This window comes from Tolypothrix sp. PCC 7601, assembly GCF_025677855.1.
Lineage (GTDB): Bacteria > Cyanobacteriota > Cyanobacteriia > Cyanobacteriales > Nostocaceae > Aulosira > Aulosira diplosiphon.
In genome coordinates this window covers 519,044-1,441,789 of record NZ_CP064879.1, presented here as the reverse complement: position 1 = coordinate 1,441,789, position 922,746 = coordinate 519,044, and the positions used below count along the sequence as shown (strand labels likewise).

Below are 922,746 nucleotides of genomic sequence, written 5' to 3'. Positions count from 1 at the left end.
ATACGTAGATTGGGATGAGTACGCCGCAATACTACAAGGGATAGCTTTTTAAACTCAAAATTAGTTGAGGGGAAAGGGTTAAAGGTTAAGAGTACTCCAAGTAAAAAAATGCTCAATTGTCATTGCGAATGAAGCAAAGCGGAATGAAGCAATCGCATAGACTCGCTCGTAGTTGCAAGATTTTGCGATTGCTTCTCTGCGAGACGCTACACTCCGTTTCGCTCGCAATGACAGGTTTTGGATCGTTTATTTTTTGGAACACTCTAAGGGTTAAAGGTTTTTTCTTTCCCTTGAACCATTCCCCTTTTTCCCCTTAACCGACAAGTATTGGAGTACGCCGTACTTTTCTAGTAGGAAATAGCAATTCCGCTCAGGAAATACTTAGAGCAATTTACTCATCATTCAAAGTTTCAATTAACAAATCGACTTGCTGCTGACGCTGCTGCAAAAAATTCTCGCATTGGCGCAAATTTTCTACAGCATTTGTAAATTGTGCAAATACTTCTTCTAATTCCAACTCGCCTGTCTCAATACGAGTAATAATTTGTTCGATTTCAGCCACTTTATCCTCATAATTCCAACCTGTGAGGGCATCAGAATTAGCAGGGTTCTTACGTTTAATCATCCTAATCTTTTACTTCTTTCACTTTCACTTTAACTTCTCCCTGTCCCAATTGAATCAATAACTCATCACCCACAGCTAAATCTGCAGCAGTTCGAGCGATCGCACCATTTTCTTGTCTGACTACGGCGTAACCACGCTGTAATACGGCTTTCGGGTCGAGAGTAGCTAATTTTTGCCTTAACATTTCTAGATGTTGGCTGGCTTGTTGCGATCGCCTTTTTGTGACTTGCACTAATTGCTGATGCTTCCAAGCTAGTCTTTGCTTTTCTTGTTGTAATTGCCGATCTAAGCGTAAATGTTGCAGCCGATTTTGCAATACTCGCAGCTTGTGTTCAGCAGCTTGTGTAGAGTAAAGTACCGCCTCTTGTAAAGCTTCCACTCGTTGCCGATGTTGAGTATACAATTCCGCCAGGGCTGGCACAACCAGTTCTGCCGCAGCAGTGGGAGTATGGACGCATACATCTGCAACTAAATCTGCCAAAGATTCATCTCGTTGATGACCAATGCCAGTAATTACTGGTATAGAACAATTAGCTAGCGATCGCACGACTCGTTCATCGTTAAAGCAAGCTAATTCCTCAACTGCGCCGCCTCCCCGTGACAAAATTAGCACCTCGGCTCGCCCATCCCGTTCTACGCGTTCAATAGCTTTCACTATCGATTCTGGTGCTTGCTCCCCCTGTACTGTCGCCGGAGAAAATAAAACCTGTAACCCTGGATACCGTTGTTTTAGGGTTCTTTGAATATCACCCCAAGCCGCAGCCGTTGGTGAAGTGATCACAGCGATGGTTTGGGGATGAGAAGGAAGCGATCGCTTTCTTTCGGGATCAAACAACCCCTCAGATAGCAAGCGGTTTTTTAACTGTTGGTAACGCAAAGCCTGTAAACCTTCACCAGCAGGTAAAGCTTGCCAAACAGATAGCTGATATTCTCCCCTTTGAGGATAAACTCTGAGACTACCTAAAATAATTAACTGCTCACCAGGAATAGGGATTTGCGCCAGTTTTGCCAATTGGCTATTCCACGCTACACATTTAATTCCAGCTGTACCATCGGGATCTTGCAAGGTGAAAAATAAACCACTGCGATGGTGATTAGCGCTGGAAACTTCTCCTGTTACCCAAACTTGTCGCAGTTGATGATCTTGTTCCAACAGCAAGCGGATGTAGTCAGTTAACCCAGCTACCGAAAGTGCAGTATCAGGAATTAAAGAGTTGACAAAATCGGAAGTCATACCATTTTGGATTTTAGATTTTAGATTTTGGATTGGAAATCGCCTTATAATTATGATTTTTGTAAATCAATTTTTTGCAATTACTTTTCAAATTTGTATCGTTAAAGACGCAACTCAAAATCTATCCAAATACTAGTAAATCGGTGTTTGCATACTTAACTTGCAATACTTCTAGATTAACCCTCTTCTAAGAAACAGAAATATTTCTTTACATCCATTGGGAATGCGATCACTTTCCTCGGACGCTTTTATCACTTTCGGGAGATAATAATCTGGAAAGCTTACAGCATAAGACTTTTACCAAAAAACCATGATTTTAGCCATTGTGTTAGAAAATAAACGCTCAAATGCCCGTTGTATCTAAAGTTCAAAATTTGGCTTTGATTTTTATTTTCCCAGAGTGACAAAACAAGGTTAAGCATTATCCACCCAGAAAGAGGATTTGGAGAAAAGGATACTTTTCCCCTTTCCCTTTTTCCCCTTCACCTTTCCCCCATATATTAACTGCGGTTGTCTATTTGGGCGCGTTGCAAATTCCCAGAAAAGTCAACATAAACACTTTTCCATTCAGTAAAAACATCTAAGGCTGTAGTACCAGCCTCTCTATGTCCATTGCCTGTTTGTTTGACACCACCAAAAGGTAAGTGTACTTCAGCACCAATAGTCGGGCCATTTATATAAGTGATACCTGCCTCAATGTCGCGCATAGCAGTAAAAGCGCGGTTAATGTCGCGGGTGTAGACTGAGGAAGATAGACCGTAATTGGTATCGTTGAGGACTGCGATCGCTTCTTCAAACGAGCTAACCTCAATTAATGCGACTACTGGCCCAAATATCTCTTCGCGAGCAACGCGCATTTCCGGGGTCACATTATCCAAAATTGTCGGTTTAAAGAAGTTACCGTTTTTTAATTGCCCCTCGCTGGCAATTTCTCCACCAATTAACACTTTTGCTCCTTCTTCACGGGCAATATCTAAATATTTATTGACTCTTTGCAACTGCGATGCATTAATTAACGGCCCGATATCTATATCTGGATCGGTTCCAGCCCCTAAGCGTAATTTGCTGGTACGCTCGTAAAGCATGGCAGTAAATTTTTCTTTGATGTCACGATGCAATATTAAACGACTAGTAGCTGTACATCGTTGTCCCGCAGTCCCAAAGGCTCCCCAAACTGCACCATCTAACGCCAGTTCCAAATCTGCGTCTTCCATGACAACTTGGGCGTTTTTACCACCCATTTCTAAACAAACGCGCTTGTGAGTGCGTCCGCAAGTTGCACCGACAAATGCACCTGTTTCGGAAGAACCAGTAAAAGATACTAAATCAACATCAGGATGCTCGACTAAGGCTTTTCCAGCTTCTTCTCCGACACCATGAACTAGGTTAATTACTCCTGGTGGTAAACCTGCGGCGGCAAAAATCTCCACTAATTTTGTTGCACAAGCTGGGGTATCTTCAGCAGGTTTGAGGATAACGGTATTACCACATACTAAGGCTGGCATAGCTTTCCAGCAGGGAATCGCCACGGGAAAATTCCAAGGAGTAATTAAAGCACATACCCCTATTGGCATTCTCACCGTCATAGCAAATTTATTGGGCATTTCTGAGGGTGTAGTTTGCCCGAATAATCGCCGCCCTTCACCAGCACTATAAAAGGCGCAGTCAATACCTTCTTGCACATCGCCTCTGGCTTCAGTCAAGGGTTTACCCATTTCGCGACTGATTAACTGAGCGAGTTCTTCTTTGTGCTGAAGCAATATTTCCCCGACACGAAAAATATATTCGGCTCTAGCTGGGGCGGGAACTTGTCGCCAACTGCGGTAAGCTTGGCGGGCGGCGGCTACTGCTTGATTAACATCATCTGCTAAGGAACGGGGGAAGGTAGCAACAACTTCATTCTTATCAGCAGGGTTGCGACTTTCTAAAGTGGCTCCCCCTAAAGCACTCAACCATTCACCGTTGATGTAATTGCGGCAACTTAAGGCAGTAGTCATTTTTAAGACCTCCAGCTCTACATCCACTGGAACTTTTGTACTAAGTGTGCCGTGCTTTAGAGGTTGTCGTCAAGTGTTGGGCATTGGGCATGGGGCATTGGGCATTGGGCATGGTAATTGATAATGGTAAGTACTTGGACAAAAATATTTACAGTCATTGCGAGCGAAGCGAAGCAATCCCAGCCCTTGCGATTGCTTCATTCCGCTTCGCTCCATTCGCAATGACTTTGTGTAATTAATTCTGTCAGACTACTTATTTATCTCCTTTTACCCTTCCCCTTTTCCCTCATCCCCCTCTGCTTTACTTCATAGCTGCTAAAGTCCGCCGTCCAATGATGCCGTCTGCTCTTAAGCCTTTGGATTTTTGGAATTTGATGACTGCGGAGCGTGTTTGTTTATCAAATACACCATTAACATTTCCGGTGTACAACCCTTGTTGCTTTAAAAAGTTTTGAGCAGTTTTAACTCCTTCTCCCTTGCTACCTAACTGGAGTGTAGTGGTTGGCTTTGCTGCAGTGTTGGTAGTTGTTATAGCGCTAGGCTTTTTAGTTGTATTGGTTGTTGGCTGGCTAGTTTGAGTAACTGGGGTAGTGCTAGCAGGATTTTGAGTTTTATTCGCAGTTTTGGAGAAGGCTGGAAAAGCAGTGGCTAAAGTTAGTACAGGAATTAAAGTAAGTACTTTCCAATTCATAGTTCTAGTTCCTATTAAACAGAGATTGTGATGTGCAGTGTCATCGTGTCAGGCCTATGACGCGATCGCAAATCTCCTGAGTAAATCCTGGTGCTTTTTATAGCCAAATATTATTTACTCAATTAGATATGGAATAAGCATCACATATCTAATTGACAAGGCTATTGCAGAACTATGACGAAGCTATGACCAATTTTTTTCAGTATTTCTATTAGTAAAGAAAAATACTTTTATTTTTGGATATTAATTAATACTACTTAATTTTTAAATTAAGAAAGTAACGTTTAATCTGAGTTCTTACACTTTAAATCTGTTACTAGATTGTAGAGAATTAGTAACAATCATCAACTGTGTCTGCTAAGGCAGACGAAATGGGAATAAAGACTAGGTACTACAGACAAGAATGTTTTCTGAGAACTTATAACTAAGAATTTTTCCAGCTTGGTGGGGGAGTACAGGATTTTAGAGCCATATATAAGGAAATGAGTGGAGGATTTTTCTCCTCCATGACCCATTTCCTAATCTCTAGTTTCCATTAAATATGAATTCCACATTCAGTTTTGCCGGTTCCCCGCCAGCGTCCAGCGCGTTCGTCTTCACCTTCGCCTACTTTGGTGGTGATTGGTTCGTCACCAATGCTGGGATAGCCTTGGTCATGTAGAGGGTTGTAAATTACGCCATGTTCTGCCACGTAAACCCAGCTTTGTTGGCGTGTCCAGGCAGCTAAAGGATTTACTTTCAAGCGTCCTTGACCATCTAATTCAAATACAGGCATATTAGCACGGGTAACAGCTTGGTCACGGCGACGACCAGTAATCCAAGCAACTGTATTGAGTTCGTCTAAACCTCTTTGCAAAGGTTCGATTTTTGTAATGTGGTGGAATTTAGTAATATCTCTGTCCCAAAGTGCATCGCCGTATTTTGCGTTAAAAGCTTCACGGCTATCTACATCTGGGGTTTTGTAAGTTTGTAGATCTAGGTTATAAATTTCTTTACTTTTAGCAACTAGTTCTAAGCTTTGGGGGAAGTGGAATAGGGTATCGAGAAAGATAACGGGGACTGGATGCTTCAGTTCACTATAAAGAATGTGGGTAATTATCATGTCATCCACGTTAAAGGCGCTGGTTTGCACCAATCCCGTGGCGATATTTTCTACAGACCACGCCAGTATGTCTTTTGGGGTAGCAGTTTCAAATTGTTGGTTTAACTGTTCTAAATCAAACTCTTTGGTTTGGTTTGGCGATACCGTGGAAACTGTCATGATAATTTTTAGGTAAATGGGTCTTTTACTTCAATAAAATTTATTTTACCCCAAATGGGTAATACAAAGGCACATAAATCGCTAGGGTATCAGTTATTTGTAAAACTTATAGTTTATAGAATTTATACCTATATTGGTAAATATATGGGGATTGGGGATTGGGGATTGGGGATTGGGGATAAGGGAGATGAGGAGGATGAGGGAGATGAGGAGGATGAGGGAGAAAGAACAATTACCCATTACCCATTACCCATTACCCATTACCCATTACCCATTACCCATTACCCATTACCCATTACCCATTGCCCATTGCCCAATCAATGCCCCATGCCCCACGTAAGTGAATACCACAGGTTTTACTAAGATAAATTGCGTTAGATAAAGTTTTACCGCACTTATATAGATATTAAATTATGAGACTGGTATTGTTAATGAATCCTTAACTTTGATGTGGATTCTAAGAAAATGAATAAGTCAAAAACTCCTGGATCTTTTGGTGAATCTATAGTTATGGGCGCTCTCATCATGTTGACCAGTGTGAGCATTATCACCATCATGAGTGCATTTTAAGATAATAAAAATAAATTTTAGCAACGAAACTTTACAAAGCTCCTCTGAAACTGAGAGGGGCTTTTACATTTTGTAGTCTAGGCAGTTAGCGATCGCTTAAATTAGCGTTAAGTAATTTTGTGAGTTTGGTCAGTATTCACACTGAGGTGATTATTGGTGCAAGATATCAAGGAACAAGAAGATAATTTTTATCTCTCTGGTGAACTAATGAGGTAATTTTTGCCAGTCACTATATGTTGGACTTGCTGATTCAAAACGGGTTGATTTTCGATGGTTTAGGATCTGCACCTATACGTGGGGATATTGGAATTCAAAATGGCCGGATTGTAGGTATTGCTCCTAGCTTATCTACCCCAGCGCGTGAAGTAGTTGATGCTGCTGGATTGTGGGTTACACCGGGATTTATCGATATTCATACACATTACGATTTAGAGTTAGAGATTGCACCAGGATTGAGCGAATCGGTGCGTCATGGTGTTACCAGCGTGGTGATTGGCAATTGCAGTTTATCTGTTGCCATTGGTGAAGCTCAAATGCTGGCAGATATTTTTCAGCGAGTCGAAACATTATCTCATCGGTTAATTGCCAAATGGTTGAACAAGTCAATATCTTGGCAAACACCAGCAGAATATTTACAGCATTTACAACAGTTACCACTAGGGCCAAATGTTGCGCCTTTATTTGGACATAGTGCTTTACGCGCTCACGTTATGGGGTTGGAACGCAGCTTAACCGTTCAGCCGAGCAGATTTGAGCTAAAACTGATGCAGCGCATAGCAGCAGATGCTTTAGACGCGGGATTTGTCGGGATTTCTATTGATATGTTTCCTTGGCATAGGATGAGTGGCGAATGGCAAGGTTATACAATTCCCTCACAACACGCGAAATTTAAAGAATATGCGATGCTGGCAAAGCTTTGTAAGCAGCGCGATCGCGTTTTTCAAGTCACTCCTAATTTACAAAAGCTGGCTTCTTTTGTAGAGATTCTGCGTATGGGTTCGGGGTTTGGCAAGCGACTGCGGCTAACTGTCCTCTCTGCTTTGGATGCTGTACATAATCGCCAACTCTGGCGCACATTTTCCCCTCTTCTATTCATTTGGAATCGGCTTCTTAATGGTAATGTGCGCTTTCAAACGCTAACAGAACCATTCACAATTTATTCTGATGGCCCTGTTACTCCCTTATTTGAAGAATTTGCAACAGGCGCACAACTAAATGGTTGTGAGTCACGCCAAGAAAGACAAAAATTATGGCAATCTGAAAGTTTTTGTCGTCAATTTCGTCAAGAATGGCTCAGTAAATGGCGAAATTCTTTTCATCGCCAGTTAGATTTGATAGAAGTTGTTGACTGTCCCGAAGCAAGTTGGCAAGGGTTGAGTTTTGCAGAAATTGCCCGCCAAAAGCAACAGGAACCTGTAGATTTGTTTATGCAGGCGTTGCAAGAATACGATACAGATTTGCGTTGGGTAGCAACAGGAGCCAACGATCGCTTAAAACCCCGTTTAGCGATGATGCAGCACCCGCATATTTTCCCTGGATTTACTGATGCTGGCGCTCATGTGCGTAACTTGGGATACTATGATGGCGCGTTGTCTTTGCTGAAGCAGGCTGTAACAACGAATTTTCTGACACCGGAAGCGGCGATTTTTCGAGTTACAGGAGAACCTGCAACTTGGTTTCGGCTGGATACGGGAGTGCTGAGAGTTGGTGCGAAAGCAGATATAGTTTTACTCAACCCCAATGCGCTCAATCAAGCAATCAGTCCTCAGGTGGAAATATTAGATCCTGTGTTGGATGGTGAACCTCGGATGGTGAAGCGCGGTTCAGATGAGATTGTGCAAGCGGTTTATATTAATGGAGTTCGGGTTATTTCTAAGGGAGAGGTGAGCGATCGCTTAGGGAGTGAAAGATTGGGAAGTATTTTGTCTCCGTTGTCATGAGAGTATGTCACGCAGACACAGAGAGTGCTATCAAAGAACTTGTTTGGATCGCATATTAAAGCAATATTTTCCGACAACTGCTTATCTTACAATAGACACTAAACCTTAAATTTGCTCTAGCAGGCGATGGACACTACAGATAATTCCCCTATTGAGGATAAAGAGTCAGAGGTTTTGGTATCTGTGACAGAACTACAGCGTCAGCTTAATGACTTACTCAAGCAACTATCGCCAGAACGATTACAGGTACTTGCTGATTTTGCGGCTTACTTAGCAAATGCTGAAAGCGAAGCAGCAACCCAAGAACTTTTGGCAATTTCTGGATTGTTAGAGCGAGTTAAGCAAAATCAAGCTACCTCTAAAAGCGAGTACAAAAATTGGAGAACCCTTCGTTCTGATGTATGAAGTTCTTCTCCATCCCGATGCCCAAAAGGTTTATATTAATGCTGACAAAGCCCTAGGAAAGAAAATTGCTCGATGTTTACAACAGCTAGAGCAAACTCCCCTGTTGCACCCCAACATTAAAGCCCTAAAAGGAGATTATGCAGGGTAATACCGCTACAGAATTGGGGATTACAGGGTGATCTATTCGATAGATGATGAACTCGCGCAGGTGTTTGTTGTGGCGATCGCCCATCGCAGTGAAGTTTATGAGTCATGAAGGTGATGAGCGATCGCTTAGGGCGTGAAAAATTGGGAAGCGTTTTGTCTCCGTTGTCATGAGAGTATTTCACGCAAAGGGAAGTTTGATTAAATTCTATGCAACCACTGTTTTGGATCGCGTTTTGCATGGAAGCAAGCAAGTACAAAAACAGTATCTTGCTCAAAAACGTAAAGAATGATGTATGGGAATCGACGGATTAATGCTCTTCTTACTTGTTTGTGGATGACTTGGTAAGCCTAGGGTTTTCGTGTAATTCCTGACAGACAAACATCAACTGCACGAACAAACTCAGAACCTAAACCGGAATTCTGGGATTCGTACCACTCAAAAGTATCCTGAATATCGTATTCTGCTTCTGGCTGAATAATCAGGTTATAGTTCATCGGGAAAAGCCTAACCGTTTTTTAACCTCTTCCCAACTAGAACCATTTGCGGGGTTTTTCTTGTAAATTTCTAAGCGCCGATCTAGTTCCTGTTGTTGCGCTTCACTCAAGGGAAGCTCCTCTTGCTGTTCTAAAATGCTATCCCATAAATCTTCAGCAAGTTGGATACGTTCTGCAACGCTGAGTTCAGAAATTTCAACTTTCAACAATGGATGGGAACTCATGAGTTCAGAGTGAGGGTTTAGCCTTTACCTAATATTACAGTATTGCGGCTTGAGGTGTGGGAAAGTTGCTAGCGATCGCATCCCAAAAGCTTATATAAAAAGTAGTATAATTATTTAGTATACAGTAATCAGCAATACTTCCTTTCTTTAATCCCTAACTGATAATTTTATTAATTAAAAATTGATTGTGACTGATAGAATTAAATTTTTGTTATCTGAATAATCCCAATTCAAATAGTGTTGGCGATAGATAAATCATGCGGAGGATATAGCACCGTTTCCTACATATCTGTAATATCTTTTTTTTAATTAGTATGATGTAATGACTAAACTAGAAATCATGTTGAGAAATAATCTATCTACGGCATGATGAAGATAACTTCTTAATCGCTTTATAGTATTTTAACGATGCCCACGTTAAGATTGATGCGGCAAGTATGATAACTCGCTAAAGTAATACTAAAAATTGCGATCGCTTGTGTTAAATCTATTAAAAATTTGCATCAGAATCATGTTTCCTGCTGTGAATTCCATTACGACAGCAGAATTTGCTAAATGGCGATCGGATTCTGCCAAGCTACAACCTTTAGTGCTAGATGCACGCAGTCCAGCAGAGTATGGAGTCAGTCATCTCAAATCAGCAATACGTATCGATCCGATTATTTTACACTCAAAAAAGGCTTTGAGGATTTCAAAAGATAGCCCTATTGTTGTGTACTGTTCAATTGGTTATCGTAGTGCCAAAATTGCTCAACAGCTTCAAAAGCAAGGTTTTACCTCTATTTATAACTTAAGCGGAGGTATTTTTGAGTGGGCAAATGAAGGACGACCTATTTTTAAAGATGACAACCATCAAACAGAGTTTGTGCATCCTTATGATGCAAAATGGGGAAAAATGCTGAAAGCTAATTACCATCCTCAAAATTGCTCTTATCTCGCTTCTCGATGACAACAAAGCGGCAAAGGAGAGAAAGATAATTAGCAAAAAATGATAGCTTTGCTCCTCGACTTGTTTTTTGAGTTGGATGGATGATGAAACCCCAATACGGTTCGGATAAGTATTTTGCATCTCTCTCGTGATTTGGGAAAAGGGTAATGGGAAAAGGGTAAGGGTGAATTCAATCCTTTTCCCCTTTTCCCTTTCCCCCTTAACCGAACTGTATTGGGCACTGCCTTGTCTTTACAATTATCTGTACCTCACCAACTTGCAATCTGCTGTAAGATTTACTTTATAAATAAATACAGTTCAGTTCAGTTAAGAAAATTAATTGATAACAAAACCAAAAAACTAGTTATTCAACAACAAAACAGAACAATCATTTTGGAGGGGGTTTGGGGGACGCAACCGTCACCCAATCGGGGGTTTGGGGGAGAATCCCCCAATTCTTCTAGCTTCTTTAATAAGTGACCGAAGCGATTTTAGATTTTAGATTTTAGATTTTGGATTAAATGAAAATTTGAAATCTAAAATATTTGGTCTCAAGCCTCTGGGTTAACCCAGAAGAAAAACAAAAATTTTTCAATATTTAAGCCTCTTCTTTATAAGGAGAGGTTAATCCAAAAGACGCTCGCGGACTCGCTAACGCTGCGCTATCGTAAATCCACGCATCCAAAATTGAATGACAAATCAATGGCTAATAAGCTTAACTGAACTGTATTACTTTATAAATGGTCTCTAATTATTTTTATCTCCAAACTCCATAAAAAAAGAAAGAAGATGTAAAAATATCTTCTTTCTTGACCTTTTATTTAATGAATTAATCTTCGCTCAGGACTGAGTACTCCGAGTTAACCTTCTTCTTGATTCTCAACTTTACGGCCAGGAGAAGATTCATACAAAGCATCTAGCTGTTGGCGCGCATCTTCGACGTTGATTGACCGCATCACTAATAATGGTTCTTTAATTAAGTTACCTGCATTATCTAATAATTCTGGATGTGGCGGAAAATGCTTGTTAACTGAGGGATAGCCATATCTCCCCTGGTTTCTAGTTGCTGGATAATTGCGCTCTCGATCAAAACTAAACATGATCAGATTGCGAATTAAATTAGCAACAGCGATAACGGCAAGAATTGTAAAAGCAAGAATGTAAAGCAGGTGTAACATCGGGTTATCCTCCAGAGGAAGCAAGTTCTAAAAGTTTTTACTGTAACTTTTCGCTTTACTAGTAATTAAAATTACATATAGAGCGAATGGCTGAAGCACATTGATATGTCTAGGTTTCGCAGGGGGGAATGTATTGACCGTTATCCAAACCACGGTAGCATGTTATACATTTTTTTCTGTTTTATTCAAAATTTATTAAGGATTGATTACTAAATATCGAACTGAAATATTGCGTTGCTTTTTTAATTAAGTCTACCGAACTTAATGAAAAAAAACTTCACTCTCACACATCTCTTTCTTTATGGAAGCGTATTGCCACTTTCCAGCATTCTGTCACTAATTCGTGCCAAGGCTTAATTGTTGCCATTTCAATACCAACTTGCCCATCAGTTGCACTGAACATCATCTTTGCTGTATTGAGTTCATCCTGGGCTTGCTGGATTCTGAGAAGCAAGTCTGATTTGTCTTGCTCACTCATAAATGAAATTTGCTCGGTTTCGAGAAATTTACGCGATCGCGTAAACCAATACTGAAAATCCTCTAACAGAGGTTCCAATAAAGCTTTGAGCACTTCAGCCCCTGGTAAATTTGAGTCTCGCATAAATGAGAAGCATACGTCTATCTTTCTTTATAATATTAACCTTATTTACAATTCTTAATATTATATTTTAACCCCTCCCCAGATAGATGTAAAGGAGATTGTAGCTTATGATACTTTTTTCTATTTTATCCTTATTCCCAAAGATTTGCATAGATCCTCCAATGAGAATGTTGCAAGTGAAATAATTATAGAAGCAAGAAAAAGTCAACTGCGATCGTTGTAAGGTAAATTCACTCGCAGGATAGATTCTAATATTAAAGATATATTGAGAATTTTTGATTTTATGTAATTAGCAAGTAAGTTTATGTTGATCCCCTATGGAAAGTTCCTACAATTCCTGGCGCGTAGTGTCTTTTAGCCTGTAGGTTGTGTTGAGTATAAGTGAAGTCAACCTACTTCTGCAAAATGCCAAAAAGTCTCACTCAATACTTTTAATTAAAAATCAAAAATCTAAAATTAAAATATTAAAGGCAAAATAATACGAATACAAAATTAAAATAAGTAAAATTGCTGGGAATTGCTAGAACTGTTTGCAGTACACAAGCTTAACCTAAAATCTAAAATTCCAACTTGGTATAACTCCCCTGGCTTAGAGAACCAGGAGTGTTAAACAAAATGCCTACCTGCATGATTACAAACGCTGGAGTATGTTTAAACCGTGGGTATCAGTACCGCAGGTATTGTAAAGACTATATTCGTTAGCCAAATGTTGTATTTGTTCTGATTCTAAAGAACTTGGTCTCCAAGGGTTCGGGTTATTGTAAGCGTAGAAAGTTTCTACACCATCGATTCCCCTTTCCGCAGCAGCAGGAATTAAATCTAAGTGCGATCGCCTAAAGCGTGCTGGGTGAGCTAATACTGCTAATCCCCCCGCCTCATGAATCGCAGCAATGACGTTATTTGCTTGGTATTCTGCGCCTGTTGTGGCTTTTCTTTGCAAATAAGGTTTCATGCTATGGTGTTCTGGCTGGAAAGAGTAAGCCAGAATATGAACTTCTACATCTAAAAGGTTGGCATTAATTTCTACACCAGTCCACAGATGGGGAGCGCTTGCACCCGGATTATTCCACTTCCAGTCTTCTAACCAAGCTTTGGCAACTTGGTATCCACCAATACTATGATGATCGGTGATTGCTAGTCCTTGTAAACCAATAGCGATCGCCTGTTCCATCAATGTATTTGGCTGCAATCTGCCATCAGAGTGAACAGTATGTATATGAAAATTAAATGACCTCGGACAACTTTGAGCATTAATATTTTGGAATACTTGCTTTAAAATTTCCGTGGAAGCTGAAGTCCGAGCAAAATTTACAACCATAACCCCTCAAAGACAAAATACATTGTTCTCAACACAGGAACACGCCGCATATTTCTAGATGAAAAACCACTAACACCATAAGCTAGTGTCAGTATTTTCTCGAATTCGACCGCAAATTTTTCAATATGTTAAGACTACGTTAGCAAATCTCAACGCTGACGGGCATGAGTATTTTCGATTGCATTTATCAGCATAGGTAACAAATAAGTCGAAACACTTATTCATTCCATAGAGATTAGTTGACAGGTGACTGCAACAGTTAACAGTCAACCGTCAACTATCAACACAATTCAATATGCTTTGTTCGATGTGCAACAGCCGATCAATGTTCAATATTTTTCGGTTAAGGGTAAAAAAGCGAAGGGGAAAGGGAAAAGAAGATATCTTTAACCTTTTCCCCAAACCCAATGGTGATGTAAAAATGCTTAACTGCGTAGTATTGGATGAATATTGTGATTTAATCAAGCAATCCGACTAATGAATTATCACCAGTAATTACTTCACCAATGGCAAAAGTAGGAATATCTTGTGATTGAAAGAAGGTTATTACTTGGTCAGCGCTATTTGGTGGGACTAATAGCACATAGCCAATACCCATATTGAAGGTATTATACATTGCTTCATCGTTCACTCCTCCAGCTTCGGCTATCCACTGAAATAGTGGAGGAGTTATCAAATTATGGCGATTGATTTTAATTGCTTGACCTTTGCTTAAACATCTGGGTAAATTTTCTGGCAAACCACCACCTGTAATGTGTGCCATACCGTGAATTTCTAAACTAGCTTGACGTGCAGCTAGGATAGGTTTGACATAAATGCGCGTCGGTTTGAGGAAAGCTTCTCCAATGGTTTCGCCACCTAATGATTCTGGGCGTTCATTCCAATCGAATTTGTGATCGCTCACAATCTTTCGTACTAAACTTAAGCCATTACTATGCACACCAGAACTAGCAAGAGCGATCGCAACATCTCCTACTTGTACCTGGGAACCATCAAGCATTTGGCTTTTTTCTACAATCCCTACACAAAATCCCGCCAAATCATACTCACCGACTTGGTAAAAACCTGGCATTTCTGCGGTTTCTCCCCCCAGCAAAGCACAACCAGCTTGCTGACACCCAGCCGCAATTCCTGCAACTACCTCAGTTAATTGCTCTTTATCCAGCTTACCTGTTGCCAGATAATCTAAAAAAAACAGCGGTTCGGCTCCAGATGTCAGTACATCATTAACGCACATCGCCACCAAATCAATACCTACAGTATCGTGGCGGTTAAGAACTTGAGCAATTTTGAGCTTTGTCCCAACACCATCTGTTCCAGAGACTAATACTGGTTCCTGATAACCCCCTGGAAGCTGAAAACAACCACCAAAACCACCTAGTCCCCCAAGTACTTCTTTTCTAAAAGTACTGTGAACCAAATTGCGAATTTTATCTACAAAGGCTCGCCCAGCCTCAACATCTACCCCAGCGTCCCGATAATCCATTCCTGACTGCTTCCTGACGGCACTGTTTTCAATTCACTCTAGTTAAGTAGAGTAAAGCTTTAACAACCTTGAGGTGAGCCATTAAGACTCACCCAAGTTAAACTATACCAACAAAGCCTGCTGTTCTATAGAAATCACGCGCCCTTCATCCTCAAAACCCGCAATTTGATCGAAGTTCAAATACCGATATAAATTGTCGGCAAAAGGATGAATTTTATTCGCCACAATATCCAAGTATTCTTGTACTGTGGGAATGCGTCCTAACAATGCACAAACTGCGGCTAATTCGGCAGAACCTAAATACACTCTTGCACCTTTACCCATGCGATTATTAAAGTTGCGGGTAGAGGTGGAAAATACAGTTGTGCCATCAGCAACTCGTGCTTGATTACCCATGCATAAACTACATCCTGGCATTTCTGTCCTAGCACCCGCAGCACCAAAAATGCTATATACACCTTCTTCTTTTAATTGGTGTTCGTCCATGCGGGTTGGGGGTGCTATCCACAGGCGTGTTTTGACTTCACCTGCGCCTTCCAATACTTTCGCTGTTGCGCGATAATGACCGATATTTGTCATACAAGAACCAAGGAATACTTCTTGTACTGGATCATTAGCAACTTCCGATAATAATTTTACATTATCGGGGTCATTGGGAGCAGCAACAATTGGTTCTTTGATTTCGTTCAAATCAATTTCAATTATTTCGGCATACTCGGCATCTGCATCAGCTTCAAGTAATACGGGATTGGCTAACCATTCTTCCATTTTGGCGATGCGGCGGAGAATAGTACGCTCATCGTGGTAGCCTCTGGCTATCATATTCTTTAACAGCGAGATGTTAGAACGCAGATATTCAGCAATTGTTTCTGTACTCAGTTTAATTGTGCAACCGGCACAGGAACGTTCTGCTGATGCATCTGTTAATTCAAAGGCTTGTTCAACTTTTAAATCGGGTAAGCCTTCCAGTTCTAAAATCCGTCCTGAGAAGATATTTTTCTTGTTTTCTTTCTCTACTGTTAGCAATCCTTTTTGAATGGCGACGTAGGGAATAGCGTTAACAATATCTCTGAGGGTAATACCTGGTTGTAATTCTCCTTTGAATCTTACCAAAACTGATTCTGGCATATCCAAAGGCATGACACCTAAAGCGGCGGCAAAGGCTACTAACCCGGAACCTGCGGGGAAGGAAATACCTAGGGGAAAGCGGGTGTGAGAGTCGCCACCTGTACCGACGGTGTCGGGTAGCAGCATCCGGTTTAGCCAAGAGTGAATGATACCATCACCGGGGCGTAGGGCTACGCCACCACGTTGGGCAAAAAAGTCTGGTAAGTCGTGGTGAGTTTTGATATCTACTGGTTTGGGATAAGCTGCGGTGTGACAGAAACTCTGCATTACCAAATCAGCGCTGAAACCAAGACAGGCGAGTTCCTTTAACTCGTCGCGGGTCATGGGGCCTGTGGTATCTTGGGAACCAACAGTTGTCATGATGGGTTCGCAAGATGTACCAGGGCGCACACCGGCTAATCCGCAAGCTTTCCCTACCATTTTTTGGGCGAGGGTGTAGCCTTTACCTGTATCTTCCGGTGCTTGGGGACGAATAAATAAGATGCTGGGTTCTAAACCGAGTGCTTGGCGGGTTTTGTCGGTGAGGGTACGCCCAATTAATAAAGGAATACGTCCACCTGCACGGACTTCATCAAGGATGGTATCGGGTTTGAGGTTGAAGGTGGAAATCACATCACCTGCTTCGTTGGTGATTTCGCCTTTGTAGGGATGGATGGTAATCACGTCACCTGTTTCTAACTTGGTGACATCACACTGAATTGGCAAAGCACCAGCATCTTCAGCTGTATTAAAGAAGATTGGCGCGATCGCACCACCTAAAATATATCCCCCAGCGCGTTTGTTGGGAACAAAGGGAATATCATTACCCATGTGCCACAATACGGAATTGATGGCAGATTTCCGGGAGGAACCCGTACCCACTACATCCCCGACGTAAGCCACAGGATGTCCTTTTTTCTTTAAATCGGCAATGGTTTTTAAGCTTCCCGGTTGCCGTGACTCTAGCATCACTAAGGCGTGTAAGGGAATATCCGGGCGAGTGGTAGCACTTTGGGCGGGGGATAAGTCGTCGGTGTTGGTTTCCCCAGGAACTTTGAAGACTGTAACGGTAATTGTCTCTGGGAGTTGGGGACGAACAGTAAACCACTCAGCTTCCGCCCATGAATCTATGACGCGTTTGGCATAGGGATTGGTTTTGGATAGTTCCAAAACATCATGGAAAGCATCATACACCAACAAAATTTTGCTGAGAGCGTTGGCGGCATAAGCAGCGATGGGTTCCTTTCCTTGTCCCTGCATGACTAAAGGAGTTTCAGCAGAGTCTGATACAGAGACAGTGGGAGTTTGCAGCAATTCAATTAAAGATTGCACATTGTAGCCACCTACCATCGTTCCCAGTAATTCTACTGCTTGGATGGGTGAAATTAAGGGGCTTTTGGTTTCACCTTTGGCAATGGCTGTGAGAAACCCTGCTTTGACATAAGCTGCGGCATCAACTCCAGGGGGTATGCGATCGCGCAATAAATGCAATAATGTATCTTCTTCACCCTTGGGCGGATTCTTCAGTAATTCGCACAACTGGGAAGTTTGCTTGGCATCTAGCGGTAAGGGGGGAATTCCTAATTCAGCTCTTTCTACAACGTGTTGACGATATGATTCCAACATTCTACACTCCAAGATATTAGCCAAAAATGGTTTTAGTGTTTATAATCACTGCCTATATTTCAGGAGAACTCAAGCTTACAAGTCTTCTTTCACGGTATCAACTGGTAATGAGTCTCCCTACTTGAAGTTTTTGGTCTGGCCAGGACTTATAATTATCACTGTATAGCTACTTCTGCCAATAAATCTATTTGAAAATAATTTTTGGGTTGGCATTTCTCGACTTGGTTGTGTGTCTATTCATCAGATAAAATATTTCCTTTGTTAGTTAAATTACATTCTTTTTGTATATGTCCAAAACATACACCGTTGAAATCATCCATCAAGGTGAGAGCCACACTTTACAAGTCCCTGAAAATGAAACTATCTTAGCAGTTGCCGATCAAGCTGGTTTAGAATTACCTAGTTCTTGTCATGCAGGTGTTTGTACAACTTGCGCGGGTAAAATTATCTCCGGTTCTGTGGATCAAACTGATGGTATGGGCGTTAGTCCAAATTTACAAAAACAAGGTTACGTGTTGCTTTGTGTAGCTAAACCTCTGTCTGATATCAAATTGGAAACAGAACAAGAAGATACACTTTATCAGTTGCAATTTGGCAAAGACTAATTAAAGAATGAAGTATAAAGGCTAAAGGATGAAAATTTGACAGAAATTTCTCTTTTAATACTTCATCCTTTATGCTGATATCAGTTATTCTAGAAAGCAATAATAACAAGGATAGGCGAGAATGACTACTCATTTTATTACCGCAGAAATTGACCTCCAAGAAACTCCTACAGAGTTAGAGCAAGCAATCGCCGCAGAATTAGAAAAACAGGGTGAACCTTTACGTTGGGCAATTACCTCTGTGGATACAGAACAGGAAAAGGTTACTGTAGAAGCTGTAGTGACTACAGCAACTGCAGAATAATTACTAATTCGTAATTCGTAAGTCGTAATTTAGAGAACAGTATCAGACCCTTGATTTAGCAATCGAGAAGTTAAACACATGGTGATGAATGTTTTAAAAACCGCGTGTCTGAAAGCATAGGAAAATAATTACGAATTACGAATTATTAATTACGAACTATTTTATGCAACGTCCATATACTGCTATTTTAATTGTACCTACTGGTGTGGGTGCAGCCATCGGGGGTTATGCAGGGGATGCTTTACCTGTAGCCAGAGTTATATCACAGGTGTGCGATCGCCTAATTACTCACCCTAATGTCCTCAATGGTGCAAGTTTGTACTGGAATTTACCCAATACTTTTTATGTGGAAGGTTACGGGTTGGACAAATTTGCTGCGGGAGAATGGGGTTTGCGCCCTGTACATAGAAATAAAATAGGTTTACTTTTAGACCAGGGAATAGAGCCAGAATTAAGGCTGCGACACTTGCAAGCAGCAGATGCAGCCAGAGCTACATTAGGCTTAACCCTGACAGATTATGTTGTAACAGATACGCCACTAAATATAGAATTACGCACATCGCCATCTGGTATTAGTTGGGGGACAATTGGTAACCCCGATAGTTTATTAAGAGCAGCAGAAGTATTAATTAAACAAGCGGGTGCAGATGCGATCGCAGTAGTAGCCCGTTTCCCTGATGATATGGAAGCAGAAGCCGTGGAAAACTACCGCCAAGGTAAAGGCGTAGATACCTTAGCTGGCGCAGAAGCCGTCATCAGTCATTTAATTGTACGTACTTTTCAAATACCCTGCGCCCATGCTCCAGCTTTAGCCTCATTCCCCCCAGATGCGAATTTATCTCCCCGTTCTGCCGCCGAAGAATTAGGCTATACTTTTTTACCGTGTGTACTTGTCGGTTTAAGTCGCGCACCACAATTTATCATAGAGAAAGGAACAATCAAATATCTACCAGAAGATATTTGGTCAGAGCAAGTTGATGCTGCAATAATACCAGCAACCGCTTGTGGTAGTAGTGCAATTTTGCGCTTAAATCAGAAGCAATGCCAAATTATTACTGTTGCAGAAAACCAAACTCAAATCCAAGTTCCTCCAGAACCTTTAGGGATCAAGTCCATACAGGTAAACTCATATTTAGAAGCAGTAGGTGTTTTAGCAGCACACAAAGCAGGTGTCGATCCCTCTGCTCTCCGTCCGCAAATAAATTCTCTACAGCAACTTGTTATTAGTTAAGAGTCAAGAGTCAAAAGTCAAAATTAATAAATTATTTCTTCCATAATCCCCAATCTCCATTACCCCTTATCCCCAGAGGGGGCCCCGAGTTCCCCAATCCCCAATCCCCAATTCCCCTAAACACCCGTGGTTGAACAACAAAAACAAGAACCAGAAATTCCTTACCTAACACGCATCCAAGTATTGGGAGCGATGGGAGCGACTGCAATTATTTTGTGGATAGTTGCTAAATTGTGGTTGCGCTTTGGTGGCTTTTCCCTATTTCCTTGGCGTTGGAATGAAACTGATTTGCTTTTGGGGGTGGGATTAGGATTAATTATCACTATTGTGAGTGGCTTAACTTATCGCTTTGTGCCAGCCTACCGTAAAAGCGCAGATTATTATCTAGATTTGGTACTCAAGCCTTTAATTTTACCAGATATTATTTGGCTGGGATTGCTACCGGGATTAAGTGAAGAATTATTATTTCGAGGTGTAATGATTCCCGCCTTAGGAGCGGATCATGTCGCTGTGATTGTATCAAGCCTTTGCTTTGGGGTATTGCATCTGAGTGGCTCTCAACAATGGCCTTATGTGATTTGGGCAACTATTGTTGGTTTAATGCTAGGCTATGGTGCGCTATTGAGTGGCAATTTGCTAGTGCCAATTATTGCCCATGTGATGACGAATTTGATTTCTAGTTATTTGTGGAAGTTGCGAAAAGTATGAAAAACTCCATCCCCTTGTGGGTGGAGTTTTTGGGCATGGGGAATCGGGCATGGGGCATGGCGAAGAAATTACCAATGCCCAATGCCCCAAGCGGCGGGGCGGCTGTCCCTCTCCGTTTAAGCATGATTGAGGATGAGCGATCGCCTGTGTGCGGCTAGTGCGATCGCCTGTGGTAAAATTCGGTGTTCCTCAACTTGAATCCTGGCGTGAAGCGTTGCTGCGGTATCATCTGCTAACACTGGTACTGCTGCTTGGATGATAATAGGGCCGCTGTCTACTTCTAAACATACTAAATGCACCGTACAACCAGTAATTTTTACCCCAGCCGCCAAAGCTTGTTCTACCGCATGAATACCTTTGAAACTTGGTAGCAAGCTGGGATGAATATTAATAATTCTGTCAGGAAAAGCATCAATTAATACTGGTGTTAATAGCCGCATCCAGCCAGCTAAAATTACCCAATCTACATCGTACTGCTGCAAAGTCTGTACAATTTGCCCATCAAACTTTTGTCGATTTTTGCAATCGCGGTGATTCAACAATACCGCCTCTACACCCCAATTCGCTGCCCGCACAGCAGCCTTAGCATCAGGGTTGTTGTAAATCAAAACTTGAATTTGGGCGTTTAGCTGTCCGCCTGCAATAGCTTGGGCTACCGCCTCAAAATTGCTGCCATTTCCTGAGGCGAGAATGCCTAATTTTAAAGGAGTGCTGGTTTTTAAGACCTCATGAGAAATGTTGGGCGAAATCAAACTAGTTGTAGCAGTATCGATTGTAGAATTATTACTCATATTTGCGGGTTAATAAACTTGGTATTCTCCGGTAGCTTCGTGGTATCGGAAACTTTGGTGAATAGGGTGGCTGTCCCAGAGAAAGCTGTTGGTCGTGGTTTACCAGGGTCGGTATTATCTAATTGCAACCGCAGTTGACCATCAGCTGTAAATTCAAAAATTGTCAGAACTGGTTGTTTTTCTTTAGCGACTATGACATTTAAATGCATTGGTTGGGCTGTCGGGTTGATTTGATATTGAAATTCCACAGCTACAGAAGTTTTTGTATCAGGCGACAGAACATATAATTTACCATCTGGCGAGAACATAAAAGTTAGCGTCACAGGTGATGAAGGGTCTTTAGTTTGCCATTCACCGATTAATTTTTGAGCAATGGGGTTTGTAGACTGTTCTGTAGGCGCTGGATTAGGAATTGGTGTAGGTATCGCCTGATTTGTAGGTGCTGGATTAGGAATTGGTACTTTTGCAGGTTCAGCCAGCACAGCTGTATTGAGTGTCATCGATAATGCTATAAGTACGCTAGAGGTCAGCTTTGTGCTGGCGATCGCAATTTTGCCAAAGTAGGGGAAAATGTGAGGCATTCGTTTGAGCCAAATAGAATTCACAGGATCTTAGCAGTACCTCTGCGTCGAATCACACCCTACCGCATTCAACAGCCAAAACCGCTATGAAAACATCCCGTTCCTCTCAGATGCAACTGCTAGATAATGATACAGTTGCCGCCTGGGTTTTTCTCACACCCGCACTGATTTTACTAGGTCTGTTTATCATTTGGCCGATCGCCTATTTGTTTTATCTCAGTTTTACAGCTGGTAGTTTTACCTCAAAAGGTACTTATCTCGTCGGCTTCAAAAATTATTGGCGCTTGCTGTTAAATTCCGATTTTTGGCAAGTTTTGGCTAATACCGCTTATTTTACGATTGCCACAGTAATTCCCAGTTTAGTGATTCCCCTAGGGCTAGCAGTACTATTAAATCGTTCTTTGGCTTTACGAGGCATCATCCGCAGCGCCTATTTTCTACCTTCAATTATTTCCTTAGTAGCTGCTGGCTTAGGATTTCGCTGGCTATTTCAAACCACTGGCCCCGTTAACGGATTTTTAAATATATTTGGCATTCCATCGATTCCTTGGTTAGGGGATACGTTTTGGGCTATGCCAGTACTTATTTTACTGAGTATTTGGAAACAACTCGGCTTTAATATGGTGGTGTTTTTAGCAGGGTTACAAGCTATTCCCCCCAGCCGTTACGAAGCTGCGGAATTGGATGGCGCAGATGGCTGGCAACAATTTTGGCATATCACCCTCCCCGGATTGCGACCAACTTTAATATTTGCGATTATTACCACTGCTATTTTTACCTTGCGGAGTTTTGAGCAAGTTTACGTAATTACAGGCGGCGGGCCGTTAAATTCAACGAATTTGCTAGTTTATTACATCTATCAAGAAGCTTTTGGTCAATTTGATTTTGGTTATGCAGCCGCAGCCGCAACGGTGTTATTAGCAGTAACTCTAGTTTTGGTGTATTTGCAATTGCGAACTTGGGGAGAAGAGTAGGTAATGGGGAATGGGGAATGGGGAATGGGGAATGGGTAATTGGTAATTGGTAATTGGTGTTTGGTTTTTCCCCTGTCTCCCAATGCCCAATGCCCAATGCCCTATGCCCAATGCCCTATGCCCAATGCCCAATGCCCAATGCCCTATGCCCCATGCCCCATGCCCCACATAAAACACAAGTTGATACAGCTGACAATCTGTCCCAGGATGTGTATCCTAGTTGAGGATTATTAACTTACTGCAATATTTAACGCATCTTGATATGGATAGAAAAACTAAACGCCTTTTAATGCTAGTTGTTTTCTGTAGTTTGAGTGGTGTTATTTTAGGCGGTACTACCAGCTGGGCAGAAAGTACTATGTGTTTGGAAGCCAAGACAGTTACTAGTGACTGCTTGACTCAAGACCCTATACAAAAAACTATACAAGGAATGAGTACTGGTTTAGTAGCCGGTGCCGGAGCAGCTTTTGGTGTAGCTTGGCAGTTACGCCAACAAGACTAAACAATTCGTAATTCGTAATTTGTAATTCGTAGTTAAAGCGGCTATTTTGGGATAATCAATCGCAAAATAGCCGCTTTGCATATACAGAGTAGGGTGGAATGTCACTTACTTTAGCGGGATTTAGATCCCCGACTTTTTCAAAAAGTCGGGGATCTGGGCAGCAATGTTTACTTAAGTCAGTGCTATTCCAGAGTAGAGTGTGTTCTGCCTTATAGCAACGCACCTTAAATATGCTTTAAAGTGTCATTGATGTTTTTTTTAGTTTTGCTGCGCGATAACACAGGCTACTATTAAGTAATTACGAACTACGAATTACGAATTACAAATTAGTAATTATTCAAAGCGATAGTTGCGATCGCGCACCCATAAACTAATAGGTACAGCATTACCTTGAGGATCGACTTTGACTTTGACTACTATTGGTTGTCGTCTTCCTTCACGAGAGTCTAAAGCACGGGAAATATCTCTACTAATCCGTTGCCTTTGTTCCTCTGGGATGTAATATGTCTCTACGCCATAATTGACAACGCCATCCCGATATACGCCTTTTAAGGCGACCTGATCATTTGCTAGGTTTGTGGGTCGTCTTCCGCTAACTCTTATTGGCCTCCAAGCAGACGGAACACCACGACCAGAAAATTCTCTCTCTTCCAGAGTTACATACAAATTGGTTCCTTCTGCCAATTGTCTAGTTCTACCCCTATTTTGCCTTAGCAACTCCTGCCAGCCAGGTAGTCTTCTCAAAGTTGCAATTCGGGAAATGTTATAGTCTAAATTGATGGCGTAATTTTGCCGCACATCATCAGGATCTACAGACGCACTTTGCAAAATCACAGTTTTGCCTGCAACATCTGTGTAAACAGCTTGGGTCGGTACTGCCATAATCAACCCTGTTTGAATTAACAGGGGAACCAGTAACCGCCAAAAAGGTAAAGGTTGGTTTGCTTTTTGTTCAGTAGCAATTAAATAATCCCGAAAAGTCAGCTTTCCAGAAAATTCAGCTTCGGGAGACCAACCTTGATTAGATTTATTTGATGATTTATTCGATTCAGAAGCGCTGGATTTATTTGATTCGGAGGCATTACTTTTCATGGGCGTAGTCCTGAAAGGAGAGGAAAATAACCGGGATTAGGACTTACGCAGAGACAGGCTAAGGGACTTTCAACTAAAAAAATATTCCATCCCTGCGGGACGCTACGCGAACGCTATGTCAGCAGAGGAAGCGGACTAAGCAGAGGAGAAAGAATTTATTCCTCTGAAGGTGGGATCATTTATTTTCTGAAAACCCCTAACTACTCAAATATTAGGAATACACAGAGATAACATTCTATCGAATTCTTCGTAATTATGAATTACGAATTATGAATTACGAATTACGAATTGCTTTTTTTACTTTTTCCTTCAGATTGGCGACGTTCAAACCACAGTCCGGCGCTAATTAGTACAGAACCACACATTACAAAAACCAGCGACTTGACTAGCAAGTCTGTATTGTACTCCCACACCCGACTGAGGACTTGTAAAGTTAACAATAGCATACCGCCCCAGAAGGCGGGTCTATCGTTAAGTTTCAATCCTTCTTGAATTAGTTTCCAAGCTAAGATGACTAACAGAACGTTGAAGGCAAAAATTCCCAGTTCGCTAATGCGAGTAATACCTTGATGCCAAAAAGGTACTAAAGCCGTAATGCCAATAAATATCCCAATTAGGATCAGGTTGAAAACCATTTCTCGACGGGCAGGATTATTGCGTTGACGCAGCAGAAATAACCATTGTAAGACTGCCAAGCCACTAAGAATCCCGATATCGATGATGGGAAGACTTCTGAAGATGTTGCTGTTAGTAGTTGGCGGGATATAGCCATTTTCGGGAAATTGCCATTGCCAACGAAAGGACAAGATATAAAATGCAAAACCAAAACAGAATAAAGCCAGGCTACGCGCTAGGGGTTGAAACAAGCGATAATTAACCGTGGGAAATAGTAAGTCATCGTAACTCCACAATAAAGCTGGTGGAAGTGCAAAGGCGAAGGATGCCACCCACGGCGCAATATCAGTGTAAGTTAGTACTTGTAAGGGATTGAGGTTGAATTGCAAGGAACTGACAAAAGCAAAAACTGCTAATCCAAAAATCCAGCGCGATCGGCAAAAATAGGCTAAGGGTACAAAAAATAGCCAGGATATCAAGGGCATATGTCGCACAATTAATCTTGCCCAAGTCCATTCGCCTTGAGTGTACCACCAGTCTCCGAGTCCACTCCAATAACCAATGAGGACGAGGACAATGCCCAGAATACCCAAGGAATTTAAGGATAGGCTGTAAGCCATGATCACAACCCCAAATCCCCAAGCAATAAACAGTTCCGCAGTGGAACCAGCAATATTGAAGACTTGAGCCATCAAGAGGATATTTGCGCCTAAAATAAAAGCGCCTAATATCAGTAAAGCCTCTCCTAATGAGCGTTTGCTGCGGTCAAGTTTTTTGCCTTCCGCTTTCCGCTGTGCAGGTTCTCGCCAAGTGTAAAAACCAGTGATAGTAACAGATAGAAACAAACTGATCATCAAGATAAACTTGACATCTCGCGACCATTCTTGCCAGTTGGCGGCGATAAAAATAATCACACCTAACACTAACAAGATACCGCCAACTGCGATCGCAATCATCCGCGAGCGATCGCGCGTAGCTGCTTCTATGTTGTTAAATTGATAACGGTCTGCTAACTGTTGGTATTGCGAAGCACTAATTATGCCTTCGTCTCGCCACAGCTGTGCTTCTTTGCGTATTTTTTGCTGAAAATTATCGAATATCATGACCCTCGGTGGTGTAGTTTGGGGGCTGGGGATTGGGAATTGGGGACTGGGGATTGGGGATTGGGGACTGGGGATTGGGGATTGGGGACTAGGAAGATAAGAGAATATGGGGAAAGGGGAAATAATCAATTACAAACACCTAAAACCAAACACCAAACACCAAATGCTTAATGTCCAATGCCCTATGCCCTATGCCCTATGCCCCATGCCCCATGCCCCCATTTCAAATGACATGATGTTTTTCAGTATGCAGCTAAACCTTAGCTTGGCATTGTTCTTTCATAACAGTTTGATTTATCGATGGAAAAACCTTCAAATCTATTAATTAAACTTGCAAAGCGTTTGTTTGCAAACGTTGATATTCAAGAGAAATTTATTGCAGCGCTGATTAATCCTCAACCTTTTCATCCTTGCATTTTATGGTGTCAATCAAGACCAAAAATTTCACCTTTTTCTGTAGAAACACCAGCTAGTTGGCAACCGGAATTTGTAGATAGGTTACCTTTAGGAGAAAAGCCAGGTAAACATCCTCTGCATGACCAAGGAGATTTTTATTGTCTGGATTTTTCTTCTGTATTTGCAGCAGCGCCTTTATTAACAATTTCACCATCGGTAAAGCTGATATTTGATATGTGTGCTGCACCGGGAGGCAAGAGTATCTTTGCGTGGAAGGCTTTGCAACCTGAATTACTAATTAGTAATGAGGTAATTGGTAAACGGTTAGGAATGTTAATTTCTAATTTGAAACGTTGCCAGATTAAACCCAGCTTTGTAGTTAATCGAGATTCTAGTATTTTGGCGGAAACTATACCATTATCTAGTAATTTGGTTTTAGTGGATGCTCCTTGTTCTGGGCAATCTTTACTCGCTAAAGGTGAAAAAGCACCAGGATGTTTTCACCCAACTAATATTAATAAATGTGCTAATCGGCAAAAACGGATTATAGCTAATTCTGCTAGATTGGTAGCGCCTCAAGGCTATTTAGCTTATATGACTTGTACCTATTCTCCAGAAGAAAATGAGGAAGTGTGTGAATGGTTTTTACAGAGATTTCCTCAATTTGAGGCAATTAAAGTGAGTAATTTCCAAAATTACCAATCGCATTTAACCGATATACCTTGTTATCGTCTGTTTCCCCAAGATAGGTTAGGAGCAGGAGCATTTACGGTACTGTTCAAAAATACAGAGGTTGGTGAGACAAAGGAGGTAGATGAAGAGATTTTTAATCAACTTGGTTGCAGAGAAATTTTATCTGAATGAACATTAAGGAGCAGGAAACAGGAGGAATAGCCAGAAATTTTATGTGATTGGATTTGACAAGGACACCGTATTTTTTGTGATACGTTTATCAAAATATATTTTTGATTTTGTTAATCAATAGATTTAGTAGCGGACTGACACAGCTAATTTGATGCAATAGCAAAAATTCATCGGCGTTTATCGGCACGGCAGTTGCTTCTCCCAAGGGGAGACGCTACGCGTAGCTTGCTTCCCCGTAGGGGTACAAGTCGGGGAACCGCAAGGGCGCACTGCCTTGTTTATCTGCGGTTAATTTAATCAAATCTAATGCCTCATTTTAGGCGTGTCAGTCTAGTAGAGTGCGTTAAGCTAAAGCTAACGCACCGATGGAAAAGCTTTTCATGCGTTGCTAAAATGTTGCAATAATTTTTCTTGTGGGGTGGACATCTTGTCCGCCCCGGACGGGTGAGACACCCATCCCACAAGAGTTTTTTTATGCACTATTTTAGTCTTGTCAGTCCACTAGGGGGAAGCAAACTTACCATAGAGAAGATTGTAATTTTTTTTGACATTTGGGGTAGTTTCATATTTCAAAAATCAGGCTAGATTAAGACCAAAATCAGCAGATTAAGGTAAATATCATGAGTAATCAAAGGCCTGTTCTTGTAATTCCTGAATCGCAGCTATTGCAAATAATAAATTGGGGTGCGTTAGCAGGAATAGTGGCATTATTTGGCATCGCACTTCACGGTTGGTTAACATTACCCGATACGATACCAGTCCATTTTGGCGTTGATGGACGCGCTAACGGCTGGGGTAGCAAAACAGTTATCTGGTTGTTACCAATAGTGGGTTTATTTATGTATGGAATGCTGACATTGATCAACCGCTATCCCCATACTTTTAATTATGTAGTGACAATTACGGAAGAAAATGCATTTAGACAATATCAAATTGCTTGCTCAATGATCGTTTGGTTAAAGTTTGAATTAGTTTGGCTCTTTGCTTACATTGAATGGCAAATGTACAATCTCGCCACTACCGAAAATCCTACTTTAGGAATTTGGTTTGGCCCTGTGTCTGTAATATTGATATTTGCTACGGTTGCATATTGGTTAAGCCAATCTTTGATGGCTCGTTAATGACGAGGACTAGCTAGACTTCTGCTAAAATTTCTAATTGCAACTCAATATGAGCTTGAGAATAGCGATCGCCATATTCCACAAAAATATCTAAAGCTCTTTGATAATTTTGGCGCGCCTGTGCTGTATCCTGGATAGTCTGGGCAATCATCCCCAGGTTTTGATAAGTACGGGCTTGTTTATAGCGATCGCCATATTCAATATAAATATCCAAAGCTTGTTGATAATAGCGTTGCGTCTTTGCTAAATTCTGCATCTGTTGAGCAACTAGCCCCAAGTGTTGGTAGATATTGGCTTGCTCATAGCGATCGCTTTGTTCGATGTAGATATCCAAAGCTTGTTGATAATAGCGTTGCGCTTCGACAAATTCCTGTGTTTTTTGGGCTACACTTGCCAAATCTTGATATATCTTGGCTTGCTCATCGCGATCGCCATATTCAATGTAGATGATCAAAGCTTGTTGATAATGTTGTTGCGCTGCTGCAAATTCCTGTGTTTTTTGGGCTATACTTGCCAAATTTTGATATGTCAGTGCTTGGTGCTGGCGATCGCCATGTTCAATATAAATATCCAAAGCCTGTTGATAATTACGCTGTGCTGGTGATAGCTCTTGTAACGCTTCGGCAACTACACCCAAATTGTAATAGGTGCTGGCGCAAGAATAGCGATCGCTATGTTCGATGTAGATTTGTAACGCTTGCTGATAATTGCGCTGGGCTTCGGTAAATTCCCGCAATTCTTGGGCAATTATCCCTAAATTGTAGTAGGTGCGGGCACATGAATAGCGATCGCCATGTTCAACGTAGATTTGTAACGCTTGTTGATAATAATTCTGCGCCTGTGACAATTCCCATATTTGTTGAGTAATATTGCCTAATTGGTCATAAGTACGGGCTTGATGATAGCGATCGCCATATTTAATATAAATATGCAAAGCTTGTTGATAATTACTTTCTGCTTGTGCAAATTCTTGCATTTGCTGGGCAATTATCCCTAAATTGTAGTAGGTGCTAGCTTGCCAAATTTGTTTCTGTATCTGCTTTTGGCTGTCTAAAGTCTTGTATATTTGTAATGCTTTTATGTAAGATTCTCTGGCTTGTGAATATTGTTTTTTTAACAGTTGCCAGCGACCTAGTTTTTGAATTGCTAAGGGTATTTGATAGCCTAATTCACTTTTAATAAATACAGATGGATATTTTTCTAAATTTTGACAGACTATTTCTGCTAACTTCTGATTTGTTTGATTGTCATTAATCAAATCTAAGTATCTATCTAGACAAAAATAAATACTCATACTTTCTTGCTTATGCAAGCATAATTCTAAGGCTTTGTAGAGGTTTTCATATTGCCATTGACAAAATAATCTGCCCTTTTCCCGCTCTTGGTAATCATGGGAATTTAGCAATTGGTGATATTTTTCTGCATACTTTAAATAGTGATTTTTAAATGCCTCATCTAAGGCTTGATGCATTTGCTCATTGAGGCTTTCTAACTTCTGCTGCAAAAAGTAAGGAAATACAGGCTGGATAATCAGCAAATTAGCGAAAATATTATGATATTGTAACAATCCCCAGTCAATAGCTTCTTGAATAGCTGCATCAATTTTTTTGAGGGAATATTTCTTAAGTAATTCTAAGTTTTGTAGTTCTTGAATGTAATTTACCAGTTCATTCCGGTCAATCAAACCCTTCAAGGGAGATAAGTACAATAGTAACGTCTGTGTATCAGCAGATAAATCCTTGTGAGGATATTCTACACATTTAAAGATTGTTTTACTTTTATAATCGCTAAATTTATTTAAATTTATATTAACAGCCTGCCAATCTAGCCGCATCTCCTGTGGCGATTGCTTGTGTAAATTTGCTAGCACTATTTGCTTTGCTAAAGGATACGCCGCCAACAAATTCATCAACTTCTGAACATCTACATCTTTGCGAATCGCATCAAATCTATTAATAGCTTGGTTTTGACGAATCATACTGGCTGACACGGCTAGAGACTCCCAAAATTTACAATTACATCCTGTAATTACTGTTTAATATATTCTCTATGTAATCGCTGATAATTTAAAAAAATTTTCATATATTTTAGGCTATTATTATACAATTCTTATGCGGTTTACGTATGTTGGCTGTTATCCAAATTACAAATTTATAATTTGTAATCCAAGATTAAGAAAACCTAAACTGTATAATTTTAATTGAGGGCTATATTATTTAAATTAATATTAACTACAGCAATTTCCAGAAATTATGTGATATGCGGAAAGTCCGCTTCCTCTAACTGAGGATAAATTGGTTAGAGAAAGCAGACCTAAATATTTACTTAATTTTTTCACATTTAATTCATACCAAATCAAATAATGTTTGCGACACATCAATATATGCTAGAGGGCACGGCACTGTTCCCTACAATCTGTCGCATTCTTTTTTCAAATTGGTATTACATAACTCAGGTGTTATTTCAGGCAAAAGACACAAATATTTAATTGAAATGAGATATGCAAATTAGCAGATGCTTGTTCAAAAATTGTGCAAAAAACCAGCGCTACTTTTACCAGGAACGTAAAGCGCGCAATTGGTGTGTTTTCTTCATTTGATGTGCCTGCATTCTGGTGAGTACATCATCTAAAATTGTTACAGCCTGGACAATATAGGGGCCTTTGTTCAACATCACACACTCAGCCCTTTCTGCCATTGCTGCATCAGTCATTTCTGCCCGTGAAGGCATTCCGTGTTTCACGAGATTTTCTAAAACTTGAGTAGCCCAAATTACAGGCACATGGGCAGCTTCACATAACCACAGAATTTCTTCTTGAATTTCTGCTAGACGCTGGTAACCAATTTCCACAGCTAAATCCCCTCTAGCAATCATAATGCCAAAGGGTTGTTGACCTGCTGCTTGCACAATTAATTCTGGCAGGTTGCTAACAGCCAATGGGGTTTCGATTTTAGCGACGATCGCAGGGATGGGAGAACCTGCTGGTAACCTAGCTTGTAATTCCTGTTGTAAAAGCGCGATATCTTCAGCTTTTTGCACAAAGGAGTAGCCAATAATATCCACTAGTTCGGCGTGGCTAGCGATAAAGTCTAGATCTTGTTTGTCTTGATTTGTGAGTGGACTTAAGTGCAAATCTGTATCAGGAAAGTTTAAGCCTTTATCAAGTTGGAGTTTATTACCTTTGAGGCGAGTCTGAGTAATCCTTATCCAAATACCTTCATCGGTGATAGATTCTACAAGTCCACCTATATGACCATCATCAATCCATACTCTCGCGCCTAACTGTATTTGATCTAGTACTTCCGGTAAAGTACAACTTGCTTGGAAACAACTAGATCCAACAGTGGTGGATACATCACGAGTCAGCAGCAGCAAATCTCCACGACAGATGTGACGTTTACCATTAGGCGCGAGAGTAAATTCAATTCGCGGTTTCGGCCCGCCTAAATCCATTAAAATTTTGCAGGGATGTTTCATCTCTGCTTCTGCCAACCGCACATTCGCAATCATGGCAGACCATTCAGTCGGAGTATCATGAGAGCAGTTAATCCGCACACAATCAGTTCCCTGGTGAATGAGATTCCGGACTAACTCATAATTGCTAGCTGCTTCTGTAGGCAATGTCACCATAATTCTGACTCGACGGTGACGAAGGGTCTTACCAAACAGCGCCTCAGTTTGTTCTTGCAGCAAGCGATCGCCTTCAAAAAATTCCTCTAATGGTGGGTGACTAATGGGAGAATTTAACTTAACATCACAAGCAGCTGCTAAAGTAGCAATTACTGCATCTAAATGAGCTAAAACCTTAGTTTCAATATGTCCTAATGAACATAAACCCCAAGGTAACAAAGCCATTTGCAATTCCCGCAAGTCATAACGCCGCAGTGCTAAATAATAAGCTAAGTTGAGACTACTATTAATAAAAGCTGGTCTATGAATGCGCGATCGCCATTCGTGAAAAATCTCCTGTCCTTCTTGATAAACACATTTGCGAAGCTGTTGTAAGGCGGTGAGTAAGGCTTGGGGATTGGATAGATCCACACCAAAATCGGGAGTTTTTAAGCTTGAAGACAGCATATAAGTTAAGGGTTGGAAGTCCGATTGTTAGGGAATAAAGATGATACTCATGGATTAAACTGCTTGTAAAAATCAAGCTGAACCTGCTACCGTGGCTGGGGAATTTTCTTTAACAGCATCAACTACCCCTTGTACTGCTAAAACTGAACAGGGAGCATGATGCAGCACATAATTGCTAACGCTACCTAAGAAAAACTCGCTAATTCCCGTTAGTCCACGCCGACCGAGAATAATTAAATCAGCTTGCCAACTACGGGCTAAATCGCAAATAATTCGACTAGGATCGCCAAATTCCTGAGTGTATTCTGCATTGACACCTTGAGCGATCGCTTTATTGTTTAACAACGTCAAAAATTCTACCCCTTCACGCTTTAAAGATTCCCACTGTCCCAGATAATAGTTGACATCATCAGGAGTGAAAGGAGCGTAAATTCCATCTGTAGCTATACCTGGAGGATTGGGATACCGCTCATCAAAAGGTGAAAGCACATAGAGCAACATTAATTCCGCATTAGTTGCTTTCGCTAAAGCTAAAGCCTGATCAAAAACTTGTTGACCAATTTCTGAATTATTAACCGCAACCAAAATTTTGTGAAACATAATGATTACTCCTTATTTAGTATTTGGGCATGGGGAATGGGGAATGGGGAATGGGTAATGGGTAATGGGTAATGGGTAATGGGTAATGGGTAATGGGTAATGGGTAATGGGTAATGGGTAATGGGTAATGGTTATTTCTCTTCATCTCCCTCATCCCCCTCATCCCCCTCATCCCCCTCATCTCCCTCATCCCCCTCATCCCCTAGCTTCTGCATTAGCAATTTCTAGGAGTGTTTTCAGTACTGAATCAGGATTGAGGCTGATGGAATCAATTCCTTGTTCGACAAGGAAGCGGGCGAATTCTGGGTAATCACTCGGTGCTTGGCCGCAAATACCAATTTTGCGTCCATGCTGTTTAACTGTTTGGATAGCTGTGGCGATTGTTCGCTTCACAGCTTGATTGCGTTCATCAAATAGATGGGCAACTAATTCTGAATCTCGATCCAATCCCAGGGTTAATTGCGTTAAGTCATTGGAACCGATGGAGAAGCCATCAAATACTTGAGCAAATTCGTCTGCGAGAATCACGTTACTGGGCAATTCGCACATTACGTAAACTTGTAAGCCGTTTTCGCCTCTGACTAAACCATTGTTTGCCATCTCAGCTAATACTCGCCGCCCTTCTTCGGGAGTCCGGCAGAACGGTATCATTAAAATAATGTTGGTTAAGCCCATGCGATCGCGTACTTGCTTCATCGCCTGACATTCCAAAGCAAAGCCTTCACGATAGCGTTGATCGTAGTAGCGCGAAGCACCACGCCAGCCAATCATCGGGTTTTCTTCTTTGGGTTCAAATTGTTTACCACCTAAGAGATTGGCGTATTCGTTACTCTTGAAATCAGACAGCCGCACAATTACAGGTTTGGGATAAAAAGCAGCTGCGATCGTACCAATACCTTCAGCTACTTTATCTACAAAGAATTGCGCTTTATTTTCATATTGAGTAGTTAACTCAGCTATTTTGTATTTAGCTAGTTCGTCTTCTAATTCATCAAAATGAATCAAGGCTAAAGGATGGGCTTTGATGTGGTTAGCAATAATAAATTCCATTCGCGCTAATCCTACACCATCATTAGGAATAGCTGCAAAACCAAATGCTTCTTCTGGATTGCCCACATTCATCATAATTTGAGTGTGGGTGTGTGGCAGTTTTTCTAATGGTAATTCTTGAATTTCAAAAGGTAATAAACCTGGGTAAACTTTTCCGGTTTCACCTTCTGCACAACTAACAGTAATTTCTTGCCCAGTTTTTAAGATAGTAGTCGCATTACCACAACCAACAATCGCCGGAATTCCTAACTCCCTGGCAATAATTGCTGCATGACAAGTACGTCCGCCAGCATTAGTTACAATCGCACTAGCCCGTTTCATAATCGGTTCCCAGTCTGGATCGGTGCGGTTAGTTACGAGTATTTCTCCAGCTTGAAACTGATTAATTTGATGCACATCTAAAATTACTCTGGCTTTCCCTTGCCCAATCATCTCACCGACGCTACGGCCTGTAACTAAAGGAACTAGGGATTGAATATCGTCTTTCCCAGTCCCCAGTCCCCAATCCCCAGTCCCCAATCTATAAGTCCGCAATATATTCCCCGTCTTTTGGGACTGCACTGTTTCTGGACGCGCTTGGACAATAAACAGTTCATTGCTAATCCCATCTTTTGCCCATTCAATATCCATTGGCGTATATGTACCACGGACTTGGGAGTAATGTTCTTCAATGATGCAAGCCCAATTAGCAAGTTGTAAAATCTCCTCATCATTGAGAGCAAATATATTCCGTTCCGATGCAGCGACGGAGATATTTTTAGTTAATTTTGAGCCGCCCAGATCATAAACCATCTTAATTTCTTTACTGCCAAGGCTTTTCCTGATAATTGGGCGGTATCCTTGTTTTAATGTGGGCTTAAATACTAAATATTCGTCGGGGTTAACTGCGCCTTGAACAACGTTTTCACCTAAACCGTAAGCAGCAGTAATTAAAGCTGCGTCTTTAAAGCCAGTTTCCGTATCAATAGAGAACATGACACCAGAACTAGCCAAGTCAGAACGTACCATTTTTTGCACGCCTACCGACAGGGCAACATTGAAGTGGTCAAAACCCTTAATTTGGCGATAGGAAATGGCGCGATCGGTAAAAATAGAAGCAAAGCATTTGTGACAAGCTTCTAATACAGCTTCTAAGCCATGAACATTTAAATAAGTTTCTTGCTGTCCCGCAAAGCTAGCATCGGGTAAATCTTCCGCAGTCGCACTAGAACGAACAGCTACATCAGTATCTATTTCAGCATCATATTGCTGACAAAGACTGCGATAAGCTTGGGCGATCGCTTCCTGTAATTCTACAGGAAAGGGAGTTTGCAGCATTAATAACCTTGCTTTCTTCCCACATTGCCGGAGATTTTGCACATCTTCTACATCTAAATCAGCAAAAATTTCTCTAAGTTTTGTTTCCAAACCAGCCGCAGAAATAAAGTATTTATATGCGTAAGCAGTGGTAGCAAACCCTGTAGGAACTTTTACACCTCTGCGCCGGAGTCGCTGAATCATTTCCCCTAAAGAAGCATTTTTGCCTCCAACTAAAGGAATGTCTGCAATACCTACGTCACTTAAAGGTAATACAAATGCTTGTTCTTTGGAAACTGAGCGAGATATTTCTTGATTATCCAAGATTTCTAGCATAATTTTAAGTTCCTTAAAGAAATAGAGATACTGAAGAGCAATGTATTATTTGTTTTGATCCCAAGCCCTACACTCATTTATATATAAGGATAATTTGAGGATCTTGTGAAGATATAGCTATTAGTAATTTGTTTTTACATCAGCCTCAAAACTAAAATCCAAAAGAGTTTTCTTTTTTTTAGTTTATGGAAGCAATTATTAACAATCCAACTCATATATTGCAAAATGTATACAAAAATTACAAAAACAAGAATAACTTAACTTTCTTCACAAGTTCCTCACATTTCACAATTATCTTAAAAGTGTTGATAGTGAATTTTTCTAGTTCAGCTGATTGCAGAACTTGCAAATATGAATTACTGTCCTTGCTGCTCTAACTTGCTGCTGCTACATATCAATGGTTCTGATCTATACTGGTTCTGCCGACATTGTTGGCAAAGAATGCCAGTATTTCTAGGACATCAATCCTGCTTATTATCAGAACATTTTGTAGAAGAGCTACCGACCATTGTGGATGGTCGTCACGAATCTGAAGGCCTTGTTTGCACAAACAAACGTGAAACCATCAACGGATGGATAGGCTTAGACAGAATATCAATTTGAAAGATAGATATTACTGATTAATAATTGGGTTGAGGAATTGCTGACTGATAAATAGGAAATAAAAAATGTCTGCATGTTTGTATGAGTAAGGTGCATAGGTAATCTACCTAATGCACCATCAAAAAAATTAATTAATACCAAGTTAAATATTATTGGTAAAAAAATAAATTATTCATACCATTTTAATGTGAAACTGCACATATCTTGATACTCCTAATAGCCCCATCTAACAATATTAGATGGGGCTATTATTTGTTGGTTGAAATTTCTTTGACAGAATTACCTTTTTATATAAAAATCATTAATTTGTAGCTGTCTCAATGTTTGAAAACTTTGTGTAACAAATCCTTGTAACAATTTTCTACGTGCGCTATGTAGGGCTTTTCAACAGGTAATTAAGGTATAGCTTGACAGCAAATAACTAGTACAACAAGGCAAAAGTCAAAAGAAAGAATGTTTATAGCACAAGCATTTTAGCAATTACAGATGGTCTGTTGATTTACGCCGACTTGTACTAGAGATGAATGTGATAGCTGGTAAAATAGCTGTAATGCCATAAATCTATTTTTTAATCAGTAAGTTAAAATTAAAGGCTGAAGTATTGAAAAATCAATATATATTACTGTCTTTATTTGCAGCAGGTTTATTATTCTGGTCTAGCTTGGCTGCTTTGTTACCAACGCTACCACTTTATATGGAAGATGTGGGCGCAACTAAGCAACAAATAGGTATTGTGCTTGGTTGTTTTGCTATTGGAATGTTACTATTTCGCTCCGTGTTTGGGCATTTAGCAGACCAAAGGGGACGGAAAATAGTCTTAATAATTGGGATGTTAGTGAATGCGATCTCACCTCTGGGTTACATATTAGTACAATCAATTCCGGGGTTAATGGCAGTGCGGGCGTTTCATGGGCTAAGTGTTGCAGCTTTTACAACTGGTTACTTAGCATTGGTAGCAGATTTAGCACCAGAAAAAAATCGTGGTGAAATCATGGGCTACATGAGTTTGGTAACTCCCATTGGTGCAGCTATTGGCCCCGCTTTGGGAGGTTATTTACAAGCAACCAGTGGTTACACGCTGTTATTTTTACTATCTACAGGATTGGCGGGGATGGGTTTATTGTGTATTGTTCCGATTGTTAATCCTCCAATCCACAAGCAAAACAAAACTGATAGTAATCAGGGCAAATTTTGGCAATTATTATTCAGTCCCAGAGTTAGAGTTTTAGCCAGCATTATGCTGATGATTGGCTTGGCGTTTGGGGCTTTGCATACCTTTGTACCTTTATTTATTAAAGCCGCGCGAGTAGATTTAAACCCAGGCTTATTCTATACAGCTGGCGCACTTGCTAGTTTTAGCGTCCGCTTTTTCACTGGTAAAGCGAGCGATCGCTATGGTAGAGGTTTATTTATTACTCTCAGCCTCTTTATTTATGCAATTTCGATGCTCATACTAGCTTTTGCTACCACCGCCAATATTTTCTTAATCGCGGGAACTTTAGAGGGTGCGGGTTCTGGTATCCTCATGCCTATGATTTCTACAGTAATTGCCGATCGCTCTCTGCCGCAAGAAAGGGGAAGGGTATTTTCACTTTGTATTATGGGGTTAGATTTTGGTATTGCGATCGCTGGCCCAATTTTTGGTTCACTTGCTGAACAAGTTGGGTACCGCAATATGTTTAGTTTTTGCGGTGGCTTAACTGTGCTGGCGCTGTTAATTTTCCTAACTCAAGGCAATAAAAACTTTGCTGATTCCCTGCGCTTTGCCTTGGGTCGTAGCAAAGATGCTTATTCCCTGAATCAATCTTGATAAAAAGAAGAAGACCCAATCTTTGATTGGGTCTTCTTCTTTTAACGGGCGAGGAGGGATTCGAACCCCCGACACCGTGGTCCGTAGCCACGTGCTCTAGTCCACTGAGCTACACGCCCCTGTCAGAAAATTATATTAACACGTTCTTTAAAAATCATGCAAGACAATTTTGCTGCTAATTTTCCTAACCTCACTCATCTCGACCAACAAGGACAGGCACAAATGGTAGATGTGTCGGCGAAAGTGGCTACTGTACGCCAAGCTGTAGCTGCTGCTCAGGTGCGAATGCTACCGGAAACTTTTACCGCCATTCAAGCTGGGAATGCTCCCAAAGGCGATGTCCTAGGTACTGCAAGGATAGCGGGAATTATGGCTGCAAAACAAACAGCTAATTTAATTCCGTTATGCCATCCTTTGCCGTTGCAGAAAGTTGAAGTCGAAGTGATACCAGATTCCCAACTCCCCGGCTATCAAATTCAGGCTACCGTCAAAACCAAAGCCGAAACTGGCGTAGAGATGGAAGCTTTAACTGCTGTCTCTGTGGCAGCTTTAACTTTATACGATATGGCAAAAGCCTTAGAAAAATCCATTCAAATTGAATCAATTCGCTTAATTAGCAAAAGTGGCGGAAAATCCGGAGATTATTCCGCAAGAATTAGTGGCTAAGTGCCAAAAATTTCTGTGGTGGTTGGGGTAAAGGGTAAAGGGGAAGGGGTAAGGGAACTCAAAAAAATAAATTATTCCGTTCAAGTCGTTGACTGTTGACTGTTAACTGTGAACCGTCAACAGTCAACAATGAACAATAGCAAAGGAAGGAAATAATACAGTTAAAATCAAAAAAATAACCGCTATACATGAAATTCCTGATGAGATTTTTACTCATAAAATTCAAGTTCAAAGGAATTTATTTGTCTCATGATTTTTCCAATTGGTATTAGAGAGTAATAAAATTTGATTTATTTAATTTGTTTTTGTAAAAGGTGAAATTCTGTTAAAAACTCCTAAATGATAGTTGATAATTCGTAACCTAAAGCATAAATCTTAAATCAATATGTGATTTAATAGACATTGACAAATTCAAACTGAACATCAATAGTATTATTCATGCTATTTTCTGAAGTGTTGGCTGTACAAAAAGAGAGAATCTCTGCTGTATAAAGCTGGCATCATCAGAGTTAGCCAAATCGAAATCCAGGATATTAAATCAAAAATTGCAAATTAAAAGCAGCAGAGTTGATTATTAGTAGCTGAAAATTTTCGCTCAATATCAGCAAATAAAATTACAAATTTAAATTGCAAAATTAAAAGACAAAAGCAACATTACACATCACTAAATCCTAATTTATGCCACATCTAGAGAGTGATGCCGTCGAAGCAGGACGTTTATACAGAACTACTGGTGCAATAGCCTCTCATAAGTTGCGATCGCCAGTTTATCGCGCTTGGGAAAGATCCCACCTGCAAGGAGCTAACCCTCTGGCGTTACAAGCAGAACAATTATCTAGGCGAGACACAGAGCATCTGCTCCAAAGAAATAATTATTTAATTGATGTAGTGCGTCCCTATTTCCGAATGCTATCACAGGCGGCAGGGCAAGAACGCCATGCGATCATGTTAGGCGATCGCCAAGCTATTCTATTAGATGTAATTGGTGATGAGCAGACTGTCAACGGGCCAGAACCCTTTCCGCAACCAGGTTCTTTACTGTCAGAAGCTGTGGCTGGCGCTAATGGGATTGGCACACCTTTAGCAGAAGAAAATTACGTAGAAATTATTTCCGCAGAGCATTTTATCGAAGGATTTCAGCCTTTTATTTGCCAAGGTATACCACTGCGAAACGATAAACAAGAAATTGTTGGAGTGTTGAGTATTTCTTTGCGGCGTGCAGATGCGAGAAAACGCCTGAAAGAAATATTGCGATGTGCTTCCCATGCTATTGAAGCCGAATTTGCGATCGCAAATTTAGAAACAGATGTTCATCGTGTACTAGCTTCACAACCAGACGAATATGAGCCATTAGAAGAATTACGCCAGGATTTGATTCAAGTACATCAAGCCGCACGCTTAAAACTTGAGGTGATCTCGCGGATGGTGGCTGTTAATCGCTGGGAGTATGCAGCGCAGCTACTCAAACAAGCAGAACAATCCATTGAAATCTTTCGCCGTCGCGCTCATATTTGGCGCAATTTGGCATCATTAGAGACTGGTAGCGTTCAATCTCTGCCACTCATTGAGAGTATCAATGATGTGATAGAGATTTTATCTACAGAAGTTGCTATTCGTAAAATTGAAATTGTGGCTAATTGGAAAGAGGAAATTACAGTGCTTGCCGATCCTCAAACTCTGTTACGTAATATATTGCGTTGTTTTTTCCAAGCTTTTGAACTTGCAGGTCAAAATGGGACAATAGAACTATCAATAAACAAGGTGCAAAATGCTCAATTCGCACAAGTAAATTTTATGGCAAGTTCAGCAATAAATATTGACCATTCGCAATTAACTCCGTATAGTCTTTGCTTATCCATAGCCAAAACCAAGTTATGAGCCTTCAAAGTTTAGCAAAGCGCAAATTGGTAATTGCAGACGATGACAGCGACAGTCGCACCATGCTGGCTTTTTTACTTGAGCAAGAAGGGTGGGAGGTAAGAGAAGCAAAAGATGGTAAAGAAGCCTTAGAACAAGTTCTGGCACAACAACCAGACTTATTAATTTTAGATAATAGAATGCCAGAACTGACTGGCGCTGAAGTTTATCAAAATCTCCAGGCTAGAGGAATTAAGTTAGCAGTTGTATTAGTGACTGCTTATAACCAAGTGGATGAATTAGCTTCATCTCTGGGTATTTCTTATTTTGTCAATAAACCCTATGACATTAAAAAACTGCTCACAACCATAGAATCTGCTTACGAAAATTCGCCATCTTCTTAAAAGTAGGGCTAACGCGCTCAACCTCCACGCCTCAAATTAAGATATGAAAATATATATTTCTGTGTTCTCTATTTCCTATTTTCAAGAAAGTCATTCATAAAAGGTTTTGCCACTATCAAGCAAGATAATCTTTCCTATCTATGCCCAATGCCCCATGCCCAATGCCCCATGCCCCATGCCCATTTTCTCACTCTAATAGCAACTGCACCCCGAACACCCTTAGAATAAGTAGGTGTGTCACAATCTGTAACAAATATTTATGCCTCCTCGTTGGCCTACCAAACCCGATCGCAAAGACCCAGCCTACCGCAAAATTGATGACAGAATGAATTTCGCTGTTCACGTAGCGATCGCAGCTACGATTAACTCTGGGTTGTGGTTTGTCCACAATCTCAAAGCAACTAACTGGGAATGGCTGCCTTGGTTAACAGTCAGTTGGATTGTGGTATTGTCGGTGCATCTGCTTTATATTAGTGCGATCGCTAACTATTCCGATACGCCACCAAAATCCACCTGAAGACGGACTGTTAATGCTGGGGCGATTGTAACCTGTGACTGTAGAGATAGCCTAACCAATTGAGCGATAATGAGAAAGAGCCTGAGAGTTAACGCTCTTTGTTGATATGGGGTGATTTTTATGGCTAAGACTAACACCACAGAACTGCTAGAAGCCCTAGCAGCCGAAATTGGTGACAATGTTTACATTGATATTGCTAAGTGGCATCTTTATTTATCCAATGCCAAACTGCATACCGTTGTTGCCGAACAGCTCTATCCTCTAATTACTTCTAATAGTGTTACCGAAAACCGTGTGACAGCAGTATTAGAATCAATTCCTGTCAAAATTGGCGGTGGTAGAAAGGAAATCCCTTTAATAGATTTACTCCCACTGCAATGCCAGGTTAACTTAGTAGATATTTTAGAAAAATATCAACGAGAAATTTAACTTTCTTCTCGATCAGGAGCTATGTTACTTGTTCCTTTGTCAGCAGTGCTGAGTCAAGAGTCCTGATTACTGAGGCTTGAGTAGGGCCACTCACCCAGCATTCAGAACTTTTAACTCAGCACTTTTTGTTTAATACCTACTAGAACAAGTTATAGGTAATATCAGTACATACTGTTTGATGGCAATAAATCCTCAGTTTGAACTTGGCAATGAATAGTAATTAATCAGAAGTGTAAAGGCCATCTTTTGATGCTGAAAATACCTAAGTTTTGTTAAATAAGCAGTTAATAAATAAAAAATCCTGAGAAAATAAGATTGGGCAACAATCCCATAGTCATCTCATTAGACAATCAACGCAGTAAAAGTGAGCAATTCTGAAGTTATAAGATTACATACTTTGATTGTCAGTGACAGATATTAATTTGCCCAACTGCTTGATTAACTGGTGCGTAGTAGACTTAGAAGATTTAATTCAAAGTGTGTCTAACTTTTCTCTATATGGCGAGAAAAGCAACGCCCAATCCAATACCTTATATCCTTATCTATCAGATAAAAGTAATAGAATTACCAGCATCTTTTCTGCCAAGAGAGAGTTTTCTCGAACCCATGATTAGTGATAAAAATGGGTGAGGCAATTTGTCGCATACGAAAAATTTACTGAGCAATTAATTGAGGATTAACAAATATGTTTTTACAACTCAAAGATACTGGAGATTTAGTCAAAATAGTTGATGTACAAGAATTACTTGACCCTAATAATGATACTATTCACGGACAAGATCAAGAAGGTCAAGAAGAACAAGAAACAGATATCTTCAAAAAAGATGAGTTAGTTTTTCCTTCAGGTGAAAGCTTACCGCGCTGTTGGTTAGATGCTAACTATAGAAAAGCCTAATCACAATTTATTTGTAGGATGCGTTACTTAGTCCTTAACGCATCCTACTGCGCCGATGTAGTTTATTTTTCCTTAACACATCAAACGTAATAGGCAGTGCGTTACGCTATCAGTAACGCACTGCCTATTGGCGTGGCAATTTTTAACAAAAATTATTGAAATGGTGTAAAAATTAAGCTATTATACCAAAAATATTAAGTAATAACCGAAGTAAAAATTAGAGAAAAAATATATGACCCAAAGCTTAGAAGTTCAAGAATTTGTCATAGCGATCGCAGTTAGGCAGCATAACCCTGCGGTTTTGACACCAGACTTTCTCAAATATAGTGGTATTGTTCCTAGTGATTGGGAATTAGGCAGACAGCCCATTGTGACAAACTCTGCAGCTCAAGTTGTCTATCAAAATGGTATCAGTATAACTGCGGAAGTTAATAGAATTGTTTTCTCGGAGCCAATTCCTACTAAAGAATTGCAAGATGTATCTATTCCTGCAATAGCTCGCAAGTATGTTGAGACACTAACTCAAGTTAATTATCAAGCAGTTAGTATTAGTTTTAGAGGCTACGTGATTTTCGAGCAGAACAACATAGCCCATAACTATATCTTTGGTAAACTGCTACAATCAGGCCCTTGGAAAGAGTTTGGTACGGCACCTGTGCAAGCTGCATTGCGGTTTATTTATACCCTTCAGGATACGCAACTATTCTTAGATATTAATGAAGTTGGGCTACAATTACCTGACAAAACCCAACTGCCAGCAATTTTATTTTCCGCTAATTTTAGCCATGCGATCGCTCAAGACGATCCGAAAACGCGTTTAGCTAACCTAGTACAAGTTATAGGTAAATGGCAGACTGACTTAGCTACTTACCAAGAAGTAGTGAATACCAAGTTTTTAGGCTCACAGAACTATCAAATCAACATAGCGCCAGATGAACCTTTGATATTTCCCAAAGAAGTAAGTTAATCACGGAATCTGAGAAAATCTAAAAATTGAATTTTTGAGAAATAGGATAACAGTAAACGTAAAATAAATAAATAGGACTTACGCAAAAGTCACGTAATTACGTCATTACGAGCGCAGCGACGTAATCGCCTGAGATTCTGGGATTGCTTCCCTACACTTTGTTCCGGTCGCAATGACAAATTTTGCTTGCGTAAGTCCTGATAAATTTACTGTTATCCTGTCTTTTATTTCTTCTCAGCACAACCCTCAAAAACTTGATTACCCAGAATGAAAATTGCTGAGTAAGGATAGTTTTTATCTGACATTCCATCACTACAAGTATCGACTTGCTTGATGATTAATATACTGTTTATCCTATTTTTTAAGCGGTAAACACGTACTAAATCTGCTGGACGGCCTTGTGCTGTTAAAGGTTTAATGTACGGAAAGGTTTGTTTCGGCTTGTCAGGGGAAGAGTAAATAATTGCGCTTTTACCTACAGTTACGCTCCAAAATGGTTCTGTACCCCTAGCAATGAACTCTTCGCTCTTGCTATTTTGTGCAACAACTAGATGATTGCTATACATCGATAACAAAGTGATTCCCAACCCAAAAAACGTAATGGATGAGAGGCAGGTTTTCATCATAAATTGAGGTTTACAATATTAAGAAAAACTTGATCGCAAGGTGACTCAATCAGCCGTGAATCAACATGGGGCAATGCCACAAAGCAGCGAACCCACATATTACTCCCTGCTAGGACTGCATCCCTCGGCATCGGTAATCGACATCCGTCGAGCGTACCGAGAACTGAGTAAACGCTATCATCCTGATACTACCGATTTACCTGCTACTCTTGCTACAGCTAAATTTCAGCGACTCAATGAAGCATACGCTACTTTGAGTAACCCAGAACGTAGGTTAAATTACGACTTAAAAATCGGCTATTCCCGCTTTGGAGTGATTCAAGCACCTGCCGATTTGAACCATCCCGTGCAGAAGACCTATGACTGGTCAAAATCTGCTTACTTAGATGCTAGCGATCGCCCACTCTCATCGGGGGAAATCTTTGCATTATTTATGCTAGTGTTAACGTTTTTGGGTTGTCTGTTACTCGCGATCGCTATTGGTTTAACCCGTGGTGAGGCGGCTTTTCAAACACAACAGCTTCCACAACCTGTTACAAGTCAGCAGCAAATTCACCAAACGGCACCATCAGCCAGCTTTTTGGGAATTGAAAATCACTTTTGTTAATGTGTAATTTTAAACTTAATCATGTCTTTTCTTCCTCCAGATGCACCCTTATATAACCACACCCTGCCACAAATTGAGCAGTGGTTAAAAGACCAAGGCTGTCAACAAAATGAAGCAGAGTTACATTGTTGGCACGTAAAACGCCCTACTTGGCAAGCTGATCTCTCCCTTGATGTTGAGCAACTAACAGTGCGCTATATCGAAGCCGGAGAAAATCACCAAGACATCCTCCGTTCATTTAAATATTCCCTCAGCCGGGAAGATATTGAGCAAGCGGTTTTTGCTGGGCCATAAGGGATCGGGTAATTGGTAATTGGTAATGGGTAATGAGTAATGAGTAATGAGTAATGAGTAATGAGTAATGAGTAATGAGTAATGAGTAATGAGTAATGGGTAATGAGTAATGGGTAATGAGTAATGAGTAATGAGTAATGAGTAATGGGTAATGAGTAATGAGTAATGGGTAATGAGTAATGAGTAATGGGTAATGAGTAATGAGTAATGAGTAATGGGTAATGAGTAATGAGTAATGGGTAATGAGTAATGAGTAATGAGTAATGAGTAATGAGTAATGGGTAATGAGTAATGAGTAATGAGTAATGGGTAATGGGTGTTTATTATTTCTCCCTAATCTCCCTTATCCACCTCATCTCCCACCCTGCGGGAAGCCGCAAAGCGTCTACATCTCCCCAATCCCCAGTCCCCAATCCCCAGTCCCCAGTCCCCAGTCCCCAATCCCCAATCCCCAACCCCTAAACCGCACCAAACCGCCGTTCCCGTTGCTGATAAGCACACAAAGCGCGGTGGAATTCTACGCGGTCAAAATCTGGCCAGAGTGTTTCAGTAATATAAAATTCACCATAAGCCATTTGCCATAAAAGGAAATTTGAGAGGCGCATTTCGCCACTAGTACGTATTAATAAATCTGGATCGGCAATACCTGCTGTATATAAGTGGCGTTCAAATACCGCCTCATCAATTTCATCGGGTTGAATTAGACCTTGTTGAACTTTTTGGGCGATCGCCCGACAAGCCTGTAAAATTTCTTGCCGTCCACCATAATTGGTGGCTACTGTAAACCGGATACTGCGATTATCCTTAGTTTCTGCCATTGAACGGGAAATTTCTTCTTGGAGCGATCGCGGTAGTGCATTCAAATTCCCCACGAACTGAATTTGCACGTTCTCTTCCACCATTTCCCGCAGTTCTTGGCGTAAAACTCTTTGAAATAGAGTCATCAAAAAATCAACTTCTTCTTGGGGTCTTTTCCAGTTTTCTGTGGAAAAAGCGTAAGCTGTTAACGCCTGAATTCCCCAATCTTTACAACAACGCAGCAAATCTTTGAGTGCATCTACTCCCCGTTTATGACCCATAATCCGGGGTAGACCTTGACGTTTAGCCCATCGACCATTGCCATCCATAATCACCGCAACGTGTTTGGGCAGTAATTCTCGTTTTAAGCCAGGGGGCAAATCTTGTAATTCAGTTTGTTGTGCTTTCATTTTTTATCTCGAGAGGCGGTCGTTCGCGTAGCGCGTCGAAGACGTGGTAATCCTAGTAACCTTGAAACCAGTACTAGTGCCTTAGTATTAAGCTGACGACCCAAGCTTAACAAACCAGGAGCCACAGCTTCCCGATCTACCGTTGGGGATAAAAGAGCTTCTAATGACTCTTTTAGTTTCCTAATCGTCAGAGGTCTATTGAGAATTCCCCGCTCAGCTAAGGAAATAGAACCAGTTTCTTCTGATACAACAACACAGATGCAATTTTCGACCCGCTCAGTAATTCCCATCGCAGCCCGGTGGCGTGTACCCAACTGGCGCGAGGCTGTGCGTCCCGAAAGTGGTAAAATTATACCCGATGCAATAATCCGTGAGCCACGTATCAAGGTTGCCCCATCGTGTAATAAAGTTTTCGGTTGAAATATAGTTTGTATTAATTCTTTAGTAACCTCAGCATTCAGTTTCACTCCTGGTACAGAAAAATCTCGCTCGTCAATCGGGCCTGTTGTTTCCACAATCAATAAAGCGCCAATTCGGTTTTTTGACAGTTCTTTGACAGCATCAACAATCTCATCAATTACACTGTCAGATTTAGGTACTGCCAAACTGGAGGGATGAAACAACTGGCGGAATTCGCCGCGCCCTAATTGTTCTAAAAAACGCCGAAACTCTGACTGGAGTGCCACTGCCATTGCTACAGCACAGCCAATAACCAACTTTTCTAGTACGAAATTTAAGAGTGGTAGCCCCAACCTATTACTTAGTGCTGAAGCCAACATTAATATAATAAATCCCCGTACCATCCACAGCGTTCGGCGCTCACTAATAATAACTAGTATCATGTAGGTCAGCGCCAATACTAATACGATATCCAGAGTCCCAAGCAGCAAGGACTGCGACCATCCCAGGTTTGTCAGCCATTGCTTCCACCAATCTCTCATGACATCTGGATTAATATTTTGCCTCTAAAATACAGTGAATTAATAGTCCAGAGTCAAGAGTAAAAAGTCAAGAGTGAACATTTATTAACTCCGGACTTTGAACATTTGACCTTGGACGTTGAACTATTTCTTGAGCCTTTCTGGTAGGCAATCTTGCCTAATTAAGTCCTGATAAGTTTCGCGTTGCAAAATTAAATTTGCTTCGCCGTTTGAGACTACAACAGCTGCCGGTCGGGGTAAGCGATTGTAGTTAGATGCCATACTGTAATTGTAAGCACCAGTTCCCATAACTACGAGAATATCCCCAGGTTCAGTTTGTGGGAGTTGGGCATTTTTAATCAAAATATCCCCAGATTCACAGTGCTTACCAGCAATTGTGACAGTTTCTGTCAAGGGAGCAGAAATTTTGTTAGCGACCACAGCCCGGTACTCTGATTGGTAGGTAATGGGTCGTGGATTGTCTGACATACCTCCATCTACTGCTATGTAAGTACGGATTTCCGGAATTACCTTTGATGAACCTATTGTATAAGCAGTTACACAAGCTGTGGCAATCAGCGATCGCCCTGGTTCCGATAATAACTTGGGTAAAGGTAGATTTTCTGCTGCACAAGCTGTTTGCACTACATCACAAATCGCTTTGACCCATTCATCAATACTTGGTGGATCGTCTGATTCTACATAGCGAATGCCTAAACCACCGCCAACATTTAGCTCTGTCACATTTAAACCGTACTTGGCTGCATCCCGCAACCACTGCACCATGACCGCCGCTAAATCCTGATGGGGCTGGCGTTCAAAAATTTGAGAACCAATGTGAGCGTGTAAACCAGCACAATTCAAGGCTGATTGCTTACTAACAAAGGTAAACACCTCATCCAAATCATTTGGATCGAAGCCAAATTTACTATCTAAGTGTCCCGTGCGGATGTACTCATGAGTGTGACACTCAATACCTGGTGTCAAGCGCAACATAATCCGAATGGGTAGCGGGAAGGAATTTTCTCCTTGCTCCTCTGCTATTTCCACTAAGGTTTTTAACTCATACCAGTTATCCACCACAATGGTGACACCAGACTCAATCGCTAAAATTAACTCTGAGCGAGATTTATTATTGCCGTGGAGGTAAATTTTTTCTGGGCTAACCCCAGCGCTGAGGGCGGTGTAGAGTTCTCCCCCAGACACGACATCGATTCCCAAGCCTTCATCAGCGACAATCGCACAAACTGCTAAACAATTCCAAGCTTTAGAAGCATAAAGTACTTGAGATTCTCCCTGATAATATTGCTGGAAAGCATCTCGATATTGCTGACAAGCCGAACGCAGGGTTTCTTCATCTAAAATATATAAAGGCGAGCCAAACTGCTTTATTAGGGTTGTGATATCACACCCACCAATTTCTAGGCAGCCATGACTATTTACTTGAGCCGTCAAGGGTAAAAGTTCTTGATTAGGCGAAGTGCTACGCCTTGCAGGTAAATATTGACTACCAGCCTGTTGAACCCCAGTGGGGTGAGTCGATACCATAACTATAAGAGTTGTCCTTGTTCAAATTATGGGCGTGAGTGAGTCTCCCGATTCCCAGTTTACAAAGGGTTTGTAATCTTATCCAATAACTGTGATCTCATTAGAGTTAAAACTGCAATTACTGACATCAGACGATCTCAGCGCAATCCTAGAACTGGATAAAGCTTGTTTTGGCGGTCTTTGGACAATGGAAGGCTACCAACGAGAGTTAGATAGTCCCAACAGTGTTTTACTAGGCTTATTTTCCCCGGCTTCTAGCTTAAGTTTGCTAGGAATGGGTTGTTTTTGGTCAATTTTAGAAGAAGCCCACATTACGATTTTGGCAGTACATCCCCAATATCACTGTCAAGGTTTAGGACAAGCTTTACTTTATTCCCTTCTCAAGACAGCTAGCGATCGCGGTTTGGAGCGAGCTACCCTCGAAGTTCGAGCTTCCAACCTAGCGGCTATATCTTTATATCAAAAATTTGGCTTCAAAACAGCTGGGCGACGACGGCGCTACTATCAGGACAATGGCGAAGACGCTTTAATTCTTTGGCTTCCCGACCTGCAATATCCCCAATTTCAAACAACTTTGCTCCAATGGGAGACAATGGTACGCGATCGCCTCAACAAATCCTCTTGGCAATTTCGGTTTTTGTAAAATTGGTCATTTGTCATTGGGTAATGGGTAATTGGTAATTGGGGTTTGTCATTTGTCTTCCTCATCTCCCTCATCCCCAATCCCCAATCCCCCTGATTCCCATGTAACTTTTGATGACTTTGCGGTTGACTTTTGGTCATCTTCATGAAAAAAATACACTTTCTTCAAGAAAATTTGATGAGTATTATTTATTTTTTAAAACTATTTAATTGAAAAAATAAATATATTTTTAATAATTCTTGACTTCACAAAATAGATATGTTAAGAATAAATGTTTGGAAGTGGCTATAAAACTAGACTTCCAGCGCTTTTTTGCGGGCAATTAGAGCTAAAAACGCTGTTTCTCTTGTTCTCCTCAGTACAACAGCCACACAAAAGTAATAAATATTCAGGAATTACGCCATCAACTTGGGTGATACCACTTAGATATCTTGATTTTTTTATACAGATATCCAAAAGCTTGGCCTGTGCTAAAATCAGCGTACCGGCACGACGCAGGTGATGGGAAAAATGCCATGTTTGAACGCTTCACAGAAAAAGCTATTAAGGTAATCATGCTGGCCCAAGAAGAGGCCCGCCGTTTAGGCCACAATTTCGTCGGCACTGAACAGATCCTCCTGGGTCTGATTGGTGAAGGGACAGGAGTTGCGGCCAAGGTGCTGAAATCAATGGGTGTCAATCTCAAAGATGCCCGAATTGAAGTAGAAAAAATCATAGGACGGGGTTCGGGCTTTGTTGCTGTGGAAATTCCCTTTACGCCACGGGCAAAGCGGGTTCTGGAACTATCTTTAGAAGAAGCGCGCCAATTAGGCCATAACTACATTGGCACCGAACATCTGCTGTTGGGCCTGATCCGAGAAGGGGAAGGTGTGGCAGCCAGGGTGTTGGAAAACCTCGGCGTGGATCTATCGAAGGTACGAACCCAAGTCATTCGGATGTTGGGCGAAACAGCTGAAGTCACCCAAGGAGGCCCCTCTGGGCGCACCAAAACTCCAACCTTGGATGAATTTGGTTCCAACCTCACCCAAATGGCAACCGACAACAAACTCGATCCTGTGGTGGGACGCGCCAAAGAAATCGAGCGAGTTATCCAAATATTGGGTCGCCGGACAAAAAATAACCCAGTGCTAATTGGTGAACCAGGGGTTGGTAAAACAGCGATCGCTGAAGGTTTAGCGAGCCGCATTGCCAACAAAGATGTCCCCGACATCCTGGAAGACAAGCGCGTAGTCACACTGGATATTGGTTTACTTGTAGCCGGAACCAAGTACCGGGGTGAATTTGAAGAACGCCTGAAGAAAATCATGGACGAAATTCGTCAGGCGGGTAACGTAATTCTCGTCATTGACGAGGTACACACCCTGATTGGTGCAGGTGCAGCCGAAGGCGCAATCGACGCTGCGAACATCCTCAAGCCAGCTTTGGCTAGAGGTGAGTTGCAATGTATTGGTGCAACCACCCTAGATGAATATCGCAAACACATCGAACGGGATGCAGCATTAGAGCGCCGCTTCCAACCAGTAATGGTAGGTGAACCCTCAGTTGATGAAACAATTGAGATTCTCTACGGTCTGCGCGATCGCTACGAGCAACACCACAAACTAAAAATTTCCGATGAAGCCTTGGTGGCGGCAGCGAAATTGTCTGATCGTTATATTAGCGATCGCTATCTGCCAGATAAAGCCATCGACTTAATCGACGAAGCAGGTTCCCGAGTCCGGTTGATTAACTCCCAATTGCCCCCCGCAGCTAAAGAGTTAGACAAAGAACTGCGCCAAATCTTAAAAGAAAAAGATGATGCAGTTCGCTCCCAAGACTTCGACCGCGCTGGAGAACTGCGCGATCGCGAAATGGAAATCAAAGCCGAAATTCGCGCGATCGCTCAAAGCAAAACCAATGCTTCTGGTAACGAAGGTCTAGAACCCGTAGTTACAGAAGAAGACATTGCCCACATCGTCGCATCCTGGACGGGAGTTCCGGTGAACAAGCTCACCGAATCCGAATCCGAGAAGCTGTTGCACATGGAAGACACCCTACATCAGCGCCTAATTGGACAAGAAGACGCTGTGAAGGCAGTTTCCCGAGCAATTCGCCGCGCTCGTGTCGGTTTGAAAAATCCCAATCGACCCATCGCCAGCTTTGTCTTCTCAGGGCCCACAGGCGTTGGTAAAACCGAATTAGCGAAATCCTTGGCTTCTTACTTCTTCGGTTCCGAGGAAGCAATGATTCGCCTAGATATGTCGGAATATATGGAGCGTCACACTGTCAGCAAACTGATCGGTTCACCTCCAGGTTACGTTGGCTATAACGAAGGCGGTCAGCTAACCGAAGCAGTAAGACGCAGACCTTACACCGTGGTGCTATTCGACGAAATCGAAAAAGCTCACCCCGATGTCTTCAACATGCTGCTGCAAATCTTAGAAGACGGTCGCTTAACCGATGCTAAAGGTCGCACCGTAGACTTTAAGAACACTCTGTTGATTTTGACATCTAACATCGGTTCCAAGGTAATTGAAAAAGGTGGTGGCGGTATCGGCTTCGAGTTTGCAGACGATGCTAGCGAATCGCAATACAACCGCATTCGCTCCTTGGTGAACGAAGAACTGAAGCAATACTTCCGTCCAGAGTTCCTCAACCGTTTAGATGAAATTATCGTCTTCCGTCAGTTGAGCAAGGCCGAAGTTACAGAAATCGCCGACATCATGCTCAAAGAAGTATTTGGTCGCCTGACCGAAAAAGGTATCACCTTAGAAGTCACCGACCGCTTCAAAGACCGCCTCATCCAAGAAGGCTACAGCCCCAGCTACGGCGCACGACCATTACGTCGAGCAATTATGCGCTTGTTAGAAGATAGCTTGGCTGAAGAGATTCTCTCTGGTCGCATTAAAGATGGCGATACAGCCCTGGTTGATGTTGATGAAAACGGTAACGTTCAAGTCAGTTCTCAACAGCGTCGGGAGTTATTATCCCAAGGTGCTGAGTAAAATTTAAAATTTAAAATTTGGGATTAAATCTCAAATTAAAAAATGCAAACGGTAGAGTATTAATTGCTCTACCGTTTTTTGTAGGAAACAGGCGATCGTATTAAATTAGCTCTGAGATAGAATCAAGATAAATTCAAAATTCAGGAGTGAAAGCTTGCAAACTATTCTTTTAAGTCGCGAAGAAGTCGCCAAACGTGCTACCGAACTTTATGAAAATATCATTCGGCAACAAGTAGAAACAGAAGAAAACATTGGTAAGATGGTGATTATTGATATAGAAACAGGTGAATATGGTGTTGATAAAATAGGGATAGAATCAGCTAAATATTTACGTAATAAAAACCCACTTGCTCGACTTTTTGGTATTCGCATAGGTTATAAAGTTGCTGCTTCTTTTAGTGGGGAAATGGAGCGTGATTATCGGTGATTTCTGGGATTATTAAAAATGGACGTGCGACTGTCAACATAATATTTAGACTCCCAAATCAACCAGATTTTAGTATTGAATTTGTTATTGATACAGGATTTACAAATTTTCTTTCCCTACCTCCAGCAGCAGTAGCAGTGTTGGGTCTTCCGTTTGTTTATGATATGTATGTAAATTTAGCTAATAATAGTAATGTCATTTTGCCAGTACATCAAGCTACGATTATTTGGAATGGAGAAGAACGGGAAGTAGATGTACTCGCTACTGGAAGATTGCCTCTATTGGGTACTGCTTTACTTGATGAATATGAACTGGTAATTCAGTTTACTGAAGGTGGTTTAGTAACAATTGAAGAGTTGTAGTTGCAGTTTCATCTATATATTTCCTATCAACATCATTGCGATTTTTATCCCAAGATTGCATATAAGGGAAAATGTCACATTTGGGATTTGAAATTCAAATTTAAAGCTTTTCCTTTTGTGGATTAATTACTGCAATCTCTTATGCAAAAATTTGGTGTATAGCGACCAATAAGTAAATAAGAAAAACCGACTGGCTGTATCGCTCTACCAGTCGGCAACTAGCTTACCTTACTTTTCAGAAGGAGACAATAAGACAATAAAACGGATAATGCTCTAAAACCTTGCCTTAGAATTGCAACAATTATAATTAGGTATTTGAATTACCTATTTACCACACCTAAAATTGCGCTTGTATCGACTTAGACAGGCTTTAGTTCATTTTCAGCGCTTTTGCCTATAATTGGTAGATGCGATAGCCCAATTAATAATGCTTGTATGGGTTTAATGCAGAACCCAACTTGATTACAAGTATACCTTGAGTGCCAAAATAATCAAGGTATTTGTACCACTTTTTTTACTGGCTGAAAAATTTTATGACTCCTCACGAAAGTGAAGCAAAAGATAGCCCAGCGTCATCTAAAATATGGCGTAGTTGGCAGGAAAATCTAACTCTAGTTGCGATCGCGTTATGTTTGGCATTTCTTATCCGAACTTTTATTGCCGAACCGCGTTTTATCCCTTCGGATTCTATGTTACCCACCTTACACACAGGCGATCGCCTGGTTGTGGAAAAAATATCTTATAAATTTCATCCGCCTAAAACTGGTGATATTATTGTTTTTCAGCCACCAGAAGAACTGCAACGCCGGGGATATCCTCAAGACCAAGCTTTTATCAAGCGGGTGATTGGTGAACCGGGAGAGGTTGTGAGTGTTGCTCATGGTAAAGTTTATCTCAACGGTCAAGCTTTGCAAGAAGACTATATTGCTGAACCACCAAATAATCCTTACCCGCCACAAGTAGTTCCAGAAGGCGAATTTTTTGTCATGGGTGATAATCGTAACGATAGTAATGACTCTCGTTACTGGGGTTTTTTACCCAGAAAAAATATTATTGGTCGAGCCACATTCCGTTTTTGGCCCCTCGACCGCTTTGGGTTTATTTAAAATTAAAGGCTAGGGACTAGTGGTCTGTCAAATTCATTTTGACTGTTAGAGAGACGCGATAAATCGCCGTCTCTACAGGAAATCTATCCGTCAATTATTTCTTGACAGACTACTAGAAATTAGAAATTAAAAGTAGCTTTTTTAGTTAATTATGATTGTTCCTAGTCCCCAATCCCTAATCCCCAATCCCCAACTTAAAACCTGAGATAATACATTAATTGGGCGATCGCATCTGCTGGTAGTGCCAAACGCTGCTGGAAATCCACTAAGCTACGATAAGGGCCAGCAGCTAAACGATTTTGCACAACAGCTTGCGCTAAAGATATATCAATAAAAGGTATTTTTGCTAAATGTTCAACTGTTGCTAAATTGGGATTAATTAAAGGTGCTGGACATTCTAAAGATTCTTCGTCATAGTAAGCAAAATTAAGCAGTGGCTTGATTGGCTGTAATCGCTGCACAGGAATCGCCAAAGCTGCTGCAATATCTTCTATACAATAAAATTTAACACCGGAACGTGAAAGTTCTACGAGCGATCGCGCCTGATGAATGGAAAACCCAGGTAAGCGTAACCAATCATCTACAGTTGCTTGATTAGCATCAATGTGAATCCCCAATTGGATCGCCAGCTGAATTTCTTCCCCAGATTGCAGTCTATAGTAAGGGTCGTTGAGGAGCTGGGTACGGAGTTTTTGTAACCTGGGGTTGAAAGATAGCCAGTTTTTCATACTTTTTCTGGTGTCAAGAAATTTGGTCTAGCATCTGGCGGCGCTTTTGCTCAAATTCGTACTCCGAAATTAATCCATCTTGGCGCAGCTTATCTAATTCTCGCAAAGCATCTGCGATCGCTCCTACTTGATTGCTTACCTGCTGTGAATTTTTGATTGCTGACTTACCAAAATTAAAATTGCGATCAAAAGCTTCTTCATCTTGAGCCAAATACCAAACCCCTTCAATAGCACTGGCTACTTTGGGGATAGGAGTCCAGGAAAGCAGAACATACAATATTCCCCACACAGGTTGGCCTAGATAAAACTTATGTAATCCTGAAATGGTCAGCGTGCCAGAAAAAGCTAAAATAGCGGCAACGCTGCGGCTTTTTCGCTTGGTTAACATATTCCCCAATTTACCACTAGTACATTACCTACAATTAGATAGTCATCCTAGCAAAGCACTTGCATAAATGCAGCTTATTGTTTGGTGTTGGGCATTGAGTGTTTGATGTTTTTGTTGCTCACCCACTACCAATTACCGATGGTTACGGCTATAAGTTGCAAACAAACTTAACTATGACATTGGCTGTGCTGCCTTCGGCTTGTTCTCTACAGCAAATATTTATACTTCTCCTAATGTATATGAATCTATTTTATTGATTTTTGCTATGGCTGATCAGTTCTCAATAAGTAGGCTATATTCAAATAACCTAGATACAGAGGAATTGCCCAAATTCATTGTATTTCCTAGTAGTTATTTATATCTATTATGTAATATAATATATTACATAAACTTGGGCTGAGGAAATTTCTTAAATAGCAAAAATTTGAGCTAGATTTTAGTTCAACCTAGTCTTAGCCACAAAAAATAAAATTCTCGGTTTTTAGTGTACCGAATAGTTGCAAAATATCCACCTGTTGTTACTAAAAGCAGCGATGTCCCTAATTCCGAAACTCAGAGAAAAATCAGTGGAACAGAAAGTAGACCAAAAAAATCATGTTCAGCCCGTCGAACAAAACTATGCGGATCGTCACTACCAGCGAGCTGTTCAGTATGCTAACCAAAGCAACTGGGCAAGTTGTGTGCAAGAATTACGTGAGGCCATCAAACTAGAACCAAAAATTAGTGACTATCATGCGTTATTAGGCGTTGCATATTTTAAGCAGAACTTCCAGGGAATGGCAACAGTTTATATTCGCCAAGCATTAAAGCTGAATCCCCAACATCCTGTAGCGTTAAAATATGCTGCCAAGCTGAACATTAAAGAAGCCCAACCACCTAATCCTAAATCAGCAGCAATTTCTGTAGGTCTTGCCTCAGTATTAAGCTTGTTTACTTCACGCTCGGAATCTTGAGTCAAGTGTTGAAATTTCCCTAAAAAACCGTAAAGGAACCGGAGCTTATTCCCTAGAGTATTGCCCTAGACTAGAATAAAAATATAAGCAAAACCATAATTTGCTGAGTGTGGGCGCTCAGTTGAATATTAAACAAAATGGGATTCTTTGACTCTGAGATAGTTCAGCAAGAAGCGAAACAGCTGTTTGACGATTATCAAGCACTTATCAAGCTTGGTAATAGCTACGGCAAATTTGACCGTGAAGGTAAAAAGCTGTTTATTGAGCAAATGGAAGCCATGATGGATCGGTATCGCATCTTTATGAAGCGCTTTGAGCTATCAGAAGATTTCATGGCACAAATGACTATGGAGCAGATGAAAACTCAGCTAGGTCAGTTTGGAGTGACACCACAACAAATGTTTGACCAAATGCATCTTACTCTACAACGGATGAAAGCCGAGCTGGAAAAACAAGTATAGGGTCTAGGGGCTAGAAGTTTGGTAATAGTGCTGCTATTAAGTCAGTCAAAATCTCAAATCCAAAAAGTCAATATTAATCAGCTTCTAGTCCTTAGTCCCCAGTAACCATTCTCTAGTTCCTATTCTCGCTCATTCGATTTCGGACGAGGAAACTGAGAGGGCGATTTAAAGCTTTCTACTGGTACATCCTTTAAAGCCTTTTGCATAAAGTCACGCCAGATGGGGGCTACCATCACCCCACCTGTAGCACCGTGGGCTAATTGTCTATTGTCGTCTCTACCAACCCAGACAGCAGTTGTTAACTGGGGTACCGTACCTACAAACCAAATATCCTTTTCTGAGGATGTTGTACCCGTTTTACCTGCAGCAGGGCGACCTATAGCAGCATTTTTACCAGTACCATCAGTAATTACCGATTGCATAACATTGATAATTGCTGCCGATGCCCAAGGATCTAAAACTAGCTGGGGCTTGGGTGTATTATCTAATAAAACGTTTCCGCTACTATCTGTAACACGGGCAATGACTGTGGGTGGTGACTGCCAACCATAATTAGCAAAGGTGGCATAGGCACTAGCCATTTCTAATGGTGTCACGCCAATCGCACCTAGAGGTAAAGAAGTTACTGGCTCCATTGGACTCATAATTCCTAAGGTACGGCAAGTTTCGATGACTTTATTCATCCCCACTGACTTACCAACCTTAATGACAGGGATATTACGCGATTGGGCTAGGGCTGTGCGAATTGACATGGCCCCAGAAAACCCACCATCATAGTTTCTGGGATAGTACCAACCATTACCATCTCGATAGCTAACTGGAGCGTCTACCACCGTTGTGTCTGGTGCAAATTTTCCAGAAGCAAAAGCTGTGTAGTATACAAATGGCTTAAAAGAAGATCCAGGCTGACGTTGCGCTTGGGTAGCACGGTTAAATTCGCTGGTTTTAGCGTCTACACCACCTACCAAAGCTTTGACAAAATGCGTGCGGGGGTCGATTGCTACCAAAGCCATTTGATTTTTAGATAAGCCTTCGCCTTGGAGCCTTTCATGCCAGGTAGCGACAGTTTGCTCTGCCATTTTTTGGAATTCGGCATCAACTGTAGTTTGGACACGCATACCGCCTTTCAACAATGCTTCTCGCCCAAACTTCTTCGCTAACTCCTGAGATACAGTATTAGTGACATAAGGTAATGCACTACCTTGAAATGACCTAATTTTACCTAATTTAATTTCTTGCTTGAGAGCATCATCGTACTCTTGCTGGCTAATCCAATTCAAGTCCAGCATCCGCCCTAAAACTTCTTTTTGTTTTTGTTTTGCCAACTTCATGCTGACAAAAGGGCTAAACTCCTCTGGTGCTTGAATTAAACCAGCCATCATCGCCGATTCGCCCAAAGTTAAATATTCTGAGGATTTGTTAAAGTAACTGCGTGCTGCAGTTTGTACTCCATAGTTGTTATGACCCCAATACACTTGATTGAGGTACATTTCTAATATTTGGTCTTTAGAAAGAATTTGCTCTAAGCGGATTGCCAGAACTGCTTCTGCGATTTTGCGGGTAAAGGCACGCTTTTGAGACAAAAATATATTTTTCACCAACTGCATGGTGATGGTAGAGCCACCTTCTTTAACTCCACCAGCAATTGAGTTAACCACGATCGCACGCCCTACACCTGTAGGGTTAATACCGTGGTGGTTGTAAAAATGACCATCTTCACTGGCTAATACAGCCCGTTTTAAATTGGGAGAAATTTTATCTAAGGGCATCACTTCGCGGTTAGCTTCGCCATGAACACTAGCTAACAGCTTGCCTTTAAGATCATAAATATAAGTAGTTTCTGAAGGAAAAAAGTTACGTAGTTGCCTCACATCTGGCAAGTTACGGAAACTAATAGCCAAGCCCACCAATCCCCCCGCCACAATTGAACTTGTCAGCATCGTGATTGATAATAGAGTTGCGCCAGCTACCTGACCTACTCCTTTCAAAAACTCAAAACCTGATGAAGCCTTAGTGTGTGGCTCCTTGTCTTCAAAAGTCCTAGACGACACGGCGATTTCACTTCCTCACTTGTAAATTTAACTGTAATTGATTTGGCGAAGCAAGGCGGTTGATTTTTTGCAATTATAGTAGTTTGGCAGATAAGAGAACGGACAAATTGCCAGTGAATACAACCAACTTAATTTCTTCAGCCCAAAGTTTAATTAATAGCGAATCTCCTAGCATGGCGCAAGATTTTGCTTGGTTGCGTCGTGGTGTTGTGGAAATCTTCCCACAACCAACAGATGTTGACAGCGAAAGTGAAACTTTAGAAAAGCGCTTGGCAACTACAAGCAGACCTTTAAGGGTCAAATTAGGCATTGATCCAACCGGTGCTGATATTCATCTTGGTCATAGCATACCGGTACGAAAACTGCGAGCTTTTCAAGATGCTGGTCATACAGCAGTGCTAATTATTGGTGATTTTACAGCTCGCATTGGCGATCCAACTGGTAAATCTGAGGTACGTCGCCAACTGACAGAAGCAGAGGTAGCGCAGAACGCTCAGACTTATCTTGACCAAGTACGCCCCATATTGGATTTTGACACACCTGGCAAATTAGAGGTACGTTATAACTCCGAATGGCTCTCCCGGCTAGATTTAGGAAAAATTTTAGAATTACTTTCCACAATGACAGTAGGGCAGATGCTAGCCAAGGAAGGATTTGCAGAACGTTATAAAAAAGAGAATCCAATTTTCATTCATGAGTTCCTTTATCCGTTGATGCAGGGATATGATTCTGTGGCGGTTGAGGCTGATGTGGAGTTAGGCGGAACTGATCAAAAATTTAATATTGCTGTGGGGCGAGATTTACAACGCCATTTTGGGCAAAAGCCTCAGTTTGGGCTATTACTACCAATTTTGATTGGTACAGATGGCGTACAGAAAATGTCTAAGTCTTTAGGTAATTATGTAGGGTTATCGGAACACCCATCAGATAAATATCAAAAGTTGCAGGGAGTTCCCGATCAATTACTAACCCAGTATTTTGAGCTACTGACAGATTTAGCTTTAGAGAAATTGCCCGCAAACCCACGCGATCGCCAATTACTTTTAGCATGGGAAGTTGTGAAACAATATCATGGTGAAGCTGCGGCGAATCAGGCGAAAGCAGCTGCCGATAGCGGTGGTAAAAAAGGTGCTATCCCGGAATTCTCTTTGGCTGAAATTCCCCAGTTTCCCGTAAAATTGGCTTATTTGCTCAATGTTAGCGGCCTGTGCAAAAGTAGCGGCGAAGGTAAACGCAAAATTCAAGAAGGTGGGGTTTACCTAGATGGCGATCGCATTACTAATGTTGATACCACTTTTGCCCAACCTGATGAGTTAGCTCAGAAAGTTTTGCAGGTAGGGAAAAACAAGTTTGTGCGCTTAGTACCTTAATCTATGAAATGAACCGCCGATCAACGCCGATGAAAGCCGAGCAGCGAATTATTGTACCTTTGGATGTACCAGATGTAGCGAGTGCGATCGCTCTTGTGGATCAGCTTCCGCAAGTGAATTTCTGGAAAGTTGGCTTAGAGTTATTTACTAGCACTGGGCCAGCTATTCTCGCAGAGCTAAAATCTCGAGAAAAGCAGATTTTTCTGGATTTAAAGTTTCATGATATCCCCAATACTGTTGCTGGCGCTTGTCAGGCGGCGGCTCGTTATGGGGTGGATTTGTTAACTATTCATGCTACTGCTGGTAAGGATGCACTGAAAGCCGCAACCGCAGCAGTACAAACAGGGGCAGCCCAAGCGGGTGTAAAACCGCCGAAATTGATTGCGATTACGCTGTTGACGAGCATTTCTGCTAGGCAATTGGCGTTTGATTTAAAAATTCCCCTAGAATTGCCAGAATATGCTTTGTCAATGGCGCTACTAGCTCAAGAAACAGGGTTAGATGGTGCAGTTTGTTCCCCCCAAGAGGTAGCACAATTGCGGCAAACCTGCGGGGATGATTTTCTCTTTGTTTGTCCTGGCGTGCGTCCAAGTTGGGCAGACAAAGCAGATCAACAGCGATCGCTCACCCCAGCACAAGCCATTAAAGCTGGGGCAGATTATTTGGTAATTGGCCGTCCAATTACTGCGGCTACCGAGCCTGAGTTAGCCTGGAACAGAATTATTGAGGAGATAACCAAAGAGACTAACAAATAAAAAATATCCTGTCGCTGTGTAGGCTGGGGGAGCAGAGGAAGCAGAGGAGGAATATAATTTCGCCTTTGCTCTCAAAACTCGATAATCTAATTTTTTGCAGTTCCCAAGAGGCATAAAACAGAAATATTCTCTCTTCCAGAAGTGATAGGCGATCGCTCCCAAAACCAAGCATGAAAACCAATCTCCATTACCCATTACCCATTACCCCTAATCCCCAGTCCCCAGTCCCCATTACCCCTTATCCCCAGAGGGGGCCCCGAGTTCCCCAGCCCCCATTACCCCTTATCCCCAGAGGGGGCCCCGAGTTCCCCAATCCCCAAAAAAGCCGCTTCTGGCTGATAGTTTGTTGCTTCTGGCTAGTATTTAACAGCTTTGATAACTTAGCATTTTCGCAAAACTCATCTGTATCTAAGGATAAGGTGAAGTCTGCTTGCACTGAGCAAGATGTGCAATCTTTAACTACTTGGATGCTACGCGATTTACCGAGTTATACTAATCGCGTCAGTCAACGCGCCCGCCGTCTTAGCCGGAGTAGTGAAGTTTACAGTTATATACTTTTAGCAGGTAGGCCAGAGTTTACACCTTTACCTTTGAATCCGGGAATTGACACCCCAGAGACAGCAAAAAGTTCATCATCAGGAGTCGATCAAGTTTTCTTTACTACTTTAGAACGGCAGTATGTTGGGGGGAAAGCTGTGGAATTAGAAGAGTTCCACTGGCTATTGTTGACTAAAACTCAAAATGGCTGGCGTTTGGTAATGATGTTTACTCAAACTGATGCATCTGTTCCTGGACAACCAGTATCTCCCCCAAGAGATAGTAGTAATAGCGCTATTGCTCAAGCAATTAAAATTTGGCTACGGGATTGTCAGGCGGGAACTGTGCGGATGGGTGCGATTCAAGGAAATAAGTAATAGCATTGAGAAATTGATTTAGGGGAAAGGTTAAAGGGGAAAGGGTAAGGGTTTTAATTTTACCCTTTTACTTTTGTGGTGAATTTAGTCATTATCGCCATAGATAGGAATCTGAATTTCAAATTCTGTACCCTTACCTAGAGCAGAGTTGACATTAATGATGCCTTCATGTTTTTCTACAATAATTTGACGTGCGATCGCTAATCCTAAACCTGTTCCTTTACCTACACCTTTAGTAGTAAATAAATGGTCAAAAATCTTGGCTTTGACTTCTTCTGACATCCCCAGTCCATTGTCAGCAATAGAAATTTTTACGTTTTTATTTTGCACAGATGTAGTAATTGTAATCAGGTTAGGATTGGTTTGAATTTCTGTAAAACTCCGTCCAGTATTTGATTCATCTAAGGCATCAATGGCATTTGCTAAAATATTCATGAATACCTGATTTAATTGCCCTGGAAAACATTCTATTTTTGGTAGATTGCCATAATTTGTCATTACTTCAATTGCTGGGCGGTGTTCGTTAGCTTTGAGGCGATGTTTAAGAATCAGAATTGTGCTATCGATACCTTCATGGATATTAAATTTTACTTTGTAATCTTTATCGGCACGGGAAAAAGTTCTTAAGCTGGTGCTAATATTACTCAGGCGATTACAAGCAATTTCCATTGAATCAATTACCTTGGGCACATCATCTAATAGGTAATCTAAATCAATTTCTTCTGCGTGATTGATAATTTCGTCGTTAGGGTTTGGTAAGCTTTGTTGGTAAAGTCTCAAATGTTCTATAATATCTGCGAAGCTAGGTTTAGTTTGAGTTAAGCTAGCAGAAATAAAGCCGAGAGGATTATTCATTTCATGGGCTACCCCTGCAACTAAATTTCCCAGTGCTGACATTTTTTCACTTTGGACTATTTGTAATTGCGCTTGTTGTAAATCTTGTAATGCTTGTTGCGCTTGTTGGTACATCCGCGCATTTTCTAATGCTATAGCTGCTTGGGAAGCAAGTAATTTTAGCACTTGCAAACGGTCATTAGTAAATACTCCTTGAGTGAGTTTATTTTCTAAATAGATAATGCCTACTAAATAACCTTGATTAATAATTGGTGTACAAATAACGCTCTTGGGTTGATGCTTCAACATATATTCCCCAATTACGCCAGGAATATTAGTTTCTAAATTATTGATGATGACTGTTTGTTGAGTATTTTTGACATAATAGATAATTTTTATGGGAATATCTTGACATTGCTCTAATGGCTGTGATTCAAGAATAGTTTTAACTTGAGTTTGGGAATTTTCTTGATAAGTAATAAAGGTAATTGCTCTGACTTGCCAAGTATCTTCTACAGGAAGAATTAGTGCAGATTTTTTGGCACCAGAGTTTTCTAGAATAATGCGGGTAAGGTTGGTGATGAGTTCATCTAATTGGATGGAACTAGAGATAGCTTGAGCAGCTTTGAGGACAGAGGTAAAATCTAGAGCATCAGAAACATTGGTACTAGAAGAGTTAGTACATGCAGAAGTCCCTGAAAAGGCAATAGTAGGAATAGTTTCTAGTAGCGGATTGAAACGGTGTTCTTGTTGTTGGACAATTGGTTGGAGCAGTTGCGTGTAGCGTTTTTCTAAGTCATCAGTTTTTGCTTTAGCTCCCCAATGAGCATAACAGTAATAAGCTTCTTGCATATAAGCTTCGGCAACTTTTTCTTTACCCCAGTTGAGATAAAATTTTGCTGCAAGTTCGTTAGCAAGGGCTAATTCTTGAATATAGCCATTTTCTTTTGCTTGCTTAATAGCATCATCGTAGAGATTAAAAGCAGCAAATTCTCTGTTTAAAACCCGATTTATTTCGGCTTCAATCAAATTATATTTATGCTGATAATTACTTGGGGCGAACTCTGCCCATTTCTGCATTTGCTGCTGATTTTCTGAGACTTTTTTGAGATATTCTTGCTTTTGTGATTCTCCAGCAGTGGAGCATAAACCAAGTAAACTGAGAGATTGGTAAAAATTTCTCAGAGGAATAATTGCTAAACCAGTTGCACCAGCTTCGTATTCTTCAAATTTTTGAGCAAATTCAGATGCATCTTGGTAGTCTTCAAAGAAATAGGATAATAAAGTTTTCGCTAGATAAACATAACAAATACCGTTAATATTTTGATATTCAATTAATCCCGGTAAATCTGTTTTTTCGTTAAAAGCAGAACCAAGAAGCAACGTAGGTTTATTAACTTTACCTTGTAAGTTTAAGACAGTTTGTCTCCAAATTTTACCCCAAATTAACGATACCTCTTGCTTAATTTCTGCCATGAGGTTGCAGTATTTAAATGATTCAGACTCAGCAATATCTAGATGTTCTCCCGCCCAAAAGAGAAACTGACAATAGCAATTGGCGCAATAACCTACATATTCTAAATTCCCAGTTTCTAAGCCACTTACTAAACCTTCTTGGAATAATGGTAATGTAGATTTTATTGGGTCTTTCCAGTGTTTAATAAATAAACTGAAGGTGAGATAAACTCTACTTTTTAGCTCTTTTGCTGGGAAACGCTCTAACATTAATACTGCTAAAGTACCAAATTGATAACCTGCATCAATTTCTCCCATACCGCACAACAGTAATCCATACAAACTATAGGCGATCGCAGCTTGGGGAGAGTTACCATGTTGAATACAAATTTTCACCATTGTGAAAATCTTTAACGGTAGCAATGCGGGTTGAGCAATATAAACTGGTGCAAATAAGCCAGAGAGAATCCGCAAGGCGAACAGTTGATTGGGGTCAAGGAGTTCTGGTAAATTAGCCAAGTCGCTGATTAAGCGATCGCTTAACAGCAGTTTGACTTGTTCGGCTTCTTGGAAAGTCGTTTCGCGATCGCAGTCTGTTGGTAAAGTGACACCCAGTAAGCTTAAGGCTTCCCTTCCTGTCGCGATGGCTTCAATAAATTTATTTTGCGCGGTGTACGATTGAATCTGAATTTCGTAGACTTTAACTTTCTCTAAGGCTGTTTTTGCGTGCTGAAGGGTGATATCGATTAATTTTTTAGAAGCATCAAAGTTGGTATTTAAATATTCTGATTCAGCCGCAGATTCGTAAAGTCCTAGAGTCAAATCATATTCACTATCCCAACTATCAGCTGCTAGCAGTTTCATAGCAATACTGAAATAACTCACAGCCGCAGCATAAGCCGTAGATGATTTAGCTCTATTACCAGCAATTAAATTAAGTTGAGCTAGTTGATTTTTTTGATTTTGTTCAACAATTAAATCAATCCCTAAGTTTAATTGATTAACAATATTAAATATGCGGTTTTCTAAGTCTGCATCATCTGTATTTTTCAGTAACAACTGCCCAATACTTAAGTGAGTTGTTTGTTTTTGATTTTCAGGAATTAAAGAGTAAGATGCTTGCTGTACTCGGTCGTGTAGAAATCTATAGGTAGGAACTTGGAAACTGGCATTAGCAAAAGGTTGTGAGTCAGAATCTTTCCCAGTTTCCTGATAAAATTTATAAACTTCACTATTAGGTAAAATCACTCCTTCTTGTAAAGCTTTCCATAAATCAGCAGCCGTTTCAATTTGAGAATGCTGATAAATAATTGCTAGGGTATTGAGGTCAAAGCGGTTACCAATACAAGCAGCTAATTTTAAAATATCTTGAGTGGCTTGTGGCAACTTTTGTAACTGAATTGCCATAAATTCAACCACATCATCAGTTAGAGCTAAGGCTGTAACTTCAGCAATGTCGCATTGCCAATAGCCTAACTCAAAATTAAAAGTAATCAACCCATCCTCATATAATTTTTTCAGAAATTGATTATTGAAAAAAGGATTACCTTTAGTTTTTTTATAGACTAATTCTGTTAAAGGGAGGGCAATCTCTTCAGTACAACTAAGAGTATCAGCTATCAGGAGATTAATATCAGATTTATTCAGTGGGCTTAAAGTAATGGTGTTGACTGTTGCTTTGGTTTTGATAATTTCAAATAGAGTTAAGCTTAAAGGGTGAATAGGAGAAACTTCGTTATCTCGATAAGCACCAATAATTAGTAAATAGCCGCGATTGGCTTCACTCATTAAGAGTTGCATGAGTTTTAGCGAAGCCAAATCTGCCCATTGTAAATCATCCAGAAAAATTACTAAAGGATGTTCGGGAATAGTGAAAGTAGAAATAAATTTTTGAAACAATAAATTAAAGCGATTTTGGGCTGCATTCCCAGAAAGTTCTGGTACAGGTGGTTGTGTACCAATAATCTCTTCTAACTCGGGAATTACTTCAATAATTACCTGTCCGTTATCACCTAATGCTGATAGAATTTGAGTTTTCCATTGTTGCAATTGGCTATCACTTTCAGTCAGTAATTGTCCCATCAAATCCCGCAAGGCTTGGACAAAGGCAGAGAAAGGAACGTTACGATTAAACTGGTCAAACTTACCTTTAATAAAATACCCATGTTGTTTGACAATTGGTTTATGAATTTCATTGACAACAGCAGTTTTTCCCGTACCAGAAAAACCAGCAACCAACATCAATTCTGAGTTATTATTGGCAACGCGATCAAACGCGCTGAGTAAAGTTTGAACTTCTGTTTCTCGCCCATAGAGTTTTTCGGGGATAATGAAGCGATCGCATATATCTCGTTTGCCAATATCGAAGTAGGCAATTTTCCCGGTAGCGTTTAATTGAGCGAGACATTTTTGCAAATCATATTTCAAACCTAAGCCACTTTGATAGCGGTCTTCGGCATTTTTTGCCATTAATTTACTCACAATCTCACCCAGTACTAGAGGAATTGCAGGGTTAATTTCATTCACTAAAGGCGGTTGTTTGGCAATATGACAATGTACCAACTCCATCGGTTCATGAGAATTAAACGGTAATTTTCCTGTCAGTAGTTCAAAAAATGTTACACCCAAGGAATAAAAATCACTGCGGTAATCTATACCCCGATTCATCCGTCCTGTTTGTTCGGGGGATAAATAAGCTAAAGTCCCTTCTAAAACGTTAGGACTGATCATGGTTTGGGTTTCTCTAGGTAATAAAGAAGCAATACTAAAGTCGATGAGTTTAACTTCTTGAGTTTTTGGATGAATGAGAATATTCGCAGGTTTAATATCTTTGTGGATGACGCGATTTTGGTATAAATAGTCAATAATCTCAGTTAATTGCAGTGCTATTTGCAAAAATTCGATCAATGCTAGTGGTTGATTGCTGGTGTATTCTTTTAAAGAAATTCCTCCAGAATCTTCCATTACCAATGCATAGCTATTACGGTAAGCTTCTAAACTTAAAGGACAGACGATACCGGGAGTATCAAGATGTTTAGCAATAGTATATTGGTTGCGAAATTGCAACAGTTCGTTGAAACTAGGAAATTCCAACCGTAATATTTTGATGACAACAGCCTGTTGATCCGCAACTCTAATAGCGCGATAAACTTCGCTTTTATAACCTTGGTAGAGTTTGGCGACGAATTCATAGCCATTAATGTGGGAAAATTTATCACTTTCTCTTGTCATGGTTATACTCCACAAATCAATTTTATTTGCTAAAAATCAAAATTTATATAGCCGTTTGGCACTTATTATTCCCAAAAAACTATGAGACCAACCACACTTAAGAGAAAGGAAGTGTTAGGTTGAAAAATGCTAGTTTGATAAATTAATTTTGTTTAGGTAATTACAAGCAAAGCCAGCAATTATGAAATATCTCCAAGGAAAAGTCACATTAGTCACAGGAGCCACTAGGGGTATTGGTAAGGGAATTGCCATTGGACTAGGTGAAGCAGGCGCAACTGTATACATTACAGGGCGCAGCCTGAATAACTCTAATGCTCAGGATGATATTGGAGGTAATTTAAATGACACCAAATTAGCAGTAGAAGCAGCTGGCGGTGTCTGCATTCCGATTGCAGTCGATCACAGTGATGATGAGCAAGTGCGATCGCTTTTTCAACGCATTGAACAAGAACAAGATGGAAAGCTGGATTTGTTGGTAAATAATGTATTTTCAGGAGTCCCAGCTTTAAGAAAGATTGGTGATCAACCTTTTTGGGATTTTGACGCGAGTCTGTGGGATGCTTGCAACAATGTCGGTTTACGTAGTCACTATGTAGCAAGTATTTTTGCAGCCAGAATGATGGCTAAACGTCAACAAGGATTAATTTGTAATATTTCCTCTTGGGGTGGGCTGTCGTATATTTTTGGTGCAGCCTATGGTGCGGGTAAAGCCGCGTGCGATCGCCTCGCTACGGATATGGCTGTTGAACTAAAACCCTATAATGTGGCTTCAATCTCCCTTTGGCCGGGGATTGTGGGCACAGAACATATTAGCAGCATCGCCGCAGAAATGGCTGACAGCAAATCAACTGACCCGAAAAAATCCATGTTTAGCGATCGCTACAACTGGGAAACACCGCTATTAACAGGACGAGTAATTGCTAAACTAGCCAACGATTCCACAGTAATATCCCGTACAGGGCATGTACATATTGTTGCCGAATTAGCACAGCGATATGGAGTGGTAGATCAAGAAGGAAACCTACCTGTATCACTACGTTCTTTGCGGTTTCTGCTACCTATGGCAATACCACAACTGAGAAAAAATTCCTGGCTGATACCAGATATCAAAGTTCCTTGGTCACTGCTAATCGTGAGTAGCCTCAGTTCCCCGAAAATTTGACCAAAAATATTTAAGTAGGGCGATTTACTTCATCCAAAATCCAAAATCCAAAATCCAAAATCTAAAATCGTATTAGCTTCCTGGGAATGGGAAAAAGATTACAGGATACCAGCTTTGACGCAAGATTTCAGCCGCAAAACTAGAAACCAACCATTCCTGGAGCTTACCTATAGTTTCGGAAGACACAGCAATTGCACTAATATCAGCCATGAAAGCTGTTTCTAAAATCTGATTTACAGGGTTTCCTTCCCGAACTTCTGTTTTGACTTGTAAATTTACTCCTTCCAAATCAGCTTTAATTTGAGATAGAGTTGCTTGCGCCTGCTGTGGCAAAATTTTTGGTGGTCTTTCTTGACGACCACAGTCATCTATTACCCAACAAAGCTGACAATTTTGCAGAGATTGGCCACGCTGTTTCTCTGCTAAATTTTTCACCTGTTTTACCAGATAATTCGCTGATTGAGTATTGTTATAGGGAAGTAGTAAAGAACGGAAAAGGTGCTGACAACGCAGTGTTAATTCTTCGTCAGTATAGGCAGATATTAACTGAGGACGTAAGACTAATAGAGGAATTTTGGTTTGGTGGGATAAGTCAGACATCGTACTTCCCACTAATTTTTCTGTGAATAAGCTGCGACTTTGAGAACCTAAAATAATTAGTTCAGATTGATAAGTTTGCGCTACTTTCAGAATGTTTTCGACTGGTTTTCCTGATTGAACTTCTATTTTTACTTCTACATCTGAATTATGTTCACCAACTGCTGCTGCTAATTGCGTTTGTGCTTCTGCAATTTTCTCAGTATCCACTTTTGGAATAGCGCCTTTTTCCCAAACTGGTACAACGTGCAAAAACACAATTTGCTTGATTCCTGCTAGCCCGAGGCTAGAAACAAAATGTGCCAGACGGTGCAAACCATCAGCAAAATCTGTGGAAATTAAAACTCTTTCAAACATAATAATTTAATACAACGAAGTTTTCTGTATTTTAGTTTTTTAAGACCCTTGCTGGGTTGCTAGATCCCCGACTTCTTTAAGAAGTCGGGGATCTGACCACCACCAACTTCTCACAACTAATGCGGCAGACCACTGGTTATGTAGCAGTTGCACCCAACTGAAGAGCATACAAGTTTGCATAGACACCTTGTTTAGCAATTAGTTCTGCATGAGTTCCCCGTTCGACAATTTGTCCTTGCTGAATGACTAACACCTGGGAAGCCTGAGTTACAGTACTGAGGCGGTGAGCAATGACAAAGCTGGTACGTCCTTGCAGCAAGCGTGCGATCGCACTTTGTACGAGTGCTTCGGTGCGGGTGTCTATACTGCTGGTAGCTTCATCAAGTATCAAAATTCGTGGGTTAATCAACACTGCACGGGCAATACTAATTAGTTGGCGTTGTCCTTGGCTGAGAGGTGCGCCTCGTTCACCTAATTGAGTGGTGTAACCTTGGGGTAATGAGGTGATGAACTCATGCACATTTGCCAGTTGTGCTGCAGCTTCGATATCTGCTTGGGTAGCGTTAGGAACACCAAAGGCAATATTTTCCGCTACAGTACCGCTAAATAAAATATTATCTTGCAGGACAATGCCAATTTGACGGCGCAAACTAGCTTGCGTCACACTCCGCACATCGATTTCATCAATTTTGACTGCGCCATCAGAGACATCATAAAAGCGCAATATCAGGTTAATAATGGTGGTTTTGCCTGAGCCAGTAGGGCCGACTAAGGCGATCATCTGTCCTGGATAAGCGTGTAAATTTACACCTTTTAGTACTAGTTGCTCTGGGTTATAACCAAATTTGACATCCTCAAAAGTTACCTCTCCTTGAATTGGTGGCATTTCAATGGCATCAGGAACATCATTGAGTTGGGATGGTTCATCTAAAAGTAGGAAAATTCGCTCTAATCCGGCAAATGCAGACTGAGCTTGAGTGTAAAACTGACTAAGAATTTGAATAGGACGGAAAAACTGCTGTACATACAGTAAAAAGGATGTCACTACACCCACTGTTGCGCCACCAGTAACAGCTAGATAGCCGCCATAGGCGAGAACACCTGCGGTTGCTAGGGTGTTAAGAAAATCAATCGATGGTAAAAATGCCGCAGTAATTGCCACAGCTTCCACATTGGCATCCCGATTAGCAGCGTTGAGAATGTCAAACTCGGCGATATTAATATGTACGCGGTTAAATGCTTGTGCTTCCCGCACACTACCAATATCTTCTTCCAATTTGGCGGAAAGTTCGCCGATGGTTTGCCTAGTGACACGAAATCTGGCTCTTGCCCAACGAGCAAACAAGCTGGTAGTTAAAATCATTAGTGGTACAACTAGGTTACTCAACAAACCAAGTTGCAGATTGATTGTCAGCATGGCAATCACAATGCCCACCAAACTGAAAATATTACCTAACATTTGGGCGATTGTTTGCCCAAATGCTTGATTGACAGTGTTGACATCATTTAGCAGACGGCTCATCAAATCGCCAGCTTCACTGCGGTCAAAAAAGCTCAGTGGTAAACTCTGAATTTTAATGAAAATATCTTGTCGTAGTTGCGCCAGCAAGCGCTGCATAATCCAGCCAACTCGCATAATTTGACCGCGAATTGCCCAGACACCAAGGCTATAAATTACCCCTAGTAAGGCTAATAGCAAGAGCAATCCCTGCAAATTACCCTGTGCAATTAGGTGATCCACTGACCAGCCAAGTAGAAATGGCCCGATCGCCTGGGTTGATGCACCAATCATGACTAATGTCAAGGCAATGGGAATTTCTTTGCGGTAAGGTCGCAAGTATTGTAAAAAGCGCCGCAAGGTTGAGAGTTGATTAGTTGCTTGTTGTTCAGGCGCAACAACTGGGCCGATACCTCTCATAGCAATTTTAGATTTTAGATTTTGGATTTTAGATTAAAAGTCTTGGCCGTTAGGCTATACAGGAATCTCAAATACTGTCTTCAAAATGGGCATAAGGAAGAGAGATTTTCTGTATACAGTTCATGACTACTGTTGGTATTAATTAGTTAGATATCATTCTTTCTCCTTAGCCTTGACTTGAGATTCCAAAATTGCACCGTAAAGCGGGCTGGTTTGCATTAATTGTTCGTGGGTTCCTTGGGCTACCAACTTTCCTTTATCAATTAACAAAATGCGATCGGCATTCTTGACTGTACTAATGCGTTGAGCCACAACAAAGGTGACACATGCTTTGCGACGCATTAAGTTATCGAGTTCGGCTTGGATTTGCGCTGCTGTTTTGGCATCTACAGCCGAGGTACTGTCATCCAAAATCAGAATACTGTAATCGGTGAGTAGGGTACGAGCGATCGCAATCCGTTGCTTTTGTCCACCCGATAAACCGATACCCCTCTCCCCGACTATTGTCTCGTAGCCATCGGGTAAACCGTCGATGAAATCATGAATTTGGGCAGTTTTTGCGGCTTCAATGACTTCTGCTAATGTGGCGTTGGGTTTAGCGTAAGCGATATTCTCGCGGAGAGTGCCAGAAAATAGCGTGGTTTCTTGAAAAACAATACCAATATGCGCTCTTAAGCTTTTAAGGGTAAAATCTCGCACATCCCGCCCATCAATGCGAATTGCGCCTTTAGTAACATCATAAAAGCGGGGAATCAAGTTCATCACAGTACTTTTACCGGAACCTGTCATTCCCAAAACAGCGATCAGTTCTTTCGGCTTGGTTTCAAAAGAAACATCCTTCAGGGCTTCGGTTGTAGCGCCGGGATAACGGAAAGAGACGTTTTCAAAGGTGATTCTACCACCACAAGTTTTAAACTCAATTGCATCAGAGCGATCGCGAATTTCCACGGCTGCGTCTACCACTTCATAAACTCGCTGTGCTGAAGCCGCAGCTTGTGCGATCGCAGGTGCAGCAAACCCAATTAATAAAATTGGTTGCAATACTAAAACTAAATAGGAGTTAAAAGCTACCAGTTCGCCAATCGAGAACCTTTGACCAATTACTTGCGCTCCCCCATAGCCAAAAACAGCCAGAGTCACTAAATTACTCAGCAAAAAGATAAAGGGGAAGGTATTGTGGATAGCATCAATAGTCCTCATGTTAGCCGTGACGAGGGCATTATTTAGTCCCGTATAACGTGACCTTTCCGCCGACTCGCGCACGAAAGCTTTAACTACCCTAATTCCTACCAGATTTTCTTGTAATACTGCATTCAGATCACCCAGTTGTTGTTGTATCTGACCAAATAATCGGTCATTGCGGCTAATAAATCTGGCCATTAACCATCCTGAGATTGGCACAACTGTTAAGGTAATTAATGCCAATCGCCAGTTCATGATTAGCAGAACTACCGAAATCGTTACCAATGTCACCACTGCACCAATTACCTGAATTAAGCTAGTACCAATAAAGGTGCGGATTTGTTCAATGTCGCTGGTAACCCGAGTTAATAGTTGCGAAGTTTGCGCCTTGTCGTGATAGCTAAAACTGAGATTTTGAATTTTGCTGAAAATCTTATTGCGTAAATCATAGGCTACACCTTGAGAAGCCGCTTCTGCCCAATAGCTTTGTCCAAAATTAAACAAACCCCGCGCGATCGCTGCAACTACCATCCATGCAGCACTATAAAGCACTATTTGTAAATTTTGCTGGATAATACCTCCATCAATTCCCCAGCGAAATAATTGGGGGGTAATTGCATTCGCAACTGTCAAAAGTAAGAGACTTAATAAAGCTCCTAAGGAAATCCATCGATAATTTCTTAAGCTCACCAAAACACGCTGGATGGCTTGCATTGACGAATTTTCTGTGAGTTCTGATTGTGGTAGCAATGGAATTCACCCTTGTATCTTTTAAAGATTATCTCGCATATTGAATACTCATGCTGAGTTTGATTATCTATCAAGGGTGAATCTGACATTGGCTATGAAATTATGTAATTAAATATGTTTGATTATTGATTTTTTTGTAAAATTGCTTAATAGATAAATATTATGTAGCTGGAAATAGTAAATATACAAATTAGAAAAAAGAATGCGACAGATTGTAGGGGCAAGGCATTGCCCATACGTGTCAACTTAAGTTAAAAGCGATATAGGGCGGGCGTTGTACAAATACCTCGCGCCCTCATCCCCTAACCCCTTCTCCCGCAGGAGAAGGGGAACTAAATCTCTTGCTCCCTTCTCCCTGTGGGAGAGGGGCTGGGGGTGAGGGCGAAATCTTGCACAAGAGCGGGTTTCACGTTAAGTTGACACCAATGGGCAGTGCCTTGCCCTTACAATTTATGGCATTCTTTTTTCAATTGGTATAAACTGAATAAAAGCAAGATTTCTATTTTTTTGAGAAACAAATATGAAATTTAAAAGGATAAATGTGAAAAACTTTTATCCTTAATTAATGAAGAAAATTTTCAATTTTATCTAATTTAAGATTTTGTGTTTCCGTCTTTGACGCAGCCAAGTTTTACGTAATTCTTCTGCACCTAATAAAAGTGGCGGACAGATTAACAAAAATAACCATTGCCAAAGTGTCAATGGAGAAGTAGAAAAGATATGCCGCAGAGGAGGAATTTCAATGATGGCGAGAATCAAAGTCCATTCTGTGGCAATTCCCAGCCAGATAAAAGGATTAGAAAAGAATCCTAATCGCAATATAGAAGTACGCTCAGAACGACAAGCAAAAACGTTACCGTCTTGACAAGCAACAATAATTGCTAAAGTCATAGTAGTAGCTTGAGCATAAATCAAGGCGATCGCAGGATCGGCGGTGCGAGAAAGAATTGCTGGTGCGATCGCTTGCAATGATGCCAAGTTGTAACCGTAGCTTTGCCAAACCATGAAGAAGCCAGCCATTCCTAAAGCTGCTTCGATTAATCCTAAGAAACAGTAGGCGCGTAAGAGTAAAGAACGATCCAGCAGTGGTTTCGATTTGGCACGAGGCGGCATCTGCATTGTACCTGCTTCGGCACGTTCAGCACCTAGTGCCAGGGCTGGGATGATATCGGTTCCCAAATCCACAATCAGAATTTGCATAATGATTAACGCTGGCGGGATTTTGAGGGTAACCATCAACAGAAATGGCACCAGTTCGGCAACATTGGATGCCAAAATATAGGTCATGAACTTGCGAATATTCTGATAGACTGAGCGTCCTTGCTCAACTGCGGCGACGATAGTGGCAAAGTTGTCGTCTGTCAGTACAATATCGGCGGCTTCTCTGGCGACATCTGTGCCGTTCAATCCCATCGCAATGCCAATATTCGCCGCACGTAGCGCAGGTGCATCGTTCACGCCATCGCCTGTAACTGCTACTACTTCCCCGATATCTTTATAAGCTTGGACGAGGCGCAGTTTATGTTCTGGTGACATCCGCGCAAACACTAAGCCTGTACGATATTTAACAATTTGCCGCAGTTGGGCATCGGAGATATGTCCCATGCCTTCACCAGTAACGACGCGCACCTTATCAGCTAGCAAACCAATATTGCGGGCGATCGCTTCCGCAGTCAAGCCATAATCGCCAGTTACCATTGTGACTTTAATCCCAGCTTGATGACATTTAGCGATCGCATCGGCTACCTCTTCTCGAGGCGGATCGAACATAGCCACCAAGCCAATAAAAATCAAGTTTTGCTCTAGATCCTGGGCTTTGAGATCCAGCAACTCTTGGCTACCCCGGCGCGCCGCCAATCCCAAAACGCGAAATCCTTGCCTTGCTAAATCATCATTAGCTTGGACAACATCATCCCAAGCCTCGTGGGTTAATTCCTGTACGGTGCCATCATGCAGAATTGTATGGCAATGCTTCAAAACTTCTAGAGGCGCACCTTTAGTAAATGCTAAATAGGGCAATTCATCTTGCCATAACTCCGCAGCTTGCCAATTTAGCACCACCGTCATCATCCGACGGCGAGAATCGAAGGGAATCTCGCGCAACCGTGGTAACTGCTGTTGTAAATTTTCTAAATTCAGTCCCGCTTTAGCAGCTACTACTAGCAAGGCTGCTTCCGTTGGATCGCCAATTTCTTGCCAACGGCTAGGGGCTGTCAGGTGAATTAGGCGGGCGTTAGAACAAAGGGCAGAACCGATGAGTAAAAGATTGGCTTTCCAGGCGACGGCGGTATCTGATGGTAATCTCACTTTACCAACTGTGGGATCGTAACCTGCACCTGTGACCTCAATTAAAGCCTGGGAACTAGAAGGATGAGACTCTTCGGGTAACCAGAGATAGCGCACCGTCATTTCATTTTTTGTTAGCGTCCCTGTCTTATCGGTGCAAATCACAGTGGTAGCGCTGAGGGTTTCCACAGATGACAGCCGCCTGACTAGGGCATTGCGCCTGGCCATGCGTCGGACACCAATCGCCAAGGATAAAGTGACAGTTGGTAATAATCCTTCTGGCACGAGTGCCACAATAATCCCGATCGCAAAAATAAAACTTTCTTTAACCTCTATCCCCACCAAAAAATACGCCAGCAAGAAAACAATAATTCCCATGCTGACAGCGATCGCAGTGATCATCCGCACAATATAAGCCACCTGGACTTCTAAGGTGCTGGGTTCCCGCTTGACGACTGTTGTTAAATGGGCAACCTGTCCAAATTCTGTTTGGGCACCCGTAGCATAAACCACCGCCACAGCACGCCCGGCGGCGACAGTGGAACCCGCTAACACTAAATTGGCGATTTCCGAGGGATTCACCTTTTCTTGCATCGGTTGCTCGCCTGGACGTAGCAAAGTTTTACCACCGCGAATCGGTACAGCTTCCCGCAACCTGACTGGGTAAGCATTCCGCGCTACGGGTAAAGACTCCCCTGTCATCACCGACACATCCAAATACAAGTTATCAGCAGATATCAGACGTGCATCAGCAGAAATGCGATCGCCTTCTTCTAACTGCATCACATCACCACGCACCAACTCTCGCGCTGGGATTTGCTTCAGTTCCCCATCTCGATACACTTTCACCTGCATCGGCAATACTTTTTTTAAAGCCGATAGCGCTTGTTCTGCTTGAAACTCTTGCCAAAAACTAAAGATAGCGTTAATCCAGATTACCGCCCAAATTGCCCAGCCGAGTTCCGGTGTCCGCGAAATAAACGCTAAAATACCCGCCACCCAGAGCAGTAAAGCCATGAAATGAGTTAGTTGATCAGTAAAACGCAGCCACAGGGGACGATGAGCTGGTTCTGGTAACTCATTTGCGCCGAATTGTACAAATCTTGCTTGAGCTTCATCTGCCGATAAGCCATTGGTAGCGCTCCCTAGTGACTCATAGACCTCTTCAACCGATAATGCCCAGATAGGCTGATGAGACGATGCCATGATCTTGTTCGGTGTTGGGTTATTAAGAAAGGCAGAACTTAAGTGCCAACTGTCAATATAATTCGTAATTCGTAATTAATTATCCCATGACTTCATTTGAGGAATAATTAATTATTGAAAAAGGTTGTACAGATAAAGTAAATTTCACGCCCATGCATGAAAAATCAAACTTTAACTGTAGATTGTTGCTCACAATTTTACCTTGATGGCATCATCTAATAAACCCAAGTTTTCGGCTTGTTTAAAGGCTTGTTCTAAAGACATACCTTGTCTGGTAGCCAAATACATTAATACCATTGCGATCGCCCGCACAGAGCTATCACAATGTATTACAGTAGGTTTGGGTAGTTCAACAATTTTTTGAAATACCTGTACTGTATTTGCAGAATTAATTTCTGTCAGTTTTATTGGCAGATTAGTATAATGTAATCCTAGCAACTGAGCGTAAAGCTGCTCGCTGCTTTGAAAACCCATTTCGTCAGGCGATCGCAAATTCAGTACAGACTTATAGCCCTCATCAGCAAGTCTTTTTAATTCTGCGGAGTCAATTTGTCCGGCAATAGTTAATTCGTTATTAATTTTTCTGATTGTTTCCATCCCTCCCTCCTCCCAAGCGGTGAATAATGAATTAAAGAAGTGTAATGTAAGTCTGGTAAATCACCCTAAATTGCTAAATAAAATTACCACACCAAAACGTTGCTTTCTTAACCCTAAGCTTGAGCTTTGTAAAGTAGAATGCAAGTTGTTTTTGTGTGGTAAATTTCAGCAACATAAAATTTATCCTTTAATTCATTTCACCAAGAAATTAAAAATGTTTTTCTTCAGGAGGATCGCCTTCGTATGGTTGTACTCCTGTGGCTGGGTAATTATCGTTACTTGGTGTAAAAGCTCTAGCTGCTCCAGTATAGATATAGCGAATCACTTGTTGTGGAACTTCGATAATCGCCTGTAAGATTTGCCCAATTTTAGTTGTAGTAGACATAATTTTTTATCCAGAGTACAAAAAAGTTATTTAACTCAGAGAATGAAATTGAAAGTATCTATATCAAAGATAGTAATTGTTTAAGATACTTTTATCCTTCATTCTTCATCTTTCAATAGAAAACTCTTCAGTGAATTCTTTACGAGTTAGAGGTGCTTTTAGAGTGATACCTTCACCACCAAGGGGATAATTTTCATTCAGTAGCTTGCCATCTACGGAAATAAAAACTTGAGCATTAGGTTCTAGACTGCTGGCTGTATACAAAACTTGAGCAACTCGATAAACCATTGAACTAGTACCACCTCCAGAGGCAAATTCACCTGACAGGTTGACATAAATTCCTGTGGGGGTGATTTGCAACCCTAATAACTTTGTATTAGCAGGAATTGTTGTACTCAAGTTATTAGTTTGAGGATTGGTAAACATATTATTTAGTGCTGCTTTTAAAGCCACTTCTTTAGAAGCTTTATATTGAACAGTAACCAATTGCGGCACTAAATATATTTTTGTACCTTCAACTTTTACCCAATAAGTTTGAGGTTGTAATTGTATTACGGCTGGTTGGAATTTTGGCGCTGATTTTACTGCTGGTTTAGTAACTGTTGCTTGCTTTTGTGGTGGCGAAACTACACCGGGCGGAACCTGTGAAACCGGAGAATTATCTAATTGGGAAGAATTAGTTGGTGAATTGGCAGGTTTTGTTGTTTGCCAAGCCCACAAACCACTTCCTCCAACTACCATGAGCAGAAGTAGCATAAAACCAATTAGGTATTCATGTTGAACAGAATCATGATGTTGGTTTCTCATAGCTAGCTCCTGCAAACTGATTGATTTAAAGAATTTTTGCAATAGCAATCCTCTAGCTACCCAAGAATCCAAAATTTATATGTTTAGCATTTTGAATTTTGAATTCCCATCTCTGGCGTAGCTCAAGGAGTTATACAATCTCGGCTTTACTTTCAAGGTAAGGAAAGAATTTGAGGAACTTGTGAGGATTGGGGATCGGGGATTGGGGATTGGGGATTGGGGACTGGGGATCGGGGATTGGGGATGAGGGAGATGAGGGAGATGAGGGAGATGAGGAGGATGAGGGGAAATAACAAACACCAAATCCCAAACACCAATTAACAATTATTGACACTTCCCATTACCCATTAAGTGGTTACGCAAAATGATTCATGTCATTGCGTTCGCGCAGCGTCTCTTAAAGAAGGCTTTACGCTTCATTCTCAATGACAAATGTATATTGTTGCGTTAGTACTTACCCAGTCCCTAGTCCCTAGTCCCCAATCCCCAATCCCCAGTCCCCAATCCCCAGTCCCCAGTCCCCAGTCCCCCATCCTCACAAGTTCCTCAAATTATTCCCATATAACTTCACTGTCAGGCTAAGAGCAGCTTGACACGGTAGCGGAAGCTATATAGAACTTCTAAAAAAAGGCTCAAATTTATGAATTCAGCATCTGCTGCTCAACCGAAAAACAGTAAAACAGCATCTTCAGCAACACACGCTAGTGGTGATAAACGCTTTAAGATGCTGGATGCAACTATTAAACGCTATCAGTATCAACAAGATGCACTCATTGAGATTCTGCATAAAGCGCAGGAACTTTTTGGCTATTTAGAAACCGATGTATTAATTTACGTTGCCCAAAGTTTAAAATTGCCACCTAGCCGAGTGTATGGTGTTGCGACTTTTTATCATTTATTTTCATTAGCACCAAGTGGCGCACATAGTTGTGTGATTTGTACGGGTACGGCTTGTTACGTCAAAGGCGCGCAAGCAATTTTGACAGAGTTAGAAAAATCTGACAACATTCGCGCAGGTGAAACCACACCTGATGGACAAGTTTCATTGTTAACTGCAAGGTGTCTAGGTGCTTGTGGAATTGCACCCGCTGTAGTTTTTGATGGCGCTGTCTTAGGAAATCAAACTGCTGAATCAGTACATGAATGGATACACCACTGCACCGCAGAAAGCACAAAGGAAGGCTAAAAGATGGATCTAGCTGAATTAGTTGAAATTGCCCAGAAAGAACGTGCTTCTGAGAAACCAGTGCAAGTTCGCTGTTGTATGGCGGCGGGTTGTCTGTCTGCTAATTCCGAAGCTGTCAAGAAAAGTTTGGATGCAGCTGTGACAGCTGCAGGTTTAGAAGAACAAGTGCAAGTAACTGGCGTTGGTTGTATGCGCTTGTGCTGTCAAGGGCCATTAGTGGAAGTTAAGGGAGAAATTAAACAATCTTCTGTTGAGAAACCAGTTGCAGAAGAAACCCTCGGTACGCTTTACGAAAAAGTTGCGCCAGCAGATGCACCTTCGATTATTGGCACTTTAACTGGTGGCGAAACCACAGTACAAAAAGGTGACTTAGCGCAGCCATTTTTTACCTATCAAATGCCAATTGTTTTAGAAAACAGTGGCAAAGTCGATCCCGAACGCATTCAATCTTATATTGCGGCTAAGGGTTATCAAGCGCTTTATCACGTACTGCGGGAGAAAACTCCAGCAGATGTCATCGATACCATTACTCACAGTGGTTTGCGGGGTAGAGGTGGTGCTGGTTATCCCACAGGGGTGAAATGGGCAACAGTCGCCAAAGCTAAGGGCGATCGCAAATTTGTAATTTGCAACGCCGATGAGGGAGATCCTGGTGCATTCATGGATCGCAGCATTTTAGAAAGCGATCCCCATCGTGTTTTAGAAGGAATGGCGATCGCAGCTTATGCTGTTGGTGCAGAGCAAGGATACATCTACGTGCGCGCTGAATATCCTACTGCCATTAACCGCTTGCAAATTGCTATTCGCCAAGCCCAACGTTTGGGTATTTTAGGCACTCAAATTTTTGACTCCCGCTTTGATTTTAAAGTTGATATCCGCATTGGTGCAGGTGCTTATGTTTGCGGTGAAGAAACCGCATTAATGGCATCTATTGAAGGTAAACGCGGTATGCCAGAACCTCGTCCTCCCTATCCGGCTGAGTCTGGGTTGTGGGGATATCCCACTTTAATTAACAACGTCGAAACCTACGCCAATATTTCACCAATTATTCGCAAAGGTGCTGAGTGGTTCGCCAGCATCGGTACAGAAAAGAGCAAAGGAACAAAAGTTTTTGCCCTTGCTGGTCAAATTACTAACACTGGTTTAATCGAAGTACCGATGGGAACGCCATTAGAACTAATTGTAGAAACAATGGGCGGTGGCGTACCCAATGGCGGTATAGTCAAAGCCGTACAAACAGGCGGCCCTTCCGGCGGATGTATCCCCGCATCAGCTTTTAATAGTCCGGTAGATTATGAATCACTTGCTCAACTAGGTTCAATGATGGGTTCTGGTGGCATGATCGTCATGGATCAAACCACTAACATGGTTGATGTTGCCCGTTTCTTCATGGAATTCTGCATGGATGAATCCTGCGGTAAATGCATTCCTTGTCGGGTGGGAACTGTGCAACTACACCACTTATTAACCAAGATTAGCGAAGGCAAAGCCTCCATGACTGACTTAGCCTTGCTAGAAGAACTCTGTGAAACAGTGAAATTTACCAGCCTATGTGGTTTGGGACAGTCAGCACCCAATCCAGTATTCAGTACATTACGTTATTTCAAAGAAGAGTATTTAGCATTAATTAAACAAGGGACAAAAGTTTAATTGTAGAGACGCGATGAATCGCGTCTCTACAAGAGTCAAGAGCGACAGATGGGTAGGGCACGGCATACACAATCTTTGGCATATCAAATATCTTATTGGTGCCGTGCCCCTACAAAGAATTTATCTATCTTAATTTCATAATTACGAATTACGAATTACGAATTGATATTACTTTAGAGGTAAACAATATGATTTTCCTCAAAAGCATTATTGTTTGGCTAGTGTTTATCCTTGCCGAAAGCGTGAATGGTACTATTCGTACTTTCTGGCTTGTACCATCCTTAGGTGACTTTTGGGCACATCAAATATCATTTTTCACTGGGTCGATTTTAGTTGTGGCGATCGCAACTCTTTTCGTGAAATGGCTTCATGCAACCCGCACCTCTCAATTGCTCAACATTGGGATACTGTGGATGTTACTAACTCTGAGCTTTGAGATTGGCTTAGGACGCTTTGTTTTAGGCTATTCTTGGCAGCAAATCGCCGCTGACTACAACTTATTAAATGGTGGATTAATGCCCATTGGTTTAGTTCTCTTAATATTAGCCCCATTAATCGCTGCAAAAATTCGCGGTGTTGCACTCAACAATAATCAAACTGCTTAGGGTGGATTGTAGGGGCACGGCATTGCCCATACGTGTCAACTTAAGCTTAAAGCTATATAGGGCGGGCGTTGTACAAAAACTTTCGCCCTCATCCCCTAACCCCTTCTCCTGGGGGAGAAGGGGAATTAAATCTCTTGCTCCCCTCTCCCGCCGGGAGAGGGGTTGGGGGTGAGGGCGAAACCTTGCACAAGAGCGGGTTTCACGTTAAGTTGACACCACTGGGCATTGCCTTGCCCTCTAGAATATTGGTGTTTCGCTAACATTAATTCTCATCGTTCGCGTAATCGATTCTGAAAATAAAGAATTCATCAAAATGGTTAAAAGGCTTACAACAAAAGGATTAATCGCATCAAACTTTTATCCATATACCCTTTAGAGGCGTGGTTAGTTCACAGTGCGATGACGGTGCGATCGCACCGATACATTCAGATTCCTACTGAAATCTTTGAGGGAAATCGGGTAAGTGTAAGCTTTCTATTCTGATTACCAAAACCAAAGCTATATATAGTAGGAATTTCATGGTTTTTTGGGAATTAATTATTTCCGATTTGGATTACGCGAATGGTGAGTTAATTTGATTTAGTATTAGTTTCACACTGTACTGCTAAGAGAATAATTTGATGCTCACTGTCCACCATTTAAACAATTCGCGCTCTCAGCGTATACTCTGGCTGCTGGAGGAACTCGGCATAGAGTACGAAATCAAGCGCTATGAACGCGATCCAAAAACTATGCTGGCTCCAGCATCGCTACGCCAGGTGCATCCACTCGGCAAGTCGCCAGTGATTACCGACGGTGCGCTCACTCTAGCGGAATCTGGTGCCATCATTGAGTATTTGGTGGAACGGTACGGTAATGGTAGGCTGATTCCTCCGACGGATACGCCAGAACGACTACGCTATACCTACTGGCTGCATTATGCAGAAGGTTCAGCGATGCCATTGCTGGTGTTTCAGCTGATTTTTGATCGCATCGAGCATGAGCCAATGCCATTTTTTGCTAGGCCCATAGCCAGAGCGATCGCAGGACGTGTCAAAAGTTCTTTTCTAGGGCCACAGATAGCGCAGCACCTAGATTACCTAGAAGCGGAACTGCAAAAAAGCACGTGGTTTGCTGGCAATGAATTCACTGCTGCAGATATCCAAGTCAGCTTTCCCCTAGAAGCGGCTAATGCACTAGGACGGCTAAATGCTAGCCGCCCTCATCTTATGGAATTTTTGGAGCGGATTCACGCACGACCAGCTTATCAGCGCGCCCTTGAACGTGGCGGTACTTACGAGCTTCTGAGGTCAGCGTAATTCTGGGATGAGTTGTGATTTGGTTAAACTTGCTCAACCAGAATTTTTAATCATCTAACAAACTCATCAAAGCATGAATTTCAGGATCTCGCGATTCTGATAAATTTTGTTGTAATTTTAATATTTGCTTTTCTAATGCTTGAGCTGTGTAGACCATATTAGATTCTTGTGCGATTTTTAATTGACTTTCTTTAATTCTGATTTGTCTCAGCAATTCATCTACATGATGAATGGAATCATAATCTAGAGAAATCATACCCTGGTACCTATGAACCATCTCAGCAGTAAAGTTAACTAGTCGTCTTTTCTGTCGCAGCGATTTATTAAATCTAACTAAGAATTGTACAGGGTATTGTTTCAATTTTTTATTGACCTGAATTAACTTAAATTTTATCAATACAGCCTTTTTTGGGTAAATAAAGTACATCCGTAGAGAACAATTTTCCCTACGAACAAAGCTCATCTGTATGCCATTTGAAGTACTGATACCAGTACAATACCATCCAATACTTGTCGGTTAAGGGTAAAAGGGGAAGGGGAAAAAGGGCAAGAAAAAACCTTTAACCCTTACCCTTTAACCTTTTCCCCAAACCCAATTCCGAGTTGAAAATCCTTAACCGAGCAGTATTGCAATACCATCTGTCTGGAGAACGAAGCACGTCTTGATGAATGCAACTTTTACCCGCGAATGGGGCCTGTGAGGTAGTGGTTTTTACGCAAAACCCTAATACTTCCCTCAGTGCTTTGGAATTGTCGCATCTAGAGTTATTGTTGCAAGTTTGGGGCGATCGCACTCGTGAAATCGGCGCAAATCCGCAAATTCAGTACGTGCTACCTTTTGAAAATAAAGGTGTAGAGGTAGGGGTAACTTTACACCATCCCCACGGACAAATTTATGCCTATCCTTTTGTTCCGCCAGTTCCCGCGAGAATGTTGGAGATGCAGCAGCAATTTTATCAAGAACATCAACGGGGTTTGCTAGCAGATTTAATTGAAAAAGAGATAGCGGACAACCAGCGCATTATTTATCAGGATGAAGAAGCGATCGCTTTTGTCCCTGTATGTGCGCGTTATCCCTACGAAGTTTGGCTTGCGCCTAAACAACCAGTACCCACCTTGGATGGTTTGAGTGCAAAGCAACGTCAGGGACTAGCTAGGGCATTAAAAACCGTTACTCTGAAATATGATGGTTTGTGGAATCGTCCATTTCCTAGGAACTGAGGTAGTAGAGAATATCAGAAGAGTTTATTTAACTTGTCATTACTTCGCTAGTATGTTTGATAAACCCAATGATTTTAAAAAAGCTTACAAGGCAATATCAAACATGACTAATTACGCCAATCATCATGCTGTAACTATACAGATAGTAGTGGCAATGGGGCTGAGAAATTTAAACAGAGAATGGGAAGGATTAAAAACTATAGGCTATCAATTTCCACAAATTATTCTTGATAATTTAGATAAATTCATAATTTGTTTGCAGTACTATACTGAGACACAAAATTAGAAGAAAGATTGCCAGAATGTGCAAAGCAAGCTGCCTATGAAACAGCATTAAAAATTTATGTGAAAAAACTAGAATCCTTATTCAAGATAAATAGAAACAAGTCAACACTTTAGGCGATAGCTTTTAATTAAGGCAAAAAGCAGTGATATGGTCTAAAATTTTGTACTGGATCTACAAAATTAATTTCTATGCTAGAACAACAACCAGATCATTTACGGCTTCGCGTTCAAAAATTAGCGACAGAAGCTTTAGACAAATCAGCACCATCAGCATGGTTTGAAGTTTTATATGCCGAAGCTAAAGGTGATACAACACAAGTACCTTGGGCAAAGTTAGCACCTCATCCTTATTTGCAAGATTGGCTAACAAATCATCAGTTTTCTGCTCAAGGAAAAAAGGCATTAGTAATTGGTTGTGGCTTAGGAGATGATGCGGAAGCCTTAGCCAAGTTGGGATTTGAGGTAACAGCCTTTGACATTTCACCAACTGCGATCGCCTGGTGTCAACAGCGATTTCCTGATTCGACTGTAAAATATGTAACTGCAGATTTATTAGCAATTCCCTCAGAATGGCATCTTAGCTTTGATTTTGTCTTTGAATGTCGCAATATCCAAGCTTTGCCCTTAAATTTACGTTCTTCTATTATTCAGTCTATCACTGGTGTAGTTGCACCTAGTGGCACACTCTTAGTAATTACTCGCGTACGAGATACAGAAATGGAACCCTCCGGCCCACCTTGGCCATTATCTAATTCTGAACTAGCAGAGTTAGAAAATTTAGGCTTACATAAAGTAGAACAAATTGAATTTTTAGAGTCCCAAGAAACTGATGTTAGGCAAGTAAGAATTCAATATTATAAACCTGGAAAACTGGCTCATTAACAAGACTTTTACAAGTTTATGATTGTTCACGAACAAGCTGTTCAGCATCAAACAATTTTGGATTTTAGATTAACCAAAAGTTATCCAAAATTTTCAATCTGGTCTAATATCAAATGTTTAAGATATCTCAATACTGCTTGGTTAAGGATTTTCAACTCGGAATTGGGTTTGGGGAAAAGGTTAAAGGGTAAGGGTTAAAGGTTTTTTCTTGCCCTTTTTCCCCTTCCCCTTTTACCCTTAACCGACAAGTATTGTAAGATATCTTGACCTTGGCTCTTTTCTTATCTGCCGTATCTGTCATTTCTATCGTATCTATCGTATCTGTTGTATCTGTCATTTCTATCGTATCTATCGTATCTTCGATTTCTGTTGTTTCTGCGATTACCAATTGCGAACTCAGCACGACAACCATTCCTTACCCAAATCCGATTTCTGCTATAGCCCCAATTATTTCTACAACTGTTGTTAGATAATTGCCTAACAAGTCTTACTCTACCTGTTCCAGGGATTGAACAGCTGTTCGTGCGATTATTCTGGCTTTCACAAGTAATAACCTGTTGAGCTGAAGCTGGAGAAGCCATACTCAAAAACGCACCCAGGCTAAGGCTAGTTGCCATGAAGGTCGCAGCAATTAGTGGAAAGCGCATAGTCATATTAAAGCTCAGATGTATTCTAAAATTTTCTAGATACATCTTATGGTAGCCCCTATTTTTTCCCAAAAACTCTACCTTAGGATGATAATTTTGGTAGCTATAAATGCATACAATAGGAATAAAATGCCAGCTATTTTTGTTAATATATTACTCCCATATATATTAACTCCAACCCTAATCATAGGATTCATATTTGATTTTTGAAGTTCACGTAGTATGCGTTAGCAGCGAGAGTACGGCATCAGCGTGTTAGCTTTATCTAGAACAACCTCAGCAACAACTTAAATAAGGTGATTCTTCTACAGATTGAATTGTCGGATTACCGATATAAATACCAAGCGATCGCGCCGTTTGCACCAGATAATTATTTGGGTCTACAAGTGCAGGACTTTGACTCAAAACTGTTTCTAAAGGAAACGCTACAACTTCATTGTTTTGCCAAGCCACCATTTTTCCCGATTGTCCGTTAGCAACTAAATCTACTGCGGCTTTACCAAAAGCTGTAGCAATTAATCTGTCTAAAGCTGAGGGAATTCCGCCTCTTTGGATATGTCCTAAAACAGAAACACGAATATCGATGTGCTGATTGCTGTAGCTGCGAATTTCTTCCGCAATTTGCTGACCGATACCACAAGTAGGTTGTCCACAGGATGCATAAGAAAAGTCTATTGCTGTTTTCGCACCTTCTGCCACCACAATAATTGCAAATCTGCGTCCCCAGCGATTGCGTAATAACCTGAGATGGTCGCAGACATCTTTAATTGTGTAAGGAATTTCTGGAATGAGGATGACATCTGCACCACCTGCAATCCCAGAATGTAGCGCCAAATGACCGGCTGTGCGTCCCATTACTTCCACAATCATCACGCGATCGTGACTGGCTGCGGTATAGGTAAGACGATTTAACGCATCCACAACTGTATTAACTGCAGTATCAAACCCTACTACTCGTTCTGTTAAAGCAACATCATTATCTATAGTTTTGGGAATACCAATGAATTGCCAATTTCCCTTCTTACTCAGCTCGTTGAGAATGCCTAAACTACCATCACCACCAATCCCAATTAAAGCATCCAATTCTAATGCTTGGTAGCCAGCTAAAATATCATCAATTTGAGTCATAGTATCGCCTTGGTTGATACTACCAAGAATCGTACCACCCATGCTCAGTAAAGGATCTATACCCCGCAAATCTAAACAGTGCAGAGACAGAGGAATCGCCTTCGTTTCTAGCAAACCCTTTGTTGCATAAGGAATCCCCAATACCTGCCAGTCATAGGTAAGGGTCGCATTGCTGACAACTGCACGAATGACTGTATTCAGTCCCGGACAGTCGCCACCACTAGTAAGAATACCTAAACGCTTTTGTGTTTTCATACAATTTAAATTTAAACACTCCCTTTCAGGAAATAAATCTAACCAATCAAAAATACGGTTTAACTGGCTTCATCTCACCAGTTCATACAGCAGCAGAATTATGGCTCATCAACTGGGAAGGAGTTTGCTCACGATGTCAAAATGCCAGGTGCTAACCATCTGCCATAATTGCTAAGTGTTTCAGCAAAAAGCTGAGTAATAGTGCCTTTGTCCTGGTTTCGAGAGTGTAACCCCTATTTTTAGTTCTATAGAAAGGGTATGTAACAAATTTGAGGAACTTGTGAGGATAGAGTAATTCTATATACTGTTCCACATTTAACTTGCATATATTGGGCGGTCAAGATGCCCACCCCACAAGAAATATACAATTTCAGATTATGCAAACTAGTACAGTACGGCGTTAGGGTGTGCTATTGACTTTTGACTCTGGACAATCCTGATGAGTAACAATGCAACTTAAATGCAAAATAGCTTACTTTCTATCCAAACGAGCTTTTAAATCATTAGCAAAGTCCTCATATTTCCGAAGAGGAGTTACGTGAACTTGTACCGAGTGACCAAGTTTCTGCATGATTGGTAAATCTAAGAGAATTTGATCTACCAAATCGGGAGTAGGAACATCAATAATTGCAATCACACGGCGCACGCCAACACATTTCCATAAATCAATAACTACCCCTGCTTGTTTAGCTTTTAAAGCTGCATCTGCTTCCTCAGCCCAAATTTTAAAAAGTTCTGCCTGAGACATTTCATCAGGGTACTCTACATGAAAATCTAAGTGATATAGCATAAGTATTTTTCCTCAATTAGCACTAAATATACTAATACCTCAGCCAGGATATGGGGTTTTATGCATTGATAAATACAATTTAGTTTTTCAAAAACCCTTGCTTCATATAGCATCATGTGCGATAATCCTTAAACAAATATAAGTACTTTAAATCTATCGACTTACTGGAGTTAGCCTAAATCGCTAATGCAAGCATGATGGTTAATTTCCAGCTACAACAACGCATACTACTTGGACATAGCTAGCTTCAAACAACTTCTGAGTGTTAAGTAAACAAGTTTCGTACATTATTCCTAGTCTCTAACATCTATTGCCTAGATATTCCCTACTTCGTTCGTTTTGGTGTAACTATTTAATCAAATCTGTTTATGAATATTATGTAATCAAGTTTATACCTCCGTTTCTACCTAGCAGATGAATATCCTTATTCATCTGCTACCTTTCTTAAAATTTAGAAGTCATTATTATCAAGTTATTAATTATTAACTCAAATAATAAAACTTTGACTTCCATGAAAATATGCTGATAAAAAAATGGCTCAACCTATTATAAAATTGGAAGCTTTCTCCTAACCTCTGCCAGTAGTAGATGGGTAATTTTTACTTATCTACTACTTTTCTTCTATACCTAAAATGATTGCAATAGCCAATTAATAAGCAAGGTAAACTAATATGCAACAAGAATCTGATTTCCTCTCTGAACTATGCGATTTCTTATATCCGCGTAATTCTTATTACGGTCAGTTTCAACCGGAATATCTAGCTTTTAATGCTACTCTCCAAGAATTTTCTCAACGTGTGAGTTATATTTGTGACCTCCAAACAGGTGGCAAACTTTCTCCAGAAGAAGCTTATCATCAAATTCATCTATTGTGGAAACAATTAAAACGTTCTAAAAAAGAACTAAAAATTAAATAATTAGGTTGTTCATAGCAAAGCTAAACCAGTAGAATTACGAAGAAACATTCCGCTACACTGTTATATAGTTTCAATAAAAAGCAACAAGTACAAATACGATGTAATTGTCTTGTATAAGGAGTATTTATGGCAATTTTAAGATTAGAAAACGGTACACAATATCAGAATATTGTAGATATTACGCGCGAATTGGCATCACTAAATATTCAACTCAATTACTGGAATGTAGGCACAAAACCTGAATTACAACGCTTATTAGCACAAGATAGCCTCAACGAAGATGAGAAAGAACAAGTACTTCAAGCTTTAGATCACTATTTTGAGGAGTTACGAAAAACAGCAGGTTATCAATCTCGGGATTTGGTTGTTTTACATCCTGGAATTCCTAACCTTGATGATTCGATGGCAAAGTTTGCCAGTATCCATACCCATGCAGATGATGAAGTTCGCTACATCATTGATGGCGAAGCGATTTTTGGCTTTGTACGTCCTGATGGTAGCCAAGTAGAACTGACAGTGCAACCAGAAGAATACATCAACGTACCAGCTAGAACCGAACACTGGTTTTATTTGACTCCCAAAAGGCGAGTTAAAGCAGTACGCTATTTTATTAGTACTGAAGGTTGGGTTCCTGAGTACACAGCTAGAGCAATTCGTATTTTTCAGGCTATAGCCTGAGGAATATGGAGAGATTTGGATTTAAGAGGAGAGAATGTGAGGCGAATTGTCTTTTGCGACTTTGATGGCACAATTACAGTCGAAGAAACCTTTGTTGCAGTTCTCAAGAAGTTTGCACCACAACTATCTGCCAAATTGCTTCCAGAAATGTATGCAAGACGGGTGACGCTGCGCCAAGGAGTGAGAACCATCCTAGAATCAATTCCTTCTTCACGCTACAGCGAAATTTTAGAATTTACTCAAATACAGCCCATCCGCAAGGGATTTGTAGAACTTTTAGATTTCCTAGAGTTTCAAGGAGTTCCCTTAGTTGTAGTTTCGGGGGGATTGCGGGGAATGGTGGAAACTGTATTAGATAAGCTTGTGCAGCGAGTTCATGCAATCCACGCTGTGGATGTGGAAACTAGTGGTAATTTTTTGAAAGTCAATTCTCAATATGAAAGAGGTACAGAACTGATTGCCAAAGTAGAAGTCATGGCAAAATATCCGGCATATCAGAAGATTGCGATTGGTGACTCCCTGACTGATTTAAATATGGCGCTGGAAGTTAATCTAGTTTTTGCGCGCGATCGCCTGGCAGAATATCTAGATGAACATCAAAAATCATACATTCCTTGGAATGATTTCTCGCAAATTAGAGATTATCTAGTGAAATTATGGAAGTAAGTAGCTCAGTGTTCAAAATTATCGCTATGACAAGGCAGGAGGCAGGAGGCAGAAGGCAGGAGGCAGGAGGGAAGAGGGTTATAGCCTTGTTTATCTTTCTTAACTTAGTTTTGTTTTTTCCCACCGACTTACTTAATCCTATTCTATGACTAGCCAAATCATAGACGATGCCTGTATTCAACTCATTGATACTGCCCGTAGCTTTTACCAACAAGGTTGGATGGTGGGCACAGCTGGTAATCTTTCGATTCGCCTCCCCGATGATAGCTTCTTGATTACAGCTAGCGGTAAGTCTAAAGGAGAATTATTAGCCAGCGATTTTGTGCGTGTTTATTCAGATGGTAGTTTAGAAAAAGCCTCAGCAGATTTACAGCCTTCAGCGGAAACTGCTATTCACCAAATCATCTATACTCTCTTCCCAGAAGCACAAGCCTGTTACCATATCCATTCTGTTGAGTCTAATTTAGTTTCCCGTTTTGTCTTAGAAGATCATCTCCCCTTACCGCCATTAGAAATGCTGAAAGGGTTGGGAGTTTACCAAGAAAATCCCTGTTGCTTCTTACCCATATTTGCCAATCATTTACAAGTTGCACGTATTGCTTCAGATATTCAACAGCGCTTTACAGCTAATTCTGTGCAAATACCAGCCCTCCTAATTCGAGATCATGGTGTGACAACTTGGGCATCTTCGCCCACAGCAGCCCGTAATTATATTGAGATACTAGAATACATCTTTCGCTACATAGTTACTGAGCATATGATAAGTGGGGGAAGAAGAGGGGATAAACAAAAAATCACAAACCCTAAACCCCAAACAGCAAACACCACACACCCAATACCCAACATCAAATGACTACCCAAACTATTCGCGTTGTTGCCCATGTAACTGCTTTACCTGACAAAGTAGAAGAAATTAAAGCGGTTCTGCTGGAATTAATTGAACCAACCAGACAAGAAGCAGGTGCTATTAAGTATGAACTCTTGCAAAACCAGAACGATCCAACAGATTTCACTTTTGTAGAAGAATGGGCTTCTAATGATGCTTTGGATACTCATTTAAATTCAGCCCATTTGCAAGCAGCAGCCGCAAAACTGCAAAGTTTGGTGGCTGCACCAGCAGATATTCGTCGTTATTATTTGGTGGCATAGCGTCAAACCCGCTCTTGTGCAAGGTTTCGCCCTCACCCCCAGCCCCTCTCCCACAGGGTGAGGGGAGCAAGAGATTTAGTTCCCCAACTCCAGGGGGAGAAGGGGTTAGGGGATGAGGGCGCGAGGTATTTGTACAACGCCCGCCCTATATAGCTTTTAGCTTCAGTTGACACCAATGGGCATTGCCCGTGCCCCTACAATCTGTCGCATTCTTTTTTCAAATTGGTATAATATGTCATTGCGAGCAGAACGAAGTGTTCGCAATGATATTATCGGCGTTTCGTAAGTCCTAGTAATGTCAACGACTCTACGAATTACGAATTATTTTAATTATTGCGATCGCGCTCTAAATCAGCAATCACTTTTTGTAAATACCACTCTTCTGGCATTTGCGGATAATAATCTTTTTTCTGCTCAATTAAGCGTTGAGCAATCTCCCACTGTCCCCCAACCATGCGTAACAAACGCTGACGTAACAAGTTATATTTCTGGTTGTGGTTTTCTGGTAGAGATTTTTGAATTTTGTTGAGACTATTTAAAACTTGGTGATAGTTATCCCAATCTTCTTTTTCTAAAAAAATACTGATGGCTTTTTGATAATCATCCCTAGCTGCTAACATCTCTTCTAATAAAGTATGAGTAATGCCGCGATTATAATAAGCTTGGGCATCATCGGGATTAATTGATATCGCTTGGCTGTAGTCTTGAATTGCACCTAAATAATTGCTCATGGCACGATATGCATTACCCCTAGCCACAAAAACTAAAGCATCTTGCGGTTGAATTTTTAGCGCTTGGTTAAAATCCGCGATCGCACCTTGATAATCAGCTAGTAAATAACGTGCTTTCCCCCGATTGCGGTAGACAATTGCATCGTGAAAATCCAGCCGCAATGCTTGGTTAAAATCCGCGATCGCTTCTTGATAGTTACCCATTTTGCACCGCACTACACCACGACAGCAGTAAGCCTGTGCATCTTGCGGATCGGCTTGCAACACCCAGTTTAAATCTTCAATGGCTTCGCGGGTGTCTCCCTTTTCTGCCTTATCTAATAATTGTTTAAAATAATCTTTTTCTGATTTAATGGTGATATTCGGTGGTTTTTGCGATAAAGTAGGGGCTTTTTCTGGTGGTTGTAGTTCTTTGATTCTTTCCAAACACAGACGACAATTTTCTGTGTCTTTCTGCGCTAGATATAATTCTGCCGCTTTTTTAAAATTAGCGATCGCATCTTGAATATATCCCTGTTTCCGCCGCACCATCCCCCGCAAGCTATGAGCAGCCGCATAATTATAATTGAGACGAATAGCAGATTCTACATCTTCTAACGCACCCGGCAAATTTTTCAACGCCACCCTAGCCAAGGCGCGAGAATAGTATGCTGCTAAACTTTGGGGATTTTGCTTCAAAGCCTCAGTGTAATCGGAAACGGCTTGTAGAATTACCCCGGAGTCATAATATGCTAGCCCCCTTTGCAAGTAAGCTTCAGGAAAGAAAGGCGTAGCTTGCAAAGCACGATTAAATTCCTCAATGGCTCCAGCGTAGTCTTTTTGTCTAGCTTTTTCCAACCCTCGGTAATAAAATTCGTCACTCATGGCGTTGATGAACTGAACTCAGTTAGTTGATGAATACATAAGTATTCACCGTGACTCTAACTTATTTCTCACGCTATTTTATTCCTAGCCTTGGTGATCTCTTCCCCATGATGGCAGTTCCTCCACTTGGGGCATTGGTGTCAACTTAAGCTAAAAGCTATATAGGGCGGGCGTTGTACAAATACCTCGCGCCCTCATCCCCTAACCCCTTCTCCCGCAGGGAGAAGGGGAACTAAATCTCTTGCTCCCTTCTCCCTGCGGGAGAGGGGCTGGGGGTGAGGGCGAAACCTTGCACAAGAGCGGGTTTCACGTTAAGTTGACACCACTGCACTTGGGGAAACCCCAAAACTGCACTGTCTCCCCCATCCCCAATTCCCAATGCCCAAAAACTCCATCCACAAGGGGATGGAGTTTTTCATCATTTACACATATTGAGTATTCATTTTTATATTTTTAGTAAACAAAAATAGCGATCGCTTGCTCATTTATCGAAATCAAGTACTCATTTTTATGTTTTAAGTAAGCAAAAAGCCATTTTACCTTCTGATTATGCCTTTTTGCTTTCTCGTTATTGTGTTTTCCGCAAGCAAAATACCATTTCACCTACTCAAAAAGCCATATCGCTTACTCATTTTGGTGTTTTCCGCAAGTAAAAAGCTATATTGCTTACTCATTTGGGTAAATCGCGGACTTATTTTAGTATTTTCCGCAAGTATTCTTCAAAAGTTAGCTTGAACAGCAATTCATCCCACGTCTGACACGAAGTGCAGCGTGGGATGAATTGCGCGTGAGTTGACGACAGTCTTTTGACCAAATTTCCCCGCAGGGGAAACAGGGAGAAAGACATGGAGGAAACGAGCAAATCTTATGCTATGCTGTTTTATAGTAAATTGATTTCAATCTAAAATGCTTAAGGTTGTCAAAGTCAGGTTATATCCAGATGCTCATCAACAGCAGTCTCTAGAGCAAGCTTTTGGCTGTTGTCGTTGGCTTTGGAATTACTGCCTGAATTTGATGAACCAAACATACAAGGAAACTGGTAAGGGTTTATCTGGCTACGCAGTAAAAAAGATAATTCCCCAGTTAAAGAAAGAGTATGAATGGCTAACTTCGACATATTCACAATGTTTGCAGCAAGTCTGCTTAAATTTGGGTGTAGCCTTCAATAATTTCTTTGAAAAAAGAGCTAAATACCCAAGATTCAAATCAAAGCATGGTAAGCAGTCAATACAGTATCCTCAAAACGTCAAAGTCGCTGATAGTTATGTAAGTCTCCCAAAAATAGGGGATGTATCAGCAATGATTCACAGACCTATTGAGGGAAAAGTTAAAACTGTAACTATATCCAAGAACTGTTCTAATCAATACTTTGCAGCTATTCTATTTGATGATGGTAAAGACAAACCAGAATCAATCACAGATGGTAAAGCAATAGGTATTGATCTGGGGCTAACTCACTTTGCTATTACCAGTGATGGGTCAAAATTTGACAATCCTAGAATACTCAGCAAGCATGAGAAGAATCTAAAACTTAAGCAGCAGCAATTATCTAGGAAGCAGAAAGGTTCTCAGAATCGAATTAAATCTAGAAAAAAAGTTGCTAGAGTCTATAGAAAAATCACTAACTGCCGTGAGGATTTTCTGCACAAGCTATCTCGTAGGATAGTTAACGAAAACCAAGTTATTGTTGTGGAAAATCTTAATGTTAAAGGCATGATGCAAAACCATAAACTAGCAAAATCCATCCATCAAGTAGGGTGGGGTATGTTTTGCACCATGCTGAAATACAAGGCAGAAATGGAGGGGAAGATATATCAAGAGGTTGATAGATTCTTTCCCAGTTCAAAAACCTGCCATGTGTGTCTTAATCAGGTTGGCAGTTTGCCGCTAGATGTAAGATTCTGGACTTGTGAAAACTGCCAAACTAGACATGACAGGGATGTGAACGCAGCTATTAACCTCAGAGATGAGGGACTACGAATTTTGACCTCTGGAACGGGGGATAAAGCCTGTTGCCCAGATGTAAGTCGGAGTAATAGAGGACGCAAGAAATCTACTACTGCGCTTTCTGCTGGACAGGAAGCCTACACTGTATGCGAAGCATCAGTGTAGGTAGTTCACCTCTCCCACTTATTTAAAAAGTGAGAGAGCTAACTCTAACTTATTTCCTTGTAATTACGCCTACATTGACAATCTACAAACCCAAGTTTATTAACAATTACCTTTTTAGCTACTCAATCAGCAAACTAGGAGAAGTCAGCACAAACACATCTCTTGTGCCTGGGGCTGGCATCTCCGGTTTAATAGGAGTAGTAAAGTGGTAAAACTCATGATCGTTGACTAATAAAAGTTCTCCAGGATGCAAAATTTTGTTAAAAATAGGTTTTTCTTTCTTGGCAGTATATAAATGTGTTTCTCCGCCAACAATATTATCTCTAGCCACAGAGAAAATACCGATAAAGTCAGTTCCATCCTGATGAATTCCTTCCGGTGCTGGATTACCCAAATTATCTGGTGAACAGGTAGTTCTAATTTGGTGTACTCCTATTTCTGCTTCTGGGTGAAGCTTACAAGAATCAGTAAATGCTAAAACCAGGTTTTTAAATATATCAAGTTCTGTGAGTGCATCATCTAATTCTGCAAACTCTCTTTTAATGTCTCCTAATAAAGGATTGTAGTTCTTACTCTGGAAGAGATGACCATGAGGTAATTTAATTAATTTATCCTCAGCAACAGTAAACCGAGATAATCTTCTAGAGCGATAGTTGCCTTTGATATAAGGATCAATAGGCATATCGTTAAAAAATGGTTTAAACCCTTCTAAATTAATAGAATTTACTTTTCTAACGGTAAACAGAAAAGCATATTCTAATTCCGTAATTCCCCAAACTTTTTGCATAGGATTTACCTACTTGCACTTTACAATCCTCCTGCTTCTTTCTCTAAGGAGGCTGATAATATCTATGTTATGCTACTTTTTATTAAATTGTCGTAAAAATAACTACATAAATTGTCAATTAATGATATAGAAGCATGACTTTGAATAAAATCTACCCCTAGCAGTACTAGAGCAGAATTCAAGTATATTTATTATTCCTTAGGCGTGTCAGTACCAAAAATTACATAGTTGTTTTCAGCGATTGACTGACTAACTAACCCTAAACATTGAAATATTTATTACAGGTGGCTTTGGTCATAGCAGTATAACTGACTAACTTCAGGCAGTAAGTTGAGGCACGTCAAGAATTGCTGTCTTGAAAATGGGCATGGGGCATGGGAAAGACAGATTTTAATGTTGGGTTGTGCCAAAACCTGGCGTGAATAGCTGACTCTAATTTCTATAAAACAAGTGCAATCACCAGCCTCAGAGAGTTCAAATATAGCCAAATCAAAGTATATTGATGAGAGGCAAATTATAAAGAAAAAATTAAAATTTAGAGCTTGCTAAAAGCAAACTCAGACAAATTTTTTCGCCTGTGCATTTTTCATATATTGATGACGCATCACTTAAATGATTGATTGGCTTTATAACTACCCACCTCTTTATCCAGGTATTTTACTCAAGCGCTACAAGCGCTTTTTTGCTGATGTTGAACTTGCTTCTGGGGAGGTGGTAACCGCACATTGTCCCAATACAGGGCCAATGACTGGAGTATCAACTATTGGCAGTTTAGTACAACTTTCCCTCAGTGATAATCCTAAGCGCAAACTAGCCTACACTCTAGAATTAATTCAGGTGCATGACAATGAACCGACTTGGGTAGGCGTGAATACGGCGTTGCCAAATCGGGTAGTTAAGTTAGCTTTAGCAAAACATCTTTTTCCTGAATTAGGTGACTATAACCACATCAAAGGCGAGGTGGTTTATGGTCAAGATAAAAAAAGCCGTGTAGATTTCTTCTTGACAGGAAGCGACCAAGAACGCCCAATTTATTTAGAGGTGAAAAATACCACATTCGCTGAGGGGAGATTAGCACTATTTCCGGACACCGAGACCACAAGGGGACAAAAGCACTTACGAGAACTAATGGCGCTATTACCTCTAACTCGTGCAGTAATGTTGTATTTTATTAATCGCAGCGATTGTACAGAGTTTGCCCCAGGAGATATGACAGATCCTACTTATGGTAAGTTGTTGCGGGATGCGATCGCACTCGGTTTAGAAGTTTTACCCTGCCGTTTTGATGTCTCCCCAGAAGGGATTCGTTATTTAGGTTTAGCAAAACTAAAAATTTAGTTAAGAGTCCAAAGTCAAGAGTCAAGAGTCAAGAGTCAAGACTAAATGTAAGATATCTCTCTGAAAATTGGTGTTTAGTGTTTGCGGGGCAAGGGGGACAAAAGGCATAAAAGAGAAATAACCCATTACCCAATGCCCCATGCCCCATGCCCAACTTATATTTGATGAGACCCAATAAAAGCTTCGACTTCAGCCGCAGTTGGTTGGGATGCGATCGCGCCTGGTTTAATGGTGGTTAATGCTCCTACAGCGCTGGCATAGGTAACAATCCGTTTTGCTGTTTCTGCATTTCCCATACCTTGGATACCGTGCTGAAGTAGTTGGTGAATAAATCCTGCTAAAAAGCTATCCCCTGCACCTGTGGTATCTACTACAGGGATAGAAAATGATGGTAATCGGCCTTCGTTCTCTGCCAAACAATAGGCACAACCATTTTCGCCATCTGTGATTAATACTCCTTCTACAGAATCTAGGCGATAAGTGATTGCGCCGGCATCATGTGTACCAAATAACCAATCTGCTTCTTCTTTGGAAAGTTTGAGAAAGTCAACTTGCTTAAATAATTCCGCTATTTTTTGGCGAGCAATATTCTCATCGTGCCAAAATACAGGTCGCCAATTCACATCCAGCACAATTTTCAGGTCGTAGTACACTGCCAATTCTAGGGCGCGGTGAATTGCTTTTTCACTTTCAGGATAAGCTAATTCCAAAGTACCTAACACCAGAAAATCTGCTTCTTGAAATAAAGAACGCGGCAATTGTTCTGCTTGCAGACGAGTATCGGCAAATTCAGTGGTATCATATTTACCGAATCCTGCAAAAGAGCGATCGCCTGCTAAATCCCTAACCACATATACTTGTCTAGTTGGCGCTGTGGGATGGCGTTGCACTCCCGTTGTATCGACACCTACATCTTTTAAGAGTGTTACCAGTGTATTTCCTGGTTCATCTTCACCAACAGCTCCAATAAAACCAGTTGGTGTCCCCAGCTTTACTAAAGCACAGGCTACGTTAGCTGGTGCCCCTCCGGGGTAAGGAGTCCAAGACTGAACTTCTTCTAGCTTTAGCCCCAATTGATCGGCTAAACAATCAAACAAAACTTCACCGAGGCACAAAACACGGGGATTACTCATCTCATTTTAGGGTTGCGATTTTTGGAGTCAGATTTTCCAGTATAAAATCTACAATAATCTCCACTCCCTGTCGCCAGTCCTTCATACAATGAAATAGCAATTTTTGCTACTCAGATTAAGATGTATATGCTTTTGTTACCCACATTTCTTAGTATCAGTAGGGAGGAGAGATAATTAATTATTTGGTATTAATTAATACTTTTGTATTTTCAATTACATGGCCAAGATTCATAACTAAAAAGAAATTATGGAAATTATCATGCTAATGACCCTGAAAAGGCCTGCCTACAAAAGAATCTTCTAGAATTAGAAAGAGCGATTAAGTACATATACCAAGGGAGGATAGAATAAGTCATGGCTGCTGGCGAGTCTCAGACCCCTGTTAGTCTGTCAGACAGAGAACTGCAAATTATCGACTTAGTGGCCGCTGGCTTAACTAACCAAGAGATTGCAGGGAAACTGGAAATTAGCAAACGCACAGTTGATAACCATATCAGCAATATTCTCACTAAAACCCAGACTGAAAATCGAGTGGCTCTTGTACGCTGGGCACTACAGTGGGGAAAAGTTTGTTTGAATGATGTCAATTGCTGTCCTCTGCCTAACCATAACGATTAGACAAGTTGCTAGTCAGAACGCGATTGATGCTGTTTGTTCCAGACAACATTTGTTGCGTGATCATGTTCGAGTTCTTTTGGTTGACAGCCTAGGCAAATTAGACGCTTGAGTGAGAGTTCTCCTCTTCACGCCGTTATTCCAGTGTGAACCTCTACCAAAATCAGCGTCGAAATTCAGCAGATTCTCAAGATGGGCTATTGATGCTCCTCAAAAGGGATACTTTCCCATATCGGTAGAGTTTTTAGTGACTTTACCGACGGGAAAGTTCCCTTTTGCCCATCGCAAGAATAATTTGATATTAGGTGTTTGGTGTTGGGTATTAGTGATTTATTTCCCAATACAGTTCAGTTAAGAAAATTAATTGACAACAAAACCCAAAAACTAGTTACTCAACAAAAAACTCAACAATAATTTTGGAGGGGGTTTGGGGGACGCAACCGTCCCCCAATCGGGGGTTTGGGGGAGAATCCCCCAATTGAGCTAGCTTTTTACACAACTGACAAATCAATCACTAATGAACTTATCTGAACTGTATTGATTTATTTCCCCCATTCCCCATTCCCCATTCCCCATTCCCCAGTCCCCAATCCCCAGTCCCCAATTCAATAAAAATTAGCAATAATCGCTGAGTTCAAGCGCTACATTTGAAAGAAATCTATGTTGCTCCATCACTTTGGGGAGCAGTGTTGCTATGAATACTTCTACTTCTGTTCAAAGTGGCTCCTCTCCCTTTGACTTTTTCAACTTTGATTTGACTCTACCTTTTACTGGCAACGTTTCGCAGGTTACAGAAAACACATTTGTAGGCAAAAATTCCGCATCCGCGTCTACTAACTTTCCTAAACCTACACAAGATGCTGAACTAATCAAGCAGTTATCATTTATACCGGGATTGAAAGAAATTTTGATGCTGCGACAAGTTCACGCCTTAGAACATGCTACTGTTTGGGTTTTGAGTGAATCAAAAAGTGTTTATACTCATGGCACAGAAGCCAACACTGTGCAAGTTGATAACGAATTGTTAGGCGGCTTGTCTACAGAACAAGGATTTTACCTGTATGGAGAAGTAAATATTAGTGATTTACGCCGCGCAGTCACCCTGGCTTTACATCGCCTTACCAATGGCGAATGGGATTTAGCTGTACATCCCCGATGCGGGACAAATTTATCTGTAGCCATGCTCTTAACTGCTGGATTGGCTGTAGGTGTAAATCTGCTGCTACCGTTTCGACCAATTGAGCAACTCATAGGTTTAGGGCTAGCAGCTACAACAGCAGCGGAACTCTCACCAGACTTAGGTTTTATGGCACAGCGCTATTTAACAACTGCGATCCCCTTTAACCTCAAAATTGAAAATATTATTCGTAAACGCGATGTTTGGGGACGCGAAGCCCACTTTATTAAAGTGACTTGGCAAGAATAAACTAACTTGAGCAAATATCCGTCTATTTAGAAAAGAGGCGTTAGGGAATAGGGGCTAGAGCAGAAAGATTTCATGCCTCCGTTGTGTAATTTAGGACGTGAATATTTAATTAAAAACTCAGCATTACAAATGCCGTAACATACTTAGGACTTACGCAAAAGTCACGTAATTACGTCATTACGAGCGCAGCGACGTAATCGCCTGAGATTCTGGGATTGCTTCCCTACACTTCGTTCCGGTCGCAATGACAAATTTTGCTTGCGTAAGTCCTGATACTTTCAAAATTTAATTTTTACTTTATCAATGAAATTGAAAATGGCGGATTTACCTCTAAGATAGTGAATTATTGTTATCAGTTCATGCATTCAAGAGAACTATATAATGAGAAAGCTTTACTTCTTACTACCAGGAACAGATGGTAAATTTGCCTGCGGGGGTCTTTGGGCAGAATTAAAAACAGTGAATCTGGTGCAGCAGATTTGTAGTGCTGAAGTTGTCACCTACCGTCAACGAGAAACAGGCAAACTGTTTATAGATGATTTGCTAAAGGAGAAAAATTTAGATGATGTAATTTTTGTAATTAGTTGGGGATTTGATATAGCTAAACTTGTGACCAAGCTTAAGCAATATAACGTTGTTTATCATGCCCACAGTGCAGGTTACAACTTCCAACTGCCTCCGAGTATTCCTATTATCACCGTGAGTCGTAATACAATGGGATATTGGGGACAAAAGTGTCCCAATTCTTTAATTTATTATTTACCCAATCAAATTTCTGATGAATTTAAAAATTTAAATATACAGCGCGATATAGATGTTTTAGTTCAGGCGCGTAAATCTTCAGACTATTTAATCAAAGACTTAATTCCTGAATTACAGAAAAAGTGTAATGTTTTTCTAGTTAATTCTTATGTAGAAGATTTGCCGGGTGTATTTAACCGGGCTAAGATTTACCTTTATGACTCTGCTGAATATTGGGCACAACAGCGTGTCAGTGAAGGATTTGGCTTACAACCAATGGAGGCTTTAGCTTGTGGTTGTCAAGTATTTTCTAGTGTTAATGGTGGGTTATCAGATTATTTAGATCCTGGGTTTAATTGTTATAAAATTGCTGCATATTCTCGAGAATTTGATGTTCAACGGATATTGAATTTACTTGCATCATCTGTAAAACCTACTTTAAACGAACAGTTTTTTACAGAGTATCGGTACGAAAATATTATTAAGCGGTTGCAAGTTATTTTAGATGAATTAAATGAGTTTTTTGATCATAAAATTCAGCAGCCATCTAATATTCCAAGTTTAACTAAGATGCGTTTAGCTAAATTACTCGCACAGACTACCTATGTTAAGATACGCAAAAAATATTTTCGGGGCTTGTAAAAATATCAGCAGATCATGCGGATACGTTACGCTATCGCTAACGCATCCTACTGCACTGACACAGCTAATTTGGTGCAATAATTTTTCTTGTGGGATGGGTGTCTCACCCGTCCCACAAGAGTTTTTTTATGCCCTATTTTAGTCTTGCCACGCCACTACATGAATTTCCCAATTAATTATGAACGTAATGCTGTTTGCAGATACAAAGATGGGAACAGTATTTTTAAATCAGGAATCAGGAATTTTTATGTACTACTAGAAGATGTGGCTGTTTCGGTAGCGGAATTAGGCGAAAATGCTTTTGTTATCCAAGCAGTGAAAATATGAGAAAGCACACCTAAAGGGCCAGCAAATAAACAAAGTGCTAGAGAATGAATTGTCCAAATTCCGGTTTTTTGCCCTTCCCAATATATCCAGCGTCCCACAAATAAATCCATTACCAAAAAGTGAATCCAACCTGTAGCAGCAGCTTTTTCATCAGCAAAAAATTTAGCAATATCAGCTAATTGCGGATTGGCTAAAGCTTGAGCATTTTCTGGCGTAATGCTAGTGATAAATAAATATAAATATGCTCCTGCTAAAAGTACAAAGGGTAAATATGATTCCATAATTCGCCTTGTAACTTTCCAATTAGGCAACATAATCATCAACGCCCAAAAAGGTAAAACGAAAAGATTGGCAACGTTAAATAATTGCGTGATATTCATTTGCAGAATGAAATGTAAATTATGTAGTCAGGTAAGAATCAACCTCACTATATAACAAAATGTAAATTGTCTAAAGTCCTGCTGCTATTAGTTGCGTCTACAATTATTTGCGAGCGATCGCTATAATATGGGCACTCATACCCAATGTAGAAGGTTCAGCTTCTAACCAACGAATAGCTTGTAAAAGCCTGTGACGACGGCTTAAATCCTGCCAATGTTCATCAAAGTTTTGTAATAGCCAGCCTGGCCCTTCAATGGCTAAAGTGATTTCATAATCTAAACCAGCGGCTTCTATCTCAGCTTGCAGTTCATCGGGATGATGTAAGAAAGCTGTTGTAAAGTAAGCTGGATGGTTATTTGGATTGCGATGTTGACCATCAATCAAATCCTGTTGGACAATTTTGACAAATTCTGAATCCGACAAATATCCTTGAAATAATCCATCTAAAAAGTAAGTTCCCCGTTAATTTATTACCTTTCACCTTTCGCCTTTCCCCTTTTCCCCTATTTCTCCCAAGAATTATCGCTGATGATGAAACCAATACCATCCAGAACCGGGACGAGTTAGCCAGGAGTTGTCTAAATCGGAATTATTTACAGGAAAATCGAAAAATTTTGCATTTTCAGGAACGCTAATTCTCACATTGCGACAACTCCCTTCAATTTCAATTGTTACTGTTTGCTCGCTCTGAGTTGGTCGCAAGAGAGTATCTCTAATAATACGTCGATTCCTCTCACCTTCCTGCCCATAAATAGGAACACAGCGCACCCTCACCAAAGAGTTTTCATTGGGGTTATCCAAAATATAAGGCAGAATTTGCGAGTTCTGAATTGTTCGAGTTTGAGCGCTGGCTAAAGATGATATAGACAACAACAAAGTTGTACTTAAAGTAATAATTTTTGCTCCAGGTGGACTTTTCATAATTTCTCCTGAGAAATTAATAAAGAAATTGCCAGGGTACTAACTCCGGTGTAAGGGATTTCCAAGAAATAAATTATTCCATCTTGTGGGGCGGGCATCTTGCCCGCCAAATAAACTGGGCGGACAAGATGTCCACCCCACAATAAATACTGGGATATTTTTTTATTTGGAAGTCCCTTAAAATCAATTCAAAATTACGAATTACAAACTACGAATTACGAATTGGTATTATTTGTTGTCTAACAGTTGATTTACCTGCTGTCCTCTACGACCTGTTTTAATTTCATAACGGCGAGTCAGGTTGTCTTGGTAATTCATATCTCTAGCTGCAGCAGAATTAACAAAAGCATCGCAATTCTTACCTTGCACTACTGTCGAAGAACTGCTGCTATTTTCTTCATTACGGTTATTGCGAATATCTTTAGAATCGCTGTTATTCTGACTACCTTGGCTAGCACCGCTACCACTCACGCCAATACCTAAGAAGCTAACACCACCGCCACCGCCATCATTATGACTGCGAGAAGAACTAGAGCGAGTGCTGCTAGAGTTTGCAATTGCTACTTTGCTAGCACTGCTGCGAGTGTTGTTTCCTAAACCCACATCACTACACAAAGCGCGTGGGTCATTTGCTAAAGTTTTCGGGTCAACCCAAGATTGGTGGTCGCCCAATCCTTGAATTTCACTATTCCCAACTGGATTGCTAGGTGTGCTAGGTGCAGAATTGTTGGGAGTACCATTACCAACATTGACCCCAGGAGTGAGAACACCGGGTTTGAAAATACCAGCAGGCTGTGCATCAAAAGGCCCGGCGAAAGCTGGTAGTGTAGCGGTCAAAAGTGCGGTAGCAGTTAGCAAAGAACCAGTTAAGTTACGGAATTTCATAGTCATTCTCCTAAAGTTTTCAGTGTTTGTTTGTATTGGGCTTTAACCCCTTCACTTACTCAATAGGTTGACCTCGATTAGTTTATGCACCCTGTGGGGAAATTTTTTTGGGATTGGGGGTTGGGGATGAGGGGGGATGAGGGAGATGAGGGAGATGAGGGGGATGAGGGAGATGAGGGGGATGAGGGAGATGAGGGGGATGAGGGAGATGAGGGAGATGAGGGGGATTAAGGGGATGAGGTAGAGAAACACCAATTACCCATTACTCATTACTCATTACTCATTACTCATTACTCATTACCCCTTACCCCTTACCCCTTACTCATTACTCATTACTCATTACTCATTACCAATTCCCAAACCCAATTGATTAACTGCAAAAACTGGGATAAATAAGGTGAGTAATCTTGATGTTTTTACTGAACTATGCAGTACCCTTTAGAACTTACCTTCAAATTCTGGGCTTTAGCGCCGCAAATATCGATTGTTGATAATCAGGGAAATTTGATTTTCTACGTCAAACAGAAACTCTTCAAGCTAAAAGAAGCAATTACCATCTTTGCTGATGTAGAACGTACACGACCGCTTTACTACATTAAAGCTGACCGAATTATTGATTTTTCGGCACGTTATAACTTTACAGATAGCAACGGTAGAGATATTGGGGGAGTAAAACGGCGGGGATTGCGATCGCTTTGGCGGGCACGTTATGACATATTTGATGGTGAGACTAGCAATCTCAACATTCAGGAGAAAAATCCCTGGGTAAAGGTTGCAGATGCGCTATTCGCAGAAATTCCCATTGTGGGGATGTTTACAGGTTATGTATTTAACCCAGTCTATTTAGTCAGTCGGGCTGATGGTACGGTTGTGATGCGTTTAGAGAAAATCCCGTCTTTCCTTTCGCGCCAATTTACGATTAAAGCTGTGGATCAAATGAGCGATCGCGAAGAGGAACAAGTTTTGCTAAGTTTAATGATGATGCTGCTACTAGAACGTAACCGAGGTTAGAAATTTTTATTCAATAAAGATGGTGCGTTACGGCTAATTCTCACTCTCTTAACAGTTCCGAAATTCTTGCACAGCCGTAACACACCCTACTGGACTGAATTCAAAGTGCTGAGTAATGAGTTGCAACAGACGCGATTAATCGCGTCTGTACAAGAGTAAAAATCCCATTCCAATTTTCACAGTTGCCAGTAAAATCTTTTAATTGAGACTGCTTCCTCATCTCCCTCATCCCCCTCATCCCCCTCATCTCCCTCATCTCCCTCATCCCCCTCATCCCCCTCATCTCCCTCACTACCAAATTAATACCCATCCACTGACCAATGCGGAGGGTCATTACTCAATTTATACACCCCGTAGCTACTCCCTACTGTCCATAAATTTCTGTTGAGGGCAGCATTTGCTGGGTCGCTGATAGTGACAGTTTTTCCATTAGCATCTTTAATATTAATCTTGCCATTCCAGGTAACATTCCAATCAATGGCCAATCTTTGAATATGGCGAGAATTTAAAGAAACAGGATTACCGCCTACTCCATAAGCTTCTACCATCTCTTTTGCTGCTTGTACCGAACCAGCATTGGTGTAATGTTCCCATTCAATGTTTACTCCAGCCATTTGAGGAACAAATTTAGCTGCTATCTCTTGTCTGTTAATTCTGGCTGCATAATGCATCAAGTAAGCACGTTCTTTCGGACGATGGGTAGCGGTAACAATTACTTGACATCCCGCATCAATCAGCGCTTTTTGAAACGCTTCTACTCGTTGGCGAAATGGGGAAGCTAAATCAGCAATCAATCTGCTAGTAGGGAAACTATCAATCCAATGCGCGCCACTCAAGCAAAATCTCTGAATTTTGGCATAGCCATTCAAAATGTCTAAAGCTGGTGTTAAATCTTGTCCTAATTTTTGCTTAGTTGCATCACTTAAGGCTGCTTCTAATTCGCTACGCCAGCGCACGTCTCTTTTTTTATATGCTTCAGCTAATCCTTTATTACTAGTAATACCAAAGTCTCCATCTGCTTTTAACAGTGGATTTAATTGCCCAGTTTTATTTAAAGATGCTTGTAAATCTTTAACTTCGGCTTCACCAAAATTTAGGTAACTGAGTAATGTATTAGCTGGTAAGTTAAGTTTGAAAATTAAACCTTGATTTAGTGCTTTAGCATAGGTCATATTCCCGACAACACCATCAGCAGTTAAACCATTGCGCTGTTGATAGCTACGAGTTGCTTGGTCAGTTTGTTTGCCAAAGTCACCATCCACAACACCAATAGGAAATTCAGCATCTTTGAGAAAGCTTTGCCAAGCAGTCACAACAGCACTGTTTGAGCCAACTTTGATCACGGGTAATTTCAGAACATTGACATTAAAAGCCATGATTTTCCCCTCATTAAAAAATCATAGACTTCTTGTAGAAGTTAGGGAAAGTAAGAAGGGATATAATTTCTCTTTTTACTTGTTCTGATTTGTGTCAGATACTTTTACAAGAAGTCTATTTTTTAAGACGATATGAGCATAAAATATTAAAATTGCCAATCATTATAATTTAAGTATTTTTAAATGATTGACAATCTCCTTGTGCTTAGGCTCGCTGAGTAATGAATTACTGATAATTAACCAATTAATTTTTGCCAGCTAGCAGGGCCAATAATTCCATCAGCAACTAAACTATTTTGCTTTTGGAAGTTTTTAACTATTGACTCTGTTTGTGGCCCATAAACACCATCAACATCTACTCCCAAACGGTATTGTAAATACCTAATCACTGGGCCACCAGCATGATTTGGACGAATGATCCGTTTTGCTAATATGAGGTTTATGGCATCCCATGTAGCTTTATCAGCTGTTCCTGTTTCTGGAACTCCTGCAACTCTTTGAAATTTAGCGACTGCAGACCTTGTAGAATTACCTGATATACCATCTTCTTTTAAAGGCTTACCATTTGTATCAGTTATTTTTAGCTGATTTAAAGTTTTTTGCAGCCTTAAAACTGTGGTATCTACATTCATTTCCTCATCTGGTACTGGATTTACAGGAGTAGTTGGTAATTTACCTGTTAACCCTTTAACAATGGCATTAGCCATCGCTTCTGGTTCAAAAAGATTCATATCTTTTTGGGAATCAATAAAACAACCTTCAACTAGAATTGCAGGCATATTTGTATTTCTGAGGACATATAAGTGGGAACCACTTTTAACCCCTCGATTAAAAAATCCTAATTTGACAATTTCGTCTAATACTGGTTTGGCGATTTTTCTGCTTGTATCGCTACCAGCAAATACTTCTGTCCCATTCGCTTGTCCGTTAAAGGAATTAAAGTGAATAGAGACATATATATCTACTCTTGAAGAATTTGCTGTAGCACATCTTCTTGACAGTGAATCAGTTACTGAACTGGCTCTATCTGGTCTACAAACCACAACTTCATGCCCTAAAGCTTTTAGCTTGTTGATAACTCTATTGCCGACATCTAATGTTAAATTATCTTCAACCTTTATACCTCTAGCTCCGGTATCTGGAGGGCAATTATGTCCGCTATCAATACCAAATTTCATGTTTTTCTCCTCTACTTATTTTTATCCTACTTTAAATCATTTATCCTAGCTTAAAATAGAGTTTCTAATTTTAAAAAAGCTGAAAAAGTTTTGTATTAGCTAACTTTAACTGGCAGATGAAACCCTATTTAATGCTGACTGAATCTTAAATTTTTAACATCATTCAATCATCCTTTTTTATTCTTTCATATAGAGAAAAATAGATTTGACATCCTAAAAAACGTCATAGCTAGAAAAATTCTATAACATAAATGTTCCTAAAACGGCTCTAACGAGAGTCATAAAATAAATAGCAATAGCGCAAAGGAAACTCAATGCTTTCCACTACAACAACTTGAGAATAATAGATTCCAGGAATTTAACAAAACTTTTTTTCACGTAACATCTCCCTCAAGCAGAGGTGACTACGATTTCATTTAAGATTGGTTACTATGCATGAGAAGGGGCCAGGGGAAATCGAGAAATTACTCATTACCCATTCCCTATACAAATATCTACTGGTTTAATTTGCTTGTCTTGTGTATTCTGTCTTCAGTTTAGTAGTTATGACAACAGACAGTTATGACAAATATACCAAGTCCGATGTTAGACCCAAAAACCCCGCCGGATGTGGTCGTTCGGTTACAACCAAGGAAACCCGTCACAGACCCAACGCTGGGTATTCCTGTTACAGTTACAAAAGTTGGGACTCCCAAAAATCGGTTAGTAACATTGGGTGACTCAATTACGCAGGGTTTTCAGAGTGGAGCAATATTTAACACGCAGTTATCATATCCAGTAATTATTGCTAAAGAATTGGGTTGGGGGGAATTTCGTTTCCCTACCTACGGGGGGCCAGAAGATGGATTACCGTTGAACTTGGAACGCCTAGCCAATGACTTAGAGAAGCAATTTGGTTCTAATATTAACCCGCTAGAGTTTGTGGGGGCTGCTCTATTTTTACGTAAACAGTTAGATATTAACGAAAATTATTGGGAGCGTGGTACAGGTTCGCTGTTCCCGATTCAACAAGGTATTAACCATAACCTAGCAGTTTATGGCTGGGATTTACGTAATACGATTGCGCGGAATGCAGATATCTGTATCAATGTGATTAAAGAAAACCCTCCCAAGGATGATTTTTTGCGGTTGATTGTGGAGAATCACAACGAACGGGCGGCGATTCGCACTCTTAACTCAGCACGGGATAACAATGGTGTTGCACTTTCACCAGTACAAGCAGCCGCAGCCTTGGGTGATGAAGGTACACCAGATACAGAAGGAATTGAAACCCTGATTGTGTTGATTGGGGCTAATAACGCTTTAGGCAGTATTCTCACGTTTAATGTCGCATGGAGTGATACTGGCTATGAGGATATGGATATTAATGACAAATATACTGTTTGGCGACCGATTCATTTTCAAGCCGAACTTGATAAGTTAGTGGCTGAAGTCAAAAAAATCCGCGCTCGTCATGTGATTTTTGGTACAGTACCCCACATTACGATTGTACCTTTTGCCCGTGGGGTAAACCACAAAGTTAGGCAAGGTTCTCGCTATTTTCCTTACTACACTTTGCCCTGGATTCAGGATCAAGATTTTGACCCTAACAAACACCCAAACCTTACCGAAGCAGAAGCTAGGGCAATTGACAGTGCAATTGACCAATATAACGACTATATAACTGATGCTGTGCGTCAAGCTCGCCTGGAAGGTAGAGATTGGTATTTATTTGAAGCGGCGGGATTATTAGATAGGTTAGCATCCCGGCGTTTTTTAGAAGACCCCGCAGCTAAACCCGTGTGGTGGGATGAACTTGGCGGTGCTTATCCTTTACCTGCTGAGTTACAAGCTTTAAACCCTGTACCAGATTCTCGCTTTTTTCTGGCTGGGCCAAAAGGTCGAACCCAAGGCGGTTTGTTTTCTTTAGATGGGATTCATCCCACTACCATTGGCTATGGCATTATTGCTCAAGAAGTGATTAAGATTATGCAGTTAGCAGGGGTGAAATTTTATCAACAGGATGGGACAACGGAACGTCCCGGTGAGGTTCGGGTGAATTTCTCCAACTTGATTGCTGTGGATTCCCTGATTTCTCAACCACCGCGAAACCTAATTGAGATTATGGATATTATTGGCGAACTAGACAAGAAGTTTAATATCTTAAGCAGATTGCTGAAACGGAATTATTAGGGACTTCCAGAAAATCAATTACCAAGTCTACCACAGAGAATTATTCTCTTTTCCCCCTGCTCCCTGCCCCCATGCTCAGAAAGCGATAGTATATTTTTTAGGTGGAAGTCCCTCAACTCTCGCCTCGAGGTAGATATTCTGCCATCACCCTACAACCCCGTTTAAGATCCAAGTAAGTAAAGAAAGATTTCGTAGCTTACTGCATGAAACGCATCGTCTTGATTGCTGGGTTTGAATCCTTTAACGCTGACTTGTACAGAAAAGCAGCTTTTTTAGCTAACTCTCGCTGTTCTGAGTTGGACATTCGAGTATTTAGCGATCGCGATATTACCACCAAGCGCCAGGAAGTAGAAGCAGCACTCCAAGACGCTGAGGTATTTTTTGGCAGCTTGCTATTTGATTATGACCAGGTTTTGTGGTTGCGCGATCGCATCTCCCAAATTCCCATCCGCTTGGTGTTTGAGTCGGCTTTGGAATTGATGAGTTTAACCAAGCTGGGCGATTTTGCCATTGGCGATAAACCTAAAGGTATGCCTAAGCCTGTAAAATTCATTCTAGATAAATTTAGTAACGGCAGAGAAGAAGATAAACTCGCTGGTTATATTAGCTTTTTAAAAGTCGGGCCGAAATTACTTAAATATGTGCCAGTGCAGAAAGTGCAAGATTTACGCAACTGGTTAATTATCTATGGTTATTGGAATGCTGGCGGCCCTGAAAATGTTGCTTCTCTATTTTGGACAATAGCGGAAAAATATTTAGGCTTAAAAGTTGGCGATATTCCTGCGCCTGTAGAAACTCCCAATATGGGGTTATTGCACCCAGATTATCAAGGATTTTTTGAATCACCAAAGGCGTATTTGGAATGGTATCAGCAGAAATTCCAGGTTAACAATCCAGTTGTAGGAATTCTGCTTTATCGCAAACATGTTATTACCAAACAACAATATATTCCCCAACTAATTCGCCGTTTTGAAGCTGCTGGGTTAATTCCTTTACCAATTTTTATCAATGGTGTAGAAGGACATGTGGCTGTCAGAGATTGGATGACAACCGATTATGAAATTCAGCAAAGACAAATAGGTAATATTGAAACTCCGTCGCTTTCTAAAGAAGCGGTAAAGGTTGATGCGATAGTCTCTACAATTGGGTTTCCTTTAGTTGGTGGCCCGGCTGGTTCAATGGAAGCAGGGCGACAAGTAGAAGTTGCTAAACGTATTTTGACTGCGAAAAATGTCCCTTATTTTGTCGCAGCACCACTATTAATTCAAGATATTTATTCTTGGACGCGTCAAGGTATTGGTGGTTTACAAAGTGTGGTGTTATACGCTTTACCTGAACTTGATGGGGCGATTGATACGGTTCCCCTTGGTGGTTTGGTAGGTGAAGATATTTATTTAGTTCCTGAACGAGTACAGCGATTAATTGGTAGAGTCAAAAGCTGGATTAATTTACGGCAAAAACCTGCATCGGCAAGAAAAATTGCGATTATTTTATATGGGTTTCCTCCTGGTTATGGTGCTGTGGGAACGGCTGCTTTATTAAATGTACCGCGTAGTTTGTTGAAGTTTTTAGATGCATTGAAGAAACAAGGCTATGCAGTTGGAGATTTACCGGATGATGGGGAAGAATTAATTCGCTGGGTGAAGGAAGCAGATGAAAACCCCACCCCAACCCTCCCCCGAAGTTTGCTCAACGGGGGGAACCCCCGCACGCAACTTCTCTCCGCAAGCAGGGAGGGAGTTATATCCCCCTCCGTTTACGGGGGGGTTAGGGGGGGTTCTACTGTAAATGTACAGACTCTGGAAAAATGGTTAGGATATCTCCGCACTTCCCGTATTGAAAAACAATGGAAATCTCTGACTGGGACGGGAATTAAAACTTATGGTGATGAGTTTCAAATTGGGGGCATACAGTTAGGAAATATCTGGATTGGTGTACAGCCACCTTTGGGTTTACAAGGCGACCCGATGCGGTTAATGTTTGAGAGAGATTTAACTCCCCATCCTCAATACGCGGCTTTTTATAAATGGTTACAAAATGAGTTTCAAGCTGATGCTGTGGTTCATTTTGGAATGCATGGAACTGTAGAATGGTTACCTGGTTCTCCTTTAGGTAATACGGGTTATTCTTGGTCGGATATTTTGTTGGGAGATATTCCTAATTTATATATATATGCGGCGAATAATCCTTCCGAATCAATTTTGGCAAAGCGTCGCGGTTATGGGGTATTAATTTCCCATAATGTCCCGCCTTATGGTCGTGCTGGTTTGTATAAGGAATTGTTGACGCTGAGAGATTTAATTTCTGAGTATCGAGAAGATCCGCAAAAGAATTACGCCTTGAAGGAAGCTATTTGTACAAAAATTGTGGACACTGGTTTAGAAGCAGATTGTCCTTTGGAAGATGCGAAAAAGTTGGGAATTGCTTTTAGTTATGAAAATGTGAGAATGTTTAGTGCCCATGTTTTTGATGACTATTTGGTGAAGCTGTATGAGTATTTACAGATTTTAGAAAGTCGGTTGTTTTCTTCAGGTTTACATACTCTGGGTGAGGAACCAGATGAGGAAAAATTGGCGGCGTATTTAGAAGCTTATTTTGGGGAAGAACCGCAAAGAAGAGAAGGACATGAAGGAAAAGAAATCAGAGATTTGTTGAGCCAATCTACGGATGAGTTGACGAATTTATTAAGGGGTTTGAATGGGGAATATATTCCGCCTGCACCTGGTGGTGATTTATTAAGAGATGGGCCTGGTGTGTTACCTACAGGGAGAAATATTCATGCTTTAGATCCTTATAGAATGCCTTCACCTGCGGCTTATGAAAGAGGTAGGGAAATTGCTCAAAAAATTATTGCCCAGCATTTACAAGAACATGGCAAATATCCGGAAACTGTGGCGGTAATGTTATGGGGTTTAGATGCGATTAAAACTAAGGGTGAATCCTTGGGGATTTTATTAGAATTAGTTGGTGCTGAACCTGTAAAGGAGGGAACGGGGAGAATTGTTCGTTATGAGTTAAAACCTTTAGCTGAGGTGGGACATCCCCGGATTGATGTGTTAGGAAATCTCTCAGGAATTTTCCGCGATAGTTTTGTGAATATCATCGAATTATTAGATGATTTATTTCAACGGGCTGCGGAAGCTGAGGAATCGGAAGCAGAGAATTTTATTAGAAAACACGCTTTAGCTTTAAAGGCGCAAGGTGTAGAAAATGTCTCTGCAAGATTATTTTCTAACCCAGCCGGAGATTTCGGTTCTTTGGTAAATGACCAAGTTGTTGATGGAAATTGGGAATCCGGTGAAGAGTTAGGTAATACTTGGCAAAGCCGCAATGTTTTCAGCTATGGGAGACAAGATAAAGGACAGGCTAGGCCGGAAGTGTTAAATACTTTATTGAAAACAAGCGATCGCATTGTCCAAGAAATTGATTCGGTAGAATATGGCATTACCGATATTCAAGAATATTATGCCAATACTGGTGGGTTAAAGAAAGCCGCAGAAAAACAGCGCGGTAAGAAGATTACAACCAGTTTTGTGGAAAGTTTCTCGAAAGACACCACACCCCGCAATTTAGATGATTTACTGCGAATGGAGTACCGCACGAAATTAGTCAATCCCAAATGGGCGCAAGCAATGGCTAATCAAGGTTCCGGTGGTGCGTTTGAAATCTCCCAACGCATGACAGCGTTAATCGGTTGGGGCGGTACTGCGGATTTTACTGATGATTGGGTATATGACCAAGCTGCGGATACTTACGCCCTAGATGCAGAGATGGCGGAGAAGTTACGCAAAGCAAATCCGGAAGCATTCCGCAATATTGTGGGCAGAATGTTAGAAGCGCACGGACGGGGTTTCTGGCAAGCTGATGAAGATAAGTTAGATAAGTTACGGCAATTGTATGAGTTAACAGATGAAGAGTTAGAAGGTGTAACAAATTAAATCCTCGTGACACAGGTAAATGAAAAAATTAATACCCACTTAACTTACGCAACAAGTTGCGTAAGTTAAGTGGGGGCTACGCATTTATTGTAGTTGGGGAAGTGCTTTAGCCCAGCTTAACGAAGTTATCACCTTTCGGTAATTTTGAGGAATGCGATCGCAAAGTTAAACTTTTCTCCTATTCTGCAAGAGATAATTACAAGGCGGAAATGAGTTAAAAAACAGTCATGACACGCCTAATTTTCATTACAGAAAGATTTGCGCCTGATTTGGGTGGTTTGGCTAGGAGTGCAACGCGGTTGGTGGGGACGCTGTTGCAACTGGGTGTAGATATTGATGTTGTGACTTGGAGTCGTTATTTACAACCAGGTGAGGTTTTACCACCGGAAACTAAAGAAGCAAATATTCGTGTTTATCGTATCGGGTTATACCGTCATTGGGATATGACGATGCCTCATACATTAAATGTTCTGGAATGGTTACATTCTGCGTCTGGTTATGATGCTGTATGGGGACATTATTTGTTTCCCAGTGGTTTTTTGGCTACTTGGTTTGCTGCACTTGTAGGATTACCTAGTACAGTTAGCGCCCGTGGTAATGATATTGACCGCGAAATGTTTCCGCCGGGAGATTTTGCCCGTTTACAATGGACGCTACAACACGCCAAGGTGGTTACGGCGGTAAGTGCTGATATGTCGCGCAAAATTCAGCTACTTAGTGGGCGGGATGATGTGTTGGTGTTGAAAAATGCGGTTGATACAGAAATATTTTCTTTGCAGAACAACCCCACCCCCAGCCCTTCCCCGCAAGCGAGGAGGGGGGAAGGAATTACTAGGGAGTCTTTGGGAATTGCAGCAGATGAGGTTATTTTGGGATTTTGTGGGGAATTGCGGGAGAAAAAAGGGCAGCAGTTTTTATTGAATGCTTTAACGACAGTTCGACAAGTGCATTCTGCTTGTTTGCTAATTATTGGTGAGGTAAGGGCTTCTCAAGAATCTGTGCTGCAATTGTATAAGACTAATCAGCCAGAAAATGCCCAGCGAATAATTATCACAGGACATTTACCAAATCTGGAGGCGGTGGCTGAGTATCTACGCTTGTGTGATGTTTATCTCCAGCCTTCACTGTGGGAGGGTATGCCAAATGCGTTGTTAGAAGCAATGGCTTGTGGTTGTGGTTGTATCGCCAGTGATGCGGGTGGGATACCGGAGGTGATTACACATGGTAAAAACGGCTTTTTACTACCGCGATCGCATTTGCATAAGCTGGGTGAGGCGGTGTTAGAATTCTTGGCGATGACAACTGAAGAAAAAAATCCCATTCGCCAAGCTGCACGCGATCGCATTTTAACTGAATATTCCCTCGCTCAAGAAAAGTTGCAACTTCAAACTTTGATGGTGCGGTTGATTCCCAATTCTGTATAAGCATTAATCAAAGCTTCACCAGCAATTTGCCAAGTATAATACTCCTCAATTCGCTGACGAGCATTTATCGCTAGTTTGGTGGCGAGTTCTGGCTGATTTTTTAAGCTGAACACAGCATCTTTAATCGACTTTGCTGAACCTGGCTTGACTAATAAAAAATGTACTCCGTCTTCGCCTAATTCCCTAACTACTGGTAAATCGCTAGCAATTACAGGTATTCCTGTCGCCATCCCCTCTAAAATCTTCAGGGGACAACAACCTTGGATTAAATTGCGATCGCTGGGCATCAAGGGTGCCAAAATTACATCACAGTTATGAATATTTGCCACTAATTGAGTTTGTGGCATTGGTTCTAAAATGGTGAGTTTATCGGCTACTCCTAACTTTAGCGCTAGTTGCTTTAAGGCTTTGAGTTGATAGTTCCTAGCTTGTCCAATAACTTTTAAATTAGCAGGAAAATCTCGGTTAATTAATGATAATGCTTCTACTGCTTGGTTGACACCTTGCCAAGGCGAAAGTGTACCAAAATATATAATTTGTCGTTTGTCATTAGTCCTTTGTCCTTGGTCATTTGTAAATATTTTTAAATCTACGCCGTTGGGAATGACGCGGATTTTATCTCTAGAAATGCCGCGATTTTGTAAATATGCGCTGGTGATGCTGCTGGGGGTAACAATTAAATCGGCTGCTTCTAGACAAATTTGCTCTTGAGAGTGCAATTTATGTAGCAGTTCTCTATCTTCAGCTACGGCAGGATAGCGATATTTTAACTCGATGGAAGGTAAACCATTAACCTCAAAAATTAGGCGATCGCAATATTTTTGTTTGTTCCGGGCGATGGGAAAGCCTTCGTAAATTGAACGTATTTGGATAACTTCAAATCGCTTTCCTTTCAACCATGCTTTGAGTAATTGCCGAAAATACAAAACTCTATGAATTAAAGTCTCGCCGATTGCTGGTAATGTTGTTTGTCTAACTTGCGGATAAATTTCCTGGTAATCTATACCTGTGGCTGTGGGAGAAACTGTTATTAACTGTACTTGCTCAAAAGCTGTTGCTAAAGCAATAGAAAAAGCTGCTATATGAATGGCTGCGCCCTTAGGTGCAGGAACAGTATCAAAGGTAATATAAGCGATTTTTGATTCAGTCATTAATGTATATAAATTTCGTTGACAGCTAATTTTGTGTTTGTTATACTGACAGCCACATTGTATATTTTGTTAATGATTTACTGCTGAGTTTCAAGACATATATATTTAGTAAATTTAATAAAAATTGATAAAATCATTTTTGAATTGCATTGATGGAGTTTTAATAAAATGCCGATAGAATTTCTCAATTTTAGAAAAAATTTGATTTATTCTACAACAGTAAATCTTAGTACTATCATTGCTGATTTGCAGGAAATAGAAGGTATAGATCATCTGGCAGAGTTGCAGCAAAGTAAATATGCTAAACGGGCACTCTATTATTTTTACGGCATAATTGGCTGTTTTGTACTAGGGTTTATTCTGTTATTTGTAATTGCTAAAATACCAGTTTTTGTTTTTGCCTTATTTGCATTATTTTTAGTCATAATTGTATTGACAATCTTGATTATTTATGAACTGGTTAGAAGATTTAAACTAGGCAAATTAAATATTCTTAATTATCGCTATGAAGTAACTCAGCGAATTGTGCAAATGCTAGCGCGAGATATGGATGCAGGTAGCGAGATGGAGATTAAACTATCTTTTAAACGGACAAAAAATAAGGAAAATTTAGCAGAAACTATACCTCATCCAACTAAGCGCGACTGGAAAATTGATAAATATCAAAATGAATGGTTGAAATTAAATGGACAATTGTTAGATAAAACCCAGTTTTTATTAACTGCTACTGAGATTTCCAAAACTCAATATGGCTGGAAACGTGGTAGCAGTGGCAAAAGTAAATATAAAACCAAAACTAATGATGTTGGCTTAGATATAGTTTTAACTTTACACTATCCGCAACGCCGTTATGGTGCGATTAAAATTTTACAAAGTGAAGTTAGCAAGGCGGTGAAGTTGCCTAATTTATCTCATCCCAGAAATGTCAAGCTCACAGATAAAGCTGTGCATTTAAGTGTGAGAATGGCTCCTCAAGTAGCAGATAATGAAAATGAAATATATCAAACCATTACCATGATGTTTCTCAGTCTTTATCAAGTATTAAATTTAGCAAAAGTACTTTCTAAGTAATCAAAATTATGAAAATAGGATTCTTAAGAATTTTCCTGTCCTTATTTTTAATTACTACTATTGTTAGCTGTGGTAGTAGTAAATCTGGAAGCGATGTAGCTAGTAATAGTAGTTTGCAAAATACACCAGTCGCTACTAATGTAGCTGCTACTCAGGGAAAAATTCAATTTAAAACTGAAGGTGGCTCGGAATTATTTGCACTGAAGCCGGAAGCAGATGGTGCTAAATTAGTAGATGGGAAAAATCAGGAATTAGCAAGAATCAAAGCAGATAAATCGGGAAAAATTAAAATTAAAGATAGTAGCGAAAAAGTTTTAGGTTATGTAGTGGCAGAAAAAGGTTATTGGAAGCTCAAAGATGCTAATCAAAGCCAAGATTTATATATTCTCAGACAGCAGAATGATGAGGATTATAAATTAGAAGATGCTGCCAAAAAAGAAATTTATCGCATTAAAGCACGCAATGATGGCTTTGCAATAGAAACGCCAGATAAAAATTTAGTTTATCAAGTAAAAGTTAAAGAAGGAAAAACTTCTTTAAGAAAAGGCTCATCCAAAACGATTTTCTCTACCAAATCTCAGTTATCACCGATTGCATTTACCTGCTTTGGCTTAGATGTACTTACCCGCGAACAGCAAGCTGGACTAGCTTATGCTGTAAACTTAACAGGAGGGAAATAAACCTTGCAGATACAGCTAAGTTGGATAGATCCTAATAGCGAAGAACGGCGAGAACCACTATTAGAAACTCCTGTAGCTATTGGGCGAACATTTGCAGAAATGCCACAACAAATTGATCAACAAAGAGTTTCTAGAATCACCATTCAGGATGACTTAATTGCAGATTACCATGCTTTAATTGATTGGCAAAATCAAGAATTAACTATTACTGACCAAAATACCAGCAATGGTATCAAAATTAATGGTGTCCAAGTAACAAGTGGGATTTTAACATCTGGCGATCGCATCACCATTGGCGCTTGTGAAATTGTCGTCACCTTTACAGCTACAGCCTGGGAGTGCGATCGCATGGTAGGCTTTTTGTTTAAACGTCGCTGTGGACGTACTGATAGAACAGGCTGTCCTGACTGTGAGCAATCTTACGAAGATGATTACGCCTATTATTCAGAATACGGTAACTATCGCTCCGGCTGGGGTAGAGATTATTATGACGATCGCGATCGCTATTCCTACGATCCGGAGACTGGCGATGTAGACTTTACAGAAGCGGATGCTGTGAGTGTAGAAACGGAAACAGATACTGAGTTTGAAACTGATATGGGAGCAAGTTGAGAGTAGCTTCACCTAGTACAGCAACCTAGTAAAGCTACCAAATCAGTCAAAAGCCATATTGAAATGATGACGCTGTCTTCATTTTGGATTCTGCGTAGCGTTACTAGTGTTCAAGATTTTTACCTATCTGCTTTTATCTGCTTTTATCTGCTTTTATCCGTTGTTACATAATTTTATCTATTTAATCTAGACATTACATAGAAAAGTACATATTATTCTAGGTATCCATCTGGTATTAAATTGCCCATCTTAGTAATGATTTTCGCAAGAAAGAACTAAGCTATACAATTTAAAATACCTTAGAATTTACCCTTGGGTATTTTTAAGAGATGAGCTGTTACTCTTGTGAAGAATTACTAAAGTTCGACAAAATAAAGGTTTTAGCTTTGTACCTGTCTCCTAATTGAGAATTTGTTTTCTCTCAAAAATTGGGTAAAGGACGAAACAAGACAATAAACCTGAGTAAATTATTTTTGGCTGACTGTGAAGCAACAGTTTTGTTGTTGCTAAATCAGGGGATGATTTCGCTATATTTTGAACGAATTATTAATACTTTGAGGCGCTAATTGATCCCGCATTCATGCAACGCTGTGTTTTGAAGTGGTATGAGAATATTGCGTTGCTGATTGATGATATAAATTTTGTTGTGTGCATAAAAACTGAGCAGTTTCTTAGGGAGTGGCAGCAAAATGCAACTTTGCTGTTCTGCGTTTGTCCTAGCTCTATCTTACTACAAAACATCAATTAGATAGAGTAGGCTAACTGTTCTTGCGTATCTTTAACAGTGAGCAAATTAAGCGATCGCGTTGGGTAACGCAGGATCATATTCCATCTTATAAGGTGAATACTGCCTAGTAAAATCAATATTGTATTTTGCGGAAAACTACAGTTTTTCTTGTAATTATGCAACATCAATAACTTGATATTTTTATTCCTAGTTGGGGTAAGGTAACTAAATCGTGTCTGAGACTTGGCTTATTTACGCCTTGGGCGGCGGTTGGGGACATGTGACTCGTGCTTTATCTTTGGGGAGAATAGCCTCTCGCCAAAGAAAAGTTAAAATTATCACTAACAGTCCTTACGCATACAAAATAGACCATGATGATTGTTTTGTATACTTAATTCCTGAAAATGTCAATTTTTCGGAAACTTGTTTGCAAGTCAGAAAAATATTATGCAACTGTCACTACGATTGTTTGATTGTCGATACTTTTCCTAGAGGTTTGGGTGCAGAGTTAGCAGATATATTACCCAAACTAGATTATGTCCCTCGGGTTTTAATTCATCGGGATATTAACTCTCGCTATGTATCTGCTAAAAAATTAAAGTCGTTTGTCAAAGAAAATTTTAATCGAGTGATTGTCCCTGGTGAAGGCAAAGATTTACCATTTTGTGATTTACCGATGGTAGACCATACAGCACCGTGGTTAATTCGCAACCATTGGGAGTTACCAGATAAAGCTACCACGCGATCGCATATTCTCAGAGTTAGTCCCTATAAAAAAACTATCCTGGTTTGTGCATCTGGTAAAGCATCAGAATTGACTTTATTTGGCGAATTAACACTATGGCTAAAGCGCAATTTTCCTGATTGTGCAGTCAGAATTTTAGCTGCTACTTGTCCCCAAGAATGCCCAAAAGATTTGTGGGTGTCTCACCATCCCGGAATTGAATGTATCGCCGCCGCAGATATTGTCATTGGAGGCGCAGGTTACAACACGGTTTACGAATGTGCTGCTGTAAGAGTACCTTTAGTAGCAATACCATTAGAGCGATTATACGATCGCCAAGAAAAAAGAGCTTACAAGAGCTATTGGGTGCAAAATAATCAAGATGCGACATTTGACGAACAGCTGCTAAACATCTATGCGATGGTTAGAAGAATACTAGATGAAGCAATACCAGCAAACAACTTCCCAATACCGTCTTATATCAACGGTGCAATGGAAGCAGTACGTCAAATTGAGCAAATTTAATTTATTGGGAATGGGGATTGGGGAAAGGGGAAGGGGTAATGGGTAATGGGTAATGGGGAAGGGGTAATGGGTAATGGGTAATGGGTAATGGGTAATGGGTAATGGGTAATGGGTAATGGGTAATGGGTAATAGTAATTTCTCTCTCATCTCCCTCATCTTCCTCATCTTCCTCATCTCCCTCATCTCCCTCATCTCCCTCATCTCCCTCATCTCCCTTATCTCCCTATCCCCATTCCCCAGTCCCCATTCCCCAAATCCCCCCTAAGACAGTAGTAATTAAAAATAGAGTGCGTATTATACACACTGATAATCACTTCCCTCTTCCCAATTTCAAATCTCGAATCTAAAATCTAAAAATTCTTAATACCTGTATCCATTGTGAATTTACGCCGCTTAATACCAATTTTTGATGATACCGTCTCCAGTTGGGCCTTAGAAGCACGACTGTTGCGGTGGTTAACACTGATTTGGCTGTGTGTCGGCTTGATAATGCTATTTTCTGCATCTTATACTGTAGCCGCCGCCCGCCAGAATGATGGACTGTATTACTTTAAGCGTCAACTTCTGTGGGTGCTAGTTTCTTTAATTTTATTCAACTTTATTGTCCATCTCCCCTTAAAGAAATTTGTAGGGGTAGCCCATTGGTTTTTGATATTATTTTTAGGCTTAATTTTTGTTACCCTTGTACCTGGACTTGGTAAAAAGGCTTTTGATGCAGCGCGCTGGATAGCAATAGGCCCAATTCCCATTCAACCATCAGAACTTATTAAACCCTTTTTAGTACTACAAAGCGCCCGATTATTTGGACAGTGGGAAAAAATCAGTTGGCGAATTCGGTTCACTTGGTTAGGAATTTTCGGTTTGGTACTTTTGGGGATTCTCGCCCAGCCTAACCTCAGTACAACCGCACTCTGCGGAATCACCATCTGGTTAATTGCCTTAGCAGCTGGTTTACCTTACAAATATCTAGGGGGAACAGCAGTTGGTGGGGTTTTGTTAGCATTACTCAGTATTAGTATCAAAGAATATCAGCGTAAACGGGTGATGTCATTTATGAATCCTTGGGCTGATGCTACAGGCGACGGCTATCAGCTTGTGCAAAGCTTACTTGCAGTGGGTTCTGGAAAGACTTGGGGCGCTGGATTTGGGCTTTCTCAACAAAAATTGTTTTATCTGCCAATTCAGGACACTGATTTTATTTTCGCAGTGTATGCTGAAGAATTTGGTTTTATTGGCAGCATGGTGTTGTTGGTGTTGTTAGCTTTATTTGCTACCTTGGGATTAAGAGTAGCCCTAAAGGCAAAAAATCCCATATCTCGACTGGTGGCGATGGGTGTAACCATTGTGATGGTAGGACAATCTCTGCTGCATATAGGCGTAACTACAGGTGCGTTACCTACTACGGGTTTACCTTTACCTATGTTTAGTTATGGCGGTAATTCGATGATTGCAAGTATGATTGCAGCTGCGTTACTAATTCGTGTAGCTAGAGAAAGTAGCGAAGCCGAAGTAGTACCATTACACACAACTCAGTCCCAACCTACACGTCAGCGTCGGCTTTTTAAGAAAACCAAAGTTTAAGTAATTAGGCGCGCACTTTTCACCACCCAAATTGTAGGGGCACGGCACCGATAATCTATCGATTTTACTGAAATTCTGTGGATGCCGTGCCCCTACCGATAATATATTGATGTAATTTCCCCATCAAACCCAAAAATGCGATCGCACTTTCACCATCAACAACACCCAAAAACGCGATCGCACTTCTCACCAACCAAATTGTACGGGCACGGCACCGATAATCTATCGATTTCAGCGAAAGTCTGTGGATGCCGTGCCCCTACGGATAATATATTGATGTAATTTCCCCATCAAACCCAAAAATGCGATCGTACTTTTACCACCCACAACACCCAAAAATGCGATCGCACCTTTCAGCACCCACAACACCCAAAACGCGATCGCACCTTTCAGCACCCACAACACCCAAAACGCGATCGCACTTCTCACCACCCACAACACCCAAAAACGCGATCGCACTTCTCACCAACCAAATTGTACGGGCACGGCACCGATAATCTATCGATTTCAGCGAAAGTCTGTGGATGCCGTGCCCCTACGGATAATATATTGATGTAATTTCCCCATCAAACCCAAAAATGTGATCGCATTTCTCACCACCACAACACCCAAAAACGCGATCGCACTTTCACCACTCACAACACCCAAAACGAGATCGCACTTTCCATAATTTCAAATTGGTATCGTGTTGGAGTACTTCAAAGTCGTTTTCAGGTACTGCAAAGTCGTTTTCAGGTACTTCAGAGTCGTGTTGGAGTACTTCAAAGTCGTTTTCAGGTACTTCAAAATCGTTTTCAGGTACTTCAGAGTCGTTTTCAGGTACTTCAGAGTCGTTTTCAGGTACTTCAGAGTCGTTTTCAGGTACTTCAAAGTCGTTTTCAGGTACTTCAGAATCGTTTTCAGGTACTTCAGAATCGTTTTCAGGTACTTCAGAGTCGTTTTCAGGTACTTCAGAGTCGTTTTCAGGTACTTCAGAGTCGTTTTCAGGTACTTCAGAATCGTTTTCAGGTATTATGAAGCTGAGTTTCTCAGGCTTAACCCGAATTACAGTGAATGCGATCGCACTCATACCAATTTTTAATTTCCCCCCAACCCTGCCTAATAATGGCATAACTGGAAAAAACCTCTCAAAGTCCCCCTTTTTAAGGGGGATTTAGGGGGATCTAGTTGCCATCACAAAAAAACACCAAAAGCGATCGCACTCCCTGAAAAATACCACAAGCGATCGCCCTTTATCCCAAACCCCCAACTTTTCTATTTACTCTCTACTCTCTTAATTACGAATTACGAATTACGAATTACGAATTACGAATTACAAATTATCACACAGATGCCTATCACCCTCACTCAAATTCACATTCGGATTCTTTAAATAAAGTTGCAACCACCCGCAACCCCGCACCAACAACTCATCTAAATTCTCCACAGGCCACAACCGCGCTGTTTTGTCTAATGATGCGGTGGCGATGGTTTTGCCGTCCGGGCTGAAACTCACACTATTGACACTTTCCTGATGCCCTTTGAATTCTTGCAGGAGTTGCCCTTGCAGGTTCCACAACCGCGCTGTTTTGTCCGAAGATGCGGTGGCGATGGTTTTGCCGTCCGGGCTGAAACTCACACTATTGACACTTTCCTGATGCCCTTTGAATTCTTGCAGGAGTTGCCCTTGCAGGTTCCACAACCGCGCTGTTTTGTCCGAAGATGCGGTGGCGATGGTTTTGCCGTCCGGGCTGAAACTCACACCCCAGACATAGCCCTGATGCCCTGTGAATTCTTGCAACAGTTGCCCTTGCAGGTTCCACAACCGCGCTGTTTTGTCTAATGATGCGGTGGCGATGGTTTTGCCATCCGGGCTGAAACTCACACCCCAGACACTGTCCTGATGCCCTGTGAATTCTTGCAACAGTTGCCCTTGCAGGTTCCACAACCGCGCTGTATTGTCCGAAGATGCGGTGGCGATGGTTTTGCTGTCCGGGCTGAAACTCACACCCCAGACACTGTCCTGATGCCCTGTGAATTCTTGCAGGAGTTGCCCTTGCAGGTTCCACAACCGCGCTGTATTGTCCGAAGATGCGGTGGCGATGGTTTTGCTGTCCGGGCTGAAACTCACACCCCAGACACTGGACTTATGCCCTGTGAATTCTTGCAGGAGTTGCCCTTGCAGGTTCCACAACCGCGCTGTATTGTCCGAAGATGCGGTGGCGATGGTTTTGCTGTCCGGGCTGAAACTCACACCCCAGACACTGGACTTATGCCCTGTGAATTCTTGCAGGAGTTGCCCTTGCAGGTTCCACAACCGCGCTGTTTTGTCATCTGATGTGGTGGCGATGGTTTTGCCGTCCGGGCTGAAACTCACACCCCTGACACCGTCCTGATGCCCTTTGAATTCTTGTAGGTTCCACAACCGCGCTGTATTGTCCGAAGATGCGGTGGCGATGGTTTTGCCGTCCGGGCTAAAACTCACACTAATGACACTGTCCTGATGCCCTTTGAATTCTTGCAGGAGTTGCCCTTGCAGGTTCCACAACCGCGCTGTTTTGTCCGAAGATGCGGTGGCGATGGTTTTGCCGTCCGGGCTGAAACTCACACCCCTGACACTGGACTGATGCCCTGTGAATTCTTGCAGGAGTTGCCCTTGCAGGTTCCACAACCGCGCTGTTTTGTCATCTGATGTGGTGGCGATGGTTTTGCCGTCCGGGCTGAAACTCACACCCCAGACACTGGACTGATGCCCTTTGAATTCTTGCAACAGTTGCCCTTGCAGGTTCCACAACCGCGCTGTTTTGTCATCTGATGCGGTGGCGATGGTTTTGCCGTCCGGGCTGAAACTCACACCCCTGACACCGTCCTGATGCCCTGTGAATTCTTGCAACAGTTGCCCTTGCAGGTTCCACAACCGCGCTGTATTGTCCGAAGATGCGGTGGCGATGGTTTTGCCGTCCGGGCTGAAACTCACACTTCTGACCCAGTACTGATGCCCTTTGAATTCTTGTAACAGTTGCCCTTGCAGGTTCCACAACCGCGCTGTATTGTCCGAAGATGCGGAGGCGATGGTTTTGCCGTCCGGGCTGAAACTCACACTTCTGACCCAGTACTGATGCCCTTTGAATTCTTGTAACAGTTGCCCTTGCAGGTTCCACAACCGCGCTGTATTGTCCGAAGATGCGGTGGCGATGGTTTTGCCGTCCGGGCTGAAACTCACACTTAAGACACTGGACTGATGCCCTTGAAACTGGTTGCGTTCTTTAATATTGCTCAGAATGCTATGCAAAGCATAAATCGGGCTAAAAGCTGGGTATTTTTCTAGCTGGCGACCATCTTTAACAATATTTTTCAAATCCTTACCACTGTGCATTGCCGACACCAGCGATTCTAACTCGGTATATTCAAATTGCCTTAAGGCATTAGCCCCCGCCCGTTCTAAGTTTGTTCCTTGCAATGCTTCTTTTTGTGCGACTTCTGCGGCAATTTTGGCGCTTTGTGCTTGTCTCAGGCTTGCTTGTGCTTTGCTTAAATTCTCATCAGCCTGTCTAGCTTTTAATTCTGCTTTTTTTTGTCGTATGTCTGCCAGTTTTACTTTTTCTTCCGCAGCTTTTACATTTACATTAGCCGTTTTAATTCTCTCTTCTGCTTGTGCGTTTCTCTGTTGTAATGTGGCTGCTTCTTGGTTTACCTTATCTAACTCTGCTTTAGCGGTTAATAAGTTTTTATTTGCTTGTTGCGTCGCCTTTTTTGCTGCTGCTGATTCGGCTTCTGCCACTTTTTTATTATTTAGCTCTTTTTGATAATTTTTTTCTAAATCTTGCTTTTTATCTTCTAAGCCTTTAGCGATTTTCTGAATCTCTCCCAGTCGCTTTTCTGTCTCCAGCTTTTGTAAATTTACATTTTCTAGATTAGTATTCGCTTCTGCCATTTTTGCAAGTGAATCTTGCTTTTCTTTGTTAGCAATATTTGCCTCGCTAATTTTATTAATTGCATACAAAGCAGCTAAACCCGCCGCTAATAATAAAACTATTGCCAAACCAGAACTCAAAGCTAATCTATTCCGCCCTTGCTTAATTTTCTGTTTCGCTTCTCTGTTAGCATCGGCTAATATTTTCTTTGCTGCTTGTTCCCGTTCTAAATTTTCTTCTGCTTGCAAACGCTGCTCACGTTCCCTCGCCAATTCTTCTAATAACTCATTTCCCTGTTGCTGGCGAATCAAATCAACTAAATAATCATGCACCAATTGATAACGTTCCGCCGGAGACTCTTTTAATATCAACACCAAACCAGATTTAACAAAAATCTCCAACACCAAATCTAATTCCTCGGCTGATGTTGCTAAATCTGCCGCTAACTCAGCCTTAGTTTTTAACGGGCGTGTGCCATTTTCATCAGTCAATAAATATAAAATCAATCTCGCAGTGCTTTCATTAACAGCACCACAATCTTTAATTACTTCATCTAAAAATCGCTCAACTAATTTCTCTTTCGTCCCCGCCTGACGATACCTTTCTAAACTTGTAATTTTCTCAGTTTGCAATTGCGCCCCCACAATTTGCAACTCAATCGGGCGAACTTCCCCAATATCCCCCGCCAAATCTTTCACCAATTCATCAATCAAATTAGGCTCTAAATAAAAATGTGTCCTCTCCGTCAAACTCTGAATGACAGTCTTCGCATCATCCCTTGAAAAATTACCCAAGTGATAACGAATATTTTTATCAAGAATATTATTATTAATAACGGTTAAATCAAATATCCGGTCTAACTCTAATAAATAATGTAAATAATCTTCCCGCAATGACAAAATCACCTTAACAAAAGGTATATCTAAGCAAACGCGCAGAAATTCATAAAAAGGTCGCCTTTGAGCTTGGTCTTTATAAACAAAGAAAAACTCTTCAAATTGGTCAAATATTAAAACCGTTAATAAATTCCGTTCTGCATTATTCCGCAACTGCGCTAATATCTCAGCCGCCGAATTAAGAGATATTCCCCCCAACCTCTCAACACTTTCTACTAAAATCCGTCCCAACATCCCCACCCAATCTGTATAACTTCGCAACAAAATTGGTAAAGCATCTCGCTCACCAATAGGTTTTTCTTGCAAAGCTGGGATTAATCCCCCTTGTAAAATTGAACTTTTCCCTACTCCCGACTGTCCATGAATTACAGTTAATTTATGTTCAGTTCCGCTAACTCTTTCCCGTAACCGCCGCACATCTTGAACTCGGCTAGAAACTGCAATTTCTTGAGCAATTGTTTCTGTATTTTCTGCTTGTATCAGTGCTGGGTTAATTGCCTGTCGCTGCGGGTTAAGATAAGATGCACCCACAAAAGCCCGAAACCCATATTGCTGTTCAATTTGTAATCGCTCTTGCTTAAGATGAAAAGCATCTAAATATCTAGCTTGCTCAAAATAGAGTAAGCGCAATTTCTCTAAAATAGATATATATAATTGCGGGTTGTACTGCGGTTTACTTTCTAATTTCGCTAACTCCAAGCTACTAATTGCAGCTGCAATATCACCTAACCCCTGCTGCGAACTAGCTAATATAAACCGATATAACCCCCCCTCATGAGATTGCAAATTTGCTTCATTCGCCAACAATCTTACACTTGTCATTGCGAACGTAACGAAGTGGAGTGAAGCAATCTCCTCCAATTGATTAGCTTCGTTTACGTTGGGTTGGGGTTGCTTCGCTTCGTTTGCATTGGGTTGAGATTGCTGCGCTGCGCTCGCAATGACAGCAGAGGATTGATTAGCTTCGTTTACAGTGGGTTGAGATTGCTGCGCTGCGATCGCAATGACAGGCGGGGATTGCTCCGCATTACTCGCCATGACATTTAAGATTTCCCTCCAGCTAGCTAATACTTCCAGCGCTTGTTCTGCAAATTGCTGCGCCTCATCCCAATGCGAATTTTGTAACGCCACCTCAGCCAAAAAGCCATAATCTTGAGCTAATTGTCGCGCCGTACCATAATTTTCATGCAGAATTAAAGCTTGTTCCGCCAGCCCTTGTAAATCACGCCAGGCTTGTAAACTTCGCAGCACCTCACCCAATTTACTAATATATTCAGCAATTAAATCCGGCTTTTGTGCTGACTCAAAAATCACAATCGCCTGCTGAAAATAATTTCTCGCTTCTTGCCAATAGCCTTGATTTTCTACCTGCTCAATATTCGCTTTCCGTTGATATGCTAAAGCAACATGAGCTAATAATATCCCATAGCGTTCTAAATTCTGACTACCTCGCCAAAAACCCAAGCTTTCTTGATAATGTCCTAAAGCCCCATCTATCCGATCATATAAATAATCATCAAAACCCAAAACAAATTCTATACTAGCTATAATTTCCGGAGCTAAAAGTTGCTCACGGCTTTGCAAATCTTGACGCGCCGTTGTTAATTCCCAACAAATTTGCAGATTCGGTTTAACATCACCTGCAAATATCTCATCAGTCTTTTCTCGCATAAATTCAATTAAATTATGCGTACTATTATTAAAAGCAATAGTCGTCGCCCAATTATCCAAATCCGCCGCCAAGCGAATCATCTTTTGCAGCACTTGGTCATTAATCCACAATAAAATCGGAAAGGGAAAATTCTTTCTAAACTCCTCCCGCACCTGATTAGCCGCAGTCAGTACCGTATCAATATCCTTAACCGACTCCAAACCAAAAATCATCAAAGCTGGTGGCTGTTCATCTCCCAACTCTGTCTTAATAGCACTGTAAAGCGTTTTCACCGATGCAGGTAAAGTGATTTCCCTAATTTTCACCGTTGATAATTCATGGATACGTTGCACCATCTGCTGACGCAAAGCCCCATAATTACAGCGCAATAATATCAGCGAAAATTCACCTTGAGAAAGCGTAATTGCTCTTACCAGAGTTTGCAATGAACTTTCATTATCAGCACCTAAATTTTCTGCTTCTTCATGAGTCACTTTGCCGTGCCCCAAATTCAAAATTTCAACAATGAAAATAAAATAATTGTAGGGTGTATTAGGCGCACATCGCCAGATAATTTGTCATCAAAACGATAATTCCACCGCCTAACGCACCGCCAATATATCCGTTTAGCTTTATACAATTTATTTGTAGGGTGTGTTAGGCGCACATCGCCAGATAATTTGTTATCAAAACGATAACTTCAGCGCCTAACGCACCGCCTATATATCGGGTTAGCGGTACATAATCCTGCGGTATAAAACAACAATTCACATTCTTGAATGGGGTTGGCGGTGCGTTAGCCTGCGGCGTAACACACCCTACCAAATTTATCTATCGGGTTAGCGATGCATCATCCTGCAGTATAAAACAACAATTCACATTCTTGAATGGGGTTGACGGTGCGTGAGCCTGCGGCGTAATGTACCCTACCAAATTTATCTATCGGGTTAGCGATGCATAATCCTGGTTATAAAACAACAATTAACATCTTTCCCATGCCCAATGCCCCATGCCCCATGCCCAAATTTTATTCCTTCGCCTCCGTCAAAATCGGATTAATATCAAACCAAGAACCATCCTCATCTCGATATTCAAATACAAACATACTGCGGAGTAAAAGGTCATATTTTTCATGACCTCTAAAAATTTTATCTTGCGCCACCTCCCGCAACAATTCCCATTCATCTGCGGTAATCGCTAAACTTAGTTCATTCCGCCGTTGTTTAATTACGCCTTCCACACATTCAGCCGAAATCGGCGGATCTTCTCTTTGCAAACAGCGAAATAATAACATCAACAAATTCCGCAGATGTCCACCACTAACTCGGCAAATTCTAGCTAAACTATCAGGATTTGCAAAAACCAAATTAATTAAATTTTGGCTTTGTTCCCAACTCACCCCAGGAAAAGCCCTCACCATAATCATCTGTTTTAATAATGTCATTCCTCGTTCAGAATCTGCCGCATCCCGTAGCTGTACAGGAACCATCGGTAACACCTTGGGATCGACACCAAAGCGATTAGTTAACCTACCCAAAGCATTAGAAAACACTAACACCAAGGGAATGGTATAAATAACATGACAATTTAATTGATTTAACTGGTCGCCACGTTCCACAAATAGATATTCTGGCTGATAATAACCCGATGGCTTCACAGAATTATCAACTCTATCAAGATTATCAACAATTACCACCAAACCTTTTTTACCTTGCGCCTTCAGTTTTTCTCGCGCTGGCTTGAGTAATTCTTGATTAATTGATTCTAAAATTCCATTGGTGCGTGGTTCTAAATATTGCCGCAATTGTCCACGCAGTTTCGGACTATCTTTAGTTTTAGTAGTAATTTCCGCAATTCCTGCCGATAGTTTCACCTCCGAAAGTTCTATCGGCGTGAGTAATAAATCCTTAACTTCTTGAAATAATTTTTGAAAATATCCCGGTTTAATATTAATTTTGATAGCTTCCAAACTCTGGCTAACTTCCCGCGCTATAGCCAACAAAATATCTGTAACATCCACATCAGCCATATCCAGGCTTTGGCTAGACTCGAAATAAACCACATGAAAATCTTGCTGTTCTAACTCCGCCTTTAACCGCAGTAACTCTGTAGACTTACCACAACCAATATGTCCGGTAAATAATTGACAGGTAGGTGTTTCCGGTGACAAGCGTGTGATAGTCCGCCCCAATTCTTCAATAATCTTCGCACCCCGGACTTGAGAAAAATCAATATAATATTGCCGATCCTCTGGTTTGCTAATCGCCAGCGTCTTGCTAGGGTTACAAGCCTGAAAAAACCTTGTTAAATCTAATTTCATGACGAATTCCCCAATATCAGCCCGATACAACGGTCTATTTCAGTGATTATGACAGAAGTTGTTTGGGGAAGGGGAAAGGGAAAGAGGGAAGGGGGAAGGGGGAAAGGGATTGAACTTTTTTCCCTTTTATTTGAGTAAAGCAATGCACATTTAATTGCATAATTACTCATGGTGACTGTTGATTGTTGACTGTCTTTAATAAGCAATATTTAGCTATTCAAGGGAATTTTTGCCATTTCAAATACTTGCTCAACAGTAAATTCCCAGCCTTCAAATAAGGAATCTGTGAGTAATTCATCTCCCATAAAAGTTTTTGGTGGCGCATCTGGGTAAAAAACAGTGATGCTTCTAGCTTTACTATCTACCACCCACACTCGCAATACATTAGCATCTAAATAATCTTGAGCTTTAGCTATCATTTGTCCAAAGGTTTGCCCTGGAGAGATAATCTCAATTACTAAATCTGGAGGAACAGGACAAGCTTCATCTTCGTTCCAGCCTGCAGGTAAACGTTCATTAGAAATATACAAAAGATCCGGTGTCGGTAACCAATCTCGGCCATGTCGCTTTAGCAAAACAGCCCATTCTGGACAAACTAATCCCTTTCCCTCAGTCCATTGTGCAATTAAATTTAGAAAGGCATGGGTAAGTTTGGCATGAAAAAATTTTGGTGACATCTTAGGAATTGCTTGACCATTAACAAGTTCGTAGGTGACATCTCCCTCACCAGGGGGAAGATTGAGAAACTCTTGCAAGGTCAATTGATTGTGGGCTTGGAGTATCATGGCGCAAATCAGCGACTATACAATCAATTTTAAATTTAGAATTTTGGATTCTGAATGAACAATTTGCTTATTTGTGCGTGAGGAAACCTGTAAAAGGCTTTCTGGCTGACTCCACAGGAGTACAGAAATCGTAAGGTCAAGGCACTGCCCACCTGTGTCAACTTAACGCGAAACCCTTATCAGGAATTGATTTTGCATCAAATCGTCTACCATCAAGATCCGCGTTACCCCACCCCAGTTTTGTCTAAAGCCAAAACTTCCCCTCCCCGCGCGCGGAGAGAAGTTGCGTGCGGTGAACCACTTGCGGTGGACGGGTTTCCCGGCATAAGCAAAGTGGTGAATCCAAAGGAGGGTTCCCCCCGTTGAGCAAACTTCGGGGGAGGGGATTGAGGGGAGGGGTAAAACGCTTGTGGGGCAAGCTTTTTAGCTTAAGTTGACACCAATGGGCACTGCCTTGCCCCTACAATCTGTCGCATTCTTTTTTCAAATTGGTATAATTTCACAACTCATTGTAGGATTGCTATATATTACAAAGGTTTTTTGAATTGGAATTAATTACAGCTTGTGTTATGCGATCGCTCAAAGGTTTTTTCGCTGAAAACTAGTCATTAACCCTTTTTCATATCACGAGCCATGTTCATGTAGTAATCCATTTTGGCATTAGAACGGCGGCGGTTGGTGGGAGTTTCAACTGCAGTATTTTGCTTAGTTTCTATTGGTTGTGGAGGTTCAACTCGCTTGGTACCTTGTGCCGCATCAGATTCTAAAAAGTAACCAGACTCAGTTAATCCCAAGAGTTTGGCAAAAAAACCAAAGAAACTTTTGACAACATTTGCAAATTTATTCCAAATGACAGAAAGAAAACCTTCAACACGAAGGTACAAGTTTTGGAGAATTTGTGTTAAACGAGACATAGTAGCCCCCTAAATTGATGATTTAAGAAATTTTGATCTAATTTTATGATGATTGCATGATATAGCTAAACGTCTCTGTCAGTAGATGTGTTTTGCTGTGCGGCAAGGCTAAAAGAAGATAAAGAAGACAACGGGGTAATATTTTTACAACGGAACGCCATTTGACAGACGCGGTTAATCGCCAGTAAAGACGCGATGAATCGCGTCTCTACAAATTCTTGAAATGGAATACTGATGAATAAAATACCAAAAATAGACCGTCAACGAGAGCATCAAGCCAACGAACGCACTTTTTTAGCTTGGCTGCGTACTTCTATTGCACTAATTGGGTTTGGATTTGCGATCGCTAGATTTGGTTTATTTTTAAATCAGCTAGATATAGTCATCACCCACAGAGAACCTGATGTACATCACTTATTCAATTCGGAAAATTTAGGGATTGTCTTAGTAATTTTTGGGATTGTGATGATCGCTTTAGCTGCATGGCAATACAACCGGGTTTTCTGGCAAATTGAACGAGGCAACTATCAACCTCATCGTCTGACAGTATGGATGATGACAGGGGCTGTGATGATTTTCGGGCTACTGAGTATTCCTATTCTGTTGTTGCGTAATCCAGTTTCACCTCGCCCATCTCCTGTGATTAATCAACCCCAATCTGGTTTGGGTAAGGAACAAGGAAGATGAGAAAAAATTTAAAATTAGTCTGGGAAACACAAGGGCGAGTATTAAACTGAGTCTTTCCTTTCCCACCGGAGAATGAATTTTCAGGCTAATAGCTTATTCAATCGGCCTGTTCTGCTTTCTCCACTGTGTCGTCGTTCACCCCCAAAGTAAAAGATAAAGGGATGCGCGATGGATACGCTTTTACTACCTCTCGGTAAACATCGTAGTTTGTGGGGAATATCTTCTGTTCGGAACCCACTTTATAGCTCACCTTATACTCTACGGTTTTTAATAATTCTGGCTGACTTACCTCTTGTTGAGGTTTTTTACGCTGTTCCACCTCGCTGACAGTAGGACGGGGTGGTAGCGCAGGCCACCATAAACCCCGATCATCAGGGCCAGTCACCGCACCTTCTGGCTTGATACCATTGCGATTGAGTAAAGATGTAGTGGCAAAGTTTTCAAATTCCGGCGATGGCTCATTAATATACTTCACGCGCCAGGTATAAGTCGTCAGCGCTGTGGCTTCATAGTCGCTACTACTAACTGTACTGCAACTGCTGAGAGTTAGCGCCGTGAGCATCACCGCAGTTAAAGGCGAAAATCTGGTTATTTTCATTTGCTTTGGGAATAGCTGTCTCAAGAATGAAGCAAAAAGCCTCGTTCACGGAGTTCAACTATTTATAGAAGTCCTCTTTTCATCTTAATCCCATCACATAAGCCAGGCTTATTAATACTATCTGTAATTATTTGTCAAGTTGAGTTGACTTTTTGTAACAATCTTGTTAAATTTATTTACATAAAGTAACAAACAAAAGAAAAACAACAAAGAGAAATAACTATGTATACCACCATTAACGAAGACGGCGTTCTCAATAACTATGCAACCGAACCCCAAATGTATTACGCTGAGTACCCTGCAATTTGGGAACAACGCAAATATGTAATACAGGCTGTTTTCGCTACTTTAATAGTCACAACTTTAGTTTTAGTAGGTTTCAGCGTTAGCTAAAATTTTTGCAATTCGCTATCTGTATCTCTCATCGTCATTTGGACTTCTCCCATCAACCTCGGTTAGTTTCGCCGGGGTTTTTTTATTGCTGAGAGGTAGCTTAGAGAAGTCAGTACTTGAAAATATGACCTTTGCTTATATATCAAATTTTCCTGACTTATGTCAGAATTTTTTAGCCAAAAAGTACCTGAAAAGCTTACTTTTTCGCATATGAATGAATTTTTCTGAAATTATTATTAATTTACGGCGCTGCTTATTCACTTTTGGGGTGTACGCTCGATATACAGTAACTTTCACAATTGATTGTTGCCATAATTTACACCCTGAGGTAATACCATGAGAAATTATGCTGACAAACAGGACTTCATTTTAAGTCAAAGTAGAGATTTCAGCGGATGTGACTTGAGCGGAATAGACCTGAGAGCAGTTGATTTGAGTGGTGTTAATTTTGCGGGAGCAGATTTGCGTGGTGCAAATTTGTGCGGTTCTATTCTTACGGGTGCTAACCTGCGTGAGGCCAATCTGACGCAGGCTTCTTTATGTGATGCTGATTTAAGTGAGGCGGATTTGACTGAAGCCAAATTAATTGAAGCATCGTTAATTGAAGCAAACTTAGTGCGAGCTAATCTCGCAGGAGCGAAACTCTGTGGTGCAAAATTATTAGAAGCTAATTTAACTGAAGCTAATTTAATTGGTGCAGATTTAAGATGGGCAAATCTCACTGAGGCTAACTTAATTGAAGCTAAACTTTGGGGAAGTATTTTAACTCATACAAAGCTGGTGGATGCGATTATGCCTGATGGCACAATTCAGGAGCCGCAAATCATATTTGTTGCTTAAATATTATGGCGTGTAGGATGCGTTAATAACGCATCCTACAATGATTAAAATTCGCGGCGTGAGAAGACTAAGATTGCGATCGCTAACAGCAAGGCGCTGTAGATTAAGCCATAGCCAGCATTCGCAATCAGTGCCGTTGGTTCTGGTAATGCTTGCAAACCATAAACAGCATAGTTCTTTAAATCTAAACGCGATAAATCTGGCAATATCAAATACAAGGCTTGAGTAAGTTGTTGAATGCCTGGGCTATTGCTCAGTTTCCCAAATTTCAATAAATCTTGAGTGATGTTACCCAATAAATATACAGCCAAAGTCAAAACTATTGCTAATAGGGAACTAGTAAATACGCCCAAACTAATAGCCACAGCAGCAATTAAAGATGTTTGCAAAAATAAAAAAATTGCGGCAATTAAAATACTATTTGCGGAATGATGGATATGTCCAAATTGTAAAAATATCAAATAAATGCCAGTCATAATGGCAATCAGTAAGGCGAGGACAGCCGATAAACCCAAGTATTTACCAGTAATAAATTCACTGCGACTAATGGGTTTGGCAATTAACATCAAAACAGTACGCTTTTCTATTTCTTTGTTAACTAGTCCAGTGCCGACAAATACAGCCACAATTAAGGCAATCACACTCATCGCCGCAATACCGAAGTCCAAAAACATTTTGCCATCGGTATTAGCAGCAACTTCAGGTAGTAAACGAATAGCGGCGGCAAGTATGAGGATGTACACACCGATAATATAAAGGATGCGATCGCGAATTACTTCCTGAAATACATTTTTGGCGATCACAAAAATTCTACTGAAATTCAGCATATCTAATGAATGTTGCATTTTAGCAATTTTGAATTAATTTATCTTTCTGCTGGCGGTAATCCCAGAATTGGTTTACTAACCTTGCCACACTCAACTTCGGCGATGATGGGTTTTTCATCGGGTTTTGAATTAGTGGCTCTGCTCGTAGTATCTGCAATTGGTCGAATTTGACAGGACTGCTTGAGATAATAACCGCGTCTGTCAGAACTAGGGCCAGTCCAAATACTGAGAATATCTAGTATATATTCATCTTTTTTGCGAGGATTAGGGTTGGAAATTCGTGGTTCAATCCGCCATAAAATCTTCTCGTCTTTTTGTCTGAGGCGTTTATCTTGAATTACTTGCTCTGCTATATTACTAAGATTTGCATTAGCATTTTGTAGCCATTTCTCGACTTGTGACCAAGGCTGTTTATCGATTTGATTCTCTAATTTTGGTCTAATTTCTCTCAGAATTAAAGCACCGTTAGGTGGAATATTTGTTGGCAATTCTGTTTTAACTACAAAGGCACTGTTTTTGAAATTATCAGACAATAAACTAGGATATTTTTCTACCCAGTTATTGACAACAAAATAGAATTGCAGCCAGCAACTTAACACCATACAGCTAGCTACCAATACAATTATTCTTTGGCGGTCTTCTGGTTTAGGAATCTGAGCTTTAGCATCCGTACCACTTCCTTCAAAAAATTCGGGTACGGCGGTAATTAGTGCCGAGATTGTCGGCCACAAAACTATAGTATTTGGGGTAATACCAGTATTATTTTGTTGCCCAAATGCAAACACACTTACTAAAAATCCAGTGATGACTGCACCAACAGGCATAAAAGTACCCGGAACCCTTAAAGGGTCATCGGTAGTATACCAAGATGTACCAGCTATTAAAAATAACCAACCAAAAAATGCAATTACATCCTTAATAGGAGGCGTAGCAAAGTAAGATATTGCCCAAGAAAAGACACTTAAATATATCAATGTCTGCCAGGAATAAGCTTTAGGAGGGACAAATATCTTTTTAAGCCTAGCGTATATATCTGAAATAAAATTGGTTACACCCAATAAATCCTTAAATATTGTGTTCATTGATTTACCTCTAACTCATTTAATACACACCATCTTAATACCGCAGACTAAGTTATTAAATTAGAAAACTTTATTCCGAATCAGTAGAACAAAAGTTATAGCCGTATAACTCAATGAATTAGCTATTAATAAAGTAGAAACTAAATTATTACTAATTAATTTAGAGCGTTTGAGCTTACGCCAGTTTGGTGGTTCGTTGCTTGTCGTTTCTTCTCTCTTTTTCCAAAATTCTTCATTGAGTAAGAGTGAGAAACCTCTGAGCAGAAATAACTTGACAATAAACGTAGCAAAGAAAATTATAAAAGCAGATAAAATAATGACAGTTTGCGTATTAGAATATTTAACCGTGTTGAAGAATATATAGTTAATTAATTCTGTCCGCAACTGCAGGGGCAACATAGGCTCTATGACGAAAAACGCTACCCAACCAATCACGCTGGAAAAGAGATTAATAGATATTGCATAAAAAATGCTAGTTTTTTTGTCAAATTTTAATCTTCTGTTGAAACAGTAGCCTTCTATAGAGATGGCCATCAGTATAAATAAGAGATCAAACAAAATTGCGCCTATCGGCAATACTCTGGGAAGAGTCCAATCGTCAAACATAAACCTTCCTCTGTAAGGGTTAACTTTAGAGAGTATAACTGGCATACCCACTGTGATGGGGGCAATTATCTCATTGTTCTTGCCTTTTACCATCGGGATGTGCCAGTATTTTTCGGGGACTGGGGACTGGGGACTGGGGAATGGGGAATGGGGAATGGGTGAAAAATTAAGACTTCAAATTTAATACATATATTTAATGTTCTATGCCCAATGCCCAATGCCCAATGCCCAATGCCCAATGCCCAATGCCCAAATATCATAGCCGCTCTACCTGAGAGTGCAAGACGTTCGTTAAGATTAAAAATTGCTACATTAGAGCTTTTCGAGAAATGACAAGGAACGGTATCGGTATTCGCACGGCGCAAGTGCGTCCTGAACGGCTCACTGGTCAAATTCACGTCTACGATGGTGCTGGGAAAGGGAAGTCCCAAGCAGCTTTAGGCGTGGTTTTGCGCTCGATTGGCTTGGGAATTAATACACCGAGCAATGCAAATCGTGTCTTATTACTAAGATTCTTAAAGGGGCCAGAACGAGATTATGATGAGGACGGCGCAATTGCTGCATTGCAGCGCGGCTTTCCTCATTTAATTGACCAAGTACGAACTGGGAGAGCAGAATATTTTGGCCCTGACGAAATTACTGCCTTTGACTGTGCTGAAGCAGCTAGAGGTTGGGATGTCGCTAAAGGTGCGATCGCCTCTGGTTTATATTCTGTTGTAGTTCTCGATGAAATTAACCCAGTTCTAGATTTAGGTTTGCTGGAAGTTGATGAAGTTGTACGGACACTTAAGTCTAAACCCCAGGATTTAGAAATTATTGCTACTGGACGTGCTGCACCGCAAAAGCTGCTAGATATTGCCGATTTACATTCGGAAATGAAGCCTCAACATCACCCCACAGCAGAAGCATTGCTAATTGAGGGGATTGAGATTTATACGGGTGCTGGCAAAGGTAAGTCTACCAGCGCTTTAGGTAAGGCATTACAAGCTATAGGTAGAGGAATCAATCATCCTGGCTCTACCCGCGTAATGATTATGCAATGGCTCAAAGGTGGTAGTGGCTACACAGAAGACGCTGCGATCGCAGCCTTACAGCAATCATATCCAGAGGTAGTGGATCATCAACGTTGTGGAAGAGATGCGATCGTCTGGCGCAATTCTCGCCAAGAATTAGACTACGTAGAAGCCGAAAGAGGTTGGGAAATTGCCAAAACTGCGATCGCTTCTGGATTGTATAAAACCATTATTTTGGATGAACTCAATCCCACCGTTGACTTAGAATTACTCCCCGTAGAACCGATTGTGCAAGCATTACTTCGCAAACCCCGTGATACGGAAGTAATTATCACCGGTCGCTGTCAAAATCAACCTTCATACTTTGATTTAGCCAGCGTTCACTCCGAAGTTTATTGCCACAAACACTATGCCAATCACGGCGTAGAACTAAAACGTGGCGTAGATTTTTAAATTGGGTGTTTGGTGTTTGGTATTCGGTATTTATAATTAGTTGTTCCCATTCCCCATTACCCCTTTTCCCTTCCCCCATTCCCCAATCTAACTGTGTCCTTTTATTACTAATTAATAAGTAATTCCTCTCAGGCTTTTTAACCATTTTTTCAAGTAGTTTTTATTATCCACTTATAAAAAATGGTTACAATATGCTGTTTCGTAAATTACTTACTTTACCAGCTGTTCTAGCTGTTTTAGGCAGTACATTTCCGGCTTTTGCTATTCCATCAGAAGTATTTATTTCTGAATTGCCAGAAATTCAGCAAAGCTTACCACCAGGTTATGCAATGCGTTTACCCGAACAAATTCGCTTAGGAGATGGTAGTAATCGCGATTTGCTCAGTAAACTAACTGTCAAAGTTTTTTCTAGCAATTCGCCTCGCAGTATGATTGTGGGTTTATTCAGTTGTGAAACTACTGATACGTCTTGTTTAGTAGGCAGTTTTAGCGTTGATAGCCCCAATTCTGTCACTGCAATCAAAGAATTTTATAAACACAGACACACAGGTAAGCCAGTTTCTTTAGGAAAAAATATTCAAGGGTATTTATTAGAAGGAAATCAGCAAAATCCACCACAACCTTTTTCTTCATTGATGTGGCAGCAAGATGCATTAGTCCACACAGTTTCGTTCCCCGTTAAAGAACGGCAAAATATTCTCTGGATGGGTTATTCGATGGTGCATCAGCCACCTGTTCGCCGCACCTATGCGAAGTTGAAAAGACCAAGTCCGGTATTGTCGGCTGAGAAGTAAAACAGAGTAATTTGTAATTCGTAATTCGTAATTCGTAATTACAAAATTGTTGCTAGGGATAACCCAGAACCCTGACTTTTTGAAAAATTCGGGGTTTTAAATCTTACTAAAGTACGAGATTTTCTACAGTTTGCTTGAATCGAGGCGTGAAAATAGTTTAGGCTGAAATTGTCTACCTATTTTTTTTAAGGTGAACAATGCCAGAGCCTGATAAGAACATTTTAAAAATACAGCCAATCACGCTAGTGTTGATTATCTCGGCTTTAATTCTTTTACCTCTTTTATTCGCTGGTTTTCTATCCCAGTAAATTCTAGAGCAATTGAAATTCCTCAACCCAACTGATTACCAAGCATTTGAGGAATTTGAGGAGAGCGATCGCGCTTTGCAATATGTACCAATTCTTCATCATTCGCTAAATATCCATAAATTTTAGGGTAGGGAAATCCTACCCTCTATAGATTTTGGTACGTATTAACAATTCTCAGCTACTAATTCACTAGTTGGTCATTTTTGGAAAAAATCAGATTTTCTCTATTAAGCAAGCTCTGCAAAAAGAGAATTTATCAAGTTTGCTGGAGCCTAGAATTTAAAGCTTTTTTAAAAATTTTTCTGCGATTTTTTAGTTCAGGTAGATTATCGCTAATTCTAGGTTTCAGTATATATCTTTGTATATATATATAGTCATGCTCTAACCGTAAATCTTTCTCCCTAAGGAGACATGAATACAACTCAATTTGGTAGCTAACTTTAGAAAGTAATTATTTGACATAAGAAACCGAACAAGGTTTCCACTGGCTACAAAAGTCAAAAGCTTTAGTTAGTTAAAAGGAGTTTTCAAATGTCAGACACCAGTAAGCGCGGTTTTGCTTCTATGGATGAAGATAAACAACGCGAAATTGCTAGTAAAGGCGGACACGCTGCTCATGAAAAAGGTACAGCACACGAGTTTACCTCTGAGGAAGCCCGTGAAGCTGGACGCAAGGGCGGTGAAGCTGTAAGCCAAGACAGAGAACACATGGCTGAAATTGGCAGCAAAGGCGGCAAGAGTTCCCACAGAGGCAGCAGCAAATCAAATAATAATAATGATGAGGACAATAACGAAGAAGGCAAAGGCACTCAGGGTGGTACCCGAGGGCAACATTCTCAAGCTGGAAAGCAAAGCCACAAGAATCAATAGAGGTTAATAGGGATTGGGGACTAGGTACTGGGTACTGGGTACTGGGAACAGTTTATTTTTATGCCTTTGTTGTGTCATTTATCACATCAGAGGCTAACTTGAAAATGGGCATAGGGCATAGGGCATGGGGCATGGGGCATTGGAAATACAGGTTTTCATTTTTGGTTGTGGGTTTTTCCCATGAGGGGCTAACTTGAAAAACTTATGATAGCTGGGTAAAAAGACTACTTTGTAGTTCCTAATCCCCAGTCCCTAATCCCTAGTTCCTAATCCCTAGTTCCTAATCCCTATTTAGGTAATACCTGGCGCAGTGCTTCTAAAAGTCTATCAACACTTTCTTTACGGCTGTTAAAGCCCATTAGTCCAACCCGCCAAACTTTACCGGCTAGTTCGCCAAGACCACCGCCAATTTCAATGTTATGTTCATCAAGTAGCTTACGGGCAATGGCTTTGCCATCAACTCCTTCAGGGATGCGAACAGTGGTTAGTGTTGGGAGACGATATTCTCGCTCTACGTGCATACTTAATCCAATATCTTCCAAACTATCCCAGAGATACTCTACATTTTTTTGATGACGTTGCCAGCTGTTTGCTAGTCCTTCTTCCGCCACTAAACGTAGTGCTTCCCGTAATGCATAGTACAGATTAATGGGTGCTGTATGGTGATAGATGCGTTCAGTACCCCAATATTTACTCAGCAAGTTCATATCTAAATACCAGTTAGCAACCTTGCTACGTCTGTTTTGCAATTTCTCTACAGCACGGGGACTCATGGTAAAGGGTGAAGCACCCGGAGGACAACCCAAGCCTTTTTGACTACAGCTGTAAGCAAGGTCTACTCCCCAATTATCTAAAAATATGGGTACTCCACCCAAGCTGGTAACGGTATCTACTAGTAATAGTGTGTCAAATTCACGACATAAATCAGCTACCCCTTCCAACGGCTGACGTGCGCCAGTGGAGGTTTCCGCATGAACTAAGGCGAGAATTGCTGGGCGATGAGTTTCTAGTGCTGTGCGGATTTCATCTAAATTGAAGACTTGTCCCCAAGGTTTAGTAATAGTGCGGACATCTGCGCCATATCTTCCCGCCATATCTACAAGGCGATTGCCAAAATATCCCGCTACACCAATTAATACGACATCGCCAGGTTCTGTGATATTGGCGATGGTTGCTTCCATTGCGGCTGTTCCTGTACCGCTAACTGCAATTGTCAGGGGGTTTTCTGTCTGCCATACGTAGCGTAGCAATGACTGAATTTCATCCATCAAAGCCAGAAAAGCAGGATCAAGATGCCCAACTGGTGAGGTATTCATTGCCTGAAGAACGGCTGGATGAGCATTGGAAGGCCCCGGCCCCAATAGTAGACGATTTGGCGTTGCTAAAGGTGCAAGTTGTAACCTTTGACTATCGTTGATTGATACGGTATGCGTCATGATTTTTTGTAAGCTATGCGGTACTTACCGCATCATAGAGCGATCGCATCACCGTTTTTTGAGTGATTCTCAGGATTCTTAATTTTGCTTATCAATGAGTGCTGAAGTAAGATGCAGCATACTTTTACAAGCATCCAAAGCAAGATATTTCAGCGAAAATTACTAATTTAGATAACGTTGCTCTCGGTATTATGGTCTTGATGGCAGTTATCCCAATACGGTTCGGATAAGTCTTTTGCATCTCCCTCGTGATTTGGGAAAAGGGTAATGGGAAAAGGGTAAGGGTGAATTCAATCCTTTTCCCCTTTTCCCTTTCCCCCTTAACCGAACTGTATTGGCAGTTATCCCACTTTCTTTCTCCAACTACAGGAATGACACCACAAGACGCAAGGCAAGAAGCACCCGCAACCCAGCGCAACCGCGAACCGATTTTAGAAGTACTTTTACAAGTATTACCTGCGAGTGGCACGATACTGGAAATAGCTGCTGGAACTGGCGAACATTCAGTGTTTTTTGCCCCCAAATTCAAACCGCGCCAGTGGCTACCTACAGATGTAAACCCACAGTCACTCGCCAGCATTAGTGCCTGGATTGAACACTGCGGCTGTGAGAATATTTATCCACCGCAAACGCTGGATGTGAGAGAAGCAGTTTGGACAGTGGAAACAGGAGTAGTCAGCGAGTGGCTTCAGACTTCACCAATTACTGCGATCGTTAATATTAATATGATTCATATTTCATCTTGGTCAGCTTGTCTGGGGCTAATGGCAGGGGCAAATCGTATCCTTCAACCGGGAGATATTCTGTATTTATACGGCCCATTTAAACGCGGTGGAGAACATACAGCACCGAGTAATGCTGCTTTTGATGAATATTTACGCGCCCAAAATCCAGAGTGGGGTGTGCGTAACTTAGAGGATGTCATTGCAGTAGCTAATGCAGAAAATTTTGTCTTCAAACAGATTTACCAAATGCCCGCAAATAATCTTTCCGTAGTGTTTGAACGTTCTGCTAATGAATGAATTTAATTCGTATTCCTATATATTCCATCTCAGGTGGCTTGCTTGTGAGCAATTAATTCTTCTAGAGTGAATACGACTTTAAATTACAAAATTTCACAAGATAATTATGGTTTTTGCAGGTAAAAGACCTAATAACTTAGGGGTTAACAACGGGAAACTAGCATCTTGTCCCAATAGCCCTAACTGTGTATCTAGCCAAAGTACAGATGCAGTCCATCAAATTGCCCCACTGACTTTTACATCAACGCCAGAAGAAGCGATCGCCAATCTTAAAAGTATCATTGAGTCTTTACCCAGAACTCAAATCATTACTGAAAGTACTGATTATCTGTATGCAGAATTTAAAAGTGCCTTATTAGGCTTCGTGGATGATGTCGAATTTTATCTTGACCGCAACGCAAATGTCATTCAAGTGCGTTCAGCTTCTCGCTTGGGTCAAAGCGATTTAGGTGTAAATCGTCAACGCATAGAAACTATTCGCGCCAAGTTCAACGAAGCTTAAATGAGGACAAGGGGGCGGGGTAGAGACGCGATGAATCGCGTCTTTACAAGCACGGGGAGAAATTCTCATTACCCATTACCCATCGCCAATGCTTTTTGTAATAACATTTGGTCTTCTAACTTAGCTTCAAAACGCCCATTTTCAATATCACGAATCCAACTTTGGCTTTTACCTGTTAGCTTTGCTAAGTCTCTTTGGCTTAACCCTAGTCTTTTTCTCGCCTCAAGAATATATTCAACAGAAAGCGCTATTTGTGGTTTTAATTTTGTTTTGCGGCTAGTAGTTCGCTGCTTTTTCTTAGATTTGGCAAGTTGTTTTTTCCACTCTGGTGGAACTTCAAAATATAAGATGCGGGCATTCATGAGTCGATTCCACTTACCACGAGGGGCTGCATCGGTTAATCGCGTACCGTTACTACCATCATCAATCCAGAAGTCCAATGCGGCTTCTGCATCTTCAGGAATATCAACTAATTTTGCCCATAAAGGTTGAATTTCTAATGGGTAGGTAACAGGATCGAATATAGGTTTGAGTCCATGATAATTAAGTACTTCTAAATCGCTTTCAAATATTCTTAAGAGGCGTTGGCGATGCTCTGGGTGTCCAGAGACTTGGCTCAGTTTTCGCTCGCCATAAGCAACTCTCATGAGGGTGGGGATAGTAATGCGTTGTTCTCTACCTATTTTGGTTTTAAATAATAACCACAGCATCATCCGCGCTGCACCTTCATGCTGTTGCCAAATGCTCATGACTACATTTAGTAAAGCTTTAGGTAAGGTACCGTATTGATAGAAAGCAGTACGCTCTTTGCAGCCTTGGCGATTGAGAAAATACTCTGCCCACTGACCGACTTTAATTGTAAAGGTCAACCCAACTAGATGTTTGCATCCTAAATCGTCTTCTTGAAAGTGGTGTTGAATATCTAATAAATGCCACAAGCGGCTTTTTTCTAGGTATACCCCTGGAATCTTCCCTTTTGCGGGTAAATCAATAGAAGCGATCAGTTGACAGGGTTGTTGAGCAAGTTCTTTAATCAAAGCTAGCTTGGTAGTTTTGCTCAAGTCTTTACGTTTCTCTAGCCCTAGATAGTCCTCAATCTGTCGGTCGTTGATGGTAAACTTTTCTTCCCAAGGTTGATCTAGGTTAGTGGCGTGAGCGGCATATATTAAGTGCATACAAGCAGATCTAATATCAAATGCCTCGATCGCAGATAAAGCCTTGGCACCTTTAAGTACGCTTTCTGGCTCGGAATTTACGCTATCCGTCACTCGGAATGCGATCGCACCTTTACCACCATTAATTTGTCGTTGATAATATAACTCTCCATCCGCATCAACTTGCCAAGGAAGCGATTGACGCTGGGCTAAAACATTGCATAATTCCCAAATAACAATAGCTGAGGCAAAAGGATGTCCTTTCCCATCGGTAAATAGCTTCTGACTGGTAATGACATTAGCATCAACCTTGCATCTACCCTTTTTTGCTTGATAAGGCACTGGAGAATTGACAGGGCAACAAAGGACACACTGCGGTGTCATATAACCTTCGCAATCATTACACAAACTCGGATCTATCCAGTAGTCACCATCGATAACTTGGATCGCACCTTCAGGACACTGAGGAAGGCAATGGTCACACTGAATACAGCGCTTAGTAATGGCATAGGGCATAGTATTGTAAGAGTGATTTTTAAATTGAAATGCTAAATCAAGCCGTAGATAGCTACGGAATTCAGCTTTTATCTATTCCTCTCGGTGGCAAAGATGCCGAATTTTCTAGATGTTGCTAATACGCGATCGCCGCAAAATTTTAATTAGTTAAAAATTAATTGCTGTTGATTCCAAAATTATTCTGCTATCCGCATTGATCTATCTTAACCTTAGTAAATTTTTTAACCAAAAGCATCTGATTTTTTTGTTCATTTTGAACTATTAAATGAATCTTCACATTTGCCAAACAATTATTATACAGAATAGCTTTCACTAACATTTAGTTACCGATTTTAACATAAATGTAACAAACCTATTTCTAGTTTAATAAATGATGTTAGGAAAGGCATAAAATGGGATTTCTTGCCATAAAATTATTATTGTTTTAAGCATCTGTTGGAAAAATGTAGGGATTTGCGTCACAGCGATTTGAATATATCAAAATCAGGAAAATTTGACATTATTAAATTTAATTGATATTTAATATTCAAAAAAGTCTCTTTTTTTAGCAATATTTGGATAATTTTAATTTTGTGATCTGTATATAGCAATCCACTTTGATTTCTGAAATTATTTGCGTAGGAAGGAATATTTGAGGAATTTAGTTGTAATTGATGAATTGTGTATGTTGAAACACAGAATATGGAGAGTACAAGCGCGCTTCACTTAATTAATAACTCATTAACATTTCTTGACTGGAGAAGAATAACTTAACAAATAGCTTCTGATGTTGCCTCAGTAGAGCTTTGTCTTGAGTACAGAAACGCTAGTACCCCTACCTGTAAGTAAATATTCCTCCCCTCAAAAAAATACTAGTACCCCACCATAAAAAAACTTTGAAATCTTTACTAGGCAGGGGTTTCAACAGTTGAGTACATCCCTAATTAAATGCTGTTACTAGATGAGGTAGCTGATATAACACTTTTGATAGATAGAACTCAGGCAAGTGTCATCAATTTCTATCGCAGTTGTATTTGATATATGAACAGGACAAGGAAACAAAGGTAACAAGGAGGATAAATTAAAGAGATATTTGTAACTTCTACACAGATTGCTATAGTTGAGACTTTCAATAATAGATAGTTAAGAACTATAAATTCTAAAGAAAGTCTAAAAAATATAGTCTTACCTGAGTAGATTGAAGCCAAATATCTTTTTTTGTGATATGTATCACGAAAAACCTACTTAACATTCCTAACTTATATTTAGCTGGCTATTTGTTTCAGTCTTAATATAAACGCGATAAACATAAGTTAAAGTAATACCTGCATATATCAAATATCAACGAGGTTATCTGTGAATTGTAAAGATTATTGACATTTAAAACTGGAATTAACCAGATTTAAAATGCAGAACTTATACCTCCGCATCTATAGGAATATGCGGTTTTGCAGTCATGCTTATGAAATCTAAACTCTTAAGAATGCTCACAGTATTTTTATTAAGCTTAGTAGTGCTTTCTCCAGCTTTAGTGGCAATAATTATAGTTTGGCAGGAGCATCTAAATTTTCAGGCAACACAAAACCTAGTGTATGCTGTTTCCGATGTTCAGCAATTCACTAATCACGGTGTCACTATGGCTATTTCTATATTATTATGGCTGATAATTTTGGCTCCTATTGGCCTTTGTTTAGGAATTACTTTGCATAAGGGCTATGTTGCTTATCGTGCTGCTGTGCTACAAAGAAAAATCCAAATGTTGGAAAAAATGTGGCAGCAAAATACTTATCCAGAGGAAATTATTTTATGAAACAAATTCCCCTTGGGATTATAACTTTAATTGCAGGTATCTTAATTACGCTAATTAGCTTGTGGGTAGGACAAAATAATCATCTTTTGCCTGTTCAAGCTTCCGCACAAGCGCCTTTAGTAGATGATTTCTTTAATGTGATGGTAGCCATTGGGACTGCTTTATTTTTAGTAGTACAAGGGGCCATCCTGTTTTCTGTAATTAAGTTTCGTCGGCGGCCTGGAGATAATGGCGATGGCCTGCCAATTGAAGGTAGCTTTCCCCTAGAAATTTTGTGGACTATTATCCCCGGAATCATTGTAATTGGATTGGGGGTTTACAGCGTAGATGTTTACACCGAGATGGGCGGGATGGATGAGATTGGTCATCACGGTATGACCCACGAGTCAATGATGGCACAACCCGAATCAAACCCCATTGGTATTGGTTCGACACCTGCAACCGAAGGTAAACCACCATCTTTAGTAGTTAACGTCACCGGAATGCAATATGCTTGGCTGTTCAACTATCCCGATAGCGATGTGAATACAGGCGAACTGCACGTTCCCATCGGTCAAGATGTATTACTGAATATCTCTGCAAATGATGTAATTCACTCATTTTGGGTGCCTCAGTTTCGGTTGAAGCAAGATGCAATTCCTGGTCAACCTACACAGTTGCGGTTCACCGCCACCAAAACAGGAACCTATCCCATAGTTTGCGCCGAACTGTGTGGTGGCTATCACGGTAGTATGCGTACTTCTGTAGTTGTCCACACCCCAGAAGATTACGATCGCTGGTTGGCAGAAAATCGCGTAGCCCAACAGCCAGAAATGGATCAAACCGTTGCCGTCAATCCATAAGCGTTTTTCCAGATAATACCAACTTCGGATAGCTAGTCTTGTTTTATTCAAGATTTTCAATCCAAAATCTCAAATCCAAAATCCAAAATTGGTATGACACAATTAGAAACTCCCAAATCTACAACAGTCGTTACCCACCACGAAGTACCCGAAAAGTGGAAATGGTACGACTATTTCACCTTTAATATCGATCACAAAGTCATTGGCATTCAATATCTGGTAACCGCCTTTGTGTTTTACCTGATTGGTGGATTAATGGCGATGGCGATCCGCATCGAATTAAATACACCAGATGCAGATTTTCTCGATCCCAACCTTTACAACGCCTTCATGACCAACCACGGCACATTAATGATTTTTATGTGGATTGTGCCGGCGGCGATTGGGGGATTTGGTAACTTCCTGATTCCCTTGATGGTGGGGGCGCGAGATATGGCGTTTCCCAAATTGAATGCGATCGCATTTTGGTTAAATCCGCCGGCTGGGGCCTTACTTTTGGGTAGCTTCTTCTTTGGTGGTTCTCAAAGTGGCTGGACTGCTTACCCACCATTGAGTTTAATCACAGCTAACACTGCCCAATCAATGTGGATTTTAGCGATCGTGTTGGTGGGGACTTCCTCAATTTTGGGGGCGTTAAACTTTGTCGTCACCATCTTGAAGATGAAAGTCCCCAGTATGCAATGGACGCAAATGCCCTTATTCTGCTGGGCAATTTTAGCCACTTCAGTTTTAGCCCTGCTGTCTACCCCAGTTTTAGCAGCCGGATTAGTGCTGTTATTATTTGATATCAACTTTGGCACTTCTTTCTTTAAGCCGGATGCTGGCGGAAATGTGGTGCTTTATCAGCATTTATTTTGGTTTTATTCCCACCCTGCCGTATATTTAATGATTTTGCCCATCTTCGGCATTATGTCGGAGGTGATTCCCGTTCACGCCCGTAAACCGATATTTGGCTATAAAGCGATCGCTTATTCTAGCTTGGCAATCTGCATTATTGGTTTATTTGTTTGGGTACACCATATGTTTACCAGTGGTACACCCCCTTGGATGCGGATGTTCTTTACCATTTCTACCCTGATTGTTGCTGTTCCCACTGGCGTGAAGATTTTTGGTTGGGTAGCAACTCTGTGGGGCGGTAAAATCCGCTTTACCAGTGCCATGTTATTTGCCATTGGCTTGCTATCAATGTTTGTCGTTGGCGGATTAGGCGGCGTAACCTTGGGTACAGCGCCTTTTGATATCCATGTTCACGATACATATTATGTAGTTGGTCACTTCCACTACGTATTATTTGGCGGTTCTGTATTTGGTATCTATGCGGGAATTTACCATTGGTTCCCCAAGATGACTGGCAGAATGATGAATGAAACCTGGGGAAGAGTACATTTTGCCCTGACTTTTGTTGGTACTCACCTCACTTTCCTACCCATGCACCAACTAGGGTTGCAAGGAATGCCGCGCCGTGTCGCCATGTATGACCCTCAATTTGCAGGAATTAATCATATTTGTACTATTGGCGCAATAATTCTCGGCATATCTGTAATCCCGTTCTTCTTCAACGCCATTTGGAGTTGGATGAATGGCCCCAAAGCGTCAGATAACCCTTGGGAAGCGCTGACTTTAGAATGGACAACCACTTCACCCCCAGCGATTGAAAACTGGGAAGTACTACCAGTTGTGACTCACGGCCCCTACGATTATGGGCGCAGTGATGAAGGAAAACCCACAGCGCAAACGGCTGCCTCGGTTTAACGTTAGTGGATGCGTTACGCGATCGCTAACCCATCCTACGTGAACTCTGCGTTCTCTGTGCCTCTGTGGTTTTATATGATTTTTAACCGCAGAAGACACAGAGAGAAGAAGAAGGCTGAAATTCAAGCCAATTATTTCTCCTTAAATTTAGAAATTGGAATTTATGCAGGATTCAACTTTGAACGCCCCAGAAATAGCGTTGGGTTCAGCCGCTTCCCATGAAGAACATCAAGACTTGCGGGTGTTCGGGCTGCTGACGTTTCTGGTTTCTGAGTCTTTGATGTTTGGTGGTTTTTTTGCCACTTACCTAATTTTGCGTGGTGGTGCCGCAGTTTGGCCGCCGGAAGGGACAGAGGTAGAATTACTCATACCCACAATTAACACCATCATCCTAGTTTCTAGTAGCTTTGTGATCCACTTAGGTGATACAGCGATTAAGAAAAATCATATCGCGGGGATGCGCTTATGGTATGGCATCACAGCGTTGATGGGCGCGATTTTCCTGGGAGGTCAGGTATATGAGTATCTGACTTTGGGATATGGGTTAACTACCAACGTATTTTCTAATTGCTTTTACTTGATGACAGGTTTTCACGGTTTACACGTATTTATAGGGTTGCTGTTAATACTTGGTGTACTGTGGCGATCGCGCCGTGTCGGTCATTACTCTGCTACGAAACATACTGGCATTGAAATGGCAGAAATCTACTGGCACTTTGTAGATATCATTTGGATCATTCTATTTACGCTGTTGTATATTCTGAGCGTATTTTAGAAGTTACAAGAAATGCAAAGCTGAAAGCACAAGTAGCCACAATTAAACTCAACAGCAAGCAGCAATCAGAGTTTATTTATAAATATTTTTGTAGCGTATGTTAGGCGCTTATTTTTAAGATGATTTGTCACGAAATAACTATCCTAGCGCCTAACGCACCATCCGTAAGGCGGTGCATTACTTAACTTTAGTGAGATTTAAATCCCCGACTTTTTCAAAAAGTCGGGGATCTGGGTAAAAATGCAGTAGTACTAAATTTCAGGCTTTTTCTGCTCTTTCAGTATCTTCGCTTTTTGGAAATCTAACTGGCTTAATATTTGGTAAACTCTACCTCGCTCATAATATATCTCTGCAGATTGTGGATTAATCATTAAAGCTTGATTGTAATCCTCTATCGCAGAAAGATATTGTTTGAGTTTTATCTTAGCCCTTCCTCGGCGCACATAAGCTTCAGTATATTGAGAATTTAACTGTAAGACTTGTGTGTAATCAGCTAATGCTTCTTGAAAATTTTGTTGTTCAAAGTTTTGTTTTCCAGATGCCATTAAACTTTCAATAGCTTTTTGACAAGTTTCCGTGGCTTTATCAACTATTCCTGCTAATTGATATTGTTCATATGCTTGTAACCATTGTTTTTGTTTTTCAAAATCCTTAGCTTGATATTCAGCTTTTTTAGCTATATTATTACTGTTCATCCAGCAACGTTTTTCATCATCAAATCGTCTCAATTGATGCCATTGCTGGGCCGCATCTTCCCAATGTTCTTTTACTTCCAGTAGTCGAATTTCACAGATTTGCTTATTTTCTAAATTACCTGCTTGTTGCCAACAGTTTGCTGCTGCTTCCCACTGTGCATCTTTCTCAAATAATTCAGCGGCTTGCTTGTATCTTCCAATAACTTCCCATTCTCGAGCCGCTTGTGTAAATTGACCTTTTTCTTCTAATAAATGAATATCACAGATTTGTTTTTGTGCAAAATTACCTGCTTTTCCCCAATAATGTGCTGCTGCTTCCCATTTTTGAACACGCTGGAAAAGTTTGGCAGCAGTCTCCCAATTCTCTAATTCGGCAAAAATTACCGCAGCTTCTTGATATTTACCTTCTTTTTGTAGTTGTTTAGCTCTGGCTTGCAAATATTTTAATCTATCACCTGATTTATCAAAACATTCAACAGCTTGTAGATAAAACTCAGCTTTTAAGTAATATTCTCCACGTTGCTGCCAATCTTGAACTTGTTCGGCAGAACGATTTTCTGCTATTGTTTGCATATCCTGAATTTTGTAGTAATTGATCAGTTCTGGTTGCTGCCAAAATTCAGAAATTTTTTCTTCCCAAACATTTAAAATTCGACGGGCACGAGTTACAGCTACATAAAGTAAATTCAACTCTAATAATAATCCTGGTATTTCATTCTCAGGCAATCGAGAAGGTTTTTGTAAAACTCTGTACCATAAATTCTGGTGACATTCAAAAAAATTTACTAAAAATACAGTATCAAACTCTAAACCTTTAGCTTCCTCAATTGTAAACACTAAAGAAGACTTAAAAACTGCGCGCAGATGTTCTCTTTCTGGATTGGTTCTAACTAAAATAGCATCACCTGGATGAAGAGTTTGCAGTATAGATTCCAAATGTTGATTAGAAGCAGCAACTATCCGAGTTAGTTCACCATAATTGCTAATAGCCTGAGTGTTTTTATAGGGATAAGATGTATTTAATAATCGATAACGTATTTGCAATATTTGGTTAGCTAAATTAACTAATGTGCCAACACTGCGAAAGTTGAATGTGAATGTTTCTTGCAGAGGTTGTTTTCGTCCATTTTGAAAAAATCTTGTTGTCAAGTCTTCCCAGCGAAAACCACTAGGACTAATCATTTGGTGTAAATCACCAGCAAAAAATAAATTCCCTGTCGGTGCAACGAGTCGCATGAGAAATTCTAACTGTAATTCAGTAAAATCTTGCACTTCATCACAGACAATTAAGCGATAATCTTTCAAATTGTTTTCAATGACAACTTCTAAGGCTTTCCGAGTCAAATCTATATCATCAAATCGACCATTTTCTTTAATCTTTCTTTGATACCAATAAGTAAATGCCGAGTAAAAAGTAGCACGTTTACTCAGTTGGACAATACTTGAACGTTTAGCACCTAAATGTTCATACTCAGATTGGCTTAAATAATCTGCATCCAAAGCCAGTTGACTACCTTTGATAATACTACGAATTTCATTCCAAACTAAAGCAGTAGGATATTTTTGACGTTCTTTATGTAAATAAATTTTTTCAAAAATATGAAAATTTACTTCATCTTCAGGTGAATAACTCTGTCCAGTTAGCTCAAGAATTTCTAAACATAAGTCTCTTAGGGTTTTAAACTGAAACAGAGATGTAACTTCAGGATTATTAGTACCTAATAATTGGTAAAACTGTTCTTTTGCATTATTGACTAATAAAGGATTGTAAGCAACATAAAGCCTTTTAGAAGATTGTGGGTACAGTCGGTAATCATTCAAAAGACGATATATAGCTACTGTAGTTTTGCCAGTCCCCGCACTACCTTTGAGAAGTATATCCTCGTTTATTGTAGATAATGCGTATTCTTCAGGTGTAAGTTTGAATTGTAAATCTACATCCTGGTTAATAATGGCTCGTTGCCAATCTTCGGGTGAGTCTATAATTAACCACTGTATATTACCTAAGAGTTCATCTTTATTATCTGATAACTTTGTTAAATCTAAATCTTCATCTTCTAATTGGTCAAACTCTAGTTGAGTGCGTTCAGTTTGCGGCAGTTCATTAAAATCTGATTCTATATTACCTAGAGTATTAATTATCTCTCCATCTAACCAAGTTGCATCTGGGGTTCTTTCTCTAGCTGCTTTTCTAGGAACATCATCATGATCCAAACAAATATCCTGAATGGCGATGTAAACTTCCGCCTCTCCTGTTTCAGGCTGTCTTGATTTGTCGTAAGTAAAAATTAGACGACTAGCACGATCAATCCTTGCTTCCCAAACTCTTTTATTAATACCTTTCAGCCGTTTAACTCTCAATCCACCATTAAACTGTCGCCGTCTTAGCTGATTAATGCAGTCCCAAGTTTTTTGCCGAACATTACTGCTAATATTTTTACGCAAAAACTTAACAACATCTGGATGTAGGACGATTGAGAGCATAATTTTAATTTTGTCAGCTTCGATAAATTAGTCAAAAAAATACATAGATAAATAATTAATATTTGTCTAACAGTGATTAATTCTAAATTGCCAAGTAAAATTTGCGATCGCCCATACCCAAACAGAGCAAATATAGTTGACTTTCTAGAAATAATAAAATTGTTCATCCATTGCTTTTAACATTCTCTCAATCTTCTCTATCGCCAAAGGTGATGGTTGAGAGCGTTTATTTTCCCAACGGTTAATTGTTGAATATGTAACACCTAGAGAGGCTGCAAACTGTTCTTGCGTTAGCCCAGCCACAAGCCGCAGCCTCCGGATAAGCTGTCCTACCTCTGGCTGATTTCTCACCAAGGGTTTTTTGATATTCATTTACCTTTTCAATCCGCTATCTCAAGTAGCTAATGCTATATTATTTGCTACATCCTAACTATGGTTAAATGCCGCAATCATCAGTAATCACTCGTAATTAAAAATTGTTTCCCTGAACCCCGAATTTTTTAAAAATTCGGGAATCTAAGTTGTACTAGTCTTTTAGCGAAAATTATCAGGGAGATTTATTTCATCCTTGCTTGATTTTGGTAAACAAAGTTTCGTATTGCTTTGTGGCTGAATCAGATAAGGGAAGCAAAAATTCACTTTTATCGAAAACTGCAGGATTATTCACTAAAAGATTGAGCAATGGTTCCTGAATATCTGCAGCTGCAATATTTGTAGCAGTTGGCGAGTTAGTTTTGGTGAGAATTGCAATTTGTTTAGCGATCGCGGGTTGTAAACAAAAATCTATCCATCTATTTAATAAATCATCTTTAACAGCGCCTTTGGGACGTACCCATAAATCTGCCCATAATGATGTTCCCGATTGCGGGATAACTGCTGCTAGTTGGGGATAACGCAATAATACTGGTGTTGCATCCTCAGACCAAGCAAGTGCTAGCCAAGTGTCACCAACAATTAAGGGTTCTAGGTAGGTTCGAGAGTCGTAGAATTTAACTTGTTGATTTAATGTCCGCAGTTCTGTTTCCAAGTTTGGTACTTGGTCAAGATTCTCGGTATTGTAGGATTTTCCTAATTTCTTTAAAACTAGACCAATTACTTCCCGTGGGTGATTGAGTAGAGAAATGTGCGATCGCAATTCCTCTCGCCACAAATCACTCCAATCTTGGGGTTTCCATCCCAATTCTTGAAACTTCTGGCGATTATAAATTAATACTGTATTACCCCAGCGGTAAGGAGCTGCCCAAACTTTCCCTTGTGGATCGGGATTACCTTGGTCGTTGCGCGTTACCAGTTGCTTCCACTTTTCATCCACAGCCGACCATTGTTTGATTTGTCCTTGATTCAATGGTTCAACTAGGTTTTGTTGAATCGCCGCTTTCAGCCAATAATCTCCTAATGTTACCAAGTCAGCTACGGGTGTTTTTTGGTTTTGCTGAAATGGGATAAACCGACTCCATCCTTGCTCATCGCTAGTTTTTGGCTTTTCTTGCCAACTTTGCAATTGTTTGAATAAATCTTGTATTTGATCGACAGGGGTAAACTTAGACTCTACCTGTCGCTGTAAGTTTTTCTGAAATTCATTAACTACCTGGCCAGGTATGGAACCTTTTAATAGCTGTACTTTCAGCTGCGTCCGGTTGCTTCCACCACAGCCAATAAGTAGTTGTGAAATTGCCACTGTACCTGTGGCTAATAAAAACGACCGTCGATCCATCGATTATGGGATATGAGATGTTGCATTATACCTATGTTAAGCATTCAAACACCAGAATTTTTACAACCTGCGCTTTTGAGGGAACACCAAAAATTAAATGTTAACTGTTAACCGTTGACTGTTCACAGTTAATAGTTAACAGTTAACCAAAGCTTCCTGAGTTTTTCTCCTACTTTTGATAGATGTGGAAACTTGGTTGTGCTTGCTGTAATTGATACAGGCTATTGCTTTTGGACTTTTTCCTAATTGGCTGAATTACGCAACTGTGCTTGCTTTCTCTGCTTTATGGTCGAATGCCATGATTTGTAGAGAATTTATCCCCCGCATATTTGATTGATATTGTCCTACAAACTCCTGACCTGAGAGAGGCGCGATCGCGTCGGGAATGGCTGACTCGGCTTTTATGATGCTCACCCCAGCAATAGCATTACATAAACTTTAGACTGTAACTCTTCTGGGAATTACACACCTGTCTAACTAAGATTTTGCGTCTACATTCAACTAGATTTTGCTGCTAAAACCACGAAAATAACCATATCTGTTGGTTATTAGACAGAAAAATCTGCAATTATCTCTATTTTAAGAGATTTATCGCAAAATAAATACCAAAAACTTTAATTTACTCAACAAAATTCTGAGAGCTACTAAGGAAAATATTGAGATATATAGATAAGTAATGACTTTAGTTTCACAATCCAACAGAAGTTGGCAAAAGTTAAATAATTCATAAGTATATTTAAGGTCGGCAGTAAATTGAATAACATAGAGAAAATATGCGGATTAGGGTATTAAATGGAGCCATTACAAAAGCAGATCACGACTTTGAGCCATAAGCTGGATAACCTCTGCCAAGTGATTGAGGAGCTTGATGGTAAAGTGACTCAAACTCTATCAGAATGCTCTTTAGCTAAAACCCAGGCAAGAGATAATTATCCAGAAAATACCGAAGCTGTACATTATCAGTTCCGGGGGAATCTTAATTACAATCCTGAAATGGAACACAAGGATGTATTGGCTGATGGCATTTACAGCGATATGAATCGTCAAGGAGGAGAAAAAACCATCTCCCCAGAAATTCAAATACAACGACTAACAGCACAATTAACTGCAGCATACAATCGCATTGCAGCCTTAGAAGAACAATTACTCCGAGAAAGAATTCACTAATTTGTCCAACAATTTTAGATTTTAGATTGGCCCCATGCCTTCTACGGGGTTTTAAATTTTGGATGTTTATTTTTTTCCCAAATCAATCAGTAGCTTGTAGCTTAAATATTAACGATTTCAGTCCAAAGTTTTCGATTTAAAATCTAAAATTTGGTTATTTTTGTAACCTGATAACCAGTTACTTGCTGAGTCTTGAGATCCGCTATTGTTGATTGAATCTGCTCAATCTCTCAAGTTGTTTTTCGATGGCTTCCAAAAGTTGGTTTTGCTGCCAATCTAAACTCAGATGAGCAGCGATCGCAGCTCCTCCAGCGCCCATACCTTCTTTAACAAAGCCCTGTTCGTAAGCCTGGAGTTGGGGATAACAAGAATCAGTAAAATTCAGTTGTGTAGCTAGTAAGGGTGGGGTTTCTCCACCCTTCATTATGTCTTGTTGACCTAAACTGAGGGCTAATTCCACCGTTCCCCCAGTGGGATCTTCTGCTACCCAACGCGTTGTACCTACTACTACTTCTTTTGGTTGCCAAGATAAATTGTAAGCTTGGGCGATCGCATTCATCAGCGCGTAAACAGCTAGCATTTGCGTCCCACCAGCCAGCAACACACCACAACTGCGACTAGCTGCAATCGCCATTCCCGCCACCACCACTTGCATCGGATCGCCTACAGCAGCAATAAGTTTGAGAGGATCTACTTTGGATTGGGGATTGGTAATTGGTAATTGGTAATTGGTTCCTCTTTGTCTCATTTTCTCCAAACCTGCTAGTACCAAAGCCGATTTTTGGTCATGGTTACAAATAGGATGGCTGCTGTTGACCTTGCCCTCGGCTGGTATACCCAAGCCAGTTAAAATGGCTAAGGCGGTAGTTGTGCCACCAACCACACATTCCCCTAAAACTAAATACCCATCTTGATTAGCAGCCAGTTTAGTACCCCAAAGCAACCCTTGTTCTAGCAAGTGCTTGACTGTTGCTAATTCCATCGCGTTACCTTGACTTAAACACCTAGCAGGAAAGCCACCCAAATCGATGCTTGGTACTGCTGGGGTGTAGGGTAATCCTGCATTAAACAAATAAACAGGTGTTTTCAGCGCTTCCACCACAGCACGAGAAATTAGCACAGGTGACGCACCCGCCGCTAGTGGTGGTAAGGGATATTTGGCTTGGTGTTCAGCACCATAGTAGAGAAATTCTGCATCAGCACAAGCTGTATACTTCCTATCTTCGGGAGTCTTTCCCGCCGCAGAAATCCCCGGAATCAAACCAGTTTCTGTAAATCCTAAAATACAAGCAAACACAGGTAAGCGATCGCGATACTTAGCAATCCAAGCTTCTCCCTGTGCTATTTGAGTATAAATACTAATCATGTATAAGAGTCAAAGGTCAAAGAATTTTGGATTTGAGATTTGAAATTTTAGATTGACCCCATACAAATGACCAATGACAAATGACAAATAACAATTATTCATAATCCATCAAAACTTGTACCCAGCGAGGCGGACGGGGGATTGGATTTCCCAGACGATCCAACAACAGCCATGCTCCTATGTGGACTACAAACAAGTAGATAAAATTGTTGAACATAATCAAAGCGATCGCTCCGATTTGTATCCAGAATGTACTGGGGTTGATTAATAATCCCAGCTTCAGAAATATCCACTCTAGTAGTTCTGTGACTTGGTTAATCGCATAAATCCATAAGTCTTCACCGGATAGCACCGACAGAAACCATACCCGAAAAAAAGCCCCTAAAGTCCCGAGTAACATACCCAAGGTCATAGAAACTATCCAAGGAACACGGCGATTCCATGCACTACCTAACAGCACGCCCATAAAACCATAGGGCATTACATACAGTAAACTGCGAACAGGGCCCATTAACACCCCTAGCAGCAAGCCAGATGTAACTGCTGCCATCCAAGCAGCGCGTCGCCCCCAACGCAGGTAGACTAGAGCGATCGGTACTGGAAAAAATATCTTTAATACCGGGCCCAAAGGAAAATAAAAATTAATAAACCAAATCAAACTCGCAGTACTAGCCAAAAACGCTGTTTCCACCATCCTTAAAGGTGCATCTACCTTTAATTGGGGAGGTTGCAGCGTGTTTTGATTGTCAAACTTGAGCGAATTGCCTTGTTTGTCTGACCGATTTTGCGGGGTTTGAGATTCAGGCGATGAACCAGGCTGTGGCTCATCTGGCGAAGAATCTAAAATGCTCATATTTGACAAGTATTTAAACGATCATTCTTTCCAAGGCAGTCAAATCAGGAATACAAATAATATCTTGATCCCGTTTAATCAAGCCTTTCTTTTCTAGCCTTGTCAAGACTCGTGTCACTGTTTCTCTTGCCAACCCACTTAAACTGCTGAGTTCTCGGTGCGGTAAATTAGGAATTTCTGTGCCTGTTTGTGCTTTTTTTCCCTGTCCTTCCGCCAAAAACAGCAAAGTATCAGCCACCCGTGATTGGCTATCAGATTCCCGCAAGCGCAGTCTGCGATTGACTTGTCGCAAACGCCGCGCCATGAGTTGAGCTAATCGCATTCCTGCCATAGGCTCTGTTTGAAGTAACTTGACAAAGTCCTGCGATGGCATACTCCCAATGACAGTAGGTGTGAGGGTAATGACATCGGTAGAGCGAGGTACTTCATCTAGTGCCGCCATTTCCCCAAACAGTTCACCTTTGCCAATAATATTTAATGTTACTTCTTTGCCTTCTAAATTGTAGGTACGAATTTTGACCCAACCATCAACAATAAAGTATACTGAACCACCCCAATCATTTTCCAGTAGAATCACTTGATTGGGTGGATGAGTACGGGTCACAAAATGAGTGAGGGCTGTTTCCACAACCAATTCTGGTAGCCCTTGAAAAAAGGGAGTCGAGAGCATCCAGGGATTGGCAGGTGTTTGCAGGCTAAATCGGTCTTCCATTACAAAATCTGAATTACATATTTATTAAATAAAGCTGTTGGATACACAACAAACGACAGTGCTATCTTTAAGCCTAAGCTATCAGAACCCAGCACTTGACAAAAATAAAACTAAACTATGTTACACAAGAAAACGACTCAAGAGTTGTTTTTTTAGTATCTAAAAACCTCAGGGAGTGTAGAAACGCCTCCTAAAGTTATTCTTTATGGGTAAACGCGATCGCTAACTCTTGACTTCCTAACCTCAGTAGACACATTAATCATACTCAAGGTAGTTAATTTTTGCTAACCTTATACTCTTAACTTAACTGTTTGGGGATTGGGGATTGGGGATTGGGGAACTCGGGGCCCCCTCTGGGGATAAGGGGTAATGGGGATTGGGGACTAGGGATTGGGGAACTCGGGGCCCCCTCTGGGGATAAGGGGTAATGGGGATTGGGAAAAGCAGAGGGCAAGGAGAAAAGAACAAATTACCAATTACCATGCCCAATGCCCAATGCCCCATGCCCAATTCCCAATTTATGCCCAAGGTCTATTGACGATAGCTTAAATTCCCATAATCTATAACATAAACATAATTGCACTTAGAAGTGCGATCGGGATATTGGCAAAACGCCAACCCGCGTAGCTTCAATAATTGTAAATTAATTTGCTTAAAAATTGACAGAAAGTTCTACCTAAGGTATATACAGTGACTTCTCGCGCAGATGAAATTCAAAGACTAATTGCAGATATTGACAATTTACTTGCCAGTAATGGTAAGCGCCTGTCTAAACTCCTGTCTAGTCAGGCGCAGGAGCCAAAAGAGGTCTTAGACCGAATTCGGGATTTTCTTGTGAGACTGGGAGAAAGTGATGTTTTGACGAGTGATAGTCAAAACCAGCCCACAGAACAAAAACCGCGATCGCCTTTGTTAGCAAAATTTGTCGATCAAAATCTTCAGCAAGCTTCAAGCCAAAATCAGCTAGCTAGTGAAGAACAGAGTACAACTCTGGGACAAAACTTAAATAGTGAAATCAAAGCTTTACTTCAGCCGCTACAAGCAGAATTAGCAACTTTGTTGCAAGAGCGAGCAACGCTAGTACAAGAAATTAGGCAATTAGAGCAAAGGCGGCTACATAGCTATTCCCTGACTCAGCAGTTAGCAACCCAAGAACAGATCATTAAAGAATTTTTAAAGGTGCTTGTTAGTCGCCTCATGCCTGCTTTAACCTCACAGTTAACACAGAGTTTAGCGAATTCTTCTGGTTCTACTGTAGCTAATAATACTAACTCTGAATCCGCCGCAGCGACACCTCAACCTTTCTTACAATCCTCTGAGCAGATAGAGCAGCTAACTAGACTAGGTCAAGAATTCGACCAACGGTTATTATCACTTGATGGCACTTTAAATATCGTTTTTGAGGCATTACAGCGCAATATTCGCACATACCATGAATCCCTATCGCAAGCCCTGACAAGAATGCACGCCCAAGGGTTGCAAGGGGAACAAGTCATAGTGAGCTTTGTGAATAATTTGACGCAGTATTTACAAGAATTTCCCCAACAGCCAGCATCTTTATCCACACCTAGGGAACAAGTAATTCCAGCAACCCTAGAGCCAGATGAAACTCAGGTTGAATTAGTCAATCAACCATTAGTAAATTTACCAGCCCCAGCAGCAAATACTGCACCTGCAGATGACTTGGATGCAATGCTGTTGGAACTGATTGCAGATGCGTCGTCATCTTTCGAGGCTCCTGATGCTGCAACCCCTACTACATTACCGTCAGATAGTTCTCCAGCAGATGAAGTAGATAAACTTTATGCCAGTTTGTTTGGTAAGAGAAATGAGACTCAGCCTGTTGCAGAAATAGCTCCGAACCAAGCTGTTACTAATGAACTGTCGCCACCCGAAACTGTTTTACCATCAGAATTATCTACTGAGCCAGTGGAATCTGTAGATGTTGCTGTAGAAACGCCAAACAATCTAGAGTTAGAACAAACAGAAATTACTGTTGCAGAACTAAGCCAAGAGACTTTACCTGCAGTAGAAAATTTACCTCCACCACCCACAGATTTATTTTCCCAAGAATGGGAAACGTTATTTTTTGACGAAACTCCAGTAACAACGCCACCAGCAGCTGCAGTGACAACCACAACCGAGGTTGCAACTAATCAAGCTAACACTGATACAATTACATCCCTCACAGAGTTGTTAGTGGAATTAGGAGATCGCCAAGAAGCGATCGCAGTTTCTTCTCCGCCAGCAGATGTCTCAACTTCAACAACAGTAATAACTTCTACCTCCAGAACAGAAGTTGAAACTCACGATGAGCCGCCAGAAAACTCTTCAGATAGCTACATTCCAGCTTCTCCACGAGAAAACTTGCTCTCCCTAGAAACAGCAGCTACCATGCCTGATATTTCCTTGGATGATGAGCAGTTGCAGCTATTGGATCAAGATTTGGCAAACTTTGATGGGTTGCTAAATTCTCAGTCACCACTAATCACCAGTTGGGTAAATCGCAGCAATCAAGCCCAACAGCAGCAAACGCAGGAAACTGCACCCCAGGAACCAGCAGAGAATCTGTCCCCCAATGCTTTGAATCAACAAGAAGCGCCCCAAATTACTCCCACTTCCTTCCCACAGCCAGAAGCTGAGTTAGACTTTAGCCCGATTATCGAAAAAAAAAAGGAAGAGACTTCAACTACAGCCAGTTCTTCCTTGTCTGGTGCGCCCAGCCTCAATCAGCCAGAACCTGCACCGCAAAATCCTCCAGACTCGAACTGGTATCTAGGAATTGATTTTGGTACAACAGGTATTTCTGCCGCACTTTTGGATCGCTCTACCTATGTTGTGTATCCTATTTACTGGTCAGCAGAAAATCCAGCAGGCGGTAGTGCCTTTCAACAATCGTTTCGGTTACCAGCAGAAGTTTATTTACCTACGGCTTCTGAGCAAACAGCAACCGCATCACCACAGCCAGATGCCAAATTAAAAAGCACACTTTATTCCGCACAGTTAAAACCCTATCTACAAGTAGCCATTCCCTACAAGAGTGCTAGACAAAAATGGGAACCTGTGCTGCAATTTAACGAATTTTCTGCGGGGCCTTTAGTTTGGGTAGTGCGATCGCTCGCTAAACTACTATTAACGCTGAAGTCGGATCGCCAAAGTACTACTCAAGGTTTAACTGCAACAGCTATAGGTTTAAAAGAGCCAGCTTTCCACAACATTATTAATAATATTGCAGGTGTCATCTGTACTTGCCCATCTAGTTGGTCAGAACAATATCGCTTTAATCTGCGAGAAGCATTACTCAATAGCAAATTAGTCAAACATCCACAGCAAGTCTTTTTTGTTGAAGAAGCGATCGCTAGTCTTTTGAGTGTACTCGATGCTGGTAATGGTGAAGCAGTACAGTTAAGCCACAGTCAAGGTTTACGTTCTGTACACACCAACGAACAACCCCTAGTAGGCGATACCCTAGCCATCAATATTGGGGCTACCGCCACAGAAATGGCATTAGTTGATTTACCAGAAAACTTATCGCAATTTGCCCATAATGACTTTATGCTCCATAGCTTTGCTTATGCAGGCAAGGGTATTGAGCAGGATATTATTTGTCAACTACTTTTACCACCCAAATCTCGGCAATTACGCTCAGAAATTACCGGGGAGCAAGTTAGCAGTCAGCCTGGACTTTGGCAATCAAATATTCCTGGTTTAGATCAGATGCATTGGCAAAGTTTGGGGTTAGAAGATTTAGAACTTCCGCGAGTCGGCGAACCAGATATTGTGGCGCGAATTTATCTCCAGCAGCGTTTAGAAAGTTCGCTGTTAGGGCAAGCTGTACTAGATGCGGCATTAGCTCTGAAGTTAATCTTACAACACCAAGAATCTTTCACTCTCGACTTAGCCGATCAGCGATGGGTTTTACAAAGGCGAGATTTGGAAAGCCAAGTTTTAGTTCCCTTTGTGCGCCGCCTCAATCGCGAACTGAATAAATTATTAGTAGCGCGTGGTATCCCCACAGAAGCAATTAACCAAGCTATCTTAACAGGTGGTGTGGCTTCCATCGCTACAGTCAATCGGTGGCTAAAGCAAAAACTCCCCAACGCCAAAATTATTCAAGATTCCTACCTTGGTGAAAATGGCGCGCCTAATTGTAGTCGAGTTGCCTATGGTTTAGCGATGTTACCGCTACATCCCCAGGCTTTAGAAATTCCCAGGCAACAATATACCGATTATTTCCTATTTACAGAATTGCTGCGACTGTTACCCGATAGACCCCTATCCTTTAGCGAAATCATCCAGTTATTTGAGGGTCGTGGCATTAATACCCGCATCTGTCAGCAACGCCTGTTAGCCTTCTTAGAAGGAGAATTACCTCCAGGGTTAATACCTAACACGCCAGATTCCGCATGGCTCACTCAAAGTTCTCAAAATAACCCCGACTATCATGCGATCGCATCTGCGCCATTATTTGAAAAACAAGGTAGTCTCACCTATCGACCGAATTCGCAACAACTTTCATATTTACGTCGTTATCTAGATGCCATCAAAGCCAGTACACAGCAATCTTTAGATGAACCATATACCGTTAATTTTGCCTTAGAGGTTTAGGGGATTGGGGATTGGGGACTGGGGATGAGGAAGATAAGGGGGATGAGGGGGATGAGGGAGAAATACCAATTACCCATTACCCATTACCCATTACCCATTACTCATTACTCATTACTCATTACCCATTACTCATTACTCATTCCCCATCCCCCTACTTACGAAAATCTACGTACCATATCACGTATTTTTTTCTTTTACAAAAGTATACTGAAACTTTATAATTTTTTGTTCAATTGAAAGATTGTGTAAAGCTACCTTAAATCTTCCGATAGTAGATAAAAAAATTGTCTATATTAGCACTCAGTACAAACTCAGTAGCAACTGAACATAAGTGAAACGGTACAGTCCAGTCACAACCGCAGGTAAACTATGTCCATGACTACTTTTACTACTGATGCAAAAGGTTGTACTGTGGAAAATTTAGCATTATGGAATCACATCGATTCCGTAAATTTATCACCACAGTCTTTACACCCCTCTATCAGCAGCACAGCAAAAAGATTGATTGATATTTTCGGTGCGATTGTCGGGCTAATCATTACAGCAGTGGTAGCAATTCCAGTAGCAATTCTTACCTTTGTTGATGATCCAGGCCCGATATTTTATTCGCAAATTCGTTGTGGCCTTCAAGGTAAACCCTTCCGTATCTGGAAGTTTCGCTCGATGGTTGTCAATGCTGACAAACTCAAGCATTTGGTAAAAAACCAAGCTCAAGGTCACATTTTTAAAGCTGTAGACGATCCCCGCATTACTCGTGTGGGTAAGTTCTTACGTCGTACCAGCTTAGATGAATTACCTCAGTTTTGGAACGTCCTGCTGGGGGATATGAGTTTAGTTGGTACTCGCCCACCTACTCCTGATGAAGTGATTCATTATGAACCTCATCATTGGGAAAGATTGCAAGTTAAGCCAGGTATTACTGGAGAATGGCAAGCTAATGGTCGTTCTAGTATTACCGACTTTGAAAAAGTAGTCAGTATGGATATCGACTATCAGCGTAAGTGGTCGGTTACTTACGACCTCAGCCTCATTTTTAAAACAATCAGGGTTGTCTTTTTAAAGACAGGTGCTTATTAATTTACTGCCACTCTTGCTAGTCAGGGTGTGCCTATCTCACCATGAGACAGAATTCAACATTATGAGTGTATACTCCAAAATTTTTGGTAATTTATAATATTGAATTTTGAATTGTTTAACCTTTTACTCCACTACCAGTTTCTGTAGGTACGATATAGCGTTGCAAGAAGAGAAATAGTACCAATACAGGGGCAATAGAAATTACCGAACCAGCAGCTACCAACCGCCAATCAAGAGAAAACGTACCTGCAAGCTTTGCAACGCCCAGGGGAAGAGTGTATAAATTTTCGTCTTGGATAACAATTAACGGCCACAAAAAATCACTCCAAGAACCGATAAAGACGAAAATAGCCAGGGTTGCAAGTGCTGGGCGAACTGCCGGCAACATTACATACCACCATAAACCTAACTCGGAGCTGCCATCCATACGGGCAGCTTCTTCTATTTCTTTAGGAACGCTCATAAAAGCTTGGCGCAATAGAAAAATCCCAAAAGCAGAAGCTAAACTGGGAAAAATCATTCCTAAATAAGTATTTCTCAAACCTATTTGGACAGTCAAAATATATAAGGGAATCATCACGATTTGAAAGGGAATCATAATCGTGGAAACAATGGCGATAAAAATCCAATCTCGTCCTGGGAATGACAGCCTGGCTAAGGGATAGGCTGCTAAGGAGCAAAACAGCAGATTTAAACCCACAGTTAACAATGCCACCAGCGTACTGTTGTAGAGATACTGGGCAAAAGGTAGAGAATGCCAGACGTTAGCAAAATTATCTAATGTAGGTTGGCTGGGTAATAGCTGCGGTGGCGATTGCAAAATGTTTTCTGAGGGTGATTTCAAGGCTGTACTAATTAGCCACAGCAATGGAAACAGAGTTAAGAGTGCGATCGCGCCTAAAATACTATATGTTCCTAAAATTTTAAATTGGGAATTATGCCAAAAAATTTTCATAGCTAAACTAAATTGACCAATTTCAAACATTATAATTATTTTTTACTATATTCCTGGTTTATATCTATTAATTTGCATACGAAATTATCAATTATCAAGTAAAAATTACTAATATTGAATTTCTCTGCCTATATTTCAATGGCAAAAAGCCCAAAAAATCAGTAATTTTTCGGAAGTCAATTATAGTAATTACTGCAAATATTAAACTTTAATCTGGTAATTTTATCTATTTATATGAGGCTTTAATATCAGCATAGTGAAGTTTTTTAGAGAATGCTTGTCCATCTTAATTTTATTGCTAATATTTAGATAAATATTCATATTCAACAAAGCTTGCCATATTTTCTAATATGACTAAACGTAATTAATGTATTAAATAATAAATTTAATCTTTAGCAAGTTAAGTTAGTTTCATGAATTAATAGATTATTGCAAGTAATAATTTTGTTGTATTTTAATGATTTGTTAGTAATCAGATGCCTTTTTTTAATATGCAACAAAATCATATTTATAAAAAAATATTTGAGGTTTTTATTCAAATAGATAACAGTTGGATATTAAAAATAATTCATAATTTTACTATTGGGCAAAAAATTCGTTATGGGTATATTCTGAGTCTTAGTATTGCTGTTGTAGGTACAGTTGGCGGGTTGATAGTTGGAGATTTTTACCAAAGACCAGCTAGACAGCAGAAAGATTCTGCTCAGTACGAACTACAGCTACTCCATCGCTTGCAGACTGCTATTTTACAAACAAGGAACAGTCAACAACAAGTTATTGCTGTAATTACTCATCAAGCAGAATTATTGCAGCATCAATACGCTGATTTTGCTAAGTATGCACTTGAATTGAAAAATCTGTGGTCTGAAGTAAAGGCTCATGTGAATAGCGAAAAATATAAACATGAGAACAACAGTGAAGGCATACCAGATTTTCTAAAAGCTCATTCAAGAATAAAAGAAGAATATATCAGCCAAGTAGAAAAGCTGATGGCAGAGATTCCTGCTAACTCTAATTTTAAACTAGAAGATATTGAACCATTACAAGAATTGTTAGTGAAATTTTCTAGCAGTTCTATAGCCCTAGAATATGATTTAATTGATGATGACTTAAATCACGTAATTAATGCCTCTTATCAGGATGAGAAACAAGCGGAAGTAGCACTAAGTGATGCAGAAACAATCCGCTTTAAAATTGTTGCCACCAGCATTTTACTATCAATAATACTAGCTGGTATTGTTGCTCACTACACAAGCTACCTATTAACGGCTCCTATTTTAGCTGTGACTAAAGTTGCAAAGCGCACAACTGAAGAATTGAACTTTAATATATTAGCGCCTGTAACTACACAAGATGAAATAGGAATCTTAGCTAGCTCGCTCAATAGTTTAATTCAACGTCTAGCGCAATACACTGATGAATTAGAATTAGCACGTGAGACTTTAGAAACTAGGGTGAATGAAAGAACTCATGAACTGACACAAGCTTTAAATTCATTAAAGCAGACACAAACTCACCTCATTCAAACAGAAAAAATGTCTGCTCTTGGTCAAATGGTAGCTGGTGTTGCTCATGAAATTAATAATCCTGTGAACTTTATTTATGCAAATTTATCTTATATTACCAACTATACAAATGATTTAATTGCATTAATTGAACTTTACCAGCAACGCTACCCTCAAACAGAACCAGCAATACTTAAATTTACCGAAGATATTGACTTAAATTATATTTGTGAGGATTTACCAAAAATTACAAATTCTATGGAAGTAGGTGCCCAGCGTATTCGTGAGATTGTACTAAGTTTAAGGAACTTCTCAAGACTGGATGAAGCTGAAATGAAATCAGTCAATATTCATGAAGGAATTGAAAGTACTTTGCTAATTTTGCAACATCGCCTGAAAAGCAAGCCTGGTTATCCAGAAATTGAAATCATCAAAGAATATGGTAATTTGCCAGCCATCGAATGCTATGTTGGGAAACTGAACCAAGTATTTATGAATATTTTAATGAATTCTCTTGATGCGTTTGAAAGCCAAGGTCAGAAATGTTCAATTAATCGAAATAAAACTGCTACGAATACTATTATTATTCGCACTCAAATTCATGAAAAAGATTGGGTGAGAATTAGTATCAAAGATAATGGAATTGGAATTAGTGAGCAAGTAAAATCTAAAATATTTGACCCGTTTTTTACGACAAAACCAGTGGGAGAAGGTACCGGTTTAGGGTTAGCAGTTAGCTATCAAATTATCGTCGAAAAACATAAGGGATATCTGAGATGCATATCAGAATTGGGAGAAGGAACTGAGTTTCAAATGGAAATACCTATTAGTCAAAGGTGATTTGTCATTTGTCATTTGGTAATTGGTAATTGGTAATTGGTAATGGGTAATTGGTAATAGAGATTAAGAATTTATTTTCATCTTCCTCATCTCCCTTATCTCCCTTATCTCCCTCATCTTCACCCATTCCCCATTACCCCTTATCCCCAGAGGGGGCCCGAGTCCCCAGTCCCCAATCCCCAATCCCCAATCCCCAATCCCTATAAAGTAAGCAAAACTAACACCTCGTCGCCTGGAGGAATTAAGGTTGTAGCGACTGGGATAACGGCTAGGGCATTGGTTTGAGCTAAATTAATTAAATTGCCGGAACTGTGGCTACCACCAGCTTTGCGAAATTCGTAAACTCCATCAATTAACTGTAATTGACCCCAAATATAAGTTTCGCGCTTACCATCCGATCGCAGTTCTTGATGCGATCGCACGTTCACAAATTTTACTTGCCAACCTGCACTTAGCCCTGAAAGTTTCTTAATTGCTGGCTGGACAAACCGCAAAAAGGTTACCAACACCGCCGCCGGGTTTCCTGGTAAACCAAAGTACAGCGCTGAATTTTGTGTGGAGAAGCTAGCTACAGTCAACGGTTTACCCGGCCTCATAGCTACAGCACGAATGTGAATTTCTGCTCCTAGTGACTCCAGAATTTTGTCAACATAATCATAATCTCCTACCGAAACCCCACCGGAAGAGATGACTATATCAGCATTAGCGATGGCGTAGGCTATGGTTTTCTCAAGTGCTACAGGATCGTCCTTAACAATACCTAACATTAACGCTTCTGCTCCCGCTTGCTTAACTAAAGCTGCGAGTGCATAGCCGTTAGAATCGACAATTTGTCCTGCTTTTAGAGATTGTTCAAGAGTTACTAGTTCATCTCCTGTGGAAAAAATTGCCACACGCGGACGACGGTAAACACTGACTTGAGCGCACTGGGCCGCTGCTAACACAGCAATTTCTGCTGGGGTTAGGAGAATTCCGGATGGTAGTAACTGAGTTCCAGCTTGGTAAAACTCACCTTTGTGTCTGACAAATTCTTGGGGTTTGGGTGCAGAGAGAATCTCAACTTGCTTGTCTTGGCGGTTTGTTACTTCTTGAATCACTACAGTATCTGCACCTTGGGGGATAATTGCACCTGTAAAAATCCGGGCCGCCTGACCCTGTAAAATTGTATATTGGGGCTGATAACCTGCGGGAATTTCCTCAACAATCTCCAAAACTACTGGCTGTTCAGGGTTTGAGTGCTGTACATCTTCATAACGCACTGCATAGCCATCCATAGCCGAGTTATCCCAATGGGGAAAGTCCAGCTGACTAGTGACAGGTGTAGCGAGAATGCGTCCTGCGGCTGCTAATAAATCAACATTTTCTGTATTACCCTGAGCATCCAGAGGTTGGACTAAATTTAAAATAACTGCTTCTGTATCGCTGACTGATAGCATAAGCGATCGCCTGGTGAGAGAAATTGTTAAAGTTCAAAACAGATGAGGGAGATAAGGAAGCAAGAGAAACTAACGCTAAACACCAAATGTCAAATCACTCTCAATACTTGTCGGTTAAGGGCAAAAGGGGAAGGGGAAAAGGGGGAAGAAAAAACCTTTAACCCTTACCCTTTAACCTTTTCCCCAAACCAAATTCCAACTTGAAAATCCTTAACCGAGCAGTATTGAAATCACTCTTGTCCAAAATCTTTCCTAACCCTTCAATCTACTATTAAACATAGTGGCAATAATTAATTCTTGAACTCCTAAATAAAAATCCTATCCGTATAAATAGCCAGTCCCCAGTCCCCAGTCCCCAGTCCCCAAACCATTTATGACTATCGAACGATTACCCCAAAAACATTATCCCAAGGCTGAACTTGGGCGGCGCGGTATGGCGTTGGGATTAGATTTCTTTGTTGTCTGGTTAATTAGTGCCTTTTTGGGAAACAGCAATTTAGGCATTCAGGTGATGCAAATTTTTGTGTTTGCGATCGCTTGGATAGTTTTACGGGTACTAGTTGTATATAACAACCAGGGACAAAGTTTAGGGCGTTGGGCTTTTGACCTCAAAATTTTGGAAGTCGAAGAGGGAGAGGTTGTAGGCAGAATTCCGACTCTGCTAGCATTGCTAAAGCGCGAAGCGATAACTGCTTTGGGTGCTATTTGCGTGGCAATTGCCTTAGGCAATATTCGCGCCAACCCCACTGCTATACTGCTAGTAATTCCTCTGGCGATTGACTGTGGTATAGCCTTTAATGATACCCAGTTGCGTCAAGCTTTGCATGACCGCTATTCAGGAACTATCATCGTTTCGTCGCGTCGTGGCTATTCGCTAGATATAAAAGTCAAGCGATTAGTTGAAAATTTACGGCGGAATGTGAGAAGATAGTCATTTGTGTTAATTCTCTCCAGGCTTTACGGTTTGAAAGATTATGGCTAAGAGTAAAGGTGTCCGCATCATCGTGACACTAGAATGTACCGAATGTCGCACTAACGCTAACAAGCGCACCCCTGGTGTTTCCCGGTATACCACCACGAAAAATCGGCGTAACACCACCAACCGATTAGAACTGAAAAAGTTCTGTTCTCATTGCAACACACACACAGTCCACAAGGAAATTAAGTAAAAATGAGTTACTACCGTCGTCGTCTGTCTCCGATCAAGCCGGGAGAACCAATAGATTATAAAGATGTTGATTTGTTGCGGAAGTTTGTCACAGAGCGCGGTAAAATCCTGCCACGGCGGATTACTGGGCTGACATCTCAGCAACAGAGAGATTTAACATTGGCGATTAAACGTGCCCGGATTGTGGCATTGTTGCCGTTTATCAATGCGGAAGGCTAATTCCCGTTGGAAACGAGAATTTTAGGTTCTGGATGATCTCAAGCAGCTGCGTTGATAATATATGTAGCTGCAAATTTTTATATTCCAAAATCTAAAATTTCAGAAAGTTCAGTGTAGAATCGTGTTCTACAATCTAAAAAATCAGCAGATTTTGGATTTAGTAGTTATTATTTAATCCAAAATCTAAAATTTATTCGTACACCAAATTAATTGCGAGAGTTGTGGAGAAGGGGACGCTAGTTGAATTTAGGGTTCAAGGCGATCGCCGTCTGGGAGTCGTAGATCGCCCAGATGGAAAGACCCGCTGGTTTGTGGTAGATGAACGCAGTCAATCCCACAGCCTCGCGCCTAGACAAATTACTTATACTGTTAACGGACAAACCTTCAAGCCGTCTGAGATTAGCAGCTTTTTAGAGCAGGTAAAGCCGTATCTCGACCCATCTAGCTTAGAAGTTGCCTGGGAATTATTGGTTGAGGATGGAGAAACAGTCACTCCAGTGGCAATGGCGAATCTGCTGTTTTCTCAAACAGATGCACCGCTTTGTTACGCCGCCCATTGCTTGTTATCAGACGACAAACTTTATTTCAAGCAAAAAGGCGATGCGTATGAACCACGGACAACCACTCAGGTAGCAGAACGCAAACACCAGCTAGAAGTAGAAGCCCTCAAAGCTAGGGGACAGCAGGAATTTTTAGCGCGTGTAGAACAAGCCTTGGCAGGCGAAACTGTGGAATGGCAACGTCACGATCGCCAGCGTTTAGAAGCAATTGAAAAATATGCAGCTCTACTAGCTGATGTGGTACGGATGGGAGTAAATTATGATTCTCTGTCTCGGGCTTATCCACCACCAGCACAAGTATTAGAAACCATGACTATGCTGGGACGTGCCGCAACTCCCCAGGGCGCATTACAACTTTTGGTAGATTTGGGTTGGTGGAGTCCCAATGAAAACTTATTCTTGCGTCGTTCGTCCATTCCCGTTCAGTTTCCTAGCAAGGTATTAGAAGTGGCGCAGCAGCGTATGGATTCCCCGCCGTCCGATCTAGATACAAATCGCCTAGATTTGACTCACCTGAAGGTGTACACAATTGATGATGAAAGTACTACAGAAATCGACGATGGTCTAAGTTGGGAATCGCTAGCTGATAGGCGAGAACGTCTGTGGGTACATATTGCCGATCCCACCCGCTTATTAATGCCAGAAGATGAATTAGACCTAGAAGCCAGGAAACGGGGAAGTACAGTTTATTTGCCTACTGGGATGATTCCCATGTTCCCTGAAGTTTTGGCAACTGGCCCCATGAGTCTGGTACAGGGAAGGGTGTGTTGTGCCCTGAGTTTTGGCATTATTTTAGATGAGACTGGGCAAGTAGAAGATTTTAGTATTCATCCCAGCTTAATTAAGCCGACATACCGCCTCACCTACGAAGATGTCGATGAGATGCTGGAATTAGGTGTACAAGCAGAACCAGAAATTGCTGCGATCGCCATGTGGGCACAACGACGCAAAAATTGGCGTTACGCCCAAGGTGCGATTAGCATCAATATGCCAGAGGCGATGATCAAAGTCAAAGGCGACGAGATCAGCATTGATATTTTAGATGATTCCTCATCACGGCAACTCGTAGCGGAAATGATGATTTTAGCTGGTGAAGTCGCCGCACGCTACGGTAAAGTTCACCAAATACCCTTACCTTTTCGCGGTCAGCCACAGCCAGAATTGCCCCCAGAACAGGAATTACTCCAGTTACCAGCTGGATTTGTTCGCGCCTGTGCCATGCGTCGCTGTATGCCCAAAAGCGAAATGAGCATTACCCCAGTGCGTCATGCTGGCTTAGGTTTGGATACCTATACTCAAGCGACTTCTCCAATCCGTCGCTACAGCGATTTGCTAACTCACTTTCAACTCAAAGCCCATTTGCGCGGTGAAGTTCTACCCTTCTCCGCCGAACAGCTTAAAGAAGTGATGATGACCGTCACCAGTATCACCCAAGAAGTGACAATGGTAGAACGGCAAACTAATAGATATTACGCTTTAGAATATTTACGTCGTTACCCAGATCAAGTTTGGCAGGTAACAGTTTTGATGTGGCTGCGAGAAGATAGCAATTTAGCCCTAATTCTCTTAGAGGATTTAGGTTTACAACTACCAATGTCTTTCCGTCGTTCGGTAAATTTAGGCGAACAGTTATTAGTAAAAGTTAGCCTTGCCGACCCGCAAAAAGATATGATTCACTTTCAAGAAATCATTTATCAAGAAGCACTTAATTAAAGCGTCAGCGTCCTTGTAAAACCTTCTCCAGTCGCAGAAGCCAGCTTCTCTACGAGAGGCTGCGCCAACGCTTAACGCGTATGCTATCTCTGCTACTTCTGCTTTTGTTCAGGTTGAGCAGCTTGTGGCAATATAGATTGGTCTTGATCGTTAGTGTTCAGAGGTACGTTTAAATGTTTCCTTGCCATCTGTTCAGCGATTGAGCGGTCTTGTTCGTTTGCAAACTGACTCTCATCTAACAAATGCTCGCTCGTCGCTGCTTGATCTCGGTTGGGCTTGCTGCCATTTTTCCACCTGTATTTAAAATCCATAAGTGTCAAAGCAAGTAAACTGCAATTTGTTGCTACGGTCTTAATATTAGGTAGGAATAAAATATTGTGCTTCTACCATAAGTTCCAACTAGATTAGTACCTCAAAGCAGAAGTCAAAACCGCATCTGGAAATTCCATCTCTTTAGAAACAGTCTTTAAAGCCTCAGCCTAATGCTTCTAGTAGAAGAGACAGTTAATCATAAATGCATATACTGCAATTACCAAGCAATAGTTTGACGGGCTTCTAGTACCAGACCTACTAGAAGCTTTTCCTAATTATCCATTACTCGGATTGAAACATCTATCAAAAGATATAAAACATTTGTCATTCTTAACTAAATTAAGACTAAAGAAAGCCAGAAATAACAAGGATTTATGAGTTGAGATTTGTTACTGAATTTTGGAGAATGATACCAATTCAAATAATATTTGCCACACATCAATATATGCTAGAGGACAAGGCAATGCCTTGCCCCTACAATCTGTCGCGTTCTTTTTTTAAATTGGTGTGAGTATTATTAGATTATTGTTTAACGTGCCACAAAAGTAGTTGTAAATACACATAGGGGCGTAAAGCTTTGCGCCCCTACTAATGGAATCATAAGCCAATAAAGATATTAACTTGATAAGTAAACTACTTTGCTTGAATAGGCGTAAGGGCTACACCTTGATAATAATGTCCTAAAATTTGGAGGTGGTTTGCTCCACGTCGAGCTAAATTGTAAGCTCCCCACTGGCTCATCCCTAAAGCGTGGCCGTAGCCTAAACCTTGGAGAATAAAACTGCCATCTGCACCTCTTGTTACACGAAAACGGGTACTTTTCAGCCTGAGTGCAGTACGCACTTCTTCTCCCTGTAAAACTTTCGTACCTTTATCGCCAACAATTTTTAGGACTTTCACACTTTGGAAGGGTGAGAAGGCTTCGGGAACTACATCCTTAACATTGCCTACACCAGAAATACGGGAACTAATTTCAGTAGGCGAGAATGTTTTTACCCAACTACATTCGCTAATATTTTGATCGTAGTCTTGAACAGCCCGCAGGTAAGGTTCCTTACTTTGCCAAACATCTTCGACATTCTCAGTATGTCCACCAGAACAAGCATGGAAGACAGAGAGAATAATTTGGTTTTGGTAGGTTAGTACCTGTCCAGCTGTACCATCTACGGCGGCGTAGGTAGTAGGAGTTTCGCTACTAACACCTTTGTAAATTTGCCAGCGATCAGGAGTATCGCCTAGATCATAAATGGGATTGCGATTACGTTGTCTTTCACGTTCGTAGAGAGCGTAGGTACGAGCTGCGATCGCCTGTGCTTTGAGTGCTTCTTGGGGCCATTGGGCATCCATTTCGCCACCAATCACACTGTAGAGATATTCTTCCATATCTACCCAGTTGACAGCACTTAAGCCTTTTTCTGTAGCAACAACTAAAGTTCTACCACGATACCAGCGATCGCCAATATAAACGAATCCTTTACCTGTTGGCTCAATCCAAAATAAACCAGATTGCCATTTATCCAAAGCTACTCCCCCAGGAACAGCTTGGGCATAGAATGAATTCATCGCTGGTAATTGACCCAAAGTCCTACCAGTACTATCTTTGACGCTTGCTGGTGTCGAACTACCAACTTTTACCTGATTAACATCTCTTTCAATGGCGACGCGTAGAATTACAGATGCTTGTGCTGGTGCAACCAAAGCTATCCACAACAGGAAAGTTACCCACCAATGTCGTCCTTTAATCGGGGAAAGTAAAGAGCCAAGTAAAACTTTAAATTTCATGCCTATGGTTTAATCACATTAGTATCTTTTTGACGCTTTGGAGTTATCGCATCCACAAGATGAGACGCTTTACCATCGCTGGAGGTTGCTACCTTTTACTAATTATGCATATTTAATTTAAATTAATACCTCTTAATGAAATTACTGCTGGCAATATTAAATTGATTTAGCAAGAGAAAATTTATTTGAGTCAAAAGTCAAGAGTTGTAGAGACGTGATTCATCGCGTCTTTACTCAGGTAATCTACAGATAATCGTAAGGGCACAATATATTATTGTGCCCTTAGCTGTGTACTTCATTTACCTACAATTGCTGTAACTACTAAAACTTGAGCGAACAGTGCTGTTTATGGAAGACCTTACCAATTACCTTGGTTTGTATCATCCCAGACTTGTAAAGACAATTCATCAAGATAAGACAGGGCACTTTGAATTTGTGTATCTGTTCCTTGTAGTTCTAGGTCAAACCAACCATCCCCAACAGCATTAGCTCCCAAAATTGCCGCAGTAATATTCACAGTTACACCATATTCAGAAACAAGGCGAGAAATCACAGGTTCTTGGTGATAGTCCTTAGGAATTCTCAGTCTTATACGTTTGGTAAGTGAATTGTTATTTGTCATTTGTCATTTGTCATTTGTCATTTGGTAATGGGTAATGGGTAATTGGTAATTGGAATTAAGAATTTTTCCCCTGCCCCCTGCCTCTCCAGTCCCCAGTCCCCAGTCCCAACCAACTCATTCCACATCCTTAATGCGGGTCTTGCGTTCTAAAATTTCTTTCAATACCAGGGTGACAACTGCTAGCAGTGCCAAAAGTACAGCAGCAGAGAAGGCAGCTTCAGTTTCATACTGTTTGTAAGCATCTTCTACAAATAGCGGTAAACTCTGGGTTTTATCAGCGATATTGCCAGATACAACCGAAACTGCGCCAAATTCGCCCATTGCTCTGGCATTGGTGAGAATTAGTCCGTAAAGTAAACCCCAACGAATACTAGGTAAGGTAACACGCCAAAATGTCTGCCAATCATTTGCACCTAATGTTCTGGCGGCTTCTTCTTGATCGCTGCCAAATTCTTCTAAAACGGGAATTACTTCCCTGGCAACAAAGGGCATACTTACAAATGATGTAGCTAGTACCATGCCCGGAAAAGCAAAGATAATTTGAATATCATGTGCTTGTAGCCAAGGGCCAAACCAGCCATTGCGCCCATAAAGCAGTACAATCATTAACCCTGCAACTACTGGCGAGATTGAAAAAGGCAGGTCAATAATACTCAAAACTATCGCCTTACCAGGAAATTTGTGACGCGCGATCGCCCAAGCTGCACAAAGCCCAAATACTGTATTTAGTGGTACAGATATCAGCGCTAGTAACAGTGTTAGCCAAGCTGCGTGGAGAAAGGCGGGTTTAGATAAATTGGCAAAGAACGGGCCTATACCTTTGCCAAAGGCTTGAATAAAAACATTGAGTGCTGGGATATATTGCACCAAAGCTAAATAGGCGATCGCAATCCCAATTAACAGTGCTGGTACCCAACTCTTGGTTTGTTTGGGCTTGATTGTAGGTTGATCAGCTGGAGAGGAGTGAAAACTTGGCTCATTTACCGTCATATCTTCTTGACCAGGCTTGTAAGAGATTAATTGCTAAAAGCAGCACCAAGGAAATTGTCAGCAAAACCATGCCGATGACAGTTGCACCGGAATAGTCATACTGTTCTAAGCGTTGAAAAATTAACACTGGTGCAATTAAATCTTGGTACGGTGTATTAGAAGAAATAATTACAGTAGAGCCATATTCCCCGACTGCACGGGAGAAACCCAAAGCAATACCAGTCAGAATTGTGGGAAATAAAGGCGGTAAAATTACTTTCCAAAAAGTCTGCCATTGAGAAGCACCTAATGACCAAGCGGCTTCTTCAATTTCATGTTCCATTTCCTGAAGCACAGGCTGCACCGTCCGCACAACAAATGGTAGCGAGATAAAAATCATTGCTACCGCAACCCCTGTACGAGTGAATGATACCTTCAATCCCAATGGTGCTAACAGTGAACCAATCCAGCCATTATCACTATATACTGTCGCTAATGTTAAACCTGCTACCGATGTCGGCAGGGCAAACGGTAAATCTACGGTAGCATCAATGATCCGTTTTAAGGGGAAGTCATAGCGCACCAAAACCCATGCTATCAGAGTTCCAAAAACCCCATTGAGCAGAGCCGCAAACAATGAGGTAACAAAGGTGACATTATAAGTAGCTAGTGCTAGAGGACTAGTAGCTATTTCCCAAAATCTAGCTGGCGGCTCCGTACTCGCTTTCAGAAACATCGCCGCGATCGGGAGAAATAACATGACTGTGAGGTAGCCGAAAGTGATTCGCCAAGTCCAGGGAATCTGACGTAACTTATTAAGAAACTTTTTCCAGCCCGGAGTTTCGCGATCAACTTCAAAAGAAGGAGATATAGCCATAGTGAAAAGCGTCAAGGGTCAACAGTCAAAGTTCAAGGGTCAAGGGTCAAGGGTTAATGGTTAAGGGTCATTTTCCCATTACCCATTACCCAATCCCCATTACCCTACCGTTTATTTTTGGCTTGAATTTGGTCAAAAACTGCACCATCAGCAAAGAACTTCTTGTTGATTGCATCCCAACCACCGAAGTCTTTAACTGTACCTAAAGTTTTGACTTTAGGAAACTTGTCTGCAACTTCTTTAGTATTTGCTACTGTCTCATCTACAGGTCTAAATCCAAGTTTGGCAAACTCTTGTTGTGCTTCTGGAGTGTACAAGTATTTTGCAAAAGCTTCAGCAACTTCACGGTTACCATGTTTGTCAACGTTTTTATCGACTACAGCAACCGGATTATCAATAGATATGTTCACATCCGGGATAATAGAAGTGACTTTTTCACCTTTTTGTTCTGCTAGGACAATTTCGTTTTCGTAATTGATCAGAACGTCACCTTGACCCTGTTTAAAAAACGCATCTGTAGCTTCACGAGCATCTTTAGTTAAGATAGGCACATTGTTATACACCTTGGTCACAAAGTCTAAAGCTTTAGCGTCATCTCCACCAGTTTTAATTACTGAATTCCACAATGCCAGGAAATTCCAACGAGCAACGCCTGAGGTTTTGGGATCGGCGGTAATTAATTTGACACCATCTTGTGCTAGGTCGGCCCAGGTTTGAATACCTTTAGGATTGTCTGGACGAGTTACTAATGCTGCTACAGATTTAGAGACAATACCATCATTAGGAACCTCTTTTTCCCACCCTGCTTGGATTAATCCTGCCTTTTCAATCTTTTGAGTATCTGCAGCCAGTGCTAGGTGAACAACATCTGCTTCCAAACCATCAATTACAGCACGAGTTTGTGAACCAGAGCCACCGTAACTTTGTTTGAAGGTGACGGTTTGGTTATGTTCTTGCTTCCATTTTTCTACAAACTTAGGAATAATAGCTTCGTGTGCTGCTTTGGTAACTGCGAAAGAAACAAGAGTTACTTCCACATTTTGTTTGTTGGCAGCAACGTTACTAGCCGCAGGGGTTTCCGTGGCAGAATTATTATTACTACCACCAGAGCAGGCGGCGAGGGCCACACTCAATAATGTCCCTAGCAAAAACATCGATACAAAGCCTTTGAGCGAATTTAGCTTAAACCGAGTGATGATTCGCTCAATACTCAGTTGCGATCGCTTCCGGGGGCGCGGCCACAGACTCATTCCAGATCCTCCTCTAAAATATCTACGGTGATTCTATGGAAATACCGTATATGCACGTGGTATATAAGATAATTGCAGGTATTGCTACTAAAAAGCAATAGGTAAACGGCGAATTCTCTATCGAGAATATGGTGTTTTTAATATTTGGTTTAGAAAATTCAAGCTATTTTTACTGAAAAATTGTATTTTCACGCCAACATAACTTCAGATGATTTGATTGGGCGATCGCTACTCATTCATAGATTGCTAACTTTTAGATGCACTAAAGTAGGATTTCGTCCAGTGAACTCTACTGTGGCTAAAGAAGTACAGAGTAAATTCCCCAAGATTTCCCGACTCTATACAGTTGGCGATTTGGGTGGTTGGAATGCTGCTCAGAATAAGTTTTTCAACGATGGCGCAATCTTTGATCAAATCCAAAGTGGGCGCTAATTCGATATTTTGTTAAAGGAAAGAGAAAAAATAGTAAAGGTTAAAATTACTATTTCCTTTTCTTCTGGATTTTAAACCAGGACTTACGCAAGCAAAATTTGTCATTGCGACCGGAGCGTAGTTTAGGGAAGCAATATCACAATTTTAGGTGATTACGTCGCTACGCTCGTAATGACGTGATTACGTGACTTTTGCGTAAGTCCTATAAATAATTATCCTGATTTGTTAAGCACACACAAATAATATGATTAAATATCCTTCAATGTGGCATGATTATCGAACTGTAAGTAATGCTTGATAATCTGTTCAACGCTATTACCGCAGCTATTAGCTAGCAACTTGAGGTCGGCACCATTATTAACTTGAATGCTAATAAAAGTATGACGGGTAGAATATGGTTTTAAATATTCAATTTGCTTATTTTCTGCTAACTTTTTAACTATCCCCGGATAGTGGTAAACTTTACCTTTAACCTCAACAGTATTACCTGCCCAGATATCTGTTAAGGTATTACTTGAATATTGTTTTCCTGAAATAGTTTTAAACACTAATTCATTATCTTTCTTACCATTTCCATACAATTTAATTAATAAATTAATTAATCTGCTCATACCTTGTAGGTTGAAAAATCTATTTTTATTGCTTTTAGTCATGCCAGTATTGCTGTCAAAAGCCTCTTTAAAAACTATCCAACCATCATTAAATTTAATATTTCTCCACTTCAAAGCGAATACTTCACTATGTCTACAACCAGTGAGAAACAAAAATTCAATTAAATCAGCACCATGTTTGATAGATGGTTGTTCAGAATTTCTGAAAGTTTGAATGATTAAATCTCTCTCTTGTAGACTGTATGCCCTATAATCTTCAATATTTGAAGTTTTTTGAGGCTTCTTCGATATATTGTAAGTTTTTTTTATTTCTAAAAAATAATCTTGTACCAATTGCTGATTGCTGATTGCTCGTTGGCACATACTACTCAATAAGCTAAACAGCTTTTTAATTTGTTGCTTGTTCTTTTGCTTGAGTAAAAGCTGCTTAATTAATTTATTAGCTGTATCCAAATTTAGCTCTAAATCTAAAAATTCTTTAATGAGGTTAGTATAAACAACAAAATTTTTTTTGTAGGTAGTTTTTTGAATCTGCTTAGTTTGTAATTTCCAATCCACAAATTCATGCCATAATTCACCAAGCAGAGGTGGCTCTATCAGATTGTGTAACTGACTAATCGTGGTTAATTGCTTAATCGTTAAATATTTAGCAAGTGTTGGGTCAAAATAACCGCCATCGGGATGATCGATGTCAGCTTGTATCCTTGCTGCTATTTGATTAGCCCATTTTTGGTTTTCTGGAGTGTCACTTCTCCCTAGACCTTTATATGCTTGTCGCTTGCGATAAAACTGCTGGCTAATACGAGTGCTGAATTGTAGCCTTAAATTACCTTTATCCGAACCGACACGTATATCTGCTAATTTGATAGAATCCTTGCTACTCTTACGATTTGAGTACATAGTAAATTTCTAGTAAAAATAGCAATTTAATCAATGACAATTACTAGAATAGTTGATTTTCCGTCTTTTGATGAAAGCAGGAATGGGGTTGTTGTAATGGTCGAGCCACACAGCCAAACAGAGCAAATGCAGCAAGTTGTTTACCGCATTTTAGATGCCAATTTAGATCGCGCTCGTGAAGGCTTGCGAATTGTTGAGGAGTGGTGTCGCTTTGGACTGAATAATGCTCAGTTCACTGGAGAGTGTAAACGCTTGCGGCAAGACATAGCTCATTGGCATACAGCTGAATTGCGAGCAGCGCGAGATACACCGGGTGATGCGGGTACAGACTTAACACATCCTCATGAGGAAAAACGTACTAGCATCAAATCTGTGTTGCAAGCTAATTTTTGCCGCGTGCAAGAAGCAATGCGGGTGCTAGAAGAATACGGCAAGCTGCATGACCCTAATATGGGAAAAGCTTTTAAGCAGATGCGGTATCAGGTTTATACATTAGAAAGCAATTTATTGGGTTATCAACGCCATCAACTATTATGGCGATCGCGTCTGTATTTGGTAACTTCACCGGCCGAAAATTTGCTCTCAACGGTAGAAGCTGCTCTCAAAGGCGGATTGACTTTGGTTCAGTACCGTGACAAAACTGCTGATGATGGTGTTCGTCTCGAACAAGCTAAAAAGCTGCGACAACTATGCCACCTCTATGGCGCGCTGTTCGTTATTAATGACCGGATAGATTTGGCTTTAGCAGTAGATGCTGACGGCGTACATCTGGGACAGCAAGATATGCCGATTGAGATTGCCAGACAATTACTCGGTTCTCATCGGATAGTTGGTCGTTCCACTACAAATGCTGAAGAAATGCAAGCAGCACTGACAGAAGGCGCTGATTATATTGGCGTAGGGCCAGTGTATGAAACACCCACCAAAGAAGGTAAGCCAGCAGCAGGGTTGCAATATGTCAGCTATGCTGCCAAAAATTGTGCTATTCCCTGGTTTGCTATTGGTGGTATAGATGCCAATAATATCAATGACGTGATTGATGCTGGCGCGCAACGTGTAGCGGTAGTGCGATCGCTCATGCAAGCAGAACAACCCACCCTTGTAACTCAATATCTGCTCTCCCAACTCAATCGCATTAAACCAGAATCTTAAATAATTTCAAAATCAAAAAATTTTTCAAAAATTTGTGACATTTTATGTCTAGCGAAATCACACTTCAGGTTAATGGGGAGAACCATAACTGTTCATCCCAAACACCTTTACCCGAATTACTCCAAAAACTAGGTTTCAACCCCCGCTTAGTCGCAGTAGAATACAACGGCGAAATTTTACATCGCCAATTTTGGGAGCAAACAAAAGTGCAACCAGGCGATCGCCTAGAAGTTGTCACTATTGTGGGTGGTGGATAAGGTTGTCATTTGGTAATGGGTAATGGGTAATGAGTAATGAGTAATGGGTAATGGGTAATGAGTAATGAGTAATGAGTAATGAGTAATGGGTAATGAGTAATGAGTAATGGGGTGTTTGGTTTTGGTAATTTCCCCTCATCTCCCTCATCTCCCCAATCCCCAGTCCCCAATCCCCAGTCCCCAATCCCTACTCCAATTTATACAGCGAACGGTGAAGGGTTTTGCGCTTGGCTAACTCTTTGCCTTTGCGACCAAGTTGTTCCCGTAGCTGTTGGTCTTTACATAAGCGATTGAAGGCTTGAAATACTTCATAGCCAGAATAAGGATTAACTAAGATGCCGTTTTCTTCATGATGAATGGCATCGATAACTCCGCCTAAACGAGAAGCAATTACTGGTTTACCAAAGTAACTCGCTTCTAAATAAACGATACCAAAACCCTCCATAGTGCTAGCTTTGTTCTCGACTAAATTCAGCATGGCAAAGATATCGCAGGCTGCATAATACCCACCTAATTCGCGATCGCTGATTTCTCCGGCAAAATGTACCCTTTGGTCAACTCGTAGGCGATTAGCCAGGGATTTCAGTTCTGCTTCACAAGGGCCTTGCCCACAAATTATATAGTGAACATCTACGCCAACAGTCAGTAGTAGCGGTAGGTTGTCAATGATGCGGTTAAAGCTTTTATGCTTGACAAGCTTTCCTACAGAGAGAATAACTACTGCTGTTTCAGGAATATTGTACATTTGGCGGACATTTGCACGTAATTCGCCCAAATTACCTGGATTGATTACATGGCTAAATTTATCCGCCCTCACCATTGGGTTGATGACGTGGGTAGGAGTATCTAATCTTAACCTTGTTCGGAGATAATCCTGGGTGAAGGAACTGTTGCAGACAATTCCTTCAGCCCGCTTGAGTGTTAATTTAAATAGCGATCGCCATAAAGGATTACGTAAGCCACAAACAATATCATTTCCGTGGAGGTAGATAAAAAAGCGAATCGGTAAAAAATAACTTAGTAATAATAGTGAGGGAAATTCGTAGCCATGCCCCCATTCAATATAGCGATAACGATAGCGAAAATAAAGTTTGATTGCTAATGCAAATGAATAGATGAGGTTGATTAAAGGATTGAAAAAACTCCAATCTCTGAGAATCGGCCAGCGATATATAGGAAACTTTTGCACTCGATCAAATGCTTGATCGCCTGAACAACTAGCTGCCAAAACAATTACCCGCTCTGGATCTTGCAGACAGCGATTATAAATATATTCACCAATAATTGCTTCTTTGGGTAAGAAACTACGGGATATTACGAGAATGTCTGGTAATGCAGTTTGTTCTCTAACATTTCCCGCCAGTTGTGAAATATGTTCCATAATAAATGTGATAAGTATAGTTAAAAAAATTAATTTTTCATACTATCAACAAAGCGCAGAAATGAGTGATAATTAACCGCTATCCTTGAGCAGAGATTGTCTAAATTGAAAAGAAATTTCATTGATGTATGAACTCAAGGATAAAGCAGAAAGTATAATTCTTTGACGCTATTCACATCTTAACTCGCCTCAATTCTGCAAGAACAAAGCAGTGACTTTTACATTTGGGCGCATCACCTGTACGGTCACCCTCCTCCGTAGTAACAAGTAGTGTAGGAGACTTGCCTAATGTGCAGCCTCCACTAGCTATCGAGCAAAAACTCCTTTGGGTAATACCAATAGGAAATTTTCCTCCTCTGTATCTAATTTTCCACTCTTTTCTCATTCTCGCCAACAGCTATCCCGTAACAACCTCTAATCTCTATATTTTTTTTAACATTAGTTTTGAGCATCAGTAACTAATTTCGGCATAGCAAGAGTATTTACACTAAGGCTGATGAACTTTTAATACATTGATTTACAAAAGCATATTCCTTCATCCTTTTTTGAGTGCTTGCAGTATACTAATACCAGCATTTTTTTGAAAGAGGATTTTGAGATATTCAATTATTTGATTTGTTAATTTTCTTTTCAATTGTTCACCACTTAAAATCTGTCTACCTAATTAACAAGCATTGAAATTTGGGACTACCAGCGAAATCAATTGCTCATAGACTTTTGTTGGTGGTAATTACTAAATCGAGTTGATATCAATAGAATATCTTGTAACTAATTGAGATTCTGCCAAAATGCCAAAAAATTGCAGTCGTTTTTAGGAAAAATTAAGTTGATTATTGGCATCAACAATCATGCACCTTCAGGTTCAGCAATATCCCAAAGGCTAGATGCAGTCAACAAGATAATCCCTCAGTAATTATGGTAATTAAGGAAAATTCAAAAGTAAATACCAAAATTACTTGCCAATTAAATCTATTTTGATAATTATCAAGTCAAATTACTGTAATTCAGATAACTAAATTGTCAGGACATGGGGTAATGGGTAATGGGTAATGGGTAATGGGTAATAATAATTTCCCTTTTTTTCCTTTTCCCCTTTCTCCCTTTCCCCTTTCGCCTTTTCCCCCTCATCCTCGTCCCCAATCCCCAAATGATTAATTGATCCCAAAATTCCCGCGATCGCAAAAGAATCCGAGGTACGGTAATCTACTCAAGAAATCCCCCCTAAGCTTGCTGTCTAGGCAAGATATGACGCGGTACATTGAATATGTAGCCAAGAAAAATGAATATTACAGAGAGCTACTGCCAATCAAAAACTCGCTTGCTTGCTACGGGCTGGCGTTACTGACCAAGCAAATCTCTCCTAGCAGCGTTGGAAGAAATCATCACCAATACCGTTTTTCAAGCAACTGTATTATGCGTAAAAAACTACAACTAGCCATCAAACCGCTGTTAAAAACTGTCTTTGTCCTCAGCCTGGTGTTAACTTTAGCACTAGGTCATGCTGATGGAGCGTTAGCCGCCCGTAGTGGTGGACGAATCGGTGGTGGTTCCTTTAGAGTACCTTCTAGCCGGACTTACACACCTCGCACCTATGCACCTCCTGGCGGGGGTGGATATTACGCCCCTTACCCTGGTGGTGGTTTTGGATTTCCTTTCCTGTTACCTTTGTGGGGTATTGGCGGTGGCTTTGGCGGATTGTTTAGCATCTTAATCTTTATTGCGATCGCTAATTTTATACTGCAAGCCTTCCGCCGGGCTAGCAGTGGAGACACCACCACCGACGATGTAGGCTATAGCAGCAATCCTGCTGTATCTGTAACTCGCTTGCAGGTTGGTTTATTAGCTCAAGCACGTGGTTTACAAGGCGAACTTGACCGCATTGCTGAAACTGCTGATACTAACTCCCCACAAGGAAGAGCAGAAGTTCTGCAAGAAACTAGCCTAGCTTTACTCCGCCATCCAGAATATTGGGTATATGTTGGTGGTGGTACACAACAAGCGAAATTGAATTCAGCTGAAGCTCAATTCAACCGTCTCTCACTAGCAGAACGCAGCAAATTTAGCGAAGAAACCCTCTCTAACGTTAACAACCAACTCAGAGCAGCACTCGCTAAAGAAGCTTTACCTGGTACTGAAACTCCTGAGAATCCCACTGATTTAATTACCTCTGGCCCTGGAGAATATATTATCGTCACCTTACTAGTGGCCACTCTGGGCAAGTCTGCAATTCCTGCAATTAACAGTGCTGATGATTTGCGTCAATCTTTGCGCCAAATTGGTGGTATTCCTAGCGAGCAAATCCTAGCTATTGAGGTGCTTTGGACTCCTCAAGCTGCAGGCGATACTCTAACCTCTGATGATTTGTTAGCTGAGTATCCCGATTTAAAACTTGTTTAATTCCATCAAATTACTAAAACACCATAAAACCGCTTGCTGACAGCAAGCGGTTTATTGTTTCGGTATAAACATATTTAGTATATTTCTTCCTTATCGATTTTATAATAGCAAATTTCTCAACAACAGTCAATCTGTCTACGAGAACAGTTTTTATGAGGTTAATATATGGTTATAAATTGCGATCGCAGCATGGCGTAAATAAACTACCATTCTCAACGAACGCAATGCTGAGACTCTATTCATTTTGAATTTTGAATTTTGAATTTTGAATTCCGCTTTGCGGTTTTCCCCTCACTCTTCTCGGCTTGCGGATAGGACGCATTGTTTCTCGACCCAAGACAAACAATCCCGCTACACCTAAGCAAACAAACCAAACATATTGATACCAATATTGTCGCATCTGCTCAATTGTGCGTAATTCTAAATGTAGAGTGCTGAAATGAAGCAACAGTATAAGCGTCATTAACGCGGCAAAACCAACGAAGCTTAAACCAACACGAATCCTTGCAGGGCGTAAATCAAAGTCACCAATTTCGTCTAAATCAATTTCTGCTAGTTCTTTTAAAGATTTATCCGCGAGGGATGAGGCTGTTTGTAATTTGCTACTCAACTTGGGAGGTAAAATCGGCGTGAGAGATTCTACAGCTGGGCGACGTAGCAAAGCCTCAGTGTCTCGCAGCAATTCCAAAGGCTTAGGAGTAGTCTCTGGCTGTGGCAATTCTTTGTTTTCTGTAGCAGATGTAGTAGTAGCTTCGCCTTCAAAATCCATACACAGCAAGTTTCTGAGTAACTAGAATTATCAATAGCCTAGCGAATCATTTAGGGACTAGGCAAATAGTTAAAGCAAAAGCCTGTTTTGTTGAAGGGGGGGACTGGGGAACTCGGGGCCCCCTCTGGGGATAAGGGGTAATGGGGACTGGGGATAAGGGGTAATGGGGATTGGGGATTGGGTACAAGGGGGAACTGTTGACAATTGACTTTTGACTCTAGACTCGTCAAAAATCAAATCAGATTGGTATATCTCTGCATTAAAGCAGCACTCTCTATTATTTAGTCTTAATGTAGAAATAACTTCTGATACATTCTACGTTAATCTTTCCTGCAAGGTAAGCGCAAAGGCGCAAATAAAAGCTTTGTGTCTGTACGTAATATTTGATAATAATCATTGAGTATTAACATTTTGAGTAGTTTTAATATCAGTGTTTATACTCAATTTATCTTATCATTTCACAATTAAAATTGTGATAGTTTGAAATCCTCAATAGAGAATATAGGCTCTAAATCTCCTCTTATCATTAATATGATTAATATGTTCCAAGTGTTAGATAATGATACTGATGTTGTATTATTTGAAAAGGATACATACACTGTTGGAAGACTCAAGGAGTTGATACATAATAATTTTGGAGAAAAATTGCATACTCAATTGAGTAATGGTCATCAAAAAGTTGCAAGTATTATTCAGTCTGTATCGGTTAGTGAAGCAGTTTTTAAAGTTGAAGATATAACATGGAAGTCTTCTTCTGAAGGTATAAGATGCCAAATTTTACGAGTTGGTTCTAGAGGATGGGAAATAGGAAGAATAAGAATAATCACATCTACAGGAATTACTACAGACAATCATATCGGTGCTCATAAAATTAGCAGTTATACTACAGTCAAAATTCAAGTAACTATAGAATTTTGTCCTGATGAACCTCTTGAACCAGAATCTCCTTTAGACGATATTCGCAAAATGATGCAAGCAACATGAAAACTATTCTCCATATTACACAAAGTGGACAATGGGAAGAGGCGAAAACACTCGGAAGTTACCGTGCTGATTCTCTGGAAACTGAGGGTTTTATCCACTGTTCAGAAGCTAACCAAATCCTCAAAGTTGCAAATAGATTTTTCAAGCATCAAAAGGGATTGGTAATACTGTTTATTGATGCTGATCAAGTGAAAGCTGAGGTGCGTTATGAGGAGGCGGAAATAGGTGAGTTATTTCCTCATATTTATGGAAAGTTAAATATCGATGCAGTGTTTCAAGTAATTAATTTTGAATCTGGGGAAGATGGGTTGTTTAATTTACCGCGAGAGGTTTTAAATTTAAGTTAGCGAATCCCATAGTAAAATTACGAAAAGTCTGTGAAATGAAGAACTTAACGCTAATAAACGCTGAAAAATGTTAAGTAATAATACCTGACTAATCAGGTAGATTGTTGCTCGCGTAAATGTATGTAAATTATTATATTCTGCCTTTCCAGTTGGGAAATATAGGAAGTGAGCGCCCAACTCTAGGGAAAGGAGAAACGATAGTGTTAACCTCGATAATACCAGGTTATGACATACTAGAAATTATATCTGAAGGAATTAACACAACTGTTTACCGAGCTAGGTCGCAAAAAAACCAGCAGCGTGTAGTTCTGAAAGTTCTCAAGGCTGAATATCCCTCTTTTGAGCAAATTACTCGCTTCAAGCACGAATATAAAACTACAGAAAATCTTAACTGTGAGGGTATTGTTAAAGTTTATAGCCTAGAGAGCTATCAAAATCGCCTGGTGTTAGTAGCAGAAGACTTTGGTGGTATCAGTCTCAAACAGTTTCTCTCTTTGCAGCAGCTTAGTGAAGCTAATTTTTTAAAGATTGCTGTGCAATTAGCTAAAGCGTTGTTATCGCTACATCAGAACCGCATTATTCATAAAGATATTAAACCTGCAAATATTATTGTTAATCCCCAGACTGGGATTGTGAAAATTACAGACTTTAGTATTGCGTCACATTTAGATAAAGAAACACCGCAACTGACAAATTCTCATCAATTGGAAGGGACAGTTGCTTATATGTCTCCTGAACAAACGGGGAGAATGAATCGCGCTGTCGATTATCGCAGTGATTTTTATTCTTTGGGGATTACATTCTATGAAATCTTGACTGGTCAATTGCCTTTTGTAACTGACGATTTACTGGAGATGTTTCACTCTCATATTGCCAAGCCAGTTACACCAATTACCCAGTTAAAACCAGAAGTTTCGAGAACAATAGCCGCGATTGTCATGAAATTGATCGCGAAAAATGCTGAAGACCGCTATCAAAGTGCATTGGGACTATTAGCTGATTTAGAATTATGCCTTGAGCAATTAGAAACTACAGGTAATATTTCTAATTTTACCCCCGGACAACGCGATCGCACTTCTCAATTACTCATCCCCCAACAATTATATGGCAGAGAATCAGAAGCGATCGCCTTGCTGCAAGCCTTTGAGCGTATTAGCCAAGGTACAAGCGAAATCATGTTGGTTTCTGGCTACTCTGGGATCGGGAAATCATCGCTGGTGAATGAGGTACATAAACCGATTGTCAGACAGAGGGGTTATTTTATTGATGGGAAATTTGATCAATTTAAACGCAATGTTCCCTATACTTCTGTGATTCAGGCTTTTCAATCTTTAATACAGCAATTATTAACTGAAAGTAGCGACAGGTTAACAGCCTGGAAAGAGAAACTCCTGCAAGCGCTGGGTAGCAATAGTCAAGTAATTATTGATGTGATTCCAGAAGTGGAATTAATTATTGGTAAACAGCCGGAAGTTCCACAGTTAGGCGCAGCTGAAAGCCTCAACCGCTTTCATCGCCTATTTCAGTCTTTTATTCAAGTTTTTGCTCAACAATCCCACCCTTTAGTATTATTTCTTGATGATTTACAATGGGCTGATTCTGCTTCTTTAAAATTAATTCAAGTGTTAATGACTAATCCAGATAGTCATTATTTGCTGTTAATTGGGGCATATAGAGATAATGAAGTCGGCCCCAGCCATCCATTAATCAAAACCTTAGAGGAAATAGCCCAAGCTGATACGGTTATTAATAGTATTGTGTTACGCCCCTTAGAATTACCTTATGTCTATCAACTGCTGATAGATACTTTAGGCGATTCGGAAAAAATCTTTGAATTAGCGAAAGTCTTATTTAATAAAACCCAAGGTAATCCTTTATTTTTAACCCAATTAATCAAAGCAATATATCAAGAGAATCTCCTACAATTCGATTTTAATCAAGGAATTTGGGGTTGGGATATACAGCAAATTCAAACAAAGAATCTGGTAGATAAAGATGTTGTCGAATTAGTTGCGAGAAACATTCAAAAGCTACCCGAAGCTACGCAAACAGCCCTACAATTAGCATCTTGTATTGGTAATCGTTTCAGTTTAGATGTATTGGCAACTGTCAGTAGTGATAATCTGCAAAGATTAGCAGAAGCTTTGCAACCTGCTTTACAATTGGGCCTCATTTTACCTTTGAACAATGAATATCGTATACCTTTACTATTTGCCACCGAAGAGTTAGCGGTTTTAGATTTTGATGACTCTCATATTAGCTATAAATTTTTGCACGATCGCGTCCAGCAAGCTGCCTATTCTCTCATTCCTAACCATCAAAGAAAAGTTACGCATTTAAAAATTGGGCAGCAGTTGTTGCAAAATACCCCTCCTGAACAATTAGAGGAAAATATTTTTGATATTATTAATCAACTAAATGTGGGTGCTAGCTTAATCAGTAAGCCATCCCAAAAGCAACATTTGGCAGAATTAAATTTGCTAGCGGGGAGAAAAGCGAAAGCCGCTACAGCTTATTTAGTGGCGATCGCTTATTTAAATACTGGTATCAAAGTTTTAGCTGCAGATAGCTGGTTCAGTGAATATGACTTGACTTTAGCCTTGATGGTGGAAGCTGCAGAAGCAGCATATCTCGGTGGCGATTATCAGTTGATGGAGAATTTAGCCAGTCAAGTATTGCAAAATGCCCGCACCCTACTTGATAAAGTAAAAATTTATGAGGTGAAGATTCAAGCTTATGTTGCCCAAAGTAAACAACCAGAAGCTATCAAAACAGCTTTAACTGTCTTAGAACTGTTGGGTGTGAGGTTCCCTGATGCACCTAGCGAAGGAGATATCAGCGAAAGTTTACAAGCAACGCAACTGATATTAGCAGGCAGAAGTTCTGAAGATTTAATCGATCTACCAGCAATGACAGATCCGCAAATTTTAGCAGTGATGCGGATTATCGCCACTGTGACGGCGGCTGTATCTCAAGCCGTACCAATGCTGCTACCCTTAATTGTTTTTAAGCAGGTAAGACTATCAGTACAATATGGCAACGCACCAGTCTCCACTCTCGCCTACGCTTGGTATGGCGTGATTCTCTGTGGAGTCATCGCGGATATTGATGCAGGCGATCGCGCTGGTAAATTAGCATTAGGTTTGCTATCAAATATCCAGGGTAAAGCGCTGCAAACTAGTACTTTCAATATGATTTATCCGTTCGTGAAGCCGTGGAAGCATCATATTCGCAAGTCGTTACTACCTTTACTAGATGCACATCATAATGGTTTAGAAACAGGGGATTTAGAATACTCCGCTTACTGTGCCTACAATTATTGCAGCCTTTCTTACTTCCTGGGCAAGGATTTGAAAACCCTAGAACCAGAGATGGCAATTTACAGTCAAGTTTTAGATAAAATCAAGCAGGAAGTAGCCCATAATTATCTCAAAGTCTTTCGCCAATCTGTATTAAATCTGATCAGTGATGTCTCCTTCTCTGAGAAGTTAGCAGGTGTAGCATATAACGAAGAAACTATGCTACCGCTACATTTGCAAGCTAACGATCGCTATGCCATTGGTACTTTATACGTCAACAAATTAATTCTCTGTTATCTATTCGCTGAATATCAACAAGCCGCAGAAGTTGCTGATTTAGCAAAGGAATATTTAGATGGGATAACTGGTTCGTTTATGGTGCCAGTTTTCCACTTTTATGATTCTCTCACCCAGCTTGCTATGTTAGCCCATACCCCCATCTCACAAAAAGAAATTTTGTGGTTGCGGGTAATTGCTAACCAAGAAAAGCTGAAAACATGGGCAAATCATGCACCCATGAACCACAAGCATAAGTATTGCTTAGTTAAAGCCGAGTACCATCGCGCATTGGGTGAATATTTAGAAGCGATGGAATATTATGATCGCGCCATTGCTGGTGCTGCTGAACATGGTTACATTCAAGAAGAAGCACTAGCAAATGAACGCGCCACCGAAATGTACATGTCAATGGGTAAGAAAAAAATTGCCCAAGTTTACATCACAGAAGCTTATTATGGTTACCACCGTTGGGGTAGTACAGCCAAAGTCAAACACCTAGAAAAACAATACCCCGATTTAATTCTTCGCAGCAATCATGCGATGTCTACGACGGGCTACGCCTACGCTTCTACTGGTAGCATCTCTAGAACATTCAAATTAGATGCATCTCTCAGTTCGCATTCGACAACTAGTAGTGGTATCAGCTTGGATATCGTCACAGTAGTCAAAGCGAGTGAGGCGATTAATAATGAAATCTCCTTAGAAAGTTTACCGCGCACGCTACTACATATCATTTTAGAAAATGCTGGCGCTCAAAAAGGTTGCTTAATTTTAGTCAAAGATGAGCAATTAATTATTGAAGCTATTGATAGCAGTATGATTGATTCCCAAATTACTTTGCTATCAACTCCTGTAGAAGAAAGCGAACTAGTACCCAAAAAGCTGATCAATTATGTAGCGAGAACTCAGCAACCTTTAGTAATTAGAGATGCCAAACTCGATCCAGTTTCTAATAAAGATATTTACATTCAAAATCATGAATGTAAATCCATATTATGTGTACCTATTTTTTATCAATCCAAGTTTATCGGTATATTTTACCTAGAGAATAATTTAATTACTGGTGCATTTACACCCGAACGGCTAGAACTGTTGAAAATACTCTCTTCTCAAGCTGCGATCGCGCTGAAAAATGCCCGTCTATATGCCAAAGAACAAGAAAAATCTCAGGATTTAGCAGCAGCATTATTACAACTCCAACAAACTCAAACTCAACTTGTACATACAGAAAAAATTTCCTCTTTAGGGCAGTTAGTAGCGGGAGTTGCCCATGAAGTAAATAATCCGGTTAGCTTTATTTTTACTAACCTTACCCATGCCAGGCGCTATATCGAAGACTTAATTAATTTACTACATCTTTATCAACAGCATCTACCTCATCCCCCAGCAGAAATTAAAGATGAAATTGAAGCGATAGATTTGGATTTTCTCTTAGAAGACTTACCGAATATGATTTCTTCCATGAAAGAGGGAACCCATCGGATTCGAGATATTATGCAATCTCTACGCAATTTCTCACGCAAAGATGGCTTAGATAAAAAGGCGGTAAATATTCATGAGGGTATTGAAACCACGCTGATGATTTTATCCCATCGCTTAAAGGCTTATCCTCATCGTCCAGCAATTCAGGTAGTTAAGAATTATGGCGATTTACCCTTGATTGCTTGTTATCCTGGGCAATTAAATCAGGTATTTATGAATTTACTAGCTAATGCTATTGATGCTTTAGAAGAATCTAATGAAGGTAAGAATTATGCTTTTATAGAACAGCATCCCAATGTCATCATAATTTCTACCACAGTCAGCGATCAACAAGTAAAAATTTCGATTGCTGATAATGGGATGGGAATTCCAGAGTCAGTTAAGGAAAAAATATTTCAAGCCTTTTTTAGCACTAAGCCAGAAGGTAAAGGTACAGGTTTAGGGTTATCTATTAGTCATCAAATAGTTACCAAAGTCCACAATGGTACTTTTGAGTGTGTTTCTTCCCCTGGTAAAGGTGCAGAGTTTATTATTCAGATTCCCATTGATAGGAATTAAAAATTAGGTAATCTTATAATACAATGCAATACAGTTCAGTTAAGAAAATTAATTGACAACGAAACCAAAAAACTAGTTACTCAACAAAAAACTGAACAATAATTTTGGAGGGGGTTTGGGGGACGCAACCGTCACCCAATCGGGGGTTTGGGGGAGAATCCCCCAAGTGACAAATCAATTACTAAATATGAACTGTATCGTCTCATAACATACTTTGGTATAGGCTGGTAATGGGTAATTAGAAAAATTAAATACCCAATATTAGAATACCGTTGAGAATTAAATGGTGCGTTGCGCTGCGCGACAACACACCCTACTTTTATTCGGTTAATCCCCATTCCCACTTGAGTGTTTCTAGTTTGGGATTTTTGACACTCAATCTTTTACATTCATCCAAAAACTCTTTTACCTGTTCTTCGTTGAGAGTTAAACCACCTTCTTGCAAATTATGAATGTAAGTGATGATATCCGCAGTTGTTAGTGATGCACTGATTTCTTCTAGCCAAACTGCATTTCTCACTTCTCTACACACCAATTCGATATCAGATGAGGTAAACCTAGTACTTTTTTCGGCTAGCATTTCAAAGTTAATTATCTGATTGAAATCAATTTTTGCTAGATAATGTTGGAATAATTCTATCCTTTCTGATTGATCAGGGGGAAAGATAGGAATTTTCCAATCTAATCTACCAGAACGCTTTAAGGCGCTATCTATACCACTTAAATAATTAGTTGCACCTATCACAATTACATTGCTATTTCGCAGATTATTTAATTCTATTAATAATTGGTTAATTGTCGCCTTTTGGTCTGTATGGGCGCTGTCTTCATGACGGTTAAAGCCAATACTATCTAACTCATCAATAAATAAAACTGAGGGAGATTTCTTTTTCGCTTGAGCAAAGATATCTCGAATATTTTTCTGACTTTGCCCTATCCATACACTGATAATATCAGCAGGGGAGAATTTAAAGAAATATCTGCCAGATTCATTAGCGAATGCATTTGCTAACAGAGTTTTACCACATCCAGGTAAGCCGTAGAAAAGAATCCCACTAATTGCATCTTGATAGCCTTTAGATTGTAGCCTCAAAAGTTTGCTTAATTTTTCCTTTTCTTCCTTCAAACCTTTAACTTGGCTAAAATCAAGCTTGGTTTCTGGGAGGCGTTGAGTTAAGGGATAAGTCGGGGTTAAACTGCGTTTTTTAGCTGCATATTCAAAAGCTGGATATTCAAGTGCATCAAAAGATACTGGAACTAATTGATGATTTTCATAATCCGGTGCCATAACCACAATTTTAAAAGTATTATCATAATAACCAGCTAGTTTATATTCGAGAACTTCTTTAATCTTTTTAATCTGGTAAGAGTTACGTGCAATCTCAAAACCAGGAAATACTAACCACACAGTATTTAATTTATTCGGCCAGACTTTGGATTTTTGTAAAATTCTTCTGAGTGAATCCAAGAACAGATTATTATCCTGAAATTCTTGATACTTCAGAGTTTCGATTTCCACAATTACCTGATTATCTACATATACAGGAATGATTTCGCTTTGATATTCTTCATATTCATAGCTATCTTCATCATCATTTGTGTCCTGATCTCTGGAACTTAATTCTACTTCACATTGAATTTTAGACAAATCATAGCCTAAAGCTTCTAAGGTTTTAATCGCAAAATATTTGAGATAAATATATTCTGTACTTTCTTCTCGCCACTTCAAACTATAAAAATGTTCGGCTTTCATGCCAATTAATAGCTGAGAATCAGCTAAGATTTGCGCTTTTTGTAATTCTAGAAAGTAATTTAATAAAGATACCTCATCTTCTTCCATCTCATAACGCGGAAGTTCTAACAAGAGACGGAAATGAGCATAAATTTCTTCTTTATGCTGAATAGCAGCTTCGTTGGGATATTTGCATCGTAGAGTAAAGGTAAAAGGAATTTTACTAGCTACTCTATCTACCAAATAGCCTAAAGCATCTTCTTGTTGCTGTGCTTGAATTTCTGATACAGGTGGGCAATGAAATACTATAAATAATTGTTCAGAATTATATTTGTTGGCGTAGACTGATATCTGTTCAAACTGCTCATCAAATTTTTCGCAATCTAGTAAATCTAAGCCAGTAGTGCCGAGAATCACACTAGTCATTGTAGAAAAATAAAAGTGATAAATATTAGCACCAGATAGGGAATAATCATCATCGTCATCATCGTCATCAGTAGTAATATTTGTATTGAATTTTTGATTCGATGCTGTCGGGATATTATTATTACCTCTATATTGATATTTTCTAATTAATTCATAATTTAAGATTTTAGTCACAACATCAGAAAAGAAATCTTCTACTTGGGGAATGAGAAAAATTCCTACTGGTTGATTTGAGTCTAAACAAGCTTGAAACCTTTCATATTCTTGCTCAGAACCGAAATCAAATAAGTAATAGAAAAAATCATGCTTAACTGGAAATGCTGCACTTAATTTACTAAAAATTGGTTGCACATCAGCAATTTGCACATCAGGAGTAACATCTTGAAGAGAAATAGCCAGTTTAGTATCTAAAGGAATATACAAATCAAATAGGGGATCTGTGCAAAGTCCCAATTCAGCTAGCGCATTATTAAAATTATCGACAAAAGCTTGACTACGACGCTGGTAGCCCAACTGTTCCATAATGGTTTTGACGCGGAGGCTTTTTTGAGTTCTACCAGTTCGCTGAAGTTCATTTTTAATTGAGCGTAAGTAGCCTGTATATGACATTTTGTATTTTCTAGTCGTAATTGTTAAGCAAGCATCCCTAAGGGTAGCAAGTATATAATTCCCCACGCGAGATGTCTAGTTAACTTACACAGGCGATCGCACCTTACAAGTATCGCGACAGCATCAACCTATTTGTCAAGCAGACATACTTACTCCATATCTTTGACATACGCCTCAGTTATTCTTCTGAATAACAAGTTTAGCTCGATAGATTTATTAAGTGTTTTTCAAGAGGTTAATAATATGAAACAGTTAGTTTCTCAAAGCTGGCTGGGAATGGCAAGTGCAACATTTTTGGTTTGCTTATCTCAACCTCTAATGGCACTTGTACCCAATAATGTGGGAGTAATTCTCAACAGTGGTTCCACAAATACCATTGGTTACCGGATTTATGTTTCTCCCAATGGAGAAGCCAATTATGTCGATGGAAATGGTTCTGGTAAAGGTAAACTTCCGGAAAAATTAACGAACCGATTCTTCCGTGATTTAAAAGCTGCTGAACCATTATCCGACTTACCAGTGAAGCCCAACTGCGTCAAGTCCACTTCTTTTGGCACAACGACTACTGTCAATTTAGGTAGTCAGCAATCCACAGATATTAGCTGTCCTGGTAATGCTAAAGCTAGGCGTTTAGATAATGATGCGATCGCAATTGCTAAAGCTTTAAAAGTTACCAATGTTCCTAATAGTAAAGGCAAACCTTTACCACCTCAGAATTTTTAATTCAATTTACATTTTGAAGTTGCTTGTGTAGACAATTTTATTGCCAACATAAAAGCTGATTCCTCTAATAGCTATTGATAAAAAAGAGAGACGAATTTGCTTCGCCTCTCTTTCTCTATAGTATCTTTAGCCAAGACAAGCGGCTAAATCTTGTTCTGGAGTAGTGATGAGTTTGAGATTGTATGTCTCGGAAAGCAACTTCGCAACATTAGGTGTGAGGAAAGCAGGAAGGGTGGGGCCAATGCGAATATTTTGAATACCCAGGTAAAGTAGGGTTAACAAAACTGCGATCGCTTTTTGTTCGTACCAAGATAGTACCAATGACAGTGGTAGTTGATTGACATTAACTTGGAATGCTTGGGCTAAAGCAACAGCAATTTGAATAGCTGAGTATGCATCGTTACATTGTCCCAAATCTAGCAGTCGGGGAATACCGCCAATATCACCGAGTTGCTTGTCAAAGAAGCGGAACTTACCACAGCCAAGAGTCATGACTACGCAATCGCTAGGAATCGTTTCTACTAAATCTGTGTAGTAATTGCGTCCTGGTTTGGCACCATCACAACCACCAACTAAGAAGAAGTGGCGAATATTACCTGATTTCACCGCATTAACCACAGTATCAGCTACACCTAAGACAGCATTCCGAGCAAAACCTGTAGTTACTGTACCGCGATCGCTCTCTTCTGCAAAGCCGGGTAATGCTAAAGCTTTTTGGATAATCGGTGTAATGTCGCGAATACTAACGTGCTGCAAACCAGGATAACCTACAGGCCCCAAGGTAAATACTTTATCTTTGTAAGTTTCATGAGGAGGCATGAGGCAGTTAGTTGTCATCACAATTGCACCAGGGAAGTGTTCAAACTCATGGGTTTGATTTTGCCAGGCGGTGCCATAATGCCCATATAGGTGAGGATAAGTTTGTTTCAGCTTGGGATAGCCATGTGCAGGCAGCAATTCACCGTGTGTATAAACTTTAATCCCGGTTCCGGCTGTTTGCTCTAGAATAGCGCGCAAGTGTAATAAATCATGCCCTGATACAAGGATGGCTTTACCAACTGTCACACCTAGAGTTACGGCTGTAGGTGTAGGATGCCCAAAGGTATTGGTGTTCCCAGCATCCAGCAATTCCATTGCTTTCAGGTTCATCTTGCCTACTTGCAATGTAATATCTAGCCATTCTTGCAAACTCTTGTCTTGAGCATCAAGATTAGCTAGAACTTCATGGAAAAATACATATAAATCTTCGTCATGCTGCCCCAGTTCTAAAGCATGGAAAGCATAAGCAGCTACGCCCTTCAAACCATATAATATTGTGAGCTTGAGTGAGAAAATATCTACATTTTTAGCAGATTGACCAATAAACTCAAATTCTAAGTCTTTTCCTTGTTTAATTAGCTGTTGTTGATCGCCAGCAGGTTGGAAATTCGCGATCGCAGAATTTACCGCAGCGTTACCTAATGCTTGAATTTGTAACTTCAGACTCTCACGTAAAGCGATCGCGCGATTTACAAACGTGACAAAATCATCAGCTGAGAAATTCACATTCGTCAGCGTCGAAAACAGCATCTCACAGGTGAACTCATCTTGATCGTGAGTACTAATACCAAAAGCTTTGGCTTGCAGCGCTACTTGCGACAACCCCCGCAGACAATGCACCAGTAAATCTTGTAATGCATCTACCTCTGGACTTTTACCGCAGGCTCCCCACTGATAACATACATCACCACGGGTTGTTTGTTCACACTGATTACAGAACATAAGTCTTTCACTCCAATCTTTATGCCTTTAGAGTATTGACAATCTGCAAGTAAAACCTTGATCTAAGTCAAGAGAATCTGCAAAGTTTGGTAAAGATATCAGTAGGAATATGGGGGAAGGGAAAAAGGGGGAAAGGGGAAAGGGGGGAATCAAGAAGCTATAAGCCTTAATATGTAAGCTTTTCAGCTAGACAAATTTACGGTTAAAAATACTTAACTAAGTAAATTGAACATTAAGCTAATGCGCGCCTAAATTGCATAACTACTCAATAAGGCTGTTAACTGTTAACGGTTGACAGTCAACAGTCAACCAATCTCTAGATATTTCGCTGTAAATGATACAACTTCATCATTTGTTATCTTCACAAGTTCCTCAAACTCTTTGCCTATAACTCAAGGCGCAGGGTATTTAAGATGCTTAAGGCTAAAGGCTAATTCTGATAGAGACTAGAAGCAATGTCAGTTAAAACTTTAACAATCAATGACCAATTAATTAGCGCCCGAGAGGAGGAAACTATCCTCGAGGCGGCGCGAGAGGCGGGAATTAATATCCCGACTTTGTGTCACTTAGAAGGAGTCTCAGATATAGGTGCTTGTCGGCTGTGTTTGGTAGAAATTGCCGGTAGCAATCGCCTTTTACCAGCTTGCGTTACCAAGGTGGGAGAAGGCATGGAGGTAAAAACCGATTCGGAACGGTTGCAAAAATACCGCCGCACAATTATTGAAATGCTGTTTGCGGAAGGCAATCACGTTTGTTCTGTATGCGTAGCCAACGGCAATTGTGAATTGCAAGATTTGGCGATTGAGACAGGTATGGATCATGTGCGTCTCAATTACCATTTCCCCGATCGCAAAGTTGATGTTTCTCACGATCGCTTCGGTGTCGATCATAACCGTTGTGTTCTTTGTACTCGCTGCGTCCGTGTTTGTGACGAAGTTGAAGGCGCACACACTTGGGACTTGGCAGGTAGAGGTTCTAATTCCCATGTAATTACTGATTTAAATCAACCTTGGGGAACTTCAAATACTTGTACTTCCTGCGGTAAATGTGTGAATGCCTGCCCCACAGGTGCAATTTTTTACCAAGGTTCCAGCGTCGGTGAAATGAAACACGATCGCGCAAAACTAGAGTTCCTTGTCACAGCACGGGAGAAAAAACAATGGTTCGTGTGAAATTTGCAACGGTATGGCTAGGTGGTTGTTCTGGCTGTCATATGTCATTTCTCGATTTAGATGAATGGCTGATTGACTTAGCAGAACAGGTAGATGTAGTTTATAGCCCCTTCGCTGATATTAAACAATACCCCGAATGGGTGGATGTAGTCTTAGTAGAAGGTGCGATCGCCAACGAAGAACATTTAGAAATTTTGCACACAGTCAGAGAGCGATCGCAAATTCTCATTTCCTTTGGAGACTGTGCTGTTACTGGCAATGTTACCGCTTTACGCAATCCTTTAAGCACCGAATCCGTGCTGCAAAGTTGTTATATAGAAGCCGCCGATCTTCACGGTTCCATACCCAACGCACCAGGAATTGTCCCCCCATTATTAGATAGAGTGCAACCAGTACACACCCTCGTTCCAGTAGATATTTACTTACCAGGTTGTCCCCCTTCCGCCGATAGAATTCGAGCCGTACTAGAACCTTTATTGAAGGGCGAAAAACCACACCTAGAAGGACGCGACTTATTGAAGTTTGGTTAGTTCAAAGGGCATGGGGCATAGGGCATAGGGCATAGGTTATTTTTTCCCTGCTTCCGCACCTCCCTTATCTCCCTTATCTCCCTCATCTCCCTCATCTCCCTCATCTCCCAATCCCCACTCCCCAACCCCAACAACATTTATGTCTCAAAAAATCATCATCGATCCAGTCACCCGTATTGAAGGACACGCCAAAATATCGATTTATTTGGATGATACGGGACAAGTTAGCGATGCAAGGTTCCATGTTACCGAGTTTCGCGGATTTGAAAAATTTTGTGAAGGTCGTCCTTTCTGGGAAATGCCAGGAATTACGGCGCGCATTTGTGGTATTTGTCCAGTAAGTCACCTATTAGCTTCTGCGAAAGCAGGCGATCGCCTCCTCTCGGTGACAATTCCGAAAACCGCAGAAAAACTGCGTCGCCTCATGAATTTGGGGCAAATTGTCCAATCTCATGCTTTGAGCTTCTTCCACCTCAGCGGCCCGGATTTACTCTTAGGGATGGATAGCGATCCCCAAAAACGCAACGTTTTTGGTTTAATTGCTGCTGAACCAGAAATTGCCCGTGGCGGTATCCGCTTGCGCCAATTTGGACAGGAAATTATTGAAATTTTAGGCGGGCGGAAAATTCACCCATCCTGGGCGGTTCCCGGTGGTGTGCGCGAACCCTTATCCGCAGAAGGACGCGCCCATATTCAAAGCCGCATTCCCGAAGCGCGAGAAACAGTCATCAATGCATTAGGAATGTTCAAGAAGTTACTTGAACCTTATGAGAAAGAAGCCCAAACTTTTGGTAATTTCCCCAGCTTATTTATGGGGTTAGTCACACCTGAAGGTTTATGGGAAAATTACGACGGCAATCTGCGGTTTGTAGACAGCGACGGCAATATTATTGCTGATAAACTCGATCCTAGTCGCTATTACGAATTTATTGGCGAAATCGTCCAGCCTGATTCTTATTTAAAATCTCCTTACTATCGTCCTTTAGGTTTTCCTAACGGCAATGGTAATCAGTCAGAAAGTGGTATGTATCGAGTCGGGCCGTTAGCGAGGTTAAATGTTTGTAGCCATATCGGTACGCCTTTAGCTGATGCAGAGTTAAAAGAATTTCGAGATAAAGGTAAAGGCACAGTTACCTCATCATTCTTCTATCATTACGCTAGATTGATTGAAATTTTGGCATCAATTGAGCGCATTGAAATTCTCCTTGATGACCCAGATATTTTATCAACTCGACTCCGTGCTGATGCGGGAATAAACCAATTAGAAACCGTCGGTGTTAGTGAAGCACCACGCGGCACATTATTCCATTTTTATCAAATAGATGAAGATGGCTTAATTCAAAAAGCTAACTTAATTATTGCCACAGGTCAGAATAATTTAGCGATGAATCGCACCGTCGCCCAAATTGCTAAACATTTTATTCATGGCCCAGAAATTCCCGAAGGAATGTTAAACCGTGTGGAAGCAGGTATTCGTGCTTTTGACCCTTGTTTAAGCTGTTCAACTCATGCAGTGGGACAAATGCCATTGCATATTGAATTAGTTGGTGTTGATGGTACAGTTGTCAAAGAAGTTTGGCGGGATTAATCCTTTTTTAATTCGTAATTAATGCGAATTGTAGGGTGCGTTGTCGCGCAGCGCACCATTAACCAATACTAAGCTAAACCAAATCTAGTTTGCATAATCTGAAATTGTTTGTATATTTCATGTGGGGTGGGCATCTTGCCCGCCCAATATATGCAAATTAAATGTGGAACAGTTTACCCAGATTCCCGAATTTAAATAACAATTCTAGCACCTAACGCACCGCCTCATGGATGGTGCATTACGGCTAAATTACATTGTTGCTAAGATCCAAATCCTTTCATAGCCGTAACACACCCTACTCAAGATTTACTAATATTTAATATTCTTAAATCAAGTTATATCTCTTCCCTCTGCAACCAGTAATTTCAGCTATCAATTAAGAAAATATTATAAAAATAATTAATGTGATAAAACTCATATATGTAGTTTCCGAAAATATAACTGTAGTTACAGTTTTTTGATTTTTTAAGATGCTGAGATTAAGTTTTTCTATAAAACTATCTAAACAGCTACTTCTCACGCAATTTGCTATTGACAGATAATGTCTCAAACGAGTTAACTTTATTTGTACCGACCTACATCCTCACAAGTTCCTCAAGTTTTTTACTTAACTTAACAATAGATGAGGCAGAGTGAAAAACAATGAGTAATGTAGTAGCAATCGGTTATGGTAATGACTTACGTAGTGATGATGGTATTGGACAACGTGTAGCTCATGCCTTGGATTTTAACAACGTCAAATCTCTGGCTGTTCATCAACTCACTCCAGAACTTGCAGATACTTTAGCAAGTGCTGATTTAGCAATTTTTATTGATGCTTGTGTAGCTTCCGAAAGTACTGAAGTGCAAGTAAAACCCCTCTCTCCAGAATTTTCCAACGTTATCGCCGGACACACAGCAGATCCGCGATCGCTTTTAGCATTAACACAAGCACTTTATGGTTATTGTCCCCCAGCTTGGTGGGTAATCGTCCCAGGAGAAAATTTTGCCATAGGCGATCGCCTTTCAGAATTTGCAGAAACAGGCGTGGCGATCGCTTTAGAAAAAATTACGCAAATTATTAATCAAGATTACAGGTAGTCGCAACTCATGCAAAATACACTAAATTCAATTATCGAACCTGCCTACGATATTCTCCGCACTGAGAAAGCTAATCCCCTCGATTTCATCTTTGCACCGCGCAATGTCGCTGTAATTGGTGCTACCGAAAAACAAGGTAGTGTCGGACGGACTTTGTTATGGAATTTAATTAGCAGCCCTTTTGGTGGTACTGTTTTTCCCGTCAATCCTAAACGTAATAGCATCCTGGGAATCAAAGCTTACCCAACAATTTTTGATGTCCCAGAAAAAGTAGATTTGGCAGTAATTGCTACCCCAGCAGCCACAGTTCCCAGGATTATTGCTGATTGCGTCAAAGTAGGCGTAAAAAGCGCCATTATCCTCAGCGCAGGTTTTAAAGAAGCAGGGCCAGAAGGCATCGCCTTGGAACAGCAAATTCTGCAACAAGCCCGTCTCGGTAATATGCGGATCGTTGGCCCCAACTGCTTGGGTGTGATGAGTCCCCAATCTGGGCTGAATGCTACCTTTGCTAGTGCGATGGCGCGTCCTGGTAACGTCGGTTTTATTAGTCAAAGTGGTGCGCTTTGCACAGCCATTCTCGATTGGAGTTTCCGGGAAAATGTTGGTTTTAGTGCCTTCGTTTCCCTTGGTTCGATGCTAGATGTGGGCTGGGGCGATTTAATTTATTATCTTGGTGACGATCCCCATACAAAAAGTATTGTAATTTACATGGAATCCGTGGGTGATGCCCGGTCATTCCTCTCAGCAGCTAGAGAAGTAGCTTTAACTAAACCAATTATTGTTATTAAAGCCGGTCGTACCGAAGCCGCCGCTAAAGCCGCCGCGTCCCACACGGGAGCATTAGCAGGTAGTGATAAAGTTTTAGATGCCGCTTTCCGTCGTTGTGGAGTGCTACGCGTCAACAGTATCTCTGACTTGTTTGATATGGCAGAGGTGCTAGCCAAACAACCCCGTCCCAAAGGCCCCCGCCTCACAATTCTCACCAACGCCGGCGGCCCTGGTGTACTGGCTACCGATGCGTTAATTTCATCAGGTGGCGAAGTTGCACCCATTTCCGAACAAACTCGCACGTCCCTCAACGAATTTTTACCCGCCCATTGGAGTCACGACAACCCTGTTGATATTCTGGGTGATGCCGATCCTCAAAGATATACCAAAGCTTTAGAAATTGCGGCTCAAGATCCCAATAGTGATGGCTTATTGGTGATTCTCACACCACAATCGATGACAGATCCCACCGCCACAGCCGAACAACTGAAGCACTATGTAGAAACTTCACAGCAAAAATCTCAACCAGCTAAACCCATCCTGGCAAGTTGGATGGGAGGCGCAGATGTGTCAGATGGAGAGATGATTTTAAATCGTCAAAGTATCCCTACTTACGCTTATCCAGATACGGCGGCGCGTGTATTTAGCTATATGTGGCAGTCTAGTTATAACTTGCGCGGTATCTACGAAACCCCTGTATTACCTACCGTAAATTCTGCTTCCGGTATCCCCAATCGCCAATATGTGAATAAAATCATCCAAACTGCCAGACTCGCAGGACGGACGATTCTCACCGAGTTTGAATCTAAGGAAATCTTAGCAGCTTACGGCATTCCTGTAGTTGGTACTTGTATTGCCCGTAATGAAGAACAAGCGGTTGAATGTGCGGAAAAATTAGGCTATCCTGTCGTGCTGAAGCTGTTTTCCCACATTATTACCCATAAAACCGATGTCGGCGGCGTGCAATTAAATATCACCGATGCAGAATCCGTCAGACGCGCTTACCGTGCCATTGAATCTGCCTTACAAGAGAAGGTACAAACCGATCCGCATTACGCAAAACTCGGCAGCGAAAATCCAGATATCTTCCTGGGTGTTACCGTGCAGCCAATGGTAAAAACCCACGGTTACGAACTGATTATCGGTAGTAGCCTCGATCCGCAATTTGGGCCAGTATTACTATTTGGTACAGGCGGACAACTAGTAGAAGTTTTCCAAGATAGAGCGATCGCACTCCCACCTCTCAACTCTACCCTAGCGCGGCGGATGATGGAACAAACACAGATTTACAAAGCACTCACAGGCGTTAGAGGGCGTAAGAGCGTAGATATGGAAGCTTTAGAACAATTAATGGTGGCATTTAGCCAATTAGTTGTCGAACAACGCTGGATTAAGGAAATTGATATTAACCCCTTACTAGCTTCCGAAGAACAATTAATTGCTTTAGATGGGCGGATTATCCTTCACGATGCCGATATTACAGAGGAGCAACTACCAAAATTAGCGATTCGCCCCTATCCTACACAATATATCGGACGATGGACGCTGAAAAATCAAACTCCAGTTACTATCCGTCCCATCCGTCCCGAAGATGAACCGTTAATGGTGCAATTCCACCACACCCTCTCTGAGGAAAGCGTTTATTTCCGATATTTTCATCTAATTAAATTAAGTCAACGAGTCGCCCACGATCGCCTCACACGTATCTGCTTTATCGACTACGATCGCGAAATTGCCTTAGTCGTAGAATCGCAAAACTCTACCAAAGAAGCCAAAGAAATCTTAGCAGTAGGGCGGTTAAGTAAAGTACATGGCACCAACACCGCCGAATTTGCCATTGTCGTTAGCGATCGCGTGCAATGTCAAGGTGTAGGTACAGAATTACTCAGACGACTCATCGAAATTGGGCGAGATGAGCAACTCAGTAAAATTACTGCTGACATCTTAGCGGAAAATCATGGAATGCAAAAAGTCTGCGAAAAACTTGGTTTCCGCATTCAACGCACCGCAGATCCCACAGTAGTTAAAGCCGAATTTGATTTGTAGTCAATTGTCCTCTCTTACAAAGTTCTGAGCGGAGGTTTCCTCCGCTCAACGCCAGTTCGTTCAAGTCGGAAAACCCCTTCGGATTCGGCAGTCCACTCGGCGGTATAGCCTCACGTGTGGCTGCACTCACCGCCCACACGACTCAATACTTGTCGGTTAAGGGGAAAAGGGGAAGGGTAAAAGGGGCAAGAAAAAACCTTTAACCCTTACCCTTTCACCTTTTCCCCAAACCAAATTCCGAGTTGAAAATCCTTAACCGAGCAGTATTGCCACACGACTGGCTCGACTTTGCGCTTTGTCATTCGTTATTTGTAATTAGCCAAATTTCCCTACTAGATTGAATTTAATGATCAACAAAAAAATTAACACTAATTTTGGAGGGGGTTTGAGGGATTGTCCCCCAATTGAGCTGGCTTTTTTAATAACTGACAAATCAATCGCTAATAATCTTAACCCAAGCGTATTGCGCTACTAAGCAACTTGAAAATTAAAGCTGAGGGTTGCCCAATGATTCACATCTAATACATAAGAGTCAGCAGCAGTACCGTTAATTTCTGCTTTTACAGAACTAGCATTATGTAAATCTTGTAGTAAGGCTTGGGCGACTTCTAAGGGATTTAATAATGGGCCGATGGGTTGTTGATCTGTCGTCTGATTTTTAGCAGTTTCCAATGTAGTTAGGGTTTCATTGAAGGGACTGGTGCTAAAAATTAGTTGATGTTCGCATTCATAAGCTGGGCCAGGAATTACCCATTCAGCCGCCGCAGCGCTTTGTGGTAAGGTAAATGTTTCACCTGGGGCAATAACTAATTGTTTCACCAAGGGTTTGCTTGGGGAAATGTTCGGTTCTGAAGAAGTTTGCCAGGGATAAAATGCGATCGCACTTCTGTTATTCTTTAATCCCAGCAAAATTAAATATACGGCGCGATCGCCTAAATTTTGTAAGCGATATTGCAATTTACTACCAATGGGTACAATCCCTGTGCTGGGTGATTTGTTGGTTGCAGTTTCATTACCTAAAGTCCGCATGGTTTCTCGTTGCATCACCACACGCGGCGCTAAAGTATTAATAATCTCCAGACTGGCTTTAATAGCTAACCGTGAAGAGCCTTCATTTTCTGTAAGTCGCCATAACTTAGCTGCTAACAAGGTGGGTAATTTCGGCCCCAACCTTTGCACTGCGATTTTTACCGCTTCTCCGGGTTCGCCAGCAATGTTGGGTATAGCTTCGCCACTGAGAGAAAATAAACTGTAGCATGTAGGTGTTGGCGAAAGTTTGCCAAATAGATAATCTGCTGGTTGTTCTCCCGCCACGACAGCAGAAACATGGGCTATTGAAGCAAAGGCGCTAGTAGCATCTACTCGTTCAATTCTCTCTAGTGCCGTATCTAAAGCCACAATTAAACTAATATTGCGGGGTAAAACACGCACAGTTTCTTGTACCAATTGCCCTACTTGTAAAGGATTCGTAGGATTAACATTGGAAAGTTGTGCTTTAGCTGTTAACCCAGCACGCGATCGCAATATTAGCGGTTCTCCAGTAACTAAGCTAAATCGGGAGTTAATACTGTAGTTTTCCAATACTTGGGGTGGTAATCCCGCTAACCATAAACTCACGGTTTTGCCATCTTCTTCTATGGCTGTAATTGCACCTTCACCCCCAACTGAGGTATCAGGAGCAAAATTATCGCCAATGAAAACAGCTTGGGGATTTTTCTTGCTACTGACTAAAGCTGGCTGCTGCTTGCTACCCAGCTTACGCATCGCCGTTTCTACTTGAGAAAGGCTGACTTGAATTGTCTTAGTCGGTGTAACTTCCCATAGATATTGCGTTAAAGCGTAGGTAAATAACCCCGCGCTAAAACCTGATAGCAAAACTTCCCGCGCGGCTTGCTGGGAATCGCCTGTGGCGGACAATAGCAAGGGTGGGGTAACTTCTCCCTTAATGAGAGAATTTTGCGTTTTTAGCTGTTTAAGAAATTCCAGTTCTGCTGTTGCTAGCTGACTATCTACTTCGGGACGGGAACGTACTCTTAAGCCTGGTAACCCAGCACTATTTGGTGCATAGTAGCTAGTATCTAATACCGCAGTGACCCGATCTGTAGAGAGCGATCGCAACAATAATAATAAAGTTTCTTCTAATAAATAATTGCTATTTTGACTATTTTGTGTATTAACTGCGATGAGAGCATTTTGCACTTGATCGGCTTCTATATTGATGCGAGTACCGTAGCCGCTAAAGTGAAATACTACAACATCACCTGTTCTCGCTTGCTTACCCAGATGTTCTAAAAAAGCAGCTTCAATAAATTCTCGGTTAGCTTGTTCCTCTGTTAACGTGAGGATATTGGCTGCGGGGAAGCCAAAGCGATGCATCAGCAATTCTTTTTGCAGTTCAACATCAGTCAAACACCCACTCAGGGCAGGATTTTGGGAGTATTGATTAATGCCAATCAACAATGCCAACTTACGCACACTAGGTTGCGCCAACGCTTGGTAATAGCGATTTCCCCAGTTCAACCACTCAGCTTCAGTTATACCCAAAACTGTGAGAGTTGAACCAATCCGTTGTAAAAAAGTCCGACGCTTCATAAATTCGCTATCAGCCCTCAGCCCATCAGCATAACAGCTTAAAGGGCTAAAGCCTGTAGTGTAAAGTTAAACTCGATACTGTTTTGCAATAGCAAGGGGCATGGGGCATGGGGCATTGGGCATGGGGCATTGGGCATTGGTAATGGGTAATGGGTAATTGGGATATCTCCCTCATCTTCCTCATCTCCCCCAACCCCCAGTCCCCAGTCCCCAGTCCCCAATCCCGAGTCCCTAAGCCAAAACTTGCACTTTCATTGCTCTTGCTAACTCCGCTGCTACCTCTGGACGAGAAAATTCTGGGGGAGGTAGTTCACCCCGGCGCAGCATTTCTCTGACTTTGGTTCCTGATAGGTGGACGCGTTCTTCTGGTTTACTGGGACTAGTTTTGGTTGTCGCCATTTGTTTGGTACGCGTACAGTAAAACGCGTGTTCAAACATCATGGGGACAATCCCTAATTCACCAGGCTCAAATTCATCAAAGATGTATTGAGCATCGTAGGTGCCATAGTAATCACCAACGCCTGCATGATCGCGTCCCACAATAAAGTGAGTACAACCGTAGTTCTTGCGGACTAAAGCATGGAAAATGGCTTCTCTGGGGCCAGCGTAACGCATAGCGGCTGGGTTAATTGCCAAAATCACCCGATCCACAGGATAGTAATGTTCCAGCAAAATTTCATAGCAGCGCATCCGCACATCAGCCGGGATGTCATCTTCTTTTGTTGCCCCTACTAATGGGTGCAAAAATAGACCATCTACGGTTTCCAAAGCGCACTTTTGAATATATTCATGGGCGCGGTGGATGGGATTACGAGTTTGAAAGCCAACAATAGTTTTCCAGCCTTTGGTTTGGAACATTTGCCGAGATGCGGCAGGATCGATTTGGTAGGCGGGAAAATGAGGATGGGAATCGCGTTGTAATAGCCAGACATCACCAGCCAGATTTACAGACCCTTGGTTATAGAGTACTTGCACGCCTGGATGTTTAGCATCATCAGTGCGATAGACATTAATAGCTTCGCGGGTTTTGTCGTAGGTATACTTTTGGGATAGCTGTAAAACCCCGATATACTCGCCATTGGGGTTATCCAGACGAATTAAGCCACCTTCCTGGAGTGGAGAAGCTACTTCTTCGGTTACCGACAGTGTAATAGGAATTGACCACACAAGACCGTTAGCTAGGCGCATTTCTGTAACCACGCGATCGTAGTCTTCCTGGTTCATAAAACCTGTGAGTGGACTAAAACCGCCGATCGCAATCATCTCTAAATCAGAAACGGCTCGCTCGTCAAGTTGCACTCTTGGCAAAAACTCAGCCTTTGAGAGAAACTCTTCTCTTTGTTCTGGTGTGGCAATGCGATTAACCAACTGTCCACCGTGCGGGGCTATGGCTTCTGGATGGTGACTCAACGTAATCCCCTCTTTGAGTTAAGGTAATTGTTTCAAACTATGTACTAACTTATCAAAATGCTGACACACAGATAAAAAGAGTTTCGGAAATTACTACAACATGGTTAAAATTAATGGGACAGATAGTAGCGTGTTACGGCTATGAAGGTATTTGGGACTGAGAAACAATAGGAATTAGCAGTAACGCACCATATTACACGGCGGTGCATTAGGCGCAAGATTAGTGATTTTGTGACCAACCATATCGAGAATATGCGCCTAACACACCCTACATTAATTACTTTAATTACTCGATAAATAACCTTTCAAAGCTTACATCGATTAGGAAAACTATTAGCCTATTAACAGGTTAGTAATCTAATAGTTATGAAAACACTGGCAATATTCCCCCTTTGGATGGAGGAAAAACTCCCTACTCGCGGTAGAGCCAACTAAATGATTACAAAGGTTATTCTGAATCATATCAAAGGCTAAGTAACAAATAAAACACAATTTCAAAAATCAAATTTTTCATTTATCTGAAAAGTTTTGGTTAATGCAAAGTCTTGTTTGTCAATATTTCCTAGTCGAGGAGTGGAATAAAAGGTTATGAATAATCCAAGCGATCGCGAAAGCTATCACAGTGAAAATAGGCAAGAATCTTATACAGATGCTAACGGTGAGACTCGTACTCACGTGCAGAGAACTACGGAAACAGTTAACAACACGGGTAATTATAATTCCTATGGAAGTGGTTATGTAACCGGTCGCAACGCTGAACGCAGATATCAACAAGCGAATTTAGTAGAGCGTGATAATAGTAATACTGCTAATGGTTTATTGTTAGGTGTCATCCTAGCTTCTTTAGTTACCTTGGGTGCAGCCGCATTCTGGTATTTCAACCAGCGTAACAATGAACCTGTGAACAATGCTGCGCCAGTATTCGTTCCTGTACCATCTAGTGCTAGTCCTTCCCCTGCTGCTAGTCAATCTCCTCAAACAAAAACCACAATCATTGAAAGAACCAGAGAAGTACCTGTTGTAATTCCTCAACAGTCTCCTCCTTCACAATCTGCGCCTTCACAACCAAATATTAATATTACTGTTCCATCTCAACGACCTGCTGCTGAAAGAGTTCCATCTGCATCGCCATCAACATCGACTCCCAGCCAGCAAAGTCCAACCGATAACTCTTCTACTCAAGATAAGAGCAGCGATACACTGACAAATTCTCCACTTAAGGGAGCAGGTCAGTCAAACACCGACTCTAACAGTGGTACTTCGTCTTCTGGAGATAGTAAGACTGGTCAGTAGGTGTTTGTCGTTGGGGAAGGGGGAAGGGGGAAGGGTTAATGGGTAATGGGTAATGGGTAATGGGTAATTGGTTTTTGTTCTCCTCATCCCCCTCATCTCCATCATCTTCCTCATCTCTATCTCTCAAACACCAAACCCCGCTTATTAAGAAAAATTGCCAAAATGTTGCGGTAAATTAACAGCGATCAAGTTTAGTAAATATGTGGTTCAGTAGAGTAAAGTAGGTGCTACATTAAGAACAAGGTACAAAAAGGTTAAAAGTTCACCAACAAACCTTTAAATTAGAGCCTGTGCCTCCTGCTCTAATGTTCTCGCAATCACTGCTCAGTTGTAGCATCCATTGAAAGTGTTTTCGCCTTAATCTCATCGATTATCCTTTTGGAGGTGATTGAACGCACAGCCAGAAATGCCTGCCTAGTTGGATCAAGGATGCACAAATGGTTTCTGGAGAGAGCGATTGCGAAGATTGTTTACAGTCCACATTAGTTGTAGCTATTTTCCTCTGAATTTTAGAATTTTCTCGAAACAATTGCATTTTTCATCAACCGCCTGAAGCTGCTGATATTCTTCCATCGTAGCTTGAGGCGGTTAAATGTGTTTAAAGGTTGACTATGGAATGTTGGCTGTTGATAGCCAGAAAGAGAAAATGTGCAGAGTTCCAGCAAGAGTATCCGAATAAATGAAATGTTTCTGGACTATTCACGAATTAAGGTAATTACAGTTACTTCTGGCGGACAAAATAAGCGTCCTGGTCGATAAGTTCCTAAGCCACGATTGATATATAACTGATTACTGCCAACTTTGTGAAATCCTTGGGCCCATTCCCAATATCGCACTACTGTAGAGAAATCCCCAAGGAAAAAAGATACCCAACTCCGCAATTTTTTGGGTAGTTTCTTCAGCAGCTTTTTATAATGAAACACCAAAGGGCCAATACCTGGTATGACTATATGACCTCCGTGGGTATGACCAGATAGCTGTAAATCTACTCGCCATTGTTGCAATATCTTAGCAGTATCGGGGTTATGGGATAAAACAATGCGGGGTGTGGCGGAGTCTAGTTGATTCATTACTGGTGCTGGGTGAAATTCTCTTGACCAATAATCAGCTAATCCGATAAATGGTAATTCTGCGCCTACAGGATAAGCGATTTCATTCCACAAGACATTAACTCCAATCTTAGTAAATGCATTTGTTACTTCTGCTTTGGAGTGGCTGTAATGGATGTCATGGTTACCAAGTATGGCATAGACTCCATAACGGCTTTCTAGATATTTGAGACGTTGGGTTAATTTATGAATCGGAGTCGGATCGTCCGTTACATAGTCACCAGTTAAGACTACTACATCAGGTTCGGCTTCATTAGTCAGTGCGATCGCTTCTTCTAACATCTCATCCGATAATCGCAAACCATCGTAATGAAAATCTGATAACTGAACTAACTTTAAGCCTTCTAAAGATACAGGTAAGTCTGTAATCTTAACCGTTAGTTTATCTACTCTTAAATGTCCTGTAAATAACCAGTGCATAACTTAATAGACACTCCTCATAGCAGCGCTTACAGCTTACCAAAAAATAAAATATATCTTAAATTAAGAATTCTTTAGAATGGGTATCAATACTTGATAGTTAAAATGTAGACAGTTGACTGCTGACTGTTGACTGGTAATGAGTATCTGTTTTAGCTTGAATAAACATTGGTGTTTGCTTGAGCAAGATTCAATCTATTTAATTAAATTAATTTTTTGGTTGGCTATTCATTTAAAAATTACTGACTTTGTAGGGTGATGATAGTCACTTCTGGGCGACAAAATAAACGTCCTGGTAAATAAGTACCTAACCCACGATTGACATATAATTGATTTTTGCCTATTTGATGTAAACCCTGTGCCCATTCCCAATGTCTTACTGTATAGTTACTCACTTGCAAAAATGGCATAAATTGACGCACTTTTTTAGGAATTTTTTGCACAATTTTTCTGTAATATGCTAATGCTGGGCCAAATCTGGGAATTACGATTTGACCACCATGAGTATGACCAGATAATTGCAAATCTATACGCCATGCTTGCAATAATTCTGCAGTATCAGGGTTGTGAGACAGCACAATCCGCGGAATATCAGGATCTAGCTGATTCATGACTGGTACAGGGTTAAATTCTTGCGAGTAACGATCTGCTAACCCTACTAATGGCAATTCTTTTCCTAGGGGATAAGCGATGTCATTCCAAAGAACAGGAACACCAATTTTATTGAAAGCATCTGTAATTTCTGCTCTTGAGTGTTGATAACATATATCGTGGTTGCCCAGTATGGCATAAATACCTGTACGACTTTGGAGATTTTTCAGCCTTAGCACTAGCTTGTGAATTGGTTGTGGGCTTCTGTTAACATAGTCTCCAGTCAATAATACTAAATCTGGTTGGGCTTGGTTGCTAACTGCGATCGCCTGTTCTAACATCGCTTCCGATAGCCCAAAACCATCGTAATGAAAATCTGACATCTGCACCAGCTTTTTACCTTTTAAAGATGCAGGTAAGTCTGCAATCTTAACCGTCAATTTTTCTGTACTCAACGGCCCTGATAGTAACCAGTGCATAGCGCGCTTAATCATCCTAACTATTAGCGCTTATAGCTTAACTAAAAATTCTGCGATCGCCTGTTCAACTAAAACAACTTCTTGAAAACTTCATGAATTATATAATTTGTTTACGTATTTGTACTTAAAAATTTTAATGAGTATTTACTTGAGGCTGTGGTTTGCTGAGGTAGATTCCCGCTAGACTTCTTTTTATAAGCGGAATAAAATAATACTAAATTGAAATTTTAATAGAAAGTAATTAATATTACATTTTCAATGTCTACTATTCAAATATTGCTTATTTATACACCATTAAATTAACAATTCCAAAAGCTTTAGTTTATGACATCATCTTTAGAGAAAGCATACATTCAAGACTATATACATTTTGAGCAGCATGTAGCAAAACTAATGCATAAGGCTGGCTGGAAAGTTGAAACTGCTAAACCTAACCAGCGTGGTTATGATTTAGTGATCAAAAAAGACAATTTAGTATGTGCTGTTCAGGTGAAATGGCTAAAAAATAATGTGACTGCACCCCAGCTTTTAGGCTTTGCTAATTTTTTAGATTCTAATGAAGGTCAGGAATTTAATTTTGGTTGCTTTATTACTACAAAAGGTTTTGGTGGGCCAGCACAGGCATTAATCAGATCTTGGAATAAAAATACTAAAATACGCTGTGGTATTGCTTTGGAAAATAAGCTGGAGATGGTTGATGGTATTCCTTCTGATATTTATGTAGGTGATATAAACCCTAATGGCAAAGATTCCACAAGAAAAGTTTATTTTGGAGTTTTTACTTGCAAAGGAGGGGTAGGGAAAACGACCGTAGCAGCACACTTAGCTGGAGCATTAGCTCTACAAGGATTTAATATTGCTCTGGTGGATTTAGATCCAGAAGAAAATCTGCAAAAGTTAGTAGGCGATGGCGTTTTTGTTCCTAATCCACAAGGTGTCGGTACAACTATTCAAGTATTTGATGGCAATGATTGGCATGAAGATTCTGCTCGTGATTGTCAAATAGTGATTTGCGATTGCTCGCCTGCACTAGAACGTAATCCCCAAGAGATAGTTAAGCGATTAGATTATTGCATTATTCCCACAACATTAAATCCTTTGGGAATTAACAAGCATGGCAAAGTAATTCAAGCAACTGTTGAAGAAATACGCGATATTAATAAAACCGCTCATTTATTTGTCCTGGTCAATAACTTTAAAGACCCTGGTATCAGACGTTTCAAGCTTCTAAAAGATGTCTATTTTGATGCTTATAAGGAAATTAGTAAGACAGATGATAAGTTTCATTGTATAAATCCAGAAGAAGTTTGTATTCGGGCTAGCGACCTACTTTATTACTGGGGTATTCATATTATTGAAAATCCAGCAAATCCTGCCAGTAGATTAGCATTTGATCTTATAGGTGGAAGATGCTATCCGCGGGAAGATTTTATAAAATTAGCTGATTACATTGAAACGAAAGCTGGTATAGGAGTTTTGCGGGCTAACTGAGTTGAATTCTCTTGATGATGACGACACAACCAGCTGCTATAAAAAAAGCTAATTCAGAGAGCAAAAAAGCGAGTAATGATGTAAAAAATTCATATTTAATTAAAATTGCGACGATAGCAGTAGCGCCAGCACCACCACCAAAATATAAACCAGTGGCTAAACCTGCTTGCTGTGGAGAAACTTTTCCTAAGCAAAATGGAATCATGCTGACAAAAAGTAGCCCATAGCTAACACCAAAACCAAGTATATAAGCTACGACTAAATTATCAATATCGTTTAATAATGCCAGTCCCATTAAGCCTGTCATTGAGCCTAAGCCTAGTAACAAGACTTTATTAGTACCTATTTGGGCTGTCAATTCTCCCAAAATTACTGAAGACATTGCAGATACTAAAAGTATGCCAGAGGTAATAAATTCTAGCCTGAGTCCGGGTAGTTGAGCTTGTAAAACTTGCGGGAACATTGACATGAGCAGATTGACTTCTAATCCTGCTCCAAAACCAATCACAAAAATTAAAAATAATAATAAAGCAGGAGCCTTAGGAGATAAATCTTCATTGAGCGGATACTCTATTAAAAAATATGGGGAAGTAAGCGATCGCAAAATATATGCACCCATCACTAAAGCGATCGCACCTAATAGGAAAGTAATTGATGCGCCGATACTATTAATAAATTTATGGAAAAATGGCCCAATCGCTCCAACCGAGCCAAAGACAAATACTAAAGCAGCATTAGCTTGTGGTAATTCCGTCACTGGTGCTAACTGTGTGAGTAGTGCGATCGCAGGGCCACGAAAAATAATCATTGCAATTACCCAAACTGTCATCAGTACAGGAATTAACCAACGTACACCCCCTTGTAAATTTTGTTCCATTAACAGCGAGATAATTACGAAAATCAAACCCGCTAGAATTACCCCTACACTAATCATGGGTAAGCGATTACCCCAACGCTGCTGAATGCGATCGGAAAATCTTCCTACAAAGGGTTCAATAAATGTGGCGAGTAACCCTTGGATTATCCCCAGCCAAGCGGCTAATTCTCCAAATTTGAGTTTCTGTAAAATTTTTGGTTGATAAAAACTATAAGCCATCCAACTGAGCATAATTGCGGCTAGTAAAGCCGCTAATCCCCAAACTTGTCGCCATAAAATTTCAGTCGGACGGGAATCGAAAGATTTAACCATGCTTTTGTTTTACTCTTTTATATCAGCGGTGCGATTTTAGGACAAGTCTGATAGGAAAAAAGGCATGATAAATTGCATAATTCTGGGGTAAGCCAGGTATTAAGGAAAAGGAGACAAGGGTAAATAACCAATGAAAAATAATTATTGTTTGTCAGTCATGAACAAACAACTTATCCTATCAGCAAAGATATTTTGCCGGAATTAAAGTAATATTTTTAACTTTAGCTTGTGATTATAACCGTGACTCTACAGAAGAGCCAAGGGTAAAATCTCCTCAATTACTTGCTGTGCGATCAATAATTTTTATTCTATAACCGTTGTACTAAAACCACACGGGGGTTAGACCTAACATTGTCAAGTAATTTTATGTATAAATTTATGTTTTTGTTTTATATTAGCTACTATTAATTGCGCCTTATATAATTTCATTTTTATCAGCATACATATAATTTAATTAGGTATTTATCATTGCTAAACACTAAGAATCAAAACGTTTATAACTGTTCCATCAAGAAAAATATTTATGCGTAAGACGACGCAATCTAATACTACTTGATTAAGCGTTTGGAACTCAAAATTGGTTTTGGTAAAAGGTTAAAGGCTAAGGGTTAAAGGTTTTGACTTTCCTTTTCCCATTTCCCTTTTTCCCCTTAACCAAAAAGTATTTCATCCAGGTTATTAGCTGTTAATTAGTGAATCAAAAATTACTGTTATTTGCTCAATTTATCTATCAAATTTTCTGTCTGCTGTAGATTGACTAAAGTATTCGCGCATAAAATGCCAGATGCAGCAACAGCCGGGACACCAATTCCGGGGATAGTGCTATCACCAACGCGATATAAACCCTGGATTGGCGTGTGTGTGCTGGGAAACATTCCTTGAGTCGCAGCAATAGCTGGGCCATAGGTTCCTCGATATCTGCGGAGATAATGAGCATGGGTAAGGGGTGTACCGATGAGTTCCACGACTACGCGCTCTCGGATATCGGGGATAATGCGCTCTAAAGCGCGGTATAAAGATTGTGCTTTCTGGCGTTTCTTGTCTGCATAATCTTGATTTCGTTCCCAGCCAGTGTAAGGTTCCAAGGTGTAAGCATGAACTACATGATGTTCCTCTGGCGCGAGTGTAGTATCCCACACTGTCGGCATCGAAATCATGCAAGTATTCCCTGGAATTGTAATATCTTGATGGGAATCTTGGACTACTACATGATGTCCGGTTAACTTCTCTAAACCATCTGCCTTGATACCTAAATGCAAATGCATAAAACTATCAACGGCTGGGGTATCTAAAGCTGCTTGGCGGAAAGTAGCAGGTAAATCTTCGGGACGTAGCAAATGATTGTAAGTATCCCAAATACTCGCATTGGAAATGACAATTGGCGATCGCAAAATTTCACCTGTCGCTAACCTTACACCCACAACTTTGCCTGATTCCACTAAGATTTGCTCGACGTGACACCCTAAACGCAGTTCTCCCCCCCAGCGTTCTAATCCTTTAACTAAAGCTTGAACAATTGCTGCACTTCCCCCAAGGGGATATTCCACCCCCGCACGGGAACGTTCGCCTAACATAAAAGCTACTTCTGGGGCGATTGTGCCATGAGCCTTCAACCCTGAAAGTAAAAAGCATTCTAAATCAATTAACCGCCTTACCCAAGGGTCTTTTACTGTTGCATCCATGACATTCCCGGCTGAACTTTGCACCAGTGGCAAGTAAGGCAACATTTTCAGCAATGATGGTAAGTAACTTTTTATTAATGTGAGTACGACTTGCCAATCTGAGCGCAACGCTAAAGTAGGAATACCCCGCATCGCCTCATACAAGCCTAACAAGCGTGATGTAAACCGTTGCAGTTCTTTTGCGCCTTGGGGTGTAACTCGCTCCACCTCCTGCCAATAACGTTCAGCATCGCTGTAAACTGCAATAGTTCCTTCAGGAAAATGGTAGTGTCCCAAAGGATCATAAGGTATAACTTGAATGGATTCACCAAGCACATCCAAAACTTGTTTGAGCGGATTTAAGCTTTGGGTATCACTCAGACCACAATAGAAAGAAGGGCCAGAATCAAATTCAAATCCCCGTCGTCTAAAACTATGAGCAGCACCACCCGCAATTGTATGACTTTCGCAAACAATTACGCGCTTGCCATAACGAGCCAGTAAACCCGCAGTACACAAACCACCGATACCGCTACCAATTACAATGACATCACTATCTTGCATTTTTGCCGCTTCGCGCAGTCCAAAGTCAAAAGTCCAGATTAACTTATTATGACTCTTGACCCTTGACCTTTGACCTTTGACTTTTGACCCTTGACTAATGACCAATGACAGAACCATTAATTGAATTAAGAGGCGTGTCTAAGTCCTTTGGTAGTAACAAGGTTTTAGATCGTGTGGATTTGACAATTCATCAGGGAGAAGCACTAGGAATTATTGGCCCTTCTGGGACTGGTAAATCTACAATTTTGCGGGTGATTGCAGGATTGCTAGCTGTGGATGAAGGTGAGATATATGTCCGGGGAGTGCGGCGTACAGGTTTGATTGAGGATGCTGCTGATAGTGTGGGGATTGGGATGGTATTTCAGCAAGCAGCCTTATTTGATTCGCTGACAGTAGAAGAGAATGTGGGGTTTTTACTGTATCAGAATTCCAAAATAGCGCGATCGCGCATTCGCCAACTGGTGAATACAAAATTGGAAATGGTAGGTTTACCGGGAATTGGTGAACTTTATCCATCGGAACTTTCTGGGGGGATGCGAAAACGCGTGAGTTTTGCACGTGCAATTATGTCTAACCCCGAAAGCGATCAACAGGGGCCAGAACTGTTACTCTACGATGAACCAACAGCCGGACTCGACCCCATTGCTTCCACAGTTATCGAAGATTTAATTCGTCATTTGCAATGCTCACAAGGAGTTTGTAGCACTTATGCTATTGTGACCCATCAAGACAGCACAATTCGTCGTACCGCCGATAGAGTGATTTTTCTCTATCAAGGTAGAGTGCAGTGGCAAGGTACAGTTGATGAAATAGATAGCACAGACCATCCATTGATTAGACAATTTATGAGTGGAAGTGTGCAAGGCCCAATTCAGGTCGTCGGCTAGATGGATGGAGGAAAAATATGCGATCGCGAACATTTAGAGAAGGTTCTGTGGGGCTGTTGATCCTAATGGGAGTGGGAGCATTTGGATTAATAGTCATCTGGTTGAATCGCGTTAGCACTAGTCGCGGTTCATACAAGGCAATTGTGGAATTTGCTAATGCGGGCGGGATGCAAAAAGGCGCAACAGTCCGCTACCGTGGCGTGAAAGTGGGCAATATATCCGCAATTCGACCGGGGCCAAATAACATTGAAGTAGAAATTGAAATTCCCCAAGCTGATTTAATCATTCCCAGTAATGTAGTAGTTGAAGCCAATCAGAGTGGATTAATTAGCGAAAGTATCATTGATATCACTCCTAAATCTGCTTTACCTGCTGGGGTTGTTGTTGCTAAACCACGAGATAAAAATTGTGATCCTCAACTAATTATTTGCAATGGTTCACGGCTAAAAGGTCAAGTTGGTATCAGTGTTGATGAACTGATTCGCAGCTCAACTGAGTTAGCAACTGTATATAATAACCCCAAATTTTATAGTAATGTTAACAGGCTATTAGAAAGCTCCACCGCCGCCGCCACTAGCTTGACTGCTCTAACCCGCGACCTCCGGGGTTTGTCAAAAAGCGCTCAAGGTCAATTAGGCACATTTTCCGCTACAGCTACTTCTGTACAACGGGCGACTAATCAATTAACTGCATCTAGTACGAAAACAGTCAATCAACTAGGTTCAGCCGCAACCCAATTTAGTTTGACAGCAAGTCAAGCCAGTCGGCTTTTAACTAACTTAGATAACCTAGTCACAAACAATCGTTCTTCACTGGTTGCGGCTTTAAATAATATTACCGAAACCAGCAACGCTTTACGCACTACAGTTAGCGGCTTATCACCTGCAGTTAATCGCTTAACTCAAGGCGAAGTCATCAGCAATTTAGAAACTCTGTCTGCAAATGCAGCACAAGCATCAGCTAATTTACGCGATGCAACTAGGAGTTTAAACGACCCCAAAAACACTGTGTTGCTGCAACAAACTCTCGATTCTGCAAGAGCCACTTTTGAGAATACTCAAAAAATTACTGCTGATTTAGACGAGTTGACAGGCGATCCCACGTTTAGAAGTAATCTAAGACAATTGGTGAATGGTTTGAGTAACTTAGTATCTTCCACCCAAGATATGCAACAGCAAGTAGAGGTGGCTGCGACCCTAGATTCACTCAAAGCATCAATTAATAAACCAGGTGATAAACCCGATCATCAACCTAATGTTATACTGGCGACTCCAACCATCAAACCAGAGGCGATCACTATTAATCCTTCACCTACCTCTGTTAAAACTGCTGACAAACACTTCCCATCAGCTTTCACTATAACTACACCAGAATCATCTTCAGAAAAGTTATTACAACAACTAAGGCAGTATCAAAAGCAGCGGGAACAGGAGAAGATAGAAGCGAGCAATTAGGGACTGGGGATTAAGGAGATGTAGGGAGATGAGGGAGAACAGGGGGATGAGGGAGAAAAACTTTTGATTCTAGACTATTGACCTTTGACTCTTGACTATTGACCCTTGACCCTTAACTTATGAAAGATAATCAAAATTTTTTCCTGCGTAATATTTGGTATTATGCCTTGCCTAGCGATCGCCTGAAGCCTGGTAAGATGATCGCCCGTACTTTTTTGGGAGAACCAGTATTACTATGTCGTACCCGTGAGGGTAAAGTGTTTGCGGTGCGGGATATTTGTCCCCATCGCGGTATACCTTTAAGCTGCGGTCGCTTTGATGGGCAAGAAGTAGAATGCTGTTATCATGGTTGGCGTTTTGATCATGGGGGAAATTGTACTGTCATTCCTTCTTTAGTTGAAGGGCAAGATGTAGACTTAAATCGCTACAATGTGGAATCTTACGAAGTGAGGGAAACCCAGGGTAATATCTGGATATATATGCCAGAAGCAGGAAAATCTCAAGGCTCGCCTTCAGATATGGAAATTCCGGTGATTCCGGGTTTCGGTGATCAGCCGCCGCAGTTAGTTGAAGTGATGCGGTTTCCCTGTTTTGTCGATCATGCAATCTTAGGTTTGATGGACCCCGCCCATTCGCCCTATGTGCATCGGGTATGGTGGTGGCGTTCTGGACAACTTCACGACGAAATTAAGCAATTTGACCCTTCACCTTATGGGTTTACCATGCGTAAACACCAATTACCCGCTAATACAGGTGCAGCTTATAAGTTCATTGGCGGCGGAATCCCTGAAACCGAAATTTCTTTCAGCATCCCCGGAGTGAGAATCGAAAACACCACAACAGCCAAGCATCAAGTTTGCAACCTGACAGCAATTACACCAATTTCCGAAACAGAATGCGAGGTGAATTTTGCCTTTTATTGGACAGTTCCTTGGGCTGGATTTGCCAAGCCGTTAATTCGTTTATTTACACGCGCCTTTCTTGACCAAGACCGCAGAGTCGTAGAAAAGCAGCAAATTGGTTTAAAGTACGACCCAGTACTGCGATTAATTAAAGATTCCGATGTCCAGGCGCAATGGTATTACCAATTAAAGCGCGAGTATGCCCGTTCTTTGTCTGAAAATCGTCCCTTTGTCAACCCGGTGAAGAGTCAGCTGTTACACTGGCGGGCTTAATTTGGTGTTGAGTTTAAGGATAGCGCATTAAGCGCGCAGGGGGACAGGGGGCAGGGAGCAAGGGGGAGAAAGATTATCCTTGATTGTATTGGGATGCATTAGACTTCTTGCACGAATACAAAACTTACCCTCATCCCCCAGCCCCTTCTCCCGAAATTGGGAGCAGGAGAGCCGATAAGTAGTTAAACAAAATTAATTACAAAATGTCATTGCGAATGGAGCGGAGCGGAATGAAGCAATCGCAAGGGTTGAGATTGCTTCGCTGCGCTCGCAATGACTGTAATTAATTTTGCGTGGTTACTTAGGGCTTGCTGAAAAAGTCATTCCAAGGCAAGAGAAAAATTGACTCAGTAGTCAGGGAAGAGCAAATATAAGTTTTTGTTGTCTGCAATCAAACGGAACATCACTTTTGCTAATAAAAGAAGTGAAAAAAGATGTAATGTTGAAAAATTGGCATAAAAATTCCCAAAAAAGCCGTGAAACAAGGGTAGAAAGATTCATGACTAAAAAAGTAATAGCAATAGCAGTGACAGAGGTATGAGGAAGTTTAGCCATGACTCTACCCAAGCTAAATCTTCGTTTACCTTGTCCGAATTTACCCTCAATAGAGTTACGAATTAGCTCATCTTCTCGTGCTTGTTTCTTTTTTTCAGGACTGACATTTTTAGGTGGTCTCCCTAAAGGTGGCCCACTAATTCTAATTCCTCTTTCTTGACACCAAGAGCGGTTGTCTCTAGTGCGATAAATTTTATCAACATGAACTGATTGAGGATAATACCCGGTGTAGTTTTTGTAGGCTTCTACTTGTGATTTTAAGTCGCCTGATTCGTTAAAATTATCCCAACTAATATGGTCTAAAAATACATAGCCATCATAGCAACTAGCTGAAAGCTTTGCCCCAAACTCTACTTTTTTTCCAGCTTTACCACGGACTATCGGACGAATGTGTGGTTGATTTAAACTGACAATACGGTCTTCTATACTAATTTTTTTATTTTCATATAACCAAAGTTGTTGACGATAAATTTCTGCTACTACCAGTAATTTCTTATATTGCCTATTACTCAGGTTGAAGAGTGACGCACCTAACTCCATTAGCTGCTGAATGTGAACTAAATTTCTTTTGATATATTGTAGTTGCCGTTTAATGGCTTTCCTTCTTTCTTTAATGGTCGGTTTTCTTTTTTTTGGCTACCAATAAGTAATTCTTTCTAGCTATATTTCTATAGGTTCTCGGTTTTTTGATACTCTTTAACAAGAGGGAGTTATATAAAATATCTATAATTGTTTCTGTATGCTTTCTGGCTTGATTTAATAATCCTAAGTCTGTGGGATAACTGATATCCGCTGGCGCACAACTCGCATCTAATATTAATTTTCCCCGATTGGTCGGCTCATTTTTTAAATCCTCGGTTTCTGACTTTTTTTGATTTTACTTCTACCTCCTCTTTACTTTCTAACACTTGCTTGACTATTTCTCGATTCAGTTTGTTAACTAATTTTATATCTATTCTTTCTCTAAAGTGAACTAACATTGACGCATCAAATGGGGCATTATTGCTATAGCAAGACATTCCTATAAAGTATTGCAGATAGGGATTCTCCCTAATTTGCTCTACTGTCTCCCTATCACTTATGCCTAGTTTTTCTTTAATTATTAATGCCCCTAATGCCATCCTAAATGTTTTGGCTGGCGCGCCCATTTCTGCTGAAAATATTGCTGCGTACTCTGCTTCAAATTCTGACCAAGGTATCATCTCCGCCATGATTACCCAACGGTTATCTGAGGCTAGTTTTCCCCCAAAGGGTAGTTCAAAGTCTTCTGCTGCTGTTTCTTGCTTTTGCGCTTTTCGATACATATCAACGCAACTTGCTACAAGGGTTTTTACTTACTTTATCCTTTTTCCTTGCACTTTATTCTCTTTTGTCCCCCCAAATCTCTTGATTTATCTAGGTTTTTTGTTTATTCTGCAAGCCCTACTTATTAAAGTCCCTCTCCCAAGCATGGGAGAGGGATTTAGGGTGAGGGCAAAGATTCATGCAAGAGGTCTATTGTTAATGTATGGGTCTACACTGGCAATGTATCGGGATGCATTGTTAATGTATGGGCTGACATTGGCAATGTATCGGGTCACATTGTTAATGTATCGGGATGCATTGTTAATGTATGGGGTTACATTGCCTATGTATCGGTTGGCAAAGATAATTCATGAGTGCGATCGCCTAAAATTTTGTTATGGGAAAATCCTATGGCGAGTTGTAAGTTATTTGTGAGAAACTACAAATGAAAAATCGCAGTAGACTAAATTAGTATCAATAACTATGAGTATATCTAATAATCAACTGGCTAATACTCTCAAAAAAGCTTTTCAAGTTTGTACTTTAGAACCCTTGGAAGGTGAAGAAATTGAAAAATATTATGTTGATTTATCAGCAGTACGCAAAACTTCAGCCGTTGATAGCGTTAGTACTATTTTAGATTTTCAAGAACCTGCAGATTTTAGCACTATTTTATTTACTGGTCATCGTGGATGTGGCAAAAGTACCGAGTTAAAGCGCATTCAAAAGCTTTGGGAAAAAACTTATCATGTGATTTATTTAGAAGTCAATGAAGAAACAGATATTAACGATGCCAGCTATACAGATTTATATTTAATTGTGATTAAACAAGTAGAATTTGAATTGAGAAAATTAGGTTTAAATTTTGACGAAAAGCTATTACATAACTTTGAAGAATGGTTTAAAGATATTACAAAAGAAACAGAAGAAACTGTAGAGAAATCGGTCAGCATTGAAGGAGAAGCCACACTGAAGCCAGAAGCGCCATTTATTGCGAAATTAATGGTTAAATTGCTGGCACAAATTAAAGGTTCTGATAAACAAAAAACTACGATTCGCCAAACTTTAGAAAAAGACTTGTCTCGCTTGAAAGCAGATATTAATTTATTGCTAGGTGATGCTTACGTTAAACTGAGAAAAAAATACCCAGATTATAAAGGTCTACTAATTATATTTGATAATCTAGACCGGGTGCCACCTGCAGTTGCTAACCATTTATTTTTTGATTACGCGGCTCAGTTGCAAGAATTGCACTGTACCATTATTTATACAGTACCAATTTCTATTTTGTGTTCCCCTAAAAACCCCTTGGCTTTGTTTGATGGTAATCCCCATATTGTGCCAATGGTGAATATATATGAATTGGATAGGAATACTTGCCATTTAAATTGCAATCAAGCTGGACTAGACGCAACAGCAAGTTTAATAGAAAAGCGCGTAGATATTGCTGCTGTATTTGAATCTCGCCAAGAATTGCTAGAATTAGCCAAAGCTAGTGGTGGTCATGTTCGCCAATTAATGCAAATGATGCGGACTGCTTGTCAAACTGCTAGTACACGCAAGCATCCTAAAATTACGGCTGAAGATGTCACCTATGCTATCAAGCAGCAGCAATTTAGCTTTGAAAGATTTATCCCTGAAGAACATTATTTATATTTAGCTCAGGTATGTATCACGAAAGATGTCAGTAAAGATGATATTGGTCAGTTGATGTTATTTAATACCTCTGTTTTAGAATATAACGGCAATCAAAGGTGGAACTACCCCAATCCAGTGGTGAAGCAAAATGAATTCTTCAAAAAAGCACTTGAATCAGCAATTGCAGGACAACCATAATGCCGAGCTTGGGAAATTTATTACACTGAATCAAGATATATTTGCTGAATTACTCACTTTTATCGACTTTGCCGAAAAATTCACGCTGGGTTTTGTAGAAGTTAATTTCCCGCCAGATATAGATTTATTGATTGCAGCTTTGCAAACTCATCCAGAATGTGAACAGATTCAGCTTTATATTCTCAATTTCCCTGATGAAAACTTGCGGTTTCTGCGAGATGAGATTGTGAAAGAATTAGCGAATCTTCAAGTAGAGGTAAACAAAAAATTAGTGTTGCTGGTACGGGGACTAGAAAAATCTATCGGCGTTTATGGTGAATATCCCCCAGTATTACAAGACCTGAATTTTGTTCGCGATGCTTATAAAAGAACAGTTCCCCATCCGATTTTATTTATTCTGCCAGACTATGCCATTACTCGCCTAGCTAAATTCGCCCCAGATTTTTGGGCTTGGAGTTCTGGAGTATTTCGCTTTAAAACGCCAGAAAAAACTAAAGAAAATGCATTAAACCAAGCTCAAAATACAGAGAAAATAGTTGATAGATTACCACCACCAGAAAAGCAAGAACGCATTGATGTATTAAACCGTCTGTTGATGGAATATAAACCCACAGGGTATTCTGTACCAGAGGGAGATATCCGCAGATATAGTAATGTTTTACATCAATTAGGAGTGGCTTATATCAGCCATCAAAAACCGGAGAAAGCGAGGGAATATTTAGCAGAAGCCGAAAAAATTGCTGAGAGTCTTCAAGATAGTAGCTTGCAAATAAAAGTTCTCAATTCTTTGGGAAGGACTTATTCTCAGCAAAGAAAATTTGAAACAGCAATGACTTATTATCAACAATCATTAAAGATTGCCCAAAAGCTAGAAAATAGGCATGAGGAAGCTACAGCAATATTTTACTTGGGTAATGCTTACTTAAACTTAAGACAATTTGCACAGGCTAAGAAATTTTACCAGCAGTGTTTAGAGATAGATCAACAGCTAGGCGATCGCTATTCTCAAGCTAGCACCTACCACCAGTTGGGAAGAGTTGCCCAAGATTTGCGGGAATTTGAGGAAGCGCGGTGCAATTATCAACAAGCTTTGGCTATCTATATCGAATATGGCGATTGCTATTCTCAAGCTAGCACCTACCACCAGTTGGGAAGAGTTGCCCAAGATTTGCGGGAATTTGAGGAAGCACGGCGCAATTATCAACTAGTTTTGGCTATCGATATCGAATATGATGATCGCTATTCCCAAGCTAGCACCTACCACGAGTTAGGAAGTATTGCCCAAGAATTACGGGAATTTGAGGAAGCACGGCGCAATTATCAACTAGCTTTGGCTATCAAAATCGAATATGGCGATCGCTTTTCTCAAGCTAGTACCTACCACCAGTTGGGAAGTGTTGCGTATTTATTGCGGGAATATGAGGAAGCGCGGCGCAATTATCAACAAGCTTTGGCTATCAAAATCGAATATGGTGATCGCTTTTCTCAAGCTAGCACCTACCACCAGTTGGGAAGTGTTGCCCAAGATTTGCGGGAATTTGAAGAAGCACGGCGCAATTATCAACAAGCTTTAGCTATCTATATCGAATATAGCGATCGCTATTCCCAAGCTAGCATTTACCACCAGTTGGGAAGTGTTGCCCATGATTTGCAGGAAATTGAAGAGGCACGGCGCAATTATCAACAAGCTTTGGCTATCAAAATCGAATATGGTGATCGCTATTCTCAAGCTAGCACCTACCACAACTTGGGAATAGTTACCCAAGATTTGCAGGAAGGTGAGGAAGCGCGGCGCAATTATCAACAAGCTTTGGCTATCTATATCGAATATGGAGATCGCTTTTCTCAAGCACTCACTTACCACCAGTTGGGAATTGTTGCGTATTTATTGCGGGAATATGAAGAGGCGCGGTGCAATTATCAACAAGCTTTAGCTATCAAAATTGAATATGGCGCTCGCTATGAGCAAGCACTCACCTACCACGCTTTAGGATTGCTTACAGAAGCAGAGGAAAACTACCCAGAGGCGAGGGCGAATTTGCAGACAGCGTTGGCGATATATATTGAGTATAAAGATGAATATCGAGCGGTAGCAGCGCGGGATATTTTAGAGAGATTACCGCAGTAATGAGGAATTGGATAATTTATTTTCTGGCAGTCCCCAACAATTCAAGGACAAATTATAGTTTTTGAATTTCCTTAACTGGCCGGATAATAAATATTTTGGTCTTCTAAATGTTCTAAATTATGAACAATGCAGGTAAAACACCTGTCTCATTAGGGCTGTTGGGTGCAGCTGCTTTTATGGTAATTGCTGATGTGCGGGTAATTGACCCACTTTTGCACATCATTGCTGACGAGTTTAAAGTTGGTGTTGGTAGTGCGGCAATTATTGTCAGTGCCTACACCATACCTTATGGATTATTTCAATTAGTCTACGGCCCTTTAGGCGATCGCATCGGCAAACTGAAAGTCATTACAGCTGCACTGACAGCCTTTGCTGTGGGAACTGCAGCTTGTGCTTTTGTGCCCAATATCATGCTTCTGACTTTACTGCGCTTCCTCACTGGTGTGGTAGCAGCAGGAATTATCCCCGTTACCTTAGCTTATATCGGTGACAATTTCCCCTACGAACAACGCCAAACTGCTATTGGTAAATATTTAAGCGCGCTGGTATTAGGACAAATTCTCGGTGGTAGTTTGGGCGGAATCTTTGGACAATATGTGAGTTGGCGAGAGCTGTTTTTAGTATTTGGCGTTGTTTCGCTAGTTATATCTATAGAATTGTGGCGAAAGATTGGCAAACTCCGTCATGAAACACATTCTCATGTTCCCTTTGGTTGGGAAACCTTCCGCCCTTATTTGCAACTGATGACGCAACCAGCTGCCCAAACTGTCATTATCGGCGTATTTATTGAAGGCTTTTGCTTATTCGGTGGATTTGCTTATATTGGTGCATTCCTCAGAGATAGATATAACTTACCCTATGTCGCAATTGGCTTTATGATCAGTGGTTTTGGCATAGGTGGACTAATTTATAGCCGTTCAGTCAAGTATTTGGTGCGGAGATTGGGGGAAAGGGGGTTAATGGGGTTTGGTGGAGTGTTAATGTGTATCTCTTTTTTAGCGATCGCATTATGGCAAAATTGGGTGCTGTTTGTTCCCTTCAATATTCTCATGGGATTAGGCTTTTACATGATGCACAGCACATTGCAAACCCAAGCCACAGAACTTGCACCCGAGGCGCGAGGAACTGCGGTGTCGCTATTTGCATTTAACTTATTTATTGGACAGGGAATTGGTGCAGCCGCCTTTGGCAGAATTGTCGATAGTTATGGCTATATTCCTTGTTTTATCATTACAGGAATTGCGATCGCCTTGCTTGCCCTTTGGCTAGTCAAGCAAAAGCAGCAGTCTTGATGAAAAAATTTTCATCGTCATACATGAAAGAAAGATGAGGGGGATGAGGGTGATGAGGAAGATAAGGGAGAAATCACAACAAGACTTACGCAACTGTTACGCCCATCTTCTGCTTTGTTAATTTTGAATTGGTATTACTCGGGTTTTTTGTGCCATTCATCATCTGCACCTTTTTCATAGTCGCGCTTAACCGCCGCCCAAGCAACTTTAAATGCTGTCTCTTCTTCTCCATATTCAGAGAGTGCATTGTTAAACGCAGCCAAAAATATTTCCTTTGCGTGTTTGGGTAGATGGTTTTTCACGGAGTCTGGTAAATCCGTTATATCTTGATAAGGCATAAATTTTCACTCTCACTGCTAGTTCTTACTCACTAGCTTTCATTGCGATTAACGCACTTTCATCTGCCCCTAGCGATAAATACTACTCATACTGCAGTCAACGAATTTTGGATTTTGGATTTGTTCCGCTGAGAAATTATCAAATTATCAGTTTCCCCCTCATCCCCCTCATCTCCCTCATCCCCCTCATCTTCCTCATCCCCCTCATCTTCCTCATCTTCCTCATCTCCCTTAACTATGCCCAAAGTCCACGTTAACGGCATCGATTTATTCTATGACATCCAAGGCAAAGGAGAGCCATTACTATTAATTTCCGGCTTCTTGTGCGATCATGCTTATTGGTCATTGCTGATGCCTTCACTGAAACAGTATCAAGTAATTCGTTTCGATAACCGAGGCTTTGGGCGAACTTCTGCACCTGATAGCCCCTACACTATTCAGCAGATGGCAATTGATGCAGCCGCACTACTAGAAACTATCGGCATTAATAAGATACATTTAGCAGGGCATTCAATGGGAGGCTTAATTGCTCAAGAACTTGCATTAGCACACCCAGAAAAAGTAAAAAGCCTAATACTAATCTCATCCTTAGCCAAGGGTGATGCTCTATTCAATAGTATTGTCTCCACCTGGGGAGAACTCCCCCGCATTCTTGACTGGAAAACTTACCAGCAAGTCATCTTACCGTGGATATTTACTGATGAATTCTACTCTCTTCCTGGGATAATCGATGCGATAATTAAGATGGCGATTAACTACCCATTTCCGCCAACTCTTCATGGAATCTATCATCAAAGCCGCGCTATCCTGAACTGCGATACTACACAACGCCTCAAAGATATTCCATGCCCTACCTTAGTTATGGTAGGTAAACAAGATATTCTCACCCCTGTAAAATTTTCTCAACAACTTGCCCAAGGTATTCCCCAGGCGGAACTTGTAGTGCTTAATTCTGGTGGACATGGCTTTTTGATTGAATCACTGGAAGATGTAGCCGCCGCAATGCTAAAGTTTCTCTCAACTCAACAGTTTTGAGTAATTACTTAGCACTCTTAGGATTTTCCGAAATAACAGATGTCTCGGATGTAGCTATAGAACAGCAAGATACATTAGAGCTAACTGGAATATTTATGAAATCCTCTTCCCTAGCCTTAGCCGTTATCATTGGTGCGCTTACCATCACCCAGAGTGCTTACGCTAACCAAAAGAATGTTCCATCCACAAACAGCCAGAATCATCAAGCTGCAGTTTTAGCAACAAAACCATTGTCATTGATTGGTAAATGGGGTTATAGTCTCAACCAAAATAATTCTCCAGCAACAAGCAACACTATTTTGCGAGAGCAAGATAGTGTATGCAAAAATCTGAACCCATTTGATATTATTAAAAACCCTAATATTTTATTTACGCCCTGTCAGCAACCAACAACTAAAACAACTGCTCAACTCTCTGAACCAATTGAATATTTCAAAGTTCCACCACTCGAATCGGGAATTAAGGTAACAGTATCCAAATTTTAATATTCATCAGAGAAAATAGTTTTGAGGTAGCAAGTTATTACTATAAAACTTTCTTTCTATTCAAGATATTACAGCAATATTGGATTGTTTGCTGTACTGATAATCGTAGGGGCACAATATATTGTGCCCCTACAGGTGTAATTCATGTACCTGAAATATAGTGCTTCTCAAAAGCTTCGTAATTAATAATTCGTAATCAGAGGCAGGTTCAAAAATTGAGATAAATTAAAGAAAATTTCAACCACCTTTGGATAAATGCCAGTAAAAAATTACGAATTACGAATTACGAATTAGTAATTAAACTACCGTTGCTGTGGCTTTCAAATCAAAAATCTTTTCGATGATATCTTCTACAACCTTATCGGGTGTAGAAGCACCAGAAGTAATACCTACAGCAATCTTGCCATTTGGTAACCAGTTATCTGTAGTGACTATCTCCCCAGATAATTGTCGATGTTCAATAGATTTAGCTGATTTAATCCGCTCTACACAATCAATGTGGTAAGAAGGAATTCCGCGCTCAAAAGCTATCTGTTGTAATTGCGTAGTATTAGAAGAATTAAAGCCACCAATTACTATGATTAAATCAAGATTTTGTTGCACTAAATCCAACATTGCATCTTGGCGTTCTTGGGTAGCGTCACAGATTGTATTAAAGCTTTGGAAATGTTGATTGATTTCTGTGGGGCCGTATTTGTGCATCATGGTACGCTCAAACAGCTTACCAATTTGCTCAGTTTCACCTTTGAGCATTGTTGTTTGGTTAGCAATCCCCACCCGTTCTAAATCTTGATCGGGATCAAATCCGGCTGAACAGGCTTTGGCAAATTTTTGTAGAAATTCTTCGCGATCGCCTCCGTGGAGAATATAGTTGGTAACATATTCTGCTTCCCGCATATTCAGCACAATCAGATATTTCCCAGCAAAGGAACTGGTAGCCACAGTTTCTTCGTGCTTGTATTTACCGTGAATAATCGAGGTATAGTCTACTTTTTTGTGCTTTTCGACGGTATTCCAAACTTTAGATACCCAAGGACAAGTTGTATCGACGATTTTGCAGCCTTTCTCATGGAGAATCTGCATTTCCTGAACACTAGCCCCAAATGCAGGTAGAATGACTACATCTTCATTCTCAACTACAGTAAAGTCTTTTTTCCCAGCATTCACAGGAATAAATTTGACTTCCATCTCCTGCATCCGCTGATTCACAGAAGGATTGTGAATAATCTCATTAGTAATCCAAATGCGCTCAGTGGGGAAGTGCTGGCGGGTTTCATAAGCCATTGCTACCGCACGTTCTACACCCCAGCAGAAACCAAAAGCTTGCGCCAACAGAATTGTCACCTCACCTTGTTCTAAAGTGTAATTGCGATCGCGAATCTGTTGAATTAAGTTACTCTGATACTCAGACTGTAACTGAGTAGCCACTTCTGCCTGATGACCAAATCCTTTACGATTATAGTTTTCCGAATGTTGGAGGCTACGTTTAAAAGCTTTTGTATCCATTGAATTGTTCTAGTTAGTTCACCATCTCTCATTTTCTCTCGTCAAGACACTAATGAGGCGTGTAACATAACTTAAACTAAGCATGGGGCATGGGGCATGGGGCATTGGCGATGAGGTAGAATTTTTGAATCTTGTACAGACGCGATGAATCGCGTCTAATCGACTACCTTGATTAATCCGCCTTGTACAGCTTGAAAAACTTTGTTGATTTGCAACATTTCCTGTTCGTTCAAATCTTCTTTAGATAGCAAGGCTGACATTAAAAGCTTTTGGTCTTGGCGTGTAATTCTACGGATATTTAAGATACGCTCAAAGACAGCCTCTAACTGTACTTGGTTTGTGGGCGCAGTAATTAACATACTTTCTTAACAAAAATTAGTTGATTCATATAATATCTATAGTTAAACTAACAATTTTTGATAAAGCTTGACATTAGTACCTATACGGAAACCTAAAAGAGGATTAACTATAGCGGTTTTTATGTAAATGGAATAAACTACTCTATCCCTAATCCCCAGTCCCTAATCCCCAACCCCCAATCCCCAATCCCCAGTCCCTAATCCCCAATCCCTAATCCCCAACCCCTAATCCCCAATCCCCAGTCCCCAATCCCTAATCCCCAATCCCCAATCCCTAATCCCCAGTCCCCAATCCCCAGTCCCCAACCCATTTGTGCTAGAATTTCCTGGCAAGTTTGAACTCTACAACTGGAACGCAACATAAGATCAGCTCAACATTGATGTAACTAATCAAATGAATTCTGGACAACCATTAGGTTCAGTCACCCAAGGCTCTCTGACTGGAGGGTTAGAAGTAAGATTACACCCAGATATCTCTGTTGAAGATATGCGCGTGGGTAAGTTTTTAGTCGTGCAAGGGATGCGATCGCGCTTTTTCTGTATGCTGACAGATGTGGCGCTAGGAACTGCTAATGCCCGTATTATTGCTGATCCACCAAATTGGGAAGATACTTTTTTACGGGAAGTATTAGCTGGTAGTGGCACATACGGTACGATAAATCTTGCGCCGATGTTGATGTTTACCCCAGAAGAAGTTGAGGAATCTTTCTCACCTACAAATGGGAAATCAGCTAATCCTTTTACGCCATCAATGACTGGTTTGGCTTCGTTTCAGCCTCAAACTAGCACTACAATGGAATTGTTACCAGTAAAAACGATTCCCAGCCACTTTAGCCAAGTTTACGAAGCAAGCGTTGATGATTTTCGTCGTGTTTTTGGTTGGGAAGATGATACCCAAAGAAAAAACTTTTCCATTGGTAAACCGCTAGATATGGACGTACCAGTCTGTATCGATTTAGACAGGTTTGTGGAACGCAGTAACGGAGTATTTGGGAAATCTGGAACTGGTAAATCTTTTCTGACACGCCTAGTTTTAGCGGGGATAGTTCGGAAAAACGCGGCGGTAAATTTAATTTTTGATATGCATTCTGAGTACGGCTGGCAAGCCGTCTGTGAAGGTAAGCAATATAGTACAGTTAAAGGATTAAAACAGCTATTTCCCGGTAAAGTTGAAGTTTATACCCTCGATCCCGAATCGACAAAACGCCGGGGTGTACGTGACGCACAAGAACTTTATCTCAGTTACGAACAAATAGAAGTTGAAGATGTCAAGTTATGTTCTCGTGATTTAGGACTATCGGAAGCAGCCCTAGATAATGCGAATATTCTTTACGCCGAGTATGGCAAGTCTTGGATTCTTCAGTTGTTGAACATGACTAACGAAGAAATCAAGATGTTTTGCGAAGAAAAGCGGGGACACCAAGGTTCAATTATGTCCTTGCAGCGCAAACTGCTGCGCTTGGATAACTTGAAGTATATGCGCGCTGCTTGTCCGCAGAACTATATTAATCAAATTTTGCGATCGCTCGAAGCCGGCAAGCATGTGGTAGTCGAATTTGGCTCCCAGTCGGATATGCTCTCATATATGTTGGTGACGAATATGATCACCAGAAGAATTCATAGCCATTATGTCAGCAAAGCCGAAAGATTTTTGCATAGTGGTAATGTGAGCGATCGCCCCACGCAACTTGTGATTACCATTGAAGAAGCCCACCGATTCTTAGATCCTGCGATCGTTCAAAGTACCATCTTTGGAACCATTGCCCGCGAAATGCGAAAATATTTCGTAACGTTACTAGTAGTTGATCAACGCCCATCGGGGATAGATAATGAAGTTATGTCCCAAATTGGGACTCGCATCACAGCCTTGCTCAATGATGAAAAAGACATTGACGCAATTTTTACAGGAGTCTCTGGTGCTGGCAGTTTGCGATCGGTATTAGCAAAATTAGATTCCAAGCAACAAGCCTTAATTTTAGGTCACGCGGTACCGATGCCAGTGGTAGTCCGTACCCGTCCCTACGATGCTACCTTCTACGCAGAAATTGGCGATCCAGCTTGGGAAGAAAAACCCGACGAAGAACTCTTCGCCGCAGCTGAACTAGCAAGAGCCGATCTAGGCTTTTAGGCATAAATTGGGCTATCCCCAATGCCCAATGCCCCATACCCATTTCGTAACATCCCACCCTACGACTAGGCAATCAGTTCGGTTATCTCCCTACATCTCGGCAACAGAAGCCGGGGTTTTCGCGTCACTATAGATATAGTAAGCAGTTAAAGGAATTTCAAATTTTTTTGCCAAACAAACCGTTGTGCCCTATAATTGGAAGATTTATCTGGGCTACTTTACTATCCACCAGATTTGTCGTATTATAATAAAAGTAAAACTCATATCGACTTCGTATTTTATAGTTACCGCCCGTAACTAACGATCAGAAGAATTGTTGAAAAAAAGCCAGCGTATATCTAAATAGACTGCAAAATTTAGGGAGGGTAGGGGAACCTATCTCAGTGATACACCGTCATGTAAACGGCTGTATAAATTAATTACTTATAGTACCCCCCTATGTTCTGTGATATATGTACTCCCTTTCCTAATCCCCCATAGTTTAGTGATTAAATATTCATTGTGTTTACGGAGTAGAGGACAACGCACCAATGCCTACTGTTAACACCGCAACCGAAAACCTAAACACCAAATTCACGGCTGATATGGTGCGAACCTATCTGCGAGAAATTGGTCGTGTGCCACTGCTAACCCGTGAGCAAGAGATTGTTTTTGGGAAGCAGGTGCAACAAATGATGACGCTACTGGACGCTAAAGAGGCGTTGGCGAAGAAGCTGCACCGCGAACCAAGTTTACCAGAGTGGGCGGAGCAAGTTCGCCAATCTGAAACTGAAGTGAAACAGACAGTAGCTCAAGGTAAACGCGCCAAGCAAAAGATGATTGAAGCGAACCTCCGCTTAGTCGTTGCTATTGCGAAAAAATATCAAAAGCGCAACATGGAGTTTCTGGATTTAATCCAAGAAGGAACTCTAGGATTAGAGCGGGGTGTAGAAAAATTCGATCCGATGCGTGGCTATAAGTTTTCCACTTATGCTTACTGGTGGATTCGCCAAGCAATTACGAGAGCGATCGCTCAACAAGGGCGTACTATTCGTTTACCGATCCACATTACCGAGAAGCTGAACAAAATTAAAAAAGTACAGCGCGAACTAGCTCAAAAGTTAGGGCGATCGCCCAATCCGGCGGAAATTGCTCACGAACTTGAGCTAGAGCCTATGCAAATCCGCGAGTATTTAAATATGGCTCGTCAGCCAGTTTCTTTAGATGTGCGCGTGGGTGATAACCAAGATACCGAACTACAAGAAATGCTCGAAGATGATGGCCCATCTCCAGAGTATTACACCACCCAAGAGTTTTTGCGCCAAGACTTGAACACGCTGTTAGCAGAACTAACTCCCCAACAGCGAGAAGTTCTAGCTCTACGTTTTGGCTTGGAAGATGGTAATGAAATGTCTTTGGCGAAAGTTGGTGAAAGATTAAATCTCAGCCGCGAACGCGTTCGCCAGTTAGAGCATCAAGCTCTTGCTCATTTACGCCGCCGTCGAGCCAATGTCAAAGAATACGTTGCAAGTTAAAAGCCAAATAACTTTTAACTATGAGCCTCCTGAAATCAGGGGGCTATTTTTTTGGTCATTTGTCATTTGTCATTTGTCTTTTGTCATTTGTCATTTGTCTTTTGTCATTTGTCTTTTGTCATTTGTCTTTTGGTAATGGGTAATGGGTAATTGGGTGTTTAGTGTTTGTTATTTCTCCCTCATCCTCCTCATCTCCCTCATCTCCCTAATCCCCAGTCCCCAATCCCTTTTTCCAAAAAATCTTCCGACATATTCCGTAATGAATGAATTCGTTGTTGTAGTTATATTTAGTGCTACTAAAGGGCTATATCGAAAGTGGATTTTTTGAGAAAAATATGAATATTGATTGAAATTTATTCTAAAAAAGAGATTTTTTGTAATTTTTCTTCTTACATCACCCAATCAGGTGAATCTGTAGGGTGAAGCAGAAAGTGGCTCTAGGACGATATTCTAGGTTTGCAAGTAAAAACTAAACAAAAATTTCCGTTTTAGGTATTTTTATTCCCTTGACAATATAAATCAAACCATTGAGGGAGCCTTCATTACAAATACTTAGTTAAGTTCTAATAAGTTGCTGAGAGAGTAGTTAGTTTTTTAGAGGAGTAGTCGGGTGCTTAATAACATTTATCAGTTCTGTGCCTCTCGTCAGTTGAAAATGCCTGCTGTTGCTTTAGTTATGGCTCTTAGTATTTTCGGTGAGCAAACTCAACCAGTATTCAGTCAGCAAATAGAAGTAAATACTCACAATAGTTCTGCTAGTTTGTTATCACAGCTAAGAGAAGTAAAAGGTCAGAGAAATCAAGCTTGGGCAACTGCTGAAAGTAGCAATAATATTGCTGAGTTTGTTACAAACCCCAGCGAAAAAGCGAATTTTCAAACTTCAGCTAAAGGTGTAAAAATAACACCTCAAACCACAGCTTTAGCAAGCAGTAACCAAAAATCTGCTAAAGAAGCCGCAAATGTGCCAATGAGTAATGTACCCAACCGAGACGGCGTTTATTTATACGGTCAATCACCAGCCGCAAACCAAATTGGACAAGGCTATATTGTCTTTGAGAAGCGCCAAGGTAAAGTGAATGGTGCCTTATATATGCCCAATTCAGAATTTAGCTGTTTTCAAGGCACAATTGATCGCTCCGGGGAATTGGCGATGACAGTTAATGGTTCTGCAGATGAAAGTACTTCAAATGCAGTAGCTACAAGCAACACAATACCTACCATTAGTGAGGAGGAGCTAAGTAGCTATCCTTACTCTGTGGCGCTGCAAGATTATCATCAACTCAAGTCTATTAGTGCCAATGACCGCCGCATTTTGCAAATGTGTAATCAATCTTCCAACTAGTACCACAGTGCGGAACCCAAAAATTGTAGAGACGCGATTCATCGCGTCTGTAGCTGTAGCCAATAGTCAAAAGTTCGTATTATTGCACATTTGACCTGGAATCTTTGGTAGAAAAAATATCACCTGCTAAATTAAAGGGTCTATCTGTTGGAGCAATCCCAAATCTCAAATCCAAAATTATCTGATATGCAGCTTTATTTATAAATGATGAATGATGAGTTATGTTAAATCGTCATTCATCATTTATCATTTAATACTCAATTCCTGGTTGAGCTTTCACGCCTTGATCGCGGAAAGGATGCTTCACCAGAGTCATTTCTGTAACTAAATCAGCTCGTTCAATTAATGCGGCTGGTGCGCCTCTACCTGTGAGAATCACATGAGTAGCTTCAGGTTTTTGTGCTAAACCTGCTAATACTTGCTCAACTTGTAGGTAACCCATTTTGAGCGCAATATTAATTTCATCCAATAAGACTAAGCGGAAGTCTGGATTACGGATATATTCTAAAGATTTTTCCCAGGCGGCTTGCGCTTTATCTAAATCGCGATCGCGGTCTTGAGTTTCCCAAGTAAAGCCTTCGCCCATAGCATGAAATTCTAGCTGGTCTTGCCAATTACTGAACACCCTTTTTTCGGAAGGTTCCCAGGCTCCTTTGATGAATTGGACGATCGCAACTTTATAACCATGACCAAGCGATCGCAACACCATCCCCAAAGCTGCAGTTGTTTTCCCTTTACCGTTACCAGTATTAACAACGATTAATCCTTTTGTCGGTACAGCTTGTGCTATGCGCTGATCCTGTACTTCTTTGCGCCGCTGCATCTTTTTGCGATACTGTTCATCACTTAAGGATGAAGACATTACCTCGTCAATTACACGTGCAATTTCTTTATCTGAATCGAATGCTTCTGGGGTGTCGTTTTTCATCAATTTGGTTTGAAGATACTGGCAATAACTTTAACAACGTAGAGAGTGAAGTAAAATTTTGTTATTTAGTAAATTTTACTTACCTTATATTTGGAAGATGTTCCGGAAAATCACACTGAAAAATATTGAAAATTTATTAGCTTTTTTAACATTATTTACGGACACAGAAGCACAGCTATATAACATAGAAACCGAACCCTTGACTTTAGATCCTTATTGTTATTCTAAAGAATTTAATAAGTTCATTACATCTGTTTATCAAGAAAATTTTGTCATTGATTTTGATTGGCCAGCTTGGCAAAATGAAGCCGAGCGTTTGGTAGCAAATCCAGAATTATTAATTGTAGCTGACATTCTGACATTGCAGAAATTGTTAACAACTCACATTCGTAAAGAACGCTTTTGTAGCGGTCATTTAGCTGCAATGATTAAAAATGGTCATTTTCTGGCAATTTTCCACAGGCTACAAGCAATCCATGCAGCTTTAATGTTAGAAAAGTCTGACAATCACGGTAAACGAAATATGATGAAGCAAATGTCAGTTTTTCAAGGCGATATTACTCAGCTACCAGTAGATGCGATTGTTAATGCTGCCAAAAATTCCCTACTGGGTGGTGGTGGCGTTGATGGCGCAATTCATCGTGCAGCTGGGCCAGAACTTTTGGACGAATGTCGTCAGTTGCATGGTTGCGCGACAGGAGAAGCGAAAATTACCCAAGGTTACAAACTCAAAGCAAAATGGGTAATTCACACTGTCGGCCCAGTTTGGCGCGGAGGTAATCAAGGTGAAGATGAGATGTTAGCTCGATGTTATCGCAACAGCTTAACTTTGGCAGAACAGTACCAAATTAAAACTATTGCTTTCCCAGCCATTAGCACAGGGGTTTATGGGTTCCCCTTGGAACGCGCTAGCAAAATTGCGATCGCAGAAGTCAACAAATTCCTTAACAGCCATCACTCTATAGAACAAGTGATTTTCGTTTGTTTTAGCCAAAGTGCCTATGATTGCTACATCAAAGGTGTGCAAGAAGTTGTAGAAAGCTAAATCACCTGAGATACAACGCCTTCCTTTTTTGGTGGCATACTCATAATTTCTTAGGGGACAGATAACTCTGCATCCCCGGTTCTGTTTTGTAAGTCTGCAATCGCTTTTCAGCACAGATGAGAGAGTATATTCTTTCTGCAAAAAATTTTACCTCTGCTTTGTCAAAATGCGATTCTAACCAGACCTCTAGCCTCAGCTTTAATCATGATTTCATAAACTGCGCTCGGCAAGGCCGTGATATTACTTAATTTTATTTTTAGTTCTGACAATCCATAAAATACAATAATTTAAGCTACAGTGTATATACTTAAGCTAATTCGCAAAAAGTAGATTTTGATCCTCTCTCAACCGTCATTATGCTTAAAAGTCAGTATATATGTTTATTAGTAGCATTTTTGGCAAATGCATCAGTACTAAATTTATCAAAGAGCAATTAGCACAATGTACAGAATGTGAGTTTCCTAACGATACCCGCTCTACAAACAAATACTAGAAACGTCTAACGCTTCTGTGTGACAGGTATTCAAACATTCATCAAACCTAATATAGGCTCAGTAGTCCCAATGCCAAACAATCCCTTCACGATTGGTCAGCCAGTTTCGCCAGAAAATTTCGTTGGGCGAACAACTGAAATATCAGCAGCACTCGATCAAATATATAATCACGGCAGCTTGGCAATTTGGGGTGGCCCAAAAATGGGGAAATCTTCCTTCTTAGAAAAACTGGCTGCACCTCAATACTGGGAAGAAAATCAAGGAGAATCTTCAAAAGCTGTAATAGTTCTTTTGAGCTGCGAGAATATTAAGCCCTTTAGTGGGCCTCTGTTCTGGAGAGAAGTCTTAAGCATACTGAAGGATCAGTTAGACGATGAACCTACATTACAGGCTGATATTGAGAAATTATTGGCAGCAGGACAAACAACTAAAGATAGTTTACGTCAAGTATTACGAAAGCTAGGTAAACAAAAAAAATTCTTGGTGTTGCTAGTAGATGACTATGACACTGCACTATACCCAAAAGAGGATTATACCGAAACTGCTATGGAAGTTTTCTTGAGCGAGTGCCGAAATTTGGCTTATCATGCTCCAGAAAGAAAACATCTTTCGATGGTTGTTACCTCACTCAAGCGCCTCAATGAACTTGGGCCTAAGCTAAATCCCAATGCTTCCCCGTGGTACAACCACTATCTCTTCCAATCCCTAAAGCCGTTTACTAACAATGATTTTGAGCAACTACTGAAGATAGCCAATATATCAATAGAACCAAAGTTACAGGAAGCAATTAGAGAGATTACTGGTGGATATCCTACTTTATTACAAATTGCCTGTTCTCTTCTGTACAGAGAACTAGAAAAGGGAGAGGGGAAAACACTAGACATAGCAGCATTTGCTAGGGGCTTTGAAAGCGATACCAAACATATTTTTCAAAATATTTGGCAAAGATGTTCGGAAGTAGAACAAACTCTATTAATGCTAATGGCTTTATCTGGGTTGAAAGGTCGACTGCATAAGAAGATTAAATTTGATTTGAGTGATATTGACCTTATCTTTACCCAAAGAGTGCGAGAGTTAACTAACTTAGAAGAACAAGGCATAATTCTTCGCACAAAAAATGCTAATGAACAAGCAGAAATCAGAGAATACGCATTCACATCATCAATCATGGAACGATGGGTAATTCAGGAGATTTGGAATACTGATGAAGCTGAACTGCAAAAACGAAAAATAGTGTTCCTCAATCTGATGAGCCATCAGCAACTAGAAAAATTTACCACAGCAATTCACTGGGTATGGAAGCATAAAGATGAGATACCTTCGACTCTGGAATGGTTTGGTAAAATATCCTCTGCTTTACCAAAGGGAGCCATAAAAGGCTTGATTAACTGGAATCTAGGAGCATAGTAATGGTTAATCCCGAAGACCGGATAAATAATCCCTATATTATAGGTAGTCCCATAGATGAACCTCATAAATTTTTTGGCAGGAGAAGTCTGTTTGAAATTATTCAAGATAACCTAAATCAAGATACAAAAATTATTTTGTTGCACGGTCAAAGACGTATCGGAAAGTCATCTATACTTCAACTTATTCCTCAGTTTTTGATAGCAGATGAATTAAAATTTTTTATATTTGATCTTCACGAAAAAAGTCAGTCAAGCTTGGGTGAAATTCTCAATAGCCTCGCTACAGAAATTATCTTGCACCTAGAATTTAACAACCTGCGTCCGCCGACTATTGAGCAGATAGATAATGATCCAAAAATCTTCGCCAGACGTTTTTTACCCTTGGTTTATAGAAGATTGAGAAATAAAAAGCTGGTGTTGTTATTAGATGAATTTGATGTTGTTCTTGAGAAAGAAAATTCGGAGCGTTTACCGCTTTTAAAAGAGCTTCTGGATAAACAAGAAAGATTATTTATTATTCCAGTAGTCGGACGGCATCCATCTACCTTACAACAGTTAAGGAGCTTTTTAAAAAGTGCGCCTTACCAAGAAATTGGGTTGCTTGATACTGAGAGTGCTAGACGGCTAATTACTCAACCAGCTAAAAATTTACTAAAGTATGAAGAAGAGGCTATAAACAAAATTATTCGCTTAAGTGCAGGGCATCCCTATTTTATCCAAGTCATTTGTTTTACTATTTTTACACAAGCTAGAGAGCAAAATATTTGGAGTGTTACTAGTGAACACGTAGACAAAATTATAGATAAAGCACTAGAAAATGCAGAAGCTGGTTTGGCATGGTTCTGGGATGGGCTACCAATGGCAGAGCAAATAGTTTTCTCTGCCATAGCTGAAGCTCATAAAATTGCTCTATTGAAAAATCAACAGATTCCTGATGATCCATTCATGCTTTTAGAAGAGTATGATCTTTCTAAGACAGAAGAACTAGCTCAAGCATCTGAGCATTTATTTGAAAAAGCTTTAGTAGATGATATCAGAAGGCGGGTGAAAGTGGAATTTGTTCGCCTTTGGTTATTGAAAAGACACTCGCTAGAGCAAGAATTTGAAAAATTGCAAAAACTGCGAACTAAATTTAAATTTGCAGTAGCTACTCAACTTTATCAAGAAGGTAAACAACAGGAAGCAGTAGCTCTTTATGAGCAAATTATACAAATAGATTCTAATCACGTTAGCAGTCTACTAGCTTTAGCTGAAATATATTTGAGAACTGACAATTTAGTTAAAGCAGTAGAATTTTACACAAGAGCTTACCAAGTTGATCAAACAAGCAACAAAGAAAAGCTGCTGGATGTCTTGGAAAGATACGGCGATAAACTAAAAGGGCAAAAAAAGTACGATTTGGCGCGGGAGCAGTACAACCAAGCTTTAGAAATTGAGCCTAATAGAATATCAACACAGGAAAAACTGCAATTACTAGACAAGGAAATATCAAAAAAACTGCCACTCAGATCAGATTTTCTACCACAGCTAAACTGGCAAGGCAAAAAATCTTTAATAGGAGGAATTTTTGCCGTGGCTTGTATCGCTATTAGCTTGTATCTGTGGTCAAATCCAAATCGTTGCTCATTTGTGCCAAAGCAATTATCCGGCATACTTTGTATAGATGAAAATCCTAAAAATAATATAAGTCGTGGTGAACGTGCCTTCTTTTTTAGCAATCCTAACAGTGCTCGCGATCAGGGTATTACAGCATTTAAGGCACGCGATTATTCTAAAGCTGCGGAACGGTTTAAAGTTGCTGTAACAAATGATCACAATGATCCAGAGGTACTAATCTACTACAATAATGCCCTCGCCCTTCAGCAGGTTTCTCCCATCACTTTAGCAGCAGTTGTGCCGATAGAAAACGCAAAAGAAAAAGCTCAAGAAATATTGCGAGGTGTAGCACAAGCACAAAATGAGTTCAATGCTAATGGTGGATTAAATGGTCGATTACTGCAAATTGTAATTGCCAATGATGCTAACGGTAGAATATCTAAACCAGTGGCTAAGGAACTAGCTCAAGATGAATCCATATTAGGAGTTATTGGACATTATACGAGTGACTCTACAGAAAAGGCACTACCTGAATACGAGAATGCTAAAACACGCTTACCTGTCATCTCTCCTAGTAGCTCCAGTACAAAATTGAAGGCAGATGTTTTTTTTCGGGCTACTGCTTCTGATAAAGCACATGGTAAAAAACTAGCTGAATATGCCTGGAACAACGCCTTAAAAAAAGTTGTAATTTTTTGGAATCCTAAGAGCCTCTTTAGCCGTAGTATCACAGAGCAATTTATCACAAATTTTGAAAAACTAGGGGGTGTAATAGTTAGTAATCCGATTGATCTGACGGCTGACAACCGGAATGTAGAACAAGAAGTTAATGAGAGTATTTCTCAAAATGCACAGGCGGCTCTATTAATCCCAGACGCAACATACGTTGCAGCAGCAGAGGAAATTGCTAGAGTCAACGCAAATTTAAAGACTAGCGCTCAAAACCAAAACAAGCAAGGGCTAAAGTTGTTAAGTACGAATATTCTATATATTGATAGACTCAGTAAAGTCAAAGCTTTTGATGGATTGATTCTAAGTGTGTTTTGGTTTAGGGATGCACCACAATCACAAAAATTTGCACAAGCAGCAAAGCAACAATGGAGAGGAGGTGTTAGCACTAATACCGCAACTAGCTATGATGCGACTCAAGCTTTTATTCATGCTTTATCCTCAAATCCCTCACGTTCCACAATTCTGCAAAAACTTCCGCAGCTAAATCTTTCATCTGATGAAACCTCCGGAGAGGGACTTAAATTTCAAGATCATGAGCGCCAGGGTAACCCAATACTTATTCAAGTTCAAAACGATCAATTTAAGATATTACCAAACACTCCCTAACTAGAAGGCAACTACTAGCTCAGTAGATTGGGAATAAATATGACACATTCAACTGCTCGAAGAAATCCTTACGTCATCGGTCGTCCAATTGATGAATCTGAACTATTATTCGGTCGAGAAAGTCTGTTTAACTTTATCGAAGACAACCTGAAGCAAGATATAAAAGTTATTTTATTACATGGTCAAAGACGTATTGGTAAGTCTTCAGTACTTCGTAATATTCCTAATTTTGTTGCACCAGAGCAATTTGCTTTTATTACTTTCGATCTAGAGTATCACAGCCGAGAAACTCTTAGTCGTATTTTAGCTGCAATAGCAACAGAAATTATTGAACAACTAGAACTGGATTTAGATAGGATATCGTTACCTGATATAACAGAGTTAGAAACAGATCCCTATATATTTTATAGGCAATTTTTACCTAAAGTCTATCAAGAAATAGGAAATCAAAAACTAGTATTATTACTTGATGAGTTTGATGCTTTAAATAACGATAGCTCAGATACCGCAGTTGAACATCTTTTTCCATATCTCCGCTCTATTATAGAATTACCAGATAATCAACTATTCATAATTCTTTGTGTTGGTAGGCAATCAGCAGATATGCCAAATTTACTTAGTATATTTAATAATGTACCATATCAAGAAATTGGTTTATTAGATGCTGAAGATGCTGCTCAATTAATTACCCAACCCGCTAAAAATAGCCTAAATTATGAACAAAATGCTATTGATGAAATTTATAGACTGACAGCAGGTCATCCTTATTTTATCCAAGTAATTTGCTTTCATATTTTTGTGCAAGCAAGATCTGAAGAAAAATGGCAAGTTACTCGCACAGATGTAGATGCGATTGTAGAGCAAGCAATTGAAAGTGCAGAAGCTGGATTAGCTTGGTTTTGGGATGGTTTAACAATTCTAGAGCAAATAGTATTTTCATCTGTAGCTGAAGCACAAAAGCAAGCATTCCCAGAAAATCCATTAACATTGTTGAAAAAATACGGCATTATCGAGACAGAAGAATTAGTTCAAGCAGCTAGACAATTAGTTGAAAAAGGGCTTTTGAATGCTAGTGGAAACCAGATAAAAGTTGAAATAGTCCGTCTCTGGCTCTTAAAAAGACATCCAATAGATACAGATATACAAGCATTAATACAACAACAAGAACAAAAAATTAATGTTATATCGCAAAGAAACATTACACAACATCAAGAGCGAAAACTGAAATTATTGAATGATAAAATATTAAAAGAAGCGAGAGAAAAAGACACAGATTATTCTCCAAATAAAAATTTGCGATTTAGAATCGTAGTTGTAGGATTAATTGTGTCTATCAGTAGTGTTGCGTTAGGCATTTACCAATTTTTTAATAGTTGTGAAAAGAGACAATATTTCATATTGGATCAAAGTTGTGTAGTTCAGCACAATAATATAAATTATCTCAATGTTATAACTAATATTAGCCGGGGCGATCGCACAGTTTTTTATAACAAGGAAAACAAGGATTTTAATCGAGCACTTGAAGAATTCAAAAAAACTGATTATACAAAAGCAACCGAATTATTTAAAAAAGCTGTAGCGCTTAATCCTCAAGATCCAGAAGTACTAATTTACTATAATAATGCCCTTGCTCGCCAAAAAGGTACTCCCATGACTGTAGCTGTATCTGTACCTGTAGAGAATCCAAAAGGGATGGCGGAAGATATTTTACGTGGTGTAGCGCAAGCGCAAAATAAGTTTAATCAACAAGGTGGGTTCAACGGTAAATTGCTAGAAATAGTTATTGCTAACGATGCTAACAAAACTGAAAATGCAAAACAAATAGCTCAGGTTTTAATAAAAGACTCATCGATACTAGGAGTAATTGGACATAGTTCTAGTAATCTTACTCAAGTAGCATTAGCCGAATATAAAAAAGCTAACTTACCAATCATTTCTTCTACCAGTATCAGCGATTCCTTATCTGGCAATGTTTTCTTTAGAACAGTTCCTTCTAATGCAGCTATTGGTAAAAGACTCGCTGAATACACCAAAAGTTCTCGTGGTTTGAACAAAGTTGTTATTTTTAAGAATCCAGACAGCAAAGATAGTAAATCTCTGAGTCAAGCATTTATTGAGAAGTTTGAACCACTAGGGGGTCAGGTGGTTCGGGAGATTGATTTGACAAAACCGGAGCTAAATGTAAACAAAGAAATTAAAACCATTGTATTTAGCGATCGCGCCGAAGCTGCTGTATTGTTTCCAGCTACACAAAAGCAGGCTTCAGTAACATTAGAAATTGCTAAAGCTAACGCTGACTTAATTAGCACTAAAAATCCAAATAACCCAGGTCTAAGTTTGTTAGGTGGAAGTCTTCTCTATGGGAACACAACCTTGCAAAAAGGTAAGAAAGCTGTTGAAGGTTTAATTGTCGCTATACCTTGGTTTAGAGATTCACCAAACTCAAAAAACTTCGCACAAGCAGCACTTAAGCAATGGGGAGGGCCTGTTAGTTGGCGCACAGCTACTAGCTATGATGCTACTCAGGCTTTTATTAAAACTTTGACTAATATCTCTCCCAATTTTTCTAGGGAAAATGTTTTACAAGGATTGAAACAGGTTAATCTTTCTCCTAATGAAACTTCAGGAGAACCTTTAAAGTTTACAGACAATGGGGAACGCCAAAGTCAACCTGTTCTTGTTCAGGTGAAAGGAGGAAAATTTACCCTCGTTCCTTCTGTTGCGTCTGGTGTAACTCCTAGCAAATCCCGTTAATATTGAGCTTACTTAGCGTTATTGACAATCAAGTCGATCATCGTATTAATCACGCGATCGCTCTCCATAGGTAAAATCTCTTTACCATGCAACACATCCTGAACAATATGAAAATGCACTAATGACCCTAATAAAATCCTGGCCACTGCTTCTGGATCGTTAATTTTCAGTTCAGGATGACTAGCAACGTATTGAGTCAGGGTTTCGACCACTGGTTTAATCATAGCGCGCACACAAATCTGCGCTAACTCTGGAAAACGTCCAGATTCGCCAATTAACACCCGCATCAATGCTCGATGTTCTTGGTCTGCTACCATGTGCTCTAAGGCTTTGGTTCCTAACTGGCGTAATACAATTGTTGGTTCACCCTGGAGAGGTTCTGTACCAAATATAGAGTTAAACTTTTGCCGTGATAAATGCTCAAGTAATACTTTAAATAGTTCTTCTTTATCCTGAAAGTGGCTATAGACTGTGGCTTTAGACACCCCCGCAGCAACAGCCACTTTATCCATACTTGTACCAGCATAGCCATGCTTAAGGAACTCCTGCATTGCCCCTTGCAGAATTTGTTCCACTTTCTCAACTGAACTCTCGCGTTCTACTTCGTCAACTTTTGTGCGTGCCATTTGTGAATCAACTTTGCTTATAAATTATTTTACTGGGGATTGGGGACTGGGGAACTCGGGGCCCCCTCTGGGGATAAGGGGTAATGGGGACTGGGGACTGGGGATTGGGGATTGGGTAATGGGTAATGGGTAATGGGGATTGGGTAATGGGTAATGGGAGAGGAGGAAGATAAGGGGATGAAGAGAAAATAACCAACACCAATGACCAATGACCAATGACCAATGACAAATACCACTTGACTAAACTACTCGGTTTAGTTTAGCATAATTTTGAACTGGACGGTTTAGTTTAATTGCCGCCAGCAAGAGGGGAATACTATGGCGCAAAACTGGAATTTAACGGGTTTTCGAGCTTCCCAAACTTTTTTGAAGTCACCTGCAACCATAGCGATAATTACAGCTTTAGTTACAGCAGGAGCTAGCGTTTATACGGTAACTAAGTTCCAAGCTGATTCTGCGAAAAAGCCAGAAGTAGCAGCAGCTATGCAGCCAGTAGTAAAAACTGTAACTGCCTTGGGACGGCTGGAACCGAATGGTGAGGTGATTAAACTATCTGCACCGACGGCTAATGAAGGAAATCGCGTAGAGCAGTTGTTGGTGAAAGAAGGCGATCGCATCAAAGCTGGACAAGTAATTGCAATTATGGATAGTCGCGATCGCTTACAGGCGAGTTTGGATGAAGCGCAAAGACAAGTAGAAGTCGCTAAATCCCGTCTGGCGCAGGTAAAAGCTGGAGCAAAACAGGGAGAAATAGCAGCGCGTCAAGCTACTATCAACCGTCTGCAAGTTGAACTAGCCGGAAGTATAAAAACGCAACAAGCCACAATTAATCGTTTAGAAGCAGAACTGCAAGGACAACAGCAAAGTTTGCAAGCAACAGTTGCACGTGTCGCGGCTGAGAAAAGCAACGCGCAAGCTGATGTGCAACGCTATGAGAGTTTATATAAAGAAGGTGCAATTTCTAGTCAAGAAGTAGATCGCCGCAGATTAAGTGCTGAAACTTCCACCCAGCAATTTATCGAAAGCCAAGCTACCAAAGCCAGAACTGTCGCCACCCTAGAACAACAAATCAACGAAGCTAAAGCCAACCGCGATAAAACTATCGCCACCTTAGAACAGCAAATTAGTGAAGCCAAAGCTACCCTCAACCAAACTGCAGAAGTTCGTCCCACAGATGTAGCTAACGCGCAAGCCGAGGTAAACAGCGCCCAAGCTGCTGTCGAGAAAATTAGAGCGCAACTCAATCAAGCATATATTCGCGCTCCCAAAGCTGGACAAATTCTCAAAATTAATAGCCGTGCTGGTGAAACTGTTGGTAATGATGGCATTGTGGAACTAGGCCAAACCGATCAGATGTATGCAGTTGCAGAAGTATACCAAAGTGATATTCATAAAGTCCGGCCTGGTCAAAAAGTCAAAGTCAGCAGCGATTCTCTTCCTGGCGAATTACAAGGAACCGTTGATTGGCTCGGAATGCAGATACAACGGCAAAATGTGATTAATGCCGATCCTTCCAGTAATATTGACGCAAGAATAGTAGAAGTTCATGTGCGCCTAGATCAAGCATCCAGCGTTAAAGCAGCTCAGTTTACCAATTTGCAAGTTAAGGCGGTGATTGAGCAATGATTGGATTTATCTCTCAACTCCAACGACGCACACCTTTAGGATGGTTGCAATTAAGTCATCAAAGAAGCCGTTTATTAGTTGCACTCTCAGGTATTGCCTTTGCAGATGTTCTCATGTTTATGCAACTGGGATTTCAGACTGCATTGTATGAGAGTAACACCAGATTGCACCGCAGTATGCAAGCTGACATTGTGCTTGTCAGTCCCCAAGCACGGAACTTGGCGAATATGTCCAGCTTTACCAGACGGCGACTGTATCAAGCAATGGACTTCCCAGGGGTAAAGTCAGCTGAAGGTATGTATATTAATTTTGGCGATTGGAAGAATCCCCAAACCAAGAAAAAGACAGCGGTGCTAGTGATGGGATTTAACCCTGACAAGCAAGTATTAGACTTACCAGAAGTCAACCGCCAAAAAGATATTGTCAAGCTACCAGATACCATGCTTTTCGATCGCGCCTCTAGAGGAGATTATCAAAAGGCGATCGCTCAAATTAATAGCGGAAAACCTGTCACCACAGAAATCGACCGCCGCACAATTAGCATTAACGGCTTATTTTCCGTCGGTGCATCCTTTATTGCCGATGGTACATTAATTACTAGCGACCAGAACTTTCTACGAGTATTTCCTAGACGGGATGCTAGCAGCCTCAGCATTGGTTTAATTCAACTGCAACCAGGTTATGACCCCAAGCAAACTGCTACAGCCTTAAAATCTCATCTGGGTGAAGATGTCAAAGTTTTAACTAAAGCAGAATTTATCGAATTTGAAAAAGAATACTGGAAAACCAACACTGCGATCGGCTTTATCTTCAGCCTCGGCGTATCGATGGGATTCATGGTTGGCGTGATCATCGTTTATCAAGTTCTCTCCACAGATGTCAACGCCCACATGAAAGAATACGCCACCTTCAAAGCGATGGGTTACAACAACCTCTACTTATTAGGTATCGTCTTTGAAGAAGCGATAATTATGGCAATATTAGGCTTTCTACCTGGTTTCGGCGTTTCTATAGGACTATATGCACTCACACGCAACGCCACAAATTTACCTTTATATATGACCTTAGCCAGAGCCATCCAAGTACAAGTACTTACCATCATTATGTGCATGATTTCCGGTGCGATCGCCACACGCAAAGTTCAATCTGCTGACCCCGCAGATATGTTTTAATCATTAGTCATTAGTCATTTGTCATTTGTCATTTGGTAATGGGTAATTGGTAATTGGTAATGAGACATTTATTATTTCTCCCTCATCCCCCTCATCTCCCCCTACTTCCTCATCTCCTTCATCCCCTGCTATGAATCCAGTAATCTCTATCCAAAATCTCGACCACTACTTTGGTCAAGGTCAACTGAAAAAGCAAGTTTTGTTTGATATCAATTTAGAAATCAATGCTGGCGAAATTATCATCATGACTGGGCCTTCGGGTTCTGGTAAAACCACCTTACTAACCTTAGTAGGAGGCTTGCGTTCTGCTCAGTCTGGTAGTTTGCAAATATTGGGAAGGGAACTCTGCGGTGCAAATGCAGCACAACTTACCGAAGCTAGACGCAGCCACGGCTATATTTTCCAAGCACATAACTTGCATGGAAGTTTGACAGCGCTTCAGAATGTGAGAATGGGATTAGAACTGCATCAAGATATTTCACCCCAGGAAATGAAACAGCGCTCGGCTGAAATGCTAGAGCAGGTAGGATTAGAACAGCGCCTCAATTACTATCCTGATGATTTATCAGGGGGACAAAAACAACGGGTAGCGATCGCACGTGCTTTGGTCAGTCGTCCTAAAATTGTGCTAGCGGATGAACCAACGGCGGCGCTTGATAGTAAATCTGGGCGAGATGTGGTTAACCTCATGCAACAATTAGCCAAGGAACAAGGCTGTACAATCTTGATGGTGACTCATGACAACCGGATTTTAGACATAGCCGATCGCATCGTTCACATGGAAGATGGTAAGCTAGCACAGGATCGGGTTGTAACCGTAGCAGTATAAGATTTACATAAATAAATCGGTGGAAATCAACCCAAATATGTTACGAAACGTAAATAGGCTTGAAACTATTACAAATGACCAATGACTAATTTTCTGAAGCTGCTATCTTTTCTCTTCATCAGAGCGATCGCACAATTCTTTTAAAGCTAGCAGTTAAGTCATACAGCATACTACAAAGTAGTGATATCCTGATTTAGGACACAAAATTGTTGTGTCCTAGCATTTTGTAATTAATGCATCTAAAAATTGTTGTATTACCATTTGTAATCAAATTCAACTTTTATTTATAGATAAAAGCCCAAAAAATTTGCATTTATCAATAGAAATTAATCTGGTCAATTACATAGCTTAAAAATCCCTAACACTCAATTAACCTGCTAATTATTGCCATTTAATTATTTATATATCTAGTATAATTATTTTTACAAATATCATTGATTAATTAATAATTAATCAATAAAAAAATCAATAAAAATCCAATTTTTTGCGTATTTTCCTCAGCTTTGCGTACTTATACTGATGGCAAGTGAAAATACTGTAAATAAACTATTATTATTTAATTTTATGCCATATTAGTAATTGTAGTTATTGTTTATCAAGCAGTTATAAGAAATAGCTGCTCAAAATATAAGTTAGTTTATGTCAGCAAAAAAACAACCTTTTTTTAAATCACCACTGTTAGGAATAGCATTGATAATTTCATCATCTATTATTCCTATATCCATAACACCAGTGATGGCAGGAGTAACCTTTAAACCTCCAGGAGCGCAAGCACCTCAACGCTCATCTGGGGGAGGCTCAAGGAATGATAATATTTGTGGATTTGGAACGAAAGTCTCTAATAGTGCATCGGTAACACCGTTAATGCCCAATTCTAATATTGGCTTTACTGTTGCAGATCGTCCCACAATATTTGTCTACCTTCCAGCTAGTAAAGCGCAAAAAGCATTGTTTACGCTCCAAGATGATGGCTCGAAAACTTATTATCAGACAGCCTTAACTTTGCCCGAAAAACCGGGAGTGATGGAAGTAAAACTGCCAACTTCTGTACCAGCGCTGAAGACAGGCAAAAATTATAAATGGTCTTTAGTCATGATTTGCACTGAAGAGCTAGACACAGATAGTCCTTGGGTAGGTGGATGGATTCGCCGTGTAGAAGCTGATCGCAGTTTAACTAGTAAAAATCAAAAACCCATATCATTAGAGCTAATTTCTAAATTAGCTGAAACTGGTATTTGGTATGATTCTCTGTCTATTCTGGCAGAACTCAGGCGATCGCAACCAAATAATCAAGCTTTAACTAATGCTTGGCAAGACCTTTTAAAATCAGTTAATTTAAATGTGATTGCCAACGAACCACTCGTTAATTAATTAACTAATAGTAACTAAAGCTAAGGTGGGGAGTAAACAGTAATTAAATTATTCCCCACTTTCTAATTTTATAAAATTATTAATTATTAATTTAAAATGGGCTTATTGTTGAAAGCATTATTCGCAAATTTATTGAGGATAGGTTCAATTAGAACCATTTTTAAGCATTGGCGCTTTGTATTGATAACTGCTCCTAGCGTCAGCATATTGGTGATTGCTGGGGGTATGACAGGTTTATTTCAACTACTGGAATGGAGTACTATGGAGCAGTTTTTTGCTCTACGACCTCTAGAAGCACGAGATAAGCGTATCCTCATTGTCACCATTGATGAAAAAGACATTACTCAAGTTGGTAAATGGCCGATTCCTGATGCTGTCTTAGCTCAACTCCTCACAAAACTCAAGGCTCAACAACCAGCAGCTATTGGTATGGATATTTATCGAGATTTGCCAGTAGAACCAGGGTATCAAGAATTAGTCGCAGTGATGAAATCTACACCTACCTTAATTGGTGTCAAAAAACTCGCAGGGGATAGTGTAGCACCATCACCAACTTTATCTGCACAAGGGCAAATTGCGCTTTCTGATTTTGTGTTGGATACAGATGGTAAAGTCAGACGGGGTTTGCTTTCGGCTGGCGATCGCAACGGGGAAATTTTTTTAGGTTTAGCAGCGCGCTTAAGCTTAATTTATCTAGAACCTCAACATATTTCTCTAGAAGCAATAGATCAAACAGAGACTAGCTTGCAATTAGGTAAAGCCATATTCACACCCTTAAAAGGTAAAGAGTTTATTTATCGCGGTGCAGATGTTGGCGGATACCAAATTTTATTGAACTACCGAGGACGTAAAAATCATTTTGATACAGTCAAAATGCGGGATATACTAAATAATTCTGTCTCACAGGAGTTAGTACGCGATCGCATTGTTTTGATTGGTACTACAGCTAAGAGTATCAATGACTTTTTTAACGTTTCTTATAATCCTAAGTTTCAGAATAATGGAGAACCTATGGCAGGGGTTGTAGTTCATGCCAATTTAACTAGCCAAATTTTAAGTGCAGCATTAGATAGTAGACCTCTTATACAAATATGGTCTTCCCATGCAGAATGGCTATGGATTTTATGCTGGTCATTTATCAGTAGTAGTCTGACTTGGCGCTTGTTGCACGTAAAATCTCTTGGTAAGTGGAAATTGCCAGGATTACCTATAGTAGGAATTATATTTGCAATTGCGACTCTTTTAGGTAGCAGCTATTTAGCTTTTTTAGCAGGTTGGTGGATTCCTAGCATTTCACCGTTACTAGCTGTCCTTATCTGTGGAATTGTCATCACTAATTTTTATAAACAATCACAACTAGAAAAAGCGAATGAGGAATTACAGGAGTACTCTTATACGTTAGAGCAAAAAGTCAGCGATCGCACTAAAGAATTAGAAATTGCTAAAATTGCTGCTGATGTTGCCAACCAAGCTAAAAGCGAATTTTTAGCTAATATGAGCCATGAACTGCGGACACCTTTAAATGGAATTTTAGGGTACGCACAAATCCTCGAACGTTCTGAAAAAATAGCGCCATCAGAACTAGATGGTATCAAAATTATTCATCAATGCGGTTCTCACCTACTCACTCTCATCAATGATATTTTAGACCTGTCGAAAATTGAAGCTCGAAAACTAGAACTACACAAAACAAACTTTGATTTCTCTTTCTTTTTGATTGGAGTAGTAGAAATCTGCCGCATACGTGCTCAACAAAAAGGTATCTCATTTATTGATCAATTAGATCCTCAACTTCCTTTAGGAATCAATGCTGATGAAAAACGGTTACGGCAAGTTTTAATTAATTTACTTGGTAATGCCATTAAATTTACTGATATTGGTAGTGTAACTTTTAAGGTAGAAGTATTACAAATAGAAAATAATCCTGAAAATATATTAAGTAAAATTCGCTTTAAAATTGAAGATACAGGTGTAGGGATGACACCCGAACAGCTAGAAAAGATTTTTTTACCTTTTGAGCAAGTAGGAGATAAACATAAACAAGTAGAAGGTACAGGATTAGGATTAGCCATTAGCTGCAAACTAGCTGAATTAATGGGTAGCCAAATTAATGTCACTAGCACTTTATCAGTTGGTAGTAAATTTTGGTTCGATGTGAATCTAGAAGTGATTGAAGTAGCCACCAATACTGCTACTATATCTCCCAAGAAAAAAATTGTCGGTATTCAAAATAAACAACCAAAAATCTTAATTGTAGATGACCAACTTGAAAATCGTTCTGTTATTATCAATCTCCTGCAACCAATAGGATTCACTTGCTGGGAAGCTACTAATGGAAAAGAAGGTTTAGAAACAGCCATAGAGAGTCAGCCAGACTTAATTATCACTGATTTAAAAATGCCAATTACGGACGGTTTTGAAATGATGCATAATTTAAGAAATTTGCATCAGTTTAAAAATCTGCCAATTATAGTTTCTTCAGCCAGTGTATTTGAAAATGACCAAATAAAAAGTTTAGCTGTGGGAGGTAATGAGTTTTTAGCCAAACCCTTTGAGATAGATGAAATTTTTAAAATTTTAGAAAAATATTTACAACTGACTTGGATTTATCAAGAAGATAGCGCCTTAGAACTAGATTCTGAAAATCAAACAGAGCAAGTAATCATTGCACCTCCTGCAACTGAACTAGATCAGCTGTTTGATTTAGCAATGAGAGGGAATATTCCTAGTATACAAATATTATTGAATGAGCTTGAAGCTGCAGATCAAAAATTTGCACCTTTTTGTCACAAAATTAGACAACTTGCTGATAACTTTCAAACCAAACCTATTCGGGCAATTATTAAATCTTATCAGGATATAAGTTTATGAAAAATATTAATGTTGAACAAGCAACTATTATGATTGTTGATGACAATCAAACCAATCTCAAAGTATTATGTAATGCTATCTCTAATTATGGCTGGGAAATTTTGACTGCCATTGATGGTCAAAGTGCTATTGAACAAGCTGAATATGCCCAACCAGATTTGATTTTATTAGATGTAATGATGCCAGGTCTTGATGGATTTAACACCTGCCAAATCCTCAAAAAAAATCCTGCAACTCATGATATACCAATAATTTTTTTGACCGCTCTATCAGACAAATTTGATAAGGTGCAAGGGCTTTTAATTGGAGGTGTAGATTATATTACTAAACCTTTTCAAAAAGAAGAGGTTTTAGCCAGAATTCACGTCCATTTAAAGATTCGATTTTTAACAAAACAACTAGAATTACAGAATCAACAGTTAGAGCAGCGGATAGAAGAACGTACCACCAAGCTTTTGCAAGCACTGGATGAATTAAAGCAATCTCAACTCCAATTAGTGCAGAACGAAAAATTGTCTACTCTTGGTCAATTAGTTGCTGGTGTAGCTCATGAAATTAACAATCCCCTCACCTCTTTAACAGGTAACTTGCATTTTATTGGCAATTATATCGATGACTTAGTTAACCACTTGCAACTTTATCGTCAACACTATTCAGATCCACCTACGAATATTGTTAAAGATGCCAAGATGATAGATTTAGAGCAAATTATCAAAGATTTGCCTGCACTGCTTTCATATATGAATATCGGTGTAGAACGCATCAGCGACATTAGCACTAGTTTACGTACTTTTTCCCGTACAGATACATCTCATCAAGTAGATTTTGATATTCACGAAGGTATTGATAGTACTTTGCTAATTTTGCAGCATCGTCTGAAGGCAAGTAATAAGCGATCGCAAATATTAGTGATAAAAAATTATGGAAATATCCCTTTGTTTAAATGCTATCCTGGGCAAATTAGCCAAGTGTTTATGAATATAATTTCTAACTCTATTGACGCTTTTGATGAAAAAAATGAAAAATTACCTATTCCAGAAAATGTTGGATATGAAATTGTGATTGAAACCCGACTTAATCGGGATGAAAATTTGCTCACTATCACCTTTGCGGATAATGCTTCTGGGATTGCTCCGGAACTTATAGAGCAAGTATTTAACCAATTTTTTACTACTAAATCAATTGGTAAAGGTACTGGACTAGGTTTATCTATTAGTAAACAGATTATTGAAGAAAAACACCAAGGAAAAATCCAATGTTTTTCAGTATTAGGAGAAGGCACAAGATTTGTCATTGAAATCCCTGTATAAGCATGAAATCCTGGGATCTGAGGAGTAAAATTGAGCCTTTGAACAAACCTATAGTGAAATAAAACAAGGATTTTAGGGAACAGTAGAAAATAGGTTTCTATTGCTTGTCACTATGGGAATGTAAATTTATGCACAAAAATCAACAGATCATTGGCTCTTTTGCTTATACAATGAATTTAGGATTGCTGACATTATTTGTCGTCACAGCTAGCATTCCAGCCCTAGCAAATATCAATTTGCACTCAGAAATTCAGGATGGGAAAATCACTACAAGCTCAGTCTTAAATCCCAATTCCCTACTGGAACAAGGTAGAATTCAGTTTGCCGCAGGACGCTTTACCGAAGCAGCGAAACTTTGGGAAGCTGCATCTGTTGCTTTTGCAGAACAAGGTGACACTATCAACCAAGCTTGGAGTTTGAGTTATCTATCTTTAGCTTTACAAAACTTGGGAGATTGGCAAAAGGCGGAAGTTTCAATTACTAACAGTCTCAATCTGCTGCAACGCCTGAACACCAAAAATCAAAATAATGCTGCAATTTGGGCAGTAGCTTTTAATACTCTAGGAAATCTCCAACTTACCAAAGGACAAGGAGAAGCAGCTTTACAAGCTTGGCAAGATGCAGAAAAAAATTATGCTCAAGCTGGTGATGATGCAGGTAAATTAGGTAGTCAAATTAACCAAGCGCAGGCACTACAGGCTTTAGGATTTTATCGCAGAGCGCAGAAGTTGTTAATAGCTATCAATCAAAAGCTGCAAAATCAGCCAGATTCCATCATCAAAGCTAAAGCATTGCAAAGCTTGGGAGTTGTTTTGCAACAGGTGGGAAATTTACAGCAATCCCAGGAAATTTTAAAGCAAAGTTTAGCAATTAGCACTCGCCTGAACTCTACAGACAATATCGGCGATGTTCTTTTTAGCTTGGGAAATACAGCTAGAGATTTACAACAAACTGCAGAGGCTTTAGATTATTATCAACAAGTGCTAGCTAAGGCAACTAATCCCCAACTACACCTAGAAGCACAACTCAATCAACTCAGCCTGTATTTAGATAATGCACAAGTACAAGCGGCTAATGCTTTATTACCTGAAATTAAATCACAATTAGAGAATCTGCCGCCTAGCCGGATGTCTATCTATGCCACAGTTAACTTTGCGCGTAGTTTGGCTAAGTTGACAAAATCGGCTGGAGACAATCAAGATTTAGCTAAAGAAGCTGCAGTAACTTTAGCACGTGCCATACAACAAGCCGACAGTTTGAAAGACTTACGTGCTCAAGCTTATGCCTTAAATGAATTAGGAAAATTATACTTTGAGCAGCAGCAGTTATCTGAGGCTTTACAACTGACCCAAAAAGCATTGACAATCGCTCAAGAAATTAATGCGGCGGACATTGCTTATCAAGCTTCCTGGCAAGTTGGGCGCATTCTCAAAATTAAAGGTAACACTGAAGGTGCGATCGCAGCTTATAATTTCTCCGTCAAAACCCTCAAGTCTCTGCGTAGCGACTTAGTGGCGATTAATCGTGATGTCCAGTTCTCCTTTCAAGAGAGTGTGGAACCAGTGTATCGGGAGTTCGTTGATTTATTACTCCAATTTCACCCCAGCCAGAAAAACTTAAAGCAAGCGCGAGAAACTATCGAAGGGCTACAACTCGCTGAATTAGACAATTTCTTCCATGAAGCTTGTTTAAATGGTAAACCAGAGCAAATCGACAAAATTGATAAAAATGCAGCTGTTATCTATCCGATTATTTTAGGCGATCGCTTAGAAGTTATTGTCTCGATTTCCGGGCAACCCTTAATTAATTACAAAACAGACATCTCAAAAGCGGAAATAGAAAAGACTATCAAACAGATGCGTCAATCTCTCAACCCGGCTTTTTCGCAAGAGAATGCTTTATCTGTTTCCCAAAAATTCTACGACTTACTTATCCGTCCCGCCGAATCGCAGTTAGCCAATAGTAAAATCAAAACTTTGACCTTTGTTTTAGATGGTTCCTTGCGAAATTTACCAATGGCGGCTTTGTATGATGGCAAAAATTATTTAGTAGAGAAATATAGCTTGGCTTTATCGCCAGGAATGCAATTATTACAAGCCCACTCACTCAAGCGAGATAATATTAAAGTGATTACAGCCGCACTCAGCGAAGCACGCCAAGGGTTTAAAGCTTTACCAGCTGTTAAATCAGAAGTCACAGAAATTAGCGCTGAAATTTCTTCACAGCTACTTTTAAATGAAAAATTTACCGACGCTAACCTGCAAACAGCTATCAAATCAATTCCTTTTTCTGTATTGCATCTCGCTACTCATGGTCAGTTTAGCAGTAAGTCAGATGATACTTTTATACTTAGCTGGGATGGCAAGATTAACGTTAAGGAATTAAGTGAGTTTCTCAAATCCAGAAACGAGGTTAATTCTACACCGGTAGAATTAATGGTTCTCAGTGCTTGTCAAACAGCAAAAGGAGACAATCGCGCAATATTAGGTTTAGCTGGAGTAGCAGTACGTTCTGGCGCGCGTAGTACTATAGCTACCTTGTGGGCAGTACAAGACGAGTCTACAGCTAAATTTATGGTTGAGTTTTATAAACATCTCAAAAAACCTGGAATTGGTAAAGCAGAAGCTTTGCGACAAACTCAATTGATTTTTTTACAAGATGCTAATTTTCAGCACCCCTATTATTGGTCAGCGTTTGTGTTGGTAGGAAATTGGCTATAACTGGCTTACAGTCCTTTGGGTAATTTCAATCAAGTTAATAGCTAACTGATACCATTTTTTGAAAATGGTATTAAATGGCATGAGCAGATGAATTTTATTGTTTGATGACCGAGACAATTTTGGATTTTAGATTTTAGATTTTAGATTAAATCTAAAAATAAAATCCAAAAAACGGTTTCAAGCCTACGCCAGTTGCCTTATGTCGGGAAACCCGCCCACCGCACTGGCTCACGCCACTTCTCTCAAGTCGGGAAACCCGCCCACGAGAGTGGCTCCTCCGTTGACGGAGAAAGAGCAAAAAAATCATTCAATACTTAAGCCTCTTCTTTATAAGGAGAGGTCAATCCAAAAGACGCTCGCGGACTCGCTAACGCTGCGCTATCGTAAATCCAAAATCTAAAATTGGGTGACTTACGCAAATGTCATATTTTTTTCGTTGAGGTTTGTCTAGGGGAGCCAGTCACGTGCGGAGGTTCCCTCCGTTGAGTGAACTGGCGTTCAAATGTCAAGAGTCCAAAAAACCTAAATTTTTGACCCTGGACATTTGTACAGACGCGATTAATCGCGTCTGTTGCAAATCTTATGCCAGACAATCACTGTGTCAGTTGCGTAAGTCCTGTGTTTATCCAAATAGCTGTTTTTAATTATCAGTATTTTCACTAAAATAAAATTATAAATTCTGATTTCACAGGAAAAAAATCAGAAAACTTAAGTATTTATAGCGTAGCTAATGACTGTAAAAGATATATTTAGAAAAGCAATTAACAATTATAGATAAGTAAGATATGGTATTTTTATAAAATTAGCTAATAAATTACAATTTTTAAAGATATTACGACTGGATAGCCAATAAAAATTTATCCATAATTAATATGACTTTATAGCAAATAAATTAATCATGTATGTTTTTGGAGTTATCTTGTAAATTAATTATTACTTTTGATTTACAGAGAATTACGATTATGTCATCCCAAAAGCAGAAAAATCACAAATGTATTAAAACTAATAATTTTCCTCAATTAATAACGCTAGCGCTAGCATCAACTACTATCATCACTTATACCTTACCAGCCCAAGCATTGACATTTAACTTTACATACGATGCAGGTGTGACTTATCAGCAAAAAACTGCTTTTGAATTTGCAGGAAGATACTGGGCTGATTACCTAAGTGATGATGCTACTGTGAACATTCACGTTGATTTTGCTTCTTCGAGTAAATTGCCAAAAGGGATGCTTGGTGGCTCTATTCCAGCGTTTGTAAATAATGTGAGCTATAATTCTTTTTGGAATGCATTGAATAATGACCGCCAATCTCAATTTGATTACACTGCTGTCAGCAATTTATCTTCCAGTACACAATGGCAGTCTATTTTTCAAAATCTACAGCAAGAAACACTCACGCTTTCTAATAACACAATTAATTTAACTCAAGCCAACGCCAAAGCATTAAATTTAATTGATAAAAATAGCACTGCCTTAGATGGGGTGATCGTTTTAAATGAGCTAGATAATACTGGTTATGGATGGGCAAACAGCGGTTACACCAGCACTAGTGTCAATAGCTGGTACACTAAAGCATTTGACCTCTACAGTGTTGCTGTTCACGAAATCGCACATATCTTAGGATTTGTTAGTAGTCTCGATGGCATTAATGCTAAGAACTACAATGATTTAGATTTACGTAAAAAACTGTTTACTCCCTTTGATTTATTCCGTTATTCTGACTCTAGCAAAACTCAAGGTTTATCAGATTTGAGTAACGGTAATGCTAGTTACTTCTCTATTGATGGTGGTATGAGCAGCATAGGTTATTTATCTACTGGTCAGGATACTAGTATTAAGGGCGATGGCTTTCAAGGCAGCCATTGGAAAAATTACACTAATAGTATTGGTGTGATGGCACCAGCTTTGCGTGTCGGTGCTGTGCGTGAAGCCGATGAACGAGACCTCAATGTTTTAGATGTGATTGGTTGGAACAGAAAATCTAGGATTTATTCTAGTAACTATTACACATTAGATTCACAAATCCAATATGCTAATATTTTGGCTAATCAAACATTAAATTCACAAGCTCAATCTGCTGCATATTGGATTCAAGAAATTAACCGTAATTTCGATATTACGAATATGTTAAATCTAAATCGTTGGGGTGGTGCTAGCACCACTAGTACTTTAAATCAAACACAAGACCTAGTCGATATTCTCGCTCAAGAAGGTGTTTTTGAAATGGGTGGTTTTTGGGACACTGTCGATGAGCAAGAGAATGTTACTTCTGTTCCGGAACCAGCCAATAATGCTGGATTAATCGGTATTGGCTTATTAGGCTTAATTGGTTTGAAATTGAAAAAGTTTTCTCGCCATTATCTCAATTCTATATAGAGCCTGTTCCCATCCCTCTGCAATCCTTAGCAGCGCTAGGATACCAGCAGGGGTGTTTTATGTGACTTGGGATTACTAGCGATTAGTTAGCTAATTTTTTTGTAAATAATTTCTGGTTAGTTAAGCAAAATTTTTGGGAACCCTAAAAATGTCACCTCTAAGAATAGTAGCCCTACACTAACCAGATGTTTAAAATTTCAGAAAGTACAAGTTTATTATTGATACTCAATAAAACTAAACAGCCACTTTTAATTTTATTTTACATTTTATATTTATTAATTATTAATCAATTAAAGGGATTTGCACAAATTATCCCAGATAATAACCTGTCATCAAATTCAATAACTGTTACTTCAGGAAATGTAATTGAAATTCAAGGTGGAACTCAAGTCGGTAATAACCTTTTTCATAGCTTTGAGCAATTTTCTGTCAACACAGGCAATACGGCTTTTTTTAATAATCCTTTAGAAGTTAATAATATTATTACTCGAGTCACAGGCAGTTCGATTTCTCAAATTGATGGCTTAATTCGTACTAATGGCCTAGCAAATTTATTTTTAATTAACCCTAATGGTATTATTTTTGGTACGAATGCTAGCTTAAACATTGGTGGTTCTTTTTTTGCAAGTACAGCGAATAGCATTAAATTTTCTGATGGCAGTATTTATAGTGCAGTTAATCCGCAACAACAAACTTTATTAACTATCAATACTCCTCTTGGCTTGCAGTATGGAGTAAATCCGGGAAATATCACTGTACAAGGGCCAGGTAATCAATTATTTGTGAATGAGTTTTTTGCCACTTCTCGAGAAAATCGACCTGTAGGATTAGAGGTAAAAGCTGGTAATACTCTGGCATTAGTTGGCGGTAATGTTGATTTAAAAGGTGGGAATTTAACAGCAGGGCAAGGTAGAGTGGAAGTTGGCGCTGTTAAAGATAGTTTCGTTACCATTAATTACAATAATCCTGGCTTAACTTTAAACTATGAGGGAGTGAATAATTTTGCAGATATTAATCTCAATGCGGCTGCTTCAATAGATGTGAGTGGTGATGGTAGCGGTCATGTTCAAGTTATCGGTAGAAATATTAATTTAACTGATGGTTCGGCAATTTTAGCCAATACTGAACATGATTTAAATGGAGGGAGTATCAAGATTAAAGCTGCAGAATTACTCAATGTCAGTGGGTTTAATAGTCGTCCTGATTTTTCAACAATTATCTCTACCGATGTGTCTCCAGAAGCTAGCGGTAATGGTGGTAGCATTGATATTGCTGCTCAGAAATTAACTGCAACTGATAGTGGACAAATTAGTAGTACAACCTTTGGGTTGGGAACTGGGGGAACAGTTAATATTCAAGCAGAAGATATAGAACTAGCTTTCGGTGGATTGGGGCCTAGTGGGATATTCGCTAGTACTGATTCTGGTGGTGGTAATGCGGGAAAAATTGCGATCGCAACTAATAATCTACTAGTTACTGATGGCGCGCAAATATCAACTACTAGTTGGTCTGGCAAAGGTAATGCTGGGGAAATCCAGATTACTGCGAAAAAAGCACAATTTATCGGTACTGCTTTGGGAAAATATCCTAGTGGGTTATTAGCTAGTACTTATTCTGATGGTAATGGCGGTAATATTTTCCTTAATGCTGATAGCTTAGAAGTTAAAAATGGGGCACAAATTCAAAATAGTGCATTTGCTGCTGGTAATGCAGGGCAATTAGAAATTACATCTAAAAATATAGAATTAAGTGGTACAGATTCCGGCACACTTGCTAGTGGTTTACTTGCCAATGTTGAAAAAGGTGCAACAGGTAATGGAGGTTTGTTAAAAGTTACAACTGGGAATTTGAATTTATTTGATGGTGCGACGATAGTTGCTAAAACTGCTGGCTCAGGAAATGCTGGGAAGATAGAAATTGTAGCTAAAAATATAGAAATTAAAGGAACATCTAATAATCCACTGCCGACAATAATTGCCGCAAATGTTCAAAGTCAGGCGACAGGTGCAGGGGGTGAATTAAATATTAATACTGAAACTCTATATTTAAGTAATGGTGGACAAATTGCAACTAGCACATTTGGTACAGGTAATGCCGGCGTTTTAACCATTCAAGCTCATGATATAAATTTAAGTGGTTTTATTTCTGGTGGTAGTAGTGGTTTATTTAGTAATGCTGTTACCAATAGTGGTAATGGTGGTCAGTTAAATATCTCAACAGATAAACTGACTATTCAAGATGGTGCAACCATTGCTGCTAGTAACTTTTCTAGTCGTAACCCTAATCTTGCACCAGGAACAGGTTTAGCAGGTGATATTAAAATTGATGCTCGATTAATTGAGCTTTTTGATAACACTACTTCCAATATTAAAAGTAGTATTAATGCTACTACCTTTAATGGTGGTGGTGGCAATATTCAAATAAATACTAAAGAATCTCTAGTTGCTAGAAATAATAGTTTAATTACTGCGGATACCAAAGGTAATGCTAATGGTGGCACCATTAGAGTTAATACTAATTTGCTGTCCTTGAACAGTGGAGCTACCTTGAGTACAAATAGTACAGGATTAGGTCAAGCTGGTGATATTTTTATTAACGCTAATCAAGTCAGAGCAAACCAAGGGTTAATTACTGCTACTGCTACTCAATCAGGTGGTGGCAATATTACTTTAAATAATAATTTTCTCTTTTTGCAGAACAATAGCCTCATTAGTAGCAGCGTTACTGATAGTACGGGAGGCGGAGGTAATCTTTTTATTAATAGTGATTTTATCGTCAGTTACAATAATAGCGATATGAGAGCTAACGCTGTTTTTGGCAATGGGGGTAATATCCAAATTTACACCCAAGGACTTTTTCAAAGTCAAGATAGCGAAATTGATGCAAGTTCTAAATTTGGGATTGATGGTGTAGTCAAAATAACTAACCCAGAAGACGTTCAAAAGATTGCCATTGCAGAATTACCAAAGGATATAGTGGATGTTACTCAGTTAGTAGCTAAAGCTTGTAGTGCTAGTACAACTAATGAGTTTGTCATCATCGGAAAGGGAGGATTACCAGAAAATCCTACTGATATGCTGAGAGGACAAACAGTTTGGACAGATTGGCGGCAATTATCTACAAGCAGTAATAGAAAAAATCAATTAGGAGCAGCAAGCCAAGAAAAGCTGGTTGCAACTTCTCCAAAATCAACACATATTATTGAAGCTCAAGGATGGGTAATTAATCGCGATGGCACTATAGAATTAGTGGCTCATGCGCCAGAGATACCTACTGTAGTACCTGTGAGTTATGTAGCTAAATGTACTGGCTCTTAAATCTTGATCAGCCATTTTTCATACATAAATTGGGCGGGCTATTTGGCCCACCCGACAAGTATTTTTTGGTAACGAACTTCCAGAAATTACATTATCTAATTATGAAAGCGAAGACCATAATTTGATTCTTCCTCCTCTGCATCCTCTGCTCCCTCTGCGAACGTCTATTATCGATTAGCTGAATACGCGATGTTGCAAAGAAGGCATTTGACGGCGGACTTGTTCTAGGCGAGTGGGTCGAATTTCGGCGATCGCAATTCCGGGTTTCTCTCCGGCATCAGCTAAAATCGTACCCCAGGGGTCGATAATCATGGCGTGTCCGTGGGTTTGTCTTCTGGCGTAATGGGTACCTGTTTGGGCAGGAGCAATGACATAACAGGTGTTTTCAATTGCTCTGGCTTGGAGTAATGTTTGCCAATGATCTTTACCAGTAAAGGCTGTAAAGGCAGCCGGGACAAAGATGACATCGGCTCCTTTGTCTGCCAGGTGTCTGTACAATTCTGGGAAGCGGACATCATAGCAAATCGAAAGTCCCAAATTACCCAAGTTTTCGGAAACATACACAGGTGGTAGCTGTGTTCCAGCCATGACTGTGCTTGATTCTTGATAGGTGTTACCATCTGGGACATTCACATCAAATAGATGTACTTTGTAATAGCGAGAAAGTTCTTGACCGTTGGAGTCTACAAGTATGGTTGTGTTATAAAATTTGCCTGTGTGCTCTACGGGAACTGGAAAACTACCGCCCAGAATAGTGACTTGAAAGCGCTGGGCCATTTTTTTCAAGAATATTTCGCTTTCCCGTGCGATCGCTTCTGCTTGTGCAAGTTTGTCTTTTTCTTCCCCCATAAAAGAAAAGTTTTCTGGCAAACTCACCAATTCAGCACCCCGACGCACGGCAAGTTCAATTAATTCTTCTGCCTGTGCTAAGTTTTTGTATAAATCAGGCACACTGGTTAATTGGATAGCAGCTGCTAAATAAGGCTTCATAGATTCCACAAACAGTAAATATGTGCGAGGTAGATTCTCAAATATATCGTTACCAGAGGCAGCGGAAAAGCCCACAAGTTCTAGGGATAAGATGACAGTTGTTTTAGCAACTGTAGGGCTGAGGAAATACCAATAAATTCATTATCTAGCAATTAGGGTAAGGGCGCTTCGTTAGCAGTATGCGTGACTCAAAGTCTTGCTAGTCATTGGGTTTGAGATTTTTATTTTTTTTAATTACAAGTCATTTAGTGAAATATGCATCTTTATTACTTTTGTTTAAGTAATTGATAATACCCTGTCTACATTTCAATCTTTCTCTGGATGATAGAAAATAGGACACATTTCAAGGTAGGTTGTTATCAAACCTTGATAAATGCGGTCTACTGTGGATACCTCAGCTCTTGTTCAAACATTTATTGCTGTATTTGTGCTAGCAGATGCGGTAGGTAATATACCCATAGTGCTGATTTTGACCAAAGGTATGACCCCAGAAGAAAGAAACAGAGTCATAGATAAAGCGATTGTCGTTGCGATCGCAGTTCTGTTGCTGTTTGTGTTCACTGGGCAATTAATTTTGACCTATTTGGAAATCAGCATGGCATCTTTGCGAGTAGCTGGGGGACTATTGTTGCTATTAGTTGCTTTGCAAATGTTGCGGGGAGAATTAGATACGCCCATTTTAGAAGAAGGTCGTGATGTTGCAATTACGCCTTTAGCTTTACCATTACTAGCCGGGCCGGGAACTTTAACAACAGTCATGTTATTAACCTCACAATCGCAACTGCCCTATCTCGGTGTAGTTTTAGGTATTGTAGCGGCAATGTTTATTAGTTGGTTAATTCTGCGTTTGGGAACCTATATTGACAAGTGGATTGGTGCTGAAGGTGGAGTGATTATAACTCAGTTGTTTGGGTTTCTATTAGCGGCGCTAGCAGTAGAAATTGGTAGTACAGGAATTCGGGAATTATTTTTGAAATAAATAGTTGTAACTTCTAGGTTGTTGATTACTGAGTACCGCACTATTTTTATCTATTTATAAACAGTGCTATCAGTGAGTAGTGCGTAGGATGCGTTACGCTATCGCTAACGCATCCGCGCTAAAGCTTTGCGTGCGCTACTACAAAATACTGAGTCTTTTTCAGCAATCAAATCACATTTTTATATAACTCATCAGCTATATAAAGATGAATAAAAATAACTTACTCTTCTGTCTTGTTGGGGTGACACGAATTTTGAATTTTGAATTCTCGATAAGCTTGAAAATGGCAGAATATAGCTTTAATACTAATAGTTATGGATAGAATAAAGGTCTTTAGGCATTAATTTAAGTATAGCTACCGAAAAATTTAAATAAGTCGTTTTTTTTACTTATAGATTGTATTGTTACCACTGAATATGGTATATTTTTCTTATCTTTGGGAAAAAATTAAATTTATATAAACCAAATAAAAAATTAATAAAAATCGTGTACTTTGATACTATATTTTAAGAGAAATAAGTTTTAGCATCATCTTATGAATTCTGTAGGTACAGCATGGTCTTACGGCGCTGCTTAGTTGCCTCTAGCTTTATCACTTTCTCTACATTTGGCTGTGGTAATTGGGCACATTCAACAGCAAATAACACCACACAAGTTGTACAAGAAAGTAATATTTCCCAACAGCTAATTGGTACACAATCACCACAAAAGGCGGCAGAATTTTTAAAGCAAGCTAATAGCTTACTAGATGCACGTCGTTATCAAGATGCGATCGCAGCATTCGATCAAGCGATCGCAATTGAACAGAACATTCCCGAAGCTTGGATTAATCGAGGTAATGCGCTAACGTCTCTACAGCTTTACAAAGAAGCGATCGCATCCTACGATCGGGCGCTGGCTTTAAGACCTGACAAAGATGTCGCTTGGTATAATCGGGGCAATGCTTTAACCTCATTGCGACTCTACAAAGATGCGATAGTAGCCTATGATAGAGCGATCGCCCTCCAGCCGAAAAAATCCGAAGCTTGGATTAACCGAGGAATAGTCCTAACAAAACTGCAAAGTTACGCCGAAGGTTTGAAATCCTACGACACTGCGATCGCGATTCAGCCCAATATGCACCAGGCATATTACAATAAGGCTTGTTCTTATGGTTTACAAGGCAATGTAGACCAAGCAATTCAAAACCTAGAAAAAGCAATTAAGCTGGCTCCGAATAAATATAAAAAATTGGCGAAAACAGACACAGATTTTAATAAAGTACGTAACGATAAAAAATTTCAACAGCTAATTAATTAGTCAATATAAATATAAATGTAGGGGAGCCAGTTGCGTGGGCAGGTTTCCCGACTTGAGCAAACTGGCGTTGTGTTGTCGCGCAACGCACCAGCAACCATTTCCGCTAATTTTCTCATAGAGAACTCCACAGAATGATTGATCCAAAAGCTGTCATTGCGAGCGAAACGGAGTGTAGTGAAGCAATCCCAATATTTTGCGGTTGCTTCATTTCGCTTCCCTTCTCCTGACGGAGACGCTACGCGAACGGGACGCTACGCGAACGCTACATTCGCAATGACAATTGGGCATTTCTTTTTGTGGAGGTCTCATACCAGTGTTTTTTCGCCCTGATTAACTATTTATCTACCGCCAAAATTATGGGAATTGGTATAAATTAATATTGGCTGTATATTTAAATTTTTATATAAATATGAAAAAATTGCTAGTAACTGGAGCCAGTGGCTTTTTAGGATGGCATATTTGCCAGCTAGCAAAGCCAGAATGGGAAGTTTATGGTAATTATTTTGCTAATTCATTAACAATACCTGGCATCAAAACCTTAAAAGTTAATTTAACAGATTTTCAAGAATTAAAGCAGATATTTAATGATATAAAACCAGCCGCAGTAATTCATACTGCTGCTCTTTCTCAACCTAATTTTTGTCAAAACAATCCTCAAGAATCATACGCAATTAATGTCACCGCATCTTGCAATATAGCTGGACTTTGTGCTGATTATGCAATTCCTTGTGCTTTTACCTCAACTGATTTAGTATTTGATGGCTTAAATGCTCCCTATCAAGAAACAGATTCCGTAAATCCTTTAAGCATTTATGGTGAGCAAAAAGTTCAAGCAGAAATAGGGATGTTAGAACTATATCCTCATACAGCAGTATGCCGTATGCCTTTAATGTTCGGCATGGCAACACCTACAGCTAAAAGCTTTATACAGCCATTCATAGAAACATTACAAGCAGGTAAAGAACTAAGTTTATTTATCGATGAATTTCGCACCCCAGTAAGTGGTAAAACTGCGGCTCAAGGGCTGTTATTAGCATTAGAAAAAGTCCAAGGTTTGATTCACTTGGGTGGTAAAGAAAGAATTTCGCGTTACGATTTTATGCGTCAATTAGTAGAGGTATTTGAAATTCCCAATGCTCAACTTAAAGGCTGTCGCCAAGAAGATATCAAAATGGCAGCACCTAGACCAAAAGATGTATCTTTAAATAGTTCTAAAGCATTTACATTAGGTTATCAACCATTATCTATCAAAGAAGAATTAGCAGCCTTATAACCAGTCAAATAATGTTTGCGACACATCAATAATATTATAGAAGACACGGCACTGCTGTGCTTCTATAATCTGTCGCAATACTTGTCGGTTAAGGGGAAAAGGGACAAGAAAAAACCTTTAACCATTACCCTTTTCCCCTTTCCCTCACAATTATTGAGATTGTTGTCACTTTTAAATCACATTTGCTTGTCAAACTGAAATAAACGCAGATTTCAAAAGTAAGTAGGTCGGCGAAATTGAAAATAACTGGCTGAGACTGTCATTCTGAGACAGTTCTGATGCCTTTGGCAAGGCGCTTTACGCTTTGTCATTGGTAAATCTTTCTAGCATATTGACGTTTATCAACATAGTTTATTTGATTTCCACCGTCTTACTTAATTATCAATGAAGAAACTTAAATTTTCAGCTTGATGTTGGCAATAGCGCTTTTTGAAGCGTACTGCTAAGTGTTGCATAAGCTCAAATTACTATTCGTGGGAACTGATGTGAAGAGACAACAAAACTACAGCAATTTACAAGAACGTACCCCTATAGCTTCAGCTGCAGCACCAAAGCAATCATTAGCTTTATTAGATGCTGTTGCGCTGATTGTGGGGATTGTTATTGGTGCAGGAATTTTTCAAACTCCGGCATTTGTCGCAGCGAATGCTGGTAGCGATATCAATGTCTTACTGCTGTGGTTACTTGGTGGTGCGATTTCTTTGGTTGGGGCATTGTGCTACGCAGAATTAGCAACTACTTACCCTGATGTTGGGGGAACTTACTATTATTTGAAACGTGCTTTTGGACGTTCAGTTGCTTTTCTGTTTGCCTGGGCAAGAATGACAGTAATTCAAACTGGTTCTATTGTCTTATTGGCGTTTGTTTTTGGGGATTATTTCTCTGGGTTATGGCTGCTAGGGCCTTATTCTTCTTCCATTTATGCGGCGATCGCAATTATCCTGCTGACAGGTTTGAATATTCTCGGTTTATACCCTGGTAAATGGACGCAAAACTGGCTGACTGCGGCGAAAATACTCGGTTTACTCCTAGTGGTGATGATTGGAGTTACCGCTAATAACCCTACAACTCTGCCAACTCCCACCACTTCCACAACTTCAACAAACTGGGGATTGGCAATGGTATTTGTCTTGCTGTCCTTTGGTGGCTGGAATGAAGCAGCTTATATCTCAGCCGAAATTAAAGATAGAAGGCGCAATATGGTGCGATCGCTAGTTTGGAGTATTGGTATCATCACCACTATTTATCTGCTCATTAATTTGGCATATTTACGAGGCTTAGGATTAGCAGGAATGGCTAAATCTGAGGCTGTCGCCGCCTCTTTAATGGATCGGACTGTGGGGACATCTGGAGCTGTATTTCTCAGTATTTTGGTAGCAATTTGTACTTTAGGAGCCATTAACGCCACCATTTTGACAGGCGCACGCAGTAATTATGCCCTAGGGCAAGATTTCTCGATGTTTTCCTTTATGGGAAGTTGGCAACAACAAAAGGAAACGCCTACTCAAGCCTTAATCATCCAAGGTGCGATCGCTTTATCATTGGTGTTTTTAGGCACAATTGCCCGCAATGGTTTTGAAACAATGGTGGAATACACCGCACCAGTATTTTGGTTTTTCTTCCTACTGTCTGCGATTTCATTATTTGTTTTACGCAAACGAGATGCTCAAATAAATCGACCTTTCCAAGTGCCATTTTATCCTTGGATTCCCTTGCTGTTTTGCATTATTTGTGGGTACTTGCTTTACTCCAGCTTGGCGTATACAGGCATCGGGGCAATAGTTGGGGTTTTAGTTGTAGGCGCAGGTATTCCCTTGTTGTTGTGGAATAATTACCGACAACGTTCGTTAAGAGACTTGCGATAAATAGGCAGGGGGAAAATTACAAATTTCATCTGCATAAATTGGTGATTTTTTGTGAGTATTTCGCTGATAACTCAAAATTAATGCTCAATCAATCTTCAATATTTCATCAACAAATTTAATTTTTCAATTCTCTGCACTTTTGCATAAACTTTCCAACGCTTATTTGTTTTTTGCGGGAATAACTAACAATTACAAAGGAGAAAATCATGAAATTACAAAGAATTGCGCTTTTATTAATTACCAGCGTTAGTATTGCTAGTTTAGGTGTTTCTGGATGCACTACAGTACGTAATTTTGAAACAGATGCCCAAACTTCTACTCCTACTACTACCCCAGTACAACAAGTAGAAACCGATGTTCCCTATGTCCCAACTCCCCAACCTGTAGTAGATGCGATGTTAAAACTAGCAAAAGTGAATAGTAATGATGTCATTTACGACTTAGGTAGTGGCGATGGCAGAATTCCCATCACAGCAGCACAGAAATATGGGGCGCGTGGTGTTGGGATAGATATAGATCCACAACGCGTGCAAGAAGCAAAACAAAATCTCCAAAGCGCTAAAGTAGGCGATCGCGTTGAGTTCCGCCAACAAGATTTATTCCAAACAGATTTAAGCCCAGCTTCGGTAGTTACTCTCTATTTACTACCAGATATCAATTTAAAACTCAGACCCAAGTTATTACAAGAACTTAAACCAGGTACCCGCATTGTTTCCCACGCTTTTGATATGGGCGATTGGAAACCTCAACAAGTGCAACAAGTAGACGGTAAAACTATTTACCTCTGGGTAGTTCCTGACAATGTTCCTGCGAACCTGCGGTAAGTAGTCAAAATTATTTACTTTTGCAGCAGTTTTTGTAGGGTGGATACGAAATTTAAGTAGTGTCCATCCCAATACTTGTCGGTTAAGGGGAAAAGGGGAAGGGGAAAAGGGGCAAGAAATAAACCTTTAACCCTTACCCTTTCACCTTTTCCCCAAACCAAATTAAGAGTTTAAAATCCTTAACCGAGCAGTATTGGTGTCCATCCTATGATAACGGCGTTTTTTTAGTTAATAGGAATCTCTGTGAAAGGAAAAATTACTATGAAAGGATTAAAAGGTAAAAATGTTTTAATTACCGGAGCAAGTTCTGGTATTGGTCAAGCGATCGCTATTCGCCTAGCCCAAGAAGGATGTAACATCGCCATTAATTACCGCAAAAGCTTAGAAGAAGCGGAAGATACAGAAGAAATGGCGATACAAAAAGCTTGCGGAGATATTAACAATTGCAGTGTTCAATCATTACCAATTCAAGGGGATGTTTCTCAAGAAGCAGACATTATTGAGATGGTAAATACCGTTATCGAAAAATTTGGTAGTTTGGATATTTTAATTAATAATGCGGGAATTCAAAAAGAATGCCCTTCCCATGAGTTAACAACAGCAGATTTTGATCAAGTACTTGGGGTAAATTTGCGGGGTGCTTACCTTTGCGCTCGTGAGGCGATTAAACATTATCTTTCACAAAACCGTTCTGGTGTAATCATCAATATTTCTAGCGTTCATGAAGTTATTCCCAGACCAATGTATCTCAGTTATTCTATTAGCAAAGGTGGGATGGAAAATCTCACTAAAACTTTAGCTTTAGAATATGCGAACCGAAGTATTCGTGTTAATGCTATTGCACCAGGAGCCACAATTACACCTATTAATGAAGCCTGGACTGACGACCCTGAAAAAAAAGCGGTTGTAGAAAGTCATATTCCGATGAATCGTGCAGGGACTGCTGAAGAAATGGCAGCTGCGGTGGCTTTTTTAGCTTCTGATGAAGCAGCATACATCACAGGTCAAACGCTATTTATTGATGGGGGATTAACTCTGTATGCCGATTTTCGGGAAGCTTGGTCTGCGTAGGGACTTGCAACTAAAAAATATAATACCGCTCCTTATTCTCTCTGCATGAGATCATAATTAGCCTGAACCAAAAATTAACTCGCACTACACCTTTAAGAAGTTAGTATGGGCTAATTTCTGATTCAAGCGAAAATTCAGGACTGAAATCCTGATGAGAAAATTATTCATCCGAATGTTGAGCGATCGCTACTGCCAGTTGTTCATAACGGCGTGGATCGCCTTCAGCAAACACTAACCGCTCTTGCCCTTTGCGTCCATAAAGATCTTCCATAATCTTCTGCCAGTCCATAGAGGACAAGGGTGAAGGGCGATTTTCTATATCTTGGGTGGGAATAGTCGCTGTTATTTGCTGGAGTTCTTGCTGTGCCAATAAGACACGGGCACGTACTGGCCAACTCTCTTCTTTAGCAGCAATTTGCTCAAAATTTGACAGAATTTGCGATCGCCAATCTGGATGACTCACAGCAATTGCGTTGGCAAGGAACTGTAAGCCAACGATGGCTGAATAGCGTACCACCCACTCTTCATCTTCCTGAGCTACAAATAGCAAGGCTTCCATTGCTTCTGCTTGGGCAATTTCTAGCAGTTCCTCTGGGAACCAATGCCATTTCATCATTCCTAATCCCTTTGCTGCTGCCCGCCGAACACTCAGGGCAAAGTCAGCGGTAGCTGCGCCTAACAAGGTGACTAATCCTCTAGGATCGCCAATTCCTGCTAGGGTGCGGATTGCCCAAGATCTGGCTGTGTAGTTATGCATATCCAGCAGTTCCAACAAAGATGGAACTGCTGGTTCGCCAATTTGGATTAACCCATCGACAGCTGCAACAGCTGCACCTGGATTGTTATAGCTCAAGGCAGCAATTAGGGTGGGAATAGCTCCTTCTAAACGGGCGGCTGCCAGATTTTTGACAGCTTCTTGTAAAAGGATAGAAGAATTTGCGTCTTCTACTGCACGAATTAGACTATTGAGGGAATCAGGCATGAGGAAGAAGAGAAGCGATAAGTTCTACCTTTTCCATTTTCGCTCTTTCTGCTACAGTAACGCATCCATTAGTTGCATCACTTTAATTGCACCAGGGGATAAATCTTCTGGTTTTGTCGGTTGGAATTGCTTTTCGAGTAAACCTTTGAGAGATATTAACTTCAAGCTGTTTTCTGCTAGGGTATCAGCGATCGCTTCTGCTGCCGGTAAATAGCCAATCGCCCCTAAATCTGAAAGTACTGCTCGACGTAGTTGCAAATCATCCTGAGCAAGTGCCTGTACTAGGCGATCGCCATACTGATTGTAACCTGCAGTTGATTCTGAGGTTAGCTGATACATTGCTCTGGCTGCGGCATACTGAATCCGAGGCACAGTATGCTCTAAAAATTCTTGAATAATGGGAATTGCATCGCTTGCCCCCAATGTTCCCAATGCCTCTATGATGGCATCGAAGGGTTGGGTGAGTTGGGGTGGCTCTGGTGCTGGTAATGTTCCCGGAACTTGATCGTTGAGTAATTCGATTAGCCTGGGAATGCTGGATGAGTCGCCTAACATTTCCAGAGATTGGGCTGCAGCTTCACGCACATAGAAATCCGAACATTCCAGCGCTTTAATTAATGCAGGAACGGCTCGCTTTTCTCCTAATTTTCCTAATGCTCTGGCTGCATTGCGCCGCAGGGGATAGCCACCAACATTAGTGCGATCGTCTTCGTCTTCTAATGCTTGAATCAACACATCAATGGCTTCTGGAGCATCCACTCGAAACCGCCCTAACCACCAAGCCGCATAAACGCGCAATCCTAAATCTTCACCTTGGAGATTCGCGATCGCTTGTTCTACAGTTAATTGGTTATCGTCCTGGATATTAGCTGCGTTTTCCACTTTCTGTTCCTGTTCTCTATGCCCTCTGACAAATGCCTATACATGACAATGCCCGGAGAGGTAAACAATCACTAACTTCTGTCAGTCATTGTATACCCCTCCGGGCAACAACATCTTAACTAGCTTAATGCGTTGATAGCGTAGTCGATGTAGGAGTTTGCTTCAACAGCAGGATCTCCACTTAAACCGTGGTTAGCTTTGATGTATTTCAAAGCTTCAACATACCAGCTGGGAGATAGATCAAATGTGCGGTTGATTTCAGCAATACCACCAATTAGGTAATCATCCAATGGGCCTGTACCACCAACAACTAGGCAGTAGGTAACCATCCGCAAGTAGTAGCCGATGTCACGAACGCACTTGTCTTTGCCGGTTTGAGTAGAAGCAAAGTTGGGGCCGTTTTGGCTGGTGGTGTAGGGGAATTTGCTGTAAACAGCATTAGCAGCACCAGAAGCTAAACTAGAAGCCTTTTCGGTTAATGCTTTTGCAGCAGCTAAACTAGCAGAAGCTTGACGGAAACGACCAAATGCGGTTTGGATTTCGGTGGAGCTCAGGAAGCGTCCTTGGGAATCAGCAGCAGCTACTGCTTCGGTCAAAGGGGTTTTCATGATCAGATTTTCTCCCAATAATCTTTTTTGATGAAATAGCTTTTAGCAATCGTTTCAGTTATCTAAATATCTGAAACCGCTCAAAAAATCGATTCCAAAAAATCGATGATATAGCTGACTAAGCAACAGCAGAAGCAGCCTTATCGAAGTAGCTTGCAACTTCAGCCATTAAGCTGGCACAATCGCCTCTGGTAATACCATTGGTGTCGCCTGCGATCGCTAGAGCAGCATCTTTCATCTTTTGAACGCCAACTGCTACGGAAGAACCGGGAGTTCCTAGAGCCAAATAGGTTTCTTTTAAACCGTTGAGGCAGCGATCGTCTAGAACGCTGGCATCACCTGCGAAGATTGCATAGGTAACGTAGCGTAAGATGATTTCCATGTCACGCAAGCAAGCAGCCATACGACGGCTGGTGTAAGCGTTACCACCAGGAGCAATCAACTGAGGCTGTTCTGCAAATAGAGAACGAGCTGCATTTGCCACAATTGTGGAGGAGTTGCCGGTAATACGGTTAACAACGTCCATGCGCTTGTTGCCATCAGCAACCAAAGCACTGAGAGCATCTATTTGAGAACCACTCAGGTATTCACCTCGAGCGTCAGCTTGGGAGACTACTTTTGCAAATGCGTCTAACATACACTCAATTTCCTAATTAGTTTAGTCGAGTATGGCTTGGATTAGGTTAAAACCCAGTTTGATAGAGCTAGGCAATACAGCTGCCCCAGTAGCCCGATCAACTAAAAGCAGTAGCTTTAATCACTGCTGAAACCTTCCGCTTATTCCCTTAAGGAAATTTGAAAGATTTTTTAATTCTTAAACAATTGAAAAACTTCACTCATTTAAGATGGATGGAAAACCTGCTTCTTTTCTGTGAAGCTTTCCATTACTTGTTTATACTATATCGTTGGATCGTTTGTTTATTACGAATTGTCAAGTTAGTCATACTAAGAGGCTGAATTGCTTAACCAGTAAGGCTTTTGCCTTTATTAACAAAATTTTTAATGCTTAACACTTATTAATTAATACTCGATCGCTTTAACTTTCCAGTTATGGCAGCGTAGCCAGATACCTTGATTTTCAGCCTAATTCAAAATGATAGCTTAAATTAAGAAGTATTAAGGAACTGAGTTTTTAATTTACATTCCCTGGGCTATTTTGTTTGGTTAATGAGTTTCACAATCATGAAACTATGCAGAATGACTACAAACCGCTTACCTTTGCATCAGCAGGCGTGATCTGAGTGAAAGAATGCGATCGCTCCCCCTGAGTTCGCCTGTACAAGCATCAATACAGAATTCATTATTTTTCTGTTCCCCGTTCCCTATTCCCTATCTCCAAAAATCAATTGAATAATGCAACATTAATTAATGATTAAGATTTAGTAGCAGTCCAACCTTTCTTGATCAATGCCAAAAAGGTAGTAATGCCTTTAGAAAATCCGTGAGGATCAGGCAGAACATACTCTGGGAAGTCTTCATAAGGTCGCCACTCTTCAGATGAATTATGCCGCAAGTACAATACTCGCTCGTCTCCTTCTAATTTCCAGAGCATTTCACCGCCAGTTGGTATTTCAGACATGGCTTTATCCTATTTTGCAAACAAATATACTCATAAGGATTGTCCAGAGTCAAAAGTCTAAGCTTATCCTTGACTCTTAACGACCCAAACAAGATGTAGGTGCAATTTATGGGAATTTAGTTTGGGGAATAAGGTGAAAGGGTAAAGGTTAAAGGTCTTTTCTTACCCCTTTCCCCTTAACCTTTTCCCCATAACCGACAAGTATTGCGCTTTTAGTCACTATGCCAACATCAATAAACGGGCGTGGGAAATTAATATTTTCCACGCCCGCAGATATCATTGATGATTGCTGTTAACTTTCCGATGCATTTTCAGTTTTCTGATGCATCTTCAGTTGGATTTTCACCTGCAGGACGGATGTTAACAATTCTGCCGCCTAAGCGGGTGATGCGACGCATCTCTTCATTCATCCGGCTGTAAGGGACTTGAATCTCAATCGTGCTGCTATTGCGAATCTGATAACGATTGTTATCAGTTTGCTCGTTCTGGCGCAATCCTTCTACTTCGTAAACAAAGACGCGATTGTCTGAACCGGAACTAGATCTTCTGGTCAATACAGAACCTAACATATATAGTTCTATCTCCTATTGTGCAAAAGTAATGCTAGCGACCTTACCACCCAGCTTATTGATTTGCTGCAGGGTACTAGATAGCTGTTCGTAGGGGACAATGAACTCTTTGTTGCTACGACGAACTTTTGGATATCTTGGCAGACTGATACCTGTAACTTCGATTCTGTAAAGGCGTGGGGTAGAACCTTGAGAGGATCTACCAAAGGTACGGCTGGGTGCAGTTCCTTGTTTGGAAGGTAGGTAAGACCAACCTTGAGTACCACCAGAAGGTGCGATAATCGCAGTTGCGCTATTTGTAGCTAAGTCAGATGCAAGACGAGAACTGCTACCTGCTAGCTGAGAGCGATCGCTATTCGCATAACCACGGTAAAGGCGGAACATGCGAGTAAAACCAACTGTTCTTTGACCAACACCTGTGGTTACTAAGTCCCGATAGTAGGGAACTATCGAATCTCCAAAATAGGTATCATATTCAGCAGAATCTATATAGGAATCGATGTCTGCGTCGAACCCTTGATTTTGGTAGCGATCGAGATGCTCAATCACTTCCGATTCATCGTAAGGAGCTCTTCCTAACAAATGCTTAAAGTTCAATTCAATTACCCGAGTTTGAAAATGTGGGTAAAGAAACTTTGTTTTGTATAATTCTGATTTAGCTACTGCGCGGACAAAATCTCTGACGCTCAGTTTACCATTGGTCAACAACGACTCTAAGCTGGTGAGACGTTCTGACTGCATCAAGTAGTCATTGCCTAATACCTGACGATAGACTGCCTGGATAACAATCTTGGCATCTTCTGCTGTCCAGTTTGGACGCAGTTCAATAGGATTTGTTTGGTAAGCTGTAGTTCCCAAACGAGATGCTGCGGATGTAATTGGCACGAATAGCTCTCCTTGTAGACTTTTTGATGTGGCAAATTTGATTCAGTTTAGGCAGGAGAAATATTAACTACGCGACTACCTCGCTGATTCAGTCTTTGCAGAGTTGGTGAAAGTTGGTCGTAACTGACCAAATACTCTTGAATACTACGTCTGATTTGAGTAGTACGCCCTCTATCTGCTTGGATGACTCGTACTCGGTAAAGCTGTCCGCGATCGCCTGCGACTACACCAGTCAGTCCCTTGCCAAAGTTAGGAGTCTGAATGTTGCTAGCCAAATTCAGTGCTAGATCTTGGGTTAACCAAGCAGACTTGTTTTTACCTTGGGAGCGATCGCTGTTAGCATATCCCCGATAAATCTGAAACATCCGGTTGAAGCCTACTGTCTTTTGTCCCGGTTGAGTTTCAAATCCCCGATAATGAGGTACAATTGCTTCGCCAAAGCTTTCTTGATATTCGGCTGAATCAATATATGAATTGATTTCTGCCTCGTATCCTTTCTCTGTATAAAGGTTGACGTGGTAAGAAATCTCTGATTCATCGTAGGGCGCACGACCAAGCAAATGCTTGTAGTTCAGTTCGATGAAGCGGACTTGAGGTGTAGAGTAAAAGAACTTTTGGCGATATAGTTCAGATTGTGCTAATAACCGCACAAAATCTCTGACGCTAATGTTACCCTGTTGCAATAGCGATTCTGCACTGGTGAGACGTTCGCTTTGCATCACGTGGTCATTGCCAAACACTTGACGATAAGCAGCATGAATTACTGCTGGTACGTCACTACTAGCTCTCAATTCTGTGGGAGCTGTGCTAGCAAACGGTTCAAATCCTAGCTGACGGGCCGCTGTGGAACTAGTCATGACTGAATCTCCTGAATTTCAATCAGAAAAAACATGCCCAGAACCCCATAAAACTGCCCATGCTAGAAATTAGCATCCACAGCCTTTAGTTGTTCTGGGCGAAAGGAAAACCCTAGCTTAGGGCGTTGATTGCGTAGTCAATGTAGGAGTTTGCTTCAACAGCAGGATCGCCACTCAAACCATGATTAGCTTTGATGTATTTGAGAGCTTCAACGTACCAGCTGGGAGACAGATCAAAGGTGCGGTTGATTTCTGCCAAACCACCAATTAGGTAGTCATCTAGAGGGCCTGTACCACCAGCAACTAGACAGTAGGTAACGATGCGAATGTAGTAACCGATGTCGCGTGCACACTTGTCTTTACCGCGTTGGTCAGAAGCGAAGTTCTTACCTTGCATTTGGGTGGTGTAGGGGAACTTTTGGTAAACTGCGTTAGCAGCACCTTGAGCCAAGCTGTTAGCTTTGCTGCTTAATGCTTTAGCTGCATCCAAGCTAGCAGATGCTTGACGGAAACGACCAAAAGCAACTTGAAGTTCTGTGGAGCTCAAAAACCGACCTTGGGAATCTGCGGTAGCTACGGCTTCGGTTAAAGGTGTTTTCATGCTGATTATTCTCTCAACAAATATCTAAAGTTATGCGTCAGAAAGTAGAAATAATTAACTAGCGATTTACTAGCCAACTGCAGCAGCAGCGCGATCGAAGTAGCTACCCAATTCAGACATTAAGGAGCTACAGTCACCACGGGTAACACCGCTGGGGTCGTTAGCAATAGCGATCGCAGCTTCTTTCATCTTTTGAACGCCAGTAGATACGGAAGCGCCAGGAACGCCTAATGCTTGATATGTTTCACGAAGACCGTTCAAGCAGCGATCGTCTAAAACGCTAGCATCACCTGCAAATACTGCGTAGGTTACATAGCGTAAGATAATTTCCATGTCGCGTAAGCAAGCAGCCATACGACGGTTGGTGTAAGCATTACCACCAGGTGCAATCAACTGGGGTTGTTCTTCAAATAAAGCGCGAGCTGCATTAGCAACGATTGTGGAGGCATTGCCGGTAATGCGGTTAACAACATCCATGCGCTTAGAACCAGCAGCAACCATGTCTTTCAATGCATCGATTTCTGCATCGCTAATGTATGCGCCTCTAGTATCAGCCTGGGAAACTACTTTAGTAAAAGCGTCAAGCATTCCAGCATCTCCTAAAAATATTACTATGCTGTGGATTCAAACTTGGTTCAAAATCCGATCCTTGATGGGAATAAGCATAGTGACTGACTTTTTAGATGTTGCCGTTATGAGCAACCAGCACAATAGTCGCCAGGAAGTTGCATTCCCTTGGCAATCAGGGTAAATTTACCCCTAATTCTGTTAGCTAGTTTTCAGTGACTAACGGTACAGCTATACATCAATACTGCTATTATCCACAAACAACCTATTTCTTAAAGGCCCACAAGCCTAGATTAAGAAAATAGCTGTTCATCAATTTTTCAGATACCGAACTTTCTCTATCGAGGGCAGAGCGTTCAGCTGTTTTTTGAACCTGAAATTGATTAAAGCAATCCGTTTGTGCAAATTTTGTGCAAATTTAAATGTGTTTTCAGATAATTAGTTAAAAAATATTAAGCAAATGCTGAAACCCTTTGATAGCAAGGATTGTTTATATTTTCGTTTTGTCTTTAGACTTAAATTAGAGTTACAAACAGTTACATTTAGATACATTGTTTGGAAAGCAAAACTTTATTACTCGTAAACTTAAGTTTCGGAACTTAATTCTTACAATTCGTTACATTCATGCATAAGCGGACTAATAGCAGATTTTGTAATGTATTTATGCGTTAATGCGATCGCTTGTATGTCAGCTTAATTTATTAAATAAATCTTAAGCAAGTCCAACATCGAACAAATCTTTGATAGTCAATTCCAGACAGCAAAAATTACCAGGATTGCTATTGCCTTCCTGGTTTGAAAAATTTCATTGAATTTAGTTTTAAGCTACATAGTCAAAAAGCATAGTTGTCATGTAGCGATCTGCCCATTCTTTACCGAAAGATTTTTCCAAAACGCGCCGGGTTTTGTCATTTTGCTGCTGTTTTGTACAGTAATTGCGCTGTCCTGCCAAAACTCTAGAGATATCAAGATTGGATGTTAAAGGTGTCTCTGATGCAGCAATCTGACAATGAATCGTTAAATATTCGCGAACACGGTTGTGAAATTTTTCTTCTTCTTCAGCATTTTCTGGGCGCACAAACAGGCAAAAGTGCGAGAAAATATCGCCCCAAGGCGGTAAAGCCCGTGGTTCGGAAAACTCAATTTCCGGTAAAGCAGATAACTGCTGATAATAGCGTGACGGTAGACTGCGATCGCTACTGATCGGAGACAAATCCGCGATCGCAGCACTAATTAAACCACCTTTCCCGCCTACCAAATCTGTACCAAACATGGGAATCGGGTATTCAGGATTGGGGAACATCACACAGTGCAGAATATCTAAACCATTGCCAACCTGCGCCAATTCTAGATGCAGTTTGCGAAATTGCGGAGCTTGGTAACAATGATTTTCAATGATCAGCCGTTCGCCTTCCAAATGCCCCTCGACATAGCCTAAACCTTCTGGGACAGAGTAAGGGGAGATATCCAGGTATTTTTGCCAAATTTCTTCAATCGAATCCGCCAGCTTGCGGATTAGGGGATGCTGGCGATTTCTCAACGACGCTTCCATAGACTTCAACATACGCTTCTCTTTGAGTATAGGATTAACCTACCTTGGCGTATAGCCTGTGCAATATCTGTGCAATTTGCAGATTGGGGTATCGGGTTAAATAATTTGGGATTTGAGATTCAGCCCATACTGTAGATTTAGCTACTCCCATCGAGAACTATATATTTGGCAGAAATTTTACTCGTTGTCCAGATTTCTTTGTTTCCAATAATTCGGTTTGCGCTTACTATGTGCGATCGCAATTACCCAAATCACTTTTTCTAACTCTGTATAAAAAATTATATAAATAACTCATAAATAATTCGTAATTCGTAGTTACTAATTCGTAATTAAGTTATGAATTTCACGAATACTTTTCTCGTAATTCAGAAAACACTTGAGATGATGGTTCTCCAATAGCTGTTTTGCAATTAATATCTTGCAACCTTTGGTTTAATTCTGTATCCCAAGCAGTTTCCAGATTATCATCTATCTCTTCATCTAGAGAATGAATTAAAAAATAGGCAATTTCAGCACGTTCTTTTGCAGAAAGTTGAGAAAGTTCAAGTTTCAGTTTTTCTGCAGTTTCACTCATACTTTGGAATCTCCCCAATAATTACAAAATCGGCTCAACTATCTGATCGTAGCTGCTTTACATGTAAAATGCGATCGCGGTTATTCTAGAATATTTGTAAAATCAAGCAAGAGTCATGGCTTCGTCAAAGCTTTCTTTGCGACACACGCCGCGAATGGCTAAAATACAGCAGTATAAAATTAATGATACGAATTCCATTACAAGAAGCTCAACTTCGTTTACCCGAACTGATTGCTAGTTTACAACCTGGGGAAGAAGTAGAAATTTTTTCTGGCAATCGTACTGTCGCCAGATTGATTGGCGAACTTCAACCACTCCGCAAGCCTCGTCAGCCTGGTAGTGCAATTGGAACCTTAACTATTCTTTCAGAAGACGAAACCCATTTGGAAGACTTTCACGAGTATATGTCATGAAGTTTTTGCTTGATACTCAGGCATTTCTGTGGTTTGTACTTAATGATCGCGCCCTTAGCCAAATTGCCTGTGATTTAATTGTCGATCCCTTCAATGATATCTTGCTTAGTCCTGCTTCCTATTGGGAAATTGCCATTAAAGTTAGTATTGGTAAGTATGAAATTCCTGGAGATTTTGCAACTTGGATGGAGCATCAAATCTAAGTTAATGAATTAGAAATATTACCAATAAAAGTTTCTCATGTCGCTGCGCTTATAACTCTCCCATTTCATCATAAAGACCCTTTTGATCGGCTTTTGGTTGCCCAAGCACTCACAGAAGAAATTCCCATCATTAGTGTTGATGCAATATTAGATAATTATGCAGTTACTCGTTACTGGTAAGTACGATAATCTGCTGTTAGTCGTGGTGCGATCGCAAAAGCCATTTCTGACACTACAAAAACTATTTCCGACACTACATTTGCTGTTTTTTATACTACATTTGCTATTTTGGCGATCCTAAAAGCTGTTTTTTATACTACATTTGCTATTCTTGAGACTACAATTGCCGTTTTTATACTACATTTGCTGTTTCAGGAGTCGCCAAAATAGCTTTTAAGACAAGATTTACTATTTTAGCGATGCTGGGTAAAGGGGATAGTATGTCAGGTGTAGGTTGGGTTGAGAAATGTAGACGCGCAGCGGCTTCCCGTTCGCTAAAAGCATTCCCGAAGGGTAGGGTAAACCAACACCCGAAAAATTTAGTATTGTTGGGTTTCGATCTGTTCAACCCAACCTTGCATCTTAAGAGAAGTAGTAAGCTAAGTTACAAACAATCAGCAAATTCAACAGATTACTTCTCGCTGCTTCAATTTCACTATCAGCATTAACATTCAATAGTCCCAAAGTAGATGCAATCATCAGCCAAAACCTCAATCTAACCGAATTATCCACATCAACTGGCATCTACACACAGACTAGCACTGAAGATATTGCAACCGCATCAGAATGGAAAGAATTCTCTCCCGATGCAGGTAAATCCTCTATTCTCATGCCAAATGGTGACATCTCGGACATGACACCAGATAAAAGCGAAATGCATAAGAACATTGAGTCTACAAAAATGTATCTGAGTCTTCATGGCACAGATGTGTATATGGTTAGCTATGCTGACTTTAAAAATGATGTGACTCAGATTTCCTCAAGTGAATTATTGGATTCTGCTCTACAAGGAATGTTAGGGGATGAGAAACAATTACTCAGCGAGCAAAATATTAATCTAGGTGCATATCCTGGTAAAGAAATTAAGCTGTGGGATGAAAAAGAAGGAATGACTTGGACGGGGAGAATTTTTATTGTTAACCAACGGATGTATATGCTCTTAGTTGTCAGCGATCAAAATCCGCAAGTCAGTGATATCAGAAAGTTTTTTGACTCTTTCCAGTTGATCCAATAGTCATCAAATTACGGAAAATTGGCACAGTAAAGGACATAGCACTGCTGTGTCCTTTCAACTGTTAACTGTTGACTGTTGACTGTTGACTGTTCACAGACTTAAAAGCCTTTTATTGTGAGGGTTTTTTCTTAGCTTGATGTCTTAATCTATCTGGCTATAACTATAACGGTTCTAGATTTGGGAGTGCGATCGCTCTTTGAGCAATTTCTGTAGGTAAAGCTATTATCACCTAACTCGTTTGAATCACAAAGGACTAATGACAAATGACCAATGACAAATGACAAACAACAAAAAAGAGGCCTCACTCGACCTCTTCGCAACTCCCTACAATAATCTTCGTTATATAGATGGTAATTACAGCAACCCAGTGTTAGTACCTTGCTTACCAGTTGCCAATTCAACTTTAACGATTTTGCCACCCATTTTCATGATGCGTTGCTGTTCGCGGAACCAGTTCTCGAAGGGTACTAATTTGGTGAAGTAGGTATTTTGTAGTTCGCGCTGGGTGCGAATCCGGGTTTGACTGGGTACACAAGCAGTAACTTTAAACAACCGGGCCATCTTAGATTCTCCTGTAGTAATTGTGAAAACTTTTTTATTTCAAAAAAGGGGAGTGTTTTTTAAGACAAATTCTTTAAATTAATCACTGCAAAGGCTGGAAATCAAGCATCAATACTAGACCACTAACACTCATCATAATTGATTATTTCAACCAAGGTAAGCGATAAACGCTCTAGCACTCACGATTGATTTCCAGACCTCAATTAAGCTGCACCTAAATTATTAAGTGCCAACTAACTCTTAGCTTAAGCCAGAGGAGATGTAGTCTAGGTAAACACCCATTTCTTTACCAGCGTCAGAACCTACCAAGCTAGCGGTTACTTCTTTGATAGCTTGGATAGCTTGTACGGTGGAGCTAACGGGAACACCCAAGGAGTTGTAGGTTTCTTTCAAACCGTTGAGTACGCGCTCGTCGAGGATGGAAGGATCGCCAGCTAACATAGCGTAGGTAGCGTAGCGCAAGTAGTAGTCTAAGTCGCGGATACAAGCAGCGTAGCGACGGGTGGTGTACATGTTACCACCGGGGCGGGTAACGTCAGAGTACAACAAAGATTTTGCTACAGCTTCTTTAACAATTGCAGCAGCGTTTGCACTGATGGTGCTAGCAGCACGTACACGCAGTTCGCCAGTTCCAAAGTAGCCTTTTAGCTTATCTAAAGCAGCAGAGTCCAAATATTTACCTTGAACGTCTGCAGAGTTGATGACAGAGGTAATTGCGTCTTGAGCCATATTGTTAATTCCTTTTTTCCAACCGTATTGCAATACTTCGGTTTTAGCGACGAAACAGCTTTAACCTAGGAGAGGGCACCAACTACGTAGTCGAAGTAAGAACCAGCTTCAGCAGCGTCTTCACCAGACAGTAAGGAGGAAGCACCACTCTTCAGGGCACGGATACCTTCGGTAATACCTTCAATAGGAGTACCCAAGGATTTGTACATTTCACGAGCACCGATTACACCGATTTCTTCGATGGGGGTAACATCGCCAGATACGATTCCGTAGGTAACTAGACGCAAGTAGTAGTCTAAGTCGCGTAAGCAGGTAGCAGTCAATTCTTGACCGTAAGCGTTACCACCAGGAGATACAACGTCAGGACGCTTTTGGAAAACTTGTTCGCCAGCTTGCTTAACCAAACGCTCGCGGTTTTCGGTCAAAATTTGAGCAATCCGCAGACGGCGCTCACCACCGCTCACAAAGCTCTTGATTCGATCTAGTTCGCCAGGGCTGAGGTAGCGGGCTTCTGCATCAGCATTCACGATGGACTTCGTGACGATACTCATTAATGGATTCCTCCAACTACGATTTAAACCAGAATTTAATTAAAACTGGTGCGACTTTCAATTTGGACAATGGTAGCTGCGTTTTTTCGTTTTTATTAAACATGGCTCTTGACAAAATGTCTCAGCTATGGATTTACGAGTTACTTGAGTCAATACAACCACACAAGTATTTCAAACATCAGTTACCTTCCGCAAAACATTCTCCGGCATTCTGTTGAGCATTTATGACTGCTCTTAATATTTTGTAATATTACTTTTCAGATTTACGTTATTTTTTCCAATCTGAAAGTAATGTTACGAAAAATTGCCAAGCTCTTGTCAAAAGTCAACAGTGCTGGTTCACGCCCAGAAATCAGCACTCAGTACTCAAAACAGAATTTGGTCAAGAGTCCAAGGCATGAACTCCTGACCTGTGAGTGTTAATTAGTGACAAACGAGAGTATTAGTTACCTAAGGAAGAGGAACGTGGGTAAGGTACCACATCTTCACCAAAGTAGCGGGCATACTCTTGACTATCAACAATTGCCTCTACAACGGCTCTCAGACCCCGGCTAGCCATCAGCTTGTTGTATTCGCTAATTTCCTCTTGAGTAGCTGGTGCGCGTCCCAATAGGTGACGGTAGAGGAACTCAATTACTTTAGCGCTGGGGTAAGGTGTGTAGAAGCGATCGCAATAGATATCGGAACTAGCTAGTTCACGGACAAACTCGCGTACTGAGATTTCTCCAGTTTGCAGTTTGCCTTCTAGTGCGTTTAAGCGGTAGTTAGCAGGTATGTCACTGCTAAATAAATCTAATACCTGAGAGTAAATGGCATTGATGACCAATTGGGTTTCCGCTTGGTTTGTACCACTCAGGCGATAAATGCGTGCAGGTTTGCAACGATTTGCTGTTTCGCCTAATTGTCCCTGAGCGCTAGTAGAAGAACGACCCAGGTCAGTAAAACCATTACGTCCCGATGATGATGTTCCTGCCAAAGTCAGGCGTGGTTGTACTGTTTTAAAGCTAGGTACTACCAAATCATCATTTTGCTTAGTCAGCTGGTTGTACAGCTTTTCAGTATTAGGGAAGTTAGCCGCAGGTAGGGTGGGGTAGCGACGATAAGGTACTGTATCTTCCCCAAATACCTCAGCATACTCAGCACTACTCACTAAAGCACCAATAAAGGCACGAATCCCTTGAGTAGCCAAAATCTGGTTATACTTGCGGATTTCTACCTGATCTAAAGGTGCGCGTCCTAGGAAATGTTTGGTTCCTAGTTCAATTACTTTGGTGTTGGGGTAAGGAGTATAGAACTCTTTGATGTAGAGGTTAGAGTAACCCAAACCTTCAATGAATTCCTTAACAGTGATTTCCCCGTTACTCAGTTTGCTTTCTAAAGCAGAGAACTCGTTTTTCGCGATATAAGGCGCAACATCGCGTTCAAAAATCTGGCGATAGGCGGCGCTGATCAAAGTCTGCACAGCAGCTTTGTCGCTGATGTTTGCCACCTGCTTGAAGACTTTGGTTTGTTCGCGTTGCTTGCTAACACCTTGGTTGATGCGGAATTGAATATCCGGTTCTGTCCGGGTGTCGGTAACTGTACCTAAAGTTACAAACAACGGTGTTTCTTGCTTCTGGACTTTTCCACCTACATCTTCGCGGATACTGCCAACTCGCAGTTGTCGCAACGCCACACCAGATGGAGTCAGATAGCGTTCGTAAGGAACTGTATCCTCACCAAATGCTTCACTGTATTCCACGCTGTTGATAATTGCATCTACTACGGCATAAAAGCCTTGTTTAGCGGCGATGTCAAAGTATTTGTTAATTTCTTGACGACCGTAGGTAGGACGACCTAGTAAGCGGCGGTGAATGTATTCAATCGCTTTACAAACATACAGCGAAGTCCAGTAGGTTTTGCGGAATACATCCGACTTAGCCAAAGCACGAATAAATTCTCTGACGGAGAGTTGTCCGTTTTCCAGCTTAATTTCTTGGACTTTTAAGCGCTGACCTTCGTAAACGTCACGACCGAAAACTTGCAGGTATGCAGCTTTAATTACTGCTTGGGTAGAGCTTTCGGAGAACTTAATGCTTGCGCCTTTAGCAGCTTTTTTGCCAATTGTGCCTGGAAGTTGATCCAACCGGAAGACTTTAGGCCCTAAGCTACCAGGGAATTCACCTCTAGCACCAGGATTGCTAACTTGGCTATTAATACCAGGCCCTTGGTTAATTAAGATCCGCCGTGTATCCTTGCTAAAAGGTGCAGGGCTAGTGTTGGGATTGCGGGTTTCTTTCGGGAAAATCGCCCCAAACTGAATTTCTAGCGGGTCGTTACCAGAACCATAGGGATGCTGATCGGGGAGTGGGCGATCGTAAGCAGCGAATGTGGTAATAAACTGAGGTACTTTGCGGAAAGGCGCACTGTAGTTAAACAGGTCTTGCTGTGGCCCCCAGTTACGACATTCTTGTGCCTCTTGACCCAAACCACGCAGGTAAGGTACTGTCTCTTCACCAAAGTAGTCACTGTATTCTGGCGAATCCACTAAAGCATCTACTAAAGCTGGCAGACCACCGTTAGAAATAATCGAGAAGTATTTTTGTACTTCTTCCCGGCTACTTGGCCCCCGTCCCAAAATATGGCGGAAAGCTAGTTCAATTACTCGGCTATTAATAAAAGGCTGGTAAAACTGTTTTTGGTAAAGAGGAGATTTGGCTAGACGACGAACAAACTCTTTCATGGAGATGTCGCCGTTCTTCACCTTAGATTCTAGGTCAGATACGGACAAGCTGTAAGCACGAGTAATATCGCGCTCAAAGATTTGCCGATATGCAGCTCTGATGACTTCATTTTTTTCTGATGCGGATAACCCAGGCTTCATCACAAACTTGGGCCGCCGTTCTGCTGCTTCAAAGTAAATTTGAGGCAGTTGTAAACCTTGTTGGTCTCCAGAAGGACGTTGACGCAGTTTATTAGAAGGTGTTGCTGCTTTAAATTCTGTCAACAATACATCCATGTATTGAGACACAATCTCTGTAGCCTTAGCATCCTGACGGAAGAAAGACAGTGATGCTGCTTTGATTTCTTGTAAAGCCACAATTGTGGCTTCACCAGAACAAGCATTTTCAATAATTTCCCGTAAACCGCGTGTATTCACAGCGATGATATTGGGGTCACCTGCCACGATCGCATAGGTAGCATAGCGCAAGAACCAGGACAAGTCCCGCAGACTCTTGGCCATGTTGCTAGGGCCATAACGAGCAACGTTGATCGGTCTAAAACCTGGAGGTGTTGGGCCACTGGGAGAACTGTTAAAGATAGAGCGTAAATTTTCTAGGAATCCACCCCGACTTTCAACGTAGGTGACTGTTCCTAGTTTCATGCCTTCTTGAACATTCCCAGGAGCAACAGTAGCCATTGCCAATTCTGCTTCTCTTGGCTTTTCTAAGAAAGACATTGGCGAACCACCAACAAAAATTCGATTGGCAGCCCGAGATACAATAATCTCGGAATTTTCCGTGAGCGTCTGGGCAATTTCTAGACGCTTTGCACCAGATGCAAAATAGGTTGCCAGTTCGTTCAGTTCGCCAGTTCCCAAAAAGCGGTCTTGTTGTTCCGCTTGGGTAATTGTTGCTACTGCTAGGGTTTGATATAGTTGCGGACGCGCAACTGAGCTTCCACCACTTGCCTTAACACTCATCGGATTTGTAAAACTCCCATCATAAGCATTTATGTGTTAAGTCTGGGTCGCTTTGAGGCTTGACACATCGGTGGTCATGCCTTAAGAGTACCGCCTTCAAAACTGCCAGTAAATTAACCCAGTCAGCTTTTAGATTAGAACGTTTTGCGGCTTACCTGTTGATTTATTAAGAAGTATGTAGAATCTGACGCATCAAAGTTATAAATTCTATAGCCAGCACTCTTAGTTATCTGAGATTAAGATTAAGTTTTGTAACTAATGGTTTACAAAAACCTACGGCACAGATTTGCCTATTTAAAAAGATTTGCGATTAGAAACAAAGAATTTTGGATTTTAGATTTTGGATTTTGGATTGACCTTGTCTTGAAAATGGGGATTGGGTAATTGGTAATTGGGTGTTTGTTATTTCTGCTCATCTCCCTCATCCACCTCATCCCCCTCATCTCCCCTGCCTCTTTTATCACCAGCTATACCCTAAATGTCCAGTATTCGATAAACTCAGAATTGCTGCATTGTCGCTTCAAAAATGTCAGATCCTCAAACCGTTAGCACTGCTGTTGCCAAACTCTACGATACCTATCCATTTCCGCCAGAACCACTGCTTGATGAAGCCCCACCTGGGTACAATTGGCGTTGGAATTGGCTAGCAGCTTATAATTTTTGCACTGGACAGAAGCCACAAAAGCAGAATATTCGGATTTTAGATGCAGGATGTGGCTCTGGGGTGGGAACAGAATACTTGGTGCATCTTAACCCTCACGCACAAGTCGTCGGTATTGACCTGAGTGCTGGTACATTGGCAGTCGCAAAAGAACGTTGTCAACGTTCTGGCGCTAACCGTGTGGAGTTTCATCACCTGAGTTTGTTCGATGTCGAACAGCTACCAGGTGAATTTGACTTAATTAATTGCGTTGGCGTTTTGCATCATACCTCTGACCCCATTCGTGGAATTCAAGCCTTAGCCAAAAAGTTAGCCCCAGGCGGTTTGATGCACATTTTTGTATATGGTGAGTTGGGACGCTGGGAAATTCAACTGATGCAAAAAGCGATCGCTCTCCTTCAAGGTGAAAAACGTGGCGATTACCGTGATGGGGTACAAGTTGGGCGGCAAATATTCGCTTCTTTACCAGAAAATAATAGGATTGCCAAACGGGAAAAAGAGCGCTGGTCATTAGAAAATCATCGGGATGAAAACTTCGCTGATATGTATGTTCATCCCCAAGAGATTGATTACAACATTGAGACGCTATTTGAATTAATTGACGCTTCTGGCTTAGAGTTTATCGGTTTCTCCAATCCTGGTTTCTGGCAATTAGACAGACTTTTAGCGAAAGCACCCGATTTGATGGAGCGAACTAAAAACTTGAGCGATGCCTCCGGCAGGCTACGCCAACGCCAAATCTACCGTTTAATTGAATTACTCGATCCAGAAGTTACCCATTACGAATTTTTCCTAGGTCGTCCTCCGATTACGAAAGCTGATTGGTCAGATGATAACGCTCTATTGCAGGCAATTCCTGAACTTAATCCTTGTATAGATGGCTTTCCCAGCCAATGTATATTTAACTACGATTACCAAATAGTTAATTTGTCAGCAGAAGAGTTGGAATTTCTACAACGCTGTGATGGTAATTCTACAGTGGCGCAAATAATATCTGCTGTACAGCTAGAGTTAGATAAAGTGAAACAGCTGCTCAAGCAACAAATAGTGATGTTGACTCCAACCTCAATAGATTTGGACTCAGTTAGCTCACGCGGTTAAACCAAGCTATGTAATTACCTATTCAGGATTTCCACTATCTCACTCAAGTGCTTACATAACAATAAAAGTTCGGATTTTGAACTATCCGGATTTTTTTTATTCAAAAAATATACATTTACCCGAAATTTACAAAACCCTGCAAAAATATAAAGTTTTATTCAAAAATACTTTTTTTGCTTCCGTATAAAAGTAAATGCTAATACATTGTACTTGTTATCTCTTACGAGCTTGTACTTACGTAGTTCTACATTAATTAAAGGAGAATTTGCGGATGAAATTAGCGAAAAAGCTGAGTATTGCCGCTACTAGTGTTATCTTGTCTGTTGCTGCTGTTAGTGCTAAACCCTCTGAAGCTGCAAGTGTCAAGTTCGCTAGCCAAGCTGGTGGCACATTTAATTACAATGTAGTTACCGATACAAACAATGAAACGTTGGCTAAAAGTAGTACCATTACAGTTTCTGGTTTGGCTGGCGTAACTAATGTTAATGTTGCAGATTCATCATTTCTGAAGATTTTTGGATTTGATGAAAATCAGGTTGTTTTGACACTGAAGAAAGCAGCAACAGGTACTGCAATAGGGAACCCCTTTGCAGGATTAGATTTTTCTATAATCAGTAAATTTACAACACCAGCTACAGTCAGTTTCTCAGTTCTCAATGGTACTCAGTTCAATGCTGGGAATACCACTGGGCCTATAGAAGATGTCCCTGAACCTATGACAGTTGGTGGCACATTAGTAGCTATTGGCTTTGGTACTTGGCTGAAGCGCAAGAAAGCTGAGTCTGTGCAGAAAGCTTAGTTAATAAACCCTTCTCACTCAAACCTCCTCTTAGTTAACGGGGTGCAACAACCACTTTGATAAGACATAAATTTATGCCCCTAGAGATTGCCTGTAATTCTCTCTGAGGGGCATTCATAATTTAGGGCATTGGGTATGGGAAAGACAGATTTTCATGGCAAGACTTGTGTCAGAACCTGGTATGAATGGCTGACTTGAAAATTATACTAACTAGCTACAATTTAGATTCGTAATCAAGAGCGATCGCTCTTGTAAATCTTGGCAGAATATTTGATCAATTGTTGTAACATCTAGGCATTACAACTCGAGTATTAGTACTTTTACTGAATAGACCTTAAGAAAATTATTAAGCAGCAAGCGATCGCCAGATCAAGAGCTATTGTAAAGGTGTCTGTGACTAGGTCTAACCCTGTCTCTAATTCTCCTCATCGCCCCTTATTTGGTTGGTTCCTGGCTGCTGAACAACAAGTTAATTGTTTTTTTCTAAAGTATTGTTACCAGATCGTGATATGATTCAGCTGACTGGATGTGCAGTCATCATCCTTATCTGTACTGGTTTCGAGTCTCGTGAGCTTGTCAGACGAATCAACTGCATCGACTCCAACAACAACACCAAATGCTCAATCTGGTTCTGATGACGAAGAACGAGTAAACTCTATGGGAGAGTTCTATCAACTCTACCAGAAGTTGTTGGTAATCACACTTGTGTTGACAGGGATAATATTTATCTCTGTGTGGATTTTTTATTCCCTAAACATTGCTCTGAATTATTTGATTGGAGCGTGTACAGGTGTGGTTTACTTAAAAATGCTGGCCAAAGACGTTGAGCGACTCGGTGGTGAGAAAAAGCGTCTGAGTAAAAGTCGTTTTGCTCTATTTATTGGGTTGATTGTATTAGCAACTCAATGGCATGAGTTACAGATTTTGCCCATTTTTTTGGGATTTCTAACTTACAAAGCCACGCTCCTCGTCTACACCGTGCAAACTGCGTTTCTTCCTGATTCTTAACAAGTCAGGCTCACAAAGACAATACTCCCATCCTCGCTCGTTGGGGAAAATGCTTGAAGAATGCAAATGCTTAGTGTCTTAAACGCCTTTAATTCATTTCCCCTAGCCGAATTAGAAGTAGGTCATCATTTCTACTGGCAATTGGGCAATCTGAAAATTCATGGGCAGGTTTTTCTCACCTCATGGTTTGTGATTGGCATTCTAGTAATAGCCTCACTAGCTGCTACTCGCAATGCACAAAGAATTCCTCGCGGCATCCAAAATTTGATGGAATATGCCCTAGAATTTATTCGGGATCTGGCAAAAAACCAACTTGGTGAGAAAGAGTACCGCCCTTGGGTGCCATTCATTGGCACATTGTTCTTGTTTATATTCGTATCGAACTGGTCAGGCGCGCTCATCCCTTGGAAACTAATCAAGTTACCTTCTGGTGAATTAGCAGCTCCCACCAATGACATCAATACGACCGTAGCATTGGCATTGCTGACCTCTTTGGCGTATTTTTACGCGGGTTTTAGCAAGCGGGGTTTGGGCTACTTTAAAAAGTATATTGAGCCAACGCCTGTTCTGTTGCCGATCGCGATCCTAGAAGATTTCACCAAGCCCCTCTCCCTAAGCTTCCGTCTATTCGGAAATATATTGGCGGATGAATTGGTTGTAGCGGTGCTGGTTCTGCTTGTTCCTCTATTTATACCTCTGCCTGTGATGGCTTTGGGTTTATTTACCAGTGCCATCCAAGCCCTGGTATTTGCTACCCTGGCTGGGGCTTATATTCATGAGGCGATGGAGGGACATGGTGGAGATGAGCATGAGGAGCATCATTAACGCTTCTCAGGAGATAGCACAGTTCCGACGAGCATAGATGCTCAAAACATCGCCCAGTGCGATTTGTGAGAACTCGGTGCAGCGTGGAAACCACGTCTTTACTAGTTAACCTACTTTTGTTAGTTCTGTACTTCAAGCAAGGAAAATCATCATGGATCCATTAGTTTCTGCTGCTTCAGTTCTGGCTGCTGCTCTAGCAATTGGTTTAGCTGCAATTGGCCCTGGTATCGGTCAAGGTAATGCTGCAGGTCAAGCAGTAGAAGGTATCGCCCGTCAACCCGAAGCAGAAGGCAAAATTCGGGGTACTCTACTGTTAACCTTGGCGTTCATGGAATCCCTCACCATTTACGGTCTGGTAATCGCTTTGGTGTTGCTATTTGCTAACCCCTTTGCCTAAGACCTAAAAGTTTTATGATTGTAGAGACGTGAATCTTCACATCTCTACAATTAAAATCTTTTGGGTATTTAGTCGTTCTGATGTAAGTTACCCTTGTTGGCTAAGGGTTCCTAAAATTTAAACGGTTGGATGATTTTGCTAGCCATGAACACTGCTACTCCAGCCAAAGAGGAGAGAAATGTTTGATTTCGATGCTACTTTGCCCTTTATGGCATTGCAGTTCCTGTTGTTAGCAGCTTTATTGAATGTAATTTTCTATAAGCCACTGACCAAGGTGCTGGACGATCGCGATAATTACATCCGAACGAATACCCTTGATGCCAAAGAACGCTTGGCTAAAGCCGAACGCTTAACCCAGGAATATGAGCAACAACTAGCAGACGCTCGCAGGCAATCGCAAGCGGCTATAGAAGCAGCTCAGTTGGAAGCTAAGAAAATTACTGCCCAAAAAATCGCTGAAGCGCAACAGGAAGCTCAACAAGAAAGAGAACGAGCTGCTATTGAAATAGAGCAACAAACAACAAGCTTTTTGGCGAGTTAGAACAACAAGTTGATGCTCTAAGCAGACAGATTCTAGAAAAACTAGTTAGGGCCGGCTCGCCAGATAAGCGACAGTATTAGGTTCTGTGGCAAGTAATAAGAATGTCCCATGTTGCCCATCTACAAGTGGGCTGCTCGCTTGCTAATACGCTGTATTTTTCTTTAGGGAAATAAAGGTTCTTAACTTCTCAAGATCTATTAAGTTGCTGAACTCCGGAAAAAGTTCTTTGACACTTAATTAAGTCTTCGTGGCGGGTTGCCCATCTGCGCGTATGCTTTCACAGAACCTAATACTGTCGCTTATCTAGCGAGACCCGTCCTTAATAGTTTTTCTAGAATCTGTCTGCTTAGAGCATCTAACCTTGTTTTTCTCTACTTCAATATAGCTCGTTCTCTCTTGTTGAGCTTTTGCCAAATTTCAGCGATGAGTATAGAAAGTAATTTTCTTAGCTTCCAACTGAGCTGCTTATATATTCGCTTGCGATACGTGGGAGCGTCTGCTAGGTTGTTACTCATATTCCAGGGTTATCGTTCGGCTTTAGCCAAGCGTTGGGTGGCATCAAGGGTATTCGTTCGGACAGACCCTTCGCGAGTGACAAAACCAGTTAATCTTGGTCAGTATTTATAGAAAATTACATTCAATAAAAGCTGCTAACAACAGGAACCGCAATGCCATGCGGCAAGTAGCATCAAATCTACTATTTGTCATAAATCATTCCAGAACGTTTAAATTTTTTAGGAATTCCTTAGCCAACAAGGGTAACTTACATCAGAACGATTGTCAGACTTAAAAGATTTCCATGATTGTTGAATCTTCACATCTCTACAATTAAAATCTTTTGGGTATTTAGTCGTTCTGATGTAAGTTACCCTTGTTGGCTAAGGGTTCCTAAAATTTAAACGGTTGGATGATTTTGCTAGCCATGAACACTGCTACTCCAGCCAAAGAGGAGAGAAATGTTTGATTTCGATGCTACTTTGCCCTTTATGGCATTGCAGTTCCTGTTGTTAGCAGCTTTATTGAATGTAATTTTCTATAAGCCACTGACCAAGGTGCTGGACGATCGCGATAATTACATCCGAACGAATACCCTTGATGCCAAAGAACGCTTGGCTAAAGCCGAACGCTTAACCCAGGAATATGAGCAACAACTAGCAGACGCTCGCAGGCAATCGCAAGCGGCTATAGAAGCAGCTCAGTTGGAAGCTAAGAAAATTACTGCCCAAAAAATCGCTGAAGCGCAACAGGAAGCTCAACAAGAAAGAGAACGAGCTGCTATTGAAATAGAGCAACAAAAACAACAAGCTTTTAGCGAGTTAGAACAACAAGTTGATGCTCTAAGCAGACAGATTCTAGAAAAACTATTAGGGCCGGCTCTCGCTAGATAAGCGACAGTATTAGGTTCTGTGAAAGCATACGCGCAGATGGGCAATTGCCACGAAGCGCTTAATTAAGTGTCCAAAAAAGGCACTTTTTTCCTTCGGGAAGTTCAGCAACTTAATAGATCTTAGAGAAGTTAAGAACCTTTATTTCCCTAAAGGAAAATACAACGTATTAGCAAGCGAGCAGCGCACTTGTAGATGGGTAACATGGGCACATTCTTATTACTTGCCACAGAACACTCTGAATTAGCAGAAGGCGCAGCAGAAGGTGGTTTCGGTCTAAACCTAGACCTGTTTGAAACCAATCTCATTAACCTAGCGATTCTGGTTGGCATATTATTCTACTTCGGACGTAAAGTTTTAAGCAATATCCTCACCGAGCGACGGTCAAATATTGAAACCGCAGTTCGGGAAGCAGAAAAGCGCCAAAAAGAGGCACAAATTGCTTTATCTCAGGCGCAAGAGCAGTTAACTCAAGCTCAGGCAGAAGCGCAACGCATCCGCAAAGCTGCCGAAGAAAGCGCCCAAGCGGCTAAAGAAGCTCTGTTGGCAAAAGCAGCGCAAGACGTAGAACGCTTGCAACAAACAGCAGCAGCAGATTTGAACACAGAAAGAGAGCGAGCGCTGGCCGAACTGCGCCAGAGGGTAGCTGCATTAGCATTGCAAAAAGTCGAGTCAGAACTGCGGACTGGTATTGCTGACGATGTTCAACAAACAATAATTGACCGCAGTATCGCGCAGGTGGGAGGAAGCTGATGAAAAGTAATGTAGAAACAGCCGAAGTCGCCCAACCTTACGCACAGGCTCTGATGTCAATTGCTCAATCCCAAAATCTGACGGAAGAATTTGGTGAAGATGCGCGCGCATTGCTGAATTTGTTGAAAAATTCAGCGCCACTGCAAAACTTAATTGACAACCCTTTTATTCAGCCTGAAAAGAAAAAAGCAGTAATCACTCAAATATTGGGTGATGGCGCAAATCAGTACTTACGCAGATTTTTGCAGCTGCTGGTAGACAAGCGCCGGATTTTCTTCTTGGAAGCGATTTTGCAGCAGTATTTAGCGTTGTTGCGCCAGCTGAATCAAACCGTGTTAGCGGAAGTTACTTCAGCTGTTCCCCTCACAGAAGCTCAACAACAAGCTGTAAAAGACAAGGTTTTGTCCATCACTAATGCTCGCCAAGTAGAACTGGAAATCAAAACCGACCGTGATTTAATTGGTGGTTTGATCATTAAAGTAGGATCGCAGGTAATTGACGCTAGTTTACGGGGTCAGTTGCGCCGCCTTTCTTTGCGCTTAAGCAGTTCATAGAAATTCAGAAGTTTCGGTGAACCGATTACTCTGTTCCGTCTCCCAAGAAAAAAAGTTAGACACATGAGCATTTCAATCAGACCTGACGAAATTAGTAGCATTATTCAACAGCAAATCGAGCAATACGACCAAGATGTCAAAGTTGCTAACGTCGGTACCGTATTACAAGTAGGTGACGGTATTGCCCGGATCTATGGTCTGGAAAAGGCTATGGCTGGGGAGCTATTGGAATTTGAAGACGGCACAGTTGGCATCGCCCAAAACTTAGAAGAAGACAACGTGGGCGCGGTGTTAATGGGTGAAGGTCGGGAAATTCAAGAAGGTAGCTCTGTAACCGCTACTGGAAGAATTGCCCAAGTACCCGTAGGGGAAGCTTTGATTGGACGAGTTGTTGATGCATTAGGTCGTCCCATCGATGGCAAGGGAGATATCAAGTCTTCAGAAAGCCGTTTGATTGAATCTCCAGCTCCTGGTATTATCGCTCGTCGTTCTGTACACGAACCGATGCAAACCGGGATTACAGCTATCGACTCCATGATTCCCATCGGTCGCGGTCAGCGCGAGTTAATCATTGGTGACCGTCAAACTGGGAAAACCGCGATCGCAATTGACACCATCATCAACCAAAAAGGTGAAGATGTCGTTTGTGTCTACGTTGCCGTTGGTCAAAAAGCTTCCACCGTTGCTAACGTTGTCCAAACACTGCAAGACAAAGGCGCAATGGACTACACCGTAGTCGTCGCCGCTAACGCCAGTGACCCTGCAACTCTACAATTCCTCGCTCCTTACACCGGAGCCACCATTGCTGAGTACTTCATGTACAGAGGCAAAGCTACTCTCGTCATTTACGATGACCTTTCCAAGCAAGCCCAAGCTTATCGGCAAATGTCCTTGCTGCTACGTCGTCCACCCGGACGGGAAGCTTACCCCGGAGACGTATTCTACATTCACTCTCGCTTATTAGAAAGAGCAGCGAAGCTGAGTGATGAATTGGGTAAAGGTAGCATGACCGCCCTGCCAATCATCGAAACCCAAGCAGGTGACGTATCTGCATACATCCCCACCAACGTAATTTCGATTACCGACGGTCAGATCTTCTTGTCTTCTGACTTGTTTAACGCTGGTATCCGTCCGGCGGTAAACCCTGGTATCTCCGTATCCCGTGTAGGTTCTGCGGCGCAAACCAAGGCAATGAAGAAAGTTGCCGGTAAGATTAAATTGGAACTAGCACAATTTGACGACCTGCAAGCCTTCGCACAATTTGCTTCTGACTTAGATAAAGCTACCCAAGATCAGTTGGCCAGAGGTCAACGCTTACGGGAACTCTTGAAGCAGCCCCAAAATGACCCTCTGTCCGTATACGAGCAAGTAGCAATTCTCTACGCAGGTATCAACGGTTATTTAGATGATATCGCTGTAGACAAAGTTACTAGCTTCACCAAAGGTCTCCGCGATTACTTGAAGACCGGCAAACCTCAGTACGCTGAAGCAGTGAAATCTTCCAAAGCACTGGGTGACGCAGAAGAAGCTGCTTTAAAGGAAGCGCTAACCGAATTCAAAAAGACCTTCAAAGCAACAGCGTAACAATTTTGGATTTTGGAATTTGGATTTTGGATTAAATCTAAAATCCGAAACTCCAAATCTAAAATCTAAAATCTAAAATCTAAAATCGGAATATGCCCAATCTTAAAGCAATACGCGATCGCATTCAGTCGGTCAAAAACACCAAAAAAATCACAGAAGCCATGCGGCTGGTAGCGGCGGCGAGAGTACGCCGGGCGCAAGAACAAGTATTAGCTACCCGTCCATTTGCTGATAAATTAGCGCAAGTTTTATATGGTTTGCAAACCCGTCTGCGGTTTGAAGAAGCCAACTTGCCCCTGCTGAAAAAACGGGAAGTTAAAACAGTCGGGCTGTTAGTCATTGCAGGCGATCGCGGTCTGTGTGGCGGTTACAATAGTAACGTCATTCGCCGTGCCGAAAATCGTGCCAAGGAACTCCAAGCCGAAGGTATTAATTACAAATTTGTGTTGGTAGGACGTAAGTCTATCCAATACTTTCAACGCCGTGACCAACCCATTGATGCTACCTACAGCGGTTTAGAACAAATTCCTACCGCCGCAGAAGCCACAAAGATTGCTGACGAATTGCTGTCTTTGTTCCTGTCGGAAAGTGTAGACCGCATCGAATTAATCTACACCCGATTTGTTTCCTTAGTGAGCTCACGTCCAGTTGTGCAAACCCTACTTCCTTTAGATCCTCAAGGTTTAGAAGCCGCAGATGACGAAATCTTCCGCTTAACAACCCGTGGTGGTCAATTTGAAGTAGAACGCCAAAAAGTGACTACCGAAGCCCGTCCTTTCCCCCGTGACATGATTTTTGAACAAGATCCAGTACAAATTCTGGATTCATTATTGCCTTTATATTTGGGTAACCAGCTATTACGGGCATTACAAGAATCAGCCGCTAGTGAACTAGCCGCACGGATGACGGCGATGAACAACGCCAGTGACAACGCCGGTGAATTGATTAGAACCCTATCGTTGTCTTACAACAAAGCTCGACAAGCTGCAATTACTCAAGAACTTCTAGAAGTTGTTGGTGGTGCTGAAGCATTAACTTAGGGATTTGTCAATTGTTAGTTACAAAAAATAGCCAATTGCTAGTTGTTAGAACATTAGCGATTGGCTATTTTTAGTGTTTGCTACCAAAGATTATTTGCTAGATTCCACAATCATCGCGATGGCAAATAAGCAGAACAACAATATATAGCAATCCTATTTCAGTTGTGAAAAATATCGGTTTTGGCTGTTGACTGTTGACTGTCAACGGTTAACAGTCAACAACCATGCATGTAATATTTCACAAATCATTTAGGATTGCTATAGCTATTTTTAACAACCATTCTCCAACTTGTGCGTGTAATAATACCAATTTGAAGATTAGAAGGCACAACAGTCAGAGTTTAGTGTTGTTGGCAAAACGTTCAACACCAATCTCAAAGCATAGCTTCTCACCCTAAAGAAGGCATTGCCTTTGTTGCCAGATGAAGCTGCGATAGTTAGCTTTTTTTATTTAGGGAAAGTTAAATTTATAAAAATTGTAACCACCAAGATTTATTCTTTACCTTGTACTTAGCATACCAATTACATATTAGATAAAGAATAAAAACTATGAAAATCCATACAAGATAAACATACTGTAAATCATATCCATAATCTTTTGGCATAGCGCTAGATAATAGATAGGGCAGAGTTATTGCCTTCAATCCATATTTGGGTAAGGCTAGCAAAATGGCAGAAAAATGTATCAACCAAAGATGAATAATGTAAAAGAATAATGGTACCCTCCCAAAAATAATCAGAGGTTTGAGAACTGATAAGTTTTGATTTTCAAATATATAAAGTAGCAAAAAAGCTATCCCAAGTGTAATTAATAAATAAGCTAATGATGGGGGATATTTATTGCAATTGAGGAATGATAATATAGTTTTCAAAAATGTAGATTGAATTAACCAAGGTTTCGGATCACCATAAATGTTTATCCCTCTGATAACTACAAAGCTAAAAATTAAACCCCAACCCAAATTTTGTAACCAACGGAGGCGTTGAGTCTTGGTTTTAGTCATCACATATCCAAAGGCATAGCCACATACCATTACTCCAACCCAAGGGATAAGTGGATACACCAAGAAAAAGCGAATTCCTGATGTCGATACAAACATTGCCCGCTCGTGAAGAAATGACCAAAGAAAGCCAAAATTTCCTAGTTGTTTAGCTTGCACACTATCAAGCAAATTATGTCCAATAATCAGTAGGACTCCAAATATAGCTAGATTTCTCATGGGGAACTGGATTAGTAGTGCTAAAACAACCATAGACCAACCAATTGCCCATAGTACTCCTGCCATAAAAGTACCAGGAGAAAATGTCCATGCCAAACTAACTACAGTTAATTCCAAAAATATTAGCCAAAATCCCCTTATCAATAGAAAACGAGCTAGCTCTTGCTTTGTTTTTCCTCTTTTTAAGGAAAGATAAGCAGCCACACCTGCAAGGAAAATGAATGAAGGGGCACATAAATGGGTCATCCATCTCGTCAAAAATAGAAAAATATTTGATTGTTCTATATCCAACGCATTAAAACGAACATTAGAAAAAAAATCTCTGGTATGGTCTAATGTCATCAAAACCATCACCAAACCACGTAGTAAATCTATCGATACGAGGCGTTTAGTTCTGATTTGATCATCATTTTTAGGGTCGTTACTAGAAGCATTTGAATATATATCCATAATTACAACTTACGCCTAATGTGTAAGAAGCAAATTGCTGTTTATGCCTTCTATAGAATCAACGCAACTACCGACGGTATTTATGCAAATTTGTAAATAAGTTATATTTCTTTACTTAATGCTAGGGATGACTATGCCAAAAAAGATTTTTTAAGCTTAGAAATCTGTGGCTGCCGCAACCGCGCAAGAAAGCTGCGCTATAGTGGCTCCGAAAAGTATTGATCTACCTTGATTGTTACAACTCAAGTAAGAAATTAGAGACAGAAATTTCTGACTTTGAGGTTTTTATGTTTGTCTTTTTCCCCCTCATCCCCCTCATCCCCAACACATCTGTAATCCAGGATACCCACCAATAATTATCAAAAAGTAAAGTTTCTTGCGAAACTCCTGACAAGCGCTGATAATTGCCTCAAAGCTCAAGCATTAAGGAGAAGCTCAACATGACTTTAACCCGTGGGCGTAGGATTTTAGCGGCTTTGTTACTATCAGTATTATTGCTGACATCAGCCTGTAGCGCTAAAACCCCTGGACGTTTTGATCAGGCACAGCAAGAAAGCAGTCGCCAAAAAAGTGGTCAAGCAGTTGCTAAAAATGCAACTCAGGGTAGCAAATTGAACAAATTTTTCCCCAGTGGAGGGGATGGCTACCAGCGCGTTTATACTCAAGAGAAAAAAGGCTTTTCGGAAGCAAATTTGAAAAAAGGTGGCAAGGTTGTAGCGCAATTAGCCATTTCCGACACAACTAGTACTCCCACTGCAGCAGCAAAATTCTCTAATAGTAGCAAAAAAGTTGCTGGTTATCCTGCAGTCACACTTGGTAATACTCAAACTTCTATTTTGGTTGGTAAATACCAAGTAAAAGCAATTTCTAAAGACCCAACATTTACAGCCACAGACAGAGAAGCTTGGTTAGAAAAATTCGATCTGAATGGTTTGGCGAGACTCAAATAATACCAAATTGGCATAGTTAGTATTGTTTGAGAATCTGGAAGCAGCGTTGTGTTCTATGTTTTCAATTCTCAAATCCAAAATTGGTATAAGCTGCACAAGAGAAATAAAAATTACATCACAGCAATCAGGAGATTATTTTGAGTAAACCGATTTTTCAGTTGGTTGATGAACTACCAACCAGTGGTTTGACTATTTCTATGTTGAACGCCCTAGATTTTGTTGCTCCTGGTGAGTGGCAAAATACTGTAGGCTTTGTCAACACGATTAAAACCGTAACTGGTGAAAGTGACGAAGCCCTAATTCAACAAATTGGCGAACGGGCAATTTATCTATTCAACGATAAATCTCAAGGTTATCAAACAGCTTTATGGCTATATCAAACTGTTGATGGTACAGATAAAGCCTTAGGTGCAGCAGCTTTGGCTAATAAGGTGGGCGAAAAAATTCCCCTGTTAGGTTTTTTAAATAGTGTCACTCCCAAACCAGATAAAGCTCAAACTATTGACCTGACATTAAAAGTTGTGGCTGAATTGGTAGCTTTCTGTCAAATTAATGGCATTCCCGGAGATAGCATTGGTGATTTTGTGGCTTCTTTAGGTGAGTATGCTGGCGAATCTTTGATTCGCATGGTTGCATTAGTCTGCGTTGATGGTTTGATACCTTTAGGGCCTGACTTTATCAGCAAAGCTTTATCTAGTATCAGTCAAACAAATCCCCAGGAATTAGCACAAAACTCAACTTTTCAAAGTATCAAAGATGCTATCCCAGGTAACAATGATAGTGGGAAGCTGAACTTTATTGGTCAAAGCTTTGACTCAGTTAAAGGTTGGATGGGTGATCTAGTTAATTCCAATAATTTAACGCCACAAAACGTTGTTGGTCATTTACAAAATTTTGTCGAAATTTCTAATGATAAATTAGACTACCTGGGGGCGTTTTTGGATGTGGCAACTAACTACTATGAACACACAGGAACGCAAACTTTGGCGCGTCGTTTGATTGAACGAGCTGTAGCTGAGATTTAATCTGAGAGGTAATTGGTATTGAGTAATGGGTAATGTTTATATTTATCTATTACTCAAACCAATTATCAATAATCGAATTATGTAAAGGTTGCTGGGAAAAAGTAAAAGAGGCTTGCCTCTTCTGCCTCTCTCAATATAGTTATATTTATTTTTAACAAATAGTGGCGATCGCTATTTATTATGCATGAAAATTTTTATCAAAAATTACTATACATAAATTAAATGAAAAATAACCTCTTGCTCTCCAGGTTAATAACATTATGCCCTACTTTAATTGCCCTATACTGTACGATTTTGGCTCCGAAAGCGATCGCAGATACTTTTGACAAAGACTTGTCTAATTTTGTCTCCAGTGGCGGAACTGCGCTGTACTTAGGTGCTGGTGTGACCCTACCTCTATTGCAAGATGGGAAACAAGGCGGACAACACTCTTTACGAGCTTTAGACTCCCTGACTACCAGTACTCTGCTTTGTATTTCTTTAAAAGAAATCACCGATGTGAAGCGCCCCGATTCTGACTCCCGTGATAGTTTTCCCAGTTGTCATGCGACAGCAGCATTTGCGATCGCTACTGTACAAAGCCATTATCATCCGGGTTCGGCAATAATTTGGTATTCTGGCGCATCTTTGATTGCCTATTCCCGAATTAACCTCAATCGTCATCGTCTGACAGAAGTGCTAGCTGGGGCTGCACTAGGATACCTGACAGCACAATTGGAACTTAGCCAAAAGCATGGGTTAATTTTATTCCCCATTATTAGCAGTGATGACGCGGGTGAATCGCTTGTGGGACTACAGGTAGTCGGCTCGTTTTGAGAGCATAACAAATAATTTATTTTTGGGGCAAATTTATATCAGCTGCGATCGCATATAAATATGGTTGGAAAATTGCCCAGTCTTCTAACTTATCAAACTTGCCTGTGGCTAAAGCTGGGTCATAGCCACTAGTAATCACGTAAAGTGAAGTTCCATCAAAGGTTACATGACCAATATGTTGTTCTTGTACTCCTCCTTGGCGCTTTAGTCCCACAAATCCATAACGGAGTCCTGGAAGTTTTCCAATCGTTACCGTTTGGGGGGGATGGCTAGAGAAGATAATATCGTTTTTGTAAGTAGCCTGGCGGTCTTTGGAGATAGCACTATAGTAGTCTGTGACCCAAGCTTTTAGTGCTGTCAATATCTGAGTTTGGTACTGAGGATTTTGGGAATCGACTTTGCTACCTGCGGGAATCCCAACTGCTTCTAGTTTCTTTTGAAAATCGGGATTGTTTGCTAATGGGTAAACCCCAATCTCAACTGTACCTAAAAGTTTGCCTTGGCTGGAGACGCATAAAAGCGGTGCATTTCCTTTACAAGGAACAACTTGCCAATTATTTGGCGCACTCTTATTAACCAAAATCTCCTGCCAAATATTCCCTTCTCCCTCATTAGGACTAGGTTTATTTAACGGCTGTACTGCTGGGTTTTTCTGCTGGGGATTGTTTGCAGAAAACAGAGGTGGAACAAATTTAATTCCCACTGGGATTAGTGCTAACAAGATCACACCAATTAAAAGATGATAAAGGCGCAACATTTTATCTGAAAACCTAGAATCAGAGATGGCATTATGAAAGTATCTGCGACACTTTGTCAGTATACAAAGAAGATAGCTCTACATAGCTGTAAGTTCCGCAAAATAAACGTAACCCATCGCCGCATGGATGGTGCGTTAGGCGCTAGGATAGTGCTTCTGTGACAAATCATCTGGGAAATCAGCGCCTAAAACAACCTACTGAAGATTTACTTAATAAATATCCTCAAAGCACGCTACATGAATTACAACAATCAAATAAGAGTCCTATACAATACTTGTCGGTTAAGGGCAAAAGGGTAAGGAGAAAAGGGGCAAGAAAAAACCTTTAACCCTTACCCTTTCACCTTTTCCCCAAACCAAATTAAGAGTTGAACATCCTTAACCGAGCAGTATTGGAGTCCTATATACATTTGTAGTAGCACTGCAAGCTAAAACAGTGCTACTACTAAAGGTTATTATTGATGTCTAGCTGTCTTTAGCCCCTATTCCCTTCTCTTCTTTGGGCTTGCTGATAGTAAAGCTACCAATATGGTAGTTAAACACAGTAATTTAGTCGAAGAGCAAATTTCTAAAAAATGTTATTTGTAGCGAGAACGTTGTCTACGACTTTGCTTGTGTCTTGCAACTGCTTTGCGTTTTTCTTTCTCTAAAGGCGTTTCAAAGTGACGCTTTTTACGCATATCTTGGAAAATTCCGGCTTTGGAAACTTCCCGCTTAAATCTTCGTAAAGCTGATTCAATACCTTCGTTCTCTCCTAAGACTACTTGGGTCATTCTCATTCCTCCTGAATGTGGATGAATAGACGAAATAAAATATTCCAGCAGAATTGAGCCTTGGGCTTTATCTGCTGGAGACTCTAGATTTTAAGTTTTCAGCGCCAGGCTTAGTAGCGACGATTATTACGGTTGTTGTTATTCCAGCCACCACGAGAAGCAGGGCTTCTTTCTTCACGAGGTTTAGCTTTGTTGACTTTCAAATCGCGTCCCATCCATTCTGCACCATCTAGTGCTTCAATTGCAGCTACTTCTTGAGCATCTGTGTCCATTTCCACAAATGCAAAGCCACGTGGACGACCAGTTTCGCGGTCTGTAGGTAGTTGAACGCGATTAACTGTTCCATATTCAGCAAAAGCCCGCTTCAGGTCATCTTCTGTAACCTGATAGGACAAATTCCCAACATAAATCGACATGGTTTGTCTCCGAATCCAGTTAGCGTAGAGACTTAAATTCGGAGAGACGCTTTAGTGAAATCAAAACGAATAGCTCAACCGAAAATAATCTTTATATGCACGATTATAGCACAGTATTTAAAAATTATAATCCTGCATAGTTTGATTTTCAATATACAAATTTTTCAGCTCAGGCAAAAAAATTTGTATTTACAACTAGATTTTTGCAAGCATTATATTATTACATTTTTAAGGGATATTTCAACGGAATTATTGTTTAAATTTTTAAAACTTCTCTTCTTTTCATAGTTTCTCTGCTGTAATTGACCATTGAATGGCAATTGTCTGTAATTGCCAAGTTGTGATTATAGGATAAATTTTAGGTTCTGTTAAACGCCTTAAAACCTAACATTTCCGGGGCTGGTTGGGGTGAGGAAATAAACCCAATCTCCGCATTTTCAGGTTTTTGGCGCTAAATAAACGGTATTGGATGATAAATTATCAAAGTGTAGTTTGCTTAAAGATTAGCCAAAATCTTAGTTTAGTCTCATCTCGCCATCGAGTAAATTGCCAGCTAGATTTTTGATGATTAGCATTAATTATTTTTATAAAAAATTAAGGTGGATACATGACCCACCTCATACCAATTCAAAATTTAAAATGGGGAAAGTCAGATACATAAGGGTTGATGAATTTAGCCCTGTTGCTGAATTTTAAAGAATTGGTATTACTGTTTTATTTGCTATGTTTTCTGCATTAAGCTATGGTCACATCTGATGATAGGTAAACATCTTGAATGGAGTGAAATAATTTCACTCCTTCTTCAAAGGGACGTTGAAACGCTTTCCGTCCAGAAATTAAGCCAGTACCACCGGCACGTTTGTTAATCACAGCAGTGCGAACTGCTTCTGCAAAGTCATTTTTACCAGACGCACCACCAGAGTTAATTAATCCTGCACGTCCGCAGTAGCAATTCAGTACTTGGTAGCGAGTCAAGTCAATGGGATGGTCGGTTACTAAGTCTGTGTAAATCCGCTCGTTAGTTTTACCGTAAGACTCGCCTGTTGCTTTGGCTACAGCAGTGTAACCATGATTATTTTCTGGTAACTTCTGCTTAATAATGTCTGCTTCAATCGTGACACCCAAATGATTTGCTTGTCCGGTGAGGTCAGCCGCAAGATGATAGTCTTTATCTTGCTTAAAAGCGTTATTCCGCAGATAGCACCAGAGAATAGTTGCTAACCCCAATTCATGGGCGTATTTAAAAGCTTGGCTAATTTCCTGAATTTGTCGAGTTGACTGTTCAGAACCAAAATAAATTGTCGCGCCAACAGCTGCTGCACCCAAATTCCAAGCTTGTTCGACATCAGCAAATAATACTTGATCGAATTGATTGGGGAAAGTCAAAAGTTCGTTATGATTTATTTTGACTATGAAGGGGATTTTGTGCGCGTATTTCCGTGAAACACTGCCCAAGACACCTAAAGTTGTAGCAACAGCATTACAACCTCCAGCTATTGCTAACCGCACAATATTTTCTGGATCAAAATAAATCGGATTAGGTGCAAAGGATGCTCCGGCTGAATGTTCAATACCTTGGTCTACTGGCAGAATTGAGAGATAGCCAGTATATGCTAAACGACCAGTAGAATAGAGTTGCTGAAGATTACGCAATACTTGCGGATTGCGATCGCTATTTAGCCAAACTCGATCCACAAAGTCTGGCCCCGGTAAATGTAATAAATCTTGAGAAACTTTTGCTTTGTAGGTGAGCAGGTCTTCTGCTTCTTGACCTAAAAACGACTCGATAGAACTACCTGCTAAAAGCGTTGCAGTCATGATTTATTCCTCAAAATTTGAGTAAATGACCTTGCTTTTAAGATAACACTCTTATTATTTAGAACTTATTACGCAAGTGTGAATTAAATATGCTTTTAATTCTAGAATTTTTCTATTTCTTCAGAGCGATCGCATCTATTTATGATATAAAGAAATTGACTTTTGGCAATATGCCTTTAGGTATATATTCTCCGCAATAATTATTAATCGTAACTATCGTCATCATCTCTGATGTACATCAATAAGGATAAGAATTTTCTATAATTTCTCCCCAGCTTTTCCCCCCTTCCCCCTTCCCCCTTCCCCCTTCCCCTTTCCCCATTTCCCCATTTCCCCAGCCCCCAATCCCCAGTCCCCAGTCCCATATATGAATAATAACCACCCACCAGAAAATAACGATCGCACTTTGCAACAACTAGCTTGGGCGTTAGAAGCTTCTGTGGGGCAGTTTAAGCTAATTTTGGCAAAGTGCAACTATACTAACTTGCGCGATCTCCTCCTGGTGCAATTACCAAAAATCTGTCGGGTGGAAATCAGCATTTTAACTATCCGACAAACTAACAGGACGCTGTACAGCGCTATCCGCGAGGAGTTTGCAGAAAAATTACCAGCTTGTTTAATGGTGGTGGGTTTAGAGGATGTGCAAGATTTACCGCAGATGCTGAGTTCTGCAAATCAGGTGCGGGAAGAATTTCGCAAGCATTGTCCTTTTCCTTTGGTGTTGTGGATTAACGATGAAGTTCACAAGCAACTGATGCAAGTTGCGCCTGATTTGGAAAGTTGGGCGATTACCAGAAACTTTGCTATTTCCAAACAAGATTTAGTTGCTTTTTTACAAAAAACTGCCGATAGGTGGTTTAGTAATAACTTGACATTGAGTTTAGCTGGATATCGCAGATTAGAAACAGAACTTCAAGCCGCCCAGAGAGATTTACTTGGTGATGGCGAATTTAACAGCTTAGAAATTCAGGCTGATATCGAATCATTGCTGGGGTTAATCAAACAAGTTAACCATCAACTAGATGCGGCTTTAGAACATTATCAAACTGCGCTGACACTTTGGCAGAAAAGTAATAACTTAGAACGGCAAGTTAAGATTATTGGCAATATAGCTTTGTGTTATTATCTCAAAGCTGCCAAATATTTAGATATTAATAATTATAATTGGCAAAAAACTCAAAATTATTTACAACAATATATAGAATTACTGGCTGAAATCCAAAATCCGCAGTTAATTGCTGATGCCATTGAACAACTAGGTGATATTCTCCGTGATGTGAGGATTTGGCAGCAGTTTCAAAACTTGGCAGACCAGCTAAAAAGTTTTGCCCAGCAAGCTTTAGTCATACATCAAGCTAACAATCAACCAAGAGAACTAGCAAAAGATTATGGCTTTTTAGCCGAAGTCGCTCTTGTGCAAAAATCTTGGCAAGAAGCAAATAATTTTATTCAGCAAGCATTGCAAATTTGGTCAGCTATTCCTCATGTAGAATCGGGTTTATTATCGGAATTACCAGAAAAATTGATTGCTGCTCATGATTTCAGCTTATATCAATTTATCCTGGCGCTTTCTCAATATCATTTAGGGCAAACTCAAGACGCAATTACTAGCTTAGAAACTGCGAAGAATCATACTAATCCGCTCAAAGACCTGAAACTTTATATCCAAATTCTCGATTATCTCCAACGACTTTATTTTGAACAGCAAGAATATGCCAAAGCTTATGAAATTAAACAACAGCAGCGTTCCGTTGAGCAACAATTTGGCTTGCGGGCGTTTATTGGTGCTGGACGTTTAGGCTCAACCAAGCAAGTATTTGCAGGAACAGTAGCATCAGCCACTTTAAAAGAAAATATATCCCCAGAAATCGCCGCCTCTGGTCGTTTACTTGATGTAGAACGCTTAATTGAGCGCATCGGTCGCCCCGATTATAAGTTGATAGTCATTCATGGGCAATCGGGTGTGGGTAAAAGTTCCTTAATTAACGCGGGATTGGTTCCAGCTTTAAAACAAAAAGCCATCGGTATTCAAGATAACTTACCTGTTGTCATGCGCTTTTATAGCCACTGGGAAGAAGAGTTGGGGCGAGTGATGATTGAGGCGATGGGGGAGAGGAGGGATGGAGGGGATGGGGGAGATGAGGGGGATGAGGGGGATAGGGATGAGGAAGGTGGGGGAGATGAGGGGGATGAGGGGGATGAGGGAGAGGAAAGTTTGAGTTTGGAAGTTCAAGCTTTAGCTTCAGAACGAGAAACTTCTCGTTTGGAACATGAAAGGCCGAGTTCAGAACGAGAAACTTCTCGTTTGGAACATGAACCTTCTAGTTCTGAACATGAACCTTCTAGTTTGGAACATGAACCTTCTAGTTTGGAACATGAAAGACTGAGTTCTGAACACGACACTCCGAGTTCTGAACTCAAAACGCCGAGTTCAAAAGACAATACTCCAAGTTTATATCTTCAAACTTCCCCTTCCTCATCCCCCTCATCTCCCTCATCTCCCCCACTTCCCTCATCCCAATCCCCCCTCATCTCCCTCATCTCCCCCACCTCCCTCATCCCAATCCCCCTCATCTCCCTCATCTCCCCCACCTCCCTCATCCTCATCCCCCTCATCTCCCTCATCTCCCTCATCCCCTCCCGACTTACTCGCTCAATTACGGGAAAATGAAGCAAAAAACCTCCGCACTGTGTTAATTTTTGACCAATTTGAGGAATTTTTCTTCACTTATCCTGAACCAGCGCAGAGGCGGCAATTTTTTGAGTTCTTGGGCGAATGTTTTAATGTTCTCTCTGTGAAAGTAATCCTGTCGTTGCGGTTAGATTACTTGCATTACTTGCTGGAATGCAATGATTTGCCCAATATGCAGATTATTAATAATGATATTCTCAGCAAAAATGTGCTTTATAAGTTGGGCAATTTCTCGCCTAGTGATGCGAAATCAATTATTCAGCGCTTAACTGAGAATACTAGCTTTCGCCTAGAGCCTACGTTAATTGAGCAACTAGTGCAAGATTTAGCTAGTGAACTAGGGGAAGTGCGCCCAATTGAATTACAAGTGATAGGCGCACAATTGCAGACTGAGAATATTACAACTTTGGCAGAATATCGGCAACGCGGTACCAAAGAACAACTAGTGAAGCATTATTTAAATGAAGTTGTTCATGATTGCGGTGCTGACAATCAGCAACTAGCAGATTTATTACTATATTTACTCACCGATGAGAAAGGAACTCGACCTCTGAGGACTTTGGTGGAATTAGAACGGGACTTACAAGCCTTTGTGAAGGAAGAGAATGAGACACGGAAGCAAAGGAATAGAAGGCGAAAGCTGAGAAGAAGTCAAAAATATCTCAATGAAACTCCTAATTTACCCAGGGAATCACCTCTGAGCCAAAAATTAGAGTTAGTTTTAGAAATTTTTGTCAAATCAGGCTTAGTAGTTTTGTTAAAAGAAAACCCCGCCGGGCGTTATCAACTGGTACATGACTATTTAGCTGCCTTTATCCGCCAGCAACAAGAACCGAAGCTGAAAGAGTTAATGGCGGAACTCGAAAATGAACGCAAGCAAAGAAAATTGGGTGAAGCCAAGCTGAATCGCTTACTCAAATTTGCTTTGATTGTTTCCGTCGCTGCAGGATTGGTCTTCGGTAGTTTGGCAATTATCTCATGGCGATGGGCATTAGAGGCGGAAGCCCAAAAAAAACAAGCGGAAATCAACGAAATTAACTCCCTGGTTAACTCCTCAGCTACTTTTTCCGCCTCTGGTCAAACCAGAGATGCGATTATTGAAGCCTTGAAAGCTGTGAAAAAACTGCAGAAATTAAATCCACCACCAGCCATTACCCAAATGCACGTTGTGGGAAGATTGCGGGAGGCGGTGTATTTACAACCGCAGAATAAATTTCAAGAACTACAAACCCTCAGCGATCATAATAGTGCGGTCAATAGTGTCGCTTTTAGCCCAGATGGTCAAAAATTAGCTTCGGGAAGTAATGACAATACCATTAAACTCTGGGATGTCTCCACTGGTAAAGTTATACAAACTCTTCCCCATCTACAAGAGGCTACGCCAACAGCAAGCTATATAGATAGCGGTCATCAAGACTCTGTTACTAGCATCGCTTTTAGCAGTGATGGTCAAAAATTAGCTTCTGGGAGTGAGGACAAGACCATCAAACTCTGGGATATGACCACCGGGAAACTACTGCAAACTTTTAATGGTCATAGCGGTTTAATCAAAACCATTGCTTTGAGTAATGATGGTGAAAAATTAGCTTCTGGGAATGATGACAAGACCATCAAACTTTGGGATGTCTCCACTGGAAAACTGCTGCAAACCTTTAGCGGTCATAGCGATGTGGTCAATAGCGTCGCCTTTAGCAGTGATGGTGAAAAATTAGCTTCTGGGAGTAAGGACAAGACTATCAAACTCTGGGATGTCTCCACTGGAAAACTACTGCAAACCTTTAATGGTCATAGCCAGTCAGTCAATAGCGTCGCCTTGAGCAATGATGGTAAACAGTTAGCTTCTGGAAGTAGTGATAATACCATCAAACTCTGGAATTTCAGCAACAGCAAAGTACCGCAAACTTTGAGCGGTCATAGCAATCCGGTGAATAGCGTTGCTTTTAGCAGGGATGGTAAGCAATTGCTTTCTGGGAGTAATGATAAGACCATTAAACTTTGGGATGTCACCACAGCTAAACTGCTGCAAACTCTTAGTGGACATCGGGAGGCGGTCAATAGTGTCGCCTTTAGGGGTGATGGTCAACAGTTAGTTTCTGGAAGTAACGATCACACCATCAAACTTTGGGATGTGACGATTGGTAAGGTGCAGCAAACTCTTCCTTCCGACAGTAACGCCAATAGCGGACATGAGGCTTGGGTCAATAGTTTCGCGTTTAGCAGTGATGGGAAACAGTTGGTTTCTGGAAGTAATGATGACACTATCAAACTCTGGGATGTGACCACTGGTCAACTGCTGCAAACTCTTAATGGACATCGGGGGGCGGTAAATAGCGTCGCCTTAAGTAGCGATCGCCAAAAGTTAGCTTCTGGAAGTGACGACAAGACGATCAAACTCTGGGATATCACCACTGGTCAACTCCTGCAAACCTTTCCTTCTGAAACCAACGCTAACAATGGTCATCGCGATTGGGTCAAAAGCGTCGCCTTTAGCCCTGATGGTAAACAATTAGCTTCTGGTAGTAAAGATAAAACCATCAAAATCTGGGATGTCCACACTGGTAAACTTCTGCACAATTTCCGTGGGTTTTTTGTATTTTTGACTAGTGGTCATCGCGACTCAGTTAATAGCGTTACCTTTAGCCCGGATGGAAAACAGTTGGCTTCTGGGAGTAATGACAACACCATTAAAATTTGGGATGTCACCATTGGGAAACTACTACAAACTCTACCAGGGGAACGCTACGCCAACAGTGGTCATCTTGATTGGGTGAATACTGTGGCTTTTAGTCCAGATGGAAAAAGGTTGGCTTCTGGGAGTAATGACAACACCATTAAAATTTGGGAACTCTCCACAGGTAGAGTTTTGCAAACCCTTAACGGTCATAGTGATTTAGTTAATAGTATTGCCTTTAGCCCAGATGGAAAACAGTTGGTTTCTGGGAGTGATGACAGCACTATCAAACTCTGGGATGTCTCCACTGGGAAAGTGCTCAAAACCATAACTAGCAATTATGGTAATTGGGTGAGAAGCGTCGCCTTTAGTCCAGATGGAAAACGGTTAGCTTCTGCAAGTACTGACAACAAAATCACTCTGTGGAACTTCAACTTAGATGAGTTGGTAAAAGATGGTTGTGGCTTGATCAATAATTACTTAATTGTGCACCCAGAAACCTTAGCCGAACTCAACTCCTGTCAAAATCCTTCTCTGTTATTACAAGCAGCCACAGTTTTAATCATGCAAGGTGAGAAGTTAGCGCCAGTAGGCGATACTGATGGTGCGATCGCTAAATTCCGCCAAGCCCAGAAGTGGAATACTAATTTACAATTTGACCCAGAGGCGAAAGCCCAAGATTTAGCCGGGAGAGGAAAGTAATGCGGTTCGGTGACTGTTGACTGTTGACTGTCCTAGTGAATGCTAGGATGTTGAAGTAGGTGCTTGACCAAAGAAGAAAAAGATACAAGCCCATAAATATTTATGGGAATTGTGATTGTGAATTGTGAATTTTGAATTCCCTGTAGGGGTTGACTTCTTTTTATCGATGAATAAACCATTGGATGAAGCGCTTTCGGTTGAAATTTCTCAACGGATTAAAAGCAAGGCTAAAAAAACCTTTGATAATGCTTATAAAGCAGCGCTGGCGACTGATCAAGCCCAGTATGTTCAGGGATTTTTAGTGTTCCCTGGTAAGCCATATCAACCTATTGAACACGCTTGGATTGAATTAGCAGAGTCTATTGTCGATCCCAATCTACCGTTTCTGAAAAAAGACCCGCAGCAGCTTTACTATTTTCCAGCCGCAAGTTTTAATGTCACTGAACTCAAGGAAATTATCGAAGAGTCAAAAGAAGATTATCCCGAAGATGACCCGCTACCCATCTATGGCGATGCGCCTTATGAGTATTATGGTGATGTGATGTTGGGTGGTAAAAATTATTTGGATGCATATCAAGCCGCAGAAGCTAAATCCAAAGAAATTAATCAACCAAATTTTGAAAATAATTGAACGAACCAGTCAAAAGTAAGAATACAGGTCAGTTAAGCTCATTAGGGATTGATTTGTCACTTATTAAAAAAGCCAGAAGAATTGGGGGATTCTCCCCCAAACCCCCGATTGGGTGACGGTTGCGTCCCCCAAACCCCCTCCAAAATTATTACTCTGTCTTAATTTTGAATTTTGAATTTTGAATTTTGAATTTTGAATTCCGCCTTGTTGTACTAGTTTTTTGGTTTTATGATCAATTAATTTTCTTAACTGAACTGTATTTTCTTTAATAGGATTTACCATCGCTACCAAAATATTCTCGGTAGGCGCAAATTTTGTCGCCACGCACATCAAAGGAAACTGCTATGCGATTTTTATAAGGTTCTCCGAATAATAGCCCTTCATCTCGAAATTCAAATACCACAGTTGTTTCATTACTGGTAACTCGGTCTAGTGAAGTTAGCTTGATACCAGGATGAAAGGATGTACTCACATATTCAAAAAACTCTTTAGCGCGTTCTTTTCCCTCATTCAAACCGTGGAATTTACCAACTGGAAACCAAAAGTTAAAATCTTCTGTCAGCATATCTAGAAATCCTTGCCATTCACCTGTAGCTAAGGCGTGGGTAAATTTCTCAAATGCTTGTTGAGCTATTTTTAAAGTATTTTCCGGATTTTGTGTCATTTTTTCTGCAACTAGATATAAACTAAATTTAATTATCTAAACCTGTAATTTGTCTACGTTCCAGAATTATCCTGATATTTTAAGATAAAACACGATAATCAGCTTTTAAAGTCATACCAGCAGACGAATAAGGATTTTTTATCTTATCTTCCCAGCTACAAACCGAGGAAAAGTATATGACAATCACTCCTAATCAACAAGAGACGGAACATGGAATTGTTAGCTTACCAATATCGGAAACTAGCCAAGAATTTAACTGGAGAAACTGTTGGTATCCCGTAACTTTCATACAAGATTTACCAATAAACCGTCCTTATAGCTTTTCACTTTATGATGAATCGTTGGTATTATTCAAAAACCAAGATGGGAAATTGGGTTGTTTAACAGATATTTGTCCTCACCGAGCGGCTAGACTTTCTGATGGGCAAATTATTGATGGCAAAATTGAGTGCCTATACCACGGTTGGCAATTTGGTACTGATGGTCAATGTCTGCATATTCCTCAATTACCAAATGATGCCAAAATTCCTAATAATGCCTGTGTTAAATCTTTTCCTGTTGTAGAACGCCAAGGTATTGTTTGGATGTGGGCTGGTGAAGCAGAAACTGCCAATGAGGAAATAATTCCTCTAGTTCCAGAGTTAAATAATCCGGATGTAGTCTGTAAAGATTATATACGTGATTTACCTTATGACCAGACATATTTTATTGAAAATGTGATTGATCCAGCACATGTTTACATCAGCCATGATGGTCTTCTTGGCAAAAGAGCAGATGCTCAACCATTAGACATAGAAGTTGTTGAAAGTTCCTTAGCGGGAATTCGTGGCAGATGGAGGGTAACAAGAAAGCCTAATTTACCTTGGATGGTATTAGATTTTATAGCTCCCAATTTAATTATTTATAAGTTTAGCAATGTTAGCAATGAAGCTCAGAAAAGATTGGGAGGAACAGTTTTGTATTCTCTACCTCTAAGCAGAAATAAATGCCGTATTCTACTGAGAAATTATAGTAATAGCTTTCCTTGGCAAGTAAAGCTGATGCCTGATTGGCTAGATCACATTACAGTACGAAATAAAATTTTGGAAGGAGATTTACAGCTTGTTGTTCAACAAAAAAGACAAATTGAGCGCTTGCAAAAGAATCTCAAAGATGTATATTTACCACTTAAAACATCAGACACATTAGTAATTGAATACCGAAAGTGGTTAGACAAATTTGCTAAAGATTTACCTTTCTATCAAGGTTATGCCTCTGCAAAGAATTTATCTGAAAGTGAGATTACGCAAAATTCACTACTACTAGATAGGTATTCACAACACACACTAATTTGTCATGATTGTAATCGAGCTTATCAAACTACAAGCTTAGTGAAACAAATTTTAGTGGGAATTGCGATCGCTCTTGCAGCCTTAGCTATACTTACAGATGACTCATGGATTTCTCCTGTAGCTGTTGCAGCTGCTTTATCAGCATTAGCTTTAGCTTTTGCAGCCGATAAACTGAAAACCAAATTTGAGCGTTTTTACACTCGCCATGAGTAATTAAAACTTGACAACTACTTTGCCACAATTCTGACCACTGAGCAGATATTCCACAGCATCAGGAATAGACTCTATACCTTGGAATTGGGTAGGGTCAACGTTAACTCTGATTTTATTAGTGTAGAAGAGATTTAAAAGGCGATCGCGCGCCTCTGGCATATACTCACGGTAATGTGGCATTAAAAAGCCGCGCACAGAAGCAGCTTTCCAAAATAGCTGATGATAAATGCGGGGTTGGGTAATTTGTTCTATATTCTTGGCGTATTCCGAGATAAAACCTACTACCACTAAGCGTCCCCGCACAGCTAAGTTGTCAACGCAAGTATCAAACACTTGTTTACCCACACAGTCAAAAATTAAATTAATGCCATTGGGATATTCTTGCTTGAGGACTTGGTCGAGGTTTTCTGTACGATAGTTGATAATGCGATCGCATCCTAATTCTTGGAGTAACTTTGCTTTCGCCTCAGAACTACAAGTACCAATGACATGATTACCTGCTAGTTTTGCTAATTGCACCGCAATATGGCCTGTACCACCAGCCGCCGCATTTACCAAAACCACCTCATTACTTTTCATCTCTCCCACTTGTTCCAACGCCACCAAAGCTGATACACCTGTAGGTATGAGCGTTAAAACCTCTGGAGTGGCTTCTCGCACTTTCACCGCTAAGTTCGTATCAATAACCTGATATTCTCGATAACCACCACCCCGCGCTGTACTTATCGCCGCATCACCAATTTGAAAATCTTGCACATTTTCACCTACAGCCACAACTGTTCCTACTGCTTCCACACCCAAATCAAAGGGCGGAGTTAAGTGAACATAGGGAACCTCTCCCCGACATAGTAAAGTGTCAAAACCACCGTTAACACCAGCAAATTTATTCTGAATTAATATTTGATTTTCAGTAGGAATAGAAATCGGTATTTCAACAATCTTAACAGCCGATTTAAAGTCTTGATTCAGTTGTTTTGCAATTAATTTTCTGTAGGTTTTTATATTCATTTATTCTTAGTATTGGGCATTGGGCATTGGTAATGGGGCATTGGGCATTGGTAATGGGTAATTGGTAATTGGTAATTGTTATTTCTCCCTCATCTCCCTCATCTCCCTCATCTCCCTCATCCCCCTCATCCCCCTCATCTCCCCTACAAGGCTTTATCCCACTCTAATTGATGAGCTAAACCGTATTTGATAAAATCTTCTTCTTTTGCTTTATCGCTTTTACCAAAAACACCTAAGCTGTAAGGATTATCTTGCATTCTTTGGGAAACTTGCTCTTGTTCAAACTGGATAACTTCTGCTCTTGATTTATCTGGTTTAAAAAAGTCTACAACTAAAACAGTCCGGTCATAATTAGTATAATTATGGGGGCAATGTGGATAACTATGATCTAAAATCAAAAACTCACCTTCATGCCAATAAAGCTGCTCATGGCAGATTTTCATTGCTACATCTCCCTCGGGAACTATCAAACCTAAATAGCCCCGATTCATGTGTGGGTTGTAGTTAACGTGCAGCTTAATATCTAAGCCTGGATGAAATGTACCAAAATAGGCATTTCTAATAATATCATCATTGCTAAAGTTAACTTTTTCTATTACATTAGCCAAGTTAGGAAAGTATTTTTCTCTTATTTCTAGCGCTTTAGCTGATGCATCATTTGTCCCATAATCAGAATATTCTATGTGATGCAGTTTAATATATTCTTCTATAAAAAGACCTTGGAACAATATACCAAAAGCGCTATATTTGGAATTGCCCTTTGTTTTAATAGTTTTACTTTTTGGGCCTAGCACCTCATAAGTGAATTTTATTTCTTCAGAAGATGCGTTGTTAGTAAAATGTTTAAACTCATCTCTAATTACTAGCCAATTATCTTGCAAAGTTTCTAGGAAAGAAAATTCTGCTGGGTTTAAATGATACTCATTAAAATTTTCCATTATTTTTACCCCTGATAATGATTGAATAAAATCTTTTACAGTAATTTTGAATTTTGAATGGGTATAAGCTCTGGGTTATTTAATTTACATATTAGCTAAAAACCACAGTCTTGTGAGCTTGACAAGTTTCTACACTCATCATGTAACTTCAATACTGATGAGCTGACTAAAGCTGCAGTGCTGCCAAAATACAAGAATTTGCGATCGCAACTGCTGAACCTGTTGAATATGTTGTATAAAATCTTAAACTGCGTAGACCAGATAGGCTTAAGGGAAAGATTGAGACATTTATAATCATGTCCCCCGAATCTACAACAACATTTGACTCTAAAATAAGCAAAAAACGCCCAGGAGTGTTGCCGTGTTTCCACCCTAAGCGTTTTTTGTTTTAACTTGCTCCTCACACACAACTAAAGAATATCACCTGTCTTTATCAGAGTCGGTATTCTAGATCACAATTGCAAAATCTTTTAATTATGTTTTTAAAATTGGTGTTGGGCGGTTGGTGTTGGTAATTTCTCTTTATCCCCCATCCTAAAGGAAGTTAGAAATAATTGAGTAGTCTGCCCAGCGAAAATTCTTGGTTTAACCCCCACCCTGAAAACCTTATTTTATAGCGCTGCTTTCCCGCCCTGCAATAAATTGCGAGATCATAGCTCAATCCTAAATAAACCTGATTGAAATATAGGTCAATTACTTGCATAGACTGAACCTGAAGCAACGATCGCATCAGTCTGAAGTTATGCAGTCGAGAAATTTGTCTTGCCATTTTCATCGTTACTGTGACATACTCAGGAACATAAATACACTATTCCGACCGATTTAATGGAGTTTATGGTAGCCCAATCAATTGCAGGGTTACCAGCGTTTCAACATGACTGCCGATCGCCATCCCAGGAAAGAACTATGCTAGAAGACGCTCAAGGACTTGAAGTTACAACAGACTCAAAAGCCGCGATCGCAGCTATTAACAGCTTCATCGATCAAGCCCTCAGTTATGGCAAAGAGGCGGAAGCAGTAATTCACCAAGGGATTGCCGCCGATCCCAACTGTGCAATTATTCGTGCTTATGCAGCAGCTTATTATCTTTCTCAGGAAAATGCTCAAGCGTGGAAGCAAGCCAAGCCACATCTACAAATAGCGCAACAGCAACTTACAAAAATCACCGATAGAGAACAGTTGTATGTGCAGGCGATCGCAGCTTGGGCGGAGGCGAAAATTGAACGGGCGATCGCTATCCACGAAGCCCTTACCGAAAAATATCCCCGTGACTTAATCTCTGTACAGCAGGGACAGTATCACTACTTTTACTTGGGCGATCAGCAGAGATTGCTGGCGATCGCGCAAAAGGTATTACCAGCGAATCGCGACAATCATTATCTATACGGTATGGTGGCATTTGGTTTAGAACAATGCCATCGTTTGCAGGAAGCAGAAGCAATGGGGCGAATCGCCACCTCAATGAATCGTTACGATCCTTGGGCGCATCATGCTGTGGCTCATGTGATGGAAACTCAAGGACGAATTGAGGAGGGAATTGCTTGGATGGAAAGCCTGGCTGATACCTGGGAAAACTGCAACTCCATGCTTTATACCCATAATTGGTGGCATATAGCGCTTTATTATTTAGAGCAAGGTAACGCAGCCAAAGTCTTAGCGCTTTACGATAGTCATGTTTGGGGACGCGCACAGAAATCCTCGCCTAAAGATCAGGTAGGTGCGATCGCTTTATTGTTAAGACTAGAGCTGCAAGGGTTTGATGTAGAACAGCGTTGGCAGCAGTTAAGTGCTTATTTACTCCCTCGACTGCATGAACATGCTTTACCGTTTCAAGACTTACACTATATCTATGCATTAGCGAGAGCAGAACGTCATGACTGGTTAAAGCAGATGTGGGAGAGTATGCAGCAACATACCCTGAAGATTAACCCATTTCTGCGGCGACAATGGTCGGATATTGCCATTCCTTGCGCTAAAGGCATGATTTCCCACGCTAAAGGTAATTGCTCAGAAGCAGTCAATCAACTCCAACCTGTACTATCAAAATTATCTCAAATAGGGGGTAGCCATGCCCAAAGAGAATTATTTGAGCAGGTGTATCGAGATGCTTTGTCGCGAACTCAAAAGTCAGCGAGTAACCTCTTGTCAGCCTGATTAGTTAAGTAGCAATAAGTTTCAGTTCAGAAGATTTAGCTGTTGAGGCTGGTAGAGGAAGCAGTCCAATGAAAAAAATTTCATCTCTAGGGATTGTTACTCAGAACTCAGCACTTTAATATTATCAAAAACTCAGCAGACTCTAATTTTTCAGTCAGCTTGTTCTCAGATTAATAACTCAATCTATTAATTACAGGCTCTTGATTGACATGAAGCTCTTGGTCATTGAAGAAAGAGGTTATTATGATGAAAAAATTAATTGGTAGTACTTTATCTGCTCTCATACTCACTACATCTGCTGCCGCTATAGCTACACCTGTTAAATATGAACAGTTAAATACACAGGCACAATCTCAAATAGCATATCAAATTAATGTTCCCCATATTACTGGTTCTGGTGTTCGTAATAATGCTCACTTTATCCAAGTTGCAGTAGTTGGGATGTCGCTGCAAGATTTAATGATATCTCTGCCAGACCAAATGGAACGTTTTAATAGTGTAGAAATTACAGACCAATCAGGTAAACAAATTGCTGCCAAAACAGAGATTAGTAAAGAACGTATAGCAATCACCTTTGAGCAACCTGTAACTTCTGGTGGTGTGGTAGAAGTAAATCTCACAGGTATACGAACCAGGAGTTCAGGCGTAAGAACACTGCTTTATGGTGTAACTGGCCAAAGAGTTGGCTTAAAAGGAGACATTCCAATTGGAACAGCCAGAATTGATCTCCTCGATCAAAGCTAAATTAGATACTCTCTTTGCATGGTTGTGAGTGTCTGGAACTGCAAAACAAAATAGGTTAAAAAGTAGAGATTACCGAGACAATTTTGGATTTTAGATTTTGGATTTTGGATTAAATCTAATCTAGAATCCAAAAAACGGTTTCAAGCCTCTGGGTTTACGGAGAAGAAAACAAAAAAAAATCAGTATTTAAGCCTCTTCTTTACAAGGAGAGGTTAATCATCAATATTGAAGACTACTTTAAAAAAAGAATGCGAGACATAAGTTAAAGAGACAACATTTTTGTGCCTTCCCAATAATTTTTATCTCGCAAGCATTCTGGGAATTAGTATAAGTTGAAAAATTAAGGCGGGATTATTCTCTTTCTTAAAGTGAAACAGAATAATTGCTAGCAGATGAGTGCTTTGCAAGCAGATAGCGCACTTCTTCATCGGTAGTTTGCAAAAAGTTTTCGTACCATAGACCAACTGCACACATTTGCTCTGGCATTTTCAAACAAACTACTTCATCGACTATCCTCTGCAATTGTTCACAAGTTTCAGGTGGTGCAACTGGAACTGCTACAATCATGCGCTTTGGTTGTTGGCGTTGCAATATAGTAATAGCAGCACGCATGGTTGAGCCAGTAGCAATACCATCATCCACAACAATGACAGTGCAATTTTTGACATTAACTGGAGGGCGATCGCCTCGATAAGCGCGATCGCGACGCTGTAATTCTTGAAATTCATCAGCCGTTACTTGCTCAATCGTCTCAGTGGAGATAGCTAAAGAGTTGACAACATCATAATTCAATACCCGAATACTTCCCGATGTGATTGCACCCATTGCCAATTCTTTGTGCCCAGGTACACCCAGTTTTCTTACTAAGCAGATGTCTAATGGAGCACTAAGTGCCTTTGCTACTTCATATGCTACTGGTACACCACCACGAGGTAAGCCTAAAACCAGCAAATTTGGGCAACCAGTATAGGCTGTTAGTTGTTTACCTAACATCTGACCAGCTTCTAAGCGGTTACGGAATTTTGTAGACATAATTATCACCTCCATAGGGTGAAAGCGATGCATCGTTAAATTCTGTGCAATATACCGAAGATGACCCGATCTACTATTTGCGATATTGCTGACTGCAAAGGCTACCCAATAGAGCTGGTACCAAATTTTTCTAATAATTACTCACAGTACTTATAGACTTTCTATAAACGTCTTTGACTATATTTACTGCTATGGGCTGTTAAATAAGACTGAAACTCCCAGCGCGCTATTAATTTTGGTTACAAACCGCAAAATAATAACTAATATCCTTTGCACATAACTCTATTGTCTCATCCTTCCCAATATATATAGCAGTCCTCAATCATTTGTAAGAATCTATAGAGAACTCCACAGAATGATTGATCCAAAAGCTGTCATTGCGAGCGAAACGGAGTGTAGTGAAGCAATCCCAATATTTTGCGGTTGCTTCATTTCGCTTCCCTTCTCCTGACAGAGACGCTACGCGAACGGGACGCTACGCGAACGCTACATTCGCAATGACAATTGGGCATTTCTTTTTGTGGAGGTCTCATAGATATTTGAAATTTGCTCTCCTTTTCCCGATTACTAATTATTCATGACCCAGTCACCACAAGTGTGCCAGGTTCAAAAGTGGCATAGGTTAATCGGATGGTATAAAAACAGATGGTATTCTAGGTCAAGTTTACAACAGCGGTTTCACCCAGATAATCGCATCCTAAGTAAACGCGAATTTAGTTGCAAAATTGGCTAACTTAACAACCATCATCAGTGGGAGATGTGGCGAGGCTCAGAATTTAGGACGAGAGCCTTTTAATGACTTAAATAGGCATCTATGCGATCGCAAATATTTGTGAAACGGTAATTTGCAGATTTCCGTTTATTCATTGCCAGGAGTGTGCTACTCAATTCATCGAACACCTTAGGAGTCGCATTATTATGTTTTTGGATCAACCGGTTGCAATCACTCAACCTGTTAACCTTGGCAATGCTGCTAAGTTACAAGCTGAATATGCTGATAACGCAGATTTATCTACCGCAAAACTGACAAATACTCAAAATAACTCAACTACAAAACTCGCTCTCAGTAATACTGGTAAAACCTACTTTGTTTCTGGAACTGGGAACGATAACAATAATGGACTAAAGGAAAGTAGTGCATTTCGGACGCTGCAAAAGGCAGCAGACTTGGTAAAAGCAGGCGATACAGTTTACATCATGAATGGGACTTATACGCAAGCTAACCCTAACCAAGAAATTATGGTACTTAATAAAAAACAAGGTACGCCGAATGCACGCATTACCTTCAAAGCCTATCCTGGACACAGCCCTTTCATCAAATCGCGCAATTGGACTGCTATTAAATTGCTTGGGTCTTCTTACATCACCATTGAGGGTCTGACCTTAGAGGGCAACAACGACAATATTACATTGCAGTATGCACAACAGCAAAAATACAATTACAACAATCCCCAGACAGCAGGTAATGGAATTGAAATCCGTGACTTTTCCCACCATGTGATCATTCGGAACAACAGAGTCTCTAAGTTTGGTGGGACAGGAATTAGTTCTATCAAAGCAGACTATCTCACATACGAGAATAATGTGGTTTTTCAGAATTGTTGGTATAGTCCTTGGGGCGCAAATCCTATGGGGATGATGTACAACTGGAATTCTGACAACAATACCAGCCAATATAAAATGATTATCCAAGGTAATACGCTTTACGACAATAAAAGCTTAATTCCTTGGAAAGATGCAGGAAAAGTCACTGAAGGGCATGGAATTATCATAGATGATTCACTAAACACTCAACAGAATTCACTGCATCAACGTTATCAAGGCAAAACTCTGGTTGCAAATAACGTTGTTTATAAAAACGGTGCTGCTGGTATCCATGTATATAGTAGTGCCTATGTTGATGTGGTCAACAATACAACCTATCAAAATGGGCAATATCCTGATACTCAACAGTATGGAGAAATTTCTGTAATTGAGTCTGATCAAGTGAAAGTTTTCAACAACATTATGTATGCTCGCAAGGACGGAGAAGTAAACAACGTCGCGAAATCTAAGAATTTCCAATACGCCTATAACCTTGTTTACAATTCCTCCAAATTTAACGGTTCACTAACACAAAATATTATGGGAAAAGACCCATTATTTAGCGATCCGTCCAAGGCTAATTTCACCCTCAGATCTGGTAGTTCGGCGATTGATACTGGAACCAAGACTTTCAGTGGAGTCAATGCACCGACTATTGATAAGCAAGGCTTCAGCCGTCCGCAAGATGGAGATGGTAGAGGTGGTGCGATTATAGATATAGGTGCATTAGAAGTCTCTGCCAAAGCTGCTTTCGCCAGGTAAATCATACCATTTTGAAAAAATCAAGGGACAGATGATCAGGAGCATGGCAGCATTAAGATAATTCGATATTCCCAAAGATTTTGGTTGCTGTGCCCTAACAGAGAATTCAATACTTGTCGGTTAAGGGGAAAAGGGGAAGGGAAAATGGTAAGACAAAACATTGAACTCTTACCCTTTCTCCTGCGGAGACGCTACGCGTAGCTTGCTTAAGCGCAGGGGTACACCTTTTACCTAAACCAAATTAAGACAGATAAATTCTTTGTAAGGGCACGGCATCCACAATTCTTTGGCATATCAAATATCTTACTGGTGCCGTGCCCCTACTCATCTGTCGCGTTTTTTTTCAAAATGGTATAACGCACCCTACAATTCTAAATAAATAAAATAGGATTGCTATATTTGCTATTTATGATGTAGAGGTAAGGCAATTTGAACTGTTGTTTCCTGTTGATAAATACTGGTAATTGAGAAATTACCACCACAAATTGCGACGATTTTTTTTACTAATTTTAAGCCCATGCCTATGCCTTGCTGTTCATAGGTTTTGCGTTCAAATTGCATGAAAGCACCGATTTTGGAAATCTGTTCTGCTGTCATCCCTCTGCCTAAATCATGGATGTAGAGATTCAGCATTTCTTTATCTACCTGAGTGCTAATTTTGATGGCTGTAGCAGTTTGAGAGAATTTGAGGGCATTATCGACTAATTCATGGAGGATAATTTCTAAATATTGCTTTGAGATAGATACCTCGGCTTCCTCAATTGCAAATATTAAATCGTCACTGCGATGAAAACTTTGGGCATGAGATTGCAAAGCGGTAGCGATCGCATTTTGGGAAAAGTAGCTTGATTGCGGTTCGATGTTTTGCGGCTGCTGTGCTAATAACTCTAGTTCTAAATAAATTAGGAATTGTTTGGTTAATTTTTCTAAGTTTCGGGCGGATTTATCTGCCAAGCTTAAAAATTCGCGGATTTCGGCAAGATTCATATTCTCAATATCATCCATCAGCAAGCTGACGATGCCAACAATGCCATTAAGTGGTGTATTCAGTTCGTGGGGTAAAGCTGTGGCTAAGTTACCGCGCAGTTCATCAAGAGTACTTTCTAAGACTTTGATGGTATTGGCTTGAATATGAGATAAACTCTGGATTTTATCGTACTGTTGCTTAATTCTCAGCATTGCATGAACGCGGGCGCGCAGTTCCACCGCGTTGACAGGTTTGCTAATAAAGTCTTCGGCACCAGCTTGTAAGCAACGCGCTAAGTCTTCTTTACCTGTGAGAGCAGTCACCATAATAATGGGGACTGGTTGCCACTGAGGCATGGCTTTAATTTGTTTACAGACTGTTATACCATCTGTTCCCGGCATCATGACATCAAGCAAAATTAGATCTGGCTGAAATAGGTTGAGAGATGCGATCGCTTCTTGCCCACTAGGTGCATAATGCAGTATGTAATCTTGCTGACTTAAGAATGCTTCAATCACATCAAAGTTATCGGGTTCATCGTCAATGACTAAAATCGATGCCATAAAGGGAACAGGGTAAAAAATGTTTAATTATTTAGGTACTTAATAGCTGTTGAATAGTAGTAGCCAATTGCTTGAGTTTAACAGGTTTACTTAAGTAGTCATTGGCTCCGGCAGCAATGCAGCGATCGCGATCGCCATTCATCGCTAATGCGGTGAGTGCCACAATGGGAGTATTAACTAAGTTGGGATCGAGACGAATGAGTTTGATGGCTTCTAAACCATCCATCAAGGGCATTTGAATATCCATCAAAATTAAATTAGGGTACTGAGTTGTAGCTAACTCAATCGCTTCTTTACCATTATTTGCTAACAAAATGCGATAGCCTTTAGCTTTGAGGTAGCTAGAAACTGTACTGATATTGGCTTCGTTATCTTCCGCTAGCAAAATTAGCGGCCCAGCATGGTCAAGGTTTGAAGAAACAAATTCTGGAGTAACATCAGGTTGAGTATCTTCTACAACGGGAAAAACTGGGGTATAGGGTAACTCGATGGTAAAACAACTACCTACGCCTAATTCGCTACTTAGCCCCACTCTACCACCGTGTAGTTCTACAATGCGTTTCACTAATGCTAGTCCCAAGCCTGTACCCGCGTATTGACGATTTAAAGCGCTATCAATTTGGATAAAAGGCTTAAATAGTTTGTTGATATTTTCTGGGGCGATGCCGATACCTGTATCTTTCACGGCAATTTGTAAAAAATGTTGCCGAAGAGAATTGTTAGTGGTGTCGGGAGACAGTTGATTAACTTCTAAGGTAATTCGTCCCCCTTCTGGGGTGAATTTGACTGCATTATTGAGTAAGTTAATTAATACTTGACGAATGCGTCGTTCATCTACTAGTAGGTGTGGGAGATTTTGGGGAATTTTGGTCTCTAGCTGGATGCGTTTTTGTAATGCTTGTTGTTTGATAAATGCCAAACTAGATTGGCACAGATTGGCTACAGAAATTGAGGTGTAATCGAGCTTAATCTGTCCAGCTTCAATTTTTGCCACATCCAAAATATCATTGATCAACTCCAGCAAATGAGAGCCGCTACGCTCAATTGTGTCTAAAGCTTTGAGCTGTTGCTGATTGATGCTGCCAAAAACTTCATCTTGTAGCCCTTCAGTCATCCCCAGAATGGCATTGAGAGGGGTACGAAGTTCGTGACTCATGTTAGCTAAAAACTCATCTTTGAGGCGGGTAGCACGGGCGAGTTCTTCGTTAGAAAATGCTAGCTGTTGATTGATTTCCGTGAGCTTGGCTTCTGCTTGTTGACGTTCAGCGAGTTCTTGCTGTAATTGTTCAAATAGACTCGCTTGCTGAATTGCGATCGCTAATTGGTTGGCAATTTGTTGCAGAATTTGGGCTTCTGAGTTTTTCCAGACTCTTCTTTCCTGGCAAGCATGAACAACTAAAATTCCCCACAGCTTATTTGTTGCCCAAGGCGAAACCCAGCGATGATTTTGGTCACGCACTTCTTGTAAGATAGGTGCCACAATTTTGGATTGGATTTGTCCTTCCTGGGAATATTCCACCAAGCAATGTGTCCAGAGATCATTCATCACATCGGGGACAATACGAGGCTTACCTTGCCAGTAAAAATCAAGGATTTCTTGAGACCAAATTTCGTTCCCCCAGTGGCGGTTTTTGAGGCTGACAAATTCACTAGATACAGCTTCTTCCGCAATTTTACTTCTGCCATCCGCAAACAGCCGAAACACGATGACGCGATCGCAATGCATTAAATCTTTCACCTGTTGAGTTACCGTTGCTAAAATCTCGTTGAGATCTAAAGACTTGCGAATTTGTTCAATAATTGCCCCTAGAGTTTGCTGTCGCCGCAGTTGCAGGGCAATTCTGGCTTCAGCTTGCTGGCGCACCAATAGTTCCGACTGATTTTTTTCGTAGAGACTCGCTTGTTGAATTGCGATCGCCAACTGGTTCGCAATTTGCCGCAATAATTCGATTTCCCATGTTGTCCATGAATGAGGTCGATGATTGTGGTACATCGCAAACAAACCCCAAAGTGATTCATTCACGAAGATGGGGGTAATTACATAAGCTTTGGCTTGAAACTGTTGCAAAAGTTCAATATGGCAAGGCTGTAAGCCAGCTTGATCAATATCAGCAACCACTAGGGTTTCATAATTTTGAAATCGACCACCTTGAGTTTCTTGGAGATAGGTATCTTCCCAAACTTTTTTCACCTGAGATCCCACAAGTTTTACCCAATTAGCAGCTACAGATTCCGCAACAAACTCACCACTCCAATCTGCTCGAAAGCGGTAAAGCGCTACCCGATCTACTCCTAATACTTGTCTAATCTCAGTCACTGCTGCATTAATAATGACCTCAATATCTAGGGATTGGCGAATAGTTTGGGTAATATTCCAGAGCAACTGTTTATGTCTGGCCTGCTGTTGCAGTTGCATTTCTGCTTGTTGACGTTCCTGCAATGCAGCTTTTTGTTCGCTAATATCTACCACTACACAAATAGTTTGATAATCTGAGCCTGGGAGCATAGCCACCCCCAGCAACACAGGAATCTTGCTACCATCCTTGCGGTAATATTCTTTTTCCCAAGGATTCATCGCGCCATATTGACTCAGATGCTTCAGCGCTCCAACATCGGCAAAGACGTATTCGGACGGGGTTATGGCTTTCCAACTCAACGCCCCAGCATTGAGTTCTTCTCTGGTATAACCTACCATCTGTAAGAAGCGATCGTTGGCATCGGTAATGTCTCCTTTAAAATCGGCAAAGAGCATACCGACTACATTAGAATCAAAAATTCGCCGGAAGCGGAGTTCGCTACTTTGCAGGGCTATTTCCGCACGCTTGCGATCGCTAATATCAAAGTGAACTCCAATCATTTTCTGGGGGCTGCCCTGTTCATCTCTTACCACCACCCCATAAGCTTTGATGAAGTAGATGCTGCCATCTGGATGTACAACCCGAAACTCAGTATTGTATTCTGCTTGTCCTAGAACCGCTTGTTGAAGCAAGGTTTCCGTCTGTGTACGGTCATCCGGATGTAACTTTTTTGTCCAGGTATCGTAGACTATGCAGGAATCAGATTGTGGAGTGACTCCATACAGTTCGGACATCCGTTCATCCCAAAGAATGGTGTTCTGTAAAATATCCCACTCCCAACAACCAATTCCCCCAGATTTCAGCGACAAGGCAAGGCGTTCCGATGTTTTGTGAAGTTCTACTTCTCTGGCTTGTAATTCTTCAGTCCGCTGTTCTACCCTTGCTTCTAAGTCCTGATTTAAACGATGTAGTGCATCGTTTGCTGCTATACGCTGTAATTCTGCGGCGGCTCGTGCTGCAAATACTTGGAGAATCGCGATCGCTTCAGTATATTTAGTCTGTGATAAGGGCTGCCTATCGAGAATGCAAAGATTGCCAATTGTATTACCAAGATTGTCTTTTAAAGCAATGCCCAGATAGCTATCGGCCTGCATTGTCTGTAAGGCTAAATTATCAGGAAAGATTGTTTGCAGTTGGCTTTGGCAGTAAAATTCCCCGTCTCTAAGACTATGTTCGCAGGGAGTTTGAGCTATATGGTAGGAAATTGCTGGCTGTAAGGCTCCATTTTCCCAGAATCCTAGACTATAGAGTTTGTCACCCACCAATTCGTTGACAAGGGCGCAGCAGACATTTAATGCTTCAGCAATGTGGCTCACTAGGGCGGGAAAAAAGTCATCTCCCGTAACAGCTGCAGTTCCGGTTACCAATTTTTGCAGCGTCATTTCCGCCCGTTGGCGATCGCGCAGTTGCTCTTGTAATTGTTGGTGGATAGTAGCTTGCTGAAGAGCAATCTCTAAATGTACTGATAAAGCTTGCAGCAGTTCAACTTCTGATTGTTGCCACTCACGGGCTTTGTCGCTTTCGGAGACATTTAGTAAGCCCCAGAGTTCACCGTTACACAACAAAGGTATCAAAATTTTGGCGCGAATCTGGAGACTGATCAGCATCTGGCGATGACAATTAGTCATTTGGGTTGTGTATATATCTTTGACAACGCGAATCTGCCCCTGGCAGTAATTCTCTCGATAATTTTTCTGAAAACAGCCATCTTTGATCCATCTGCCCATCAAAGATAGAGAAGAATTAGTCGATTCTGCCACAACTGCGGCGGGCCCATCCTCTTCAAATCGCAAAATGATGACGCGATCGCAACCTAAAAATTGCCGCACCTGCTGCACAGTAGTTTCGAGAATGGTTTGCAAACTCAAGGACGAGCGAATTTGCATGGCAATATCAGATACCAGTTGCGCCTGTTCTGCTTTAGTCTTGAGGGCGGTTGTGCGGGCTTCTACTTGCTGTTCTAATTCCGCAGTCCTAGCTTCTAGGAGTTGTACTTTTTCTGTCTCTAGTTGTACTACTTTCTTTTCCAAAACCTCCGCTAGCTTGTATAACTCCAAGGGGTTAAGGGCTTGCAGCAAACTGCTTTGAGTCAAAATCCCTAATAACTCCCCCTGCTCACCTGTCACCGCCAAGCGCCGAATTAAGCGCTGTTCCATGATCTGTTGCACCACCAACAGCGAATCTTCAGGTTTTACAGCAAAAATTGGGGTACTCATCACCATGTGAGCGCAACAGGTTTCCAGGTTCAAGCCCAAGGCGTGAAATTGCACAATATCCCGCTCAGTCAAAATTCCCACGGGGATTTTGACTGGTGCAGCTTCGCTACCACCTGGTTGGACAATCATGACAGAACTGACACGATGGGCTGTCATCAGTTGCGCGATCGCCAATATCGAACTATCTGGCGCAGCACAAATCACTTCACGACTCATTACCTCAAATGCCAAACGCAAGCGCAAAAGATTGATAGCGCGAGAAGATTGTCTCAGAGTTTCATTGGTGAGCAAGCCCACAACGAGATCCTGCTCATCGAGGATAGGTAAGTGGCGAATGTGGTATTGCTGGAGCAAATTCACCGCAAAAAATACATCAGTCAAGTCAGACTCATGCAGAGCAATGACTGGATGAATCATCACTTCCCGAATCGCTAAATTCTCCAAAGGACGCTGCTGGGCACACAAGCGTACCACATCTTTTTCTGTAAAAATACCTAATAAGCTGTGATTATCTACTACTAAAACACAACTGCTTCTTGCGTCGATATCGAGTTCGTCAAGTTTATTGGCATCACAAACAGCCCGCACACCGCTCATGAGAGCGATCGCGTCTATCACCAAAGTATCTAGTCCAACTATTAAGGGATTGCGGACAATTGCGGATTTTAATTCTGAGGAAGTGAGAGCTGTTGTGTGCTTAAACATTTGAGCCTTACGCTTGCACCCTTTTCAATTGAGCAAATTTATTTACGCTTCGTGGTACCAGTATATTTTTAGATATAAAAATATACTAGGAAATTTACTAAGAAATTATAGTTGGTTTAGTGAAAATGGAGATTGGGCATAGGGCATAGGGCATGGGGCATTAGAGTTGTTGGGAAATAACTCAGAGTTGCATTGAAATTCTGACCCCTGTGGTTTTTGATGTAATTTTCATGCTGCCATCAAGTAAAAGTTCCATAATCCAGCAGCAGTCAACATTAAATGATCGTCAAAATCTTGAATGTGATTACGATAAACCGCGCTGACTGCACGATAACGTTTCACCCCAGCAAAGGCATTCTCACACACCACACGCTCTTGGCTCAATTCCCTATTAGCTGCTTTTTGCTCCTGTGATAATTCTCCACCTTTGGGTTTCTTATGTGGAATGCGGATATTGACATACTGCTTTTGAAGCCCAAGAAACCCTAAATCCACTTCAATTGGAATCTCGTCAGGAATGCTAAGAGCAATGTCTTCTTCGTCATGAAATCTTTTATCGTGTAGTTTCCCTTCACGCGCCTTACTCAACACCAACACACGTTGACACTGATCTACTGCCGCTAAATGCTTGCGAGTATGTCGCCGCTTTTTACCGGAGTAATTTAGTTTTTGTTGGTCTGGATCTTGAGGACGTTGAATTGGGCGTTCTGTACCATCAATCATGATCCGCTCAACTCCTGAGAACCGTTCCATAAAATCCTCAATGCTGTTGAGTTTGCGCTCCGGCAGTACCTTCTTCTCACCCAAAGCCTCTTCTAATATTGGTTGTAAACGATGCATCCAGTAGTGAGCTTGGGCGCGGTCAATATCGAATAACAATCCTGCTAAATCAAACGTCGGGTAACACTTGAAGTAAAACAGGATGTAGAATAATTTGTCTTGAGGACTGCATAACCTAGCTTTGCGCCCTCCTCCAAATGCTCTCTTACGGGGTGAATCGCGCACTTGTTTGTCATATATTGTGCTAAACGTTGGCAAAAGTGTTTCAAAAGCTTTCCGGTTCAATCCAGTCATTGCCCGTAACAGCCTATCTTGTTTTAATGCCCGTTCGATGTTCAGCATTTCCCCGCTTAAGTACTAACTTTCTATTCTCCCTTATTTCCCAACAACTCTATTGGTTAACAGTCAACAGTCAACAGTCAACAGTCAACCGATAGAGTATCTCGCCGGCTTTGGGTACAAGTAAAATGCCTTCATCTTCGTGGTTTGCCCATTCTGCTGGTTCAATGGTAGTTGGATCGCGATAGCTCAAGTTATGAGCAGCGCAGCGTTCTGGGGAAATACCAGTGGCTAGAGTTACCTGAATCCGGGCTTGTTCTCCCTTAATTGGATCGAAAGTACCCATACCTTTTAAGTGAGTGCTATGGGCTAACACTCCACCAGGATAGTGTTGAAATTTATCCCATTGTTTTAGGAAATAATCTCGCACATGATAGCCAATTTGGGCGAGAATTTCTCCATGTGTATAGCTAAATTCTGTAATATGAGGTGCATAGATAATTACCTCACCACCATCAGCCACAACTGGCTCTAATTTGTACATTCCTTTAGCGGCTGTCCAAATGTCATCATACATTTGGGGCATTACAGAAAGCACTTGTTTAAAAGGCTGATCTACATATTTAATATGCAATTTCGCTGATAATTTCGCCGCCCCTTCCCAAGCTGGTTCTGGTTGATCTATATAAAGTCCCGCTAACTGATTTGTTCCTGGTGCAACCACCATTGCTAAACATAGTTTCGGGGTAGGAATCAGACTAGCAGCGCGGTTAATTAAACGTCTGACAGGTGTAATTCCTGGCGTACCAATAATTTCATAACAAGTAATTAAAGCCCCCAACCAGTGTGATAAATCAATTACTTCTTGCCCACCAATCCCAGGGAAAAAATATTTATTCCCTCCTGAAAACCCAACAACTTCGTGGGGAAATACTGGCCCACAAATCATAATCAAATCATACTCAGTTACCAGCTTATTAACGCGCACTTCTACTGCTTGATTTAGCATTCCATTGCTAATTTCTGCGATTTCTGCAGATGGAATTACCCCATAAGAAATAAAAGTCTCTGGTAAATGCCAAAGATGGTTAAAAATCTGTACTTTTTTAAAAGTTGTCTCGCGTTCCTGCGGCGTAACACCCACCAAACGATTGATTTGTAACTCACTCATGGGATTATGTGTACCCAGAGCAATTAAATAATCTAAAGCCGCCACCCGCTTACCCAACTCCTGATGCAGCAAGCGAAACATTTGGGGAATTGGTGCAGTACGAGTTCCATCAGGAATTAATACCAAGATGCGCTTTCCATCTAATTGAGGATCTGTTAAAGCCGCATGAACTAATTCAGCAACTTGCTCATCTGCAAGCGTCCCGTCAATTATGTCTAATGAATACATCATTTCAATTCACAATTAAGAAAGCCTAATATAGTAATCCGATTTGATTTCTGAAAAAATCTCGGTAAGCTTAACGCACGAAAATCTTTGGTACTGATGCCGTACTCTCGCCGCTAACGCATCCTACTGGACTGGCAAGCCTTAAATGTTGCATTAAAAATCAATTTTATCCGCGTTTATCTGCGTTCATCTGCGGTTAATTTTTTCCAATCTAATGCACTATTTTAGCCTTGCCACGCTACTACGTGAATTAAAAGACACGATGAATAGCAATACTTGTTGGTTAAAGACAAAAGGGCAAGAAAAAACCTTTAACCCTTACCCTTTAACCTTTTCCCCAAACCAAATTCCGAGTTAAAAATCCTTAACCGAACGGTATTGCAATGAATCGCGTCTCTACTTAGGGATTTCCAAATAAAAAAATATCTCAGTATTTATTGTGGGGTGGACATCTTGTCCGCCCGGTTTATTTGGCGGGCAAGATGCCCGCCCCACAAGATGGAATAATTTATTTCTTGGAAATCCCTTAAACGCCGCTGTAGATGCTAAAACCACCGTCTACAGGTACAACTACGCCATTGATAAAACTAGAACCAGCGCTGCATAACCAAATCACTGTACTGAGTAATTCTTCTGGTTCGCCAAAACGTCCGGCTGGGGTATGTTCAATAATTTTTTGTCCGCGATCGCTTAAACTACCATCAGGATTTAACAGTAAATCTCGATTTTGTTCGCCTATAAAAAAACCAGGTGCGATCGCATTCACCCGCAATCCGGCTCCATATTTTTGTGCCAATTCTACAGCTAGCCAGCGCGTAAAGTTATCTATCCCGGCTTTCGCTGCTGAGTAACCAACCACCTGACTGATTACACGAATAGCAGACATCGAAGAAATATTCACAATACAACCCCGAGGCTGATGTTTTTCTACCATTGCTTCACCAAAAACTTGGCTAGGTAATAAAGTCCCCACCAAATTCAGACTTACCACCTGCTCAAAAGCTGCGTGTGGCATATCAAAGAAAGTAGCATCAGGGGTAATTGTGGCAGCCGGGACATTACCACCAGCGGCGTTAATTAAAATATCTATTTGCCCCCAATCCTTTAAAACCGCATCTCTGGCGATTTCTAATTGCGTGCGATCGCTCACATCTGCCAGCACTGCCAAACTTTCCCCACCATTAGCGATAATATCCTTAACTACCGCCTCCGCCCTTGTCTGATTGCGCCCCAGAACCACCACCCGCGCCCCAGCCAAACCCAACCCGCGTGCGATCGCACCACCCAACACACCCGATCCACCTGTAATTACTGCTACCTGACCTTGCAGGCTAAAAAGTTTATCCAATATTAAATTCGGCATTAATAATTCCCCTGAGACTTACACAAAAACTCTCTCAAAACTCTTACCTTTGCGAACGTCGCATCTACCCTCTGGGAACGACTACGTCGAATGCGGTTCGTTATCTTACCCCTTAAAATTCATGGAACAGACCACTAGCTGTATTCTCTTGACTCAGCACTCACCACTCAGCACTCACCACTCCAATTTATAAGCATTCTTCGCGAGGTCATAAGCTACAGCCACAGCCATGTCATAGCCTTCCTCTTCCTCAATTAACCCCCGTACTACCAACCCTGCTAACCAATTACAAGCTACACGCCGCCAAACAGCGTGACGGGCAGGAATAGAAACGAAAGCGCGTGTATCATCGTTAAACCCAGCCGTATTGTAAAGTCCCGCAGTTTCCATCACCTGATTGAAGTAGCGTTCCATACCATTAACGCTATCGTGAAACCACCAGGGCGGCCCAAGCAATACAGCCGGATAATGCCCAGCTAGTGGCGCTAACTCCCGGCTATATGTGCTTTCATCCAAGCCAAACAGAATTAAATGGAAGTCTTGATTATTACCATAAGCATTCAACAACGGACGCAGATTTTGCGTCCACTCAATTTGTAAAGGTATATCTGCACCTTTATCAGACCCAAATCGCTCAAAGATAGCTGGGTTATGGTTACGCATAATACCGCAATGCATCTGCGTAACTAAACCATCTTCCACACTCATCCGCGCCATTTCCATGAACATATGACCAGTAAACTGCTCTGCATCACCGGGATTGAGCTTGTTATTTAAGGCTCTGGCAAAGATAGCTTCGGCTTCTTGGTCAGATAGGCGTGCGGTATAAGGTGTAGCAGCACTGTGGTCAGTAGCTGTGGCACCCATTTTTTTAAAGAAAGCCCGACGTTCTTCTAAAGCTTGGATAAAAGCAGCGTAAGTACTAATTTCTCTACCTACAGCCCTTTCTAACTGAGCAAGATTTTCCCGCCATCCAGGAACGTCTAGGTTGACAACTGCATCTGGTCGAAAAGTCGGTCTAATTTGGGTAAAATCCTCTTGGTGTAAGGATTGATGGTGTTCTAAATTATCGCTAGCTGCATCGGTGGTACAAAGCACTTCTATATTGAAGCGTTTAAATAAAGCCCGGGGTGAAAACTCCGGTAAAGCTAACTGCTTTTCGAGATAATCGTAGATATTGCCAGCATTGTGCGAATTTAAAGGCTCATCTACACCAAAGACGTTAATTAGTTCATCTTTCAGCCATAACCCAGAGGGTGTACCGCGAAATAGATAAAAATGGTCTGCAAATATCTGCCAAATTTGGCGATGGTCAGTTTCTATGGGTGTACCATCTTTGGTAGGTATGCCGAGGGCTTCTAAAGCTACGCCCCGACTATAAAGCATTCGGAAAATATAGTGGTCAGGAATGATCAATAATTCCGTTGGCGAACCAAATCGGGCGGCGGGATTCGCTAATAAAGCTGGCTCTACATGACCATGCGGACAGACTAGGGGTAGAGTAGAGATGCTGTCAAAAAATTGACGCGCGATTTGTCTTTGTACTGATTCTGGAGAAAAACAGCGATCGCTTGATAAATTGCGTTTTTTAGTTAACATATTTTTTAGTAAAGTTTATTTTGGTGATTGGTAATTGGTAATTGGTAATTTAGTTCATGTAGTGGCGTGGTAAAGCTAAAATAGTGCATTAATAAACCGCAGAAGCGCAGAGGAAGCAGAGAAAAAAGAAGACAACATTTTAGGCTTGTCAGTCCAGTAGGATGCGTTAGCGATAGCGTAACGCATCATTAGATATCTAGTATTTCCCAATCACTCATTCCTCATTCCCCATTCCCCATTCCCCATTACCCCTTATCCCCAAAGGGGGCCCCGAGTTCCCCATTCCCCTAACCTCGCCTCGCCGTACTTCCTCGTTCAATTAAATAAGGCGATAAAATCCGATTTTCTACAGTTTTATCCTGCAATAAATCAAGTAACATTTGCATGGCAACACGACCAATTTCTAACATTGGCTGGCGAATTGTTGTTAGTGGTGGAGTAATATAACCCCCTAAAGCAATACCGTCAAATCCTACTAAACTTAAATCTAGAGGTACGGAAATACCTAATTTTTTACAAGCTAAAAGCGCGCCTACTGCTACCATATCGTTGTAACAAAAGATGCTTGTTACACCAGCTTTGACTAACTGAGGTAACATCTGTTGTCCGGTGACAACATCACTGGTTCTGGTATGATCTTCTTCTCTAATTGCTATCCAATCATCTATCTGTGGTAGATTAGCTTCACTTAGAACCGTTTGATAACCTTCTTGGCGTAACTGATTTGATAAACTGCGATCGCCTACACCCAAGTACCCTATAGAAGTATGTCCTAAACTGACTAAATGCTGTACAGCTAACCTAGCACCTAAGTAATCATCTATTCTGACTGAGTGAAAGGATTGGGGTTGGTTAGCAGTTTGGCTATTAATAAAAACTGTGGGTGCAGCTATTGTCCCTATTTGCTGGCTATGGTTGGTAGTAATTCGGGAATCCGCTACTAAAATACCGTCTACTCGGCGACGATAAAAGTTATCAATCGCTGCTATTTCTTGCTCAACATTTCGGTGGGAAGTACTTAACAATACACTTAAACCTGAAGATTTAGCTATTTGTTCTATTCCTTCTATAACCTCCGCAAAAAAAGGATCTGCAATGGAAGTGACTACTACCCCAATGGTATTAGTTCTTTGAGTTTGTAAGCTTTGAGCAATCCCATTGGGAACATAGCCCATTTCTCGCGCTAGTTGTTTAATTTCTTCTCGTACTTTGGCGCTAATTAAAGAACTATCTCGCAAAGCACGTGACACCGTGGTATGCGAAACACCTGCTTTCCGAGCAATATCTTCTATGGAGATTTTTCTTTTGCTCATTTATAATTTTAATATAATTTATGCACACGTGTGCATCATAATGTTAATTATTAGGAATATCGAGATATTTGTCAAATGATCATTCTGGTAATGGGTGTTTCTGGTTCTGGTAAGACTACCATCGGAAAGCTGCTAGCAGAAGTTTTAAGCTGGACATTTAGCGATGCTGACAGTTTTCATTCCCCAGAGAATGTAGCAAAAATGCGGAGTGGTATCCCCTTAACGGAAGCTGACAGAAAACCTTGGTTGCAAGATTTGCAAACAGCTATTAAAACCTGGCTACAAAACAATCAAAATGTGGTCTTAGCTTGTTCAGCGTTAAAAGATAGCTATCGTCAAGTTTTGTTGGTAGATAGCAACCTCGTAAAAATAGTTTACCTCAAAGGGTCTTATGAGTTAATCCAAAAGCGCTTGCAAGAGCGCCAAAATCATTATATGAGTGCAACTCTATTGGATAGCCAATTTCATACTCTCGAAGAACCATTAGATGCCTTATGTATGGATGTTGCAGAGTCACCGCAAGTAATTGTGCACAATATTAGAACAGCTTTGGGGGTTTAGGGAACAGGGAATGGGGAGATTGGTAGTGACTGTCTTACCAAGGGATGTCTAACGATTATCCCTATGTGTCTACGTTAACAAAAACTCGGCTAGCTGTTGATAGAAAACTTTTTCTAGGCTCGAAAATTTGTTGTAAATAAACTTAATATATATTTTATGCACACGTGTGCAATTATAAAAGCATCAGGTTATGCACACGTGTGCATAACTTACCTAAACTACCGTTGTAAGAAACTGGCGTAACTCCTCAAATAATATGTCTCAGACACTCAATATTATGAATCAAGTGGAAAATAATCCCTTGGATTCTCTAGAAGAATGGGAAGAAGATGTACTGAATCGCTATCCCAATCCGGAAAGCATAGTTAAAGCGGGTAAAACAACTGCAGAATACAGAAATTATCAAACAACTAATAGAGATTCAGTTAAAGAGTTTTATCGCTTAAATCATGTTAACCAAACATACAACTTTGTGCTTGAGAAAAAGGCAGAGTTTTTGCAGTTTAATCAGCGAGAAATGACGGTTTGGGATGCGGTGGAATTTTTAAATCAATTGGTTGATGATTCCGATCCAGATACAGATTTAGATCAGTTACAGCACTTATTGCAAACATCAGAAGCTATTCGTGCTGATGGACATCCTGATTGGATGGTATTAACTGGCTTCTTTCACGATATGGGGAAGGTGCTGTGTTTATTTGGCGAACCCCAATGGGCGACTGTAGGCGATACTTATCCTGTGGGTTGTGCATTCTCCGAGAAAATTGTCTTCGCGGAATTCTTTCAAGAAAATCCTGATTACAATAACCCGAAATATAACACCAAGTATGGTATTTATGAGCCGAATTGTGGATTAAGTAATGTCCAGATGTCATGGGGTCATGATGAATATTTTTATCAGATGATGAAACCCTATTTACCTGAACCCGCTTTGTATATTCTGCGTTATCACTCCTTTTATCCACAACATCGAGAAAATGCCTACGAACATTTAATGAATCAGCGCGATCGCGAAATGTTCAAGTGGGTAAAATTATTCAATCCTTATGATTTGTATTCCAAAAACCCCAATCCGCCAAATTGGCAAGAACTCAGACCATATTATGAAGATTTAGTGACTAAGTATTTACCTGCTACTTTAAAATTCTAAGCATAGGTTGATTGCCAAGCTCAGGATTTGGGAAACCTGCTGCTATCCCCGTAAAGCCATCATCTAAAAATCGCAGTTTTTACTCCCTGATTCTGACGTTAGATAGATGAAAAACATACCGTTTTGTATTATGTAACGTCCAGAATAATCTCAAAAAAAGTTCCTGAGAATAGCATACTTGAGACAGATTGAAAAATAATTTCCTAGAATTTTTATGTATGGTGCTGTTATAGGTTTCATGGGTAACAGGTGGTTTGCTAGATTGCCATAAAAATTCACAATAGCCTACTCTGAAAAACCTGAAATTTGACATTAAATATTAGTTCCTAGAGAGTGTTAAATTTTATGTATTGATTTTCAGAAATAGCAGTGAATTTGGTTAAATTTGGATATGAGCTAAAAGCGGCTAATTTCTCAGAAATACTTCTCTAGAGATAGGAAAACGCTAGAGTTTTACGACTTTAGAAAAAGTAGTTTTAGATAAAAAGTGTCTGCCGCTACAAGCAAGATTAACCAAAGAAAAAGTAATTTATACCAGTACATTCAAACAGCTTTTACAAAACCATAATGTAAAAATTTGATGTATTGCAGCCAGCAACTTTTAACATTCAAAAAATCATTAATGCTAGTTCAGAATTGAGTCATTCAGATTTATTCCCAGCTTCTAGCTGAAAATCTAGTGACAAATTTTCCAGAATTGGTATGAGTAGCGCTAATAGTAGTAGCTCAGAGATTTGATAGCAATTGAGCAGCTAAAAGCTAGCAGCGTCACTTAATTAGGTCTGAAGTTTTCAGTCCTAGTTCAAATTGCAATGACATTGCAGATATAGGTTGAAATCCATATTTGGATAGATGAATTATGAGGAGAATTGCGACCGCAGCTAGTATCATCAGCCTAATCAGCAGTACTTTGGCAGCTTGTACCAACGTCTCGCGCTACAGCACAAACGCGATCGCCCAAAATCAGGGCCAGCAAAATTCCCCATTGCGATCGCTTGGTGTCAGTCTGGGCGATTTGGGAAATCCCTTCTTTGTGGCTATGGCTAAGGGTTCTGAGTCCCAAGCTAGGAAAATAGCTGGTAACAATCTGAAATTGAGTATAGTTTCCAGCGGCTTTGATTTAAATCAGCAATTTAACCAAATTGAAAATTTCGTGGCTGCTGATGCTGACTTAATTATTCTCAGTGCGGTAGATAATAAAGGGATTAAACCTGCTATTGATAATGCTAGACGAGCCGGAAAGACAGTCATAGCTGTAGATGCGGCTGTTGATGCTAAGGTAGATGCCACAATTAGTTCTAATAATCTGCAAGCTGGAGAAATTGCTTGTCAATATATTGGCGATCGCTTGCAAGGTAAAGGCAACGTCGTCATCCTCAACAGTATACCGATGGATTCAGTCATTCAGCGCGTGAATGGTTGCCAAAAGGCATTAGCTAAATATCCTAATATCAAAATCCTTTCCAAAGACCAAAACGCTGAAGGAAGCCGGGACGGAGGATTACGAGTCATGAGCGATTTACTAACAACCTTCCCCAAAATAGATGCAGTTTTCGCTACCAACGATCAAAGTGGCGTTGGCGCAGACTTAGCAGCGAGACAAGCTAGGCGCAAAGAATTTTTTATCGTTGGGGTTGACGGTGGCCCGGATGCAGTCAAAGCCATGACCACCAAAGATAGCTTATTTGCAGCAACTGCAGCTCAAGATCCAGTCGGGATGGCTGCAAAAGCTGTGGATGTTGGTAACGACATCCTACAGGGCAAAAGACCGAGTAATCCCAATATTTTGATTCCAGTCAAGCTGGTAACGCAAGAGAACATTAGCAGTTACCAAGGGTGGTGATGAGGGGGATGAGGGAGATGAGGGAGATGAGGGGGATGAGGGGGATAAGGGAGATAAGGGAGATAAGACAACATCGATTGACATTTAAATCTTGTAGAGACGCGATTGATCGCGTCTTCCCCCCGCAACACCAAAATTATCGCGTCTCCCCAACACCAAAAATTATCGCGTCTTTCCCACACCCAAATTATGACGAAAAATTTTTAACCAACCTGGGGGACAAGGGAAAGAGTTTAGGAGCTAAGTTGAATTTTATGAGGAGTCTAAATGAACGTAAATAGGATTGCAATAGTAGCCAGTCTATTAGGTATCGTTAGCACAACCCTTAGTGGCTGTATTAGTCCTAATATTTCTCGGAATAGCACAAATGCTATAGGTGCTAACGGCAATCATCAGGGAAAATTAAAAGCTGTTGGTGTTACCGTTGGCGATTTAAGTAACCCGTTCTTTGTGCTGATGGGTAAAGGTGCTGAAAGCGAAGCCAAGAAAATTGGCGGTAATGATGTCAGAGTGACTGTAGTTTCTAGCGGTTATGACCTCAACCAGCAATTTAACCAAATTGAAAATTTCGTGGCTGCAAATACTGACTTAATCGTCTTGAATGCGGCTGATAGTAAAGGTATTAGACCTGCAGTTGATAAAGCAAGACAAGCAGGTACAGTTGTAATTGCGGTAGATACAGCAGTTGACGCTCAAGTTGATGCCACTGTTACCACCAATAATTTGCAAGCTGGAGAAGTTGCTTGCCAGTATATTGCCGATCGCCTAAAAGGTAAAGGTAATGTCGTCATCGTCAACGGCCCGCCAGTTACTTCAGTAATTCAGCGAGTCAATGGTTGCGAAAATACCTTAGCTAAATATCCCAATATTAAAATCCTTTCAAAAAACCAGAACGCCGAAGGTAGCAGAGATGGGGGATTGAGAGTCATGAGTGATTTACTAGTTACCTTCCCCAAAATAGATGCAGTCTTTGCCATTAACGACCCCAGTGGCGTAGGTGTAGACTTAGCAGCTAACCAAGCTAAACGCAAAGAATTTTTCATCGTCGGGGTTGATGGTGCGCCAGAAGCAATTAATGCGATCGCATCCAAAAAAAGTCTTTATGCAGCCACAGCCACCCAAAACCCCAGAGGAATGACGCAAAAAGCTGTTCAAGTGGGCAATGACATTTTACAGGGTAAAAAACCGAGCAATCCTAACATTCTTATTCCTGTGAAGTTAATTACTCAAGACAACGTCAGCACCTTCCCAGGGTGGTGAGTCTGATGAGTGCTGAGTGCTGAGTCAAGAGTCAAAAGTCAAAAGTCAAAAGTCAAAAGTCAAAAGTTATTTATCCCCATTCCCCATTCCCCATTCCCCATTCCCCCTTTCCCAGTCCCCAATCCCCAAAATAATTTATGACAACCGATTTCCAAAGAATACCCAATGCACCAACCACCACCCCGGTGTTGGAAATGCAAGGAATAACAAAACGATTTCATGGTGTACCTGCTCTCCAAAATGTTAATCTCACAATTTATCCGGGAGAAGTTCACGCCCTGATGGGGGAGAACGGTGCAGGGAAAAGTACATTGATGAAAATTCTGGCTGGGGCTTACATAGCCGATGAAGGGGAGATTCACATCAATGGTAAACCGATAAAAATTACCGATCCAGGGACAGCGCGACAGGCGGGTATTAATCTCATCTATCAAGAACTGAACGTTGCACCCAATTTAACCGTTACCGAAAATATGTTTATGGGTAGCGAGTTGCAAAAAGGTCAGTTTTTAGACCGCCCAGGTATGGAACGGGAAGCAACGCAAGTACTGCAAAGTTTGGGCGCTAGTTTTTCACCCAATACTATAGTCGGTACGCTCTCAATTGCGGAACAACAACAGGTAGAAATTGCCAGGGCGCTAAAAGATAATAGCCGCGTTTTGGTAATGGATGAACCCACAGCCGCCTTATCAGACCGGGAAACGGAACGTTTATTTGAGGTAATTCGCAAACTCCGCAATGATGGCATTGCCATTATCTATATCAGTCACCGCATGGAAGAAATCTATGCTTTAGCTGACCGTATTAGTGTACTGCGTGATGGGCAATATATTGGCAGTTTGACAAGGGAAGAAATTTCGCCGCAACGCTTGGTGCAGATGATGGTTGGTCGTCCTATGCAGGATTTTTACGAACACCAACGCCAAACCCAAGTCGGCCCGGTAGTGCTGGAAGTCAGAAATATCAGCGATGGACGCAAGGTTAAACCCGCTAGTTTACAAATTCATGCTGGCGAAATTGTTGGTTTAGCTGGGCTAGTTGGTGCTGGACGCACAGAAGTATCCCGGCTAATTTTTGGCGCTGATCGCAAAGCCACTGGAGAAGTCTTCCTTGATGGCAAAAAACTCGAAATTAATAGCCCTAGTGATGCTATTACTGCAGGAATTGGTTACGTTCCCGAAGACCGCAAAGACCAGGGTTTATTTTTAGAAATGAGTTCCCGCAAAAATATTGCCCTGAATCGCCTCAAGCAAGATGCTAACGCTGGCATAGTTAACTGGGGTTCAGTGAATAAAATTGCCACAGATGCAGTCGAAAACTTTCAAATCCGGCTAGCGAATTTAGAAATTCGCGCCGTGGATCTTTCCGGTGGGAACCAGCAGAAACTTTTACTAGCGCGTTGGCTAGCGATTAAGCCCAAAGTATTGATGTTGGATGAACCGACACGCGGTGTAGATATTGGTGCCAAAAGCGAAATCTACCGGATTATGAGCGAACTTGCAGCCCAAGGTATCGCTATTTTAATGGTTTCCAGCGAATTACCCGAGGTTGTGGGCATGAGCGATCGCGTTTTAGTTATGCGAGAAGGGCAGTTAGTTGGTGAACTTGACGGTAGCCCAGGTAAAGAAATCTCCCAAGAAAACATTATGCACTATGCCACAGGAGCAGCAGAGGTATTAGCATCATGAGTCAAACTTTAAGACCTACCCAAAATCGTTCCGGAAGTCAAAACAAATCCCGCCAGCGTCAATCACTCAACAACTTTCTGCAGGTAGCAGGGATTCTCCCCATCCTGATCCTGATTTGTATCTTATTTGCCCTGCTCACTCCCAACTTTGCCACAGCTGGTAACGCCGTTAATATCCTGCGCCAAGCATCAATTAACATTGTGCTGGCAACTGGCATGACCTTTGTCATTCTTACAGGTGGTATTGACCTTTCCGTCGGTTCCATCTTGGCTGTTTCTGCGGTCGTTGCGGTGTTAGTTTCCCTACTCCCGGCGTTAGGTTGGGCGGCTGTACCTGCGGCATTATTAACAGGATTGCTTTTAGGCTTAGTCAACGGTGCGCTAATCACCTTTTTGGATGTACCTCCATTTATTGTCACCTTGGGTTCACTCACAGCCTTACGTGGTGCTGCTTACTTGGTAGCTAATGGTACAACTGTTATTAACCCTGACCTAAATTTTGCTTGGGTAGGTAATAGCTATTTAGGCCCTATTCCCTGGCTAGTCATCATTGCCTTGCTAACTGTAGCAGCTAGTTGGTTTATTCTGCGGCAAACAGTATTAGGTGTGCAAATTTACGCAGTAGGTGGTAACGAAAGAGCAGCAAGACTAACCGGAATTAAAGTCAATCGCGTCTTACTATTTGTTTATGGCGTGAGTGGACTATTAGCAGGTTTAGCCGGAATCATGAGTGCCAGCCGTCTTTACAGTGCTACAGGCTTATTAGGTCAAGGTTACGAACTAGATGCGATCGCGGCTGTAATTTTAGGTGGTACTAGCTTTACAGGTGGTATCGGTACTATTGGCGGAACTCTTCTCGGTGCATTAATTATTGCTGTACTCAACAATGGTTTAACATTGTTGAATATGTCTTACTTTTGGCAACTTGTTGTTAAAGGTTTAGTGATTATTGTCGCAGTAATGATTGACCGACTCCGCAGAAGATCCAAACGGTAATAATTACTAATTCGTAATTCGTAATTCGTAATTCGTAATTGGTTTATTTCATTCTCGGTAGTAAGCTGTTCCACATTTAACTTGCATATATTGGGCGGGCAAGATGCCCACCCCACAAGATTAGTAGGTTGGGTTGACGTAAGGAAACCCAACACCAAAATATCGGATAAGCTTTCAATATTCATGTTGGGTTGCGCTGCGCTTAACCCAACCTACATCTCTTCTTTTCTTTCTTCCTTTGTGTACTTCGTGCCTTTGCGGTTCGTTTTTTACTCCTCAAAATTAACGCGATTTAACCATAAAATAAGGGCACAACAATGTTGTGCCACTAATAATAATTGCTGAGTTAGCTTGAATTACGAACTACGAATTACGAATTACCAACTATTGCAGATATCCTTTTTAAAACCATGCTAAAAAACTTATTATGTACTTTCCCCCTATTATTCTTAATCTGCCCCGCAGCCTGGGCGATACCTGCAAACGATAATTTTCCCAACGCAGATGTTAACTCTGTTACTTTGCAAGACCAAGTAACCTCTGTTTCCCAGCTTTCAGATATCAACCCTACCGATTGGGCATTTCAAGCATTACAATCATTAGTTGAACGCTACGGCTGTATTGCAGGTTATCCTGATTCAACTTATCGTGGTAACCGCGCCCTTACTCGTTATGAATTTGCAGCTGGTTTAAATGCTTGCTTAACCCGAATTAATGAATTAATTGCGACTGCGACCACTGATTTAGTCAGAAAAGAAGACTTAGCAGTGTTGCAAAATTTACAACAAGAGTTTTCCGCAGAATTAGTAACTCTGCGTGGGCGAGTTGATGTATTAGAAGCGCGGGAAGCAACCCTAGAAGCACAACAGTTTTCCACCACTACTAAATTAAATGCTCAAATTATTACTGCTGTTAGCGATACCTTTGGTAACAGTGTCGGAGGCGATCGCGATCGCTCCAATACCTACTTTGCCGATAGAGGTCGTCTGAATTTAGAAAGCAGCTTTACAGGGAAAGACTTGTTGCGAGTCCGGCTGGAGTTTGGCAACTTCTTAAATTCTAATAATACTAGTCAGATAGCTTCCCTGACAGGTACAGGCATGACGCGGTTGAACTTTGACACCAATAGTAACAATACCCTATCTATTCCTCATATCCGTTACTACTTCCCCGTCAGCGATGCTCTTGCTTTTGTGGTGGGGCCTGTAGGTATTGGCTACACTGATATTACATCAACCGTGACCCCTGCTGTAATTGCAGATGACGGTAACGGCGTTCCCTCACTGTTTGGACAATATAGTCCGTTATTTAGGCGAGGTGGTGGCGGTGCAGCGGTTAACTGGTTTATCACCCCAGATGTAATTTTGACTTTAGGCTATCTTGCAGGTTCCCCCGAAAATCCATCATCAGGTAATGGCATATTTAATGGCGGTTATAATGCTTTAGCACACCTGGTTTTCAACGGCAAACAAGGGTCAATTGGGATTGCCTATTCTCATGGTTATAGTCCCGGCGGACAAGTTAATCTTACAGGTGGAGCAGGTAGTAACCTAGCAATTTCGCCTTTTGGAGACACCATCGCAACATCCAATAATATAGTAGGCGCACAAGGATTCTATCGCTTTTCGCAAAACTTCCAAGTTCATGCTTGGGGTGGGTATATCTGGGCTAGTGCGGAAAATTCTGGTTTAAGTAATATCCCTGATGGTAGGGGTGGCAGAGATACATTATTAGTTAACAATGGTGCTAATGCTAATGCTTGGTTTGGCGCAATTGGCTTATCCTTCCCTGATTTCGGCGGTAGAGGTAATCTCCCAGGAATATTATTTGGTATCCCACCTCACGTTACCAGCAGCGATGTTCGTCAAGAAGGTGACCATGCTTACCACATCGAAGCCTTTTATCGTATGCGGCTCAACGATAATATCTCCGTTACCCCCGGCTTTTGGGTAATTCTCAACCCAGAAAACAATAGCAGCAATAATACCCAATATGTTGGAGTATTACGGACAACCTTTGATTTTTAGTTTGTATAGTGGCGTATACACAAGACAAGCACTTTGTTTAACAACGCAAGTATTTTGTCAAAAACATCTGCTATGGAGTCAGCCGAGTAGGGGTCACCTGTGTCAACTTAACGTGAAACCCGCTCTTGTGCAAGGTTTCGCCCTCACCCCCAGCCCCTCTCCCACAGGGTGAGGGGAGCAAGAGATTTAGTTCCCCTTCTCCTGCGGGAGAAGGGGTTAGGGGATGAGGGCGCGAGGTATTTGTACAACGCCCGCCCTATATCGCTTTTAGCTTAAGTTGACACCAATGCACTGCGTTGCGCGGGTTTCCCGCGTTATAGCAAGTGGCGTTGTGTTACGGCTATGAAAGGATTTGGGACACAGAGATAATGAAATTTACCCGTAACGCACCGCCGCGTGAATGGTGCGTTAGGCGCTAGGATAGTTATTCCGTGACAAATCATCTTGCAAATCAGCACCTAATAGACCCTACAATTATTTGATTTTTACTTTGCTCGATACACTCTTAATTCCTAATAGGGATTAAGTGAAATTTCAACTTGCTATGTGTGCAAAGGGATTCGGGCAATCTCATGTTTCAATCCCTAATAGGGATTAAGTGAAATTGCAATTTATTGGAGGGGTCTATCGAAGGATGTGTCAGATACGTTTCAATCCCTAATAGGGATTAAGTGAAATTGCAATTCAGTTACTTAAGTCAAGCTCACAGGGGATGTCATCGTTTCAATCCCTAATAGGGATTAAGTGAAATTGCAATCCCAGTACTACCTTGGTGAATATCAGTCTGAACTGTTTCAATCCCTAATAGGGATTAAGTGAAATTGCAATAGAAGATTTAATAGCAGCCGGATGGGAAAAATTTGTTTCAATCCCTAATAGGGATTAAGTGAAATTGCAATAAAGCACCCATGAAAAAGCCGCCCTACCAATAGGTGGGTTTCAATCCCTAATAGGGATTAAGTGAAATTGCAATTGAGTGTTCCCTGCGCCTAGCAAAAATTACCGAAGTTTCAATCCCTAATAGGGATTAAGTGAAATTGCAATAATCGTCAAGCACCGCGATATCTCCTCTTGAGTTATTGTTTCAATCCCTAATAGGGATTAAGTGAAATTGCAATCCCTACTGGATTGAAGGGTATGAGTACCAATACGTTTCAATCCCTAATAGGGATTAAGTGAAATTGCAATCGTCTGATACAGGAGGCTGAGTACCATTACCTAGAGGTTTCAATCCCTAATAGGGATTAAGTGAAATTGCAATTCGCCAGGTTCACATTTGGATAAATGTAGATAGTCAGTTTCAATCCCTAATAGGGATTAAGTGAAATTGCAATCCACCCGCACCAGACTTAGTGAATTTCCCATCACAGGCGTTTCAATCCCTAATAGGGATTAAGTGAAATTGCAATGTGCCAGCATTAGCTAAGTAGCTGCTCCATTCTCCAGCGTTTCAATCCCTAATAGGGATTAAGTGAAATTGCAATAATCGCAATTAATTCATCGACTGCTTGTGAATTAGTTTCAATCCCTAATAGGGATTAAGTGAAATTGCAATATTTTACTGGGGGGAAGCAGGAAATAATTTTGATAGTTTCAATCCCTAATAGGGATTAAGTGAAATTGCAATATATTTCTCCTTGGATTTGCTGATTTTGGCTAGGTTTCAATCCCTAATAGGGATTAAGTGAAATTGCAATTACCACCCCCGATAATATCTACAAAATCACTGGTTTCAATCCCTAATAGGGATTAAGTGAAATTGCAATAGTAATATGGAGAATCGAAACAACCAAATATCAGGTTTCAATCCCTAATAGGGATTAAGTGAAATTGCAATAGCCTTCCGCGTGTCGTTCTGTGGATATCTCCTAAATATCTGTTTCAATCCCTAATAGGGATTAAGTGAAATTGCAATCAGCGACATCTATAGACCAGCTCCCCGATTGTTTGTTTCAATCCCTAATAGGGATTAAGTGAAATTGCAATCTCTAATAAATGGTTCAGTTATACCAGCGACGATGGTACGGTTTCAATCCCTAATAGGGATTAAGTGAAATTGCAATTCGGTTGGGTAGAAACGAGTGGAGCCTACCCGATGTTTCAATCCCTAATAGGGATTAAGTGAAATTGCAATAACCAAAGTGCCAGTAAGAGTACCAGAATCCATTGGGTTTCAATCCCTAATAGGGATTAAGTGAAATTGCAATGGGTAAGCGCGTAATATACAGCAACTACGCCAAAAAGTTTCAATCCCTAATAGGGATTAAGTGAAATTGCAATGTGAAGGTAACGAGTTTTTCCCCAGTCCCCCGTACGTTTCAATCCCTAATAGGGATTAAGTGAAATTGCAATCTGAAGTTAAGGATTGGATTCAAGAGGGTGAGCTTGTTTCAATCCCTAATAGGGATTAAGTGAAATTGCAATCCACGTCCACTGCATCCACACGAAGCTATTAAAAGATGGTTTCAATCCCTAATAGGGATTAAGTGAAATTGCAATATTACTTACTACTTAGAAAATTTTGAATCAGAGTCGTTTCAATCCCTAATAGGGATTAAGTGAAATTGCAATGGCAGAAGCTCCAAAGCCAGTGTGTATGAAGTTTTCAAGGTTCTGTTGCGCGGACAGTGCCATAATAACATGAGCAATAATGAAAACGCAAAACCAAAATCGCTGAAAGTCTTCTTCTGTAAAGTGCGCGGGTGATTTTACAGGAATTGAGCTTGAAAAGCCTGATACAGAAATCGTTTCAGCGATTTTTGTGGAAAACACTTTTTCAACACCTACCCATCCGCGCATCCGGCGAAGAAAATCGTATCATTCCGGACTCGTTCTTCGCCAATACATTCAAACTAATCAAAGCAGCAACCACATTACAAACAATATAGGTAAAGCTTTCAATATCCATGTTAGGTTAAGTCAGCGCTTAACCCAACATAGATATGCTATATCGCTGCTTGTAAGAAATCCAGCAAGAGTACTACCAATACTTGTCGGTTAAGGGCAAAAGGGGAAGGGGAAAAGGGGCAAGAAAAAACCTTTAACCCTTCCCCTTTCACCTTTTCCCCAAGCTAAATTCCAAGTTGAAAATCCTTAACCGAGCAGTATTGAGAGTACTACGAATTACGAATTACGAATTACGAATTAGTAATTTCAGTTACAGGTTGCACCAGACTTAAGTCAAAAGGGCGCTCAGTATCATCCTCCCCTAAATACTCGCCGTTTTGAATTTCTAAAATTACCAGAGGAATAGAGCCAGGATTTTCTACTTTATGCAGAGTTGCAGCCGGAACATAAGTAGACTCGTTACGATTCACTAATACTTCTTGTTCACCACAAGTCACCTTGGCAATACCAGACACTACCACCCAATGTTCATTGCGATGATAATGGATTTGTGGTTTAATCCCGTGCCTAGGCTTGATTTCCACACGACTAATTCTATAGTTTTCGCCTTCTTCCACAACCTCGACATTGCCCCAATATCTAGCGCCAGAATGGGAAGAAGGTGGAATATTGGACTGAGTATTACTGTCATTCTGAGTCATAACTAATTTTGAAACCTAATAGCGATCGCAGTTAATTTTTCAATAATGTAGCGCAAACAGGTTAAGCCTAAACAAAACCCTCAAAGTTATACCATTTTAGATTTTGGATTTTAGATTTTGGATTTAGAATTCCTGTCTGGTTGAGACTTCTGTGAATCTATGTAGCCCATTAATTTTTTAAATTAGTATGAGTTACCAAAATTTCCCCTTGTCTCCCTCATCTCCCTCATCTCCCTCATCTCCCCAATCCCCAGTCCCCAGTCCCCAGTCCCCAGTCCCCAATCCCCAATCCCCAGTCCCCAATCCCCAGTCCCCAATCCCCAATCCCCATTACCCCTTATCCCCAGAGGGGGCCCCGAGTTCCCCAATCAATCCCTAACCCCCCTGATACTGAATCCGATAAATCCGATTATTAGCTTCTTCTGTTACTAATAAACTGCCATCAGGTAAAACTAGTAAACCTACAGGTCGCCCCCAAGTGGTTGGTGTAGAAGGATTGAGCAAAAATCCTGTGAGAAAATCTTCATAGTAACCTTGCGGACGGCCTTGATTATTGAAGGGTACAAATACTACTTTATAACCAGTCCCGCGATCGCGATTCCAAGAACCACGAAAAGCCACAAAAGCACCGTTACGATATTTTTGTGGGAATGTCTGACCATCATAAAACTGTACACCCAAGGCTGCTGAATGTGCTTGGAATAACACATCTGGGGTACTTGTACGGGCTGCTAAGTCTGGACGTTTACTTTGATTATTGGCTTTCTGACGTGGGTCAAGATTATTGGGTGTGAGATAAGCATAGGGCCAGCCGTAGAATTCTCCCTGCTGGAGACGCGTAAAGTAGTCTGGTACTAAGTCATCACCAATACCATCCCGTTCGTTCACAGCAGTATAAAGTGCTTTGGTGACTGGGTGAAAATCTAAACCGACTGGGTTACGCAAGCCAGAAGCAAAAGTCTGCTTTTGCGAACCATCTAAATTCATTTGTTGAACTGAAGCGCGTGGTAGCGGTTCTTCATCTACATTACTTTCGGAACCAACAGAAACATATAGCTTATTACCGTCAGGCGAAACTACCACGTTTCGAGTCCAGTGCTGATTATAGCCACCACCAGGCAGGTCAGCAATTTTTTTACCCGTACCACTCAGTTGTTGTTGACCTTTGCTGTAGGGGAACTGTAGCACAGCATCGGTATTACCCAAAAAGAAGGAATTACCCCCAAAAGCCATACCAAATGGGATATTTAGACCATTCTGAGAACTGGCGAAAGTTTTACGGACATCAGCCACCCCATCGCCATTGCGATCGCGCAACAGCCGAATCCGGTTTTGCCGAGTTTCAGTGACTAACACATCACCATCGGGAGTTAAAGCCAGCCAGCGTGGTGCATCTAAGCCATCAGCATAAACATTAACTGTAAATCCTGATGGCACACGCAGCACAGGATTTTGCGGAATTGCTACTACTTGAGGTCTTTTGGAAGCACTCTCTGTAGCGAAGGGTGCTGGTAAATTATTCAAGCCAATTCTAATTGGTGTAGGTGAAAGCAGTTCAGTCCGAACTACATTTTTCGGCTGTTGTGGAGAACTATCTGCCTGTTGTACAACAGATGCAGATGGTTGCGGTGTGGCATTATCTAAAGACGCACTGGTTTGGTTACAAGCTGTTACTGCGGTGAATAACAATAAAAGCGGCAAGAAACGCTCAAGAATTTGCATAAATAATTCAACTCTTCCAAAAATCTCAACCGGAAGATAGCAAAGTACTCAGTCTTGAGTGTAACTAAAGCGCTGTCATTGCTCATCCGTCTGGGGGCTGGGGATGAGGGACTGGGGATTGGGGACTGGTGATTGGGGACTGGGGATTGGGGAGATGAGGAAGATGAGGGAGACAAATCAATTCAAAATTCAAAATTCAAAATTCAAAATTCAAAATTCAAAAGAATACACTGTTCTCTGTTTCCTTTCAAAAATACCCATTACCCATTACCCATTACCAAATGACAAATGACCAATGACAAATGACAGCCTCAGCCAGTTATCTCTAATTTCGCCGACCTACTTACCAATTACCCACCAACTAACAGCAAAGTATTTTCTATTGATTGTCGTACATTAGGAGTCATATTAGTTGCACTATTGAGGCAATCTAATAGTAATTGATTGGCATACCAATATTGTTGTAAGTTCTGCCATTCTTCTGGGCTGAACTGCCAAGCATGACCAATTTGGCGGGAACCGATGATTAAAGTTCGCAATTTTCTAATCCAACCTTCACCATGAGTTTGCCACCACATTTTTAATGCTTCTCTACCCTGTTTTGGTGATGGTAGTTGGTTTTTCAATAATTTTAGTGATGTTTGTAAAGATGGTTCATCTGTGAGTAAATGTTCTAGGTCGAGGGCTAAACTTAACGCAAATAAGCGTTGGCTAAATATATCAGCTGTAATCGTCACACTTACTGATAGGGCATGAGTCAGGGCTAAATCCAAGGCTAAATCCAGAGAAAGATTACCAGCCATTTGCGGATCTAAAGATATCGCAAAATTCTGCGTCCGGGCTAAAGGATGTTCGGGAGGCAACGCAATGGTAAAGTAAAAAGCACGTACACTAGCAGGATGATACGCTCCCTTGATTGTCGAGGATTTCTCTATTAACCAGTTAAGAAAATCTTCTAGTTTTTCGTTGGTAGTTGCTAGTCGGTCGATTTGTTGCTTCATCAGCTGCAATAATTCATCAGCTGGTTGCAACATCTCTACAGTTAGTAAAAAGATTTCTCGCCAACGTTCTTCAGTAATTTGCCCCACAACTTCTTGTAGTGTTTGAGTATTGGCATTAGCAAAAATTTCTCTGGCTGTGAAGTATTCTTGAAAAGTCAAATGGGAAAAAGAATAAATGCCTCTAGCTCTTTCTACTAATAAACCATGTTGCGCTTCAATTGCCTTTAACACGGCTGCACTCTCTAATTCTAAAGCATCGGCATCATGTATCCCTTGGGGAAGATGAGATAGATAGTCGGCAATTAGCTGATGCATTTTATTTTCAGGGAGAAAATATTCTCCTTGAGCAAAGGTAATGGCTGCAATCCGACTCAGCAGTTTAATTTTTTGGAGTAGCGACAAATTCCGGTAAATTTGATCGCGTTTTATCCCTCTGGCTTCATCCCAGCGTACCAGCAGTAAATCTAATCCTTGTTTATATAGTTCAGCACGCTTAGAAGGAAAATCTTCGACAAACTGAAATAATAAACAAGTGAGATTTAACAAAATGGGAGTAGATGCTAACTCCAAAATTTGCACATTCTCTGCAAGTTCTAATTTTTGGATAAACTTACGTGCCAATGACTGTGCTTTAGCTGGACTTTTTTTAGCCACCGCTAAAAACCATTTGTTAGCGAAAGTAGCAATTTGTGATTTAGTAAAATCAGCAATTTCTACCTCTGTAAATCCTTGAAACCTGTAATATTGCGCTGCAACGCGGCAAGTAATAACTATAATATTTTTATGATAGATTTCAATAAACTGTCGCAGATTTTTGAGAAGTATTTCGCTATCTTGTTCTGCTACTTCATCTAAAGCATCTAATAAAAGTAGTACTTTTCCCTGAGATAATACTGTGATAATTTGCTGTTCGGTAATATCAAAAACTGCAAAATATTTATGAATGTATTTTACTAGGCTAGGTTGCAGGAGGTCTCTTGTATCTTCCGCAAAGTTTTTCAAATTGATAAATATTGGCAAACAATCAGGACGGAAGTTGCCTTGGTTACAATTGATCGCTAGTGATTGCAAAAATGTAGTTTTACCCGCGCCGGGTTTTCCTAACAACATCAATTTGGAATATTGTAATACTACATCTTGTCCGCTAACCCGTTTTTGACGGACTTTTCCTAAACCAAATCGCTCAAATTGCTCTCTATCAGGCGTTTGTAAATCATTAATATCTACCCATCTTTTACTATTAATTTCTTCTAGGATATTGACATCAACATATAACTCATTTATCCCAATAGGCCGTGCAATATCCAAAATATGCACCGTACCACACTGGGCTTGCATCCTTTCATATTGAGCAGACCTGAGCTTTTTTACTAAACTCTCAATATCTAAATGGAAATTCATATAGGTATTGAGTGGCTGTTCTTGATGTGTTATTTCATCCTCAGTACAATTTTGTGAGATTTCTAAAGGGTTTAAGTCCAAAACTAAGCAAATCTCGTTAAAAGCTTGGCGGTCTATTGGTTTACCAGTAAAAAACTTCCAAATTGGCTGACGAGTTTCTAAACCTACCGTCGCAGCTAGATATTCTTGCGTCCAACCTTTACGTTTAAAAGCCTGTTTAGCTTTTCTGATACCTTCTTCTGATGCTTGAAGAGATCTTTTTGCCATGCTCTCACCAAAAAAATATATAGAAATTGGCTGTTCGTATACAAAATATACAAGTTATACTAAATCTTATACTTGAACCCCAACACAATCACTAATATAAGCTATTTATAATAGTTTTCAAGTCAGCCAATTCTACATACCCAACTAGCTTATGGCATTGCTAAACAAAATATTTCCTTGTTATGCAATGCCGAAGCTTTTATTTAATTTCCAGGTATGAGAGTTAAAATTTTTCAGCAGTTTCTATTTAAAAAAAGTTTTCTAATTCAGCTGCTGGTAATGGACGGCTTAAAAGAAATCCTTGCATCGCATCACAATTAGATTGACGTAAAAAATCTAATTCGGCTTCTGTATCTACACTTTCAGCTATTACCCGGATATTTAGCTTATGAGCCATTTCAATTACGGCTTTGGTGAGAGCTGATTTTTGTGGATTTGAATCAATATTGTGAATAAAATATCGACCGATTTTTAAGGTATTAATAGGTAAATCTTTAAGGTTAACTAAAGAAGAAGAGCCAATACCAAAATCATCAAGACCGATTTTGACACCTAAAGAAAATAATTTACCCAGAATAGCGATCGCATTCGTGATGTCTTGCATCAGAGTGCTTTCACTCAGTTCTATTTCTAAGTGCTGCGGTGAGACCTTTTTACTTGCTAAAAGTTCAGATAGCTTTGAGATAAAATCTGGATCATAAAATTGACTTCCAGATACATTAACATTGATACTCAACGGTAAAAAGTCAAGATTATATTGCCAGCTTTTGATTTGCGAACAGACATTGGTCACTATCCATTGTTCAATTGGCAGAATTAAACCTGTAGATTCGGCTAATTGCATAAATTCTACCGGGGGAACCAAACCTAATTCTGGACTTTCCCAATACAATAGACTTTCGGCGGCGATAATCTTCCCAGAAGCGATATCTACTATGGGTTGATAATATAACTCGAATTCAGAAAATTTTCCCTCTTTAACTACTTGTTGTAAATAAGTTTCTAGTAACTGCATCTTGGGTGATAATGCCACATTTGCAGTTTGAGTTGATAATAAATGCTTTTTTAAAGCTGCTTGCTTTTCTAGGCGGTTGACTATTGCACTTAATAATTCGGCGCGGGTGAAAGGCTTGGTCAGATAGTCATCTGCGCCCATATCCATACCTTGGCGAAAATCGGCTTTTGCAGATTTAGCCGTTAAGAAAATAAAGGGAATTGTGGCCGTTAATGGGTCTTGGCGTAATGTAGTTAATACACCATAACCATCTACTTCCGGCATCATCATATCGCACAAAATTAAATCAGGTATTTCCGAGAAAGCTAAGTTAATGCCGACTCTGCCATTAGCAGCTGCAATAGTATCAAAATCTTCTGCATCTAGTAAATCTAATAGATTCTCCCGTACTAGTTCTTCATCTTCAATTACTAAAATTTTAGTCATAATTTAATTCTGTTTGTATTTGATTCTGTAAAGAGATTTTGTGAAAGTCAATTGGGTATTTAACTTGGTAATAAATGCCCATTCATCCTGATGTTAATCATTCATGACGCTGATTCATTGGGAGAGTGACTGTGAAAGTTGTCCCAACTCCTAGTTGAGTAGTGACAAAGATTTCACCCTGATGGATATCAACACATTTTTTCACAATTGCTAGCCCTAATCCAGTACCGATGATATTACCTACATTACTAGCTCGATGAAAAGATGCAAAGAGATACGGTAGATCTGCTTCAGGAATGCCTATTCCTTGGTCTTGAATTTCAAAAATTGCTCGTCCATTTTGACAAGTCAGAGTGAAATTGACATAGCGAGTATCCGGAGAATAGATGATGGCATTTGTGAGTAAATTACTGAGAATATATTTCAGCAATTTCTCATCCATGTAACATTCTATAAATTCATGTGGGCTGTGAAAATCAATACGGTGTTGCTGATGATCTAGTTGAACTTCTGCAACTAAATTATGACAGTATGCTACTAAATCAAAAGATGTCGGGTGATATTCTAGTATTCCCGCTTCGGCTTTACCAATAAACAAAATATCATTCAACATTTCTGTCATCCGATGGACAGAAGTTTGGATACGGTGAATGTGAATCAGTTGTTTTTCGTCTGTCCATTTGTGGCGGTAGTGTTCTAGTAACTCTGAAGAAGAGAGAATGGTACTCAACGGTGTGCGGAACTCATGAGAAGTCATGGTGATAAAACGAGATTTGAGTTCGTTGAGTTCTATTTCTTTCTCCAGTGCTGTTATTAACTCCTGTTCTAATTGTTTACGCTCTGTAATATCTGCCCAGTAACCAACAAGTTCCACAAAGTTACCAGCTTCATCTTTGATTGCATGGACTTGATCGTAAACCCAACGATAATTACCATCTTTGTGTAAAAAACGGTACTCATAGGAGTGATATCCTTGAGAAAAAATCTCAGATATTTTGGCAAAAACATCTGATACATCGTCTGGATGGATACGATTAGCCCAAAAACTAGAATCTTCGCGGAATTCTCTGGCTTCATAGCCCATCATGGCTTTGACATTTTCGCTAATAAAAGTTGCGCCAAAATCTCCGGAGACTTTGCAGCTATAAATTACAGCTGGGCTGGAAGCCAGTAAATATTGCAGTCGTTGTTGGCTAAGAAGTAGTGCTGTTTCTGCTTGTTTGCGTTCAGTAATATCTGTTTGGATGCCAATATAGTGAGTGAGTGTACCTGCAACATCATACACAGGAGAAATGTTGAGCTTAGTCCACAAAAGTTCGCCATCTTGACGATAGTTACGCAAAATAACGGTGCAGTCTTCTCCCGCTTGCATAGCTGCAATCAGTTGTTGTAATTGCGCTTGATTTTCATTGTTGTGGAATAAATTAAAGTTTTGCCCAATAACTTCTGTGGCACTATATCCAGTCATCCGCTCAAAGGCAGAATTAACATAGATAATCGGCCCATTAGGTATACTGGCATCAGCAATAATAATCCCGTTGCTACTAGCTGCGATCGCGCGATCGCGGAGTCGTAAACCTGCTTCTACTAACTGGCGGTGGGTAATATCAGTATGGTTACAAACTATTCCCAGCACTTTGCCAGTCGCATCTTTAATTGCATCAGCGCGCAGATATACTTGTAAGGTGCGACCACTGCGCGATCGCATGGTCACTTCTTGATGCCAGGAATTGCCTTGCACAAGTGTCTGATATAATTCCTCACGGTCTTGAGGCTGTTGGAAAATCGCTGCTAACCCGCCTGGTGCTTGTAATTCCCCTTGAGTATATTCATATAAATTGAGAAATGCTGGATTAAAGTAAATACCTTTACCTGTAATATCAACAATAACAACGCCATCACTCGTGCTTTCTATGGCTTGGCGTAGGCTGAGTAGTGATTCTTCAACTATTTTGCGTTCGGTAATATCTGTAGAAATGCCACAAATAGCATAGATATTACCATCGGTATCTTTTAAAGGAAAAATGTTCGACAGGTAAGTATGTAATCCATCGCCTTGGGGAACAACTTCCTCTACTTCTATGGGGTTACCATTAGTAATGACTGGGCGATTGTTGACTACAAACTGATCGGCAATCTCAACATCCCAAATGTCATAAACACTTTTACCTACTATCTCTGCTTGTTTAAGATTAAATAGTTTTTCATACTGGCTGTTGATCAGTAAGTATCTATTGTGAATATCTAATACAAAAATAGCTGCTGAAGAATTATCTAATATCGCTTGTAGCTGCTTTTGCGTTTCCCTTAATGATGCTGCTGCTTGATGGCGCTGGGTAACATCACGGCTCATACCGCGATAACCTGTGAATTGACCTTGAGAGTCAAACACAGGAATACCACTAGTTTCCAGTACAACTAAATGGCCATCTTGATGCATCTGGATGTTCTCCAGACATTGAAATATTTGTGGTGTGAGGAAAAATGCTGCAAAACTCTCAGCCAGAATTGTTCTCGTAGATAAGGGCATAAATTCCAAAGGAGTTTTACCCAGTAATTGCTCTGGTTCATATCCCAAAATTTCGCGAATTTGCGGGCTAACGTAGGTATAACGTGCTTTTTCATCAACTTCCCAGACTAAATCGCTGCTAGCTTCTACTAAGTTGCGGAAGCGTTCTTCACTATCTCGTAATTGGTCTTCAACAATTTGGCGCTCAGAAATCTCTGATAATAGCTGTTGATTAATTTGTTCTAACGCAATTGTCCGCTCTAATACTCGCCTTTCTAACTCTGCATTGGCTTGACTTAAATCTGCTTGTGTTTGTTTGAGTATGGTAATATCTTCGGCAATGCCGACAATGCGATAAATCTCTCCGAATTCATTTTTAATGGGGAAAGTTTTGCTGGCAATCCAGCGTAATTCACCATCAGGACGAATGATGCGATATTCTCCGTTGAAAGACTCACCTAATAAAAGATTTTCTCTGGCTGCAAGGATGCGATCGCGGTCTTGGGGATGGATCGAATCAAGATATTCTTGAAGATTTTCATCCAAGCGATCGCTGTTTCTGCCCCAAATTTGGGCGTAAGCGGGACTGACGTAATAAATTTTTTCTTCTTTTGCATCCCGCACAAAGAATACTTGCGGAATATTTTCTGTGAGTTGTTGAAATAATTCTGCTGTCTGTTTTATAGACGCTTCATCAGCTTTACGTTTGGTAATGTCTCGCTGGATGGCAGCAAAATAAATTATTGTCCCAGCTTCGTCTTTAATGGGATAGATGCTCATCTCTACCCAGTAGGGAGTACCATCCTTTTTATAGTTGAGTAATTCTGTCTTAATTGTCGATCCCGTTTGCAGTGCTGTGCGGATTTTTGCCAGTTCCGTCTGCGAAGTTTGCTTACCCTGTAACATCCGGGGTGTTTTGCCTACAATTTCACCCAAGTTGTAGCCGCACATCCGGGTAAAGGCTGTGTTCGCATAAACTATCCGTGGGTCTAGTTCATTTAGTGAACCTACTTCTGTAATCACAATGGCATCGTTAGCACTAGCTATTACCGACTCTAGCAACCATAACTGTTTGTCTATGGTATCGCATTGATCTATAGATGACTGGGGCTGTTGTTCTAGCACTTGACAAACGTTATCTAATGTGATAACACCGAACAGACAATCATTTTCATCGACGATTGGCAGCAAATCAACTTGAGATTGGCGTAATTGAGAAAGCAGCGTTGTTAAATCGTTAACCTCAGATAACTTGAGCTTGAGAATTGGAGTCTGCATTACCTCAGAGATTTTAGTAGTTTTCAAGTCAATCCCCCCAGCTACCAACTTGACCAGATTTTTCTGACTAAACCCGCCAAGAATCTCTGTAGATGAACCGACTAAAGCACTTTTGCCTTGACTTGCCATGAGAGCGATCGCATCTGACACCAATGTTTCCGGCCCAACAATCAACGGCTGAAAGTCAATCATTGACTTTAAGTCTTTTCGCCACAGCAGTTGAGGTATGCTTTGCATAGATGTTGGGGATGACTCCGATCTAAAAATAGTTATTGCCAGTTTTTATCTTGAAAGCCGAAGTTTACCACTTAAATAAAGTGGTAGTCTGAATAGAGCCTTGAAAGTAATAGTTCAAATTGAGATAACTAATTTTTGACCTCCTTAAGATTATTCCCAGCTATTGTAATATTTTCTTTCTAATAGTTAATTACCACTCGCGTATTAACACGGGAAAATTTATGTTATGTAGATACAACATTCTTAAGAATTATTAGGGATTGGGGGTTAGGGAAGGGGATTGGGGAACTCGGGGCCCCCTCTGGGGATAAGGGGTAATGGGGATTGGGATTTTTACAGAAAAATGATGGTGTGAACTTTAAGAAATACTAAAATATCAATTATCCAACTTTCTTTCTCAATCCTGCGCCTTGTTTCTCTGCAGCGTTAAAGATTAGCCTTTTTTTAAACACAACATGAAGGGCATAAGCGGATATAAATAATATTGCCTTCCCCCCCGCGCATCCACAGCATGAGGATATTTATTTAGAGAATTCCAAAAAATCAATTATCCCAATTTCTAGATTTCACAAGAATTTTAGGGATTTCCAAGAAATAAATTATTCCATCTTGTGGGGCGGGCAAGATGCCCGCCACATAAACTGGGCGGACAAGATGTCCACCCCACAATACATACTGGGATATTTTTTTATTTGGAAGTCCCTTACTCCCCTCTGCTCCCTACCCCTGTGCCTTTAAGGACGAGACTGCAACCGTCGTTCGCCGTAACGTAATAAACGTTCAATTGCTGCTAGACGATTCTCCCAGACTTTGACTTGATAGGGATTTTCTATTGCTTCTTGGCGCATCCAGGTTCGATATTGAGATTGGAATTGGCTGAGTGCAGCTTTAGCAGTAATGAACTTACTAGCAGAAGGTGAGGCTGCTAGCTGAGATAAAGCTGTTTGTAGAACTTGTGCTTGATTATTAAAATCAGCAATTGTAGCTGCTGGCATCCGCATTTGATCGCTTTGCAAAATAAATTTCCATTCTCTTTGTAAGCCGTTATAACGCACAGCAGCGGCTTGAAAAGGTTGACGATGGGGAATCGGTTCGGTGCTGGTAGGTTGGGCTTTACCTTGAGTATGACTAAAGATTTTGTGGAACTCGTTGTTCAAATTATCAACCGCAAAAAGTGCGTAACCGCTAACAGGTAAATCTCTTACCAATTGCAGTTGATCGAATGCGCCTACAGTTGGCAAAGAAAGCAGCCGAATTCCCGGTACTAATAAAGTTGCGCCTAATTGTGTAGAAGCAATCCAAGGTTGTGCTAGGCGTTGAAAGCGAGAAGTATCCAAAGCATAAGTCATGGGCACAATTAAATCGATATCTCCGCGCCTAGCCCAAACTTCCCAGTGCTGTTGCAGCTTGTGAATGCGTTCTATTTCTGGTAGGGGAAATACAGCCACGGAGACAATTAAATTAGAGCGTTTTTGTCGCAGTTGTTGGGAAACTTGGGCGACAAAACTATCAATTTGCTCGGTACGGAATGCTGTCCACTTTTGCCATAAATCGCGATCGCTAGGAGAAATTTTCGTGGGATCTACCCCTGTAAGTTGCTGAAATTGTTCTCTAGCGGCTTTACCATAGCCGTAAGTTCTCCCGGCGGCGGGGTCTTGGAAGGGATAACGGATATAATCTAATTGAATCCCGTCAACTTGATAACGAGTGACAATTTCTTCATACAGCCTGAGTAAATATTGCCGCAATTGGGGATTTGCTGGGTCAAAAAATGGTTTGGTTTGACCGATAGGAATCATGTTGCCACGATTATCGTAGTTTGCCCAATCGGGATTAGCTGCTAGCACTGGCCCAGGATAATCTGGCTTGGCGTTAATAATTTCATTGTGACGCTGATTACCCGCCGCAAAAGCCCAAACCCAAGCGTGTAGTTCCATATTTCTCGCATGGGCTAATTTGACGGCTGAGGCTAATGGATCCCAACCGCGAACTAAGGGGTTTTGTTGGGGTGCAACTTGGCTAGGATAAATTGTGTAACTGGCGTTGACGGTTTCAAAAAATACCGTGTTAATTCCTGATTGTGCCAGGCGATCAAAAATTTGTGCTAGTCCTTGCTCACTACCAGCACGGACAATTGTCCCCCTATCTAACCAAACTGAGCGAATTTCTGGTTGAGCTAATCTGCGATTTAAGGGAAACTGCTTCCACAAACTCGCCTTGGCTGTGAGCCACTGCTGACGAGCTAAAGCATAATTTTTTTGCGCCACCAACACAGGTATATTTTTGGCTATTTCTCTGGCTTGGGTAATTGCTACGGCTGTTTCTGGTATTTGCACGCCAGACCGACTAGCAATCAAGTTGGGGCGGTCTACCTTCAGCCCTTCGGTATTGCTGCTGGCAATATCTTCATTAGCACCATTGGTAGCAGCTGCTAAATTTGAACTCTCGACACGCCCAATCAGATTTTCTAGCTCCTGCTGCAGGGCGATCGCATCGCCGCTACTAATTGGTACATTCGAGTTGGGTACTACATCCAACCGCACTGTGTCTTCTAGTTGATCAATCGGCTCCTGGGAACTTTGACGTGTTACATTCGCTAACGGTCTAGGTTGGGGAGCCGTGGCGATCGCTTTTGGTGGCGTTTTAGTTTGTGGTTTTGGTGTATTGGTAATTGGCGGTTGCACAACTGGTTGAATCGCAGTTGTAATCACTGGTGGTAATGGTGAGGGTGTTGTGGATTTCGCCACTGTGGAAGTAGAACAAGTCGGTGAACCACCTTCGACCTTCCTACTAGCACTGGGTGGTAGCTTCATATAACGCGCGATCGCGGCTTTTAACCAAGCGTTATCTAACTCTGCACCTGCAACTGCATCTACACCCCAGCGCCAGCCTAACAAAGTGGAACGGTCAGTAGTGACTACAGCTGCCTGATTATCTGTACTATTCCATACTGCCGCAGGTGTACTGACGCTATCGGGTAAGATTACGCCACCATGTACTTTGCCAAACATCGCCCCTTGGTTGACCCAGTCTTCTGGTAGCTTGGTTTTTGCTGGTTGTAGCTCTTGCTTTTCACTCAAGCTAAATCCCCAAAAACCGCCTACAATACTTCGCAACAACTGGCGCACGCCTGGGGCTGACAAACTACCCACAGGGCCGCTAGCAATTAAACGCCCGCCTTTGCTCATCCATTCTTCTAAAGCGATGGTTTGTGCTGGTGTTAATGTTTCAACGTTAGGCAAAAATAATACCTTGCGATCGCCCAAATCTGTCGCACTTCGCACATCAGCTAGGGGGATCACACAATATTTCACCCCAGCCGCTTGCAAGCGATTAGTAATTGTTGACCATTGATTACTATTATCTTGACTATAAACTATGCTCAATACTGGTTCTTCATCTGCCGCAATTGCTGGTATAATTCCCAAACTATTTAATAGTAAAAATTGCAGATTAAAAATGAAGAATCCGGCTTTTTTTAGTTGTAATTGTTTGGTAACACGCTTTTCCTGATTCTTCACTCCTCACTCCTCATTTAGATTAATTAATTCTTCGTTTAATCATTAACTGAAGTAGGAAGTATAAAGTATAAAAATATCCTATACTCAAAGGATTTTACATCAATTGTCAGCATATAAATATTTGCTTGCCCAAAACTAGCAAGATATCTACTGATTTCTTACTGTATCCTTTACACTTTCCTACGGAAAAGGCAAAGCCCTAGACAGTTTATATTTCATCCAATACAGGTATTGATTAATTGCTCAATTCCTGATATTGGAAAGATTTTGGTTCCCAGTTTGCTAGCAACTTCTTTAATACTCATATCATCTAAAAATATCAATTCACCATGTTTAAGCATGACATTTGGCAGCAAAATACCATCACCTAAATCTTCACCTTTTAAGTTTAGAATTAAATCATGCCCAGTTAATAAACCAGTCACACTAATATTTTGTCCCCAATAATCGCTAGCCAAAGCACGCATATTTACCTGCAAACCCGCCACAGAGTTTAATTGTTTGAGGATGGGTTGAAATGCTTGCTCAACTGCATTACCAACTACCCAAGTTAATTTTTTCTCGGGAGAAATTTTAGCTGGGAGTGATTCCGCCGCAGCTGCAAATTGTTTAAGAAATAACCGAATCGAACCAACACCATTATCAATTTGGGGATACTCTTCATATTCAGCTTCACTAGGTAACTCTTCACCTGCAATTAAAAACCATTCATCAGCCAACCAAACCACGCTAGAACCGAACTTTTGGCGAAATTCTAAAGCAAGTGATCGCACTTGAGAAATCACTTCTTGCGCTTTTTCTGGTGTTACAGGGGTAAGTTCGTCTTGTTCGGGGCGAAACCTTGTTAAACCCACAGGGACTACTGCCACTGATGCCACTGTCGGCACTTCGCCAGTATAAAATGACGCTAAGTCCTCTAATGTTTGTTCCAAGTGTAAGCCATCATTTATACCAGGGCAAACTACGACTTGGGCATGAATTTGCAGTCGTCTTTCTTGGAACCATTTGAGTTGTTGTAAAATTTGCCCGGCGCGAGGATTTTTCAGGAGTTTAATTCTCACCTCTGGTTCTGTAGCATGAACAGAAACATATAAAGGAGATAGACGCATCTGTTCAATTCGCTGCCATTCCCGCTCTGGTAAATTGGTGAGAGTTAAATAAGACCCATATAAAAAGCTCAGACGATAATCGTCATCTTTAAAATACAAGCTAGAACGCTTTCCTGGTGGCTGTTGATCGATAAAGCAAAACGGACAGCGATTATTGCACTGAATTAAAGCATCAAACAGCGCCGTTTCAAATTCCAGCCCTAAGTCTTCGTCATAGTCTTTTTCAATTTCCACATTATGAGTTTTACCAGATGCATCCAAAACCTCTAGTTCTAAAACCTCATCAGCACATAAAAATTGATAATCAATCAAATCGCGGGGATTTGTACCGTTAATTGCAACGATCGCATCCCCCACCTCAAAGCCGATTTCAGCCGCGATGGAATCTGGTAAGACTTTACTAATTTTGGCAGGGTGAATTGTACTCATTTGTCATCTGTCATTTGTTATTTGTCATTTGTCACTAAGAACTATGACTAGTAGTCTGCCAAAGTTTTTTTCACAGGCGAGGGGAAAGGGTAAGGGGAAAAGGGTAAAGGTTTAGAACCCTTCCCCTTTCCCCTTTTGCCTTTCCCCAATCTACACCTGTGAATATTTGTGTGTTGAACTACTAGGGACAAATGACCAAGGACTATTAACTATTCTTCAACAAACCAGCACTAATTGCCCCTAAAATAGCTACACCAAATGCCAATCGATACCAAATAAATACCCAGGTGCTTTGGGTTTTGAGGAAGCGCAGCAAGCCAGCGATCGCAATATAGGAGAAGATAGCGGCAGAAATCACGCCGACAACTAGGGGAATCATCGCATCGCTACTTAAGCCTGCGCCGACAACATCTTTTAATTCCACTAACCCCGCTAAGGTAATGGCGGGAATCCCTAGCAAAAATGAAAACCTCGCTGCGGTTTCCCGTTCTAATCCCATAAATAACCCCCCTGTGAGGGTAGAACCAGAACGAGATACCCCTGGGATTAATGCTAAACATTGCGCCAAACCCATTAATAAGCCATCATTCATTGTCAGCTTTTCAAAGTTACGTTGACGCTTACCTAGTTGTTCAGCCAATCCTAGTAACAGCGACATAAAGATAGAAGCGATCGCGATCGCACTTAAGCTTCTAATGGGAGAATTATCAAAATCGGGGATAAACTTTTTAATCAACAGCCCAAAAAAGACAATTGGCAAAGTTCCCAAAATTATCCCCAAGGCTAACCGCAAGTCATAGTCATTGTAATCTTTATGGGCGATCGCTCTAGCTGAACCCTTAATAATTCGCGCTAAGTCCGGCCAGAAGTACCACAGCACCGCCGCAATGCTACCTAATTGAATAATTGCTGTAAACGCTACCCCCGGATCACCCCAACCTAGAACCACAGGTACAACTTTTAAGTGGGCTGTACTACTAATGGGTAAGAATTCTGTCAGTCCTTGTACGAAACCTAAAATAATTGCTTGCAAAATATTCATTTGTTGCACCCCCTCACCCCCGGGCTGAGGCTGGGTGCTGAGAACTTGCAGCGGAAATGCAGCTACTGACAAAGCAGCAGATACCGCACTCAACATTAAAAATTGTTGTCGTTTTAATAGAGCCATTAGTCTACCTGCGATCGCTAATCATACAACCTATTACAAAAACAACTACCTGGAGAACTTGCCAGGATAATCACAAAACAAAGCTGTGGATTACCATGAATTTCCCCAAAGACGCGCCATTAATTTAGCACTCTCCCACTCAGAAGGTAGCTGTTAATAGCTAGAGTTTCTCAAAAATAGATGAAGCCTTAACGACAATTTTTTAAAGTTCGTGTGAATAGGTTGGGGATTGGGGACTGGGGACTGGGGACTGGGAGATGAGGGAGATGAGGGAGATGAGGGAGATGAGGTAAAAAGTAATTACTCATTACTCATTACTCATTACTCATTACTCATTACTCATTACCCAATGCCCAATGCCCAATGCCCAATCCCCAAAATTAATGTAAAATAAATATGCCCCTGGGGGGGATTTTTAAGTGTGGTATTTTAAGTAAGATAAAGTTTAGTAACAATTATTAAAAACATTGATTAATAATACATTGTCCTCATACGGTGCTCCTACCGGCTCTATAGATACTGAATTACAATCCATTAATCAAGGACGCAAAGGCATAGGTGAATTAGAGACGACACTCTCAAATTCTCCCAATTTGCCCATATCTCCAGCTTCTACAAAAGTTTGGTTAGTGTTTGCGGCGGCGGTATTTTTGGTATCTGTACCAGTATTTATCGAAGCGCCATTAGTGCGATCGCTCCCTAGTTTAAGTTTAGCGATCGCAGGCTTGTGGGTGTGGCTGAGTTTTAATTTAATGTCACGTCCCGCAACATATCTTTGGGGCGATTTGCTTTTAGGTTTTAGCTGGAGTTGGCTAGCAGGTGCAATTTACTGGGGATGGTTTCGCTGGGAACCGTTATGGCATTTACCAGTAGAATCTATTGGGCTACCCTTTGCTTGTTGGTGTCTGTTCAGAAATTGGGGCAAAGTTGGTAACTGGTTTTACTTAGGTTCCTTATTTGGTACAGTCTTAACGGATGTGTACTTTTATTTAGTAGATTTAATTCCCTATTGGCGACAAATCATGCAAGTTGAACCTGAGGGAGTTTCAGCAATTTTACAAAATGCTGTCATTCAAGTTAGAACACCTTGGGGACAAGCATGGGCGATCGCCTTAGCTTTAGTATTATTAACAACAGGTATTATCCCTCTACTTACTAAGCAAAGACATTGGTACGCCTTCAGTGGCGCAGTTTTAAGCACAATCTTAGTAGACAGCCTATTTTTATTAGCGGCAATTTTAGTATAAAAAAATAAGTAGTAGGGAAAATTAGGAGAAGCCTCTTAATTTAAAAAACAACAAAAATAGCTTTAATTAAACCGTTGGAAGTGGAAATTCAGCAGGTAATGAAGAAATTGGAGACATTGTTAAAATAATCAATAAAAGCTGACTATTTGGAGAAAAAGCAATGAAAGTTGCAGCCGCTAAAAAGATGAGCTTTGAAGAATTCATTAATTATGACGATGGCACTGATTTTTTATATGAATTAGAAAATGGAGAATTAATTCAGATGCCATTAGAAAGCGAGCTAAATCGCCGGATAGTGATGTTTTTAGTTGCTTATTTCTTACAATTGGGAATTCCATTTTATCGCTTGAGTACGAAAACAGAAGTTTCTGTGAATAGTCGGCAGGTGGGGGTAAGAGTGCCTGATTTGACTCTGTTTTCGGAAGAGTTAGCGACAGTAATGCAAGGCGCAAAGCGATCGCTGATTTTGATGGATATGCCGCCGCCGTTATTGGTGGTTGAGGTAGTCAGTCCAAATCAGGAAAGTCGGGATTATCGTTATAAGCGTTCTGAGTATGCGGCACGAGGAATTGCGGAGTATTGGATTGTTGATCCTATCGCCCAAAAGGTGACAGTTTTGGAATGGGTAGAGGGATTTTATGATGAGCGAGTTTATCAGGGAGAAAGTGCGATCGCCTCTTCAATTTTTGCTAATCTTCAGTTAACTGCGGCGGAAGTTTTGCAAGGATGAGATGTGATGAAAACGTTTGATGAACTTGTTTTAAAATATGTTACTTGTCCCCCTTCCCTTGTCTCTCTTCGCTGTGCTGTGTTTCTTTGTTTGCTCAAAGATTCAAATCCAACAATTGCGAGATAGCAGGTAATAACTTATGCCCAGTTTTTACTAATTTGGCAGAATTGGGTAAACTAGCCAGCGTACCAATCAAAATCTTAAACGCAGTTCTGGCTAACCTGTGTATATGTCCTTCCTCCGGATTTTTTCCCGCTTCAGCTAAAGCCATTACCTGCTCTAATGCTTCCGCTTTATCTTCAGGTTGTAATTCTCTATTCGCTTCAATTTCTGATTGCAACTGTTTCAGCAGGTTAGCTAATTTTGCTGCTTCTGGAGAATCTAAATTTTCAAGTTGGTTAATACTACTATTAACAAGGTCATTTGCTTCATTAATAGTAACTTCATTGACCATTGATTCGCTTAATTTTTCAATGTAGCTACCGCTAGTAATCACCACCATTTCATCAGTTTTAACAATTCTTCTTCTCTGTTGAGCAGCAACTAAAACAGCCTGAATTACAGAGTTTTGCGGTTGCAGTACTAACGCTTGTTTAAATTGTTCTTTTGCTGCTTCAAATCTTCCTTGCTCCATTAGTTCTTGTCCGTAACTCAGTAAAGCTTGAATAAATCCTTCCTGAGTTCTAATCGAATCGACTTTATAAGCTCTAGCATAAAGTTCTACAGCTTGGTCAAAATCTCTAATATCTATGCAAATTTCAGCTAATCTAAATAGTGCATCAAAATGGTTAGGATTAGCCTGTAATACTTGCTCGTAGAGATTGGCTGCATTTTGTAAATCGCTATTTTGAGATAACTTTACTGCTTGTTGATAAAGGCGATTAGCTTGCGAATCTAGTTTTTCTAATTCCCAAATTTCTCGCCTTAAAGGATATCTTTTGACTAACCATTTACGGACTAACTCAACTGTTACCTTATAGTTATTCCAACGTAATGGTAAAGAGATTTTTGGTGCTATATTTTGTAAGAAATCCCATTGCAATAATCGTTCTTCTGCTATGTGAAAAGGCTCAGTTAAAACTACACCACATTGCACCAGCAGTTTTAATGGTTCTCCCTTAGCTACAGAGGTTGTTTGTTGTTGAACTTCTGCTACCGCCGAGAAAATTACTCGCTCAGTAATCGGTAAACCATCTCGGAACCAAGCTAAACCAGCCTCACCAATTTCAATTGCTTCCTCAACAATATTTTGTACATCACTGCGAGTAACTTGCCAGCGTTGTTCTTCCCTCGCTTGCGAAAAAAGCGCAAAGCAAATTACTTGGGTAAAATAAGGATGTCCTGCTGACAATTCTAAAATTGCATCTATAGCATCAGGCTCATATTTGAGAATATTCTTAGCAGGTTTGGTAATTAATTGTTCTGCACTTTGTCTATCTAATAGACCAATTTCTCGATTTGGTGCTTGCCTAAATAAACTCAGTAAATTGGGTAAATCATCCAATTGTCTACCGATAACTGGAATGATAAAAAGTTCTTTTTGGGAATAAACAACCGATTGGAGACAAGGAAAAAATTCAGCAACAGAAGAATTTTGACCAGAATCACCTAATACATCAAACTCATCTAGCAAAAGTACCAAGTTTTTACCATTAATGACTTGATAAATTTGAGGTAAAAATTCATTGAAGAATATACCTGCATCTTTTTGCAGTTGTTTTTTTGTTGGTAAAGCAAGTTGGCGGCGATGTGGATGGCGATAATCATCTAAATAATCAATAATCTCTCTTGCTAGCTCATATAAAACCTCACTTAGGCACTTCTGACTTTTACCCTCTAGCGATAAAGGTATAAAGAAAAAGTTTTCTAAATCGATAAAGTGAGGAATTTGGGACAGCACAGATGACTTACCAATCCGGCGCTGACCGTGGAGTAAAATTACCTGTGCGCCTTGATTGAGATTGTCATAAATAAAATTGAATAGGTCTTCACGCCCAAAAAATAACTCTGGTTCATAAATTGGACGACCAATAACATACGGATTATCTTCCCAATTGGTTGAAGACACCATTCTCGCCAACTCCTCCCCAGAGGAAGTAGATCTAGCTTGTACTTTAAGCATACGGCACGTGATAATTACTTCTCAAGTAGGATCGCCCGCTAGTTTGCGAACAATCCAAACTAAAGACTGGACGATATCTCGATGCTGCCATACCCAACGAATCGCTTTTTTAACTGTACCTGCTTGTTCCCGGCTCATCAAATTCAGAAAAACTTTCTCGCGTCCGTCTAGTTGCGCTTCATTAGTGTTGTAGATTTCTTGGATTACCCACCACTCCATCATTGATGAATTAAAACTATAGACAGTTTTCCCTTCATCTAATGTGCGTTGAATTACGCCTCGTTCCTCTAAATCAACTAGTTCCCGGCTGCGTTGGCTAAAAACTAAATCAATATCACCTAAAGCATAGCGAGTGTTTCTGTTTAAGCGACCTTGCAACCGCACTAGGGCAATTAGCATTAAAAGAATCTGCTCTTCTTCAGTGGAAAACCTCCAGGTATCGCGGAAATATTGCTCGGTAGCGCTTTCAAAATCCTGAGCAAAAGACTGAATATCAGGAGTGTTTCCTGCTAGCAGGGTGTCATACAATAAATAACCCGCATTTTGCAGTAGTGCTGGGTGTCCATCGATAATTTCCAAAACTCCGGCGCGCAAACTTCCAGGAATGGGTATGGCCAGCTGATTATTAACTTCCGTAGCAGGTAATGGTCTTAATAACCGGAAGAGATAATGATTATACCACGGCGAACCCCCTGGTTTGATGGTCGGCCCCAATTCATTGAGGCGGCGAAAAGTAGTAACAATAGTTGAAAGGTATTTGCCTTCATTGCTGTGAACTGCCAAATCCCGAAACTCACTTAAGAAAGTGAGCATTTGGGTTTCGGTGTATTGCTCATTGGGTTGCAGCGCAGCATCATAATCATCTAACAGTAGCAACAAGAACTTGTCACGCTGCCCAATTTTACGCAGCATTCGCCGCAAGTCTCCCTTTTCTACCTTTTCTTCCTGTAATAACTGTTTAATATCAGCTTGTAGAGATTCATCATCTTCCGTTGCATCTTGTAGCAAGCTGAGAATTTCTCGCCAAAAACCAGAGGCGGTAAAAGGACTTATACCTGCACAGTTAATAGAAACAATCAACGCTTTCGATATATCTCTTCCCCGCGCTTCCCAAATTTTTGGTGAAGCAATATACCGCAATAACGAAGACTTGCCCATCCCAGGACTACCATAGATAGCCAAGTGCGCGCGGCGAGAAATTTGGTCAAAAGCAGTTCTAACTTCCGCACTGCGTCCGAAAAAGTATTCTGGTGGTACTGGGCCACCAACAAAGAAGGGATTTTGTGACATCAATGTAATTAAGCGAATACGCGTCTAAATTGCATAACTACTAATAAGGGCTGTTAACTGTTGACTGTTGACTGTTGACCGTTGACAGTCAACAGGCCTCACAATGGATTGTGCAACTTAACAGCCGAATAGCTTAGGTGAAGAGTCCAGGGTTGCAGAGACGCGATTAATCGCGTCTCTACTTAAAGGCTAAAATCGAGCTAGCTTTGGGTGGAATTTGACTCCATAGCCTTACAGCTAATTACATTATTAACTTGATGATGCGATCGCATCTTCCTGACGCGACAATTGGCGATCAATTCTGTAAAAGTATTGGCATTGAAAAAATGAGTAAAAATAAAACCATTACTCTATAACGAGGTGGATTATGGGTAAAGAAGAACAATTACTTGACGGCTGGCGAGAACTTACACCCGAAAAGCAGCAAAAGGTTTTAGAGTTTGTGGAAGCACTGAAATCTGAACCAGATGCAACAGCAATTATTACCGAATATATTCCACAAACGCCCTTAGCTAAAAAACTATGGGAAATTCGTAATAGAGCGATCGCCTCTGGAATACAATTACTCAACGAAGCAGAAATTGAACAAGAGCTGACTGAACGTCGGGGTGGATACCGTGAGTCGTAAGAAAACCTACATCGACTCTGGGGTTCTCATCACGGCTTTTCAAGGTATTCAGTACCAAGTAATCGCACTAACCAGATTATACTTCTGGATCAACACCCAAAGCACGCAATTGAGCAGTTAGGCGATCGGCTCTTTCCTCCCCAGTCAACAACAAATTCCCTTGCTCATCCCACCAGCGCAGCCAAGGTAATTCTAGATTCTGATATTCTCCCTGCCATATACCTAACTCTAATCCCACCTCACCACTTTGCGTCTATGCACTCCTTTGAAGAAACTAACTCAAGTTTTCAAGAGTCTGGTGTGTGAAAATTAATCTATGTATTTTGGGAGTTGCAACGATGGCTTGGGTAGCTGGCGAGCAATTGCAAGGTGGTAAATACACTGTTGAAAGGGAATTGGGAAGGGGACGCTTTGGCATCACTTATTTGGTAAAAAATAAAAATGGCGATCGCTTAGTCATTAAAACTTTAAACGATAGCTTGCTCAATTCCCTAAGTCCAGAGGATCGCGCACGACTGGAAACAATGTTTTGGCAGGAAGCTGTAAAACTAAGTCGTTGTCGCCATGAGCATATTGTGCAGGTTGCGGAACCTTTTAAGGAAAAAGAGCATTGGTGTCTGGTAATGGAATATGTAGATGGCGTAAGTTTAGCTGACCGTCGCCAACCTATACTTGCAGAAACAGAGGCACTACGCTACATCCAACAAATTGGCGAAGCTTTGATAGTAGTACATGAAAATCGGTTGATTCACCGAGATGTACACCCAGGAAATATATTTTTGCGGGTGCGAAATGGACAAGCAGAAGCGGTACTTATCGATTTTGGTTTAGCTCTCGATTTTGACCATATCTTAACCACAAACCGAACTAAAGAAACTTCTGAAGGATTTACACCACCTGAACTTTACGCCCAATATACTAAACCAACTGGGGCTTATAGTGATATTTATTCATTGGCAGCAACTCTGTATGTACTGATTACTGGAAAAACACCAGTTAGTGCGTTGAAACGCAAGATAGATAATGCTCGTTTAGTTGCTCCTAAAGACCTTAATCCTGAGATTAGCGATCGCACCAATCGAGCAATTTTAACAGGGATGAAGCTAGATCCCAAACAGCGATCGCAATCAATGCGCGAATGGCTCGATTCTTTGGGGTTGACTGGGGAAACTTCTCAGCCTAAGCCAACTGTACCGCCTAAGACAAAACCATCTTGGGAGCGAAACATCCAGTTGTGGGGAGTTGTGATAGCTGCGATCGCAGCTATTGGTACTTTACTTGCAGGAATGGGGGCTGTGATGGATAAATTAAAACCTTCTCCGCCTTCTAGCCCAGCTTCAGTGTATCCCAGCCCTTCATCTAGCAAAACACCGTAGAATTAGCTAGACTTTCATTGTGTATGGTAAAAAATTCTCCAAAAATGTATTTTTTGTGAAATACTGTTAAGTCATATAAAACACCCATTTACAGCTTTTTTAAACTGTTTTAACTACGAATTACAAATTACGAATTACGAATTATTTAGAGGTATTCATGCCCTGGATAGCAGGACAACAATTGCAAAGTGGCAAATATGTAATTGAGCAAGTTTTGGGACAGGGTGGATTCGGAATTACCTATAAGGCTTTGCATGTTGAACTAAAACAGACAGTTGTAATTAAAACACCTAATGAATACCTCAGCCACGATCCAGAGTATGACAAGTATATAGAGAGATTTATTCAAGAAGGGCGGATACTTGCACGTTTATCTCAAGACCCCCATCCTCATATTGTGGGAGTAATTGATTTGTTTCAGGAAGGTGCTACCCACTGTTTGGTAATGGACTTTGTTGAGGGAGAAAATTTATTTGAGGCGGTGAGGCGTAAGGGGGCTTTACCAGAAGCGGAGATTCTACCCTGCATCCGCCAGATTGGGGAAGCTTTGAGGGTAGTGCATCAAGCAGGTTTAGTACATAGAGATGCCCACCCTGGAAACATCATGGTGCGGAGAAATGGTAAAGCGGTTTTAATTGACTTTGGGATTGCTAAATCAGTAATTCCCTCAACTATCAGTTCAATTAACAAGGATGGTAATCAAGCCTTTGCGCCCTATGAACAGATGAGCAGCGGCAGTCGAGAGCCAACAGTAGATGTTTATTGTTTGGCTGCTACACTTTATTATGCAGTGACAGGTCAACGCCCCACACCTTCTCTAGCTCGCAAGCTTGATGATGTTTCTCTGACCCCACCTCAACAAATTGTTTCAAACATTAGTGACCGATTAAATCAGGTAATTCTCAAAGGCATGGCGCTAGAGGCAAAAGACCGTCCTCAGTCGATGCAGGCATGGTTGGCAATGCTAAAAGCATCAAAAGCTATACCTACACCGCGAGTTGAACCAGTTTATAGAACAGAAGTTCCTCATTTCAAAACTCCGCTAAAGTCAAAGGCTACTCCAGATAAACGAGCTACGAAACTAACTAGAATTATTCCTTGGGGCTGGTTAATAGGTGTATTATTAAGCTACCTACCGATAGGCTACTTGTTAGCAGCGTCTAACGCTCCGTACATAATTTGGGCTGTGGCTGTGGCTGTGGCTGTGGCTGTGGCTTGGGCTGGGGCTGGGACTTGGGATGTGACTGTGGCTATGGCTGTGGCTTTGGCTGGGGCTGTGGCTGTGGCTGTGGCTGTGGGTGTGGCTAGGGCTGGGGCTGGGGCTTGGGCTGTGGCTTTGGCTGTGGCTTTGGCTGTGGTTGTGGTTGTGGCTGTGGCTGTAATAAAATTACTAGAATCTTTTAGCAGATTTCATACTATTCTAATTTTAGCTAGCACTTCTACTCTAGGCTTGGGTTTGGGCTGGTTAGAACATAGGATTTTTAATATAGGTACATAGCTTACTCAAGCTTTAAAAGCTAAATGACAAAAGATTTTGTAGCTGTTGTATCCAGTGGAGAAACGATGTCTAAGGACAAGCCACTGCACGTCTACGCACCTTTCATCGGTTGATTATAGTGTTGAGTATGCGTTAAAAGTCATGATAGTTTTAAAACGTCCCTATTAATCATCTAGGAAAATTGGTGATATTCCTAGATGATTTTTGGTTACGAGGCTAGTCTTTTTCTAAGCTCTGCCTCTATTTGTTCACCACCGCTTACTACTACTCCCGGCTTCGCTCTCATCAATGTTAGAAAGTGTTGGAAAGCTTCTTCATCTTGTGGATGGGTTTTGATATATTCTTTTAGTTCTTTATAGGACAAATTTAGATAATCACTCATCTTATTAATACTTCTCCACTACTCAGAATCTCTACTTCAATTGTTTCGCCTACTAAAACAGCTATTCTATTGTTTCTTCTATCGTACCGAACTAACTCTATGTTCTGTAACAGATTGCTAGTGCGAATGCAGAAATCAAAGAATGCTTTGAGTTGTTCTATGGTCGGTTCCATTAGTTAGTGTTTACTTTTTCCTTTTTTACTAATATTAAAAATTTTTTACTTTTTGGCTAACTTCCTTGTATACCCCCGTTTTTCAAGACTGGTTTTTGAACGTTTTTGGCAATTGTAGTGTCCGAAGCAGCAATTGTAGTGTCCGAAGCAGCAATTGTAGTGTCCGAAGCAGCAATTGTAGTGTCCGAAGCAGCAATTGTAGTATCCGAAGCAGCAATTGTAGTATCCGAAGCAGCAATTGTAGTGTCCGAAATAGCAATTGTAGTATCCGAAGCAGCAATTGTAGTGTCCGAAATGGCAATTGTAGTGTGCGAAACAGCAAATGTAGTGTCCGAAATGGCAATTGTAGTGTCGGAAATAGCAATTGCGAAGCTGAAAACCCTATTTTGTGGTCAGAATACTACCTTTGCAGGGGTAAGGGTTGTTCTTTAGTTTAGCAATTCAATAAGAAGAGAGGCGATCGCACTTTCTCTGCTTTGTCATCAGGTAAAAAATGCGATCGCCTTTGCTGTTTACTTAGTTAATACCAAATTCATTGGCTTAACTCCTGCTAAATCTAAAATCTGCGGAATTAAGTCTTCTCGCTTCACAGCCATCATGTGGACACCTTGGCATAATTGCTGTGCTATCTGCACTTGCTCGGCGGCAATTTTTACACCTTCCTCTAGTGGGTGTTTAGCTTTAGCTAACCGATCAATTATGTGCTGCGGTATATTTACACCAGGAACGCACCTATTAATAAATTGGGCATTTTTTGCAGATTTCAACAGAAAAATACCTGCCAAAATTGGTTTATTACAACCTGCAGCAATTTTGTCCATAAATTTCTCTAGCCGCTCAAAGTCGGTAATTAATTGACTTTGGAAAAATTGCGCTCCTGCTTGTAATTTTCGTTCAAAGCGACTTTGCAAGCCTGACCAACTCGCACATTGTGGATCGACTGCTGCACCAACAAATAAATCGAGTGCGCCATCACTCAAGGGTTGCTCGTTACTGTCCACACCTTGATTGAGGTTGCGAATTAATTGCAGCAGGCGGACAGCTTCTAAATCAAATACACCCTTAGCATCGGGGTGATCGCCTGCTTTGACTGGGTCACCCGTGAGAGCTAAGATGTTACGGATACCCAAGGCATGAGTGCCCATCAGATCAGCTTGTAAACCAATCCGGTTGCGATCGCGGCAAGCAATCTGACAAATTGGTTCAATGCCATGTTGTAACAAAATTGCTGATGCCACTAACGAAGACATCCGTAATACTGCGCGGCTACCATCGGTAACATTGACGGCATGAACCCTCCCCTTAAGGGTCGCCGCCATATCAAGCATATGTTTTGGATCTCCACCTTTAGGAGGTGCTACTTCAGCAGTTATTAAAAATTCGCCTGCTTGCGCGGCGCTGCGGAAGGCATTCAAGACTGTCGGAATCTGGGTATCAGGCATAACATTCAGATTTCAATTTTCTTACAGGGTAAAGCAAATTACACCTAAAAGTGAAATCTTTAGAGAGGAACAGAATAGCCTAAAGCTGCTTTGACTTCTGCTAAGGTTTGGTTGGCAACTGCTTGGGCTTTTTGGCGGCCATCTCGCAACACAGACTCTAAATAGCCTTTGTCTGCCATTACTGCTTGATATTTCTCTTGAATCGGTTTGAGAGCTGCGATCGCTGTTTCCGTTAATAAGGGCTTAAATTGTCCCCAACCCATATTTTCGCATTCTGCTGCTACCTCTGCTTTATTTTTACCAGCCAACAGCATATATAGAGTTAACAAGTTATTACACTCTGGACGCTCTGGATCGTCAAAAGTTAAGCCCCGAACTGGATCGGTTTTACAACGCTTAATTTTATTGGCGATTTGCTCTGGTGTATCTAACAAGTTAATTCGGCTTAATTCCGATGGGTCGGACTTGGACATTTTACGGGTACCGTCGGTCAAACTCATCACCCTTGCACCTTCTTTGCGAATCAAAGGTGCTGGTAGCTTTAACACGGGCTGATCCGGTGTGGCAAATAAGTGATTAAAGCGATTCACAATATCCCGCGTCAATTCTAAATGTTGCTTTTGGTCTTCACCCACAGGTACAAAATCTGCTTGGTACAGTAAAATATCAGCAGACATCAGCACTGGGTAATCCAACAAGCCGACACCAACGTTTTCTCCTTGTTTTACAGCCTTTTCCTTAAACTGGATCATATCTTGCAGCCAGTTGAGGGGTGTAATGCAGTTGAGCAACCAGGTAAGTTCGCTGTGTGCCGAGACGTGAGACTGTACAAAGATAGTGGAATGATTTAAATCTAGACCACAAGCTAAATAGAGAGCCACGAGAGTATAGGTATTAGATGCCAACTCCTTGGGTTCGTGTGGCACAGTGATTGCGTGCAAATCAGCGACGAAAAGGTAATTGTCGTAATCACTCTGGGCTTCTACCCAATTACGAATTGCTCCCAAATAGTTGCCTAAATGCAAATTTCCGGTTGGTTGAACTCCCGACAGAACGCGCTGCTTGCCCATAAGTTTCCAGTTTAGTTATCTCAAATCCGCCCTATGTCCAGCGACGGTTACAAAACACATTCAATTTTGACATTTTCTAGATGCAATGGGCATGGGGCATTGGGTAATGGGTAATGGGTAATGGGTAATGAGTAATGGGGAATGAGTAATGGGTAATGGGTAATTACTTTTTCCCTCATATTCCCCTGCTCCCTGCTCCCTGCCCCCTGCCTCTTTAACTACACAGCAAATATCTAGCGACTTAATCAATAAAATTATTAATGCTTAGTTCAGCGAAGGTTAAAATTCTGCTTAAAGGTTCTAATTTTAGAGAATCTAATTTATTTGACTAGAAATTATAAGGCAAGAGTTGTCTTTTTGGTTCTTTCTTTCTGCCAACTAAATATATTGACTTTATTAGCATTTTGCTCTCAGCTATTGAAAGGCGATCGCTTACCAGCAAGCATGAATATTCCTGCTTTATATCTTCATGTATATTTAGACTTCTATCAATGAAGAGAAAATTTGACAGCCAATTATAAAAATTGGTCTTTTTTAGGCGATCGCTACAGGGTAAATACATCTATTTTTTAGCTAGCTTACCTATGAAATATTTTTTTCTGAAAAATTTTATACTGATGTTTATTTTGATTACTTATTTGATATAAGCTATAGCTTGTAACCTATTGTGTCTATCATTAAACTATCTTACAGATGTATATCCTTGGAATTGACGTGTTTTACAATACATGGTATTGTCTCGACATAATTTCATAGAAACTTCATAATACTCTCAGAAAATCCAGCTAATATAATTTGGCCGGGATCAGAGTATACAGGGTGAAATTACCAACTTATTGATTATTAACGGGGTGACTTGGAAATAATTTCTAAGTTAATGAGGAATTTCCTCACAATATTTTTACTGGCATCTATATTCTGTAAATCGTTCTCGATAATTTTCTTTTTTAAGAAAAAATATTTGTTGTTCTCTAGTCATTAATGACTCTCTTGGAGGTGCTTTTCAGTAAATGGAAAATATAGATAATAATGCTTCGTCAACTACGAAAGATGATGTCGTCAGCAACCAGATAGAGACTGAAGCAAAGGAAGAGGGAATTAACCCAGATGCGATAAGGCCAAATGATCCTTCTTATAACCGTCAGTGGGGTTTAGAGAAGATAAATGCATCCGCAGCTTGGAATTATACTCAAGGTAGTAAAAGTGTAGTTGTAGCTGTTGTTGATACTGGTGTTGATTACAACCACCCTGACTTAGCTGCGAATATTTGGACAAATACCAAAGAAATCTCTGGTAATGGCATTGATGATGATGGCAACGGCTATATTGATGACATTCATGGTTGGGACTTTGGCGATAACGACAGCGATCCAAACGAAAATTCCACCACCAAAAGTAGTCGCGGTCATGGCACTCACGTAGCAGGTATTCTAGGTGCTGTAGGAAACAACAACCTAGGCACTATTGGAGTCAGCCCCAATGTTTCCATTATGGTCACAAAGCATTTCCGCACCAGTGATTCAGTGGGGTATTTGTGGGATGTTCCCGCCGGCATTGAATATGCTGTAAAGAATGGCGCTAAAATTATTAACCTCAGTTTAGGCTCCACTTCTTTTGACCAAGCACAATATAACGCTCTGAAGTTTGCAAATGATAACGGTGTTTTAGTTATAGCTTCAGCTGGTAATAATGGTCTCAATAATGATGTGAATCCGTACTATCCAGCCAACTACGATTTGCCTAATATCATTACTGTTGCAGCTATTGATGAAACTGAAAATCTGGCTGTTTTCTCCAGCACTAGTTCCTCCAGTTATGGTGCTACAACCGTAGATATAGCTGCACCTGGGAAAAATATTTATAGTACCTTCGCTGATAGTAGATATGCTACATGGGGTGGCACCTCAATGGCTGTCCCCTATGTGACTGGTGCTGCGGCTTTACTTTTGGCGGCTAACCCCAAGCTCACAGTATCAGAACTCAAACGTGACATACTTGCCAGCGTTAAGCAAGTCTCGACTTTGCAAGGCAAGGTGGCTACTGGTGGATACTTAGATTTGTCTAAATTAACGCAATTTTTGTCAACAACAGCTCCTCAAGCAGCTAGTGTAACCAATAGCGAAATTGATACACCTGCTGCAGAGCCAGTTGCGACTCCAGCCGAAAATTCTGATGATGCTAGCGGTAGTAGTGATAGTGACAATATCTCTAACAATGCTGAGAATCAGACTATCTATGGCACTGTCGATAATGATAGCCTCACTGGTGGTTTAGGCAACGATACTATTTCTGGTAATGATGGTAATGACTCCATTGATGGCGGCGATGGTAACGACGTTCTGAATGGCGAAAATGGTAATGACACCATCACAGGTGGTGCTGGTGATGATACAGCCAATGGCGGCGCTGGTGGTGACAGACTCTATGGTGCGGATGGTAATGACAACCTCAATGGTGATGCTGGCAATGACAAACTTTATGGTGATGCTGGCGATGACATCCTCAATGGTGGTTCCAATAACGATACCCTCTATGGTGGTGCTGGCAATGACACTCTCATCGGCGGTAATGGCAAAGATGTCTTAATAGGCGGTGATGATAGAGATGTCTTAATAGGTGGACTGGGTAATGACACCCTTACAGGTGGTTTGGGAGCAGATATCTTTGTCTTTGATTCTCTGGCAGATAAGAAAGATGCGATCGCAGACTTTTCTAGTTCAGAAGGAGATAAAATTCAAATTGGTGCTAGCTTTGGCACTGACCTAAGCCTGTTCAGCTATAACAATATTACAGGTGCTTTGAGCTTTAATAATGTTCAATTTGCTACTCTAAATACTGATTCTATGTTTAATATTGAGCAGGATATTACTTTCTAAGCCAGCGTTTCCTTAAGAAACTGGTTTCTATCGTGTTTCTTAAGGAAACAGTACAAGAGAATTTCTTCCCCATTACCAATTACCAAGCAACTACCTGATTTCAGACATCCACATGTCAATAGTAGGGAAATTGCTAATTTTGGTCTTCATGCCATCTTCTATAATTTATAAAACCTGCACAAATAAATCTTAGGCATGAGACTGTGACAGAAACTGGAAGCTACAAAGATACTGTAAACCTACCCAAGACTAGTTTTGATATGCGAGCGAACGCGCTCAAGCGTGAGCCGGAAATTCAAAAATTTTGGGAAGAAAATAACATTTACGATCGCCTGTCGCAAAACAACCCTGGCGAATTATTTATACTACATGATGGGCCTCCCTACGCAAATGGCTCGCTTCATATTGGTCATGCCTTAAATAAAATTCTCAAAGATATTATTAATCGCTACCAACTGCTACGGGGGCGTAAGGTTCGTTATGTGCCGGGTTGGGACTGCCACGGCTTGCCCATTGAACTGAAAGTTTTGCAGAATATGAAGTCAGCAGAACGGCAAAACCTCACGCCTTTACAACTGCGGCAGAAAGCAAAACAATTTGCTTTAGAAACAGTCAATGACCAACGCCAAAGTTTTAAACGCTATGGTGTTTGGGGCGATTGGGAAGATCCTTATTTGACTTTAAAGCCAGAGTATGAAGCTGCTCAAATTGGTGTATTCGGGCAGATGTTCTTAAAAGGATATATCTATCGCGGTTTAAAGCCTGTTCACTGGAGTCCCAGTTCTAAGACTGCTTTGGCTGAAGCTGAGTTGGAATACCCAGAAGGTCACACTTCCCGGAGTATCTATGCAGCTTTTCCTGTTACAAGTCTTTCGGAAGCTGCAAAATCGCTATTAGGTGAATATCTGCCAGATTTGGGTGTCGCTGTTTGGACAACCACACCTTGGACAATTCCAGGTAACTTGGCTGTGGCTGTGAATGCAGACCTCAACTATGCTGTGGTGGAAGTTTCCCGCAAAGATGCAGAAACCCAAACTGGATTTAAGTATCTGATAGTTGCGGCTGATTTGGCGGAACGTTTAGCTGCCACTTTGGGACTTGAGTTAACCGTAAAAGCCACATTCAAAGGGAAAGATTTAGAACATATCACTTACCGTCATCCCTTATTTGACCGTGAAAGTCCAGTTGTAGTTGGTGGCGATTATATTACCACTGAGTCTGGTACAGGTTTAGTTCACACTGCCCCTGGTCATGGTCAAGAAGACTACATAGTTGGTCAACGCTATGGTTTACCTATCCTCGCGCCAGTGGATGATAACGGTAACTTTAGCCCAGAAGCCGGACAATTTGCTGGGTTGAATGTATTGGGTGATGGCAATCAGGCGGTAATTGATGCATTAACGGCGGCGGGTTCCTTATTGAAGGAAGAAGCTTACGCACACAAATATCCCTACGACTGGCGGACAAAGAAACCGACAATTTTCCGCGCTACCGAACAATGGTTTGCTTCCGTAGAAGGATTTAGAGAAGCAGCATTAAAAGCGATCGCTTCGGTACAATGGATTCCAGCCCAAGGGGAAAATCGCATTACGCCAATGGTAGCGGAACGTTCTGATTGGTGTATCTCCCGTCAGCGTTCTTGGGGTGTGCCCATTCCCGTATTCTACGATGAAGAAACTGGCGAACCCCTGCTAAATGAAGAAACCATCAACCACATCCAAGCCATCATCGCCGAAAAAGGTTCCGATGCTTGGTGGGAACTTCCCATAGAGGAATTATTACCCGAACCATACCGGAGTAATGGCCGTTCCTACCGCAGAGGTACAGACACAATGGATGTCTGGTTTGATTCTGGTTCATCTTGGGCTGCTGTTGCAAAACAGCGTCCAGAGTTGCGTTACCCCGCAGATATGTATTTGGAAGGTTCCGACCAACATCGCGGCTGGTTCCAGTCAAGTTTGCTCACCAGTGTAGCGGTGAATGGCATTGCACCTTACAAAACTGTGCTAACTCACGGCTTTGTACTAGATGAACAAGGTCGGAAGATGAGTAAATCTGTGGGGAATGTAGTTGATCCGCAGGTGATGATTGCAGGTGGTAAAGACCAGAAAAAAGAACCCCCTTACGGTGCTGACGTGTTGCGGTTGTGGGTGTCGTCGGTAGATTACACCTCCGATGTGCGTCTGGGTGGCAACATCATCAAGCAGCTCAACGATGTCCGAGGTAAAATTCGCAATACAGCGCGATTCTTACTGGGTAGCTTGCATGATTTCGACCCCGAAAAAGATGCAATTCCTTTAGCGGAGTTACCCGAACTCGACCGCTATATGCTGCATCGCATCACCGAAGTATTTCAGGAAGTCACAGAAGCCTTCGACAGTTTCCAATTCTTCCGCTTCTTCCAAACAGTGCAGAATTTCTGCGTTGTGGATTTATCCAACTTTTATTTGGATGTAGCCAAAGATAGACTGTACATCAGCGCCCCTAACGCTTTCCGCCGTCGCAGTTGTCAAACAGTACTAAAGATAGCTTTAGAGAATTTAGCACGTGCGATCGCCCCCGTGTTATGTCACACTGCGGAAGATATTTGGCAACATCTCCCCTACAAAACACCTTACAAATCAGTATTTGAAGCTGGTTGGGTGCAAGTAGAAGAAGCATGGCTAAATCCCCAATTAGGCGATTTGTGGCAAACATTACGACAACTCCGCACCGATGTTAACAAGGTGTTAGAACTAGCGAGAATAGAAAAACTCATCGGTTCTTCCCTAGAAGCGAAAGCTTTAATTCACATCCCTGACAAACAGTTAGGCGATGCAATCAAAGCTTTCAACCCTGCTAGCGGTAACGGTATCGACGAACTGCGGTACTTGTTGCTGACTTCGCAAGTGGAATTATTAGATTCCGCCGAGAAACTGCAAGGATTGAAATATACCGCGCAAACTGAAGACTGGACAATTGCAGTAGTAAATGCAGACGGCGAAAAATGCGATCGCTGCTGGAACTACTCAATCCACGTGGGAGAATCAAAAGAACATCCCCTACTCTGCGAACGTTGCGTTTCCGCTTTAGCCGGAGAGTTTTAGGGATTGGGGATAGGGTAATGGGTAATTGGTAATAGGTAATGGGAATTAATCTCCTATCCCCTCATCTCCCTCATCCCCATCCCCCAATCCCCTAAAATGAATAATGTAGGGGTTTCCACGGCGCGAGGAATTTGATGACTAATCTCTTACAAGAAGCATTTGCTGTGGTCTCACAGCTACCTGAAGCTGAACAGAATGCGATCAGCTCAACTCATTTTGCAGCAACTAGCCCAGCGCGATCAATCACTGCATAAAATACCTATAGATTTTATGCAATTCGCTGGTATTTCCATTAAATTGTTTGAATGTTGCGCCACAAGTCAGCCGCCACAAACCTCGATAAGTGACCAACATTAGTAGTGGCAATAACTATATTTGGAATGGCAAGGGTGACAGCTTGAGCTACTAAAATTATGTCACCGTCAATAGTTTTATCACCAGCTGTTGGTTGCCCTTGTTGACGAGCCTGCGCCCAAAAGATTGCAGCTTGCCTCATGGCGACTGTTGTGATGGGTAAATATTCTAATAACTGAGCTAATTCATCTAAACGAGTAATACCTTTAACTTTATTTGCTCTTAATAACTCTCGCCGCACTTCATAATCAGCAATTTCAGGAATGATCACTCGATTACTAGAAGAAACGAGTATTTGCAACCATTGGGCACAAGCAAGGCTTTCATGTGAGCGATTTGGGTTTGTAACTAAACCTATAGGGCCAGCATCCAACAGGATAACGCGACTCACCAAGTTACACCTTTTAACTCAACGGGGAATAATTTACGCTCAGATAATCTATCTTCATCTAAGGCCTGAATTAAATATTCTCCGGTTTCTTGCTGCTCATCGGTATCATCTTCATCCATCCAAGATTGAAGCAGATTTACCAACTTAGACTGGTTTTCTTTTGGCAGAATATGTTCTTTTAAAATCTGCAATGTATATGTCTCAATAGAAAGCCCTTGCTGTTGAGCTTGCAGTGTAATATACTGCTCTAATTCTGGTGGTAAGTTTAAATTTAATGTCATAAGTCTGTTGTAGGTGACACTTTATATATTAAACCTACCAAACCAGAAAAATGCAGATAACCTACGCAATACACAACCTCAGTTTAGCCGCATGAGGGCAGGCGATCGCTGCTGGAACTACTCAATCCACGTAGGAGAATCAACAGCACATCCCCTACTCTGCGAACGTTGCGTTTCAGCACTAGCAGGTACATTTTAAGTATTGGGGATGGGGTAATTGGTAATTGGTCACATTGGTAATGGGGATTTATCTTCTTTCCTCCTCATCTACCTCATCCCCCTCATCCCCCTCATCCCCCTCATCTCCCAATCCCCAATCCCCTATAACTTCTGCAACAACTCCTGAGTTAACTGTAAAAATGCCTTAGAACCAGGAGATTGCGGACTCATTAAAACAGCCGGCATAAAGCTATCAACAGCCTTAGCCACATTCACATCTACTGGAATTTGATTTTTACAAATTTTTTCTACACCAAAATCTTCAACAACGCGATGCATTACTTGTTTGTAGTATCTGCTAGTTAGAAGATTTGAACTCGACATACTAAATACTATACCCAGCATTTTTATATCGATTTTCGCTTCATGTTCATGACTATCTTTTAATTGTCCAATCCGTCTTTCTAACAATTGAATACCTACTACAGATAATGGTTCTGGTTTAGCAGGTAAAATATAGAAATCACTACAAGCCAAAGCACTACGAGTTAAAAGATTATAGCCAGGGGCGCAGTCCAAGATAATAAAATCATACTCTTGGCGAACTGCCTTTAAGATGTTATTAATTAACACCCTTTCAAACCGATTCCAAACCATTTCAAAATCTTGCTCACCCAACGCCACCGATTGTTGATGCAGCATTTCGGAAACGACAAATTCATCGTATAAATCGATATCTCCTGGTAATAAATCTAATCCAGGTAACTTACAAACATTGGCATGAACGATATCTTGAATCGTTAATTTAGCATCCGGTTCTGGTGCTATAACTTGGTCTATTAGATATCGAAAAGTCTTTCTATTTTTCCGCCGCTTGGCAAATTCCAAAGGCGACATCAAACTGAGTGTGGCGCTAATTTGGCTATCTAAATCTAGAACCAACACCCGCTTACCATGATACTTAGCCAAACAAGTAGCTAAATTGACTGTAATGGTGGTTTTACCGACACCACCTTTCATATTTGCAGTTGCAATTACATATCCCATCGGTTAAGTCCTTTGGTGACGCATCCCCATTTAGGTAGCGCACACCCCTCCTAATATATGGAAATTGTCGTTAAATTTAATATTTCTGGAATACACAAAGTACTCCAGTGATATTGCCGTGATTGAGGCAGTCAGAATTATAGCAGTGAGTAGCACATTACTAACAATTAAGAAAAAATTAGTTTTAGGCTAACGGTAGTTGAATTTTAGTTGCTAATAAACTTTGTAACCGTTGTAGGTGCGGCCCAACTTGGTAAAGTAAATCACCTTTTCCTAATAAGTAAGCTGCTAAGGCTGATGTACCACCTAAAATAATTTTGGAATCTGCTTCACTTCTAGTGCTGAGGGCAATTCTTCCTGGTAAATTAGCGCGAATTAGAGGGGTAACAATCCCAGCTTCCGGACGTTGAGTCGCAATAATTAGATGGATTCCCGCAGCCCTGGCTTTTGCGCCCAATCTTTTAATACTTTGTTCTAATGCGGTGCGAATTTCTTTTTCTGCCATAAAGTCTGCATATTCATCAAAAATACAGACAATACGAGGTAAAGATTGCGAGGAACGTTGATTATAACTACTCAAATCAGCACAAGCAGCTTTCTCAAACCTTTGGTAACGAGACTCCATCTCTGCAACTAACTCATCCATTAGTTCAATAGCGCGATCGCTATCCTTAACAATAGATGAATAAGACCAAGACATTTGCTCAAACTCTGGAAACGTCACCCGTTTAGGATCTACCAGGACAATTTTCAGGTGTTGCGGTGAATGACGATATAGTAAGCTGAGGAGGAGCGATCGCAAAAATTCACTTTTACCACTCCCAGTTGTACCCCCAACCAAAAAGTGACAGGTATTCGGATCGGATAAATCAGCTTCTATGAGTTCTCCTTCTAAATTCACCCCAATTGCAATTTTTACAGGTGCATTTGCGGGTAAAGGTTGCGGCTGAATATAAGTTTCAAAGTGAGCAATTTGCCGATCTGAACGCGGTAAATCTATGCTGACATACCCAGCTTGTGGCGCAATCAAAGGCGGATTTGCTAAACCTAACTGCACTTGTAAATCATTAGACAACCGCAGAATAGAATTGACACTCACGCCTAGATGGGGTTTCAGCTTTACTCGAATAAAAGCAGGCCCCACAGCAGCACCTTGATAATCAACTTTAATTTTAAAAGATTGCAAGGTAACAACTAATTGTTCACCAATTTCATCGCCTAACGTTGATGTATCCTCCTCTTCAATCGGCGGTTTTGGAGTATCAACTTCTGCATCTACAAAAAAAGTCTGACATTTTTGTTGCTGGGGACAAATTTCACACAAATAAGGCTGAGTCGTTCTTGGTGGTGAATTGGGGTGAGACTGTTCCCAAGTTAACCATTCTTGCATTTGTTGCAATTTATAGGGAATCAACTGATGCACAGTATTTTCTAGCTGTTCCCAAGAATATTGATACTCTTTAAATTCTGGTAAAACACAGTAAACTGCTGAGTCAACAGGTACTTTTTTCTGATGATGCAGCATATAACTATAAAGAGAAACCTGCGCTAATTGTGCTGATGGATCTACTGGTTGATAGGTTTTAAACTCCACTACACAAAGGCGATTGATCTCAAAATTAAAAACTAAGCAATCAAATTCACCCCTTATCAGTTGCTGCGTTCCATTAGGTAGCTGAAAGTAATGCTCAACGCTATGTTCTCCAGAGAGAAACGTATTACTAATAACTGTTTCTGCATTACAATAGCGCCGATTAATTACTAACAATTCTGCAAAGCGTTTAATCAATCCTTGTAATCCCTGCCAAACTTGTAAAAGTGCTGGAGCCTGACTAGCATCTTTCTCAACTGCCTCTTGTAGGTAGGGAAAAAATTCTAATTGATAAAATATTTGTTGCATTTGTGAGGCAACTTCCTCTACCTTTATCTGTGCTGCTTCAGATTTAAACAAAGCTTTAAATTGTGGTTCAATAACAGCTAATTTCACAAATCTATCGGCTAACTTATGAAATGGATTCCCAATGCCAATAACTGTATCTGGTGGGAAAAATATTGCCTTATCGCCAAATGTATGATTTAGATAGAATAAGCGGGGACACTCAAAAGCTAAACGGACTTTAGTTACCGTTAAAGATGAATTATCTGATGTTTTTTTTGGCTGTTTTGAGGTATTATTTCCCATATCAAAAATATTAATTACGGCATTGGAATTAGATATTTCTAGTAAGCGACGATGCACAGCCGCCAAATAAACCGTATCCATCGCCGCATATTTTAGCTGCTTATTGCTCAGAGGACGCTTTCCCCAATCACTTCCCTGTTCTTCTACATCTACATTCGAGAAATTGCAAAGTTCTGCTGCTAAAGTCTTCAGTTTTAAATTGGAAACTTCCAGCCGTTGACGAGTAATTTTTCTGGCTAATTGTAAAGTACAGGTAACATTCTGCGCTAGCTTACCTCCTAAATACTTTACGTCATAGCTAGCATTGTGAAAAATCTTCTCAATATTGGCATTACTCATGATTTGGTTAACAAAATATGCAGCCAAATCACGTTTATTTAAGACATCGAGAATATAAGCAGATACACCTGTTGAGTCTGTCGGGTCAGTTAATACCTGAATCAGCGATAATTTTGGATAGTAAGTATTCCAGTCAGCAGTTTCTGTATCTAACCAAAGAATTTTAGTAGATGCTAACTTAGCTATTAATTTCCGGATTTCCGCAGCTTCTGTCAGGTAGTGCATTGACTGAAATTTTTTTCAAAAACTTATAATGCAATTAAACAAATTAATCGGTCTTGTATCTTAGCTTTGGGGTTAATAATTTTCACTTTCTTTTCCTGGCATAATAGGTCAATCAAATGTTGAATTTCAGATTCTTTTATATCAGAAAAATGACTAACTGCTTGTGAAATTAAAGTAGGTACTCCCATATAGCCTTGGGTTGTGACTAGATTTAATAAAAAATCTTTAACTTTTCTTAAATCTTTTACAGGCTTAACGGGTTGTTTAGAAACAATTCCTAAGTCCTGCAATAAAATACATTGATCTAAGATTTTTGCTTCACGAATTAAATTTTGTAATTCTTGTAAAATGATAGTTTTCCCTGCAATGACTAATTCCTGTGCTAGTGCAGAATTAACCAAGCTTTGGTATGTTGCCAAATAGTGAACAGAAGACAAATTAGGTTTAATATGATGATGGTTGGTATGTATAAAAATCTGTTGATATATTTGATTACCAGCTAGTTTCGGTGTTCCTACTCCTCCAATGCGAATTAGGTAAAGGGTATGGCACAAATTTTGCTGAATAACTCTTTGACAAGCATTCATAATATTGAAAAAGCTTGTCATATGTGACTCTTCAGTCCAAACTATACCAATCCTTTCAAGCTTACCAGGCTTTTGATAGCTCAACGAAAAACTAGCAAACCTACCACTTAAGAGTTTAGTTTTAATTTCCTGTATTTGTAACGCTGCTAGTGATACTTGCATCATCTGGATTAAGTCAGGTGATGATAGTAAGGAAATTTTAGTAATTTTTTCCTGATTTTTTTTATATTCCTTCTCCCACAACAATTCAAACTCTGCTTGAGTCCTATCTACCGGAGGCTTGGGCGGAGTAATAATTATTGTGCCATTACCATTTGTTTTTTTTATTATATCTATACTAATTTCATCTGGTTTATTTAATAGAGAAACTTTGTGTTTTTGATACTCATTCCGACCTAGAATTAATGTATTTCTCGGTAGAGTTTTACCACCAGGAAAATTGTCCTCTAACAATTGCTTATTTAGGGGAAATATAGGTGAATCAGTTTTTGAATCTGCTTGTTGATGTAATGGTTGTAGCCTATAAGCCCAAAGAGATTCTGCTTGGTTGAGATTAATAGGCTTGAGTGCTACTAGCCGTTCAATTCTAGCTTTATCCGACTGTAAAATACGGCTAGCACACTGTTTCCAAGCATCCTTAACTATACTGATAATAATGAGAAAATTTTTAAGATTATCATTGTGAATAGTAGTATTAATATTAAATATTGGCTGAGGATTAGAATTCCAGTTTGATTGAGTTTCGACTTGATCAAAACATAAGACTATTGGTTGAGTATCAGTTGAGATTTTGCCAAAATTTGCTAAAATATTCTTCGCTGTATCTTCAGTATCAATACAATATTTAACTTTTAATAACTCCATAGATTCTTCACTTAAACTATCTCCTCTTAACCATTCGCAGGCTAAAGTATATAGTTCAGGGTCAGTTAAATCATAGAGAATCCCAAAAAATATATCAGGATTATAAATACTTGCCTGTTTATATGTATCTTTAAGATGTTTAATAAATTTTTGGCGATTATTGAGTAACAATTGCCATATACTGGCATTAAAAATACGCTGTTTGACACTGAGTTTAGTAAAGGCAGATAAACTTTTAAGCCACAGGATTAATTGAGATTCTTGTTGGCCTTCTGGTATTTTAATTAAGCTATCAACTGTATAACGTAAAATATGTCGCCAGATATAATCGTTGTCAGGCCAAGGACTAATATAAGCGAAAAAAGCTCTATCATTAAACGTCAGTTTTAGCCTACCTAGTAAATAACTTTTGCCAGAACCTGCATCACCTATAAGTAATACAGTACGGCTACGATGATCTCTTGCTACTAGATCTAATAATTCTTCAATATCACTGATAACTTCTTGATGAATGGACTCAACTACAGACTTTGCATCTTGATTTTCTGTCCAAAAATTACCTGTTCTCAAATTTACTAGGTCAAACGGATTAACTTCGCGTTTAATAATTTCGTTGATTGATGGCATACTTAAATTATTGTGAAGGAGCAAATTTGAATTGTGGGTAAAATTAATTATTGTCTGCTAGTTAATGCTGATAAAAAATAGTGAACCTCCAACATTTTGTGGAATACCTGCATCAACTTGTTCTTGGGTATAAAGTTTCGGGTCTAACAAAGTACTTAACTCAATTTGGTCATTCCTTTGCAGACGATATAGGACTTGATCTAATTCATCCCTTGAAAGCGGAGGTTGTAACTTTTGTCGCAGATGGAAAATAGGTAAATAATTATCTGTACCCAATTCCTTATCTAATTTTTCAATAATTTGTAAAATTTCCTCATCACTGAGATTACTAATTGTTTCAAAAGCTGACTCTGTCGCAATTGTTAGTGAAGTAGAAACTTCTTCTGGCTTCTCCCGCAGAGTTTTTCGTAAAAATCGTAGGTAATTACCAAGTAATTCCAAACTGATAACGGGGTTAGTGCCTTTGTTAGGATTGTAATCATCTCGTAAAGACTCAATTCCTCTTTCAGTCAGCCAAACTTCGGCTTTAGTTTTTTTAATTCCCCATTCAGCGTCAATCAATCCCCGTTCACTCAGGGTTTTCAATATCACATCTCGTTCAGCTGCTTTTGGCGAGGTGATTTTGCTGGGGGTGATTTTCCCGGACGCTTTACTTATCTTGTCCAGTACCTTAAGTTCTTTGTCTGTGATGGGTACTTCTTGGGCTGGATCAAGCTTCAGCAGAGCTTGACCTGGCGGTAAAATTTTAACTGTGGCAATCTCACGGGTATAGTCTACCAGTTCGCGATCGCCCAAACTTTTACAAATTTTGTTTTTATCACCTTTAAAAACATCAAAGGTGCTAGCGCTAAGATTAGAGCGATAATTGGGAGATCCCAACAACTTGAGTAGAAACTTTAACTCGTTCGTTTCCATACTAGTAATCTTGCCTGTATCTAATTAAGCATTAAGCACTACTCTAGCTCGAACAGCAAAAATTGACACACTTTTCTGATCGTAGCACTATATTCTGTGACTACGGAAAAGTGTGCGATCGCATATACACCATTTCTAATTAATTGAGTAAATCTAACTTCTCACTACTCATAGCTTGATGTAAAAAGCCTAAAATTTTACCAATAAAATAAAGATGGTGCGTTAACTAAGCAACGCACCATAAACTATGGGATAGAAGACAATTTATTTTTTAGTATTCTTTGAATTTCTAATTCCTATCTACCCGCTTTTGCACTAAATATTTTCGCTTAAACTCTTCTCAAAGCATTAAAAGCTTTATTACGCAACCCACCTGGTAACAACGACAAACCTAAACCCGTCCAGGCTTTAGTATTAGAAAAAGACTTACCAGCCAAAACAAACTCTCTACCAGATTGGATTTCGCCTTTTTCAATTAAACGCAAACCCAATATTAACTTTGCTTCCGCAAGGCGATTTTTTCTAATTGACTCTAATTTTTCGGAATCAAACTGATAATTTTGCAGGTATTTAATCTTATCAAATAAATAAGGAATCGCTCGATTAATGCCTTGCTGTTCTGCATGGCAACGATATTCCATTAATAATTCCGGTAAATAATAGCCTTTTTTACCAGCCAAAGCTAGCCGCACAAACAAATCATTATCTTCGCAATTTTGAATATTGGGAAGCATAAAACCCAATTCTTGCAATGTTTGGCGACGGAATAATGTTGCGCCTACTTGAAAGCTTTGGTAAATAAAAACTACCTCTAGTAAATTATCAACAATACCAGCCGCTAATTTCTTTCTACCCCAGCGACGAGAATTTTCCTGAGTCATCTCATCATCCCGGACATTATTAATATCGATAATCCAGTGGTCAGTACCAACAAAATCAATCTCAGGATTTTGTTCAAAAATGGCAACAGTACGCGCTAAAAAATCAGGTGTTAGTCGGTCGTCGTCATCAAATTTGATAAAATACTCGCCACTAGCCGCATTAAAGCCAGAGCGCATATTATTACTTTTACCAATGTTTTGTTGATGACGAATATATTTAATGCGGTTATCTGTATACTGTGATATCAACTCAGGTGTACCATCGCGCGAACCATCATCACAAACAATTAATTCAAAGTCTTGGTAACTCTGGTTGATAACGCTCTCAATAGCGTAATGTAAGAGATGAACTCTATTAAAAGTAGGAATAGTAACAGAAATTTTTGGCATATCACAATAATTTTAGAAATAATCTTATATATATGATATAAATATTTATTTATAAGTATTAAACGATATTTCTAAATTTATTTAGTACTTTTTGACCAAATCTATTCATCTTTTTTTGTAGGCTAGGAGGTTTAAGATGTTTAGGTTTTAGTTCTGGATTTTTGAGGAATCTGTAATATAGAAATTCATGTGCATAACGTATATTAACATCTTCTCCTTGACACAATCTTTGAAATTCCGAGGATGAATAATTCATATAATGTAGGCGGCGAATTGGTTTTAAACCTTCTTGATTGTAGAGGATATTATTAATATTAGTAAATGGATCAGCATCTGCACAATTACCAGTTCTATCTTGAGGATCGGGACTTAGAGTAAAGTTAAATATTGGTCTATCGCTGCGCCAACTCATATAAGTAAACAAGTCTGCATCACACCACCAAGAATGCTCATTAATATAGGTATACTCTTGCTGATTAGCTAGCAAGTCTCTAAGACTGTTTATTTCTTCATCTCCAAAAATCCCACGTTTTGAACCGAAAAAACTAGAGCAATGTAATTGAGGACGGATGTGAGATTCTGGTAAAGAAGTTTTGTTTTCAATTACTGAAAAATTTAATGCTGCTACAGAAGGTGATTTGCGGTGTTCCCAGTCATCAAATATAAAATCATAGTCGTCTAATTTATTTACAACTTTATCCAGTGAACTCATTGCTAAACTATCAGCATCATAAAATACAAATCTTTCAAACTCACCATCAAAAGCAGACATTTTTCTAAATAGATTGCTTTTTCTATACCATTTATAATGCCCTTGAATTTTGTTATGGGCTTGAGGATGAAGATTCCATATTTGATTATAAAATTCTTCCCAGCGTTGCATCGAAACTTTGTCTTCAAATAAAAAAACATTTTTTCTAGACGCTATTTCCGACCTCACCTTCTCTAATTGCTCATCATAGGGAATAATACAAATAGGAATATCTGCATTTACATTGACTTCTAGACTGTTGAGCAGGGCAACTAATTGATCATAAACGACATCATTAGCAAGAGTATAAATACCGAATGGAGCCATAATTATTAAACCAGAATAATTAAATAATTAAATTTTCTTATATTGAGATTCTCTGTTATTATTTTCACTATAAACAACGGTTTATAATAAAGTACATAGTAAATTTACTGTTATTGTGATTCATCAGTAATCTCCTTTATATTGACTTTAATATATAGGAATTTTATCAGCCATATTAAGGAATACTTGTGATGACATATAACCTGGAATTAGGTCATTGTATATATATCAATTATTAATCTAATTCTGAGACTACCACTTAAATGAATATCTTAATGCTATCTGCTACCTTTCCCTATCCACCAACACGGGGGGGAACACAGGTGAGGACGTTTAATTTACTTAAGTATTTAAGTCAACGCCATAGGATTACGCTGTTAACTCAACGTGATGCTACTGTTACAGAAGCGGAAATCATAGCATTACAAGATTGTGTGGATCGTCTAGTGGTATTTGAACGTCCCCCAGAATCAGGAACCTCTGCAGGAATATTCCAGAAAATTCAACGCTTCAGTTCATTTTTGCAACAGGGAACACCACCAAGTGTGATCAACCGTTACTCTACTGAAATGCAAGAGTGGATTGATAACTTTGTAGAGGCGGGAAAATGCGATGTCATTACCTGCGAACATAGCGTAAATGAGATTTATGTGCGATCGCACTTCCAAAAACAGTTAAGAACTGTAGTTAATATTCATAGTTCGGTATACGGTAGCTGCTATAACCAACTCGCCACTGGGATTTCCGAAAATAAGTTGAGGGATAAAATTAATCTGCCACTTTTACGCCGTTACGAACAAAGCTACTGCTCGAAGTTTTCTGAAATTGTGGTGACAACGGCAGAAGATAAAATCCAATTACAAGAATTTAACCCTCATAGTGAAATTACAGTGATTCCTAATGGCGTTGATTTAGTGTCATTTCCCTACAGAATTCACGATCCAGCAGGAAATCGCTTAATTTTTATCGGTGCAATGGATAATTTGGCAAATATTGATGCGGTATGCTTCTTTAGCCAAGAAGTATTGCCAGAAATCCAAAAAATTTATCCTGATACAACTTTGGATATTGTTGGTAGTCATCCAACCCCAGAGGTTTTAGCACTAAAAAAACAACCGGGAGTTACTGTAACAGGGCGTGTACCTTCAATGGCCGAATATTTACATAAATCAACCGTCTGCATTGTACCAATGCGGACGGGTTTTGGCATTAAAAATAAAACTCTAGAAGCAATGGCTGCTGGTGTACCGATAGTTGCAAGCGATCGCGGTTTAGAAGGGTTAGCCGTAGATGGTTATAGTACACCTGTACGAGCATTGAGAGCAAATACACCAGCAGAGTATGTCAGCGCCATTACTCAACTATTTGATCGTCCACAACTGAGAGCCGAGTTATCTATTAATGGCAGAGAACTGATAGAAACAGAATTTACCTGGGATATAGCCGGTGAAAGCTATGAAAAAGCTTGTTGTGGAAGTGATGGGAATTATGAAATTTGAACTATTGCTGATTCATAATTGGATTATTGCTCCATTGTCGGTACAGTAAAAATTCTGCTACCAATAGGAATCCTTGTACTAGGTTTAGCTAGTTCTGTTGTCGTGTTGGTAGGATTAGTAGAAGGATCACTCAGGTTTTCAGATAAGATATTGAGTTGCTTATTTGTAGAAGAACTTGAATTATTATCTAGAGATGGCTCAATTGGATTGATACTGATAGATGGTTCTGTAGATATAGGGCTAATCTTATTAGTATCGTTATTATTTGATTCTGCTGCAGTTTGCGCTTGGCATGGCATTACAGTCAAAGCAGAAATTGAGGCTATAGCCAGTGCAATGATGTTTTGACAGTTGTGGTGCATATTCTTATTGATGTGATGAGGGATGAGAATTTGAACAAGGGAGATGCACTGAACTCTTAAATCAGAATTTTTGCAAATTATTAATCTTGCTGGATTGGAGTTTTTATCTGGCAATTTACTGTGAACACAAACTATGTTGATGATAAATATTGCAACTTCACAACAACCTTCTATTAATTAAAGTTTTAAGTTGTTAATTGAAGAATTAGTGTGTTGAAAACGCACTATTTTTTTATCTATCTTGTTTGAAAAATCAGTTTGTGCAACTAACAATAAATATACTTGTATAGTTGTTCTTTATATAAGAGAAAAATTACGGAATTTTGCACATAATCCGGAATAATCACTTCAAATCCTGGTTCGTATATTTATCAAAATCAACAATAAATATATAAAGTATTAAATAATGAATTATAAAAAATTGTTTTATATCAATTTAGGATAAAGATGGATCACGACAAAAAAATGCTGAAAGTCTTTACCTCAATAGAATACTGGCAGCAAAATCTGATTGCTCTATCACAGTGATTGATAAATCAAACACAAGCAATTCTTCTAGGAAAGCCAGTTAGTTGCTGTATCCCCTAGGAAACCCTGAAGGCGAATATATTGATATCTACATACTTGCAGCCAGACTGTGAGGGTTCATTAATCTGCAACTGGATCGCAACGAATTTCAATCATAAAACCATCAGGGTCATAGAAGTATACACCTCTACCTGTGGGACGGCTAACTGGGCCATGAGCGATCGCAATTTGATTGTCTCTAATTACTGCTACTGCTTGATCGAATAATTGCGGATCGATATCAAATGCTAAGTGGTATGCTCTGGTAAAAGACTTTTCCGGATTGGGATCTGGTGGTGATAAATCTGGTTCCCCAAATAAATCTAGAATTGTGCCATCAGGAGTAATGAAGTTAGCTACTTTCCCCGCAGCGACAAGTTCAACCAGGGTTGCGGGTACTTCATCACCTGTAAGTTCATGTAAACCTAAAATATTGCCATAAAAATGTCGGGATGCTTGCATATCTTGAACGTTGAGAGCAATGTGATGTACCTTACGTAGAACACCGGGAGCTAAGACATTGTTCGCAGCACAAGAGCTAGATAGCATGGCAGAATCAACTTCCCTACAAAGATAGAAGATAAACTTTTTGCTCAAAGTTTATGCTTTATCCTAAAAACTTACCATGCCTTTCGATTATTCTTTAGACTTTGCCAAGATTAATTTTCGCCAACATCCTGAACTCTATCGTGTTGGTAAAGGTGAGCAGGGTGTACTTTTGGTAGAGCCATATAAATCGGAAATTCTTCCTTTCTGGCGATTTAAGACCCCAGAGATTGCTAAAGAGTCGAGTGAGAAGATTTATGAGATTTTTTTAGTTTATTTAGAAAATAATGATTTTATTGGTGCAGATATGGCACGCAAGTTTTTACAAATGGGTTATACGCGATCGCGCCGTTATGCAAATCATAAAAGCGGTAGGAAATATAAATCTAGTTCGACAGAAGGAAGCCAGAAAAAAGAAATTTTACCTTATGATGTAGACCCAGTTAAAGCAGAATCAGCAGCAATATTTAAAGCCAAGTGGATACAAGCCAAGACCAATGAAAAGTATCTCCAGCTTTTAGCTAAACATAAACAAATGTATGAAATATAGGACTTATATTTTATTTTGGAAATCCACGTATTGGAGAGGCACAGCTAAAGTCTTGCATTAGGTGTAGGTTGGGGAGCCACTGTGTTGGACGGGTTTCCCGGCTTAAAGCAAGTGGCGTTTGAGCAACGCGAAACCCAACATTAATTCGCATGTTGGGTGTCATGCTTCACTACGTGACGCTAACGCACCTCTTCAAACAATTTTCGTGAATTTAATGTTCAAATATATCTTTAAATTGTAATAAATCTAAAGTCACGATTGTGGGCAGAACTTGAAAACATTCTTGAGCAAGCTGCCAACGCTCTTCTCTTTGGAGCATGGCAATTAGTTTATCTCTAACACTAAGTAAATAGCGCACATCATTAGCAGCATAATTGAGCTGTTCTCCAGATAAATTAGCAGCATTACCCCAATCAGAACTTTGAGCGCTTTTATCCAGTTCTACTTTTTCTAATTCCTGAACTACATCTTTTAGTCCGTGGCGATTAGTATAAGTACGCGCTAGTTTACTAGCTATTTTGGTACAAAAAACAGGCTGAACAGTAATACCTAAGTTGTAACGTAAAGTAGCAATATCGAAACGCGCAAAGTGAAATACTTTCTCGATATTGGCTGCTTCTAACAGTTTTTGTAAGTTTGGTGCTTCAGTTTGTCCTTTAGCGATGCGAATTGCAGTTACTTGCCCCCCTGGGTTACATAATTGGACAAGACAAAGGCGATCGCGCTGTGGTAGTAATCCCATTGTTTCCGTATCCACGGCGATCGCCTCTGATTTTAAATACTGGGACAGCGCAGCGTCACTCAGGTCGCGATCGCTCACTTGAAAATCTTGTAATGTCATGAATCACTCAAGAATAATTGCAGTGCCCAACAGAAGCAATTTCTATGAGACACTACATTATTATTGTGCAAAAAAAGCAGAATTTCTAGCCATTTCTCAGGTGACCGGAAGAGGTAGGGGGAAAAGGAGCAGGGAGCAGAGGGGGAAACAGAAAAATATTATCTCTTGTAAATTGGATAATTTATTTTCTGGAAGTCTCTAATGCAGTAACTTCAGCCTATAGGTTCGTTGTTAAGTGGTTTCAAAGAGTAGCTGCAAAAGCTTGTACGCAACTCAGAACTCAGCACTACCATGACGACTGTGAGAAACTTCTGGCAAGCTGCACTAATTAGTTTGCAAGAAAATCTGTGTGAGATAGACTTCACCTTTTTGATTAGCAGCAACGCCAATCCCGGTAAGATTATATTTTCCTTTGATGTTCTTAAGATGCCCTGGACTATTGAGCCAACCAATCACAGCTTGTCCTGCAGGATCGCTATATCCTTGATTAAAAGCAACATTTTCGCCTGCACTTTTGTAAATAATCGGTAGAATAGTAACTCGTTTCTCAAAACCTTGATGGCTAAAAGGAACTTTACCATTAGCCATATTTTGGCTATGAATTCTTGCCTGCCGAGTGATATTTGCATTCAGGGTCAACTTTGATAAACCCTTAGAAACACGATATCGATTAATTTGGTCAAAAACTGATTTTTCCAGTGCTGTAGTTTTAAAAACAGTATTTGATGCAACAACCTGATTTGAAGCGATCGATAACGGTTTATTATTAGGGTTTTTTTGTGGAGAACTGTGTCCTGAAATCGGAGTAGTTGTTAATCCACTGGCAAGGACAAGCGTACTTAAAGCTATGCCAAAAGCAGTTTGTCGTAACATGGAAATTACTTAATGTATAGAGTTATAAGACCTCTAATCTACCTTATTCTTCCTAGCAGAAATACGAGGATACTATTAAGGCTTGATGAACTTAGAGAAATTTTGCAACTGCTTTACAGTAAATACAAGTAATCACCTCCAAGTTTATACACTAGGATAGATGTAGATGTTTCAGATGCATTAAGTAGCTTAACGAAGTGATAGCTGTCCCTGAAAAGATAAAAATTATCTGAATCTTTAAAAAAGATAATGTAGTATCTTCTAGACAAATGTCATAAGCACTACATTTTTCATTAAATAAATTGGCATAAATAAATATTTACGATTGATATCAGAGGCTGTTGCGAAGTGCTGAAGAATCAGCCAGCAGATATGACCAAGATTTGCAATACTAACCCCAAGGTATTGACAGCCAGAAATCACTTGCAACTTTGAATTTTATAGCCTGCATCGTAGCCCACTGACTGAAAAGTTCTGAGTCCTAGAGTTGAGGCAGTGCGGGGAGGTTCTTTTCGTTGTAGCAACTGGCATTGCTGAGTAAAAATCCCATTGAAACTTTCATGTATTGCATGAAATTTTTTCATGGAGACTACTTCATAAACTTTGTTTATGTTGCTCTCTTGGTGCTGTTGACTATCTATTCACACTACATACTGAGAGACATTTTTTACAGCCTGAACAAAGTTTCAAACACCCTTTTATAAAACAATCAAGGGGCACAATTATATGTGCTATTTGCTAGATACTTAATTTAGCGAAAATACTTTATATAAAACTAATATTTGAAATTTAAAAAAAGTAATTATACTTTTATTTCTTCTTCCCTGTTCCATACCTGAGCAAGTAATTTCAAGAATCAAAACGATTTTGATATATAACAATCATAAATTTGTTTATTAGCAACACTTCTTAAAGCTAATCAAGGTTTTTATCGGTGAATAATAGATAAATTTTAACGATAAAACTATTATATGTAACATTAATATAAATTTATTGCTGTTTTTAATACAATCTGTGAGTGTCAGTAATTTCTTGGGAAATCTAAGGATAACCTAGAATTTCTGCTGACTTAACTTTGTAATTAAGGAGCAAACCCTTGATACAAGAACACTCCAGGCTATCGGTATCTGACGGAGAAAATCACCGCTCACGTAATTTACTGATTCGATTTATTGTTGGTGGCACTACCCTTGTAGTTAGTATTTCTGCATATTTTAGCTATCAAGCAGCTAGAAATATGACGCTCAGTGATTTGAGACAGAGTGCTTTTTTAGAAGTACAGAGAGGAGGCGATGAAATTCAGGAGTGGTTACACGTCCGCCAAGTAGAAGTAGAAACCTTGGCTAATACTCCTACTGTACGCTCCTTAACTTGGTCTATCGCAGAACCTTATTTAACCGCAGAAGTTAACAGGATTAAAGAATTTTTCTTTTTCCAAATGGTTAACCTAGATGGCTCATTTGCTAATACCAAAGTTGGGCCTTCAAATAAAAATATAAAGGATAGAGACTTCTTTCAAAAAGCGATCGCAGGTAAAAGCAATATTTCCGATCCCTTTATTAGCCGTTCTACAGGAATTCCGTTAATTGCGATCGCGACTCCAATTTGGGCAACTAGTCCGCAAGCTGGTTCGCCAATAGGAGTTTTCCACGGGAATGTGAAAGTCGATCATATCCAAGAGGTTGTCAACTCGCTATACTACGGCCCCAACAGCTATGCTTTTGCGCTGAATTCCCAAGGACAAGCGATTGTCCACCCCAATTCCGCGTTAATGTCAACCATCGAAAAACCCGCACCTAGTTTGCTGAAAATTGGCGATCGCAATTTAAATGCGATCGCGCAACGGATGGTAAACAAAAAGCAGGGAATTGAGTTGATGGAAATTGATGGTACTCAAAAATATGTAGCTTATTTGCCGTTAAAATCTGCTAATTGGTCAGTGGCTTTGGTAATTCCCCGCCAAAATATCGAATCTCGGCTGCAATTCCTCGATGCGATCGCCTTAATTGTCGGTGGGCTGACAGTCACCATGATTACAGTATTGTGGAGAGTACAAGCATTTGAACAAGCTGAACTTAAAAAATCTAAAGCAGCAGCCGATACAGCTAATCTGGCGAAAAGTGAATTTTTAGCTAACATGAGTCATGAACTGCGAACACCCTTAAATGGGATTCTCGGTTGTGCCCAAATTTTACTGCGTTCTCCAGCTTTACCTGAGTCAGAGCAATATCACGTCAATATTATTGAGCAATGTGGTTCTCATCTGCTGACTTTAATTAATGACATTTTGGATTTATCTAAAATTGAAGCTAAAAAGTTAGAACTGCACCCCCAAGATGTGCATTTACCTTCTTTTCTGCAAGGAATTGGGGAAATCTGCCAGATTCGGGCGAAACAAAAAGGTATTTTGTTTATTTATGAACCTGCAAGTAACTTGCCAACAGGGATTCATGTCGATGTCAAAAGATTACGTCAAGTATTATTGAATTTGCTGGGAAATGCCATCAAATTTACAGATGCGGGTAAGGTGAATTTCAAAGTTGAAGTCATCGATCAACCTCCCAGTGATGAGCAGATAGTTAAACATCAGATTCGTTTTACTGTAAAAGATACGGGAATTGGTATAACTCCCGCAGAATTAAGCAAAATTTTTCTGCCCTTTGAGCAAGTAGGCGAGAAAAAGCGCCAAGCTGAAGGTACTGGGCTGGGTTTAGCCATTACTCGCCAATTGGTACAGATGATGGATAGCGATATCCATGTGCAAAGTCAAATTGGTCAGGGGAGTAGCTTCTACTTTGAGTTAGAGATTCCCACGGCTCATGATTGGGTACAGTCTGCAATGACTGTATCAGACAAACAAATCATTGGCTTTGAAGGAGAAGCCTACACCATCCTGATGGTTGACGATCGCTGGGAGAATCGCACAGTAATTACCAACCTATTGCAACCACTGGGTTTTAATGTAGTAGAAGCCAACAACGGTAAAGAAGGTTTAGAAAAAGCGATCGCACTCCAGCCAAACTTAATCATCACAGATTTGCTGATGCCAGAAATGGATGGCTTTGAATTGATTCAAAATCTGCGTCAGACCCCAGAAATTCAGGATGTCAAAATTATCGTCTCTTCCGCTAGTGTCTTTGAAGCTGACCAATATCGCAGTCTGCAAGCTGGCGGTGATGACTTCCTCAGCAAACCCGTACAGGCTGATGAATTATTGCAGCAATTAGCTAACCACCTTAATTTAGTGTGGATTTATAAGCAATCTCAAGCTGAAGTAACAGCCAAAGAATCTACCACAACCGATAGCCAATCTCCCCAATTAACGCCTCCCAGCACAGAAGTTTTGCAGGAACTAATTACCTTAGCTAGTAAAGGTAACTTCAATGCCATTCTCAAGCGGGCCGATCAACTAGAAGACACAGACATCAAATTTGCGCCATTTGCTAACGAACTCCGGCAATTAGCTAGGCAATTTGATGAAGATTTAATCCTCAATTTCTTGCATCAATACGCAGTGGAAAAAGTATGAATAATACTATAGGAGAGCCTTCTGCTCAAGGAATTATTTTAATAGTTGATGATAACCCCGCTAACTTACAGGTTTTATCCAGTTTTCTCGATCAATCTAACTTTGAAGTTTGGGCAGCGCGCAGTGGTGAGAAAGCTCTTCAGCGATTAGAAAATGGTGATTTACCTGACTTAATTTTGCTAGATATTATGATGCCGGGTATGGATGGGTTTGAAACTTGTAAATATCTCAAAAGCAATCCTCGTGTCCAAGATATTCCGGTAATTTTTATGACGGCTCTGTCCGAAACAGCGGATAAAGTCAAAGGCTTGCGATTGGGAGCGGTAGATTATATTACTAAACCTTTTCAGCATGAAGAAGTCTTAGTCAGAATTGAAAATCATCTGCAACTGAGAAACCTCACCAAGGCTTTAATCTCCAAAAATGCCGAATTACAAAAAACTCAAACTCAACTGATTCAAGCTGAAAAAGTAGCAGCTTTAGGTCAACTAACAGCAGGAATTGCTCATGAAGTCAATAATCCTATCAATTTTATAGCTGGTAACTTAAATTTTGTGGAACAGTATGTACAGGAAGTGGTTAGTTTACTTCATCTCTATCAAAAACATCTACCTGATCCACCGGATGAAATAAAAACCGCAATTGACAAAAATGATCTCAACTTTTTATTAAATGATTTATCGAAAATTATTCAGTCTATGCAAGTGGGTACGAGTCGAGTTACAGAAATTGTTTCATCTTTAAATAAATTCTCACGACACAGAGAAGCAGGTAAGAAGCTAGCTAATTTGTACGAAGGTCTAGAAAGTACAATAATGATTCTGGGACATCGCTTCAAAAGCAATGGTCATCATCCACCTATTCAATTAGTTAAAGAATATGCTAATTTGCCACTGATTGAGTGTTATCCTGGCGAAATTAATCAGGTTTTTATGAATTTAATTTCTAATGCAATTGATGCTATTGAAGAAACATATAAAAATAAAGACTTTAATGAAATTGCTCAAAATCCTGGTGTCATTAAAATCACAACTGAAGTAATAAAAGAAAAAGTTATTATCAGAATCGCAGATAATGGAGCAGGTATCAACAAAGCAGATGAGTGTAAAATATTTGATGCATTTTACACCACAAAGCCTATTGGCAAAGGCACAGGACTTGGTTTATCTATTGCTTATCAAATTGTAGTTAATAACCATAATGGTAAGCTTACATATAATTCCATAGCAGGTGAGGGGATAGAGTTTGTTATTGAACTACCAATCCGATAGTATCAATTCTATAATTTTGGGTTGTAGCTAAAAAATTATTACCATTTTCAACTATCAAAACCTGACAATAAAAAAGCTCCCCATTAGTGGGGAGCTTTTTTATTGAGCTAAAGCTTTAGTATTAGCCGTTGATTGCAGGAGCAGTCAACGCAACAGGAGCAACTTCACCAGCAGCTAAGTCTAAGGGGAAGTTGTGAGCGTTACGCTCGTGCATTACTTCCATACCCAAGTTAGCGCGGTTGATTACATCTGCCCAAGTAGCGATGACGCGACCTTGAGAATCAATTACTGATTGGTTGAAGTTGAAACCGTTCAAGTTGAACGCCATTGTGCTGACACCTAAAGCGGTAAACCAGATACCGACTACAGGCCATGCAGCCAAGAAGAAGTGCAGAGAACGGCTGTTGTTGAAGGATGCGTATTGGAAGATCAAACGACCAAAGTAACCGTGTGCAGCTACGATGTTGTAGGTTTCTTCCTCTTGACCAAACTTGTAACCGTAGTTTTGAGATTCGGTTTCGGTGGTTTCACGCACTAAGGAGGAGGTTACCAAAGAACCGTGCATTGCAGAGAACAAGCTACCACCGAATACACCAGCCACACCTAACATGTGGAAGGGGTGCAACAGAATGTTGTGTTCTGCTTGGAACACGATCATGAAGTTGAAGGTACCGGAGATACCCAAAGGCATACCATCGGAGAAGGAACCTTGACCAATGGGGTAGATCAAGAATACTGCGGTAGCAGATGCTAAAGGTGCAGAGTAAGCTACGCAGATCCAAGGACGCATACCCAAGCGGTAAGACAATTCCCACTGACGACCTAGGTAGCAAGCGCAACCTAGCAAGAAGTGGAAAATTACCAATTGGTAAGGGCCGCCGTTGTACAACCACTCATCTAAGGAAGCTGCTTCCCAAATGGGGTAGAAGTGCAAACCGATAGCGTTGGAAGAAGGAACAACTGCACCAGAGATGATGTTGTTTCCGTAAATTAAAGAACCTGCAACAGGTTCACGGATACCATCAATGTCTACTGGAGGAGCAGCGATGAAAGCGATTACAAAGCAAGCGGTAGCAGCTAGCAGGGTGGGGATCATCAATACGCCGAACCAACCGATGTAAATCCGGTTCTCGGTGCTGGTGATCCATTCGCAAAACCGATCCCATACACTGGCGCGAGAGCGCTGTTGTAAGGTTGTTGTCATTGTTTTATGAGTGCTGATTTTTTATGTATTACGGTAAGCAACTTTACTTACCTGTGTAATCACCATAATGGTACTATTGAGATTTGTAAAGAGTAATTAATTCAAAATTATTTATCAAATGTATAAGTTTTTATTATTTTTATTTTGAACAAGCAAGGTTAAAAATTTTTTTCGTAGAGTTTGCCAAGAGTCAAAAGTCGAAACATTTGGCTTTTGATTCTTGACATTGAACCTTGGACTTTTTTCTCAAAAGGGATTGTAGATCAAAGAAAAGTATAGCCCATTTTCTTGCCATGTGTTCTCCCTAGATTCTACAGATACTAAAGGAACACCCCAGTCAAGACGTGCGGTGAAGCGATCGCCTTGTGTCCACCTTAAGCCCAAACCAACAGAAGCCAGGGTGTTAGGATCTGGGTTTGCTCGATTAGAATTATTCCAAGCCACACCAAAGTCAACAAATGGTGCCAGATGCAACGTACTACCGATTTTGGGTAAACGAAGAATTGGTACTTGAACTTCTGCTGAAGCAAAAGCCCCATTATCCGTTAATAAATAATCTTGGCGATAGCCTCGAACCGTATCAATACCACCTAAACCTAATTGTTCCAAAGGCAGCAAGCTTTTTGATGCCAACTGTGTATTTACACGTAATAGTAGCAATGTTTCTGGAGCCAATAATCTTGCCCATTGTGCTTGTCCTTGCCAAGCAAAAAAGCGGCTATCAGGCCCATCTTGATTAATCGTCGCATCAAACGCACCTATACCTAAATTAAATTGCGATCGCAAAGCAATTACTTCCCGACTGTTGCGGGTTGTCCATTCTTGGAAAAATCTGATTGCAGATATGCGTGTCCTTCCTTGCTCGTCAGCTCCCAATGAAGGAAAAGGTAAACGTTCACCTTCAATATATGTAGCTTCACTCTCGCGCCGTGAAGCTGTCAAACCCAAAGCCAATTCTTGTGTAGGAGTTTGAATAATCGGCTGGCGGAAGGTAATCTCGTAGTAACGGGAAGATGATTCAATATCGAGAATATTGAAAGGTTCTTCAATAACATTGCTCGATGTAGTGCCAAAATTGAAAGAGAGTGTACCGTTACGGGCATTGAGCGGTAATGTATAACCAACATCAAAGGCATTACTACCATCGGTATTAGTGTATGCAAAATTAAAGCCATCTCCAAATCCTAGTAAGTTGGCTTGATTGATTTGTAAGCGGCGGCGAAAACTACCAACACTAGGCGATCGCCCATTATCTAGAACCACTTGAGCGCTGAAGGATTGTGCTTCCCGCACCTCAACTTGTAATACACTCACACCAGGACGAGATCCGGCGGAGAGTTCAGCAGATAAGTTTTGGATCAAAGGATTCAACTGTAATAGTTGCAATGCTTCTAGCAACTGCTCCCGATTTAGCGGTGCTTTGGTGGCGATCGCGAGACGGCTACGTACATAATTAGAGTTCAGTCTGCGAGTACCAGTTACCTGAATTTCTTCTAATTTACCTTCAACAACCTGAATTTTAATTACACCAGATTTGATCGTTTGTGGTGGAATATAAGCACCAGAGGTAATATAGCCATTTCTTACATATAAATCAGTAATTTTAGAACGAGCCTGAAATATCTCAGCCAAAGATATTGGTCTTTTGATAAATTCTTTGGTTTCTGCTGCTAATTGTTCAGGAGTAAATACAGTACTACCAACAACCTCAAATCTTTCTACAACAATATTTTCTGGAAGATTTTCTGGTAAGGTTTGCTCGGGTACTGGAGTGGGGTTAGGAGCAGGAAGAAGTTGTTCTGGTGGTGGTAATGGTTGTGGTGGTTTAGGTAAAGGCGTTGGAGAAGGTACAGGTGGTTGTACATCTTGTGGTGGTGGGAGCTGTTGCGCCTGGATGGAATTAATATTTGAGATTTGTGAACTATTAATAGTTTGAGCTTTTGCTGATTTAGCGTTGATGTTGGCAAGCAACACAAATATACTCAGTTGTAATAACAAGACTCCATACTTATGAAGTAATTTATCGCTCATCATGGTTTAGGGCTATTTCAACTTACATTAAGATTTAGTAAAAAGCAGCTGACATTACAAGATAGCAGCTAGCTGGATATTTACTGACAGTAAATTCATCTAAGTTAAAAAATTAAAGCTTAGACTCAGTTTACAATTAGATTTTCACTATTATCCGCTATAATTACGAATTAGCAAAGAGAGTTGCTTATAATATTTAAAACAAAAGATTAACTAAAAAATACCAAAATTTAGTTTTATTCATCAACTTATAATTAATTGCCAAAATTGCTTTATTTTAGAATTTGATATTTTTCATTATAGGGAAAACTGGCAATTAATTATATTCTTATTAATGGATGTCTTATGGCAAAATATTACTAATTAACCAATAATATTTTTTCGCAGATTCAATTTACAAAATAAAATTTTTATAACTGCTACTAAATATCTAGCATTTTATAAAATATCTAATTTGTATTTCAAATTATATTAATCTCTTGTAACACGGGAATTTTGTACGCTAGAGTTAAACCTGTTAAATGCCATATATTCACTATTAATCATGGCTGGTATTAAGATTAAACCAGTAATAGTAAATATTTACAAAGCTGAGGATAAGTGGCTTTACATTTTTATTTCAAAGTTTTATGAAAACTAATCTCCAACCAAGAAAATGTTCATTTTGATGAATTAATAACTGTTTGATTACATCATGCCATCAATAAAGTGCTAATTAAAAACAATCCCAAGGCTGCCTATATAAGTCTTTCTATTTCATTATTCACACTTGATACTTCAGTCTTCTTTTACTATTTGATAATTTTCATAAATATCCCTCGCTCTCAGCAAATTTCCGCAAGCGTGGTAAACATTGACGTTGATAAAAACTGCTTAAAGTGGGAATAGATAAACCGAATTCTTCAGACAATTCCTTCCAACTAGCTTCTGGGGGTAGACGTTTCAAAATTAATACCTGACAATTGACATCAGAACGTCCTTTAATATAAGCACTGCGGAGTTCTCCTTGAGAGTCAGCTTCCGCCCATATTCTGACATTATCTAACATTGGGGGAGCTTCAGGGGTAGCAGCTAGATTATCCACAGGATCAATAGTATCGCTGTTGTCACCCGAACCCGATTGTCGAATTTTCAAAGGTACTTTGATTGCTTGTTCTCTCTGCTGGCTTAAGTAAAAGTCTTGGAGTCTACGTTTTAGGTAAGCATTCAACCAAGTTACAACACTACCATAATTAGGGTCATAGGCTTGACCTGTCCTAGCTTCACAAATATTGCGACAGAAATATAACCAAGTTTGTTGGAGTGCGTCATGATAATAAGGAGTACTTTCACGCCAGAGCCTACTTGCAGTCAAACGAATGATTTGCGTGAGCAGCTTCTGACGCTCTTTACTTCCGGGTGGGTATTCACAAGCTTGGGCAACTAAACAGCGCAGCTGTTCATCCAATTCAACCATAGCAATCTAGATAAAGAAAGCAAGAATATTTTAATGCAAATATTTCCCCAAAAATCTATTATTTCCAGCTTGGGCAACTTTTTTTCTTTTATGCGCTTAAATGAATAAAAAATTGCCATTTATATGATTAGGCAATAATTGAATTTCTGAAAAAGAATATAATTTTCTATATCTCTGCTTCTACTTTGATTATGCTCTAAATTAACTGTTTAACCTAGATAAATGTGAGAAATATATTGTTTCAAGGTATATATTATTTTTACTTTCTATAAATAGCTATATTTGTTATTGCAACTTTAGCAATGCATAAAACAATATTTATTGACTAAAACCATCAATTTATTCATTGGTTACTATAGAGGCATAGCTATTAATAGCGACAGTCTCCAGACTGGAGGTAATAGTACAGACCAATTCTGGATTATAGCTGCTGAAATACTTAACCTGAATTCGATATCAGATTAAATTTTCATTATACTATTTTTTTACTTCTGGGATTTGTCAACTTGCTTGCGCGGTTTCAGACGTTTAATTTTGAATAAATCTCCTTAACCCAAACTGATGTTACCTACTTGAAGAAAAATGAAAGGGAAAGGTAAAGCTTTGTAATTCCTTTTCCCTTTGTATCCTGAATTAACAAGTTGAACTATAACCCTAACCAGGAAAAGAAACTCTCCCACCAGGAAGTTGTCAAATCGCTGACATTGAAATTCATTTTGCGGCGGATATCTTGAATATTCCAGTTCGTTAGCTTGGCTAAAGTTTGCGCTTCTTGTTCAAAACGCTTAGTTAATGACTGCTTATATTCTCGCCCAGCCGGACAATTTAGGTCGCCTGTAAACGGATGTTGTAAGATGTAACGACCTTGAAAAGATTCCCGGTTAGAAGTTTCTTGGAACATTGGATCTTCGGGGAATTTGTTGCGGGTGTAACGAATATGCAATCGACTGATAAACACATTACTACTAGGAACAGGTGGACGAAAACCACGAGGTAATGTCCGGTTATTGCGAGAATCATCATCCAGCCAAAATACACCTGCTTGCTTGAGTTCCTCTAAAGATAATGGTTCGGCAGAACAAGGATCGCAACTACTCATATCCCAGGCATATTCTAAGAAAGCGACTTTCCTGTCTTCTTTAACATAGGAAGTTTGGAACATGGACTTATAAAAGTCACCAAATTCACTTTTGATGAACACCGGAATATTAGCGTCAGAAGGAACTTTTACTGTGCGATAGTTAGTAGTTTCTGCTTGCCCTTTGGGAGATAAAATGTAAACAATCACATCTTGTTCAGCTGCGGCGTTAATCATACCTAAACGAATTGGCAGCATGAACCTAGGTGATTTGTAGAATATTTGCAGAGGACGGAGTAACTGATAGCCAGATTGCTCAAATTTATCTAAATTGACTTTCGCTACAAAGAATTTCATGGAAGAGCGAATGTATGGCTGAAGTAAGTCTTTAGCTCCCTTAGGAATTTTGTAGCCATTTTGATTAAGCCAGGTTTCCAAACCTCCAGACTCTTTAGCGCTTAAAATCACAATATCGTATTCGCCAACATTGAACCGCGCCTCAACAGTAACACCTAAATTACTACCGCCCCTTTTACTTGAAATCTCATCTCTGGCTGCGGCTCGAGGTGCTGCTTGTGGCATATTTTCACCTTCGTAAACAGGAGCGCAGGGATCTGAATCGAAATATTCTACTAGTCGTGGCGCGCTAAAAGCATCAAGCCGTTCAATAATTTTGGGTTCAGCAACACGAACTTGGTCTTTTTGCAAGACAGTCGGTACAGGTACAACGATCGCAAAATCTTTGACTGCACCCTGAAAATCATTAGCCATTGTCAAGACAGTGCGATCGCCATCTCGCGCAATTACTACCTGAGAAGCTTGATTATAAAGTTTGCTATCAGCTTTAGAAACATAAAATCCACAAAATGCCCATGCTGTAGGCGTAAAACACAGCACAGCTATCAATGCAATGACTATGGAAATTAAGAATCTTAAGGGTTTCATATTATTTTTCAATTGTGTTTAAGAGGCTAGAGATTAGTACCGCCGTGACAAAAAGAATACAGCGTCAGCATTTCCTTGAGTTGTAATGGTTTGTTTATTTGGGCATTGGCTGATTAGGAGCTAGGATTTAAGGAATTAGAGATTTGAGTGTTATCGGGAACACTAGCGTTATCGTCTTTTTTCCACCAAGAATATTCTGGGGCTGACCAGAAGGCATCAAACAAAATAGTTAATGGTGCTAAGATAAACAGGGCCCAAAAAACTGCGCTGGAAATAAAGAAATAGTTCCGCAGTATAAAAGTGAATATGGCGATGCATACTGCCCAAACTAGACGACCAACTCGAGCATTGGGAATTGAGCGCGGATCTGTCACCATAAACAGGGCAAATAACAACAAAGACCCACTCATCAAACGATGCCAATAAACATCCCAAGTCCAGCCTAGCCAAAGATTGCGAATAGCTTCTAGCAGAGAGTAGGAACCCAAAAAAGCAGCTGTCGTATCCCAGCGACCAACTCGCTGCAAAATCATGCCACCAGTCCCAAAAAACAATAGTCCATACCACCAGTCTTCTCCCCACTGTCCTGGCGAAACCCAGGCATCAGAGGTGAGCAGCAAGGCAGTAATAATACCAAAGTTGCCAGGATTGAAGAAATGTTTATTACCAACTTGGAAAAAAAATTTACTAGCGATCGCACTTGCTGCGGCTAAAGCCATTGTCGTCCAATGATCGGCCCGCAACAGCAAACTGAGTCCCAAGGATGTAATTAAAGCACTGCGAAGATTGATGTTTTGTTCTTTACTCAAAATCGAGGACAACATCCATTGGGTTAATAGACAAGTCGCGATCGCTACTCCTATCAACTCCGGCCGCAATGTCCAGTCCCTTGTCCCAATTCCCAAAGCTAGGAACAAGGACAGAAATAGAATTTGATAATCTCGGATATCATTAAGTAACATTACCCGCATATTCAGGGATTACGCGCAGATTTTTCCCCAATCTAGACGGATCAATGCTGAGATCATAAGGTTGTTACAGTTTTTGTTACAAACTGAAGGACTAACAATAGAAAGTTCCGTATTGTTAACCAGTAGTGAAATTGCGATCGCCTTGATGTGAACTAATGTTGCATATCGATTCGCTACAATGCAAAAACAGATTGCTTCCATAGCCTTTAACTTATGCTGATCCGTCCTGCTACGCCAGCTGACGTGCCCAAAGTTTTACCAATGGTTGCAAAGATTTGTGCTTTGCATGATGCTTGGGACTCTGCCAAATACGGGTTTTTACCCCATCCAGAACAACGATATCAAAACTGGTTGGGAAAGTTGACAAATAGCGATAGCAGTGCATTTCTGGTAGCTGAAGATGAAGAGAATTTAGTGGGGTTCCTAGTAGCGACAGTTGAGCGAGAAATTCCTATTTATCGCTTAAAGGAATTTGCCTTTATCCATGATATTTGGGTTGAGCCAGATTATCGTCAAAGAGGTGTAGCACGGCAAATGGTAATACTGGCTGTTGAAATCTTTCAAAAAATGGACATTCATCAAATCAGGCTAGATACCGCAGCAATTAACGAAGCAGCTCGGCGGTTATTTGCATCTTGTGGTTTTCGCATCAGCACTATAGAAATGCTGATGGAATTAAGTCAATAACTGTAGAGACGCGATTAATCGCGTCTCTACTTAAAAGTCAAATGACTAATGACTAACTAGCTAAAAGCGTTTTTTCTAGAGGAGTCCAACGGAAAGCGCGATCGCCACCTCTTTCAATCACTACTTTTACTTTTGGTTCCAAGCGTGGTAAAGCTGTCAAAAAGTCAAGTTCCTGATTGGAAAGGATATGCCCTTCAATGATCCACAAAACCAGTCCTTTAGACTTTGGCGGTAACTGTTCTAGATGAGAACTGATAATAGGTGGCAAATAGTATACATAACCTACTGCTGCACCAGTACCAGTACTTTTTTTACCTAGATGAGGTGGTCGGACTCCATGAACTCCTGTGAGATAGGCCGCCAAATCTCCTAGTCCCTTAGCCGTAATGTGGAGGGTTTCATACCCAGTTGCGCGCAGTCGGCGACGGTACCGACCTTCATAACCCCCTTCTGGAGGAACATAAACACCAAGAGAACCAACTTTTTCTAGTTCGCGAATGAAAGCGTTGCCAGTGGTAAGTAGTGCCATAGATATTCGTTCTATCTCACTTAGATATCTCTATTATTTACTGTGAACTGCTAAATCCGTTTCATCAATTAATTTATGATCTAGATTAGGTTTCCTTGCTGTCAATTCATCCCTTGATATCGCTTCTCTGTAAATTTGATACCTCTGGCTAGGGTAAGGGGATAAGCAAGTAGGGAAGTAAGAACAAATTCTGATTACCAATTACCGATTACCAATTACCCAGTGCCAAAAAAATTTATAGACAAATATAAATAAATCATTTATATTGTTAGATTGTGACCAAATACGCAAATTAGACTGCCCTCTTATTGGCATTCTGAGCTAGTGTGAGCATCAAGGGCTGATGACTTGACTCCAACAAGGATGAATCTAGCTGAGATATGCCGAAGACTGGTACACTAAAAAAGCTTTCGGGTCAAATACAGAACTTATGGCTGGAAAATTCAACCCCAACCCTAAGTTAGAGACTACATTCACTCCTGTAGTCCTGAAAAAGTAGGCAAAACCTTGAACAATAGTTTAAGGTATTTTAGTCGGAGTAGAAACTGAGCAGTAATGTTGGTTTAATCGCATTACATCAGTCTTAGTTAAAGGATACTGGGTGGCAAAAGCTGCTTAAGTCCCACTACGACACGGCTGTCGTCTAAAGTTGGGAAATCCACTCAGGACGCTGCCTCCAGAAAGTGCCTAAGCAATTGCTCGGATGAAAGCATTGCTGCACAAAGTGCAAAGCTCTAAAGCCTTGCCTTGATTCCAGAAGTTACCCTTCCCGTAAGGAAGGTGCTTATGGCTGTTCTGGTGAACTAGTGAGTGAAAGTAAACGGATTCACCAAACAGTAAGGACATAATTTTTTGTGTCCCAGAGAAGTTGGAGTAGCCAAAGCAGCTATAAATTTCGGAGGCTGATCCAACCTTGCTCTGTGTGCAAAATTTATGTCTTTTAGAGTCCGATGCCAAGGTTAGCAACGTAGATAAGGAGAACCAGTTACTGTGTCTGTAGGTATTCTCGGCACCAAGCTGGGCATGACCCAAATCTTTGACGATGCAGGAGTAGCAATTCCTGTCACCGTTGTGCAAGCGGGCCCATGCACCGTTACCCAAGTTAAAACGAAACAAACTGATGGTTACGCTGCCATTCAAGTTGGTTTTAGCGAAGTTAAACCTAAGGCGCTAAACAAACCGCTTTTAGGTCACTTAGCAAAATCATCTGCCCCAGCGTTACGTCATTTGAATGAGTATCGTCTAGATACTGCTAGCGATTATGCTTTAGGTCAAGAAATTAAAGCAGATATTTTTAGTGCAGGTCAAATTGTAGATGTAATCGGTACAAGTATCGGTCGTGGCTTTGCAGGCAACCAAAAGCGTAACAACTTTGGTCGCGGGCCAATGTCACATGGTTCTAAAAACCATAGAGCGCCCGGTTCCATTGGTGCTGGTACAACCCCAGGTCGTGTCTATCCAGGAAAACGGATGGCAGGACGCTTAGGTGGTAGCCGCGTCACAATCCGCAAATTGACAGTAGTACGCGTAGATGCAGAGCGCAATTTACTGCTAATCAAAGGGGCTATTCCTGGAAAACCAGGCGCTCTCGTAAATATCGTGCCTGCCAAGCAAGTTGGGAAGTAGTCAAGAGTCATTATGTTGTTGTCATTAGTCATTAGTCATTGGCTAAGGACAAGTGACAAAGGACAAATGACAAAGGACAAATGACAAGGGACAAGTGACAAAGATGGTTCAGAGTATAGTTAAAAATTGGCAAGGAGAACAAGTCGGAGAGACTTCGTTTGATTTGCGCGTTGCCAAAGAAGAAACAGCGGCTCATATTGTACATAGAGCCTTAGTTAGACAACAGACTAATGCTCGTCAAGGAACTGCTAGTACAAAAACCCGTTCTGAAGTAAGAGGCGGTGGTCGCAAACCTTGGCGGCAAAAAGGTACAGGTCGCGCTCGTGCAGGGTCAATCCGTTCACCCCTATGGCGTGGTGGTGGCGTAATCTTCGGGCCAAAACCCAGAGATTTTGATTTAAAAATGAACCGCAAAGAGCGGCGCTTGGCACTGCGAACAGCTTTTGTCAGCCGCCTTGACGATTTAATAGTAGTAGAAGAATTTAGCGAACAGCTATCTCGCCCCAAAACCAAAGAATTAGTTGCAGCACTGGCCCGTTGGGGAGCTGCACCAGAAGCTAAGACACTTTTGATTTTGTCGGAAATTGCGGAAAACATTAACTTGTCAGCCCGCAACGTAGAAAATTTAAAGGTAATTGCAGCAAATCAATTAAATGTTTTCGATTTACTGCACGCTGACAAAATTGTAGTTACAGCCTCAGCAATAGAAAAAATTCAGGAGGTCTACAGTGCCTAACTTCGACCCCCGAGACCTCGCCGACTTAGTACGTCGCCCAATTGTGACAGAAAAAGCGACCATCCTGATGGAGTTAAACAAATACACTTTTGAAGTAACTCCTAAAGCGACTAAACCAGAAATTAAAGCTGCGATTGAAGACTTATTTCAGGTCAAGGTTGTCAAAGTCAATACTTTGAACCCACCACGGAAAAAAAAGCGTGTGGGCAAATTTATTGGTTACAAGCCCCAATATAAGAAAGCGATTGTCACTATCGCATCTGGGGATGTAGAAAAGGTTAGACAAGTTCTATTCCCAGAGGTCTAAAACAAAGATGGGTACTCGTTCTTATCGCCCCTATACCCCTAGTACTCGCCAAGTTACAATCTCTGACTTTGCGGAAATTACTAAAACTGAGCCAGAAAAATCGCTCACTAAGTACGTACATCGTCCAAAAGGACGAAATAATCAAGGGCGGATTACAAGCCGTCGTCGGGGTGGCGGTCACAAACAGCTTTACCGCATCATCGATTTTAAAAGAGATAAGCGTAACATTACAGGTACAGTCACAGCCATTGAGTACGATCCAAATCGCAATGCGCGGATTGCCTTGGTGTTGTATGAAGATGGTGAAAAACGGTATATTCTTCAACCCAATGGGTTAAAAGTTGGCACCAAAATTACTGCTGGGCCAGAATCTCCTATTGAAGATGGCAATGCTTTACCTTTAGCGAATATTCCTTTGGGTACCAGTGTTCACAACGTAGAAATGACACCTGGAAAAGGCGGTCAAATTGTGCGTTCTGCTGGTGCTACCGCGCAAGTTGTAGCTAAAGAAGGCAATTACGTCACTTTGAAGCTACCTTCCGGTGAAGTTCGTTTAATTCGCCGCGAATGTTACGCCACCATTGGACAAGTAGGTAACACCGACGCGAGAAACTTGAGTGCTGGTAAAGCCGGAAGAAATCGCTGGAAGGGTCGCCGTCCTAAAGTTAGAGGTAGCGTCATGAACCCCGTTGACCACCCCCACGGTGGTGGTGAAGGTAGAGCGCCAATTGGTAGATCTGGGCCTGTTACTCCTTGGGGTAAACCTACTTTAGGTGCTAAAACCCGCAAACCCAAGAAAGCTAGCAGTAAATTCATTGTACGCCGTCGCCGTAAATCTTCTAAACGCGGTCGTGGTGGTCGTGAATCTTAAATTTAGTTGTGGGTAGTGAGTCAAGAGTGCTGAGTAGAATTGTCCAACTCAACACTTACAACTCAAAACTCAAAGCTTAAAACTCAGAACTCAGAACTCAGCACTTAAAAATATGGGTCGTTCTCTTAAAAAAGGTCCTTTCGTAGCCGATCACTTGCTCAGCAAAATTGAAAAGCTAAACGCTAAAAACGAAAAACAAGTTATTAAAACTTGGTCGAGAGCATCGACAATTTTACCCTTGATGGTAGGTCACACCATCGCAGTCCATAACGGACGGCAACATGTCCCCGTTTTTGTCAACGAGCAAATGGTAGGGCACAAGTTGGGAGAATTTGCCCCCACACGTACCTACAGGGGTCATGGTAAAAGTGACAAAAAATCAGGGAGATAGTTAAGAGTCTATTAACTATTGACTCTTGACAACAGGAGAAAATTATGGCTACTGATACAACTGAAGTCAAAGCGATCGCTCGTTTTATCCGCATTTCTCCCTATAAAGTACGTCGTGTACTCGATCAGATTCGGGGCAGATCGTACCGAGAAGCGCTAATTATCCTAGAATTCATGCCTTATAGAGCCTGTGACCCAGTTTTAAAGGTTCTCAGAAGCGCTGCTGCTAATGCCGAGCATAATGCTGGTTTAGACCGTGCTCAACTCGTAATTACTCAGGCATACGCAGACCAAGGCCCAGTACTCAAAAGATTCCAACCCAGAGCGCAGGGTAGAGCTTACCAAATTCGCAAGCCAACGTGTCATATCACTGTAGCTGTAGCCGCAGGCGCTGCTGAATAATGACTAGACACGAACCCAATTGCGTAAAGTAAGAAATTTTAGAGGAACCATTCGTGGGACAAAAGATTCATCCAGTTGGTTTTCGGCTGGGTATTACACAAGAACACCAATCTCGCTGGTTTGCCGTTCCTGATAAATATCCAGAACTGCTCCAAGAAGACTACAAACTCCGTCAATATATCGAACAAAAGCTAGGCAGACTTGCTCAAAACAACGCTGGCATTTCAGAGGTAAGGATTGAGCGGAAAGCCGACCAAATCGACTTAGAAGTTCGTACAGCTAGACCTGGCGTAGTAGTAGGTCGTGGTGGTCAAGGTATCGAATCCTTACGTACCGGACTGCAAGAACTTTTGGGTAGCAATCGCCAAATTCGCATCAACGTAGTAGAAGTACAACGAGTTGATGCTGATGCTTATTTGATTGCGGAATATATCGCTCAACAACTAGAACGACGTGTATCTTTCCGTCGGGTAGTACGCCAAGCGATTCAACGTGCCCAACGCGCTGGTGTTCAAGGCATTAAAGTTCAAGTGAGCGGACGGCTCAACGGTGCAGAAATTGCCCGTACAGAATGGACTCGTGAAGGTAGAGTACCTCTACATACCTTAAGAGCTGACATCGATTACTCTTACTGCACAGCTAAAACCGTTTATGGAATTCTGGGCATCAAAGTATGGGTATTTAAAGGCGAAATCATCCCCGGACAAGAAGAAGCCGCACCCGCACCCACATCTCGTGAACGCGAACGCGAACCTCGTCGCCGTCAACAACAACGCCGTCGCCAACAATTTGAAGACCGCTCAAATGAAGGGTAAATCGTCATTAGTCATTAGTCCTTAGTCCTTGGAAATGACAAATGACAAATGACAAATGACCCTTACGGGTTCAGCAGTTGCTTCAAGTCGGTAAAACCGCCCAACGCACTGCCTCACAAATGACAAGTGACAAACCATGTTAAGTCCAAGAAGAACTAAATTCCGCAAACAACAGCGCGGACGGATGGAGGGTCTAGCCCACCGTGGTAGCACCCTGAACTTTGGCGATTTCGCACTCCAAGCACAAGAACCAGCTTGGATTACCTCCAGACAAATCGAGGCTTCTCGTCGAGCCATGACCCGCTACATTCGCCGGGGTGGACAAATTTGGATTCGGATTTTCCCTGATAAACCCGTAACCATGCGTCCCGCTGAAACCCGGATGGGTTCCGGTAAAGGTAACCCCGAGTTTTGGGTAGCTGTAGTGAAGCCAGGGCGGATTTTGTTTGAAATCGCTGGTGTTTCCGAAGAAGTTGCCCGCGAAGCCATGCGCTTGGCTGCATACAAGCTGCCAATCAAAACTAAATTTATCGTGCGCCCTCAAGTACAGGAGCAGGAGTAGGTTATGCCTCTTCCCAAGATTTCAGAAGCTAGAGAATTAACTGACGAAAAACTGGCTGAGGAAATTGTTGCTGTTAAAAGACAACTATTTCAGTTGCGTTTGCAAAAAGCGACCAGACAATTAGACAAGCCCCATCAGTTTAAACATGCCCGACATCGCCTAGCACAATTGCTAACGGTAGAAGGAGAAAGAAAACGGGCAGCAAGTCAACAGTCTCAAGAACAAAAGTAGGAGATTATGGCAGTCAAAGAACGAGTTGGCTTGGTAGTGAGCGATAAAATGCAAAAAACGGTAGTAGTAGCCGTAGAAAACCGCGCTCCTCACCCCAAGTACGGCAAAATTGTAGTTCAAACCCGGCGCTATAAAGCTCATGATGAGGACAATCAGTGCAAAGTGGGCGATCGCGTTCGCATTCAGGAAACTAGACCCCTGAGCAAAACCAAGCGCTGGCAAGTCACAGAAATTCTCAACGCTAAAGCTACAACTTAATAGTTGTTATCGAACTAACAACTTAACAAGGGAGACAAATTGTGATTCAACCCCAGACTTACCTGAATGTCGCAGATAATAGTGGTGCCCGGAAGCTAATGTGCATCCGCGTGTTAGGCGCAGGCAACCGCCGTTATGGTGGCGTGGGTGATAAAATTATTGCCGTTGTCAAAGATGCTCAACCAAATATGGCTGTGAAAAAGTCAGATGTGGTAGAGGCAGTAATTGTCCGCACTCGTAAAAGTATTAATCGAGACAGCGGTATGAGCATTCGATTTGACGATAACGCTGCAGTAATCATCAACAAAGATGGTAATCCTAGAGGCACACGGGTATTTGGCCCAGTCGCACGGGAACTGCGTGATAAGAACTTCACCAAAATAGTTTCGTTGGCTCCGGAGGTGCTGTAATGGCAAAACAGCCACAACCCAAGGTGTTTCATAAAATGCACGTCAAAACTGGCGACACTGTACAAGTAATCGCTGGTAAGGACAAAGGCAAAGTTGGTGAAGTGATCAAAGCACTGCCACAACTTAGTAAAGTTATTGTCAAAGGCGTAAATATTAAAACTAAGCACGTCAAGCCTCAACAAGAGGGAGAATCTGGAAGAATTGTGACTCAAGAATTCCCGATTCATAGCTCCAACGTGATGCTTTACTCCACTAAGCAAAATGTCGCCAGCCGCGTATGCTACACCTTCACCGATGAAGGCAAGAAAGTACGGAAGCTCAAGAAAACCGGCGAGATCCTGGATAAATAGTCATCTCCCAAGGGACGATTTTAGATGAGATTTTAAATTCAATCTAAAATCCCAAATCTAAAATCTAAAATTCGCGCTTCCCTGACCAAGACCAGGGATAAACAGGACAAAAAACTATGGCGACAACAAGACTCAAAACCTTATACAACGAGACAATCGTCCCTAAACTGACCAATCAGTTTCAATATACCAACGTTCATCAAGTACCGAAGTTGGTCAAGATTACTGTGAACAGAGGTTTGGGAGAAGCAGCATCCAACGCCAAAGCACTGGATGCGTCTCTAAATGAAATTGCCTTGATCACTGGTCAAAAACCAGTAGTAACACGGGCGAAAAAGGCGATCGCGGGCTTCAAAATCCGTCAAGGTATGCCTGTTGGGATCATGGTGACCTTAAGAGGCGAAAGGATGTATGCCTTCCTCGATAGACTTGTTAGCTTATCCCTACCTAGAATTAGAGATTTTCGCGGCGTTAGCCCTAAGAGCTTTGACGGACGCGGTAACTACACTCTAGGTGTACGAGAGCAGCTGATTTTTCCAGAAGTCGAGTACGACAGCATCGATCAAATCCGTGGTTTAGATATTTCCATCATTACCACAGCGAAAAACGACGAAGAAGGTCGCGCCCTACTGAAAGAATTGGGTATGCCTTTTCGCGATCAATAAGTTCATCTAAAGAGGGAACGATGGCGGCTAACGACACAATTGCAGATATGCTGACGCGCATCCGCAATGCCAACTTGGCGAGGCATCAAACTACACTAGTGCCCGCAACAAAACTTACCCGTAGTATTGCTAAAGTGCTACGTGATGAAGGCTTTATTGCTGAATTTGAAGAATCAGGTGAAGGGGTAAAACGCAATCTGGTGATTGCCTTGAAATACAAGGGTAAAAATCGTCAGCCACTGATTACTGCCCTCAAGCGGGTTAGTAAGCCAGGTTTGCGGGTTTACTCCAATAGAAAAGATTTACCCAGAGTACTGGGCGGTATCGGCATTGCCATTATTTCAACATCCAGTGGGATTATGACAGACCGCGAAGCGCGTCGTCAGAACTTGGGTGGAGAAGTACTGTGCTATGTCTGGTAGTCATTAGTCATTTGTCATTAACGTAACGGCAAAAGACAAAAGACAGATAACAAAGGACAAAATAGTCATGTCTCGTATTGGTAAACGTCCAATTACTATTCCTGCCAAAGTGCAAGTGGCGATTGATGGCACAAAAGTTGTCGTCAAAGGGCCGAAAGGAGAACTTTCTCGAGAGTTACCTGCCCATGTGTCAGTCTCTCAAGAAGGCGAAACATTATTAGTAACCCGTAGGGATGAAACTCGTACCTCCAGGCAAATGCACGGTTTGAGCCGTACTTTAGTAGCCAACATGGTCGAAGGTGTATCCCAAGGTTTTCAGCGCCGCTTAGAAATCCAAGGTGTTGGTTACCGGGCACAAGTTCAGGGGCGTAACCTCGTTTTAAACATGGGTTACAGCCATCAGGTACAAATTGAGCCTCCCGATGGTATTCAGTTTGCTGTCGAAGGTACAACCAACGTCATAGTTAGTGGCTACGACAAGGAAATAGTTGGCAACACAGCAGCGAAAATTCGTGCCGTTCGTCCACCAGAACCATATAAAGGCAAGGGTATTCGCTACGCCGGTGAAGTGGTCAGACGTAAAGCTGGTAAGACTGGTAAGAGTGGTAAGAAGTAAACATGAAACTTACTCGTAGAGAATCAAAAACACGTCGCCATAGACGTATTCGTGGTAAAGTCCAGGGCTCTCCAGAACGCCCACGTTTAGCTATATTTCGCTCTAATGAGCATATCTATGCTCAAGTGATTGATGATACTCAGCATCACACCTTGGTCTCAGCCTCAACTGTAGAACCAGAGTTGAAATCGAGTTTAGCATCAGGAGCTAACCGCGATGCATCAGCGCAAGTTGGCAAACTGATCGCAGCGCGATCGCTAGAAAAAGGCATCACCAAAGTAGTATTTGATCGCGGTGGCAACCTCTACCACGGTCGTATCCAAGCATTGGCTGATGCAGCACGTGAAGCTGGTTTAGATTTCTAAAGTCATTTGTCATCAGTCATTAGTCATTAGTCATTGGACAAAAGACAAATGACAAAAGACAAATGACAAAGGACAAAAGACAACTGAGCTAATAGAGAGCATTTAATTATGGCAACTGGTCGTCGTAAAGCGAACCGCGCAAAAAAAGAAGAAACCAACTGGCAAGAGCGGGTCATTCAAATCAGACGGGTGAGTAAGGTCGTTAAAGGTGGTAAAAAACTCAGCTTCCGCGCGATCGTCGTCGTCGGTAATGAACGCGGTCAAGTTGGTGTAGGGGTAGGCAAAGCTTCAGATGTAATTGGTGCTGTGAAAAAAGGTGTAGCCGACGGCAAAAAACATCTTATTGACATCCCCATTACCAAATCTAACTCCATCCCTCATCCCATTGATGGTGTGGGTGGCGGTGCTAAAGTCATTATGCGCCCAGCAGCACCCGGTACTGGGGTAATTGCTGGTGGTGCTGTGCGGACTGTACTGGAATTGGCAGGAGTTCGTAACGTTTTGGCCAAGCAACTCGGTTCCAACAATCCGTTAAACAATGCGAGAGCCGCAGTCAACGCCTTATCCACGCTGCGTACTTTATCTGAAGTCGCTGAAGACCGAGGTGTTCCTATTGAAAATCTCTACATTATTTAGTAGAGCCAATTTTGCCTCCTCCTTTGTGTAAAAAAATACTATTTACATCATGAGACTCAACGATGCGAAGCCTCAAAAAGGCTCAAAAAAACGCCGTAAGCGCGTAGGTAGAGGTATTTCAGCCGGACAAGGTGCAAGCGCCGGTTTAGGGATGCGGGGTCAAAAATCCCGTTCTGGTAGTGGTACCAGACCAGGGTTTGAAGGTGGTCAGCAGCCATTGTACCGCCGCTTACCTAAGTTGAAGGGTTTCCCGATAGTTAATCGGAAAATTTACACTACGATTAATGTAGAGAAGTTAGCTTCTCTCCCTGCTAATACAGAAGTAACTTTGGAATCCTTAAAAGCAGCAGGTATTCTGACTGCTGTTAAAGGCCCATTGAAAATTTTGGGTAACGGGGAATTGAACGTTCCGCTCACAGTTAAAGCGGCAGCTTTTACGGGTCAAGCTCGTAGCAAAATTGAGGCGGCTGGAGGAAGTTGTCAAGTTCCAGAGTGAGCCAGAATAGCGCACTTACAATGCTAGCCAACTCGCTTCCAGCGCCTGGTTCACGATAAAGGTAGCACTCTATGATCAGTCGAGACAAAGCCCCAACGGCTCAAGAAACTTTTATGCAGATGGCTCAAGCAGCTGGACTGAGAGGTAGGCTGCTTGTAACTGTCGGTATTTTAATTTTGGTTCGCCTGGGCATCTTTCTGCCTGTACCTGGTATTGATAGAACTAGGTTTCATGACGCTATATCGGGCAATAATTCCATCTTTGGCTTATTGGATATATTTTCCGGGCGAGGACTTTCGACTTTGGGAGTTTTTGCTTTAGGTATTTTGCCCTTTATTAATGCGTCCATTATTATCCAATTACTCACAGCTGCCATCCCATCTTTAGAAAAGTTACAGAAAGACGAGGGTGAAGCTGGTCGGCGGAAAATTTCGCAGATTACCCGCTATGTTTCTTTGGGTTGGGCAATTATTCAAAGTACAACTTTTTCCGCTCTGTTCCTGCAGCAGTTTGCTTTACAGCCAGGCCCATTATTTGTAGCCGAAACTGCGATCGCCCTTACAGCAGGTTCAATGTTCGTGATGTGGGCATCAGAACTGATTACCGAGCGTGGTATTGGTAATGGAGCATCATTGTTGATTTTTGTCAACATTGTGGCATCTCTACCGAAATCATTGGGCGATACTATCGACTTGGTACAAGTTGGCGGTCGAGAAATAGTTGGTCGGGTGATTGTACTATTATTAGTCTTCCTAGCCACAATTGTTGGTATTGTATTTGTGCAGGAAGGAATTCGCCGCATCCCCATTATTTCGGCACGTCGCCAAGTAGGACGGCGAGTTTTGGCAGAGCAGCGTAGTTATCTACCTCTAAGACTCAATTCTGGCGGTGTAATGCCAATTATCTTTGCCGCAGCGATTTTGAGTTTGCCACTACTAATTGCTAATTTCACCAAAAATCCGGACTTGGCAAATATCGTTAATACTTATCTCAGTCCTGGTGGCTCTCAAGCTTGGGCTTATGCCTTGGTCTACTTAATTTCTATTGTTTTCTTCAGCTATTTCTATTCTTCGTTGATTGTCAACCCCGTAGATGTAGCACAGAACTTGAAGAAGATGGGTTCGAGTATTCCGGGAATTCGTCCTGGTAAAGCAACTAGTGAGTACATTGAGCGGGTGATTAATCGGCTGACTTTTTTGGGTGCAATCTTTTTGGGCTTTGTTGCAATTATCCCCACAGCTGTAGAAAGTGCTTTAGGAGTACCAACTTTTAAAGGCTTAGGTGCTACATCTTTGCTGATTCTAGTTGGTGTTGCGATTGATACAGCAAAACAAGTCCAGACCTATGTCATATCTCAGCGCTATGAAGGAATGGTGAAACAATAGTGACGCAGTTAATCTTCTTGGGGCCTCCTGGAGCTGGTAAAGGAACTCAATCGCAAAAATTGGCGCAAAGCTTGCAGATACCCCATATTTCTACTGGTGATATTTTACGGCAAGCGATGAAAGACCAAACTCCTTTGGGTGTAAAAGCTCAAAGCTATGTAGATAGCGGTGAGTTAGTTCCCGATGAACTAGTACAGGACTTGGTACAGGAACGCTTAGGTCAAGCGGATGCTCAATCTGGTTGGATTCTAGATGGATTCCCCCGTAAAGTCTCACAAGCTGAGTTTTTAGCAAAATTGCTGGAAACAATACATCAAGCTGGCGAAAGGGTAGTAAACCTAGATGTTCCAGATGATGTTGTGGTAGCAAGGTTACTAGCACGGGGAAGAAAAGATGACAGCGAAGAAGTTATTCGTCGTCGTCTGGAAATTTACCGTTCAGAAACAGCACCCTTGATTAATTATTACCGCGATCGCCAAAAGCTCCTGACAGTAAATGGTAATCAGTCCCCGGAAGAAGTCACTGATGCACTCCACAAAGTAATAGCGTTTTAACAAAAGCACCATAAAAGGGGTAAGAGAGCAATAGATAATTTCTCAATTTACCCCTCACCCCAATTTCAGATACATATAAACTGCACTACTAGTTGTTAATGTAGGGCAGAGGGTATTTTTAGCTAAGATATATTAAGAAACTGTTGATATATTACGTAAAATATGTTCTCTTGCAGGTGAAGCTACCGCAACAGAACAGGAGATTGTTGAGTTGAGGAAAAAACAAATTGTCTAAGCAAGATTTGATTGAAATGGAAGGCACAGTCACCGAGTCATTGCCTAATGCGATGTTTCGTGTTGACTTGGATAATGGCTTTAATGTCTTGGCACACATTTCGGGCAAAATCCGCCGCAATTACATCAAGATTTTACCTGGCGATCGCGTCAAAGTGGAGTTAACGCCATACGACTTGACAAAGGGCAGAATCACTTATCGACTACGCAAGAAGTAAGGCTATGTAGAGAATATTACCATACAAACACTTTTTTGGATATTCCTTGGTCATTTAACTGACTAATTTTCTGAAAAATGCTATAATTCACTATTTGGAGTTAATTACAAAAGGCATGAAAGTCAGAGCCTCAGTCAAGAAGATTTGTGAAAAGTGCAACGTGATCAAACGCCGTGGTCGCGTCATGGTGATTTGTGTTAACCCCAAGCATAAGCAACGTCAAGGATAGTGCTCTGATTATAACCAGAGACACGAGTGTGACACACACCAAAAACAGCCCAAAATGCGAGTAATCGCGTTTTTATAACAGCAATTGCGAGAACAAGAGGGAGAAATTCATTGTGGCACGTATTGCCGGAGTAGACCTGCCACGCGATAAGCGTGTAGAAATTGGTCTCACCTATATCTACGGAATTGGTTTATCTAGATCGCAAGAAATTTTAGCGACAACAGGTGTCAACCCAGATACACGTGTAAAAGATCTTAGTGATGCTGATGTTGCAGCCCTGCGAGGCGAAATAGAAAGCAACTATCAAGTTGAAGGGGATTTGCGGCGCTGGGAAGCAATGAACATCAAGCGCCTCATTGACATTGGTACTTACAGAGGCCGTCGTCATCGCATGGGCTTACCTGTCAGAGGACAAAGAACCCGCACAAATGCTAGAACCCGCCGTGGTAGAAGGCAAACTGTAGCCGGTAAGAAGAAGGCACCAGGCAAATAAAATTTCACTGCTTGCTCATCAAAGCAAAATTTACTTTAATTTCACTACACAACTATGGCGCGACAACCAACCAAAAAATCTGGGAGCAAAAAGCAGAAGCGTAACGTACCCAACGGTATGGCTTACATCCAGTCTACTTTCAACAATAGCATTGTCACTATTACCGACCAAAACGGAGATGTGATTTCTTGGGCAAGTGCTGGTTCTAGCGGTTTTAAAGGCGCAAAAAAGGGAACTCCGTTTGCTGCACAAACTGCTGCTGAAAGTGCTGCTCGAAGAGCCATCGATCAAGGAATGCGCCAAATCGAAGTCATGGTCAGTGGGCCAGGCGCAGGTAGAGAAACTGCCATTCGAGCGCTGCAAGGAGCGGGACTGGAAATTACGCTCATTCGGGATATTACTCCAATTCCTCACAATGGTTGCCGTCCACCTAAGCGCCGCCGAGTTTAGTCCCTACTTAGTAGGAGGTAACAGCAAGAAATTCGAGGATGGGAAAGTCACCTGTAATGCCTGCTAGAAGTTCGAGCTTGTAGCCTGCTGTGGACAGACTCAGCTTTTGAACTTCAGGCAGATGAGGCGACTAGAAGTAAAGTTAGCGCCTCCATGAAGGAGGTTTGCTCAACTTTGGAAAACCCAAAATTAATTATTAACACCCATGAGCTAAAGAAGGAAATTAAATACCAGTATCATTAGCTGGATAATTGATATACCTAAAATTAAGCTTCAGGGAAAAAACTAAATTCAGGAGGCAAGCGATTTGCCTACTAGTAGCACCTTAAAAAAAGGGAGGCAACTCCGTGGCGCAGTTTCAAATTGAATGTGTAGATTCTAATACTGAGGAAAGTCGAAACCATTACAGTAAATTTGTCCTCGAACCTCTAGAACGCGGTCAAGGTACCACAGTTGGTAACGCCTTACGTCGCGTTTTACTGTCAAATCTAGAGGGAACCGCAGTTACAGCAGTGCGGATAGCAGGCGTTTCACACGAGTTTGCCACAGTTCCTGGTGTGCGGGAAGATGTCTTAGAAATCTTGATGAGAATGAAAGAAGTCATTCTCAAAAGCTATTCATCTCAACCTCAAATTGGGCGGTTACTCGTAAACGGCCCTACAACAGTTACGGCAGCACATTTTGATTTGCCAAGTGAAGTAGAAATTATCGATCCAACTCAGTATGTAGCTACCTTAGCAGAAGGTGGCAAGTTGGAAATGGAATTTCGGATCGAGAAAGGTAAGGGTTATCGCACTGTAGAGCGAGGACGCGAAGAAGCCACATCTTTGGACTTCTTGCAAATCGACTCCGTGTTTATGCCAGTGCGAAAAGTCAACTATAGTGTTGAAGAAGCCCGTGGGGATGGCTCTATCACTAAAGACCGATTACTGTTAGAAGTCTGGACAAATGGTAGTATTTCTCCACAAGAAGCACTATCATCTGCTGCCGGAATTCTGGTAGATCTATTTAATCCCCTCAAAGATATCTCACTCGAACCTACCGATACAGGTTCAGATATCCCAGACGACCCAACCGCTCAAATTCCGATCGAAGAATTGCAACTTTCTGTACGGGCATATAACTGTCTCAAGCGAGCACAAGTTAACTCTGTAGCCGACTTGTTGGATTATACCCAAGAAGACTTGTTAGAAATTAAAAACTTCGGTCAGAAGTCAGCGGAAGAGGTAGTTGAAGCTTTACAGCGACGCTTAGGCATCACCTTGCCCCAAGAAAGAAGCTCTAAACACAGCTAAATCAAAACCGTTAGTAATTGATAGTGCATTATTATGCGTCACCGTTGTCGGGTCAAAAAACTTGGTAAACCAGCAGACCAGCGTCGCGCTTTATTGCGTGCGCTCACCACTGAACTAGTTCGTCATGGAAGGATTACTACTACTTTAGTGAGAGCTAAGGTTGTGAGAGCTGAAGTAGATAAAATGATTACCTTAGCTAAAGACGGTTCCTTGGCATCCCGCCGAGCCGCTCTAGGCTATATCTACGACAAACAACTAGTTCATGCTCTATTTGAGCAAGCTCCCACTCGCTATAGCAACCGCAACGGGGGTTATACTCGCATCCTGCATACAGTCCCTCGTCGAGGCGACCATGCTGAGATGGCCATTCTTGAACTAGTTTAAGAAGGATGAAGGATGAAGGATGAAGAATCAGAAAAGTAAAATTCAGACTTCAAACTTCAGCCTTAAGTAATTCTATGTTAGAAAGCCACCAGCCAACAGGAACTCATAGAGTAGCCCTGGTAATTCAATACCTGGGCACTCATTTTCATGGCTGGCAACGGCAAAAGCAACAGCGTACAGTCCAAGAAGAAATAGAAACTGCGATCGCTAAAATTCTTGGGTATCATGTGACACTACATGGCGCAGGCAGAACTGATGCTGGAGTTCACGCCGCCGCCCAAGTAGCCCATTTTGAAGCCACAGGTTTAATTCCACCTCACAAATGGGCAGCCGTCCTTAATAGCTATTTGCCCAATGATATTTTAATCAGGGCTTCAGCCGGTGTAGGTAACCGTTGGCACGCTCGTTTTAGTGCAGCCTATCGACGGTATCGCTACACAATATACACTGAAGATCAACCTAACTTGTTTGTTAGGCCCTTCAGTTGGCATTATTATTATGCGCCCCTAGATGAATCATTAATTAAGGCTGCCCTCAAACCCCTACTGGGAAAGCATCATCTTGCTGCTTTTCATCGTGCAGGTTCAAAGCGATCGCATTCTTGGGTAGAAGTACAAGCAGCAGAGTGTCATCGCAGTGGGCCATTAATCCATATTGAAATTCAGGCAGATGGATTTTTATATGGCATGGTTCGGCTGTTGGTAGGGATGTTGGTACAAGTAGGTACTGGACAGCGCACCCTAGCCAACTTTACTGAATTGTGGAAAGCTGAACGACGAGAAGAAGTGAAATATGCTGCACCCGCCCAAGGCTTGTGCTTGTTGCGAGTCGGCTATCCAGATTTCCCTTTTTCCCCAGATGTTTGGTATGACAATCTGCCAAAATTCGTTTTTAGTCAAGAGTCAATGGTCAAAAGTCAATAGTCAACCAGCACTAGCCTAATGACAAACGACAAATGACGAAGGACAAATGACATAGAAAAATGACAAAGGACAAATTACAAATGACTAAAACATACCTTCCTCCTCAAGATGCTCTTGAGCGTGAGTGGTACATAGTAGATGCCACAGATCAACGCCTCGGCCGCCTCGCTAGTGAAATCGCTATGGTTTTGCGAGGCAAAAAGAAAGCTGAATATACTCCTCACCTAGATACAGGTGATTTTGTCATTGTTATCAATGCTGAGAAAATAGCAGTTACAGGTAAAAAACGTACTCAAAAGCTCTATCGTCGCCATTCTGGCCGTCCTGGTGGAATGAAAACCGAAACATTCGCGAAACTGCAACAGCGTATACCAGAAAGAATTGTAGAACACGCTGTTAAGGGGATGTTACCTAAAAATAGCCTGGGTAAGCAGTTGTTTACTAAGCTGAAAGTCTATGCTGGGCCAACTCACCCCCATGCAGCGCAAAAACCCAAAGAACTTAAAGTTAATACAATTCCTGGAGCAGAAAGTTAATGATAGCAGTAGCAGAAACTACTAGTGGTCGTGCCGTATACTGGGGTACTGGCCGCCGTAAGTCAGCAGTAGCAAGAGTACGTTTGATTCCAGGTAGCGGTCAACTGACCGTGAATGGTAAAGATGGCAACTTGTACTTCCAATTCAACGCCAACTACCTGGGCGTGATCAAAGGCCCTCTAGAAACATTGGGTCTAGAAAACGAATATGACATTTTGGTAAAGGCTGAAGGTGGTGGCTTAACCGGACAAGCTGATTCTATCCGTTTGGGTGTGGCTCGTGCTTTATGTCAGTTAGACCCAGATAACCGTTCCCCCTTAAAAACAGAAGGTTACCTAACTCGTGACCCACGGGCTAAAGAGCGGAAGAAATACGGTTTACATAAAGCTCGCAAAGCACCTCAGTACTCAAAGCGTTAGGTTATTGGGCATTGGGCATTGGGCATTGGGTATTAATTGTTTCGCCTTGTCCTCTTGGTCTGCCTTGCCTACGCTTTGAAATTATCTGAAAGTTATAATTGATATAGATTCACCACAAAAGGAACAATGGCTAAACCTGAAATTCATCCAAAGTGGTATCCAGATGCGAAAGTTTACTGCAACGGTCAAGTTGTAATGACTGTTGGCTCTACCAAGCCAGAACTGCACGTAGATGTTTGGTCTGGAAACCATCCTTTCTACACCGGCACCCAGAAGATTATCGATACTGAGGGTCGAGTAGAGCGCTTCCTTCGCAAGTACGGTATGAGCAGCACTCAAACCTCAGGCGACACAGACAAAAAGTAGCGGGTTGGCTCTGCTGTTAACGACGACCCTGCAATCAGCTGGGTCGATTGTCATTTAATGCTTGAGCCAACTTGTTATTTTAAGGAGCGTCGCACTCATCATGGCTGAATCATACCTGCTGGACAAACTAAAATCTGTTGAACAAACCTTTAATGAATTAACTCGTCGTCTTGGTGACCCCGATACCGCGAGAAATCCTGACGAGTTTCAACAAATTGCTAAATCTCGTTCTTCTTTGGAAGAGGTAGTTAATACCTATGAAACTTGGAAAGTAGCTCAAGAAGATTTGATCGGAGCGCGTCAGGTTTACAAAGAATCGGCGAGCGATCCGGAGTTGCAAGAAATGGCAGCCCTGGAAGTAGATGAACTAGAGCAAAAGCTGGAATTTTTAGAAAACCGCTTAAAAATATTGTTGCTACCCCGCGATCCCAACGATGATAAAAACATTATGTTGGAAATTCGCGCTGGTACTGGCGGCGACGAAGCGAGTATTTGGGCAGGTGATTTACTGCGGATGTACTCTCGCTACGCTGATGGACAGAACTGGAGAGTGAAACTAGTGAGCGAGTCACTAGGTGAAATGGGCGGCTTTAAAGAAGTAATCCTGGAAATTCAGGGTGAGAGTGTTTACAGTAAGCTGAAGTTTGAAGCCGGAGTACATCGCGTACAGCGTGTACCTGCAACCGAAGCTGGGGGAAGGGTTCACACCTCTACAGCTACAGTGGCTATCATGCCAGAGGTCGATGATGTAGAAATCCACATTGACCCTAAGGATATTGAAATGACCACAGCTCGTTCTGGTGGTGCTGGTGGACAAAACGTCAACAAGGTGGAAACTGCTGTTGACTTGATGCACAAACCCACAGGAATTCGGATTTTCTGTACAGAAGAACGCAGCCAGTTGCAAAACAAAGAACGGGCAATGCAAATTCTGCGAGCGAAACTTTACGAAATGAAGTTACGCGAACAACAAGAAGCTGTAACTTCTATGCGGCGATCGCAAGTTGGTACAGGGTCGCGATCGGAAAAAATTCGCACCTATAATTATAAAGATAACCGGGTTACCGATCACCGTTTGGGACAAAACTATTCTCTTAACCCTGTATTGGAAGGTGATTTAGAGTCAGTTATACAATCTTGTATCTCTCAAGACCAGCAGGAACGTTTAGCAGAGTTAGCGGCCTCTGGTGCTACTAGCTAATTGTTTTGTAATAAATCTTCTCAAACCACTTGTTGTGATGTTATTTTTAACGCGCACAAGCGGTTCTCTAATGCAGTATAGATAGCATCCTCCATTTCTTGAAAATAATGGTAGTTGGCAAATTCGTATTGCATTATGTAATTTAATTTCTTCAATTCATTGAAGTTTAAGCAGCTATCAACTAACTGTTCGACTGCTTTTTGCCAACGGCTAAAAATTCGGTAGCTGAAAAAGCTGCTGCAAATGTTACCCCGCTCATCCCAATAAGAAATACAAACCTGATGCTTCAGGCAATGGATTTTCTTGATTTGCTGAACCTTATAGCCTTTGCCTGTTAAGGCTGCTTTAGCCTCAGCATGAGAAATATGCCACTGTTCTGGTTTAATTTTATTAGCGCTGATCAGGTTTTGACCCTTGCGGCGATAAGAGTTGCTTTTGCGCGGCTGATACAACATGATGCACCTTTTTCCCATGATTTTCCTGCAAGCGGTCTGTCACGAATTTCCGCGATAAAATGAATTAGTGTCTTCAATCTAAATTGATTGACATTTAAACTTGTAATTTCCAATCTTAGATTTAATTTACCATTGGCAAGCAAACTTGTAAATGGCAAAATCAATATTTATTGGCGAGCAAGTAAACCCGTGAATCTCGTTGAAAAAATAAACAGCAGTGGATTTAGAGGCTAGAAAGAAACTTATTGAAGTCGTGAAAATGGCTCGTGGCTCTATGAGTCAACGAGCTTTTGGTAAGCTTCTGGGTGTTTCGGCTACTGCTGTGCAATTGTGGGAAAAAGGCGAATCGATTCCTGATACACAGAATTTAGCTAACATCGCAGCCAGAGCAGGCTACACAATGGAGGAGTTGCTTAACTACTTAGGTGTTAAGCCAATATCAGAATCCTCCGATGTTAATCAGATTGTGAAGTACATCAAATCTATGCCATTGAATGAAGTAGCAATCATTGGTAGAGCTGTAATGGATAGATTGGCTGCGGCGGCTGAAGCGTCTGTAGATGAAGCAAAAGCAAGTTGAATATTTGTGAGCGATCGCTCGTTTGTTTACAAGTAAACTTGTAAAGTTATCTGTATAGGCAACCAAAATTTTGTTAATTTTTATTACAAATATCTAATAATAAATACAAATTTTATCAGGATATTACTTTCTGCTTTTTGTGCATGAGATAGCACTAGTGACGATCAAAAGTAAAGCAATAAAGATGAAATTGCTTTGGCTTATTGGATGTGGAAGCCTCGTGTATTAATTGAGATAATGTTACAATCTTGAATTTTCCGAGGTGTGTTTATGTCACTACCCAATGAACCTTCAGCTTGGCAAGTAGAATCAAGCGATGTTTTTATGCCAATCTACTATAAAGGCGATTTAGCTGGTTTTTTTAAGCGAGAATATGCAGATGAAATTATTAAGTTTTTAAACCAGGATGAAGTTTTAAAAAAAGCACTTAAATTGGCTTGCACTGATTTAGTTAAAGCTGCTGGTGGTGACAGCAAGCAAGTCGAAGATAAGATAAGAAAATATATAAAAATTAGCGAACGTCCCAAATATGGAACTAGGGCGATCGCACTTTTATTAAGTGAAAGACAAAAAGCTTTAGATTTGAGTAGTCAGGAGTTTGCTAAATTTTGCGATACATTTAAAGTTTCTCCTTCTGAACTCAATAATATTTATGCTGGAGAAGTTATTGATGATAGCTTGTTAGCGCCACTTTCACGAATATTAGGTATATCAAAAGAACAGTTGAAAGAAGTGCGCGATGGTGCTGAAGAATAAATTAATAGATGCATCTATAATACGAAAATTGTAGACTTTTGTGAAAACTGACATTTTATTTTATCGGCTATTTCAAGAAATACCTAGTATTTTCTTTGAAATCATTGGCAATCCTCCTGACGAAGCAAACAATTATCTGTTTTCATCAGTTGAAATTAAACAAACTTCATTCCGAATAGATGGGTTATTTTTGCCTATAGAAATTACTGATAGACCAATTTACTTCGTTGAAGTTCAATTTCAACAAGATGACGAAATTTACTCACGACTGATTGCAGAAATAAGTTTATACCTGCGTCAGAATAAACCTAAAAATGATTGGAGTGCTGTAGTTTTATACCCAAACAGGAGTGTAGATACAGGAGATATTAAACATTATCGTGAATTCTTTGCCAGTCACAGGATAAAACGGATTTATCTAAATGAATTGGGTGATACAGCTACTTTACCAGTTAGCATAGCAACCGTTAAATTAGTAGTTGAAGATGCAGAGATAGCGATTCACCAAGCGCGAGAGTTAATCAAGAAAACTAAGCAAGAGATAAACTCACAATTACAGCAGCAATTATTACAATTAATAGAAACTATCTTAGTTTACAAATTTCCTAACATGAGTCGGGAGGAAATCGAAGCCATGTTTAGTTTGAGCGAGTTAAAACAGACAAGATTTTATCAGGAAGCTTTTCAGGAAGGCAAAGAAGAAGGCATAGAGCAAGGTGTAAGAAGAGGTAAGTTAAAAGCAGTACTACCAATGTTGACAGCTGGGTTGACTGTAGAGCAAATAGCTCAAGCTTTAGAATTGAGTGCGGAGGAAGTTAGCCAAATAGTACAACAGCAGGCTTCTAATTCCAGTAGCAACGAAGAATAACAGCATAATTTGAATACTAGGGTAGACAAATGTCGAAATGGGTGGTTGTGATTAGGTATATATAACTTAATTAGCTATGAGCGTAACAATCTCAAACTCTTTTTTTATCATTCAGCAATTTTTCCCGACGAAATATTAATTAAATTTTGTTAAGATTGACACGGCATTAGCACTTCATTCCCCAACTACCCATCCCCTACCTGAGAAAAACTTGATGCTGCGACTAGAACATATTAGTAAAATTTATCCCACAGGTGAAGTTCTCAAAGATATCAACTGGGAAGTTAAACCTGGCGATCGCATCGGCTTAGTCGGTGTGAACGGCGCAGGTAAATCTACCCAACTGAAAATTATCTCTGGAGAAATGGAACCGACGGCGGGGGAAATTATTCGTCCTGCGAGTTTACATATAGCCTACCTCAACCAAGAGTTTGAAGTAGACCCCGGCCGCACTGTGAGAGAAGAATTTTGGACTGTTTTTAAAGAAGCGAATCAAGTGCAGCTTTCCATCGCCCAAGTGACTAGGGATATGGAAACTGCGACTCCAGAGGAACTCGATCACTTAATTAACAAATTGGATCGCTTACAGCGCCAGTTTGAAGGCTTGGATGGCTATGGTTTAGAAGCACGCATCGGCAAAATCTTGCCAGAGATGGGATTTGAACAAGAAGATGGCGATCGCCTCGTTAGCGCCTTCTCTGGTGGTTGGCAAATGCGGATGAGTTTGGGTAAAATCCTGTTGCAAAAACCAGATTTATTGCTACTGGACGAACCAACAAACCACTTAGATTTAGAAACTATTGAGTGGTTGGAAAATTACTTAAAAAGTCTAGTGACTCCAATGGTGATAGTCTCCCATGACCGGGAGTTTCTTGACCGCCTCTGCACTCAAATTGTAGAAACAGAACGTGGTGTTTCGACTACTTACCTGGGTAATTATTCATCATACCTGCAACAAAAAGCTGAAAATCAATCAGCACAGTTGAGTGCTTACGAACGACAGCAGAAAGAACTAGAGAAACAACAAGCTTTCGTTGATAGATTTCGCGCTAGTGCTACCCGTAGTACTCAAGCTAAAAGCCGCGAAAAACAACTAGAAAAAATCGAGAGAATTGAAGCACCTACAGGTGGTGTCAGAACTCTACATTTTCGCTTTCCCGATGCACCCCGTAGCGGACGAGAAGTGGTCACCATTAAAGATTTAACTCATATCTATGATGATAAAATCTTATTTTTAGGAGCCAATCTCTTCATTGAAAGAGGCGATCGCATTGCTTTCTTAGGCCCCAACGGTGCGGGTAAATCTACCCTACTGCGGGTGATTATGGGTATGGAACCACCCACTGAAGGTAGCGTTAAATTAGGCGATCACAATGTGATTCCTGGTTACTTTGAACAAAATCAAGCAGAAGCTTTAGATTTGAAAAAGACAGTCATGGAAACTATTCATGATGAAGTTCCCGACTGGAAAAATGAAGAAGTGCGTACATTATTAGGACGCTTCTTATTTACTGGAGACACAGTATTTAAACAAGTTGGCGCATTAAGTGGAGGCGAAAAAGCACGTCTAGCTTTAGCAAAAATGCTCTTACGTCCAGCAAATTTACTCATCTTGGATGAGCCGACAAACCACCTAGATATTCCAGCTAAAGAAATGTTGGAAGAAGCCCTGCAGAATTACGATGGTACAGCGATTGTTGTCTCTCACGACCGTTATTTTATCTCCCAGGTAGCTAATAAAATCGTAGAAATTCGCGATGGTGAATTCCGCGTTTATTTAGGTAATTATCATTACTATCTAGATAAAATTGCTGAAGAAAAAGAAGCTGAAAAACTAGCTGCGATCGCGGCGGAAAAAGCTGCCAAGAAAGCTGCTAAAGCCGCTAAAGCTTCGGCAAAACGCAAATAATAAGTTAGTAATAACACTGAATTTTACGTAGTGTGCATGATGCTGCAATAGCTTAGTTGAAAAGTGTTCATTCTCAGCTTTCAACATCATGCACTACTGCTATACAATGATGAATTAGACAGTAAATAGTATATTCTACAGAAATAGCAAGAAATCTATAAAAGTTGCAGCAAAACGCAAATTAGAGTCTGACTGCTAGCACTATACAAAAACTTTTTTGATAATTAGCCCCACACAAGTATCACAAAAAATAAGCAAAAGTTACTAAAGTTAAAAAAACTCTAAAAAATACTGAATTTTTTGATAAAAGAAGTTAATAAGCAGAAATCCTCTTGCAGTGGTGATTAGCAGTGGTATCATTCGGGTATTACAAAAAGTAAAGGGCAATTTTACTATGACCAAAGCACCTGTTGCTCCTGTGGTGCTAGTCATTTTAGACGGATGGGGCTACTGCGAGGAGAAGCGTGGAAACGCTATAGTTAATGCGAAAACTCCAGTCATGGATAGCTTATGGGCAGCTTATCCACACACCCTCATTCGCACATCAGGAAAAGCCGTAGGGTTGCCAGATGGTCAAATGGGCAACTCGGAAGTTGGTCATTTGAACATTGGCGCTGGGCGAGTAGTACCGCAAGAATTAGTACGCATCTCCGATGCGGTGGAAGACGGTTCTATTAAGCTCAATCCAGCACTTGTCAAAATTTGCCAGGAAGTGCGCGATCGCAATGGCAAGCTTCACATAGTAGGTCTGTGTTCAGAGGGTGGAGTACATTCCCATCTCACCCATTTATTCGGACTACTGGACTTAGCTAAGGATCAGCAAATTTCCCAAGTTTGTATCCACGCCATTACCGATGGTCGTGACACAGCACCCTCAGAAGGTGTCAAAGCAATTGGGCAGCTGCAAGAATATATAGACCGCTTAGGTGTAGGGCAGATAGTCACCCTTAGCGGTCGCTATTATGCGATGGATCGCGATCATCGTTGGGATCGGGTTAAACGTGCCTATGACGTAATGACCCAAGATGAAGTAACCGATAATCGCCAAGCCGTAGAAGTTTTAGCAGCATCCTACGCCGCCGGAGTCACAGACGAATTCATCAACCCCACACGTATTGCTCCTGGCGCAATTGCAGCCGGGGATGGAGTGATATTCTTCAACTTCCGCCCCGATCGCGCTAGACAACTCACTCAAGCTTTTGTCAGCCCAGAATTTAAGGGCTTTGAAAGGCAGTTAATTCAACCACTTTCTTTTGCTACTTTTACTCAGTACGATCCAGATTTAAAAGTAGCTGTTGCCTTTGAGCCACAGAATCTCACAAATATTTTGGGAGAAGTCGTCGCCAATCACGGATTAAAGCAATTCCGCACTGCTGAAACCGAAAAATACGCCCATGTTACCTACTTCTTTAATGGCGGTCTAGAAGATCCTTTCGAGGGTGAAGACCGGGAACTCGTAAGTAGTCCTATGGTAGCAACTTACGACAAAGCTCCGGCGATGTCAGCCGCAGCCGTTACAGAAGTAGCGATCGCCGCGATTGAAAAATGTATCTACTCGTTGGTTGTAATTAACTATGCCAACCCAGACATGGTAGGACATACGGGTCAGATAGAAGCTACGATAGAAGCAATTGAAAAAGTTGATCTCTGTTTGGGTCGCCTACTTGCTAGCATTACTAAAGTTGGTGGCACAACAATTATTACTGCTGACCACGGTAATGCTGAGTATATGCTAGATGATGCGGGTAATCCTTGGACAGCCCACACCACTAACCCAGTCCCCTTAATTCTTTTGGAAGGAGAAAAAGTCAAAATCCCTGGACATGGTACAAATGTCGAACTACGAAGCGATGGCAAGCTAGCCGACATTGCGCCGACAATTCTAGAGATTTTACAACTTCCTCAGCCATCAGAAATGACAGGGCGATCGCTCGTTGTCCCAGCTGGATATGATGTGCAACGCAGTCGTACTCCCGCGCAAGTAGGTTTGTAAAATAGATAACAGTTAACTGTTACCTTCACCCTGGCACTTCTGTTTTGAAATTGACTATCTATTTAGATTCCTACCATGACAGTTTCTAATATTGTTCAAGGCATTTGGGCGCTTTCCGCCGTTGGTTTAATCGTCTTAGTACTGCTGCATAGTCCTAAAGGAGATGGTATTGGAGCCATTGGTGGACAAGCTCAACTGTTTAGCAGCACTAAAAGCGCAGAAAACACCTTAAACCGAATTACTTGGGCATTAACAGTAGTTTTTCTAGGTTTAACAGTAGTTTTAAGTGCTGGCTGGCTACCTAAGTAAGCATAGGGAATAGGGATATGGGACAAAAAATCCAATACCCAACACCCAACCCCCTAAAAAATTTACTTACACGACATTTACTAGCAGTTCTCACCTTAGCAATAAGTACAGGGCTGCTAGTTATTTTTATGCATCTCCCTACAAATGCTAATTTTGCCCAAGTAACCGAATATTCTAGGGACTTAATAACTTCTCTCCCAGCCTCCTCATACCCCTCTCCAAAACCTTATCCTTTACCGCCAACGCTAGCTAAATGGCAAGATAATACCAACAGTGGTGATTACTTTGCTCAAATTACACCCACCCAAGTTGGTTATCTAGTTTGGTCACAATTTCCTATTAAAGTTTACATAGAAACGCCAACGGCAGTTAACAGCCAGCAAGCTCAAGCTTGGGTTAACAGCGTCTTACAAGCTGTGCAGGAGTGGAATGCTTACTTACCTTTATTGATAGTGGAAAAACCAGAGGTTGCAGATATTAAAATTTTGCGAAAAGCGCCTCCTCTGCAAATTTCTCCCGTCGATAAAATACCCCGTGCGCGTTCTGCTTTAACTACCTACGAGTTATATACCAACAACAAAGTTTTATTACACCGCTTCACAATATTATTAAGTCCTAGCCAGACAGGTAATTATGTCCTAGCCGCAGCGCGTCATGAACTCGGCCATGCTTTGGGAATTTGGGGGCATAGTCCGTTACAAACCGATGCTTTATACTTTTCTCAAGTTCGCCAACCGCCGCCGATTTCTATTAGAGATGTGAATACCTTGAAGCGGGTTTATCAACAGCCTACTAGTTTGGGGTGGTCTTCATAGTCGCTTGAGTTTTAACTGGATAGGAGCTTTTGTAACGCTATCCTCATCTTTGTCATAGTGAATTTTCTCTGTCAACAATATAAAATTTGTCCCGATAGGATAAGTAAAAATGCGTAATAATAGTCATAAATTCACCTAAAATTGCCTAAAACTTCAGTATGATTAACGAATCAATGATTAAACTCACCATTTCCTGGATAAATCCAGATGATGAAAAATTAGAAGATGAAACTGTATACCTACTGGATGAGATGAAACAGGTAGATGAGTTTGAAACAGTAGGACGTGTACAAGTACCTCTAGAAGACATACCAGATAAGGCAAAACCTCTTGGAAATTTTCTGCCAGGATTTTTGATGGCTGAGGTAAGTCCGAAAAATATCAAAGGTGCATTGGGTTATTTGCACAGTCGTCTGTCTGGTAAAGAAATTGAATTTGAAGTTGAGGCAAACGGTAAGAAGTTAAAAGTCAAAGCTAAAAATTATAGTCAGCAAGAGTTACTAGATGTTGTGAAAGCAGCAGAAGAAGTTATCAAATCTAATTAAAGGTTTAGATATTCTATGGCAAAAAAAGTAGCACTACTCATTGGGGTTAGTGAGTATCAATCTGGTTTTACCCCATTACCTGCATCTATAGGAGATATAGACGCAATGCAACGGGTTTTAAAGAACCCGGAAATTGGAGGTTTTGATGAAATCAAAATACTTAAAAACCCTAGTTCTCAGTTAATGAGTGAAGCAATTGAGGATTTATTTGCGAGTCGTCGAACAGATGATTTAGTGCTGCTATTTTTTTCTGGTCACGGAGGTAAATTAGCTAACAATAAACTTTATTTTGCCACTTCTAATACTCGGAAAAATAGTAATAACAATACAGAAGTAGTTATATCAACGGCAGTAACAGCTAGTTTCGTGAATCAAATCATGAGCAATAGCGCGTCCCGTTATCAGGTGTTGATCCTCGATTGCTGCTATAGTGGTGCTTTTACTAATGATTTGTATGTAAAAAATGATGGTTCTGAGTCAATAAAAAACCAACTTGGTGGAGAGGGACGGGTTATTATTACGTCTTCAGCTTTCACTGAATATTCTTATGAACAGGAAGGAGGAGATATTTCGCTTTTTACTCGTTACATTGTAGAAGGTTTAGAAGATGGTGTAGCAGATAGAGATGATGATGGTTGGATATCAGTTTATGAATTATATGATTATGCTAAAGATCAAGTTAGAAAAGCTGCTCCAAAAATGAGTCCACGGATTTATGCAGTCAGAGAAGGATTTAATATTAAGCTAGCTAAGTCATCGACTGACGATCCCAAAAAAATATATCATCAAGAAGTTGAGTTTTTGGTACGTAATGGTGATGGTCAAATTTCTGATACTGGTCGTGATTTATTGAATGAACTAAAAAATGAATATCTAATAAATACTGAGGAAGCTTCTGCAATTGAGGAGAAGGTTTTAAAGCCTTATAAAGACTTGAAGGAGAAGTCAAAGCGCTATCAATCTAGGTTTAGAAGAGAGATTCAACAAAGATATCCAATCAGTAATCAAACTCGCGAAGAATTAATACGTTTGGGAAAAATTTTACAACTTACGGATGAGAAAATAGCTCTGATTGAAAATCAAGTAATTGAAGAAAGACAGCAAAACTTGCTAGAATACGAGCAAGCTTTTCGTTTTGCAATTGAGCAATCCTACCCAGTTAAACATCTAGATTCTGGGTTGATAGAACTTCAGCAGCGCTTACAACTGAAGGATGAAAATATTAGGGCTATCGAAGCTCCTATAATCGCATTTAAGGAGAGTAGGTTACAGGAGTATGAAAATAAGTTTACTCAGGTAGTAAAGCAAACATCTTCTATCAATAGGCAAGCAAAACGTAATTTACAAGAGTTAAAAAACTCATTGGAACTCAAGGATGATGAAGCAAGCCGAATAGAACAGCGCGTTATTGCAAAAATAAAACAGGAGAAAAATTTTAACAGAAAGTTAAAAATTGGACAATTTATAATTGGAATATTATTAATTATATTAATTATAATAGGCTATTTTTTTACACCTACAGCTATAATTCTAGTTTCTGATTATAGAAAAGAACAAAGTCTTCCTGATGCAAAAATGAAAATGAGTTGGGGAGAAAAAAATCTGTTAGATACAGATAGAAATGATAACAAAAAGCAAGCACAACAGGCATTTGAAAAGGGTAATTATCCAACAGCTTTGAATTATTTTAAGGAAGCAATAAAAAATAATCCAATTGATGATCCGGAGGCATTAATTGGCTATAACAATGCCAATGCTCACATTCAAGCAAACAGTGATAACAAACTGATTCTCAGCATTGCTGTTAGCGTACCTATAGGAAATAACCCCGATATAGCCAAACAAATATTACGTGGCGTATCTTTGGCTCAAAAAGACGTAAATGATAATGGTGGTATTAGATTTTCAAAAAACGCAAACGAAAGCCCACGATTTTTAAATGTTTTGATTGCTGATGATAGCAATGAACCAAAAATGGCTGTAAAAATTGCTAAAGAATTAGTCAAGAATAAATCAAATTTTAGTAATGTGTTAGCAATTGTGGGGCACAACTCTAGCAATACATCACTTAAGGCGGCTCCCATATATCAAGACGGAGGTTTAGTAATGATCACCCCCACAAGTGATGCAAGGGAAATAACAGCATTCGGCCCTCCTGTATTTCATATAATGCCTTTTTTAGAAAGAATTGCTGAAAAACTAGCAAATCATGTTTCAAGAGATAGTAATATAGAAAAAATTGCTATTTGTGCTGATTTATCTTCTCGAGCTAGTGAATCTCATGAAAGAGTTTTTAGTATAGCTATTCGTGATGAAAGAAACAGGTTACTTTCAGGAAAACCGTGTATTATTTCAGATAATTTTGATACAGATAAAATTATAGAAGAATTAGAAAAAGATAAGGTTAATACAATACTTTTGTTACCTGCGGTCGAAAAAATAAATAAAGCTATAGAACTTGCAAAAAAAGCACATGATAAGGGTTGGAAATTATTAGGCTCTCCTACAATGAATACCAATCAAACATTAGCTGAAGGAAAATATTTTAAAGATATGTTAATTCCAGTACCTTGGAATCATAAAGAAGGGAATGATAAAAGTAACTCTTTTAATGTCACAAAGCAAGACCTGAAAGTAGCTAATGTTACTTGGCGTACTGCGATGGCTTATGATACAACCCAAGCCATTGTTAAAGCTTTTGAGGAAATTATAAATAATCGTAAAGAAATAAACCGTACCAATCTTAGAGACAGGCTTTCTAGAAAGGGATTCCGCTTAGGCTTAGATAATAATAAAGATTTTTCTCAACAGAAATTTTCATTAAAACCTGTTACAGGAGAAGTCAATTTTAGAGGTGAGCGTGAAGCAGAAGTATCAATATTACAAGTAAAGGAAGATAGTGAAAATCCAGGCAAGTATATTTTCGATTCTATTCCAACAGAAAAAGTACAATTTCAAGCTGAATTTTAATTTATTTGGCATTACGTAAAACGATTTTCTCTACGTAAAATTAGGTAAGTTGGGTTTAGATTAAGCAACTTAAAAATTAGTATAGCTGCACTCTTTTATGCTCTCAGATGCAGTGCAGCCAACCAAAATTTATATCAGTACCCTTACTTACAATCTATGAGTTAGGGGTAAAGGTCGCTGTAGTAAAACTTCGCGGTACAATTGTTCCAACTGAGTAATATTATCAGTGAGGGTATAGCGTTCCAATACACGCTTTCTGGCTTTCTGTCCCAACACAGTTGTTAACTCTGGATGATCTTGAAATAGTGGCAACAGGGTTTTTAATTGCGATCGCACTGTTTTAGTATTTAAAACTACCCCTGCACCTTTTTCTAATACTTCACCATCAGCACCCACATCTGTGGCTAAACACGCCAACCCGCAGGCCATTGCTTCTAAAAGAGATAAAGATAACCCTTCTACCAACGAAGGCAAAATAAATACATCTGCCCCCCGTAGAATTTCGATGCGTCGGGTTTCATCGGCAATGAATCCTAGCCAGATAATGCCTTCCTCTGCACCATAAAACGGCTGTAAAGACGGCTTCAAAGGCCCATCGCCTACAATCAGTAGCTTGCTATCAGCTTCCAACCCTGACTGCTTCCAAGCGCGTAGCAGCGGTTCCACATTCTTTTCTGGTGCTATCCGGCCTTGATAGACAAATAGGCGTTTGGCTTGAAATTCAGCTTTGATTTGAGAAGGGCCTGGAGAATATTTAGCAGTATCAACTCCATTAGGGATGACTGCAACATTTTCTTCCCGCACACCCATCCGCCCTAATAACTCGCGTTGAATTTGGGAAAATACAATCACGCGATCGTAGTTCACTAAGAAAGGTGCGTATAGCTGATAAGCCAAAAGTTGCGTTCCGGAAATGAGTTTTGCCCCTTTCCCTGCAAATGGGGTATGGAAAGTCGCAATTAGAGGCAAATTCAGTTGCTCGCAAATTTCTGGAAGAATAAAGTCCAAGGGAGATAAAGTCAAAGAAGCGTGGACTATATCTGGTTTAATTTTTCGCAACGACTCAGTTAATACTTTGGTTGCTTTAAAAGTGGGAATTGTGTAAACCTGGGACTTGTAAATGAAGGGTAAGGAAACTTCTTGAAATTTTGGCCAGTTATCAGGTTCAGATTCTTCTTGAGCAAAGTGGAGAAAGCTAACTTCATGACCTCGGTCTAACAAGGCATTTGTAATTTCTCGACTGTAGGTAACATTGCCGCAAAAGGGTGATTTTTTTCCAATCCAGGCTATACGCATTCTTTATTTAGTTATAAGAACAGCGGGTTTAATATTTAGTTATTGTTTGTGGTTTTGCTTTTAGCTGTTTGTTATCGCTGGCTTTTAGTTACTATTACACCCCATTTTTTCTACCCATAAAATAGCCAAATTCTCAGATTAATTTAGCTAGTTTAGTTATAGCTGTAGTTATCCTACTAAGAATTTGTGAATACATATGAGTCAATCAAAAGCAATCGAGCCAGGATTCACAATGATCCCGAGTTAAGCCTATAGTGATTTATGGCTGAGTTCAGTCTATCACGAAAATTTCAGCTTTCAGTAAATGATTAATTATGTCAAGCTAATGTTTAATTACTCACGATGCGAGGTATACCAAGTAAAGATACCTCCGAAAAAGACAATTACAGCTAATGCTAAAAAGACAGCTTGTAATCCAATAAAGGTCTCTGCTACACCCGCTAATGCTAAGGGTAAAGAAAGAGCAATATTAATGACATTATTTTGCAAACCGAAGACTTTACCCCGCATTTCTGGTGGGGTTTCTGTTTGAATTGCAGTTTGCATCGGGATACCCACAAGTGCGCCAAAAACACCCAATAGTGCTACTAACAAAAGCACTATCCAAAGCTGTGTTGTAAAGATGGATAACCCTATTAAGGAAGCTGCCATCCCCAGACAACCACAAAGACTAAGGGCAGTATAGGAGAAACGTTGACCAAACTGACCAAGAATTGTTGCCCCTGCAGCAATTCCCACACCACCAGCTGCTAGTAAAAAGCCAAATTGTGAGGCTTTCATGTTGGGAATGATTTCTGCCATTCTTACAGCTAAAACTGTTAAGGCGGCAAATATGGAAAACAAGATGATCAGTTGTACTAAAGCGCTACGAACACGATGATTATCTTTGAGATAACGTAAGCCATCCCGTAAATCTGAGAAAACATGAGGAAATTCGGTGGCTGAGTCGTGAGGTTTTTCGTTAGTTACCAAGAAACTCAAAATTATTCCTGCGATCGCATAACTTCCACCTACGACCATTTCTTTTCCAAATCCGCCACTTGCACCCAGATTTAGCCAAAGTTGATCCGCGATCGCTAATAGTGGTTCGCCAACAGCAAAACCAACAATTACCGAGGCCATCATTGTTGTGGTGTACAGTGAGTTAGCTGAGAGTAAATGTTGCTCTTCCACCACCAAAGGAATTGCTGTTTGTTCGGCTGGGGCGAAAAACTGTGTGAGGGTGGAAACTAAAAAAGTCACGCTTAAGATGATCAAAAAACCTACAGGCAATACTCCCACTGGTTGCCAATCATGAGTCAACCATAACAGCAAGGGAATCACCAACACCAAAATTCCCCGCCAAATATTGGTAGCTACTAATACAGTCTTTTTCGACCAGCGATCCACAAACACACCAGCCACAGAACCAAATAGCACGGCGGGTATGGTAAAAGCCATCATTAAGGCAGATACCCAACCACTAATACTTTGATGACTAGCTTGAAACTGCGTATTAATCAAGGCAATCATCAACACCAGATAAACTTTATCTGCTAGCTGGCAAAAAACTTGTCCACCCCAAAGGGCTAAGAAATTTGGGTTTTTTAATACAGGTAAAAACCCCTTTTGAGGTACATCATTTGATGGTTCATCTTTACCTGAATCAGGCCCCTTGATATCGGGTGGTTCTTTTGCTGAGGTAATAGCGGCTTGGCCATTAGCCTCAGCCTGAGTAGATTTGGCTTCTGAATTAATAAAATCAGGTTTTGATTTTTCCGATAGCCAATTTTTATTATTTGGCGAAATCTCCCGGGGGGAAATTTCGTGGTTATTGATTTGACTGGGCCGAGACTTCGGAACAGCACTCAAGTGGCTGGGTGCTGTAGAATCTGATGCTCTATTCTGTTTTTTGGCGTAGCTCGGTGACAAAGGCAGGATTTTTGTATCCAAATCAGACGGTTGCATCATGGTTGGCAGCAAAATAAGAATCAATTAAAGTGGCGGAGCGGATTGGATGACCCAAATGATACTGAGCATAATGGCGCAGAATTTGCTCAACAGCTAACCAGTCATTATCTCTGGTGGTACTAATTTGCATTATCTCTGGTTGTGACAGCTGCTGCAGAATATCAAGTTCTTTTGCATTTAATCGCCCAGAAATCACTGGTAGTTCTTGGCGATGCATCACTGTTTGGTAACCCGAGATGGTTGTTGCTGGGGTTGCGGGGAGATGAGGCGATCGCGTCTTGGAAGAGTTGATTTGTCTCTCCCTCTCTTTTTGTTTTCGCAAGTCTTCCCAAGTCTCTAAGCAAACTGTGCCACCAGCAGAAATACTAAATCCTACTTGCCACTGCGGGTTTGTAAAATTTGGTATCAGGGGGCGTTGCGTGAGACAACAAACTTGCACTTGAGGTGTTAGTCCCGCCAACGCTAAAAGGTGAAACACTCCCTGAGACAGATGAGCTAAGATGCTCGCTTCGTTATTAGACACTGCCTCTAACCGATTGAGATGTTCGTTAAGCAGCTCATACAGTTCTTCTTGGGGTTGTTCGCTTAAAGCTTGACTGAGGACTATTTCTGCTAGATATTGGCTAGCTGCCAATTTCCCTAAATCTTTAGTCAAACCTGGATAGGTTTTTACTGTTTGTGCTTGTGTAATTTTATCGAGCGATCGCCCTTTAGCAATCAGTAGTTCGTTGACAACAAACATCCCACTCCTACCACCCAGGCTTGAATTGTGCTTACGTGCCCCTGGGGCCACTGCTCGGATTAAACCGAACTCTTTTGTCAAAATTGTTACTATTCTATCTGATTCTCCCAGCGCCTGGGCTTTCAGATTAATTCCTGTTACTTGATAGGTTTTACTCATTAGCCAAGAGTCCGTAGGGGCGGGTTAAACCCGCATATTTAGGGGCAGACGCAATATTTCATTTAAACCGCCCGTAAATTAGTCATCAGTCCTGCGTCATTAATTCTGAGTACAAAATACCAATGACTATTCCACTTTTTCTGGGTTATTGCGCTGACGGATTAAATCGATACCGCGAGACGTGCCTAATCTAGTAGCACCCGCCAAGATTAATTCTAAGGCTTGATTAATGGTACGAATACCGCCAGAGGCCTTAATTCCTAACCTTTCTCGGGCAATCTCTTTCAAAAGTCGCACATCTTCCACAGTGACACCCCCATTCCAACCCGTACTGGTCTTTAAGAATGCGGCCCCTGCTTCCATAGCCAATTCTGCCGCTACCTTCTTTTCTGGATCTGTCAACAGGTTAGTTTCTAAAATGACCTTCACAGTTTGCCCGGTTGCTTCACAAATTTCCGCAATTTCCCGGTGGACTGCTTCAGTTTTACCAGCTTTTAACCAACCCAAGTTGAGCACTACATCAAGTTCAGTGGCTCCATTTTCCACTGCTTCTTGAGCCTCATACAACTTAACTGCGGAAGTAGTCGCTCCAGTAGGAAAGCCAATTACTGCACAGACTTTGGGATTTTTACCGTGGAGGAGTTCTGCGGCTCGCTTTACATAGGTAGGGTGCAAGCAAACCGCCGCAAAATGAAATCTATCTGCTTCTTCACACCATTGCTCAACCTGCTCTGGAGTAGCCGTTGGCGTTAACAGGGCGTGATCGATAAATGGCGCAATATCAATGTCGGGATAGTCTGCTGCCATCGTGCCTTTTGCCAATTATTGATTATTAAACTTTATAAAAAATTAAAACATTTCTTATATATATATTAAACCACATTTATTACGAGTTTATCCTGAAAACCGAACTGCTGAATAGGTCTGAGATATCGGCTTTCTAGATGGACTGAAAACACTTAAGTATTCAAGTTAACATTAGACACTTTTAACTTGAGTACGCTTAATAGGATTTTAGCTACTAATTAATAAGAAGTTAAGAATAGTTTCAGCTAATGCTTTTGATGCCAAATATGGTACTCCATTACCAATAGTTTTAAACATATTGGTGAGTGACATATCCTCTGGAAGCGCAAAATTGGCAGGTAAAGATTGAATTGCTAAGGCTTCAGCAGCAGAAATTCTTCTCACTTTGTAAGGATGCAAATGTACTTCATTATTGCCATAACAAGCAGTTGGCGAGTAGCGCCATCTGTGTAAACGTTTGAAGGACTTTCGAGAATCATCTCCCTCGTCAATTGAAGCGAATTTTGTGATTCCTGCTCTAGGTTGAAAATAATGTTGAGCATTGGGATGTTGAGCCACATTATTTTTTCTAAACCAGTATTCAACTGTGAGTTCTTGAGGAATATTTTCCGGGCAAGTAATTATAGAATCTTCTTGGAATGATGTACATTGACTCCAAGGGTAAGCAAAGACTTCTTCTTGAGGATATAAAATATAATTTTTCCACGGAAAGAAATTAGAAATTTTTAAATTATCGCGTTCTCTTAAGCTATTTCGGAAGCCAATAAGAATAATTCTTTCTCTATCCTGTGGCACACCATATTCAATAGCATTAATTAAGCGTTCTGTTAATATATAGCCAGCTTTTTGTAATTTCTGCTTTAACGATTCAAAAAATAAACGATGTTTTTTTGTCCGCCACAAACCTTTGACATTTTCAAATAAAAAGAAATCTGGTAAATGATTACAAATCAATTCAATATAAGATGCAGAAAGTTTACCATTATCTCCCAAATGACCTTTATTTTTTCCGCCTATGGAAAAATCTGGACAAGGAGGCCCGCCAATAAAGCCAACAATATTATGAGATTTTCGGCAGTCCTGGACTAATTCACCTAAAAGTTGAGCGGGTAATCCTTCTAAAAGTTTAGTTACGTCTGCGGCTTCACCTTGATGATACCCATATTCAGGCAATGGTAGGTTAAGAATTTCCCGTGAATAACGGTATGCGGCAAGGAATGGCGGAAATATTTCATTGACATAAACAATATAAAAACCGCTAGTTTCAAATCCTAAATCGAGGAACCCGGAGCCAGCAAAGAAGGAAAATATACAAGTACGATAATTAGCCATCTATTAACTACGAGATTTTCTTTAATTTCTCAGAAAAAAGTCTCGTCTAATACTAATTAGCCTGCGATTTAAATCGCAGGCTGATTATCTACTGACATTAAGATTTAAGTTAATTTAAGGGAATTATCCCACAGCCTTCTCAACAGCAACTTCTGGTAACAAGCGCTTAACACCTTGCTTAACAAAACCTTGCAGAAAAGCCATCTGCTGATTTTGCTGGAAGACATTTTGTAAAGTTTGCCGCAATTTTTCCAAATTCAGGTTATTGCCAGAATCTAGAGCTATTTCTTGTTGTTGGAAATACTCTATTAAACTTAAGCCAGCAACTCTGGTGAGATAAGCTGCACTAACTCCCTGTACCACGCCACCAGCGACAAAGGTGACGACGTTACTTTTGAGAACAGTACTCACAGCTTTTGTAGAAAGTTCGACTAAACCCAGCTTCAGCATTAAACTTCCCATCGTTCCAGCGACAGTTTGCGCCTGTTCTAAAGAAAATTTCTGCTGATAGATATTACCCAAATCCATGACCATTTGAGCATTAATCGCCGCAGTTGCTAAAACATCAAGTGCAGGGACTGGATTAGCAAAAGCAGCAGCCGCAGCTATCCATTGATATTGTTCGATAGCTGGGGTAGCGCGATCGCGTCTAATGTTATTTAACCAGGTTTTTGCTTCAGCTTTCAGCAAGTTAGCTTTTCTAATAGTTGTTGTCCAGGCTAACTTCTGTGCTTGCTGGGCTAAAATCTCTCCTAGTTGCTGTGTCAAAGACTGGATATCTGCTGCTGGTTGTTCTAACCATTCTTGTACAGCACCATCAGCTTCATGTTTCCGGACTTTAATGGGAATGGGAGAGGCGGCTGTTGCAACTAAATTTCCTTGTGTCCGTTGTTTCAGTGACAGCAAGATGCTAGCACGTTCATCAGGTAAATACTGGTCTTGCTTGTTGAAAACCAACAAAACAGGTTGATTTGCAGCTTTTAGCTGCTGTAAAGTTTGAAATTCTGAATCGGTTAAATCACCGTTAGTCAGGAAGAGGATAAAATCAGATGTTTCCACTTCTGCCAAAACATCTGTATCTGATTTGTTACCAGCTTGAATATATAAAGGTGCTGTCTCTTGGAAGCTGACTTTTTGCTTGATTTGGGATTGCCAGCTAGATTTTAAAACCTCAATTAAGGTAGTTTTACCGACAGATTTCCCACCAGTAACAGCTAGTTTAAGTTCTTGCCTATCTAAATCTAAGAGTAATTGGTTAACTTGTGTTCGTAAGTTCCCTATGGCTGGATGTTGTTCTGATTCTTGTGCCAGTTGGTTAATTACGACTTCTGCTTTAGCGATCGCATTTTCTACATCTGCTCGTTCTACAAGCATGATATCAAGCTGCTCTACACTAGCTTTCGGGCGATTTTGCTGCAATAACCACAAACCACCGCCGACTGCCAAAGCACTCAGTAAACCAAATTCTCCTACCTGCACTATGGAATCTTGCCAACTGTCTAACATCCACAGAGAAAACGACAGTCCCAATCCTCCTACTAAAATTGGTCGTTGCAACTTCACAACTATGACTCTCCGCGCTTTTTGGATGGCTTACTCCAGAATAGATCAAAACCCTGCTTCCCCGAATGAGACAGGCGAACAAACACAATTTTCTTTACTTACCGCTTGTAAGATTAATTCCCAAGCTTCACGATATTGTGCAGAACGAGGTTTACGCTGTCGTTTTTCAGTTTCCACAAGGTGGATTTCGCTACCATAACCGATGAACACATCGACTGGGAAGATATAGAATATATCAAGTTTTTCTATATATACTATGGCAAAATCAAAGTCTGCTGGCTGATATGCCTCTCTTCGCATGAATCGGCGATTTGTTTTAGTGCGACGATTATCTACAACATAATTTCCAGAAGGCTGATCAAACCAAGCATATTTGACTTGAATTTTGAGTACAGTTCCTTCAATATCAAAAGCTAAATCGTAAGGGAGCCTGTCGCCTACAGGTTTTAAAACTCCCCAACCCCGCTTTAAGGCGTGAAGAATAGTTGCTTGTTCTGCAATATCTCCTTTAAGCTTGGTGTCCATAAGCTGTTACGCATTTAAGTTGCATAGTTACTTATCAGGATTGTCCAGAGTCAAAGGTCAAAAGTCCAAGTTTATCCTTGACTCTTAAACGCCAGTTCACTCTACGGAGGGAACCTCCGCACGTGACTGGCTCCTCTTGAGCCTTGACAACCCAAACAACAAAATGTGCAATTTAGATATATAAAATAAATCCCTGAAACCATTTAGAGTCTCAGGGATTTATCGTTCTTTTAATTTGGTGGCGGGAAGTGGATTTGAACCACTGACCTTCGGGTTATGCTTACCATCTACAGCTTTCGCTGCCCAGACTTGCTGGTTTGTGGTCTGGACTGTCCCTTCACCCTCGTCTTTAACGTTAGGGTGCCTGCCTTCCAGTCTCTACACCTTCTCCATTTCTGGAGCTTGGTTCGGGATTACCACGCTAATGGCTTCCCCGAGTTTGACAGGTAAACGCACGTAAGTTTCTCTACGTACCGCCCATAACAAAGTTAACTGATAAGCGTTTAGTTAACTTTGCTTGTTGAGCCCGACGAGCTACCAGGCTGCTCTATCCCGCGTCGTTTGCTTACTTTTTTAGTATAACCCCAAGTTATAAATTTGGCAACTATAAAAGCGATAATTCTCCCACAACTTCTAAACGCTTGTATTTTCCCAAAATCATAAACTTTTCAGCTAGGCTTTCGGCAACGCTGGGGGTAATCCAGCCCATTTGTTGAAGTAAATGAATAGCAACTGCGTATTTTGCTCGCTTTGCTCCATCCATAACTTTAATTGCCAATCCCATGCCTTCCCCTAACCTACCGATGCACTGTACTCCTTCGGCACCAGCTTTGCTTACCAATTCTCCAGGGGTTAAGCGCATGAGTTCCGTATCAAATTCACCATCACCAGCTACCATTGTGGGATGATGAGTCATGGCCCGGACAATGCGCTCCATATCCAAAGTTTTACCAGAAGCGAGCAAGGCATACAGCGAACCCATCTGACCAAGTTGCATCAAATAAGTTGGTGCGCCACAGTCATCATGAACACCGATAAATTCTTCTGATGGCATTCGCAGTAATTCTGCTACCTTGCTAAGAATTAACTGTTGGACTGGGTGTTTGCGTTCTAAGTAGTTATTTAAAGGCCAATGTCGTTGTTGACAAACCGCTAGCATTCCCGCGTGTTTACCAGAGCAATTGTATTCTAGAGGACTCCGCTTACCTTCAGGAATCGGGCATTGGAGTGCGCTGGGGTCTAGATCGGCCCGCCAAAGAATGTTAAATACCTGTCTTACCTGCTCTATGCTACCTTTGTGGGAGCTAGTGATAATCGCTAAATCGCGATCGCTGAGGTCGTATCGTTCTAGCGTACCAGTAGATGTAATAGCGAGTGCCTGAAATGGTTTCAGTGCGGAACGGACAAATGCAGCCGTTTCCGAATTCCCAGCTACGGATAAAACCCGCCCTCGTTCGTCGCATACAACAGCCTGGACTATATGCCGCGATTCAATGATTCCTTCCCGTAGCAACCTCACTTCTAAGGCTGCGGCTTGAGTTCGTTTTCCCATTGTCATGGGTTAAAATCTATCACTTTTTGTTATTTTTTTATTATTTGTTTGTTATTTGTCATTTGTCCTATGTCATTTGTTAAAACTCATGACTAGTGACTAATGACTATTTACAACAAATGCCAAACTATACTACCAACAACGAACATTCCTGCCAAGCTAGCAAAGGTCAGTTGCAAGCGGCGAAGAATCGGTTTGATTTCGTAAGTAGCAATTAAGCGATCGCGGTTTAAGACTTCCTCTGGTTTGATCCAAGTTTGACCGTCATACCACCCAGATTCTTCGTAAAATACTGTGGCGCTGGTTAGGCGATCGCTGACGTAATACCAGCCTAAGTACAATCGTACTAACAAGAGAATTACGCCGATACTTGCTCCCGCTGCACCACAAAGAATAAATTGGGCGAAATGCTTATGTGGGGGAAAACTGGCGGCTGCGACTGGCCCAGCTACCACCCACGATAAACTCCAAATCCACAGCATTTTTTTGATATGCTCGCGCCAATTTAAGGCACAATCACGAAATAGCCAAGATGTTTTTAATTCTTCGTACTCGTTGAGTGGTTGTTGTTCAGTCGGAACTGGGCAATTAGAAACCGAGGATTTGATCATTTTGGCTTAACCCCACCGTCATCGGCTGTTGGCAGTTCTAAACGTTCAGCATGAGACCAGAATGCTTCTAAATTATAAAACTCTCGCTCCTTGGGCATCATGATGTGAACGATCACTTCGCCATAATCTTGCAAAACCCAGCTTCCTTCTGCTTTACCTGCTGTCCGCAAGGGATTGCGTTGCAGTTCGGTTGATACTTGGTCTTCAATGGCTTCTGCGATCGCTCTGACTTGAACTCTTGAATAGCCAGTCATCACTACAAAATAATCTGCTAGGTAAGAGACATCTGCTACCCTAAGCAGTAGAATATCGCCAGCTTTGCGGTCTGATGCTGCTTCGGCAACGGTTATTGCTAATTTTCTGCTCGCTTCTTCGCTGGGGTCTTGTAGACTAGCGATCGCAGTTTTTCTTAAAGATACAGATGGCGTTGGGAATTCTCCTTGGAAAGAATCAGACATTAAACCTCAGGTGCTTTAGCCCTTTTGTTACATTTTTTGACAATTACACACAACTCATCAATCATGAGATGTAACTATGTAAATTGTTTTTTTTGCATACTAACAAAAAAAAAGACTTTTTGGATTTGGTAAACAGCAATCAAGCGTACCATGCTATATGGAGCTAGTGTAGCTACTTAGTACTTTGTATTAGTTGCTTTATGGCAATTTTTGTAGTATCATTTGCTACTTTCAGAGATTAATTTAAATCCTGATTTTTATATTCTGAGGTATTGCCTACTTGAGGCCTGTTGATAATTTTGCAACCTACCAGCCTAGTACCACAAAGCAGAATTTAAAATTCAAAATCCAAATTAATGATGATTTTTGGTTGATAAATATAGTGTCGATATGGTCAGTGCAGCCACATATCACATACAGGAATAATTACAGAGAATAAGATACCTTACAAGTAACCTCAGATATATTTTAGAATCTTACCTGAGTCAGAAATTATTAGTTAAGCTTCATATTGATGCTCGTTACATTTTGGCTGCAAGTACTATGCAGACAAAAATTAAAGCATATTTAACAAGCAAAAAATAAAAAGTAAAAGACCCCTGTCTGAGCATTTGCAGGCAGGGGTCTTTTGTGTTTTTATTTGAAGTATTAAACTTCTTGGTTTGAGATATTGGTGCTGGAAATTATTGCCTCTTCTGCTTTTAGCGCATAGCATAAAGCCTCATAGTTATTTAAAGCTTGCTCAAAGCTATATTGTTCAACAGCATATTGGCGACTTTTATAACCGAGATTTTTAACTTTATCTGGGTTTTGGTACAAGTCTAGAATTGCATTGGCTAAAGCTTGAGCATCTTCTGGTGGCACCACACATCCTCCACCACTTTGTCTAATAGCTCTTGCTGCTGTACCATTTTCTGGTACAGATGCAATCAATGCTCGCCCACTAGCAAGTAGTACTTGTATTTTGGAAGGCATATTGAATGATATGACATTCTTCTTTTGCACAACCAAGCCAACATCCGCAGCTGCTAACATTTCCGGCAGACGTTCGCGAGGTTGAAAAGGTAGTAACAAGACATTATCTGCACCATAATCGAGACAGTCTTGTTGAAGTCTCTGCAATCCTTTCGCTTCCCCAGCAATTGTAAACACAATGTCTGGGATATGACGTAACAGAGCCGCAGCTTTCACAACTGTTTCTAAGCCTTGAGTTAGAGCAATATTACCAGAATATAAAACTACAAATTTGTCTTTGAGGTTGTGTGTTTCCCGAAACGCGTTATTGTCTCTAGGTAAGGGGCGAATAAAATTCACATCGACCCAATTGGGAATTTGCACAATTTTGTGAGATGGTACACCCTTCTTGAGCAAATTTTCCACGAAACCATCAGCGATGACGCTGATTTTAGTAGCGCTATGATATGCAAACTTCTCTAATTGTGTAAATACTTTGATTAGAAATTTGTTCTTCAGTAGCCCTACATGAATAGCTGCTTCTGGTAAAATATCTTGCAGGTTTAAAACCACAGGACAAGCACGCAACCATCCGACAAGGGCAGCTGGTAAACATACAGGCAATGAAGGTGAAGTAGAAATAATTACATCTGGTCGCCAGCCTATCATTGCAGGTAAAAAACTGGTGACTACAAAGCTAGCATCTAACAATATTCGATCTAGCAAGTTTGGTTGTGGACGAATCCAAACATAACTGCGTTGAATTTGGACTCCATTTTTAGATTCTGTTGAATACAATTTACCGCGATAGCCAGGGTAAATTTGACGTTCAGGATAGTTGGGCATAGCTGTGACTACACGCACTTCATGTCCCCGCTTCACAAGTCCCTCGGCTAATTCAGTCATTAAGGGAGCAATACCAATTGGTTCTGGGTAATAGTTGTAGGAGTAAATCAAAATCCGCATAACAAATTAGTCAGAATTATCTGGCTTTGTATTGAAAAAGAATACTTGTCCCAAGAATTTTTGATTTTACGTTTTACGTTGCACCCATAACTAAATTGTCCTTGCACAGCCTTGCTATGTCAGTGACTTTTGGTTGAAGATTAAGTAAATTTTGATATCTCATGCGTAGGCAATACTTAATTTATATAGAGGCTGCTTGCTTGTTATGTGATTGTTTTGTAGGGTAAACCTACCTAAGTATAATCTCTATTTTCATTAATTAATTAAGCTTTAAACAAGCATCAAAATTACTTTAATAAAAGTTCTGGCAAGTAAATTATTTCTGATAAATGCTAAAAAATAATCCTAAATCAATCCAGAGTAAATATAAGTGAATACATAGTATTTCCACCAGTAGTAATCATGAAAACTACGGGTTCAAAAAAATAATTATTTTAGGTAGATATATTGTGAAAAATCAGATAGCTTATAAAGTTATCATCACAATAATTAGTGAGATATTGTACTTAATTGCACAACACCCCAAATGTTGAGTTGCTAATGGGAAGTGTAACGAATACCTAAGATAGATAATAGATAGAGAATTTAGACTTTATTATTTAAAGCTGCATAGTAAAGCAGCTTTTTATCTAGAAAATAGATTGAGTTCTCAGTATAGCGTCTGGAAAGTTAATATAATATAAATTTATTGTGGTGAATTATTGAATTTTAATCTTGACCAATCTGTGTTATGAGTTGCAATACCATTTCACTGGAAAAATATACAGATGGTCAAGTGGAAGGAGTAGAGGCGCAGAGGAACGCAGAGTATTTTCTCAGCTAATTCACTAAGAATTTATGAAATGCTGTAGTTAGAGAATTTGCGATAAAAATTTGCGAGTTCGTTCTTCTTGAGGTTTGTTAAAAAAGGAGTCTGGTGTAGCTGACTCAACCAGTAAACCGCTATCCATCAAAATTACTCTGTCAGCCACTTCACGAGCAAATCCTACCTCATGGGTAACTACTACCATTGTCATACCGTCACGGGCAAGACTTCGCATCACATCTAACACTTCCCTCACCATTTCTGGATCTAAAGCTGAGGTGGGTTCATCAAATAGCATAATCTTAGGCTGCATTGCTAACGCACGCGCGATCGCTACTCGTTGTTGCTGTCCCCCAGATAATTGTCCTGGATATTTATGTGCTTGCTCTAGAATTCCCACCCTTTCTAAAAGTTGCATTGCTAATTCTTCAGCTTTCGCCTTCGCCCACCGACGCACCCAAATTGGTGCCAAGGTGATATTTTGCAGTACTGTGAGATGGGGAAATAAATTAAACTGTTGAAATACCATTCCCACTTCTTTGCGAATCGCATCAATATTTCGCAAATCATTGCTGAGGGTAATACCATCTATAACAATTTTGCCTTGTTGATATTCTTCTAAAGCATTAAATGTACGGATAAAAGTAGATTTACCTGAACCTGACGGCCCCATTAATACCACTACTTCACCACGATTTACGGTCAAGCTAACACCTTGGAGGACATGAAATTGTCCATACCACTTGTGAACATTCTCAGCAATAATTATTGGTTGTTGGTCTAACATAAAATTTTACCTTTTAACTCTTATTCTCTGTCTTTGGTAGGAATTATTTTCTCTTTTAACTACTTAACTGCTTTTCTAATTTCCGAGAAGCCAGAGACATTGAGTAACAAAATACCCAATAAATCAATCCTATAAACAAATAAACTTCTGCATAACGTCCGATAAATTGCGGCTGCGCTAAAATTGAACGAGCTATTCCAGTAAGTTCCACTAATCCTACCAAAGATAACAGTGAAGTATCTTTAAATAAACCAATAAATTGACCAACGATTGCCGGAATTACCGCACGTAAAGCCTGTGGTAAGACAATTAATATCACGACAAATAAAGAGTTTAAACCTAGTGCTTTAGCAGCTTCAATTTGTCCCCGTGAGATAGCCTGGAGTCCGCCTCGCACATTTTCTGCCATGTAAGCTGCGCTGAATAATACTAATCCTGTAATTGCTCTGACTACCCTATCTAAACGTAAATCTACTGGCAGAAATAATGGCAGCATTACCTGTGCAAGAAACAAAATTCCTATCAGGGGTAATCCTCTAATAATTTCAATGTACAGGATAGAAAACCACCGGACTACAGGTAAATTGCTAGTGCGTCCTAAAGCTAGTAAAACTCCAATGGGAAAAGAAAGTACAATACTAACTGCTGCCATCAACAGAGTTAGTAACAAACCATTCCATAAATTTGTAGGCACAGATTGTAAGCCAAAGCCACCACCGATTAACCACAAAATTATAGGAAAAGATAAAATCCAGATGAAAGACAGCCAAGGTGCTATTAATTTAGTAAATCTCTTGCCTAGCAAAAAACTTATCAATAATAAAACAGCAATTAGCAGTAGATAAATGCGGGATGTTAAATCTAAAGGAAAAACAGTTAATAAAACACCGATAATTAAACTAAAAATAGCAAGCCCAGACTTGGTTAAATTTCGTTTACTAGAAAATACTCCCCAAGTTATTGCACCTAAAGCAGAAGCGATCGCCAGCACAATCCAAACTCGCCAGTACAGAGATTGAGGGAATCTTCCGACTAAAAATAAACGTAAATTTACTGAAACTACTGCCCATTGTGCTTGGGTAGTTGCCCAAGTTAATATTCCTTTGGCTACCCAAGACAGTAATATTAAGCAGAAAACAGTTAATAGGCTGTTGTACCAAGTACTAAAGAGATTTTTACGCAACCACAATATTTGAGGGTTTGTCATTTGTCATTTATCATTTTTTATTCTTGTTATCCCTTTATCTTTCCTTAATTTGCACTGTGCGGTTAAATAGATTCATGACTACGGAAATTGTCAAACTAAGGGTGAGATAGGTAAGCATAATCAGTAATATTACTTCTACGGCTCTCCCGGTTTGGTTAAAAGTTGTAGAAGCAACAAAATAAATATCGGGGTAGCCAATTGCGATCGCCAAACTGGAATTTTTGGTCAAATTGAGATATTGGCTCGTTAAAGGTGGAATAATTACTCGCAAAGCTTGGGGGAATACAACTAAACGCATGACTAACCCAGGTTTTAAACCAAGCGATCGCGCTGCTTCCCATTGTCCCCTTGCTACTGATTGAATTCCACCTCGGACAATTTCGGCAATAAATGCACCTGTATAAAAAGTTAAGCCTAATAATAAGGCTGAAAACTCTGGAGAAAAGGTAAACCAAGGCAATTCGATGCCATTTTGACTCAAATAAACCAAACCCCAGAGCGAAATTTTACTTTCTACCTTGGGAAAACCCAGAAAAACAGCAAAGTACCAAAACAGCAATTGCAGCAGTAAGGGAGTATTGCGGAAGATTTCCACGTAAACTAGGGCAATATTTCTGACTAGCCAGTTATCCGAAAGCCTAGCAATTCCCGCACTCACACCCACAATTGTGGTGAGAAAAATTCCTGTAACTGCTATCCGTAAAGAGTTAACTAGTCCTACCCACAAAGCGCGACTGTAGGTATCAGTTGGCTTGTAAGTAATTACAGTTTCACCAATATCAAAAGATGCTTGCTGTTTGAGAAAGTCAAAACCGAACTGAATACCTAATTGCTGTAAATTACGGTTGAGGTTGCCCCATAATATTGTGACGATTGCTACTGCTAATAATACAGCCAGTAATTGTCCCGCAATCTGCCAAAATCGGCGATCGCGCCACAAAGATTTCATATTGATCATTTGTCATTGGTCATTTGTCATTTGGTAATTGGTAATGGGTAATTGGGAATAAATATTTCTCCCCCTGCTCCCTCATCTTCCTCATCCCCCTCATCTTCCTCATCCCCCTCATCCCTAATTACCGGAACGGTGGTGAATACAGCAATCCGCCTTTTGACCAAAGTTGATTTTGTCCGCGAGGGAGATTGAGTTTTGTTTTGGGGCCGAGATTGCGATCGTAAACCTCGCTATAGTTACCGACGTGCTTGATGATTCTAGCTGCGAAGTCGTTTGTTAAACCCAATCCTTCGCCCAAGTTGCCTTCTGTTCCTAAAAATCGCTTAATATCTGGATCGCTACTCGTAGCGAATTGTGCAATATTCTGGGAATTAATGCCTAACTCTTCAGCTTTGACTAAAGCATAAACTACCCATTTGACAGTATCAGCCCACTTGCTATCCCCTTTGGCAACAGCAGGTGCAAGGGGTTCTGAAGAAATCACTTCATCAAGAATCAAGTTATCTTCTGGTTTGGGTAAAAGCGATCGCCGCGCTACTAAAGCTGAACGATCGGCTGTGATTCCATCACAACGTCCCTCTGCATAAGTCGCAAAGGTAACGTTAACATCCTCAAACACAACGGGTTTGTAGGTGATGTTTCGCTTCCGCATTTGGTCGGCTAAGTTTTGTTCGGTAGTCGTACCCGTTTGCACACAAATGGCTTTGTCTTTGAGGTCTGCTAGGGATTTAATTCCGCTATTTTTACGAATCATCACTGCTTGACCATCGTAAAAAACCACAGGCGCAAAATCCAAGCCAACGGACGTTGTGCGACTTAGTGTCCATGTAGTGTTGCGGCTGAGAATATCTACTTCCCCAGTTTGTAAAGCTGTAAAGCGTTCTTTAGAATTTAGATTGCGAAATTCTACTGCGTCTGGGTTATCAAATAAAGCCGCTGCTACAGCGCGACAAATATCAACATCAATTCCGCTGTATTTACCATCAGTGCCAACAAAACTAAAACCTGGAACTTCGCCACTCACACCGCAAATCAGCTGACCACGATTTTTGACAGTCTCCCAGCGATTGCGATTTACTGGAGATGTTGAATTACTACCAGGCGTGGTGGGTGTCTTTGGATCTTTTGACGGCTCATTACAAGCATTGAGGGCAAAGATTAGGGGTGCGATCGCTAAAATTAATGCTGATTTACGCATAAATCTATAAACATTTACAAAGTAAAAATGTGTTTAGTACTACAATTTCTCTGTGAAAATAGGTAGATGTCTGTAATATAAAACTTTTTGTGACTCTTTGATTAACTTGTTTTCAGTTGATTCTGATTTAAATTTTTAACTGATTTTTAGCCAGTCAAAAATAATATATAAAAATAGTTAATTTAGCTTTATTTTGAAAATACCATTTTGTACAAAATAAACTTTTGAACATAATTTTTAATAGATATAAGCTAAAATTATTGCAAAAATTAATATTTTTTGGGGCTGTGAAAAAAATGACTAATTGTTTTAATTCATTGAAATTAGGAAAAAATTAGATTGTCTAATTCTCCAAAATAATCCAAAATATCTATACAATAATTATTAGCAAATAACGCCAAAATTACTTATATATAAAGCCTAGCCAAGGTACGGCTATTATCAAAAACCTATTTAAATATGAGAATACAATTATTTTGGTTGTTACGAAAAGCTGCAAAGTGGGTTTTCATGCGGTAAAATTTTCAAGATGACTTTTTACTTTGATGGAGCAGTCCGACACTTATTAATCATCAAGAGATGGATTGCATACTCTGATGAAAAGAGAAGTAACTATACCAACCTAAGCATAGGCCACTAGCAGGTTAAACTAGATTTGGTAACAGCTGCTCCACCGTTCCTTGTGAGGCTTTTATGGGAGCTAATCTGACACAGATTGCCAAATACTTAGATAATCTTGGTTGGGAATATCGCTTTGATGACGAGGAAGAACGTATTATCACAGGTGTAGAAGCTGATCACCTAGAAGACTTCCTAATTGTTGTGCAATTAGATGAGGAGGGCAAATTTTTTCGGGTATTTGCACCTCAAGTACTAGCAGGAGTTCAAGAGCATCCTTATAAAGGAGCTATCCTCCAGACAATGTTGGCCATTTCCTGGGAAACCAAAATGCTGCAATGGGAGTATGACCCATCTGACGGTGAAATCCGGGCGATTATTGAGTTTCCCCTAGAAGATTCAATTCTGACAGAAAAACAATTTAACCGTTGCTTGAGCGGATTAATCCAAATTGTTGATAGCATAGCCATGCCACGCCTCAAAGAGGTAATGGCAACAGGACATGATCCTGGAAATGTCGAACTTGGGGAAAGACTTTTACTGAGTATTCAAGAAGAAGCCCCTGGATTACTAGAAATCCTCGAAAAAGCAATGGAAGCTAGGAAAAAACGAGGAAGTTTTCCTCACGAGTGAGGCGAATTATCACTTAAATAGCTATACTCCAAAGTGATACCCTCACTATATACTGAATTTTTCTAGGGCTGGATTTTATGACATCCTATGCAACCTCCTCTGCCAAGGCGGAAATGAGTGAACTTCGGCGGTTGAAAAGCTTACTACCACCAGAATTGCAGAGCTGGGTCACGGTAGAAGGCACAACTGAGGTCAATCCACCCCTGATCCGTAGCGAAGAAATTGGTAAAGACCAGGTAGAAATCCAAATTGACCTGGTGAAATGGGATAACCTCGCGATGGATCAGCGTAATCTGCTGTTTTGGCACGAAGTCGCTCGCATTCAAAATGACACAATTCCCAAAGATGGTTGGGAAATGGCAGCACTGGCTATCGGTTTAGGTGGTGCTGTAGGTGAGTTGTGGGTACAGGATGGATTGTTACTAGTTTTAGCCTTAGCACTTTGTGGCGTATCTGGCTGGCGACTATACCAAAAAAATAACGGTGAAAAGCAACTAAAAGAATTATTAGATGCTGACGAAAAAGCGATCGCACTTGCAACTCGCTTTGGTTATAGCCTCCCCAACGCCTATAAAAGTCTAGGTAGCGCTTTAAAAACTTTAATAGACAATACTCCTAGCAAACGCCAACGCTCTAGATATGAAGCACGCCTTTCTGCCCTCAAACGCAGTGCCAATAAAGCAAAAGCTAAATCTAGACCAGTAGATGAGAGTGTTGATTACTAAGTGCTAAGTGCTGAGTCAAGAAATCAACTCAGCACTCAGCATAGTTTACAGTTGATTCAACATTTTATGGGTTTGAGGCACGACACGAACGTGCTTTAACCACTGCTTCATTAAAGCTTGCCACTGCAAAACCTGGTCGGGAGTAGGCGCAAGTATAGTTTTTGCTGTAGATTTTTCGGACACTGGCAAAGGTGTCACAGGTTGTAAGAACACTGGGATATCAGGACTAACATCTGCTACCAACAAAGCTGAACGTTCTAACTCAGTTGGGTCTGTCTGTTGGGAAATAATTATCTTGACAAAAATGTTTAAATGTGAATCATAAGATAATTTCAGACATTGCCCATGTTCTTGCCAATAGCTTTCACCGCTGACGCTAGGTAATTTTAAATCCATACCTACAGAGTCGAGGTAGGGCAAAATCATTGCCAACTGTTCTGGACGATGACCTCCAGTTTCTAAATATATAGGCAGATTGGTAAGCGATCGCACTTGCGGTAGAAATAGCTCTAAAAATGGTGCATGAAGCAAGGGTTCGCCACCCGTTAAGCTAATGCTATCGTGTATAGACGGTTGATTTTGCCGTTCGATCCATTCTAATAAAATGGGCACTGGGATAGGGTTAGAGTGCTCTTCAAAGTCTCGTAATCCAGGGGTTCGCTCTATCCTACAAGTAGAAGGTGCATTCCAAGTATGGGCGCTATCGCAAAAGTGACAGCGTAAGTCACACAAAGCAAAGCGAATAAAAATCTGACGTGTCCCGACATTCAGTCCTTCCCCTTGAATAGCAGAAAAGACCTCAATCAGGCGTGCAGTAGGTTTAACCGTAGTTTTAGCAGTCATGGGATGATTAAAAAAAGCGATCGCGCTGCGTCGTCACAAAAGCAAGTAAGTTTTTTGGCTCTTGTTCTATTGTGAATCGTCGCTAGCCATCTCTAATCTCACCCTAAAGAACTTGCAATTAGTCCTGATTCCTACTAATTCAAGATGAGGTTAGAGAATATCTACGTCAAAATTAATGATTGATAGCTTACATTTAGACGGCAACGACAGTGCAAAGCTTCATAACTAGCCAACCCAAAGCGGTCGATTTCCTGGTGACTTCCCTAAATGACATGGCTGTAGTCCAGGTACCCAACCGATTGAGTGTGCTTGAGGCCGTAGGCTTTAAGCAAATCTGCCAAGAGTTAACCCTGGAACATTCTCATATAAAACAAATCATTATTGACTTTCACCAAACTACTTTTATGGATAGCAGTGGTTTAGGTGCTCTAGTCAGTAATTTTAAAACTGCTCAGGAAAAGAGCATCGCCATTATATTGCGAAATGTGACACCTCAGGTAATGGCAGTTCTTAACCTTACAGGTTTGGATCAAGTTTTTTCCATTGAATCTCTCAGCAGTTTATCACCGCATGGACAAAGCCACATTGCGGAAAACCAAAAGTTTTCTGCTCGTAAGGTTGAGCCGCTACCTACTACTCATCCTTCTGTGGCATCTTGGATGAAACGGTTGATCGACATTGTTGGAGCACTGGTAGGCTTGGTAATTACAGGAGTCTTGTTAATTCCCATTACAATTGCTATTCAAATTGACGATCCCGGCCCCCTTTTCTTTAAACAAACTCGCTGTGGGTGGATGGGTAAACGTTTTGGAATTTGGAAATTCCGTTCCATGTGTGTGGATGCAGAAGCCAAAAAATCTCAAGTCCAAAACCAAGCGCAAGGAGCTTTCTTTAAGAATGATAGCGATCCTAGAGTCACGCGGGTAGGGCGCTTTTTACGGCGAACTAGTCTAGATGAATTACCGCAATTCTGGAATGTTCTTAAAGGAGACATGAGTTTAGTTGGTACTAGACCTCCAACTCCTGACGAAGTAGAACGTTATGAAGTACCTGAGTGGCAGCGCTTAGATGTAAAACCAGGCATGACTGGTGAATGGCAAGTAAACGGACGGTCTAAAGTACGTAGTTTTGAAGATGTAATCCGCCTGGATTTGCAGTATCAAAAAAATTGGAGTTTACTGTATGATTTCAAGCTAATTTTCAAAACTTTAGCCATTCTATTTCATAGAAATAGTGGTGCAGTTTAGTCAATTACCTTGATTTTTAGTCTGTTGGTAATTTATAACTTCCAAAATTAATTATTGCTAATGCCCAAGCCAATACTTGTCGGTTAAGGGGAAAAGGAGAAGGGTAAAAGGGGCAAGAAAAAACCTTTAACCCTTACCCTTTCACCTTTTCCCCAAACCAAATTCCGAGTTGAAAATCCTTAACCGAGCAGTATTGATGCCCAAGCTACTTGTGAGCTTGGGTATCACTTTATCAAATAACTATCGACCAAAGTATCGTTGATATAAATCGCAACTAATCATCACCTGATTATTTCGCATATTTACCAACCCCATACTATGTAGCTTAAAAGCCTGTACTGGCTCTAACTCTATTGGTGCTTTTGCCTTTAGTACTTGCTCAAAAGCTGCTGCAAGGTCGGGATGCTGTTGTAAATACCATAAGAGTTGGTGAAGATATTCGCTATAAATTCCTGTATCGGAAGCTGCAGTTTGCATCAATTCTTCCCAAGTTAAATCTTGGTGTGCTAGATGGTAAAAAGCCACACGTAGCAAATAAGGATGACCAGCTACCAGCCACATAAGTTCAGCTAAATGACCTATTGAAATATTAAGTTGATGACGCTGTGCTAAATCTTGTACTTGCTCCCAGTTAAATGAGCGTATCTGCACTGAAAAACCAACCTGAAAGGGAAATTTAGCAATACTTAATGGAATATATAATTCTGTAGATTTACTTACTATTAGTCGGAGTTTTTGCCATATTTCACTATCTTTAGCTTCCTCATGCCAAGAACGCAATAAACATAAAAAGTCCTGAGCAATTTCAGGATATTCAAAAATCTCATTGACTTCATCTAAAGCCAATACTAGAGGATTGTCTATTTGTGGCAGCAGGTATTCTTGTAAATAAAATGTACAGTTTGCTTTACTACCCAAATCTTTATCCCAATAATCATCTAGCTTATTTTTGAGCTTGAGTTTATGGGTAATATTGGCACACAGCCAACGCAATACTTTATTTAAATCAGTCAAAATTTTATTATCTGCTTGTAAAAGATTCAAGCTGACAGTTTGATAACCTACGGTAGCAGCATGAGCCAGAATCCTAACCATAAAAGAGGTTTTACCCATTTGTCTTGGAGCTTTAATTTGAATTAAAGACCCTGGATTAGTAATCTCCTGATAGCATCTAAGTTCATTAGGTATTCGCTCAATATAAAAAGCAGAAGTTAAAGGTACATAGCCTTTTGGTAATTCTAACTCTACTGTATTTTGATAATTTTCGTTGATTAATTTTGTAGGCGCAGACAGTGGATTAGTATGGTTTTTAAATGCAGTATTGGCAATTGTTTGTGGATTAACATACTGTACTTGTCCAGTATAATAAGGCTCTAGTCGCTTTCTCAAGCTTTCAATTAAATTTTGGCTTCTAGTAGAAGTTTGATTTGCTCGTCGCCTTTCAATTACAGCATGAATATTAGTTTTATTAACTTTTTCCCCTAGTACTTCCGATAGCAGTTTCCATAATTGCGGGGCTACAGTTTGCTTAATATAACTAGCAGAATATTGAAATTCTTCGGCAATCTGGTTATAAGTTTTTCTTTGACCATCCCAAGATTCTTGCAAGACTGCTTTTTGAATATCCGTTAGAGATTTTCCTGTCTTGGCATAAATTAGTTGTTCGACGAATTGTAATCCTCCCTGGATATCTTTCATAGTGACTTAAGGTGAAGGGCAATTAGAATAATTTATGCTAATGTATCCGCAGATTTACTGGATAAAAATCGCTATTATATTATTCCCAGTTTTTAGCTAACTTAGCCAAGAAGCCTCAAATAAAAAATTGCTGTCTCTTACTCGTAAGAAACAGCAGTGACAATAACAGGTTGGCAATAACTAAAAGTTATGAAATTATACTTTGGCTGTTGCTTTAACTCGTTGTTTTTGATTCAGCATAGAACTAGCAGCTAAAGCACCAAAGGCAACTACACCTAAAGCAGAACTAGACTCAGGAACTCTTTTTGGTGGAACAGCAGCAATCTTAGCGTAAAGGAAAGCTGAGTTACTACCACCTTCTTGTGAAATGAAATTAGTTACAGGAGTGCTATTAGCAGTTGCACTGAATCCTACCAGCTGTAAAGTATAGTCTACGCCAGCAATACTAAAGGTGTTGAAGTTCTTTGGAGTAGAGAAGGTAATTTTATCAGCGCAGCCCTGACTGTTGCTCCCATAAGCGCATACGCCAGAGTTTAGCGTTTCGTCGATATTAAAGCTAAAGTTAAAAGCCTGTGATGCTATAGGCAAATCACTAAAGTTTAAGTTGAGGCCAAGGTCTACTTTTGAGGCGGCTGTTCCATTATTGATCGCATTGTTATAGTGTGTCAGAGTACCAATTTGAAATACTTGATTGAGATTGAAGGTTAAGTCACTAGTGCCTTGAAATCCTAATCCACTTTGACCATTTTTTCCCTCTCCCCAACGGACTTGATTTTCTATAGTAGTTGTAGATGTTACACCTATTGGATTGCTGGAATTAGATATAGAACTTATATCTGGGGTGGTAATGTCTGTAGTGATTCTACCTGTTGTAGCATCTGTTGTAACTGTTGTAACTGTTGTACTTGTTGTTGTTGTTTTACTTCTTCTACCTTGTGTAGTTGTATTTGTTGTATTTGTGGTAACTTTTTGATATTTGATGTTAGTTCCGCCAACAGGTTTACTCCAGGTACCAGAAGAACTTGTTAGGGATAAGGCGTTAGCTGAAGAAGCAAACAATCCTAGCGCTGTAGTAGCAGTAATCGCAACGGAGAATTTTGTCAGGAAATTTAAGGTTGCCATAGAACTAAATTATTTACAGAAAGTGAAGGTGAATAGTGGAGATGCTTGCTTACAAGATTTGCTGGTTGTTATAGCTTTGTGTAATAGACCTTGTAGCAACCCAAAAATAGCTGACCCTGACTGGTAAAAATTAACTGAAAATTTGTGAACCCCAATTAAGGTTAAGAGAGCCGTATTGTTAACAGATAGGTTTCAATAGCCAGCCTGTAATTTTTAGAGGATGTTTTTAGAAACCCGCCTATAGGTTTAGATGAATTGTATTTGCGGTGGAAACATCATAGATAATCTTTGGTTGAGTATTTATCAGACAAACTTTGCTAAACAATATTTTTGTGAACCAAGAATTTGAATACTTGCTCTCAGTATCTCAACGGATAAACAAAGGGTAAATATATAAATGTTCGTAACTTGGTATAGAGCAATAAATAAGAGTTGTATTTACCAAGTCTTTAATCGAGCTATTACTAACTTTTTATAGCTCTTAAAAAAATAATTGACAATTTTTATTGTATGTGCATTAAATCCATGTATTCATACAAGAGCAAAAATGTCAATATATATAAGTTATTATCTTTGTCCTTAGATAACATCCCTGATAACGATAACAGCAAGCTAGCTTGCGATCAGGCTCCGGGAATGTGTTTACGCACTGATACATGAAGGGTGCGATCGCCTGAATAGTTCTTTAGGAAACCTACTGCGAACAGAAGTAGGAAGTCAGTTAAACGCTGTTTGAGTCTAGAATTTCCGCAATTAAAGAATGGGGAGTATGTTAAAGACATAAACCATGATCACATATCTTAACGACTGTAGCTATTTGGTATTTGGGGTTTGGTGTTTTCCCTATTACCAATTACCCAATCCCCTATTCACATTTTAGTTACTACTTTTTGATACTTCCCCGGATACTTCCGGTGGAAATATTCTTCCATAATTTCTACAATCATTGGGGCAGCAACGCTACCGCCACCGCCACCGGAATGTTCAGCAAAGGCTACTATTAATAACTCTGGCTTATCGGCTGGGGCATAAGCACCAAACCAAGCGTGATTTTGTTTGACACCACGTTTCCAGGCTTCGGCTGTACCACTCTTACCAGCTACAGGGGGAAGTGTTGGTTTATTTAAAGCTTTACCCGTACCGTCAGATATCACTTTCCGCAAACTTTCGCGGAGTATTTTAATAGTTTCTGACTTCATATTTAACGATGAACGCCAGGTTTTTGCTTCCTCATTGTCCTTGAGTAAATGAGGTTGGACGCGATCGCCACCATTAGCAGGTACAGCAAACATCACTGCCACTTGCAGAGGTGTCGTTTGTAAAGCACCTTGACCAATGGACATATTGATGCTGTCACCTACAGTCCAAGGCATTTTCCAGACTTTCTGCTTCCATGTCTCATCGGGAACTAAACCTTTAGTTTCTTCGGAAGCAAACTCAAACCCAGTTTTTTCGCCAAATCCATATTTACGAGTCCACTCAATCAAAGTCGGGCCGCCAACTGCTTTACCAATTTGATAAAAGAAGGTATCACTACTCCACTGCATTGCACCGACAAAACCCAAAGGCCCGAATCCGGCGTGATTCCATTCACCAAAGGTAGTGCCGCCAATAGTCAAGGAACCATAGGTTTGAAGCACGGTATTTGCAGAAAATTTACCAGATTCCAAACCCGCAGTTGTCGTGACAATTTTGAAGGTACTGGCAGGGGGAAAGGCGCTGAGGGCGCGATTGACTAGGGGATGTTCTGCACCCTGCAAAGTTTCCCAGTCTTTTTGGGAGACTTTTTGTTTAGAAAAAATATTGGGATCGAAAGTAGGGTGAGACACCATTGCTAAAACAGCACCATTTTTAGGATCGAGGGCTACGATCGCACCATTGCGATTACCTAAAGCTTTTTCTGCTGTTTTTTGCATTGCCAAATCGATAGTTAAGTGCAAATCTTTACCAGCTTTTGCCTGTTTTTCTCCCAAAACCCGTAGTGGACGACCAGCACCATCTACTTCTATCTGCTGACCACCCCATTCGCCTCTAAGTATCTTCTCATAAGCTTTTTCGACTCCCATTTGCCCAATTACGTCGCCTAATTGATAGCCTTCTTTTTTCTTGTCTTTTAACTGTTCGGCTGTCAATTCGCGAGTATAGCCCAGCACATGAGCCACATCCTTACCCTCTGGGTAATAACGTACCGCATCCAGATGTATTTCTACCTCTGATAGTTCATTCTGATATTCCTTCAATGCGGTAATTTCTGCTTCGCTTAAATCACGGGCAATTCTGATCAGCGAGGAAGAGTTTCTACCCGCATCTTGTAGTTGTTTTTCTAGATCTGCTACAGGAATTTCCAAAATTTGAGATAGACGTGCACCCACAACTGGCCAGGAAGGTTTAGTGTGAGCCATTGGCCACAAATATACAGAACGAGAATAGCGAGTACTAGCTAAGAGTTTGCCGTTACGGTCGAAGATATTACCCCGTTCTGGCTGTTTAGGAATCATCCGAATCCGGTTTGATTCAGCTCGTTTGCGGTGATTTGCTCCCTCAACAATTTGCAAGTACGCCAAACGCACACCTATGAAACTTGTCATCAAGAGCGTAAAAATAATTAGAAATGTGGGTTGAAAGTTTTGACCGACTGTACGTGTATTTTTGCCATTTCCCAGTGGACTTGGTTGCAATAATGCCATAGGACGAATGAGTACTGCAAAATTAATATTTATTATCTATACAATTATGCTGCTTTAAAGTTCAGTATTTTATAAGATTTTAGGGATAGGGGGGAATGGGTAATTGGTAATTGGTAATTGATATTGTTGATTTCTCCCTCATCTCTCCAATGCCACATGCCCAAATAATTTAGTCGCCAGTGCTACCGCCATTGTGATTGCCTTCAGACACTGGTTTTTGATATTTGCCAGGATACTTATGCTGAAAATAGGCTTCTAGCACTTGTAAAGCCATAGGGCCGCAAACAGTACCACCATGATCGCCAGAGTTTTCACCAAAGCCTACTACCACAATTTCTGGCTTATCGCTGGGTGCATAGGCTCCAAACCAAGTGTGATTTGGGCGACCAACACCTGCTTCGGCTGTACCACTTTTTCCTGATGCAGGGGCAATTGTCGGCACGTCTAAGCGTTTCCCTGTACCTTCACTTACTACCTTCCGCAAGCCGTCACGTAGTACTTTGATGGTGCTGGGTTTCATATTTAATGACACCCGCCAGCTTTTTGCTTCCTCGTGGTCTTTGAGCAAATGCGGCTTCACGCGATATCCGCCATTAGCTGGGACAGAAAACATAATTGCTGATTGTAGTGGTGTCACCTGCAAAGCACCTTGACCAATTGACATATTGATGGTGTCACCTACAGTCCAAGGCATTTTCCACGCTTTCTGCTTCCATTTTTCATCAGGTACTAAACCTTTAGATTCTTCATCAGGAAATTCAATTCCAGTTTTTTGACCAAAGCCATATTTGCGACTCCATGCAATCAAATCCGGGCCGCCAACTCTTCTGCCAACTTGATAAAAGAAGGTATCACTACTCATAGCCAGAGCGCGAGGAAATCCCAAGGGGCCAAATCCGGCGTGATTCCATTCTCCGAAGGTTACTCCTCCTACAGTTAAGGAACCAAAGGTTTGTAATACGGTATCTGGTGAAAACTTACCTGTTTCTAAACCAGCTGAGGCGGTAATAATTTTGAAGGTACTGGCTGGCGGAAAAGCACTCAAGGCACGATTCACTAAGGGATGATCTTTACCTTGGACACTTTCCCAATCTTTTTGAGACAGTTTTTGTTTGGAGAAAATATTGGGGTCAAAGGTGGGATGAGAAGCCATTGCTAAGACCGCACCATTATTAGGGTCTATGGCAACAACAGCACCTTGATATTTGCCTAAAGCTTGGTCTGCGGCTTTTTGCAAATTGATATCTATGGTCAAATGTAAATCGTTACCCGCCTTCGCTTGTTTTTCTCCTAAAACCCGAATCGGACGACCAGCACCATCTACTTCTACCTGCTGACCACCCCATTCACCCCGGAGAATTTTTTCGTAGGCTTTTTCGACCCCCATTTGCCCAATCACATCTCCCAAACGATAGCCTTCCTGCTTCCTCTTTTCTAGCTGTTCGGGAGTTAATTCTCTGGTATAACCCAGCACATGGGCTAATGCTAGTCCCTCTGGGTAATAACGCACCGCTTCTGTATTAATTTCTACCCCGGGTAGTTCATTAGCATACTCTTTCAAAGCCGTAATTTCTGCTTCGCTAATATCACGAGCAATACGGACGAGCGAAGAAGAATTAGCACCTGCCAGTTTGAGCTTCTTTTCCATCTCATCCTGGCTAGTGTTGAGAATTTTTTCCAATCTGGGCGCGACAATCGGCCATGAAGGCTTGGTATGAGCCATTGGCCACAAATACACAGAATGGGGATAGCGCGTACTAGCCAACAATTTACCATTACGGTCGAAAATATTCCCCCGTTCCGGTTGTTTAGGAATCATACGAATGCGGTTAGATTCTGCTCGCTGTCGCAGTTTTGGCCCTTCGACAATTTGCAAATATGCTAACCGAGCATCAATCCCAGCAGTCATAATCAGCGTAAATATAATTAAAAATACTGATTGAAAACCACGGCCAACTGTCCGTGTATCTTTTTTGCTACCTGGTAGAGCCGATGGGATAAAATCCATAAGAAAAAATTAAGATTAAGAAATTAGTATTACTTGTATACACAACCCTAAAGGCTGGGACTCAGTATAAAACGCCAAATAGTTAGGAAATTATCTTCCAGAACAATTGTTTTTCACGGATACAATTAAACCAAAGTGCCAGGGGTAGTTTGGTTAAAAGACTACATTATTGGGCACAATTGCGTAAGATCATGGCATTTTACTAAGGATTATGGCTCAAACTGTGACGCAGAATCAGAGGGAAATGATGGCTTTGCAGCCGCTTGATGTTGAGCTGCGTAATGTATTCAAGTTTTTTCACCAGGAACCAGCAGTCAATGGCGTAGATTTGGAAGTCAGACAAGGGGAATTTTTTAGTATCCTTGGGCCTTCTGGTTGTGGAAAAACAACTATATTACGTTTGATTGCTGGGTTTGAAACAGCGGATGCCGGTAAGGTACTGATTCAGGGTCAGCCTATGACTAATGTCCCGCCTTACCGCCGACCTGTCAATACGGTATTTCAAAGTTACGCATTGTTCAATCACCTGAATGTGTGGGATAACATTGCCTTTGGACTGCGATTGAAAAAACTCCGCAAGTCAGACATCGATCATCGAGTCAAAGAAGCTTTAAAACTAGTGAAAATGGAAAGTTTGCGATCGCGCTTTCCTAATCAACTTTCGGGTGGTCAACAGCAAAGAGTAGCTTTAGCCAGGGCTTTAGTCAACCGTCCATCCGTGGTGTTGCTAGATGAACCCCTAGGCGCATTAGATTTAAAGCTGCGTAAGGAAATGCAGGTTGAGTTATTAAATTTACACCAAGAACTGCAGTTGACCTTTATCATGGTCACCCACGACCAAGAGGAAGCGCTTTCGTTGAGCGATCGCATTGCGGTGATCAATCAAGGGAAAATAGAGCAAGTTGGTACTCCCAGCCAAATTTATGAATTTCCTCGCACAACTTTTGTGGCTGATTTCATTGGGGATACTAATTTATTCAGTGGTGAAATTGCGGCTTTTGATGCTACTAATCTCCAAATTGAAACTAAAACTGGGCTAACAATTGTTGTCGCTCGCCGTGAAGAAACGCTGACTGAAATATCGCAAACAGTAGTCGTTTGTGTGCGTCCCGAAAAAATTCAGTTATCACTTTATCCACCAAATTTACCCCATAACTGCTTTGAAGGGCGACTAATCAACGTCATGTATTTAGGTACTCACGTTAATTATGTTGTGGAATTAATTAACGGTATTACTATCAATGTTTTACAACCCAATACCTTTGGTAGCTTACCCGATCCCAATACACCTATATATGCTTGGTGGGAAGAAAGTGATTGTTTAGCTATTAGAGAATAGTTATTGGTCATTTGTCATTTATTCTTGGCTGATGACATAGCAATTAATCTCAATAAATTGAAATTTGAGAAATGACAGCAAAGCGTTTCCAAGATTTACAGGTTTATCAATTATCAGAAAAATTAGCAGATGACATCTGGAAAATAGTTGGTGAATGGGATTTATTCGACAAAGAGACAATTGGTAAACAAATTGTCCGTTCAGCAGATAGTATTGGAGCAAATATAGCAGAAGGTTCAGGGAGAGGCAGTTTTCAAGACAATAAACGTTTTATCAAGATAGCTAGAGGCTCTTTAAATGAAACCCAACATTGGTTAAGAAGAGCTTATATGCGAAATCTCTTAAGTAGCGAACAGATAAATTCCATTCAAATAATTCTGAATGAATTAGCCCCAAAACTAAACTCCTATCTCAACTCAATTGGCAATATCCCAAAAACAAATGACCAATGACAAATGACAAATGACAAACCCCCAATGATAAACAGACGCAAATTTCTCCAATCAATAGCAGCATTTTCTAGCTTATCTTTAACTGGATGTGGCTGGCGGTTAGCTGATGTCCGCGCTAATGCGAAAACTTCTGCTCAACGTGACCAATTATATCTTTATACTTGGACGCAATATACTGATAGCCAATTACTCAAAACTTTTAGCTCCCAAACTGGCATGAAAGTATTAGCTGACTTTTATGATTCTAATGATGTTATGTTAGCTAAATTGCAAGCGGGAGGAGGTGGTGCTTACAGTATTATCTATCCATCTGATTACATGGTACAAAAGATGGTAAAAAAAGGCTTATTAATAGAAATAGATCATCAACGCTTAATTGGCTTAGAAAATTTATTCCCGCGTTTTCAAAATCCTAGCTATGACCAAAATAATCGCTACAGTATTCCTTTTAATTGGGGGACAACTGGCTTAGTTTATAATTCCGAAATTATTAAAGATGAACCACAAGATTGGGATTATCTTTGGCAAAATCAAGATAAATTGCAAAAACGCATGACCTTGCTGAATGATGTGCGTGAGGTGATGGGTGCGGTTTTGCGGATGCTAGGCTATTCCTACAATTCTAAAGATGAAAATCAAATTAAACAAGCTTATGAAAAATTGAAAGTCCTAAAACCTGCAATTACTGCCTTTGACACTGAAGCTTGGCAAAATCAAATTCTCGCAGGAGATTTGGTATTAGCAATGTGTTACTCAGCAGATGCACTGCGAGTCACTAAAGAAAACCCCAAGTTGAAATATGTAATTCCTCGCAGTGGTTCTTCCTTATGGACTGATACAATTGTAATTCCTCAAGTCGCTCCTAATCAAGATGGTGCCTATGCTTGGATTAATTTTATTTTACAGCCAGAGGTAGCTGCCCAAATGAGCCAACATTTGAATATTTCTACTCCTAATAGTGCCGGATTTGAGCAGTTACCTGCAAAACAACAACAAAATAATACTTTATTCCCACCAGAGTCAATTTTAGAAAAATGTGAACGCATTACGCCTTTAGGAGACTTTGAAGAAGTTTATGAGCGTTACTGGACTCAGTTAACTAGTAGTTAAAAGTTTGGAATTTTTACTTCGATATCTATTGTGTCTAATCAAATGCTGTCTGAGCAAAAAAAACTAAAAGTGCGTCATCTAAATTTTAGTTGGCTCCAACCGTTTATATTGTTGGCACCATCTGGTATTTGGTTAATCCTGTTATTAGTATTACCAACATTAATAATTTTGGAGTTGAGTTTAGTACCGAATATCCGACCAGGAGATTTAGTCAATCCTAGTGGTTTGCAAAACTATCTGAGAATACTCGACCCTCTTTATTTGCATGTAATTATCCGTTCAGTAATTTTGGCGGCTAGTACAACAATTATTTGTTTAATATTTAGCTTGCCAGTAGCTTATTGGATTGCTCAACTTGCCCCAAAACGCTGGCGCAATCTCTTATTATTAACCTTTATTTTACCTTTGTGGACTTCTTCTTTACTCCGTTCCTACGCTTGGATTACAATTCTGCGTCCTACGGGTTTATTAAATAGTTTATTAAAAATATTTCATTTACCAGCTTTAGACGTACTTAACCAAATTCCTGCTGTATTGGTAGGAATGAGTTATAGTTTATTGCCTTATATGGTGTTAATTTTATATGCTTCTTTGGAAAAATTAGATATCCGCTTACTAGAAGCAGCCGCAGATTTAGGAGCAAATCCTAGGCAGGTATTTTGGAAAGTTACAGTACCACAAATTTTGCCGGGAATTACTGCAGGTTCAATGTTAGTTTTCATCACCGGATTAGGAGATTTTATTAACCCAGAATTACTAGGTGGTGCTTCTAGTATGACAGCAGCAAGATTAGTTTATAACCAGTTTCTCGGCGCTACCCAAAATTGGGGCTTTGGTTCCGCTTTGAGTATGACATTAATTTTGCTGGTGAGTATTGCGATCGCACTTTTAATTAAGTTTGGTGAAGCGACACCCCAGAGGTAATCTCAATTAAAAATTAATTTCTCTCTCGCAATAACTCCAGTACGATCGCAATTACACTCTTGGAATCGATTGGCTTGGCAATATGGCGCTGAAATCCAGCTTTTATCGCCTCCTCTTTATCGCTTTCGCTGGCATAGGCTGTTAAAGCAATGGCTGGAATTGGTGGCTTTTGTTGTTTGGCTTGCAAATTGCGAATATGGCGGATAAGCGTATAACCGTCTATCTCAGGCATTCCAATATCGCTGAGAAGAATATCTGGTTGAAATTGCTCTAATTCTTGCCAAGCATCGGTTGCTGAAGCTATTGCTCTGACAATGGCACCGTTTTCTTGTAGGAGAAACGCTAGCAACTCTCGCGTATCTGCATTATCATCCACAACTAAGGTACGAATGCCAGCGAGGGGTAGCTGGGGGAGGGGTAAACCATGAGATGGTTGTATTTGCTCATTGCTGTTTTCCTCTTGGAGCAATGGTAGCTGAATGATAAAGCAAGCACCTTTGCCTTCACCGGAGCTATCTGCCCAAATTGTACCGCCATGCAGTTCTACAATTTGTCGGGCGATCGCTAATCCTAACCCCAATCCGCCAAACTGACGGGTGGTGGAACCATCTTCTTGGCGAAAATACTCGAATACATGGGGCAAAAACTCTGGATTAATACCTTTACCTGTGTCAATCACTTGAATTTGCGCTTGGAAATTTACTTGTGTGAGTTTAACTTCCACTCGTCCGCCAATGGGTGTAAATTTGACGGCGTTAGAAAGCAGATTCCACACTGCTTGCTGTAATCGCGCTGCATCACCAGAAACTTTGCTCACCTCTGGATCTAAACTGACTACCATGTGAATGGATTTGGCCTCAGCCGCTAGGCGCACAGTTTCTAAGGCGGCGGTAATCACAAAAACTAAACTTACAGGAGCCGCCTTGAGCGTCAGCTTACCCCGCATAATTCGGGAAATATCGAGTAAATCTTCAATCAGTTGGGCTTGCAATTTCGCATTGCGCTCGATTGTCGCTAAAGCTTGCGCTGTCCTCGCTTCATCCATTTTGCGTCCTTGCAGCAATTGTACCCAGCCCAAAATCGGATTCAGGGGCGATCGCAATTCATGGGACAATACCGCTAAAAATTCATCTTTAATGCGGTTGGCGCGTTCGGCTTCTTCCCTGGCTAATTTCTCGTGAGCAAGTGCTTTGGCGCGTTCTTGTTCCAGTTGTTTTTGATCGTCAATATCTGTCGCTGTTCCAAACCATTTAATTACTTGGTCGCTTTCATTTTTCAGAGGTACAGCTTGGTGTAAATGCCAGCAATATACGCCATCAAAGCGCCGAATCCTACCTTCTGCTTGATAATGACTGCCATATTGTTGCGCCAGCGCCCATTGTTCACCCAAAATCGCTATATCGTCAGGATGAACGATACCTTCCCAGCCGTAAATTTTTGCTTGTGCCAGTGTCAAACCTGTGAAATTTGACCAGCGTTGATTAACATCAAGTAACGTTCCCTCGCCATTAGCTGTCCATACCAATTGCGGGATTAATTCTGCCAAATAGCGATAGCGTTCTTCGCTTTGCCGCAATGCTAATTCTGCCTTTCTGCGGTCAGCGAGTTCTGTTTGTGCTTGTTGATACAAAACTGCTTGCTGAATCGCGATCGCCACTTGCCTGGCTAATTGCTGGAGTAATTCTATCTCGGATGTTTGCCAAGGGTGAGGTGCAGCGCAGTGATGGGCAATTAGCAATCCCCATAAATGATCTCCTTGCAAAATCGGCACCACCAAATTGGCTCTTACTTGAAACTGAGCTAGTAGTTCGATATGGCATTCTTGAAAACCTGCGGTATAAATATCTGCGATCGCCAGCACTCGCCCTTGCTGGTAGAGATTGGTATAGCTGCTATCAAAGCAGGGATCGGTAATTGTTGATGCCAGAATTGCCGTCCACTCAGCACCAACTGATTCTGATACCACTGTTCCTGATGAGTCTGCATTGATGCGGAAAATCAGCACGCGATCGCAGTCGAGTACTTGTCTAGTGAGATGTGCTGTGGTGTGCAGAATCTCATCCAAATTGAGGGATTGATGAATTTGCTGGGTAATTTGGGCAACTAAGCGTTCTCGCTCAAACTGCTGCTGACGTTCCACCTCTACCTGTTTGCGATCGCTAATATCTTGCGCCGTTCCCGCTATTTGTACAGGTTGACCATTTTCTTGATAAAAAACTCGGCCCCAACAACCCAACCACCGCACACGACCATCGGGCATTAGTATCCGGTATTCTACTTGATAGTCACTACCCGTAGCCAATGCACGATTGAGGATTTCAACTACTGGATGGCGATCGTCAGGATGGATGCGTTTTTCCCAAGCATTATATGTTCCCTCAAAACTACCGGGAGACATACTATACAAACGCTCTAAATGCTCAGACCAAACAACTTTACCCGTCTGAATATTCCACTCCCAAATTCCCTGGCGAGATGCTTCCAACGCTAAATGCAGGCGGACTTCGCTTTGTTGTAGCCTCATGCGTAACTGCGCTTTGTTAATCGCGCAGCCCACGGTAAATTGTAAATCATCCGCCGTCATCCGGCCTTTAATCAGGTAATCCTCAGCTCCTGCTTTGAGAATTTGGACTGCGATCGCTTCGTTACCTTGTCCAGTCACCACAATTACTGGTGGTGAGTTACCGTTGCTTTGATGTTTGAGAGTTTCTAAAAATTCCACGCCTTCAAAATCTGGCAGTCGGTAGTCCAACAACACTACATCAGGCTGGTAACGTTGGCAAATTTCTAAAGCTTCTTCTCCAGTTTCTGCTTCTAAAATTTTGTAATTTTGTTCCGAGTCTCGCCGCAGATAACGTTGATAAATTACTCTGTCTTCCGCACAATCTTCCACTATCAAAATAGTATGCTGTGCCTGTTCTGCTGGTATTGCTAATACAGCAGTTGGTTGATTATCTGAGCGCTTCTGTGAGGTAATGTCAGAAAAGGTAGTAACTACAGCCCAAGGACTTGGATTATTTACCTGAAACAACGGCTGGGCATCAATTTTAATCCAAATTAGCTCACCATTAGGATGATAAATACCCATCACCACTCCAACAACTGGTTGAGCCGTTTGCAATACTACTTTGACTGGATGGTTGACGCTGTCAAAGGGCGATCCGCCTTCGTGAATAGCTGAACAGAGACTTTCAACAGAAGATTTACCCTGCATCTGCTCCAAAGTCAATCCTAAAATTCTTTCAGCCGCAGCATTACAAGCTTGAATCTTACCATCAGCCAAATAAAATACCATTCCTGCTTCTGAACTGGCAGAAATTACAGGCTGAGGTAGAAAATCTCCATTAACTCTCTCTGGCACCTGGGACACCACTTGTCTTCCTCCTGAAAAATACTAGTACAGTGCAGCGCCAATAACTAACCAGATTTTCCTGACTTACCCAAGGTTGCCGCCATAAATCAATACTATCCTCACGGAGAAATTAATAAGTTATATGATTAATCATCTATCAAAATGCTCGATAGGTTTTTATTACTTAACAGTTATTGACCGAAAATAATGGGATACAAGCCTTGTCCTTTTATGACAACTTTTCTTGATTTTTAATATACTCTTTTAAGACTTCTAGCGGCGCACCTCCTACAGAAATAGCAAAATAGCTATGACTCCATAAAGCTTTGCGCTTTTATTTTTGATAGTAGGATGGGTTAAGACTCTGTCCTAACCCATCCAATCCTTTAATTGAGTTTTACTATTGCTGGAGCGAGATTAAGATCCCCGACTTTTTCAAAAAGTCAGGGATCTGAGCAACAACTTGAGTGCTAAAGCTAAAATATTACAATAACTTTTCTGGTGGGGTGAACATCTTGCCCGCCTGGAAGGGTGAGACACCCTTCCCACAAGAGTTTTTTCCATGCATTATTTTAGCCTTGCCACGCCACTACATAGTACTAAGATTTTTTCAGAAATTACAGCAGATTCGATGTTTATGAGGTACAGCAACTAATTGAAAAAAGTCATGAGTAATAAGTAGTGAGTAATAAGTAAATGTCCCAATACTTGTCGGTTAAGGGGAAAAGGGGCAAGAAAAAACCTTTACCCCTTAACCTTTCACCTTTTCCCCAAACCAAATTCCGAGTTGAAAATTTTTAACCGAGCAGTATTGGTAAATGTCCTACTCATTACTCATTACTCATTACTCATTACTCATTACTCATTACTCATTACTCATTACTCATTACTCATTACTCATGATGTACCTCACTTACTTCAAAAGTGCTGTAAATCGGATTGCTATATATTACTTACCTCATCATTAACTTATTAGATTTATCCTGGCTTTTGTTACTTACATCTTCCACAATCGAAATCAAAGTTTCTTCTAAATATGGCTTAGTTAAGTAAGCTGTTGCCCCTAAAGCTTGAGCAAGTTGGCGATGTTTCTCTGCACTACGCGAAGTTAGAATTACTATAGGTAAATCTGAGAAATTTGGGCTTTGACGGATATTCGATAAAAGCTCAAAACCATTCATGCGAGGCATTTCTAAATCAGAAATTACTACTTTTATTTCTGGATGTCTTTGTAATTGTTCTAGCGCTTCCACACCATTTTGTGCTTGTAATATTTGATAACCAGATTTTTGTAATGTTAAAGAAATAGTTTGTCGCAAACTAATAGCATCATCAACTACTAAAAGCACAGCCGATGACTTGGGATTAACTAATGTAAGTTGGTTGACTTGGGTTGGTGTTGTATTGCTGACAGGAGAAGCGGCTAATAAAGGTGTAGAGTTAGTATTAACGCTTGATAGACTTAAAGCTGCTTTATTTGCCAAATAAGTAGGTGATGGAGTACTACTTTCTAGGGTTGCTTGCATTTCATCAGACTCTAAAAGCAGCGTTGGATCGATGACTAAGATGAGAGTACCATTAGCTAAACTACTACAACCATAAATATATTTTGGGGGAGCGATCGCATTTCCTAAAGGTCTAATTACTAGCTCTTGTTCGCCGATAATTTGGTCAACTTCTAAGCCAAACATTTCTTGATTGTGCCGCAGTAATAACACAGGTTCTTGAGTAATCCCTGTATCATAAGCAGTTTGGGTATTGTTCAGATTAACATTATTCAGTAATGGCCCGTGATAATACATCAACTCAGAAATGCGGCTGATGCTAACCATACGCTGCTCTTGGTCTGTGTTGTAATACAGTACTTTTCTGCCATCAAATTCTTTAATTTGTTGCTCTGAAGGAATTAAGATTTTTTCGAGGTTATCTAACAGTAAGGCATAGAAAATACCATCTGCTTGCACCAGCATTAATTTATCTGTAGTCATAGAAAAAGGAACTTTAAGTATAAATTTTGTGCCTTGGTTAGGAAATGATTTCACCGAGATTGAGCCATTAAGTGCGTGTAATTGCAATCGCACAATATCTAAACCCATACCTCTGCCAGAAATTTCATTTACCTGTTCGGCGGTAGAAAATCCTGGTGCAAACATCAAATCGAGAATTTCTGATTCAGTCGGGTTATAAACATCAGCTAATAGATTTACTTCAATAGCTTTTTGGCGAATTTTTTCTAAATTTATACCTTGACCATCATCCCTAACTTCAATTACAGTTTGGCTACCTTGATGATATGCAGAAATTTCGATGACAGCTTGTTCTGGTTTACCAAGAGATTGGCGAACTTGTGGCGTTTCAATACCGTGATCGAATGCATTACGTACTAAATGTAATAGTGGATCGTAGAGTTTTTCTGCGATCGCCTTATCTACTAGTACATCAGTACCGCTTAGTTTAAAGTCTACCAGTTTGGCATAAACATTCCCCATTTTTTTTACCATTTGCGGGAATCGATTCATGATATTGCCTAACGGTGACATCCTGGCTTCCACTAAGTTATCGATAATATTCAGCGTTAATCTCTGCTTTTTCTCGCTCAGTTGATTAGCTTGTGTCAGTAATAAATCTAAAGATTCAGTAATTTCTTGTAATTGCAGAGCTTCTTCCATAGCCTCATGCAATGTCATCTGAAATTCTGTATAGACATCCATTTCTAAAGCATCAAATTTCACAGGTGCAAAATTTTGTTGATGCTGTAATACAGCAGTTTGCATCTGTAATGGTAAATCACCTAGTTGACCTAAGATGCTTTGCTGTTTATTTAGTCTCTGTACTAACTGGTCAATAATTTCTCTAACTTGTTCATCTTGTAACATCCGCTGTTTTTGCTTAATTAATAGTTCTCCAGCTAAGTAATTAAGGCGTTGTAATCCATCTGTATCTACTCGCACAAAAGAATGTTGACGTGAATTCTTTTGGACATTAGCAGAAATTTTATCTTCTATTTCTTGATGAATATCAACAGTGGCAGTTGTCATATCTGAAACTATTGGTTCCTGTACAGCTAAGGAAGTAATTATGACTGTTTCAGGTACAGTTTGGGTAATTTCTGGGCTTTCTGAAGTCTCTACAATTTCATAAGTTGAATTTAAACTAACTTCTCCTCCCCAAATTTTTTCAAGTAAATTATCAGCCTCTGTCGTCGGAGAAGCTATTTCTTTAAAGACTAATAGTTGTTGTAGCTTAGGACTATCCAGCCAATTTTTTTCTTGATTGGTGACCGGAGGATATTTTTTATATACTTGAGCTAATTTACCAATTTGCTGTTGTAATGTGGAAACTATAGATTTATCACCATTCACTTGCTGTTCTGAATCATAAAATCTGACGACAGCGAGAATAATTGTGAATATCACACCTTGGCGATAAAGTTGAAGACTTTGGCTATCTTCTGCCTCTTGGATAAAATCTAAAAATTGACTTAACCAATGTTCAATATAAGTAAGTAATTCTTCATCTGCAGGTGCTACTAGCAAAGACAAACTCAAGTCTTCTTGAGGAATTTGTCGATAATGATTAAACCAGCCAAAAATATAGCGAATAACTTGAATATAAAACTTAGCTTGTGCTGGAGTTAGCGGTTGATTTTTGAGATTACCAGATGTAATTAAAAATTTATATAACTGCTTAATTTGAGTTTGTAAATCTTTAGTTGAAATAGGTATATTTGTAACTGTATTTGACTCATTTGTGGCTATATTAGCTAAACTTTGTAAAGCTAAACTAGGTTCTCCCCCAGAAGTGCGATCGCCAGCTAATACAGCTGCTTGTGCCTGCTGTAAATTAGCAAGAGCAGCTTCAGCAATGTGATATGCTTGCTCCGGTTTAGCTGTCAGTGCTGCCAGAATCGTTTGAGCGATCGCGCCAAAACCAGGTAAGTTTAAAGATTCTGCTAAACCAATAAATATCTCTGCTTGCTCTCGCAGCAAATTAGCAATTTCTGTAATATCAATATTGCTATTTAAAGCTTCTGTAATACTTTCTATGCGTTGTTGTACTCCTACTTCAAAGATAGATTGCACAATATCAAATCCTAGTTCTGCTGAAGTGGGAATATGTGCTTCACCACCGAAAGCATCGCCTAATTTTTCTTGTAGATGTACAAATACAGAAGCTGCTCGCTGTAGCAGTTCCTCAGTATTGATATCACAACCTGTTAGTTCTGCGGTAAGTGCTAAATTTAAACATTCATAGGCTTGCAATATCAGTGTTTGTAATTGAGAATCAAGAATAACATTTGGGTTATATAAAGCATTAAATACATCTTCTAAAGAGTGGGCAATAGTTTGAATTCCTTCTAGCCCTACATTAGCAGCACCCCCTTTAATTGTATGAGTTGCCCGCATTAATTCATGGACTTTAGCTGTACTAAAATTCTCAGATAATGTATATATTTCTTGTTCAATAATTTGTAATAACTCTGGAGCTTCAGCTAAAAAATAGATGTATCCTTGTTCGCGAATATCATTATCTGTAGTCATATATTTAAATTATTTACTGTTTGGTATTTGGGGTTTAGGGGTTGGTGTTTGGGTTTTGGTGTTTGTCCCTATTCCCCATTTCCCATTACCCCTTACCCAGTCCCCAATCCCTAGTCCCCAGTCCCTAATCCCCCATTCCCATTAATTAACCTTGAACTTACTTGCAGTTGCTAATAGTTCTTTTGCCATTCCCGATAATTGTTGGAAGACAGCTGCAATTTCATGAGATTCTGCAACAGTTTTGTGGGAAATTTCTGCGACATCTTTCATACTTGAAGTTACTGTCACAGACTGAGACATTTGTTTTTGAGTGGCTTCGCTAATTCGTTGAAGTAACTGGCTAATTTCAGCTGTTGCACTCACAATAGCGTTTAAATTGTGTCGCGCATCATTGACAAGATTTGTTCCTTCGACAACTTGTTGAATACCTGTTTCCATCGCCACTGCAACTTCCCCAGTTTCTGCTTGAATTTCTTGCACTAGTTTTTCAATTTCGATAGTTGCTGCGGCTGACTGGCGAGATAAAGAACGAACTTCATCAGCTACCACTGCAAAACCTTTACCATATTCACCTGCACGGGTAGCTTCAATGGCGGCGTTCAAAGCTAGAACGTTTGTTTGGGTGGCAAAATTACTAATTAAGTTCACCACTTTCGAGATTTTTTGCGAAGATTCGCTGAGGCGTTTAATCTTTTTACTAGTTTGGGCAACAGTTTCACGAATACCTTGGATAGCTTGTACAGTCAAGTTCATCGCCGCATCACCAGACTCGACAGTTTGGTTAGCTTGTTTGACTGCAACTTGTACCAATTCAGCGTTGGATACCACAGCTTTTGTTGAATCAACCATTTGTTGAATATCATTCAAGGCTGCGGCCATTTCTTGGGATTGTTGGTTGGCTAATTGGGTAAGTCCAACTAATGATGCTTCACTAGTATCGGAAGTTTGAGCAACTTGTTGCGCTGCAGACTGTACTTGGATGACAATTTGCCGGAGTGCTTGCAAGGTATTATTGTAAGCATCAGCAATTGTACCCAGCTCATCCTCTGTAATCGGCGCACGTACTGTCAAGTTACCATTGAGAGCAGGTCTGAGTGCTGTGAGCAGTTGAATAGAACGCTGTTGTAATAATTCTTTAGCGGCTTTTTCTCTGGCGGCGGCTTCAGCTAATTGTGCCGACTGTGCTTTGACTTGTTGCAAATACTCGGTTTGTTGTAATGCTAACCCTAACTGATCGGAAGTCCGTGCTAGCAAGTTCATTTCCGATTCTTCCCAGTCACGAGGCCCAGAGTTTTGATAAACTGCTAGTAATCCCCACAGTTTTTCACCAAAGAATATTGGTACAGTTACATAAGCTCTGACTTCAAATTTCTCTAATGCTTCAATGTGGCAAACAGAATGTCCGGCAGTGTAGATATCATTTGTAGCAAAACAGTCACCTTTTTGATATTTACCAATTTGGGCGCATTCTTGTACTTGGGTATCTTTCCAGACAGTTTTTTTATCAGGCCCTACCAATTTTACCCAACCATGACTGACTGATTCAGCGACAAATTCGCCACTCCAGTCGGGGTTAAACTTATAGATACAGGCGCGATCGCATTTGAGTAATTGCCGTAAATCTTGTGTGGATGTTTTGAATATTTCTTCCACGTCTAAAGATTGGCGAACACGATCCACTAGTTTTGTTAAAGCTTTTTCTTGTTCGGCAATCTGAGCTAATTTTTCCGATTTAATTCGTACTTGATCGAAATATTCGATTTGTGATTTAGCTAAACTAAATTGCAAGCCAATTTGCTCTAAAAAGTTAATTTCCCAGTTTTTCCATTCACGAGTTTCTGAGTTTTGATAAGCTCCTAATAAGCCCCATAATTTTTCTCCTAAGAAAATAGGAACTATCATGCAGGACTTAACTTCAAACTGCTCTAGAATTTCTATATGACAAGCCGAAAATCCAGCTTGGTGAATGTCTTTGACAACTAAGTTTTCGCCTTTAGCATATCTACCGCCTTGGGTTTCTTGCAAATAGCTATCTTCCCAAACAGTATTGAGATCTGGCCCTACTAGCTTCACCCAAGGGTGACCCACTGATTCTGCAATAAACTCGCCACCCCAGTTAGCATTAAAACGATAAACTGCAACGCGATCGCAGCGCAGAGATTGGCGAACTTCTTGGGTAGTAATTTTAAAGATACTTTCTGTATCAAATGTTTGGCGAATGCGGTTGGCAATTTTAGTTAAGGTTTTTTCTTGTTCAACTATTTGTGTCAGTTGCTCATTTTTAGCTTGTACTTGTTCAAGATATTCAGCTTGGGAAATAGCAACACCAAATTGTAAGCCCATTTCTGTGAGGAAATTAACTTCCCAAGGGTGCCAATTACGCGGCCCAGAATTTTGATAAGCTGCTAATAAGCCCCATAATTTCTGTCCCGATAAAACTGGAACTATGATATAGGCTTTCATTTCAAACTGCTCTAAAATCTCAACATGACATTGAGAGTGATCGGCTTGATAAATATCGCTAACAGCTATACTTTCACCTTTGGCGTAACGTCCACCTTGGGTTTCTTGCAGGAAAGTATCTTCCCAAATAGTGTTCTTATTTGGAGAAACTAGTTTTACCCAAGCATTCCCTACAGATTCAGATACAAACTCACCACTCCAGTCGGGACGGAAGCGATATACGGCGACGCGATCGCAACGGAGGAATTGCCGGATTTCGTGAGTAGTTGTCTGAAATATTTTATCTATAGATGATAAATTGAGAATTCTATCAATAACTTTAACGATAGATTTCTGTGCTAATATTTCCTGCTGAGTTTGTTTTTCAGAAGTAAAGCTTTGGATTCTGTAGGCAATTTCTGTAGTAACTTGAGATAGTAAAGTAATTTCTACTTCTTGCCATTCTCTAGCAGCAGCACAATGATTGACTACCAGCAACCCCCAAACTCTATCGTTAACTACAATTGGTAAGCTTAAACAAGCTTGGATTTGAAATTTTTCTAAAAGTTGTTGTTGATAAGGTGTAACTTGAAGCTGCGTAATATCATTAATAACTACAGGTTCTAAATACTCTTGACTCTCATATAAACCAAAGGTAATACCTGGCAAATTTTCCCCGAGAGTTGGTGTCCAACCTCTGTTGATAGATTCTTGTAAAACAGTACCAGTCTCAGAAGTAGTAAACTGATAAATTAAGGCGCGATCGCTAATAATTTTTTCTCTAACTTGTGTAACAGTAACCTTCAATAGATTATCTAAATCTGGCGCTTGACGTAATTGGCTAGATATACCTTGTAGTTGCTGCCGCCAACTCTTAAATTCCTGAGATACTGCATTTAATAAAGCCAACTCATCCCCAGGAATACTGGCTATTTCTGGACTACCATTTTGATTTTCTAATGCTTCTTTTTTATTAGCAGCATTACTATTGGTTTGAGCACTGCCATAATATTTCATTTTACACCCCTCACTAACTTTAATTAGTAATATTTAACTACATTCAAATTGCAAGTAAAACTCTGGTAATCGCAAACATAGTACTTCGATAAACTACCAGATTCTAATTATGATTACCCCATATAGGAGCTTGAATAATTGCTAAAGCATCTAAGGTAAACATCATCTCCTCATTATGGCTAATAAAGTAACCCTGTAAAAAAGGTGACATTAATGGCGAAAACAGTTCCGTAGAATGTGTTTTCATTTCTTGAGTATTTAGCCACTCAATATCCGTCAATTGACGTACTAGTAAACCTAAAGATTTACCCTCGTTTTCTATGACAATTGTCATCATTTTGGCAACTAAATTGGAGCCTTGTAACAGCGAAGAATACCCTAGCATTTCCTCTAAATCGACTAGCCACAGCATTTCGCCACGCCAGTTATAAATCCCCAAAACACAATTGGGCATTTGCGGAACACCGCAGATTTCTGCTAATGATATTTGTAAAACTTCAGTGATGTGTTGTAACTGAATTACGCCTGTATCCTTGGCTCCCAAATTAAAACTTAAAAATTTTTGTTTGGTTTCCAAAATAATTTTTCCTTTTTCTGCTAAAACTTTGACTCTATTTGCTGATTCCGCAATTCTCTATTTAATGATTAATCGCTGTAAAGTCTCTACTAGTTCTTTGCGATCGACGGGTTTGGATAAATAAGCTTCCGCTCCAAGCATATTCCCCCAAACTTTATCCACATCACCATTTTTGGTGGAACAAAAAACTACAGGTATATTACTAGTTTGAGGATTAGTTTTTAGCTCTCGGCAAATTTCATAGCCACTTTTACCAGGCAAAATAACGTCAAGAAATATGACATCAGGCTTATTTGTATCAATTTGGTATTGAGCTTCTTCGCTAGTTTTAGCACTCAATACATAGTATCCTGCTTGTTGCAAGTATGTACTGATGATTTCCATGTCTGTCAAACCATCTTCAACAACTAAAACAGTATTCATATTTATTTCCTATTAAATTTATATTGGGATTCTCAACAATAAAATTGGCTTTTACAAAGCTAATACATTTTTCATACATTAGCCTCAGAAAAAGCACTTAAAAACCAAAATCAGTCGTTAATTTTGAGAAATAATATGTATTTAATTGTTATATTCAAGTAGACTTTGGCAAAAATTGTTACAGTAATGCTTTACGTTTAGATTCAATTTCTACTTGATGTTACAGGCTGTTGTTGAATCGGGACAATATCAGCTGCATCAATCCTTAAAATATTAGTAATTCTTGGATAATCTTGGAAATGAGTTCACCGCGTGATTAAATACTAAAAAATCAGCTTCTTGGTGAATTTTTAGAATGTAGTGCAAATTTAAAAAAGCTGGAAATTATCTTACTTAAACAGTTAGCTAATTTTCGTGGGATAGAAATTTGGGTTTAATAATTTTGTGTGATTATATAAAGTCTCAAGAGCCAGTATGAACAGGAATTACTGAAAGTAATACTTGTATTACAGGCTATTAGCCTGAGGGGTGTTTTTCTGGGTTGAGGAAGCTTGGATAGGTAAATACTTACGTACAATACTCATTACCTTATCACTGGCCACAGGTTTAGTGATAAAATCCGTAGAGCCAACAACTTTAGCACGAACTCTATCTAAAAGACCATCATTACCTGTGAGGATAATTATTGGTGTGTGAGCAAAGGCAGAAATTCGCCGCAACTGAGTGCAGATTTCGTAACCACTGGCAACAGGCATCATTAAATCTAAGAAAATTAAATCTGGCTTATTTTGAATGAGAATTGGTAAAGCTTGCACAGCATCGTGAATTTTGATAAATCTTAGCCCGTGAGAAGTGATAATTTCTTCTAAAAGTTTCCCCACTTGGGGGCTATCATCTACACAGGCTACCAATGGTACATTGGGCTTTTGAGGTGTTGCTGGCGCAGAATTCTTCTGCACAGTCACAACTGATAAGGGTAAGTCAGGTATTTCTATAAGTTCAATAATACCTTTAAGTATATAAGGTAGTAATGAACGAGCAACGGGTAATGGATTCTGCTTCATTTTTACCGCTAAATCTCGCAGTGTATATTTCCCATTAATCAAATTTACAAAATTATTGTAAACAGCTGGACTAACTAATTGCTGGAGTTGTTCTGGCTTACGAATTATCGGTGCTAAATCAGGATATAAATTTGCTAAACCTGCTTCTGACCAAATCTTCCACGAATCATGCATCTGTTTTAAAGAGACATCTGCACTGGTAAAGCTCATGGGCATTTCTACAATCAATTCTTGGCTACGATTGCAAGTTACATCTGAAAAATCAGACTCCTGAGCTAAATCAAAAAATAATTCTGCTATTGTATGTTCTACAATATTATGAAATTGCTCTCTTTGAATTTTTTGTTTTTTATATAAAATTTCTAAAAGCCGATAATCCCAGTATTCAATTGCTACGTCTTGAGAACTTAAACGTATCTTATCTACATCAATTTCCGGGCAGTTTTGCGCCATTTGTCTTCGCCAACGGCGAAATGGATGAATCCCTCCTGATGCCCAAATTATTCGCCCTAGACGATAATAAAAGCTCCATTTGTGATTTTTTGCGCTTTTAAGATTTAACGTGCCATTGTACTGTAATTGTGTACAAGTTTTAAATTCATTCAGCACATTACCTAATATGACCATTTTTTTTGACCAAATATATTTTGGTATTTGACTAAAAAATCAGCCCTGCTCACATTACATTACCCATATATTAGTCAAAATAAACAAGCTTGAATAAATACCAATATATTGGGAAAAATCTCCGGGTTATTGCTATTTATGTTGTAGAAAATAATATAACTACAAAGTCAAAAATGAGCATTATCGACCCAAAGAATAGCAAAAATAGGGCTAATAGATGAGTTATCTGCTAATGAATAACCCGTGATTAGCGCCTCTATTTTTCGCCATAATTAAATAATTATGATCTATGCAGGTATAGAATATGATTCTATGCTTTTTGAAGTTGAATAACGATCAGGATTTCTACTGATTTATATTGATGAGCTAGTTGGTTTTCCTATAAAATTTTGATTAATTTTGTAATTTTTGGTTGAATTGTGTGAATTAGATTGATTATTTGATTTTTTTGGCTAAAATTCGTTGCAATCAGAACTTAATAAGTCTTGATATCATTTATTAAACGAGTAACTTTACTCAGATTCTACTACACCTATAAAAACTCAATAATCAAACGCTAAAAACCGCTAAAAATGCCAATAATAGTTATTAAACATCAAAAAACTTGCGCTTAATGCGATACCCAAGTACTGCCATCAATTCAAAAGTCAAAAAATTGATCGGATGGTACTAGAAGGGTACGGCTATACAAACAAAGTTTGATTCTCTAAGCTGTATTAAGCGCATTTTGATCAACAATTAATATCAGGTTTTGTTGACATTGTGATAACTGGCAATCGCTAACCTCACATTACCTTGATGTTCTGCTAAAAGCCGATCGCCTTCTTCTTTATCTAAACCAGTCCAATGCATCAATAGGGCTAACTTCACCCAATTGCCGCTACGATCTAGTAACACACCCGCATCTTCTCGCCTTAAATCGGTGAGGTCTTGCAAAATTCGCAAAGCGCGATCGCGTAATTTTTGATTAGTAACCGCCACATCCACCATGCGATTGCCGTACACTTTACCCAGCTTTACCATCACCCCAGTAGACAGGATATTTAACGCTAGCTTGGTGACTGTACCAGCTTTCAGGCGAGTAGAACCAGCCAGTACTTCTGGCCCAGTTAACAGGCGAATATCAACGTCGGCATCGAATTTAACTTGCTCTGCAGGTACGCAAGCCATAAAAATCGTGATTGCCCCCCTTTGGCGAGCAGCATTCAGCGCCCCATGCACGTAGGGAGTTGTGCCACCAGCAGTAATCCCTACTACTACATCTAATTGCGTAATTTGCCGTTGAGCGATCGCAGTTTCTCCATCCTCAGATCTGTCTTCTAAATCTTCGGAACTACGTACCAATGCACCAGCACCACCAGCAATAATCCCTTGTACCAGTTCTGGGGGTGTACAAAAAGTTGGTGGACATTCCGCAGCATCTAATACCCCTAATCTGCCGCTTGTCCCCGCACCAATATAAAATAACCGTCCTCCCTGGCGCAGACGTTCGGCAGTATAATCAATTGCCTGTGCTAACTGTTCTTTAGCTGCGGCTACTGCTGCAACTGCCTTTTGGTCTTCGCTGTTAAATAATTCCACCAGTTCTAGAGAACTTATTTGGTCTAAATTTAGACTGTTAGCATTTACTTGCTCGGTCAAAAGATAGCCACGTTCTTGCAAATTTGTCATTTATGATTTGTCCTTTGTCATTTGTCATTTGTCATTGGGTAATGGGTAATTGGTAATGGGTAATTGGTGTTTGTTATTTTTCCCCCTGCTCCCTGCTCCCCTGCTTTTCCCCAGTCCCTAATCCCCAATCCCCAATTACAATAAACCTTCAAGTCTACGACGAATACTGTCTAGTTCAGAATTAGATATATCTGGTGCTGCTTCCTCTGTTTGAGTAGAACGGACAGTTGGCTCATCAGCATCAGGTTTCCAATCGGTTTCTTCTAAATTGATTTCTGGCGGAGTTATGACTGCATTACTGTTTTCGGGGACAAGTTCCCAATCGTAACCAGCGCTTTCACAAAATTCTTTGATTTCTTCAGCATCAATCGTTTCTACGCTTGGTGTAGGAAAATCTTGAGCTTCTAGCATTAAAGCAAAGCGAGTCGCATCGTCTTCTGACTCAAACATCAGAATTTTATTGCGATCGCCTACCTTCACCGTATGAATTCCTTCGTTTTCCGTTCCAGCATTGAAAATCAATACAAAAACGCGCATTGGTGTGATCATCTATCTTTAATAGTTTTCTCGTCTATATCTTAATTAAAGTTCTAGGTTGTGCTTTCGGGAAAGTAGAGAGGCAGAATTTTCATTGATTGGGGATTGGGGAAAAGCAGGGGAGCAGGGAGCAGGGAGCAGGGAGCAGGGGGAAAAACACCAATTACCAATTACCCAATGACAAATGACTAGAACTATTTCTTTAGATAGAGAATATTTCTGGAACCCCACCAAGGTATTGTCGTCTAGGAATTATGTGTTTTCATCAGTTACCGACTTTACTGAATGACAATGGTATCCAAATTAGGGTAGAAGGGCGTTGCTGTTTTGCCTATCTCAACCAGTCAAGCTTGCCATTGATATTTGCATACTTAAACTACGCGCTGAGAAACACTGCCAGTATAGAAATTTTAGACTACAAAGTTTGCGTAGTTTACTTGATTACGGTATTCCTGACAATGCCAATATTATGGAATAGAACGATTTCCTCAATTGCAGCATCAGTCCTGAGGTTGAGTTGACGTATTCTAAGAATGGCAGAGCAATCTAGTACTAGTTAATGCCAGTAGTAAGCCAGCTACATTCGCCTAAAAAGAGTGACAGCAAATGACTAAGCTTCCTAAACAAGTTAATCACTCCCCTTCCCCAAATCGTAAGCGTTTTTGGTTGCTGGTGTTGAGTCGCGGTGGTATTGCGTTGGGGGGAGTTTTACTTTTGTCAGTGTTAGGCGGAATGTGGCGGTTATGGAATTTTGTGCAAAAAGAGTTAACGCCCCTAGCCGAAAAAAATCTAACTACTACACTCAACCGTCCAGTACAACTAGGCAAAGTTACAGACTTCTCTTTAATGGGAGTGCGGTTTGGTGCTTCAGCGATTCCAGCCACCGCCACAGACCCAGATAAGGTGACAGTTGATGCGGTAGAGGTGGGTTTTGATCCATTGCAGTTAATTGTGAACCGCACCCTCAAGCTAAATGTTACCTTAGTCAACCCAGATGTTTATATTGAAAAAGATGAGCAAGGGCGCTGGTTGACTACTAGCATTGCTTTGGGGCCTAAAGGCGGGCCAATTAAAACCGATTTAGAGAATATTCGCTTACGCAATGGCAAGCTGGTTTTAGTAAACTTGCTCTCAGCTACACCAACACAAGCGTCAGCAAATATCTCTCAACAACTACAAACTATTCCCCAAGTTGCGAAAGTTCCAGTAGCATTTTCTCAACTCAATGGCACTGGTCAACTTTTAAATGAAAACCAGCTGTTACGTTTTGATATAGCGGCACAAGCAGACAGCGGTGGTAATATCGCAATTCAGGGTGAAACAGGGCTGAAGACCCAAGCGGCTAAGTTACAGCTACGAGGACAAGATTTACTAGCTGCAGATATTACCAGGATTATCCAGTTACCATTAACTTTACAAGCCGGTCGAGTCAATGGGGATTTGCAAATTCAACTGCAGCCACAGCAACAGACTTTGTTGTATGGTAGTGCGGCTTTGCAAGGGGTAGCGATTCAAATACCCCGGTTACCGCAACTTTTGAATAATACCGACGGTAATCTCAGTTTTCAAGGATTAGGAATTAAGTTAGAGAAAGTAGCTACTAATTACGGCAAAATTCCCCTGATAGCTGCAGGAATCATTGATCGAGAAACTGGCTATAAAGTAGTTGGGCAAGTCAATCAGGTAAATGTGAATAATGCCTTAGAAACTCTCAAGGTAAATCTACCGATACCAGTAATCGGAGAAGTGAAGGCAGATGTACAACTGGGAGGAGCCATCAATAAACCGATTCTCTCAGGCACAGTCGCCACAATTAAGCCTGCCCAAATTGATAAAGTAGATTTTAAAAATGTTACTAGTAAATTTGAGTTTTCTACGAGTAATTCCTTAATTAGTTTTAGAGATATTCAAGGTACAGCCACCGTTGGGGGTAAGGTTACGGGTGGCGGGACAGTCAAACTGGGGAAAACACCACAACTAGATTTTGATTTTACTGCTAACAATGTTCCAGGGGATGCGATCGCCCAAGTTTACAATACAGCCCCATCTTTTCAAATCGGTACTGTCTCTGGCACAGGTAAGCTCTATGGTATTCCTGGTGACGTTAATACTGTAGTGCAATGGCAAGCGCCACAGGCAACTTACCCGGCCACTGGTACAGTTACAGTTGCCCCAGACAGAACTGTAGCTTTTAGCAATGTGGCTTTAAATGTCGCTGGTGGTAAGGTATTAGGTTCTGGTACTTATGCCAATCAACGTTGGCAAGCTGTGGCTGACGCTAAGGGTGTGCAGTTAGAACCCTTTGTAGACAAGACTAAACTGCAAAATGTCTCGTTGACGGGGGCAGAATTTTACGGTCGGCTGCGGCTGTCTGGGACAACAGCACCATTTACAATTGCTACTATCCGCCCTGAAGGTGCAGGGGTACAAATTGGTGGCGGAACTGTAGCAATTTCTCAACTGCAATTGCAAGACCAAAACTTTGCAGCTGAATTAGTCGCCAATAATGTCCGGTTGGGACGGGTATTAAAAAATATTCCCTCAGCTTTAGCTGGGCCATTAGCTGGTACATTCCAAATTGCAGGTAGCAGAGATAATTTCAGCCTCCAAACTCTGCGTGGTACTGGTGAGGGTAATTTGTTAGTGGCTGATGGTACAGTCACAGCGAAAAATATTCAACTTAATAACGGTGTGTATCAGGCACAACTACGGGCAAGTAATTTATTAGTGCCGCAATTAGCACCGACATTTAAGCAATTTGGCGGTAGATTAACGGGAGATTTCCAAGTTGCTGGTACGGTTGATTCATTTAAACCAGAAGCGATTCAAGCTACTGGTGAAGCAAAGGTGAATGTAGCCGATGGTACAGTTACCGCTAAAAATATCCAACTCAACAACGGTCGCTATCAAGCTGTAGTTGCCGCTTCTGGTGTGGAATTAAAGCAGTTAAATCAGCAATTACGCGGTCAATTTGGCGGTCAATTGCAAGTATCCGGTACAGTACAATCGCCAAAATTAGCTGATGTGCGGGCTGCTGGTCAGGTGCAATTTTCTCAAGGAATTGCAGCAATTCAGCAACCAATCGATGCTGCGATCGCTTGGGATGGTGAAAGGTTAAATATAGAACGCGCTACTGGGCCGAATCTCAATGCTAGCGGTTACATATTAGCCAATGCCCAAGGTGCTGGCGTACCAGAAATTACGGACTTAAAACTCAATGTACAAGCTTTAGATTACAGCTTGCAACAGTTGCCCTTGAAGCTACCCAATGGCATTAATTTGGTAGGAAAAGCCGATTTTGCTGGACAGGTGAGCGGTACGCTACCTGTACCGAACCTGCAAGGACAACTGCGGTTACGAAATTTGGCAGTGAAAAACTTTGCCTTTGAGCCTGTCCTCAGTGGAAATATTCAGACTATTCAAGGTAAAGGTACTAGTTTAGACGTAGCTGGTCAGAGCGATCGCATTACCGTTAACCTCGATGGCAAAAATCGCCCCCAATCCTTCCTAGTCAATTGGCGACAAGCATCAGCCAGCGGTCAAGCCCAAGGGGATAGTTTGGCGATGAGTTTAAATAACTTCCCCTTACAGGTATTAAATTTATCTTTACCGGAGAACACTCGCCTAGGCAAAAGTCCCTTAGCTGGGGCTTTAACCGGGAATTTACAGATTAATCAACAAACATTAGCCACAGCCGGAAATATTGCGATCGCAAATCCAGCCGTTGGACGCATTAAGGGCGACAGTTTAACGGCACAATTCCGCTATGGGAACGGTACCGCAAATATTACAGATAGCGCCTTTGTTAAGGGTAAAAGTCGCTACGCCTTTACAGGTAATGTCAGTAATTCTGGGAAAACTCCCCAAATTCAAGGGAAACTCAACGTCAGCGAAGGTAATGTTCAAGATGTCCTGACAGCGCTTCAGGTATTTGAACTGCAAGATATTCGCAGTGGGATGACATCGCCAAACTATGGTAAAGCTGCGGATTTAGTGACTGTCCCTCAAGGATTGCCCAATCAGCCATTATCAACCCAAATCGAGCGTTTTTACCAAGTTGAGGCACTACTAGCAGCGCAAGAACAACAGCGCTTAGAAACAAATCCTATCCCAGATTTAGCTAACTTGCACGGCACTTTCGGTGGTGAAATTGCCTTAAATACTGCTACAGATAAGGGTTTAGCGGTGGAGTTTAATTTAAATGGGCAAAATTGGACTTGGGGTAAAGAAGAAGAAAAGAACCAAGTAGGACGGTTTTATCGGGCGGAACAAGTGATTGCGAATGGTAGATTTAGCGATGGCGTTCTGACGCTGCTACCTTTACGCATCACCTCTAATGAAAGACTGATTGCCTTTAACGGTAATATTGGCGGTAACGATCAATCGGGGAATTTGCAGGTGAGAAATTTCCCCATCCAGGTACTCAGTAATTTTGTCAAGTTACCCGTTGGGGTTGGCGGTAATCTTAGCACCTCCGTCGCTTTAGCAGGTAGCGTTAGCAATCCCAAAGCTAGGGGAGAAATTACCATTACTGACGGTACAATCAATCAGAAAAAAGTAGAATCTGCGATCGCTAGTTTTAGTTATGACAATAGTCGCTTAAATTTTGGCAGTAATATCCTAGTTACTGGTTCAGAACCTGTGAAAATTAACGGTAATATACCTTATAAATTGCCTTTCGCTTCAGTAGAACCTGATAACAATGAAATCAGCTTGGATGTCAAAGTCAAAAATGAGGGACTTGCACTATTAAATCTATTAAATAACCAGATTGTATTTGAAAAGGGTGAAGGAGAGGTAGATTTAACAGTTAACGGTACCAGACAACAACCAGAAATGACAGGTATTGCTAGCGTGAATAATGCCACTTTTTCTGCCCAAGCTTTACCTGGAAAGCTGAGAGATGTGACAGGCAAAATCACATTTGATTTTGACCGCATTATTGTAGAAGGTCTGCAAGGTAGATTTAGCAGAGGTAAGGTAGAAGCCGCCGGAGAAATTCCCATATTTAACAATCAAGAACAAGTAATTACCACGCCTCTTGCTGTTAATTTGGATCAACTGACTTTAAGGTTGAAAGGATTATACCAAGGCGGTGCTAGTGGTAATTTACAAATTACTGGTTCTGTCCTTAACCCAGAAATTGGCGGCAAAGTAGAGTTATCTGACGGGCAAGTCTTGCTAGCAGAATCTGCTAACACGGCTAACTCCAAAAATCAGGAACCGACACTGACTAAAGCTGATAAACCAGACCCGAATAATACCAAAAATACAACAGCCAGGTTAAATAATCTCGAACTAGTATTAGGTAAAAATGTTCTGATTACCCGTCCCCCAATTATCAACTTCCAAGCAACAGGAAATCTGGCAGTTAATGGTTCTTTAAATCAGCCTATACCTGATGGAACTATTAAATTAACAGGGGGAGGAGTGAATTTATTTACTACTCAATTTAACTTAGCTCGTGGTTATGAACACACTGCAACTTTTAAAAAGGAACAACCCCGCGATCCCAATTTAGATATTCGCCTTTTTGCCAAAGTACTTGATGGTAATCAAACTACTGATATTAGCCGACTCAATACCGGAGGATTATCAACCTTAGAAACTATCAGAGTTGAAGCTAATATTAAAGGACTTGCTAGCAAACTTGACGAAAATCTCCAACTCACAAGTACACCATCTCGCGGCGAAACAGAACTTGTGGCGCTGTTAGGTGGTGGATTTATTGACACTCAAGGACGTGGCGACAGTACTTTAGGTCTAATTAATATTGCAGGTTCTGCTGTATTTAATAACTTTCAAGGAGCATTTAACCAGATTGGTAATGCTTTTGGTTTAAGTGAACTACGCCTATTTCCTACCGTCCTTTCTCAAAATCCGGAAGCTGGTAGGAGCAATTCAACTTTAGAATTGGCCCTAGAAGCTGGTGTAGATATTTCTTCTAAGTTTTCCCTTTCTAGTATCAAAATCCTCACAGCCAATGACCCACTGCAATGGGGTATAAATTACCGTATTAATGATGAAATTCGTTTGCGTGCTTCCACCAATTTATTTGATGATAGCCGTGCAGTCGTTGAGTACGATCGCCGATTTTAGACTAAGTCATTCAATGGTAAATTTTGGATTAACCTCTCCTGGTAAAGAAGAGGCTTAAATATTGAATTTTTTTATTTTATTCTCCATAAACCCAGAGGCTGGAAACCGCTTTTTAGATTCTAGATTTAGATTTAATACCATTCGCCTTTTAAGAGCATAAATCCTTGTTACAAAAGTGGTCTACTACCTTCGTTAATCAGCAGAAAAAACTACACGAAAGCCGCAACTCCTTAAGCCACCATCTGACTCATCCCAACTACGGCTAGCGCTGCGACAAAGTTCTGCACCAAAACTCCAGGAACCACCGCGCAATACCCGGCGATGCTGATCGCCGCCATCTTCCCAAACACTTGCATCTGAGGGTGCGCCTTGATAATTGTTGTGCCAGGGATCGGCACACCATTCCCAAACTAAACCGTGCATATCATATAATCCAAAGGCGTTGGCGACTTCAAAGCTACCAACATTTGTGCTTTCTTTACGGTATCTCGTATCGCCACTACTACAGCTGACAAACTCAGGCGTGACAGTTTCGCCAAAGTGATAGGATGTCTTAGTTCCAGCACGACAAGCATATTCCCATTCGGCTTCGCTGGGTAAACGATAATCACGTCCGGTTTTTTCGGCTAGCCTAAGAGAAAATTCTACGGCTTCATACCAGGTGACATTTTCTACTGGTAGATTTGGGCCTTTGTTTTTTGATGGGTTGGGATTTAAAGGTTGGTTGACTTTTGGTAAAGCGGCGACTGCTTTCCATTGTGCTTGAGTTACAGGATATTTCCCCATAAAAAAGGGTGCTACTGTAACTAGGCGTTGAGGACGTTCATCTGCATCGCCTTCAAAATCTGGCGAACCCATCATAAATGTACCACCAGGAATTGAGACCATTTCTAGTGCGATCGCTTTACTCAATTCTTCAGTAAAGTATTCACTGTGGAAGCGATCGCGGTTGACTTCTCTACCTGCAGTATCTACTGTGATTACATCAAATTCAAAACTTTGTAAAGGTGGGAGTGGCACTACAACTTTTTGTGATTTGGTAATTGATGCAAAAGGTAAGAACAACTTTTGAGAAATGGCAATAATTTCTGCTTCTAAGTCAGATGTAGTTGTAGACTTCAAATCGTGAATAACTTCTGCAGCTGTTTGATATCTATCCTTGGGTAAATGTTGCAGCAATTTATCCAAAATTTTGCTTAAACTATCGCTGATGGTAATACCATTTTTTTGCAGCTTTTGTGCCCATAACCACTGAGCATTCATGGCATCATAAAGGTTATCTTGAACTTGTCCATCATCAGTTTGTAAGGGCAAACATTGAGTTAAAAGCCGCACACAAGTTACGCCCAAAGCATATAAATCGCTAGCATGACAAGCAAATCCAGCCATTTGTTCGGCGGGAGCATAACCAAGTGTATAAATTACTGTCGCTTGTCTGGCTAAACTAGTTTGTGTTACCTGTTTTGCGCCACCAAAATCAATTAATACTGGTTTGCCATCACTATAACGGCGAATAATATTTTCTGGTTTAATATCACGATGAATAACATTATGGGCGTGAACAAAGTCCAGCACTGGTAATATATCAGTTAAAAGTTGCCGAATTTTACTTTCGCTAAAAGGTTCTTGTTGGACTTCTTCTAACAGAGTTCTGCCTTGAATAAATTCTTGTACGAGATATAAGCTAGAGCCTTGTTCAAAGTAAGCTAGCAATCTCGGAATTTGTGTATGATTTTCACCTAATTCATAGAGGCGGAATGCTTCTTCTTTAAAAAATTCCGCCGCTTTTAAGCGTTGTCCCGTGCCTTGAACTTGCGGGAAAAATTGTTTAATTACGCATGGTGCATCTAGTCTATCTGCATCCTCTGCGGCGTAAGTTCTACTGAAACCACCTTCACCTAATAGACGTAGTACACGATAGCGGTTTCTCAGGATTTGACCAAAATTACTTTGTCCGCAGCTCAAACAAAATCTATTGCCGTAGGCATTGAACGGATTTGAGCAATTGGGATTTTGGCAGATTTGCATAATGTAGGGTAGGTAGCATCTTGTCCAAAGTTAGCCCCAATATTATCGAAAGCGAAACAGATTTTTAGACAAATAAATAATACCTAAAAAGATAGCCATTATATTTATTTGTGAGTCTCTGTTTGTAACTTTTTAAATATGAGTATAAGTAAGAGCAATTATTTATTATTACCGAAAGAATAATAATCTAATTTTCTTAAATATGTCAAGAGCAGCTTAATAGTATGGAAAAATACCTGACAATTATATTGAGTTGTTCTTAACTCTATCTCTCTTATGGTTGCCATGATTGGCATGATTAGCAGTTCGTTTATTAATATCAAATGCCGCATTTATCCGGATGAGTATAAGATATTGCACTATGAACTTAATTCCTCATGCAGGATGTTCGCTTTGAACAAAAAGGATTCTGATAAATTCTAGAAAATGTAGGGGGTGGACAGTACAGACTCTACAGGAGTTTATGCTTTGAATTGAGCTTTATTGTATTATTAATAACTAATTACGAAAGTAACATCATACTTGCTTGCCGCCCAGACACACAGCGCCACCCTTACATAGTTCGGAAGCTGCAGCTTTAATGGCAGCTACTCCTCAATGGTGTTAGGCGGTAGGGTAATACCTGTCGGTTAAGGGGAAAAAGAGGAAGGGGAAAAGGGAAAGAAAAAACCTTTAACCCTTAACCTTTAACCTTTTCCCCAAAACCAATTTTGAGTTCAAAATGCTTAACCTAGTAGTATTGGGAGGCAGAGGAAGCAGGGAAGAAATTTCCATTACCAATTACCAATTACCAATTACCAATTAATATTAATTTTCCTCACCATAAGAGCGAATTAATTCCGCTATAAAAGCAACAAGTGCTGAGACTACAATTAAAATCACGCTGAGAGCATTAATATCAGGTTTTACCCCAGTTCTAATGCGACTAAAAATTTCCATTGGTAAAGTATTAGAACCACTACCAGCTGTAAAACTAGCAATCAGAAAATCATCCAAACTGAGGACGAAAGCCAACAGACAGCCGGCGATGATTCCCGGCATTAACTGTGGTAATAATACTTGCATAAAAGCTTGAAATGGTGTTGCACCCAAATCTAAAGCTGCTTCTTCTAAATGGGGATTTAAATGCGTTAATCGCGAAGACACCACCAACCCCACATAAGCTAGACAAAAAACCACGTGAGCCGCGATAATTGTCCACAAACTCAAGGGAACAGCAAACGCTGCTAAAAACACTAGAGTAGCCACTGCGATCGCAATATCAGGAATAATCAACGGTAAATAAGCTATACCGCGATAGACATTCTGCAGGGGAAACCGATAACGCGCTAAACCTACCGCCATCAAAGTTCCCAAAACGGCGGAAATCGCCACTGCACAGAAAGCAACTATCAAACTGTTCTGCAAAGCCGAAACAATCCGTTCATCACTGAATAGCTGGCGATACCAATCAATGGTAAATCCTTGCCAAGTAGCACTATAAGGCGACCTATTAAAACTATAGAATGCTAGTACCAGTATAGGTAGGTACATAAAAATAAACATAATTACTGATAAAACCGCCTGCCATGAGACACGCGGTTTTTTTGATGAGGGAGAAATATTCACGTTAAGCTAGTTTTTTGGATAATTTAGTAGCCGATAATTATATATTGTGTAACTTTGATAGTCAATATAATGAATCATGCCCTAGTTTGATGACATCTGAAGTTATAAAGAGTGATACATACAATCCATTTAAATATTCGATTTATTTACCTTGAAAAAGCTAACAAGGGCAAAGAGTTGAAAATCTTGTACAGGAATCATTTTCTGAGGCTTAATTAATCTATTTAAGCAATATTTTCTAGGAAAAACCAATATAAAGATTGGGATGCAATATGCTCCGGTGAAGTGGTTAATAATAAAGATAAAAGGCGGAGATTCACCCTTGCCCCATTTTCCCTTTACCTTTTCCTACACCACAAAAGTTATAAAAACCGTTATTCTCAACACTATTCGCTATGGATATAGCATATTTCAAAAGCATGATTTTTACCACTTCAGGATAAGATAATTTCCCTACTTAGGTAGACGAAAAGCGATAAATTCACTTCTAAGATTCTAAAGTAGTTAATCATTTGCTTGGCTTGAAAGCAGAGATTCTATAAGAGTTTGCAATGCTTGGTAGCACTCTTTAAACCCAAAGGATACAAAGCTAAAATCTCTCAGCCAAGACTAATTTTTTAGGAGGTTTGTGATGCGAATTGCTCAGATAGCCCCGCTATGGGAGAGAGTACCACCTCCAGCTTATGGGGGTATTGAGTTGGTAGTGGGGTTGCTGACTGATGAACTGGTGCGACGCGGACATGAAGTTACGCTATTTGCCTCCGGAGATTCTATCAGTTTGGCAAAACTAGTGTCAGTTCACCCCCGTGCCTTGAGACTTGACCCTGATGTGAAAGAATATGGCATCTATGAGATGTTGCAATTGGGTACAGTTTATGAAATGGCAGAAGAGTTTGATATCATTCATTCCCACATGGGTTGTGCCGCATTGCCCTACGCAAATCTTGTAAAGACCCCCACAGTTCACACCTTGCATGGTGTCTTTACCTGCGACAATGAAAAAATGTTCCAATATGCCAAAAAGCAACCTTATATCAGTATTTCTAATTCTCAAAGGGAACAGAGATTAGGGTTGAATTATGTCGCCACAGCCTACAACGGCATTGATGTTAGCAGTTATCAATTCCATCCCCAACCAAGCGATCCCCCTTATTTAGCATTTTTAGGACGCATATCTCCAGAGAAAGGTACCCATATTGCGATCGCAGTTGCTAAACAAGCAGGTTGGCATTTAAAAATCGCCGGGAAAGTAGATGTCGTTGATGTGGAATATTACGAAAAAGAAATTAAACCCCTCATTGACGGCAAACAAATTGAGTATTTAGGTGAAGCTAACCACGAGCAAAAAAATGCTCTCATGGGAGGTGCAGTAGCCACTTTATTCCCCATTACCTGGCGGGAACCATTTGGATTAGTCATGGTAGAATCTATGGCAGCTGGTACACCAGTGATTGCCATGAAACTAGGGTCTACAGTTGAAGTCATTGACCACGGCAAAACTGGCTTCCTATGCGAAAATACCGAAGAATTCGTCAAAGCCATTAATAAAGTCGCAGACTTAGACCGTTACGCCTGCCGTCAGCACGTAGAAAACCGCTTTAGCCTCCAAAAAATGACTGATAGTTATGAAGAAGTTTATCGGCAAATTCTGCAAAAGCGATTTGCTCAGAACGGTCATTTACGTAGCACAGTTAGTTTAGGCAGCAGCCGCTAGGTGAATCATTAAGGTTCACCTTTTTTAGGTAATTTTGATAAAAATCTGCGAAAAATCCTGATTCATTAACTCTAATCACCCATAAACACCGATGGACACCGTTCCGTCGGTGTTTATTTTTTTGGTATTGGTATTTCCCCATGCCCAATGCCCAATGCCCCATTCCCAATACCCAATTGTTGAATATACTGATATCTAACAGTCTTTCATCAAAAATTAGCGTTGCGATCGCATCAGCAATATCTGCCATATAGGCACTCTTTTTAGGATCTTTGATGATTTACTAGGGTTTATGAATACTTTATATGCCTGTTGGGAAAAACCAGTCTTTTAACTGATTTACTGTGTATTCCCAATAGGCAATTGGTCAATATGTTGAGTAACATTATCGGCATACCAGCAAATCACAGTATAAAAATTTCTTCTCAACTCACAGGAGTGCGCTAAAGTTAATGTCTTCTATATTATTTTCTAAATATCGTAAGTCACATATTCTACCAGCAGCACAGGTTGCAAAGGTTGATCGACCATCTTCTTTAGTAGAACTGGGACTGTTGAAAGTTTTTCGTTCATCTATATTATGTTTTAGCGTTGGGATCGGAGTAGCTTGTATCACTTTTTTAGGAACAAGCCTGAGCAGTGTGATTGCTCAAGTCCCACCTGTGGCTGATACAGCAACTTCGCAGGCGAATGTACTCTATGTCAATCCTAGTAGTGGAAATGACCAAGAGGGCAATGGTACTGAAAGCGCTCCTTGGAAAACCATTACCCAAGCATTGCAAAAAGCTTCTGCTAATACCGTGATTATGCTCTCTGCAGGTACTTACAGTGCAGAAACAGGAGAAGCATTTCCCTTGATTTTACGTCCAGGTATTTCCATTCAAGGGGATACGAACAATCAAGGTAGAGGCGTAATTATTCAGGGAGGTGGTGAATACCTCAGCAAGAGTTTAGGCAGTCAAAATATCAGTATAATTGCGAGTAGCCAAGTAAATTTAAGTGGCGTAACAATAACAAACCCCAACCGTCGTGGTTATGGATTGTGGATTGAATCTAGTAACCCTGTAGTTTCACAAAATACATTTACAGGTAATACCCAAGATGGGGTATTTGTGACTGGCAATGCTGCACCAACTATTAGCCAGAATAACTTTGAGGGTAATGGTGCCAATGGGATCACCATTGCAGGTAGTTCCCAAGCTCAAGTTAAGGAAAATACTTTTCAACAAACAGGCTTTGGGATTAATATCGCCCAAAACGCCGCGCCGACAATTGTAAATAATCAAATTCAAAATAATAGAGCCGGAATCATCATCCAAGCTAACGCCCACCCCATTTTGCGGAATAACATTATTGAGGGCAATAAAGAGGATGGTATAGTGGCGATCGCCCAAGCAATGCCAGATTTAGGCACTGATGCCGAAGCTGGTGGCAATCAATTCCGCAACAATGCTCGCTACGACATTAACGCCAGTGCTGCAAAACAAGTAATAGCTGCTTTTGGTAATACTCTTACCAACAGTCGCGTTGCAGGTAAGGTAGATTTACAAGCTCCCAGAACATTAGTAGCTCGAAATGTGCCAACTGCTGAAGGCGGGCCGGAAATTGCACCTACCAATGGCGAAATCACCTTCTCTGCTCCTGGTGCGGCAGATACTCCCAACGAGGTAACCGTACCAACTGCTCCCAACAGCAATTCTGCCAATAACATGAGGGTTGGTAAATTGAATCCTCAACTATTGCCCCTGTTACCAGCTAATACATCTCGCCTGCTTCCCAAGCCGAATCCACAACCAGCAACAACAGCAACAACTCCCTCACCTGTTCCCGGCTTTCCTGTTCCTAGCAGCTTGGCAGGTACAGCCGCTACCCAAAGGGCAAGTGTACCCCCTGCACCAGCAACTTCTGCTGATACACCACAGTTAAATTACGTGCAGATTAATCCCAGTGCGATCGAGTTTACAGCACCCCAATCCCCATTCGATCCCCAAGCACAGCCAGCCACACCCAGAAATACCAGAGCCAAAAAGCCCCCAGCACCATCAAATCTTTTGCCTGTACCTAATTCCAATATTCCCATAGGCAATACGCGCAATATGCGGAGAGTGCCAGTACCACAAGGTAATCCAGCCGTAAACTATAACAATAACTCGCCTAATACTGTGGCTCCAATGGGTAATCCATTGCCCAATCCTGTGGCTCCCATGAATACCCCATTGCCTAACGCTGTTCCGCAAATGGATAACAGTCCACTACCAAATACTGTTGCTCCCACAAATAACAGCCCATTACCTGCGGGTATCAGTCCCATGAGTAACACCCCATTACCGAATAATGGTATCCCAATGGGCGCACGTTACCGCGTACTAGTGGAAGTAGCAACTCAAAAGGACATGGAATTCGTACAGTCCCTTGTTCCGACTGCCTTTTTCACAGTCTCCCAAGGACGCAACCTCATGCAAGCTGGAGTATTTAGCAATCGCTATAACGCCGACACCATGCTAAAAACACTCAATAGCAATGGGTTGAGGGCAGTTATTGAAGTGTTAAATTGATGGGCATGGGGTAATTGGTAATCGGTAATTGGTAATTGGTAATTGGTAAAAGTAATTTCTCCTTGTCCCCAGTCCCCAGTCCCCATTACCCCTTATCCCCAGAGGGGGCCCCGAGTTCCCCAATCCCCAGTACCCAGTCCCCAGTCCCCAGTACCCAGTCCCCAGTCCCCAATACCCAATCCCTATTCCCTCCCCAAATTACCTTGCAACCCACCAGTGTGGATTAACAATAAACGCCTACCTGGGGGGAAAAATCCTTGCTTGAGTAAATCCATTACGCCATAAAACATTTTGGCGGTGTAGACATAATCAAGGGGTATGCTGTGTTCTTGGGTGAACTGCTGGGCAAATAGTAATAGTTCATCGTTCACCTTGGCATAGCCACCCATGTGGTAATTACATATTAGTTCCCAGGATGCGATCGCGTTTTTGGTTTCAGGTAAACCAGAGGCGCGATAATTTTTGAGGAAACTATCTATTTCCTCAGCCAGAAATTCCCCATTTTTCAGCACAGGAAACCCAATAACACGCTGTCCTGGTTGCAGTGACAGTACAATTCCTGCCAAAGTACTGCCCGTACCACAAGCCACGCATACAGTATCAAATTGTCGCTTCCAAGATTCCCCTTGTCCCCTTGTCCCCTTCTTTCCGTCATCCCCCGATAATATTTCCATACACCCCCGCACACCGTTCAAATTCCCGCCACCTTCGGGAATAATGAACACTTCACCAAAGCGTTCTTTTAATTCTGCTTGCAGTTCTGCTGTATATCGCTGTCGGTATTTCTGACGGTCAATGTAGAGAATTTGCATACCTTGCTGAACCGCAAAACTCAGTGTAGGGTTCAAGGGTAAATGCTCTTCCCCCCGAATCACACCAATAGTGCGAAACCCAAAAAGATTTCCCGCCGCCGCAGTAGCATAGATGTGATTAGAATAAGCTCCACCAAAGGTCAGCAACGTCGTAAAATTTTTCTGTCTAGCCTCCAACAGGTTGTACTTCAACTTAAACCACTTATTACCATTCACCGATGGATGCATAACATCGAGGCGTAGCACAGACAAATCAACACCAGCTTGTCGAGCAATTGCACTGTCAATCGTTTGTATGGTAGGAGGTTGTGCGAATGAAAAGATTTCTTCCACGATGAATGAAGGGGATGAGGTAGACAAATATAAAACCAATTACCAATTACCAATTACCAATTACCAATTACCAAATAAAATTTTATGGCTAAACTATTTGACTGCATCACTGACGAATTACAAGAATTTATTGCTACCCAACATCTGTTTTTTGTAGGTAGTGCGCCTTTGAGTCCTACAGGACACGTTAACTTGTCCCCCAAAGGGCTAGAGAGTTTCCGCATTCTTTCGCCTAACCGTGTAGGGTATTTAGATTTGACTGGTAGTGGTAACGAAACCTCAGCCCATCTACAAGAAAATGGGCGAATTACTTTTCTGTTTTGCGCTTTTCAAGAACCTCCAAAAATTTTGCGCTTGTATGGGCAAGGGTATGTAATTTTACCAGGTTCTCCAGAGTGGGATGCTTTTGCCCCTCTATTTCCTGCCTTACCTGGAGTTCGTCAAATTATCATCGCTGATATTGAACGGGTGCAAACTTCTTGTGGCTTAGGCGTACCACTTTATGAATATCAAGACCAGCGCCAGAGTTTAGTTAATTGGGCAATTAAAAAAGGCGAACAAGGAGTTCAAGAATATCAACAGCAGAAAAATCTGATGAGTATTGATGGTTTACCTACTCCACTGAGCAATTTACCTTAAGTTTGCTACAGGGGGTAATAGATAAATTGTGCGTTCACAGGATTTGAAGATGGATTATGTAATTAGCCCAATTACTCCAGAAGATGAGCCTTTTTTGTGGCGGATGCTGTATGAAGCAGCGCATTTATCAGAAGAAGGCAATTTAACAATGGAAGATTTGATGAATAATCCAGAGTTAGCAAAATATGTGAAAAATTGGGATTATGAAAAAGATACGGGTTATGTTGCTAGCTTGTTACCCAGCTATCAACAAGTAGGGGCTGCATGGTTGCGGTTATTGACAGAGGAAAATAAGGGATATGGATATGTTAATAACGAAACTCCCGAACTTGCGATCGCAGTTCTCCCCGAATATAGAAATCATGGCATAGGTACGCAGTTACTCCATCATTTATTAGCGATCGCACCAGCCTATTACCCATCAATATCACTCAGCATTAGAAGCTCAAATCCCGCTTTACATTTATATCAAAGATTGGGCTGGCAAGTAGTTGAGGGAACTGAAATCATCAACCGCGTAGGTGGTACTTCTTTCATTATGAAAATTGATTTTGCAAAATCAAATCTCACCTAGAATTAATTCACAACATAAGTACTTTATTTTTTACATTAATCATGAGTGAGCTCCTAAATCAAAAAATTCAACGAGATTTTGATAGGCTAGCTTTACTTCCGCCTTTGGCATGGAATCATAACAATCACTATCACAGTTTCTTAGTTCAGCAATTACCGCCAAACTGTAAAAATATTCTAGATATCGGCTGTGGTACAGGTGTGTTTTCTCGCTTATTAGCGCAACGTGCCGAGGAAGTAATTGCTGTAGACTTTTCTGCAAAAATGATTGAAGTCGCTCAACAACAGTCTCAATGTTACACAAATATAAAGTATCAAGTTGCTGATATATTGCAATGGCAATTTCCAGTGGAATATTTTGATGCGATCGCTTCAATTGCGACAGTGCATCATTTACCATTAGATGTCTTATTGCCTAAAATTAAGTCTGCGCTCAAACCTGGTGGTAAGCTGTTAATTTTAGACCTAGTAGAAGCAAAAGGGATAGAAGACATATTGCCCAATCTAATTGCTTTACCATTAAATTGGACATTGCATCTGTGGAAGAACAAACGCCTCAGACCTACACCAGAAGCAATAGCAGCATGGCGAGAACATGGTAGCACAGATAAATATCTCACGCGATCGCAAGCTCAACAAATTTACTCACAATACCTTACAGGATCGAAAGTCAGAAAGCATTTATTTTGGCGTTATTCAGTGGTGTGGGAAAAATTGTAATAGGGGTTTGGTAATGGGTAATTGGTAATTAATAATGAGAATTTTTCTTCTGTTTCCTCTGCTGTTACCTAATCCCCAGTCCCCAACCTTACACTTTATCCTTCGCTGGCGGTACAATGCCAAATTTATGTAAACTCTCGTCAATTTCTTGAAGAGTTTTAAAATCATCTGGTGGTAAGGGATAACTGTTAGTGTTCAATAAACCTGCACTTATTGGCTGCTTTTCTAGAAATGAGAATGCTTGGCGAAATTGATGCGGTTGCGCTTTAATTGGCGCATCAAAATGGCAAGGAATAATCCATTCAAAATTCCAACTTGCTACTTTATCAGCCCAGTCAATAGTTTCTTGGGGTGCGCGGTTGAGAATGAGAGTTTGTAAAATTGGCGCGACAAATAAACGTCCATCGCCTCTGAGGGCATCAAATGAACGTTGCCAATTAGCTTGCCATTGGAATGGATATAAGCCGAAATAAGCTTTTTTAGAACGTTCTGGGGCTTTGGTAGCATCACGCAATACTTCACCTAATCCAGGGATATCCAACACGCTGGGGCGAAAATACAATGCAAATAGCGCAATCCGTTGCCATCCTTTACGGCGGTTTGCTTGATTATCTGCAACGATGTCACCTGCATGATCTTTAGCATGGAATAACAAGGGATATGAGTCTAATTGCACGATCGCAGGTGGTTCTTCTGGAACAGATATTACCGCATCTGTGACTAATAAACTGCGCGATCGCTTGTGGAAAAATGCTACTTCTGCAAACCTACCAGGGCCTAATTCTATGGGGCCAAGGATCGCATAGTCAAACTCTTCAGCAAAAGGTGTATTTTTGCTGTCTGCGGGAAGGATTTGAGTGCGTTTGCGGGGTAACCCCAGCCAACTCAGTGGCAAATTCAACGGAAAACTCCACTGGCTAGGAGCAACAAAAACCTGTGCTTGCGGAAAGAATCTCGCGAAGGGGCCGACGAAAACCTTGTGTTCTAATCCTGAGATAGTTGGCAAAATAATATACTTAACATCACCATGTTCTGACACCAACTCATTGAGTAATCGGATACACTCTGAAGTTGGTGCTACGGGAGCATATACCAACAGACCGCCAGCTTTTAGCTTCACAACAGTCATGCGAATGGGCACAACAACATAGAAAATGCCCTGCATTTGGTCAAAAGTCCAGATTGTATCTTTGATTACTTCTTTACGAATGGTTCGCCGTTCCCCGTATGGGTAGAGTGGCAAAGTAAACCAGAAAAACCACGAAAAGTCCTGCGGATGAATTAGTTCTGCGCTTCCAGCACGTTCATCATGAGCCACTTTGCGACCCTCCCCTGAATTGCCAATGCTTTATTTGCCTTCCAGATGATGGAGTTTAGCAAATTGTTGTCCCCATTACATAGTTTTCATCAAAATTCTTGTTTTAAGGGTCACGTCGCTGCGCTCCGAATTCAAAATTCAAAATTCAAAATTCAAAATTCAAAATTAAAGACCCCACGGATAAATCCGGGGGCTTGTATCCTTTTTTATTCGATCAAGGGTTGCAACAAAGCGATTTATCGCGTCTCTACTTAAAAGTCAAAAGAATTTTTTTCTTCTTATCCTATAAGAACAGCCAACAGATCATCGGATAAATTCCAATTACCCATGACCTAAGTCTTAGGCATTTTTAACCACAGCCTTGTTTAAGAATTGAGAAGAGTAATTATCGGATTTTTATTTAAAAATATCTTTGCTTAAAGTTAACAATACTTTAGAAATAGTAAAGCTTAACTCTTAAAGTAGAGGAGCTATGTACCTATAAATACATATACTACGATTACCAAGCAATAATTTTGTAAGCCCCTAGTCTTAGACCTGCTAGGAGCTTTTTCTTAAAATTTTTAACTACTCAATTAAAGATATAGCACTTTTGCAGTAAGTGAGGTACATCATGAGTAATGAGTAGGAAATTTACTATTACTCACTACTTATTACTCATTACTCATTACTTATCGAATCTGCTGTATATATCAAAAGTAGTAGGAGCTTTGTAATTAATCTTCAGGTAGATGAATAGTTGATTCCCAAGGCAGATTCAAGATGAGGGGAGAAATTGATATTGTTTAATTGTCAAAGAAAAACGTTACTTAATCAACGTCGGAACAATGAACATAATTGCTTGGATTGTTTTAGGTCTAATTGCTGGTGCGATCGCGAAGGCTATCTATCCAGGTCATCAGGGTGGTGGAATCCTCGGAACCATACTGCTAGGAATCATCGGTGCTTTTATTGGCGGTAGTTTAGGTGTATTCTTTACTACGGGGACGCTTGCCTTAACGGCTCCGACTCTTAGCATTACTGGTATCATCGTCGCTGTGATTGGCGCACTTATCGCTGTTTTCCTGTGGAACTTATTGAACCGTAGTGCTGTCTAGAATCGTAGGGTATTAATTGATAATTCTTTATTAGTAAAGTTCAGGGAGCTTTTGTAGATATTATTTATCCCTGAAATTAAATGGAAATATATAGCACCTGCCTGAAGTGAGGTAGGTGCTATTATAATACTGCTCGGTTAAGAATTTTCAACTCGGAATTTGGTTTGGGGAAAAGGTGAAAGGGGAAGGGTTAAATGTTTTTTCTTGCCCCTTTTACCCTTCCCCTTTTCCCCTTAACCGATAAGTATTGGGTGCTATTATTATTTGATATTTACCGATATTCTAAACCCCAAGATATCGAGTAGCACCAACAGATTATAAATCTCAGCGCCACCAGTTTCTAACAACATCTTGTTTAGTTGTTCCCAGGTTATTTGTGCTTGTTCTGAAAGATTGTTCATTCTTAGCCTGGCATCAATGATATCTTTCAGTGCTGATGATAGCAGTTCTTTTTCAGGATTTTCAGCCTCTAATATTGCTTCAATATATGCAGCAGCCTCCTCAGGTTCTTGAAGAGATTCGATCAGGTATTCTTGATAGCTATCACTTGTCCGCATTTTCACTCTCTTCATATTCTGACCAATACTCCTGCGCCTTTTGAATATCTTGTTCTTGAGTACTTTTATCTCCACCCAGAAGAAGAAGCACAATCGTTGAGCCTATTTGACCAAAGTACACTCGATAGCCAGGCCCATAATCAATCCTGAGTTCAAAAACACCGCTTCCAACTGATTTATAATCTCCTAAATTTCCCAGACCGACTCGTTTTAGCCTCTCTTTGATTTTAGCCTTAGCTCTCCTATCTCGCAGAGATTCAAGCCAGTCTGTAAAGGGAATTTTGCCATCTGGTGCTATGTAGCGTCTAATCTCTCTTGGTTGTACTTCCATGATTTCATTTTCATTAGTCAGCGCTTGAGAAATTAATCTATCTTTTCAGCCTGGATTCTCATTAGTCTTTGCACGCTTACCAAGGCTCGATTTAACTCGTAATTCCGTATATCGGGATTCTGTAAATAAGCTTGCTGTTCCTCTTCAATCATCTTCACGTCTTGAATTACCAAACCATCAAGTAACTTTTGCGCTGCACCAAATAAGCTATCTTTGACAAACCGCCGAAACCATACAGGTAATTTGTGCAATCGCCAAAAGGCATTTAATGATGTGAAATGTATTAAATAAGCTTTGGTTTGCGTTGCGCTGATTGGACAAAGTAAACAGTAAATTTTAAAATCTTTTCCTAATGTAGAAACCCAATGAGGATAAACGTAACTTACATCTAAAGGTTCGGGATGTAATCGCCGCAATGCGGGGAAAAATAGCTGAGATATTGACCAAATTTTGTCTATTTTATAGTAACTTTGGGCTGTATAATGAGCATCTACACGATTAGTATCTTCGTCAATATCTTGTAAAGCTGCTGATGCCCAAGCTTGCAAATCCTGATGTAAATGTCCGTGATACATATCCATCAGGTTTTCAATTAAATAAGAATAATGAGCATTACAGTTAATAATTGAAACTGTGGCAATGTAATTAAGATGTTCCCATTCCGGTAAACCAAGAGGTTCTACAGATGGTTCTGCGTTTCCAGGGAACAGCCAAATGAAACCGTCTTGTTCTTTGACTTGGTAACGGCGAATTTTACAACTTGGGAGTTTTTGATTTTCTGCTAGGTAGGGAACGGCTGAACATTCACCCGATGCATCGAAACGCCAACCGTGATAAGCACATTCCAAGTCATTACCAACGACTTGCCCATGACTGAGTTTAACTTGGCGATGAGGACAACGGTCTTCTAAAGCGTGAACTTTGCCGCTACTATCTCGATAAAGCGCGATCGCCTGTTGCCAAATTACCACACCTACAGGCTGATTTGTGACTTCACTACTACGAGCAACTACATACCAGTGATTCGGGTTAATTCCCAACTGACGAACATCACGACTTTGCAGAGTTTCAAACACAGAAGACATAGGCGCGTAATCTTAGTAGGCGTTTTCAGTCAAAGTGAAATAGGTTTGGTAAAAGGGTAAGGGTTAAGGGTGAATGGTTGTTGTTTTCCCCTTTCCCTTTTCTCATTTTCCCTTTTTCCCCTTCATCCTGACTTGGCTGAAGACCAGACTATCACCTTAGGAGCTAAAACTAGTTGCGTTGACAAGCTATAAAGTATGTGTAGATAAATCAGTAACGATATTCAACTAAAAATCTGTATGACAAGTTACCAAGAAACCCTACCCAACAACGAACTCGTCGAGAATCTCATTGCGGAAACTGCGAGTATTAACCATGTAGAAGTTATTGAAAATGTCATCGATAGCTTGGAACAAGATGACAGTGCAATGGTTAGCCAAACCCCAGACGGTAATTATCAGTGGAAGTTTAAATACGGGAGTGTGGAAGTCTTTGTCCAACTGAGTGGTACAAGTGATGAGGATACAATCACGGTATGGTCTACGGTATTGAAGTTACCTGCGAAAAATGAACCGGAATTGATGCGATATTTACTAGAGTTAAACTGTAGCAGCACCTTTGAAGCACGTTTCGGCATTATCGAAAACCAAGTTGTCGTCATCTCCACAAGAACACTAGCAGAATTATCTCCCGGCGAAGTCTCCCGCCTCATTACAATTGTGGCAACTATCGCAGATAACAACGACGAAGCCTTACAATCTAAGTTCGGCGCAGCATAAATCATCGCTAAAGCTTTATTTATCTGGCAAGTAGGGGCACGGCATCCAAAGACTTTCGGTAAAATCAACATTGAATCGGTGCCGTGCCCTTACAATTTTGATATTTTGGGAATTGGCTGTGTTTGAGGAGTGATAAATTTAGAAAAAATTGTGAACTTTCACCTTCGGAACTCGAAAGTTCGCCTTCCAACCTGCAACGTTCACCTTCTGAACTCGAAAGTTCGCCTTCCAAGCTTCAACGTTCACCTTCTGAACTCGAAGGTTCGCCTTCCAATCTCCAACGTTCACCTTCGGAACTCGAAAGTTCTACTTCCAAGCTTCAACGTTCACCTTCGGAACTCGAAAGTTCTACTTCCAAGCTTCAACGTTCACCTTCGGAACTCGAAAGTTTCACTTCCAAGCTTCAACGTTCACCTTCTGAACTCGAAAGTTTCACTTCCAATCACCAACTTCCGACTCTTGAACTCTAAAACTTGGCGACTAATTCCCTTACTAGCAGCTGCTGGTAAAGTACAAATGGCAATTGACAGCTGGTTACTAGAACAGCACCAGACTGGAAACCATCCCCCAACACTGCGATTTTATACTTGGTCGCCAGCCGCGATTTCTTTAGGTTATCATCAACGCCAATATCCACAATTCTGGGAAAATTTAAGTTGGCAAGGTGAAAAATTAGATATTGTCCGCCGTCCCAGTGGTGGCAGAGCAGTATTGCACCAAGGCGATTTAACTTATACTGTCGTTACATCTGGATTACCAGGCGATCGCTTGCAAGCATACCAAAAAATTTGCGAGTTTTTAATTCAAGGTTGGCGATCGCTCGGCGTAGAATTGCACTATGGTACTGCGGGGCGAGGCTATATTCATAACCCTAACTGTTTTGGGACTGCTACTGGTGCAGATTTAGTCCTCAGCGATGGCGGTAAACTCATTGGTAGCGCCCAACTGCGACGCGCTGGGGCAATTTTACAACATGGTTCCATCCGCTTAAACCAAGATGCGGAATTATTTGCTCAGGTATTTGGTGCAGAATCTTGGACGCAGGTACAATTACCCCAGCATTTGAGTGTAGAATCAATTATTACAGCTTTGATGGCTGCCGCAAGCGATCGCTTTGAGATGGAGTTGGTTGTGGAACCTCTCTCGCCAGCAGAATGGGAGGAGATTTTGGGAATGGGGAAGGGGTAATGGGGAAGGGGTAATGGGTAATTGGTAATTAAATGTTTTCTTGGTTCTATCAAGTTAGCCATTAACGCCAGGTTTTGGCATAACTAATACCATTTTGAAAAAAGAACGCGACAGATGGGTTGGTAAGGGCACGGCACCAGTAAGATAATTTGATATACCAAAAGATTGTGGATGCCGTGCCCCTACAAAGAATTGATCTGCCGCAAACATTATTTAAATTGGTATAAGCATAAAAATCTGTCTTCCCCATGCCCTATGCCCTATGCCCATTTTCAAGAAATTAAATATCCAGCTAACACAGAATCTTCTATTAATTGCAGCACAAAAGGCCAGAGTTCTGGCGCGCCTGTTTCTATGGGTGCGACTCGTTTCATAACTTGGTCACGTCTGATACCATGAATGCGCCAAGTACCACCTTTTGTTTGTTGATTGTGTAGTAAAGGTTGTATCCGGTCTAAAGCTGCGGCAAACTTAGCAGTGGGTGTTTCCCCGGCTTCAAATTCATCCCACAGTGAACGTAATTCACTACCGATATCTGTGGGTAAAATTCCAAATAGCCGCGATGCTGCTTGTAATTCTTTCTCTGCCTTACTGGAATTAGCTTGCACATCGTAGCAGAAGGTATCGCCAGCATCAATTTCTACTAAATCATGAATCAAGAGCATTTTGATCGCCTGGACAATATCAACACCATCCGGTGCATATTCTGCTAACGTCATCGCCATTATTGCTAAATGCCAAGAATGTTCTGCGCTGTTTTCTTGGCGCGAACCATCTATCAGCAGGGTTTGGCGGAGTATTTGCTTTAAGCGATCGATTTCGATGATGAATTGAATTTGTTGCGTCAGTCTGTCGGTTTGCACGAGAGTTTCTCAAAAACACCCTAATAATACCAATTCAAATCATGTTTGCGACACATCAATATATTCTAGAGGGCATGGCAGTGCCATGCCCCTACAATCTTTCGCCTTCTTTTTTCAAATTGCTATTATCTGAGTAAAAAACACCCAAACGGGTGATTCAAAACTGTCAGAAACGGTTAAAGTTATATGACAGAATGTCTCAGGATAGTTAATTTATTCACTAACTAAACAACTGACTTATGGATACAGCTAAACGCCAACGACTAGAAGCAGCAGGTTGGCGTGTAGGAAATGCATCTGACTTTCTAGAACTTTCCCCTGAGGAAGAAGCTTTTATTGAGATGAAATTATCTTTAAGTAGATATTTGAAAGAATTACGTCTCAAACATAATCTTTCTCAGGCGAATTTAGCCAAAAAAATTAATTCTAGTCAGTCAAGAGTCGCAAAAATGGAAGCAGGCGATCCGTCTGTTTCTCTAGATTTGATGGTTCGGACAATTTTAACTGTAGGTGGAACTCGTGAGGATGTGGCGATCGCGATCGCTTCTTCTCGTACACCCTCATCAACTTGACTTTTTTGTATGCGGGATTAAATTACTTTTCCCGCATACATATATTTCATCTCTAAATTTGCGCGTACCCACAATTCTGTCATTGACCAAATCACCACTTTATTCGGTGCGTCTGCAAAATTATCTGGCTTGTGAGTAACAATGGCATGAAGAAGGCGATCGCTCACACAAACTAATTCTACAGCAGAGTCAAAATCTTGCAGGGGTGAGACTCTAGCTTGTTGTAAGATGCTGTTGTCTACTGGGCAAATTTGGATTTTTTCTTGTAACCAATTAATTACTATCTCAGCTATCTGAGAATTTTGCAGGCGACTAATATAATTGGAGATCCTTTGCCAACCGATATCAGTTATATATATTTGCACCAAAGGATGGGCTACATCTAAGAGATTGCTAACATCTTCTACGCAGTTGTAGCGATTCATTAAAGCTTCTAAGATTAAATCGGCATCAACTAAAATTCTTAGCACGTTAACCCCTATTGTAAACTGATAAATTTAGTGCCATTGCCTGAAATTTGACCGTTGAATAGATGCTAAAGGCAAGAATAAGCGCAACAATCAAAACTTCCTCGTACAGATTGGCGTACATATTTAGACCGATTCCCAGAAACCAAAATTATCAAATCACAGCCTTAAGATTTTTGACTTTTGATTTTTAACTTTGGAATTTATGTGGCGGTAATCGAACAATAGGTGTTATTACAAATAACATTCATGCTCATAATCAAAGCAAGAACAAGTTTGTAATAATACCTAAATTCAATGACGAAGAATGCTTTTAAAAGTTCCGAAATAAAATTGCAATTTTAGCAACATTTAGCTGCTGAAAATTCACAAGAAATTTATTTTTAAGGCTTAAGTAATAGATAAAATAATTGTCCATTGCTGACTGTGACTCCAGCGCGATCGCCTGCTATTTTGCCAGTCCCCAAAAAGTAATCTACCCTACCAGGGCCTTTAATTGCCCCACCTGTATCTTGATCGAGTACGTAACGGCTGACAACTCGATGCTCTAATTTACCAGTACTATCGGCAAAGGGAAACTCAGAGCGAATTAGTGCTAAAGCACCTGGAGGCATGAGAGATTTATCTGTAGCAATGGAACGTTCTGCCGTCAGTGGTTGCCCAATGGAACCTTGTGCAGGTGCGCCTTTGGTTTCTTGAAAAAACACAAAGCTGGGATCGCGAGGAATATATACGTTCAATTCTTGAGGATACTTTTGGAAATAGTCGAGAATTATGGGCATAGTCATTCCTTGTAACGGTAATTTGCCATCATTCGCCAATTCTCGCCCAATACTTTTGTAATTATACGCAATGTTGCCTGCATAACCAATACTTGTAAGCGTACCATCAGTTAGTTGCAATTTCGCAGAACCTTGAATTTGCACCATGTATGGTTCCAGGCGATCGCGAAACCAAAATAATTCTAAGCCGCGCAGTTTCCCCTTTGAAGCTTGCAAACCGTCAGCTCCTTCTAATTCCAGGCGTGTAGGATGCGGTAAGCTCCAGGAATCTAAATCGGGAGGTAATTTATAAACAGGATAGCGGTATTCTGCCGTCGGTACACGACTAGCTGTATACATTGGCTCATAATAGGCAGTGAACAAAACTGAACCTTTGCTATCCTTACCAATTGACTGATAAAGTACAAACTCTTTAGATATGGCTGTATGCAATGCAGCTGCGGAATTTGTCGTTAGTAGCAGCTGACGGAATCGCATCAAACTTTTGTAAATGCGATCGCGTGTAATTCCTGGTACCTGATAATTTTGATAAGCCGCTTCCGCCCTGGGTGTTTGTAAATAGCGCAGACTACGATCTATCGACTGTAACAGCGCTTTTTTGTGCGCTGGTTGTCCATTTTCAACTTGATAAATCGCCTGATCCACACAGGAACTATCATCTTCACAGCAAGTAACTGGGACTCTGGGAATTAATACTGGTAATTTCTGCTGAGAATTGGCGGCAGATGATTCAGGAAGATACCATTTTTTCAGTTGACATTCTGCGGGACTGAGTTTTAATTGTCCCAAAGATGGCATCCCCACTAGGAACGTTAACAGCACAACAGGTAGGCTCAGAGAAATAGTTGTAAGTTTATTTAGCATTAAAAAATAAGTTATTTGTCAAGAGTCAACAGCCCAGGCGTAGCCTGTCGTAGACATCGTAGTTCAATTTGTGGCGATCGCACTTTCTCAAACGAATACAAAACTTACCCTCATCCCCCAGCCCCTTCTCCCGAAATTGGGAGAAGGGGAGCCGATATCAAAGTCCCTCTCCCTCTGGGAGAGGGATTTAGGGTGAGGGCAATGCTCATTGGTGTCAACTTAAGCTAAAAGCGATATGGGGCGGGCGTTGCACAAATACCTCGCGCCCTCATCCCCTAACCCCTTCTCCCGCAGGAGAAGGGGAACTAAATCTCTTGCTCCCCTCTCCCACAGGGCGAGGGGCTGGGGGTGAGGGCGAAACCTTTCAACCAGACGGGTTTCAAGTTAAGTTGACACCACTGAGCCTTAGCACGCTACCACTCATCTTCCTAATCCCCAGTCCCCAATCCCACTTTATTATTTCTATAAATTAGGTGCTAATTTTGATACGGTGAGTAAACAAAAAGGCTTGTAACTTTCTCGTTTGGCTGTTTCCAGTAAGCAAAATGCCATTTTACCTACTTAAAAAGCCATTTTATCTACCCAAAAAGCCTTATTGCCCTCTCATTTTAGTGTTTTCCGCAAGCAAAAAGCCTTATCGCCTACTCAAAAAGCCTTAACGCTTACTCATTTTGGTAAATCACGCACTCATTGCGGTATTTTATGCAGGTAAAAAGCTTTTACGCCTACTCATTTCGGTAAATCGCGTACTCATTTTGGTGTTTTCCGCAAAAATTTAGGCTATTTACTTGCTCAAAAATAGCCATTGCTTTCTCCTGTCAACAGATTCAGCCAGTGTTGTGGCTAATGGCTGACAAAAAAATTGCGATCGCATTTTCGTTTTTGCGATCGCACTTTTTCTCAACTCCAATTGCATGGTTATCAGACTCATATTTATTTTTGAAATTTATGTAGGATGCGTTAGCGATAGCGTAACGCATCTTTAACAAGCCTTTCGTGCGTTAGGCGTAGCCGTAACACACGCTACAAAACACTATTCCCTTACTCATTCATATTATGATAAGTCGCCACCGCAGAAGGCGATATCCGGTTTAAGTAACGGAAAATCCAATATTTGAAAATCGTATCTAAAATCACCGGGAACGTAGCAATAAATAAGAAGATAAAATCTCTATTTGCAGGTAAACCCCAATGGCGGGACACCCCTTCTAAAATTACTTCCCAACCATGCGGGGAGTGAAACCCTACAAATATATCAGTGAACAAAATGATAATAAATGCCTTAGCGCTATCACTCAAACCATAGACGATATTATCGAAAAATTCTTTGATAGTCACGATAGAAGATTTACTAACAAGCAACAGCCAAATAAACGCCCCTACAGAAAAAATATCTGCAAACACATTTTTAATCGCATTCGCGCTTTCTTCGCGGAATTCCTCAGCAATCTCACCTGCTTTCTCTTTCATGTGAGTTTCCAATTCTTCGGTAGATATTGGCGGTGCTTTGGTAATCAAATTCTCAAATTTTAGCCTTTCTTCAAATCTTTCTAGGGTAGCTAACGCTTCCTCTTCCATTTCCGCATTTATGAAAATTTGCACAGCTTCTGAACCGCGAAAATGTTCAATTAAAGGGCCAACTATTAATGTTTTTGCTAGTTGATGTGTTAAAAGTGGTACAATAATTAACAGTAAAATAAACCTAATAGATATGATGGTTCTTTTTTGCGTCTGGCGAAAATTTTGAACTACATCTTGTTCCGAATTGGGGTCTAATTCTACTTGCAGACGAGTAATCGTACTTAAAATTGAACGGGGCAAAATTCCCGTTGTATTTGCTTTTCCTTGAGGCTTTTTTCTCTCGGGTATTGGAACTTTTTGTTTAGTGATTATTGGGGGATTAATCGTTGCATCAGTAGGAACTTTCGGAGTTCTATCGACTACAGTCAGCGAACTCGGTTCTTCATCCAAAATAGTATATTTAGAAATAATTTGGTCGATAAAACTGAGCTTTTCTAATATTATGTAAGGTTCAGGATATTCTACACCTGCTTTATTCGCAGCCTTTTGATTTCCCTCATTTAAAAACCACCGACTACCTTTAAACTCTGTTAGTCGCATCCGCGCAATTTTTAATTGCTTTCTCAAGTCTGCCTCAAAATAATCCATGACATTATTACTGTACATGGCTAAATCGGGGTCTATTTTATTACCATTAAAATGTTGATCTTCTAGCTCTTTAATTTTTAATGCCGCGTTATAAGCCTCATCCAGAGAACGTTCTGGTGTGCGTAAATACCATCGGTAAAGACCCAGCAAGAAAGAGTAAATTTTTTCGCCAAAAACAGAGTTCTTCATCGTCGGCAATCATCCAGCATGATTTGGTGATTCTTAACCTTAAATTAACGCACGAATTATACTAACAAATCTACAAAGAGAGGGCTTGTGGTTTTTGATTCTGTATGGATTGTTGGCGGTAGCCGCAGTGGTAAAACAACAGGTTTAGTTAAACAGTTTTGTGATTGGGTACAAGGCGAAAACCAAGATAGCGGATCATTTTATACTACCCAAAAAAGACAAAAAAAAGGCAAACAACTATCCAAAGGATTAGATTTACGGCAAACAGAACCAGGCGTTTTGCTGTTGGCTGCCAATGATGATAATCGCAGAGAACTAGGAGATAGAATTGTTACAGCAACCCTGGGTAAATATCCAGTTAGAGCCAAGACCCCTTTAGGCTTCTTTCAAGATGAAGTCATTTTATTTTGGCCCTTACTGATTCAATCACTCAAGCTAAAAGCACAATTCCCCGTGAGATTGCGCCCCGAAACCGAACAGGAATTAGCCACCAAACTTTGGCGATCGCATTTAGACGAAGAAACTCTCCGCCGTGCGGGAATGAATGAGTATCGTTTAGTACGTCGCATCCTCGATTTACTGCAACTAGCAGCATACAGTGGCAAATCCTGTGAAGAGATTTCCTCAATTTTAGCAAGCGGTTTCGCAGACAATCCCATCTATTTAGAGCCAGAATTTCTCGCCTCTTTATTGCTAGAGTGGCGCGATTGGTGTTTAGACAAGGGATTGCTTACCTACGGAATTATCACCGAACTGTACAAACAGCATTTATTGCCTAATCCCCAATATCAACAGCAACTCAGGAAACGTTACCAAGCTGTACTCGCAGATGATGTAGATGATTATCCTGGTATAGCCCGTAATTTGTTTGATGTTTTGTTAGACCAAGGCGCTGTCGGGGCTTTTAGCTACAATCCAGAGGGTGCAGTGCGTTTAGGATTAGGTGCAGATCCCAACTATTTAGCCGCCTTAGCAGCACGCTGTCATGTCGAAAACTTAGTAGGCCCTTCCCGTGAGTCCTTGGCAATGCAATTAGCTACCCAAATGATGGAATTAGCCACACAACCAACGGTGATGTTGAGCTTACCAGAAACAGTACAATCAATTCAAACTACCTCCCGCGCCCAACTCTTGCGGCAAACAGCAGAAGTAATTGTAGATGCCATCAAGTCAGGAGAAGTAGAAGCCCAAGAAGTCGCAGTCATCGCCCCTGGTTTAGATGCGATCGCCCGTTATACCCTAATAGAAATCCTCAACAAGCAAAATATTCTGGTAGAACCCCTCAACGACCAACGCCCCTTAATTAGTTCACCTGCAATTCGGGCATTACTCACCATACTTGCCCTAGTTTATCCCGGCTTGGGTCGCTTAGTAGATAGAGATGCCGTAGCTGAGATGTTGGTGGTTTTGAGTCGCAGACAAAAAACCGCCGATAATTCCTCCGAAATCAGCAGCGATATCGACCCGGTACGCGCTGGGTTAATAGCAGACTATTGCTTTGAACCCCACCCCGAACGCCCCAACTTGCTACCAGTAACAGCATTCGAGCGCTGGGATAGAATCGGCTATGCTGCCACCACAGCTTATAATGAGATATTACAGTGGTTAGAAAAACAGCGATCGCAACAAGAACAGCGTTTAATTCCTAGCCCTATTTCCCTGTTATACCTAGCAGTCCAAGATTTTCTTTGTAAAGATAGCAATCCCCCCTACGATCAACTAGCAGCCTTAAGGGAACTGCTAGAAACCGCCCAACACTACTGGGAAATTAACACCAGACTGCAACCAAATAATTCACCCACACGCGCAGCTGCAGAAGCCACTATCAGCGAATTTATTCAACTGCTGCGACGCGGTACCATTACCGCCAACCCCTATCCTTTACGCCCCATCGGCCCCGCTAAAAAAGCTGTTACCCTAGCTACCATCTTCCAATACCGTTCTAGTAGAAGATTTCACCGTTGGCATTTTTGGCTAGATGCGAGTTCACCCCTGTGGGCTAAAGGTGGCGCAGCTACATTATTTGGCGCACCTTTATTTCTGCAAGACAGATTAGGCGTACCTTGGACAGCAGCAGATGAACAAACAGCCGAACAAGAACGACTACAAAGAATTTTGGCTGATTTACTTTCCCGCGTCTCCGAGAAAGTTTACCTCTGTCATAGCGACTTAGCCGTCAATGGACAAGAACAAATAGGGCCGCTTTTACCCTTAGTTCAGGCTTGTGTACCAGTGACATCTGAGGCTGCTGTGTAAAAGATTGGGGATTGGGAGATGAGGGGGATGAGGAGGATGAGGGGGATGAGGGGGATGAGGAAGAAATAATTTATTTACCGTTGACCCTTAACCCTTAACCCTTAACCCTTGACTCTTGTACAGACGGGATTCATCGCGTCTTTGCGTCTTTGCGCCTCTACAAGTGTTGACTTTACAAAAAATTCATCTAGCTTGTCTAATTACTTTATAAATAATTTATTTAATTTCCGTTTATTTACTTAAAGATTTATTACATTAGTCCTGGGGATAACACTTAGGTTAAGTAAAAAACTTATGGTGACTGATGTTTTACCTAGAAACTATCAATAGAAAGGAGAGCGATCGCAAATCTTGGCACATGATTGAGAACAGTATCAAATATTCAGCAATAAAATTACTTTTCCTTAGCAATCTCAATCTTCTTTAAACACCTGATTGTTAACTATAGGACTCATATTTGATTTTTGAAAAAAACTAAGTACACTTTTATTTCTTCTTCCCTGTTCCCCATTCCCTGTTCCCTCTTCCCTCCCTACGCAAATAATTTCTCCGAATCAAAGCGGATTCCTATATTAGCTCTTGGTAAACGCAATTTATATTTTCAAGCATCAACCTCATATAAAATAATCTATTTAGACAATAATTTATTATCAAATATTCTCGATTATACTAATAACTAAACTGGATTATATTTAATAAATATCTTATTTAAAATCTATGATTTTGCAATTACCAAACCCAATCTTGCCATGAATTTGACTAGTATCATCTCACCTAAAATTCTCAGACAAGAACCATTTTGGCTGTTAAGTATTACAGCTGCTCTAGAGGCGATATGTCTCACCTTAGTGTGGAAAGCTCATGATATTGGCCATTTAGGAATGAGTATTTTGTTTTTATTCGCTACAGGCTCTTTATTATGGGACAAACGTCATACATTACGCTTTGAAAGTGATGTTTTTTCTACCATTATTGGCTTGCTATTAATTACTTGGGTGTTATGGCAAAGTGCCACACAAAATTTAGAACATACCCTACGGCTTTTATCATTTACTTCCGCTTTTGCCGTTAGCTTACTAGCTTCAGGGTTTAAGGGATTAAAGCAATATTGGGAAGAACTAATAATTTTATTTTTCCTAGGAGTTCCGGCTGTAGTTTCCGATTTATTATTTGATATTTCTCCTTTGAGTGCCAAATTTGGCAGCCTGCTTTTGTGGTATGCAGGCTTTGATGTCAGGATTAATGGAGTGAATATCTATTTACCAACTGGGAGCATCAAAGTTGTTCATAGTTGTTCTGGCATAGACACCATCAACTATATATTAGGGATATCTATTATTGCGCTGGTCATGTTCCCCATCGCAAAAAAGAAGCGCTTCTTTGTACCCATTTTTGCCATTCTCTTAGGATTTGTCATTAATGGAGTCAGAATTGCTATGTTAGCTGTCATGCAAGGAACTAACAAAGCTGCCTTTGAAAGTTGGCATGGAGGACAAGCTTCCTATTCCTATGGCGTTTTGGGTATCGTGATTTTTGGTTTAGTTTATATGTTTCTGCTCAAGCAAGAAGAGCAACAAGCTGAGAATTTAGAGAAGTCTTTAAGTGGGGACTAGGGACTGGGGACTGGGGAATGAGGGATTTGACTCTTGTAGAGACGCAATTCATCGCGTCTCTCACCCGAAGCCTAAGTAATTGTCCTCAAGCTGATTTTGCAGGCATACTATATACTCTTGTGCTTAGGTAATAACCCTGGGGGAAGAGAACAACAAAATATGGCTAGCAAAAACTTCTTGTTCAGCAAATTTGCACTATTTATTACCACTTTAATTAGTTGCAATTTTAGTTCTGCTACAGTAAAAGCAACTTGTCCTACTCTCCTATTAGATGGTGACTTTGAACAACAGGCTAGCCCAACACTCAACAGTCCTTGGGAAGCAGAAGGTCAAGTAGGAGTTGATAGAGAAATAGGTAATAGCAATTCTGGTAAAAATAACGTCTGGATGCGAAATTTTTCGGGCTGGAATGGTATTAGCCAAAGAGTTAAGCTACAACCTAATGCCGAGTATGAATTAAAAGCCTACGTGCGGACATCCGGTAATGTCACAGATGGTGAATTTGGAGTGCGAGATAGTAATAAAAATTCGCTAGTAGAATTAAAGTTTGGTAGCTTATCTCAATACATCCCTTTAACAATAAAATTCGTCACAGGCAATGAATCTGAATACAACATTTTTACCGGATACTGGGCGGTTAGTCAGGATAGCTGGGTTCAGGTAGACAATTATAGTTTGACAGCCACTATGTGCAAGGATGAGGAAAATAATTAACGTTGCACAAACATGGGATGAAATAATTTTCAAATAATGTTCGCGAAAGATAAATTTTTGGTAGGGGCAAGGTACTGCCTTGCCCTCTATAATCTATTATAAAAATTAAAATTAGTCTCTACGCTCCTCACATTAATGAGATTTGCAGATTTTCTACTTTCAGCAAAATTTTGAGCAAAGCAGCTACACCAATTTGCTCGGAAACCGCATCATCATCCCAGTCTCCATCGCTTGTATATTTACCTCGGCTATAAAGATTAGTAGCTGACCACAAATAAGGACTTAGAACCTCTGGATGGTAAAGCCTATAGCCAAAACCATTGTATTTCTCAATTTGCCAAAGCTGTGCTGCCAAGCTCCAATCTTTTACTTGATCGAATTCATGAAGTACCAAGGCATCAATTGCACTTTCTTCCCAAGTATATCCAACTCCCCAACCGTTGATTGGTGAAGCAATTGGCCTACCCGGAGGTTGATTATATGTACGCTTTTTCAGCGAGTCACCATTGTGCAGATGTCTGGTGAACTTCAGGGATGATTCCATATTGTGGATAACAGCAATGAAGTACCAAGGTACATTCAGCTTGCGCTGCAAAGCTTCATAGCGTCCGCGATTTGTGCGGATAATTGCAACCGTATCTTGAGTAGGGGTCAATTTCTCTGGTTTAATTTCGCAGCGATTCCACAGCTTCTGATATTCTGCTTTTAAATCGCGAAGACGAAGTGATGTATTGGTTGTCATTTCTCTAAACACTCAGCGATCGCACTGGATTTTTTTGTGCCACAAAGGTAACTTATTTTCCCCTTGTTTACATTTATTGATACAAAAAATTAAGTTTTTTTTATCAAAATCAGGTATTGAATAATACTAAAATGCTTTTAAATACGTAATTGTAAATTTATTTATACAAAAATGATATCCCTTGACACTGAGGATATAAGGGTAAATAACTATATAGAGACCTCCACAAAAAGAAATGCCCAATTGTCATTGCGAATGTAGCGTTCGCGTAGCGTCCCGTTCGCGTAGCGTCTCCGTCAGGAGAAGGGAAGCGAAATGAAGCAACCGCAAAATATTGGGATTGCTTCACTACACTCCGTTTCGCTCGCAATGACAGCTTTTGGATCAATCATTCTGTGGAGTTCTCATATAGGACTCATCTTTGATTTTTGACGTTTACGCAGGATGCGTTAGCAGCGAGAGTACGGCATCAGCGCCAAAGCTGAGATTTTTTCAGAAATCAAATCGGATTCCTGTAGAAGTGGTATGTGATTTTTAAACAAGGCTGACTAAAAATTTCTCGCTTCTTTTCTGTTCCCTATCGCTTCCTCTTCCACGCAAGTAAATTCAGGAACCAAACCAGATTCCTTTTGCACCAGCAGTCAATGCAACTTTAAGAACTGAAAACACACTTAGATGGCAGTAGTTGAAAATGGCTATAGCTTTGTAGCGATAATTTAATTTACATTACGTGTCTACGGAAATATTTTACTAAATAACTTCCTTCACTTACACTATATAAGTGCTTTTTAAGCAGCAGATATATACTCGTATCGTATATGAATAAGTAGCAATTTTGACAAAAGTTGTATCTTAGGTTAGCTTCTCAAACAGAATCAACACACACAAGCATTTTTGGACTTAGCTAGCAAGTAGATAATAGAGGCAATTACCAGATGAAACTACAAGATTTCTTAGGAAAACAAGAGAAATGGAACTTTGAGGCCATTGGTGAAGATCTAGAATTAAGCCGTCAGATTCAAGTTTTACTAATTGGTTTAGGTTTGTTAGATCCGCCAGCAGATGGTAAGTTTGGGCCTGTTTCCGCAACCGCACTAAAAACATTCCAAGAATTAACTAAGTCTGGAGAAAATGATTATTTAGGTGCAGTTACCGCCAAGAATTTAATTGAAACGAAACCGGAAGAATTACCACAACCACCGTTAAAACTTAGCAGTAGCATTGCCAGCCGAATTGTCAAATACTTGCAATTAAAAAATTATCAGATATTCACAGGAGCCAGACAATATAACATTGTTTACATAGAGGGAATGAATGAAGATTGGAGTCTCAATAGTGATGCACCCAATGAATTTAATGACCGACGCATCGTCATTGAAATAGTAGAGGGTGTGCCCAAAATTGTAAACCACTGGCAAGCAACCACCGAACCAGGCCGCTATTATACTTACAATCCCATGAATCCGGGCGGCGCTGCTAGAATTAAATTTGGGCAATACAAAGCTTGGGCTGTTGGATACCACGGTAATGCAGACCGCCACGAAGCTTTAATTCAAGTAGCACCGATTACTGTACACCGAGATTTTAACAAAGATTTTCAACGCACTGGTGACAAACTGGATACTGGTCTTTTCCAAGTCAATCAACACTGGGGTTATGATGCGCCAGTTAATGATATCAAGAATGCCAGCGCAGGTTGTTTAGTAGGACGTAGACGCGAAGGACATCGCGAATTTATGGCGATTATTAAACAAGACCGCCGCTTTTTAGCTAATGATGACTACGTGTTCTACACTACAGTCATTCCTGGAGATGATTTACTAAAAACAGTCCCTGGATGAGGTTTTAGATCTCTATTTTGCTGTAATATAACCACTTCACAATCTCAAAGCCATGCCCACTCGTACCCAGTTAATCTAGTGACAGTGGGCATAGTTTATTAGGGTTAGGACTCACGCAAGTGTCATATTTTTTTCGTTTAGGCTGTCAAGGGGAGCCAGTCACGTGCGGAGGTTCCCTCCGTTGAGTGAACTGGCGTTCAAATGTCAAAAGTCCAAAAAACCTGAATTTTTGACCCTTGACCCTTGACTCTTATGCCAGAGGATCACTGTGCCAATTGCGTAAGTCTTGAAGTAGTATTAGCAATCGAGTCATAACCGAAAATAAAAAGGATACAAGCCCTTAAACTTATTTATGGGTGTATTTAATTTTGAATTTTGAATTCGGAGCGTTCGCCCAGCGTCTCCGTAGGAGAAGTGACGTGACTGCTGCTGTTTCCTTAGAAAACGTCTACAAATTTTACGATAAACGCCCTGTAGTCAATGACCTATCTTTCACCATTGAGACTGGCGAAATATTTGCACTCCTTGGCCCCAACGGTGCAGGTAAATCTACTACAATTCGGATGCTAACTACACTCACAAAACCATCCGAAGGACGGCTGGAGGTAGGTGGTTATGATGTAGTCAATCAATCAATACTGGCTAAAAAGTCTATTGGTGTAGTTTTACAGCAAGTTAGCGTTGATGGCGATTTAACAGTATGGGAAAACATGGAACTGCATGGGAGACTACATCACATTCCCAACCCGCAGCGACAGCTAAAAATTAATCAATGGTTAGAGTATGTCGAACTAGCAGACAGGCGTAATGATTTGGTAAAAACCCTGTCTGGCGGGATGAAGCGACGCTTACAAATAGCGAGAGCCTTATTACATCAACCACAAATTTTATTTTTGGACGAACCGACAGTAGGACTAGACCCCCAAACAAGGCGCAGACTGTGGGAAATTATTCGCGATTTGAATAAGCAAGGAATGACAATACTACTGACGACCCATTATATGGATGAGGTGGAATATTTATGTGATGCTTTTGGTTCAGCCAAGCCAGGACGCATTGGCATTATGGATAGTGGTAAGTTAATTTCTTTAGGAACTCTGCAAGAATTGCGCTCTACTTATGGTGAAGGTTTGGTAATGAAGCAGGTAGGTGCGTCTCAGGTAGAGGGTGATACTGCACATAGTTGGGAATATCTGTTTTTCCCTACCCTTGAAGCTGCTAATAATTATCTGGAACAACAGCAAAATAAAACTGGAATGATGGTGCGTCCTTCTAATTTAGAAGACATTTTTGTAGAACTAACGGGACGGAGGTTAGATTAACGGCTTTTGGGGGAAGGAGTAAGGGGAAAAGGGGAAGGGGAATATACAAAAGATACCGTTGGCGAATTATTCCGTCATGAACTGCGTACACCAGCAAGCATGAAAATCTCTCTTTCCAGTCAACAGTCATCTGTCAACCGTCAACACTATTTACAAGTCAGCTAATCACGAGAAAATCTCACAACCAAACATGAAAGCGATCGCACTCCTATTTCAGAAATGCGATCGCCCTTCAATACTAATATTCAGTTTGATTCATGGTTAAGTTAATCCCATTCTAACCAATCGCTGTACCTGTGGTATTGAAGATGAAATCACTTGCATCTAGTGCAGTTGCGCTAATTCCCACCAGTTCAGCTAAAGCGCGACGTTGATCACCAGTACCAATACCAATAAAGCCACTTGTTCCACTATCCCAACGCTCAAGGCTACCTAATCCCATTACTTGGGGTACATTGGCGAATCCAATCTTGTCTAGTCCATCGCTAAAACCTGTAATTTTGACAGGTGCTGTACCTGCTAAGGGAAGTTGACCTGTAGCAACCCACAAGCGTTCCTTACCTGGTTGAGCTTGGTAATTTTGTCCACCACTGAGTAAAATATCGTATGTAGTATCAGTAACTACTTGAGTACCATAGATTGATTGAGATTCTATAGTTCCTTTGACATTAAATTTCAGGTTAGGATTATAAACAATTTGGTCTCCATTTAGTAGAGTGTAGGTTTGGTAATTGGTATCTTGAGAATAGAAAATCTCAGGATTATACTGTTCTAAAATTAGAGCAACAGGGATTACTACATCCTGCAGATTTATTAGATTTGAGGTATTAGGATCCTTATCACCTAGGCGAAATTTAACATCACCTCCAATAGCAATATCCATCTCGTAATTGTCACGGTATGTTGTTTTATTGCTAATAGCTTTAAATTCTGTTACTGAAAACGCAGGAGCAGTATAACTATAGGTAGTCTCTACTGAGTTTTCCTCTACTTTTATATTACTGTAAGTCTTACTACCTCCATCTGTAAAACTACCACTATATGAGTAATTTCCAAAACCTTCCCCTGAGACTTTAACACTCTTGGATACCTCTGTCTCTGGTCCCAAGCCTAAAACTTTTCCTGACATTTTAGCTTTAACAGTGTAATCATAACCAACACTGATTTTCCAACCATGCTGTATTGCACTTGTTGTAGTCTTTGAATAAGATGTGCCTTCTGTGACATTGCTAGTAGCAGATGCTCTTTGGGTATATTTCAAGGTGGGGCTTGTTTGCTGTACATTACTCTTATTGATGTAAGTCCCCATCACCTGAATGTCCCCATTGGGTAAGTTGATGGATGTCAATGGACTGTATTTAACTACTCCTTGAGTTAAGGACACTCCAGTAAGGCTAACATCAGATCCCAACTCCTTTCCCAAGTATTTCGCATAGTTTTGCGCCCAGTTTCTAATAACTTGATCTAAATTCCCAACTTCATTTGCGGGGAGAGGCTGGTATATAGTTCTAAATTTTGACAAGTCTGTGCTGTCTATTCGAGTCGTTCCCAGAACTTTCGCTCTATCTACACCATTTTCCTTAATTAAGGTGTAATTCTCAACAGTGTTTCTTTCAAATGTTATATGACGAAGTTCTGCACCTGCTATATCAATGCTGTCAACGGTTCGCTCAAAATCTTGGATAATCTGAATATCCCCACTATAAAGACTGGTAGAACTGCGATCTATGACAAAGGTATCGCGGCCTTTACCTCCCCACAAATTGTTGCTTCCTTGTCCTCCGACAAGAGTATCATCTCCTGAACCTCCTGTAAGAGTATCATTACCTCCCAAACCTTTAAGCTCAACCTTAATAGTCGCAAGACTAGCATCTAAGGTGTTATTACTTGCACCTCCTCGTAGTTCAACTGTCTCAATATTCCTTAAAGTGTCAGTTCCTAAACCTGTAAGCTGATGTGTGTTGTTGATGTCATTAGGAATAACAACTCTGAGGCTAAAATTCACATCGCCTGTTTCGATAACGCGATCGCTATCCGCCCCACCATCGAGAGTATCATTTCTATCATTTCCTAAACCACCACTGAGAATATCGTTGCCACTACGTCCTTCTATTAAATCATTACCTCCATTACCTTCTAGACGGTTAGCTTGCCCGTCCCCATATAGACTGTCATTAAAATTACTCCCGATGACATTTTCGATGGAAAACAACTGGTGATTGATATTCCCGGACACAGCAGAGCCTTGATTTGAGCCATCAAGGCGAATTACATAACCACTTCCCGACTTGCTAACATCCAACGTATCAATACCATTACCACCTTTATAGATGTGATTAACTGAACGCACCTCAAAAACGTCATTATAATCTGATGTGGCAAAAGCGACTTCAACACCCGCCGAGGCAAAAGCGACAATATCCGCTCTGCCATCTCCATTTACATCTCCTAGTTGGCGTGGATATTGGTTAAAAGAACGCCATGTATCGTTTACACTTAACCCTAAATTTTGGCTGAAGGGCTGAGAAAAAGTTCCATCAGCCTTACTAAACGATATAAAAGTAGCATTGTTTCCAAATCCAATAATATCAACCCGACCATCTCCATTTACATCTCTTAGTTGGCGTGGATATGTATCTTGATTCACCCACCCTTGTTGTACACCAAAATTGTTTAATACAAATCTTTTAGGCTCAAATTCCCTTCCTTTAGATAGAGCGACTTCAACACCCGCCGAAGCAAAAGCGACAATATCAGCTTTGCCATCTCCATTTACATCTCCTAGTAGGCGTGGATATTGGTTAAAAGAACGCCATGTATCGTTTACACTTAACCCTAAATGTTGGCTCGAGGGCTGAGAAAATTTTCCATCAGCCTGACCAAACGATATAAAAGTAGTATTGTCTCCAAATCCGACAATATCAGCTTTGCCATCTCCATCTACATCTCCTAGTAGGCGTGGATAGGCATCAAAAGAAGTCCAGTAATTTAAGTGTGTAAAAGCTCCGTGTATACCTACAAAGGGATTACCAAATGTGCCATTGCCTTGTCCCCGAGATACCCAGATATCCCTATCACCAAATCCGACAATATCAGCTTTGCCATCTCCATCTACATCTCCTAGTAGGCGTGGATAGGCATCAAAAGAAGTCCAGTAATTTAAGTGTGTAAAAGCTCCGTGTATACCTACAAAAGAATTACCAAATGTGCCATTGCTTTGTCCCCGAGATACCCAGATATCCCTATCACCAAATCCGACAATATCTGCATGACCATCACCGTCAACATCTCCAAGTTGGCGTGGATATGTATTTTGAGCCGACCATCCTTGTTGTACACCAAAATTGTTTGATACGAATGTTTTAGGATTAAATATTGTTGTCCCAGAATTCATCTCAATATCAACAACCTGACCATTTAAAGTCACAGTTGCACTATCATCCTCAGCCTGCAAAACCGCTAACGCTGACTCACTTAAACTCTTCCCTTGCACCAACCATGCAAAAATGTCACCCTCATCTCCTGTTGCATCTTTTGTATTAATCTGCGAATCAACATAATGACCGTACTCTTCCAACAATACAGCCACAATAGCATCAAGATTTTGAGCATTTTGACTAATAAATTCAGCAGCTATATAAATCTTGCCTGTAGATATAGCAAAAGCCCCATTAGCACCATTAATATCATTACGATTCACAATTTCGATGCTAGGAACATCACTAAAATCTCCTTGGGCTAACTTGTCAAATATTTGATTAGCTACTGACCAATTCAAATTATTACCAAAAGCAGTTTCCAACTTTTGAGTGTACCCTGCATCAAATCGGAACTTACTCAAATATTCAAATGTATTCTGTAACCCTTGCTCTAGGATGCTATCTACAGTAGCAACTTGCCCATCCTGACTACTAGTAGAACTAACAATCACTGATGTCGGTATTAGCGAATCTTTGTGAATTAGGCTAAATCCAGAAAAATCTACTAATCTGCTATTGTCCCAGAAATTAGTAAAATACTCAGCATTAGCAACTTCCCAAGAAAAACGGACTTTATAGGAATTGTTGGGTATATTTTTGAAGTTTTTCATGTTTGATTCTAATTGCAGATATGGTTTTTCTATAACCATCCGAAAGCTATCTGTGAGAAGGGAAAATTTACCGCTATAAAAAAGTTTGTAAATCAAACATTACAGCTTTTTTCTTCTCACTATCACTTAAAAAAGGTATAGGCAATTATTTATTAACAATTAAAAATGTAGCAGTTTTAAAAAAAAACTAGTATTGAATATTTCTATTATTTATATTTAAAAAACATGGGAAAAAATGTTTTTTCGTTAAAATTATAAGTTTTTATAAATTACATATTGACATAGATAACCAATATAAATCTTATTTTTTTGCATCTTATTGGTATTTTTTATCCATATTACTTTCTTGCCTAAAATGACATAATTAACTTCACACATAATATGATGAATTTGTAAAAGTTTCAATCTTCTTTTTTTTTAATTGTAGTAAATATAATCTTGATATTTGCTTAATATAATCTTCATATTAAGCAAATATAATCTTTATTTTCTAAGCTCGACTTTATCTAATTAAGCCGCATAAACAGCTATGTCTCTCAAACGTTCAAATAAAGCGCGAGGGATTTTTACCGTATCAGGCGTAGATATAGCGAAGACACTGTTGGCGAATTCGGGAAATGCTTATGTAGAGTGGATGGACTGAGGAGTAAAGCGATGAATTTGTATGACCTCAAGCCATGTATTACATATCCAAAAATGCCCCTGATAACTTGCTGCCAAATTTTTGAATGTCAACCGAACTGAAATATTTTGTTTTCTAAAAACTAACCATGTAATACACGGAAAAAGAAAATGATTGACTAATCAACCGTGTATTACTGGGAAGCCGATTCTCTTCAACCGTGTAATACACCTCTTAATGAGAATACTCAAACTTCAACCGCCTTACTGCCCCAACTAGACGCACTTGAAGCTTTACGCGATCGCATTTTGTTGGAACTGAAGTTAGGAAGCAAGCCACTGGATACAAAGCTGCACTGAGAGCTCTCAATCGTTTCATTGCTGAATTAACTACAAACCCATAGGCGTTTCCGAATTCGCCAACAGTGTCACAAAACCTTTCCCCCCTTTCCCCTTAACCTTTTCCCGCCTCTTCTTGATGAATATCTGAAACCCTCAAGGATATTCGTGAGAGACAAAGGGAACTGCGACTATTTCACCAGTTGTTTCTCCTACTTGCACTTGTAAGCCAACGCCGCCAGCTTTAGTGCGAATATAACCTAGTCCAAAATAACCGTCGGCTGTTTCTGTGTAACTGGTAAGTTTGCCAATTTTTTCATCCCCCACGGTAATTGTTGCACCTATTTCCGCAGGAGCATTCAGTTTAATTCCCCAAAGGTTTTGCTTGACACCTTTATATGTATTTAAGCGGGCGATGGTTTCTTGGCCTATATAGCAGCCTTTATTAAAAGAAATAGTCTGCCATAAACCGACTTCTAACGGGTTGTAATCATCTGTCAATTCTGCATCTGGGGTTGGTCGCCCTTCTAATATTCGCAACGCATCCCAAGCGCGATCGCTCAACTCTACTGCACCTAATGCTAAAATTTCATTCCACAGCTTTTGTTTTTCTGCAACTGGCAAAATTAAAGTGTATCCAGGGGAAGCCAAACCGCTACCAACGGCAACAATTACGCCCTCGTTAATCACAATATGATTGCCGTAGGGTTGACCGATAATTGCCCCAGCACCCAACTTTGCAATAATGCCATCACTACCAGGGCCTATTAAACTTAAGGTAGCTGTTTCATCGGTCACATCGGTTAATTGCACTTTATCAGCAAAAAAGATATAGCGGTCTAACCACTGCATGATGAATTCGCGGCGGTTAGGCGAAACCAACAATAACACCGCATCTTCTAGAACGTAGGCACTGACTAAATCTATTGTCCGAGCAGTGGATGTCACCATCACCGTATCACACCCTTGCCCAGGCTTAAGACTTTGGAAATCGTTAGTACTTTGATTGTGTAAAAACCTAATGCGGTGCTCATCAGAAACACGGATAAGTCCCCAGTGAGAGCGATCGCAAACAACAACCCCTTCCTTTACCGCTTGGATAGCTGCTGCGTCTTGAGCGTCAATTGCAGATGTTGGCATGGTAATGCAGAGTTGCTTTGTGTCAGTGTTTTCGCATTGGAAATATTAGCAAATTAAGGGGCAAAGGGGAATAGGGCATTGGGAATAGGGCATGGGGCATGGGGCAAGTAGTAAGCAGAGGGAGAAGAGAGGCAGAGGGGCAGAGGAAGAACCTTTATATAGTTTTCCTCCTCTGCACCCCTGCTTCCTCATCTCCCTCATCCCCAATCCCCAATCCCCAATTTATGGTTTGATTTGAAACATATCAAAAATTACGTTCCCTAACTTTTATGATGTCGAAGGTTGCACCTGCTGTTGTGGTGTTGGGTCAAAATAGTGTGGCAGTAGGAAGGAAAATCATCAGTGTTTTGCCAGGGGCGACGCTATATGGTTTGGCGGGGCGCACTAGTGAGGTGGATGTGAGTTTTAGTAATTTTGGTGAGACGGTACGGGAGTTATTCGCCCAAGGAAGCCCGGTAATTGGGATTTGTGCTGCGGGAATTTTGATTAGAACTCTAGCGCCCATGATTTCCGATAAGCGCCAGGAACCGCCAGTAATAGCTGTGGCTGAGGATGGTAGCGCTGTGGTGCCGCTTTTGGGTGGATTGAGTGGGGTAAATGATTTGGCACGTCGCATTGCTGAGATTTTTGATATCAAAGCTGCAATTACAACCACAGGCGACATCCGTTTTCGCACAGCGCTGTTGTCTCCTCCGGCTGGATATCATTTAGCTAACCCTGATGATGCGAAGAAATTTATTTCAGATTTACTAGCTGGGGCGAAAGTGAAGTTAGAAGGAACAGCGCCTTGGTTGACTGAGAGTCAATTACCCATTGATCCCAACGGAGAATTGACAATTAAAATTAGCGATCGCTTACTCAAGCCTACACCCAATTGTCTTGTCTACCATCCACCCACAATTGCGATCGCTATCTGTGAAACTTCTCAAACTCACGATCAGGTAATAGCTTCAGTATGGCAACTACTTGGTGATGCAGAACTTGCACCTGCATCAATAGCTGGTGTATTTGCACCCATCGCCAGCGCCGCTTATCCTGCAATTCATGCTGTAGCTGAAGCTTTGGGTGTACCTGCAAGATTTTTTACCCCAAATCAATTAGAAAACCTGTTATCACATGGTTATAGCCCTGTACAAGCCGCAGCTATAGCCGCTACAAGTACGTCAGCACAACTAATTGAGGCCACAGCAGCAGAAATTGCGATCGCAATTTCCCCTCAACCCATGGACCCCAGTACTATCGGTCAACCACGTGGGCGATTAGCTGTGATTGGTACGGGGCCAGGGAGTTCGCAATGGATGTCGCCAGAAGTGAAAGAAATCCTCAAATCGGCTACTGATTTGGTAGGTTACACAACTTATTTAAATTTGGTCGGTTCTCTCGCTGAAGGGAAGCGAAGACATGATTCTGATAATCGCGAAGAAATCTCACGGGCGGAACTGGCGCTAGATTTAGCAGCAGAAGGGCGATATGTGGCTGTGGTATCCTCTGGTGATCCAGGGATATATGCAATGGCGACAGCAATTTTTGAGGTACTCGATTACCACCCTAAACCAGAATGGGACAGCATTGATATTCATGTAGCACCGGGAATATCCGCCATGCAAGCCGCAGCCGCGAGTATTGGCGCACCTTTGGGTCATGATTTTTGCGCGATTTCCCTTTCCGATATTTTGAAGCCTTGGTCAATTATTGCAGAACGCATTACCGCAGCAGCTCAAGCTGATTTTGCGATCGCCTTTTATAATCCTGTATCGAAAGAGCGTACTTGGCAATTGTCCACAGCGAGAAATATTCTACTGCGTTACCGAACAGCTGATACCCCAGTAGTATTAGCACGTAATCTCGGCAGATCTGGGCAAGCTGTGCGGGTAATTACTTTGGAAGAGTTAACCCCAGAATTAGCAGATATGCGAACTATAATTTTGATTGGTTCTAGCAAAACAAGGAAGATTCAGCGCCTTGATGGTAGTGTCTCCGTTTACACCCCCCGCAGATACAGTTAAAATCGCGTTGCCAGAATATCTAGTTCGGTAATGGGTAATGGGTAATAGGTAATGGGAAAGAGAAATACCGTTTTAGGACTACTCTGATAAGCGTTTTGAACTCAAAATTGGTTTTGGGGAAAAGGTTAAAGGTTAAGGGTTAAAGGTTTTTTCTTTCCTTTTTCCCATTCCCCTTTTTCCCCTTAACCGAAAAGTATTAAATATCGTTTAACAATTACCGATTACCAATTACCGATTACCAATTACCAATTACCAATTACTAACCCTCTTTTGTCACTCTAGGCAGAGGAAAAGTAGAAATCAGGGTGAATCAGGGATATAAAAATTGAACTGGTGAGGCTATAAATAATAGATTGAAGTTTAAAAAAACCCAAAGCTAATTGAGGAATAGGAAAAACCGTTAACCAGGGATATATCAGATTAAATAAAGTAAAAGGTTGAATAATCAAACGAAGATTGTTAAGAATGTTCTTCCAGCCATTTCCATTATCCCACCAAGGATGTGAAACAAATTTTGACTCTCGTTGTGATGGAGACTGAAACAGTTGCTCCGAATGCAGACTAACCATTAAATAAGCACTGCAAATAATTTCCCACCATCGCTCAATATCTGGGTAGTGAGTCAGGCGAAAATCTGACCAACCTAATTCATTCTTACTTTGTTTTAACCCGTACTCGACCCAAGTTCTTAAACCGTAAAAATTTCCAACTTCTCTTGGCGTAATGTCTGGATATTTACTCATCACATACCAAGTAGTGTTATCAGGCAAATTTTCTGGATCTGTAGTAATTTGCCAATATCTAAGTTCTCCACGTTTTCCCGGAATAATTTCTCTAATAAATCGATTTTCCCGACTCAAGTCAGAGAATACCCTTTGAAACTTCTGCCACTTTAAATATTGAATATGTTGTCGTGGAAGTATTTCTACATAATGATTTGACCGAATCGCTACTATATAGTTCAAGTTTAGTTCATCTAATACAGATATGAAATTCTTACCACTCTCTCCATATAAGCTATCTGCAAGTACTAAGTTGAATTTAAAACCCATTGATTGTAGCTTTTTTATCAGTATTGCTGCTATTTCTGGTTTAGTGCGGTACTTATCTCCTGCCTGTAATCTTTCCCTGGGTTTATACACTTCAAACAGTAATGGAAATGTCATCCCACAGAAAACACCATATACTGTCACTGCCACAATTCCATTATCTGTTTTTCCCAAATTTCCTATATACTGCCGTTTCACATAATCTGTCTTGCTCCCTTTCTTTTTATCCCCTGTCTCATCAATAATTAAAATGATTGGTCTACCTTTTAGCACTTGTAAAATTAACTCTAACCTTAAGGTTCTTAACTTTTCTATATCCCAAGGTGATGTAGTTAGAAAATGATGCAACCCTTGCTGGTTATCTAATCCTACGATTTTTGCTATTTCTGGCAATGTTTTACGTTTTAGATCAGAAATGCAGCCTACATGGAGATATTTAAAAGCCTCGAAACTCCTAACATCTGGAAACAGACTTTTATACCACTGGCAATATTCGTCCACAAATTTGACTGTTGGTGCGGCTGGACGGGGCTGTACCATGCTCTGTGTCTTGGTTCTAGCATTTTTACCTTATTATACTACTGCCAGAGTGACAAAACAGGGCTAATTACTAATGATGCCTTACGATATTGTGATGTGTCCTGGGGAAAATTGCCCCATTAAGCAAGAGTGTTACCGTTTTACTGCTGAAATTTTAGGTCGTCAGGATTTTTTCGGAACAGCACCGTATAGTTTGACGACTAATTTCTGTGACTACTTTATTAGTAACCGCCCAGATGAAAATCAAATCCGGTTAAAAGCCTATCAAATTTGGCAACAAGCTGGTTACCCTGATGGCAAATCTGTAGAACATTGGCTGCAAGCTGAAAAGGAATTGATGTAAAAAGTATTACATATTTCCCTTCTGAGCCATTCTGAATTTAATTTGGCTGGGTATACCAAATTCCTGATGCCTATTAGCTTACCCTGTAAGATGAAATCGGCTCATGTGAGCAGTCGAAATTCTTCACCTGGAAACTCATGAACAAATTTTTACTTCACTTGCTTTCGACTCCTGTACTGATTAGCTCTATCTTGTCTATGGGAGTGACAATCAATCAAGCTCAAGCAGCAGATCCAGTACCAGCAAATACTGACCGTCTATCTTGTATCCGCAATAAGCACAAAGTTGGTTTAGTCTGTATGAGAGCTTCTGTATTGGCTCAAATACCAGAGTATCAGCAAGAAGCACAGCCCTCTACAGAGGGTGTGCCGATGTTAGAGTTTAACGATGAAGAAAGCGATGCAGCCATTACCTTATTTGGTTGTGATTGTCCAGCTTGCATCAATTCCTTACGTCAAATGCGCGGCGTAACGCCCTTAGTGTATTAGACACGTCCGAAAATTAATTTTGCCATGCCAGACGAAGTAAGGGTGAACGAATATTCACTCTTACTACTTTACTAATGGTCTAGTACTGTTTGTAAAATACAAGCGATCGCTTGACTTTTGGGTATAATTTATCTTGCAGTTCCTTGCCCCTCATTATCCTCTACAGAATTCAACTCCAATTTGAGAAGTTATCACCAAACTGAGAAAGAGATAATAGTTGAATCCGTTGGTCATTGTCGGCTGTTTCTCTTTCCGGTTGAGTATTGTAGCCCCAGTCTGCCAAGAAAAGTTTGACATCTGCAAGGTCTGCTTGCTGTTGTACTAATTGCAAAGTCTTGAGCCTATCTTCTACAAACCAGAGACTAACAGGCTTTTGAGTTGCTGTCTGGATTAATTCGCGGAGGATTTCGTATTTTGGACGTTTTTCTTCTTTACCAAAAATATCTTGGGAAGATAACTCTACTCCTTCTTGTTGCAATAATTGCTGAACGAAACGCCCTTCTTTAGTGGTAACAATATATAAGCTAACCGCACTAGCAATAGTTGCTTTGATTTTGTCGATTACACCAGGATAAAATCTATGCAGACTTAACCAACCATTCAAATCAGTAGCAATCCATTCATCCCGGATATTATCTAGTGCGGTAGCAATTTCTCTTGCTTGTAGCTTGTGGTTTAACAATATTTGTGGAGCAATCTTTACCCAATCTTGCAGAATATTGTCATCCGCAATCCCGTCTACTAATGCTTTGATTAAAACAGGCATTTCCCAGCCTGTTTCAATTACAGGTCGTAGCCGATAAAATCTCGAAGCTAAATTCTCGGCTGGTGTCTTGTTAGCAGGCGACCAAATTTTACAATAGGTGCGCCATGCTACCTCAAAATATTCAATTAGTCCATCGCAAATCACTCCATCAAAGTCTAGGGCTAAAATTGTGGGACTACTTGCGGTCATGGTTTTGAGGATGAAAACTGCTTTGGTTAGCTTATCCGATCCTGCAACGATTTTTCTGTATCAATGCTAGTGCATCGTGGCAACAGTTTCTAACCAGTCGTGATGGTAGTGCAGAGTCCTGAGGAGCCACTGCGTTGGACGGGTTTCCCGGAAATCGCGCAAGTGGCGTTGCTAAGTTGAATTTTGTACTGATTAGTTATTTCTGCCAGTCTGCACTAATTGTCATTTTTTTCTGACCAGTCCACAGGTTCTTGTGTAACTTCCTTTGATTGCAGAATGTCTAGTGCATCTTGGTCTGCCATTTCGATAATTGCTGCCACATATTGCCGTACCTGTTCAGCAACATCGGGTTTCCATTGACGCAATTTTGTATCTAGAGTTTCCGCTAAAGCTTCCATAGATACCTCTACCATGAATGAGTGTGGTGCCTATTACCATGTTAGAGTATCTAAGCCAGAGGTTGCTCAACAGTTACCTTGATAGCCAGTAAATTTAGTTAACTAAAATAGCCAAAATGCATATTATACAAGCGTTTGAGTAAATTTTAAGTTTGGCAGTTGAGCAGTATCTAAGATTCGTTGCTAGGCTATTTAAGGTTCAGCGTTTGGTATAATTGCAAATTCAAATAAGGTTTGTAGCATATCAATCATCTGTAGGGGCGCGCTCTTTCTCAGCCTACTCATATATTGGTAGCATTTTTTCAAAGTATAATTCCACGAAGAAAATATATTGATAATTGTAGTGATTACATTTAGAAGATAAGATTCATACTTTTAATATTGAAAAATTCTGTTTAAATGCTCAATCGCTATGATATGCGATCGCATATTTCAAAGTATCGGCTGCTGTCGTTAAAAATTAAGAGATGAAAGTTTCACAATTTCTGTTCCTCCTTCTTGAGTTAAGAATTATTTCTAAAACCGAGATATTTGCCAAATTTCATCTGTTGATATTTGTGTATTAAGCAAAAATTCAATTTACTAATCGACTTTATTAATGGTGAGAACACTATTTTTTTGTAAAAATCAATATTTGTTTACGAATAAAGACATTAATTTGCGAACTGCGACATATAATTTGCGAATGTACAAAATGAAAGAGACTTGGCAGAACCAAGTCTCTATATATACCAAGCATTTACTACACCATGCTTAATTTAGACTTTCTACGACACTAGTTCATCATCCTAGAGGATGTGTGCAAACAGCCTGAAGACAGATTAAAAATTTACTTGTGAGTTCTGAAAAAAAAGGTTTGGTCGCGAGCCAAACCTCGATCATTGCTGTGCTTAACAACGTACTAAATTAATTTAGACCTACTCTCATCACAGATCATCTTCCTTGGGGATGTATCCAAATATGCCAAAAACTGCTAATAAAGTACTTGCTTGATCAACTTACATTTGTAGAAAATTATACTTTTATAGTTATTTACTTATATGAATAAATAAAAACCTATGAAAAAGGCTCGGTTTTAACCAAGCCTCCAGATATACCAGGTGTTTACCATATATAGCTAATTTAGACATACTGGGCTGATATATCATCTTTCTATTTGGAGTTGACAAATATTACAATATTTGATATATGGCGCTTCAATATATATAACAATGTCGTAAATTTAATCATCTTATAATTACTTTGGCAAATTTAATTACATATTTTCTATTGATTTTTGGCATACCTTCTTCATTATTGCTGTGTTGTACTAGTTGGTGCTAAATCAGTAAATATGAGGCTAAATGTCGTTCTGCCGTCGCCACTTTCTACTTTAATGCTTCCTTGTAGCTGTGTGACTAACTTCTGCACTATGGCGAGTCCTAAGCCTGTACCGCCTTGATTCCAGATATCGGCATCAGGGATGCGATAGAATTTTTCAAACATGCGCGGTAAATCTGAAGCGGAAATTTCTGTTGTATTGCTGACAGTAATAATGGTTTCTAGTGGTATCACAGAAGCGTTGTAAGACACGGTTATGATAATTTCGCCACCAGATGGAGTGTATTTACAAGCATTATTCAGCAATTCTATTAAAATACGTTCCAAGCTGGTACGGTCTGAGATAACTGTTACTGGATTTGCGGGTAGATTTAGCTGTAGAGTTTGCTGGTGTTCTTGAACACGGGCTTGGAATGGTTCGATCAATAAAGGTAACCACTGCTCTAACACTAAAGCATCAGGCGCTAGAGGCAAATAAGATGAATTTTCTAGCCTTTGTAAATCTAACAAATCATTGATCAATTCCATCTCGCGATCGCACTCTGCTTTTATAATATCGAGATAGCGCTGAAATTCCTCAGATAGTGGAGAAACTTCTAGTAATTGAATCATCCCCTTCATATTACTTAGAGGTGAGCGTAATTCATGTGTGACTAAATTTAAAAAATCATTTTTAAGTTGATTAAGTTCTTGCAATTTTGCTACTATTTGTGCTTGTTCTACTTGCTTTTTACGAGCCTCTATAGCAGTTTTTAGCTCAGTGATATCTCGAAATATTAAGACTGCACCTATAATATTATTTTTATCATCCCTAATTAGGGCAGCACTATGATCTATAGGAATTCCGTTACCATTTCTCCCTATCAAAATGGTATTTTCCGGTAATTGATTAACTACACCGTCTTGCAGCACTTTTTTGATAGGATTTTCAATAGGGTGATGGGTTTCTGCATGAGCAATATTCAATATTTCTGATGAATTTCTACCCATAGCTTCTGACTCTTGCCAACCTGTCAAGGTTTCTGCTACAGGATTCATAAAATTTACTACTTCTTGCACATCGCTAGCAATTACACCATCGTTAATACTTTTTAGCAAAGTAGATAGCCATTTTTGATTATTTCTTAATTGCTTTTCTAGCTGATGTTTAGTCAGGGCTATTTCAATATTAGTTTGTAATTCTCTTTCTTTAAAAGGTTTGAGTAAATAGCCAAATGGATCTGTTATTTTTGCTCTATTTAGAGTATTATCATCTGCATAAGCAGTTAGATAAATAATTGGTATATCTAAATATTTATGAATTTCCTGAGCTGCTTCTACACCATCCATTTGCCCTTTTAATTTGATATCCATTAGCACTAAATCTGGAGATAATTCTAGTGCTTTATTAATAGCTTCTTGTCCTGATGAAGCAACAGCCGGAACGGTATAACCAAATCTTGTGAGGCGATTGCGTAAATCTTTAGCAACAATAGCTTCATCTTCTACAACTAAAATATTGGCGTTATTCATTTAATTAACCTATATATTTAACCTAGAGAAAATGTTATCAAAAACTCTACACCGACATCGTTATTAATCACGATTTCTCCTGTTATCTGACTAGCTAAAGCTTCTACTAACTGCCAACCTAATGACGCTGTTTCAGTAAAGTTGAAATTTTCAGGTAACCCAACACCATTATCACTAACAGTCAGGGCAATTTTATGATTTGCTATTTCTTTAATGGCAACAGTTATTTCACCACTTCTCCCTGCAGGAAAAGCATATTTTAAAGAATTAGAAACAAGTTCATGAATAATTAAACCACAAGGAACGGCTGTGTCTAAGCCAAGTAAAATCTCATCATCAATATTAATATTTAAAGTAATTTCTCCGTCATATACTTCATAAGAAGTACATAAACTAACTACTAATTCCTGAACATATTCACGGAAGTTAATTCTGGATAAATCTCCTGATTGATACATCTTTTCGTGCACTAAAGCCATTGATGCTATGCGCTGCTGGCTTTGTTGAAATATTTGCAAATCCTGTTGATCTGTAATGTATTCTGATTGCAAACTCAGTAGGCTAGAAATTACCTGAAAATTGTTTTTAACTCGATGATAGACTTCTTTTAATAAAACTTCTTTTTCCCGCAATGAAGCTCGAACTTGCTCTTGAGAACGCTGGCGATCGCTAATATCTTCAATCACGGAAATAAAATACTTAGGATTACCAAAACTATCGCGGACTAAAGACACAGTCAAATTAATCCAGACGAGAGAATGGTTTTTGCAAAAAAAGCGCTTTTCTAAAGTGTAGGTTTGAATATCACCAGCTAATATCTGCTCAACATAGTTGAGGTCATCTGCCAAATCATCTGGGTAAGTAATATCTTGAAAAGTTAGTAATTGTAATTCTTCAAAGGTATAACCAACAATATCACAAAATCTCTGATTCACTAATAACCATCGTCCATCTATTCCTACATGAGCAATACCAACAGCCGCCTGTTGAAATGTTGCCCGAAATTGCTGTTCGCTTTCTCTTAAAGCTACCTCTATGCGCTGACGTTCGTTAATTTCCGCTTGTAGTGAGGCGTTAGTTATTGTTAACTCTGCTGTGCGTTCTGCAACTATATTTTCTAGTCTGTCGAGTAGTTGATTAAGATTTTCTTGTGCTTGCTTCCGTTCAGCGATTTCTTTTGCTAATTGAGCATTTGCAGCTTCTAGTATGGCAGGGCTAGGTAAAGCCAACGCCTGCGGAACTAATGGTACCAATTCTATGGCTGTGTATACAGACACAAGAGCAGTTATAGCTTTAATCAAACCAGATATCCAATAGATAGGATGCCAAAGTGTCCACACTTCTATGATGTGGGTTGTGCCGCAAGCAATGATGAATGTACTAAACAATAGAAACATCCAATTAAAAGGTAAATCTTTTCGCTTATGGACAAAATAAACCAAAATTATGGGAATTGAATAATAAGCCAGTGCAATCAGCAAATCAGAGACTATATGCAATCCAACTAATTGTGCTTGCCAAAGATAGCAATGCCCATGAGGTATATATTGCTGAGGAAAAAAAAATTATTTAGCAATTCCATAACTAAAATTGATGTAAAAGAGAAGTGACCACTTCAATATTCAATGTTTAAAGTGGACATTGCCAGCCTTTTTTCGGGCAAGCCTTGTGTATAGGGATCTGTAATTCTCTAGCCTTTCTACTTATTTAACTGATGAATCAGTTTATTAGTATGACATTGTAATATTTATTGTTATTTTCAGCTTAAATTTCACTTACATTAGCCTTACTTTTGGAAATGGTAGCTTAAATTAGCAAGTTCATAGTACTTGTACTTGCAAACGCTTTATCCGTTTATATTCCATATATACACGCTGTAAAGCTAATTATTTTTATAATCTTATATTTAAGCTTTTTCAACGCTCTTATACCCATCTACTTCTTCAAAGTTAAATATTCTTGTTGAGAAATAAAGCAGTTATGATTGCCGGATTTATGAGTAGACAGTGTATAAAGTAGCCCAACACTGGCTATTTTAAAGTTTCCATTCATTGTAAAGTATTTATTTAACAATTAAAGGGTGTTCTTTATGCCTAATGACAATGAGGCGTTAATTAGGGCTATTAAAGATTTAAACTCTACTGTAAGGTCAGGATTTGTGCTCGTAGCTAATATTATATTTCTAACAGCTTCATGTATTGCTGTAGCAACTTCAAATATATCTCCTTTTAATTTCTTCTCTATAGGATTGATTTTTTTAATTATCAAGTTGATTGGTTGGTTTGCTTCTGAAAGATAGTGTCCTTGCATCAGCGCTACCATTGGCCCTAAAGCGCGATCGCTATGAACGCCAAGCACTAACCAGCGCTGTAAAATGAGGGTGATACCAATTAGAAAAAAGAAGGCGACAGATTGTAGGGGCACGCGAACATTTTTTGATTTGGTATCACTGATTAAAGAAGCCAGAAGAATTGGGGGATTCTCCCCCAAACCCCCGATTGGGTGACGGTTGCGTCCCCCAAACCCCCTCCAAAATTATTGTTCGGTTTTTTGTTGAGTAATACCAATTAGAAAAAAGAACGGAACAGATTGTAGGGGCACGGCACGCCGCATACGTGTCAACTTAAGCTAAAAGCTATATAGGGCGGGCATTGTACAAATACCTCGTGCCCTCATCCCCTAACCCCTTCTCCCCCAGGAGAAGGAGAACTAAATCTCTTGCTCCCTTCTCCCTGCGGGAGAGGGGCTGGGGGTGAGGGCGAAACCTTGCACAAGAGCGAGTTTCACGTTAAGTTGACACCAATGGGCACGCCGTGGCCTCTAGAATATATTGATATGTCGCAAACATGATTTGAATTGGTATGAGTGTTAAAATTCGGATTTAGTATTAAGTACAGAAATATAAAAAGAAGCTACTTAATGGTAGCTTCTTTGTGATCATCAATGAGAAATGATTGTTGATTCTGCAAATATAGTTGGGAGTATGCCAACTATATTTGCATTGAGGAGTAAACTAGCTTTTACCAGGGAATTTACAGCTAATACTCTTTAATGACCTGACACATTATCAAGTAGTCACTGTTTCCTGCCCCTATTGATTATTAAAGCGATTTTGCTCTCAAAATCATACAGACTAAAGTCATGAATACACCATGACTTTAGTCATAAAAGCCAACACCCTGATTGAGCGAGCGCACTGCCGCTAGATTTGAGTTAAGCTGCTGGGGTAGCGCTCATTGTAGTTGCTTCTTTACCTTTTGTGGCTGCTAGGTTAGCAATTTCTCGGTCGATGAAGAATATGCCCTGTCCTTCAGTGCCAATCAGGTGAATTTTGTCGAGAATCCCTTTAAACAAAAACTCTTCTTGATGTTGTTCTGCTACATACCATTGGAGAAACTGTAGCGTAGAATAATCTGGTTCTGTATTTGCTAAATGTACCAACTCGTTAATTTTACGAGTAATGCTCTGTTCGTGTGCGTAGATTTGTTCAAACAGTTCTGTAAGGGAAGCGAAATGAATTGGTGGAGCCTGCATTCCACCTAGTACTACTAACGCCCCCGTTTCATGTAAGTAATTAACTAAACGGCGCATATGCATCATTTCTTCATCGGCGTGTTGACTGAGAAATGTTGCACATCCATCTAAAGCTTTGTAAGCACACCAAGAACCCATTTGCAAATAAAGATGGGAAGAATACATTTCTAGGTTGATTTGTTCGTTCAACCGATCAGTCATAGCTTGCGACAGCATAATTTCTGCTCCTTCTGAATTTCAGGGGATTGGGGACTGGGGACTGGGGATTGGGGACTGGGGACTGGGGATAAGGGGTAATGGGGATTGGGGATTGAGGAGATGAGGGGGATGAGGGGGATGAGGGAGAAATTTCTATTACCTATTACCTATTACCTATTACCCAACACAACTAACAAGATTCCACAAAAATAGTTTGTGCTGTTTCCTTATCCAGGGCGGTGCGGGTTCTGCCGACTGCGATGATGTAGGAAGGGAAGCGTTGCTCTAGCACTAATTTGCTTCCTGGCAGAATGCCGAACGCCATCAGCTTGTGTAATACGGCATCATCTTGAGTTTGCAAACATACTACCCTTTGCGGTTGACCAATTTTGACTGTTGGTAAGGCGTTCATTTTAAAAGTTAACTCCGAAGAACGTTAAGCCCAAATTGACGAGATATCCCATCAGAAAAGCGAAGGGGAAAATAAACAGTACTATTAACCAAGTAGTTTTAGCTCCCCGTTCTTTAATCAGCATTTGCAATTGGGCAATACAGGGTAAGAACAATGTCAAGACAATGGCAGCTACTACAAGCTGATTACCTGTGAGGCTCCCTTGTTGCTGTAAATCAAACAGCCCTGCGGCACCATAATCACGCCGAAAGAAGCCATAAAGGAATATCGGTGCTGCTTGTTTGGGCATTCCTAAGGCAAAAGTTAGCGGTTCAATTGCCCGAATAATGAGGTCAAATAATCCAGTTAATCGCCCTACCCAAATCAAGACTGATGCCCAGATAAACAAGGGTAAGATTTCTAGGAAATACCACTTCATCCGCACCCAAGTTTTAACTACCACGTTCCGCAAGTTGGGCAATCTTAAAGGAGGAAGTTCCATGTAAAATCTACCGGAACTGCCAGGTAAAAACCTAGCGGTGAGATACCCAACTACCAAGAAAATGGCACTAATAAAGCCTCCCCAAAACATCAAAGCGGCGGGTTTTTGTGCTAATAGCCCCAAAATCACACCCCACTGTGCAGCACAGGGAATAGCCAGGGATAGTAAAAATGTGGCAATTAACCGTTCGCGTTTGGTTTCTAAGGTGCGGGTAACAATCGTTGCCATTGTGTCGCATCCAAAGCCTAACACGATGGGAATCACTGCCCGGCCTGATAAGCCAACGGATTTAAATAAGCGATCGAGCATCAAAGATAGACGTGGGAGATAGCCGCTATCTTCCAGTAACGAGAACATCAAGAAGTAAGTAGCGACTACAGGTAAGACAATGGCTGTAGCATAGCGAATCCCCAAGGTAATAATGCCATAGTCATTACCAATCAAGTCTTGGATTGGTTGCCAGGGAACTACTTGAGCAGTGATGTGGTTCACCACCGGGTTGATTTGTTCCTCAAAAACCGTTTCGATGCGATCTACGAGTTCCCCTGCTCCAAATTCTCCCACAAATTTGTACACTCCGTAGTAAAGGATGACCACAAGGATGGGAAATCCAGTGATGGGGTTGACTGTCAGCCGATGAAGTTTCTCTGCAAGTGACGATCGCGCTTGTTTGGTTTCATGCAGAACTGCTTGTTCTATTGCCTGCGCTTGGCTTTGGCGAGTGTGGGCGATCGCTAATCCAATCGACTGTTTGAGTTGATTTTGGGTAACAGTAATCAACACTTCCAAATGGCGACACTGTTCTGGATCTTGTTCCAAGATTTGCCACAGTCCTGGATCTTTCTGCAACAGTAATAGCGCCAAACTGCGGGGTGAAAGTGAATAATTACTAAATAAATACCGCTCGCCTAAACTTTGCCACCAAGATTCTAATTGTGCGATCGCGGCTTCTATTGGTTCGGGATAGCTAACTTGACCGATCATGCCATTCTTTCCTTATCTCAAAATATTTACGCGGGAATCATGGCAGGCTGAATCGGCAGAAATGGCACAATCCTTTGTTTTAATTCATCTATACCCTGCTTTAAAGCCGCTGCCATACAAACTACTGGAATTCCTAACTCTTTCTCCAGCGCATCTTGTTGCACATCCAACCCCCAACGATGCGCTTCATCCATCATGTTGACGGCAAGTACAACAGGTAGCCCAGCTTCGATGAGTTGAAATGTTAAGGGGAGCATTCGTCCCAAATTCTTAGCATCTACTACATGAATTACGGCTGTCACAGGTTCTATGAGTAGTAAATCTCGTGCAACTTTTTCCTCTTCAGTGATCGGCATCAGTGAATACATCCCTGGTGTATCAACCACTGTCATGGTTTGGCTCGCAATCTGCATCAAACCACGACTCACTTCTACAGTTGTCCCAGGGTAATTGGAAACAGTTACATAAATGCCAGTCAGTGCATGGAACAGCACACTCTTACCAACATTAGGCATTCCTACCAAGGCAATTGGTGGACTTGCAGGAACTTCCTTAGAAAAGGATGGTTGATTGTTGCGAAAAAATGGCAATTTCCACGATTGTGTTCCACACGATTGGCTTTTAGATTTACATTGGTGACAGTCCATAGTATCTTCTTGTTGAGCTTGTTGAACTTGCTGAAAATTATTCTCAAGATAAGTTGTGAGGAACTTGTGAGGATGTATTAATAGTGAAGAAATTTAAAATTGCGATCGCATCAGTCAAATAGTTAATAAGCTGTTAGATTGCTTAATTTTGCTAATTTTGTAGAAATTTTGCAAGAAATAGATTTAATCCAGTTTGATCGCAGGTAGCTAAAAAATGTTTTGGTTTGATTAATTTTTTTACCGGTATTTAAATCAATATAAATGTAATTAAAAACCTATTATTCTCTGTAGTCACTCTAAATCGATAAAACATAGTGATGTAACATTATCAATGAAGAGACCGTTTAAAAGAGTAGCAAAGCTTGCAATCAAATTTTTATAGCATTTAAACGCTATTTGCTAAAATACTCTTAAGCTCTATCAAGCAATAGCTGATTTTAAAGAGAAAAATTTAAGTATTAGTATTTATTCCTAAAGATAGAGAAATTAAAACTGAGGGAACAGTGGCTTAATCTTCCTTAGGTATTATATAAGTCATACTTAAAGCATGAAGTTATTACAAACTAATCTATAAGACAATATAGAGACATCATCAATGAAAAAGTGGTAGTTACGGCTATGTTTAACATTGGGGACTATGTGCTAAATCAAAAAACAGGACATCTAGGCAAAGTTATTGGTTATGGGCATCAAATCATGAATAATGTCTATACCACAACTCTCAAAGTCCTGGTAGACGAAGCTAAAAACTCACAGACGAAAGAATTGGTTGTAGAAGATATAATTTCTGAATGGACTGGTTATTCACCAGCCTAAAGTTTCAGTTTCTACATCAGCCAGATTTCTCAAACAAAACTATGGCTTGCTTGTAGATAGAATATAGCAATTATTGCCACAAAGTAGAAGGCGAAGGTAACGCAAATATCCGATTAAGTTCATGCATAAATGAGGGGTGCGAGTTCCTATAACATAATTACCTTCTGCCTCTAATACTTGTCGGTTAAGGGCAAAAGGGGAAGGGGAAAAGGGGCAATAAAAAACCTTTAACCCTTACCCTTTCTCCTGCGGAGACGCTACGCGTAGCTTGCTTAAGCGCAGGGGTACACCTTTTCCCCAAACCAAATTCCAACTTGAAAATCCTTAACCGAGCAGTATTGCTTCTGCCTCTACTTTGATTAAATGTGTACAGTTCAGTCAGCAACAAAAGAAACAAGGTAACTATTTATGGTGCGAGATTTAATGCTTTGTTTGCAAGAGGTTGCTTTAGAGTTTGTACGAAAAAAATATCGCGTTACGCAACAGGTTGCTGAATGTTTTGAGAATCCCCCCTGCGGATGTATTAACCCAGGTAAAGAACTTCAGTGTGAAGACTGTTCGCATCTTGAATCTTGTTTGTCTAATTTAAAAGCTCAAGGATTATATAATTGAAATTTTTATAGCGCAGACTAATATTGAAAAATTATACATTTAACGTAGTAGCTTGGCAAGGCTTAAATGTTGCAATAAAAATCAATTTTATCCGCATTTCTCTGCTTTCATCTGCGGTTAATTTTTTACAATCTAATGCACTATTTTAGCCTTGCCACGCCAGTAGGATGCGTTACGCTATCGCTAACGCATCATTGCTAAAGCCTTTCTTGCGTTACTTAATTTAGCAAATTAGAGCATTAATAATTGCTAATATCAGCCAATAAACTTGCTGAATTTGTATCTAAAAATAATGTAGCTTGGGTTTGTTGGCGCAAAATAGAAGCAGGACATTTTGTATTAATTGGCCCGTGCAAGATATCCTTAACAATATTTGCTTTACGCTTATCTGGCGCAAGGCAGATAATTTTTTTAGCGGCACAAATCACTGGTAAGGTCACAGTAAATGCATATTGTGGTACATTTTCTAGACTGGCAAACTGACCAGTATTGACTTGTTGTTGCCGATTAATAGCATCTAATTTTACTAGTTTGACTTTGTAAGGGTCTTGAAAATCTGCTACAGAGGGATCGTTAAAAGCCAAATGTCCATTTTCGCCAACACCAAGACAGCATAAGTCAATTGGCTGTGCTTGCAGCAGTTTACTATAGCGATCGCACTCTGCTAATGGTTGCAATGTATCACCTTCAATATAGTGAAATTGCTTAGGGTGAACTCGCTGTTCCACACGTTCTTGCAGATAGCGACGGAAACTAGCAGCATGATCGCTAGAAATTCCTAAATATTCATCTAAATGAAATAGAATAATTCGCGACCAATCTACACCACCTAAAGCAATTAATGCATCGAGAAATTTCAGTTGAGAATTTCCGGTTGCTAACAATACAGCAGCAGTATCTTTTTGCTGAAGCACATGTTGTAGATGTTGTTGGAAAATTGCTGCAACATCTTGTGCCATTTCAGCTTCATTGTTGTAAATTTGCACCGTCAACTCATCAACACGAAAACTTTTTGTAGCGGCTAGCATTTGGTTATGTAGATAGCGATGAATATAGATATAACCTATTCACTTTAGTAAGTATCTGAGGTTTTAACAACCCCCAAATAATTGAGGCAACTAGTATAGTTATTAACTAGCCAAAAGAACTCACATTTTTTAATAAACAAGCAGCAATTTCTTCCCATTCCTGGTTTAATCCACCAGAAAATTCTGGCTGATTACTACGTCGATACCAGTAGCGTGCATTGCTCAAATCGCCTTGTTTACGATGTAAATAAGCATGAACCCAAGCGCTATCATCATCGCTGGCATTTTGAACTATTTCATGAGCTTTGTCCCAGTCATCTTTGTTGTCATAAAACAGTGCTTGTAACGCTTTTGGCAAGGTATTTGGACATAAGCACTGTTGTGCAATTAACTGTTGAAATTCAGGTAGATTTACCATCGTTAGTCAAACAAGATTAACTCTCTATTTTAAGAATAGAGGTAAATCAGTTTATAGCTAGTCAAACTCAAGGTGGGCAGTTGTAAAATTTCGTATTGCCCACCCTAAAATAATTACTAAATTTTTCGCTGCTAAATGCGGCTATTTGGCTTTGGCTTCTTCAAGGGGACGATTTCAAACTCAAAAGATGCAATTAAACGATCCTCAATATAGACCTGTATCTTATATTTACCATCTGGATCTCCAGGTGCGATCGTCCAGAAGTTTTGAATAATACCATCGGTAGTAGTTTGCGTGCGCTTTGTCACGGCTTCTTTGCCATCTGGAGAGATTGCTAGGTCTTGTCCAGTATCGACACCCCAGGTTTCTGGACGTTTTGGCAATCGCAGGATTTCTCGCCATGTCACTGCACCCTTGTAGTCTTTGAGTTGAATTTGCCAGCCGTATTTGCTTCCCTCTTGCAGTGGCACTCTAAAGGTAGGGATAAAGGTAACTTTACCCTGGGAGCCAACGCGTTGTACCCCAAAATCAGCCTTATTTACAATGATTGGTTGACTATCTTTTTTTTGAGCTTCCCTTTGTGAAGCAGCCGCTACAGGTTTAATTGGTTCAGCAGCTATAACCCCAGTTGTTAACCAAGAAGAAGTTAGTACAACAGTAACAGCCCAAATTCTCATCAACATAATTTTTCGGTCGGATCTTTTGGTACTTATTCAAGTCTTCTAGTCTATCTTCCGGTTGGGGCTGCTAATAATTAAACTGATTTATTTTTATTTTAAAATCTCTAAAAATTAAGTTAAAAGTTAAATTTTAAACACTAAGTAGATCAGGTAAAAATAAGTTTCTCGTATCAGAAATTGCATCTGACTAGAAAAACTGCGGTAGCGAGTTGTAGGTGTAGGTGATGGATCAGCATTCATGCCTAAATTACGTGCCATAATTACTGCACGCTTCATGTGCAATGGATCGCTGACAATCAGAAACTTATTTAATTGATGATTAGCTGCTACTAACTGAGCATTTTTGAGATTTTGGTAAGTTGTTCTAGATTCGGTTTCTGTCAGGATATCATTGATTTTTACTTGCCTGGCTAAAGCATAGTTTTTGCCCACTATAGCTTCAGCTAGTTCATTATTTTCACCAACTCCACCAGTAAAAATTAACTTGCTAACATCCTGATTTTTATACAAATTAATTGCATGATTAATGCGTTCTCGAAAAACTGGTGAGGGTTCTTTTCCCCAAACTGCTGCACCTAAAACAATGGCTGCTTCTGCTTTTGTATCAGTAATTTTATTACCGTACAAATAAATACTTATGGCTGTAGATGTTATTACTATTAATACGGCAGATAATAGACTGAGTAAAATTAGCTTCACCCATCGAGTTTTGACTTTTGGCATTTTATATTTGGTGTTTGTGATTTGGTATTCGGTGTGAGGAATTTTCCCAATTACCAATTACCCATTACCAATTACCAATTCCCGATCAAATTTCTACCAAAGTCCAAAAGTACCCATCGGGTGCAGTGAACGAGAAACTCATCTCGCCAAATTCGTTGGTAACGATGTTAGTGACATTTTGGGCTGAACTTTCACGGATGCGATCGCAATATGCCTGTATTCCCCGCACTCGATAGGTATATAATGACATTCCTAAACTACCTGGTTTTGCTGCTTCAAACCGCGATTCTAACTTGATGGACTCCGGAAACCTTGTAATGAACAGCCTACCACTGCGTGCAGTCAGGAAGTCAGACGCAGAGGAACGCGGATCGTCAAAGGCGGTAATAATAAATTTCTCACCAGGGTTGAGATCAAAAAAATCTTGACCTGCGGGTGAAAGTTCGTACCTAGTCTCGACATCATCACGTACTCGCAGCAAACCCAACACGTCTTCGTAAAACTTGAGGATTTCTTTGCTATCATCCTGAACAATTAATCCCATGTGGGTAAATTGACTAGTCTTAAATGGGGCATTTGGATTAATTTGCCCGTAATTTGGTAGTGTATAGCCAAATCTTTGAAATAAAACTTGTCTAGTTAAGGGTTGCAATAACAACATTTCTCGCACCCCAACAGCCGGATCGATAAAAGGACGGCTTATTTTATCTTTGTTGTAGATAATATCCCAGTAAAGATTGCTGAATCTAATATCCCAACCTGCAGCTTTTACTTGCTCTGCATGATTTAAGATACTTAAGCCATCAGCAGTTAAGGTAGTAGCCCAACGATTTCCCTTAACTTTCATTGAACTTATTCCCAAACCCTGATTAGTCGGATTTTGCCAAACCATCAACCGGATTAATCCATGATCCGCTTCTTGATGATGAAGACGAATTGATTTTAACGCTGAATTTACACTATATAGTTGTTGAGCAATATCTGCAGATAATTCACCAACTTGACCTATACGATAACCAAACTGTTCCCAATATTGAATCGCAGCAATTGCTTCGGGAACTCCAATGCATACTTCATAAATGCCTTCAATTGTATGCTGTTCAGCCTGATTCATAATGATTTTGAATCTTATATTTTGATTGGTTTGTTGACTTATTTAGGAAGATACTAATTTGGCAATGATTAACTTTACAAAGATTTCCAGGAAATCCAAATTATCAAATTTTAGCCTCGGGTGTGTTGTCGCGCAGTGCAACGCACCAGCGCATAATCAACAGGGTGCGTTAGCCTACGGCATAACACACCCTACCTCAAATGTATATTTTTAATATACATTGAACTATTATTTCTGTGTGATAAAATTCTTCTCCCCCTTTTCCCTTGCTTATACAGCAACACAATACCTTTGTAATTGATTTTATTAACAACTAAGCTTTTCGGTGCTTTGTGCGGCAGGTAGCGGTTGATTACGAAAATTGGGATATTTGCTATCAACTTGATGAGCTTTTTTAACTATCCAATTAAATAACCAACTAACGAACTTTACTTGCCTAAAAATGTGCTGTGGATCTGCCAGGTGAGTAGTTGGTAATTTTTGACCCATTTCTTTGAGAACCAAACCAATAGGCACATTTATTTCATCTTGAAGTTTGAGAAAACCCATGAATAAGGAATTGCTAGCCGAAATCAGCGAACCTACTCCACCTCTTGCTTGTCCCCAACCAATTACATACAGCCCTTTATAATCTGAGAAAAACGAGCCGCCATAACATTGCACTGTTGCACCTTTCACACGCTGAAGTTCTAAGGGTAGAAAGGGATAAGCAACATAATACCCAGTGGCACAAATTATTAAGTCAAATGCTTCGCGGCTACCATCAACAAATTCCACTTCCCAACCATCTAAACGCCGCACCGCAGGTTTGGGGGTAATTCTGCCATGTTTGATGTAATATGGTACTTCGTTATTCAAAGTTGGGTGTTTGGCAAAAATTTGATAATTGGGTTGAGGTAAACCATAACTTTGATGCTTACCAAAGGTTAGGCGGATAATTGCATAAGCTAAAAGCCGTTGTAACCATTCTGGCATCCACCATTTCATCAGTTCGGCGGTTGGTACTCCCGCAAAAGACTTGGGAATAAACCACACCGATTCACGCATACTTAAAACAGATTTAGCACCAACCCGCGCTGCTTCTGCGGCGACATCGCAAGCTGAATTTCCGCCACCAATTACCAGAACCCGTTTACCTGTCAGTTGTTTTGGGTGTTTGTAATCTTTGGAGTGAATAATTTCTCCGTTAAATTCGCCTTGAAATTGCGGAAAACGCTTGCACCAGTGATGACCATTACAAATCAACACTCCTTTGTAAATTCGCTGTTCTCCATTAGCGAAGGAAACTTCCCAGAGATTGTTTTCAATTGGTCGCACATAACTAACTGTGCAATTCAGTTCAATATGCTCCCGTAAATTAAAATGATCAGCAAAGGTGTTTAAATAATCCCGCATATTTTGAGCGCTAGGAAAATCGGGATAATGATCTGGCATAGGGAAGTGTGTAAATTCGGTAATCTTGCGTGACGAAATGATATGTGCAGTTTCGTAAACGCCGTGATACCAATTACCACCAATATCATCGCTAGCATCAACTTGATCGTAAGGAATATGAGCCGATTTGAGCATTTCCGCCATACCCAATCCGACAAAACCAGCCCCAATAATTAGATGTTTTTCTTTAGTCTCAACTAGGTTTTGAGTTGGACTGAAATTACTGACGTTGAGCAACTTTCAACCTCCTGGTAAATACATGACTAATCCAGTCCAGTAGTAGCGGTGAATATCTTTTGAGCAGATGGACGCTTTTAGCTGTGGGATCGGGAAATACGTGCAGTTTATCGTTAACAATTCCTTGAATAGTGGCACGCATTACGTCTACTGGATCAGTGGCCAAGCTTTCTGGAAAGCCTTGTTCTATCAGCTTACTTAAAGTACCAAAGCTTTGCGATCGCAAAATCGGAGTACGACTAAAGAAGGGATAAACAGCTGTAACTTTGACTTGATGTTCTTTGACTTCATTGAATAGCCCTTCGCTAAACCCTCGTAAGCCGAATTTACTAGCTGCATAATGAGCCATTCCTGCGGTAGCTGACCAGCCTGCTAGGGAAGAAATATTCACGATATGACCTTTTTTACGAGCAATCATATCAGCAGCAAATAGGGAACTTAAACGCATGGGTGCTAATAAGTTTACCTGCATTAGTTGCTCCCATATTTCGCTAGGAACTTCATCCATGCGACCGAAAAGTCCTATCCCTGCGTTATTGATTAATATATCCACTGGGATATCAAGTTTTTTAACTTGCTGATAAAGGTTTTCGCTTCCCTCGCGAGTAGCTAAATCTACAGCTAGACAAGCAATCACCTCTCCAGTAGAAATTTCACTTTGAATTGCTTCGACTTTTTGATGCAAAATTGCTGCATCCAAATCCGTTAAAATCAGTCGGCTACCAGCCTTTAATAATTGTCTGGTTAATTCCTGTCCAAATCCGCCAGATGCACCAGTAATTAGTACAACAGCTTTATATAACTGCGTCACGTCGCTTTGCTCCGAATTCAAAATTCAAAATTAAAGACCCCACGAATAAATCTGGTGGCTTGAATAAGATGCGTTACGCTGCGCTAACGCATCCTACATTAAAAATCAAATAAATAGTTTTATATAATTTGTTCACCAACAAAAGAGGGTTGTAACATTAACCTATTGGTTATTTGTCTTCGCTACGATACCAGCCAGCAGGAATGACTTCAAAATCCCAGATATCTTGAAAGACATATATTCTGTCTAACATTTCTGATGGCGCAATTGCATTTTGATTTCCTTCTTTCCAATCTTTTCGATCCACAGTTCCCATCACCATATAATCATTGCCTATAATTTTCGGGTTGGATTGGATAAAACCCGCAGTCATTAATGATTCGAGTTCCTGCTTTTTGGCAATAATCAGGTCACATCTTTCACAATATTTGCATTGCTTATTTAAGATAAAAAGCTGTTGCGGTTGAATGTGAATAACTAAAGGAAATTTACGAACTTTGGTTTTAGTATCACATTTTGGGCATTTAGTAAATGCACAATCAGAATAGGTATTCAGGAAAAACTTATGGCGTTCTTTCCACTTGCGATTTGCTATTGTTGGGGAACTTTTTTTAGGCATGGTTGTTGCTTAACTTGTTGTTTAAAAAATTTAAGTTAATTAACATTTGGGCTGAAAATTTACTTTCCCAGCGACTTTAAATCTTGAATTACGTCAATTGCCGATTGATAGCGATCGCTAAAATGATAACGCACCATCCTATCTAAAATTTCTGCTAATTCCTCGCTAACTTGAGCGTAAGAACGCCAGATAATATTTCCTGTGTCGGGATCGGGATGCAGTTCCTGTGGTTGTATCCCCGTCAAAGCTTGAATTCCAATCATCCCCAAAGCGTAAATATCACTGCATAATCGTGGATGACCTGCAAATTGTTCGGGCGGTGCGTAACCCCGGGTGCCAATGGCTACTGTAGCTAATTCTGTTTGTTCGCTATTGGGGGGTTGCATTAATTTAACTGCACCAAAGTCAATCAATACTAATCGGCGATCGTCAGCAGATCTAATAATATTATGGGGTTTAATATCTCGATGAATTACCCGATGCTCGTGGACAAATTCTAAAACTTCTAAAACACCTTTGAGCATATCGATAACTCCAGATTCATGCTTTACACCCTGTATAGGTGGTAATTCTTCATGTAAAGTATGCCCAGGAATGTATTGTTCAACTAAATAGAATTCTTGATTTTCTTCAAAATAAGCTAGTAATTCTGGTATCTGCTGATGCTTACCTAAAGCAGCTAAAATTTCTGCTTCACTATTAAATAATCTGCGAGCAACTTCTAAAAATTTAGTATCCCGACGCGCTGGCATTAACTGTTTCACTACACAAGTAGGATGACCAGGACGTTGAGTATCATGTGCTAAATAAGAACAACCGAAGCCCCCAGAACCGAGAATTTTGGCGATTTGATAACGCCCACCCAAAAGAAAATCACCCGTTATTTTTGGTTTTAAAATTTCGGGGGCTTGGTGATAGTGTTTGTCTTGAATTAACTTGTCTGCTTTAGTTTCTTGTAAGAGGATATCTAACTGTTCAATTACCTCTTTTTGCTTTTCAACTTGCAGAATAATTAAGCGAGTTTGCTGTTGAGTCTGGTATGTAGTGTAAGTCATAACACTCATACCAGTAATGATCAAAGTTAGGGCAGGTGGGACGAGCGGAACCCATCCAGAAAAGAGAAACAAACCAAAGCAGATGCCCACCAACCCAATTAATGTTATACCACCAATGGTCACCAATAATAAAGGATGTCGCAGTCGCCATGCTACTGTTCCTCCTACTAATGACCAAGCCCATATCCACAGGATTTCCGCCCAGTTCGGCCAGTCCCAAATCAAGGATTTCCCATCCAGTACAGTGCTGATGATTTGACTGGCTATTTGTGCTTGAATGAATACCGCAGCCATTCTCGCAGGTTCTTCTGGGGCTGCGCTATAGGGTGTGTAATAACCAGGATGAACAGTTGCAGCATCAGTACCAATGATGACTAAACGGTCTTTAATTTGTTCTGGTTTAATTTGATTTTTCAGAACTGCTGTTAAACTAACTTCCTCAGCAAAATTATCTGGCTGACGGTAATTTAACAGTATTTGGTAGCCTTGGGCATCCAAGTTTTCATAGCCACCAAAATTACTAGTCAATATGGGAATCATCGTTTTCCCAATCGAGAGATGTTGCTGATCGGGAAAATCTAATTCCAGTCCTGCTTTCTCTAGGTAACTAATTGCAGCTAAAGCCGCAAAGGAAAAATCTGTTTTACATTTTTTATCTGCAGAGTGAGAAAATAACAATGCTCGCCGGACAATTTGATCGTTTTCATTGTCAGGAATTAAATCGTTAAAGCCGAGATTATCTATAGATAAATTAGCTGGTGGTGGAATTTCTGGTCTACCTATAGTACTTTTAGCGCAAGTAGCAATGATATTTTGGGGATTTGCAAGTCCCGCAGTTAAATTTTTTTGCTCTGGTCGATATACATTTAAAGCAATGACACGAGGTTGATAAGACTCTAATTTTTGTAACAGTTGATTGACAGTCTTATCTGATAATGGCCACTGATAACGCGCTAGATCCTGTTGCGTAATGGTGACTAATAAAATGCGATTGTCACGCGGTTTTGTAGGGCGCGATCGCAACATCTGATCGTAAGCTTTTAACTCCCAAGACTGCAACCATTTGAGTTCTCTTACTCCCCAGACTAAAGCAGTGACTCCAAAACTACTAGACAGGACAATTTTCAGCCACTTCTTGCTGGAGTAAGTGTCACGGGTAATTTTATCTTTGGTCAACGCCGTTTGGAGTTTTTGTAAGATACCGCTAATCACAGAGTTGAGGCAATAGCCCGAATGTGGTAGATGTTACAGTCCTGAGACTTCAGATTATAGGCTTTTGCTGAATCAGCTTTCACCAATACTCTATTTTATTTAGCAATTGGTGTTAAGTGTTAGGTGTTTTTAATTAGGTATTAGTTATTTCTCTTTGTCTCCTCCTGATCCACCTTGTCCCCAGTCCCCAGTACCCAGTCCCCAGTCCCCAATACAGGCACAGATGTAGAATCTAACTGTGATACTTCAGGCGATCGCTCAATGGTTGCATCATTAAAATAAGAACCCACAATCTTGTCGTAGTTAGAAGCAACGGCTAAAAACGCGCCACCTAAAATATAAATCGGTAATGGCAGGCTAAATTCCTGCACCCAGTCAAATAGTTCCGCCAAAGCAAACAATACAAAAAAGCAAGCAAGCCAAATCCTCATTTTTTTCTCTCCCGCGTGCTGGCAACTCTAATCATAGAGTAGACAGCTTGCATGATACTTGGGGTTAATCTGAAGATATCTGTTGCTGTCTTCTATTCAATAGCCTTTATTACCACTAATGTATTTTATGTTGCAAGGGTTAGTACTTCATCATCAGTTGAAGTGGCACTAGTGAAGTATCAATCTTTGCTGTATTGAAATTTAAATTTTGATCAGCTACTTGAGAACGGATACTTGAGTGCAAATAACCCACTCACTCACATAAGTGTTCTTTCTTTGACATGAAGCTCATTCATATTGTTAACCAGCAAAGCCAAGGCGTAAATTAGAATTCATCAGATGATCCCGCATTTGCACAACGATCAAGACCAGTAAATACAGTTAATAGCTAGCGAACTGAGCAATATTATCAGGTTTTCTATACAATAACTATAAACCGATCAAAACTGTCATTAGTCGTGTTTTCTCTGCTATCTCGACTAACAGCACTGTAGTGCTTGTTTCATATACGTACGTATGACACTTTTACAAGTGGTTTATTGTGATCGGAATCAATGGCAACTTCTGGATTTTGGCATAGCAGTATATTATTGTTGTCATAGTGTTGCAGCTAAAAAGGCAGCCCTTGTGTTTAACTTGGGTACGAATTTGTGAATATGCTTTTCTCGTCAAAATCAAAGCTGAAGACAAAGGAGTAGTAAAGTAATGTAAAGGGCGTAAGGAGCCATAAACCTTAGCTGAACAACAAAATATCTCTCGTCTTTAAGGAGAAATTATGCTCATATTTCTCTGTTTAAAGATTAGAGAATTGAGTGGTGCATGACCGACACTTTATAGCATCAACCTACTTAAGGATGATGAAATAGAGTCTAATATATATAAATATTTTCTATCATTTGTAGATGATGTATGCAATTTAAGAGAAAAATTTGCGTACAAAATTTTGTTGTGTAATTATGTCATCAACATTGGTGCAAAAATACTCAATAGTATTATCTAAGCTTATACATATAGTTCAAGGTTTATATTTGGAATTACTTAATCATGGTTAAATGATGAAGTAGTCAGAAAGTTCTGCTTTGGCCATACATTCTGATAATATGTCTGAACAACCAAGTAATTAAAGATTCTGTAAAGACACTAGTATTGAGTGCAATTTTGTGAAAGGCTAGAAAGCCTTGACTGTTTTATCAAATAAAAAATCAAACAAATGCGAGTTTTTAATTAAAAACTCTCAAATTTAAAAAAACTGCTGTTATCGATTGATGCCTTACAATGACATCTACCTTCTTATGGTTGAGGTCTAAGAGCCTCTTTTTTGCATTTTTTTCTTTAGGTTTACTTGCTGATGCAAGTATGCCTGTTAATGCTCAAGTATCTATCATTAGAAATACTGCTGGCGCGGGTGCAAATAATCTGCCAAGACGCAGTTCAAACGAAGTGAGATTAACAGCTTCGCAAGCTGCTTTAGAAATTATTAAAACAGGCGATCGCGCCGCCGCTGAACCAGGCGACACAGTCCTTTATCGACTTGCTATTAGAAATACTGGTAGATCTGCTGCAAGAAATCTCACAATTACAGACAGGCTACCTTTAGGATTGCGATTTATTTCTAGATCGCTGCAAGGTTCAATTGCTGGAACATCGGTATCTGTAACCGCTAACACAGGTGCAAATCGTGCGGTAACTCTTACAGTCAACCCAGCCACAGAACTCCAACCCAACCAAACTTTGAATGTAGTTTATGCCGTTGAAGTCACCCCAGATGCAATTCGGGGGACTGGGAGAAACTTAGCTCAAGCGCAAGCTGGAACTTTAACAAGTAATCAAGCCAGCCATGTGTTGCGAATTCGTCCAGGAATTATCTCTGATTGTGGCACCATCATTGGGCGTGTTTTTGTGGATAAAAACTTTGATGGCGAACAGCAACCCAATGAACCTGGAGTTCCCAACGCCATAATTTATATGGATGATGGCAATCGCATTGTTACAGATGCCAATGGATTATTCTCCTTGGCAAATGTGATATCGGGTTATCGGTCAGCAACGTTGGACTTGACTAGCTTACCAGGCTATGCACTGGCACCTAACAACTACTTCATCGAAAGAAATAGCCAGTCGCGAATGGTGAAATTAGCACCGAGTAGCTTGGTACGAGTCAATTTTGGCGTAACGCCTGCGTTTTCGGGGGGTAAGCGATGAAGACTAGAAAACAAAGAGTGATTTATACCGTAGATCGGAGTGTGATTTCTAAAATCAAATGTACCTTGCCGCTAAGGGATAGCGTCCAAACACAAAAATTATCAATTTGGCGCTGGGCTTTGCAAAGTAAGGGTAAAAAAGTCATATTACTGGCATTTTTGGCATGGATTGCCCCTTCTTTATTCGAGATCAACACCCCTAATAACCAAGCCTTCGCCGCCGAGGCAGAAAACAGCGAATCACCAACTGTTGCTCAACCCGAAGAAGCAGTATTACCAGAGGCGCAAACAGAGGCTAATGAGGTAATTGCTCAAGCCTTCCCCACTACAACACCTTCCTCTAGCGATCCAGGCTCGATATTTCCGCCAGATCCAGCTACCCAATTTCAGCAAAATCCCAACTCTCCGGTTACTCAACCACAAACAATCCCGGTACCCACTCCCACACAGTCACCGCCAGCCGCTACACCCACGACTGAAACGCCGAGTACCAAAAATAAATTCAAAATCGATATTTTACCTGTTGGCGATCCCCGAGTCCAAGCAGATGGACGCTCTACAATCAGGCTGCAAGGACAAATTACCGATGACCAAGGTCAACTAATTACTGAAGATTTAGTAGTAACTTTGACCACTAGTGCGGGGAAATTTGTTGGCACAGATCAAGATAAAGACCAAGCTGGGTTTCAAGTACGTGCCATAGATGGGGAATTTACCGCAACTCTGCAATCAGATATTAAACCCCAACAAGTCAGAATTCGTGCTGCTGTAGAGAAAATCACTACGAGAAGGCCTCAAATTGAGCCTGGAGATTTATCATTTCCCCAACAAACAGATACTTCTCTCCTCGACAAAATTGGGGAAGCACCCATTGAGGCTTATACCCAAGTTGAATTCACTACCTATCTGCGTCCTTCCCTCACCACAGGGATAGTTAACCTACGGATTGGGCCGAGGGGAACCGACTACTGGGGCAGTTTTCAAGACTTCCTCAACCCCGACAGAACAGGGGGAACCCAAGTTGATTTAACGGCGGCGGTGTTCGCCACAGGCAAAGTTGGAGATTGGTTATTTACGGGAGCATTTAACAGCGAACGCCCGATTAACCAAGATTGTGAGGGGAGAAACCGATTATTTGGCGGCGTGCAGTTCTGCGAACAGCAATATCCCGTCTACGGCGACAGTTCTACAGTTACACCCACTACCCCCTCTATTGATAGTTTTTATGCGCGTTTAGAGCGCAGTTCCTCCGTTCCCGGAGCAGAACCAGACTATTTGATGTGGGGGGACTATAACACCCAAGAATTTGCGAGAACTTCCCAACTATTTACAGCCACTTCCCGTCAATTACATGGTTTCAAAGCCAACTACAACTTTGGCCCCTTGCAAATTACCGGGTTATACGCCAACAACATCGAGGGGTTCCAACGCGATACGATAGTCCCCAACGGCGTGAGTGGTAACTATTTCCTCTCCAAACGGTTGTTGGTTCCAGGGAGTGAAACCGTTTATTTGGAAGCCGAAGAAATTAATCGCCCCGGTACAGTAATTCAACGTCAACAGCTATTTCGCGGCCCTGATTACGAAATAGACTACGATCGCGGCACACTTTTGTTCCGTCGTCCCATCTTAGCTACAGAACTTAACCCCTTTGGAGCCACCTTAGTTAGACGTATTGTTGTTACCTACCAAAACGAAGGCGGAGAAGACACCAAACTTTACGGTGGACGACTGCAATACAACCTATCCCAGGATTTAGACAACAAATCCTACATAGCTGGTAGTTACCTGCAAGAAGACCAAGGTAGCCAAGATTTTCAACTCTATGGCGCAGACTTTTTATTGTCTTTTGGTAGCGCTGGTAGGGTAATTGGGGAGTATGCCCGTTCTAATAGCACCCTCGTAAACGGTCAAGATGCCAACGGTTCTGCTTACCGCTTAGAAGCATTTGGTAACCTAGGCGATCGCTTATTAGGGCAAGCCTACTACCGCGCCGTAGAACCTAACTTTGCCAATAATTCTACCTTTAGCTTTACTCCCGGACAAACACGCTATGGGGCTTCTTTAATAGGGAAAGTCACCGACACCACTAGCTTGACAGTTGGTTACGACTTTGAAGAAAACTACGGTACTACAGCCACAGGGTTAAATAGTGTCCTCGGCTTTTTTGACCTCTTCGATCCCCAACCCCAAGCCCGTCCTGGAGAGACAGTTAACAACACCCTCAAAACATTCCGCGCAGGCATACTGCAAAGAGTAGGCCCGGCAGATGTGAGTTTAGAGTATGTTAATCGTTCCCGCGAAGACCGGATTAGCACTCGATTTAGTGGCGATGCCGATCAATTAGTTTCGCGTTTAAAATTGCCCCTAACAGAATCTTTGACCTTCCAAGGGCAAAATGAACTGAATTTAGGCGATAGCGACCCCCTCTATCCCAACCGCACCACCTTGGGTCTAGATTGGAAAGCTTATCCCGGCGTGACATTCCGCCTAGCCCATCAATTCTATGACGACAGCAGCTTAATTCCTGGTAACTCCATCACCACCCTAGACACAATCCTTGATCGCAAACTCTCCGAAGATACCAGTTTGATCGGTCGCTATTCCGTTTTATCAGCATTTAACGGCCTCCAAGGTCAAGGTGCTGTAGGGTTAAATCATCGTTGGGCCGTGGCTCCAGGATTACGCGTAAACCTTGGCTACGAATACATATTTAAGAACATCTTTAACGGTACTGCTGCTGGTTCCCAATTTGGGCAATATTATGCAGTTGGGCAAACAGCCTCCACCCTGGGACTATTTTCTGGTTCCGTTTATAGTATCGGGTTGGAGTACACAGATAACCCCGAATTCCAAGCCAGCACTAGATTTGAATATCGTGATGGCGATGAAAGCAACAACTTAGTAATTTCCGCCGCCGCCGCCGGGAAAATCTCACCAGCTTTAACCGCCTTAGTGCGCTACCAACAAGCCGGAGAAGCCAACGTCTTTTTACCTTCCACCGTTGGTGTGGTGGCTGAAGGCGTGAGATTCCAAGAACTAGGCGATACCTCCAACTTAAAAATCGGTTTAGCCTACCGCGATCCCAGAAGCGATAAATTCAACGCCTTACTCAAATATGAGTGGCGGCAAAACTTCGACTCCATCCCCGAAGCCCAATTAACCGGAAGTACCGCTACAGGCCAAATCTTTTCCGCAGAAGCCATCTACGCCCCAAGTTGGCGCTGGGAATTTTACGGCAAATACGCCTTACGTAATGGTGTGACATTTTTAAATGGCGATCGCTACGATGCTAATGTCAACTTAGCCCAGCTACGGGCAACTTACAGACTTGGTTACCGTACCGATTTAGCAGTAGAAGGACGCTGGATTGGGCAAACCTCCAATAGTGGCACCAACTACACCGAATTTGGCGTAGCTGTCGAAACTGGGTATTATTTAACCCCCGATTTACGCATAGGCTTAGGCTACAGCTTTGGTAGTGTCGATGACCGGGATTTTACTGGCTACCGTTCCGAAGGTGGCGTTTATCTCAATATCAGCTTGAAGTTGAATGAACTTTTGGGTGGCTTTGGCTTGCAAAAACCTGTACCCAAGCAAGAACAAGAATCGGAAGTACAACCCCTTGCTCAAGTACAGCCGACATCCCAACGTCAACTGATTAATACTCTCAAACAAGCACAAGCACTTCCCAAACCCCCTGAATCGGACACATCCCAAAGTAAACTCTTTGAGCTGATTAAGCGTTGGAAACAGCCACAAGCATCGAACTAATAACAAAGTCCAGATTCAAGGTGTATAGGAGTGAGTGATGTCCAGTTTTAAAGTCCGTTGGTTACTAGATTTTCCACTGAGGAAAGCAAAAGATTCTCCGTCAAAACAATCAAAATTTCATAGTCCAAACTTAGGCGATCGCAATTTTCAAAAGGTAGCACAACCAAATTTCTCTCAAACTCTTCTTTCTTTGTGTTCTTCTCTGCGAGACGCTACGCGAACGCGCACTACCCTGCGGGAAGCCGCTAAAGCGTCTACGCGGTTCGTTTTCCCCCTAACCCTCTGCCTTTTAACATCCGAAGTCGCACTTAGCCAAACCCCCAGTTTACCCTTACCAATTTCTCTGCGGGTAATAGTCAACAGCAACCAAGATGGTAATATTCAGCCAGATGCCCAGCTCACCTTACGCGAAGCCATCGAACTAGTAAATGGTACCCTAACCGTTGCCCAACTCAGCGATGTCGAAAAAGCCCTAGTACAACCTACTACAGGCAGTTCGCGCATTGAATTTAATTTACCTCCAACTGCCACTACAATTCTTTTACAGCAACAACTCCCAGATTTAGCCAGTCCGGGATTAGTGATCGATGGCGCTAGCCAGCCAGGATATGACGCTGCTGGTTCCGCTACAGCCGAAATTGCCATTCCCATTCCCGTAGTCGCGATCGCACCTGCACCAGGTAAAGAAATATTTCGCGGTTTAACTGTGGTGGCTGATGGTGTAACCATTCGTGGTTTAAGCATTTATGGCTTCAACGCCAGCCCCATTAAGCAGCAATTGGGAAATCTGTTAATTTACGATGGCGTACCCAAGCCTGTAACTTTAACAACACCCCCAGGAGATATTGTCATTTCCCATCGTCTCCCACCTCCCAATACCAAGAAACAGCAGCCACCTAATAGTAATTTCCCCTTTTACAACCAGGATGTGCCACCCAAAAACGTGGTGATTGAGAATAACTGGCTAGGGTTACCCATAGATGAAAAGGTGCCATCAGAAACTTCTGCTTTCGGAGTTTACGTATTCAACTCCCAAGGGACAACCATTCGCCGCAACCGCATCTATTACCATGATGGCAGCGCCATTATTACCTCAGTCCGGGGGGAAAATACCTTAGTCCAAGAAAATATCATTGTCAGCAATGGTTTGGCAGGAATGCCCGATGCTTTACGCATTGAAGGTGTAGTGAATAATTCCCAAATCACCAGCAACTTAATTTGCGCTAATGATGGTGCTGGGGTGTATTTATTTAAACCAGAAGGTAACTTGCAAATCCGTGATAACCGCATCACGTACAACGGCAGACGTTTGCGGCGGGCAGCAGTTTTCTTAACGGGTAGTAACCATCAAGTAACCAATAATGAAATTTCTTATCAAACTGGGCCTGGGGTAGTGGTAACAGCCTTTCCCCAAAGTCAACGCAACATTATTCAAAATAATACCTTTGCTGCCTTAGAAGGCTTGAGTATTGACCTGAATGGCCAAAGAAATTTAGATGTGAATGAGTGGCAAAGGGGAGATGGCCCCAATCCTAAACGTAATTCTGGGAATCGCCGTTTAGATACAGGTAACGCGGCAATTAATGCCCCAGAATTCACCACGCGGGAATTTCTGCCTACAGGTAATAGCGTCACCTTGCAAGGTAAAGCCGATCCCGGTTCTGAGGTGACAATTTATCGCCTGGGTGACTATCAACAAGGTAAGCAAGCAATTTATCAAACAGGTTATGGGGCGCTCAGTCAACCATTAACCAGCGTAGCTGTGGATGAGAAGGGGAATTTTAGCGTTACCGTCCCCAATGTCAAAGTAGGAGATATTGTGAGTGCGATCGCCACCGATCCCAAATACGGTACATCCGAACCTGCGATCGCGGCCTTTATTGGCCCGAGAACTACTACACCCAGTCTGCCACCTGCCAGCAGACAAAACCCCGTACCGCAATGTACTTCTCGCCCAGTACCACCCGAACCAGTCCCACCCACAACCCCCCCAACTTTAATTCCGCCCGCCCCCATCAAGATACGCGTACCCCGGAACGTTCACTTTGCCTTAGATAAATCCTTCATTAGTCCAGAAAGCGCGAAAGTCCTGGATCGGGTAGTAGAAGTCTTAAAGCAATATCCCTCAATTATTATCGAAATCCAAGGACACACCGACCCCCGCGCCAGCAACGACTATAACCTAGCCTTGGGTAGAAGAAGGGCCTTATCTACGAGAAATTACTTATTACGACAAGGTGTACCCCCAGAACGGATGACCATCCGCAGCTTAGGCGAAACTCAACGTGTCAGTGAAGGTAGTAACCGCGTAGATTACGCACGCGATCGCCGCGCCGAAATCATCTTCAAAGACGTAAGAGGCGTGGAAATCATCATTGAAGGCCAAGAACAAGACCTGCAATTAGAACCAGAACGAAGGTAGATGCGATCGGGCATTGGGGATGGGGCACAGGGCATTGGGCATTGCTTACTTCTCCCTCATCCCCCTCATCCCCCTCATCTCCCTGCCTCCTGCCTCATCCCCCCGGCTTTTTGAGTAAAAAATTTTACAACTTGTTTAGGAAGCCAATAATGAAACCTTTATTAAAAAATGTAGTAAAACCCTTAAGGGGTACATTTCTGACATTACTGTTTACTGTGCCGCAGATTTCCTTAGGAGGTGCCTTTTCCGATAAAAAAGTTTTGGCGCAAGCACAACCAAGTTGTCCAGATGGTACACAACCCGCCACTTATGAGTGGAATCCTACTAACAACGTGGCAGATTTTTTAGCTCAAACCCTTGTTGCTAAAGGAGTTCGGGCTACCTTTCAGTTCAGTGATAATCCTGGGCCTTTGGGAACAGTTACAGACACCGCGACTTTCGATCCCAACTCAGATAACCAAGTTACCAGAATTGACTCAGGCTTACCTCAAGATATTTACGGTGGGATTCTAGGAACCCATCTGCGTTGGAATATTGGTTTGGGTAAAAACCCAGCACAAGGTACTTCTACACTCACCATTAACTTTTCTCAACCGGTCACTCTAGCCACTCCCCTCACCTTTCTAGATGTTGACCGAGATGGGGCACGAGATTTTGGGAGAATTTTCCAAGATGTAATTACGGTGACAGGATTTAATGGCACTGCACCCGTACCGTTAACAGGCACTGCTCTCGGCCCCAATACTAGAGTTACTAATAATGGTAATAGTGTGGTGGCCGCAGGGGTGAATGAAAATGCTTTTCCTGATTCAACTAATGGCAACGCTGAAATTACATTCTCTGGTGCTGTCAGCCAAATCCGAGTTGTTTACCAAGCAGGTAGAGAATTTGGTGAACCCGGACAGGATGAGACTGTCGGTCTGAATAGGATCAGTATTTGTCTGGCACCAGCTTCCATTGGTGATACTGTATTTAATGACACCAATGCCAACAACATCCAAGACCCTGGCGAACCTGGCATTAGCGGTGTGCAAGTCAATGTCAGAAACAGTAGTGGTACTGTAGTTGGTACCGCAACTACCGATACTAATGGTAGATATACTGTCCCTAATTTAAATCCAGGACAATACACAGTTAGCGTTGCACAAACACCTAGTGGTTTTTCACCTACTCTGACCCAACCCAATCCCATCACCTTGACTTCTGGGCAAAATTTCGACCAAGCTGATTTTGGTTTTACTCAACAGGCACAAGGTACAGGCTCTATAGGAGATTTTGTATTTAGCGATACTAATGGTAATAACATTCCTGATGCAGGAGAACCGGGAATTCCTAACATTAATCTCGTACTCAGGAATAGTAACGGTAACGTAGTTGCTACAACCAAAACAGATGCGAATGGGGTTTATCGCTTTCAGAATGTCCCGGCTGGTAATTACACAGTTGCAGTTACCAATCCTCCGATTAACTTTACCCCAACCCTTACCCAACCCAATGCCATTAGTCTTGCTAATGGACAAAACATTGATACTGTTGACTTTGGTTTCCTTCCGCCTACTAATGCCTCTATTGGTGATACAGTTTTCACCGACACCAATGGTAATGGGACACAAGATAATAACGAGCCAGGCATTCCTAACGTTACAGTCACATTAAGATTACCAAATGGAACTACACAAACTGCTACTACTGATGCTAATGGAAGATACAGCTTCCCAGGATTAGCACCCGGTAATTATCAAGTAACTGCCAATCCGCCTCAAGGTAATACTCTCACAACTGGTATCAACCCCTTTAATATCAATCTGCTACCAAGTCAACAACTTGATAGTGCTGACTTTGGTTTCCGCGCAGGTGGGTTTAATGGCACTAGTGGTTCTATCGGCGATACCGTATTCAACGATACCAACGGTAATGGTAGACAAGACGCAGGTGAAGCAGGAGTTCCGAATGTTCCTGTAACGCTGACTAGTCCTGGGGCAGATGGCTTATTGGGTACTGGTGATGATACTACTCAAACAACAACTACTAACGCCAACGGTAACTACACTTTCTCTAATTTACCAGCAGGTAACTATCGAGTTGCGATCGCACCTCCTTTCAACTTGCCACAAGTTACCACTGGTAGTTCTCAAATAGAAGTGAATCTGCAATCAGGTCAAGCGCTGACTACTGTTGACTTTGGCTTACGGCGACCACCAGGTAATGCCATTGGTGATTTGGTATTTAACGACCAAAATAATAATGGTAGACCAGACCCAGGCGAAAGCGGAATTCCCAATGTCAACATTACTGTCAGAAATCCTAACGGTCAAATAGTTGATACTACTACTACCAACAATAACGGTAACTTCATTGTTACAGGCTTACCACCCGGTAACTATACCTTAGAAGCCACCCCACCCCAGAATTTCACACCTACAACACCAACCAGCGTGTCGGTAAATTTGCCAAATGCTAATGCTGAGATTGATAATCTAGACTTTGGTTTTGCGTCTGGGACAGCCAGTAATACAGGTGTACAACTAGTCAAACGAATCACTGCGATCGCCAGAACAAATGGTCAACGCATCCAATACAATACTTTTATTGATGACCCCAATGATCAAAATGATAATGTCATCAGACCAGCGCCTCTGGGTCAATATGAAGTGCAAACACCCATAGCCAGCGGTGATGAAGTAGAGTACACCGTTTATTTCCGCGCTGGTCAGTTATTAGAAAATCTCAATTTCTGTGACTTAATTCCCACTGGAACAACTTATGTAGCTAATAGCATTACTGTAACTGGCGCTGGTACTGGTGCAGATCAAGGCAGATTTTTCTCGCCTCTAACACCCTTAGCATCAATTCCTGAAAGTAGTGCTTGCGAAAATACCAATAATCCCAACGGTACAGTAATTGTTAGGTTGGGCAATGTTCCTAATGGTCAATCTGGCGCTGTAAGTTTCCGTGTCAGAATCGACTAATAAATAATTACTAATTCGTAATTCTTAATTCGTAGTTAAACAAGATTTGAGCAGTCAAAATCTACAGTAATTATGAGTTATGAATTATCGAATAGTAATTTCAAAAAATGTAACAGATAGTCAGGGCACAAGATTGTTGTGCCCTGACTATAATTTATCTGTGAAAAAGATTATTGGCATTGATATCACTTAATCACACCTGTATTAGCAACTCCCGCAATTTGAGAATGTTTAGATGGTAATAAATTCCAATTTAAGCGATAGAGTTGTAACGGCTGGTCTTGACCTTTAACTTGCACAAGTGGCATTTTTTCTACAGGTAAATTTCGAGCTTGAATCCGCTCAAATGTGGTTTGGGAGATAACTATTTCTCCGGCTTGAGCAACGTTGCAGATTCTACTAGTGACATTTGTAGTATCACCAATAGTAGCGTACTGAATCAGTTTCTCTGAGCCGATATTTCCTGCCGCTACTTTTCCGGTATTCAATCCAATGTGAATTTGAATCGGTTGTTTACCTTGCTGTAACCACTTTTGATTTAACCGCATGACTGCCCACTGCATATCAATTGCTGCTTGTATGGCTCGTTCTGTATCATCTGCTTTGCGATAAGGCGCGCCCCAAATCGCAAATAAAGCATCACCAATATATTTCTCTAAAGTACCTTCATATTGAAAGACAATCTCTTCTACCATCACCTCGAAATATTCATTTAGCATCGCAATTACTTGGCGCGGATGCATAGTAGAAGACATTTGTGTGAAATTACTAATATCAGCAAATAAAGCTGTAACTTCAGTATCAACAATACCCAAAGTTGTTTCTTCCTTCAGCTTTTTTCTCACAGGTTCGGGAAAGAAACGCTCTAGTTTATTCCGCATTACGGCTTCTGCTTGAATTTTCTTGTAGAGATTGGCATTATCAATTGCGATCGCAGCTTGATTAGCCAAAGCAGTCAAGAACTCTACATCTTCGTCAGAATAAACATCTGACATCGATAAATTATCAACATATAATACCCCAATTACTTCTTCTCTGGGTTTGAGAGGAATGCACATTGAGGCCCGAATAGCTTGGACAAAAATAGATTCGGAAGTATGGAAGCGCTGATCTAAGCACGCATCTGTGGTGACAACAGCATTGCCATTTTGATATACATGATTAGTAATATTTTTGCTATAAAATAGATTTTCTATAGAAGTTCCTGAACGCAATTTTGCTACTCTTTGTTCCAACTGTTTTGTTGTTTCACTGACCAACAAGATAACTGCTCGGTCTACATTGATAATCTCGAATAGTAAATCTAGAATTTTTTCTAACAGGCGATCAGGTTCTTCGGGTGAGGAAAGTTGTTTGCTGACTTCAAGTAAAATTTTTAATTTATCTACAGTGCGTTGATTACTACCGCGCTGTGATAGCCTTAACAGAGAATCTCTTCTGCCTGGAGTATCTAGTAAATCTTGGATGTTGAAGCGACCTTGTTCAGTGGAAAACTGTTTAATAATTGTTTCCGGAATAGGCTCTTCTTCACAACCATCATTTGTAGGTGTGCTGTTAAGTTTTTCTACGAATTTGAACTCTACGTTCCCACAATAAATCGAATCTCCATCCTTGAGTTCATATTGGTCAATTTTGACCTCATTTACAAAAGTATGGTTCAGGCTTTGCAAATCTTTAATAGTAATGCGATCGTCTGCAATTGTAATCTCTGCATGGTAACGGGATAAACTCTCATCTCCGATGACAATTGTATTGTCTCCGCTACGGCCAATAGTGTTCATCCCCACAATTAATTGATGAACTCTTTCTTGAGGAGTTTTAGGAGCGTAGATTAAATATGGCATATTCCGCCCTCACTTTTCCACATTTTTGAAAATTTCTGTCCTAAATTCAAGGATGAACTCTACAATATTAATAGTATTAAATTCACTCTTTTACCTCATCATTTCGGATTTTTTAGATGACTAACTAGAAAATTTGTCATCAATTTATAGGTAAATTACGCAATTATAAGTTATCTAATGCTGAGAACAGGAAATTATGACAAACTGACAAGATTCCATAAATTCGGAATAACTAATAACATGACAGATATCACATAACAAAAAATTGTTATCCCTACTATGGTTGAGAGTAATCGATAACTAGTTATGTAGTTTAATAATTAATCAATGCTTGGCCTAAATATAAATTATCAAAACATACTTTAGCAGCTTCACTGCCAAGCAATTTTGTACTTTCTGAGCATGATATATTAACACCCTCTGAGACAACTTGTGTAAATTGTTGCAATCTGATACTACTTTAGGTGATAAGTAGCCTGGTGTAAATATTTATCTGAAGAGTTGACTAAAACAGAGTATTTCAGCCTCATTCATTAATAATTACAAATTGTTGCGGTTATTTTCACCAGCAGGTGAGTTATTTATCTTATTTGTTGTTTCTTTTTTGGGCAGATTCTGATTATCCTTTTGCTCAAATTGGCTTAATCCTTGCTTAGTAATATTTTCAGCCGCTTGTTTAAATATTGGTTCTAATTTATCTTGCCAGTATTTGATATTTGGCAACTTCTCTGGATGTTTTTTATAATCTAAAACCTTATCCCATTGACCTTGCGCTAATGCCGTATTGATATCATTAAATAAAGCATCTGCTTTCGCCCAATCTTGTTGCCACTGAGCAATTATCGCCGCAGTTTCTTTAAAACCCGAAGAAGCTGTTTGCGGGACAGATTTTAGCAGTGCGATCGCTCCTGTCAAATCCCCTGAATCATATTTCTTTTTAGCTTGCTCCAACACCTTAGCTGTATCAGCATCATTCTCTGATGACTCTGATGTTCCAGAGTCAGTAGTAAATGGTTTGGAACTAAAGGGGTCTGATTCACTAGGTGATGTCGTTTTCACCCCGCTAGATTGAGGCTTTGGCTTCGGTAGCGGTCGAGCAGCAATCAGTTTATTATCATCAACTGTATTAATTGCAATACCTCTATCTCGTAAGCAAGAAACCCACTGTTCATTATTGGCGATCACATCCGAATGTGCCCAAGCTGTACGTCCGGAGTTAGCTTTAACTTCTACCCAACCCTGTTTTGTGCGTTTACCAGTAACCTCAAACTTAGTGTCACGCTTCACTGTCTGCACAATACTTTCAGAAGTAATTGCTCTTGGTTCCGAACGAATATTAGAATTACCAACCACAATAGCTAAACACTTGTTTTCGGCAATTGTATCGTTACCAGTTAGATGAGCAGCGAAATTTTTCACGCTGGGATAAACATTTGTTACCAAAGCAGCTGCACCACCTGCCAACAACAGACCAATAATCAATGGTAAGGGGTCAGGTTTGTTCCCATCTTGACGCGCAGGTTTCCCAACTGCTTTATTGGCTGGCGCAACTGCAACAGTTTGCTGTGGAGAGACTTGAGACGTAGTTTTACTCTGTGGGTAGCTAGAATTTTGACGGGGTTGTACTTGGGAAGCTACAGCTACAGCAGGTGTCAATGCTCTACAAGCTTGCAATGCTTCAGCTGCACTTTGGTAGCGGTCTTTAAAGTGGTAACGTACCATCTTATTTAAGACTGCTGCTAACTGAGGATTCGCAGAAACTGAATGCTGCCAGATAATTTCGCCTGTATTGGGGTCTTCTTGCAAGGCATTTGCTGCTAATCCTGTTAAAGCTTGAATAGCAATGATACCTAATGAATAAATATCACTATTAGGACGAGGTTTACCTTGTCCTTGTTCTGTAGGCATATAGCCAGGAGTACCAATAACTACCGTAGCTGTTGGTTGTCCTCCAGACGTAACCAAATTTGTCCGCAGTTGTTTAACTGCGCCAAAGTCTACTAAAACTAATTTATTATCACTCGCCCGACGAATAATATTATCTGGCTTGATATCTCTATGAATCACGCCTTGGCTATGTACAAAATCTAAAATACCCAACACTTCCTGCAATAACTGCATCACCCGATCTTCACTCCAGCGCTGATCTGGTAAAAGTTCCTCACCGAGGGTATTTCCTTCAATAAATTCTTGTACTAAATAGAATTCTTGATTTTCGTCAAAGTAAGCTAAAAGTCTGGGTATTTGGTCGTGCTTACCTAAAATTTCTAAAGTTTCCGCTTCACTATTAAACAAGCGTTTGGCTGTTTCAAAAACTTTAGGATCTGAACTAGCAGGTTTAAGATGCTTAACAACGCAAATGGGATTACCTGGCCGTCTAGTATCTTGAGCAATATAAGTTTGCCCAAATCCTCCCGTAGCTAGGACTTCAATTACTTGGTAACGATGATCTAGAAGCTTGCCAATCATAATCCCTCCCCAGTGTTAACACCTAATTTTCCAGATGCTAATCAATATCTCCAAATTTTCCTGCATGAAATCCGCTATCTTGAGAAAAGATTTGAATTAAAAATGCAGTTTTTTAATAAATGCAGATTGTTAATTTTTGTTTAAGCATCCTTTTTTGATTAGCAATGCCACCCAAAATAAACAGATCTGTCGTATGGCAGCAGGCTGAAATTCTCATGCAGCCTGCCTTTATCCGCGTGGTCGATAATATTCGCAAGCAACTAGATGTTTCTTCCTGGAAAGGAACTTATCATGATGTCTTGATTTGGCCTGCTAGCACCACCGATCAGACAAAAGCAATTGTGACTCAGCTGTTGCAAGAAATGGAAACTGCAACACCAGAACAAGCAGATGAGATTAAAGAGAGTCTTTCTCGTCTGCCAATGCCCCATCCAGGATATCATCTACGTTTACAGCGTCAAGAGCAGCAAGTAAATATCGATTTGTGGGAACTATGCTATCAAGTGTGTTTTCTTAACTACAGTCCCGCAAACCCTAATTCCGCAGGTGTTGATATTGATACTAGTTTAATTGATGAAACCGGAGAAGTAGATTGGTTAATTTTGGAAGCGAAAACTAAAGAGTTAGTTGAGCAATTGTTTACCAATTTGCCTGAGTAGGATGGGGGGAATAGGGAATAGGGATTGGGGACTTGGGACTGGGGACAGGGATTACCAATTACCCATTACCCAATGACAAACACCAAACGCCAAACACCAATTACCTAATTTATGCTACCAGTCATTTATTCTGATGAGTTTCTAGAACACAAAACTGGAAATTACCATCCAGAATCACCACAACGTTTAACAGCTATTGTCAACGCCTTAAAGCAAGCGCATTTTGCCGAAAACCTGATCTGGCGATCGCCTACACCAGCATCAGAAAATCCAGCACTAATGCCGATGTTATCTAAAGCTCATACTCCAGATTACATCGACAAAGTCCATCGGATCGCCTTTGCTGGAGGCGGTTATTTAGATGGCGATACGCCAATTTCCCCCCGCAGTTATGACGTAGCATTACTAGCAGTTAGCGCTTGGCTGGATGGAGTCGATGTAGTTTTATCCACAGAAAATCCAGCTTTTGTGCTATCTCGTCCCCCAGGACACCATGCAGAAAGTGATATGGGTATGGGATTTTGTCTATTTTCTAATGCGGCGATCGCAGCTTTCCATGCCCTACAAAAACCAGGGATTAACCGTGTAGCTATCTTAGATTGGGATGTGCATCACGGCAATGGCACTCAGGCGATCGTGGAATCTGAAGCACAAATTGCCTATTGTTCGCTACATCAATATCCTTGCTATCCCGGAACTGGTAGAGCATCCGAACGCGGCTTTCATAATAATGTCTTAAATTTACCCGTACCACCTGGTAGCACAATGGCAGTATATCAGCCACTCTTTGAAAACAAAGTTCTCCCTTTTTTAGCCAATTTTCAAGCAGATATATTAATTATCAGTGCTGGTTATGATGCTAATGCTGAAGATCCCTTAGCCAGCGTTAATTTACAACCAGAAGATTACGGTTACTTGATCAATTATTGTTTAGGCTGCACTCGCAAAATTCTTGTTGGTTTAGAAGGTGGCTATGATTTGCCAACCCTTTCTCAATCTGTGGTAGCAACAATCGAACGCTGTTTAGTATAAAGAGTGATCGATAGATGAACCGATCGGAGTGGCATGATAAATTGCGTAGACGCAAAGCGGTGAGGTAGTGCGTTGGGCGGGTTCCCCGACTTGAAGCAACTACCGAACCCGGAGGGCTTTTCGTCAGACATCGCTCATCGAAATGTAAAGAAATATGTATCTCTGCTACAAACAGCAAAGCAAGATAGTCGATGTTGGGATTGATTTCTGTAGCAAATGCCACTAAATTCAGCAAAAAAGCAATCTTTACAAGTCAGAGACGAGGAATTAATCTGTATAGGATTTTTATTTGAGTTATGATTCCCTGAAGTTTTGTACTTTCTGCGATCGAGAAGCGCTATATTGCTTTTTCAGAAATTTCAAGCTGAATAACTCACCATTCGCGTAATCCAAATCGGAAATAATTAATTCCCAAAAAACCATGAAATTCCTACTATATATAGCTTTGGTTTTGGTAATCAGAATAGAAAGCTTACACTTACCCGATTTCCCTCAAAGATTTCAGTAGGAATCTGAATGTATCGGTGCGATCGCACCGTCATCGCACTGTGAACTAACCACGCCTCTAAAGGGTATATGGATAAAAGTTTGATGCGATTAATCCTTTTGTTGTAAGCCTTTTAACCATTTTGATGAATTCTTTATTTTCAGAATCGATTACGCGAACGATGAGGAATAAATTTTATAAATAAATTTTTAGGTAAGACTAATAACACAATTACCTAGTAATTTTTTCGTAAACAATCCAAGTAAGCTTTAAAAGAATTTCGTCTCTATAGGCAGGTTTAACAGCAAAATATTGCTAATTACTTCTATAGATGATAATTATATTCGTGTTTTTTTATTGTTGCTATGGAGACATAAGTGCTAAGTATTATTTCTATAGATGAGACGGACATTTTTTTAACAGCAAATAATTTGCAGTATGGTATGCAACCAAATACCAACAAAATTCATGAAATCTTCAGAAAGAAAAACTTTGAGATGTATTTTGAAATAGCTAAAGTTTTGTTAAGATGCAAATGCTAGGAGCTTTTCAACGGAATACACCTCTCAGGGTGTGGAGAAATAAAAAGCACTAGCAATACAGAGTTATAAAGGTGAAGCATAATGACCACCTACATTTTTTTCAATGAAGCCCTTCAGATGCTGGCTAATGCCTATCTAATCTCAGCAGTAGTGCTAATAGCAGCTTCTGGTATAGGTTTAGCAGTAATAGAAACGATGGAAAAGACCGGAGAACGCTAAGTTCTCACCTGGCTTTTCGTTCTCACCGATAAACCCATGACTTGTATGTGTTCATTGTGAAGAAATACTGGGAACAATAAACCATGAAAGTCTCACAGTGTTGCAGATTCACCTGAAAGTTATCGAACATGCAGGGTACTGCTCCCCTATTGAAGACTCAATCAAGGAGCGCACTACTATGGGTTTATTAGACACGGTATTGGGTACAGAAAGCCAGGCTCAACCAACACTCAGTCCATCAGAGGCTTTTGCTGCTATTACGCTCGCTGCAACAGCAATCGATGGCGATCTTGCAGAACATGAAGCTCGTTCTATTGCCTCAGTTCTATCTCGGTCTAAGCTTTTTAGAAACTATACTGACGAGATGATGAACAAGCTGTTTGATAAAATTCTTGGCATCCTGAGACGCCGGGATGGGATAAATGTTTTATTTAATTCAGCTAAACAAACTTTAACCCAAGAATTGCGAGAAGCAGCCTTTGCAGTAGCTACAGATTTGGTACTAAATGACGGAATTTTGACAGAAGAGGAAACTAATTTTCTCAACGATCTGTACTTATCTTTGGGTATTTCCAGCGATCTAGCCCTACAAATTATGCAAGTTGTACTAATCAAAAACCGTGGCTAAATATAATTTAGCTAGCAAGCTGGTTTGCAATTGTTATTACTTTTATATGTAATTATTTAAGCTTAAGCTTCATCAATCCTAATTAGGTAGGCGATCTCCATATCATAATTTTGTTTGCTTAAAGTCTTAGATTTAAAGCACCAAAGGTATCGAAGGACAGGATTTTCAGCTTTCAGCACAGACTTGCCAAATTATAACTGATTATCCGGACATGATATAAACACGCTATTTCCTTTCTGTCAATTTAGCAGATCTGAGGCAAATTCTATAATTTATGGTGTGATGCTTAATATTTTGCAAAATTAAACATCCTATGCATCGTTAATCTTCTAACGATCAGGTTTTGTCTTTAGCTCAATCACTCATCTTTGGAATATTTGAAAAATAAGAGTTTAGTAAAAGTCCCACACATTAGGATTTGTAGGTGCATAGCCTAATTTCATGCCGAACATCTGAGTGATGAGTAGAGGTGAGTTTAAGCATCACAGGCGTATTCGGATGAGATAAATACTCAGCCATAGATTCAGACCGACTCAGCCATTAAAGATGACAAAAACATCAAAAGCCTTACCTGATAGAGGTTTGATGTCTGATTGCCGCTATGGTAGAGAGCAGGTCAAAAAAAGTTGAGAAAAGGGTTGACGAAATAGAAAAACAGTTGCTAATGTAGATAAGTGCTGAGGCGAAGAGATGCCAAAGCAGCCGAACCGAGAAAAACAAATACTTTGAAAGCTTCAGAAACAATCCTCGTCAATTAAGATTGTTGGGGTAAGACCCAAAGAAATCTAAAAAAAAGAAATACAGGATTCCGAGACAAAAAGTCATCGGAGCCGCGAACTCGAAAGCAAAATGGAGAGTTTGATCCTGGCTCAGGATGAACGCTGGCGGTATGCTTAACACATGCAAGTCGAACGGTCTCTTCGGAGATAGTGGCGGACGGGTGAGTAACGCGTGAGAATCTAGCTTCAGGTCGGGGACAACCACTGGAAACGGTGGCTAATACCGGATGTGCCGAGAGGTAAAAGGCTTGCTGCCTGAAGATGAGCTCGCGTCTGATTAGCTAGTAGGTGTGGTAAGAGCGCACCTAGGCGACGATCAGTAGCTGGTCTGAGAGGATGATCAGCCACACTGGGACTGAGACACGGCTCCAGACTCCTACGGGAGGCAGCAGTGGGGAATTTTCCGCAATGGGCGAAAGCCTGACGGAGCAATACCGCGTGAGGGAGGAAGGCTCTTGGGTTGTAAACCTCTTTTCTCAAGGAAGAAAAAAATGACGGTACTTGAGGAATAAGCATCGGCTAACTCCGTGCCAGCAGCCGCGGTAATACGGAGGATGCAAGCGTTATCCGGAATGATTGGGCGTAAAGCGTCCGCAGGTGGCAATGTAAGTCTGCTGTTAAAGAGTGAGGCTCAACCTCATAAGAGCAGTGGAAACTACATAGCTAGAGTGCGTTCGGGGCAGAGGGAATTCCTGGTGTAGCGGTGAAATGCGTAGAGATCAGGAAGAACATCGGTGGCGAAAGCGCTCTGCTAGGCCGCAACTGACACTGAGGGACGAAAGCTAGGGGAGCGAATGGGATTAGATACCCCAGTAGTCCTAGCCGTAAACGATGGATACTAGGCGTGGCTTGTATCGACCCGAGCCGTGCCGGAGCTAACGCGTTAAGTATCCCGCCTGGGGAGTACGCACGCAAGTGTGAAACTCAAAGGAATTGACGGGGGCCCGCACAAGCGGTGGAGTATGTGGTTTAATTCGATGCAACGCGAAGAACCTTACCAAGACTTGACATGTCGCGAATCCTCTTGAAAGGGAGGAGTGCCTTCGGGAGCGCGAACACAGGTGGTGCATGGCTGTCGTCAGCTCGTGTCGTGAGATGTTGGGTTAAGTCCCGCAACGAGCGCAACCCTCGTTTTTAGTTGCCAGCATTAAGTTGGGCACTCTAGAGAGACTGCGGTGACAAACCGGAGGAAGGTGGGGATGACGTCAAGTCAGCATGCCCCTTACGTCTTGGGCTACACACGTACTACAATGCTACGGACAAAGGGCAGCGAGCTAGCGATAGCAAGCAAATCTCATAAACCGTGGCTCAGTTCAGATCGCAGGCTGCAACTCGCCTGCGTGAAGGAGGAATCGCTAGTAATTGCAGGTCAGCATACTGCAGTGAATTCGTTCCCGGGCCTTGTACACACCGCCCGTCACACCATGGAAGCTGGCAACGCCCGAAGTCATTACTCCAACCATTCGTGGGGGAGGATGCCGAAGGCAGTGCTGGTGACTGGGGTGAAGTCGTAACAAGGTAGCCGTACCGGAAGGTGTGGCTGGATCACCTCCTTTTAGGGAGACCTACCCAACTTTGAAATCAATTGCAAACAGTCAATAGAGACAAAGATGGTCTACTCTAGGTCGGTCGAGATTGGTGAAGAACTTTCAAAGTATTCTGTGTTCGGTAAATAAAAATGATTGCAAAGATCAATAGGTAAATTCAGCAATTGACGTGAATAACAGTCAAACTGCTGGAAATACGCCAGCCAGAACCTTGAAAACTGCATAGTAACGCGAAAAATAGCAGGCAGTCAAAAAAGTCAAAAGTCAAAAGTCAAAAGAAGGACCCAAAGACGAAAGACAAAAGACTGCAGATGTGAAACCAAATGTATTGTGGTCAAGCTAATAAGGGCTGATGGTGGATACCTAGGCACACAGAGGCGAAGAAGGACGTGGTTACCGACGAAATGCTCCGGGGAGTTGGAAGCAGACTATGAGCCGGAGGTGTCCGAATGGGGCAACCCTATGTACTACCTGCTGAATATATAGGCAGGAAAGAGCCAACCCAGCGAATTGAAACATCTTAGTAGCTGGAGGAAGAGAAATCAATTAAGAGATTCCCTCAGTAGTGGTGAGCGAAAGGGGAAAAGCCTAAACCAGTTGGTTTACTGACTGGGGTAGTGGGACAGCGATATCGAATCTAGAGGTTAGACGAAGCAGCTAAATACTGCACCAAAGAAGGTGAAAGTCCTGTAGTCAAAAGCTGAAGGATAGTAGCTGAATCCCGAGTAGCATGGGGCACGAGGAATCCCATGTGAATCAGCGAGGACCACCTCGTAAGGCTAAATACTACTGTGTGACCGATAGTGAACCAGTACCGCGAGGGAAAGGTGAAAAGAACCCCGGGAGGGGAGTGAAATAGAACATGAAACCATCAGCTTACAAGCAGTGGGAGTCCGATTCAACGGATGACCGCGTGCCTGTTGAAGAATGAGCCGGCGACTTATAGGCACTGGTAGGTTAAAGCGAGAATGCTGGAGCCAAAGGGAAACCGAGTCTGAAGAGGGCGATAATCAGTGTTTATAGACCCGAACCCTGGTGATCTAACCATGTCCAGGATGAAGCTTGGGTAACACCAAGTGGAGGTCCGAACCGACCGATGTTGAAAAATCGGCGGATGAGGTGTGGTTAGGGGTGAAATGCCAATCGAACCAGGAGCTAGCTGGTTCTCCCCGAAATGTGTTTAGGCGCAGCGGTAATGATTATATTTGGGGGGTAAAGCACTGTTTCGGTGCGGGCTGGGAGACCGGTACCAAATCGAGACAAACTCAGAATACCCAAAGCACACATTGCCAGTGAGACAGTGGGGGATAAGCTTCATTGTCAAGAGGGAAACAGCCCAGACCACCAGCTAAGGTCCCCAAATCATCGCTAAGTGAGAAAGGAGGTGAGAGTGCATAGACAACTAGGAGGTTTGCCTAGAAGCAGCCACCCTTGAAAGAGTGCGTAATAGCTCACTAGTCAAGCGCTCTTGCGCCGAAAATGAACGGGGCTAAGCGATGTACCGAAGCTGTGGGATTTGTTGAAAAATAAATCGGTAGGGGAGCGTTCCGTGGTAGGGAGAAGCAGTAGCGGCAAGCAGCTGTGGACGAAACGGAAGTGAGAATGTCGGCTTGAGTAGCGCAAATATGTGTGAGAATCACATACCCCGAAACCCTAAGGGTTCCAGAGCCAGGTTCGTCCGCTCTGGGTTAGTCGGGACCTAAGGCGAGGTCGAAAGGCGTAGTCGATGGACACAGGGTGACTAATCCCTGACTAAGGTATGGGAGCATTGCTAGGGACGCATGAAAGATAGCTACACCCTGATTGGTTTGGGAGGAGTTTACGAACTCCGAGTAGTGATTCGATTGTGCCAAGAAAAGCTAGGAATGTGATGAACATATCTTACCCGTACCCGAAACCGACACAGGTAGGGAGGTTGAGAATACCAAGGGGCGCGAGATAACTCTCTCTAAGGAACTCGGCAAAATGGCCCCGTAACTTCGGAAGAAGGGGTGCCCACGAGAGTGGGTCGCAGTGAAGAGATCCAGGCGACTGTTTACCAAAAACACAGGTCTCCGCAAACTCGAAAGAGGAGGTATGGGGGCTGACGCCTGCCCAGTGCCGGAAGGTTAAGGAAGCTGGTCAGCGAAAGTGAAGCTGGCGACCGAAGCCCCGGTGAACGGCGGCCGTAACTATAACGGTCCTAAGGTAGCGAAATTCCTTGTCGGGTAAGTTCCGACCCGCACGAAAGGCGTAACGATCTGGATGGTGTCTCAGAGAGAGACTCGGCGAAATAGGAATGTCTGTGAAGATACGGACTGCCTGCACCTGGACAGAAAGACCCTATGAAGCTTTACTGTAGCCTGGAATTGTGTTCGGGCTTCGCTTGCGCAGGATAGGTGGGAGGCGAAGAGATATTCCTTGTGGGGAATATGGAGCCAACGGTGAGATACCACTCTGGCGAAGCTAGAATTCTAACCCGCAACCGTTACCCGGTTGGGGAACAGTTTCAGGTGGGCAGTTTGACTGGGGCGGTCGCCTCCTAAAAAGTAACGGAGGCGCGCAAAGGTTCCCTCAGCACGCTTGGAAACCGTGCGGCGAGTGTAAAGGCATAAAGGGAGCTTGACTGCAAGAGTGACCACTCGAGCAGGTACGAAAGTAGGCCTTAGTGATCCGACGGCGCAGCGTGGAATGGCCGTCGCTCAACGGATAAAAGTTACTCTAGGGATAACAGGCTGATCTCCCCCAAGAGTCCACATCGACGGGGAGGTTTGGCACCTCGATGTCGGCTCATCGCAACCTGGGGCGGAAGTACGTCCCAAGGGTTGGGCTGTTCGCCCATTAAAGCGGTACGTGAGCTGGGTTCAGAACGTCGTGAGACAGTTCGGTCCATATCCGGTGCAGGCGTAAGAGCATTGAGAGGAGTCCTCCTTAGTACGAGAGGACCGGGAGGAACGCACCGCTGGTGTACCAGTTATTGTACCCACAGTAGACGCTGGGTAGCCAAGTGCGGAGCGGATAACCGCTGAAAGCATCTAAGTGGGAAGCCCACCTCAAGATGAGTGCTCTCACTACAAATGTAGGTAAGGTCACGGGCAGAACACCCGTTGATAGGCTCTATGTGGAAGTGCAGTAATGCATGAAGCAGAGGAGTACTAATAGACCGAGGGCTTGACCTCATCAATCATTGGTTATTTCGCGTTACTTGCAGTCTTCAGGGTTTTGTTGACAGTTAACTGTTAACCGTTAACCGTCAACCAACCACAAGTTTTCCTGGTGTCTATTGCGCTGTGGAACCACACTGACTACATCCCGAACTCAGAGGTGAAACGCTGCTGCGGCCACGATAGTCTAGGGGTTGCCCTACGCCACAATAGCTCGATGCCAGGTCTGTTTTTAATAAACAAAGCCTCTCCAATAGTGTATGGAGGGGCTTTTATTATTTTTATTGCTCAATAAATTAGACGCACAAGCCAAAACTATACCATTCAACAGTGTATGAAGCATATCTGGAGGTGGTGCTACTTGTGACAAGATAAGATAGGGGTAAACTTTTATAGTAAAAATGACTAATAAAAAATGCTAGAGTGGCATTAAAGTAATATTTGAAGCCTGTAAATCAATCTTGTGATTCCTTCTGCCTTCAACCAAAGACTACAAGACTTAGCAGACAACGTTGATAAAGACTTTAAACTTCTTAAGGAATTTGAGGATGTACTCCGCTACGAAACTAATCCTCGTGTGAAAGCTGGCTATCGTATGGATATTGAGCAGCTACGAGAGTCAGCAAGTCGTTACCAGCATGAATATGAACAACTTAAACAATATCTAGCTACTAGTACAGTACGGCGGAAATAAGCAGACCATTAAATAGCCAAAACTTTGCTCTTATATGTCCACTTAAAAGGTTTAGCCATTGTTTGATTAAAGTAGTCGATAAACTTGAGGATTCGATTTTTCAAATCATCCTGACTGACGAAACTGGCTCTTCTGAGTAACTTGCGAACCAAAATACTGAACCAAATCTCAATTTGATTGAGCCAAGAGGAATGTTTAGGTGTGTAATGAAACACAATCCGGTGTGTTGGATCACTCAAAAAAGCAGTGCGGGATTTCATTGATTTAAGGATGCCACTTTCTCCCTTAATACCCAGGTCAATATTCAAACCTTCAATTTGTGCAACTAAACGAACTAGAGACTCAGACTGATGAGTGTTAAGGCAGTCCATAATCAGATGCCATTTTTTAGCATCACTGTCAGTTTCAATTGTTCGGCGAACATGAAGGGCAAAATCAACTTCCGTTCTGGTATCTGAACAAGTCGGCTGGACAATTTGACCAGTGGCAACATCAAAGCTGGCAATTAAGCTTTGCGTGCCGTGACGAATATACTCAAATTCCCTTCTTTCGACTTTGCCTGGTCGCACAGGTAAGTCTTTTTCTAAGCGCTCAGTAGCTTGAATTCCTGTCATTTCATCAATGGATATTGTACGTTCTCCCTGAAGATGCCGCTCAATCGCATTGATGTATAAACCAGTAATATCTTCAACTTTTGCGTCAAATTCTTCGTCCTCAGGGGGGGGTTAACCAGTAGCGGCTCTGGTGAGGTTTAAGTTCTGCTTCTTCAAGTAATCTTCCAACATGGCGGACAGATATGCTTTCAATAATTCCAAGTTTGATGATTTCGTTCGCTAGTTCTCTTGCTGTCCAATGACTTATTGGTCTTCCATAATCGGATGGTGGGGAACAAGCTAATGCAAACAACTCGATTACTTGTTCCATACTAAACTTCGGGCGTGCGCCAACACGCTCAGAGTCTTGTAATCTCTGCTCAATTGATAATTCTTTCCCCTCAGTTTCCAACCACCGATTTCGCCATAAACGCGCCGTTTGACGATTTATGTCTAAATTTCGGGCGATTTCACGATGATTTTGACCCTCTGATCCCATGACAATTATTTTGGCTCGTAGCGCTATCTGTTGCGGCGTGTTGTGTCTGTTTATCAACTGTTGGAGTTGATCCCGCTCGCCATCGCTTAAATTTAATATTTTAGGATTTAATCTAGCCACACCTTGATTCCTTAATCCGCGCCCAAAACGGGTTTTAACCTGATTATTTATTCTCCCACCAATATGGTCTATTTATTTATGCCGTGTTGTACTAGTGAATCAGTAGCAAAGATGGATGATATAGAAACACAGTTGCATCAGATGGATGCCAAGCTGAACCTTTTATTAAATGTTCAGGATGCTATCTCTGTCAGCCTGAATCAAATGCGCCAATCATTTTTGAAACGCTATGATGCTGCCGAAGAAGTGATTATTGCATCAATTGTACAGCAGCTTAGCCAAAACCAATTAGCTATGATTCAAACTTTACTGGATGCTTTAGAAGCTAATCAACTTTCAGAGCCAGAAATGCAACAAATGTTGGCCATATTGGAAAAGCGTATCCCTTCTTTACTTCCCAGCCAAGCAGCAGTTGTGGAAGTTATTAAAGCACCTGAGCTAGATGCCAAGCATAAATTGAAAGTTACTCTACCTATAGTTCCTTTTCTAATTGATTATGAAGGTGAGTTGGAACTAGGAAGCGGTTTCAACATCAAATCAGCTTGGGAACGCTTAATGTCCAAATTACGAAATAAGTAAGCAATGGATTTGCGTCAATATCTGGAAGAACAATTGAGCAAAGATTTTCAACTGCTGAAAGCACTAGAAGATAGGCGACGTTCTGAGGATGATCCACGCCGTAAGCTTAAGTTGAATGATGATATCGAAGAAATAAAGAAGCAGATTTGTGCTCGCCAAGTAGAGATAAATTCACTAGGAATTACCTCTTCTATTATTTTACCTTCTTCAGAATTACCAACAGAAGAATTTGGGATACAGAGAGTTACGGATAATGTGAGTTTAGTTAAAAATAAACTTATGCCAGTGCAACCTAATCAAGGTATTAAAATCTTCTTTTCTTATGCTCATGAAGATGAAAAACTTCGTAATAACTTAGAGAAACACCTAGCTCTTTTACAGCGTCAAGGAGTGATTACAGGATGGTACGATCACAAAATTGGAGCAGGAAGAGAATGGCAAAATGAGATAGATCAACACTTAAATAGATCTCAGATCATTTTGCTGCTTATAAGTGCAAATTTTATTGCTTCAGATTATTGCTGGGATGTTGAGGTAAAACGAGCTATGGAACGTCATAAAGCTCAAGAAGCCAGAGTTATTCCTGTAATTCTTGACTCTGTTGATTGGCAGAGCGCACCATTTGGGAAACTTCAACCTCTTCCTAAAGGTGGTAAACCTGTCAAAAAGTGGGGAAATCGTAATGATGCATTTTTAAACGTGGCTGAAGGTATCCGAATAGTAACAAAGGAGCTTACAGAAAATTTATAGATACATTCAGATTATGCTTTTTTAATGAAAAATAGATAAAGTACTCAAGCTTAAAGAATAAATCATGCAAATAATAATTACTAGTTGATTTAAACGTAGTAAGTTATCAGTATAATGCGATCTACTAAAGTTATTGAACTTTTTTATTGTTGTTCTGATGCCGAGCAAGATGAACAAATGCGGCAACAACTTGAGGATCACCTTAGTATTTTGAAGCGGCAAAATGTGATCACGGGATGGCACAAAGGGATGATCAGTCCTGGGAAAGATTGGGAAAATGAGATTGATACTCACTTAAAGAGCGCAGATATAATTTTGCTGTTGATTAGTTCCGACTTTATAGCTTCCGATTATTACTGGGAAGTTGTGATCAAGCAGGCTATGGAACGACATAAAGCTAAACAAGCTCGTGTCATTCCTGTTCTCCTTCGGCCATATGATAATTGGAAGGCCATTTTTGGTAATATTAAAGCATTGCCTAAGGGTGAAAGACCTGTTACTAAATGGAAACCCTATGATGAAGCTTTTAAAAGTATTGCTGAAGGTATCCGTGAGACAGTTGAAGAAATCCAAGATTCTTTTTTTCCTATTAAAAAATTTATTATACAGACTACAGGAGTTTTTCTACCTGTCACGAAGTTTATTGGCAATATTTTAATAAAGATAGCAAGTACAACCTTTTGTTTATTATTTAAGCCATCAAGGGTTTATCGACGACGTAGAGCTACAATTATACCTTTTGGACAGTTGATTGTACTTATATTAATAAGTAGTATATTCTTAATTCCTTATATATCGAACATCTTAGGGAAGCCTTTGTTCAAACATAATACAACTTCTGAATCAAGAAAGAAAGTGAACCATATAGGCTGGATTTGGATAGGAACTGTTAACAGTGGCTCAGATGGTTTGTCTGTTGGGAAAAGACTGATTAAAACAGCAAATACTAATTTACTTCCTAGTATTGATCCTCCTGTTATTCCATCACCAGGAGCAGTCGTGAAAGTTAAATATAAAGTGAATTTAAGAAAAGAAAAAACATTGTCATCAAATCCACTAGTTGAACTTCAACCAGGCGAAAAACTACTCATACTCAAAGTAGAATCCTTTGAAAGCGCTAACCAGAGTTCAGGAAAAATTAAGCTGAGGGCGCAAGTTCGTAAATGTACTCAAACTTGCAATCCTTGACAATTAGCTTATGGAATTGTAAGGGACTAGTTTTTTCTCTTGGAAGATAGTCTTCTGAAGAAATATAACTAGAATTTAGACTTGCAATCATGTGCAAAAACCTTGGGTGATGCTTGATATCTAGTTTAAGAGGATCTGAGGGCTTAACCTGCGGAGGTTGCATTTTGATAAATCTAGCTATTGCTAGATGCGCTAATAGCCTAAAAAGCTATAATCTACCTCTGTTGATTCGAGAAATAGACTTGTGGATGCAATATTAGAGCGATCGCACGCACTCAAACAAACCATAGTAGATTTTGTGCTGGAAGCAGAAGGCGATTTAGCACAAGCGCTGGAAAGCTATGCTGCTGGAAATTTACGCAGTGGGAATGGGAACATTACCCAGCAAGACTTGGTGATTGACAGCTTTATTACCGAAGGAAAAGTTGGTGATCACTCTCCGTTAGAATTGTTTATAGACAGTTATCCTGATTTACAAGAAAGCGATCGCAATCTTATTAGCAGTTGGCATGGTAGTTTTATGGGCTTATTTGCCATCACGGAAATTTTACCTGATGGCTTTGAGGTAACAAACTGGCTTACAGATAAACATTACATTGTTAAGCCCAATAATCCTAAAACTCTACAAGAAATATCACGATTGAAAGAAGGAGAAATATTACTTACCCGGATTTCTCCGGTTACTGATAGTTACTGGACATTTTTTGGTAACTATACAATTATGGGTAAATTGGGTAAACCAAAACTGGCTGTCGCTATTGGTAATTTTAAAGAAAACTATAAAAATCATCTTTACAGCGATGCTCCCGATTTACTAGCAGAAGCTTGGAATTCTGTTGTCCAATACCATGAGCAGTTTGTAGAATTTTTTGGACAGGATGAAATTACATTACCGGGATATCAACTCAATAAAAAAATTGCTGAATTTCAAGAAGTAATTACAGAAAAATTACTAGCAAATACAGGTATAGATACTTCCAAACCCTTAGCTGAGATGGCACAGGAAGCTGGTATCGACCAAGAAGAAATTAAAGCAGCAGTTAAAGAAATGGGTGCTGACTCTAATGTAGCCTCGCAGATATTTAACAATAATGGCAGCAGTAAAATGGTCATGCCAAAGGTTGATTTACCTGCTGAACTCAAAAAAGCCGAACAAGTTACAGCAATTTCCCATCCCCGTTGGGGACAAATATTTTTACCAACATATAGTAAATTCAAAACAATTTTATCAGCGGAAAATTGGCAGAGCATTGAAGGCGCTGAGAAACTAATTCGCTTTTATCTGGAAGATAAGAGTATCAATGCTTTTATCTGGCATCGATTAGCTCAAGAGTATCCCACATCATTAGAAAACTTGTTACAAACTTTTCTGCAACGTCCAGATTTTAGTCTAGCAAATGATTTGGATTCACTTCTACAAGAATTCGGTAAACCTCTAGAACCAGATTTACCAGAAATTGCTAGTGTTCCTGTACATCTGCATAACTTATTTCAAGCAGCCATAGCAGAAGTGCAGAAATCTAAGCCTCAAAGTAAAGGTCAAAAAAAAGCAGCAAAGGGTTTCAAATAATGTATAGAAATCTGGTTTGATTGCTGAAATTACTTGTGTAACTAGGGACAGGGAACAGGAAAGAAATAATAAAGGTCTACCTAACTCTGCAACCATTCAATATCATGCCTATCTCAGGAGTAAATTCCTGAGTACAAAAATGATTTGACTTTTGACTGAGCCATATTCCAGTCCATACAGTTTCTCAAACCTGCGTACATTATTAAGAAATTTAAGTATATTTTTTCCAAATTCGGAAAACCAGTAGTATCATTTGAAGCATCTATTGTCAAGAAATCCTTATCTGGCTGCATCAGAATATGACAAATTCCAACCAAATTCTATCTAGCGAAGGCATTCTCAAGACTAATTCTACTAACACGAATATAGTTAATATTCGTTCAGCACCCGTAATTAAAGAAGGTAACGTCATTCGCCAAGGTAAATCAGGCGATCGCGTCAAAATTATAGACAAGCAAAAGCCCTCAGGGGATACTCGGACTTGGTACAAAGTGCAATTTGGTAAACAAGCAAATGAAGTCGGCTGGGTGCGTGAAGATGTGATCTCAGTTGTTCCCGCCAAGCCTGCGCCTGATAAAAATCCTTCAGAAGCAGATACATTAGTGCATTTTGTGACCGAAACTAAAACTGTGAGAGTTCACGGTAAAGGTCAAGCATATATAAATGTGTACGACAACAAGAGCGAAACTACAAATAGCGCTCCAGCAGCAAAGTTACCTAAAACCGAAACTAATAATCTCTGGACAACCTACATAGCATCTAAGGATGGATATACTTATCAAGTCCGCTTTATTCCTGGTGCTGACACGGAACTGACAATTATTCAGAACAATAAAGTTGTTTTACAACAGAAAGGTTTTCGTGCGGATGGTACTGAGTACCGACCAAAATAATTAAAATTCAAAATTTGTAGAGACGCGATTAATCGCGTCTCTCAATGATGCGTTACGGCGGGTATGATGGCCAGAAATGGCGCTATGTGCCGTAACACACTACCTCAAATAATGAAGTAGCTTATTGTCCCTTTGTCTGAGTTGCAACGGTTAATACTTGCGGTGGGGAAGCATCTGGTGGATAAAGAAAGTCTACTTGTACTAATCTGCGATCGCCTGCTGGCATATTTAATAAAGTTAGGGGTTCTCCAGCTTGGCCTCTAGTTTGCATTAAGTGGACAAACTTGGTTTGTGGCTTACCGCGATCGTCGTTGTAACGCACTCGTACTGTCCCACGGAAAAATACTTGCTTTGCGGGTGTATTGAAAAAGCGTAGTCCTGGTTTGACTAACTGGTCTTCTTTTAGTGGTGTTTGAACGGACACACTTACAGTCTGGGGAGTTTGAGTATTGTTATACAACGGCAATTTGAGACTATATTGAATGCCGTAATTACCATGAGCGCGGTATGCGGTGTCAGGATAGCGTACCAACATCTGAGCGCTTTGAATTTGATTGGTTCCCAAAGTACCACCATGCACGGTACTCAAAGCGTAGGAAAAGGCTTGACCCGGTTGAGGAATCGTTAAATATTTAGCTTTAGGCTCATCTACTAATAAGGCGCGCCACTGAGAACCACTAGCAACTCCCGCTACACGTCCGTAAATTCTCGGTTTACCAGTCTCTTCTAAAGGTGTGGGAGTTTTATCTCTGGGGCCAGCTACATCACTATTGTTGAGTAAATTTTGCCACTCTTCTAAATTTGGGGCACGTTCGCTACCATCGGGATTTGTTTGTGCAAACATGGCGAGGCTAGCTGCATAAACTGTACCATTACTGCGTAGCCGCATTAATGTCGAGCGACCATTTAAAGGTGGGGTAAGTCCTTTCACAGGAATTGGCAGATTTAATAACATCTGACTTCCTTTTGGGGGAATCACAATTTGAGCCGGAAAGATTTCTTGTCGTCGTCCTCGCAGGACATCACTAGTAACGCGATCGCCTGGGCCTGCGTAAACTGTACCTAAAGTGTTTTCACTGAATGATGGTAACGAAATAAAAGGTGCATCTGGCTGACTTAAATAAGTTGCTCCTTGCAGCACATTAATAGTTACTGGTGTTGCACCAGGATTATGCAAGATAATTCCTAAATATAGCGAGCGTAAATTTTCTTGTGGTTCAGCTCTAGCTATATGGTGAGCAAAAATATCAAATCTTCCTTGAAAGGGAAAATTTAAATGAGCTGTTGGTACTTTTTTGCTATCTGGAGGAAAAGTGGAGAGTAAAATCCCTTCCTTTAAGACTAGTTCTGGACTATTGCTATTAAATACTGGAACTGTATCAAGATTACCTGGTAAAGGACGAACAACTTGCGGTTGTACTACTTCTTCTGGTGGTGGTGTAGGCGAAATTGATTGAGCAAGTGTCAAACTTAGTAACAATGGCAACATAAATTTAACTATTTTTTCCTCCATAAAGACGCGGGCAAATTTATGAAAGTGCCAGTTTGTTAATAATTAATACGAAATCTGCAACAATGTTTACCAAATTTTCGTGATTTAAAACTGGAACATGGACAAAAATGCAATTTGCCTGCAGTTGGGATTGGTGTAAATGATCCAATACTGAATAATAAAGACCTTCGCAGACAAATTTACCGCAGTCGTGACTAATCTCAATTCCCCTTGCTCCAGAAATTAATTGTTTTATATCCACACCTGTTTGCAAAACACTTTCTGCACTAGTTGCACAAACTTCTACAGTTAATTGCATTCGACTTGCAGCCATTCCACAGCAGATAATACAATCCGGTTGGAGTTCATTGATTTTTTGAATTACAACATTACTAGCAAGCTGCACATCTACAGGTAAATGACGTAAATAAGTCAAATGATGAGGTAGTGTTTCTAGTTTGGTGACTTCAAGTAATAAATCATCGGAAGAATTTGACTGTTGATCTGCGAGCCAAGTGTCAAAAGAAGTTAATAGAAATCTTTTCTTCATAAGAAATATTATTTAAAATAGAATTACTCTCCATAATAAATTTACAAGGAGCAGGTCAATGCCAGTGATTGCGGTCGTAGATTATGATATGGGAAATTTACATTCAGTTTGCAAAGGCTTGGAAAAAGCTGGAGCAACTCCTAAAATCACTCATTCTTTTAAGGAATTAGAACAAGCAGATGCAGTAGTTTTGCCAGGAGTTGGAGCATTTGATCCAGCCATGCAACACCTGCGTGCCCGTGGTTTAGAACAACCTATTAAAGATACGATCGCATCAGGTAAACCTTTTTTGGGTATCTGTTTGGGATTGCAAATTCTGTTTGAATCGAGTGCCGAAGGTACACAACGAGGACTCGGAATTGTCAAAGGAACAGTTAAAAGGTTTCGTCCAGAACCAGAAATTACAATTCCTCACATGGGTTGGAATCAGCTGGAAATAACTCAGCCAAAAAGTATTATGTGGGAGCATTTGCCTGCGAATCCTTGGGTTTATTTTGTTCATTCTTACTATGTTGAACCAACAGATCCGCAAATTAGCGCAGCAACAGTTACCCACGGGACGCAAAGAGTTACAGCTGCGATCGCTCGTGATAATCTGATGGCAGTGCAATTTCACCCGGAAAAATCATCTAATATTGGATTGCAAATCCTATCTAATTTTGTTGCTCAAGTCCGCGAACAAGTAGCAGCATAATACAATTTAGTTGTCTGTCAGTTGTTATTTGTTCTTTGTCATTTGTCTTTGTGCAATGACTAATGATCGATGAACAATGACTAATGGCTCATAACTAATGACTAATGGCTCTGAGAATTTACGGAAATCGTCAGTTAAAAACTTTACCTGGTAAAGATACCAGACCTACTAGTGCGCGGGTACGAGAGGCTGTCTTTAATATTTGGCAGGAAAGAATATTTGGGTGTCGTTGGCTAGATTTGTGTGCTGGTAGCGGTTCAATGGGCGCAGAGGCTTTGTGTAGAGGAGCCAGCTTAGTAGTCGGTATTGAACAATCGAGCCGCGCCTGTAACATCATTCAACAGAATTGGCAGCGAGTAGCGAGTGCTGACCAAGAATGGAAATTGTTGCGGGGAAATGTACTCCAACAGTTAAAAACCTTATCAGACCAAAAATTTGACAGAATTTATTTTGATCCGCCCTATGCTAGCGGATTATATCAACCAGTTTTAGAAGCGATCGCAAACTACCAGCTTTTAGATGCTGAAGGCGAAATTGCGGCTGAACATAGTGCCCAAGATTGGACTCCACCAGTCATTGCTAACTGGGAAATTTGCCGCCAGAAAGTCTATGGAAATACTGCTTTGACGTTTTATAGGATGATCGAGTGATTCAGGGGAAGGGGACAAGGGGACAAGGGGGAAAACGAGAAATTCCCATTACCTATCACTAATTACCCAGTCCCCAGTCCCTAATCCCTAACCTCCCAGTTCAGTGGGACGCTTGTATTGCTTGTAGGCAGCGTAAAACAGACCAGAGAGTGTAACCACAATTAGACCAAGGACGATACCTGAGAGCAGGGGTTCAACCACTGTAAATCTCCTCTTTGCAATTATTAAACATTTGTTTCCTGTTTTTGATTTTACCAAATTCGGGATGAATGCCGCTCTCTACAGCATTTTTGGAGAATGAATCATCAAAGTAAAACTGGCATTCATGCTTGCAGTGAGCATCAAGAACTTTTAAGCTATGTGTAGGAAATGAAAAATTCTTAGCACACCTACAACTTTCACAACAAACCTTTTGGATAACCAGATTACCAAACCTGAAAATTTAATTCAGAGGATCGCTTTGCTGGCTCTTGCCGTAATGCTAGCAATCACTTTGGGCATTTTTGGTGTTCAGATGGTGCAAGCTTCCGATCCTTATGTGAAAAATGTTCTATCCTTAACTGGAGATCCAGTTCAAGGTAACGCTATTTTTCAAATCAATTGTGCTGGTTGTCATGGCTGGCAAGCCGATGGGCGAGTAGGCCCCAGCTTGCAAGGTGTATCCAAGCATAAGTCGCGTTATGGACTGATTCGCCAAGTGATTAGTGGTGAAACACCACCGATGCCAAAGTTTCAGCCTAGTGCCCAAGAAATGGCAGATCTTTTGAGCTATTTAGAGTCTTTATAGCCCAAATTTGAGAAATTATTGCTTGGTATGAACTATATTAAGGCTAAAAGGCGATCGCTCTCACCATATATAAAGACTGGCAATTTTACCTTAAAAATTTTTAACTGAAGAAAGTCAAAAACTCTGTACAGCAAAGATTGTAGTAGGTGGAAATGCTTGCTGGATTTGCGCTGTCTATTTAGATGTGTTTTACATTATTAGTTAAGGTGCAAAGTTGCTGACTATACTGCACTTGTGCTTGCCTAGTAACCTTGGTATTATCTTCGCCTAAACTTCATAATAGGCTGCATATTTTTGAAATTAGAATTGTATTGGGTATAACAGAGGGGCAACTGATAGCCAGTTTTGGGTTTGAGATTAACAATCTTTACCAAAAGGTTGTTCCAGACCTAGAAAACATGACTATCTAACTCAAAATAGTATAAAGGATTACTAGTAAAATGCCTTTAGCATGATTTATGTAGGGTCTGGTTGAACAGTATATACAACCAAAGAGTGTAAAATTCTACAAAACATATATTTTGATATATATAAAAGCTAATGACTGAAGTACTAAGAATTGGTAACCGTACAATCACGAATGACGAACTAATTCCCTTACTGGCAGGCTATCAAATGCTGCCACAGTTGCGAAGGGAATTAATTATCGATGATGCGATCGCATCCATAGATTGTACCCCGGAAGAAATCGCTGCTGCTCAACAACAGTTTTTCGCTGAAAGACAGTTAACATCCGAAGCCGATGTCAAAGCATGGATGGAATATCAGGGATTGAGTCCAAAGCAACTAGCAGATTTGACGGTGCGGAAGCTGAAAGTAGAAAAATTTAAGCAAGAAACTTGGGGTAAAAAGCTAGAAGCGTATTTTTTCCAGTCGAAAGCAAAACTGGATAAAGTAATTTATTCTTTGCTACGCACCCAAGATATGGGAATCGCTCAAGAACTCTACTTCCGCATTCAAGCCAAAGAGCAATCCTTTGCAGATGTAGCACGAGAATATTCTAAAGGCCCAGAGGCGCAAACAGGCGGATTAGTTGGGCCAATTGAACTCAACCAACTCCATCCAGCAATGGCGCAATTACTGGCTAACAATCAACCAGGGCAAGTTTTACCCCCGACTCGCATCGCTGAATGGTTTGTGATTGTGCAGTTAGAGAAATTTATCCCAGCACAACTAGATGAACCAATGAAAGCACGGCTGCTCAATGAACTGTTTGAAGGTTGGATACAAGAACAGCAAAAACAAATGATGACTCCAGCCGTTTCTCTCAGCAGCTAAATTGAGTAGAGAAAATTAGGAGAAGGAATTTAAATTAAAATTGATTACTTAGCTTTGGAGGTAAAGTTCCTTTCAGGAGCTTTACTTCGCTCATGATTTAGTAATTTTTTACACAGTCGTTGATATCTAAACTGAGAATTTAAACTATAAACTATGCTGAATTTTTATAAGGTCACTGCTTTGGCTTTAACAAGTTTAAGTTTTTACAGTGTCAGTATATCCACATTATCAACATCTGCACTTGCTGGGGAACCCATTATTGATAGAAACTGCCGCTATCATGTAAGAACACAAGAAGTATTGCGGCAAATACCACAACGGAATCAAGCTAGAGTATTATCAACATCTCAGTTTCAAGTTAATAATCAAAAATACGTTCTACAATTACTAAAATTTCCCAATTCTAAAGGGGTTTTATGTCTTTGGAAACCTCATGCTCGGCTACCGGAAAGATTAAGAGATGTGTCGATTATTCAAGACAAGGTGATTGGAAAACTTGAAAAACATCCCAAGCAACCAGCAACTTATATAGTTACAGTCAAAGGTGATGAATCAGGAGATATATTAAACACGGCTTATAGATTAAACCTGACTAATCCCGAAAAACCAAAGGTGACACCGTTAATCAGAGTGTACAAAAAATAGATGAGTGATTTGGTTTGATGCTACGCGATCGCATCTTTTCACTGTACTTCAGCAGTGGCCAATCATAAATGATGCGATCGCCCCAACTCACATATCATTAACTAAACTGTTGAGCATAAAATCTTGCATAGCGGCGTTGAAATGCCAAAAGTTCCTCGTGGGTTCCAGATTCGACAATTTGTCCTTGTTCAAGTACTAAAATGCGATCGCATCTTTTTACTGTACTTAATCTATGAGCAATAATAAATACAGTGCGACCTTTCATCAGCCTTTCTAAAGCTTCCTGTACCAAGGCTTCTGACTCTGAATCTAAGGCTGATGTGGCTTCATCTAGTATCAAAATTTGCGGGTTAAGGAGCACAGCACGGGCGATCGCAATTCTTTGTCTTTGTCCCCCTGATAAATTTACTCCACGCTCACCAACCAAAGTATCATAACCTTCTGGTAGCTGGGTAATAAAATTGTGGGCATTAGCAATTTTCGCTGCGGCTTCCACTTCTGATATTGCAAAGGAATCTTGCCCAAAGGCAATATTTTGAGCAATTGTGCCAGAAAACATGATAGTTTCTTGGGGAACAATGCCAATTTGTCGCCGCAGGCTATAAAGCGTGACATCGCGAATATCGACATCATCAATCAATATTTGCCCAGATTCCGGATCGTAGAAGCGGGGTAGCAGATTTACAAATGTGGTTTTACCAGCACCAGAAGCACCCACAAGGGCGATCGCTTCTCCTGGTAATGCTAATAAATTAATATTTTTTAAGACAGATTCACCTGCTTTGTAGGCAAAGGAAACATGGCGATATTCTACCTTGCCTTGCACAGGTGGGAGGGCGATCGCATTCGGCTTTTCTAAAACTGTGGGTTGAATTGCTAATAATTCAAAAACTCGGTCAATGGATGCCTCGCCCTGCTTAAATTCGTTGTAATTATTAGTAGTATGACCGATGGGGTCAATTAACAATGCTGCTGCTGTGAGGTAGCTGAAAAACTCGCCTACAGTTAAGTTGCGTTGCGAGATTTGCCATCCTCCCACTAACAATAATGATAAAGCACTTAAAGCTTCGAGGAAGCCGATAATGGGGATTTGAATGGCTTTGAGGCGTTCGGCTGAATATTTAGCTTTGAGGCTGTGTTCTGCTTCATGGCTAAACCGCACCATTTCGTAGGTTTCGGCGGCAAAAGCTTGGACTAACCGAATCCCACTAAATACTTCTGTGAGGATAGCCGATAAACTAGAAACCCGATTTTGACTGCGACGAGAATATTTTTGTAACCTTTCGCCAAACCAACCAATCAAAATCCCCATTAATGGGGCTACAATCACCGTTGCGAGGGTGAGCTGCCAATTCAAGTAAATCATATAGATGGGAATTGCCAGCAATTGCAACACACAGGGGATTAAATCGTGAAATATTTTATTGACTACTTCCCCAATCCTGTCAATATCCTCAGTCAAGCGGTAAGATAAATCACCTGCTTTGGCGGTTTCAAAATAGCTGAGGTTAAGTTTTTGCAGATGTCCGTAAACTTGCTTACGGAGAAGAAACGCTACTCTTAAAGCAGCTTGCGCCATGTAGATATCTTGCACAGACTGAAAAAAGCCACGTACCAGAAATACTACAGCACAGATGCCAGCTAGTTGTGCGATCGCTACTACATTACCCTCTCCAAAGGGCGTTGCCAATTTACCCGCGAGATTGATGAGTGTTAATGTCGCCAGCACATATCCGATAATGCCGATAAATCCTTTGGTGATGGTTTGCCACTGGGTTCGGATATAAGGTAGCAGTTGCCAATAATTAGATCGCGTTTTCAAGCTGTCACATCCACAATAATTTCTTTCTTTGTTTGACGCTATCAGTTTTTGTGGAGTTTCTGAATAGTTAGGCGAAAAAAAATAGTCAAAGAAGGCTGTTCGCCTAGCGTCTCCGATAGGAGAAGTATGAAACCCAACACCATAAATTCTCAGTTTTTTTGTAGGGTGTGTTATGCCGTAGGCTAACGCACCTGTAATAGTTAACAGTAAGCTGTAATTACTTAACCTAGGTGAACATATAAATGAAGTGTATTAATGTATGATTATTAACTAATGATATTTTTAAGTCTTTCATGTTTGAGTGTGATGTTGACAGCAAAAATCACACTATCTACTTAATCTTGTCTTTTACCCAATTTCGGAATGATTTCAACAAAGCAATTTCTCCCATGCTTTTACTTCGCTGAATAAAGCTGCTGATGTCGCTTACTGATACTAAAGGAAAAGCAATACTAAATTCACACTCAACATATTGCCCTTCTAACAATTGATAAAATTTTAAATCTTGCCCGTTATATCTCCATAATTCCTGAACACCCAGTACTGAGTAAATCCCAAATTTATTCACTGAACTATGAGTAATATCAATCTCAATTGCTAAGTCAGGCGGTGGATCGGTTTCTAAATTTAATTTCTCTTTGCCCCTCACTTGCGATTCAGTTTGTATATAGTAGCAATTATCTGGTTCTATACCTCGTTTTGCTATTCGTTGTTTCAATGTTGTAGAGCCAGCACTTTTAATTTCGATTGACAATTCTTCTGCTAAAATCAAAATCAAGCGATCAAATTGAATTTTGGGATTTTCATGTTCAAAAAGTGGAGTCATAATTTCTAAAGTGCCACAGTCATAAGCAAATCTAGAGCCTCTGTCCTCTCCTGTATCTCTGAGTAAGGCTTCAAAGGTATCCCAGCTAATGTTATATAGCACTGTTCTTTGTTCGGCAGGTGTAGACTTGACCAGCATATTACAATAATTCTTCTGTCAGAATGCTAGATAAAATTCCTAAAATTTTACCTATATCATTAATATAATATTCATTCAAATCAATCTCTACCATTTGTCCCAGAAGCTTTAAAAACTTCCAGTTAGTTCCAGTAGTAACAGTTCCATAAATTGTTTGAATATTGTTTCCCTCACGTTCGTTAAACAATTTAGCTGCTATCATTTCTGCAACACACTGACCTAAACCAGCATTGAGATTTTCTTTTTTAGCTTCTACAATCGTTATCACTGGAGCATTAACAATTAATAATTCTGGGGAACGGCTAATAATAAAATCACAATTACCATTTAATCCTTGTGATGTTTCGACAGTAAAATCTATACCTGAAAATAAACTGATTTGATTATTTAAATATTTTCTAATAGCAATTAAGATAGGCGCAATAATCATCTCAGAACGAGATTTCTCTGTATTACTAGCAAGAGCTAAAGGTATATTTTCCTGTAATATTTCTGCGAGTAATGGCGGACAGATAATTTCAGGCACAGATGCAAATATATTAATTTTATCAGCAATAGTTAAGTTAAAAGCTTTTCTAACTTTATCTAAAGTAAAGTCACTGTATGACATTGAATTTACTCCTGTAAATCTTCCCAATTATTAATTTAAATGTAGGGTGTGTTGTCGCGCAGCGCAACGCACCGTCAACAATTCAAGGTATTTAAACCCATTAAAAATTAAATTGTGCCAATTATTAGCCTCATATATAGCTAATAGTTGACACAATTAATTTGAAAATATTGACGATTTTTAGCCGAAGATTCCCGCAAAAAATTCCAGAGTGTCCTTCAACGCCTTGATGAAAATATCAATTTCTTCACGGGTATTGTAGAAAGATAAACTTGCCCGTGCAGTTCCCGCAATATTTAAGTAGCGGTGTAATGGTTGAGTGCAATGATGTCCAGCACGGATGGCTACGCCTTCTTGATCTAATAATGTAGATAAGTCGTTGGCGTGGACTTCGGAAGTTGTAAACGATGCTAAAGCGGCTCTCCCTTCTCCTTTAGCATCTGGCTTGGGGCCGTAAATCCGCACTTGGGGAATTTGTTCTAATTGTTGGAACAAATAAGCTGTTAATTCGGCTTCATAGGCATGGATTTTATCCATACCAATACTAGTAAGATAATCTATAGCTGCACCAAGAGCGATCGCTTCGCCAATTGCAGGTGTACCCGCTTCAAATTTATGGGGTAATTCTGCATAGGTAGAATGGTCTAAATAGACTTCTGCAATCATCTCACCACCACCGAAAAATGGTGGCATAGATTCTAGTAATTCTAACTTGCCATATAAGAATCCTATGCCAGTTGGGGCACACATTTTATGACCGGAGGCTACTAACCAATCACAGTCTATTTCTTGTACATCAATGGGCATATGGGGGACACTTTGGCAAGCATCCATTAAGAATTTCGCGCCGTATCTGTGAGCAATCGTAGCTATTTCTTGGACTGGATTAATACAACCCAAGGTATTAGAAACATGAACCACTGACACCAATTTTGTTTTTTCGGAAATCAGTGATTTAAATTGTTCTAAATCAAAGGTTTCTTCTGGTGTTAGTTCGACAAACTTGAGTACCGCACCCGTTTTTTGTGCCACAAATTGCCAAGGAACAATATTACTGTGGTGTTCCATCACCGAGAGAATAATTTCATCTCCTGGCTGCAAATTGTTCATTCCCCAGCTATAAGCTACCAAATTAATCGCTTCACTCGCGTTGCGGGTGTAGACAATTTCTTGACGCGATGCAGCATTGATAAATTTGGCTACTTTATCTCTAGCACCTTCATAAGCATCGGTAGCTTTAGCACTGAGAATATGGGCACCCCGATGGACGTTGGCATTATACTGCTCGTAATAATCTCGCAGGGTATTTAATACTGGCAGAGGTTTTTGAGAAGTAGCAGCATTATCCAGGTAAACTAAGGGTTTACCATTGACTACCTGACGCAAGATAGGGAAGTCAATACGTACTTGATCGGCTAAGGTTTTGGTAGAAGTAAAAGTCATTGGTAATTAATGATTTGTCATTTGTCCTTTGTCATTTGTCCTTAGTCATTAGATGTCTTAAGACTCTTGACTGTGTTTAACAGACTTTCCCTAAGAGAGGGAACTGGTATTTGATTAATGATTTCAGCAGCAAAAGCGTTAATTAACAAATTTCGGGCGGCGTTTTCATCAATGCCCCGACTTTGCAGATAAAATATTTCATCATCTTCTAACTGGCTAACGGTAGCACCGTGAGCGCATTTGACGTTATCTGCAGTAATTTCTAGTTGGGGTTTGGTATCAACTCTCGCTTTGGATGATAGTAGCAAATTCCGATTTAATTGTGCGGCATCTGTGAGCTGTGCTGGTTTGGGCACAAAAACCTTGCCATTAAATACAGCATGGGCGCGATCGCCTACAATACATTTGTGCAATTGCTTACTTGTACCATAGGGATGATTGAGGGCGATCGCACTGTGAGTATCAGCTAACTGATTGCCAAATATTACCGTCAACCCGTTGAGGGTGGTTTGAGTTTGTTCACCAGTTTGCAAAATCTCTAAATTATGGCGTGACAGCTTGCCACCAAAGCTAATAGCATGACAGCTATAGCGACTATCACGAGCTTGTGCGATCGCAGTTTTACCAATATGGAAAGCCTCTGTACTTTCACGCTCAACTCTTGTGTGACTGACTTCGGCATTCTCAGCTAGCCAAATTTCCGTCACTGCATTGGTGAAGTAAACCGCTTCCTCTGCGTTCTCTGCGCCTCTGCGGTTCGTAAACTCTTCCACCAAAGTCACCTGCGAACCGCTTTCCGCTACCACCAAACAACGTGGCTGCGAAATCGTTGCTTTTTCCCCTGCAACTGTAATAAATAACAAGTGAATTGGCGTTGCAACTGCTACATTCTTCTTCACCAATACCACGGCTGCATCAGTCAAACCAGCAGTATTCAGAGCGGTGAAAACTTCCTGCTGTCCTTCACTTTGGGCTAAATACTGCCGTACCCGTTCTTGTTCAGCCACAGGTAAAGCTGTCAAATTATTGACAACTACACCCGCAGGTAAATCTGCAATTGCAGATAATTCTGGTGCGTACACACCGTTAACAAATACCAAACGACTGTTAGCAGCTTCAGGTAGAGTCAGCGCTGCAATATCTGTAGAGATTAATTGCTTCTCTACCTGGAATTCCAGCTTTCGCAACGCTGACAAATCTGTAAAGCGCCATTCTTCATCGCGGGAGGTGGGAACAGTGGAATGACGCACCACATTCGCAGCAGCTTGGCTAACTTCTTGTAACCAACATGCTGCTGGTTGTGCTGTTACCTGTGCTAATAAGCCACTGAGATACTCATCTCTATCCAGCAAACTCGAAATTGAACTGGGGGAAACTTGAATAGTCATTACACACCCACCTCAACCGCAGCTTCTTCCAGAATCCAGTCGTAACCGCGAGACTCTAACTCTAGCGCCAATTCCTTACCACCAGTAGTAAGAATTCGTCCATGTGCCATCACATGCACAAAGTCAGGCACAATATAGTCGAGTAAGCGCTGATAGTGAGTAATCAAAATTGTGGCATTTTCGGGACTAGCTAAATGGTTAACCCCACCAGCGACAATTTTTAGCGCATCAATATCTAAACCAGAATCGGTTTCATCCAAAATTGCTAACTTCGGTTCTAGTAGCGCCATTTGCAGAATTTCATTGCGCTTCTTCTCACCACCAGAAAATCCTTCATTGACACTGCGGCTGAGGAAAGAGGGATTCATCTTCACCACTTCCAACTTTTCTTCTACCAAATCGTCAAAATCAAAAGCATCCAGTTCTTCTAAACCCTGTGCTTTGCGACGAGAATTATATGCAACGCGCAAGAAATCTAAATTGCTGACACCGGGAATTTCTAGGGGATATTGAAACGCTAAAAATACACCACTTCTCGCCCGTTCTTCTGCTTCCAATTCCAGCAGATTTTGTCCTTGGAAAATTACCTCGCCACCAGTGACTTCATAAGCTGGATGTCCCGCCAATACTTTAGAAAAGGTACTCTTTCCAGAACCGTTCGGCCCCATAATCGCATGGATTTCGCCTGCACGAACTTCCAGATTTACACCCTTCAGAATCGGTGTCCCATCAACTGTAGCTGTCAGATCCTTAACTGACAGTACAACTTCGCTATTTTCCACAATCATGTTCTCTCTCTCTTCTCTCTCTCAGTTCGTAATCAACGGTTCAGTGCGGTTGAATATTAACCAACACTACCTTCTAATTTCAAGCTCAATAATTTATCAGCTTCCACCGCAAATTCCATTGGTAGCTGATTAAACACATCCTTGCAGAAGCCGCTAATCATCATCGAAATAGCATCTTCTGCCGAAATGCCCCTTTGGGCAAAGTAAAATAGCTGATCTTCCCCAATTTTGGAAGTAGAAGCTTCATGTTCTACCTTGGCACTGTTATTTTGTACCTGAATATAGGGGAAAGTATTAGCATGGGCATTATCGCCAATCAGCATGGAGTCGCACTGCGAATAATTTCTCGCACCTTGCGCTTTCGGGTTAACTTTTACCAAACCCCGATAGCTATTGCTGGAGTTACCTGCAGAAATTCCTTTAGAAATAATTGTGCTGCGAGTGTTTTTCCCAACATGAATCATTTTGGTACCTGTGTCGGCTTGCTGCATATTATTTGTCAGCGCCACCGAGTAAAATTCACCCACAGAGTTATCACCAACTAATACGCAGCTAGGATACTTCCAAGTAATCGCTGAACCTGTTTCTACCTGAGTCCAGGAAATCTTGGAATTGACACCCTGACACAAACCGCGCTTGGTAACAAAGTTGTAAATTCCACCTTTACCGTTAGCATCGCCAGCGTACCAGTTCTGCACGGTGGAGTATTTAATTTCGGCGTTATCCAGCGCCACTAGTTCTACCACAGCAGCGTGTAGTTGATTGCTGTCATACATGGGCGCGGTACAACCTTCCAGGTAGGAAACATAGCTACCTTCTTCAGCCACAATCAATGTCCGCTCAAATTGTCCTGTATCACCAGAGTTGATGCGGAAGTAGGTAGACAGTTCCATCGGGCATTTTACGCCTTTAGGAATATAGACAAAAGAACCATCGCTAAATACAGCAGCGTTGAGAGCCGCAAAGTAATTGTCAGCTACCGGAACGACACTACCCAGATATTTTTTGATCAGTTCTGGATGTTCCCGCAATGCTTCAGAAATTGAGCAGAAAATCACGCCATCTTTAGCTAGCTTTTCCTTAAAGGTTGTGGCGACGGAAACGCTATCAAAAATTGCATCAACGGCGACGTTGGCGAGGCGCTTTTGCTCAGATAGAGGAATACCTAACTTTTCAAAGGTTTCTAACAGGGTGGGATCGACTTCATCCAGACTTTCCAGCTTCTGTTTTTTCTGTTTGGGAGCTGAATAGTAGATGATATCCTGGTAATCTATTGGTGGATACTTGACATTAGGCCAAGTTGGTTCTGTCATCTTCAGCCACTGGCGATACGCTCTGAGGCGAAACTCCAGCATAAATTCCGGCTCTTCTTTCTTGGCGGAAATTAAGCGGATAATGTCCTCGTTTAGTCCACGCGGAATAGTGTCGGCTTCAATATCGGTGACGAAGCCGTACTTGTAGGGTTGGTTGACTAAGGTTTTGACAGTGGCACTCATCGGTAGTAATCTCTCGTGTTCTTTAGGATCTCTCTCTAGGAGCGGAGACGGGCTTGGTTTTAGCCGATTCCCATCTCGCGTTACTGAGTGGTTACACGGCTGCTACAATAGGAATTGAGACTAAAACAACAACAATGTTGTTTAATGTATCTTCATTTTACGCTAAATTAACAACAACAATGTTGTTTAAGTCAAATTTTCCTAGAAATTTTTTGGACGTTTGCAGAGCGTCTCCCCAAAAAGATGACGACTACCCACCAGTCCTCAACCAAGCAAGACATTCTGGAATATCTCCAGAAACACTCACAAGCAACCGCTTTTGAGCTAGCCGAAGTTTTAGATATTAGCCCCCAAGCGATTCGCCGCCATCTCAAGGATTTGGAGGCGGAAGAGCTAATTTTGTATTCCACCGCAGTGCAAGCGGGAATGGGGCGGCCCCAGCACGTTTATCAACTGAGTTCTAGAGGACGCGATCGCCTACATCGACAACAGAGCGATCGCTTTGGTGATAGTTATGGTGATTTTGCTGTTTCCTTGCTGGATACCTTAGCAGAAACAGTAGGCAAAGACCAAGTCACATCAATCTTACAAAAACAGTGGGAGCGTAAAGCCCAAGAATACCGCGATCGCTTAGGTCAAGGTTCTCTAGCCGAACGGTTAGCCAAATTAGTGGAACTCAGACAAGCCGAAGGTTTTATGGCAGAGTTTCACCCCTTAGATTCTCAAGAATTATTAGAGAGCGATCGCTTCATCTTTATGGAGCATAAATGTGCTATCTCCAATGTTGCTGAATCCTTCCCCAGTATTTGCGGTCATGAATTAGAAATGTTCGCCGCCGTCTTACCAGATTGCACAGTCGAGCGCACCCACTGGATTATCAATGGTGAACATCGTTGTGGCTATTTGGTGAAAGCGAGGGATTAGGGATTGGGGATTAGGGATTGGGGACTAGGGATTGGGGAACTCGGGGCCCCCTCTGGGGATAAGGGGTAATGGGGACTGGGGACTGGGGGAAATAACCATTACCAATTACCAATTACCAATTACCAATTACCAATTACCAATTAAAAAATTACTTTTGTACAGACGCGATTAATCGCGTCTCTCCGCTCTTGATAAAAATTTATTTATGAATCTACCACCACAGTCACCATCAGAACAGTTTTTAACTTTGGAAGAATCAGCAAAAGTAGACGCAGCTTTGTTGTCTTCTCCAGAAAAATTTTTAACAAGATTAACAATTTCATCCCTAAAGCTTTTAAAGCATATTGCCAAAGAATATGGTGTTGCTATTGAAGATTTAACAACATCACAAGTAATAGCTTGGTTTGAAAAAGATAGTAAAACTAGGCGAGAACAGGGGATTGAAGCTTCTTTTTTAAAGTGGTAAAGCTTTATATAAAAAATATTATACCACTTCCAGAAAAGAATGAAACAGATGCTTAGGGTTGGTTGTAGCTTGCTTCCCCGTGCTGGTACGGAGTGAAACCCAACAATTACAAAGCCGAATCAAATATTTGCTGGGCGGTTAAATTGAGTTGGGGTAAAGTGGGAGAAACAATTAAGTTATTACCAGTAAATGGGGTCATTTGATATTCCTCATCTACTAATTCACACACAAAAATAGTAGGCTTTTTAGGATTACCAATAAATTTTTTACCACCTAAAGCAGCATAATCTAAAATCCAGTATTCGGGAATACCCATTTCCTCGTAGTCTCCAAATTTATCATGATAATCATCGCGCCAATTAGTGCTAACAACTTCAATCACTAATGGAACAGATTCAGGTTTAATTACAGTTGATTGCTTCTCCCATAAAGGTTCATTGACCAAATTTTCATGATTTAATAAGATAATGTCTGGAGAGTAGGTAGAATCTCTTGTTTTGACAAATGCTGTTTTGGGTATGCGATAGGGTAAACCCATCTGTAAAAGTTGAAACCCAATTTGCACTGTCAGAAACCCGGTAACATTTTCATGTTTTCCTGTTGGGGGTGGCATCTCAACAATTATTCCTTTATGTAGCTCGTAGCGCTTGCCATCATTGGGATAGCATTCGATAAACTCTTCGTATGTTATGGGTTTGGGTAAGGCTTGAGTCATGTATTATTAAGGTTGATGATAATAGCAGTCATGATGCTTTCGTTTGGTTAGCTTGACTCAATTTTAGCTAATCATCAAGCTGCTTTTTTGCTTGTAATTCGCAATTTTATTTACTCCTGGAACTGCATTTAATTCTTGAGTTGTTTCCAATTCTTTAGGCTTTTGATTGCTTACAAATTAATTATCCCCTTCTCCAGTATCAGAGAAAGGGATAAATTGCTTAGAAAAACCAACCGTAAGAATGTAAACCTTTACCCAAAAGATTCACACCTAAATAGCAAACCCAAACAACAACAAAACCACTAGCAGCTAAAATCGCGGGACGACGACCTTGCCAACCGCGAGTAATTCTAGCGTGAAGATAGGCGGCGAAAACTAACCAAGTAATTAATGCCCAAGTTTCTTTAGGGTCCCAACTCCAGTAAGAACCCCAAGCTTCGTTAGCCCAAACTGCACCCGCAATAATACCAATTGTCAGTAAGGGAAATCCCAAACCAATGATGCGATAGCTGATATTATCTAAAGTTTCCGCAAGGCTAAGACGTTGAGGTGATAGGGGTTCAGTAGATGTAACAGTTTGCGATTGTGGCGCAGTAACTAAATTTAAAACAGCAGTTTTACCGTTACCATTGCTATTACTTTCATAGCGAACAAAACCATTATTTTCTACAGCAGGTGTTTGCGGTTCAGAAACTAATTCACCTGCTTTGTGTAACTTATAGCCATTGCTGCGATAGCCACCAGTCCCAACAGAACTGCCTTGTAGTTGGATATTTTGACCACGAGTCACGATCAGAAAAGCGATCGCTAACAAGGAACCCACCATCAAAGCAGAATAACTCAACATCATTACACTGACGTGCATCATCAGCCAATTTGATTTCAGCGCAGGTACTAAAGGTTCTGACACCTGCATTTGCGATGGTAATGTCAAAGCCGCAAAAGCCGAAATTCCCATAGCCACAGGGGCAGTTACCACTCCTACTAAGCGGCTACGGCTAGAATTTTCGGCAATTAAATGAATAGTGGTAATTCCCCAAGTCAAGAAAAATAGCGATTCATACAAATTGCTGAGTGGGAAATAACCACCTTCTATCCATCTTGCTCCTAATAAAGTAGCTATGCACAAATTAGCGATCGCCATTCCAGCTGTCCCCAAAGCGGCCATAGCTGGAAGATTTGGAAAAGCTGCCCCTGCCCAATACACCAGCATGGTGAGGAATAAGACAGCAAAGGAGGCATTGTCCAGCCAGTTCTGGAGTACAACCAGATTCATAAAGTGTTCTCCCCAGTGGATTCGTTAAAATTATTTTTTCTGACTGTTCTGATCCTATCTGCTTAGAGCGTATTGGGTCATAGGTTTTTCAAAAGTCAAAGTTATAGGGCATGGGGCATTGGGCATGGGGCATGGGGCATTGGGTAATTGGTAATGGGGTTGGGTATTGGGTGTTTGCCGTTTGTTATTTTCCCTAATCCCCAATCCCCATTACCCCTTATCCCCAGAGGGGGCCCCGAGTTCCCCAGTCCCCAATCCCCTACGAATGCTCCACCTTTTTGAGTGCAAAGAAAATATCATACCGACTACTGCGATTATCACTAACAGCAGTTGTCACGCCAATGGAACGGGTTGCGCCTAACCAAGTTTGTTGATTGGGAATTATATTCGGTAGCGGAAAATTTTTCGCTGTTTGTTCAACATCTAAGAAAAATTGCCCATTTGTTGGGTTCGGTTCTGTGGGTACAGTTTGTTGGAAAGGAATTGTACTAGCTAATGTATTGGTAGGTTTGGGAACGATTTTATCGGCAATGGGCGCACCGAAGATGAAAAACGCCACATCTCCATCTAACCAGCCGTGGGTAGCAGTTAAGGTTCCATAAGGTGCAACCCAGTTGGTAACGGGTTTACCTGCAACCGATGCTGGTTGGATTGTGAATTGGTATTGAGTTTTCATCACGTCATCGAGCTGTTTTAAGGATGCTTCCGCCAAATTGCGATCGCTTGCTTTGACCATAAACAGCAATCCAGCGCGAAAATCTGCTGTTGAACTATCTTTTGGGGTGTTGGGAATAACTGATAAAGAAAATTCACCCTTCATCCACCGCAGTAAATCCCGATCCAAATCCAAATTAATTAGGGACTTCACTCCACTTCGCAGTTGTTCTGGCATGATTGGCGATAGGGGATTTCCTTGGGATGTTAAAGCGTAGTCTGCCCAAAAACGCTGTAAGTTACCGCCAGAAAGCATCATTAAGGTTTCTGCTGGTACCATGCTTTGCATTCTCCCAGCCTTATTTTCCACTGCCAGCACTCGCTGACTATTCGGGTTCAGCCAAGAAACACCTTTTAAACGTATCCCTTGGGCTTCTAATTGAATTGTCCCTGCCAAGCCTTGGTTATTTTGCAGCTGCGCTAAAACTTGGGCTGGTAACTGACGATTTGGCGCAGCTGCAGCTATCCTAGCAGCCGTTGGCACATTGACATAAAACTGAGCAAAAGGCTGATAACTAGCAATTTTGGGAAAATTATCGGCAAATCCACCTGTTGTAGCTAAAGAAGTTTTATTTTTGTAAGCATCAATAGCTCGTTCTGTAGCTTTGGGATCATCGGCGATTACCAAGTACCGCCCATCTAAGACTGTAGCTGAGAGGTTTCCACTCGTTTGTCCATCGGTTTGCTTGATAGGGAAACCTTGATATGTGCGGTCAATCCACTTACCTTGTTTTAAGCTTTTAGGTTGTGCCAAAAGGCTTTGAGCCTGTTCTGGGTTTTTTACAGGCAGAACCATTACCATTGACTGCTGACTGCTAGTAGGCTCAGGATTAGTAGAAACTGGCTTTGGTGGTGGTTGAGTAGCTTGGGGTGCGAGAATGGCGATTGTTACCTCATTACCTACCCAAGGCTGAATATCTTTCTGGAAGTCATAACCATTATTAGTCAGAAAGCGATCGCGCAACTTCACTAAATTTTTATCTATTTCTGCTTGGGTTTCTTTTGTCCCATACTGCCGCAATTGCTGCCATTGTTTAGGATCTGTGGTGAGAGAAACCGCAAACAGAGCATCTTGAGGAATAATAGTTGCACCTACTGGTAAATCTTTAGAAAATATTTGCCCCTGGGTTAATAGCCAGTATGCTGCACTCCCGCCAACAATTAACAACCCAGCAGCCGAAAGCGTCAGCACCAGAGACGGTTTCTTAATTTTTTTCTTCATCGCAACAGACACATTAGGCAGTACCATCGAGACCCATACCTCATACTTGCGAACTCATTACTTGATTTGCCAAGTAAACCAAAAGCTGAGACATTCTTGAGGGCAGCTAATTATCTTAATTTGTCCACCCTGAACATTTATCAGCCTTTGTTGATCAACTTTTCCCAGTATGTCAAAAGCACTGTTTTGCTGGTTAGTTAGCTTTGCTAACACATTTTATTAACACACTTTAGTTGATTTTGCTGGACAATACCAAAGTCGCTCTGTTACCCCAAGCGTTATGAGGATATAACTAACTTGACACAGCTGCAAGTCAGTTGCTTCTACTGTGCCATCGCCGCGATCGCGGCGATTTACTAATCTCTAACCCCCAATCCCGAATGGCACTAAGAAAAGCTGAAAGCTCGTCTGGGCAGGGTGTAGGGGGCAGGGTGTAGGGTGTAGGGGGAAATGCGCGAAAACCAAATATCGAGTACGAACATAAATATTTTCCTTATTCACTACACCCCACACCCCACACCCCACACCCAAAAGCCTTATAGGTAATGGGTTTGGCGTTATCTTAGTGCCATTCCCCCCAATCCCCAAGAAGCTATAAATTAGTCAACATCCGTACTTTTCTGCTCATAAACGTCAAGAAACTTTCTTTTTGAGCAATAATTTCTGCCTTGACTTCCATTCCTGGTTGAATGGGATAAGAGCGATCGCCTTTTTTTAAATCCAGTTTTTCCGGTTCTATAGTTACCTCATAGTAAGGCGCAGTTGTAGCTATAGCATTATTTTGAGCGGTAATCGCATCGGCACTGATACTCCTCACAGCACCAGCCAAAATCCCATAATCTGGGTAAGGATAAGCGGAAATTCGCATTTGTACTCTACCTTCTTGGCAAGCTGTAACTGGTTGCACTTTACAGACTTTGACGTTACCAATATCTTCAACACTGACGTTAGCTTTAACCACCAAAGGAGCCTCAGAAGGAGCAACTTGTGCGATTACCTCTCCTGCACTCACTAACTGCTGAGGATTTCGCAATTCCAACTTCAAAATCGTACCTTTATCAGGAGAACGAATGATAGTTGCTTGCTGTTGTTTATCTATTTGTTTTAATTCTTTTTTACCGTTGTCAATGATATTTTTAATTTCGATTTTCAGCTGGAGCAGACCATTTTTTTCTTGCTGCAAGCTTGCCAAACTTCCATCACCAGCAGCACGTTCTTGAGCAATTTTTGCTTCTACAACTGTTAACACAGCATTACTAGGATTGGTGGCGGCTACTGCTGGTTTGTATTTGCTAGTAGCTGCGGCTACAGCTTGTTGTTGCCTTTCAATGACTTGCTTTTGAGCTTCTACTGCCGCTTTTTGGGATAATAAAGTTTGTTCCTGCTGTTCTAGTGCTAGTTGCACCTGTTCCAATTGATTGTGAGAAATTGATCCAGATTTAGCAAGACCGAGATAGTAATCGCGCTTCAGTTTAGCAGCTTTCCATGCTGCTTCTGTCGCTTTCACATTCGCTTGCATTGATTTCAAATCAAATTCTGCTTTTTGTAATTCATTTTGAGCAATTTTAATATTTGCCCTAACTTCGTCTAGTTGACCGCTAGATGAAACTTTAGTTTGCTGATATTCTCTTTCTGTATGTTGCAATTCTGCTGTTGCACCTGCGATCGCCTTTTTATTTCGCTCTGTTTCTGCAGTTATTTGCCTATCGACAGCACGAATTTGAGCATCCAATTGCATTAGTTGCATTTCATTCTGCTGGATATTCGCTAGAACTTGACTTTTTTTAATTTGGATTTCGCTATCATCAATAGTGGCAATAATATCTCCTTTATTTACCACCTGATTCTCTCTCACCAGAATTCTTCTCACAGTTCCTTCTGATGCTGATTGGACTAAACGTATTTCTCCAGCAGGACGAACAGTTGCAGGTGCCTTGACAGTTACTTGATATTGAATAACCGCAGATAAAATCACCGATGTGGCAACAGATCCAATTAAAAGCTTCCCTCCTACTTTTACCCAACGAGTTGTATGAGGTAAAACTTCGTTTGTTTGAATTACATCTAATAAAAGAGGAGTATCTTCTTGGAGTAGTGTTCCTGGCTTCGGCAATGCAGCACTTTTTTGAAAATCAAAAATTTCAGAACTAGATAGTTGTTGCTGAGGAATAATCTTATTAATTAAACCAGGCGCTAACTGAGTATAGCCTTTCTCAACCAAGCGAATCGAGTCTCTTAGTTCTTCTGGGGATGCGTCTTTTAATATATAACCACAGGCTCCTGCATTGAGCGATGCGTTAATATATTGATGCTTGTCATAACCACTTAATACCAAAATTTTCGTCTTCGGAAATCTTTCACTAATAATCCTTGTCGCATTAATACCATCCATTTCAGGCATTTCCATATCGATGAGCACGACATCTGGATGTAAGTTAGCGACTTTTATAATTGCAGCTTTTCCATTCTCTGCAACTCCTACTACTTCTAAATCTGTTTCTTTTTCAATCAATGACCTTAAATACTCTCGAATAGTTTCTTGGTCATCTACTAGCAGAACTCTAATCATATATTTGTTTGTTCAATAAATATTTTGCTAGTCAATATATAATTGTATTTTTGTAATATTTCTATAAAAATAAGACTAGACACCCATTAGATCAACATCGTAAAGCTTGACTCATACTCTATAGTATTAGCCTTATTTAAATATTTTTAATATCCTCTTGAAAGCAAAATTTCTAGCTAATAAAGTATCACTTCAAATTTTATGTTCAACTTTTGGAATTTACTAGTAATTTATTTAAACATACAGCTAAGACTTTTAAAAATAAAATTTAACTAATTTTTGACACACACTTTAGGGATAGTACAAGAGTGCTGGAAAATCAAATATCATGTTTTCAGCATCAAAAGTACATCATTCATTATTATTGAAATAGCTATTTTATATAGAAGTGAAAAAGCATCTCACCATTGGAGATTGATGATTTACTCTTCAGCAAAATTTTAAATTTTACTAGTGTAGCTTGATATTAAACACCTGATACTAGGTATAAAAAATATCATGATTTTTATCCTAGCAGCCTCAAAAATATAAATATTAAAAATCAATAGAATCTTGAATCTACAATCAGACTTGATCCCAGCAGTTAATCATAAGTTTTAGATAACCTGTTATCTGACAGAATAGGCACAAATAAAATTATCAGCCATTATTCCAGGCTGATTGAGTTTCTACACAGAATTATTTCCTTAAAGAATAAAAAATCAAAAATGGAAGGAAAGGTGGATGAATTAAGCTCTTTACCAGGCGGCCATTGAGATTTTTTCCCTGCATAGCCATACTAAATCTGGTGAACTCTGCTTTCAGACTTCCCAGCAAAACTTTACAATAAATCAAATTAAATTTGAGCTTTTTTCTAATCTCTAGAATTTAGCTGCATCGGGCCCAAATATTTAGTTAAATAAGGCGAAAAAACTTCGTAAATTAATGTTAGAGGCTGTCCGTGGTGCCAAAACAGATAGTGACGACCCCAAAAAGGCCCATCCACCTCAAAACCAGACTCTAAAGCAGGTGAGTAACCATAGTAAACCCCTTGGACATCTCGATACAACTCTGTACGGAGACGAGCTAAACTTGCCCAAATCGGTAAAGAACGGTTTTGTAAATACTCATCTATATGGCTGGCTTCCCACCAAGAAGTAGCATATGCCAATCTCTGACCAGACGCAGTACGTAACCAAACCTGTCGCCGCAGCCTAGGGCCTGGTACAGCTTGAATTAAATCCGGAGCTGCATCTGAGTCCATACCAATTAACGACATATCAATTACATCAACTTCCGTTGGCTCACCTGTCAGTAACTCTAAATGGCGTGTAGGTGAGCCATCGCCCAAAAGCAGCAATTGCCAAGCTGGTGCTAGCTGAGAGTGGGGCAAACTTTTCCTAATTACGTCCTCTCCACCTTGCCAAATTGGGTTCAGGCGATGCCATGCTGCTGGCAGTGTTAAGTTGTTTGTCGGACTAAAAGTTGCAGTCAATGTTCTTCTTTCTTTACAAAAGTTCACCTATTTCTATGAAAGCATAAAAAACTAGTACCGCTACGCGGAATTTAAAATACGCTATGGGAAGGGCAAAGCGCTACAAAAATTTTCCCCTTACACCAGATTTAGCTCCGATAGTTAAAGGTCAACAGCCGCAAGTTTTTGACCCTTGACTATTGACCTTTGACTTTTTACTATCCACTAAAAAATGCGGATGGCGAGACTCGAACTCGCAAGGCAAAGCCACACGCACCTCAAGCGTGCGCGTATACCAATTCCGCCACATCCGCACGGTTTTTATCACTGAAAATAGAATATAGCATAAATTTTCTGCTAGTGGATACTAGACTGACAGAAATATAGTCACTTCCCAAGAGATATTAAAAGGGGTATGCCAACGTGGGGTACAAAGTAAGCTTGTACAAACCTAATTTCGGGTAAATGCAGCAGGAGACTAACAATAGGAATATTGTTAATCTAGTTAAACCCCCGTAGGCGTTCTCAGCCAAATCCTAGCCTTTGGGAGACTGCCTAAGGGCTGATAGACTCTTCTTGGAGGAGGTTGGGGAATCTCCTGTCATAATTTGAAATAAGGCGGAAAGCATTGTTGCAAGTTGAATGGGAGAGAATGTCAATCTACTGGTACTGATCTCGAAACTAGAAAATGAAGTTTGACAAAATATTAATTGCCAATCGGGGAGAAATCGCCCTTCGCATTCTCCGCGCCTGTGAAGAAATGGGAATTGCGACAGTTGCGGTTCACTCCACTGTTGATCGTAACGCTTTACATGTCCAACTAGCCGATGAAGCGGTTTGCATTGGCGAACCTGCCAGCAGTAAAAGTTATTTGAATATCCCCAATATTATTGCTGCCGCCTTAACACGTAATGCCAGCGCCATTCATCCTGGATATGGCTTTTTAGCAGAAAATGCCCGGTTTGCAGAAATTTGTGCTGACCATCATATTGCCTTTATTGGCCCAACTCCTGAAGCTATACGCTTAATGGGAGATAAATCTACTGCTAAAGAAACGATGTACAAAGCTGGGGTACCTACAGTACCTGGTAGCGATGGCTTAGTCGAATCTGAGCAAGAAGGATTAGCACTTGCCAAAGACATTGGCTATCCAGTCATGATTAAAGCCACAGCAGGTGGTGGTGGCCGGGGTATGCGTTTAGTGCGTTCTGAAAGCGAATTCGTGAAACTTTTTTTGGCTGCTCAAGGTGAAGCGGGTGCAGCTTTTGGTAATTCTGGCGTTTATATAGAAAAATTTATTGAGCGTCCACGCCACATTGAGTTTCAAATTTTGGCGGATAATTACGGCAACGTTATCCACTTAGGTGAACGGGATTGCTCGATTCAGCGCCGAAATCAAAAGCTTTTAGAAGAAGCCCCCAGCCCTGCGCTTGATTCCGACCTGCGAGATAAAATGGGTCAGGCTGCCGTGAAAGCCGCCCAGTTTATTAACTATACCGGAGCTGGTACTATCGAATTTCTTTTGGATAGATCCGGTAAATTCTACTTTATGGAAATGAACACCCGGATTCAGGTGGAACATCCTGTAACAGAGATGATTACGGGAGTGGACTTGGTTGTTGAACAAATCCGGATTGCTCAAGGTGAAAGGCTGAAGCTGACTCAAGACCAAGTAGTTTTAAAGGGTCATGCAATTGAATGCCGAATTAACGCCGAAGATCCTGACCACGATTTCCGCCCTTCACCTGGACGTATTAGCGGCTATCTTCCTCCTGGTGGGCCTGGCGTGCGGATTGATTCCCATGTTTACACTGATTACCAAATTCCACCCTACTACGACTCGCTAATTGGCAAGTTAATTGTTTGGGGGCCAGACCGTCCCACTGCCATTACCCGCATGAAACGGGCATTACGGGAATGTGCCATTACGGGATTGCCTACCACTATTGGGTTTCATCAAAAAATTATGGAAACCCCACAGTTCTTGCAGGGTAATGTTTACACCAATTTTGTGCAGGAGTTGAACGGGTAAGGGATTGGGGACTGGGGACTGGGGACTGGGGATGAGGAGGAAAAGGGAATAATTCATAATTCACACCTAATATGAATTAGAAACGTCTCTTATGCCATAAGGATTTCAAGATTAGTCCACAATCATCGTTTTGTGGCTAGCTACGAAATTATCAGGGTTCAACATTTAATTCTCATTAAACTTAACTCAGCACTCAGTACTGAGCCCTCCCAATGCCCAATGCCCCATGCCCCATGCCCTAACTTAGATGAGAAATCATGGTCAGTAATCCTTGCTGACCAAGCAGAATTTCTCGTAGCAAACTGAAAATCCCAACCCAAATAATGGGTGTGATATCTACTCCCCCAATGGGTGGGACTAGTTTTCGCAACAAAGCTAAAAAAGGTTCAGTGGGCCAAGCTATGAGATTAGTCGGGAACCGATTTAGATCCACTTGCGGATACCAAGTGAGAATGATGCGAAAAATGAACAAAAATATCATCAATCCCAATAAAGGATTGAGAATCCAAGTAGTTAGGTTAACAACAGTCATTAGTTTGAAGTACTATCTGTGAACGCAGAAGCAACCTAGGCAAGATTGCAAAAATTTTAAGCTTTGTAAACCACTCTCTATAATTTTAACCAAATGCTGTTACCTGCTCTTAGAGATGGAAAAGCAAATATCCAGCAGCCCTGAACTTAATTATTTATCAGGGCTGTTGTCCTTTTGTAGCTGATGATTGTGAGGCTTCTCAAGGAAGTAATACACTATTAGAATTATGATGAAGTGTGTAAAAAAAGGTTGAGAACTATGACACCTGCTTTAGCAAATTTTCTTTGGAGTCTGTTGTGGGGTACTCTGATTGTCGTTATCCCTGCGACAGTTGGTTTGATTTTCATTAGCCAAAAAGATAAAATCCAACGTTCATAATCTTGGCGGGGGTCAGCTTGACTCTCATAAACCTTTGTCTGTTGGCTATTTACCTGATTCCACTAAGAGCAGCAATTCCTCTTATAAAGGACAAGATGTACTTAGCTGACAGACAAAAAATTTTTTAGCTTTCGGTGGATAGCTTCAAAGCTTCTTTACCAGTGGCTTTGAAGCTTAAATATATTGTGCTTGATTAGAGTAGTGATTTTAATTGTGACTCGCTAACATAGATTTGATATTGGAAAAATAGCAATGATAAATTTTGGGCTGAACTCAGCCAGTATTCTGGCTCAGGTAAATTTTGGGACAAACTCAGCCAGTATTCTAGGAATTTTCCTGGCTGTGGCTGGGGCAGCACTGTATTTTCTACGGACTGTGCGTCCCGAACTGTCACGAGATCAAGATATCTTTTTTGCAGCAGTAGGCTTACTTTGTGGCTTCATTTTAATCTTCCAAGGTTGGCGATTAGATCCAATTTTGCAATTTGGTCAGCTACTTTTAGTGGGTACAACTGTATTTTTTGCAGTAGAAAGTATTCGCTTACGTAGTATCGCTACCCAGCAAGCCAAGCGCAATACTCCAATTGTGGATGAAGAACGCGAGGTGAGTAATAAATATTCCTATGACAAGCGGCGACGGGGATATCAAGCTGAGGTGGATGATGATTTAGAGCCATTGCCTTATGAGGAAGAGGAACGCCCTGTGCGTCCCCGAATTCGTGCTAGCAGAGACGATCGCTCTTCTCGTGATGATTATTATACAGATCAATCTCCCCGTCGTTCAGAACGTCCCAGCAGTAGTAATGAAAGACAGGACTCAGGGGAAAGAAGCCGTCGCCGCAGTTCCGGCGGGCGTTCTGGGAACCGTCCTGCAGACAGATTGGATGAGGAAAGTTGGGGTTCTGCTTCTAGAGAAGTTGATGATTGGGACAGTTCGGGAAGTGAAGCTAGAAAACCTTCTCGCCGTGGTAATAACACACCGCAGCGTCCAGAAATTCGTGATGAAGATGTCACCCCCAGAACCAGGAAGCGCCGTCCAGTTAATGATTCACCAGCTCGCAGAGAGCGTGAAGATGATGATGCCATACCAACTGATTATGTAGAATACAAACCAATTGGAAGAACAGATGATGATTCTGATAATTCGACCAATTTTGATGATATCTAAAATAGTCAGGGCGATGGAAAATAGTTGAGGTGAAAAAATTTACACCGGGATTTTGGCTCCAACGACCGATTCATTGGAGCCTAGTTTTTAGCTTGGCAACTGTGCTTGTCTCTTGTAGTTCTAGTGATATTCCACTTGGGCCTACGTCCCTCAACAGTCGTTATACAGAGGAGCAACCGACTTTGAGTGGAAATGGGCGCTTTTTAGCGTTTGTATCCAATCGTAACGGTAGTCACCAAATTTTAATTTACGACTTACAAAACCAAAGTTTCATTCGCACCCCAGGCTTAAACCGACCGGAAACCATTGCCGAAAGTCCTAGCTTGAGCTACACAGGGCGCTACATTGTATACCTAACTAGCGACCAAGGCAGACCAGTAGTAGCGCTTTACGATCGCGCTACTCAACAATCACAAATCCTCACCCCAGTCTATCGCGGCTGGGTGAGAAAACCAGGGATCAGCCCCGACGGGCGTTATGTGGTATTTGAAACCGCTAGCCGCGGTCAGTGGGACGTTGAAGTCCTAGACCGGGGGCCAAATATTGAATTAGATATTCCCAATGGTGCAACAGTTGCACCACCTAATTCTCAATAGGGTAAAGCTGGAAAAAGCGATCGCAGGCTTTTTACGCTTCAAAATAAGTCTGTAATTTGTTGACTAGCTTCTTTAAAATCATCAAGGGGATTCAAGAATATTTTTTGGCTAGCCCCAGCCGCGCAATTAAATATTTATGAAACGCTCTATTTTTATATCGGTATTTGCTTGCTCCAGTCTATTGACTGGTTGTTTTGGCTACCCACGCCTTTTGAGTTATCCATTTGATCCTGGGGGTCGCAGTCTCAACAGTTTAGCCTCAGAATTAAATCCTCAAATTGCTAGCAGATATATTGTGTTTACTTCTGACAGAAGGGGCAGTCAAGATGTTTACTTATTTGATCGGATAACTGGCAATTTAGTAGATTTACCAGGTTTAAATTCTTTAGATACCATTGCTTCTCATCCCAGCGTTTCTGAGGATGGCCGTTATGTAGTTTTTGGGGCCAGTCGTCAAGGGCGATCGGCTATTGTACTTTACGACCGAGAAACACGCCAATTGCGGAATTTAACAACAAATCTGCAAGCAGAAGTCCGCAATCCCACAATTAGCGCTGATGGTACTAGGATTGCTTTTGAATCTAGTAATAATGGGCAGTGGGATATTCTAGTTTATGACCGTTTTGGGCAGCCGTTAAATATACCGCAAGATCCAAGGTAATTAATGCTTAGGGGTGTCCTTAGTTATTTGTCATTTGTCATGGGGTAATTGGTAATTGGTAATGGGGTGTGGTGTTTGGTGTTTGTTATTTTCCCTTATCTCCCTCATCTCCCCAATCCCCAATCCTCAGTCCCCAATCCCCAGTACCTAATCCCTAGCCCCTACCTCCTCTTGCACAGATTCAATTAGCGATCGCACTTGTTGGGTACCTTCGGAAGATTCAAAGGAAAGGGGGAATTTACCTCTAGCAATCATCCGCAAGCCGAGGGGTGCTAAACTGAGCAATCCTCGCAAATCGCGAAAATAATTACCGACGACTTGTATACCAAATTGACGTTCATCAATCCAGCCACCTGCTTTTACTAAATCAATTAATACTTTGCGGTGGCGAATTGAACGGCTAGCATCGGCTTGTTTACGAGCGAGTATTTCTTGTTTAATTTTAGTGATTTGCTCTAATGGTGCTACTTCCATCGGGCAAACTGCATCACAATACAAACAACGGGTACAACCCCACACTCCTTTAGTACCTTCGTTGTAATTTTCTAAGCGAGTTTCGGTTGTTTGGTCGCGTGAGTCTGCGACCATGCGGTAAGCTTTGGCTAACGCATGGGGGCCAACAAAATCAGGATTCACTTCACGAGCATTGCATTCTGAGTAGCAAGCTCCACACATAATACAATTACCTGTTTGATCGAGAAGCGATCGCTCTTGTGGCGTTTGCAAAAATTCTCTTTCTGGAACTTGTCTGGCTGCGGTACTCACATAAGGAGTTACTGCTTCTAAGTTATGCCAAAAACTGCCCATATCCACTACTAAATCCTTAATCACTGGCATATTACCAAGTGGTGCGATCGTGATTTCTGGAATTACATTTGCTTCCCTTCCTGGGGATGGAATTTTTGCTAATCTAGCTATTTCGCTGCCAACATTTTCCTTACAAGCTAAAGCCGAACGGCCATTGATTCGCATAGCACAACTACCACAAATCGTATTGCGACAATTTTTGCGGAATGCTAAAGTTCCATCTTGTTCCCACTTAATGCGATTGAGACAATCCAAGATTGTATTGCCAGGTTCTACCTCTAGCAGGTAAGTTTTTACAACAGGAGAGGAATTTTCTTCTTGTCGAATGACCTTAAATAGAATTTCCATTATTACCAACCAAAATTTGAAAATTATCTACTTGCCTGAAAATTCATCACTACAGGCTGGTTACTCTAAAAAACGAGCTATCCTCTTTTGGTTCTTGATTCTAGGCTAGCTGTTAATAGACTGATGATTGAAAACTTAATAATTCTAGTACACAGCCGCAAAATAGAGTACCACCTAAAAACTACTCTTAAGCTACATGATGTAAAGTTTTTGGAAGTTGAATTGCGGAAAAAGTTTTGATAATGAGCCACTATCTTGGGTAAGCTTCCCAGATTTTAACTGATGTTGCTAACTCTGCTTGACCTAGTAGACTTTTCCAGATAAATTTAAAATTCCGCGTAGTAGTAGTTTCAGGATTTGCATTAAAATTTTAGCCCTAGACGCACAGTAGGCTACATTTGTGTCCGACTCTTGACCTAACATCAAAAAACGTAATTGCTACTTTACATTTAATTGACCTGTTGGGCAGTATAGGTAAAAAATGGTTAGCCAGATCAGGACACATGGAAGTTGGCTCGAGAGGAAAAATAGATAAATTAAATCTACCTTAGGGTAGCACTACATCCTGATGTTCACAGCATCAAGTTCTGGCTGGGAGAATACCTCAAATGCTTCTAAAATGGCACCTTTTGTTTATATAGAAGTGTTAAAGCGCTAATGAAGTCAAGTACTGGCAATAATGCACTAGACAGATGTACAAAAATTCATTCTTCCCACAGATAGACCCAGATAATCCTCTATCTGCTTTTTGTCTGTTGGCTATCAATGGGACGAAAATCCTCAGGGATTTTTTACTCGTCTCAATCAAGCAAATCTTAGATTTAACTCAGTTGTCAAATCTGGCAGTCTAAATTAGAGGAATTTTGATCAAAGCTCCATAGCAATACTCACCACTGCAATCAAACCCTCGAAAAATTATCATCGTTTTTTACTTCCCTAAGCTAGTACATTTAAATAAAAGTTTACCAGTTAAATTTAATTCAAAATAAAACAACTATTTTGCTATTATTAGTCCATGCTAGTATTTAATATAAAATTACAGAAGTAACAAAACCAGTATCAATAGCCGTACAAGCGCGGCTGCTGCTGCTTTGTTTATTTTGTAATGTAGAGACAAGAAATTTCATGTCTCTACTAGCAGGACTAAAGGGTGTAAGCCTGTATGACCATATTCAAATCTAATGCTGTTAAAAGCTCTGGAGTAATAGTAGGGTAAACCCTATAACTCAAGAGTAAAAAAGCAAGCACTGAAAGTGGAAAACCTGCAATTTCTAGGTCTACGACTTATTGGCCGTAGAACTCACATAATTTGTAAAGGTGGCTGAAAGTCAAGCCACGAAAGTAGCGCCAAAAGAAAAAATAATTTCATTTTCCTTGGCGAATCATGGTTAAAACTGACGTAAAATCACCGAAATTAATACCTGTGATTACCATGAAACCTCATCTGTTGTGGATAACCATAATAGAGGCGCTATAGCTTCCCCCTATAAGCAGGAATGTACCCTCACCTTAAGGGTCAAGAGTTGCTCTGTGCAGATGCTAAAAAGCTAAATGCTGGCACAAGACAATATCGTTTATCAGTTTGGAGAAAGTAAGGAAATTTTGAGCATAATGACTGAAACTGCAACCGCACCATTAACCGGAAAAGCATTGCTTGCTAAAGTAAAAGAGCTTTCTAATTTACCGCGTCGAGAAAGAGCAAAGCAGTGCGGCTACTACACTGTTACTAAGAATAATCAGGTTCGTGTAAATCTCACTGATTTTTATGATGCTTTGCTATCGGCGAGAGGAATTCCACTCAGCCCAGAAGCACCCAAAGATGGAAGAGGCCGCGAACCGACATACCGTGTTAGCGTTCATCAAAATGGTCAAATTGTGATTGGTGCTACATACACCAAAGCAATGGGCTTAAAGCCAGGCGATGAATTTGAAATTAGACTGGGTTACAAGCATATTCACTTGATTCAACTTGGTGAAACTGACAAAAAATTAACCCAGAGTGATTTGGACGTTGATGACTTAGATGAAGAAGATTTAGAAGACGAAGACGAAGAATAAGCGGTGCTAATGATAGAGGTAGGTTGAAAGTAAATACTGGATAACTTATCTCTACGACTACAGCCGCAAGCTGGCTGTAGTTTGACCGCATAATTTTAGATTTGAAATTTTGGAAAGTAGAATTTAAAATTTGCTTCCAAAGTTGAATTATGGTGTAAGCAAACATACTTATACTCGCTTGGTGAGTAGTAAGCTATGTGCAACCAATCTAAAATTGCTCATCGCTTCGCCCAGTCCAATATCGATGGTATAGGGCTAATCTAAAATCTCAAACACAAAATTGATTGACAATTTTCTCATCACTAAAAATACGATTTGACCTCTTGCATAAGTCACTAACTTTAGTAGAGTCTTGAATAATCACCAAGAAATCTATTGTTGCAAAAAGTTAGTCGTGTTTTTCATGCCTATTTTAATCACATTGATCACGCCATCAACCGACAACCTACTGGCATTTTTTCAAAATGCACCAGTAATATTTGTTGTGATGGCTTTTTTTATAGCTTGGATAGGTTGTTGGTTACCCATAGCAGCAGTAATTGCGATGGCGCTCCGCGCCCGCCAAGAGGCGATCGCACTCAAATTGCAACCTCAAAAAACTTTCCAGCCAGAACAAAAGTTACCCTTATTAATACCCCTTTATCTATTAGCCCCGCTAATTATCTGGGGAATGAGTTCATTGGGGTTGCGATCGCTCTCTGATTACGGTTTTGTTGCTAATATTTCACTTTTAGGTTCTTTACTTTTAGGCTTTACCTTAGGAGTGATGAGCTTAACTATTGTATTTATCGGTCAATTTTGGTTGGGTTGGTGTAAATGGCAAGAATCAAATTTCCAGTTGATTTTACCCAACTTACTACCAATTTTGTTGATAGCTTTATTAGTGGGTGCCATAGAAGAGTTAGTTTTTCGTGGTTTCCTCTTCACTGAATTAGCAAGAGAATACCCAATTTGGCTAGCAGCGATCATTTCTAGCTTAATTTTTGCCCTGCTGCATTTAGTCTGGGAACAACGAGAAACCATCCCCCAACTCCCTGGATTGTGGCTGATGGGAATGGTACTAGTCTTAGCCAGATTTGCCGATCGCGGTAATTTGGGTATAGCTTGGGGACTTCACGCCGGCTGGGTATGGGCGATCGCGACTATAGATACAGCCGGATTAATTACTTACACAGATAAAGTATCGGAATGGTTGACTGGTAAGAATAAAAAACCTCTAGCTGGTTTAACCGGAATTGTATGTGTATTGCTAGCTGGCGCGATTCTTCGGTTATTTTCTCATTAAATTTTCTTAGGTAAATGATCACAAAGGGCGATTTAAAATTTTAACTCTTGACTCAGGACAGCGTTAAGAGACCAGTCCTGCTTTAAATATTCAGAAAATTTGAATATTTAATTTTAGTTTGAATCTTTCGATTACTGGCTGGGAACAATAAAATCATCAGATCTATTCACATGGATGCATAGTTCAAAATGTCAGTTGACTTTACAGTAGTTATACCTACATACAATGGCAAAAGCCGATTACCCAAAGTTTTGGAATACTTACAAAGCCAAACAAATATAGAAATCCTAAACTGGGAAATAATTATTGTTGATAATAATAGTCATGATGGTACAGCAGAACTTGTTCAAAAATACCAAATTAATTGGTCTTTCCATGTACCATTACGCTACTGTTTTGAAGCTGAACAAGGAGCAGGATTTGCTAGAAATCGAGGAATCACAGAAGCAAAGGGCGAATTGGTTGGTTTTTTAGATGATGATAATTTACCTGCAAAAAATTGGGTGTTGTCAGCCTATAAATTTGGGCAAGAGCATCTAAATGCTGGTGCTTATGGTAGCCAAATTCATGGCTTATTTGAAGTTGAACCATCAGAAGATATCAAGCCAATTCTTTTTTACCTTGCTATTAATGAAAGAGGAGAAAAATCATTAAGATATGAACCTAGTAAAAAAGGATTTCCTCCTAGTGCAGGATTAGTAGTACGTCGTAATATCTGGAAAAATAATGTCCCCTCGCGCCTTTTATTAGGAGGTAGAGTTGGTAACTCATTAGTAGCTTATGAAGATTTTGAAGCTTTATCTTATATTTACAAAGCTGGTTGGGAAATTTGGTACAACCCAGCAATGGAAGTAGAGCATATTATTCCATCTTGGAGGATAGAAAGAAAATATTTAATTTCACTGATGCGTGGTATTGGTCTTGGTCGTTATTACTTACGGATGTTATTCCTAAAAAACTGGCAAAAACCTTTTGTTTTTTCTATTTATATGGTTAGTGATATATATAAATTTATATCGCATTTAATTCGTTATCATAAAGTACTGCAACATGATATTATTGCAGCTTGTGAAATGGAAAGACTTCTTGGTACCTTAATTAGTCCTTTTTATTTATGTCATCTAAAAATTAGCAGATTTTTGAAAATTAAGTTCTACCCATCTTTTAATCTAAAATAGAGTGCAAAGTTATTGAATTATTGAAAGCCTTATCTGCCTTATGTTGTTATAGCGTTTCCTAAGCAACTGAGCTACACCCAAATCTTTTTAAACAAAGTTATTAGCTTTGAGAATGTATTTCATCAGATTGGGAAATGCTATAGCATATAAGGCTTTCACTCTCATCTATGTTTTATGACTATATAGAAACTAATAGATTCTGAAAATATACTGATGATGTTGTTATATAAAGTGGATTAACATATAAATTATCTTTTAAAATAGTCAATATATTGTATATAAAATATGACTACTATATCTGTAGTTATTCCAGTATTTAATGGAGAAAAAACCATTAATGAAACTATTAACTCAGTTCTTAATCAAACATTCTTACAATTTGAACTAATAGTAATTAATGCTAGTTCTACAGACAAGACTTTAGAAGTTATCTCTAAAATTAAAGATTCTCGCCTTAAAATATTTTCTTATCCTAAAGCCAATGTAGCTGTAAATCGCAATCGGGGTATTTCTCATTCTGTCGGCGAATTTATTAGTTTCTTAGATGCTGATGATCTATGGACGACTGATAAATTAGAAGCACAATATCAGGCATTAATTGAAAATCCTAACGCTGTTTTAGCTTACAGTTGGACTAATTGCATAGATGAAACAGGTAAATTTTTACGTTCATGCAGAAAAGTAGAATTAACAGGTAATGTATATCCATATCTTTTATTAGATGATTTCATTGGTAGTGGCTCCAATGTCATGATTCGGAAACAGGAATTAATTAAAATTGGCGGATTTGATGAATTACTAACTAATGCTCAAGACTCAGATTTATGGTTAAGATTAGCTGCATCTTATCAATTTGCATTAGTACCAAAAGTACAAATTTTATATCGCATATCAGCTACTTCAATGTCCGCTGATGTTCGTAATATGGAAAAAGCATGTTTGCAAGTAATTGAACGTACTTTTAATCAAACTCCTGCATCGCTACAATATCTGAAACCATATTCAATTGCTAACACTTATAAAAGTTTGCTTTACAGAACAATTGAAGGACAACCAGAACGTAATAAAGGTTGGATCGCTGCTAATTTTATAATTCAGGTTATTAAAACTGACCCTTCTATAATTTTTACAAAAGTTATTTTTAAATTATTACTAAAGGTTGCCGTAATTATTCTATTGCCTGGTAAATGTACTAACTTTTGGTTGACAAAAATTCCTTATATTAGCAATACAAGTACTTTACTAGGATATCTAAAATTTGATCCATTTTTACCCACAAAATAGTATGTTAATTAGCAATTTTAATCAACCTTTGATTTCCGTGGTGCTTCCAGTATTTAATGGAGCGAAAACAATTTCTGAAACTGTTCAATCTGTTTTAAATCAAACTTTTGTTAATTGGGAACTCATCATAATTAATGATGGTTCTCAAGACTCTACTTTAGACATCATTGAAAAATTTGAATCTGCTGAACCTCGATTACGCATATTTTCTTATCCAAATGCTGGTCTTGCTGCTAGCCGTAACAGGGGTATAGCATTGTCTTTAGGTGAGTATATCTCTTTTATTGATGCTGATGATCTCTGGACACCTAATAAATTGAAGTCTCAGTTAACTGCCCTGCAAGAACAATCAAAAGCTTTCGTAGCTTATAGTTGGACAGATTATATTGACGCAAATGGTAAGTTTGTAAAATCTGGTGGACATACCACAGATACAGGTGATGTTTATCAAAAACTTTTACTTTGGAATTTTATAGAAAATGGTTCTAACCCCTTAGTGCGTAAAGAAGTTTTTGATACAGTTGGTGGTTTTGATGAATCACTTAGCGCAGCTGAAGATTGGGATATGTGGTTGCGTTTAGCAGCTAGATATGAATTTGTAGTAATTCCAGAAGTACAAGTATTATATAGACTCTCTATGAATTCAATGTCTGCAAATCTTAAAAGGCAAGAAAGTACTTGTCTCACTGTAATTAACAAAGCTTTTGCTGCTCCCAGAGCAGAATCTTTAGGGCATTTAAAAAAACACACAATATCTAATATTTATAAATACTTGACTTTTAGGTCTCTAGAGGTCGATCCCGATAAAGTAGACCGTTGGATATCTACTTTATTCCTCTGGAAAACGCTGAGATATAATCCTAAATTTTATACAAATACAAGGATTATATTTATAGCTATTTTTAGAATAATTTTCCCTTCTTTATATTTTTACTTAAAACGTAATAAAAGAGTCACTCTATAGCAGATTATACATTTTATTTGCTAATTTATAGCTCATTATTAAATTTATTAAGTAATTAATACCACAATAACAGCTTTTTGATTTTAAGGAAAAACCAAAGTGATTCAACAAATTCTCTATCAAGGTCAAATTTTAGCCATAATTGTTCCCAGGCATTTTGATGAAAGGGGCATTCACTTTTTTACACCTAATGAACTTTCTCAACAATTGGCCTATATGCACCATCCGGTGAACACAATTATTCAACCCCATGTTCATAATCCTGTAGCTAGAAATGTACAGTATACTCAAGAAGTTTTATTTATTAAAAAGGGTAAACTGCGTGTAGACTTTTACAACAACGAAAAGCAATACCTAGAAAGTAGAATTCTAGAAACAGGCGACACCATACTTTTAGTAACAGGGGGACATGGCTTTGAAGTCCTAGAAGAAATCGAGATGCTTGAAGTGAAGCAAGGCCCTTATGTCGGGGAGCAAGATAAAACCCGATTTGTAGGTGTTACTGCCGATAAAACTAAAGTAGTTAAAGGGAGTAATTAATGAATCCTATTCCGGTAAATGAACCATTACTAAATGGTAATGAGAGACAATATTTACTAGAGTGTATTGACAGTGGCTGGATTTCTTCGGAAGGGCCATTTATTAAACAATTTGAAGAGCAATTTGCTACAAGAGTTAATCGTAAATATGGGATTGCTGTTAGTAACGGTTCTGTTGCTTTAGATGTGGCAGTTGCAGCATTAAATATTAGTTTTGGAGATGAAGTAATTATTCCTACGTTTACAATCATTTCCTGTGCATCTGCCATAGTTCGTGCCGGTGCAATACCAGTAGTGATAGATTGTGATCCTCAAACTTGGAATCTGGATGTCAGTCAGATTGAGGCGAAAATTACACCAAGAACCAAAGCTATTATGGTCGTCCATATATATGGATTACCTGTAGATATGGAAGCAGTAATGGTGCTAGCTGAAAAATATGGACTGCATATTATTGAAGATGCTGCCCAGATGCATGGTCAGATGTATAGAGGACAACCATGTGGTAGTTTTGGAACTATCAGTACTTTTAGTTTTTATCCCAATAAACACATCACAACTGGTGAGGGTGGAATGGTACTCACCAATGATCAAAAATTAGCTGACAGATGCCGTAGTTTACGCAATTTGTGTTTTCAACCTCAAAAACGTTTTGTGCATGAAGAATTAGGCTGGAACTTTCGGATGACGAATTTACAAGCCGCTATTGGGATTGCACAGTTGGAACGGCTCGATGAGTTTGTAGCTCACAAACGTCACATTGGAAAGAGATATACAGAACTTTTACTTGATATTCCTGGGTTGCAGTTACCTATATGCCAAACTGACTATGCTGACAATATTTATTGGGTATATGGCCTTGTATTAAACGATAGTGTACCTTTTGATGCAGAATATGTGATGCATCGCTTGAGTAGTTATCAAATTGGCACCAGACCATTTTTCTGGTGTATGCATGAACAACCTGTTTTCCAAAATATGGGTTTATTTAAAGATGTTATATGTCCTGTAGCAGAGAGAATCGCCCGCCGTGGTTTTTATATTCCTAGTGGAATGGCATTGACAGATGAGCAGATTGAGCAAGTAGTAATAACAATTAGAGAGATTCTTAAATGAAGAGAATTATCAAGCAGATACCATTTACTCAACAAGTTTACAAAATTTTTGCGGAGAAACAATATAAGTCTCGATTTGCAACAAATGGTTATGGTTGTTTTTGGGGAGTATTTGAAACATTGGAACAAGCAATGCAAGCAGCACCTAAAACGAAAAGTATTGGGTATGATAATGCAGAACTAGCCCAAGAATATCAAAATATGCTTGAAAGTAATAATTGGGAAAATCGTCGTCGGATTATTGCAGCCTATGATTATCCAATTTTATTTTGGCTTGGGTCACTATTAAATCAAGGAATTAACCAAATTTTTGATTTTGGTGGCAATGTAGGAATTCATTTCTATAGCTATGCAAAATATTTACAATATCCAGCAAATTTACAATGGATGATTTGTGATTTACCAGAGATCTGCAAAGTTGGCAGACAATTAGCTGAGAAAAGAAATGTCTACAACTTATTCTTTAGTAGTGATTTTAATGATGTTACAGGTAAAGATATATTTCTTGCTTCTGGTTCAGTGCAATATGTAGCAAATTTTGCAGATAAAATTACTGATTTAAATAAACCTAAACACTTATTAATCAATCGTTTACCACTATACAATGGCAAAGAATTTGTGACTTTACAAAATGGAGGTAAGGTTTTTTATCCTCAATATGTGTTTAATAAAGCTAAATTTATTAAAGGGATAACAGACATCGGTTATCAATTAATTGATATTTGGCAATCTAAGGATGATGCTTGTGTTATTCCTTTCCATTCACAAAACTCAGTTCCTTTTTATTCTGGATTGTATTTTAAACTTAAGGCTTAAAGTAATGACTATATTTGCTAACTATGCACGTTACTACGACTTACTCTACGGCGATAAAGACTATGCAGCAGAAGTTCAGTTTGTTCATAGGCTAATTAAAACCTATTTACCAGCAGCACAAACTCTTTTAGAGCTAGGGTGTGGTACAGCTAAACATGCAGCACTTTTAGCTGCAGAAGGTTATCAAATTGACGGAGTAGATTTTAGTGAAGAAATGTTACTAAAAGCTAAAACTCGTATTTGTGAAATACCCAAAAATTTAGCTTCCAAATTGCAAGTTTTTCATGGGGATATTCGCCAAATTAGATTGCATAAAAATTTTGATGTCGTTTTATCTTTGTTTCATGTCATCAGCTACCAAACAAAAAATGAAGATTTACTAGCAACTTTTGCTACAGTCAAAGAACATCTCAAACCCGGAGGAATTTTCATTTTTGATATTTGGTATGGGCCAGCTGTATTAAGTGAACCACCAGAGGTTCGGGTCAAACGACTAGAAGATTCAGAAATTTATGTGACTAGAATTGCTGAACCTAAGATGTATCCTAATGAAAATTTGGTAGATGTTAATTATCAAATCTTTATTCAAGATAAAAATAGCGATGCTATTAAAGAAGTTCGAGAAACTCATCAAATGCGCTACTTGTTTAAACCTGAACTAGAATTTTTATTAAATAATATGGGTTTAAAAATAATTGATCATATGGAATGGATGTCAGGTAAACCACTAAACTTCAATACATGGGGTAGCGTATTTATTGTCAAATTATTTTAAAATATGGTTATTTTTAATTAAAAATCTATGAACAATAAAAAGATATTACTAGTAAGTCCATTTCCTAATGATGATGATTTATACCCTCATATCAGACATTTGATTAATGAACTGTCTGTTGATTATGACATTGATTACTTTTATGGACATGAACGTGGTATTTGGACAGAACAATTTAATAAAAAACTTAAAGAAGGTAATTATAAGCCAGTCATAAATATTTTAAAAGACTTAATGGATTTATATACAAAGAAAAATCAAAATTATAAATTTGTATTAGCTATTGATAATTTTTTGTATATTATTTCTGATTTAATTTTTAAAAATAAAACTATTTTGTGGAGCCAGGATTTTGTTGGTTATGATGAGAAAAAGAATCAGCAGTTAGTGCAAAAAAATATTGCTTTAATCACCAGAAAGACTCTGCATAAAAATCAAAAAATAATAATTCAGGATTCAGAAAGATTAGAGGCATTATTAAAGAGTATTAGTTACGATGGAATGCCAAATAGTGTTTTCTTTTTACCAGTATCATTACCACCAATACAATTGCAAAATAAATACAGTTGTAAATCCCAACTTCCTATAATTATGCAAAGTGGGACTATTGCTAATTGGCGATTTAGTAATGAATTAATAATATGCCATCAGCAGAACTTAGAGAAGTTTAATTTATTTCTTCAAGGTTTTTTAACTCCAGAGATAGAAATATTACTTAAAAGTTTAGAAGTTTCTCCACATATTAACTCTTCTAGAGTACCTCCAGATAAATTGTCTGAAATAATTCAGTTATGTGATATTGGTTTTATTGGTTATGCTATAGGAGATGTAAACCACTACTACATATCCAAAGCATCAGGCCAACTTGTAGAGTTTATTAGATGTGGCAAGCCAGTAATTGTGAAAACTAAAACTAATTTGCAGCAATATGTAGAAGAAAATAAAATAGGAGTGGCTATAAAAGATATTGATGAGTTAGTTCCAGCAATACAGAAAATCCAAAATAGTTATCAGGAATATTCAGGGAACTGTATTCAATTGTTTGAACACTCATTTAATATAAAAAAATATACTGAAAAGCTACTTCTTTTTTTAGAATAAAAATTAAGAATACCAAAAATTAGAGCTAATTTGTAACCTAGAGTAAAATTTTTGTTTTGTAAGGGGTTCAGAAATTTGGGACACTCTAGCTTTTATTCGCTGAAATTCTTACCCAGCAATTAATTGGGTATCCTTAAGATTTTCTTTACTAATCAGATCTTAATAAAACGTTACTAGGTTGAGTTTAGCAATAAATGTTAACTTTTTTACAAGTCTGTCATATCTATGAAATGTTTTAGGAATATCTGTACGCCTGGCCTGTTATAGAAAGTTACACAGGTCTTAGACAAGAAGTAGCACAGTCTAGTTTACTTGAAGCGGACAATAAAGAAGATTTTTGTGTATTGTTTAAGTTGTGTAACCGGATAAAAGAAGTAGGGAAATCCGCATTTCGGAATGGGGGTAAACAATCCTCTCAACTAGTGCGATCGCACTAAACTATACCCTTAGAATCCTCAACAAGCGACTTTTATCTAAAATTAGGTTATGATAGAACAAGGCACTATCAGTATTCATACTGAAAATATTTTCCCGATTATTAAGAAGTCTCTCTACTCAGACCACCAAATCTTTTTGCGGGAACTAGTATCTAACGCTGTAGATGCCATTCAAAAACTAAAGATGGTATCCCGTGCTGGAGAATATACTGGGGAGATTGGCGAACCAGAGATTGAAATAGCCATAGATAAAAATAACAAGACTATCTCTATCTCCGATAACGGTATCGGAATGACCGCAGAGGAAGTAAAGAAATACATCAACCAAGTTGCTTTCTCTAGTGCTGAAGAATTTATTCACAAGTATCAAGGCAAATCAGACCAACCAATTATCGGTCACTTCGGTCTTGGCTTTTATTCTTCCTTTATGGTGGCGCAAAAGGTCGAAATTGATACCCTCTCCTACCAAGAAGGTGTGCAAGCAGTACACTGGTCTTGTGATGGTTCACCAGAGTTTACTTTAGAAGAATCATCCCGGACAACTCACGGTACTACCATCACCCTGACTCTGCAAGCGGAAGAAGAAGAATATTTAGAATCAGCACGGATTAAGACTCTTGTTAAGACATATTGCGACTTCATGCCAGTAGCAATCAAGCTGGAAGGTGAAGTTTTAAATCAGCAAAAAGCACCTTGGCGAGAATCTCCCAATAATCTCAGCAAGGAAGATTATTTAGAGTTTTACCGCTATCTCTATCCTTTTCAAGAAGAACCTCTGCTATGGGTACATCTGAATACAGATTATCCCTTCATCATTAATGGGATTCTGTATTTCCCCAAAATGAGACCCGATGTCGATGTGACTAAGGGACAGATTAAGCTATTTTGCAATCAAGTTTTTGTCAGCGACAACTGCGAAGAAATTATTCCCCAATTCCTCATGCCTATGCGGGGTGTAATTGATAGTACTGACATTCCTTTAAATGTATCACGTAGCGCCCTACAAGGCGATCGCACTGTTCGCAAAATTGGTGACTACATTGCTAAGAAGGTAGGCGATCGCTTAAAAGAACTTTACCGCGATAACCGCGAACAATACATCAGTGCATGGAAAGACCTCGGCACTTTTGTGAAGTTTGGTGTGCTCAATGATGATAAATTCAAAAAACAAGTTGAAGACATCATTGTCTTCCGCAGCACTGCTAAAGTTGCCGAAAACCCTGCGTCAACTCCAGCAGTTGAAGTCCAGTCCCAAGAAGGAGATGTTTGGCAAGATGTTACCCCAAATGCACCCAGCACTGAGGGTTCAGCAACTAGCACTCCCTACACCACTCTGAAAGAATACTTAGAACGCAACAAGGAACGCCACGAAAATAAAGTTTTCTACTGCACTGATGAAGCTTCACAAGCCACCTACGTAGAATTACATAAAAATCAGGGCTTAGAAGTCCTATTTATGGACTCCTTCATCGATACCCACTTCATCAACTTCCTAGAACGGGAATATAACGATGTAAAATTCACACGGGTAGACTCAGACTTAGATAATACCCTGTTGGATGATAAATCTGGGGAAATTGTAGACCCCACAACCAACAAAACTAAAAGTGAAGTCATCAAAGAATTATTTGAAAAAGCTCTCAATAAACCCAAAGTCAATATCCGCACAGAAGCGTTGAAATCGGATAATCCTCAGGGAACTCCACCTGCAATGGTACTACTACCAGAAATTCTCCGTCGTCTGCGAGAAATGAACGCGATGATGCAGCAGCAAACTACAGAGTTTCCCGAAGACCATATTTTACTGGTTAATACTGCTCATCCCCTAATTCAAAATCTGGCTAATCTCAGTCAAGGTAGTATTATCCAAGGAGATGGTTTATCCCCAACAGCACAATTAGTGAACATGATTTGCCAGCATGTCTACGATTTAGCGTTAATGTCTCAGAAAGGCTTTGATGGTGAAGGAATGAAATCCTTTGTTGAGCGCTCAAATGAGGTGTTAACCAAGCTGACAGAACAAGTAAATCATTAAATCATCAAAATTGTTGTAGGATGCGTTACGTTCCTAACGCATCCAAAATTTGGGGTGTTACCCATTATCTACGCCAAAGCTCATACAATAGAAAGGTTGTCTTGAAATAGTAGTTTGGAGATAGTTACTATGTCTCGTCGCTGTGAATTAACTGGTAAGAAGGCCAATAATGCCTTTTCTGTGTCTCACTCCCATCGCCGTACCAAGCGCCTTCAGCAAGCAAATTTACAAAACAAGCGTGTTTGGTGGCCTAGTGGAAATCGTTGGGTGAAACTGAAGCTTTCTACCAAAGCAATCAAAACCTTAGAAACTAAAGGTTTGGAAGCAATGGCCAAAGAAGCTGGGATTAACTTGAATCATTACTAACATCAATTTTTTGAAATAGGCTAAATATCCTCAAAGCTGCCTTATACACTCAAGTCCTATGGCTTACAAGCTATAAGTCTGGGGCTAAACTAACAACATCCGCTAGCGTGGATTAAATGCCAAAAATGACTTTTGTTTTGTAGCTTGCATTCAGCAACGCCAAGTCTTAATCAAAAAGCGAAATGGTATCAGCTTCTGAAAAAAAGATTGGCGTTCAAGGTTAATGCCAAGGTTATAGCTAATTCTGAGAATACTGGCTCTACTACCTCCCCAAATTGGGGAGGTTTTTAATTGCTTAATATTTTTAACGACTGACTGATAGTTTTCCGTCATTAGGTGGGTAATATAAGCTTACTCTCCTAACACTATCTTCATGAAGTTGCTTGCAGATGACTAGATTTTTACAAAGTTAATGTGAAGTTACAGCTTTACGTTCCATCATTTGACCGGAATTAAATAATTTTGAAAAAATCCGTATTTTCCGATTAATAAAGCAAACTTTACCCATGATATAAAAATCAAATCAATCCAAATTAATCATATTTATGGCAGCGCCACTATATTTTGTCTTGGTAAAAATATAGTGACTAACTACATAAACAAAATTTCTCATTAGCTCAACAGAACTTATCAAAAAATAGTTAGCAATAGCTAAAAATTTAATACCACCGTAAAATCACTTGGCAGGAAAGCAGTTATGAGTCGAAAACGCCAGCTAGTTAAGGCAATAACAAAACTCCTTAAAAATTTTACCCGCAAGTGTTTATCTAAAACCAAAAAGCAAATTATTTGGCTGCTCCGGGCTATTTTTACTACCAGGAGAAAACGCGGATCTGTCAATGCTGGTTTTGTATTACCAACGGTGGCAATGGTAGCGTTAGTAGTTGTCCTACTAACGACTGCAATTTTATTCCGCTCATTTGAAAGATCCAAAAATGCTAGTAATGTTCGAGTCAATGAAATTGTTCTTAGAGCATCTGCACCAGCTCTAGATCGGGCAAAATCAAAATTAGATAAACTCTTTCAAGACCCTAGATTGCCACGTTCAACTCCTTCAGACTTTTCATTGAAGCAAGTTATTGAAGGTAACATTGCTGAATATACTTTTGGTGATGAGACACAATTAAAATTAGTTAAAGATGTAAACAGTGATAATTCTATTGCTGACGATGAAACTCTAACATCTGTCTGGAAATATCCTGTTGATACAGATAATGATGGTAAGTTTGATAGCTTTACTCTCTACGGTATTTACTTTCAGACACCCACTAGCAATAGGGCAAGAAGTTCTCTGGAAGCAAGAGCGCAACCTATGGATGAAGGGGCTACTACTAATAAATGTGCAAGTAATGTTGCTACTAGTGCTGATTTAGTAGGTAGCCAAGGCTGGTATAAAGTCGGTAGTAAGTTGAAAAGAAGCCTTTTCGTTTATACAACTACAGTACCCATCACAGATTTAGACAATTTAGATAATACTAAATACGAAAAATTTACAGGTAACAAAGGCTTTTCATCGTTAGAGTATCAGCAAGACCGGGAGAGACTTCCATTAACCAACAACGCAGTCATCTACGACAACGATTTACAAATTGCAGCAGGAGCCGGTTTTAATATCAACGGACGGATATTTACTAACGGTAACTTGCTAACAGAATTTAACAAAAAATATGGTGGTATAATCAGATATTTTTTGGTGAGCAGTCCCTATTCTTGTTACTACGCACAAGAAAATAGCAAAATTATTGTTGCTGGTAACTTAATTAATACCCGTGTTAATCAAAGTAGTGTATCGGATACAAGTGATAATACTCAGAAGAGCGTACAAGTAGATTTATTTAAAGATGAGCGACCTTATGATGTACCCCGATTTCCAAATGATTCTGCCTATTACATTAATAATGAAAATAAAACAGTACCATCAGGCGTTTACGGAAATGATGCAGCTTATAACGATGAGGCTTATGCTCAACGAATTGCGCGTTTATTAGAGGCAACAAATGCGCTGTATCCAGCTACAGATCCCCCAAATTCGTCTCTTCCCGATGAGGTTAAAGAGGGAATTAAGAACGCGATGGCAAATGATGCCACTCTCGAACCAGAGACAGCACAAAATAAACAGCTAACAATTTACTTTAAAAAGCGGACAAGGCGTGTTCCTTATAAAGAGGTGGGTGTTGGTGAAAATGCACTGAAACAACCTCCTGCTACAGGAACAACTTATGACTATACAAGTACTAATCCGTTTCCTGCTGATGGCGACTCTGGTAATTCTCTACGTCCAGTAGATGAATGGGTTTTCCCTTTTGATCCTAGTGATGGTAAAACCGAGGCTAATTTTGCCAAGATAGGGATTCATGAACAGAGTACAGCAAAGAAGCTTTATCTCCCAGCAACAGACCCTACAACTCTCAAAACCCAAACTCCAATTCAAGAAAATAAGATTGGCGATCGCGTTTTAGTTGGTAATGGACTACCTCAATATTGGTACAAAGGCTCTGCGTTTGTTAGTTCAGAAACAGGGCAAGATATTGTTGATAAAGAATGGGATGACACCACTAATACTCGCCAGCGTTTCACCCAAGCTAGTGTATTAGATGACTTAGGGGTGACAGATAGGGATGGTTTCTGGGAAAAAGCCGCAACACAAGAACCCACAGGCCCGCTTGATGTTGTCGGGGGTTTGCGAGTGGTAACAGGTGCAGGAATTTATTTGCCGAAAGATTACAATCCCGCTAACCACACTTTTACCAGTACCCAAGAAATAGTCTGGCCAGATACGATGGCTATGGGCGTGGATACTAAGAATAAAGGTTTACCTGATGACCATACACCCTACTTGCAAATGCGAGCTACGGCGGTTTATCACTATCAGTATGACCCATACGATCCTAATGAACCCACTAATTACCAAACCCCCATTGCCTGTGTTAGCAGCTACTACGACCCTACCAATGAGACTACAGCCAAGAATGAATCTAGTGGAAGGAAGTCTAATAATGGTGTTGTTTACTCATTTTCTTCTCTGTCAAAAAGCGGTTATGAAGCAGCATTGAACTACCAAGCCGCATTGAAATACCCCAATGGGCGCTTGCTAAATAAACCACTTAAGGATGCTTTAGATAAAATCGCAGCTAGTAAAAATCTTACCCTTTCAGAGCAATCAGCAGTTGATTCTGCAATGTGTGCCTTGAAAATTTTGGATGACCCTTTGAGTGATATTAATGATGGTGTTATTCCGCATAATGCTATCTATGAAAAAACTTTTCTTGATGCTAGACAGATTAAGGCAATAGATAAAGAGACAGGCTCAAAAAAATATGATTTAGATGTAGAACTACGTCAGCCTTTAGAAATTCGTGCCACAGTTTTGGATATGGATTTGCTACGTAGTAAAAAAGCCAAGAATGATGGAGAGTTTCTATTGCCAAATAGTGGCATTATCTATGCAACTCGTGATGATGCATTACCAGATTTAAGTAGTACTAACGATCCAAATACAGCCACTAGTACAGATGTAGATTTAAGTTCTAAAGACTTTAAGCTAGACCCTACTCGGCGACCTAACGGCATTATGCTAGTTAACGGTAGTGACTTGAGCCGTAACGCTACTTATAAAGCAGAAGAAAAAGGTTTAATCTTAGTATCTAACCTGCCTGTATATGTTAAGGGTGATTTTAATAAACATACCAAAGAAGAATTTACAGAGACTTTAAGTACAGATCCGTATGACAATCTGTATACGATCTGGCAAAACTTCTATACTCGTCAAACTCTTGATCCCAACTTTGCATGTCGCGCAGGACAGTTTAGTACTTGTAACACTGGTGAAACCTGGCGACCAGCAACAATTCTAGCTGACGCAATCACCGTTCTTTCTGCTGATTTCAAGGAAGGCTATCGCAATGATGGCGACTACGACCTGAGAGATAATTATGGTAATTATCCTGTGGGTTACGACTTTAATAACGATAACAATATTGATACAACATCAGTATTGCTCGATGAAACAGCTATTAAGTTTGATGTCAATGGTGATGGTGACATGGCAGACACATCTGTAGCACTTAATGAAAGCAACATCACTGCAACTGTTGCTGCGAGATTAAATGGCTTTTGGGATAATAACTTTGTCACTAGTCGTAACTTTACAGATGAATACTATTCTCAGGCTAATAATACTAGTGCAGACCCATTATCTAGTTCTTACTTCAACAACTTTGTGACTCCAATTCAGCGCCGGGTGCGGTTTTCTGAGTATGTCATGGAAATTTGCCCCAAGTTAACGGTAACAGCTTGTAAACCTGGTGATTGGGTAGTGGGTTATGACAGCGATGGAACAATTAAAGCAAATCAGTTATTACAAGCCATAACTGATGCTGGTGGAACATTTGATAAAACTAAGCTATGGGCAGGTACTACAGCACAAGCTGCTACTCAAGAAGCCCAACAATACCCTAGAAGAGTAGCATTTTTGAGGTATGGCAATGGTCTGACAGTTACCAAGAATGGGACTGCTTTAAATGCATCTCCAGTAGAAAACGCATTAGTACTGGACTCTGACAAAACACCAGTTCCTCTGGGTATTGTTAGTGGACAAGTCAAATATTTGCCTTTTTCTAGCACTCTAACTATCAACACTCTTACCTACGATATCTTCGATAAAGATACTAACAACTACCCTGATAGAACTTCTAACGCTCTCTGGTTTAGAACTAGAAATAGAAACGGTAACGCAGAAAATTATAGTTCTGACTATCGTCTAGATTTTCTCAACACCCTAACTGAGAATAGAGCCACAGATCAACCTCTGTTAGTACCAGTGCTACAAATTCAGTATCCAACCGCTTCAACAATTGATGAAGCAAATCTTTATTCATCTAGAGGTAACCCTAATGATCTAATAAATCGTGCTAAAACTAATTGGTTACAAAATGCAACGGAAACACAAACCAATATTGTATTTGCTCAAGGTGACAGCCCAAGCCGTACAAATGAATCTGGTGGTGGTTTAGAGAACTTTGTACGTTACTTAGAACGCTGGGATATAAACGTAGATTCTTACGGGAAAAATCATAAAGCTAATGGCTCTTTCATTGAGTTTAAACGCAGTTCCTATGCGTCAGCACCTTTCCAAGTCCTGACTAATAATAGTGGTACCGAGACAAGTATTTTTAAATACCCACAAAGTTATACAACTAGCGTATCTTTGTCAGGCGACATAAATAATTCTAGTGGTGTAGGTTCTGGGCCCTTCTACTCGCCACCTAACCGTCTGTGGGGTTACGATGTCGCCTTGCTGACTCAGTTACCTGATTTGTTCTCTCAGCGCTTCACAGCACCAACACTTAACCCTCCCAATGAGTTTTACAGAGAAGTGCCACGAGATGACAACTGGGTGAAAACTTTGCTATGTGCTGCTGAATACGATGACCCGTCTGACCCCAGTACTGTTGGTTACAGCCCTGCTACTAACTATGGCACTAACTACAATTATGCTATTAGCTCAGACCAACGTCCTAGCTGCCCTTGATATAACCTACCTCAATTGCTGAATTATGATTCATTACAAACAGCAACAAGTATCTACTTCTAATCAATCAGGGTTTACCATCATTGAGTCTTTGGTGGCTATGGTAGTTGTTTCTATTTTAATGGCAGCGATCGCGCCTGTGATTATCTTATCTGTAGCAACCAGAGTACAAGCAAAGCGGATTGAGTCTGCAACTGACGCTGCCAAAAGCTACATTGATGGTGTCCGATCTGGAGTAATTACTACTCCAGATTCTCCAATTACAGATAGCACAACTATCGCAAACTATGCTGCTCCTACAGTGGGGAGTTTAACCTGTGGTGCTGGTAGTGGTTACTGTTCTTCACCTGCAAATAATTTATACTGCGTTTCGGTTGATGGTAATGCTTGTACTACTACTAATGCCAACAATTTTGTAATTCAGGCGATTCGGTTGAATAGTGCTACTGAGACTACTGGCGGTTCTACTACTAATATTACTGATCCTGCGAAGGGCTACCAGTTAGGAATACGTGTTTACCGAGCAAATGGTTTTAGTAGCGACGGCGGGGACTTGAAAAAAGCACCTAATAAACAAGCAACTTTTACTGGGGGATTAGGCGATCGCAAAACGCCATTAGTAGAAATGACAACAGAAATTACAAAAGGAGTAACATTTAGTGATTTTTGCCAGCGTTTACAACAAACTAATCCGCAATCTACATGTTCTTAGTTCTAACTTGAAAATGGGCATAGGGTTATGAGATATGGGAAAGACAGATTTTCATGCTTGGTTGTACCAAAACTTGGTGTGAATCGCTAGCCATAAACTAGCTATACATTGAAAGAGGATTTATAAAGTAAATCTTAAGTAGGTGTTTTACGTCCATGAAAAAATTGAGATTTAGAGACTATAAAATTGAGTCGTAAAGCGCCATATTATGTGGCAATGCATAGGCGTTAGGGTTGTTTTTTAGTCACAAATCATATCGAAAATAGATATGTGGCTAAACAATGCCAGTTTGCTCAAGCCAGGAAACTCACCTACGCGACTGGCTCCCCTATAGCAATTTATTTTTACTTTATCAATCATCTCTGGAAACCATACCTTTTTTATCCTTAGTATACATTTGATAAATTCAGATCTAAGCAAATCAAATTTTTTAGTAAGCTTCCGTTTCTAAAATAGACTGAGTTGATTCATCAATCTCAATGCTAAATACCTGCAATTTTAGGGAGAAAACATAGCATTATGAGTTTTTATAAATATTTTTTGAGTAATTATATAAAAAAAATTGGATTAAAACAAAAAGTCAATGGATTTACCTTAATTGAGCTACTTGTTGGTCTAATTTTAGCTGCCATAATCATTACGCCTTTGTTGGGATTTATGATCAGTATTCTTGAGAATGATCGTAAAGAACAAGCAAAGGCAACTACCGAACAAGAAATAAGATCAGCACTTGACTACATTAACAGAGATATGCAACAAGCAGTTTATATCTATGATGCTGATGGTATAGCTGCGATTAGAAACCAATTACCTAAATATGATCAAAAAGATAAATATTTTCCTGTGCTTGTCTTTTGGAAGCGACAATATATTTCAGGTGGACTAGCTGTTGAAGGTGGTGCTAATGATACTTTTGTCTACTCTTTAGTGGCTTATTATGTAATTAAAGATAATGATTCTACATGGTCTAATGCTGCTCGAATTGGTCGATTTCAAATTAGTAATGGTTATGGTCAAACTGATACAGATATAAGCAGCACTAGGGATGCTGGTTTTAATATGTTTAGTTTGGACGGTGAAGGAGACCTGAAAACCAAAATGAATCAATGGAAAAAAAGTGACGAAAGCTATGATCAACAAGTTTTGGCTCTCGTTGATTATATTGATCAAACTATCATAGATACTACAGCTAACCCAGCGCCTTCTTGCTCTACTGGTCAAATGGTTCCACAATTCTCCGGTAGTGGAGATGGTGTTGCTACAGGTAATGTTAAAACCCGTGGCTTTTACGTATGTGTAGACTCTAGTAAAACTGTAGCAGACATCTATTTACGTGGTAATGCTCTTGCTCGTGCTCAAAATACGAATTTGAATTTTGATCAAAGTAGTGAAAGCAGAAAAATTTATTTTCCAAAAGCTAGCGCCAGAGTACAAGGACTAGGATTCGTATTCACCAAATAATAAGTCATGATGATTAATTTCTACTAATGCTAATAGCTATTAGTTAATGATAGATAGTTAGGCAATTAGCAATTTTCACTCATATACTTGGAGTCTACACTACATCTATTAAACTCACTGAGGTCAGCCTGCTATGTATAGTTTAGCGTTAAAAGAAAAAGTACATAACTATCAACTTAGATGGCTCTTTCAAAAACTAAAAGACTCTCCCGCTATTCCCTCAGAAATTTCTGGGTTTAGTCTAGTGGAGGTTGTAGTCGTAGTAGTGATGATTGGAATATTATCTGCGATCGCAGCTCCTAGTTGGCTGAGTTTTAGTAACAGACAAAAGATAAATAAAGCTAATGATGTGATTGTATCAGCAATTCAAGAAGCTCAGAGAGAAGCGAAAAGGCGAAAAATTAGTTATAACGTCAGCTTTATAACTGACAATAATATTCCCAAAATTGCTATCTATCCTACAAAAGATGTTGCTGATGGTTATTGGCGCGTTTTAGGTGAAGGTTTAGGAATTCAATCAGGGTTAATAGTATTAGGAACAAACCTGACTGATACAAACACCACTACTAGCAGTAGCACCGTATCATATGCCTCTACTACCGCAAAAACAATCACCTTTGACTACACAGGTGCTTTAGATCTTCTAGTGAAAACAAACACTAACAGTTTAACATCTGTACAAAACGAGAAAATTGGCGATAAAGGCTTAATTATAGCCATAAGTTTAGCAAAACCAGGTAGTCCTACTGAGCCTACAGGTGTTAAGCGCTGTGTGATTGTCAAAACTTTATTAGGTTCTATCAAAACCGGAAAAGATACTGAATGTAATTAAAAATTGGCAAATTCAGAGGGTTTAACATAAATTGTTAAATAATTCAGTATATAAACTGAACATCAAAACAGTACCCCTAGTTAACAATTGATTTATAAGGTAGGTTTTGATAATCAGTAGAAAGCTATGAATATTGAATTTACTGTTGCTATCCCAACTTTTAACGGTGCAAGTAGATTGCCTAAATTACTGGAAAAGTTGCAAAATCAACTTGATACTGAAAATTTTTCTTGGGAAATTATTGTTGTAGACAACAACAGCACTGATAACACAGCAGAAGTTATTCAAAGCTATCAAGAAAATTGGCAATGTCCTTACCCTCTAAAATATTGTTTTGAAGCTAGACAAGGAGCAGCATACGCTAGAAAGCGAGCAGTGCAAGAGGCTAAAGGCGAATTAATTGGTTTCTTAGATGATGATAATTATCCAGAACCAAACTGGGTAGCAGCAGCTTATAATTTTGGAAAAAACCATCCTAAAGCTGGAGCTTATGCTAGTCAAATTCATGCTCAATGGGAAGTTGAACCACCAGAAAATTTTCAGCGAATTGAGCCTTTTTTGGCAATTACAAAGCGTGGTGATATACCTTTGCTTTATAAAGCAGCTAATAAATTATTACCTCCTTCGGCTGGACTTGTTGTGCGTAGACAAGCTTGGTTAGAGAGTGTACCAAATAAGGTTATTTTAACTGGTAGAGTCAAAGGGAATATGCTCACCAGCGAAGACTTGGAAATGTTATCTTATCTCCAAGAATCTGGGTGGGAAATTTGGTATAATCCCAACATGAAAATTTTTCATGAAATACCAAGTTGGCGCTTACAAAAAGATTATTTAATACCCTTTTTTAAAGGAATCGGACTTAGCCGTCATGTCACTAGAATGTTAGGTGTAAAACCTTGCGCTAAACCAATAGCATTTTTCGCTTACCTCATCAACGATTTACGTAAAATAATTTTGCACCTACTGAAATATCGTTCACAAGTTAAAAATGAATTAGTTGCATCTTGTGAAATGCAACTCTTTATGAGTAGTTTTCTCAGTCCTTTTTATCTTTGGCAACATGGATATCTTGATAGATAGTCATTGATGTTTACAACTCCAAAGTAGACATTGGTTAATGTAATGACTAACACATCAGTTTCTTAAAGTTGTTCAAAATATTTTCGTGAATTTCCTAAGCTTAGTTAATCTCAATTTTTTTTTGAAAAATCCTTCTAGTAGTGGCTTCACTTTACTAGAGATGTTAGTTGTGATTTTAGTAGTTGGTATATTAGCGGCTATTACAATACCAAGTTGGCTAGGTTTTGTAGAAGTTCGTCGTCTTAATAATGCTCAAGAGGAAGTTCATCAAGCTTTACGCCAAGCGCAAAGCCAAGCGATCAACCATAAACTGACTTGGCAAGTTAGCTTGCGCGAAAAAAATGGTATCGTGCAATGGACTGTTCATCCAGCAGAAACTAGCAAATTTATTCCTGATACTGTTAAAAACAACGATAATCTGTGGTATAGTCTTCACCCAAATATTCAGATTTTCAAAGATAAAAACAATAAAGGTAATTACGAGACAACTTTAGCAAAAACAACTTCCCCTCAAATGTGGAAAGTGATGTTTAACTACCAAGGTTGCCCTGTTTACGTAATTGGTGATGAGTGTACCAAAACTTCTCTCAGAACCTTAGGACAGATAACTTTTCATAGTCAGCATACTTCCCAAACAAAGCGTTGTATCTATGTTTCTACAGTTTTAGGAGCAATGCGAACTGGAAAAGAACACCTAAAAGCAAATCAAAGTGGCAAGTATTGCTACTAAAATAATTTTTATTGATTACAAGTAAGGTATTCTGTTCTGCAATCACTATATAGCCTCAAGCATCTAATTATATTTACTCGTTATCCAGAAGCGGGGAAGACCAAAACCAGGTTGATACCTGCTTTAGGGGAATTGGGTGCTGCTAATCTGCAAAAGCAGATGACTGAATATACAATATTGCAAGTTCAAGCATTGCAAAAGATACTTGCTATTTCTTTTGAAGTGCGGTTTGCAGGCGGTAATTTACAACTAATGCAAGATTGGTTGGGGTCTGATTTAGTTTACCAGCCTCAAGGTGAAGGTGATTTAGGCGATCGCATGATGCGATCGCTTGCGGATGCTGTTGCATCTGGTAAGCAACAAATAATAATCATCGGTATAGATTGTCCTGGGGTAAATTCTCAGTTGCTAGCAATGGCGTTTGAGCAACTAGATAATTTTGACATGGTGCTAGGCCCTGCAATGGACGGTGGATACTACTTAATTGGGTTACGTCAATCAATTCCGCAATTATTCGCTAATATCGACTGGGGAACTTCTCAAGTATTCTCACAAACTTTAGACATCGCCCAGCAGCTTAATTTATCACGCGCGGACTTACCCACCTTGGTTGATGTTGACCGTCCTGAGGATCTGCCAATTTGGGAACAAACTATTGCTAGAGAAGTCGCTGACAAAACTCAGTGATGAGTGAAGAAATATAGAGAAATTTACTAAAAGTGTTGCAAAACACTAGGTAACTTCTGAGGACACTTATGATGACAAGTGCTACTTTGGTGTAGTTTCATTGCAAGAGACCCAAAATCTCTATGCTTATTTCCGATTAAGGGTAAGATTTGGCGTTGATTAGTCAATGGTCAAAAGTAGTAACTATTGATAATTGATTGTAGGACTCGGCTTTTCGTCCATCGAGTACCGACATTATGTAATTGTGTGACATCGACCTTTTGTTGCCATATAACAAGTACGGTTATGGGAACAATATTCCAGTAACTTTATATAGGACAATCACTCTGATTTACTCAAAGACTAAAAAACTATGGTGAAACGTTTTACTACCGTGAACACTGCCCTGACATTAAAGGTGGTGGGCATTGTCCTAATTTTGTCCTTTTTGCTAGACTTTGCGATTCTGTTGTTACCCTTCCAACCCACCGATCGCGCATGGCAAATTAATTTGGCTACAGCTCTTGTGGATCGGGGGATTGTACCATTGGTAGGCTTTGGGATACTGTTTGCGGCTTACTGGATAGAGACTGATGGTGATAGCGATCGCACCCCAAGTCTCGATTTGAGATTTCCTGCCTTCGTACTATCAAGTATCTTAGGCTTAATGTTTTTGTTAATTTTTCCTCTGCATCTCAATAATGTAAATCAAGCTAAGACTCAAGCAGTTAATCAAATTAACCAAGATGCAGATCAGGCAGAAAATCAACTTAATAATCGGTTATCGCAATTGCAGGCACAACTGAATACTGATCAAGGAAAAGCACAGCTAGAACAACTACGGAATCAAACTAAAACTCAGTTAACTGAAATACTGAAAGACGAGCAAAAATATAAGCAAGCGCTAGAAAGTCCTCAAGTTCCCCCAGCTGTTAAAGATTTACTCAAGAAAGCTAAGGCTGATCCAAAAGTACTTGATAAGGCTATTCAAGAACAAACAGATATTCAGGCTTTACGCAATCAACAACTCAGCCAAGTGCGTCAGCGTAAGGAAGAAGCCGAGAAACAAGCTAGAGACAATGCTTGGAAATCTGGAATCCGCACGGGTATTAGTAGTTTGCTGTTGTCCCTTGGTTACATCATCATCGGCTGGACAGGATTAAAAGGTATGGGAACTTTCCAAAGTAGCGGACGCAAAACTCCTGCACCTCGTTAAGCAATGCAAGATTTGCTGATTCAAAATGAAAAACCCAGTATTGATAAGCAGTCTTAAGAAGGGAAAAGGTTAAAGGGAAAAGGGGAAAGGGGAAATTCCTTTACCCTTTTCCCATAAAAAGGGGCTAGTACAACAAGGCAAAAGTCAAAAGTGAGCCAGTGCGGTGGACGGGTTCCCCGGCATAAAGCAACTGGCGAACTCCGCAGGAGTCAAAAGTCAAAAGAAATAATAGTTATAGCACAAGCCTTTTAGCAATTACAGAATGGGTGGCTTATTTACGCCATGTTGTACCAATAAATGTGTAATTTATTGCATTATTTTCTAAAACTATCGGAAATAGAGACGAGAAAAGAGGCATTTTCATGCATTGATTCTGGGTTTCTACTGATGGGGACTGAGATGAAATTAACTACTATATAGCTTGATTGGGTATAAATCTTTTTATAGGTTGAGAATGTTTTCTATTTATATACTGACTTATAACGAAGAATTAGATATTGCTGCTTGTATAGAATCAGCAATGTTATCCGATGACATTATTGTTGTGGATTCATGCAGCAGCGATCGCACTTTAGAAATTGCCAATCGCTATCCAGTTCGCGTCTTTGAACACCCTTTTGAAAGCCACGGGCGACAGCGTACTTGGATGCTAGAGTCTATTATGCCCAAGCATGAATGGGTGTACATTCTAGAAGCTGATGAACGCATGACACCGGAACTGTTTGCAGAATGCGAACAAGCAACACAAAATCCAGACTACATTGGTTACTACGTTGCAGAACGTGTGATGTTTATGAATCGTTGGATTCGCTACAGCACCCAATATCCGCGTTATCAACTACGTCTGTTCCGTCATGGTAAAGTGTGGTTTACAGACTACGGACATACTGAACGAGAAGTTTGTAATGGTGCAACCAGCTTTTTAAAAGAAACTTATCCTCACTATACTTGTAGCAAGGGTTTGAGCCGTTGGATTGAAAAGCATAACCGTTATTCTACTGATGAAGCCATAGAGACATTGCATCAACTAGAACAAGGTGATGTTAAATGGCGAGATTTGTTGTTTGGTAAGTCAGAGGTAGAAAAACGGCGCGCCTTAAAAGATTTATCTTTGCGATTACCTGCTAGACCACTGGTACGCTTCTTTTATATGTATTTTTTATTGGGCGGTTGTCTGGATGGACGTGCTGGCTTGGCTTGGTGTACATTACAGGCATTCTACGAATACCTAATTTTGCTGAAAGTCTGGGAAATGAAGCATATGCCCGTCCCTAGTTTAGAGACAAAAGTATCTGTTTCGCAAACAAGTACACCAGCTGATGTGGTGTGATTTGGAGTTGAGAGTCAAGAGTCAAGAGTCAAGAGTCAAGAGTCAAAAGTTACTTGTCTCCCTCATCTTCCTCATCTCCCTCATCTCCCTCATCTCCCTCACCCTCACTCCCGGCGCTGGTGGGGCCTCGAGTGCGCCAGTCACTAATCCCCAATCTCAGTTATGATAAATTAAAATTTTTTTATATAATTTTTTTAGAAAACTTTTTCTTGCCTGTCCAAAACATATTTAACAGAAAAAACATCTTTTCTACTATCTGCTGATACTTTCAAAGGTATTAGCAGCATTTAATTAGGCGCGCTAGTCTGATTAGAACTTAAGAAACTTGTAATAATAATTTACAAGTCTGATAAAGAAAAGTAACATCTTCTCAGCTAAACTAGCCGCGATAGTACTTCGTAGCGATCTATTATGCAATTAAAAGGGGTTGCCAGATTTGCTTGTGGTAGCTTGTACCTCAAGCTATATCTATGCGCTTGAATAAGTCGGTTGGTCACAAGACCGATCGCAAAAGTTCCACTAGCCTAAGCAAGGAGAATCGGGACTTGGTAATTAATCGCCTCAAACAGGACTTAAAAAATGACCTGATTGCTGGGTTGTTGGTAGTAATTCCCCTAGCAACTACCATCTGGCTAACTATTACCATTGCCAGTTGGGTCATTAACTTTCTTACCCAAATTCCCAAACAACTCAACCCGTTTGAGGGATTGCATCCTATACTAGTAAATATACTGAATTTGGGAGTTGGGTTAGCTGTACCACTGCTGAGTATTCTGTTAATTGGCTTGATGGCGCGCAATATTGTGGGGCGGTGGTTACTAGATTTTGGCGAACAGCTTTTACAAGCGATTCCTTTAGCGGGACAGGTATATAAAACCCTGAAACAGCTTTTGGAAACGCTGCTCAAAGATTCTCCTGGCAAATTTCGGCGTGTAGTTTTGCTAGAGTATCCCCGGCGAGGAATATGGGCGATCGCTTTTGTGACGGGTATCATCAGCAATGAGATTCAAGCTCAAATGTCGCGTCCGATGTTGAGTGTATTTATCCCCACTACTCCCAACCCCACCACCGGATGGTATGCGGTTGTTCCGGAAGATGAGGTGATAACCCTGTCCATGTCCATAGAAGATGCTTTTAAAATAGTGGTTTCTGGTGGCATTGTTGCCCCTAATACACTGATAGCTATTTCTCAAGAGGACGTAACAGCCCTAGAAACCAAGTCACAAATGATTCCCTTGGCAGAAAATTCCCATCATTCGGAGAAAGTTACCAACAAATAGATAATATGGTTGTCTGACTATAGCAAAATCTATAGACTCCTAATTCCGTTCTCCCTACTTTTATTCAGTCTTAACTAACTCCAACTTACTTTATATGCAAGACCGTAAACCGCAGCAGCTGGCGCGTGAACTAGCGCTGTTAAGCCTCAGTCAGTTGCCTGTTAACCCGAAGAAACTCACAGAAGAACAACTGCCTAAGTTAGTATTAGCGGCAGTACGTACCCTGAGATCGGAAGTCCAAGATAATTTGGATAATGCAGCAGGTGAACTACAACGCAGTCATGATCGCATTTTAACTAGTCAAACCCGTGCATCAGACTTGAATACTGCGCGGACAATGTTACAAGAAGCGATCGCAGCTACCCAAACCGCCATCAATCAATTGGGTGCAGCCGTAGAGTTTCCCGAACTGATTCAACTCGCCAACCAAGATAAGAAAGTTAGCAGATACGCTATCGACATAGTCAAGACAGTGACCGAGGAACGCAGTACCATCGACGAACATATTGCAACTGCGCTTGTAGATTGGCAAGTAACTCGCCTAGCTCAAATTGATCGAGATATTCTGAGAATTGCTGTTGCAGAAATGCTGTTTTTAGGCTTACCTGATAGTGTAGCTATCAATGAAGCTGTGGAATTAGCTAAACGCTACAGTGGAGACGATGGTCATCGGTTTATTAATGGCGTACTGCGCCGATTCACGGAGCAGAAAAAGACTGCATAGCGTTTTATTAGTGTTAAGTTTTGAGTTAAGGGTGAGATATGAGTAGTGATTACTCTTGGCGGTTTTCCCACCAAGAAAATGTCAGGAATTCAATTACACTCATAACTTATAACTCTTACTGAAATTACAACTAATATCACTAGCTGCAATGGTTTTTAATTGGTTCCGCCGTCAACATAACGATTCCTCTGATGTTCCCTCGCAACAACAGCAGGAAGAAACCCCTGCTGTTTTAGAACCCCAACCAGAACCAGCAGAAACTTCAACTACACCAGACACAGCGGCAGATTTGTTAGCTTTTGCGAAAGCCGCTTATAAAAATATTCAGCAAAAACAGCAATCTCCAGAGGCTGAAACTGCATCTGCTGCTGAGGCTGAAGTTGAAACTGCACCAGCAGCAGTTGCAGAAACAGCAGCAGGTGAATTAGATGCCACTGCGAGTGAGACAATTACTGAGGAACCTGGGGCAGTTGCAGAAACTACGCAACCCTTAGAAACTGTTGAGGAAGTATCTAGTAACGATCAAGAAACTGTAGAGACTTCTATAGAAGAAATTGCTGCAACGCCAGATGTTGCTAGTCCAGAAGAATTAACAGTGAGTGCGGTAGAAACAACAACCACCGAAGAATCTGTTACTACCCCAGAAACAGCACAACCAGCAGCAAACTTATCCTTCTTAGAACGGGCGGCGGCGGAACGACAAGCAAAGCAGGAAAGATTAATCGCCAGCGCGATTGAGGTACCAGAACCGGAGATAGTACAGCCAGCGGCGACAACATCAACAACCCCCACTTCCGAAACAACATCAGAAATTCCCGGACTGGAATTTGATGAAGGTTTTGTCTGGTCAGCAGAAATCTTAGCAGCTCAAGGTAGACGGGCAGAAGATATTTCCCTAGAAGAAATTACCTGGCTGAAAAAGTTACGCCAAGGATTAGATAAAACCCGACGCAATATTTTAAACCAACTGAAGGCGATCGTTGGTCAAGGGCCTCTGAACCAAGCAGCTGTAGGGGAAATTGAAGCATTACTCCTGCAAGCTGATGTGGGTGTAGAAGCGACAGATTTAATTATCAGTGCGCTACAGAAAAAATTACGCGAAGAAGTGACACCCCCAGAACAAGCGATCGCTTATCTGAAGCAAATTATCCGGGATATGTTAGATAATCCCGTCCAGAAAAACTACAAACCCAGCTTTGCGCCAGAAAAAGACACCTTAAATATTTGGTTAATTACAGGTGTGAATGGTGCCGGTAAAACTACGACTATTGGTAAAATTGCCCACCTCGCCCAAAAATCTGGTTATAAATGCTTAATTGGTGCTGCTGATACCTTCCGGGCTGCGGCTGTAGAACAGGTAAAGGTTTGGGGAACCAGAAGCGGCGTAGAAGTGATTTCCAACCCAGGGAAAAATACAGATCCAGCCGCCGTGGTGTTTGATGCGATCGCCTCTGCCCAAGCGAGGGACACTGAATTACTGCTGGTTGATACCGCCGGGCGATTGCAAAATAAGAAGAATTTAATGGATGAACTCAGTAAAATTCGCCGCATTATCGACAAAAAAGCCCCTAATGCCAAAGTCGAATCACTGTTAGTTCTTGACTCTACTTTAGGTCAAAATGGCTTGCGGCAAGCTGAGGTCTTCTCCCAAGCAGCCCAACTTAGTGGTGTGGTGTTAACCAAACTGGATGGTACTGCAAAAGGCGGCGTGGCGCTGGCTGTGGTGCAGCAGTTGGGTTTACCCATTCGCTTTATTGGTGCTGGGGAAGGTATTGAAGACTTACGTCCCTTTTCTAGCTACGAGTTTGTCGAAGCACTCCTGGATGGCTGATTGATCATATGTCAGTTAGGATTTCTCTTGAGAAACTCATACAGCGTATTTCAGATGCATGAAGTACAAAGGTAGGGGCACAAAATTTTGTGCCCCTATATATTCAGGAATTAATTCTCAGTCCGAACAAATTCTGATCTACTGCGTAAATATGAAAAAATTGTTTTTTCCCACATTTGTGTAACCTTTGCTAGAATTCTACTCTAATGCTGCGTTTTGAACTTCCTCACGATGAAGTTACTAGTAGCATGACGATAGTCACTTGCCGCAGAGAAAACTCTGTTACCTTTTCAAGAGGTGACAGGCTGTCTATCCTTTAGGTTAGCTTCCAACCTAATTACAGTCTGACAAGTTTTCCTGACTTTTACAGGTGCTTGAAAAAAAGTTTTAGGGTATTAGGGTGTAGAGGTTTTGAAATTTTAATATTGAGATATCCTTAAACCCTCACCAGCAGAAAGTTTCGGGCATTTCTGTGCAAAGTTAGGCTCGTTTTTAGGCAAAGTAAGTACCCATAACCCTTTGCATAATTGCTCAGTCAACAGTACATTGTTGTCAGCAATCGGTAGAAACTCTTAAGGGTATTATCAGTCTCTACTTTTTATGAAGTCCACAATTATTCTCTGTCCAAAATTTAAAGGTGTAAAATATGTTTATAAAAATACAAAATTCTGTCTCAGCCTTTAGTCTGAAAATTTGAGGGCTGATATTCTCAAAGGTGTGCGCTCGCCCAGGAATATTGCTTTTAGTAGTGCCTCTCAGCACAATCTATTTACATATTTTTAAATTGGGGATGGGTGCCATTTTCATGGTTCTTAACCTCCAGATAGCCCCTCATACCCCCCAGACCTCAGACCCCTCACCCCTAAAAATCCCACTGGCGACGTAATATATTATTTTCGTCAAAAAGAATTTTTCTGTTGTCAGACATACTACCAAGTAATTAGCTTATGAAAAAATTACAATTTTGCTAGTGTCTGTCGGAAATTGCGGAGCTTAACGTTGTAGTTTATGAAGAAAAACACATTAGTTATAATTACTCTCTTTCATAAGAAATATAATCAGCAAATGCAATACTTAATATAATTAATGGCTTACGTCTTTCTACTCTTGCTAAAATGACAAATCTTGCCCCAATATGGTTTAGCAATGCTCAAACCAAAGGATTGATTCAGTAATCTAAAAGTTTGCCTTTATTAAAATGTAATAATACCTGTGATTGTGTCTCAACTGCCCTCTCAACCCACTGATAGTAATAATGGTGCGACAACGGATGTCACTCCAGTTGTTGCATTGAAAGAACTCGTGGCAAGGCTGCACCGGGAACAGAACAAAATTCAGGATTTGTTAAGTTCTTTAGGATTTGCCCTCAGAAGTTTTAATAATTTAAATCAATTTTTGGAATTGATACCGCTGATGGCAACCAGAGTTACAGATGGGGATGGCAGCGCCCTATTTCTTTACAAACCAAATGGTCAAGTCAGATTAGAACAATTACACTGGCAAGACAGTGGTCAGCGTCGGAATATTCGTAAAGCTTTAGAAACAGCAACTAGTCAAATTACACTTTTACAAAATAGTGCCCCACTAGCAACCGCCACGGGAATGTTAGACGATCAGATGCATCGTTATTTGGGGCCAGATGTACAAATATTTGGCACTGCTATTTTAGTGAAGCATACAGAAAGGGGATGGCTTTATGTTTTAAGCCGTGACCCTGAATATAGCTGGACAGAAACTAGACAAAAGTTAGTCCGGCTAGTTGCAGATCAAACTGCTGTGGCTATTGAAAACGATGAACTAGCAGTAGAACTAAGAAAGAAAGAACGTTTAGATCAAGAATTAGAAATTGGCGCAGAAATTCAACGCCGATTGCTACCACGCCAATGTCCTGCAATTCCTGGTGCTGCCTTAGCTGCACGTTGTAAACCTGCTAATCGTGTGGGTGGAGATTACTACGATTTTATTGCTACCAATCAAAATCAAATTAATTCCAATCATACAAGTGGTTTAGAAACTGGTTCTTGGGGTTTAGTAATTGGGGATGTGATGGGGAAAGGAGTCCCTGCAGGCCTAATTATGACGATGATGCGAGGAATGCTGAGGGGAGAAGTATTACACGGTAATTCTCCATCGCGGATCTTGCAAAATTTAAATAGAGTCATGTATGCGGATTTAGAAAATTCGCACCGTTTCGTGACGCTATTTTATTCAGAATATAATCCCGAAACCCGAATTTTATCTTATAGTAATGCTGCACATAATCCGCCTTTATGGTGGCACGCAGCCACAAAAACTGTATCTCGGTTAGATACCTTGGGGATGCTGATTGGTTTAGATGCCAACAGCCAATATGAAGATGCCCAGGCACAATTAGAACCTGGAGATACGATTATTTATTATACAGATGGCTTAACAGATGCCGCCGCCGCTGGAGGCGATCGCTTTGATGAAGAAAACTTCGTTGCTTCCTTCAGCGCTGCTTGTCGGTATTGTGATGGGCCAGAAGAAATAGTTGATTATTTGTTTGACCAAGTTCAACAATTCATCGGTGATGAAAAACAAAATACTGATGACATGACTTTGGTTGTTTTACAAATAGAATAGTCAACCCTTTGGGGGAATTCAAAATTCAAAATTCAAAATTCAAAATTGAAGATACCAATGCGTAATTCTTGGCAAGCATTGCAGGAAGCAAATTTGCATAAATATACGTAATTTTATTTATATTTATAGTTTTATTTCATACTTTACTTTTCCCCTGCGGAGACGCTACGCGTAGCTTGCTTCCCCGCAGGGGAATATACTTTAGTCTTTCAAGTTAAGCATTTACGCCAGATTTTGGCATAACCAAGCATGAAAATCTGTGTTTCCCATGCCCGATGCCCAATGCCCAATGCCCCATGTTTTTAAGTTAGTGTTGATGCACTCGTTCTAATAGCCATAGCGAAGCAACAGTACCAACAAAGTGAGCCGCAATGCCATTGATGTTTGCTACCGCTACAAAGACATCAAGGGCGCGGATAATTTTATAAGGGTCGGTGATGGCGACTCCGGGAGGTTGGGAGATAGATTTTGCCACTAATACGCCTAAAGTTGCACCAGCACCCAAAAGAGTTAAAAGTATGCCGATTAAAGCGGCGATCAGTCCCAGGCGAATTGCACTCACTGTATCTGCTTTGCTGGGATGTAGAGCCGGATTAGGATTTGCTAAACGCTTACCTAGGCGTGTGTAACGAAAATTCCAATAGATGCTGAATAATAACACAATAATTCCAGCTGCAGCCCAAAATATGCCCATCCCAAGGCCTGCATTTGGTTGATCGCTAAAACCTCGGCCTGTCGCCGCAAACAACAAAGATAAGCCAGAAACCACAGCTAATCCCAACTGTACCCAGAAGGTAATCCAGCCTGTAAGACGAAGAGTATTAGCGATTCCTTGAACTGCTGGTGCGAGCGATCGCGCTTCTGTTTCGGTTTGCATATTACTTGCCATTTCTCTGAAAAATTGTGCTGACTGTTGACTGAGTAGGGAGATTTAGCAGATAGATATATCCCTCCAATCACTAAGAATATTTCTCCCTCGCTATTTCATACCCCCATCCATAGACAGAAACACCTCAAAATCTGGGGGAATAAAATCGCAGTTAGTAGTGATCGGAAACCCTACAAGTGGCAGCAATAAACTATGGCTAAACATCGGCAAAATCTTTACCAGATTGCTCAACAAACCTTTGGCTACGATAGCTTACGTCCTGCACAACAAGAAGTGATAAAAGCAGTTCTTGAGGGACAAGATACTTTAGCTGTAATGACTAATGATCAATGACAGCCTTTACCAGTTATCTTTAATGTACTGCTCTACTTAATTCGCAATAAACCTTTTAAAAAACTCATCAGATTTAAAGCTATTTCTTCTAACCAAAGCATAATAGTATCGAGCCATTCTAGAATTTTTTCTAAGATATGCTTTTCATATTCAATTAGGGTGGCTTTAGTTTCTATCCAATCTGGCTGTGCTTCAACTTGGGTAGTTTGCTGATGCTGAGAAATTTCGCTTTTTTGACTAACACTGCTAGTTTGAGTTTTAGGTTGAGAAATAGAAGCAGCAGTTCGTTTACTAGCAGTAACTTTGCTAGATTTTTTCTGAGTAGAAGTAAGATTTCGGGTAGGTTTTTCCTGTTGTACTAACCCAGCATCTTTTTGTGGTTGTTGTAAAAAGTTTTGATAACTCTTAACTAAATTTTTTGGTATAGTAGGTATTGCTGATGGATTGGCGGGTAAAGCAGGATTTGCTCCCGCAGAGGCTTTATAAGGTTCTACTACATCAGTTTCAGACTCACCAAATAAATCATCCCATGTCAACCAAGGGTCTGATGTAGAAACATCATTTACTACTGGATGATTTTTAGGCGATTTAGTAGGAAGATGGGGTAATTTTTTGCCGGGGAGTTGATTTCTCGTTTCTTTATTACCTAATTTTTTATCGCTACCAATACCAAAAAAGTAATTTATAGCCGCCGCTATCAAATCGGGAATATTTGGGTTTTGAGTTTCTAAACTATCAGCCGGGATTGTTAATTGTCCCCTAGCTGCTAGTTGTTCTTTACCGTAAAGAAATATATTAAATTGAGTTTGAGCAACTTGAATAATTTCTTGGCTACGTTGTTGCATTGGTACTACTATATTTGATTCCCATTTGGCAACAACTTTATCTAAAAATGCTAACGCTTTTGGGGCATTTGGTAAAGCTTCTGGTGCTACTACATCTTCAATTACATCGCTAGAAGCCAAAGCTGGTATTTCTTCTGTTTGACCACCAGTCAGCTTGGTTAATAAGCGTTCAATTTCTGGTAATAAATTAGCTTGTTTTTTGGTTTCTAATAAACGCCAGGTACGCCAATAGTTAGCAATTTCATTAATGATTAAATTTTCTAATTTTGCTTGCTGTTGCGGGGTTAAAATATCTAGAGATTCATTATCGGCAGTAATGAGTAATAAATTGCGATTTTCTAAATTTGTTGCAATTCCCTGCACCATTTGATACTGCGGTGAGGGGTTGAGACTGCCTGCTGGATTATCTAAAATAGTCAATGATTGCGAAAGATTAGAGTTATTGCTTGGTGAGGTGGGTAAGAATTGCAACCACAAAGATTCTAAAAAAACTAAGGGTTTTTTAGGTGTAGATATACTGTTTGAGGGTGTGGTTGTAGTTTCCGTAAATGGCAAATTTTTGACAGTCTCTAGTACATTCTGAATGGGGGTGTCAGCAGGTGGAGGAGTTTCGGCTTCTAACTGTAGTCTTGTTGGCGGTTCTTTACTAGACAGAGTTCTCTCTGATGATTGATCTGGCTGCAAAAGCAGGTATATCGGGTAAAGTATTAGCTCAACACCCCATTTTGTGGCAACTTGTACATACCTAATGGTGTGTTCCAACTGTTCTGTCAACCGCCGAGATTGCTGGTGGACGAAGTTAAAAATTCTGCTTTGATAACGACCAGAGGAACCGGAAGACATGATAGTAATTTTTTAGTTAGAGCTTGATTGAGTTACGAGACTCCCACCGCACAGCCAAAAAAGAGAAATTGTTAATTATAGTCAGTGCCCTGATTTTAGCCAAAATATGACCCCTCCAGTAACTGAATCTCATACTAAATTAATCTCTGAGGCAATTGAGCAATTACGCTCTTGTTGTCAAGTAAATCTTCAGTCTACCTGGCTATACCAGGAGTCTGACTGTGATATTACTGAGGTTACTGCATCAAATTTGTCCACATGGAACCCCGTGCAGCTAAACGCTAAAGGCCATATTGCTTGGACAACCGGAAAGCAAGTTTTGTGGTTAGCGCAAAAGTTCGTAATTCCCCAAGATTTACAGGGTTATCTCTTAGCTGGGTTATCTTTGCGGTTAGCATTGCTTTGGTGGGCAGATGCTGCTGAGATTTATGTAAATGGGAAGTTAGTACTGGAGGGAGATTTATTTGATTGTTCGCCGAGAGTGCTGTTGAGTCAAGGGGTAACGCCAGGTGAAGAATTTATTGTGGCTTTGCGGCTGGTGAGTCCGGGACATGATAATGGTGCGTTAGTGCGATCGCTCCTTGTTTACGAATCTCCTGATTATAATCGTCCGGATGCGGGTTTTGTCGCGAATGAGTTGGCTGTGGTACAGCTTTATTTGGAACGGTTTGCGTCAGAAAAGTTAGAGGTTTTGGCGGAGTTGGTAGAAGAGATAACGAACCATCGAGGCGCAGAGAACACAGAGAAAGATAAGGAAGAGTGGGAAACACGTCTCTTGTCTATTCGTAATCATGTTATTCAATCTAAAATCCAAAATCTAAAATCTAAAATCTATTTGTTGGGTCATGCTCATTTAGATTTAGCATGGCTATGGCCTGTGAGTGAAACCTGGAATGCAGCACAGCATACTTTTGAATCAGCGCTAAAGTTACAAGCAGATTTTCCAGAGTTAATTTTTTGCCATTCCACACCAGCACTTTATGCTTGGATTGAAGAACATCGCCCCGATTTATTTCAAGCAATTCAACAAGCTGTAGCGGCTGGACGTTGGGAAGTTATTGGTGCTACGTGGGTGGAACCAGACTTAAATTTAATTGCTGGTGAATCCATTGCCCGTCAGCTATTGTATGGTCAACGCTATATAGAAGAGAAATTCGGTAAGCTGTCGCCTATCGTTTGGGTTCCTGATAGTTTTGGTTTCTGTGCAACTTTACCGCAGTTTTTCGTCAACGCTGGGGTGGAATATTTTGTTACCCAGAAGCTACAGTGGAACGATACTACTAAATTTGATTATGGGGTTTTTTGGTGGCGATCGCCTGATGGTAGTGAAGTATTTAGTTTGATGTCTGCAGCTATTGGTGAAGGTATCGACCCCGTGAAGATGGCAAATTATGCCTATGAGTGGGAAACTAAAACTGGGTTAAAAGATGCCCTTTGGCTCCCTGGTGTCGGCGATCATGGCGGCGGCCCTACCCGTGATATGTTAGAAACTGCCCAACGCTGGCAAACTTCGCCTTTTTTCCCAGATTTAGAATTTACTACCGCAGAAAAATATCTCCAGCAAATAAAAGAAACTATAAGTCACAACCACCACCCTGTCTGGGACGATGAACTTTACTTAGAATTCCATCGCGGTTGTTACACTACCCACGGGGATCAGAAACGTTGGAATCGGCGTTGTGAAGGCTTATTGTACCAAGCTGAATTGTTTGCGAGTTTGGCAAATATTAGCTGTGGTGTGGAATATCCCAAAGTAGAAATTGAAACAGCTTGGAAGCAGCTATTATTTCAGCAGTTTCACGATATTTTGCCTGGTTCTTCCATTACTCAAGTGTATGTTGATGCCCTACCGCAATGGCAGCAAGTGGAAGAAGTAGGAACGAAGATATTACAAGGATCATTATTAGCGATCGCATCTCACATTACCCTACCACAACCACCACAACCCAATAGTTTGCCTGTGGTTGTATTCAATTCTTTGAATTGGCAACGTTCTGAGGTTATTTCTGTCAGCTTACCCACAACGGCAACACCTAACCAACAATGGCAAGTGTACGATGTTTCTGGAAAGGAACTGCCATCACAAATTATTGAATCATCAACTCTGCTATTTTTCGCCAGCGATATTCCATCTGTTGGTTATCGTCTATTTTGGCTTGTCCCTACTTCCTCCCTTCCTTCCTCACCGCAGCTTCCATCTGACTGGGTGCTGGAAAATGAATTTCTCCGAGTTACTGTGAACCCCAACACCGGAGATTTAGCTAGTGTGTTTGACAAAACTTGCCAACGGGAAGTCTTAAGTGGTGCAGGTAATCAACTACAAGGTTTTCAAGATAGCGGCCAATATTGGGATGCTTGGAATATCGACCCTAATTATGCCCAACATCCCCTACCGCCAACTACTCTCAAATCAATTGAGTGGCTAGAAAAAGGTGCGGTGCAAAGTCGTTTACGAGTGGTGCGCCAGTTGGGTAACTCGGAATTTTGCCAAGACTATATATTGTCAGTGGGAGAACCCTTACTCAAAATTGCCACGACTGTAAATTGGCGAGAAAATCATGTATTGGTAAAAGCAGCTTTCCCTCTCAACCTCGAAGCAGACTTTGCTACTTATGAAATTCCCTGTGGCGCAATTCGCCGCACAACCAAACCGAAAACCCCCGCAGAAAAAGCTAAGTGGGAAGTCCCTGCTTTGCGTTGGGCTGATTTAACTGAGGAAGCGACAGCAGAAAATTCACCAAACCCAAATTATTACGGTGTCAGTTTGCTGAATGATTGTAAATACGGTTATGACAGCCAACCTAATCAATTACGCCTGACGCTATTACGCAGCCCTAACTGGCCGAATCCCCAAGCAGACAAAGGTTTTCACGAATTTACCTATGCTTTATACCCTCACACTGGTAGCTGGGAATCAGCCCATACTGTTAAACGTGGCTATGAGTTGAACATCCCACTCCAAGTAATTATTCACCCACTCACAACTCAGCACTCAGCAACGCCAGTTGCTACAACGGAGGGAACCTCCGCAACGCACTGGCTCCTCAGCACTCCCACTACAAGGAGTTTCCTGAATTTATCGGCTGATAACTTAATCTTGATGACACTCAAGCAAGCTGAAGACGATTCCCAGCAATTCATTGTGCGTTGTTATGAATGTCACGGAGATGCAGCCAAGTTATCTTTGCAAAGTGATATTGGCTTAATTTTAGGAGATGGTGTAGATTTATTGGAGCGTTCTACAACTACAGAATTCTCATCTCGCCAGGAAAACCTCAATATACAGCCTTGGAAAATCGCTAGTTTTAAAATGAAACCAGGGAATTAACCCTGATTTTTCTGAACCTTCAATATATAAAGGATTGAGGATGAAGAGTTTTTATGGAGCATCCCAATTTGGCAAATTTATCAAATTAAAACTAGTCATTGCGAATGGAGCGAAGCGGAATGAAGCAATCGCAGCAGATGGACTTTGCGATTGCTTTGCTTCATTTCATTACGCTCGCAATGACAAATTATACTTTTACACATTGGGATACCCCCGTTTTTTAAACCTTCATGCTTCATCCCTTTATTGGTAAGGTGCGATTCGTTGGCTAGAAACCAATCCCAATAGGGCTTAAGGAGGATTAGCCGCTTAAGATTCATGAGAATCTTTTGATAACTGAATAACAATGTAGGTGCAAAACCTACCCTCCAAGTGCTGGAGTGAAAGCATATCCCCTACTGTAGAGACTAGCCATCAATCGGTAAAGCGGGGATAAAAGGTGGAAATACTGCAAGCCTAATGTGGTAATCACCAAGCAAAGTATCCATGAGTAAAGCCAAGGCTTAAAGACACGTCTGAATCATCGTGATAAAACAGTAGCGCAATCAGGCTGAATCGCTACAACCAAAAGGTAAAGGATAAAGGACTGGCAAATTTTACCTTGACCAGTATGCACTCCCAATAAACCCGGTGAATAGTGTCACTCTAAAGATACATAGCATTGTTATTCGGAACGAAGTAACCCGTTATTTACTCTCAGATGGTCGAGTATCTGAGTAGGTGCTAACCGGATGTAATAACGTGGAGAGATTGAGTAAGAAGCAAATGTTTAATTGTAATGATTGAAATATGCTGACGTACTCACAATGATTTGAAAGGATTGGTCTGATTAGGAAGTATATATGTCTAATACGAGTTTAAAGACTACGGCGGAATGGAATACGATACCCTGGCGAAAGTTAGAACGTAGCGTATACAAGCTTCAGAAAAGAATATACCAAGCTTCTCAACGTGGTGATACTAAGGCAGTCCGCAAACTCCAAAAAACCCTGATGAGGTCTTGGTCTGGAAAAGCTCTTGCAGTAAGAAAAGTCACCCAAGATAACCAAGGAAAGAAGGCAGCAGGTATTGACGGTGTAAAATCCCTTAAACCATCAGCCAGACTCACTTTGGTAATGAATATGAAGCTTAACCATAAGGTAAAAGCAACTCGTAGAGTATGGATTCCAAAACCCGGAAACGTTGAAAAACGACCACTAGGAATACCCACAATGCAAGATAGAGCAACTCAATCGCTTGTCAAACTGGCATTAGAACCAGAATGGGAGGCAAAATTTGAGCCCAATAGTTACGGTTTCAGACCCGGACGCAATGCCCATGATGCAAGAGAAGCAATATTTAATAGTATCAGATACTCAAACAAATGGGTATTAGATGCTGATATTTCAAAATGCTTCGATAAAATAAACCACGAAAAACTATTGACCAAAATTAACACATTCCCGACCATGAGGAGGCAAATAAAAGCATGGTTGAAAGCAGGAGTACTAGACAATGGTCATTTCTCAGAAACTACTGAGGGAACGCCACAAGGCGGTGTAATATCTCCACTATTAGCCAATATTGCCTTACATGGGCTAGAAAAGCTAGTAAAGGAGTTTGCAGCCAGCCAGAGAGGAGGAAAGGTGAAGAATCAGAACAGTATATCCCTAATTAGATATGCAGACGATTTTGTGATTCTTGCCCCCAATAAAACTCAAATAATAGTACTCAAAGAAATAGTAAAAACGTGGTTAGCAGAAATGGGACTGGAATTAAACCCTAACAAAACCCGTATAGTTTCGACTTTCAAAAGCTCAGAGATATTCGCCTCGCAAGAAGTAGGATTTAATTTCCTCGGTTTCAATGTGAAACAATACAAAGTGGGAAAGAATGACTCTGGAAAATTATCGAACGGTAAAAAGTTAGGGTATAAAACACTCATCAAGCCTAGTGTAAAATCAGTAAAGAAACACTACGATGACATAGCAAGAATAATCGATAATCACAAAAATGCTGCACAAGAAACACTAATAAGTAAACTTAACCCTGTAATCAGGGGATGGGTTAACTATTACTCAACATCAGTGAGTAAAGAGATATTCTCAAAGCTAAGTCATCTAATATATCAGAAGCTGAAACGCTGGGGAAAACGTCGTCACCCTGACAAGTCTAATGTATGGGTAACCAAGAAATATTGGCATACAGTAGGTGGCGATAACTGGGTATTCGCAGCAACAAAGAACGGAGAAATCACAATGAGGCTATTCAAACACTCACAAAAAGAAATTGTGAGACACGTAAAAGTAAAAGGTGATGCCTCACCGTTCGATGGGAACTTAAAATATTGGAGTTCAAGAAAGGGCGAAAATCCCTTAGTACCTAAAAGAGTAGCAATACTACTTAAAAAGCAAAAGGGGAAATGCTCTCATTGCGGATTGTACTTTAGAGAAGATGACCTAATCGAGATTGACCATATCATTCCTAAATCGCAAGGTGGAAAGGATGTATACGACAATCTGCAAGCATTACATAGGCATTGTCACGACGTTAAAACTGCCACTGACAACTCTTATAATCAACCTAAGAGCGATACAGAAATAAATGTGATGTGGTAGTGAGAAGTACCCACGACTTGGGTCAAGTCATTGAGGAGCCGTATGAGGTGAAAGTCTCAAGTACGGTTTTGAAGACCAGCAGGATTGGTGACAGTCTTGCTGAGTTTAATATAATTTCAGCCTTTAGCCTTTACCCTTCAGCCTTGATTTAATCTTCATGGTCTTCATAAGGGTCTGCTAATTCTTTACTAGGAGGCCCAAATGATATATAGATTCCCCAACCGGTGATGGCAATAACAGCGGCGGCGACAGAAATGATGAGAACTACAGATGGTTCCATAATTAAGTGATATGTTATCAGAAAATTGCTTGAAAAGACCGTGAATTAAGTGTTCTGCTCAAAAATGTAAGCAGGTTTTAAAGAGTCTTTATTATGTTATTGTAATGTAATCAAGAATAAGTAAGCAACGCAAAATGTGTTTCACAGTTGAAATACTGCGTCAACCAATCTTACGATTGAGTCGCTTACGAAACCAAACACAAAAACTCATTAGTACAAGTACGGCGGGACACGTCGGAATTTATGCTTGGTAGTCAGTGCGTTACTTTGGTTTTCAAAGTTATAGTAACTGGCTTAAATAAGGTGCCTATACTTTAATTGGATACTTCCTGTTAAAGCAAGCAACCTCGTGAAACCAAGAATCACTTGATTTTTATCTGGTGAGTGTCAAAGAATATTACAGAAGATAAAAAAAAGCTTTGGCAAGTAATCTTAGGTGAACTATGGCACAAAGGACAAGGTTGGGAGATATACTGAGACCCCTAAACTCTGAGTATGGTAAAGTTGCTCCGGGTTGGGGAACAACACCTGTAATGGCTGGTTTTATGCTATTATTCTTTGTTTTTCTGCTGATTATTCTACAAGTCTATAACAAGACCATCCTCATCCAGGATGTATTTGTAGATTGGCGTTCTTTAGGCCGTTAATCTTGACAAAGCTCTTGATTATATAGAATAGGCGCAGCGACACCCGGCTCATCCGGGTTTTTTTGTGATTTGATAGTGAAAAAATTAGTCGAAAACAAGCCAACATATATAAGGTAGGAAGATGATGTTCTTCCTGTAGTTTTGCTTGACCTATAGATTTATCGGAAAAATCCATGAATATATTTGGTATTGGTCTGCCGGAAATGGCTGTAATTTTTGTAGTAGCACTGTTAATCTTTGGGCCGAAAAAGCTTCCAGAGGTTGGGCGTAGCTTAGGTAAAGCAATTCGGGGCTTTCAAGAAGCCTCAAATGAATTTCAAAATGAGTTTAAGCGGGAAGCTGAACAAATAGAACAAGCTGTGAAAACTACTGCTGAACTTGAACCCAAGCAAATCGAAGCAGCACCCGTACAGCATGACACTGCTGATTCTTCACCAAAAAGCTAAAAAGGTGATGCTATAGATTGACTGGCAATTTTAGATTTTAGATTGCCGATTTTAGATTGTTTTGTGATTTGAGATGCATAAGTGCTGATGCAAAATTCAATATATCTTTGTCATTGCGAATGCAGCGTTAAGCCTTCTCCCAAGGAGACGCTACATTAATAACTTTGTGGAACCATTTACCTCAAGTTTGTAGGTAAAACAATTCTCAAATCATCCAGCTTCATCTATTTATTGATGGAATTATTCCCAAATCCAAAATCTAAAATCCAAAATTGATAGAGTAGATTCAAAATGACAGAGGCTGTTACAAAACCAGCTTTGGTGATTCCTCAGCTAATTGTCGGGTTGGGGAATCCAGAGCCTAAGTATGATCAAACGCGCCACAATATTGGCTTTGCGGCTGTTGACGCTCTTTCACGTGCTTGGCAAATTCCGTTAGCAGAAAATAAAAAGTTTCAAGGCGAGTATGGTGAAGGGGTTGCGCCTGTGGGGGGTAAAATCCGCTTGCTGAAGCCATTAACCTATATGAATCGCTCAGGACAAGCAATACAAGCTGTTACTAGTTGGTATAAATTGCCGCCAGAGTCGGTATTGGTAGTTTATGATGAGATGGATTTACCGCTAGGAAAGACCCGCTTGCGCTTATCTGGTTCCGCTGGGGGTCATAATGGAATGAAAAGTGCGATCGCTCATTTAAGTTCCCAAAATTTCCCCAGGTTACGCATCGGTATTGGGAAACCAAAAGGAGCAGGTAATAACGATGATTCCGGGGCTGTTTCCCATGTACTAGGACGTTTTACTGCTGCTGAAAATCAAACCATGTCTGCTGTACTTCAGTTTGTAGTTGAGTGTATAGAACTCTCTCTCAAACAAGGAGTAGAAAAAGCAATGAACCGTTGTAACAGCCGCACTATTGAGATTTCTGAATCTTAGTTACTTGTTTTGAATTTGGTTGATGGGCAGCGATTGTCGCCTACTCCATCCAACCATACTCAGACAATTCAAACCCAGCAAATTTATACAAATAGACTAACTCACACCCCTATCAGGGGTGCGGTAAATCTATGTGATTTTTTTTCACAATCATGGAAGTGTTTTTTTGCTTGCGTGTACTACTCCGACTTGCCCACAGGCCTCAGTCGGAGCTGCAAAACTCGCTCGCCGTTGCTCTATGGGGTACATTCATTGCTAAATGTATGGATCAAAATCCCATGAGTTTGATACAGCATCTGGAGGCCTTGCAACCTTTAAGAGATTCCAGGCTAGACTTTAGCAGCCATCTCTGTTCCTTATCAGGTTGTTTTGTCTTCGATACTTTCCGCACCTTCAGTAACATCAATTAGTGAGTACGGTAGGCAATATCTAGAACAAGCCAGCCTTTAGCACTACCAATAATAAGTTTATTTAAAACGGCGTTTACGTCTAGCTGCTACTGCCTTACGTTTACGCTTTTCTAATGGGGTTTCAAAGTGCCGATGGTATTTAACGTCAGCTAATATTCCAGCTTTGGAAACCTGGCGTTTAAAACGACGCAGTGCTGAATCTATTCCTTCGTTCTCTCCTAAAACCACTTGGGTCATTCTTGATTTATCCTCATATCGATCAGTTTCCATTGTAATAGCAGCCCCGAACTTAGCAAAACTCCCCAAGCTAAGAATCGGTAAAAAACATAATTTTCAGAATTGATGTAATCACTATTAGCAGTAAACTCTTGGGTTTTGACATTATGTAGATATAGTTTTGCGACTATACCAACTGTGGTTAGCCTTCTGGAACGAACAGAAAATTCGGGGTTTTAAAAGCCTGGTTTATCTAGGAAACTCTCCTGTAGAGGCTGTTTCTCTGTGTCTATAGCAATATTCAGTAATTCCTGACTTTGGGACTACTGAAGGTTAGCGATCGCACTCTACCAGTTTTACCGCTATACTATAGCGTGGTAATATTTGTCACCATAAATACGATTAACTATTACTTAAAACTGCTGCTTTTACAGATTTTAAAAGTTAATTCTTCCTTGACTGAGTAATTTATATCCAGCTACTAAAGCTGCACAAGCAACAAATAAATTCCACAAGCTAGTGGCTCTAAAAAATACTCCACCGCTTAAGAAAACTAACACTAACCCAATACCTAATAAACCCCATCCCAAATTACGTGCTTCTCGCCCAAAAAACATTAAGGTGATTAAACCTGCCATAATTGCTAAGACTGAAGCGGTAGCAGGTAAGCTGCGCGAGAAAATAGAATAGTATCCACTCACAAAAATAATATTTTGTCCGAAAAAGTAGATACCTATAAAAACTAGAACTAAACCTATTAGTTTGATTAACAGCCTACTCATAATTTTTTTGCATTTTTAATGGCTGCAATTATTATTTTAATTATGATTATACTTGAGTTTTTCAATGCCTACAAAACAAGCAGTTAAATTTATTTAAATTTCATATTTGTAATACGTAAATCTACGGCATAGCGACTCAAGTAATTTGCAGTAATGTCAAGGTTTAGAAACAAAAAGATACAGAGCGATGCGATGAAAGATAGCTGGAGAGGGTTGTCATTGGTAATGGGTAATTGGTAATGGGTAATTGGTCATTGGTAATTATTCATTGGTAAGGGTTTCCAGCCTATTTAGGTTTCGTAAGATAGTTGGGCTTTGTTTCACCAACTTACTTAGCTATGATAATTATTCAGGACTGACATCGATAGATAGTGCTAACTGATAGAGTTGACGACGGGATAGGGAAGTGAATTTTGCTAATTGACGGCTAGCTTGCGATCGCGATATTCCCTGACGGATTAATTGTGCAAGTTCGGCTTTGAGTTCGGCTTCTGTGAGTTGGGGTTGACTGGGTGGAATTCCCGCTACTACAAGAGTATATTCACCTTGGGGTTCGCGTTGGTTGTAGTGGGCGATCGCTTCCGTGATAGTTCCCCGCCAAAATTCCTCATAAAATTTGGTTAATTCCCTAGCGAGAACAATTTGGCGATCGCTTCCGAAAGTTTCTCCTAAGTCTTGTAACGTATCGCGTAAACGATGGGGCGATTCGTAGAAAATTATAGTGCGAGATTCTGTTTGCAGCGATTCTAAATATTCTCGGCGTTGTTGAGTTTTAGCGGAGAGAAAGCCTTCAAAGACAAAGCGATTCGTTGGTAAACCAGATGCACTTAGAGCTGTAATTGCCGCACTTGCCCCCGGAATTGGCACTACTGTTATCCCCACTGAAATACAAGCTGTCACCAGTTCATATCCCGGATCAGAAATTCCTGGCATACCCGCATCACTCACCAAAGCAATTGCTTTACCATTAGCTAAATGCTCTAATAATTCGGGAATCCGGCTACTACGATTGTGTTCGTGATAGCTAAGTTGGGGAGTCTGAACTTGAAAATGTTGCAAAAGTTTCCCCGTGTGGCGTGTATCCTCCGCAGCAATTAAATCCACATTTTGTAAAATTCGCACCGCCCGAAAGGTGATATCTTCCAAATTGCCAATCGGTGTACCGACAACGTAAAGTGTTCCTGGTTTTGGATCTGTCTGCATGGGGGATTGGGGGACAAGGGGACAAGGGGACAAGGAGATAAATTTCTATTACCTATTACCCAATGACAAATGACAAATAACAAATAACAAATGACAAATGACAAATGACAAATGACAAATGACAAATAACGCCTTATTTGTAGGTTTAGTAACCTTGGATTTGATTTACTTGGCTGAGTCGTCGCCGCAAAATAATCAGAAGATTGTTGCTAATGACTATACTGTGGCAGCAGGGGGCCCGGCTACAAATGCGGCTGTGACATTTAGCCATTTGGGAAATCAAGCTACTGTGTTGGGTGTAGTGGGTTCTCACCCGATGACGCAGCTAATTCGTACAGATTTGGCAGCTTACAAAGTAGCGATCGCGGATCTTTACCCTACCACTAATGCTGCTGTACCTGTATCTTCCATCATTGTTACCCAATCTACAGGCGAACGAGCAGTAGTTTCTATTAATGCAGTCAAAACTCAAGCCAGTAGTTCCTCAATCCCGGCTGATATTTTGCAAAACATTGATATAGTGCTGATTGATGGGCATCAAATGGCTGTGGGTATTGAACTTGCTCAAATGGCTAAAGCTCACAATATCCCAATTGTGATTGATGGTGGTAGTTGGAAAAGTGGATTTGAGGAACTCTTACCTTTTGTTGATTACGCGATTTGTTCAGCTAATTTTCATCCTCCTAACTGTCACACAGCCGCAGAAGTTTTCGCCTATCTCAGTGCTTTTAAAATTCCCTACATCGCCATTACTCACGGTGAACAACCAATTGAATACTTAAGTTGTGGTGATAGTGGCGTTGTTAATGTGCGACAGATTAAACCAGTTGATACACTGGGTGCTGGAGATATTTTTCACGGTGCTTTCTGTAATTATATTTTACAAGCAAGTTTTACCGATGCGCTGGCTGAGGCTGCAAAAGTGGCTGCTCATGCTTGCCAATTTTTCGGTACACGCCGTTGGATGGAGGCTAAGTAAGTCGGCGAAAGTAAAGATAATTGGCTGAGGCTGTCATTTGTCTTTGGTCATTTGTTATTGGTAAGGATTTCAAGCCTATCTACGTTTCTTAACATAGTTTGGTGCAATTACCGACTTACTTAGCTAGAAACTAGAGGCGAGAGAATGTCACTGAATACAAGGCGAAATGAATGAAAGATTTACAAGAAATTTTAGCGATCGCTTGTCAGGTAGGATGGGGAGCAGCAGATATATTACAGTCTTATTATCATGGGACTATTAAAGACTCTAATTTAGAAATTGCATATAAACAAAATGAACCTGTAACTGCTGCAGATATCGCTACTAGTCAATATATTTTAGACAATTTGCAAGCAGCTTTAGGTAACGAAGATTTTGCTTATATTAGTGAAGAAACTTATAAATCACAACAGGGTAAAAATAACTCTCAATATGTATGGATTATTGACCCCTTAGATGGAACGCGAGATTTTATTGATAAAACTGGAGACTATGCAATTCACATTGCTTTAGTTACAGAAAATCGTCCTATACTGGCAGTTGTGGCATTACCAGAAGTAGAAAATTTATATTATGCTACTAAAGGCGGAGGTACATTTGTTGAAACTCGTAATAGTTCTATTCCTTTACAAATATCTTTAAACTTAGATACAAAACCTTTAGAAGATTTAACTTTAGTAGTAAGTCGCTCTCACCGCAACCAAAGATTAAATTATTTATTAGAAAATTTACCCTGCCAAAACCATAAATCTGTTGGCAGTGTTGGTTGTAAAATTGCCACCATTCTTGAACAAAAAGCAGATATTTATATTTCCCTTTCTGGCTCATCTGCTCCTAAAGACTGGGATATAGCAGCACCAGAATTAATTTTAACGGAAGCTGGCGGTAAGTTCACTCATTTTGATGGTACACCATTACAGTACAACACTGGTGATATTAGTCAATGGGGTGGCTTACTAGCGAGTAATGGTCTATATCATGAGGAATTGTGTCAACAATCTGAGAAGATTTTAGCGAGTTTTTCTGATAGCTAAATTTTGGTGTCAAGGGTCAAAAGTCAAACGTCAAACGTCAAAAGTGACTTTTAATTTGTCCCCATTACCAATTACCCATTACCCATTACCACATGACTACAGAATCTTTTCAAAAAAATACCTGGGATTGGCAACTTTCTCAGTTGCAACAACAAGTAGGAGAATGGATTGAGTACCAATTTTCCCGATTAGAATCAGCTTTACCACAATTGCCCCCTGGATGGTCAATCAGTCCTTGGTTAAGTCAACTGTTAAAATTTCTATTTTGGCTGATATTAGGTTTATTTGTAGTTTGGTTGCTTTGGCTGTTGTGGCGAGAATTTGGCCCTTATATTTATTCGTGGTTAACGAGAAGAGGCAATCAGCATATATCACATACAACTATCAGCGCTACTGAGTTATCTGTACCTTTATGGTTAGCGCGATCGCAAGAATATTATCGTCAGGGTAATTATAGAGAAGCTTGCCGTTGCTTATATATGGCAATATTACAGCGCTTGCATGATAGCAGCGTTATCAGCCACAAACCCAGCCGCACTGATGGCGAATATTTGCAATTATTGCGATCGTCTATAACTCCTATCCAGCCTTATGAAACATTAATCACGACTCACGAACAATTATGTTTTGGCGATACGGAAATTCTGCCAGAAAATTATGAGCATTGTCAGCAAGCATTTCGGGAGATTGCGGGGGAGTAGGATTTGGGATGAGGGGATGAGGGGGATGAGGGAGATGAGGAGGATGAGGGGGATGAGGGAGATGAGGGGGATGAGGGAGATGAGGAGGATGAGGGGGATGAGGGAGATGAGGAGGATGAGGAGGATGAGGGAGAAATAATAAACGACAAATACTATTCTCAATTACCAATTACCAATTACCAATTACCAATTACCCATTCCCCATTACCCATTCCCCATTACTACATTACTATCTACAATATCCATAAATTAAGTATAAAGCTGTACATAAAATGAAGCGCTCAAACCGCTTGGCTTGGCTGGGGGCGATCGCACTGGCGATCATCATTGTATTAAGCTTGATAGCGGCTCCCCGCAATAGCACAATTAATAGTGGTTCTACTTATAACCGTGCTGCTGATGGCTATGGGGCTTGGTATGCTTATATGCAGCAGCAGGGAACTACAATCAAGCGCTGGCAAAAGCCTTGGAAAGATATCGCAGCGCAAAAAACCCCGATTACATTGCTAGAGGTAAATAGCAATCTCGGTTCTCCAATTATCAATTCCGCAAAACGGGAATGGTTACAAAAAGGTAATACCCTAGTAATCTTAGGTGTGCGTTACCCCGTGACTGCGGCTGATTTTCACACTATGCAAAAATCTCCCCTTGGAGATGTGAAAATTGATACAACTAGAAGGCATGATAAAGCCGATAAAGAAGAAATTAAATTAGGCGATCGCTTTGGTGCTGTAGTGTGGGAAGAAAAGTATGGTAAAGGAAAAGTTATTTTTGCCACTACTCCCTATTTAGCAGCTAATGCTTATCAAGATTATTTAAGTAATTTTAAATTTCTTGCAGATTTAGTTAGCAAACAAAAGAACGCCATTTTAGTGAATGAATACATTCACGGTTATAAAGATGCTGATGTGCGAGAACAAGAAGGCAAAGGTAACTTATTGAGTTATTTTGCCAAACAGCCTTTGATTGTGGCGTTGTTACAGTTAGGTATCTTATTAATAGTCTTAATTTGGGCGCAAAATCGCCGCTTTGGTAAGCCAGAAGTTTTAACTGTACCAGTTTTAGATAACAGCGAAGCTTACATCCAAGCTTTAGCAGGAGTATTACAAAAAGCTGAATCTAGTGATTTTGTGGTTGAAATGGTGGGTAAAGAAGAACAACTACAACTACAAAAAGCTTTAGGATTAGGGTCAATTTTACTAGAACCCCAAGCTTTAATTGATGTCTGGGTAGAGAAAAAAGGCGCAAGTTCTGCTGAACTAGCTACAGTCTTAAAACTACAATCCCAAAAACGACCTATGCGTGAACGAGACCTGTTAAGCTGGTTGAGGCAATGGCGAACAATTAAAAATAGTTACTAATTCGTAATTCGTAATTCGTAATTATGGGAAGGTTTTATTTTTGTTGGGTGCTGTACTTTCATGATGTAATTAATAATTACAAATTGTTAACCAAACAAGATAATTTATACCAATAATCTAAAATTAAACAGCAATTTATAACACAATATCGTTCAATTAGCACTAAAAACCTTAAAATCTGTAGGTTGGGGAGCCACTGTGTTGGATGGTTTTCCCGGCTTCAAGCAAGTGGCGTTTGAGGAACGAAACCCACAACATTTTCATCAGTTTATTGGGTGTCACTACGTACCCTGCGGGAAGCAAGCTACAACCCAACCTACAATTATATGAATTACGAATTACGAATTACGAATTATAAATTAGTCTTAGTATGAGTGAAATAAATTCGGTTTTAATCCGCTTAGGTAAAGGGCTTAACCAGATAATTGTGGGACAATCTAGCCTAGTACAACAGTTACTAGTAGGACTACTAGCTGGGGGGCATATAATTTTAGAAGGAGTCCCTGGAACTGGTAAAACACTCTTAGTTAAGGTATTAGCGCAATTAATTCAAGCAGATTTCCGTCGAATTCAATTAACACCAGATGTCTTACCATCAGATATCACTGGCACAAATATTTTTGATTTGAATAGTCGCAGTTTTACTTTGAAAAAAGGGCCTGTTTTTACCGAAGTATTATTAGCAGATGAAATTAACCGCACTCCACCAAAAACCCAAGCAGCGTTGTTAGAAGCAATGGAAGAAATGCAGGTAACTTTGGATGGTGAAAGTTTACCTTTGCCAGAATTATTTTGGGTAATTGCTACACAAAACCCCTTAGAATTTGAGGGTACTTACCCTTTACCAGAAGCACAGCTAGATAGATTTTTATTTAAGTTAGCTGTAGATTATCCCGAGCAAGCAGCAGAAAAGCAAATGTTACTCAATCGTCAAGCGGGATTTGCAGCGCGCAGAGGAGATATTAATCGTCTTGAACCTATAGCAACGGTAAGCGAAATTTTGCAAGCAAGGCAAGCAGTTAAAGAAGTTAAAGTCTCGGAATCAATAATTGATTATCTGCTAGCGTTAGTTAAAACATCACGCCAACACCCGGAATTAGCTTTAGGTGCATCACCTCGCGCTGCTGGTGCTTGGTTACAGACATCACAAGCAGCTGCGTGGTTAGCAGGAAGGAATTTTGTCACACCAGATGATGTGAAATCTGTCGCCTCACCTTTATTGCGTCATCGCTTGATTTTGAAACCAGAAGCCATGCTTGATGGTTTACAAATTGATGCGGTAATTACTTCTGTAATTAATCAAGTACCAGTACCAAGATAAAGGGTAAAGGATGAAATTAACCCTCTTATCTCACATTGGGAAGGGAAAATAAATGTAGCGACTTTCTGGTAGGCTTGTACAGTTTATGATTATTAGTGGGGCGATTAGCATAAAATTTGACCACTCAAAACTTTTCAAAAACCCTTTAATTAAAATCAACAAAAAGCAAATTTATTCCATTCATTATTACTGGAATTTTGTTTTCAGTTACATTCAACTGTTGAAAACATTTATCTCTATACTCTTCTCGCTCAATAAAATTGTTGATTGCTTTGAGTAGGGGCTTTTTCACTTCGTAGGTTTCTTCGGCTTTAGCAATTGCCTGTAAAGGAATTTCATGATTGACGCGCAATATTGCTAAATCAATTAAATCTCTAGATTGTGTGCTGGAATCGTTCCATCTATCGGCATTAGCCATAAGTTTTGATGTGAGTCTATCACCTATACTCAAGCAAGGAATATTAGCCCAATTTGGATAAACAGGGGGGTCTAAGGTAAAACCTCCATTAGCTACAATTTCTACTTTAATATTCGTTTCGTTGATGGCAACAGGAAAACGGATGCCATATTGATTTATTGTACTTTCACCTAATCGAATATCTGTTGGACTTTGAAATAATGCAGCAATTCCTTCATCGTACACCAATGCTCTTAAATATCTGTAATTTTCAGTTCCGTAGGGAAAGAGAAAATCAATATCTTTACTAAGCCTATATTCATCATATTCTAATGCCAAGAGCGTACCACCGGCGAAGTGTGCATCAGCTTTTTGCAGAACTTCTGGATTAAAAGTATTAAGTATTTTAAGTATTTTATTATGATGTTCTATTTGAAACATTTCTAAATCTGGCAATATCCAAGAGTTGTATTTTTTGGCTAAATAATGCACAAAATCTTTTTCTGATTGCTGGAAGTTATTGAAAGTATGTTGATGATGCCAATTGCGTTGATACAATTGGATCATTTCTTTCTCAGTTAATTGATAGACATTATTTAATTGCCAACCAATAGACTCTAGGAAGGGCAGGTTTTGCGGATTAGGCATAATAGCTTAGGGAGAATTTGCAGCCACCTGTAATAATTAAGTAAGTCGGTGGAAATAAACAAAACTATTTTAAGAAACGTAAATAGGCTTGAAATCTTTACCAATGACAAATGACAAAGGACAAAGCGCAAAGTCTGAGCGGAGGAAACCTCCGCTCAGAACTTTGTAAGAATGACAGCCTCAGATTGATATAGTTTAATTGCTAATAGCATATTCAAATGAGTGTTCCCTAATATTTAACGTTTTTTCCTTTCCTCACTTATCCTTAACCCTTTATACTTCATCCTTTACAAATGGTACCAGCAGATAGAGTTTATATATTATTAGTTATAGGAATTGCGATCGCACCTATTTTGGCGATGCTTTTCGGAATTTCCACAAGTATCGGTATTACATTTTTATTTGATATTTTTGTCCTTGCATTAATGGTGGTGGATGGTTTACGAGTAAAACGCGATCGCGTTGAAGTTAGCCGCCAAATTCCATCACGCTTATCTATTGGTCGAGATAACCCGGTAGTGCTAAAGGTAAAATCGGCAAATACCAATGCTGTAATTAAAATTCGTGACTATTACCCCACAGGCTTTGGTGTTTCTACACCAGAACTCAGCACTACTGTAGGGATGAATAGCACCCAGGAATTAACATACACAGTTCACCCCACACAGAGGGGTGAATTTGCTTGGGGAAATCTTCAAGTCAGACAATTAGGGTTTTGGGGATTAGCTTGGAATGATTGGCAAATTCCGCAAAATCTGCGAGTGAAAGTTTATCCTGATTTAGTGGGATTGCGATCGCTTTCGATTCGGCTAGCATTGCAATCATCTGGATCAATCCGCCAACGCCGCATGGGTATTGGTACCGAGTTCGCGGAACTACGAAACTATCGCACAGGCGACGATTTACGCTTGGTGGATTGGAAAGCTACAGCCAGACGCGTCGGGGCTTATGGTAATACACCGCCTTTAGTTAGGGTTTTAGAACCAGAACAAGAACAAACTTTAATAATTTTGCTTGATCGCGGGCGGTTAATGACAGCGAAAGTGCAGGGTTTGCAGCGATTTGACTGGGGATTGAATGCAACCTTATCCTTAGCCTTAGCCGGATTACATCGAGGCGATCGCGTGGGCGTGGGTGTATTTGACAGACAAATGCATACGTGGATTCCACCAGAACGCGGTCAAAATTATCTCCCCCAGTTAATTGATCGCTTAACACCAATTCAACCCGTATTGCTGGAATCTGATTATTTAGGGGCAGTAACCAATGTAGTACAACGGCAGACTCGGCGCGCACTAGTGGTATTAATTACCGATATAGTTGATGTCACTGCTTCCACCGAACTTCTCGCCGCCCTTTCGCGCCTAGCACCCCGTTACTTGCCATTTTGCGTCACACTCCGCGATCCGCAAGTTGATCGTCTAGCGCATACCTTTACTGAAGATGTGACAAATACTTATGTTCGCGCAGTCGCTTTAGATTTATTAGCACAGCGACAAGTCGCATTTGCCCAATTAAAGCAAAAAGGTGTATTGGTACTCGATGCACCAGCTAATCAAATTACAGATCAGTTGGTTGAACGATATTTACAACTCAAAGCCCGGAATCAACTTTAACAAATACTTTCCTTCATCCTTAAAATCTACACCAACAACCCACTGCACAACTGCATCGATGTTTTAGGGATTGATCGCAGAATTCGCCATTTTGATCAACGAAGCGCGATCGCCTGCTTTCAAACCTACAGTATATTGCACACCCTGAAGCCGCCAAGTCAAGGTGGCATCTGAGCAATTAGCGCCACAAGTAGAATCTACAAAATAGCCAGTGATACCCTTAGCTAATACAACTCGTTTCCCAGTTAACTTAGGAGTTCTGCGCGTTACAGCTTCCGCAGTCACAACACCTAAACGGCAAGCTGTTCCACCAGTACAATCAGGACTAAAACCCAGTAAAATATCATATTTCCTCAGCGTAGCGTTTTCGACAATTGCATAAACCGGGTTAGCACCATCCGATTCAGGAATAAACTTAGGTAATAACAGTCTAATTTTTATCTTCTGTCTTAATCTTGGTAGAATCGCCTTAAAAACCGGATGTGGTTGAGAATCAACGGTTTGGACTTGGCTTTGGGCAATCTTCTGAGACTGAGTATTGGTAGATGCGATCGCTAAACCTGATAAGCTGCTGACTAGCAAAATTGCGGCAAACGCACCACTGAAATTTTTTAAACCGAATATCATCCGCATAACCCTATTTATAGGCAAATACTTAATTGATGACCAAATTTTAGTATCAAATTATGCGGTTTGTCATTTGTCAACAGTTAACAGTTAACAGTCAACAGTCAACAGTCAACAGTCAACAGTTAACAATCCCCTCCTAACTACAATTAGCAGCTGAAGCTGAGTTTACTTTTCTTAAATCCCCAGTGAAGACGGCTGTGTATTTGTAGGGTGATGATGATGAAGGACTGCAATTCATTGCAGTTGTATTAGCGCGGCGGGGAGTCCACCAAGAAGTTGCATTTACAGTTAAATTAGCTCCATTCCATGATAATTGGTTGACTACTAACGAATTAGTTTTGAAATCATTTGGCTTTTGAGCAGTCAGAAATGTCGCATAGTTTACATCACCATTACTGGGATTTATCCTGGCTATAACTGCTACTTTCGGGCCGCCACCACTACCGTAACTGGGTAGCCAACGACCAGTAGCAAAGCGGCGGAAATCATCTCCTGGCTGGCTACCAGTGGCAGAAAACACCCCATACAAAACACTTCCGCCATCCCAAAGCAAACCATAACCAGAACCGTCATCACCAGTGGTTTCATAATTATCACGACACCATTGTTTGACACCATTATTAAAAAGGATGATGCGAGGATTTTTGTTACTAGAAGATACTTGCCTATAACCTATGTAGATTGTTTTTGTTCCAACAGTTACCTTGGGGCCATTTTTAGCTTTGATTGTTGCTTCGCTATCACCACAAGTGAATGGCACACTATTACCGACAGATGACTGTACAGCAGTTTGGGCATTAGCTGAAGGAGCTATGTCTGTGATTGCTAAATCAGCGCCTAATACCACTGATAAAGATAACAGTGCCAAAGATTGTGGCAGTTGGCGTTTATACTTCATTGGAATTGATTTGATTACATTACTTTACAAAAACAACACCGTATCATGAAGTTTACATGAAGCTTTAAACAACTTAATGTTTATTAACAATGCATTGATAATGTGTTGTTATTAAGCATCAAGAAGATGGATATATGAACTAAATACAAAAAATTTTGCAGTGCGAACACATTGGGATGCTGCACTTAAAACCTGATAATTGCTGGTTTTATGCCTGCAGATAATCTAATACCAATTTGAAAAAAGAATTTGACAGATTGTAGGGGCAAGGCATTGCCTTGCCCTCTAGAATATATTGATGTGTAGCCAAAATTATTTAATAATCAATTGATATTTTAGAAATTCAAAATATCTAGTGATTCTTCAATTTCTAACTCTAAAATTCTTTCTTTTGCATCTTTATGTTCGGCTATTTTGCCCGCTTTCCAATATAAATCTGCGGCTTTTTGAAAATCTGCTAATGCTCTGGTTTTATCATCCATGCTAACTAAAGCATTACCACGGTTATAATATGCATCTATATAATTAGCATTAATTTTAATCGCTTGACTATAATCTAAAATTGCGCTTTGGTAATCTTCTAAATCGCAACGAGCATTACCACGACTGTAATATGCATCGGCGTAATTAGGATTTATTTTAATTGCCTGAGTGTAATCTGCGATCGCACCCTCATAGTCTCCTAATTCTGCACGTGTATTACCGCGATTGTAGAAAGCCACAGCATCATCAGGAGCAATTTTAATTGAATGCGTCAATCGCTGTTGTTCTTTTAACAAATAACGCGAAATTACCCGATTTTTATCAGCAACAGCATAATTAGGATTAATTTTAATTGCCTGGGTATAATCTTCGATTGCACCTTGATGATCGCCAATATGAGAACGAGCATCAGCACGGTTCATATAAGTAAGCGCCACATCAGGATTGATTCTAATAGCTTGGGTATAATCTTCGATAGCGGCTTGATAATCTTTTAGTTGATAACGCGCTAAACCACGCTGGTTATAGGCTTTGGTGTAATTGAAGTTAATTTGGATAACCTGAGTATAATCTGCGATCGCACCTTCGTAATCGCCTAGATGATAACGCACCATGCCGCGTTTGTAGTACACATCGGCATTATCAGGATTCAGTTGCAAAGCTTGGTTGTAGTTAATAATTGCTGTATCAGATTCGCCTTGCTCAAAAGATTTATCGCCTAGATTTACATACAATGTATTTAAATCAGCAGTGCGATTGGAAACAATCTCTTCTGCTTCCGGCAAAGCTAAATGCTTGATTATCTGATGATGATTTTGATTATTGGTTGGAAATTTTGGTATATCTTGCTGAGAATTATATTGCTCAATTGTAGGTGGTTTATCTTTAAGTTTAGCTGCTTGCAATTCTTCTAAATAACTGAATAAACCCCCAGCATAAAGTAATTGATTAATGCCAAAGGCTATTCTTCCCCTTTTTAGCTTAATCATTTGTGTCGGCAGAAACCCAGCTAAAAAAAGGTGATATTCTTGTTGAGCTTCATGTACTTCTTCTTGAATTAAAACGCAGACAACAACTGCATTTTTTTCTACTTCTTCAGAACTAACAGACCATCTCACTCTATCAATACTGCCATGACGCGATTTAACTTCCACACCAATTGAAGGTTCAGCAGTGAGGGTAAAATCTACCTTGCCATCACCACCGATTTTTTTTTCATAATCTACTTCTGTAATAAAATCAGCTAACCGTTCTTTAACAACTTCCTCACCGAGTTTACCTTTTAAGTTGCTAATAAAAACATCCCGGACTGGCGAAGTACGCTTATATTTTTCTGCCATCAGCCAGCAAAAATCTCGCAGTGCTTTTAACCTTTCTCCAGAGATTATAGTTAACTCACTATATTGACCTTCTGTTTCGCAATGAAGCAGACAACCACTAGTTAACCTTCTAATAAAATCAGACTGTAGCGATCGCAGTAAGGTAATCCAGTCCATTTATATTTCTGCGAGTCTTTTGATGAGATTATTTTATTAAAATATCAAATCGGCGTAAATCGTTGAATTGTGTCAAGGCTCAAAAGTCAAAAGTCAAAAGTCAAGAGTCATTAGTTATTTCTCTCCTTGTCCCCAGTCCCCAGTCCCCAGTCCCTAATCCCCAATCCCTAATCACAATTGATCCCTCCTTACCAGCCAAACAAGGTAAGCAAGGAGGGATCAGTGAAAGATACATTAAATGTATCGTCTGCTATTGATTGTAACTACAATGCACTTAAAATCGGTCAAGAGTACGGCAAACTGAGTACTTGAGGCGATGTTGACTAACAACTAATCAAAACACCTCATCTTCCATACCGCGCCACCATTCACCCAAATTCATCATATCTTGGAAGATATCTTCTAATTCCTCAACATAGACATCTTGAGGAATCAAGGCTTGACGTTCTTGGAGTTTTTTGAGGCGAAGTTGTACTAATAGCCAAGGTTTAGCGATGCTATCCGTGGCTTCCATGTATTGAGCCAGCTGTCTACTATCCATAATTTTTATATTTGTGATGATGCCATTACTTTTTACGATACAAGACGTAGCCGTAAGTGGCCATTTTTTATGCATTGCTTAAGTAGGGGGAATGGGGACTGGGGACTGGGGAATGGGGAACTCGGGGCCCCCTCTGGGGATAAGGGGTAATGGGGAATGGGGAATGGGAAAAGGGAAAAAATCTTTCATACCAATTCGCCTAAAGTCGATGCTTAGGGGCACGGCATCCACAATCTTTTGGCATATCAAATATCTTACTGGTGCCGTGCCCCTACAAAGAATTTATCTGTCGCAAACATTATTTGAATTGGTATAAATTCGTCGAATTTTCTTAAGTCACCGAGAAAAATAACCAACTGTTCACCTTCAGAAGGCGGAATTTGCACCTCAAAGCCTGAAGGTTGGAGTTCAAAGCCTGAAGCTTGCAGCTTTTATCTCGAACATTGCGGCTTTTATCTTGGAAGTTGCGCCTTTTAGCCTCAACGTTGCGGTTTTTATCTTGAACGTTGCGGTTTTTATCCTCAACATTGCAGCTTTGATGCGGAAAATTGCAGCTTTTATCTTCAACGTTGCGGCTTTTTGCTTGAAAGGTGAGAAAATTAGCAAGAGCGATGGCACTTTGATGGCGGCTGATGAGTAAATTAGCAACAGTCATGGTGATGGGAAGGAAATTAAAACAGGCGATCGCTACAATTGCCGTGTGTTTTGCAACGCTTGCCATGACCATTGTCTAACCGGACTCCATATTATCCCCATTCCTCACAACTGACTCAAACAAAATCCGCATTTCTTAATTACGAATTATTCTTTTGTGTATTGTAAGCGCAAAAAATGTAACCGACCTAAAGCATCTCCCGCCACAATTGTTACCCCATCGGGTGCAACTGCACAGCAGTTTATGGAACTGTCACTTGTAAAAATGGCAATATTTTCTGCTGTCTCTAGATTCCAGACTTGAAGAGTGTTATCAGAAGAAACAGAAATCAATTTTTTGCTGTCTGTTGTTACTGCTAAATCCTTAACATCATTGGTATGACCTGTGAGTGTAAAATTTTCCTTTCTTGTTTTCATATTCCATACTTTAATAGTTTTGTCATTTGAAGCGGAAATTATCTGCATTCCATCAGGCGTAACTGCTACGGCATTTATATCAGTCGTATGAGCATCAATAATAAAAGATTCAGGAATGTTTTCATTTGAAGCGGAAATTACTTGCATTCCATCAGGCGTAACTGCTACGGCATTTATATAATTAGTCGTATGACCATCAATAATAAAAGATTCAGGAATGTTTGAAATATTGTCAAATATAATAATTTTATAAAGAGCAGATATCACGTATTTATCATTAGGAGATATTGCTAAATCATAATGTACCCAATCATCACGCTCTATGTTAAAAATCTCTTTTCCTGATTTTAAATCCCATATTTTAAGACTGTGGTCACCAGAACTAGAAATAACTTTTTGTCCATCTAATGTTACTGCTAGAGCAATTATGCCTTGACTATGACCAGTAAGTTTCAAAATTTCTTTTCCTGTTGATAACTCTCTTACTCGGAGAGTTTTATCGTCTGAACCTAAAATAACTTTTTTATTATCGGCCGTTACTGCTATTGCATTTACTGAATAAGTATGATGATTAAAAGTACGAATTACATCTTGACTTTCTAAATTCCAAAATTTCATTGTCTTATCGTCAGAACAAGAAATAGCTTTTCTCCCATCTGGTGTTATTGCTAAAGCCTGTATACTATCGTTATGTTCTGAAAAATAAATATTTTTATTGTTAATTTCCAAACTCCAGATTTTAATAATATTAGAACCAGAAATTAAATTTTTATTATCTGGTGTAAGCACTATAGATTTTATGTTTTTATCCTCTGCTTTGAATGCCAGTATTTCTTCTCCTGTTTCGATATTCCAATATTTAAATGTTTTATCGAAAGCATAAGAAATTAGTCGTTTTCCGTCTGAGGTAATAGCTATGATTGTTACGCCCCTATTATGTCCTTCAAGACGTAAAACTTCTTTTCCAGTATCTAGGCTCCAACCCTGAATAGTATTTGCCCCTGAAGCCGCAATAAGTAATTTTCCATCTAATGCTAATGCTAAACTTCTGACTAATGGAGCCTCGCATTTCCAAGAACTAACTTGTGTTTTATTTTCTATATTCCATACTCTAATAGTTCTATAATCGTAACCAGCAATTACTTGTTTACAATCTGGTGTGACTACTACAGAATATACTGCATCAATAAAATCAAAATCTTTCTTATTCTTACTGCGAAGAATTTGTAAGAAACGAGCTTTTTGATCTTCTAAATTTCCTAAGGTACAAAATTCATTACCAGTATTTAAATTCCAAATTTTGACAGTAGTATCACTAGAACCAGAAATTACGAATTGACTATCAGATGTTACAGCCACCGCGTTTACTGAACTTGTATGTCCTGTGAGAGTAAAAACTAGCTGACCTGTATTAATTTCCCAAACTTTAATTGTGCGGTCACCTGAACTAGAAATTATATACTTACCGTTTGGTGTAACTGCTACAGCCGTTATAAATTTAGTATGACCTGTCAAAGCAAGAGTTTCTTCTCCCGTTTCCAAATTCCAAATCTTGAGAGTGTTGTCATCAGAACCGGAAATCAACAACTTCCCATCAGGTGTGACTGCTACAGGATTCTCACCCTTGAGATTTCGGAGTAAGCGTCCGCCGGGTGGTGTTAAGCTAGCGGTCAAGGGAGACAGCCAAGGTACTGAAGTTTGCTGCTTGGCTTGCGTTAATAGTGCTTGGATTTCTGGAATTTTTTTATCTAGTAACCGTCCCTGTAACTGACTACTTAACTGTTTTTTATCGACCGCCAAAACATGTGCTGACAGCCTCAATGCACCTTGAATTAACTGTAAATTCTCATCTTCGGGCAAAAAATTATAATCTGCTATCAACTCATTAATATTGATGTTCTCCAACTTCCCCTGCAACCAGCGAAAATCACACAGCAGTTGTTGTAATTCTCCTTCCCTTCCCCCAGCAAGCAAGTGATAGGCTAAATTCTGCCAGATATAGCCATCATTTTCTAAACTATGCCAGCCTGCGGGGTATTTTTTGCTGTAAGCATTCAACAGCCTGTTGTGTAATACCCCTATCCCCTCACTTTCGGTTGCTAAAGTTTTGTATTGCTTCCTGACATAATCAAACTGCAAGTCATGCAACCGCAAATTTCCCGCTTCATCCCGCAAAGCCAGAGATTTACTCACTAATTCATCAATTACATCTTGGCTATCAAACTCATCTAACCCCAAGGGTTGCCAAAAAGTCTGCAAAACTGCTTCGGGTATGGGTGTATCTTCCGGAAATACCGCAAAATCTAAATATCGTTGTTGGCAATTTTCATCCAAAGCCGCCACACTAACAGCAATTGCTTTGAGTAAATCGGGATAAGGATAATCGGGAAACTGTTGTTTGATTTTCTCTAAATCAGCACACCGCAATTTTTCTAAAATATTCTGCCAGCGATTTGCAGGTTTACCCCGCATCATCGCCCCAACCATCGCCAATGCTAAGGGTAAATATCCACATTCTCGCGCTACCTGCAAAGTAACATCATTATGCGGGCTGGGTTGCAATATCTCCGGTTGATTTGCCCAATCTGCCAACAGTTCTAACGCCTGTTGTTCACCTAAAACCGCAAGCTGATACTCTTCCCCTCCCAACCCCGTGACTATAGCCCCATCACGGGTAGTAATTAACATCTGACAGCGTTCCCCCAACACATCAAACGCCGTCGCATCATCCAAACGCCAGATATCATCCACAATCAGCAAGCAAGCTTTCTGTGCAAACAACTCCCGTAACCGCGCTTTCGCCAATCCCACCTCGGTAAACGCCGCTTGCTTCTCACCCAACGCCGAAGCCAGATAAGATTGCCAAGTTAAAATTTGGGGCGTTTGTCCAAATGTTACCCACAACACCCCATCAGGAAACGCCTTTCTCACTTCTTCATCCCGCGCCAAGGCTGTAGCTAAGACTGTTTTACCAATTCCGCCCATTCCTTGCACGCCTACACGCCGACTTTTCCCAGTAATCCCCACAGGTTGCTTTGTTAGCGATAATATTTTCTGTTTTAAGGGTGTAAGTTCTTCAAGACGGGGTAAAAAGTGTGGTGGTAACTCTGGGACGTTGGTAAGATTTCCTAAAGGTTGGTGATGGGGGGTTAAATTGGTTTTTTTTTAAGCTGAGGAATCAACTCACCAGATACACCAGCTAACTGTATTGCATTCCGCGCAATATTAAAAGCAAACTCTACAGGGGAATTTTCATCATATTCGGGATTGTAAGCTAGAAGCGCGTCGTAAAAACCCACAACAAATTCAATCGCGGCTTTATCCTCGATGCGATCGTTCATCCCAATCACATAATTAATCTGTTGTGAAATAGCCTCAGCTTGCACTTGGGAGTAACAAGCATTCAACAGCACACATTCTACTTGTTTAGAGAACTGTCCAAATAATCCAGCTAATGCTTCACCTGTAACTAGCTGTGATTTTCCCGTTTCATCCTCAAAAGCTAGTCCTTGTATCCCTGCACCATGCCCAGAAAAGTGGATAATATTTGGTCGATAATCCAAAATAGCGCGGCGAATATCCCTGGGACGGACTGCTAAATCATACCGTAATTCAAAGTTCTCCCGATTTAGCGACCTTTGCAAGCCTTCCTTAATATCACGCAATTCTTGATCGAGGCGCAATCGTGATGTATTACTGGGATTTGCGGCTAATATCAGGATTTTCTGCGGTTTAACAGTCATTGCCAGGGATGGGAAGGGCTGTTTTTAAGTATACATCTTGCGAATGGGCATGGGGCATTGGGCATTGGGCATTGGGGACTAGGTAATGGGTAATGGGTAATGGGTAATTGAGCATTGCTTATTTCCCCCTGTCTCCTTGTCCCCTTGTCCCTTTGCCCCCTTGCCTCTTATGGTTTACCAAGCAATTCCCTAAAGGCTGGCTCACGTGCGATATCATCAAAATCGATATCTGTCGCCGCTTCTTCTTGATATCGCGGATTCAATCTAATCGCTTGGCGGAGATTATCTAAAGCAAATTCTACATTTCTTTGGAATGCGTAACAGGTGGCTTTATTGTAATAAGCACTGGCATAATCTGGTTTCAATTCTAATGCGCGATCAAAAGATGCGATCGCTTCGTCATCTCTTCCCAACCGCACTAAACAATAACCGCGTTTATCCCAAACTTTCGGCGCTGGTTTAATTTCGATGGCTTTGTCAAAGGATGCGATCGCTTCGTCGTATTCTTCTAATTCAATCAAGGCTAAACCGCGATTCATCCAAGCCACTGGATCGTCAGGGTTAACTTTCGTCGCTTGATTAAACGACACAAAAGCCTGTTGATGTTTGCGTAAGTTCCCAAAGGCGACACCGCGATCGCACCAAGCTTGGTGATATTCGGGATTGATTTTTAAAGCTGTATCATAGGAAGCGATCGCATCTTGATAGCGTTTCAATCTGGCGAGAGTTAAACCTTGTTTAAACCAAGCTACAGAATTATTCGGCTGGATTTTGACTGCTTGCTGATAAAGTGCGATCGCATCTTCATAGCGCTTTTCATTAAACAGCACATCTCCCTCTGCAATATATTCCTCAACGGATTCTGCGACTGGCTGCGGTTCGGGAATTTCTTCCTCAATTTCCGGTGCGCTTTCCTCTGGAATTGTTGGCTGCCTAATTTCTGTTAGTTCTTCTACAATGGAATCCTTACGTTGTTGTGCATCTAATTGCAACTGTGAAAGTTGCGATCCAAAATTCCTTTCTAATTCTTCTAGTTTTCCTAAAATCAGAATTTTCTGTTCTTGAGCATTTAACTGTAATTCTGAGAATTGCGAAGTAAATTCCGAGCCAGAGTTTTCTAAGTTCTCAATAATCAGTGCTTTTTGATTTTCTGCATCTGCTTGTAATTCGGCTAATTTATTCGCAAACTCTAACTGCAATTTTTGTAAATCTGCAAAAATTTGCTCTTTCTGTTGGTTAATCTCAGCCTGTAATCCCGATACTTGAGATTTCAAGGAATTTTCTAATTCTGCAATATTCGCTAGAGTTGTATCTATATTCTGTTGAGAATTGACTTGTAACTCTGATAGTTGAGATTTTAATAAATTCTCTAATTCTGTAATATTAGCTAAGGTTGTATCTTTCTGATGTTGAGCATCTGTCTGCAATCCTGATATTTGTTGAGTGAAATCTATTTGTAAATTCCCTAAACTCTCAACAACTGTATCCTTCTCTCTTTGTGTATCAGATTGCAATCCCGATAAATAGGAATTAAATTCCGAGCGAGATTTTTCTAAACTTTCAATAATGATATCTTTTCGCTGCTCTGCTCTTAATACTAATGTAGATAATTGTTCCGCTAAATCAGATTCTATTTTCCCTAAATTACCCACAGCATCAGATTGCCATTGTGCTACTTGAGCAGTAATCTCTGAATCTAAATTTGCTAATTTATTTTGAATAATATTAATTTCTGAGTCTATTTGATTGAGGATACTTTCTTTCTTACCCACAAACTCAGATGTAATTAAAGATATATTTTCTTGTTCAGCTTTCAGCTTTTGTTGCAGAGTTTCTGTCTCTTTGCTTAACTCTTCAGTAATTTTTTTAACTTCTTGAATAGCATTTTCTGCTTCTTGCTTCACCAGAGTTAGCTGATTTTGGGCATTTTCTACTCCTTCTAGCTGTGACATAGCTTGAGTGACAATTTCGCGGATGGCTACCCGTCGTAACAGCCAAAATAAAGCAATCACCGCTACAGGAAACAAGCTTAATAAAACTAACCAAACGTTAAATAGCATGGTTGTACGACTAAAATTCCGCTCAACATCAAATTGGGCTGCATCTCGAATTTGCTTTTCTGCACGCAGTCTAGCTAATTCTTCTCGCTCCTGATTTGATAATACCGGAGCAGGAGTCACAACTGGGGCTACAGATGCAGGAGTTTGCGCGCTAGCTTGCGGAGATAGCAGCCAGCCAGAGAACAGAATCACGCTTTGTAAAACTAAAGCGTAGGCGACTGGATTTTTACTCTTCATCACAACCATCCTATCCCTTGGGCAGTTTTGCAAGCGGCATACTTCTCCAATCTATACCAGAAACTCTTGATTAGTAGTCTGGCAAAGTTGTTTTGACAGGCGGGGGAAAGGGTAAGGGGGAAAGGGTAATGGGAAAAGGTAAAGAAAAAACCTTTAACCGTTCGGCTGACGCTCACGGCGTTCGCGAACAGCGTCCCGCAGGGAAGCCTTTTCCCCAAAACCAATTTTGGGTTGACAACGCTTAACCGAGTAGTATTGATCTGAGTCCTATCTCATTCATTACTCCTTACCTGAATGTTACCTCTTACCATCTCAATTCGTTGCTTATCTTGGCAAGATTCCATTGTCATCGTCCCATCAGCACGAGCAAAAAACTGAGCGCAAAGTTTGCCTTCATGCAGATTAATTAAATTAATAATTTCTTGAGGAGACTTGCTTAAAAAGTTATAAACATTTAATTGGCAATAGTGACATTTTCGCACATCATTATCACCTTTCATATCTGCCCAACGCACCTGACATGGTTCCTGAATAAAGATTTCCACATTATCAAGAGACTTAACCGCTTTAAATCTCCTTTCTTTCTTAGACATATTTAAATTTATTCCAACCTTATATTTCTTAATCCTATAAAATTCATATTTGATTTGTAGGATGCGTTAGCGATAGCGTAACGCATCTATGGCAATACTTTTCGTACTTATAAAATTGATATTTGATTTTTGAAATTCACGTAGTGGACTGACACGCCAAAAATAGTGCATGAAAAAAACTCTTGTGGGATGGGCATCTTGCCCGTCCGGGGCGGACAAGATGTCCACCCCACAAGAAAAATTATTGCAACATTTTAGCCTTGCCACGCCAGTAGGATGCATTAGCAGCGAGAGTACGGCATCTACCATGCAAGTTTACCGAGCAATTATTCATTTCTTAATTATTTCTTTAGATTATCGGCTAAAAATCGCTGCCAAAATTCCGAATTTTCACCAATCTCTACTGTATCTTTGTTCAAAGCTGATATTAACTAGCAAGACGAGATATGGCAAAGATTAACGGCACAATGATGCAATATTTCCACTGGTACACCCCTAATGATGGGAACTTGTGGAGCAAAGTTGAAGCTTCAGCGCCAGAATTAGCACAAGCAGGTTTTACAGCCCTATGGTTACCACCCGCTTATAAAGGATTTGCTGGTGCGTATGATGTGGGATATGGAGTTTACGATTTATTTGATTTAGGTGAATTCGATCAAAAAGGTTCAGTCAGGACAAAATACGGTACGCGTCAGCAATATCTTGATGCGGTTAAATCTTTACACAAAAATGGCCTGCAAGTGTATGCAGACGCAGTGTTAAATCATAAGATGGGTGGCGATCGCACAGAAACACCCAAAGCCACCCCTTTTTCTCAAGATGATCGCCTCAATCCTAAAGGGGGATTGCAAGAAATTAAGACCTACTCTTATTATGATTTCCCTGGCAGAAAGGGCAAATACTCTAACTTTGAGTGGCACTGGTGGCATTTTGACGCTGTTGATTATAACGAATATAACCAAGGCGATCGCAACACAATTTATTTACTCGAAGGTAAAAAATTTGATGACTATGTAGCCTTAGAAAAAGGCAATTTTGCCTACCTGATGGGTAGCGATTTGGATTTCCAAAACGATTGGGTACGTGGTGAAATCACTTACTGGGGTAAATGGTATCTTGACACCACAAAGGTAGATGGTTTCCGTTTGGATGCGATCAAACATATTTCCTCATGGTTCTTTCCCCAATGGATTGATGAACTAGAACGCCATGCTGGAAAAGATTTATTTTTTGTTGGGGAGTATTGGTATAACGATATAAATACTCTGCTTTGGTATGTTGATCGGGTTGGTGGTAAGATGTCGGTTTTTGACGTACCACTACATTACAACTTCCACCAAGCCAGCAAATCTGGGGGCAACTATGATATGCGCCGGATTTTAGATGGCACAATGATGCAGAAACGTCCTATTAATGCTGTCACCTTTGTGGAGAATCATGATTCTCAACCTTTACAAGCATTAGAATCTGTAGTTGAACCTTGGTTTAAGCCCTTAGCATACGCCATTATTTTGCTGCGAGAAGAAGGTTATCCTTGCGTCTTTCATGCTGATTACTACGGCGCAGAATATGAAGATCGGGGCAGAGATGGCAATAGCTATAAAATTTTTATGCCCTCTCACCGTGAGATTCTTGATCATTTACTTTATGCACGTCAGCATTATGCTTATGGGCCACAATACAATTATTTTGACCATTGGAATACTATTGGCTGGACAAGATTAGGTGATGAAGATCATCCCAAAGCAATGGCTGTAATTATGAGTGATGGTGCAGAAGGTACTAAATGGATGGAAGTTGGTAAACCAAATACTAAATTCATCGATTTAACAGAACATATCAAAGAACCTGTATACACCAATGATTCAGGTTGGGCTGAATTCCGTTGCTTAGGTGGTTCAGTATCAGTTTGGGTACAAGAATAAAAAACTCCATCCCCTTGTGGGTGGAGTTTTTGGGCATGGGGAATAGGGCATAGGGCATAGCAAAGAGTTACCAATGCCCAATGCAATGTCCCAAGTCGGCGGGCGACTATCCCTCTCCAGCTACAAGGGGATGGAGTTTCCCGCCGACTTCTAATGACTGTCTAAAAATTAGCTACTGAGATTCCAAATAACTCGTTTTTAAGGTAAGGGGAGCAAGAGATTCAATTCCCCTTCTCCCTCAGGGAGAAGGGGTTAGGGGATGAGGGCGCGAGGTATTTGTACAACGCCCGCCCCATATCGCTTTTAGCTTAAGTTGACACTTAAGGGCACTGCCTTGCCCTTAGAATTATCTGTACCAACTTGTAATCTGCTGTATTACAATAACACTGCCTGTATAGGCGATCGCTCTTAATGGTCAAGGTTTAACCCTTAATGCTCAAGGTTTAACCCTTAATGCTCAAGGTTTAACCCTTAATGCTCAAGGTTTAACCCTTAATGCTCGAGGTTTAACCCTTAATGCTCGAGGTTTAACCCTTAATGCTCGAGGTTTAACCCTTAATGCTCGAGGTTTAAGCCTTAATGCTCAAGGTTTAAGGCTTAATGCTCGAGGTTTAAGGCTTAATGTTGTAAGAAAACTAAAGTAGACTCAAAATTTTGGGCATTACCCATTAGTGTCAACTTAACGTGAAACTCGCTCTTGTGCAAGGTTTCGCCCTCACCCCCAGCCCCTCTCCCACACGGAGAGGGGAGCAAGAGATTTAGTTCCCCTTCTCCTCGGGGAGAAGGGGTTAGGGGATGAGGGCGCGAGATATTTGTACAACGCCCGCCCTATATAGCTTTTAGCTTAAGTTGACACCACTGGGCATTACCTTGCCCCTACAATCTGTGGCATTCTTGTTTAAAGGATATCAGTAGGATGCGTTAGCAGCGAAAGTACGGCATCTCTTGTAACTCCTGATTTCTTTTTGGCAATTTGGCATCCACAGTATTTCAATTAGAGTTTCAATAGATAACAACAGAGAACGACAGAAAGAAGATTGTGTGACAAACACACCAAAAATCCATCCTTCTACTGTCGTAGGCCAGTTGTGAGAGTGCTGTAAACGCTACATCATAAACACAGCACTCTTGGCGGACGAGAACAACTGGCTAGAATTCCAACCACAATGCATAACAATACTTGTCGGTTAAGGGGAAAAAGGGGAATGGTTCAAGGGAAAGAAAAAACCTTTAACCCTTAACCTTTAACCTTTAACCTTTTCCCCAAAACCAATTTTGAATTCAAAACGCTATCCCTTGTAGTATTGCAACACATAAAATTTCAGTCAACTCAAAAATTTAGTCTACTTCTCATCAACAGATATTTTTCTTTACATTTATAACTCATGTCGTGGCTTTACTCATATTAAATTGCCATAGGCAATATTGTTTGAAAATGCTTGGTATTAAAGCTTTTGAATTAAAAATTTTCAATCTAAAATGCCAATTTGAAAGCCGAGGCTTTTATTACTTTATTCAAAGTTTTATGATTTTTATTTTCAAATGCGCTCCCAAGTGTCCTGAAAAATGACGAATTAAGAATTACGAAAGCCCAATATCATCTGGAATTGCAGCTTTAAATTGGCTGACAAATTGCCAAAAATCAATATTAGTACAGATAAATTTTCTTAACCTATTTATAGCTATTATTTATCCAATTACTATTAGCATTGAAACCTTAAATTTGCGTAAATTTTTGGGTTTATGACTGCCATACACAACCTAAAATGATTATTCACTGAATATCTCGGAATCTTAGAGGAATCTATCTGCCAGTAGGAGTTAGCAAGTGAATTGCCCTAATTGTCTATTTGAAAATCCAGATACAGCAAAGTTTTGTATGCAATGCGGTACTCGCCTTTCTAGAGAAACTTCTCAGCCAATCAAACAGCAATTAGGCAATCAAAAACAGGAGTATCCCCAATCCCCCCAAGCTGAACGTCGTCAAGTCTCTGTGATGTTTTGCGATTTAGTGGGTTCTACAGCACTATCCAAGCAAATCGATCCAGAAGATTTACGAGAGATCATCTTAGCTTATCGACAACTCAGCGCTGAGGCAATTCATCGCAACGGCGGCAGAATTGCTCAGAGTTACGGAGATGGGCTAATGGTATTCTTTGGGTATCCAGTAGCCTACGAAGATAATGCCCAACGAGCAATCCGCGCCGGTTTTGGCATTATCGCTGATATGGAGCAACTTAACGCTCGCTTGATGTCAGAAAAAAATATCAAACTAGATGTACGTATCGGTATCCACACAGGTAGAGCCGTATTAGGAGAAATGGGTAACGACGATACCCACGAACAAATGGCTATTATTGGCGATACCCCAAATATTGCTTCCAGAATCCAGACTGTAGCACCAGTTAATACAGTAGTTATCAGTGCTGCGACTTATAAAATTATTCAAGGTTATTTTGAGTGCCAATCTTTGGGATACCACACTCTCAAAGGTGTTCCGCAACCAATGGAAGTGTATGGGGCGCAACAGGAAAAAGATGTGCACAACCGTTTAGAAGCGGCTACAGGCTGTCTGACTGCTTATGTTGGCAGAGAACAAGAACTAGAAACCCTAGTTAATTTGTGGCAGCAGGTACAGTCTGGTAACGGGCAAGTGGTATTAATTACTGGCGAAGCGGGGATAGGTAAATCCCGCCTAGTGCAGGTGTTTAAAAAGCAAATTGCCAAAGATGACTATGTATTACGCGAATGCTATTGTTCTCCTTATTACCAAAATAGCGCGCTCTATCCTGTCATTGATTTGCTAGAAAGACAGATGCATTTGGCGAGCAAAGATTCCCCAGAAATTAAGCTGGCAAAGCTAGAGCAGTTATTACATAAGTATGAATGTCAGATAGAGTTGGTAGTACCACTGTTAGCTCATCTGCTATCAATTCCTTTAGATGAACGTTACCCAGCACTGAATTTATCTGCTCAGGTACAGAAGCAGAAAATTTTAGAATCTCTGTTAACTATGGTGATGGCACTTGCTGCCCAACAGTCATATTTATTAATTTTTGAAGACTTGCACTGGGTTGATCCTTCTACCATAGAACTGCTAAACCTCATCGCCAAGCAAGTATCGCGATCGCGTGTGTTGTTACTGTGTACAGCTAGGCCAGGATTTAACTTTTTAAATTCTAATTATGAGTATTTTAGCCAGATTATCATCAAACAATTATCAGAATCACAAACAAAGCTGCTGATCCAGCAGATAACAGGTGACCAAGTTGTACCAGAGTCAGTAATCAAGCTCATGGTGGCAAAAAGCGATCGCATCCCTTTATTTATTGAAGAAATGGCCAAAATGGCTCTGGAATCGAGATGGCTAGGACAGGGAGAGGGTACTGATGATGTGACTATTCCTGATACTATCCAAGACTTGCTGATGGCCAAATTGGATCGCTTAGGCACAGCTAAAGAAGTAGCACAAATCGCTGCCATTATTGGGCGGAAGTTTAGCTATGAGGTGCTGAGAGCTGTTTCACCTCTAGATACAGCAACGCTGAATAGCTCGCTGACTCAGTTAGTCAATGCCAATTTGCTGATTGTAGTGAATGTGCAAGCATCCTATGTATTCAAACACTCTCTGATTCACGATGCAGCCTATGAGTCATTGCTGAAAAGCACCCGCAAAAATTATCACCAGAAACTTGTACAAGTTTTAGAGGAGCAGTTCCCAGAAGTTGTCGAGACAGAACCAGAACTGTTGGCTTATCACTACACAAAAGCAGAATTGAAAGAACAAGCCATTCATTACTGGCAACTAGCTGGTCAAAAAGCAGTTGCATCTTCAGCCAATCTGGAAGCCATAGAGCATCTGCATAAGGGATTGGAATTGCTATTGACTATGTCATTTACCCCAGAACGGAATCAGCAAGAATTAGCTTTCCAGACTACCTTGGGTACAGCTTTAGTCGCCACTAAAGGTTATGCGGCTTTAGAAGTAGAACTTGCTTACAAACGCAGTGAAGAACTCTGCGAACAGATTGGGGAAACACCTAAATTATTTTGGGTACTGAGGGGATTATGGGCGATGTCTGCGGGGCAAGCCAGGTATCAGACTTCGCTAGAATATGGGCAGAGGCTGATGAGCATCGCCATAGCCCAGCAAGACCGAAGTTTAGAACTGGAGTCTCATTTTACTTTAGGACTAGACTTATTCTGGCTAGGAGAATTTGCCAATTCTCGAGAACACTTTGAGCAAGGAATTGCCCTTTACGAACCACAGCTGCATCACTCCCACGCATTTATTACTGGCCAAGATGTTGGAGTTGCCAGTTTAGCTGTTGACTCTTGGAATGTCTGGTTGTTAGGCTTCCCAGAAGCAGCTATGGGGTACAGCGAAAAAGCGATCGCTCTGGCAAAGCAGCTATCTCATCCCTACAGTTTAACCCAAGCTCAAGCCTGCGCTTGTTGGCTTCATCAATTCCTCGGGGAAGCAGCAGTTGTGGTGCAGCTAGCAGATGCAGTGATTACCTTAGCTCAAGAACAGAGTTTTCCTTTTTGGCTGGGGTGGGGACATATCTTAAGGGGTTGGGCGATCGCTCATTTAGGCGAAGCACAGGAGGGAATTGATCAGATATGCAAAGGATTAACTACTTTCCAAAGTACAGGCACACAAGGCTGGCTACCGTATTTTCTAGCGCTGCTATCTGAGGCCTATGGAAAATTAGGGCAAGTGGAAGAAGCGCTTGTAGTTGTGGCTAAAGCACTGAGTGAAGTGCAGAAAACAGGAGAATGTTTCTGGGAAGCGGAGTTATATCGCATTAAGGGAGAGCATTTAAGAGTGCAACTACAGCAAACAAAGGCTCAAGCACAAGAAGCTGCAGTAGAAGAATGTTTCCTGCAATCTCTCGATATTTCCCGCCGTCAGGGTGCCAAGTCATTAGAACTCAAGGCAACAATTAGTTTGGCGCGTTTATGGCAGCAACAAGGTAAGAATGAAGCAGCACGACAAATACTTTCTCAGATTTACGGCAGTTTTTCTGAGGGATTTGAAACTAAAGACTTGAAGGAGGCTTTAGTCTTGCTTGCAGAACTGTAATATCTGTGAAGGTGGGGAAGGGGAAGGGGGAAGGGGGAAGGGGGAATGGGGAATGGGGAATGGGGAATGGGGAATGGGGAATGAGAAATAAAAATACAGTTACCCATCTGTCACATTCTTTTTTCAAATTGGTATACTTTTCTCCAGTAAATAAGCACAAAAAAAGCTTGTTTTATGACAAGCTGTTTAATGTTTTGTCAATCGCAAAAATTAGCGTGTTCCTTCTGCCTTCTGCCCTCTGCCTCCTGCCTTCTTCAACAGTAGTCATGGTTTTTGATGATTTACGCTTACTTATTTCTAAGTTTGCTGTCAGATTCAGAAACTTCATCTGGCTTATGGACTACTGAAAAAGTTGTAGAAAAGATTTAGCAAGGTAACTTTTCTAAGTTAGCCAGAATATATCGATTAACTTTGATATAACCTGAATCCACATGAGTAAAATGGGCACTCAACATGGGATATGCTTGCGGCATGGCATGGAATGGAATTGATGGATATAAATGATGGACTGCATGAAGCGGCATATTCCACATTAAAAACTGCACAGGCCAAAGTGTAAAGGTGATGCGTGTATTGGTGAGCAGGTTAGCGTCAAGGGTGCAGCCTGTATGTTCTCCTAATAAAATAAAACGCAGCAGCGGTTGACCGACAATTAACGGTAGCAGCCAATACATGAAAAACCAAGGTTTACCGATTGCAATTGAAACTGCGATCGCACCTGCATAAACTGCTAATTGTAATCTGGTAGAACGAATCACTTCAGCCTTTGCTGTATCTGAGATAAATGGGCAATTATCCAGGTTTCCCAGTGCTGCACGATAATGTCCTTGGATTTTATCTAACCACCAAGGTAAACCGCTAAGTACCAAGAAGTATTCACCCAGGTTACGCGGTGTCAGATCCGTTAATTCTGGATCTTTCCCAGGAACGCGAGTATAACGGTGATGCCATTTGTGATAACGGCGATAAAATGTGCTGTTGTAAAACGAGAGTACACCTGCAAACCAAGCAACAATATCATTTAAGCGATTGTTGGCAAAAGCGGTTCTATGTCCAGCTTCGTGCATCGGTGCAAACATACAAGCCAAACTAAAGCCATAGATGATCAATGCAGGTATGGCTAATGGCCAATTACCAAAGTTAGTAGCCCAAACATAGCCACTACATCCAATAATTGCTAAATGTCCTATTAGTTGTACTAACCCTTTAAAGTTAGAGCGTTCATTTAAAATGCTTAATTCTTCAACACTGAGGATTTGCTTTTGATGTTGTTCAGTTTTTTCATCCCATAATTCAGTTTGAGTAATCATCTCACTTGGCATAGTTAACACTCCACATCATCTTGTGTGATTCCAGTATTCTTTGTTAGGGCTTAGGCAAAAACAGCAAGCAAGCTCTACAATTAAGTGTTGTCCTGTAGATGCAAGGCTATAATTTAATACATTATTCACCAATTAGGTGTAAAGCATTGTAGGGAAAATTAACTGGGCTTTTAGTTACATAGCGCACAGATTTTTAGATAATATTTACCTAAGCCAAAGTCAAGGCGATCGCAGCCATTGAACGGTATTTCCATCAAAAAATTCAGCTACATCGGTAGAGAAGTGTGTTTTTGTTTCTCTGCGTCCTCTGTGGTTAAATAATTTTTAAACCGCAGAGACGAAGAGAACACGGAGAAAAGAGGTTCTTGTTCCTAGTGTTTCAGCTTGTAAATTCTGTGGCACTATGTTGCATACATTACTGATAAATTTAATGTAGAAAGGATGACAAGACAGTTCAGCAAAGCGAAACAGCTGCGGCGATGGGTACTTGGTTTGATGGCGTTAATTTGTGCGATCGCTCTGACAAATTGCATGACACCTCATCCCAAACTACCATTGCTAAGGATTGGTACAAATATGTGGCCGGGATATGAAACCCTGTATTTAGCGCGTCATCTGGGTTACTACAAAGATACACCCATTCGCTTGGTTGATTATCCATCGGGAACAGAGGAAGTCAGAGCATACCGCAACCACGAGATAGAAGGCGCGGGATTATCTATCGATCAAGCAATGCTACTGGCTGCAACTCAAAAAAATCTCCGCATTATTGCGGTGATGGATGTGTCTAATGGTGGGGATGTGATTCTGGGTAAACCAGAGATTGCTGACATCAAAGCTTTAAAGGGAAAGCGAGTTGGTGTGGAGTCTACAGCTTTAGGCGCTTTCTTTATCGCTAGGGCGCTGGAAAAAAATGGTTTATCCCCCAATGATGTAAAAATTGTATCCTTGGATTTTTCTCAGCATGAGCGAGCTTTTAACGAGGATAAAGTTGATGCAATTGTGACATTTGGGCCGCCACGCTTCAAATTACTGGCAGCAGGTGCCAAACTTTTATTTGATAGTAGTCAAATTCCCGGTGAAATTGTTGATACTCTAGTTGTCAGCGAAGATGCGATCGCTAATAACTCTGTGACAATTCAAACTCTGGTGAATGAAAGGTTCCGCGCCTTGGATTACTTGAACAAAAATCCGGAGGCTGCTGCGGCTTTAATCGCCCCACGCACCGGAGTGACTCCTCAGCAAATTCTTGATGCTTTTAAAGGGATGCACCAACCTCTCCTCGCACAAAATCAAAGATTGCTCAATCAAACCGATCCTTCTTTAGTTAATGGTATGAAAAGACTTGTCAAAGTAATGGTAGAACACAAATTAATTCCCACAGCAATTGATGCTGCTAGCATTCTTGATGATCGCTTTGTCAAAAACGCTAAACTCTAGAGTTGCTACATTCAAAGATTCAGGAAGTCTCAAAATAATCATCTTTTTGACCAAACACAGTCTCAAATTCTGACTTTTTTGTCCAAAGCATCTACCTATTATGAATGAAACAAACCCTTTTCTCTTTTTACCCTTTCCTCCTGTTCTCTTATTTCTCAAGATTCCCTAACATTCTCACTAAAGTTCTGTGCTTGTTATGAAACCCTTCCCCTTTCCCCTACGCTTTTCAATCCCTGCGGTTTTAATTGTGTTTGGCACAGTACTAGGGCTTTTTTCTTTAAATAGAGAAATTGCTGCAAGTAACCACAAAACTGAAGAAAACGCAACTCACTACGCGCAATCATTGGGAAGTCAAATTGCAAGCATATTAGATTACCTTTACAGGGGAGGGGATGTAGAACAGGCTGAAATTGTGATCAGTCAATTGGGAAGTAATCCGCGATTGCCTTTGATTTTAGTAGTTAACGAGCAGGATAGGATTCTGCTGTCAAATAATTATGAATTACGCAAACGTCTGGTAAAAGATACAGAAGCCGCGCCTAATTTATCGAGATTTGCGATCGTGCGCGAAAAAATGGCTGGAGAAGTCACGCTTTCTCCAGATAAGCGCTTTCTCAGAGTTATTTATCCTGTGCTTTTGCAAGCCCAAGCAGGAGAAATCCGCCCTTCCAGGGTGGGTGTTTTATTCATGGAATATGATTTGGTGAGCGAAAAGCAGCAAGCTTATGCAGATGCGGCGAGTCGAACTTTTGTTTCCAGCACAGTTTTAGCATTATTTTGTATTGGCTTATGGTTCTTTTTTTACCGTACCTTAACGCGCCGAGTTGATCATTTAGTTGCGGTAACTAATAGATTAGCTAATGGAGAATTAAGTGTTCGTGCAGATTTATCAGGTTCAGATGAACTGGCTCAAATCTCCATTGCTTTTGATCGTATGGCTGTGGGTATTCAGGAAAATACCAAAGCTTTGCGTCGCCAAAATGCTACTTTAAAGGCACAACAAGAATCAGCACTTGATGGGATTTTAATTATTGATGAAAACCGCAAAGTTGTTTCTTATAATCAACAATTTTGTCAGTTATGGAATATTACTCCTGAGATTGTAGAAAATGGCGATCGCCAAATTTTAGAATATACCCTTGCTAGTCTAGCTGATCCTGAAGAATTTGTAGAGAAAGTCGAGTATTTATATCAGCATCCAGAACTAGCTAGCCGTGATGAAATTACTTTTAAGGATGGGCGGATTTTTGATCGCTACTCTACCAGCGTGATTTCTCTTAGCGGTGAACTTTACGGCAGAATTTGGTATTTTCGCGATATTAGTAATATCAGGCAATCGGAAGCAGAAATTAAAAATGTGCAAAGATTTCTGACTTCGATTATCGAAAATATTCCCAACATGATTTTTGTTAAAGATGCCAAAGACTTAAAGTTTGTGCAAATAAATAGAGCAGGTGAGGAACTGTTAGGTTATTCCCGAGCAGATTTACTAGGTAAGAGCGATTATGATTTCTTCCTTAAAGAACAAGCTGATTTCTTTACTAGTAAAGATAGGGATATTTTGGCATCAGGTAGCGTTTTAGATATTCCCGAAGAACCAATTCAAACTAGAAATTACGGCACTAGAATTTTACATACTAAGAAGTTACCAATTTTTGATAATGCAGGTAACCCACAATATATCATGGGCATTGCGGAGGATATTACAGAGCGCAAACAGGCAGAAATTGAATTACAGCAGGCAAAAGAAGCCGCAGAAGCAGCGACTCAGGCTAAAAGTGATTTTTTGGCGAATATGAGCCACGAAATCCGCACGCCGATGAATGCGGTGATTGGGATGACAGGGATTTTATTAGATACAAACCTGACTCCAGAACAACAAGATGCTGTAGAGACAATTCGCTCTAGTGGAGAAATTTTACTATCTTTAATTAATGATATTTTAGATTTTTCTAAAATTGAATCAGGCAAATTGGAACTAGAAGCAGAACCTTTTGACTTGCTAAACTGCCTAAAAGAATCTATTGCTTTACTAGCTAATAGTGCCGCAGCTAAAGGATTAGAAATTAGCTATCATTTCGCCGCCGATGTACCTAAAATTATTGTGGGAGATGTAACTCGGCTACGTCAGATTTTGGTGAATTTGTTGAGTAATGCTATTAAGTTTACTGACAATGGTAGCGTCAATGTTACAGTTACAGCCCAAATCAGAGATTTACCAGTTGCTTCTGCTGATGTGCCTTATCAGCTAAATTTTGCAGTGCGCGATACTGGAATTGGCATTCCCCCAGAGAAACTGAATCGCTTATTTCAATCCTTCAGCCAAGTAGATTCTTCCACAACTCGCCGCTATGGTGGTACAGGTTTAGGATTAGCGATTAGCCGTCAACTTAGCGAAATGATGGGCGGTAAGATGTGGGTGGAAAGTCAGCAAACAGAGGGATCGACTTTTCATTTCACCATCGTCGCCCCTGTTGCTTCCTCTATCGCTACCACAGAAAATAATGGAAAATTAACTGCTACCCAACAAACTACACAACAAAATCAACTTAACCCTGCCAATTCTGAGTTTATAGAATCATCTCCTCTGAGAATTTTGCTAGCAGAAGATCATCCCGTGAATCAAAAGCTTGCAGTATTAATGCTGAAACAACTGGGATATCGCGCCGATGTTGTGAGTAACGGCGTAGAAGTTTTAGCGGCTGTGCAAAAGTTGCCTTATGACGTAATTTTAATGGATGTGCAGATGCCTGAAATGGGTGGGATCGAAGCCACTCAGGTAATTTGTTCTCAATATGCAGCCGACTCTCGCCCGCGAATTATCGCTATGACAGCCCGGGCGCTACAAGGCGACAAAGAAGAATGTCTCAAAGCTGGGATGGATGATTACATCAGCAAACCCATCCGTATAGAAGCACTAGCTCAAGCTTTACATCGATGTTTACCAATAGCAGTGAGTAATGGCGCGCCACCCACCCAAGTACATCAAAAGCAACCGCAAAAAGAGATTGCAGAAGTAGAATTAGCAATTATTAATGCCCAAGCTATACAAAAAATTCGACAAATTGCAGGTCAAGATTCAAGCTCATTTCTGGTAGAAATGATTGATTGCTATTTAGAAGATTCTCCCCAACTACTGCAACAAATGAAAACTGCCGTTGCTCAAGGAGATGCTAAGACTTTACATCGCCTAGCCCATAGCTGGAAATCAAGCAGCGATTATCTAGGAGCCACTAAGCTAGCAAATCTTTGCCGCGAACTAGAAGCGATCGCTTCTACCGGAGTCGCCAATGTTCATGACAAAATACAGCATTTAGAAACTGAGTTTGTGAAGGTTCAAGTAGCATTGCAGCAAGAGAGGGGAAAGTGTTTGAGGTAATGGGGTATGGGGCATGGGGCATGGGGCATTGGTAATGGGTAATTGGTAATTTGTTAGTTATTAAAGAAGCCAGAAGAATTGGGGGATTCTCCCCCAAACCCCCGATTGGGGGACGGTTGCGTCCCCCAAACCCCCTCCAAAATGATTGATCTGTTTTTTGTTGAGTAATACCAATTTCAGGACTTACGCAAGCAAAATTTGTCATTGCGACCGGAACGAAGTGTAGGGAAGCAATCCCAGAATCTCAGGCGATTACGTCGCTGCGCTCGTAATGAGGTAATTACGTGACTTTTGCGTAAGTCCTACAATTTGAAAAAAGAATGCGATAGCTTGTAGGGGCACGGCGTGCCGTGCCCTCTAGAATATATTGATGTGTCGCTGCATTTTCTTATTACCACCTCATCTCCCTCATCTCCCTCATCCCCCTCATCTCCTTCATCCCCCTCATCCCCCTCATCCCTTCAACTCTCCTAACTTCGGACTCCACCAACCTTTCTGGGTGCTGAAGTAGGCGATATCTTTGTGTTTTTTATCGTTGCGGGATTGGGGGTTGGAACAGCGTAGCATTTTCTTGTTCTGTCCATCTTTGACATAACTGTACTCTTCTAAGGGCTTGTGACATACTGGACAGGAGTATTTGGTAATTGCAGCCTTGGGTTTTTGGGGGCTGATTTCTTTGGTTTCCTTCGTTTCCTTCGCAGCTTGAGAACGGGGTGCTTCCCAACTTTTGCTATATTCGCTCCAAAACAGCACGATATTCTCACACCCACTGACGCATTTGAGGAAATATTTCTTTTTAACTTTACTACTGGGAATTTTGGCTAAATGATTCTTGCACTGTGGGCAACGAGTGCGGGAAGTTTCAAATTTGCGTTCGGTGACAGGATAATTTTTCACGCCAGTCGCCGCAGTCACGACGATGGTTTTGGCTTTGGCTAAAGCTGGTGCAAAATAATTCTCGTTCCATTTGGTGAGATATTGCTGCCACTGTTGTTTACCAGATGCGATCGCATCTAGGGCATCTTCCATTTTGGCGGTAAATTCGGTTTCTAATAAGTCGGGTAAGGCTTTCTGCAAAAAGGCATCGACTTCTAACCCCAAGGTGGTTGGCTGTAAACTATCTTTCGCTAACTGCACATAACCGCGTTTTTTCAGTGTGGCGATTGTGGGAGAATAGGTACTAGGACGACCAATGCCTTTACGCTCCATTAATTGCACTAATTTGGGTTCGCTGTAACGCGGTGGCGGTTGGGTTTGTTTCTTCTCATGTCCAGCATTTTCTAAAGTCAGCATTTGCCCTTGTTGTAAATTAGGCAAAATACTATCTTTACTCAGGTTAGGCCAGTAGCGCGCATAGCCTAAAAATTCCACAACTTGCCCTCTTGCTTGCCAGAGAATATCCCCAGATTGGGTAATTACTAGAGTTTTTCGCAGTTGTGCGGCTCGACATTGAGATGCGATCGCTCTTTTCCAAATTAAGACATACAAGTTAAACTCATCTTCGGTTAGTTCTAGGCGTAACTGCACAGAAGGGCGAAACACATCTGTCGGGCGAATCGCTTCATGGGCTTCCTGAGCAGTTTTATTACTGCGATGTTTGGTAGTTTTTTGGGGGACATTTTGCGGATCGTTTTGCTCCAACCACTTACGGGCGCTATCACAGAACTCCGGACTGAGCATCACTGAATCTGTTCGCATATAAGTAATTAGCCCAGCTTCATAGAGCTTTTGTGCTACCTGCATTGTCTTCTCTGGGGCAAAGCGCAACCGAGAACCGGCAGCTTGCTGTAAAGTAGAGGTGATAAATGGTGGTGGTGGTTGGCGGTTAACAATTTTGCCTTCAAATTGCACCACTTTGTGCGGATGGCGGCGCGCCTCTTCTACTAGGCGATTTGCTTCCGCTTCCGACAGCACACGGGTAGATTCTGGTGCTTGGGTGCTATTCACCGCCGCATCGTCATTCACTTCCCCTTCTTCCTTCGCTGCTTCCTTGGGCGCATTCACCATCCCTTTGTAAAAAGCGCGGAAGCCTTCAGCGTAATCTACCCACACACTCCAATAATCTTGCGGTACAAAAGTTTGAATTTCTCTCTCGCGCTGACAAATTAAGTGTAAGGTAGCACTTTGGACTCTCCCGACACTTTTCGCCCCATTATTCAACGCCCAAACTAAAGGACTACCCTTGTAACCTACCAGCTTATCTAAACAATCGCGGCACAATCCCGCCCCTACCAAATTTGTATCTAATTCTCTAGGATGTGCGATCGCAGTTCTGACTGCTGCTTCTGTAATTTCAGTGTACACCACCCGTTTTGGTTGCCTCAGTCCCAAAGCTTCCTTGAGATGCCAAGCAATGGTTTCCCCTTCTCTATCTGGATCTGTAGCTAAAACAACTTCCTGTACTTGCTTTACCGCCGCCTTTAACTGCTGAATCGTTTCCTTAGCCTGTTGATCCCGGGGGACATAGCGACACTGCACATGACTCCCTTCCATCGTAAAACCCAGAGAATCCTCACCCTCATTACTCAGTTCGCGAATGTGACCGCAACTAGCGCGTACAATCCACTCAGAACCCAGAATTTGACTGAGCTTTTTCACTTTACCCGGAGATTCAACCACCAGAAGGCGTTTAGGCATACCAGATGCAACCTAACAGAAGACTTCTTAGTTTTTTATAGTACACCTGTTTTGCACAAATTGCTTAGACAAGCCAGGTATCATACCAATTTGAAAAAAGAATGCGACAGATTGTAGGGGTACGACAGTGCCCATTGGTGTTAACTTAACGTGAAACCCGCTCTTGTGCAAGGTTTCGCCCTCACCCCCAGCCCCTCTCCCACAGGGAGAAGGGAGCAAGAGATTTAGTTCTCCTTCTCCAGGGGGAGAAGGGGTTAGGGGATGAGGGTGCGAGGTATTTGTACCACGCCCGCCCTATATCGCTTTTAGCTTAAGTTGACACGTATGGGACAGTGCCGTGCCCTCTAGAATATATTGATGTGTCACATTATTTGATTTGGTATTAAGTTCGTATTCAGAACATTAGTTCTGGATTTTCTCTACTGGATTGCTAGCTAGGAACCCTTGGCTAGATTGTATAGATCCTGAGAAAATATAAAAGATGACCAGTGTAGAGGTTTGTAAGAATCGTGGATAATATCAACCAGCTTTTGGTGCAAGCACAAGCAGCACATGATGCAGCTGATTGGTCATTGCTGATTCAATATCTACAACAGTTGATTCTCAAACAAGAGTCTACACATCCAGAAATATTGGAAAATCAAGAGCTTTTGCTGGATTTAACCATCTCAATTTTAGAAATGGGTGATTTTCAGCAACGCTGGGAGATTGCGAAGATTTTTCAGCATTTAGGAAAATTAGCTATTCCGCGATTAGTGAAAATTTTAGAAGATGAAGACGCAGACGAAGAAGTTCGCTGGTATGCAGTAAGGATATTAGGAGAACTTGAGCATCCAGAGGCGATCGCACCTTTAGTGCAATTATTAAAAACTAGCGATAGCCAAGAACTCAAGGAAATGGCAGCAAATGCACTGGGGAAAATGGATCGCCTTGCTAGTGCTGCACTTACCGAACTCTTGCTTGCAGAAGATACTAGACTTTTGGCAGTGCGATCGCTTTCCTATATCCGCAGCACAGAAACCATTCAGCCGCTTTTGAGTGTGGTAGAAGATCCACAACCTGCAGTTAGAACTGCAGCCATTGAAGCCCTCAGTAGCTTTCATAACGAACTTATTCCCCCTGTATTGGTGAAAGCTTTAGATGATTTCGCCGCCTCAGTCAGACATGCTGCTGTCCAAGGTTTAGGTTTTCGCCCTGAATTATGCGAAACATTAGATTTAGTAACGAAACTGCAACCTAGACTTTATGATTTAAACGAAAATGTGGCTTGTACAGCTGCAATTACCCTTGCTCGGATGGGTAGTGATCATGCGGCTCAATGCTTATTTGCAGCTTTAATATCACCAAGTATATCCATCAAACTGCAATTAGAAATTATTTGCGCCCTGAGCTGGTTAGGAACATCTGCAAGCTTGGCATATCTCCAACAAGCATTTAATCAAAGCACATCCGAAACAGTGTGGCAGGAAATTGTCACAGTTTTAGGGCGAGTACAACAGCCAGAGTTAATTCCAATAGCCACAGAAATTTTATTGGCAATACTGCAATCCAACCATCCTGCCACAGAACTTGCCAATATCAAAAATGCGATCGCCCTTTCTTTAGGACAACTAGGCTGCATCCAAGCGATTGAACCATTAATTTTACTCCTAGCAGATGCCGAACCATCGGTAAGACTACATACCATCGCCGCCCTCAAAAATCTCTCACCAGAAATCGCCCATCAACAATTACAAAAATTAGCCAACAACACCTCCCTCACCCCCGACTTACAGCAAGGAGTCGCGATCGCTTTGGCGGAATGGGGAAGATGAGGGAGTGTAGGAAGCTTCCTGAAAATACTATTTGCTTGACAAACAATCTTCGGTAAATAGGCGTGATACGCCAAACTCCGGTCTATGGAGTATCCCTCTAACAGCGATCGCTTACTCTAATCTATTTAACGAGGAGTATAATTTCCGTTAGGCATCACGACTGCATCTAAAGAACTTCCTTGAAAGTTTGCTCCCTGAAGATCAGCTTCCCTAAAAGTGGTTAAAGTTATTTTAGCTTTTATTAAATTAGCTCCAGATAACTTTGCTTGGAAAAAAGTGCTTTGGTATATCTCCGTCTCAGATAAATCAGCTTTAGAAAGGTCTGACCCTACTAAGTAGACTTGATTCAAAAAAGCTTTCCGAAGAATAGTTTCCCTAAGATTTGAATATGCCAAACCAACTCCTAATAATGTAGCTTCAGATAAATCAGCTTTCGATAGGTTCGCTTTTACTATTAGTGCCTGCGATAAATTAGCTTTCCGAAGAATAGCTCCTTGAAGTTTAGCTTCTTGAAGATTAGCACTTATAAGATTAGCTCCATCAAGTAATGCTCCCTGAAGATTAGCTCTGTAAAGATTAGCTCCTTGAAGTAATGCTCGATTAAGGTTAACTCTTTGAAGGTTCGCGCTTATTATCCATGCTTGCGATAAATTAGCTTCCCGAAGAATAGCTCCTTGAAGGTTAGCTCCTTCAAGATCAGCACCTATAAGAATAGCTCTCTCAAGGTTAGCTCCAGCTAAATTCGCTTGTGACAAATCACATCTAATACACGTTTTAGTACTTAATAACTTTTGTATATGTTGTGGATTAGCTCCAAATACTGGGATAGGAAATAAAAAACTAACACAGACAAAAAACTTCAAGTAAATTTTTTGCATAAAAATCGTTCGGGCTTGGGAGACTTAAAAGCTGCTACTGAATATTAGCATCAAGCAATTCATATCAATCCTAATTTAGTACTGCCATACCTTAATCTAGGTAAGAGTACTCCAAGTAAAAAAATGCTCAATTGTCATTGCGAATGGAGCAAAGCGGAATGTTCGCGTAGCGTTCCCGTAGGGTAGCAATCGCATAGACTCGCTCGTAGTTGCAAGATTTTGCGATTGCTTCTCTGCGAGACGCTACGCGAACGCTACACTCCATTTCGCTCGCAATGACAGGTTTTGGATCGTTTATTTTTTGGAACACTCTAATGCTTTTGTAGATTCGAGAAACGTAAAAGGAGGTATTAAGGATTTTAATCAAGTCTTGCGTATTAATCCTAACTATGCTGAAGGAAACTATAGCCAAGGTAATGCCCGTTTTCAGAATGAAAACTTAAAAGAGAGTTAGGAACTTGCAAAAGATATATAAATGTAATTCAGGCTACATAAAACATGCGACTAGAGCAGAATGGGTTAAATAATCTCATGCTAAATTTTTGCATGAAGAAAGCTAGATTTAGTTTGAGTTTTACTGTTTTTGTTACCCCTACATCAAGCCGTTGCTTCAGAACTTTTGAACTGTTTAATATTTTTTAATTCTGCTTCTTCTGCTAACAAAACATGGTAGAGTTCCCAATTTTGTTGGAGGTTTAACCAAAACTCTGAACTATTCCCAAAAAATTTAGCTAATCGTAATGCTGTACTAGGTGTAATACCCCGCTTTTGATTTACAATCTCGTTAATTCGCTGATAAGGAACATGTATTGCATCTGCAAGTTCTCGTTGTGATATTCCCATTTCTTCTAAGAAATCTTTCAATAATATTTCCCCAGGATGTGAGGGGGATCTATGCTTTGGAACTCTCATCTGTTACTAAATCCTAATGGTAGTCTACTATTTCAACTTCTGATACTCCTTCAGGTATCCATGTAAAGCAAATCCGGTATTGGTCATTAATCCGAATGCTATGCTGACCCTTGCGGTCACCTTTTAAAGCTTCTAACCTATTACCTGGAGGAACTTTCATATCATCCAAAGAGAACGCTGCATTGAGTTGATCTAATTTTCTCTGTGCAACTCCCCAACAATTTATGGGACACTGTTTTCGGGCTTCCTTTGAGTCATTACCATCAAAAATGTCTTCAGTTGCTTTGTTCTTAAATGATACTATCATAACTAGCATGATGACACGGTTATCATGCTAGCAGAAAAAAAGACTTGTAGCAAACTCTACCAAATTGTGGCGAAAGATCCAGTAAGTTAATAAGAGCTATAAATGTAATTCAGGCTACATAAAACATGCGGCTAGAGCAGTTGCAAGCCTTTTTAGCGATCGCGGAAACCGGCAGCTTTCAACAAGCTGCTAGAAAATGTGGTGTCACTCAATCGACAATTAGCCGACAAATCCAAGCCTTAGAAGCTGATTTGGGACTAGAGTTGTTTCACCGCACGACTCACGCCAAGCTAACATTGGGCGGTGAACGTTTACTACCCCGGGTGCGAAAAATTTGTCAGGAGTGGCAAACAGCAACAGAGGAATTAACCGATTTAATTGCAGGGAAGCAACCAGAATTGTGTATTGCAGCGATTCACTCGATGTGTGGATCGTATTTGCCACCAGTATTACAACAATTTTGTCGTGATTACCCAGAGGTGCAATTGCGGGTAACTTCTTTGGGTAGCGATCGCGCTTTAAAAGTCTTAAAAGATGGACTGGTGGATTTGGCGATCGTGATGAATAATCGCTTCTTAACTACTGGTCGGGAAATGGTGGTAGAAGTACTATATGAAGAACCCATTGAGGTATTAACTTCTGCCAAGCATCCCTTAGCCCAATATGAATATATTCCTTGGTCGGAGCTAATTCGTTACCCCCAAGTGGTTTTTAAAGATGGTTATGGGATGCAACGTTTAATCCAAGATAGATTTGAGCGTTTAGAAGCTACACTGCAAGCTGCTTTAGAGGTCAATACTTTAGATGCTTTCCGGGGAGTGGTGCGTCAAGGAGAACTGATAGCTTTGCTACCCCATTCCGCACTCATGGAAGCGCGGCTAGATCCCACCCTGGCAGTACGTCCTTTAGCCTGTAATAGTAACATTAATGCATCTGAGAGTTCGAGTTTGACACGCCGGGTAGTTATGGTTACCACTGGCGATCGCTTGCAAATTCCCCCAATCAACCATTTTTGGCAACTGGTGCGACAAAACATCCCACCGCAAATTAACCAACAGCGATCGGCTTCTTAAGGCTATGATGACTCAAAAGTCACAAATCTAAAGTCCAAGAATTGTTGACTGTTGACTGTTGACCCTTGACCTTTGAGTACCATGAGCAATTTATTTAGGCAATTATTAAAAAAGGTAGGCAGTGGAAATCACACAGGAGAGAATTTAACTCGTGCTGAAGCCGCCACAGCTACCAAAATGATGTTGCTAGGTGAAGCCACACCCGCCCAAATCGGGGCGTTTTTAATTGCTCATCGGATCAAGCGTCCCACGCCGGAAGAGTTAGCGGGAATGCTGGATGCCTACAATGAACTAGGGCCAAAACTGCAACCTATTGCGGCGGAGCGACCAGTAATAGTATTGGGCATACCCTATGATGGCAGAACGAGAACTGCACCCATTAGCCCGATCGTTGCTTTGCTATTAGCTGCTGTTGGTCAACCAGTGATCATGCACGGAGGCGATCGCCTACCGACTAAGTACGGACTTCCCCTGGTAGAAATTTGGCAGGGTTTAGGGGTAGATTGGACAAATTTACCACTAGCAAAAACCCAGCAAATTCTGGAGAAAACAGGAATCGGTTTTGTTTATGCTCCTAAGCATTTTCAACTAAATCAAAGTATTTGGGATTACCGCGACCAATTAGGCAAGCGCCCACCCTTGGCCACAATGGAGCTAATTTGGTGTCCTTATGTTGGGGATGTTCATATGATCCCTGGGTTTGTGCATCCGCCGACAGAAGCGCTGTTTCAGGAAACGCTAGCTTTACAAAATGTTACAAAATATACCTTAGTGAAGGGATTAGAAGGTAGTTGTGACTTACCACGCGATCGCACCGCAATTATCGGCTTATCTTCAAATACAGGAGTGCTAGAACGCTTACATCTTGCACCACGAGATTATGATTTTACTACCAAAAACGTCCCCCTAGAGACTACCGCCGAATTGCTCGCCCAGATGCAAGAAGTTTTAGCTGGTAAACCCACAGAGTTGATGCAAACAGCCTTATGGAATGGTGGATTTTACCTGTGGCGTAGTGGTATTTGTTCAGATATGCGATCTGGTATTGCCAAAGCCTCAGAATTATTAACCACTGGTGTAGTCACAGCCAAACTTCAAGAACTTACCCAATTAGTCAACAGCCAAGAAGAATCAACCCTCAAAGCTACCTAGGAGTGCTGAGTAATGAGTTGCAACAGACGCGATTCATTGCGTCTTTACAAGAGTGCTGAGTAAAAATCCCCGCCTCGACTTTCATAGATGGCGATGAATTTTCGTTATTGGGATTGCTCCCTCATCTCCCTCATCCCCTACTTACTCACAGATAAAACCATACCCTCACGAGCTAACAATGCTTTAGGGAAGCTAGACTTAACTTCAGATTGCACGTAATCAAGAAAATCATCATCATCATCTGGATGATAATGGGAGATAACTAAGCTCTTAGCACCAGCTTTGCTAGCTAAATCCACAGCAGTTTGCCACTGTAAACTAGAAGAATCATTATTGTGAGCAGTAGGGGGAGCATAGGTACTGTTAGCAATCAGCAAATCAACCCCTTGAATTAGCTGGAGAATTTTTTCTTGTTCTTCTTGCTCAGGATTTTTCGACAAATCTGTGACGTAAGCAACGCTAAAACTTTGCCAATTAACTCGATAGCCAACCGAACGCTGGTGTTTATTAATTAATGCTGTGTTAATCGTCAGTTCTCCTAGCTTTACCTCGCTACCAGGATTGATATTGTGGAAATGCAATTCTGACTGCATCACCTGTAACGGGTAGGGAAAGTGGGGTTGCAGCATTTGATCGCACAAACATTGCTTAATTGAGGCGCTATTTGAGGCGGCTGAACCGTAAATATGAAAGCGATTTTTAGCAACAAACGCAGGGCCAAAAAAAGGAAACCCTTGAATGCGATTGGACTGGGAATTAGTAAAAAATAGATAGGCTTCTAGAGGCTGTTCTAATTCTTGCCAAGTTTTACCCAGTAACCTTAAGCCAGTACCCCCATCAAAAATTAAATGTTTTGTGCCTACACGCATTGTTACACAAGCAGTATTTCCGCCATAGCGCGTAGTGTTGCTGCTGGGAGTAGCAACCAAACCTCTCACACCCCAGAATTGCACCGCAAATTCACTAGGTGCACTTGTAAGCGGAGTAGGTTGTTTCTCAGTTAAATGGCTTTGGGAAACCGACAGTTCAGTATTTGACATTTTCTTTGCAGTTTAGGCCTTACTGAGCAGGTCATCGTAGTGCCGTACTTCCAATGGTCGGTTGTTTTCGTCTACAATGACGACCGTAGGCGAGTAATTTTGTAACTCTTCTGTGGTGAACTGCCCGTAGGCCATTATAATCAGGCGATCGCCTATAATGCCTAGACGTGCGGCAGCCCCATTTAGCTCAATAATTCCGGAATAGGCTGGAGCAGGTATGGCATAGGTAATAAAACGCTCACCATTAGCACTATTCACGACTTGTACCTGTTCATAGGGTAAAATTCCAGATTTTTGCAACAGAATATTATCTATACTGATACTACCCACATAGTTGATATTGGCCCCTGTGAGGGTACAGTTGTGAATTTTTGCCAAAAGGAGAGTACGCTGCATTTGATTTAGGGGTGCGGTGGCAATATTGGCGTTTTGAGTCAGCACTTGATAATGCTGAAGATGGAAAAATTATGAATAATGGGTAATTAATCACTAGTCAATAGCACAAAGATAGCATTTAGTCAAGAATCAAGAGTGGGAGAGACGCGATTAATCGCGTCTTGATTATTTCTCTTTTATACTCTAAGTTCCTTGTTTGTAGCTTCTAGTTCTACTGACCACTGAACAACTACCCATTACCTATTATCAATTATCCTTGAGCAGCTTTAATGGACTTATCTACCAAAGCTTTGACTTTATCAACATCTTGCCAACCGAGAATTTCAGTTACTTTCTTTTCCAGATTTTTATAACTGCGGAAAAATTCAGCGATTTCATCCAAGCGGTGTGATGGTACATCCTTTAAAGATTGTACTTGGGCGTAGCGCGGATCTTTGTCAGGAACGCAAAGAATTTTTTCGTCGCGATCGCCACCATCAATCATTTCTAAGAAGCCAATGGGTCGTGCAGCAATTATACAACCAGGAAAGGTAGGTTCATCAATGATCACCATCCCATCTAGGGGATCGCCGTCATCAGCTAAAGTGTTGGGGACAAAGCCGTAGTCATAAGGATATTTTACCGACGAATAAAGTACCCGGTCTAAGGCAAAAGCTTGTAAGTCTTTGTCGAATTCGTATTTATTTTTACTCCCGCCTGCAATCTCAATCAGAACGTTGATGAGACCCGGTTTTGGTTGGGGTGGTATACGGGATAAATCCACAAACAAGCTCCTCTTATAAAACTGTACATCGGGGATATAAGCAATATTGCCTCCCCGTGTAGAATTTTAGGGCCAAGATGGACTTCAATACTACTTTAATTCAGGGGAAAAGGAGAAAGGGGAAAGGTTAAGGGTTATGGCTTTTCCTTTTACCAAAAAGTATTCTGTTGACAAAAATTGCGGCGATTCCTAAAGAATCGCCGCATATTGGCGCTGTATCATCAGCGCGTCAGATTATTCAACTGTTGTAGCGGACAGATGGTTAATGCTTCATCTCTCACCTGTTTACAGAGATTAGAAGCAATTGTTGTTGCTGAATTATCTGTTTCCGCTTTGGGTTTATTTAGTTGTGAATTGCGAGTCTGATCGTTTAATCCCCGCTTCTGGGTAGATTATAAGTCAGAGGCTGTTGATTGTTGTGTACATTTGTCGAAGAATAATGAGCAATGACAAATACAGGTAATGTCAGAGTCAGTAGAGCGATCGCGGTTCCCACAATGTCTGCCAACCTATGGGAATATGTATCGGTATTGGCAGACTGACTATTTGAATTCATACAAAAAATTTGAACTTCACCACTTCACTTTGAGCTTTACTCTCCGAGGAGAGCCTTGATCCTATTTTAACTACTTTTAGATGTAACCAGGGGATACATTTATAATCTTATCCAGTTTTACAAGTGTCATAATATTGCTGCGCTACAAAAGTCTTTTGATACAAAGTTCGACACGAACATTTTGGGCTTTGATGTGGTAGCTAAGATTAAATATCACTGGCTCTTCTTGTATCATTTTTGCTGCTTTTGATTTAGGATTTAGAGAATCATAAATTACATTTTTGCAGTTGAGTGCAGATGCAATTTTTCATCAACTTTGGGCTTGATTGCATTAGTATAACATCTGAAAAAGCTTTGTCTAAGGTAGTTTTAGGGATATGTGGTTAATTTGTGTTACTTAAAAACTTCACCGAAAAATCACTGATTATCTATTAATCATAGTGATATTCCACAGTGGTTATACTGAAACGACATCATGTTTTTAGATTAACTAATATTGTTGCTTTTTGTAACCAGAAATCGACACTGAATAAATACAGCTATATCTACCTGGTTCAGCATTATTAATTTAGTTAGGATGCTAAGAATATTCTCAATGCATGAGTAAATATTCCTAGTAATACTTTCTTATTTTGTCAATCTATATTTAGGTAGATCTGAAGATATTTAGATACTATATATCTACATAAATTTAGCAAATTTTCCAGCACTATATCCCACAATAATGCAGTGTTTGATCGTAGTTTTATCACAAATTGAGTATGAGGAAACCGCCGCTAATCTAGGGCGGTTTGGTTAAGCAATCGGAGGGTATTTATAGCTTAATTTGCTAATTTTCAAATTGTTGTAGCTAAGTTTGCACTTGGACAACTAACGTCTACCATAGGCAGTCATTGGTTCTTTAATAAAACGAATGTAAAGGTGTTTAAATGTGGATTTAATCACACGTGGCATTGCAAAATCGATAGGTACTAACTTGTCTGGTAATCGCCAATCTTCTATTTTGAGTAAATCAGGTTCTAAATGAGGAAAATCAATCTCAGTTAATTCTGGGCATAGTCCTAATCTTTGAGAAGCTGCGACTGTGGGTACTTGCTGGGGTGGGACATTGAGAATTTCTACCATTGCCCGATCTAAGGCAAACACATTTGATGCTGCTGCCAAAATACCTAATGCACGCGGTTCTCCATTACTAGGGCCATTGCCATCATGACCGATGATCCCATCTAAAATGGTTAAGCTGGGGTTAATAGCCTTCGCAGTTTCTACCAACATTTCTGCAAAGCGGTTGGCATCTTTACCGGCTTCCATGTGCCACCAAGCTTTCATTTTGCCGGGAACACAACCAAAGAGGTTTTTTACACCCAAAGTTAATGTTAGTTGAGCATGGGATTTAACTTTGGGTAAGTTAATCACCACATCCGCCGCCATTGCTTCTTTAGATAGCAACAGATGATTAAAATTTTCGCTGACGGTTTCGTAACGCTGACCGTGAAAATCGATAATTGGTAGGTGAAGTTCCTCAACAATTGGTGCATAGCCGTTGGCTATAGCCACACCCTTCGCACTCCCAAAAGCCGGACTATCTCCTAAAAACGGCTTACCGCCAACTTCCATTACCATCTGGGCAACTGTGTAAACCAATTCGGGGCGAGTAGTACACTCTTTACCAGGACGCGCACCTGTGAGTAAATTAGGTTTGAGCAAAACGCGATCGCCTCTCTTCACAAAAGCTGCTATCCCCCCAAAAGGTTCTAGCAGCGTTTCTAGTGACTCGCGTAAAGTCTCTCGTTCGTAAGAATTAGCACGGATTAAGCTGACAGATGGTTTTTGTGTCTGCATGGATTATTTAGACAATTAGTAAAGATAAAGAAAGAAGAAATTCTTCTTTCATATATCTTCCTACTATCTTTTTAATCTAGGTTGTCTGATTCTGGAGTGAGGGGTATGATACCGCTCATCTGTTCGAGATTTAACACAGTGGCTAATTCCGCTTCACTCATCAGCCCTTTCTCCAAAACAATCTGCCGTAAAGATTTGCCAGTTTCCAAAGATTCTTTTGCCACAGCCGCCGCATTTAGATAACCGATATGCGTATTTAAGGCGGTAACTAAAGCCAAACTACCTTCCGCGTATGCTAAACAGCGTTCTTGGTTAGCAGTAATTCCTTTGATGCAGCGTTCCGTAAGGGCAGCAATTGTATTGCCCAAAATTTCGATACTATGAATCAAATCATAGGCAATTAGCGGCATCATCACATTTAATTCTAATTGTCCCGCTTGGGCTGCCAGGGCGATCGCATTGTCGTAACCCATGACTTGAAAACATACCATTGATGTCATCTCTGCCATCACCGGATTGTATTTGCCTGGCATAATCGAAGAACCAGGTTGTACTGGTGGGAGTTGAATTTCCTTAAATCCAGTTTTTGGCCCCGAATCCATCAACCGCAAATCATGGGAAATTTTCACTAAATCCTGAGCTAAATTACGTACAGCACCAGAAACATTTACAAATGGTGCCATACTCTGCATTGCAGCCATGAGATGTGGCGCAGGTTGCAAAGGCGAGTTGAGTAATTCTGCTAGTACTTCCACCACCCGCGCCCGATAACGTGGATGAGTATTCATACCTGTACCAGCCGCACTTCCACCTAAACCCAACACCATTAAATCGCTAGAGGCTGTATAAATCCGGTTTTGATGTTCTGCAAGTATATACGCCCAAGCGCGAAAATTCTCGCCTAAGCGCACAGGAACAGCATCTTGCAAATGAGTTCTACCAGATTTGACAATATCCTGAAATTCTGCGGCTTTGGCTTCCAAGGCTGCGATCGCATTCTCTAAAGCTGGGTGTAATGTATGAGTCAGGGCCAATAAGCCACCAATGCGAATTGCCGTAGGGATGACATCATTGGTAGACTGCCCATAATTCACATGGTCATTAGGGCTGACACGCTTGTAGTTACCCTTTTCATCCCCCAGAATTTCCAAAGCGCGATTCGCCAGCACTTCATTAACATTCATGTGGTGCGAAGTCCCTGCACCGGCTTGATAAACATCAACCACAAATTGATCGCGCAATTTCCCTGCAAGTATCTCATCAGTGGCTTGTACAATCGCCTGACTGATTTCTTGGGGAATGCATCCCAATTCACCATTAACGATGGCAGTAGCTTTTTTAATTAATAAACAAGCATCTACGTAAGTAGAAAGCGGCTTCAGCCCGCTAATAGGGAAGTTTTCTATCGCCCGCAGCGTTTGGATACCGTAATAAACATTACTAGCAATTTGGCGATCGCCCATCGAATCGCGTTCGATGCGAAATTGGAAGTCTGCTTGTTGAGTCATAGTGCCGATAATTTAGACAATCTCAGAACAAAGATCATCCCACGGTTAGCGAAAGATATGGAAATCCATTTTTTGTCTCTGCGCTTTAACAATAATTTATTAGCATATTGGTATTAAGGAAATTTCTGATTAAATTTTGTGAGCTATAGGAATCCGCTTTGATTATTGAAAAATCTAAGTATGTGTAGGGTGTGTTATCACGAAGTGTAACGCACCGTATTCTCAGCTTTGGTGCGTTGCGCTACGCGACAACACACCCTACATCTAGTTCAGAAATCAAATATGAATCCTATAGTATTGATTTCTCAGGCTTTCATTCAAGAACAGGGTAATGGAAAACTCCGACACGAGGAGCAACTTGTTACCGAAGAACTAAGAGAACGTGGAATTCCCATTACTTTTTATACTCAAAAGCGTATTCACAGGCGACAACTTTCGCTTGATGAAAACTCTTTAGTTATGGGCGATATACCGTGTGTTTTAGGAGCATTAAAACAGCTTGGTATTCCAGAACCTTCACCAAATGATTATCCTCCATCTCTTCGCAAATTCATGCACCGTCGGATATGGACATCTACGCTTTTAGAGTTGGAACAAAGACTTCGCAACGCTAAATACTCTGCAATATTTGCTAAACCTGCTGTGCGTCGCAAACGCTTTACAGGTTGTGTCTTGGAATCAGAATATGATTTGTATCGAGTTTACGGAGTTTCGCGTCAGGAAAAGCTGCTGTGTTCAGAAGTAGTTTCTTGGCTGAGTGAGTATCGTGTTTATGTTGTTCACTCAGAAATTAGAAGTATCGATCATTATGATGGCAACGCCAATGTTTTACTAGATAGGGAAAAAATTCAGTTTGCTATCGAAACTCTCGATAATGCAGGAGAATCTTATGCAGGGTATGCAATTGATTTTGGAGTTTTAGATTCTGGCGAAACTGCTCTTATAGAGATGAACGATGGTTTTGCTATAGGAGCATATAACATTAATTGCAAAGATTACACAGACATGATTTTAGCAAGATGGGAGGAACTTCTATCTCAGCGTGTGACATAGGTTTTACTACTTTATAGTCAGAGACAAACAAGAGTTTTACCAAAAAATTGGGTCTAAAGCCCCGTGCTTCTAGCACGGCTTTTCTTCAACTTCCGGATCATCTCTCTAAGTACGTCATTTTGAGTGCGATCTGTTTCTTCGCAGTATTTCAAAAGCGTTTCATACTCTTCATTAGAGCATCGAACTGTTAATTTCTTCATGCCGTCATATTGCCGTCGTTTTATGGTATAATACTAGCATGAAAACACTGAAGTTTAAATTGTACGAACACAAAAGGAATAGACACCTCAAGCGCACAATCAACGCTGCTGGAGTGATTTATAACCATTGCATTGCTCTACATAAAAGGTATTACCGGATGTTTGGCAAGCATTTAAACTGTGCAAAACTTCAGGCTCATATCGCCAAATTAAGAAAGCGTAATTCTTTTTGGCAATCAGTAGGTTCTCAAGCAGCACAAGATATTTGTCAACGCATTGAGAAAGCTTACCAATTGTTTTTCAAACACAATAACAAAGGAGTAAGACCACCAGGATTTAAGAAGGTCAAGAAATACAAATCGTTCACCCTTAAGCAGGCAGGTTATAAGTTTTTGGGTGGAAATAGGGTAAAAATTGGTAGTCGAGTTTACCAGTTTTGGAAGTCCAGAGAAATTGAGGGAACAGTCAAAACCCTAACTATTAAACGCACCCCGTTAGGTGAGTTATTTATGGTTTTGGTTGTTGATGAGGGTAGCTCAGAAGTTGAAGTTAAGACGGGTAAAATCGCTGGCTTTGATTTTGGGTTAAAGACATTCCTCACTTGCTCAGACGGCACTAAAATTGAATCGCCCCAATTTTTCAAGCAATCCCTAAGCGCCATTAAAAAAGCAAGTTCGCGGCATTCCAAAAAGCTAAAAGGCTCATCTAACAGAGAACGAGCCAGAAAGAATTTAGTACGCAAGCATGAAGATATTTCCAACCGTCGGCGTGATTGGTTCTGGAAATTAGCTCATGAGCTAACAGATAGGTTCGATATTCTCTGTTTTGAGACTTTAAATCTCAAAGGAATGCAACGTCTTTGGGGCAGGCAAATATCAGACTTAGCGTTTGGTGAGTTTCTGCAAATCCTAGAATGGGTTGCCAAGAAGAAGAATAAACTGGTTGTCTTTATCGACCAGTGGTATCCAAGTAGCAAGACATGCTCTAATTGTAAACATATTCTAGAAAGTCTTGATTTGTCAGTTAGAGAGTGGCGTTGTCCTTCCTGTCAGTCAGTTAATGGAAGAGACGAAAACGCTAGTCGCAATATTTGTGCAGTCGGGGCATCGACTGTTGGCTTAGGTGATGTCAGACTGGCTACGCCAGCAATCGCTGTCTGAAGCTAGAATCCCCATGCCTTCAGGCTGGGGAGTATGTCAAGATTTATTGCCTAGCATCAACTACCAACCACAGACTTTTTAACCACTGACGAGGGTTAAAATAAACCCATAAACTACCAATACCTCAGCGAAATCATGTCCCTGGCTAGAGAATTAGAGACTACCCCAGCAGCTATCGAGGACATCACAGAAAATGTTATCTTTCCTCCAGGTGATTTATACTCTGATGAACCTCCCTTGGAAACCGAACTACATTTAGAGCAAATCATGCTCTTACTTAAATGTTTAAAATGGTTGTGGCGCGATCGCAATGATTTTTATGCTGCTGGTAACCTGACAATTTACTATAGTTACAATCAGCGCAAAGATGAAAAATTCCGAGGCCCAGATTTTTTTGTGGTTCTAGATACAGAACGCAAAACCCGTAAAAGTTGGGTAGTTTGGGAAGAAGATGGTAAATACCCGAATTTGATTTTAGAAATTCTCTCGGAATCAACAGCGAAGACAGACAGAGGATTGAAGAAAAAACTTTACCAAGATACTTTTCGGACTCCAGATTATTTCTGGTTTGATCCCTACACCTTAGAATTTGCAGGATTTCATTTAGTTGATGGTAAATATCAACCCCTAGAACCCAACAATCAAGGACATTTGTGGAGTCAACAGTTAGAGTTATATTTGGGTATTTATCAAGGCTTAGTAAGATTTTTTACCCCAGAAGGTGATTTAGTTCCGACACCAGAAGAAATCGCAGAATCAGAACGTCAGCAAAAAGAAATTGCTCAACAAAAAGCAGAAAGATTAGCTGCTAAGTTGCGAGAGTTGAATATCGATCCAGATACAATTTAGAACGTGGATGTAAGAATACCACTAAAATTATTAGGTTTCCAATTTTAATTTCAAGTTACAAATGACAAATGACAAATGACAAATAACAAATGACACCCTTTAGCAGCTATCGTTAATTGCAACGCTCTACTTAATTTAGAATTGCTGATGACCATACCCAACTGGATTACTTTTTCGCGCTTATTAGGAATACCATTTCTCCTTTACGGCTTATACAATCCTACAACCGAAGCTAAATGGATATGTCTAACAATCTTTCTAGTAGCTGCATTAACCGATTGGTTAGACGGCTATTTAGCAAGGAAACTCAACCAAGTTAGCGATTTAGGCAAATTTCTTGACCCTTTAGTTGATAAATTCTTAGTACTTGCGCCGTTGATGGTATTAATTGAATTAGGCAAAGTCCCCGCGTGGGGAGTGTTTCTCATCTTAGCGCGAGAATTAGCGATCGCAGGTTGGCGGGTGAATCAAACTCAAATTACTGGGGCGAATATTTGGGGTAAACTCAAAACTGTCAGTCAAATCATTGCGATCGCACTTTTAATTGCACCCTTATCACCAGATTGGCAAATTCCAGCCATAATTGCATTTTGGATTTCCGTAACTCTGACATTAATCTCTGGGGCAATTTATCTGCTACCCTCATCTGATTAAACTGCTGGTACTAAAATTTGCGATCAGCCTTCATCTACATTTCATTGATGCAACTCTACTGCGGTAGCCGATAAGCAATTTCAGCAATTTTAGATCTGACAGGTCTTTCTTTGTTGATTAATACTAGCTTCTGCCTAGTTCCCGTTACCGATGGCAGATTTTCTTGTTGCATCTCCCAAGCCAAAGTCGTATAGACAATGGCATCCAAGTCATTATACTGGGGTTGCCAACCCAATACCTGACTGATTTTATCAGCACAAGCTGTTACACAAGCTGGATCTCCAGGACGGCGTTCAGCTTCAATTACAGGGAAATCTACACCAGAAATCGCCTTTACTCTTTCAATTACTTGGCGCACACTGTAGCCTTTGCCATAGCCACAATTGAGAGTTTGGCTTTCTCCACCCGCCTCTAAATAGCGTAAAGCATCGACATGGGCAGAGGCTAAGTCTTCAACGTGAATATAATCTCTAATTCCTGTCCCATCAGGAGTGGGAAAATCTGTGCCAAAAATTTTGACTTCTGACTGACGTTTAAGTGCTGCATTACAAGCGGCTGCAATTAAGTGTGTTACATTGCGTAAACTTTGCCCTAGTCGCCCACCCGGATCTGCACCGCCCACATTAAAGTAGCGTAGAGTTACATACCGCATTCGAGACGCTAAACTGTGGTCTTGAATCAGCCATTCACTCATCAGCTTTGAGCGTCCATAGGGGTTAATTGGTAAAGTAGGTGTAGATTCGGTAACTGGGTTTTCTTCAGGTTCGCCGTAAACAGCGGCTGTACTAGAAAAAATAAATTGGTTAACGTCTAGAACATTACAGCATCGCAACAAATTTAGAGTATTGCGTGTATTGTTACTATAGTAGTCAAGAGGATGAGCCACGGATTCTGGTACAATTAGACTGGCAGCAAAGTGCAACACTGCGCCGAATCGGTGTTTGGCAAAAACTTGGTAAAGACGGTCTGTGTCTGCTAAATCACCAATAATTAACTCACCATTTAGTACTGCCTTTGGTGAACCTGTAGAACAATTGTCGTACACCACCACATCATATCCAGCTTCCCCTAATTGGCGCACGACGTGGGAACCAATATAACCTGCACCGCCAGTTACTAATACTTTCGTTTTCATCTACCTTTACCTAACAAAACGACCCTGACAGTTTTAAAGGCGATCGCAATATCTAACCATAAAGAATAATTTTTAATGTAATAGAGGTCGTAAGCTAGCTTTTGGGCAGCATCCTCCACTGAAGCACCGTAAGGATAAAGTACCTGTGCCCAGCCAGTAATTCCAGGTTTGACTAAATAACGTAGTTCATAATATGGAATAACTTCTTTAAGTTTGATATCAAACTCCGGTCGTTCTGGACGAGGGCCAATTAGACTCATATCTCCCCTCAACACATTAAAAATTTGTGGTAGTTCGTCAATCCGTAAAACTCGCAGCCAATACCCTACCCTGGTAATTCGTGGATCGCGTTGGCTTGCCCATTGTGCACCCCGCTTCTCAGCATCTTGATACATAGACCGAAATTTGTAAACCCTAAATGGTTTACCGTATAATCCTGTGCGTAATTGACTGTAAAAAACTGGGCCTGGACTATCCAATTTAATAGCCAGCATTGCCAATAGCATCAGGGGAAATAAAAATATCAGTAATAGGCTTGCCAGTATCAGGTCTATGACCCGCTTCACCTTCAAACTTATACCACCAGGCACCAAGTTAAAGCCAGCACTAAAAGCTAACCAGCTATCTTCTAGCACTGATGAGGGAAGTTTATACCATAGAGTTTCGCAAATATCTGGTAACCTGTATGTTGGGATACCTTGCAGCCTGAGTTGCATCAACTGCTGCACTTGGATATCAGAAAAATCCCTTGGGGTTGCAACTACTACCCCTGAAAGAGGCTGCTGCATCCAAGCTGACAAGTTATTCAGTCCGCCTCCGTAACTCAGATGCGATTCTGTTTTTGCTAATTCAGAGATGTCTTGGCTAGCTTCGGCAAGTACTACCAAGCGCCCTAATGGGTTATGTTCTAGGAACATTTGGGCAAATTTCATCCCACTCTCGCCACCTCCCAGCATCAACCACTGACTTTGCTCGGCGTGCGATCGCAACCACTTAACTGCCCATAATCTTAAAATCACCGCCCAGATAGTAAATATTCCCAGGCTGACTAGCAAAATACCTCTTCCCAGCAACGGATGCTGTCCCCAAGTTCCAGTTAAGTAAATTAGGGCAGAAGTAATGGCAGCAACTATAAAACTAGCTAGCAAGATCCGCGCTGGAGCACGCAAACCTGCTATTTGTGTGTCTGGATGATAAGTATCTGCCAGATAAAGCCCTGATAGAACCAGCAGCATAAATCCGCAAACCACTCCATCAAAACCTGTAATTGCCTGACCCAGACGTAACCAAAAGGCAACCCCTAAACAAACAACTAGGCCAAAAATATCTCCTACCAACAGTAATACAGGCATGAAGCGTGGGATTGTAATTACTTGAACGCTTCCCCTGTAAGTGTGAAATGGTATATTGAACATAAATATTTTATACTACTCTTAATTCCGAAGTAAACGAGCTATAGGTAGTAGATTTTTGCTGCTTAAATATGCCTAACCCTGAGTATTTATCAATAGAAATCTTGATTAGCAGTTGCCAATTTTCCTCTGCAAATTTGGCAAAGTTGATTAGCTCAGTTTCCGTTTAAGAGTATTTTAAGTGCTTCAGGGAGAATAACTAGTCCCTTTAATTACAAATAAAAATTACAAATAATCTAACATACAATAGAGTGATTTTTATAACAATTACTTTACATAACTTGTAATTTCTTAGTAGATGTTCTCGAGATATTTTTATTGCAAGGTATATACTGATGACACATAGCTTTTGGTTCTATGTAACTGGTGCTTTACCGATTACTTATTAGTCAAACTTTTAAGTATAAATATTAAAAGCCAATAAATAATATTTATGCATTGGCTAATTATATATAAATTATTCTTATAAATACCAGTGGATTTGTCAAACATAGTATTTATAGTGAATAAAGAACAGGAAATAGTATAGAATAATCGGGACGTTTTGGGAATCAAGACATTTGAGAGAAACTTTCTGATCAGAATATTTTGCGAATACTTCTGATCCATAGCAAGACTAGCCATACTCCTTTGGGTTAGTCACTAATTGTGTTGGTATAAATAATAGCGCCAACTCAATTTATCACTGGTTTTTCAGGAAATTGTTTTATGCCTACTAAGCAAGAAGAGCGTGAAGTCATTGATGTCCAACAGTATTGGACAGTTCTCAAAAGGCGTTGGCCAGTGACAACAGTTGTAATTGGCTCTGTGTTTGGCTTGACAGCCTTAGTAACCTTCCTTCAAAAACCAGTTTACGAATCACAAGCCAAACTATTATTTAACAAACAAAATGGAGTGTCATCACTGACTGGTTTGTCTTCCCAAGTAGGAGAACTGAGCGGTTTAACCAACCTCAGCAATCCAGTGGATACAGAAGCCGAGGTCATCCGCTCAAATCCTATCGTCCTCAAAACCATTACCAGCCTTGACCTCAAGGATAAATCTGGTAAACCACTGACAATTGAAAAGTTTCTGAAATTACTCAAATTGAAAACCATCCGGGGAACGGATGTCATGCAGCTTTCCTACCGCAGCACTAATCCGCAAGAAGCTGCATCTGTAATTAATTCCCTGATGAACTATTACTTAGAAAATAATGTTCGGACAAACCGCGCAGAAGCGAGGTCTGCAAGAGAATTTTTAAATCGGCAATTACCAGAGGTAGAGAAACGAGTTTTAAAGGCAGAAATGGCCTTGCGCCGATTTAAAGAAAAAAATAGGGTAGTTGCTCTAGATGTAGAAGCAAAAGTTGGTGTTGAAGGATTAAAAGAGCTAGCCGAGGAAATTACCAGAACTCAAGGGGAACTCACTGCTGCTAAAACTCGCTCTCTGGCTCTGCAAAATCAAATGAAATTGAATACAGATACCGCTGTTGAACTCACCACCTTAAGTCAATCTCCTGGGGTACAGCAAGTACTTACAGAATACCAAAAAGTACAAGACGAGTTAGCTGTGGCACGGACTCGCTTGACAGAAGACAACCCAAAAATTATCAATTTGGAGAATCAAGCAGTAGCTCTTAAAAACCAATTAGAAGGGAGAGTTGCTCAAACCATAGGCAATTCTGAGTATATGCCAGAGCAAAATTTGCAAATTGGCAACCTCAAGCAGACTTTAACTGAAAATTTAGTTAAATCAGAAGTAGAACGTTTAGCATTAACTAACCAAGTAGCAGAATTAAAGCAGGTACTTTTAGTCAACAAAAACCGATTGGATAGCTTACCTCGGCTGGAACAACAACAGCTACAGTTACAACGACAGTTGAAGGTAGCCCAAGTTACCTATGAACAACTGTCGAAGCAGTTACAAGAAGTTGAAGTTGTAGAAAACCAAAATGTTGGTAATGCAAGGGTCATATCTGAAGCTTTAGTTGCTGATAAGTCTGTTTCTCCAATTATTCCTCTAAACTTGGCACTAGGGGGAATTTTGGGAATTATATTGGGTGCAGGCACAGCACTGGTGTTGGAATCTATAGATAATTCCCTCAAGACTGTAGAAGAAGCCAAGCGACTTTTGGACTATCCTTTGCTGGGTGCAATTCCACAGGCTGAAAAAGCTAAAGGTAGTGAAGGTGTGGGAGAAGTAGAATTACCTGTACTCAACAATCCCTATTCACCAGTGTCTTCAGCTTTTGAGATGCTGCAAACTAATTTAAGTTTTAGCATTTCTGACAAGATGCTGAAAGTAATTGCCATAAGCAGTTCAATTCCTGGCGAAGGAAAATCTTTTGTAGCTGCTAACTTAGCAGTAGCAGTAGCCCAACTCGGACGGCGAGTATTGTTAGTGGATGCAGATATGCGTCGCCCTCGCCAGCATAAAATTTGGGAGCAAAATAACCTTGTAGGACTAAGTAATATTTTAGTCGGTCAAACTGAGTTACAAACTACCTCTAAAGAAGCTTTGATGACTCTGGATATTATTACGGCTGGGACAATTCCACCTAACCCGGCTGCACTTTTAAATTCTCAACGCATTGCTACATTTATTAAGGAAGCAACTCAAGAATATGACTTTGTAATTATCGACTGTCCACCTTTGACTTTGGTGGCTGATGCCTTGATGTTGAGTAAGTTGGTAGATGGAATTCTGCTGGTTGTACGTCCTGGTGTTGCTAATACTGGGTCAGTTAATGCTACCAAGATGTTGTTAGAGCAGTCTGGTCATCAGGTTTTGGGGATGGTAGCTAATGGTGTTACTCCTGAAAGTAGCTACGGTGGCTATTATGCAAAGAGTTATTACGGAGCAAAGCAATCTCACAAAAATGGGAAAGTTGATGCTTCAATATCAAAAATTCGGATTTTGTGAGCCTTTTTGCAATATTTTAGATGCCTCTGTGAATTAAATTTTGGTAAGTGCGATCGCGATAGAACATTAGAGATATAAGCAGACTTTAAACCTGGAAATTATTGGCAATAATGCGTATATTCAAGCAGTTATTCCAGAATTATAATAATCTTTTTATTGATCGGGGACGGACAAGAATTATTCGTGCATTACTCACGGGTAGTACAACATTAGTTGTCAAAGGAATGTCTACTCTAGCTGGATTTATTGCAATTCCACTAACAGCTAAATATTTAGAAACAGAAAGATTTGGTCTATGGTTGATATTAAGTTCTTTATTAAGCTGGATAAGTATTGCTGATTTTGGTTTAGCAAATAGTTTAACAAATGCATTAGCAACAGCTGATGCTAATGAAGATAGGCAGATAGCCAAAGAGTTTGTATCAAGTGCATTTTATCTAATGCTCTTAATAGCATTAATCTTATTCATAGTCTTCTTAATACTATATCCATCAATCTCTTGGGAACGAGTATTCAATATAAATTCAATGCTGGCAAAACAAGAAGTAGGAGTATCAATTTTTGTATGTTGGATTTTGTTTATCATCCGTCTGCCACTTTCAATTCCTAGTCGCATCTATGCAGCCTATCAAGAAGGATATTGGTATCAAATATGGGGTGCCTTCAGTAGTTTTTTATCAATAATTAGTATAATAACTGCCATTTATATTCATGCTAACTTACCCTGGCTAATAGTAGCTAGCTTCGGAACTTTACTGATAGGAGATATATTTTCTGGCATCCATTTATTTTGTTTTAAACGGAAATGGTTAGCACCTAAATATGAAAATTTTAACGGGCTTCAATGTAAATGGCTCTTAAAAACTGGGTTTCAGTTCTGGATTGCTCAAATCTCAGCAATTTTAATTTTTCAAACAGATCTAATTATTGTTGCTCAATTATTTGGTGCGAGTTCAGTAGCAAGTTATGGAATTACTTTAAAATTGTTCTCTCTGATTCTATATATTTCATCCTCATTTATTATTTCTCTTTGGCCAGCCTATAGTGAAGCTTTAGCTAAAGGAGATTATACCTGGATTAATAATACATTTAAAATGTCGATTTATATCAGCTTCATCTGGTCTCTATTTGTAGGCATATTACTAGTTATATTTTCTCCGCAACTTATCAGCTTATTAGTTAATAAAGAAGCAATTCCACATATTAGCTTGCTTTTGGCGATGCTATTTACAACAGTATTAAATTGTATTGCCCAATGTGTAGCAATGTTGGTTAATGGGTTAGGCGAATTAAAGTTACAAGCTATATTATCCCCTGTTTCTGCTATTAGTAATATTATTTTATCAGTTTTCTTAGGTAATTTACTAGGTGTTTCAGGAGTAGCTTGGTCTACAGGAATTTGTATTTTGTTATTCTCTTTAGGAGCAGTAGGTGTTGATATTATAAATAAGCTGAAATTAAGAATTAGTAATATAAATTATTTGTAGGTTAAATAAAAATGATTAAAAATTGCCCTATATGCTCTTCTAAAAGAGATGTTTACTTCACAGCAACTATTATTAATAAATATGAGGTTAGCTATCTATATTGTAATAATTGCGGTTTGCTACAAACAGAGTATCCATATTGGCTAGAAGAAGCTTATAGTAGTGCTATTGCAGATGCAGATACTGGTTTAGTCGCGAGAAATATTGCAATTTCTAAAAGACTAGCTTGCATTATCTTCTTCTTTTTTGATCCACAAGGCAGGTATTTAGATGTTGCAGGTGGCTATGGGATGCTAACAAGACTGATGAGAGATATTGGTTTTGATTTCTACTGGTCTGACTTATATTGTGAAAATATTTTTGCTAAAGGCTTTGAGGCATCTACTACCACTAATGAATTTTGTGCAATAACTGCTTTTGAGGTATTAGAGCATATCTATAATCCCATTGAATTTATTCAAAAATCTATCAAAGATGCTGGTACATCAACAATTATTTTTTCTACAGATTTGTTTGAAGGCAATCCTCCACAGCCAGAAAATTGGTGGTATTATGCCTTCAATACAGGACAGCATATTTCTTTCTATCAAGCAAGAACAATTCAATTTATAGCAGATAAATTATCAATGTTTTTTTATTCATATAAAACTATTCATATACTTACTTATAAACAGATACATCACCATATACTTTTGAGAATAATGGCTGGACGTTTAGGAAATATTGGCTATGAATATGTAAGAAAAAGAATGAATTCCAAAATTTTAACAGATCATAATACTCTGCTTAGAAAACTATAAAAAATATATAATAATTGACATATGGGTATTTTCTCGAAAATACTCATTTTTCATATTTTTAGATAACAGGTAGAAATGATAAAATTATATTATGATTACCAAATATTTTCTTGGTCAAAATATGGCGGAATTTCCCGTTATATATATGAAATTGCAACTCGAACTGCAAAAATTAATACATTTGAAGTGCAAATTCTTGCTGGATTTTATGTAAATAAGTATTTGGAAAAATGTAGTGCAGATTTAGTCAAAGGATGGCAAATACCTCTCATACCAAAGTCATCCAAAATTATAGGTGCAATAAATGCCGAATTGTCTAAAATATGGCTTAATCATAGTAATCCTGATATTGTTCACGAAACTTTCTACTCTAGGTCATGTATAGCACCTAAGCAATGCAAAACTGTCATAACAGTTTACGACATGATTCACGAAAAGTTTGCACATTTGATGCCAGAAAAAGATAGAAAATTTAGTCTCATAAAAGCAGAAGCAATTAGACGTGCAGATCATATTATTTGTATATCTCAAAATACAAAGCAGGACTTAATTGAAATCTTGGAGATAGATCCTAAAATCATATCTACGATATATCTTGGTTATTCTCTTCAAAGTCATGAAAATATAAAAAAAACTCCAAAAATATCTGACCCTTATATACTTTATGTTGGAGAGAGGAGATTAGAATACAAAAATTTTAAGAAATTACTTCAAGCATATGCTAGTCGTCGAGTGATATTTGATAATTTTAAACTTGTATGCTGCGGAGTAAAATCCTTTTCTGATGACGAGATAGCCATGATTAAAAGCTTTGATATTGATGATACTCATGTCATATATTTACCAGGAGATGACAAAACATTAGCAAATCTTTATACTAATGCATCTGCATTTATTTACCCATCTCTTTATGAAGGTTTTGGTATTCCACCTCTAGAAGCAATGTCATTTAGTTGTCCTGTTGTGTGTAGTAACACTAGTTCAATTCCAGAGATAGTTGCAGATGCAGGTGAATATTTTAATCCTTATGAATTAGAAAGCATAGCAGATGCATTAGAAAGAGTTCTTTTTTCACAAGTAAGGACTAAAGAACTTATTATGAAAGGTCAAGAAAGAGTCAAGTATTTTTCTTGGGATACCTGTGCAGAACAAACACAACTAGTATATAATTCACTACAATAAATGTCATGCTAAAAGCAGAAAATTAGAAAAAATTTTATTATTTGTCAAGCATATACATTTCTGTTGTTAGCTATATTATGTAGATATTGTATGTGGCGCAAAATTGTCAGTCCTGAAGTACTTTTGCTACTAGGTACCCTTCAAGCTCTTTCTCCTTATATTCTTTGGATTATTCAAGGGCCAAATGAGAGTTATAACTATGAAATAACTTATTTGCCTTTATTTTTATGGACTGTTGGATATTTCTTCTTTTGGCTAGGTACTAGATTTTTTAAATCTAACCTGGATAATATATCTCCTACGATAGTAAAAATTAGTTTTAGTGGTTTAAAAAGAATAATATTCATTATTTCAGTTCTAATAATTATTCAAATTATAAATATTGTTCGAGCTTATGGTTTTTTACCAATTCTAGAATTTTTCTCAGGAAATATAAATATAAATGATGTGAACAACAATGCTGTTGAAACTGGCTTTGGTCAGTTAGGTCTTTTTGCCACGTCTTTATTTTTTTTAAATGGATTATTATTATCTTTATTAATCAAAGCGATAGAATCTAATAAAAAACTCTCTTTCTTTTTCGTAGTTAATTTACTAATTGCTATTTTTGGAACTTTGATAACTGGAAAACGCCAGGGATTGTTTATTTTAGTATTTTTTCTATTTTCTGGACTCTCAATCCGTTTTAATAGTCCATTAAAAAGCTTTATAAATATATTTGGACTCCAGATCAGTAAGCAGGTAAGAATCTTACTTTACTTGGTTGTGCCAGCAATCTTAATTTACTTTATGGGTTTGATTGCTTCTTTAAGGATTGGTTCAGGTTATCAAATATCTGGCACTGATGAAACTATAAATTATCTCCAATGGCCTCTAATTAATTTCGAGGCGCAGTGCGAACAAGCTGGATTAGGACCATATAAGTTTAACCCTATATACACGTTCGTTAATTTGCTACCCTATAGACTTTATGAAGACTACGTAATGAATAATGATTTACCTACTCTTCCTGAGCCAAGTTCCCCTGTAGGGTTCTATGGAAATTTACATTGGGGATTAGGAATTCTGGGAATTATTGTATTTTCTTTTATTTTTGGAATGATATCTAAATATTTTTATAGCAAATCATTTTTTAGTCTGCCACATTTGTTAATTTATTGCCAAATTACATGGACTTTAATTGCTGCTCATACCTATAATCATTTTCTTTTTCTTGTTTTTTTACCATTACCTGCATTATGTTTCTTAATTTTTGGCTTTTTCTGCAATACTATATATAACAAATAAAACAACCGCAGTAGATCCAGGACAATTTATAATCTTTTATTGGCAATAATTATCTTTAATTATTGTTCAAAAATTGAAATATCAAAATTTATTACCCTGCAATAATGATGAAGGTATTATGCGTTTTTGGAAAGTATCAGTATGGTAATTCTGCCCGTGGAATTAACACTGAATACGCAGCATTTGTACCAGCTTTAAGAAAATTAGGACATGAGGTTGTTCACTTTGAATCATGGGATATGTCAGCCTACGCCAGTTACGCTGAAATGAACCAAGCACTACTAGAAACAGTGGGCAAAGTACAACCTGATGTCATATTAACAGTTCAAATGCATTATGAAATTTGGTTAGAAACATTAAAAATTATTCAAGCACGTGGAGATGTTGCAACTATTTGTTGGACTACTGATGATTCCTGGAAATACAGGCAAGTATCGCGATTTATAGGCAGTGCATATCATGCAATGACTACAACATATCCTGAGATTATCAATAAATATCATCAGGATAATATTCAAAATGTTTTATTATCTCAGTGGGCAGCTAGTTCAGAGACATTTAATGAGCCTTTGTCTTGCAAATATTGCCAATATCCAGTCTCTTTTGTAGGAAGAGCATTTGGTAATCGAAATTACCGCATATCTCAATTACAAAAATCTGGAATTGAAGTGGCAAGTTTTGGTTATGGCTGGCCTTCTGGATCAATACCAGCAGAAGAAATACCACAGATTATGAGAGAGTCCGTAATCAGCCTCAATTTTGCTAACTCTATAGGTCAAAACCAAATTAAAGCAAGAACTTTTGAAGTCCCTGGTGCTGGTGGTTTTTTATTAACCGAATATACACCAGGATTAGAAAGGTATTATACGCTAGGTAAAGAAATTGAAATCTTTTATGACATCCCCGAATTAGTTGAAAAAATAAATTACTATGTGGCACATCCAGAAGAGCGGGACGCGATCGCGTGGGCTGGGTTTGAAAGAACTAAGCGGGAACATAATTATGAAATTCGTATGCAAGAAGTTTTAGATTTTGCTATAAAGTCTAAGGAAAATTGGTTAAAAAATAATCGCATACAATTATCACAACTATCACAATTATCACTTAATGATGCATGTGACTCCCACAAAATTAGCTGGGAATTAAAAGTTTTAAGTGTAATTTTATTGTGGTTTTGTAGATTAATTTTCGGACAAGAAAAAGGTAGCAAGGCAGCGAGAAGAATTATATTTGAACTCAGCTGGAGACTGTTTAAAAAAACTACTTTTACAGCTAGTGGTTGGCCTGGTAGAATGTTTCCCAAATATTGATATGAGAGAGTTTAGTAAGTATAGTTGATCGTAATCAGGGGTTGTATTTCATAGAATTTATACTTTAAGTTTTGAAATTTACATTTATTTGGCGATTGATAAAATATAAATACTTAGAATTTTTTCAAAGATAAAATACTAGTCATAATATTATAGAATTCCAGATGTATTAAGCATGAATATCGAAAAGTAAGATTATGAAAACATCTGTTAGTGTTGTGATACCATGTTACTTTTGTGCTCATACCATTGATAGAGCCGTTAAGTCTATAGTTCAACAAACTCTTAGACCATCAGAGGTCATACTTGTCAATGATGGAAGTAAAGATGATACTTGGAAAATTCTACAAAAATTACAAGCTGAATATGAAGAAAATTGGATAAAAATTGTAGATTTAAAGTTAAATTATGGCCCTTCTAAAGCTCGTAATATTGGTTGGGATTTAGCTACTCAAGATTATATTGCTTTTCTGGATGCTGATAATGCTTGGCATCCAGAAAAAATAGCATTTCAGTATTTATGGATGTGTAATAATCCTCATGTATTAGTTTCTGGACACGCACCGCCTGGATCTCTTTCAAATTCCAATAAATATAATCTAGAGCCTATACTCTTAAATCAAGACGTTAAAGCCAGAGTAGTGACAAAAAAACAAATATTAAAGTCTAATCCTTTTGAAACTTCATCAATAATGATTAAGAGAAATATTCATTATCGATTTGATAATAAGCAAAGATACTGCGAAGATTATTTTTTATGGATGCAAATTTGTCTCGATCAGCAAATTATTTATTTATTGGATAAACAATTAACTTATGTTTATAAACAACCTAAAAGTTTGAGTAGTAATATTGTGAAAATGAGATTAGGAGATATTAATAACTTTTGGAAACTTTGGAGAAATAATAGAATCAACTTGGCGGAAATGATTTTCTTGATAAGTAAATCATTAATCAAATTTATGATTTTATTAATTTCACCGAAACTTCACTCTTATATGAAATATATTTTATATTCTCATAAGAATTAATATAAAATCGACTATAGTAAATAGAGTTAATCAATGGAAGCAGCAATAAGTATTAGTGCATCACTAGTTCTGTATAAAAATGATAGTGGCATGGTTAACCGTGTGATAATGTCTACTATCAACACACCTTTAGATATAAAATTGTGTGTGATTGATAATTCACCTGAGCCTAATTTAAAAACATTATTTACGAATATAGAGCAAGTTGATTATCATTATAATGATGCCAATAATATTGGCTTTGGTAAAGCACATAATTTAGCGCTTTCTAAATGTAGAATGGCTGACTACCATCTTGTGCTTAATCCAGACATATATTTTGACAAAAATGTTATACCAGAACTGATAAATTATTTAGAAAATCATCAGGAAGTTGGTCTAATTCAACCCAAAATATTGTTTCCTAATGGTGAAATCCAATATCTTTGTAAGCGTTATCCAAGATTTTTTGCATTGTTTGCTAGACGTTTTATTCCTCAATCATTACACTTCCTGGTAAAAGCTTATTTGGACTGGTATGAAATGCGGGACATGGGCTACGATAAGGTGGCAGATGTTTTGTATTTATCTGGGTGCTTTATGCTTTTTCGTAGAAAGTATCTAGATGAAATTGGATACTTTGACGAAAATATATTTATGTATCTTGAGGATGCAGATATAACTTTAAGAATGGCTGAAAAATATAAAACAGTATTTTATCCTCATGTACATATTTTTCACCATTGGGCTAGAGGCTCATATAAGTCAATTCATCTCGCAATAATTAATATTCTGTCAGCTATTTATTTTTTCAACAAACATGGATGGAAAATTTTCTAGAACACCTCTTAAAGCAAGTGTTTTAGTTGATGCTTATTCTGAACTCAAATAGTTAGAAAATTCGGTTCTTACGTACCTGTTACGCCAAATTATTAGTTAAACCTCAAAGCTTGGCTGAAAAATATAGCTTAAGAACTCAAACACTTGCCAAATGCCTAAAATGTTATTAAATAATGCCCATTATTATTGTTTGGCAAGGGTTGCATGATAATTGTGAACGTGATTTAGCATAGTATGTAATGAAGAGCCGAAAATTCTCAACGAGGATATTATAGTAGTATTGTCTTTAAGACACACCAGGGTTATCGGAATTTTGGATTTTTTGCAAAATTTGTTCAACTTGGGAAGCTTTTTCCTTTCTATTTTGCGATTTGAAAATATTTATAGCTTTTTTGAGAGAAGTTAAAGCTTCATCTCGTTTATTTGTTTGCCATAATGCTAGTGCTAAATTCGTTAATGCATCGGCATAATCAGAATTAATTTCCAAAGCTTTGCGATATTCGCTCATAGCTTCATCCCAGCGGCTTTGGCTAGCGTAAACAATACCGATCGCATTATAAGCTAGGGCATATTTGGGTTTGAGGCGGATGGCTTCTTGGTAAGAGGTGATTGCTTCCTCTAACCTATTTTGTCGAAATAGTACATTTCCCAGTTGATAATGACCAAATGCATCTTCGGGGAATCTTTTGAGAAATTTACGTAAACTTTCCTCTGCTCCTTTAAAATCACCTTGACTGTATTGAGCATTTGCTTGTTGAATAAACTGCGATCGCTCTTGAAGAAGTGAGTCTTGCTGTAATTGTGCGATTTTTGGCTCTGTAATGTTGACGTTGCGCTGTGGAGTTAATCTTTCAGCAGACTGTTCTGGGGAATGAAAAGAATTTTGCAATGTTACCGCTAACACTGATGGCGCGCTAATCATTGTCGTGATCATGCTTAGTGTTAAGTAACTAAGAGGTTGAACACATACTGTTTTAAGTTGGTTGTTCAGCGTCATTGTCCTCAATCCCTCAAGAGTGTTCTGATCCCTATAATAAATTCAGGTGCGTTAACAAATCTACAAACGCACCTCAATTATTTGTCGCCAATGTGGTGTTAAATGTTCCTGGTAAGGTCAAGGATCAAGGGAAACTAACACATTTGAGAGGATTCTCAGTGGATTAACTGGTACTTGAGGGTTAAAAGCCACATGAACATCAGCGTTTGAGGTGGCTGAAGCTGTAACATCTTCGTTTAAGGAAGAAATGAGGAAATTTATATACTACACAAAATAGTTTATATCGCTTCCCTTATTGGGGAGGTACAGCAATAAAAAATTAACCGCACATGGAAGACAATAAACGCATATAAACGCTGATAAATTTGTACTTGATTATAATAGAAAAAACTATAAATTTAACTATTGTTTACTTAGTTCATCTAATGTTGTACAGGGTATCTTTTAAATTCTATATTATTTTTTCAACATTTTTGTACATAAGATTACTTATAATAATCTAGATATCAAACAAGTGAAAATACTTGTGTAAATCCGACATTTTGCAAGGAGATAATACAGTTATGGGTTGGTTACAAAGACTCTTTGGTATGGAAAAACCAGAAGATGCTCAAGTGAACCCTGAGCCAACTTTAGTGGCTGAGAACTCTTCTGAAGGCGAAAGCATTCCGCTTGAGCGAGTGGGACTAAATGGGGAATATGATCAAAGTGGTTTAGCAAAAAGAGTTGCGCTAGCGTTTGATGAAGATTCTCGCTTTGATGACATTAATACAATTTATGTTGCTCAGTTAGGCAGTACGGTAGTTTTAAAAGGAAAAGTACCAGATCAAGACATTTTAAGTCAATTGGTAGAGATTGCTGGTGGAGTTAGTGGTGCTACCGATGTTGTGACTGATGAAGTAGGAGTTGGTTAGTATTGTTTGTTTTGCAAATTTTAGGTTTTAAATTTTGGATTGTAAGGATTAAACAATTTAAAATTTAAAATCTAAAATTAATTAGCTATCTTTATGAGGAGCAGACTGTCAATGAAAACTCAAATCTCGGCTCGTCAATTTGGGATTGGGCTAACTTTATTAACTGTTTTAATGCTAGCAAGTTGTGGTCAAAAATCGGGAGAATCTGCTAGCAATACTGAAAATCCTACTGCTGTTTCTCAAACGAAACCTACGGCGAAGAGTGCTACTGCAACATCTGCAAATCAAACTGTAATTCCCGCAGAAGCACAAAAGCTAGGTGTCAAGCCTGAAGGGGAAACGGCTTGTCCTAGTAATGCACCAATTAAAGGGAAGATTACCAAAAAGCGTGGCAATATTTACCACATTGCAAAAGCGCCTGATTATGCGAAAGTTAAACCTGATATCTGCTTTAAAGATACAGCAACAGCAGAAAAAGCAGGTTTTTCTGCGCCTAAATAGGTAGCTTGCTAAGATGATTTAGTAATTTAGCCCGCCTTTGCGGGCTGAGTTTTTTGAGCGATCGCCCTCACCAAAAAGCAGATCACACAGGGATGCGATGGTCGCGAAGCGAACCGCCGCAGGCATCGCGGTTGTGTGGTGTATCAAAATCAATCAACGGCCCTTTGGGTACAATGCGTGTCGGGTTAACCTTGGGATGACTCCGATAATAATGGCGTTTAATGTGGTCTAAATTACAAGTTTCTTTAACTCCCGGTACTTGGTAGAGTTCTTTGAGATAATTCCACAGATTAGGATATTCCACAATTCGCCGTAAGTTGCATTTGAAATGCACATAATAAACAGCATCAAAGCGAAATAGGGTAGTAAACATACACCAGTCAGCTTCGGTAATTCTATCGCCGCAGAGATAGCGTTGTTTGTCTAATACTTGTTCCCAGTAATCGAGTGCTGCAAATAATTCTGTTACCGCTTCATCATAAGCTGATTGAGTAGTGGCAAATCCCGCCCTGTAAACACCATTATTGATGGGTTGATAAATTTTATCAATGGTTTCGTCAATTACCTTTTGCAAATCTTGCGGATAAAAGTCAAAATCTGCTTTGGCAAAATCATTGAATTCTGTATCAAACATCCGAATGATTTCGCGAGATTCATTATTGACGATGGTCTTTTCTTTGATATCCCATAAAACTGGGACAGTTACTCTACCGCTGTAGTTGGGATCGGCTTGTAGATAAATTTGCCATAGATAGTTAGCGTTATTCACTGTATCGGGAATTGCTCCCGGCTCATCATTAAATTCCCAGCTATTTTGAGCAATTTCTGCAGCAAATACCGATAAACCAATTACATCTGTTAATCCTTTTAACTGACGGAGAATTGCAGTGCGACAAGCCCAAGGACAAGCCCAAGAAATATATAAATGATATCGCCCTGGTTCAGCTTTAAATCCACTAGAACCATCGGCTGTAATTTTATTGCGAAAAGTGGTTGATGGCCGGATAAATTTCCCTTGAGAATCTTCCTGATCCCGTTCTGACACCCACTTACCATCTTTGAGGATTCCCAAACCCATAAGCATCTCCTGATAACAATTTTGGATTTTCGATTCAGGCTTTGGCAGAAATCTCAAATAAAATTAAAACTTATTTATTAAATAAAAGTTAAATGAAATTAAGGGTTTTGAAGCAAAATTCTATTACGCAACCTAATGCACAACCTGAATGCACTTTCTTACGCTTCTTATAGACTTTTTCTAATTATAGGAATCCGATTTTACTTCTGAAAAAATTTCAGCTTTGGTACTGATGCGTTACGCGATCGCTAACGCATCCTACGCGAACTTCAAGAATCAAATATGTTAATTGAGTACCAGTCATTAGCAAATGACTAATGACTAAATAACTAATGACTACTCAGCATTCAGAATTTTTGGTACTTTAAAAAATTCTCCTTCTTGTTCTGGCGCACAGCTGAGGATGGCTTCTCGGTCAGGATAGGGTTTTAATTCATCCTCTCTTGTCACATTGCTGACATCAATAGCCCTGGTTGTAGGGGGTACATTACTGACATCGAGTTCACTTAACTGCTCTATGTAATCTAGAATACTTCCTAGTTGCGTGGTGAATTGCTCCTCCTCTTGGGAGGTTAATTCTAAACGAGCAAGCAGGGCTACTTTATGGACTAATTCACGATCAATCATTATTGTGTCAAAGGTTTCAAGAGTCAACAGTCAAGAGTCAAGAGTCAAGAGTCAAGAGTCAAGAGTCAAAACTATCGACTCTTGACTCTGGGCTAAAAGAATACGTCAATTTGCGATCGCCCAGTGGTTTTCAGCCAGTTCTGAGCTTCAATATAGTTATTGGGAGCCATGCGAATGGCGCGAATCCAATAGTCTGCCGCTTGGTCAAACAAAGCTTCACCACCATCATTATCCCCAGCTTCTTTGGCTTTTTCGCCTTGGTAATGATAAATTACGGCGATGTTGTTTAAGGCTTGGGGGAGGCGTGGGTTTAACTCAATTGCCTGATGGTACAATTCTAAAGCTTTGTCATGGTCGCCGTTGCTGGCATAGATTAAGCCCATATTGTAGAGGATATAGCCGCGATCGTTGGTATCTTCCTCTAATGTGAGTGCCTCTTCATAGTATTCTAAGGCTTCAGCATATTCGCCTTCTGCTTGGGCCGACATGCCATCTCGATAATAAACAAACGCTTCTTTAGCTTTTTTGTTAGTTGGCAGTATCTTGAGAATGATATCTGCCATGACTGTAAAGGATTTGTCAATAAAGTTATCGTTTTTTTGGGTTCTTGGCATATTTGCCTCTGTGAGATTGCAGCTATTGGCGTGAACAATGCCCGGAGAGTTTGTTTAGCCGTTGTTGAGACGCGATAATAATTCTCTACGTCTTGTGGGCATAGGCGAACACCCTTATTTTCCCTCTAAAGCCAACCAGATGAAAGGGGGGAGCCGCGAATTATGTCCACGTGGTGATTTTGCCATCCGTATAGTTAATAACTAATTTAACTAAAATTGTCAGGTATTGTTGTCGTTGATTGGCAGAACACAGTCTGGACTGTTGTGCTGAGGTTTATTGACTAAGGTGCTAACTGGGTAGCTAGTCATTGACGCGGCTGGATAAGGACGTAATAGCGGTTCTAGGACTTCAGGGCTTTCCAGTTGGGGATCTAACCACTGATTGTAATCTTCAGGAGCCAGAATCACGGGCATCCGGTCGTGGATGGGTTCGAGTAATTCATTCGCTGCTGTGGTCAAAATGGTACAAGAGGCTATTTCTTCTCCTGAAGCCGATTGCCATTTCTCCCACAATCCAGCAAAAGCAAAGGGTTTTTCATTTTGAAGACGAAAATAAAATGGCTGTTTTTTGTTTTGTTTTTTTTGCCATTCAAAGAAGCCATCCGCTAGCACTAAACAGCGCCGACGCTTAAACGCTGAACGAAAAGAGGGTTTTTCGGCAACAGTTTCTGCCCTAGCATTGATGAGTTTGGCCCCTATGCTGGGATCTTTTGACCATGAGGGGATTAACCCCCAACGTAACTGCTGAAATTCGCGCCGATCGCTTTCGGGTTTATGTAGTACCGTTGCTATCATTTGCGTAGGTGCAATGTTATATTGCGCTGCTAAATCGGGCACTGTTTCCAACTCAAAAGCTTGAGCTAATGCTGCGGCTGTTTGCTTTAAAGTAAATCTTCCACACATAGTTTTATTGGCGATCGCAGATTAAAATTAGACGTATAAATCCGAGCAATCATCGATATTTTTTTATTTCTTCAGATAATTCTATTTTCACTCTGATGCTGAATATAAATAAAAAAATATCCGGTTTTTTGAAAATCATTTGGTAAGATATTGTATTTTAAACCCCCCCTTCTTTCGCTCATATTCCCTATTATATTTTTGGCATGGAAACATTGCGGCTGTACGATTTTTTACCTTCAGGTAATGGCTATAAGATTCGTCTTCTCTTGACGCAAATCGGTATGCCATTTGAGAGAATTGAACTCAACATCACTAAAGGCGAGACTCGAACACCCGAATTTTTGAGTAAAAATCCTAACGGTAAAATTCCCCTTTTGGAGATTGAACCTGGGAAATATTTAGCAGAATCAAATGCTATCTTGCTGTATTTAAGTGAAGGCACAGAATTTCTACCTTATGATAGGTTTCTGCACGCTCAGGTACTACAATGGCTATTTTTTGAACAAAATAGCCATGAACCTTTTATTGCCACATCCAGATTTTTAATCTCTATTTTAGGCAAGCCGGAAGCACACCAAGAAACGATGAAATCTATGCTGGAAAAGGGTTACGCTGCCTTGAAGGTGATGGAAAATCATCTAAGCGATCGCAGCTTTTTTGTGGGCGATCGCTATACTATTGCTGATATTGCTTTGTTTGCTTACACCCATGTAGCTGATGAAGGCGGTTTTGATTTAACACAATTTCCTGCTATCCAAGCTTGGATAGAACTTGTCAAATCTCAGCCTGGATATATAACCATTCACCAAGAATGACAGTATGATTTTCTTACCAGTTATCAGTTAACAGAGGTTAACTTTCAATTAATCGCTGTTAACTGACCACTGATTTGAAAGTGCTGAGTACTGAGTGCTGAGTGCTAAATAAAAAAACTTGAGACTTTCATGCATGGCATTCAATACTAAGTTTCAGTGTCAATTTCTACAAACTTTTGCCGAGAAGTAGCACCAGATTTAATTCTGATATAAGATTTTGGTACATTAAATTTTTCAGCTAGTAGTTTAATTAACTCTTCATTCGCTTTACCATCTACTGGTGGAGATTTTAAATGTACATTCAAACTACCGTCAGCTTGTTCTTCAATTTTTTGTTGTTTGGAATTAGGTTTAACTTTAACTTTTTTTTGCATTGCCTATCTTCTTTATTAGGTGTCGCCTAATTTTAACAAGCTTGTCAGGAATTAATGTATGAGTAATTAGAACTTTGTTGATAGATTAATTTTAAAATAAAGCCAGGTGCGTTACAGTCAATAATGTCTTTGCTGAGTGAAAAATATGCATAAGCAGCGTCGTAACACACCCTAAAAATTTAGTCTTGCAAGTAAGCCATTCACGCCAGGTTTTGTTATAACAAGACATAAAAAGCTGTCTTTTCTATGCCCCATGCCCCATGCCCTATGCCCTATGCCCTTTTTCAAGCTAGTCTGAAACTAATAATTTAGGACTAACGCATTGACAGAATGATAAAATAATGCGTTAAGAAAAAAGTGTTGTCTACAAATAGGTATCGGACAATCAGAGAAATCAGTAAACTCTCAACAGCACAATGCAATCTGGAACATTACACTCTATTTTTGTTATCGGAACCGAAGCATGGAGGATGCAGTAGGTTAGCAGAAATATTGGGGAATGTTTCACATGATAGTGTGAACCGTTTTTTGTTGAGGGAGAGATACGCTCCCTATGATTTGTTCAGTACGGTAAAGACTATTATTAACTTGACAGGAGGGATTTTAAGTGTAGACGACACAGTCATAGAAAAACTGTACAGTAATCCAAAATATGCAGAATTAATCGGTTATTTTTGGTCAGGTAAATATCATAAAAGTATCAAAGGGATAAATTTAATTACGCTGTATTACAGCGACATACATGGAAGCTCAGTACCAATAAATTACAGAATATACGATAAAAAGGAGGGGAAAACGAAGAACGATTATTTCCAAGAGATGCTAATTGAAGTAATTGATTGGGGTGTAAAACCAAGGCTAGTAACAGGAGATAGTTGGTACTCAGGAGTAGAAAACTTAAAATTTTTAAGAAACCAGAAATTGGGTTTTCTATTTGGGGTTGAGAAAAATAGAACTGTCTCTAATGAACCAGGAAAGTATTGCCAAGTAAGTGGTTTAGAGATTCCTGATGAAGGGTTGGTAACTCATCTGAGAGAATTTGGATTTATCAAATTGTTTAGGAAAGTCTTCAAAAAAGAAGACTCTAGACATTATATATTGTATCTACCAGATGCTGAAGCTCTTCAGCAAATAACTCGCAGTGAATTTGTGACAATTCATGATACTCATTGGGGAATAGAAAGTTTTCACAGAGCAATAAAACAAGTATGTGGAATTTGTCGATTTATGGTGAGCCAGTGCGTTGGGCGGGTCTCCCGACTTGAAGCAACTGGCGAACCCGTAAGGGTTAGAGATAGCCATGCAATTAAAACACACATATTTTGCTCACTTCAAGCATTTGTTCGTTTAGAGCTAATGCGGTCTGAAAACATCATTTCTAATTGGTATGAATTACAAAGAAACTTGTTTACTTTAGTTGTGCGTGATTATATTGTGGACAATCTCACCAATACTTGTGCTGCCTAGTACACATCAATAATATTTTTTGTCAATGCGTAAGTCCTATAATTATACTTTTGCACAAAGAGTCTCAATTAAATTCACGACTCTTTGCTTGACTTCATCGCGAACGCGACGAAAGGTAGCAATTGATTCGCCTTCGGGATCGTCAAGATGCCAATCTTCAAAGACTTCGCGTAATACCCACTCTTGCGGTAAGTTTACACCACAACCACATAAGGAAATGACCGCATCATAATCTTGGGAATTAAAGTCGCTTAAAGGTTGAGAAGTTTGATGGCTGATATCAATTCCAATTTCTGACATTACTTCCACTGCAACGGGATCTACCTCGCTAGCGGCTAAACCTGAACTTGAAGCAACAATCTTACCTTCTGCGAAAGTGTTTGCAAAACCTTCCGCCATTTGGGAACGACGGGAATTATGCTTGCAAATAAACATGACTCGTTTCATGATACTTCTGGTTATTGTTGATGAACAAATTTAGAGCAGCATGAATGACTGCTCTAAACTTCTTAAGTAGTTAAACAAAATTAATTACACAATGTCATTGCGAATGGAGCGGAGCGGAATGAAGCAATCGCAAGGGTTGAGATTGCTTCTCTTCGAGACGCTACGCGTTAAGCGAAGCTATGCCGAAGGCTTTACGCTGCGCTCGCAATGACTGTAATTAATTTTGCGTGGTTACTTATCTATGCTTTATGACAGCTTCTTTAAGCACAACAAGGTTTTTTCAAAACTGGTGCTAATTCTTCAGAATTAGCATTAGCTGCAATATTCTCTTCTGGTGCTGTATCTGCTACCTTCACTACAAATACTTCCCAGCGATTACCATCAGGATCAGTCACCCATACTTTATCTTGTAAAGCATAGCAACAGTTAGTATTTTCTTCGGTAAATAACGCTAATCCAGCATCTGTAAATCGTTTAATAGAAGCTTCTACTTCTTGTGTACTTTCTACCTGTACACCTAAATGAGATAATGCACCGCCTGATTGCACACTATCAGTTAGGTTCAATGTCAGGTTTAAAGCAGGGTTGGGAATATCAAATTTAGCGTAGTCAGCCTTATATTTCATAGGTTCTACGCCAAACATTGCTCGGTAAAATGCTACTGACTTCTCAATATTGGTAACATTCAAAGCCACATGAGTTTTCAGAACTGACATAAATTTAACCCCTTATTGGATTTACATTATATTGACATATATCAATATTTACGCTTATCAATATATTGCCGTATATATTGATAGCTGTCAATATATAAATATGAACTTTCATCAACAACTGTCTACATGCTGTCAATCAGTCTTATCAGGCTTCCTTAAGCCTGATGTAGCGGCTCAAACAGCAGCTATCTTTCGAGTATTGGGAGATCCATCCCGGTTACAATTGCTGAGTCTCATCGCCAATCAACCAAAAGGTGAAGCCTGTGTGTGTGAATTAACAGAACCTTTGGGTTTATCACAGCCTACAGTCAGTCATCATCTGAAGGTGATGTATGAAGCAGGGTTAATCGCTAAAGAAAGACGCGGTACTTGGATTTACTATCGGCTAGTCCCGGAACGGATTGAAGCTTTGCGAAATGCTTTAGCGTTACCTCAGCAAAATTCATGAGACTATTAAAAATTGGTAATTACTAATTCGTAATGCGTAATTCAATTTGAGTAGTTGATTTAAAGCTCACCTCAAATTGAGATAATTTTTAGGGTGCAACATTGTTGTACCCATTTTGATAATTCTGTTACCTGAAGATTAAAATGGCGTTGCATAAATGGGGGATGATTTATCTCACGCAGAGACGCAGAGCCGCAGAGAGAATAAGGAGTTTTAAATTGTAAGCTGTTAAATTTCATCCCATAATTCAGCAATGCCATTAAAATTAATGGAAAGAACTCAGACAACGGGGATCTCGCAATGTTGCTTTTTCTGGTTCTCGTGGAAACCAAGCTGCTGTTCGTTTACAAAATTCCACTAGCATCAACATAACTGGAACTTCGATTAAAACACCTACCACTGTAGCTAGTGCTGCACCAGAATTTAAACCAAACAACATTACAGCTGTGGCGATCGCAACTTCAAAATGATTGCTGGCTCCTATTAATGCTGCGGGTGCAGCATCTTCATAAGATAAATTGAGTTTTAAGGCTATGACATAACTAATGAAGAAAATGAAATTAGTCTGGATAAATAGCGGTACGGCAATTAACAAGATGTGTAAGGGATTATTAACTATTAATTCTCCTTTAAATGCAAATAGCAAAACTAAAGTAATTAACAATGCTGTAATGGCAATGGGACTGAGATATTTTAAAAATTTTCTCTCAAACCAATCTCTACCTTTATGTTTCAAAATCCAGTAACGGCTATACATTCCTGCTACTAATGGCAAGCCGACATAAATTAGCACCGATAAAACTATTGTTTGCCAGGGAACAGCTAAATCATTTGCTGCTAGTAACCACCTGCCTAAAGGTGCATATAAAAATAGCATTGTCAGAGAATTAACTGCTACCATTACCAAGGTGTGACCTTGATTACCATAAGAAAGATATCCCCACAGCAATACCATTGCTGTACAAGGAGCAATACCTAATAAAATTGTCCCAGCAATGTAAGAATTTGTGAGTGTGACTTCACTACCATGAATTAATTCGCTACCTGTAATTAAAGGACGAAATAGCCATCCTAGAAAGAACTGAGCAAATACTACCATCGTAAATGGTTTAATTAACCAGTTCACAACCAATGTGAGAATTACAGGTTTAGGAGCGCGAATAGCATGAGCAGCTTGAGAAAAATCAATTTTTACCATGATGGGATACATCATGAAAAATAGACAAATTGCAATCGGAATTGATACTTGATAAACACTGATTGCATCCAGTATGACTGCTACTTTGGGAAATAATCTTCCTAATGCTATGCCTATAAAAATGCATAAAAATACCCAAATAGTTAGGTATCTTTCAAAAAAACTGAGATTACTACCTGCTTGTATGGAGGCTTTGTTAGCTTGCGAATGTGTACTCATGAATGTAAACCTGAATTAATAGCACGTTGTTCCTATCCCCAGAAAGTTTTTTAATCTCCGTCTCCGGCTTTCCAGGCGTTCGGCTTTGCCGTCCCGAAGGGAATCGCTTTGCTTGGTTGGGGATTGGGTAATTTCAGTGAAACTACTGCAGCTGCAAGTACAAAAAACATCGATGTCCACAGACAGCCAACTAAACCGAAAAGCTGATATACCAAACCAGACAATACAGTTCCTACCAATCGACCGCCAGAGTTAGCCATATAGTAGAAGCCAACATTCAGCGCTACTTTGTCATCGTCAGTAAATGCCAAAACGAGGTAAGAGTGAACTGCTGAATTAAAGGCAAATACTACCCCAAAAATTAGCAATCCGCCAACGATCGCAATATTTGCGGGTATACCTAATTGCAGAGAAAGAGCGATCGCAGATGGTACGGCGGTTAAGGTAAATGTCCAGAACTGAATGGTTTTAGCTTGTGGTGGACGACCAGAACCAAATCGCTGGATCAGTGTTGGTGCTAAGGATTGAATCACACCGTAGCCAATTACCCAACAAGCCAAAAAGCCACCAACCTGATAGAACGACCAGCCAAGAACAGTACGTAAAAATACTGGCAAACCTACTACAAACCAGACATCGCGAGAACCAAACAGAAAGAATCGAGCAGCAGAGAGAATATTGATTTCTTGGCTTTTAGAAAAGAGTTGGCTAAATTTAACTTTCTTCTTGATTTTGCCCATACCTTTAGGCAGCATTAGCCCAGTGAACATAATCAAAGACAACGCCCCTGCCATAATCCAGAGGGAATTAACGAAGCCAACCGAAGCTAAAAGTGCGCTACCAACAAAGAAACCAACTCCTTTCAGGGCATTTTTGGAACCAGTCAGCACCGCTACCCACTTGAACAAAGATGATTGAGCATCTTGGGGTACTACCAACCGAATCGCACTCTTAGAACTCATCTTTGTTAAGTCTTTGGCAATCCCAGAAAATGCCTGAGCCACCATTACATAGAGGACTGCAAGCCACTGTACCCAATCTGGATTCAGCCATGAAAGCATAGCCAGAGAGAAAATCTGTAGCCCAATACCAGTATAAAGCGTTACTTTTAGCCCTAGCTGCGAGCCAATCCAACCACCTAAGAAATTGGTAACAACTCCAAAGACTTCGTAGAACAGAAACAGGAACGCGATTTGTATTGGGGTATAGCCAATGTTGTTGAAATAAAGCAACACCAGCATTCTTAAGGCTCCATCTGTAAGGGTGAAGCCCCAGTAGGCGAGTGTAACTAAAATATAGTTTTTGAAATTAGCGCTAGAAGCTGTAGTGGAAGCCATGAGATGGGGGAATGGGGAGGAGAGGGAGATGAGGGAGATGAGGTAGACAAGGGGACAAGGGGTAAAAGGGGAACAAACACCAATTACCAAATGACAAATGACAAATGACAAATGACAAATGACAAATGACTAATTGTGCAAACTCAAAGCCACCTTACGAGCGAGTTCAACCATGCGGTTGGCGTAGCCCCATTCGTTGTCATACCAGGCAAGTATTTTGACTTGGGTTTCGTCTACAACCATTGTGGAGAGGGCATCAATAATTGAGGAGCGAGGATCGTCTTTGTAGTCTATGGATACTAAAGGACGTTCTTCATAACCCAGAATTCCTTTTAGTGGTGCTTGTTCGGAAGCCGCTTTGAGTAAGCTGTTAATCTCTGCAACTGTGGTGGGACGGACGACTTCAAAGACACAGTCTGTCAAAGAAGCGTTGAGCAGTGGGACTCGCACGGCTAAACCATTGAGTTTACCGTTGAGTTCGGGATAAATTAGCCCGATCGCTGTTGCTGATCCTGTTGATGTGGGAATTAACGATAAGCTGGTAGCACGGGCGCGACGTAAGTCTTTATGAGGTGCATCGACGATAGTTTGAGTATTGGTATTGTCATGGATGGTGGTAATTACTCCATGTTGAATACCCAAACCTTCATGAATTACCTTGACAACGGGAGCTAAACAATTGGTTGTGCAAGAGGCTGCTGTTAATAGATGATGTTGATCGGGCTGATAGAGGTGATCGTTAACTCCCATGACAATATTCAGGGCCTCTTCTTTTACGGGAGCAGCCACAATTACCTTTTGCACTCCCCGCTTGAAATATGGGTGCAGGGTTGCAGGAGTTCTAAATTTGCCGGAGCATTCCAGCACTAAATCAATACCTAATTCTTCCCAAGGAACTTCACCGGGCTGGGAATACTCGCTAAAGCTCAGGGGTGTACCATCAATCAGAACGCGATCGCCTTTTGCTTCTACTTCTGGTATCCAACGTCCATGAACAGAATCAAACTTGAGTAAGTGAGCAGCGGCTTCTGCTCCACCTTTGATTTCGTTAATATGGACAAATTCTAGTTCTGTCCAACCCCAAGCTGCTCGCAGAGCTAGCCGTCCCATCCTACCAAATCCGTTAATAGCAACACGAACTGTCATTATGTTCTTACCAATATTTAAATTTCTACAAAACTTGCAGGTTAATCATTGAGAGTTTTTGCGATCGCTCCCACCACTTCTTAGCTGCTTTCAACGCAGAGTCAGCTTGCAGAGTTTTTAATGTTGTAAATCAGCTAAAAAACTTAGAATTTTGCTTGTTTCCGCAGTAATTCGCCAATTGTCAGGTTTAATTCTGCTTCACCTTCAAATACCGTACCTACTTTGCCTTTGTTGAAGTGAACATAATCGAGGTTGTAAGCTTCATCTGGTAAAGGTACGTAACCTAACGCAATTGCTGTTTTCGGTGCATTTTTGAGGTAGAAATCTAAAAACTCTCTGAGGGCTGGTTTCTTTTGGGAAGACTCAAAGCTGGCGTAGATAAACAAAGGTCGGGATAACGGCTGATATTGGGCTTTTTCTACTGTTTGCCGTGATGGGAGTATCGCGCCTTTACCGTTGTTAACTGCTACAGCTTTTAATTTACTTTGGTTTTCTTCGTAATAAGAGTAGCCAAAGTAACCTAAAGCATTAGGGTCTTTACTAATATTTTCTACTAAAACATTATCGTCTTCGCTAGCTGTGTAATCGTTACGGCTAGCTCTGACTTTACCAACAGTTGCTTCTGTAAAGTAATCAAAAGTACCAGATTTTTTACCTGCACCATATAAATTCAAAGGGCGATTAGGCCAGGATGCACGCACTTGGTTCCATCGGGTGATTTTACCTTCAGCCGCAGGTTCCCAAATCTTTTTCAATTCTGCAACGGTAATGTCTGTTGCCCAATTGTTTTGCGGATGAACGGCGATAGTTAGCGCATCAAAGGCAATGGGTAACTCAAAGTACCTAATACCGTTTTTGTTACAGGCTTCCATCTCTGACTTCAAAATCGGTCGAGAAGCGTTGTTAATATCTGTTTCTCCTGCACAGAATTTTTCAAATCCCCCAGTAGTACCGGAGAAGTTAACTATTACATCTGATTTGTTCTGTTGTTTGGTGGTTTGAAATTCTTTAGTGATCGCCTGGGTAATGGGATATACAGTACTAGAACCATCTATCTTGATCGCTGTGACTTGTGTAGAATCCGCAACTTCTGTGACCTTTTGCGACTCCTGAGTCTGCGTTGAAGAATTGGATGTGGTGGCGCAACTGGATACCAACGCTAACATCCCAAACGCGATCGCTAATTGCTGTGCTGCTGCGTTCATTGATATGACCGATAGAGGTGATATTGAAGGTATGTCTATATCATTTCAAAAAAAGTTGATATGTCAATCACACTTAGGAGACTATACACAAAAATTCATCAAAAAAAATTGATGTATTAGCTAGGCTTATCGAAGCTATGTGCGTAGCGATTCGGAATTCAAAATTACGCCTGATACATTTTTTTAATCGCAGCAAGAACGGGTAGGCACAATTAAACGCTGATTTTGAAAATCTGCCAAATACTGGTTTAAAACGTTAAATTGTGGCAAATTCAAGCTGTAATAAATCCAGCGTCCTTCTTGGCGTGAGTTAACTAAGCCAGCTTCCTTTAAGGTTTTGAGGTGAAAGGAAAGCTTTGATTGACTTACCTCCAAAGCATTGCATAAATCACATACGCACAGTTCTCGCTGTCGCAGCAATTCCAACACGCTAATCCTTAAGGGGTCGGAAAGAGCATGAAAGCCGGCAACAATTAAATGGGGAGTGGTAGCAGTGGAGGTTGGCATCAATCAGAGTTTGCTAAGGGTAATCTACCTTTATTGTGAACTAGAAAATATTGCTCAGGTGCGATCGCATCGACAAACCACTGCGAAAGATGTGTTTTTGCGACCACTACATATTTAGTCTGTAATGTCAATTCGTAAATCATAGATTATTTTTCTTATAGGATAGATTTTGGTCAAATAAATCCAGAATAGCGCCAGTTTTTATTGTTGTTAGGAAAAAGCAAAAAATTAATTATTCTGTCGAGAACATCGGTAAGATTACTTTATAGAGTAAAAAATTTTCGGTGTTCCTTTCCCTATCACGGATATTTTTTATTTAAAAGTCCCTAAGTGGTTGTTTAAAAAGTCAAAATGTATACTAAAAACCTCAGTTCCATTCCTCTCTCTGCTTTTTGAGAGCTTTAAAACCCCCTCTTAATTTGTAGGAAATTCGGGTAGGAGGGTTAGGTTTGGGAGGGTTAAGTGTTACCAAAAATTCTTTTCAAACAGTCTCTAAATGACCTTTAATAACTCTGGTTTATCAGAATTGTGAATTTTTCAAGCGTTTTATATCGGTTGAATTGCTGGGGTTTGAAAAGGTAGTAACTGTGATATGCGTGAAGATAATTTAATTGGAACAATCTTACGGAATCGCTATAGTATTATTGATTCCTTGGGGAGAGGTGCATTTGGTAAGACTTATTTAGCTAATGATTTAGATTTACCAGGACAACCTGCGTGTGTTGTCAAGCATCTTAAACCAACTGATCCGAGAATTGAGGTTGTGACTTATGCCAAAGAGCGATTTGAGAAAGAGGCGCAAACTTTATATCGGCTTGGTAATGAACACAATCAAATTCCTCAACTTTTTGCCCACTTTCAGGAAAATCAGGAATTTTATTTAGTTCAAGAATTTATTGAGGGACATGATTTAACTAAAGAAATCAGTCCTAGTTCTTCTAAACCTGAAAAATTCGTTTTTAAGCTGTTACATGATATCTTAACAGTTTTGGCTTTTGTCCATCAACAAAATGTCATTCATCGAGATATTAAACCGCAGAATTTAATGCGGCGAAAAAAAGATGGAAAAATAGTCCTAATTGATTTTGGGGCTGTGAAAGAAATCTGCACTTTACAAACTACTAATGGGGGTGATGAAGTTGTCACCAATCCTACCGTTAGAACTGGCACTCCTGGTTATATGCCTTGGGAACAAGAAAATCATTATCCCCAGTTGAGTAGTGATATCTATGCAGTGGGAATCATTGCTTTTGAGGCGTTAACTGGGTTAGATTCTCGGATATTACCGCGAAAAGCTAACACATATGAACTTTCTTGTGATTTATTGAGTAAGTACTTTAATATTCACTCAGAATTTGCCAGAATTTTAGACACAATGGTGCGGTATGACTACCGTCAGCGTTACAAAAATGCTGCTGTTGCCTTGCAAGCATTATCTCAGTTAATTCCTATCTATCAGCCACAAACATCAATACCTGATAGCGGTGTGGATACAACTATTTTAATTCCACCTAAGTCGGGTGATGAATTGCCAAAATTGGCTGCTGAAGCTCCGTTACATCAACGCATTTTTCAATTTATTGGCAAGTTTTGGGGTGGGGATGGAGGAAATACTGTAAATAATAATTCTCAGCAGTCAAATATTATCAATACCGATGCTAGTACTATTAGTAATAAGCCGGTAATTTTGGAGCAACCGGAAGGGCAAGTAAGTTTGAATTCTGCTTTGTATATCAAACGCCCACCGATTGAGAATGACTGTTATGAAGCAATTTTACAACCAGGGTCATTAATTAGAATTAAAGCGCCGCGACAGTTGGGTAAAACATCACTTCTCACACGGATTATTGACCATGCAAAACAAAATAGCTGTCAAACTGCATATTTAAATTTTCAATCGGCAGATGCTGAGAGCTTGAGTAATTTGGACAAATTTTTGCAGTGGTTTTGCGGTAGCATTGCTGAAGAATTACAACTTCCAGATCAGCTAACAGAATATTGGCAAGGGGTTTTAGGTAGTAAAAATAAATCTACCAACTATTTTCAAAGATATCTGTTATCTAGTATTAATCGCCCTGTGGTGTTGGGTTTAGATGAAGTTGATCAAGTTTTCCAATATCCGCAAGTGGCTACAGAATTTTTTGCCTTGTTAAGAGCTTGGCATGAAAAATCTAAGAATGATGATATTTGGCAAAAATTGCGATTAGTGATTGTTCATTCCAAGGAAGTTTATATTCCCCTCAATATTAATCAATCACCTTTTAACGTGGGATTGCCAATTGATTTAGCAGAATTTAATCAATCCCAAGTACAAGAATTGGTACAAAAACACCAACTTAATTGGACAGAAGTAGAAATTACACAGTTAATGACAATGGTTGGCGGACATCCTTACCTCGTCAGGCGATCGCTTTATGAAATCGCCCGTGGCAGAATTACAATGTCGCAATTATTACGCACTGCGCCAACGGAAGAAGGGATGTTCAGCGATCATCTGCGCCGCCATCTGTTGAATTTGCAGGAGGATGTCAATTTAGTTACTGCCATGAAAAAGGTGATTGCTAATACCAATCCTGTGCGTTTAGAACCTGCTCTAGCGTTTAAATTACGCAGTATGGGTTTAGTGAGGTTGCAGGGTAATGATGTCATACCTTTGTGTGATTTGTATCGCTCATATTTTTCTGAGCGTTTGCGGGGTAAATAATTTGAGATTTTAATCCGTAGGTTGGGTTGAGGAACGTAGCAAGATCCCGTTCGCGTAGCGTCTTTGCAGGAGAAGGGTAACCCAACATTTTCGGCGCTTTGTTGGGTTTCTGCGATTGCTACGCTCCGCTCGCAACGACATTTGATAAGCGATCAGCCAAGCATAAGGGACTTCCAAATAAAAAAACATCCCAAAATCTCTTGTGGGATGGGCATCTTGCCCGTCCAAGAATGAGGGCGGGCAAGATGCCCACCCCACAAAAGGGATAATTTATTTCTTGGAAGTCCCTAATATCACACCGTAAACCCCATCCCCAGTCAACCGTCAACCGTCAACCGTCAACCGTCAACCGTCAACAATATTTTAATGAATACATCCCCAAACCCATCTTTTCAATATCAAGTAGGGGGGAGTTTACCAGCAAATGCTCCTACTTATGTGCAGCGACAAGCAGATATTGAGTTGTACGAAGCGCTCAAAGCTGGGGAATTTTGTTATGTTCTCAACTCGCGACAAATGGGTAAGTCGAGCTTGCGAGTCAGAACTATGCAACGCTTACAGGGTGAGGGTTTTGCTTGTGCCGATATTGATATTACAACCATTGGAACTGGGGATATGACTCCAGAGCAATGGTATGCAGGGATTATTGATAGTATTCTTAACAGCCTGAAGTTGTATGAAAGGTTTAATTTAAATGAGTGGTGGGAGAGTAATCATTTACTGTCTCCGGTGAATAAAATCAGCAAGTTTTTGGACACAGTTTTGCTGAACTTAGTTTCTCAAAATATTGTGATTTTTGTGGATGAAATTGACAGTGTTTTGAGTCTGCCATTTGAAATTGATGATTTTTTTGCCGTCATCCGTGAATGTTATAACCTCCGCGCGCAGCAACCAGAATATCAAAGATTGACATTTGTTTTATTTGGGGTAGCAACTCCGGCTGATTTAATTAAAGATAAACGCCGTACTCCTTTTAATATTGGTAGAGCAATAGAATTAACTGGCTTTGAGTTACAGGAAACAAAACCCCTGGCTTTTGGTTTAGCAACGAAAACTACAAATCCCAAAGCGTTGTTAAGAGAGGTATTGAAATGGACAGGCGGACAACCTTTTATGACGCAAAAGATTTGTCGGTTGATATCTTCTACCTCACCGTCTAACTTCCTAACAGCAAGTGAGGAGGAGGGAGAAAATGGAGTGATGAATAATAATGATGTAATTGAGGAAGATAAAATTGCCAACTGGTTAGAAAATTTGGTGCAAAGCCTAGTAATTTCTAACTGGGAGCACAAGGATGAACCAGAGCATTTAAAAACTATTCGTGACCGAATTTTACGAGGTAGTGGAGAGCGGACAGGGAGATTGTTGGGGCTATATCAACAAATTTTACAAAACCAAGAATTAGCTAATGATAATAGTTTAGAGCAAACCCAATTGCGGTTAACGGGTTTGGTGGTGAGGCGTAATGGTAAATTGCGAGTTTATAATCGCATTTATGGAGAAGTTTTTCATGCTAATTGGGTGGAAACAGCCCTGCGGGAATTGCGCCCTTATGGGGAAGCGTTGAGGGGTTGGATTGAGTCAGGGAAGAAAGATGAATCATGGCTGTTACGCGGGCAAGTTTTGCAAGATGCTTTAGCTTGGGCATCTGGTAAAAGTTTGGGTAATGAAGATTATGAGTTTTTATCTGCCAGCCAAGAATTTGATAAATGGGAAATTAAACAGGCAAATGAAATATTAGAAAAAGCCAGAAAAAAAGCCCAGCGTCAAATTAAAATTGGCAGTGCAATTTTGATATTTTTTATCATTTTGGCGTTAATAGCTGGGGTATTTGCAGGTTATGTAACTCAACAAGCGCAGGAAGCTCAGGAAACCATCAAATTGCAAGAAGCAGGAGTGACTGAGTTGGAACGATTTGACAAATTCCCATCTGAACGCTTGGAAACATTAGTATCAGCGATGGAAACTGGACAAAGCTTGAAGGAACTGGTTAAAGATGGACGGCCATTAGAAAAATATCCAGCTAACAAGCCGATATTGGCTTTACAAACAATTTTGGACAATATTTGGGAACGGAATCTACTCCAAGGGCATCAGAGCCCAGTCAAAAGTGCCAGCTTTAGTGCCGATGGACAGCAGATTGTCACCGCATCATTGGACAAAACCGCCCGTGTGTGGGATATCACTGGCAAACTGCTGGCCGAACTCAAAGGGCATGAGGGCTGGGTCAACAGTGCCAGCTTTAGCCCCAATGGACAGCGGATTGTCACTGCATCATCTGACAAAACCGCCCGTGTGTGGGATATCACTGGCAAACTGCTGGCCGAACTCAAAGGGCATCAGGACGTAGTCAACAGTGCCAGCTTTAGTGCCGATGGACAGCGGATTGTCACTGCATCATCTGACAAAACCGCCCGTGTATGGGATATCACTGGCAAACTGCTGGCCGAACTCAAAGGGCATCAGGACGTAGTCAACAGTGCCAGCTTTAGCCCCAATGGACAGCGGATTGTCACTGCATCAGATGACAAAACCGCCCGTGTGTGGGATATCACTGGCAAACTGCTGGCCGAACTCAAAGGGCATCAGGACGTAGTCAACAGTGCCAGCTTTAGTGCCGATGGACAGCGGATTGTCACTGCATCATTGGACAAAACCGCCCGTGTGTGGGATATCACTGGCAAACTGCTGGCCGAACTCAAAGGGCATCAGGGCGTGGTCTACAGTGCCAGCTTTAGTGCCGATGGACAGCGGATTGTCACTGCATCACGTGACGATACCGCCCGTGTGTGGGATATCACTGGCAAACTGCTGGCCGAACTCAAAGGGCATGAGGGCTGGGTCAACAGTGCCAGCTTTAGTGCCGATGGACAGCGGATTGTCACTGCATCAGATGACAAAACCGCCCGTGTGTGGGATATCACTGGCAAACTGCTGGCCGAACTCAAAGGGCATCAGGACGTAGTCAACAGTGCCAGCTTTAGTGCCGATGGACAGCGGATTGTCACTGCATCACGTGACGATACCGCCCGTGTGTGGGATATCACTGGCAAACTGCTGGCCGAACTCAAAGGGCATCAGGGCGTGGTCTACAGTGCCAGCTTTAGTGCCGATGGACAGCGGATTGTCACTGCATCACGTGACAAAACCGCCCGTGTGTGGGATATCACTGGCAAACTGCTGGCCGAACTCAAAGGGCATCAGGACGTAGTCAACAGTGCCAGCTTTAGTGCCGATGGACAGCGGATTGTCACTGCATCATCTGACAAAACCGCCCGTGTGTGGGATATCACCGGCAAACTGCTGACCGAACTCCAAGGGCATCAGGGCTATGTCTACAGTGCCAGCTTTAGTGCCGATGGACAGCGGATTGTCACTGCATCATCTGACAAAACCGTCCGTGTGTGGGATATCATCGGCAAACTGCTGGCCGAACTCAAAGGGCATGAGGGCTGGGTCTACAGTGCTAGCTTTAGTGCCGATGGACAGCGGATTGTCACTGCATCATCTGACAAAACCGCCCGTGTGTGGGATATCACTGGCAAACTGCTGGCCGAACTCAAAGGGCATCAGGGCGTGGTCTACAGTGCCAGCTTTAGTGCTGATGGACAGCGGATTGTCACTGCATCATTTGACAAAACCGCCCGTGTGTGGGATATCACTGGCAAACTGCTGGCCGAACTCAAAGGGCATGAGGGCTGGGTCAACAGTGCCAGCTTTAGTGCCGATGGACAGCGGATTGTCACTGCATCACGTGACGATACCGCCCGTGTGTGGCGGGTTGGCGGGTTGGATGACTTGCTAGGGCGGGGTTGCGACTGGCTCAAAGATTACCTCGCCACCCATGACGAAGCACGGGAGAGGCTGAAAATGTGTCAAAGCCCTAACAAAATCTAAAGTGTAATATTGAAACACGGTAGGGGCGGGGAGACCCATTGGTGTCAACTTAACGTGAAACTCGCTTGGTTGCAAGGTTTTGCCCTCACCCCCAGCCCCTCTCCCGCAGGGAGAAGGGAGCAAGAGATTTAGTTCTCCTTCTCCTGGGGGAGAAGGGGTTAGGGGATGAGGGCACGAGGTATTTGTACAATGCCCGCCCTATATAGCTTTTAGCTTAAGTTGACACGTATGGGGGAGACTCAGTGGTGTCAACTTAACGTGAAACTCGCTTAGTTGCAAGGTTTCGCCCTCACCCCCAGCCCCTCTCCCGCAGGGAGAAGGGAGCAAGAGATTTAGTTCTCCTTCTCCTGGGGGAGAAGGGGTTAGGGGATGAGGGCACGAGGTATTTGTACAATGCCCGCCCTATATAGCTTTTAGCTTAAGTTGACACGTATGGGGGAGACCCAGTGGTGTCAACTTAACGTGAAACTCGCTTAGTTGCAAGGTTTCGCCCTCACCCCCAGCCCCTCTCCCGCAGGGAGAAGGGAGCAAGAGATTTAGTTCTCCTTCTCCTGGGGGAGAAGGGGTTAGGGGATGAGGGCGCGAGGTATTTGTACAACGCCCGCCCCATATAGCTTTTAGCTGAAGTTGACACGTATGGGGAGACCCCGCCCCTACGACAATTGGAAATTACATCACCGAATGCGGATTAGTATGAGATGCGATTTTGGCAGCAATAAAGGATCATGGGCATTTTCCGTCCCTGTTTTCTCGTAAAATAGCGATCGCCCTGAGAGTGAAAATCAGTAGATTATTCAGTTCTTGTGAAGTTAACTTGAAGAATCAGCGATCGCCCTGACATCGACATTTACAGTTGCTACTATGGGCATATATACAGAACGCCTTATACCGAACCTAATTATACGCTTCTTTTCTCTGAAGAAATATGAACCAAATCAAACCCCCCTTGAAAATCCAAGGGGGTTATTTTTATCTGCATAGTGGTAATTTGGTGAGTTACACAAGGGGCAAGGCGTAGATTCAGATATCTGCTTCAGCGAAAGTTTTTGGGTGCTGTGTCCCTACGAATGGTATGTATTCTATGCAATTCAGAACCACTATAATTGGCGATCGCCTCTAAGTAAAATAGTTATATAGTTAATTAGCTATATTAAATAACATGGCAAAAATTATCTTACAAGCAAGCCAGGATAGATAACGTGGCGTTGATTACCCATTGAAACTTCCAGCTTTGCTATGTTTTGTTGCAGTTAAAATTGAGCAAGAACGGCTAAAAAACTATGTGGGTTAGTTCTATCACGGCGTATTTACATTACTTAGGGTTAATGCTGGCTTTTGGGGCTTTGGTTGTCGAAAGCCAATTTTTGAAGCAGGATTTCAGCTTACAAGCAGCCTGGAAAGTTGTTATGGCTGATGCGGTTTATGGCTTATCTGCTACAGTTATTCTTATTACAGGTATTTTGCGAGTCATCTACTTTGGCAAAGGAACCGATTACTATCTCAGCAACTCGGTTTTCTATCTGAAGGTGAGCATTTTTATCTTGGTAAGTTTGCTGTCTTTATATCCCACCTTCTCTTTTTTGTCTTGGATTAAAGATTTACGCAATGGCAAAACACCGAGTTTGGAATTAGCAAAAGTGCAGCGAATTTCTTGGATGATTAGAGGAGAATTATTCGGGTTTACCTTAATTCCTTTGCTAGCGGCTGTTATGGCTAGAGGAATTGGGGTGTTTTAAGCAACTAGGGGAAAAGGGAAAGGGAGAAAGGGGAAAGGATCAGGACTAGTCTATTTATTAAATCAATACCTTCGCTAATTTAGTAAAACTGTTGGCGAAGGTATTGTCTGTATTGGTAATTTAGCACTCAACACTCTTCTACAGACAGGGTTAGCGCGTCTCTGCAACTCAGCACTCATTAGACTTCTTGCACGAATACAAAACTTACCCTCATCCGAGAGCCCCTTCTCCCGAAATTGGGAGAAGGGGAGCCGATATCAAAGTCCCTCTCCCATGCTTGGGAGAGGGATTTAGGGTGAGGGCAAAGATTCATGCAAGAGGTCTATTACTGATAATGGATACCAGCTTGTTTAAATCTGTGCAGAACTTCGCCCAAGCGATCGCAATCTGCAATTAAACTTATCCTGACATATCCTTCGCCAGCAACGCCAAAGGCATTACCGGGAGTGACGACAACGCCGGTTTGTTGCAAGACATCTAGGGCAAAATCTGTAGAACCAACGCCTACAGGACATTTCACCCAGAGATACATTGTGGCTTTAGTTTTGGGAATATCCCAACCTAACTTGCCTAATCCTTCAATCAGGAAATCGCGACGAGTGCGGTAGCGTTGCTGGACTTCATGCAAATATACATCTGGCAGTTGCAAGGCGGTTTCTGCGGCTGTTTGTAAGGCAGCAAAAATCCCATAGTCCAAATTGGTTTTTAAAGTCCGCAAACCTTGGATGACATGGCGATTCCCCACCACAAACCCAACACGCCAACCTGCCATATTGTAGGTTTTGGATAAGGTGTGAAACTCTACACCAATTTCTTTTGCGCCGGGAATTTCTAATAAGCTAGTGGGTTGATAACCATCAAATGCTAACTCGGCATAACACAAATCATGCACTAAAAGAATTTCATGTTTCCTCGCAAAGGCAACGATTTCTTCAAAAAATTCCCGAGGTGCGGTGGCGGCGGTGGGATTGCTGGGATAGTTGAAATAGAGGATTTTGGCTTTTTGTGCCACTTCATCGGGAATTGCCCCTAAATCAATTAACCAGTCGTTTTCTGGCTTGAGAATCAAGCTATAAACTTGCCCGCCAGCGATTACCGGGCCGCGAAAATGGGCGGGATAAGCAGGAGATGGTACCAGAACGATATCACCAGGGTTGATGTAGGCGATCGCTAAATGAGCTAATCCTTCTTTGGAACCCAGGAGGGGCAAAGCTTCACTATCGGGATCGAGAGTGACACCGTAACGGCGATTGTACCAATTGGTAATGGCACGACGGAAATTTGCAGTCCCTTCAAATGGCGGATAGCCATGATTGGCGGGATTTTGCAAAGCTGCCATTGCCGCTTCTACCACCGGTTGCGGTGTCGGGCCATCTGGGTTTCCCATGCCCAAATCAATCAAATCTAACCCTTGTTCCCTCGCCTTTGCTTTTAGCTCATCTAGACGAGCAAATACATAAGGTGGTAGTTTCTGTATACGTTCTGCTGGGACAATCCAATCCAAACTCATTGCTCAACCTCGTCACTGATACCCCTGACTGAGACGCGATTTGTCGCATCTCGACTATCTACTGGTGCAGTGGTAGAAACCATCGCCGCCATTAACTGTTCCAGCGCTACTTTAAACGGTAGTCGATGGATATCGGAATTTGGATTGAGGGCGATTTCCGCAGCAGTTTGCAGTTCAGCTAGGGTAATGTTGCCCAATCCCAAATCACTCAATTTTTGTGGCAATCCAATCTCTGCATAGAATTTCACTAGCTGTTGTCTGGATGTGGCTGCTAGTTGATTGCCTTGTACCATTTCTTCTAAACGTAGTTGTACTAAGATGCCATAGGCAACTTTTTCACCGTGAATACTGCTATGTCCCGCAATGTGAGTTAAACCATTATGCACTGCATGGGCAGCAACAGTACGGCATTGTGCGCCTCCTAGTCCACCAACTACCCCAGCCATCAATACTGAAGCATCTACGACTGCTTGCCAATCTTCACTACCTGGCGCTTGCAAGGCGGCGACTGACTTTTGCAATAAAATATCGCGCAAAACTCGTGCTTGTTGCACAGCACCAATAATTAAAGTTTGTTGGGAATGTCCACTACTAACTGACGCTTCGTACCACTTGGCGATCGCATCTCCAATTCCCGCTACTAAGGTATGCTGTGGTGCGGTTTGAATCAAGTCGTAATCCAGGATTAACAAATCGGGACAGCGAGATAGCGCCACATCATAAAGAAACGCCCCATCCTCAGAATACACATTCGACAGGGCAGACCAAGCTGCACAGGTAGCCGCAGAGGTGGGAATTGTCACTACTGGTAATTGCAACTGATGGGCTACTAACTTCGCTGTATCCAGTGCTTTACCACCACCAACACCGATAATCAAATCAGCTTTATGTGCTTTTGCTGCTTTCCGCAAAGATTGCAAGCTAGCTTCACAGCAATCTGCACCATAGTCAGCTGCAGCGATATCTAATTTTTGCTGTTCTAAAATTGGCTGCAAACTCTCTTTAGTAATCGCCAGAGTTTGCTTTCCCGCCACAATTAAGGGACGACTCCCCAAACGCGCAATCTCTGCTGATGCCGTCTGCAATATGCTGGAACCACGAATTACTTTTGCTGGCGCGATCGCCAGCGTCAATAATGAACTAGGTGTTTGAGTAGACAAGGTCTGAGTAGAAATTTGATTGGGCATATAACTAGTTTGCCAAAACCTTGATATTTCTTAACAACTTAAAAGTGCAAATAGATGATGATGCCGGATAGTTATAAGTTAAGCTGTTTGCCACTATCAGCAATTCTGATGACTCAACTAATAAAATTGGGGAATGACATCAACTAAGCTGATTGCCAACTGGTGAAGCAGTTTGACAGTCTGGCTTAATTCTATATTGCCCATTATCCTGAAATTCCGAACTATCAAAGTTTTGAATAACCGTATAGTTAATTAACAATACCACTCCCAGATACTGAGGAAAAGTCTTTGGGCATTCGGGTTTGGGCTTTGAGGAACAGCCAATAATTTTCAGGACTTACGCAACTGGTACACTAATCTTCTGGTTTAAGAGTCAACAGTCAAGGGGAGCCACTGCGGTCTTGGGGTTTCCCCAAGTAGAGCAAGTGGCGTTCAAGGGTCAAAAATTCAAGTTTTTTGGACTTTTGACTCTGGACTCTGGACAGCCTAAACGAAAAAAATGTGGCACTTGGGTAAGTCCTATAATTTTTCCTCCCACCACCACCGATTGCCGACAGGTTGATTAACTTTTTCTAATTACTGGAATTGCTAAGTTAATATCTTAAACTAAAAAAAATCATTATTGTATACTGAAATACAAAAAAAACTATGTTTTCCTGATAACCGAAAAGATGACTTTTGTTTACAAGAATATACTTACTCAATCAAGCTAAATATTTCTGCAAAAACCTTGCCCTACATCAAAAATATCAATCTTTGGGTGGGAGAATATTGATTGCTTAACTAGTGTAAACAACACAATCCCAGACAATTTAGGAAACAGAGAATGCGATCGCTACATGAATAGGGGCGCAAAGTTTTGTGCCCCTCAAGATGATTAATGTATTGCCAAGATTGAAATGGAACTTGAAGCCTAAAAAATGCTTTTTGTTAGACTTGATCTGGTATTGCCAACATTTCTAAGCTGTAGGCTTTGGCAACTGAGCAAATTTTTCTGGGTAAAGTTCCACAGTGATATTAGAGTCATCGCGACTAACTAGCGATCGCTTCACCTGACCCAAGTATACAGGTACAGTTAACCCTGGTTCTGGGTGGGTCAAAGTCCGGGCACGAATCGTCATCTGACTGTCAACCTTAGTGCCTAAACGTCCATAAGAATAGAGATTACTAGCCGCTTGACGCAAAGTTGCATCTAATTCTGAGGTGGTAATTTGGGGTGTGATGGCAATTACGGCTTGTGTGGAACCATTGTCATAAACCAGAGAGTAGCGGACTGCACCAGGAATCACAGTCCGACTTAAAGGTACTAATGAAAGTGCAAATAAACCAGCTGTGACCACTAGCATAAAGCCAGTTGTACCCACCAGCCGAAAGCGGATACCCCATTTGAAAATAAAACTCAGGACTGCTAAGGCAGCAAATACCAACGTGGCAATCCCTGACCATTGGGTATATTGAAGAAAATCAGCTGTTGTGAGCATAAGCTTGGCTACGGAGGCATGAATTTTTGATTACAGACAAAACCATTCTACCGAGTGCTTACACCATCAACTTGCTGAGTTCTCAATGGTTAATCATGCTAATTTGAGATTGTTTGCTAGTCTGATAAGTTATGAGATGAATTTTTCTAAGCTGATACGCACATAAATCAAATATTCTGGCGTTAGGACTGTCAAGGGTCAAGAGTCCAAAGTCCAAGCTAGCCTTTGACTCTGGACTCTTGACTTTTGACAACCTGAGTGCAAAATATACAATTTGAATGCGTAACAGCTTATTAATAACGCTGACAATCAATTGCTAAACTACCATCCTGAGCAATTGCAATATCTACCCTGTATTCTGCTGGGCAAGTTTCTACCAAATTACCTTGAATAATTTTTATTTCCTCTGCAAGCTGGCAACTTTTTAACTGTCCTTTTTCATCAAAAAAGATGTAACTTTTGGCTTTACAAGAAAAATTTGATCCGCCTGTGCGAGAATTGGAGATTTGTAAATTTATATCGTGGCTCAGAATACAAGTTGCCAATGAACCATTAGAGTAATTATTAATAGTACCAGTTTCACAAACAATCGCCGCTTTAGCAGGCATAGATATGACATAACTGAGCGTTAATAAACCCAGAGAAGATGTGAAAATTCCCCACTCTGAAGAGCATGATTTCATGGAAAAATCCTGAGTTTTTTAATGATATATTCTTGATAATTTGATGAGTAAGAACATACATAAAAAAGGGCATCTCTTGGAGATGCCCGTCATGCAGGAAAACCCCCAGAAGGGTTGTCCTTACACCTTCCCAACAATCAGCAACAGTGACTAACTTTAATTAGCCACACTCACAGACGTGAATATGTTTATATTATTAAAAACAAGTTATAAGTGACTGCGGTGTATACACGGAAAATATGTAAGTTTTGATATATAGGAATCCTATTTTATTTGGAGATTTATTTATGAAGATAGAGAATCAGTAATACACAGGAAAATAACAAAGGCAAAGGATGAAATCATTATGATTGTGAATTCCTCAATCCCTATGATGCGATCGCCTATTAGGGGTTGTAGCCTAGCAGGGTGAAACCCAATACTACAAGGGATAGCGTTTTGAACTCAAAATAGGTTTTGGGGAAAAGGTTAAAGGTGAAGGGTTAAAGGTTTTTTCTTTCCCTTTTCCCCTTAAACGACAAGTATTGCGGTGAAACCCAGTTTAGCTTTTAAGTTTTACCTCTATTCTTAAAAATAAGCAATTTTGACAATAACTCAAGCAACAGCTGTGTAGAGGCGTAAAGCTTCGCGTCTCTACAGAGAATTGATGTGTTGCCAAGATTTTTTCAATATCAATGATGCTCAGATGACACATCACATTTTAAAAGCAACCAAAGATACAGTACATCTCGGTGGTTTTTCTCATTTACTAGCACCAGCAATCACTATTAATTCAGGTGACACGATTGAGGTAGAAACTTACAGTGGTTATTATGTGTCCGACAAAGCGCCACCTGAGTTTCTCACACCAGAATTTCTTGATATTTGCCAAAATTTAGCGCCGGAACGCAAAATTGCTGGCGGGCCGCATTTACTCACTGGGCCGATTTATGTGCGCGATGCAGAACCTGGGGATGTTTTGGAAGTAGAATTAACTGCGATCGCACCCAGTTTACCTGTAGGCTTCAACGCCATTCGTCAAGGTTGGGGCGCTTTACCCGAAATCTTTCCTCAGCCTGCTTTAAGATTTATTCCCCTCGATTTAGAAAACAAGATTGCAGAATTTCCTACAAATAGCGGCATCAAAATTCCTCTCAAACCCTTTTTTGGTATCCTTGGTGTTGCAACTCCCGAAACATCTCGAATTTCTATTCCACCAGGCTATTACGGCGGTAATATTGATAACCGGGAACTACAAGCAGATTCTCGGATATTTTTGCCAATTTTTGTTCCAGGTGCTTTATTTTCTATTGGTGATGGTCATGCTGCCCAGGGAGATGGTGAAGTTAATGTTACTGCTATTGAAACTTCGATGAACGGTAAAATTAAGCTCACTTTACGTAAAGATTTGCATTTCACAACACCAATCGCAGAAACTCTTACTGATATCATCACAATGGGTTTTGGTGAAACCTTAGATGCCGCCTTAGAATTAGCCTTGAAAAATATGATTGATTTCTTGGAGCGCTTTACAAATTTGTCGCCCGAAGAAGCGTATGTATTATGTAGTTTAGCCGTGAATTTTCGCATTACCCAAGTTGTCAACAGCCCTCAAAAAGGCGTGCATGGAATGCTACCGAAAGCAATTTTTTCTCATAAAATCAATTGGTAAATAAGTAGCATAGATATCAATACTGCTCGGTTAAGGATTTTCAACTTGGAATTTAGCTTGGGGAAAAGGTGAAAGGGGAAGGGTTAAAGTTTTTTTCTTGCCCCTTTTCCCCTTCCCCTTTTGCCCTTAACTGACAAGTATTGGTATAGATATTGTCTAATATTTGTCCAAAACCCAGAAATATCAAATGGTGAGCAGTGCCAGAAAAATTGCTTACCAATGAAAACTAACAGATTGCAATTAAAATTCAAAGACCATTGATTATGTCTAATATTCTCATTCAAATGTTGCTAATTGGTTTAGTTGCTGGCATTGCTGGCGGGATGTTTGGAATTGGTGGTGGGGCAATTATGGTACCAGCAATGGTATTACTGATAGGATTGGATCAAAAATTTGCCACAGGTACTTCCATTGCTGCACAAATTTTACCAATTGGGATTTTAGGAGCAGCAGTTTACTATCGCAATGGTCAACTAAATATTAAATATGCTGTGATTATTGCAGTCGGTTTAGTAATCGGCAATTTATTTGGGGCATTGTTTGCCAATCAGCCTTTTATTAGTAGCGAGACAATGAAGAAGTTGTATGGTATCTTTTTACTACTTTTAGGCGCTCGCTATTTATGGAATAACTGAAGAATATACCAAGTTGTTAGTTATTTTGTCTGAATTTGGGAATTGGGAATTGGGAATTGGTAATTGCAAAAAAAAATCTGACCCATGACCCATTACCGATTAATATAGGAAGCGCGATCGCATACTTGGCTAGGTAATTGCTATCATCAGTAAATCACGGTGCTAGGCTGCTTATATCGTTATCTGTAATTTAGATAACTCTTGACTGTTGATTCTTGAATGCCTGTAGGTAGACCACTAATCTGGCTGCCTTTAACTTTGGTTGAATTTCAATTACCTACAATGGATCGTCGGAATTTTCTCAAATATGTAACTTTAGCGGGGTCTAGCTTTGCCTTGACTAGCTGTATTCAAGGTAGAAGAAATTCCCAATTGCAAAGCGATGTCACCCCAACAGCCTCACCTGTAGTAGTCAACGAACCGCTAAAGGTGGGGTTTGTTTATTTAGGGCCTGTAGGCGATTTTGGCTGGACTTATGCTCACGATTTAGGTCGTAGAGAAATGGAAGCGAATCTTCAGGATAAGGTGAAAACTACTTTTATTGAAAATGTCAGTGAAGCTGATGCAGAAAGGGTAATTCGCCAGTTAGCAGTAGATGGTAGCAAATTAATTTTTACAACTTCCTTAAGCTACATGAACGCCACAATGAAAGTAGCTAAGGAATTTCCCCAAGTCATCTTTGAGCATTGTACAGGTTCTCAACTGGCTGCCAATGTCGGCACTTACTCCGGACGCTTTGAAGAACCTCGCTACTTAACCGGTATGATTGCCGGCAAAATGACCAAATCAAATATCATTGGTTTTATTGGCGCATACCCTATTCCTGAAGTCATTCGCGGGATAAATGCATTTACGCTAGGATTGCGAACCACTAATCCCCAAGCAAAAGTGAGAGTGTTATGGGTGCAAAATTGGTATCACCCTGCGAAAGAAAGGGAAACAGCCCAAGCTTTGATTAATTTAGGTGCAGATGTACTGACACAGCATACTGACTCGACTGCTGCTATGCAATTAGCCGCAGCCAAAGGTATTTATGCTTTTGGTTACAACAGTGACATGAGCAGCTTTGGTGCGAAAGCACACCTAACATCAGCAATTAATAAATGGGGAAAATTTTATATAGATACAGCCTTAGCTGTGATGAATAATACCTGGAAGCCACAACAGACTTGGAGTGGTATTGCTCAAGGTATGGTAGATATTTCCCCTATGAATCAGGCGATTCCTAGCGATGTTCAGCAATTAGTCAACGCCAAGCGCGAACAGTTTATTCAAGGTACAGCCCATCCTTTTGATGGCCCAATCAAAGACCAAAAGGGAGTTGTACGCGTACCCAAAGGTAAAGCGCTTGACGATCAACTACAAGAGAAAATGGATTGGTATGTTCAGGGAATTGAAGGGTCAATTCCTTAAGGACTCCAACTAGAAAATATACTATCGCTGTGTAGTTAGAAGAGCAAAGGGAGAAGAACCCCATCATCTTCGCTTCTATAGTTGAATCACCCAATTCTTTGGTGCATTCTTTTAACCAAAATACAGTTCAGTTAAGAAAATTAATTGATAACAAAACCAAAAAACTAGTTATACCAATTCAAATCATGTTTGCGACACATCAATATATTTTAGAGGGCACGGCAATGCGTGCCCCTACAATCTGCCACATTCTTTTTTAAAATTGTATTATACAATTCTCCAAAATATCGCTACACATAGGCAGTAGGGGGGCAGGGAGCAGGGAGCAGGGGGAGAATTATCTGTAGCCTGAATTAAGAGAAATGGTATTACTCAACCAAAAACCGAACAATAATTTTGGAGGGGGTTTGGGGGACGCAACCGTCACCCAATCGGGGGTTTGGGGGAGAATCCCCCAATTATGCTGGCTTCTTTAATAAAAGTGACAAATCAATCGCTAATGAGCTTAACCCAAGCGTCTTGTCTGTTAACCGCAGATTTACGCAAAATAATTTTGTAACACTCTGACAAGAACCTTCTCACTCTCCACCCTAGAGAGTAATACTGATTTCCCTAACTGAGCATAGTTAATGAGGTGTTAGACCCCTACTATCCAAATCAGGGTATTTACTGTATTATTAGTCAAATAAGTCAGAGTTTATATATTCTGGCAAAAATAAATGAGTGAATATAAGTAACCAAATTATTGGCTGATGCCTAAGTACCACAAGTTTTGCTCGTTACTTTGTGGTTCGATGGTACAGGCCCAAAACTAAGTAGGTAAGGCATTAGCCCTACCTATGGTAATTCATATGTTTCGGTCAATTTTTCAGTCCTAGATTTTTGTCAACTATTAACCTCATGTCTGAGGATAAGAATAAATGTTTTACAGGATTGACAGGTTTTACAAGCTTTGTCCTGTATAAATTGAACGTACTTCGCCATTACGCCGCACGATCGCTTCACCATTATTCACATCTACTAGTGTCCAACCACTGGAGCCGATGCTTTCACCAACAACAACGCGGTGGCTGACACCGTCGATTTTGAACAAAGCCGCAGATTTGTTGCCTAACTCTAGTATTCCTTCTAAAGTTTGAGTCGGAGCATAAACTTCTGGAACTGTGGCTACAACTTGGTGCTGGGATGCAGCAGATGCGGGTGCTGTAGCTGTGGGCAATTGTGGTGGTGCAACGCGGAATGATGCTACTGGTAATGTTGGTAGTAAATTTGATGATTGCTTGACGACAAGTGGTGCAGTTCGTACACCCACAGCTTTGAGATCTGGACGCACAGCAGCAGCATACATATTAACGCTCACCGGCTTGGCTGGTTTGCGAGGCGAATTTAAGGCTTTTTTCACCGGATTGAGCCGAGATGCAGCACCTACTGATGATATGGTTTTGGGAATACCTGGCAGCAGTGGTGGTGTATAGCGCATTGGGGAAGGCGCTTGATAAACGGGGATATATATGCGCTCAACAACGTTTGTTGAACGGACTGGTGCTGGTGGTGTATTATTCGCTGTCAAAGGCTGTGGTAAGACCACATTTCTGGCATCATTAGCTACTGCTACAGCTGCTGGTTTGGGATTAGCAATTCCTGGGGTGGCGTAGCTTTGATTGTTTCTGTTCTCTTGCTGATCGATGACTGATAATGCACCTAGCATATAGTCAACTAACTCAGCTTGCACATCAACTTTTTGCGGTACAGCACGGGGTGCAATCTGAAGATTGGTAGCTAAGTTGGGGACAACCGGGAAGGTGAAGGCTTTGGAGTTGAGCAAAAACAGAATCCCCGCGATCGCTACACCAACAATTGTTGTGCCGACAATCAGCAAGGTAGCAAAAGGCTTTCTGCTTTTTTTAATTTTGCGGGTAACTGCTTTGCGAGGAGCATTTTCAATTACAGTCTTTCTCACTGGGTTGTCTCTAATTTGAGACACTCCCTGGATATTTTGGTGTAGATCATCTGGTAAGACAATCTCTGGCATTCTTACTGTCTGTACAGGAATATATTGTACATTCACAGTTTGGGTAGGAAAACTACCGCTATAATCCAGAACATTGTCGATATCGGCAAATAGTTCATCCATCAAGCCATCAGCATAAACTTCAATCGTCCAAGGTTCATTGGAGATTAACTCATCTGACGCTTCCGGAATAATGAAACGGGTGCTGGCTTCTTTTAACATAGGCTTTGTGATGGTAGCTGCGAGGGCGGGGAGAAGCCGCCTCTACTGCCTGGGGATAGAGATTTTGGTTAAATATCCAACCTCCTGTCTATATTAGACAGGCTGATTGCTTGCTGGTATTAAATTCAACTGACAATCTAGAGACTGCTGATGATGCCAGTTCTTAATTCATGTCATCTATCATACCAATCTCTTCCCTACTACTATACTCAAGCTTCATGAAGTTTTTTTGAAACCAATGCTGGAAACTCTGACTGGCTCTTTGTTTTGCGTAATTCTAGATATATTAATAAAGCATTAATATCTGCTGGGTTCACGCCCCCAATCCGTGCCGCTTGACCGATGGTGAGCGGTTTTACTTTACTTAACTTTTCCCGCGCTTCTTTAGACAATGTATCAATTGTTGAATAATCTAAATCAGCAGGCAGTTGGCGGTGTGCTTGACGGGCAATTTGGTCAATCTGATTTTGTTGTCGCGCTAGGTAGCCAGCATATTTAATGTCAATTTCTGCCCCTTCTTTCTCAAATTGGTTGAGTTCCGTGTTACCTAGTCCATATTGTTCGAGCTTGACGTAATGGAATCCCGGACGGCGGAGTAAGTCAGCGAGGGTGATTGAACCTTTAATTGCTTGTTGGGTATCAGCTGCGATCGCTTTGCCAATTTCATCATGTTCTTTGACGCGGGTGGCGTGTAGCCGTTCTTTTTCGGCAATGATTTGGGCTTGTTTGCGGGTAAACATATCCCAACGGCGATCGTCTATTAAGCCAATTTCTCTACCCAAGGGTGTTAATCGCTGGTCGGCGTTATCAGAGCGTAGTATTAAACGGTACTCTGAACGACTAGTGAGCATACGGTAAGGTTCACGTAAATCTTTGGTACAAAGGTCATCTACTAAAGTTCCTATGTAACTTTGCTCACGGGGGAAGACAATCATTTCGCGATCGCGTGCAAATCTGGCGGCGTTTACACCTGCGACAAAGCCTTGGGCTGCGGCTTCTTCATAACCGGTGGTACCGTTAATCTGTCCTGCACAAAAGAGTCCCTCAATTTTCTTGGTCATTAGTGTGGGATAACACTGCGTTGCAGGTAAATAGTCATATTCCACCGCATAAGCCGGACGCAGCATCGCACAGTTTTCTAAACCGGGGAGACTCCGCAGCATTTGGATTTGCAGATTTTCTGGTAACCCTGTGGAAAACCCCTGAATATATAGTTCGGGAATGTCTCTACCTTCGGGTTCAATAAATATTTGATGGCTTTCCTTATCAGCAAAGCGCACGATTTTATCTTCAATACTGGGACAATAGCGGGGCCCCTTCGCTTCTACCCAACCACCATAAACAGGGGAGAGGTGCAAATTCTCTTGAATTAAGCGATGAGTTTCTGGTGTGGTGCGGGTAATATAACAAGGCATTTGTTCCCGTTCTACCCAAACTTCCGGGTCAAAGCTAAACCAGCGCACCTCTTCATCCCCAGGCTGGAGAGTCATTTTACTGTAGTCTACCGATCGCTTATCTACCCTTGCTGGCGTACCAGTCTTGAGTCTGCCAGTTTCAAATCCTAGTTTATTTAAAGTTTGTGTTAAGCCCTCAGCCGCAAATTCCCCAGCACGTCCCGCCGCCATCGATTTGTTACCCACCCAAATCCGACCACCTAAGAAAGTACCAGTAGTCAATATCACAGCTTTACATTGGAACGCCACACCGAAGTAAGTTTCAACGCCAACCACTTCATCATTAGCGCCTAACACCAAGTCTGTAGCCATCCCCTCACGGATGATTAAGTTCTCTTGATTCTCGACAATTGCTTTCATCACGGCTGCGTATTCTCGCTTATCCGTCTGCGCGCGTAAAGCCCACACAGCCGGGCCGCGTGAAGAATTGAGAATCCGCTTTTGCAAATAGGTGCGATCGGCCATTTTGCCAATTTCTCCACCCAAAGCATCAACTTCATGGGTTAATTGAGATTTAGCTGGGCCGCCTACTGCGGGATTACATGGTTGCCAAGCAATTTTATCTAAATTCAGCGTCAACAGCAGAGTGCGACAACCGAGGCGGGCAGTAGCAAGGGCTGCTTCACAACCGGCGTGACCTGCACCGACGACAATAACATCAAAAGCGTCTTGAAATTCAATGGAATTGTGCATGGTCATACTTACAAGGTCAACAAACTGAGAGTTATGTTCAATTTTAACTGATACCGTAATTTCATGGATGTCCTACTAGTAGTAAATTGTTATGAGAATAACTATATTTTCTCAATCAATAAAATTTGCTTGAGCTAATTTTAATGTCTATCAAATCTATCGTATTGTGTAATGTTGTAATAGCTTATGCTTGATTTAAGTTAAAATAAACGAGAAAAATTAATTTTAGTTTCATCGCTGCATCAATTATCAATATGAAAATTAATCAGATCGCTTATTATGATCGTGAGCTTGAGTGGCAATTTGAACCTATTTATTTTTCTGATTTAACCCTTCTGGTAGGTATATCTGGTGTTGGCAAGACTCAAATACTGAAATCAATTGTTTTTCTACAAAATATAGCACAAGGTGCTTCCTTCAATGGAATTAAATGGAATGTTGAGTTTACTACTAAAGATTCTATTGGTTATTCTTGGAGTGGTGAATTTGAAACAAAGAAAGTTGCTAGAATTATGATTAAAGGTGAAGAAAACAATAAAGATAAATTTAGAATTATTAACGAAGTTTTAAAGAAGGATGATCAGATAATTGTAGAAAGAGATTCTAAAAACATTAAATTTAAAGATAAAATTTTACCTAAGCTATCGCCATTTCAAAGTATAGTAGATATCTTAAGTGAAGAAGAAGACATTGCACCTGTTAAGAATGAGTTTGATAAAATAATATATAGTGATCAGTCAAGTTCTGTTGATGGAGTTCATTTTATTAAATATGTTCCTATAGCTAAAAAATATGCAAATCTCTCTTTAGATAAGATTCAAGAAAGTGATTTACCAATTCAGATTAAATTGGCATTAGTTTATAATAACTATCCTGAAGTTTTTAATCAAATAAAACAGAAGTTTATAGACATTTTCGTTCAAGTTGAAGATATAAAATTAGAGCCTGATGAATATGAGGAATTACCTGCACTTTTAACAGAATATCCTTTTGTTAAAATTAAAGAAAAAGAAGTTAAAAATTGGATTAATCAAAACCAAATTTCTTCAGGTATGTTCAGAACATTGATGCATATTAGCGAACTATATTTATCTGCTGAAGGCACAGTTATCTTAATTGATGAATTTGAAAATAGTTTAGGAGTTAATTGTATTGATATTGTCACAGAACTTTTATTAGAAAATAAGAAATTACAATTTATTATCACCAGTCATCATCCTTATATAATTAATAAAATTGGCATGGAACACTGGAAAATCGTAACTCGTAGAGGCGGTATTGTAAAAGCAAGAGACGCTAAAGACTTCAATCTTGGTAAATCTAGACATCAGGCATTTATGCAACTGATTAATCTTGATGATTATAAGGAAGGAATAGCCGTCAGATGAATCTTTACTTTCTTGTTGAGGGGAAAAGAACAGAAAGAAAAGTTTATCCTGCTTGGCTAGCTTATCTTTTACCAGAACTCAAACAAGTTAAAAATTACGATGAAGTTGAGAAAAACAATTACTATTTATTTAGTGCAGAAGGTTATCCTTCAATAATTTATGAGCATTTACCTAATGCGATCGCAGATGTTCAAGACCAGGGAAATTATAACTATCTTGTAGTATGTTTAGATGCAGATGAAAATACAGTTGGGGAGATACAAAATGAAATTTATGAGTTTATCTCATCTGAGAAAATTAAACTGGGAAATATTGAGCTTGTAATAATAGTCCAAAATAGATGTTTTGAAACATGGTTTCTTGGAAACCGAAACATTTACTCGAGACAGCCGCAAGATAGACCTTTACTAGATTTTGTTCGGTATTATGATGTCTCTGTTAACTGTCCAGAGTTAATGGATAAATATCCAGATTTTAATACTCATGCTCAGTTCCATGCAGCTTATTTAAAAGAATTATTTAAGGCAAAAAATATTAATTACTCTAAGAAAAACCCAGGAGATGTGTTAAAACCATACTATATCGAGCAATTATTAAAGAGAATTAAGGATCAAAACCAACATCTGCCAAGTTTTCAAACATTTATAGAGTTTTGCAATACTATTAGATTAAAGATATCCAATTAACCTATTAATGCAACCACTATTACGAAAATCAGCCTTATATATAATTACTTTCGCTTTGACTTTTATTTTAGCCGCCAGTAATGGAATTGTGCATCACCAAACAGTGATTAATACTGCACAGTTTAACAGTTGCTTAACTAGTATTTCCACACCATGTATTACACCAGACCCCACAACCTCAGAAACTCCCATTACGCCATTTACGCCTGATCCTCAACTAAACGAGCAACAGCGTTTTTTAACTACAATTGCCATTAAATTACCGACAATTCCCCAACCTGGAACTTTTGAATATATATTGCTGCGTAAATATGGTGCGCCATTTATTAATCAAAAAGCAGAAACCAAATTACCGCCAAAGGTTCTATTTGCCAATGAGCAAGAAACCAAAGAATTTCAATCTACTTTAGAAATGGTGAAAGTTAATGGTACTAAGGATTGTTATTTACAGCAATCAGCCGGATTAGCTTTTAATAAAGCACGAACGTTACAAAATATTCCCCTCAAATCAGGTTATGGTAGCGGTGATTGTACTCGCACTTTTACCACCAATTTAAGATTTTGGAACAAATATGCTAACAGTAGAATTTTAGATAAAGTCCGCCAAGGTAAAGAAACCGCTATCTTGGGAGTAGTTGCACCGCCAGGATCATCACAACATCTGTGGGGATTAGCTATAGATTTACGTGTTTCTCATCCCAAGCAAAGACAAGCTTTAAATCAAAATGGCTGGTTCCAAACCGTAGAAAATGATATTCCTCATTGGACTTATTTAGGTTTAACTGAAGCTGAATTACCTGTGTTTGGATTTAAAAAACAAGTCGTGAGGGGAATTACCTATTGGATTACGCCGATTTAAGTAATAAAAATCCAGAGTGAAGCGTCAAGAATTAAGGTCAATACTATCAGGCAACTACGCAGCAATTACAATCATCTCACTTCTACATAACGTAATTCAGCATTTTGATTTACTTCATCCATAGTTTCTAGATAGGCTTTAATTGCATGTTTGATATTTTCTAAAGCCTCTTCTTCAGTTTCTCCCAAAGTCCAGCATCCTGGTAACGCAGGACACCAAATAGCATATCCTATATGAGTTTTATTTAACTTTACTTTATAACGCATATCTAAGATAACCACTTTTGCCTGACATTTTATCTCGTTAAATTAAACAAAAATTGATCATTTGATACTGCACAAATTGAAAATATAAAGTTATATAGCCAAAATTGAGAATTTGTTGACACAAATCTTAATTTAATCGGAAAAGATTGAACTGACAATTATCCATAGACCATTACTTAACAGGGCTAAAGTCTCTGTACTTGTTTCCTATTCCCTATTCCCTGTTCCCTTGCCTAAAAGTGCAGGCATTTTTCTTTTCGCGATAACATATAAGCGCGAAGCTCTATCTATGGGTAGATATGTAATGATGCCTGTACGTCAAACCTTATCCCAGCCAGACTTACAACTGTCTTACTTAGAATGGCACCAAGGTGAAATACCCTTACTACTGTTACACGGCCTAGGTGACCATGCCCTTGTGTGGTCTAGCTTAGGGGATGATCTGGCAGCAGATTATCATATAGTTGCGCCAGATATGCGCGGTCATGGCGAAAGCAGCAAGCCGGAATCTCTATTAGATTACTCTTTTGAGAGTGCGATCGCGGATTTAGAAGTACTCATGGATCATTTAGGATGGTCTAGTGCCCATGTTGTTAGTCATTCGTGGACAGGTAAGTTAGCTGCAATTTGGGCGAGACAGCATCCAGAACGTCTACGCAGCATGATTCTGGTAGATCCGATTTTCATTTGGAAAATGCCCAACTTCTTCAAGTTGACATTTCCACTTTTGTACCGTGTGTTACCTTTTCTCAAAAGTATGGGCCCCTTCGTGAGTTATGAGGAAGCTGAAAAGCAAGCGCAGCAGTTAAGCCAGTATCAAGGCTGGACTTCCTTACATCAGCAGGTTTTTCAAGCCGGAGTTGAACAAAAACCCGATGGTAGTTGGGGTAGCAAATTTACTATAGCTGCCCGCGATGGCATTTTTGAAGATGTGATGCGCGTACCTGGGTTAATAGAACCTGTTTATCTCCCAACTCTGTTTGTGCAACCACAAAAAGGTGTCAACCGTCAAGAATGGCAACTTAAACCCTACAAAACCTATCTCAAAAACTTAAGTCTCTGCCAAGTTCCTGGTAATCATTGGCCATTCTTGACAAAACCAGAAGAATTTAACCGAACTGTGGAAGCTTTCTTAAAACAGCAGCAATGAGATAAATCTTAGAATCATTGGACGGGAACTCTCAAAGTTACCTGTAATTATTAAATATGAAGGATGAAGAAAACTCTGGAAGTCATTTCTAATTTTTCTTTTTTCATCCTTTATCCTTATATTACCTACTAGCCAGTCATGAGCCTTTGTATTAATCCCGCTTGTACTCAACCTCATCAATCAGGCCCGCAGGAATATCGCTTTTGTCAAAATTGTGGTTCTCAGTTGGACTTGCTGGAACGCTATCGGGTAATGCGGCTGATATGCGATAACTCTGGCTTTAGTAAGGTTTATGAAGCATACGAAAAAGATACACCTAAAATCATTAAGGTACTACAAGCAAATCTTGGTGCTGACCCGAAGATAGTAGAATTATTTCAGCAAGAAGTAGCTGTATTGGGACAATTAAATCATCCTGGTATACCGAAGGTTGATGGCTACTTTCAATATAAAACCAGAGATGGTTTGCTGTTACATTGCTTGGTAATGGAACAAATTAACGGGATTAATTTAGAGCAATGGCTTAAACAGCATGATAATGTTCCTATATCTCAAACACAAGCTATAGCTTGGTTGAAACAGTTGCTAGAAATTTTAGTGGTATTACATGGTAAACAATACCTGCATCGAGATATTAAGCCATGTAATATTATGATTCGTAATTCTCCAGAGAACCAGACTCAGGAAGATGGCGGAGATTTATTTTTAATTGATTTTGGCACAGCTAAAGAATTAGCCAAGTCTTTAACTGGTGTAAATGCAATTATGTCATCTGGTTATAGCGCCCCAGAACAACTGCATGGTGAAGCTGTACCGCAATCAGATTTTTTTGCTTTAGGACGCACCTTTGTATTTTTATTGACGGGATACCATCCCTTAGATATGTATGATATTCAGCATAATGTTTTGCACTGGCGCAATCGTGCTAATCATATCTCAACATTACTGTTAAATTTAATTGATTGGTTGATGTCACCAGAGATAGAAAAGCGTCCCGCCAATGCCCAAGAGATTTTACAGCGTTTAGAGGAAATTGAAAAACAAATAAATGCAAATTCAACAGTAAATCTAGGGCATAACGTCCAAATTGAACAGCCATATTCACCAACTAGTAAAACTTTATTAGCTAAACCCAGACCGCATCTTTTGGCATTAATTGCTGCACTAATTGCTTCCTTGGGATTGCTGTGGGTGCTAGCTTTAATTCTAGGAAATTTAAAACTGAATTTTATTCCTAATTATGGACAAGCACCGGAACGAAAAGGGAAGGTAGATTATTTTCCTTATGAGGAAGGTAGGGATAGTAAAGGGAGAGCAGCAGAATTTAATATTGCAGTGTTATCAGTTGAATATAAGTGGTTGTTAGGCAGTAATTTTCAAATTAAATATAACGATAGTATTATTAGCCTAGAAGTTTTAAAGTTAAATTTAGAGCAAGAGGGTATACAGAGAATTATGGAAAATCCCACAGAGATAATCTCTGTAGGTACAGCTTCTTGCGAGGGTGATGTTGCCACTGAACAAAGTAGGGCTTTAGAACGTTCTAAACAAATCCAACTTTTAGCGAAAAAATTATTTAGCGGTACTGTTAAAAATTATCGCTTATTAAATTTGGGACAATTTCAGCGCAGTGATTGTCAGGTAAATCAAGATTTAACTGCATATCAAAGAAGTATTATTATTATTGGGGTAAAGCAGAAATCAGATGGTGTAATTCTGGATGAAGCTTTGAGGAATAGATTAGAGAAGAAGCCTTTTGCTGATTTTAAATTAGAAGATTATTCTTTAGGTTCGCCCCAGAAGTTTAAGACAATACCGAATAATTTATAGTAGAATGCGTTAGCAAAAAGCTAACGCATCCTCCGAATTGTTAACTGTGTTTCATTCCCCATTTATCCACAGTTCTCAACTCAATTAAGTGGAAAAGGTAATTCACAGCTAAACCTAAACTCGCAATTACGACTAACCCAGCAAATACACGATCCGTTTGCAGAAAATAACGACTATAGTTAATATGCCATCCCAAACCCCCAGCGGCTCCCCCTGTACCAAAGACTAACTCCGCCGCAATTACAGTGCGCCAGCCAAAGGCCCAAGCAGTTTTCCACCCCGTTAAAATGTGAGGTAATGCAGCCGGGAGCATAATTTCTCGCACCAATCGAAACCCTTTGAGTCCCAGGTTTTTCCCCACCATCAAGACTGTAGGATTAATGGTGCTTAATCCTGTTTCCGTATTGAGAGCGATCGGCCAAGTTGTAGCATGGGCAGTAACGACAATAATTGATAGGGGAGTGAACCCAAACCAAATGATTACTAGAGGTAAAATTGCGATCGCAGGTAAGGGGTTGAACATGGAACTCAGCACTACGAGTAAATCTTGACCAAAGCGGGAAACTTTGGCGAAAGCTGCTAAACCTGTACCCAAAATTACACCCGCTAGCATCCCAGTACATAATATTGATAAGGTACTGAGTGTTGATTGCAGTAATTTTTGACTCAACAAATCCTGTATTAATACTTGTAATACTGATAAGGGAGTGGGAATCAGTAAGGCGGGAACTTGACTAACCGATACATATACTTGCCAAAGTATAATCAGCAAGCAAAAAATTCCCACACGTCTGAAGGTGCGGTTGGTGATGAGAGAGGTATATTTTTTGGCTGTGCGAGGTGTCAATTTCATGGGGGAAGGGGAAATGGAGAAGGGGGAAGGGGTAGTGCTGAGTTGGAGAGACGCGATTAATCGCGTCTGTACAAGAGTCAAAAATTATTTATTCTCCTTGTCCCCTTCCCCATCCCCTCCTGGGGCGAATAGGAATCAGTTGTGAGTAAGCTGCGTAAATAGGTAGCAATTTCGGTAAATTGATTGCTATTAATGTCTTCTATTTGGGATGTATCTACAATTTCTTTCACGGTTCCGGGTACAGGTGTCATCACTGCAACTTGATGTCCTAGGAAGATGGCTTCTTCTATGGAATGGGTGATTAAAATCAAAGTTACCCCTGTACTGTGCCAAATATTATTGAGTTCATATTGCAGTTGAGTACGGGTTAAAGCATCGAGTGCTGCAAATGGTTCATCCATGAGCAAAACTTGGGGTTTAACAGCCAAGGCGCGCGCGATCGCCACTCGTTGTTTCATCCCACCTGAGAGTTGATGCGGATATTTATCCCTAGCTGCGGAAACTCCCACTAATTCCAGATATCTGCAAGCTTCAGCAATGGCGGTTTTACCTCTGGCTTTATTTGTCGTTTCCAACGCATAAACTACATTTTGCAATACAGTTTGCCAAGGTAAAAGCTGTTCAAAGTCTTGAAAAACAATCATTCTCTCGGGACTGGGTGTGGTGATGCGCTTACCTGCGATTAATAATTCGCCACTAGTGACAGGTACAAAACCTGCGATCGCTTTTAACAGCGTACTCTTTCCACAACCAGAGGGGCCAATAATGGCAAACTTTTCTCCTGATTTCACACTAAAGCTAACATCTTGTACAGCTGTAAATTTCTGCTTACTATCGTTGTAGCTAATATGCACATTTTCGGCTGCAATTAACGAGTCTAAATTTGCCACAAATTAATCTCCTCCAGCACCTTTAAGTGTCGGTAAAGTTAATTCATCAATTGATTTTGGCTGCTTATTTAGCATCCCGATTTCCTGCATAAATGCGGCATATTTAAGAAAAGCTTTTGGCTCTGTACCGTAGGCGACTGCTTTATTCTTCAGCCATTTTTGATATTGTGCATCTGATACCTTACCGCCATCTATCTGCGAGAGAATTTTTGCGGCTTCATCAGGCTTGTCATTTAAAAGTTTAGTAGCGTTGGCTATGGCATTATACAAAGCCTTATTAAACTCAGGGTATTGATTGTAGAATTTTTCCGTAGCAAATAAGCTAGCAACGCTAGTCTTGCCAAATATATCTGAACTTTTAATTAGCACTCTACCTCCTTGATCAACTTCCTGAAATTGAAAAGGTGGTGAGGTAAAATGAGCATCTATTTGACCGTTGAGTAGAGATTGTAATCCTAAAGGATGAGCAATTACTTGTAGGTTGTTATCTAGCGCTGTAGGATTTCCTAATTCTTGTTGTGCCAGCTTTCGCACCACCATCGCTTGTATTCTATCTAGAGATGGTAAACCAATTTTCATTCCGGGTTGGAAATCTTTGATACTTTTAATATTATTATTCTTGGTGACTAACCAAAACTCACTATGGCTCAGTGAAGTTAAGATTTTCCAGCCTACACCTTTATCCCACCCTACAAGAAAAGCGCCAATACCACTAGCGCCAACTTGTATTTGATTAGCAATAATGCCATCCCTAATAGCTGCACCATTCGATAATTCTTTCCAGGCAAACTGTGTCTTAGGGAATTGTTTTTCTAAAGTTTGCTGTTGCTTAACAATTAGGAGGTTAGCGTAATTAATTCCCGGTTGATAGGCAATGGTGACTGTTGCTGGTGTTTGTGAAGTAGTTTGATTAGCAGAGGTACAAGCTACAAATACAAACACCAATAGTGATAATCCAATTAATGAATACCACTTTTTGAATTTATTGAAGATTATCATCTGTCCTGATTTCTATAGATTTATGCAGTTTGTTCAATAATTTGTTGCTCAATTAGCTCTCGGATTTGAGATTTTTTTGGTAGATCAAGAGAAGATATTGCCTCTGCTAATGCTTCTCAGGAGATTTTTCGTTTAACAATGGCTAGCATTTTTCTCCTAATTGGCTATTTTTCTAGCATTTTGACATGATTATGCTGTCAATTTTAGACGATCGCGCTGCTAAAACCGCAGCACTTGCTTTAGGAATTCCCGTGAGGGGAACTCTGGGTGTGATTTTACTTGCTAAACGGGAAAGTAAGCTAGCAGCCGCTAGACCGATTTTTGAGCAACTAGTTCAAGTTGGTTTTAGAGTTAGTACACAAGTTGTATAGTCAGCGCTGAGACTTGTTGATGAGTAGTTAATGACAATAATGTTAAGTGCAATTACTCTTGGTGAAGCAATATTTATTTACTAGTGCAGTTGCTAAATCAGCTTTCCTGAGCAAAGTTACCTCATCCATAGAGAACATCGGTTCCTTCATAACCAACGTGATCGGGTTGTCTATCAATGAGCGCTCATCCATAGAGAACATCGGTTCCTTCATAACCAACGTGATCGGGTTGTCTATCAATGAGCGCTCATTCATACAGAACATCGGTTCCTTCACAACCAACGTGATCGGGTTGTCTATCAATGAGCGCTCATTCATACAGAACATCGGTTCCTTCACAACCAACGTGATCGGGTTGTCTATCAATGAGCGCTCATTCATACAGAACATCGGTTCCTTCACAACCAACGTGATCGGGTTGTCTATCAATGAGCGCTCATCCATACAGAACATCGGTTCCTTCATAACCAACGTGATCGGGTTGTCTATCAATGAGCGCTCATTCATACAGAACATCGGTTCCTTCACAACCAACGTGATCGGGTTGTCTATCAATGAGCGCTCATTCATACAGAACATCGGTTCCTTCACAACCAATGAGTTAACATTCAGCAAACGTAGGGTGTGTTGTCGCCAAGCGCTGCACCCCGACACCATCAACAACTCAAGGTGCGTTAGCCTACGGCGTAACACACCCTACTGGCGTGGCAAGGCTAAAATGTGGCAATATAATTTTCTTGTGGGGTGGACATCTTGTCCGCCCAGGACGGGCAAGATGCCCATCCCACAAGAGTTTGAATAATGCACTATTTTAGTCTAGACACGCCACTACATTCAATTCAGATTTTTGTTCACGTTTTGTGATATGTAGCTTTCTTAATTTTGAATTTTGAATTGGTATTAATGTATCTGTTTGCTCTACCTTTAATTTAAGTCTTAGCTTTTTTCTATTTCAATTCATCAGTCGAACTCACATTTCGTTACAGAGGATAAATTCACAATTCCCAACAGAAAATGCATACTTCTAGCGCCACTCATCAAGAACAAAAGCCAGACCTTTTCTTAGTATGCGGACTCAAAAGCTTAGGTCAACATTGTGTTGCAGTTCTTAAAGAATATAATGTCAAAGTTAGCGCTATTGATGATGTCAAGCCTGAACATTGGGAAATTCCAGAATTACCTAGCTTACTAGATAAGCTAATCATTGGAGATTGCCGTCAAGCAAGTGTTTTAGAGCAAGCAGGGATTCGCCATTGTCGCTCAATACTTTTAGTTACCAGAGACGAGCGCATCAATATAGAAGCGGCTTTTGCTGCACGGCGGCTCAATCCTCAGGTGCGGCTAATTGTACGTTCTGCTAAACAAAATTTCAACGAACTCCTGTACCAAAATTTAGGTAATTTCGTGGCTTTTGAGCCTACTCATCTCTGTGCTCACGCTTTTGCTTTAACTGCTTTAGGTTCTGAAGCTATTGGATATTTTGCTTTAGAAGGACAACTATTGCGAGTTATTGAGCATGAGGTAAAACCACAGGATAGCTGGTGTATTGGCAAACCATTATATAGACTGAATCTCACAACTCGCTGCATTTTGAGCCACATCCCTGTTTTATCTACTGCACCCAAAGAATTCTATGACTGGAACCCAGAAGCGCCAGTACAGGTAGGAGACACAATCGTTTACATTGAGGTTGCACATGAGCTAGCTTTAGCTGAGGAACTTCCTAGGATATATTACAAACAAAGATGGCAGTGGCAACAGTTTTGGCAAGGCTTAAAAGTCAAGCGTCTGTGGCAAAATATAGTGCAATTTTGGCAATCTTACTATCAAAGCCAAAATCAAATCCGGCGCATTGCAACTATCTATGCCATTACTGTATTTACACTGTTAATATTAGGTACGATTATTTACTCTATATATTATCCTCACATCAATCTCCAAGAAGCTTTCTATGCAACAGCAGTCTTACTTTTGGGAGGATATGGAGATTTATTCGGTGGTGTTAGATTTGCATCCCAATTAGAATCTGCTGAGTATCTGCCTTGGTGGTTGCGATTATTCAGCTTAGGATTAACGTTAACAGGTCAAGCTTTTGTGGGCGTATTATATGCACTACTAACTGATGCGCTTGTCACTTCCCGATTCCAGTTTTTCCATTCCGAACCGCCAATTCCAGAATGCAATCATGTAGTGATTGTAGGCTTAAATCGTCTGGGACAACGAGTAGCGGGGCTGTTGCAAGAACTTAACCAGCCGTTAGTGGGAATTAATCAGACGACTATCGAGGGAAATACTTTATCTAATATGCCTTTAATTGTAGGCAATGCTAGCGAAGCACTGACTAAAGTGAATCTTGAAGGTGCTAAAAGCATCGTCTTAGTTGAAGAAGATAACATGGAAAATCTGGAAATTGCGCTGATGGCTCATGCAATCAACCCTGTCAGTCGCTTGATTATCCGCACTCGCGATCATCTATTTAGTGACAATATAGCTCCTCTATTTCCCTATGCTCAAGTGCTGTGTGGCTCGGCTTTATCTGCTGAAGTCTTTGCTTGTGCTGCTTTTGGCGAAAACGTCCTCAGCTTCTTCCACCTGAGCGCTCAAATAGTGATGGTGACAGAATACACAATTGAACAAGGTGATACCCTCAATGGGTTGCTGTTATCGGAAATAGCTCATGGTTATGGTGTTGTACCCATTTTCTACCAGAAATCTCGCCAGCACAAATACTCATTAATGCCTTGGGATGATGTGAGGCTTGATATTGGCGATCGCTTAATTGTTTTAGCTACCAGCAATAGTTTACAGCGAATTGAATGGGGTGAAATGCTACCTCGCCTTTGGCAAGTGCAAATCGAACAAGCTGTGACTAATAATGCCATAACTCATGCTGTAGAGAAAATCACCTTGATTACAGGATGTACTGCTGCTGATGCTAGGCAATGGATGAATAATTTGCCTACAGTATTACCAACACTACTTTATAAATACCAAGCTCAACATCTGGTACGAGAGTTAAGAAAATCACAAATTATTGCTAGCGTCATTACCAAGGTATAGTAGAGACGCGATTAATCGCGTCTCTAAAAGCAGGGAAGAAAACAATATTTAATTCAGAGTAATCCCAATTCTCTAATCAAAAATTGGCTTTGTTAATGTTGAATTGATACTATGCTGTTGTAATTGCTGGAATGGCTAAAGGTGAACTGTCAAACTCTGTTAACAACTCCGCTGGATCATTGTAAATAGCGATCGCATTTTCTAATTGACTATCATCAAAGCCACCGCAACGCAGCGCAATCACATCAACACCAGCTTGATTTGCCGACTCAATATCATAAGCAGTATCACCCAGCATTACTACCTGGGATGCTGGAATGTTCAGCCTATCCAAAGCAGCTTGCACAATATCTGGAGATGGTTTAGAAGATTCAGCATCATTAGATGTGGTGGCTTCATCTTGACTGAGTAAGTCCTTTGAAGGCAAATTATCATCAGATAATCGTTGGGTAGTTCTAGCATCTTTAATACCCTCTTCCATTCAAAGGTGTCTGAGGAGGCTTGAACTCCCTAATGACTGGTTCCACAAACCAGCGCCGCGACCGCTTTGGCTTCAGACACCACAGTGGAATCAAGGGGAGTTGTAGACGCGAAGCGGCTTCCCGAAGGGTACCCCTAACCTTCCGCTTGCAAGGCGGATGCTCTAGCCAGTTGAGCTATGACCCCATACAGCAGGAGTGGTAGGACTTGAACCTACATCGGTCGATTTAGAAGATCGATGCCCATCCATTAGGCGACACTCCCATCAATTGGTAGCCCTGACAGGACTTGTAGACGCGGAGCGGCTTCCCGCAGGGTACCTGTGACTTCCTCTTGGTAAGAGAGGCACTCTCCCACTGAGTTACAGGGCTACGAGAGCGGAAGACGAGATTTGAACTCGTATCTGAAGCTTGGCATACTCCAGTGTTACCCTTACACCACATCCGCATTATTGAAGCGATCGACGAGAATCGAACTCGTACCGTGAGTTTGGAAGACTCTGATGCTGCCTTTACACCACGATCGCATTCTGAAGCTGGTGACAGGAGTTGAACTTGCAACCTACTGATTACAAATCAGTTGCTCTGCCAGATTGAGCTACACCAGCATTTATAGATCTGAAAGTAGAATTTTGGGCGACTACCCGCTCTATCTCAGCCATACCCCTGACTGGATTTGAACCAGCATCTTCCAAATTTTAAGTTTGGCACCTCTTCCAATTGGGTTACAGGGGCAGAATTTGGTGGGTCGCCCAGGGGTTGAACCTAGATAAGTCTACTTAAAAGGTAGCTGCATATCCGCTCTGCCAACGACCCAATTTGGTACTCCCGACAGGATTTGTAGACGCGGAGCGGCTTCCCGCAGGGTACCTGCAACAATTCCGTCCCTCAAACGGAAGCGTTTACCAATTTCGCCACGGGAGCATCAATACCCTTGGTGGGAGTCGAACCCACAAAATCTGGTTTCTAAGACCAGCACGTTTGCCAGTTTCGTCACAAGGGCATATCGGAATGGCAGGATTTGAACCTGCAACCTTCAGCTCCCAAAGCTGCCGCGCTACCAAGTTGCGCCACATCCCGTTGGTACTCCTGACGGGAGTCGAACCCGTACAAAATAGACTGTTTTTGAGACAGCCGCCTCTTCCAATTGGGCTACAGGAGTATAATTTATCTGCTCTATCAAAGCAGAACTGGGAAGGCAGGAATCGAACCCGCGAGATCCTGAGTCAAAATCAGGTGGCTTTGCCAACGTCGCCTACTTCCCAATAATTGGTTGCCGAGGTTGGGGTCGAACCAACTTCTCTGTGATTCAGAGTCACAGCGACTTTCCAAGTCGTCCACTCGGCAATGAATGGCTGCCCCAGTAGGACTTGAACCTACAACCTCGCGGTTAACAGCCGCTTGCTCTGCCATTGAGCTATGGGGCAATGTGCCAGTCCCCCAGATCCGGATTGAACGGATGACCTCCTGTTCTTCAGACAGGCGCTACTACCAACTGAGCTACCAGGGGATAAGGCGAGAACGGAGGGACTTGAACCCCCACTCTTCGGTTTCGTAGACCGATGTGTTCATCCAGTTACACCACGTTCTCATAAGGCGGAGAGAGAGGGAGTTGAACCCACAGTAGACTTGCATCCACGACTGTTTAGCAAACAGTTTGCCCTGCCAATAGCAATCTCTCCAAAATGGGCCGGGCTGGAATTGAACCAGCAACGCAAACGCGGCGGTTTTACAGACCGTTGCCTACACCAATAGGCGAGCCGACCCATATATTTTTGAGTAATGGCTTGAGATTTCTAGGTGAAATAAAGGAATGGAGAGACCAGTTTTCCTGCTCTCTGCCATCCCAACTCAAGTCAGCAGTGCCGACGGGAATTGAACCCGCAATCTCCTGCTTGAAAGACAGGTGGCTTTACCAATTTGCCTACGGCACCAAGAGTGAGATTTCTACCACGTACAAGTTTGAAAAGCTGTTTTTAACAGCCTCCAGGTTTGGCGGAGGCTGTAGGAGTCGTAGACGCGCAGCGGCTTCCCGCAGGGTACCTACTTCGGTGCTTTAGACCGATTAACCAGTTTGTAAGCTTCTCTTGTTAGGACACGCAGTAGAACGCACAGACAAGGATTTGAACCCTGACTAAAGGTTTTGGAGACCCTAGTGCTGCCGTTACACCATCTGTGCATTTGGTCGCAGTGGCGAGAGTTGTAGACGCGGAGCGGCTTCCCAAAGGGTACTCGCATATACCAAGTTATGAGCTTGGGGCTTTGCCATTAAGCTACACTGCAAGGTTTGGAGTCCAGGGCGAGAATTGAACTCGCACAGTCGGTTTTGCAGACCAATACCCTACCATTAGGCGACCTGGACATTTTTGGAAGCCTCGACGGGAGTTGCACCCGCTTCTCTCTGACTGAGAATCAGAGCGACTTAATCTACTTGTCCACAAGGCTACAAGGCGGGGATGACGAGACTTGAACTCGCGACTTCCTGTTCGACAGACAGGCACTCTTAACCAACTGAGTTACACCCCCACGTTGGGTGGCAATTATTTAGTTTTCATGGTTCAGAGGTGTTAGCTTTATGCCTTTTGCAGAGGCGCTTTTGCTTCACTACATTTATACTACACAAATATTACAAGAGTGTCAAGGGTATACTACAAATTTTTTTTCGAGGGAGAGAGGGCAGGATCATGTAATCGCTTTATGGCTCTCTATCACTGGGTTTCAGGGAATTAGTTCAATGCACTTGTGAGGGAAAATTGAATCTTGTTCTTGTAGTATGTCCGAAAAAAGAAAGCAGAGGAAGAATCTCTCCCTCTGCTTCTCTTCTTCCTCTGCTGCCTCAACGAAGAGATATCTTAACTAAAAGGTATTAGGAGTGAATTACTCATTCTCAGTAAGGCGTTGTGCATTCCAAAACTGTTCTGCAAATGCAACAGCTGGGTGGATTGGAGCTTTGGGTTTGGTTTTAAGTACCATTCCTGCTTCATGTGGTAGGCGATCGCTCTTGGTTGAGTTACAACGTTCACAAGCTGTAACAACGTTGTTCCAAGTATGCTGACCACCTTTAGAACGGGGAATTACATGGTCGAGGGTGAGACGCTTAGTGCTTCCACAGTATTGGCAGGTGTGTCCATCACGTTTGAGTACTTCACGTCTATTTACAGGTGGTACTTTCCAATGACGTTCAGGATTGCCAAATGTTAGACGAATGTGTTCGGGAACTTGTAGTACGAAGCTAGGTGAGCGAACTTCCCAAAGCTTAGTACTGCTAAACTCTAACGATTCTGCTTGTCCGGTGACTAAAAGCACAATGGCTCGTTTAATGTTAACTCGTGCTAATGGTAGGTAGTTCTTAGAGAACACGACCACCGAATTTTGTAATATGTGTGATTTCTGAGTCTGTGGTTGAGCTTCCATAAGTGAATTCACTCCTCAAAAAAATAACCCCCGCCTCTAGTCATTCAGGAGCGGGGGTCAAGTAGTTAATACTCTTGGCTTTATAGTTGGCACAAGAAAGCACTTGCACCTCCCGCTCTGTATCAGTCGATTTGGATTTAGCCAGAGCGCGATTGCTCCTAAAATCCCTTGATTTGCAAATTTACTGCCCACGAACCGATATATTCCCTCAAATGCCAATAGCCTATACAAGCTAGCGGCTTTACAGAATGCGATCACATTACCTAAACCCTTGCTGGGTCGGTAATCTATCGCGCACTTATGTGTTGAGGAAAATCTGCGGCTCATTGAATTTCTGTAGTATGTGTGATTAAGACTAATAACTAATATTTATAATACAGTTGTAGTATGAAATTGTCTACTACATATTGTAACTAATATCAATACTTGTTGGGAAAAGGGTAAAAAGTGAAGGGGGAATGGCACTAAGAAAAGCTGAAAGCTCGTCTGGGCAGGGTGTAGGGGGCAGGGTGTAGGGTGTAGGGGGAAATGCGCGAAAACCAAATATCGAGTACGAACATAAATATTTTCCTTATTCACTACACCCCACACCCCACACCCCACACCCAAAAGCCTTATAGGTAATGGGTTTGGCGTTATCTTAGTGCCATTCGGTTAAGGGGGAAAGGAAAGAAAATACCTGACTGGGATTTGCACTCAGCACTTTCCTGTCAACTAATCATGGAAAAACCCACAACCAAGTTTTTCCCATGCCCTATGACGGCAGTTGCTTCAAGCCGGGAAACCCGTCCAACGCACTGCCTCCCCCATGCCCCATGCCCTATGCCCATTTTCAATACAGGACTAAAGCTGGTAGAGCGTGTAGAATTGTCACTTACAGTCTTGACGTTATTAGTGTATCGGGTGAGAACAGGTGTCATTGGCGACCAACTTTGTGATGTGTAAGCTTGCTTAAAATCATCTAGAAGCAGAAGCACTATGCACCAAAAGTTACTCTACACACTAATTAAGGAGAATAACTATGTCCTTCAAAATCCTCAGTATGGATGGTGGCGGGATGCGTGGAGTGATTACTGCACGTATACTCCAAGAAGTCGAACAACAGATTAAAAAACAGAAAGGTCAGTCTTTAAATGAATACTTTGACCTGATTGCTGGTACTTCTACTGGATCAATTTTAGCAGCGGGAATTGCTTTAGGTAAAACTAGTGCAGAACTAATCAATCTATATGTGAATAAGGGTAAATACATCTTCCCCCTGAAAATTAAAAACCGCTATAAAAGGTTTCCATCTTTCATACAACCCATTTTGGAGGCATTGTCACCTGGAAAATATTCTCACGAAGGGCTGATTAAAGTTCTGATAGATGAGTTGGGATACCGCAGAATCCAAGATATAGATAGTCCGATTATTTTGATTTTGGCTTACGATACCCTTTATCGCAACACCACATTTTTTACGAATTGTCATCCCGATTTAGGCTACCGTTGGTACGATGAATGTTATTTATGGCAGTTATGTGTCGCTTCGGCAGCGGCTCCTTCGTTTTTTCCACCTTATAACTTAGAGCCTGTTAATAAAGAGAAATTTGGCAATTGGGTATTTCCACATATTGATGGAGGCGTATCAGCTAATAATCCGGCTTTGGCGGCACTGAGTTTAATTATGCGGATCAGTCAATGTGCGGATCGGGTTGTTTCCCAAGAAACAAAATGTAAATATAAGCTAGATAACCTCCAAATGAAAGACATATCTATCCTTTCGATTGGAACTGGTCAAACTGGCGAACCTTATCAATTTGAGCAAATCAATAAGTGGAAGCCGTTAGATTGGGCACAACACATTCCTGATATTTTTATGGAGCCTACGTCTGAGGTTAATAGCACCATTTGTCGGCAAATTATGGGTGGATATGAATCTCAACGGTACTTACGCCTGCAATTTGATTTAAATGAGAGATTTCAGGCGAAGCCAGGAGAGACATATAAAGACAGTAGAGTTTTATTGCGGCCAGAAGACCGGAAAAATAAATATACAAATATAAAAGTGAGCGAAGACATAGATAATGCTCACAGAGATATTATTGCACAATGGATAGATACTACATCTGCATACATAGATGAAGGCCATACATATTATACGAGAGACGATGTTGGGCCTAGAGTAAAAGACGCGATCGCATCTTTTATTGCTATTAACTAGTTGCTTTCACGTAAAACCATATACAAAATACAATCCTTAAGGATGTTTAAATAGAAATCTCGTATGCATACGAGATTTTCGCGTATTTATACGCGCTATCATCCAGATTTTGTGTAGATTTCAGTAAGAACTACATATTAATTTTAAAAATTTCTATTGCTAATTGTAGGATTTAATTAAATTAATAATTTTATTAATCTCTTTAGAAAAGTTTTATCTGTATAAATATTTAATTTGCTTACAAAATAATCTTCATCAGCCTAAGTTATACTGCTGAAATTGATTTGCTCTCTTAGAAATTTTCAAAAAATCTATTTCGGTATTTCACTATTGTTAGTCGTTTCCTCAGTAATTTGAGAAAGTCTGCCTAGACAATAAATCTCTGTTAGTTATGTATAAACTCTGTTTTCAAACAATCAAAAATACAGATATGCTTAGATAACAAATCTTAAAAATTGCTACAATGCAAATAAAAAATAGATTTAACAGTACTTTGCCAGCAGGCTGATTACTCTTGTAAAAGATTAAATTAAAACCACCCAACAATCATTACAGCAAGCTCAAAAATCTATCTTCTTAGGGTAATTTAAGGATGATTAAGCATCATGCCAGCAGCTTACGACATTTCGGCAACATTGATAGCAGAGATGTGATTACTTCTGAAATAAGTTTTGTCTGGAATGCAGGCATTGATTAAATCTGCTAATTACCTAGTACCGCTATGCAGAAATCAGACAGTTTGAGATTTTTATTAGCAAAGCGGTAGTGTTGGCATAGGTTCTCCTAGAGGAGAATGAGTATTTTCTTGATTTGCTCAGTCAAAAAGTGGCGTTGAGCAAACAACAAACCAATCTCAAATATAAAATTACTTCAGTCACAAGCAGCCAGTGTATTAGATCGTAAGACTTCCATCCCCAGAGAAACCCAATCTCTAGATGTAAGCAAGCTATAAGTGGCGTTTCCTTCACCTGAAGGGGTAAAAACTGACGCGCAAAAGTCAAACATTGTTGATTCTAAACTTTTGTGTTGACTTTGAAACTCTGCATAGCCACAAAACATCTTTCTCTCAAGTGGCGATATTAGATATCTCATACAAAAGAATTGCGCTAGCCAAATCATTTGAGTCAAGTGTAATTCATCTACTCTTAATTTCTGCTTAAGCAAAAAAATTAATTGTAGATCTAAATGTTGTGACTATCTTTTGTCGTGAGATGCTTCTGTACATTTAGCAAACAAATTAAGGAAGGCTAGAATGTTAATTAATTCCTCTGATGAACGTGGTAGCGGCAGATAGCACAAGCCTAAATTATCTCTTAGCTATTTGCAAAAATTGCTTTGATTTATAGATGCTGAGTAGCAGATGAAATCATTCAAGCAAGATGATTGAGTAAATCAGAATTTTCTTTTTTCAAAATAGTGAAAGCTACAAGCAAGTTGCAAATAAGGTTATCTTGTTGCGCTGACTTTCGATGGCTGTGAATCTATTTTTGTGGTGCGGAAGTCTTTACTAACTGGGTACTAAGCATCTAGTAACATACAAAATAATTGTCAATGAGTATAGGGCATTGGAATGCAGACTAGGGAATACACTTGTCAGCTTCAATGCCCTGTCTCTATGGAGTTAATCTTTGTTTATAACCAGAGAAAGATGTAAAGATTACTCAAGTTGTGGAAATTTAGGTAGTAGAGATGGAAATTTTCACATCTTGGCAAAGCTACTAAATCCTCCATGCAAAATAATTTGGTTATGTTCCCTAGCCTGAAGGTAGCAGGGAAGAATTCACACGCAACGCAAACACAGCGTACTAAGTATAACTATGTTGAGCAGTTGTTTATAGAACTGCTAGCAACAGAAAATTTAGATGAGCAACTAGAAAATGTTGCAGAGAAAGCCAAGGCGTTTGAACAGACGCTTTCAATAGCGATTCGTGAGGCTTACGAAAATGGCTGTGGCGAACAAGAAGCTCATCTATTTTTGCAAAGAATACTTTATCGAATTAATCGACTGAATTTGTTTTGGTATGACGATTTGCGACATTATGACAATGAGCGATCGCTTTACTTGTTATCCTGTCGTCAGCAAATCGAAGCTGCTTGGCAAGCTTGGGAACTAGCACAATTAGATTTGCCCAGATTGCAAAAATTGAATGTCAAACAAGCACTTACCGAACGCGCCTCTTTGGATGTCGATCCACCATTATCGGCTGATAGTCGCTATCTTCAGGAGGAAATGAGCGAGGTTGGCTACCGCCACTTGTTAGCGATCGCATCTTTTGATGGCTTGGTAGAAGGTAGCCGCATGACCAACATTTTGGGTGGTGCAGCGAATGAAGTGCAGTGTACGCTAGTGCGGGTATTCTTGGAAGAATACGGCAACGGTCGTTTACCTCGCAAGCATTCGACCTTTTTTGCCCAAATGTTAGATGAGTTTGGGATGAATACTGAACCTGAGGGATATTTTGATTTAGTACCTTGGGAAGTTTTAGCTTGTGATAACCATAATTTTTTAACTACCCAGCGTAAACGCTATTTTCTCCGCTACAGTGGTGCATTAACCTATTTTGAAGTAGCTGGGCCAGCAGCTTACAGAAATTATTTAGCAGCGGCGCAAAGATTGGAACTGTCACAAGCAGCAATGGGTTACTGGGAACTGCACATTAAGGAAGATGAACGCCACGGTCGTTGGATGTTGGATGATGTGGCTTTACCCTTAGCAGATAAGTATCCTGATGATGCTTGGGAAATAGTACTAGGTTATGACCAAGAAAAATTTATGGGCGATCGCGCCGCTAAAGCCGTTGTCCGTTCCATACGTGAAGTCGAACAAGCTGCTGTGAGTAGTCGATAAATATAGTACTGAAAAGATTCTGACTTTAGCCCTAATAATTGGCTCAAAAACAGCTTTCTTTAGTAACAGCTTGATTACTAAAGAAACAGTTTTTCTTGCCTGAATGCAGTTGTAGTAATTTCTTCAAGCCTGATTACATCTTAAACTTGCATCGAGGTCACATGAAAGATATATTTTTCTGCCCAGAAGAATCTAATTTTTACTCAAATTGTTTAGAAACCTTAGTTCTCCGGCATTGCCAAGATCCTGAAAGTATTGTTGAGTTTGGTTCGGGCGATGGTAGTCCTGTAATCAACTCACTATTAAGGAACAAATTTGCAGGTGTGATTCACGGATTTGAATTAAATACTTCTGCCTGGAAAGCTGCTAATTTAACAATTGATGAATATCATCTTACCAATAAATATATTATCAACAATTCTTGTTTATTTCAATCGAAAAAACCAGAAGGTAAATATCTTGTAGCCAATCCGCCCTATCTTCCCGCGCCCGATCAAGATATCTATATGCCCCTATTATTTGGGGGTATAGATGGAGCTACAATTACTAATAATCTTTTAGCTTTAGGCTATGAAAATGTGCTAGTCTTGGTCTCTAGTTTTTCTAATCCAACAAGTACAATTTCTCAAGCACAAGAACACGGATATGTTGTCAATAATTTTGTGGTCTTACCTTTAAAGTTTGGCTACTATAGCTCAGAACCAAAAGTGAAAAATCACATTGAAGAGTTGCGTAAACATAAGATGGCATTTTATTCTGGTGATTATTACTTCTTGGCTGGGGTTTTATTTAGCAAATGCCAACAAGATACACCAGATTTATCTAAAGAATTAGCTCAGGTAATGACGAGTTTATAATTTTGTTAAAACTTGGCATTTTTATTTCTGTTTTCGTCAAGAAGCAATCTCTAGGAATCTGATTTGATTTTTAAAATTCACGTGGGATGTGTTAGCGATAGCGTAACGCATCCTACATGGTAATTATCTTTATCGAGATTTAAATCCCCGATTTTTTGAAAAAGTCGGGGATTTCGTTAGTAATTTTTTTGTAACAGTTATTTGCAGTGCAAGAGAATGCAGTAAGAGCAAGAATATGTTGCGTTTTTATACTGAAGTATTTATTTTTATGAAGCAGCTTTTAAGACCTAAAGCTAATTCTGATATCGTTTAGAGACGTATTACTAGAAACGTATATTGTCGGATTAATGACATTGCAAAGGTGTTTTAATGCAATCTCAGAATGTACCTAACTATTTGCCACAAGCAATTTTAACTACACTTTTCTGCTGTTTACCATTTGGAATTGTGGCGATTGTCTATGCTGCTCAAGTGAATACAAAGTTGCAAGCAGGAGATTATGAAGGGGCAATGCAATCATCCAAAAGTGCCAAAACATGGTGTTGGGTATCTTTTGGATCAGGATTAGCTGTGTTTTTAATTTATATTCTCCTAATAATTTTGGCTTCTTTGGCACCGCAATAATAATTATGCAGCGTTAAAAATTGCAAAAATTTTATCTACAAAAATGAACATTATTCCTCGTCGCTCATCTTCTATATCCGTGAGAACTGTTAAAGTTGCAGCACTGTCGGGCGTTATTGTTGTAGCTGCAATTATGCTCTACTTTTTCAATCCGAGCAATTCTTCTATTTACCCGCCTAGCCCATTTAGAGCGCTAACTGGCTTATATTGCCCTGGATGTGGTACCCTAAGAGCCTTACATCAATTACTCCACGGGCATATCATCAAGGCTTTTGATTTGAACCCGTTGATGATTTTAGCACTGCCATATTTAATTTATTCTTATATATCCTACAGCGCGCCTGTAATTATAGGTGAAAAAATTCCCCAAGTTTTTATTAAACCCGCTTGGATTTGGCTGATGTTAAAAATTATTTTAGCTTATTGGGTATTGCGAAATCTTCCTTTTGCTCCTTTTTCTTGGTTAGCCCCTTGAAAAAATCTGTAAGTCGCGCAATTAATGATAAATAGCTAAGGCTGTTATTTATCATTAATTATTTGCCATTAGTAGAAGCAGTAAAATAATTACGAATTACGTAGACGCGTAGCGGCTTCCCGCAGGGTATTACGAATTATGAATTATTAGGCTGCTTGCCAAATCCTGATAGTTTTATCCTCGCCAGCGCTGGCGAGGATTCGCCCATCGGAACTGATATCAACAGATAAGATACTTGCTGTATGTCCTGTCAGGGTTTGTAATAATTTACCAGTTTTTAAATTCCAAATTTTGATTGTGCGATCGCTGCTACCACTAATCAAGGTTTGTCCATCTGGAGTAATTACCAAACATTGAATTAAACCTTGATGTCCTTCCAAACGCTGCTGTAGTTGTCCTGTAAGCAGATTCCAAAGGTGGATGGTTGAGCCAAAGCCGCCACTGGCGATGATTTGTAGCGCTGAACTTACAGCCACAGCACGCACAAAGCCAGGGTTATCTGTAATAGTGTGGAGTAATTGCCCATTGTCTAACTGCCAAATTTTAATTACTTTATCACTACCAGCACTGATCAGAAATTTACCATCGGGACTGATAGCTGTGGTATAAATAAAGCCAGCATTTATGGGGAGTGTTTGCTGTAGGTTTCCTGTTTGTAGTTGCCAAACTCTGATGGTTTTATCCCTACTTCCAGAGACAATAGTTTGTCCATTGGGACTGATGGATAGAGAATTAATTAAATCAGAATGTCCTCTGAGGATGCGCTGGGGTTTATTAGCATTCAGATGCCAAGTCTTAATTGTATGATCGCTACTGCCACTCACTACAGTCTGATTATCGGGAGCGATCGCAGTTACTATCCAAATACCAGTTTCATTGAGTACACCTTGCAGTTTACCTGTTTGCAGATTCCAAATTTTAATTGTCTTATCGTTACTACTGCTAATGAGGGTTTGAGAATTTCTACTGAAGGCTACAGATCTAACTAGCTGTGAGTGTCCATTTAAACTATAGGCGAAAACCGCTTGTTGAAATTGCGGTGGCGACTGCACAGGTATAGTTCGGCGCTGCATAGAAAAAATTTTCTCCCTCCCTTGCAATGCTTCTGTAAAGGTGGGATTGATAGTTAAAGCGCGATCGTAATCTGCTAATGCAGCATCATATTGCCCTATTTGTAAGTAGGCATTACCTCGATTACACCAAGCTTCAAAATAATTGGGATCTATTTGTAACGCGCGATTAAAATCTGTAATTGCACCTTGATAATCTTGGTGTTGAGCCTTTTCTAGCCCCCAAAAGTTATAAGCTTGAGCATTATTTGTGGATGGGGTAACCGGAATTGTTGGTGGTACATTACTAATTTGAGGTGCTTGTAAATCTTGCAAAACTTCGGCTGCCGATTGATATCTTTCCCCAACAAAATGCTTGAGTAACCTATCAATAATCCGTCCTAAATCATCACTAATACTTAAACCTTGCTCCTTGACTCGTTCTCGCCACAGCCAACGCGCTTCTCTAACATCATAAAGAGCATCTGCAAGATTACCATAGGGGTCTTGTAGCGGTAAACACCGAGTTATTAGCCGAGCACAAGTCGCACCCAAAGCATATAAATCACTAGCTGGGTAAGCGTAGCCTTGCATTTGTTCTAAGGGAGCATAACCAATAGTATAAATTCCTGTACCCTGGCGCGCTAAAGTAGTTTGTGTAACTTGTTTCGCACCCCCAAAGTCAATTAGTACCAGTTTGCGATCGTAGCTCCGACGAATGATATTTTCTGGTTTAATATCCCGATGAATGACACTACGTTCGTGAATGAATTGCAGAATTGGTAATAAATCAGCTAACAGTTCCCGAATCTGCATTTCATTAAAAGCTTGTTTTTGCATTTCTGCGGCTAAAGTGTCCCCAGCAATAAATTCTTGCACTAAATACAAGTTTAATCCTTGTTCAAAATAGGCAACTAGCCGGGGAATTTGAGGATGATTTTCTCCTAGTTCAAACAAGCGCTTTGCTTCTTCTTTAAACATTTCCGCAGCTTTTTTAAGTGCGCTAGTTCCCTGCACTTGGGGGACAAATTGCTTAATTACACAAGGTGCATCTAACCTATCTATATCTCTGGCTTCATAAGTTTTACCAAAACCACCCTCACCTAATAATCGATTAATCCGGTAGCGGTTTTTGAATAACGTACCAAAGCTGTTTCCTCCACAACTGGTGCAAAATCTATTACCATCGGAGCTAAAAGGATTGGAGCAATTGGGATTTTGGCAGATTTGCATATATTAGTTTTAATGGGGTTTAATTACTGAAATTATTTGGTGAATCAGGGCACAGGGAGTAGAGAATAGGGAAAAAGCAAGAGAAAATATAGCTATATCGATTTTTTAAACCCATAGGAGTTATACATAGGAATCTGGTTTGATTTCTGAAAAAATCTCAGAAAAGCTTTGGTGCTGATGCTGTACTCTCGTTGCTACAACGGAGGAAACCTCCGCAACGCACTGGCTCTCCTACGTGAACTACGTGAACTGCAAAAATCAAATATGAGTCCTATAATATGTAATTTAATATTTTCCTGAGAAAGCATAGGCACTAATTTAAAAAGATGTGATTAAAAAAATTAAATGTCTTTAAAACTGTAAAATAATTTTATTGTATGACAAGCATCGCTGTAGAAATTGCAACTGCAACCTCTGTACATAACTGAATAGAGGAAAAATCAGAAATATCAGTGTTGACTTTTGAATACAGACGTGATTAATCGCGTCTTTCTAACTCTTGACTCCTCTACAGCAACACTAGCTTGATTTATATCCTAAATTTGCGGATACTAAATTATTGAAGGTATTGACCCAAAATAAATATGAAATCTCTGCACCGTCCCGATCTATATGGTTGGTCAACTTTCAATCCTGCAAGAAACATTGATTTTAATGGGATTGCCTGGATTCGTCCAGAGGGCAATATCATAATTGATCCGGTAGCTTTATCCAATCACGATTGGAATCACTTAAACTCTTTGGGTAATGTAGCTTGGATTGTACTGACTAATTCCGATCATGCTAGGTCAGCGAAGGATATTGCCGATCAAACCTACGCTAAAATAGCAGGGCCTATAGCAGAAAAAGATAATTTTCCGATAAATTGCGATCGCTGGCTGAGTGATGGTGAAGAATTAGTCCCCGGATTAAAGGTGATTGAACTTCAAGGTTCTAAAACTCCAGGCGAACTAGCGCTATTGCTAGAAGAAACCACTTTAATTACTGGGGATTTGGTGCGCGCCCATCGAGCAGGTACATTAACTATATTGCCAGACGAAAAGCTAGTGAACCGCGAACAAGCTGTAGCATCTGTGCAAAAATTGGCCAATCTGACTCAAGTAGAAACAATATTAGTCGGGGATGGTTGGTCAGTTTTTCACGATGGACGCGATCGCCTCAAGGAACTAGTCGCAACATTATAATCGCTGAACGCGTAGCGTCTCGTTCGCGCTAGCGTTGCGGAGCAAAGAGAAGCAACCCCAAAACCCTTGCGATTGCTACCCTGCGGGAACGCTTTCAGCGAACACTTGACTTTGTTCCGTTCCCAATGACAAATGTATATTTAATTGTGCATGACTACTTAGAAGCATGAGAAAAATTATCAGCATAATTATCTGCTAAAAATTGCATAATTTGATTTCAGAAATTTTTAATTATTAATGCTTTTTGTCCCAACATTTTCGCAACTTTGTTGGGTTTCATTCTGTACCCTACGAGAAGCAAGCTACAACCCAGCCTTTTACCTTAAGAGAAGTAGAGATAATTGTCAAATATAAGCTTGATTTGAGTTTACAATCTGTCTCCCGTGCAATATAAATAATTAAATGTAGAAATTTTGAGAGTGACTCTTAAGGCTGACAGACTTGACGAAATAACTACCAGAGAAGCTAATGTGCAGCCTACTAGCCATACAAATACCCAGCCATCTCATCTAATTTCACTCACTTCTGCAATGGCAGAAAAATTCCCCTTAAGAATTTTGCTGGCGGAAGATCATGCAGTGAATCAAAAGCTAGCATTATTAATGCTCAAACAATTGGGATACCGTGCTGATGTTGTCAGCAATGGTAAGGAAGTTCTAGAAATCATCCAGCACTTGTCTTATGACGTAATCTTAATGGATGTGCAAATGCCTGAAATGGACGGATTAGAAGCCACAAAGCTGATCTGCCAAAAATATCCAGTGGGTTTGCGTCCACGAATTATTGCCTTGACAGCCCGCGCCCTGCAAGGCGATCGCGAGGAATGTCTAGCAGCCGGGATGGATGACTATCTCAGCAAACCTATCCGTATTGAAATACTAGCTCAAGCCTTAAGTCGATGTGTACCGATAGTTTCTAGCAATGGTGGTTTTATCCCACCCAACAGAAGCGATCGCCAATCCCATCCACTCAATCAACCACTAAGCAATCCCGCCTCTATTCCGATAGCAGACTTACCAGCCATTAATACTCAAGCTATTCAAAAAATTTACGAAATGGCTGGAGACGATGAAACCTTTGTCTTAGAAATTATTGACTGCTATTTAGAAGATTCCCCATATATATTGGAGCAAATTCGGGAAGCCGTTACTCAAGGAGATGCTACAACTGTACATCGTCTAGCCCATAGCTGGAAATCAAGTAGCGCCTATTTAGGAGCCAGAAATCTCACAGAAATTTGTCGAGAAATCGAAGCGATCGCTCTTTCTGAAATCTGCCATCTCCCAGAGCGACTCTATCACTTAGAAGCAGAATTTGAAAGAGTCAAAACAGCTTTGCAGTTAGAACGCCAGAAACGAGCGCAGCGCTCTTTCCCCCCAATCCCCAAAGGGAGCCCCGAGTCCCCCCTGCAGCCTCAATGTGCAAATTAAATGGTTAACAGCTTACCCCTGCGCCAATTCCGCTTCTTGACTAAATCTCCCGGTAGGAACAGCCTCTAGCAAATATCTGGAAATATTTAGTTGATAACCTTCAGTTAGACGCGATCGCCGTCAGCGATTTGAGATTTTAGGTTTTGCAGCAAATAATTAATATTTTTCTAGATAATTAAAAAAGCTATTACTTCTTGTTGAAGCAATAGCTTTTTTATCTGCTATTTCAAAAAAATTTTCTCTACCAAAAACTATATTAAATAGTATATCAAATTATTTTATAGCGATATATTTATATTTTTATAACCGTATTATTACTTAATTTTTGAGATGATTTTAAAAAAACGCCATTATTCCTCTAGCCAAGCATTATCTATATACAGTAGGGCTTTCACCCCATATTTATCCTTGATTAAGGATAGCAATTTTTCAACCATAAAATATACATAAAAATCATCAAAATCAACCAATTTTTACCATGAAAAGCTCCTTATTCATCAAAGAATATATACAACTCAAACATTGCATCCAATTGTTTTACTTTATTTGACTGTCTAAGTGCATATTTTTTTACATTTTTCTGTCCAAAACTATTTACATTTAACCAAGGTGTGTTTAATATTAATTCAGTGGAAAGCGAAGGCATAAAACCTAGCTGAAACTATTAACAATCAACAATGAGTAAGGTAAAAAACAATGGCAGTTGAAAAAACTAATTCCTCTTCAAGTTTGGCAGAAGTTATTGACCGCATTTTGGACAAAGGTATCGTTGTAGATGCTTGGGTACGTGTTTCGTTAGTAGGTATTGAACTACTAGCTATTGAAGCTCGGATCGTTATCGCTTCTGTTGAAACTTATTTGAAATATGCAGAAGCTGTTGGTTTAACTCAATCAGCTGCTATGCCTGCTTAATTATAAAAAGTACGCTATCTCTACCTGGTTTGTGCAAACTAAAAAAAGTCATATCGGGTGAAATTGAGAAACGACTTTTAAAGTTGGCACTTTCAGGATAATTTCTTTCTCATAGCTAAAAATCCTTCTAAGTTGAAGGATTTTTAGCTATTTGCAATTAATGTAGTTTGGCAACCTTTAATTGCAGTCGAATACTAAAAGAATTTGCTTTTAATACCACCTCTAGAGGATGTCTTCTAACTCAAAAATTGGATTGGGGTAAGCTTAGTGCAACCCGATATTTGCATGATAGAAGTGGAACAGAGTTTAAATACTGTATAGCGTTTCTTATGCAGATCCGTTACAAAATTATATTGCGAAGTCTAGGGGCACGGCACTGCCCTTATGAGTATACCTTCCTAGTACAACACGGCGGAAATAAGCCACCCATTTAAAACAAGCGAAAAGCTTACAAAATCATCATTCTTTCTTTTTACTTTTGCCTTTTTACTTTTGCCTTGTTGTACTAGCTTGAGAAATACTATTAAATTTACAGCACACAAAAAATATTATTCCCATCAGCTTAGTAAGCTAATATCATTCTTGTGTACTGCTGTGATAATAAGATTCTTTTCAGTTTTATATCAAATTGCTACAAGTTTTATCTTTTAATCATCATACAAAAGCTTGTGAAGAATTGATACAAATCTAGATCCATAAGACTACAGTAAATAGTATCTTTAACAGAAGTAATTCAACTCAATAAAACATAAAACCTAAATAGGGGAGGCAAAAAGCAAAGGAGCATCCCAGTTTTGCAAATTTACCAGGATGGTTAATAGTCATTGCGAATGAAGGGAAGCGGAATTAAGCAATCGCAACATTCAGACTTTGCGATTGCTGCGCTCTATTTCATTACGCTCGCAATGACAAATTATGTTTTTATATAATTGGGATGCTACTAAAGCCAGGAAATTTTGTTTCCAAAATTTGTGGAAGTTGCTACCGCTTTAGACACCTCCACATTGAACTTGCATACAGCCAACCGCCAGAATAACTATCAACAAATTAGTTTTTCATTTTCACAGCGAACTCTTAACAGGTAATCCCAAATTAATATAGCCAGCATTATTTGAGAATCCGTAAACAGCCAGATGTGAAAGATTTTCAATCTACAATTTGGATCACAGGTGTTCAAGGGACTGCCAAACAATATTTTTCTTTTTTCCCCTGCTCCCTACCCCTCTGCCTACTTCAAGAGTTCCCTACCCCGTTGGCATAGCCTCTCATCAGGGGTTTGTTGAATGAGCGAATTTTGAATTGCTTCACGTTTCTTTTTTCTGGGAAACTCAGCTAAATCAAAAGGAGAAGACCCATGAAGGTTGGTATCCCCAAGGAAGTTTACCCTGGTGAACAGCGTGTAGCTGTCACACCAGACACAGCCAAGCGGCTACAAAAACTTGGCTTTGATGTACTTGTAGAAACGAACGCAGGTTGCGGCGCAAATTTTGCCGATGATGCCTATAGGCAAGCCCAATGCCACATTATTCCCGATGCTGCAACTCTTTGGGCAGAGGCAGATATTGTACTCAAAGTACGTCCACCCCAAATGCATCCCGAGTTAGGCAAAGATGAAACGGATTTGCTGCGTGAGGACAGTACAATCATTGGTTTTATCTGGCCTGCCCAAAATCCCCAACTACTGGAAAAACTGCTAGAACGCAAAGCTACAGCGCTGGCAATGGATGCAATCCCACGCATTAGCCGCGCCCAAAAAATGGATGCTTTGAGTTCCATGGCCAATCTTGCTGGCTATCGAGCTGTAATTGAAGCCGCTAACCACTTTGGACGCTTCTTTAACGGTCAAATTACAGCCGCAGGTAAAGTTCCACCAGCGAAGATATTGGTGATTGGTGTCGGTGTAGCTGGCCTAGCCGCCATTGGTACAGCTAAGGGATTGGGTGCCATTGTGCGGGCATTTGATACCCGTTTGGTAGTAAAAGAGCAGGTAGAAAGCCTAGGCGCAGAGTTTCTCGAACTCAACTTTGCTGAGGATGGTTCTGGTGAAGGTGGCTACGCCAAGGTAATGAGCGATGAATTTATCAAAGCAGAGATGGAACTGTTTGCAGAGCAAGCAAAGGATGTTGACATCATCATTACCACAGCTTTGATTCCTGGGAGAACAGCACCCATACTGATTACTCAAGCAATGGTTGAGAGTATGAAAGAGGGTTCTGTAGTCGTTGACTTGGCGGCAGAACAGGGAGGTAATTGTGCTTGTACCCATCCTCATGAAGTGTACCGTTACAACGGAGTCACAATTGTCGGTTTAACAGACCTACCCAGCCGCATGGCGCAACAAGCCAGCCAGCTTTACGGGACAAATCTTTGCCATCTGCTAGAAGAAATGGGTGGGGCGAGTAAATACCAAGTAAATCTGGAAGATGAGGTAGTGCGGGGCGCTTTGGTAGCCTATGCGGGTGAGATTACTTGGCCAGCACCAAAATTTGAGAAAAAGGTAGAGGCAAAAGTCGAGAAAGTAGTAGAAAAAGTCAAAGAAACGCCGCCAGTATTAGCAACTACACCTACAGCACCTATTTCTCAAACTTCCCAAGGAGGGGGCGGAGCTAACTTTCTTTGGCTATTAATAGTGGCTTTAGCCTTGGTGGGTATCGGCATCACAGCACCGCCTGAATTTCTAGCTCATTTCACCGTATTTGTTTTAGCTTGCTTTATTGGTTGGCAAGTAATTTGGAATGTGAAACCTGCCTTACACACACCACTAATGAGCGTTACCAATGCCATTAGCGGCATCATTATTATTGGCGGTATGGTGCAAATATCTGGATCTGCTAACTCAGCTACTACCATTCTAGGCGCGATCGCAATTTTAGTGGGCACGATTAATATTTCCGGTGGTTTCCTCGTCACGCAACGAATGCTCAAGATGTTCCAAAAATAGAAGAAATTTATGTCAAATAATTTACTGACAGTGGCGTACATTGTAGCTAGCGCCTTATTCATTCTCAGTTTGGGGGGATTGTCTGACCAGGAAACCGCTCGTAAAGGCAATATTTACGGCATTGTCGGGATGCTGATTGCTTTTGTTGCTACTGCACTTACCCTTCATTCAAACGCCTACGGCATCTTAGCTGCTGTCGTCATCCCCTCAGCTATAGCTGGTGCAATTGTCGCCTCACGGGTAGCAATGACATCCATGCCAGAACTCGTGGCAATTCTCCATAGTTTTGTAGGGATGGCGGCGGTTTTGGTAGGCATTGCTAATTATCTCCAAGAAACGCCACTCACTGCCGTAGAAGCAACTATCCACCAAGTAGAAATTTATATTGGTGTATTTATTGGGGCAGTCACCTTTACAGGTTCAATAGTTGCCTTTGGGAAACTGCGAGGAATTATCAGCAGCAAACCGCTATTACTTCCAGGGCGGCACATCCTCAACTTAGCAATGCTAGTTGCTGTCCTGTGCTTAGGTAGTCAGTTTCTCGGCACAGCATCCCTCCCTGGATTGCAACTACTACTAATCATGTCTGCGATTGCCTGCGTTTTAGGCGTTCATCTCGTCATGGCAATTGGTGGTGCAGATATGCCAGTGGTAATTTCCATGCTCAACAGCTACTCTGGCTGGGCGGCGGCGGCTGCCGGCTTCATGCTATCCAACGATTTACTGATTATTACAGGTGCATTGGTAGGTAGTAGCGGCGCTATCCTCAGCTACATTATGTGCAAAGCCATGAACCGTTCCTTTATCAGCGTCATTTTGGGAGGTTTTGGCGCTCAAACCATCACTGCGGAAAGTGGCGAACAACCTACAGGTAAATTCACCGCCACCACAATAGAAGACACAGTAGAACTCTTATACCGCGCCAAGAGTGTAATTATCGTCCCTGGCTATGGCATGGCAGTAGCCCAAGCGCAACATGGAGTTTCCGAAATCGTCAAACAACTGCGCGATCGCGGTGTTAAAATTCGCTTTGGTATCCATCCCGTAGCCGGCAGAATGCCCGGACACATGAACGTGCTATTGGCAGAGGCGAAAGTGCCTTACGACATCGTTTTAGAAATGGATGAAATTAATCACGACTTCCCCGAAACAGATGTAGTTTTGGTAATTGGCGCTAACGACACCGTCAACCCCAGTGCCTTAGAAAACCCCAACAGTCCCATCGCTGGAATGCCAGTCTTAGAAGTTTGGAAAGCTGGCACCGTCATCGTCATGAAACGCAGTATGGCTAGCGGCTACGCCGGCGTAGAAAATCCCCTCTTCTACAAAGACAACACCCTGATGTTATTTGGCGATGCCAAGAAAAACATTGACGCGACGGTTGCCAAACTCACCCAATTAAAAGCAGACGCAGCAAGTCTTAATTTGGCAGCGACAAGGGTATTAACTTAAGGGGCATTGGGCATTGGGCATTGGGCATTGGGCATTGGGCATTGGGCATGGGGTAATTGGTAATGGGTAATTGGTAATTGGTAATGGGAATTTCTCCTCTACCCCCTCTGCTCCCTCATCCCCCTCATCTAATCCCTAATCCCCAGTCCCCAGTCCCCAATCCCTCATCCCTCATCCATGAGAAAAGTAGCAGTTTGGGAAGAGCAGCCAAACTGCTACTGGGAGCAGAAAGAATCAAGATTATGCGTTAGTTGGCGTGAGCGACTTCTTTTGTAGCGGCAGAAATATCAATCGCTTTGGCAAAATCAGACAGTACATCCTGTAATCTCTGGGCAATTTCTGCATCTAGCTGAATACTGCCATCAGCTTGTACTTGAATTTGCTTATCTATACTGTAGATAGTACTGAGGATGTGCCGCGCTCCTAATTCGGATAGCACGGGTTTTAACGCATATTCTATTGCTAATAAATGAGCGATTGTTCCGCCTGTTGCTAGAGGAAGTACAACTTTTCCGGCTAAGGATTTCTGGGGTAATAAATCCAAGAATGCTTTTAAGACACCTGTGTAAGCTGCTTTGTAAATAGGTGTAGCAATAATTACCCCATCAGCTTTTTCTAACAGAGCTTTTGGTTTTTCTAAAGCTGGACTATCGTAACGTCCATAAGCTAAATCTTCTGCCGGAATGTCGCGCACTGAGATGATATCTACCGTTACGCCTTGCTGTACAAGCAGTTTGCTAGCATACTCCAGTAAAGAGTAAGTGCGGGAAGGATGGGAAGGACTACCTGCGATCGCTAAAATATGAGCCATGTTCTAAAGTTCTCCTGAGAATATTTTGCTGTTAATCTACAGTCGCAGCTGTTGGCTGATTAATTGGTGGTTTGGGAAATTCCTGATTAGCAACGATTTCGCCAAACGGACTTGTGAATTGCGGTTCAATCGCAGGTAAGTTTTCTAAAGGCAAGCGTGGAAATAGTAATTCAGCCACACGATAGGCTTCTTCTAGATGGGGATAACCAGAGAAGATGAAAGTATCAATCCCCAAGTCTGTGTACTCCAACATTCTTTGAGCAACAGTATCGGGATCGCCGACTAAAGCAGTCCCCGCACCACCACGTACTAAGCCAATTCCTGCCCATAAATTAGGACTAATTTCTAAAGCGTCGCGGCTACCCTTGTGTAATTCTTGCATCCGGCGCTGTCCTTCAGAGTCCATACGGGCGTATGCTTCTTGAGTTTTAGCGATCGCATCTTCATCTACATAGCGAATTAAATTATTCGCTGCATCCCAAGCTTGGCTTTCAGTTTCCCTCACAATAACGTGCAGGCGAATACCAAAGCGGATTGTCCGTCCTTGCGCTTCTGCTAGGCGACGCACTGAGGCAATTTTTTGGGCAACCTGTGCAGGTGTTTCACCCCAAGTTAAGTAAACATCTACGTGCTTGGCAGCAATTTCTTGCGCGATGGGTGAAGAACCACCAAACCACAACGGTGGATAAGGTTTCTGCACAGGCGGAAACAGAATCTTACCGTCTTGAATGTTGAGATAATCGCCTTGGAAGTTAGTAACTTCATTAGCCGCGATTTGTCGCCAGACTGTCAAAAATTCATCGGTGAGTTTATAGCGATCATCATGGGAAAGATGCAAACCATCACCCGCCAACTCTACGGGATCGCCACCTGTAACCACATTAATTAGCAAGCGTCCGCCAGAAATCCTGTCAAACGTCGCAGCCATCCGCGCCGCAACTCCTGGTGACATCAACCCCGGGCGAATCGCCACCAGAAACCGCATTTTTTTTGTATGGGTTGCTAGCGTTGATGCCAATATCCACGCATCTTCACAAGAACGCCCTGTTGGTAACAAAGCACCTGTAAAACCCAAGTGATCTATGGCTTGGGCAATTTGTCGCCAATAATCAAAATTGACTGCCCTCGCGCCTATAGTAGTACCAAGATAGCGCCCTTCTCCGTGCGTGGGGATAAACCAAAGTAGTTGCATAATCCCTATTTAATATGGCTGCAAAATCAGATTTATATAAAACTACGGTAATTCTATGTGTATACCGTATTTATTTGTCATTTAAGAGTATTGCATAGGTATGCAGGGAAAGCAACAGGTTTAAGGGTCAAAGGTTAAGGGGCAAGGGGGAAGGGGCAAGGGGCAAGGGGCAAAGGTCAAGGGTCTAAAGTAATTTGCCCCATTCCCCATTCCCCATTCCCCATTCCCCATTCCCCATTCCCCCATTCCCCATTCCCCATTCCCCATTCCCCATTCCCCATTCCCCATTCCCCATTCCCCATTCCCCCTTCCCCAACGCCCTCTTACCCAACGACATACAAATCGCATCATTCTGTGGGGTATGGATGCGGCTGCAAAGAACGTCGCGATAGTGTCTTTCTAACGGGTTATGGCGTGATAAGCCAGGATTACCAATTAGTTCTAGTCCTGTTTCAACGGCGCGAATGGCGTTATTTGTAGTAAGATATTTTACAGAGTGTGCCTGTAATGCTACGGTGTTATCATACTCAGCGCGGTCGATATCGTTGGCTAAACCGTAAATTAGGCGATCGCTGGCGTAGAGTAAAGCTTCTATTTCACCCATCGCAGTTTGAAAGCGGGGTAGAGTGGCTAAACTAGCTCCTAAGTTAGAAGGCGATCGCTCATTTAAATAACCTACTAACCAATCTCGCGCAGCTTTAGCTACACCTTGATACAAAGCACTCAGCCACAGGCTATTACCAGCTAATTGCACTGGATCTGGTAATGACCAAGCTGACAATGGACGAATATCTAAAGCGTATTCTAAAGGAATCAAGACATTTTCTAAAATTAGGTCGTGGCTACCAGTAGCCCGCATTCCCAAATGATCCCAAGTCTCTGCAATTCGCACACCAGGCACATCACGAGGTACGAGAAAATTTCCTACTCGCGGTTCTGGCTCTGTGGTGCGCGCCCACACAACGAAGTAGCTTAAAATTGGGCTACCTGTAGTGTATATTTTATGACCACTTAACAGCCAACCATCTGGAGTTTGTTGAGCAGTGGTTGCAGGTAATCCACCCCTCGCTGGTGTACCTAATTCTGGTTCCACCCGGGCAGCATTTAATAAAGCAATACCTGCCACCGATTCCCGACACAACCGTTGATAAATCTCATCTGGCCAGCGACGCGAACGGCTAGCATTAGCGTGTTGGAGATAATGCATCGTCAACACTAAAGCCGTAGCAGCATCCCCACTAGCTATAGTTTCAATCACCCGACTGACAGCAGCATATCCTAAAGCCTGGCCGCCGAACTCTTTAGGAACAGTCAAATTCAAAAGCTGCCCTTGCTGGAGAGCAGTAAAATTCTCAAATGGAAAAGAAGCATCGCGATCGTGAACTGCGGCGCGAGTAGCAAAGTCAGCAGCCAGAGAAGCGACACGCTCCAGTCAACCGCCCCAACCACAAGGGGATGGGGATGTAAGCGCGATTTTTGATAAAGATTCTGCTATTACCTTCAAAAATAAAGATAGAGTTTCGCTGAAATCGAGGAAAGTAGAGCGTCCCTCAAAGGAAGACCTAGAGAAGATGATTTGGGAAACTTCTGTTCTTGAGGTAAGTCACAAGTTTGGAGTATCTGATGTTGCAGTTGCCAAGTGGTGCAAAAAATATGGTATTCCTAAACCTCCAAGAGGTTACTGGGCTAAAAAAAATCAGTCTAAAAATTCTAAATTTCAGATTCAGCAATCTTGTCCACCAGAAGCCGAAAAGTGAGGCGCTGTGCTGATAACACAGATACAGGAGGGGCAGTACCTTCCTGGTGGATTAACAAATGCGATCGCATGATTAAAACATCCCTTGTAACTAGGGTACTGGACTTAGAAGTCTATTCGGCTAAAATCTATCAAGTAAGAGCGCGCGAGGCCAACGAGATTGGACGATAATTATCAAACTTACTTGAATCGGGTAGCAAGAATGACGCTACCAGAAGCTTACAGATCTCAAGTCCAGCATATTCAAGAATCTTCTAAATTTCAGCCAGACTCGGGTTCTAGGCAAGCAGCACCATTTCCCGGCTACACGCTAATTACTCCACCTGCCGAGGAAGCAACAGGAAACTCTGCTTTCTATACGCAGTTAAGAGCTTATCAACAAAAACTGTTGGAATTGCCTACCAATAGTGATTTGATTGTGCCTGTACCGGATAGTAGCTTCCATTTAACGGTAGCAGATTTAATTTGGGATAGTGCTTACCGTGATGCTTGTGAAAAAAATCCCCAATTTGAACAGCAGTTACATTCTTGCTGTGGGGAAATATTTCAGGAATATCAAAAATCTCTCACAGCTGATATTAAACCTATTTATTGGCAAGTGCTGGGATTGATAGTTATGCCAAGAGCAATAGGAGTTTGCTTAGTACCGCAGGATGAGCGTTGCTACGAACAGGTGATTAAACTTCGCCGTACTATTTATCAAAATTCTCAGTTAATGGCTTTGGGAATTGAACAACATTATCATTTCACTGCCCATATTACATTAGCCTATTTTGGAGAAATTTCGCCAGAACTAGACCGGGCAAACTTGAGTACTATGCTGTCTGATTTGAATCAACAATGGCTTTTAAATTCGCCGGAATTTTTAGTAGATCGCGTTGAATTGCGAAAATTTGATGACATGACACGTTATTATCGTCAACCTGATTGGCCGACTTTAACTATTAGTTAATAGTCAAGATAAGGATGAAGGATGAAGTCTGAATTATACAATTACTGTGACCAAATGTAGATGGAATATAAATCTATAAAAGCTGATTTTTTGTTTACTAAGCTGTTCCACATTTAACTTGCATATATTGGGCGGGCAAGATGCCCATCCCACAAGAAATATACAATTTTAGATTATGCAAACTAGATGTGGTTTAGCTTATTCCATTCTACTGATACCTATTCTCATTTCATCTTTCATCCTTGATAATTCAGTCTTTCTTTAAAATTCTTTTTGTTTATAAGCGAGATAAATAGCTTCTAAAAATTCGTCTGAGGAAACACCAGAGGGTATTTGCTCTAGGTTAATAATAGCTTGAACCTGTTGCGATAATTTTAACGCCAGTAAAGATTTGGCTTTAGCTGACATTCCACTACGTCGTTGTAAATATTCTCGAATTACAGCGAAATCATCTGGTAATAAGGGAGATAAATCAGCAATTTCTATTAGTTGTGCGTGTAATGATTTTGCTGGTTCTGAAATAGTTAAAGTTGCAGTTCCGATTGGGATTTGGTCTTGAATAACAATTGTGCCAGCAGCTAAATCACCTAAGCGCTTTTCTTGACGAGTCAACATAATAAAAAAAGCGCCCATAAACAAAAATTCATCAACGGGACGCAGTAAAGCCCGTAAAGCTGCTTGTTGTAAGCCAATTGGTCTACCATCATCTCGAACAACGCGAATTTTCGCAATGCGTTTACCAGGGGTTTGCCCTTGCCATAAAGTTTCTAGAAAAACGAAATAACCTGCATAAATAGTAAAAGTGATGATGAATGCGATCGCAATCATCCACAAACCCAAAGTAGAACCCACAACCGTTATCCAAAAATCCGAAAATTGGACGACAAGCACCCAAAAAAGAATATAGAACCCCATCAAAATGAAAGCCAAAATATGATAGTCAATGAGCAATGCCCAAGCACGGTTACCAATTCCTGCGAGGGTAAATTCTAGTTCTACACTTTCTGGGGTACGGAATTTAACACGGTTAAAAAGGTGCATAAGTAATTTAAAATTAACTATAAAAAAGCAGTCCTAATAAATAGGACAAGCAGCAGGTTGTTGACTCTTGTACAGACGCGATTAATCGCGTCTCTCCAACTCTTGACTGTTTAAATTTCGCGATCGCGTAACTTTAAGCCTAAGCCTTCGCGACGACTCCGTAGGTCATAATAAATTACAGCTTTGATGCTTTGCCAAAATGGAAGAACGGCTGCGCCACTGACAAAACTTAAAGCCAGAATCAGCAAGAATAACAAAAAACCTGCAGCACCATTGTCCTGTTGCAGTAGGGGTGTGAAAATTAACTGAATAATAGTCACAAGTATTTGCACTACTAGTTGAATCGGAAATGTGATCAAAACAGCCACAAAGCTAATCAACAGAATCCGCCAAACATAACCTTGAGTTAACTCCCAACTCCGGCTAATGGTTGAAGTCGCATCAACATTATCCTCAATTGATAAGGGAACATCCACTAAATAGAACCTTGTTAACAACCAAAACACTGCAATCAAAGCCGCAATACCTATAATAAAACCGATTAAAACTACAAGTAATGTTGCCGCAAGACTGCTTTGTTGACCTAACCCTCCGACTACGACAGCAGATAAAACACCAACTATCACAAATACAAAGCTAATACCGAAGACAATTCCCATACCGACAATTGTCATTAATAACATGGTCAATAAAAATTGCCATAATCGCGAATTTACAAAACGTTCACCCTCGCTAATGCTTTCTGGTTGATCGACTAAATCGCCAAAAGCTAAACGAGAAATTAGACCTGTCAGGGCATAAAATTTCGCCCAGCCATATACTGGAACAAGTATCCAAACGTAAGCTTTGAGGGCAAGTAAAAAGTAATCTTTGAGGTGAGAACGATACAATCTTATTCCTGCACTCACGACATTGCCCACACTCAGGGGTTGCATGGGACTAGGGGAACCAAAATCACCAGTCATGATGTTATATTTTCCTTGCAAGTACGGAGATGAATTGAGGCTATCTTAAATTACACTCACCCAAATCCTCCCAAAATTTATGAATATTCAACGTTGGATTGCGCGACGGGAATTAAATTGGCAGCGTTTGGATACCCTTTTACGGCAGGTAGAAAAAAAAGGGTTAAAATCGCTACGGGCAGTGGAAATTAGAGAATTAGCCAGTTTATATCGTTCCGTAGCAGCAGATTTAGCACGCGCCCGTACTCAAAAAGTCGGCAATACGTTGATTCAAAGTTTACAATCTTTAACAACTCGCGCCTATACGCAGATTTATCAAGGTTCGCGACGGCAGGAATGGCAAGCTGTAGTAGAGTTCTACAAATGGGGATTACCAGCTGTAGTACAGCAAACATTCCCATATATCGCTATAGCTACCGCTTTGTTTTTGTTAGGGGCGTTAGTGGCTTGGTGGTACGCTTGGCAAGACCCCAGCTTTATGCCTCTGATTGTACCCGAAAGTTTAATTTCCCGCGTGCGAGACGATCGCAAATTATGGATGGGGTCAATTGTGGGTGTTGAACCCCTCGCATCCAGCAGTATTATGATTAATAATTTATCGGTTTCCTTTGGGGCGGTTGCTGGTGGAATTACAGCCGGGGCGTACACAACATATTTAATGATATTTAATGGTTTATTAATTGGTGCGATTGGCACTTTGGTAGGTCAAAATTATCTTGCCTATCCTTTTTGGGCATTTGTATTTCCGCATGGTTCTTTAGAATTACCTGCTATCTTTTTTGCTGGTGGTGCAGGTTTGCTCATAGCAAAAGCAATTTTATTTCCTGGTAAATATCGTCGTCGGGATGCGCTCAAATTCTACGGTTCCCAAGCAGCACAATTAGTATTTGGGATTGTGCCGATGTTAGTAATTGCTGGCACTATTGAGGGTTTTTTCTCACCCAATCCCAGCATCCCAGACCCTTTAAAATATCTTGCGGGGATGGGATTGTTTGTGCTTTTAGTAATGTATTGTGGTCGGAAGCGCTCAGGGGCTTCCAACTAAAAAATATCCTATCGCTAGGGCGAGCAGAGGAAGAGAAAGAATTTGTTCCATATCTTCGCCCTTTCTGATTGAATAATTTAATTTCTGAAATTTCTTAATCAAGTCTCTTAATTAGGGATTTCCAAGAAATAAATTATTCCATCTTGTGGGGCGGGCATCTTGCCTGCCACATAAACTGGGCGGACAAGATGTCCACCCCACAATACATACTGGGATATTTTTTTATTTGCAAGTCCCTTAGCATCGCTTTTTCATCACTTGCTTTAAATTAGAATAGTAAGCCCTAACTAATACCAATTCAAATAATGTTTGCGACAGATAAATTCTTTGTAAGGGCACGGCATCCTCACTCTTTTGGCATATCAAATATCTTACTGGTGCCCATTGGTGTCAACTTAAGCTAAAAGCGATATAGGGTGGGCGTTGTACAAATACCTCGCGCCCTCATCCCCTAACCCCTTCTCCCGCAGGAGAAGGGGAACTAAATCTCTTGCTCCCTTCTCCCTGCGGGAGAGGGGCTGGGGGTGAGGGCGAAACCTTGCACAAGAGCGGGTTTCACGTTAAGTTGACACGTATGACTGGTGCCGTGCCCCTACTCATCTGTCGCATTCTTTTTTCAAATTGGTATAGCATAAATTAAACCCCTGCTTCCACGCGAAGAGGGGTTTAACTTTAAACTTAATTACGAATTAGAAATTACGAATTACTTTAATATCCTTCTTCGTATTCTGGTTGTTTTTCTTTAACTTTCTTGGGAATATTGACTGGTTGGGGCACATCTTCCCAAGCATCGCCATCTACATCGTCATAGTTGTCATATTCGTCGGTGTAAGGCTTTTTGTATGGTTGAGCTTCAAATTTGGCGGGCTGTTGATACCTGTCTTTATCTGTAGCCTCACTCCAGTTGTCTTCTTCGTCGTCTTCTTCGTATTGAATCGATTCGTACTGGCGCGCCTGCATGACTTGGCGCTGGGGTCTTTCTTCTTCTATGTAGTCCTCATCCCACTCTTCCCTAGCTACGGGTTCGGGGGTGCGGACTTTGGGCTTGGGTGGTTCTAATGGTACACCGCTGGGTAGTTGATTGGGTGGTGCAATGGTGCGAGGCGCACTATAGCCGTATTCTTCATCATCACTGCGATCCCAGGGGGCTTTACCAATACCCATGCGTTCTAGAACGCCAACTGTCAATTGATTGACGCGTTCTTCGGCTCCTTCAAATACAATTAATCGACTGGGGCCTGTGCTGACGATTTCATCAATGGAAAGTTCGTAAGTACTTAGCACTTGCTCAGGAATTTGCGGTAATCCCAAAGAAGCAATGACTATAGAGTGAAGTTTGCCATTTTCACCATTGAATTTGAAGCCGCGTACTCTACCTAGTACTTCACCGGTTTCTGTAATTACTTCCCAGTTAATCAGGTTGCTTAATGCTTCAACTTCAATATCTTCGATTACGTCCTCGTTATCGACCAGGATGACATCACCAATCTGGCTGATACTGCTAAGGTACATATTGCGCGGTATACCAGAAATAGAGATCAGGCTGTCTCTCAAACCAAGAGCTACAACCTCTCGTTGGTCAATATCCACCCAGACTTGACTAACTATACCTACCCGCTTACCGTTGTCGCGGGTAATCACCTGGGTATTTAATATGTCGGAACGCCTAATTATCTGTTCAGAGGTCATTCTATACCGAGTCCTGATCTCGAATCCGGTTAATCTATACACTATTATTAACAAAAACTCAAGCAGATGTATGGTCAGCTTGCAATTTAATTCCCAAAACTTGGGTGTAAGCTCCCCGTGCTTGAGTAACGCCAATTGTGCGTTCGGCTGATTCTATCATCGGTCGGCGCAAACTCACAACTATAAATTGAGCTTGTTTTGCCTGTTGTTTAATCATTCTAGCTAATCGTTCTACGTTTGCCCCATCCAAAAACATATCGACTTCATCGAAAGCATAAAACGGGGAAGGACGGTAACGTTGTAGGGAGAAGATAAAGCTTAAGGCTGTGAGGGATTTTTCTCCCCCAGACATGGAAGCTAGTCGCTGTACTGGTTTACCTTTGGGGTGGGCGACTAAATTTAAGCCACTGTTAAAGGGATCTTCGGGATCGTCTAGTTGTAGGTAGCCGTCACCCTCAGAAAGAGTGGCGAAAATAGATTGGAAGTTTTCGTTGACTGCGTCGAAAGCTTCCTTAAAGGCGCGTTGACGTAATGTAGTAAAGTTTTCAATCCGTAAAAGTAACTCTGTACGCTCCCCTTCTAGGGTTTCCAGCTTTTGTGTTAGTTCTTGCAGACGGTTTTGGGTGCGTTCGTATTCTTCCAAAGCCAGCATATTTACTGGTTCCATTGCTTGCAGGCGTTTGGCAAGCGATCGCAATTCTTTCTGCAATTCTTCTAAGTCTACTTGATCGGGGACTTCTGGTAAGGGGCTAGGTAGTTCGGCGGCGACGGTTTGCAGTTGCTCTCTGACGTTAACGATTTCCTCGCGCTTGGCTGTGAGGGTTTCTTGGAGTTTTTGCAGTTCCCATTCTAATTGTTGCTGACGCAGGAGGTGCGATCGCAGTTCTTGTTCGGTGCGATCGCGTTTTTGTTTTTCTTCGCCTAAACTCAGTTCCATCTGACTCAATTTCGCCTTAATTGCGGCGATTTGAGCGCTGAGTGCTGAATGTTGGGTGCTGATGAAGCTTAATTGATTTTGCTGGGTTTCTTGCTCCTGCTGGTACTGGGTAATCCGTTCCTCAGCTTCTTGGATTTTTTCTTGTAAACGCTGTTGCTGGTTTTCGAGATTTCTTAACCTTTGTTCTGCTTCCCGTAAGGCTGTTTCCCGTTGTTGTAATTGTTGCTCTTGGTTTTTAATGGTGGCTTGGATTTGTTGCCATTCGCTAGGGGTTTGTGAAGCTTCTAACTCCGCTAATGTTTGTCGCAATTGTTGCAACTGATTTTCTTGACCTGGTAATTCCCGATCCAAAATTTCCAAGCGAGATTGCGCCGTGGCAAATTTTTCGCTATTTTGCGCTAATTGCGATCGCGTATTTTCTAACTGCGCTGTCAAAGTTTTAATTTCTTTTTGCAGCTGTTCCAATTTGATCTGCTGTTCTCTCCTGGCTTGGCGTGCTTCTGTAACTTCCTGCGCTAAGGTTTTGGTTTTCGCTGCGAGAGTAGAGATAGCTTCTGTACAACGTTCTAAAACTCGTTCAATTTCCCCCAAGCGTCTTTTTAAGGCGGCGACTTCTTCGGGTTCAGCAGCTTCGACGTTTCCAAAGCGTAACGCGGAACGCTGGGTGTTACTACCACCAGTCATTGCGCCGCTAGTTTCCAATAATTCCCCGTCTAAGGTGACGATGCGGTACAAACCTATGTTTTTTCGCGCCTGTTCTAGGGTAGAAAATACAACGGTGTTACCAAATACATAGCCAAATACATCTTTATAACGGCGATCGCACTCCACTAGGTTAACAGCATAGTTGACGAAGCCACTGGCTAACCGCAGTGTGGCATCTTGGGTAAATCTGGGAGCATTAATTTTATTTAACGGTAAAAAAGTCGCTCTCCCAGCGCGTTTCTGTTTCAGCAGTTCAATTCCCGCCGCACCAACACCGTCATCTTCCACCACTATATGTCCCAAACGCCCACCAGCCGCAATTTCCAAAGCCAGTTGGTAACGGGGTTCAACTCTGCCTAACTGTACCACTAAGCCACAAAGCCCCGGTAATCCCGATTGCAAGATGACTTTGCTAGCTTGGGTTCCTTGGATTTCTTGCTGTGCTTGCGCTTGCGCTTCGAGTTTATCTAACTGGCGTTGTTTTTCTCTTTGTTCTTGGAGTAAGCGCTTTTGGGTATCTTGTTGAATTTGCAGTTCTTGTTCTGTGGCTGCGAGATTTTGCGCTAAATTTTGGATGGGTTCGCTAGAGGCGTTAAATTCTGTTTCTAGGCGACTACAATCAGCTTGTTTTGTGGCTAATTCTGGTTCTAAATTAGCAACTAGCTGAGTTTGCTCTTGAATTTGCTGCTGTAGCTGATCGTTACGTTCTCTTAGCTGCGCTTGTTCAGTGCGTTGGGGTTCCAGGGTTTGCAGCAGGGTTTCAATTTGACGGTTTAACGCCGTTTGTTGCTGTACCCAAGCTTCCGAAGCCGAAGCAATTTCCGCCGCTGCTTGGCGAGAAGTTTCTAGTGCTTGTTGCGCTTCATCCCGTTGCTGTTGTAAGTAGACAATCGATTGCTTTTCAATTACCTGAGTTTCCGCAATTTGTTCGAGGGAACGCTGGTGTTGTTGAATTTCTTGCTGACTTTGCGTTTGGCGTTTCCCAGTTTCTTGAATTGCGGTGTCTAATTCGCTGCGTTGACGCTGGAGTTGTTTATGTTCAGCTTCTTGGGTGGCGAGGGTAGATTGTACTGCTAACAGTTCCTCTTCCCCTAAAGCTTTAACATGGGCGTTGAGTTTATCTAATTCAACGGTAGTTTGCTCAATAGTGGTGTTAAGAGTTGTCAGTTCCGCAGATAGTTCTTCAGATTTGCGATCGCCAGTTTGAATTTGATTCGCTAATTTTTCTTGCTGTGCTTGTAGGGAACGCCAAGATAACACAGCTTCCCAGGATTGTTTCGCCAAATACTCAGCACGGAGTTTTTGGTATTTTTCGGCTTTGGCTCGGTCTTGGGACAGGCGATCGCGTTGTACAGTTAATTCAGTTTCAATAATCCGACAACTATCTTCCTTTTCCTTTACCTCATCTAAAGTCGCCTTGGCTTGGTGAATTTTGCGATCAAACGCCGCTACCCCCGCCAATTCATCAATAATTTCCCGCCGTTCTCTGGCGTTCATCGAAATAATGCTGGTGACATCCCCTTGTAGCACCACGTTGTAGCCTTCGGGGTAAATCCGCAGTGTTTCTAAGGCTTCATGTAACTCTGTGAGGGTGCAAGAAGCGCCGTTAATATAGTAATTCGATGTATAAGTTCCCTGGTGCGTCACCCGCAGCTTTCTGGTAACACTCCACTCATTCGATGATTCGGGATTGGGAAGTTTGGATTTTAACTTGTCTTCCTCAAATACTTCGACTTCCTCAACGTTCTCAACTTCCTCAATTTCTACTACTTCGACTTCCTCTAGATTTTCTAGGCTTTGCGGCTTTGTATCGTTGAGGGAGACGGCATCAGTAATATCAAAAGTCACTGTGACGCTAGCTTCCACAGTGGCACGGCTTTTAGCTGTTTGAGTATTATTTACCAGATCGGGAAGGCGATCGGCGCGCATCCCTTTAGAACTAGCGAGTCCAAGACAAAACAGCAGCGCATCGAGAATATTAGATTTACCAGAACCATTTGGCCCAGATATAACAGTAAACCCCCCCAGCAAAGGAACTTGGGTAGTACCACCAAAGGATTTAAAGTTTGTAAGTTCGACGCGCTTTACATGAACCATAGGCGCAAGTTAGCTGGGTTAATGAAGTAAAAGTGTAGCAAGGAAATATAGATTGTCTACTAGTTGAGCTAGATAATTTAGGTTTTATTGAACCACAGAGGCGCAGAGAACGCAGAGAGAAGGAAAGAGAGTTTAGCAGTACTGTTAAGCAACTGGTATACTTTTACTCACTCATCTTCACTCGTAGTTTAGTTAGTAAAATTATTTAAGCATCCTCTGGAGATGCTTGTCTGAACATTTGTACTAGCGTTAATATACCAGTCTTAGAGGATGTCTGAAAAATTAAGTTTTGTCAGTAACGAAATTTTATAAAATAATTCTCAGGTTATTCTATACACAAATTTTGTAATTCTGTAAAATTATTTGATTCCTGAAATTATTTATTTAGGGAAGGAATAGGGAACAGGGAAGAAGAAATAAAAGTGTACATAGCTTCGCAAAAATCAAAAATCAAATATCAGATTTCTGAAAAAATCTCAGCGCTGATGCCGTACTCTCGCCGCTAAGGCTACGTGAACTCAATACTTGTCGGTTCAAGGGAAAAAGGGGAATGGTTCAAGGGAAAGAAAAAACCTTTAACCTTTTCCCCAAAACCTATTTTGAGTGAAAAACGCTATCCCTTGTAGTATAGATATATGACTAATAAGTGTGAATTTATCATTGGATTTTGTCAGTTCTAGAGCAAATAAGCTATTCTGCTTTTAAGTTGCACAATCCCTCATGAGGGCTGTTGACCGTTGACCGTTGACAGTCAACCGTTAACAGTTAACAGCCTTCTTGAGTAGTTATGCAATTTAGGCGCGCATTAGCTTATCTAACTCTCAAACTTTTTAAGAATTGCAGCGATCGCTTCTAGACTAATGGGCTTACTAATGTAGTCATCCATACCAACACTTAAGCACTCCTGGCGGTCTTCTTGGCGTGCATGAGCAGTCATGGCAATTATGCGAGGTTGAGCAGCAGCAGAGAGTTCTTTGCGAATCCGGCGGGTGGTTTCCAAACCATCCATTTCCGGCATCTGGATATCCATAAACACAACATCATATATTTGTCGTTGTAAAGCTTCTAGGGCTTCTCGTCCGTGATTCGCTACATCTGCACGGTAGCCTAAACGCTCCAGTAACTTTAAGGCAACTTTCTGATTTACTAACCCATCTTCTACTAGCAAAATCTTCAGTGGGACATGTTGCACAGTTTGTTTCTCATGTTCTGAGACGCTTGCAATGGATAAGCGGGAGTAAGAAGGGATAGTTGATTTGGGGTCAAGTTGGTTAGAGCCAGCACTACGAATAATTTCTACTAATGTCTGATGTAATTGATACTGCCTCACTGGTTTGTGCAAATAGGCATGAAACTCAGCCGCTATTTGTTTGACTTCTAGAGTTTGTTTACCTTTAGAACTGAGCATCACCAAAGGTAAATGTCGGTGTCTGGGTATGGCGCGGATTTGCGCTGTTAAATTGAGAATATTTAATTGCGGGCTATCAATATCTAATACAGCTAAGTCAAAAGTAGTTTGTTGGCGTATCCAGTGCAGAGCTGCCACATTCGATTCTACAGCTTGGACATATAGCCCCAAGGTCTCAAGTTGAGCAGTTAAGCATTTTCTTAAATTGGCATTAGCAGCAACTAAAAGTAATTTTTGACCACGTAACTCTAAATCAAAAATTATGGTGCTATTAATAGTAGCCGGATCAACTAATAATGTCAGATTGAAATAAAAAGTAGAACCTCTACTGACTTCACTTTCTACCCACATTCTCCCGCCCATCAACTCGCACAAACGGGTGCTGATAGCTAATCCCAATCCAGTACCACCATAACGTCTAGTCATGGAAGCATCAACCTGGCTAAAAGGTTTAAACAGTCGATCCAGGCGATCGCGGGGGATGCCAATACCTGTATCTCTAACTGCAAATTGAAACTCGTAGATTTGCGTTTCGGTGGGTGTAGTACCCCTTTGTAGGACTGAGGGTTGGGCGGCGATCGCCACCACGATTTCACCCTCATTGGTAAATTTCACGGCATTACTGAGCAAATTCCAGAGAATTTGGCGCAGGCGGGTAATATCGCCAATAATTTGCGTTGGGATGTCTGAATCTAATTGATACATCAATTCAATACCTTTCGAGGCCGCCTGGGGAGCCAATAAGTCCAAGGCTTCCTCTATACACACCCGCAAGTCAAAGGGCTGTTCTTCCAGATCCAGTTTGCCGGACTCAATTTTAGAAAAGTCCAGAATATCATTGATAATCGTTAATAAGGCATCGCCACTGTTGCGGATGGTTTCCACAAAATCCAGTTGCTCAGGCTCCAAAGGAGTATCCAAAAGCAGTCCTGTCATGCCGATGATCGCATTCATGGGGGTACGAATTTCATGGCTCATGGTAGCGAGGAAATTACCCTTAGCAATATTCGCCGCTTCTGCGGCTTGCTTGGCAAAGTTCAGCTGTTCATTCTGCTGTGCTAAAAGATAGGCTTGATGAGTTTCTTGCGCCAGTAATTGAGCTTGGGTAAGCGCAATACCCATTTGATCGGCAAGATATTTGAGCAAATCTACTTCCCATTGCGTCCATTGTCTGGGGCGATCGCATTGATGAACAATTAGTAACCCCCACAAATTTTCTCGCACCCGAATCGGTACGACTAAATTAGCTTTTACCTGAAATTGCTGTAAAACTTCTACATAACAAGGCTCTAATGTCGCTTCCCCCAAATCAGCAATCATTGTCGTCTTGCCCTGACGATACAGATTCAGGTATTGTTCTTTCAGACAGGGATCTTCAATGTTGTGACCGAGAGTTACCAACCATCCCGGAACTACAGCTTCTTGAATAATTTTGCCCGAACCATCCGGGTAAATTTGGCAGATAATAACGCGATCGCTCTGCAAAATCCGTTGTACTTGTGTGACTGTTGTCTGGAGAATTTGCGGGGCTTGTAAAGACTGACGAATTTCTTCGGTAATTTGCTGGAGCAGCATAGCACGTTGATATTGCTGCTGTAGGGCTGCTGCTGACTGTTTGTGTTTGGTAATATCCAAATGTGTTCCTACCATTCTCAAGGGTTTTCCTTGAGAATTGCGACGCACCAACTTACCCCGATCCAAAATCCACTTCCATTCTCCAGATTTAGCGAATAAACGTAGTTCTGCTTCATAAACAGGAGTTTCACCCCGGAAATGGGCAATCAGTTTTTGTCGCATTAAAGCTAGATCCTCTGGATGGATCAAGTGATTTTTCGCTTTAATATTGCTTTCTATTTCTTCTGGGGCATAACCCAGCATATAAAACCAACGTGAGCTACGATATACTTCTCCAGTCCTTAAATTCCAATCCCATAGCCCCTCTTCTACGGCATCTAAAGCTAGCTGTAACCGTTCTTCACTCAATTGAAGAGCATTTTGTGATTCCTTCTCTAAAGTGATATCGCGATATTTCCACAGATGACCATAAAATTTTTGCTCACCCACAATCGGAGCATAATCTTGGGCAATAGTTCGTCCATCTTTGAGTTGCCATTCTTGATGTACAACTACTTTCCTTTGCTGATGAACTTCATCTAAACACTGCACAAATTTTTCAGGTTCAGCAAACAGTTGCTTACAATTCTCCACTGCTTGACGACAGTCTAAACCTTCTAAAGCTGCTGCTGGTACAGAAAGCTGAAACTGATCGGACAATTGCTGATTTACTAATAAAATCTTTTGATTTTCGTCTTCTATCAACACACCAAAATCTAAACTTTCGATCAGCGTTCTGAGTCTTGCGGTTGTGGCTGCTAATTCAGCTTGCTGATGTGTTGTGACATCTGTGAGATCTGTATTCTCAGTGTGGAATTTCACAAAATCATCAGGAACAGAGTCATATAAAGGAAAATCATTGACTGGCAAATTTAGCTTTTGCAACTCAGCAATATCCCTCATTTGAGGATAACCATGAAACAGCACCTGATCGGATGCTTCCATATATACCATCTCTCCCTTGAGATGGATTTTATGGTCGTGGGATTCCAAGAGAAATAGCGATCGCTCCCTACAGCTAAGACGAGTAACCTGGAACTGATCTTCTAAGTAAGTATCCGCGATCGGTTCCAGAATACGTTTAATTACTTCACCTACCTGGACAATCTTCATCTCTCTATCGATCACCAGATGAAAAGGAAACAATGTCGTAAATTGGTCGGGGGTAAGGCTGAATTGTCTTAACCCGGTAGCCCGATCATTTGTCATAAGGAATGGGGAATGGGGATTGGGGATTGGGGATTGGGGATTGGGGATTGGGGGGGATGAGGAGGATGAGGGGGATGAGGGGGATGAGGAAGCAGGGGGAGAAATAATTAATTAATGACAAACCCCAAACACCAAACACCCTAGTTACCAATTACCCATTCCCTATGCTCAATTCCCCATACCTAACACCAAAGCCAAAGAATGATATTTTGATCATGCAGTCGCAATCGAACCGAATGCTTGAGTATTTGTCCGGATTTGTGGCAATACAAGTTTTTAGCTTCTACATCTCTTCTAATGAAGTTGGGTTAAGGGGGAAAGGAAAAAGGGGGAAAGGATTGAATTCACCCTTACCCCTTCCCCTTTTCCCAAATCACAAGGGAGATGCAAAATACTGATCCGAACCGTATTGGCATCTCAAAGGGATGATTGTGTTAAATTTGGCATAAATCCGCCCTGCCTATTAACTTTGCTCCTCATTCACTTCTTCCGCAACTTCCGATTTATCGGTTAAAGGTTTGACTACTCGTGCGATCGCTTCTTGGACAAAAGCCTTAATAAATTCATCGCGGCGATTAATTTGAAACTGTCGCTGCACAACTTCTGTCATTCCACCATCGCCCCAATCTTGATCGTGCCGAAAATATTCAATAAAGCTTTTCCCAGCAATTCGAGTTAAATAAGCTGCTGTTACACCTTGAATTGCTCGCCCAATAATAAAAGTAGCTGGGTTGGTTTGTAAAGCTGTAGAAAGTAGTTGAATTGCCCCTTTGACAATTCCTAAACTCGCCAGGGTTTTGGCTAAAGATAGGGCTAATTCTCGCCCCCGTTCCATGTTTAATTCACAACCGTAAATTCTACCGATTTCTACGACCATTTGGGCATTTACCGCCGCAGTCGCTAGTAAATCTACCACTGGTAAAGGTGTAACTGATACCACACCTGCACCAATCCACTGAAAGCGCTCCACGATTTTATCGGCTTGGCGGCGGCGTTGAGCATCGATGAGTTTCCGCGCTTCTTCACCTAATCGCAGAGATTGTAAGAGAATATTATCTGCTACTAAATCTTCACCCTCAGCCCGTAAAATTGCCGCCATTCGCCGCAACAAGGGTACAATATCTGCTTCTGGCTGGAAGAGTTCACCTGTTTCTAATTGGGCAGATTGAGGATTAGCCGCGATCGCTACCACATCGTTAGGGGCAATAAATCCCCGCACCCGTTGACGCAAGCGCGCCAAAATAGATTCTTTATCGTCGTCTGTATATAAATCGGTTTTGTTGAGAATTAACAGCGATCGCTTACCAATTTCCGCCAAACCTCTGAGGGGTTCATATTCCGATCGCCGTAAATCATTATCGACAACAAACAATAATAAATCAGCTTCCGTTGCCAAAGCTCGTGCTAGTTGTTCTCGTTCTGTCCCTGCAACTCCTGCTTCTAAAATCCCTGGGGTATCGGTAATTAATATTTTCCGTTCCAATCCCTTCAACCGTAAACAATAGGTTTCTCCTACCTGGGTAGTGCCCATTGGTGCATTTACCTGTCCCACCATGCGCCCCATAATGGCATTTACCAAGGAAGTTTTACCAGCGCTTCCCGTACCGAATACTACTACTTGGATTTCGCCCCGTGCTAAATTAACTTCAATTTCCCGCGATCGACTAAGTAAAGCTTGTCTTGTGACTTCATCTTGAATTTGCGCCACCTGTTGGCGCACAGCTTGTAAAGTCGAGGAAGCCGCATCAGATTTAGCAGCCGGGATTTGCGCTGGAGTCACGCGCGGACGCTGGCGGCGAGAACGTTTTTCCCCAGCTTGCAACACCATCACATAATAAACAAAAGCCGCAACTAATCCGGCAATCAGCACAATTAACAGCAGCAACAGCAAATTGCCCAGCAGTGGCGAATAAGACAACTGCCAGTAAAGGCGTGACAGGGAATCAATCAGCCATAGGCTTAACCCCAAAATCACTATCAAACCAACAATCAGCGTTACTATGCGCGAGAGAGGCATGGTGAGTATTCAGTAGGCGGATGTTTTTTTATCTTAATGGGGATTTGGGATTGGGGATGAGGGAGATGAGGGAGATGAGGGAGATGAGGGAGATGAGGAAGATGAGGGAGATGAGGAAGAAATTCCAATTACCAATTACCAATTACCAATTACCAATTACCAATTACCTAATGACAAATGACAAACAACAAATGACATTACGTCGGCTTATGATCTAGCTTTGTAGCTTGTTCTAATGCCGCTTTTTCTCTGGAACGGCGGGCATAGGGTTGTAGTTGGGTGCGATCGCAACCTGTAAGAATGCTTAAATTTTCTAAAGTCATACCTCGCATTAACATTTCTACGCGCCAGGTGTGTTGTGCTTGGGCGATGACTGGGGGTTGTCCTTGGGGTGTTAACATTCCTTGTGTCCAGGTTTGCCAATGAGTTTCAATTTCTGATGCAGAAATTGGTTCTCCGAGATTATTAAGAAACATAGCTGTTTGGCTGTCTTTACGACTTTTTAGCCATTTAATTAAGGGATTATTTGTATAGGAGCCATAATGTTTGCCCATAATCCACTGATTTACAGGTACTTGGCGGACTAATCCCGGGGTGGTAATTTGTAAAAAGTGCCCTTGATCGTCATAAATTTGGTGCGATCGCTGTAAGTTAACTATTTCTTTGGCAGATAAACCAGCACCAAATAATACATACACCAAGGCATAATCTTGGATTCCGGCTTTTCTGGCTTGGCGAAAAATTTCGTGAACTAAACTAGCAGGTAAATCAGATACCTCTGTAGTTATGTTAATTTCTGTGGGATTATTGATTGCTAACTCTGGTGAGGGTGACATCGCACCGCGTAAAAACAATTCCACCAAGGTTTCTAAAAAATCATCTCGGTCTTCCCAAAGTTCATGAAATTCGCTAGTAAATTCAATGACGGCATATCCCAACAGCATTCCATTCAGCAAACTTGCTAATTTTTCTGCCGGCAGATAGGTATTTAAATGTCCTTGCTGAATTACCGTAGCTAAATACTGGGCTACATAGCGGTTAGCTTCTGTTAATCCTTTCCCCAAGGCGCGGCGATTTTCTGCGGGGTATTGGTCAGCTTCACCAACTACAGACCTTACTAACTCTGGTACTCGTTCTAATGCAAGCAAGTTATCACTTGCATAGTCTTTCAGGGCTTGATAAACACTACCAGGGGGACTAGCCCGGCGTACCAAAGACTCCCCTAAAGTTTTGAACACAGCAGATTCTTCTAAAACCGCTAATAGCAGTCCATGCTTATTACCAAAATGCCGAAATAACGTGACTTCGTTCACTTCAGCCTTTTCTGCAATTTGGCGCGTTGTCGTACCGCTGACTCCTTGAGCAGTAAATAGTTCCAGTGCTGCTTGAATCAGGCGTTGACGAGCTGAATGGGTGGGAGATGCCATAAAAGCACTAATGCAAGTACTACTTGCATATAATTTTCAAAGTTGTTAGGATAACAAATGTAAGTGATACTTGCTCTACTTTACTGTAACACTCTGATACAGAACGGGTAGATTCCTTGTAGGTTGTGAAGTGTAATAGCCAAATACACCCCATGCAAGAGTACATCCGTAACAAAGCAGATCGCTTAATTACTCATCAACAGGAATTTTTATGGCTGCAAAATCGCTGGCGTTCGCCCCTGAGCAACAAACGTCACTCCGTCTCAGTTGGACGAACGTAGTATTCTTTGGCACAGTTCATGCCTTAGCTTTACTAGCTCCTTGGTTTTTCTCCTGGTCGGCATTAGGTATAATGCTGTTTCTGCACTGGTTATTCGGAAGTATTGGGATTTGTTTAGGCTATCACCGACTACTCAGCCATCGTAGCTTCCAAGTACCCAAGTGGTTAGAATATGCGATCGCAATTATTGGCGCTTTAGCTTTACAAGGCGGGCCGATTTTCTGGGTGGGTGGACACCGCCAACATCACGCCCACACTGAAGATATTAGTCTTGATCCTTACTCTGCCAAACGCGGGTTTTGGTGGAGTCATATGTTGTGGATTTTCTATCCCCGCGCCGAGTTTTTTGATTACGAAGTTTATCAAAAATATGCGCCCGATTTAGCACGTCAACCCTTTTATCGTTGGTTAGATCGCTACTTCTTGTTACTGCAAATTCCTTTGGGAATTTTGCTCTATGCTTTGGGCGGTTGGTCTTTTGTGATTTATGGTATGTTTCTGCGCTCAGTATTACTGTGGCATTCTACTTGGTTTGTCAACTCTGCAACTCACAAATGGGGTTACCGTTCCTTCGATGCAACTGACGACTCACGCAACCTTTGGTGGGTATCTATTGTGACTTATGGTGAAGGCTGGCATAACAACCATCACACTTATCCCCATGTAGCGAAATCAGGATTTTCTTGGTGGGAAGTAGATATTACTTGGTGGAGTATCCATCTTCTCAAGAAATTAGGTTTAGCTAAAAAAGTAATTATGCCTCCGTCTCACAGCACAACACAAGTATAAATTGCTATCAAGTTAATGCATCTACCCAGCCCATAGCGCGATCGCCTGTGGGCTATTTTGATTTTAGATTTTGGATTTTGGATTTTAGATTTGGGATTTGGAATTTCAGATTTTGGATTTGCGATCGCTATCTGTCTGTGACTGTTTATCCTCATACCATTTTGAAAAAAGAACGCGACAGATGGGTAGGGGCACGGCACCAGTAAGATATTTGATATGCCAAAAGATTGCGGATGCCGTGCCCTTACAAAGGATTTATCTTCAGACATTTCCAGAAAATCATACCAAGTTGAAAAAGAATGTGAAAGATTAAAGAGTAAAGCACTGCAGTGCTCTACTCTCTAAATTCTAGAAATTAATTTTTGTTATTCTCTTAACTAACTCCAGCTTCAGCCTTTTCCTTCACAGGTGGTACGTAAGGTTTTTCTGGGCCTTGGGCGAGATATTCTGCTAGCTGACTTTCTATTTGATCGCGCACAATTTGGCGGTATTCCAGAAAATGCTCGTTATGGGCACAGGCTGAGAGATAATGCTCGGCAACTCCGGGGTTACGCTTGATCATGCTAAATAAGTGATGCCAGAATTTCCAGCGAGTTTCGCGTTTAATGCCTTGTCGCCAAATGACAATTAACAACGCTTTAATTACTATCAATTCTGGCCATTTAAATGGTGCTTTCCAACTGGGCGCACCCATCATTAAAAAGCAGCGGTAGGTACGATCCAAATACTTCACTGGATCGTATAAAGCACAAAATGCTTCTATGTATTCTCTGGCAATATCTTCCAGGGGACGGGTAGCAACAAAGTTCATCAAAGTAGTTTGGTTGATGTTGCCGTCTTTGTTTTCCCGTAATCTGCCTTCTTTTTTCAGGCGATGCCACAAGGCTGTGTTAGGTAGCGCTTGTAACATAGCGAAAGTAGTAGAAGGAATGGCAGCTTGTTCAGCAAACCGGACAATGCGATCGCCTGCACCGGCTTTCTCACCATCAAACCCGATGATAAACCCAGCCATTGGCCGCAATCCGGCTTTGATGATGCTTTGTACAGCTTCAGTGAGGGAACTGCGGGTATTTTGAAATTTCTTCGTCAGTTGCAAGCTATCTTCATCTGGCGTTTCAATTCCCAAAAATACCGCCGCAAAACCAGATTCCACCATCAATTCCATTAGTTCTGGATCTTGGGCTAAATCAATAGAGGCTTCAGTATCAAAGCGGAAAGGATATTGATGTTCTTGCATCCAAACTTTTAACTCTTTCAGTAACAATTTCACATTGCGTTTGTTGCCAATAAAGTTGTCATCCACCATGAATACACCCCGCCGCCAACCTAATTCATAGAGGTAATCCAACTCTGCTAACAATTGGGCTGGCGTTTTGGTACGCGGTTTACGACCATAGAGAACGATAATGTCACAGAATTCGCATTGGAAGGGGCAACCCCGCGAAAACTGCACAGACATCATGTCGTAAGCATCAAATTCTAATAAATCAAAGCGGGGTACTGGTGTGATTGTTACATCTGGTTTTTCATCAGTGCGGAAAGTACCAGAGGTTTCGCCCCGTTGAATCGCCTCGACGAACATGGGTAAGGTGATTTCCCCTTCATCGAGAATCAGAAAATCTGCGCCTACATTTTGCACTTCATGAGGTGTCGAGGTGGGATAGGGGCCGCCTACGGCGACTAACTTACCACGCCGCTTTGCTTCTTGGATTTGGTCTAGTAAGTCCTGTTTCTGGACAATCATGGCGGAGAAAATGACTACATCAGCCCAAGCCCATTCTGCTTCGGTGACTGGGCGAATGTTGCGATCAACCAGCTTATATTCCCATTCTTGAGGAAGAATTGCCGCCACTGTTACTAAACCCAAAGGTGGTAACAAAACCTTGCGATCGACTAACGCCAAAATTTTTTCATAAGACCAAAAGGTTTTGGGAAATATTGGATACACCAGCAGGACTCGCATACAGTATCAATCCTCACACTTTGATTGTTATTTCACTTTAACGAAAATCAAGGCTCATTGACTTTTTATCTCACCAGGTTCAGCTGTTTACTCAATTTTTTCCTCAGTTGAGAAAAGTTTTCGTCGCGCACAGACAAAAAGAAGAATGTAATTGTATGGTCTTAAATCTGAGTATAAAGGTTCCAATCAAAGGTGAGATTCCCACAGATATTAGGTATTGATTTCTCATCCAGATTTTACTTCTTTAGGTGGTAGTCATTTAGCTAGATATGATTAGCAGGCAAAATTATCGCCTGCTAATCATAACTTATACCAATTTTAAAAAAGAATGCAACAGATTGTAGAGGCACTGGCACTGCCGTGCCCTCTAGAATATATTGATGTGTCGCAAACATTATTTGATTTGGTATTAGGTACAGGTCAGCCCCTATGGGGAAGTCAAAAGTCAAAAGCCCCGAAATATATTTCGGGGCTTTTACCTTTTTCTTTTTGGTCACAGTCTTGTTTCTACATTTGCATAGGAATCTCAATTAAAAATTCAGTTCCTTCCCCTAATGTAGAAATACAATTGAGTTGCCCTTGATGCCTTTCCACAATAATTTGATAACTGATTGATAACCCTAAACCAGTTCCTTGACCCACAGGTTTAGTAGTAAAGAATGGATCAAATATCTGTTTTTGCACCTCTGGAGTCATACCTAGTGCATTATCTTTAATACTAATTAAAACCCTATCTTCTTTAACTGAAGTTTTAATTATAATAGTAGGAATAGCAGTGGTAGATTGCCAACGTTCTATATTTGCTTTTAACGCATAAATTGCATTATTCAAAATGTTCAGAAATACCTGATTTAATTGGTTGACATAACAACTAACCTTGGGCAGTTGTCCATAATCTTTAATTATCTGAATATTAGGTAACTGACTATTGATTACCAATTGATGATTCAGAATCATTAATGTATTATCTATACCTTCATGAATATCTACCGACTTAGTTGTTGCTTCATCTAGTCGTGAGAAGTTACGCAATCCTAAAACAATGTTTTTAATTCTCTCACTACCTACTGTCATAGATTGCATCAATTTAGGTAAATCTTGACATAAATACTCCAAATCGATAGCTTTGATTTTGGATACTATAGTAGGATTTGGTTCGCGATACTGCTCTTGATAAACTGCAATTAAATTTAGTAAATCATCGATATACTGATTTGCATATTCGAGATTACCAGCTATAAAACTAATCGGATTGTTAATTTCATGGGCAACCCCTGCTACCATTTGTCCAAGACTAGACATTTTTTCACTATGAACCAATTGCGCTTGTGTTGTTTGTAGATCTAGTAGCGCTCTTCTTAATTCAGTCGTGCGTTCTTCAACTTTCCGCTCTAATTCATTATTAGCCTTTTGCAGAGCTTCTGCAGCTCTAGCTGTTTCTGTGGCAATACTAGCAATATGAGTAGCTGTTTTCAGAATTTCTAAATGATGCGGAGTCGGATGACAGGGAAATTTATGAGATATGGCAAATGTCCCTAAAACTTCACCACTTTGTGAAGTAAAAGGTGATGACCAACAAGCTCTAATATTGTAGCTCAAAGCAAAATCTCGAAAATCAGCCCATAATGGATCATTAGCAATATCATTAACAAATACTGTATCTCCTCTATAAGCTGCAGTTCCACAAGAACCACAATTTTCACCAATCATCAAACCATCAACACCTTTAGCAAATTCCTCTGGTATAGTTGGTGCTGCTCCTCCCCGCAGTCGGCGTTTGTCTTGATCTACAACTAAAATTGAGCAATAAGCTCCAGGTAATTGTTGCTCTAATAAAATACACAGATTATTAAAAATTTCATATAAGTTAACTCCAAAGGCAACTTGTTCTAAAACCTGACTTTGGGTATACACTAATGCTTCTGATAGCTTGCGTTCAATTGCGGTAGCTAAAACATGGGTTACAGATTGTAGAAAATGAATATCTTCAGGAGAAAAATCTCTTGCCTCAGTAGCATATACTTCCAGAAAACCTAAAGGTTTAGTCGCACCAGTAATTAGTACACTTAAACCAGCAACACTGTCAGGTGGAGAAGGAATAGCAAAATGTTCTATCTGACAAGCGGCTGTATTGATATTAATAATTTTTTGCCTCTCGTCCAAGATTTTTTTTAATCCTTGATTAATTCCCACATGAATTTCATAAGCATCTGTGGTTAAAGACGATTCTCCAAGACTAGCTACTTTACGCAGAGAATTTCCATCTGAAAGTACTTGCCAAATTCTACTATATTTAATATTTAATATTTGAGATACTAAGGCTACTGTATCTTGGAACAAGTAGGACAAGTCAATTCCTGATAATGCTTTTTGTCCTAGTAAATTTACAGCAGCTGCATAGCTGACATTAGTTGATAAATTATCAATGTTATCCCAGTTGTTTGATTGTTCTGTTTGGCTTGATGTAGGAAAATTTAATTTCATAAAATAATATTATTTTAATGTATATATTCATATTTCCCTAAAAAAGACTCTAAAGTTGATATGATTATCAAAAATTTAAAATTAAAGGCTATTTATCAAGTAAATATTAAATAGGTATTGAGTTAGGTCGAGGGTGAGTATTAAGCGGTTCCATATTTAACTTGCATAATTGGGCGGGCAAGATGCCCACCCCACAATAAATATACAATTTCAGATTATGCAAACTAGATGTGGTTTAGCTTATCTCTAACAGTTACGAAGACGACAAGTGAGCTAATGTACTGCTGTATAAGCCTTCTAGTCCTTAAACAGCTGAGATAAAAGCCTTGTTTGTGGTCAATGCAACCGACCAGTTCCTCGACCTATGCTTGACAATATTCCCAGCAACTATCTATTCTCTAATGTCTTTTCACACCACTAATTTTCAAGACATCACTCATAGTTGCACAGTAATTTGGTAAACCAAAACTGGCGGGATTGATAGCGTTTTCGTAGGTAAAATGGCGATAGTTCATGCAGAATCTATCCCAAGCAGCCATTTGAATGCGGAAGACGGCAATAATTAGATTTGCCAATGATAAAGATAGCGGAAGGCGAAAATAAATCTTTTTACCTAGATAGGCGCAGAGTTGTTCTACGGCTTGGTTAACAGTTAATTTCTCTTGACCTAAAACAAACTTGCGGAATTCATTTCCACTAGAGGGATTTTCAATTAAATATTTGACTGTGGTCGCAATGTCTTTGCCGTGGATAAAGTGGAAACTACCATCGGTTTGCAAAAATCGAATTAAATTGACGTATTTTGTAACTTCAGGAATCCCGGCTGTTAAATGAGAATAGGGTTTATTCGCATCACCACCCAAAACCAAAGTCGGAAAAACTGTAGTAATTTTCGGTGCGATCGCCAGTTTTGGTAGTTCCTGTAAGCAGTGATACTTAGAACTGACGTAATCTGTCCCTATTTCCCCGGCTTCTTTGAGTGGTTGATTGTGATGACTTAAAACGCTAGCCGTAGAAAAATAAATCACCTGTTCGCATTTTTCTGGGTCTAGCAGCTTCAGCAATTCTAGAGTTTTATTGACGTTAATATTAAATGTTTGCTCTCCACCCCAAGCCGTGGCTGTTAGCACCGCCACATCAATTGTTGAGAGTAAGTCAGCGAACTTGCCAATTTCTTGCATATCACCTTGCAATACGGTGATACCTGGACGCGCCTGAAGATTAACTTGGAGTTTACTGGGGTTTCTCACTAGGAGATACAGTTCGTAATCTGTTTCTTGAATTAAGGCTTCACTTATGTAGTGACCTATACAGCCACTTGCACCAGTCACTAAAATTCGTTTCTGACTCATAGAGAGTTTTAAGTTTTATTTATTTAATTTATTTAGTTGTGTGGAATGAATTTTTAGTTCCCAATGTCGCCTCAACATCAGAATATAAATTTTCTTCGTGTCTTGGTGTCTTGGTGGTTAAAAATGATTTTTTCACCACCAAGACACTAAAACACGAAGAAGAAAAATGTACAACAGATTGACAATTGCCTAAACTAGTGCATTAAGTTGCTTTGCTGTTTCAAAGAAGAAAGCAACATTTTCTTCTGGAGTTTCTGGTAGTACGCCATGACCGAGGTTGAGAATATGGCCCCAGTTACCAGCTTTGCGAACAGTATCAAGGATGCGATCGCGAATAAACTGTTTGGAACCAAATAATACACCAGGGTCAAGATTTCCCTGAACTTTCACGTGCTTGCCTAATCTGGCCCTTGCATCTGCCATGTCTACTGCCCAGTCTACAGTCACAATATCCGCACCAGATTGTGCCATTCTTTCCAGCACGCCTGCACTACCGCTAACTAACAAAATTAAGGGTGTGTCGGGGTGGGTTTGCTTGACTTGTTCAAAAACCCGTCGCTGATATGGCAAAGCAAAGGTGTCATAATCTTGAGGACTTAATTGACCTGCCCAGGAGTCGAACATTTGGACAACTTGAGCACCACAGTCAATTTGGTAGCGTGCGTAAACTGCGATCGCATCTGCTAGTTTTTCTAAAAACTGATGCAGAATTGTCGGGTCAGAAAACGCCATATTCTTGATGATGGAATAGGTTTTAGAACCTTTTCCTTCTACTGCATAAGCAGCTAATGTCCACGGCGCACCGACAAAGCCTAATACCGTTGATTGATTCCCTACCTCTTGACGCAACGCCTGCAATATGGTTTTTATAAACGGCAGGGATGCTTCGGGTTCAAAGGGACGCAGGTTATCTACTTGTTCTTGAGTGCGAATGGGCGAGTGAATAATTGGCCCTTTACCTTCCGCAATGTCCATGTCAATGCCTAAACCAGGCAATGGCGTTACAATGTCGGAGAATAAAATCACCCCGTCTGGTTGAAAGGCTCTCCAAGGCTGTAGGGAAACCTCAATCGCTACTTCGGGAATTTCTGAGCGATCGCGGAAAGAAGGATACTTCTCCCTTAAATCGCGATAAGCTTTCATGTACCTTCCCGCTTGTCGCATCATCCATACTGGAGGACGGTCTACTACTTCACCACGAGCTGCCATGAGGAGTCTAGGAGCTGTTGAGGAAACACCCATTTAACACTTCATCCTAAGTCACTTTTTTATGCCACTGTTTAGCTTATCATTCTGAGATCACGCTTTTTCAGGAGGCTGGTCTCACTCTACTCTCTGCTTAACTTAACTTCATATGCAAGCGAATTCCAACACTTCCTCTCCTGCTGCATCGACTCAGAACGCTCCCAAATCCAGAAAGTTTTTGATCCCGCGTTCTCAAACTCGAAGTTTCTTGATCAAATTTACCTTCATGACCTGTGTGGGATGGGTTGTAGGTGGCCTTGCCAGTATAGCTTTAGAAAAGCTGCTAGATAGCGTTTCTCCTGCTTTTTTTCCAGATTCCCAAATGTGGATGAACTTTGCTAACTACCTCAGCAGCGTTGTCTTTGCCTTAATTTTCGCTGCCGATCAAGCCTTGGTAATACGGCAATATGTATCTGGTTGGTGGTGGATGTTAGCTACTAGCATCGGTTGGCTGCTATCTAGTAGCGTTGCTACAGCTTGGATTAACTATATATCATCGATTGCTGCATCTTTTAACGAAACTTTACCTCCTGAGGCGGTGGTAGTTTTAGGATTCTTGTCTACGATTTCCTATATTATTTCCGGTGTTTGGCTAGGACTTTGCCAATGGTTGGTGTTACGACGCTACACAATTAACGCTTGGTGGTGGAATTTTTTGCCAGCAGTTGCCTTCTTCTTCATCAGTACTTTAATTTGGTTGCTTTCTTTATTGCAAAATTTTATTCCCGAAGCCTACCGGACTTCGATATTGTATTGGAATGGGCAAGGATTTACAGCATTCATTCTGGGCTTTATTCCCGCAATTGGCTTGTGTACTTTAAAAAGAAAACAAAACCACAAGAATGTTATTCCTAGTTCATCCTAAGGTTATTAGGCAGCATTTAGCTGCTTATTTCTGATTTATAAGCATAATTTTGATGTCTCAGAATAATTTTTTACAAAATCTTACTAAACCACCAGTTGCTGACCAACACCCAGAAGTTTTAGAGTTACATGGCGATCGCCGCATCGACAACTACTTTTGGTTACGTGATGTTGATAACCCCCAAGTTATAGCTTATTTAGAAGCAGAAAATAGTTATACAGCAGCGATGATGCAACACACAGAATCGCTGCAAACCAAGCTCTACAATGAAATGTTGGCGCGGATTAAAGAAACTGACTTATCTGTGCCTTATCTTAAGGATAATTACTACTATTATTTACGGACTGAAGAAGGTAAAAATTATCCAATTTATTGCCGTAAAAAAGATAATTTATCAGCGCCAGAAGAAATACTTTTAGATGAAAACGAACTAGCTAAAGGACATGAATTCTTTAGTTTAGGCGTATTTGACATTAGCCCTAATCATCAAATTTTAGCTTATTCTGTTGATACTAGTGGTTCGGAGCAATATACTTTATTTTTTCTAGATTTAACCACCCATCAATTATTATCAGAAACTATTCCTGATACTTATTTCTCTTTTGCTTGGGCAAACGATAATCAAACAGTATTTTATACCAAAATTGATGATGCCAATCGTCCCTATCAACTATTTAGCCATATATTAGGAACTACTCCTGATGCAGATGTTCTCCTCTATGAGGAAGCAGATGAGCTTTATCATTTATATGTGGATAAAACTCGTAGCCAAGCATATATTTTGATGAGCTTAAGAAGCAGCATAACTACAGAAGTTCATTATTTAGATGCAAATCATCCTCAAGGGAATTGGCAATTAATTCACCCCCGGACTACGGGAATGGAATACGATGTTGACCATCATAGCGATTACTTTTACATTGTGACTAATGATGAGGCTACTAACTTTAAATTAGTAAAAACCTTAGTCGCTTCGCCCAGTAAAGCCAATTGGCAAACTTTAATTCCCCATCAAGAAGATATTTTGTTATCAGGAATTAGTTTATTTGCAAATCATTTAGTAATTTATGAACGCAAAGGTGGGTTAGAAACTGCGAGAGTAAAAAACCTAGCTACAGGAGAGGAAAGTAATATTACTTTTCCTGAGCCTACCTATGAATTTTATGAAGGCAATAACCCAGAGTTTAATACTACCATTTTGCGTTTTCATTACACTTCATTTATTACACCGCAATCTGTGTTCGATTACAACATGGAAACACAGCAGCGGGAGTTAAAAAAAGAAACAGAAGTACTTGGTGGCTACGACAGAACTCAATATCAAAGTGAGTGGCTCATGGCTACCGCCAACGATGGGACAAAAATTCCTATCTCGATTGTTTACAAACAAGGAATTAAAAAAGATAGCCAAAATCCCTTATTACTTACAGGTTACGGCGCTTACGGTTCTTCTTACCCAGCCACATTTTCCTCAAATCGCCTGACATTGCTAGATAGAGGAATTTTGTTTGCCATTGCCCATATTCGTGGTGGGGAAGAAATGGGACGAAAATGGTATGAAGATGGCAAATTTTTACAGAAAAAGAACACCTTTACAGATTTTATCGCCTGTGCGGAATATTTAATTAATGAAAAATGGACAGCGAGCGATCGCCTAGTGATTACAGGCGGTAGTGCAGGCGGCTTATTGATGGGCGCAGTTATGAATCTGCGTCCCGAACTATTCAAAGCAGTAGTCGCCCATGTTCCCTTTGTCGATATCGTCACGACAATATTAGATACTTCATTACCCCTCTCTGCAATGGAATGGGAAGAATGGGGTAATCCCAACGATCCAGTGTATTACGACTACATGAAATCCTATTCGCCCTACGATAATGTTGAGGCGAAAGATTACCCAGATATGTTGATTACTGCTGGCTTAAATGATTCTCGTGTCAAATATTGGGAACCAGCGAAGTGGACAGCCAAACTCCGAGAACTCAAAACCGATAACAATATTCTCCTGTTAAAAACCAATATGGGTGCAGGACATAGTGGCGCATCTGGGCGTTATGAAAGCTTGCGCGAATTGGCTTTTGAGTATGCTTTTATTTTGGATAGGCTGGGACTAGGGACTGGGGACTAGGGACTGGGGATGAAGGGGATGGGGGAGACATGCAATTCCAAATTATGTCTTGTTCCCTCTCACAAACACCCAAGGCTCAACACCCAACTATCTATCTTTGTTATTATCCCAAATTAGTTCTAACCGTTCTTGAGCTGTTTTTAACGCTTGTTCCGCATTAGATTTACCCATTAGCGTAGACTCAATTGCTCTACCTAGACTATCAGAAAGACGACTATAGCCAGCAATAGTTGGTCTAGCATTAGCTACAGGCATTTGATCCATAAATACTTTTAACCAAGGCTTTTGTTGCAGGTATTGCTGATAAGCAGCACTTTCGGCGGATTTAATATTCACAGGTAAAAAACCTGTACCTATACTCCATTCTGTTTGAAATTCTTCGCTTAAAACATACTCTAAAAACTTGAGTGCAGCTTTTTCTCTTTCTGGTGTTGTCTTCATCACATACAGGTTTCCACCACCTATTACTGTAGCTTGGCTTGTATTTGCAGGTATGGGAAATACTGCATAATCAACATCAGACTTTGTAATATAAGTCCAGGGGCCTGTAATTTGCATCGCCACACGCCCTGCAATAAAAGCATCCTCTTCATAACCCCGTTCTGGAGGAGAAAGAGTTGCTGAACCATCTTTTAAGAGGTCTTGCCAAAATTGTAAGGCCGCGATCGCCCCAGAGTTAGTTAAATTAGGTTGATTATTTGTTAATATTTCGCCGCCAGCACTCAATAGAAAGGGAAACCAACTAAAAACTGTCCATTCTCCTTTTCCTAAAGGTAGTAACATTCCGTATTGTTCTGGTCGGTTGTCACCATTACGATCTATAGTTAGTTTTTTGGCTACTTGTCGTAATTCTTGCCAAGTTTTGGGAGTTTGGGTAATTCCCGCAGTCTGGAACAGCTTAGGGCGGTAAAAAATGCCGATATTACTGGTGTAAAGAGGAACTGACCACAAGTGACCGTCCAATTTTAATTCATTCAGCGCATTGGGAATTACTTCCGACTTGAGCGGTAATTTGTCTAACCAATCTTCTAAAGATTTGACTGCTTTTAGTTCGACAAACTGACCTGTCATTTGGGGATAGAATGTCAAGATATCTGGAGATGAATTACCAATAACTGCTGTAAGTATCTTGGGTAATTGTTGGTCTAGTTCACCGGCAAAAATAGATTCTACTTGTATATCACTATGAGTCTTATTAAATTTATTTACTAGTTTTTGAAATACTTCCCGATTTACAGGGGGGTTAATACCTTGCCACAATGTTAAATGAATAACATCGTTGGCTTTTTGTACTGAATTATGGCAACCATATAACAATACTAGACATAAACTGAGTATGCTCCCTAGAAGTAGAAGCTGCCGTACAAACACATGTAATCGACAAAAATAACTAAGAATTTGAGATATCAAAACTTTCATCTTTCATACCAAATAGTTAGCTAGATGAGGAAATTGTCTCTAAAAAACTCTTAGTCACACTAGTTTCTCCTCTTGTATAAAGATAGGTCTGTGGTTCAGTAAGTTTTTCAGTTTTGAATACTTTTTCGGCTCTACACCAAAACTCTGTATCTTCTACATAAGGAATATCATTAAATCCTTTCAGTTCAAAAAATACATTTCTTTTGCCAAAAAATGTTGGCCCTACTACGCATTCTTTAAGATTAATAGTCTGGTCTTGATTAAAATAATCTACTACCCAAATATCTTCTTCTGTTGCAAATCCACCTTCTATTAAGTCAAGATCGGGATGAGCTTTCATATATTCGAGTCGTGACTCTAAATGATTTGGTTGGTATGCGTCGTCACTATCAATAAAGGTTATATATTTACCAAATGATGCTTGAATACCAGCATTTCTAGCATAACCAGGTTTTCTATTTTTATGTTTAAAATAACGGATATTATTGAATTTTTGGACATAGATATTGACAATCTCAAAAGTGTTGTCCTCACTACCGTCATCAACTACAATCAATTCCCAATCTTGAAAAGTTTGATTGATAATACTATCAATGCATTTATTTAAATATTTGGCTCTGTTGTAGGTACATAAAACTATTGATATTTCCGGAATTGGTGCAAACATTACACTATTGATATTCATAAATAGATTTTCCAAATTAAGAGAAGTAGTTAGTTATTATTTAGTCTAATTGTATAGCAACTATACAATTAGCAACAAGATAATCCGGTTGAGCCATAAAAATAACCATGCTTAGTGTACCTGTTTTTTGGCTCAAATGAAGCATATTTAATGAACTTGGGTAGATTTATTTTAGCCAGTCATTGTAACTTCACCGATGAAATTATTCCCTGTCAGTTTCAAACAACTTTGAGCATTAAAGAGAAGTATGTTTTCTGCCTTAAGCAATCTGACTAGATGAGAAGCTATCTATATCTACATATAGGAATCCGATTTGATTATTGAAAAATCTAAGTATATGTAGGGTGCGTTACACTTCGTGATAACGCACCGTATTCTCAGCTTTGGTGCGTTGCGCTACGCGACAACACAACGCCAGTTGCTATAACGGAGGGAACCTCCGCAACGCACTGGCTCCCCTACGTCTAGTTCAGAAATCAAATATGAATCCTATATAAAATCTTTTGTACTTTGTATATTGCTCAATAATCTCATACCAGTGCAAAATACTCTAGTACAAGCAGGCTGTACGCTTACCAGGAAGCGTAGCGTCTTTGCCGGAGAAGTATCAAGGCTAAAGTTTGAAACTAAAAGTTATATGCTATGAGCTTTTTGCAAATTGAGAATCCTAGCTATACTTCCGCCATCATCTACTAGCTTCTGTAATCCAAAGTGTTGTATTGCAGTTTGTAACTATTTTGTGCAACCCCAAGGACTATTCCTTTAGACTGAATCTCAATTGGAAAGATTGGGTTCAAGACAAATGCATTCGGTAAATATATTTTGTCATGAGTTTGTAGTTGCTGTGTCCTTTGTTGCTTGTATTGTGGGTCTATTTTTACTTGGGGATGGCAAACAGCAAAAGGATGAAATGGAAGAAACAGAGCAGATTCTTCTCAGAATGAGCTTCTCGTACTGGTTAGTTTACTGTATTGCTTTTGGCGTTGAAAAAGTCATGGTACCTAGCTGGGAACCCATGCTGATGACTTTAAAAATTACTACAGCTTTGTCATATTTTTTAACATTTTCTTGTATCCTCAGTTTGCCACTCCACAGATTTGCAGTACATCAAGTAGAAGAATAGTTGAGAGCCAACAGTGCATAGTCGGTTAACTATGGACTATTGACTACTGTAATCGTTAAATTTTCATGGCGATCGCGATCGCTTCTAAGAGGCTATCTTGATCTAAAGTCGTCAAGATAAATACCTCCTGTACAGTTTTTCCTTGACGGGCAATAACTTTATAACCCCCACGGATGGGTACGGATATACGCAGTTGTAATTTAGGAGCATGACCTCTAACTCGCCCAATTACGCCTGGGGTAACAGTTTGAATTCCTGGCTGCTGACACAGACGTTCTAATATGGGGATGAGGCCATCTATGTGGGTTGAGTGATTCCAGACGAGTCTACCATCATTGGGTTTGCCCATTCTAGTTAAGCTGCCTCTAGAGGAGCCATTGTTAAACCCGCCCGTCGTAGTTGCTGGTGATAGAGTTCCGCTGGTTCTTGCGGCCCTACCCAAACGATCGCTTGACCCTCAAAATGGATTTGGTTGGTCAAGTCCCACGCTTGATCGCTGCTCATTCCCGGAATATATTTCATCAAACACTCCGCCACGTGCTGAAATGTATTAAAATCATCGTTCAAAACGATTACTTTGTAATTTGGATAATGCTTGCGGGTAACTTGATTAGACCGTTCAGGAGCTATAGTTGGTGTTGTTGAAAGTCTAGTCACCATAAAACAGTTAATCAACTAATTTGTACAAGACTACAAATAACTAGTTTAGTTCATCCTCCAAAGTCAAGAGTGCAACTTTGGATTCAGAAATATTAGTAATTTTATTGACAAAATTTTATAGATGTGTTCGTTAGTTACATATTGATAGAAAGTGAATAGATAACAGGTAACAAGCTGAAAATCATGGCTTGCAAGGGGTAAGAGTTTAAACTTCCCCTTGTCTTAAATAGTACAACGAAAGCGCAGCGAGATCAGCTGTTTGCTGTACCAACCACTTCAAATGCGATCGCCATTGCTGCTAATTTCTTAGTATCAATTCCCCGCACACCGTTAGGAAGTTGAATCCCTTCAACATTAATCGCGCCCCGAGTACCAGCATCTAGGTCATTTAGTAAACTATTTGTCACATCTAATAATTCATTAGTCACAGCTATCGGCGCACGCGTATTTTCGACTCCGCGAGATTTGGCAATTTCTTTTAAGGCTTTGAGAGAATTTCGCAGTGGTGTAGTGCTAGCAACAATTAAAGCTTCCGATACTCCTAAAGGTTCGCCAATCACCAGTTTGAAGGTATCGCCAGCAGAAGGAATAACTAACTTTTGTTTAGCTTCTACCAAAGCTGCATCTTCCGCAGCTGACCAATTATTAGGAAAGATAATCGCCATTTCACCTTGGGCATCAATTACCAAAATACTTATATATAGTGGTTGCGATTCGTTATTTTGAATTTGAAAAGCAATTTTTGTACCCAGGGGTAACTTTTGCAAACCTGAGTTAGCAGTTTTGCTGGATGTCCCCAAATCTACTTTTTGAATTCCACGAATGGGGAAGGTTTCGCCTAATATTTCTTGACTACCGACAACATTCATCGTCGCAGTTACATTAATTCGCGATGAATTAGTATTGCCCAGCATTTGCTTGACAATCCGCGCTGCTAGTAGGGACTTGAGTTTAGGTTGTAAGCGAGTGACAGCCGCACTCACCGTTTCGTTACTCGTACCAAAAGAACTAGCAATAATTTGTGTAAGTCCTGGTAAAAACAAACCAAAACTACCCACCGCAGGTAAATTCGGAAGGCGACTTTTTTGTAATTCCTGAGATTTGGCTTCAGTCATGCGACCAAAAATATATTGCACCTCTTGTCTTCCCAAAGCCTTGGCTTCAATGCGGGGAATCGCTTGTAAAGCTTGTTTAGCTTGTTGAGTGTTATTTCCTAAAGAGTCATCTAGCCCAATTTTTAAAGTTAAATCATTGGGAATGCTGCGAATTCGTTCTTGTAAGAGTGCGCCTGGTTGGAGTGGTTGCTTTTTTTGGGTAGCTTTGAGGAGTTTACCTTGTCCTGTTAACCCTTGACGAGACTGCAACTGAATGAGTCCGCGATCGCCACCTTTACTATCCAATACTGTAAAAATCGCATCTTGTTTAAATGCTTCCAGGCTTTCGGAATCTAGCCCACCCAACCACAATTTTACTTGCTCACCATTGACTTGAGTGACTACCGCCTCAGCGGAGACTGTGGGCGTGCGCGTAAAGTAAATAGGTGCGCGAGTATTTTCTTGACTAAAGTTTGATTCTAATTCTGGTTCTTGAAAATTGCCTGATTGTCTAGCAAAGATAGTTGTACTACGGCTAATATTAGCGATCGCGCGATTAATTGCTTCATCCCCTGGTTGTTGCCAAAGGTACTGAGTAAATAAATAAGTAAAAGCCCCAGCGTTAAAATCATCAAAAGAAGCATCAGCCGCATATTGATCGCGTTTAGCGCTGGCGATGACTACGCCTTTAGCAACAGCTTTTCTCCTCAGTTCAATAAACTTTTGTGGTGACAGTCCCAGTTTTCCTAACCATTGACGCTGATATTCCAATTCCGCCGTACTCGGTAGGAGTTTTTCACCACCATCGATGGAACGCACCCGAAAATTCCCCCGCTTTGCACCACCCGCATGACAACTATCTAATACCACAGTCACATTTTCTGTTTTCAATGCAGACATTAGTAAAAACAATGTATGCCCCATAATATGCTGCACCTGGCCCCCTTGCTGAGGATAGCCTGGTGGTAAATTACCATCAATCGGAACCAAAGTACTGTTGAGTCCATCTTCCGTGTCGCGATCGCGATCGCGTACCCGCGAACCATGTCCCGAAAAATGGAATACCACCACATCCCCAGGCTTGGCTTGCTTAATTAAATGTTCTTCAAATGCTGTCAGTATGCCTTTACGGGTGGCTTGTTGGTCGGTCAAAGTTAAAATATCTTGAGGATTAAAGCCAAAACGGTGAATTAATAATTCGCGTTGCAACTGTACATCATTCACACAACCATAGAGTTCCGGTATACCCTTATACTCATTAATTCCCACAAGTAGGGCTAACTTACGCTTTGTACTTTGGGCTAAGACTTGGTGATAGCGTAAGCCTTGCTCCATAATATCCCACTGGCTTAAACCCAACGTTGCTAAAGCAGACCCAGCAAATTGCAAAAAGTGTCGGCGTTTCATATCAGCCATTATTCACTCCTCTCATGAAATTGTGATTTCTTAGCAATAAGACTCAAAAATCACAGTAATTTATCCCAGTAGTGCCATAAAAGGGAGATGAGGGGACTGGGGAACTCGGGGCCCCCTCTGGGGATAAGGGGTAATGGGGATTAGGGACTGGGGATTAGGGACTGGGGATTGGGGACTGGGGATTAGGGACTGGGGACTGGGCAATACGGTTCGGATAAGTATTTTGCATCTCTCTCGTGATTTGGGAAAAGGGTAATGGGAAAAGGGTAAGGGTCAATTCAATCCTTTTCCCCTTTTCCCTTTCCCCCTTAACCGAACTGTATTGGGGGACTGGGGACTGGGGATTAGGAAATGAGGGAGATGAGGGAGAAACAGCAATTACCAATTACCAATTACCAATTACCAATTACCAATTACCAATTACCCCATGCCCAATGCCCCATGCCCCATGCCCTAAGTATTATTACGTGTTTATAAAATCTAATCTTTAAAAGAATGTTAATAAAAAAAAAGAATGTAACAGATTCTCCAGTAAATATAAAAGATTTGGAGAAGAAGCAAAACGCCGAAATCTATCCCTAGAAAGATGTTTGCTCAGGTGTTGTTATTTACCGTGGAATAACTATCAGTAATCTTGTAGTGAAGCCTTAGGAGATAATTGCCGCCAAAATCAGCTTTTTCAAGCAATTTTTTCCTTAAAAGCCATTAACATAACTTTTGCCATAAAAACTGGTGATTTTCCGCAATTGTCACCAGGACGATCACGTGCAGATTGTTTAATCTTTAACTATACTGCTAGCACGCTTGTATAGTAACTCCTCCTATGGCTCCCAAGTTTAACAAGATTAAATTTCCACTTTGGCATTATCTCAATCAGCCCTTATTTTGTAATCACACTAAATTAATATGGAATCCTTATATCTTCGCCGCTATCTGGCGAATCCAGCTTCTAGAAAGATGCTGGAATAAAGAGTGTGATGCTAAGGGCCCGCAACAGCATTAAAAGGGACTGGGGACTGGTGACTGGTGACTGGGTACTAGGAATTAGGAATTGCAAAGAAAGAGGATAAGGTAGAAAAACTCAGCACTCAGCACTCAAGTTGAAACTAAGTAAGTTGGTGTAAATTAACCCAACTATGTTACGAAACGTAATAGGCTTGAAACCTTTACCAATGACAAATGACAAATGACAAATGACAGCCCTAACTAGTTATCTTTAAATGCACTGCCCTACTTAAGCCTCGTCTAAGTAGCGAGGCTTTTTGCCGTCTAGTAAAGCACTGACAGTCATATCGCCCATGACATTGAGGGCTGTACGGCAGCGATCCAAAAACCAATCGACTGTAACTAACAAAGCTATATACTGGGTCGGTAAGCCAACGGAAGTAAATACTAAGGTCATCGTTACGAGTCCGGCATTAGGAATACCCGCAGCGCCGACGGATGCAAAAATAGATGTTAAGACGACTATTAACTGCTGTCCTAAACCTAAATGTTGACCCAATATTTGGGAAATATATAATGCAGACATCGCTTCATAGAGGGCGGTACCGTCATTATTAAAGTTTGCGCCTACTAATGCGCCTAAAGAAGCAGAAGATTCTCTTAAACCGATTTTAGTTTGCAACACTTCAAAGGTAATAGGCATTGTCACCGTTGAGGAAGAGGTGGAAAAAGCTGTCAAAAATGCATCAGAACCACCCTTGAGAAATGCGATCGGGTTAACCCAAGAGCCGATTTGTACCCTAGTGAGATAGTAGCAAGCTTGTAAAAACAAGGCGACTAGTACGGCGACGATAAACGCCGCTAAAGATTGGAAGGGCGCAAAACCTTTTTCGGCGACAGTTTTAGCCACAATTCCAAACACGGCCAAGGGAATTAAAGCTATTACCCAGTTGAGAATGCGGATTACCGCTTCAAATAAAATGCCGATGACATCTTCAATTGGTTGGTATGCTGTTTTACCTTCAACGATTTGTTCTGATTTTAATGCCCGCAGCACAATTCCAAAAGAAAGGGCAATCACAATGAGTTGGATAACGTTATTATCGACTAGTGGCTTGAGGATAGCATCAGGGACGGCATCTTTAAATAAACCCCAAGGATCGAGACTTGCTGTAGGTGCTTGTGTATCGGTGGGGGCTGTTAAATTTCCCCAACTCCCAGGGTGCAAAACATTAGCTACCAACAGCCCGATTAAAATCGCTGCGGTAGTATTAGTTAACAATAGTACTGCTAGCCGTCTACCGGCTGTTCCGGGGATATTTGTAGTCATGAAGGTATGCAGCACTGCTACCAAAATGAGGGGTGTAGCTAGGGCGCGTAAAGCCTTCAGCACCAATTCTGCAGGAATTGCTAAGTTAGTAATCAAAGTAGCATTACTTGGGCTGGGATTCCCCGCACCTAGGGCAATTCCTAAGCTGACAGCCAGCGCTAGGGCGACGACAATCTGCAATGTCAGAGGGATACGCAGCCACCAAGGACGGGTTTTGGTCTCTAGAGAAGTAATACTCTCTGGTTCAGTCATTGCTTAATTTAGGGTAACTCTACTGCTGTAACTATTTAAACATCACTTGCGGAAGTGAAAATTCTGCAAACGCGTTAATCTAAGATCCCATTGCTTTCTTAAGTGAATCCTACTCCAGGGGGTATTTTTTCTTTCCTGAGAGATATTGTTGGCTTGTGGTTGGAGACTGATATGTCCTTTGTTCCTTTGCATATTCACAGTGACTATAGCTTGCTTGATGGTGCCAGTCAGCTGCCGGAGTTGGTTGATCGCGCGATCGCCCTGGGGATGAAAGCGATCGCGCTTACCGATCATGGTGTGATGTATGGCGCGGTGGAATTGATCAAAATCTGTCGTAGCAAGAATATTAAGCCCATTCTTGGCAACGAAATGTATATCATTAATGGCGATATTGAAAAGCAAGAACGCCGCCCCCGTTATCATCAAGTTGTCTTAGCTAAAAATACTAAAGGTTACAAAAATTTAGTCAAATTAACTACTATTTCTCACCTCAAAGGTGTACAAGGAAAAGGCATTTTCTCTCGCCCTTGCATCAACAAAGAATTATTAAAAGAATATCATGAAGGTTTGATTGTTACTAGTGCTTGTTTGGGGGGAGAAGTTCCCCAAGCAATTATGAGTGGTAGACCAGATGCAGCCCGTAAAGTTGCTCAATGGTATAAAGATGTATTTGGTGATGACTATTATTTAGAAATTCAAGACCACGGTTCCCAGGAAGACAGAATTGTTAATGTAGAAATTATTAAAATTGCCAAGGAATTAGGTATTAAATTTGTTGCTACTAATGATTCGCATTTCATTTCTTGTTATGACGTAGAAGCACACGACGCTTTGCTATGTATTCAAACAGGGAAGCTGATAATTGAAGAAAATCGGATGCGTTATAGCGGCACAGAATATCTCAAATCTGCCGAAGAAATGCATCTCCTATTTCGCGATCATTTACCAGATGATGTGATTGCGGAAGCTGTGGCGACTACTGAAGAAGTAGCAGATAAAGTTGAGCCATACCAGATTATGGGTGAGCCGCAAATTCCCACTCCACCGATTCCTTCTGGTCATACTGCTGATACTTATGCTGAAGAAGTTGCATGGAGTGGACTTTTAGAAAGATTAAATCGTAAATCCCGCAACGAAGTCGATTCAACCTACAAAGAAAGGTTGGAATACGAACTCAAAATGATTCAACAAATGGGATTTTCCAAATACTTTTTAGTTGTTTGGGATTATATCAAATTTGCGAGAGATAATAATATTCCTGTGGGGCCTGGACGTGGTTCGGCTGCAGGTTCATTAGTCGCCTATGCCATGCGAATTACTAACATTGACCCGGTACATCATGGGCTACTATTTGAGCGTTTCTTGAATCCCGAACGGAAATCCATGCCTGATATTGATACGGATTTCTGCATTGAACAAAGAGATAAAGTTATTGAATATGTCACAGAGAAATATGGCGCTGATAAAGTTGCTCAAATTATTACCTTTAACCGTTTAACTTCCAAAGCTGTATTAAAGGATGTAGCCAGGGTATTAAATATTCCCTACGGGGAAGCAGATAAAATGGCAAAATTAATTCCTGTGGTGCGGGGGAAACCAACTAAGTTAAAAGTGATGATTTCTGATGACACCCCAGAACCAGAATTTAAAGCCAGATACGATAATGATGAGCACGTTCGCCATTGGATTGACATGGCGATGCGAATTGAAGGTACTAACAAAACCTTTGGTGTTCACGCCGCAGGTGTGGTAATTTCTGCCGATCCCCTTGATGAAATTGTGCCGCTACAAAGAAATAACGACGGTTCTGTAATTACCCAGTATTTCATGGAAGACCTGGAATCAATGGGTTTGTTAAAGATGGACTTTTTGGGTTTGCGGAACTTAACTCTAATTCAAAAAACTTTAGATTTAATTGAAGAAACTAAAGGTTATCGTGTCGATCCAGATGAAATTACAGGTCAAGAAAGAAAAGCTCAAAAAATATTAGCTAAAGGTGAGCATAGTACTCTACCTAAAGATGTACAGAAAGCTTATGAATTATTAGAAGCAGGAGAATTAGAAGGAGTATTTCAGTTAGAATCCTCCGGGATGAAACAGATAGTCAGAGATTTAAAGCCTTCTAATATTGAGGATATTTCTTCGATTTTGGCATTGTACCGACCAGGCCCATTAGATGCGGGACTGATTCCTAAGTTTATTAACCGTAAACACGGACGGGAAGCAATTGATTATGAAAGTGTGATTTTAGAACCAATATTAAATGAAACCTATGGCATTATGGTCTATCAAGAGCAAATTATGAAAATTGCTCAAGATATGGCTGGATATTCCTTAGGACAAGCCGACTTGCTGCGGCGCGCTATGGGTAAAAAGAAAGTTTCGGAGATGCAAAAACAGCAAGAAAAGTTTATTGATGGTGCTACTAAAAACGGGGTGAAAAAGCAAGTAGCTGAGAAATTATTTGAGGATATGTTGAAGTTCGCCGAATATTGCTTAAGCTATGATACAGAAGTTTTGACTGTAGAATATGGCTTAATTCCTATTGGCGAAATTGTCGAAAAACGCTTAGAATGTAGCGTTTATAGTGTTGATATTAACGGTAATGTTTATACTCAACCGATAGCGCAGTGGCATCATCGTGGTCAACAAGAAGTTTTTGAATATGCTTTAGAAGATGGTTCGATTATTCGAGCAACAAAAGACCATAAATTTATGACTACTGATGGTCAAATGTTACCCATTGATGAAATTTTTGAACGAGGATTAGATTTGTTGCAAGTTCCCCATTTACCGGAGTAATACTAAATCAAATAATGTTGGCGACCCATCAATATATTCTAGAGGGCAAGGCATTGCCTTGCCCCTACAATCTGTCGCATTCTTTTTTCAATTTGGGATAATTCTTTATTGCTGTTGTTGATGGTGAATTTGCATCAGCTATTTGGCCAATTAATTCCCAAGTTTGCTTAAATATCGTTCCTACCCCACAAACCTACAAGTGCGGCTATACCCAAGGCTGCAAATGCTAACGCACCCCATTTTAGTGGCGGATTCATATCCAAACTTTCCAAGAAACTGGGTATAGATAAGTTCCTAAAGTCGCCTTCAACTTTGTCATAGCCTGCAATTGGCTCAAAAACATTATTTGGCGCATCTTCAGATTTTGGTTCGTTGGTACGCTGTCCTTGAAAAGCGATCGCTAATAACAGAGAATCAGCTAAAGGTGGGGAAATCCGTTGCAGAAAATCTAATATCTTACCCGCATCCCCAACTACAAAATCACGGGTAGGATGTTCCGCCGCATACAGAATTGCATCAGCAACCAAACTAGGTTGATAATATGGCGGTACTCCTGTCGGCTTCACCCCTAGTTTAGTGGCAACTTTATTATAAAAAGGTGTATTGATTGTTGCAGGCAGGATAGAGGTAACGCTAATAGGCCATTTTTCGTGTTGTAATTCCACCCGTAAAGCATCTAGGAAGCCTTCTAAACCATGTTTGGCTGTAGAGTAAGGGCTTTGTAGTGGGAGACTGCGCCTACCTTCCATTGAAGAAATATGAATTAACGCCCCACGTCCCGTTTGTTTGAGATGAGGTAGCGCCGCCATTGCACCATATACCTGTCCCATCAAAGTAACATCGACAACTCTGGCGAATTCCTCTGGTGTAATTTTCTCAAAAGGAGCAATCACACCAGTAGCAGCCGCGTGAACCCAAGTATCAAGCTGTCCATATTCTGCTACAGTTTGATCTGCGATCGCCTTTACCTGCTCAAAATCGCTAACATCAGCAACTACATACTTGGCCACACCACCCAAACTCTGAATTTCTTCCACCAGGGACTTTAGCCCTGGTTCACTACGCGCAGCAACTACTACCTTTGCACCACGTTGGGCAAACTTTAGCGCTGTATCACGCCCAATCCCACTAGAAGCACCAACGATTGCTACCACCTGTTGACTAATTGGCTTTAATTGCATAGTTAATTATTGTTAACTTACCTTCCTTTTAATCAATAGGTGTGTTTTGTAATTGCTTCATCCCTCGGTAGGCTTAGGTGGGGGATTGGGGACTGGGGACTGGGGACTGGGGATTGGGGATTGGGGACTGGGGACTGGGAAAAGCAACGGGGTAGGGAACAAGGGGAGAAAGAATTAATGACAAACACCAATTACCAATTACCAATTACCCATTACCAAATGACAAATGACAAATTAATTTCGCCACAAAGCTATTCCACCTAATAAACCGGTGATATTAGGGATGAGTTTGACATTTAAGGGTAGCTGGAGATTTACTTTCACAGCTTCACCGCCGCCGATGTAGAGGCAATCATAATTAAACAGATGTTGCAAAGATGCGATCGCCTTTTCTAAACGCCGATTCCATTTTTTCTCACCAATGTTTTCTAACGCCGCCCGCCCAAGCTGTTCTTCGTAAGTCTCGCCTTTACGGAACTGATGATGTCCCATTTCCATATTTGGTACGAGTTTGCCATCGATAAATAACGCCGAACCAAAGCCTGTACCCAAGGTAATTACCAATTCTAAGCCTTTACCTGCGATCGCCCCTAGCCCTTGCATATCTGCGTCATTAATTACCCTGACAGGCTTATGTAACTGTTGTGACAAGGCTGTTTGTAAATCAAACCCAATCCAATCGCGATCTAAATTTACTGCTGTTTCCGTCACTCCATAGCGCACTACACCCGGAAAGCCCACAGAAACCCGATGATATTCACCTTGAGAGGCGGCTAAAACGACAATCGCATTAATTACAGTGTCCGGTTTCGCAGGTTGCGGTGTCTCTAAACGTGCTCTCTCTGTTAAAGGATGTCCTGTAATATCCAGTACCATTGTCTTCACACCGCTACCACCAATATCAACTGATAGAGTGCGAATTGAGCCGTTATCATCAACCATTGCAGTTTTCTCCTAGCTAGAGTGTATTCTTTGGCTATTATGCGCTGCTCTATCTTGGTCATACCCAGAAGTTTTGAGAGTCTTAACAAGCTAGGCTAAAACACATAAGCTAATGCGCGTCTAAATTGCATAACTACTAATCAGGGCTGTTAACTGTTGACGGTTAACCGTTGACTGCCAACCGTCAACAGCCCTTACGATGGATTGTGCAACTTAAAAGCAGAATAGCTTAGTCATTGATCAACACTCATCAAGGTTGTTCTTTGTCATTAGTCATTGGTCATTTGCATTGACAAAGGCTGAAGCTATTCCAGATGGAATTTGTTTAGATGGCTGGAAATTCAGGTAGATAGGATAGAGAAATAACTATAATTTGTATCTAATCTAGTGTATATACTTGATAATGGCTATTAACTTTGTATTGTTAGTTACCGAATAAAAAGAATTTATAAGCTGCCAGTAAAATTACTGTAAAGTCAGAAAAATTACGAGACAAATTACACTCTCGTTTGATAATCTTACACAAGAGTCACTTAAGTAAATTCACTTGACTCACTGAAGCGACTTAGTAACTTAATTTATAAGGAACAAATCAATGACTTTCAATACAAAGATTGCTGTTGCTCTATTTGCAGCTTCTGCTGGCGTTTTCGGCGTTTCTTCTCATGCATTCGCAGGTGAAGGTGGCGCTGCTGGTTCTGCCGCTTTCTCAGTTGACAGCAGTAATGGCAAACTTACAGGTGCTGCTGAAACAGCAGCTGTAGGTAAAAATAATGCTGCTGCAACAGCTACAAACGTTTCTATTGGAGGATTTCAAAGCAATACAGCAACTGCGGTTGGCAGCGCTGGAAAGATAACTGTCACAATTCAGAATAGTGATGCTCTTGAGGATATTAATATTAGCGGAGTCGTCAGTAAAATCGAAGCTGGTGTAGACAGAAAGCTTGGTACAGCGCAAAAAAACCAGTTAACACATCAATCGGAATTGAACCGAGGCAATCCCAATCTTGTGACAATTGGTCAATAGCCATAACTAATTCATCTCCAATTACTGAGATAAAAAATTCAGATAATAAAATAACTAACGCTCAATTTGATACTCCCAGCATTATAGGTGAACCAGAGTTTACCCAAGTTAAAGATTTAGATCCTAAATCAACTGCTATTCAAAGTTGTTCACCCAGAATTATTGCAGAACCAGAATTTACTAAAGTTGCAGATTTAGAATCTCATCATCATCTATCTTGCAATTTGAAGAAGCTAGAGGAAAGCCAAGCCAATAATTTAGTAAATAATTCGGCTATTGCACAGAATATACCACCATCTTCTGATTCCCTACAAAAAGATTCAGAATATATTAAGCCTCCTCGGATAATACCTAACAATAAAATTAATACTTTTTTAACCACAATGCCATTTAATGGCAGAAGTATCAACCATTTAACTAACGCAGATATTATTTTTAGTAATAGCTTTAGCGCTAATCAAAATACTGTATTTGATGTTAACGCTATCTTCAATATAAATAGTCAAATAGAACAAAGCTTAAGCAAAAAAAATATTTTTACCCTAAGGCAAACAGGTAGCTATATACAACTACAAACTGTAAACACCAAAAAAGATGTTACAGTTACTTTTACAGAACCAAGAACTTTATTAGGTACAGAAATTCAATTAAGCTTGACTGGAACTTGTGTTTTTCCTGGTAGTAATCCAGATAATCAATGTACATTCACCCCTGGACTGGTCACAAATCGCAATGCAATAGATCCAGACACTTTACTACCAACAGCAGTTTTTCTACCTTCTCAATTAGCAGATGTAGTTACACCAGAATCACTAGCAGCAATTCAACAACCAGGGTTTCAACAAGGATTTAATGGTCAAGAAGTCGGTGTGAATGTATTTTTTCCTAATTCTGGTTATACATTTGGTAATCTCCAATCGGATAAGGTAACTATTAAAAGAATTGAAAATTATGAAAATACGCCTGTAGGAATTTATTCTACAGTCAATCAAGTTGTTAAAGCCAATGCTCAAGAAGCTGTGATTGGTCGGACAGTTCGCGGTTTAACAGTAATGGCTGATGATGACAATAGATTATTAAATACAGGCGCACAGTTAGCAAGCATATTTTTACCAGATGCGAATCCTAGCTTATCTGCTAGTTCCAGTCCTGCTAATCAAAACATTAATAAAAATCTATTTTTTGCCGCCAATAATGTATGGATACCAACAAACAGCTTTACTTTTTATCATGCAGGTATTGGTAGAGCTAGAACACCAAAACCTCGAGAGCAAACACCAGCTTCTACTTTTAATAGTATCTGGATTGGCTCTTCACCAATATCTAAATATACTAGCTATAGTAAGTCTCGTTATGAAATTTTGGCTCCTCGTAGAGTAGTTAGTGCAGCAGGTTCAGAAGGCGGCGCAGGTTCTAATGTCAGCCTTTTATCATTAGTTAATGACCAAAGTTTTTCTACAGCCACTTTAAAAGATTATTATGCTCAAATATATTTAACTATCTATAATCAAGATGTTGATTATCTTAGTGTTAATACATTAACAGAAGAAAAAATATATTATCCCCATATTAGCTTTAGCGGTAATATTACAGGGAATGAAAATATTTGGCGTTACTATGTTGGAATTATTGGTGCTGATGATCTAAAAGCTTATATCGGCACAGATTTTACCAGGAACACATTGGATGGATGGACTTTTTCTGCTGGTGCGATCGCCTACGCTAATCCTGATAATGAATATTATAGTCAAGTACAAGGTAGCATTAGCAAAAGTATTAACTTAAATTCTCGTACTAATCTGCTACTATCTGCATCTATGAATTATGCCTTAGATGGCGAAACACCAGTTGGTAATATTGTCATTAATTCAATTAAGAATTCATTGGTTGTTAGTGCTAGAGCTAATATAGGTAATATTTCTCTAGGGTTAACAAATAATTTTGGTAATATACTACCCAATTCTTCGCAAACTAGTTTGACAACAGATTTAACAGTTACATTGAACCAAAACTTTCAATTTTCTGCCTACTACACACCTATTAACGAAAATTATACTCGTTCTGTTTATGGAGCTAGCGCGCTCTTAAGAATAGGTGATAACAATAAATTTTCTATTCTCAGTCTCTCCTGGACTAATAATGAATTTATCTTTGGCAAAGATGCTGACGGCAATCAACTCAGCGATAGTAATAATACATTTTTCATCTTATTAAGAAGTAATTTGTAATAGTGGAGATATAACCCCGGCTTATTGCAGAATTAGAAATACTATCTGCTCATGAAATACCGTTAATATAAAATTAACATTGAAAAAATTTGTAAAAATTCATAGGAAATAAATTCAAACCCTAAATAAAATTGGTGCAGCCTTATGAACTAAAGTCATTATTGGTCGAATCTGCAATAAATCATCATCTGAACTACCCAAAATCGCCATTATATAATGGCACATCATAAAATTTAAACTTTTGGTCTACTGTTATTATCGTTAAACCTTCTACCAAAGCCTGAGCAATTAACATCCTATCAAAAGGATCTCTATGATGCATTGGCAAATCAGCTACCTTGATTCCATGTACTAATGTCATAGACAAAACTTCAAACCGACTAAAGCGCAAAGCCTCCTCCAAATTACTAGGAACAATTAACTTTCCTAAAGATTGTTTAATCGAAATCTCCCAAGCACTAATTGCACTGACAAAAATTAAATTCTTAGGATTAGTAATTACCTCTCGTACCTGATTGGAAAGCTTAGAATCATTTTCTAAAAACCATAACAAAATATGAGTATCTAACAGAAAACTCATTACTCATCCCCATAGAAAGTAGCAATCACCTCTTCTGAAGTCTCATCAAAATCATCAGCAATCTTAACTTTACCCTGCCAAAAACCTGCAACCCTTGGCTCTAAGGCATCATTTAAACCAACCTTAGCAACCGTAGGTTTTTCTTCTGAAGATAAAGGCAAAACTTTTGCCAAAGGGACACCTTGATGAGTTAGCGTAACTTCAACATGATTTTGGATATCTGATAATAAATCAGCCAAATTATCAGATAAATAAGCAATATCAAAAGTTTTTGCTGACATTCTTGCTTATGTCCTACTAAATTACAAGCATTATAGCTAACGAAATCTGCCATCAATCAATATTTGGTCAAAGCTTTGCGAAAACCACCTTCTCCTCTGGTTTTAGGCACTTTTCGCGAACACCTTGATAAATGTGCAATTACCTTAACATCTCATGAATGAAGGAAGATGAGGAAGCACGGGAGAAATAACAAACACCAAATGCCAAACCCTAAATACCCATTCCCGTTAATATAAAATTGACGCGATAGTAGTAAAATGCATAGTTTTATTCCCCCAGAACGGTTTTTTCCCTACCTCAGTTGGACTGACATTGAGGCGATGTCAGATAAGGAAAATGTGGTAATTATTCAACCAGTAGGGGCTATTGAACAACATGGCCCTCATCTACCGTTAATTGTCGATGCGGCGATTGGTATGGGGGTGCTGGGAAAGGCGCTAACAAAGCTTGACTCTAGTATTCCTGCTTATGCTTTACCTAGTCTTTATTACGGTAAATCTAATGAACACTGGCACTTTCCGGGGACAATTACCCTGAGTACGGAAACCCTGACAGCTACAATTATGGAATTAGGCGACAGTATTTACCGTGCTGGGTTTAGAAAATTAGTGTTGATGAACTCCCACGGGGGACAGCCGCAGGTGATGCAAATGGCTGCGCGGGATTTACACGTGAAGTATGGAGACTTGGCTGTATTTCCGTTATTTACTTGGCGTGTGCCTCATATTACTAAAGAATTACTGACTCCGAAGGAAGCCGCGCAAGGTATGCACGCCGGAGATGCTGAAACTAGCCTGATGTTGGCACTTTTACCAGAACAGGTGAAGCTAGACAAAGCCGTTGCTGAGTATCCACCAGCACAGCCAAAAGATAGTTTGCTCAGTTGGGAAGGGAAGCTACCTGTGGCTTGGGTAACGAAAGATATCAGTAAAAGTGGTGTGATTGGTGATGCGACAACAGCAACTAAAGAAAAAGGCGATCGCATTCTCGAATCTGTTTCTGATGGTTGGGTGCAAGTTATTCGCGAAATTTATCACTTTCGTCCACCCCAGAGTTAAGGGATTGGCGACTGGGGACTGGGGACTGGGGACTGGGGATTAGGGGACAAGGGGACTAAGAGAAAATCACAATTGACTTTTGACTTTTGACTTTTGACTTTTGACTTTTGACTTTTGACTTTTGACTTCCTAGGAGACTTTTGAGGCTGTTTGTTTATTAGCTGAGGCGCAAATATTTAATGGTTGCGCCGATCGCAATACTGCATCTAGCAATCCCGGAAACAACGCTTCTAAATCCTCACGCCGCAACCTGTTGATGTGCTGGGTTCCTTCTTTATGAGTTAATACAACTCCCGACTCCCGTAAAATTTTGAAGTGATTTGACATTGTCGATTTGGCGATCGCAAAATCAAACCCCGCACAGCATTGCTGTCCCTGCGTTGCTAACAAGCGCACAATCTCTAGCCGCACTGGATCGCCCAAGGCATATAACACTCCCGCTAACGAAATATCTTTTCGATCTGGATGATACAAAAATCTCATTGTTGCACTATCTCATAAAATGACATATATTTTACTTATTCGATAATATCGAACAATAGAATTAAATACAGGAGGACAATTTTATGTCATCCATTACGAATGTCACGGAAGCTACCTTTAAGCAAGAAGTCCTAGAAAGCCAAGTTCCGGTATTAGTTGACTTTTGGGCACCTTGGTGCGGGCCTTGCAGAATGGTTGCTCCCGTTGTAGACGAGTTAGCTACCGAATACGACGGACAGGTGAAAGTGGTGAAACTGAACACAGATCAAAATCCCACCGTTGCCAGCCATTACGGAATTCGTAGTATACCTACACTCATGGTATTCAAGGCAGGCCGACAAGTCGATACGGTCGTGGGTGCCGTGCCTAAAACCACTTTAACCAAGACTCTATCACAGCATATTTCCTAAAGTTAACTGCCTAGGGTGAGCTGTTTATATACCCATAAAGGCTAACTGTAGGGTATGGGGCATTGGGCATTGGGCATTGGGCATGGGTAATAGGTAATAGTAATTTCTCCTTGTCGCCTAGTCCCCAATCACCAGTCCCCAATCACCAGTCCCCACCAGTCCCCAATCCCCATTACCCCTTATCCCCAGAGGGGGCCCCGAGTTCCCCAATCCCCATTACCCCTTATCCCCAGAGGGGGCCCCGAGTTCCCCAATCACCATGTCTTTAATCTCATACTTAGCGCGTCGTTCGGTGCACTATGGCTGGTTTGTTGCGGGTTTAACATTTTTAGCTTTGTTAGTAGCCGCAGGAATTCGTTCTGCACCAGGAGTTTTGATCGTACCTTTGGAGCAGGAATTTGGCTGGAGTAGAGCTACTATATCTTTGGCAATTTCCCTCAACTTAGTACTCTATGGACTGATTGGCCCTTTTGCTGCCACATTCATGGAGCGTATAGGGGTTCGCCGGACAATGGTATTGGCACTAACTGCGATCGCAATTGGTGTTGGCTTAACCACTTTCATGTCAACTTCTTGGCAATTAGTTTTGCTGTGGGGAATTATTGTTGGTAGTGGTAGCGGTGCGATCGCATTAGTCTTGGGTGCTGTTGTTGTCAATCGCTGGTTTTCGGAACGGCGGGGTTTGGTTTTGGGAGTTCTCACAGCCAGCACAGCCACCGGACAACTAATATTTTTACCAATTTTAGCCTCTTTAATAGAGCGTTTTGGGTGGCGAGCTGCATCTGTTAGCCTAGCTGGGATTGCGCTTGTAATTACACCTGCGATCGCCTTATTCATGCGCGATCGCCCGGCGGAAATTGGTTTGCGGCCTTTTGGCGATCGCAGCAATACAGAGGAAGTCCTACCACCAAAAGTTAATTCTATTGCTTCCACTCTCCGCAAACTCTGGCAAGGTGCAAAATCACTCGACTTTTGGCTGTTATTTGGTAGTTTTTTTATCTGTGGTGCTAGCACCAATGGACTCATTGGCACCCATTTAATACCAGCTTGTATTGATCATGGTATCCCTGAAGTTAAAGCTGCGGGACTACTGGCGATTATGGGGATTTTTGACTTTTGCGGGACAACTATCTCCGGTTGGTGGTCTGATAAATATAATAATCGCTACTTACTTTGCTGGTACTACGGTTTACGTGGTCTATCTCTAATTTTCCTGCCATTTAGTTTTAACTTTTCATTCTACGGACTGTCAGTATTTGCAGTCTTCTACGGACTCGATTGGATTGCTACTGTTCCCCCAACTGTGCGTCTTGTCAGCAATATCTTTGGCAAAGAGAATGTCGGTGTGATGTTCGGTTGGATTGTAGCGGGACATCAACTCGGTGCAGCTACAGCCGCCTTTGGTGCTGGAATGCTCAGAACTTTATTAGGGAGCTATTTTCACGCTTTTATTTTGTCAGGGGTTCTCTGTTTAATAGCCGCAGTTCTAGTACTGCGAATTGGACAACATCCTACTAAAAATAATTCAGTGTTGCTGATGGAAAATATAAATTAGGTTCACGCTCAAGGCTGAACTTCTAGTTACATTCAGCAACGCCAATTCACAACTATCAGTGCATTATTAAAGGAGAATTGCACCTATGGCAAATACAGCTTTGATAGTCGGTGCTGGTAGTGGGCTGAGTGCCTCGATCGCTCGTTTATTGGCTAAAGAAGGCTACCAAATAGCTTTAGCAGCTCGTCGCATTGAGAAACTTACACAGCTTACTAGTGAAATTGCAGCCGTCAGCTTTGCTGCTGATGCATCAAAACCAGAGGAAGTAAATCAGTTATTTATCGATGTCGAAAATAAACTGAGTACTCCTACAGTTGTTGTTTACAATCCTAGCTTTCGAGTTCGCGGGCCGCTGATTGATTTAGATCCTGGCGAAGTTGCCAAAACCCTAGAGGTATCTGCCTATGGTGGCTTTTTAGTAGCCCAAGCTGCCGCTAAAAGAATGTTACAGCAAGGGAGTGGTGCCATCTTCTTTACTGGAGCCTCAGCCAGCATTAAAGGTTACCCACAATCAGCACCCTTTGCAATGGGTAAATTTGCCCTGCGGGGTTTAGCTCAAAGCATCGCCAGAGAACTTGCACCTAAGAATATTCATGTAGCGCATTTTGTGATTGATGGTGCCATCCGTTCCGCAGAACGCTTAGATCCAGCAGACAATCCTGATAGCACCCTCGATCCAGATGCGATCGCGCAAACTTATCTCAACATTCTCAATCAACCCCGTAGCGCCTGGACTTGGGAAGTTGAACTACGCCCTTGGGTTGAGCGTTTTTAAAGATGGGGAATGGAGAATGGGGATTGGGGAACTCGGGGCCCCCTCTGGGGATAAGGGGTAATGGGGATTGGGGACTGGGGACTGGGGACTGGGGACTGGGGAAAATCCCGATTACCAATTACCGATTACCAATTACCAATTACCAATTACCGATTACCAATTACCAATTACCCCATGTCTAATACAAAATACTAAAACAGGGAGAATACTAATGATTGACCTTTATTACTGGACAACTCCTAACGGACATAAAATTACAATTTTCTTGGAAGAAATTGGACTACCTTATAACATTATTCCTGTAAATATTGGCGCAGGTGACCAATTTAAACCGGAGTTTTTACAAATTTCACCTAATAATCGGATTCCAGCAATTGTTGACCATGAACCTACAAATGGCGGCGCACCGATTTCTGTTTTTGAATCTGGTGCAATTCTGTTGTATTTAGCAGAAAAAACCGGAAAATTAATCCCCCAAGATGTGCGGCAACGAGTTGAAGTTCTGCAATGGTTATTCTGGCAAATGGGCGGTTTAGGGCCTATGGCTGGACAGAACCACCACTTCAGCCAATACGCACCAGAAAAGATTGACTATGCAATTAATCGCTATGTCAAAGAAACTGGACGTTTGTATGCAGTGCTTGATAAACGATTAGCTGATAGAGAATTTGTAGCAGGCGATTATTCCATAGCTGATATTGCAGCTTATCCTTGGATTGTGCCTTATGAACGCCAAAATCAAAAGTTAGAAGATTTTCCCAATTTACAGCGTTGGTTTGAGGCAATTAAGGCACGCCCAGCCACAATTCGCGCTTATGAAAAAGCAGAAGCATTTAAAAATCAAGCACTAGATGTTGAGAAGTCGCGGGAGTTGTTATTTAATCAATCGTCGCAAACAATTCAGCGCTAAAAATTCTGGCTCGTAGCGGATTGGAAACACCTGGTGTAGACAAGATACAGCAGATTGCAAGTTGGTGAAATACAGATAATTGTCAGGGCAAGGCACTGCCTTGCCCTCTAGAATTTATTGATGTGTCGCAAACATTATTTGAATTGGTATTATTTGTCCTTCAACAATTTTCAATCTGCTGTCTTTTTTACCCAAACCCTTACCTATTTTCTATTTCGGGTGAATATATTATTATTTGTAGGTTGATTATTTTCAATTAAACTTTGAGCAATGACAGTGATAGTTTTTGTCCAAGGATGCTCTGGATAACGCATAGAGAAAATATCACTGCTAGCCAAATGAAACATTTCCTCACACACAGGTAAAATCCCAGCGACAGGAACTTTATAAATATCTTGAACTTGTTGTTTTAAAGATGGAGTATTTAAGCTAGGTAATACTTTATTCATTACTAATAGCATTTTAGGAACTTCTAATTTACGTGCTACATCAATGGTTACTGCTGTTCCTTGATAGTCTTGTTTATCGGGACGTAAAATTACTAGCAATATATCTGAAATAATCACCGAAAGTAGAGTTTCTTCGTTAATGCCAGGATGAGTATCAATAAATAGATAATCTAACTGTAAACGCTGCATGAGTTGGCGAAATCCATCGTTGAGTAAACGCGCATCATATCCTTCACGCAGAATTCGAGAGATTTCTCCAGTTTTAATGCTGGATGGAATTAGATAAATTTTGCCGCGATTATTGGTAAACCAACCTTTGCGTGTTGTAAATACAGAACTGACATCATAAGTAGCAGCTTCAATTGCACAACGTCCCCATAAATAATCGTTGAGTGTATATTTGATTTTAGTTTCATCTAAACCAAAGGGGACGTGAATCCCAGGTGATTGAATATCTGTGTCTACGATTCCTACTCGCGCACCCCCACGCGCCAATACAGTTGCGAGGTTTGCAGTTACGTTAGATTTACCTGTACCACCACGAAATGAGTGAATAGAAATAATTTTTGCCATTTTTTCGACTCCGATATTTAGTAATAAGAATTATCTTTGATGCTGTAGATTACAGTTCTCACCTGTGTGGGTTAGGGCTTATTCTTCGGGATTTCCATATTGATTGCGAATCTCTTTTGCTGTTTGTTGCAATTTTTGGAAATAATCGCTCTCAGCAATTTCCTGAACTTCATTTATCCGTTTAGTGTTATCGATTTCTACACGCAATTGCTGTAACTGTGCGGATAATTGTTGTTCGCGATCGCAAACTTCGCGTACCATCTTCTGAAATACCCTTCCCAGTTGCCCTAGTTCGTCGGTACGTTGGGCAATTTCGGTGAGTCCTTGGCGTTCTAAATCTCGGACTTCAGTGGCGCTAACGGTTTCGCGGCTAATTGTTTGGGCAAGTTGAGCCATTGGTTTTAAAGGTTGAATTACTCTCCACTTAAGTAAGTAGTTAATGGACACTATGACTAATGCAAAAATGCCAATGAATATGCTGATAAACAGGAAAAGTGCTTTGCGGGCGTTACCGAAGACTTCGCTAGCTGGAATATAAATAATCTGAGTACCAATAATTTGATTTAGCTTCCAGCCGTAACCGTTTTGAGTACCGTAGCGTTCGACGTGGCTTTTGGGTGCTTGCTCTGGGCTACCATGACACTTGAGACAGCTAGAACTGTTAACCACCAATGGTTGAGCCGTGTAAAATAACTGTTCTCCAGCTTGGGAGCGTAAATCCGACAGACTTTTTAAAGTGCGATCGCTCTCAAACCGCTCAATTAATTTTGCCTCAAAGCGGTCAGCTTGGTCATTAAGATTCGTAGGATTCAGCGTCGCCTGTTTGTAAATCAAATCCTTATACTGCCAATTGGCTTTGAGATTATCAAAGACTCGTTTAGCGGCGATGCTGGGTACAGTTTCGGGGATAAATTCATTTTGCGGATCGGTAATTTGAGTAATTAGCGGCGCAATATCATTACTAGTGTAACTTCTGACCGAGTTGACTATCTGTATTGCCATCTGTCCGCGTGCGTTCATCTCTCCTAAAGCTTTTTGTTCCAGTGCTTTAGATAACGCAAATCCACCCAGCCCAATTCCCGCAATAAAAATGAGCGTGAGTAGCAGCGTAAATTGAGATGCAAGTTTAAAACGTCCCAGCATTTTCGCAAATTCCATCAACGGTCTCTCTTATTCATATATCTGAGAACCATTCACTCGATCAGATTTTCCAGCATTCTGCAACAAGTCTTTATTCGCACTGGGGTAAAGGGAAAAGGTGTTGAGCCGCTTTCCGCCTAGTGGGAACGCAACCATGAGAGCAGTTGCTTCACCACTTCCCTCATCTTTCGATATCCAACTTTAGTTGGAGACAGTTTGATTGAGATCCATCTTTTTGCAATCCGAACTTTCTTCCGATTACGTTCCTTGGCTAAATTCCCTACTATGAACACATGAAGCGAAACGAAAAGCGCAGCGAAAACAAACCAAGATAAAACAAATTATAACCTGGTTAAAGCAAGCTGCTAAATCTTAAAACATTACACAATTAACAAGGAAGAAAAATTATGTCTAACGAAATCAAAAACATCGCTGCTATTGAACTTTCTGAAGATGAATTAGATAACGTTGCTGGTGGTGTTGGTGAATTTGTTCTCAGTGGTGGTCAAAATCTAGGACTATTTACTGGTGCTAGCTTCCAACAAAAAAATCTCACAGTTGCTCAACAAACAATCGCAGGCCCTGGCGGTGCTGGTACTACTACCTTAGTTAATGCTCAAGAAATTATCAGCAATTCTGGTCAAATACTAACTGTTGGTAATTAATTCTCATCATTAACAACCTGGTTAATATCTCATCATTACCAGGTTCTCTCTTCCACATCTAATTTGAAATTACACATTAACTGATTAAATTATAAGGAGTAAAATCATGTCTCACGAAATCAAAAACATCGTTGCTATTGAACTTTCTGAAGATGAATTAGATAACGTTGCTGGTGGTGTTGGTGAATTTGTTCTCAGTGGTGGTCAAAATCTAGGACTATTTACTGGTGCTAGCTTCCAACAAAAAAATCTCACAGTTGCTCAACAAACAATCGCAGGCCCTGGCGGTGCTGGTACTACTACCTTAGTTAATGCTCAAGAAATTATCAGCAATTCTGGTCAAATACTCACTGTTGGTAATTAATTCTCATCATTAACAACCTGGTTAATATCTCATCACTACCAGGTTGTCTCTTCCACATCTAATTTGAAATTACACATTAACTGATTAAATTACAAGGAGTAAAATCATGTCTCACGAAATCAAAAACATCGCTGCTATTGAGCTTTCTGAAGATGAATTAGATAACGTTGCTGGTGGTGTTGGTGAATTTGTTCTCAGTGGTGGTCAAAATCTAGGACTATTTACTGGTGCTAGCTTCCAACAAAAAAATCTCACAGTTGCTCAACAAACAATCGCAGGCCCTGGCGGTGCTGGTACTACTACCTTAGTTAATGCTCAAGAAATTATCAGCAATTCTGGTCAAATACTAACTGTTGGTAATTAATTCTCATCATTAACAACCTGGTTAATATCTCATCATTACCAGGTTCTCTCTTCCACATCTAATTTGAAATTACACATTAACTGATTAAATTACAAGGAGTAAAATCATGTCTCACGAAATCAAAAACATCGTTGCTATTGAACTTTCTGAAGATGAATTAGATAACGTTGCTGGTGGTGTTGGTGAATTTGTTCTCAGTGGTGGTCAAAATCTAGGACTATTCACTGGTGCTAGCTTCCAACAAAAAAATCTCGCAGTTGCTCAACAAACAATTGCAGGCCCTGGCGGTGCTGGTACTACTACCTTAGTTAACGCTCAAGACATTATTAGCAATTCTGGTCAAATACTCACTGTTGGTAATTAATTCTCATCATTAACAACCTGGTTAATATCTCATCACTACCAGGTTCTCTCTTCCACATCTAATTTGAAATCACACATTAACTGATTAAATTACAAGGAGTAAAATCATGTCTCACGAAATCAAAAACATCGCTGCTATTGAACTTTCTGAAGATGAATTAGATAACGTTGCTGGTGGTGTTGGTGAATTTGTTCTCAGTGGTGGTCAAAATCTAGGACTATTTACTGGTGCTAGCTTCCAACAAAAAAATCTCGCAGTTGGTCAACAAACAATTGCAGGCCCTGGCGGTGCTGGTACTACTACCTTAGTTAACGCTCAAGACATTATCAGCAATTCTGGTCAAGGGCTGTTCGTTGGTAACTAATTTATAAAATTAAGTAGTCTGACAGAATTAATTACACAAAGTCATTGCGAATGGAGCGAAGCGGAATGAAGCAATCGCAAGGGCTGGGATTGCTTCTCTTCGAGACGCTACGCGAACGCTTCGCTCGCAATGACTGTAAATATTTTTGTCCAAGTACTTAACAACCTGGTGTAATCGCACTTCAATGTTTCATTAATACCAGGTTCTTGCATCTACCTCAAACTGGAAATTACACATTAACTCATTAAATTATCAGGAGAAAATAATGTCTGCAAAAATCAAAAATATTATTACTATTGAACTTTCTGAAGCTGAATTAGATAACGTTGCTGGTGGAATAGCAACAGTTAGTACTGAAGAAAAAACTTACGATAGCAATCCCGATCCTGGCTTTGTAGCGCAGCCAACAAATCCTCAACCAACATTTCCTAGTTTTCCTAGCTTCCCTAGTTTTCCTTCAATTACGCTAGAGATACCATCAATATCTTTCCCAGGAAATGTTGATCATTGATGCTATCAAGATATATCAGCTTTGATAGGTAACTGAATTACTTTCTGATAACTTATTTATTCTGTATCCTCTCCACACAAATCTACCTCTTGTTGTGATTAACAAAACAGAGGTAGATTTTTTATGTGATAAAACTAATGCGTAGGCGTAGCCCGTCGTAGACATCGCACTTGTCGGTTTGGCGTTCATGTATACTCGACAGGCGATCGCATTGATTTATTGAATTCTCGTTACAATTCCGGTGAAAAGGCTAAATATTTAGTAAATGCACCCTTGACACTCCTTTGCACTGGTTAAATCTACCTTGACTTTTGTCAACGAATAGTATCCAGACATACAATTTTGTCTAAAAAGTCAAGTTTTTTCTTTTACAACATCAAAATGCTACAAGTTGCGATTCGATCTCCGCAGCTTGTAAATTACGACCGATAAAGACTAAGCGGGTTTGCCTAGCCTCTTCTGGTAGCCAAGGGCGATCGTAAAATTTATCAAATCGGTTCCCTACGCCTTGCATAACTAAGCGCATGGGTTTGTTCGGCACAACCACAAAACCTTTAATGCGATAAATTTCTTGTTGGTTTGTCAGTTGTTCTAGCTGTTTTTGCAGTTTTTCGGGGTCAAAGGCCTGGTCTAAAATCACGTGAGTTGAGGTAATATCATCATCGTGATCGTGGTCTTCTTCAGTGTCGTGATGGCTGGGACGGCTATCTAGGTTATCTTCAACAGCAGCTTGGTATCCCAGTAAAATAGATGGGTCGAGTTGAGAGCGATCGCTTTCAACTATCTTTACTACTCTGGGTAACTCTTGTTTGACTAACTCCTCAACCTTAGCTTTGGTATCAGCATCCACCAAGTCAGTTTTCGTCAAAACTACCAAGTCTGCACAAGCTAGCTGGTCTTCAAACAGTTCTTGCAACGGAGTCTCATGTTCAAGACTATCATCTGCCTGCCGTTGGGCCGCGATCGCCTCCGGATCGCTGGCAAATGTCCCCGCTGCTACCGCCGCGCAATCGACGACGGTAATCACTGCATCCACCGTTGCACCAGTGCGAATTTCCTGCCAGCGAAAAGCCTTAATTAGCGGTTTTGGTAAAGCTAAACCAGAAGTTTCGATGACGATACAATCGATGCTATCCCGGCGCTTTAATAACTCTTGCATCGTCGGATAAAACTCTTCCTGCACGGTGCAGCATAAGCAACCGTTCGTCAATTCAAAGATATTACTCCCGCCATCACCATCTTCGGGACAAATTTGGCAAGATTTCAACAATTCGCCATCAATACCCAGTTCGCCAAATTCGTTGACTAACACCGCAATTCTGCGTCCTTGGTTATTTTGTAGCAGGTGGCGAATCAGGCTGGTTTTGCCACTACCTAAGAAGCCTGTGATTACTGTGACAGGAATTTTTGTAGCCATTGTTTAATTAGAATGTTGCCCATTTGCATTTTCCCCGATTGCGGGGGATTGGGGAATGGGGATGAGGGGGATGAGGGGGATGAGGGAGATGAGGGGGATGAGGGGGGATGAGGGAGATGAGGGGGATGAGGGGGATGAGGGGGATGAGGGGGATGAGGGAGATGAGGGAGATGAGGGGGATGAGGAAAAATTTCTATTACCAATTACCCAATGACAAATGACAAATGACAAATGACCAATGACAAGAGGGGCAACTTCTCTGCGATCGCCTAACTTTAATCAGGTGACCCCAGGGAAATTGCCCCTAAAGGTTACGAACATTTAATTTTTATGCCAATTCTCCAAAATTCAGCAACGGATTCAAAATCAGAAACTTTGAGAAAATTTAGTTTTCTTTATTTTGAATTTTGAATTTTGAATTTTGAATTGGTATTACTCGGCGGTAGCAAGTTCGGTGCTGCCACGTGTACGCTTACGGGTGAGGGTGTTGTACAACATGATGCCGATGGCTTTGATTAAATTGCCTTCTAGTTCATTGAACATTTTCATGTTTATGCCAAAAGCAGCGTTAGCTTCATCCACAATGCGATCGGCTGTAGCTTCATCAATGGGCATCTCATCCAAAGCTTGACGATATTTAGCTTTGAATCCCTTTTCATCAGTAATGTCTGCAAATTCGTAGAAGGCGGTACCTTGGCCATCATTCAGGTTCATGGCTGTTTGGGCAATACCTTTAAGAATTTGACCGCCAGATAAATCGCCCAAGTAACGTGTGTAAGAATGGGCAATTAACAATTCTGGTGCGGTTGCAGATACTTCGCGGATGCGCTGTACATAAGCTTCTCCTGCTGAAGATAGTTGTACTTGCTCGCGCCAATTACTACCGTAGTAAAAACTTAAGTCTTGTTCTAAGGTATGCTTGCGGTTGAGTTCGGTAAAATAAATTTTGCTAACAATTGGGTGGTCGCGATGTTTTTCCATCTCCTCTTCCATCGCTGAGTAGACGAAGTAGAAGTTACCAACTAGCTTGCGATACGAGCTTTTTTCTACCACCCCTTTTAAAAAGCACTTGACAAAACCTACGTTTTCTGCCATCGTATGGGCTTTTTTAGTGCCTACACGCAATTTGCTTGCTAAATTGCTACTCATGCTAAATTTCTCTACTTTAAAAGGTCAACTACCAGAGGTCGATTTATGACTGGCTAAAAAAGGCCATTAAAACGTTACATTAGAACCATTTGATGAGAATTTATATTAAAAATTCTTAAGCAACCAGAAGTTTTACTTTTTGCCTAGTTAACAGACTCAGCCTTAGTGAACTTTTGTTTCCACTTGACTAATGCAGAGCTTGCATTGTTTAATTTAGGCTTTAATCGGCTTTTTATCGGCTAAAAAGGCTTTATTAAATGATGAGTGCTAAATAATAGCATTCTTTACCATATCTTTACAGTATACATTAGTTTAACGTGTTAATACTTAGCGATAATAATGAAGTTGATAGTCCAGCTAATTATCAACACTAGTGATGGTTGCAGACACTATTTATCAATTTCAGGCAATAAATCGCTTAGGAAATCTTTATAATTAGCCATGAATATTCATAAGTATTTTTACTGAATAACAGTCTGTTTAAAATCAATTGTCTCCCTTTGAAAGAAGTATATAGTGGGGGCTAGGGATTGGGGACTGGGGAACTCGGGGCCCCCTCTGGGGATAAGGGGTAATGGGGACTGGGGACTGGGGATGAGGGAGATGAGGGGGAAAAGGGAGAAAACCAATTACCAATTACCAATTACCAATTACCAATTACCAATTACCAATTACCAATTACCAATTACCAATTACCCATGCCCAATGCCCAATGCCCTATGCCCAATGCCCCATTCCCCAAAATTGTTTAACAAAGTGTAAAGTGTTATTCTCCTGTGTGAGTGTGTGGAGTTTTAAAAATTATGGTTTCATCTATAACTCGGACTCAAGGCGGCATTCAAAAAGGTTTGACTGCGGCTGAGAATATTGAAAGCAATTCGGAGCGGAATTTAATAGTACTGCCCAAAAATCCTTTATTCGGTACAGATGGGATTCGCGGCAAAGTTGGAGACTTACTGAATGCGCCTTTAGCATTGCAGGTAGGTTTTTGGGCGGGGATTGTGTTGCGTAGTCATGCTGCTAATCCAGGGCCAGTTATTCTGGGACAGGATTCTAGAAACTCCAGCGATATGTTAGCAATGGCTTTGAGTGCTGGGTTAACCGCAGCAGGTGTAGAAGTTTGGCATTTGGGATTATGCCCTACTCCCTGCGTTGCTTATCTTACCAGCATGAGTGATGCCATTGGTGGTGTGATGATTTCTGCCAGTCATAATCCCCCAGAGGATAATGGAATTAAAGTTTTTGGTGGGAATGGTGCCAAGTTACCTCTAGCATTGCAAGCAGAAATTGAGGCGGGACTGCGCGGTAATATGTCAGCGGTGGCGAATGTCAGTCATTGTGGACGGCATTATTCACGTAAAGAGTTAATTGGAGATTATAGCGAGGCTTTAAAACAACCCTTACAGAGTGAGGTGAATCTGCAAGGGATGAAGATAGTTTTAGATTTAGCCTGGGGTGCAGCAGTTGGGTTAGCCCCGGAGGTATTTACAGAAATGGGGGCAGAGGTAATTTGCTTGCATAATCAAGCAGATGGCGATCGCATTAATGTTAATTGTGGTTCTACTCACCTAGAATTTTTGCAAGCCACAGTTCAAGAACACAATGCTGATGTAGGCTTTGCTTTCGATGGTGATGCTGATCGCGTTTTGGCTGTAGATAGTAAAGGTAGACAAGTTAATGGCGATTACATTCTTTACCTTTGGGGTCGCCATCTACAGCAAAAGCAACAATTGCCCGAGAATTTGATTGTTTCTACTGTTATGGCCAATTTAGGCTTTGAGAAAGCTTGGCAACAAATTGGTGGTAAGTTAATTCGCACCGCCGTCGGCGATCAGTATGTGCAAGCCGAAATGCTGCGTCATGGGGGAATGCTAGGTGGCGAACAATCTGGTCATATTTTATGTCGTCATTATGGCATTACTGGTGATGGCTTATTAACAGCCTTACATATAGCAGCCTTAATTAAAGAAGCTGGCATTTCCCTACATGAAATGGTAGACCAAAGCTTCCAAACCTACCCCCAAATATTGCGGAATGTGCGAGTCCTAGATCGCGATCGCCGTTTAGCATGGAAAGATTGCGAACCTTTACAAAAAGCGATCGCCCAAGCCGAAGCAGCAATGGGTGATGCTGGCAGAATTTTAGTCCGTGTTTCTGGCACAGAACCAGTTATCAGGGTTATGGTGGAAGCGGCCAATGCGGAACTGACTAACCATTGGACAAATGAATTGGTATCACAAGTCCAGCAACATCTAGGATAACCAGTGCTGAAGTGCTGAGTTACATAGACTCACAACTCAGCACTCAGAACTGAAACTCATGGCGAAACCCAAGAAAAAATCCTCCAAATCAAAAAAGCAATCGCAATCAGAAAAACCTCAGCTGAGTCTGAAAGAACAGTTAGCCCAAAAGCGGCAAGCTAATATAGCAAAAAAAGAATTCACGAGTTTACTAACCAAAGCCTCCTTTAGCGGTGTCTTTTTTGGCATCCTGCTATTTTTCGTTGGTGGAATGAAGGTAGCAGTTCCTGGTGTTTTAGGAATAATTATTCTAGCTTTATCTTATAAATATCCTCGTCAAGCCCTGCTTGCCTTTATCATTTACGTCCCCTTTGGCGGTACTATCACTTATTACCTGGGTAATAGTCCTGTACTGCAATTAGCTAAAGATGCTTTCTATGTTCCAGCTTTAATTGGAGTTTGGCAAAGTTGTCGTCAGCAAGGATTACCATTCATTATTCCCAAAGCAATTAAAACGCCCCTGTTAATTTTATTGGGCTTGTGTTTATTAACTTTGATTTTTGTGAATGCTGGACAACAGTTCAACCCACCCGCTGTAGGGCCGCTGCAAAAAGCACCAAAGGAATTTCCTATAGGGCTGGGAATTTTAGGATTAAAAGTATTTTTAGGTTATGTACCTCTAATTACTTGTGCTTACTATTTTATTCGTAATAAAAAAGATTTCCTATTATTATCACGATTACAGGTTGTCCTCACACTTATCTGTTGTGTATTGGGAGTTATTCAATATTTATTATTACTAACTGGTGTCTGTCAAGGTACTAGAGGTTTTGAAGGTGATTTGTTATTTAGAGCCACATTAGAGGCTCGATGTTACTTTGGTGGCTCATTATTATACAGTCCAGAAGAAGGAGTTATTCGTTTACCTGGAACATTTGTTGCCCCTTGGCAATGGGCATGGTTTTTAATTTCTAGTACCTTTTTTAGCTTTGCTACTGGCTTCACAGATCCTGCACTTTTTTGGCGATTAATTGGGTTAGGTTCCTTAGCATCAGTATTTATTAATGCGGTGATTTCTGGACAGAGAATTGCCTTAGCTTTAGTACCAACTTGTTTTGTGGCTTTGCTATTTTTAACAGGTCAAATTGCCAACCTCAAACGCTTTATTCCCATTGGTATAGGATTAGCTTTAATTCTGGGGATTGCAATGGTGACTAACCCGGCTGTAGTCCAAGAAAGAACCGAGAGTTTTACCAGTCGTTGGGAAGCCTCACCACCCCAAGATTTTATTATTCAGCAATTTGAAGACAACTTAAAAAATGTTGGACCTTTAGGAAATGGCTTGGGAAGGGCTACTAATTCTGCTCGTTCTATGGGTTCTACTAAACTCATAGAAACTTACTATCCTAAAGTAATGTATGAAATAGGAACTTTGGGAGTTTTAGGGTTTTTAGGTTTAGTCACCGCCCTCACAACATCAGCCTTCAAAACATATCGTTCCATCAAAAACCGGAATTTACGCAGTCATGCTGCTGCTTTGTGGGTATTTATCTTATTTATTAGTTACAACACTTACTATTATCCTCTAGATGTCGATCCAGTTGCTGTTTATTACTGGTTTTATGCCGGAATTCTGTTTAAATTACCACTAATAGATAAACAAGAAAAAGCTAGTAGCGAAGCGCAGAATAAAGTAAATAAAAAGCCTCTTTTATAATTGCAAATTTAATGTCAAGGTAGAATTTACCTAGTAATTTGTCCCATTAAGTTTTGCTTGGTGAGTTAACTGTTCTATTTCCCTTCTTTTCCTGTTTCCTTAGCGTAATTCGTGCCTACACTGCGGGAACAGCTTTACCAAATGCAGTTCGTTCCTAAACCTCCTCAAAATTACTGCGAAGAACTACTGAGAACACTCCCGTAAACTCCCTGATGGCAGATACCTAACTGTAGACTAGGCTAGATTCAGTTTGATTAATAATTTGTAATTTTAATATATAAAAAATGGCAAAGGTAATTATAGCAGGAGAAAGACATCTTAGTACTCCTAACCTGCCGCGCACATCTCAACATATATTAATTCGCCCTAAACAATTTCCTTCAGGAAGGTATCCTTTAGAAAAAATTTGGTATCCCTTAAATAGCTTTAGTTATTGGCAGCCTTTTTGGAAAAAGTTTCAAGTTGTTCACGCTTTCAATAGAATTGAATATACAAATAAACCTTGGTTCGTTACTTTTGAAGACCATAGATTTTTATATAGAAATCCCCAAAACAAATTAGAAGAAATAGCTTATCCAATTTTAAATAACCGTTTAGCACTAAAAAATTGTCAAAAAATAATTGCCATATCTGATTATGCCAAAATGAGGTTTGCAAATCGCGTTTCAGAATGGAATATTAGCGAGAAATTAAAAAATAAATTAACTGTTATTCATCCTAATTTTGCAATTAAAGCTCATCAGCCTAAAACTTATAAAGATGGCGAAAACATTGAACTGATATTTGTCGGTAACCATTTAGCGAGAAAAGGTGGAATTGTTGCTTTAAGATTAGCCAAAAAAGCTGAAGCTTTAGGGTTACCTATTAAGGTACATATTATTTCTAATTTAAGATATGGTTCCGGAGTACCTACAGATTTTCCTGACCAGTCAAAATATACAGCAGATTTAAAGCTATTAGATTTGGATAATGTAGTTTTTCATAAAAGTATCCCTAATGAAAAAGTTTTAGATTTACTTGCCCAAAGCCATTTTCAAATTTTAGCTACTTTACATGATACATACGGCTATAGTGTCCTCGAAGGATTTTCGGTTGCAACTCCGGCAATTACTACCAATATATGCGCCTTACCAGAGTTTGTTCATGATGATGAAAATGGCTATCACTTAAAATTACCACTAAATGAAATTCGCCATTGGAATAATTGGTTACATGGGGAAAAAACTAAAACTAATGAATATTGGGAAATATTAAATAGCACCTATGATGATTTAGCAGAGCAAGCATTGCAGAAAATCTTACATTTTCTGGAACGAACAGATAAACAAGAACATTATGCATCTCTCAGTGCTGGCGCATTAACTCAAATGCAAAATTACCATAATGCCGAAAAGCAAAATGAGTTATTTGATAGTTTGTATGCAGAAGCCGCAGCTTTGAACTAGGTTATTTTCTATATAAAAATATGAGTGATTTACCGTTAATTTCTGTTGTTATTCCTACCTATTATCGTGAAGAAGCTTTACGAGATAGTATTGCAGATATTCTCAAACAAGATTATGCCAATTTTGAAGTTATAGTTGTAGACCAAACTCCAAAACATGAACCAGAAATTCAAGCTTATCTCGAAGAAATGGCAACAGCAGGTAAGATTAAATGGTTCCGCTTAGATTGGGCGAGTTTACCAGGCGCACGAAATTATGGAGTGCGACGGTCAGAGGGTGAAATAATTTTATTTATTGATGATGATGTCCAATTAAAACCCGGCTTTTTATCAGCCCATGTGAAAAACTATCTGCAAAATCCAGAGGTGGGGGCTGTAGCTGGGAGAGTATTTGACAGAATGAAATTAGGTGATTCTGGGGGAGATTTGGAAATTGAATATTTACCTCCCCAAGCAATGGACCCTGGAATTGCTTGGTATCATATAGATTTAGTCCACACCATCAAACCCCAGCAGGTATTAACTGCGAGGGGTTGTAATATGTCTTTCCGGCGAGAAATTTTTACTAAATATGGGCTGAGATTTGACGAAAGGTTTCGCGGTAGTGCGGTACGGGAAGAATCGGATTTTTGTTTGCGGCTGAGACAGACAGGATATAAGATTTGGTACGATCCAGAAGCCGATTTAGTGCATTTGGGTGAAGAAACTGGAGGTTGTCATGATATTAGTATGCGATCGCTCCAGTATCAACTCACTTTTTACCACAATCATTTTTTACTGGGGTTGAAGAACCTCACTGTTAGCCAAGCTTTACGTCTATACGCCCGTTTATTTGATTGTCACGTCTTGGGGCGACCTCCTTGTCATAAAAGCGGTTCTCCCATCAAAATCGCTACTCGTGGCTTTTTCTATATTCTGGGTTTTTTCAAGGCTGTGGGGACTGTGATTCAATCATTATGGAATGATGGGCAAATTTACAGTCGGCTTGATCCGGAGTTTTAGTTATTTTTGACCGCCGATGGAAGAGGATAAACGCAGATAAACGCAGATATAGAGAATTCTTATTTAAAAAGTTAATGGTGCGTTAGCGACAGCGTAACGCACCCTACGTTTATTAATTAAATGAAATATGAAAATTTTAGTTGCTAGTCATACTTATATTGTAGATTTAAACTGTGAAAAGTTACGCGCTTTATCGCAATTAGAACCAGGGATTGAAGTGACGGTTGTTGTTCCTAAACGTTGGCGACCTGGTGGTGTCCAAAATAAAGTTATTGAAACTCAATACAGGGATGAAGGTGCATTTAAAATAGTCCCGGTTTCTAACTTTAGCCAAAATCATCAAGGCTTGCTCACATTTGGGGCTGATTTAATCGCTTTGTTAAAGCAATTTCGTCCCCAAGTGATTCAAGTTGAGCAAGCCTCTAGGGGGCTAGCTTATACTCAGATGATTATTTTAAATAAAATCTTGGGCTTGCAGGCGAAAAATATATTTTTTACTTGGTGGAATTTGCCGTATGAACTCAAATTTCCTGCTAGTTTTTTAGAAAAATTTAACCTAGATAATAGCCACGGCATTATTTCTGGTAATCAGGATGGGGCGGAAGTTTTACGACAGCGAGGCTACCAGGGGGCGATTAAGGTGATGCCACAGTTGGGTGTCGATGAACGTGTTTTTACTCCCCAAGCTCAACCAGAGTTAGCAGCTAAATTGGGGATTTTTTCCGATGAATTTGTAGTAGGTTTTGTTGGCAGATTCGTACCAGAAAAGGGGTTGTTAACTCTATTGCAGTCCTTAATATCTATCAAAAATAAACCTTGGAAATTACTGTTGCTGGGACGAGGGTATTTACAGGCAGAAATACTGAAAATAGCTGCAGAGAATCAAATTCAAGATAGAGTCATAATTATTGAAAGTGTTCCCCATGATGTAGTGCCACAATATATCAATTTAATGGATACTTTAGTACTGCCATCTGAAACCACTTACAAATTTAAAACTTTAACTGCGGCGGGCTGGAAAGAACAATTTGGTCATGTAATTATTGAGGCTATGGCTTGTAAAGTGCCTGTGATTGGTTCTAATTCTGGCGAAATTCCTCATGTGATTGGGGATGCTGGTTTGATTTTTCCAGAAGGTGATGCCCAAGCTTTAGCTAATTGCTTAACGCAATTAATTGATAATCCGGAGTTAAGGCACAAAGTTGGGGCTATGGGTTATCAAAAAGCAATGGATAAATATACAAATAAGGCTTTGGCGCAGCAGCAATTAGAGTTTTATCGGGGACTTGTTAAGAGTTATTAGAGATTAATATGCTTGGGTTAAGCTTATTAGTGATTGATTTGTCACTTATTCAAGAAGCCAGAAGAATTGGGGGATTCTCCCCCAAACCCCCGATTGGGTGACGGTTGCGTCCCCCAAACCCCCTCCAAAATTATTGATCTGTTTTTTTTGTTGAGTAACTAGTACTCTGGGGCGTAAATAGCGCAAAGTTGGCGGTGTCGGTTTCCGTCCCGCCAAACTTTGTAAGAGAAACAGACAATCTGTAATTTGTTAAAAGGCTGGTGGTATAAGTATTCTTTCTTTTGACTTTTGACTTTTGACCGTGCCAATTTTAGATTTTAGATTGCCGATTTTAGATTTTTTTGGTTCATGCCTCACCCCTTGTGGGTGAAACAAATCCAAAATCCAAAATCCAAAATCCTCAAGCCCTGCACCCTTGTGGTCGGGGTCAATCCAAAATCCAAAATCCAAAATCCAAAATCGTTTGACTTTTGACTTTTTACTTTTGCCTTGTTGTACTAGTTTTTTGGTTTTGTTATCAATTAATTTTCTTAACTGAACTGTATTTTATTAGAGATTGTTGAATTTTATTTTTTAACGCAAAGGGGTGCGGAGATTTTATCAGAGCTATTTATGTTAAGGATAAAATTATGAAAGTATTACATATTGTTCCTTCTATTTCTCTTATTTATGGCGGCCCTAGTCAAATGGTATTAGGGTTGGCTCCTGCTTTGGCAAAGGAGGGGGTGGAAGTTACGGTAATTACAACTGATAGTAATGGCGATACTGGACAAAAACCTTTAGATGTTCCTTTAAATACAGCGATAAAACAAGATGGTTATGAAATTATCTATTTCCGTTGTGCGCCATTTCGTCGTTATAAGTTTTCGCTAGATTTACTTAAGTGGTTAAAACGTCACGCTCGTGAGTATGATATAGCCCATATTCATGCTTTATTTTCTCCTGTTAGTAGTGCGGCTGCAACTGTTTGCCGTCAACAAAAGTTACCTTATATTTTGCGTCCTTTAGGAACTCTCGATCCATCTGATTTACGCAAGAAAAAGTTATTAAAACAGCTTTATGCTGCAATTATTGAACGTCAAAATATAGCTGGTGCGGCGGCTATTCATTTTACTAGTGATCAAGAAGCAAAAATATCAGCCAGATTTGGGGTAGCGACGCAAGATTTGGTGATTCCTTTGGGTGTGGTTCCGCCACAATTAGCAACACATCAGCAAAAATTGGCAATTCCCCAGGATGTACCTGTAATATTATTTATGTCGCGAATTGACCCCAAAAAAGGGTTGAATTTGTTAATTCCGGCGCTAGAAAAGCTGTTAACTGCTGGTCGTAATTTTCACTTTGTCTTAGCTGGGACAAATCCCCAAGATCCAGATTATGAACAAAGTATCATTTCTCAAATTCAAAATTCACCACTGCGATCGCACACTACAATTACTGGCTTTGTTACAGGTGAGTTAAAAGCTAGTTTACTGCAAGCTGCCGATGTCTTCGTTTTGCCTTCCTACTATGAAAACTTTGGTATTGCAGTGGCTGAGGCGATGGTAGCCGGGATACCTGTGGTAATTTCCGATCAGGTGCATATTTGTCACCAGGTGAGTGAAAGCGAATCGGGATGGGTTGGGGAGTTAGATGTACAGGTATTAGTCAATTTACTACAAACAGCCTTGCAAAACCCGGCAGAACGCCAGCGTCGGGGACTCAACGCCCAGCAATATGCATTACAACATTACAGCTGGAATGCGATCGCTCGTCAAATGATTTCAGCATACCAGCAGATTCTACGTTAACAACGTTGTTCCATACCCCCCATGCCCAATGCCCCATGCCCTATTTTTATTGAGCTTCTTTACACGAAATTACGTAAAATCACATTTCTTTACCAGCCACTTAACCCGATTGGTGAACCGGGGTTTTATGTGACGATCACATAGTAGAATACTTAATGCCTTTCTAATTACAGGAAGTTCTCATGACTCTCCGTCTAGGTGATACAGTACCCAACTTTACGCAAGCCTCTACACACGGCGACATAAATTTTTACGAATGGGCAGGTGACAGCTGGGTTGTGCTGTTTTCACACCCTGCTGACTATACACCTGTTTGCACCACTGAACTAGGTACAGTTGCCAAGCTGAAACCAGAATTTGACAAGCGCAATGTCAAAGCGATCGCTCTCAGCGTTGATGATGTAGAATCCCATAACGGATGGGTGGGTGATATTGAAGAAACCCAAAACACTACTCTCAACTACCCAATTTTGGCAGATGCAGATCGTAAGGTTTCTGACCTTTACGATATGATTCATCCTAATGCCAACGCAGCAGTGACAGTGCGATCTGTTTTTGTTATTGATCCCAATAAAAAGCTACGTCTGAGTTTCACATACCCTCCTAGCACAGGACGCAACTTTGATGAACTGTTGCGGGTAATTGATTCTCTGCAACTGACAGATAATTACAGCGTGGCGACACCAGCTGACTGGAAAGACGGGGATAAGGTTGTAATTGTTCCCTCACTTAAAGATCCAGAAGTGCTGAAGGAGAAATTCCCCAAAGGTTACGAGGTAGTTAAACCCTATCTGCGCTTGACTCCTCAGCCTAACAAGTAAGTCTTATTACTTCAAACTTTTTGCTGTTAAGGCGCGAAGGTAAAACTTTGCGCCTTTGCTTGTTTAGGTCAGAATAAAGATAAAAGTTAGTCTGGTAAGCATTATGTTCTCATCTCCCTTGGTGTTGCAAATTCCGCCATCAATGCAAATGACAGACGAACAATTCTTTGAGTTTTGTCAGGTGAATCGCGATTTACGCATTGAGCGTAATAATTTAGGAGAAATATCGATTATGCCGCCTACAGGTTCAGAATCAGGGAATCGTAACTTTAATATTGCCTTACAGCTAGGAGTTTGGGCAGAACAAGATGGTACTGGTATTTGTTTTGACTCCAGTACAGGGTTTAAGCTATCAACAGGTGCAGATAGATCCCCGGATGCTTCTTGGATGAAATTGGAACGGTGGAATAGTCTTTCCCCCGTACAGCAAGAAAAGTTTGCGCCTATTTGTCCAGATTTTGTGATTGAATTGCGATCGCCTAGCGATAATCTCCAACCTCTCAAAGACAAGATGGAAGAATATATGCGGGAACCTGGGGTACAGTTAGGCTGGTTAATTGATCGCAAACATCGTCAAGTTTATATTTATCGTCCTGGTAACCCAGCAGAATGTTTAGATCATCCTGATACTATTAGCGGCGATCCTGTGTTACCTGGTTTCGTTTTGAATATGAGTAAGGTTTGGTAGTATCAATTATGAGTTATAAATTATTAATAATTTATATTAACGCTTAAATTCATCTGCGTTTATCTGTGTTCATCTTCTTCTATCTGCGGTTAATTTCCTTATATTAAAATACAGTTCAGTTAAGAAAATTAATTGATAACAAAACCAAAAAAGTAGTTACTCGACAAAAAAACAGAAGAATAATTTTGGAGGGGGTTTGGGGGACGCAACCGTCACCCAATCGGGGGTTTGGGGGAGAATCCCCCAATTTACCTAGCTTTTTTAATAAGTGACAAATCAATCGCTAATGAGCTTAACCCAAGCATATTACCTTATATTGCTAATGAGATTAGCAATAAATATGTTAAGTTCAGCTTCGCTATAACGCACCCTACTATTTATCCAAAATATTATAATTTTATTGAAATTTTTCCGACAAAATTGTATAAGCTTCATTAACTAGCCGCATTTTATCTTGAGCTTGTTTTTGTAATTGTGGCTGATTAACAAATAAATCAGGATGCCATTTTTTCACTAAATTTTTGTAAGCTTGTTTTACCTCCACAAATGAAACACCAGCTTGCAATCCTAAAACTGAATATGCACGAGTAATTTTGTCTTTTTCCGCTTGAGTTTTAGGCTGCTGATATGTATAGTTATTTTGATTTGTATTGCTTTGTTTGTTAGCTTGATAACCCGGAGAACGCATTTCTGCTTTCATCCGCGCTATTTCTTCATCTAGTTCCCAATTGCGGAATTTTGCTTCCACTTCGGCTGGATTGGGAGATGGTGAAGCCTTGGGTGGGGGAGGAGTATTAACGCGGTGAGTAGAAGTGCGATATGTAGAGGATGCAGAACTATTCGCTTTCTCTTCTACTTTTGTGTAAGTCCTTTGTTCTGGTTCTGCTGGTGGGGTATATGGCGTATATTTTGGTATTTCTCGATAAGGTTGATAATTAGTAGATATCTTAGCTTTATTTAACTCTTGCCATAATTGATTAAAATTATTTTGTAACTGCTGCAAATTTTGCCGCTTATGAGCAATTTCCAGTGGTTCTTGGCTACCTACAAATCGGATTACTTTTTTAGCTTTTGCTTCATATTCAGCTAAGATTGCTAATCCTTGATGACTCAATTGAGTGAAATAATCTTCAGTTGCATTTATGCAAATTTGAGCAACTTGCTGATGATAGGATTCCTTCGCTGATTTGTCGTCAGCATCTTGAATATTTTTATTTAATAAATAAGAAATACTTCCTAAGACAGCCGCACCTACAGGCCCACCTAATAACCAGCCAATACCACTACCAACTGCTACTGTACCGGTTTCACTTAAATCATTGCTATTGTTTGGCTTAGGAGGTAGATTAATTTGGGGTTCGCTGGGTAAGGGAATTAATAAATCTTCTGGTCTTTCTTCTTGAAAAAATTCGTAAGCTTGATATAGCCATTTCATTATCGAGCGTTGTAACTCTGTTAAGTCTTTTTTTAATATATCTGTTTGCCAAGTTTTAAACTTATTTTCAGCAATTGCTACTGTGGCATCAGTTTGATATTTTTTTAGTAATGAGTCTAAATTTAGCCAAGTTCGTAAATTATCAATACTCTTATTTAAACCTTGCTGAATAAGATTTGCAGCTTTTTGTTTAATTGCAATTTTTGCAGTTTGTTTGTCATCAAAAGAGCTAACTTCGCTAAGAAGGGGGTCAATTTTAGCTTTTAAATTTAATTGAATTTGAGATGCGATCGCCTGTACTTTGGGTAAGCGTACAGTACCGCGATTTTGTTGTAAAATACCCACAATATTTTGCAACGCTGCTTCAAAGGTAGTTAAGCCACTACTAGTAGCTAGAGCCACATCTCCTTTTAATCTAGCTCTTAACGCTGGTAAAGCATCCACACGATATAAATTACTAAACCCTGGCGGTAATTCGGCGCGAAAACTTTCTGCAACAAACAGCAGACGATTTTGCACTTGTTGCTGCTCATCTGGTTCGAGTAAGTTAATAAAATTAGCAACGAAAATAACGGTTTTAATACCCCGATCTAATAGCCAATCGCGCAGATTTTCGCGTTCGCCTAAAGTCATTAACTTACGCGCATCAAGTAATTGTATAACTAAATCTGTAGTCAGCAGGCGATCGCGGACTAAATTATCTTGGGCTTCTCTGTCATTTGTACCGGGTAAATCTAGTAATTCTATACCTCTTGCTAAAAAAGGATGAGGACAAAAAATTTCTACAGATGCTACATCTTGGCGCATCTGTCTGTTACCATCCAAAATGGCAAACTGCTGCAAAATTTCTGTACCATCACGCTCAATTTCAGTACCATCTTTTAAGATGATGCGCGTTTGTAAATCAGCCCCATATTTGACGCTAATTGCTGCGCCAGTAGTGGGAATTAAATCTATCGGTAAAGTGCGATTTCCTAATATGGCATTGAGCAGCGTAGATTTACCATGATTAAAAGGGCCAAATACTGCAATCTGAAAGTTAGGATTAGCTAAATAATTAGAAATCGCAGTTATATCTTGATGCAGTTGTGATTTACTATCTAAACCTATTAATGTAGATGCAGATTTTAATGAATTGATTAGCTCTTTATAATCTTGGTATTGTGGTTGCATATTTGCTCTCTCGTTTCCTTGGATGTAGATACCCGAATTCTGAAAGAATTCGGGTATCTGGGCAATAAATTCAAAGCAGAGGAAATTATCTCAGCTGTAATAAGCTAATAAGTTGCTGTAAGTTGCTTCAATCTTTTGCAGTTCTTTTATTACTGCTTCCTGCAAATTCTTTAACCGCTTTAATTCACTTTCACGATTTATTTCCTGTGAGGCTTTTTGCTTCAGCAAATTATCTAATTCTGCTTTACGAGATGTGATATCTTCATTAATCCGCTTAGTAACCTCTCTTTCGTAAGAGTCAAAACATTCTTTTACTGCATCATATACAGTTTTAGATTGTTCGTTGGCTACTTGTGGAAGATGTTTCACTAATTCTTTTTTGGCAGTTTTGACTAATTCTTTACGTGCTTGATCTGCTTGTAAAACGCCTATTCCTAAGCCTAGTAATGCAAATCCAATAGGGCCGAGAAAAATCCCTGTAACTGCCGAAATTATGCCGCCAATGCCAATTACAGTGAAGTAATTCAATAAAATATTTTTCCAATCAAACCCTGCACCAGCTAAAGCTACACCCGCAAAATTTCCTTGTGATAAGGATAATAATCCTATCGCCCATTTTGCCCAACCCGGAGATGTATCATCTTCTGGCGTACCTGTGGAATGAACTTTTACTTGTTGTCCAGTTAATTTTTCGGTAATTTTATCTGTGACTTGGCTATAGGATGCGCCATACTGTGCAGCACTACGAGAAAGTTCTCTAAATGCTGCATTAATATCTTTTTCCGCTGTTAAAGTCCAAGCAGAGAATTTATCAGTAATATATTGTTCAAAGGCTTTTTGCAGCGCCGCATTAAATGCTTCCCGTTTACCGCTACTGAGTAAGTCAAGCAAATTTAATTCTGGTTGATAGCGCAAGAAATCGGTTTCAAAGGTATTACCTAGATTTAAAACGTAGCTGCGAAAAGATTCTGAAATTGTTCTTGCTTGTGTATCTCTAGTATTGATAATTTCTTTTTGGAATTGATCGCCAATATTGGTTAGCTTCTTAAACTCTGGTTCTACAGAGTTAATTCTCTCCTTCAATTCATCAACATCTTTATCTAGCAAAGGTAAGCGTCTTTCGATAGCTTCGCGGGTGTGATTACAAGTTTGTCTCGCCAAAGTTCTGACTTGTCGTAATTCTGCGATCGCACGTTCTCTAGTGAGGAAAGTATTCAATGCTCCCATAAACTCTGGAAAGCCAGTTCCTTGTAAATCCGCTTGGGGATTCTTCAATCTTTTTCTCAGTGCTTGAATTGAGGAAAGCTCAAAAACTCGCTCATTATAAATATTCTGTCCATCTACATGACAATATTCTGCCAAATTCGCTTTAAATACTTGTCGTAATCTATTCTCGGCGGCGTTTAACTCTTCTGTATCATCAGGATCTATCAATGATTCCCGCACTTGATCCCAGGCGTTGACTAAGAAGAATACTGTTAAGCCTCGACCTTTAATATAATTTTCTAAGTACCGCCGTTCGCCTAAAGTACAAGGTTGTGATGCTCTCATCACAAATAAGATAGCATGACAATTATTGACATAACCTAAAGATAATTCGTTACGTGCTTCCGTATCATTTAATCCTGGACTATCAACAATTTCAATCCCCTTTTCTAATAGTGTTAAGGGATACTCAACTACAGCATGATCAACATCAGGAAATGCTTGTTTCTTCTCTTGTTCTAGTTTCTTGGCTTCAGCCGGGTCAATAGTATATTTATATTTAAAGCTTTGAAAATCTAATTCTTGGGGACTTTTCCCGTCATTAAAATGAATTGTAACCTTTTTCTCTGGGCCGTAGCGCAATACAGTTAAGACTGCTGTACAGGGATTAACATCACTGGGTAATAAATTTTCCCCAATTAAGGCATTGAGAAACGTACTTTTACCCCGTTTCATATCGCCTAAAACTAACAGACGAAATACACCTTGCTTGAGATTTTTGCTAGCTGCTGCAATATCTTCAATATCGCGTTCTAGGCTGAGTTTCCCTGAAGAAGATTCCCCAACTAATTCAGCTTGATTAATTGTATCTGCAAGTTTACTTAGACAATCAGCCATTTGCGATCGCACTTGTGCAACCCGTTCTAAATCATTGATAAATTGATCAGTTGCAACTTGATTACTCATCAGATTCATACCCTAATTAAGGTTGATTTTTAGAAGATTCCAGAAACAGCTTGTAAGCTAGCCATACCAGCGCCGCTGCTCGGAAGTCAAAAGGAGCCAGTGCGTTGCGGGGGTTCCCCCCGTTGTAGCAACTGGCGTTCAAAAGTCAAAAGAAAAGACTTATATCTTTTGCACCATTGGGAATGGTATGTTTATTTACGCCGTAGTGTACTAGTGCAGCACCCAGCATGATATTTTTCAACAACGGCTGAGATAGCTTTTCCGGCTGATGCTTAACAGTTTTATAAACAGGTGGATTAATTTCTGCTTCCATTTCCCGGAGTTTTAATTCTACTTCTCGTTGTCGAATTTCACGTTCGCGCTGTTCCAGTTCTTGATTGCGTTCTGCGCTTCTCTGCTGCGCTTCGCTATCGCTTTCCATTACTGTCCACTCCGTTTAGGACAATGACATGATTTAAGTAATCATGACATATAAATGTATTTTATTTTACTAAAATTTATAAAGCCTCAGTATAATCGCTACTTTACTGGGGATTGGGGATTAGGGACTGGGGACTAGGGATTGGGGACTGGGAAAATTGTCAATTAGAATTGCAAGCTAAAATTAGATATGGAAGGCTTAAAAAAACTATAAATACTGCCGCCAGTATACGCCAAAATTTTTATAGAAAATAATTTAGGTACGGTCAAATATGGATGTCAAACATGGCTTCGTAGGCACAGTTGGTAACACACCTCTGATTCGCCTCAACAGCTTTAGTGAAGAAACAGGGTGCGAAATTTTAGCTAAAGCCGAATTTCTCAATCCTGGTGGTTCCGTTAAAGACCGAGCTGCACTGTATATTATTGAAGACGCAGAAAAGAAAGGTTTACTCAAGCCTGGTGGTACAGTAGTTGAAGGTACGGCTGGTAATACTGGCATTGGCTTGGCGCATATTTGCAATGCCAAAGGTTACAAATGCCTCATTATTATTCCTGATACCCAATCCCAAGAAAAGATAGACGCACTTACAACACTAGGTGCAGAAGTTCGTCCGGTTCCTGCTGTTCCCTACAAAGACCCCAACAACTACGTTAAGCTTTCAGGCAGAATTGCGGCGGAGTTAGACAACGCGATTTGGGCAAACCAATTTGATAATTTAGCCAACCGCAATTCCCATTATGAAACCACAGGCCCAGAAATTTGGGCACAAACAGATGGTAAAGTTGACGGCTGGGTAGCTGCTACTGGTACTGGTGGGACATTTGCTGGTGTCGCACTTTACCTAAAAGAAAAGAATCCAGCTGTTAAATGCGTTGTTGCTGACCCCCTTGGTAGCGGACTTTACAGCTATATTAAAACAGGTGAAATCAAGATGGAAGGTAATTCCATCACCGAAGGTATTGGTAACAGTCGCATCACCGCCAATATGGAAGGCGCACCCGCCGATGATGCAATCCAGATAGATGACCCAGAAGCTTTGCGAGTAGTTTACCAACTGCTGAGAAAAGATGGTTTGTTAATGGGTGGTTCCACAGGGATTAATGTAGCTGCGGCTGTTGCATTAGCCAAGCAGTTAGGCCCAGGACACACCATCGTCACCATTCTCTGTGACAGCGGTTCTCGCTATCAGTCCCGCATATTCAACCGCGAATGGCTTGCCTCTAAAGGACTTTCCGTAGATTAGTTAAAAATTGTAGAGACGCGATTCATCGCGTCTGTTGGAGAGATGCGATTCATTGCGTCTGTACAAGAGTCAAAAATAATTAATTTCCCCATCCCCAATCCCCATCCCCAATCCCCATTACCCCTTATCCCCAGAGGGGGCCCCGAGTTCCCCAGTCCCCAGTCCCCAATCCCCATGTCAAACACTACTCAGCCACAGTTCCCCACAATAAATCCTGCTGCTGTGCCAAAATGCGTGCGGGTGTGTCAAAACCGCACTTGTAAAAAACAAGGCGCAGCAGATGTGTTAGCGGCTTTTACTGCTTTACCCGTTCCCGGTGTCATCGTTACATCTAGCAGCTGTTTGGGACAATGTGGTAGCGGGCCGATGGTACTGGTATTACCTGAGATGATCTGGTATAGCCGAGTTCAACCAAGCGAAGTACCTCTATTGGTAGAACAACACTTAATAGGTGATCAAAGAGTCAAGCAGATGCTTTATTATCGGTTTCATCCCCAAGGATAAACCTGTTTTAAAAATATCAAGTCTGCACTCTTTGTTGACTGAAGTGAGGAAGCCAATGAACATTCAACAGCTACGTCAATCATTGAAAATGAAGTGGCTGAGTTATTATCAACAAAACCGGCCCTGGTTAGTAAAAATGCGGATTTGGGCTACTTATGATGGTCTGCGCCGACCTTCATCTGGTTTTATGTTGGCTACTCTGTCTGTTTTAGAACCTGAGTTTGATCAAATACTTGGTTTTATTATGGAACTCAATAATAACCCTGATCAAATAATTAGGGCATTGGGTTTGAACTTCAATCCTGACGAAGAGTTAGATTTAATTAATCAAGATGATTATATTGTTTCTGACCAATTTTCTGCCGAGCCTTTAGAAGCAATTCAGGATAAATTAGAGCCTGTATTATTAGTTACCGATAATTTAGCAGTCACTTCCCAATCTCCTACAAGAATATTAAATTCCGAACCGTTCCTGAGCGATCGCACCCCCACAAAAATTGCTGTACCATCTTTTACGGTAACTAATAGCGTAGTTCGCCAACCGGAATCATCATTTGCAGTGGCTACGGCGGTGAGTCGAGAGTCTGCTGCTACAACGCTGCTGGCGGAAAAACCCACAGATGAGATTTTACCAGCACAGCAAATAGAGCCGCTAGCCCAGCCTACTGAAGTATCTGTCAATGAAAAAACACTGCAATCTCTTGGTCTCAATATTCAGCGTCCTAGCAATGGTAAATCCCTGAAGGTGCAATTACCACCCATACCCAAGAAAGTCAAACTTTCACATATTAGTAATGCTACTACTGTATCTTCTTGGGTGGATGAATTCTGTCAAGGTGCTGATTGGAACCCAGAGGAAGCTATTTTCATCCACTTTTGAGGGAGTGGCTTTCACTTCTAATTTGCAGAAATATGGGCAAGAATGGGCTCGGTGGCAATACTACTCGGTTAAGGGTTTTGAACTCAAAATTGGTTTTGGGGAAAAGGTTAAAGGTTTTTTCTTTCCCTTGAACCATTCCCCTTTTTCACTTTCACCGACAAGTATTGGGCTTGGTTGCTGATGAATTTACCAATATTGTGGATCGGGATTCAAAGGCAAACTTATTTCATTGTTAGCAGGCTGTTTGGGGATTAAGTATTTGCCAAACTGAGCATAGAGCGCAGGAATCACGAGCAAAGTTAATGCTGTAGAGGTAAATAAACCGCCCAACACGACAATTGCCAATGGTTGCAAAATTTCATTTCCGGCTCCTCTAGAGAGTACCAAGGGTAATGTTCCTAATGCTGAAGTCAGCGCCGTCATCAGGATGGCATCAATTCGTTCCAATGAACCTTTGATAATGACATCTTTAGGGTGCATTCCTTGAGCAAACTTGCTGTTGTAATTGTCAACTAGTAACAAACCATTACGGACAGCGACACCAAACAAGGTAATGAAGCCAACCAAGGAAGCAACTGAAATTACGCCACCTGTCAGCACAATAGAAACAATCCCACCCACTAGTGCTAGTGGCAGATTGAGCATGATAGCGATGGTAGCGGGAAGCGATTTTACCGAGAAGAACATCAAAACTGCGATCGCAATCGCCGCCAAAAGGCTAAATACTAGTAGGTTGTTAGTTGCTCGTTGTTCCGATTCAAACTGTCCGCCGTACTGGATAAAGTAGCCATTAGGTAATTTGATTTTCTGTTGAATTTGGGATTGAATATCGCCAACGACACTGCCCAAATCGCGCTCGGCAACGTTCGCCGAAACCACAATCAGCCGGGATACATCTTCCCGATTCACTACATTGGCTCCCATACCATACTCTACTTTCGCAACCTCGCCTAACTGGATAGTTTTTCCTGTCGGCGTAGTGATGGGAATAGCGCGAATGGCATCTAAACTATTACGAGCTTTTTCGGTTACAGAAATAGAAATATCAATGAGTTGCTGATTTTCTGCTACTTGCGACACCACAAGACCATTTAAAGCAGTTTCCACAACTTCTGACAACTGCTCCATATTCAATCCATAGGTAGCTGCTGCCGCCCGATCATAATGAATTTGTACCTGACGAATTGGTAGTTGGGGTTCTAGTTGCAAGTCTACAATTCCTGCAATCGGCTGTATCACATCTCGTACTTGTTCGCCAATTTTCCGTAGTTCAATTAAATCTGGGCCAAAGATTTTCACTGCGATCGCACTTCTGACTCCAGATAGCACTTCATCCATGCGGTGAGAAATAAATCCACCAATGTTAGATGCCACACCAGGCAGTTTATTAAACTCCTGCCGCAATTGTTTGATGCTGGCTTCCCGATTTTGCAACGCGCGATCGCTCAGTTCTACATCCACATGAGCCATGCTCACTCCCGCCCCGTCTGCATCTCCTGGCGCACGTCCGGCGCGGACTTGTACCCACTCATACAAAGGATTATCCTTGAGCGCATTGGAGAATGCCATCCCTGCTCGATTAGTCATTTCTAGGGAAACACCAGGAAACAAAACCATTGAATTAACCATTGATTTTTCCTGAAATTCGGGAAGAAACACCCGTCCCAAGGAAGGAATAATTGCAAAAGCAGCAACTAAAGCTGCAAGTGCTACACCTAGAATGATTTGCGGTAATCGCAGCGACAGATTGAGTAGTGGACGATACAATCGCTCTGCCCAGCGCGAAGCGAATGTGTTCTCTTGAGGCAAGGTGCGATTTGCTAGAAGAATGGCACAGAGGGCAGGAGTTAAGGTCATTGCCACTATTAAAGAAGCTGCAATTGAGAGCAAATAAGCCAGCCCCATTGGTGCAAAAATCCGTCCTTCAACTCCGGTCAAGCTAAAAATTGGTGCAAAGACAACGATGATGATTACCGTTGAGAAAATTACTGCCAACCGCACTTCTACAAAGGCATCAAAAATTACTTTCAACGGGTGCTTGGGCTGACTCTGAAGTTGATTGGTTCGCAGTCCACGATAGCAATTCTCCATATACACAATTGAATCATCGACAAACGCACCCAGCGCTACCACCAATCCACCCAGAGTCATAGTGTTGATACCTAAGCCAAAAGCTTTTAGTAACATCACACCAATTAACAAAGATAAAGGAATCGCCGTTAGGGTAATCATCGCTGTTCGCCAGTTCATCAAAAACAGCAGCATGACTATTGACACAATGATGATGCCTTCGATTAAAGAGCCACCAACATTGTGGATGGCAATATCAATAAAATTAGCTTGGCGGAAGGTTTGTTTCACCTGCACATCGGCGGGAAACGTGGGTTGCAAAGATTTCACTACCGCTTCTACTGCTTTGGTGACGGTGGGAGTATCAACATCTGGCTGCTTGTTGATCATCATCACCACAGCAGGTTGTCCATTAAAGCTTGCATCCCCCCGCTTTGGTACCGCACCCGTTTGTACCTGCGCTACATCTTTGAGCAAAATCGGTTTACCATCTTGCACCTTTACCACAGATTGTTGCAAATCTGTAACTGATTTCACCTGCCCAATGCCGCGCACCAACATTTCTTGACCACCACCAATTAAAAAGCCACCAGGAGCATTAGAATTTGCGCCCTTGGCAGCATTGGTAACTTCGGTCAGGGATACATTGAGCGATCGCAATTTTTCTGGATCGACTAACACCTGTTCCTGTCGTTCATCCCCACCGTAAACGGTAACTTGGGTGACTCCTGGCACAGATAAAATTTGGTTGCTAAGGGTGCTATCCACCAGACGGCGCAAATCCATCAGCGAGGTTTTCCCCTGCCCATTTACAGTAAAGGCATATTGTAAAATTGTGCCTAATGGTGATGCTAACGGTGAAATTTCCGGCGGATGCACCCCCTCCGGTAACTGATTGGTCACCTGTTGGAGTCGTTCTGTTACTGATTGCCGCGCTTTATAAATATCGGCATCCTGGTCAAATACCACCTGCACCATCGACAGCCCGACTTTGGAGGAAGAACGCACCGTAGTTACCCCAGGTAAACCATTCACCGCACTTTCAATCGGTACAGTAATTTGTGATTCTACTTCCTCTGGAGCTAGTCCAGTCGCTTCGGTTTGAATATCCACCTGGGGGGGTGCAAATTCAGGAAACACGTCCAGTGGCATCTGAGTGATAGTAAATACTCCCCACAGCGTTACTAAAATTGCAGAGATAACTATGAACCAACGCTGGACAATTGAGGTTTTGAGAATCTGATTGAGAATTGAGTTCAACATTTCAATTAAATGTCTCCCTTCTTATCAGAAAAGTCACTTTTCTTTTTGCGATTGCTAACTATAACAGCGATCGCGCCTGCTACTAAGACTGCTCCACCACCGACGGAGGCTAAAACACCCTTTGATACTCCACTGGCTTGTGGGGTGTCATGGCTGTGAGCCGTACCTTCAGTGTGTGCTTTAGCATGTTCCGCGTCGGTTTGGGGAGTGGCGATCGCGGCTGGACTAGGGGTTGTATCGGCAGTTTGGGTTTTGCGAGATTCGGCATAGAGTGACAAACTACCCTGAGTAACAAGCTTTTCCCCAACTGATAATCCTTTGGTGACTTCAATCAGTTCACCCTTAGTTGTGCCAGTTGTAATTTCCACTGGCTCATAAAAATTTTCATATTGCACAAAGACTATCTGTTTCCCGTTGGCATCAACCAGCGCTGTCACCGGAATCATGACAGCAGATCCAGATTTGGCAGAGGAGGCGATTGGCGTGACCACAATACCTAACAGTTGATCTGTTTGAGCATTGACTTTCACGCGATTAATACCACCTGTTGCCTGAAATTCATCACCATGTCCAGCGTGAGCAAACACAACTGTAGGCGCACAGATGGTTAGACTCGCTGCCAGAATAGAACTTATTAGCCCAAGGGATTTCATGCTCGCTCCTCACAATGATATTTGGTTACACAAAAGTTCTTCCTAGTCTGCCAAAGGGCAGATGAAATCCAGGTGAAATTGAATATATTTCGGATAATATCAAGCTCATGGTTGATTTCCCTGGAGGGATGGGGCTTTTACTGGTCAAACCAGTCCTGATTAGTAAGCTTTATATCTTGGATTGGGTGCTAGAGAGCGCTCAGGCATTCCCAGATGGGTAATCATTATATGCCCCCCTATGGGTTATGCTTGAAAGTAGTTTATAACAACCTTTTAAAACTTATCCCTCTGACAAACAGGGATAAATTAGCTTTAATAAACACCAACAGATGATGATTACGAGGTTTCATTTCTTTGCCAGTTTGAGAAACCCTGTTTTTGCAAGGCTTTACGCAGCTCAAACCATTAATTTGTTAGGGGATGCGCTGACTTGGGTAGGTTTGGCGCTGCTGGCTTTTGAGTTAGCTGGAGATAGTAGCGCAGTTGTACTTGCCTTGGCGTTGACGTTGCGAATTACTGCATTTGTTTTACTATCTCCCTTGGCAGGGGCTTTGGCTGACCGTGTTGACCGCAAATCAATACTCGTGGGAACGCATTGTGTACGCATGGTAATTGTTAGCCTATTGCCTTTTGTCACACAAGTTTGGCAAGTGTATGCCCTGATATTTACGCTTAATGTCTTCAATGCCTTCTTTACGCCAACTTACCAAGCCACAATTCCACTAGTAACTGGTAAGAATGATTATGCAGCTGCGATCGCTCTTTCTAGTGCTACTTATCAATTACTGGGTGTACTTGGCCCTGGTATAGCTGGCAGTGCTGCTGCTTTCATCGGTGCCAGACAAGTTTTCTTTGTGGATGCTGTAACTTTTCTTGTGGCGGCAGTATTGATTTTTACCCTACCTGGTCATTTAAGAGTAGCACCAAATCAACAATCATCAACAACAAGTGGTAGAACCTGGCAAGACATTAAAGACGGTACAAGCCGCCTTTTTAGTGATGCACCTATTCGATACGCACTTTTCATGCAGTTGGTTGCATCCATTGCTGGAGCAGAGATTTTGGTGAATACCGTTGGCTATGTCCAGGGAACTCTCAAATTAGGAAATGTGCAGTACGGCTGGGTAATGGCTGCTTTTGGTATCGGTGCAACGCTTTCCGCTGTAGCTTTTGGTGCCATCAGTCAACATATTAATAGAAAAAGCTTTGTGTTGTTCGGTGCGGTTTTGATAACTTTGTCCTTACTACCTGCTAATTATGCTTCTTTAAGTGTATTGATGATTTTGTGGCTACTGGCTGGTTTTGGACAAAATTGTGTGAATTTACCCACCCAAACTTTGATTGCCGAGCGCATTAATCGTGATGCCCAAGGACGTGTATACGGCGCACATTTTGCTTGGAGTCACTTGTGGTGGGCAATTTCTTATCCTCTGGCTGGGTGGCTAGGAGGCAAATTTCCAGAAGGTGAATTCCTCTATGGCAGCTTTGTGGGTTTAGTACTGTTAATTGTAGTACAACTTACCCTGAAACCCCCAGTGGATGAAAATGAACATATCCATGAAAATATTTGGCACGAACACTTACATATCCACGATGAACATCATCAGCACGATCATCACCAGGGGATACTAGAATCCGAACCACATACCCATCCTCATCAACACAGATTAATGCGTCATTCTCACCCCTACTCAGATGATAGCCACCACTCCAGGTATAGGAGCCAGCAATCAGAAAGTTAAGCTCTCAAATGGGAGGGATTTTGCGGTCATAGGGCATTGGATTTCTTCCCCGTGCCCCATGCCCAAGACGGCGGATGGTGAGAAGAACTCCACAAATTTCTAAACATCCTCTCCCGCATTTCATCCAGATTTCATATACAGCGTGTTAATTTCACAATTAAATCGAAATAGATTGTGTTATCCCACTGCGTGAACAGTGGGAATTTCTTCTCAAAGAGCAATCATGAGGAGAAATGACAATTTTCAAGAATGTTTTTAATTTAATTATCAAAAAATAAATTTCTCTAAATTAAAATTAGGTAAATAATTTTTAACTATATGCTAATTTATAAAAATATTTTTTGGTTTAATAGTTTATGTTTATTATTAATTATTGTCTTTATTATTTATAATAAAATATTTGATGTATCAGTTGGAGGCTTGTTCTTACCACCTCCTACCCCATTATATCCAGGTGCAGGATTGTTTACACATGGATTCCAAATACTATGTTCTATACCACCTATAGTTTGTGCTTTTAGTTTTACTTTACTAAAAACTATTAAACCTAATAATAGATATAATCAATTTTTTCTTTACTCTGCAATTTTAACAACAGGTTATTTAGTTAATGGAATTTATCGACTACATATAATTTTTCTGCAATTTGGCATTCCCAAGCTAGTAACTATTGTCTGCTACACGATTATTGCTAGCTTGTATGGGTTAGCTTTTAGACGGCAAATCAAATCAACACCTTATACTATCCTGATCGCTAGTTTAGTCTTATTATTTATTGCTATTACAGTAGATTCCTTGCATTTAGAGGGTGATGGAACTCCTAGCTTATTAGAAGGTATTCCTAAATTGTTGAGTGGGCTGAATGTCGCGCTTTATTTTTGGTTTGTCTGTTATCGAGAAGTGCTACACTCCTTGCAACCTGCTAAAAATTGAGGGCAGATGAAATCCAGGTGAAATTGCAGATGTTTCGGTAAGATCAAGCTCATGGTTGATTTGCTTGGAGCGATGCGAATTTTACTAGTGGAAGATGAAGTGGATTTGGGACAGGCAATCAAACAAGTCTTAATTAGTGAGAGATATATCGTGGATTGGGTACCAGATGGCTCTCAGGCTTGGCTGTGCCTGGAAAACCAATGGACAGATTACACCGTCGCTATCGTCGATTGGCTGCTTCCGGGAATGTCGGGGTTGGAGTTATGCCAAAAGCTCAGATTGCACAAAAATCCTTTACCAGTACTGATGCTGACTGCGTTGGGGCAGGCAGAAAACCGTGTGGCAGGGCTAGATGCGGGAGCCGATGACTATTTAGTCAAACCGTTTGTCATGGAAGAATTGCTAGCGCGGTTGCGGGCGCTACAGAGGCGATCACCTCAATTACAACCCCCTACCTTGACTGTCGCAGGCTTTACTCTGGATGTAGCAAACAATCTGCTACAAGTAAATTTAGACCAATCCGCCCCTCTCTCCATTCCCTTAACCACCAAAGAATTCCAGCTGCTGATGTATTTGATGCAGAACCCCAATCGCATCATTCCCGGAAGTAAATTGCGTCAACAACTTTGGGACATGGACGAGGAGCCAATTAGCAATGTGGTTGCAGCTCAAATGCGTCTACTACGTCGGAAGTTAGCAACTCATGACTGCCCCTGCCCGATTGAAACCGTTCCTGGCGCAGGCTATCGTTTTAACTCCCAACTTAATTCTCAGCCATGAATAGCTACTCACTGTTTCGGCGCAGTCGTCTACGGTTAGCCCTCTGGTATGCCGCAGTCATGGCCTTGATTTTAAGTGTTTCTGGCTTTGGGATGTATCGCGCAATGGTGGAAGCAAACTGGGCAGCAATGGAGCGCGAAATTGAGTCAATCGCAGGCACCCTCCACGATAGTGTAGAACCACTGCTGCCTGCTGCGGCAGAACCAACTGCTGTGCTGCAACAAATTTTTCCAGATTTATGTTTGAGTGGACAACCCTGCAAAGCTACCCCTGCCCTAATTCAACGGCATACTATTGGCATCAGCGATCGCACGACGTACTATATTCGGCTATTTAATCAAAAAGGTAAATTTCTGGCTTTTTCACCCAACCAACCATCATCTCTGCCTCAAACTCTCAATCGTGCTACATGGCAAACTTTTCACACGCCTAATGGCATTCGTTATCTCCAATTCACAACGATATTGCATGGTGCTAATGACCGTTCATCCTGGGGCTATTTGCAACTTGGACGGAATTTAGAGCCTTTGTACGCCGAAAATAGGCGAATTCAATGGATTATGGCAATTGGATTGCCTATTACCCTGATTTTTGTAGCTATATCTAGTTGGTGGCTTTCTGGATTAGCAATGCAACCGATTTACCAGTCCTATCAGCAACAGCAACAGTTTACCGCTAATGCTGCCCACGAACTGCGATCGCCTCTTGCTAGTCTGTTAGCAACTGTGGAAGCTGTCCTCCGCATCCCACAATCAAATCAGCAAGATATGCAAATCATGCTCCAGACTGTTGAGCGCCAGGGGCGACGGTTGAGCCATTTGATAGCAGATTTACTTTTGTTGACTAGTCTAGAGCAGAACTCATCACCAAAACCCTTTCAGCCCTGTTGCTTAAATGATTTAGTGACAGATTTGACTGAGGAATTTTTAGAGCTGGCTACTGCTTGTGATATTCACTTAACTTGCCAAATTCCCAGTAGCGAAGTTTACACTTTAGGTAACGAATCACAACTTTACCGCTTAGTGTCAAACTTGATTGCCAATGCCATCCACTACACGCCCAGTGGCGGCTATGTGACTGTCAGCTTAGTAAAGAACGAGCGCACTGCGGTGATTGCGGTGAAAGATACAGGAATTGGGATTGAGCCTACTCAACAAAAGCGAATTTTTGAGCGCTTTTACCGTGTAGATAGCGATCGCTCTCGTAAAACTGGCGGTACAGGGTTGGGGCTAGCGATTGCTGTGGCGATCGCCCAAAAACATCAAGCGCATCTAACAGTTGAAAGTCAGGTGGGAAAAGGCAGCATTTTTACCCTAGAACTCACAATATCTAGTTGAAGTATCTATCTTTTTGGTGTTAACTATCAGTATTTTTCTCAGCTAGTTATTCTTCCTTCTCTGGCCTAATTTTCAACTGTAGATAAACCTAACTCACTGGCTTGTTCGCAACAACAACCCGCAACCCCATCTGTGGGATGTATCTCAGACATAGTAACTAAAGGCATTTTGGATAACAAGGAAGATGAAGTTAATTGCCATTGTAAGGTTGAGACATGCAAGTCTTTGATTAACCCTGTTTTGATGTCTAGTACCCAACCATGAATTTTTGGGGCGTTTTCGTCATGGAGTGCTTTCCGCAAGATGGGAGTGTGGTAGAGATTTTTTACCTGCGCTAGCACGTTGATTTCTGCTAAAAAATTCAGGCGTGCTTCTCTGGTAGGTAAAGCGTCTATCTCTTCTTGATTTTGCAGGTAAAGTTCCCGAATAGGATTTACCCAGTTATCAATAATGCCGGTGGTTCTTCCCTCCAGCGCTGCTTTAATTCCACCGCAATCGTAGTGTCCACAAACAATGATGTGTTCCACCTGAAGATGACAAATTGCATACTCTAAAACCGCTAGGAAGTTTAAATCTGTGAGCGAAACTTGATTAGCAATATTGCGATGGACAAATAACTCTCCCGGTTCTGTGCGGGTAAAGTTAGTCAGGGGCAAACGACTGTCAGAACAACCTAAGTACAGAAAAGGAGGTTTTTGCCCATTTGACAGCTTATTAAAGTAATTTGCGTCTCCAGCTAGTTTTTCTGCAACCCAAGACTGATTATTACTCAGCAGTTCATCAATGGTGTGATATTTCATCATCATCGAATAAATCTATGATATGCATTGTATTTTATCTATATGTAAATTTGTAGTTTCTTAAACAATCCCAAACAATCTTCTGCTAAAAAAAATTACGAAATTGAAACTGAGAGGCTGATTTTTCTTCCTAATTGACAAACATTCTGAAGGGATGAGAGTTTTCCCATCCCTTCACAAATAATCCCGGATTTTCTCGGCAAAGAGTTTCAACTTTGGGAACCAAGGTCGATGCGCTTTTCTACTTCTGCGAATCTTTCTTGTGCTTCTTGTTCGCTATATAGTAGGGAGACGACAATCCCCACAATAAATGCCAGGGGAATAGTCACCAAGCCAGGATTTTTTAACGGGAAAGGTGCTGTCGCGTGCTTGAGGATTGTGACTTGGATAGTGGGAGAGAAATAAATCAGCACTAAAGAAGAGAGGGTTCCTACTAACATACTGGCTACAGCTCCGTTAGTAGTGAAGCGTCGCCACAGCATTGATAATAGTAAAGCGGGGAAGTTGGCACTAGCTGCGATCGCAAATGCTAAACCTACCATGTAAGCTACGTTTTGTCCTTTGAACAAAATACCTAGCAATATGGCTAATGCACCTAACAGCATTGTGGCTCCACGAGCGACTTTGAGCTGTTCTGATTCGTTGGCATGACCACCGCGCACCACATTCACCCACAAATCATGGGACAATGCAGCTGCCCCAGAAAGTGTTAAACCTGCAACTACTGCTAAAATTGTGGCGAAGGAAACAGCCGCAATAAAGCCTAAGAAGGCATCCCCTCCTAAAAATTCCGCTAACATCGGTGCAGCCATGTTACCACCAGTACCAATTTGCTTGATGGCATCTTGACCTACTAGTACCATTGCCCCAAAGCCGAGAATAAAGGTGAGGAGATAGAAAAAGCCAATAAAAGCCGTGGCGTAAGTCACAGAAACCCGCGCTGCTTTAGCATCGGGTACTGTATAGAACCGCATGAGAATATGGGGTAATCCCGCAGTTCCAAACATTAACGACATCCCCAAAGAAATCGCATCCCAAGGATCGGAAACTTGCTTACCTGGGGCTAATACACCAGAGTACTTATCAGCGGCGGCGGCGAAGAGATTGAGGGGATTAAAACCAAATTTTGCTAGTACCAAAATCGCTAGCAATATCGTTCCGCCTAACAATAAAACAGCTTTAATAATTTGTACCCAGGTAGTAGCAATCATCCCCCCAAATATGACATAAGCCATCATTACGCCACCAACGATGACTACGGCTAATTCATATTCAAAGCCAAATAGTAGTTTAATTAGTTCCCCTGCACCTACCATCTGGGCAATTAAATAAAAACTGATGACTGCTAAGGTACCAATTGCTGCCGCAATCCGTACAGGTTTTTGCTGTAAGCGATAAGCGACGACATCAGCGAAAGTATATTTACCGAGATTTCTTAGGGGTTCGGCTATGAGGAACATGACAATCGGCCAGCCTACTAAAAAGCCGATGGAATAAATTAAACCGTCAAAACCATTGAGGGCAACTAACCCAGCAATTCCTAAAAAGCTAGCTGCACTCATAAAGTCACCAGCTAAAGCCAGCCCATTTTGGAAACCGCTGATATTACCTCCGGCTGTGTAGAAGTGGACGGTGCTTTTAGTCAACTTGGCCGCCCAATAGGTAATACCGAGGGAAGTGGCTACAAACAATATAAAAAACGCGATCGCCAACGGGTTAAAATGCCCCAAATTGGTAAGATTATCTACAGCTAGTGGGAAGTTGTACCACAAACTATTGATGCCCATATTTGATTACAAATTTGAATTTTTGATAGAGAACAAGTTATTGGCGCTTATTTACGTGTGAGATTAGCGATGCGATCATCGTATTTAGTATTTGCCCAGCGCACATAAAGAAAAATCAATATCCATGCACAGACAATTACTAATGCCCCTAGCAAAATGCCAAGACTAAGTCCTGGCAAGATTAATGAACCTAATAATGGTTTATTGAAGGCAATTAGCAGAATAAAGCCAAAATAAATCACCATCATGGCTCCACTCAGCAGCAGCGATACTCGCCAACGGGCATTAGCAAGAGACTGGAGAGCTTTTTTGCGATCGTCCATATCTTCAGTGAATTTGTTGAGACGATAAGTCCAAATTTTCTCATTAAAGTTGAGTTTTACTGAGGATAGACATAAAAACTTAATGTAATACTAATTTGAAAAAAGAATGCGACAGATTGTAGGGGCAAGGCACGCCGCATTGGTGTCAACTTAAGCTTAAAGCTATATAGGGCGGGCGTTGTACAAAAACCCTCGCCCTCATCCCCTAACCCCTTCTCCCGCAGGAGAAGGGGAATTAAATCTCTTGCTCCCCTCTCCTGGTGGGAGAGGGGTTGGGGGTGAGGGCAAAAACCTTGCAACCAAGAGGGTTTCACATTAAGTTGACACAAGTGGGCACGCCGTGCGCTCTAGAATATATTGATGTGTCACAAACATTATTTGATTTGGTATTATACTTGGCTATTTCTATCCGCTTGAGCCATTCCACTATTAATGGAATATCGTCTATTCGCTCGGAGCTTATTTTTACCTCTACTTCGCTCATCAATGCACCCCATCCCTGCACAATTCCTCTCTTCACACTACTGTTGTGAGTATGGTTAACCAAGGGCTGAGAGCAGCTATTATGCCCCGGCTAGCAGCAGTTCCGATTCCTCCAAAGGTGCAAGTATACAGTTTACCTGTACCTTTAGAAAGAATTATTGGCGTTGCCATTTTATCAAAGGCTCTCCATGTGCCGGCAGTATTCACTTTTTTAGAAATGCTGAGAAAATTTGATTTTTATAGTTTGGCTCAATTTATTTATTGATAATTTGGCAATTTTATATTATTTTTTAAAATTCCTTTGCGAGATTTAGATACCCGACTTTTTCAAAAAGTCGGGTATCTGGGCAGTAACTTTTACTTAAGTAAGCGCTATTTTAGCCTACAGCAATTTTAGTTTTACTTTATAAATAACCTCTTAATCAAATTGCTCACGACTAAATCATGCACTACCAAATTGTTGACCATCTGACTGAAAATCAAATTTTAGAGTTAGCAGATTTATACAAAAACGAATTTTGGAGTAAAAATCGTAAATATCAAGATGTAGCCAAAATGTTGGTGGCATCAAATATTATTATTGCCTTTGTTACTGATAGCCAAGAATTGATTGGTTTTACCCGCATTCTGACAGATTTTGTCTATCGGGCAACTATTTACGATGTAATTATCAAACCTACCTATAGAAAACTAGGACTTGGCGCTAAGTTGATGGATGCAGCCATCAATCATCCCCAATTGCGAGAAGTTGAGCAAATAGCGCTTTACTGCTTACCAGAGATGATGCCCTTTTATCAACGTTGGGGTTTTACAACTGAAGTGGGCGAACTGCGGCTGATGTATCGTTACCAGTAGGGATTGGGGACTGGGGACTGGGAAAAAGCAGGGGAGTAGGGGGGAAAAATAACAAACACCTATTACCAATTACCAATGCCCTATGCCCAATTACCAATTACCCATGCCCTATGCCCTATGCCCCATGCCCTATGCCCCATGCAGATGTACAATTACTGTGCCTTTAATTAAATTTAAAGATGTAGGTACGATATAGCGCCAGTATAATCTGCTTACTCGGATATATTTTTCGCTTAGATGTACTTAATGTTCCCAGAGTGATTATAACTAGAGTTATTATTTAAAGCCGTCAAAAATTAAACAATTGACTAGTAACAACTAATGGTGAACTCTAGCCTCGTGACCACAATCTATGTCAATTCCGTACAGGGGAATGATGCTAACGCTGGTTCACGGTTGAGTCCCTTTAAAAGCCTCACCCGTGCCTTAAAAGCCTCTACACAATCTACTATTATTCAACTGGGTTCTGGGACATACAGCGCCGCTAGCGGTGAGGTGTTTCCCCTGATTATCCCTGCGGGGGTGATTGTGGTGGGTAACGAAGCCAGTAAAGGCGCTGGCATTGTGATTATTGGGAATGGTACTTATCAGAGTCCGAGTTTTGGGGCGCAAAACGTGACGCTGCTACTGCTAAATGATGCCAGCCTTCGGGGTGTAACTGTGACAAATAACACGCCTAAAGGGACTGGTGTCTGGATTGAGTCAACTGCTCCCACTGTTGCTAATAATACTTTTATTAATTGTGCAAGGGAAGGCATATTTACCACAGGCACAGCGAAACCCGCAATTTTAGATAATGTATTTTTGCAAAATGCTGCCAGTGGGTTGACAATGGCACGTAATAGCAAGGGCGAAGTTTTGCGGAATGTTTTGCAAAAGAATTCTATCGGCATAGCAATTAGTGATGCGGCTGCGCCTTTAGTGGCAAATAATAAATTAACAGAAAATCAGACTGCGATCGCACTTTCTCGCGATGCTAAACCGGTGTTACGTCAAAATGTAATTACCAATAATTCCCAAGGCGGTTTGTTGGTGAATGGCAATGCATTTCCCGATTTAGGGAGTAATCAAGACTCTGCTGGTAATGTTTTTCGTGATAATCAAGTATTCGATTTACAAAATGTCACATCTGGGCAACTAATTTCTGTTGGTAATCAATTAAATCCCAGCAAAGTTAAAGGTGCAGTTGATTTTCTCTCTTCATCGATAGAAACTCCTTCCCAAGTATCACTAGGCACTAGCTTTTATGATCTAGGTGGGCATTGGGCAGCCGCTTATGTAGAAGCTTTAGTAGGTAAAGGCCTGATTAGTGGCTTCCCCGACGGTTCATTTAAACCCAATTCACCGATCACTCGTGCCCAGTATGCTGCTATAATTGCCAAGACTTTTCCACCACCCAGCAGTAGTAAAGCCAGTAATTTTACGGATGTCAAACCAGATTTTTGGGCAGCATCAGCCATTTCGCGGGCGGCGAATATGGGTTTTATTAGTGGATTTCCTGATGGGACTTTTCGACCAGGACAAAACTTAACAAAAATTCAGGCAATTGTATCTATCGTGAATGGATTGAAATGGAGTGGGGGGAACCCAAATGTGTTGACTGTATATGGCGATCGCGCTCAAATTCCTAGCTATGCTACTAATGCGGTGGCAGTGGCTACCCAAAAGTTATTGGTAGTCAACTATCCAAAAACGGAACAGCTAGAACCATTGCGGGATATTACCCGCGCGGAGGTAGCTGCAATTATTTATCAGGCATTAGTTGCTATTGGGCAAGAAAAAGCGATCGCCTCACCTTACATTGTCAACCCTGATGTTGATATCCCTTCCTTCAGCGATTTGAAAGGACACTGGGCAGAAGCTTTTATTCGCGGCTTAGTCAGCATGGGCTTAACCACAGGTTTTGCCGATGGTACCTATCAGCCAGATAAACCCATGACTCGCGCCCAGTATGCAGCTTTAGTGGCAGCTGCCTTTAACCCAACTGCTAAACGCGCAGCCATCGATTTTACTGACGTACCCAAGAATTTTTGGGCTGCTAAAGCCATAGAAATTGCCGCTAGCGGTGGTTTTGTGAGTGGATTTAGCGATCGCACTTTCCGCCCCGATCAAAATGTCCAAAGGCTACAGGTAATTGTCTCTTTAGTAAATGGACTAGCCCTACCAGCAGCTGATAGCAATACCTTAGTTACTTATAAAGATCGGGATACTATCCCTGAATATGCCCGGAAGGCTGTAGCAACAGCTACTCAACAGCAGATAGTAGCTAATTACCCAGATCCTAAGCTGCTTGTGCCAGTTCGTGAAGCGACACGTGCAGAAGTAGCAGCGATGGTTTATCAAGCTTTAGCTGCAATTCAACGCACAACAGCAATTAATTCCCCCTATATTGTTTCCCATACCATTAACTGACACAGTAGAATAAGAAGCATTTCCTATTAATTAAAAAAACACTTGGGTAAATCCCTTGTAATTAAAAGTACTTTAGCCTATTTGTAATGGGTAAAATTTTTAACTTATGTCTGAAGCTAATAGTTCAATGGTAACACCAGTTACAGACACATTTCCCGATTTAGCCACTGCCTTATTAACTCACTATAGCTTTGACCTGAGTGGTTATAGCGCCAGTGAGCTAATTAGGCGTTGGAAAACCCATTACCCACTTGAATGGCTACATATTGCAGTCATAGAAGCATTGTATCAAGGTCGTTATAAAGCAGTTTCCGTACAACAAATTTTAAATTTCTGGCACAGAAAAGGCCAGGCTACTTATCATTTCAATATGGAATTTGAGCGCTTAATTTGTAGCAAATTTCCTGAAAGCTTAACCGCAATTCCATCACCAGTTTTATATCCAGCTAAGAAAAACCTCTCTGTAGAAAAAACTAGTTATCATTTATCATCTCCCACAGGCGATGCATCAGCTACCAAAGTTAATCATGACTATCATCAAAGACAACTTCCGCCTGTAAAAGTAGTACCTCAACCAGAAAAACCAGCAGAAACAGCAGCATTTGTCCCCGATGAACAGCCAAGTGTGCAGCCTGAATACGCTGTTGCACAAGCTAGTAATAATTCTCCTCGGTTTCTCCCCGCTGCAGCCAATCATAGTCCCATTGGACAATTTACTCCCGAAATTAGCGATCGCACCGATTCCTTTACATCTAAACTCAAAGCTATGTCTGGTAGACAAATACCCCGCAGAAGCTTTAGCAGAGATTATTTTCTCGATGAAAATAGTGTGATTAGTTGATTGTTGATTGTTGACTGTTGACTGTTGACTGGGAGAAATAATTTTTGACTTTTGACTCTTGTACAGACGCGATTCATCGCGTCTCTTAGACTTTTGACAAACTGCTATATTATTTATTCAAAACTTGCCATTTTCTTGGTTGATAAAATAAAGAACGACTGGTAATTTTGCTGGCTTTGACAGTAAATCGGAATGATTCGACAACATCAAAAGAACAGACACCTTCTTTAATGTAGATTTTGGCTGTATATACACCAGCTAACAAGCAAACATAAGGCATCTGCATTTGGATTTCTATTCTACCTGGTAATATTTTTAAAGGTTCATTATCGCTGGCGGAAGTTATATATAAAACTCGCTCGTTCTGTCCAGATAAAGCTGTAATTAATACGCCTAAATTAGCATATTCAACTTCTCTATAAGCTTTGCATTCTACGCATAAATAGGCTGGTTCTCCACAAAGGGGAGCAGTTAATATATTACCCTGTTCATCCTTAAAACAAAGAGAAATAATATCTACTCCTAAACTTTCGCTTTCGGGTTTTTCTGGTAAATACATGACTCCTAAAACTGTGTCTGCACCAGCTAAACTTAAATCCTCTTCGTATTGCCGAATTACTGCTTCAGTCTCTCCAGCTTGAATTAATTTACCTTGAGCAAGATACAGAGAATTCTCACAGACATTTAAAACCACATGGGGATTATGGGAAACTAAAATAAAAGCTGTACCTGCTTGCCTTAGTTGTGCTAGTTTTTGGTAACATTTCACCCGAAAATTGATATCCCCAACCGCCAAAACTTCATCAATTAATAAAATATCGGGTTCTATATGTACAGCACAAGCAAAACCTAACCTTGCAGCCATTCCGGAACTATAGGTTTGTACAGGTGCATCAATCGCATCAGCAATTCCAGCAAAGTCTATCACATCTTGAAATCTCGCTGTAATTTCTGGTGTTGATAAACCCAAAATTGACATATTAGCATAGATATTTTCTCGCCCTGTGAGAATCGGATTAAATCCTGCACCTAAAGCAATTAACGGTGCTAATTTTCCTCTAACTTTGACATAGCCAGTATCAGGATTAATCAAGCCACTAATAATGCGTAATAATGTACTTTTTCCGGCTCCATTTGCGCCTACCAATCCTAAAGCTTCTCCCCGGCGTAGTTGAAAACTTACATCTTTTAGCGCCCAAAATTCTTGAGGACGTAGAGTATCACTTCTCCGATTTCCGCCGATGATTTCTGTACAAATATCTTGCACGCCATATAACAAAGACTGCTTGAGATTTCGACAAAATTTTTTAGAAACATTATCTACAGAAATCAACAAATCGGAATCTTGAGGCTGAATCTCATCAAGCATTATCTAAATTACGAATTACGAACTACAAATTACGAACTGACTCTTTCTACGACAAATGGCATAGCTAACCGGAATACAATCCAAGTTACGATTAATCCTATTAAAGTAATGGCACTAACAATCAAAAATGCAGAAAAATTAGATATCACACCTGTTGTCGCTAATTCTCTGGCTGTGACTAATAGCGGAGTCACAGGATTAAGCTGAACTAAAAAACCGAAGATTCCTTGTTTTGGTACAGGATAAACTACGGGAGTTAAAAATAACCAAAAGCCTGTAATTAAAGTTAAACCTCTGGATACATCTTGATATAATATCCCCAAAGGAGCTAATAAAAGCCCAATAAATATTCCGAGTAAAACTAAATTAATTAACGCCACAGGTGCGAGAATTACTGTCCAAGTTACAGAAATTTTAAACCAGATAAACAACGCCACAATTAAAATTAACTTGATAGCAAAGTTAAAAAATACTTCGCCAATTTTTGCCAAAATCAATGCTTCTCGGGGAAAATTGACTCTGGCTAACATTGGTTTGGCTACACTTACAGCTTGCACTGGGCCATTTAAAGCTTCGACAAATGTTTGCCATAATGCAGTGCTGAATATCACATAGGCTGGATAGGGTAAATCTGTAGCGCCAATGTTAATTACATTAGCATCGTGAGCTAAGGTAAATCCTGCTGCCATAATTATTGGTGGCAAAAAAGCCCAAGCTATACCGAAAAACGATTGACGATACTGAGCGCTAATATCCCGGAATAGTAGCCGCCAAGCCAGTTCCCGCGAAGCTAACAAGTCGCGCCACATTTGTTTACCTAATTGAATGGGATGTCTCAGGCGGCTCTCAGGTGTATAAATAACTTCAGATAGCTGTGAATTTAAATCCTGCTGTCGCTTCACGATTTCTCCCTGTTACATTAGACAGATCCGAACCTAGTTAAATGTATTATTTTCAACATTTATGGCATTATAAAGGCGATAGGTTAGCAAACCTGTATTGACAGTAGTTTTTATGTATTTGCAACACATTTATTATCAGGCCACAGCACTGCTGTGTTTCTACAATGTGTTCTATTTAGGTAAAAATTGCTGGAAACGAAAGATGAATTTGAGGTAATGGCGTGAGTACATTTCTATCAGGTGTGGCAGTATTCCTTTCTACTGTCGCTTTGTTATGTGGCGGCTATGCAGCTTACGAAGTGTTCACGCTGCGACAGACGCTAAATACTACTAGCACTAGCACACAAACTAATACTGTTCCTCCAATTTCTACCAAACAATCAGTTCCCCCGGAACCAGAAACAACCGCATCAGCATCAGCATCACCAGAAACAACACCCTCACCCGCGGCTACCTCGGCAAATGCGATTCAGCCTGGACAATTTGTGCAGCCTGCTTTTGGGAATAAGGCTGAAGTTGAGATACTTTCAGCAAAACGGATTAAAGACCCCGAAACCGCAAACCGTGACGTGATAAATTTACAGATGCGTATCCGTCGCCAAGCTACGGATGGTGTTGGTGGTAGCGATATCATATCGATTGCGAATACAACTGCGCGTAATCCTGACACCAGTGAAACCTATAAAGGAGTTTCTGCAAATCGCTCAACAGGAACTGTTTCTTTAGCACAATTGCGTCCCAAAGCATCAGCCGATGCTTATGTCTGGATTAGGGTTCCTGATGGTGTCAAAAACGTAGACCTGTTTGTGCCAGATACAGCAGCATTTAAAAATCTACCAATTGCTAACTAATACCGATTTGAAGAATGTTTACGACATATAAAAAGATTCATCAGGTCAGATATTTGTCGTATTCTTTTTTCAAATTGGTATACATAGGTGGGGAAAAAGGGGAAGGGGGAATGGGGAAAGGGAAAGACAATACCTTTGACCCTTCCCCTTTAACCTTTTCCCCAAACTCAATTATGAGTCCAAAATACTTAGTTAAGTGGTAAAGGCGCGATCGCACATCTTACCATGTTGTAATCCAACGGTTTAATACCCGATCCAGCAGACGCAGGATTTTACTCACTACCCGAAAGCCAAAGTTCCCGACGGGAAATTTGCGCGCAAAGGGGTGGACAATTGTCATATGCCGTCTTGATCCCAAGCGTTTATACCTGTTCTGAAAATATTCGTCTTCGCTGAGGTTCCATTTTTGTAGTAAGTGTTTCAGGCTAGAGAATTCCCAGCGATCGCTCCACCGCAACATATAGTAATGTAGATCTGTCCACTCTAATGGCGGCCCTGGAACGTAAGTCACGATGGATTCAGGTTCGAGGTAAATTGTGCCGCCAGCTGCATTTACTAACATACATAAATCAACATGTTCTTTGGTAGAAAGTAACTCTTCATCCAAAAAACCAATTTGTTGGAATATTTCTGTGCGGATCAGCACACAGTGGAACTCTGCTAACCCAGTTTCCTCTCGTTTTAGCTGGGGTTGCACATCTACTACTCGCTTACCTTGAAGATAAATCTTTTCAATAATCCGCCGTCTTGTGGTTTCACCTTTAGTTTCTTCCCTCACCCCAGTTTCCCCACCTGCACAATGTACTTCTTCATGTACTGGTGTACCCTGACAGGTAAGGGGGCCGACTATAGTTGCTTCTGTCGTTTCGGCACATTCTATCAATGCTTCTAGCCAACCAGGAGTAACAACTACATCGTTATCGAGAAAAACCACATACTTACTGCTAACTTCTCGCAAACCAAGATTTCTGGCGCAGTTAGGAGATAAATATTTTTCGGTGCGAATCAGTTGAAATTGTTTTTGCGCTGCTTGCTCTGCAAGATAATCTCTAATATGAGCAGGTGAATTGACATCTACGTAAATTAATTTAAATGGATAAGTCGTATGCTCCCAGACGCTGGTTAAAGATTCCTGAGTGTAGCTAAAACGTTCTCGCGGAACCACAACAATAGTTACTTGGGGTATATCTGGTAAATTCATCTATGCGTTAACTCCCTGAGGCTTCATAGTTCAGCCTGCCTGCTACAGCTAAAGTTGGTTGTAGTAGAGGTAAATTATTAGCAATTACTTGTTGATAAATTTGTACTAGCTCATCATTGAGCTTGTTCATATCATAGTGTGTTTCCACATAGGCGCGGCCTGCTGCACCCATTTGTGACCAAATTTCTGGATGTTCTATGAGGTAAGTTAATTTTTCTGCGATCGCATCCGCATCTCTCTCTGGAACTAGAAAACCGGAAATCCCATCTTCTACTAGTTCCGGGATACCACCATGTTGGGTACTGATGACTGGTAAACCCATAGCCATTGCTTCTTTTAAGGTGTTGAGGGGAGCATCTTGATTACCATCATCAGCTGTGATGCTAGGAGCCAGAAAAATATGCGCTTGATCTAAAATTTCAATAATTGCCGGCTGATTTTTCCAGCCTAAAAGTTTTACTTGTTCAGTAACATTTAAATCTTGAATTAGTTGTGCTAACTCATCTCTTAAATAGCCATCGCCAATAATGTTGTATTCGATATCAGGATAAATCTTCGCTACCTTGGCAACTGCACGAATGCTGTATTCTATACCTTTTTTCGGTATCAGGCGGCAAGTTGTAGCCAGATAAATTTTGCCTTTGGGTTCAGGTGGTAGCCTGGTTTTAAATTGAAACTGACTACAATCAATTCCCGAACCATGCACAACAATTTTTTGGGAATCGCAACCAATACTGAGGGCTTTGGTTTGAAAATATTTGCAGTTAGCTAAGAAAAAATCTCCTTTAGTAAACAGTTCATCATAAATATGTTCTCCATATTCATGGACAAACCAGCTAATATCATAACCGCGAAACGAAGTAATTAGCTTACCCCTAATCGCGCCCATATCCCGCCACGCCATCCCTTCCCGTGCCAATGTCCCAAATTGACAGTGAATTATATCGTAGGTTTTTGTGTTTAATAATGGGATAACTGAGTAGAGTAGTCTTAGAGAAGCTGCCCATCTACCATATTTGAAAACATTTAGCGATCGCAGCAAGACTAAGGGATTTTTCTGAAAGTTAGCAATGATTAATTTTACCGCTTTCAGCAACCGCCAAAAGAAATTTTGTGGGATTGACGGTTGAAATTTTGTCCGTCCTAGTAACTGATATTTAATTATATCTGGATGCAATTGCACGGTATTACCTGGTTGATATGCATAGATATCAACATCATGTCCCCGGGCAATCAAACCTATAATTTGATTAACAATAAATGTTTCCGACAAGACGGGGAAATACCCTACTACGAAAGCTATTTTCATTATCAAATTTTAAAGTTTAGATTATTGCTTGATATTTGCAGCTTTTTGGATGATTAACTGCTTTATCTATCTTTTGGTAGAGTGTTTTTTATGAGATTTGAGTAAATTTCAGTATATATTGTTCCTGATTCCACAAAATATATTTTTTAATTTTAGCGTTAAAAAATTGATTGCATCTGGCAAATTTTCAGGTCATAAATATTACATTTAAGGGCAAAAAAAGCCCTCAGATACAATCTGAGGGCTGGGTGTGCATTGATACTGCACAGACGATGGGAAAATCAAAGATATATAAGAAATCAGCCACAGCAGGTAAACACTGGCTGGAAAATTTATATAGCAATTCGATTTGATTTTTGACAACAATCTCAGTATTCGGATACGGAGTTTATCCCGCACCTTCTCAAAGCTGTGATGACGTATTCTCGGTGAGAAAAGACTACGTAGATTTTCAAAAATCAATAAGGAATTCTATAGTAATAGTAAGTATTGCACCTGGAATTGACAAAAGAATGTCAAAATCATGGCGTAACTATGTCTATTTTGACTATTTTGCTCTAATTTGGCAATAAACCGACAATAGCCTACAATCCTCTATCTGCTGCTAACTTCCGCAATTTTTGGACTAATTCATTGCTACCACCAAGCTGATGCTTTTTGCCTAAATCGATCAGTTCGCGTTCTATTTGTTGTCTATCTATCGCGTCACCATCTAAGTAAAACCCAAATAATATGTCTATTAATGCATCTGTATTTTTGTTTGTGATGTATATCAAGTTTTCAATCATTGTATAACTCCACAATTACATTATTGGTTGTAACCAGCCTGGAGTAAGGAACACAGCATAATTTTTATGTATACCTTATCCAGTTCCATGTTATTTTTCCCGTGCTTTTACTGAAACTAACAAAGGGTATGTAAAGAAAAATGTTACCAGTAATAATTCTTAGTATTTTTTCGCAAAAAAAAACCATAGCTGGTAACTACGGTTTTTCTGAGCGAACTGATTCTAACTTGCCGTGAGCAGATGGAAGTATTACAACGTAAGTCCTCTGGCGTTGTATCATCTCTTTGAAAACATAGTCTAGTGGCTCTAGAAGAATTCGTCATTACTTAGATAACCTATTTAATTCAGTGAAATATTTAGCTAAGTGACCCTGAAAGTTTCAATACTTGGTAATTTAAATGCATCTGTATTTACTTATTTCTCTGTAATAACTCGGTAAGATGCAAAACTTCAAGCACTTTACTACTCTGAAACTTCTATGACAATCGCAAATTTACACTATGACTGCAATAGAAAATTCCGTAGTTTAATGTAATATTTCTTTAAAGAGAATTCTGGGCAATATAAAACCCTGAGTCACCTCAGGGCGGGCTAAAAAGTAATATACCAGCGATCGTTATTATCGACTGACTTATATCAGAGTTGACTCATCCGTTTGGTATATTTTTTATCTATCAAAAGACAGATCTGCCGGACTTATCCCCGTGAGGATTACTTAGTTTGGGGTTGTGAGTAAAGGTTTCATCAGTCAGGCTGTGCAAGAATGCCAGTAAATCTTGTTTTTCGCTCTCAGATAATTTAAAACCGGAAATAAACTCACTTTTGAGAGGATTTTTACTGCCATCTCCGGCAAACTTTCCTGTATGAATTGTTCTACCACCTGCTTGGTAGTGATCGATAACTCCCGCCAGGGTAGCGATACTGCCATCATGCATATAAGGAGCAGTTAAAGCAATATTCCTGAGAGTCGGAGCTTTAAACCTACCCATATCAGATGGTTTGGCAGTAATTGCATAAACACCTGTATTATCAGGTGGATAAGCTCCTTTACCATCAATGTTGTAAAGTCCAGTGTTATGAAAGGCGATTTCTACAAAAGCTAGGCGTTCGTGAATCACAGAATCGCTGAAGTTAATACCACCATGACAATGAAAACATTCCAAACTTTCACTATGAAATAATTTCTCGCCTCGTTTAGCAGCGTCAGAAATCGCCTGAGCATCGCCGCCAAAGCGATAGCGATCGTAGGGAGAGTTAACAGAAATGAGAGTGCGTTCAAAACTAGCTAAGGCTTTAGTGAGATTGCTGAGGCTAATTGCATCCTTTCCCTTACCAAAAGCTGCAGTAAACATTTGCCGATATTGGCGATCGCTTTCTAGCATAGCCAATATTTGTGTTTCCCTTCCTACCATACCCATTTCTATTGGATGTTCGCCAAACATGGGCACAAGAGCCTGATTTTCTAACTTTGTGATCAAAGGATTAGCCCAAGTCAACACCGGATTGTAGGCAATATTAGCCAAACTCATAGAATTTCGCGGGTGTTTTTCGCCAGTGGCTCCCACAGCTATTGGTTTACCATCTGTAAAGGCTAGTGACTGGATATGACAAGATGCACAAGAAAATTCACCTGTAATTGATAAGCGCTGCTCATAGAACAGGTGTCTTCCCAATTTCACCTTTGCAGCACTCATCGGATTATCTGCTGGCACAATTGGCTTTGGCATCCAAGTTGGCAGATTCCAGTCATAATCGGAAGTTGAGGAAGCAGAGAAAGCTTTACCCAGTCCGACTGACAGACAAATGGATAATAAAAAAATGATAGCGAGGGTAAACCAGCGAGATAATTTCATGGCAATACATCATTCACTGTAGTTACCGCCAGTCACCTTACCTCGAAATACAATGTACTGGTAAAGGTTATAAAACAGCATTACAGGGATGAGAAAGCCGATAAAAATAATCATGATCACCAACGAACTGGGATCGGCAGCTGCCTCATAAATCGTAATTTGTGGTGGGATGATATAAGGAAAGACAATCAAGCCTAAGCCAATAAATGACAGGATAAACAGCAGAATAGTCCAGACAAAAGGCGCTCGTTCTTGCTTAAGATTCAGACTTTGTAAAAGTTGCCAAATCAACAGTACTCCCAGTATGGGTATGAGCGCAAAGATATAAACTAGGGGTTGCTGAAACAACCGAGTTCTGGCACTTTCATAAATTATTGGTGTGGTAATTGTAATTAGCACCGCACCTATGAGAGTTGTCCAAGCTGCAATTTTGGCTGTTTTATAATGTGTTGCTTGCAATTCCCCCGTGGTTTTCCACACGAGATAAGTAGAACCAATCAACACGTATGCTTGAATTAAGGTCAATGCTACCAACACTGAAGGTAAACTGAACCAGTCCCAGGTACTACCGATAAAGTGTCCAGTTTCATCCACTTTAATACCTTTGAGTACTGCACCCAAAGCGAAACCTTGACCGAGTGCAGCCGCAAAACTTCCTGCACCAAAAGCGAAATTCCAAAATAATTTGCGTCTAGCTAATTCCCGAAATTCAAAGGCGACACCCCGAAAAATAAACCCAAACACCATCACGAAAATCGGGATATACAAGGCATTTAAAATTGTGCCATAAGCTAAAGGAAAAGCCCCAAATAAACCTCCTCCCATGAGGACTAGCCAAGTTTCATTAGCATCCCAAATGTTGCTTAAGCTAGTCATCAAAATTCCCCGACGTTCTTCATCAGAGGAGGTTAGAGACAAAATACCTACCCCTAAATCAAATCCATCTAGCATGACATAGAGGAAGAGAAACAGAGCTAGGATTACAAACCAGACTTGCGGCAGAAAATACTCGAGCGTCTCCATATCATCTCCTACTGTTGTGCTTCTACAGGACGCTCATCGGGTACAAACTCCCCAGGAGTAGTATCTATTGCGGGTTTGGTAATTTCTACCCCAGGAATTGGTAGTTCTAAATTTGGCCCTGTGCGAATAATCCGGCTACCAAAGTACATCGCGGCAATAAATAACAGGGTATAAACTAAGGCAAAGCTAGTCAGTGAAACTAAGACATTACTAGCTGGTAACCGAGAAGCCGCATCAACGGTGCGAATTTGTCCGTAAAGTGTCCAAGGCTGTCTGCCCACACAACGCACAATCCAACCAGATTCTACAGCAATGTATCCTAAAGGTGCAGCACATACCCAAGCCCACATCAACCAACGCTGCTGCGCGATATTTTCGGCGGAAAGTTTACCTCGCAACCATTGCAGGGTACTCAGTAGCATTAAACCAGCAAAGAAAAAGCCGATCGCAATCATCACCCGGAAGGCGTAATAAATTAAACCTACCATGCGCGGACGATCCTCTGGTTGCCATTCTTTTAAACCGCGTACTGGTTGGGAAAGATTCTGTTTAAATTCCAAAATGTATCCCAAAGCGTTAGGAATGGTAATTTCCCAATCATTTTTCTCGGCTTTAACATTGGGTATAGCGAGTAAACTCCAATCAGCAGGTTGTCCGGCGGGTGTGCTTTCCCACTGGGCTTCCATTGCTGCCAGTTTTGTGGGTTGATAGTGATAAACTTGCTCGCCGCTTAAATGCCCAATATATATTTGTAATGGTGCAACTGCGATCGCAGCTGCTAAAGCAATCTTCAAAGACTTACTAAAAAAAGCTGTATGGCGCTGCTTGACAATGTACCAAGCGCTAATACCACCAATCACAAACAAAGATGTCTCTAGTGTGGCAAAAAACATATGCAGCACACTATTGACCATAAAAGGATTTAAAATTGCCTGAAAATAATCGTGAACGATAAACTTGCCATTGATCATTTCTCCACCTGCGGGTGTTTGCATCCAAGAATTGGCTGTCAAAATCCACAAAGTTGACAAGTTGGCACCAAAAGCAACCAAGATGGTGGAAAGATAGTGAATGGTAGGATTTACTCTTTCCCAACCAAATAACATAATTCCCAAAAAAGCCGCTTCTAGCATAAAGGCCCAAGAAGCTTCAAACCCAATTACACTGCCAAAAAAATTGCCTACAGCTTCCGAGAAGGGGCCCAGTTAGTACCAAACTGAAATTCCATTGGAATACCAGTGGCGACACCAATGCCAAAATTTAGGACGTAGAATTTAGACCAAAATCGGGCATGGAGATAGTAATCTGGATTACGAGTTTTGAGCCATAATCCCTCTACAATCACCAAATAAATGCCCATCCCTGT

At 40.6% G+C, this 922,746-nt stretch carries 756 protein-coding genes, 27 tRNA genes, 3 rRNA genes, 12 pseudogenes and 1 CRISPR repeat array (1 of these 799 running past the window's edge); of the genes and pseudogenes, 406 read left to right on the top strand and 392 right to left on the bottom strand.

Features of this window, described 5'->3' with window-relative positions; translation table 11 throughout:
• Positions 1-391: 391 nt before the first annotated feature.
• From xseB to cysH, 6 genes are all read right to left on the bottom strand, one after another.
• Positions 392-625, bottom strand: a complete 234-nt coding sequence (gene xseB, locus HG267_RS05945) for an exodeoxyribonuclease VII small subunit (protein WP_045871592.1) — start codon at positions 623-625, stop codon at positions 392-394.
• A gap of 1 nt (position 626) precedes the next feature.
• The gene (xseA, locus tag HG267_RS05940) at positions 627-1,859 is read right to left on the bottom strand and encodes an exodeoxyribonuclease VII large subunit (RefSeq protein WP_045871591.1); all 1,233 of its coding nucleotides are present in this window, start codon (positions 1,857-1,859) and stop codon (positions 627-629) included.
• A 500-nt stretch (positions 1,860-2,359) separates the two neighbouring features.
• Positions 2,360-3,856, bottom strand: a complete 1,497-nt coding sequence (locus HG267_RS05935) for an aldehyde dehydrogenase family protein (RefSeq protein WP_045871590.1) — start codon at positions 3,854-3,856, stop codon at positions 2,360-2,362.
• A 69-nt stretch (positions 3,857-3,925) separates the two neighbouring features.
• Positions 3,926-4,057: a hypothetical protein gene (locus HG267_RS05930; RefSeq protein WP_255325246.1), complete on the bottom strand. Its 132-nt coding sequence runs from the start codon at positions 4,055-4,057 to the stop codon at positions 3,926-3,928.
• Between the two features lie 100 nt (positions 4,058-4,157).
• Complete coding sequence (locus tag HG267_RS05925) at positions 4,158-4,547, bottom strand: peptidoglycan-binding domain-containing protein (RefSeq protein ID WP_052335261.1); 390 nt, start codon at positions 4,545-4,547, stop codon at positions 4,158-4,160.
• Between the two features lie 535 nt (positions 4,548-5,082).
• Entirely contained in the window at positions 5,083-5,808 is a 726-nt protein-coding gene (gene cysH, locus HG267_RS05920; protein WP_045871589.1) for a phosphoadenosine phosphosulfate reductase, read from the bottom strand.
• Between the two features lie 144 nt (positions 5,809-5,952).
• On the opposite strand from cysH, the gene HG267_RS05915 reads away from it, so the two are divergent.
• From HG267_RS05915 to HG267_RS41880, 5 genes are all read left to right on the top strand, one after another.
• A complete protein-coding gene (locus tag HG267_RS05915; protein ID WP_155539365.1) occupies positions 5,953-6,171 on the top strand; it encodes a hypothetical protein in 219 nt (72 codons plus the stop codon).
• Positions 6,172-6,611: 440 nt separating this feature from the next.
• Entirely contained in the window at positions 6,612-8,318 is a 1,707-nt protein-coding gene (locus HG267_RS05910) for an N-acyl-D-amino-acid deacylase family protein (RefSeq protein ID WP_045871588.1), read from the top strand.
• 126 nt (positions 8,319-8,444) lie between these two features.
• Positions 8,445-8,723, top strand: coding sequence for a hypothetical protein (locus tag HG267_RS05905; RefSeq protein ID WP_045871587.1), 279 nt, complete (start codon positions 8,445-8,447; stop codon positions 8,721-8,723).
• Positions 8,716-8,871 carry a type II toxin-antitoxin system RelE family toxin gene (locus tag HG267_RS05900; protein ID WP_228045809.1) on the top strand — a complete coding sequence of 52 codons (156 nt, stop codon included), beginning with the start codon at positions 8,716-8,718 and terminating at the stop codon, positions 8,869-8,871. The genes HG267_RS05905 and HG267_RS05900 overlap by 8 nt, the downstream gene beginning before the upstream one ends.
• A 27-nt stretch (positions 8,872-8,898) precedes the next feature.
• Positions 8,899-8,979: a type II toxin-antitoxin system RelE family toxin gene (locus HG267_RS41880; protein ID WP_235623080.1), complete on the top strand. Its 81-nt coding sequence runs from the start codon at positions 8,899-8,901 to the stop codon at positions 8,977-8,979.
• A gap of 89 nt (positions 8,980-9,068) precedes the next feature.
• On the opposite strand, the pseudogene HG267_RS05890 reads toward HG267_RS41880, so the two are convergent.
• Together HG267_RS05890 and HG267_RS05885 are read right to left on the bottom strand one after the other, a co-directional pair.
• Positions 9,069-9,365, bottom strand: a pseudogene (locus tag HG267_RS05890) (type II toxin-antitoxin system RelE/ParE family toxin).
• Positions 9,362-9,589: an addiction module protein gene (locus HG267_RS05885; protein ID WP_045871586.1), complete on the bottom strand. Its 228-nt coding sequence runs from the start codon at positions 9,587-9,589 to the stop codon at positions 9,362-9,364. Before HG267_RS05885 ends, HG267_RS05890 begins: the two are co-directional and overlap by 4 nt.
• A 511-nt stretch (positions 9,590-10,100) precedes the next feature.
• On the opposite strand from HG267_RS05885, the gene HG267_RS05880 reads away from it, so the two are divergent.
• Positions 10,101-10,538, top strand: a complete 438-nt coding sequence (locus HG267_RS05880; protein WP_063749835.1) for a rhodanese-like domain-containing protein — start codon at positions 10,101-10,103, stop codon at positions 10,536-10,538.
• A gap of 839 nt (positions 10,539-11,377) precedes the next feature.
• Here HG267_RS05880 and HG267_RS05875 read toward each other — a convergent pair.
• The 5 genes from HG267_RS05875 to acnB all read right to left on the bottom strand — a co-directional run bounded on the left by HG267_RS05875 (position 11,378) and on the right by acnB (position 17,833).
• Positions 11,378-11,695, bottom strand: a complete 318-nt coding sequence (locus HG267_RS05875; protein WP_045871584.1) for a DUF2973 domain-containing protein — start codon at positions 11,693-11,695, stop codon at positions 11,378-11,380.
• 283 nt (positions 11,696-11,978) lie between these two features.
• A complete protein-coding gene (locus HG267_RS05870) occupies positions 11,979-12,296 on the bottom strand; it encodes a DUF2605 domain-containing protein (protein ID WP_045871583.1) in 318 nt (105 codons plus the stop codon).
• Positions 12,297-12,927: 631 nt separating this feature from the next.
• On the bottom strand, positions 12,928-13,614 hold the full coding sequence (locus HG267_RS05865; protein WP_045871582.1) for a PHP domain-containing protein: 687 nt from the start codon (positions 13,612-13,614) through the stop codon (positions 12,928-12,930).
• 457 nt (positions 13,615-14,071) lie between these two features.
• A complete protein-coding gene (purM, locus tag HG267_RS05860; protein WP_045871581.1) occupies positions 14,072-15,100 on the bottom strand; it encodes a phosphoribosylformylglycinamidine cyclo-ligase in 1,029 nt (342 codons plus the stop codon).
• Between the two features lie 102 nt (positions 15,101-15,202).
• Positions 15,203-17,833: a bifunctional aconitate hydratase 2/2-methylisocitrate dehydratase gene (gene acnB, locus HG267_RS05855; protein ID WP_045871580.1), complete on the bottom strand. Its 2,631-nt coding sequence runs from the start codon at positions 17,831-17,833 to the stop codon at positions 15,203-15,205.
• A 287-nt stretch (positions 17,834-18,120) separates the two neighbouring features.
• Here acnB and HG267_RS05850 point away from each other — a divergent pair, with 287 nt between their 5' ends.
• The 5 genes from HG267_RS05850 to HG267_RS05830 all read left to right on the top strand — a co-directional run bounded on the left by HG267_RS05850 (position 18,121) and on the right by HG267_RS05830 (position 20,839).
• Complete coding sequence (locus HG267_RS05850) at positions 18,121-18,438, top strand: 2Fe-2S iron-sulfur cluster-binding protein (RefSeq protein WP_045871579.1); 318 nt, start codon at positions 18,121-18,123, stop codon at positions 18,436-18,438.
• Between the two features lie 121 nt (positions 18,439-18,559).
• On the top strand, positions 18,560-18,742 hold the full coding sequence (locus HG267_RS05845) for a hypothetical protein (RefSeq protein ID WP_045871578.1): 183 nt from the start codon (positions 18,560-18,562) through the stop codon (positions 18,740-18,742).
• Positions 18,743-18,905: 163 nt separating this feature from the next.
• Positions 18,906-19,973 (top strand): DUF3326 domain-containing protein, encoded by a 1,068-nt coding sequence (locus HG267_RS05840; RefSeq protein WP_045871577.1) that lies wholly within the window; start codon positions 18,906-18,908, stop codon positions 19,971-19,973.
• A gap of 126 nt (positions 19,974-20,099) precedes the next feature.
• Positions 20,100-20,681: a CPBP family intramembrane glutamic endopeptidase gene (locus tag HG267_RS05835; RefSeq protein ID WP_045871576.1), complete on the top strand. Its 582-nt coding sequence runs from the start codon at positions 20,100-20,102 to the stop codon at positions 20,679-20,681.
• Positions 20,678-20,839 carry a hypothetical protein gene (locus HG267_RS05830; protein WP_155539363.1) on the top strand — a complete coding sequence of 54 codons (162 nt, stop codon included), beginning with the start codon at positions 20,678-20,680 and terminating at the stop codon, positions 20,837-20,839. Before HG267_RS05835 ends, HG267_RS05830 begins: the two co-directional genes overlap by 4 nt.
• Here HG267_RS05830 and purN read toward each other — a convergent pair.
• Together purN and HG267_RS05820 are read right to left on the bottom strand one after the other, a co-directional pair.
• Entirely contained in the window at positions 20,798-21,472 is a 675-nt protein-coding gene (purN, locus tag HG267_RS05825; RefSeq protein ID WP_045871575.1) for a phosphoribosylglycinamide formyltransferase, read from the bottom strand. The genes HG267_RS05830 and purN overlap by 42 nt on opposite strands.
• Positions 21,469-22,077 (bottom strand): hypothetical protein, encoded by a 609-nt coding sequence (locus tag HG267_RS05820; protein WP_263420030.1) that lies wholly within the window; start codon positions 22,075-22,077, stop codon positions 21,469-21,471. Before HG267_RS05820 ends, purN begins: the two co-directional genes overlap by 4 nt.
• 62 nt (positions 22,078-22,139) lie before the next feature.
• On the opposite strand from HG267_RS05820, the gene HG267_RS05815 reads away from it, so the two are divergent.
• The 3 genes from HG267_RS05815 to HG267_RS05805 are packed head-to-tail and all read left to right on the top strand — an operon-like array spanning position 22,140 to position 23,529.
• Positions 22,140-23,027 carry a carbohydrate ABC transporter permease gene (locus HG267_RS05815; RefSeq protein WP_045871574.1) on the top strand — a complete coding sequence of 296 codons (888 nt, stop codon included), beginning with the start codon at positions 22,140-22,142 and terminating at the stop codon, positions 23,025-23,027.
• 39 nt (positions 23,028-23,066) lie between these two features.
• Positions 23,067-23,261 (top strand): hypothetical protein, encoded by a 195-nt coding sequence (locus tag HG267_RS05810; protein WP_155539361.1) that lies wholly within the window; start codon positions 23,067-23,069, stop codon positions 23,259-23,261.
• A gap of 28 nt (positions 23,262-23,289) precedes the next feature.
• Positions 23,290-23,529 carry a hypothetical protein gene (locus HG267_RS05805; RefSeq protein WP_045871573.1) on the top strand — a complete coding sequence of 80 codons (240 nt, stop codon included), beginning with the start codon at positions 23,290-23,292 and terminating at the stop codon, positions 23,527-23,529.
• A 333-nt stretch (positions 23,530-23,862) separates the two neighbouring features.
• Here HG267_RS05805 and HG267_RS05800 read toward each other — a convergent pair whose 3' ends face one another.
• Both HG267_RS05800 and HG267_RS05795 read right to left on the bottom strand, forming a co-directional pair.
• Complete coding sequence (locus tag HG267_RS05800; protein ID WP_045871572.1) at positions 23,863-24,621, bottom strand: GDYXXLXY domain-containing protein; 759 nt, start codon at positions 24,619-24,621, stop codon at positions 23,863-23,865.
• Between the two features lie 281 nt (positions 24,622-24,902).
• Positions 24,903-26,339 (bottom strand): DUF2157 domain-containing protein, encoded by a 1,437-nt coding sequence (locus HG267_RS05795; protein WP_194007965.1) that lies wholly within the window; start codon positions 26,337-26,339, stop codon positions 24,903-24,905.
• Positions 26,340-26,378: 39 nt separating this feature from the next.
• On the opposite strand from HG267_RS05795, the gene HG267_RS05790 reads away from it, so the two are divergent.
• The 3 genes from HG267_RS05790 to HG267_RS05780 all read left to right on the top strand — a co-directional run bounded on the left by HG267_RS05790 (position 26,379) and on the right by HG267_RS05780 (position 28,720).
• The gene (locus HG267_RS05790; protein WP_263420029.1) at positions 26,379-26,510 is read left to right on the top strand and encodes a hypothetical protein; all 132 of its coding nucleotides are present in this window, start codon (positions 26,379-26,381) and stop codon (positions 26,508-26,510) included.
• A 129-nt stretch (positions 26,511-26,639) separates the two neighbouring features.
• Positions 26,640-27,599 (top strand): RsmB/NOP family class I SAM-dependent RNA methyltransferase, encoded by a 960-nt coding sequence (locus tag HG267_RS05785; RefSeq protein ID WP_045871571.1) that lies wholly within the window; start codon positions 26,640-26,642, stop codon positions 27,597-27,599.
• 620 nt (positions 27,600-28,219) lie between these two features.
• Complete coding sequence (locus tag HG267_RS05780; protein ID WP_045874037.1) at positions 28,220-28,720, top strand: DUF1648 domain-containing protein; 501 nt, start codon at positions 28,220-28,222, stop codon at positions 28,718-28,720.
• A gap of 13 nt (positions 28,721-28,733) precedes the next feature.
• On the opposite strand, the gene HG267_RS05775 is transcribed toward HG267_RS05780, so the two are convergent.
• The 5 genes from HG267_RS05775 to ppsA all read right to left on the bottom strand — a co-directional run bounded on the left by HG267_RS05775 (position 28,734) and on the right by ppsA (position 36,079).
• Positions 28,734-30,710 (bottom strand): tetratricopeptide repeat protein, encoded by a 1,977-nt coding sequence (locus HG267_RS05775; RefSeq protein WP_155539607.1) that lies wholly within the window; start codon positions 30,708-30,710, stop codon positions 28,734-28,736.
• A gap of 563 nt (positions 30,711-31,273) precedes the next feature.
• The gene (locus tag HG267_RS05770) at positions 31,274-32,797 is read right to left on the bottom strand and encodes a pyruvate kinase (protein ID WP_045874036.1); all 1,524 of its coding nucleotides are present in this window, start codon (positions 32,795-32,797) and stop codon (positions 31,274-31,276) included.
• A 72-nt stretch (positions 32,798-32,869) separates the two neighbouring features.
• Positions 32,870-33,397: a universal stress protein gene (locus HG267_RS05765; RefSeq protein WP_045874035.1), complete on the bottom strand. Its 528-nt coding sequence runs from the start codon at positions 33,395-33,397 to the stop codon at positions 32,870-32,872.
• Between the two features lie 16 nt (positions 33,398-33,413).
• Positions 33,414-33,542 (bottom strand): alpha/beta hydrolase, encoded by a 129-nt coding sequence (locus HG267_RS05760; RefSeq protein ID WP_155539605.1) that lies wholly within the window; start codon positions 33,540-33,542, stop codon positions 33,414-33,416.
• 50 nt (positions 33,543-33,592) lie between these two features.
• The gene (gene ppsA, locus HG267_RS05755) at positions 33,593-36,079 is read right to left on the bottom strand and encodes a phosphoenolpyruvate synthase (RefSeq protein ID WP_045874034.1); all 2,487 of its coding nucleotides are present in this window, start codon (positions 36,077-36,079) and stop codon (positions 33,593-33,595) included.
• Positions 36,080-37,283: 1,204 nt separating this feature from the next.
• Here ppsA and HG267_RS05750 point away from each other — a divergent pair.
• A complete protein-coding gene (locus tag HG267_RS05750; RefSeq protein WP_228045727.1) occupies positions 37,284-38,492 on the top strand; it encodes an MFS transporter in 1,209 nt (402 codons plus the stop codon).
• Between the two features lie 45 nt (positions 38,493-38,537).
• Here HG267_RS05750 and HG267_RS05745 read toward each other — a convergent pair.
• Positions 38,538-38,611, bottom strand: a tRNA-Arg gene (locus HG267_RS05745).
• 37 nt (positions 38,612-38,648) lie between these two features.
• Here HG267_RS05745 and moaC point away from each other — a divergent pair.
• The 7 genes from moaC (at position 38,649) to HG267_RS05710 (ending at position 44,227) form a co-directional block, all read left to right on the top strand.
• Positions 38,649-39,158, top strand: a complete 510-nt coding sequence (moaC, locus tag HG267_RS05740) for a cyclic pyranopterin monophosphate synthase MoaC (protein WP_045874032.1) — start codon at positions 38,649-38,651, stop codon at positions 39,156-39,158.
• A 678-nt stretch (positions 39,159-39,836) separates the two neighbouring features.
• Positions 39,837-41,036 (top strand): hypothetical protein, encoded by a 1,200-nt coding sequence (locus tag HG267_RS05735; protein ID WP_045874031.1) that lies wholly within the window; start codon positions 39,837-39,839, stop codon positions 41,034-41,036.
• Entirely contained in the window at positions 41,033-41,419 is a 387-nt protein-coding gene (locus tag HG267_RS05730; protein WP_045874030.1) for a response regulator, read from the top strand. The genes HG267_RS05735 and HG267_RS05730 overlap by 4 nt, the downstream gene beginning before the upstream one ends.
• A 259-nt stretch (positions 41,420-41,678) precedes the next feature.
• Complete coding sequence (locus tag HG267_RS05725) at positions 41,679-41,936, top strand: 2TM domain-containing protein (RefSeq protein ID WP_045874029.1); 258 nt, start codon at positions 41,679-41,681, stop codon at positions 41,934-41,936.
• A 120-nt stretch (positions 41,937-42,056) separates the two neighbouring features.
• Entirely contained in the window at positions 42,057-42,365 is a 309-nt protein-coding gene (locus HG267_RS05720; RefSeq protein WP_045874028.1) for a DUF3181 family protein, read from the top strand.
• Between the two features lie 685 nt (positions 42,366-43,050).
• A complete protein-coding gene (locus HG267_RS05715; RefSeq protein WP_045874026.1) occupies positions 43,051-43,260 on the top strand; it encodes a hypothetical protein in 210 nt (69 codons plus the stop codon).
• Positions 43,261-43,492: 232 nt separating this feature from the next.
• The gene (locus HG267_RS05710; protein ID WP_045874025.1) at positions 43,493-44,227 is read left to right on the top strand and encodes a hypothetical protein; all 735 of its coding nucleotides are present in this window, start codon (positions 43,493-43,495) and stop codon (positions 44,225-44,227) included.
• Positions 44,228-44,451: 224 nt separating this feature from the next.
• Here HG267_RS05710 and HG267_RS05705 read toward each other — a convergent pair whose 3' ends face one another.
• Positions 44,452-44,793 (bottom strand): COG3650 family protein, encoded by a 342-nt coding sequence (locus HG267_RS05705; RefSeq protein ID WP_228045728.1) that lies wholly within the window; start codon positions 44,791-44,793, stop codon positions 44,452-44,454.
• A 133-nt stretch (positions 44,794-44,926) separates the two neighbouring features.
• Between HG267_RS05705 and HG267_RS05700 the strand changes: the two genes are divergently transcribed.
• Together HG267_RS05700 and HG267_RS05695 are read left to right on the top strand one after the other, a co-directional pair.
• Positions 44,927-45,460 carry a J domain-containing protein gene (locus HG267_RS05700; RefSeq protein WP_045874023.1) on the top strand — a complete coding sequence of 178 codons (534 nt, stop codon included), beginning with the start codon at positions 44,927-44,929 and terminating at the stop codon, positions 45,458-45,460.
• Positions 45,461-45,481: 21 nt separating this feature from the next.
• On the top strand, positions 45,482-45,754 hold the full coding sequence (locus HG267_RS05695) for a DUF3143 domain-containing protein (RefSeq protein WP_045874022.1): 273 nt from the start codon (positions 45,482-45,484) through the stop codon (positions 45,752-45,754).
• Between the two features lie 458 nt (positions 45,755-46,212).
• Here the strand turns inward: HG267_RS05695 and HG267_RS05690 are convergent, their stop codons facing one another.
• From HG267_RS05690 to lysA, 3 genes are all read right to left on the bottom strand, one after another.
• Positions 46,213-46,962 carry an isoprenyl transferase gene (locus HG267_RS05690; protein ID WP_045874021.1) on the bottom strand — a complete coding sequence of 250 codons (750 nt, stop codon included), beginning with the start codon at positions 46,960-46,962 and terminating at the stop codon, positions 46,213-46,215.
• A complete protein-coding gene (cdaA, locus tag HG267_RS05685; protein ID WP_045874020.1) occupies positions 46,959-47,903 on the bottom strand; it encodes a diadenylate cyclase CdaA in 945 nt (314 codons plus the stop codon). Before cdaA ends, HG267_RS05690 begins: the two co-directional genes overlap by 4 nt.
• A 123-nt stretch (positions 47,904-48,026) precedes the next feature.
• Entirely contained in the window at positions 48,027-49,430 is a 1,404-nt protein-coding gene (lysA, locus tag HG267_RS05680; protein WP_045874019.1) for a diaminopimelate decarboxylase, read from the bottom strand.
• 91 nt (positions 49,431-49,521) lie between these two features.
• Here lysA and rimI point away from each other — a divergent pair, with 91 nt between their 5' ends.
• The 5 genes from rimI (at position 49,522) to lepB (ending at position 54,952) form a co-directional block, all read left to right on the top strand.
• Positions 49,522-50,073 carry a ribosomal protein S18-alanine N-acetyltransferase gene (gene rimI / locus HG267_RS05675; protein WP_045874018.1) on the top strand — a complete coding sequence of 184 codons (552 nt, stop codon included), beginning with the start codon at positions 49,522-49,524 and terminating at the stop codon, positions 50,071-50,073.
• Positions 50,074-50,588: 515 nt separating this feature from the next.
• Entirely contained in the window at positions 50,589-53,057 is a 2,469-nt protein-coding gene (locus HG267_RS05670) for an ATP-dependent Clp protease ATP-binding subunit (RefSeq protein ID WP_045874017.1), read from the top strand.
• Between the two features lie 154 nt (positions 53,058-53,211).
• A complete protein-coding gene (locus HG267_RS05665) occupies positions 53,212-53,484 on the top strand; it encodes a hypothetical protein (protein WP_045874016.1) in 273 nt (90 codons plus the stop codon).
• Positions 53,481-53,846: a clan AA aspartic protease gene (locus HG267_RS05660; RefSeq protein WP_045874015.1), complete on the top strand. Its 366-nt coding sequence runs from the start codon at positions 53,481-53,483 to the stop codon at positions 53,844-53,846. The genes HG267_RS05665 and HG267_RS05660 overlap by 4 nt, the downstream gene beginning before the upstream one ends.
• A gap of 533 nt (positions 53,847-54,379) precedes the next feature.
• Positions 54,380-54,952, top strand: a complete 573-nt coding sequence (lepB, locus tag HG267_RS05655) for a signal peptidase I (protein WP_045874014.1) — start codon at positions 54,380-54,382, stop codon at positions 54,950-54,952.
• 194 nt (positions 54,953-55,146) lie between these two features.
• On the opposite strand, the gene HG267_RS05650 is transcribed toward lepB, so the two are convergent.
• Both HG267_RS05650 and HG267_RS05645 read right to left on the bottom strand, forming a co-directional pair.
• Positions 55,147-55,680 (bottom strand): helix-hairpin-helix domain-containing protein, encoded by a 534-nt coding sequence (locus HG267_RS05650; protein ID WP_045874013.1) that lies wholly within the window; start codon positions 55,678-55,680, stop codon positions 55,147-55,149.
• Between the two features lie 13 nt (positions 55,681-55,693).
• Entirely contained in the window at positions 55,694-56,068 is a 375-nt protein-coding gene (locus HG267_RS05645; protein WP_045874012.1) for an NINE protein, read from the bottom strand.
• Positions 56,069-56,601: 533 nt separating this feature from the next.
• Between HG267_RS05645 and HG267_RS05640 the strand changes: the two genes are divergently transcribed.
• Positions 56,602-57,021 carry a tetratricopeptide repeat protein gene (locus HG267_RS05640; protein WP_052335411.1) on the top strand — a complete coding sequence of 140 codons (420 nt, stop codon included), beginning with the start codon at positions 56,602-56,604 and terminating at the stop codon, positions 57,019-57,021.
• A gap of 137 nt (positions 57,022-57,158) precedes the next feature.
• Positions 57,159-57,482 carry a DUF1825 family protein gene (locus HG267_RS05635; RefSeq protein WP_045874011.1) on the top strand — a complete coding sequence of 108 codons (324 nt, stop codon included), beginning with the start codon at positions 57,159-57,161 and terminating at the stop codon, positions 57,480-57,482.
• A 119-nt stretch (positions 57,483-57,601) separates the two neighbouring features.
• On the opposite strand, the gene HG267_RS05630 is transcribed toward HG267_RS05635, so the two are convergent.
• On the bottom strand, positions 57,602-59,533 hold the full coding sequence (locus tag HG267_RS05630) for a transglycosylase domain-containing protein (RefSeq protein WP_045874010.1): 1,932 nt from the start codon (positions 59,531-59,533) through the stop codon (positions 57,602-57,604).
• A 173-nt stretch (positions 59,534-59,706) separates the two neighbouring features.
• Between HG267_RS05630 and tyrS the strand changes: the two genes are divergently transcribed.
• From tyrS to HG267_RS05615, 3 genes are all read left to right on the top strand, one after another.
• On the top strand, positions 59,707-60,903 hold the full coding sequence (gene tyrS, locus HG267_RS05625; RefSeq protein WP_045874151.1) for a tyrosine--tRNA ligase: 1,197 nt from the start codon (positions 59,707-59,709) through the stop codon (positions 60,901-60,903).
• A gap of 29 nt (positions 60,904-60,932) precedes the next feature.
• Positions 60,933-61,658: an orotidine-5'-phosphate decarboxylase gene (gene pyrF, locus HG267_RS05620; RefSeq protein ID WP_045874009.1), complete on the top strand. Its 726-nt coding sequence runs from the start codon at positions 60,933-60,935 to the stop codon at positions 61,656-61,658.
• A 170-nt stretch (positions 61,659-61,828) separates the two neighbouring features.
• Complete coding sequence (locus HG267_RS05615) at positions 61,829-62,572, top strand: hypothetical protein (RefSeq protein ID WP_263420028.1); 744 nt, start codon at positions 61,829-61,831, stop codon at positions 62,570-62,572.
• 84 nt (positions 62,573-62,656) lie between these two features.
• On the opposite strand, the gene HG267_RS05610 is transcribed toward HG267_RS05615, so the two are convergent.
• Positions 62,657-68,092, bottom strand: coding sequence for an ATP-binding sensor histidine kinase (locus tag HG267_RS05610; RefSeq protein WP_045874008.1), 5,436 nt, complete (start codon positions 68,090-68,092; stop codon positions 62,657-62,659).
• 181 nt (positions 68,093-68,273) lie between these two features.
• On the opposite strand from HG267_RS05610, the gene HG267_RS05605 reads away from it, so the two are divergent.
• Positions 68,274-69,254, top strand: a complete 981-nt coding sequence (locus HG267_RS05605) for an SDR family NAD(P)-dependent oxidoreductase (protein ID WP_045874007.1) — start codon at positions 68,274-68,276, stop codon at positions 69,252-69,254.
• 72 nt (positions 69,255-69,326) lie between these two features.
• Here HG267_RS05605 and HG267_RS05600 read toward each other — a convergent pair whose 3' ends face one another.
• The 7 genes from HG267_RS05600 to HG267_RS05570 form a co-directional block, all read right to left on the bottom strand.
• Positions 69,327-70,208: a universal stress protein gene (locus tag HG267_RS05600; protein ID WP_045874006.1), complete on the bottom strand. Its 882-nt coding sequence runs from the start codon at positions 70,206-70,208 to the stop codon at positions 69,327-69,329.
• A 136-nt stretch (positions 70,209-70,344) separates the two neighbouring features.
• The gene (locus HG267_RS05595; protein WP_045874005.1) at positions 70,345-72,126 is read right to left on the bottom strand and encodes an ABC transporter ATP-binding protein; all 1,782 of its coding nucleotides are present in this window, start codon (positions 72,124-72,126) and stop codon (positions 70,345-70,347) included.
• A 153-nt stretch (positions 72,127-72,279) separates the two neighbouring features.
• Positions 72,280-74,022 (bottom strand): ABC transporter ATP-binding protein, encoded by a 1,743-nt coding sequence (locus HG267_RS05590; RefSeq protein ID WP_194007883.1) that lies wholly within the window; start codon positions 74,020-74,022, stop codon positions 72,280-72,282.
• Positions 74,023-74,646: 624 nt separating this feature from the next.
• Positions 74,647-77,550, bottom strand: coding sequence for a cation-translocating P-type ATPase (locus tag HG267_RS05585; protein ID WP_045874003.1), 2,904 nt, complete (start codon positions 77,548-77,550; stop codon positions 74,647-74,649).
• A 189-nt stretch (positions 77,551-77,739) separates the two neighbouring features.
• The gene (locus tag HG267_RS05580) at positions 77,740-78,147 is read right to left on the bottom strand and encodes a beta-lactamase hydrolase domain-containing protein (RefSeq protein WP_045874002.1); all 408 of its coding nucleotides are present in this window, start codon (positions 78,145-78,147) and stop codon (positions 77,740-77,742) included.
• 208 nt (positions 78,148-78,355) lie between these two features.
• Positions 78,356-78,532: a hypothetical protein gene (locus tag HG267_RS05575; protein ID WP_045874001.1), complete on the bottom strand. Its 177-nt coding sequence runs from the start codon at positions 78,530-78,532 to the stop codon at positions 78,356-78,358.
• A gap of 105 nt (positions 78,533-78,637) precedes the next feature.
• Entirely contained in the window at positions 78,638-79,339 is a 702-nt protein-coding gene (locus HG267_RS05570) for a GerMN domain-containing protein (protein WP_045874149.1), read from the bottom strand.
• Between the two features lie 640 nt (positions 79,340-79,979).
• Here HG267_RS05570 and hoxE point away from each other — a divergent pair.
• The 4 genes from hoxE to HG267_RS05550 all read left to right on the top strand — a co-directional run bounded on the left by hoxE (position 79,980) and on the right by HG267_RS05550 (position 84,078).
• Positions 79,980-80,525 (top strand): bidirectional hydrogenase complex protein HoxE, encoded by a 546-nt coding sequence (gene hoxE, locus HG267_RS05565; RefSeq protein WP_045874000.1) that lies wholly within the window; start codon positions 79,980-79,982, stop codon positions 80,523-80,525.
• 3 nt (positions 80,526-80,528) lie between these two features.
• The gene (locus HG267_RS05560; protein WP_045873999.1) at positions 80,529-82,175 is read left to right on the top strand and encodes a NuoF family protein; all 1,647 of its coding nucleotides are present in this window, start codon (positions 80,529-80,531) and stop codon (positions 82,173-82,175) included.
• Between the two features lie 188 nt (positions 82,176-82,363).
• A complete protein-coding gene (locus tag HG267_RS05555) occupies positions 82,364-82,780 on the top strand; it encodes a hypothetical protein (RefSeq protein WP_045873998.1) in 417 nt (138 codons plus the stop codon).
• Positions 82,781-83,400: 620 nt separating this feature from the next.
• Positions 83,401-84,078: a glutathione S-transferase family protein gene (locus HG267_RS05550; RefSeq protein WP_045870556.1), complete on the top strand. Its 678-nt coding sequence runs from the start codon at positions 83,401-83,403 to the stop codon at positions 84,076-84,078.
• Between the two features lie 46 nt (positions 84,079-84,124).
• Here HG267_RS05550 and HG267_RS05545 read toward each other — a convergent pair whose 3' ends face one another.
• Positions 84,125-84,334 (bottom strand): hypothetical protein, encoded by a 210-nt coding sequence (locus HG267_RS05545; protein WP_045870939.1) that lies wholly within the window; start codon positions 84,332-84,334, stop codon positions 84,125-84,127.
• A 413-nt stretch (positions 84,335-84,747) separates the two neighbouring features.
• On the opposite strand from HG267_RS05545, the pseudogene galT reads away from it, so the two are divergent.
• The 3 genes and pseudogenes from galT to HG267_RS05530 all read left to right on the top strand — a co-directional run.
• A pseudogene (gene galT, locus HG267_RS05540) lies at positions 84,748-85,290 on the top strand (galactose-1-phosphate uridylyltransferase); the annotation flags it as partial.
• 61 nt (positions 85,291-85,351) lie between these two features.
• Complete coding sequence (locus HG267_RS05535; RefSeq protein WP_045870557.1) at positions 85,352-85,585, top strand: hypothetical protein; 234 nt, start codon at positions 85,352-85,354, stop codon at positions 85,583-85,585.
• Between the two features lie 188 nt (positions 85,586-85,773).
• On the top strand, positions 85,774-86,466 hold the full coding sequence (locus tag HG267_RS05530; protein WP_045870558.1) for a class I SAM-dependent methyltransferase: 693 nt from the start codon (positions 85,774-85,776) through the stop codon (positions 86,464-86,466).
• A gap of 281 nt (positions 86,467-86,747) precedes the next feature.
• Here the strand turns inward: HG267_RS05530 and HG267_RS41875 are convergent, their stop codons facing one another.
• From HG267_RS41875 to HG267_RS05515, 3 genes are all read right to left on the bottom strand, one after another.
• Complete coding sequence (locus HG267_RS41875) at positions 86,748-87,047, bottom strand: DUF3011 domain-containing protein (protein ID WP_411863271.1); 300 nt, start codon at positions 87,045-87,047, stop codon at positions 86,748-86,750.
• Between the two features lie 342 nt (positions 87,048-87,389).
• Entirely contained in the window at positions 87,390-88,496 is a 1,107-nt protein-coding gene (locus HG267_RS05520; RefSeq protein WP_045870560.1) for an ATP-dependent 6-phosphofructokinase, read from the bottom strand.
• 472 nt (positions 88,497-88,968) lie between these two features.
• Positions 88,969-89,286 (bottom strand): muconolactone Delta-isomerase, encoded by a 318-nt coding sequence (locus tag HG267_RS05515; protein WP_071989399.1) that lies wholly within the window; start codon positions 89,284-89,286, stop codon positions 88,969-88,971.
• 671 nt (positions 89,287-89,957) lie between these two features.
• On the opposite strand from HG267_RS05515, the gene HG267_RS05510 reads away from it, so the two are divergent.
• From HG267_RS05510 to HG267_RS05490, 5 genes are all read left to right on the top strand, one after another.
• Positions 89,958-90,203, top strand: a complete 246-nt coding sequence (locus HG267_RS05510; RefSeq protein ID WP_045870561.1) for a hypothetical protein — start codon at positions 89,958-89,960, stop codon at positions 90,201-90,203.
• A 126-nt stretch (positions 90,204-90,329) separates the two neighbouring features.
• On the top strand, positions 90,330-90,881 hold the full coding sequence (locus tag HG267_RS05505; protein ID WP_045870562.1) for a 1,2-dihydroxy-3-keto-5-methylthiopentene dioxygenase: 552 nt from the start codon (positions 90,330-90,332) through the stop codon (positions 90,879-90,881).
• Positions 90,882-90,917: 36 nt separating this feature from the next.
• On the top strand, positions 90,918-91,547 hold the full coding sequence (locus HG267_RS05500) for an HAD-IB family phosphatase (protein WP_045870563.1): 630 nt from the start codon (positions 90,918-90,920) through the stop codon (positions 91,545-91,547).
• A gap of 145 nt (positions 91,548-91,692) precedes the next feature.
• Entirely contained in the window at positions 91,693-92,400 is a 708-nt protein-coding gene (gene mtnB, locus HG267_RS05495; protein WP_081584017.1) for a methylthioribulose 1-phosphate dehydratase, read from the top strand.
• Complete coding sequence (locus HG267_RS05490; protein WP_045870564.1) at positions 92,397-92,696, top strand: putative quinol monooxygenase; 300 nt, start codon at positions 92,397-92,399, stop codon at positions 92,694-92,696. Before mtnB ends, HG267_RS05490 begins: the two co-directional genes overlap by 4 nt.
• Positions 92,697-93,022: 326 nt before the next feature.
• On the opposite strand, the gene HG267_RS05485 is transcribed toward HG267_RS05490, so the two are convergent.
• Positions 93,023-94,291, bottom strand: a complete 1,269-nt coding sequence (locus tag HG267_RS05485; RefSeq protein ID WP_045870565.1) for a tetratricopeptide repeat protein — start codon at positions 94,289-94,291, stop codon at positions 93,023-93,025.
• A 906-nt stretch (positions 94,292-95,197) separates the two neighbouring features.
• On the opposite strand from HG267_RS05485, the gene HG267_RS05480 reads away from it, so the two are divergent.
• The gene (locus HG267_RS05480; protein ID WP_045870566.1) at positions 95,198-96,403 is read left to right on the top strand and encodes an RNA-guided endonuclease InsQ/TnpB family protein; all 1,206 of its coding nucleotides are present in this window, start codon (positions 95,198-95,200) and stop codon (positions 96,401-96,403) included.
• A gap of 118 nt (positions 96,404-96,521) precedes the next feature.
• Here HG267_RS05480 and HG267_RS05475 read toward each other — a convergent pair whose 3' ends face one another.
• Positions 96,522-97,190 (bottom strand): 2OG-Fe dioxygenase family protein, encoded by a 669-nt coding sequence (locus tag HG267_RS05475; RefSeq protein ID WP_045870567.1) that lies wholly within the window; start codon positions 97,188-97,190, stop codon positions 96,522-96,524.
• Between the two features lie 612 nt (positions 97,191-97,802).
• Between HG267_RS05475 and sfsA the strand changes: the two genes are divergently transcribed.
• Positions 97,803-98,528, top strand: coding sequence for a DNA/RNA nuclease SfsA (gene sfsA / locus HG267_RS05470; RefSeq protein ID WP_045870568.1), 726 nt, complete (start codon positions 97,803-97,805; stop codon positions 98,526-98,528).
• A 155-nt stretch (positions 98,529-98,683) separates the two neighbouring features.
• Here the strand turns inward: sfsA and HG267_RS05465 are convergent, their stop codons facing one another.
• A complete protein-coding gene (locus tag HG267_RS05465) occupies positions 98,684-99,661 on the bottom strand; it encodes a carbohydrate kinase family protein (RefSeq protein ID WP_045870569.1) in 978 nt (325 codons plus the stop codon).
• Positions 99,662-100,015: 354 nt separating this feature from the next.
• Here HG267_RS05465 and HG267_RS05460 point away from each other — a divergent pair, with 354 nt between their 5' ends.
• The 3 genes from HG267_RS05460 (at position 100,016) to HG267_RS05450 (ending at position 103,085) form a co-directional block, all read left to right on the top strand.
• Complete coding sequence (locus tag HG267_RS05460; protein WP_045870570.1) at positions 100,016-100,279, top strand: helix-turn-helix domain-containing protein; 264 nt, start codon at positions 100,016-100,018, stop codon at positions 100,277-100,279.
• Between the two features lie 691 nt (positions 100,280-100,970).
• Positions 100,971-101,702 carry a DUF6391 domain-containing protein gene (locus HG267_RS05455; RefSeq protein ID WP_045870571.1) on the top strand — a complete coding sequence of 244 codons (732 nt, stop codon included), beginning with the start codon at positions 100,971-100,973 and terminating at the stop codon, positions 101,700-101,702.
• 381 nt (positions 101,703-102,083) lie between these two features.
• The gene (locus HG267_RS05450) at positions 102,084-103,085 is read left to right on the top strand and encodes a glycosyltransferase (protein ID WP_045870572.1); all 1,002 of its coding nucleotides are present in this window, start codon (positions 102,084-102,086) and stop codon (positions 103,083-103,085) included.
• A gap of 245 nt (positions 103,086-103,330) precedes the next feature.
• On the opposite strand, the gene HG267_RS05445 is transcribed toward HG267_RS05450, so the two are convergent.
• The 4 genes from HG267_RS05445 to HG267_RS05430 all read right to left on the bottom strand — a co-directional run bounded on the left by HG267_RS05445 (position 103,331) and on the right by HG267_RS05430 (position 105,599).
• Positions 103,331-103,792: an ABA4-like family protein gene (locus tag HG267_RS05445; RefSeq protein WP_045870573.1), complete on the bottom strand. Its 462-nt coding sequence runs from the start codon at positions 103,790-103,792 to the stop codon at positions 103,331-103,333.
• A 103-nt stretch (positions 103,793-103,895) separates the two neighbouring features.
• On the bottom strand, positions 103,896-104,216 hold the full coding sequence (locus HG267_RS05440; protein ID WP_052335199.1) for a hypothetical protein: 321 nt from the start codon (positions 104,214-104,216) through the stop codon (positions 103,896-103,898).
• Between the two features lie 96 nt (positions 104,217-104,312).
• Complete coding sequence (locus tag HG267_RS05435) at positions 104,313-104,714, bottom strand: hypothetical protein (protein ID WP_045870574.1); 402 nt, start codon at positions 104,712-104,714, stop codon at positions 104,313-104,315.
• Positions 104,715-104,942: 228 nt separating this feature from the next.
• Complete coding sequence (locus HG267_RS05430; RefSeq protein ID WP_045870575.1) at positions 104,943-105,599, bottom strand: hypothetical protein; 657 nt, start codon at positions 105,597-105,599, stop codon at positions 104,943-104,945.
• A 426-nt stretch (positions 105,600-106,025) separates the two neighbouring features.
• Between HG267_RS05430 and HG267_RS05425 the strand changes: the two genes are divergently transcribed.
• Positions 106,026-106,610, top strand: coding sequence for a hypothetical protein (locus HG267_RS05425; protein WP_045870576.1), 585 nt, complete (start codon positions 106,026-106,028; stop codon positions 106,608-106,610).
• Positions 106,611-106,909: 299 nt separating this feature from the next.
• On the opposite strand, the gene HG267_RS05420 is transcribed toward HG267_RS05425, so the two are convergent.
• Together HG267_RS05420 and HG267_RS05415 are read right to left on the bottom strand one after the other, a co-directional pair.
• Positions 106,910-107,986 (bottom strand): peptidoglycan-binding domain-containing protein, encoded by a 1,077-nt coding sequence (locus HG267_RS05420; RefSeq protein ID WP_045870578.1) that lies wholly within the window; start codon positions 107,984-107,986, stop codon positions 106,910-106,912.
• Between the two features lie 236 nt (positions 107,987-108,222).
• Entirely contained in the window at positions 108,223-109,164 is a 942-nt protein-coding gene (locus HG267_RS05415) for an N-acetylmuramoyl-L-alanine amidase (protein WP_045870579.1), read from the bottom strand.
• A gap of 561 nt (positions 109,165-109,725) precedes the next feature.
• On the opposite strand from HG267_RS05415, the gene HG267_RS05410 reads away from it, so the two are divergent.
• The 3 genes from HG267_RS05410 to HG267_RS05400 all read left to right on the top strand — a co-directional run bounded on the left by HG267_RS05410 (position 109,726) and on the right by HG267_RS05400 (position 116,698).
• Positions 109,726-111,336 carry a hypothetical protein gene (locus HG267_RS05410; protein ID WP_045870580.1) on the top strand — a complete coding sequence of 537 codons (1,611 nt, stop codon included), beginning with the start codon at positions 109,726-109,728 and terminating at the stop codon, positions 111,334-111,336.
• A gap of 203 nt (positions 111,337-111,539) precedes the next feature.
• Entirely contained in the window at positions 111,540-115,274 is a 3,735-nt protein-coding gene (gene bchH, locus HG267_RS05405) for a magnesium chelatase subunit H (RefSeq protein ID WP_096621556.1), read from the top strand.
• A 227-nt stretch (positions 115,275-115,501) separates the two neighbouring features.
• A complete protein-coding gene (locus HG267_RS05400; RefSeq protein WP_045870582.1) occupies positions 115,502-116,698 on the top strand; it encodes a glycosyltransferase in 1,197 nt (398 codons plus the stop codon).
• Here HG267_RS05400 and HG267_RS05395 read toward each other — a convergent pair.
• A complete protein-coding gene (locus tag HG267_RS05395; RefSeq protein WP_045870583.1) occupies positions 116,659-117,849 on the bottom strand; it encodes a glycosyltransferase family 4 protein in 1,191 nt (396 codons plus the stop codon). The genes HG267_RS05400 and HG267_RS05395 overlap by 40 nt on opposite strands.
• A gap of 168 nt (positions 117,850-118,017) precedes the next feature.
• On the opposite strand from HG267_RS05395, the gene HG267_RS05390 reads away from it, so the two are divergent.
• From HG267_RS05390 to HG267_RS05375, 4 genes are all read left to right on the top strand, one after another.
• Positions 118,018-118,920 carry a hypothetical protein gene (locus HG267_RS05390; protein ID WP_045870584.1) on the top strand — a complete coding sequence of 301 codons (903 nt, stop codon included), beginning with the start codon at positions 118,018-118,020 and terminating at the stop codon, positions 118,918-118,920.
• 8 nt (positions 118,921-118,928) lie between these two features.
• Positions 118,929-119,600, top strand: a complete 672-nt coding sequence (locus HG267_RS05385; RefSeq protein ID WP_045870585.1) for a hypothetical protein — start codon at positions 118,929-118,931, stop codon at positions 119,598-119,600.
• Positions 119,601-119,603: 3 nt separating this feature from the next.
• Positions 119,604-120,212, top strand: coding sequence for an FHA domain-containing protein (locus HG267_RS05380; RefSeq protein WP_045870586.1), 609 nt, complete (start codon positions 119,604-119,606; stop codon positions 120,210-120,212).
• Positions 120,213-121,171: 959 nt separating this feature from the next.
• Positions 121,172-122,188 carry a UDP-N-acetylglucosamine--LPS N-acetylglucosamine transferase gene (locus tag HG267_RS05375; protein WP_045870587.1) on the top strand — a complete coding sequence of 339 codons (1,017 nt, stop codon included), beginning with the start codon at positions 121,172-121,174 and terminating at the stop codon, positions 122,186-122,188.
• A gap of 1 nt (position 122,189) precedes the next feature.
• On the opposite strand, the gene HG267_RS05370 is transcribed toward HG267_RS05375, so the two are convergent.
• Complete coding sequence (locus HG267_RS05370; RefSeq protein ID WP_155539242.1) at positions 122,190-122,336, bottom strand: alpha/beta hydrolase; 147 nt, start codon at positions 122,334-122,336, stop codon at positions 122,190-122,192.
• A gap of 231 nt (positions 122,337-122,567) precedes the next feature.
• On the opposite strand from HG267_RS05370, the gene HG267_RS05365 reads away from it, so the two are divergent.
• Positions 122,568-123,770, top strand: coding sequence for an FtsW/RodA/SpoVE family cell cycle protein (locus HG267_RS05365; protein WP_045870588.1), 1,203 nt, complete (start codon positions 122,568-122,570; stop codon positions 123,768-123,770).
• Positions 123,771-123,834: 64 nt separating this feature from the next.
• On the opposite strand, the gene HG267_RS05360 is transcribed toward HG267_RS05365, so the two are convergent.
• The 8 genes from HG267_RS05360 to HG267_RS05325 form a co-directional block, all read right to left on the bottom strand.
• Entirely contained in the window at positions 123,835-123,960 is a 126-nt protein-coding gene (locus tag HG267_RS05360; protein ID WP_255325215.1) for a hypothetical protein, read from the bottom strand.
• A 41-nt stretch (positions 123,961-124,001) separates the two neighbouring features.
• A complete protein-coding gene (locus tag HG267_RS05355; RefSeq protein ID WP_155539244.1) occupies positions 124,002-124,229 on the bottom strand; it encodes a hypothetical protein in 228 nt (75 codons plus the stop codon).
• Positions 124,230-124,277: 48 nt separating this feature from the next.
• Positions 124,278-124,409: a hypothetical protein gene (locus HG267_RS05350; protein ID WP_255325216.1), complete on the bottom strand. Its 132-nt coding sequence runs from the start codon at positions 124,407-124,409 to the stop codon at positions 124,278-124,280.
• Positions 124,399-124,881: a hypothetical protein gene (locus tag HG267_RS05345; RefSeq protein ID WP_052335200.1), complete on the bottom strand. Its 483-nt coding sequence runs from the start codon at positions 124,879-124,881 to the stop codon at positions 124,399-124,401. Before HG267_RS05345 ends, HG267_RS05350 begins: the two co-directional genes overlap by 11 nt.
• Positions 124,882-125,082: 201 nt before the next feature.
• Entirely contained in the window at positions 125,083-130,704 is a 5,622-nt protein-coding gene (locus tag HG267_RS05340) for a hypothetical protein (protein WP_263420027.1), read from the bottom strand.
• A 533-nt stretch (positions 130,705-131,237) separates the two neighbouring features.
• Positions 131,238-132,530, bottom strand: coding sequence for a P-loop NTPase fold protein (locus HG267_RS05335; RefSeq protein ID WP_045870591.1), 1,293 nt, complete (start codon positions 132,528-132,530; stop codon positions 131,238-131,240).
• Between the two features lie 209 nt (positions 132,531-132,739).
• Complete coding sequence (locus HG267_RS05330) at positions 132,740-133,315, bottom strand: Uma2 family endonuclease (RefSeq protein ID WP_045870592.1); 576 nt, start codon at positions 133,313-133,315, stop codon at positions 132,740-132,742.
• A 608-nt stretch (positions 133,316-133,923) separates the two neighbouring features.
• A complete protein-coding gene (locus HG267_RS05325) occupies positions 133,924-134,229 on the bottom strand; it encodes a hypothetical protein (protein ID WP_045870593.1) in 306 nt (101 codons plus the stop codon).
• A gap of 234 nt (positions 134,230-134,463) precedes the next feature.
• Here HG267_RS05325 and HG267_RS05320 point away from each other — a divergent pair, with 234 nt between their 5' ends.
• On the top strand, positions 134,464-134,916 hold the full coding sequence (locus HG267_RS05320) for a YidH family protein (protein WP_045870594.1): 453 nt from the start codon (positions 134,464-134,466) through the stop codon (positions 134,914-134,916).
• Between the two features lie 97 nt (positions 134,917-135,013).
• Here HG267_RS05320 and HG267_RS05315 read toward each other — a convergent pair whose 3' ends face one another.
• Positions 135,014-135,514 carry a hypothetical protein gene (locus HG267_RS05315; protein ID WP_045870595.1) on the bottom strand — a complete coding sequence of 167 codons (501 nt, stop codon included), beginning with the start codon at positions 135,512-135,514 and terminating at the stop codon, positions 135,014-135,016.
• A 222-nt stretch (positions 135,515-135,736) separates the two neighbouring features.
• On the opposite strand from HG267_RS05315, the gene psb34 reads away from it, so the two are divergent.
• A complete protein-coding gene (psb34, locus tag HG267_RS05310) occupies positions 135,737-135,907 on the top strand; it encodes a photosystem II assembly protein Psb34 (RefSeq protein ID WP_045870596.1) in 171 nt (56 codons plus the stop codon).
• A 336-nt stretch (positions 135,908-136,243) separates the two neighbouring features.
• On the top strand, positions 136,244-136,747 hold the full coding sequence (locus tag HG267_RS05305) for a pentapeptide repeat-containing protein (protein ID WP_045870597.1): 504 nt from the start codon (positions 136,244-136,246) through the stop codon (positions 136,745-136,747).
• 44 nt (positions 136,748-136,791) lie between these two features.
• Here HG267_RS05305 and HG267_RS05300 read toward each other — a convergent pair whose 3' ends face one another.
• From HG267_RS05300 to fraC, 3 genes are read right to left on the bottom strand one after another with little or no spacing between them, the layout of a single operon-like run.
• Positions 136,792-137,571 (bottom strand): ABC transporter permease, encoded by a 780-nt coding sequence (locus HG267_RS05300; RefSeq protein ID WP_045870946.1) that lies wholly within the window; start codon positions 137,569-137,571, stop codon positions 136,792-136,794.
• A gap of 41 nt (positions 137,572-137,612) precedes the next feature.
• Positions 137,613-138,656, bottom strand: coding sequence for a septal junction protein FraD (gene fraD, locus HG267_RS05295; RefSeq protein WP_045870598.1), 1,044 nt, complete (start codon positions 138,654-138,656; stop codon positions 137,613-137,615).
• A gap of 60 nt (positions 138,657-138,716) precedes the next feature.
• Positions 138,717-139,262: a filament integrity protein FraC gene (fraC, locus tag HG267_RS05290; RefSeq protein ID WP_045870947.1), complete on the bottom strand. Its 546-nt coding sequence runs from the start codon at positions 139,260-139,262 to the stop codon at positions 138,717-138,719.
• 329 nt (positions 139,263-139,591) lie between these two features.
• Between fraC and HG267_RS05285 the strand changes: the two genes are divergently transcribed.
• The 3 genes from HG267_RS05285 to HG267_RS05275 all read left to right on the top strand — a co-directional run bounded on the left by HG267_RS05285 (position 139,592) and on the right by HG267_RS05275 (position 142,700).
• Complete coding sequence (locus tag HG267_RS05285; RefSeq protein WP_045870599.1) at positions 139,592-140,728, top strand: cob(I)yrinic acid a,c-diamide adenosyltransferase; 1,137 nt, start codon at positions 139,592-139,594, stop codon at positions 140,726-140,728.
• Positions 140,729-140,919: 191 nt separating this feature from the next.
• Positions 140,920-141,522 (top strand): hypothetical protein, encoded by a 603-nt coding sequence (locus tag HG267_RS05280; RefSeq protein WP_045870600.1) that lies wholly within the window; start codon positions 140,920-140,922, stop codon positions 141,520-141,522.
• 839 nt (positions 141,523-142,361) lie between these two features.
• The gene (locus tag HG267_RS05275; RefSeq protein ID WP_045870601.1) at positions 142,362-142,700 is read left to right on the top strand and encodes a KGG domain-containing protein; all 339 of its coding nucleotides are present in this window, start codon (positions 142,362-142,364) and stop codon (positions 142,698-142,700) included.
• A 287-nt stretch (positions 142,701-142,987) separates the two neighbouring features.
• On the opposite strand, the gene HG267_RS05270 is transcribed toward HG267_RS05275, so the two are convergent.
• Entirely contained in the window at positions 142,988-144,136 is a 1,149-nt protein-coding gene (locus HG267_RS05270) for an alanine--glyoxylate aminotransferase family protein (protein WP_045870602.1), read from the bottom strand.
• Positions 144,137-144,507: 371 nt separating this feature from the next.
• Here HG267_RS05270 and HG267_RS05265 point away from each other — a divergent pair, with 371 nt between their 5' ends.
• A complete protein-coding gene (locus HG267_RS05265) occupies positions 144,508-145,158 on the top strand; it encodes a DUF938 domain-containing protein (protein WP_045870603.1) in 651 nt (216 codons plus the stop codon).
• 106 nt (positions 145,159-145,264) lie between these two features.
• Entirely contained in the window at positions 145,265-145,660 is a 396-nt protein-coding gene (locus HG267_RS05260) for a DUF1499 domain-containing protein (RefSeq protein WP_045870604.1), read from the top strand.
• A 68-nt stretch (positions 145,661-145,728) separates the two neighbouring features.
• Here HG267_RS05260 and HG267_RS05255 read toward each other — a convergent pair whose 3' ends face one another.
• On the bottom strand, positions 145,729-147,330 hold the full coding sequence (locus HG267_RS05255; protein ID WP_045870605.1) for a helix-turn-helix domain-containing protein: 1,602 nt from the start codon (positions 147,328-147,330) through the stop codon (positions 145,729-145,731).
• A gap of 1,441 nt (positions 147,331-148,771) precedes the next feature.
• Between HG267_RS05255 and HG267_RS05250 the strand changes: the two genes are divergently transcribed.
• The 4 genes from HG267_RS05250 to HG267_RS05235 all read left to right on the top strand — a co-directional run bounded on the left by HG267_RS05250 (position 148,772) and on the right by HG267_RS05235 (position 152,488).
• On the top strand, positions 148,772-149,119 hold the full coding sequence (locus tag HG267_RS05250) for a hypothetical protein (protein ID WP_045870606.1): 348 nt from the start codon (positions 148,772-148,774) through the stop codon (positions 149,117-149,119).
• Positions 149,116-149,961, top strand: coding sequence for a cytochrome c oxidase subunit II (coxB, locus tag HG267_RS05245; protein ID WP_045870607.1), 846 nt, complete (start codon positions 149,116-149,118; stop codon positions 149,959-149,961). Before HG267_RS05250 ends, coxB begins: the two co-directional genes overlap by 4 nt.
• 93 nt (positions 149,962-150,054) lie before the next feature.
• A complete protein-coding gene (gene ctaD / locus HG267_RS05240) occupies positions 150,055-151,713 on the top strand; it encodes a cytochrome c oxidase subunit I (protein WP_045870608.1) in 1,659 nt (552 codons plus the stop codon).
• 163 nt (positions 151,714-151,876) lie between these two features.
• Positions 151,877-152,488, top strand: coding sequence for a heme-copper oxidase subunit III (locus HG267_RS05235; protein WP_045870609.1), 612 nt, complete (start codon positions 151,877-151,879; stop codon positions 152,486-152,488).
• A gap of 251 nt (positions 152,489-152,739) precedes the next feature.
• On the opposite strand, the gene HG267_RS05230 is transcribed toward HG267_RS05235, so the two are convergent.
• From HG267_RS05230 to HG267_RS05215, 4 genes are all read right to left on the bottom strand, one after another.
• Positions 152,740-155,667 (bottom strand): UvrD-helicase domain-containing protein, encoded by a 2,928-nt coding sequence (locus HG267_RS05230; RefSeq protein WP_045870610.1) that lies wholly within the window; start codon positions 155,665-155,667, stop codon positions 152,740-152,742.
• Positions 155,668-155,811: 144 nt separating this feature from the next.
• The gene (locus HG267_RS05225) at positions 155,812-156,039 is read right to left on the bottom strand and encodes a multiprotein-bridging factor 1 family protein (RefSeq protein ID WP_045870611.1); all 228 of its coding nucleotides are present in this window, start codon (positions 156,037-156,039) and stop codon (positions 155,812-155,814) included.
• Positions 156,040-156,229: 190 nt separating this feature from the next.
• A complete protein-coding gene (locus HG267_RS05220; protein ID WP_045870612.1) occupies positions 156,230-157,381 on the bottom strand; it encodes an extracellular solute-binding protein in 1,152 nt (383 codons plus the stop codon).
• A gap of 255 nt (positions 157,382-157,636) precedes the next feature.
• The gene (locus tag HG267_RS05215; protein WP_155539246.1) at positions 157,637-157,795 is read right to left on the bottom strand and encodes a hypothetical protein; all 159 of its coding nucleotides are present in this window, start codon (positions 157,793-157,795) and stop codon (positions 157,637-157,639) included.
• Between the two features lie 378 nt (positions 157,796-158,173).
• Between HG267_RS05215 and HG267_RS05210 the strand changes: the two genes are divergently transcribed.
• The gene (locus tag HG267_RS05210; protein ID WP_045870613.1) at positions 158,174-158,548 is read left to right on the top strand and encodes a hypothetical protein; all 375 of its coding nucleotides are present in this window, start codon (positions 158,174-158,176) and stop codon (positions 158,546-158,548) included.
• A gap of 202 nt (positions 158,549-158,750) precedes the next feature.
• On the opposite strand, the gene cobT is transcribed toward HG267_RS05210, so the two are convergent.
• The 3 genes from cobT to HG267_RS05195 all read right to left on the bottom strand — a co-directional run bounded on the left by cobT (position 158,751) and on the right by HG267_RS05195 (position 161,479).
• On the bottom strand, positions 158,751-159,914 hold the full coding sequence (gene cobT / locus HG267_RS05205; RefSeq protein ID WP_045870614.1) for a nicotinate mononucleotide-dependent phosphoribosyltransferase CobT: 1,164 nt from the start codon (positions 159,912-159,914) through the stop codon (positions 158,751-158,753).
• Between the two features lie 94 nt (positions 159,915-160,008).
• Entirely contained in the window at positions 160,009-160,767 is a 759-nt protein-coding gene (locus HG267_RS05200; RefSeq protein WP_045870615.1) for a DUF2232 domain-containing protein, read from the bottom strand.
• Between the two features lie 13 nt (positions 160,768-160,780).
• Positions 160,781-161,479 (bottom strand): Crp/Fnr family transcriptional regulator, encoded by a 699-nt coding sequence (locus HG267_RS05195; protein WP_045870616.1) that lies wholly within the window; start codon positions 161,477-161,479, stop codon positions 160,781-160,783.
• A 690-nt stretch (positions 161,480-162,169) separates the two neighbouring features.
• Here HG267_RS05195 and HG267_RS05190 point away from each other — a divergent pair.
• The 3 genes from HG267_RS05190 to HG267_RS05180 all read left to right on the top strand — a co-directional run bounded on the left by HG267_RS05190 (position 162,170) and on the right by HG267_RS05180 (position 167,164).
• The gene (locus HG267_RS05190; RefSeq protein WP_096621561.1) at positions 162,170-166,087 is read left to right on the top strand and encodes a hypothetical protein; all 3,918 of its coding nucleotides are present in this window, start codon (positions 162,170-162,172) and stop codon (positions 166,085-166,087) included.
• Positions 166,088-166,098: 11 nt separating this feature from the next.
• Complete coding sequence (locus HG267_RS05185; protein WP_155539248.1) at positions 166,099-166,308, top strand: hypothetical protein; 210 nt, start codon at positions 166,099-166,101, stop codon at positions 166,306-166,308.
• Between the two features lie 148 nt (positions 166,309-166,456).
• Positions 166,457-167,164, top strand: a complete 708-nt coding sequence (locus HG267_RS05180; protein WP_045870617.1) for a sugar transferase — start codon at positions 166,457-166,459, stop codon at positions 167,162-167,164.
• Positions 167,165-167,279: 115 nt separating this feature from the next.
• Here the strand turns inward: HG267_RS05180 and HG267_RS05175 are convergent, their stop codons facing one another.
• The gene (locus HG267_RS05175) at positions 167,280-168,119 is read right to left on the bottom strand and encodes a carbohydrate ABC transporter permease (RefSeq protein WP_045870948.1); all 840 of its coding nucleotides are present in this window, start codon (positions 168,117-168,119) and stop codon (positions 167,280-167,282) included.
• Positions 168,120-168,610: 491 nt separating this feature from the next.
• Here HG267_RS05175 and HG267_RS05170 point away from each other — a divergent pair, with 491 nt between their 5' ends.
• Positions 168,611-170,464: an ATP-binding protein gene (locus HG267_RS05170; protein ID WP_052335201.1), complete on the top strand. Its 1,854-nt coding sequence runs from the start codon at positions 168,611-168,613 to the stop codon at positions 170,462-170,464.
• A 4-nt stretch (positions 170,465-170,468) separates the two neighbouring features.
• On the opposite strand, the gene HG267_RS05165 is transcribed toward HG267_RS05170, so the two are convergent.
• Both HG267_RS05165 and glp read right to left on the bottom strand, forming a co-directional pair.
• Positions 170,469-170,591: a histidine kinase gene (locus HG267_RS05165; protein ID WP_210403096.1), complete on the bottom strand. Its 123-nt coding sequence runs from the start codon at positions 170,589-170,591 to the stop codon at positions 170,469-170,471.
• 73 nt (positions 170,592-170,664) lie between these two features.
• Positions 170,665-171,900 (bottom strand): gephyrin-like molybdotransferase Glp, encoded by a 1,236-nt coding sequence (gene glp / locus HG267_RS05160; protein ID WP_045870618.1) that lies wholly within the window; start codon positions 171,898-171,900, stop codon positions 170,665-170,667.
• A gap of 373 nt (positions 171,901-172,273) precedes the next feature.
• On the opposite strand from glp, the gene HG267_RS05155 reads away from it, so the two are divergent.
• The 4 genes from HG267_RS05155 (at position 172,274) to HG267_RS05140 (ending at position 175,560) form a co-directional block, all read left to right on the top strand.
• Positions 172,274-172,831 (top strand): RDD family protein, encoded by a 558-nt coding sequence (locus HG267_RS05155; RefSeq protein WP_045870619.1) that lies wholly within the window; start codon positions 172,274-172,276, stop codon positions 172,829-172,831.
• A gap of 43 nt (positions 172,832-172,874) precedes the next feature.
• Positions 172,875-173,069: a 50S ribosomal protein L33 gene (gene rpmG, locus HG267_RS05150; protein ID WP_071989401.1), complete on the top strand. Its 195-nt coding sequence runs from the start codon at positions 172,875-172,877 to the stop codon at positions 173,067-173,069.
• Between the two features lie 2 nt (positions 173,070-173,071).
• A complete protein-coding gene (gene rpsR, locus HG267_RS05145; protein WP_045870620.1) occupies positions 173,072-173,287 on the top strand; it encodes a 30S ribosomal protein S18 in 216 nt (71 codons plus the stop codon).
• Between the two features lie 221 nt (positions 173,288-173,508).
• Entirely contained in the window at positions 173,509-175,560 is a 2,052-nt protein-coding gene (locus HG267_RS05140; RefSeq protein ID WP_045870621.1) for a ribonuclease catalytic domain-containing protein, read from the top strand.
• Between the two features lie 92 nt (positions 175,561-175,652).
• On the opposite strand, the gene HG267_RS05135 is transcribed toward HG267_RS05140, so the two are convergent.
• From HG267_RS05135 to HG267_RS05110, 6 genes are all read right to left on the bottom strand, one after another.
• Positions 175,653-175,871, bottom strand: a complete 219-nt coding sequence (locus HG267_RS05135) for a bromodomain-containing protein (RefSeq protein ID WP_045870622.1) — start codon at positions 175,869-175,871, stop codon at positions 175,653-175,655.
• A 634-nt stretch (positions 175,872-176,505) separates the two neighbouring features.
• Positions 176,506-177,654 (bottom strand): SpoIID/LytB domain-containing protein, encoded by a 1,149-nt coding sequence (locus HG267_RS05130; protein ID WP_045870623.1) that lies wholly within the window; start codon positions 177,652-177,654, stop codon positions 176,506-176,508.
• A 358-nt stretch (positions 177,655-178,012) separates the two neighbouring features.
• Complete coding sequence (locus tag HG267_RS05125; protein ID WP_045870624.1) at positions 178,013-178,276, bottom strand: NIL domain-containing protein; 264 nt, start codon at positions 178,274-178,276, stop codon at positions 178,013-178,015.
• 114 nt (positions 178,277-178,390) lie between these two features.
• On the bottom strand, positions 178,391-179,266 hold the full coding sequence (cysW, locus tag HG267_RS05120; protein WP_045870625.1) for a sulfate ABC transporter permease subunit CysW: 876 nt from the start codon (positions 179,264-179,266) through the stop codon (positions 178,391-178,393).
• Positions 179,253-180,122 carry a sulfate ABC transporter permease subunit CysT gene (gene cysT / locus HG267_RS05115; protein ID WP_045870626.1) on the bottom strand — a complete coding sequence of 290 codons (870 nt, stop codon included), beginning with the start codon at positions 180,120-180,122 and terminating at the stop codon, positions 179,253-179,255. Before cysT ends, cysW begins: the two co-directional genes overlap by 14 nt.
• Before the next feature lie 104 nt (positions 180,123-180,226).
• Positions 180,227-181,372, bottom strand: coding sequence for a sulfate ABC transporter substrate-binding protein (locus HG267_RS05110; protein WP_045870627.1), 1,146 nt, complete (start codon positions 181,370-181,372; stop codon positions 180,227-180,229).
• Between the two features lie 264 nt (positions 181,373-181,636).
• Between HG267_RS05110 and HG267_RS05105 the strand changes: the two are divergent.
• Positions 181,637-181,804, top strand: a pseudogene (locus HG267_RS05105) (sulfate ABC transporter substrate-binding protein); the annotation flags it as partial.
• A 248-nt stretch (positions 181,805-182,052) separates the two neighbouring features.
• Here the strand turns inward: HG267_RS05105 and HG267_RS05100 are convergent.
• Complete coding sequence (locus HG267_RS05100) at positions 182,053-183,315, bottom strand: tyrosine-type recombinase/integrase (protein WP_045870628.1); 1,263 nt, start codon at positions 183,313-183,315, stop codon at positions 182,053-182,055.
• 96 nt (positions 183,316-183,411) lie between these two features.
• On the opposite strand from HG267_RS05100, the gene HG267_RS05095 reads away from it, so the two are divergent.
• Positions 183,412-184,467, top strand: a complete 1,056-nt coding sequence (locus tag HG267_RS05095) for a thiamine phosphate synthase (protein ID WP_194007900.1) — start codon at positions 183,412-183,414, stop codon at positions 184,465-184,467.
• A gap of 44 nt (positions 184,468-184,511) precedes the next feature.
• Positions 184,512-184,724 carry a sulfur carrier protein ThiS gene (gene thiS, locus HG267_RS05090; protein WP_045870630.1) on the top strand — a complete coding sequence of 71 codons (213 nt, stop codon included), beginning with the start codon at positions 184,512-184,514 and terminating at the stop codon, positions 184,722-184,724.
• A 5-nt stretch (positions 184,725-184,729) separates the two neighbouring features.
• Here the strand turns inward: thiS and HG267_RS05085 are convergent, their stop codons facing one another.
• Both HG267_RS05085 and HG267_RS05080 read right to left on the bottom strand, forming a co-directional pair.
• Positions 184,730-184,894: an alpha/beta hydrolase gene (locus HG267_RS05085; protein WP_155539250.1), complete on the bottom strand. Its 165-nt coding sequence runs from the start codon at positions 184,892-184,894 to the stop codon at positions 184,730-184,732.
• A gap of 17 nt (positions 184,895-184,911) precedes the next feature.
• Entirely contained in the window at positions 184,912-186,105 is a 1,194-nt protein-coding gene (locus HG267_RS05080; protein ID WP_045870631.1) for a glycosyltransferase family 4 protein, read from the bottom strand.
• Positions 186,106-187,518: 1,413 nt separating this feature from the next.
• On the opposite strand from HG267_RS05080, the gene HG267_RS05075 reads away from it, so the two are divergent.
• Complete coding sequence (locus HG267_RS05075; RefSeq protein WP_045870633.1) at positions 187,519-188,502, top strand: DUF1517 domain-containing protein; 984 nt, start codon at positions 187,519-187,521, stop codon at positions 188,500-188,502.
• 235 nt (positions 188,503-188,737) lie between these two features.
• Here the strand turns inward: HG267_RS05075 and HG267_RS05070 are convergent, their stop codons facing one another.
• Positions 188,738-189,271 (bottom strand): hypothetical protein, encoded by a 534-nt coding sequence (locus HG267_RS05070; RefSeq protein ID WP_045870634.1) that lies wholly within the window; start codon positions 189,269-189,271, stop codon positions 188,738-188,740.
• A gap of 549 nt (positions 189,272-189,820) precedes the next feature.
• On the opposite strand from HG267_RS05070, the gene HG267_RS05065 reads away from it, so the two are divergent.
• The 3 genes from HG267_RS05065 (at position 189,821) to HG267_RS05055 (ending at position 196,220) form a co-directional block, all read left to right on the top strand.
• A complete protein-coding gene (locus HG267_RS05065) occupies positions 189,821-190,255 on the top strand; it encodes a KGK domain-containing protein (RefSeq protein ID WP_263420026.1) in 435 nt (144 codons plus the stop codon).
• Complete coding sequence (locus HG267_RS05060; RefSeq protein ID WP_045870636.1) at positions 190,252-190,602, top strand: DUF952 domain-containing protein; 351 nt, start codon at positions 190,252-190,254, stop codon at positions 190,600-190,602. The genes HG267_RS05065 and HG267_RS05060 overlap by 4 nt, the downstream gene beginning before the upstream one ends.
• Before the next feature lie 200 nt (positions 190,603-190,802).
• Complete coding sequence (locus HG267_RS05055) at positions 190,803-196,220, top strand: ATP-binding sensor histidine kinase (RefSeq protein ID WP_309227725.1); 5,418 nt, start codon at positions 190,803-190,805, stop codon at positions 196,218-196,220.
• Positions 196,221-196,539: 319 nt separating this feature from the next.
• Here HG267_RS05055 and HG267_RS05050 read toward each other — a convergent pair whose 3' ends face one another.
• Complete coding sequence (locus tag HG267_RS05050; RefSeq protein ID WP_045870637.1) at positions 196,540-198,987, bottom strand: ATP-binding protein; 2,448 nt, start codon at positions 198,985-198,987, stop codon at positions 196,540-196,542.
• Positions 198,988-199,230: 243 nt separating this feature from the next.
• On the opposite strand from HG267_RS05050, the gene HG267_RS05045 reads away from it, so the two are divergent.
• Complete coding sequence (locus HG267_RS05045) at positions 199,231-199,710, top strand: hypothetical protein (RefSeq protein WP_045870638.1); 480 nt, start codon at positions 199,231-199,233, stop codon at positions 199,708-199,710.
• A gap of 126 nt (positions 199,711-199,836) precedes the next feature.
• Here the strand turns inward: HG267_RS05045 and hcp are convergent, their stop codons facing one another.
• Positions 199,837-201,471 (bottom strand): hydroxylamine reductase, encoded by a 1,635-nt coding sequence (gene hcp, locus HG267_RS05040; protein ID WP_045870639.1) that lies wholly within the window; start codon positions 201,469-201,471, stop codon positions 199,837-199,839.
• 455 nt (positions 201,472-201,926) lie between these two features.
• Between hcp and hoxU the strand changes: the two genes are divergently transcribed.
• From hoxU to HG267_RS05015, 5 genes are all read left to right on the top strand, one after another.
• Positions 201,927-202,643 carry a bidirectional hydrogenase complex protein HoxU gene (gene hoxU / locus HG267_RS05035; RefSeq protein ID WP_045870640.1) on the top strand — a complete coding sequence of 239 codons (717 nt, stop codon included), beginning with the start codon at positions 201,927-201,929 and terminating at the stop codon, positions 202,641-202,643.
• Positions 202,631-203,173, top strand: coding sequence for an oxidoreductase (locus HG267_RS05030; protein WP_045870641.1), 543 nt, complete (start codon positions 202,631-202,633; stop codon positions 203,171-203,173). Before hoxU ends, HG267_RS05030 begins: the two co-directional genes overlap by 13 nt.
• 139 nt (positions 203,174-203,312) lie before the next feature.
• Positions 203,313-204,761 (top strand): Ni/Fe hydrogenase subunit alpha, encoded by a 1,449-nt coding sequence (locus tag HG267_RS05025; RefSeq protein WP_045870642.1) that lies wholly within the window; start codon positions 203,313-203,315, stop codon positions 204,759-204,761.
• Positions 204,762-205,403: 642 nt separating this feature from the next.
• Positions 205,404-205,841 carry a hydrogenase maturation protease gene (locus tag HG267_RS05020; protein WP_045870643.1) on the top strand — a complete coding sequence of 146 codons (438 nt, stop codon included), beginning with the start codon at positions 205,404-205,406 and terminating at the stop codon, positions 205,839-205,841.
• Between the two features lie 9 nt (positions 205,842-205,850).
• On the top strand, positions 205,851-208,655 hold the full coding sequence (locus HG267_RS05015) for a bifunctional acetate--CoA ligase family protein/GNAT family N-acetyltransferase (protein WP_045870644.1): 2,805 nt from the start codon (positions 205,851-205,853) through the stop codon (positions 208,653-208,655).
• Between the two features lie 471 nt (positions 208,656-209,126).
• Here HG267_RS05015 and HG267_RS05010 read toward each other — a convergent pair whose 3' ends face one another.
• Genes HG267_RS05010 through sat form a run of 3 tightly spaced genes read right to left on the bottom strand, consistent with a single transcriptional unit; the run spans position 209,127 to position 212,657 of the window.
• On the bottom strand, positions 209,127-211,247 hold the full coding sequence (locus HG267_RS05010; protein ID WP_045870645.1) for a caspase family protein: 2,121 nt from the start codon (positions 211,245-211,247) through the stop codon (positions 209,127-209,129).
• A 38-nt stretch (positions 211,248-211,285) separates the two neighbouring features.
• On the bottom strand, positions 211,286-211,468 hold the full coding sequence (locus HG267_RS05005) for a hypothetical protein (RefSeq protein ID WP_096621568.1): 183 nt from the start codon (positions 211,466-211,468) through the stop codon (positions 211,286-211,288).
• 10 nt (positions 211,469-211,478) lie between these two features.
• On the bottom strand, positions 211,479-212,657 hold the full coding sequence (gene sat / locus HG267_RS05000; RefSeq protein WP_045870646.1) for a sulfate adenylyltransferase: 1,179 nt from the start codon (positions 212,655-212,657) through the stop codon (positions 211,479-211,481).
• Between the two features lie 588 nt (positions 212,658-213,245).
• Between sat and HG267_RS04995 the strand changes: the two genes are divergently transcribed.
• Positions 213,246-213,950, top strand: coding sequence for a hypothetical protein (locus HG267_RS04995; RefSeq protein ID WP_045870647.1), 705 nt, complete (start codon positions 213,246-213,248; stop codon positions 213,948-213,950).
• 695 nt (positions 213,951-214,645) lie between these two features.
• Here the strand turns inward: HG267_RS04995 and HG267_RS04990 are convergent.
• Positions 214,646-215,479, bottom strand: coding sequence for a metallophosphoesterase (locus HG267_RS04990; RefSeq protein ID WP_045870648.1), 834 nt, complete (start codon positions 215,477-215,479; stop codon positions 214,646-214,648).
• Between the two features lie 239 nt (positions 215,480-215,718).
• Positions 215,719-216,549 (bottom strand): metallophosphoesterase, encoded by an 831-nt coding sequence (locus tag HG267_RS04985; protein WP_045870951.1) that lies wholly within the window; start codon positions 216,547-216,549, stop codon positions 215,719-215,721.
• A 324-nt stretch (positions 216,550-216,873) separates the two neighbouring features.
• Between HG267_RS04985 and HG267_RS04980 the strand changes: the two genes are divergently transcribed.
• Positions 216,874-218,040, top strand: coding sequence for a restriction endonuclease (locus tag HG267_RS04980; protein ID WP_045870649.1), 1,167 nt, complete (start codon positions 216,874-216,876; stop codon positions 218,038-218,040).
• Here HG267_RS04980 and HG267_RS04975 read toward each other — a convergent pair.
• Positions 218,033-219,229: an MFS transporter gene (locus tag HG267_RS04975; RefSeq protein WP_045870650.1), complete on the bottom strand. Its 1,197-nt coding sequence runs from the start codon at positions 219,227-219,229 to the stop codon at positions 218,033-218,035. The genes HG267_RS04980 and HG267_RS04975 overlap by 8 nt on opposite strands.
• Before the next feature lie 710 nt (positions 219,230-219,939).
• The gene (locus HG267_RS04970; RefSeq protein WP_045870952.1) at positions 219,940-221,454 is read right to left on the bottom strand and encodes a phytoene desaturase family protein; all 1,515 of its coding nucleotides are present in this window, start codon (positions 221,452-221,454) and stop codon (positions 219,940-219,942) included.
• Positions 221,455-221,558: 104 nt separating this feature from the next.
• Here HG267_RS04970 and HG267_RS04965 point away from each other — a divergent pair, with 104 nt between their 5' ends.
• The 3 genes from HG267_RS04965 to HG267_RS04955 all read left to right on the top strand — a co-directional run bounded on the left by HG267_RS04965 (position 221,559) and on the right by HG267_RS04955 (position 224,970).
• Positions 221,559-222,341: an ABC transporter ATP-binding protein gene (locus HG267_RS04965; protein ID WP_045870651.1), complete on the top strand. Its 783-nt coding sequence runs from the start codon at positions 221,559-221,561 to the stop codon at positions 222,339-222,341.
• A 17-nt stretch (positions 222,342-222,358) separates the two neighbouring features.
• Entirely contained in the window at positions 222,359-223,795 is a 1,437-nt protein-coding gene (locus HG267_RS04960) for an MlaD family protein (protein WP_045870652.1), read from the top strand.
• Positions 223,796-223,914: 119 nt separating this feature from the next.
• Positions 223,915-224,970: an aromatic ring-hydroxylating oxygenase subunit alpha gene (locus HG267_RS04955; RefSeq protein ID WP_045870653.1), complete on the top strand. Its 1,056-nt coding sequence runs from the start codon at positions 223,915-223,917 to the stop codon at positions 224,968-224,970.
• Between the two features lie 354 nt (positions 224,971-225,324).
• Here the strand turns inward: HG267_RS04955 and HG267_RS04950 are convergent.
• Positions 225,325-226,829: pseudogene (locus HG267_RS04950) on the bottom strand (IS5 family transposase).
• 463 nt (positions 226,830-227,292) lie between these two features.
• Between HG267_RS04950 and HG267_RS04945 the strand changes: the two are divergent.
• From HG267_RS04945 to HG267_RS04935, 3 genes are all read left to right on the top strand, one after another.
• Positions 227,293-228,645, top strand: a complete 1,353-nt coding sequence (locus HG267_RS04945) for a P-loop NTPase fold protein (RefSeq protein ID WP_045870489.1) — start codon at positions 227,293-227,295, stop codon at positions 228,643-228,645.
• Complete coding sequence (locus tag HG267_RS04940) at positions 228,596-230,773, top strand: tetratricopeptide repeat protein (RefSeq protein WP_045870488.1); 2,178 nt, start codon at positions 228,596-228,598, stop codon at positions 230,771-230,773. The genes HG267_RS04945 and HG267_RS04940 overlap by 50 nt, the downstream gene beginning before the upstream one ends.
• Positions 230,774-230,892: 119 nt before the next feature.
• Complete coding sequence (locus HG267_RS04935) at positions 230,893-232,065, top strand: MFS transporter (protein ID WP_045870487.1); 1,173 nt, start codon at positions 230,893-230,895, stop codon at positions 232,063-232,065.
• A gap of 134 nt (positions 232,066-232,199) precedes the next feature.
• Here the strand turns inward: HG267_RS04935 and HG267_RS04930 are convergent, their stop codons facing one another.
• Positions 232,200-232,403, bottom strand: a complete 204-nt coding sequence (locus HG267_RS04930) for a ChaB family protein (RefSeq protein ID WP_045870486.1) — start codon at positions 232,401-232,403, stop codon at positions 232,200-232,202.
• Between the two features lie 86 nt (positions 232,404-232,489).
• Positions 232,490-232,666: a hypothetical protein gene (locus HG267_RS04925; RefSeq protein ID WP_155539234.1), complete on the bottom strand. Its 177-nt coding sequence runs from the start codon at positions 232,664-232,666 to the stop codon at positions 232,490-232,492.
• On the opposite strand from HG267_RS04925, the gene HG267_RS04920 reads away from it, so the two are divergent.
• A complete protein-coding gene (locus HG267_RS04920; protein ID WP_045870485.1) occupies positions 232,641-233,438 on the top strand; it encodes an alpha/beta fold hydrolase in 798 nt (265 codons plus the stop codon). The genes HG267_RS04925 and HG267_RS04920 overlap by 26 nt on opposite strands.
• Positions 233,435-233,923: a hypothetical protein gene (locus tag HG267_RS04915; protein ID WP_052335195.1), complete on the top strand. Its 489-nt coding sequence runs from the start codon at positions 233,435-233,437 to the stop codon at positions 233,921-233,923. Before HG267_RS04920 ends, HG267_RS04915 begins: the two co-directional genes overlap by 4 nt.
• 297 nt (positions 233,924-234,220) lie before the next feature.
• On the opposite strand, the gene HG267_RS04910 is transcribed toward HG267_RS04915, so the two are convergent.
• From HG267_RS04910 to HG267_RS04900, 3 genes are all read right to left on the bottom strand, one after another.
• Entirely contained in the window at positions 234,221-235,429 is a 1,209-nt protein-coding gene (locus HG267_RS04910) for a 4-hydroxy-3-methylbut-2-enyl diphosphate reductase (protein ID WP_045870484.1), read from the bottom strand.
• Between the two features lie 155 nt (positions 235,430-235,584).
• Positions 235,585-235,788: a hypothetical protein gene (locus HG267_RS04905; RefSeq protein WP_045870483.1), complete on the bottom strand. Its 204-nt coding sequence runs from the start codon at positions 235,786-235,788 to the stop codon at positions 235,585-235,587.
• A gap of 197 nt (positions 235,789-235,985) precedes the next feature.
• Positions 235,986-236,150, bottom strand: coding sequence for a hypothetical protein (locus HG267_RS04900; RefSeq protein ID WP_155539232.1), 165 nt, complete (start codon positions 236,148-236,150; stop codon positions 235,986-235,988).
• Between the two features lie 32 nt (positions 236,151-236,182).
• Between HG267_RS04900 and HG267_RS04895 the strand changes: the two genes are divergently transcribed.
• From HG267_RS04895 to HG267_RS04885, 3 genes are all read left to right on the top strand, one after another.
• Positions 236,183-237,916, top strand: coding sequence for a helicase HerA domain-containing protein (locus tag HG267_RS04895; protein WP_045870482.1), 1,734 nt, complete (start codon positions 236,183-236,185; stop codon positions 237,914-237,916).
• Between the two features lie 530 nt (positions 237,917-238,446).
• The gene (locus tag HG267_RS04890) at positions 238,447-239,430 is read left to right on the top strand and encodes an RNA polymerase sigma factor, RpoD/SigA family (protein ID WP_045870481.1); all 984 of its coding nucleotides are present in this window, start codon (positions 238,447-238,449) and stop codon (positions 239,428-239,430) included.
• Positions 239,431-240,040: 610 nt separating this feature from the next.
• Complete coding sequence (locus HG267_RS04885) at positions 240,041-240,772, top strand: hypothetical protein (protein WP_045870480.1); 732 nt, start codon at positions 240,041-240,043, stop codon at positions 240,770-240,772.
• Between the two features lie 250 nt (positions 240,773-241,022).
• On the opposite strand, the gene cobO is transcribed toward HG267_RS04885, so the two are convergent.
• Complete coding sequence (cobO, locus tag HG267_RS04880) at positions 241,023-241,700, bottom strand: cob(I)yrinic acid a,c-diamide adenosyltransferase (protein ID WP_045870479.1); 678 nt, start codon at positions 241,698-241,700, stop codon at positions 241,023-241,025.
• Between the two features lie 97 nt (positions 241,701-241,797).
• Here cobO and HG267_RS04875 point away from each other — a divergent pair, with 97 nt between their 5' ends.
• The 4 genes from HG267_RS04875 to HG267_RS04860 all read left to right on the top strand — a co-directional run bounded on the left by HG267_RS04875 (position 241,798) and on the right by HG267_RS04860 (position 250,336).
• Complete coding sequence (locus HG267_RS04875) at positions 241,798-242,745, top strand: O-acetyl-ADP-ribose deacetylase (RefSeq protein ID WP_210403092.1); 948 nt, start codon at positions 241,798-241,800, stop codon at positions 242,743-242,745.
• A 563-nt stretch (positions 242,746-243,308) separates the two neighbouring features.
• Positions 243,309-244,646 (top strand): ATP-binding protein, encoded by a 1,338-nt coding sequence (locus HG267_RS04870; protein WP_045870478.1) that lies wholly within the window; start codon positions 243,309-243,311, stop codon positions 244,644-244,646.
• Positions 244,647-244,648: 2 nt separating this feature from the next.
• Positions 244,649-247,582 (top strand): ABC transporter substrate-binding protein, encoded by a 2,934-nt coding sequence (locus tag HG267_RS04865; RefSeq protein WP_052335194.1) that lies wholly within the window; start codon positions 244,649-244,651, stop codon positions 247,580-247,582.
• Positions 247,583-247,609: 27 nt separating this feature from the next.
• On the top strand, positions 247,610-250,336 hold the full coding sequence (locus tag HG267_RS04860) for an ABC transporter substrate-binding protein (protein WP_228045696.1): 2,727 nt from the start codon (positions 247,610-247,612) through the stop codon (positions 250,334-250,336).
• An 8-nt stretch (positions 250,337-250,344) separates the two neighbouring features.
• Here the strand turns inward: HG267_RS04860 and HG267_RS04855 are convergent, their stop codons facing one another.
• Positions 250,345-250,962, bottom strand: a complete 618-nt coding sequence (locus HG267_RS04855; protein WP_045870477.1) for a TetR/AcrR family transcriptional regulator — start codon at positions 250,960-250,962, stop codon at positions 250,345-250,347.
• Between the two features lie 318 nt (positions 250,963-251,280).
• Between HG267_RS04855 and HG267_RS04850 the strand changes: the two genes are divergently transcribed.
• From HG267_RS04850 to HG267_RS04810, 9 genes are all read left to right on the top strand, one after another.
• Positions 251,281-252,588: an ABC exporter membrane fusion protein gene (locus HG267_RS04850; RefSeq protein ID WP_045870476.1), complete on the top strand. Its 1,308-nt coding sequence runs from the start codon at positions 251,281-251,283 to the stop codon at positions 252,586-252,588.
• Positions 252,585-253,760, top strand: a complete 1,176-nt coding sequence (devC, locus tag HG267_RS04845; protein WP_045870475.1) for an ABC transporter permease DevC — start codon at positions 252,585-252,587, stop codon at positions 253,758-253,760. The genes HG267_RS04850 and devC overlap by 4 nt, the downstream gene beginning before the upstream one ends.
• Before the next feature lie 130 nt (positions 253,761-253,890).
• Positions 253,891-254,589 carry a DevA family ABC transporter ATP-binding protein gene (locus tag HG267_RS04840; protein ID WP_045870474.1) on the top strand — a complete coding sequence of 233 codons (699 nt, stop codon included), beginning with the start codon at positions 253,891-253,893 and terminating at the stop codon, positions 254,587-254,589.
• A 639-nt stretch (positions 254,590-255,228) separates the two neighbouring features.
• On the top strand, positions 255,229-255,960 hold the full coding sequence (locus HG267_RS04835; protein ID WP_045870473.1) for a DUF928 domain-containing protein: 732 nt from the start codon (positions 255,229-255,231) through the stop codon (positions 255,958-255,960).
• A gap of 96 nt (positions 255,961-256,056) precedes the next feature.
• Complete coding sequence (locus tag HG267_RS04830) at positions 256,057-258,831, top strand: CHASE2 domain-containing protein (protein WP_081584010.1); 2,775 nt, start codon at positions 256,057-256,059, stop codon at positions 258,829-258,831.
• The gene (locus tag HG267_RS04825; RefSeq protein ID WP_045870472.1) at positions 258,828-260,141 is read left to right on the top strand and encodes a response regulator; all 1,314 of its coding nucleotides are present in this window, start codon (positions 258,828-258,830) and stop codon (positions 260,139-260,141) included. The genes HG267_RS04830 and HG267_RS04825 overlap by 4 nt, the downstream gene beginning before the upstream one ends.
• A 128-nt stretch (positions 260,142-260,269) precedes the next feature.
• Positions 260,270-262,861 (top strand): CHAT domain-containing protein, encoded by a 2,592-nt coding sequence (locus tag HG267_RS04820; protein WP_045870471.1) that lies wholly within the window; start codon positions 260,270-260,272, stop codon positions 262,859-262,861.
• Positions 262,862-263,823: 962 nt separating this feature from the next.
• The gene (locus tag HG267_RS04815) at positions 263,824-265,242 is read left to right on the top strand and encodes an NF038122 family metalloprotease (protein WP_155539230.1); all 1,419 of its coding nucleotides are present in this window, start codon (positions 263,824-263,826) and stop codon (positions 265,240-265,242) included.
• A gap of 185 nt (positions 265,243-265,427) precedes the next feature.
• Positions 265,428-268,559, top strand: coding sequence for a filamentous hemagglutinin N-terminal domain-containing protein (locus tag HG267_RS04810; RefSeq protein ID WP_045870469.1), 3,132 nt, complete (start codon positions 265,428-265,430; stop codon positions 268,557-268,559).
• Positions 268,560-268,733: 174 nt separating this feature from the next.
• On the opposite strand, the gene HG267_RS04805 is transcribed toward HG267_RS04810, so the two are convergent.
• Positions 268,734-269,549, bottom strand: a complete 816-nt coding sequence (locus HG267_RS04805; protein ID WP_045870548.1) for a carbon-nitrogen hydrolase family protein — start codon at positions 269,547-269,549, stop codon at positions 268,734-268,736.
• Positions 269,550-269,934: 385 nt separating this feature from the next.
• On the opposite strand from HG267_RS04805, the gene HG267_RS04800 reads away from it, so the two are divergent.
• From HG267_RS04800 to HG267_RS04775, 6 genes are all read left to right on the top strand, one after another.
• The gene (locus HG267_RS04800) at positions 269,935-270,528 is read left to right on the top strand and encodes a MarC family protein (protein WP_045870547.1); all 594 of its coding nucleotides are present in this window, start codon (positions 269,935-269,937) and stop codon (positions 270,526-270,528) included.
• 555 nt (positions 270,529-271,083) lie between these two features.
• Positions 271,084-271,827 (top strand): tetratricopeptide repeat protein, encoded by a 744-nt coding sequence (locus HG267_RS04795; RefSeq protein WP_045870468.1) that lies wholly within the window; start codon positions 271,084-271,086, stop codon positions 271,825-271,827.
• Positions 271,828-272,236: 409 nt separating this feature from the next.
• On the top strand, positions 272,237-273,100 hold the full coding sequence (locus HG267_RS04790; protein WP_045870467.1) for an SDR family oxidoreductase: 864 nt from the start codon (positions 272,237-272,239) through the stop codon (positions 273,098-273,100).
• A gap of 485 nt (positions 273,101-273,585) precedes the next feature.
• Positions 273,586-274,965, top strand: a complete 1,380-nt coding sequence (locus HG267_RS04785; RefSeq protein WP_045870546.1) for an APC family permease — start codon at positions 273,586-273,588, stop codon at positions 274,963-274,965.
• A 206-nt stretch (positions 274,966-275,171) separates the two neighbouring features.
• Positions 275,172-275,789, top strand: coding sequence for an SAM-dependent methyltransferase (locus HG267_RS04780; RefSeq protein WP_045870466.1), 618 nt, complete (start codon positions 275,172-275,174; stop codon positions 275,787-275,789).
• Between the two features lie 261 nt (positions 275,790-276,050).
• Positions 276,051-276,860, top strand: coding sequence for an SDR family oxidoreductase (locus HG267_RS04775; protein ID WP_045870465.1), 810 nt, complete (start codon positions 276,051-276,053; stop codon positions 276,858-276,860).
• Positions 276,861-277,020: 160 nt separating this feature from the next.
• Here HG267_RS04775 and HG267_RS04770 read toward each other — a convergent pair whose 3' ends face one another.
• The 12 genes from HG267_RS04770 to HG267_RS04715 all read right to left on the bottom strand — a co-directional run bounded on the left by HG267_RS04770 (position 277,021) and on the right by HG267_RS04715 (position 286,516).
• The gene (locus tag HG267_RS04770; protein ID WP_045870464.1) at positions 277,021-277,842 is read right to left on the bottom strand and encodes a HEAT repeat domain-containing protein; all 822 of its coding nucleotides are present in this window, start codon (positions 277,840-277,842) and stop codon (positions 277,021-277,023) included.
• 51 nt (positions 277,843-277,893) lie between these two features.
• On the bottom strand, positions 277,894-278,724 hold the full coding sequence (locus HG267_RS04765; RefSeq protein WP_045870463.1) for a HEAT repeat domain-containing protein: 831 nt from the start codon (positions 278,722-278,724) through the stop codon (positions 277,894-277,896).
• Positions 278,725-278,843: 119 nt separating this feature from the next.
• Positions 278,844-279,332, bottom strand: a complete 489-nt coding sequence (cpcA, locus tag HG267_RS04760) for a phycocyanin subunit alpha (protein WP_045870462.1) — start codon at positions 279,330-279,332, stop codon at positions 278,844-278,846.
• Between the two features lie 118 nt (positions 279,333-279,450).
• Complete coding sequence (locus HG267_RS04755; RefSeq protein ID WP_045870461.1) at positions 279,451-279,969, bottom strand: phycocyanin subunit beta; 519 nt, start codon at positions 279,967-279,969, stop codon at positions 279,451-279,453.
• A 735-nt stretch (positions 279,970-280,704) separates the two neighbouring features.
• Positions 280,705-280,911: a hypothetical protein gene (locus tag HG267_RS04750; RefSeq protein ID WP_045870460.1), complete on the bottom strand. Its 207-nt coding sequence runs from the start codon at positions 280,909-280,911 to the stop codon at positions 280,705-280,707.
• Positions 280,912-281,222: 311 nt separating this feature from the next.
• Complete coding sequence (locus HG267_RS04745) at positions 281,223-281,480, bottom strand: phycobilisome linker polypeptide (protein ID WP_045870459.1); 258 nt, start codon at positions 281,478-281,480, stop codon at positions 281,223-281,225.
• A 15-nt stretch (positions 281,481-281,495) separates the two neighbouring features.
• Positions 281,496-282,365 (bottom strand): phycobilisome linker polypeptide, encoded by an 870-nt coding sequence (locus HG267_RS04740; protein WP_045870458.1) that lies wholly within the window; start codon positions 282,363-282,365, stop codon positions 281,496-281,498.
• A gap of 47 nt (positions 282,366-282,412) precedes the next feature.
• Positions 282,413-283,222 carry a phycobilisome linker polypeptide gene (locus HG267_RS04735; protein ID WP_045870457.1) on the bottom strand — a complete coding sequence of 270 codons (810 nt, stop codon included), beginning with the start codon at positions 283,220-283,222 and terminating at the stop codon, positions 282,413-282,415.
• A 112-nt stretch (positions 283,223-283,334) separates the two neighbouring features.
• Positions 283,335-283,823, bottom strand: coding sequence for a phycocyanin subunit alpha (cpcA, locus tag HG267_RS04730; RefSeq protein ID WP_045870456.1), 489 nt, complete (start codon positions 283,821-283,823; stop codon positions 283,335-283,337).
• A 69-nt stretch (positions 283,824-283,892) separates the two neighbouring features.
• Positions 283,893-284,411, bottom strand: coding sequence for a phycocyanin subunit beta (locus tag HG267_RS04725; protein ID WP_045870455.1), 519 nt, complete (start codon positions 284,409-284,411; stop codon positions 283,893-283,895).
• A 799-nt stretch (positions 284,412-285,210) separates the two neighbouring features.
• Positions 285,211-285,954, bottom strand: a complete 744-nt coding sequence (locus tag HG267_RS04720) for a phycocyanobilin:ferredoxin oxidoreductase (protein WP_045870454.1) — start codon at positions 285,952-285,954, stop codon at positions 285,211-285,213.
• A gap of 331 nt (positions 285,955-286,285) precedes the next feature.
• Positions 286,286-286,516: an addiction module protein gene (locus HG267_RS04715; RefSeq protein ID WP_045870453.1), complete on the bottom strand. Its 231-nt coding sequence runs from the start codon at positions 286,514-286,516 to the stop codon at positions 286,286-286,288.
• A gap of 182 nt (positions 286,517-286,698) precedes the next feature.
• On the opposite strand from HG267_RS04715, the gene HG267_RS04710 reads away from it, so the two are divergent.
• The 5 genes from HG267_RS04710 to HG267_RS04695 all read left to right on the top strand — a co-directional run bounded on the left by HG267_RS04710 (position 286,699) and on the right by HG267_RS04695 (position 288,366).
• Complete coding sequence (locus HG267_RS04710; RefSeq protein WP_052335192.1) at positions 286,699-286,929, top strand: type II toxin-antitoxin system Phd/YefM family antitoxin; 231 nt, start codon at positions 286,699-286,701, stop codon at positions 286,927-286,929.
• Positions 286,926-287,132 (top strand): type II toxin-antitoxin system VapC family toxin, encoded by a 207-nt coding sequence (locus HG267_RS04705; RefSeq protein ID WP_228045373.1) that lies wholly within the window; start codon positions 286,926-286,928, stop codon positions 287,130-287,132. Before HG267_RS04710 ends, HG267_RS04705 begins: the two co-directional genes overlap by 4 nt.
• A gap of 15 nt (positions 287,133-287,147) precedes the next feature.
• A complete protein-coding gene (locus HG267_RS41870; RefSeq protein WP_339374043.1) occupies positions 287,148-287,312 on the top strand; it encodes a hypothetical protein in 165 nt (54 codons plus the stop codon).
• Entirely contained in the window at positions 287,290-287,433 is a 144-nt protein-coding gene (locus tag HG267_RS04700) for a hypothetical protein (RefSeq protein ID WP_155539228.1), read from the top strand. The genes HG267_RS41870 and HG267_RS04700 overlap by 23 nt, the downstream gene beginning before the upstream one ends.
• A 528-nt stretch (positions 287,434-287,961) precedes the next feature.
• On the top strand, positions 287,962-288,366 hold the full coding sequence (locus tag HG267_RS04695; protein ID WP_045870452.1) for a hypothetical protein: 405 nt from the start codon (positions 287,962-287,964) through the stop codon (positions 288,364-288,366).
• A gap of 354 nt (positions 288,367-288,720) precedes the next feature.
• Here the strand turns inward: HG267_RS04695 and HG267_RS04690 are convergent, their stop codons facing one another.
• The 5 genes and pseudogenes from HG267_RS04690 to HG267_RS04675 all read right to left on the bottom strand — a co-directional run.
• On the bottom strand, positions 288,721-288,927 hold the full coding sequence (locus tag HG267_RS04690; protein ID WP_045870451.1) for a phycobilisome linker polypeptide: 207 nt from the start codon (positions 288,925-288,927) through the stop codon (positions 288,721-288,723).
• A gap of 240 nt (positions 288,928-289,167) precedes the next feature.
• Positions 289,168-289,656, bottom strand: coding sequence for an allophycocyanin subunit beta (gene apcB, locus HG267_RS04685; protein ID WP_045870450.1), 489 nt, complete (start codon positions 289,654-289,656; stop codon positions 289,168-289,170).
• A 65-nt stretch (positions 289,657-289,721) separates the two neighbouring features.
• Positions 289,722-290,207 carry an allophycocyanin subunit alpha gene (gene apcA, locus HG267_RS04680; RefSeq protein WP_045870449.1) on the bottom strand — a complete coding sequence of 162 codons (486 nt, stop codon included), beginning with the start codon at positions 290,205-290,207 and terminating at the stop codon, positions 289,722-289,724.
• A 451-nt stretch (positions 290,208-290,658) separates the two neighbouring features.
• Positions 290,659-291,150 (bottom strand): annotated as a pseudogene (locus HG267_RS41865) (phycobilisome rod-core linker polypeptide); the annotation flags it as partial.
• A gap of 45 nt (positions 291,151-291,195) precedes the next feature.
• A pseudogene (locus tag HG267_RS04675) lies at positions 291,196-293,889 on the bottom strand (phycobilisome rod-core linker polypeptide); the annotation flags it as partial.
• Positions 293,890-294,415: 526 nt separating this feature from the next.
• On the opposite strand from HG267_RS04675, the gene HG267_RS04670 reads away from it, so the two are divergent.
• The 11 genes and pseudogenes from HG267_RS04670 to HG267_RS04620 all read left to right on the top strand — a co-directional run bounded on the left by HG267_RS04670 (position 294,416) and on the right by HG267_RS04620 (position 304,537).
• Positions 294,416-295,651 (top strand): class I SAM-dependent methyltransferase, encoded by a 1,236-nt coding sequence (locus HG267_RS04670; RefSeq protein WP_045870447.1) that lies wholly within the window; start codon positions 294,416-294,418, stop codon positions 295,649-295,651.
• A gap of 271 nt (positions 295,652-295,922) precedes the next feature.
• Positions 295,923-296,450, top strand: a complete 528-nt coding sequence (locus HG267_RS04665) for a PEP-CTERM sorting domain-containing protein (protein ID WP_045870446.1) — start codon at positions 295,923-295,925, stop codon at positions 296,448-296,450.
• A 567-nt stretch (positions 296,451-297,017) separates the two neighbouring features.
• Entirely contained in the window at positions 297,018-297,458 is a 441-nt protein-coding gene (locus HG267_RS04660; protein ID WP_045870445.1) for an ATP synthase subunit I, read from the top strand.
• Between the two features lie 60 nt (positions 297,459-297,518).
• The gene (gene atpB, locus HG267_RS04655) at positions 297,519-298,283 is read left to right on the top strand and encodes a F0F1 ATP synthase subunit A (RefSeq protein ID WP_190585891.1); all 765 of its coding nucleotides are present in this window, start codon (positions 297,519-297,521) and stop codon (positions 298,281-298,283) included.
• A 151-nt stretch (positions 298,284-298,434) separates the two neighbouring features.
• The gene (gene atpE / locus HG267_RS04650) at positions 298,435-298,680 is read left to right on the top strand and encodes an ATP synthase F0 subunit C (RefSeq protein WP_015112744.1); all 246 of its coding nucleotides are present in this window, start codon (positions 298,435-298,437) and stop codon (positions 298,678-298,680) included.
• 178 nt (positions 298,681-298,858) lie between these two features.
• Positions 298,859-299,301: pseudogene (locus HG267_RS04645) on the top strand (F0F1 ATP synthase subunit B').
• Positions 299,302-300,177: 876 nt separating this feature from the next.
• Positions 300,178-300,609: a F0F1 ATP synthase subunit B' gene (locus tag HG267_RS04640; protein ID WP_045870444.1), complete on the top strand. Its 432-nt coding sequence runs from the start codon at positions 300,178-300,180 to the stop codon at positions 300,607-300,609.
• A gap of 192 nt (positions 300,610-300,801) precedes the next feature.
• Positions 300,802-301,359 (top strand): F0F1 ATP synthase subunit B, encoded by a 558-nt coding sequence (locus tag HG267_RS04635; protein WP_045870443.1) that lies wholly within the window; start codon positions 300,802-300,804, stop codon positions 301,357-301,359.
• Positions 301,359-301,913: an ATP synthase F1 subunit delta gene (atpH, locus tag HG267_RS04630; RefSeq protein WP_045870442.1), complete on the top strand. Its 555-nt coding sequence runs from the start codon at positions 301,359-301,361 to the stop codon at positions 301,911-301,913. The genes HG267_RS04635 and atpH overlap by 1 nt, the downstream gene beginning before the upstream one ends.
• A gap of 63 nt (positions 301,914-301,976) precedes the next feature.
• Positions 301,977-303,497: a F0F1 ATP synthase subunit alpha gene (gene atpA, locus HG267_RS04625; protein ID WP_045870441.1), complete on the top strand. Its 1,521-nt coding sequence runs from the start codon at positions 301,977-301,979 to the stop codon at positions 303,495-303,497.
• 92 nt (positions 303,498-303,589) lie between these two features.
• Positions 303,590-304,537, top strand: a complete 948-nt coding sequence (locus HG267_RS04620) for a F0F1 ATP synthase subunit gamma (protein ID WP_045870440.1) — start codon at positions 303,590-303,592, stop codon at positions 304,535-304,537.
• 467 nt (positions 304,538-305,004) lie between these two features.
• Here the strand turns inward: HG267_RS04620 and HG267_RS04615 are convergent, their stop codons facing one another.
• On the bottom strand, positions 305,005-306,207 hold the full coding sequence (locus tag HG267_RS04615; protein WP_045870439.1) for a DUF1624 domain-containing protein: 1,203 nt from the start codon (positions 306,205-306,207) through the stop codon (positions 305,005-305,007).
• Between the two features lie 440 nt (positions 306,208-306,647).
• Here HG267_RS04615 and HG267_RS04610 point away from each other — a divergent pair, with 440 nt between their 5' ends.
• From HG267_RS04610 to HG267_RS04600, 3 genes are all read left to right on the top strand, one after another.
• A complete protein-coding gene (locus HG267_RS04610; protein ID WP_045870438.1) occupies positions 306,648-307,157 on the top strand; it encodes a hypothetical protein in 510 nt (169 codons plus the stop codon).
• Positions 307,158-307,294: 137 nt separating this feature from the next.
• Positions 307,295-308,182 (top strand): hypothetical protein, encoded by an 888-nt coding sequence (locus HG267_RS04605; protein ID WP_045870437.1) that lies wholly within the window; start codon positions 307,295-307,297, stop codon positions 308,180-308,182.
• Between the two features lie 222 nt (positions 308,183-308,404).
• Entirely contained in the window at positions 308,405-308,998 is a 594-nt protein-coding gene (locus tag HG267_RS04600) for a phosphatase PAP2 family protein (RefSeq protein ID WP_045870436.1), read from the top strand.
• A 16-nt stretch (positions 308,999-309,014) separates the two neighbouring features.
• Here the strand turns inward: HG267_RS04600 and HG267_RS04595 are convergent, their stop codons facing one another.
• From HG267_RS04595 to HG267_RS04580, 4 genes are all read right to left on the bottom strand, one after another.
• Positions 309,015-309,755, bottom strand: a complete 741-nt coding sequence (locus HG267_RS04595) for a hypothetical protein (protein WP_045870435.1) — start codon at positions 309,753-309,755, stop codon at positions 309,015-309,017.
• Positions 309,756-310,333: 578 nt separating this feature from the next.
• On the bottom strand, positions 310,334-310,528 hold the full coding sequence (gene rpsU, locus HG267_RS04590) for a 30S ribosomal protein S21 (protein WP_045870434.1): 195 nt from the start codon (positions 310,526-310,528) through the stop codon (positions 310,334-310,336).
• Between the two features lie 110 nt (positions 310,529-310,638).
• Complete coding sequence (locus HG267_RS04585) at positions 310,639-310,944, bottom strand: RNA recognition motif domain-containing protein (RefSeq protein WP_045870433.1); 306 nt, start codon at positions 310,942-310,944, stop codon at positions 310,639-310,641.
• Positions 310,945-311,679: 735 nt separating this feature from the next.
• Complete coding sequence (locus HG267_RS04580; RefSeq protein ID WP_045870432.1) at positions 311,680-312,762, bottom strand: class I fructose-bisphosphate aldolase; 1,083 nt, start codon at positions 312,760-312,762, stop codon at positions 311,680-311,682.
• Between the two features lie 367 nt (positions 312,763-313,129).
• On the opposite strand from HG267_RS04580, the gene HG267_RS04575 reads away from it, so the two are divergent.
• The 3 genes and pseudogenes from HG267_RS04575 to HG267_RS04565 all read left to right on the top strand — a co-directional run bounded on the left by HG267_RS04575 (position 313,130) and on the right by HG267_RS04565 (position 319,458).
• A complete protein-coding gene (locus tag HG267_RS04575) occupies positions 313,130-315,433 on the top strand; it encodes a hypothetical protein (protein WP_263420025.1) in 2,304 nt (767 codons plus the stop codon).
• A pseudogene (locus HG267_RS04570) lies at positions 315,408-318,827 on the top strand (WD40 repeat domain-containing protein); the annotation flags it as partial. The gene HG267_RS04575 and the pseudogene HG267_RS04570, both read left to right, overlap by 26 nt.
• A gap of 166 nt (positions 318,828-318,993) precedes the next feature.
• On the top strand, positions 318,994-319,458 hold the full coding sequence (locus tag HG267_RS04565; RefSeq protein ID WP_045870430.1) for a hypothetical protein: 465 nt from the start codon (positions 318,994-318,996) through the stop codon (positions 319,456-319,458).
• A 265-nt stretch (positions 319,459-319,723) separates the two neighbouring features.
• On the opposite strand, the gene HG267_RS04560 is transcribed toward HG267_RS04565, so the two are convergent.
• A complete protein-coding gene (locus HG267_RS04560) occupies positions 319,724-320,122 on the bottom strand; it encodes a nuclear transport factor 2 family protein (protein WP_045870428.1) in 399 nt (132 codons plus the stop codon).
• Positions 320,123-320,298: 176 nt separating this feature from the next.
• Here HG267_RS04560 and HG267_RS04555 point away from each other — a divergent pair, with 176 nt between their 5' ends.
• Positions 320,299-321,666 (top strand): Rieske 2Fe-2S domain-containing protein, encoded by a 1,368-nt coding sequence (locus HG267_RS04555; protein ID WP_045870427.1) that lies wholly within the window; start codon positions 320,299-320,301, stop codon positions 321,664-321,666.
• On the opposite strand, the gene HG267_RS04550 is transcribed toward HG267_RS04555, so the two are convergent.
• On the bottom strand, positions 321,667-322,674 hold the full coding sequence (locus HG267_RS04550; protein WP_045870426.1) for a zinc-binding dehydrogenase: 1,008 nt from the start codon (positions 322,672-322,674) through the stop codon (positions 321,667-321,669).
• A 143-nt stretch (positions 322,675-322,817) separates the two neighbouring features.
• Positions 322,818-323,612: an aspartyl/asparaginyl beta-hydroxylase domain-containing protein gene (locus HG267_RS04545; protein ID WP_045870425.1), complete on the bottom strand. Its 795-nt coding sequence runs from the start codon at positions 323,610-323,612 to the stop codon at positions 322,818-322,820.
• Between the two features lie 906 nt (positions 323,613-324,518).
• On the opposite strand from HG267_RS04545, the gene HG267_RS04540 reads away from it, so the two are divergent.
• Together HG267_RS04540 and HG267_RS04535 are read left to right on the top strand one after the other, a co-directional pair.
• Positions 324,519-325,766, top strand: coding sequence for a tetratricopeptide repeat protein (locus HG267_RS04540; RefSeq protein WP_045870543.1), 1,248 nt, complete (start codon positions 324,519-324,521; stop codon positions 325,764-325,766).
• A 243-nt stretch (positions 325,767-326,009) separates the two neighbouring features.
• Positions 326,010-326,510 (top strand): DUF2808 domain-containing protein, encoded by a 501-nt coding sequence (locus tag HG267_RS04535; protein WP_228045469.1) that lies wholly within the window; start codon positions 326,010-326,012, stop codon positions 326,508-326,510.
• 363 nt (positions 326,511-326,873) lie between these two features.
• Here HG267_RS04535 and HG267_RS04530 read toward each other — a convergent pair whose 3' ends face one another.
• Entirely contained in the window at positions 326,874-327,542 is a 669-nt protein-coding gene (locus HG267_RS04530) for a phosphoribosyltransferase (protein WP_045870424.1), read from the bottom strand.
• A 918-nt stretch (positions 327,543-328,460) separates the two neighbouring features.
• Here HG267_RS04530 and HG267_RS04525 point away from each other — a divergent pair.
• Entirely contained in the window at positions 328,461-329,888 is a 1,428-nt protein-coding gene (locus tag HG267_RS04525; RefSeq protein WP_052335191.1) for a right-handed parallel beta-helix repeat-containing protein, read from the top strand.
• Positions 329,889-330,290: 402 nt separating this feature from the next.
• Here HG267_RS04525 and HG267_RS04520 read toward each other — a convergent pair whose 3' ends face one another.
• The 7 genes from HG267_RS04520 to HG267_RS04490 all read right to left on the bottom strand — a co-directional run bounded on the left by HG267_RS04520 (position 330,291) and on the right by HG267_RS04490 (position 343,429).
• Positions 330,291-331,418 (bottom strand): hybrid sensor histidine kinase/response regulator, encoded by a 1,128-nt coding sequence (locus HG267_RS04520; protein WP_045870423.1) that lies wholly within the window; start codon positions 331,416-331,418, stop codon positions 330,291-330,293.
• Positions 331,419-331,449: 31 nt separating this feature from the next.
• On the bottom strand, positions 331,450-336,696 hold the full coding sequence (locus HG267_RS04515) for a GAF domain-containing protein (protein ID WP_045870422.1): 5,247 nt from the start codon (positions 336,694-336,696) through the stop codon (positions 331,450-331,452).
• 228 nt (positions 336,697-336,924) lie between these two features.
• Positions 336,925-337,818: a transposase family protein gene (locus HG267_RS04510; protein ID WP_045870421.1), complete on the bottom strand. Its 894-nt coding sequence runs from the start codon at positions 337,816-337,818 to the stop codon at positions 336,925-336,927.
• Positions 337,819-337,888: 70 nt separating this feature from the next.
• Entirely contained in the window at positions 337,889-339,157 is a 1,269-nt protein-coding gene (locus tag HG267_RS04505; RefSeq protein ID WP_228045468.1) for a lactate racemase domain-containing protein, read from the bottom strand.
• A 523-nt stretch (positions 339,158-339,680) separates the two neighbouring features.
• Positions 339,681-340,517: an SDR family oxidoreductase gene (locus HG267_RS04500; protein ID WP_045870419.1), complete on the bottom strand. Its 837-nt coding sequence runs from the start codon at positions 340,515-340,517 to the stop codon at positions 339,681-339,683.
• A 174-nt stretch (positions 340,518-340,691) separates the two neighbouring features.
• Entirely contained in the window at positions 340,692-342,116 is a 1,425-nt protein-coding gene (gene uxaC / locus HG267_RS04495) for a glucuronate isomerase (RefSeq protein ID WP_045870418.1), read from the bottom strand.
• 287 nt (positions 342,117-342,403) lie between these two features.
• On the bottom strand, positions 342,404-343,429 hold the full coding sequence (locus HG267_RS04490; protein ID WP_045870417.1) for a LacI family DNA-binding transcriptional regulator: 1,026 nt from the start codon (positions 343,427-343,429) through the stop codon (positions 342,404-342,406).
• Between the two features lie 75 nt (positions 343,430-343,504).
• Between HG267_RS04490 and HG267_RS04485 the strand changes: the two genes are divergently transcribed.
• The 7 genes from HG267_RS04485 to HG267_RS04455 all read left to right on the top strand — a co-directional run bounded on the left by HG267_RS04485 (position 343,505) and on the right by HG267_RS04455 (position 352,953).
• On the top strand, positions 343,505-343,990 hold the full coding sequence (locus HG267_RS04485) for a gluconokinase (RefSeq protein ID WP_194007809.1): 486 nt from the start codon (positions 343,505-343,507) through the stop codon (positions 343,988-343,990).
• Positions 343,991-344,246: 256 nt separating this feature from the next.
• A complete protein-coding gene (locus HG267_RS04480) occupies positions 344,247-345,140 on the top strand; it encodes an inositol oxygenase family protein (protein WP_045870416.1) in 894 nt (297 codons plus the stop codon).
• 859 nt (positions 345,141-345,999) lie between these two features.
• Positions 346,000-346,983 (top strand): ABC transporter substrate-binding protein, encoded by a 984-nt coding sequence (locus tag HG267_RS04475; RefSeq protein ID WP_045870415.1) that lies wholly within the window; start codon positions 346,000-346,002, stop codon positions 346,981-346,983.
• A gap of 267 nt (positions 346,984-347,250) precedes the next feature.
• On the top strand, positions 347,251-348,243 hold the full coding sequence (locus tag HG267_RS04470) for an ABC transporter substrate-binding protein (protein WP_045870413.1): 993 nt from the start codon (positions 347,251-347,253) through the stop codon (positions 348,241-348,243).
• 137 nt (positions 348,244-348,380) lie between these two features.
• Positions 348,381-349,931, top strand: coding sequence for a sugar ABC transporter ATP-binding protein (locus HG267_RS04465; protein WP_045870412.1), 1,551 nt, complete (start codon positions 348,381-348,383; stop codon positions 349,929-349,931).
• Entirely contained in the window at positions 349,928-350,926 is a 999-nt protein-coding gene (locus tag HG267_RS04460) for an ABC transporter permease subunit (RefSeq protein ID WP_045870411.1), read from the top strand. The genes HG267_RS04465 and HG267_RS04460 overlap by 4 nt, the downstream gene beginning before the upstream one ends.
• Positions 350,927-351,336: 410 nt before the next feature.
• A complete protein-coding gene (locus tag HG267_RS04455) occupies positions 351,337-352,953 on the top strand; it encodes an iron uptake porin (RefSeq protein WP_045870410.1) in 1,617 nt (538 codons plus the stop codon).
• 502 nt (positions 352,954-353,455) lie between these two features.
• Positions 353,456-355,524: a CRISPR direct-repeat array (repeat unit 37 nt; unit sequence GTTTCAATCCCTAATAGGGATTAAGTGAAATTGCAAT).
• A 566-nt stretch (positions 355,525-356,090) separates the two neighbouring features.
• On the opposite strand, the gene HG267_RS04450 is transcribed toward HG267_RS04455, so the two are convergent.
• From HG267_RS04450 to HG267_RS04410, 9 genes are all read right to left on the bottom strand, one after another.
• A complete protein-coding gene (locus tag HG267_RS04450) occupies positions 356,091-356,501 on the bottom strand; it encodes a phosphomannose isomerase type II C-terminal cupin domain (protein WP_045870409.1) in 411 nt (136 codons plus the stop codon).
• A gap of 192 nt (positions 356,502-356,693) precedes the next feature.
• Complete coding sequence (locus HG267_RS04445) at positions 356,694-356,825, bottom strand: hypothetical protein (RefSeq protein WP_255325208.1); 132 nt, start codon at positions 356,823-356,825, stop codon at positions 356,694-356,696.
• 51 nt (positions 356,826-356,876) lie between these two features.
• Positions 356,877-358,223, bottom strand: a complete 1,347-nt coding sequence (locus tag HG267_RS04440; protein ID WP_045870408.1) for a PQQ-dependent sugar dehydrogenase — start codon at positions 358,221-358,223, stop codon at positions 356,877-356,879.
• A 350-nt stretch (positions 358,224-358,573) separates the two neighbouring features.
• Positions 358,574-360,892, bottom strand: coding sequence for an NACHT domain-containing protein (locus tag HG267_RS04435; protein WP_045870406.1), 2,319 nt, complete (start codon positions 360,890-360,892; stop codon positions 358,574-358,576).
• Positions 360,893-361,139: 247 nt separating this feature from the next.
• The gene (locus tag HG267_RS04430) at positions 361,140-362,333 is read right to left on the bottom strand and encodes an EAL domain-containing response regulator (protein ID WP_045870405.1); all 1,194 of its coding nucleotides are present in this window, start codon (positions 362,331-362,333) and stop codon (positions 361,140-361,142) included.
• A 97-nt stretch (positions 362,334-362,430) separates the two neighbouring features.
• Positions 362,431-366,357, bottom strand: a complete 3,927-nt coding sequence (locus tag HG267_RS04425; protein WP_052335190.1) for a PAS domain S-box protein — start codon at positions 366,355-366,357, stop codon at positions 362,431-362,433.
• A gap of 734 nt (positions 366,358-367,091) precedes the next feature.
• Positions 367,092-369,878 (bottom strand): family 10 glycosylhydrolase, encoded by a 2,787-nt coding sequence (locus tag HG267_RS04420; RefSeq protein WP_045870404.1) that lies wholly within the window; start codon positions 369,876-369,878, stop codon positions 367,092-367,094.
• A 215-nt stretch (positions 369,879-370,093) separates the two neighbouring features.
• Complete coding sequence (locus HG267_RS04415; protein WP_045870403.1) at positions 370,094-371,416, bottom strand: TIGR03279 family radical SAM protein; 1,323 nt, start codon at positions 371,414-371,416, stop codon at positions 370,094-370,096.
• A 205-nt stretch (positions 371,417-371,621) separates the two neighbouring features.
• Positions 371,622-372,584, bottom strand: coding sequence for an undecaprenyl-diphosphate phosphatase (locus HG267_RS04410; protein ID WP_045870402.1), 963 nt, complete (start codon positions 372,582-372,584; stop codon positions 371,622-371,624).
• A 229-nt stretch (positions 372,585-372,813) separates the two neighbouring features.
• On the opposite strand from HG267_RS04410, the gene HG267_RS04405 reads away from it, so the two are divergent.
• From HG267_RS04405 to HG267_RS04395, 3 genes are all read left to right on the top strand, one after another.
• The gene (locus HG267_RS04405; protein ID WP_168160974.1) at positions 372,814-372,978 is read left to right on the top strand and encodes a hypothetical protein; all 165 of its coding nucleotides are present in this window, start codon (positions 372,814-372,816) and stop codon (positions 372,976-372,978) included.
• A 73-nt stretch (positions 372,979-373,051) separates the two neighbouring features.
• Positions 373,052-373,831, top strand: a complete 780-nt coding sequence (locus tag HG267_RS04400) for a DUF3120 domain-containing protein (protein ID WP_194007830.1) — start codon at positions 373,052-373,054, stop codon at positions 373,829-373,831.
• A 160-nt stretch (positions 373,832-373,991) separates the two neighbouring features.
• On the top strand, positions 373,992-374,561 hold the full coding sequence (locus tag HG267_RS04395) for a Uma2 family endonuclease (RefSeq protein ID WP_096621572.1): 570 nt from the start codon (positions 373,992-373,994) through the stop codon (positions 374,559-374,561).
• A 94-nt stretch (positions 374,562-374,655) separates the two neighbouring features.
• Here the strand turns inward: HG267_RS04395 and HG267_RS04390 are convergent, their stop codons facing one another.
• Together HG267_RS04390 and HG267_RS04385 are read right to left on the bottom strand one after the other, a co-directional pair.
• Positions 374,656-376,632: an ATP-binding protein gene (locus HG267_RS04390; protein WP_052335189.1), complete on the bottom strand. Its 1,977-nt coding sequence runs from the start codon at positions 376,630-376,632 to the stop codon at positions 374,656-374,658.
• Positions 376,633-376,704: 72 nt separating this feature from the next.
• Positions 376,705-377,973, bottom strand: coding sequence for an ATP-binding protein (locus tag HG267_RS04385; protein ID WP_045870400.1), 1,269 nt, complete (start codon positions 377,971-377,973; stop codon positions 376,705-376,707).
• 367 nt (positions 377,974-378,340) lie between these two features.
• On the opposite strand from HG267_RS04385, the gene HG267_RS04380 reads away from it, so the two are divergent.
• Positions 378,341-378,601, top strand: coding sequence for a hypothetical protein (locus tag HG267_RS04380; RefSeq protein ID WP_045870399.1), 261 nt, complete (start codon positions 378,341-378,343; stop codon positions 378,599-378,601).
• Between the two features lie 76 nt (positions 378,602-378,677).
• Here HG267_RS04380 and HG267_RS04375 read toward each other — a convergent pair.
• Positions 378,678-378,839, bottom strand: a pseudogene (locus tag HG267_RS04375) (Uma2 family endonuclease); the annotation flags it as partial.
• 100 nt (positions 378,840-378,939) lie between these two features.
• Here HG267_RS04375 and HG267_RS04370 point away from each other — a divergent pair.
• Both HG267_RS04370 and HG267_RS04365 read left to right on the top strand, forming a co-directional pair.
• Positions 378,940-379,977 carry a serine/threonine protein kinase gene (locus tag HG267_RS04370; RefSeq protein WP_045870398.1) on the top strand — a complete coding sequence of 346 codons (1,038 nt, stop codon included), beginning with the start codon at positions 378,940-378,942 and terminating at the stop codon, positions 379,975-379,977.
• Positions 379,978-380,134: 157 nt separating this feature from the next.
• Positions 380,135-381,475 carry a serine/threonine protein kinase gene (locus HG267_RS04365; protein WP_096621574.1) on the top strand — a complete coding sequence of 447 codons (1,341 nt, stop codon included), beginning with the start codon at positions 380,135-380,137 and terminating at the stop codon, positions 381,473-381,475.
• A 208-nt stretch (positions 381,476-381,683) separates the two neighbouring features.
• On the opposite strand, the gene HG267_RS04360 is transcribed toward HG267_RS04365, so the two are convergent.
• Together HG267_RS04360 and HG267_RS04355 are read right to left on the bottom strand one after the other, a co-directional pair.
• Positions 381,684-381,857, bottom strand: coding sequence for a DUF6887 family protein (locus HG267_RS04360; protein WP_168160973.1), 174 nt, complete (start codon positions 381,855-381,857; stop codon positions 381,684-381,686).
• Complete coding sequence (locus HG267_RS04355; RefSeq protein WP_168160972.1) at positions 381,854-382,030, bottom strand: DUF6888 family protein; 177 nt, start codon at positions 382,028-382,030, stop codon at positions 381,854-381,856. Before HG267_RS04355 ends, HG267_RS04360 begins: the two co-directional genes overlap by 4 nt.
• A 117-nt stretch (positions 382,031-382,147) precedes the next feature.
• On the opposite strand from HG267_RS04355, the gene HG267_RS04350 reads away from it, so the two are divergent.
• Positions 382,148-382,462, top strand: coding sequence for a hypothetical protein (locus tag HG267_RS04350; protein WP_045870396.1), 315 nt, complete (start codon positions 382,148-382,150; stop codon positions 382,460-382,462).
• A gap of 80 nt (positions 382,463-382,542) precedes the next feature.
• Here HG267_RS04350 and HG267_RS04345 read toward each other — a convergent pair whose 3' ends face one another.
• Genes HG267_RS04345 through HG267_RS04335 form a run of 3 tightly spaced genes read right to left on the bottom strand, consistent with a single transcriptional unit; the run spans position 382,543 to position 384,721 of the window.
• Complete coding sequence (locus HG267_RS04345) at positions 382,543-383,472, bottom strand: methylenetetrahydrofolate reductase (RefSeq protein ID WP_045870395.1); 930 nt, start codon at positions 383,470-383,472, stop codon at positions 382,543-382,545.
• Positions 383,473-383,531: 59 nt separating this feature from the next.
• Positions 383,532-384,542, bottom strand: a complete 1,011-nt coding sequence (gene trpS, locus HG267_RS04340) for a tryptophan--tRNA ligase (RefSeq protein WP_045870394.1) — start codon at positions 384,540-384,542, stop codon at positions 383,532-383,534.
• 47 nt (positions 384,543-384,589) lie between these two features.
• On the bottom strand, positions 384,590-384,721 hold the full coding sequence (locus tag HG267_RS04335; RefSeq protein ID WP_155539226.1) for an alpha/beta hydrolase: 132 nt from the start codon (positions 384,719-384,721) through the stop codon (positions 384,590-384,592).
• An 831-nt stretch (positions 384,722-385,552) separates the two neighbouring features.
• Here HG267_RS04335 and HG267_RS41700 point away from each other — a divergent pair.
• Together HG267_RS41700 and ileS are read left to right on the top strand one after the other, a co-directional pair.
• A complete protein-coding gene (locus tag HG267_RS41700; RefSeq protein WP_052335188.1) occupies positions 385,553-387,418 on the top strand; it encodes a S8 family serine peptidase in 1,866 nt (621 codons plus the stop codon).
• 203 nt (positions 387,419-387,621) lie between these two features.
• Positions 387,622-390,504, top strand: a complete 2,883-nt coding sequence (gene ileS, locus HG267_RS04320) for an isoleucine--tRNA ligase (protein ID WP_045870393.1) — start codon at positions 387,622-387,624, stop codon at positions 390,502-390,504.
• 292 nt (positions 390,505-390,796) lie between these two features.
• On the opposite strand, the gene HG267_RS04315 is transcribed toward ileS, so the two are convergent.
• A complete protein-coding gene (locus HG267_RS04315) occupies positions 390,797-391,249 on the bottom strand; it encodes a nuclease (protein ID WP_194007829.1) in 453 nt (150 codons plus the stop codon).
• A complete protein-coding gene (locus HG267_RS04310; RefSeq protein WP_045870392.1) occupies positions 391,246-391,530 on the bottom strand; it encodes a hypothetical protein in 285 nt (94 codons plus the stop codon). The genes HG267_RS04315 and HG267_RS04310 overlap by 4 nt, the downstream gene beginning before the upstream one ends.
• 103 nt (positions 391,531-391,633) lie before the next feature.
• Here HG267_RS04310 and HG267_RS41860 point away from each other — a divergent pair.
• Positions 391,634-391,729: pseudogene (locus tag HG267_RS41860) on the top strand (zinc finger domain-containing protein); the annotation flags it as partial.
• 122 nt (positions 391,730-391,851) lie between these two features.
• Here the strand turns inward: HG267_RS41860 and HG267_RS04300 are convergent.
• The 6 genes from HG267_RS04300 to HG267_RS04275 all read right to left on the bottom strand — a co-directional run bounded on the left by HG267_RS04300 (position 391,852) and on the right by HG267_RS04275 (position 400,824).
• Entirely contained in the window at positions 391,852-392,736 is an 885-nt protein-coding gene (locus HG267_RS04300) for a ParA family protein (RefSeq protein WP_045870391.1), read from the bottom strand.
• 184 nt (positions 392,737-392,920) lie between these two features.
• Positions 392,921-395,482, bottom strand: a complete 2,562-nt coding sequence (locus HG267_RS04295; protein WP_045870390.1) for a DNA translocase FtsK — start codon at positions 395,480-395,482, stop codon at positions 392,921-392,923.
• A 23-nt stretch (positions 395,483-395,505) separates the two neighbouring features.
• Positions 395,506-397,560, bottom strand: a complete 2,055-nt coding sequence (locus tag HG267_RS04290; protein ID WP_045870389.1) for an ATP-binding protein — start codon at positions 397,558-397,560, stop codon at positions 395,506-395,508.
• 57 nt (positions 397,561-397,617) lie between these two features.
• Positions 397,618-398,475, bottom strand: a complete 858-nt coding sequence (locus HG267_RS04285) for a hypothetical protein (RefSeq protein WP_045870388.1) — start codon at positions 398,473-398,475, stop codon at positions 397,618-397,620.
• Between the two features lie 329 nt (positions 398,476-398,804).
• Positions 398,805-399,746, bottom strand: coding sequence for a glycosyltransferase family 2 protein (locus tag HG267_RS04280; RefSeq protein WP_045870387.1), 942 nt, complete (start codon positions 399,744-399,746; stop codon positions 398,805-398,807).
• A 58-nt stretch (positions 399,747-399,804) separates the two neighbouring features.
• Complete coding sequence (locus tag HG267_RS04275; RefSeq protein ID WP_045870386.1) at positions 399,805-400,824, bottom strand: Npun_R2821/Npun_R2822 family protein; 1,020 nt, start codon at positions 400,822-400,824, stop codon at positions 399,805-399,807.
• 263 nt (positions 400,825-401,087) lie between these two features.
• Between HG267_RS04275 and HG267_RS04270 the strand changes: the two genes are divergently transcribed.
• Positions 401,088-402,323, top strand: coding sequence for a glycosyltransferase family 4 protein (locus HG267_RS04270; RefSeq protein WP_045870385.1), 1,236 nt, complete (start codon positions 401,088-401,090; stop codon positions 402,321-402,323).
• A 23-nt stretch (positions 402,324-402,346) separates the two neighbouring features.
• Here the strand turns inward: HG267_RS04270 and HG267_RS04265 are convergent, their stop codons facing one another.
• Positions 402,347-402,685, bottom strand: a complete 339-nt coding sequence (locus tag HG267_RS04265; RefSeq protein WP_052335187.1) for a hypothetical protein — start codon at positions 402,683-402,685, stop codon at positions 402,347-402,349.
• Positions 402,686-403,333: 648 nt separating this feature from the next.
• A complete protein-coding gene (locus HG267_RS04260; protein WP_045870384.1) occupies positions 403,334-403,801 on the bottom strand; it encodes a VOC family protein in 468 nt (155 codons plus the stop codon).
• 76 nt (positions 403,802-403,877) lie between these two features.
• On the opposite strand from HG267_RS04260, the gene HG267_RS04255 reads away from it, so the two are divergent.
• Positions 403,878-404,348: a DUF4385 domain-containing protein gene (locus HG267_RS04255; protein WP_045870383.1), complete on the top strand. Its 471-nt coding sequence runs from the start codon at positions 403,878-403,880 to the stop codon at positions 404,346-404,348.
• 211 nt (positions 404,349-404,559) lie between these two features.
• On the opposite strand, the gene HG267_RS04250 is transcribed toward HG267_RS04255, so the two are convergent.
• Together HG267_RS04250 and HG267_RS04245 are read right to left on the bottom strand one after the other, a co-directional pair.
• Positions 404,560-405,189, bottom strand: coding sequence for a ribonuclease H-like domain-containing protein (locus HG267_RS04250; protein WP_045870382.1), 630 nt, complete (start codon positions 405,187-405,189; stop codon positions 404,560-404,562).
• A 324-nt stretch (positions 405,190-405,513) separates the two neighbouring features.
• Positions 405,514-406,062: a CAP domain-containing protein gene (locus tag HG267_RS04245; protein ID WP_045870381.1), complete on the bottom strand. Its 549-nt coding sequence runs from the start codon at positions 406,060-406,062 to the stop codon at positions 405,514-405,516.
• Between the two features lie 1,096 nt (positions 406,063-407,158).
• Between HG267_RS04245 and HG267_RS04240 the strand changes: the two genes are divergently transcribed.
• Both HG267_RS04240 and HG267_RS04235 read left to right on the top strand, forming a co-directional pair.
• Positions 407,159-409,591: a hybrid sensor histidine kinase/response regulator gene (locus tag HG267_RS04240; protein ID WP_096621580.1), complete on the top strand. Its 2,433-nt coding sequence runs from the start codon at positions 407,159-407,161 to the stop codon at positions 409,589-409,591.
• Positions 409,588-410,862: a sensor histidine kinase gene (locus HG267_RS04235; RefSeq protein ID WP_045870380.1), complete on the top strand. Its 1,275-nt coding sequence runs from the start codon at positions 409,588-409,590 to the stop codon at positions 410,860-410,862. Before HG267_RS04240 ends, HG267_RS04235 begins: the two co-directional genes overlap by 4 nt.
• 121 nt (positions 410,863-410,983) lie before the next feature.
• On the opposite strand, the gene psbA is transcribed toward HG267_RS04235, so the two are convergent.
• The 5 genes from psbA to HG267_RS04210 form a co-directional block, all read right to left on the bottom strand.
• A complete protein-coding gene (gene psbA, locus HG267_RS04230; RefSeq protein WP_045870379.1) occupies positions 410,984-412,066 on the bottom strand; it encodes a photosystem II q(b) protein in 1,083 nt (360 codons plus the stop codon).
• A 246-nt stretch (positions 412,067-412,312) separates the two neighbouring features.
• On the bottom strand, positions 412,313-414,097 hold the full coding sequence (locus HG267_RS04225; protein ID WP_081584008.1) for a ShlB/FhaC/HecB family hemolysin secretion/activation protein: 1,785 nt from the start codon (positions 414,095-414,097) through the stop codon (positions 412,313-412,315).
• An 805-nt stretch (positions 414,098-414,902) separates the two neighbouring features.
• Positions 414,903-415,553 carry a hypothetical protein gene (locus HG267_RS04220; RefSeq protein ID WP_096621583.1) on the bottom strand — a complete coding sequence of 217 codons (651 nt, stop codon included), beginning with the start codon at positions 415,551-415,553 and terminating at the stop codon, positions 414,903-414,905.
• A 646-nt stretch (positions 415,554-416,199) separates the two neighbouring features.
• Positions 416,200-417,576, bottom strand: coding sequence for a DUF2330 domain-containing protein (locus tag HG267_RS04215; protein ID WP_045870378.1), 1,377 nt, complete (start codon positions 417,574-417,576; stop codon positions 416,200-416,202).
• Between the two features lie 113 nt (positions 417,577-417,689).
• A complete protein-coding gene (locus HG267_RS04210; protein ID WP_045870377.1) occupies positions 417,690-418,538 on the bottom strand; it encodes an RnfABCDGE type electron transport complex subunit D in 849 nt (282 codons plus the stop codon).
• Positions 418,539-418,760: 222 nt separating this feature from the next.
• On the opposite strand from HG267_RS04210, the gene HG267_RS04205 reads away from it, so the two are divergent.
• Positions 418,761-419,234: a GNAT family N-acetyltransferase gene (locus HG267_RS04205; RefSeq protein ID WP_045870376.1), complete on the top strand. Its 474-nt coding sequence runs from the start codon at positions 418,761-418,763 to the stop codon at positions 419,232-419,234.
• Positions 419,235-419,286: 52 nt separating this feature from the next.
• On the opposite strand, the gene HG267_RS04200 is transcribed toward HG267_RS04205, so the two are convergent.
• A complete protein-coding gene (locus tag HG267_RS04200) occupies positions 419,287-419,763 on the bottom strand; it encodes an NAD(P)H-quinone oxidoreductase subunit N (protein ID WP_045870375.1) in 477 nt (158 codons plus the stop codon).
• Between the two features lie 990 nt (positions 419,764-420,753).
• Between HG267_RS04200 and rplC the strand changes: the two genes are divergently transcribed.
• The 31 genes from rplC (at position 420,754) to prfA (ending at position 438,608) form a co-directional block, all read left to right on the top strand.
• Positions 420,754-421,389, top strand: coding sequence for a 50S ribosomal protein L3 (gene rplC, locus HG267_RS04195; RefSeq protein WP_045870374.1), 636 nt, complete (start codon positions 420,754-420,756; stop codon positions 421,387-421,389).
• Between the two features lie 103 nt (positions 421,390-421,492).
• Entirely contained in the window at positions 421,493-422,125 is a 633-nt protein-coding gene (gene rplD / locus HG267_RS04190; protein ID WP_045870373.1) for a 50S ribosomal protein L4, read from the top strand.
• Positions 422,118-422,432: a 50S ribosomal protein L23 gene (locus HG267_RS04185; protein WP_045870372.1), complete on the top strand. Its 315-nt coding sequence runs from the start codon at positions 422,118-422,120 to the stop codon at positions 422,430-422,432. The genes rplD and HG267_RS04185 overlap by 8 nt, the downstream gene beginning before the upstream one ends.
• 7 nt (positions 422,433-422,439) lie before the next feature.
• Complete coding sequence (rplB, locus tag HG267_RS04180) at positions 422,440-423,303, top strand: 50S ribosomal protein L2 (protein ID WP_045870371.1); 864 nt, start codon at positions 422,440-422,442, stop codon at positions 423,301-423,303.
• Positions 423,304-423,415: 112 nt separating this feature from the next.
• A complete protein-coding gene (gene rpsS, locus HG267_RS04175) occupies positions 423,416-423,694 on the top strand; it encodes a 30S ribosomal protein S19 (protein ID WP_045870370.1) in 279 nt (92 codons plus the stop codon).
• A gap of 44 nt (positions 423,695-423,738) precedes the next feature.
• The gene (gene rplV / locus HG267_RS04170) at positions 423,739-424,095 is read left to right on the top strand and encodes a 50S ribosomal protein L22 (protein ID WP_045870369.1); all 357 of its coding nucleotides are present in this window, start codon (positions 423,739-423,741) and stop codon (positions 424,093-424,095) included.
• 53 nt (positions 424,096-424,148) lie between these two features.
• Positions 424,149-424,910, top strand: a complete 762-nt coding sequence (gene rpsC / locus HG267_RS04165; protein ID WP_045870368.1) for a 30S ribosomal protein S3 — start codon at positions 424,149-424,151, stop codon at positions 424,908-424,910.
• 136 nt (positions 424,911-425,046) lie between these two features.
• Entirely contained in the window at positions 425,047-425,472 is a 426-nt protein-coding gene (gene rplP, locus HG267_RS04160) for a 50S ribosomal protein L16 (protein WP_045870367.1), read from the top strand.
• Positions 425,473-425,475: 3 nt separating this feature from the next.
• A complete protein-coding gene (gene rpmC, locus HG267_RS04155) occupies positions 425,476-425,703 on the top strand; it encodes a 50S ribosomal protein L29 (RefSeq protein WP_045870366.1) in 228 nt (75 codons plus the stop codon).
• A gap of 6 nt (positions 425,704-425,709) precedes the next feature.
• Positions 425,710-425,961 (top strand): 30S ribosomal protein S17, encoded by a 252-nt coding sequence (gene rpsQ, locus HG267_RS04150; protein WP_045870365.1) that lies wholly within the window; start codon positions 425,710-425,712, stop codon positions 425,959-425,961.
• A gap of 41 nt (positions 425,962-426,002) precedes the next feature.
• Positions 426,003-426,371 carry a 50S ribosomal protein L14 gene (gene rplN / locus HG267_RS04145; protein WP_015129713.1) on the top strand — a complete coding sequence of 123 codons (369 nt, stop codon included), beginning with the start codon at positions 426,003-426,005 and terminating at the stop codon, positions 426,369-426,371.
• Entirely contained in the window at positions 426,371-426,721 is a 351-nt protein-coding gene (gene rplX / locus HG267_RS04140; RefSeq protein ID WP_045870364.1) for a 50S ribosomal protein L24, read from the top strand. The genes rplN and rplX overlap by 1 nt, the downstream gene beginning before the upstream one ends.
• Positions 426,722-426,837: 116 nt before the next feature.
• Entirely contained in the window at positions 426,838-427,386 is a 549-nt protein-coding gene (rplE, locus tag HG267_RS04135; RefSeq protein WP_045870363.1) for a 50S ribosomal protein L5, read from the top strand.
• Positions 427,387-427,406: 20 nt separating this feature from the next.
• Entirely contained in the window at positions 427,407-427,808 is a 402-nt protein-coding gene (rpsH, locus tag HG267_RS04130) for a 30S ribosomal protein S8 (protein WP_045870362.1), read from the top strand.
• 67 nt (positions 427,809-427,875) lie between these two features.
• On the top strand, positions 427,876-428,424 hold the full coding sequence (gene rplF / locus HG267_RS04125) for a 50S ribosomal protein L6 (protein ID WP_045870361.1): 549 nt from the start codon (positions 427,876-427,878) through the stop codon (positions 428,422-428,424).
• Positions 428,425-428,426: 2 nt separating this feature from the next.
• A complete protein-coding gene (gene rplR, locus HG267_RS04120) occupies positions 428,427-428,789 on the top strand; it encodes a 50S ribosomal protein L18 (RefSeq protein WP_045870360.1) in 363 nt (120 codons plus the stop codon).
• A gap of 108 nt (positions 428,790-428,897) precedes the next feature.
• Positions 428,898-429,425, top strand: coding sequence for a 30S ribosomal protein S5 (gene rpsE, locus HG267_RS04115; protein WP_045870359.1), 528 nt, complete (start codon positions 428,898-428,900; stop codon positions 429,423-429,425).
• A gap of 49 nt (positions 429,426-429,474) precedes the next feature.
• Positions 429,475-429,921, top strand: a complete 447-nt coding sequence (gene rplO, locus HG267_RS04110) for a 50S ribosomal protein L15 (RefSeq protein ID WP_045870358.1) — start codon at positions 429,475-429,477, stop codon at positions 429,919-429,921.
• A gap of 71 nt (positions 429,922-429,992) precedes the next feature.
• Complete coding sequence (gene secY, locus HG267_RS04105) at positions 429,993-431,306, top strand: preprotein translocase subunit SecY (RefSeq protein WP_045870357.1); 1,314 nt, start codon at positions 429,993-429,995, stop codon at positions 431,304-431,306.
• The gene (locus HG267_RS04100; RefSeq protein WP_045870356.1) at positions 431,306-431,860 is read left to right on the top strand and encodes an adenylate kinase; all 555 of its coding nucleotides are present in this window, start codon (positions 431,306-431,308) and stop codon (positions 431,858-431,860) included. The genes secY and HG267_RS04100 overlap by 1 nt, the downstream gene beginning before the upstream one ends.
• A gap of 227 nt (positions 431,861-432,087) precedes the next feature.
• Positions 432,088-432,312 (top strand): translation initiation factor IF-1, encoded by a 225-nt coding sequence (gene infA / locus HG267_RS04095; RefSeq protein ID WP_006276978.1) that lies wholly within the window; start codon positions 432,088-432,090, stop codon positions 432,310-432,312.
• A gap of 115 nt (positions 432,313-432,427) precedes the next feature.
• Positions 432,428-432,541: a 50S ribosomal protein L36 gene (gene rpmJ / locus HG267_RS04090; protein WP_015129703.1), complete on the top strand. Its 114-nt coding sequence runs from the start codon at positions 432,428-432,430 to the stop codon at positions 432,539-432,541.
• Positions 432,542-432,653: 112 nt separating this feature from the next.
• The gene (gene rpsM / locus HG267_RS04085) at positions 432,654-433,034 is read left to right on the top strand and encodes a 30S ribosomal protein S13 (RefSeq protein WP_045870355.1); all 381 of its coding nucleotides are present in this window, start codon (positions 432,654-432,656) and stop codon (positions 433,032-433,034) included.
• Between the two features lie 54 nt (positions 433,035-433,088).
• The gene (gene rpsK, locus HG267_RS04080) at positions 433,089-433,484 is read left to right on the top strand and encodes a 30S ribosomal protein S11 (protein WP_010998331.1); all 396 of its coding nucleotides are present in this window, start codon (positions 433,089-433,091) and stop codon (positions 433,482-433,484) included.
• A gap of 347 nt (positions 433,485-433,831) precedes the next feature.
• Complete coding sequence (locus HG267_RS04075; RefSeq protein ID WP_045870354.1) at positions 433,832-434,779, top strand: DNA-directed RNA polymerase subunit alpha; 948 nt, start codon at positions 433,832-433,834, stop codon at positions 434,777-434,779.
• A gap of 33 nt (positions 434,780-434,812) precedes the next feature.
• Positions 434,813-435,163, top strand: a complete 351-nt coding sequence (gene rplQ / locus HG267_RS04070; protein WP_045870353.1) for a 50S ribosomal protein L17 — start codon at positions 434,813-434,815, stop codon at positions 435,161-435,163.
• 74 nt (positions 435,164-435,237) lie between these two features.
• Positions 435,238-436,086 (top strand): tRNA pseudouridine(38-40) synthase TruA, encoded by an 849-nt coding sequence (gene truA, locus HG267_RS04065; protein ID WP_045870352.1) that lies wholly within the window; start codon positions 435,238-435,240, stop codon positions 436,084-436,086.
• An 80-nt stretch (positions 436,087-436,166) separates the two neighbouring features.
• Positions 436,167-436,622 (top strand): 50S ribosomal protein L13, encoded by a 456-nt coding sequence (rplM, locus tag HG267_RS04060; RefSeq protein ID WP_045870531.1) that lies wholly within the window; start codon positions 436,167-436,169, stop codon positions 436,620-436,622.
• Positions 436,623-436,624: 2 nt separating this feature from the next.
• Complete coding sequence (rpsI, locus tag HG267_RS04055; protein WP_190445850.1) at positions 436,625-437,041, top strand: 30S ribosomal protein S9; 417 nt, start codon at positions 436,625-436,627, stop codon at positions 437,039-437,041.
• Between the two features lie 126 nt (positions 437,042-437,167).
• Positions 437,168-437,407: a 50S ribosomal protein L31 gene (gene rpmE, locus HG267_RS04050; protein ID WP_045870350.1), complete on the top strand. Its 240-nt coding sequence runs from the start codon at positions 437,168-437,170 to the stop codon at positions 437,405-437,407.
• A gap of 100 nt (positions 437,408-437,507) precedes the next feature.
• Positions 437,508-438,608: a peptide chain release factor 1 gene (gene prfA, locus HG267_RS04045; RefSeq protein ID WP_045870349.1), complete on the top strand. Its 1,101-nt coding sequence runs from the start codon at positions 437,508-437,510 to the stop codon at positions 438,606-438,608.
• Positions 438,609-438,628: 20 nt separating this feature from the next.
• Here prfA and HG267_RS04040 read toward each other — a convergent pair whose 3' ends face one another.
• Positions 438,629-439,063: a hypothetical protein gene (locus HG267_RS04040; protein ID WP_045870348.1), complete on the bottom strand. Its 435-nt coding sequence runs from the start codon at positions 439,061-439,063 to the stop codon at positions 438,629-438,631.
• A 217-nt stretch (positions 439,064-439,280) separates the two neighbouring features.
• Between HG267_RS04040 and HG267_RS04035 the strand changes: the two genes are divergently transcribed.
• The 9 genes from HG267_RS04035 to HG267_RS03995 all read left to right on the top strand — a co-directional run bounded on the left by HG267_RS04035 (position 439,281) and on the right by HG267_RS03995 (position 449,808).
• Positions 439,281-439,643 (top strand): helix-turn-helix domain-containing protein, encoded by a 363-nt coding sequence (locus HG267_RS04035; RefSeq protein WP_045870347.1) that lies wholly within the window; start codon positions 439,281-439,283, stop codon positions 439,641-439,643.
• Between the two features lie 270 nt (positions 439,644-439,913).
• On the top strand, positions 439,914-440,399 hold the full coding sequence (locus tag HG267_RS04030) for a hypothetical protein (RefSeq protein ID WP_045870346.1): 486 nt from the start codon (positions 439,914-439,916) through the stop codon (positions 440,397-440,399).
• 40 nt (positions 440,400-440,439) lie between these two features.
• A complete protein-coding gene (locus tag HG267_RS04025; protein WP_045870345.1) occupies positions 440,440-441,267 on the top strand; it encodes an Rpn family recombination-promoting nuclease/putative transposase in 828 nt (275 codons plus the stop codon).
• 214 nt (positions 441,268-441,481) lie between these two features.
• The gene (locus tag HG267_RS04020) at positions 441,482-443,176 is read left to right on the top strand and encodes an ABC-F family ATP-binding cassette domain-containing protein (RefSeq protein WP_045870344.1); all 1,695 of its coding nucleotides are present in this window, start codon (positions 441,482-441,484) and stop codon (positions 443,174-443,176) included.
• A gap of 394 nt (positions 443,177-443,570) precedes the next feature.
• A complete protein-coding gene (gene gpmI, locus HG267_RS04015; RefSeq protein ID WP_045870530.1) occupies positions 443,571-445,169 on the top strand; it encodes a 2,3-bisphosphoglycerate-independent phosphoglycerate mutase in 1,599 nt (532 codons plus the stop codon).
• 75 nt (positions 445,170-445,244) lie between these two features.
• Positions 445,245-445,478 carry a preprotein translocase subunit SecG gene (gene secG / locus HG267_RS04010; protein WP_045870343.1) on the top strand — a complete coding sequence of 78 codons (234 nt, stop codon included), beginning with the start codon at positions 445,245-445,247 and terminating at the stop codon, positions 445,476-445,478.
• Positions 445,479-445,495: 17 nt separating this feature from the next.
• Positions 445,496-446,293, top strand: a complete 798-nt coding sequence (locus HG267_RS04005) for a peptidase (RefSeq protein ID WP_045870342.1) — start codon at positions 445,496-445,498, stop codon at positions 446,291-446,293.
• A 158-nt stretch (positions 446,294-446,451) separates the two neighbouring features.
• Positions 446,452-446,838, top strand: a complete 387-nt coding sequence (locus HG267_RS04000; RefSeq protein WP_045870341.1) for a hypothetical protein — start codon at positions 446,452-446,454, stop codon at positions 446,836-446,838.
• 15 nt (positions 446,839-446,853) lie between these two features.
• Positions 446,854-449,808: a caspase, EACC1-associated type gene (locus tag HG267_RS03995; RefSeq protein WP_052335186.1), complete on the top strand. Its 2,955-nt coding sequence runs from the start codon at positions 446,854-446,856 to the stop codon at positions 449,806-449,808.
• A 147-nt stretch (positions 449,809-449,955) separates the two neighbouring features.
• On the opposite strand, the gene HG267_RS03990 is transcribed toward HG267_RS03995, so the two are convergent.
• The 16 genes from HG267_RS03990 to HG267_RS03915 all read right to left on the bottom strand — a co-directional run bounded on the left by HG267_RS03990 (position 449,956) and on the right by HG267_RS03915 (position 467,675).
• Positions 449,956-451,104, bottom strand: coding sequence for a glycosyltransferase family 4 protein (locus tag HG267_RS03990; protein ID WP_045870340.1), 1,149 nt, complete (start codon positions 451,102-451,104; stop codon positions 449,956-449,958).
• 333 nt (positions 451,105-451,437) lie between these two features.
• Positions 451,438-453,054, bottom strand: a complete 1,617-nt coding sequence (locus HG267_RS03985) for an MFS transporter (RefSeq protein WP_045870339.1) — start codon at positions 453,052-453,054, stop codon at positions 451,438-451,440.
• Positions 453,038-453,955, bottom strand: a complete 918-nt coding sequence (gene recO, locus HG267_RS03980; RefSeq protein ID WP_045870338.1) for a DNA repair protein RecO — start codon at positions 453,953-453,955, stop codon at positions 453,038-453,040. The genes HG267_RS03985 and recO overlap by 17 nt, the downstream gene beginning before the upstream one ends.
• A gap of 126 nt (positions 453,956-454,081) precedes the next feature.
• Positions 454,082-454,762 carry a deoxyribose-phosphate aldolase gene (deoC, locus tag HG267_RS03975; protein WP_045870337.1) on the bottom strand — a complete coding sequence of 227 codons (681 nt, stop codon included), beginning with the start codon at positions 454,760-454,762 and terminating at the stop codon, positions 454,082-454,084.
• Between the two features lie 207 nt (positions 454,763-454,969).
• On the bottom strand, positions 454,970-456,094 hold the full coding sequence (locus tag HG267_RS03970; protein WP_045870336.1) for a DNA cytosine methyltransferase: 1,125 nt from the start codon (positions 456,092-456,094) through the stop codon (positions 454,970-454,972).
• Between the two features lie 123 nt (positions 456,095-456,217).
• Positions 456,218-457,663 (bottom strand): YcjF family protein, encoded by a 1,446-nt coding sequence (locus HG267_RS03965; RefSeq protein ID WP_045870335.1) that lies wholly within the window; start codon positions 457,661-457,663, stop codon positions 456,218-456,220.
• Positions 457,664-457,702: 39 nt separating this feature from the next.
• A complete protein-coding gene (locus HG267_RS03960; RefSeq protein ID WP_045870334.1) occupies positions 457,703-458,182 on the bottom strand; it encodes a group I intron-associated PD-(D/E)XK endonuclease in 480 nt (159 codons plus the stop codon).
• Positions 458,183-458,786: 604 nt separating this feature from the next.
• Positions 458,787-459,740, bottom strand: coding sequence for an asparaginase (locus HG267_RS03955; RefSeq protein ID WP_045870333.1), 954 nt, complete (start codon positions 459,738-459,740; stop codon positions 458,787-458,789).
• A gap of 104 nt (positions 459,741-459,844) precedes the next feature.
• Positions 459,845-460,345, bottom strand: coding sequence for a CGLD27 family protein (locus tag HG267_RS03950; RefSeq protein ID WP_045870332.1), 501 nt, complete (start codon positions 460,343-460,345; stop codon positions 459,845-459,847).
• Positions 460,342-460,803 (bottom strand): ribosome silencing factor, encoded by a 462-nt coding sequence (gene rsfS, locus HG267_RS03945; RefSeq protein WP_045870331.1) that lies wholly within the window; start codon positions 460,801-460,803, stop codon positions 460,342-460,344. The genes HG267_RS03950 and rsfS overlap by 4 nt, the downstream gene beginning before the upstream one ends.
• A 648-nt stretch (positions 460,804-461,451) precedes the next feature.
• On the bottom strand, positions 461,452-462,723 hold the full coding sequence (locus HG267_RS03940) for a WcaI family glycosyltransferase (RefSeq protein ID WP_045870330.1): 1,272 nt from the start codon (positions 462,721-462,723) through the stop codon (positions 461,452-461,454).
• Between the two features lie 851 nt (positions 462,724-463,574).
• Positions 463,575-464,315, bottom strand: coding sequence for an amino acid ABC transporter ATP-binding protein (locus tag HG267_RS03935; protein ID WP_045870329.1), 741 nt, complete (start codon positions 464,313-464,315; stop codon positions 463,575-463,577).
• Between the two features lie 55 nt (positions 464,316-464,370).
• A complete protein-coding gene (locus HG267_RS03930) occupies positions 464,371-465,522 on the bottom strand; it encodes an amino acid ABC transporter permease (protein WP_045870328.1) in 1,152 nt (383 codons plus the stop codon).
• Between the two features lie 34 nt (positions 465,523-465,556).
• A complete protein-coding gene (locus HG267_RS03925) occupies positions 465,557-466,480 on the bottom strand; it encodes an amino acid ABC transporter permease (RefSeq protein ID WP_045870327.1) in 924 nt (307 codons plus the stop codon).
• A gap of 17 nt (positions 466,481-466,497) precedes the next feature.
• Positions 466,498-466,641: a hypothetical protein gene (locus HG267_RS03920; protein WP_155539224.1), complete on the bottom strand. Its 144-nt coding sequence runs from the start codon at positions 466,639-466,641 to the stop codon at positions 466,498-466,500.
• The gene (locus HG267_RS03915) at positions 466,599-467,675 is read right to left on the bottom strand and encodes an amino acid ABC transporter substrate-binding protein (protein ID WP_045870326.1); all 1,077 of its coding nucleotides are present in this window, start codon (positions 467,673-467,675) and stop codon (positions 466,599-466,601) included. Before HG267_RS03915 ends, HG267_RS03920 begins: the two co-directional genes overlap by 43 nt.
• Positions 467,676-468,368: 693 nt before the next feature.
• On the opposite strand from HG267_RS03915, the gene HG267_RS03910 reads away from it, so the two are divergent.
• Positions 468,369-468,926, top strand: a complete 558-nt coding sequence (locus HG267_RS03910) for a hypothetical protein (protein WP_045870325.1) — start codon at positions 468,369-468,371, stop codon at positions 468,924-468,926.
• Positions 468,927-469,003: 77 nt separating this feature from the next.
• Positions 469,004-469,651: a DUF3318 domain-containing protein gene (locus tag HG267_RS03905; protein WP_045870324.1), complete on the top strand. Its 648-nt coding sequence runs from the start codon at positions 469,004-469,006 to the stop codon at positions 469,649-469,651.
• Positions 469,652-469,696: 45 nt separating this feature from the next.
• Here HG267_RS03905 and HG267_RS03900 read toward each other — a convergent pair whose 3' ends face one another.
• On the bottom strand, positions 469,697-470,494 hold the full coding sequence (locus tag HG267_RS03900) for a 7-carboxy-7-deazaguanine synthase QueE (RefSeq protein ID WP_045870323.1): 798 nt from the start codon (positions 470,492-470,494) through the stop codon (positions 469,697-469,699).
• Positions 470,495-470,715: 221 nt separating this feature from the next.
• On the opposite strand from HG267_RS03900, the gene HG267_RS03895 reads away from it, so the two are divergent.
• On the top strand, positions 470,716-471,741 hold the full coding sequence (locus tag HG267_RS03895; RefSeq protein WP_081584016.1) for an anti-sigma factor antagonist: 1,026 nt from the start codon (positions 470,716-470,718) through the stop codon (positions 471,739-471,741).
• Positions 471,742-471,981: 240 nt separating this feature from the next.
• On the opposite strand, the gene HG267_RS03890 is transcribed toward HG267_RS03895, so the two are convergent.
• The 4 genes from HG267_RS03890 to mrdA (HG267_RS03875) all read right to left on the bottom strand — a co-directional run bounded on the left by HG267_RS03890 (position 471,982) and on the right by mrdA (HG267_RS03875) (position 479,256).
• Positions 471,982-473,439 (bottom strand): AAA-like domain-containing protein, encoded by a 1,458-nt coding sequence (locus HG267_RS03890; protein ID WP_045870321.1) that lies wholly within the window; start codon positions 473,437-473,439, stop codon positions 471,982-471,984.
• Positions 473,440-473,634: 195 nt separating this feature from the next.
• Positions 473,635-474,561: a THxN family PEP-CTERM protein gene (locus HG267_RS03885; protein WP_052335185.1), complete on the bottom strand. Its 927-nt coding sequence runs from the start codon at positions 474,559-474,561 to the stop codon at positions 473,635-473,637.
• Positions 474,562-475,430: 869 nt separating this feature from the next.
• Complete coding sequence (gene mrdA / locus HG267_RS03880; protein WP_045870320.1) at positions 475,431-477,248, bottom strand: penicillin-binding protein 2; 1,818 nt, start codon at positions 477,246-477,248, stop codon at positions 475,431-475,433.
• Positions 477,249-477,417: 169 nt separating this feature from the next.
• Entirely contained in the window at positions 477,418-479,256 is a 1,839-nt protein-coding gene (gene mrdA, locus HG267_RS03875) for a penicillin-binding protein 2 (RefSeq protein ID WP_045870319.1), read from the bottom strand.
• Positions 479,257-479,467: 211 nt separating this feature from the next.
• Between mrdA (HG267_RS03875) and HG267_RS03870 the strand changes: the two genes are divergently transcribed.
• The 4 genes from HG267_RS03870 (at position 479,468) to HG267_RS03855 (ending at position 483,081) form a co-directional block, all read left to right on the top strand.
• Positions 479,468-480,595, top strand: a complete 1,128-nt coding sequence (locus HG267_RS03870; RefSeq protein ID WP_045870318.1) for an ABC transporter ATP-binding protein — start codon at positions 479,468-479,470, stop codon at positions 480,593-480,595.
• A gap of 71 nt (positions 480,596-480,666) precedes the next feature.
• Positions 480,667-481,047: a four helix bundle protein gene (locus tag HG267_RS03865; RefSeq protein ID WP_045870317.1), complete on the top strand. Its 381-nt coding sequence runs from the start codon at positions 480,667-480,669 to the stop codon at positions 481,045-481,047.
• Positions 481,048-481,071: 24 nt separating this feature from the next.
• Positions 481,072-482,157, top strand: coding sequence for a PotD/PotF family extracellular solute-binding protein (locus tag HG267_RS03860; RefSeq protein WP_045870527.1), 1,086 nt, complete (start codon positions 481,072-481,074; stop codon positions 482,155-482,157).
• Between the two features lie 42 nt (positions 482,158-482,199).
• Positions 482,200-483,081 (top strand): ABC transporter permease, encoded by an 882-nt coding sequence (locus HG267_RS03855; protein ID WP_096621586.1) that lies wholly within the window; start codon positions 482,200-482,202, stop codon positions 483,079-483,081.
• A gap of 13 nt (positions 483,082-483,094) precedes the next feature.
• Here HG267_RS03855 and HG267_RS03850 read toward each other — a convergent pair whose 3' ends face one another.
• The 9 genes and pseudogenes from HG267_RS03850 to HG267_RS03810 form a co-directional block, all read right to left on the bottom strand.
• Positions 483,095-486,454 (bottom strand): response regulator, encoded by a 3,360-nt coding sequence (locus tag HG267_RS03850; protein ID WP_155539222.1) that lies wholly within the window; start codon positions 486,452-486,454, stop codon positions 483,095-483,097.
• Positions 486,455-486,662: 208 nt separating this feature from the next.
• Positions 486,663-486,761, bottom strand: a pseudogene (locus tag HG267_RS03845) (transposase); the annotation flags it as partial.
• A gap of 625 nt (positions 486,762-487,386) precedes the next feature.
• Positions 487,387-490,974 carry a hybrid sensor histidine kinase/response regulator gene (locus HG267_RS03840; protein ID WP_045870315.1) on the bottom strand — a complete coding sequence of 1,196 codons (3,588 nt, stop codon included), beginning with the start codon at positions 490,972-490,974 and terminating at the stop codon, positions 487,387-487,389.
• Positions 490,975-491,115: 141 nt separating this feature from the next.
• Positions 491,116-494,433, bottom strand: a complete 3,318-nt coding sequence (locus HG267_RS03835; protein WP_045870314.1) for a GAF domain-containing protein — start codon at positions 494,431-494,433, stop codon at positions 491,116-491,118.
• Positions 494,434-494,536: 103 nt separating this feature from the next.
• Positions 494,537-495,010: a chemotaxis protein CheW gene (locus tag HG267_RS03830; protein WP_045870313.1), complete on the bottom strand. Its 474-nt coding sequence runs from the start codon at positions 495,008-495,010 to the stop codon at positions 494,537-494,539.
• A 57-nt stretch (positions 495,011-495,067) separates the two neighbouring features.
• Positions 495,068-495,433, bottom strand: a complete 366-nt coding sequence (locus tag HG267_RS03825) for a response regulator transcription factor (RefSeq protein ID WP_045870312.1) — start codon at positions 495,431-495,433, stop codon at positions 495,068-495,070.
• A gap of 506 nt (positions 495,434-495,939) precedes the next feature.
• A complete protein-coding gene (locus HG267_RS03820; RefSeq protein WP_045870311.1) occupies positions 495,940-497,124 on the bottom strand; it encodes a response regulator in 1,185 nt (394 codons plus the stop codon).
• 744 nt (positions 497,125-497,868) lie between these two features.
• Positions 497,869-498,795 carry an N-acetylmuramic acid 6-phosphate etherase gene (gene murQ / locus HG267_RS03815; RefSeq protein ID WP_045870310.1) on the bottom strand — a complete coding sequence of 309 codons (927 nt, stop codon included), beginning with the start codon at positions 498,793-498,795 and terminating at the stop codon, positions 497,869-497,871.
• 135 nt (positions 498,796-498,930) lie between these two features.
• Positions 498,931-499,344: a DUF3110 domain-containing protein gene (locus HG267_RS03810; RefSeq protein ID WP_045870309.1), complete on the bottom strand. Its 414-nt coding sequence runs from the start codon at positions 499,342-499,344 to the stop codon at positions 498,931-498,933.
• 594 nt (positions 499,345-499,938) lie between these two features.
• Between HG267_RS03810 and HG267_RS03805 the strand changes: the two genes are divergently transcribed.
• Positions 499,939-505,431, top strand: a complete 5,493-nt coding sequence (locus HG267_RS03805) for a translocation/assembly module TamB (protein WP_045870308.1) — start codon at positions 499,939-499,941, stop codon at positions 505,429-505,431.
• 192 nt (positions 505,432-505,623) lie between these two features.
• On the opposite strand, the gene HG267_RS03800 is transcribed toward HG267_RS03805, so the two are convergent.
• Both HG267_RS03800 and HG267_RS03795 read right to left on the bottom strand, forming a co-directional pair.
• Positions 505,624-507,459: a bifunctional serine/threonine-protein kinase/formylglycine-generating enzyme family protein gene (locus HG267_RS03800; RefSeq protein WP_194007706.1), complete on the bottom strand. Its 1,836-nt coding sequence runs from the start codon at positions 507,457-507,459 to the stop codon at positions 505,624-505,626.
• Positions 507,460-508,266: 807 nt separating this feature from the next.
• Positions 508,267-508,992 (bottom strand): ABC transporter permease, encoded by a 726-nt coding sequence (locus tag HG267_RS03795; RefSeq protein WP_045870307.1) that lies wholly within the window; start codon positions 508,990-508,992, stop codon positions 508,267-508,269.
• Between the two features lie 706 nt (positions 508,993-509,698).
• On the opposite strand from HG267_RS03795, the gene HG267_RS03790 reads away from it, so the two are divergent.
• Positions 509,699-510,781 carry a glycosyltransferase family 4 protein gene (locus HG267_RS03790; RefSeq protein WP_045870306.1) on the top strand — a complete coding sequence of 361 codons (1,083 nt, stop codon included), beginning with the start codon at positions 509,699-509,701 and terminating at the stop codon, positions 510,779-510,781.
• Here HG267_RS03790 and HG267_RS03785 read toward each other — a convergent pair.
• A complete protein-coding gene (locus HG267_RS03785) occupies positions 510,759-511,031 on the bottom strand; it encodes a hypothetical protein (protein WP_045870305.1) in 273 nt (90 codons plus the stop codon). The genes HG267_RS03790 and HG267_RS03785 overlap by 23 nt on opposite strands.
• A gap of 202 nt (positions 511,032-511,233) precedes the next feature.
• Between HG267_RS03785 and HG267_RS03780 the strand changes: the two genes are divergently transcribed.
• Positions 511,234-513,336 (top strand): DUF1565 domain-containing protein, encoded by a 2,103-nt coding sequence (locus HG267_RS03780; protein ID WP_052335183.1) that lies wholly within the window; start codon positions 511,234-511,236, stop codon positions 513,334-513,336.
• Between the two features lie 182 nt (positions 513,337-513,518).
• Here HG267_RS03780 and HG267_RS03775 read toward each other — a convergent pair whose 3' ends face one another.
• Positions 513,519-514,472 carry a 1-aminocyclopropane-1-carboxylate deaminase/D-cysteine desulfhydrase gene (locus tag HG267_RS03775; protein WP_045870523.1) on the bottom strand — a complete coding sequence of 318 codons (954 nt, stop codon included), beginning with the start codon at positions 514,470-514,472 and terminating at the stop codon, positions 513,519-513,521.
• A gap of 93 nt (positions 514,473-514,565) precedes the next feature.
• Between HG267_RS03775 and HG267_RS03770 the strand changes: the two genes are divergently transcribed.
• The 3 genes from HG267_RS03770 to HG267_RS03760 are packed head-to-tail and all read left to right on the top strand — an operon-like array spanning position 514,566 to position 516,413.
• Entirely contained in the window at positions 514,566-515,120 is a 555-nt protein-coding gene (locus HG267_RS03770; protein WP_045870304.1) for a pyridoxamine 5'-phosphate oxidase family protein, read from the top strand.
• A 28-nt stretch (positions 515,121-515,148) separates the two neighbouring features.
• Positions 515,149-515,694, top strand: coding sequence for a GNAT family N-acetyltransferase (locus HG267_RS03765; RefSeq protein WP_235623046.1), 546 nt, complete (start codon positions 515,149-515,151; stop codon positions 515,692-515,694).
• A 41-nt stretch (positions 515,695-515,735) separates the two neighbouring features.
• A complete protein-coding gene (locus HG267_RS03760; protein ID WP_045870302.1) occupies positions 515,736-516,413 on the top strand; it encodes a class I SAM-dependent methyltransferase in 678 nt (225 codons plus the stop codon).
• 88 nt (positions 516,414-516,501) lie between these two features.
• Here the strand turns inward: HG267_RS03760 and HG267_RS03755 are convergent, their stop codons facing one another.
• Positions 516,502-517,731, bottom strand: a complete 1,230-nt coding sequence (locus tag HG267_RS03755) for a DUF4336 domain-containing protein (RefSeq protein ID WP_081584006.1) — start codon at positions 517,729-517,731, stop codon at positions 516,502-516,504.
• Between the two features lie 827 nt (positions 517,732-518,558).
• On the opposite strand from HG267_RS03755, the gene HG267_RS03750 reads away from it, so the two are divergent.
• Positions 518,559-518,828 (top strand): GlsB/YeaQ/YmgE family stress response membrane protein, encoded by a 270-nt coding sequence (locus HG267_RS03750; RefSeq protein WP_045870300.1) that lies wholly within the window; start codon positions 518,559-518,561, stop codon positions 518,826-518,828.
• 260 nt (positions 518,829-519,088) lie between these two features.
• Here HG267_RS03750 and HG267_RS03745 read toward each other — a convergent pair whose 3' ends face one another.
• Genes HG267_RS03745 through HG267_RS03735 form a run of 3 tightly spaced genes read right to left on the bottom strand, consistent with a single transcriptional unit; the run spans position 519,089 to position 520,801 of the window.
• Positions 519,089-519,385, bottom strand: a complete 297-nt coding sequence (locus HG267_RS03745; protein ID WP_045870299.1) for a DNA-binding protein — start codon at positions 519,383-519,385, stop codon at positions 519,089-519,091.
• Entirely contained in the window at positions 519,372-519,716 is a 345-nt protein-coding gene (locus HG267_RS03740) for a type II toxin-antitoxin system RelE/ParE family toxin (protein WP_045870298.1), read from the bottom strand. The genes HG267_RS03745 and HG267_RS03740 overlap by 14 nt, the downstream gene beginning before the upstream one ends.
• A gap of 32 nt (positions 519,717-519,748) precedes the next feature.
• The gene (locus HG267_RS03735; protein ID WP_045870297.1) at positions 519,749-520,801 is read right to left on the bottom strand and encodes an aromatic ring-hydroxylating oxygenase subunit alpha; all 1,053 of its coding nucleotides are present in this window, start codon (positions 520,799-520,801) and stop codon (positions 519,749-519,751) included.
• A 237-nt stretch (positions 520,802-521,038) separates the two neighbouring features.
• Between HG267_RS03735 and HG267_RS03730 the strand changes: the two genes are divergently transcribed.
• On the top strand, positions 521,039-521,518 hold the full coding sequence (locus HG267_RS03730; RefSeq protein WP_045870296.1) for a YbjN domain-containing protein: 480 nt from the start codon (positions 521,039-521,041) through the stop codon (positions 521,516-521,518).
• Between the two features lie 516 nt (positions 521,519-522,034).
• Positions 522,035-522,706 (top strand): biotin/lipoate A/B protein ligase family protein, encoded by a 672-nt coding sequence (locus HG267_RS03725; RefSeq protein WP_081584015.1) that lies wholly within the window; start codon positions 522,035-522,037, stop codon positions 522,704-522,706.
• Between the two features lie 272 nt (positions 522,707-522,978).
• Here HG267_RS03725 and HG267_RS03720 read toward each other — a convergent pair whose 3' ends face one another.
• A complete protein-coding gene (locus HG267_RS03720; RefSeq protein WP_045870295.1) occupies positions 522,979-523,569 on the bottom strand; it encodes an HD domain-containing protein in 591 nt (196 codons plus the stop codon).
• A gap of 239 nt (positions 523,570-523,808) precedes the next feature.
• Between HG267_RS03720 and HG267_RS03715 the strand changes: the two genes are divergently transcribed.
• Positions 523,809-524,141 (top strand): helix-turn-helix transcriptional regulator, encoded by a 333-nt coding sequence (locus HG267_RS03715; RefSeq protein WP_045870294.1) that lies wholly within the window; start codon positions 523,809-523,811, stop codon positions 524,139-524,141.
• 17 nt (positions 524,142-524,158) lie between these two features.
• Here the strand turns inward: HG267_RS03715 and HG267_RS03710 are convergent, their stop codons facing one another.
• The 4 genes from HG267_RS03710 to HG267_RS03695 all read right to left on the bottom strand — a co-directional run bounded on the left by HG267_RS03710 (position 524,159) and on the right by HG267_RS03695 (position 528,612).
• Positions 524,159-524,611 carry a PIN domain-containing protein gene (locus HG267_RS03710; protein WP_081584005.1) on the bottom strand — a complete coding sequence of 151 codons (453 nt, stop codon included), beginning with the start codon at positions 524,609-524,611 and terminating at the stop codon, positions 524,159-524,161.
• A 380-nt stretch (positions 524,612-524,991) separates the two neighbouring features.
• Positions 524,992-526,254, bottom strand: coding sequence for a murein transglycosylase A (locus HG267_RS03705; protein WP_045870292.1), 1,263 nt, complete (start codon positions 526,252-526,254; stop codon positions 524,992-524,994).
• 784 nt (positions 526,255-527,038) lie between these two features.
• Positions 527,039-527,185, bottom strand: coding sequence for a hypothetical protein (locus tag HG267_RS03700; RefSeq protein ID WP_155539219.1), 147 nt, complete (start codon positions 527,183-527,185; stop codon positions 527,039-527,041).
• Positions 527,186-527,295: 110 nt separating this feature from the next.
• Positions 527,296-528,612 (bottom strand): proton extrusion protein PcxA, encoded by a 1,317-nt coding sequence (locus tag HG267_RS03695; RefSeq protein WP_045870291.1) that lies wholly within the window; start codon positions 528,610-528,612, stop codon positions 527,296-527,298.
• A gap of 87 nt (positions 528,613-528,699) precedes the next feature.
• Here HG267_RS03695 and HG267_RS03690 point away from each other — a divergent pair, with 87 nt between their 5' ends.
• The 3 genes from HG267_RS03690 (at position 528,700) to HG267_RS03680 (ending at position 533,195) form a co-directional block, all read left to right on the top strand.
• Positions 528,700-530,868 (top strand): hypothetical protein, encoded by a 2,169-nt coding sequence (locus tag HG267_RS03690; RefSeq protein WP_045870290.1) that lies wholly within the window; start codon positions 528,700-528,702, stop codon positions 530,866-530,868.
• A 749-nt stretch (positions 530,869-531,617) separates the two neighbouring features.
• Positions 531,618-532,481: a cyanoexosortase A gene (gene crtA / locus HG267_RS03685; protein ID WP_045870289.1), complete on the top strand. Its 864-nt coding sequence runs from the start codon at positions 531,618-531,620 to the stop codon at positions 532,479-532,481.
• A 159-nt stretch (positions 532,482-532,640) separates the two neighbouring features.
• On the top strand, positions 532,641-533,195 hold the full coding sequence (locus tag HG267_RS03680; protein ID WP_045870288.1) for a hypothetical protein: 555 nt from the start codon (positions 532,641-532,643) through the stop codon (positions 533,193-533,195).
• A 127-nt stretch (positions 533,196-533,322) separates the two neighbouring features.
• On the opposite strand, the gene HG267_RS03675 is transcribed toward HG267_RS03680, so the two are convergent.
• Positions 533,323-533,937 carry a hypothetical protein gene (locus HG267_RS03675; RefSeq protein ID WP_045870287.1) on the bottom strand — a complete coding sequence of 205 codons (615 nt, stop codon included), beginning with the start codon at positions 533,935-533,937 and terminating at the stop codon, positions 533,323-533,325.
• A 935-nt stretch (positions 533,938-534,872) separates the two neighbouring features.
• On the opposite strand from HG267_RS03675, the gene HG267_RS03670 reads away from it, so the two are divergent.
• The gene (locus HG267_RS03670) at positions 534,873-535,778 is read left to right on the top strand and encodes a peptidoglycan-binding domain-containing protein (RefSeq protein WP_045870286.1); all 906 of its coding nucleotides are present in this window, start codon (positions 534,873-534,875) and stop codon (positions 535,776-535,778) included.
• 419 nt (positions 535,779-536,197) lie between these two features.
• Complete coding sequence (locus HG267_RS03665) at positions 536,198-537,100, top strand: ABC transporter ATP-binding protein (RefSeq protein WP_045870285.1); 903 nt, start codon at positions 536,198-536,200, stop codon at positions 537,098-537,100.
• A gap of 277 nt (positions 537,101-537,377) precedes the next feature.
• Here HG267_RS03665 and HG267_RS03660 read toward each other — a convergent pair whose 3' ends face one another.
• The gene (locus HG267_RS03660; protein WP_168160971.1) at positions 537,378-541,190 is read right to left on the bottom strand and encodes an FG-GAP-like repeat-containing protein; all 3,813 of its coding nucleotides are present in this window, start codon (positions 541,188-541,190) and stop codon (positions 537,378-537,380) included.
• Between the two features lie 810 nt (positions 541,191-542,000).
• Here HG267_RS03660 and HG267_RS03655 point away from each other — a divergent pair.
• Entirely contained in the window at positions 542,001-542,171 is a 171-nt protein-coding gene (locus HG267_RS03655) for a hypothetical protein (protein WP_155539217.1), read from the top strand.
• Between the two features lie 135 nt (positions 542,172-542,306).
• On the opposite strand, the gene HG267_RS03650 is transcribed toward HG267_RS03655, so the two are convergent.
• The gene (locus HG267_RS03650) at positions 542,307-543,290 is read right to left on the bottom strand and encodes a YgfZ/GcvT domain-containing protein (RefSeq protein WP_045870284.1); all 984 of its coding nucleotides are present in this window, start codon (positions 543,288-543,290) and stop codon (positions 542,307-542,309) included.
• 269 nt (positions 543,291-543,559) lie between these two features.
• Here HG267_RS03650 and cobJ point away from each other — a divergent pair, with 269 nt between their 5' ends.
• A complete protein-coding gene (cobJ, locus tag HG267_RS03645; protein WP_045870283.1) occupies positions 543,560-545,296 on the top strand; it encodes a precorrin-3B C(17)-methyltransferase in 1,737 nt (578 codons plus the stop codon).
• A gap of 278 nt (positions 545,297-545,574) precedes the next feature.
• On the opposite strand, the gene HG267_RS03640 is transcribed toward cobJ, so the two are convergent.
• Entirely contained in the window at positions 545,575-546,885 is a 1,311-nt protein-coding gene (locus HG267_RS03640) for an IS701 family transposase (protein ID WP_096621593.1), read from the bottom strand.
• 73 nt (positions 546,886-546,958) lie between these two features.
• Here HG267_RS03640 and HG267_RS03635 point away from each other — a divergent pair, with 73 nt between their 5' ends.
• Together HG267_RS03635 and HG267_RS03630 are read left to right on the top strand one after the other, a co-directional pair.
• Positions 546,959-547,228 (top strand): DUF2934 domain-containing protein, encoded by a 270-nt coding sequence (locus HG267_RS03635; RefSeq protein ID WP_081584004.1) that lies wholly within the window; start codon positions 546,959-546,961, stop codon positions 547,226-547,228.
• A gap of 137 nt (positions 547,229-547,365) precedes the next feature.
• A complete protein-coding gene (locus HG267_RS03630) occupies positions 547,366-547,716 on the top strand; it encodes a hypothetical protein (RefSeq protein WP_045870279.1) in 351 nt (116 codons plus the stop codon).
• 169 nt (positions 547,717-547,885) lie between these two features.
• Here HG267_RS03630 and HG267_RS03625 read toward each other — a convergent pair whose 3' ends face one another.
• The 9 genes from HG267_RS03625 to HG267_RS03585 form a co-directional block, all read right to left on the bottom strand.
• Positions 547,886-548,671, bottom strand: coding sequence for an HAD family hydrolase (locus HG267_RS03625; protein ID WP_045870278.1), 786 nt, complete (start codon positions 548,669-548,671; stop codon positions 547,886-547,888).
• Positions 548,672-548,886: 215 nt separating this feature from the next.
• Positions 548,887-549,069, bottom strand: coding sequence for a hypothetical protein (locus tag HG267_RS03620; protein ID WP_045870520.1), 183 nt, complete (start codon positions 549,067-549,069; stop codon positions 548,887-548,889).
• A gap of 1,293 nt (positions 549,070-550,362) precedes the next feature.
• Positions 550,363-551,901 carry a response regulator gene (locus HG267_RS03615; protein WP_045870277.1) on the bottom strand — a complete coding sequence of 513 codons (1,539 nt, stop codon included), beginning with the start codon at positions 551,899-551,901 and terminating at the stop codon, positions 550,363-550,365.
• 17 nt (positions 551,902-551,918) lie between these two features.
• Positions 551,919-553,400 (bottom strand): sensor histidine kinase, encoded by a 1,482-nt coding sequence (locus tag HG267_RS03610; RefSeq protein ID WP_096621596.1) that lies wholly within the window; start codon positions 553,398-553,400, stop codon positions 551,919-551,921.
• Between the two features lie 574 nt (positions 553,401-553,974).
• Positions 553,975-554,325, bottom strand: a complete 351-nt coding sequence (locus HG267_RS03605) for a hypothetical protein (RefSeq protein WP_155539215.1) — start codon at positions 554,323-554,325, stop codon at positions 553,975-553,977.
• A 789-nt stretch (positions 554,326-555,114) separates the two neighbouring features.
• Positions 555,115-555,651 carry a non-heme ferritin gene (gene ftnA, locus HG267_RS03600; protein ID WP_045870275.1) on the bottom strand — a complete coding sequence of 179 codons (537 nt, stop codon included), beginning with the start codon at positions 555,649-555,651 and terminating at the stop codon, positions 555,115-555,117.
• A 172-nt stretch (positions 555,652-555,823) separates the two neighbouring features.
• On the bottom strand, positions 555,824-556,045 hold the full coding sequence (locus HG267_RS03595; RefSeq protein ID WP_045870274.1) for a FeoA family protein: 222 nt from the start codon (positions 556,043-556,045) through the stop codon (positions 555,824-555,826).
• Position 556,046: 1 nt separating this feature from the next.
• The gene (locus tag HG267_RS03590; protein WP_045870273.1) at positions 556,047-557,510 is read right to left on the bottom strand and encodes a ferrous iron transporter B; all 1,464 of its coding nucleotides are present in this window, start codon (positions 557,508-557,510) and stop codon (positions 556,047-556,049) included.
• A gap of 26 nt (positions 557,511-557,536) precedes the next feature.
• Positions 557,537-558,157, bottom strand: a complete 621-nt coding sequence (locus tag HG267_RS03585) for a FeoB small GTPase domain-containing protein (RefSeq protein ID WP_045870272.1) — start codon at positions 558,155-558,157, stop codon at positions 557,537-557,539.
• 618 nt (positions 558,158-558,775) lie between these two features.
• On the opposite strand from HG267_RS03585, the gene HG267_RS03580 reads away from it, so the two are divergent.
• Positions 558,776-558,973 carry a hypothetical protein gene (locus tag HG267_RS03580; RefSeq protein ID WP_045870271.1) on the top strand — a complete coding sequence of 66 codons (198 nt, stop codon included), beginning with the start codon at positions 558,776-558,778 and terminating at the stop codon, positions 558,971-558,973.
• 851 nt (positions 558,974-559,824) lie between these two features.
• Here HG267_RS03580 and HG267_RS03570 read toward each other — a convergent pair.
• The 10 genes from HG267_RS03570 to HG267_RS03525 all read right to left on the bottom strand — a co-directional run bounded on the left by HG267_RS03570 (position 559,825) and on the right by HG267_RS03525 (position 569,347).
• Positions 559,825-560,613 (bottom strand): glucosamine-6-phosphate deaminase, encoded by a 789-nt coding sequence (locus tag HG267_RS03570; protein WP_045870269.1) that lies wholly within the window; start codon positions 560,611-560,613, stop codon positions 559,825-559,827.
• 106 nt (positions 560,614-560,719) lie between these two features.
• Positions 560,720-561,031, bottom strand: a complete 312-nt coding sequence (locus tag HG267_RS03565) for a hypothetical protein (RefSeq protein WP_045870268.1) — start codon at positions 561,029-561,031, stop codon at positions 560,720-560,722.
• 131 nt (positions 561,032-561,162) lie between these two features.
• On the bottom strand, positions 561,163-561,708 hold the full coding sequence (locus HG267_RS03560; RefSeq protein ID WP_045870518.1) for a hypothetical protein: 546 nt from the start codon (positions 561,706-561,708) through the stop codon (positions 561,163-561,165).
• A gap of 126 nt (positions 561,709-561,834) precedes the next feature.
• Entirely contained in the window at positions 561,835-562,434 is a 600-nt protein-coding gene (locus tag HG267_RS03555) for a YdcF family protein (RefSeq protein WP_045870267.1), read from the bottom strand.
• Between the two features lie 85 nt (positions 562,435-562,519).
• Positions 562,520-563,548, bottom strand: a complete 1,029-nt coding sequence (locus tag HG267_RS03550; RefSeq protein ID WP_045870266.1) for a VOC family protein — start codon at positions 563,546-563,548, stop codon at positions 562,520-562,522.
• A 306-nt stretch (positions 563,549-563,854) separates the two neighbouring features.
• Positions 563,855-565,219, bottom strand: coding sequence for a flavin-containing monooxygenase (locus HG267_RS03545; protein WP_045870265.1), 1,365 nt, complete (start codon positions 565,217-565,219; stop codon positions 563,855-563,857).
• Complete coding sequence (locus tag HG267_RS03540; protein ID WP_045870264.1) at positions 565,203-566,030, bottom strand: SDR family NAD(P)-dependent oxidoreductase; 828 nt, start codon at positions 566,028-566,030, stop codon at positions 565,203-565,205. The genes HG267_RS03545 and HG267_RS03540 overlap by 17 nt, the downstream gene beginning before the upstream one ends.
• 169 nt (positions 566,031-566,199) lie before the next feature.
• Positions 566,200-566,649: a hypothetical protein gene (locus tag HG267_RS03535; RefSeq protein WP_045870263.1), complete on the bottom strand. Its 450-nt coding sequence runs from the start codon at positions 566,647-566,649 to the stop codon at positions 566,200-566,202.
• A 59-nt stretch (positions 566,650-566,708) separates the two neighbouring features.
• Positions 566,709-568,916, bottom strand: coding sequence for a CHASE2 domain-containing protein (locus HG267_RS03530; RefSeq protein ID WP_045870262.1), 2,208 nt, complete (start codon positions 568,914-568,916; stop codon positions 566,709-566,711).
• Positions 568,917-569,056: 140 nt separating this feature from the next.
• Entirely contained in the window at positions 569,057-569,347 is a 291-nt protein-coding gene (locus HG267_RS03525; RefSeq protein ID WP_045870261.1) for a hypothetical protein, read from the bottom strand.
• 1,275 nt (positions 569,348-570,622) lie between these two features.
• On the opposite strand from HG267_RS03525, the gene HG267_RS03520 reads away from it, so the two are divergent.
• From HG267_RS03520 to HG267_RS03505, 4 genes are all read left to right on the top strand, one after another.
• Positions 570,623-571,549, top strand: coding sequence for a DUF11 domain-containing protein (locus HG267_RS03520; protein WP_045870260.1), 927 nt, complete (start codon positions 570,623-570,625; stop codon positions 571,547-571,549).
• On the top strand, positions 571,546-575,322 hold the full coding sequence (locus tag HG267_RS03515) for a hypothetical protein (protein WP_228045519.1): 3,777 nt from the start codon (positions 571,546-571,548) through the stop codon (positions 575,320-575,322). Before HG267_RS03520 ends, HG267_RS03515 begins: the two co-directional genes overlap by 4 nt.
• Before the next feature lie 37 nt (positions 575,323-575,359).
• Positions 575,360-577,744 carry an OmpA family protein gene (locus HG267_RS03510; RefSeq protein ID WP_081584003.1) on the top strand — a complete coding sequence of 795 codons (2,385 nt, stop codon included), beginning with the start codon at positions 575,360-575,362 and terminating at the stop codon, positions 577,742-577,744.
• A 149-nt stretch (positions 577,745-577,893) separates the two neighbouring features.
• Positions 577,894-580,713, top strand: a complete 2,820-nt coding sequence (locus tag HG267_RS03505) for an SdrD B-like domain-containing protein (protein WP_045870259.1) — start codon at positions 577,894-577,896, stop codon at positions 580,711-580,713.
• A gap of 185 nt (positions 580,714-580,898) precedes the next feature.
• Here HG267_RS03505 and HG267_RS03500 read toward each other — a convergent pair whose 3' ends face one another.
• Entirely contained in the window at positions 580,899-582,557 is a 1,659-nt protein-coding gene (locus HG267_RS03500) for an adenylate/guanylate cyclase domain-containing protein (RefSeq protein ID WP_063749825.1), read from the bottom strand.
• Positions 582,558-583,097: 540 nt separating this feature from the next.
• On the bottom strand, positions 583,098-585,026 hold the full coding sequence (locus HG267_RS03495; RefSeq protein ID WP_045870258.1) for a protein kinase domain-containing protein: 1,929 nt from the start codon (positions 585,024-585,026) through the stop codon (positions 583,098-583,100).
• 164 nt (positions 585,027-585,190) lie between these two features.
• Between HG267_RS03495 and HG267_RS03490 the strand changes: the two genes are divergently transcribed.
• From HG267_RS03490 to HG267_RS03455, 8 genes are all read left to right on the top strand, one after another.
• The gene (locus HG267_RS03490) at positions 585,191-585,685 is read left to right on the top strand and encodes a hypothetical protein (RefSeq protein WP_045870257.1); all 495 of its coding nucleotides are present in this window, start codon (positions 585,191-585,193) and stop codon (positions 585,683-585,685) included.
• A 111-nt stretch (positions 585,686-585,796) separates the two neighbouring features.
• Positions 585,797-586,717: a histone deacetylase gene (locus HG267_RS03485; protein WP_045870256.1), complete on the top strand. Its 921-nt coding sequence runs from the start codon at positions 585,797-585,799 to the stop codon at positions 586,715-586,717.
• Between the two features lie 1,110 nt (positions 586,718-587,827).
• Positions 587,828-587,965, top strand: coding sequence for a hypothetical protein (locus HG267_RS03480; RefSeq protein ID WP_045870255.1), 138 nt, complete (start codon positions 587,828-587,830; stop codon positions 587,963-587,965).
• Positions 587,966-588,143: 178 nt separating this feature from the next.
• Positions 588,144-588,593, top strand: a complete 450-nt coding sequence (locus tag HG267_RS03475) for a tellurite resistance TerB family protein (protein ID WP_045870254.1) — start codon at positions 588,144-588,146, stop codon at positions 588,591-588,593.
• Positions 588,594-589,439: 846 nt separating this feature from the next.
• Positions 589,440-590,928, top strand: a 16S ribosomal RNA gene (locus HG267_RS03470).
• Between the two features lie 323 nt (positions 590,929-591,251).
• Positions 591,252-594,077 (top strand): 23S ribosomal RNA (locus tag HG267_RS03465).
• 93 nt (positions 594,078-594,170) lie between these two features.
• A 5S ribosomal RNA gene (rrf, locus tag HG267_RS03460) occupies positions 594,171-594,288 on the top strand.
• Together the 16S, 23S and 5S rRNA genes form the textbook arrangement of a ribosomal RNA operon.
• 237 nt (positions 594,289-594,525) lie before the next feature.
• A complete protein-coding gene (locus HG267_RS03455; protein ID WP_045870253.1) occupies positions 594,526-594,756 on the top strand; it encodes a hypothetical protein in 231 nt (76 codons plus the stop codon).
• 8 nt (positions 594,757-594,764) lie between these two features.
• Here HG267_RS03455 and HG267_RS03450 read toward each other — a convergent pair whose 3' ends face one another.
• Together HG267_RS03450 and HG267_RS03445 are read right to left on the bottom strand one after the other, a co-directional pair.
• Positions 594,765-595,385, bottom strand: coding sequence for a transposase (locus HG267_RS03450; RefSeq protein WP_369792183.1), 621 nt, complete (start codon positions 595,383-595,385; stop codon positions 594,765-594,767).
• Positions 595,386-595,470: 85 nt separating this feature from the next.
• On the bottom strand, positions 595,471-595,968 hold the full coding sequence (locus HG267_RS03445; protein WP_045870251.1) for a helix-turn-helix domain-containing protein: 498 nt from the start codon (positions 595,966-595,968) through the stop codon (positions 595,471-595,473).
• Positions 595,969-596,079: 111 nt separating this feature from the next.
• Here HG267_RS03445 and HG267_RS03440 point away from each other — a divergent pair, with 111 nt between their 5' ends.
• The 5 genes from HG267_RS03440 (at position 596,080) to HG267_RS03420 (ending at position 600,948) form a co-directional block, all read left to right on the top strand.
• Complete coding sequence (locus HG267_RS03440; RefSeq protein ID WP_194007865.1) at positions 596,080-596,547, top strand: hypothetical protein; 468 nt, start codon at positions 596,080-596,082, stop codon at positions 596,545-596,547.
• 3 nt (positions 596,548-596,550) lie between these two features.
• Entirely contained in the window at positions 596,551-597,297 is a 747-nt protein-coding gene (locus HG267_RS03435; RefSeq protein ID WP_210403146.1) for a toll/interleukin-1 receptor domain-containing protein, read from the top strand.
• Positions 597,298-597,411: 114 nt separating this feature from the next.
• Positions 597,412-598,485, top strand: a complete 1,074-nt coding sequence (locus HG267_RS03430; protein WP_045874416.1) for a toll/interleukin-1 receptor domain-containing protein — start codon at positions 597,412-597,414, stop codon at positions 598,483-598,485.
• Positions 598,486-598,729: 244 nt separating this feature from the next.
• The gene (locus HG267_RS03425) at positions 598,730-600,055 is read left to right on the top strand and encodes a hypothetical protein (protein WP_045874415.1); all 1,326 of its coding nucleotides are present in this window, start codon (positions 598,730-598,732) and stop codon (positions 600,053-600,055) included.
• 299 nt (positions 600,056-600,354) lie between these two features.
• On the top strand, positions 600,355-600,948 hold the full coding sequence (locus tag HG267_RS03420; protein WP_045874414.1) for an SH3 domain-containing protein: 594 nt from the start codon (positions 600,355-600,357) through the stop codon (positions 600,946-600,948).
• Between the two features lie 121 nt (positions 600,949-601,069).
• On the opposite strand, the gene HG267_RS03415 is transcribed toward HG267_RS03420, so the two are convergent.
• Positions 601,070-602,437 carry a DUF3370 domain-containing protein gene (locus HG267_RS03415; RefSeq protein WP_045874413.1) on the bottom strand — a complete coding sequence of 456 codons (1,368 nt, stop codon included), beginning with the start codon at positions 602,435-602,437 and terminating at the stop codon, positions 601,070-601,072.
• Positions 602,438-602,477: 40 nt separating this feature from the next.
• On the bottom strand, positions 602,478-602,990 hold the full coding sequence (locus tag HG267_RS03410) for a peptidase C15 (RefSeq protein WP_045874412.1): 513 nt from the start codon (positions 602,988-602,990) through the stop codon (positions 602,478-602,480).
• Between the two features lie 58 nt (positions 602,991-603,048).
• Between HG267_RS03410 and hisH the strand changes: the two genes are divergently transcribed.
• On the top strand, positions 603,049-603,684 hold the full coding sequence (gene hisH, locus HG267_RS03405) for an imidazole glycerol phosphate synthase subunit HisH (RefSeq protein WP_045874411.1): 636 nt from the start codon (positions 603,049-603,051) through the stop codon (positions 603,682-603,684).
• 104 nt (positions 603,685-603,788) lie between these two features.
• Positions 603,789-604,334: a 16S rRNA (guanine(966)-N(2))-methyltransferase RsmD gene (gene rsmD, locus HG267_RS03400; protein ID WP_045874410.1), complete on the top strand. Its 546-nt coding sequence runs from the start codon at positions 603,789-603,791 to the stop codon at positions 604,332-604,334.
• Positions 604,335-604,421: 87 nt separating this feature from the next.
• Here rsmD and petG read toward each other — a convergent pair whose 3' ends face one another.
• Positions 604,422-604,535, bottom strand: a complete 114-nt coding sequence (gene petG, locus HG267_RS03395; protein ID WP_071989488.1) for a cytochrome b6-f complex subunit V — start codon at positions 604,533-604,535, stop codon at positions 604,422-604,424.
• A gap of 211 nt (positions 604,536-604,746) precedes the next feature.
• Between petG and HG267_RS03390 the strand changes: the two genes are divergently transcribed.
• The 3 genes from HG267_RS03390 (at position 604,747) to HG267_RS03380 (ending at position 607,044) form a co-directional block, all read left to right on the top strand.
• A complete protein-coding gene (locus tag HG267_RS03390; protein WP_045874409.1) occupies positions 604,747-605,121 on the top strand; it encodes a c-type cytochrome in 375 nt (124 codons plus the stop codon).
• A gap of 540 nt (positions 605,122-605,661) precedes the next feature.
• Positions 605,662-606,399 (top strand): peptidylprolyl isomerase, encoded by a 738-nt coding sequence (locus tag HG267_RS03385; protein WP_045874408.1) that lies wholly within the window; start codon positions 605,662-605,664, stop codon positions 606,397-606,399.
• A 153-nt stretch (positions 606,400-606,552) separates the two neighbouring features.
• Positions 606,553-607,044, top strand: a complete 492-nt coding sequence (locus tag HG267_RS03380) for a hypothetical protein (RefSeq protein ID WP_045874407.1) — start codon at positions 606,553-606,555, stop codon at positions 607,042-607,044.
• A 97-nt stretch (positions 607,045-607,141) separates the two neighbouring features.
• Here HG267_RS03380 and HG267_RS03375 read toward each other — a convergent pair whose 3' ends face one another.
• From HG267_RS03375 to sufB, 7 genes are all read right to left on the bottom strand, one after another.
• Entirely contained in the window at positions 607,142-608,866 is a 1,725-nt protein-coding gene (locus HG267_RS03375) for an ABC transporter ATP-binding protein (protein WP_045874406.1), read from the bottom strand.
• 331 nt (positions 608,867-609,197) lie between these two features.
• Positions 609,198-609,830 (bottom strand): Uma2 family endonuclease, encoded by a 633-nt coding sequence (locus HG267_RS03370; RefSeq protein WP_045874405.1) that lies wholly within the window; start codon positions 609,828-609,830, stop codon positions 609,198-609,200.
• A 1-nt stretch (position 609,831) separates the two neighbouring features.
• Entirely contained in the window at positions 609,832-610,440 is a 609-nt protein-coding gene (locus HG267_RS03365) for a hypothetical protein (protein WP_045874404.1), read from the bottom strand.
• A 180-nt stretch (positions 610,441-610,620) separates the two neighbouring features.
• Complete coding sequence (locus tag HG267_RS03360) at positions 610,621-611,883, bottom strand: cysteine desulfurase (RefSeq protein ID WP_045874403.1); 1,263 nt, start codon at positions 611,881-611,883, stop codon at positions 610,621-610,623.
• Positions 611,884-611,924: 41 nt separating this feature from the next.
• Positions 611,925-613,271: a Fe-S cluster assembly protein SufD gene (sufD, locus tag HG267_RS03355; protein ID WP_045874402.1), complete on the bottom strand. Its 1,347-nt coding sequence runs from the start codon at positions 613,269-613,271 to the stop codon at positions 611,925-611,927.
• Positions 613,271-614,059 (bottom strand): Fe-S cluster assembly ATPase SufC, encoded by a 789-nt coding sequence (gene sufC / locus HG267_RS03350; RefSeq protein ID WP_045874401.1) that lies wholly within the window; start codon positions 614,057-614,059, stop codon positions 613,271-613,273. The genes sufD and sufC overlap by 1 nt, the downstream gene beginning before the upstream one ends.
• A gap of 56 nt (positions 614,060-614,115) precedes the next feature.
• Positions 614,116-615,555, bottom strand: a complete 1,440-nt coding sequence (gene sufB / locus HG267_RS03345) for a Fe-S cluster assembly protein SufB (RefSeq protein WP_045874400.1) — start codon at positions 615,553-615,555, stop codon at positions 614,116-614,118.
• Between the two features lie 243 nt (positions 615,556-615,798).
• On the opposite strand from sufB, the gene sufR reads away from it, so the two are divergent.
• Both sufR and HG267_RS03335 read left to right on the top strand, forming a co-directional pair.
• Entirely contained in the window at positions 615,799-616,479 is a 681-nt protein-coding gene (sufR, locus tag HG267_RS03340) for an iron-sulfur cluster biosynthesis transcriptional regulator SufR (protein WP_045874399.1), read from the top strand.
• 205 nt (positions 616,480-616,684) lie between these two features.
• Positions 616,685-616,945 carry a hypothetical protein gene (locus tag HG267_RS03335; protein ID WP_045874398.1) on the top strand — a complete coding sequence of 87 codons (261 nt, stop codon included), beginning with the start codon at positions 616,685-616,687 and terminating at the stop codon, positions 616,943-616,945.
• A gap of 106 nt (positions 616,946-617,051) precedes the next feature.
• Here HG267_RS03335 and HG267_RS03330 read toward each other — a convergent pair whose 3' ends face one another.
• From HG267_RS03330 to HG267_RS03300, 7 genes are all read right to left on the bottom strand, one after another.
• Complete coding sequence (locus HG267_RS03330) at positions 617,052-617,660, bottom strand: Uma2 family endonuclease (protein ID WP_045874397.1); 609 nt, start codon at positions 617,658-617,660, stop codon at positions 617,052-617,054.
• A gap of 220 nt (positions 617,661-617,880) precedes the next feature.
• Complete coding sequence (gene ccsB / locus HG267_RS03325) at positions 617,881-618,936, bottom strand: c-type cytochrome biogenesis protein CcsB (protein ID WP_045874396.1); 1,056 nt, start codon at positions 618,934-618,936, stop codon at positions 617,881-617,883.
• A 54-nt stretch (positions 618,937-618,990) separates the two neighbouring features.
• The gene (locus HG267_RS03320; RefSeq protein WP_155539657.1) at positions 618,991-619,140 is read right to left on the bottom strand and encodes a hypothetical protein; all 150 of its coding nucleotides are present in this window, start codon (positions 619,138-619,140) and stop codon (positions 618,991-618,993) included.
• A 55-nt stretch (positions 619,141-619,195) separates the two neighbouring features.
• Positions 619,196-620,899 carry a DUF3352 domain-containing protein gene (locus HG267_RS03315; RefSeq protein WP_194007739.1) on the bottom strand — a complete coding sequence of 568 codons (1,704 nt, stop codon included), beginning with the start codon at positions 620,897-620,899 and terminating at the stop codon, positions 619,196-619,198.
• 565 nt (positions 620,900-621,464) lie between these two features.
• Positions 621,465-623,441: a response regulator gene (locus HG267_RS03310; protein ID WP_081584159.1), complete on the bottom strand. Its 1,977-nt coding sequence runs from the start codon at positions 623,439-623,441 to the stop codon at positions 621,465-621,467.
• 853 nt (positions 623,442-624,294) lie between these two features.
• On the bottom strand, positions 624,295-624,915 hold the full coding sequence (locus HG267_RS03305; protein WP_045874395.1) for a chorismate lyase: 621 nt from the start codon (positions 624,913-624,915) through the stop codon (positions 624,295-624,297).
• Positions 624,916-625,127: 212 nt separating this feature from the next.
• Positions 625,128-625,208: transfer RNA gene (locus tag HG267_RS03300), tRNA-Leu, on the bottom strand.
• A 374-nt stretch (positions 625,209-625,582) separates the two neighbouring features.
• Here HG267_RS03300 and accC point away from each other — a divergent pair.
• A complete protein-coding gene (accC, locus tag HG267_RS03295; protein WP_045874394.1) occupies positions 625,583-626,926 on the top strand; it encodes an acetyl-CoA carboxylase biotin carboxylase subunit in 1,344 nt (447 codons plus the stop codon).
• Positions 626,927-627,164: 238 nt separating this feature from the next.
• Here the strand turns inward: accC and HG267_RS03290 are convergent, their stop codons facing one another.
• Positions 627,165-627,458, bottom strand: a complete 294-nt coding sequence (locus HG267_RS03290; RefSeq protein ID WP_045874393.1) for a YggT family protein — start codon at positions 627,456-627,458, stop codon at positions 627,165-627,167.
• Between the two features lie 258 nt (positions 627,459-627,716).
• Here HG267_RS03290 and psbX point away from each other — a divergent pair, with 258 nt between their 5' ends.
• The 4 genes from psbX to HG267_RS03270 all read left to right on the top strand — a co-directional run bounded on the left by psbX (position 627,717) and on the right by HG267_RS03270 (position 630,260).
• Positions 627,717-627,836 (top strand): photosystem II reaction center X protein, encoded by a 120-nt coding sequence (psbX, locus tag HG267_RS03285; RefSeq protein ID WP_045874392.1) that lies wholly within the window; start codon positions 627,717-627,719, stop codon positions 627,834-627,836.
• A gap of 252 nt (positions 627,837-628,088) precedes the next feature.
• Positions 628,089-629,003: a Ycf66 family protein gene (locus tag HG267_RS03280; RefSeq protein ID WP_045874391.1), complete on the top strand. Its 915-nt coding sequence runs from the start codon at positions 628,089-628,091 to the stop codon at positions 629,001-629,003.
• A gap of 29 nt (positions 629,004-629,032) precedes the next feature.
• Positions 629,033-629,599, top strand: a complete 567-nt coding sequence (locus HG267_RS03275) for a TolB family protein (RefSeq protein ID WP_045874390.1) — start codon at positions 629,033-629,035, stop codon at positions 629,597-629,599.
• A gap of 136 nt (positions 629,600-629,735) precedes the next feature.
• Positions 629,736-630,260: a TolB family protein gene (locus tag HG267_RS03270; RefSeq protein WP_045874389.1), complete on the top strand. Its 525-nt coding sequence runs from the start codon at positions 629,736-629,738 to the stop codon at positions 630,258-630,260.
• Between the two features lie 147 nt (positions 630,261-630,407).
• On the opposite strand, the gene HG267_RS03265 is transcribed toward HG267_RS03270, so the two are convergent.
• The gene (locus HG267_RS03265; RefSeq protein WP_045874388.1) at positions 630,408-631,415 is read right to left on the bottom strand and encodes a succinate dehydrogenase/fumarate reductase iron-sulfur subunit; all 1,008 of its coding nucleotides are present in this window, start codon (positions 631,413-631,415) and stop codon (positions 630,408-630,410) included.
• Between the two features lie 1,611 nt (positions 631,416-633,026).
• Between HG267_RS03265 and HG267_RS03260 the strand changes: the two genes are divergently transcribed.
• From HG267_RS03260 to HG267_RS03140, 25 genes are all read left to right on the top strand, one after another.
• A complete protein-coding gene (locus HG267_RS03260) occupies positions 633,027-633,473 on the top strand; it encodes an AbrB family transcriptional regulator (protein WP_045874423.1) in 447 nt (148 codons plus the stop codon).
• Positions 633,474-633,867: 394 nt separating this feature from the next.
• A complete protein-coding gene (locus HG267_RS03255; protein WP_194007740.1) occupies positions 633,868-634,758 on the top strand; it encodes a CPBP family intramembrane glutamic endopeptidase in 891 nt (296 codons plus the stop codon).
• A 188-nt stretch (positions 634,759-634,946) separates the two neighbouring features.
• Positions 634,947-635,936 carry a hormogonium polysaccharide biosynthesis glycosyltransferase HpsE gene (gene hpsE / locus HG267_RS03250; RefSeq protein WP_045874386.1) on the top strand — a complete coding sequence of 330 codons (990 nt, stop codon included), beginning with the start codon at positions 634,947-634,949 and terminating at the stop codon, positions 635,934-635,936.
• A 285-nt stretch (positions 635,937-636,221) separates the two neighbouring features.
• Complete coding sequence (locus HG267_RS03245) at positions 636,222-637,220, top strand: glycosyltransferase (RefSeq protein WP_045874385.1); 999 nt, start codon at positions 636,222-636,224, stop codon at positions 637,218-637,220.
• 1 nt (position 637,221) lies between these two features.
• Complete coding sequence (locus HG267_RS03240) at positions 637,222-638,184, top strand: glycosyltransferase (RefSeq protein WP_045874384.1); 963 nt, start codon at positions 637,222-637,224, stop codon at positions 638,182-638,184.
• 99 nt (positions 638,185-638,283) lie between these two features.
• Positions 638,284-638,724, top strand: coding sequence for a hypothetical protein (locus HG267_RS03235; RefSeq protein WP_045874383.1), 441 nt, complete (start codon positions 638,284-638,286; stop codon positions 638,722-638,724).
• Positions 638,724-639,839, top strand: coding sequence for a DegT/DnrJ/EryC1/StrS family aminotransferase (locus HG267_RS03230; protein ID WP_045874382.1), 1,116 nt, complete (start codon positions 638,724-638,726; stop codon positions 639,837-639,839). The genes HG267_RS03235 and HG267_RS03230 overlap by 1 nt, the downstream gene beginning before the upstream one ends.
• Positions 639,836-640,654, top strand: a complete 819-nt coding sequence (locus tag HG267_RS03225; protein WP_045874381.1) for a TIGR04325 family methyltransferase — start codon at positions 639,836-639,838, stop codon at positions 640,652-640,654. The genes HG267_RS03230 and HG267_RS03225 overlap by 4 nt, the downstream gene beginning before the upstream one ends.
• 4 nt (positions 640,655-640,658) lie before the next feature.
• The gene (locus tag HG267_RS03220) at positions 640,659-641,429 is read left to right on the top strand and encodes a class I SAM-dependent DNA methyltransferase (protein WP_045874380.1); all 771 of its coding nucleotides are present in this window, start codon (positions 640,659-640,661) and stop codon (positions 641,427-641,429) included.
• A gap of 27 nt (positions 641,430-641,456) precedes the next feature.
• Positions 641,457-642,530, top strand: a complete 1,074-nt coding sequence (locus tag HG267_RS03215; RefSeq protein ID WP_096621599.1) for a hypothetical protein — start codon at positions 641,457-641,459, stop codon at positions 642,528-642,530.
• A gap of 486 nt (positions 642,531-643,016) precedes the next feature.
• Positions 643,017-645,002 (top strand): molecular chaperone HtpG, encoded by a 1,986-nt coding sequence (gene htpG / locus HG267_RS03210; protein WP_045874378.1) that lies wholly within the window; start codon positions 643,017-643,019, stop codon positions 645,000-645,002.
• A 129-nt stretch (positions 645,003-645,131) separates the two neighbouring features.
• Positions 645,132-645,368, top strand: a complete 237-nt coding sequence (gene rpmB / locus HG267_RS03205; RefSeq protein WP_045874377.1) for a 50S ribosomal protein L28 — start codon at positions 645,132-645,134, stop codon at positions 645,366-645,368.
• A 697-nt stretch (positions 645,369-646,065) separates the two neighbouring features.
• Positions 646,066-650,898, top strand: a complete 4,833-nt coding sequence (hpsA, locus tag HG267_RS03200) for a hormogonium polysaccharide biosynthesis protein HpsA (RefSeq protein ID WP_045874375.1) — start codon at positions 646,066-646,068, stop codon at positions 650,896-650,898.
• Positions 650,899-650,923: 25 nt separating this feature from the next.
• On the top strand, positions 650,924-651,610 hold the full coding sequence (gene hpsB / locus HG267_RS03195; protein WP_045874374.1) for a hormogonium polysaccharide secretion pseudopilin HpsB: 687 nt from the start codon (positions 650,924-650,926) through the stop codon (positions 651,608-651,610).
• 519 nt (positions 651,611-652,129) lie between these two features.
• On the top strand, positions 652,130-653,071 hold the full coding sequence (gene hpsC / locus HG267_RS03190; RefSeq protein ID WP_045874373.1) for a hormogonium polysaccharide secretion pseudopilin HpsC: 942 nt from the start codon (positions 652,130-652,132) through the stop codon (positions 653,069-653,071).
• Between the two features lie 133 nt (positions 653,072-653,204).
• Positions 653,205-653,903, top strand: a complete 699-nt coding sequence (locus HG267_RS03185; protein WP_045874372.1) for a Tfp pilus assembly protein FimT/FimU — start codon at positions 653,205-653,207, stop codon at positions 653,901-653,903.
• A gap of 126 nt (positions 653,904-654,029) precedes the next feature.
• Entirely contained in the window at positions 654,030-654,983 is a 954-nt protein-coding gene (hpsE, locus tag HG267_RS03180; protein WP_045874371.1) for a hormogonium polysaccharide biosynthesis glycosyltransferase HpsE, read from the top strand.
• Between the two features lie 121 nt (positions 654,984-655,104).
• Entirely contained in the window at positions 655,105-655,713 is a 609-nt protein-coding gene (locus tag HG267_RS03175; RefSeq protein WP_071989487.1) for a Tfp pilus assembly protein FimT/FimU, read from the top strand.
• Between the two features lie 36 nt (positions 655,714-655,749).
• Positions 655,750-656,400, top strand: coding sequence for a TIGR04282 family arsenosugar biosynthesis glycosyltransferase (locus HG267_RS03170; RefSeq protein WP_045874369.1), 651 nt, complete (start codon positions 655,750-655,752; stop codon positions 656,398-656,400).
• A gap of 352 nt (positions 656,401-656,752) precedes the next feature.
• Complete coding sequence (locus HG267_RS03165; protein ID WP_045874368.1) at positions 656,753-657,595, top strand: HpsJ family protein; 843 nt, start codon at positions 656,753-656,755, stop codon at positions 657,593-657,595.
• 454 nt (positions 657,596-658,049) lie between these two features.
• Positions 658,050-658,925, top strand: a complete 876-nt coding sequence (locus tag HG267_RS03160) for a glycosyltransferase family 2 protein (protein ID WP_045874367.1) — start codon at positions 658,050-658,052, stop codon at positions 658,923-658,925.
• Between the two features lie 470 nt (positions 658,926-659,395).
• Positions 659,396-660,205: a DUF502 domain-containing protein gene (locus tag HG267_RS03155; protein WP_045874366.1), complete on the top strand. Its 810-nt coding sequence runs from the start codon at positions 659,396-659,398 to the stop codon at positions 660,203-660,205.
• Between the two features lie 94 nt (positions 660,206-660,299).
• On the top strand, positions 660,300-660,929 hold the full coding sequence (nusB, locus tag HG267_RS03150; protein ID WP_045874365.1) for a transcription antitermination factor NusB: 630 nt from the start codon (positions 660,300-660,302) through the stop codon (positions 660,927-660,929).
• 148 nt (positions 660,930-661,077) lie between these two features.
• The gene (gene ftsY / locus HG267_RS03145) at positions 661,078-662,760 is read left to right on the top strand and encodes a signal recognition particle-docking protein FtsY (RefSeq protein ID WP_045874364.1); all 1,683 of its coding nucleotides are present in this window, start codon (positions 661,078-661,080) and stop codon (positions 662,758-662,760) included.
• 1,218 nt (positions 662,761-663,978) lie between these two features.
• Entirely contained in the window at positions 663,979-665,364 is a 1,386-nt protein-coding gene (locus tag HG267_RS03140) for a PP2C family protein-serine/threonine phosphatase (RefSeq protein ID WP_194007738.1), read from the top strand.
• 307 nt (positions 665,365-665,671) lie between these two features.
• Here the strand turns inward: HG267_RS03140 and HG267_RS03135 are convergent, their stop codons facing one another.
• The gene (locus HG267_RS03135) at positions 665,672-666,241 is read right to left on the bottom strand and encodes a DUF3611 family protein (protein WP_081584158.1); all 570 of its coding nucleotides are present in this window, start codon (positions 666,239-666,241) and stop codon (positions 665,672-665,674) included.
• Positions 666,242-666,445: 204 nt separating this feature from the next.
• Here HG267_RS03135 and HG267_RS03130 point away from each other — a divergent pair, with 204 nt between their 5' ends.
• Positions 666,446-666,586: a hypothetical protein gene (locus tag HG267_RS03130; RefSeq protein ID WP_155539655.1), complete on the top strand. Its 141-nt coding sequence runs from the start codon at positions 666,446-666,448 to the stop codon at positions 666,584-666,586.
• Positions 666,587-666,618: 32 nt separating this feature from the next.
• Here HG267_RS03130 and HG267_RS03125 read toward each other — a convergent pair whose 3' ends face one another.
• A complete protein-coding gene (locus HG267_RS03125) occupies positions 666,619-668,274 on the bottom strand; it encodes a hypothetical protein (protein ID WP_045874361.1) in 1,656 nt (551 codons plus the stop codon).
• Between the two features lie 106 nt (positions 668,275-668,380).
• Here HG267_RS03125 and HG267_RS03120 point away from each other — a divergent pair, with 106 nt between their 5' ends.
• Together HG267_RS03120 and ltrA are read left to right on the top strand one after the other, a co-directional pair.
• The gene (locus tag HG267_RS03120; RefSeq protein ID WP_045874360.1) at positions 668,381-671,602 is read left to right on the top strand and encodes an alpha-mannosidase; all 3,222 of its coding nucleotides are present in this window, start codon (positions 668,381-668,383) and stop codon (positions 671,600-671,602) included.
• Positions 671,603-672,444: 842 nt separating this feature from the next.
• A complete protein-coding gene (gene ltrA, locus HG267_RS03115) occupies positions 672,445-674,199 on the top strand; it encodes a group II intron reverse transcriptase/maturase (protein ID WP_045868385.1) in 1,755 nt (584 codons plus the stop codon).
• Between the two features lie 148 nt (positions 674,200-674,347).
• Here the strand turns inward: ltrA and psbN are convergent, their stop codons facing one another.
• Positions 674,348-674,479 carry a photosystem II reaction center protein PsbN gene (gene psbN / locus HG267_RS03110; RefSeq protein WP_045874358.1) on the bottom strand — a complete coding sequence of 44 codons (132 nt, stop codon included), beginning with the start codon at positions 674,477-674,479 and terminating at the stop codon, positions 674,348-674,350.
• A gap of 443 nt (positions 674,480-674,922) precedes the next feature.
• On the opposite strand from psbN, the gene psbH reads away from it, so the two are divergent.
• The 3 genes from psbH to pth all read left to right on the top strand — a co-directional run bounded on the left by psbH (position 674,923) and on the right by pth (position 676,505).
• On the top strand, positions 674,923-675,126 hold the full coding sequence (gene psbH, locus HG267_RS03105; protein ID WP_045874357.1) for a photosystem II reaction center phosphoprotein PsbH: 204 nt from the start codon (positions 674,923-674,925) through the stop codon (positions 675,124-675,126).
• A 173-nt stretch (positions 675,127-675,299) separates the two neighbouring features.
• Positions 675,300-675,572: a TatA/E family twin arginine-targeting protein translocase gene (locus tag HG267_RS03100; protein WP_045874356.1), complete on the top strand. Its 273-nt coding sequence runs from the start codon at positions 675,300-675,302 to the stop codon at positions 675,570-675,572.
• Between the two features lie 291 nt (positions 675,573-675,863).
• Complete coding sequence (gene pth / locus HG267_RS03095) at positions 675,864-676,505, top strand: aminoacyl-tRNA hydrolase (RefSeq protein WP_045874355.1); 642 nt, start codon at positions 675,864-675,866, stop codon at positions 676,503-676,505.
• A gap of 467 nt (positions 676,506-676,972) precedes the next feature.
• Here pth and rpsU (HG267_RS03090) read toward each other — a convergent pair whose 3' ends face one another.
• The 3 genes from rpsU (HG267_RS03090) to rsmI form a co-directional block, all read right to left on the bottom strand.
• On the bottom strand, positions 676,973-677,152 hold the full coding sequence (gene rpsU, locus HG267_RS03090) for a 30S ribosomal protein S21 (RefSeq protein WP_008226419.1): 180 nt from the start codon (positions 677,150-677,152) through the stop codon (positions 676,973-676,975).
• A gap of 416 nt (positions 677,153-677,568) precedes the next feature.
• Positions 677,569-677,913 carry a hypothetical protein gene (locus HG267_RS03085; protein ID WP_045874354.1) on the bottom strand — a complete coding sequence of 115 codons (345 nt, stop codon included), beginning with the start codon at positions 677,911-677,913 and terminating at the stop codon, positions 677,569-677,571.
• Between the two features lie 345 nt (positions 677,914-678,258).
• Positions 678,259-679,116, bottom strand: coding sequence for a 16S rRNA (cytidine(1402)-2'-O)-methyltransferase (rsmI, locus tag HG267_RS03080; RefSeq protein WP_045874353.1), 858 nt, complete (start codon positions 679,114-679,116; stop codon positions 678,259-678,261).
• Between the two features lie 118 nt (positions 679,117-679,234).
• On the opposite strand from rsmI, the gene HG267_RS03075 reads away from it, so the two are divergent.
• From HG267_RS03075 to HG267_RS03050, 6 genes are all read left to right on the top strand, one after another.
• Positions 679,235-680,095, top strand: a complete 861-nt coding sequence (locus HG267_RS03075) for a sugar kinase (protein WP_045874352.1) — start codon at positions 679,235-679,237, stop codon at positions 680,093-680,095.
• 170 nt (positions 680,096-680,265) lie between these two features.
• Positions 680,266-681,129: a 3'(2'),5'-bisphosphate nucleotidase CysQ gene (locus tag HG267_RS03070; RefSeq protein WP_045874351.1), complete on the top strand. Its 864-nt coding sequence runs from the start codon at positions 680,266-680,268 to the stop codon at positions 681,127-681,129.
• 92 nt (positions 681,130-681,221) lie between these two features.
• Positions 681,222-681,830, top strand: a complete 609-nt coding sequence (locus HG267_RS03065; protein WP_045874350.1) for a DUF4129 domain-containing protein — start codon at positions 681,222-681,224, stop codon at positions 681,828-681,830.
• Complete coding sequence (locus tag HG267_RS03060; RefSeq protein WP_168161049.1) at positions 681,787-681,969, top strand: hypothetical protein; 183 nt, start codon at positions 681,787-681,789, stop codon at positions 681,967-681,969. Before HG267_RS03065 ends, HG267_RS03060 begins: the two co-directional genes overlap by 44 nt.
• 133 nt (positions 681,970-682,102) lie before the next feature.
• Positions 682,103-683,191, top strand: a complete 1,089-nt coding sequence (locus HG267_RS03055) for a DUF4350 domain-containing protein (RefSeq protein WP_045874349.1) — start codon at positions 682,103-682,105, stop codon at positions 683,189-683,191.
• 370 nt (positions 683,192-683,561) lie between these two features.
• Positions 683,562-684,512, top strand: a complete 951-nt coding sequence (locus tag HG267_RS03050) for an AAA family ATPase (protein ID WP_045874348.1) — start codon at positions 683,562-683,564, stop codon at positions 684,510-684,512.
• A 145-nt stretch (positions 684,513-684,657) separates the two neighbouring features.
• On the opposite strand, the gene HG267_RS03045 is transcribed toward HG267_RS03050, so the two are convergent.
• Entirely contained in the window at positions 684,658-685,557 is a 900-nt protein-coding gene (locus HG267_RS03045; protein ID WP_052335448.1) for a nucleotidyl transferase AbiEii/AbiGii toxin family protein, read from the bottom strand.
• 293 nt (positions 685,558-685,850) lie between these two features.
• On the opposite strand from HG267_RS03045, the gene HG267_RS03040 reads away from it, so the two are divergent.
• Positions 685,851-687,173 carry a DUF58 domain-containing protein gene (locus tag HG267_RS03040; protein WP_045874347.1) on the top strand — a complete coding sequence of 441 codons (1,323 nt, stop codon included), beginning with the start codon at positions 685,851-685,853 and terminating at the stop codon, positions 687,171-687,173.
• 63 nt (positions 687,174-687,236) lie between these two features.
• Here HG267_RS03040 and HG267_RS03035 read toward each other — a convergent pair whose 3' ends face one another.
• From HG267_RS03035 to HG267_RS02990, 10 genes are all read right to left on the bottom strand, one after another.
• Entirely contained in the window at positions 687,237-687,800 is a 564-nt protein-coding gene (locus tag HG267_RS03035; protein ID WP_045874346.1) for a hypothetical protein, read from the bottom strand.
• 139 nt (positions 687,801-687,939) lie between these two features.
• Positions 687,940-688,701: a hypothetical protein gene (locus tag HG267_RS03030; RefSeq protein WP_045874345.1), complete on the bottom strand. Its 762-nt coding sequence runs from the start codon at positions 688,699-688,701 to the stop codon at positions 687,940-687,942.
• Positions 688,702-689,036: 335 nt separating this feature from the next.
• Positions 689,037-690,680, bottom strand: a complete 1,644-nt coding sequence (locus HG267_RS03025) for a tetratricopeptide repeat protein (protein WP_045874344.1) — start codon at positions 690,678-690,680, stop codon at positions 689,037-689,039.
• A gap of 334 nt (positions 690,681-691,014) precedes the next feature.
• The gene (locus HG267_RS03020) at positions 691,015-691,221 is read right to left on the bottom strand and encodes a hypothetical protein (protein WP_045874343.1); all 207 of its coding nucleotides are present in this window, start codon (positions 691,219-691,221) and stop codon (positions 691,015-691,017) included.
• Positions 691,222-691,552: 331 nt separating this feature from the next.
• Entirely contained in the window at positions 691,553-691,942 is a 390-nt protein-coding gene (locus HG267_RS03015) for a hypothetical protein (protein WP_155539653.1), read from the bottom strand.
• 80 nt (positions 691,943-692,022) lie between these two features.
• Positions 692,023-695,319: an NB-ARC domain-containing protein gene (locus HG267_RS03010; protein ID WP_052335447.1), complete on the bottom strand. Its 3,297-nt coding sequence runs from the start codon at positions 695,317-695,319 to the stop codon at positions 692,023-692,025.
• Positions 695,320-695,441: 122 nt separating this feature from the next.
• Entirely contained in the window at positions 695,442-696,035 is a 594-nt protein-coding gene (locus HG267_RS03005; RefSeq protein ID WP_052335446.1) for a CHAT domain-containing protein, read from the bottom strand.
• A complete protein-coding gene (locus HG267_RS03000; RefSeq protein WP_255325373.1) occupies positions 696,025-696,150 on the bottom strand; it encodes a hypothetical protein in 126 nt (41 codons plus the stop codon). The genes HG267_RS03005 and HG267_RS03000 overlap by 11 nt, the downstream gene beginning before the upstream one ends.
• Before the next feature lie 52 nt (positions 696,151-696,202).
• Entirely contained in the window at positions 696,203-698,332 is a 2,130-nt protein-coding gene (locus tag HG267_RS02995; protein ID WP_045874419.1) for a tetratricopeptide repeat protein, read from the bottom strand.
• Positions 698,333-698,604: 272 nt separating this feature from the next.
• The gene (locus HG267_RS02990; RefSeq protein ID WP_045874340.1) at positions 698,605-698,925 is read right to left on the bottom strand and encodes a hypothetical protein; all 321 of its coding nucleotides are present in this window, start codon (positions 698,923-698,925) and stop codon (positions 698,605-698,607) included.
• Between the two features lie 220 nt (positions 698,926-699,145).
• Here HG267_RS02990 and HG267_RS02985 point away from each other — a divergent pair, with 220 nt between their 5' ends.
• The 4 genes from HG267_RS02985 to HG267_RS02970 all read left to right on the top strand — a co-directional run bounded on the left by HG267_RS02985 (position 699,146) and on the right by HG267_RS02970 (position 706,283).
• Positions 699,146-699,385, top strand: coding sequence for a hypothetical protein (locus tag HG267_RS02985; RefSeq protein ID WP_155539651.1), 240 nt, complete (start codon positions 699,146-699,148; stop codon positions 699,383-699,385).
• Positions 699,372-700,850, top strand: a complete 1,479-nt coding sequence (locus HG267_RS02980; RefSeq protein ID WP_045874338.1) for an alpha-amylase — start codon at positions 699,372-699,374, stop codon at positions 700,848-700,850. Before HG267_RS02985 ends, HG267_RS02980 begins: the two co-directional genes overlap by 14 nt.
• A 1,828-nt stretch (positions 700,851-702,678) precedes the next feature.
• The gene (locus tag HG267_RS02975; RefSeq protein ID WP_155539649.1) at positions 702,679-705,936 is read left to right on the top strand and encodes an adenylate/guanylate cyclase domain-containing protein; all 3,258 of its coding nucleotides are present in this window, start codon (positions 702,679-702,681) and stop codon (positions 705,934-705,936) included.
• Between the two features lie 59 nt (positions 705,937-705,995).
• A complete protein-coding gene (locus HG267_RS02970) occupies positions 705,996-706,283 on the top strand; it encodes a hypothetical protein (protein ID WP_045874337.1) in 288 nt (95 codons plus the stop codon).
• Positions 706,284-706,301: 18 nt separating this feature from the next.
• On the opposite strand, the gene HG267_RS02965 is transcribed toward HG267_RS02970, so the two are convergent.
• Complete coding sequence (locus HG267_RS02965; RefSeq protein WP_045874336.1) at positions 706,302-707,258, bottom strand: fatty acid desaturase family protein; 957 nt, start codon at positions 707,256-707,258, stop codon at positions 706,302-706,304.
• Positions 707,259-707,699: 441 nt separating this feature from the next.
• On the opposite strand from HG267_RS02965, the gene HG267_RS02960 reads away from it, so the two are divergent.
• On the top strand, positions 707,700-708,698 hold the full coding sequence (locus HG267_RS02960) for an ABC transporter substrate-binding protein (RefSeq protein WP_045874335.1): 999 nt from the start codon (positions 707,700-707,702) through the stop codon (positions 708,696-708,698).
• A gap of 247 nt (positions 708,699-708,945) precedes the next feature.
• Entirely contained in the window at positions 708,946-712,077 is a 3,132-nt protein-coding gene (locus HG267_RS02955; RefSeq protein WP_210403145.1) for an ATP-binding protein, read from the top strand.
• Positions 712,078-712,530: 453 nt separating this feature from the next.
• Here HG267_RS02955 and topA read toward each other — a convergent pair whose 3' ends face one another.
• Positions 712,531-714,714: a type I DNA topoisomerase gene (topA, locus tag HG267_RS02950; protein WP_045874334.1), complete on the bottom strand. Its 2,184-nt coding sequence runs from the start codon at positions 714,712-714,714 to the stop codon at positions 712,531-712,533.
• Positions 714,715-715,223: 509 nt separating this feature from the next.
• Here topA and HG267_RS02945 point away from each other — a divergent pair.
• Complete coding sequence (locus tag HG267_RS02945; RefSeq protein ID WP_194007890.1) at positions 715,224-716,528, top strand: HEAT repeat domain-containing protein; 1,305 nt, start codon at positions 715,224-715,226, stop codon at positions 716,526-716,528.
• 125 nt (positions 716,529-716,653) lie between these two features.
• Here the strand turns inward: HG267_RS02945 and HG267_RS02940 are convergent, their stop codons facing one another.
• From HG267_RS02940 to HG267_RS02930, 3 genes are all read right to left on the bottom strand, one after another.
• Complete coding sequence (locus HG267_RS02940) at positions 716,654-717,406, bottom strand: pentapeptide repeat-containing protein (RefSeq protein WP_045871838.1); 753 nt, start codon at positions 717,404-717,406, stop codon at positions 716,654-716,656.
• Between the two features lie 597 nt (positions 717,407-718,003).
• A complete protein-coding gene (locus HG267_RS02935; RefSeq protein ID WP_045871837.1) occupies positions 718,004-718,318 on the bottom strand; it encodes a HigA family addiction module antitoxin in 315 nt (104 codons plus the stop codon).
• Positions 718,319-718,331: 13 nt separating this feature from the next.
• Complete coding sequence (locus HG267_RS02930) at positions 718,332-718,625, bottom strand: type II toxin-antitoxin system RelE/ParE family toxin (protein ID WP_045872112.1); 294 nt, start codon at positions 718,623-718,625, stop codon at positions 718,332-718,334.
• A 125-nt stretch (positions 718,626-718,750) separates the two neighbouring features.
• Here HG267_RS02930 and HG267_RS02925 point away from each other — a divergent pair, with 125 nt between their 5' ends.
• Complete coding sequence (locus HG267_RS02925; RefSeq protein WP_045871836.1) at positions 718,751-719,698, top strand: LysR family transcriptional regulator; 948 nt, start codon at positions 718,751-718,753, stop codon at positions 719,696-719,698.
• 81 nt (positions 719,699-719,779) lie between these two features.
• Positions 719,780-720,850 (top strand): anthranilate phosphoribosyltransferase family protein, encoded by a 1,071-nt coding sequence (locus HG267_RS02920; protein ID WP_045871835.1) that lies wholly within the window; start codon positions 719,780-719,782, stop codon positions 720,848-720,850.
• Positions 720,851-720,987: 137 nt separating this feature from the next.
• On the opposite strand, the gene HG267_RS02915 is transcribed toward HG267_RS02920, so the two are convergent.
• From HG267_RS02915 to HG267_RS02890, 6 genes are all read right to left on the bottom strand, one after another.
• Positions 720,988-721,890, bottom strand: coding sequence for an MBL fold metallo-hydrolase (locus tag HG267_RS02915; RefSeq protein ID WP_045871834.1), 903 nt, complete (start codon positions 721,888-721,890; stop codon positions 720,988-720,990).
• Positions 721,891-721,902: 12 nt separating this feature from the next.
• Positions 721,903-722,286: an aspartate 1-decarboxylase gene (gene panD / locus HG267_RS02910; RefSeq protein ID WP_045872111.1), complete on the bottom strand. Its 384-nt coding sequence runs from the start codon at positions 722,284-722,286 to the stop codon at positions 721,903-721,905.
• A gap of 250 nt (positions 722,287-722,536) precedes the next feature.
• The gene (locus HG267_RS02905) at positions 722,537-723,049 is read right to left on the bottom strand and encodes an inorganic diphosphatase (protein WP_045871833.1); all 513 of its coding nucleotides are present in this window, start codon (positions 723,047-723,049) and stop codon (positions 722,537-722,539) included.
• 370 nt (positions 723,050-723,419) lie between these two features.
• Entirely contained in the window at positions 723,420-723,605 is a 186-nt protein-coding gene (locus tag HG267_RS02900; protein WP_071989436.1) for a hypothetical protein, read from the bottom strand.
• 870 nt (positions 723,606-724,475) lie between these two features.
• Entirely contained in the window at positions 724,476-725,447 is a 972-nt protein-coding gene (locus tag HG267_RS02895; RefSeq protein ID WP_045871832.1) for a DUF362 domain-containing protein, read from the bottom strand.
• Positions 725,448-725,518: 71 nt separating this feature from the next.
• The gene (locus HG267_RS02890) at positions 725,519-726,955 is read right to left on the bottom strand and encodes an aspartate ammonia-lyase (RefSeq protein WP_045871831.1); all 1,437 of its coding nucleotides are present in this window, start codon (positions 726,953-726,955) and stop codon (positions 725,519-725,521) included.
• 282 nt (positions 726,956-727,237) lie between these two features.
• Here HG267_RS02890 and HG267_RS02885 point away from each other — a divergent pair, with 282 nt between their 5' ends.
• Positions 727,238-728,008, top strand: coding sequence for an ATP-grasp domain-containing protein (locus HG267_RS02885; protein WP_045871830.1), 771 nt, complete (start codon positions 727,238-727,240; stop codon positions 728,006-728,008).
• A 53-nt stretch (positions 728,009-728,061) separates the two neighbouring features.
• Here HG267_RS02885 and HG267_RS02880 read toward each other — a convergent pair whose 3' ends face one another.
• Positions 728,062-728,208 (bottom strand): ribbon-helix-helix protein, CopG family, encoded by a 147-nt coding sequence (locus tag HG267_RS02880; RefSeq protein WP_045868487.1) that lies wholly within the window; start codon positions 728,206-728,208, stop codon positions 728,062-728,064.
• Positions 728,209-728,246: 38 nt separating this feature from the next.
• Between HG267_RS02880 and HG267_RS02875 the strand changes: the two genes are divergently transcribed.
• The 3 genes from HG267_RS02875 (at position 728,247) to pgsA (ending at position 730,871) form a co-directional block, all read left to right on the top strand.
• Positions 728,247-729,368 (top strand): RNA-guided endonuclease InsQ/TnpB family protein, encoded by a 1,122-nt coding sequence (locus HG267_RS02875; protein ID WP_045867859.1) that lies wholly within the window; start codon positions 728,247-728,249, stop codon positions 729,366-729,368.
• 135 nt (positions 729,369-729,503) lie between these two features.
• The gene (locus tag HG267_RS02870) at positions 729,504-730,217 is read left to right on the top strand and encodes a Uma2 family endonuclease (protein WP_045871829.1); all 714 of its coding nucleotides are present in this window, start codon (positions 729,504-729,506) and stop codon (positions 730,215-730,217) included.
• Between the two features lie 147 nt (positions 730,218-730,364).
• Positions 730,365-730,871 (top strand): CDP-diacylglycerol--glycerol-3-phosphate 3-phosphatidyltransferase, encoded by a 507-nt coding sequence (pgsA, locus tag HG267_RS02865; RefSeq protein ID WP_045871828.1) that lies wholly within the window; start codon positions 730,365-730,367, stop codon positions 730,869-730,871.
• A gap of 55 nt (positions 730,872-730,926) precedes the next feature.
• Here the strand turns inward: pgsA and galE are convergent, their stop codons facing one another.
• Both galE and HG267_RS02855 read right to left on the bottom strand, forming a co-directional pair.
• Positions 730,927-732,006 (bottom strand): UDP-glucose 4-epimerase GalE, encoded by a 1,080-nt coding sequence (gene galE, locus HG267_RS02860; RefSeq protein WP_045871827.1) that lies wholly within the window; start codon positions 732,004-732,006, stop codon positions 730,927-730,929.
• Positions 732,003-733,421, bottom strand: coding sequence for a sugar transferase (locus HG267_RS02855; RefSeq protein ID WP_081584069.1), 1,419 nt, complete (start codon positions 733,419-733,421; stop codon positions 732,003-732,005). Before HG267_RS02855 ends, galE begins: the two co-directional genes overlap by 4 nt.
• Before the next feature lie 705 nt (positions 733,422-734,126).
• Between HG267_RS02855 and HG267_RS02850 the strand changes: the two genes are divergently transcribed.
• The 8 genes from HG267_RS02850 (at position 734,127) to HG267_RS02815 (ending at position 744,238) form a co-directional block, all read left to right on the top strand.
• Complete coding sequence (locus HG267_RS02850) at positions 734,127-736,322, top strand: GumC family protein (RefSeq protein WP_096621605.1); 2,196 nt, start codon at positions 734,127-734,129, stop codon at positions 736,320-736,322.
• Between the two features lie 110 nt (positions 736,323-736,432).
• Entirely contained in the window at positions 736,433-737,809 is a 1,377-nt protein-coding gene (locus HG267_RS02845; RefSeq protein ID WP_045871825.1) for an oligosaccharide flippase family protein, read from the top strand.
• A gap of 11 nt (positions 737,810-737,820) precedes the next feature.
• Positions 737,821-738,609, top strand: a complete 789-nt coding sequence (locus tag HG267_RS02840) for a methyltransferase domain-containing protein (RefSeq protein WP_045871824.1) — start codon at positions 737,821-737,823, stop codon at positions 738,607-738,609.
• 75 nt (positions 738,610-738,684) lie between these two features.
• Positions 738,685-739,791, top strand: a complete 1,107-nt coding sequence (locus HG267_RS02835; protein WP_045871823.1) for a glycosyltransferase family 4 protein — start codon at positions 738,685-738,687, stop codon at positions 739,789-739,791.
• Positions 739,792-739,881: 90 nt separating this feature from the next.
• Positions 739,882-741,078, top strand: coding sequence for an O-antigen polymerase (locus tag HG267_RS02830; RefSeq protein ID WP_045871822.1), 1,197 nt, complete (start codon positions 739,882-739,884; stop codon positions 741,076-741,078).
• Between the two features lie 104 nt (positions 741,079-741,182).
• On the top strand, positions 741,183-742,388 hold the full coding sequence (locus tag HG267_RS02825; RefSeq protein WP_228045610.1) for a glycosyltransferase: 1,206 nt from the start codon (positions 741,183-741,185) through the stop codon (positions 742,386-742,388).
• A gap of 197 nt (positions 742,389-742,585) precedes the next feature.
• A complete protein-coding gene (locus HG267_RS02820; RefSeq protein ID WP_052335275.1) occupies positions 742,586-743,419 on the top strand; it encodes a glycosyltransferase family 2 protein in 834 nt (277 codons plus the stop codon).
• A gap of 33 nt (positions 743,420-743,452) precedes the next feature.
• On the top strand, positions 743,453-744,238 hold the full coding sequence (locus tag HG267_RS02815) for a glycosyltransferase (protein ID WP_210403109.1): 786 nt from the start codon (positions 743,453-743,455) through the stop codon (positions 744,236-744,238).
• Between the two features lie 286 nt (positions 744,239-744,524).
• On the opposite strand, the gene HG267_RS02810 is transcribed toward HG267_RS02815, so the two are convergent.
• A complete protein-coding gene (locus tag HG267_RS02810) occupies positions 744,525-745,235 on the bottom strand; it encodes a tetratricopeptide repeat protein (protein WP_045871820.1) in 711 nt (236 codons plus the stop codon).
• A gap of 563 nt (positions 745,236-745,798) precedes the next feature.
• On the opposite strand from HG267_RS02810, the gene HG267_RS02805 reads away from it, so the two are divergent.
• Complete coding sequence (locus tag HG267_RS02805) at positions 745,799-746,149, top strand: BON domain-containing protein (protein ID WP_045871819.1); 351 nt, start codon at positions 745,799-745,801, stop codon at positions 746,147-746,149.
• A 111-nt stretch (positions 746,150-746,260) separates the two neighbouring features.
• A complete protein-coding gene (locus tag HG267_RS02800) occupies positions 746,261-746,650 on the top strand; it encodes a hypothetical protein (protein ID WP_045871818.1) in 390 nt (129 codons plus the stop codon).
• Between the two features lie 82 nt (positions 746,651-746,732).
• On the opposite strand, the gene HG267_RS02795 is transcribed toward HG267_RS02800, so the two are convergent.
• The 4 genes from HG267_RS02795 to HG267_RS02780 form a co-directional block, all read right to left on the bottom strand.
• Entirely contained in the window at positions 746,733-747,728 is a 996-nt protein-coding gene (locus HG267_RS02795; RefSeq protein ID WP_045871817.1) for a glutathione S-transferase family protein, read from the bottom strand.
• Positions 747,729-748,064: 336 nt separating this feature from the next.
• A complete protein-coding gene (gene gatC / locus HG267_RS02790; RefSeq protein WP_045871816.1) occupies positions 748,065-748,355 on the bottom strand; it encodes an Asp-tRNA(Asn)/Glu-tRNA(Gln) amidotransferase subunit GatC in 291 nt (96 codons plus the stop codon).
• Positions 748,356-748,447: 92 nt separating this feature from the next.
• Positions 748,448-748,969: a photosystem I assembly protein Ycf3 gene (locus HG267_RS02785; RefSeq protein ID WP_045871815.1), complete on the bottom strand. Its 522-nt coding sequence runs from the start codon at positions 748,967-748,969 to the stop codon at positions 748,448-748,450.
• Between the two features lie 219 nt (positions 748,970-749,188).
• Positions 749,189-749,872: an SOS response-associated peptidase gene (locus HG267_RS02780; RefSeq protein ID WP_045871814.1), complete on the bottom strand. Its 684-nt coding sequence runs from the start codon at positions 749,870-749,872 to the stop codon at positions 749,189-749,191.
• A gap of 203 nt (positions 749,873-750,075) precedes the next feature.
• On the opposite strand from HG267_RS02780, the gene HG267_RS02775 reads away from it, so the two are divergent.
• Positions 750,076-750,687 (top strand): glutathione S-transferase family protein, encoded by a 612-nt coding sequence (locus HG267_RS02775; protein ID WP_045871813.1) that lies wholly within the window; start codon positions 750,076-750,078, stop codon positions 750,685-750,687.
• Positions 750,688-750,833: 146 nt separating this feature from the next.
• Here HG267_RS02775 and HG267_RS02770 read toward each other — a convergent pair whose 3' ends face one another.
• On the bottom strand, positions 750,834-751,061 hold the full coding sequence (locus HG267_RS02770) for a DUF167 domain-containing protein (RefSeq protein ID WP_045871812.1): 228 nt from the start codon (positions 751,059-751,061) through the stop codon (positions 750,834-750,836).
• Between the two features lie 444 nt (positions 751,062-751,505).
• Here HG267_RS02770 and HG267_RS02765 point away from each other — a divergent pair, with 444 nt between their 5' ends.
• Positions 751,506-752,528 (top strand): transposase, encoded by a 1,023-nt coding sequence (locus tag HG267_RS02765; protein ID WP_081583864.1) that lies wholly within the window; start codon positions 751,506-751,508, stop codon positions 752,526-752,528.
• A gap of 42 nt (positions 752,529-752,570) precedes the next feature.
• On the opposite strand, the gene arsC is transcribed toward HG267_RS02765, so the two are convergent.
• Positions 752,571-752,975, bottom strand: a complete 405-nt coding sequence (gene arsC / locus HG267_RS02760) for an arsenate reductase, glutathione/glutaredoxin type (RefSeq protein WP_071989435.1) — start codon at positions 752,973-752,975, stop codon at positions 752,571-752,573.
• Between the two features lie 260 nt (positions 752,976-753,235).
• Positions 753,236-753,691 (bottom strand): ArsI/CadI family heavy metal resistance metalloenzyme, encoded by a 456-nt coding sequence (locus HG267_RS02755; protein WP_045871810.1) that lies wholly within the window; start codon positions 753,689-753,691, stop codon positions 753,236-753,238.
• Between the two features lie 100 nt (positions 753,692-753,791).
• Between HG267_RS02755 and HG267_RS02750 the strand changes: the two genes are divergently transcribed.
• The gene (locus tag HG267_RS02750) at positions 753,792-754,139 is read left to right on the top strand and encodes an ArsR/SmtB family transcription factor (protein WP_045871809.1); all 348 of its coding nucleotides are present in this window, start codon (positions 753,792-753,794) and stop codon (positions 754,137-754,139) included.
• A gap of 265 nt (positions 754,140-754,404) precedes the next feature.
• Here HG267_RS02750 and arsB read toward each other — a convergent pair whose 3' ends face one another.
• From arsB to HG267_RS02720, 6 genes are all read right to left on the bottom strand, one after another.
• Positions 754,405-755,556 (bottom strand): ACR3 family arsenite efflux transporter, encoded by a 1,152-nt coding sequence (gene arsB / locus HG267_RS02745; RefSeq protein WP_045871808.1) that lies wholly within the window; start codon positions 755,554-755,556, stop codon positions 754,405-754,407.
• Between the two features lie 50 nt (positions 755,557-755,606).
• Positions 755,607-756,893, bottom strand: coding sequence for an organoarsenical effux MFS transporter ArsJ (gene arsJ / locus HG267_RS02740; protein ID WP_045871807.1), 1,287 nt, complete (start codon positions 756,891-756,893; stop codon positions 755,607-755,609).
• A 129-nt stretch (positions 756,894-757,022) separates the two neighbouring features.
• On the bottom strand, positions 757,023-758,039 hold the full coding sequence (locus HG267_RS02735; RefSeq protein ID WP_045871806.1) for an ArsJ-associated glyceraldehyde-3-phosphate dehydrogenase: 1,017 nt from the start codon (positions 758,037-758,039) through the stop codon (positions 757,023-757,025).
• Between the two features lie 143 nt (positions 758,040-758,182).
• A complete protein-coding gene (locus HG267_RS02730; RefSeq protein ID WP_045871805.1) occupies positions 758,183-759,244 on the bottom strand; it encodes a PstS family phosphate ABC transporter substrate-binding protein in 1,062 nt (353 codons plus the stop codon).
• Between the two features lie 183 nt (positions 759,245-759,427).
• Complete coding sequence (locus tag HG267_RS02725) at positions 759,428-759,751, bottom strand: ArsR/SmtB family transcription factor (RefSeq protein WP_045871804.1); 324 nt, start codon at positions 759,749-759,751, stop codon at positions 759,428-759,430.
• Complete coding sequence (locus tag HG267_RS02720; RefSeq protein WP_155539398.1) at positions 759,751-759,894, bottom strand: hypothetical protein; 144 nt, start codon at positions 759,892-759,894, stop codon at positions 759,751-759,753. Before HG267_RS02720 ends, HG267_RS02725 begins: the two co-directional genes overlap by 1 nt.
• Before the next feature lie 449 nt (positions 759,895-760,343).
• Between HG267_RS02720 and HG267_RS02715 the strand changes: the two genes are divergently transcribed.
• The 4 genes from HG267_RS02715 (at position 760,344) to HG267_RS02700 (ending at position 768,088) form a co-directional block, all read left to right on the top strand.
• Entirely contained in the window at positions 760,344-762,455 is a 2,112-nt protein-coding gene (locus HG267_RS02715) for an AAA-like domain-containing protein (protein ID WP_045871803.1), read from the top strand.
• Between the two features lie 366 nt (positions 762,456-762,821).
• On the top strand, positions 762,822-766,352 hold the full coding sequence (locus HG267_RS02710; RefSeq protein WP_045871802.1) for an AAA-like domain-containing protein: 3,531 nt from the start codon (positions 762,822-762,824) through the stop codon (positions 766,350-766,352).
• A 706-nt stretch (positions 766,353-767,058) separates the two neighbouring features.
• Entirely contained in the window at positions 767,059-767,190 is a 132-nt protein-coding gene (locus tag HG267_RS02705; RefSeq protein ID WP_255325224.1) for a hypothetical protein, read from the top strand.
• A gap of 442 nt (positions 767,191-767,632) precedes the next feature.
• Positions 767,633-768,088: a DUF2214 family protein gene (locus HG267_RS02700; RefSeq protein WP_045870837.1), complete on the top strand. Its 456-nt coding sequence runs from the start codon at positions 767,633-767,635 to the stop codon at positions 768,086-768,088.
• Positions 768,089-768,413: 325 nt separating this feature from the next.
• On the opposite strand, the gene HG267_RS02695 is transcribed toward HG267_RS02700, so the two are convergent.
• The 4 genes from HG267_RS02695 to HG267_RS02680 all read right to left on the bottom strand — a co-directional run bounded on the left by HG267_RS02695 (position 768,414) and on the right by HG267_RS02680 (position 772,949).
• Positions 768,414-769,598 (bottom strand): aspartate aminotransferase, encoded by a 1,185-nt coding sequence (locus tag HG267_RS02695; RefSeq protein ID WP_045870838.1) that lies wholly within the window; start codon positions 769,596-769,598, stop codon positions 768,414-768,416.
• Complete coding sequence (locus tag HG267_RS02690; RefSeq protein ID WP_045870839.1) at positions 769,595-770,785, bottom strand: iron-containing alcohol dehydrogenase family protein; 1,191 nt, start codon at positions 770,783-770,785, stop codon at positions 769,595-769,597. Before HG267_RS02690 ends, HG267_RS02695 begins: the two co-directional genes overlap by 4 nt.
• 959 nt (positions 770,786-771,744) lie before the next feature.
• Positions 771,745-772,266: a Ycf51 family protein gene (locus HG267_RS02685; protein ID WP_045870841.1), complete on the bottom strand. Its 522-nt coding sequence runs from the start codon at positions 772,264-772,266 to the stop codon at positions 771,745-771,747.
• A gap of 293 nt (positions 772,267-772,559) precedes the next feature.
• Positions 772,560-772,949, bottom strand: coding sequence for a hypothetical protein (locus HG267_RS02680; protein WP_045870842.1), 390 nt, complete (start codon positions 772,947-772,949; stop codon positions 772,560-772,562).
• A 685-nt stretch (positions 772,950-773,634) separates the two neighbouring features.
• On the opposite strand from HG267_RS02680, the gene HG267_RS02675 reads away from it, so the two are divergent.
• From HG267_RS02675 to HG267_RS02665, 3 genes are all read left to right on the top strand, one after another.
• On the top strand, positions 773,635-774,600 hold the full coding sequence (locus HG267_RS02675; protein ID WP_045870980.1) for an acetamidase/formamidase family protein: 966 nt from the start codon (positions 773,635-773,637) through the stop codon (positions 774,598-774,600).
• Positions 774,601-774,863: 263 nt separating this feature from the next.
• Complete coding sequence (locus tag HG267_RS02670) at positions 774,864-775,235, top strand: sulfite exporter TauE/SafE family protein (protein ID WP_045870843.1); 372 nt, start codon at positions 774,864-774,866, stop codon at positions 775,233-775,235.
• Positions 775,236-775,517: 282 nt separating this feature from the next.
• Complete coding sequence (locus tag HG267_RS02665; RefSeq protein ID WP_045870981.1) at positions 775,518-776,648, top strand: BMP family ABC transporter substrate-binding protein; 1,131 nt, start codon at positions 775,518-775,520, stop codon at positions 776,646-776,648.
• 943 nt (positions 776,649-777,591) lie between these two features.
• Here HG267_RS02665 and HG267_RS02660 read toward each other — a convergent pair.
• Both HG267_RS02660 and mnmG read right to left on the bottom strand, forming a co-directional pair.
• Positions 777,592-778,881: a hypothetical protein gene (locus HG267_RS02660; protein WP_045870844.1), complete on the bottom strand. Its 1,290-nt coding sequence runs from the start codon at positions 778,879-778,881 to the stop codon at positions 777,592-777,594.
• Between the two features lie 209 nt (positions 778,882-779,090).
• Positions 779,091-781,034 (bottom strand): tRNA uridine-5-carboxymethylaminomethyl(34) synthesis enzyme MnmG, encoded by a 1,944-nt coding sequence (gene mnmG / locus HG267_RS02655; protein ID WP_045870845.1) that lies wholly within the window; start codon positions 781,032-781,034, stop codon positions 779,091-779,093.
• A 248-nt stretch (positions 781,035-781,282) separates the two neighbouring features.
• Between mnmG and HG267_RS02650 the strand changes: the two genes are divergently transcribed.
• The 3 genes from HG267_RS02650 to HG267_RS02640 are packed head-to-tail and all read left to right on the top strand — an operon-like array spanning position 781,283 to position 783,961.
• Entirely contained in the window at positions 781,283-782,416 is a 1,134-nt protein-coding gene (locus HG267_RS02650; RefSeq protein ID WP_045870846.1) for an AAA family ATPase, read from the top strand.
• Positions 782,413-783,102, top strand: coding sequence for a hypothetical protein (locus HG267_RS02645; protein WP_045870847.1), 690 nt, complete (start codon positions 782,413-782,415; stop codon positions 783,100-783,102). The genes HG267_RS02650 and HG267_RS02645 overlap by 4 nt, the downstream gene beginning before the upstream one ends.
• A 7-nt stretch (positions 783,103-783,109) precedes the next feature.
• Complete coding sequence (locus tag HG267_RS02640; RefSeq protein WP_045870848.1) at positions 783,110-783,961, top strand: D-alanyl-D-alanine carboxypeptidase family protein; 852 nt, start codon at positions 783,110-783,112, stop codon at positions 783,959-783,961.
• Between the two features lie 71 nt (positions 783,962-784,032).
• On the opposite strand, the gene HG267_RS02635 is transcribed toward HG267_RS02640, so the two are convergent.
• On the bottom strand, positions 784,033-784,227 hold the full coding sequence (locus HG267_RS02635) for a type II toxin-antitoxin system HicB family antitoxin (RefSeq protein WP_045870849.1): 195 nt from the start codon (positions 784,225-784,227) through the stop codon (positions 784,033-784,035).
• Between the two features lie 307 nt (positions 784,228-784,534).
• Here HG267_RS02635 and HG267_RS02630 point away from each other — a divergent pair, with 307 nt between their 5' ends.
• Together HG267_RS02630 and HG267_RS02625 are read left to right on the top strand one after the other, a co-directional pair.
• Positions 784,535-785,377 (top strand): alpha/beta fold hydrolase, encoded by an 843-nt coding sequence (locus tag HG267_RS02630; protein WP_045870982.1) that lies wholly within the window; start codon positions 784,535-784,537, stop codon positions 785,375-785,377.
• 138 nt (positions 785,378-785,515) lie between these two features.
• Positions 785,516-787,207 (top strand): serine/threonine-protein kinase, encoded by a 1,692-nt coding sequence (locus HG267_RS02625; protein WP_045870850.1) that lies wholly within the window; start codon positions 785,516-785,518, stop codon positions 787,205-787,207.
• Positions 787,208-787,247: 40 nt separating this feature from the next.
• On the opposite strand, the gene HG267_RS02620 is transcribed toward HG267_RS02625, so the two are convergent.
• The 3 genes from HG267_RS02620 to HG267_RS02610 form a co-directional block, all read right to left on the bottom strand.
• Positions 787,248-788,060: an ABC transporter permease gene (locus tag HG267_RS02620; protein WP_045870851.1), complete on the bottom strand. Its 813-nt coding sequence runs from the start codon at positions 788,058-788,060 to the stop codon at positions 787,248-787,250.
• Positions 788,061-788,137: 77 nt separating this feature from the next.
• Positions 788,138-788,950 (bottom strand): ABC transporter ATP-binding protein, encoded by an 813-nt coding sequence (locus tag HG267_RS02615; protein WP_045870852.1) that lies wholly within the window; start codon positions 788,948-788,950, stop codon positions 788,138-788,140.
• 3 nt (positions 788,951-788,953) lie between these two features.
• Positions 788,954-789,949: an ABC transporter substrate-binding protein gene (locus HG267_RS02610; protein WP_045870853.1), complete on the bottom strand. Its 996-nt coding sequence runs from the start codon at positions 789,947-789,949 to the stop codon at positions 788,954-788,956.
• A gap of 191 nt (positions 789,950-790,140) precedes the next feature.
• On the opposite strand from HG267_RS02610, the gene HG267_RS02605 reads away from it, so the two are divergent.
• Positions 790,141-790,320: a DUF3368 domain-containing protein gene (locus HG267_RS02605; RefSeq protein WP_228045585.1), complete on the top strand. Its 180-nt coding sequence runs from the start codon at positions 790,141-790,143 to the stop codon at positions 790,318-790,320.
• A gap of 42 nt (positions 790,321-790,362) precedes the next feature.
• Here HG267_RS02605 and HG267_RS02600 read toward each other — a convergent pair whose 3' ends face one another.
• Positions 790,363-790,890 carry a hypothetical protein gene (locus HG267_RS02600; RefSeq protein ID WP_263420024.1) on the bottom strand — a complete coding sequence of 176 codons (528 nt, stop codon included), beginning with the start codon at positions 790,888-790,890 and terminating at the stop codon, positions 790,363-790,365.
• Positions 790,891-791,334: 444 nt separating this feature from the next.
• Between HG267_RS02600 and HG267_RS02595 the strand changes: the two genes are divergently transcribed.
• Entirely contained in the window at positions 791,335-793,380 is a 2,046-nt protein-coding gene (locus HG267_RS02595) for a potassium channel family protein (RefSeq protein WP_045870855.1), read from the top strand.
• Positions 793,381-793,489: 109 nt separating this feature from the next.
• On the opposite strand, the gene HG267_RS02590 is transcribed toward HG267_RS02595, so the two are convergent.
• From HG267_RS02590 to HG267_RS02460, 27 genes are all read right to left on the bottom strand, one after another.
• Entirely contained in the window at positions 793,490-793,861 is a 372-nt protein-coding gene (locus HG267_RS02590) for an HAD family hydrolase (protein ID WP_081584023.1), read from the bottom strand.
• Positions 793,862-793,946: 85 nt separating this feature from the next.
• Positions 793,947-794,046: transfer RNA gene (locus HG267_RS02585), tRNA-Ala, on the bottom strand.
• Positions 794,047-794,052: 6 nt separating this feature from the next.
• A tRNA-Arg gene (locus HG267_RS02580) sits at positions 794,053-794,124 on the bottom strand.
• A 6-nt stretch (positions 794,125-794,130) separates the two neighbouring features.
• A tRNA-Val gene (locus HG267_RS02575) sits at positions 794,131-794,231 on the bottom strand.
• A gap of 5 nt (positions 794,232-794,236) precedes the next feature.
• A tRNA-Gly gene (locus HG267_RS02570) sits at positions 794,237-794,307 on the bottom strand.
• A gap of 8 nt (positions 794,308-794,315) precedes the next feature.
• Positions 794,316-794,386, bottom strand: a tRNA-Gly gene (locus HG267_RS02565).
• 7 nt (positions 794,387-794,393) lie between these two features.
• Positions 794,394-794,467 (bottom strand) — tRNA-Thr (locus HG267_RS02560).
• A gap of 53 nt (positions 794,468-794,520) precedes the next feature.
• Positions 794,521-794,594, bottom strand: a tRNA-Leu gene (locus HG267_RS02555).
• Positions 794,595-794,600: 6 nt separating this feature from the next.
• Positions 794,601-794,675: transfer RNA gene (locus HG267_RS02550), tRNA-Lys, on the bottom strand.
• 4 nt (positions 794,676-794,679) lie between these two features.
• Positions 794,680-794,783, bottom strand: a tRNA-Leu gene (locus HG267_RS02545).
• Positions 794,784-794,788: 5 nt separating this feature from the next.
• Positions 794,789-794,862 (bottom strand) — tRNA-Leu (locus HG267_RS02540).
• 3 nt (positions 794,863-794,865) lie between these two features.
• A tRNA-Pro gene (locus HG267_RS02535) sits at positions 794,866-794,939 on the bottom strand.
• Between the two features lies 1 nt (position 794,940).
• Positions 794,941-795,021 (bottom strand) — tRNA-Leu (locus HG267_RS02530).
• A gap of 28 nt (positions 795,022-795,049) precedes the next feature.
• Positions 795,050-795,124, bottom strand: a tRNA-Gln gene (locus tag HG267_RS02525).
• Positions 795,125-795,129: 5 nt separating this feature from the next.
• A tRNA-Gln gene (locus HG267_RS02520) sits at positions 795,130-795,206 on the bottom strand.
• A 5-nt stretch (positions 795,207-795,211) separates the two neighbouring features.
• Positions 795,212-795,286, bottom strand: a tRNA-Asn gene (locus tag HG267_RS02515).
• 9 nt (positions 795,287-795,295) lie between these two features.
• Positions 795,296-795,369: transfer RNA gene (locus tag HG267_RS02510), tRNA-Phe, on the bottom strand.
• Positions 795,370-795,375: 6 nt separating this feature from the next.
• Positions 795,376-795,450: transfer RNA gene (locus tag HG267_RS02505), tRNA-Arg, on the bottom strand.
• A 6-nt stretch (positions 795,451-795,456) separates the two neighbouring features.
• Positions 795,457-795,541: transfer RNA gene (locus tag HG267_RS02500), tRNA-Ser, on the bottom strand.
• Positions 795,542-795,545: 4 nt separating this feature from the next.
• Positions 795,546-795,626, bottom strand: a tRNA-Tyr gene (locus HG267_RS02495).
• A gap of 93 nt (positions 795,627-795,719) precedes the next feature.
• Positions 795,720-795,793: transfer RNA gene (locus HG267_RS02490), tRNA-Glu, on the bottom strand.
• Between the two features lie 174 nt (positions 795,794-795,967).
• Positions 795,968-796,038: transfer RNA gene (locus HG267_RS02485), tRNA-Trp, on the bottom strand.
• 3 nt (positions 796,039-796,041) lie between these two features.
• Positions 796,042-796,142 (bottom strand) — tRNA-Ile (locus HG267_RS02480).
• A gap of 5 nt (positions 796,143-796,147) precedes the next feature.
• Positions 796,148-796,221, bottom strand: a tRNA-Cys gene (locus tag HG267_RS02475).
• A gap of 5 nt (positions 796,222-796,226) precedes the next feature.
• Positions 796,227-796,304: transfer RNA gene (locus HG267_RS02470), tRNA-Glu, on the bottom strand.
• Between the two features lie 6 nt (positions 796,305-796,310).
• Positions 796,311-796,385: transfer RNA gene (locus tag HG267_RS02465), tRNA-Asp, on the bottom strand.
• Between the two features lie 351 nt (positions 796,386-796,736).
• Positions 796,737-797,273 carry an HNH endonuclease gene (locus HG267_RS02460; protein WP_045870856.1) on the bottom strand — a complete coding sequence of 179 codons (537 nt, stop codon included), beginning with the start codon at positions 797,271-797,273 and terminating at the stop codon, positions 796,737-796,739.
• Positions 797,274-797,993: 720 nt separating this feature from the next.
• Between HG267_RS02460 and HG267_RS02455 the strand changes: the two genes are divergently transcribed.
• From HG267_RS02455 to HG267_RS02430, 6 genes are all read left to right on the top strand, one after another.
• Complete coding sequence (locus tag HG267_RS02455; RefSeq protein WP_155539281.1) at positions 797,994-798,218, top strand: hypothetical protein; 225 nt, start codon at positions 797,994-797,996, stop codon at positions 798,216-798,218.
• Between the two features lie 76 nt (positions 798,219-798,294).
• Entirely contained in the window at positions 798,295-799,476 is a 1,182-nt protein-coding gene (locus HG267_RS02450; RefSeq protein WP_045870857.1) for a patatin-like phospholipase family protein, read from the top strand.
• Between the two features lie 1,729 nt (positions 799,477-801,205).
• Positions 801,206-802,324 (top strand): iron-containing redox enzyme family protein, encoded by a 1,119-nt coding sequence (locus HG267_RS02445; RefSeq protein WP_045870859.1) that lies wholly within the window; start codon positions 801,206-801,208, stop codon positions 802,322-802,324.
• Positions 802,325-802,485: 161 nt separating this feature from the next.
• Positions 802,486-803,181, top strand: a complete 696-nt coding sequence (locus tag HG267_RS02440; protein ID WP_045870860.1) for a methyltransferase — start codon at positions 802,486-802,488, stop codon at positions 803,179-803,181.
• 369 nt (positions 803,182-803,550) lie between these two features.
• Complete coding sequence (locus tag HG267_RS02435) at positions 803,551-803,805, top strand: CD225/dispanin family protein (protein ID WP_045870861.1); 255 nt, start codon at positions 803,551-803,553, stop codon at positions 803,803-803,805.
• 43 nt (positions 803,806-803,848) lie between these two features.
• A complete protein-coding gene (locus HG267_RS02430; protein ID WP_045870862.1) occupies positions 803,849-804,280 on the top strand; it encodes a DUF2752 domain-containing protein in 432 nt (143 codons plus the stop codon).
• 146 nt (positions 804,281-804,426) lie between these two features.
• Here the strand turns inward: HG267_RS02430 and HG267_RS02425 are convergent, their stop codons facing one another.
• Positions 804,427-806,562, bottom strand: coding sequence for a protein kinase domain-containing protein (locus tag HG267_RS02425; protein ID WP_045870863.1), 2,136 nt, complete (start codon positions 806,560-806,562; stop codon positions 804,427-804,429).
• Between the two features lie 584 nt (positions 806,563-807,146).
• Between HG267_RS02425 and HG267_RS02420 the strand changes: the two genes are divergently transcribed.
• The 5 genes from HG267_RS02420 to pntB all read left to right on the top strand — a co-directional run bounded on the left by HG267_RS02420 (position 807,147) and on the right by pntB (position 814,481).
• The gene (locus tag HG267_RS02420) at positions 807,147-807,746 is read left to right on the top strand and encodes a hypothetical protein (protein WP_045870864.1); all 600 of its coding nucleotides are present in this window, start codon (positions 807,147-807,149) and stop codon (positions 807,744-807,746) included.
• Between the two features lie 419 nt (positions 807,747-808,165).
• A complete protein-coding gene (locus HG267_RS02415) occupies positions 808,166-809,176 on the top strand; it encodes a response regulator (protein ID WP_045870865.1) in 1,011 nt (336 codons plus the stop codon).
• A 696-nt stretch (positions 809,177-809,872) separates the two neighbouring features.
• Positions 809,873-810,088: a gas vesicle structural protein GvpA gene (gene gvpA / locus HG267_RS02410; protein WP_010996411.1), complete on the top strand. Its 216-nt coding sequence runs from the start codon at positions 809,873-809,875 to the stop codon at positions 810,086-810,088.
• Positions 810,089-811,442: 1,354 nt separating this feature from the next.
• Positions 811,443-813,029: a Re/Si-specific NAD(P)(+) transhydrogenase subunit alpha gene (gene pntA / locus HG267_RS02405; protein ID WP_045870866.1), complete on the top strand. Its 1,587-nt coding sequence runs from the start codon at positions 811,443-811,445 to the stop codon at positions 813,027-813,029.
• A gap of 9 nt (positions 813,030-813,038) precedes the next feature.
• Positions 813,039-814,481 carry a Re/Si-specific NAD(P)(+) transhydrogenase subunit beta gene (gene pntB / locus HG267_RS02400; RefSeq protein WP_045870867.1) on the top strand — a complete coding sequence of 481 codons (1,443 nt, stop codon included), beginning with the start codon at positions 813,039-813,041 and terminating at the stop codon, positions 814,479-814,481.
• Between the two features lie 247 nt (positions 814,482-814,728).
• Here pntB and ssuE read toward each other — a convergent pair whose 3' ends face one another.
• From ssuE to HG267_RS02385, 3 genes are all read right to left on the bottom strand, one after another.
• Positions 814,729-815,292, bottom strand: a complete 564-nt coding sequence (gene ssuE / locus HG267_RS02395; protein ID WP_045870868.1) for an NADPH-dependent FMN reductase — start codon at positions 815,290-815,292, stop codon at positions 814,729-814,731.
• 31 nt (positions 815,293-815,323) lie between these two features.
• Positions 815,324-816,484, bottom strand: a complete 1,161-nt coding sequence (ssuD, locus tag HG267_RS02390) for an FMNH2-dependent alkanesulfonate monooxygenase (RefSeq protein ID WP_045870869.1) — start codon at positions 816,482-816,484, stop codon at positions 815,324-815,326.
• A 184-nt stretch (positions 816,485-816,668) separates the two neighbouring features.
• Positions 816,669-817,898, bottom strand: a complete 1,230-nt coding sequence (locus HG267_RS02385) for an acyl-CoA dehydrogenase family protein (protein ID WP_263420075.1) — start codon at positions 817,896-817,898, stop codon at positions 816,669-816,671.
• 502 nt (positions 817,899-818,400) lie between these two features.
• Here HG267_RS02385 and HG267_RS02380 point away from each other — a divergent pair.
• The gene (locus HG267_RS02380) at positions 818,401-819,192 is read left to right on the top strand and encodes a DUF1868 domain-containing protein (protein ID WP_194007893.1); all 792 of its coding nucleotides are present in this window, start codon (positions 818,401-818,403) and stop codon (positions 819,190-819,192) included.
• A gap of 261 nt (positions 819,193-819,453) precedes the next feature.
• Here the strand turns inward: HG267_RS02380 and HG267_RS02375 are convergent, their stop codons facing one another.
• Positions 819,454-820,233: an RDD family protein gene (locus HG267_RS02375; RefSeq protein WP_045870872.1), complete on the bottom strand. Its 780-nt coding sequence runs from the start codon at positions 820,231-820,233 to the stop codon at positions 819,454-819,456.
• A gap of 110 nt (positions 820,234-820,343) precedes the next feature.
• On the bottom strand, positions 820,344-821,198 hold the full coding sequence (locus tag HG267_RS02370) for a hypothetical protein (RefSeq protein WP_045870873.1): 855 nt from the start codon (positions 821,196-821,198) through the stop codon (positions 820,344-820,346).
• 79 nt (positions 821,199-821,277) lie between these two features.
• Here HG267_RS02370 and HG267_RS02365 point away from each other — a divergent pair, with 79 nt between their 5' ends.
• On the top strand, positions 821,278-822,243 hold the full coding sequence (locus HG267_RS02365; protein ID WP_045870874.1) for a stage II sporulation protein M: 966 nt from the start codon (positions 821,278-821,280) through the stop codon (positions 822,241-822,243).
• Positions 822,244-822,951: 708 nt separating this feature from the next.
• Here HG267_RS02365 and HG267_RS02360 read toward each other — a convergent pair.
• The 5 genes from HG267_RS02360 to HG267_RS02340 form a co-directional block, all read right to left on the bottom strand.
• Positions 822,952-823,932: a PRC-barrel domain-containing protein gene (locus HG267_RS02360; RefSeq protein WP_045870875.1), complete on the bottom strand. Its 981-nt coding sequence runs from the start codon at positions 823,930-823,932 to the stop codon at positions 822,952-822,954.
• 58 nt (positions 823,933-823,990) lie between these two features.
• A complete protein-coding gene (gene smc / locus HG267_RS02355) occupies positions 823,991-827,671 on the bottom strand; it encodes a chromosome segregation protein SMC (protein ID WP_045870876.1) in 3,681 nt (1,226 codons plus the stop codon).
• A gap of 814 nt (positions 827,672-828,485) precedes the next feature.
• The gene (locus tag HG267_RS02350; protein ID WP_045870877.1) at positions 828,486-831,902 is read right to left on the bottom strand and encodes a response regulator; all 3,417 of its coding nucleotides are present in this window, start codon (positions 831,900-831,902) and stop codon (positions 828,486-828,488) included.
• A 463-nt stretch (positions 831,903-832,365) separates the two neighbouring features.
• The gene (locus tag HG267_RS02345) at positions 832,366-833,919 is read right to left on the bottom strand and encodes a YcjF family protein (RefSeq protein WP_045870878.1); all 1,554 of its coding nucleotides are present in this window, start codon (positions 833,917-833,919) and stop codon (positions 832,366-832,368) included.
• Positions 833,920-834,116: 197 nt separating this feature from the next.
• On the bottom strand, positions 834,117-835,346 hold the full coding sequence (locus tag HG267_RS02340; protein WP_045870880.1) for a TetR family transcriptional regulator: 1,230 nt from the start codon (positions 835,344-835,346) through the stop codon (positions 834,117-834,119).
• A gap of 211 nt (positions 835,347-835,557) precedes the next feature.
• Between HG267_RS02340 and HG267_RS02335 the strand changes: the two genes are divergently transcribed.
• Complete coding sequence (locus tag HG267_RS02335) at positions 835,558-836,415, top strand: acyl-CoA desaturase (RefSeq protein WP_045870881.1); 858 nt, start codon at positions 835,558-835,560, stop codon at positions 836,413-836,415.
• A gap of 373 nt (positions 836,416-836,788) precedes the next feature.
• On the opposite strand, the gene HG267_RS02330 is transcribed toward HG267_RS02335, so the two are convergent.
• The 4 genes from HG267_RS02330 to hemE form a co-directional block, all read right to left on the bottom strand.
• Positions 836,789-838,378, bottom strand: a complete 1,590-nt coding sequence (locus HG267_RS02330) for a B12-binding domain-containing radical SAM protein (protein ID WP_045870882.1) — start codon at positions 838,376-838,378, stop codon at positions 836,789-836,791.
• Between the two features lie 507 nt (positions 838,379-838,885).
• A complete protein-coding gene (locus tag HG267_RS02325) occupies positions 838,886-840,862 on the bottom strand; it encodes a GAF domain-containing protein (RefSeq protein WP_052335212.1) in 1,977 nt (658 codons plus the stop codon).
• A 398-nt stretch (positions 840,863-841,260) separates the two neighbouring features.
• Complete coding sequence (locus HG267_RS02320) at positions 841,261-842,214, bottom strand: NAD-dependent epimerase/dehydratase family protein (RefSeq protein ID WP_045870884.1); 954 nt, start codon at positions 842,212-842,214, stop codon at positions 841,261-841,263.
• A 189-nt stretch (positions 842,215-842,403) separates the two neighbouring features.
• Entirely contained in the window at positions 842,404-843,456 is a 1,053-nt protein-coding gene (gene hemE / locus HG267_RS02315) for a uroporphyrinogen decarboxylase (RefSeq protein WP_045870885.1), read from the bottom strand.
• Positions 843,457-843,568: 112 nt separating this feature from the next.
• Between hemE and HG267_RS02310 the strand changes: the two genes are divergently transcribed.
• Complete coding sequence (locus HG267_RS02310; RefSeq protein ID WP_045870886.1) at positions 843,569-844,324, top strand: hypothetical protein; 756 nt, start codon at positions 843,569-843,571, stop codon at positions 844,322-844,324.
• A gap of 52 nt (positions 844,325-844,376) precedes the next feature.
• Positions 844,377-846,452 (top strand): S9 family peptidase, encoded by a 2,076-nt coding sequence (locus HG267_RS02305; RefSeq protein WP_045870887.1) that lies wholly within the window; start codon positions 844,377-844,379, stop codon positions 846,450-846,452.
• Positions 846,453-846,539: 87 nt separating this feature from the next.
• Here the strand turns inward: HG267_RS02305 and HG267_RS02300 are convergent, their stop codons facing one another.
• Together HG267_RS02300 and HG267_RS02295 are read right to left on the bottom strand one after the other, a co-directional pair.
• A complete protein-coding gene (locus tag HG267_RS02300; RefSeq protein WP_045870888.1) occupies positions 846,540-847,871 on the bottom strand; it encodes an ABC transporter substrate-binding protein in 1,332 nt (443 codons plus the stop codon).
• A gap of 16 nt (positions 847,872-847,887) precedes the next feature.
• Positions 847,888-848,556 (bottom strand): glycosyltransferase family 2 protein, encoded by a 669-nt coding sequence (locus HG267_RS02295; RefSeq protein WP_228045626.1) that lies wholly within the window; start codon positions 848,554-848,556, stop codon positions 847,888-847,890.
• An 802-nt stretch (positions 848,557-849,358) separates the two neighbouring features.
• Between HG267_RS02295 and HG267_RS02290 the strand changes: the two genes are divergently transcribed.
• A complete protein-coding gene (locus HG267_RS02290) occupies positions 849,359-849,679 on the top strand; it encodes a hypothetical protein (protein ID WP_045870889.1) in 321 nt (106 codons plus the stop codon).
• Between the two features lie 55 nt (positions 849,680-849,734).
• On the opposite strand, the gene HG267_RS02285 is transcribed toward HG267_RS02290, so the two are convergent.
• From HG267_RS02285 to HG267_RS02265, 4 genes are all read right to left on the bottom strand, one after another.
• The gene (locus HG267_RS02285; protein ID WP_045870890.1) at positions 849,735-850,028 is read right to left on the bottom strand and encodes a DUF2103 domain-containing protein; all 294 of its coding nucleotides are present in this window, start codon (positions 850,026-850,028) and stop codon (positions 849,735-849,737) included.
• Between the two features lie 5 nt (positions 850,029-850,033).
• Positions 850,034-850,339: an ATP-dependent Clp protease adapter ClpS gene (gene clpS / locus HG267_RS02280; RefSeq protein WP_045870891.1), complete on the bottom strand. Its 306-nt coding sequence runs from the start codon at positions 850,337-850,339 to the stop codon at positions 850,034-850,036.
• Between the two features lie 251 nt (positions 850,340-850,590).
• Entirely contained in the window at positions 850,591-852,849 is a 2,259-nt protein-coding gene (locus tag HG267_RS02275; RefSeq protein ID WP_045870892.1) for a caspase family protein, read from the bottom strand.
• Positions 852,850-854,083: 1,234 nt separating this feature from the next.
• The gene (locus HG267_RS02265; RefSeq protein ID WP_045870893.1) at positions 854,084-855,376 is read right to left on the bottom strand and encodes a dicarboxylate/amino acid:cation symporter; all 1,293 of its coding nucleotides are present in this window, start codon (positions 855,374-855,376) and stop codon (positions 854,084-854,086) included.
• Positions 855,377-855,547: 171 nt separating this feature from the next.
• Here HG267_RS02265 and HG267_RS02260 point away from each other — a divergent pair, with 171 nt between their 5' ends.
• Positions 855,548-858,178 carry a trans-splicing intein-formed DNA polymerase III subunit alpha N-terminal partner DnaE-N gene (locus HG267_RS02260; RefSeq protein ID WP_045870988.1) on the top strand — a complete coding sequence of 877 codons (2,631 nt, stop codon included), beginning with the start codon at positions 855,548-855,550 and terminating at the stop codon, positions 858,176-858,178.
• A gap of 167 nt (positions 858,179-858,345) precedes the next feature.
• Here the strand turns inward: HG267_RS02260 and HG267_RS02255 are convergent, their stop codons facing one another.
• Positions 858,346-859,359 carry an SDR family oxidoreductase gene (locus HG267_RS02255; protein ID WP_045870894.1) on the bottom strand — a complete coding sequence of 338 codons (1,014 nt, stop codon included), beginning with the start codon at positions 859,357-859,359 and terminating at the stop codon, positions 858,346-858,348.
• A gap of 120 nt (positions 859,360-859,479) precedes the next feature.
• Here HG267_RS02255 and HG267_RS02250 point away from each other — a divergent pair, with 120 nt between their 5' ends.
• Positions 859,480-859,623, top strand: a complete 144-nt coding sequence (locus tag HG267_RS02250; protein ID WP_155539283.1) for a hypothetical protein — start codon at positions 859,480-859,482, stop codon at positions 859,621-859,623.
• Here HG267_RS02250 and HG267_RS02245 read toward each other — a convergent pair.
• Positions 859,594-860,301, bottom strand: a complete 708-nt coding sequence (locus HG267_RS02245) for an ROK family protein (protein WP_045870895.1) — start codon at positions 860,299-860,301, stop codon at positions 859,594-859,596. The genes HG267_RS02250 and HG267_RS02245 overlap by 30 nt on opposite strands.
• Before the next feature lie 595 nt (positions 860,302-860,896).
• Between HG267_RS02245 and HG267_RS02240 the strand changes: the two genes are divergently transcribed.
• Together HG267_RS02240 and HG267_RS02235 are read left to right on the top strand one after the other, a co-directional pair.
• On the top strand, positions 860,897-861,328 hold the full coding sequence (locus tag HG267_RS02240) for a hypothetical protein (RefSeq protein ID WP_045870896.1): 432 nt from the start codon (positions 860,897-860,899) through the stop codon (positions 861,326-861,328).
• A 224-nt stretch (positions 861,329-861,552) separates the two neighbouring features.
• Positions 861,553-863,556 (top strand): hypothetical protein, encoded by a 2,004-nt coding sequence (locus HG267_RS02235; protein WP_052335213.1) that lies wholly within the window; start codon positions 861,553-861,555, stop codon positions 863,554-863,556.
• Between the two features lie 193 nt (positions 863,557-863,749).
• Here HG267_RS02235 and HG267_RS02230 read toward each other — a convergent pair whose 3' ends face one another.
• Together HG267_RS02230 and HG267_RS02225 are read right to left on the bottom strand one after the other, a co-directional pair.
• The gene (locus HG267_RS02230) at positions 863,750-864,136 is read right to left on the bottom strand and encodes a type II toxin-antitoxin system VapC family toxin (RefSeq protein WP_045870897.1); all 387 of its coding nucleotides are present in this window, start codon (positions 864,134-864,136) and stop codon (positions 863,750-863,752) included.
• Positions 864,136-864,417: a hypothetical protein gene (locus tag HG267_RS02225; RefSeq protein WP_045870898.1), complete on the bottom strand. Its 282-nt coding sequence runs from the start codon at positions 864,415-864,417 to the stop codon at positions 864,136-864,138. The genes HG267_RS02230 and HG267_RS02225 overlap by 1 nt, the downstream gene beginning before the upstream one ends.
• Before the next feature lie 258 nt (positions 864,418-864,675).
• On the opposite strand from HG267_RS02225, the gene HG267_RS02220 reads away from it, so the two are divergent.
• On the top strand, positions 864,676-865,476 hold the full coding sequence (locus HG267_RS02220) for a creatininase family protein (RefSeq protein ID WP_045870899.1): 801 nt from the start codon (positions 864,676-864,678) through the stop codon (positions 865,474-865,476).
• 129 nt (positions 865,477-865,605) lie between these two features.
• Here the strand turns inward: HG267_RS02220 and HG267_RS02215 are convergent, their stop codons facing one another.
• The gene (locus HG267_RS02215; protein ID WP_045870900.1) at positions 865,606-865,959 is read right to left on the bottom strand and encodes an ArsR/SmtB family transcription factor; all 354 of its coding nucleotides are present in this window, start codon (positions 865,957-865,959) and stop codon (positions 865,606-865,608) included.
• 83 nt (positions 865,960-866,042) lie between these two features.
• On the opposite strand from HG267_RS02215, the gene trxA reads away from it, so the two are divergent.
• The 4 genes from trxA (at position 866,043) to HG267_RS02195 (ending at position 869,609) form a co-directional block, all read left to right on the top strand.
• Complete coding sequence (gene trxA, locus HG267_RS02210) at positions 866,043-866,369, top strand: thioredoxin (protein WP_045870901.1); 327 nt, start codon at positions 866,043-866,045, stop codon at positions 866,367-866,369.
• 259 nt (positions 866,370-866,628) lie between these two features.
• Complete coding sequence (locus HG267_RS02205) at positions 866,629-867,924, top strand: MFS transporter (RefSeq protein ID WP_045870902.1); 1,296 nt, start codon at positions 866,629-866,631, stop codon at positions 867,922-867,924.
• A gap of 85 nt (positions 867,925-868,009) precedes the next feature.
• Positions 868,010-868,699: an SDR family NAD(P)-dependent oxidoreductase gene (locus HG267_RS02200; RefSeq protein WP_045870903.1), complete on the top strand. Its 690-nt coding sequence runs from the start codon at positions 868,010-868,012 to the stop codon at positions 868,697-868,699.
• Between the two features lie 211 nt (positions 868,700-868,910).
• Positions 868,911-869,609: a glutathione binding-like protein gene (locus tag HG267_RS02195; protein WP_045870905.1), complete on the top strand. Its 699-nt coding sequence runs from the start codon at positions 868,911-868,913 to the stop codon at positions 869,607-869,609.
• Positions 869,610-869,812: 203 nt separating this feature from the next.
• Here the strand turns inward: HG267_RS02195 and HG267_RS02190 are convergent, their stop codons facing one another.
• Both HG267_RS02190 and HG267_RS02185 read right to left on the bottom strand, forming a co-directional pair.
• Positions 869,813-870,631, bottom strand: coding sequence for a MinD/ParA family protein (locus tag HG267_RS02190; protein ID WP_045870906.1), 819 nt, complete (start codon positions 870,629-870,631; stop codon positions 869,813-869,815).
• Between the two features lie 78 nt (positions 870,632-870,709).
• Positions 870,710-871,789 (bottom strand): DUF3365 domain-containing protein, encoded by a 1,080-nt coding sequence (locus HG267_RS02185; protein WP_228045791.1) that lies wholly within the window; start codon positions 871,787-871,789, stop codon positions 870,710-870,712.
• Positions 871,790-872,178: 389 nt separating this feature from the next.
• On the opposite strand from HG267_RS02185, the gene HG267_RS02180 reads away from it, so the two are divergent.
• The 6 genes from HG267_RS02180 to HG267_RS02155 all read left to right on the top strand — a co-directional run bounded on the left by HG267_RS02180 (position 872,179) and on the right by HG267_RS02155 (position 874,403).
• A complete protein-coding gene (locus HG267_RS02180; RefSeq protein WP_045870907.1) occupies positions 872,179-872,436 on the top strand; it encodes a CTB family bacteriocin in 258 nt (85 codons plus the stop codon).
• Positions 872,437-872,542: 106 nt separating this feature from the next.
• A complete protein-coding gene (locus tag HG267_RS02175; protein ID WP_045870908.1) occupies positions 872,543-872,800 on the top strand; it encodes a CTB family bacteriocin in 258 nt (85 codons plus the stop codon).
• Between the two features lie 106 nt (positions 872,801-872,906).
• Positions 872,907-873,164 carry a CTB family bacteriocin gene (locus HG267_RS02170; protein ID WP_096621611.1) on the top strand — a complete coding sequence of 86 codons (258 nt, stop codon included), beginning with the start codon at positions 872,907-872,909 and terminating at the stop codon, positions 873,162-873,164.
• A gap of 106 nt (positions 873,165-873,270) precedes the next feature.
• Positions 873,271-873,528, top strand: a complete 258-nt coding sequence (locus HG267_RS02165) for a CTB family bacteriocin (protein ID WP_045870910.1) — start codon at positions 873,271-873,273, stop codon at positions 873,526-873,528.
• Positions 873,529-873,634: 106 nt separating this feature from the next.
• Positions 873,635-873,892: a CTB family bacteriocin gene (locus tag HG267_RS02160; protein WP_045870911.1), complete on the top strand. Its 258-nt coding sequence runs from the start codon at positions 873,635-873,637 to the stop codon at positions 873,890-873,892.
• 265 nt (positions 873,893-874,157) lie between these two features.
• On the top strand, positions 874,158-874,403 hold the full coding sequence (locus HG267_RS02155; RefSeq protein WP_045870912.1) for a hypothetical protein: 246 nt from the start codon (positions 874,158-874,160) through the stop codon (positions 874,401-874,403).
• Between the two features lie 376 nt (positions 874,404-874,779).
• On the opposite strand, the gene cobW is transcribed toward HG267_RS02155, so the two are convergent.
• Positions 874,780-875,820, bottom strand: coding sequence for a cobalamin biosynthesis protein CobW (gene cobW / locus HG267_RS02150; protein WP_045870913.1), 1,041 nt, complete (start codon positions 875,818-875,820; stop codon positions 874,780-874,782).
• An 88-nt stretch (positions 875,821-875,908) separates the two neighbouring features.
• On the opposite strand from cobW, the gene HG267_RS02145 reads away from it, so the two are divergent.
• Entirely contained in the window at positions 875,909-876,034 is a 126-nt protein-coding gene (locus tag HG267_RS02145; protein ID WP_263420023.1) for a hypothetical protein, read from the top strand.
• Between the two features lie 218 nt (positions 876,035-876,252).
• On the opposite strand, the gene HG267_RS02140 is transcribed toward HG267_RS02145, so the two are convergent.
• On the bottom strand, positions 876,253-876,969 hold the full coding sequence (locus HG267_RS02140; RefSeq protein WP_045870915.1) for a heme oxygenase (biliverdin-producing): 717 nt from the start codon (positions 876,967-876,969) through the stop codon (positions 876,253-876,255).
• A gap of 603 nt (positions 876,970-877,572) precedes the next feature.
• Here HG267_RS02140 and HG267_RS02135 point away from each other — a divergent pair.
• The 9 genes from HG267_RS02135 to HG267_RS02095 all read left to right on the top strand — a co-directional run bounded on the left by HG267_RS02135 (position 877,573) and on the right by HG267_RS02095 (position 887,974).
• Positions 877,573-877,731, top strand: coding sequence for a hypothetical protein (locus tag HG267_RS02135; RefSeq protein ID WP_210403099.1), 159 nt, complete (start codon positions 877,573-877,575; stop codon positions 877,729-877,731).
• A 41-nt stretch (positions 877,732-877,772) separates the two neighbouring features.
• The gene (glmM, locus tag HG267_RS02130) at positions 877,773-879,230 is read left to right on the top strand and encodes a phosphoglucosamine mutase (RefSeq protein WP_045870916.1); all 1,458 of its coding nucleotides are present in this window, start codon (positions 877,773-877,775) and stop codon (positions 879,228-879,230) included.
• A 58-nt stretch (positions 879,231-879,288) separates the two neighbouring features.
• Positions 879,289-880,926 (top strand): hormogonium polysaccharide biosynthesis protein HpsL, encoded by a 1,638-nt coding sequence (gene hpsL, locus HG267_RS02125; RefSeq protein ID WP_045870917.1) that lies wholly within the window; start codon positions 879,289-879,291, stop codon positions 880,924-880,926.
• 284 nt (positions 880,927-881,210) lie between these two features.
• Entirely contained in the window at positions 881,211-882,371 is a 1,161-nt protein-coding gene (locus HG267_RS02120) for a glycosyltransferase family 4 protein (RefSeq protein ID WP_045870918.1), read from the top strand.
• A gap of 20 nt (positions 882,372-882,391) precedes the next feature.
• Positions 882,392-883,372, top strand: a complete 981-nt coding sequence (gene hpsN / locus HG267_RS02115; protein ID WP_045870919.1) for a hormogonium polysaccharide biosynthesis glycosyltransferase HpsN — start codon at positions 882,392-882,394, stop codon at positions 883,370-883,372.
• A 127-nt stretch (positions 883,373-883,499) separates the two neighbouring features.
• Positions 883,500-884,675, top strand: coding sequence for a hormogonium polysaccharide biosynthesis glycosyltransferase HpsO (gene hpsO, locus HG267_RS02110; protein ID WP_045870920.1), 1,176 nt, complete (start codon positions 883,500-883,502; stop codon positions 884,673-884,675).
• A gap of 629 nt (positions 884,676-885,304) precedes the next feature.
• On the top strand, positions 885,305-886,465 hold the full coding sequence (hpsP, locus tag HG267_RS02105; RefSeq protein WP_045870922.1) for a hormogonium polysaccharide biosynthesis glycosyltransferase HpsP: 1,161 nt from the start codon (positions 885,305-885,307) through the stop codon (positions 886,463-886,465).
• A gap of 182 nt (positions 886,466-886,647) precedes the next feature.
• Positions 886,648-887,286 (top strand): peroxiredoxin, encoded by a 639-nt coding sequence (locus HG267_RS02100; RefSeq protein WP_045870923.1) that lies wholly within the window; start codon positions 886,648-886,650, stop codon positions 887,284-887,286.
• Positions 887,287-887,389: 103 nt separating this feature from the next.
• A complete protein-coding gene (locus HG267_RS02095) occupies positions 887,390-887,974 on the top strand; it encodes a Uma2 family endonuclease (RefSeq protein WP_045870924.1) in 585 nt (194 codons plus the stop codon).
• Positions 887,975-888,371: 397 nt separating this feature from the next.
• On the opposite strand, the gene HG267_RS02090 is transcribed toward HG267_RS02095, so the two are convergent.
• The 3 genes from HG267_RS02090 to HG267_RS02080 form a co-directional block, all read right to left on the bottom strand.
• Positions 888,372-890,582, bottom strand: coding sequence for a dynamin family protein (locus HG267_RS02090; protein WP_045870925.1), 2,211 nt, complete (start codon positions 890,580-890,582; stop codon positions 888,372-888,374).
• A 90-nt stretch (positions 890,583-890,672) separates the two neighbouring features.
• On the bottom strand, positions 890,673-892,754 hold the full coding sequence (locus tag HG267_RS02085) for a dynamin family protein (RefSeq protein ID WP_045870991.1): 2,082 nt from the start codon (positions 892,752-892,754) through the stop codon (positions 890,673-890,675).
• Between the two features lie 145 nt (positions 892,755-892,899).
• Complete coding sequence (locus HG267_RS02080; RefSeq protein ID WP_045870926.1) at positions 892,900-893,175, bottom strand: hypothetical protein; 276 nt, start codon at positions 893,173-893,175, stop codon at positions 892,900-892,902.
• Between the two features lie 271 nt (positions 893,176-893,446).
• Between HG267_RS02080 and HG267_RS02075 the strand changes: the two genes are divergently transcribed.
• The 3 genes from HG267_RS02075 to HG267_RS02065 all read left to right on the top strand — a co-directional run bounded on the left by HG267_RS02075 (position 893,447) and on the right by HG267_RS02065 (position 895,805).
• Positions 893,447-894,421 (top strand): cysteine synthase A, encoded by a 975-nt coding sequence (locus HG267_RS02075; RefSeq protein WP_045870927.1) that lies wholly within the window; start codon positions 893,447-893,449, stop codon positions 894,419-894,421.
• Between the two features lie 174 nt (positions 894,422-894,595).
• A complete protein-coding gene (locus HG267_RS02070; RefSeq protein ID WP_045870929.1) occupies positions 894,596-894,925 on the top strand; it encodes a (2Fe-2S) ferredoxin domain-containing protein in 330 nt (109 codons plus the stop codon).
• 55 nt (positions 894,926-894,980) lie between these two features.
• Positions 894,981-895,805 (top strand): DUF5331 domain-containing protein, encoded by an 825-nt coding sequence (locus HG267_RS02065; RefSeq protein WP_045870930.1) that lies wholly within the window; start codon positions 894,981-894,983, stop codon positions 895,803-895,805.
• 186 nt (positions 895,806-895,991) lie between these two features.
• On the opposite strand, the gene HG267_RS02060 is transcribed toward HG267_RS02065, so the two are convergent.
• Together HG267_RS02060 and HG267_RS02055 are read right to left on the bottom strand one after the other, a co-directional pair.
• On the bottom strand, positions 895,992-899,138 hold the full coding sequence (locus HG267_RS02060; protein ID WP_045870931.1) for a CusA/CzcA family heavy metal efflux RND transporter: 3,147 nt from the start codon (positions 899,136-899,138) through the stop codon (positions 895,992-895,994).
• A 5-nt stretch (positions 899,139-899,143) separates the two neighbouring features.
• A complete protein-coding gene (locus HG267_RS02055) occupies positions 899,144-899,791 on the bottom strand; it encodes a cobalt transporter (RefSeq protein WP_045870932.1) in 648 nt (215 codons plus the stop codon).
• Positions 899,792-900,120: 329 nt separating this feature from the next.
• Between HG267_RS02055 and HG267_RS02050 the strand changes: the two genes are divergently transcribed.
• The 4 genes from HG267_RS02050 to rppB all read left to right on the top strand — a co-directional run bounded on the left by HG267_RS02050 (position 900,121) and on the right by rppB (position 904,583).
• Positions 900,121-901,533 (top strand): MFS transporter, encoded by a 1,413-nt coding sequence (locus HG267_RS02050; RefSeq protein WP_255325228.1) that lies wholly within the window; start codon positions 900,121-900,123, stop codon positions 901,531-901,533.
• Between the two features lie 318 nt (positions 901,534-901,851).
• Positions 901,852-902,466 (top strand): hypothetical protein, encoded by a 615-nt coding sequence (locus HG267_RS02045; protein WP_045870934.1) that lies wholly within the window; start codon positions 901,852-901,854, stop codon positions 902,464-902,466.
• A gap of 72 nt (positions 902,467-902,538) precedes the next feature.
• Entirely contained in the window at positions 902,539-903,246 is a 708-nt protein-coding gene (gene rppA / locus HG267_RS02040) for a two-component system response regulator RppA (RefSeq protein ID WP_045870992.1), read from the top strand.
• Positions 903,243-904,583, top strand: a complete 1,341-nt coding sequence (gene rppB / locus HG267_RS02035) for a two-component system sensor histidine kinase RppB (RefSeq protein WP_045870935.1) — start codon at positions 903,243-903,245, stop codon at positions 904,581-904,583. The genes rppA and rppB overlap by 4 nt, the downstream gene beginning before the upstream one ends.
• Before the next feature lie 65 nt (positions 904,584-904,648).
• Here the strand turns inward: rppB and HG267_RS02030 are convergent, their stop codons facing one another.
• From HG267_RS02030 to HG267_RS02020, 3 genes are all read right to left on the bottom strand, one after another.
• Positions 904,649-905,389, bottom strand: a complete 741-nt coding sequence (locus HG267_RS02030) for a carbonic anhydrase (protein ID WP_228045473.1) — start codon at positions 905,387-905,389, stop codon at positions 904,649-904,651.
• Positions 905,390-905,592: 203 nt separating this feature from the next.
• Positions 905,593-907,170 (bottom strand): sodium:solute symporter family transporter, encoded by a 1,578-nt coding sequence (locus HG267_RS02025; RefSeq protein WP_045870936.1) that lies wholly within the window; start codon positions 907,168-907,170, stop codon positions 905,593-905,595.
• A gap of 47 nt (positions 907,171-907,217) precedes the next feature.
• Entirely contained in the window at positions 907,218-907,493 is a 276-nt protein-coding gene (locus HG267_RS02020; protein ID WP_045870937.1) for a DUF485 domain-containing protein, read from the bottom strand.
• 535 nt (positions 907,494-908,028) lie between these two features.
• On the opposite strand from HG267_RS02020, the gene HG267_RS02015 reads away from it, so the two are divergent.
• The 4 genes from HG267_RS02015 to HG267_RS02000 all read left to right on the top strand — a co-directional run bounded on the left by HG267_RS02015 (position 908,029) and on the right by HG267_RS02000 (position 912,084).
• Entirely contained in the window at positions 908,029-908,241 is a 213-nt protein-coding gene (locus HG267_RS02015; RefSeq protein WP_045869846.1) for a hypothetical protein, read from the top strand.
• Between the two features lie 179 nt (positions 908,242-908,420).
• Positions 908,421-908,831 carry a GNAT family N-acetyltransferase gene (locus HG267_RS02010; RefSeq protein ID WP_045869845.1) on the top strand — a complete coding sequence of 137 codons (411 nt, stop codon included), beginning with the start codon at positions 908,421-908,423 and terminating at the stop codon, positions 908,829-908,831.
• Positions 908,832-909,152: 321 nt separating this feature from the next.
• The gene (locus HG267_RS02005; protein ID WP_045869844.1) at positions 909,153-911,243 is read left to right on the top strand and encodes an S-layer homology domain-containing protein; all 2,091 of its coding nucleotides are present in this window, start codon (positions 909,153-909,155) and stop codon (positions 911,241-911,243) included.
• A 106-nt stretch (positions 911,244-911,349) separates the two neighbouring features.
• A complete protein-coding gene (locus HG267_RS02000) occupies positions 911,350-912,084 on the top strand; it encodes a hypothetical protein (RefSeq protein WP_228045471.1) in 735 nt (244 codons plus the stop codon).
• 109 nt (positions 912,085-912,193) lie between these two features.
• Here the strand turns inward: HG267_RS02000 and HG267_RS01995 are convergent, their stop codons facing one another.
• Together HG267_RS01995 and HG267_RS01990 are read right to left on the bottom strand one after the other, a co-directional pair.
• On the bottom strand, positions 912,194-913,453 hold the full coding sequence (locus HG267_RS01995) for an ABC transporter ATP-binding protein (protein WP_045869843.1): 1,260 nt from the start codon (positions 913,451-913,453) through the stop codon (positions 912,194-912,196).
• Between the two features lie 29 nt (positions 913,454-913,482).
• Positions 913,483-914,355: an ABC transporter permease gene (locus tag HG267_RS01990; protein WP_045869842.1), complete on the bottom strand. Its 873-nt coding sequence runs from the start codon at positions 914,353-914,355 to the stop codon at positions 913,483-913,485.
• 221 nt (positions 914,356-914,576) lie between these two features.
• Between HG267_RS01990 and HG267_RS01985 the strand changes: the two genes are divergently transcribed.
• Positions 914,577-915,206 (top strand): hypothetical protein, encoded by a 630-nt coding sequence (locus tag HG267_RS01985; protein ID WP_045869841.1) that lies wholly within the window; start codon positions 914,577-914,579, stop codon positions 915,204-915,206.
• 220 nt (positions 915,207-915,426) lie between these two features.
• Here the strand turns inward: HG267_RS01985 and HG267_RS01980 are convergent, their stop codons facing one another.
• The 6 genes and pseudogenes from HG267_RS01980 to HG267_RS01955 all read right to left on the bottom strand — a co-directional run.
• A complete protein-coding gene (locus HG267_RS01980; RefSeq protein ID WP_045869840.1) occupies positions 915,427-916,407 on the bottom strand; it encodes a glycosyltransferase family 2 protein in 981 nt (326 codons plus the stop codon).
• 7 nt (positions 916,408-916,414) lie between these two features.
• Positions 916,415-917,716, bottom strand: a complete 1,302-nt coding sequence (locus tag HG267_RS01975; RefSeq protein ID WP_045869839.1) for a glycosyltransferase — start codon at positions 917,714-917,716, stop codon at positions 916,415-916,417.
• A gap of 584 nt (positions 917,717-918,300) precedes the next feature.
• Positions 918,301-918,504, bottom strand: a complete 204-nt coding sequence (locus tag HG267_RS01970) for a hypothetical protein (protein ID WP_045869838.1) — start codon at positions 918,502-918,504, stop codon at positions 918,301-918,303.
• A gap of 674 nt (positions 918,505-919,178) precedes the next feature.
• Entirely contained in the window at positions 919,179-920,357 is a 1,179-nt protein-coding gene (locus HG267_RS01965) for a methanobactin export MATE transporter MbnM (RefSeq protein ID WP_045869837.1), read from the bottom strand.
• A 9-nt stretch (positions 920,358-920,366) separates the two neighbouring features.
• Entirely contained in the window at positions 920,367-921,380 is a 1,014-nt protein-coding gene (cydB, locus tag HG267_RS01960; RefSeq protein ID WP_045869836.1) for a cytochrome d ubiquinol oxidase subunit II, read from the bottom strand.
• A gap of 8 nt (positions 921,381-921,388) precedes the next feature.
• Positions 921,389-922,746 (bottom strand): annotated as a pseudogene (locus tag HG267_RS01955) (cytochrome ubiquinol oxidase subunit I) (it continues 87 nt past the right edge of the window).

Coding starts and splice junctions, on each gene's coding strand:
- xseB (WP_045871592.1), bottom strand. CDS start 625: ATGATTAAACGTAAGAACCCTGCTAATTCTGATGCCCTCACAGGTTGG.
- xseA (WP_045871591.1), bottom strand. CDS start 1,859: ATGACTTCCGATTTTGTCAACTCTTTAATTCCTGATACTGCACTTTCG.
- HG267_RS05935 (WP_045871590.1), bottom strand. CDS start 3,856: ATGACTACTGCCTTAAGTTGCCGCAATTACATCAACGGTGAATGGTTG.
- HG267_RS05930 (WP_255325246.1), bottom strand. CDS start 4,057: ATGAAGCAATCGCAAGGGCTGGGATTGCTTCGCTTCGCTCGCAATGAC.
- HG267_RS05925 (WP_052335261.1), bottom strand. CDS start 4,547: ATGAATTGGAAAGTACTTACTTTAATTCCTGTACTAACTTTAGCCACT.
- cysH (WP_045871589.1), bottom strand. CDS start 5,808: ATGACAGTTTCCACGGTATCGCCAAACCAAACCAAAGAGTTTGATTTA.
- HG267_RS05915 (WP_155539365.1), top strand. CDS start 5,953: ATGGGGATTGGGGATTGGGGATTGGGGATTGGGGATAAGGGAGATGAG.
- HG267_RS05910 (WP_045871588.1), top strand. CDS start 6,612: ATGTTGGACTTGCTGATTCAAAACGGGTTGATTTTCGATGGTTTAGGA.
- HG267_RS05905 (WP_045871587.1), top strand. CDS start 8,445: ATGGACACTACAGATAATTCCCCTATTGAGGATAAAGAGTCAGAGGTT.
- HG267_RS05900 (WP_228045809.1), top strand. CDS start 8,716: ATGTATGAAGTTCTTCTCCATCCCGATGCCCAAAAGGTTTATATTAAT.
- HG267_RS05885 (WP_045871586.1), bottom strand. CDS start 9,589: ATGAGTTCCCATCCATTGTTGAAAGTTGAAATTTCTGAACTCAGCGTT.
- HG267_RS05880 (WP_063749835.1), top strand. CDS start 10,101: ATGTTTCCTGCTGTGAATTCCATTACGACAGCAGAATTTGCTAAATGG.
- HG267_RS05875 (WP_045871584.1), bottom strand. CDS start 11,695: ATGTTACACCTGCTTTACATTCTTGCTTTTACAATTCTTGCCGTTATC.
- HG267_RS05870 (WP_045871583.1), bottom strand. CDS start 12,296: ATGCGAGACTCAAATTTACCAGGGGCTGAAGTGCTCAAAGCTTTATTG.
- HG267_RS05865 (WP_045871582.1), bottom strand. CDS start 13,614: ATGGTTGTAAATTTTGCTCGGACTTCAGCTTCCACGGAAATTTTAAAG.
- purM (WP_045871581.1), bottom strand. CDS start 15,100: ATGGATTATCGGGACGCTGGGGTAGATGTTGAGGCTGGGCGAGCCTTT.
- acnB (WP_045871580.1), bottom strand. CDS start 17,833: ATGTTGGAATCATATCGTCAACACGTTGTAGAAAGAGCTGAATTAGGA.
- HG267_RS05850 (WP_045871579.1), top strand. CDS start 18,121: ATGTCCAAAACATACACCGTTGAAATCATCCATCAAGGTGAGAGCCAC.
- HG267_RS05845 (WP_045871578.1), top strand. CDS start 18,560: ATGACTACTCATTTTATTACCGCAGAAATTGACCTCCAAGAAACTCCT.
- HG267_RS05840 (WP_045871577.1), top strand. CDS start 18,906: ATGCAACGTCCATATACTGCTATTTTAATTGTACCTACTGGTGTGGGT.
- HG267_RS05830 (WP_155539363.1), top strand. CDS start 20,678: ATGAAAAACTCCATCCCCTTGTGGGTGGAGTTTTTGGGCATGGGGAAT.
- purN (WP_045871575.1), bottom strand. CDS start 21,472: ATGAGTAATAATTCTACAATCGATACTGCTACAACTAGTTTGATTTCG.
- HG267_RS05815 (WP_045871574.1), top strand. CDS start 22,140: ATGAAAACATCCCGTTCCTCTCAGATGCAACTGCTAGATAATGATACA.
- HG267_RS05805 (WP_045871573.1), top strand. CDS start 23,290: ATGGATAGAAAAACTAAACGCCTTTTAATGCTAGTTGTTTTCTGTAGT.
- HG267_RS05800 (WP_045871572.1), bottom strand. CDS start 24,621: ATGAAAAGTAATGCCTCCGAATCAAATAAATCCAGCGCTTCTGAATCG.
- HG267_RS05795 (WP_194007965.1), bottom strand. CDS start 26,339: ATGATATTCGATAATTTTCAGCAAAAAATACGCAAAGAAGCACAGCTG.
- HG267_RS05785 (WP_045871571.1), top strand. CDS start 26,640: ATGGAAAAACCTTCAAATCTATTAATTAAACTTGCAAAGCGTTTGTTT.
- HG267_RS05780 (WP_045874037.1), top strand. CDS start 28,220: ATGAGTAATCAAAGGCCTGTTCTTGTAATTCCTGAATCGCAGCTATTG.
- HG267_RS05770 (WP_045874036.1), bottom strand. CDS start 32,797: ATGCTGTCTTCAAGCTTAAAAACTCCCGATTTTGGTGTGGATCTATCC.
- HG267_RS05765 (WP_045874035.1), bottom strand. CDS start 33,397: ATGTTTCACAAAATTTTGGTTGCGGTTAATAATTCAGAAATTGGTCAA.
- HG267_RS05760 (WP_155539605.1), bottom strand. CDS start 33,542: ATGAAGAGAAATAACCATTACCCATTACCCATTACCCATTACCCATTA.
- ppsA (WP_045874034.1), bottom strand. CDS start 36,079: ATGCTAGAAATCTTGGATAATCAAGAAATATCTCGCTCAGTTTCCAAA.
- moaC (WP_045874032.1), top strand. CDS start 38,649: ATGCAAGACAATTTTGCTGCTAATTTTCCTAACCTCACTCATCTCGAC.
- HG267_RS05735 (WP_045874031.1), top strand. CDS start 39,837: ATGCCACATCTAGAGAGTGATGCCGTCGAAGCAGGACGTTTATACAGA.
- HG267_RS05730 (WP_045874030.1), top strand. CDS start 41,033: ATGAGCCTTCAAAGTTTAGCAAAGCGCAAATTGGTAATTGCAGACGAT.
- HG267_RS05725 (WP_045874029.1), top strand. CDS start 41,679: ATGCCTCCTCGTTGGCCTACCAAACCCGATCGCAAAGACCCAGCCTAC.
- HG267_RS05720 (WP_045874028.1), top strand. CDS start 42,057: ATGGCTAAGACTAACACCACAGAACTGCTAGAAGCCCTAGCAGCCGAA.
- HG267_RS05715 (WP_045874026.1), top strand. CDS start 43,051: ATGTTTTTACAACTCAAAGATACTGGAGATTTAGTCAAAATAGTTGAT.
- HG267_RS05710 (WP_045874025.1), top strand. CDS start 43,493: ATGACCCAAAGCTTAGAAGTTCAAGAATTTGTCATAGCGATCGCAGTT.
- HG267_RS05705 (WP_228045728.1), bottom strand. CDS start 44,793: ATGTATAGCAATCATCTAGTTGTTGCACAAAATAGCAAGAGCGAAGAG.
- HG267_RS05700 (WP_045874023.1), top strand. CDS start 44,927: ATGCCACAAAGCAGCGAACCCACATATTACTCCCTGCTAGGACTGCAT.
- HG267_RS05695 (WP_045874022.1), top strand. CDS start 45,482: ATGTCTTTTCTTCCTCCAGATGCACCCTTATATAACCACACCCTGCCA.
- HG267_RS05690 (WP_045874021.1), bottom strand. CDS start 46,962: ATGAAAGCACAACAAACTGAATTACAAGATTTGCCCCCTGGCTTAAAA.
- cdaA (WP_045874020.1), bottom strand. CDS start 47,903: ATGAGAGATTGGTGGAAGCAATGGCTGACAAACCTGGGATGGTCGCAG.
- lysA (WP_045874019.1), bottom strand. CDS start 49,430: ATGGTATCGACTCACCCCACTGGGGTTCAACAGGCTGGTAGTCAATAT.
- HG267_RS05670 (WP_045874017.1), top strand. CDS start 50,589: ATGTTTGAACGCTTCACAGAAAAAGCTATTAAGGTAATCATGCTGGCC.
- lepB (WP_045874014.1), top strand. CDS start 54,380: ATGACTCCTCACGAAAGTGAAGCAAAAGATAGCCCAGCGTCATCTAAA.
- HG267_RS05650 (WP_045874013.1), bottom strand. CDS start 55,680: ATGAAAAACTGGCTATCTTTCAACCCCAGGTTACAAAAACTCCGTACC.
- HG267_RS05645 (WP_045874012.1), bottom strand. CDS start 56,068: ATGTTAACCAAGCGAAAAAGCCGCAGCGTTGCCGCTATTTTAGCTTTT.
- HG267_RS05640 (WP_052335411.1), top strand. CDS start 56,602: ATGTCCCTAATTCCGAAACTCAGAGAAAAATCAGTGGAACAGAAAGTA.
- HG267_RS05635 (WP_045874011.1), top strand. CDS start 57,159: ATGGGATTCTTTGACTCTGAGATAGTTCAGCAAGAAGCGAAACAGCTG.
- tyrS (WP_045874151.1), top strand. CDS start 59,707: ATGGCGCAAGATTTTGCTTGGTTGCGTCGTGGTGTTGTGGAAATCTTC.
- pyrF (WP_045874009.1), top strand. CDS start 60,933: ATGAAAGCCGAGCAGCGAATTATTGTACCTTTGGATGTACCAGATGTA.
- HG267_RS05615 (WP_263420028.1), top strand. CDS start 61,829: ATGAAAACCAATCTCCATTACCCATTACCCATTACCCCTAATCCCCAG.
- HG267_RS05610 (WP_045874008.1), bottom strand. CDS start 68,092: ATGACAAGAGAAAGTGATAAATTTTCCCACATTAATGGCTATGAATTC.
- HG267_RS05605 (WP_045874007.1), top strand. CDS start 68,274: ATGAAATATCTCCAAGGAAAAGTCACATTAGTCACAGGAGCCACTAGG.
- HG267_RS05600 (WP_045874006.1), bottom strand. CDS start 70,208: ATGTTTGAAAGAGTTTTAATTTCCACAGATTTTGCTGATGGTTTGCAC.
- HG267_RS05595 (WP_045874005.1), bottom strand. CDS start 72,126: ATGAGAGGTATCGGCCCAGTTGTTGCGCCTGAACAACAAGCAACTAAT.
- HG267_RS05590 (WP_194007883.1), bottom strand. CDS start 74,022: ATGCAAGCCATCCAGCGTGTTTTGGTGAGCTTAAGAAATTATCGATGG.
- HG267_RS05585 (WP_045874003.1), bottom strand. CDS start 77,550: ATGGCATCGTCTCATCAGCCTATCTGGGCATTATCGGTTGAAGAGGTC.
- HG267_RS05580 (WP_045874002.1), bottom strand. CDS start 78,147: ATGGAAACAATCAGAAAAATTAATAACGAATTAACTATTGCCGGACAA.
- HG267_RS05575 (WP_045874001.1), bottom strand. CDS start 78,532: ATGTCTACTACAACTAAAATTGGGCAAATCTTACAGGCGATTATCGAA.
- HG267_RS05570 (WP_045874149.1), bottom strand. CDS start 79,339: ATGAGAAACCAACATCATGATTCTGTTCAACATGAATACCTAATTGGT.
- hoxE (WP_045874000.1), top strand. CDS start 79,980: ATGAATTCAGCATCTGCTGCTCAACCGAAAAACAGTAAAACAGCATCT.
- HG267_RS05560 (WP_045873999.1), top strand. CDS start 80,529: ATGGATCTAGCTGAATTAGTTGAAATTGCCCAGAAAGAACGTGCTTCT.
- HG267_RS05555 (WP_045873998.1), top strand. CDS start 82,364: ATGATTTTCCTCAAAAGCATTATTGTTTGGCTAGTGTTTATCCTTGCC.
- HG267_RS05550 (WP_045870556.1), top strand. CDS start 83,401: ATGCTCACTGTCCACCATTTAAACAATTCGCGCTCTCAGCGTATACTC.
- HG267_RS05545 (WP_045870939.1), bottom strand. CDS start 84,334: ATGATTTCTCTAGATTATGATTCCATTCATCATGTAGATGAATTGCTG.
- HG267_RS05535 (WP_045870557.1), top strand. CDS start 85,352: ATGTTTGATAAACCCAATGATTTTAAAAAAGCTTACAAGGCAATATCA.
- HG267_RS05530 (WP_045870558.1), top strand. CDS start 85,774: ATGCTAGAACAACAACCAGATCATTTACGGCTTCGCGTTCAAAAATTA.
- HG267_RS41875 (WP_411863271.1), bottom strand. CDS start 87,047: ATGGCTTCTCCAGCTTCAGCTCAACAGGTTATTACTTGTGAAAGCCAG.
- HG267_RS05520 (WP_045870560.1), bottom strand. CDS start 88,496: ATGAAAACACAAAAGCGTTTAGGTATTCTTACTAGTGGTGGCGACTGT.
- HG267_RS05515 (WP_071989399.1), bottom strand. CDS start 89,286: ATGCTATATCACTTAGATTTTCATGTAGAGTACCCTGATGAAATGTCT.
- HG267_RS05510 (WP_045870561.1), top strand. CDS start 89,958: ATGCAACAAGAATCTGATTTCCTCTCTGAACTATGCGATTTCTTATAT.
- HG267_RS05505 (WP_045870562.1), top strand. CDS start 90,330: ATGGCAATTTTAAGATTAGAAAACGGTACACAATATCAGAATATTGTA.
- mtnB (WP_081584017.1), top strand. CDS start 91,693: ATGACTAGCCAAATCATAGACGATGCCTGTATTCAACTCATTGATACT.
- HG267_RS05490 (WP_045870564.1), top strand. CDS start 92,397: ATGACTACCCAAACTATTCGCGTTGTTGCCCATGTAACTGCTTTACCT.
- HG267_RS05485 (WP_045870565.1), bottom strand. CDS start 94,291: ATGAGTGACGAATTTTATTACCGAGGGTTGGAAAAAGCTAGACAAAAA.
- HG267_RS05480 (WP_045870566.1), top strand. CDS start 95,198: ATGCTTAAGGTTGTCAAAGTCAGGTTATATCCAGATGCTCATCAACAG.
- HG267_RS05475 (WP_045870567.1), bottom strand. CDS start 97,190: ATGCAAAAAGTTTGGGGAATTACGGAATTAGAATATGCTTTTCTGTTT.
- sfsA (WP_045870568.1), top strand. CDS start 97,803: ATGATTGATTGGCTTTATAACTACCCACCTCTTTATCCAGGTATTTTA.
- HG267_RS05465 (WP_045870569.1), bottom strand. CDS start 99,661: ATGAGTAATCCCCGTGTTTTGTGCCTCGGTGAAGTTTTGTTTGATTGT.
- HG267_RS05460 (WP_045870570.1), top strand. CDS start 100,016: ATGGCTGCTGGCGAGTCTCAGACCCCTGTTAGTCTGTCAGACAGAGAA.
- HG267_RS05455 (WP_045870571.1), top strand. CDS start 100,971: ATGAATACTTCTACTTCTGTTCAAAGTGGCTCCTCTCCCTTTGACTTT.
- HG267_RS05450 (WP_045870572.1), top strand. CDS start 102,084: ATGAGAAAGCTTTACTTCTTACTACCAGGAACAGATGGTAAATTTGCC.
- HG267_RS05445 (WP_045870573.1), bottom strand. CDS start 103,792: ATGAATATCACGCAATTATTTAACGTTGCCAATCTTTTCGTTTTACCT.
- HG267_RS05435 (WP_045870574.1), bottom strand. CDS start 104,714: ATGAAAAGTCCACCTGGAGCAAAAATTATTACTTTAAGTACAACTTTG.
- HG267_RS05430 (WP_045870575.1), bottom strand. CDS start 105,599: ATGAAATTCCGTAACTTAACTGGTTCTTTGCTAACTGCTACCGCACTT.
- HG267_RS05425 (WP_045870576.1), top strand. CDS start 106,026: ATGCAGTACCCTTTAGAACTTACCTTCAAATTCTGGGCTTTAGCGCCG.
- HG267_RS05420 (WP_045870578.1), bottom strand. CDS start 107,986: ATGGCTTTTAATGTCAATGTTCTGAAATTACCCGTGATCAAAGTTGGC.
- HG267_RS05415 (WP_045870579.1), bottom strand. CDS start 109,164: ATGAAATTTGGTATTGATAGCGGACATAATTGCCCTCCAGATACCGGA.
- HG267_RS05410 (WP_045870580.1), top strand. CDS start 109,726: ATGACAAATATACCAAGTCCGATGTTAGACCCAAAAACCCCGCCGGAT.
- bchH (WP_096621556.1), top strand. CDS start 111,540: ATGAAACGCATCGTCTTGATTGCTGGGTTTGAATCCTTTAACGCTGAC.
- HG267_RS05400 (WP_045870582.1), top strand. CDS start 115,502: ATGACACGCCTAATTTTCATTACAGAAAGATTTGCGCCTGATTTGGGT.
- HG267_RS05395 (WP_045870583.1), bottom strand. CDS start 117,849: ATGACTGAATCAAAAATCGCTTATATTACCTTTGATACTGTTCCTGCA.
- HG267_RS05390 (WP_045870584.1), top strand. CDS start 118,018: ATGCCGATAGAATTTCTCAATTTTAGAAAAAATTTGATTTATTCTACA.
- HG267_RS05385 (WP_045870585.1), top strand. CDS start 118,929: ATGAAAATAGGATTCTTAAGAATTTTCCTGTCCTTATTTTTAATTACT.
- HG267_RS05370 (WP_155539242.1), bottom strand. CDS start 122,336: ATGAGAGAGAAATTACTATTACCCATTACCCATTACCCATTACCCATT.
- HG267_RS05345 (WP_052335200.1), bottom strand. CDS start 124,881: ATGCCATTATTAGGCAGGGTTGGGGGGAAATTAAAAATTGGTATGAGT.
- HG267_RS05335 (WP_045870591.1), bottom strand. CDS start 132,530: ATGAAATTAGATTTAACAAGGTTTTTTCAGGCTTGTAACCCTAGCAAG.
- HG267_RS05330 (WP_045870592.1), bottom strand. CDS start 133,315: ATGATACTCCAAGCCCACAATCAATTGACCTTGCAAGAGTTTCTCAAT.
- HG267_RS05325 (WP_045870593.1), bottom strand. CDS start 134,229: ATGTCTCGTTTAACACAAATTCTCCAAAACTTGTACCTTCGTGTTGAA.
- HG267_RS05320 (WP_045870594.1), top strand. CDS start 134,464: ATGAATAAAATACCAAAAATAGACCGTCAACGAGAGCATCAAGCCAAC.
- HG267_RS05315 (WP_045870595.1), bottom strand. CDS start 135,514: ATGAAAATAACCAGATTTTCGCCTTTAACTGCGGTGATGCTCACGGCG.
- psb34 (WP_045870596.1), top strand. CDS start 135,737: ATGTATACCACCATTAACGAAGACGGCGTTCTCAATAACTATGCAACC.
- HG267_RS05305 (WP_045870597.1), top strand. CDS start 136,244: ATGAGAAATTATGCTGACAAACAGGACTTCATTTTAAGTCAAAGTAGA.
- fraD (WP_045870598.1), bottom strand. CDS start 138,656: ATGAACACAATATTTAAGGATTTATTGGGTGTAACCAATTTTATTTCA.
- fraC (WP_045870947.1), bottom strand. CDS start 139,262: ATGTTTGACGATTGGACTCTTCCCAGAGTATTGCCGATAGGCGCAATT.
- HG267_RS05285 (WP_045870599.1), top strand. CDS start 139,592: ATGACAAGGAACGGTATCGGTATTCGCACGGCGCAAGTGCGTCCTGAA.
- HG267_RS05280 (WP_045870600.1), top strand. CDS start 140,920: ATGCTGTTTCGTAAATTACTTACTTTACCAGCTGTTCTAGCTGTTTTA.
- HG267_RS05275 (WP_045870601.1), top strand. CDS start 142,362: ATGTCAGACACCAGTAAGCGCGGTTTTGCTTCTATGGATGAAGATAAA.
- HG267_RS05270 (WP_045870602.1), bottom strand. CDS start 144,136: ATGACGCATACCGTATCAATCAACGATAGTCAAAGGTTACAACTTGCA.
- HG267_RS05265 (WP_045870603.1), top strand. CDS start 144,508: ATGACACCACAAGACGCAAGGCAAGAAGCACCCGCAACCCAGCGCAAC.
- HG267_RS05260 (WP_045870604.1), top strand. CDS start 145,265: ATGGTTTTTGCAGGTAAAAGACCTAATAACTTAGGGGTTAACAACGGG.
- HG267_RS05255 (WP_045870605.1), bottom strand. CDS start 147,330: ATGCCCTATGCCATTACTAAGCGCTGTATTCAGTGTGACCATTGCCTT.
- HG267_RS05250 (WP_045870606.1), top strand. CDS start 148,772: ATGAAATCTAAACTCTTAAGAATGCTCACAGTATTTTTATTAAGCTTA.
- coxB (WP_045870607.1), top strand. CDS start 149,116: ATGAAACAAATTCCCCTTGGGATTATAACTTTAATTGCAGGTATCTTA.
- ctaD (WP_045870608.1), top strand. CDS start 150,055: ATGACACAATTAGAAACTCCCAAATCTACAACAGTCGTTACCCACCAC.
- HG267_RS05235 (WP_045870609.1), top strand. CDS start 151,877: ATGCAGGATTCAACTTTGAACGCCCCAGAAATAGCGTTGGGTTCAGCC.
- HG267_RS05230 (WP_045870610.1), bottom strand. CDS start 155,667: ATGCTCTCAATCGTCCTACATCCAGATGTTGTTAAGTTTTTGCGTAAA.
- HG267_RS05225 (WP_045870611.1), bottom strand. CDS start 156,039: ATGAATATCAAAAAACCCTTGGTGAGAAATCAGCCAGAGGTAGGACAG.
- HG267_RS05220 (WP_045870612.1), bottom strand. CDS start 157,381: ATGGATCGACGGTCGTTTTTATTAGCCACAGGTACAGTGGCAATTTCA.
- HG267_RS05210 (WP_045870613.1), top strand. CDS start 158,174: ATGGAGCCATTACAAAAGCAGATCACGACTTTGAGCCATAAGCTGGAT.
- cobT (WP_045870614.1), bottom strand. CDS start 159,914: ATGATTAGTATTTATACTCAAATAGCACAGGGAGAAGCTTGGATTGCT.
- HG267_RS05200 (WP_045870615.1), bottom strand. CDS start 160,767: ATGAGCATTTTAGATTCTTCGCCAGATGAGCCACAGCCTGGTTCATCG.
- HG267_RS05195 (WP_045870616.1), bottom strand. CDS start 161,479: ATGGAAGACCGATTTAGCCTGCAAACACCTGCCAATCCCTGGATGCTC.
- HG267_RS05180 (WP_045870617.1), top strand. CDS start 166,457: ATGTCCATGACTACTTTTACTACTGATGCAAAAGGTTGTACTGTGGAA.
- HG267_RS05175 (WP_045870948.1), bottom strand. CDS start 168,119: ATGAAAATTTTTTGGCATAATTCCCAATTTAAAATTTTAGGAACATAT.
- HG267_RS05170 (WP_052335201.1), top strand. CDS start 168,611: ATGCAACAAAATCATATTTATAAAAAAATATTTGAGGTTTTTATTCAA.
- HG267_RS05165 (WP_210403096.1), bottom strand. CDS start 170,591: ATGGGTGAAGATGAGGGAGATAAGGGAGATAAGGGAGATGAGGAAGAT.
- glp (WP_045870618.1), bottom strand. CDS start 171,900: ATGCTATCAGTCAGCGATACAGAAGCAGTTATTTTAAATTTAGTCCAA.
- HG267_RS05155 (WP_045870619.1), top strand. CDS start 172,274: ATGACTATCGAACGATTACCCCAAAAACATTATCCCAAGGCTGAACTT.
- rpmG (WP_071989401.1), top strand. CDS start 172,875: ATGGCTAAGAGTAAAGGTGTCCGCATCATCGTGACACTAGAATGTACC.
- rpsR (WP_045870620.1), top strand. CDS start 173,072: ATGAGTTACTACCGTCGTCGTCTGTCTCCGATCAAGCCGGGAGAACCA.
- HG267_RS05135 (WP_045870622.1), bottom strand. CDS start 175,871: ATGGATTTTAAATACAGGTGGAAAAATGGCAGCAAGCCCAACCGAGAT.
- HG267_RS05130 (WP_045870623.1), bottom strand. CDS start 177,654: ATGAAATTTAAAGTTTTACTTGGCTCTTTACTTTCCCCGATTAAAGGA.
- HG267_RS05125 (WP_045870624.1), bottom strand. CDS start 178,276: ATGACAAATAACAATTCACTTACCAAACGTATAAGACTGAGAATTCCT.
- cysW (WP_045870625.1), bottom strand. CDS start 179,266: ATGACGGTAAATGAGCCAAGTTTTCACTCCTCTCCAGCTGATCAACCT.
- cysT (WP_045870626.1), bottom strand. CDS start 180,122: ATGGCTATATCTCCTTCTTTTGAAGTTGATCGCGAAACTCCGGGCTGG.
- HG267_RS05110 (WP_045870627.1), bottom strand. CDS start 181,372: ATGAGTCTGTGGCCGCGCCCCCGGAAGCGATCGCAACTGAGTATTGAG.
- HG267_RS05100 (WP_045870628.1), bottom strand. CDS start 183,315: ATGTACTCAAATCGTAAGAGTAGCAAGGATTCTATCAAATTAGCAGAT.
- HG267_RS05095 (WP_194007900.1), top strand. CDS start 183,412: ATGGTCGAGCCACACAGCCAAACAGAGCAAATGCAGCAAGTTGTTTAC.
- thiS (WP_045870630.1), top strand. CDS start 184,512: ATGTCTAGCGAAATCACACTTCAGGTTAATGGGGAGAACCATAACTGT.
- HG267_RS05080 (WP_045870631.1), bottom strand. CDS start 186,105: ATGGAACATATTTCACAACTGGCGGGAAATGTTAGAGAACAAACTGCA.
- HG267_RS05075 (WP_045870633.1), top strand. CDS start 187,519: ATGCGTAAAAAACTACAACTAGCCATCAAACCGCTGTTAAAAACTGTC.
- HG267_RS05070 (WP_045870634.1), bottom strand. CDS start 189,271: ATGGATTTTGAAGGCGAAGCTACTACTACATCTGCTACAGAAAACAAA.
- HG267_RS05060 (WP_045870636.1), top strand. CDS start 190,252: ATGAAAACTATTCTCCATATTACACAAAGTGGACAATGGGAAGAGGCG.
- HG267_RS05050 (WP_045870637.1), bottom strand. CDS start 198,987: ATGTCATATACAGGCTACTTACGCTCAATTAAAAATGAACTTCAGCGA.
- HG267_RS05045 (WP_045870638.1), top strand. CDS start 199,231: ATGAAACAGTTAGTTTCTCAAAGCTGGCTGGGAATGGCAAGTGCAACA.
- hcp (WP_045870639.1), bottom strand. CDS start 201,471: ATGTTCTGTAATCAGTGTGAACAAACAACCCGTGGTGATGTATGTTAT.
- hoxU (WP_045870640.1), top strand. CDS start 201,927: ATGTCAGTTAAAACTTTAACAATCAATGACCAATTAATTAGCGCCCGA.
- HG267_RS05030 (WP_045870641.1), top strand. CDS start 202,631: ATGGTTCGTGTGAAATTTGCAACGGTATGGCTAGGTGGTTGTTCTGGC.
- HG267_RS05025 (WP_045870642.1), top strand. CDS start 203,313: ATGTCTCAAAAAATCATCATCGATCCAGTCACCCGTATTGAAGGACAC.
- HG267_RS05020 (WP_045870643.1), top strand. CDS start 205,404: ATGAGTAATGTAGTAGCAATCGGTTATGGTAATGACTTACGTAGTGAT.
- HG267_RS05015 (WP_045870644.1), top strand. CDS start 205,851: ATGCAAAATACACTAAATTCAATTATCGAACCTGCCTACGATATTCTC.
- HG267_RS05010 (WP_045870645.1), bottom strand. CDS start 211,247: ATGAAGCGTCGGACTTTTTTACAACGGATTGGTTCAACTCTCACAGTT.
- HG267_RS04995 (WP_045870647.1), top strand. CDS start 213,246: ATGAATAATCCAAGCGATCGCGAAAGCTATCACAGTGAAAATAGGCAA.
- HG267_RS04990 (WP_045870648.1), bottom strand. CDS start 215,479: ATGCACTGGTTATTTACAGGACATTTAAGAGTAGATAAACTAACGGTT.
- HG267_RS04985 (WP_045870951.1), bottom strand. CDS start 216,549: ATGCACTGGTTACTATCAGGGCCGTTGAGTACAGAAAAATTGACGGTT.
- HG267_RS04980 (WP_045870649.1), top strand. CDS start 216,874: ATGACATCATCTTTAGAGAAAGCATACATTCAAGACTATATACATTTT.
- HG267_RS04975 (WP_045870650.1), bottom strand. CDS start 219,229: ATGGTTAAATCTTTCGATTCCCGTCCGACTGAAATTTTATGGCGACAA.
- HG267_RS04970 (WP_045870952.1), bottom strand. CDS start 221,454: ATGCAAGATAGTGATGTCATTGTAATTGGTAGCGGTATCGGTGGTTTG.
- HG267_RS04965 (WP_045870651.1), top strand. CDS start 221,559: ATGACAGAACCATTAATTGAATTAAGAGGCGTGTCTAAGTCCTTTGGT.
- HG267_RS04960 (WP_045870652.1), top strand. CDS start 222,359: ATGCGATCGCGAACATTTAGAGAAGGTTCTGTGGGGCTGTTGATCCTA.
- HG267_RS04955 (WP_045870653.1), top strand. CDS start 223,915: ATGAAAGATAATCAAAATTTTTTCCTGCGTAATATTTGGTATTATGCC.
- HG267_RS04945 (WP_045870489.1), top strand. CDS start 227,293: ATGAGTATATCTAATAATCAACTGGCTAATACTCTCAAAAAAGCTTTT.
- HG267_RS04940 (WP_045870488.1), top strand. CDS start 228,596: ATGAATTCTTCAAAAAAGCACTTGAATCAGCAATTGCAGGACAACCAT.
- HG267_RS04935 (WP_045870487.1), top strand. CDS start 230,893: ATGAACAATGCAGGTAAAACACCTGTCTCATTAGGGCTGTTGGGTGCA.
- HG267_RS04930 (WP_045870486.1), bottom strand. CDS start 232,403: ATGCCTTATCAAGATATAACGGATTTACCAGACTCCGTGAAAAACCAT.
- HG267_RS04920 (WP_045870485.1), top strand. CDS start 232,641: ATGCCCAAAGTCCACGTTAACGGCATCGATTTATTCTATGACATCCAA.
- HG267_RS04925 (WP_155539234.1), bottom strand. CDS start 232,666: ATGCCGTTAACGTGGACTTTGGGCATAGTTAAGGGAGATGAGGAAGAT.
- HG267_RS04910 (WP_045870484.1), bottom strand. CDS start 235,429: ATGGATACAAAAGCTTTTAAACGTAGCCTCCAACATTCGGAAAACTAT.
- HG267_RS04905 (WP_045870483.1), bottom strand. CDS start 235,788: ATGTTAATTACTGCGCCCACAAACCAAGTACAGTTAGAGGCTGTCTTT.
- HG267_RS04900 (WP_155539232.1), bottom strand. CDS start 236,150: ATGTTGCGTTCCAGTTGTAGAGTTCAAACTTGCCAGGAAATTCTAGCA.
- HG267_RS04895 (WP_045870482.1), top strand. CDS start 236,183: ATGAATTCTGGACAACCATTAGGTTCAGTCACCCAAGGCTCTCTGACT.
- HG267_RS04890 (WP_045870481.1), top strand. CDS start 238,447: ATGCCTACTGTTAACACCGCAACCGAAAACCTAAACACCAAATTCACG.
- cobO (WP_045870479.1), bottom strand. CDS start 241,700: ATGAAAAACGACACCCCAGAAGCATTCGATTCAGATAAAGAAATTGCA.
- HG267_RS04875 (WP_210403092.1), top strand. CDS start 241,798: ATGTTCCGGAAAATCACACTGAAAAATATTGAAAATTTATTAGCTTTT.
- HG267_RS04870 (WP_045870478.1), top strand. CDS start 243,309: ATGCCAAACAATCCCTTCACGATTGGTCAGCCAGTTTCGCCAGAAAAT.
- HG267_RS04865 (WP_052335194.1), top strand. CDS start 244,649: ATGGTTAATCCCGAAGACCGGATAAATAATCCCTATATTATAGGTAGT.
- HG267_RS04855 (WP_045870477.1), bottom strand. CDS start 250,962: ATGGCACGCACAAAAGTTGACGAAGTAGAACGCGAGAGTTCAGTTGAG.
- HG267_RS04850 (WP_045870476.1), top strand. CDS start 251,281: ATGGCGCAAAACTGGAATTTAACGGGTTTTCGAGCTTCCCAAACTTTT.
- devC (WP_045870475.1), top strand. CDS start 252,585: ATGATTGGATTTATCTCTCAACTCCAACGACGCACACCTTTAGGATGG.
- HG267_RS04840 (WP_045870474.1), top strand. CDS start 253,891: ATGAATCCAGTAATCTCTATCCAAAATCTCGACCACTACTTTGGTCAA.
- HG267_RS04835 (WP_045870473.1), top strand. CDS start 255,229: ATGTCAGCAAAAAAACAACCTTTTTTTAAATCACCACTGTTAGGAATA.
- HG267_RS04830 (WP_081584010.1), top strand. CDS start 256,057: ATGGGCTTATTGTTGAAAGCATTATTCGCAAATTTATTGAGGATAGGT.
- HG267_RS04825 (WP_045870472.1), top strand. CDS start 258,828: ATGAAAAATATTAATGTTGAACAAGCAACTATTATGATTGTTGATGAC.
- HG267_RS04820 (WP_045870471.1), top strand. CDS start 260,270: ATGCACAAAAATCAACAGATCATTGGCTCTTTTGCTTATACAATGAAT.
- HG267_RS04815 (WP_155539230.1), top strand. CDS start 263,824: ATGTCATCCCAAAAGCAGAAAAATCACAAATGTATTAAAACTAATAAT.
- HG267_RS04810 (WP_045870469.1), top strand. CDS start 265,428: ATGTTTAAAATTTCAGAAAGTACAAGTTTATTATTGATACTCAATAAA.
- HG267_RS04805 (WP_045870548.1), bottom strand. CDS start 269,549: ATGAAGCCTTATTTAGCAGCTGCTATCCAATTAACCAGTGTGCCTGAT.
- HG267_RS04795 (WP_045870468.1), top strand. CDS start 271,084: ATGGTCTTACGGCGCTGCTTAGTTGCCTCTAGCTTTATCACTTTCTCT.
- HG267_RS04790 (WP_045870467.1), top strand. CDS start 272,237: ATGAAAAAATTGCTAGTAACTGGAGCCAGTGGCTTTTTAGGATGGCAT.
- HG267_RS04780 (WP_045870466.1), top strand. CDS start 275,172: ATGAAATTACAAAGAATTGCGCTTTTATTAATTACCAGCGTTAGTATT.
- HG267_RS04775 (WP_045870465.1), top strand. CDS start 276,051: ATGAAAGGATTAAAAGGTAAAAATGTTTTAATTACCGGAGCAAGTTCT.
- HG267_RS04770 (WP_045870464.1), bottom strand. CDS start 277,842: ATGCCTGATTCCCTCAATAGTCTAATTCGTGCAGTAGAAGACGCAAAT.
- cpcA (WP_045870462.1), bottom strand. CDS start 279,332: ATGAAAACCCCTTTGACCGAAGCAGTAGCTGCTGCTGATTCCCAAGGA.
- HG267_RS04755 (WP_045870461.1), bottom strand. CDS start 279,969: ATGTTAGACGCATTTGCAAAAGTAGTCTCCCAAGCTGACGCTCGAGGT.
- HG267_RS04750 (WP_045870460.1), bottom strand. CDS start 280,911: ATGTCTGAAATACCAACTGGCGGTGAAATGCTCTGGAAATTAGAAGGA.
- HG267_RS04745 (WP_045870459.1), bottom strand. CDS start 281,480: ATGTTAGGTTCTGTATTGACCAGAAGATCTAGTTCCGGTTCAGACAAT.
- HG267_RS04735 (WP_045870457.1), bottom strand. CDS start 283,222: ATGACTAGTTCCACAGCGGCCCGTCAGCTAGGATTTGAACCGTTTGCT.
- cpcA (WP_045870456.1), bottom strand. CDS start 283,823: ATGAAAACACCTTTAACCGAAGCCGTAGCTACCGCAGATTCCCAAGGT.
- HG267_RS04725 (WP_045870455.1), bottom strand. CDS start 284,411: ATGCTTGACGCTTTTACTAAAGTAGTTTCCCAGGCTGATACTAGAGGC.
- HG267_RS04720 (WP_045870454.1), bottom strand. CDS start 285,954: ATGTTGAAGTCTATGGAAGCGTCGTTGAGAAATCGCCAGCATCCCCTA.
- HG267_RS04715 (WP_045870453.1), bottom strand. CDS start 286,516: ATGAGTGAAACTGCAGAAAAACTGAAACTTGAACTTTCTCAACTTTCT.
- HG267_RS04710 (WP_052335192.1), top strand. CDS start 286,699: ATGATACGAATTCCATTACAAGAAGCTCAACTTCGTTTACCCGAACTG.
- HG267_RS04705 (WP_228045373.1), top strand. CDS start 286,926: ATGAAGTTTTTGCTTGATACTCAGGCATTTCTGTGGTTTGTACTTAAT.
- HG267_RS04700 (WP_155539228.1), top strand. CDS start 287,290: ATGCAGTTACTCGTTACTGGTAAGTACGATAATCTGCTGTTAGTCGTG.
- HG267_RS04695 (WP_045870452.1), top strand. CDS start 287,962: ATGCCAAATGGTGACATCTCGGACATGACACCAGATAAAAGCGAAATG.
- HG267_RS04690 (WP_045870451.1), bottom strand. CDS start 288,927: ATGGCCCGGTTGTTTAAAGTTACTGCTTGTGTACCCAGTCAAACCCGG.
- apcB (WP_045870450.1), bottom strand. CDS start 289,656: ATGGCTCAAGACGCAATTACCTCTGTCATCAACTCTGCAGACGTTCAA.
- apcA (WP_045870449.1), bottom strand. CDS start 290,207: ATGAGTATCGTCACGAAGTCCATCGTGAATGCTGATGCAGAAGCCCGC.
- HG267_RS04670 (WP_045870447.1), top strand. CDS start 294,416: ATGTCAGATCCTCAAACCGTTAGCACTGCTGTTGCCAAACTCTACGAT.
- HG267_RS04665 (WP_045870446.1), top strand. CDS start 295,923: ATGAAATTAGCGAAAAAGCTGAGTATTGCCGCTACTAGTGTTATCTTG.
- atpB (WP_190585891.1), top strand. CDS start 297,519: ATGCAAATGCTTAGTGTCTTAAACGCCTTTAATTCATTTCCCCTAGCC.
- atpE (WP_015112744.1), top strand. CDS start 298,435: ATGGATCCATTAGTTTCTGCTGCTTCAGTTCTGGCTGCTGCTCTAGCA.
- HG267_RS04640 (WP_045870444.1), top strand. CDS start 300,178: ATGTTTGATTTCGATGCTACTTTGCCCTTTATGGCATTGCAGTTCCTG.
- HG267_RS04635 (WP_045870443.1), top strand. CDS start 300,802: ATGGGTAACATGGGCACATTCTTATTACTTGCCACAGAACACTCTGAA.
- atpH (WP_045870442.1), top strand. CDS start 301,359: ATGAAAAGTAATGTAGAAACAGCCGAAGTCGCCCAACCTTACGCACAG.
- atpA (WP_045870441.1), top strand. CDS start 301,977: ATGAGCATTTCAATCAGACCTGACGAAATTAGTAGCATTATTCAACAG.
- HG267_RS04620 (WP_045870440.1), top strand. CDS start 303,590: ATGCCCAATCTTAAAGCAATACGCGATCGCATTCAGTCGGTCAAAAAC.
- HG267_RS04615 (WP_045870439.1), bottom strand. CDS start 306,207: ATGGATATATATTCAAATGCTTCTAGTAACGACCCTAAAAATGATGAT.
- HG267_RS04610 (WP_045870438.1), top strand. CDS start 306,648: ATGACTTTAACCCGTGGGCGTAGGATTTTAGCGGCTTTGTTACTATCA.
- HG267_RS04600 (WP_045870436.1), top strand. CDS start 308,405: ATGAAAAATAACCTCTTGCTCTCCAGGTTAATAACATTATGCCCTACT.
- HG267_RS04595 (WP_045870435.1), bottom strand. CDS start 309,755: ATGTTGCGCCTTTATCATCTTTTAATTGGTGTGATCTTGTTAGCACTA.
- rpsU (WP_045870434.1), bottom strand. CDS start 310,528: ATGACCCAAGTAGTCTTAGGAGAGAACGAAGGTATTGAATCAGCTTTA.
- HG267_RS04585 (WP_045870433.1), bottom strand. CDS start 310,944: ATGTCGATTTATGTTGGGAATTTGTCCTATCAGGTTACAGAAGATGAC.
- HG267_RS04580 (WP_045870432.1), bottom strand. CDS start 312,762: ATGACTGCAACGCTTTTAGCAGGTAGTTCTATCGAGTCGTTTTTAGGT.
- HG267_RS04575 (WP_263420025.1), top strand. CDS start 313,130: ATGAATAATAACCACCCACCAGAAAATAACGATCGCACTTTGCAACAA.
- HG267_RS04565 (WP_045870430.1), top strand. CDS start 318,994: ATGAATAAACCATTGGATGAAGCGCTTTCGGTTGAAATTTCTCAACGG.
- HG267_RS04560 (WP_045870428.1), bottom strand. CDS start 320,122: ATGACACAAAATCCGGAAAATACTTTAAAAATAGCTCAACAAGCATTT.
- HG267_RS04555 (WP_045870427.1), top strand. CDS start 320,299: ATGACAATCACTCCTAATCAACAAGAGACGGAACATGGAATTGTTAGC.
- HG267_RS04550 (WP_045870426.1), bottom strand. CDS start 322,674: ATGAATATAAAAACCTACAGAAAATTAATTGCAAAACAACTGAATCAA.
- HG267_RS04545 (WP_045870425.1), bottom strand. CDS start 323,612: ATGGAAAATTTTAATGAGTATCATTTAAACCCAGCAGAATTTTCTTTC.
- HG267_RS04540 (WP_045870543.1), top strand. CDS start 324,519: ATGCTAGAAGACGCTCAAGGACTTGAAGTTACAACAGACTCAAAAGCC.
- HG267_RS04535 (WP_228045469.1), top strand. CDS start 326,010: ATGATGAAAAAATTAATTGGTAGTACTTTATCTGCTCTCATACTCACT.
- HG267_RS04530 (WP_045870424.1), bottom strand. CDS start 327,542: ATGTCTACAAAATTCCGTAACCGCTTAGAAGCTGGTCAGATGTTAGGT.
- HG267_RS04525 (WP_052335191.1), top strand. CDS start 328,461: ATGTTTTTGGATCAACCGGTTGCAATCACTCAACCTGTTAACCTTGGC.
- HG267_RS04520 (WP_045870423.1), bottom strand. CDS start 331,418: ATGGCATCGATTTTAGTCATTGACGATGAACCCGATAACTTTGATGTG.
- HG267_RS04515 (WP_045870422.1), bottom strand. CDS start 336,696: ATGTTTAAGCACACAACAGCTCTCACTTCCTCAGAATTAAAATCCGCA.
- HG267_RS04510 (WP_045870421.1), bottom strand. CDS start 337,818: ATGCTGAACATCGAACGGGCATTAAAACAAGATAGGCTGTTACGGGCA.
- HG267_RS04505 (WP_228045468.1), bottom strand. CDS start 339,157: ATGATGTATTCATTAGACATAATTGACGGGACGCTTGCAGATGAGCAA.
- HG267_RS04500 (WP_045870419.1), bottom strand. CDS start 340,517: ATGCCGAATTTAATATTGGATAAACTTTTTAGCCTGCAAGGTCAGGTA.
- uxaC (WP_045870418.1), bottom strand. CDS start 342,116: ATGTTAACTAAAAAACGCAATTTATCAAGCGATCGCTGTTTTTCTCCA.
- HG267_RS04490 (WP_045870417.1), bottom strand. CDS start 343,429: ATGAGCAAAAGAAAAATCTCCATAGAAGATATTGCTCGGAAAGCAGGT.
- HG267_RS04485 (WP_194007809.1), top strand. CDS start 343,505: ATGATCATTCTGGTAATGGGTGTTTCTGGTTCTGGTAAGACTACCATC.
- HG267_RS04480 (WP_045870416.1), top strand. CDS start 344,247: ATGTCTCAGACACTCAATATTATGAATCAAGTGGAAAATAATCCCTTG.
- HG267_RS04475 (WP_045870415.1), top strand. CDS start 346,000: ATGAGGAGAATTGCGACCGCAGCTAGTATCATCAGCCTAATCAGCAGT.
- HG267_RS04470 (WP_045870413.1), top strand. CDS start 347,251: ATGAACGTAAATAGGATTGCAATAGTAGCCAGTCTATTAGGTATCGTT.
- HG267_RS04465 (WP_045870412.1), top strand. CDS start 348,381: ATGACAACCGATTTCCAAAGAATACCCAATGCACCAACCACCACCCCG.
- HG267_RS04460 (WP_045870411.1), top strand. CDS start 349,928: ATGAGTCAAACTTTAAGACCTACCCAAAATCGTTCCGGAAGTCAAAAC.
- HG267_RS04455 (WP_045870410.1), top strand. CDS start 351,337: ATGCTAAAAAACTTATTATGTACTTTCCCCCTATTATTCTTAATCTGC.
- HG267_RS04450 (WP_045870409.1), bottom strand. CDS start 356,501: ATGACTCAGAATGACAGTAATACTCAGTCCAATATTCCACCTTCTTCC.
- HG267_RS04440 (WP_045870408.1), bottom strand. CDS start 358,223: ATGCAAATTCTTGAGCGTTTCTTGCCGCTTTTATTGTTATTCACCGCA.
- HG267_RS04435 (WP_045870406.1), bottom strand. CDS start 360,892: ATGGCAAAAAGATCTCTTCAAGCATCAGAAGAAGGTATCAGAAAAGCT.
- HG267_RS04430 (WP_045870405.1), bottom strand. CDS start 362,333: ATGACTAAAATTTTAGTAATTGAAGATGAAGAACTAGTACGGGAGAAT.
- HG267_RS04425 (WP_052335190.1), bottom strand. CDS start 366,357: ATGCAAAGCATACCTCAACTGCTGTGGCGAAAAGACTTAAAGTCAATG.
- HG267_RS04415 (WP_045870403.1), bottom strand. CDS start 371,416: ATGAGTACAATTCACCCTGCCAAAATTAGTAAAGTCTTACCAGATTCC.
- HG267_RS04410 (WP_045870402.1), bottom strand. CDS start 372,584: ATGGCTCTATTAAAACGACAACAATTTTTAATGTTGAGTGCGGTATCT.
- HG267_RS04395 (WP_096621572.1), top strand. CDS start 373,992: ATGAAAGTTGCAGCCGCTAAAAAGATGAGCTTTGAAGAATTCATTAAT.
- HG267_RS04390 (WP_052335189.1), bottom strand. CDS start 376,632: ATGGTGTCTTCAACCAATTGGGAAGATAATCCGTATGTTATTGGTCGT.
- HG267_RS04385 (WP_045870400.1), bottom strand. CDS start 377,973: ATGTCACAAAATCCCTTCTTTGTTGGTGGCCCAGTACCACCAGAATAC.
- HG267_RS04380 (WP_045870399.1), top strand. CDS start 378,341: ATGGGTAAAGAAGAACAATTACTTGACGGCTGGCGAGAACTTACACCC.
- HG267_RS04370 (WP_045870398.1), top strand. CDS start 378,940: ATGGCTTGGGTAGCTGGCGAGCAATTGCAAGGTGGTAAATACACTGTT.
- HG267_RS04365 (WP_096621574.1), top strand. CDS start 380,135: ATGCCCTGGATAGCAGGACAACAATTGCAAAGTGGCAAATATGTAATT.
- HG267_RS04360 (WP_168160973.1), bottom strand. CDS start 381,857: ATGAGTGATTATCTAAATTTGTCCTATAAAGAACTAAAAGAATATATC.
- HG267_RS04355 (WP_168160972.1), bottom strand. CDS start 382,030: ATGGAACCGACCATAGAACAACTCAAAGCATTCTTTGATTTCTGCATT.
- HG267_RS04345 (WP_045870395.1), bottom strand. CDS start 383,472: ATGCCTGATACCCAGATTCCGACAGTCTTGAATGCCTTCCGCAGCGCC.
- trpS (WP_045870394.1), bottom strand. CDS start 384,542: ATGGGCAAGCAGCGCGTTCTGTCGGGAGTTCAACCAACCGGAAATTTG.
- HG267_RS04335 (WP_155539226.1), bottom strand. CDS start 384,721: ATGAGGGAAAAAGTAATTACCCATTACCCATTACTCATTCCCCATTAC.
- HG267_RS41700 (WP_052335188.1), top strand. CDS start 385,553: ATGGAAAATATAGATAATAATGCTTCGTCAACTACGAAAGATGATGTC.
- HG267_RS04310 (WP_045870392.1), bottom strand. CDS start 391,530: ATGACATTAAATTTAAACTTACCACCAGAATTAGAGCAGTATATTACA.
- HG267_RS04300 (WP_045870391.1), bottom strand. CDS start 392,736: ATGGGATATGTAATTGCAACTGCAAATATGAAAGGTGGTGTCGGTAAA.
- HG267_RS04295 (WP_045870390.1), bottom strand. CDS start 395,482: ATGCACTACCTGACAGAAGCTGCGGAAATCCGGAAATTAATAGCTAAG.
- HG267_RS04290 (WP_045870389.1), bottom strand. CDS start 397,560: ATGCCATCAATCAACGAAATTATTAAACGCGAAGTTAATCCGTTTGAC.
- HG267_RS04285 (WP_045870388.1), bottom strand. CDS start 398,475: ATGGAAACGAACGAGTTAAAGTTTCTACTCAAGTTGTTGGGATCTCCC.
- HG267_RS04280 (WP_045870387.1), bottom strand. CDS start 399,746: ATGCCAAAAATTTCTGTTACTATTCCTACTTTTAATAGAGTTCATCTC.
- HG267_RS04275 (WP_045870386.1), bottom strand. CDS start 400,824: ATGGCTCCATTCGGTATTTATACTCTTGCTAATGATGTCGTTTATGAT.
- HG267_RS04270 (WP_045870385.1), top strand. CDS start 401,088: ATGAATATCTTAATGCTATCTGCTACCTTTCCCTATCCACCAACACGG.
- HG267_RS04265 (WP_052335187.1), bottom strand. CDS start 402,685: ATGCACCACAACTGTCAAAACATCATTGCACTGGCTATAGCCTCAATT.
- HG267_RS04260 (WP_045870384.1), bottom strand. CDS start 403,801: ATGCTATCTAGCTCTTGTGCTGCGAACAATGTCTTAGCTCCCGGTGTT.
- HG267_RS04255 (WP_045870383.1), top strand. CDS start 403,878: ATGCCTTTCGATTATTCTTTAGACTTTGCCAAGATTAATTTTCGCCAA.
- HG267_RS04250 (WP_045870382.1), bottom strand. CDS start 405,189: ATGACATTACAAGATTTTCAAGTGAGCGATCGCGACCTGAGTGACGCT.
- HG267_RS04245 (WP_045870381.1), bottom strand. CDS start 406,062: ATGTTACGACAAACTGCTTTTGGCATAGCTTTAAGTACGCTTGTCCTT.
- HG267_RS04235 (WP_045870380.1), top strand. CDS start 409,588: ATGAATAATACTATAGGAGAGCCTTCTGCTCAAGGAATTATTTTAATA.
- psbA (WP_045870379.1), bottom strand. CDS start 412,066: ATGACAACAACCTTACAACAGCGCTCTCGCGCCAGTGTATGGGATCGG.
- HG267_RS04225 (WP_081584008.1), bottom strand. CDS start 414,097: ATGAGCGATAAATTACTTCATAAGTATGGAGTCTTGTTATTACAACTG.
- HG267_RS04220 (WP_096621583.1), bottom strand. CDS start 415,553: ATGGTTGAATTGGATGAACAGCTGCGCTGTTTAGTTGCCCAAGCTTGT.
- HG267_RS04215 (WP_045870378.1), bottom strand. CDS start 417,576: ATGAAACCCTTAAGATTCTTAATTTCCATAGTCATTGCATTGATAGCT.
- HG267_RS04210 (WP_045870377.1), bottom strand. CDS start 418,538: ATGTTACTTAATGATATCCGAGATTATCAAATTCTATTTCTGTCCTTG.
- HG267_RS04205 (WP_045870376.1), top strand. CDS start 418,761: ATGCTGATCCGTCCTGCTACGCCAGCTGACGTGCCCAAAGTTTTACCA.
- HG267_RS04200 (WP_045870375.1), bottom strand. CDS start 419,763: ATGGCACTACTTACCACTGGCAACGCTTTCATTCGCGAACTAGAAAAA.
- rplD (WP_045870373.1), top strand. CDS start 421,493: ATGGTTCAGAGTATAGTTAAAAATTGGCAAGGAGAACAAGTCGGAGAG.
- rplB (WP_045870371.1), top strand. CDS start 422,440: ATGGGTACTCGTTCTTATCGCCCCTATACCCCTAGTACTCGCCAAGTT.
- rpsS (WP_045870370.1), top strand. CDS start 423,416: ATGGGTCGTTCTCTTAAAAAAGGTCCTTTCGTAGCCGATCACTTGCTC.
- rplV (WP_045870369.1), top strand. CDS start 423,739: ATGGCTACTGATACAACTGAAGTCAAAGCGATCGCTCGTTTTATCCGC.
- rplP (WP_045870367.1), top strand. CDS start 425,047: ATGTTAAGTCCAAGAAGAACTAAATTCCGCAAACAACAGCGCGGACGG.
- rpmC (WP_045870366.1), top strand. CDS start 425,476: ATGCCTCTTCCCAAGATTTCAGAAGCTAGAGAATTAACTGACGAAAAA.
- rpsQ (WP_045870365.1), top strand. CDS start 425,710: ATGGCAGTCAAAGAACGAGTTGGCTTGGTAGTGAGCGATAAAATGCAA.
- rplX (WP_045870364.1), top strand. CDS start 426,371: ATGGCAAAACAGCCACAACCCAAGGTGTTTCATAAAATGCACGTCAAA.
- rplE (WP_045870363.1), top strand. CDS start 426,838: ATGGCGACAACAAGACTCAAAACCTTATACAACGAGACAATCGTCCCT.
- rpsH (WP_045870362.1), top strand. CDS start 427,407: ATGGCGGCTAACGACACAATTGCAGATATGCTGACGCGCATCCGCAAT.
- rplF (WP_045870361.1), top strand. CDS start 427,876: ATGTCTCGTATTGGTAAACGTCCAATTACTATTCCTGCCAAAGTGCAA.
- rplR (WP_045870360.1), top strand. CDS start 428,427: ATGAAACTTACTCGTAGAGAATCAAAAACACGTCGCCATAGACGTATT.
- rpsE (WP_045870359.1), top strand. CDS start 428,898: ATGGCAACTGGTCGTCGTAAAGCGAACCGCGCAAAAAAAGAAGAAACC.
- rplO (WP_045870358.1), top strand. CDS start 429,475: ATGAGACTCAACGATGCGAAGCCTCAAAAAGGCTCAAAAAAACGCCGT.
- secY (WP_045870357.1), top strand. CDS start 429,993: ATGATCAGTCGAGACAAAGCCCCAACGGCTCAAGAAACTTTTATGCAG.
- rpmJ (WP_015129703.1), top strand. CDS start 432,428: ATGAAAGTCAGAGCCTCAGTCAAGAAGATTTGTGAAAAGTGCAACGTG.
- rpsK (WP_010998331.1), top strand. CDS start 433,089: ATGGCGCGACAACCAACCAAAAAATCTGGGAGCAAAAAGCAGAAGCGT.
- rplQ (WP_045870353.1), top strand. CDS start 434,813: ATGCGTCACCGTTGTCGGGTCAAAAAACTTGGTAAACCAGCAGACCAG.
- truA (WP_045870352.1), top strand. CDS start 435,238: ATGTTAGAAAGCCACCAGCCAACAGGAACTCATAGAGTAGCCCTGGTA.
- rplM (WP_045870531.1), top strand. CDS start 436,167: ATGACTAAAACATACCTTCCTCCTCAAGATGCTCTTGAGCGTGAGTGG.
- rpmE (WP_045870350.1), top strand. CDS start 437,168: ATGGCTAAACCTGAAATTCATCCAAAGTGGTATCCAGATGCGAAAGTT.
- prfA (WP_045870349.1), top strand. CDS start 437,508: ATGGCTGAATCATACCTGCTGGACAAACTAAAATCTGTTGAACAAACC.
- HG267_RS04040 (WP_045870348.1), bottom strand. CDS start 439,063: ATGTTGTATCAGCCGCGCAAAAGCAACTCTTATCGCCGCAAGGGTCAA.
- HG267_RS04030 (WP_045870346.1), top strand. CDS start 439,914: ATGTCACTACCCAATGAACCTTCAGCTTGGCAAGTAGAATCAAGCGAT.
- HG267_RS04020 (WP_045870344.1), top strand. CDS start 441,482: ATGCTGCGACTAGAACATATTAGTAAAATTTATCCCACAGGTGAAGTT.
- gpmI (WP_045870530.1), top strand. CDS start 443,571: ATGACCAAAGCACCTGTTGCTCCTGTGGTGCTAGTCATTTTAGACGGA.
- secG (WP_045870343.1), top strand. CDS start 445,245: ATGACAGTTTCTAATATTGTTCAAGGCATTTGGGCGCTTTCCGCCGTT.
- HG267_RS04005 (WP_045870342.1), top strand. CDS start 445,496: ATGGGACAAAAAATCCAATACCCAACACCCAACCCCCTAAAAAATTTA.
- HG267_RS04000 (WP_045870341.1), top strand. CDS start 446,452: ATGATTAACGAATCAATGATTAAACTCACCATTTCCTGGATAAATCCA.
- HG267_RS03995 (WP_052335186.1), top strand. CDS start 446,854: ATGGCAAAAAAAGTAGCACTACTCATTGGGGTTAGTGAGTATCAATCT.
- HG267_RS03990 (WP_045870340.1), bottom strand. CDS start 451,104: ATGCGTATAGCCTGGATTGGAAAAAAATCACCCTTTTGCGGCAATGTT.
- HG267_RS03985 (WP_045870339.1), bottom strand. CDS start 453,054: ATGATGCAACCGTCTGATTTGGATACAAAAATCCTGCCTTTGTCACCG.
- recO (WP_045870338.1), bottom strand. CDS start 453,955: ATGAGTAAAACCTATCAAGTAACAGGAATTAATCTGAAAGCCCAGGCG.
- deoC (WP_045870337.1), bottom strand. CDS start 454,762: ATGGCAGCAGACTATCCCGACATTGATATTGCGCCATTTATCGATCAC.
- HG267_RS03970 (WP_045870336.1), bottom strand. CDS start 456,094: ATGGCTAATTATCGTACTTGTATATTTTCCTTCTTTGCTGGCTCCGGG.
- HG267_RS03960 (WP_045870334.1), bottom strand. CDS start 458,182: ATGGACACCAAGCTTAAAGGAGATATTGCAGAACAAGCAACTATTCTT.
- HG267_RS03955 (WP_045870333.1), bottom strand. CDS start 459,740: ATGACAATGGGAAAACGAACTCAAGCCGCAGCCTTAGAAGTGAGGTTG.
- HG267_RS03950 (WP_045870332.1), bottom strand. CDS start 460,345: ATGATCAAATCCTCGGTTTCTAATTGCCCAGTTCCGACTGAACAACAA.
- rsfS (WP_045870331.1), bottom strand. CDS start 460,803: ATGTCTGATTCTTTCCAAGGAGAATTCCCAACGCCATCTGTATCTTTA.
- HG267_RS03940 (WP_045870330.1), bottom strand. CDS start 462,723: ATGCGGATTTTGATTTACTCCTACAACTATTACCCAGAACCAATTGGT.
- HG267_RS03935 (WP_045870329.1), bottom strand. CDS start 464,315: ATGTTAGACCAACAACCAATAATTATTGCTGAGAATGTTCACAAGTGG.
- HG267_RS03930 (WP_045870328.1), bottom strand. CDS start 465,522: ATGACAAACCCTCAAATATTGTGGTTGCGTAAAAATCTCTTTAGTACT.
- HG267_RS03925 (WP_045870327.1), bottom strand. CDS start 466,480: ATGATCAATATGAAATCTTTGTGGCGCGATCGCCGATTTTGGCAGATT.
- HG267_RS03915 (WP_045870326.1), bottom strand. CDS start 467,675: ATGCGTAAATCAGCATTAATTTTAGCGATCGCACCCCTAATCTTTGCC.
- HG267_RS03910 (WP_045870325.1), top strand. CDS start 468,369: ATGGGAGCTAATCTGACACAGATTGCCAAATACTTAGATAATCTTGGT.
- HG267_RS03905 (WP_045870324.1), top strand. CDS start 469,004: ATGACATCCTATGCAACCTCCTCTGCCAAGGCGGAAATGAGTGAACTT.
- HG267_RS03900 (WP_045870323.1), bottom strand. CDS start 470,494: ATGACTGCTAAAACTACGGTTAAACCTACTGCACGCCTGATTGAGGTC.
- HG267_RS03890 (WP_045870321.1), bottom strand. CDS start 473,439: ATGAAAGATATCCAGGGAGGATTACAATTCGTCGAACAACTAATTTAT.
- HG267_RS03885 (WP_052335185.1), bottom strand. CDS start 474,561: ATGGCAACCTTAAATTTCCTGACAAAATTCTCCGTTGCGATTACTGCT.
- mrdA (WP_045870320.1), bottom strand. CDS start 477,248: ATGGCATTATTGCAACCAAGTCCACTGGGAAATGGCAAAAATACACGT.
- mrdA (WP_045870319.1), bottom strand. CDS start 479,256: ATGGATTTTATCCCATCGGCTCTACCAGGTAGCAAAAAAGATACACGG.
- HG267_RS03870 (WP_045870318.1), top strand. CDS start 479,468: ATGGCTCAAACTGTGACGCAGAATCAGAGGGAAATGATGGCTTTGCAG.
- HG267_RS03865 (WP_045870317.1), top strand. CDS start 480,667: ATGACAGCAAAGCGTTTCCAAGATTTACAGGTTTATCAATTATCAGAA.
- HG267_RS03860 (WP_045870527.1), top strand. CDS start 481,072: ATGATAAACAGACGCAAATTTCTCCAATCAATAGCAGCATTTTCTAGC.
- HG267_RS03855 (WP_096621586.1), top strand. CDS start 482,200: ATGCTGTCTGAGCAAAAAAAACTAAAAGTGCGTCATCTAAATTTTAGT.
- HG267_RS03840 (WP_045870315.1), bottom strand. CDS start 490,974: ATGACTACAGATAATGATATTCGCGAACAAGGATACATCTATTTTTTA.
- HG267_RS03835 (WP_045870314.1), bottom strand. CDS start 494,433: ATGAAATATTATGGCAGTGCTCAAACCAATAGTAATGCTGCTAATAAA.
- HG267_RS03825 (WP_045870312.1), bottom strand. CDS start 495,433: ATGAATACTGTTTTAGTTGTTGAAGATGGTTTGACAGACATGGAAATC.
- HG267_RS03820 (WP_045870311.1), bottom strand. CDS start 497,124: ATGGTCATATTAGGTAATGTGCTGAATGAATTTAAAACTTGTACACAA.
- murQ (WP_045870310.1), bottom strand. CDS start 498,795: ATGACAAATTTGCAAGAACGTGGCTATCTTTTGACCGAGCAAGTAAAT.
- HG267_RS03810 (WP_045870309.1), bottom strand. CDS start 499,344: ATGATCACACCAATGCGCGTTTTTGTATTGATTTTCAATGCTGGAACG.
- HG267_RS03805 (WP_045870308.1), top strand. CDS start 499,939: ATGACTAAGCTTCCTAAACAAGTTAATCACTCCCCTTCCCCAAATCGT.
- HG267_RS03800 (WP_194007706.1), bottom strand. CDS start 507,459: ATGCAAATCTGCCAAAATCCCAATTGCTCAAATCCGTTCAATGCCTAC.
- HG267_RS03795 (WP_045870307.1), bottom strand. CDS start 508,992: ATGTACCTACCTATACTGGTACTAGCATTCTATAGTTTTAATAGGTCG.
- HG267_RS03790 (WP_045870306.1), top strand. CDS start 509,699: ATGCGAATTGCTCAGATAGCCCCGCTATGGGAGAGAGTACCACCTCCA.
- HG267_RS03785 (WP_045870305.1), bottom strand. CDS start 511,031: ATGGCAGATATTGCTGATGCGATCGCAACGCTAATTTTTGATGAAAGA.
- HG267_RS03780 (WP_052335183.1), top strand. CDS start 511,234: ATGTCTTCTATATTATTTTCTAAATATCGTAAGTCACATATTCTACCA.
- HG267_RS03770 (WP_045870304.1), top strand. CDS start 514,566: ATGGCTAAACTATTTGACTGCATCACTGACGAATTACAAGAATTTATT.
- HG267_RS03760 (WP_045870302.1), top strand. CDS start 515,736: ATGAGTGAGCTCCTAAATCAAAAAATTCAACGAGATTTTGATAGGCTA.
- HG267_RS03750 (WP_045870300.1), top strand. CDS start 518,559: ATGAACATAATTGCTTGGATTGTTTTAGGTCTAATTGCTGGTGCGATC.
- HG267_RS03745 (WP_045870299.1), bottom strand. CDS start 519,385: ATGCGGACAAGTGATAGCTATCAAGAATACCTGATCGAATCTCTTCAA.
- HG267_RS03740 (WP_045870298.1), bottom strand. CDS start 519,716: ATGGAAGTACAACCAAGAGAGATTAGACGCTACATAGCACCAGATGGC.
- HG267_RS03735 (WP_045870297.1), bottom strand. CDS start 520,801: ATGTCTTCTGTGTTTGAAACTCTGCAAAGTCGTGATGTTCGTCAGTTG.
- HG267_RS03730 (WP_045870296.1), top strand. CDS start 521,039: ATGACAAGTTACCAAGAAACCCTACCCAACAACGAACTCGTCGAGAAT.
- HG267_RS03725 (WP_081584015.1), top strand. CDS start 522,035: ATGGCAATTGACAGCTGGTTACTAGAACAGCACCAGACTGGAAACCAT.
- HG267_RS03715 (WP_045870294.1), top strand. CDS start 523,809: ATGGATACAGCTAAACGCCAACGACTAGAAGCAGCAGGTTGGCGTGTA.
- HG267_RS03705 (WP_045870292.1), bottom strand. CDS start 526,254: ATGCTAAATAAACTTACAACTATTTCTCTGAGCCTACCTGTTGTGCTG.
- HG267_RS03700 (WP_155539219.1), bottom strand. CDS start 527,185: ATGAGTCTGATAACCATGCAATTGGAGTTGAGAAAAAGTGCGATCGCA.
- HG267_RS03695 (WP_045870291.1), bottom strand. CDS start 528,612: ATGAAGAACTCTGTTTTTGGCGAAAAAATTTACTCTTTCTTGCTGGGT.
- crtA (WP_045870289.1), top strand. CDS start 531,618: ATGAATTTGACTAGTATCATCTCACCTAAAATTCTCAGACAAGAACCA.
- HG267_RS03680 (WP_045870288.1), top strand. CDS start 532,641: ATGGCTAGCAAAAACTTCTTGTTCAGCAAATTTGCACTATTTATTACC.
- HG267_RS03675 (WP_045870287.1), bottom strand. CDS start 533,937: ATGACAACCAATACATCACTTCGTCTTCGCGATTTAAAAGCAGAATAT.
- HG267_RS03670 (WP_045870286.1), top strand. CDS start 534,873: ATGAAACTACAAGATTTCTTAGGAAAACAAGAGAAATGGAACTTTGAG.
- HG267_RS03660 (WP_168160971.1), bottom strand. CDS start 541,190: ATGAAAAACTTCAAAAATATACCCAACAATTCCTATAAAGTCCGTTTT.
- HG267_RS03650 (WP_045870284.1), bottom strand. CDS start 543,290: ATGCCAACATCTGCAATTGACGCTCAAGACGCAGCAGCTATCCAAGCG.
- cobJ (WP_045870283.1), top strand. CDS start 543,560: ATGATGTCGAAGGTTGCACCTGCTGTTGTGGTGTTGGGTCAAAATAGT.
- HG267_RS03640 (WP_096621593.1), bottom strand. CDS start 546,885: ATGGTACAGCCCCGTCCAGCCGCACCAACAGTCAAATTTGTGGACGAA.
- HG267_RS03635 (WP_081584004.1), top strand. CDS start 546,959: ATGATGCCTTACGATATTGTGATGTGTCCTGGGGAAAATTGCCCCATT.
- HG267_RS03630 (WP_045870279.1), top strand. CDS start 547,366: ATGAACAAATTTTTACTTCACTTGCTTTCGACTCCTGTACTGATTAGC.
- HG267_RS03625 (WP_045870278.1), bottom strand. CDS start 548,671: ATGACCGCAAGTAGTCCCACAATTTTAGCCCTAGACTTTGATGGAGTG.
- HG267_RS03620 (WP_045870520.1), bottom strand. CDS start 549,069: ATGGAAGCTTTAGCGGAAACTCTAGATACAAAATTGCGTCAATGGAAA.
- HG267_RS03615 (WP_045870277.1), bottom strand. CDS start 551,901: ATGAATAACGCCAATATTTTAGTTGTAGAAGATGAAGCTATTGTTGCT.
- ftnA (WP_045870275.1), bottom strand. CDS start 555,651: ATGCTGTCGCAAGCTATGACTGATCGGTTGAACGAACAAATCAACCTA.
- HG267_RS03595 (WP_045870274.1), bottom strand. CDS start 556,045: ATGAACGCCTTACCAACAGTCAAAATTGGTCAACCGCAAAGGGTAGTA.
- HG267_RS03590 (WP_045870273.1), bottom strand. CDS start 557,510: ATGATCGGTCAAGTTAGCTATCCCGAACCAATAGAAGCCGCGATCGCA.
- HG267_RS03585 (WP_045870272.1), bottom strand. CDS start 558,157: ATGGACTGTCACCAATGTAAATCTAAAAGCCAATCGTGTGGAACACAA.
- HG267_RS03580 (WP_045870271.1), top strand. CDS start 558,776: ATGTTTAACATTGGGGACTATGTGCTAAATCAAAAAACAGGACATCTA.
- HG267_RS03570 (WP_045870269.1), bottom strand. CDS start 560,613: ATGCTAGCCGCTACAAAAAGTTTTCGTGTTGATGAGTTGACGGTGCAA.
- HG267_RS03565 (WP_045870268.1), bottom strand. CDS start 561,031: ATGGTAAATCTACCTGAATTTCAACAGTTAATTGCACAACAGTGCTTA.
- HG267_RS03560 (WP_045870518.1), bottom strand. CDS start 561,708: ATGAGAATTTGGGCTGTTACTGTTGTACTAACTTCTTCTTGGTTAACA.
- HG267_RS03555 (WP_045870267.1), bottom strand. CDS start 562,434: ATGCCAAAAGTCAAAACTCGATGGGTGAAGCTAATTTTACTCAGTCTA.
- HG267_RS03550 (WP_045870266.1), bottom strand. CDS start 563,548: ATGAATCAGGCTGAACAGCATACAATTGAAGGCATTTATGAAGTATGC.
- HG267_RS03535 (WP_045870263.1), bottom strand. CDS start 566,649: ATGCCTAAAAAAAGTTCCCCAACAATAGCAAATCGCAAGTGGAAAGAA.
- HG267_RS03525 (WP_045870261.1), bottom strand. CDS start 569,347: ATGAGGATTTGGCTTGCTTGCTTTTTTGTATTGTTTGCTTTGGCGGAA.
- HG267_RS03520 (WP_045870260.1), top strand. CDS start 570,623: ATGACATCTACCTTCTTATGGTTGAGGTCTAAGAGCCTCTTTTTTGCA.
- HG267_RS03515 (WP_228045519.1), top strand. CDS start 571,546: ATGAAGACTAGAAAACAAAGAGTGATTTATACCGTAGATCGGAGTGTG.
- HG267_RS03510 (WP_081584003.1), top strand. CDS start 575,360: ATGTCCAGTTTTAAAGTCCGTTGGTTACTAGATTTTCCACTGAGGAAA.
- HG267_RS03505 (WP_045870259.1), top strand. CDS start 577,894: ATGAAACCTTTATTAAAAAATGTAGTAAAACCCTTAAGGGGTACATTT.
- HG267_RS03500 (WP_063749825.1), bottom strand. CDS start 582,557: ATGCCATATTTAATCTACGCTCCTAAAACTCCTCAAGAAAGAGTTCAT.
- HG267_RS03495 (WP_045870258.1), bottom strand. CDS start 585,026: ATGATTGGCAAGCTTCTAGATCATCGTTACCAAGTAATTGAAGTCCTA.
- HG267_RS03490 (WP_045870257.1), top strand. CDS start 585,191: ATGCCACCCAAAATAAACAGATCTGTCGTATGGCAGCAGGCTGAAATT.
- HG267_RS03485 (WP_045870256.1), top strand. CDS start 585,797: ATGCTACCAGTCATTTATTCTGATGAGTTTCTAGAACACAAAACTGGA.
- HG267_RS03480 (WP_045870255.1), top strand. CDS start 587,828: ATGACCACCTACATTTTTTTCAATGAAGCCCTTCAGATGCTGGCTAAT.
- HG267_RS03475 (WP_045870254.1), top strand. CDS start 588,144: ATGGGTTTATTAGACACGGTATTGGGTACAGAAAGCCAGGCTCAACCA.
- HG267_RS03440 (WP_194007865.1), top strand. CDS start 596,080: ATGGATGATATAGAAACACAGTTGCATCAGATGGATGCCAAGCTGAAC.
- HG267_RS03435 (WP_210403146.1), top strand. CDS start 596,551: ATGGATTTGCGTCAATATCTGGAAGAACAATTGAGCAAAGATTTTCAA.
- HG267_RS03430 (WP_045874416.1), top strand. CDS start 597,412: ATGCGATCTACTAAAGTTATTGAACTTTTTTATTGTTGTTCTGATGCC.
- HG267_RS03420 (WP_045874414.1), top strand. CDS start 600,355: ATGACAAATTCCAACCAAATTCTATCTAGCGAAGGCATTCTCAAGACT.
- HG267_RS03415 (WP_045874413.1), bottom strand. CDS start 602,437: ATGTTGCCATTGTTACTAAGTTTGACACTTGCTCAATCAATTTCGCCT.
- HG267_RS03410 (WP_045874412.1), bottom strand. CDS start 602,990: ATGAAGAAAAGATTTCTATTAACTTCTTTTGACACTTGGCTCGCAGAT.
- hisH (WP_045874411.1), top strand. CDS start 603,049: ATGCCAGTGATTGCGGTCGTAGATTATGATATGGGAAATTTACATTCA.
- rsmD (WP_045874410.1), top strand. CDS start 603,789: ATGGCTCTGAGAATTTACGGAAATCGTCAGTTAAAAACTTTACCTGGT.
- HG267_RS03385 (WP_045874408.1), top strand. CDS start 605,662: ATGACTGAAGTACTAAGAATTGGTAACCGTACAATCACGAATGACGAA.
- HG267_RS03380 (WP_045874407.1), top strand. CDS start 606,553: ATGCTGAATTTTTATAAGGTCACTGCTTTGGCTTTAACAAGTTTAAGT.
- HG267_RS03370 (WP_045874405.1), bottom strand. CDS start 609,830: ATGCTGGTCAAGTCTACACCTGCCGAACAAAGAACAGTGCTATATAAC.
- HG267_RS03365 (WP_045874404.1), bottom strand. CDS start 610,440: ATGTCATACAGTGACTTTACTTTAGATAAAGTTAGAAAAGCTTTTAAC.
- HG267_RS03360 (WP_045874403.1), bottom strand. CDS start 611,883: ATGACTTTTACTTCTACCAAAACCTTAGCCGATCAAGTACGTATTGAC.
- sufD (WP_045874402.1), bottom strand. CDS start 613,271: ATGACTATTCAAGTTTCCCCCAGTTCAATTTCGAGTTTGCTGGATAGA.
- sufC (WP_045874401.1), bottom strand. CDS start 614,059: ATGATTGTGGAAAATAGCGAAGTTGTACTGTCAGTTAAGGATCTGACA.
- sufB (WP_045874400.1), bottom strand. CDS start 615,555: ATGAGTGCCACTGTCAAAACCTTAGTCAACCAACCCTACAAGTACGGC.
- sufR (WP_045874399.1), top strand. CDS start 615,799: ATGACGACTACCCACCAGTCCTCAACCAAGCAAGACATTCTGGAATAT.
- HG267_RS03335 (WP_045874398.1), top strand. CDS start 616,685: ATGAATCTACCACCACAGTCACCATCAGAACAGTTTTTAACTTTGGAA.
- HG267_RS03330 (WP_045874397.1), bottom strand. CDS start 617,660: ATGACTCAAGCCTTACCCAAACCCATAACATACGAAGAGTTTATCGAA.
- ccsB (WP_045874396.1), bottom strand. CDS start 618,936: ATGAATCTGGTTGTACTCCAGAACTGGCTGGACAATGCCTCCTTTGCT.
- HG267_RS03315 (WP_194007739.1), bottom strand. CDS start 620,899: ATGGTACTGCCTAATGTGTCTGTTGCGATGAAGAAAAAAATTAAGAAA.
- HG267_RS03310 (WP_081584159.1), bottom strand. CDS start 623,441: ATGATTAGAGTTCTGCTAGTAGATGACCAAGAAACTATTCGAGAGTAT.
- accC (WP_045874394.1), top strand. CDS start 625,583: ATGAAGTTTGACAAAATATTAATTGCCAATCGGGGAGAAATCGCCCTT.
- HG267_RS03290 (WP_045874393.1), bottom strand. CDS start 627,458: ATGACTGTTGTTAACCTAACTACTTGGATTCTCAATCCTTTATTGGGA.
- psbX (WP_045874392.1), top strand. CDS start 627,717: ATGACACCTGCTTTAGCAAATTTTCTTTGGAGTCTGTTGTGGGGTACT.
- HG267_RS03280 (WP_045874391.1), top strand. CDS start 628,089: ATGATAAATTTTGGGCTGAACTCAGCCAGTATTCTGGCTCAGGTAAAT.
- HG267_RS03270 (WP_045874389.1), top strand. CDS start 629,736: ATGAAACGCTCTATTTTTATATCGGTATTTGCTTGCTCCAGTCTATTG.
- HG267_RS03265 (WP_045874388.1), bottom strand. CDS start 631,415: ATGGAAATTCTATTTAAGGTCATTCGACAAGAAGAAAATTCCTCTCCT.
- HG267_RS03260 (WP_045874423.1), top strand. CDS start 633,027: ATGACTGAAACTGCAACCGCACCATTAACCGGAAAAGCATTGCTTGCT.
- hpsE (WP_045874386.1), top strand. CDS start 634,947: ATGTCAGTTGACTTTACAGTAGTTATACCTACATACAATGGCAAAAGC.
- HG267_RS03245 (WP_045874385.1), top strand. CDS start 636,222: ATGACTACTATATCTGTAGTTATTCCAGTATTTAATGGAGAAAAAACC.
- HG267_RS03240 (WP_045874384.1), top strand. CDS start 637,222: ATGTTAATTAGCAATTTTAATCAACCTTTGATTTCCGTGGTGCTTCCA.
- HG267_RS03230 (WP_045874382.1), top strand. CDS start 638,724: ATGAATCCTATTCCGGTAAATGAACCATTACTAAATGGTAATGAGAGA.
- HG267_RS03225 (WP_045874381.1), top strand. CDS start 639,836: ATGAAGAGAATTATCAAGCAGATACCATTTACTCAACAAGTTTACAAA.
- HG267_RS03220 (WP_045874380.1), top strand. CDS start 640,659: ATGACTATATTTGCTAACTATGCACGTTACTACGACTTACTCTACGGC.
- HG267_RS03215 (WP_096621599.1), top strand. CDS start 641,457: ATGAACAATAAAAAGATATTACTAGTAAGTCCATTTCCTAATGATGAT.
- htpG (WP_045874378.1), top strand. CDS start 643,017: ATGATAGAACAAGGCACTATCAGTATTCATACTGAAAATATTTTCCCG.
- rpmB (WP_045874377.1), top strand. CDS start 645,132: ATGTCTCGTCGCTGTGAATTAACTGGTAAGAAGGCCAATAATGCCTTT.
- hpsA (WP_045874375.1), top strand. CDS start 646,066: ATGAGTCGAAAACGCCAGCTAGTTAAGGCAATAACAAAACTCCTTAAA.
- hpsB (WP_045874374.1), top strand. CDS start 650,924: ATGATTCATTACAAACAGCAACAAGTATCTACTTCTAATCAATCAGGG.
- hpsC (WP_045874373.1), top strand. CDS start 652,130: ATGAGTTTTTATAAATATTTTTTGAGTAATTATATAAAAAAAATTGGA.
- HG267_RS03185 (WP_045874372.1), top strand. CDS start 653,205: ATGTATAGTTTAGCGTTAAAAGAAAAAGTACATAACTATCAACTTAGA.
- hpsE (WP_045874371.1), top strand. CDS start 654,030: ATGAATATTGAATTTACTGTTGCTATCCCAACTTTTAACGGTGCAAGT.
- HG267_RS03165 (WP_045874368.1), top strand. CDS start 656,753: ATGGTGAAACGTTTTACTACCGTGAACACTGCCCTGACATTAAAGGTG.
- HG267_RS03160 (WP_045874367.1), top strand. CDS start 658,050: ATGTTTTCTATTTATATACTGACTTATAACGAAGAATTAGATATTGCT.
- HG267_RS03155 (WP_045874366.1), top strand. CDS start 659,396: ATGCGCTTGAATAAGTCGGTTGGTCACAAGACCGATCGCAAAAGTTCC.
- nusB (WP_045874365.1), top strand. CDS start 660,300: ATGCAAGACCGTAAACCGCAGCAGCTGGCGCGTGAACTAGCGCTGTTA.
- ftsY (WP_045874364.1), top strand. CDS start 661,078: ATGGTTTTTAATTGGTTCCGCCGTCAACATAACGATTCCTCTGATGTT.
- HG267_RS03135 (WP_081584158.1), bottom strand. CDS start 666,241: ATGCAAACCGAAACAGAAGCGCGATCGCTCGCACCAGCAGTTCAAGGA.
- HG267_RS03130 (WP_155539655.1), top strand. CDS start 666,446: ATGGCTAAACATCGGCAAAATCTTTACCAGATTGCTCAACAAACCTTT.
- HG267_RS03125 (WP_045874361.1), bottom strand. CDS start 668,274: ATGTCTTCCGGTTCCTCTGGTCGTTATCAAAGCAGAATTTTTAACTTC.
- HG267_RS03120 (WP_045874360.1), top strand. CDS start 668,381: ATGACCCCTCCAGTAACTGAATCTCATACTAAATTAATCTCTGAGGCA.
- ltrA (WP_045868385.1), top strand. CDS start 672,445: ATGTCTAATACGAGTTTAAAGACTACGGCGGAATGGAATACGATACCC.
- psbN (WP_045874358.1), bottom strand. CDS start 674,479: ATGGAACCATCTGTAGTTCTCATCATTTCTGTCGCCGCCGCTGTTATT.
- psbH (WP_045874357.1), top strand. CDS start 674,923: ATGGCACAAAGGACAAGGTTGGGAGATATACTGAGACCCCTAAACTCT.
- HG267_RS03100 (WP_045874356.1), top strand. CDS start 675,300: ATGAATATATTTGGTATTGGTCTGCCGGAAATGGCTGTAATTTTTGTA.
- pth (WP_045874355.1), top strand. CDS start 675,864: ATGACAGAGGCTGTTACAAAACCAGCTTTGGTGATTCCTCAGCTAATT.
- rpsU (WP_008226419.1), bottom strand. CDS start 677,152: ATGACCCAAGTGGTTTTAGGAGAGAACGAAGGAATAGATTCAGCACTG.
- HG267_RS03085 (WP_045874354.1), bottom strand. CDS start 677,913: ATGAGTAGGCTGTTAATCAAACTAATAGGTTTAGTTCTAGTTTTTATA.
- rsmI (WP_045874353.1), bottom strand. CDS start 679,116: ATGCAGACAGATCCAAAACCAGGAACACTTTACGTTGTCGGTACACCG.
- HG267_RS03075 (WP_045874352.1), top strand. CDS start 679,235: ATGACAAATAACGCCTTATTTGTAGGTTTAGTAACCTTGGATTTGATT.
- HG267_RS03070 (WP_045874351.1), top strand. CDS start 680,266: ATGAAAGATTTACAAGAAATTTTAGCGATCGCTTGTCAGGTAGGATGG.
- HG267_RS03065 (WP_045874350.1), top strand. CDS start 681,222: ATGACTACAGAATCTTTTCAAAAAAATACCTGGGATTGGCAACTTTCT.
- HG267_RS03060 (WP_168161049.1), top strand. CDS start 681,787: ATGAGCATTGTCAGCAAGCATTTCGGGAGATTGCGGGGGAGTAGGATT.
- HG267_RS03055 (WP_045874349.1), top strand. CDS start 682,103: ATGAAGCGCTCAAACCGCTTGGCTTGGCTGGGGGCGATCGCACTGGCG.
- HG267_RS03050 (WP_045874348.1), top strand. CDS start 683,562: ATGAGTGAAATAAATTCGGTTTTAATCCGCTTAGGTAAAGGGCTTAAC.
- HG267_RS03045 (WP_052335448.1), bottom strand. CDS start 685,557: ATGCCTAATCCGCAAAACCTGCCCTTCCTAGAGTCTATTGGTTGGCAA.
- HG267_RS03040 (WP_045874347.1), top strand. CDS start 685,851: ATGGTACCAGCAGATAGAGTTTATATATTATTAGTTATAGGAATTGCG.
- HG267_RS03035 (WP_045874346.1), bottom strand. CDS start 687,800: ATGATATTCGGTTTAAAAAATTTCAGTGGTGCGTTTGCCGCAATTTTG.
- HG267_RS03030 (WP_045874345.1), bottom strand. CDS start 688,701: ATGAAGTATAAACGCCAACTGCCACAATCTTTGGCACTGTTATCTTTA.
- HG267_RS03025 (WP_045874344.1), bottom strand. CDS start 690,680: ATGGACTGGATTACCTTACTGCGATCGCTACAGTCTGATTTTATTAGA.
- HG267_RS03020 (WP_045874343.1), bottom strand. CDS start 691,221: ATGGATAGTAGACAGCTGGCTCAATACATGGAAGCCACGGATAGCATC.
- HG267_RS03015 (WP_155539653.1), bottom strand. CDS start 691,942: ATGGCAAGCGTTGCAAAACACACGGCAATTGTAGCGATCGCCTGTTTT.
- HG267_RS03005 (WP_052335446.1), bottom strand. CDS start 696,035: ATGACTGTTAAACCGCAGAAAATCCTGATATTAGCCGCAAATCCCAGT.
- HG267_RS03000 (WP_255325373.1), bottom strand. CDS start 696,150: ATGCTCAATTACCCATTACCCATTACCCATTACCTAGTCCCCAATGCC.
- HG267_RS02995 (WP_045874419.1), bottom strand. CDS start 698,332: ATGAAGAGTAAAAATCCAGTCGCCTACGCTTTAGTTTTACAAAGCGTG.
- HG267_RS02990 (WP_045874340.1), bottom strand. CDS start 698,925: ATGTCTAAGAAAGAAAGGAGATTTAAAGCGGTTAAGTCTCTTGATAAT.
- HG267_RS02985 (WP_155539651.1), top strand. CDS start 699,146: ATGTCCACCCCACAAGAAAAATTATTGCAACATTTTAGCCTTGCCACG.
- HG267_RS02980 (WP_045874338.1), top strand. CDS start 699,372: ATGGCAAAGATTAACGGCACAATGATGCAATATTTCCACTGGTACACC.
- HG267_RS02970 (WP_045874337.1), top strand. CDS start 705,996: ATGGGGAATGGGGAATGGGGAATGAGAAATAAAAATACAGTTACCCAT.
- HG267_RS02965 (WP_045874336.1), bottom strand. CDS start 707,258: ATGCCAAGTGAGATGATTACTCAAACTGAATTATGGGATGAAAAAACT.
- HG267_RS02960 (WP_045874335.1), top strand. CDS start 707,700: ATGACAAGACAGTTCAGCAAAGCGAAACAGCTGCGGCGATGGGTACTT.
- topA (WP_045874334.1), bottom strand. CDS start 714,714: ATGCCTAAACGCCTTCTGGTGGTTGAATCTCCGGGTAAAGTGAAAAAG.
- HG267_RS02940 (WP_045871838.1), bottom strand. CDS start 717,406: ATGCAAAAAATTTACTTGAAGTTTTTTGTCTGTGTTAGTTTTTTATTT.
- HG267_RS02935 (WP_045871837.1), bottom strand. CDS start 718,318: ATGAGAGTTCCAAAGCATAGATCCCCCTCACATCCTGGGGAAATATTA.
- HG267_RS02930 (WP_045872112.1), bottom strand. CDS start 718,625: ATGATAGTATCATTTAAGAACAAAGCAACTGAAGACATTTTTGATGGT.
- HG267_RS02925 (WP_045871836.1), top strand. CDS start 718,751: ATGCGGCTAGAGCAGTTGCAAGCCTTTTTAGCGATCGCGGAAACCGGC.
- HG267_RS02920 (WP_045871835.1), top strand. CDS start 719,780: ATGAGCAATTTATTTAGGCAATTATTAAAAAAGGTAGGCAGTGGAAAT.
- HG267_RS02915 (WP_045871834.1), bottom strand. CDS start 721,890: ATGTCAAATACTGAACTGTCGGTTTCCCAAAGCCATTTAACTGAGAAA.
- panD (WP_045872111.1), bottom strand. CDS start 722,286: ATGCAGCGTACTCTCCTTTTGGCAAAAATTCACAACTGTACCCTCACA.
- HG267_RS02900 (WP_071989436.1), bottom strand. CDS start 723,605: ATGAATTCAAATAGTCAGTCTGCCAATACCGATACATATTCCCATAGG.
- HG267_RS02895 (WP_045871832.1), bottom strand. CDS start 725,447: ATGCAGACACAAAAACCATCTGTCAGCTTAATCCGTGCTAATTCTTAC.
- HG267_RS02890 (WP_045871831.1), bottom strand. CDS start 726,955: ATGACTCAACAAGCAGACTTCCAATTTCGCATCGAACGCGATTCGATG.
- HG267_RS02885 (WP_045871830.1), top strand. CDS start 727,238: ATGAATCCTATAGTATTGATTTCTCAGGCTTTCATTCAAGAACAGGGT.
- HG267_RS02880 (WP_045868487.1), bottom strand. CDS start 728,208: ATGAAGAAATTAACAGTTCGATGCTCTAATGAAGAGTATGAAACGCTT.
- HG267_RS02875 (WP_045867859.1), top strand. CDS start 728,247: ATGAAAACACTGAAGTTTAAATTGTACGAACACAAAAGGAATAGACAC.
- HG267_RS02870 (WP_045871829.1), top strand. CDS start 729,504: ATGTCCCTGGCTAGAGAATTAGAGACTACCCCAGCAGCTATCGAGGAC.
- pgsA (WP_045871828.1), top strand. CDS start 730,365: ATGACCATACCCAACTGGATTACTTTTTCGCGCTTATTAGGAATACCA.
- galE (WP_045871827.1), bottom strand. CDS start 732,006: ATGAAAACGAAAGTATTAGTAACTGGCGGTGCAGGTTATATTGGTTCC.
- HG267_RS02855 (WP_081584069.1), bottom strand. CDS start 733,421: ATGTTCAATATACCATTTCACACTTACAGGGGAAGCGTTCAAGTAATT.
- HG267_RS02850 (WP_096621605.1), top strand. CDS start 734,127: ATGCCTACTAAGCAAGAAGAGCGTGAAGTCATTGATGTCCAACAGTAT.
- HG267_RS02845 (WP_045871825.1), top strand. CDS start 736,433: ATGCGTATATTCAAGCAGTTATTCCAGAATTATAATAATCTTTTTATT.
- HG267_RS02840 (WP_045871824.1), top strand. CDS start 737,821: ATGATTAAAAATTGCCCTATATGCTCTTCTAAAAGAGATGTTTACTTC.
- HG267_RS02835 (WP_045871823.1), top strand. CDS start 738,685: ATGATAAAATTATATTATGATTACCAAATATTTTCTTGGTCAAAATAT.
- HG267_RS02830 (WP_045871822.1), top strand. CDS start 739,882: ATGTGGCGCAAAATTGTCAGTCCTGAAGTACTTTTGCTACTAGGTACC.
- HG267_RS02825 (WP_228045610.1), top strand. CDS start 741,183: ATGATGAAGGTATTATGCGTTTTTGGAAAGTATCAGTATGGTAATTCT.
- HG267_RS02820 (WP_052335275.1), top strand. CDS start 742,586: ATGAAAACATCTGTTAGTGTTGTGATACCATGTTACTTTTGTGCTCAT.
- HG267_RS02815 (WP_210403109.1), top strand. CDS start 743,453: ATGGAAGCAGCAATAAGTATTAGTGCATCACTAGTTCTGTATAAAAAT.
- HG267_RS02810 (WP_045871820.1), bottom strand. CDS start 745,235: ATGACGCTGAACAACCAACTTAAAACAGTATGTGTTCAACCTCTTAGT.
- HG267_RS02805 (WP_045871819.1), top strand. CDS start 745,799: ATGGGTTGGTTACAAAGACTCTTTGGTATGGAAAAACCAGAAGATGCT.
- HG267_RS02800 (WP_045871818.1), top strand. CDS start 746,261: ATGAAAACTCAAATCTCGGCTCGTCAATTTGGGATTGGGCTAACTTTA.
- HG267_RS02795 (WP_045871817.1), bottom strand. CDS start 747,728: ATGGGTTTGGGAATCCTCAAAGATGGTAAGTGGGTGTCAGAACGGGAT.
- gatC (WP_045871816.1), bottom strand. CDS start 748,355: ATGATTGATCGTGAATTAGTCCATAAAGTAGCCCTGCTTGCTCGTTTA.
- HG267_RS02785 (WP_045871815.1), bottom strand. CDS start 748,969: ATGCCAAGAACCCAAAAAAACGATAACTTTATTGACAAATCCTTTACA.
- HG267_RS02780 (WP_045871814.1), bottom strand. CDS start 749,872: ATGTGTGGAAGATTTACTTTAAAGCAAACAGCCGCAGCATTAGCTCAA.
- HG267_RS02775 (WP_045871813.1), top strand. CDS start 750,076: ATGGAAACATTGCGGCTGTACGATTTTTTACCTTCAGGTAATGGCTAT.
- HG267_RS02770 (WP_045871812.1), bottom strand. CDS start 751,061: ATGCAAAAAAAAGTTAAAGTTAAACCTAATTCCAAACAACAAAAAATT.
- arsC (WP_071989435.1), bottom strand. CDS start 752,975: ATGAAACGAGTCATGTTTATTTGCAAGCATAATTCCCGTCGTTCCCAA.
- HG267_RS02755 (WP_045871810.1), bottom strand. CDS start 753,691: ATGTCAGTTCTGAAAACTCATGTGGCTTTGAATGTTACCAATATTGAG.
- HG267_RS02750 (WP_045871809.1), top strand. CDS start 753,792: ATGAACTTTCATCAACAACTGTCTACATGCTGTCAATCAGTCTTATCA.
- arsB (WP_045871808.1), bottom strand. CDS start 755,556: ATGAGTACACATTCGCAAGCTAACAAAGCCTCCATACAAGCAGGTAGT.
- arsJ (WP_045871807.1), bottom strand. CDS start 756,893: ATGGCTTCCACTACAGCTTCTAGCGCTAATTTCAAAAACTATATTTTA.
- HG267_RS02735 (WP_045871806.1), bottom strand. CDS start 758,039: ATGACAGTTCGTGTTGCTATTAACGGATTTGGTAGGATGGGACGGCTA.
- HG267_RS02730 (WP_045871805.1), bottom strand. CDS start 759,244: ATGAACGCAGCAGCACAGCAATTAGCGATCGCGTTTGGGATGTTAGCG.
- HG267_RS02725 (WP_045871804.1), bottom strand. CDS start 759,751: ATGCCAACCTCCACTGCTACCACTCCCCATTTAATTGTTGCCGGCTTT.
- HG267_RS02720 (WP_155539398.1), bottom strand. CDS start 759,894: ATGATTTACGAATTGACATTACAGACTAAATATGTAGTGGTCGCAAAA.
- HG267_RS02715 (WP_045871803.1), top strand. CDS start 760,344: ATGCGTGAAGATAATTTAATTGGAACAATCTTACGGAATCGCTATAGT.
- HG267_RS02710 (WP_045871802.1), top strand. CDS start 762,822: ATGAATACATCCCCAAACCCATCTTTTCAATATCAAGTAGGGGGGAGT.
- HG267_RS02700 (WP_045870837.1), top strand. CDS start 767,633: ATGTGGGTTAGTTCTATCACGGCGTATTTACATTACTTAGGGTTAATG.
- HG267_RS02695 (WP_045870838.1), bottom strand. CDS start 769,598: ATGAGTTTGGATTGGATTGTCCCAGCAGAACGTATACAGAAACTACCA.
- HG267_RS02690 (WP_045870839.1), bottom strand. CDS start 770,785: ATGCCCAATCAAATTTCTACTCAGACCTTGTCTACTCAAACACCTAGT.
- HG267_RS02685 (WP_045870841.1), bottom strand. CDS start 772,266: ATGCTCACAACAGCTGATTTTCTTCAATATACCCAATGGTCAGGGATT.
- HG267_RS02680 (WP_045870842.1), bottom strand. CDS start 772,949: ATGAAATCATGCTCTTCAGAGTGGGGAATTTTCACATCTTCTCTGGGT.
- HG267_RS02675 (WP_045870980.1), top strand. CDS start 773,635: ATGACACATCACATTTTAAAAGCAACCAAAGATACAGTACATCTCGGT.
- HG267_RS02670 (WP_045870843.1), top strand. CDS start 774,864: ATGTCTAATATTCTCATTCAAATGTTGCTAATTGGTTTAGTTGCTGGC.
- HG267_RS02665 (WP_045870981.1), top strand. CDS start 775,518: ATGGATCGTCGGAATTTTCTCAAATATGTAACTTTAGCGGGGTCTAGC.
- HG267_RS02660 (WP_045870844.1), bottom strand. CDS start 778,881: ATGTTAAAAGAAGCCAGCACCCGTTTCATTATTCCGGAAGCGTCAGAT.
- mnmG (WP_045870845.1), bottom strand. CDS start 781,034: ATGACCATGCACAATTCCATTGAATTTCAAGACGCTTTTGATGTTATT.
- HG267_RS02650 (WP_045870846.1), top strand. CDS start 781,283: ATGAAAATTAATCAGATCGCTTATTATGATCGTGAGCTTGAGTGGCAA.
- HG267_RS02645 (WP_045870847.1), top strand. CDS start 782,413: ATGAATCTTTACTTTCTTGTTGAGGGGAAAAGAACAGAAAGAAAAGTT.
- HG267_RS02640 (WP_045870848.1), top strand. CDS start 783,110: ATGCAACCACTATTACGAAAATCAGCCTTATATATAATTACTTTCGCT.
- HG267_RS02635 (WP_045870849.1), bottom strand. CDS start 784,227: ATGCGTTATAAAGTAAAGTTAAATAAAACTCATATAGGATATGCTATT.
- HG267_RS02630 (WP_045870982.1), top strand. CDS start 784,535: ATGCCTGTACGTCAAACCTTATCCCAGCCAGACTTACAACTGTCTTAC.
- HG267_RS02625 (WP_045870850.1), top strand. CDS start 785,516: ATGAGCCTTTGTATTAATCCCGCTTGTACTCAACCTCATCAATCAGGC.
- HG267_RS02620 (WP_045870851.1), bottom strand. CDS start 788,060: ATGAAATTGACACCTCGCACAGCCAAAAAATATACCTCTCTCATCACC.
- HG267_RS02610 (WP_045870853.1), bottom strand. CDS start 789,949: ATGATAATCTTCAATAAATTCAAAAAGTGGTATTCATTAATTGGATTA.
- HG267_RS02605 (WP_228045585.1), top strand. CDS start 790,141: ATGCTGTCAATTTTAGACGATCGCGCTGCTAAAACCGCAGCACTTGCT.
- HG267_RS02600 (WP_263420024.1), bottom strand. CDS start 790,890: ATGAATGAGCGCTCATTGATAGACAACCCGATCACGTTGGTTGTGAAG.
- HG267_RS02595 (WP_045870855.1), top strand. CDS start 791,335: ATGCATACTTCTAGCGCCACTCATCAAGAACAAAAGCCAGACCTTTTC.
- HG267_RS02590 (WP_081584023.1), bottom strand. CDS start 793,861: ATGGAAGAGGGTATTAAAGATGCTAGAACTACCCAACGATTATCTGAT.
- HG267_RS02460 (WP_045870856.1), bottom strand. CDS start 797,273: ATGGAAGCTCAACCACAGACTCAGAAATCACACATATTACAAAATTCG.
- HG267_RS02455 (WP_155539281.1), top strand. CDS start 797,994: ATGGAAAAACCCACAACCAAGTTTTTCCCATGCCCTATGACGGCAGTT.
- HG267_RS02450 (WP_045870857.1), top strand. CDS start 798,295: ATGTCCTTCAAAATCCTCAGTATGGATGGTGGCGGGATGCGTGGAGTG.
- HG267_RS02445 (WP_045870859.1), top strand. CDS start 801,206: ATGCAAAATAATTTGGTTATGTTCCCTAGCCTGAAGGTAGCAGGGAAG.
- HG267_RS02440 (WP_045870860.1), top strand. CDS start 802,486: ATGAAAGATATATTTTTCTGCCCAGAAGAATCTAATTTTTACTCAAAT.
- HG267_RS02435 (WP_045870861.1), top strand. CDS start 803,551: ATGCAATCTCAGAATGTACCTAACTATTTGCCACAAGCAATTTTAACT.
- HG267_RS02430 (WP_045870862.1), top strand. CDS start 803,849: ATGAACATTATTCCTCGTCGCTCATCTTCTATATCCGTGAGAACTGTT.
- HG267_RS02425 (WP_045870863.1), bottom strand. CDS start 806,562: ATGCAAATCTGCCAAAATCCCAATTGCTCCAATCCTTTTAGCTCCGAT.
- HG267_RS02420 (WP_045870864.1), top strand. CDS start 807,147: ATGAAATCTCTGCACCGTCCCGATCTATATGGTTGGTCAACTTTCAAT.
- gvpA (WP_010996411.1), top strand. CDS start 809,873: ATGGCAGTTGAAAAAACTAATTCCTCTTCAAGTTTGGCAGAAGTTATT.
- pntA (WP_045870866.1), top strand. CDS start 811,443: ATGAAGGTTGGTATCCCCAAGGAAGTTTACCCTGGTGAACAGCGTGTA.
- pntB (WP_045870867.1), top strand. CDS start 813,039: ATGTCAAATAATTTACTGACAGTGGCGTACATTGTAGCTAGCGCCTTA.
- ssuE (WP_045870868.1), bottom strand. CDS start 815,292: ATGGCTCATATTTTAGCGATCGCAGGTAGTCCTTCCCATCCTTCCCGC.
- ssuD (WP_045870869.1), bottom strand. CDS start 816,484: ATGCAACTACTTTGGTTTATCCCCACGCACGGAGAAGGGCGCTATCTT.
- HG267_RS02375 (WP_045870872.1), bottom strand. CDS start 820,233: ATGCACCTTTTTAACCGTGTTAAATTCCGTACCCCAGAAAGTGTAGAA.
- HG267_RS02370 (WP_045870873.1), bottom strand. CDS start 821,198: ATGACTGGTGATTTTGGTTCCCCTAGTCCCATGCAACCCCTGAGTGTG.
- HG267_RS02365 (WP_045870874.1), top strand. CDS start 821,278: ATGAATATTCAACGTTGGATTGCGCGACGGGAATTAAATTGGCAGCGT.
- HG267_RS02360 (WP_045870875.1), bottom strand. CDS start 823,932: ATGACCTCTGAACAGATAATTAGGCGTTCCGACATATTAAATACCCAG.
- smc (WP_045870876.1), bottom strand. CDS start 827,671: ATGGTTCATGTAAAGCGCGTCGAACTTACAAACTTTAAATCCTTTGGT.
- HG267_RS02350 (WP_045870877.1), bottom strand. CDS start 831,902: ATGACAAATGATCGGGCTACCGGGTTAAGACAATTCAGCCTTACCCCC.
- HG267_RS02345 (WP_045870878.1), bottom strand. CDS start 833,919: ATGCCTCTCTCGCGCATAGTAACGCTGATTGTTGGTTTGATAGTGATT.
- HG267_RS02340 (WP_045870880.1), bottom strand. CDS start 835,346: ATGGCATCTCCCACCCATTCAGCTCGTCAACGCCTGATTCAAGCAGCA.
- HG267_RS02335 (WP_045870881.1), top strand. CDS start 835,558: ATGGCTGCAAAATCGCTGGCGTTCGCCCCTGAGCAACAAACGTCACTC.
- HG267_RS02330 (WP_045870882.1), bottom strand. CDS start 838,378: ATGCGAGTCCTGCTGGTGTATCCAATATTTCCCAAAACCTTTTGGTCT.
- HG267_RS02325 (WP_052335212.1), bottom strand. CDS start 840,862: ATGAAATTAAATTTTCCTACATCAAGCCAAACAGAACAATCAAACAAC.
- HG267_RS02320 (WP_045870884.1), bottom strand. CDS start 842,214: ATGAGTCAGAAACGAATTTTAGTGACTGGTGCAAGTGGCTGTATAGGT.
- hemE (WP_045870885.1), bottom strand. CDS start 843,456: ATGGGTGTTTCCTCAACAGCTCCTAGACTCCTCATGGCAGCTCGTGGT.
- HG267_RS02310 (WP_045870886.1), top strand. CDS start 843,569: ATGCAAGCGAATTCCAACACTTCCTCTCCTGCTGCATCGACTCAGAAC.
- HG267_RS02305 (WP_045870887.1), top strand. CDS start 844,377: ATGTCTCAGAATAATTTTTTACAAAATCTTACTAAACCACCAGTTGCT.
- HG267_RS02300 (WP_045870888.1), bottom strand. CDS start 847,871: ATGAAAGTTTTGATATCTCAAATTCTTAGTTATTTTTGTCGATTACAT.
- HG267_RS02295 (WP_228045626.1), bottom strand. CDS start 848,556: ATGAATATCAATAGTGTAATGTTTGCACCAATTCCGGAAATATCAATA.
- HG267_RS02290 (WP_045870889.1), top strand. CDS start 849,359: ATGCATTCGGTAAATATATTTTGTCATGAGTTTGTAGTTGCTGTGTCC.
- HG267_RS02285 (WP_045870890.1), bottom strand. CDS start 850,028: ATGGGCAAACCCAATGATGGTAGACTCGTCTGGAATCACTCAACCCAC.
- clpS (WP_045870891.1), bottom strand. CDS start 850,339: ATGGTGACTAGACTTTCAACAACACCAACTATAGCTCCTGAACGGTCT.
- HG267_RS02275 (WP_045870892.1), bottom strand. CDS start 852,849: ATGGCTGATATGAAACGCCGACACTTTTTGCAATTTGCTGGGTCTGCT.
- HG267_RS02265 (WP_045870893.1), bottom strand. CDS start 855,376: ATGACTGAACCAGAGAGTATTACTTCTCTAGAGACCAAAACCCGTCCT.
- HG267_RS02260 (WP_045870988.1), top strand. CDS start 855,548: ATGTCCTTTGTTCCTTTGCATATTCACAGTGACTATAGCTTGCTTGAT.
- HG267_RS02255 (WP_045870894.1), bottom strand. CDS start 859,359: ATGCAATTAAAGCCAATTAGTCAACAGGTGGTAGCAATCGTTGGTGCT.
- HG267_RS02245 (WP_045870895.1), bottom strand. CDS start 860,301: ATGGTTGATGATAACGGCTCAATTCGCACTCTATCAGTTGATATTGGT.
- HG267_RS02240 (WP_045870896.1), top strand. CDS start 860,897: ATGACTTTCAATACAAAGATTGCTGTTGCTCTATTTGCAGCTTCTGCT.
- HG267_RS02230 (WP_045870897.1), bottom strand. CDS start 864,136: ATGAGTTTTCTGTTAGATACTCATATTTTGTTATGGTTTTTAGAAAAT.
- HG267_RS02225 (WP_045870898.1), bottom strand. CDS start 864,417: ATGTCAGCAAAAACTTTTGATATTGCTTATTTATCTGATAATTTGGCT.
- HG267_RS02220 (WP_045870899.1), top strand. CDS start 864,676: ATGCATAGTTTTATTCCCCCAGAACGGTTTTTTCCCTACCTCAGTTGG.
- HG267_RS02215 (WP_045870900.1), bottom strand. CDS start 865,959: ATGAGATTTTTGTATCATCCAGATCGAAAAGATATTTCGTTAGCGGGA.
- trxA (WP_045870901.1), top strand. CDS start 866,043: ATGTCATCCATTACGAATGTCACGGAAGCTACCTTTAAGCAAGAAGTC.
- HG267_RS02205 (WP_045870902.1), top strand. CDS start 866,629: ATGTCTTTAATCTCATACTTAGCGCGTCGTTCGGTGCACTATGGCTGG.
- HG267_RS02200 (WP_045870903.1), top strand. CDS start 868,010: ATGGCAAATACAGCTTTGATAGTCGGTGCTGGTAGTGGGCTGAGTGCC.
- HG267_RS02195 (WP_045870905.1), top strand. CDS start 868,911: ATGATTGACCTTTATTACTGGACAACTCCTAACGGACATAAAATTACA.
- HG267_RS02190 (WP_045870906.1), bottom strand. CDS start 870,631: ATGGCAAAAATTATTTCTATTCACTCATTTCGTGGTGGTACAGGTAAA.
- HG267_RS02185 (WP_228045791.1), bottom strand. CDS start 871,789: ATGGAATTTGCGAAAATGCTGGGACGTTTTAAACTTGCATCTCAATTT.
- HG267_RS02180 (WP_045870907.1), top strand. CDS start 872,179: ATGTCTAACGAAATCAAAAACATCGCTGCTATTGAACTTTCTGAAGAT.
- HG267_RS02175 (WP_045870908.1), top strand. CDS start 872,543: ATGTCTCACGAAATCAAAAACATCGTTGCTATTGAACTTTCTGAAGAT.
- HG267_RS02170 (WP_096621611.1), top strand. CDS start 872,907: ATGTCTCACGAAATCAAAAACATCGCTGCTATTGAGCTTTCTGAAGAT.
- HG267_RS02165 (WP_045870910.1), top strand. CDS start 873,271: ATGTCTCACGAAATCAAAAACATCGTTGCTATTGAACTTTCTGAAGAT.
- HG267_RS02160 (WP_045870911.1), top strand. CDS start 873,635: ATGTCTCACGAAATCAAAAACATCGCTGCTATTGAACTTTCTGAAGAT.
- HG267_RS02155 (WP_045870912.1), top strand. CDS start 874,158: ATGTCTGCAAAAATCAAAAATATTATTACTATTGAACTTTCTGAAGCT.
- cobW (WP_045870913.1), bottom strand. CDS start 875,820: ATGGCTACAAAAATTCCTGTCACAGTAATCACAGGCTTCTTAGGTAGT.
- HG267_RS02145 (WP_263420023.1), top strand. CDS start 875,909: ATGAGGGGGATGAGGGGGGATGAGGGAGATGAGGGGGATGAGGGGGAT.
- HG267_RS02140 (WP_045870915.1), bottom strand. CDS start 876,969: ATGAGTAGCAATTTAGCAAGCAAATTGCGTGTAGGCACTAAAAAAGCC.
- HG267_RS02135 (WP_210403099.1), top strand. CDS start 877,573: ATGAGGGGGAAAAGGGAGAAAACCAATTACCAATTACCAATTACCAAT.
- glmM (WP_045870916.1), top strand. CDS start 877,773: ATGGTTTCATCTATAACTCGGACTCAAGGCGGCATTCAAAAAGGTTTG.
- hpsL (WP_045870917.1), top strand. CDS start 879,289: ATGGCGAAACCCAAGAAAAAATCCTCCAAATCAAAAAAGCAATCGCAA.
- HG267_RS02120 (WP_045870918.1), top strand. CDS start 881,211: ATGGCAAAGGTAATTATAGCAGGAGAAAGACATCTTAGTACTCCTAAC.
- hpsN (WP_045870919.1), top strand. CDS start 882,392: ATGAGTGATTTACCGTTAATTTCTGTTGTTATTCCTACCTATTATCGT.
- hpsO (WP_045870920.1), top strand. CDS start 883,500: ATGAAAATTTTAGTTGCTAGTCATACTTATATTGTAGATTTAAACTGT.
- hpsP (WP_045870922.1), top strand. CDS start 885,305: ATGAAAGTATTACATATTGTTCCTTCTATTTCTCTTATTTATGGCGGC.
- HG267_RS02100 (WP_045870923.1), top strand. CDS start 886,648: ATGACTCTCCGTCTAGGTGATACAGTACCCAACTTTACGCAAGCCTCT.
- HG267_RS02095 (WP_045870924.1), top strand. CDS start 887,390: ATGTTCTCATCTCCCTTGGTGTTGCAAATTCCGCCATCAATGCAAATG.
- HG267_RS02090 (WP_045870925.1), bottom strand. CDS start 890,582: ATGCAACCACAATACCAAGATTATAAAGAGCTAATCAATTCATTAAAA.
- HG267_RS02085 (WP_045870991.1), bottom strand. CDS start 892,754: ATGAGTAATCAAGTTGCAACTGATCAATTTATCAATGATTTAGAACGG.
- HG267_RS02080 (WP_045870926.1), bottom strand. CDS start 893,175: ATGGAAAGCGATAGCGAAGCGCAGCAGAGAAGCGCAGAACGCAATCAA.
- HG267_RS02075 (WP_045870927.1), top strand. CDS start 893,447: ATGGATGTCAAACATGGCTTCGTAGGCACAGTTGGTAACACACCTCTG.
- HG267_RS02070 (WP_045870929.1), top strand. CDS start 894,596: ATGTCAAACACTACTCAGCCACAGTTCCCCACAATAAATCCTGCTGCT.
- HG267_RS02065 (WP_045870930.1), top strand. CDS start 894,981: ATGAACATTCAACAGCTACGTCAATCATTGAAAATGAAGTGGCTGAGT.
- HG267_RS02060 (WP_045870931.1), bottom strand. CDS start 899,138: ATGTTGAACTCAATTCTCAATCAGATTCTCAAAACCTCAATTGTCCAG.
- HG267_RS02055 (WP_045870932.1), bottom strand. CDS start 899,791: ATGAAATCCCTTGGGCTAATAAGTTCTATTCTGGCAGCGAGTCTAACC.
- HG267_RS02050 (WP_255325228.1), top strand. CDS start 900,121: ATGATGATTACGAGGTTTCATTTCTTTGCCAGTTTGAGAAACCCTGTT.
- HG267_RS02045 (WP_045870934.1), top strand. CDS start 901,852: ATGCTAATTTATAAAAATATTTTTTGGTTTAATAGTTTATGTTTATTA.
- rppA (WP_045870992.1), top strand. CDS start 902,539: ATGCGAATTTTACTAGTGGAAGATGAAGTGGATTTGGGACAGGCAATC.
- rppB (WP_045870935.1), top strand. CDS start 903,243: ATGAATAGCTACTCACTGTTTCGGCGCAGTCGTCTACGGTTAGCCCTC.
- HG267_RS02030 (WP_228045473.1), bottom strand. CDS start 905,389: ATGATGATGAAATATCACACCATTGATGAACTGCTGAGTAATAATCAG.
- HG267_RS02025 (WP_045870936.1), bottom strand. CDS start 907,170: ATGGGCATCAATAGTTTGTGGTACAACTTCCCACTAGCTGTAGATAAT.
- HG267_RS02020 (WP_045870937.1), bottom strand. CDS start 907,493: ATGGACGATCGCAAAAAAGCTCTCCAGTCTCTTGCTAATGCCCGTTGG.
- HG267_RS02015 (WP_045869846.1), top strand. CDS start 908,029: ATGGTTAACCAAGGGCTGAGAGCAGCTATTATGCCCCGGCTAGCAGCA.
- HG267_RS02010 (WP_045869845.1), top strand. CDS start 908,421: ATGCACTACCAAATTGTTGACCATCTGACTGAAAATCAAATTTTAGAG.
- HG267_RS02005 (WP_045869844.1), top strand. CDS start 909,153: ATGGTGAACTCTAGCCTCGTGACCACAATCTATGTCAATTCCGTACAG.
- HG267_RS02000 (WP_228045471.1), top strand. CDS start 911,350: ATGTCTGAAGCTAATAGTTCAATGGTAACACCAGTTACAGACACATTT.
- HG267_RS01995 (WP_045869843.1), bottom strand. CDS start 913,453: ATGCTTGATGAGATTCAGCCTCAAGATTCCGATTTGTTGATTTCTGTA.
- HG267_RS01980 (WP_045869840.1), bottom strand. CDS start 916,407: ATGAATTTACCAGATATACCCCAAGTAACTATTGTTGTGGTTCCGCGA.
- HG267_RS01975 (WP_045869839.1), bottom strand. CDS start 917,716: ATGAAAATAGCTTTCGTAGTAGGGTATTTCCCCGTCTTGTCGGAAACA.
- HG267_RS01970 (WP_045869838.1), bottom strand. CDS start 918,504: ATGATTGAAAACTTGATATACATCACAAACAAAAATACAGATGCATTA.
- HG267_RS01965 (WP_045869837.1), bottom strand. CDS start 920,357: ATGAAATTATCTCGCTGGTTTACCCTCGCTATCATTTTTTTATTATCC.
- cydB (WP_045869836.1), bottom strand. CDS start 921,380: ATGGAGACGCTCGAGTATTTTCTGCCGCAAGTCTGGTTTGTAATCCTA.